Consider the following 922,746-nt stretch of genomic DNA (forward strand, 5'->3'; position numbering starts at 1 on the left):
CGCCTCATCGGCGGAATCGACGGCGCTGACCGCCACCACGGGGCCGAATATCTCGTTGCGCATCACCGTCATCTCGCCGGTCGCTCCGGTGATCACGGTCGGCTCCATGTATGCGCCTTGCCGGTTGCCGCCGCAGGCAAGCGTCGCGCCGCGCGACACGGCGTCGATAATCACGGCCTCGACCCGTTTTGCGGCCGCGTCATCGACCATTGGGCCGATGGCAGCCGGGCTGTCGGGCCGCATTTCCGTGACGCGCGCGATGAAGGCGTCGACGAACTCCTGGTAACGCGGCCGCTCGACATAGATGCGCTGCACCGAAATGCAGGACTGTCCCGAACGGACGAAGCCGCCCGCGGCGCATTCCTGCGCGGCAAGCGCGACGTTCCCGTCGGAAGCGACGAACACCGCGCCGACGCCGCCAAGTTCGAGATGCACCCGCTTCAGCGGCACGGCCTCCTTGATCTTCCAGCCCACCATGCCGCCCGTGAAGCTGACGACCGGCAGGCGGGGATCGCGCACCAGCGCCATGGTCGCATCATTGTCCACGTCGAGGACCGCGACAGCCTCGCGCGGCCAGCCCGCCTCGACCACGGTGCGGGCCAGCCTGATCGTGGCCAGCGGCACACGCGGCGACGGCTTGAGCACGATGGGTGCTCCAGCCGCGATCGCCGGCGCGATCTTGTGCGCCGCGATCAGCAGCGGACCATTGTAAGCCGTGATGCCCAGAACCGGACCGATCGGCTCCCGCCTGATATAGGCGACTGCGCCGCGCGCCCGCTCGACCGCATCGACATTGAGCGTCTCGGACATTCCCGCGCGGGCATGGGCGGCCGTCAGCGTGAACACTTCGATCGCGCGCTGCACCTCGAGCGTCATATCCTTGACGGTGAGATAGCCGCTTTCATCGGCGAGCGCCTGGGCGATCTCGGCGGCCTTCGCGGCCAGCGCAACGGCCACCTTGTCGAGCACGACGGCGCGATCGAAGCTGCTGGTACGCCTGACCTTGTCAAGCGCTTCCGCCGCGAGCGCCACGGCCCTCTCGACCGCCGCGGCATCGACCGCGCATTCCTCGCCTTCGATGAAGCCGCGCCTGACCTGCCCTGTCATCGTTTCTCTCCCGGGAATCGGCGCGCACGTTGGTGGCCGTGGCCGATCTCTGCAATTCGAATTTCGGAAGGTCCCACCTGCCCGATGTCGTCGGGTCCCGCAAATCAATAGGAGCGTGGCATACCCCAGAATATGCTGGGCCACCTGCGCCAGCACGAGGCCGTTCGATATGGGCGCGGTGCGAAAAAGGCCGCGCCTCGCGCCATTTGCGGGGAGTTTGGGAGGGTCCTGACGGATCGGTTCCGTCAACTTGCATATCGGGTGAAACCTGCTAATACTCACCAGTAGATATTTACACTTACAGGTTTTCGGTGGGGGAATTCGCGTTGGTGGGAAAGGACATCACGGCTACGGAAACAGCGCCGCCAGCCTCGCGAAGCCTGCCCGATCTGCTGCGCGAGCAGGCCACCTTGCATCCCAACGCGATCGCCGTGATCGGCGAGCATGCACAGGCAAGCTTCGCCCGGCTGCACGAGCGCGCCACCAGGATTGCCGCTGCTTTGCGGCGCGACGGGACCGGCCGGACCAGCAGGGTCGGCATGCTTCTTGGCAACGGGCCGGAGTGGCTGGAGATATTCTTCGGCGCCTCGATGGCCGGCGCGGTCGTCGTGCCCTTCAGCACCTGGTCGACCAGGGCTGAACTCGAATTCCTTATTGGCGACTCGGCCATTACCGCACTTTTTGTCAGGCCGAGATTTCTCGACAGGGACTTCGAGGCCGATCTGGACGAGCTTTCCCGCGCCGGCCGGCTTGGCGCCTTGAAGACGATCGTCGTTCTCGCGCCCGACACGACCATCGGCCTCACCATGGACAGCTATCTGGATGGCATCGGCGATCCGGGAGCGTGGCCGGAGGAGGAAGGACCGGCGCCCTCCGACGACGCGGTCGTGCTCTACACATCCGGCTCTACAAGCCGGCCGAAAGGCGTTCGCCTGAAGCACTTCGGCATAATCGAGAACGGCTTCAACATCGGTGAACGGCAGGGGCTGCGGCCAGGCGACCGGGTGTTCCTGCCGACCCCTCTCTTCTGGTCCTACGGCGCCGCCAACGCGCTTCCCGCCACGTTCAGCCATGGGGCCTGCCTCGTGCTGCCGGATAGGTTCGAGCCCGGCGCGGCCTTGTCCATGATCGAACGCGCGGGCTGCACAGCGATATACACGCTGCCGGCAATCACCAACGCGATGCTGAGGCACCCCGACTTCGATCGTTCGAGGGCCAGAACGCTGCGCACCGGCCTCACCATCGGCAGTCCCCGGGATTTCCTCGCGGCCGTCGAGGATCTCGGCGTCAGCCGGCTGTGCAATGTCTACGGCGCGACCGAGACATACGGCAACTGTGCCGTGACCAGTCACGACTGGCCTTTGCAGCGACGCGCGAATTGCCAGGGCGAGCCGCTGCCTGGACAGAAATTCCGCTTCAGGGACGCAGAGACCGGGGCTCTTCTTGCATCCGGCCAGCCCGGCCTCGTCGAGGTCTCCGGCTATGTTTCGCCGGGATACTCGGGTGCCAGCGCTGCCCTCAATGCCGAGATTTTCACCGAGGACGGATATTACCGGACCGGCGATGTGGGCTTCCTCGATGCCGATGGTTCCTTCGTTTTCGTCGGCCGCGATTCCGACATGATCAAGCGCGCCGGCATCAACATATCGCCGGCCGAGATCGAAGACGTGATGAAGACGTCCGAGGGTGTGTCGCAGGCTGCCGTTGTCGGCGTGCCGGACGCGGAGCGGGGCGAACTGGTTGTCGCCTATGTCGTCGCGAAGGAAGGCGCTGCCGTAAGCCCGGCGCGACTTCTCGATCACTGCCGCGTGCAACTCTCCAAATACAAGCTTCCGGACCGGATCGAGGTCGTTGAAGCGTTGCCGCTCACCGCCACGGGCAAGCTTCAGCGCAAGGAGCTCAAGAAGGCCGCCACGACGTTGCTGGCGCAGGAACTCCAGGCAGCCTCGACATGAAGAACGCATGGGGCAAATGGGGCGGCGCCGACGAACGCGGCGCGCTCAACCTGATCGGCGCGGCGGATGTGCGCGGCGCGGCGCAGTTGGTCCGGCAAGGCAAGCCATTGAGCCTGGCGCAGCAGATTTCGCCGACGATGGCCGTGCCGAAAAGCAGGCCCGGCATGATGCACTTCATGAATCGCGACGGCGGCGACTATGCCGCCGGCCGGCGCCGCCCGGGTGGCTTCCAGGTCGCCGACGACACCGTGGTCATGCCTCTCCACGCAGGGACGCATATCGATGCGCTTTGCCACTGCTGGTACGACGACACGCTCTACAACGGCTTTGCGGCGACCGAGGTCAAAAGCAACGGCGCGGCGAAGCTCGGTGTCGACAAGCTCGGACCGATTGCCGCAAGAGGCGTGCTTCTGGATTTCGTTGGGTTGAACGGCGCCCCGCTGCATGACGGGTTCGCGATCGGGCCGCAGATGCTGGCCGCGGCAATCGAACGCGCCGGGCTGGTCCTGCGCCAGGGCGACGCCGTGCTTCTGCGGACGGGCTGGCAGGAGCGGTCACAGGCCGGCGAGGCGGTCAATTTCGACAACGAGCCCGGCCTTGACCTGGACGCGGCCCTGGTGCTCGCCGAAGGCGGCGTGGCGCTTGTCGGCGCTGACAACTTCGCGGTGGAAGTACTCCCCTTCAGCGAGGGCACGGTATTTCCGGTGCATCAGCGGCTGATCCGTGACTATGGCATACCCCTGCTCGAGGGGCTGGTGCTCGCGCCGCTCGCCGAGGAAGGGCTCTCGGAATTTCTCTTCGTCGCCGCCGCGCTGCCGATCCGCGGCGCGACAGGGAGCCCTCTCAACCCGGTGGCAATCCTGTGAGCTGGAACCCTTCGCCAACCGTGCCGGCGGGGTCGGCCCTCGCGACCTTTCTTGCCGGCGTCCGGGTCCTCGATCTTTCGCAATACATTCCAGGCCCTCTGGCTACGCTGCTTCTCGCCGACATGGGGGCCGAGGTGTTGAAGGTCGAGCCCCCGAGGGGAGATGAAATGCGCACGCTCGGCCCGCGCGACGCGCTCGGCCGACCGATCTTCTACAACAGCCTGAACGCCGGAAAGACCGTAAAGCGGCTCGACCTCAAGGACGACGCCGACCGCTCCGTGTTCCTCGATCTGGCGCGCTCCGCGGATGTCGTCGTCGAGGGGTTTCGCCCCGGTGTCCTCGAGCGTCTCGGCGTCGGCTACGAAGTCCTGAAGAGCGTCAATCCCAGGATCGTGCTGTGCTCGATCAACGGCTACGGAGCGCGTTCCGCCTATGCCGCCAAGGCTGGCCACGACGCCAACTACCTGGCGCTGAAGGGCATGCTCGACCGTAACGGCACGGACAAGCCGATATTCTTCGATCCACCTGTTTCCGATGTCGCCGGATCGTTGTTTGCCGCAATCGCGATCCTCGGCGCTTTGCATGGCCGCGTCAGAACCGGCAAGGGATGCGCGATAGACCTGGCGCTGGCGGACACGGCCATGCCTCTCCAGCTGATTCAGATTGCCGCCTACGGCGCCAACGGCACGATCCCTGCCCGGGGTGAAACCTATCTCAACGGAGGCGCCGCCTACTATCAGGTCTATGCGACCCGTGACGGGCGATACGTCGTCCTTGGAGCGATCGAGCCGAAGTTCTGGGAGGCTTTCTGCAACACCGCGGAACGCCCCGATTGGATCGCGAGACAGGTCGAGGCCCTGCCGCAGCATACGCTCCGCGACGCGGTCGCTTCGTTCTTCTCGTCGTTGTCGAAGGACGAGATCGAGGCGCGGTTTCAAGATGTCGATTGCTGCCTGTCGATCGTCAACGACCTTGGCGAGGCCCTGGCCGACGTCCACACCGCGGAGCGCGGTCTTGTGCGCCGAAACGCCGAAGGCGATCTGCAGGCGCTGTTTCCCGCCCTGATCGACGGAATTCCCCCTTCGCCGCGCAGCCCTCTCTCGCAGACCGATCACCCGCGACCGGCAGCCGCCGGCGCTTCAACCGCCCATGACCGGACATGATCAAAAAGGTGCCTAACCCATGGCCTTGAACAGACGAACCGCAGTGATCGGCAGTGCGATCAAAGCGCCAGTGGCAGACGAAGGGAAATCGCTCGAAGAGCTTCTCTTCGACATCTCCCAGGAGGCCATGCGGGATGCCGGCCTGACCGCCGACGAGATCGACGGCATCGTCGTTGCCTCCAACGACCAGTTCGACGGTCGCGCGATTTCCGTGATGGCCGCTTCCGGATCTGTAGGCGGCGTCGATCGCGATATCCTGTCGACGCCCTCCGCCAGCGAGCACGCTTTCGTGATGAGCGTGCTTCGCGTCGCCTCCGGCCAGTACGAGACGCATCTTGTCGTCTCCTGGAGCCCCGTCGAGGCATCCTCCCTCTCGGAGGCGCAGCGTCTGGGAGCCGACCCCTACTTCCATCGGGCGCTCCCCCTGGACGAGTTGTCCGGCGCCGCGCTTCAGGCTTCAGCGATTCTGGCATCGCGTCCCGAAGCCGCCGAACTCGCCAAACGGCTCTCCGCGCGCAATCGCGCCAATGGAAAGCACGCCTACCCCGAGGCTGCCGCGGTCGGCTCCGACGCTGCCTCGACGCAGGCCGGGCGCTGGCCGATCGAAAAGGACATGGTCTCGCGCCCGGTCCTCGGCGCCGTGGCCATGGTGATCGCCTCGGAAGACTACGTTGCGCGACACAAGCTCGATAACGTCGCCTGGGTGCGCGGCATGGGTTGGGCGACGGAACCTGGCTTCCTTGGCGATCGTGACCTCTCCACGGCGCCCGCGCTCGAGGAAGCGGCCCGCCGCGCCTATGCGGAGGCCGGGCTTTCCGATCCGCGCAAGGCCCTGGATGTCGTGGAACTGACCGACATCAGCCCATATCAGGAGTTGCTCGCCTACGACGCGCTCGGCCTTTCCGAGAAATCGAAGTGGCAGGACGATGTGGCATCAGGCGTCTTCGATCGCGGCGGCGACCTCCCCGTCAATCCCTCGGGTGGCGTCGCAACCATCAACCCGGTCTTCTGCACCGGCCTCATCCGCATCGCCGAAGCGGCCCGGCAGATACAGGGCAAGGCCGGACGCCACCAGATCAACAACGCCCGGACGGCACTCGGACATGCGGCAAGCGGCTTCGCCATGATGTACCAGACCGTGCTTGTGCTCGGGCAGAACAAGGACGGAGCACTGGCATGAGCGCGCCAAGAGTTGGAATCATCGGCATCGGTCAATCCGCCTTCAAGGCGCGCCGTGACGATGCAAGCTACCCGGACCTCGTGCGCGAGGCGGTGAACCAGGCCTTGACCGGCGCCGCGCTCGAACTCGATGACATCGACGCGATCGTCTATTCCCTGTCGCCCGACGCGATGGTCGGCATCGGCAACGCCGAGCGCCTGGGGGTGGACGCCGTCGGCGGCAGGAACAAGCGCTTCCTGCGCATCAACACGGGCGGGGCGACCGGGATTTCGAGCGTTGCGGCAGCCTATTATCATATCGCGGCCGGAGCGTGCGACGTGGTCATGACGGCCGGGGCCGACAAGGTCGGCGAGTGCGGGGATTCGCAAACCGTCCTGAACAAGATCTGGGATCCGATCTACGAGCGGCCGTTGCCTCTCGGCACCATCACCATGCTTGCGATGTCGGGGATCCGCTACGCCGACAAATACAGCATGACCCAAGAGGACATGGCGCGGGTCGTGGTCAAGAACCGGAAGCATGCTTCGCTCAATCCGAACGCCCACCTCCGCAAGGAGGTGACGGTCGACGAGGTGATGGCGTCGCGCTGCATATCGTGGCCGATCAAGCTGATGGATTGCTGCCCGCAGTCCAGCGGCGGCGGCGCGATGGTGCTGGCCTCGGAGAAGTACATCAAGGAGAACCGCCTGGACGCCGTGTGGATCACCGGTGTCGGACATTGCTCCGAGACATACTATCTCGGCGATCGCATGGGCCGCGGCTTTACCGCCGACCATGCCGACGCCTATGCGCTGCGAAATTCCTTCCAGCGTGCCTACAAGATGGCCGGCATCACCAACGCGCGAAAGCAGGTCGATGTCGCGGAGCTCTACGCGCCTTTCAGCAACACCGAATACCATTCGATCGAAGCGGCTGATCTCGCCGACCTCGGTGGAGCCGTGGCCGGCGTGAACGAAGGACGCTTCTCGATCGGCGGCGACATACCGGTCAACCCGTCGGGAGGCACGCTCTGCACCAACGCGATCGCGGTAACCGCCATGATCCGGGTGGCGGAGATAGCGCTCCAGGTTTCCGGCCGGGCCGGCGGGCACCAGGTCAAGGGAGCAAAGGTCGGCATCGCGAGCGGCAATGGCGGCGACCACCAGTTCTTTGGAACGATGGTTGTGGAAGCCTGATCTCGCCGGACACCTCAAATTTCCTCGATACAAGGACGAAAGAAATGGAACTTCTGAAGCGCCGCGAGGCCTGGAACATCACCTACACCCACGCACTCGGCGAAACGGCGAGCTGGTTTTACGTTCAGGTCCGCGACAACGCCAAGATCTACGGCAAGCGTTGCGGCAAGACGGGCCGTGTCCTGGTGCCGCCGCGCGCCTTCTCCGACCAGACGCTCGAACCGACGACCGACTGGGTCGAAGTAGGCCCCGGCGGCCGCATCGAGACGTTCACGATTGTCTACGAGGAATTCCAGAACCTGCCGCCGCCGCCTTACGCCTTCGGCTATGTGATGCTGGACGGCGCGGACACCGCGATAGGCGGCTTCTTCAAGGGCGTGAATCTGTCCGACGCGGCAAAGGCGGCCGAACTGCTCAAGGTCGGCACGCGTGTCACGACGAAATTCGCCGAGCAGCGCAAGGGCGACATGCTGGACTTCTGGTTCGAGCGCGCCTGACGCAGGGCTGACAACCGGCGGCATATGTGACCAGACAGGTGTATGACGTTCAGCAGGAATCGAATAAGGAAAAATCTGCTTCCGCCGTCGGGAAAGTTTAAGTCCTATGCCACAGACAAACATGGGAATACGCGACGAGATCGCCGCGTTGAAAAGGACCCGAATACTCGCGGCGGCGGCCGATCTTTTTTATGAAAACGGCTACGAGAACACGACGCTGGACGCCGTTGCGGAACGTTTGGGTGTCTCAAAGCCGTTCATATATGCCCATTTCAATTCCAAGGCCGACCTTCTCGCGGATATCTGTTCGCGCGGTATCGCCTCATCCCTGGAGGCGCTGGATCAGGCATTGTCGACCGATGCCTCGCCGGGACAGAAGCTGGAGATGCTGAGCAAAGGCTTCGTCACCGCTGTGCTCAAGGCCCAGACCTATATCGCGATATTCTCCCGCGAGGAAAAGAACCTGCTTCCGGAGGATTTCGACCGCATCAACGACATGCGTCGCGAATTCGATCGCAAGCTGACCAACTTGCTGCGCCAAGGCGTCGATATCGGAGAATTCACCATGTCGGACCCGCATATAGCCGCGCTGGGCATCGGCGGCATGGTGAGTTGGGCTTACGTCTGGTACCGCAAGGAAGGGCGCCTTTCGATCGCGGAAGTCGCGGACGAGCTCACCAAGGTCATCCTTGCCATCGTCCAGTACCGTCCCCGGACAGGCAAGCGGTCGCGCTGACCACAACGTCGGTCGCATAAACGCGGCGAGGAGCCCGCCCATAAGGAAGTCCTCGGATGTCAGGCGACCTCGCGGCCTGGCTGGTGAGCGAAATCCCCCGGACCTTGGCAATCGCCGCGACGAAGTAGAGGCTGTTCTGGCCGGCCGAATGGATGCTTGTCAGGGATTCTTCGAGTTCGATCCCACAAGATGCCCGGTCGTGCACCGGGCATCTTTGAAAATGAAAATGGATCTTCAGTCCTTATTTTTCGAAATAGGTGGGTTTTCCGTCCGCACCTTTCTTCCATTCGTAAACGACGTAGTCCGGGCGCGTCGGGTCGCCCTTCGCGTCGTAACCAAAGTCGCCGATGGCGGTGCTGAACGGACCGTTCGCCTTGAGGGCGTCGGCCACCTTGTGCGCGTCGTCGGCAGAGCCGGTTTTTGCGATTGCGGCGGCGATGACCTGGACGGCGGCGTAGGAGTACAGTGTATAGGCCTCCGGCTCGAAGCCGGCAGCGCGGAATTTCTCGACAATACCCTTGGCGGCCGGATTCTTGCGCGGGTCCGGGCCGAAAGTGTTGAGTGTGCCGATTACGGCGTCACCGGCGATCGCGGCGAGTTCGTTCGATACCATGCCATCGCCCGAGAAAAGCGTTGCCTTCAGACCCTGATCGGCTGATTGGCGCATGATCAGGCCGGCCTCGGTGTGCAGACCGCCGAAGTAGATCAATGTAACTCCGGCCTCCTTCATCTTTGCGATCAGCGCCGAGAAGTCCTTGTCGCCGATATTGATACCTTCATACAGCACTTCCTTGATACCGTCGGCGTTCAACACGCCTTTCGTTACGTCGACAAGTCCTTGCCCGTATGGGGTCTTGTCGTGGACGATGGCAATTTTGGCATCTTTGAAGTTTGCAGCAATGTAGCCGCCGGCCACCTTTCCCTGCTGGTCGTCGCGTCCGCAGGTGCGGAACGTATTCCACAGGCCGCGCTCGGTGAACTGCGGGTTGGTTGACGCTGGACTGATCTCGAGGACACCGTTTTCGGCATAGACTTCCGATGCCGGGATCGAGACGCCCGAGTTGAAGTGGCCGACCACGAACTTGACCCCGTCGCCGACGAACTTGTTGGCCACCGAGATACCCTGTTTCGGATCGGAGACATCGTCCCCGACCTCGATCCTGATCTGCTGGCCGAGGAGACCGCCGGCTGCGTTGATGTCCGCGGCCGCCTGTTCGGCGCCCTTCTGGAACTGTGCGCCAAAGGCGGCATTCGGGCCAGTTATCGGGCCGGCAACGCCGATCACAATGTCGGCCCAGGCGGCACCACTGAACACGCTCAGCGCGATCAGGGCGATCGAATGCAAAAGTAGTCTCTTCATGGATTAACGCTCCCATTAGCATTGTGGACGCTGGTTGGTACTTTCATGCGATGCCCACGTTTGACGCAGAAAGCTGACGGAGATCCGTGCCACCGCCGTTCCCTCTTCGGGCGGCGCCAATGGGTCTCCGGATCGTTCAGGACATGAGTTCCACCGCCAGGGCAGTGGCCTCGCCACCACCGATACAGACAGAGGCAATTCCGCGTTTCAGGCGATGTTTTCGAAGTGCGTAAATGAGCGTGACAATCACACGTGCGCCCGACGCGCCGATGGGATGGCCGAGCGCACACGCGCCGCCGTGAACGTTCACTTTGTCCGGTGGCAGGTTGAGGTCGCGCGCAGCCGCCATCGGCACCACCGCGAATGCCTCATTGATCTCGAAGAGATCCACGCCCTCGAGATCCCAATTTATGTGTTGGCAAAGCTTTCGGATGGCTCCAACAGGCGCGGTCGCGAAAAGATTGGGCGATTGCGCGTATGTGGCATGCCCCCGGATTGCCGCAAGCGGGGTAACGCCGCTTTCATCCGCCTGCGAACGGCGCATGAGCACGAGTGCCGCGGCACCATCCGAAATCGACGAGGAATTCGCTGCCGTCACCGTACCGCCCTCCCGGAAGGCAGGTTTCAGCATTGGAATCTTTTCGATCTTGGCCTTTGCGGGCTGTTCGTCCTCGCTGATGTCGGCGTTGCCTGCCATCAGCGCGACGGGGGCGATCTCCTCCATAAAGCTGCCGTCAACAATGGCCTTTCGCGCCTTCTCAAGGGAGGCAACGGCAAATGCATCCTGGGCGCCGCGGGTAAATTGGTAGGCCTCGGCACAGTCCTCGGCAAAGGTCCCCATGAGCCGCCCTTTGTCATAGGCATCCTCCAGGCCATCAAGGAACATATGATCGACAATCCTGTCGTGCCCCATGCGATAGCCGGAGCGCGCGCGCTCGAGCAGGTAAGGCGCGTTGCTCATGCTCTCCATGCCGCCCGCTACGATGGCGGCCGCGGACCCGCTGACGATAAGGTCGTGCGCAAGCATGGCCGACTTCATGCCGGAACCACACATCTTGTTTACCGTTGTGGCACCGACGCCCAATGGGAGGCCTGCTCCGAGGGCTGCCTGACGCGCGGGGGCCTGGCCCTGACCGGCAGTCAGAACGCAGCCAAGCAGCACCTCATCAACCAGTCCGATGTCGATCCCGGACCGCCCGAGGGCGGCACGGATGGCGGTCGCACCAAGCTCCACGGCGGTGACGTTCTTTAAGTTCCCTTGAAACCCGCCAAGTGGCGTCCTGGCTGCCCCGACGATAACGACCGGATCACGCGTGTTCACCTTCTCCTCCCCTCGCCTATGGTTGGATCGCCAGGATGGCCTGGTCGACAACCGCATGGAGGCCACTGGCATGGAAGGACATGCGATTGCCCGATCCGACATTGCTGGTCATGGCAATGGTCAGCCCGCTTTCGGGATCATGCTGCATGACACAGACATAGCCCGGGACGCTGCCCTGGTGGCCGTAGAACGCTCGGCCGCCATAAGCACTCTGGAACATACCGGCGCCGGTTTCGCGCATGCGGGTACCGGGGAAGGAGGCCGGCACCCGCGAGCCGAACATCTCCTCGAACCATGGGGACGACATCACCTCGCCGGCAAACAAGCCGCGCAGGAAGGCGACGAGATCGCTGGGCGTGGAGACCATGTCGCCCAGGCCATATGCGGCTGAATAGGGAAATGTATCGGACGAATCCTGCAACGCATCCGAATAGGCCAGCACCCCATCCATGCGCCACATCTCGCCTCCCAAGGCGATGTCTCTGGTTGCATCCGCGGGCTGTGGAGGACGATGGTAGTAGCCCCGCACCAGCCGCTCGGCTGGATAGGCTTCGGTGGCTGGCGACCAGGTATCGTGCAATCCAAGAGGCCCGAGCACTAGCTGGCGAACGCAGGCACCGAGAGACTGGCCGGTGACCTCTTCGATCAGCAGGCCCGCCAAGACGTAGCCGGTGTTGTTGTAGACGGCTGGGCCGCCGGGCGCCTTCTGACCGCCCACCTCGAAGGCGATGCCGATGAGTTCGTGCGGTTTCCAGACCCGGCCTGGGTCCATCGGTATCTCATACTCGAATTCCGGCAGGCCGCTGCGATGATTGACCAGTTGCCGCACCGAAATCCGTTCCGCACCAGGGAGGTCGGGGAACCAGTGCGAGATCGGTGCTCCGAGGTTGATCTTGCCGTCCTCGGCCAACCGGACGAGCGCGGCGACGACGAACGTCTTGGTGCAGCTCCCGATCTTGAAGAGCCTATCGGGCGTAACGGCCGTGCCATCGCACCGGTCCGCCACGCCCGCAGTGACGACTTCCGTAGGTCCGCCTGCCACGGCGAAAGCAAGCGAGGCCCCTACCGCACCCTGGTCGATATAGTCGGCGAGCAAACGGCCGAGCTCATCCACTGTTCTGGTCATCCGCGCGTCCTACTCAGCGATGTCGACGCGAGCGAAATTCTGGCGGCCGAACGGATCCATCACATAGTTCAGCACGCTCTTGCGCACCGGGATCGACACGACGGAATGCGCGATCGGCACCCCGGGAACCTCGGTCTTCACGATCTCCTGCGCCTGGCGATATATCTCGGCGCGCTTGGCGGGATCGGACTCGGCGCGGCCCTGCTGCAACAGCCTGTCGAAATCCTTGTCGCACCAGCGCGAGCGGTTGGAGCCGCCGGCGACGCCATCGCAGCTCAGCATGTAACTGAGCAAATTGTCGGGATCGCCATTGTCGCTGCTGCCCCCGAGCAGGAAACTGTCGTGCTCGCCGGCCGAGGTGCGCTTGAGATACTCGCCCCACTCATACGAAACGATGGCGGACGTCACGCCCACCGCGGCCCAATCGGCCTGGATCATCTCGGCCATGCGCCGGGCATTGGGATTGTAAGGCCGCGAGACGGGCATCGCCCACAGGCTGATCGACAGGCCGCTTTCATAGCCGGCTTCCTTCAGCAGTTTCCTCGCGCCTTCGGGATCATAGTCGATGGCGGCGTCCTTGATGGCGCCGAGCTGCGCCGGCGGCACCATGCTGCCGGCCAACCTGCCGGTACCCTGGTAGACCGCCTCGACGATTGCCTTGCGGTCTATCGCCTTGGCAAGCGCGGTGCGCACCCTCACATCGCCGAATGGCTTGTGCTCGACGTTGAAGCCGAGGACGCCGACGTTCTGTCCCTCGATCTGGTGGACGTCGATGTCGGGATCGCTCTTCAGGTCAGCGACGGAGGATGGGGGCGGCAACGCGGCGACCTGGCATTCATTGGCCTTCAGCCGCTCGACCCGCGTCGTCGGCTCCGGCGTGATGGCAAAGACCAGCGTGTCGATCTTGGGTGCACCGCCCCAGTAATCCTGGTTGGCGGCGTAGCGGATCTGATTGTCGGCGACATAGGCCTGAAGTACGAACGGTCCGGTGCCGACCGGCTCCCTGTCGATCAGCTCAGGGGTGCCGGCGGCGACCATCTTCTGCGTCTGCTCCAGCGACAGGATCGACATGGCGTCGAGCGCGATGCCGGACAGGAAGGTCACGTTGGGAGCGTTCAAGGTGAAGCGTACCGTGCTGTCGTCGTCCTTCTCGATCCTGTCGATCATCGAGCCGAGACCGGCGGCGGCGAACATCTCATAAGAGCCGTTGCCGAGCTTGTGGTAGGGATTGTTCGGGTCCCGCTGGCGGTTGAATGTGTAAAGCACGTCGTCGGCGCCGAAGTTGCGCGTTGGGGTGAAATGCGCACTCGATTGAAATTTGACGCCGTGGCGCAGGTGAAACGTGTAGGTCTTGCCGTCCGGCGAAACATCCCAGCTTTCGGCCAGCGCGGGCCCGATCTCGGTGGAGCCCGGCTTGAACTCGACCAGCCGGTTGAAGATGGTCTTGGCGGCCGCGTCCATGGTGGAGTCGGCGGTGCTGGTCATCGGGGTGAAGGTTTCGGGGCTGGCCTCCGAGCAGTAGACAAGCGTCTTTGCGGACACCTGTCCCGCAACGAGGATCCACGACGCAAGGATGGCGACACGCAGGAGGGACAAAGGCTTCATGTCAGGAACTCTCCCATTCTGGTTTCGGGTCATCGGCTGCGAAACGCAGGGCCATTGACCCGCATCGAAATTTCGGCTGCCAACCGCCAGGACACGAGGCCATCGCGGGATCAGCGCGGCGCCATGCGCAGCGCGCCGTCGAGGCGGATGACCTCGCCATTCAGCATCGTGTTCTCGCAGATGTGCTTCACCAGCCCGGCGTACTCATCCGGACGGCCAAGGCGCGGCGGAAACGGTACACTCGCGCCTAGAGCATCCCGGACCTCCTGCGACATGGCGGCCATCATCGGTGTTTCAAAGATGCCCGGGGCTATGGTGGCGACGCGCACGCCATAGCGCGCCAGTTCCCGCGCGACCGGAAGCGTAAGTGCCGCGACGCCGCCCTTCGACGCCGCATAGGCCGCCTGGCCGATCTGCCCGTCGAATGCGGCGATCGAAGCCGTATTTATGATCACCCCGCGCTCGCCCTCGGCGTCCGGTTCCCCCTTCACCATCAGATCGGCGACAAGCCGCACCATGTTGAAGGTTCCGACGAGGTTGATGGCAATCGTGCGTGCAAATCTTTCCAGACTGTGGGGCTCGCCGCGGCCGATCACCTTTTCGCCTGGCGCCACACCGGCGCAATTCACCAGGCCATGGACGTGGCCAAAGGCATTCCTCGCGAGCTCGATGGCGGCGGCCCCGTCAGCCTCACTGGTGACGTCGGCCCGTTGAAAGCGCACCGCGCCGCCAATCTCCGAGGCCAGTCTTTCACCAGCCGCGGCATTCACGTCTATCGCCAGGACGCTTGCGCCCTCCTGCGCGAACATGCGTGTGACCGCCGCTCCCAATCCGGAACCTGCGCCGGTGACCAGAAAGACTTTATCCTTGATCCGCATTGCAACATGTCCGGGCGAGAGTTTCTCGCCCGGACATGTTGCAATGAAGCAAAGTGGCATACGATGACCGAAGCGTTTAGATTTGATGATCGGTTTTGCAATGTTTGCTGCCCCGTGCGGTCTGCGCGCGTCACGTCACCGAAGTCGGCGACGAATTGTCTGTCGCATTGAGCCCGGAGGCGGCCTCCCGGCGAAACGAAGCGGGGCTTTTGCCAGTCCATTTGTGAAATGCCCGATGGAAGGCACTCGGTTCGGAAAAGCCGATATCGGCTGCCAGATCGGCCACCGTTCGATTTCCGCCAAGCAGGGCTTCCATCGCCAAGGCCCTGCGCATTTCGTCCTTGATGGAACGATAGCTCTGCCCCTCCGACTGCAATCGGCGGCGCAAGGTCGGCGCCTGCATGCGCATGCCCGCGGCGAGGCTCTCGAAACTCGGCCAAGCGGATGGAACCGTCATGTGAAGGCGGCCGCGGATGGCGGTCGAGAGTCCCGCATCATGGCGGTAGCGCACCAGAATATTGGCAGGCGCCTGGCGCAGGAATTCCCGCAATGCGCATGCGTCCCGGATAGTCGGCAGATTCAGGAAGTCGGCGTCGAAGACAAGACGGCTCTCCGGCTGATCGAACCGCACAGGTGCGCCGAAAAACAGACGGTAATCGGTTCCGGTGGGCGGTGCGCTGCACTTGAAATCGACCCACCGGATCGGCAGGCGGCGGCCCACCAGCCAGCAATTCACGCCATGGACGATGATCCAGAAGGTGCGATAGGCGAAGGCCGATCTTAGCGGACCGGCATCCTTCAACGTCACCTCGGCAAGGCCGTCCTTGATGATCAGTTCGCCGTGGGGATCATCAAGGACCGCGCGCAGGAATCGCAGGCCTCGCCGCAACGCATGTTCCAGGTTCTCGGTTGACAGGACTGCCTGACATAGCAACGCAAAACTGCCCGCCCGCATCGGACGGGCACCTTCGCCGAAAAACTCGTCGTCCATGGTCTCGGCGACGGCGTGCCAGAGGGCGCCGTATTGCTGCGCTGAAATCGGTTCGGTAATGACCGGCGGCAGCCCCACTTTGGCTAGCAGGGGCTCGATCTGCACATCGTGGCGGCGAAGGCATTCGAGCGTATCGTCCATGAAACAGGGAGCGATCATCCGGCGTTCCATCGCTTGAACCTCCGCCGCGCTAGCGCTGTCCTCGATCAAAGGTGGCCGCGCTCACACCGCGCTGCCGCAAGGTGTTCCTGGCGACCTTTTCGGTTGGCGTTTTCGGCAGCGGGATGTCGGTGATCTCGATGTAGCGGGGGATCATATGGCGGGGTGCGAGCTCCCTGAAGTGATCGAGCAGAGCGGCTGGTTCCAGCGTTGAACCCGCTCTCCGCAGGGCTACAACCATGATGTCCTCTTCCGTGAATTCCGACGGAACCCCGAACGCAGCGCTTTCAATGATGTCCGGGTGTTTCTCGGCAACGGTCTCCACCTCGTAGGCGGAGATATTCTCGCCCCGGCGCCGGATTGCCTCGTTCAGGCGATGCTTGAAATAGAGCCAGCCGTCTTCGTCCATGACGCCGGCGTCGCCGGAATGGTACCAGAGATTCCTGAGCGTCTGCACTGTCTTTGCGTCGGCGCGATAGTAGCCGGAGAACATGCTCCAGCTCTTGTTCGGACGCGACACTATCTCGCCCACCGTTCCGGGCGGAAGGGGTTTGTCGGCCTCATCGACGATCGCCACGTCCCAGTCCGGGTGGGGCCGGCCGCAGGAACCCGGCTTCGTTTCGTCCACCGTGTCCAAGGTCACGAAACTGGTTTCCGTCTGTCCATAGCCCGTGACCAGTTTCATGTCGAAACGGCGCTCGAAGGCCTGCCTGTCAGGAACCATGGGAATGCACTGGCACACCCTGACGGGGTTATTGCCATCGTTCCCGGACTGCGGCGCGCGAGAGAGGATGACGGCCATGGCGCCCAGCAGGTTTGTCGCGGTCGCGCCGCTGGCGCGGACCTGATCCCAGAATCTTGACGCGCTGAAGCCATCGACCAGCGTTGTCGGCGTGCCGTAGATCAGGGGGAGGAACACGCCGAACATCTGGGCGTCGGTATGAAACAGCGGCAAGGCCGAGAAATAGCTGTCGGCGGTCGTGTAACCGAGATTGGATGCCATGGCCGCTGCCCAGGAATAGCAATGATGGTGGGACATCAACGCACCCTTGGCGGGTCCGGTCGTGCCGGACGTGTACAGGATCGCCATCGGGTCGGAGTAGTGGATGTCAGCCAGATCAAACTCCGGCTTTGGCGCCAGACATTCCTCGAAGCTGACAATACGGCCGATCTTGATGCCCGCCGCCCTCGCCTCGCCCGGATCGGCTCCAACGAGGATGAGTGTGCGCAGACCGGGCAGCTTGTCCTGGACCCTTGCGAGCTCCGCAAGCGCGTTGGCGTCCGTAACAAGCACCTCCGCGCCGCAGTTGTTCAGGTTATGGCAGAGCAGGTCTCCCTTCAGGCCAGGATTGGTCGGCACCTCGATCGCGGCCAGGCATGATGATGCAAACCACATCGCAATGAGTTCAAAGCAATTGGGCAGCAGCATCGCCACGCGGTCCGACCGGCCAACGCCCAGCTTGCGCAGGCCGAGCGCCAGCCGGCTGGATACGTCCAGCATGTCCTCGAAGCTTGCCGTACGCCCGCAGACTTCGATGAATTTCTTGCCGCCGAGCCTTTCCGCCTGCTCCAGCAGGATCCTGGACAGCACCCGGCCGGCTATGTCGTCTTCGTGCTTGCCGGGAATGTAGATGGAAGGCTGGATTTCGAGCATCGTCATGGGCGCGGTCAAAACTCTTTTGCCCGGGCCTGCGCCTCGGGAGACAAAAAGCCGCTGACCGTGGCTCTGGTCTCGAGGGTCATTGCGTCCGCGAGGGATGAATGAAAGCCTTCATTGATTGCGTGCTTGACGTCGGACACGGCACCGGCTGGCCGCTCCGCGATCGTCAGCGCCAGTTTTCTGGCTTCATCGAGCAGTTCGGCCTCCGCAAACAGCTTCCAAGCGATGCCCACTTCGACGGCCTTCCTGGCATCGTGACGTTCGCCAAGGATCATCAGTTCCTTGGCGACCTGCGGCCCGACCTGTTTCGTCAGGAGCGCCGTCACGCCGCCGGTGACGAACAGCCCATAGCTGACCTCCGGGAAGAACCAGCGCGTGTTATCGGCAAACAGCCGGAAATCGCAGTTGATGGCCCATTCGAGCGCCCCTCCAACGCACCAGCCATGCACCGCCGCTATGACGATCTTCCTGGACTGCATGATCTGCAGGGTAATGTTCTGAATGGCCTCGACCCAGGCTTGCGTCGCGGCTTCGGACGATGTCTGCGCATCAAGGTCCTTGAGGTCATCCCCGGAACAGAAAGCCCGTCCTTCGCCGTGGAGAATGATCACTCGGGTGGTTTCATCGGCCTCGGCTCTCGCAAGCGCCTGGGCGAGTTCATCGACAAGCTGCCTGTTCATGGCATTGAGCCGTTCGGGCCGGTTCAGCTTGATCCAGGCGACGGGCCCGTCGTTTCTTGAAATGACTGCTTTGGTCATGGCGTCCTCCTCAGACGATCATCGGTTCGGCGTAAGAGCCCCAGACATCGCGCAGCGCGGCGCAGATCTCGCCCAGCGTCGCCCTGGCTTTCACCAGTTCGATCGTCTTCGGGAGCAGGTTGATGTCGTCGGACCCGGCCTGCTGGGCGAGTTCCTGCAAAAGTTGCCGGACGCGAGCGCTGTCGCGATTTGTCCGCACCGCATTCAGCCGATCGATCTGCAGCTGGGTGCAATGATCGTCATAGGGATGGATGTGAACCTCCGCCGACCCGCTGGTCTCGTCGACATAGCGGTTGACCCCGACCGAGACCTTCTCGCCGCTGTCGATCTTCTTGAAGGTCGCATAGGCCGAGTCCGCCAGCTTCTGCTGGAACCAGCCCTCCTCGACCAGCTTGATCGCACCGCCGCGCTGGTCCACTTCTTCCAGCACCTTCCAGATTTCGGTTTCCATGTCGCGCGTCAGGCTTTCGACGAAGTACGAGCCGCCGAGCGGATCAATCACCGATGTCACGTTGATTTCTTCGCGGATGATCTGCTGGGTGCGGATCGCCAGTTTCATCGCCTCTTCGGTCGGGATGGCAAAGGCCTCGTCGAGACCGTTCGTATGCATGCTCTGGCAGCCGCCCAGCACCGCGCCGAGTGCCTGGATGGCCGTTCGCATGAGGTTGTTGTGGTGCTCGACCTTGGTCAGGCTCATCGCCGCGGTCTGCACATGCACCCGCAGCCGCATGGATTCCGGCTTCCTGGCCTTGAACCGCTCGGACATGATCCTGGCGTAGACGCGTCGCGCCGCCCTGAACTTGCAGATCTGCTCGAAGAAATCCTGGTGGCTGATGAAGAAGAACGACAGCCGGGGCGCGAAGTCATCGATGTCCATGCCGGCGGCAATGACCTCCTCGCAATAGGCGATGGTGAAGGCCATGATGAAGGCGATTTCCTGCAGCGCGTTCCCGCCGACATCGGACAGATGATACCCGCTGAGGCTGATCGGATTGATCTTCGGCGTCGTCCTGGCCGAGTGCATGATCAGGTCGCGCAGGAGCCTGACCGCGGGCCGCACCGGATAGATCCATTCCTTCTGGGCGACATATTCCTTCAGCGGGTCCGCCTGCAGCGTCCCCGTCAGCTTGTGCAGGTCATAGCCGCGCTGTTCGGCGACAGTGACGAACATGGCGTAGATGACCCAGGCCGACGGATTGATGGTCAGGGAGACCGAGATCGTCTCGAGGTCGATGCCATCGAAGAGGCGGTCGACATCATCGACCGTATCGATCGCGACGCCAACGCGCCCCACTTCGCCGAATGCCATCGGGTTGTCTGAATCCAGCCCCAGCAGCGTCGGGAGATCGAAATCGGTCGAGAGCCCGGTCTGGCCTGTCTGGATCATGTATTTGTAGCGCTGGTTGGTGGCTTCCGGATTGCCGAAGCCGGCGACCTGCCGGATGGTCCACGGCCGCCCGCGATACATCGTCGGATAGACACCGCGCGTGAAGGGATAGGCGCCTGGAAAGCCGAGGTCGGCCGCGGGGATATCCGCGATATCGGCCGCGGTATAAATCCGCTTCAGCGGAATCCCGGATTCCGTTTCGTATGCGGGCCTCTCCTCGGGCCTGCTCTTCAGCGCAGCCGCGAGCTCATTGTCTTCCCACTCGGTTTGCTTTTCCCGAATGTCTTCGATCGCTTGCTTCGAGAACAGATTCATTCCACCCGTGCCTCCTTGTCCCAACCCAGCAACCGGCAGGCGGCGACGGACGGATCCATGTCCCTGTTCACCACCGCCTGGATGTGGTTCTCGAGGTCGTCGGTTTGCTCGTTGAACTTGAGCTGGAACAGATGCCTGGCGGTACCGAGTATCCGCGTCCTGGACATGCCGCGCTGGCGCTGCGCCAATTCGCCGCTCTCGCGCAGATGCGCCCAGTGCCGGCCGATCGCGTCTTTCAGCTCGCCGATGCGCTCGCCCGAGACCGAACTGACCGGAAGAACGGGCGGATTCCAGCCCGTGCCTGTCTTGGCCGTTCCCAGCGCCATCATGCCTTTCAGGGCCGAAACCGTGGCCGGCGCCTCTGGCTTGTCGCATTTGCTGACCGCGTGTATGTCGGCGATTTCCAGGATGCCTGCCTTGATCGCCTGGATGTCGTCGCCAAGCCCGGGAGCGGACAGGACCACGATCGTGTGTGCCGCCGTCACCACCTCCACCTCGTCCTGGCCGACGCCGACGGTTTCGATGATGATCGGCGAGTATCCTGCTGCATCCAGAATATCGACCGCCTGGAGGGTCGAACGAGCGAGGCCGCCAAGATGGCCGCGCGTCGCCATGCTGCGGACAAAAGCCTGGCAGGACTGCGCCGCATCGCTCATCCGCACCCGGTCGCCCAGAATGGCACCCCCGGAGAACGGACTGCTCGGATCGACCGCGATGACCCCGACCTTGTATCCGTCCGAAGCGAAAGCCTTGATGAGAGCGGAGACAAGGGTGGACTTGCCCGCGCCCGGCACGCCGGTGATGCCGACGATATGCGCCTTGCCCGAGTGCTTGTAGATTTCCGCCAGAGCTTCCGAGGCCTCGGCATATCCGGCCTCGGCACGTGAAATCATGCGGGCAATGGCCAGAATACCGCCTGCAAGAACATCGGGCAAAAGCTCAATCGAAGGTATGTAGGCGGCGCGCTTCGCCTGTCTCGAGGATGCGCTCATATGCGACCACGGGCCTCGATCAGATTCCTGATTGTCGTGACAATCAGATCGGCCCGTGCCTCCTGTGGAACGATGGCGTCGACGCCGCTTTCCGACAAGGCGGCGTAGTCTTGCTCTGGGATCACGCCGCCCGCGACAACGAAAATGTGTTCGGCTTTCTGCTCCCGCAGGCAGCGTCCCAGTTCCCGAAACAGCGGCACGTGGGAGCCCGACAGAAGGCTGACGCCGATAACGTCGACGTCTTCCTGTATCGCGGCGTTGACGACCTCATTGGGCGATTTGTAGAGGCCGGTGTAGACGACTTCCATTCCGGCATCCCTGAGGATGCGGGCCACGATCTTGGCGCCCCGGTCATGACCATCCAGGCCGAGCTTGGCGACAAGCACTCGAATGGTGCCGGGCGAATGCACGTCGGCATCCACCCCGGCGCTGGTGGCCGGGCCAGTCATGTTCGTGTCAGTCATTGTTGCGCCTTCACTCCGCCGCGATGCCGGAAAGGCCCGCGGTCTCGGCAAGCCCGGATTCGATCGAGTCGGAAATGATCCCCAGGCCGAGGTCCAGTTCCTCCTCGGAGATCGTCAGCGGCGGGGCTATGCGAAACACGCCGCCCATCCCTGGAAGCTTGACGATGTTCATGCTCAGGCCGCGCCGGAATGCTTCCGCCGCGATCCTCGCGCCAAGCTCGTGGTCCGGATCCCTGCGCTCGCCGTTCTTGACGATCTCGACGCCAAGCATAAGGCCACGGCCACGCACGTCGCCGACGCATTCGTATCGCTGCTTCAGTCCTGACAGTCCGTCGAACAATCTCGCGCCCAGATGCCGCGCCCGCTCGACCAGCTTTTCTTCCTCGACCACGTCGAGCACGGCGAGGCCCACGGCTGCCGGCAGGGGGTCGGAAACATGCGTCGTGTAGAACAAGAAACCCTTCTCGTGCGCCGCCTCTTCAATCTCGGCTGTTGTCATCACCGCGGCCAGGGGAAGGCCCGCGCCGAGGGTCTTGGACAGGGTCAGTATGTCCGGCGTGACGCCGTCCCTTTGAAAGGCGAACATATCGCCGGTGCGGCCAATGCCGGTCTGCGCCTCATCCAGGATAAGCAGCATTCCGCGTTCGCGGCATTTCTGCTTGAGCGCCGCCAGATAGCCGATCGGCAGCTCCAGCATACCGCCGCTTGAGAGGATCGGTTCGGCGATAAAGGCCGCGAGGTTGCCTGTCGACTGGCTGTCGACCAGATTGAACGCGTCGTCCAGTTCCGTGCGCCAGTCGAGCGACCCGTCGGCATGCTTGAAGCGCGGGCGGAAACTGTTGGGCGCCGGGATGGCCAGCGACCCGACAGCGGCAGGCCCATAGCCTTTGCGACCGGCGCTGTACGTCGCCGATGCCGCCGCTCCCGTCATGCCGTGCCAGCTTTTCGAGAAGGCAACGATCTCGTGCTTGCCGGTCACCAGCTTCGCCATCCGGATGGCTGCTTCATTCGACTCCGCGCCCGTCGAAAGCAGCAAGGTCCTGTCGAGGCCGGGCGCGAGCGCCGCAAGACGCTCGGCAAGCTCGACCACGGGACGGGACAGCATGCCGCTGAACAGGTGCGCAACCTTCTCGACCTGCCGGCTGACCGTCGAAACAATCCTGGGGTGGGCATGTCCGAGCAGCGCGCTCATCTGCCCGGACGTGAAGTCGAGGATGGGCCTGTCGTCCGCATCATAGACGAATGAGCCCGCGGCGCGCTCGATGATGGCGGGTTCGAACGTGCCCCCATAGCGTATGAGGTGCTTCTGCGCCGAAGCCCAAAACCCGCGATCCAAGTTCTTTGACATCTCACAGCCCCGCTGAAGCGTTCAACAGGACAATTAGCGGTTGGCGCGGATGCAGTAAAATTGATAGTAATCGGATTCAGATATCAACGGAATTGATATGCACGCTCCACTTGATCTCCGGCTGCTGGCAACGTTCGTCCGTGCCGCCCATTCGGGCACGCTCAGCGCGACGGCCGTGCAGGTCGGGCGCACGCAATCCGCCGTGACCATGCAGATCCAGCGGCTGGAAGACGCTCTTGGCCGGAGTTTGTTTCATCGAAGTGGCAGCGGGGTCCGGCTGAACGGCAATGGAGAACGCTTCCTGGTCTATGCCGAACGCATCCTCAAGATTCATGACGAAGCGATTTCGGCGTTCTCGGACAAGGGTCTGCACGGTTCGATGACGTTCGGCAGCCCCGAGGATTACCTGAGCGCGTTCTTTCCCACGCTCCTGAAAAGTTTCGGAAGCCTCTACCCCGATATCGAGATCAAGGTCGTTTCCGCGCCCACCGTTGAACTGCGCACGCTCCTGCACTCGCGCCAGATCGACCTGGCGCTTGTCTCGACCCCGAATGCAAACAGTTCTGAGGATATCGTCCGCACGGAAGGGCTGGTGTGGGTGGGCAGCAAACCGACCCTGGCGCTTCACGAGTTCGGCGACGTCGTGCCTCTGGCTCTGCCGGCATCGAACGCCATGGACCACAGAGCCGCATGCGACGCCATGGCCACCGCCAGGCTGCAATACAAAATATCATATGCAAGCAACAGTCTTGCCGGATTGATTGCCGTCGCACGGTCTGGTCTTGCCATAAGCGTGATGACCGAGGAGGCGGTCCCATCCGACCTCCATGTTCTGAACGCCCCCCTTCCCCAATTGCCCCGCCTTGGCGTTTTGATCGCCTTTGCCGACACTGAACGGTCGCCTGCGGTCGACGCATTTGCCAATCACATCCGAAGCGTTCTTCCGTCGCTCTGAGACCGTCGATATCCGCACCTGTCGTCCGCACGCAATCCACTATGCTTGATGAGGCCCTATCCGGCGGGCAAGCCCTCGAAAGATTTCGACCGAACGACTTTGGTCAGATTGTAAGCCGCCTTCAAGAAATCGTATACGGCAACGTTGCGCGTCGGTTGTGGTCCACCATTAGCCGGCTCTTGAGCGGTGGGACGGCGCGCTGGAAGCAATTTACGCGTTCGCAAATCCGGCATGATATGCCGATCGGATCGAAAGCTGTGCGGCTGGTAAGGTCAAGACCGTCGGCATAGACGAAGTCGGCCGCATAAGTGACCTCACAGCCCAAAGCGATGGCATAGCGCCGGTGCGGCGCATTGAAACCGCCGCCGCCCTTTGCGATTTCCGTGGCGACGCTCAGATAGCGCACGCCATCGGGCGTCTCGGCAAGTTGGCGGATGACGCGGCCCGGCGTTTCGAAGGCCTGATGTGCATTCCAGAGCGGACATGCTGCCCCAAAGCGAGCGAACTGAAGTTTTGCCGCGCTGTGACGCTTGGTGATGTTGCCGGCCCGGTCAATGCGGGCGAAGAATACGGGTACCCCCTTTAGCCCCGGCCGCTGCAAGGTCGAAAGACGATGGGCGATCTGTTCAAGGCTCGCACCGAAACGCGCCGCCATCAATTCGAGGTCGTGGCGGAGTTCTTTCGCTCCCGCCAGAAAATGCTGATAGGGCAGCATCAGTGCTCCGGCAAAATAATTGCGCAGACCTATCTTGCAGATCTCCGCGGATTCCTGTGTGCGGAAGTTCGCCCGCTGGATAATGGCTTCGATCTCTGCGTCCAATTCCAAGACGGCTATCTGGAACGCCATCTGGAACGTTCGTGTCGACGCCGGCGAATAGGGATTGAGGAAGAGGGCGCGGGAGGCGCCATGATATCGGCGCAGGATATCCTCGCCGGGTTCCGCGCGCAGTATGCGCACACCGTGCCGGCTCTCCAGGTGGTTGGACAGGACAAGTCCGGTATCGCGATCCGGGATCCCAAGGCTCGTCGCCAGCCGTTCGGCTGCCAGATCGAGGTCAGAAATGTAGTTGTCGACGAAGTGGAAGAAGTCGCGGACTTCTTCGTATGGTGTTGGATCGCTCAAGGTATTGGTCCGAACCATCTGATCGTCGAAGCTTGCAAGCTGCTCGCTGTTGCGGCGATAGGCTTGGTGGCTGGCTATCAGCGCGTGGGCAAATCCTGGCGCATTTTGTGTGACGAGTTTCAGTTCCTGCAGGCTTGGCGAATAAGCATCGAAAACCGGATCGGCAAGCGCCTCGCTGAGCGCGGAGAGCAGGCGATCGCTGTCGCTTCCAGACATCGATCCGATATCGATCTTGAAGTGCTCGGCAAGCGACAGGAGCACCGAGGCCGAAACCGGGCGCTGATTGTTTTCTATCTGATTGAGGTAGCTGGTCGAGATGCCGATGCGCTCGGCGAAGGCCGCCTGGGTCGCTTTGCTGCTTTCACGCAGCTCGCGGACTTTTCTGCCGATGAAGAGCTTGCCTGTGGCCATGTTCGCAACTTTGCAAAATGCATTTTGCAATTTTCTATATTATGCCTGCCTACCTGTTCAAACGTTTTCTCATTCGGGCCCGTCACCTAAGACCCAGGCAGCAGGGTTCTGTGCACGGACAGGAGAAACGAATGACAATCTACAACGCCATTGCCGGGCGGTTGGGCACAACAAACCACTGGGTCGATGTCGCCACAGTGGTGGCAGCCTCGCTGCTGGTGGCGATCTCGGCCAAGATCGCGGTGCCTTTCTACCCAGTACCGATCACCATGCAGACCTTCGTCGTCATTGGCCTGGGATTGGCTCTTGGACCGGTACGCGGCCTCGCTACCATTGCGCTTTATCTGGCAGAAGGTGCCGCGGGGTTTCCTGTCTTCGCCGGCACGCCAGAAAAGGGTATCGGCCTTGCCTACATGATGGGGCCGACGGGAGGCTACCTCCTGGGCTATTTGCCATCGGTTCTTGTTGCCGGTTGGCTTGCTGTGCGCGGCTGGGATCGCAATCCACTTTACGCCACGGCCGCGGCCCTGCTGGCCGCCGCTGTCATCTACGCGCCGGGGCTGCTCTGGCTCGGCAGCGTCATCGGCTTCGACAAGCCAGTTCTGCAGTATGGCCTCATCCCGTTCATCCCCGGCGATATCGTCAAGGCACTGCTGGCGGCGCTGGTCTTTCCCGCCGCCTGGAAATGGCTCGACGCGCGGGACTGCCGTTGATGCGCGCCGTTCTCGAACAGCTTGAAGCGCGCCGCGGCGAGGCCCGTCTCGGCGGTGGGCAGAAGCGCATCGATGCGCAGCATGCCAAGGGCAAGCTGACGGCGCGCGAACGCCTCGACGTTCTCCTCGATGAGGGGTCGTTCGAAGAATACGACATGTATGTCACCCATCGTGCGGTCGATTTCGGCATGGCCGGCCAGAAGGTGGCGGGCGACGGCGTCGTCACCGGTTGGGGCACCATCAACGGCCGGCTGGTCTATGTCTTCTCCCAGGATTTTACAGTCCTTGGCGGCTCGCTGTCGGAGACCCACGCGCAGAAGATCTGCAAGATCATGGACATGGCGGTGCGCAACGGCGCGCCGGTGATCGGGCTCAACGACAGCGGCGGCGCGCGCATCCAGGAGGGTGTCGCTTCGCTCGCCGGTTATGCCGACGTGTTCAAGCGCAATGTCGATGCCTCCGGCGTCGTGCCGCAGATCTCGGTGATCATGGGCCCTTGCGCGGGCGGCGCGGTCTATTCGCCGGCCATGACCGATTTCATCTTCATGGTCCGCGACTCCTCGTACATGTTCGTCACCGGCCCTGACGTGGTGAAGACTGTCACCAACGAGGTTGTCACCGCCGAAGAGCTGGGCGGCGCGCGCACGCACACAACCAGATCGTCGGTTGCCGACGGCGCCTATGACAACGACATCGAGACGCTGGAGCGGGTTCGCGCCCTGTTCGACTTCCTGCCGCTCAACAATCGCGAAAGGCCTCCGGTCCGCCCCTTCCACGACGATCCGTCACGGCTCGAAATGCGGCTCGACACGCTGGTGCCGGACAGCGCCGCCAAGCCCTACGACATGCGCGAGCTGATCCTGGCCATCGCCGACGAGGGCGATTTCTTCGAGATCCAGGAAGCCTTCGCCAGGAACATCCTCACCGGCTTCCTGCGCATCGAGGGCCAGACGGTCGGTGTTGTCGCCAACCAGCCGATGGTGCTGGCGGGCTGCCTGGACATAGACTCCTCACGCAAGGCGGCGCGGTTCGTCCGCTTCTGCGATGCTTTCTCGATTCCGATCCTGACTCTGGTCGACGTCCCCGGTTTCCTGCCCGGCACGGCGCAGGAATATGGCGGCGTCATCAAGCATGGCGCGAAGCTGTTATTCGCCTACAGCCAGGCGACGGTGCCGATGGTGACGTTGATCACGCGCAAAGCCTATGGCGGAGCCTATGACGTCATGGCTTCGAAGCACATCGGCGCGGACGTCAACTATGCCTGGCCGACGGCCGAGATCGCGGTGATGGGCGCCAAGGGCGCGACCGAAATCCTCTACCGTTCCGAACTCGGCGACAAGGACAAGATTGCCGCGCGCACCAAGGACTACGAAGCTCGCTTCGCCAATCCCTTCGTCGCCGCCGAGCGCGGCTTCATCGACGAGGTGATCATGCCGCATTCATCGCGCAAGCGGATCGCGCGCGCCTTCGCGGCACTGCGCGGCAAGAACCTCGAGCCGCGCTGGAAGAAGCACGACACCATGCCGCTGTGAGGGCCCATGTGCACGCAGGTCCAAATTGACGGAATTCTCTGTTCGACCCCGCGGCAGCTGGCCGCCCGGCTTGGCGCCGAAGGACTGCTCGAATGGGTGGATCACCAAGGCGAGATGGACTGGTGCCTGTGCGTGATCGACGTGCCCAGGACATTGGAGCGTTCGGCGCTGAAATGGATACGCGAAGGGGAGTCGGAAATGTTTGTGGTCAAGCGATAATGTTCAGGAAAATCCTCATTGCCAATCGGGGCGAGATCGCCTGCCGTGTCATCCACACGGCCCGCAAGCTCGGCATAGCGACAGTGGCGGTCTATTCGGATGCCGATCGCGACGCGCTGCATGTGAAGATGGCCGATGAGGCGGTCCACATCGGGCCATCGCCGTCGAGCCAATCCTACATCGCTATCGCCAAGGTCGTGGACGCGGCGAAGGCCGTGGGTGCCGATGCGGTGCATCCAGGCTATGGCTTCCTGTCGGAAAACGCCAATTTCGCCGGAGCCCTCAATGACGCCGGCATAACCTTCATCGGCCCGCCGGTGGTGGCGATCGAGGCGATGGGTGACAAGATCACCTCCAAGCGCATCGCCGCCGCGGCCGGCGTTTCCACCGTGCCCGGTCATATGGACCTGATCGAGGATGCGGACGAAGCCGTGCGCATCGCAGCATTGATCGGCTATCCGGTGATGATCAAGGCGTCCGCCGGCGGCGGCGGCAAGGGCATGCGCATTGCCTGGAATGACCGCGAGGCGCGTGAGGGGTTCCAGTCATCAAGGAACGAGGCCAAGGCCTCCTTCGGCGACGACCGTATCTTTATCGAAAAGTTCGTCACCGAGCCGCGTCATATCGAGATCCAGGTGCTGGGCGACCAGCACCGCAACATCGTCTATCTGGGCGAGCGCGAATGCTCGATCCAGCGGCGCAACCAGAAGGTCATCGAGGAAGCACCGTCGCCGTTCCTCGACAAAGCCACCCGCAAGGCCATGGGCGAGCAGGCCGTCGCGCTGGCGCGCGAGGTCGGCTATTTCTCGGCCGGTACGGTCGAGTTCATCGTCGACGGCAAGAAGAACTTCTATTTCCTCGAGATGAACACCCGCCTTCAGGTCGAGCATCCCGTGACGGAGCTGGTGACCGGCCTCGATCTGGTGGAAGAGATGATACGCATCGCCGCCGGCGAAAGGCTGCGCTTTGGCCAGGACGACGTGAAGCTCGACGGCTGGGCGATCGAAAGCCGGCTCTATGCCGAGGATCCGTATCGTAATTTCCTGCCCTCCATCGGGCGCCTGACCCGCTACCGGCCGCCGGTCGAAGGGCGGCGCGAGGACGGCACGGTCGTGCGCAACGACACCGGCGTGTTCGAGGGCGGCGAGATCTCGATGTACTACGATCCGATGATCGCCAAGCTCTGCGCCTGGGCGCCGGAGCGTAGCGGGGCGATCGATGCAATGGCGCGCGCGCTCGACGACTTCGAAGTGGAAGGTATTGGTCACAACCTGCCGTTCCTGTCGGCGGTGATGGCGCAGCCGCGCTTCCGCGAGGGCCGGCTGACCACGGCCTACATCGCGGAAGAGTTCCCGGACGGTTTTCAAGGCGTCGAGCCGAACGATACCCAGGCGCGTCTGCTGGCGGCCGTTGCCGCCTTCATCAATGCGAGGATCGCTCGCCGGTCGGCGCAGATTTCGGGTGCGCTTGCCAACCATCCGCGCAGCATCGGCAAGGACTGGGTTGCGACGGTGGCCGATCGTGAATTCGCGCTCGTCATGGTTCAGGATGAAGCCAGCGACGTCATCGCCTTTGCCGATGGGCCGGGCCTCGCGGTGTCCAGCGACTGGCTGCCGGGCGACAGCCACGCAACCTTCGTCGTGGACGGCAAAGCGGCGGGCGTGAAGGTGTCGCTCAACGGCTCCGGCCTGCGCCTGCGCTGGCGGGGCATCGACGTCACCGCATTCGTGCGCTCGCCCCGCGTGGCCGAGCTTGCCCGGCTGATGCCGGTGAAAACGCCGCCCGACACGTCGAAGATGCTGCTGTGCCCCATGCCCGGCATCATCACCTCGCTCGCCGTGCAGGTGGGCGATACGGTCGAGGCCGGGCAGACGCTGGCGACTGTCGAGGCCATGAAGATGGAGAACGTGCTGCGTGCCGAGCGTCGGGCGGTGGTGAAGGCGCTCGCGACAAGAGCCGGCGCCAGCCTCGCCGTCGACGAACTCATCATGGAGTTCGAATGATGGCGGACGAGCTGGAACAGTGGCGCGCCCTCGCCGGGAGGGAAGTCAAGGCCGGCCCGGACACGCTTGTCTGGCGCACACCGGAAGGCATCGACGTCAAGCCTCTCTACACAGCACAGGATCTTGAGGGGAACGACTATCTCGGCGGCTTGCCGGGGCATAAACCGTTCCTGCGCGGGCCGCGCGCAACCATGTATGCCGGTCGTCCGTGGACCATCCGGCAATATGCGGGCTTCTCGACGGCGGAGGCCTCCAACGCCTTCTATCGCAAGGTGCTCGCCGCCGGCCAGCAAGGCGTGTCGGTGGCCTTCGACCTTGCCACCCACCGCGGCTATGACAGCGATCACCCGCGTGTCGAGGGCGATGTCGGCAAGGCGGGCGTTGCCATCGATTCCGTCGAAGACATGAAGATCCTGTTCGACGGAATCCCGCTCGACAAGGTGTCGGTGTCGATGACCATGAACGGCGCGGTGATCCCGATCCTGGCCAGCTTCATTGTCGCGGGCGAGGAACAGGGCGTGCCGCGAGGGCTGCTTTCGGGCACCATCCAGAACGACATCCTCAAGGAGTTCATGGTCCGCAACACCTACATCTATCCGCCGGAGCCCTCGATGCGGATCGTCGCCGACATCATCGAATACACGGCGAAGGAGATGCCTAAGTTCAACTCGATTTCGATCTCCGGCTATCACATGCAGGAGGCAGGAGCGACGCTGGTACAGGAGTTGGCCTTCACGCTCGCCGACGGGCGAGAATATGTCCGGGCGGCGCTGAAGAAGGGCCTCGACGTCGACGACTTCGCCGGCCGGCTGTCCTTCTTCTTCGCGATCGGCATGAACTTCTTCATGGAGGCGGCCAAGTTGCGGGCGGCCCGATTGTTGTGGACACGCATCATGGAGGAATTCCAGCCGAGGAAAGCCTCTTCGCTCATGCTGCGCACGCACTGTCAGACATCTGGCGTGTCGCTGCAGGAGCAAGATCCTTACAACAACATCGTACGCACCGCTTTCGAGGCGATGAGCGCAGTGCTTGGCGGCACGCAGAGCCTGCATACCAATTCCTTCGACGAGGCGATCGCCCTGCCGACCGAATTCTCGGCCCGCATCGCGCGCAACACGCAGCTGATCCTTCAGCACGAGACGGGCGTCACCAAGGTCGTCGATCCACTCGCCGGCTCCTACTATGTAGAGAACCTGACCAAAGAGCTCGCCGACGCGGCATGGAAGCTGATCGAGGAGATCGAAGCGAAGGGCGGTATGACTAATGCTGTCATCGAGGGATTGCCCAAGCGCTTGATCGAAGAAGCGGCGACACGCAGGCAGGCGGCGGTCGACCGCGGCGATGAGGTGATCGTTGGCGTCAATCGGTACCGGCTCGACAACGAGGACAAGATCGACGTCCTCGACATCGACAACAAGGCGGTGCGCGGGGCGCAGGTGAAGCGCCTGGACCGGGTTCGCCGGCAGCGAGATTCCATCCGGGTCGAAGCGGCGCTCGCCCAGCTGGAGGAGGTCGCCGTCACCGGCAAGGGCAACATGCTTGAAGCCGCGGTGGAAGCGGTGCGTGCTCGTGCAACGGTGGGCGAGATTTCCGATGTCTTGCGCGGGGCTTTTGGCGACCATGCGGCGACGCCCAAGGTCGTGCGCGGCGTCTACGGCCCGTCCTATGCCGGCGAACCGGAATTCACCACGCTGATTGCGCGCCTGCAGGAAGTCTCGGCCTCGCTCGGCTCAAGGCCGAGGATCATGGTCGCGAAGCTCGGCCAGGATGGCCATGATCGTGGCGCGAAAATCATCGCCTCGGCCTTCGGCGATATCGGCTTCGAGGTCGTCACCGGGCCCCTGTTCCAGACGCCGGGCGAGGCGGCCGACCTGGCCATGACCTCGAAGGTGCATGTCGTCGGCGTGTCTTCGCTGGCGGCCGGCCACAAGACGCTGCTGCCGCAGCTTGTCGAACTGCTGAAGCAAAAGGGCGCGCAGAACATCATCGTCGTCTGCGGCGGGGTCGTGCCGCGTCAGGATTATCAGTATTTGTTCGACCACGGGGTCGCGGCCGTGTTTGGTCCAGGCACCAATGTGCTGGATGCAGCGCGCGCCATCCTCGACCTGATGGAAGGAAAGCGCAGCAACATTTGATTTTGAATTTATCCGTGTTCGCTTATGGGAAGCGCCTGGGAGTGTTTCACCTGCCCTAGCGCAAAGCTCGACTCGATTGACGCAACTCCCTCCAAGCGTGTCAGCTTTTGCTTGAGAAAGCTCTCGTAGGCCTCGAGATCCTTCACAACGATCCGGAGCAGATAGTCTCGCTGCCCGGTCATGAGATAGCACTCGACAATCTCTGGCCAACGCATGACGGCCTTTGCGAACCGATCCAGTTCCTCTTCCCTTTGCCTTTCAAGTTTTATCGATGCGAACACGCTGATCGGCAGCCCAACTTTCACCTGATCGACAACCGCCACATAGCTCTTGATCACACCCGAGGCCTCGAGGTTACGAACCCGGCGCGCGCATGGTGACGGCGATAGTCCCACAATCTCGCTTAGCTTTTCGCTTGTCGCATGAGCATCGGATTGGAGAACTCCAAGGATTTTTCGGTCGATTTCGTCAATTTCTGCTTTTGACATATTCTGCCATTTTTCGAATGTAAATTCGCTCAACCAGCCAATTTTACCAAAGCGTCCGACCATATTTGGTCACACTCTGCTCATGTCGTCCAGTAGCTTATGTGCATTCGAAAGCGAGGGGCCATGGACAAACGGCGCTTGGAATTCCTGACGGAATTGGAGAAGAAGGTCCTGTGGCTGGCGACGTGGACGATCCATAACGCCAACCACCTTCGCTCGAGCGATGACGGGCTCAAGGTCGGTGGCCACCAGGCTTCGTCCGCGTCCTTGGCGACGATCATGACGGCGCTGTATTTCGCGATTTTGCGCCCCGAAGACAGGGTCGCCGTGAAGCCCCATGCAAGTCCCGTCTTCCACGCTATCCAATATCTGTTCGGCAACCAGACCCGCGAGAAACTCGAGGCCTTTCGCGCGTACAAGGGAGCACAGTCCTACCCATCCCGCACCAAAGACATTGATGACGTCGACTTCTCCACCGGCTCTGTCGGTTTGGGCGTCGCACAGACGCTGTTTTCATCGCTGGTACAGGACTATCTGCACGCGAAGGGCATGGCAGCGGATCTACCCGATGGAAAGATGGTGGCGCTTATCGGCGACGCCGAGATGGACGAAGGCAACATCTTCGAGGCGCTCCTTGAAGGATGGAAGCATGGGCTCCGCAACACGTGGTGGATCGTCGACTACAACCGCCAGAGTCTCGATGCCGTCGTCCGTGAAGGTCTGTGGGAACGATTCGAATCCCTTTTCGGGAATTTCGGGTGGGACGTCGTCATTCTCAAATACGGCAGGCTGCTCGATGCCGCGTTCGCCGAACCCGGCGGCGAGGCGCTCCGACACTGGGTCGATACATGCCCAAACCAGCTCTATTCCGCGCTGACATTCCAGGGTGGCGCATCCTGGAGGAAGCGGCTTCTGGATGATATCGGGGATCAAGGCCCGGTATCGAAACTGATCGAAAGCCGTTCGGACGAAGAACTGGCCCAGCTCATGGCCAATCTGGGCGGACATGATCTGCCGGCATTGCTCGACGCTTTCGAGGAAGCACGAACGCATGACCGGCCGGTGTGCTTCATCGCGTACACGATCAAGGGATTCGGGCTTCCGCTCGCCGGCCACAAGGACAACCACGCCGGCCTCATGACGGCGACGCAGGTCGAAGGATTGCGCGCCAGCCTCGGCGTGACACCTGGCCGTGAGTGGGAACCGTTCGAAGGCTTGTCATTGCCGAAAAGAGATCTGGTCGAATTCATAGAAACGGCGCCGTTCAACAGCCGCGGAACCCGTCGCTTTCAGGCGGCCAAGGTTGCCGTTCCGGAGAAGTTGCCAGCGCCGTCGCAGCCGTCCATGTCCACACAACAGGGCTTCGGACTGCTGATGCACGAGATTGCCAAGAGCGATACAGATCTTGCCAGCCGCATCGTCACCACGTCACCGGACGTCACCGTATCCACCAATCTCGGTGCATGGGTAAATCGCCGTGGGCTGTTTGCACGCGAGGAAATGGTCGATCTCTTCAGGAAGGAACGGATACCGTCCACCTTCAACTGGGAATTTTCGCCCAAGGGCCAACACATGGAACTTGGCATCGCCGAGATGAACCTGTTCATCATGCTGTCCGCCTTGGGACTGTCCCACTCTATTTTCGGCGAGCGGCTGCTGCCGGTAGGCACGCTCTATGATCCGTTTATCGAGCGCGGTCTCGACGCTCTCAACTATGCCTGTTACCAGGATGCCCGCTTCATCGTGGCGGCGACCCCTTCGGGCGTGACGCTTGCACCAGAGGGTGGCGCGCATCAATCCATCGCAACACCCCTGATCGGCATGGCGCAGGACGGCTTGGCCAGTTTCGAGCCAGCCTTTGTCGATGAACTCGCTACGATCCTGCGTTTCTCGTTCGATTACATGCAGCGATCCGGGGACAGCGAGCCAGACGCTGTGACATGGTTGCGGGATGCCGTTGGCGGGTCCGTCTACCTCAGGCTATCGACACGGTCGATCGAGCAACCCAAGCGCGAGATCGATGGTGAACTTGCCGAAGCCATCGTCAATGGCGGTTATTGGATGCGCAGGCCTGGGCCCAATGCGCAGGCGGTCATAATCTATTCCGGCGCCGTGGCGCCTGAAGCGATCGAAGCTGTCGGGTTGATCGCCGAGGACCGGCGGGACGTCGGCCTCCTCGCTGTCACCTCGGCCGATCGACTGAATGCGGGCTGGACAGCGGCTCAACGCGCCCGCGAGCGCGGATTGATCCACGCACAGAGTCACGTTGAACGTTTGCTGGCACCTGTGCCGGGACATTGCGGCCTTGTCACCGTGATTGACGGTCATCCGGCAACGCTGGCGTGGCTGGGCTCGGTTCATGGTCACCGAACCCGTTCGCTGGGCGTCGAGCATTTCGGGCAGACGGGCACGATCGCGGACCTCTATCGCCACTACGGCATCGATGCACAAGGTATAGCGACCGCGGCTCAAGCCATCGTACCAGGCAAGCCGATCAGACACATCCACGTGGTATAGCTGACCTGCCTGATCAGGGATCGGCTCTCGCTCGGCTCGCCGTTCGGGCCGGCATGGTGGCGGTCATCAGCAACAAGCGAGGAAAGCAAAGCCTCGAGGACTTCGCCCGGCAACTCGCCGACCTCGTCGTCGCGGCGAGCCTGTTCGAGGTGGCGCAAGAGGAGATCGTCGTGCTCGCCGTGCCATGGTCCGAGCTCGCCGTAGCGCTGGTGGAAGTCCCCGACTGGGACGGAAGGATCGTGATAGACGCGACGAACCCCGACGTGCCCGCGACGGCAATAATTTGAATGCGGCGTGCGAACTGAGACAGTTGGCGGGTTAAGGTTCAACTTCTTAGGAGTCCGCGACGTTACAGTACTTCGAAGAGCCCTGCCGCGCCCATGCCCCCGCCCACGCACATGGTGACAACGATATAACGCACGCCTCGTCGTTTGCCTTCCAGGAGGGCGTGGCCAACCATTCTTGCTCCCGACATGCCATAGGGATGGCCGATTGAAATCGCGCCGCCGTTGACGTTGAGCCGTTCAGCAGGGATGCCGAGCCGGTCGCGGCAATACAGAACCTGGACGGCGAAAGCCTCATTGATCTCCCAAAGACCAATGTCTTCCGGAGAGAGTTCGAAGCGCTCAAGCAGGCGCGGCACGGCGAAGACTGGACCAATGCCCATTTCATCCGGCTTCGTGCCGGCCACAGCCATACCGACATAGCGGCCGAGCGGGTTCAGACCGCGTCGCTCCGCGAGGCGCGCTTCCATCACAACGCAGGCCGAGGCGCCATCGGAAAGCTGACTGGCATTCCCGGCCGTGACCGTGCCGCCTGGAATCACTGTCGCCAGCGCGCTTAGTCCTTCGAGCGTGGTGTCGGGCCTTGCTCCCTCGTCGCGATCGAGGATGACTTCGTGAAAGGTGATGTCCTTGGTCGCTTTGTCGACGCGTTTCATCGTCGTCCTCATCGGCACGATCTCGGCATCGAAACGCCCGGCGCGCTGAGCTTCAGCGGTGCGTTGTTGCGAACTGAGTGCATAGGCGTCGCATGTCTCGCGTGCGATGCCGTAGCGCCGCGCGACTACCTCCGCGGTCTCGATCATCGGCATGTACGCGTCGGGATGCATGGCGGTGAGCATAGGGTCGGGCGTGATCCGCAATTCGGGCGTCTGGACCAGCGAAATCGACTCTACCCCGCCCGCAACGACGATATCCATCCGGTCGACGATGATCTGCTTTGCAGCGGTCGCTATGGTCATCAGTCCGGATGAACATTGCCGGTCGAGGGTCATGCCTGGCACCGTTACCGGGAAACCCGCGCGCAATGCCGCCATACGGCCGACCGACTGCTGCACCCCTTGCGGCAAGGAGGAGCCAAGCAGGCAGTCCTCGATCTCCGCAGGCGCAACGCCGGCGCGTTCGACGGCCGCGGTGAGGGCATGCGCCGCAAGCGTCGGCGATGGTGTGTGGTTCAACGCGCCGCGATAGGCGCGACCAATCGGCGTCCGCGCCGTCGATACGATCACCGCGTCGCGCATCAGCGATACATCCCCGCTGCCGTGGCGGCCGTCTCGGCGCTGGCAAGTTCGCGCTCGGCCTGGGTGAAGCCGTAGTCCGGTACGACCTCACGGTCGCGTTCTGATATCGCATCCCATTCCTGGACGACCCGTTCGCCCGCGTCTTCGCCCCCGCCGATATAGAGGCCTTGCGTAAGGACCACGCCTGCCCGGGCGAAATGACCCGCGCCGGCGCAAAGGATCGCGCGGGTGGGCGCGCCCTCGCCGACGAGCGCGAGCAGTCCCGGACTGACCAGCGCCGGATCGAGCAAGTTCAGGTGTCCTTCCGACAGCAGGCCATCGGTCATCTGCGTCGCGGCGGTTGGAGCCAGGCAGTTGACCCGGATGCCGTATTTGTCGCCCTCTATCGCCAGGGTCTGCATCAGCCCGACCAGCGCCATCTTGGCGGCGCCGTAGTTGGCCTGGCCGAAATTGCCGTAGAGCCCGGACGACGACGTGGTCATCACGACCCGGCCGTAGCGCTGTTCGCGCATGATGTCCCATACCGCCTTGGTGCAGATCACCGCACCCATCAGGTGAACGTCGACCACCAGGCGGAAATCGTCGAGGCTCATTTTCGCGAAGCTTTTGTCGCGCAAGATCCCGGCGTTGTTGACCAGAATGTCGACGCGACCCCAGCGCTGCATTGTCCGCGCGGTCAGTTCGGCAATGGCGGCCTCGTCGGTCACCGATGCGGCGATGGCAATGGCTTCGTAACCCGCCGCCACGATTTCCGCGGCGACGCGATCCGCTGCCTCATGCGACAGATCGTTGACCACCACCCTGGCGCCTTGCCGCGCCAGGAAAAAGGCGTGCGCACGGCCAAGCCCGCCGCCCGCGCCGGTTATGATCGCGATCTTTCCATTGACAGACATTCGGCTGCATCCTCTGATTTCGACCGGCCATGTTCGCCGGGTAACGGTTCATCGACATTTGTTGGTGACCGACATCAACCGCCGCCGTATTCGGCTCGCAGTCGCATCTTGTCTATCTTGCCGGTGGCCGCGAGCGGCATGCGCTCCAGTCGATAGACCGCATCGGGAATACACCATGACGCGACATGCCCTTGCAACGAAGCCAGAAGGTCTTCGTCGCTGATCACCTGCGCCTCGCGTATCTCGACCAGAAGGATCGGGCGCTCACCCCATTTCGGATCCGGTCGTCCAATCACTGCTGCGAGCCCGACCTCCGGGAGAGCGCCGATCACCGCCTCGATCTCGGCCGGGTTGATCCATTCGCCGCCGGATTTGATCAGGTCCTTGACCCGGCCCGTAATCGCGACATTGCCGCTTTCGTCGATGCGCGCGAGATCGCCTGTCGCAAACCAGCCATTCGCATCGCTCGCCTTGTCCTGCTCTCCGAAATAGCGTTCAACGACAGCGGCACCGCGCACGCGCAACTGGCCTTCAACACCGCGCTGCCGAGGCAGCGCCTGTCCGTCGACGTCGGTCAGCAACAGATCGACGCCTATAGCGGGGCGGCCCGAGAGCCCCGCTTGCGATCGCTCGTGAAGCGGCGCCACCGTGCCTGACGGCGAGAGCTCGGTCATTCCCCAACTCGTCTGCACTTTCACATCAAGGCGGCTTTCGATCCGCTCCATCAGCGCCGGTGCGATGGGGGCTCCTCCAACGGTGATGCGCTTGAGCGTCGGCATGGATATGCCGGTCGCTTCGACATGCTCGACAAGGCCCAGCCAGACGGTGGGGACGCCCACTGCCATCGTCACCTCTTCCTCCACAATCAGGCGCGCCAGGCTGGCGCCGTCCATGGCGCGTCCCGGCAGGACCAGCCTTGCGCCCACCGCCGGCACCGCGAATGGAAGGCCCCAGGCGTTGGCATGAAACATCGGCACGACGGCAAGAACGCTGTCGGCGCTTGAGATGGCCATCACATCGGCCTGCAACAGCCGCAGCGTGTGCAAGAAGCTCGAGCGATGGGTGTAGGTGACCCCCTTGGGGGCGCCCGTTGTGCCCGAAGTGAAGCAAAGTCCGCAAGGAGACGTCTCGTCGAAACCACCCCAGCCCGCCTCGCCCTGCGACCGCGCAATCAGCAGGTCGAGCGAGCAAAGCGGCGGTTCGGCGACGAAGTCTCTTGCCCCGTCGATCACCCAGATGCGCTCGATGTCCGTCGCGGCGGCGACCATCTCCGCGGCAAGCGGCAGGAGATCCGCACTGACGACGAGGATTCGCGCTTTGGACAAGCCCGCCATGGCAGCGAGTTGCGCGCCGGTCAGCCGCGGGTTGAGTGTATGGCAGACGGCGCCCATGCCCATGCAGGCGTACCAGACCTCGACATGAGCCTGGGTGTTCCAGGCGAGAGTGGCGATCCGGTCCCCAACACGTATGCCGAAGCTCCGCAGCACTGCCGAGATGCACATGCTGCGATCCCTCAAGGCGAGGTATCCAATTCGATCGGATTTGCCGCCCGCGCGTCCGGTTACCACCTCCGCTTGAGGATGCCATTTGGCGGCGTGCTCGAGAAACTTCTCGAGCGTCAACGAGAAGGGCTGGACGGTGCCGTCCATCATCGCGACCTCGCCGGGCAGCCGGCCACGATCATTCGTCTGCGATCGCCCTTTCCACCCGAGGCAATCGGTATGAAATTCACTATCGAGCCAGTTAATAACATGGATTGACCTGTCTAATTGATGTCCTGCTCCGCCTCCCGTCACCGGGGGGCGGCGCGCTCAGTGAATCGCGGCATTGAGAATACTGGCCGCGCTTGCCTCGGCCCGTGAAAACTCGGCGGCAATCGTGCCGCTTTTGGCGACCAGGATCCGGTCGCAGGTTTCCAGAATTTCCGGCAAATAGGACGATATCAGAATGACGCCGGCACCGCTGTCGGCAAAGCTGCGGATGATCTGGCGGATCTCGGCAATTGCCCCGACATCCACCCCGCGCGTCGGCTCGTCGAAGATAACCAGCTTCGGCTTCTGAATGAGTGATTTGGCGATGACCACCTTCTGTTGGTTGCCGCCGGAAAGATACAGGACCGGTCGTTCGACGCCGATGCTCCGGATTGAAAGCCTGTCCACCCACTCGCTTGCCAAGGCTCGCATCCTTGCCCGTGGAGCAAGGATGCGACGACCTCCGAACTTGGCCAGCCAACCCAAGCCGATGTTTTCCGCCACGCTCAGCGTGTCGAAGAAACCGTCGAGCTTGCGATCCTCGCTGATATAGGCGATCCCATCGGCCACTGCCTGAGCCGGGAGGCCGTAGCGCACTTCGCGGCCGTCGAGCCAGATACGGCCACCGCCGAAATTGCGCTTTGTGTGTCCCATGATGACCTTGGCGACTTCGCTCCTGCCCGAGCCGATCAAGCCTGCCAGGCCTGTGATCTCGCCGGGGAAGATCGAGAAGGACATGCTGTTGACCATGCTGCCCATGCGGATGTTTTCCACGCGCAGCACCGGCAAGGCGGACCGGGGCGGACGCCTTGCCGCCGGGGCCTTGTCCTGCTCTTTCAGTTCATCGCCGATCATGTGGTGGATGAGCATGCCGCGATTGAAATCGGCGGCCGGCCCGGTGGTCATCATGCGTCCGTTTCTCAGAACGGAGATTCTGTCCGCATAGGTCAGGGCCTCTTCCAGCGCATGCGATATGAAGACGATCGCCACACCGTCTCGCTGCAGCGACTTCATCAGGTCGAAGAGATGATCGGTTTCCTCCGGGGTCAGGGCCGCCGTGGGTTCGTCAAGGATGATGACCCTTGCCTTGTTCAGCACCGCGCGGGCGATCTCGACCATTTGCCGTTTGGCTGCGGAGAGCGTCCCTGCAAGCTGCGCGGGGTCGACCTTGAAATTCAGTCGCTGCAGAACTTGCCGGGCAGCACTGCGCACCCGCCGTACCGAGTTGAACATGTGCTCGCGGCCCAGGACCATGTTCTGGGCGACGGTGAGTTGCGGCACCAGGCTGGTCTCCTGGTAGACCATTGAAATCCCCTGCCCGCTCGCATCCCTGGGTGAAGAGAAAACCACCGGCTGGCCATCGATCCTGAGAATGCCCTCGGATGGCGAGATCACGCCGGCGATCAGCTTGCATAGCGTCGACTTTCCAGCGCCATTCTCTCCGACCAGGGCGTGAATCTCGCCAGCCATCAAATCAAAGCTCGCATCGGCAAGCGCCGCGGTGTTGCCATACGTCTTCGTGACATTCTCAAGGCTGACGATGGGCTGGGCTGTCATGGCACGCTCCCAGAACCGAGATTGAGGATTTCGCCGCTGGCCCGGCTGACGGCAATCAGGTTCTTGTTCCACGAACAGACATCGCAGATCGCATGCCGCCTTCCGTTGGCGCGCGAATGCGCGCAGGCGATCGGCATCAGGGCCTCGTCCAGTTCGATCACCAGCCCATATGAAAATGAAGGCGCCCAGGGTTTTACGTCACCGAAGAGCCGGGCCGCCCCCAGTTCGATTGGGAAGTCGTGGCTGATTTCCGGCGTGGCTCGCGGCGAGATCCAGTAGCGCGGATCGAGATTGGCCTTCATATCCGAAACGAACACCGGCTCCGTCTTCAGGAATTCGATCAAGGGATCACGCCTCGACAGGCAGGCCATCGCGTATCCGGTGTCGGTCTTGCGAATGCGGCCGAGATAGCCGGGATAGCCAGACTGGAGAGTGCGGCCTGAAAGATCGACGATGCTGGCCCGGTCGAGTTGGGAGACGATGAGGCCGCCGGCGAAGTCTGGGGTGATGCCCATCGGGCAGTGCAATGCTCGCGCAACGATGCGCGGCTCCTTGAAGCGGCCCACCACCACGACCTTCCCGCGAGGCACTTCATCCCATGGCGCGATGGACAACACGTTTTGATCGTCGCGGTAGCCATTGTCGACGACAGCGATCTCGTCGCTGGACAGGAAGGCGCAATCGCTCACAGAGACGAGATCCTGCGGCGCGGACCAGCCATCGACCGCCTGCCCGCTCTGGTCGACGACCGCGATGGAGCCACCTTGCAGACCGACCGCGACAAGGCCGTCGGCGCTGCACGACAGGGCGGACACGGGTTGGTCGAACCGCGTCCAGGCTTCCGGTGCGTCGCGCCATCGGTGCAGGCGAAATATCTGACTGCCGGAACTGAACAGCAGGTGGCCTTCGGCTGATACGGACAATGCTTCCGGCTTCTCCACAGGGATGGCATCCGCGTCGTCCAGCCGGTGGTTGGGGCCAAGAACCCCTTCCAGCGTCATTCCGGGAGTATCTTTGGCCTTGCGTGCGAAGAGCATCAACGGTCCCTCCCCCAATAGCTCGCAGGCCCGGTCCACCGTGCGTTGGCGCCTTCTAGGGCGAGCCGACCGATCTTGTCGTTGGTCACGCCGCCGAGGAACAGAGAGCCTTCGTGCTCGCGCATCGATGTGATCATGTAGAGAGGTCCATCGGGAGCATCCCAAAGTGCATCCACTATCTTGCCCAGCCCGTCTATCTTGAGCACGCCTCCGATGTTGAGGTTGCCGAAGAGCCAGTTTGTCGGAGGCACGCGCCTTGTCATGCGCCGTCGCAGGCCCGGGTGTTTCAGCACCCGGTCGAAGAGCGGATTGCGCATCCCGGCCAGCGCCACCCAGTAGCCGCCATCCGACGCCCGGTTGATGTTGTCGGGATAACCCGGCAGACCTTTGAGGAAGATGCGTGGCCCATCCGACAACTTGGCGAGATCGAAGATCAGGATCGAGCAGTTCCACGTACTGGCGACCAGCAGGTGCTTGCCGTCATGTGTCAGGCACACACCGTTTGGAAACACCAGATTGTCGCAGATGGTCCGGGTTTTCCCGGATTTCGGGTCATGGCTGAGGAGACGGCCGTTGGGCCGCCCTTCAAGAAGGTCCATTCCCCAGTTTTCAATGTCGTAGCGCTTCGTTGCGTCTGTGAAATAGATCGTGCCATCGGGTCCTATGTCCAGATCGTCGGCCATACGGATTGCGGTGTCGTCCTGGACACTGAAGAGGCTGCGTGACGTCTCGTCCGTCAACAGTTCGACGTCGCCTGCCATGGTGACGCGGATCAGTCCCATTCCGGCAACGCAGGTGACGATCCGCCCTTCCCGGTCGAAGGCCAGCCCAAGTGGGCGCCCGCCAATCTTGGCCAGCACGCTTACATCCGAATAGGTCGGTGCGGCGATTTTCAGGATGCAGCCATTGCGGTTACCGCAATAGAGGTTCCCTTCAGCGTCGAGAATAACATCCTCGGGTCCGTCAACGCGCCCGGAAGCCAGGATTTCCGCGCCCTTCAGCCGCGGGGCCATCTCATCCGGCATCAATCCGCGCATGCCCTCGACCGGCCCGGCATCGAGCACGATGGGATCGAGGTAGCTCGAGGCCAGCAAGCGGTGCCGGTTCTTGCGGAATCGGACGTCGATCGTCAGGATCACGATGATGATGGCGCCCATGCAGAACTGGACGAAATCGCCACGGAAGCCTGCATTGATCATCGCGTTGTTCAGGAGGTAGATCGTCGTGAAGCCGATGAGCACCGTCACGGGCGAACCCTTGCCGGGAACGAAGCCGCCAAGGCCGACCACGAGAGCCGTCAGCGCGAAAAACTCCATGCCGATGCCGGTGTCGGCGACGCTGATGCTGTTTTGACGTGCCGCAAACAGAAAGCCGGCCAGACCGACGATAAATCCCGCCAGGAGGTAGGCCAGGAAAATGGTCGTCCTGACAGGGATACCACCATGGCGCGCGGCCTTGCGGTTCCCACCGACCGCGAGGATATGCCAGCCGAAGCGAAGCTGGCGAAACATGACGAACACCAGCGCCGCCACGGCGATCAGGCACCAAGCTCCGATTGGGACGGCCAGGAACTTCTCGAAGCCAATCCAGTCCCAAAGGTCATCGGTGCGGCTGCTCGTCGATATTTCCACGAGTTCAGCCTGGGCGGCGAGCGCAAACAATGCCCTGACGGTGATCATTGTCCCGAGCGTCGTCAACAACGCGCCACAGCCGAGCAGGCCGGCGACGATGCCATTCGTCATGCCGACCGCGGCGCCGGCCGCAAGGGTAAGCACCAACACGGCAGGAACCGGCAGGTTGAGAATGTGGAAGCAGTAGAGCGCGACGAAGGCCGACATGGCGAAGTTCGAGCCGACCGAGAGATCGATGCCGCCAACCGCGACGACAATCAGAAGCGCCAGGACGACGAGCCCGCCATCGGCGGCATACTGCGCGAGATTCTGCAGGTTGGCCGGCGAGAAATAGCCGTCCGTCGTCAGTGCGATGCCGATCAACACGCACAGAAGGGCCAGGAACGGAATTGTACTCTCGATCCATCCCTTGGCGAGGATGTCCGCCAGAATGCGCCGCGGCGACACCACGAACAGGGGTACGTGTTGCCTTGGCAGGCTGGCGAAGTCGATTTCAGCGGGCATGGCGCGTTCCAGGCGATGGAAAAGGCGGGGCTGGAGAGCCCCGCGGAGTCCGTTATGTCAGCGACTGGCCGTCGCTCACATTTTCCAGCACAAGCTAGCATCGTATGTGGGGCCGCCCTTGATGATCTTGAGAGGTGAATCCACCGTCAGCATGGACCCGTCCGCGGCGGCGGCTCCCTGCAGCAGCAGGTCGATCACCGTGGCCGCATCGCGGCCCTGCCCGTCGGCGTCGTAGCTCCACACCCGGTCGAGAATCTTGTCCTCCACCGCCTTGCAGGTGACGTTGTCGCCACCGCCCGTTGCGTAGACCAGCACCTTGTCCTCAAGCCCAGCGTCCTTGACGGCATGGCCGGCGCCCATCGTATGAACATCCCAGTGGCCGAAGATGGCGCAGAGGTCTGGATGCTGTTGCAGCACGGTTGCCGTGATCTGGCGCGCCTTCTCTGGCTCCCAGTCGGACGCCTGGTTGGAGACAACCTGGATCTCGGGGTGATCCTTGAACACCTTGAAGGCCGCATCGTTCATCATGACGCTGTCGGCCGCGGTCAACTGACCGGGGATGATGGCCACCTTGCCCGACTTGCCGCTGCCTGCGCCGCACTCCTTGACGATGTCCTCCGCGACGTCGTGGCCAATGCGGGTCCAGTTGGCGCCGACGAATGCGGAAGATGGCTGGTTGGACTGCAGGTTGAGCTGCAGGACCTTGATGCCCGCGGCCTCGGCCTGCTTGATCTGGCGAGCCAGCAACTGAACCGTCGGATTGTGAACGACCAGAACATCAGGCTTTTCACTGATCGCCTTGGCCAGAAGTTCGGCCATTGCGCCGCTGTTGAAGGCGGGATCGCGGATCTCGAGGGTGTAGCCATGCAACGCCGCATCCTCCTTCATGCGGCGCGCCCACCCTTCGGTCAGCGAAATACCCATGGCGATCGGTATGAAGATCACCTTCTTGCCGGCGAGGTCGGTGCCCGCCGAGGTCGATCCGGTTGAACCCATCGCCGCGGTCGCCGCGATCAGAAAAGCCATAGCTGCGGTTCGGACGCGATTTCCAATTCTATAGACCATGTTCTCCTCCTTGGTTTGATTATCAGTCTTTAAAGATCGCCAACGGTGTCCGTTTCGGTGTCCCTGGGGTTCAGATAATTGTCGATGACGATTGCAAGGATGAGGACCAGCCCCCTCAGGGCGTCCTGCATCTGGGTGGTAAAGTTCATGAGCGTCATCCCATTGCGCAGTATGGCGATGAGTGCCGCCCCGACCAGGATGTTCCTGAGGCCGCCGCGGCCACCCCGAAGCGGTATGCCGCCGAGCACCACGACAAGGATTACATCAAATAGCAGGGTTCCGTTCGAGACGGTCCGGAAGTCAACCGCGCCGCTGGCCGCCGAGGTGACAAGGCCGGCCAGGAGCGCCGTGACGGCGGCAAAGACATACACCACCACGGTTGTCGTCCTTACCGGCAGGCCGGTCAGGCGGGCGGCCTGATAATTGTCGCCCATGGCGTATATAATGCGCCCGGCCGTCGAGTAGCTGAGCAGCACCCCGGTCGCCACAAGGGTGGCGAGCATCAGCGCGACCGGTACCGTCACGCCGGGCAGGATGTTTCCCGACAGGAAGAGCACCGCGGGGTTGGATTTCGGCAGCAGCAGGATGAATTCGCCACGCAGGATCGCGAACCGAAACAGGCCGGTGATGAACATGGCCGACGCCAATGTGGCCAGCATGGCTGGAATGCCTACATAGGCGATTAGAAAGGCGTTCACGATTCCGACCAGGACCATGGCGGCGACCGCCACCAGCAACGCCAGCGAGGCCGGGCTGCCGCCGGTAACCAGGATGCTGAAGATGGTTGCCCCTGCCACCATCTGGGCGATCAGGGACAGATCCAAGCCCCTCGATATGATCACGACGGCCATGCCGCAGCTCAGCATGACGAGCGAGGTGGAATTGGACAGGATGACCAGCAGGTTTCCAGAGGTCGCAAATCCATCGATGAAGAGAGCGAACAAGACCGCCAGGGCAAAGGTCACGACGAGCACGACGCGCTCGAGCATGCCGACCTCACGTCTGCCCGTCATTTTCCCCAGCACGGTCTCAGTCATGGCAGGCGCCGTCCGAGCCGATCGTATCAACGGCTCCGCACGCGCCGGCCGGCGACCGGAAGGCTCCTCGACGGCCTGACAAGCGAGACGCAACGGTTGCGTGGGGACGCATCGCGCAGCCCACACCGATCAAGCCCGCAATCCCTGCTTTGCGTTGCATGTCCTCTCCTCCCGGGCGAAGCTGTAGCAAGAATTACATTCACTAACAAGATAGCGAATGTTATTTGTCGCAAGGATGATCCGCCTGCCGGCAACGCTGGCGTCGGACGGCTTCGACCGGCCGCCCGCCCAGGCGGCGATGGCGATTTTCAGGATGATCTCAAGGTGAGAAGTCGGCCGCCGGGACCATATCGCTTGGGATCGGGTGCCCGACAGCAGCTTGACCGGAGATGGCGGTCACGCACACCGGTCTTGGTCCGGGATTGTGCCGAGACAGCGCCCGCCAGAGTGGCTTCGCACGAGGCGATAGCGGGTCAGGTCTTGCGCGTCGCCCCCAGCCTGTCGCCCGCAGCCTCCCGCTTCACGCAGATGGACCGGATGCCCGCCGCCATGAACGTTGCCATCCGTTCCTTGACTGCTACAAAGTCGTCCGACCGGCACAGTCCGCCGGACAGTTTGTCAATGCGGCCGGTTCGCGCGAGCGTCAGCATCAGCGCTCCGGTGACGAAATGATATCCCCAGAAAATGTCTTCTTCAGCGGATCCGGGAAGCGCTTTCTTGAGCAGGTCAATCAGTCGCAACACGACGGGATCGAAGTGCTTGTCCATCAGTTCGGCGCCCCATTGCGGTGTGTTCGCCACCTGGGCACCCAAGGCAGCGTAATTCTTCCAGCCCTCGTCGCCTTCGATGTAGAGGTCGAGATCGGTGTCGAGAAAGGCGTGCAACGCGCCCTCTACCGTAGGCTTGCCTTTCATTGCGCGGTCATAGTCGGCAAGCGCCTTCATCCGCCGATCGCTGGTGACCGCAGCCCTGCGCGCAAAGACAGCGTCAAAAAGCATCTTCTTGTCGGTGAAGTAGTAATTGATCAGCGTGTGGTGCACACCGACGGCTCGAGCGACGTCCTTCAGTGCGACTCCATGCAGTCCATGCTTTGAGAAGAGGAATTCGGCGGTGTCGAGAATCTGCTCGATCGTCTCGGCTCGTTGCTCTGCTTTCGTGGCACGCTTGCGCCTTACGCCGCTCTCCTGAGACAAGCTGATACCCTTTCCAATTCACCGGCGAACGGACCGCGCCAGTCCAGCAGCGGATACATTCGAAAGTCCAACCAAGGCAAGTGATCCTGCGAGGTAGGCTGGGCGCCACAATGCATCCGCTTAACAACCGACGCCAGCGCATCCATTTCGCGCGCTGTGAAGCGAGCCTTGGCAATTCGACGCATTCCAAGTCAATCCAAGAATCAATCAATGTGATACACGAGTCAATCCTCACTCGCTAGATAGTGAATTAAATCGCTTTTCGGTTGTGTTTCAGCCGTCTCCGATCACTGCTTGGATGGGTTGGACCAAAAATCATTGGCCTCAAGAAGGCGCTCGAACTCCTTCAGGAGGAAGGTCTCGAAAACGTCCTCATCCGCCATGACCGCGGGCTCTTGGCAGGATTTTCCTATTTTTTTCAATAAGTTAAAATGAAAAGTGCCGTCACGAGTCTCATTGGCCGTGACGGTACTTTGAAAAATTGGTCGGGGCAATATGGTCGAGGCCCGTCAGGCGGGCCGCCAACGGCAAACTCTAAGTGCCGATAGGCGCCGAATGTCCTGGAGAGGATTTATTCTTTATTTCAACGGCTTGCGTCGTATTTCGGCGCATCTCCGGTGGCGTTTGGATGGGCCTGAATCACTCCCACTCGATCGTACCCGGCGGCTTCGACGTCACGTCGTAGACGACACGGTTGATGCCGCGGACTTCGTTGATGATGCGCGTGGCGGCGGCGCCCAGGAAGGCCATGTCATAGTGATAGAAGTCCGCCGTCATACCGTCGACCGAGGTAACGGCGCGCAACGCGCAGACGAATTCGTAGGTGCGGCCGTCGCCCATCACGCCGACGGTCTGCACCGGCAAGAGCACGGCAAAGGCCTGCCAGATGGCATCGTAGAGGCCAGCCTTGCGGATCTCGTCGAGATAGATGGCGTCGGCTTCGCGCAGGATCTCCAGCTTTTCGCGCGTGATGCCGCCCGGGCAGCGGATGGCAAGGCCAGGACCCGGGAACGGATGGCGGCCGATGAAGCTCTCGGGCAGGCCGAGTTCCTTGCCGAGCGCCCTCACCTCATCCTTGAACAGTTCGCGCAGCGGCTCGACCAGCTTCATATTCATGCGCTCGGGCAGGCCGCCGACATTGTGGTGCGACTTGATGGTCACCGACGGACCGCCGGTGAAGGAGACGCTTTCGATGACGTCGGGATAGAGCGTGCCTTGCGCCAGGAAGTCGGCGCCGCCAAGTTTCTTTGCCTCTTCCTCGAACACTTCGATGAACAGCCGGCCGATGGTCTTGCGCTTCTTTTCGGGGTCGACCTCGCCTTCCAGCGCCGAGATGAATTTTTCCGAGGCATCGACCAGGATCAGCGGCAGATTGTAGTGCTGGCGGAACATCGCCACCACACCTGCCGCCTCGTCCTTGCGCATCAGGCCGTGGTCGACGAGAATGCAGGTGAGCTGGTCGCCGACCGCCTCGTGGATCAGCAGTGCCGCGACCGAGGAGTCCACGCCGCCCGACAGCGCGCAGATGACCTTGCCCTTGCCGACCTGCTTGCGGATCGCCTCGACCGCGTGCTCGCGGTAGGCGCGCATCGTCCAGTCGCCCTCGATGCCGGCGATGTTGTGGACGAAGTTCCTGAGCAGCCTCGCGCCATCGGGCGTATGCACAACCTCGGGATGGAACATGATGCCGTACATGCGGCGCTCGACGTTGCCGAAGATGGCGAAGGGCGAACTTTCCGACTTGCCGAAGACCTGAAAACCCGGCGGCAGGGCGATGACGCGGTCGCCATGGCTCATCCAGACCTGATGCCGCTGGCCCGTCGCCCACAGGCCCTCGAACAGCGGGCTGTCCTTCTCGATCTCGACGAAGGCTCGGCCGAATTCGCGATGGTTGGAACTTTCGGCGACACCGCCCATCTGCACGCACATGGCCATCTGGCCATAGCAGATGCCAAGCACCGGCACGCCGGCATCGAAGACGATCTGCGGCGCGCGCGGGCTGCCGATATCCGATGTCGAGGCCGGACCGCCGGACAGGATCACGGCTTTGGGATTGATGCGCTTGAACGCCGCTTCGGCCGACTGGAACGGCACGATCTCGGAAAACACGCCGGCCTCGCGGATGCGGCGGGCGATGAGCTGCGTAAACTGGCTGCCGAAATCGACAATCAGGACGGTATCGGGGTGATTGGCTGTTGTCATGGCGAGCGTTTAGAGAAAGAAATGAGTCTGCGCAATGGGTTGCGTAGCCTGACTTTCAGACGGGTCTGGCCTGGTCGTTGGATGGAGCAGTCCGCAACAAGCCCGACCCGATCGCCCGTTCGAGGTGCATGACGGCCTCGGCCAGCTTCTCGTCGATGACGTGCAGATATTCCGTCCAGTCGCCGACATGCCTGAGATCAGCCGCGCCGTCTGAAATGCCGCGCAGCCCGATCAGGGGCACATCGAACAGTTGGCAGGCGCGCAGGCAGGCGAAGGTTTCCATGTCGACCATTTCGGCCGCGATCGTGTCGTAGGCAGCACCGGTGATGATCGCGCCGCCGGTGGACAGCGTGGCTTGCCTGATTTCGGGTATCCGCAGCGGCAGCGGCACGATGACCGGCAGGTCGAGGAACGGGGTCGCGCCTTTCTCGAAACCCAAGGGCGAAGCATCGATGTCGCGATAACCGACCGAGACGGCCTGATAGATTTCCGTCTGTTCCAGGGTCCGGCTGCCGGCCGAGCCGAGCGACACGACGAGGTCCGGCAACGCCTTTTCCGACTTCAGCCAGGACAGCTCGGCGCCTAGCCGGACGGCGGCCTCGACCGGCCCGACACCCGTCATCAGCGGCGTGAACAGTTTTTGCAGATGCGGGCCATATTCGGCCTGCGCCGCCATGACGAAGAGGACATCCTTGCCGCCAATTCGCGTAACATTAGCCATCAGCCCGCAATCCCATCGCGGCCTACCACCGTCATCATCGTCCCCGTCATGGTCGCGATCAGCTTGGCTTCGCCGTCGGCGGCAAAGGCGTAGGCCTGGCCATCGGCGACGATGATGGTGCGGCCAGGCTTGGTCACCGAGCCGCGAAACAGGAAGCGCTCGCCCCTGCCCGGCGCCAAAAGGTTGACCTTGAATTCGATGGTGAGCACCCCGGAATTTTCCGGCATCAGGGAAAAGGCCGCATAGCCGCAAGCCGAATCCAGCGCCGTCGAGATGACGCCGGCATGCAGGAAGCCGTGCTGCTGGGTCAATGCCGCCGAATAGGGCATCTCGATTTCGATGATGCCGGGCGTCACCAGTGTCAGTTCGGCGCCGATCGTGGCCATCGCCTGCTGGCGCGCGAAAGACGCCCTGACGCGATCCTCATAGTCCGGAGCCGGTACGATCTTTGCTGCCATCGCAATTGCCTTCAGTTTTGCCGGAGAAGCTTATCGCAGAGGCACGGGCGGCAGGCAAATGCTTTTGCTGCACTGCAACAAAACGACATTGGAGGGGCCTAGTTCAACCAGACAAGCGAGGCGTTGAGCACGGTGGCGAAGGCCACCCATGCCGCATAAGGCACGAACAGCCAGCCCGAAAGCCGGTCGCGGTTCCAGGCTCTCACGATGAACAGCACGATGCTGGCGAGAAGAAGCATGATGACGACCAAGGCGGGTCCCATCATCCTTGCTCCGAAGAAGGTTGGCGACCACAGGAAATTCAGGGCGAGCTGGACGCCCCAGATCTTCATCGCCGCTCCCGCCGGTGCTCGCTCCCACGTTCGCCAGCCGGCCACCGCGATCAGCACGTAGAGCAGTGTCCAGACGGGCGCGAAAACCCAGTTGGGCGGATTGAAGGGCGGTTTGACCAGCGATGCATACCAGGCACCCGGCAACGTCGCATAGCCGATCAGCAAGCCTCCACCGATCACCAGGACAAGGAAAGGCAGCAGCGACAGATATTTTTTCAAGAATCCCACCCCAGAGCGACACGGCGCCGCGCATCTGCAACTGGGGCACTGGCGCTCCTTGTCAACGGCAGCGTTCAACTCGCCTTGCGCATGGCGCAGAAGTAAAACCCGTCAGTGCCGCTCAATGCCGGTGACAGCGAAATATCCTCGCCAGTGCCGACCCGCGCTGCAGCCTCGTGCCCCGGAAAATGGCCATCCCACAAAGCGCGGTGATCGAGCGGGGCAAAGCCGCTGTCGCGCTCGCGAAACGCGGCGACCTGTTCGCCGTTCTCCTCGTCGAACACCGAGCAGGTGATATAGATAAGCAGGCCGCCGGGCTTCACATACGCCTTGGCGGCATCGAGGATCGCCGACTGCTCACCCTTGCGGGCGTCGAGCTGCCTTTGCGTCAGCCGCCATTTCGCATCGGGACGGCGCCGCCAGGTGCCGCTGCCGGTGCAGGGCGCGTCGACCAGCACGACATCCATATGGCCAGAGAGCGGAGCGAGTTCGGCCGGCCTGGTCACGACCTGCACATTGCGGTTTTCCGAGCGGCGGATGCGGTCGAAGATCGGCGCCAGCCGCGCCTTTTCGGCATCGTGGGCAAAGATCTGGCCTGTATTGCCCATCGATGCCGACAGCGCCAGTGTCTTGCCGCCGGCGCCGGCGCAGAAGTCCAGCACCTGCATGCCAGCCTCGGCGCCGGCAAGCGCGGCCGCTATTTGCGAGCCCTCGTCCTGCACCTCGAACCAGCCTTTCTGGAAGGCCGGCTCGGACTGTACGTTCGGGTGCCTGCCGTCGCCATCGATCGGCGGAATGCGGATGCCGAGCGGCGCGATCCGCGCGGCCCGCGCCCCGGTATCGGCCAGCTCCTTGAGGACCTTGGCACGATCCGCCTGCAGCGTGTTGACCCTGATGTCGAGCGGCGGGCGGGTCGCCAGCGCCGCGCCCTCCCCGACCCATGCCTCGCCAAAGGCCCGTTCGAAAAGCGGTTCGCACCAATCGGGTATGTCGGCCCGCACCGCAGATGGGGCATCGGCAAGCCGGCGACCGGCGATCGTCTGCAGCTCGGTGGTGCTGAGCAGCGGCGGTGCGAACTTGTCACCGTCGAGCGCGTCGTTGAGCGACTGCGCCGTCTGGCTCCACTCGAGCAGCAACGCGCCAAAGCCGATGGCGCGCGGCGTATCTTCGCCGAGCAGCCAGCCGGCGGAGCGTTTGTGGCGCAGCGCGTCGTAGACGATGTTGCCGATGGCCGCGCGATCACCGCCGCCAGCGAAGCGATGTGACAGGCCCCAATCCTTCAGCGCATCGGCCACCGGCCGGTGACGCCGGCCAATGTCCTCCAGCACTTCGATGGCCGCAGCCAGCCGTCCGCCCAGTCGCATCGATCATTCCATCAAATCGTGATCTATCGCCTGCTCTTAGAGCCTTTCGCGTCCGGATTGAACCCCGCTCCGTCTCGCGACGAAGAGGCAGCCTGAAATCCGTCCGATCAATACATCTCGCGGACCGGCAACAGCAGATCGATCAATAAATGCAAGGTGTCTAATGTTCGTAACTGCCGACTGCAAGCACGACCTGTGGGGCAACCGCTCTGCTTTCCAAGTTTTTCGGTTGGTAATACTCTTCACACCATGATTCGCGGCGTGGAAAACGCGGACCGGCGGATCGCTACGAGGAGAGGGCAATGAAAACTTATTTGGCGGAAGTTCTAGGCACATTTCTGTTGGTGTTCATCGGTACGGCATCGGTGGTGACGGGCGGCTTCGGCGGCGCGCTGCCGCTCGGCCAGGAAGGCATCGGTCTGGCATTCGGCATCGGCCTCATCGCCGCTGCCTACGCGATCGGCCCGATTTCGGGCGCGCATCTCAATCCGGCGGTGACGCTCGGCGTCTTCCTCGCCGGCCGGCTGCCGGCCAAGGACGTCATCCCCTACTGGATCGCGCAGGTCATCGGCGCCATCCTGGCTTCGCTGGCACTGTGGATCATCGTTTCCGGCAAGACCAGCGAACCCATCACCAACTTTGGCGCCAATGGCTGGGACGTGGCGAAATGGGGCATGAGCTCGGCCTTCCTCTGGGAGCTGATCGGCACCTTCACCTTCGTCACGGTGATCCTGGGCGTTACGGCTGAAAAGCACTCGACGGCGTTTGCCGGCCTGGTCATCGGCCTGACGCTGGCCGGCATCCACTTCGCCATGATCCCGGTCACCGGCACCTCGGTCAATCCGGCCCGCTCCATCGGCCCGGCGCTGTTCACCGGCGGTGCCGCGCTCAGCCAGCTCTGGCTGTTCATCGTCGCCCCGCTGATCGGCGGCGCCATCGCCGGCGTCGTCGCCAAGGCGCGCGTCTTCGAGAAGGATTGATCTCAAGAGCCTGAATGCAAAAGGCGCGGGCCATGGCCCGCGCCTTTTTTGTTGGATAGAGCTCTTTCCGGATCAGCCGGCGATGTCGAAGCGGTCGGCGTTCATCACCTTGGTCCATGCCACGACGAAGTCTTTCGCGAACTTCGCCTTGGCGTCCGCGGTCGCATAGACTTCGGCAAGAGCGCGCAGCTGCGAGTGTGAGCCGAAGATGAGGTCGGCACGGGTGCCGGTCCACTTGACTTCACCGGTCTTGCGGTCGCGGCCTTCGAACACGTCCTTGGCATCGGACGTAGCCTTCCACTCCGTGCCCATGTCGAGCAGGTTGACGAAGAAGTCGTTGCTCAGCGTTTCCGGCTGTTTGGTGAAGACACCATGCTTGGACTGCCCGGCATTGGCGCCGAGAACGCGCAGTCCACCGACGAGGACGGTCAATTCCGGCGCCGTCAGCGTCAGCAACTGCGCACGGTCGACCAGCGCCTCCTCGACGGTCAGCCGCTGCTTGCCGCTGACATAATTGCGGAAACCGTCAACGGTCGGTTCCAGCGGCGCGAAGGAGTGGATGTCGGTCTGCTCCTGCGAGGCGTCCATGCGGCCCGGCCAGAAGGGAACGTCCACATTGTGGCCGGCGGCCTTCGCGGCTTTCTCGATTGCCGCGTTGCCGCCGAGAACGATCAGGTCGGCAAGCGAGACCTTCTTGCCGCCGGTCTGTGCGGCGTTGAAGTCCTTGGCGATCGCTCCGAGCTTGTCGAGCACCTTGGCGAGCTCGGCAGGCTGGTTGACGGCCCAGTCCTTCTGTGGGCTGAGGCGGATGCGCGCGCCATTGGCGCCGCCGCGCTTGTCGGAACCACGGAAGGTCGAGGCCGAAGCCCACGCCGTCGAGACCAGCTGCGACACCGACAGGCCGGAGGCCAGGATCCTGGCCTTGAGCGCTTCGGCATCCTGCTCGTCGATCAGCACATGGTCGACCGCCGGGATGATGTCCTGCCAGGGCAGCTCTTCCTTGGGGACGAGCGGGCCGAGATAGCGCGCGACCGGGCCCATGTCGCGGTGGGTCAGCTTGTACCAGGCGCGGGCGAATGCGTCGGCGAACTGATCCGGGTTCTCGTGGAAGCGCCGCGAGATCGTCTCGTAAGACGGATCGAAGCGCAAAGCGAGGTCGGTGGTCAGCATGGAGGGCGCGTGGCGCTTGGCCGAATTGTGCGCGTCCGGCACCGTGCCGGCGCCCGCGCCACCCTTCGGCGTCCACTGATGCGCGCCGGCCGGGCTCTTGGTCAGCTCCCATTCGAAGCCGAACAGATTGTCGAAGAAGTTGTTGCTCCATTTGGTCGGCGTCGTCGTCCAGATGACTTCCAGACCGCTGCCGATGGCGTCACCGCCCTTGCCGGTGCCGAATTTGCTCGCCCAGCCAAGACCCTGCTGCTCGATGTCGGCACCTTCCGGCTCGACGCCGACAAGTGCCGCATCGCCAGCGCCATGGGTCTTGCCGAATGTGTGGCCACCGGCGATGAGCGCGACGGTTTCCTCATCGTTCATCGCCATGCGGGCGAAGGTGTCCCTGATATCACGCGCCGAAGCCAGCGGATCGGGCTTGCCGTTCGGCCCTTCCGGGTTGACGTAGATCAGGCCCATCTGCACGGCACCGAGCGGGTTCTGCAGGTCACGGTCGCCGCTGTAGCGCTCGTCTGCCAGCCACTTGCCTTCGGGCCCCCAGTAGACGTCCTGCTCGGGCTCCCACACATCGGCGCGGCCGCCGGCAAAGCCAAAGGTCTTGAAGCCCATCGATTCCAGCGCGACGTTGCCGGTCAGGATCAGAAGGTCGGCCCAGGAGATCTTGCGGCCATATTTCTGCTTGATCGGCCACAGGAGCCGGCGGGCCTTGTCGAGGTTGACGTTATCCGGCCAGCTGTTCAGCGGCGCGAAACGCTGCTGGCCGGCTCCGGCGCCGCCGCGGCCGTCGGCGATGCGGTAGGTGCCGGCGCTGTGCCACGCCATGCGGATGAACAGCGGCCCGTAATGGCCGAAGTCGGCCGGCCACCATTCCTGCGAATCCGTCATCAACGCATGCAGATCCTTGATGACAGCGTCGAGGTCGAGGCTCTTGAATTCCTCGGCATAGTCGAACGCCTCGCCCATCGGGTCGGACAGAGACGATTGCTGATGCAGGATCTGAACATTCAGCTGGTTCGGCCACCAGTCACGGTTGGTCCGGCCGGCGGATCCATGCGCCACAGGGCATTTGCCCGCGCTGTTGTCGTCGGTTTTCGCGTCCATCTTACTGCTCCGATTTTGCCGAGGTTTGACTTTGCCGAGGTTGATTTTTGCCAAGATCTTGGGGCCGGCCAGCGACCGCACCAATCTGGAACGATTCCAGACTAGGCCGCATTGCTGATAAAAACAAATTGCCTTTCCTGTTCATTTCGATAGGCTTTTCTTATGATAGGCTTGACTGTCCGACAGATGCACTATTTCGACGCGCTGGCGCAGACGCTGCATTTCGGGCGCGCGGCAAAACTCGCCGGTGTCAGCCAACCGGCGCTGTCCTCTCAGATCGCGGAGATGGAGCAACGGCTGAACTGCCGGCTGTTCGAGCGCGGCGGCAAGTCGGTCCGAATGACCGACGAGGCGGTCGCCCTTTTGCCGCGTATCGAACGCATCCTGGCCGACATACGCGACGTCGAAACGACAGCCCGGCGCGGCCGCACGGCCATGGAGGGGCGCTTCCGGTTGGGCATCATCCCGACTGTCGCGCCCTATCTTCTGCCGCGCGCCCTGCCCGAACTGAAGAAGCATTTTCCGGCCTTGCTGCTCGAATTGCGCGAGGCCGTCACAACCTCCCTGGTCGAGGACACCGCATCGCGCAAGCTCGACGCTTTCATCGCGGCACTTCCGCTCGATCATCCTGGCCTGACCACCGAGGCACTGTTTCCCGACCGGTTTTTCCTCGCCGTGCCAGCTGGCGATCCGGCCTTCGCCTCGCCGCCGGTTCCGCCTGAAAGCCCGGCACTGGAGCGGCTGATGCTGCTGGAGGAAGGGCATTGCCTGCGCGAACAGGCGCTGGCGGTCTGCGGCAATGTGCGTCCGGTGGCGATGGCAAGCTACGGCGCCACCAGCCTGACCACGCTGTTGCAGATGGTGGCGCATGGCCTCGGCGTCACGCTCATCCCCGAAATGGCGGCCGGCCCCGCCGGCACCATCCCCGACCTCAAGATCGTGCCGTTCCAGGAGCCGATGCCGCAACGCATGATCTGCCTTGCCTGGCGACGCAACAATGCAAGGCATGGGGAGTGCGTCGAACTCGCCAAGATCATCCGCAGTCTCGGCACGGCGGTGTTGGCCGCGTGAAGCCAGGCGTCACAGAACCCGGGACAGGAACTCGCGGGTGCGCGGCGATTTCGGGCTGGCGATCATCTCGCGCGGCGCGCCGCGCTCGACGATCACGCCGCCGTCCATGAAGACGAGCTGATCGCCGATCTCGCGGGCAAAGCCGATCTCGTGGGTGACGACGACCATGGTCATGCCGCTCTCGGCCAGATCGCGCATCACCTGCAGCACCTCGCCGACAAGTTCGGGGTCGAGCGCCGATGTCGGCTCGTCGAACAAAAGCACCTTCGGCTTCATCGCCATGGCACGCGCGATCGCCACGCGCTGCTGCTGGCCGCCGGACAGTTCGCGCGGATAGCGGTCGACCTTGTCGGCAAGGCCGACGCGGCGCAGCAGCACTTCCGCCTCGGCCGTGGCCTGGTCGACGGGGATGCGCCGCACCTGTGTCGGCGCCTCGATCAGGTTCTCCATCACCGTCATGTGCGAGAACAGGTTGAACGACTGGAACAGCATGCCGATCTCGGCCCGGCGCTGACACAGGAGATCGTCCTTGACCTCGTAGAGCTTGTCGCCCTGGAGGTCGTAGCCGACGAACTGGCTGTCCACCAACAGGATGCCGCCGCTGAGTTTTTCCAGATGGTTGATGCAACGCAGGAACGTGCTCTTGCCGGATCCCGACGGACCGATGATGCAGGCCACCGTTCCCTCGGCGACGTCGAAGTCGACGCCCTTGAGCACTTCAAGCTGGCCATAGGTTTTGCGCACGCCGCGCGCGAACACCATGGAATCAGCCGGGACGCCGAAGCGGGCGCGATTTTCGGACTTCACGTCGCTCATCGGGCAACGCCGCGCAGGCTGATCAAGTTGCGCAAGGCGCGCATCGTCAGGGGATCCCGGCGCGTGTCGCTGCGGCCGAAATGGCGCTCCAGGAAATGCTGTCCGACCGACATGATGCTGACCACGGCGAGGTACCAGAAGGCGACCACGATCAGGAGCGGGATCGTCTCGAAGGTACGGGCATAGATGCTTTGTGCCGTATAGAACAGGTCATCAACGGCGATGAACGTCACCAGCGAGGTCATCTTCAGGAGGTTGATCGCCTCGTTGCCGGTCGGCGGCAGCACGAAGCGCATGGCTTGCGGCAGGGTGATGCGCTTCAGGATCATGCGGTAGGGCATGCCGAGCGCGCTCGCCGCTTCCGACTGGCCCGACGGCACGGACTTGATGCCGGCGCGGATGATCTCGGCCATGTAGCCGGCCTCGCACAGCGAAAGCGCAACGACAGCGGAGAAGAACGGGGTCATGAAATCATTGGTGCGTACGGAAAACAGCGTGCCCAGGAAAGGCAGAGTGAGCGAAATTTCGCGCACCAGCAGCGACAGGTTGAACCAGAAGATCAGCTGGATCAGGGCCGGGACACCCCGGAAGAACCAGACATAGACGCCCGCGAAGGCGCGCAGCACCTGACTTGGCGATACCCGCATGATGGCGATGACAGTGCCGACCACGATCGCCAACACCATGATGATGACGGTGAGCACCAGCGTGTTGCCAAGGCCACGCATGATCGAGGGGTGGAAGAGATAGCCGGCGGCCGTGCTCCAGGCGAAGGCCGGATTGCTGGCGAAGGCGCGAATGATGAGGAACGCCAGCAGCAAGGCGAACGCCGTGCCGATCCAGATGCCATAACGGCGCTGCGGCACGACGGTCAGTCGTGACACGGCAGCGGCAACGCCCGGCTCGACGCCGATCTCGGTCGGGTGGGCCACGCCCATCAATCGTCTCCTGATTGCTGGCCGGCGCCTGACCGACGGTCAGGCGCCGGGTCGTTTCTATTCGGCGCGCAGCGCGTCCATGGTCCCGACGAAGTAGGGTTCCTTGATGGCGTAAGCGCCCATGCCGTATTTGTCGAGGATAGCCTTGTAAGTGCCGTTCTTGAACAGCTCGGCGAGCGCGCCCACCATCATGTCGGCGGTTTCCTTGTCGTCCTTGGCGATCGCCATGCCGAGAGGCGCGACCTCGTAAAGCGTCGGCAACACCACCAGCTGGCCCTTGCTCGTCACCTCGAAATAGCTCGACGCGGTCGCATCGTCCATGCGGGCGTCGACACGGTCGGACAGCACGGCCTGGACGATATCGGTCGAGGAGTTGAAGACCGACTTCTCGATGGCCGCCTGGCCCTTGTCGGTGCACTCCTTGCCGAGCTTGTCGACCAGGAAGTCGGAGGCGCTGCCGGCCGAAACGCCGATGCGCTTGCCGCAGAGCGGCGTGTCGCCGCTGAAGCTCGCCTTCTTGTCGGGCGACGTCGAGACGGCGAGGCCGGCCTTCAGGAACATGACGAAATCGACCTGTTTCAGCCGTTCGGGCGTGGCCGAGAACGTCTCCCAGGCGATCTTGAAGCGACCTGCGGCCAGGCCGGGGATCATCGAGGGGAATGGCGTGCGCTGAACATCAAGCTTGGCGTCGACCAGCTTGGCCACCTCGCCCGCGAGTTCGATGATGATGCCGGTCTGCTTGCCGTCGGCATCGAGATATTCGAACGGCGCATAGTCCAGCGTGTTGGCGACAGCGAGCGTGCCGCTCTGCTTGACGTCGGTGGATTTCGCAACCTCGGCGGCCCGAGAAACCCCGCCCCAGGCCATGGTGGATATCGCCAGCGCAAGGCTGGCCGTTCGCAGATATGCATTCATTGCTGTTCCCCTTTCTTGCTTGTTTGCAGTCTTCACCAGGCAAAGCCCGAGCCGGCCTCCGTTCTGGGACCGGCTCGGGCTCGACATTCGCTTACACGCCTGCCGCTTCGGCCGCCTTCTTCTTGCGATAGTGGTAGTTCTTGTCGATGCGCTCCATCAGATAGTCGCCGTAGAGCACCGGCGCGTATTTCGGCTGCGTGCCGGCCGGCACGCAGACCGGCAGCGCCTCGATGGTTTCGTCCATGGAGGGATCGAAGAAGAAGGGTTGCGAATAGCGCTCGCGTCCCGACCGGTTGATGACGCGGTGCGGCGTCGAGACAAACTGGTCGTTGGACCAGCGTGCAAGGATGTCACCGACATTCATCACGAAGGAATCCGGGACCGGAGGCGCGGGAACCCAATCGCCCGCCTTGTTCTTGACCTCGAGGCCGCCGACATTGTCCTGAGCCAGCAAGGTGATGAAGCCATAGTCGGTATGCGGCGCCGAACCGAAGAGCCCTTCTTCCTGAGGCTGGGTCGGATAGTGCAGCAGCCGCAGGAAGGTCGTCGGCTGCTCGAAATAGCGGTCGAGGCTGTCGGAGGGCAGTCCGAGCGAGAGCGCGATGGCGCGGACCATCTTGCGGGCTAGCGTGCCCATCTCATCGACATAACGCTCGATCGTCTGCCTGAAGCCCGCCACGGTGGCCTCGTCCGGCCACTGGTTAGGGCCTTGCAGCGGCTTTTCGGCCAGGACCCTGGGATCGTCGGCGCCGACCTCGTGCATGAAGAAGATCGATTCGCTCTGGTTCGGCTTGCTGACGGTCGCCACCGACGAGGTCACGATGGTCGAGCCGGCAAAGGGCAGGAAGCCGCGGAAATTCTTGTCGATCTTGAGCTTCGCCTTTTGCTCCTCGGGCAAGGCAAAGAAGCGCTTGGAGGCTTCGCGGACGGCTTCGACGTCGGCGCGCGGAATGGGATGGCCGGTCACGTAGAGGAAGCCGATCGTCTCGAGATAGCGGCGCAGCGTCGCCGCCGTTGCCCGGATCGCGCCTTCGTCGTCGCCATAGAGCGCCGAAACGTCGAGGATCGGAATTTCGGAAAAATCACCGCGCTCTTGTGCATCCATTTTCGAACACCCTGTCTTGAACATAAGATACAGTACTGTATTTCTACACATCCGAACGGCCTCATCAATAGGCTTTCGATCGCAAAAGGAGAGTCGCGGCATCATGGCACCACGCAAGATCATCATCGACACCGATCCGGGCCAGGACGACGCGTTCGCCATCCTTTTCGCACTGGGCTCTCCGGCCGAGCTCGACGTGGTCGGCATCACCACGGTCGGTGGCAATGTGCCGCTGGCCCTGACGTCGAAGAATGCACTCAAGGTCGTCGAGCTTGCCGGGCGCGCGGACGTGCCGGTCCATGCCGGATGCCCGGCGCCGATGGTGCGCAAGCTGATCACGGCCGAGTATGTCCATGGCGAAACCGGTCTCGACGGCGCCGACCTTCCCGAACCGGTGACGCCGCTGCAGGGCGAACACGCCGTCAACTACATGGTGCGCACCATCATGGATGCGCCGGAGGGCGAGTTGACCGTCTGCACGCTCGGGCCGATGACCAATCTCGCCATGGCCATGACCATGGAGCCGAGAATTGTGCCCCGGCTGCGCGAAGTCGTGCTGATGGGCGGTGGCTTCTTCCAGGGCGGCAACGCCACACCCGCGGCCGAGTTCAACATCTTCGTCGACCCGCATGCGGCGCACAAGGTTTTCGACAGCGGCGTGCCGGTGACCATGGCGGGCATAGACTGCACCTACACCGCGCTGATGACGCCCGAGTGGCTCGATCGCCTGCGCGCCACCGGCAGCCGCGCCGCGATCGAGGCCGCCAACCTGGCCGACTTCTTCCGCCAGTACGGCACGCACAAATTCGAAACGCCGGCGCGCCCCATCCACGACGCCTGCGTCACCGGCTATCTGCTGGCGCCGCAGATCTATGAGCAGCGCCAGTGCGCGGTGACGGTCGACATCGTCTCGCCGGAGACGATCGGCATGACCGTCGTCGACTGGTGGCACGTGACCGGCCGGCGCAAGAACTGCAACGTGCTGCGGCGCATCGACCCGGCGCCGTTCTTCGAACTCATGCTGGAGCGGATCAGCGCATTGCCCTGAGCCCGGCGTTCCGCGATAGATGGACACTCGAAGAGTCGCGAAGCGCATCGGAGCCGGCAAACAGATTGCAGGCGTTGGGCATGGCGATGAAGGTCTTGATCAGATGAAAGCGGACAGCACCCCTGCCAGAGGCAAGAGACCGTCCAAAGCCGCCCCGCCTGCGAAGGCGGCGCGGCAGACGCTGAGCCGCGAGGCCTGGATCGCGGCGGCGCGCAAGGTGCTGGAAAAGCGCGGCATCGGCGAGGTCAAGATCGACCGCCTCGCCCAACAGTTCAAGGTGACGCGCGGCTCCTTCTACTTCCACTTCGCCAGCCTGGCCGACCTTCGCGACAGCCTGCTGCAGGAATGGCGCAACACCAATTGCGCGCCGTTCTGGGCGATGCGCGACATGCACGACATAGACGGCCTGCAGTTCTTCACCGACATCGTGCATGTCTGGGTGGACGAAGCGCCGTTCAGCCCTCTGCTTGATCTGGCCGTACGCGACTGGTCGCGCACGTCGAAGAAACTGACGCAGGAGGTCAAGGACATGGACGACCTGCGCATCGCGCTCTTGATCCGCTCCTTCCGCGCCATGGGCTATCCCGAGGATGAAAGCCTTGTCAGGGCGCGCATCACCTATTTCCACCAGATCGGCCAGTACGCGCTGTCCTTCAAGGAGGATCCGACGGTGCGCAGAAGCTACCAGCCGCTGTTCGGAGAGGTGCTGCTTGGACCGCTCGTGCAGGAGCCGGGTTCGGCGCCGCGACCGAGCGAAATGCGGACCGGCCGTCGCCAGCAAGGGGCGTAGCGGCGGCGGGTTGCGGGACGCCCGGGCCGATCTCCAAACAATCTACGAAGCAGTCGCCTCGTTGGCGATGGCGCGTGTCGCGTTCTGGTCCGGGCGCAGCAGAAAATAGAATGCGGTGACGTGCGTGATCATCAGCAGCGGCACGTAGATGACCGGGATGGCGTAGGTGGCGCCAAACAATCCCGCATGGGCCGGGAGGTCGGCCTGGATGGCTTGGTAATAATCGACGATGAGGTCGACTATCCCGATAATATTGAAGGCGACGACGAACGGCCAGAAGAGCTGGCGTATCCGCACCGTCAGCAGTGCCAGCATGGCCAGCACACCCGTTGCGAAGTCGCCATAAGCGGCGAAGGTGGCAAAGCTGGCGGGCATATCTGGGCTGACGACGCCCGGAAGGATGAAGACGAGCCCGAAGAAGCGGAAACTGTGCAGTGTGGCGATCGCGCGTTGCGCCGCGACGCGGTCCATCGAGCTCAGCCAGGGCCAGATATACGCAACGAAGCAAAGCAGCCATGCGACATAGCCCAGGACGAGATGGGTCTGGAAAAGGATTTCCGTCGACATTGCGGTCTCCTGTCAGCTGTTGGTGGGTGCGGCCTCGAACACCGCGGTCAGGATGCCGAGCCGGCCTTCCATGAGATTTCGCCCCAGATTGGCTGCAAGCTCGGCAAAGTCCGGTCCCATCACCACGCCGAGATTTGGCGACGGCAGCGGACCAGACGCACGCAACTGCCCGAACCAGGTCTTGGCGGCCTCCGTGTCGTCTTGCCATGCCAGCATATGGAAGCCGGCCGGTTCGATCGCCTCGCGCGTCGCGTCGCTTGTCAGGAGGAAGCTCGTCGCCGGCGTTCGCGCCCAGGGAAGCGGATAGTGCGGCTGGCCGCTGCCCAACACGACATCGAAAGTTGCAAACCTGCCGCCTGACTTCAGCACGCGCCGAATCTCGCGGTAGAGCCGCGCCCGGTCGGAGATGTTCATCGCCACATGCTGCAGCAGCACGATGTCGAAGCGGCCGTCATCGAACGGAAGCTCCAGCGCACTGGCGGTCAGGAACGACAACTGCCCGCCCTGCCCCGTGCGCCCGGTCAGATAGCGCGCGGCATCCACGAAAGGCTCGCTGAGATCCACGCCGATAACCCGGCAGCCATAGGTCGCAGCCAGGAAGCGCGCCGGCCCGCCGACGCCCGAGCCGACGTCCAGAACCGACATGCCGGCGGTGATGTCAGCCAATTGGGCAAGCTCGGCCGTCGCGGCAAGCCCACGGGTGTGAAACTGGTCGAGGGCGCCGAGCTGCTGCGGAGTGAGAAGCTGATCCTCCGGGCCGAGGTCGGCCAGCACCGCCTTCAGCCGCTCGGTCAGGCCAGTCGCGCGATAGTGGTCGCGCACTCCATCAAGTTCATCGGTCATGGCAAGATGCTCCTGTCTCGGGCCTCTTACCTAAACCTGCTTCCATCGTTCGACTATCCGCTATAATCATAACAACCCATGAAGCAGAACTACACAATCCGCCACGGAGCGCTGGAGGGCGTCGAGGTGTTCCTGGCTGTCGCAAGGCGCCGCAACTTCCGCCGCGCCGCCGCCGATCTCGGCGTGACGCCGTCGGCCGTGAGCCAGGCGGTACGCGTGCTGGAAGCGCGGCTCGGTGCGGCGCTGTTTGTCCGCACGACACGAAGCGTCGGCCTGACCGAGGCCGGCCAGCGGTTCCTCGACCGTGCCGGCCCTGCCTTCGAGGAGATCGTCGCGGCCGGCGAGGCCGCGCGTGATGTCGGCCAGCGGCCGACCGGCCTGCTGCGCCTGTCCGTGCCGCGCGCCGTCGTGCCGTTGATCCTGGAGCCGGTGATCGCGTCGTTCTGCCAGGCCTATCCCGAAGTCGAACTGGAGATCGCCGCGAGCGACGAGATGGTCGATCTGGCGACCGGCGGGTTCGATGCCGGTATCCGCCTCGGGCAGTTCATTGCCACCGACATGGTCGCGGTGCGGCTGACCCCGTCCTTCTCGTTCGTTGTCGTCGGCAGTCCCGACTATTTCGCGCGCCATGGCCGCCCCGAACGTGTCGACGATTTGCGCCACCATGCCTGCCTGCGCCTGCGCCGCTCGAACGGCGCCATCGCGCCCTGGTCCTTCGTCGACGGCAATGAAGCGATCGAGGCCATGGTCTCAGGTCCGCTGATCGCGCATGACTACCCTACCCTGGTCGGGGCAGCGATGCGTGGGATCGGGCTGGCGCAGATCCCGCGACCCGTCGCCGAGGGACCGATTGCCCAGGGAAAACTCGAGCCCGTGCTGGACACCATCGCGGCGACGACGCCGGGCGTCTTCCTCTATCATCCCGGCAAGCGCCAGATCCTGCCGAAACTGCGCGCCTTCATCGACCACTTGAAATCCGGGATCTGAGATAGCGAAGGATCTCGGAGCCTTGGCGCTTCGCTTGCACCAAAGCGCTCACGGTATAAATATCAGAAATACATAAGTAAAAAATACCACGAGATGGACCATTCCGGTCAGGAACGTCGTTCTTTCGGTGCTGAAGCTTACATTGCATATGAAAAGCGCCAGGACCAAAAGGACCGCATCGGCGGCCGGCAGCCCCAGGGTCAGTCCTCTCCCCGTCAGCAGGCTGGCGGCTGCGACTCCCGGTATGGTCAGGCCGATCGTGGCGCAAGCCGACCCCATCGCCACATTCAAGCCGCGCTGCAACTCGTTGTTGAGTGAAGCACGCACCGCCGAAATGGCCTCTGGCATCAACACCAGCGCCGCGATCATCGCCCCCACAATGCTGTCGGCCTGGGTCACCTGATAGGCAACGAGCGTATCTTCGACGCTGGCCGCGACCTGCTCGGCGAGCATGACAATTCCGATCAGCCCGGCCATCAGCAGCAGAGCGCTGGCAGAGATGTTCTCTTGAGGGGCAGCGCGCACCGAAACGTCGTGTGGTTGTCCCTGGGTAAAGTCTTCCCGGTGCCGGACGGTCTGCGCGAACACGAAGCTTGCATAGAGCAGCACTGAAAGGACGCTGACGAAACCAAGTTGGGCTGCCGAAAACGTGCCGGGGTCCGTGGTCTGGGTGTAGGTCGGCAGAATAAGTGTCATGACGGTCAGCGCGATCAGAACCGCCAGATAGGCACTGGTCCCTTGCCGCACGATGGCCTGCTTGCGATGACGCCAGCCGCCAAGCGCGAGACACATGCCGACAACGCCGGTGGATGTGATCATCACGGTGGAGAAGACGGACTCCCGTGCCAGCGTCGGGTTGTTCTCTCCATGCAGCATCATGGAAACAATGATCGACACTTCGATTGCCGTGACGGCGAACGTTAGCACCAGCGTGCCGTACGGCTCTCCTACCCGCCGAGCCACCGCCTCGGCGTGGTCGAGCACCACGAAAATGGTGACGAACATGATCGCACACGACAGCGCACCGACAAGGATCCTGGCGTCCAGCGAACCCTGGTCCACCGACAGTCCGCTGGCTCTGACCGCGACAGCCATCGCCAGCGCAGCCAGCGGCATCGCGTAGGAAATCGCCGATCGCCCGACGCCAGTCATTCAAGCCCCTGTGCGCTTCTGCAAACCTTGGCTGCATTCACGCGCCGACAGATCGAAGCGTTCACCCCTTTTACGCGGTCTTCTGCGTCACCAGCCCCAATTCCTCGACCATCGCCTGGCGCATCAAAAACTTCTGCGGCTTGCCGGTCACCGTCATCGGCAATTCGGTGCGGAAGCGGATGTGGCGGGGGATCTTGTAGTGGGCGATCTGGCCGGCGCAGAAGTTCCTGATCTCCTGTTCGGTGGCGATCTGGCCGGGCTTGAGCACGATCCAGGCGCATAGCTCCTCGCCATATTTTTGGTCGGGAATGCCGAACACCTGCACTTCCCTGACCTTGGGATGGCGATAGAGGAATTCCTCGACCTCGCGCGGATAGACATTCTCGCCGCCGCGGATGACCATGTCCTTGACCCGGCCGACGATGTTGCAATAGCCCTCGGCATCGATGGTGGCGAGGTCGCCAGTGTGCATCCAGCCGTCGCCATCAATCGCCTCGCGGGTCTTTTCGTCGTCGTCCCAATAGCCCTTCATGACGGAATAGCCGCGGGTGCACAGTTCGCCCGGCGCGCCGGCGGCAACGGTGGCGCCGTCAGAATCGACGGCCTTGACCTCGACATGAGGGTGGATGCGCCCAACCGTCGAAACGCGCTTTTCCAGCGGATCGTCAACGCCGCTCTGGAAGGAGACCGGGCTGGTCTCGGTCATGCCGTAGGCGATGGTCACCTCGGACATATGCATCAGCGACACCACCTTCTTCATCACCTCGATCGGGCATGGCGAGCCGGCCATGATGCCGGTGCGCAGGCTGGAGAGATCGAAGGCGCTGAAATCGGCATGATCGAGCATGCCGACGAACATGGTCGGCACACCATAAAGGCCTGTGCAGCGCTCCTGCGCCACGGCCTTCAGCGTCGCGCCGGGATCGAAACCCTCGCCCGGGAAAACCATGGTGGCTCCCTTCGACACGCAGCCCATCGTGCCCATCGACATGCCGAAGCAGTGATAGAGCGGCACCGGGATGCAGAGCCGGTCGTCGACGGTGAGCTTGATCGCCGAGGTGACGAAATTGCCGTTGTTGACGATGTTCAAATGGGTCAGTGTCGCACCCTTGGGCGCCCCCGTCGTGCCCGAGGTGAACTGGATGTTGATCGCATCGTTCGGCTTCAGTCCCTCTGAAATGCGGTCGAGACTGTCATGCTCGTCGCGACCGGCCATGGCCAGCACGTCGGCGAAATTGAACATGCCTGGCGAATTGTCGTCGCCCATGCGGATGATGATCCTGAGCGACGGCAATTTCGTTGCCTTGAGCTTGCCCGGCGTGGCCTTGGCGATCTCCGGCGCCAGCGTCTCGATCATGCCGAGATAGTCCGAAGTCTTGAAACTGGCGGCCGTCACCAGCGCCTTGCAGCCGACCTTGTTCAGCGCGTATTCGAGTTCGGTCAGCCGGTAGGCCGGGTTGATGTTGACCAGGATCAGGCCGATGCGCGCGGTGGCGAACTGCGTCACCAGCCATTCCCATCTGTTGGGCGACCAGATGCCGACGCGGTCGCCCTTTTCGAGACCGAGCGCCAGGAAGCCCGCGGCCAGCGCATCCACCGTGTCCGACAGTTCGCTCCAGGTGAAGCGCTTGTCCTGGCCGACGAAAACGGCGGCATCCTGCGTGGCGTATTTGCTGGCAGTGTCGGTGAAAAGGGCCGGAATGGTCTTGTCGAGCAGCGGTACCTTGCGCTCGCCCGAGACATGCGCCCTGCCATCGACGGGTGCGATAAAGACGCTGCCGGCGCGCGCGCCGCGGCCACGCAGATTGGTGGCGTTCTTCAGCTCGTCGAGATTGACCGGCATCGCTGTCTCCTCCCAGGCCGCATCGAGCCTATCAGCCTGCCGGGACGGTGGAAATCCCGCCGATGGTACTGAAGTTCTGTTCCCATGGAGGGGGGAGTGATCGTTACCCGACCGCCGCCGCCATCTTCGTGACGATGTCGCGCAAGATGGCTTCATCGCCTGAGGCACGCGCCTTCTTCGATGCGACCAGACAGGCTTGCGACTTCAACACGACGCCGTCGCCCAGCACCTTGAGATGGTTGGCCCGCAGCGTCGAACCGGTCGTGGTGATGTCGACGATGACATCGGCAAGTCCCGCCGCCGGCGCACCTTCGGTGGCACCCAGGCTTTCGACGATGCGATAGACCTGGATACCATGCTTCTGCGAGAAGAATTGCTGCGTCAGCCGCCAGTATTTGGTGGCAATCCTCAGCCGCCTTCCATGGCGCTGGCGGAAATCGGCGGCAACGTCGTCGAGGTCGGCCATGGTGTCGACATCGAGCCAGATCTCGGGCACGGCCACCACGACGTCGGCATGGCCGAAGCCGAGACGGGCGACGATTTCCGCGCGCGCCTCCCAGTCGGCCAGGTTTTCCCGCACCAGATCCTCGCCGGTGATGCCGAGATCGACCGCGCCCTGGCCGATCTCGCCCGCTATTTCGGAAGCTGAGAGGAAAGCGACCTCGACATTGTCCAGGCCCTCGACGCGGGCATGATATTTGCGCTCGTCGCCGGGCATGCTGATGGCGAGGCCGGCCTTGGCCAGCACCTCCAGCGCCTGCTCTTTCAGCCGGCCCTTCGACGGGATCGCCAACGTGATCATGGTGCCGTCTCCCGCAACGCCTCGATACGGTCGAGCCAGACGGAAAAGCCGACGCCGGGGATCGCGGTCTTGGCGCCAAGCAATGTCAGCAGCCGGTCGTAACGGCCGCCGCCGGCCAGAGGCCGCTCGCCACCTTGCGCCGCGATTTCGAAGACCACACCGGTGTAATAATCGAGCGGACGGCCGAAGGCGGCGTCATACCGGATGTTTCCGGCCGGCAAGCCATGTGCCTCGATCGCCCTGGCACGGGCGGCGAATTTCTCCAGCGCGGCACCCAGTGAAAGCCCAGCACCGGCGGCGAAGGTCTCCAGCGCCTCGGCCGCGCCGTCGAGCGGGACGTCGATCGCCAGAAAGCTTTTCAATGCCGCGAAAGCCTCGTTCGACAGCCTTACGCTGCGCAATTCGGCCTTCTCGATCAATCGCCGCGCAATGTCGGAGGGCGAGCGCCCGGCCGTTGCCGAAAGCCCAGCCTCTTCCATGCCGCCGGCGATGTGGGTCGAGAGACCTTCGAGATCGCCATCGAGGACAAGGGCGGCGACATCGCCAGAGAGCTGGCCGTTGCGCGGCGGGTTGGCGAGGTCGGCAAGTGCCGCCTGCAACATCGGCGCCGAACCGAAGGCACGAGCCAGCCGCATGCGCCAGCCGCGCGGCAGGCCGAGTGCGGCCAGCACCGCTTCGAAGATGCCCTGGTCGCCAAGCGTGACCGTCAGCGGCTGGCCGGGCAGCACAAGCGACAGCAGCGCATGCGCATCGGCCACGGAGCGGGCATCGGCCTGCGCCGTGTCGCGGTCGCCAAGATCCTCGATGCCGGCCTGGAAGAATTCATTGCCGCCTTCGCGACGCTGGCGGAACACTTCACCCAGATAGGAATAGCGGCGCGGCGTGCCGGCCTGCGAGCTTATGTGGTCGAGGCAGACCGGAATGGTGAATTCCGGCCGCAGGCACAAGGTCTGCCCGGTCTCGCTTTCGGTGAGGAAAATGCGGCGGCGCAGATCCTCGCCGGCCATGTCGAGGAACGGGTCCGCCGGCTGCAGGACGGCGACCTCGACCGCGTGCGTGTCGCGCGCGGCGAAGAGGCTGGTGATGTCGGCTGCGATGGCGGGGTAGCGCGAAGTCACTGGCCGCGCTCTTATTTCGCGCGATCGGCAGCCTGCGCCGCCAGGATCTTCTTTACCTCGGCGACCAGTTCACTTTCCGCCACCGTGACCTGCGCCGGGCGGGCGGCGCGCCATTCGGCGTTGTCGGTGATTTCGGCGGACATGCGCGCGCCTTCGATCAGGTCCTTGATCTGCAGCTCGCCCTTGGCGCGCTCATCGCCGCCCTGGATGATTGCAACCGGGCAGCCGCGCCTGTCGGCATATTTGAGCTGCGCCTTCATGCCGGCGCCGCCGAGATACATTTCGGAGCGGATGCCGGCGGCGCGCAATTCGCTCACCATCTTCTGGTAACGGCCGAGGCTTTCGGTATCCTTGTCCATGACCAGCACGACGACGGGCGCGATCACATCGGCGCTGTCGAGCTTGCCGAGGTTCTTCAGCGCCGTCATCAACCTGGAAACGCCGATGGAGAAGCCCGTCGCCGGCACCGGTTCGCCACGGAAGCGCGAGACGAGACCGTCATAACGGCCGCCACCACCAACCGAGCCGAAGCGCACGATCTGGCCGTCCTCATTGGGGATTTCCGCCAGCAATTCCGCCTCGAAGACAGGGCCCGTGTAATATTCGAGGCCACGCACCACCGAACGATCCATGGCAATGCGATCCTCGGCATATCCCGCGGCCCGGACCAAGGCTTCGATCGTCGAGAGTTCGCCAACGCCTTCCTGGTAAGTCGCGTTTGAACTGACCATTGAGTCCTGGCCGACCTGTGCATTTCTAGCCGTCGCTTGAAGAACCGCTTCGGCTTGCCCATTGTTCAGCCCGGCACCCTTGGCGAAATCGCCCTCGCCTTCCTTGCCGCCATCCCAGCGGCCGGGCCCAAGCAGGAGCTTCACCCCTTCCGGCCCGAGCTTGTCCAGCTTGTCGATCGCGCGCAGCACCGTCAGCCGGCGGCCGGCATTCTCGTCGCCGCCAAGGCCGATCGCCTCCAGCACGCCATCCAGCACCTTGCGGTTGTTGACGCGGATGACATAGTCGCCGCGCTTGATGCCGAGCGCTTCCATCACGTCGGCCATCATCATCGCCATTTCGGCGTCGGCGGCGACGCCCGGCGTGCCGATCGTGTCGGCGTCGAACTGCATGAACTGGCGGAAGCGGCCGGGGCCGGGTTTCTCGTTGCGGAACACCCAGCCGGAGCGGTAGCTGCGATAGGGTTTTGGCAGGCGTTCGTAATTCTCGGCGACGAAACGCGCCGTCGGCGCGGTCAAATCGTAACGCAGCGACAACCACTGGTCGTCATCATCCTGGAAGGAGAACACGCCTTCATTCGGCCGGTCCTGGTCGGGCAGGAATTTTCCAAGCGCATCGGTGTATTCGATCAGCGGCTGGTCGGCAGGCTCGAAACCATAGAGCTCATAGACCGAGCGGATCGTCGCCATCATCTTCTCGACGGCGCGAATGTCCTCGGCGCTGCGGTCGGCAAAACCGCGCGGCAGCCGCGCTTTCGTCTTTTCCGATTTATCGGCCATGAGATGTTTGCCCGGAGTTTCGTGATGCTTGCAGGTCAACAATGTTGCGATCTTCGCAACGCGCGTGTCCTAACCGATGAAGCCCAGAGCGGCAAGGGTCGCCGCCTCGGACCCGCCCGGATCAAGAGAAGACAGAACCGAACTTGCGTGAAACAAAAACGCACTGAAAATGAAACAATCCCGCCATGAGCGCGGCATCGTACCGACACAATCGGAGCCGATATAGCGCATCGACATGAAGGGGTTCGGGAACATGACCAGCGCAGTGAAATTCCATGCCGATAGCGATGCTGGCGCGTTGCCGGCGCGACTGCGCCCGGCGGGCATCCACGCACCGAAAATGCTTGGCCAGGCTGCCGGCCCGTTTGATGTGCCGGCCGCCACCGACAACGGGACTTCCCTGCGCGACGCGTTGGTGACCGGCCTGCTAGTCATCTATCCGACGGTGGCCACGGTGGTGGCAATCGTTGCCGGACTTTTCCTGGCCAGCGCCAACGGCACCTGAACCTCCCGCTTCGTCGGGAGCGATATCCAAGAATTTTCTCGATCGGGGGATTGAGCATGCGACCGGGCTACGCATACGCGCTTGGCTGCGCACTTCTTATTGGAACGGCTAATCCGGCCAGCGCCGCAAGTTGCAAGCCCGGCGATGCCGGCCTTGCCGGCCACTACTACCTGCGCGGCGTCATGGAGGTTGGCTCCGAACTGCTGCTCAGGAAGGACGGCAGCTTCGAGTTCATGCTCGCCTACGGCGCCAACGACCAGTACGGCAAGGGCTGCTGGGTAAAGAAGGGATCAACCGTCGAGGTGATTCCGGCCGGACGCGGTTCGGCATCGACGCATCACACACCCGACGACAGCGGCTTCAGCGGTCTGGTGCTGACCATTTCCAACCGCGGCCTGGTGTGGGACATCAATGGCAGCGGACACAAGGGACGGTTTGAGAAGTAGTGGCTCCGCTCTTCCTTCTCCCCTTGTGGGAGAAGGTGGATCGGCGCGCAGCGCCGAGACGGTTGAGGGGTGGGTGACGGAGTGCTGTCGGCGCCAAGCTGGAGCACCCCTCATCCGACCTCGCTTCGCGAGGCCACCTTCTCCCACAAGGGGAGAAGGGAAAACTGAGCCCTACTCCGGCCGCTTGAACGCCTTGCGTTCCTTCTCGACCTGCTTGCGGCAGACGCAGCCTTCGAGATGGTCGTTGACCAGGCCCATGGCTTGCATGAAGGCATAGACGGTGGTCGGGCCGACAAAACTCCAGCCGCGCTTCTTCAAGTCCTTCGAAATCCGCACCGACACCGCCGTGGTCGGATTGGCGCGCAAATGGGCGAGATCGACAATTCTGGGCCGCTCCTCCTTGCCGGGTTCGAATTTCCAGAACCAGGCGGCGAGCGAGCCGAACTCGTCCACCATCTCGCGGGCGCGCTTGGCGTTGTTGATGGTCGAGACGATCTTGCCGCGATGGCGGATGATGCCGGCATTGCCGAGCAGACGCTCTACATCCTTGTCGGTGAAGGCGGCGACCTTGTCGAAGTCGAAGCCGGCGAAGGCCTCGCGAAAATTATCGCGCTTGCGCAATATGGTCAGCCACGAGAGGCCCGACTGGAAGCCTTCGAGGCAGATCTTTTCGAACAGCCTGCGGTCATCGGCCACCGGCCGGCCCCATTCATGGTCATGGTAGTGGAGATAGTCGGGCAGGTTGCCGTGCCAGAAGCAGCGCGTGACACCGTCGGGACCGGCGAGCAGGCCGGTGTTTTCATTGCTCATCGCGAAAAATCCATCCGTTAACGCGCTTCCGCGCCGCTTTTACCGTGGCTTTACCAGATTCCTGAACCGGGCGGTAACCACACCAAAAGGTTTACTGACAGAACCGCATTTTACGCATTCCGATTCATGTTTCGGTTGCTGCTTGCGCGCCAATGATCGCTGAACCGGGGAGCGTTTCCACCCGGTTGTATCAGACGATCAAGGTGCGTTCCCGATGAAGAGAGTCTTGTTTTCCGTGCTCGGCGCCGTGGCTGTGTTTGCCGGCGTCACCCCCTCGGCCGCTGGCGACCGCTATGCCGACAGGCCACCGGTGATGGTGAGCCCCGATCTTTCCGCCCCCTGGGTGCTGCAGCTTGGCCGCGCGCCCGGCATCGTGCGGCAGAACCGCCAAATCGTGCAGCAGCAGCCGCGCCTGCGCACAGCGCAACCGGCACAGCCCGACCGGGTGCAGACGGCCGCCGTGCAGGCGCCGGCCAAGCGCATGGTGATGCGCCCGCAGATCAACCCGGTCTACCTGCCGCAGGAAGTCGCCTACGACGGCCCGCAGAAGCCGGGCACGATTGTCATCGATACGACGCAGAATTTCCTCTTCCTGGTCGAGAAGAACGGCAAGGCGCGGCGCTATGGCGTCGGCACCGGCAAACCCGGCTTCGAATGGTCGGGCACGCACAAGATCACCAACAAGCGCGAGTGGCCGGACTGGCGTCCGCCGGCGGCAATGATCAAGCGCGAGGCCGCCAAGGGCCGTTATCTGCCGACCTACCTGGCCGGTGGCATCGAAAATCCGCTCGGCGCCCGTGCGCTCTATCTCGGCACGACCGAATACCGTATCCACGGCACCAACCAGCCGTGGACAATCGGCGGGGCGGTGTCGTCGGGCTGCATCCGCATGCGCAACGAGGACGTCGTCGATCTCTATGAACGGGTCAATGTCGGAACCACGGTTGAGGTGATATAATAGCTCAAGCGAATCACCTGACCCGGAAATACATCGTTTCCGGAAGTTGGAAGGAATAACGGGGGACGGGCCGTATGGGGATGCGGTCGGTCGAGAAGGGCAGTGCGGGAGACCGCGCTGCCCTTTCTTTTTGATCGGCGTCCGGGCCTGCGGCACGGCCCGCGTCGTTGCGTCGCGCAAAGGGCATGGCGGTTCGCTTTCGTGCTGCCATCTTCGATGTTCTTTTGCTATGTCGGCGCCAACGAAAGAAAGAGTTCACCCATGTCCCTGTCCGATGACAGCCGCTACCTCAAGGGCGGCCCGGTTGCCCAGCGCATCATCGCCGCCGTGCGCGAGGATGCGGCAATTGCCAAAGCCGAGGGTTTTCCGCCCAAGCTGATCTCGATCACCGTCGGCGATACCGATGCGGTTGACGTCTACGTGCGCAACCAGCGCGCCAAGGCTCAGCTCGCCGGCATCGATTTCGAGGAACGGCGCTTTCCCGCCACCATCACGTCAGGTGAGCTGGAGGCGGCAATCCACGGGCTGAACGCGGATCCACGCGTCACCGGTATCATCATCCAACGGCCGGTGCCCGCCCACATCCCGATCAAGACGCTGCAGGCGGCGGTGCATCCGCTGAAGGACGTCGAGGGCATGCATCCGGCCTCGATCGGCAATATCGTCTACAATCAGCTCGATCTGGCGCCCTGCACGGCGGCGGCCTCGGTCGAGCTGCTCAAGGAAACCGGCCTCGACCTCAAGGGGCTGGAAGTCGTCATCGTCGGCCATTCGGAAATCGTCGGCAAGCCGATCGCCTTCCTGCTGATGAGCGAAGGCGCGACGGTGACGGTCTGCCATCACATGACGCGGTCGGTCGCAGCACACGCGCGCCGCGCCGACGCGCTGTTCGTCGCGGTGGGCAAACCCCGGCTGATCAAGGCGGACATGGTGAAGCCGGGGGCGGCCGTTATCGATATCGGCATCAATTCCGAGATCGGACCGGATGGGACGAGCCGCATCGTCGGCGACGTCGACACCGAAAGCGTGCGTGAAGTCGCCTCCTGGATCACGCCGGTGCCCGGCGGCGTCGGTCCGATCACGGTGGCAATCCTGCTGCGCAACACGATGGTGGCGCTCAGCCGCCAGCGGGCGCTCTACGAGGCGACCTACGGCACGGCGGACAGGCTCGCGGCGGAATAAGCGCCGGCCCCTACTCGGCCGCGATCAGGCTCTCGTCCAGAACGCCGTCCGGCTTTGGCCCGCCATAGGCCCAATCGAGCAGTTTTACCGTGTGCACCACAGGTATGCTGGCGGCGGAGGCAATTTGCGTGATGCAGCCGATGTTGCCGGTGGCGACGATGGAAGCTCCCGTCGCCTCGATGTTTTTCACCTTGCGGTCGCGCAGCTTGGCCGAAATCTCGGATTGCAGGATGTTGTAGGTGCCGGCCGAGCCGCAGCACAGATGGCCCTCGCGCGGCTCGCGCACGATGAAGCCGGCCTTGGCCAACAGTTCCTTCGGCTGGCGGATGATCTTCTGGCCGTGCTGCATGGAGCAGGCCGAGTGATAGGCGACGACAGTGCCCGGCTTGCGCACCGGCTCGGGCAGGTCAAGACCGGCCAGATATTCGGTGATGTCCTTGGCCAGCGCCGACACACGCGCGGCCTTGTCGGCATAGGCCGGATCAAGGCGCAGCATGAAGCCGTAATCCTTGATCGTCGTGCCGCAGCCCGAGGCGGTGATGATGATGGCATCGAGCCCACCCTGGCCGATGGCGCGCGTCCAGGCGTCGACATTCCGCCTTGCCGAGGCAAGGGACGCCTCTTCGCGCCCCATATGGTGGACCAGCGCGCCGCAGCAGCCCTCGCCCGGCGGCACCACCACCTCGACGCCGAGGCGCGTAAGCAGCGAAATCGTCGTATCGTTGATGGCTGGATCGAGCACCGATTGCGCGCAACCGGTGAGGATGGCGACGCGGCCTTTTCTTGCCCCCTGTCCGGCATGGATGCCCGGCTTGGCCGTCGGCGAAGCCGCCGGGATCGATGCCGGCGCGAGCTTGAGCATCGCACCCATTGGCTTCAGCGCCGGGATTGTCTCCAACAGCCCGATGAAAGGCCTTCCCAGTTTCGCCAGTTTGAGCGCGGCGCGAAATCGCTTGGGATAGGGCAGCACAAAGGCCAGCATGGCGCGGGTCAGGCGGTCGGGCAGCGGCCGCTTGTAGGTCTCCTGGATGTGGGCGCGCGCATGGTCGACCAAATGCATGTAGTTGACGCCCGACGGACAGGTGGTCATGCAGGCCAGGCACGACAGGCAGCGGTCGATATGGGTGACGATCTCCTTGTCGGCGGGCCGGCCGTTCTCCAGCATGTCCTTGATCAGGTAGATGCGCCCGCGCGGTGAATCGAGCTCGTTGCCAAGCGTCACATAGGTCGGGCAAGTGGCGGTGCAGAAACCGCAATGCACGCATTTGCGCAGGATCTTTTCCGATTCCGCGACATGCGGATCGGCAAGCTGGGCAAGTGAAAAATTGGTCTGCATTGCTGACGCTCTGTTTTGACGCAATTCCGGACGGAAAACCGTTTCACACTTTTCCTGGAACTGCTCTAGGCCATACGGCCGGGATTGAGGAGGTTCCTCGGGTCGAACTCCTGCTTCAGCCGTTGGCTGAGCGCGGCCAGTGCCGGCGCCTGCGGCTCGAATACCGGCAGGGCGGCGCGATGAGCGGGGGCGGCGCGCACCAGCGTCGCATGGCCGCCGCCATGTTTGCGCAACAGTCCGCGCAGCAGAGCGGCTTCCGGGTCGCCCTCTTCCATGCGCAACCACACCAGTCCGCCCTGCCAGTCGTAGAAGGCGCTGACGGCGGCCTGCATGCGGAGCGTCAGGACCATCAGGTGACCCTGGGAAGGTGTCATCGAGACACGCCAGACCGGTTTCTCGCTGCCGTCGGCGAAGGGCCTGATATCGCGCACATCTTGCCAGATCAGCCGGGAAGCCTCGCCCGAAATCTCCTCCAGCGGCCCGGCCCTGCCGAGCAGCGCCTTGAGCGCGGCGATGCGATAGGCGACGGACGGGCCAAAACCTTCGACCCGAAGCAAGGTGGCGGCTTCACTGCCGAGCGCGCCTCCCGCGACTCGCGAGGCGATCCGCTCTGGCAGATGGGCGGCACTCGACACTTCCGCGCTGGAGCCGAGCGCCAAGGCCATGGCGCTTGACGCGGCATCGTCGAGCAGGCCACGCACGGCGAGCGTCACCTCGGTTTCGGCGGCCGGCAGCACCTTGAAGGTAACGTCGGTGAACACGGCCAACGTGCCCCAACTGTTGGCCATCAGCTTCGACATGTCATAGCCAGTGACATTCTTGACCACGCGCCCGCCGGACTTGAAGGCCTCGCCCCGGCCGGACACGACATTGATGCCGAGGATATGATCGCGCGCCGCCCCCGCCTTCAGCCGGCGCGGACCGGACAGGTTTGCGGCCAGCACGCCGCCGATCGTGCCTTTGCCCGGCTTGCCGCCGAGCAGCGGGCCGTAGTCCATCGGCTCGAAGGCCAGTTGCTGGCCGTTTTCCGCCAGCAGCTTCTCGATTTGGGCCAGCGGCGTGCCTGCCTTTGCCGACAGCACCAGGTCCGCGGGTTCGTAAAGCGTGACACCGGTGAGTTTCGACAGGTCAAGCGTGTGCTCCGTCTGCAGCGGACGGCCGATGCCGCGCTTGGAGCCGTGACCAAGGATCTCGATCGGCGACTCTTCCACCACCGCTGAGGTAACGGAGGACAGGACTTCGTCTGACGTGGTCGGGGTGAAGGTGGTCATGGCCGTCCCTGGTTCCTCGCCCCTGCTTTGCGGAGCGAGGAACCCCCGTTCTGACAGGCCATCCTCAAAACCTCGGAATATCCGGGAACGCCACCTGTCCCCGGTGCACATGCATGCGCCCCAGTTCCACGCAGCGGCGCAGTTGCGGGAACACTTTTCCCGGATTGAGCAGATGGTTGGGATCGAAGGCGCATTTGACGCGCATCTGCTGGTCGAGATCGGCCTGGTTGAACATTTCCGGCATCAGGTCGCGCTTCTCGACCCCCACCCCATGCTCGCCGGTGAGCACGCCGCCGACCTTGACACAGAGACGCAAGATATCGGCGCCAAAGCTTTCGGCCTTGTCGAGTTCACCGGGCACATTGGCATCGTAGAGGATCAGCGGATGCAGATTGCCGTCGCCGGCATGGAAGACGTTGGCGACGCCAAGCCCGTATTTTTCCGACAGCTCGCGCATGCCAGCCAGCACGCGCGGCAATTCCTTGCGCGGGATGGTGCCGTCCATGCAGTAGTAGTCGGGCGAAATGCGGCCAACGGCGGGGAAGGCCGCCTTGCGCCCAGCCCAGAAAGTCAGCCGCTCCTGCTCGGATTGCGAGATGCGACAGGTGGTCGAACCATTGCGGATGGCGATCGCCTCGACCTCGGTGATGAGATGATCGACCTCGACGCCCGGCCCATCGAGTTCGACGATCAGCAACGCCTCGACATCCAGGGGATAGCCGGCATGGACGAAATCCTCCGCCGCATGGATCGCCGGCCGGTCCATCATTTCCATGCCACCCGGAATGATACCGGCGCCGATGATGTCGGCAACGCACTGGCCGCCCTGCTCGCTGGTCGGGAAACCGATCAACAGCGCGCGCGCCGTCTCCGGCCGCTTGAGGATGCGGACCGTGACCTCGGTGACGACGCCGAGCAGGCCTTCCGAACCCGTCATGACGCCAAGCAGGTCGTAACCTTCGGCGTCGAGATGGCTGCCGCCCAGCCGCACCACCTCGCCATTCATCAGCACCATCTCGATGCCGAGCACATTGTTGGCGGTGAGGCCGTATTTCAGGCAATGCACGCCGCCGGAATTCTCCGCGACGTTGCCGCCGATCGAGCAGGCGATCTGGGAGGACGGATCGGGGGCGTAATAGAAGCCCTCCTGCTCGACGGCGATGGTGATGCCGAGATTGGTGACGCCCGGCTGGGCGACGACGGTGCGGTTGGGATAGTCAATCGCAAGGATGCGGTTGAAGCGGCTCATGACCAGCAGGACCGCGTCTTCGAGCGGCAGCGCGCCGCCGGACAGCGAGGTGCCGGAACCGCGCGGCACGACACGGATGTTGCGGTCGTTGCAGTATTTCAGCACGCGCGAGACCTGCGCCACCGTTTCGGGCAGCACGACGACCAGCGGCAATTGCCGATAGGCGGTCAGGCCATCGCTCTCGAAAGCGCGCATTTGATTGGTCGCGTCAACGACGCCCTCACCCGGCACGATGATGCGCATATCCGCGATAATCTCGTCGCGCCGGCGCATCGTGGCGTCGTCTGGTTTCGGCATGGCCAGGCCGGACATCAGCAGCCCCCATTCGCTTGACTGGTCAACATCTTTTACCAGTTAAGCGAGCCGGTTGCAAATGCCGCGGTGTGAAGACGCTCGTCCAAGGCCCGGGACGAGCTTCCGTAGCGGCAATCTGCCGCTATTCGCCTGGGTGCTTCGCCGGCTCGGAATGCAGCCGGCGCACGCGGCGCACGCCCCACCAGACCAACAGGATGGCCACCGGCACCGAAGCGGCGGTGACGACCTCCGGCGCGAAGGCGTGACCGAAGATCGAGGCGCCCTTGGCGACATAGCCGATGAGGCCGACGACATAATAGGAGACAGCGGCGACCGACAGGCCTTCGACGGTCTGTTGCAGGCGAAGTTGCAGGCGGGCGCGGTTGTTCATCGAGGCGAGCAGGTCGCGGTTCTGCTTCTCGACCTCGACATCGACCCAGGTGCGCAGCAGCGTCGTGGCGCGGGTCAGTTTGCGCGACAGATTGGCCTGGCGCTCCTCGACCGAGCGGCAGGTGCGCATGGCTGGCGCAACGCGGCGCTGCAGGAACCCGCCCCAGGTGTCATAGCCCGGTACGGCCTCTTCCTCGAGCGCTTCCAGCCTCTCGACGACGATGCCGTCATAGGCGCGGCTGGCGCCGAAACGGTAGAGGCTGGAGGCGGCGTCCGCCTCGAGTTCCGCGGCGAGTTCGGTCAGGTCCGCCAGCAACGTCTGGCTGTCGCGTGTCTCGGCGACCTTCATTTCCAGCGTGGTCTGAGCCAGCCTGTCCTCGATGCGGCGGGCGCGGCCCGACAGGGTCAGCGCCAGCGGCAGGCCGAGCATGGCCAGCGTGCGGTAGGTCTCGATGTCGATCAGCCGCTGCGACAGTGCCCCGGTACGGGCCGGCGTCAGCCCGCGATCAAGCACCAATATACGGGTCATGCCGTCGCCATCCTGGCGAAAATCGGTGACGATTGCCGCGTTGCCGCGCTCGACCAGCGAGTGGCACAGGCTGGTCGGGTCGAAAGCCGCGATCAGCCGCTCGCTGACTTGCGTCCATTTGCGGATTTCGAGCCGGATGCCCGAGATGACGGTTCCCGGCGGCGAAAAGCCGTTGCCGAAGGGCGAATCCTCCTGAGCCCTGCCATTTTCAGAAAGCGGCCCCTCCCACAGATAGGTCGAGAATTCGGTATGCCGCTCCCAACGCAGCGAGCCCTTGCCCCATTTCATCGCATGGTGGCGGGCCTGGCGATCGGGCGCGGCGATGCCAAGGCGCCGCGACAGTTCGGAAAGCACGGCGTGGTCGACGCCGGAGCCGCCCTCCGTCATGAAGGCGAGTTGCACGAGGACGCGCGGCTTTTCAATGAGCGGATGCGGCCGGGCGTGGACTTCGCCGAGCGCGCCGGGCCGGCCCTCATGCGCGGGAAAACCCATGACGCTGCCCTTGGCGCGCGGCTGGAACTCGAGATTGGACGGGTCGTCTGACACGGCTTGTCCCCCGGGTTTCTCTGAACCCTCTTTCTTTGACCCTTTTTGGCGTTCGCGTCCCTCTAGGGCCAATCGCCGGACGACGCAAACAGCAAAGTTTAGCCGAAGATCATAGAGCGGCGGGCGGCGAAACCGACGCGCTTCGACCAATTGGATAAATAATTTGACCAGTTGGCGACGCAGGCTTTATCCTGTGCGACACCGGTTCACCTTCCAGGCATTCTGTTGAGCGACATTTTTTCCAGGATCGAGCATTCGCGCACCGCCGATGAGGTGGTGCAGCAGATCGAGAGCCTCATCCTCGAAGGCGTACTGCGCACGGGCGATCGCTTGCCCGGCGAGCGCGAGCTGGCGCGCCAGTTCGACGTGTCGCGGCCAATCCTGCGCGATGCTCTGAAGGCCCTCGAAGGGCGCGGGCTGCTGACGACCAAGGCCGGCGGCGGCACGCATGTCGCCGACATTATCGGCCAGCTGTTCACCAAGCCGGTGGCCGACCTGATCTCGATGCATCGCAAGGCGGTGACCGATTATCTGGAATACCGCCGCGAGGTCGAAGGCATCGCCGCCGAATATGCGGCGCGGCGCGCCACCCCGGAGGACCTTGCGCTGCTCGACCGCATCATGGCGCGCATGGACGAGGCGCACCGCACCGGCGATTTCGACGACGAGGCTGAAATCGACGTCGAGTTTCATCACGCGATCTGCGAATGCGCGCACAACATCCTGCTCCTGCACACGCTGCGCTCCTGCTATCGGCTGCTGTCGGAAGGCGTATTCCAGAACCGGCTGCTGGTATTCACCGTGCCCGGCGCGCGCGAGGCGCTGCTTGCGCAGCACAAGGCAATCCATGGCGCGGTGAAGGCCGGCGATCCCACAGCTGCCCGGCAGGCGGCGATGGACCACATGATTTATGTTGAGCGATCCATGGCCGAAGCCGAGCGCAGCGGCGACTGGCAACGGGTGTCGCGGCTGAGGCTGCGGCAGCGTTCGGAAGCCGGCGATAGCGAACCAGCACGCAGACGCTCCTAGTCATTTCGATTAAGCGGGGACCATCATGAGCGACATTCTCACCATCGCAGACCTCAAGGATCTCGCCCGCCGGCGCGTGCCCAAGATGTTCTTCGACTATGCCGATTCCGGTGCCTGGACCGAGAGCACCTATCGAGCCAACGAAGAAGACTTCCAGAAGATCAAGTTCCGCCAGCGCGTTCTGGTCGACATGAGCAACCGCTCACTGGAATCGACCATGATCGGCGAGAAAGTGTCGATGCCCGTGGCGCTGGCGCCGACTGGCATGACCGGCATGCAGCACGCCGACGGCGAGATGCTGGCCGCGCGAGCGGCCGAGGAATTCGGCGTGCCCTTCACCCTGTCGACGATGAGCATCTGCTCGATCGAGGATGTCGCCTCGGTGACGAAGAAACCGTTCTGGTTCCAGCTCTATGTGCTGCGCGACAAGGATTTCGTGCTCGACCTGATCGACCGGGCGAAGGCGGCAAAGTGCTCGGCCCTGGTGCTGACGCTCGACCTGCAGATCCTCGGCCAGCGCCACAAGGATGTCCGCAACGGGCTTTCGGCGCCGCCCAAGATGACGCTGGCTAACATCATCGACCTGGCCAGCAAGCCGCGCTGGTGCCTGGGCATAGCCGGCACCAAGCGCCGCACCTTCCGCAACATCGTCGGCCACGCCAAAGGTGTCGGTGACGTCTCTTCGCTGTCATCCTGGACGACGGAGCAGTTCGATCCGCAACTGTCGTGGAAGGATGTCGCCTGGATCAAGGAACGCTGGGGTGGCAAGCTGATCCTAAAGGGTATCCTCGACAAGGAAGATGCACTGATGGCGGCCAAGACCGGCGCCGACGCGATCGTGGTTTCCAACCATGGCGGGCGCCAGCTCGACGGCGCGTCGTCGTCGATCATGGCGCTGGAAGAGATCGCGGACGCGGTTGGCGACAAAATAGAAGTGCACATGGACGGCGGCATCCGCTCCGGCCAGGACGTGTTGAAGGCGCTCTGCCTCGGCGCCAAGGGCACCTATATCGGCCGGCCATTCCTCTACGGCCTGGGCGCGCTCGGCAAGGAAGGGGTTACCAAAGCGTTGGAAATCATCCGCAAGGAGATGGACATCACGCTGGCGCTGTGCGGAAAGCGTCTGGTCACGGACATGGGCAAGGACCAGCTCCGGCGCTAGGGTCCGATGACAGCCTGACCACGGAGACCACGAGGCCTTGGCGGAACCCGGCATCCATTTTCTCAACGCGCATGGGCCGGACGATGTGCGCCTTTACGCAATCGGCGACGTGCATGGCAGGCTTGACCTGCTGGCCGCCATGCACCGGCGGATCGAGAGCGAGCTGGAGTGGAAACCGGTTCGCGACTGGCGGGTGATCCATCTCGGCGACTATGTCGACCGCGGGCCGGAGTCCAAGGGCGTCATCGATTTTCTGATCGAAGCCCGAAAACGCGATCCGCGCAACCTGATGCTGGCCGGCAACCACGACATCGGCTTTCTCGATTTTCTGGGAAACCCTGAACCGGAAGGGCTTTTCATGCGCTATGGCGGCGTCCAGACGGCGCTGTCCTACGGGGTCTCCCTCACCGCGGACGCCAGTTGGTTCGGCAAGACGGAGACGATGAGACGCGGACATCAGGCCTTGCTCGAAGCCGTGCCGCAAAGCCATGTCGATTTCCTGCGGTCGCTGCCGTTCTCGGTGACATCAGGCGACTTCTTCTTCTGCCACGCCGGCATCAGGCCGGGCATTGCGCTGGACAAGCAGAGCCCGCAGGACCTGATCTGGATCCGCGACATTTTCCACGATTACACCGGCCTGTTCCCGAAGATCGTGGTGCATGGCCACACACCCGTCCCCGAGGCCGAAGTGATGGCCAACCGCGTCAACGTCGACACGCTTGCCTGGCAATCAGGCATGCTTACCGCGCTCGTCGTGGACGGAGCGGACAAACGCATCCTGGAAATGACAATAAAAGAAGCTTGAGCCGCGCCGCAGGAAGCGTCGCCAGCGAGCCGGCTTTAGCGAAGCGAGGCGGTAACGCCGTAGCCGTCTACGGCGTTGTGGTTGTTGGCGGCATCGGCGGCATAGATGCCGAGACCGCAAAGCACGATGGCGGACAACATGGCAAAGGACAGAAGCGCTGCTTTCACGGAGGTCATCTCTTGTTGAGCTTTCTGCATCTGTGCACCAGGCGGTTACCAATGCGTTGAAACGGAGAATTCGCTTCAAAGTTTCGACGATTTCGCGCTTCTAGGCGCGTTCTGTATCGACGGTGTGTCGCACGGGTCACACAAAAGGTCCATCGCGGTTGCACTTCAGATGCAGAGCGCGCGCCTTCTAGAATGGCGGGCGGACACAAGCCAAGAATGAAAGAGGTTTTCCCCAGCCGGTTTCACGGCCGCGTGCCAATTATGTCACGCGCAGGAATGGACGCTCAGAGACTGTTTCGAAATTCGCCCTGGCGAGCGGGCGTCTCAGATGGTCGCCACCCAGGCGCGGGCGATGGCCAGCCCGGCGGCATCGGCGTCGGGTCCATTGCGGGCCATTTCGCCATCGAGCTTGCCGGCCCAGTCGGGATGGCGCGCGGCAATGGTGGGGGCGAAGGAGGTGCACCAGTCCTTCACCATCGGCCGATCGGCTTCGAAATGGAACTGGAAGCCATAGACGGCGCGGCCGACACGGAACGCCTGGTTTTCGGCGACATCATTGCCGGCGAGACGTACGGCGTTTTGCGGCAGTTCGAATGTGTCGTCGTGCCACTGGAAGATCGGGAATTTTTCCGGCAATTCAGCCAGCACCGGATCGGCCTTGGCATCCCGCGTCAGCGACACGCCGCGCCAGCCGAATTCGTTGGCGGCGCCGATGCGGTTCTCGCCACCGAAGGCGCGGGCGACGAGCTGGCTGCCAAGGCAGATGCCGAGCACGGCGCGGTCCTTGCCGGCAAAATCGCGGGTCAGTTCAAGCAACGCCGGGAAATAGGGATATTCATCGTCGGCCAGCGCATTCTGGCCGCCGCCGAGCACCACCATGGCATCGTGCCCGGCCGCATCCTGCGGCAGCGGGTCGCCCTTGTAGGGGAGGCGCACATCGAGATCGGCACCCGCTTCCGCGAGTGCGGCACCAACCTGGCCGAGGCCGGTATTGTCGTAGTTCTGGACCACCAGCACCCGCATCGCAAAATCCTGCTGACATGAAAATGATGCGACGAGCGATATCATGCCGCCCGCACAGCAGCCAAGATGCGTATCCCAGGAGAGAACTATGCCACTGCAGAACAGGGTCGATCCGTTCGGCGCCATCCACGCCGTGCCCGAGCGCGGCCTGTTCACCGGCAATCGCGGCATCATCCATGATCCCGAAACCAAGATTCTGCTCAGGAAACGCTGGGCGCTTCAGGCCTGGATCATCTGCGTGTGCCAATTCCGCAATGTGCGGCGCGAGCCGATGGGCCGCAACAGACCCGGCGGCAAGGCCGGCTGGACCGAGCTTTTCTTCCTCGACGAGGTTACGGCCCTGGCGGCGGGACACCGCCCCTGCTTCTTCTGCCAGCGCGAACGGGCCAAGGAATTTGTCCAGCGCTTCGGTGAAGCCTTCGGCATTGCCGAACCGCGCGCCCCGCAGGTCGACAAACGTCTGCACAAGGAGCGGCTGGCTTCGGGGGGCAAGCCGCCTGTGGCTGTCGTTGAAGACCTTGGCGGCCTGCCGGACGGCGCCATGGTTGCGGACGGCGGTTCAGCCTATGCCCTGCGCGGCGGCCAAGCACTGCGCTGGTCGTTCGCCGGTTATGACCCACCCGCCGATTTCGGCTCACTCGGCGAAAAGATGCTTTTGCTGCTCACGCCAGCGACAACGCTCAATGTCCTGCGACATGGCTTTCGACCTGTTTGGCATGCATCGGCCGAGACTTGACGCAGGCGGCCGGCTCGCTCATTCCTCGGCGATGCGCGCCAATTACAAGATGCAACGCCTGTTCGTGCCCGACGACCTCGGGGCGGATGCCGAATTCGACGCCGGTCAGCAGCAAAGCCATTATCTGATGCATGTGCTCCGGCTTGGCGAAGGCGCCGAGATCCTGGTCTTCAATGGCCGCGATGGCGAGTGGTCGGCGGCCATCGCGGCGAAGTCGAAGAAAGCGGTCAAGCTCAGGGTGCTGGCATTGCAGCGGCCGCAGCCGCCACTGCCCGACCTCATCTACTGTTTCGCACCGCTGAAGCAGGGGCGGCTTGACTATCTCGTGCAGAAGGCGGTCGAGATGGGCGCGGGCATCCTGCAGCCGGTCATCACCCAGCACACGCAAGTGGCCAAGCCGTCCATCGACCGGCTGCGCGCCAATGTCGTCGAGGCCGCCGAACAATGCGGCGTCCTGGCGTTGCCGGAGGTTCGCGAGGCGGAAAAGTTCGAGCGCATGCTGACCGGCTGGGACAGAGAGCGGCGGCTGGTCTTCTGCGACGAGGACGCCTCGACCAACAATCCGCTGCCTGCCTTGCAGGCGGTAAAGGAGAGGAAGCTCGCGCTGCTGGTCGGGCCGGAAGGCGGCTTTTCCGACGAGGAGCGCAAGATGCTGCGCGCCCTGCCCTTCGTGACCGCCATTCCGCTCGGCCCGCGCATCCTGCGCGCCGACACGGCGGCTGTAGCGGCACTTGCGGTGATGCAGGCAACTGTCGGAGACTGGTAGGACGTCACTTCCTGCAAGGGGATGGCCCGGATCGTGGCCTTCAATTCCTCTTGACCTGTGGCTCAGGATTTTTCGCTTGATCGGCTACTGACATTTCGTCCATTTACCGCCGGCGGTCGCTCGACCGCCTCTGAGGGCTGAACCATGGCGCGCGACACAACCGATTTCCGGCCGATCGAAGACATCGACGAACTCGTCGAGCACCTGGCCGAAGGCAACAAACCGCGCGACAAGTGGCGCATCGGCACCGAGCACGAGAAATTCCCCTTCTATGTCGATGGCAACGCGCCAGTGCCCTATGGCGGCGAGCGCGGCATCCGCGCCATCCTGGAAGGCATGCAGGAAAAGCTGGGCTGGGACCCGATCATCGATGACGGCCGCATCATCGGCCTGGTCGAGCCGACGGGCCAGGGCGCGATCTCGCTCGAGCCCGGCGGCCAGTTCGAGCTTTCCGGCGCGCCGCTGGAGACCATCCATCAGACCTGCCGCGAAGGCAATGCGCATCTGGCGCAGGTGCGCGAGATCGCCGAACCGATGGGCATCCGCTTCCTCGGCCTCGGCGGCAGCCCGAAATGGTCGCTGGCCGAGACGCCGAAAATGCCGAAGTCGCGCTATGAGATCATGACGCGCTACATGCCCAAGGTCGGCACCAAGGGCCTCGACATGATGTACCGCACCTGTACGATCCAGGTTAACCTCGACTTCGAGAGCGAAGCCGACATGCGCCGCAAGATGCAGGTCTCGCTGAAGCTGCAGCCGCTGTCGACGGCGCTGTTCGCCAACTCGCCCTTCACCGAGAGCCGGCCGAACGGACTGCAGAGTTGGCGCGGCGACATCTGGCGCGACACCGACAACCAGCGCTCCGGCCTGCTCGAATTCTGCTTCTCGCCCGATTTCGGTTTCGCCGACTATGTCGAATGGGCGCTCGACGTGCCGATGTATTTCGTCATCCGCGACGGCCACTATCACGACATGACGCACATCACCTTCCGCCAGTTCATGGCCGGCGCCGCGCGCAACGAAGTGCCGGACGGGCTGCCGACGATGGGCGACTGGGCGAACCACCTGTCGACGCTGTTCCCTGACGTCAGGCTGAAGCGTTTCCTCGAGATGCGCGGCGCCGATGGCGGCCCGTGGCGGCGCATCTGCGCGCTGCCGGCATTCTGGGTCGGCCTGCTCTATGACGAGGCGGCGCTCGGCGCGGCCGAGGCATTGACCTCGAGCTGGACCTACAAGGAAGTGCTGGCCATGCGCAACGCGGTGCCGGAGCTGGGCATTTCCGCGCCCTTCCGCAACGCCACGCTGCGCGAAATGGCGCGCGATGTGCTGGCAATCTCGCGCACAGGGCTGAAGAACCGCGGCAAGAAGAACCGTGACGGCTACGACGAAACCTCGTTCCTCAACACTTTGGACGAAGTGGTTGCGCGCGGCACGACCAGCGCCGAGGAGATGCTTTCGGCCTACCACACGCGCTGGGGCGGCTCGATCGAGCCGGTGTTCATGGAATACGCCTATTAACCGCGCGCGTTAAGGAACGGCAAAAGCCGCTTCAATCGAGTGTTGAAACGAATTAGGCTCTCTTCCAAGGAATTCAGGAGGAGAAGCCGATGCCTACCTTGTTCGACATGCTGACCCAGGCCCAGAACGGCAACGGCATGCAGGCGCTTGCCCAACAATATGGGCTTTCGATGCAGCAGACACAGGCGGCGGTCGCAGCACTGCTGCCGGCCTTTTCGCAGGGGTTGCAACGCAACACCGCCGATCCCTACGGTCTCGGCGCCTTCATGACGGCCATGGCAAGCGGCCAGCACGCCAAATATTTCGAAGACGCGACCCGGGCGTTCTCGCCGCAAGGCGTCGATGAAGGCAACGGCATTCTCGGACATCTGTTCGGGTCCAAGGACCTGTCACGCGCCGTGGCCAGCCAGGCTGCGCAAGCGAGCGGCGTCAGCCAGCAGGTCCTGCAGCAGATGCTGCCCGCGATCGCCTCGATGGTGATGGGCGGCCTGTTCAAGCAGACGACAAATCAGATGCAGTCCGCGGGAGGCTTCGGCGGTGGTGGGAACAATCCGCTCGGCGAGATCATCGAGCAGATGATGCGGCAAGGCGGCATGCAGGCCCCGGCACCACCACAGCGTCAGGCTCCGCCGCCCCAGAACCCGATGGACAACCCGCTCGGCAAGGTCTTGCAGGACATGTTCGGCGGGCAAAGCCAGCCGCAGCAAGCGCCCAACCCTTATGGTGAAAATCCGCTCGGCAAGGTGCTGCAGGACATGTTTGGTGGCGGCGCGCCGCAGCCGCAAGCCCGACCGCAGCCACAGCAGACGCAGAGCCCCTATGGTGACAATCCGCTGGGAAAGATCTTCGAGGAAATGCTGCGGCAGGGCGGCGGCGGATTGGGCGGCGGGCAGCCGGCGCCTCAACCTCAGGCACCGCAGCAGCGCCAGGCGCCGCAACCACAGACCAACCCGAGCGGCAGGCCGAGGAACCCGTTCGACGATTTGTTCGGCAAGATGTTCGAGACCGGCGCCCAGCAGCGCGATGACTATCAGAAGGGCGTGGAAACGATCTTCGATCAGTTCAAGCGCGATATGGATCGCAGGTAGGATTTCTCGATCGTCATCCTGGGGCGAAGCAAGGAGCAAAGCGACGCGGCGCTACGCGCAAGGATGACGAAGCAGAGGCAAAGAAAAGCCCGGTCCTTGGGAGGACCGGGCAACGTGCAGGCAGGCCGGCGGGGAACCGGCAGGGAGTGGGAAGCCTGCAGAACCTTTGGTCGCGCTGAGCCCTGAAAAGGTTCAACGCGACCGAAACTCAACCGATCAGGCCACCTTGCGGGCAAGATCCTCGATCGTCTCCACGCGATCGCTGGCGATTTCACGCAGCATCGCCGTCGGGTCGCGGCCAAACGGCACGTCGATGGCGACATGCAGGTCGGCGCGCGTCAGGCCGATATCGGCGAGCTCGGCGTCCGACATCTCGCCAAGACGGTAGAAGGCGCGGCGGTTTTTCCAGGCGCGGTAGAAGTTGAAGACGGTATTGGCCACGCGCATCGCAACGGCCGGACGCGAGGTGATGCGCGAGGTCTCGGTAGCGAAATCGATCGTGGTCATGTCGGCCTCCTTCAAGCTTCGAACGGACAAAGCCAAGCAGTCGGCGCTGGCGACAGCGGCCGTTCCGGCTTCGATTCACTTTCAAAGATGCATGTCGCTGCCCCAAAACCGGTGTCCACTTTTGGGTGACATGCATTGGGTTGATGTGGACGATACCAATTTGCCATCGGCCGATTGATTAATCCAACGAATGTTTCTAATCTTTAGCATCAACATCAATGATGGATTGGACCGATGAAAGCGCCGCTCGATCTCGATCAGTTGCAAACCTTCATCTCGATCGCCGATACCGGCAGCTTCACGCGGGCAGCCGAAGAGGTGCACCGTACCCAGTCGGCGGTGTCGATGCAGATGCGCCGGCTGGAAGAGCGGATCGGCAAGCCGCTGTTCGAGAAGGAGGGGCGCAGCAACAGGCTGACGGAGGAAGGCGACAAGCTGCTCTCCTATGCAAGACGGCTGCTCTACCTCAACCGCGAAACGCTGGCCGCCTTCGATGACCAGCGGCTCGAAGGCACGATCCGCATCGGCACGCCGGACGATTACGCCGACCGTTTCCTGCCGGAGATCATGGCGCGCTTCACGCGCTCCAATCCGCGCGTCGAACTGACTGTCATCTGCGAGCCGACGCCGGGACTGGTCGAACATATCAAGCGCGGCAATCTCGACCTGGCACTGGTGACGCACAACGATGTGCGCGGCCAGTCGGAAGTGGTGCGGCGCGAACCGCTGCTTTGGGTCACCTCGGCCAACCATGCGACACATGAACAGATAACGCTGCCGATGGCCTTTGGCCGGCCGAACTGCATCTGGCGGCGCGCCGCCGTCGATGTGCTGGACCAGCAGAACCGCGACTATCGCATCCTGTTCACCAGTTTCTCGGCGACCGTCATCACCGCAGCCGTGCTTTCGGGCTTGGCGATCTCGGTGCTGCCGGAATGCGCGCTCAGGCCCGGCATGCGGGTGCTGGGTGAGGCCGACGGTTTCGGCGCCCTGCCCGACTGCCGCATCGGCATCATGCGCGGCCAGACCTCGCGGCCCGAGATCGTCGATGCGCTTGCCCGCCACATCTCGGAGAGCCTGGACAACATCTCGGTGCCGCTTGGCGAGGAGACGGGAACATTCGACTTCGCCGCACTCGCCTTTGCCAAGATGAAGCGAACGAGACCGAACCAGATCCTGCCCGGCTGGTAGGGAAAAATCGGGCGCCTTGAGCGCGCGAACGGATACGGGCGCCTTGACGTGGGGCGCCAACCAACCCCCAATCGGCCGATGAGCGAAGCAGCATCCGAATCACGCACCAACGCCACCGAATACACGGTGAGCGAGATCTCCGGCGCGCTGAAGCGTACGGTGGAGGACGTCTTCGGCAATGTGCGGGTGCGCGGCGAAATCTCCGGCTATCGCGGCCCGCACTCCTCCGGCCATGCCTATTTCGCGCTGAAGGACGACCGCGCCCGGCTCGACGCCGTGGTGTGGAAAGGCACGATGAGCCGGCTGAAATTCCGTCCCGAGGAAGGGATGGAGGTGATCGCCACCGGCAAGCTCACCACCTATCCCGGCAAGTCCAACTACCAGATCGTCATCGACAATCTGGAGCCGGCCGGCGCCGGGGCGCTGATGGCGCTGCTGGAGGAACGCAAGCGCCGGCTGCAGGCCGAGGGGCTTTTCGACGCCGGCCGCAAGCGCCGGCTGCCCTTCATGCCGCGCGTCATCGGCGTCGTCACCTCGCCGACCGGGTCCGTCATCCGCGACATCATCCACCGCATCAAGGACCGCTTTCCGCTGCATGTGCTGGTCTGGCCGGTGCGCGTGCAGGGCGAGACATCAGGCGTGGAAGTGACCAATGCCGTCGCCGGCTTCAATGCACTGGCCTGGGATGGCCCAATCCAACGTCCCGATCTCTTGATCGTCGCGCGCGGAGGCGGCAGCCTGGAGGATCTGTGGGGGTTCAACGACGAAGCGCTCGCCCGCGCCGTTGCCGCCTCCGGAATTCCGGTGGTCTCGGCGGTCGGCCATGAAACCGACTGGACACTGATCGACCTCGTCGCGGATGTGCGGGCGCCGACACCAACGGGCGCGGCCGAAATCGCCGTGCCGGTGAAGGCCGACCTCGAAGCGACGCTTGCCAGCCTTGGCGCGCGGCTCAAGGCGGCCATCTCACGCAATTTCGAACGCAAGCGGCAGGCCGCGCGCGCGGCGGCGCGTGCGCTGCCCTCGCCTGATCAATTGCTGGCGCTGCCGCGCCGGCGCCTCGATGAGGCGACGAGCCGGCTCGGCCGCGGCCTGTCCGTCAGCGTCGATCGCAAGCGGGCGCGTCTCCAGGGCCAAAGGCTGACGCCGGCCACACTGTCGCGGCGCATCAACGAGGCGCGCACGCTGACCGGCCGTGACCTCGCCCGCGCGCAGGCGGCGTTCTTTGCCATCGTGCGCGAACGGCGCGCGCGCTTTGCGCGCACCGCGACGCGGCTGTCGCCGGCACCGATCGCACGAAGGCAGAAGCAGCAGGCCGATGCACTGGCAGCGCTCGCAAGGAGGCAGGATCGTGTCATCTCGCTGCGGCTCGAGCGGCTGCGCGGCCAGTTGAGCCAGGCAGAGCGCCTGCTGACCACGCTGTCGCACAAGGCCGTGCTGGCGCGCGGCTTCGCGCTGGTGAAGGATGCCGACGGCGCGGTCATCAAGCAGGCCGCCGACGTGACATCGGGGATGGCGCTTTCGCTGGAGTTCGCCGACGGCACGGCGGATGCGGTGGCAACCAGCGGTGCGGCGCGGCCGAAGCCGGCTGCCAAGCCAGCGGCCAAGGCGAAAGAACCCGGCAATCAGGGATCGCTGTTCTGACCATGACCGGAAATCCGCACCTTCTGGCCACACCCAGCGGCAAGCCGCGCGCGCGGAGCTTCGGCATAGGCTTCGACGGAACGCCCGGGCCGTTCAACACAATCACCGATGTGTCCGGCGTCGCTGTCGGCTATGCGACGTTGATTTCCGGGGACGGTGCGCTCGTCGTCGGCAAGGGGCCAGTGCGCACCGGTGTCACCGCGATCCTGCCCAGGCCGCGCACCGATCTGGCCACGCCGGTCTTCGCCGGTATCTTCAGCCAGAACGGCAATGGCGAACTGACCGGCTCGTACATCGTCGAGGAAACCGGTGCCTTCAATTTCCCGATCACCATCACCAACACGCATTCCTGCGGTGTCTCGCGCGACGGCACGCTGCGCTGGATGCATCAAGTGCTGCCGGCCGCGCTCGACAGCGGCTGGGGCCTGCCGGTGGCGGCGGAAACCTATGACGGGTTTCTCAACGACATAAACGGCCACCATCTGACCTTTGAGCACGTGACCGAAGCCCTTGACGGCGCAACCGGCGGGCCGGTCGAGGAAGGCAGCGTCGGCGGCGGCACAGGCATGATCACCTTCGGCTTCAAGGCCGGGTCGGGCACGGCGTCGCGCATAGTTGAATGGCAGGGGCATTCCTACACGGTCGGTGCCTTCGTGCAGTCGAATTTCGGCCAGCGCCACAATTTTACCCTTCGTGGCCTGCGTGCCGGGCCGGAACTCACGGAACCGGCTATCCGCGAAGGCACGCCCCGCGCCGAAAAGGGTTCGATCATCGCCGTTGTCGCCACCGATGCGCCATTCCTGCCGCACCAGATGAAGCGGCTGGCTCGCCGTGTGCCGCTCGGCGTCGCCATGACCGGCGGCTTCGGCTATCACAGCTCGGGCGATATCTTTCTCGCCTTCTCGACAGCCAACCCTGCCGCCGCATTGGCCCCGTCGGGCCGAATCGCCAGCGCCGATTTCATTCCCGATACGGACATCGATCCGTTCTTCGATGCGGTGATCCAGACCGTCGAGGAATCGATCCTCAACGCCCTGGTCGCCAATGACGATATGACCGGGCGCGACGGCAATTTCGTGCCGGCACTGCCGAAGACCTGGTTGAAAGAAAAATTCGGGCTGAAAGAAAAGTTCGGCTGAGACGAAAACGCGGGCCGGCGGGCCCGCGCATTCAGACAGAATGGCCGTTAAAATCTATTCCGCGGCCTTGCTGGAGGCCTGCTGGTGCTCGTCGGCCTCGGCCGCTTCCTCGAGCCGGGAAGCAATGAGTTCCTGGATATCGCCGACTTCTTCCTGGATGTCCTCCAGCGGGATGCCGACCTCGGCCGCCTTGGCGGCGCATTCCCTGGCCAATGTCTCGGCCTGCTTGTCGATCCTGGCCTGGGACTGGCAATGGACCTTTTCGCCGATCCATCCCCGCAAGAACTCGATGGCGTGTTCACTCATACTGCTGTTCCCTGGCGGCAAAGCCGGTTGGTAATCATAAACGTCGGCATCCCGCAAAGGATGCATGCTCCCATTCCAGCCGAGTCGCGGCCAGCCGGCAAGTCAATGCCGTGCAGGGTCCACAGAGCCGAAGGAAATCGAGGGGTGAAGAACATTTTCTGATTCTGAAGGACTGTACCGTTGGCGGGATCTGGCCCGCTCCGAGCAATTGCTTCTACCTTTTACGGCTTTCAGTCCGTTTCTTAATCTCAATGGCTGTCGCTACAGCCGCCTTTTACGTTGCGCCTCAAGGCACCAGCCAACGAGGCCGCCGCTATATAGTGATATCCTCATCCAATGTCGACTCCTCCCAACCGTGCCCACAGGTTGCACCAAAGTCGCACCCCCGCGCAGCCATCAGAAGGTTTCGACCCAGGGCCTCAGCTCCATTTCCCAGGTCCAGGCGCTGCGGTGCTGTCGATGGATGGAGAGATAGGCCTCGGCGATGGCGTCCGGAGACAGCCGGCGATCCGGTGGCCCGGACTCCTGCCCGGACGCGGCCGAGGCGATGGCGCCATCGATGATGAAATGCGCGACGTGGATGTTCTTCGGCGCCAGTTCACGGGCCATGGACTGGGCCAGTCCGCGCAAGCCGAATTTGGGCATCGCAAAGCCGGCGGAGCCGGCGAAGCCCTTCACGCTTGCTGTCGCGCCGGTGAAGAGGATCGAGCCCGAACCTAGAGCCACCAGCCGGCGGGCCGCCTGCTGGCCGACCAGGAACCCGCCATAGGCCCCAACCAGCAAAGCCTGCCGGACCGCCTCGGGATCGAGCTCGGCTATCGGCCCGCGAGCGCGTCCGCTGGCGTTGAAAACCACCAGCGAGAGCGGACCGGCGTTGTCGGCGACATCGAACAGACGCTCCACCGACGCGGGATCGGAGACATCCGTTGCCACGGCCTGCGCGCCTGTCTCAGCCTGCAATGCACCGAGTTTCTCAATGTTTCGGGCGGCCAGAACGACGCTGAACCCTTCCTTGGCAAGGAGGCGCGCCAGCGAGGCGCTCAAGCCGGAGCCCGCACCGGCAATGACGGCGACATTGGATGTCATGGGACCTTTCCTTCCTTGCGCGGATTGCGGTCGATGGCTTGCGAATGAACGGTTTTGAAGCTTGCCGGATCAGCGCGGCGGCGGCAACGCCGAGGCACGTGGAATTGCTCCAGAAAAATGGCCGGGCGCGAAAGCGGCCCGGCCAAAAAGAAGGTCATAACCTTCAGAGGGGAACACCGCTCAGTGAAATGGGAGGAAAACACCGAACGGATTTTTCTCTTTTGAACCGATTCTCGGACAGATACGACGGATGATTTTCTAAAGATTGGTCAGAATAGCGAAAATTCCGTCCCTTCTTCGCCAGGAAGCTCAACCAACCCGGCTTTCCCCTTCAAGCAGATCCGCGTAGTGGCGCCTCGCGACGTCGGGATGCGAGCGCAGCCGGCTTTTCAGCACATTGGTCCCGACATCGCGAAACAGCGGATTGTCCGGATCGCTGGCCGGTCCACGCGCCTGCGCCGCCAATTCCTCGGAAAGGCCAAGCAACGGTATCGTCGCATCGAGCCTTGCGCTGAAGAAGAACGGCACCGAAATGCGTTCAACGCCGGCGGGTGGCGTCACGACCCGATGCACTGTCGCGCGCAAATAGCCGTTGGAGGCCAGTTCGAGCAATTCGCCGATATTGACGACGAGCGTACCGGGAATGGGATCGACATCGACCCAGGCGCCGTCATAGTCGACTTGCAGCCCCTTGTTGTCATCCTGGAGCAGCAGCGTCAGGAAACCGCCATCCTTGTGCGCGCCCACGCCCTGGTCGCCGCCGGTTGCATCGCGGCCGGGGTAGCGCACGATCTTCATGCGATGGTTGGGCTCCCCGCGATAGATCGGGTCGAAGGCATCCTCGGGCTGATCGAGCGACAGCGCGAAGGCTTTGAGCAACCGGATCGCCACGGCCGTCACCTTGCTCTGCCAGGCAAGCAGCGCCGGCTTGAGGTCCGGCAGCGCCGCGGGCCACTGGTTCGGTCCCTGCAGCCGCGTCCAGGCGGGAACCCCCGGCCCTTGCGCGATTGCCGGGCGTTCGACGCCGATGTCGAGCTGCTCGCGCCAGTCCTCCTTGCCCTTGGTCAGTTCGCCGCCCGCGCGCGTATAGCCGCGAAACTGCGAGGACTTGACCATCTCGATTGCAAGCTTGTCGGCTTCCGGCAAGGCAAAGAAGTGACGCGATGCGGTGAGTACCTCGCTGATCTCCGCCCAGGAGATGCCATGTCCGGCCAGGTAGAAAAAGCCGATGTCGCGCGAAGCGGAGCGCAAGTCCGCCAGAAATGTCCGGCGTTCCGACGCGCCTTGCTCAAGACGGCTCAAATCGAGCACAGGCACTATTCTAGGCATATCAGGCTCCTTTCCCAGTGCTTTCCGGGTGTTGTTTGAAATCACCACTCGGAAAACCCAGCCGATTGAACATGCAGGCACTTTTGCGCGACCATAGCCGCCATCAACGCGCGCAAGTCTCATCGACTTCGAATTGCCGGGAAAGAAACGATCGGCCCTTCGTCGCGGCCGCGACGAACAATTTTTCCATTCGGACGGGCGAGCTGATGAAGATCGCGGTCGTGCCGGGACAAACAGGCGCTGGGCGCGCCCAATCGTCCTCAATCCTGCCGGGTCGCCCTCAACAGCATGCCGAACAGGTCGCGCGGCTCATCGGGGTCGGCCAGCATGTCGAGTTCCTGGTAGAGGCCGGTCGACTTCAGCTGATCCCTGACATAGCGTAGCGCCGAAAAATCCTCGATGGCGAAGCCGACGGAATCGAACAGCGTGATCTGGCCGGCATCGCGCCTTCCTTGCACGGCGCCTGATATGACCTGCCACAGTTCAGTGACCTCATGATCCGGTGCGAGTTGCTGGATCTCGCCTTCGATACGGGTCTGCGGGGGATATTCGACGAAGATGTCAGAGCGCAACAGGATGTCGCGGTGCAGTTCTGTCTTGCCCGGGCAGTCGCCGCCGACCGCGTTGATGTGGACGCCGGAGCCGACCATGTTGTCGGTGAGAATGGTGGCATACTGCTTGTCGGCGGTGACGGTGGTGATGATGTCGGCGCCCTCGACCGCCTCCTGCGCGGTCGTGCAGGCGGTCATGTCGAAGCCGAGACCGGCCAGATTGCGGATGCATTTCTCGGTCGCCGAACGGTCGATATCGTAGAGGCGCAATGTGTCGATGCCGAGCAGTGCCTTGAAGGCCAGCGCCTGGAATTCGGCCTGGGCGCCGTTGCCGATCAGCGCCATGCTGCGGGAGCCGACTGGCGCCAGATGCTTTGCCGCAAGCGCCGACATCGCCGCCGTGCGCAGCGCGGTCAGGATGGTCATTTCCGACAAGAGCACCGGATAGCCGTTGTGGACATCGGCCAGCATGCCGAAGGCGGTGACCGTCTGGCGGCCCTCGCGCATGTTCTTGGGGTGGCCATTGACGTATTTGAAGCCATAGACCTCGCCGTCACTGGTCGGCATCAGTTCGATGACGCCCTCGGCGCTGTGCGAGGCGACACGCGGCGTCTTGTCGAACAGGTCCCAGCGGCGGAAATCATCCTCGATATAGCCGGCAAGTTCGACGAGGAAGCGTTCGACGCCGATCTTCAGCACCAGCTTCATCATGTGGTCGACGCTGACGAACGGCACGATGTTGAGATTGGGGATCATTTTGTTTTCCTTGCCGGCGTTCCGGTCAGTCCTTGCGATGCGCGTTGTGCGCCTTCATCATCGCGGCAAGCGCCGGGTCTTTCTCCTCCAGCGCGCTGATGGCGCCACCCGTATCGTAAAGGCGCTCATCCTGCCCCATCTTGAACTTGGCTTCGAGCCGCTCGATCGGCAGGTCGAAGCCGATGATGTGAGGTATGCGCCGTTCCATGCCGCCGGGACCGAGTTCGCGCATGCGCCAGCGGTCGTCGCGACCCTTTTCCAGCACGTCGACCAGTTGCAGCAGATGCCGGGCAGTGGCGTGCTCGTCGAGCGGCACCGGATGGCCGTGGCAATGAACCACCGCAAAGTTCCAGGTCGGCGCGCTGTCGCGCACCGGGTTGCGCGGATACCAGGAGGACGAGATGTAGCCATGCGGCCCGTGGAAAACGCCAACCGTCTCCCTGCCCTGCGCAATCAGCTCGCTGTGCGGATTGGCCCTGGCGAGATGCGAGACCAGCGTTCCGTTTGCGCCCCGCGTACGGTCGAGCACGAACGGCAGATGCGAGACGACGAGCCCTTGCGGCCCTGCTGTCACCACCGTGGCGAAGGCGGCCGCCTCGATCAGGCCGAACACGGCGTCGCGCGACAGCGGCGCGAATTCCGGCTTGCTGTACATCAGATCAGCTACGCTGGACCCGGACCGCCGGGATCAGGCCTTGCGGCCGCAACAGCAGCACGGCGATGACACCCGACAGCACGATGGCGTCGCGATAGGGCGCGATCGCCGCCGGCAGCGTCGCCTGCAGCAGCACCTCGATGATGCCGAGCAGGAAACCGCCCGCGACAGCACCCGGCAGGCTGCCCAGCCCACCGACGACGGCGGCGATGAAGGCTTTCAGCACCGGCGTGAAGCCCATCAGCGGATCGACCGAGGCGCGCTGCGCCACCCACAGCATGGCCGCCAACCCCGCCAGCAAGCCGGAGAGCAGGAAAGCGGTGGCGATGATGCGGCTGGCCGGAATGCCCATCAGGCGCACGACGTCGAAATCCTCCGCCGCCGCGCGCATCGCCGTGCCGGTCACCGAGCGGCGCAGGAAGACCTCCAGCGCAATCAGCGCCAGCGCCGAGACGACGATCGAGATGCTGGGACCGACGCCGATGGTGAAATCACCGAAGGAGAAGGCGCCGGTCATCCAGCCGGGCATGGCGACAGCCTGCGGCCGGGCCGAAATGCCGTTCTGAAAAACAACTTTCAAAAGGCTGGACACGGCGAAACTGGTCAGCAGAAGACTGGTGACGCTGGCGCCACGCATCGGCCTGAAGGCGATACGCTCCATGGCGACAGCGGCGAGCGCGCCGCAGGACACGGCGACAAGCACGGCCACCGGGAAGGGAAAGCCGAGCACCAGCGAAGCCAGGAGCGCATAGCCCGACAGCGTCATCAGCTCGCCATGGGCGAAATTGATGAGGCCGACGATGGAGAAGACGATCGCCAGGCCGAGTGCCAGCAGCGCATAGACGCCGCCGAGGCTGACCGCATTGATGATCTGCTGCGCGACCATGCTTCTCAAGCTCCCAGATAGGCCTGGCGGACGAGGTCCGAAGAGGCGAGTTCTTTTGCCGTGCCCGACAACACCACCTCGCCATTGGCGAGCACGACGGCACGGTCGGCGATTTCCAACGCCAGTGCCACATTCTGCTCGACCAGAAGGATGGTCAGGCCCTTGCGGCGCAGTTCGGCAATCAGGTCGAAAACGGTGTCGATCAGTTGCGGGGCAAGGCCGAGCGATGGCTCGTCGAGCAGGATCATGCGCGGTTTGCCCATCAGGGCGCGGGCGATGGCCAGCATCTGCTGCTCGCCGCCGGACAGATTGCCGCCCTTGACGCGATGATAGCGACGCAGGATCGGAAACAGCTCCAGCATCTCCTCCTCGCGCACCCTCGCCTCGGCGGCGGGCTGATGCACCGCGCCGCCGAGACGCAGATTGTCGGCGACCGTCAGGCTGGCGAAGATGCGGCGGCCTTCGGGAACCAGCGCCACGCCCTTGCGGGCGATGGCCTCCGGAGCCAGGCCGGTAATGTCGGCCCCGTCGAACACCACCTTGCCGGACGCAGCCGGCACCAACCCGGCGACGGCGCCAAGCGTCGAGCTCTTGCCGGCGCCATTGGCGCCGACCAGCGCGATGATCTCGCCGCTGTCGACGGTGAGGTCGACACGGCGCACCGCCTCGACTTCGCCGTACCGGATTTTCAGGGCTTCGACGCTCAGCATGGCATCACGGCGCGGGAACGTCGGCGGCGGCGGGGATCAGGGTTTCGACATGCTTGCCCTCGCCGCCGTCGTAGCGCATCAGCGCCACGGGCCTGAGCGGCATGCGGTCGGTGCCGGCATAGGTGATCTTGCCGGTGATGCCCTCGAAATCCTTGAGGTTGGCTATGGCGTCGCGGATGGCCTTGGGATCGTCGGAGCCGGCGGTCTTGACCGCCTGGTCGAGGATCAGCCCGATCTCGTAGCCATTGACCTCATAGGTCGATTCCGGCGCGTGGCCGGCATATTTGGTGAAGGCGGCGTTGAAGGCTTCGAGCTTGCTGCCCGGCTCGGCATAGCCGGCCGCGGTATAGACGACGCCATCGACCAGCTTGCCAAGGGCCTTGATGGTCGGCGTGCCGATGGCATCGGCGCCATAGACCGGGATGGTGACGCCGGCGCCGCGCAATTGCTGGATGAAGGCCGGGAAATCCGGCTCATAGGCCGCCGTCATGATCAGGTCCGGCTTGTCGGCCAAGCCTTTGATATTGGTGATCTCGGCGGAAAAGTCCGGCTGGCCCATTGTGAAGGTGCCGCGGCCGACGACGGCGCCGCCCTTCTTCTCGAACACCTTGCCGAAATATTCCGGCAGGTTGGCGGTGTAGGTGGAGTCCGGCGAGGTCAGCAGGAACACCTTCTTCTTGCCTTCGGAGACGGCGAAATCGGCCACTGCCGTCGCCTGCACATTGTCGGCCGGATAGGTGCCGAACATCACGTCGCCGACCGCACCTGTGAGCACGGGGGCGGAGCCGCACAAGGTCAGGGTCGGAATGCCGAGCGGCTGGGTGAGCTGGCCGGCGGAAATCGAGGGATCGGCGTCGCAGGGCGTGATCATGATCTTGGCGCCGGCGTCGATCAGTTCCTGGGCGACGGTGGCGGTCTGCGCGGTGTCGGAGCGCGTGTCCTTGATCAGCAGCTTGACGGTGTATTTGCCACCGAGCCCGCCCTTGGCGTTGAGCTCGTCAAGCGACATGCGCAAGCCGGCAAGGGCCGGCTGGTCGTAGGGGGCAAGGCCGCCGGTCTGCGCGGTCGCCGCACCGATGATGATCTCCTCGGCACTCGCCGTCGAAATGGCGGCGATGCCGGACACCGCCGCGCACAGGGCAGCGCGGTGGAGGCGATAGAGGCTTGGCATGTCGGTTCTCCTTCTGGATTTGTTATCGTTGGCTGTCGTCGTTGCGGTCTATGCGGGCTGGTTTTCAGGTGTCGCGGTCTTGGCGCGCGCCGTGCGGCTGCCGAGATAGGCGGCGATGACGGCGGGGTTGTTCTGGACATCGGCCGGCGTGCCGTCGGCGATGACGCGGCCGTGATCGATGACGACGATGCGCTCGCAAAGGTTCATCACCAGCCGCATGTCATGCTCGATCAGCACGACGCCGATGCGGCGCTCGGCGCGCACCGCCGACAGGATGGAGACGAGTTCGGCGGTCTCGACGGCGTTCATGCCGGCGGCCGGTTCGTCGAGCAGCAGGAAGCGCGGCTTCAGCGCCAGGGCGCGCGCCACTTCCAGCCGACGGCGCTGGCCATAGGCAAGCCGGGCCGCCGGCTGGTCGGCTGACTTCTCCAGACCCATGCGGGACAGTTCGCGCATGGCGGCCGCCTCGGCGCGGCCGAGATCAGGTTCGACCTGGCGGGCGGCGACGACGACGTTTTCCAGCACGGTCATGTGCGGAAAGACGCGGATGTTCTGGAAGGTGCGGGCAATGCCTGACCGCGCAAAGCGAAAGGCCGAGGCCTGCCGCACCACGCCGCCGACGGACACGGTTCCCGCACTGGGTTGCACATCGCCGGCCAGCATGTTGAGCAGCGTCGTCTTGCCGGCGCCGTTGGGTCCGATGATGCCGGTGATGCTGTCGGTCTCGAAGCTCAAGCTGACGTCATCGACGGCGACGACGCCGGCATAACGGCGCGACAGATGGTCGGCCATCAGCCGGTCGGCACCAACCTGTTGCGGCACCGCGGCCGAAGCCATGTCCGCCCGGCGCCCTGACCGGCGCAAAAGGTTGAGCTCACGCTCGCCGAAAAGGCCGGTAGGCCGGCGCCAGATGACCAGGATCATGGCGATGGCCAGCACGCCCTGGGTCAGGCCGAAGAGGACAGGCAAATGCAGGCCGAGCACTTCGCCGCCACCCTCGAAGCGGCGCACCACCTCGATCACCACGATGGTGACGATGACGCCGGCGAAGGCGCCGAGCGAGGACGTCATGCCGCCGACGATGAGCATGGCAAGCATGGTGAAGCCGAGGTCGAAATAGAAGTCGCGCGGCGAAAACGCGCCCAGGAACTGCGCCATCATGGCGCCGGCGGCCATGGCGGCGACAACGCCCGCCACCCAGGCAGCGAGCCGCGCCGTGCGCTGGTCAACGCCGACGGCGGCGGCGCCGCGCTCGTCATTGGCGGCGGCGCGGGTGGCAAGACCGAAGGAGGTCTCGCGAAACAGCCTCGCCGCGATCAGCGTCACAGAGGCGATCGCCGCGGCGGTCCACAGCCCGACCTCTCGCGGCACGCCGTAGAAGGGCTGGCTGCCCCGGGTGATCTCGCGCCCGGCGACCAGCAGCGTGTAGACGATGATCAGCATGGCGAGCGTGGCGATCGAGGCACTCGATCCGGTCAGTCGAAGCAAGGGCGTGCCGGTCAGCAGACCGATGACGACAGCCAGAACCAGGACGACGGCCAGCGCCGCGAAGAAGGAGAGCTGGTACCCGGCAAGGAATTCCGGCAGATCGCGCAGCGCCGTGCGCTGCAGCGAGGTCGGCATGGTGAGAATGCCGGTGGCGTAAGCGCCAAGGCCGACAAAGGCGGCCTGACCGAAAGAGACGATGCCGCTATTGCCGGAGAAAATCTGCAGCCCAAGCACGGCCGTCAGCATGATCGCGGCATAGGTGACGACGCGCTGCATGGCGGCGCCGCCGAAGATGAAGGCGGCAAGCGCCACCAAGAGCAGCACCGCCACCATGCACAAGGCATCGGCCGTGGCGTTGCGAAACGCGGCCGGCATGAAGCCGCGGGGCTTGCTCTCGCTCATCATCACCGCCGCCATCACGCGGCCTTGAAACGGCTGGGCGAAAACGGCGCCAGGATCGGCTGGGCGCCTTCGGTGACCAGTTTGGCGATTGCCTCGCCGACGGCCGGCCCGGTCTTGAAACCGTGGCCGGAGGACCCTGCCGAAACGACCAGACCTTCGACACCGGGCATGGCGCCGATGACCGGCAGATCGTCGGGGCTCATATCGTAGAGTCCGGCGTAGCCGGGGCGGATGCCAAGCTCGGCCATGGCGGGCACACGGGTAGCAAAGGTCTCCAGGATCTCGACCGATTCGGACTCTTCGACGCCTTCCATGTAGGTGTCGGGGTTCTCGACGAAACGCGGACGGCCGGCATGCTCGTGACGCAGGCCGGTGCCGCCGCCCGCCCAGGTGCCGGCCAGGATGACGCCGTCATTGTCGGGCCGCGCGTAGTTGCAGGAAATGTCATCGCACCAGGCGAACGGCATCACATGCCTAGCCTTGCCGGCGGCGTCGAGCACGGCCATCGGATGGCGCTCGACATGCAGCGGCAGATCGAGGCCGGCCGTCGCCAGCAGGCGGCGCGTCCATGGACCGGCGGCCAGCACGACCGTATCGGCCTCCAGCACCGTGCCATCGGTCAAGGTGACGCCGGTGATGCGGTCTCCCTGCCGCCGGAGATTTTCGACAAGCGTGTTCTGCAGGATCTTAGCGCCACTGGCACGGGCGGCGCGGGCGATGGCGTTGGTGGCGCCAAAGGCATCGGCATAGCCATATTCGGGTTCCCACAGCGCCAGCGCGACATTGTCCAAGGCAAAGCCGGGCGCTGCATCCGCAAAGGCCTGCGGCGACAAGGTCTCGATCCGCGCGCCCTCGCCGCGAATGCGTTCGGCCGCCGCCTTCCAGCCCGCCACATTGTCGTTGCCGCAGACCCACATCATGCCGATCTCGGTGACGAAGGACCCCTCGCCCGCGATCTCGGGCAGCGACACCAAGATCTCGCGGCCACGGATGGAAAGCTGCGACAATTCCGGCATCAGGTAGAAGGCATGCAGCAGCGCCGAAGACTTGCCTGACGGACCGCCGGCGGGATGCGTCTGCTCGACCAGCACGACATTCGCACCGGCCTTGGCCAGATGATAGGCGGTGCTCGATCCAACAATTCCAGCACCAACGACGATGACGTCGCTTCCGTTTCGCATGGCTGTTCCCCACAGTCTCTTGGCTGCTTTCCGACAAGGTAAGGCTACTCTTCCGGCTATGTCAACATCTCTTCATTGTTGACCTGAATTAAAATCCCTGTAATAAACTCGACATAACGAGGCTAAGAGCCCAACACCTATTTCGGGGAGGCCAATGGCGATACGCGATGTTCTGATGCGCGGGGATCTGGCGCTGACGCCATCGGAGGAGAAGATCGTCCGGCTGCTGTTGACGGACTATCCGACCTCCGGCCTCGGCACCGCCTCGTCGCTTGCCCGTCGTGCCGGCGTCAGCGACCCGACCGTGGTCAGGCTGGTGGTCAAGCTCGGCTATGAAGGCTTTCCGGACTTCCAGGCAAAGCTTCTGGCCGAAGTCGAGGCCAGGCTGCATTCACCGCTGTTGATGATGGAGGCGAAGCGGCAGAGCGGCTCAAGCGACAGCGCCGTGCTCGCCTATCTCGATTCCGTCACCGCGGCCCTGCAGAAAGCCACCGCCGCGACGCCGGTGCAGACCTATGAGCGGGCCGCCCGCCTTTTGATGGAGGCCAAGGGTGAGATCGTGCTGGTCGGCGGTCGGTTCAGCCGCCATATCGCCGGCATGCTGGCCGGATATCTCGTGCAGTTCCGCACCGGTGTCCGCGATCTCGGCGTGCTCTCCCCCCAGGCATTCGACACGCTGGCCGATCTCGGCCGCCGTGACGTGCTCGTCGTCTTCGACTATCGCCGCTACCAGCTCGACGTGATGGCCTATGCAAGCCAGGCAGCGGCGCATGATGTACGCATCCTGCTTTTCACCGACCAATGGCTGTCGCCGATATCGGATCTCGCCGAAGTCACGATCGTCAGCCCGCTCGAAGTCGCCTCGCCCTACGATACGCTGGCGCCGGCAATCGCACAGATGGAAGCGCTCACAGCCCACATCGTTTCGACGCTGGGCGACGACGCCCGGGCTCGCATCGAGAGGATCGAGAAAGTGCGGCACGCCAATGCGGTGACGCTCGACAGCGACCCGCAAGAGAACGGCGCACGCCAGGCAGCCGGACCACGCAAGACACCCGGACCCAAATCACCAAAGCAGGACGACAAAGCATGACCCAAGCCTTATCCAAGCAGGCCTTACCCAAGCGAGACGAAGCCTTCCGTGCCGGCGAGACGGCACTGCTGCTCGTCGACATGCAGCGCATCTGGCTGGAACCGGGCGCCGATCCCTCGCATCCGGAGCGCGGCCCCGACCATTATTTCTACCGCAAGACATCCTCGCAGACGATCCCCAACCAGGAGCGGCTGCTGGCGGCGGCGCGCGCCAATGGCGTCGAGGTGCTGCACACCATCATCCAGAGCCTGACCGAAGACGGCCGCGATCGCTCGCTCGACCACAAGCTGACGCCGATCCATGTCGCGCCGAGCCTCCCCGAGGGCCTGCCGGTTGCATCGCTGGCGCCGGTCGGCGACGAGATCATGCTGCCGAAGACCTCGTCCGGCATCTTCAACTCGACCAATGTCGACTATCTCCTGAAGAATCTCGGCATCCGCTACCTCGTCGTGGTCGGCGTGCTCACCGACCAATGCGTCGACATGACCGTGCGCGATGGCGCCGACCGAGGCTATCTCGTCACCTGCGTGTCGGACGCCTGCGCCACGATCACCCAGGAGCGCCACGATATCGCGCTGAAGGCTTTCGGCGGCTATTGCTGGGTCACCGACACCGACACCGTCGTCGATCGTTTCAACGCCCTGGGAAAAAAGGCATGACATCGACCGTCGAGCCCCTCGTTGCCGTAGTCACCACGGATCTCTGCGCCGTCACGCGGGGCCGCTTCGTTGTCGAAAGCAGGCTGCAGAAGACCGCCGCGACCGGTGTCGGCTGGCTGCAGGCCAATCTGTCGATGACGCCTTTCAATTCCATCGTCGATCCCAATCCCTGGGGGTCTTCCGGCGATCTGCGGCTGATCCCCGATCTCAAGGCGCGCTTCCGCACCGAACGGACCGGAGCGGCGACGCCCTTCGACATGGTGGCCGGCGACATCGTCGAGCTCGACGGCAGCCCATGGCTCGGCTGCACGCGAACCATGCTCAGGGATGCGCTGGCGGAGCTGAAGGCAGCGACCGGCCTTTCCGTCATCGCCGCCTTCGAGCATGAGTTCCACATTGCCGGCGGCAGCTTCGCACCGGCGCATTCGATGTCCTTCGCCGCGCTGCGCCGCACCGATCCGTTCGCCCCCAATCTGATGGCGGCACTGGAGGAGGCAGGCGTCGGACCCGAGGTGGTCATCGCCGAATTCGGCGACGAGCAGTTCGAAGTGACGCACGAGCCCGCCGATGCGCTGACGGCTGCCGACCGCGCCGTCGCCATTCGTGAGGTCACGCGCGAAGTGGCGCGCAATGCCGGCTGGCGCGCGAGCTTCGCGCCCAAGACAGCGCCAAATGCCGTCGGCAACGGTGTGCACATCCACTTCAGCTTCGTCGACGAGGCCGGCAAGCCGGTGACCTACGACGCGGCGCAACCTGGCGGCCTGTCCGCCAAGGCTGGCGCCTTCTGTGCCGGCGTACTGCGTCACCTCCCGGCGATCACCGCCATGACGGCGTCGAGCGTGTCGTCCTTCTACCGGCTGAAGCCGCATAGCTGGAGTTCGTCCTACACCTGGCTCGCCGACCGCGACCGCGAGGCGTCGCTGCGCATCTGTCCGACGGTGACGATCGGCGGACGTGATCCCGCGCGGCAATACAATGTCGAATACCGGGCGGCCGACGCCACCGGCAACCCCTATTTGTCGCTGGCAGCGATCATCCGCGCCGGGCTGGAAGGGCTGAAGGCGGACCTGCCATCGCCGCCGCTGGTCACCGGAGACCCGACGCTGATGAGCGAGGCGGAACGGGCAAAGCTCGGCCTGGTGCGGCTGCCGGAGACCTTGCCGGCGGCGCTGGACGCGCTTCTCGCCGACAAGACCGTCACGGGATGGTTCGCGCCGGTCTTCATAGAGACCTTTGTGGGACTGAAGCGCCATGAGGCCGAGCGTCTGGCCGGCCTCGACCCGGCCGCCATCTGCGATCTCTACCGGACGCTTTATTGATGACTGCGCAGACTGAAAAAGATTGGCCCGTCGCCGTCGAGGCTCTCAACGAGCACGGCCACTCGGATATTGTCCTGCTGTGCGAGCATGCCTCCAACCACATGCCGGCCGAGTATCGGCAGCTCGGCCTCGATGCCAGCCATCTGCAACGCCACATCGCCTGGGATATCGGCGCCGCGGAGGTGACGCGCCTCTTGTCTAGACGGCTCGATGCGCCCGCCTTCCTCAGCGGCTATTCGCGGCTGCTGATCGACCTCAACCGGCCATTGGGCACCCCGGGCAGCATTCCGGTGCTGTCGGAAGATACCGGCATTCCCGGCAATGTCGGCATCGATGCGGCGGAACGGGACCGACGCGCCAAAGTCATGTTTTCGCCTTTCCATGACCGGGTGGCCGCACATCTCGATCGACGGGTGGCCGAAGGGCGGCCAACGCGGATCGTGACGATCCACTCCTTCACGCCGGTCTTCCTGGGGGTCGCCAGGCCATGGCATGCGGGTGTGCTGCATGAGCATGCCGCCGGGCTCGCCGAAGCGATCCTTTCGGGCCTGCGCGCCGACGCGGCACTCAATGTCGCGGCCAATGTGCCCTATGTGATCAGCCGTGACGCCGATTACGCAGTGCCCATTCACGGCGACGATCGCGGCATCCCCGCCGTCCTTATCGAAATCCGGCAGGATCTGCTGGCAAACAGGGCCGGCATCGAGGAGTGGGCGGACCGCCTTGCGGCGGCACTGCCGGCACACGAGACGGAGACGGTTTCGTGAGCAATCCGAGCCTGCGCGAACGCGACGCCGCGACCATCGCGCAGATCGGCAAGCTGCGCTTCTCGCCGCTCAGCGTCGTCGGAGGTCAGGGTAACAGGCTGATCGAGGAAGGCGGCCGCTCGCTGCTCGACCTGTCGGGATCGGCCGGCCCGGCGGTGCTCGGCTATGGCCATCCGGCTGTCGCCGAAGCGGTCGAGACCTCGGTCCGGAACATGGCGGGCGCCAGCCTGCTGCTCTATCCGAACGAGCCCGCCGTTTCTCTGGCTGAGCGGTTGCTCGCGATCACACCGGGAGAAGGAGAGCGGCGCGTCTGGTTCGGCCATTCCGGGTCGGACGCCAATGACTGCGCGGTGCGCGTGCTGCAGGCGGCCACCGGCCGTTCGCGCTTCATCTCCTTCATCGGCTCCTATCACGGCAACCTCTCCGGCTCGATGGGCATCAGCGGCCACACCGCCATGACGCATACGCTGCCGCGACCGGGCGTGGTGCTGCTGCCCTACCCCGATCCGTTCCGGCCGAACTTCAGCGGCGAGGAGGTGCTTGCCCTGCTCGATTACCAGTTCGAGACCACCTGCCCACCGCATCAGGTCGCGGCCATGTTCATCGAACCGCTGATGTCGGATGGCGGGCTGATCGTGCCGCCACCGGGGTTCCTGAAAGCACTGCAGGAACGCTGCCGCAAACACGGCATCAGGATCGTTGTCGACGAGGTCAAGGTCGGGCTCGCCCGCAGCGGCATGATGCACTGCTTCCAGCACGAGGGACTGACGCCGGACCTCGTCGTGTTCGGCAAGGGCATCGGCGGCGGGCTGCCGCTGTCGGCCGTGGTCGGGCCCAAGGAGATCATGGACCATGCGCCGGCCTTCGCCTTGCAGACCACCGCCGGCAATCCGGTGGCGACATCGGCAGGCAATGCGGTGCTGAAGACGATCGAGCGCGAAGGCCTGGTCGAACGCTCGGCGCGGATCGGCATGCTGTTCTCCGACGCGCTGCGGGCGCTCGCCGCGAAGCACGAAATCATCGGTGATGTGCGCGGCCGCGGCCTCGCCATCGGCGTCGACCTGGTCAAGGACCGCGCGACCCGCGAGCCGGTGCCTGCCACGACCACGGCCAAGATCATTTATCGCGGCTATGAGCTGGGCGCGGCCTTCACCTATGTCGGGCTGAAGGCCAATGTGCTCGAGTTCATGCCGCCGCTGACATTGACCGAGGACGAAGTGGCCGAGGGCGTGGCGATCGTCGACCAGGCGATCGCCGACGTGAACGCCGGCAAGGTCTCGGATGCGGATGTCGCGTCCTTCATGATGTGGTGAAGAAGAAACGCGCGCTCCATCAATTTGCGCCAGCGGATCGGTCCTGTCTCCTGAAACATGAACGGAAGAGCCGTGACCTATGGCTCTGCGAAAGCCCGCGCCACTGGCGGAGGCGCGGGCTTTCGTCACTGCAACGCGGCCGGCTCAGGCAGCGCGCTGGCTTTGCTTCGGCCGCAAGTTCTGGTTCATGCGGAACATGTTCAGCGGGTCATAACGCTGCTTGATCTCAAGGAGCCGCTGGTAATTGCCGCCATAGGCCGCTTCGACCCGGTCGACCTCGTCCTCCGGCATGAAGTTCACATAGGCCGTGCCGGCGGCATAGGGTTTGGCCGCCTCATAGAGGCCGCGCGCCCAACCGATGCAGGCCCTGTCCATCGCCGGTTCGCGCCAGCGGGCATGGACATTCATGACGAAGTGCGAGCTGCGTTGCGGAAACGCGGTTGCGTTCTGCGCCACACAGCCCGCCGCACCGCCGACATGGCCGATGAATATCTCGCATTCCGGGCCGGGAAGCTCACGTATCGCTTCAGTGACGATCTCGGCTGCCCTGTCGGAAAGCTCGGTGAAGTCATGGCTTTTCCAGTAGTTGCGGGCGCCCGGGGTGAGCAATGGGTCGAATGCCTGCTGCCAGCCGGTGAACGGGTTGGGGCCGACGACATCGGCAATCGGCGAGCCGATGGCGCGAAGCTTCTTCGTCGCCTTTTCACCTGCCTGGAGATCACCGCAATAGCACATGGCCAGCACCAGAACATCTTTGCCATGCCACTCGGCCGGCAGGAAGGGCAGCGGCGGCGCTTGCCGCATGACCACCCAGCAGGTCAGTTCGTCGGGCGCCGTTTCGAGCGCCTTGCGATACTCCTCCAGCACCTTCTCGGCATCGGCAAAAGGATGGACGACAAGCCCCGACAGGACCTGCGGACCCATCTGGTGAAGCTGAAACTCGAATGCCGTGACAATGCCGAAATTGCCGCCGCCGCCACGCAGCGCCCAGAACAGGTCCGGATTTTCCGTCTCGCAGGCGCGCAGCAACTTGCCGTCGGCGGTGACCACATCGGCGGAGACAAGATTGTCGATGGTCAGGCCGAATTTGCGGGTGATCCAGCCAAAGCCACCGCCCAGCGTCAGGCCTGATATGCCGGTTGTCGAATTGATGCCTGTCGGCACCGCCAGCCCAAAGGCCTGCGTTTCGCGGTCGACGTCGGCAAGCGTAGCGCCAGGTCCGACCCATGCCCGCCGTGCGGCGGGATCGACCCGCACCGACTTCATCGGCGACAGATCGATCATCAGACCGCCGTCGCAGACGGCGCTGCCGGCAATGTTATGGCCGCCGCCGCGCACGGAGACAAGAAGCCTGTTTTCCCTGGCGAAATTCACGGCACGGATAACATCGGAGGCGCCGACGCAACACACAATCAGCCCGGGCCGTCGGTCGACCGTGGCATTCCAGATGGTGCGGGCTTCGTTGTAGGCGGGGTCTCCCTGCTGGAGCAGCGTGCCGCGTAATTGTGCGGAAAGCACTTCGATGGCTGCGGCGTCGACTGTCGTCTTGCCGCGATCAAGCGTGGTGAGGCTCATGCTGTTCATGGTTTCCTCCCGATTTGCTTATGAGCCGTTCTCCTTCAAACGCCTTCAATTCTGCTCCCATATTAGACGTCGCGCAAGTTTATGCGGGCTTTGAGCCAGATGGTGGGCCGCCGCTTGGTGCGCATCCAGTTGCCAGTGGTCGAAGGTGACTTGGCCGACGCCGCTAAGCATGCTGGAGCGGCTGACGGGAACAGCGCATGGCCGAAAAAATCCTGGCCTTCATGTCACACTGGCGGACACTGCCTCGTCATGTGGACGGCACCAACAGAAGGAAGCCTACCATGACCGCAAAAATCGATCTCTTCGCCGTCGCCCCTTCGCTGATGAAGAACTGGCAGCGCTCCTCGATCGAACTCTCCGCAGCCGCCAGCCTCGAGCACAGCCTCACCGAACTGGTGAAACTGCGCGCCTCGCAGATCAATGGCTGTGCCAACTGCATCAATCTCCACGCGACGGAGGCGCGCGAGAACGGTGAAACCGAGCAGCGCATCTATCTTTTGCCAGCCTGGCGCGAGGCACCCTGCTACAGCGACCGCGAACGCGCGGCCCTTGCCTGGACCGAGGCCTTGACCCGGCTCTCGGAAGGTACCAGCCATGCTAGTGTCTATGAAGAGCTGAAGGCGCATTTCACGGAGGAGGAGCAGATCAAGCTCACCTTGACGATCAACATCATCAACGCCTGGAACCGTATCGCCGTCGGCTTCGGCCTGTATGCCGACCCGGCAGCCGTGAAGGCTGCCCGGGCGGCCGCGGCCTGATGACGAGCGCAGCACCCGACGATGCCGCGGCGGACTTCGGTCCGCTGCGTCCAAAGCTCATGCGCGTCGCCTACCGCATGCTGGGCTCGGTGTCGGACGCCGAGGATGCCGTGCAGGAGGCCTTCATCCGCTGGATGAAGGCCGACCGCGACACGGTGCGCGAGCCCGAGGCATTCCTGCGCCGCACGGTGACACGCCTGTGCCTCGACCAGCTCAAATCCGCGCGGCGCAAGCGCGAGACCTATGTCGGCCCCTGGCTTCCCGATCCCGTGGTGGAAGACGACGAGGTGGAAGACGTCACCTTGCCGCTGATGCTGGTGCTGGAGCGGCTGTCTCCGCTCGAGCGAGCGGCCTTTCTTCTGCACGATGTGTTCGGGCTCGGGTTTGACGAGGTCGCGGCCGCCATTGAGCGCGACCCGGCGGCGTGCCGCCAGCTCGCCGCCCGGGCGCGCGGCCATGTCCGCGAGGCGCGGCCCCGCTTCACGGTGGAAAGGCAACGCGGCCTGGCGCTTGCCGAGGCCTTCTTCACGGCTTCGCGCAGCGGTGACATGAAGGCGCTTGGCGCGATGCTGACGGCAGACGTCAGCGCCCATGCGGATGGCGGCGGCAAGCGTCCCGCAGCCACCGAGCCGGCCCTGGGTTTCGACGCCGTCATGAAGCAATATGAACAGGTGGCGGCCTGGTTGCGCACGCATGGCTCAAAACTTGTCCGCGTCGGTTTCATCAACGGCTTGCCGGGGTTCGTCACCCTGGAAGCCGATGGCGAACTCCAGACCACCGCACTCGACATCGAGGACGGCAGGATCGCGGCCATCTATGTCGTGCGCAATCCTGACAAGCTCAGGCACCTACACTAAGGTATGTTGATATTCAGGTGATGCCGGCCTGCAAATGGCGCACTTACGGTGCTCACGGACCCCAATGTCCGCTCCGCTCCGGTTCTCGAAAGTCACCATTCTCGGCTCGGCCTGACCTGAATCTCAACACACCTTAGGCAAGAGATTTAATCAGGCCAGCCCGAACTTCTCCACGGCGCGCATGATGCCGCGCAGTTCGGCGAGGCCTTTCAGCCGGCCGATCAGCGAGTAGCCGGGATTGATCTTCTTCTTGCCGATATCGTCGGCGAGCAGGTGGCCATGGTCCGGCCGCATCGGAATGCGCCAGTCGGTGCGACCCCCCTTGCGGCGGCGCGCCTCCTCCTGCATCAGAGCGAGGACGACATGCGCCATGTCGGTGCCGCCCTCGAGATGCTCGGCTTCGTAGAACGAGCCATCTTCCTCGATGGTGATGTTGCGCAGATGGACGAAATGGATGCGGTCGGCGAATTCCTTGATCATGGCGACGATGTCGTTGTCGGCGCGCGTGCCATAGGAGCCGGTGCAGAAGGTCAGCCCATTGGCCGGGCTGTCGACGGCGTCGAGGATGAAGCGCGCATCCTGCGCGGTCGAAACGACGCGCGGCAGGCCGTAGAGCGAGAAGGGCGGATCGTCGGGGTGGATGCACATGCGCACCCCCTCCTCTTGCGCCGCCGGAATGATCTCGCGCAAGAACCAGGCGAGGTTGTCGCGCAATTCCTTCGGCCCGATCCCGTCATACTCCGCCAAAGCCTCGCGGAAACTGTCGCGGTCATACTTGCGCTCGGTCGCCGGCAGGCCGGCGATGAGGTTGCGCTCGATCTGGTCGACCTGCTCCGATGTCAGCGCCTTCAGGCGCTTCTCGGCCTCGGCGATACGCGCCGGCGTATAGCTGGCCGCGCCGTTCTTGCGCCGCAGCACGAAAAGGTCATAGGCGGCAAAATCGATGGCATCGAAACGCAAGGCGTAGCCGGTCGTCGGCAGGCGATACATGAGGTCGGTGCGCGTCCAGTCCACCACCGGCATGAAATTGTAGCAGATCGTCTTGATGCCGGCCCTGGCAAGCGTGCGGATGCTGTCGCGATAGTAGCCGGCGTAGCGCTCGCGTTCGGGCGCGCCGATCTTGAATGAATTGTGGACCGGGATGCTCTCGACGACAGACCATGTCAGGCCGGCGGCCTCGATGATGCGCTTGCGCTCGAGCACATCGGCTTCAGGCCAGGCCCTGCCATCATAGATGTGGTGAAGCGCCGAAACCACGCCGGTAGCGCCAGCCTGCCTGACATGCTCAAGCGTCACCGGATCATCCGGACCATACCAGCGCCAACACTGTTCCATTGCAACTTTCCTTTTTGCGAGAGACCGGCAACCTATTGTTTGACTCCGATGAGTGTCAAACTCAGAACCGGGTTTTGACAGCGCATGAAGGAGCTCCCGCGATGAAGGATTTCGACGGCAAGGTGGCATTGGTGACAGGGACGACCGGCATCGCGCTCGCCACCGCAAAACGGCTGGCGCAGGGGGGTGCGGCGATCATCGCCTGCGGCATCGACCGGGCCGCCAATGCCGCCATGCAGGAAAGCCTTGCCAAGGCCGGAGCGGATGCGCTGGTGCAAACGGTCGACGTCTCCGTTTCCGATCAGGTCCGCGACGCGGTCGCGGCCGGCGTCGCGAAATTCGGCGGCATCGACGTCATCGTCAATTCCGCCGCGGTGCATCCTTACGGAACCGCGACGACGACCGACTGGGAAACCTGGAACCGGGCGATGACGGTCAATGTCGGCTCGATCTACCTGACCGCGCATTTCGGCATTCCGGAAATGATCAAGCGCGGCGGCGGCGCCATCGTCAACGTCGCTTCGGTGCAAGGCTTCGCCTGCCAGCAGAACGTCGCCGCCTATGCCACGACCAAGGGGGCGATCCACACGCTGACCCGCTCGCTGGCGCTCGACTACGCGGCATCAGGTATAAGGGTGAATTCAGTCAGCCCGGGCTCGATCCGCACGCCGATCCTCGAAAAGGCCGCGCGTGGCGACCATGGCAGCGATGCCGATGTCGAAGAGGCCTACAGGCGCTTCGGCGCGGCCCATCCGCTTGGCCGCATCGGCGAGCCGGAGGAGGTGGCGGAGCTGATCGCCTTCCTGTGCTCGTCCAAGGCCGGCTTCTGCACCGGTGCGGACTACAGAATAGATGGCGGCCTGACCGCCGGCATTGGTGTGAAGTAGAACGAGGACGATCGGCCTTGCCTCACCGCCGACGCGATGCTCAGGGGTTTTGAGAGCGCAGCGTCCGCAAGGTGATCGAGTAGCGATGCTCGGCGAGCGGCGGGATGCTGTGCTCCCACTCCGTGCGTGAAGGGCCGGCCATGAGATAGGCCGACCGTGGCTCGACGACGATGGTCGGGCGCTCCCATTTGTCACCATGCTTTCGCCGCAGCCGAAAGCTGCAGGGCGCCAGCAGGGAAACCCCGGCGACATCTTCGAAATGCGGCTTGTCGCGATGCCAGCCTATACCGGCGCCAGGCCGGTATTCATTGATCAGCACCTGCGCGAAGGCCTCGGCAGGCCGGTGCGCAAAGGCCGCGACCTGCTCTCGCAAAGGCAGCAGGAAGTCGGGGATCGGCAGCGCCTCGACGACTTCCCGACGGTCATAATCATAGCGCAGACCGAAACCGACGACGCGACGGTTTGCCAGATGACCATGGAAATCGAACGCCTGGAACGGCAGTCCTTCAAGATGCCGGGCAAGCTCCGTCTCTTCCCGCGGCGTGATCAATCCGGGCTGGTAGGCAAAACCTTCGGGCAGATCCTCGGCGGCACCAAAGAGATCATGCTGGAGTACCGGAGCGCGGCCGGTGGCTTTCGATTTGAGCGACGACATCCCGCCTAGATGGTGAATGCTGTGTAGCAAGGCAATACGGAGCCCTTGCTCGCGTGCGGACAGGTGATGCCATGGGCAAAGGCAGGGAACTCGATCCGTGGCTGGCGGGTTATCTGGCTGAGCAGTCAGGTGCCAAGATGCCATCGACCGCGATCCGAAACACACAATACGATCCCGCGACCAGAACCCTCTCCGTCTGGTTCGTGCCGAGCGGCGATCGCTACGATTACGCGGACGTTGCCCCGGCAACCTATGCCGCTTTCAGGAAAGCCACCTCGAAAGGCCGCTTCTTCAATGAATTCATTCGCGATCACTACAGCTACCGCCGTGTGGCATGACGCGAGCGCTGGCGACCTGTCATGCCTTCTTGTTCAACTCCGCTGGCGCCTTGTCCGGCGCCGGTTCCCAACCAAAGACACTGCGGCCGCCAAGCAGATGCGACTGGTCGAATTCGCCGGCGATGATTTCCTTCAGGCTGGGGCCGGTGACGTATCGCTCGACCTGCCGCGACTGATCGTCGAGCCGCCTCAGCGCGCCGACTTCTTCTTCACGACCAAGCCTAGCCTTTTGCACGGCCGACTTCAGCACGCCGATTGTTTCATCATAGACCTTGAGCGGAACAGGGAACGGGTGCCTGTCCTTGCCGCCATGCGCCAGCGAGAACCGGCCGGGATCGGAAAAACGGCACGGCGCGCCATGCACCACTTCGGCGACGAGGGCCAGCGCGCGCACCGTGCGCGCGCCCACGCCAGGAACCAGGAGAAGCTCGGAAAAATCCTCCGGGCCGCGTTCGGCGGCGGCCGCCATGTTCCCGTGAAGACGACGCATCACGACATCGCTTTCGCGAACATCATGGTGGGCCGGCATGACCAGATGCGGCAGCAGCGGCTGCTCGGGAGCAGATGCGGTGCCGGGGTGCAAGGCAGCGAACTCGCGCAGAATGCGGTCCGGCCCAAGGTCGTGGAGCAGATCCAGCTGTCCCTGACGAGAGGCCTCGGCGCGATGGTCGGTCAGGTTGACGATCTCGCCCTGGTTGGCGCCCTCGATCGCGGCGTGCGGCTGATCGACAAAACTCTTCAGCCCCTCGGACAGCCAATGGTAGCGGCGCGCCACCTTGCTGTCGCCGTTCATGCCTTGCTGCACCACCACCCAGTCGCCGTCATCGGTGACGATGAAACCGTGCAGATAGAGGTCGAAGCCATCCTGAACGGCGGCGCTGTCGACCTTGGCGACCAGCCGGCTGACGGTCGCCAGGCGCGTGCCGTCGAAGCCGATGCGCTCGCCGATGGCGGCAAGTTCATGCGGGGTCTTGCGCGAATGCGCGCCACGGCCGCCGCAGACATGAATGCCGAGTTCGCCCGACAGCGGCGTCAGACCACGTTTCAAGGCACCGACGACGCTGGTCGTGATGCCGGAGGAATGCCAGTCCATGCCCATCACGGCGCCGAAGGACTGGAACCAGAACGGATGCGCCAGACGCCTTAGCAACTCGTTGCGGCCGTAGTGATGAATGATCGCCTCGCACATGACGGCGCCAAGGCGCGTCATGCGGTCGCCCAGCCATTTCGGCACGCGTCCGCCATGAAGTGGAAGATCAGCACTCCCCGATCGTTGCGCCAAGTCCGTTGCCTGTTCCGGTTGCTATCCGGACAGATATGTATCCGAGATCGCATAAGGAAGCATCGAATGAGAGCGCCCGACGTGGTTCGATGGGCCACACCGGGTTCGACCCGATCACGGGCACGGCAACTTCCTGCTATCTCACCACGCGTTTTTCGAGCTTGCGGGCCAGGGTGCGCCGGTGCAGGCCGAGCCGGCGCGCGGTTTCGGAGATGTTGAAGCCGGTCTCGACCAGCGTTTCATGGATGCGTTCCCATTCGAGGTTCTTGATCGAGGTGGGACGGCTGCTCAGCGAAACCGAAACATCGCCCTCGGCGCGGCCGAAGGCGGCTTCGATATCGTCGGTGTTGGCGGGCTTGGCCAGGTAATGACATGCGCCGAGCTTGATCGCCTCGACCGCCGTGGCGATGCTGGCAAAGCCGGTGAGCACGACAATCCTCATCGAAGCATCGCGGGCGCTGAGCAGCTTGACGCATTCCAGCCCGGAGCCGCCGGCGCCAAGCTTGAGATCAACGACGGCATAAGCCGGAACCGCTGTCTCGAGGGCGCGAGCCAAGTCTTCCCTGCCGTGGCAGACCATGACGTCGTAGTCGCGCTTTTCGAAGGAGCGCTTCAGCGTTTTCGCGAAGGTGGCGTCGTCCTCGACGATAAACAGGGATCGATCAGGCCGCATGATCATCTCCATCGGTCAGCGCCGCGAGCGGCAGCGACAGCGTAACACAGGCGCCCTGCTCCATATTGCGCGCCGAAAAGTCGCCGCCGAGCTTTCGAACCACGTTGACGACCAGGAAAAGACCAAGGCCACCGCCCGGCCGTCCCTTGCTCGACATATAGGGCTGGCCGAGCGCGGCCAGTATACCCTTGTCAAAGCCCGGCCCACGGTCGCGCACGGAAATCACCAGTTTCTCGCCTTGCCGGTCGGCGGTGACGTCGACCCAATCCTGCGATGCTTCCTGGGCGTTGTCGAAGACGTTGAAGATGACCTGCTTCAGCGCCGTGTCGGAAACGATCTGCTCGTCGGGTTCGAAATCATTGCTGTAGCGCAGATTGAGCGGCTGGCGGCTGACACGCCATTCCTCGACAAGATCGTCGAGGAAATGGCGGATGCTGGTGCGGATCGTGCCTTCGCCCCGCGCCTGTCCCGACGACATCAGGATGCCAGAGACGATGCTTTTGCAGCGCTCGATCTGCGCCTGCATTTCGGCCATGTCCGCCGCCAGTTCGCGGTTGCGCGTGACGCTGCGCATCTGGCGCCAGTCGGAGAGGATGACGGAGATGGTCGACAGCGGCGTGCCCAGCTCATGCGCGGCGCCCGACGCCAGCAGGCCCATGCGCACAATATGGTCCTCCTCGGCCGATCGCTGGCGCAGATCGGCGAGATAGGCATCACGTTCGCGCAGATTGCGATTGATGCGCGTCATGAAGATCACGATCAGGCCGGCAGCCAGCACGAAGCAGATGAACATACCCCTGATATGCAGGACCAGCAGGTCGCTGCCGCCGTGATGCGGGATCGCGATCGGCTGGAACTGGAAGGTGAGGAAGACGAAGCAGGCGGAAGCGGCGGCCACCAGGCTCCAGGTGGACCAGGGTGTCAGCAGCGCGGCGCCAAGCGTAATCTGCAGCAGATAGAGCGACACGAACGGGTTCGAGGCGCCGCCGCTGAGGTAGAGCTGGGTCGTCAGCGCCGCCATATCGAAAATGAGCGCGACGAACAGTTGCGCGTTGCTGATCGGGCGCTGACCGCGCAAGGCGAGCAGGCTGAAGATGTTCAGCCCGACGAGGAAAAGCACCACGCCCGCCATCTCCGGCAACGGAAGCGGGATATCGAACCAGTATTCCGTCACCAGGATGGTGAGGACCTGACCCGCCACCGCCAGCCAGCGCAGCTGGATGAGCAGGAGCAGGTTCTTCCTGTTCGCCGCGTCGGGATCGGCGACCGCGCCGCCCTTGCCAGCAAGGGATGCCGCCGCGAAGGATTTGTCGTTGCGAAGCATTTGGGTCGGGACGCTCATCTTGCAGGTCCTTGCCGCCGGCGGCGACCGATCATCGGCGCGGCCAGGGCCGCGGCAAGCATCGCAGCGAGCGTGAACCAGGTCAAAGCATAGACCAGATGGCTGTTGCGGAAAGTCACGACGGTCAGGCCGCCGCGCGGCCAGTCACCGGATGCCCCCGCATCGACGAAATAAGGCGCGACATCTGTCAGGCCGCGCGCGGTTGCGATGGCGGCGACGTCGCGCGAATACCAGCGATTGGCCACGGCATCGTTGCTGCGCAGGAAGCCGCCGCCGGGCTCGCTCATGCGCAACAACCCGTCAATGACGGCCGGCGACGGAAAACCGCCGCTCTCCCGTTCGAATTCGGCCTTGCGCTCCTGGGGAATAAAGCCGCGATTGACCAGCACGACAAAGCCGCTGTCGGTTCGCATCGGCGTCAGGACCCAATAGCCGCCGCCAAGCTCCGTCACCGCCTGCACCAGCGTGTTGGCGCCGCCCAGAAAGCGCCCGGCCAATCGCACATGGCTGTATTCGCTGCTGGCTGCGGTCATTCCGTCCCAGTTGCCCGGGCCAGGCGCATCGACAAGCGGTGCATGGATACGTTGGTCGACACGGGCGATCAGGTCGAGCTTCCAGACCCGCCTTTCCAGTTGCCATATGCCGAGCCCAACAAACACCAGCACGCCGAGGAGGCCGAGCAGCACAAGGAAAAATCGCGACGCGGGCGACCTGCCGGCGTCCCTGCGCGGCGCGGCGGACAAGCCGATGCCAGCCTGCTCGATCCCTATCTCGCCAGTGGTCCTCCCCGCGCCCGGCGACAGGCTCATGGCATCTCGCGCATGTCGTGAAGCCCGGGCATCATGTTGGCGTTGAGATGGTACATCACCCAAAGCGAGCCGGTCAGCACGATGACCACCAGGATCAGCGTGAAGATCAAGGCCAGCATCGACCATCCGCCCTCCGAGGCGGTGTTCATATGCAGGAAGAAGACCATGTGGACCACGATCTGCACCGCGGCGAAGACCATGATGACGATCGCCGTGGCCTGCTTGTTGTCGAGGGCGCCGGTCATGACCAGCCAGAACGGGATAGCGGTGAGGATCACCGACAGGACGAAGCCGGTCAGATAGCTTTTGAGCGATCCATGCGCGGCCCCGCCATGGGCGTGGCCGTGATCGGCGGCATGATCATGAGCGCTCATCGCAACATCCCCATCAGATAGACAAAGGTGAAGACGCCGATCCAGACGACGTCGAGGAAGTGCCAGAACATCGAGAGGCACATCAGCCGGCGGCGGTTGGCTTCGATGAGGCCGAACCGGGCGACTTGCGTCATCAGCGTCACCAGCCAGACAATGCCGAAGGTGACATGCAGCCCGTGCGTGCCGACCAGGGTGAAGAAGGACGACAGGAAGGCACTGCGCTGCGGTGTGGCGCCTTCATGGATCATGTGGGCGAATTCGTAGAGCTCGATGGACAGGAAGGCCAGGCCGAACAGGCCGGTCACCGCCAGCCAGGCCAGGGTCGCCGCGATCCGGCCCTTGTCCATGGTCAGCATGGCAAAGCCATAGGTGATCGAGGAGAAGAGCAGCATGGCGGTGTTGACCGCCACCAGATTGAGGTCGAACAGGTCCCTGGGCGCCGGACCCGCGGCGTAGTTGGCGCCGAGCACGCCATAGGCCGCGAACAGCATCGCGAAGATCAGGCAGTCGCTCATCAGATAGAGCCAGAAGCCGAGCATGGTGCTGCCGCCTTCGGCGTGCGCATGCTCTTCTTCCAGGTGAAAGACCGGTTCGGTTCCGGTCGTGGTTGCCATCGAAGCCATGCTCGAACCCTAGCCCTGAGCGGCGAGGAGCGTCGTCCTCGCCTCCTCCGTCTGCGTGACCTCGGCAGCCGGAATGTGGAAGTCGCGGTGATAGTTGAAGGTGTGACCGATCGCGGTGGCTATGAGGCAGACGAAGCTCAGCGCCGCCAGCCACCAGATGTACCAGATCATGCCGAAACCGAGCGCGACGCTAAAGGCTGCCAGGATGATGCCGGTGCCGGTATTGCTGGGCATGTGGATCGGCTTGAAGCCCGAGAGCGGCCTGATATAGCCGGCCTTCTTCATGTCCCACCAGGCGTCGTTGTCGCGCACGACAGGCGTGAAGGCGAAATTGTAGGCGGGAGGCGGCGAGGACGTCGACCATTCGAGCGTGCGGCCATCCCAGGGATCGCCGGTCGGATCGGCGAGCGCCTCGCGCCTGCGGATGGAGACGAAGATCTGGATCAGGAAGGCGGCAATGCCGATGGCGATCAGCACCGCGCCGAAGGCGGCGATGACGAACCAGATCTGCAGCGAAGGGTCGTCGAAGACGCGCATACGGCGCGTCACGCCCATCAGGCCGAGTATGTAGAGCGGCATGAAGGCGAACCAGAAGCCGACCACCCAGCACCAGAACGACACCTTGCCCCAGAACGGATCGAGCTTGAATCCGAAGGCCTTGGGCCACCAGTAGGCAATGCCGGCGAACAGGCCGAACAGCACGCCGCCGATGATGACGTTGTGGAAATGCGCGATCAGGAACAGGCTGTTGTGCAGCACGAAGTCCGCCGGCGGGACGGCAAGCAGCACGCCGGTCATGCCGCCGACGGTGAAGGTGAGCATGAAGGCCACCGTCCACATCATCGGTAGTTCGAAGCGGATGCGGCCGCGATACATGGTGAACAGCCAGTTGAAGATCTTCGCTCCGGTCGGGATCGAGATGATCATCGTGGTGATGCCGAAGAAGGAATTGACGCTGGCGCCGGAGCCCATGGTGAAGAAGTGGTGCAGCCAGACAAGGTACGACAGGATGGTGATGACCACCGTCGCGTAGACCATCGAGGTGTAGCCGAACAGGCGCTTGCCGGAGAAGGTCGAGGTGACCTCGGAAAAGACGCCGAACAGCGGCAGGATGAGGATGTAGACTTCCGGGTGACCCCATATCCAGATGAGGTTCACATACATCATCGGGTTGCCGCCGAAGTCGTTGGTGAAGAAGTTGGTGCCGACATAGCGGTCGAGCGACAGCAGCGCGAGCACCGCCGTCAACACCGGAAAGGACGCCACGATCAACACGTTGGTGCACAGCGACGTCCAGGTGAAGACAGGCATGCGCATCATCGCCATGCCGGGCGCGCGCATCTTGATAATCGTGCAGATGAGATTGATGCCCGACAGCGTCGTGCCGACGCCCGCCACCTGCAGCGCCCAGATGTAATAGTCGACACCGACGTCGGGACTGTAGCCGATGCCGGAGAGCGGCGGATAGGCGAGCCAGCCGGTGCGGGCGAATTCGCCGACAAACAGCGACGCCATGACCAGGATCGCGCCGCCGACCGTCATCCAGAAACTGAAATTGTTGAGGAAGGGGAAGGACACGTCACGCGCGCCGATCTGCAGCGGCACGACGAAGTTCATCAGCCCGGTGACGAAGGGCATCGCCACGAAGAAGATCATGATCACGCCGTGCGCCGTGAAGATCTGGTCATAGTGATGCGAGTTGAGATAGCCCTCGGAGCCGTTGAAGGCGATGGCCTGCTGCAGGCGCATCATGATGGCGTCGGAGAAGCCGCGCAGCAGCATGACGAGGCCGAGCACCATGTACATGATGCCGATCTTCTTGTGGTCGACGCTGGTGAACCACTCGCGCCACAGATAGGTCCACAGCTTGAAATAGGTGATCGCGCCGAAAAGGGCGATGCCGCCAAGCGCCACCGCGACGAAAGTGGCGACGACGATCGGCTCGTGCAGCGGCAGCGAGTCCCAGGTGAGACGGCCGAAGATGAACTTGGTCAGCGTATCGGGCATCGGTTGTCTCTCACAGTTCGCGCCGCAGCAGGCCAAGCGTCGGCGTATCCGCCTCGGCGCGACGGCTCTCGGTCCCGGGCCTGAGCAGCCCCGCCCCGCGCAGCGGGGAAAGATCCTTCGACGGCCAATCCGTCGGCGTGGCATTGCTGGCGGCGCGCGCCGCGGCAGCAGCCTCCTCCGCCGTGCAGATGCTGGCGACATAGGACGGATCGTTCCCGAACACCGCGCCGCGCCGGGCGAGCTTGTCGTATTGCAGCGGCAAGGTGTTGCGGACGCCGGCAAGACCGAGGCCACCCTTGGCATCGATCGACATCATCTCGTTCATGCACATCTTGCCGCGCTCGACGCACAGGTTGAGGATAGCGCCGTAAAGGTCGGGATCGACGGAGGCATAGTGGCGGACCGGTTCGTTCTCGCTCGGCTTTTCGAGTTCGAGATAATTCTCGCGGTTGAGAGCCGCCGAGGCAGCCTTGCTCTGCGCCACCCACTGGTCGAAAGCCTGGTCGGACAGACCGTGGAAGGCAAAGCGCATTCCCGAGAAGCCGGCGCCGCTGTAATTGGCCGAGAAGCCGCTATAGGTGCCCGGCTGGTTGATGACGGCGTGCAGCTTCGTTTCCATGCCGGGCATGGCATAGATCTGCCCGGCCAACGCCGGAATGTAGAAGGAGTTCATTACCGCCGACGAGGTGATGCGGAAGTCGATCGGCTGGTTGACCGGCGCCGCAAATTCGTTGACCGAGGCGATGCCGTAGTCCGGATAGATGAACAGCCATTTCCAGTCGAGCGCCACGACCTCGACCTTGAGCGGCTTGTGGTTCTGCGTGACCGGCTGGCCGGGCTCGATCCGGTCGATCCGGCGGTATGGGTCGAGCAAATGCGTGCCGAGCCAGGTCAGCGCCCCGAGACATATGATGATGAGCAGGGGCGCGGCCCAGATCACCAATTCCAGTTTCGTCGAATGGTCCCAGTCCGGCGCGTAGGTCGCCGAGGCGTTGGATTGCCGATAGCGCCAGGCAAAAAAGACGGTCAGCGCCATGACCGGCACGATGATGACCAGCATCAGCAAGGTCGAGACCACGAGCAGGTCGCGCTGCTGGACCGCGACATCGCCGGCGGGCGCGAGCACGACCAGATCACAGCCGCTCAACAACCCGGCCAGGGGGAACAGAAGCAAGGCTCCAAATCGTCTCATCAAACGCTGCCCTCGATGGACCGCGGCAACGGTTCATGCTGCAGTGCGGTATCAACCAAGGGCTACTGCTCGCGGCGACGCGGTGACATTGGACAATTTGTCCAATGCCCAGAAGGCATGGCTTTGGCCCAGTGTGCAGCGCACAATGAAACCTTTGGGGAATCCCCCGAATTGGGTTCCGGACACTTCATTCCACGCGGTGGCGACGGATAAGATGGCTCAGACTTCGACTGCCGAAACGAACAGCGAGCTGATCGGCTCGCATCATGGCCAGGTCAGCGCGGGCGATATCGCGGTTGGCGTGATTGTCGGCAGGACGTCGGAATTCTTCGACTTCTTCGTCTATGCGATCGCCTCCGTCATCGTGTTTCCCAGGCTGGTGTTTCCGACGCACGATCCGCTCGTCGGGACGCTGTATTCCTTCTCCATCTTCGCGCTCGCCTTCGTCGCGCGCCCGTTCGGCTCCGTGCTGTTCATGGCCATCGATCGCGCCTATGGCCGTGGCGCGAAACTGACGATCTCGCTGTTCCTGCTCGGCACGTCGACCGTCGCCATCGCGTTTCTGCCTGCCTATGGCGATATCGGCGTGGTCGCGATCTGGCTGCTGGCGCTTGCCCGCATCGGACAGGGACTGGCGCTCGGCGGAACATGGGACGGACTGCCCTCGCTGCTGGCGCTGAACGCGCCGAAGAACCGGCGCGGCTTCTATGCCATGATCCCGCAACTGGGCGCCCCGATCGGCCTCATCGTGGCAAGCTCCCTCTTCGCCTTCTTCGTCGCCAACCTGTCGGCCGACGACTTCTTCACCTGGGGCTGGCGCTATCCCTTCTTCGTCGCCTTCGCCATCAATGTGGTCGCCTTGTTCGCCCGGCTGCGCATTGTCGTCACACCTGAATTCTCGAAACTGTACGAGAGCGGCGACCTGCAGCCGACACGCATCAGGGACACGATCCGGGCCGAAGGCCGCAACGTCGTCGTCGGCGCCTTCGCGCCACTGGCGAGTTTCGCGCTGTTCCACATGGTGACGGTGTTTCCACTCTCCTGGGTGTTCCTGTTCACCAATGAGGGACCGGCGCGGTTCCTGGTGATCGAGGCGGTGAGTGCGCTGTTCGGCATTGCGGCCATCGTCGCGTCAGGGCCACTGGCCGACCGCGTTGGACGCCGTGCGCTGCTTGGCGGTTCGGCGATCGCCATCGCGACGTTCAGCGGCTTTGCCCCGCAGCTTCTGGATGGCGGTGCAGTCGGCGAAGCCCTGTTCATGGTGCTGGGCTTCATCCTCCTGGGGCTGAGTTTCGGCCAATCGTCCGGCGTCGTCGCCTCGAGTTTTTCCCGCCAGCATCGCTATACCGGCTCGGCAATAACCTCGGATCTGGCATGGATGTTCGGCGCCGGCTTCGCGCCGCTCGCGGCCCTGCTGCTCGCCGGCAATTTCGGCCTCATCGCCGCCGGCGCCTATCTGCTGTCGGGCGCGGCTTGCACATTGCTCGCCTTGTGGATCGACGGACGTCGTCCGGCCGCGGATCGTCAAGCCGATTAATCCGGGGCCTTCGATTGCGGATATGAGGCCGATCGCATTGGTAACCCAGCCCATTACCGCATTGCCATGCTCGCCTGCCCGCCCAATGCGGCGCATTCTCCAGGCGGAGGCGATCCACCGGGTCATGTCGCGATAGAAGGCTGGGCGCCGGCCGACAAATTCGCGCAGGATGAAGCCCATCCGCGGCGCGAGATCCTCCTGCTATACACGCAAACCCGACTAAGCCACCGAAGCAGCCGGCTTGGCTTGCCGCATGGCGGACCGGTGCGCCGCACTGGCATATTTCTGGGCGATCATGGCGCAGACCATGAGCTGTATCTGGTGGAAGAGCATCAGCGGCAGAACGATCGCGCCGACGCCCTGGCCGGCAAAGATGACGTTGGCCATCGGGACGCCGCTCGCCAGGCTCTTCTTCGAGCCGCAGAAGATGATCGTGATCTGGTCGGCCTTGTCGAAGCCGAGAAGCCGGCTGCCATAGGCCGTGCACAGAAGCACGAGGCCGAGCAGCACCATGTCGGCGACAACGACCACGGCGATATCGCGCAGCGAGAACATATGCCATAGCCCCTCGGCGACGGCCGTGCTGAAGGCCAGGTAGACGACCATCAGGATCGAGCCGCGATCGACAGGCATCAGCAGCGTCTTGCGAGAGCGTATCCAGTTGCCGATCCGCGGTTCCAGCAGCTGTCCGAGTGCAAAGGGCAAGAGCAGTTGCACCAGGATCTGGCTCACCGCATTCCATGAAAATCCGCCGTGACCGCCGATGGAGAAGAGCAATCCGACGAGCAGGGGCGTGAGGAACATGCCGAAGATGTTGGAGGCGGAAGCCGAGCAGATGGCCGCTGGGACATTTCCACCAGCCATCGAGGTGAACGCGATCGAGGACTGGACCGTCGAGGGCAGGACACACAGAAACAGAATGCCGAGGTAGAGCGGCTTGGGCAAGATCGAGGCAGGCAGATAGCCGAGCGCCAGACCCAGCAGCGGGAACAGGCCAAAGGTCGTCAGAAGGATCACCAGATGCAGGCGCCAATGCATCAGGCCGGCGACAACGACATCGCGCGAGAGCCGCGCGCCATGCAGGAAGAACAGAAGCGCCACGGCAAGATTGGTCGCAACCGCGAACCATCCCGCGAACGTCCCGGTTGCTGGCGCGACAGACGCAAGCGCGACGGTGCACAACAGCAGGATCAGAAAGGAGTCCGGCAGAAAGCGGCGCATGACATGTTCGCTCCAGAATGGGTCCAGCGCCGTCTTTTCGTGCATTGTGAAATAGGATACAAGGAATAACAGTTATCGTGATTTGAGATATCAGTGCTCGATCTGGTCCAACTTCGCAGTTTCGTCACCGTCCAGCAGATGGGAAGCTTCACCTTCGCGGCCGAGAGGCTGGGGCTTGGGCAATCCACCGTCAGCCAGCACATCGGCAAGCTGGAGGCCGCGATTGGCAGGCGGTTGCTGGCCCGGGATACGCACAAGGTGGTGCTGACGCCTGACGGCGAAGCCCTGCTCGGCCATGCCCGGACCCTGTTGTCCATAGAGGGGCAGGTGCAGGCGCTGTTCACCGCGCAGAGGCTGCGCGGCACATTGAGGCTCGGCGTATCCGAGGACCTGGTTGCCAGCCGTCTGCCACTGGTGCTGGAGGATTTTGTCCGGTCTCACCCATCCGTCGATCTCGAACTGACCGTTGCTCTCAGCGGCGTGCTCTACGAGATGCAGGACAATGGCGAACTCGATCTCGTCCTGGCGAAGCGCCGGCTGGGCGACAGCCGTGGCCGGCTCGTCTATCGTGAGCCGCTTGTCTGGCTCGCCCGTGATCCGGAACACGTCCTGTCACTCGCGGCCTTGCCGTTGATCTCCTTCCCCCCGCCGAGCGTCACGCGCAGCATCGCGCTGGAAGCGCTCGAGCGGCATCGCATGCCGTGGCGCATTGTCTGCACATGCGGAAGCCTGAGCGGGCTGACGGCCGCCGCACGCGCCGGGATGGGGGTTCTGGTGCAACCGCAAAGCATGTCGCCTTCAGGTCTCAAGGAGATCGGCCACCTGCCACAGTTGGAGGACGTGGAATTCGTCCTCATCCCGAGCAAGGGCGCCGACAGGGCGCTCGTCTCAGCGCTTTCGGATGATATTCTGAACAAGGTGAGAGGCCTGCGCTGACCGGCAGCGTAGGTGGCGGTCAGGGCCGAAGCCCGGCCGAGCGCGCCCGTCCCGCTCATCGACGCCGCTCCTCGATGGCTTTCGGCTTTTCTAAAATCAGGCCGGCTGAACTGAAGCCACCTTGCCATCGCTATCGACAATGCAGCTGGTTGGCTTTCCCGCGACGTTCAGTTCGACCTGGAAGCTCTTGGAATCGAGCCTGCGCGAGCTGGTCGGCAACGCCTTGCCGCTATCGACCCCGCCCGCTTTCGCCGCCGCGCCGGCACAAAGAAGCTGGAGATCGGCCGGTGCTGTTTCGACCGTCGTCCTCGACATCTGGTCGGGCGTCGGCGCGCTCTGGCATGCCGCCAGAACCGTTGTGATGACGATTGAGGCCGATCCGCAAACGGCCCAGTGCCTCATCCTGATCTGCCTGCCGGTCTCCATGGTGTTGTCCCCTGTGTTTATCGAACTATACGTCTGTCCTTGATCACACACCCTTGTAGAGCGCCGCGCCCTGCATCAGCACGATGACCTTCGCCCCGACCTTGATGCGGGAATGAAGATCGATGATGTCGCCATTGTTCATGCGGATGCATCCGGAAGACACGTCCAGACCAATGGTCCACGGTTCGGGCGTGCCATGGATCCGGTAGATGGTGTCATGGCCGTCTTCGTAGAGGTAGAGCGCCCGCGCGCCGAGCGGATTGTCGGGCCCACCGGGCATGCCATTGGCCCACGGCCGGGCTTTTGGATCCCGGGCAACCATTTCGGCCGGCGGTGTCCAGGTCGGCCATTCCGCCATGCGCCCGACCTTGACGATGCCGGCCCATCCGAAGCCCTCCCGGCCCACACCGATGCCGTAGCGGATCGCCTGCTGGCCGGGCTGGACGAGATAGAGGAAGTGCTGGTTGCCGTCGATGATGATGGTGCCGGGCTGCTCGGCGGTGCGGAACTTGACCACCTGCGGGCGGAAGGATTCCGGCACCTGCTTGTGAAGCTTGTAGTACTGGTAGGCCTTGGTGCGATTGTAATCCGTCCACTGCCGCGTCTTGGGATCGTAGACCTGCGTTCCCGCGGCAAGGGACGCGGTGGTGGAAAAAACCAATCCCAGCGCCAGCACGACCGCGAGGCCTGCCGCATGCCTGCCGCCGGTTCCCGCCGCTCGTTCGTCGGTGCCGAACCTCATCATCCTGCGTCTGGTCATTGCTTGGCCCATCCTTCGACGCGCGCCTCGTTCTTGGCCACCCATTGCTCGGCGTAAGCAGAGGGCGCCTGCCGCTCGACCTGGAGCGCGTAGCTCATATCGATCGCCTCCTCCGGCTTGAAGTCGACGTGCTCCAGGAAGCGAACCACCTCCGGATGTTTCTTGCTCAACGAGGTCGCGTAGGCGATGTGGTAGTGGGCCGTGTCCCAGCCAACCGCGGCATTCGATTTCGAAAGCCATTGCGGGTCTTCCGTCGGCAGGACGATCTTCCATTTGGCGGCATCGTATGGTGGCTCCGTCAGGCGCACGATGTCATGCAATTTGAAGACCACATGCGGCGCATAGCAAGCGAAGACCATCGGCCGATCCGAGGCCTCCGCCGCATCTACAGCCGCCATGCCCACATCTTCCGGCATTTCGAGCAGCGTCAGGTTCTTGGCATAGCCGTAGCTGTTGGCGCGGATGCGCTCGATGGTGGTCGACGACCACGTTTGGGCGCCAATCCACATCTCGCCCTTGCCGTCTCCGTCCGTGTCGAGCGCCTCGGTCTTCTTCGGATCACTGAGGTCGGAAATGTCCTTGAAGCCGTATTTGTCGGCCGCTGTCCGGTTGGCGCAGATACCCTGCCAGGCCGGAACTCCGATCGGGCTGATCGCGACCGTACCGGCCTGGGTGACATACTTCTTGACCAAGGTGTCGAGGTTCGGCAGCCACACTTCCGGATGGATGTCGACCTGGCCGGAGTCAAGACCGGCGAATGCAATCATGGTGCCCATCTCCACCACATCCGCATCGAGCCCGAACTCCTTCTTGAGACTCACTTTCAGGATGTTGGCCGTCGCCTGGCCCGACGACCAGTTCGGCATTGCAATAACCAGATCAGCAGCGTGGGTGCGAATATCGCCGAACACAATCGCCGAGGCAACCACCGCCACTTTCAATGCCAGTTTCACCAGGTCGGCCATCAAGTGATCCTCTTTACGTGCTCATTTTGGAATCCTGTCGAAGACACCCAATCGCTAAAGCAGTTCATCGACAGCTGGTTTCGTTCGTCGATTGCCACCGGAGGTGCCTCCAACCTTTCGGCCAGATTGTTGGTCTGACCCGGAAGGTTGCGTCGCCTGTTCGGATCCACAACGGACAGAGTAGCGCTTACCGCCAAGCGGCGCCAGCGCTCCTCCCGCGCGGTGGCGCGGGCTGTCGAAATCGTCGAAGGAGCCAAGATGAGCAGGGACTGCTTCGCGACGGTCATTGGAGCCCCGGATCTGATTGGCGTTGCTGCCAAGCTTGCATCTGAGGCCGCATCGAAGGAGTACGTAACAGTAACAACCGTCAGCCCAGGCAGGAAGCAACGGGATTTGCAACCGCCACCACGACGCACGTCGTCGATCGGAAGCAACCCCATTATTGCCGCCACCGCCGAAGCAGCTTCCCGCCGCCGTGGAAACCTCCGCGGAATCCGCCTCCGCCACCAGGATGGGAAATCAGGGCGTTGTGCTGGATCCGGTCAGCAGCTGCCGCATGGTGCGGCCTGCCTTGGAAAGCGCGACATCGCCGTCACTCCACCGTGACGGATTTCGCCAGGTTGCGGGGCTGGTCGACGTCGGTGCCCATGAAGACGGCGGTGAAATAGGCCAGCATCTGGATCGGCAGCGCATAGATGATCGGCGAGATGATTTCGGGCACGTCCGGCAGGATGATCGTCTCCATCGTCTTCACGCTCGCCTGTGCCGCCCCCTTGCTGTCGGTGATCAGGATGATCTTGCCGCCGCGCGCCGCCACTTCCTGCATGTTGGACACGGTCTTCTCGAAGATCCGGTCATGCGGCGCGATCACGATGACCGGCATGTTCTCGTCGATCAGCGCGATCGGTCCATGCTTCAATTCACCGGCCGCATAGCCTTCGGCGTGGATGTAGGAGATTTCCTTGAGCTTTAGCGCGCCTTCCATGGCCAGCGGGAAATTGGTGTCGCGGCCGAGATAGAGCACATCGGAATAGCGTGACAATTCCCGCGCGATGCGCTCGATCTGCTCTTCGAGCTTGAGCACCTGGTTGGCATAGCGCGGCGCCTCCGAGAGCGCCCGCACCAAGGCTTTCTCCTCATCCTTCGAGATCGCCCCGCGCGCCACGCCGGCGCGCACCGCAAGCGATGCCAGCACCGAGAGCTGGCAAGTAAAAGCCTTGGTCGAGGCGACGCCGATCTCCGGTCCGGCCAGCGTCGGCAGCACGACATCGGATTCGCGCGCCATGGTCGATTCCCGCACATTGACGACGGCGCCGATCTTCATGCCGGCCTTGCGGCAGTAGCGCAGCGAGGCCAGCGTGTCGGCGGTCTCGCCCGACTGCGAGATGAAGAAGGCGGCATCGTTGGCCGACAGCGGCATCTCGCGATAGCGGAACTCCGAGGCGACATCGATGTCGACCGGCAGCCGCGCATAGCGCTCGAACCAGTATTTGCCGATCAGGCCGGCGAGATAGGCGGTGCCGCAGGCCGAGATCGCCAGCCGGTTGATCCCTGCGAAGTCGAACGGCAGGTCGAGCGGCTTGGAGACACCGGAGACGAAGTCGACATAATGGGCCAGCGTGTGCGAGATCACCTCGGGCTGCTCATGGATTTCCTTCTCCATGAAATGACGGCGGTTGCCCTTGTCGACCATGAAGGAGGTCGACAGCGACTGCTGGCGCTTGCGCTCGACTTGTCTGCCGTCGATGTCGAAGATGGCGACGCTGTCGCGGCGCACCACCGCCCAGTCGCCGTCCTCGAGATAGGTGATCGAATTGGTGAAGGGCGCCAGCGCGATGGCGTCGGAGCCCAAAAACATCTCGCCGTCGCCATGGCCGACGGCCAATGGCGGGCCGTTGCGGGCGCCGACGATCAGGTCTTCGTCGCCCTTGAACATGATGGCCAGCGCAAAGGCGCCTTCGAGCCGCTTCAGCGCCTGGTGCGCGGCCTCGACCGGCTTGCGCCCCCTGGCCAGTTCGCGCGCCACCAGATGGGCGACGACCTCGGTGTCGGTCTGCGAGGAGAAGGAATAGCCGTCGCGCGTCAGTTCATCGCGCAGTTCGGCGAAATTCTCGATGATGCCGTTGTGGACGATGGCGACACCGTCGGAAAAATGCGGATGCGCATTGGTTTCGTTGGGCACGCCATGGGTCGCCCAGCGCGTGTGGCCGATGCCGATCGTGCCCTCGAGCGGCTCGTCCTTGAGCCGGCGTTCGAGGTTGATCAGCTTGCCCTCGGCACGCCGGCGGCCAAGCTGCCCCTTCTCGATGGTGGCCACGCCGGCCGAGTCATAGCCGCGATATTCCAACCGCTTCAGCGTAGCCAGGATGAGCGGAGTAACCTGCGAGTGGCCGACGATTCCAACGATGCCGCACATGGCTTTGCCCCCATAGCCTGCAGAATTCCAGCCCCATTGCACACAAGAGCCATGTTATCCCTCCCCGACCACGGGCTGATCGTTCATTTGAAGGAGCCCATGGACTTAATCGAAAGCTGACCTGTCGCGCTTGACGTCCGGAGTCGCCCAAGAAGGCGCAGGCTCCGTGGCGGAGCCTGCGTGGTCGGCCGCGAGACACCTGAAGACGGGCAGTTCGTTCGAATGATGCGCTTCGGTCAGCCGAGGCGCATGTTGAGTCAGCCGGCAAACCAAAACACACCCAACAGCCGGTTAGGCCCGGCCGCCTGATGCCCCCCTCCAAGAGGCTGTCGGGCCGCTTGATCTACATGGGGCTCGGACTGCCCCGGATGCCGGCAAGCGAGCGGTACTGAGTCCACGCAGGAGATCAACAAACCTTGGCCTGTCGCTCACAATTTTCGACCACTCCTTGCTGTTAAGGCGCTGAAATCGCTGGCGCTCGGTATCGTTTGATTGCACGAAGACGCCGAACTGACCTCTCGATACAAAGGGGAAGCTTAATCCTCGCCTTGCTCGATCCAGGCATGCTGAAGGGGGATGTAGGGCATGAAGTTCAGAGACCTGATCAGGCGTGCTGACAACGCCGAGAAGTCCTTCGAGGACCTTGAGGCCGACTTGGCGAACGCCGTCGACGAGTGCCTTGGTTTGTCCGATCTGTCAGAGCAGGCAAGAGATGCCGTCGCTGGCGAGACGCCCATGCAAGAGGACAACAGCGAACAGGACAACAGCACCCAAACCGGAGACGGCGCCGTCACTGCGGAACCCGCGCGACGACTGACCTCCCATACGCAGAGCCGTATGGCCGCCTTGACTTCGTTTGATGGGCTGTTTCGCGATGCGAAGCTCCACTTCGAGGAGATCAACTCGAAACTGTCGGAGATCGCAAGCACGCATCACCTGACCCGCGAACTGTTCCACATTCTTCACGCCGACATTCTGCGAGCCAACGAACTGGAGCTGGCGAATCTGAACCTGACCTCGGAGCAAAGGAGCCTGTCGGACAGGCTCAATGATCTGAACCGAAGGCAGCATGAGCGGGAAGGCATTGTGGAGGCCTTGCAGCAGCGCGAAGCAAGCCTGGTTCAAGACTGTGAGGCGCTTCGCGGCGCACTGGCCGGGGCAAGGCTGGAACTCGTGGAGGCCGCGAACACGAACGCGAAAAACGAAGCGGAATTCGGGGACATCACGAACGCACTTGCAGCTGCTACCGTCGAGGCCGACAGACGCGCGCGCGAAAACAAACAGCTGCGGGAGAAGAATGTCAGCCTGTCGATCGACCTCGAAAAAGCGCTGAAGCGGGAAGACGAGGCGCGGCACAGGCTCGACGGGTTTTCCACGATCCATGCCAACGAAGCGGCACGAAATTCCGAATTGCTGGCTGCACTCGGCAAGAGCGAAAAGGAAGCGACACGACTCCATACGTCGCTCGAGGTCGCCCAGGCGAAACTGTCCGAGATGACGGAAGCCGCCCGTATCATGGAGGCGGAGAAGAACGCCGAGATCGAACGCTGCCGTGCCGAAATTCGAGGATCGCGTTCCGAGATTCAGAACCTCCATTCGCGACTGGAACTCGCATCAAACGCAAACAGCGAAGCCTCGAACGAACTCGCCAAGCTCAGGCTTCAATGGAGCGAGGCCGTGGCGGAAAAGCAGGTCGCGGATGAACGGTTGGCTGCTCTCACCAAGGAGGCTGAAACCGACAAGCTGAACCTTTCGAAGATAACCGCCAATTTTTCACAGCTTTCCCTGCAGCAGGCGTCCGATCAGATACAACTCGATGTCCGCCGGCAGGAATGCGAAGACCTGCGGACCGAAATTGCGTCGGTCAACGCCCGGATCAGGGACCTCCTGCCTCTTGAGAGGCTCCATGCGACGACGAAGGCCAACGCCTTGACGCACAAGAGCGATGCAGCCAAGGTTCCCGTGACGGTGGAGCGAACAGCGCGCTCCATGCGCCGCGTTCGCCGGAGGGCGCTCACCGCATCATAGAAGGAGGCTGCCCATATTCGCCGCCTGCTTCCAACGATCCCTCACATCATTGGCGGAAAGCCCTCGACATCTGATCGGTGAGAGGCTTCAGCAGATAAGACCAGACGCTGCGTTCGTCCGTGCTTATATGGACCTCTGCCGGCATGCCTGGCTTTAGCACCTTGGCATCGGTCAGGCAGGCTGCCTTGTTCTCGACATTGATACGCGCCGAGAAATACGAAAGCTGCTTTTGTTGATCCTTGATCAGGTCCGCCGAGATGCGCTTGACCGACCCCTGGCAAGCAGGCGTGGTGCCGGAGTCGAAAGCAGGAAACCGGATCGAGACCCGCTGGCCGGGACGAATATCATCTATGCGCGACGGCGGAATCAGCGCGTCGACGACGAGGTTGTCGGTGTCGGGGACAATCATCATGAGCACTTCCCCCGGGGCGATGACGCCGCCGATCGTGTGGATGGAGGATTCCTGCACCGTTCCCGATTGCGAAGCGCGGATGGTGGTTTTGGTCAATTCGTCCTGCGCCACAACCTTGCGCTCTTCGAGTTCGGTCTGCTTGGCCTCGGTTTCGCGAAGTTCGCTGGTCACCTCACTGCGCCTCTGTTCATCGAGCTGAAGAATTTGCAGTTCGGTCTCGCTGATCCGGGCCTGCGCCTCGGCAACCGCCGCCGCGAGGCGCCCTGACTCTCCGTGCGCCCGGGTTGCATCCAATCTGATGTTGCTCAGCCGCTCCTTGGACACCAGTTTTTTTGTGAAAAGCGCCTGGACGTCGGCAAGATCCCCATCCAGCAAGACCACGGATTGGTCTTCCGCAGCCTGCTGTGCCTTGAGGCCATCGATCTGACGCTCGAGTTGCTTTGAGCGACTTTGCAACTGTGCCTTCTGCCCCGTCAACGCCGCGGCGCGGCTTTCAAACAGGGCGCGCTCGCCATTGACGAGTGCGGCCAGTTCCGGGTCGCCCATCCGTGTCTGAAGGCCGGAAGGAAGCTGCATCTCCGACAGGCCTTGTCGCTCGGCTTCCAACCGCGCCAGTCGAACGGTGGCGCGATCGAGATCCTCACTGATTATTTGCAGGTTGGCCCGCGTCAGCGTGTCGTCCAGCCTGGCCACCACATCGCCGGCCCGGACATGATCGCCATCTTGCGCGAAGATGCCCCCGATCGTGCCGCCTGTCAGATGCTGGACTTTCTTTATGTTGCTCTCGACCACCACGGTGGCAGGCGCAATCACCGCGCCGGCGATCTTCGTCAAACCGAGCCAAAGCCCGCCGCCGACAATCAGCAGAGCCGTGATCGCCGCGCCCAGGATCAGGTTGGCCCGGATATCATCCCGCACCTCGGCCGAGTTCGCCTCGGTCCTTCGGCTCGCATCGGCGAGCGGCACGTATGAAAACATCGTCGCGTCAGACATGGAGCAGCACCTCACGCATGACCGCTTACTCCCTTCTGTATCGGGACAACCGACGCCGGCCGTTCAGCTGGCGAGGGGAAGGGCCGGATAACGTTGGCCAGCACCTCCTCGCGCGAGCCAAAGGAGTGAAGCGTCCCATTCGACATTACCAGTACCTTGTCGATATTGGTGAGGGCGGAAGGACGGTGCGCAACGACGATGACTATGCCTCCACGCTGGCGCACCGCCAGGATCGCGCCGGCCAGGGCGGCATCGCCATCGACGTCCAGGTTTGAATTCGGCTCGTCGAGGACGACAAGAAACGGCTCGCCATAAAGTGCCCTGGCAAGCCCAACGAGTTGCCTCTGTCCGGCCGAAAGGGCTGCCCCTCCCTCGCCTACGCGTGTTTGAAAACCATTCGGCAATCGCATGATCATCTTGTCGACGCCCGCCGCCCTGGCGGCTGCCAGCACGCCCTTGGCGTCGCCCTTGCCGCCAAATCTCGAAATATTGTCGGCAACCGTTCCATCAAACAGTTCAACATCTTGCGGCAGATAGCCGATATGGGTGCCAAGCTGTTCGTGACCCCATTGGTCGAGCGAGGCTTCGTCCAGCCTTACCGTTCCGCGAAGCGGCTGCCACACGCCCACCAGCGCGCGCACAAGTGTCGTTTTCCCGGAACCGCTTGGGCCGACAATCGCCATTCCCGCGCCCCCCTGCAGGCGGAAACTGACATTGGCCACGGTCGGTTTTTGCTGGCCTGGCGGGGCTATTGTCAGTTCCTCGACCGCAAGCATCGCCTGCGGCGCTGGCAGTTCCATGAGCTCGTCATGGCTGCCGAAGGCGGTCAGCGCCCTCGCCAGTTGGGAATAGCTCTGACGAAATGCCACAAACCCTCTCCAGTTTGCCATCGCCGCGTCAACCGGGGCCAACGAGCGGCCCAGCAATATGGATGATGCTATGATCACGCCAGGCGACGCTTCACCTCCAATCACGAGATAGGCACCAAGCCCCAGGACGCAGGACTGCAAGGCCATCCGCAGCGCCCTCGACGTTGAACCGGTGGCGCCGACGATGTCGGAAAGGCGCTCCTGGTGCGTGAGATATGCGTGATTGACCTCACCCCAACGGCGGGCAAGCCGCCCGGAAAGGCCCATCGCGCGGACAACTTCCGCATTGCGACGGCCAGAGTCGGCAAGGTTGCGTTGCGACACAAGCGTCTCGGACGCGCGCGCGGCCGGGCCGCGACCAAGGATTTCCGCGACAACCGTGAGCAGCACGACAACAATCGCGCCGCCCGTCGCCAGCAGACCGAGCGAAGGATGCAGAAGAAAGATGACCAGTAGATAAAACGGTATCCACGGTGCGTCGAAGACGACAGTCGGCCCCAATCCGGAAAGGAAGCCGCGCAACTGATCCAGGTCACGAAGCGGCTGTACCCGGCTCGCGTCCTGCCCGCCGATGAGCGGCAAGGACAAAGAGAGGCCGAAGACCCTTTGCTGCAGAGTCTTATGGAGGCGATTGCCGATTCGAACCAGGAGGCGAAGCCGCACAAAATCCAGCAGGCCGTAAACCGCGTAAAGGCCCAGCATCCCGATCGTAAATCCGACCAGCGTCGGAACGCTCTGCGAAGGCAGAACGCGGTCGTAGACTTGCAGCATGTAGACGGAGCCGGTCAGGGCAAGAATGTTTATGACCGCCGAGAACACGCCAACGCCTACCAGTGCGGGCGCGGCGCCAAGCATAGCGCCACGCAGATCGGGCGAGTTTCCACCAAGGCTCATGGCTTGCGACCTCCGGTAAGAAGTCGTCGGGCAGGTTCACTGGCTCCGCCGGCCGTCAACAATTTTTTGGTTTTCAGGAGCGTTTTCCCTTTTTGCCTTATAATATTACGCCCCACTAACGTACGTGGCCTTCGGTCAAAATGTAGCAAAATCGTGACGCTGGCCCGAAAAACCGGGAATCGACGCATTAAACCAGGGGAAAACTGCCGTTTTAAGGTGCGAGGAGGGCTGTACAGATCGCGTTTCAGGCAAACGAAACTGAGCCCGCATCATTTTTTTCGGGGGGTGAGTCGCCGCAGAGGCAAAGCCACGGCGCCCGGCTCACGGCCGTTTCATCGAGCCATTTTGGTGAGCGATCTCGTCTTCTAATGCTTCCTCGCGATCTAATGCTTCCTCGCGATAACCAGGAAATGCTGCGCCAGTTGTCCGGGAACGCGCAGGGTTCTGGATAGCTTCTCGAAGGGCTCGATCAATGCTTCGCAGAGCCGCGGCAAGAGGCGTCCAGGCCGAGGCAGATAGCCGTAAGGTATCACTTCCTCCACGACGAAGCCGGAAGCGGTCAGGAGTTTCTTGAATCTCGTCTCGCTTAGCGTGTTGCGAACCGTGCGTCCAAGCGACCAATTGAGCAGCCGGCAAACCAGGCCGATGGGCGAAGTCGCATTCATATGAACGTTGCACACGAGCCTTCCGTCATCCTTCAACTGCTGGTTTATCGCTTTCAGCGCTTCCCGTTTCAGCTGATCCTCGGCATTCAGAAAAAAGCGAAACGCGGTTACGACATCGAAGGTCTCTTCGAGGGATTCCATCGTCATATCGATGTTGCGCAGTTTCACATTGTTCGGAACTTGCGCGCAGGCAAGCATGGATTTGGAAACGTCGACGCCGACCACCTCGCCGAAAACCTCAGCCGCGACGTTGGTGATGCGACCTGTTCCGCATGCAAAATCGAGGCAGTTTCGACCGGCTCCGCCCATTGGGCGAAGAACGTCCAGGATCATGGGCCTTTCGATTTTGTCCCACAGCGCACCGTAATAGCCGAACTCGTGCGTCATGTTGTAGTGCGCGCCGTAGCCCGGCGCGCAATGACTGGCCCTGTAGTCGTCCGACACCCGGTCGCCCTGCGTGTGGATCTGTTGGCTGGACGCCAGGTCCTGCCAAATCGCGGACTTGCCGGGTTGAGCCTCGGCCATGAGAATTCGGACCGCCGAAGGCGCACCGACAGCATAAGCCGCCGGCTGAGCCATCCGAGCCGTGTTCATCAACCATTTCCGCTTCGCATCTCGCCTGGAATTGAGCCTCACCAGGATCTCCTGTTCGGTTTGTTCGACCCTCCAATCGAACAGTTTCCCAAGCCCCCCTTTTATCGGCCGGCGATTGAAGCCGCCCTATTGGATTGCAGCACTTTGCAGATCACTGCTGAATTTGGCTTCGACCGTATCCCCCGGCATCACAATCGTATCTTCGTCCGCCGAGATTTTGCGCCACTCGTCGCCTATCTTGCGCACGATCGTAACTTGAGCCTGGATCGTTTCGCCGGCAATCGGCAATGGCTGGGCGGATGCTCCGGTCGGTTGCAACTTCTCGCTGGCGGCGCGGAGTCTGGCGGTGACATCCCCCAGCCGCGCGTTGGTGTCCTTCAGATCCGTCAGCAAGCCAACCTTCCTCTGATTGTCATTGCGTTCGCGCTGCCTGACATAGTCCTCCTGCTGGCGCCGCGCTCTCATGAGCTCGACGGAGGTTTGCAGCGCACCGCTTGAAGACAGAAGCAAGGCGCGCCTGACATCGGCGAGCCGGGTGTTGGTCAGATTGCCTGCGTCGAACGCCTTGGTCACTTTCGCCAGGTCGTCCTGATCCGCCTTCACGCTCTCGGACTCGACCTGTTCGCGCTTCTGCAAAAGCTCGATTTGATCGGCCGCGTCCTTCTGGCCCTTCTCAAGGAAAGCCTGTTCCTGCTGGAAGTCGCTTAGCGCGATCTTCAGCGCGTCCGCCTCGGCCTGGGCGACCGCTGACCCGACGCTGGGCGACAGAGGCGACCCCTGTGGCGTCTGCTTGTCGAAATCCGCCTGGTCCTGAAGTTCGGCGCGGAGACGGGCGGCGTGAAAATACTCTTTGGTGTAGTCGCCCCAGAGTGTCTCGTAATCGCGCCTGAGATCAACCGGGTCGGGTCCTGTCTGGCCCGCGCGCGACCGCAAGAGGCTGAAGCCGCCGGAGACGGCGAGCGCCTGCCGCACGGTCATGAGCGGACGGTAGACCTGCTGTCCCGGCGTAAGCACGTCGCCCGTCACGTAGATCGGACGATAGTCGGCGATGATGGCCGTTATATCGCCTGGTTTGACGACAACCATCTGCTCTCGTCCATCGGGCAAACGCACGTGAAAGATCGTGGCCGGCAGAAGCGTCTGCATGCGGTTCTGCAACTCGGACGCGGTCAACCCTCCGACCATAACCATCCCGACTTCGGGAAGGGCGATATTGCCGTCCATCTGGACCACCGCTCGCTGCGTTCGATCCGGAATTGGCGCTATCCCTATCTCGACCGTATCGCCAGGTGACAGGCGATAGGGCTCGACGTCGCCGGCGGCAGCCATCGATGTCAGGAACATCCCGGCAACCGAGGCAAGAACGGTTCTTTTAGCGAAGGCCATTTGCGACAATCTCCTTCTGGTTCGGCACCGGCTCCGAAGGCCATTCAAGACGGGAAACGAAATCGTATACCGGGCCACCGGGCACGCCCCAATTGCTCGACCAGATCACCTGCGAGCCATCCGGAGACGGCGAGGCATGTGTTTCGCTCCAGTAATCGAAGTGCGCGTTTTGCGTGTCGACGACACGGCGGACCTCTCCGCTGCCGTCCAAGCGCAGTGCAATGACCTGCTGCGCGTAAGGCGCCCAATCAGGGTGCTGCGCTATTTCGGCTGGTGTACCGCCATAGCTTAGAAATACCCAGCCCGGCCTGTCCAGCGACCTGAGCGACGCATGCATGGCCTCGCCATATCTCATCAGCGAGGTGACCTTGCCGTCAGTCAATCGGCGCTTGATCACCTGATATTTGTCGGGATCCGATTTGCTGATCCCGACATAAATTTCGCTGCCGTCGGCATCGATCGTCATGTCGCCATGACCGGGCCGGTGGTGCTCCATCCACTTCTGGCGCAGGACGCCGTCGATGGAAAAGATGAAGTTCGGTTCATTGCCGTCCGGCAATACCTGTGAGCACACAATGTTGATTCCGAGCGGGGAGATCGAACAGGAGCCGGTGGTTCCTGGAAGCTGGGCAAGATCGATATCCGGGAACTTCTTCCGCTCCTTGAGGTCGTAGCCAAAGACCACCGCCTTGCCGTCATTGCGCGTCGCACGCACAGCAATGCGGTTGCCATCGCGGCTGGGATTGCCCTTGTTAGGCCCGAACTGAAGTTTGGTGTAGGCCGACGAGGTGAACACGACGTCCTCATGGTTGGTGCGTGGCGCCCAGGTTGAAATCTGCCGGCCGGCAACGCAGATCATCAGCTGGGGATCCCTGGGATGCCATTCGCATTCAATCGAGCGGTCGCGGTGGAATAATGGGACGTAGCTGTGGCCGTCGAGAAAGCACATGCCACCGCAACCATTGACGATCAAAAGAAGGCTCTGGTCGGCATTCCAGGCCTGTGCGCTTGAATAGCGGTGGGTGCAGTATTTCGTCCCGCATACACCGGCCAGGCCGAGAATTCCGGGTTCTGTGATGCGCAAGAAGACCGTGCCGGACGCCGGATCCCTTGTTTCACCCAGATAGTCCGGAAGGTTGGCCGCCACCAGCGGCCCCGACGCGTTGCTTGCCCGACCGCCGGCCATGTAGAAATTCAGGAATACGGCACCGGCAATCAGCAACAGTGCCACCACATGCCGGCGCAGCAGGGTCATGTCATATAGCCCTTTTCGCGCCGTACCCGGCCTTCGCCAAGGCGCGCGCGCCACCATGCGATCGTCCGCTCGAGCCCATCGCGCAGACTGGTCTGCGCCCGCCATCCCGTCTCGCTTTCAAAGCGCGAGGAATCGGCGAGCAAGGCGCGAACCTCCGAATTTTGCGGCCGCAAGCGGCTTTCGTCGCGATGGACCGGTTTTTTGGAACCGCTCAATTCGAGGACGAGGTCCAATACGTCGGAGATGGTCACGGCGCGTTGGCTGCCGGCATTGTAGGCGTGGCCGAATTCGAGCCCCGCCAAACCGGCCGTCAGGAACGCCGCGGCGGTGTCTTCGACAAAGGTCAGGTCACGGATCGGGCTCGTATCACCGACCATGATCGCCGGGCAGTTCGGGTCGAGGGCCTGCCGGATGATGGTCGGCACGATGGCGCGCTCACTCTGGCGAGGACCATATGTGTTGAAGGGCCGCATAATGACGACCGGAACATCAAACGACCTGGCGTAGGACTCCGCCATCATGTCGGCGCCGATCTTGGATGCCGAATAGGGTGACTGTCCCTGCAGCGGATGCGTTTCGCGAATGGGCATGGTCTGGGCGGTTCCGTAGACCTCGCTCGTGGAGGTATGAACCACCCGCTCCGTCTCCCATTGACGCGCCGCTTCGAGCACGTTCACCGTGCCCAGGATGTTGGTTTCCACATAAGACTGGGCGGCCGCATAGGAATATGGAATCGCAATCAGGGCAGCCAGATGAAACACGACGGCCTGGCCCCGCATGATCCGGTTCAGGAACGCGCTGTCGCGGACGTCGCCGCGGACGAGCTTCAGCCGGCTGCGGATGTTGTCCGGCAAATCGTCCAGCCATCCATGGCTGTCGAAGGAATTGTAGAGCGCCAGGGCCGTGACATCGGCCCCGTTGCGAACAAGCGCTTCGGTGAGATGCGAACCGATAAATCCATCCGCGCCTGTCACCAGAACTTTCTTGCCATTGTAACTCATGACTGCGCATTCCCTTGGCTTGATGGAGCGCTTTCCATTTTGGGGTTCATACGTCGATCGGCGGTGATGGAACCCAGCCGACAACCGCCAGGAAGCCGCGTGCCATCCACATGATGTCGGAGCCGATGGTGCGCTGCGGATAGTAGGACAGGTCGAGCCTTGCCTTGGCCGGGAACATGACCTCCCGGTAGAACAGGATCGGATCCACGGATTGGGGAAATAAACGCGCCTCGTGCCTGAAAAGAACCTGCGTTGGGCCCAGCAGGCCAGGTTTGTAGCGCAGGACGGCCTCCAGGCCACCGTGAAAGCAATCGGCGAAAGCCAGGCTCTCGGGTCGTGGCCCAACGATCGCCATCTCGCCTTTGAGGACATTCCACAGCTGCGGCAATTCGTCGAGTTTGGTCGCGGCGAGGAACCGGCCTATCGTCGTCATGCGGCTGTCGCCAACCATGGTCAGGGCGAGTCCTTGGGAGCTGCAGTCCACCCTGAACTTGCGGAATTTGTACATGCGGAAGGGTTGGCCACCGGCGCCCATGCGGGTTTGCACGAACAAGACGGAGCGGCCACCTTCGACCAGAAGCGCCACGGCAATCAGCAGCATCAGCGGCGCCAAAATAACGGACGCGGCGCCGGCGACCGCGAGATCGATCGAACGTCTCACGAAGCCATGCGTGGGGCTTGCCACGAGACGCCGGTGAAGTGAGAGATCTGATGCATTCATGCCGCGGTTCCTGTCTGAGCGCCGCTGCTAAGCGCGGCTGCCAGCGCAGCCACAACTGCCTCCGCGACAGGCGACGTGATCTGGGGGTGCAGTGGAATTGTCAGCTCTCGCTGGGCAAAATCCTCTGTACGCGGCAAATGGGTGTCGGGATAACGCTCACGATAGAGTGTCATCTGGTGCACCGGCGGATAATGGATCGTGGTCTGGATCCCCAGCGCCCGCAATTCGTCGATAACATCCTGCCGCCTCGCATAGCGCGGCAGGAGGATCGGCATGATGTGGTAAGCCGACGTCCGGGGTTCGCTGAAGGGAACCGTCACGGCAGGGCAGCGTTCCGCGATGAGGCGCCGGTACAGCACGGCCAGGATGCGCCTGATTTCGTTCCACTCCTGCAGGTTCTGCAGCTGAACCAGTCCGATCGCCGCCCGCAACTCATCCATGCGGTAGTTGAACCCGAGCATGGTGACATCATATTGCGGCGTACGGCTGTTCAGCCGCTGATGTGTCCCGGTGGTCATGCCATGCCCGCGGGCCTGGCGAATCCTGTCGAGCAGATCGGGGTCGCGCGCAATCACAGCGCCCCCTTCCGCCGTTGTCATGTTCTTGTTGCCGTAGAAGCTGAAGGCAGCCGCTGCGCCGAATGTCCCCACTTCCCTCAGGCCGGGAGCATGCGCGGCATCTTCGATGATATGCAGCCCTCTAGCCCGGGCGAAACGCTGCCACTGTTCCCGATTGGGGAGGTAGCCCGCGAAATGCACGAGAATGACCGCCTTTGTGCGTGGCGTGCACCGCGCTTCGGCCTCCGCGAGCGACATCAGCGGCACGTCGGCCGACTCGATATCGACAAAGACCGGCGTGGCCCCGACATACAGCACGGCATTCGCGGTCGCCACGAAGGTCAGTGACGGAACCAGCACCTCGTCGCCCGGCCCGATTCCCAGCGCGTGCAGGATGAGATGAAGCGCCGCGGTACAAGAACCGACCGCAACGCAATCCTGTGCGCCATGGATGTCGGCAAAGGCCTGCTCGAAAGCTTGTACCCGCTCTCCCATGGTAAGCCAGCCGCTATCAATCACCTTCGATAGGGCTACCTTCTCCGGTACACCTAGAATTGGTGCGCTCACCAAGAGCATCTTGACCTCCTGAACTGTTATTTGCTGGTTCGGCCTCTGATTTCTGAACTCTTCACGCGGCCGCGGCGGCGACCTCGATCGAGGTCGACTGCTCTTCCCAGGCAATCGCCTGTGCGTTCTGGAAGTCGTCAACGCGACCGATGTCGAGCCAGAGACCGTCGTGCTTGTACACATGCACGGCCGTGCCGCCCTGCATCATCTGGAGCATCAGATCGTCGAACCCGAAAGGGATGCCGGAAGGAATGAACCGCAGGACATCCGGGTTCATGCAGTAAATGCCCATGCTGACGAGATGGGAAAGTGTCGGTTTTTCCCTGAAGAGCTGAACGGCATTGTCGACCTCGTCGATCACGCCGAAGTCCATCTTGATCAGCCGGCAGGCAGTGGCGATCGTGACCGGATCCTTGTGCATCCGATGCGCGGCTACGAACCGGCTGAGGCTTAGATCGGTAAGAACATCGCCGTTGAGCACGACAAATGTATCGTTCAGTTCTTCCCTGATCAGAGACAGAGGCCCGATGGTGCCGAGCGGCTCCATTTCCTGGGTGTATCTGATCTTCAGATTCCATTGAGATCCATCTCCACAGACGCTGCGGATCAGGTGTCCGAGATAGCCGGTCGTGATGTAGACCTCTTCTATGCCGTTGCGCCGCAGCCACTTGAGAAGCAACTCAAGAACGGGCCGGGCTCCGATCGGCATCAAGGGCTTCGGCAAGACCGACGTGAAGGGCCGAAGGCGCGTGCCCATTCCACCACATTGAATCACCGCTTTCATCCGATCCTCCCTGATTTACAATTTGGTTCTGTCCGGGCATCTCGTGTTCGAGTTCATTCGGACTTGGCATCCGGCCCGACCCTCGGCGGCACTCCGAACATCATACGAGAAGGGTATGTGACAGCTGGGGTGGCTGTCGTCGTGCATTCGAATGGCAACGCGCCAACGCTCTTCCGGTATTGAATTTTCCGCGAAATCGAGGCCGGCCTGAGCGGTCAGGACCTGGCCGCGAGCAGCGTCCGCCAAGTGCCGGGATTGGCCTGTGAGCCCCCGGTGAAGGCAGGTGCTGGCATCAAAAAGCCGTGAGGCAACGCGGCCTCTTGTGCTCGATATCGCTCAGCAGGCCGGGCAGCTCGCGCAGGGTTAAAAAAAATAACAGAAGCTTTTTCGCAATTTAGGATTATATTATGCATGCGTGATGTTCGCGGGTGGGGACGCCGTGGATATCACTGTGATGTGACGACTGGTGGTTGATCACGACTTTCAGGATCGCCGCAGTTGTGTCCATCATGGAGGAATGGGAGGTTTCAGCGGGTTTTCTCGTCGGGAACCGAGTGAGCGTTGGGGTAGTTCAATGTATCGGATCGTCATCGCTGACGATCACGGCTTGTATCGGCGCGGCTTGCGGCTAGCACTTACGGCTGGGATTCCGAATGCCGAAATATTCGAGGCTGCGTGCTTCGATGCCGTGGTCAATCTTCTCGAGGAGCAGGCATCCATCGATCTTGCGATCCTCGACCTTAACATGCCCGGACTGTTTAACCAGGAGGTTCTCGGGGATGTTCTGTCGGCCTATCCCGGCACGCGCTTTGCGATCGTTTCGGGGGACGATTCGCGCTCTGAGATACTGACCGCTCTTTCGATCGGACTGCACGGTTACATCGTCAAGTCGCAGAAAGACGAGGAAGTCGTGCTGGCCGTAAACGAGATCCTCTCCGGCCGGATCTATGTGCCGGCGCTATTGTCTCGAGCGTCGGCCGAGAAGCCATATCCGACATTGCCCCCGGCGAAAAATCAAACTCGTCGGAGCGTGAACGGCGCCAATCTCGACAGGCTCACACCGAGACAGCAGGACGTCCTCAAACTGATGGCGGAGGGGTATTCGAACAAGGAGATCGCCCGCAACCTGGATATTGCGGAGGCGACAACGAAAATCCATGCTGCTGCCGTTCTGCGCGAGCTCGGCGTCCGAAACCGGACCGAAGCAGCCGTTTTGCTGCAAAGCTGGCTGTCGAGGAATGTCAACTGACGGCCATCGCTCAAGGCGAGCGGTTTGGGTGACATGCACGGGACAAGAGCTTAAAGCGTGTCACCAGATCGTCTCACAGATGACGCGCTTCAGAGTTCGATTTCCTTCCGCGACAGCCGCAATGAATACCGCAGTCCGTGCTCCGATATTTCCAGTTTCGGGGAATGACCGACAAGCGGCGTGCCGTCGACGCCGATTATCATGGAACCGAAACCGTGGCGCACGACCTTTGCGTTCTTCCGCCGCCCCGATTCCACCCAGTCGAACACGAGATCGTCGCCCGCGCCGTCGGATGCGAATTGCCACTTAACCTCGACCTTGCCTTGTGAGTCACCCAGCGCACCGTGTTTCACGGAGTTTGTCGTCAGCTCGTGAAGTATCATCGCAAGGCTCTCGGCGGCGCCACCTGGTACTAAAACGGAGGGGCCGCTGATCGTTATATCCCGTGTTTCCTTGAAGGGCTGCAGTTCCTGGGCCACGAGCTCGTGGAGCAACCCTGAAATATTGCTATGACCTGAAAGGAGCATGTGCGTCGCTTCCAGCGTTCTGATCCGATCGATCAGCATTTCCTTGTATTTGGCAACGTCGTTCTCGGGAACATTGATCATCTTCACCAGGGCCGTGATGACCGGGAACAGGTTGCTGAACCGATGGCGTTCTTCGCGCATGATGCGCTCGCGCTTCTTCACGGCAGCGCGAAGAAGCGTGGTTTGTCGACGCTCGGTGAGATCGGCAGCCACCCCGATGCGCAACGGTCGATCGCCGTGTTTTTCCTGCCGACCGCGCATGGCAATCCAGCGCACATGGCCGTCCGTCCGCCGGACACGGATCTCGATGTCGTAATTCACACCCGACGATGGTTTTGCCGAGGCCGCCAGCTTCAGCCAATCGGCCGGATGAATCACGGTCGAAAGTTCTTCCAAGGGGCGGACGCGCGTTGGCGGCAGGCCAAGGATGTCCCAGAACTTGTCGGAGCCTGTGACTGTCCCCTCCTTGAGATCGATACGCCACGTACCCAGGCGTCCGGCAGACAGAGCGAGATCAAGCCATTCCTTCTGAGCCCGGAGAGCCTCGCGGGCGGCTCGGCGTTCGGAAATATCGTCGATCACCACGAACACGCTCTCGGTGGACACCTCGTCAGGCCGCGACGAAGACAAGGCCAGGCGAGCCCAGAACGCCTTGCCGTCCTTCCTCAACAGGCGAACATCCGCAGCGGATGACGCGGCGCCATTGCTCAGATCTTTCAACAAATCCCGCACGGCATCTCGATCGTCAGGAAGAACGAGCGCCTCCAGCTCCAGCTGCGCAAGTTCCTCTTCTCCGTAGCCGGTCATCTCAAACAGACGTCTGTTCGATTGCAGCAGTTCGCCACGTCGATTGGCATTCGCAAAACCCAAGGCGGCGCGCTCGAAGGCCCACCGATAGCGGCCCTCGGCAGCATCGATGGCAGCAAGCCTTGCCTCGGCGACCTCGAGCGCCTCGCGCAAATCCTGTCGCAGGCGGTGGAACACAAACGCGATCAGGCCACCCGAAACCAGGAGGAAGATGGCGCGCGTCCAATCCTCCGCAGAGATTTGAGAATTCAGGACGCGCTGTTCCCACAAGCCGGCGGCTGCCATGAGAAGCGTCGCGGCGATGGCGAGCAATCGCCCTTCGAGATATGCAATGATAATAATCGCGGGGATAAACGCAATAAAGGCCGCGTCCTGCCCAACATGTATTGTATTTGTTATCACGAATATTAAAGAGACTGCCAGCACCAACAGCGAAGCTACATGAGCTAACGGGGTGCCTGGCACATTCAATTTCAGTCGACGCAGAACCAAACCCATGCGTCAGCCTACAACCTTCCGTCTAGTCCGTCGAGACTAGGCCGTGAAGGGGCAACCTAGTACCACTGCCGGATTGCCACGCCTTTCCCGGCGAATAAAATCGAGGGTTGGAAGGGCTCATCAGAACGCACATTTCAACGAACGCTGCGGAATCGTTCTGCCGCAGACTTCTTCAACTATGTCAAAACCCAAGACAGAGGAGCGCGCTCTGGGTGATATGTGAAACTCATAGCAAGTAAATGATGCGTAATTTACTTGCGTCAGAAGCAACTAGGGTTGGGGTAGAAGCTATGACACTGATTGACAGGCACAACGACGTGGCTGCGGGCAGCCAATACATCGTACTGAGGAATACTCGCAATGCACGCTCGACACACCTCTCGGATCGATCGGACGCCAGAATTGGCGGGGCACAGCGACGCAGTTTGGAATCCATAACCGGCATGCTCGACCGCATAGGCTGCGGTTATCTGGTGCTGGATCGCGACAGAAAAGTAATCGAATGGAATGGGGCCGCTCAAGACACACTGGAGCGGCAGGGCGAAGCGGCCGAAACGGCCAGCGAGCTTTCCGCGGGGCTAAGGCGGCTGGTCGCGAATGTTCCGGTCCATTTCCAGCCAGGCTCACTCTCATGGGTGGTGATCCGCAGCAGAGGCGACAGGCCGGTGATCCTGAATGAAACGGGCGTCATCGCGCCCGACGGGACGAGCATCGTCGCCTTGCTGGATCGGGAGAACACGTCAGCGGCCAATCCTCAGACATTGCAAAGGATGTTTGGCCTGACCAGCGCGGAAACGCAGTTGGCATTGCGTCTGGCTCAAGGCGACGCGCCGCTGGAGATCGCTCGCAGTTGGCGCCTCAGCCGCACGACGATCCGCTCCCAGCTTGCCTCGCTGTTCGCCAAGACCGAGACAAAGCGCCAGGCAGAGCTGGTGGCTCTTCTGGGGCGCATTTCGGTCCTGCCGTGAGATAGGCAACTTCGCCAGGTGTCGGCATCCGTCCGGATCCACTCGATCGGGAATCGAGCATAGCAACGCAGCCGTGCGGCTGCGTTGCTACGGTCATGGAACTGACGGCACCCTCCATGCCCATTTCGACGCGCGGTCGGACACAGGCAGCGCCTGGAATCTCGAAACAGGAGTGACTTGCTATGGTCGAACTGAATTCGACAGGGCGGAAGCTGGCGGATGCCGCTCGCGTGCAGTCTGACGGCACTGTCTCGGAACTTGCGCGCGCTGGGCCGGTCGTCGTCACAGGTGCCGCTGGGTTCATCGGGTTTCATGTCGCGTCGCGGCTTTTGCGGCACGGCGTCGAGGTTGTCGGCGTCGACAATTTCACGCCCTACTACGATCCAAGGCTAAAGGAAGAGCGATTTGCACGCCTCTGTGCCGAGCCGAGGTTCACTCCCATGCGGATGGACCTCGCGGACCAGGCGCTCGTGAAAGCGCTGTTTTCCGACTTCCGGCCATCGCATTTTGTGCACCTCGCCGCTCAAGCCGGGGTGCGCTATTCGCTCGTCGACCCGCATGCCTATGTGCAGTCGAACATCGTCGCGTTTCTCAATGTCCTGGAGGGTTGCCGGCACACCGGCGTCGGCCATCTCGTTTATGCCTCGTCGAGCTCCGTTTATGGCGCCAATCGAAGCATACCGTTTTCCGAGCACCATGGCGCCAATCATCCGGTCAGCTTCTACGCCGCGACCAAAAGCGCCAACGAATGCATGGCGCATTCCTACAGCCACCTGTTCGGCCTGCCCGTGACCGGATTGCGCTTCTTCACCGTCTATGGTCCCTGGGGCAGGCCGGATATGGCGGTCTATACGTTCACCCATGCCATAGCCGAGGGACGAACGATCGAAATCGCCAATGCCGGCCACGTGTGGCGAGATTTCACCTATATCGACGACATCGTCGAAGGGGTGGTTCGAGTGCTCGCCGCGCCGCCGCGCGCGGATCCCGATTGGGACAGTCAGGCGGCCGATCCCGCCACCAGTTCGGCGCCCTATCGGGTCTACAATATCGGCAATGACCGGCCCGAAGAGATCAACCGCCTGATCGCGATCATCGAGAAGGCGCTCGGCCGCCGCGCGCTTCGCGTCAATGTGCCTTTGCCTCCGGGCGACGTCCTGGAAACCCGCGCCGACGTCAGCGATCTTCGCCGCGCTGTCGGCTTTGCGCCGGCAACCGCACTCGAGGACGGCGTGCAACGGTTCGTGGAATGGTACCGGGATTTTCACGGAAAACCCGCCAGCCGGGAACGACAAGCGTTCATTCCGGCATAGGCGAGAAACGGGTGCCGGCGCGGCAACCGGAAAGAGGGCAACGCCGGTTCATCCACCCAAGCCCATGGGGTTCCACATGCGAACGGATGGCGTTCGCCCTGGAGCAGTTCACCATTCACGGAGATGGCGAACTGCTCTAACTATTTGTTTTGACGGGATTCTTGCGGGAGAACGTTTCACACTTTTCCCGGAATTGCCCTGGCCGGCAGCGTTGTGGTGCTCGATCAGTCTGCCTTGGGATACGCCGGCACCGGAAATGGGCGCAGCTGCGGTCGGGCGCTGGACCCGACTCCCAAGAGACGGCGGGCACGGCCAGTCAGCGGCTTCTCGAACAGGCGGTAGGTGATGAGTGCCACGCCGAAAGTGGTCGCCAGCGCCAACGCGATAAAGGTCCAGGGGCCAAGCACCAAAATCAGGCCGGTTCGCCAGAAGAAGATGCGCATGGCGCGGATCACGAAAGGATGCAGCAGGTAGAGAGCGTAGGACGCATCGCCAACGCCAGCGCCCCATCGCGCGGCCAGGCTTTCCTGCCGCAGCTCGCCAGGTGCCAAGGCAGCACTCCAGACGATGAGAGATGCCGGGATGCCATAAACAACGGGGCGAGCAAGGCCGATCGAGATATCGGGAAATGCCGCCGCGAGCATCAGGGCGGCCAGTCCTGTCGCAGCGACGCAGGCCCTGATGAAGCCGGATGGCCGCAGGGTCGAGGTGCACATGATGCCGATTACCACGCCGAAGGCGAACTCGAGGATGATCGGATCGGTCCAGAACGCGAATGGCTCTCGCAAAGGCGCCGCGAGACGGCCTGCGAGCACCATCCCCACCAGGGTCGTGAGCAGGACCGTGACGGCCCAACGCATGGGGAGCACGATCGCCGCCGCAAACAACACGTAGAAAAGCATTTCATAGTTGAGCGTCCAACCTAGCTCGTAGAGGGGCTGAACGACGCCGTCAGGGCGAGTGGCGGGGATGAAGAAGTAGGATTCAATTACAAACCTGAAATTGATGTAGGTCTGGTTGAGGAAGGTGGGAGCGAGCAAAGCCACGGCAAGATAGAGCGTGGTGACCGACCAATAAAGCGGGACAATCCGGGCTATCCGGCGAGAAAGAAAGAGACGCGCGCCACCCGTCTTTGCGAATAGCTGTCGCGACGTGTGCACCATGATCAGGCCGGAGATCACGAAGAAGATATCGACTCCGGCGCTCCATGGTATCGGATCCCAGGCTTGAAAGGTGCGGCCGGCCTCCGATTCCAGGGTCGCCGCATCATGCTGGGCGTGGCGCAGCGCAACCGAAGTTGCCGCGAGGGCGCGCAGAACTTGGACCTGTGTGAGGGTTTGACGTTGACCGGGCTCGACAGGCGTCGATCTTTCGGACCGATGGCGCATCGAAGACGTCGAGGCCGCCGCCATTGGTTCTTGTCCCATGGATGCTCCGCAGCTTGCCACAACACGGTGACGCGCGTCCGGAACTCACGCATCCTTCATATGACGGACACAGCCGGTAAAATATGATGGCAGCAGGTCTTCAGCCATCTCGGATGTTGCCAAGCCCACGCGCCGCGATGCCGATGAACATGCATCGGGCCTTCGTTCACTGACTGGTCGACGACGGGGACCGGCACCGATGGATGAAGTGCCCTTATTTGCCCGCCCTCAAGAACCAATTCCCTTGCTGGGCGTCAATCGCGTTCGGCCTGATCGAGAGCAGGGCAAAAACCAAGCCCGGCAAGATTTTCAGTCGCTTGCCGATATAGATGGCCATGGCAACGCTCCAGATACTTAGGGCAAGCGCGACACCCACGGCAGCGCCGATCGGGCCGTAGATCGCGACGCCGACGGCACAGGCTATGATGTTGGCCGCGGCGCCGGCGATCATCGTCGTTGCGGCGGCCCATTCGTTTCCAGTCATGGTCAGGAGATTCTGCTGAGGCCCGCACAGCGCGACAAAGACATATCCCAAAATGAGAACACGCGCGATTGGCGCTCCCGCGATGTAGCCCTCACCGAAATAGCTCAAGAACGGTTCGACGATCAGCATCATGGGGATGGCCACCGCTATGGCGCCACCGGCGGAAAGCAACGTAGCCCGTGCGAACAGCTGCTGCAGGGCCTGACGATCTCCCCTGGCATGCAGATCGGCCGCGGTTGGCGAAAACATGGTGGCGACGGCGATGCGAGAGAGTCCCACAAGCATCGCGACATTCAACGCCAAGGCGAAAATACCGGCTTCACGAATATGGTCTGTCCAGCCCAAAACCAGCACCCCTGCCCGGCTGACGAAAACATCGAGCCCGGTGATGAGCATGAGCGGGGGGGCAGCAAACCACCATTCCCTTGATGCATAACTGGGCTGAGTCTGCCGCAAGCCAGATGGTTCGAACCTCCTCGCGGTGATGAAGACCAGCCCAACCGTGAAGGCGGAACTTATCAGCACCGCCACCATCACCGCCGGCGCGTCCACGACCCATAGAGCGGACTTGGCCATGATCGCCACCAATATCAGCAGGAGCCCATCTCGCACGATGCGCTCCGGCAACAGCGCCGAGACGACGCCCCCAAAGGCACGTATGACCGTAGCGCCAATGGCATAGGCGGTAATCAAGGGTACGGCCGCCATGCCAAGCACGATACTGATCTCAAGTCCGCTTCGCATATGATCCGATCGCGCATGATCCGAAAAGAAGAGGACCAAGGCAGCGCCTGTCATTCCGAACAGCGCCGCCGCAAGAAGCGATTTCTGCAGGGCGAATTTTATCACCCCCCGCGCCAGATCAAGCCTGCCGTTGGCTCTGTAGGCGGGCACAAAACGCAACAAGGATACATTGAAACCAAGCGTTGCCAGATAGGCGAGCACTGAAGTCCAAGCCAGAACATAGGAATAGATGCCGTAATTGCCGGGCCCGATGAGACGTGCAATGGCCAGTTGTGCAAGGCTCGTCAGCCCGGCACCTCCGATATATATCATAAGGGCGAAGACGCTTGCCCGAGCGAGCCGCGAGCCGACGTCCTTGTTCCGTCGAGGTGTGGCTATCGAGGGAGGGGCAGCGGGATAAACTGAAGCCTTTCGAGACACGCGACTGTCGAGACCCATGACATGGGTTTCGGGGACGCCTTCTCTTCGGTCTTGACCTGCCAACCCCCTATCCATCCGCGAAAGCGCGGAAATGACTTGCTTCTCGACTGTACAAATACCCTTGAACTTCGATTGACTGTCGACATTGTCGACGGGAATAATTTTTTGGCCGGAAGTCGCGAGAAGACCATTTATGGATTCGAACACATCAACGGAGAGCATATTCACGTTCAAGTCGGCCTCAAAGACCCGCTCCGCCGGCGGTTGATGCTTGATCCGCTGCCGTAAACGGTTCTCCACGACATCCGACGGCACCACCAGCCTGATGGTGAGATCGGCCCGCGGCGCGAGGCTGAGCGCCGTTGCGAGCACATCGTTGTCTGTGTTCCCATTGAAAATCGCCAGCGATCCAATCGCTTGAACGTATCCCTGGTCGAAAATTATAATATCAGGCGATTGCCTGGCCCGGCCCCAGCAATGCGAAAGATGCAAAATATATCGCCAGATTCGAGCACGCCAGATTCGCTTCTTTGGTGTTATCAATCTTACCATCGACAGCGAAATCGACAGATCGTTCGCTATCCCGCCCGAGGAAAGCAATATTCTTAGAGTGGAGAATATTGCCGACGCGATTCTCGTGATGAACAGAACGATTCCAAGATCAAGGCTTCCCGCCCTCGTGCTGGGCTTATAGCTGAGGGCGACCTTGGCGTTATAGCCTTTCCCACGCAATTGCTCTGCCAGCGCGTGTGCAAAGGTTGTTTTGCCGGATCCTGGCGGTCCAAAAAATTCAATGATCATTCCGGGTCAGGTCCGATTGCGGGAACGCACCTGGTTCCCTGTGGTATTTGGCGGAAAGCGGAGGCACGGCCCATCAAACCTTCGCCAACAGGAGGTCGGCGTTATCCCCGAGCCGGTAGCCGCCGTGCCTCTTTAGATTCACCTGGGTGAGCACGCTCCCTACTGGAACGGCAACGGATCCACCGCCCCGGAGCGACTCCAGAACACCACGGGCAATGCTGCGCCTCGTCCTGTCCCAGCGAACGGCGAAAAGCACCGCGTCAGCCCAGCGCTTCAGAAGTCTGGTTTCGGGGCCGCCGAGTCCCAGGGGCCCGTTCATGATGACGACGTCGTAGACCGAGAGCAGTTCATCGGTGAACTGGGATTTGTCGACCGTCGACAGAAGTGTCAGCAGATCATCCGAAGGGGCTGGGGCGGCCATGAGGTCGATGCCGACTTCTGGCATTCTCGTGATTGCATCCTGCAGCGCGCAGCGTTCACTCACATAGTCTCCGAAGGAGTTGTGAGCCTTGATGGTGCTGAATTCACCACGAAACTCGTTCGTGAGCCGCACGTCCTTGCGATCGAGGTCGAGGAAAAGCACCCTTCCGCCCAGTCTCGTTGCCGCCAGCGCCAGGCTCCATGCCAGCTCTGTCTTGCCCTCGTCCTGGATGCTGGACGTCACGAGGATGATATGCGGCGGCTGACCCCTGCCCTGAGTGGGCGCCGCGGTGACGAGAAGGGACGTCGCGGCTCGACTGAACGGTGAGTTCTGCTGACCCAGTACCAGATGCCGCAGCTGTCTCGCATGAAGTCCCGAAACCTTGGGAAGCAGCCCTATGCACGGAATCCCAAGCTCGGCTTCGGCTTCAGCTTCGCTGCGCAAGGTCTGATTGAAGTTGTTGCGGATCAGAACGAACACCGCCCCCATCAGGCCAAACACGATCATGCCGGGTGGAATCAGGAAAATTGGCGACAGGGTCTTGGGATTTGACGGCGCCCATGCCGTCGAAAGGACAGCCACGCCTGGCGAAGGAGCGGCGATGCGCCGTATCAGATCCTGCTGGCGGCCAAGCAGCTCGTTGTAGTGCTGTGTCACGATGGCCACCTGCGGCTCAAGGGCACGCAATCCGGAAAGCTGGCTCGCGGTGTCGGCCACGGCCGCGTCGAGCACTCTCTTGCGGTCCTCGAGAGCCGCGACCTGCGCGCGGTAGACATTTGCCTCCGCGGCGATGTGTGCGATGGCCTGTTCCATCTCGAGGGTGATCGCGCTGCCCGGATCGCCGTCCGCAGCAACCGGCTGGCGTGCCATCAGGTCCGTCAACACAGGCGATCCGATCTCTTCAGCTATGGCCGAGACAGAGGCGCCCGCCTTTCGCAGGTCCTCGATATGGCTAAGGCGCGATTCCGAGGCGGAAAGATTGGCCTTCGACAAGAAAATCTGCCGGCCGAGCTCCGCTGTTTCATTGGCTGCGTTGTTGGCCGCACTTTGATCGACGGCGCCGTGTGTCAGCCGGTAGGTCTCCAGCCGATCGGTCGCGGCGACCAGATCCTTTTGTACTTGCGGCAGACCGGCGACCAGCGACTCAAGCTCGAGCTGATCCGATGCACGACGTTTCTGCACGAGGTCTTCGATATAGACCTGAGCGAATGTGTTGGCGATGAGCGCCGCACGCGCCGGACTGGCATCGGTGAAGCCGATGGTGATGACGCGCGAGCGCAGCTCTTGTCCAACCCTCATCCCGTTCCGCAGCGTCTTCAGCTCGGCGGCATCGGCGGCATCAGCTGCTTCCGGACTTCCCGCCGCCGGCTTGCCCTGCGACCAGATCCGGTTCAGGAGATTGCTCACGAATGAGCCAGTGGCGGGCGGGACGGCACTGATGCCGCTCTTTCCGGCAGCGTCGGCATCCTGAGCCTTGCGTAGTGCCACCAGAACTCGACGCAGGTGGGCTTGCGACGAGAGCATCGTCAGATGGTCATCTATACTTGAATCCAGCGAGTCTTGAACGAGCGCCGCGCCACCCGGATTGCCGGTGCTTGGGGCGTCGATGATGACCTGCGTCGTCGCCTCGAACAGCACCGGACGGGTAAGGCCCGCCAGGCCGGCCAGGATCCCACCCAGAAGGGCGATGGCAAGCAACAACCATTTTCTCGTCGCCAGGGTGGTGACGAGCTGATGGAAGGGAGACGATGGTTGCATATGCTCGCGCGGCGGTCGCCTCATCCGCGAATTGGTGTCAAGCGTAGCGACGGCCATTTGCGTAGCGCGCGGAAGTCTGGCGCGGCTGGCTATGGAACCTTCCATCTCAATCCCCTGTCAGTTCGATATCGTAAGAAAGATGCGTTGCCGGCGCCGATGGCCGCATGGCTTCGTTGCGCCACGCCTGGAACATCAGCAGCGGCCACAAGTCGCGGAAATGATCCTGGTTTCCACGCAGGTGATCGCGCCAACATGCGTCGACCTTCGCACAGTCGATGACCCCGTCTGCGGACAGGCGTATCGTGGCGATGATGTCGGTTGCCCAGTCGCGCAGGGGTCCTTTCAGCCAGGCCCCGACCGGAACGTCGAAACCTTGCTTCGGCCGATCGACCAGTGAGCGCGGGACATAACGATCGAGGAGCTGGCGAAGGATCCATTTGCCCTTGCCATTACGGACCTTGGCACTGGTCGGAAGGCGCCAGGCGAATTCCACGACGCGATGGTCCAGGATCGGGCACCGCCCCTCGAGGCTGTTGGCCATGGTGGCGCGGTCGAGCTTCACCAATATGTCGCCCGGCAGATAGCCTGTCATGTCGTCGAACAGGAGACGCGAAAGCAGGTCGTCGAGCTTTGCCGCGACGGCAAGCGATGCCGGCGGCTTGTGATGAAGGAGGCTGTTGGTAGAAGACCCCGTCAGTTGCCGAAGCAGTTCGTCTTCATCTCGCGCCGCGAGCAGGGCGGCGAGGCGGTTCAACCTGTCACCGCGCAATCCGTGCCGCATACTCGCCGAAAGCGGCAGGCTGCCGAAGATGTCTCGGTGGGAGGCCTGAGCCAGCAATCCAGCCCCCGCCGCCAACATTCGACGAAACGATGATGGCAGCTCATGCTGCCTTCTGAGGCGGGTTGCCAGGAAGTGCCGGGAATAGCCCGCGAAACACTCGTCGCCACCATCGCCCGATAGCGCCACCGTTACGTGCTGCCTGGCGAGGCGCGAGACCAGCAGCGTCGGTATCTGCGACTCATCGGCGAACGGCTCGTCCCAGATCCGCGGCAGTTCCGGAATGACGTCAAGCGCCGCGGCCGGTGAAAGGTGAAGCTCGGTATGATCGGTGCCCAGATGCCGAGCAACCGCGGCCGCATGGGGAGCCTCGTCGAACCCGCTCTCGCCGAACGCTATTGTGAACGTGCGAACGGGCTTCCGGGACTGTGCCTGCATCAGGGCGACGACCGCCGAGCTGTCAATTCCGCCCGACAGGAAGGCGCCAAGCGGGACATCTGCAATCATGCGTTCCTTGACGGCAAGGCTAAGCAGCCTGTCGAGCTCCGTCGTAAGCTCCTCGTCACTGCCGGCGATCGGGTTCCGCTGCGCCTTGCTGGCGACATCGGCCAGCGACCACCAGCGGCGAACACGATGCGCAAGCGACCCGGCGCCGCGGGCATTGGCGAAATCCGCCGCCGTCACCGACAGGACTGAACCAGGCGGCAGCTTGAACACGCCCTGCCAGATGCAAAGGTCATCCGGCACCCACCCTTTCGAAAGCATCGTCGCCGCCGCATCGACGTCGAGTTCAGGGTTGAAGCCCGGGAAGCTCGTGATCGCCTTCAGCTCCGAGGCGAAGACGAGCGCTTCACGTGTCGAGGCGACATAGAGCGGCTTTTTGCCCATTCGGTCGCGGGCGAGGTGGAGAATCCGTTTCTTCAGGTCCCACAGCCCGAAAGCGAACATGCCGGCGAACCGCTGGAGTGCCGTATCGAGGCCCCAGCTCTCGATCGCGCACAGCATGACTTCCGTGTCGCTGGTGCCGCGGAAATGGTGGCCCTCCCCCTCCAGTTCGCGACGCAGATCGCGGAAATTGTATATTTCGCCATTGAAGGTGATGACATACCGGCCGCTTGCGGAGTGCATCGGCTGGCGACCCGCCTCCGAGAGGTCGACGATGGCCAGGCGCCGGTGGCCGAAGGCGATCCCGGCCTCACGGCTCATCCAGAATGCCTCGCCATCAGGCCCGCGATGACGAAGGGCCATCGCCATCGGCCCGATCGCCCTGAGGGCATTGGTATCGGCTGCATCTGGCGCCAAGAGAATTCCGGCGATCCCGCACATTCTAATATCTCCTCTGACGAATGATCGTGGGAACCGACTGAGGTGTTCCAGCGACAAGGCAGAGGGTCAAAGAAAACCACACGATCGGATGGCGGATGATCAGGTGCGGAGCACTGAAGACAGCGATCGATGCCGTAAGCGCCACGAGAGCGTCCAGCCTCGCACGCCAAGCGGACCAGGCGGCCGAGCCGAGGATCCACACCAGGGCCAGGACTGAAATCAGGCCGCCCTGAGTGTAGAGATCGAGGATCGTGCTATGGGCCTCGAAAGGCCGCGGCAGAAACTGCTGATTGACCACGGGCGGAGTATCAAGGTGTGGGCCTGGGCCGAGACCCAGAGAGCCGGATCTTGCCCCCTTGTCCAATGCCGCGTCCCAAAGATAGAGGCGAAGTGCCGCGGTTTCCGCGGTCGCTTCCCCGCCCTTGTCCTTGGTGAGGCTCTTGGCGAAATCTTCGGCGCTGGCGGCCTCGCTGAGGGCGTAAGGCGCCATCGACACCGCCAATGGAAGGAACGCAACCGCGAGCAGGAGGGCAAGTTGGCGCGAAAGGCTGGCCTTGCCGCCGTCGCCTGCCAGCAAGGCCCGAAGCCGCAATCCCAGAAGGATCAGGCAGGCCAGGACTGTCGTATAGAGATAGGTATCGCTCTTTGTCAGCCTTCCGACATAGAAGGTGATGATCAGGCTGAATAGCCCAAGGCATCTTCCCCACGGATTGCTGGTGGTTATGGCAAGATGCAGGGCCAGGGGACCAAGCAGAGCGCAGTAGAGAGCAAGCTGGTTCGGATTCTCGGACCAACCGGAAAAGCGGTCCCAGTACCAGGGACGGACGCCAGACTGATGGATCCAGCCGAAACCAACCCCTAGCTGAACGACAAAGCAAGCACTCGCAATAGCGACCATCCACCAGGCGATACGACGTAAACGGACAGCCGCGTTCGGCTCCGCGGCGGCCAAGCAGGTGACACAGGCCAACAACACGTACGCCATCGTGTCATGCAACAACGGATCGAGAAACAATGTGGTCGTCATAAAGCCGATGATGGAACCGACGCCCAGGGCAAGCGTCAGGATCAGCCAGAAACGTGCAAGTTTGGCCAGGGCCGGCGTTACCTCCAGCCGGCCACCAGCAAGAACCCGCGTGATCGACATCAATATCCAGAGCGTGAGGAAGAGTTCGCTGTAGCCGAACGGCAGCCCCGGAATGCTGAGCTGCACCGCGTAGGACATTGCTATGCCGATGGCCAGGAACGCATCACGGATCATTGCTGCGCCTCACCCAATCGGGGGTTTCGCGCACGCTCTTCCATCATGGTCGCGGGGGCCGATCGAGCAAGACTGCCGCTGCCACCGAGTACGGTCTTGTATAGCTCGCAATACTGATCGACGACCCACGACAGCGAAAAGCGCTCCCGCACGAGTCCGACGGAACGGCCGCCCATGATTTTTCCGCGGGCGCGGTCGGACAGGATCTCGATTATTCTGGATGCGAAGCCTTCCGCATCGCGCGGCGCGACGAGATAACCGTTCCAGCCATCCTCGACCACGTCATTGCAGCCCGGCATTCTCGAAGCCACGATTGGCAATCCGGACAATCCCGCTTCCAGCAGCACGCGCGGAATGCCCTCGCGATATTGCGTCGGAAACGCGAACAGATCGGCCATGCCAAGGAGGGCCGGAACATCCCGCCTTGACCCCAAGGCGATCACGTGAGGAGCATATCGCTCGATATCGGACTTGTTGACCGCAAATGGACCTTCCGAATCCTGCGGGCCGACGAGCACGAAACGTGCATTGGGCCTCTCGGAGAGGATGCGGGGAACCGCCTTGAGCAGGGTCGGGATCCCTTTCTGACGGGTCAGCCGACCGACAAAGATCACGACTTCGGCCGACTGAAGCCCCAGTTCCTCGCGCATCATGGCGGTCGACGGACCACGATACTTTGCTGTCGAGAATGCATTCAGGTCGATGCCAGAGCTGCGGATCAGCCGCGCTTTGCCGTTGCCCACCAGCCGGTAGCGCTCGAAGAAGGCTTGATCGTCGCGATTCTGGAAGACGGTCATCGCTGTCCACAAGGACGCGAGGCCCTGAAGAGCGCAGAAGACCGGACGCAGCGCCAGAGCGCGCGGCTCCAGCGACGAGAATGTCCACCCAAGGCCATTGATGGTGCGGATGACCGGAACCTGCCCGCGCACGGCCAAGGGGGTCAGGAGGTTGGGCTTGGTGTCGAAACTTTGAACGATGTCCGGACGCAGTTCGGACATCAATTTGCGGACCGTGCCGAGAGCGCCCCATTCCCCGCCGCCGCTGCTAAAGCGGTCGAACCCAAATCGGCGATGGGGAATGCCATGGAGGGAGAAGGCGGCCCCCGCATCGCTCGACACGGCAGTGACTCGAAAACCCTTCTCGCGCATCGCCAGCAGGAATGGGATTCTGAGGCGGTGATCCTCGCCTCCGATGCAGACAAGGTGCGGGCTCATCCCATGCCCCCAGGATGCCGGCAGTATCCCGACCGCATCAAATGGCTGGCTCTTGGATCTGCTCTCATGGCCGTTCATCGCCCCTACGCACACAACGCCAAATCCACGCTAGGAGCAGGCCTTCCCGCTGTCCTCGTCTGTTTGAATGAAGCAGGGCGTTGGACGATGCGGCGATGATCGGTCGGCGCATATCGGATCGCCGAGTCCGGTCCGGAATCATTCGTTCTAACGATGCCACGACCGGCATGGTCGCGTAGGACACTGCAAAGCCAGTCAGCAAAAGGGGGACTGTGTTGGAAGCGTTCGAGCGCCTGCGTTCAGAAAGCTCGTTCCCACGCCCCTTGGCGTCCGTTAGCGGGCTGGCAACGCGGCAGGACGTTACGATAGATCGCAATATCGGACCTCCAGACGATTTCACATGGAAACGGGCATCGACCCGCCCTCTGGACGTGGACGGACCAACCAGCCATCCATTCCAATGGATGGGCGACGATTTCTCTGAAAAACCGGCGTTCTGGCATCTGGAGCGAGTTGTCGAAAGATACCCGGACAAAACCGCGATCAGTGACGGCTCTACATCGCTCAGCTTTGCGGAATTGTTGAACGCAGTCCGAAACCTGGCGGGTGCGATCGCTGGTTCTGTCCCACCGGGCAAGGCGGTCGGGCTCCTTATCGGAAATACGTTGTGGTATCCGGTGGCCATGCTCGCCGCCATGCGCGCTGGCAGGCCCGCCGTTCCGTTAAATCCCCGGGATCCGTTTCAGCGCCTCGCTGCAATTGCCACCAGCGCGCGGCTGGCCGCGATCGTCAAGCCAGGACCAGGCAAGCCGGCAGGCTGGCCGGATGCCTCGCCCCTGGAATGGATCGATGCGGCAAGCTGCATGGCCGCAACGGAGGGCAACTTGCCGGCGCTGCCGTCCGATCCGTCGGTCGATGCCCCGGCAATCGTTCTGTATACGTCAGGCAGCACCGGGGCTCCGAAGGGCGTCGTGAACAGCCAACGGGCGATCCTTCACCGCGTTCAGCAATACGTAGATGCCTGCCACATCGGTCCTGACGATGTGTTCATGCCGCTGACAGGGCCGGCGACGATCGCGGGATGCCGCGAGATGATGACCCCCATGCTGTGTGGGGGCACATTGTATCTCCTGGACATCGAGAGCGCCGGCATTCGCGCCGCCCGCGACAATTTCCAGAAATGGCGGGTGACGGTCGCCTATCTCGTGCCCGCGCTGCTGCGTGTGCTGATGAATGGTTCCGCGTCCGACACATTCTCTTCACTGCGGATCGTGCGCGTTGGTGGAGAAAAGATCTTGTGGTCGGACATCGACCGGCTCCGCGCCAGCGTTCCCGAGTCCTGCTTTGTGCAGATCAGCTATTCGTCCACGGAAACAACAGGCACGCAGTGGTTCCTGCCGAGGGACTACCCGGAACAGGGCGCAACGGTCCCGGTTGGCTTCGTCCTCCCCGGCATCGAATACACGGTCGTGGGGGAAAACGCATGCGAGGTCGCTCCGGGGGACGAGGGCGAGTTGTTGATCAAAAGCAACTACACCACGCTGGGCTATTGGGTGGATGGGGAAAACGTCCCTCTTCAGGCAAGCTCCGCCGATCCCCAGCTTCGGATCTTCGCAACGGGCGATCTGGTCAAGGTCGACGACACTGGACGGATGTGGATCGTCGGGCGAAAGGGACGCCAGATAAAGATTAACGGAAGACGCGTCGAACCCGCCGAACTGGAACTCGTCCTGCGCCGCGCGCCTCAAGTGAATGATGCCGTTGCGGTGGTGACGGACGCGAACGAACTGGTGGCCTTCGTCGTCCCCGCGAGACCGGGCGGAAGCGAGCTCATTGCTGATTTGCGCGACTTGATCAGGACAGCCCTGCCGCCTGCGGTTCATCCAACACGGCTGCACAGTGTTGAGGAGATACCGCAGCTCAAGGGCGGCAAGGTCGACGGCGTCAAGTTGCGGGATCTGGATCGCGCGCTGAATGCGCAAGACGCCCAAAACGCGCAAGATGTCCGGCAGGCGACCGACCCGCTCGATATCGAAGGTGCCGCGGCCGCCGTATGGGAGAGGATACTCCCGGGTAAGAAAGCGGCTGGCAGCCACTGGGACGATGCCGGTGGCGATTCACTGAAGCTGCTGCAATTCGTCATGGAACTTGAGACAGCTTTGGGGCGTGAGCTCAACCTGGACGCGTTCACTGTCGGGATGAGCTTCGCAGATGTCGTCAGGGCAGCGTCTCCAGGGCAAGATGGAGGCAGCTCGCGTGTCGATGCCTCCGGCCCAAAGCCCATCCTGTTCATTGTGCCGGGATCGATCGGCTACGGTCCAAGTCTGGCGGCCTTCGGCGCCGAAATGGGCACTGTCGCCAAGGTTGTCGCGGTGCGTTACGGGGATCTCAACGATCTGCTCAAGGGCCATGACACAATACCGCGAATGGTGGATGCGGTCGTCGAGCAGATCAGCCAGGCCCAGCCAGAAGGCAATGTCAATCTGATCGGCTATTCGCTTGGCGGCGGTGTCGCGTTCGAGGCCGCCGCCAAACTTGTTGCCGCAGGTCGATCGGTCACGTTCCTGGGAATCCTCGACACCAACATCGGGCCAGGACGGCACAACTACCGCGAAACCCTTGCACGCACCGCCCAGCGCATCCGCACGCATAGGGTGACGGTGGATCGCATGACCTTGCGGGCGCTCGCAAAATTGTTTGCCCAATTTGGTGCCGAGGCTGTGCTGGCAAGGGGCATCGACTGGCTGAAGTGGAGAGCTTTCGCCAGGACGCGATTCATTCTGCGCCTCGAGCTCGAGGAAATCCTGCGCATGCGTGCATTTGGCCGGTGGCTCGCGCGACCGAAGCCCGCATTGCCGATTACCGCCACCCTGTTCCGGTGCAGGCGCACAGGCGTTCCGGCAGACCTTGGCTGGAGTGCCTTCGTTGCCGATCTGAGCATAGTCCCGATCGTGGGCGGACACCTCGACATGCTCATTGAACCCCATCTCAGCCATAACCGTCCATTGATAGAAAGGGCATTTCTGGTGCGCGGCGCATAGCAAATAGATGGCCGCGATGTGCGCTCCACTGTTCTGCGTGGAGCGCTAAATATCTTTGGTAATCAAATGCCTCGGAGCCAAGACAGCTGTCCGACTTCGTAATGTTTTGTTTGCGATGATCAACGATTCTATCAAGGGGCGCCGGTATTTGATTTGTCTCTAAAGTATCCTTTCCACTAGGCAGGCGTGGGGCACCTACCGAATCGGACGAAGGATATTTGCATGACAACCCTCCACTATGCCTCGGGTGGGTCGGCCTCCCAGGTCGCAACCGCCGGATTCAACCTTGTCGACGTTTCATCCGTGGACGAACTCAACGCCCTGCCGGCTGGCACGAAAGGCCTGGTCTGGCTCGATGAAGCCAATGGGGCGACCTCGTCCTTTATCCAGAAAGTCACGCCCTTCATCGGCAATCCGAAGGTGTTTGGCTTCTTCCTCGTCGATGAGCCGGACCCGACCGGCAAATGGGGAACCTACGCCACCGCCGCGAATTTGAAGGCGGAATCCGACTGGATCCACTCGCATGTGCCGGGCGCCAAGACCTTCATCACCATGATGAACATGGGGTCTTCCGCAAACCCTGATTTTTCGAACACCTATAATCCCGCCAACACGCATATCGACTATTATGGTTTGGATCCGTACCCGGTGCGCACCGGAACAAGCACGGTCGACTACAACATGATCGACAGGACCGTGGCCGCGGCTGTCGCCTCGGGCATCCCGGTCAGCCAGATCGTTCCGGTCTACCAGACATTCGGGGGCGGCAGCTTCACGACCGACACCGGCGGCCAATATGTCCTTCCCTCCGTCGCCCAAGAGCAGACCATGCTGGACCACTGGTCCAAGCTGGTTCCGACCCCCGCCTTCGATTATGCCTATGCGTGGGGTTCCCAGCAGGGTGACACGGCGCTTGGAAACTCGCCGGCGCTGCAGGCCCTTTTCCTCCAGCACAACCAGAGCGATACCGGCACATCTTCTAGCGGCGGCACCGGTTCATCCGGCGGCGGCACCACCGTGACGCCACCGCCCACCACCACCACGCCGGTGCCCCCGACGACCAGTACGCCTTCGAGCAGCGATCACGTTTTCTACGGCACTGGTGGGGCGGACGTAATGCACGGCACCACCGGCGCCGACACGATGGCCGGTCGCGGCTACAACGACACCTATTATGTCAACAACGTCGGTGACAAGGTGGTGGAACTGAAGGGCGGCGGCAACGACACCGTGCTGGCATCGGTGAGTTATGCGTTGTCGGCCGGGTCGGAGATCGAACATCTCGCCACCACGAGCCGATCCGGCACAACCGCCATCAACCTCACCGGAAACGAGTTTTCCCAAACCATAGACGGCAATGCCGGCAACAACGTCATCAATGGCGGTGGCGGGCAAGACGTCCTGACCGGAAATGGGGGCAAGGACGTCTTCGTCTTCAATTCCGCCCTCAAGGCCAGCAATGTCGACAAGATCACAGACTTTAATGTGTACCAGGACAAGATCCAGCTCGACCACACCATATTTGCCGGCCTTCAAAAGGGCGCCCTTCCCACCGCGGCCTTCTTCGCCGGCGCGGGTGCCCACGACAGCAATGACCACATCATTTACAACAGCTCGACCGGCGCGCTCTCTTTCGACAGCGATGGTACAGGCAGAGCACATCAGATCCAGTTCGCTACCCTTTCTCCGCACCTATCGTTGACGGCATCCTCGTTCATCGTAACGTGAGCCTTGGAGACGTCAGACCCTGATCAAAAGGGTCTGACGTTTTCTTGAATGTACCTCGGCGGAACGAAATCGCTCCAATGAGCTTTTGTTCGTCATGAGCGCTCGCGGCATCGAATTCCTGCAGAAATGGGTGGAGGAAAATGTTCCACCTTATTCGACGGCCGATCCGGCCCTTGCGGCGAAGCTCGCCGAACAGGCGACCGCGGACGCCATCAAGGCGGGGATTCGGCCTGAGGAAATCTCGGAAGAAGTCGGAAGCATGCTGACCACCATGCTTGAAGTCCTCGATCACCGTGACACCGAGTGATTGCGCATCCGGCTGCATCGGCAGCCGGCATCGGTGTGTGGGAGCTGTATAAGGGGTTATCCTCGATCCCTTTGGACCAGGACACGCGCCTTTTCTGCGGCAGACCGCCTGATGGCATCGAGTACATGCATTCCCGCGACCGCGTCGCTGATTGGCCAGGACTGCTCGATCTCACCCCTTATGGCGCGCGCAAACTCGCGGACTTCTTCTTCATATTGGTTTGCCGGCGCAAAGCCGATGACTTCGACATCCCGGTCATAAATATCGTCACGCTTGCGCAGCTTGATGATCGTCTCTTGCTTTGCCGAGGGCCAGACGGCGACCGGGATTTCCATCCAGCCGTCCGTACCTATAACCATGATCCAGTGTGCCCATGCCTGCAGCAGGGCGCCGCTGAACAGAAGATTGCGGTTGTCGGGAAATTCGAGCAGTCCGGCGACAGCAATATCGACACCATCGGGCGCGAGCTTTTCGAATGTCGCGGTCGCGGCGAGCGGCTCAGCCTCGAAGAGGAAGCGGGCTGCCGTTATCGGATAGACGCCAACGTCTCCCAAGGCACCTCCGCCGAGTTCCGGCTGAAACCTGATGTCCTGCGGATTGTCGTTGATCACACTGTAGGTAGCGTGGATCTGGGTGACGCGTCCGAGCCTGCCACTGCGGATGATTTCACGCGCGGCGAGCCATCGTGGATGATATCGGACCATGAAGGCCTCCGATATCTGCACACCCGTCTGCAGTTGAACCTCGGCCAGGCGCAGGGCGTCCGCAGCATCCAAGGCAAGTGGTTTCTCGCACAGGACGTGCTTGCCGGCCCTCGCCGCGGCAATTGCATCCTCGACGTGCCGATTGTTCGGCGTCGGGATATAGATTGCCTCGACCTCATCGTCGTTCAGCAAGTCGGTAAAAGACGTATAGTGCTTCGAAATACCGAATTCCGAGGCGACGCGGGCCGCACGAGATCCGTCGCGTGAGGAGATGGCTACCACTTCACACTCCGGTACGGCTTTCATCGCCGGTATCACCCAGTCGCGGGCGATCTTCGCTGTCGACACAATCCCGAAACGGACCGGCTTCATCGCCTTGCTCTCTCTTGCATCTGATGGATCACACGCTCGGGCGCAGGCGAACGAATGTGGACTTCGCCTGCATGAATTCCAGTAACCCGTCAGGACCGTTTTCCCTGCCGAGCCCGCTGGACTTGCTGCCGCCGAATGGCAGCTGGGGAACCGTCTCAAGATAGGTGTTGACGTAGACAAACCCGCTTTCAAGGGCACTGGAGACAGCCATTGCGGTGTCGAGGTTAGAGGTCCAGATGCCATTGGCCAGGCCGTAATGTGTCAGGTTGGCCAGCGCGACTGCTTCGGAAACATCCTTGAAAGTGGTGACCCCAAGCACCGGTCCGAATATCTCCTCGCTGAAGATCGTCATGTGCGGCTGGACGCCGGTGAATATGGTCGGTTCGACGAAATAGCCGTCGCGAAGTCCCGGGCTTGTCGGCGCTCCTCCGCCTGTCACGAGCGTTGCACCTTCCTCCCCGGCCTTTTCGATGTAATCGAGAACCTTCCGCTGATGCTGCGCATGAATCATCGGGCCGAGATCGGCATCGACGTCGTCAGGCGTACCAAGCTTCAGCGCCCTGGCCTTTTCGGCCAGCTTCGAGACAAACTCCGATGCGATAGTTTCCTGGACCAACAGCCTCCCGCCGGCGCAACACTCCTCACCCTGATTGATCGTGAAGGCAGCGAGCGCACCGGCGACCGCCGCGTCGAGATGCGCGTCGGCGAACACGATGTTGGCGCCCTTGCCGCCGAGTTCAAGCGCCACTTTCTTCAGCGACTGGCCGGCAAGGCTGGCGATCTTGCGCCCAACGGCGGTGGACCCCGTGAAGGAGATCATGTCGATGTCCGGATGCAGGCACATGCCCTGGCCGACCACCTCGCCCGTGCCAGGCAGGACCGCAAGAACTCCGTCGGGGATTCCAGCCTGCTTGGCCAGTCGCGCATATTCGATCGCCGTGCCCGCTGTGAGCTCCGACGGCTTGATTACGACGCAACATCCCGCAACGAGGGCGTAGGGCAACTTCTGAAACAGGGTCACCGTCGGAAAATTCCAGGGAAGAATCATGCCGATGACGGGAAGTGGCTCGTAAGTCACAAGGCCCAGTTTCTCGGCACCCTCGTGATTGACGATACGGCCGGGAATGCTCCAGGCGAGCGATGCGGCATAGCGCAGCAACTCCAGCGACCACTCGATCTCGCCCTTGGCGGCAGCGATTGTTTTCCCTGCTTCATCTGCCTCGATGCGGCTGAGCGTTGCGAGATTCTCCAGGATGAGATCGGCCCAACGCAGCAGGATCTTCCCACGCTCGCTTGCCGCAAGTCCCTTCCATCCGCCTTTCCTGAACGTCTCCTTCGCGAGAACGACGGCACGGTCGAGTTCTGTAGTCCCGGCGAGATGAACTCTGGCGACGCTTTCGCCTGTGGAAGGCGAATTTCTCTCGAAGAGAGTGCCTCCCGCCGGCAACTCGGCAGCCCCATTGATCCAGATGCCGTATTCACGCTTGGTCATTTCAGAATCCCGACGAAGATCGGCAAGGCAGGAGACGCTTCGCATCCTGCGGCTTCAGGTCAGTCATGCAGCTCTTTGGAGATCGGTGGCCCGACCACGAAGTCTGCGAAAGCCACCTCGAACCCCGCACGTTGAGGAGAGCAGCACATCATGCCGACATCCACCCGGTCGGATGGCGGAAAATAGCCGAGCCTTACCGGCTTCCAGCTGTTGTCGCCGGAATCCAGATACTGAACGCGAACCGCTTCGCGATGCCGGGTGAGGCGGATTCTCACGCTCGCCGGATCCGTCGGAATGGCAACCAGGGACCAGTCCGAGACATCGTTTGTGATAACGACGGAAAAGTACATCCGCCCGTCGGTAAACTCGATTCCGGCTTTCACCCAATGTGTTTCGCCGAGCCGCATCATCAGGCCGGCCTGATCGTAAAGGGCTTCATATTCACCCTTGATCGTCACCTCGGCGGTGAAATCCCCGGTGACGCTGCGATACAGAAAATGGCCGTTGTCGCGCCAGAAACCGTAAAAGGTTTCCCTCCAGAAGTCGGTTTCGTGGCCTGTGGTGACACGAAGGAGACCGCCGTCGTTTGTGTATCGCGGTGGCTCGTTGAGCCATTTCAACTGTTCTTCCGCCATCTTCCCACCTTCCCATTCGTTTGTGCCTGTGGCGCCGAGACACTCAGCCAGCGCCTGGGCCACAAGGGTGGCTGTCGATCAATTGAACCAGGTGTCGGATAGGCGGTAGCCTTCCGGGAACGGATCCTCTGGATCCACGCCGTAATGGCTCACACCCGTCAACCAAGCGCGACCAGAGACCTGCGGAATGACCGCCGGCACATCACCTGCCCTGGTTTCTGCGATGATCTCGCAGTCGAAAACCGTGTCGAGAATGGACAGGTGCCTGAATTTCTCACCGACAGCGAGATCGCCACGGGCATGAAGAAGCGCCATGCGCGCCGAGGTGCCTGTCCCGCATGGGCAGCGATCGAGCCGCCCGGGCGACACGACGACCGCGTTCTTGGATGTCTTGACGCCGTTGATGACCTCCACCGGGCCAGCAAACTCGGTCTGATTGATCGTATGGATGAGCGGATTTTCGGGATGAATCGACGGCAGCTGGACGGCCGCCGCCGCCTTGATCCGTTCGCCGATCTCGACAAGCTGCCTGGCCTCGCCGCGCGCGAGCGTCAGGTCCAGATCCGCCGAATTCACGATGCAGTAGATCATGCCGCCATACGCGACATCGACCCGCAGCGAACCAAGTCCCGGAACGTCGATCATGCTGTCGCGATGCATGACGAAGGAGGGGATATTGCGAAAGGTAATGCTCCGGCACTTGCCTGCCCGGCATTCGGCGATCACGTCCACCAATCCCGCAGGCGTGTCGACCCGCACGATCGTCTGAGGTTCCTTCATGGGAATCATTCCGGCCTCGAGCGCGACGGTCACCGTGCAGATCAGATTCGAGCCCGACATCGGCACGAAGTAATCGGACTCCATGACGATCATGCCGATGTCGGCATCAGGATGGATTGGCGGCGTGATGAGGTTGACGGCGGCATTCACGCTGCCCCTCGGATCGAACAGCAGCATGTTCCTGAGCCATGAGCTGTCGCGCTCCAGGTTCTCCATCCTTTCGAACATCGTCGCCCCGCGCGGGGGGAGAATGCCACCCGTGATGACCCGGCCGACCTCACCTTCGGCGTGTGCGCCAACGACAGTTATAACGCGATCCAACTGCATGCTCGACTCCGGTGGCTTCTATATCCAATATCCAATATTTATTGAAAGCAAGCAATAGCTAATGGCGGCTTCGCGCAAAAATTACAAACCAACGATCAGGAGTTTTCGAAATCCGGCAGCGCCTGCAGGCCAGCCATCACGTCGTCGCGAGCGTCCTCGATGTGCTTCCTGAGAAGCTTCTGCGCCAGGGTCTGATTGCCCTCGGCGAATGCAACCGCCAGCGCCTTGTGGTCTTCCAGTGCTTTGGTCTGCGCCGATCGGGCATCGATCTGAAGACGGAGATATCTGTCGGCGGAATTGTAAAGTGATGACAAAAGAGCGAGAGACCGCGGCCGCCTTGCGGAACGGGACATCGCCTTGTGAAACGACCAGTTGAGTTCACTGAGCTTCGCCGGCGATTCCTTTGCCTCCACCCCCCTGGTATAGTCATCCAGGGCGCGTCGCACATGCTCGACATCAACCTCAGTTGCCCGTTCGATCGCCTTCTTCAGGATGAACGGCTCAAGCGCGAGGCGTGCTTCGAAGATATCGATCGCATCATCCACGGTCAGCGACGCGACAACCGCGCCCTTATGGGTGTGAATGACGACAAGTCCCTCCGCTTCGAGTTGAAGAAGAGCTTCGCGGATCGGGATGCGGCTGACCCCGGCTTCTTCGGCGATCGCTTCCTGCCTGATTTGCTGACCGCCTTTGTAGAACCCGGATATGATCCTGTCGCGGATCAGGTCAACGACCGAAGACGTGACGGTTCGGCGCTTGATGGCGACAGACGGATCCATTTATGACCTATCAGGAAAATTCCAAGCATATTGAATATAGGATATAGAATTGTAACGCTAGTGCGGCGCTCCGTACTGCACGTCCAAATGGATGTCAGGATGACGTCCGGGCAAGCGGCAGAACGGTCGCGCTGTCCTTACGCCACGAGACATGGACCTTGTCACCCGCCGTCGGAAGGGCCGCACCAGGCATGTTTTGAACCTGGACCCGGAATTTCTGGCCGCCCGGGCTGACCAGATGGAAGAAAGAGCGACTGCCTGAAAAAATCACGTCGGCAACTTCGGCGTCCATCGCATAGTCAAGCTGCGCATCGGATTGCCGGAAGGACATCGCTTCCGGCCGGACGGACATTACGGCGGCGTCATTCTCAGACACCGGGACATCGTTCGAAACCACATCAAACGGTCCGTCCCTGGTTTCCAGCGAAAGCCGCCCGATGCCAGACCCAGTCAGTTTTCCCTCGAACAGATTTGTTTCGCCAAGAAATTTTGCCGCAAACAGGGATCTTGGGCGAAAGTACATGTCCTGAGGTCTGTCGACCTGAACGATCCGGCCGTGATCGATCAGCACAACCCGGTCCGAAAGGATCATCGCTTCATCCTGATCGTGCGTGACATAAACGAACGTTGCGCCGGTCTCCAATTGGATTCGTTTCATTTCTCCGAGCATATGTTGGCGAATCTTGAGGTCGAGCGCAGCCAAAGGCTCGTCGAGCAGCAGAACCCGGGGGCCATTCACCAGGGCCCGGGCCAGCGCCACCCGCTGGCATTGGCCACCGCTGAGCTCGCCGATGAAACGATGCGAAAGGCTTTCCATCTGCACGGTCCTGAGCATCGCCTGGACTCTTTTGCGGCGCTCTTCCTTCTCGACACCTTTGACCTTGAGGCCGTATGCGACATTGTCGAAGACGTCCAGATGAGGGAACAGCGCGTAGCGCTGGAAGACCATGTTCACCGGCCGCTTTTCCGGGGGCAACGCAGCGACGTCCTTGCCGTCGATCTTCAGAGTGCCGGATGTGAGTGCCTCGAAGCCGGCGATGATGCGCATCAAGGTGGTTTTGCCGCAGCCGCTCGGGCCGAGCAAGGTCACGATCTCCCCCTCGTTGATCGTGAGATTGATGTCGGTCAGGGCCTGAAAGAGGCCGAACTGTTTTTGACCGTTCGACAGTTCAATCAACGGTGCTTCTGTTGAAATTCCAGTGTTCATTTGTAGCCTCAAGAGGACGCGCGTTCTGACAGGGCCGATGCTCGCCTGAACCGCCCGACGAGGAAGCCGATCGCCATGACGGCGATCGAGAACAAAAGGGCGAGCGTCGAGACCGAGTTGATCAGTGGCGTGACCGTGCGGCGCATCATCGACCAGATGTACATGGGCAAGGTGGTTTCGGTGCCGGCAACAAATGACGTGACGACGAACTCGTCAAACGACAGGGCAAAGCTCAGGATCGCACAGGAGATCAAGGTCGGCGCGATCAGCGGAAGCGTTACCCTCCTGAATGTCCCGATCTGCGAGGCGCCAAGGTCACGGGAGGCCTCTTCGAGTGTTCGATCGAACAGCGCAAGCCGGGCCCGCATGGCGATCATGAGCGTCGGCACGGATAGAACGACGTGGGAAACGACGATCGTGACCGTCGAAAGACGGACGCCCAGTTGCGCGGCCAAGACGAGCAAAGAGACACCCAGGAAGAGACCAGGCAGGGCGATCGGGGTGATGCACAGGATTTCGAGAACGCTTCGGCCAATCCTGCCTAGCCGCAGCCAGGCAAGGGACGCGGCCGTGCCAAGGACAAGGGTGACGATGGCTGTTGCCGTGGCGATCATCAGGCTTTTGACAAGAGCCTGGCCAAGCTGCGGATCCTCGAAGATCAGCGCGTACCATCTCAGACTGTAACCGTTGATAGGAAAGGAAAACGATTGCTCCGCATTGAAGCTGAACAAGACGATTACGACGAGCGGAATCAGGAGATATGCCAAGGTCGCGTAGACGACCGCCTTCAGCAACATCACGCAACCTCATTGGCAGGTTTGGTCTTACGCTTGGCCGGAATGAGTCCCGTGAGGCGGCCCAGGGCAAGCACGAGTGCATAGATGACCAGCGATACAAGGAACATGAGAAAGGCCTGGGCGGCCCCGAGCGGCCAATTGCCGGTCTTTCGGAATTGATCCGCGATAAGAAGGCCGGTCGTTTGGCCCGAGGATCCGCCCACCATCTGCGGCGTGACGTAATCACCTGCCACAAGGATGAATGTCAGCATGAAGGCGCCGATAAGGCCTTGCGCGGCGTTGGGAGCGACAACCCGGAAGAAGGCCCCCAAAGCCGATGTGCCGAGATCCCGCGATGCCTCGATAAGTTCCGCCTTGATCTCGCTCATCGCCGAAACGACCATCAGAATCGCGAATGGCAGATAGATGTGGGTCAGCGTTATCGCGACCGCAAATGGGCTGAACAGGAACGCTTGGACCGGTGTGTCGACGATTCCGAGTTGAAGCAACACCGCGTTGAGCAGGCCATTGGTGCCAAGCAATGTGCGCCAGGCGTAGATTCTGACGAGGTAGCTGGAGAACCACGTGACGAGAACGAGATAGAAGATGATCTTCGATCTGGCGACGTAGGTCAGGTAATATCCAACAGGGATCGATAGACAGAGCGTTACGGACGCGGTGACCAGACCGATTACGATTGCGTTGTAGGTCACTCGCAGGAAGAGCGGCGATCGTAGCGCCGATATGTAATTGGTCAGCACAAAGTCTGGAACGATGCGGAAGCCGGATGACATCCAGAAACTATAGGAGAACAGCAATATAGCGGGCACCACGAAGAACAACAGCATGTAGATTGCCGCCGGCGCGGCCAGAACGCCTCCGGTTCTTTGTGATGGAGTCATCGCAATTCCTTTGACAAGAAAGCGCAAGAGCCGGTCTCGCCGACCGGCCCCGACGACTGGTTACGGTGGATTACAAGCCTGCCTTGAATTCCTGCCAGGCCTGGACCCAGTCCGCATAGGTCGCGTGCTCGCCATCATCGTCGACGGGGGGAATACCCGGCAAGCCAGACGCGAATATTTCGTTGATCTTCGAATAGTCGATCCGCTTGCGGGCGTCGGCATCCAGAAGCTCGACGGCCTTCTTCGAGACCGGCGCCTGTACGACCGCCGTCGCGACCTTGGCCTGGATCTGAGGATCGAGAGACTGGTTGATGAACGCGTGCGCGGTATCGATGTTGTCGGCCGATATGGGAATGAACCAAGCGTCGACCCATAGCACCGGGCCTTCCTCGGGGATCGCCATTTCGAGCGGCACGCCTTGCGCGCGCACCTGCGTGATGATTGACGGATCCGCCACAAGAACCGCCGCGACTTCCTTCGACGCCACGAAATTCGCAACATCGCCCTGATTGATCGAGATCAGGCGTGCCTGGTTTCGATACAGGACGTAGTTCTCGAACGCCTTGGCTAACTCCTCGCGGGTCAGCAGAGGATACTTGTCTCCCAGGCCGACCAGGCGGGCGATCAACGGCCAGTTGCCCGTCGCATCGTCCATTATCGCGATCTTCCCTTTCAGGCTCGGGTCCAGCAGATCCTTGTAGGACGCGGGTTTTTTGATCATGTCGGAGTTATAGAGGAGGGTGTTGAAGCCCCATATGTAGGGCGACCCCCAATGCTTGCCGTCCGAGAACCATGTCGGCTTGTCAAAGAATACGTCAAAGAGATTGTCCGCGTTGTAGTTCGGTATCTTGGACATATCGATTGGCGAAACGATCTTCATGTCCTTGATATAAAGCTTGCTGTAGGCCTGATTATATTCGGCAAGATCGATGGGAGGAGGATTGCCGGCAATGAATTTGGCCTGGACATCGTCCTGAGACGCTATCGAGGAGGTTTCCGCGGTGACACCATTGGTCGACCGCCACTCCCGCAGCTCATTCGTCATGTCGTAGCCTTCCCACGCCATGATCTGCAATGAGCCGCCAACCGCCGCACGGGCTGGCGTTACGAACAGTCGCCCGGTCGACACTCCAAGGCCGGCCCCTGCCAGGCCGAGCAGCGCGGTACGTCGGGTGAGCTGGATTGTTTCAAGCATAGACGTCTTCGGTTCTTTCGCCATGTCATTCCCCTTTCGTGTTGGTTCACTCACTCTTTTATAATGGATATTGGATATAATAAATTCGCAGTCAAATCATTTGTGAAGCATGGCGTGGGCCAGGCAGTCCGGCTCCGCGGGCGATCGCCCTCCTGTGGATTTCAGCCCAAGCGCTTCTCGTCGGCGTAGTGCGCCACTTGCGGTGGCAGCGCCTGGCGACCTCGCACGCGATCGACCATCTTCTCGGCGATCATCATTGTCGGGCAGTGGAGGTTGCCGTTGGGAATGCGCGGCATGACCGAAGCGTCGATCACCCGGAGGCGTTCGACACCATGGACCCGACCTTCGTCATCAACGACAGCCATGTCGTCATTGCCCATCCGGCAACTCGAGCACGGATGGTATTGCGTCCCCATATTCTCCTTGAGCCAAGAGAAGACCTCTTCGTCGGATTTCTTGCGCAGGCCGGGGACGATGGCTTCGCCGCGGATGCTATCCCAACCCCTTTGTTGGATGATCTCGTCGGTATGACGAACCCCGTCGATCAGATTCCGCCTGTCCTGCTGCTGCTGGAGATAATTCAACACGATTGACGGGTGCAGCCTCGGGTCAGCCGATTTGAGCGTCACCGCTCCTCGGCTTTCCGGCCGGCCAAGGCACACCTGATATTGGAATCCTTCCTCGATGTTGACCTTTCCATGCATCAGCTCGCCGAGCATCGGCAGGAACTCGTGCTGAATGTTGGCATACTCGACGGAATCGCTGCTTTTGAAGAAGGAGCCGACTTCCCACAGATTGGTAATGCCCAAGCCCTTTCTGAAGAACAGCCATTGTGCGCCGATGAACGCCATCTTGATGAGGTTCATGTCGACCGCCGGAGACACGCCTCGATGCGAGGCACGATACTTGACGGATACGGCGACATGATCCTGCAAGCCTTTTCCCACACCGGGAACGTCAGCCACGCCCTTGATGCCGTACGCGGCAAGTTCCGCGGCGGGACCAACACCGGAAAGGAGAAGCACATGCGGCGAGTTGAAGGCACCACCGCACAGGATAACCTCGCGCTCGGCTTCAACTGACTGAACCACGCCATCCTTCTCGAAGGTGACACCGACAGCTTTCCGCCCACTGAAATCGACCTTGTGAACCAGGGCGTTCAAAAGCAGCTCGACATTGCCGCGCTTGATGGCCGGGCGAAGATAGGCTCTGCCCCCACTCGCGCGGATGCCATTGTCGATGTTGGCCTGATAGGCGTGGACGCCTTCCTGGCGATAGGCGTTGTAGTCTTCGCTCAACGGGTGCCCGGCCTGTTGCCCGGCTTCCAGGAACGCACGGAAGGGCTCGAGCTCGGCCTTCAGCGTCGTGATCCGTATTGGCCCCTGCCCGCCCCTGTATTCATTGCCTCCCTTGTCATACGATTCCAGTTTCTTGAAATAGGGAAGGCAGTGGGCATAGGACCAGTTGGGCAGACCATTTTCCGCCCAGCGGTCGAAGTCGCGTGGATTTCCCCGCACATAGACCATGCCATTCAGGGATCCCGAGCCGCCAAGCATCTTGCCGCGAAGATGGGTGACCATGCGGCCATCGAGAGCCGCCTCGGGCCCCGTTTCGAATTCCCACGTCCGCTTTTTGTCAGTCAGCGGATAGGACATTGCGGCGGGCATGCGAACATAGATCGAATTGTCGTGCGGCCCTGCCTCGAGGACGAGAACATTGACATTACGGTCCTCGCCGAGCCGGGCGGCGACAATGGAACCGGCCGCTCCAGATCCCACGACAATATAATCGTATTTCTTTGAACGCACCTGGCTCACTCCGGCTTCAGAATTCGGCGATAAACCGGCGGACAAGCTAGTGCCACTGTCCGCCGGTTCTTCTCAATATGACGATCCGAAGATCATGATGATGATCCAGAGATCATGCGGCCTGCGGCAGCGAGTAGTTTTCGAGCCGCTTGATCGCGTCCTTGATGGTACGCGTCACGAATTCCCGCTCGTCGCCAACGAGCGGCAGGCGCGGTCCACGCACCCACTCGGGCGCGCCATAGACCAGGCTCTCGGAGAGCTTGATGTACTGGACGAGCTTCACGTGAGTATCGAGATGGAAAGCCGGCGTCAGCAACCTGTAAAGCTGCAGCGCCTCATCCTTGCGCCCCTGGTTGCAAAGGTTGAACAGCGTGACGCATTCCTTGGGCCATACATTTGTCATGCCCGACACCCAGCCGACCGCACCGAGCGCGACGCTCTCGACGACCTGATCGTCGACGCCACAGAAAATCTGATACCGATTGCCGAGCGCGACATACATGTCGGTCACGCGGCGGACATCGCCGGTCTCTTCCTTGACGGCTACGATGGTCGGCGAGTCGGCCAGTTCCTGCAAAACCCGAGGGGTAACGTCGACACCGTAGGCGATCGGATTGTTGTATATCATGATCGGCAGCCCACTGGCCCTGGCAAGACTCTTGTACCATTCGGCTGTCTCTCGAGCATCGGACTTGTACCCAAGGGTGGGGAACGCCATCAGGCCCTCCACACCAAGTTTCTCGAATTCGCGGGCACGAGAATTGGCGTCGGCCTGGGTGATCTCGGCAAGTCCGGACAGAACTGGAACCCGCCCGCCAGCCGCTTCCTGCGCGCTGCGGATGACGAGTTCCTTCTCGGAAGGAGTGAGGCAGGCATTTTCGCCGAGCATCGGCAAAACGATCACGCCTGAAACCCCGTTGGCGATCAGCCTGTCAATGGCAGACTGATTAGCCTGTACATTGATCGAGCCGTCCTGATTCAGCTTGGTGGTTACGGCGGGAAACACCCCAGTCCAGTTGTTCATTTTTTCCTCTTGCGTTCGATGGCATACCTTACGCCATCACTATATCCAATCTACAATATCCAATATTTCGAGTCTAGCCCTGACCTTCCCGGCAATTCGAAAACTCTGGACGAAAAGCTCAACTCCGTTTCGGAACGGAGTGGCCTACGCCTCCCGCAGAAAGTGACGGAGCACGTTGCCCGTGAGCGTCGCGACGTTGTTGTCGTAGTTGTCGTAGGCAAGCGATCCGGCCCAACAGATCGACCCGACGGAGAATATCCCGCCACCAGCACCGGTTTCGATGAAGACGACATCGGACCTGACATTCGGGTTGTTCGGTCCGCTGACATTTGGCTCGACCTGCGTGACGGACTCGAGGAACGGATAGTAGGTATCGTTGTGCCGCGAGCTCAGGATCACGCGGGCATTGCCCGGCGTCCCGGCGGCGAAGTCAGCGCTGTCCAACTCGTCGCCCGCGGCGCCCCCGAGGACATAGCCAAAGTCACCGATCATCTCATCGCCGATGCCCTCGAACATGAAGGCGAGGTCGGGACTATACGAGTCCTGCGTGCGAGAATAGCCCGAAGCCGTGCCCCAGCCGACGCCGGCCGATGCGACGCCGAAAAACAGGCGGCTGCTTTGACCTCGGTGCGAATAGAGGCCTCCGATCTCTCCGGTCGTGGCATGCATCAACTCAGCCGGATGAGACGTCCAGTTGCGCTCACCCGAATAGCCGCGCCGGCACTCCAGCGTCATGGTGTCGTCGCCGTCATAGCTCGTCACCCAATACCAGCCATTGCCGCCGAGATACATGAGGCTCCCGCCCTGTCCGGCATAGGCCTTCAGCGCATCCATCTCCAGCGATGTCGGATATTCCGGGTGAGATCCCGAGACAACGACATCATAGCGGGCCAGCAGTTCCAGGCCCATGCGATGCAGGTCCTCGTCCGTCGCCACGTCGAAACCGACGCCGGATCTCTCCAGCCAGCCGGTGATGTAAAAGTCCGCCGCGAAATGCCGGCGCGCGGCGTTGAGCCAGGTGATGTAGTTGGGCGAAAAATTGACGACAGGCCGCTTCCACGAGGAATGCATGACCCCGCTGCCATCCTCATGCCGATCGTAAATCGAAAGCCCCAGTTCGGGGTGCGTATGAACGAAAACATCCGTCTCATTGAGCTGGATCTTGTCACGCATGCGCTTTTGGTGAGCCTCGCCACGTTCACCGTATCCCAGGTGCTCGTTGGCATAGGCGAGATAAGTGTTCGTGGGCGCCAGAAACAGGACCTTGTTTTTGGATCGCTCGGTCGGCTGGATGTAGAAGGGCAGATGCTCGACCTGGTCGCCCTGTGTGAGCTTGGCGGCATAAATGCCGCTCGGCGTCGCCTCGGGAAACGTAGCACTGAAGTCAGTTTCCCATCGTGCATCGTTCAGATCATCCTCATGGAAATGGATAGCGGACCACTCGGATGGATTTTCCTGATAGCGGACCTTCGTTCCTTTCCACAGATGACCCCGAACCCCGCGAGCCGGCCGATTGACAAGCGTTCCATGCAGGTCGTTGCCTGAAACATCGGTGACGATCAGTGTGTCGATCCCCAACGCAAAGTCCCATGACGCGATCGGCCTTGCCCCCTCTCCGGGTGCGGACCACACCGAGGGATTGTCGATCCGGCCGTTGAACCGGTCCACAGGGCGGTCGCGCTCATCCAGGTTTGAACCGATGAGAATGCGATCGACTCGGGCGGGCTCCGGCGTATCCGGCAGTGCGAGAAATCGCGTTTGCCCAAAACGTTGCGATGGCCATAGTCCATCGACGGCAAACTCAAGGGCAATGCCGCGATCGCTGCGCCCGCCCTTGATATGGATCCACTTCCCCACGTGGTCATCGAGGTTCATGGAAAGAACCTTGGCGTCTTCTCCCCAGCCGACGCGCAGTTCAAGCTGGTCTCTCGCGATGACGAGAGACCAGGAAGCCGTGGTCCGGTCGGTGGCGACAGCCAGGATTGTCTGGCACTCGCGATCCTTGAGAGTTGGCTGGACCCAGACCTCGAAACCAAAAGTCGAGATCACCGGGGAAAACGTTGGCACCACGATCGCGTACGAACCCGGATCAAGGTCCTGAAGCCGCCCCTCGTAGAAACCGGCCGCCGCGTTGCCAATGCTTTCTTCTCTCACTGATTGGTCATCGCCATTGATGGCGACGCCATGCAGCCGAACAAACTCGACTGAATATGGCGCCTGGGCCGCACTGACCTGGAAATCGATCGTACCGCCCGGCTGGATGCTCACATGACTTGCATACCCTAGAATTTTCACCGTGTTTCCTCGAAATACACTGCTGCACACCCGGCTAACGCCGCGGCCGAACCGAGTTGCGTCGGCAAGTTCATGTTTTTGCATCCCGCGACAGGAGCCCATCGGCGGTGACGGCAAGCACCAGTATCAACCCCTGAACCAGGTACTTGATCTCGGTGGGCGCACTGAGCAGCGAAAGCCCATTGGTGATGCTGCCGATAAGCAAGGCCCCAAGGAGGGCTGCCCATACGGACCCACGGCCGCCAAAAAGGCTGGCCCCGCCGATGACTGCCGCGGCCACCGCCTCGAGCAAGAGCGTTCCGCTGCCGGATTGAGCGGAAACCCCCAATGTGCGTGACGCGGAGATGATGCCGGCAATGCCGGCCAGCGCGCCAGCGATGATGAACGTGTAAATGCGGATCCGGCCAACATTGATGGCGGCGCGCCGGCTGGCCTCCACGTTTCCGCCAATGGCGTAGAGATAGGTGCCGAACTTCGTCTGGGTCGTGACATAGGCCATGATCGAGAGGAGAACGATCAATATCGCCACCGGCGTTGGAACGCCGCGATCGAGATTGAGAATGGCGACGACGAGACCGCCGGCGAGGCTCAGAGCCGCGATTGGCAGCAAAACATTGCTCGGGATTGATTGATGGATGCCGAGACGCCTCTTGTGGTTTGACGACTGGACAAGGAGCGCGGCAACCACGCCGATACCGATGGCCAGAAGCAGGTAGCCGGCCATCGGCGGCAAGAAGCTGTTGGCGATCCACTGGATATCGGTCCCCGATAGCGGGATCGACCCGCTCCTCGGCAAGAGCATCAGCAGCACGCCCTGCATGGCAAGCGAGGTGCCTAGGGTAACGATGAAAGCGGGCGCCCGGAATCTCGAGATGATCAGACCCTGGACCAAGCCGACCGCCGATCCCGTGACAATTGCCGCCAACAGGCACAGCCACGACGGAAGGCCGACCGTGACCAACAGATAACCCATGACACCGGATGCCACCGCACTAAGTGCGGCCACCGAAAGATCGATCTCCTTCACGATGAGAACGAGCACGAGACCCAGCGCCAGCATGGCCGTCACAACGATCTGAACGGCGAGGTTCGTCAGGTTTCGCGGTGAGAGGAAGCGGTCGTTCATCGCATAGAAGAAAGCCCAGACGAGCGCGATCGCGATAAGGACGGGGATAAACCGATACTTGCCGCTGATCCCACTCAGTATCCGTCTCTGCAGATCCCGGGAGCGTGTACGATCATTTTGCAAATTGGCCCCCTTGCTTATCCGCAGGCCTTTTGAATTGTTCATGGGCTTTCCTAGGCGGCTGATGCGGACAGACCGGTGATTGCCGAGACCAGATCGTCGCGCGAGAACGTTCCACGGCTGAATTCAGCCACTTTGCGACCAAGCCGCAGGACGACAACCGTATCAGCCATCTCCTGTACATCGGCCAGGTCGTGCGAAATGACGATGACGCCATGATTGGTCTGGCGAAGTCGCATGATCAACGCCATGACCTCCTTGCGCTGGGCGACCCCCAGCGCCGCCGTCGGCTCGTCGAGCAATACAACTTTCGGTTCCCAGAGCACCGAGCGGCAGATGGCGACCGACTGGCGTTGGCCCCCCGAGAGGCTGCCCACCGGCACCGTGAGGTCGCGCAATGCACTGACCCCCAGTTCGCGCAACACCTTCCGCGCCCGGCTCTCCATGTCGGCACGACGCAAACGGCCAGCGGTCAGTATCCCGCCCTGCAGTTCACGCCCCAGAAACAGGTTCTGGACCGTATCGAGATTGTCGCACAAGGCGAGATCCTGATAGACGGTCTGGATACCCAGCCGCATTGCATCATGTGGCGCGGTGATCCTGACTTTTGCGCCATTGACCCGCATTTCCCCGGCATCGGGCATGTTGATGCCGGCGATGGTTTTGACCAAGGTCGACTTTCCGGCGCCGTTGTCGCCAACCAGTGCGACAACCTCTCCAGGACGAACCGCCAGGGATACGCTTTCGAGAGCGTGGACGCCGCCGAAGTGCTTGCTGATATTTATGAGTTCGAGAACGGGCTGGCTGTTCGTGTTTGTGGAACCCATCGCGCTCACCGTCACTTGGTGCACAAGGCGCTCTTGACGGCGGGACCCGCGCAGACTTCCTCGCGTGTCAGAATTCCCTTGTCGATCAGTTCCGCCTGCACGTTGTCGCGGGTGATGAAGACGTTCTCGTTGAAGATCGCCGGAACCGCCTTCATGCCGTTATCGTAGGTCCCGTTCACCATCTTCTTTTCTTCGCCATTCTTTTCGAGAAGGGCGACGACCAGCCGGACGGCGCTGTCGGCCATCGCACGATATGGCGGCACCATATCGTTCTCGATGTTGCCGGCGAGAAGATGCTGGATCGTCCCGGCCTGACTGTCATAGCCGCCGAAAACCTTGACCTTTCGAAGCAGATCCTGTGCCGCCAGCGCGGCTATGGTGCCGTTCGCGGAACTGTCATTATGGACAAGGAACGCGTCGATATCGCCACCCGCCTGCTGCAGGCAACCGTCCGTCGCGACGCGGGCATTTTCCTCCGAAAGTTGCAGGTTGTCGCTCTTGCAGACGATCTCGACCTCGCCTTTTTGAACCAGGGGGGCGAGGACCTTCTCCGTGCCGCTGACGATCTCGCGGTCAAAGAAGAAGGATGGATCGCCCGTAATCAGGCCAATTCGGATCGGCTTCTTGGCATCGGCCAGCGTCTTGACCGCGAAATTGGCAGCCGCCTCGCCGATCGGCTCAAACGGCACGGTGACATAGTAGTCGATGTCGCTGTTGTCGGAATTGTAGGCATACCCGACGATCGGAATGCCGGCGTCGTGCGCCACCTGCACAATGCCCTGGCTTTGATTGGGCACAGCCGGCGCCAGAATGATTGCCTTGGCGCCTTGGGTCACCGCTGCCTGGGCCTGCTCGAGTTGCCTCGACGGATCGTTGTCGGCGCTCAGAACGACAAGCTTCAGATCGGGAGCGTATTTCTTCAGTGCCTCATCCATCCCCGGTTTGTCATAGGCTTCAAACCGCGTGATTTGGGAATTGGGCGTAAGGAAATATACCGTTCCCTCGATCTTCGAGGCGACTTCCTCGGCTTGGGCCGTGAGAGCCCCCATCGCGCCCAATCCCGAAAAGGCAACCGTCAATGCGAACAGGCCGCGCGCAACATTCCTGGTGAGTTTCATACCATTCCCCTTGGTTCTCATTTTTATAAAGGATATTGGATACAAAAAAGAAAGCTGTCAAGCCGCATGGTGACGGGTATGAGGGCCTGAGCCTCAAAAAAAGCTGTTCGCCCTTGAGCAGGCGCAACATGACGCAGATAGCTGAGATGCTTCGCAAGCGGAGTGGCCGCCGCGGAATAACGGACGACGCGCCTTGACGACGGCGCCGCGCGATCGCGAGGCGATCGGGCGATTGGCCTGAATGCTGGCGCGCTGACCGTAACCAAACCGGGAGCGGTTGCCCGATACGATCCGTCCTGAACGCGATACCCACCGCCGGCTTTCTTCGCGGCGGCGCGATGAAGGGCCGCTTGTCCAATTATCCCCGGCCTTTTCCGCTTCGAGCGCCACATCAGGGCGCCTGTCGTCGCGGACCAACTTGACGATCGGCTGGCTATGAGCAATTGTCGACTAGTATACCAGTTGGAGTGACCATGCTTGAGATCCTTGTCCGGACCCCGCAGTTGCTGGAAGTTCGGCAGGGCGCGATGCCCGCGCCCGATCCTGGCGAGGTCGTCGTGCATGTCAGCCGGGCTGGCATCTGCGGCTCCGACATTCACATCTTGCACGGCTCCAATCCGTTCGCCGTCTATCCGCGCATCATCGGCCATGAATTCGCGGGCACCGTAACCGCGCTCGGCCGCGATGTGACCGGCATCGCGGCCGGAGACCGCGTGGTGGTCGATCCCGTGGTGTCGTGCGGCCACTGCTATCCCTGCCGGGTCGGCCGCTCCAATGTCTGTGCCAATCTCGAAGTGATGGGCGTTCACCGCGATGGCGGTTTTCGCGGCTTCGTGGCAGTGCCGGCTGCCAATGCCATACCGATTCCGGCGAACATGCCGTTTGGGCTGGCGGCACTGGCCGAGCCGTTTTCCATCGCCGCCAATGTGCTTGATCGCACCGGCTGTGGACCCGAGGACACGGTGCTGATCTATGGCGCCGGCACGGTCGGCGTCACCGTGCTGCAGGTCGCCAAGCTCAAGGGTGCCCGTTGCATCGTGGCCGATATCGATGAAGCGCGCCTAGAGCGAGCGCTTCGCTTCGGGGCCGACAGGGTAATCCACTCCGTACGCGATCCGGTGCCGGCCGCGGTGCGCACTGAAAATGATGGCCTTGGCCCGACGCTGGTCATCGACGGCGCCGGCATTCCCGCCCTTCTGGACGAGGCTTGCCGCCTGGCCAGTCCGGCAGGCCGCATCGGCCTGCTCGGCTTTTCGGATGCCCCGTCCAACCTCAGCCAGCAGGAAGTGGTGCGCAAGGAACTGGCCATCGTCGGTTCCCGCCTGAACCGCCGGCTGTTGCCGCGCGTCGTCGAATGGCTAGCCGACAAGCGGCTCGATCCGCAAGACATGATCACGCAGGTTTTCGCCGCGTCGGAAGCGCGCGCTGCCTTCGATCTGATCGAGCGGGAACCGCAGCGAACGCTCAAGGTTCAGCTGGATTTTTCTTAGACTAGACCAGCGCCACGGCGCGCAGCGGCGATCCGGTGCCGCCCTCGATCGGAAGCGGCAGCGTGATCAGGAAACACAGCGGCGGCATTTCGCCTAGCCGGGCGAAATTCTCGCCGATCAGGACGCCAGCCGAAAGCAGCGTATTGTGCGCCGGGAAATCCTCGCTGCCGAAACAATCGACCGACAGGCAATCCGAACCGACAATGCGCACGCCACGCTCGACCAGCAATTCGCAGGTCCGCCGCGACAGGCCGGGCCAGTCGGCGAGAAACGCGGCGTGCTGCGCCGGATCGTCCCAGAATTGGTCCCAGCCGAAATGGAAGAACACGGCGTCGCCTTGCTGTATGCGGCCATGCTCGGCCTCGAAAGCGAACACATGCCCCGGCTCGACCGCTTGCCGGGGCTGGCAGCCACGAGCATCGATTGTCACCATGCGGCCGAAGAACCGTTCGACCGGAATGTCCGAGATGGCGGCGCCGCCGCGGATGAAATGGACCGGCGCGTCGAAATGCGTGCCGGTGTGCTCGCTCATGGCCAGTGCGTGATTGCAGGCGACGTCGCCACGGTCGTAGGATTCCACCATCTTCTGGCAGTAGTGCGGGTGCGTCGGCCACACCGGCATGCCAGGCTTCATCGGATGTGTCAGGTCGACTAAGGAGACCGCCTTTGTTTCGAACAGGTCAGCGAGGGTGTCGGTGGCGGATGTCATCTGACGCGCGGCCTCGGCACCAGAGCGACGATCAGGATGATCAGCACGCCGGTCAGAAGGAAGCGCACGCCTGCCTGGATGCCGAAGGTGTTGAGCATGGTGGACATCAGGTTGAAGAACAATGCGGCCCCCCATATGCCGATGGCGTTGGCCTGTCCACCGGCGACGCTGGTGCCGCCAAGCACCACCACGGCGATCGATTCCATCAGATAGGCATCGCCCATGTTGAGGGCTGCCCCGCCGCTGAAGCCGGCAAGCAGGAAGCCGGCTAGCGCGGCGGCCGTGCCGCACAGCATATAGGCCATCAGCCGCACCCGGGCGACGTTGATGCCGGCAAGCCGCGCCGCCGGTTCGCTCTGGCCGGTGGCCAGCAATTGCCGGCCCCAGACCGTGCGTTTGAGGGCAAACATCGCAACGAGGGTTAGCGCCATCACGACTATAGGCATGACCTGCACACCCCCCAGGCTCAACGAGGTGAAGCGGGAAAGGCCTGCCGGCGGCTTCAGCGTCGCCTGGCCGCCGAGATTGAAGGCAAGCGACTGGAAGACGAAGCTCCAGGCAAGCGTGGCGATGATCGGCGGCAGCCTGAGCGCGACGATGGCAAGGAAGTTCGCGGCCCCTGCGAAGGCGCCGACGGCAAGTGCTGCAAGCAGGCCGGGCAACAGCATGCCATCGGCCCCTTGCATGACCGTCATCGACACATAGGCGGCGAGCGTCAGCACGGATGGCACGGACAGGTCGATATTGCCCGGTCCGGAGGCGACCACGAACATCTGCCCGGTTCCCACCACGACGCTGAAAGCCCCGAAGGCCAGCGCGCCCGAAAGCGTGGCGCCGGCGCTGCCGATACCCGAATAGGCCGATGTTGCCACCCACATGGCGAGCGCCACGACGAAGCCGTACGTCCACGGCGCGAGGCTCAACCTTCGGGTCATCGCGCCCGCTCCGACAACAGCACCCGCCCGGCCAGGACGAGAAACAGGATAATGCCCTGGGCACCGATCTGCCATGTCGGCGGCACCTGCAGGAAGGACAAAAGCGAGCCCGCGAGCGACAGTGTCAGCGCACCGATCACCGTGCCGACCGGCGAGACGACACCACCGGTGAAAGCGCCGCCACCAAGGATCACCGCGCCGACGCCGAGCAGCGTATAGGCCGGCGCGACATTGGCGTCGCCCGATGTGGTGAGGCCGGTCAGCGTCAGCCCGGCCAGACAGGCGAGCAGGCCGGCTGAGGCATAGACCGCGACGCGGATGCCGATAACGGACCAGCCGGCGCGCTCAACGGCGCGCGGATTGCCGCCGGCGCCGCGCAGCACCGCGCCATAGGAGGAGCGCGAGATGACGAGATGGCCGGCGAGCGCGGCCAGCGCCGCCAGCCAGATCGACAGCGGCATCAAAGGCGGCTGCCAGCTCATGAACGAAGCCAGCCATGCCGGTGCCGAGCCACCCGGCGCCGGCAGCAGGATGACGGCGATGCCAAGCCAGATGAAGGACATGCCCAGCGTCACGATGATCGACGGCAATTGCCGTGAGTGGATGAGCAGGCCGAAGCCGGCATAGGCGGCGACGAGGATTAGATAGCACAGCAGCGCGAGCGCAGGCGCGTCCTGCAGATAGAGCGCGGTGACGCAGGTGACCAGCCCGACAAAGGCGCCATTCGAAAGATCGATGTCGCCCAGCACGATCACCATCATCTGCGCCAGAGCGGCGAACACCAGCGGCACCGAGAGCTTGAACAACAGGTGGAAGCCGAAATAGCTCATCGCCGCCGGGCGAATGCTGAAGATGATGGCAAGCATGACCAGCAGCGCGATCGCCGGCAGGCCGACCTGCAGGGCATTGAGCAAGGCCGGGCGCGCCTGGGAAGACGAACGGGCAGCAACACGGGCAGCCGCGTCAGACATGCTCGCCTCCGAATGACGCCTGCAGGATACGGCCGGTCTCAATGGCGTCGCCTTCCAGCCTGGTCACGGCGCGGCCTTCGCGGAAGACATAGATACGCTCGCAATTGGTGAGTTCTTCGAGCTCGGTGGTGTACCAGACGAAGGAACGTCCGCTCTCGGCCTCTGCACGGATCAGCCGGTAGACTTCCTGCTTGGTGCCGACATCGACGCCGCGCATCGGATCGTCGAGAAAGATCACTTGCGCGTCGGAGGCCAGCGCTCGGGCGAACAGCACCTTCTGCTGGTTGCCGCCGGACAGCGACAGGATCGGCGTGTCGATCGAAGGCGCCTTGACCCTGAGTCGGTCCGACCAGTTGCCGGCCAGCTTGCGGGCGGCGGCGCTCGAGATCATGCCGCCGCGGGTCAGCGCATTGAGGCTGCGGATGGTCAGGTTGTCGGCGATCGACCACAGCGCGAAGACGCCCTCCGAGCCGCGATCGCCGGCGACATAGGCACCAGGTAAGGCTTCCCGTTGGCCGCGCGCGGCATAGAACATGGCGCGCAGCCGGTCGCGCTGGCCGTGACCGTCAAGCCCGGCGAAGCCGATGATCTCGCCCTTGCCAACTTCGATGGTCAGATCGGCGGTGTCTCGGCCGGCATGCCGGATCACCGGGGCTTGCGTCGGGGCCGCCTTGCCGACGGAACGGTCGTGCGGCCGTTCGATGCTGCCCATCAGCTCGACCAATGCGGCGCGCGACAGGCCGGCTGTCGGCCGCTCGGCAACCACCTTGCCGTCGACCATGACCACGGTGCGGTCGCAGACGGCGAGGATCTCGTTCAGGCGATGGGTGATCAGGATGCAGGCGATACCGCGTCCTGCGGCGCGACAGATATGGGCGAGCAATTGTTCCGTCGCCTCATGGCCAAGCGCCGACGTCGGCTCGTCGAGAATGACGCAGCGCAGCCCGATGTCGGTTTGCGTGAAGGCGCGGGCGATCTCGACCATCTGTCGCTCGCCGATCGGCAGGTCGGCGACCTTCCTGTCGAGGTCGATGCCATGGCCGGGGAATATCTCGTCCAGCGCCGGGCCGATCACCTGGCGCGCGCGCCGGCGCCAGCCCAGACCACGCAAGGGCCTGTGCACGATGCGGGTGTTTTCCGCCGACGTCAGGTTGGCGCACAGCGACAGTTCCTGGAAGATGCAGCGCAATCCGGCTTGCTGGGCTCTGGCCGGGCTCCAGGCGCCAATCTCGCTCCCGCCAAGGCGAAAGCTGCCGCTGCTGCGCTCGACCGTGCCGGCCAGCACGTTCATCAGCGTCGACTTGCCGGCGCCGTTGTGGCCGACGATGCCGACGACCTCGCCGGGTTTCAGATGAAAATCCACGCCGCCCAGGGCATGCACGGCATCATAGTGCTTGCGGACATCGCGCACCTCGATAAAGGGGCTGTCCGCATCACTTGCAGTGGCTGTGTCCGTCCTGGGCGGCGTGGGATCGTTCATCATTCAGCCATGCTGCTCATTTCGGCGCGGGAACGCCCGGCAGGGGCTCCTTCTTTACGTTGGCGTCGATGATCTTGGCCACCAGTTCCTGTGGGTACTCGGCATTGACCACGCCGCCCTCGGGAACTGTCTTCAGCCACGCGTCGAGATCCGGCTGATTGATCTGGAGCAGCGGCACTTCGACGAATTTCGGCACCTGCTTGCCGGCCAGGATCTGCTGCGCAACCCAGAACGCGACCTGGGAGACGCTGGGCGTCGCACCCAGCGAGAAGGTTTCGTAGCCGCCGGCGTCGTGCTCCTGCTTCCACAGCGCCAGTTCGTCCTGGCGGTTGCCCATGATGATGATCGGCAGCGGCCGGTTGGCGGCCTTGAATGCCTGCGCGGCGCCATAACCGTCGCCGCCCTGCGTCAGCACCGCATCGACCTGCGGCAGCGATGGCAGGATGCCCGACACTTCCTTCTGCGCCACCGTCGCCGTCCACTGGCCATAGACCTCGCCGACAGCCTTGTAGCTGGCGTGAGCCTTCATCGCCTTCTCGACGCCTTCATGCAGGCGCTTGTCGAAACCGTCGCCGGCCATGCCGCGGATTTCGAGGATGTTGGCCGGCTTGTCGCCGAGCTTGCTTGAGATGAAATCGAGTTCGGCCTTGGCGTAGGAATCGAGATTGTAGTCGACGACGTAGGCGCAAGGCTCGGTAACGCCGCTGGCGAAAGCGACGACGGTGATGCCGGCGTTGCAGGCATCCTTGATAGCGCCGTTGAGCGCGGTGTCGGAGCCGGCAAGCACGATGATGGCGTCATAGCCCTGCAGGATCAGGTTCTCGATCTGCGAGGCCTGCTCGGTCACTGAATTGTTCGAGCTGACGACGGTGGTCGACGCGATAAGCTTGTCGGCCACGGCCTTGGCGCCCATCTCCTCAAAACTCTTGATCATCACTTGGCGGAAGGAATTGCCGGCATAGGAATTGCTGAAGGCGATCTTCTTGCCCGAAGTGTCGCCCTTGGCGACGCCGTCCTCGGCCTGGGCGCCTGTCGTGGCAAGGGCTGTGCAAGAAAGCAGCGCCGCGATAAGCAAGGTTCTTCCAGTTGTTCTGGTTCTGCTCATTTTCGTTCTCCTCCTGTTGAAAGTCATAGCGTCCTCCCACCGACCATTTCGAACGAAAAAATCACCCCAGCCCGAGATCGGGCACGGCGGCGTCTCGATGGTCGGCGAAATTCGTGTTGGGTAAGAGCGGATACCAGCCTGGGCGGCCGGGATCGCGGTCATAGGCATAGCCGCCCAGCGAGCGGTAGAGCTCGGCATATGTCTGCAGCTTGTCGCGATCGAGTTCGACGCCGAGGCCCGGTGCCTCTGGCACGGCGATAGCACCGTTCTCGTAGCGCATCTTGCCGCCGACGATGATGTCGTCGGCGAGATGGTGGTAGTGCGCGTCGGCCGTGAAGACGAGATTGGGCAGCACGGCGCCAAGATGCAGCATTGTGGCTAGCTGGATGCCGAGTTCGCCCGAGGAATGCACCGCGATGCCGAGGCCGAACGTGTCGCAGATCTGGGCGGCGCGCACGCAGGCGCGAATGCCACCCCAGAAGGTGGTATCGAGCAGGATCACATCGACAGCGGGATCCCGCACATTGGTGGCGAGCTGTTCGAAATCGATGACGATGGTGTTGGTCGCGAGCGGAATGGAGAGCTTTTCACGCAAGCGGCGCATGCCGGCCAGCCCCCAGGTCGGGTCCTCGAAATAGTCGTTCCTGAGGCCCGAGATAGCCTGGCCGAAACGCAGCGCCTCTTCGACCGACAGGGCTGCGTTGGGATCGTAGCGCAGCGTGTCGCCAGGGAATTCCGCGGCGAGCGCCCTGTAGCACTCCAGCTCGTAGTCGGGATGAAACACGCCCGCCTTGAGCTTGTGGGCGGAAAACCCATGCTCGGCCTTCAGGGCACGGGCGTGGTCGAGCAATTGCTCGATTGTACGCACCTCGCCCTTGCCGTTGCGGCGGTCGGCATAACGGAAGAACAGATAAGAGGCGAAGCCGATCGAGTCACGCACGCGTCCGCCAAGCAACTGGTAGACCGGCACGCCGAGCTTCTTGCCGATGATGTCGAGGCAAGCGAATTCGAGCGCTGCGTGCAACTGCGTGCGGTTGTTGTAGAGCGATGCCGTCGGATTGCAGATGGCGTAGCGCATGCGGTTGAGATCGAACGGATCGTGACCGACGAGGTAGGGCTTCAAGCCGGCGAAGGCCAGCTCGGCGCCAGCGCCGCCGCCACCCATCTCACCGAGGCCGACAATGCCTTCGTCGGTCTCGACCTCGACCACGGTGCGGACAAAGCGCCCCCAATGCGTGCCGTTGCTGTGCCGCAGTGCTGCTTCCAGCGGGACGGTGACGGTGGTGGCCTTGATGTCCGTGATCTTCATGCCGGCTCCTCTCCCTAGCCGAGTGGCGTTCTACACACTACCATGGTAGTATGTCAACAACGGTCCCGATTGTTGCTTGGCGCTTGAGTTGCGGCGTGCGCAGTGTCATGACCGGAGCCGCACTGGCAGCCGCAGAACGGATTCGTCATGGGGAAGATTTCGGGGGAGACTAGGTCCCCAAGGAACAAAGGCGCCGCGCCACGCGAGCCGTCGCGCCTGCTGGAGCCGGTCAACAACCGCATGCCGATCTCGCCGCAGATCTACGAGCGCCTGCGCCGTGCCATTACGACGCTCGTGATGCTGCCGTCCGAAGCCTTGAGCGAACAGGATTTGGCCCAGCAACTCGGCGTCAGCCGCACGCCGGTGCGCGAAGCGCTGATCCGGCTTGCCGATGAGGGCTTGATCGACATCCTGCCGCAGCGCGGCAGCTTCGTCGCTCCGATCCGGCTAAGCGACGTCGAGGAAGCGCAGTTCATTCGCGAGGCGCTCGAAGTTTCGGTTGTGCAAAAACTCGCCGGGCATGGTTCTGAGGGGTTCGTTGCTACAGTCAGAGCCAACCTCGCCATGCAGGCGAAAGCTGTGGCGGAAGGCGACCGCGAGCTGTTCCTCGAGCTCGACGAGGCGTTCCACCGAAGCCTGTGCGAGGAGGCCGGCCTGCCGAAGAGCTGGCGGGTCATCCAGGTGGTCAAGTTGCAGATGGACCGCGTGCGCTACCTCAGCCTGCCCGAGCCCGGCCATCTCGAGACGCTGCTGGCCCAGCATGCGGCGATCTTCGAGGCCGTGGAGACCGGCGAGGTCAAGCAGGCCGGCGCCCGCATGACTGCGCATCTGCGCGAAGTGTTGCGCACCGTGCAACGGCTCAGCCTGGCGCGGCCTGATCTTTTTGGGCGGTGATTTGGGGAGATCGGTGACTTTGAGTCCTAGGTCCTCCCACTGACGAATACATCCCGCGATCGATACGCGACATTGAAGAGGCAGATGCTCGACGGGCACGGCCACTTCGCTGAATCGGGCAGCCAAGCGCCGCGTACTGAATTGGCAGGCCGCGTCGCTTCGATTCGATGCATAGTTCCCGCGCGCCACTGCCCGTCGGCAGCGGCTCGCGGAATCTGTTCGCCCTGCGGGATGCTTCCAGTTGCCCGGGCAGCCTCGGCATAAGCCGAAATAGGCAACCACCCACGAACAGGAGATCGCGTTCGATCGCCATGCCGAATGGCAGGCTAACCGACTGCAATTCCGAGAGGCTGAAGCTGCCGAGGTCAGGATAGCCGAAACCGAGATCGGCCAAACCGAATAGGGTATCGCCGTCCTCGTCGAGTTCGGCCGCAAGTCATGTACCCGCATCGACCGGACTGAAGAATTGGCCGCGATCACCAAGAGCCCTGACCTCTGCAGGGCCCCTTCGTCGGCAATGGAAATAGCCGCCCCTCAAGTGGAGGTAGCGAGCACGATCTTCCTCTTCGCGCCTTCGTCCTATGGCCTCGCAGAGGCCATTTGTATCACAATAGGTAGCACGATTTGTGACACAAAATCGCCTTCAGGGCAGGCATGGAAGCCGGCAGTCAGAATTTTGCAAAGCAAAAACAGCCACTTAGGGAATAAGCCGATGGTACCGTTGGCTGGGATCGAACCAGCGACCTCCGGATCCACAATCCGGCGCTCTAACCAGCTGAGCTACAACGGCACATTTGCCTGGGCGTGATCTCGTCGGAAACGCGTTCCACTTGACCCACTCTGTCGTTCGGCGATGCGTCCTTACGGGCTTATGGATTTTAATTCAAGGCTTTTGCGAAGCAAAGACCACTTCCCCACATGTGCGGTCGGTATCCACCGGGCAAAGAAAAAGGCCGGCGGGAGGAGGTGCCGGCCTTTTCCTGTTACGAGCCAGCGGGAGGAGGTGCTGGCTGGTCACCCCGGGGAGCAGAGGGAGGAGGTTCCACTCGCCGGGTATTCCTTGATGGCTGGCATCATACGCTTGATCAGTTTGAAGAAAATGCGACCTTTTGTTGCATCTCCTGATCCTGCGTAAATATTAGGCAGCCTTAATGTCCTTGATCGCCTTCTCGAAGGCGGTCTTGATCGGCTTGGAGACGTCTTCGGCCGCCTTGGAAGCGACAGCCTGCAACTCCTTGGCCTGCTCGACGGACAACTCGACGCGCTTGCGCAGGAAGGCGGTCTGCAGTTCGATGACTTCCGACAGCGACTTGGCGCCGATAAGGGCTTCGAGATGCGAGAAACCGGCTTCGGCATTGGCGCGCAGTGCCGCGATGGTCTTGAGCGACAGGTCGCTAGAAACAGTCTTGGCGGTCTCGTAGGTCGACTCCAGAGCCTTCTGGGTCTCCTCGGCGCCGGTCTTGAGCTTGGCATAGGCCTCTTTCGACTGCTCAACGCCCTTTTCGGCGAAAGCGCGGATCTGGTCGGTGGCCTTGGAAGCGTCGAAGCTCGGGAATTCAACGTTTTCGATGGTCTCGGCAGTCTTGGTCCTGGACATTTTCCATCCTTTCAGCGGCAGCGGCTTTGACAGAAAGCCGTCTCGTTCATGTATGATGTCAATATAAAGGCAAATTTTGTGCATTGCAATATCTTTGTTGCAGTGCACAAAAAAATCTTTCGGGCCGTTAACCAAGAGCCCAAATTCCAGCCTTTGCACGTTCTGGCTTGTGGACCTTCGTGGCTGCGGCTTTTATTAACAAAGCGTTAACTGCAATTTTCGCCGCTCCGTGAGGGTTCGCCAAGCGCATGCCGTCCGAATATTCCTTCCTCGACGTCGCCGTGCTCGATGCGGTCCGCCAGCGCTTTGCCGCCGGCGACGCGATCGCGATCCTGTCGGGGGACCTGGAGCATGTAATCTGGGCCAACGGGCCGGGCGCAGCCGTGTTCGGCTATCCCGACATTGAAGCGATCATCGGCGCCTCGGCCCGGCTGCCGCTGATCGCCCGCCGCCAGATCATGGCGACCAGCGGCTTTCCCGAGATCGGCAGCGATCGCGCCATCATGGTGCGGCTGGCAACGGGAATGACCAGCCGCGCTGTCAGCTTCCTTGCCAGTGCAGTGGCGCTGCCCGATGGCGAGAAAGCGATCATGCTGGCGGTGCCGGCGGCGCAGACAGGCTCACGCGGTGCCGCCGAGATCGCCAGCCGGGCGATCGGCGGCTTCACCGAAGACGGCCATTTCATCGCCTTCATCGACGCGGGGGGCAATGTCGAGGCGGCATCGGACGGGTTTTCGAGGCTCGGCATCCAGCCCGCGACGCTGGCCGCCCTGGTGGCGGATGTGACCGCCGAAGGCGAGCGTATCGTCAAGCGCCTCGTTCCAGGCGGCAGCACCTCCTACCCGGCCGGCCTGGCGCGGCTGACGCCGGAGCGGCATCTCCTGGTGGTGATCGACGAGGATCAGCTCGAGGACAGCGTGCCTGCCGCAGAAGCTTCGGCGGACGGAGTGCCCGAGGCGACGGAAAGCCCCGCCAACCAGACTGGCGGCGCGACGACAGCGGCCAAGAGCGTTTCCGCAGAATCCGAGTCTCACCAGGACAATCAGCCGCTGGCGGATGTTTCACAGACAGAAGCGATCGAGGGACCGACGGGCACCGCCGCGCCTGAGCAGCAGCCAGCCCTCTCTCCTGCCGGGCCAACACCAGCTGCCGCCGACAATGATCGGCCGGTGGCGGGCGGCACGACTGCACAGCATGATCATTGGTACTTCAATGCGGGTGAGGAGGACGCGCCAGCCGGGCCGGAGCCAGAAGCCGTGGCCGAAGCAATCGGCACCGAGGCTTCGGTGGACAGCGCGAAAAAAGACGAGGCCGCCTCCCCGGCTGTCCCGGCCACAAGCTCGGCCGCCCGGACGATAGACCGCTCGGCGGCGCCGATGCGCTTTGTCTGGCGCACCGACGCCGAGGGCAGGTTCAGCGCGCTGTCGCCGGAATTCGCCGATATCGTCGGCAAGCCGGCCGCCGACGTGATCGGCCGGCGTTTCAGGGATGTCGCGGCGACCTTCGGCCTTGACGCGTCCGGCGAGATAGCCGGCCTGCTGGAGCGACGCGACACCTGGTCCGGCCGCTCCGTGCTGTGGCCCGTGGTCGGCACCGACCTCAAGATTCCCGTCGACCTCGCGGCTTTGCCTGTCTATGGCCGCAGCCGTGCCTTCGAGGGTTTTCGCGGCTTCGGCGTTGCCCGCGCCAGCGACGCGGTCGTCGATCCGGAAGCGATCGGCATGGCCCTCGTACCCAATGGCCAGGCTCCAGCGTCGTCCGTGCCGGAAACCGTCGAAGCTCCCGCCGAAGAGCCGAAGGCCGAGGAGCCGAACGCGGACCCGTTCAAGGGCGAGGTGCCGGCGCTGACCATCGTGCCAAAACAGGAGCGGCGCTTTGCCGACAAGGTCATCCGGCTGGCCGAACACCGGCAACCGGCCAATGACAAGGGACTGTCGACACTGGAGCGCAGCGCCTTCCGTGAGATCGGCGAGCGGCTGAAGAAGGAGAGTGCGCCGGCCGAGCCGCCGGAAACCGACAAGCCCGGCATCGAAAGCCCGACGGAACCGGCGATCAACACGCCGGCTGAGCCCACGGCGGAGGCCCCGGCCGCGAAGACGGAGACTGCGATCGAACCCGCCGGCGAGGTCGCGGCGACGCCTGATGCCGTGCCGGATCAGGAGGATGCGGCGCTGGCCGAGCCAGCCGAGACCGATGCCGAGGACGAGGCGGATCTCGCACGGCTTGATGGCGGTCACCCGGATGAAGTGGATGATGTGGAACCCGTCGGCACCTTGCCTGGTGTGAGCGGTTCGTTGCTTGACTACGCCGACCGGAATGATGAACCCGGTCCTGTCGCGAACAATGACGAGCCCCCGGTTTCAGAACCCGCTGTGGCGGAACCGCAGGGGACCGAGCCGGTCGCGGCCGAAGGACCTGGTACCAAAGACGCCACGCATGATGCCGTCGAGGACGACGACAGCATGACATCGGCCGATTTTCGCGATGCCGAGGACAATGAGGACTGGGCCGACGGCGAGGAAGCCGCGGCCGCAGATGAGCAGGCCGCCGCACTCACCGGTGAAGCCGCCAGTGCAGCCGACACCGTCGATAGCCTGGCTGAACGTCCTCGCCTGCGGGTGCCGCCGCTCAAGACCGAAGGGTTCGTGCCGTCGGCCTTTTCCGTCGGCGACGAAAGCAAGGCTCCGGACACCTTGCTGCTCGGCAAGCTGCCGGTGCCGCTGCTCATCCATTCGGGCGACCAGTTGCACTATGCGAACGATGAGTTCCTGAACCTGACCGGTTACCCAGCACTCGAGGACCTCGCTGATGCGGGCGGCCTGGGCGCGCTGTTTGCCGATCCCTATGGGGATGACGGCGCCTCCGACGGGAGCGACCGGTCGCTGCGGCTGAAGACGCGCGATGGCCAGGAATTCCCGATCGACGCCATCCTGCGCTCCGTGCCCTGGCGCGACGGCAAGGCCCTGATGCTGGTCGTGCGCCGTTCCGGCGAGGATGACGCGCCGGCGGCCCTTCACGTGGTCGGCGAGGAGCCGACGCAGCCCGACATTTCCGAACTCAAGGCACGCATCGCCGAGATGCGCACCATCATCGATACCGCCACCGACGGCGTCGTGCTGATCGGCAGCGACGGCACCATCCGCTCGATCAGCCGCCCGGCCGAAGCGTTGTTCGGCTTCGACAGCGACGAGGTGACCGGCAAGCCATTCGCCTCGCTGTTTGCCATCGAAAGCCAGCGCGCGGCACGTGACTATCTCACCGGCCTGTCCGAGCCCGGCGTGGCAAGCGTCCTGAATGACGGCCGCGAGGTGATCGGGCGCGAAGCGCAGGGGCGCTTCATCCCGCTGTTCATGACCATCGGCCGGCTGCCCAACGACAGCGGCTTCTGTGCCGTGGTGCGCGATATCACCCAGTGGAAGCGAGCCGAGGAGGATTTGACGCAAGCACGCGCAGTGGCCGAACGGGCGTCCTCGCAGAAGACCGATTTCCTGGCTCGCATCAGCCACGAGATCCGCACGCCGCTCAATGCCATTATCGGCTTTTCCGAATTGATGGTCGACGAGAAGTTCGGGCCGGTCGCCAATGACCGCTACCGCGACTATCTGCGTGACATCAACCGCTCGGGCAACCATGTGCTCGACCTCGTCAACGATCTGCTGGACATCTCGAAGATCGAAGCCGGCCAGCAGGAAATGGCCTATGAGGCGGTGTCGCTCAACGACACGCTGGCCGAGACGGTGGCGATGATGCAGCCGCAGGCCAACCGCGAACGTGTCATCATCCGCTCCAGCTTTGCCTCGCGGCTGCCGGAAGTGGTGGCGGATCTGCGCTCCGTGCGCCAGATCGCACTCAACATCCTGTCGAACGCCATCCGCTACACCCAGGCCGGCGGCCAGGTGATCGTCTCGACCGCCTACGAGACCTCGGGGGATGTCGTCATGCGGGTGCGCGACACCGGCATCGGCATGAGCCAGGCCGAGATCGAACAGGCGCTGAAGCCGTTCAAGCAGATCAATGCGCTGAAGCGCGGGCGCGGCGACGGCACCGGCCTTGGCCTGCCGCTGACCAAGGCGATGGTGGAAGCGAACCGCGCTCGCTTCACCATCAATTCGACACCGGGCGAAGGCACGCTCGTCGAGGTCGCTTTTCCCTCGACCCGGGTGCTCGCGGAATAGCGCTCCAAAAGAAAAGGCGCCCAAAGGACGCCTTAAGAGATGGGATTGCTGTCACAACGGGGGCTTGAGCGAATTCAGATCCTCCGGGGGCTGAGGAACGGGATTTCTCCCTCAAGTTACATGCGACTATCGGGGTCGGGCCTTAACAAGTCCTTACCGGGCCGCCAAAAAATTTACGAATGTGTACCACTCGTGAAATCTAGGTAAATTCTCGAGACATAATCCGTTAACCATGACGGACCGGTCATTCGGCAAGCTGCGGCAGGTTGCGGAACAGCTCCAGCGCCTCCGGATTGGCAAGCGCTTCCTTGTTCTTGATGGCGCGCCCATGCACCACGTCGCGTACGGCGAGTTCGGTGATCTTGCCCGATTTGGTGCGGGGAATGTCAGACACGGCGACGATCCTGGCCGGGACATGGCGGGGGCTGGCGCCGCCGCGGATCTTGGCACGAATGCGTTTTTCCAGATCCTCGTCCAACTGGACGCCCGCGGCCAGCCGCACGAACAGCACGACGCGCACATCATTGTCGAAATCCTGTCCTATGCACAGCGCTTCCAGGATTTCCGGCATTTGTTCGACCTGGTTGTAGATCTCCGCCGTGCCGATGCGCACGCCACCCGGGTTGAGCGTGGCGTCGGAGCGGCCGTGGATGATCATGCCGCCGTGCTCGGTCCATTCGGCGAAATCGCCATGGCACCACACATTATCGAAACGCTCGAAATAGGCCGCCTGGTATTTCTTGCCGTCGGGGTCGTTCCAGAAACCGATCGGCATGGACGGAAAGGCCTTGGTGCAGACCAGCTCACCCTTTTCCTGCCGGATCGGCTTGCCGTCGTCATCCCAGACATCGACAGCAAGGCCAAGGCCAGGGCCCTGGATCTCGCCGGTCCAGACCGGTTCGGTCGGCACGCCGAGCACGAAACACGAGACGATGTCGGTGCCGCCGGAAACCGAGGCCAGATGCACGTCCTTCTTGATGCCCTCGTAGACGAAGCGGAAATCCTCGGGCGACAGCGGCGAACCGGTGGAGGATATCGCCCGCACGGTCGACAGATCGTGGCTGCCGATCGGCTTGAGACCGGCCTTGCGCACGGAATCGATAAACTTCGCGGAAGTGCCGAAGAAGGTCATCTTCTCGACGTCGGCGAAGTCGAACAGGACATTGCCGTTAGGGTAGAAGGGCGAGCCGTCATAGAGCAGCAGCGTCGCACCGGACGCCAGGCCCGACACCAGCCAGTTCCACATCATCCAACCGCAGGTGGTGAAATAGAAGAAGCGATCGCCGTCGACGAGCCCGGCATGCAGCCGGTGCTCCTTGACATGCTGGATCAACGTCCCGCCGGCCGAATGGACGATGCATTTGGGAATGCCCGTGGTTCCGGATGAAAACAGGATGTAGAGCGGATGCGAAAACGCCAGCCGCTCGAAAGTGACGGGCTTGACGGCGAAGGGCGCCAGCGCCTCCTCCATCGCCACGGCCTTGTCGATGATCGCGGCCACGTCGGTCGAGGTCCCGAGATAATCGACGAGCAGAACCTTGCGGACACTGCCGAGCTTGGCCGCGATCGCCGCGACCTTGTCGGCGACCTCGATCGCCTTGCCATTGTACCAATAGCCGTCGGGCGCGATGAAGATGACAGGCTCGATCTGGCCGAAGCGGTCGAGCACGCCCTGCTCGCCGAAATCGGGGGAGCAGGATGACCACACCGCGCCGATCGAGGCCGCCGCCAGCATGGCCGCGACGGTTTCCGGCATGTTGGGCATCATCGCGGCAATGCGGTCGCCCTTCTTCACCTTGAGCGACAGGAAGAGCTGCTGCAGACGCGAGACCAGGCCATGCAGCTCATTCCAGGACAACCGCCGCTCGACCTTGTCCTCGCCGCGAAAGACAATCGCCTCGCTGGCGCCGGTCTTCTTCAGCAGGTTCTCGGCGAAATTCAGCGTCGCGTCGGGGAAGAACGAGGCACCCGGCATTTTGTCGCCATCGGCCAGCACACGCTCGCCGCCATTGGTCCATTTGTCGCCGACGATGCCGGAAAAGTCCCACATCAGGCTCCAGAACGCCTCGCGATCCTCGATAGACCAGCGGTGAAGGTCGGTATAGGAGGAGAATGTGGCGCCGGCTTTCGCCTCCGCGGCCTTCAGGAAAGCCGTCAATGGCGAAGCGTCGATCCGGTCTTGCGTCGGGGTCCAGAGCGGTACTTCGGCAGCCATCATCGATCCTCCCACGGTCGTCATCGCTTATGCATATCGCAGCGCAGCAGAGCAAGATTTTGTTGGGCCGAAGCGACCAGGTGTGCGCAAATGCCATCGCCGGGCCATAAAGACTTGAAATGCCTCAGTCCTAAGTCGTAGTGACGACTGGGGTTACACACGTCGGGCAATTGATCGGAACGGAAGCATATAGGGCGAGATGCCATCATCCTTGATCCGCCGCGGAGTATGGGCGATCGGCGCTGCCGTGATCGTCATTGCTCTGGTGGTCGCCGCGCTGCCGCTGATCGCCTCGACGCGCATCGTGCGCGACCGCATCGCCTGGGAGATGAGCGCGTGGAGCGGCTTCCGGGTCGCCATCGAAGGCTCGCCGCGCATCGAGGTCTGGCCGAAATTCCGGGCAATCCTGACCGATGTGACGCTGTCCAGGTGGACGGACACCGACGCACCGCCGGTCGTCGAAGCCGAACGGGTGGAAATCGACCTCTCGGCCATGGCGGCATTGCAGGGCGACGTGGCGTTTTCCACGGCGCGGCTGGTGCGTCCGACGATCCGGGTCCAGCGCACGGCCGATGGCCTGTTCCTGCCCACCGCGCCGACGGGCGGGCGCATCGCGCGCTCCATCGACACGGCGCGCGGCGTGGTCAATGCCGATCCCGCCAAGCCCGACCTCGACAAGCTGCCAACCGACGCCTTCGGCACGGTCGAATTCAGGGACGGCCGCATGGTGGCGTCCGTGAACGGCAAGGACGTGGAGATCCTCAGCAGCCTTAGCGGCCAAGCGACCTGGGCGGCGATGAACAGCAATGCGACATTGTCGGCAACCGGTATCTGGCGTGGCGAAAGCGTGGCCCTGGACGCTGCCTCGCCGAAGCCGCTGGTGCTGTTTGCCGGCGGCATGGCGCCGCTCACCCTGACCTTCAAGGCTGCGCCCGCCACCTTCTCCTTCGACGGCACCGCCAACATGTCCCAGAACGCCTATTTCGACGGCCAGGTGAAGTTCGCGGCACCTTCGCTGCGCCGCGTGCTGGAATGGTCACAGGCCGGCATCGCGCCGAGCGCAGCGATCGGTTCCGTCAGCATTTCCAGCAAGGTCACGGCGTCGGCCGGACGCGTCAAATTCGAGAACACCGCGCTGGCGCTGGACAACAATCCGGGTATGGGCGCACTGGACCTGTCGCTTGGCGACGCCCAGCCGGTGATATCGGGCACGCTAGCCTTCGATACGCTCGACCTCAGATCGTTCCTGTCCGCCTTCACGCCGCTGGGGCCGGCGAGCGGCACTGGACCGGGTGACGTCGACACAAGCTTCGCCGATCGGGTCAATCTCGACCTCAGACTGTCGGCGGCGCATGCCACGGCCGGTTCCATCCAGCTTGCCGACGTCGCCGCCACCGCCCAGGTCAAGGACGGTCTTTCAGTCTTCGATATCTCCGACGCGTCGGCCTTTGGCGGCAACATCCAGACCAGCCTTCGTTTCGACCGCAAGCCCGAGGGCACCCAGGTCGAGATCCGGCTGCTTGCTTCCGATGTCGATGGCGGCGCGTTCGGTACGGCGGCCGGGATGACCCGGCTGGTGCCGGTCGGCACGGGCACCGTTTCGGTCATCCTCAAGGGACCCGGCAGGACCTGGGATTCGATCTTTGAAAACGCCGACGGCTCGGTCACGGCGACCTTCGGGCCCGGCGCGCTCAGCAAGTTCAACCTGCCTGCCTTTCTCAAGCATACAGAACAGGGCGGCTTCTTCGCGCTCGACGATGTCTCGGACGGGACACTGCCGATCGACGGCGCTGAAGTGAAGGCGACCATTTCACGCGGCGTGGCGAGGCTGGACAAGGCCGAAGCCAATTCGGCGAAATACAAGATCTGGCTTTCCGGCATCGCCTCCTATGCGGGGCGTGGGCTGGCACTGTCGGGCGGGGTCATCCAGCCTGACCAGGCGGCGCAGAAGAACGGCCAGCAGGGGCCCAACCAGTCGTCCTTCTTCGTCGGCGGAACCTGGAGCACACCGTTCATTTCCCCGATAAGCCGCGGTGTTTCGGGCGAATAGAAACGCGCTTTCCTTCAGTTGAACATCGTATCGTCCGAAAACCGGTGTCACCCTCGGGGCCAAGCCCGAGGGCACGCTGTCGAGATGCTCACCCGCGCTGCGCAGCCTGTTCGTCGAGCTGACGCTGCACCTCACGCCGCTTATTGGCGATCGAGGCGACGATGACACCGACCGCGACGACGGCGATCAGGATGGTGCAGGCGGCATTGATCTCCGGTGTCACACCGAGGCGGACCTGGCTGTAGATCTTCATCGGCAGCGTCGTGGCGCCCGGGCCAGAGGTGAAGCTGGCGATCACAAGATCGTCGAGCGACAGCGTGAAGGCCAGCATCCAGCCTGACACGATCGCCGGCAGGATGACCGGCAGCGTGATCTGGAAGAAGGTCTTCGCCGGCGTTGCGCCGAGATCCATTGCCGCCTCCTCCAGCGAACGATCGAAGGAGACCAGGCGCGATTGCACCACGACGGCCACGAAGCACATTGTGAGCGTGATGTGGGCGAGCGTTACAGTGAAGAAGCCGCGGTCGAGGCCGACGGCAACGAAGAGCAGCAGCAGCGACAGGCCGGTAATGACTTCCGGCATGACCAGTGGCGCGAAGACCATGCCGGAAAACAGCACCCTGCCCCGGAAGCGGGTGTAGCGCGTCAGGGTGAGCGCCGCCAGCGTGCCGAGCACGGTCGCCACCGTCGCCGAAATGACGCCGACACGCGCCGTGACCCAGGTGGCGTCCATCAGGCCCTGATTGTGGAACAGCGACACGTACCATTTGGTCGAGAAGCCACCCCAGACGGTGACGAGCTTGGATTCGTTGAAGGAGAAGACGATGAGCAGCACGATCGGCAGGTAGAGGAAGGCAAAGCCAAGCACGATCGAGGTGACGTTGAAGCGGCTCCAGGTGGCGTTCATTTGCCCTGCTCCTGGGCACGCGCCTGTGCTTGTTGGAAAAGCATGATCGGCACGGTCAGCAACAACAGCAGGATGACGGCCACGGCAGACGACACCGGCCAGTCACGATTGGCGAAGAACTCGTTCCAGAGCGTCTTGCCGATCATCAGCGTCTGCGATCCGCCGAGCAGATCGGGGATGACGAACTCGCCGACAGCCGGGATGAACACCAGCAGGCAGCCGGCGATGACACCGGGCAGCGACAGCGGGAAGGTGATCTTCCAGAAAGCCGATGTCGGCGGGCAGCCGAGATCCTTGGCCGCCTCGATCAGCGAATAGTCCATCTTCTCCAGCGACGAATAGAGCGGCAGCACCATGAACGGCAGATAGGAATAGACGATGCCGATGAAGATCGCCGTGTAGGTGTTGAGGATGACCAGCGGCTGGTTGATGACGTGCAGCGACAAGAGCAGCTGGTTGAGCAGGCCCTCGGGCTTGAGAATGCCGATCCAGGCATAGACGCGGATCAGGAACGAGGTCCAGAACGGCAGGATGACCAGCATCAGCAAGGTCGGGCGGATGGTGGCCGGCGCACGTGACATGCCATAGGCGATCGGGTAGCCGACGATCAGTGTCAGCACGGTCGAGATGGCGGCAATGATGACGCTCGTCACATAGGCCTTGAAATAGAGCGCGTCCTGCGTCAGCCAGACATAGTTGTCGAAATTGAGGTCGCGGAACCCGGCAAAGAAGCCGGAGACGCCATCGCTGAAATCGAGCACCGGCGTGTAGGGCGGCATGGCGATCGCCGTCTGCGACAGGGAGATCTTGAAGACGATGATGAAGGGGATGAGGAAGAAGAACAGCAGCCAGAGGTAAGGAACGATGATGACGAGCCGGTTGACGAAGCCGCCACCCAGCCGCGTCAGGAACGGCTTGGCGACGGTCGATGGTCGGGCGGCATCGGTGACAGCGATGTTGGACATATCAACCCCCTACCGCGCCAGCACGACGCCGGCGTCGGGCCGGAAGGACACCCAGGCGCGGTCGTTCCAGGTCAGCGGATCGTCGGTCACCCGCGCCGCATTGAGCGCGCTTGCCCTGATGATCTGCCCGTCATCCAGCCTGATGTGGTAGACGGTCATGTCGCCGAGATAGGCGACGTCGTAGACCTCGCCTTCCAACGCATTGACAGCGTCCACCGGCTTCTTCGACGACACCTTGATCTTCTCCGGCCTGATGGCGAAAACGATGTCGGAACCGGCTGCGGTATCGGCGCTGTTTTCAACGACGATCTGGGCACCTGTGGCGCCAGTGATGCGGGTGGTGTTGGCCGACCGCTCGCCGACCTTGCCCTCGAACATGTTCACGTTGCCGACGAAATGCGCGACGAAGCGCGAGGCCGGGGCTTCATAGACTTCCGCCGGCGTCGCCACCTGCATGACCTCGCCCTTGTCCATGATGGCGATGCGATCGGCCATGGTCATCGCTTCTTCCTGGTCGTGGGTGACGACGACGAAGGTCAGCCCAAGTTCCTGCTGCAAATCCATCAGTTCGAACTGGGTCTCCTCGCGCAGCTTCTTGTCGAGAGCCCCCAGCGGCTCGTCGAGCAGCAGCACCTTCGGCCGCTTGGCGACCGAGCGGGCGAGCGCGACGCGCTGGCGCTGGCCGCCGGAAAGCTGGTGCGGCTTGCGCTTGGCGAACTGCTCGAGCTTGACCAGCTTCAGCATCTCGGCGACGCGCTTTTCGATATCGGACTTGGGCATGCCTTCCTGCTTGAGGCCGAAGGCGATGTTGCTCTCCACCGTCATATGCGGGAACAGGGCATAGGACTGGAACATCATGTTGACCGGCCGGCGATAGGGCGGAATGCCGCGCAGGTCCTGGCCGTCGAGCAGAATGCGGCCGGCCGTCGGTTCCTCGAAGCCGGCAAGCATCCTGAGCAGCGTCGACTTTCCGCAACCGGAGGCGCCGAGCAGGGCGAAGAATTCGCGCTCGAAGATCGTCAGCGACAGATTGTTGACGGCGGTGAAGTCACCGAACTTCTTGGTGACGTTGTCAAACTGGATGTATGGCTTGGCGTTCGGATCGTTCCATGGCGCGAAATCCCTGCGGATGCTGCCAAGCGATTTCATATCCCCACTCCGTGCTGTTTCTTGCTTCGTGCCCCAAAATGAGCGACCCCGGCAGTTGTCTGTCGGGGTCGCTTCAGATGCTTATTGGCCGGTGACGATCTTGGTCCAGCTGCGCGTGATGATACGCTGTGTCTTGGGATCGTAAGGGGAGACCGTGTAGAGCTTCTGCAAGGTCGCGTCGTCCGGATAGACAGCCGGATCCCCCAGCAGCGCCTTGTCGACAAATTGCTGCGATGCCTTGTTGCCGTTGGCATAGAGCACGTAGTTCGACGATTTGGCGATCACTTCGGGCGTCATCATGTAGTTGATGAATTCAAGTGCCTCGGCGACATGCGGCGCATCGGCGGGGATCGCCATCTGGTCGAACCACATCTGTGCGCCTTCCTTCGGCACGGAATAGCCGATTTCAACGCCTTGCTTGGCCTCGACCGCGCGGTTGCGGGCCTGGAACACGTCACCAGACCAGCCGACCGCGAGGCAGATGTCGCCGTTGGCGAGCGCGTTGATGTACTCGGACGAATGGAACTTCCTGATGTAGGGACGGACCTTGAGCAAAGCTTCCTCGGCCTTGGCGATATCGTCCGGCGAGGTGCTGTTCGGGTCGAGACCCAGATACTTCAACGCCGCCGGTATGATGTCGGCCGGCGAGTCCAGCACGTAGACGCCGCAGTCCTTCAACTTGGCAAGACTATCCGGATTGAAGAACACGTCCCAGCTGTCGATCTTGTCCGTGCCCAGTGCAGCCTGCACTTTCTTCGTGTTGTAGCCGATGCCCACCGTGCCCCACATGTAGTTGACCGAGTATTCGTTGCCGGGGTCATATTTGGCGGTTCGCTCGGAAACCGTGTCCCACATGTTGGAGAGGTTCGGCAGTTTCGACTTGTCGAGCTTCTGGAACACACCGGCCTGAATCTGGCGGGCGAGGAAGTTGCCGCTCGGCACGACGACGTCATAGCCGCTGCCGCCGGCGAGCAGTTTGGTTTCCAGGATCTCGTTGGAATCGAACGTGTCGTAGACGACCTTGATGCCGGTCTTCTTGGTGAAATCGTCGATGATCGAGCTGTCGATATAATCCGACCAGTTGAAGACATTGACGACGCGATCCTCGGCATGCCCGGCGGGCGTGAACAATGTCAGAAATACCGAGGTCGCCGAAAGCCAGAGCGCTTTGCGGATCATGCTATTCTCCTTTGGTGAGTGTTCCATCGCCGGCTCGTCGCGACGCGCGACCGGGCATTTGTTTCAGACTATTGAGCTTTCCAGGGGACAACAAGCGGCGATTGGCGCGCCGGTCGCGGCCACGCAATTGACCCGGACTGGAAGGAATCGCGATGCCGTCAGAAGCTTTCGCCGCCGCGCGGACAGAAATACAGAAATATGGTCCGGTCTCGATCGGGCCGCCGGGGAGACTTGGCAAGATACGCCTGTCTTGTTGTTGCCGTGTTCCCAGCCTGCCCGGGCGGCAGCGAGGTTGTCAATGGCAAAGCATCGGCGCCCGCATCAATTCGGCGACGGCACCCCGGTGACGCCTGCTCGCCGCGGCCGTGCCTGGCGTTTGAACTCGAGACCGATATGGACGAGCAGCGCCGTGACCACCACCGCGCCGCCGATGATGGTGCGTCCGGACGGCACTTCGGAATGGATGAGCCAGACCCATATCGGCCCAAGGATCGGCTCGAAAGTGCCAAGCAGTGCCGCGATGGCAGCCGGGATCAGCCTCGCGCCGGTGGCGAAGAAGGCAAGACCGATGCCGAGATTGACCACGCCGAACGCGAAGAGAAAGCCCATGTCGCCGGCTGAGACCGTGAATGTCGACGCCTGCGAGGCGGCAAGGCCCGCGGCCAGGATCGTGCCAAGACAGGTCGCCGGAGTCATCCTGACGCTGGCGAACCGCCGTGTGATGACGGTGGCGATCGAGAACATGAACGCGATCAGCAGCGCCAGCCCGTCGCCCATGGGCGAGACGGCGCCATTGAGCGATTCCGACACCATGATGGCGACGCCGGCGATGACGGCGGCAATCGCCACCCAGGTCACGACACCAACCCGTTCGCGAAACAGCGCCCAGGCAAACAGCGCCGCCAGAAGCGGTACGCCGGCCTGCATCAAAAGGATGTTGGCGACAGTGGTGTAGGCGAGCGCCACGACGAAGGAGGTCGATGCGATGGCGAAGCAGAAGCCGACGGCAAGGCCGGGCAGGCCCATGTCGCGAAACGATCTCAGCATGCCGCGCCAGCCATCACGCCAGGCCATGAAGGAGAGCAGGAAGGCGGCAGCCCAAACCGAGCGCCAGAAGATAACCGTCCAGCTGTCGCCGACGGTGATGAAGCGGGCGATGGTACCGCCGAAACTCCACATCAGCGCCGAGAGGAAGACCAGAAGCATCCCGACGCGCTCCTCGCGCGGCGAGGCGGTCGAAGCGACAAGGGCCGGTGATGATGCTGCGTCTGTCATGGGCGCGACTGTCGAGCTTTTGTGGACGGGACGATGCGCAAGGGACGACAAAGAACTGCCCTGTTCGCGTAACGCAAGGACTTGAGCCGCGGGTGATCCAGACACAGGCGACGATTATGGCACCTTTGCTGCCGCGTTACTGGAAGTCGAAGGCGCTCAGGCCCGTCACCATCTCGTCGAGGCCGAGCGGGCGTGTCACCGGCGGTTCGGCACGCGCCAGGCAGCCGACGCGCTCGCAAAGCCGGCAGGCGGGTCCGACCGGCGTCGCCACGACGGCGCCTGCTCCCGACTTTCCGGCGGCGGCGCCGGGCAGCGCCGCGCCATAGACGATGTCGTCGCGAAAGCCGATGTCGCAACCGAGCAGCAGCGCAGTGCGGCGCGGACGCTCCGAGAATGCGCCCTGCGGCCCCTCCAGCGTGCGGGCGAGGCACAGGAACTCGGCGCCATCGGGCATTTCCACCGCTTCGACGAAGACCTGCCCGGGCTGGGTGAAGGCAACGTGCACGGGCAGCTTCGGACAGCCGCCGCCAAAGCGGCTGTGCGGAAAGCCCTGGCTGCCGGCCCTGCGAAAGCGGTTGCCCGCATTGTCGACCTCCAGCATGAAGAACGGCACGCCAAGTGCGCCCTGCCGCTGCAGCATCGTCAGCCGGTTCGCCGCCTGCTCGAACGAGACGCCGAAGCGCGAGCGAAGGACGTCGATGTCGTAGCGCGCGCGGACGGCGGCAGCATAAAAGGCCTGATAGGGCATCATCAGCGCATGCGCGGCATAGCGGCCGAGTTCGAAGCGGGCAAGGCGACGGGCTTCGTCCGTACTCAGCTTGAGCGCCTGGATTTGACCGGCGACCGCGACCGTCATGCGGATCAGGCAGGCTTCCATCGCCACTTCGCGCAACTGGTCGAACGGCGACAGCCGCTCCGACAGGAACAGGCGCTGCGAATGGCGATCGTAGCGGCGGCGCCAGTTCGGCATGGTGGCGACCGGCAGCACCTTGACGACGATGCCGTATTCGCGCTTCAGCCAGGCCTTCAAGGCTCCGAACAGGTCATCGCCGGGATCGAGCACCGCGGTGAACGCCTCCGCCTCCTCCTCGAGTGCAGTGAAATGGTTCGGCCGCCGCTCGAAGGTCTCGTGCACTTCGTCGATCGGCAAGCGGGCGCCCGAAAGCGCTGTCGCCCGCCCCTCGCGCGCCAGAAGCTCGTTGAGGTCGGACAGCCGCTCGGCCTGCTCGCGATAGGCGCGGAACAGTTTTATCACCGCGGCCGACGCGTTGGGCGCCGCCTCGGCAAGTTCGATCAGCTCTTGATCTCCCGGCAATTCGCCGACCAGCAGCGGATCGGTGAACACCTCCTTCAAGGCCGCGACCGACCCTCTCGCCTCGCCCTGCAGCTCATGCGGGTCGACCTTGTAGACGGAGGCCAGCTTCAGGATCAGCTGCACCGTCAGCGGCCGCTGGTTGCGCTCGATAAGGTTGAGATAGGACGGCGAGATGCCGAGCCCCTCGGCCATAGCCGTCTGGGTGAGGCCCTTGGCGTTGCGGATGCGGCGAATGCGCGGCCCCGCGAAAATCTTCTGGTCAGCCATCGACTGTCCTTGACAGGAATTTACACGGCATTCGCGATAATTCATCGCTCACAGGTTTTACAAGTATGACAAATTTACAGCGGCTATCTGTCAAACACAACACAGATTTTCCCTTATCTCCGGCTGTAATTGCTGATTTTTCTAGCTGATTTTGCGCCGCAATGTAAATTCAGTCATATCGCAGCTCGCCAAAAGATTGGTGCGCGGACAAAGTACAGCAATCCTTCGGAGTGACCCATGACTGATTTTTACAACCTCGTTCCCTCGGCGCCTGAAGGTCGCTTCGACGGCATTGAACGCCCCTATTCGCCGGAGGATGTGAAGCGGCTGCGCGGTTCGGTGCAGATCCGCCAGAGCCTGGCCGAAATGGGTGCCAACCGGCTGTGGAAGCTGATCCACGAGGAGGATTTCGTCAACGCGCTCGGCGCCATGTCCGGCAACCAGGCGATGCAGCAGGTGCGCGCCGGGCTGAAGGCGATCTACTTGTCGGGCTGGCAGGTCGCGGCAGACGCCAACACCGCCTCGGCGATGTATCCCGACCAGTCGCTTTATCCGGCCAATGCCGCGCCGGAGCTGGTCAAGCGCATCAACCGGACGCTGCAGCGCGCCGACCAGATCGAGACCTCCGAGGGCAACGGGCTTTCGGTCGATACCTGGTTCGCGCCCATCGTCGCCGACGCGGAAGCCGGCTTCGGCGGGCCGCTCAACGCCTTCGAGATCATGAAGGCGTTCATCGAGGCGGGTGCCGCCGGCGTCCATTACGAGGACCAGCTGGCGTCGGAAAAGAAATGCGGCCATCTCGGTGGGAAGGTGCTGATCCCGACCGCCGCGCATATCCGCAACCTCAACGCCGCGCGGCTCGCGGCCGACATGATGGGCACGCCGACGCTCGTCGTGGCGCGTACCGACGCGGAAGCCGCCAAGCTTCTGACATCCGACATCGACGAGCGCGACCAGCCCTTCGTCGACTACGATGCCGGGCGCACGGTGGAAGGCTTCTACCAGGTCAGGAACGGTATCGAGCCCTGCATCGCGCGGGCCGTCGCCTATGCACCGTACGCGGACCTGATCTGGTGCGAAACCTCCAAGCCGGACCTGGCGCAGGCCAAGAAGTTCGCCGAGGGCGTGCGCAAGCACCATCCGGGCAAGCTGCTCGCCTATAATTGCTCGCCCTCGTTCAACTGGAAGAAGAATCTCGACGACGCGACGATCGCGAAGTTCCAGAAGGAACTCGGCGCCATGGGCTACAAGTTCCAGTTCATCACGCTGGCCGGCTTCCACCAGCTCAACTACGGCATGTTCGAGCTGGCGCGTGGCTACAAGGCGCGGCAGATGGCGGCCTATTCCGAGTTGCAGGAAGCCGAGTTCGCCGCGGAGGCCAATGGCTACACCGCCACGAAGCACCAGCGTGAGGTCGGCACCGGCTATTTCGACGCCGTGTCGATGGCGATCACCGGCGGCAAGTCATCGACCACCGCCATGCATGAATCGACCGAGCACGCACAATTCAAGCCGGCCGCCGAATAGCGGGTCGGAAATACAGAGGAAACGCCCAGCAGGGCTCAGAAACGGGAGAAGACCAATGGCATCGATAAGCCGCGTCAAGGAACGGGCGGAAGAGCAATCGACCACGATGAGCGTCGATCAGCAGGCGACGATCCGCATGCTCGCCAACGATCTGCACAGGCTCAACCAGTCGGTGATGAAGGCGGTCGAGGCGGGCGTCTCGGTGGAGCTGGTGCGCTCGGCCAGGCACCATGGCGGCGACGGCAATTGGGGCGATCTGCTGATCCCGGTGATCGTCACACAACAGAGCCATGGCTGACCGGCAATCGTTGCAACCGACCTCTCACCTGCGCAGCGTATGCGCAGGTGAATTCTATTTTTATGCAACCAATGCGTGGACAGGACAGTACAGTACTATTGCTTAACTCCACTGTTGGAAGAGGCGTCTCCAAGGTCTTTTATTTCAACTTGACATGGGGTGCGATCTCACGCCAATTGTCACCCAGATTTCAACTCTGCATTGAAATAGGGGCGAGCTTCTTGGCCGACTTGGGTGCCCAGTGAGTAGCAAGGACGAGACCGCAAAACGTCCGAATCTGGTGACCCAGGGTTCAAGCGCCGAAACGATCCGCAGTCCCCCGCAAGCGCTTGTTGTCGGGAAATCGCCGATCAATCGTGTGGTGGTGTCGAAGATCGTCGAGCGATCCGGGCTCAGGCCAATCTCGGAATCGCCTGACATGGCGGCCAAGACCTTGCGAACACTTGTGCCGAGCGTGATTGTCCTGGACGGCGGCGCGGACAACAAGGACTGCGACAATCTGATGTCCGGCATCGAAACGTTGCGGCGGGCCTCGGGCAAATCGCTGCCTCCCGTCATCCTGCTTTCAACCAAGAATGGCACGCCGGAAAGCCTGGGCCTGCCGAGCGTGATCGACGTCGTGGTCGCGAAGCCGATCACGCCAGAACGGCTGCAACCCGTGATCGATCGCCTGATCAGGCGCTAGCCAAAGCGCGATCAATCTCGCTTCGTGATGTTTTGTATCAGTTCGGGCAATTGCCCAAGGTCGGATATCTGGCGGAATCGCGGGTCGGCGACCGGCGCCTCGACATGTTCGAGCACCCAGGTCAGCTCGTGTGGCACATGGACACCCCAGCCGCCGGCCTCGATGGCCGGCACCACGTCCGACTTCAGCGAATTGCCAACCATCATGCTCTTTGCCGGACCGTCGCCGTGGCGGCTGAAGAGGCGGGCATAGGTGGCGGCGTTCTTGTCGCTGACGATCTCGACCGCATCGAACAGGTCGCCGAGGCCGGAGCCAGCCAGCTTGCGCTCCTGGTCGAAGAGATCGCCCTTGGTGATCATCACGAGGCGGTATGCGCCGGCGAGCTTCTCCACCGTCTCACGCACATGCGGCAAGACCTCGATCGGGTGGCTCAGCATCTCGCGGCCGGCATCGAGGATCTGCGCTATGACCGAAGCCGGGACCCGTCCGTCGGTGACCTCGATCGCCGTCTCGACCATCGACAGCGTAAATCCCTTGATGCCGAAGCCATAAACGGCAAGGTTGCGCCGTTCGGCTTCGAGCAATCGAGCCGAGATCTGCTTCTCCTCGCCATGGTCGGCAAGCATGGCGGCGAAGCGCTTCTCCGTCATGCGGAAGAACTGTTCGTTCTGCCAAAGCGTGTCGTCGGCGTCGAATCCTATCGTGGTCACTTCGCTACTGGTTCGCATCGTCGAGTTCTTGAGTTCAGGGACAGGCTGAGCCTAAGCCGAGCCGGGCACGATTTTCAACCGCGGCGGCAAATGCCGGCAGCGGCTCCCCTTCCCTTCCACAGTGGGGCACGGCTATACTCCGAAATCCGCAACCCAATCTGGTGAATGATGCCGCCTGCAAAAAAGGAAGTCCGTCCGTCGAGCCGCGGAGGACGGGCTCGCACGCCTGCCTTCGTGAAAAACCTGCGTGGTGTGAAGAACTGGAAGGAAGTCAGCGAATGGCTGGAATGGCGCGGCATCGAGGATATCGAATGCATCACGCCTGATCAGGCAGGCGTGGCACGCGGCAAGATGATGCCGTCGAAGAAATTCACCTCCAACACCTCTCTGGCGCTGCCTTCGGCCGTCTTCATGACGACGATTTCCGGCGGCTATCCCGAAGATGGCAACGGCTTCCACTATCCCGAGGATGACGGCGACCTCAAATTGATGCCGGATCTTTCGACACTGACGGTGGTGCCGTGGGAAGAAGACCCGACGGCGGCCGTCATCTGCGACCTCGTCCACCAGGATGGCCGCTCGGTCGAATTCACGCCGCGCAATGTGTTGAAGCGCGTGCTTGCAGCCTACGACAAGCTTGGGCTGAGGCCGGTGGTGGCGCCCGAGATCGAATTCTACCTGGTGCGCAAGAATCCGGACCCGGACTATCCGCTGACCCCGCCCGTCGGCCGCTCTGGGCGCGCAATCGGCGGCGGCGCCGGCTATTCGATCGCCGGCGTCAACGAGTTCGACGAACTGATCGACGACATCTATCATTTCTCCGAAAGCCAGGGGCTGGAGATCGACACGCTCATTCATGAAGAGGGCGCTGGCCAGCTCGAGATCAATCTGCGCCATGGCGACCCGATCGAGCTCGCCGACCAGGTGTTCATGTTCAAGCGCACCATTCGCGAAGCCGCGCTCAAGCATGAAATCTACGCGACCTTCATGGCCAAGCCGATCCAGGGCCAGCCGGGTTCGGCCATGCACATCCATCAGTCGATCGTCGACAAGAAGACAGGCAGGAACATCTTTTCGGCCGAGGACGGCTCGGAAACCGAGGAGTTCTTCCATTTCATCGGCGGCATGCAAAAGCACGTGCCGAACGCGCTGGTGATGTTCGCGCCCTATGTCAATTCCTACCGTCGGCTGACGCAGGCGGCTTCGGCTCCGGTCAACAACAAATGGGGCTATGACAACCGCACCACCGCGTTCCGCGTGCCGCGCTCCGACCCGGCGGCGCGACGCGTCGAAAACCGCATCCCGTCCTCCGACGCCAATCCCTATCTGGCGCTGGCGGCATCGCTTGCCTGCGGGCTGATCGGCATCACCAGGAAGATCAAGGCCGAGCCTCCGGTGCTGACGACCGCCAATGCGGACGAGATCGACCTGCCACGCAGCCTGCTCGAAGCAGTCGACCTGTTCGAGGGCGATGAGGAGCTTTGCGCATTGCTGGGCAAGTCCTTCGCCGCCACCTATGCAGCGATCAAGCGGGCGGAATTCGAGACCTTCATGGAAGTGATCAGCCCGTGGGAGCGGGAGTATTTGTTGCTGAATGTGTGATGATTGAGTGAATAGTGAGTAGTGAGTAGTGAGTAGAATCATCACTAGCCTATTCACTACTGGCTACTCACTACTCACCATCGGCTGCACCGTCCTCCGAACACCCGAGTCTTCACAATACCATGCCTTACCAATCCCCCATTTCTCCCGGCCGCTCGTGGTATGAAGACACGGCGGGACCTAGACCCGAATACCCGGCGCTCGACGGCGACCGGGCCTGCGATGTCATCATTATCGGCGGCGGCTTTACCGGGCTGTCGGCGGCGACACATCTGGCCAAGGCTGGAACCAATGTCGTTCTGATCGAGGCGTATCGCTTCGGCGACGGCGCTTCCGGGCGCAATGGCGGGCAGCTCGGCACCGGCCAGCGCGCCTGGGCCGAAGAGCTGGAAGCGGAGTACGGCTTGTCCCGTGCCAAAGCTTTGTTCGATCTTGCCGAGGAGGCGAAGGCGCATCTCATCGAATTCGCCGCCGCCAACCAGATCGATATCGATTATATGCCGGGCCAGCTCTCCGTGGCGCACAAGCCTCGCTATGTCGACGATTACAAGGCGCATGCGGAGATCATGGCCAGCCGTTTCTCCTATCCGCACATCTCGTTCATGGATGCCAAGGAGACGGCGGAGCGGCTTGGCTCGACCGCCTATTTCGGCGGCACGCGCGACACCGGCACCGGCCATATCCATCCCATGAAGCTGGTGATCGGCACGGCGCGGGTGGCGGCGCATGCCGGCGCGCAGCTGTTCGAAGGGACACCATCGACCGGCATCGTTTCGACCGGCGGCAAGGTCAGGGTTTCGACGCCAAGAGGCACCGTGACGGCGCAGAAATGCCTGATCGCGGTCAACGCCTATGGCGGCACGCTCGAACCGGTGAGTGCGGCGCACATCATGCCGATCGGTTCCTTCATCGGTGCGACCGTGCCTTTGGGGGCGGACTTGAAAGTGCTGCCCGGCGGCGAAGCGGTCGACGATTCCCGCTTCGTCGTGCGCTATTTCCGCAAGTCGAGGGATGGACGGCTGCTGTTCGGGGGACGTGAAGTCTATGGCGTCAACGACCCCAAGGACATCCACATCCATATCCGCCGCCAGATCGTGGAGCTCTATCCGGCATTGAAGGATATCGAGATCACGCATGGCTGGGGCGGCTATGTCGGCATCACGGTGCCGAGGAAACCGTTCGTGCGCGAAGTGATGCCCAATGTGATCTCGGCCGGCGGCTATTCAGGCCACGGCGTCATGCTGTCGAACTTCTTCGGCAAACTCTATGCCGAGACAGTTGCCGGCAACCGCAACCGGCTGAAGCTGATCGAGGACCTGAAAATTCCACCATTTCCGGGCGGCCGCCGTTTCCGTACGCCCCTGCTTTTCCTGGCGCTCAACTGGTTCGCGCTTCGCGACAGGATCTAGTTGCCCCCCAAAACTGACTCCAGGTTTGGGAGAACAACATCCACAAAGTAAGGGTTGAAGCGCGTCGCCTGAAATCCGTTTCGGCGCGACGCGCCTCATGCGGGATCGGATCGCCATCACGACCCCATGTAATATTGTAATATTCATTGTAACATTTGTTGCCCTAGCGGCACATTGCGGAAATGCCGGCAATGGCGCAGAATCCCTTATAATGGCGTACTGATGCCACAATCGCGGGTGAAAGGTTCCGCTTCTGGGCGATTATTCGGGGATTGCTGCGGGCTTGCCCGCGTTGATTTAGGGACCGATGCCGATCAGACGCCGGACTTCCGGTACCGATCGAAAGAACATTGGCCCGCTTATGGAGGTGGCGAGAGTGAGAGAGCCCTTCAGTTTCGGTGCGCCGGAACGTCGGCGCTTTGCCATGCAGTTTGGATACGACATGCGGCCGTCCTTCTGGCAGGAAGTCCGTTCGAACTCGCATCTGGTGATTGCCGCGGTCGGCACCGCCGCGCTGCTTGGCGTCGCCGCGGTGGCGCTCTGGCTGGCATTGCCGACGAGCGAGCGGCAGGCAGCCGCCAGCCAGGAACAGAGCATTCCGGCCATTCCGGTGAAGACGACGAAGATCGTCCCCGCCGGAACCACGGTGGCCGCGGCGGTCGTGCCGGCTCGCAAGTCCGACCAGGTTTCATCGACCGCAGCGCCGGCGAAAGCAAGCATACAGGCGCTTGCGGCCAACGATCCCCGCTGGACCGAGGCACAGCCGAAGCCCGCTTCCGCCTCCACCGCCCCCAATCAAACGGCCAACCAGGCCGAGCCGGCGGCGGGCAAGGCAGTGGCGTTCGCGCAGCCGTCAACCAGTACCGATGCCGTTAACGAGCTTGCCAAGGTTGCCGCGCCGGCGCCGTCTGCGAATGGCGGCAAACCCGATGGCGCGCGGACCGCTGCCATCCCCGAGACGCAGCCGCAAGTGCCGGAACAAAAACCCGCGAATGCACAAGGCGACGATGGCGCGGCCAAAGCGAAGCCGCGAAAGGTGGCGGCGGCAGGCACCGGCCGCGTGCTGCGGGCTGTGACCATGCGCAATGCCCCGAAGAAGGGGGCTACCCCCATCGGCACCGTGCCCGCCCGGACTTCAGTGCAATTGATGGGCTGCAAGCAGTGGTGCGAGATCGTCTACAACGGCAAGCACGGCTGGGTCTACAAGAGCTACATCAAGCCCGGCGCGTGAGGCTTAAACCGCCAGGCAACCGCCCAAAGCGACGCCTGCTGCCTTGCTACTTGTGAGCCTGCAGGGTTCGATGGCGCCGCTCGACGTCTCAAGTCGTTACGGATTTCTCCGGAGCCTGATCGATACAAGCTCATCGGCTGAAGAGCCGCCGGAAACGCTGCAGGCGACGCGCCGATTTGCGTTGCCTTACAAACTCCCGATGTTGTTCGAAGGGCACTCCATAGAGGCCGCACTGCTGGCATCCCTCGGTTTTGCCACATACCGGTACCCAGCACCGGACATCGCGTGTCCAGGCGAGCGGGACGCGTTCCAGATGAAGATTGGAAGAACTCTTCAGCAGGATCAACTCGCCAGGCACTGCCGCCCGCCTGATGTAATCCGAGACCTCTTTCGGCGTGCGCAATTCGACGAAGCGGCCGGTGTCGCGATCGTCCTGGCTGGCCTTCGAGCGATGCGCATGCTCGCCAACATAGATCACCTGGTTCGCGATCTCACGCGCGCTTTTGTAGGCGCGGGCATACTTTGCGTTCGAATCGGTAAAGTCCGACAGTTGGCCAAGCACGATCCGCTTTTGGCCAAGGGTAGATCTTGCCATCATATCCAAAGCAAGGGGTAGCGAATGCCAAGGCGCTTTGACAGAGTCCACGATGAAGTGCGGCCCGCCCTCGGGGGTGATCACTTGGCACCGGTTTTCCACGGGCTGGAACGTTTCGATCCTGTCCCTCACTGTTTGCGGAGGCACTCCAAGTTCGAGGGCTGCAGTCGCGGCTGCGGCCGTCGGCAGCCAGAAATGCTCACCTGGGAATGGGGTTTTGAGGTCGAGCGTGCCGCCGCGCCAGTGTAACTTGAAGCTGAGCATGCGGGGATAGCCGGCACTGACCTCGGTGACACGGTAGTCGGCCGATTCGGATTCGCCGAATGTGACGAAGCGTTGTGCTCTTCCCGATGCCATGGCCAGCACATTGGGATCATCGGCATTGAGCACGGCGAGGCCGCCCGGTTCCAGCGCCTCGACGAGTGCGCCTTTTTCGTGAGCGACATTCTCCAAGGTTCTGAAACTGGATACATGCTCAAGCCGGACCATGGTGACGATAGCGACATGCGGCCGCAACATTTCTGCCATCGGCTTGATGGAATTGATCGCCGACGCTGACACCTCAACGACGACGTAGTTCACGCCGCCGATCCGGCGCGAAAGCATCCTCGACAGCATCTTCAGCGAATGGAAAAGAGGTTGAACATGGACCGAACCATGGCCGGCCAATATGTGACCAAGCAGCGCCGTCGCGGTCGATTTGCCGGAGCTACCGGTTATGCCGATGAAGGTCGCGTTGCTTTTAGAGCGGGCGCGCCCTGCCCTGTAAGCCATCAGGCGCTGCCTCAGGCTTTCGCGAATTTTCCGCAGTTTCGCATTCATCGCGCCGCCAGATTTCCCAAGCCCTTCAGCTTATGCCTTCTCGCGGATGATCAAGTCAAACCACAGCTATGCGTAGCGCGGATCAGGTCAGATACAGCGGCCGCCATCGACCTCCAGCGCCACGCCGGTGATGAAGGCGGCTTCATCCGATGCCAGCCAGAGCGCGGCATTGGCGATATCGAGCGGGGTCGAAAGCCGGCCGAGCGGGATCGAGGCACGGAATTTCTCGCGGATCTCGGGGGTGTCGGCGCCCATGAATTTCTCCAGCATACCGGTCTCGCCGGCGACCGGGCAGAGGCAGTTGACGCGGATGTTTTTGGGCGCCAGCTCCACCGCCATCGATTTGGTGGCGGTGATCGCCCAGCCTTTCGAAGCATTGTACCAGGTGAGGCCGGGCCGCGGCCGCAGGCCCGCGGTGGAGGCCGTGGTCAAGATGACGCCGCCGCCTTGCCGGTCCATGATCGGCACCACGGCAAGGGCCGCGTGATAGATCGCCTTCATATTGACAGCGGTAATCAGGTCGAAAGTGTCCTCGTCTACTTTGAGCATGTCGCCGTTGCGATGGGTGTAACCGGCATTGTTGACCATGATGTCGATGCGGCCGAAGGCGCTCTTTGCGGCATAGACCATCTCGTCGAACTCGGAGCGCAGCGAAACGTCGGTCTGCGTCCAGATCGCCGCCTCGCCGATTTCATTGGCGACGCGCTCGGCGCCCTTGGCATTGAGATCGGCGACAACCACCCTGGCACCCTCTTGCGCGAAGCGCTTGGCCATGCCTTCGCCAAATCCCGATGCCGCGCCGGTGATGACGGCAACCTTGTTTTCCAGACGCATGCTTTTCCCGCTCATTGATGTCTTCCCGGAATTAATAAGACGGCCGACCGCCATGGCCCATGCGGCAACAGACAGCGCGCCATTTCTCCCTTAGCTTTCGTCACATTCACGTTCTATGCTGCAACTGCGAAAGCTTCCGGAGTCTCCGTCCACCGACAAGCCTCCGGCAATCGCCAGTGTCAAGCGCACATATGGAGCCAATCAATATCGTGCGATTGGTCCCTGATGTGACACCATGGCACTGGAAAATTTAAATCGATTAGAATATATCAGCCGCGTACTCGCGACCGGCGTCAAAGCGGACAGACCATGACCAGCCAGATCATTCCCGTCGACCCTTTCGACTTCATCATTTTCGGCGGCACCGGCGACCTGTCGGAACGCAAGCTGCTGCCGTCGCTCTACTACCGCCAGCGTGACCATCAATTCTCCGAGCCGACGCGCATCATCGGCACCTCGCGCTCGAAGATGAGCGACGAGGAATTCCGGGCTTTCGCCAGCCAGGCGATCTCCGATCACGTCAAGCCGGCCGATATCGACGCCAAGGAGTTGAAGACCTTCCTGGCGCGGCTTTCCTACGTCTCGGCCGATGCGACGAGCGGTGCGGGCTTCGACAAGCTTAAGAAGGCGATCGGCGAGAGCGACAGCATCCGCGCCTTTTATCTCGCCGTTGCGCCGGCGCTGTTCGGCGATATCTCGCACAAGCTCAAAGAGCACAAGCTGATCACGCCGAACTCGCGCATCGTGCTGGAGAAGCCGATCGGCCGCGACCTTGCCTCGGCGCAGGCGCTCAACGATCTGGTCGGCGACGACTTCCACGAAAGCCAGATCTTCCGCATCGACCACTATCTCGGCAAGGAGACGGTGCAGAACCTGATGGCGCTGCGCTTCGCCAACGCGCTCTACGAGCCGCTGTGGAACTCCGCCCATATCGACCATGTGCAGATCACCGTCGCCGAGACGGTCGGCCTGGAAGACCGCGTCACCTATTACGACAAGGCCGGCGCGCTGCGTGACATGGTGCAGAACCACATGCTGCAGCTGCTCTGCCTCGTCGCCATGGAGGCGCCGTCGTCGATGGACGCGGACGCCGTGCGCGACGAGAAGCTGAAGGTGCTGCGGGCGCTGAAGCGCATCAACGGCAACGAGGCGCCGAAGCACACGGTGCGCGGCCAATATCGCGCCGGTGCGTCCGCCGGCGGACCGGTGAAGGGCTATGTCGAGGAGCTCGGCAAGGACAGCAACACCGAGACCTTCGTCGCCATCAAGGCCGAGATCGGCACCTGGCGCTGGGCGGGCGTTCCGTTCTACCTCAGGACCGGCAAGCGGCTTGCGACCCGGGTTTCGGAGATCGTCATCGAGTTCAAGCCGATCCCGCATTCGATCTTCGGCGACAGCGCCGGGCCGATCTTCGCCAACCAGCTGGTCATCCGGCTGCAGCCCGATGAAGGCGTCAAGCAGTTCATCATGATCAAGGATCCAGGCCCGGGCGGCATGCGGCTGCGCCAGATCTCGCTCGACATGAGCTTCGCGCAATCCTTCGATGGCCGTGCGCCCGATGCCTATGAACGGCTGATCATGGATGTCATCCGCGGCAACCAGACGCTGTTCATGCGCCGTGACGAAGTCGAGGCGGCATGGAAGTGGATCGACCCGATCCAGAATGCCTGGGAAGGCGCCAAGCAGGAAGCACAGGGCTATACGGCAGGCACCTGGGGGCCGTCGGCCTCGATAGCGCTGATCGAACGTGACGGGCGGACATGGCACGAGAGCAATTGAACAGCGCCAGCTACAACTGGAACGCTTTCCCGGACCGTCCGCATCTGGCGGCGGCACTGGCCGGCCGTGTGGCCGATCGCCTGGCCGGGGCGATAGCCGAACGCGGCACGGCAGTGCTGGCGGTCTCCGGCGGTACAACGCCGGCGAAGTTCTTTGCCGCGCTTTCGGTGGCGCCGATCGCCTGGGACAGAGTGATCGTGACGCTGGTCGACGAGCGTTTCGTGCCGGCCTCCTCGCCGCGTTCCAATGCCGGGCTGGTGGCCGCCAATCTGTTGCAGAACGCGGCCAAGGCGGCACGCTTCGTGCCGCTCTACCATGAGGCATCAGGCATCGAGGATGCCGCCGCATCCGACGATGCGGCACTGCGATCCCTGCCTTGGCCGCTCGATGTCGTGGTGCTCGGCATGGGGCCGGACGGCCACACCGCCTCGTTCTTTCCCGATGCCGACGATCTGGCAAGGCTGCTCGACCCGGCCTCCGACAGGATCATCCTGCCGGTTCATGCGGCCAGTGCGGGCGAACCGCGGCTGACGCTGACGCTCGCGCGCATCATCGATGCCGGCTTCATCGCGCTGCACATCGAGGGCGAGGACAAGCGCACTGCCTTCGACGGCGCGGTCGCGCCCGGACCGCGAAAGCCAATCCGCGCCGTGCTCGATGCCGCCCCCATGCCCGTAGAGGTTTTCTGGGCGCCCTGATTTTACGTTTAGTGGTCCCGGCAACGGCGGGAGGATGTTTCCGGGACCTCGCCTGAAAGGACCTGATGCCATGACCGCAAGACGCGACATCGAAGCCATCACCGAGCGGATCCGCCAGCGCTCCAGACCGGGCCGCGAGCGCTATCTCGGCCGTATAGCCGAAGCGTCGAACCAGACCGCCAACCGCTCGGTGCTGTCCTGCGGCAACCTCGCCCACGGCTTCGCGGTCTGCAGTCCTTCGGAAAAGCTGGCGCTCGGTGCCGACAAGGTGCCCAATCTCGGCATCATCACCTCCTATAATGACATGCTGTCGGCGCATCAGCCCTTTGAGACCTACCCCGCCCTGATCAAGGAGGCAGCGCGCGAGGCCGGCGGCATCGCCCAGGTGGCCGGTGGCGTGCCGGCGATGTGCGATGGTGTGACACAAGGCCAGCCCGGCATGGAGCTGTCGCTATTTTCACGCGACGTGATCGCCATGGCCGCAGCGGTCGGCCTGTCGCACAACATGTTCGACGCCGCCGTCTTTCTCGGCGTCTGCGACAAGATCGTACCGGGCCTGGTGATCGCGGCGCTGACCTTCGGCCATCTGCCGGCTGTGTTCATCCCGGCCGGGCCGATGACGACAGGCCTGCCCAACGATGAAAAGGCCAAGGTCCGCCAGCTCTATGCCGAGGGCAAGGCGGGACGCGCCGAACTCCTGGAAGCCGAGTCCAAATCCTACCATGGGCCGGGCACCTGCACCTTCTACGGCACGGCCAACTCCAATCAGATGCTGATGGAGATCATGGGCCTGCACACGCCGGGCGCCTCCTTCGTCAATCCCGGCACGCCGTTGCGCGAGGCCCTGACCCGCGAGGCTACGAAGCGGGCATTGGCGATCACCGCGCTCGGCAATGCCTATACGCCGGTCGGGCGGATGATCGACGAGCGCTCGATCGTCAATGGTGTCGTCGGCCTGCACGCAACCGGTGGCTCGACCAACCACACGATCCACCTGATCGCGATGGCGGCGGCGGCCGGCATCGCACTGACCTGGCAGGACATTTCCGACCTCTCGGAAGCGGTGCCGCTCTTGGCGCGCGTCTATCCGAACGGGCTTGCCGACGTGAACCATTTCCATGCCGCCGGCGGGCTCGGCTTCCTGATCCGCGAGCTGCTTGACGAAGGCGTCCTGCACGAGGACGTGCAGACGGTGTGGGGCGAAGGCCTGCGGCCCTACGCCGTCGAAGCAAAGCTCGGCGCCGATGGCTCCGTGGTGCGCGAGGCTTCGCCGCGCGCCAGCGGTGACGAAAAGGTGCTGGCGCCATTCAGCAAGGCCTTCCAGCCGACCGGCGGCCTGAAGGTGCTGGCTGGCAATCTCGGCCACGCTGTCATCAAGACTTCCGCCGTCAAGCCGGAACGACGTATCATCGAGGCGCCGGCCAAGGTGTTCGACAGCCAGCAGGGCCTGAACGATGCGTTCAAGGCCGGCACGCTCACCGGCGATTTCATCGCCGTCATCCGCTTCCAGGGGCCGAAGGCCAATGGCATGCCGGAACTGCACAAATTGACCACCGTGCTCGGCATCCTGCAGGATCGCGGCCAGCGCGTCGCACTGGTCACCGACGGGCGCATGTCGGGCGCCTCCGGCAAGGTGCCGGCGGCGATCCATGTGACACCGGAAGCGGTCGAGGATGGGCCGATCGCCAGGCTCCATGACGGCGACATCATCCGCCTCGACGCCGACGCCGGCACGCTCGAAGTGCTGGTGCCAGGGACCGAGTTCGCGCTGCGCCGCACCGCCGAAGTCGATCTCATCGGCAACGAGTTCGGTTTCGGCCGCGAGCTTTTCGCCGGCTTCCGCCAGATGGTGGGCCGTGCCGACCACGGCGCCAGCGCCTTCGGAACGGCTTGAGCTTTCTCATGCCCAAATGAAAAGGGCGGCCTTGAGCCGCCCTTTTTTTGCTTATCCTGCCGGAGCTATTCGACCTTGAGTTCACTGCGCTCGCCGGCCTTGACCGTAAAGGGGGTCTCCTTGTCGGCCTTGTCGGTGGTGAAATTGGTTACGAGCACGTAGTCGCCCGCCGCCAGCGTGGTCTGCATCTTCTCTCCATAGGCGTAGGTCACCTGCTTGCGCTCGCCCTGGATGTTCTTCTTGGCCTCAAAGATCTTGAACCCATCCGCGCCGGGCGCGTCGACGGCCAGGACGCCTGCGTTCAGCGTCACGTTGACATCGGTCATCTGCCCGACCGTGACGCTGAAGGGCTGCTCCGTGGACACGGCCTGCACATCGACGCCCATCACATAGTCGCCAGGAGGCAGGTCGAACTGGCTGTCGGGGCCGTAGGCGTAGGTCACCTGATCGCGGGTGCCGTCGAGTTTCTTGGCCGCCTTGTAAACCTTCCAACCCACATCGGTTTCGGCCTTTTCGCCGCCCTGCGTGTAGAAGGCGTTGGCCTTGGCCTTGCCGACACCGACGATGATATCCTTATCGACGACCTGGCCGGCGACGAGTTGCATGGTCTCGCTCGCCTCGCCGGCTCCCAGCTTCACCGTGACCTTGGTCTCGCCGGCCGGAACGACGTACTTGACCTCGCCGTAGTTGGCGTCCGACGTGCCGCCGGGATAGGCGATACTGATCTGCGCATTGCGGTCGACATCGGCCCCAGGGGCAGGCCGGGCGTGGATGGAGATCTGCGCGGCGTTCAGATTGAGCGCCAGCTCCGTCGCCTTGTCGGCCGTCAGCGAAACCTTCTGCTCCGCCTTGGCGGCGCCACTCGAGGCGACGACGATGTAGTTGCCGGCAGCAAGATGGAACTTGACGACGTTGTAGCCGGAGTCGACATGGTCGCCGCCGCTTCCCTTGGCGTCATCCTTGAAGATTTCATAGTAGACATCAATCTTCGGCACCTCGCCGCCCTCTTTCAAGAACGCTTGCGGGATGAGGTTGTAATCGACCTCGGCTGCCTTCGGTTCCGGCGCGGGAGCCGGTGCTGGTTCGGGGGCCGGCGCAGGAGCCGGTGCAGCGACGGTTTCGACCAACGCTTCCTGCAGCGCCTTCTCGTCGGAGGCCTGGATGTACTTGCCGCCCGTGTTGTCGGCGAGGCAGGCGATCTGCTTGCCTTCATCGGCGGTCAGGCCGAAGCCGACGACGTCGGCTGTGAAGTCGATGCCGGACGCCTCGAGTTCCTTGCCAAGCGCACACGGGTCGCCGCCGCAGGTTTCGAGCCCATCGGTGATGAGGACGACGGTCGCCTTGTCCTCGGTGTATTTCAGCGCTTCGGCTGCCTGCTTGACGGCCGCCGTCAGCGGCGTCTTGCCGAGGAATTTCAGACTGTCGGCGGCGTCCGTGATGGCGCTTGCCGAGCCCGCCTGGGGCGGCACGATCAGCTGGATATCATCGCAGCTGCCTTTTTCGCGATGGCCATAGGCCATGAAGCCGATTTCGTCGTCGGCGGGAACCGATTTGAGCACGGTTCTCAGCGATTCCCTGGCGATTTCGAGCTTGGGCTTGCCGTCGATCTGCGCCCACATCGACCCGGAAGCATCGAGAATGATGATGACCTTGTTGGCGGCGAAGCCAAACGTCGTCATCGACAAAAGGAGGATCGCCGCAGCGATGCTCCGTGCAAGTCCCACCATCAAAATCTCCTGAGTAGCCGCCCCGCCCGAGGCCCAAAACTATTTGAGCGCGCGTCGCGACACAAGCCCGGACGCGGCCATGTTGCTCAGGCGCCAACTGGCGGAGCCGGCCTGAAGCCTTCGTGCTCGACGATGGCGCGGTATCGGGCATCGGACCGCAATCCCTTGAAGGAAGGCTCTATGCGGATGCCCAGCATGTCGTCCTCCTTGCGCCGCATCGCCTCTTCGAGGTAGCGGATCGCGTCGTCATAACGCCCGAGCATCGCCGCCGTGCCCGCCACCTTGTAGGCGGGCTCCAGGTTTCTTTCATACTGGCGTATTTGCTCGGCATACATGGCCGACAACAGGCCCTGGCCGCCGGCTTCGCGCAAACCTTTCTCGGCGGCGTCGGCTATGGCCAGTCGGGCACTGTTGTTGGCGATCTCGGCGGCGCGCCGGTATTCGCGCAGGAAATCGGTGAAGCGGCCCTGATCGAGATAGATGGTAGCCAGATATTCGGGCGCGGAGCGCAGATTCGGCTCGGCCTTGGCCAGTTGCTGCAGGATCATCACGGCGTCGTCGGCGCGCCCGGTATAAAACAGGATGAGCGCCTTGTTGGCGATGATGGCGCGGGATTCCGGATTCAACTGCTGCGCCTTGCCTATCTCGGCCAAGGGCGCGGCGGTCTCGCCTGTCACCATCAGGGTCAAGGCGTACCAGTGATGGGTCTGGGCCGCGTTCGGATCGAGCCGGATCGCGCGCTCGAACAATTCCCTCGATCTCGGAAAATCCTTCGCCCAGTAGAAGGTGGTGAAGGCAAGGGCGGCATAGGCACCGGCATTGTCGGGATCGAGCGCGATCGCCCGCTCGGCGGCGGCGACGGCGCGTGGATAGGCCTCGTTCGGCGGCATCAGCGTGAACTGGCTGACCGTGTTGTAGGCCTCGGCAAGCTTGACATAGGCATCGGCATAGTTCGGGTCGAGCGTCGTCGCCTCGGTCAGCAGCTGGATCGCATGGGTGAAGCCGTCCGCCTGGCGGGTACCGAGATGATAGACGGCATCGAGGTAGAGATCCTGGACCCGGGAATCGGGCCGGTAGATAGTCCGTGCCGGAGGCGCATCCGCACGTTGCATGGCGAGGGTGCCGGCAACCGCGAGCAACACCAATCCGACCGCGCCGAGCGCCAGCAGCGAGGTTTGAGTCCATCTCGAAAACCGGGCCGAAACGCCTGGGGCAGTCGTAGCCGAGGGCGGCAAGACCGGTTCCTCGCCCGGAGGCTCGACGTTGTCGGATACGACCGGCTCACCGCCACGCAGCCACGCCTCGAGCTCGTCCGTATAGGCAAACACCAGGCTCCTGGCGCCGCCGGAAATGCGGTGCACGGGCAGCCCGCGCTGTCGCTCCCAACGCCGCACCGTGCGTTCGTCGCGTCCGAAGAACGCGGCGATTTCCTTCCAATCGCGAAGGCGACGATCGCGCTTGTTTGCCAAGACCAGCCCCATTGTCCCCTAACGCCCGTATCTGCCCGCTTTCGCCTGATGCCCTCCAACATCAGGACGAGCTATCATCGCCATCGACATCAGCGCTTCGATGCCGACCGACGGTTCCCGCCGGCGGGCAGCATTGCTTGGCCTATCGCGGTTTTCAACCCGGCGAAAAAGTGGGGGAAGTCGGAGCTGCCTTCCAGGCTGCTCAGTAGGTGGTGCGGCGCTCCTCGGAAGGCGGACGGCCAAATTGCAGCCGGTAGCTCTGGGCAAAATAGGAATGCGAGGTGAAGCCGGTGGCGATCGCCACGTCGAGGATCGGCATATTGGTCTGGCGCAGCAATTCGCGCGCCCGCTCCAGCCGCAATCGCATATAGTAGCGGCCAGGCGTGACATTGAGGTGGCGCAGGAAAAGGCGCTCCACCTGGCGCACCGATAGACCCGCCGACTTGGCGAGTTGCACCGCTGACAAGGGTTCGTCGAGATGGTCGGCCATCAGTTCGACGATGCGCCTCAACTTCTCCGACTTGCCGGTCAGGTCGCGCTCCGGACCGACGCGCTGGCGGTCCCCGGCCGAGCGGATGCGCTCGTGCTGGAACTGGTTGGCGACGCCATTGGCGAGGTTCGAACCGAAATCGCCACGCACGATCTCCAGCATCAGGTCGATCGAGGTGGTGCCGCCGGCGCAGGTGTAGCGCTTGCGGTCGATCTCGAAGACATTGCCGGTGCAGTTGATGTCGGGGAAGCGCTCCATGAAGCCGGCGCGGTTTTCCCAATGGATGGTGCAGCGGTAGCCGTCGAGCTGTCCGGCCTCGGCGAGCAGGTAGGAACCAACCGACAGCGCGCCGAGCGCGTTGCCGCGCCGGCCCCAGCTGCGCAGGGCCGCCAGCACCTTGCTCTTGCCTGGAAATTCCGTCGTCAGGCCAACCGAGACGAAGAGGATGTCGACCGGCGGCAGGTCGGCGACGCTGTAGTCGATCTTGAGCGGCAGGCCGTTGGAGGCCATCACCGGATCGCCGTCGGCCGATACCGTGGTCCAGCCATAGAAATCGCGGCCAAGCAGACGGTTCGCCGAACGGAACGTGTCGATCGCCGCGGCCAGCGAGAACATGGAGAACTTGTCGACCAGCAGAAAGGCGAACTGCCGGCCACCTTGAACGGGATCACTCGTGACCGGCCGTTCCTGGGAAACAGAGGGGTTCGGCAAAGCTGCGGCTTTCAGGGTCAACCCGGGCTCAGAAAGAGGGCCGTTTCAATCCGGCCGCAAGGTATGCGGAAGCTAACGTATTGGCCATCAGCATGGCAATGGTCATCGGCCCGACACCGCCGGGCACCGGGGTGATGGCGCCGGCTTCCCTGGCCGCCTCAGCATAAGCGACGTCGCCGACCAGGCGCGACTTGCCCTCGCCTTTCTCGGGCGCGGGAATGCGGTTGATGCCGACATCGATGACGGTGGCGCCGGGCTTCACCCAATCCCCCTTGATCATTTCCGGCCTGCCGACGGCGGCGACAAGAATGTCGGCCGTGCGGGCCAGCGCCGGCAGATCCTTCGTGCGGCTGTGAGCGATGGTGACGGTGCAGTTGGCGGCAAGCAGCAGATTGGCCATCGGCTTGCCGACGATGTTGGAACGGCCGACGACGACGGCGTTGAGGCCGGACAGATCCTTGCCGCGCACGCGCTCGATCAGAAGCATCGAGCCGGCGGGCGTGCAGGGAACAAAGGCCGTGTCGAGTTCGCCGGTGCCGAGCTTGCCGACATTGATGAAATGGAACCCGTCGACGTCCTTCTGAGGCGCGATAGCCTGGATGATCTTGCCTGCGTCGATATGGGCAGGCAGCGGCAGCTGAACCAGGATGCCGTTGATAGCCGGATCGGCGTTGAGTTCGGCGATGATCTTGAGCAGCGCCTGCTCAGAGGTCTCGGCCGGCAGCGTGTGCTGCAGCGAATGAAAGCCGCATTCCTTGGCGGTGCGGGATTTGGAGGCGACATAGACCTGGCTCGCCGGATCCTCGCCGACGATGACCACGGCCAGACCGGGCTTGGCCTTACCCTTGGCGACCAGTTCGGCAGTCAGGGTCTTGACCGTCCGCACCACATCCTCGGCGACGCTTTTTCCGTCAATCACTTCGGCCATGAACCATCCTCAACACTGTTTCGTCCAACGCCGCTTTCGGGAACACAACGCAGCGGCGCCGGCAACATGCAGCGCGGCATTGTCACGAAAATCCCACCACGCAATCCCGCCAAAACGCCGTCCGATGCCGTTTACGCGAAACCGGGTTGCTTTTGTTCGGCCTCGAGCACGTATCTTTGTGGCTCAGAAGTAGCGGCGGCGGGCGCGGCTCTCGGTGAGTTCGCGGACCGCCTCGCGAAATTCGCGCAGGCTGGCGCGGATTTCCTCGATCGGCGCCTGCTCGGCGCTTTCCTCGACCTGTGAAGGCTCCACCGGCGTCTGGGCCGGATAGGCCGGTTGCTGCGGCGGAACGGGCTGCGATGGATGCGGCATTTGCCCGGCATAGGGCGCCATGGCCTGGGCGTAGGGATTGCTAGCCGGCGACTGCGCCTGCCACGGCTGCATTTGCGGATAGCCGGCCTGCTGTGCGGGGGGATAGGGCGGCGGCGGATAGAGCGGCTGCAGCGGCATTATCGGCGACCGCGACGGCGGCCCCATCGGCTGGGAATAGGCGGCATCGAAGCCTGGCGGGAAAGGCGGCCGCGCATAGTCCGACGACCGAGGCATGAAGGCGGAATCCGGATTCGGAAAGCCGGAAGGCATGGCAGCATCCGCCGGCCCCGCGTTTTCACCAAAGGCGGCGAATTCGCTGGCATCATCCGCCTCTGCGGAGGGCTTGCGGGACACGGCATCGCGCAGCTTCGCCATCAGTGCGCCGATCCGCCCGGGCCGTTCCGCGGGAGCGGTTTCGGTCTGCACGACGGGCGGCGGTGCAGGCGGTGGGGGTGGCGGTGCTGGAGGTATCGGCGCCGCCGGCATTGGCGGCGCGGGCGGTGGTGCTGTCCGCAATGCCTGATCTTCGAGAGGCGGCTTGCGGTCGCGGCGCGACCGCGATGTCGCGGTCTCGCGCAGGCTTTCATAGGCGCCGCGCATGGCGCCGAGGCCGACACCGGAGGCAAAGCCCAGGAGCAGGCCGGCAAGCGCCATCACGACCCGCGACGGACCGTTCGGCTCGAGCGGAACGGAGGGCGGCGAGATGACGGTCATATTGGCGGTGTTGATACCCTTCTGCTCGCCAATCTCCTTGGCGCGCAGCAGATATTGTTCATAGACGGAACGCTTGGCCGCGGCGTCGCGCTCCAGTTCGCGCATCGAGACGAGGTCGCTGTTGACGTCACCGCTACGGACCTTCATCTGCGCCAGTTGGGACGCAAGGTCCTGCTGGACCTGGATCGAGCGCTTCAGGTCAACCTGCAGCGACGAGGCAATGCGGCTGAGTTCGGTGGCGATGCGATCTCGCGCCCCGGCAATTTGCGCGTTGAGCGCCTGGAGTTCGGGATGACGCGGCCCCAGCCGAACCGCCGCGCGATCAGCCTCCTGCTTGAGCGTGGCATACTGCGCGCGCAGATCACTCATCGTGTTGGAATTGATTTCTTCCGGCAAAGTACCGCCGAGCACCGAATTGACATTGATCGAGCGGGCGGAGGCGGCGCGGGCGTTCAGTTCCGCCGTACGGGCACGAGCAACGGACAGTTGCTCGTTGACCTTGAGCATCTGATCATCGCTGATCAGGTGGCCCTGCGCATCGACTAGGTCGTGCGTGGCCCTGAAATCCTCGACCTTGCGCTCGGCCGTCTCGACGCTTTTGCGCATCTCCTCGAGTTTCGCCGTCAATTCGTTGTTGGCCCGGCCGGCGGTGAGGGATTGAAATTCACCCGAGGTCTGCAGAAAGACATCCGTCATCGTTTCTGCGATGAGCGCCGATTTCTGTGCGTTCTGCGTGGTGACGCCGATCACGATCGTGGAGGTCTTGCCCGCACGCTCGACCGAAAGCCTTTCGGCCAGATTGCCGACGGCAAGCGACAGGCGACGCGGTTCATCGCCACCGCCCGGTCCGTCGTGGCGCAACAGGATCGAGCGAATCAGTGACATGACGCCCAGGCCGCCCGTGCCTTGGCCATTGAACTCCGGGTCGTCGGCAAGATTGAGCTTGTTGACGACCTTGCCCAGCACCGTGCCCGAGGTCAGCAATCTGATCTGGTTCTCAACGTTGACAAGTGTCGCGTCAGGAACAACCGCCATCTGGGTGAGATCGCGGTCCGAAAGTTTCAGGTCGCGCGGATCGACGACCAATTCGGTCATTGATTCGTATTTCTTCGGCGTCGACAGCGCGATCGCTATGCCGAGGCCGGCACCGATCAGAGTGGTGGTGATGATCAGCAGCTTCGACCTGGCAATGCCGCGCACCACGTGCATCGGATCGATCAGCGGCTTCCATTGCTGGTCGTCCCCACGATCGCCAAAGGAGGCATCCGCTTCACCCGCCCGGCGGGATCCGGATGTTTCGTCGGAACGAACGCTGCCGGGAGGTTCTCCCGCGGCCGGCCGTGCGCGCGGCATGGCCGGCGGCAGATCGCCGCTGCCGGCGTCCTCCCGCGAGCGCCAGGCGTCATCCTGTGCGGCCGCTTCCGGCTGCTCGTCCGGCTGGAACGGCTCAGCTTCGACGGCGGCCGCCGATGGCGTTGAGTTCGCCCGCGCCTCACGCTGCGAACGGGCAAGGCGGTGGCGCGTGGCGGCATCCTCGCGCCATGCCGAATCCGCCCGATCCCCTATCGAGACCAGGGACGCGTCGTCCTCACCGCGCATGGCCTGGCCGAGCGCCAGCAATGAACGCTCGCGCCTCCAGTCTTCACGGTTTTCCCTGTCGACCATGTCTTGGAGCTTCACTCTTTAGCCACTTGGCAGCGGCGGTCGGCTATTCGTTAAGTCACGCTAAACAAGCATAGGAAACAAAAGGTTAATTTTGGCCGGCCGGCGGGTAAGCTTTTCATAACCTCAAGGGCTGGAATCTCAACGCATCCGAGCCTCAGAACGGCACGTTAAGCTTTCCAGCCTATGGCTTCCCGGCACATGACCGAGGCTCGCGGCATACCGCAAAGGCGTACTTTCGCCCGGATCGGCACTTTCGTGGCCGAGCGACGGGGGCTGGTCCGCGACTATTTCTCGGCGATCAGCGGCGCCGGCGGGCGGCTGGTTTTTTCGCTGGCCTATTTCATCGCCCTCGCCAACACCTTGTCCATCTCCGAATTCGGCATGTTCGCCACCGCTTCGGCGGCCGGGGTGATGCTGTCGCGGATCCTGGCCTTCGGCTTCATCTCCGCGCTCTACCGCACCGCCACCATCCGCCCCAATCTGATCGGCACTTTCACCGCCGGCTTCCTGCTGCTCGCCATCATCTCGCTGCCGCTGCTGGCCGCGGCCTCGTTCGGCGTCTATCTGGTCTTCTTCGCCGGTACCGTGCCGCTGTCGGTGTTCTCGGCGATCGTATTCGCCGAAGCGCTGTTGTGGCGGCCGGTGGAGGTGGCCCTGATCGTCAACAACGGGCTGGGCAAGTTCGGCCGTGCCGCCGTGCTGGCGATCGTGGCAACGGCGCTGCGGGCGCTTGGCGCGGTGCTGTTCATGGTCTCGGCGCAACACAGCATCTGGGCGTGGTCGTGGTTCTATATCGGCGCCAACGCCGCCTCGCTGCTTCTGGCTTTCGGCTGGTTCTATCCGCGCCAGCGGCTGCGGCTGCGCATAGAGCTCTATCTGCGGCGGCTTCTCGATTCGGTCTATGTCGCCGGCGCCGAAGTGCTGTTCTATCTGCAATCGGAATTCGACAAGCTGCTGGTGCTGGCGATCGGTGGTCCGCATCTGGCCGGCATCTACGCCATCATCATGCGGCTGGTCGACCTGACCGCGATCCCGATCCGCACCTTCTCCATGATGCTGGTGCAGCGCATGATGCGCGCGCCGGACCTGTTGTCGCGGCTGACGGTCAAGAGCGGCATCGAGGGCGGCGTCTTCGTCGTTTCGACGCTGGCGCTGCTGGCGCTTGGCATCGTGCTGCACTTCTTCCCCAATGCGCTTGGCAGGAATGTCTCCGAGGCAGCACCCTTGGTGGCGCTGGCGATCTGCGTTCCGGGGCTGCGCAATCTGGTCGAATACCAGGCCGAGCTCCTCTTCGCGCGCGGCCAGACGGCGGTGCGGGCGCTCAATCTCGGCCTGCTCGCCGCGCTGAAGGCGCTGCTTTTGACCTATGTGCTGACCACCATCACCGACACCTCGACGCTGGTGCTGTCGCTCAACATCGTCTTCCTGCTGCTCTATCTCGCCTCGATGCTGCTGACCTATTCGGCGCTGCGCAGGCCGGCGAAGGCAATCTGAATTCAGGTGAGGCCGGCCTGCAAACAGCGGCTCCCTGCGCTTCCGGTGCTCACGTACGAAAAGTACGCTCCGCTCCGGTTCTCGGAAGCCACTGTTTTCGGCTCGCCCTGACCTGAATTCTTGCGCTGGCTAAGCCAGCCCGATCAAACGCCGGATGCGGCCGATATCGGTGCCGATGAAGGATTGCATGCCGATCGCCACCTGATCCGGCGCCATGCCGGCAACGAAGCGGCGGAACTCGTCGTCCGACAACGCTTCGCCCGTCCAGTGAACGCGGCAGAATTCTTCCGAACCGTGGAAGTGGCCGGCTCCATCCAGCAGATCGTCGACATAGCGGCCATAGATCATGCATTCGGAGAATCTGCGCGCCGAGCCGACGACCTGGACCCAGTCGCGGCCATGGACCTTCTCGATCTGACCGCACATGGCAAGCACGGTGTCGCGGCGCCAGGCAATCAGGGTCGAGATGTAATCGTGGGTCGATACGCGGGACGGGTCGATGCCAAGTGCCGAACCCGCGTTGCGCGACCAGATGCGATGCTCGTCATGACCTTCGTCCGCCAGAACGGCGTCGCGGCGAAACAGGCGCGCCTTGCCGTCGCGCCAGAAGGCGGCACAGTCAAAGGGCTTGAGGAAAGCGACGTCGGAATCGCAGAACACCAATATGTCTTCGCTGGCATGGGCCGATATGGCTATCCGGCGCAGTTGCTGCACGTGCCAGCCGCGCAGCGGTTGCGTCTTCAGGCTGAGCCAGACACGCCGGCGAAACAGGCTGAGCGGGTCGTCGAAAGCGCGCAGCCAGCGCGGCAGCAGGTCGCGCTCATCGACGACAGTGCGCCGGCTTGTTTCCAACTGGCGGAAAAGCGCAACGTCTCGATGCTCGACCAGGATATAATGGTGCGCGGCCCCCGAAACATGCCGGTCGAGGGTCTCGCACAACAGGCGGCAGCGCTCGAAATCCGGCGCGTAGCTTGCCGTCACCACCGCCGCCGCCGGCGTCCTCGGCAGCAGGCCCGGGCCGGCAAGCACGTCTGGAACGAACCGTTTGTTCAACGGAGTTCTCCCGCCGTCTCGGTTCCGCGCGACCATCTCTGCCTGACGACCCGCCACAGGAACACCGGATTGCCGACCACATAGCGGCGCCAGAGCCGGCCCGGCTCGACCGCCAGCCGGAACAGCCACTCCAGGCGCAGGCGGCGCATCCACAGCGGCGCGCGCGGCACCGAGCCGCTGAGGAAATCGAGCAGCGCACCGACAGCGACCGGCATGGTGCAATGGCGTTCGTCGATATGGCGCGCTATCCACAGTTCCTGTCTTGGCACGCCCATGGCGACAAGCAGCATGTCGGGCCGCAGCGCCGCGATCCGGCCGATGATCTCGGGTTCCTGCGCGGCGGAGAAATAGCCGTCATGAACGACCACGAAATTGTGCTGCACGGCAAGGGCGGCCAGCTTGACCGACGCCGCTTCGGCATTGACACGCGTCGCGCCGAGCAGCCCGACGGTCAGCGGCCGTGTCGAGGCCTGCAGGAAGGCCGGCACGAAATCTGTGCCGTTGAGATTGTCCGGAAACGGCGAGCCATAGAGAAGCTTGGCTGCGAGATCGACGCCGATGCCGTCCGGCAGGATGAGGAAATCGTCGAGCGCCTCGGCGAAGACGGGGTCGGTATAGGCGATGTTGGCATTGTGGGCGTTGAGGAAACTGACCTTGGTGAAGCGCCGCTCGGCTATCAGCCGGTTCAGCAGGGCGATCGCATCGTCCCAGCGGATGGCAAGCACCGAAATGCCTAGGACCGTCTTCAGGCTGTCGAGGCCGAATGCGGCGCGGGCGGTGTGCATGTTCATGCAAACACCTCCCGCCTGACCGCCCCCAGCTTTTCCAGGCCGAGTTGGATGGCGGCATCGAGCGCCTTGACCTGCCGGCGATGGAACGCGCTGCCGTCGACGTCCCGGATGTCGGCCGCGGCGGCCTCCAGCGCCCTGGCGAAAGCAGCCGGATCGTCGGTGACGACGCAATTGTCGGGGCGATGGTCGATGCCGCGCAGCGAGCGGCCGGTGGCGACCGACGGCAGGCCAAGTTCGAAGGTTTCGATGGTCTTCAGTTGCACGCCGCTGCCGGCGGTGCTGATCAGCGGGATGACGGCCGCGCCGCTTACGAACGCCCTTGCATCCGGCACACGGCCGACAAACTCGACACCCGGATGCGCCGAGGTCACACCGGAAGGCATGTGGCCGGCGATGCGGATGCGGAAATCCGGCCGCAGATGCGGCACCACCTTGCCCAGGAACCAGTCGAGGCCGATGCGGTTCGGCTGCCAGGTCCAGGTGCCGATCAAGGCGGCGTCGCAGTCGATCCGGCGCGGACCTTTGCGGGCGGGCGCGCTGGTCACCAGCGGCAGCACCGCCGAGCGGTTGTCGGTGGCGACGCCGAGTGCCGCGCGGTCTTCCTCGGCCAGCGTGAAGACGAAGCGCGCGCGGCGGCAGAGACGCTCTTCGACGATCTTGAGCAGCCTTGCCTCGCGGCGGAACAGCAGGCGCTGGAAGAGGCCGCCGGCGGCGGCCGCGTTCTCCCGCGCCGAGAGATGCTCGACATTGTGGGCGACGAAGAGCGAAGGCCGGTCCTCCAAGAGCTTTTCGAAGGCACCGGCGAACTGCACGGAATTCAGCACATAGCCATCGAACGGACCGGCCCGATCGAGAGCGGCCTGAACATCGCGGTCGGACACCGCGCGCAACTTGACCGATGCGAAGGTCAGGCCCGACAGCATCGCCTTGCCGACCCAGGTGAGCTTTTTCAGTGCCGAGGCACTTTCCGTGCGAACGTCGATCCCACCCAGCACCACGGTGTTTTCGGGATCGGAAGCGGCTTTCCCGGGCCAGATGAAGCCGATGACCGTGACGCGCGCGCCAGCCCGCCGCAAGGCGGCGATGATCGCAGCATTGGCGATCTCGTAGCCCGAGGCGAGAGCACCGTCGGGCACGATCGATGTGGCGAACAGCAGATGCATCTCACCTATCCTGTGGTGTAGCCGGTAGCAAAACGCGGTGAACCCTTGATTAAGCGAGCACAATCAACGCCCGAAAGCCCCTGCCCGACGGGCTTCTCCGTGCAAGGTGATTAACGAAACCTTATCACCGTGCTGCTACCAGAACCCCAACTCACCATGTGGCTGGACACGGATGATCCCTTTGCCATCGGATGGTTCGGTATCGATCGCTGGACGGTCTCCCCGGCTTGACGTGGAGGCTGTCGAAGCGGTGGTCACCTTGCCGACCTTCAAGCGGCCCGAACAGGTGCTGGAGACGCTGGCTTCGCTCCGCGCACAGCGGACCGGCAGGTGCTTTGCCGTCATCGTCATGGAGAACGAAGCCGAGGCGCGTGACGGCGCCAAGGCGGTGCTGCCGCTGTTCGAGAGCGGCGAGATACCGGGCATGGTCATCATCGCGCATGAGCGCGGCAATTGCAGTGCCTACAATGCCGGCTGGCAGACGGCGATCCTGCACTTCCCGAACTTCAGGCATCTGCTGGTCATCGACGATGACGAGATCGCCGATCCGCATTGGCTGGAGCGCATGTGCCTGGCCGCCGAGACGCTCGGCGCCGATATTGTCGGCGGCCCGCAAGTGCCTGTCTTCGCCGACCCCGCCCATGCGAAATGGGCCGAACATCCTGTCTTCGCGCCACCCTACCGGGAGACCGGACGCGTGCCGGCGCTCTATTCGTCGGGCAATCTCCTGGTCGGTCGCAACGTGCTGATCGCCATGGGGCCGCCCTTCCTCGATCTCAGATTCAACTTCATGGGCGGTGGCGATTCCGACTTCCTCAGCCGATCGGCGCAAAGGAGCTTCGTGCTCGGCTGGTGCTCCGAGGCCAAAGTGCACGAAACCGTTCCGGCGCGGCGTATCGAAGCCGACTGGATCCGGGCTCGCAGCCTGCGCAACGGCGTGATCTCGACATTGGTCGAGAAGAAGAAGCGCGCCGGCACGCCGCTGGCCGGCGCCAAGGTATTCGCGAGGAGCCTGGCGCTGCTTGCCGCTTCGCCGTTTCGCGGCCTGATCCGACTGGTGCGGACCGGATCGCCGGCGATCGCCATCTACCCCATCCATGTGGCGCTCGGCCGCGTGCTGGCCGAATTTGGATATGCCAATGAGCAGTATCGCCAGCCCGAGAAAAACTGAGCGCGCCCCGCTCAGCGCCGCGTTCACGCGCGCCGGCGTGGCGACCGCGATCGCCGCACTCCTGTTCACCGTCATCATGGTGTCCTTCCGCCCGTTCCAGCCGGCCGGCGCCGAACTCACCGGCGAGGGCGGCGACATCGTCAACCAGCTCGGCTTTGGTTCGCTCGGCGCCATTTCGATCTTCTCATTGATGGCCTTCGCCGATCCCCGCATCGTGCGCTCGCTGCTCAGCCCGTCCTGGATACTGATGCTGGGTTTCTTCTTCCTGTCGGTGGTGCTGGCGACCGACCCGCCCTCGGCCATGCGCGCGGCTTCCTTCACCATGATCGGCATCCTGACCATGGCAACGATCCTGGCGCTGCCGCGTGATGCCGAGTCCTTCTCGAAAGTCATCATCTTCACCGCCGTCGTGGTCATCGGCCTTTCCTATCTCGGCCTGATCGTCTTTCCGCACGAAGCGCTGCACACGGCCGACTCCCAGGAACCGGAACATGCCGGCCTGTGGCGCGGCGTTTTCACCCACAAGAACATCGCCGGCCCGATCATGGCCTGCTTCAGTTTCGCCGGCCTTTACCTCTACCGGCGCGGGCAGCGCTGGTGGGGCGCGGGCATCTTCTGCGCGGCGATGATCTTCATGCTGCACACCGGCTCCAAGACCACCGCCGGCCTGGTGCCGTTCTCGATCCTGATCGTGGTGCTGCCGAGCCTGATGGGCATGCGGCTCGGTACCCCGATCCTGTTTGCGCTGGCGATCATCGCGACGGCGGTCGGCACGCTGGGCATTGTCTTCCTGCCGCCGGTGAAACATCTGGCGGCGATCTATTTCCCCGACATGACCTATACGGGCCGCACAACCCTGTGGGAGTTCGCCGGCTCGATGCTGGCGAAGAAGCCCTGGACCGGTTACGGCTATGAGAGCTTCTGGGGCACGCCGCTGCTGCTCAACCAGGATCAGCCCTTCGATCGTCCCTGGGACATCAGAACCATCGTGCACGGCCATGACGGCTATCTCGACATCGCCGTGCTGATGGGCGTTCCGGCGCTTTGCGTGGCGGTCTACACTTTTCTCATCGCGCCGCTGCGCGACTACATGCGCATTCCGCTGCGCAAGGAAAACATCTATCTCGGCGACTTCTTCATGATGGTGGTGCTGTTCACCGCGCTGAACGCCTTCCTCGAAAGCTTCTTTTTCCATCGCGGCGATCCGGTCTGGCTGTTCTTCGTGCTTGGCGTGCTTGGCCTGAGACAAGTGTCGCTGCGTCCGATCGCGGTGCGCAACCCTTCCCACCCGGCCTGACAGGGCTTTCCGGACGCGGCGCGAACGTTTATGTGAGGCCTTTCCTCGGAGGGCTTTCAGATGACGATCAGGCTTGTTCTCGCCGGCTGCGGCAATATGGGTTACGCCATGCTCGCGGGCTGGCTGAAATCCGGCAAGCTTGCGCCGTCAGCGGTTTTCGTCGTCGAGCCCAACGCCGATCTTCGCCAGCGCGCCGCCGCACTCGGTTGCGGCACGGCTGGAGATGCCGGCGCTCTTCCAGCCGACGCAGTGCCTGATCTGGTCGTCATCGCGGTGAAGCCGCAAGTGATCCGCGACGTCACCGCCGACTACAAGCGCCTTGGCGACGGGCGCACCACGTTCGTCAGCATCGCCGCCGGCACACCAGTGGCGACCTTCGAAGAAATCCTGGGAAACCGCGCGCCGATCGTGCGCTGCATGCCCAACACGCCTGCTTCGATCGGCAAGGGCATGATGGTGGTGTTCTCCAATCAACTGGTTTCCGACGACACCAAGCGTTTCGTCGCCGACCTGCTGTCGGCCAGCGGCGAAGTGGCTGATATCGACGACGAGGGCCTGATGGATGCCGTGACCGCCGTGTCGGGATCGGGGCCGGCCTATATCTTCCACTTCATCGAAGCGCTGACCGTGGCCGCGGAGAAGGCGGGCCTGCCGCCGGCAACCGCCAAGCTGCTCGCGATGCAGACGGTCTATGGCGCCGCCTCACTCGCCGCCGAAAGCCAGGAGGAACCGGGCGTGCTGCGCCAGCAGGTGACCAGCCCGAACGGCACGACAGCAGCCGCCCTTGGCGTGCTGATGGGCGAGGACCGGCTGACCAATCTGCTCACCGAAGCGGTTGAGGCGGCGCGGCTGCGGTCGATCGAACTGGGGAAATAAGCTCAGGTCGCCCCGTACAGCATCTCGTCCTGCAGCCGGCGCAAGGCGAACAGCCTCGTCGTGAGGTCTGGCGCGGCGTTGTCGGCGGTCAGCAGTTCGCCTTTCCTGACCGGCTTCAGCACCTTGCCACCCTCGAGCAGGCCGACCGGCAGGGCGCGCTGCGCGCGAGCATCCTCGACCGTCATCGTCCAGGAGCGATAGCAGGTCTCGCCGATCGCATCGAAAATCTCGCCGGCGGCCAAGTCCCGCTTGGCGACGGCGCAGACTTCGGCGACGGGCCTTGGCAACGGCACCATGTCGGGCTTGCCGAAAAGCATGATGCGGGCGGCGGTCAGCGGCACTTCCAGCGATGTCAAATGATAGGGCCGGAACAGGCTGTAATAGGGACCGTGGCCGATATGCAAATCGTCCATGCGCTCGATGATGCGCGGATGCGTCGCCTCGACGATGACGAAGACGCCGGGCGCGACGCCCTTGCCGATGGTGTAGTCGACGACGCCCTTTTTCGTGAGCAGCCCGCCATCCTCGCGCGGGATAAGCACCCTGACGAGGTCGTCACGGTCGGCCTTCGGGCCATGCATGCCGGGCACGTCGGGCACCAGGCCGGTGGCGTTGGCGATGGCGCACATCTCGACCATGGTCTTGGAACCGTCGACGAACTCGACCAGCATGCGCGGGTTCATGTTGCGGCGGATCGCTTCCTCGCGATAATCGTCGGGCACGGCGTCACGATTGAGCGGGTTGTTCTTGCCCTTGCCGGCCGAGACGATGGTCAGGCCGAGCGCGGAAGCAAACTCGATCAGCTCCATGCAACTCGACGGCTCGTCGCCGGCGCCGACCGAATAGACCACGCCAAGCCGGTCGGCCTGCTGCTTCAGATAACAGCCGATGGTGACGTCGGCCTCGACATTCATCATCACCAGATGCTTGCCATGCTCCATCGCCATCAGGTCGAAATCGGCGGCGACGCCCGGCTTGCCGGTGGCATCGATGACGACGTCGATAAGCGGATTGGTGACCAGCATCTCGTTGGAGGTGATGGCGATCCTGCCGCTCTCGATGGCACCGGTGACTTTCGACGCGGTGTCGGCTTCGACCGCCATCGCTTCATCGCCATAGGCGATGCGAATGGCTTCGCGCGCGGTGTGGGGCCGCCGCGTGGAGACGGCGCAGACCGAAATGCCCGGCATCAGCATGGCTTGCGTGACCAGATCTGTGCCCATTTCGCCCGAACCGATGACGCCGATGCGCACCGGGCGGCCCTCATCGGCACGATGGGCGAGATCGCGGGCAAGGCCGGTCAAGGCGACATTGGTCATGCAGGATGTCCACAGCTTCTTGATTTGCGGCCGGATTAGCAGGGACCGGTCGCGTGTGCCAATGAAACCGCTCGCAAGCCGCGATTCCGAGCCCAAAATGCCCGAAAAAGGCACCTTCCCCGGACCGATTGGCCCAAAGGGTTGCCAATTGACATTGTTGTGAACAGTCTAAATAAAACATTCGTTTGCTGACAAAGGCAAATGTTCATCGAGCCGATAGGTCGACGGGCATTCGCCGCGGGCAATCTGGGGAGTGCCTTTGCGCCAGACTGGCGGCAAAGGCGTGGATGAGATCAAGGAGCATTGCGAGGCGTAGGCTCGCGCTCCAGGGGAGGAAGAATGGATACAGTTCTCGCTGGCCTGAAGGGGGCCATCGACACGCTCGGTGCGACAATCCTGCTGCCGATCGTCATTTTCATCATAGCCGTGGTCTTGGGTGCCAAGGTCAGCAAGGCCTTCCGTGCCGCCGTCACCATCGGCGTCGCCTTCATCGGTATCAACCTTGTGCTTGGGCTGATGTTCACGTCGATCGGCGACGTCGCCAAGGCCATCGTCACCAACACCGGCATCCATCGCGACATCATCGATGTCGGCTGGCCCTCGGCGGCGGCGATCGCCTTCGGCTCATCGGTCGGCCTGTGGGTCATTCCGGTCGGCATCCTGGTCAATATCGTGCTGTTGCTGACGCGCATGACGCGCACGCTCAATGTCGACGTCTGGAATTTCTGGCACTTCGCCTTTGTCGGCTCGCTCGTCGTCGCCGCCACCAACAATCTGGCCTACGGCATTGCGATCGCAGCCCTGGTCGCGGCCCTGTCGCTGCTGTTCGCCGACTGGTCGGCGCGCGCGGTGCAGCAATTCTACGGCGTGCCCGGCATTTCGGTGCCGCATCTCGCCTCGGCGCAGATCCTGCCGATCGCCATCATCCTGAACTGGATCATGGACCGCATTCCCGGCATCAACCGCATCAACATCAACACCGAGACCATCGAGCGCCGCTTCGGCGTGTTCGGCGAACCGGTTGTGCTCGGCCTGATCATCGGCCTCGTGCTCGGCGCCATCGCCTTCTATAACGCGGGCGATCTCGGCACGGTGCTGGCCAAAGTGCTGGGCACCGGCATGACACTGGCGGCCGTAATGCTGCTCCTGCCGCGCATGGTGAAGATCCTGATGGAAGGCCTGCTTCCGGTGTCCGACGCGGCGCAGGAGTTCGTGCGCAAGCGCACTGGCGACCGCGAGCTGCTCGTCGGCCTCGACTCGGCCATCCTGATCGGACATCCGGCCGCGATCTCGTCGTCGCTGATCCTGGTGCCGATCGCGATCATCCTGTCGGTGATCCTGCCGGGCAACCGCGTCATCCTGTTCGCCGACCTCGCGGTCATCCCGTTCATCGTCGCCATGACCGCGCCTCTGGTCAAAGGCAATGTGTTCCGCATGGTGGTGATCGGCACGGTGACGCTGGCCATCGGCTTCTACGTCGCCAACGCGCTGGCGCCGCTGTTCACCAGCGCGGCCGTCGCATCGGGCTTCAAACTGCCGGCGGATGCGCTGCAGATCACCTCGGTGGTCGACGGCTTCCTCTGGGTTCCCTATGTGATCATCGAAGCGATCCAGGGACTTGGGCTGCTCGGCATCATCCTGATCGCAGTCGTCATCGCCGCGCTGTTCATCCTCTACCGCCGCAACCCGCTCGGCTGGGAACGAGCAGCGGGCGCCGAGGACGAGCGGGCCGAAGGCACCGCCTAAGCGCCATCGCGCCTTGAATTTGAAACGGTCGTGCGCCCTCCTCGGGCGCACGACTTTTATAGACGGAGCAGAACATGTCCGACAGCCTCATGCAGCTTCTGGATCCCGAAGCGGTCGTGCTCGGATCGGATGCCTCGACCAACGAGGAGATCATCCGCGTCCTGGCCGGCCGGCTCGAGAGCCTTGGCTATGTCAAAAGCTCCTATGCCGACGCGGTCGTGCGCCGCGAAATGACCATCCCGACGGGACTGCCGCTGGAACGCGCCGACAATGTCGCGGTGCCGCATACCGATCCCGAGCATGTGCTGAAGCCCGGCATCGCGATGGGCACGCTGAGAAAGCCGGTGATGTTCGCCAACATGGAAGATCCCGACGAGAAGCTGCCGGTCGGCTTCGTCTTCCTGCTTGCCATCAATGACAAGGACAAGCAGATTGAAGCGCTGCAGTCCGTCATGGCCACCATCCAGAATCCAGAGGCATTGGACGGCTTGAGGTCCGCCAGGACGCTTGACGACGTACGTGCCGTGCTCGGCTGATAACCCAAGGAGAAGCAAGAGATGTCCAGACAGAAAACTATTCTCTTTGCCTGCGGCACGGGCATCGCGACATCGACGGCGGTCAATGTCGCCGTCACCGAGGCCATGAAGCAGCGCGGCCTGACCTTCAACGCGCAACAGGCAAAAGCCACCGAAGTGCCGGGGCTGGCCGACAGCGTCGACTTCATTGTCGCCACCACCCCGATCTCGGCTTCGGTGACCAAGCCGGTTATCAAGGGCCTCGCCTTCCTCACCGGCATCGGCAAGGACAAGGTGCTCGACGAGATCGAGGCGCAGCTGCGCAAGTAGATCACCGACGACGCGGCTCCGGCGACGGTGCTCGGCTTCAGGCCACCCTGACGTAGCTCGTCATGCCCGATTTCTGGTGCTCGATGATGTGGCAGTGCAGCAGCCAGTCGCCCGGATTGTCGGCGACAAAGCCGAGTTGAACCTTCTCGTTGGGCTGGATGAGATAGGTGTCGGAAATCAGCGGCTGCACTTGGCGTGTCGAGGACGACAGCACCTTGAAGCTCATGCCATGCAGGTGCATCGGATGCGACTGCGGCGTCAGGTTCTCCATGTCGATGACATAGCTCTTGCCGAGCTTCAGCTCGGCCAGCGGCGCGGTCGGATCGGATGTATCGCCTGGCCACGGCACCTTGTTGATGGCCCAGAAGGAGTAGCCGAGCGAACCGCAGATGCCGTCGCTCGGGACGTTTTCCGCCGTGGCGCTGAGTGCCAACGAAATATGCTGGGCGGCGGTGAGATCGACTTCCGCCACCGGATTTGCTTCCAGCGGTGGAAGATCGCGAACATCCCGCTTGAGCGAACTACCCGTCGCGTGCAGGCTAGCCAGGATTTTTGGCTTGGTGCCCCTGACGTCTCGCAGGCTGACGACCGCGCCCTCCTCGTCCGGCATGCGGATGGCGAGTTCCATGCGCTGGCCCGGCCCCAGCAGCAAGGCATCGGGCGAAAAACGCTGCGGCACCGGATTGCCGTCCAGCGCCATCACGATCGCCTCGGCGCCGTCGACCCGAAAGGCGTAGATGCGGGTAACGTCTGATATCGCAACCCGCAGGCGCACCAGCCCGCCGGCCGGCGCGTCATATTGCGGCTGGTCGAGCCAGTTGGCGGTGCGCACCGTGCCGTAGGTGCCGGTCCTGGCGGCATCGCGCGGCCGGAACTGATCGATGAACTGGCCGTCGTCGCCAAGACGCCAGTCGCGCAGATTGAGGACGAACTCGGCGTCGAATTTCGGATCATTCGGATTCTCGACCACGATCACGCCGGTCAGGCCGTGGCCCATCTGCTCCAGCGTGTTGCAATGCGGGTGATACCAGAATGTGCCGGCGTCGGGCGGGGCGAAGGCGTAGTCGAAATGATCGCCGGTGTAGACATAGGGCTGCACCAGGAAAGGCACGCCATCCATCTTGTTGGGCAGACGAATGCCATGCCAATGGATGGTCGTCGGATCGTCGATGGCGTTGACCAGGCGCGCGGCGAACGGTTCGCCTTTCTTCATCCTCAGCACCGGCGGCATTCCGGCGCTGCCATAGGTCAGCACATTGTTGGTCGGGCCGACGTCCATCAGGCTGGCCTGGATTTTCGCCGTCTGCAGCACCACCGGTTCAGGACTGGCGGCGGCCCAGCTGCCGAGCCTGCCAATGGCCGAGAGCCCGACCCCGCCGGCGCCAGCAACGGCTGCCATTTTCAAGAGCCCGCGGCGTGTCAATCCGGTCATTCAGCGCTCCAACTGCAAAGCGTGGGATTTATCGTCGCCTTGGATCACAGGCCAGCCACCAGTGCAAATGCCGATATTGGCACACCGCATCTCGCCATTACCATGGCGATGTTGGTGGCATTCGCCAGCGATCATAGCGTCACAAACACGTAAAGATATAAACATCTCTTTATATCTTTCTTGACATGAAGCCTGTGTTGGTGGAACATGGTGGCGTCGTGGTTCTCCGGTCCTGATCGAGGTCGGAGCTAAGAGGGAATCCGGTGAGCATGGCCCGTGCCATGGCGATGCCGGAGCTGCCCCCGCAACTGTGAGCGGCGAGCCGCTGTCCAGGATGTCACTAGGCAAATGCCTGGGAAGACGGACAGAAGCGACGACCCGTGAGCCAGGAGACCTGCCCCGACGAACTGAAACGTCCACGGGCGGGGTGTCCCGGTGGTAGCCTGCAGGCCGCGGCCTTCGCTGCTGGTTCTGCATGCATCCGCTTGACCCATGCCCCCAACCTTATGGGGTATGCAATGTCTACTTTCTCAGTCCCGACCGCCACGCTCGGTGTTCCACGCATCGGCCGGCATCGCGAGCTCAAGGCCGCGTTGGAAAGCTACTGGTCGGGCAAGAGCTCGGCCGAAGACCTGCTCCAAACCGCCAAGCGCTTGCGCGAGGCCAACTGGATCGAACAGCGCGATCGTGGCATCACGAAAATCCCCTCGAACGATTTCTCGCTCTACGATCATGTGCTCGACACGGCCATCATGGTCGGCGCGATTCCGAAAGCCTATGGCTGGAACGGAGGCGAGGTTCCGCTCGACGTCTATTTCGCAATGGCGCGCGGCGATCAGGGCAACGACCATGAAGCTTGCGCCCATGGCGGTCACGCCCACGGCGTTGCCGCGCTTGAGATGACGAAGTGGTTCGACACGAACTACCACTACATGGTTCCCGAACTATCCGCCGACCAGACGTTCGAACTCCGTTCGACCAAGCCGCTCAGCGAGTTTCGCGAGGCCGCAGCCCTCGGCATCCGTACGCGCCCGGTGATCCTCGGCCCGGTCACCTTTCTCAAGCTGGCCAAAGCGCGCGGCAGCACTTTCGACCCGATAGCGTTGCTGCCAAGGCTGCTCCCGGTTTACGCCGAGCTTCTCAAGCAATTGTCGCAGGCCGGTGCCCGCTGGGTGCAGATCGACGAGCCCTGCCTCGTGCTCGACCTCGATGCTGCCGAACGCATCGGTCTCGAACTGGCATATCAGACGTTCGCGGCGGCGGCTCCCGATCTCGACATCATGCTGGCAACCTATTTCGGCGCGTTGGGCGACAATCAGGAAACGGCGCTGGCCTTGCCTGTCGCCGGCCTGCACATCGACCTTGTGCGGGCGCCGGAGCAGTTGGAACCCGTTGCCCGCCTGTCGCGAAAGGACCAGGTCCTTTCGCTCGGATTGATCGACGGCCGCAACGTCTGGCGGGCCGACCTGCCCGCCATTCTCGACCGCATCCGCCCGGTCGTTGCCGGCTGGCCGCTCGACCGCATCGAGATCGCGCCCTCCTGTTCGCTTCTGCATGTCCCGATCGATCTGGAGCTGGAGACCACGCTCGATGCGGACCTCAAATCCTGGCTGTCTTTCTCGGTCCAGAAGATGGACGAGCTGACGCTGCTCGCGGAGGCGCTTGTCGAAGGCAAGAGCGCGGTTGCGAAGGAGTTGCAGGCATCGGCCGAGGCCGTCCAGTCCCGCGCCACATCGCTCAAGGTGCATGATCCGCTGGTGGAAGGCCGGCTGCTGGCTGTCACGGAGCCGATGCGGCGCCGGCAGGGCGCGTTCGCCGAGCGGCGCGAGTTGCAGGCACGAAAACTTGGCCTGCCGAACTTTCCGACGACCACGATCGGCTCGTTTCCGCAGACCCCGCAAGTGCGCAAGGCGCGCTCCGCTCATGCCAAGGGCGAGTTGAGCTATATCGATTACGAGGCCTTCCTGAAGAAGGAAACCGAGACGGCGATCCGCTGGCAGGAAGAGATCGGCCTCGACGTGCTGGTTCACGGCGAGTTCGAGCGCAACGACATGGTGCAGTATTTCGGCGAACAACTCGCCGGCTTTGCCTTCACCAAACATGCCTGGGTGCAGAGCTATGGCTCGCGCTATGTCCGGCCGCCGATCATCTTCGGCGACGTGTCGCGGCCACGTCCGATGACGGTCTCGTGGTGGCACTATGCGCAGTCACTTACGGACAGGCCGGTCAAGGGCATGCTCACCGGGCCGGTGACGATCCTCAACTGGTCCTTCGTGCGCGACGACATCCCACGCAGCGTGGCCTGCCGCCAGATCGCGCTCGCCATCCGCGACGAAGTGGTGGACCTGGAGGCGGCGGGCGCGGCAATGATCCAGATCGACGAAGCCGCCCTGCGCGAAGGGCTGCCGCTGCGCAAGTCCGACTGGCAGACCTATCTCGACTGGGCGGTCGAGTGCTTCCTCCTGGCATCGTCAGGCGTTGGAGACGGCACGCAGATCCACACTCATATGTGCTATTCCGAGTTCAACGACATCCTCGATGCGATCAGCGCGATGGACGCCGACGTCATCTCGATCGAGACGTCGCGGTCGAAGATGGAGCTTCTCGACGCTTTCCGGACCCACAAATATCCAAATGAGATCGGCCCGGGCGTCTACGACATCCACTCGCCGCGCGTTCCGGCGGTCGGCGAAATGATCGATCTGATGACGCTGGCCCGGCAACGCCTTGCCGACGGGCAACTCTGGATCAATCCGGATTGCGGCCTGAAGACCCGCGGATGGGACGAGGTCCGTCCGGCACTGGTCAACATGGTGGAGGCGGCAAGACAGCTCAGAGCCGCGGCCTGATCGGGGTGGAGCCGCCAGCGCATCCGATGGCGGCTCCGCTATCTCATTGTCTTGACGCAATTCCCAAGGGAAAGCCCTCACACTTTTCCTGGAAATTGCCCTGGCTCAGGGTCGGCTGATCTCCTCGAGATACCAGCCGATATAGCGCAGCTCATTGTACTCCATCGGCGCGATCGGTCCGGGTACGAAATAGTGCGATCGCACGCCGCGCGCGGTGTGTTCGATGATTTTCTTGTCCTCGTCGGTGGTGACCTTCCACAGCCAGGTCAGCTTCTCCAGATCGTAATCCTGGCCCTCGACCGCGTCACCGCGCACCAGCCAGATGAGTTCCATCTCGCAGGTATCAGCCGTCTTCGGAATGAAGCGGTAGATCATGCCGTGGTCGGGGTAGCAGACGAGGAAGCTCGTGCCGCCGAGATGGATGGAGGTGACGCCACCATCGTAATCGGTGAAGCGGCCCATCAGCGGTGCCACCGGCGAGCCGTCCTGGCTGCCGCTCGAAACACCATCGTAGAGCGCGTAGCGGAAAGTGTGGATGGCTTCCTGTCCGGCGGCCGAATTCCGCCAGCGGTCGCCGCTGCCGATCTCGATACCGAGCGCGCGGGTTCGTTGCTCCATCGCGGCGTTGAGCTGTTCGATCATCTCCGCCGGTTTTTCCAGAGTATGCGTCTGCGAATATTCCGGATGCGCCGGACCGCAATGATAGCACTCGACATAGTTCTCGACGGCGAGCTTCCAGTTGGCGTCAACCTGATAGGTCTCGCGATGCGCCACCCTGGCATCGGCCCAGCCATACTGGCCGCAGCTGGTGCGCAGCGACTGTTCGACCGGATCGAAGTCGAGCGGCGTCTCGGCGAAGGAAATGAACACCAGACCTTCGGCGAGGCGGACATGCAGCCTCTTCAATCCATGCGCGGCGCGGTCGAAATCCTTCGGCATCAGGCGGGCGACGCGCAGCGAACCGTCACTGGAATAGGTCCAGGCGTGATAGGGGCAGACGAAGGCTTTCGCATTGCCCTTCTGCCTGGTGCAGACCTCGGCGCCGCGATGACGGCAGACGTTGAGCATGGCATGGATGGCGCCATCCATGCCACGGGTCAGGATGATTGCTTCATCGCCGAGTTTGAACAGCTCGAAATCGCCGGGGTTTGGAATGACGCTGGAATGCGCGAGGCAATGCCAGTGGCGGCGAAAGACGCGTTCCATGTCGCGCTCGAAGATCGCCCGATCATGGTAGAACGCACGCATCAGGCCGTGGCCCGGCCGGTGCGCGGCCACCAGCCGATCGATCGTATCGCCGTCGGCATGGGTTTGCTGGAGAGGATGCACGTTCATAACCCAATCCTGTCTGGCGATTTGGATGTCTGTGGTGGCCTGGTGCGTGTCAGATCTCGAGGCGCCGGCCCTTGTAGGCGTCTGGGATCGCCGCATCGCTGCCGAAGAAGGCGTGCCTGGACATGTCGGGCGAATAGCGACTGCCGGGTACGCTGCGGCCAAGCGCTTCGGCCACGGCACGGATGTGATGCGGGGCCGCGCCGCAGCAAAGCCCGATATAACGGACCCCGAGATCAAAGGCTTCCCGTGCGAATTCGGCGCATTCGTAGCGATTGCAGGTGAACGGGTCGAGCGCGGTCGGGAACGGCCGGTTGCCGGGAATGCAGGAACAGGCGCGGTCGGTCAGCGACTGGAAGGTCGGTTCCGCGTCAGTCGTGCGGTAGGGCACCGGCAGTGCGGCGACATGGCATGAGATGGCGTCGCGCACTTTGCGCACCACCGGCATCAGCGTCTTCGGCCCGCGCTGGCAGTTCAGTCCAACGACGTCGGCGCCCGCCGCCTCCAGCCGCTTGCAGGCATCGACGACCGAGACGCCGTCGAACATCTTTTCCTCACGGTGGACGGAGAGCGTGACCACGGTCGGCAGGCCGGTTTTCTTCATCACGTCGAGCGCGATCTCGGCCTCGCCGCACCAGTCGATGGTCTCGGCGATGAGGAAGTCGGCCCCCTCCTCCACCGCCCAGCCGATCTGCTCCTCGAACATGGCGCGCACGGCATCGTGGGTCTTCCTGTCGTCAGCCTCATAGGCATTGGTGTTGCAGATGTTGCCAGCCATCAGGCAATCATTGCGGTCGGCGACATCCTTGGCTATGCGCAACGCCTGACGGTTGATCTTTTCCAGAATATCCTCACGGCCGATCACCCTCAGCTTCTGGCGGTGGGCGTAATAGGTGAAGGCTTCGACAACCTCCGAGCCGGCATGGACGAAATCCTCATGCAGACGTGTCACCGCGTCCGGATGTTCGAGAACCACTTCCGGTACGAACGGGCCGGCCTGCAGATAGCCGCGACGTTCGAGTTCGAACAGATAGCCTTCGGCACAGATGACGGCGCCGGCGTCGAGACGTTCGAGCAGGCCGCGCTTGGCCGTGAGAGTAGATTTTGCAGACATGATTTCTTTCCTCGGCACTTAGAGATTGCGGACGCGCGACGGCCACGCGCTGGTTCCGGCGACGACGGCAAGCAAGGTGCGCAGCCGCAAGACGTCCGGATGCAGATGGCCGCAGCGGTCGATCAGCGCGATCTTTTTCAAGGCCGCGGCCTCCAGATCGGCGTCATGCGGCACCGACAGCAGCCAGTCGGAGAACACTTCTTCCGGTGGCGGCAGCGGCGAGACGGCGCGCATCGTCGCCGCATTGACGCGACGCACCGTGCGAGGGCGTTGCGGTCTGCCGGGCGCGAGCCCGGGTATTTCATTGTGCGAATCCATGTTCGTCCTTCTTTGCAAGGACTGAACCTGGTGGTGATGGAGGAAAGCCACGGTCGGCGCTGAGGCCGGTCCGCATCTACCTCTTGACCGCCCACCGCGATCAGTCGAGTTCAAATCTGTTCGAGGCTGGTTTCCGGGCTCCGAAGGGGTCTTTTTGGACCGGTTCCGACACCTTCCCAGGCATTTGCCCAGTGGTCTGTTGTCGGAACGCACGCTTCGCTACCGTTGCGGGGGCAGCGCCGGAATCTCACCGGCTTCCCAATTATCCCTCCGGCCGAATCGACTGAAGGGCACCTTGAACCCCACGATATAAGCACCTGCTCGCCAAGGCCGTCCACACGGAAACGACACGGTCGGGGCGGAAAGCCGATAGAACACCGACACGAGGGCCTCGTTCCGGCAGGTCGAACACATTCCCGTGTGATCGATCACATCTCGTTGACAGTAACAGCGCCGGCTGAATAGGCTGGCGTCAGAGTTACGGGTTTGGAAGCCGGTGAAATTCCGGCACGGTCGCGCCACTGTGATCAGCAATTGTTCTTGCTGAAAGTCAGGCCTTCTCCCGTGAAAATGGTTTCGATCAACGGGACGCTGAATCCCAGGAGAGCCTTAATGTCCAATACCACCTTTGCACCAACCTACGGTCCGGTTCCGATCCCGGCGAAAGAGCTTCTTCCGTGGGCGATCTTCGGCGGTCTCTTGTGCCTGCTTGCGATCTATTTCGTCGGCGCGGAAGAAGGTGCCACCTCGATGATTTCGGGCATGTATGTCCATGAATGGGTACATGACGGTCGCCACCTGCTCGGCTTCCCTTGCCACTAAGAGTTGGCCATTGAGAGCTGGCCATCCCGAAGGGATGCCGTCCTGATCATTTGTTTTAGCGCGTGACAGCAACCGAAAGGCCGGGGGCTTTTCGAGGTCATGCTTCGGGGATCATGAACATGGTTGGTAGTCTTCTGCTGCGCGGCATGCTGGTCGGCATCGTCGCAGGGCTTCTCGCATTTGGTTTTGCCAAGATCTACGGCGAACCGCAGGTCGACCGGGCCATTGCCTTCGAGGAACAAACCGCCCAGGCCGCCGGCGAAGCGCCCGAGCCTGAACTCGTCAGCCGTCCTACACAGGCCGGGTTCGGCCTCCTGACCGGCGTGCTGGTCTATGCCGCGTCGATCGGCGGGCTGTTCTCGCTGGTCTTCGCCTACACCTATGGCCGCATCAGCAGCCTGGGACCGCGCGCCACCTCCGCAGTACTGGCCCTGGCAGCCTTCGTTTCAATCGTTCTGGTTCCGGACCTGAAATATCCCGCCAATCCACCTTCGGTCGGCAATCCCGACACGATAGGGTCGCGGACAGTGCTGTTCTTCATCATGCTGGTGATCTCCATTGCCGCATTGACGGCGGCGGTCGGGCTGTCACGAAGGCTTTGGGCACAGTATGGCCCTTGGAACGCAACGATCATTGCGGGCGCGGCATTCATCGCGGTCATAACGGTCGCCATGTACGTGCTGCCAACCATCAACGAAGTGCCGGAGAAATTCTCGGCCGATCTCTTGTGGCGCTTCCGTGTTGCCTCGCTTGGCATCCATATGGTGCTGTGGACCACCATCGGTCTTGTCTTCGGCGCCATCGCCGAGCGCAGCTTCGCTGATCAGGGCTCGCGTTCGGCGTCCTCTCGTCCTGCCTTGCGTTAAATACGTTCCGAAGGTTGAGGAGGCTGTATAGTGCGGCGCCCTTCATGGCCGCCGTTCTATCGTTCGCGAATAGCTGCGTGCTGTTAGTCCCAGACCAGCGCACCGCCATTCTGGTATTCGATGACGCGGGTCTCGAAGAAGTTCTTTTCCTTCTTCAAGTCCATGGCCTCGGACATCCACGGGAACGGATTCTCGACCTCGGCGAAGACCAGTTGCAGGCCAAGCTGGGCGCAGCGGCGGTTGGCGATAAAGTGCATGTAGGTTTCGCAGAGGGGCGCATTGAGGCCAAGGAAACCGCGCGGCATCGTGTCCCGTCCGTAGGCGGCCTCGAGTTCGGCCGCCGTGCGGATCATGCCGCGCACCTCCTCCTGGAACGCCTTCGTCCACAGATGCGGATTCTCGATCTTGATCTGGTTGATGACGTCGATGCCGAAATTCAGATGGATGGATTCGTCGCGCAATATGTACTGGTACTGCTCGGCGATACCCACCATCTTGTTGCGGCGGCCAAGCGACAGGATCTGGGCGAAGCCGGTGTAAAACCACATGCCCTCGAAGATGACGTAGAAGGCGACGAGGTCGCGCAGGAACGCCTGGTCGGCCTGCGGCGTGCCGGTGCGAAAATCCGGATCGTCGAGATGCTGCGTGTGCTTGAGCGCCCAGGCCGCCTTGTCGGTGATCGACGGCACCTCACGGTACATGTTGAACAGCTCGCCTTCGTCCAGGCCGAGGCTTTCGACTATGTACTGGAAGGTGTGCGTGTGCACCGCCTCCTCGAAGGCTTGCCGCAGCAGATACTGCCGGCATTCCGGGTTGGTCAGATGCCGGTAGATCGCCAGCACGATGTTGTTGGCGACCAGCGATTCCGATGCCGCGAAGAAGCCGAGATTGCGCTTCAGCATGCGCCGCTCATCCTCCGTCAATCCGTCCTTCGACTTCCACAGCGCGATGTCGGCCTGCATCGACACTTCGGTCGGCATCCAGTGATTGTTGCAGCCATTGAGGTATTTTTCCCAGGCCCAGCGATACTTCAGGGGCAGCAGCTGGTTGACGTCGGCACGCGCGTTGATCATGCGCTTGTCGTCGACACGAACGCGGCCGCCGCCGCGTTCGATGAGACCGAGGCCGGTGGCATCGGCGAGCGGAGGCTCCGTCGGCGCGGGATGGCGGGCGGCGGCGGTTGGTTCTGACCAATCGAGCATTTTTTCTTCCTGTTCTCTTGCTGCTTACTGGCAGGCTTCGCATTCGGGATCGTCGACGGCGCAGGCCTTGCCCCAGGCGGCATCCTCACTGATGACGATTGGAGCGGCGGCAACGGCGGCAACCGACGACACCGCATTGAGCTTTCCATCGGTGCCCTTGAGCGTCGATTTCTCGACATGCGAGGCCGAACGCGAGCGCAGATAGTAGGTGGTCTTCAGGCCCATGCGCCACGCCAGCCGGTAGAGTTCATCGAGCTTCCTGCCGGAGGGATTGGCGATGTAGAGGTTGAGCGACTGCGACTGGTCGATCCATTTCTGGCGCCGCGACGCCGCCTCGATCAGCCAGGCGGAGTCGATCTCGAAGGCGGTGGCATAGAGCGCCTTGAGGTCGTCGGGCACGCGGTCGATCTGGCCGACCGAGCCATCGAAATATTTGAGGTCGGAGACCATCACCTCGTCCCACAGGCCGCGGGCCTTGAGGTCATGCACCAGCGCGGCATTCACCACGGTGAAGTCGCCAGACATGTTCGATTTGACGAACAGGTTCTGGTAGGCGGGCTCGATCGACTGCGCGACGCCGCAGATGTTGGAAATCGTCGCCGTCGGTGCGATCGCCATGGTGTTGGAGTTGCGCATGCCGGTCTTCCTTACCCGCTTGCGCAAGCTCTCCCAGTCGAGCGTCGATGAGCAATCCATGTCGACCTTCGCGCCGCGCGCGTCCGACACCAGCCCGATCGAGTCGATCGGCAGCACGCCTTTCGACCAGAGCGAACCTTCGAAGCTGGGATAGCGGCCGCGCTCGGCGGCGAGATCGCAGGAAGCGGAAATCGCGTTGTAGGCGATCGCCTCCATGCTGGTGTCGGCGAAGGCGATCGCCTCGGGCGATGCATAGGCAATGCGCAGCGCCTGCAGCGCATCCTGGAAACCCATCAGGCCGAGACCGACCGGACGGTGGCGCAGATTGGACTGCCGTGCCTCCGGGATGGTGTAGAAATTGATGTCGATGACATTGTCGAGCATACGCATCGCCGTACCGGTCGTCCGCGCCAGGTGATCGAGGTCGAGGCCTTTCAGGGTGACGTGGTTGGCGAGATTGACGGAACCCAGATTGCAGACGGCGACCTCGTCCTTCGAGGTGTTGAGCGTGATCTCGGTGCACAGGTTCGAGGAATGCACGACGCCGACATGGCCTTGCGGCGAGCGGATGTTGCAGGGGTCCTTGAAGGTGATCCAGGGGTGCCCGGTCTCGAACAGCATGGTCAGCATCTTGCGCCACAGGTCGAGCGCGCGAACCTTCTTGAACACCTTGACACCGCCGGCGGCGGCCTTCGCCTCAAAGGCTTCGTAGGCCGCCTTGAAGGCCGTGCCGTAGAGGTCGTGCAGGTCGGGCGTTTCATCAGGCGAGAACAGCGTCCACTCGGCATCGGCTTCGACGCGGCTCATGAACAGGTCCGGCACCCAGTTGGCGGTGTTCATGTCATGCGTGCGGCGGCGGTCGTCGCCGGTATTTTTCCTCAGGTCGAGGAACTCCTCGATGTCGACATGCCAGGTCTCGAGATAGGCGCAGACCGCGCCCTTGCGTTTTCCGCCCTGGTTGACGGCGATCGCCGTGTCGTTGGCGACCTTCAGGAACGGCACGATGCCCTGGCTCTCGCCATTGGTGCCCTTGATGTGGGCGCCGAGGCCACGCACCGGCGTCCAGTCATTGCCGAGACCGCCCGAATATTTGGCGAGCAGCGCATTGTCCTTCACGGCCTTGAAGATGCCGTCGAGATCGTCGGCGACCGTGGTCAGAAAGCATGAGGACAGCTGCGGCCTGAGCGTACCGGAATTGAACAGCGTCGGGGTCGAGGCCATGAAGTCGAAAGACGACAGCAGGTCATAGAATTCGATGGCGCGCGCCTCGCGGTCGATCTCTCTGATGGCAAGCCCCATGGCGACGCGCATGAAGAAGGCCTGCGGCAGTTCGAAGCGCTTGCCGCTGGCGTGCAGGAAATAGCGGTCGTAGAGCGTCTGCAGGCCGAGGAACTGGAACTGCAGGTCGCGCTCCGGCTTCAGCGCGGCGCCGAGGCGGGCGAGATCATAGCGGCCAAGTTCGGGATCGATCAGTTCGGCCTTGATGCCGGTGGACATACATTGCGGGAAATAGGAGGCGTAGCGGCTCGCCATCTCGGCATGCGTCGCCTGTTCCGCCCTGCCGGCGACAAAACTCAGCGCCTCGCGCCGCAGCCGGTCGAGCAGCAGGCGGGCGCTGACGAAGGCATAGTTCGGTTCGGTCTCGACCAGCGTGCGCGCCGCCAGGATCGGCGCCAGCGACAATTCATCCAGCGTGATGCCGTCATAGAGGTTGCGCCTGGTCTCGGTGAGGATGGTTTCAGCTGAAACCGCTTCCAGGCCGGCGCAGGCCTCGTCGATGACCCGACGCAGCCGCGCCTCGTCGAGCGGCGCCAGGCTGCCGTCGTCCGCCTTGACCTTGAGCACCGACGACGACGCGTCCGCCACGCTCGCGCTGTGGGCCTGGCGGTCGCGACTGCGCTCCTCGCGGTAGAGCACGTAGGCGCGTGCCACCTTGTGGTGTTCGCTGCGCATCAGCGCCAGTTCGACCTGGTCCTGGATCTCCTCGATGTGGAAGGTGCGGCCAGCGTCCGCACGGCGGGTGAGCGCTGCCATAACCTGCGCGGTCAGTTCCTCCACGACGTCATGGACACGCCGCGAACCGGCGGCCACCGAACCCTCGACCGCCAGAAAAGCCTTGGTCAGCGCAACCGCGATCTTGGTGGCGTCGAACGGCGTCACCGAGCCGTTGCGGCGGATGACCTGATAGGCCGGCCGCGCAGGCTGGGCCGATGTATCGATGCGAGAGAAAGGAACCCGATCGGTCCCGTTGGTGTGGATGGTGGAAGTCGCCGGCATCATGATCCCCGATTGGTTGGAGACGGAGGCCTTGGCGCACGCATGCCTGAGTGACGGCCGGAGATTCGGCCGCAGCAAGCGCACCACCGGGACACCCCGCCCGTGGACGTTCAAATTCATCGCGGCAGGTCTCCTGGCTCGCAGGTCGTCGCTTCCGTCGGCCTTCCCAGCGCGTCCACGCCAGTGGCATTACTCGACTTAAGCTCGCTGCTTACAGTTGCGGGGGCAGCGCCGGCATTGCGAAGAATCGCTCACCGGCTTCCCTCTTAGCTCCCGAATCCAAACAGATTCGAAAGAACCACGATGGCTATATGTAGCGTCTCCGGACCCCAACCTGTCAATGGCTTGACGATTCGAATTTTGGATCGTCAACAGGGCGTCGACCCTAAGCCTTGTCGACGCTCGCCAGGAAGCGGGCGAAGATTGGATCGAAGCGGCCGGGCGAATCCCAGAACGGCGCATGGCCTGAATCGTCGAGCAGATGCGCCTTGCCTTCCCACAGGTTGGAAATTTTCACGGCCGCGACGAAATCGGTGTTGACGAACGGTTCGTCGATGCCGTTCAGAACGGCGATGGGCGGCGTCTTGCCGGCGACGATCTCGCGCTGGTTGCGGCCGGTGCCGGCCGCGAATTTCTCGAACATCAGGCGCCGTGCGCGACCGTCAGTGCGTGCGACAGTGTCGAGGAGAAACGGCTCGAACGGCTCACCGCAGGTGCTGCGCGCATAGGCCTCGACATCGGCGGCAGTGAAACTTTCCTGTCCGGCAAGGTGCATGTGCGGGCTCGGTTTGAAGCCGTTGCCGACCTCCGAGGGCGCCACTGGCGGGGTGCCTGTGATCATCAGGCCGAGCAGGCCGGGAAAGCGGTCGATCATCTCCAATCCGATATGGCCGCCAAGCGACCAGCCGAAGACGATGGCCTTGTCGATGCCGAGCAGCCCGAGCACTTCGGTCATCGCATCGGCATAGCCCTCCATGCTGTAGGAGCGGTCCGGATCGATCGCATCACCTGATGCCCCGTGGCCCGGCAGATCGGGAGCGATGATACGGTAGCGCTCGCCCAGCTGGCTCTCGAGCTGGTTGCGGAAAACAGCTCCGGAAGAGGAATTGCCGTGGATCAGCAACACGGCGGTGCCTTTGCCACCGGTCTCGCGAACGGCGATCTTGCCGTGGCTGGTTTCAAGGGTCTTCTGCGAGATCGTCATGGTCCGCTCCGTCTGGAATTGCCTTGTTTTAGTGCAGATGCGCAGCAAAGCGCCACGGCTTCCATACCTTTTGCGGGAACCGTCTTCCCGGTCAGGCTGCGTTGAAAAATCCTTTTCAAATAAGAACAATTATGCGTAGATTGTCAATTATCCAACTCCCGATGAACGGGAGGAAAACAGGGAACCGCACGATGAAATTCAAATCCGCAGGCAACAGAATCCGCCATATGCTGATGAGCAGCGCGCTGATCGGCGTGTTTGCCACGGCGAGCGCGCCCGCTTTCGCCGACGTCGTCAAGATCGGCCTGCTCGCGCCTATCACCGGGCCCGCCGCGGCGGACGGGCAGGAATTCCAGCGCGGCGTACAGATGGCGATCGACGAGGCAAACGCGGCCGGCGGCGTTGCCGGCAACACGTTCGAACTGGTGGTCGGCGACGTCAAGGATCAGTCCGCTGGCAATGTCACCAGCGCGGTCGAGCGCCTGCTTGGCGATCCCGGCGTGCAGTTCATGCTCACCGGTTACGCCAGCTTGACGAATTTCGAGATCGACAACATGGCCGAGGCCGAGATGCCCTACATGCTCGCGGCCACCTCGCAGCAGACCAAGGATATCATCGCGCCGAACCCTGACAAATACATGTGCTGCTGGTCGCTGACGCCGTCCTTCGACGCCTATAACACCGACGTCACCCTGTTCGTAGAGAAGCTCGCGGCCGACGGCAAGATCACCTTGCCGACCAAGAAGGTCGCCATCATCTCCTCGGACAACGCCTATTCCAAGACCATCTCCGAAGGCATGAAGAAGACCTTCAAGGAAAAGGGCTGGACCATCACGGTCGACGAGATCGTTCCGTTCGGCGAAGTGACCGACTGGCGCTCGATCCTCGCCAAGGTGCGCGAGAATGTCCCGGACGTCGTCATCAATACCGACTATCTGCCGGGCAATTCGGCATCCTTCCTGAACCAGTTCCTCGAGCAGCCGACCAAGAGCCTGGTCTTCCTGCAATATGCGCCGAGCGTTCCGGAATTCGTCGAACTGACCGGCAAGAAGTCGAACGGTGTGATCTACAATCTCCTGGGCGGGGCGCTGACGACGCCGAAGAACCCGCGCGCCGACGAGGTGGCGGCCAAGTTCAAGGCGAAATACGGTGTCGAGAGCGGGACCTATGGCGTTGGCCTCTACGAAATGACCAATGTCTATTTCGACGCGGTCAAGAAGGTCGGCGGCGCATCGGACCATGCCGCGATCATGAAAGCGCTGTCGGAGACCGACAAGCAGGTCGCCGAGGGCCGGTTGAAGTTCGATCCCGCAACCCACCTTGCCACGCAGGGCGACGACTATATCCCGATCACCTTCTTCCAGATCTGGGACGGCCAGCGCACGCTGATCTCGCCGGAGAAATACGCAACAGGCGCCTTCAAGCCGCAGCCCTGGATGCAGTGAGGGATGGCCCTGCTTGAACTGGACGACGTGTCGAAGGCCTTCGGTTCGCTGAAGGCCGTCGATGGCGTGTCGTTCAAGGTCGAGGCCGGCGAGATTTTCGGCATCGCCGGCCCGAACGGCAGCGGCAAGAGCACGCTGTTCAACATCATCACCGGCATCCCGTTCGGACCCGACCGGGGCCGCATCCGCTTCGACGGGACCGCCATCAACGGCAGACCAGGGCACGCCATCGCGCGCCTCGGCCTTGCCCGCACCTTTCAGCGCGAGACCTCCTTCGACGGGCTGACCGTTTTCGAGAACGCCTTGATCGGCGCAAGCTACGGCAAGCAGGAAAAGGCGGCCGCTGCCGCCCGCGAAGCCGCCGCCGAAGCGCTGGAGTTCGTTGGACTGGGCTCCGCGTCGTTCGGGAGGCTCGCCGGCGAACTGTCCGTCTTCGAGCGCAAATGCCTGATGCTTGCGACCGCGATCGCCATGCAGCCGCGCATGCTGTTGCTCGACGAGCCGGCGTCGAGCCTGACCAAACCCGAGATCGAGACATCGATCGGCCTGATCCGCCGCACCGCCGAACGCGGCATCACCATCCTCCTGATCGAGCATGTGCTGACCTTCCTGATGAGCCTGTCGCAGCACCTGCTGGTGCTCAACAATGGCCGAGTACTCGCCGCCGGCGAACCGGGGAGCGTGATCGCCGACCAGCGCGTCATCGAAGCCTATCTCGGAACCAGGAGGGCGGTGGCGTGAATCCCATTCTCACCGTCGAGGGCGTGACCGCAGGCTATGGCCGCGTCACCGTGCTGCACGACATTTCGCTGGAGGCAGGCCGTTTCGGCAATGTCGGCCTGTTCGGGCCCAACGGCCATGGCAAGACGACGCTGCTGCGCGCCATCTCCGGGCTGCTGCAGCCGAAAAGCGGCCGCATCCTGTTCGACGGGCAGGACATCGCCGGCCGTAGCGCTCGCGCCATCGTCGGCACCGGGCTGATCCATGTGCCGCAAGGCAACCGGCTGTTTCCCGACCTCTCCATCGCCGACTGCATGGCGCTGGGCGCCTATTCGTCGCGCGCCCGCCCGCATGAGGCCGAAAACCGCGAGAAGGTGGTCAAGCTGTTCCCCAAACTGGCCGAACGTTGGCGCCAGCGCGTGCGCACGCTGTCGGGCGGCGAGCGCCAGATGGTGTCGATCGGCACGGCGCTGATGAGCCATCCGCGGCTATTGATCCTCGACGAGCCGACGCTGGGGCTGGCGCCCAAGATCAAGGACGAGCTCTGTGCGTCCGTCATGGACATTTCGCGCGGCGGCGTGCCGCTGATCGTCGTCGAGCAGGACATCGAATTCCTGCTCGAACTGACGCAGCAACTCTACCTCGTCAATCATGGCGCGGTGGCGACCGAGATCAAGCCGGGCGAAAGCCTCGACCACGGCGAGATCATGTCGATGTACTTTGGCCATTAGGATTTCGAACATGAGCGCATTGGCGGAAATCCTGTTCGGCGGCCTGTTCCAGGGCTCGCTCTACGCCATGATGGCGGTTGGGCTCGCCCTGGTCTGGACGACGATCGGCGTGTTCAATTTCAGCCATGGCGTGTTCATGATGCTGGGCGCCTACATCGCGTGGCAACTGGTCGAACTCGGCCTGCCGGCAGCGGTGGCCTTTCCGGTCGCCGTCGTCGTCATGGCCGGCGTCGGCTGGATACTGCAGGCGAGCGTCGTGCGGCCGCTGATCGGCCGGCCCAACATCGTGCTGGTCGTCGTCATCACCACGCTTGCCGCCGGCTCGCTGATCGAGAACGGCGCCCTGACCATCTGGGGGCCGCGTTCGAAGCAGATCCCGGCGCTGATCGACGGCAACGCCACCATCGGCGGCGTCGGCGTTTCGCTGCACCAGATCGCCATCATCGTCATCACGCCGCTGATCCTGGCGGCCCTGTGGATGTTCCTCAACCGCACACGGCTTGGGCTGGCGCTGCGAGCAGTGGCGCAGAACGAGGATGCCAGCCATCTGGTCGGACTGAACGTGACCGCGCTCTATGGGCTGGCCTTCGCCATCGCCGCTTCGCTGGCGGGGCTGGCCGGCATCTTCATGGGCGGCTATCGTTTCATGTCGCCTGTCATGGGCAGCGACCCGCTGCTCAAGGCGCTGATCGTCGTCGTCTTCGGCGGCATATCGAGCATATCGGGACCAATCTTCGCCGCTTACCTGATCGGCTTCTTCGAGGCCGCCTGCAGCTACTATTTCGGCCTCTACTGGACGCCGGCATTGCTGTTCGGCGTGCTTATCCTGACCCTGATGGTGCGCCCCGAGGGCATCTTCGCCAGCCGCTCGCGAGGCCTCGCATGACCGACACGACCTCGACGATGGCACCAGTCCGCACAGCAGCGGCAACCCCGATCGCGCCGGGCCGCACGCCGTGGAAGCATGAGGCCGTCGGCTTCGTGCTCGGCTTCGCGCTGCTGGCACTGCTGCCGCTGGTCTTCGGCGACACCTATGCCCGCCACATCCTGATCATGGCCTTCATCTATGCCATCGTCGCCTCGAACTGGGACCTCAGCCTCGGCTATGGCGGCGTCTTCAATTTCGGCCATCTGGCGCTGTTCGGCATCGGCGTCTATGCCTACAGCCTGCTGACCAAGCTGGCAGGCCTCGACCCCTGGATCGCGCTGTTTGCCAGCGGCATCATCGCCACGCTGGCGGCGATCCTGGTGACCATCCCGATTCTGCGGCTGAAAGGCATCTACATCATCCTGGTGACGTTCGGCTTCGCGCAGCTGGTGATGCAGGTGATCCTCAGCCAGTCCGACATCACCGGCGGCACGCAAGGCATCGTGCGCATTCCAGGCCTCTACTGGTTCGACCACAACATGGTCCGCGACGGCAAGTTCGCCTATTTCTACATCGCCCTGGCGCTGCTCGTGGCAAGCACCTTGTTCCTGCGCGTGTTCGTGCGCTCGCGTGCCGGCGCCAGCATCGTGGCGTTGCGCGACAATGAGGAATACGCCATCAGCCGCGGCATCTCGATCGTGCGCCAGCGCATGCTGACCCTTGCGGCCAGCGCCTTCTTCACCGGTGTTGCAGGCGCCTTCTATGCCGCTTACCAGCGCAATGCCTCGATCGACGTCTTCGGCATGAGCCTGGCGACCATCATCCTTTCGATGGTGCTGCTCGGCGGCACCAGCACCATCTATGGCGCCATCATCGCCTCCTTCGTGCTGACCGTCTTTGCCGAGTGGATGGCCGATTTCGGGGCATGGCGGCCGATGATCACTGCGGTGCTGATCATCGGCGTGATGCTGGCCTATCCGAGCGGGCTGGCCGGCATGATCAAGGCCGCATGGGGTGCCGTCGCCGGGCGGATCAAACGCCCGGCCTGAGTGCCCGAAACAGCAGCGCTGCTCAGCGGACGCCGCACCAGTCGATCACCGAAGCGGCAATCACCTTGGCGGTCTCGACCACCGATTCCACCTCGACATATTCGTTGGCGCCATGGAAACCATCGCCCGATGGACCGAAGATGACGCCGTCGACACCGGCGCCGGCATAGTGCGCGGCATCGCACACGGCGACGAAGCCGCGTGCCTCGAGCGCCTTGCCGACCGCGGCCTTGCGCTTCATCAGCGACGTCACCAGCGGATGGTCGACCGGCGTGTTCATCGGCGGGAAATGCAGACCGCCGAGCTCCCACTGGATGGTCGGCGGATTGTCGCGCAGCCAGGCGTCGGTCTGCGCGAAATGATGGACGAACGCCTCGAAGTCGCGGCGATAGTCGGCCGAATTCTCATCCGGCATGAACTTCATGTCGAGATCGAGCACGGCGACATCGGGGATGATGGCCGGGTTGGTCATCACCGTCGGCAGGCCATGCTCGCCAAGACCTGTGCCGCCATGCACGACGCCGATATTGATGGTGTTCATGCCGAGCGGCAGCAGCGGGTGCGACTTTGCCCGCGTCCGGTCCAACTCATACTGGCGGACGGCTGCAATGAAGCGCGCCGCGATCTCGATCGCGTTGACGCCCGGCTTCAGCCGGTCCTTGTCGTGGCGCTGCGGATAGATTTCGTTGTAGCGCAGCGCCGAATGCGCGTTGCGGCCACGGATCGTCACCCGCGCCCATTCAAGACCGCCCTCGACCGGCAGCACGTCGCCCCAGGTCGGCTCCGCGACAAGCACCGCCTTGGCGAGCTTGCCCTTCTTCACCGCGTCTATCGCGCCGAAGCCGCCGGCCTCCTCGTCGACGACGGAATGGATGGCCAATCGGCCTTGCAACGTGATGCCGGCCTTTTTGATCGCATGAGCGGCGGCGACGCAGGCCGCGACGCCGCCCTTCATGTCGACAGCACCCCGGCCATAGAGCCGGCCATTGGTGATCTCGCCGCCGAACGGATCGACGGACCAGTCCTTCATCTCGCCGACCGGCACGACATCGATATGCCCGCACAGGATCAGGCTGCGGTCCTCGTTTCCAGCCCATTCGCCGACCAGATTGGGCCGACCGGGCAAGGCATCCCATTGTTCGGTGCGGAAGCCGTCCCGCATGAGGATCGGTTCGAGCAGCGCCTGGACATCCGCCTCGCGGTTGATCGCCGGGTTGGCTTCGAATTTGGGATTGACCGAGGGGATGCGGACCATGTCGCGGGTCAGCCCGATCAACCAGTCGCGGTCGGCCTCGATCTCGGCCTGCACGGCATCGATGATGGTCTGGGTGTCGGGCATCGTCGTTTCCTTCCTCGCATCGCCGCGCCAGCGCTTCGACGCTATTTCCTGGGGGGTCTGGGTTTGGCGGTTTCGTTGTCCGGTGCCGAGAGGGCGGCATCGAGGGTGACGGCATTGGCGCTGCGGATCTTCTCGATGTCCTCGATGCGCTTGCGCACCCCGGCGCCATGGCCTTCCAGCGCATGGGCGAAGACGGTCTCCATCTGCGCCACGGCGGTGGCCAGCGTGTCGAAGGGTGAATTGGCGTCGATCGCCGCGACCATGGTCAGGTCGGCGATCTCGGCGATCGGCGACAGCCAGACGTCGGTGAACAGCAGCACGGAGACGCCGCGTTCATGCGCCTGTTGCGCGAAGCTCACCACGTCCGACTGGTAGCGCCGATAGTCGAACACGACGAGAAGGTCGCGCCTGCCAAGGTCGATCAGGAGATCGAAATCGGCAGGGCTGAGCGAACCGATGTCGCGTACGCCGGAGCGGAATTGCAGGAGGTAACCGGCAAGCATGGAGGCGATATGCCGGCTGAAGCGGCCGCCCAGCAGCACGACCTGGCCCTTGGTCTCGAGCAGCAAATTGACCGCGCGCGTGTAAGCCTGCAGCGGCACCGCCGTGCGCGTGCGCTCCAGGCTGTCGGAGACCGAGTGGAAATAGGCCAGTGCGGTGCCTTCGCTGGAGCCGCCCGGGCGCTTGGCCTCCATCATCAGCAGCGGCGAGTGCAGCCTGGATTCGACCTCGGTGAGCAGACGCGCCTGGAAATCGGCAAAGCCGACATAGCCGAGCTTGGTCATCAGCCGTGTCACGCTCGGGTCGCTGACCCCGGCGCGCCGTGCCAGACGGGTCGCTGTTCCAAGTCCCGACATCGGATAATCGGCAAGCAGGACCTGGACGATCTTTTCTTCCGCCGACGTGAACGCCAAGGTCGTGTTGGCCAGTTCTTCGCGGATCGACATGGTCATCGCCTCTCGCTGACGGGAAGACGATTACCTTACAATTTCATGCATGATTGTCAAATTTGGAAAATATCTTACAGAGCCGTCAGCGCGGCTTCGGCAGGGGAGACAGCCCGAGCATCCGTATTGCACCACACCTGTCCACGCCGGGTCGAACGGCTGCGTCGGCCCTATTTGAAGCTGGCGATGGGCAGGAACTTGACCGCCGAGCCGGTGAAGCGGCGATGATCGGACGTCTGTCCACGCGGCTGGAATCCGTCGAGATAGACCTGCTCCGGCGCCGTGCGGATGAAATTGGCGGCGATGACAGGTGCCGCCGTCGGCCCGGCGGCTATGCCAAGGCGTGCCGCAAGCGGCCGACCGGTCGACGCGGCCGGCACGATCATGGCGGTGGCTTCGGGATCGAGACGTGGCTGGACACGGTCGGCCTTCGGGCTCGTCCTGACGCGATCTTCGGGTTTCGACGCAGGGACGGCAACCTGCCGAGCGGCCAGTCCATGCCCATCGTCAGGATGATGCATGGCCAGCAAGGCAGCGACGGCATCAGCGGATTTGGCTGCTTCCGGCTGGGGCGCCGGGCTTGTCTGGCTTTGCGGCCGCCATGTCGGCAAGGGGATGTTGAGCGCCACCATGTCCGGCGCGACGGCCGCTGGAGCGGCATCCGTCTTGCCCAAGGGCATTTCGGCATTGGCTGCCGCCGGCTTGGCGCCCGGCAATTCGGCACGTGCCGCGGACGCGCTGGCTATCGCGAACGGTGCGGTTTGCGGCGTCGGTATGCTGGTGGTCGGCTCGGCGCGCGGGGCGAAGGCGGGCAACGGCACCGCACTGGGCGCCATCGCCATGACGATCGCTTCCGGTGTCTTGCTGTTTTGGTCGGCGAGCGGTTCTTCATCGGCACCGGCGGAAACCATCTGGATGTCCGCCCGCTGGGCTGCCTCCGGCGGCACGATGGCGATGCCCTGTCCGGCGGTCTTGGGTTCGACGGACCTCGCCGGTTTGCGTGGCGCCGGCACGGCCTCCGCCACATCCTCCGCGTCGTCCGCGCCGCGTCCGCCCAGAAGCGTCGCCAGCAGGCCACGCGCCGGCCTGCGTTGACCGCCGTCGGCGCTTGCCAGCTCGATATTGGGCGTGCCGGCGGACTTGCGCGACTTGTAGGCGGCAAGCGCCTGGTCATAGCCGGGCAGCGGTCTGCCGTCGCTCGGCACATGCAGCGTGTTGCCGTTCGGGAAGACCCTGGCGAGTTCCTGCCGGCTGATGCCCGGCCAATGCCGCACATTGCCGACATCCATGTGAATGAAAGGCGAACCGGAGGTCGGGTAGTAGCCCACGCCGCCGCCCTGCATCTTGAGGCCGATGTCGCGCAGCTTCTTCAGCGGCACGTCCGGAAGGAAGAAATCCATCGCGCGGCCAACCATGTGCTGGCTTTCCCGGGCCACGCCCTTCGAGCGGCTGCGCAGCATGGCGTTCGTCGCGGGCGAGCGATAGGCACTGACGACATGGATGTAGGATGTCGAGCCGCTGGCGCGATAGGCCTGCCAGACAAGATCGAGCAGGCGCGGATCCATCCTGGTCGGCTCGTTGCGGCGCCAGTCGCGCAGCATGAAATTGATCTTCTTCAATCCCGCCTGATCGTAGCGCCCGTTGCGCTTGAAGACGATCTCGGCCTTCTCGCCGGTATGAAGATGTTGAATCCTCAAGGCGCGCGTCTCGGCGGACGCGCTGGTGACGCACAGGCAAAGGAACGCGACCACGATGGCCGGCAGCCATGTCCAACGATGGGAGGCGCCGGGCGCGTTCTGTTCGCTTTCAATCACGTTCATGCCTTGCACATTGTTTCTGTTTCGGGCGATTTGACGTCTTTCGCCAGCTGCTGAGCCTTCTTTTCGAAAACCTCGACCTGACAAGCAGGTTTGAACAGGCAGACGGGCGTCCGTCTCACAACTCGTCCTGTCGATGAACAGCATCTTGGTTAACGAATCGTGTCCGTACCGGGAATGGGCCTTTCCGCACTGGCCGCTGCCCGGACTGAATTCAATCGACGGCTTCAGCGGAACAGATATTTCGAGACTTCCGGATTGCCGCGCCGCCACATCACATTGTCCAGGAAGTAATGGTGCACGTTGATGAATATCCAGGCGATGAACAGGAAGAGCGACGAGCCGAGCACCGCCTTGTTATAGGGAACGACGGCAGTCAACGCCATCGGCACCAGCCAGAACCCGAGCGCGCCTAGAATTGCGCCAAAGACGATGAACGCCAGGACGCGCAGCCTGTAGAGCGGCCCAAGAATGGACAGCGCCTTCAATCCCGGCTTCGCGACGGCATCCGCGCGGTCACGCTCGACATTGGTCTGGTAGCGCCAGACCACCGCCAGGTATTGCAAGGAATGGAGCGCCGGCACGACGAGCAGCCAGAGCGGGTTCAGCGTCACGAACAGGATCCAGGCATAGAGGGACACGACGTATGCGACGACGCCGTTGTAAGGCAGCGCTCCACCATGCCTGCGCCAACGGTTGATGAACATCACGGCGGTGGCGGCCGATGAGGCAGCGGCAATCGACATGGCGATGGTGATAAGCCATGGCGGGACCGCGAAGGTGTAGTACTCCAAACCCCAGAACTGTCTTTCGCTGATTACCACGTTCGTCTGAAGCCAGGCGAACAGCCACACGGCGTAGCCGTTGAACAGCAACACCTTCTTGTCCTGATCGCTGAAGAATTTGCGCTTCAGCACGGCATCCACCATCAGCATGCCGTAGCCTTGCTTGACATAGTGCCAGCCGACGAAAAAGCCCATCGCGTTGGTCGCATAGCCCAGAAGACGGACGTTGCCCGTCAGCGAGCCATAGGCAAAGAAGGCAATCATGGCGAGCGGGACGACAATGCCCGCGATGACATAGCGGATCTGGAGATTGCGGCCGTATCCCTCACCGCGCACCTTGCGGGCGAAATTGCGATAGAAGATCTGGTACGAATGACCGAAATGCGGCTGGTTTATGAGGTGCGAGAGCAAGAACATCGTCAGCGTAACGGCGGCTTCGTAGCGCAGAGGCAGAAAATACAGGACCGGCAGGATCAGAAGCGCGCTTCCGCCAAGCATGAAGAAGTCGATGAACGGGCCAAAGAGATATTTTTGTGGCGTGGCCGCGACCGAAGCCGGGGCATCCGCCGAAAGGTGAAGTGCCATAATACCTTCCCCTGTGTGATCGTTTATCTAGCCATGACGCTCTGCTTGAATGAGGTCTCACGCAACTCCTGGTGACCGAATGGATTCTCGGTTGGCATCGGCTTCGGCGAGGGTTTCTCCATGCGTCCGGCAACGACCCATTATGGATCGGGGTCGCCAGCATCGAAGCATATCCGTCAATCCCGTAATGCCAAGCCAGATGAAGCGCAGCCAACTGAATTATGTCCAGGACGGCGGCTAGGCGCGTATGTTGTCAAGATAGGCATGCCGCATCATCTACGGCACTGCAACGAGGACTGGGCACTTTTGTTTTGTAGCGCCTTCCTTGCCGTATGCCACCTCCAGCGTGGCGAACAGTTCCCGCACCGCACTTGATTTGCAGGAATAATAAATCCGCTGGCTGTCCCGGCGGGTTTCGACCAAGCCAGACGCACGCAGCTTGGCAAGATGCTGCGAGAGCGCCGACTGGCTGATCTCCAACTTCTTGACGAGGACATTCACAGAGGTATCCCCCTCTAGCAAATAGGCAAGGATCGCCAATCGTTTTTCATTGCCCACCGCCGCAAGGAAATCGGCCGCTTTCTTGGCATTGAGCAATAAATTATCTGAGATCATCGATTTCCCCCCGCTAGCTGCAATGGAACCTCTCCGTTAGCATAAAAGATTATATTATATAATTCTTAATTAGCTTTGCTCACTTTTGGGCCAGGAGTTGCCACCAAGCGCGGCCGGGTTTGAACTGACGCATCTGCACAGCTGACAACAGCCGGGGCGCCAAAGCAGGCCAATTCAAGAAACCAGGAAACCTGGTGCTGCGGGAATAGAGGAAGCGGCCTTTCTGCTCATTGGCGCGCCGGGGGTGATCCTGTCAGGCGAGCCCATGCTCCTACCTCGTAGCGGCCGACGACGACGCTTCCGTTGGTGGTGGCCTCCTCGCGTATCCGCTCCTGCAGGCTTTCGGGTTGAAGGTCCAAGGCATTGATAACGCCGGTCTGTTCCATAACCGGTGCCATGGTGACGGCGAGATCGGAAATGAGGTCGATGCCGCTTAGTCCATCGGAGCCGCCACCAGCCAAGGCGCTGACCGCCATCGTCGGCGCAGGCAGACCGGCCTCGATGAAGGCCGCATGAAGTCTCAGGCCCATGTAGGGATTGGTGCCCACCTTGTGGAAAGTCTCCACGATGTATCGGAAACAACGGTCGTAAGTCGGCGCCGGCGGAAAAGAACCCGCCCCTGTCCATCAAGAACTCGGAAGGCCAGCCCTCGACAGCATTTCAAGGAATCTCGAGTGATGATGATCCTTCACGTAGCGTGGCACAAAGCCGGGACAGACATTGCCCAGGTTGAGATGAGGAAGCTGTGACAGGCAGTGATGGATGGCCCGCGATGCTTCTTCGTTGTTTCCGGTGGCCGAAGCGCTCGCGGCCCAATAAAGGGCACCGCGAACGAAGCCCGGCTTTGTCCTGACCACCTTGCGTGCGACCTCAAGCGCCCGCCGGTCATCTCCCCCGGCAAACAGCGCCACAACCAGGCCGTGGTGACGCCAGAAATCGATGACGTCATGCGTTCCGAGCCGGATTGCCTCATTGGCCTCACGCACTGCTTCACTGACCTGTCCGCGCAACGCAAAGAGCATCGAAATGTCGCCGTGGCCAGACGGGTAGCTTGGGTTGAGACTGATCGCGTGTTGGCATTCGGCGATCGCCTCGTCGATACGGCCGGAACTTTCAAGAGCGAATGACAGGATGCAGCGGGCAATTTCGTCGTCAGGCACTGCCAGTACCGATGCTTTCGCAAGCTCAATCGCACGCTCGATCTGCGCCTGCTCCCGAGGCATCGCGCCGAACGCCACGCTCATGGAGATTGCGATCGAAAGCGTTCGCTGTGCACGGGCATTGTCGGGGCCTACCGAAAGGGCCTTCTCGGCGAGCTCTACCCCGACCAACAACGAGTCCCGGGTCATCTCAAAATACTTCATGAGAGCTTCGTTCACCAACCTGCGCACTTCGGGGGGACCCGGCGGGCTTTTGTCGCGAACCTTCCAGTTCGTCAGTTGCAGTTCGAGGATCACGGCCAGCACAACCGACTGTGCGATCCTGTCCTGGAATTCGAGCGCGTTCTCGGAGTGGCCGTCGAATTTCTGAGCCCAGACATTCTGGCCGCTGCCGGCGTCGGCAAGCTGGACGTTCACCCTCAATTCGTCGCCGGATCGCTGAATGCTGCCATTGAGCATGTAACGCGCTCGAAACAAGGCCGGCGTTTTGAGTTCGTCGCCGTTCTTTTCCAAAGACGGGAGCCCGGAGAGCACGACATAGTCGGCAACCTCGGAGAGGGCCGTGGTAATGTCCTGGACGAGCCCCTTGGCGAAAAAGTCATCGCCTCGCTTTCCCGTCAGATTGACGAAGTCGGCAACGCTGATGGATGGGCGCCCGGGGCGCTGGCTGGCTGGAGCAGCGTTGGCCGACTGCGGATTTGTCGTGTCGGCAGCAGACAGCAGGGATTGCCATAGCGCCCGCGTCTCCGGGCTCGCTTCGACGCCGAACTCCTTCTTCAGCATGCTCCTGCAAGCCTCGTATGTCCTTATCGCCCTGTCGCGCTGGCCGCATGCGGCAAGCAATTCCATCTTGAGCCGATAGGACTCCTCCCGCGTCGGTTCCATGCCCAGAATTCGATCGGCCAGGGCCAACCCGGCCTCTGTGTCCACGAGGCGGGCAAGTTTTTCAAAGGACTCAAGCGCACGGCCCAGCAGCCTGTCGCGTTCCGACGCCGCCCAGTCATCGAAAGCGTTGCTCCCCAGATAGACGCCATCGAGAAACGGTCCGGTATAGTGCGCCAGAGCTGTCTCGAGGTCCGGCGCGGAGCGGGCGGAGAGCCCGGATTCAAATTCCTCGACATCAACTCGGACCGCGTCCGGCCTGAGGCCTATCAACTCCCTCCGGGAATGGATGATATCCACGCCCGCCCGCGACAGATCCCGGCGTAGAACGCTGAGGGTCTGCCGCAAGCTGTTGCGCGAGTGTTCGCTATCGCTATCGCTCCATAGCAGATCAGCCAGCTTCTCCCTTGTCGCCGTCATGCCTGGACACCGGGCCAGATAGGCAATGATCGCGGGGCCCCGCTTCCCGGTCAGCCAGAGCGGACCGACAGTTTCCTTCTCAATTCGAAAGCCGCCGAAGAGTGAGATTTTACTTGCGGCGACGCTGTCCCCACTTTGCATGTTCTTAACAGCTTCCCAGCCTAACGAAATTCTAACTCAAAACTAACGCTTCGCAACCGGTGGAACCACGCGCTCAAGCGCTACCGTGACGGCAGATCAATTAAGACATCGCTCAAGTAGGGGCAACTGAACGAAACGCCGGTTGTGGGGGACGGAAACCGGCCGCCCTGAAATGGTTGGAGCCATCGCAAGCCCGCGACAGGCTACTCCAAGGGGTGCGGTGGATGTCCGAGCTTAAGGCCAATTTGCTGCTGCTGTTTGCCGCTGCCCTGTGGGGCTTTGGCAACGTCGCACAAAAGACGGTGCTTGTTCATCTTGACGCACTGAGTGCAGTCGGCTTGCGCTGCCTGATCGGGGGGTTGCTTGTGCTGCCCTTTGTCTTGACCGAAAGGCGACTGCCCGCAGGGCCGGGCCATTTTTCCAGTCTGGTCAGGGTGGGCGCGTTGTTTGCCGTCTCCATCACGCTTCAGCAGCTTTGCTATCTCGGCGCCACGGTCACAAATGCAAGCTTCCTGGTGAGCACGGCAACCGTGATGACGCCACTTGCCGCCTGGCTGCTCATCGGTGAACGTCCGACCGCGAGCCTCGCGGTCGCCGCCGGGCTGACCGTGGTCGGCGCCCTGCTTTTGTCCGGCGGGATCGGCAGTCTCGGCGGCGGCGATCTCACCGCCATCCTGTCGGCCGCCTGCTATGCGCTGTGGATGGTCGAGCTCGGCCGGTACATGCAAGCCCATGCGCGGCCGTTCACCAGCGCGGCGACACAGTTCCTGGGCGCCGCCGCCTTCGCCCTGCCGCTCGGGGCAATGCAAGGCAACTTGTCGCTGGCCGCGGCATTTGCAGCCGGACCGGAACTGGCGGTCCTCGGCGTGTTCTCCACCGCGATCGCTTTCGGCATACAGATTGCCGCCCAGCGCTTCACCCCCGCCAGTCATGCCGCCGTGATCGTCAGTGCCGAAAGCGTCTTCGGGGCTTTAGGCGCGGCGATCTTCCTCGGCGAACGGAACTCTCCCGCTGGCGCACTGGGTGCCGCGATCATTCTCGGTGCGATCCTGTCCGTCGCAATGTCGAACCGAGCGCCGCGTGCACGCGCGGCCTTGCTGGCCGGTCCAATTCAGAGCTTCGACGCGGCCATCGCCGGCGCGCCCGCAGCCTGGGCGAGCGATCGTCCCGCCGCCACTTCAGATCCCATGGAGGAATGTGATGAATCTTGCCGGTGATGCGAACGCATTCCCGACCCGACCGCTCCTCGGCACGGGGCCGATCGCCCTATCGACGGCGATTGGACTTGTCGCGAGGTCGCGGTGGTGAGCGCGCGGGCAATGCTTCTTCCGCTCGCCCATCTGGTATCGGCGCTTCGTGCCCGCCTGAAGGGACCCGGCGGCTACTACAACAGCGGCAACGCACTCGGCCTCATCGTCGGTTTTGCGATCCAGATTGCCGCCGCGCCGGTCGGCTTCTACGAGGGAAGCGCTGTCACCGCGGCGGTGATGGACTATTTCGCCGGCAGCCATGGCACTGTTGCGCTGACCTTGGCGACCCTGGTCTTCTTCTGCGGCGGCGAGGCCTATCACCGAGCCTGGGCAAGGCCGGATGCTCCCGATCCCGCCCTCAACCGTCTGGGCGACTTCCTGTCGGGCATAGGCGCCATCGGGCTTGGCGTTGCCCTGCTGCTGCTCGGCGAGCCGCTACTCGCGGCGACCTCCGGCCTGCTGCATGCGCTGGGCAAATTCGGCAGCACCTTCCACAGGCCGGGCACGCCGGTTCCCATGTGGCCGGCCGGCTGGCCAGATCCGTTCCGCAGTGCGGTGCTCGCCAGCCGGTTGCCGGCGATGCTGGCGACAACCGTCGCCCTTGGCTGGGCGCTGCTGGAGGTCTGGTCGGGCGGGCCCTTCACGGCGCTCGCCATGCCACTGACTTTGCTCGGCTGTTACCTTTTGTGGACCAAAGCCGACCTGCTGCTGTTCGGCGTGGGGACCAAGGCCCCACGCCAAATTTCCACATGTTGAAAATGACCGCCTTGAAAGCAAGCGGTTGTCGGGATGGAGAATAACATGGTCGAAAGCATGCATCAGGACGCAGGCGCCTTGTCCGCGGCGGCCTCCTTTCGCGAGCAGGCGGGACGACCGGCCAATGGGCCGGCAAAACGGGCCAGCTCATATTTGAGACTGGCGGGAATCCTTGCCGCTTCGGTGTTTTGGGCGCCACAAGCCCGTGCCGCCAATGTTGATGTTGCTGTCGTGTTCGCGGTCGATTTCTCGTCCTCGATTGATCCGGAGATTGCCGACATGCAGCGCGAGGGGCATGCCGCGGCGCTCACCTCGCCCGAGATTATCGCTGCCATCACCCGAAATTATGTTGGCTGCATCAGCGTGGCCTACTTTGAATGGTCAAGCCCCGGGCACACACGCATCGTGCTGCCGTGGACAAGCATCTGCGGGCTGGAAGATGCCAAGGCGGCGGCTTCGGTAATCAGCAAGAGAGGCGATACCGGCCATATTCGCAGGGGGCGAAGCGGCACATCCGTTTCCTCGGCCATCGACGTCGGGACGCTTCTGCTCGATCAGTTTCCTGGAAAGGCGGCCAAGAAAGTGATCGACATCTCTTCCAATGGTGAGAACAACGATGGACTTCCGGTCCAGCCCAGCAGGCTCAACGCCATCGCCAAGGGATACACGATCAATGCGATCGCCATCCCAGCAGAAGATGAGAATCCCGACCAACCATTGGCATCCTATTTCGCCCAATCGGTGATTGGCGGCTCGCAAGCCTTCGTCATGACACCGAAGGGCCCAAACGACTATGCCACGGCCCTGCGCCGGAAGCTGGTGACGGAAGTAAGCATGGACGTCGACCCACGAATTCCCGGCATCAGGTAGCAAACGCCACTATGGCGCGCTGATCGAAAAGGACGAGGCCGGGCAGGCTGTTCGGATTTTTGCCCGAAATGGGCGCAGGAAGCGGGGCCTCCCAAGGACACCATGCCTTGACAGAAAGACAAAATGTCAGTCGACTAAGGTTGGGGGCGGGCTTGATGCCGGCTTGAAAACGAGTCTTCGTCATGAAGCTGGTCTTTGTCGAAGCTATCGGCAGCAAGGTATCAAGTGTCGGTTTTGGCTGCGCTTCGCTTGGTTCTCGCATCGGAGTTCGCAAGGGGCTCGAGACGCTCGAGCGCGCGTACGAGGCGGGGATAACGTGGTACGACGTAGCGCCCTCCTATGGCGACGGGATGGCGGAATCGATCTGGGGCGAATTTGCATCCAGGAAGCGCGATAGCGTCTGCGTCTGCACCAAGGTTGGCATGCGTCCGCCCAAGACCTCCGCCACCATGCGCGTGCTGAAGCCGTTGTCACGGATTGCCATTGCGACGGTTCCGGCGCTCAAGCGCTATGCATCAAGAGTGCGCCCCACGCCATTCAAAGTGCCGCTGTCCGCGGAGTTGATAAGATCAAGCGTCGAGGAGAGCCTGCGGCGTCTTCGCACGGATTACGTCGATGTCCTTGCGCTACACCGTCCGACCGCCGAGGAACTTGTTCGCGAGGATATCATCCGGACCGTGGAGCGCGTGGTTCAGGACGGGAAGGCCCGGGCCATTTCGGTCGCAGGAGACCTCGAGGCTGGAATGACGGCTCTCGATGAAGCGCTGCCCTATCGATTCGTTCAGATTGCCAATACCCCGCTGGAGCCCAACCTCGGGAAGTTGAAGGAGCGCGCTCGCGGGCACAAAACGTTTGTGACGCATGGGTCCTTCTCAGGCCTCGATCGCATCGTCGAGACCTTAAATGCGCAAAAGGAGATACTGGCCGCTCTTGGCGACCTCGGATACCGCGGCAGTCCGACTGACGTTGCTGTCGCATTTCTCGCCGATTACGCATTCGCAACCAATTCAGCAGGCGTCACCCTGGTCTCCATGTTCAAGAAGGAGCACCTCGATTTCAATCTGCTGCGGTTGAAGAACCATCCGACACCCGAGCGGCTAGATGCCATCGCCGCCGCGCTCGCCATGGGCGTGAAAGACTGATCAACTTCCAGCCTGCCGGGGTCTCCAATGAGGCGCAAAGCGGCCATTGATTGCGAATCGCGGCTGCGCGTCGAGCACAAGCACATCTTCGGCGTTTGAACCCGCGCCATCCTGACAGGCTCACCGATCGATTCCTTACAAATTCGTAAGGAACAGTTCATGCAAACGGAGGAAGTCGGCTAACAAAAAATGGTGCGAGTTCACGTATGTAGCAGCTTGCTGGTTGCTTCGAGAACGTGTTCGAGTTTCGCCCCTAGGTCGTTGTTCCCGTGGCCGGTCGAGGGTGACTTGGCTTGGAACATATCACCGGAGCCGGATCGCGTGATTGTCGAGTTATTTGGCCCTGCCGGGTCGGGCAAAACAACATTTGCACATGCACTTCAGCGCCGTCTGCAAGCTCAGGGCTACGTTGCCAAAGTCGTGCTTTCCTATCAACCCGGTGTCCATTCCACACCACTTGACCCTGGCGGACTTTGGTACGCCTTCCAGCGTGTTGTCAGGGCGATACTGCGAACGGCCGCCTTTGCGTTCCGTCCCTTGAACAACGCGGATGAACTCAGGCTGACAGTCAAGCTGGTCCGAATTTTAACGCCGAGAAATCCGATTTGGTTGATAAGGTTCAGCCGCTATATCCTTGCCCTATCAGTGGCTTGGCAGTATTCGGTCGGCGATCGGGAAATTGTGATTTTCGATCAGGGTTTCATTCAGGCTGTCTGCTCTCTTAGCCTGTTTAGCGGAGTTGCGGACACGGCGTCACTGGCGACGGTCCTGGACCTGATACCCACTTCGGATCTTGCGATAAGTGTGGACGCCGCCGAACCCTTGTTGTCGAAACGGCTGAAGGACCGGCTCTTTCATCAGAGCTATATGGAGCGGCTGTTCGAGGCAGATTCCAAAACCAACTTGCAATCGATACCGATCATCCGCCGGGTAAAAAGCCTCCTTCTCGGCAAAGAGAGATCAACATTGAGCATCGACATGTCGGACGAACGCAGCCTCCAGGAGGCTATATTTCGCGTCGAAAGAGAAATTGCCGAAATGCGTAGCTAGGATCGTTTTCGGGTCAACCGAGCGGCCACCACCTCAAGGCAGGTAAGGGTAACCACGCCGCGGGTTGCGGGAACACAAGGGAACAAAGTCCACGGAAATTCCACCGGCAAAGTGCCGTGCTGCGTCCTTCGTTCGCCTGCCAGTGCCGGGAAAAAGTGACCGCAACGACATCGCATTGAAACTGTTCGGAAGAACTGGTGCTGCGAGAGAGGATTGAACTCTCGACCTCTCCCTTACCAAGGGAGTGCTCTACCACTGAGCTACCGCAGCCGCCGATGGCGGGGCTTCTGCCATATCGAACCGGTAAGCGCAAGGCCAAGAACAACGCTTCTGTGAAAGCCTTTGCCGGATAGCTTTTAATGACATGGCGGCGCCACAATGTTGGCTATCCCTGAACAACAGGGTTGGCCGGTCGCCGGCCGGGACGGGACGATGAGCGACAAGACGATATCACCGAAAAAGGGCGGCACGGACCGCAAGGATCGGCTCGCCGAGCAGTTGCGCGCCAATCTGCAGAAACGCAAGGCGCAATCGCGCTCGCGCCGAACAGGTGAAGCCGACCAGAGGCCGGAAGGGCTCGGCTCGGCCCGGGAAATACAAAAAGATTAACTCAAATCGGCCACTCTTGGACCGGAGCGGGCGAAATCCTATTTCTTGAACCAGATTGGCCAATGGTCTAGACGGGCCGATACTCAAACGATTGAACCGGCTTTTTTGAGCCGAGAGGGACGTTCTTCCATGGATCGCATCAGAATTGTCGGCGGCAACAAGCTCGCCGGAAGCATTCCGATCTCGGGCGCGAAAAATGCCGCTTTGCCGCTGATGATCGCCTCGCTTTTGACCGACGACACGCTGACGTTGGAAAACGTGCCGCATCTGGCCGATGTCGAGCAGCTGATCCGCATCCTGGGCAATCACGGCGTCGACTATTCGGTCAATGGCCGCCGCGAGAAGCAGAATGAAGGCTATTCGCGCACCATCAATTTCTCCGCCCGCAACATCGTCGACACGACGGCACCTTACGAGCTGGTGTCGAAGATGCGTGCGTCTTTCTGGGTGATCGGCCCGCTGCTGGCCCGCATGGGCGAAGCCAAGGTGTCGCTGCCTGGCGGCTGCGCCATCGGCACGCGCCCGGTCGACCTGTTCCTCGAAGGCCTGCAGGCGCTCGGTGCCGATCTCGACGTCGACACCGGCTATGTCATCGCCAAGACCAAGAATGGCCGCCTGGTCGGCAACCGCTATGTCTTCCCGAAAGTCTCGGTCGGCGCCACCCATGTGCTGATGATGGCGGCATCGCTGGCCAAGGGCGAAACCGTGCTGGAAAACGCCGCCTGCGAGCCCGAAATCGTCAACCTCGCCGAATGCCTCAACGCCATGGGCGCCAAAATTTCCGGCGCCGGCACGCCGACCATCACCATCGATGGCGTCGAAGCGCTGTCGGGCGCGCGCGTGCGCGTCATTCCGGACCGCATCGAGACCGGCACCTATGCCATGGCCGTCGCCATGACGGGGGGCGATGTCGTGCTCGAAGGCGCGCGGCCAGAGCTGCTGCAGACCGCGCTGGACGTGATTTCGCAGACGGGAGCCGAGATCACACAGACCAATTCCGGCATCCGCGTGAAGCGCAACGGCGCCGGCATTTCGCCGGTCGACGTGACGACCGCGCCCTTCCCGGCCTTCCCGACCGATCTGCAGGCGCAGTTCATGGGCCTGATGACCATGGCCAAGGGCAAGTCGCGCATCACCGAGACGATCTTCGAAAACCGCTTCATGCATGTGCAGGAACTGGCCCGGCTCGGCGCCCACATCACGCTTTCGGGCCAGACGGCGATCGTCGACGGCGTGGCGAAGCTGAAAGGTGCGCCGGTCATGGCCACCGATCTTCGCGCTTCCGTCTCGCTGGTCATCGCCGGCCTTGCCGCTGAAGGCGAGACCACCGTCAACCGCGTCTACCATCTCGACCGCGGCTTCGAACGGCTGGAGGAGAAGCTCTCCAATTGCGGCGCGGTGATCGAGCGGATTTCAGCGTAGCAAGGGCGACCCTGCCTTCGGCGCTGGCGATTTGCGAAAGCAGATGTTGCATCCAATCTCCCTCCTTGCGGGGGAGATCAGCAGCTTGACCGGTCGCAGCTCCCCTTGGCGCGGTTGCACGGATCGCCAAGACCGCCTAACAGAAGGCTGAAACCAACCTTCAGGTGCAATTCCGCATGGCCCTCAAGCTTATCGCGCTCGACGACCAGGACCTGGGCATCGTTTCGGCCCATGTTCAGGACGCCGTCCTGAAAGTCAGTGATCTCGAATACCTGCCCTCGGCCAAGCGCTTCGTGCTGACCATGAACCGTTTCGTCTGGGAGGCGAAGTCGGGCCTGTTTCGCCAGCACAATGAGCGGCGGCAGGCCGTTCTGCATTTCGATCGGGTGCTGGGCGCCAAGACCAATGGCATTGCCCGCGACAAGCCCGCCGAGGTGCTGTCCCTGCTGGCGATCAGCTTCATCGAGATCAGCAAGCCGGCAGGCATCGTCGAGCTGATCTTTTCGGGCGGCGGCACCATCATGCTCGATGTCGAATGCATCGAGGCCCGCCTTGCCGATATCGGCGGCGCGTGGGAAGCCACGTCGCGTCCCGTCCACAAGGCTTGAGCGCCCCATGGCCATCACGCTTGCCCAGTCCGATGCCGATTTCGAGCAGCGTTTCGCCGCCTTCCTGACGACCAAGCGGGAAGTATCCGCCGATGTCGAGGCCGCGGTGCGCGCGATCATCGCTCGGGTTCGCGCCGAGGGCGATGCGGCGCTGATCGACTATTCCAGTCGGTTCGACCGCGCCGACCTGAAAAGCGTCGGCATTGCCGTATCGAAAGACGAAATCGCCAGCGCCTATGATGGCGCCGATGAACAGACGATCAAGGCGCTCGAATTCGCGCGCGACCGCATCAGCGCCTATCATGAACAGCAGCTTCCCAAGGACAATCGCTATACGGATGCCGCCGGGGTCGAACTCGGCTGGCGCTGGACGGCGATCGAAGCCGTCGGGCTCTACGTGCCGGGCGGCACCGCAAGCTATCCAAGCTCGGTGCTGATGAATGCCATACCAGCCAGGGTTGCCGGCGTCGAACGCGTCGCGATCTGCGTGCCCGCCTCCGGCGGCGCCATACCGCCGCTGGTGCTGGTGGCGGCCGACATCGCTGGCGTTTCCGAAATCTATCGCGTCGGCGGCGCCCAGGCGATCGCCGCCCTTGCCTATGGCACCGAAACGATAAAGCCGGTGGCCAAGGTCGTCGGCCCCGGCAATGCCTATGTCGCGGCGGCCAAGCGCCAGGTGTTCGGCACGGTCGGCATCGACATGATCGCCGGCCCCTCGGAAGTGCTCGTGGTGGCCGACGGCAACAACAATCCTGACTGGATCGCCGCCGACCTTCTCGCCCAGGCCGAACACGATGTATCGGCGCAATCGATCCTGATCACCGACGATCCGGCCTTCGGCAAGGCAGTCGAACAAGCGGTCCAGCGCCAGTTGCAGGGCTTGCCGCGCGGCGAGACCGCCGCGGCGAGCTGGCGCGATTTCGGCGCGGTGATCGAGGTCGCGACCATCGAGGCCGCGCTGCCGCTGGTCGACCGCATCGCGGCCGAGCATGTCGAACTGGCCATCGACGATGCCGAAGGTTTTCTGTCGCGGATGCGCAATGCCGGTGCCGTCTTTCTCGGCCGCCACACGCCGGAAGCCATCGGCGACTATGTCGGCGGTTCCAACCACGTGCTGCCGACGGCCCGCTCGGCGCGCTTCTCGTCGGGCCTGTCGGTGCTCGACTTCGTCAAGCGCACCTCGGTCCTGAAACTCGGGCCGGAGCAGTTGCGTGTGCTGGCGCCGGCGGCGATCGCGCTCGCCAAGGCGGAAGGGCTCGACGCGCATGGCCGCTCCGTCGCCATACGGCTGAACATGTAGGCTGAGATGACGGGCCCCGATCAAACCCGCGCAAAGCTGATCGATGTCGAACTCGATGAATCGATCGGCCGTTCGACGCCCGATGTCGAGCACGAGCGGGCGGTGGCGATCTTCGACCTCATCGAGGAGAACAGTTTTCAGCCCGTCAACGACAGCGGCGCCGGTCCCTACCGGCTGAAACTGTCGCTGGCCGAGCAGCGTCTGGTCTTCGCCGTGGCGCGCGAGGACGGCACCGCGGTGGTCACCCACATCCTGTCGCTGACGCCGCTGCGGCGCATCGTCAAGGACTACTACATGATCTGCGAAAGCTATTACGACGCCATCCGCTCCTCGACGCCGAGCCATATCGAGGCGATCGACATGGGCCGGCGCGGTTTGCACAATGAAGGCTCGCAGACGCTGATGGACCGGCTCTCCGGCAAGATCGACATCGACTTCGACACGGCGCGACGGCTGTTCACGCTGGTCTGCGTGCTGCACTGGCGGGGCTAGCCCTGGTACCCGGCGCCCTGCCCCGCTCGATCCTGTTCCTGTGCGGCATGAACGCCGTGCGTTCGCCGATGGCCGAGCAACTGGCGCGCCGGATGCTGCCCGCCACCATTTTCGTCGCCTCGGCCGGCGTGCGCGCCGGCGAGCGCGACCCGTTCGTCGACGCCGTGCTTGCCGAGGAGGGTCTCACGCTGGGCGAGCGTCATCCAAGGACGCTGGACGATCTCGAGGACGACTATTTCGACCTGATCGTCACGCTGGCGCCGGAGGCGCACCACGCCGCGCTGGAGCTCACCCGCTCGCTCGCCGTCGAGGTCGAATACTGGCCGACGCAGGACCCGACCGGTGCCGGCGGCACGCGCGAGCAGATCATGGCGGCCTACCGCGACGTGCGCGAGCGGCTGAAGTTGCGCATAAGCCGACGTTTTTTGCCTCCAGAAGCAAAAAACGCGACGGATTAAGCGTGTTCACAAGCGCACGATTATCATATAGGTTCCGCCGAAATTCCGGCCTGGGCGCGCCTGGGCGCCGGAACTGCCATCCAAGCAAAGGTATCGAATGCCGAAGGAAGAAGTCCTCGAGTTTCCGGGTGTCGTGACGGAATTGTTGCCCAACGCGATGTTCCGGGTGAAGCTCGAAAACGAACACGAGATTATCGCCCATACGGCCGGCCGCATGCGCAAGAACCGCATCCGCGTGCTGACCGGCGACAAGGTTCTGGTCGAGATGACGCCATACGACCTGACCAAGGGCCGCATCACCTACCGCTTCAAGTAAGATCAAGGCCGATTGGTCCGCGATGAGCATTTTGCAGAAGCTGGTGCTTGCCTCGGGGTCGCCGCGCCGCATCGAACTCTTGCAGCAGGCCGGCATCGAGCCGGACCGGATCCTGCCAGCCGATATCGACGAAACGCCGCTGCGTGCCGAGCATCCGCGTTCGCTCGCCAAGCGGCTGTCGAAGGAAAAGGCAGAGAAGGCGTTCGCGTCGCTGAAGACCGAGACGGACTATGCGCCAGGCTTCGTGCTGGCCGCCGACACTGTGGTCGCGGTTGGGCGGCGCATCCTGCCCAAGGCAGAAACACTCGATGATGCCGCCAACTGCCTAGGGTTGTTGTCCGGCCGTTCGCACCGTGTCTATTCCGGCATCTGCCTGATCACGCCAGGCGGCAAGCTGCGCCAGCGGCTGGTCGAGACGCGGGTGCGTTTCAAGCGACTGCCGCGCGAGGAGATCGACGCCTATGTCGCCTCGGGCGAATGGCGAGGCAAGGCCGGCGGCTATGCCGTCCAGGGCCTCGCCGGGGCCTTCGTCGTCAAGTTGGTCGGCTCCTACACCAACATCGTTGGGCTGCCGCTCTATGAAACGGTGGCGCTGTTGTCGGGCGAAGGCTTCAAGATCCATCAGAGCTGGCTCACCGCACGGCCATGAACTCCGACTCCAAGGTCACGCCGCTGCGCCCAAAGCGCCCCTGTCCCGAATGCGGCAAGCCATCGGCGCGCGACACCTTTCCGTTCTGCTCGACGCGCTGCAAGGACATCGACCTCAACCGCTGGCTGAAGGGGGCCTATGTCATCAAGGCCCGCGACGACGACGAGGAAGAGCCGGACGCCGACGAGCCGAAATAAGGCCAGCCCATCAGCGCGGAGCCAGACTTCGATCAGGCCTCCGCCGAGCCCGCGGGGCCATTGGCGTCCGATTGCAAAAAGAATCTGTCGAGGAGGGGAATGCAGGCCGCCCCAAGGCCGGCTGCCTGCCGGTCCGACGTGCCCTCCCTGACGAAGAGAGCCGCGAGATCACTGGCGCCGATGGCCGTGAGCTTTTCCCTGATCTCGCGCACCAGCTCGGCTCTCACCCATTGCGGCATGAGGCCGTCCAGCACGATGCCCCTGAATGTGGCAAGCGCCGATGCCGAATGGATCGCCAGCGATATGCTGGACGCGGTTGCCTCGATCCATTTCCTGAGTTCCGGGTCCGGGGCGCGAGACCCTGGCGCCAGGCCGACATCGTCAACCGAAACCGACGTGCCGAGCGGTGCCACGCCGCCGGTCGCAGATGGCACCAGGATGCGTCCGATCCCAGGCCTTGCATCGCGCCGCGAGAAGCCGAGGCGACCATGTTGGACAATGCCTCCGTCAAGCAAATGCCCGATGAAGATATAGAGGAAGTCGGGCGCGCCTCCGGCCAGCCCATAGGCCAATTCCGCGCTGCATGCCGCCACCGCGTCCCGGTCGAGATAGATCGATAGACGTGTTTCCTTGCCCATTTGCAGGGCCAGGTCCTCAAACTCGGCCCACGCGCTCTCCGGACCGTCCGTGCCCTTGCCGTTGGCGACCGCCGCAAGAATATCCGAAGCAACCGCTATGCCGATGTCCTCCAGCCTCGCATGCTGGGCCGGGGTCAGGCGCGAGCGCATCTCGGCGATCGCCGTATATGCGATGCGTGCTATTTCACCCATTTCGCCCGCGCCGTAGGACAGCCTTCGCTGCTCCAGGACCCCGCCGACAAAATCGACCAGTGCGATGTCCGCATGGCGCAGCCCCAGCCGCAGGCCAAGAAACAGCGCTCCCTCGGGATTGATCGACATCGGCACCGACGGCTGTCCGACCTTGCCCTTGACAGGTCTTCCCGCCACCAGCAGTCCTTCCGCCTCTAGGGAGCGGACGATGACGGACGCGGTCTGCTTGGTGAGCCCGGTGATCTCGGCGATCTGGGCTTTGGACAGCTGACCGTGAATCCTGATCAGCGACAGGGCAAGACGTTCATTCGACGCGCGGAGGCCGACCTGGTTCGCGCCCCTGTAACCTGGATAGATGCCGTTCGGGCTCGTTCGGGCAGAGCTTCCGCCCCCTATACGTCCGGTCACCGTGAATACCCCAATAAGGACGAGCCCGCCGACCTGGATGTTGGCAGACGCAGATACGAACCCTTGGCAAGGATTTGCAGGAGCGAGGCAAATAAGTCAATCAAAATTACCTATTGACTTGATCCCCGACCTGAAAGTAGCTGGCATGGACCAAAGACGAGGAAAGCGAAGATGGTACGCGGCGACTGGATCGCAACATGGACTGCCAGCCCAATGAATGTCTGGGCCGCCGACATGGTGATCCCGGGGTTCTACAACCAGACGGTTCGCGAGATTGCCCGCATCAGCGTCGGCGGCCAGCGACTAAGGATACGTTTGTCGAACGAGTTCGGCAGCGCACCGGTCGTCATCAACGCGGCCCATGTCGCACTGGCGGGCGAGGACGGAGCCATCCAGCCCCTGACGAGCCGCCCCCTCACCTTTGGCGGCGACGCGACCGCCTCAATCGCGCCGGGTGCTCCGCTGTTGAGCGATCCCGTGGAATTGGCAACGCCCGCGCTGTCCCGGCTTGCCGTGAGTTTCTACGTCAGCGGCCACCTTCCGGTGGAAACTCATCATTACGAAGCGCAGCAGACGGCATTCATATCCATTCCGGGGAATTTCGCCGCCTCCGAACTCCTGCCGCTCCAGCAAACCACCACCAGCCGCTACTTCGCTTCAGCCATCTACGTCGACGCAAAGGAAGGATCGCGCGCGATTGCCTGCTTCGGCGACTCCATCACCGACGGCTACGGCTCGCAGATAGATGGCGACAGGCGGTGGCCGGACATTCTGAGCGAGCGGCTCAGCGCCGGCACCGCGACGCGGGACCTGGCCGTGCTCAATCTTGGCATCGGCGGCAACCGGCTTCTGAGCAATCGCCGCGGCACGAAGGCTTTGGAGCGGTTCGACCGCGATGTGCTCAGCCTGTCCAGGGTATCGCATCTCGTCATTCTGGAGGGCGTCAACGACATAGGCTGGCCCAACACCGCGCTTGCGGGCGCCGACGAGGCCGTAACGGCAAAACAAATCATATCGGCGATCAGGCAGCTTGCCGTGCGCGCCGAGACCGCCGGCATTCGCGTCATACTGGGGACCCTGACCCCATTCGAAGGAACAACATCGGAATCGCCGGTCGGCGATTTTCACACGCCCGAGAAAGAGAAGGTTCGCGCCGCAGTCAATGAATGGATCCGAAAGGCCGAGGGCGTTCACGGCTTTGTCGACTTCGATGCCGCAGTCCGCGATCCCGGCCGGCCAACCAGGCTCCTCCCAGCCTATGATTGCGGCGATCACATCCATCCGAGCGACGCAGGCTACAGGGCCATGGCGCAAGCCATCGACATGGCCCTGTTCGAGTAATGGCGTATTTAGTAAGTCATTCTGACTTATTATTGACACGTGCCAATGTTTGTTGCATAACGTCCTCGAACGCTGGCGAGCCGTGGCTGCAAGCGTCAATGGGAGGATTTCATGCGAACCAATAGCCTGCGGTTGCCGCGCATAGCGCTGGCATGCACGTTGAGTGCCTTCACCGTCTTCGGACCAGCGGCTGCTGGAGCGGCGGACCTTTCCTCGATCCTTTTCGTCAATCCGCTGCCCAAATATCCGGCGTGGCGATTGATCGGCGATTGCGTCGCCAATCGGGCGAAGGAGCTGAACATTCCCACGACCGAATCCGGCCCGACCACAGGCAATCTCGATGCCACCGTCATGATTCAGCAGATTCAGCAAGGCATCGCCAACAAGGCGGGAGCGATACTGACCTTTCCGGCGACGGCTGGATTTGTTCCCTTGCTCCAGCAGGCGGGGAAGGCCGGTATCACGGTCGGCACGTTCTATGGCGCTTCCGGAACGGAATCCGGTTCGAACGTGAACATCGGGGCAAACTTCACCCGGGTCGGCGAAATCTTTGTCGAAGCGATAGCAAAGCGCGAAGGCCCGCAGCATGTCGGGCTGATGGCGCAGGGACCAAGCGGCGCGGCCAAAGCCTTCGTCGACGGGTTCACCGCGGCGGCCGCGAAGACCCAGAACGTCACCATATCCGCTGTGGTCTACACCAATGACGATGCCAGCAAGGCGCTTGACCAGGCCAATGCCCTTTTGACGGCGCATCCCGAGGTCAACGTCATCGCCTCGCATATGGGAACCGCCACGCAGGGCGGGACCGCCGCCATCAAGTCCAAGGGCCTGACCGGCAAGGTCGTATTCGTCGCCAATGGGACGGCAGGTGGCGGCGAGCAAGGACTTGCCGACGGCACCGTCTACAAGCTGATGCTGCAGGATCTTTGTACGGCGGGTACCAAAATGGTCGATTCAGTGGCGGCCATCGCTCGCGGCGAGACGGTTCAGCCGCAGATCGATGTTGGCGTGCGCATGTTCGACGCGAGCGATTACAAGGAGTTTCTCGCCAAGGGATGGCAATGATGGCGATCGCCCAGCCGGACATTCCGGCCCCCGCGCTGGAGATGCGCGGGGTGGGCAAGTCGTTCGGCAACGTCAAGGCGTTGTCGAATGTCGATATCACCGCCGGGGCTGCCGAAATCCATGCCATTGTCGGCGACAATGGCGCGGGCAAGTCGACCACGCTCAAGATCATGTGCGGGATTTTCCGTCCGGACCAGGGGCAATTGCGGCTGGGCGGAAAGTCGGTCGAGATGCGCGACGCGTCGGAGGCCCATCATCTGGGTATCTCGGTTGTCCATCAGGACCTCGCGCTTGTCGAATGCCTGGACATCGCCACGAACATGGCTTTGGGAGCCATTCCGCGCAGAGGACGATTCCGGCTGGACCGTCGCCGCATGGAGACGGAAGCCGCCAAGGTGCTGGACGATCTGAAGATAAGGGTCGGTTCGGTCCGCACGCAGATCGGGCTCCTTTCTGGTGGCGAACGTCAAATCGTCGCCATCGCCCGCGCGGTCCGGATGGACCTGCCGATCATGCTTCTCGACGAGCCTACCGCGGCACTGGGTGTCCGGGAGACGGCCCATGTGGGAGAAATCCTCGGCGAACTCCGGCAGCAGGGGAAGGCCGTCATCTGTATCAGCCACGACATGGATTTCGTGTTCCGCAACAGCGACAGCATCACTGTCATGCGGCTGGGGCGCTCGGTTGCGACGCGACGCACCAGGGATACCAGCCGTGATGAAATCATCGGACTGATCACAGGTGCGATCCAGGGCGACACTGCCAGTTCCGATCCAACCTTTGCCTGAACGAGGGAACCAGACCGTGGCCAGCGAACAGGCAGAACACCAATCTTCGACAGCCTCGCAAGGTGTCCTTTCAACACTGATGTTGCGCCAGGAAACGACATTGCTGGCGGTTATCGTGGCGATTGGGATCGTTGCCACGCTTCGCAACCCCGCATTCCTCAACCCGGCAAATCTCACCGACATCGCCCGCGCGGCGGTGATCTATTTCGTCATGGGCTGCGGCGCTTCACTGCTCATGATAGGAGGCGGGCTCGATTTCTCCGTGGGCGCAGTATTTACGCTTGGCGGCATCATCTGCGCGTGGTTGCTGGTGTGGGGAGCGCCCTGGCCGCTCGCCGTGCTGGCGGGCGTGGCGGCCGGTGCCGCCGTCGGATACGTCAACAGCATGATCATCGAGCGGCTGCACGTGCCTCCGATCATAGCGACCTTGGGCACCTTCTTCATCGTCGGCGGGCTGTGTGTCCAATTCACTGGCGGAGAAGACATTGTCCCGCTGCCCGAAACGTTTCAGGCCCTGGGTCAGGGAGCCGTGCTCGGCATCCCCTACATCGTTCTCTATGCCGTCGCGCTGGGGCTGCTCTTCTGGTTCCTGCTCGAGCAAACGCCGTTCGGTGTCGAGACACGCGCGCTGGGTGGCAATCGCAAAGCCGCGATCGCCAACGGCCTCAAGGTCAACAGGCTCGATACGATCCTCTACGTCACCGCCGGCGCCACCGCCGGCCTTGCCGGTGTCATCTACGCGGCGCGCGTTGGAAGTGGCCAGGTTGCCGCCGGTGGACCCTCGGTCACACTCTCGGTCGTCACGGCCGTGCTCATAGGCGGTATAAGCTTGCTCGGAGGCCTGGGGACAATCACCGGCGTTGCGGTTGGGGCCCTCCTGCTGTCGGCGATCGATAACGCCCTCATCGTTGCCAGCGTGCCGCCGCAGTACAACAGCATCATCATCGGCGCGATCCTTATCTGCGCAGTGGCGGTTGATCACATGCGCAGGGAACGTCTGTACAAGCGCCGTCGGTGAGGTCTTTCCCGGGGCTCGTCCGATCAGCCGCGTGGGTCTTGCGGCTTGTCCGCGCCCAGGCCGGCAGCCAGTCGCCATGGGCAGCCAGGAGGTCATCGACCAGTGACCAGATCTGGTCGAGATCGAGCTCCGCCGCCGTGTGGGGATCCATCATCGCCGCGTGGTTGATGTGCTCGCGGTTTTCGCTCACCAGCGCCCGCACCGTCAGTTCCTGGACATTGATGTTGGTGCGGATCAGCGCCGTCAGTTGCGGCGGCAGGTCGCCTATATAGGTCGGCTGGATGCCCGAGGCATCGACGAGGCAAGGCACCTCGACGGCACAATCGCGGGGCAGCGAAGTGATGCAGCCATTGTTGCGGACATTGCCATAGATCACCGACGGTTCGCCGACCCAGACCGAATTCATGATCGAGGAGGCATATTCCGAGGACTGCTCGACCTCAATGCGGTCGGCCGAACGATAGGCTTGCGCCTGGCCCTTCCAGCGCTCGATCTGTTCGATGCAGCGCTTGGGATATTCGTCGAGCGGGATGCCGTATTTCTCGATCAGGTCGGGGCGGCTTTCCTTGATGAAATAGGGCGTGTATTCGGCGAAATGCTCCGAGCTTTCGGTGACGAAATAGCCGAGCCTGGTCAGCATGTCGTAGCGCACCTTGTTGGGGCAGCGCGGGTTCCAGCCGGTTTTTGGCGCGCGGCCTTCGCGATAGGCGCGAACGAGATCCGGATAGAGATCGCGATAGGAACCGTCCGGCTGGCGATGCTCGAACTTCAGATAGAACGACATGTGGTTGATGCCGGCCGAGCGATAGCGGATCTCCTCGTAGGGAAGATCGAGATCGTGCGCCAGTTCCATCGCCGTGCCCTGCACCGAATGGCAGAGGCCGACCTGCCGGATGTCAGGGTATTTCTCCGATATCGCCCAGGTGTTGATCGCCATCGGGTTGACATATTGCAGCATGATCGCCTGCGGGCACACAGTGAGCATGTCCTCGCAGATCGCCCACAGATGCGGCACGGTTCTCAAGCCGCGCATGATGCCGCCGACGCCGAGCGTGTCGGCGATGGTCTGGCGCAGGCCGTATTTCTTCGGCACTTCGAAGTCGGTCACCGTGCAGGGCTCGTAACCGCCGATCTGAAAGGCGACGACGACGAAGTCAGCACCGACCAGCGCCGTGCGCTGGTCGCAATAGGTCTCGGCCTTTGCTTTCACGCCGAGCGTCGCGATCAGCTTGTTGACGACGACAGCGCTTTCTTCCAGCCGCTGCGGATTGATGTCCATCAGCGCGATTGTTGCTCCCGACAAGGCCGGCCGCTGCAGCACGTCGCCGACAATGTTCTTCATGAACACCGTCGAGCCGGCGCCTATGAATGTGATCCTGGGATTTCTTGCCACGCCAATCTCCGGCATAGGTTCAGGCTTGATGCGGCTTCGACTATGCCGCGTGCAAGCCGCCGCCGTCCAGCCTGGGCGAACTGGACGACAACTTGCGGGCGCTGGACATCGCGCTCTCGCCTGCTGAACTCGAGTGCGAGCTCGATCGCATGGTCGCGCCCGGCGCTGTCGGTGAAGAACGGCGGCGCCGGGACGGAGGCTGACTGGCCACAAGGGGCCGACCTCAGGCCATTCCAGCGATGAAAGCACCCGAGGAAGCCGCCTTTCCATGCCATCTCTTTTCCTGCCAGAAATCGACAGCTGGGCGCTGGACAGGCCGAATTCCCGTGCTATAACCCACGCGCTTTCAAGGGGCGCCCCTGGCGCCCTCATGAAATCCGGTTCACGGGAATTCGTTTGCCGGAACAGGCCCAGATAGCTCAGTTGGTAGAGCAGCGGACTGAAAATCCGCGTGTCGGTGGTTCGAATCCGCCTCTGGGCACCATCCCCTCTTCTCCCGACAGTCCCTTTCGCCGAAGCTTCTACTCTCCTGTCTCGGCAACTAGCTGAAATACTTACTGATTTCGCTGCCCAAAGCGCGGATGGTCGGGTTTCGTGGAATTTCGGCGCAGTTGGTCCAACGAGGCGGGGGGCTGGTATTTTCGCTGGTATTGGAGATCCTGATGGTATCGATGCAGCCAAATGGAGGTCCCGAAAATGGCTCTTTCCGACGTAAAATGCCGTAATGCCCGACCCGCTTCCAAGCTCGTGAAATTGTCTGACGGTGGCGGGCTCCAGCTTTGGGTGCAGCCTACCGGATCTCGCCTATGGCGCCTCGCCTATCGTTTTGGCGGCAAGCAGAAGCTTCTGGCGTTGGGCAGCTATCCCCTCATCTCCCTCGCTGAGGCACGCGAGGCGCGCGATACCGCCAAACGTCTCCTCCTACGTGGCATCGACCCCGCACAGGAGCGTAAGTCGCAAAAGGCTTCGGCGGAGGACACCTTTCGCTCAATCGCGGAGGACTATGTCGACAAGCTGAAGAAGGAGGGACGTGCCGACCGGACCATCACCAAGGTCAAATGGCTGCTCGACTTTGCCTATCCAACGTTTGGGGACAAAAGCGTTCGGGAGATCGATCCGGCCACAATTCTTGCCGCTCTCCGCAGCGTGGAGGTTCGTGGTCGATACGAGTCGGCCAGGCGAATGCGCTCCACCATCGGCAGCGTGTTTCGATATGCAATCGCAACCGCACGCGCCGATGTAGATCCGACGATCGCCCTGAGGGGCGCACTCGTCGGTCCGACGGTCACGCCCCGTGCCGCGGTTACCGATCCTAAGGCCTTGGGAGGCTTGCTGAGGGCGATTAATGCATTTGACGGACAGCCTACAACCCGAGCCGCTCTGAAGCTGATGGCCCTGCTATTTCCCCGCCCCGGCGAGCTGCGCGCGGCCGGATGGGACGAGTTCGATTTCGAAAGCTCGGTGTGGAGCATCCCTGAAGGACGCATGAAGATGCGACGGCCGCACCGCGTACCTCTTTCCACGCAGGCCGTCAGCGTCCTGACCTCACTTAGAGAAATCTCTGGTGGTGGATCGCTGTTGTTTCCTAGTGTTCGATCGGGTTCGCGTCCGATTTCCGACAACACGCTTAACGCCGCCCTTCGCCGTATGGGCTATGGCAAAGAAGAAGCTACCGCGCACGGCTTTCGAGCAACGGCATCAACTCTGCTAAACGAATGCGGCAAGTGGCACCCGGACGCCGTAGAGCGGCAGCTGGCCCACATTGAGAACAACGACGTTCGGCGCGCCTATGCCCGGGCAGAGCACTGGGAAGAGCGCGTCAGGATGATGCAATGGTGGGCCGATTATCTGGATGAACTCGAGAGCAAAAACTCGCGGGTGGTCTCAATCGGGGGACGCGAGGCAAGCCTGCTGTCCATACATCCTCGCGAGGGTCTAGTTTGGAAGCCAACAGCGACGGTTCGCCAAACGACGAGACGAACCTCCAATCTCCGAAAATCACACTGAACCCCGTCGAAAACACCGAAACTGGGCGACCAATGTTGCAGGCCCGGAGGGTCATCGTTTTCCACAGGAAATCAATTGGCCACACATTTCCTTCGTATTCTCTCGTATGGTCTGGCGAACCTAAGGACCAGGAGGAGGACTAGTATTCCCTCCGCGGTGTCTCGTCGTCCACAAGAAGGGTCGATTAACCCGTGACGAACGTGGCTGGTTTGGGGCCGTGTCCAGACGGTCCGGTTGCGGCAAACTCGCGGCAGTAAGCTGCCATTCCGCAGCCGACGCCATTGCGGTCATTTGCTCTTCTTCGGAACAACGACCGGGCCTAAAGTTGCCCCTTACATTGGGATTTGAGAAGTCGAAGGGTGTGAGAGCTGATGTGCCTACCTTGGCGCTGATCCTCGTGACCCGTCCTGACAATGGACAAGATTGCAGTCTTACAAATTTTTCTACAATCAGTCGTACCGAAAAACTATTGGATGCACTATTGGGAGATGCACTGCTAATGAGGATCATTTTTGCCTGCGACGAGTCAGGTGCGAAGGGGTACGCGGATCGCGACGAGGCATTCGACGGTGAAGTTGGCCTCTTCGCAGGTGTCATGGTGCCCGAAAGCCATCTTGCAGCGGTAGAGGCCGACCTGCAAATCGTCGTGCAGAGGTATCAGACTGACGCTCAGAAGCTGCATATCGCCGACTTACCGCCTGACCGACAGGGAGCTCTGCGCGATGACATCTATGCGGTCATTCGCAAACATCAACTTCCTTGCTTTTGGTACGCCATCCACGTCGCCGGCTTTCATGCCTGGCACCTCAGCCAGATCGAGGCACGCAAGCAGGCGAAGGCCCTGCCCGCCGCCGCTTCAAGCCAACCTCCGCGCTATAAGGGAGGCAGTCCAAGAGAAACCCCGGATTCGTTGCACGTCGCGATTTTTGACGGTCTCTACGCCCATCTTGTTGCCTTCCTCGAGGAGCGCGGCTGCAAGGATGTCGAGATCGAGGTGCGGACCGACCGTGTGGACAATCCTATTGTTAAGGATTTCATCGCGGTCGCCGAAAGACTATTGGGCGACATGACTTTCACTAGGACGTCCCGCCGCTTCGATACGGTTACCAAGACGTTGGTCGATAGGCAAATCCGCATCTGTACAGTTCTCCCTCCCGAGTTGCAGATTGAGCTGCAGGTGAGGAGCCTCGAGATCAACGCTGTCGATCACGACAGTGACGGTCTGGTGCTGGCTGCAGACGTGCTGGCAAACAGTCTCGCCTACCTTTTCAAACAGCGCATCGGCACCGAGAAGTACACTAGGCTGAACTGGCCCGATGCCGTGACCGGCCACCCCTTGGAGGAAAATCTACTGACCTTCAACAACTGGGGCGACGGCGACCTCGTCGGGGACGTTCTCTACCGGCATCCTAAGGCGGTTGCTGGCTAGACCTGCCACGGCGCGGGGGACCGCTACTGGCGCGCAGCAGTCGCTAATGCCTCTACATAGGACTCACCCCAGTCCGGCCGTAGGCGTCCGGCCGCCTTGCTGCACATTGGGAAATGGACGCTTCGAGCTTCCCGAGCGCTCCGATCGAAACTGAAGGATCTCAAACTGTATCAGCCGGCAGCGCCGTGAGGCTCGCGAACTTGCATCTCCACTTGCAAGCCGGCGGCAGCAGCCATGTTGACCAGTGCGTCGAGGCCGAACAGGTCGACTTTGCCGCGGGTAAGGTCTGAGATCCGCGGCTGGGTCACCCCAAAGACTTTGGCCGCTTGAGACTGACTTAAATGCGTGCGGGAAATATGCTCTTTGAGCGCCGTCATGAGCACCGCGCGTAACTTTGCGCTCTCGCTCTGTTGCGGGCTCGGCTCGGCAGGTGCCGCCGGCTCCAGATCCTTCACCGGGCCTGCAGACGATTCGCTATTCGCACCGATGTCCAGCAAGAATTGCTCGTTGGCGATACTGGCGATTTTCGCGGTGAGGCCGATCTTCTCTTCCGCCTTTGCGCGAGCATGATCCGACATGAAGGCGAGAAGGCGCTCCAAGCCACCCTTGTCCGATACGGTTACAAAATCCTTGTTCTTGTTCACGAAGACCACGGACTTCTTCTTTTCTCGAAGAAGCTCGATGACATTGCTTAGTGTGCCGGTGCTTTTGCAATCCCAGACCATGAGGCCATAGTCGCTGTTGCGCGCCATCTCCAGGTCTTTGGCGGTAAAATAGGCGCGCGTGCCAGCCTTCGCCTTCGAGACGACCCTGTGGACCGGCCATTCTGCGACATTGTTCCGGGGCGAATCGCCGGTGCAATACACAGTCACCTTTCTGGCTTGGTACTGCTGGAGGCATTCTTGAATTGAGGTATCGGCACCATCGGCATCTCCGACCACGACGTCGAAGTCTGAAGATACGATCTTGTTGATCCTATCCGCCACCTTCTCATGCAGGCGACTGATGGAGATTGATCCGGCGATGAAGACAGTGGTCATGGCATTACTTCCATGTGATCGAAGCGGCGTAGATATGGTTGATTTTCTTGTACGTGCGCAGCGTTTTGCAGACGGCGTCCATCGTGGCGCCCGTGTCGAAAAGGTCATCAAGGACAAGCGCGTTCCAACACCCTTCGTTGGTGATGGACGGGTTGATGCTGAACCGTCCCTCCAATGCGGCGTCCTTAGCCTCGCGGCCATGCAGATTCTTGAGCTGCGGGCTACCTTCCGGCGCTGGCGCCTTGACGATGATATCATCGAACACCGGCGTTTTCGTCAGTTTGCCGAGTTCGTTGGCGATCTCATTGACCGGCTGGCGCGCGCGCACCGTGGAGGCCGGCATCGGGATAATAAGGCCAATCTTGCCGAACAAAGGCAGCAAGGATTGCTGCACTTGCGCTGCGAGCGCTTGCACCTGATTCCAATCGGCTCGATATTTAAGCTGGTATAACGCCTCGCCGGGCTCTGAGCGCGTCGTGTCAAATCGAGGGTGGCCGTATTCGTCGTCGCCCAGGTAGACGCTCGACAGCGTATGCTTGTGCAGCGCGTAACCGAGATCCCAACTGCCTTCGAGCTTTCGAACCTGAACCTTCATGATGATGAGTATTCCTTGCAGGCCCTGGGAACGCCAACTGCGCGCCCACCTTATATATACAAAATATTGTATGAGACGCAATGGCCCCGGGGCGGCTCGTCAATGGCATCCGGAGCTCACGGCGCCAGCGTAGTCACGTCGGGGATTGACCAATTGCGTAAGGTTGCATAATGTTGCCGTATGTCACAGAATGATGCCCCCGATTTCCTGACCCTTGCCGAGGCCGCAGAGTATGTTGGCGTCTCGAAGGACACGCTTCGACGGTGGGATGCCTCGGGCAAGCTCAAGCCCGTGCGCCGTCCAGGGAGCGGCTATCGCTTCTATCGCCGGCCTGACCTTGAGCCCTTCCGCCTCGAGTACCGGCGCGCCGAACAGGCCGCCAACGAGCCGGACCATATGTTTCAGACCCTGACCGCAGATATTGAAGCGAACCCCAAGATACGCGAGCCGCAACAGGGCGCGCACCGGGCAGTGCGGACCCACTTCGAAGCCTCGAACGAGCCGGTGATCCTGCAGATACCCGTCGGATGCGGAAAGACTGGCGTCATCGCGACATTGCCCTTCGGCGTCGCCAAAGGGCGCGCGCTCGTCATCACACCGAACCTGACGATACGGTCGGGTGTCGCGGAGTCGCTCGACATCAGCAACCCGAAGAATTTCTGGCGGCGGACAGGGGCGCTCCACGATTTTTCCGCGGGGCCATTCCGCGCTGTTTTGGATGGCGTTGATGCCAATCTCCACGACTGCAACGCAAGCCAGTTCGTCGTGACCAACATCCACCAGTTGGCCAGCTCGGCCGATCGTTGGCTCCCGCAGTTTCCGCCGAACTATTTCGACATGATTATGATCGACGAGGGCCACCACAACGTGGCGCCGAGTTGGGCGAAGGTCTTCGACCGCTTTCCGAACGCCAAGGTCGTCAGCCTGACGGCGACGCCGTTCAGGGGTGACGGAACGCGGCCGGTCGGCAAGGTGATCTATCGCTACCCGTTCACTCGGGCGATGGTGAAGGGGTACATCAAGCAGATTCACTCTCGGAACGTCGCGCCGTCAGAGCTGTCCTTCACCTACCGTGACGACATGAAGCGGCACACACTGGAAGAGGTGTTGGCCTTGCGAGAACATGCCTGGTTCCGGCGAGGTGTCGCGTTGGCGCCCGAGTGCAATCGTCACATCGTTGATGCCAGCATCAAATATCTCCAGGAGCTGCGAGAGCGCAGCGGTGTCCGTCACCAGATCATCGCCGTTGCCTGTTCCGTCGACCATGCCCGCCAAGTGCGAGGGCTGTACGAAGAGCGGGGCCTGAAGGCGGCCGAAATCTATGGTGAGATGGATCGTGAAAAGCAGGACGTCGTTCTTGCCGATCTGCGCAGCGGCAAGCTCGATTGTATCGTGCAGGTGCAGATGCTCGGGGAGGGCTTCGATCATCCGCCTCTGAGTGTCGCGGCCATCTTCCGGCCGTACGCGAGCTTGTCGCCTTACATCCAATTCGTCGGGCGCGTGATGCGCGTCGTCCACGAGGCGAAGCCGGACCACCCGGACAACCACGCATTCGTGGTCTCCCATGTGGGCTTGAACACCGACGCCCATTGGGACGATTTCCGGGAGCTCGACTTCGACGATCAGGCGATGGTCAAAAAGTGGCTGGAGGCCGGTGACGAGAATGGCGATGGCGACGGCTCAGGAGAGCCCCGTCGCTTCGATATCGGTATGCTGGTCGATAACGAGATCGTCGGCTCATTCATCAATCGGTCGTTCCTTGATCCCGAAGACGATCGCGTCCTCGAAGAAATGCTGGATCATGAGATCGGCGCAGGCCTCCGCCTGCGCGACGTCATCGCGAAGGACAAGCTCCGGGAGACGCTGCGCCGAAAGCAAGCGGAGCTGTCCCAGGTCAGCAGTTCCGGTGACCTTCCGGTGCAGCCGCAGGCGCGGCGGGTCGGCGCGCGCAAGCGGCTTTCCGAACGCACAGGCTCCGTGGTCGCCCGCATTCTCAAGGACCTGAAGCTCTCGCCCGCCGGGCGCGAGGTCGGCCAGCGAGACAAGACCGTCGCGGGGCGTGACAACCGGGCCGCCGTTACATCGCTGCTGAACAAGGCGATCAACGAACATCTCGGGATCAAGTCCGGGAGCCGCAAGGCACCCGACGCGGGCGACAATGAGGACGCTTTGGCTGCGCTCGATATGCTGGGAGACAACGTGCGCGACGCCCTGAAAGGGAAGAACGATGGCTAAAGTCAGGGACATTCTAATCGACGTGAGGATCGAGCAGGCGCAGCGCCAGCGCAAATGTCGAAGGAACAGCTCCCACGTCATCCCGAAGGGCGAGTGGTGTCTCGTTGTTCGAACCAACGCGACCAACGATGACTACAGCTACAGCCGAGACGCTGCGAAACCCATGCTCGATGCGGCTTGGGCGAAGCTCAGGACCATCTACGAAGGACTCGGAATGTCACCGCCTGATGGCTAAAGGACGGGGGAATGAGCGACGGATACAACTTTCAGCAACTCAAGGCCGCGATTTTAGCGCTGAGCCGGGCCACTGATTGGGAAGTGGCCAAAAAGGAGTGGCGCCTCGTCGAGATTTCCGAAGCCGACGAGCCCGAGACCTGTCTGTGCGGCCATTTCCCAATCATCGAGTTGTGCACCATCTCCAATGCTACGACCCGAAAATCGGTGGACGTAGGCAACGTCTGCGTGAAGCGGTTCTTGGGTTTCCGCTCCGATTTGATTTTCCAGTCTCTGAAGCGTGTCCGAGCCGACCCAGATAAGCCGATCGGCCCGGATGCCACCGCGTTCTTTCACGAACGCGGGGTCATCAACGATTGGGAGTATCAGTTCCAGCAGAGCACCATGCGGAAGCGCAACCTGTCTCAACGGCAGTTGGCGACCAGGCGTTCGATAAATCAGAAAGTGATTGCGGCCGTGCGGCGTCGTGGTCTTTCATAATCCCGGGGCGACGCCGGCTCCCGGCCTCTCTCCTACGAGCCATAAGAGTGCGGCTGCAGGAACTCCGTCTCCTGCTTGGTCAGCACCCTCCAGAGGCCCGGCCGCGGTCACACCTTAGCAATAAGGTACAGCTCGACGTTGAATCCCAAAAATTGAAAGCCCTCCGCAACCGCGATTGGCGCACCACTCTCAAGCTGGCCGTGAGGTCTGGGCACAAGGGCGACTTCGGTCGTCGAGATGGCGTCGTACACCAAGCTGCTCGGACGGCGGCTTTCAGGATCGCTGGCTGGGGTTGGGAACGAGGGAAATCGAGGCGCTAAGCGGACGCTCCAGATAGGCTGCGCCGCCGTGCTGCAGGCCTGCAATTTGCTCGATACTTCAGTCAGATATGAGCAATGCCAAGAAGATTCTGTGGTCGCGTTCATAAGAATCAGATCAGATATTGTCTGGTGCGTAAGAATTAAGGACAAAAGGAGCACGCAAGCGCAAATGGCGAGGGCTCCCAGATACTTCGGCGCATGGGGCAACGTGCCCGTAGATGATGATGTGCGGCCGTTCAGCATGATCAATCCCGTGGGGAGCAATGCCAACCGGACCAACCGCCGACATCACTTTATCTCGGCCGTCTATATGAACGGCTTCGCGGATGACCGGGGCCGAGTGCTGGCCTATCTTTGCGAGGCGCCCGAAGACCCGCTGCCGCCAATGAATCCACGGGCCATTGGTTTCGAGCGAGACTACTATTCCCAGAAGCTGCCCGGGGGTGGTCAGGAAAACCATTGTTTCGAGGATCTGTGGAACACCATCGAGACCGGATGGCCGGAAACGGTGCGGGCGCTCGCGGCACGCCGCCTGTCGGCCGCCATCTCCTTCAACGTGCTCGGCATGCAAACGATCTTGCGCGCGCGTGTTCCGGCGACGCGCGATCGGCACGCGCTGATGATCGAGGCCAAAATTCGCTGCGAGCACAAGATCGGCGAAGAACTCGGCGTCCTTCCTCCGCCGCTCGAGCGCTATGCGGGCCAGTTCGACACCGTGCCGATAGGCGTCAACCCACATGAAACGCTGCTGGCAATGAAAGGTGAGTTCAAGGATTTCGGCGACCTCTGTTTCCGCCTCGGCTTCGAGGTGCTCCACAACAGGACAAGCACGCCTTTCCTCACATCGGACAATCCGGTCTGCAGCTACGATCCGCGTCAGGCGTTCCATGCGCGTACGCCTTACGAGCATTCCGGCGAGGTCGAGCTGATCTTCCCGGTTTCGGCGCACATGCTTGTGCGCGGTTCCAGCAAGCGCGGGCCGGTGAACATGATCTCGCGCCATCGCGATATCTCCGACAGCCACAAGGTGCGGCAACTCAATCGCACGATCGCGCAGTTTTCCTATCGCATGACCATCGGCCAGGATCGCTCTAGCGACGACCTGATCCGCGCCCATGGCGCGATCGTGCCGACCATCACCACTAGAGTGCGGCGACTTGGGAAAGAGGTGCATATCATCTGCCGGAATGTTTTCGGTCCCCGGCCGAGGTTATCTCAATACATCGACACGCCTGAAAAGGCCGCGCGCCTTGAGGCCAGGATGGCTGCTACATCGAGCCACGCGGACCCGATCCTCGAATGACCGGATTGATGGAAGAGCCTTCCGTTTGCGCGGTGTTTTGGACTGCCGGGGTCAAATGCGACCATTCGCGGCATCACCGGAAGGCGACAGATGGTATTTCCCACCCAACCATGCCCGTAACAATCACGCGGTTTTGTCTCTCACGCGAGAACACCCCTGATGGAGAAAGCGAAGCTCTCCGAGTTGAAAAAGCTGCGACATCTCAACATCGAAACCTTGAATGGTCGGGTCATCAACATGATGCCGCTCTTGGGAGGACCGATCCTGGCACCTCTGGATTCCGAACCTCGATGGCACGCTGATGGAGATGTGTCCGGTTGACGCCGCCCATTCGCCTATTGGGGAAAGAGTGCCGCCCGCGACGAAGACGTGTGCTTCGGCCTGCTCGAGATATTGTGGCAACGCGCGAGCTTTCCAGACGTTGTGCAGGCGTATTTGCTCTTGTCGGCGCGTACCTATTGTGGGTTCAAATCCAGCGTCAAAGACGCCAGTTGCGATTTGAGAGCGAATGGATCGCGCTCAAACGCAAACGTGAGAACCTGGCGGCCCGCATCGGGCTTCCACACGCGCTCGCAGAGCTCAGCAGATATTGGGCTGCCTCGTTCGAGTCCTCGCGCAGCCTGGTCGCAGCGTCGCGTGCTTCCGCAATCTCTGGAGAATCATTTGGAGTCGCCTGTATTTTCCTGGTCGTATATCCTAGCCGGCGCGACCGGCGAAGTTCGGCCAAGCGATCGGCCAAATCGACCTACCGATCGCAAATTCGTATATGCTATCAATGCGCTAAGCATAGCGAATATCGGCCATCATCGGCATCGGCATTGGCGTCGTCGATCAACCGTCTCGGTGAAGCTGAGGTAGCGCCTAACATCGGCCAAATGATCGGCCAGTTATGGGCGCTCAGCTAAAATTTCTGTTGACATATACGTACTTAGCGCGATCTAACATCGGCCAATCATGGAAGAGACCGTACAGCGCATCGAGCCGGCGCGCCTGGAAGACGTTGCGGAGCCTATCTCCGACGCGCTGGCTGAGCTGTCAGCAAGCTCGGCGGTTCTCGGCGCCAAGCTGCATCCGCGCACGGCCGCGAACCTGGCGGATCTCGTGCGCATCATGAACACCTATTACAGCAACCTGATCGAGGGCCACAACACGCGCCCCCGCGACATCGAACGCGCCCTCGCCGGCGAATTCGACAAAGACCAGGAACGACGCAACCTGCAGGTGGAAGCCGCGGCCCATGTTCGACTGCAGGGGGAAATCGATCGCCTGGCCGCAGAGGGTCAGCTCCCAGAACCGGCTTCGCTTGATTTTTTGCGCTGGCTGCATGCGGAATTCTACCGTGACGCCGATGAGGCGATGTTGCGCATTCGCGGCGCAGACAGAGAATTCTTGATGGTTCCGGGTCGGTGGCGATCACAGCCCGAACATGATGTCACTGTCGGCCGCCACCAGCCGCCGTCAAGCGATCGCGTCGAAGCGTTCATGGAGCATTTCGCTAGCCGGTACCGCTTCCAACGTACGGGCAAAGCGGCTAGGATATTGGCGATTCCGGCCGCGCATCATCGGTTCAATTACATTCATCCCTTCCCAGACGGCAATGGACGCGTCAGCCGCTTGATGAGTCACGCCATGGCCCATGAGGCAGGAATAGCCGCGCATGGGCTGTGGTCGATTTCCCGAGGCCTGGCGCGGGGTCTGGAAAGCCGCGGCGACTATAAACGCATGATGGATCACGCCGACATGCCACGCCAAGGCGATCGCGACGGCCGCGGTAATCTTTCTATGCGGGCGCTGGCGGATTTTACCTTATGGTTTCTACGCGTATGTATCGACCAGGTCAGTTTCATGTCGAGCCTGTTCGATTTGAACCAACTAGCCCGGCGCCTGCAGCGGTTCGTTCAACGCTACGACCTGAAGCCCGAAGCTTTCCGGCTGCTCGAGGAGGCGCTTCTGCGCGGCGAGTTCGATCGCGGTGAGGCCTCACGTATCGCTGGCTTGCCGGAACGTACGGCCCGCCGCGTGTTTACCGAGGTGCTCGAGCTTGGCCTGCTTGCGTCCGATACCCCGAAAGGACCGGTATCGCTACGCTTCCCGGTCGACACGTTGGACGAACTGTTTCCTAAGCTATTTCCGGAAACTTAGCGTCGCATAACTGCGCCTACTGTTTCCCCGCCCCGGCGAGTTGCGAGCCGCCGGATAAGAAGAGTTCGACTTCAAAGGTTCGGTGTGGACCATCCCGGAAGCACGCATGAAAATGCGGCGGCCGCACCGCGTTGCACTTTCGAGGCAGGTCATCAAAATCCTGACCGATCTCAGAGACATTTCCGGCGGCGAGGCGCTGCTGTTTCCAAGTGTGCGATCGGGTTCTCGTCCGATTTCCGACAATACACTTAACGCCGCCCTGCGTCGCATGGGTTACAGCAAGAAAAAGCAGCGGCTCACGGTTTCCGAGCAACGGCATCAACTCTGTTGAATGAATGCGGCAAGTGGCATCCAGACGCAAGAGAGACAGCTGACCCATATTGAAAAGAACGACGTTCGGCGCACTTACGCCAGGGCAGAGCACTGGGAAAAGCGCGTCAGTATGATGCAGTGGTGGGCCGATTATCTGGACGAAATTGGGTGCACGAAACCTGCAGTTGAACCCAAACAAGTGTAACTGCAACCCCGTGTCCGCACCTATCGTGAACATGAACATCAGCTTTGCGTACGTTATGACAATGGCCGCGTCTATGTTGGGGCGGAACCGGCGACGCAGTCCTTCGAGGGACAGGGGCTTTTCACAAATCTACGTCAAGCGGCTTAACTGGTTGTGGAGCTTCAATCGTTATTCCGAGTCGGCTGACGGGAGGCGTCAGCACAGCGTCAGGAACAGCGGTCTGGCTCAGCGTTCCGGCTTGTCGTCCCGGAGGATGCGCTCAGCGGCTCCGTCAAGATCCTCATATTGGCCACTCTTCAACGCCCACAGAAAGCCAGTCAGCCCCAGTGCGCCAAGAAATAGGGCGACTGGCATGAGGTAGACGAGTATCGTCATGATGACCGCGCTGATGGGTGAATGCCGGAATGCGTTGCCGAAGAAGCCCTCGTCAGCTCGGCGAGCCTAAAGCCCTGCAGGCGCAGCGCGTTTCCGATGACCAGCAGCGATGAGGCCGACATCGCGATCGCCGCGATCAACGGCGTGACGTGCCCGAGAATGGCAATCGGCACGGCGACAGCGTTGTAGACGATCGCAATGGCGATATTCTGCCGGATCAGCCTTCCCGCTTGCCGCGAGACATCCAGCGCCAGGGGCACCGCCAGCAGGCTTTCGCGCAGGAACACGAAATCGGCGGCGTTGCGGCCAATATCGGCGGCGGTTGCCGGCGCGATCGAGACATGCGCGGCAGCGAGGGCCGGCGTGTCGTTGAGCCCGTCGCCCACCATCAGAACCTTGTGGCCCGCCCTGGCCAGCACCTCGATCCGCTCAACCTTGCCGGAGGGAAGCAGCGCCGGAACGAAACTCTCGATATCCAACGTCCCGGCAACCTCGCCGCAGGCATGGGCTATATCCCCGGACAGCATTTCGACCGACACGCCGGCATCCTTCAATTGCCCGACCGCCGCCTTGGCGTCGGCGCGCGTAGCGTCCTCGAACGTGAAGGAGGCGACGATCCTCCCATTCTTCGAGAGCACCGTCCCGCCATAGCCGCCATACTTGCCTTCGCCACCGGTCCGGGCTTTCCATCCGGCCCAGCCGCGCCGGCCAAGACGCCAGGTGCTGTCCGCGGTCGTCGCTTCGATGCCGAGACCCGGGTGCTCGCTGACGGCTTCCAGCTTCGGCTGGCCGGCAAAACCCGCGAATGCGGCGATCGCCTTCGAGAACGGGTGACGGGAGTGCGCCGCCATGTCGGCTGCGATCGCCAGCATCGCCGGATCGATGGTCGACGCGTTGACCAGCCTGGGCTGACCGAGCGTTAGCGTGCCCGTCTTGTCGAATACCGCCACGTCTATCGCGGCCAGGCGCTCCATGGCCGATCCGTCCTTGACCATCATGCCGGCTTCGAACAAGCGGCGCGCCGCGACCACTTGCACGATCGGCACGGCCAGACCGAGCGCGCACGGGCATGTGATGATGAGAACGGCGATCGCGATCGTCACTGCCCGGTGCCAGTCGCCGGTTACCGCCATCCAGCCAAGGAACGTCACGAAGGCGGTGAGATGGACCACCGGCGCGTAGAGCGCCGAGACACGGTCGGCGATCCGCCGATAGTGCGCACGACCACCTTCGGCGGCTTCCATCAGCCGAACCATTTCCGCCAGGAAGGAGTCCTTTGCGGCAGCGGTCGCTTCGATGGTCAGCGGGCCGGTAAGATTGAGCGTGCCGGCCTGAACCTGTTCCCCGGACGCCACGGTTTTCGGTGTGCTCTCGCCGGAAACCAGCGAGCAGTCGAGATCCGACGCGCCGCGAATGACCCTGCTGTCGACAGGCACCCTTTCGCCGGCGGCGACCAGCAGTTGCATGCCCGGTTCGATCTCGCCAACCGGCAGGTAGTCGCGCGCGCCATCGCCGCGCAGCACCATGGCGCCACGTGCGGCCAACTGGGACAGGCCTTTCACGGCGGTCCGTGCCCGTTCGCGCATGACGTGATCCAGGGTGCGGCCGATCAACAGGAAAAACAGCAGGGATACGGACGCGTCGAAATAGGCGTGATCGCCATGATTGATCGTCTCGTAGAGGCTCATGGCATAAGCGAGCGACACCCCAACCGCGATCGGCACGTCCATGTTCATGCGGCCGTGGCGCAGTGCATTCCAGGCCGAGCGGAAGAAGATGCCGCCGGCAAAGGTGAGCGCCGGGATGGCGATCAATGCAGAGACCCAGTGAAACAGGTCGCGGGTAGCACCTTCGGCGCCGGACCAGACCGAGACCGAAAGAAGCATGATGTTGCCGGCGGCGAACCCGGCGACCGCGACCGCGCGGATCAGCTCGGCAAGCGTCTTGTCCTTCTTATCAGCGTCGGCTTCGAACAGGTGCGCCTGAAAGCCCAGCCGTCCCAGCGCGGCGACAAACGGAGGCACAGAGTCCCCACGCCACCGGATCGCGACCCGTTTCGTCGACAGGTTGACACGAGCGCCTTCGACGCGATCGAGCCTTCCGAGAGCCGTCTCGATGGCCTGGATGCACGCCGCGCAGTGAACCGTCGGCACTGAAAGGTCGGTCTGCCAAAGATTGTCGCCAAGCGATCGGCTCGCCAACCTGATCTCCTGGCTAGACGGCAGGACCGATGTGGTACTGGTCAGATCCAGCGCCAGTTCCGCGCTGGGTGCACAACAGCTCATTGCAGCGCTCCTTGCGAAATCATGATCCGGCGAACGTCGCGATAGGGCTCTGTCAGACCGGCATCGGCGTCGACTTCGACGATCCAGACGCCATCCCTTGGCAAGTGCTGCGCGGCAAATTCCTGGTCCGAGACGAGGGCGAGAGTGACGGCCTTGTCCCCAGCCTCGTAGGCGGAATGACGAAACAGTATCTTGACGCCATGCAACGGGACCGGCTTGCCGGTGGCATCGCTCAAGCTGTAGCGGACCTCACCCCGAGCGATCGTCAGTTTGCCGGTCCAGCCGAGTGCCGCCTGCGCGCGCCCTTCCTCGGCCTTTCGGTTGAATTGCTGGCTGGCCACATAGGTGTTCTCGACGACAAGGCCGGTCCAGCTCGTACTGGCGAGTGTCGCCATCGTGAGATTGACCGCGATGATCACGCCGAAAAAGCCGAGAATGGTGAGCAGCATGTGCCTGCCGGTGAACTCACGCGTCTTTTGCGTATTGGTGCTCATCTGGCGATCTCCGGTGCGTTGAAGGTGGCGGTGTATTCGTCCGATTCGAAGCTCGCTCTGTCCTCGACGCGGAACTTGAAGGTTTGTGCAGCGTGCCGAACCTCACCCGCTGGCTGGCGCACGAAGACCTTCAGCATGTTCAGCCGGTCGGGTTCGACCGCGATGGCGAACAAGCGAGCTGCCGGCAGATCACTGCCGACGACGCTCATTTCGGCTCCCTGCAAGCCCTGCATCGTGACGACGATCGTCCTTGGCTCGGGGATCATGTTAAGCAGCTTGACGGTGTAACCGTTGCGGATCGAGCCGTCGGACAGGGTCACGAATTGCGGATTGCGGTCGTGCAGGACGTTGATCTCGAGTCGGTCGCGCGTCAGCAGCGAATAGATCAAGGCAAGCCCGACCGCCGTCCACGCGCCCATGTAGAAGAAGGTCCTCGGCCGGAAGATCTTGCTAATATGGAAATGCGCCAACCTGGCGGAAAATGTGCTGTCGGCCGTTCTGACGAGTGAAGGGTTCACCCGACCGGAGCCGCCTGCGGTCGCCACCGCCATGTTGGCGTTGTAGTCGGACAGCGTCGCATAGGAGATCAGCCCGCGCTCCTTGCCGAGCTTGTTCATGACGCCGTCGCAGGCATCAAGGCACAGCGCGCAAGTGATGCATTCGAGTTGCTGGCCGTCGCGAATGTCGATCCCCATCGGGCAGACTGCGACACAGGCATTGCAGTCGACGCAGTCACCGACCGGCTGCCCCGCAGCCTGGACCTTCTTGGCGTGCCGCGAACGAGGTTCGCCACGCCAGTCATTGTAGGTCACGGTGAGCGAATTCTCGTCGAGCATGGCAGCCTGGATGCGCGGCCACGGGCACATGTAGGTGCAGACCTGTTCCCGCATCAGCCCGCCGAACGTGTAGGTGGTCGCTGTCAGCACGGCGATGGTGACGTAGGCGACCGAAGCGGCGGTGCGGTTGAATACGTCGCCGATCAGCGTCGGCGCATCGGCGAAATAGAGGATCCAGGCGCCGCCGGTAGCTGCCGCTATGACCAGCCAGATGGCGTGTTTCGACACACGCAGCACCAGTTTGCGCGCGGTCCAGCGGCCGGCGTCGAGCTTCATGCGAGCGTTGCGATCGCCTTCGATCGCCCGCTCGACAACTAGGAAAAGATCGACCCATACCGTCTGCGGGCAGGTATAGCCGCACCAGGCGCGGCCGACGGTGGACGTGATCAGGAAGAGGCCGATGCCGGCCATCATCAGAAGGCCGGCGACATAGTAGAATTCCTGCGGCCATATCTCGATGAAGAAGACGTAGAAACGGCGGTTGGCAAGATCGATCAGCACGGCCTGATCAGGAGCAAACGGACCTCGATCCCAGCGCAACCAGGGCATCAGATAATAGATGCCCAGCGTGATCGCCATCACCAGCCATTTGAAGCGGCGAAAGCTGCCCGAGGCGCGTTTAGGGAAGATTTTCTTGCGCGGAGCATAGAGCGGCTGTCGTGTCTTGGCGGAGTTGACCGCTTTTGCCTCGAGCCGCTCCATCTGCGTTTCATCCAGCACGTGCATCTCCACTCGCGCGCGGCCTATGACATCGTTGTGCGACGGACTTGTCAGCTTCGACAGACGTCCGGTCTGCAGTGAGCCCGCTTCGCCGTGTGGGCCGCGCCGCCTTGCTGCAGGTCAATCGCCGCATGCCGGAATGGTGTCGGGGCCCGACTCGTGCCGGGCCCCGTCGCTTGGCGGGGAGGGCCGAGAATAGGCTTCCGTTCCTATTCTCCGCCGCCAAGCGAATGGACATAAACCGCAAGTTCCTTAACCTTGGTCTCGCCGAGACGCCCGATCCAGGCCGGCATGACACCGTGCTTCGGCGCGCGGACTTGGACGGCGATGGCTGTCTCGCCGGGTGCGTAGAGCCAGATCGCATCGGTCAGATTGGGCGCGCCGAGCTCTTTGTTGCCTTTCGCATTATCGCCATGACAGGCGACGCAGTTTTCCGCGAATACCTTGGCGCCGGGCTCGATAAGACTTGCATCCTGGACCTTGCCCGAGAGGCTGGCGACATAGGCGCCGACCTGTGCGATCTGTTCGGGCGTGATGATGTCACCGAAGGGGGGCATTTCCGACTGCCGAGTATCTGGGTCGGATGCGAAACGGATGCCGTGCGCGATCGTTTGCTGGATCTGCTCGGTCGTGCCGCCCCACAGCCAGTCATCGTCGTTCAGGTTTGGAAAGCCCTTCGACCCTTGGGCGCCCGAGCCGTGGCATTGCACGCAATTGACCTTGAAGGTAGCTCCGCCGGCCGCTACCGCGAATTCACGCAGCGCGTCGTCGGCTGCGATCTCGGATACGGTCTTCTGCTGGATGGCCGCGACATATTTGCCCTTGGCGGCTTCGGCAGCCGCCAGCTCAATCTTGACAGCGTTGCGGCTAGAATAGCCAAGCACACCCTTGGTCGCGGAAGACAGCATCGGCCAAGCCGGATACGCAATTGTATAAGCCACCGCCCAAGCGACGGTGATGTAGAAGGTTATCACCCACCATCGGGGCAATGGGTTGTTGAGTTCCCTTATCCCGTCCCATTCATGACCGGTCGTTGAGATGCCCGAGACTTCATCGATATGCTCGCTGCTCATGATCAGTCGTCCTTGAGTGGAATCTGGGCGGCTTGATCGGCCTGTGTTTTGCCGCCGGGACGCAAGGCAAAGGCAATGCAGCCGACGTAGAAGAGCGCCATGGCAAGCAGACCCCAGCTGTCCGCGAATTCCCGCATCAAATTATAGCTCATTGCGTCCCCCTCAGCGGTAGCCGGCTGCATCGTCATAGGTCTTGAAATCGACCAGTGTTCCCAGCATTTGCAGATAGGCGACGAGGGCATCCATCTCGGTCACCTGCTGCGGATTGCCGTCCAGATCACCGAGTTTGGCTTTCGGATAGCGTTTCTCGACGCCGGAGGCATCGGCATTCGGGTCGGCCTGGGCCATCAGATCGGCATTGGCGTGCGCGATCATGTCATCGGAGTACGGGACGCCAACACGCGCGTTCGCAACCAGATGCGTCGAGAAGTCCTTCACCTCGATCGGAGCGTCCTTCAGGAACGCATAGCTCGGCATGATCGATTCCGGCACCACGGAACGTGGATCGGAAAGATGTGCGACGTGCCATGCGTTCGAATAGCGGTCACCGACCCGGGCGAGATCGGGCCCGGTGCGCTTCGATCCCCATTGGAAGGGATGATCGTACATCGACTCGGCGGCCAGGCTGTAGTGGCCGTAGCGCTCGACCTCGTCCCGGAAAGGCCTGATCATCTGGCTGTGGCAGAGGTAGCAGCCCTCGCGCACATAGATGTTGCGTCCGGCGAGTTCCAGTGGCGAGTAGGGCCGCATGCCTTCGACTTTCTCGATCGTGTTGTCGAGATAGAAGAGCGGCGCAATCTCGACGATGCCGCCGACGGTCACCACAAGAAGAGAGCCAACGAGAAGAAGCGTGGCGTTCTTCTCGATGATCGCGTGTTTGTCCATCAAGCCCATTGTCTGGCTCCCTATTCGGCAGGCCGGAGGGCGGGCTCGGAACCTGGCATTGGTTGCTCTTCGCGCTCGTGGCCAAGAATGGTCATGGTCACGTTCCAGGCCATGAGCAGGGCGCCGGTGAGGTACATCGCACCGCCGATGGCGCGCATGACGTAGAAGGGATGCATGGCGGCGACGGTTTCGGCGAAGGAGTAGACGAGGAAACCCTGCTCGTTGTATTCGCGCCACATCAGGCCCTGCATGACGCCGGACACCCACATCACCGCGGCGTAGACGACGATTCCGAGCGTCGCCAGCCAGAAGTGCCAGGTGACGAGCCGCAGCGAATAGAGACGTTCACGATTCCACAGTTTCGGCACCATGTAGTAGATTGCGCCGAACGAGATCATGCCAACCCAGCCGAGCGCGCCGGAATGGACATGGCCGATGGTCCAGTCCGTGTAGTGCGACAGCGAATTGACCGTCTTGATCGACATAATCGGACCTTCGAAGGTCGACATGCCGTAGAAGGCGACTGCCATCACCATCATGCGGATGATCGGATCGGTGCGCAGCTTGTCCCAGGCGCCAGACAGCGTCATCAGGCCATTGATCATACCGCCCCATGACGGCATCCACAGCATGATCGAGAACGCCATGCCGAGCGTCTGCGCCCAGTCGGGTAAGGCGGTGTAATGCAGGTGGTGCGGGCCGGCCCAGATGTAGAGAAAGATGATCGCCCAGAAGTGGACGATCGACAGCCGGTAGGAATAGACCGGCCGGTTCGCCTGCTTGGGCACGAAATAATACATCATGCCGAGGAACCCGGCGGTGAGGAAGAAACCGACGGCGTTGTGGCCATACCACCATTGCGTCAAGGCGTCCTGGACGCCGGAGAAGGCGGAGTAGCTCTTCGAGCCGAGGAAGGAGGCCGGCATCGACAGGTTGTTGATCACATGCAGCATCGCGATGGTCACGATGAAGGACAGGTAGAACCAGTTGGCGACGTAGATATGCGGCTCCTTGCGCTTCAGGATCGTGCCGAGGAACAGGATGAGATAGGCGACCCAGACGATGGTAAGCCAGATGTCCACATACCATTCGGGTTCGGCGTATTCGCGGGCTTCGGTGATGCCGAGCAGGTAGCCGGTCGCGGCCATGACGATGAACAGCTGGTAACCCCAGAACACAAACCAGGCCAGTTTGCCGCCAAACAGCCGGGCGCGGCACGTGCGCTGCACGACATAGAGAGACGTGCAAAGCAAAGCGTTGCCGCCGAAAGCAAAGACGACGCCGGATGTGTGCAGCGGCCGCAGCCGGCCGAAATTGAACCAGGGTTGGATGTTGAGGTGAGGGTATGCCAGCTGCAGGGCAATGATCACACCGACGAGCATGCCGACGACGCCCCAGAATACCGTTGCAATGGCTCCGTAGCGGATTGGGCCATCCATGTAGGCGGAGGTGTCGACCGGAGCCGCCGGCTTGAAATCTGTGTTGCGCAGCAGGATCGCGGTAAAGCCAGCCACGGCGACGAACAAAACCCCCATATGCTGGCGAAAAGGTCCTTCTACGCCGAAGCCGGCAGCCACCAGGGCCGCAAAAGCAAACAGGCTTAGGACGACGATCTCCGTGCCGAATTTCATGACATGTCCCCGACCAGGATTCCAATGCGCGGACGCCAAATCCGCGGTGCATTAATTCCGTAGTTGCCGCCTGCTCGCCCTGATCCATGTCAGAGCCGCACGATTTTGCTTCGGGCAGCATCGAGTTCGGTGCAATCAGAAGGTGGCGATTTGAACAAGGAAACGCAGCACGGGCCAACCCGCTCATGGACAAGTGCGGCTTTCTCGCGCCAGGCCGGCACAGAGGCGATTCCGGGCGAGGTCATGAAGCTTGCCCATCGGGAAAAGCTGGAGCTCTGCTTCTCGCTGGAAAGCATTGCCGATGCACTGCCGAACGTCGACCGCCTCAAATGTCTTGGAACGGCCAAGAAGATCGTTCCGCTGCTCCGTGACATTCATGGGTTTGAGGAGAGGGTGATTTTCCCTGCGTATGAGGCGCACTTGACCCCGGCCGAGACCAAACTTGCCTCTACCAGCCGGTTGCGCATCGAGCACCTTGAGGATCAATGCTTCGCTGGCGAGGTGGCCGAAACGCTCCTAGCGATCGGTCATGGTGATCCGATAGAGAGCGCGGAAGCTGTCGGATTCATGCTACGCGGCTTCTTCGAAGGCTTGCGGCGACACATCGCTTTCGAACGCGAGCATGTCCTGCCGCGGATCGTAATAAGCGACGAAGGCCCCGACGCTTAGGTCTCATTCAAAGGCCGGTTGCCGCGCGCCTCGGCCGCCGCAGCGCTGCTCCAGCCGGCTCATGCTGTCGACCGTTACATGGCGTTTGCTCTCGATCCGGATCACGCCGTCAGCCCGCAATCGCGTAAGCTGGCGGCTCACGGTCTCGTTCGTCAGTCCAAGGAAATCAGAGATGTCGGCACGTGTCAGCGGCAGATCGAAGCATGCCGACCCAGCCGCCGGGTCGATACTGGAATCCATATTCCGGGCGATCATGAGGAGAAAGCTCGCCACCTTCTCCGGTGCGGTCTTGCGCCCGAGAGTCACCATCCATTCAAGTGCCTCGTCGAGTTCGTCCAGCGTCTGCTTGAGCAGGCGATGCTCGAGTCCCGGTGATTCCTTCATTATCCGTTCAACGGCCGCCTTCGGAAACGAGCACAGCGAGACGGAGGTTGCCGCTTCCACATTGATCGTGCTTTTCACCTTGAAGGGCCGTCCCAGAAAATCCGGTGCGAACCGAAGACCGACAATCTGCTGGCGGCCGTCCGAAAGGCACTTCGTCAGCTTCACAACGCCTGAAAGCAAGTTTGAATAGCTGTCGACGGCCTCGGCGTCGGCGATCAGTTCGACCCCCGGCTCGAGCTTGTGCCGCGACGAAGTTTTGGCGAGCCCAACCAAATGGTTTGGATCGAGCGCAGCGCAGACGCCGCGAAGTCGTGCTGCGCAAGACAGGCAAAGAACGGGAATGCCGGAACTGTGAATGTCTTGCCGTACTGTCATTACGCTCGCGCTACCGATCCCAAGTTTCGACAGGATAGCAAGCGATGGCAGAGAAATCCTTGCGGCAGTTTGTCCGTGCTGGAGGCTGACCGAAATCAGGGCATTGGCTCTTCGACGCGTCCAGACTTCCGGCGAGGCAAAAACGGCGGACCACCAAATGAGACCGGAATTAGCTGCCAGGCTTGGCGAGAACGTCCCGCGTTATACCAGTTACCCGACCGCGCCGCATTTCCATCCTGGCGTCGACGCTGATGTCTATCGAAGCTGGTTGAAGGCGCTCGAAAGCGGTGACGAGGTCTCGCTCTACCTGCACATCCCTTATTGCGACCGGCTGTGCTGGTTCTGTGCGTGCCATACAAAGCAGACCCGCCGCTACGAGCCGGTGGCTTCGTATCTCCGCTCGCTTCACGCGGAGATCGCGACTGTCGCCGGTCTTGTCGGCGGCAAGGCCCATGTCCGCGCCGTGCATTTCGGCGGCGGCTCGCCGACCATGCTGAAGCCCGAGGATATGATAGCCTTGGGAACTGTCCTGCGGGATAGCTTCGATTTTCTTGCCGATGCGAAGATCAGCGTCGAAATCGAACCCAACGACATGGACGAAGCCCGCCTTGATACACTTGCCGAGATCGGCATGGCGCGGGCGAGCCTCGGCGTTCAGGATTTCGATCCGAAGGTGCAGAAGGCGATCAATCGCGAGCAGAGCTTTTTGCAGACCAAGGCGGTTGTAGACGGCATTCGCTCTCGCGGCGTAGGGTCCGTGAACCTCGATTTGCTTTACGGCCTGCCGCATCAGACCAGGGAGAGCGTCTGTTCCACCGTGGCGCAGGCGCTGACTCTGGAGCCGGACCGGATGGCGCTGTTCGGCTACGCGCATGTGCCCTGGTTCAAGAAGCATCAGACTATGATCGACGAGGCATGGTTGCCGGGTCCGGCCGAACGGTTCGCTCAGTGGCAAATTGCCGCCCGTCTGATCATGGGCGCCGGATACGAGGCGATTGGAATAGACCATTTCGCCAGGCCGGATGATGCGCTTGCAGTCTCGGCTCGCGCGGGAACAATCCGCCGCAATTTCCAGGGCTACACCGAGGATCGCTGCGAAACACTGATCGGGCTCGGGCCGTCATCGATCAGCCGGTTTCGACAGGGCTATTCGCAGAACATGCCGTCGACAGCCGAATATGGACGCATGGTCGAGGGGGGACATCTGGCCACGGTCCGCGGCATCGCGTTTTCCGAAGATGACCGTGTTCGCGGCTGGATCATCGAGCGCTTGATGTGCGATTTCGGCTTTTCAGCAGCCGATCTGGTGGAACGCTTCGGGGAAGCCGGACAAAAGCTTCTTTTCCAAGCAAGCTCCATCGCCATTGGCGACCCTGCTCGACCGCTTGAACTCCAAGGTGACAGTTACGTCGTATCGGCGGAAAGTCGTCCCTTTGTAAGGAGCATTGCAGCGAAGTTCGACAAATATTTCGAAAGTGGAACGGCCAGGCACTCAGTGGCAGTCTGAGTGCCACAGACGAACGTCACCGTCTTCAGTCGATCGCGAACCTCCTCAAAATCGCCGAAACCAGCAGCTAACAATTCGATAGTGCATATGACGCCACTTTACGATGCTGTGACGACGCGGGTATTTCCCAAAGGGGGTCGCATGGCAGAGGGCTGGGACCCGCCGGAACCCTGCAAGCAGGGCTCCACTTCGTATCCGCCCAAGCAGGTTGGATTGTTCGGCCCAGTCTTTCACTGAATGTCAGCGACGCACCCCATTGCGGCTTCCGCTACTCAGCGCTGCGGCTCTTGAATGCCCCTTTGAGATGAGCTCATTCTGAGTAACAACCGCACGGCGTTCCCACGGGTCTGAAACCATGCATCAGTGCGGCTAGCACGCCCTGCGCCTGTTCGCGGTTTCCGGGCCGCCCAGGCACTTACTTGACCTCCAGCTGCTCGAAGTTCGCGCATAGGCCTTACATGACGGATCGGTAGGCCGCGACCGCCGGGAAATTAGGCACCCGGGCGGCTGCGCCAATTGACCAACTTTATGCTTCGATTACTCGGAATCTGAACCTGACACGCGTCGCGATTTCTCTGACATGCCGGCGGGCAAGCTTTCCTTTCTGGCCTTGGCAAACGCTCTGTCACCTTCCAGAAACCCTGCCAGCATGAAAGGTATGAGTTCCGCTACCGTTTCAGACTCGCCATAGGTCTGGCGGTAAAGCGCCGCATAGTCCTTGAGTGCTTGGTTCAGGTCCGCGCTAACGGTGATGGTCATCTTCGAAGGTGTCCGGTCCGGAAGCTTTCCAAGTTTCAGATCTGCCATGATTACTCCTGTTCAAGTCGGGTATGGGCGCAGCACAAGATCCTTGTGTACAATCACGCGTAGGGGCCAACCGGGGCGGACGATAATGGTGGGTTGAATATTCAGGTTCTTTTCGGTGATGCGCTGGCCGGCTTGACTGATGTTTTGCTGAGTGGATTCCCGGATCGCCTTAACTAGGTCGCTTTCGTTTTCCCCAAAGCTCAACTCGGTACCAACGCCCAGTAGCGTCGCTAGAGCAACTCCCTTGATCAGCTGCCAGGTGTGAAAATCGACCTTGTCTTCAAGCCCAGCATAGCCGGCAGTATCCGTCGCTGGCAGATTGTCGATTTCGATCGAGGAACCGTCGGGCAGGATTATTCGCTGCCAGACCAGCAATGCGCGCCTCTGCCCAAAAGCCACGACGCTGTCATAAGTGCCGATGAGGCGTGAGCCTTGCGGAATGAGCACAATGCTGCCGGTGACTGTGTCGTGCACATTCTCGGTGACCTGCGCGACGACAAGGCCAGGCAAGTCGGAATTTATGCCGGTGACGAGACTGGCCGCGATCACGCTGCCGGCCATCAGTTGGTAGGGCGAGGCCGGCGTCTGCAGCGCATGCGGATTGTAGATCCCGCTTGTGTTTCGCTGACTGACCAAATCGAGCTTGCGCTGTTGGTTGTTCTGGTCACCCTCGGCTGGGGCAACGGAAGCTGACGTGCGCCTCGCTCCGGATTGCGGAAGCGCCTCAGACGGCTGCTGCGCACTCGGCCCGCCGCCGGCGACATCTGTCTGTCTGGGTCGATTGTCGATCCGGAACAAGACTTGCGACTCGCGCGCCTCAATTGCTTGCTGGGCAAGGCGCTGCTCCTCGGCGGAGATATCCTGCCCTGGCGCGATGCCGAGCTGACGTTGGCGTTCAAGGATGGGGCGACCGAGGTCGCCGGGCAGTGGCGGTCCGAGCACAGGGGCCTTCGGCATGATCCCGGAATAGTCCTTGGGAAGCGCTTCTAGTCCCTCGGCGGGTGGCTTGCGCTCGGTGTTATAGCGGTCCTCTGCCTGGTGCTTGATACGCCATGCCGGTCCTTGAAGCGCCATCATCGTGACGCCCAGAATGGCACCGGATCCGACTGCAGCGATGGCGATGATCACACCGCGCCTGAATCGGACAGCGCGGCGGGGCGAGGCTCGCAATTGCAGCTGCTCGGGATCGAGTTTCGGCGGCGCATCGGATCGGGAAGTATCGGTCATGAGCGCTCCCCTCACCTGCTGGGCCGCGCAAAGAGCGGAATCCGCCGCGGCGGTTGCCGGCCGTCAGTCCTGGTGATGCGCACCACCTGCTGCTGCTTGCTGCCTAGACGCAGTTCTGCAGCGCCAAAGAGGCGATCGACGATGTAGTAGTTGCCGCGCATGCGATAATTGACGAGCTGGCTGTCCCCATCGGCACCGACGATGAAGAGAGGAGGCGCTTCACCCTGATCAATGCGACGGGGGAATTCGATATAGACCTTGCTGCCATCGTCGAAAGCGCGCGTCGGCCTCCAGGGTGGTGTGTCGCCGGTGATTGAATACCGAAAGCGGATATTCTCGAGCGCCACATTCGACGCCACCGGCGTGGCAGCCTCGGCTTGGGCGTTGCGCTGGCGTAGCGCGATGATCTGGTCCTCGCTATAGGTCCAGGAGATCGCCGCCATTGAGGTCTTCTCGGTGCTTTGAAGCTGCAAATGGTAGGTGCGTCGTTCCGTGGTGATCACCAGATTTGTGTTAAGTCCCGGCGCGAAGGGTTTTACCAGCACATGGGTGCGCTGATTGTCACCGGTGCCGCTGACGGTATCGCCGATCACCCAACGCACCGTGTCGCCGGCCGACACGGCTGTTAGCTTCTCGCCCGGCTGGAGTGCGATATCGGTAACGCGCTCCGGCGCGGCATAGAGCTGATAGAGTGCGCCATCGGCGAATGGATAGACCTGAACCGCATTCACGTACCCATACCTGGTGGGTTGCTGCGTCGCTGCTTTATTGGCATCGGAGACCCGTTCTTCAGGAGAGCGCTTGTCATCGGCCACCCTGCCCGGATCGGGCTGTAGCTGACCTGGCAACGGCAGCGGCTTTGGCACTTCGACTATCTTGACCGGCTTCTCCGGCGGCTTCTCGATTGCGGCTGGTTTGAAATCGGCAGCATCATAGGAAATCTCAGGCGGCGGTACCGGCTTCGACGCGCAGGCGGAGAGGACTGCTGTAGAGGCCGACAGGATCAGCACGGCACGGACCGACGACATTCTATTCTTCATTGGTGGACTCCTTTTGGGGAAACGGACGTCGGCGCAGCACTGTCGAGCTCGCGCGACCAGTCGATCGCATTGATGAAGACGCCGAGCGGGTTGTTGCGCAGTTGGTCAGTATTACTTGGCGGGCGGATCACGATGGTGAGGATCGCGGTCCAGCGCGTCGTGCTGGCAAGGCTGCCGCGCTCAAAAACCTGCTCGGCCCATTTGACCTGGAACGAGCTGTCGGAAGCCCTGACCACGCTGGTCACTTGCACCGACACGCTGCGTGTGCCGATCTGGCCGAAAGGATCGTTCGCCTTGGCGTACTCGTTGAGAAAGAGCGCCGCGCGGTCGGTGGCGAAGTCATAGGCCGAAAGCCAGTTCTGCCGCACCAGCACCGGATCGGTGGAAACGGAACGGACATTCTGAATGAAGCGGCCGAGATGCCACGCGATCTGGGCATCGGAGGGCTCGTAGCCCCGGATTGCCGGCGCAACGGCGCGTGCCTCGCCGAAGCCGTCGACCTCGACGACGTAAGGCACGACGCGGCTCTGCATCGACTGCCACACGAGTCCGCCGGAAAGTCCGGCCGCCAAGGTCAGACAGCCAAGAGCCATGAACCGCCAGTTGCGGGCCTGCACTCGAGATGAGCCTATGCGCTCGTCCCAGAGCTGCGCGGCCTTCTGATACGGCGTGACCGGCTCGGGCGTCTTGCCGTAACGTTGAATGGGTCGCTTGAATAGCATTTAGTCGTCCTTGTCGTTGAGAGAGGGATTGGCGCTGCCTCCCGGCCTGTCGCCTTCACGGACGGCCTGCATGGCGGTGTGACGGTGGGCACGGGCTGTCTGTTCGGAACGCAGGCGCCTGGCCCAGCCGGGCGCGGCATCAGCGACCGGACCAGTAGGGCTTCCGGTCATGGATGCGGTCGGCGCACCACCGGTCGCGGTCCAGGCAGCTTCGCGCCCGGCATCAACGCTGCGCCCGAAGCCTCCTGCGGCAGATCGTGCCGCCCGCATTGCGGCGCCGCCGGCGGCGCTGGTCACACCATGCATTCCAGCAGCTACACCGGACAGGCCGGACTCGGGCGATGTTGCGCGCCCGATCTGCCAGGCCGTAGAAGCCGCTGACCCCATGGTCGTGCCGGCACGGAGTGCGGTGAGACCGCTGCCGGTTGCCGTGCGCGCGCCGGCAAATGCTGCGCCTGCGGCAACGAGCGATGCACCGGCTGCGGCTGCCGTGGTTCCAAGTGCGGCGCCCGCGCCAAGCTGCGGCGCGCCCGAGACAAGACCGGAGGCTATCCCAGGTCCGAAAATGCCGAGACCAAGGAGCGCCAAGGCGCCCAGGACCTGTGACATGGCGGCGGCCAGATCCGGCTCCTTGCCTTGCAGCGCGGAAGCGAACTCGCCAAAGAGCGTGGAGCCGATGCCGATGATGACGGCCAACACCATTACCTTGATGCCCGACGAGATGACATTGCCGAGCACGCGCTCGGCGAGAAACGCTGACCGGTTCCAAAGCGCGAAGGGCACAAGAATGAATCCGGCCAGAGTGGTGAGTTTGAATTCGAGGATGGTGATGAAGAGTTGGATGGAGAGGATGAAGAAGGCGATGATGACCAGGAACCAGGCCACGAGCAGCACGAAGATGGTGAGCGCGTTGCCGAAGATTTCTGGGAAGCCGAGAAGCTGGCTTGCCTGATCGAGAAGCGGCCAGGCGCCCTCGAAACCGGTTGCGGCAATGCGGCCCGGATGCAGGAGATTGTCGGCGGAGAGATTGCCTGAGGACGCATTGATGCCGAGGCCAGCGAAGGACCGATAGATGATGTCGGCGAGGTTCTTGAAGTTATTCAAGATGAAGGCAAAGACGCCGACATAGAGCACTTTGCGGATGAGCCGGCCGAATATGTTGGGTTCGCCGCCGAATGCCCAGGCGAGGCCGGCAAGTGTGACGTCGATGCCGATCAGGGTCGTGGTAAGGAAGGCGACATCGCCCGAGAGCAGACCGAACCCGCTATCGATGTAGCGGATGAAGGTCTCCATGAAGCGATCAATGACCCCAAGGTCGTTCATGCCGCCTTCCTCGTCGTCAAGAGATTGGTGATCAGTTGCCGGGATAGGCCGTGCCTGTGCCGAGGAAGCGCTTTGTCGTCTCGCGCGCGGCCTCCTCGGACTGCGCCTTGCGCGCCGCATCCTCGGCCTCAGCGCGGAACTGCGTTGCGAGCAGCGTCTGGATCTGCATCTGCTGCTTGGTCGAAAGCGCAAGGAGCTGGTTAGTGGCCTGACTTGCCTGAAGCGCACCGGCCGCGCCTTGGCTGCGGTTGACGAGATCGGCAAGCAGGTCGCCATCACCGCGAACATTCTCGACGATCTGCGACTGAACACCCATGGTCTGACGGAATGCCTGCATTGCGCTTTGCCAGCGGTCACGTGCGGCGCTCGCTACATCGCTGACCTTGATCGTGGCGTCGTAGCTTTCCGGATATTGATTACGCCACTGGTCCTGAAGCTTGTTGAGATCAAAGCTCAGGCCACTTGCCTGGTCCATCAGACCGTCGATCCGTTGGAGCGAGCCGGTAAGCTGACCCACGGAAGAAAAATCCAGACTCTGAAGATTGCGTGCCATGTTCTGCAGCACGGTCGCCTGGTTCTGGAGCGACTGGATCTGGTTGTTGATCTGCTCCAGCGAGCGCGCCGCCGTGAGCACGTTCTGAGCGTAGTTCGACGGATCGAACACGATGAGCGCGTAGGCCGGCTGCACGTAGTCGGCCATCGGCTTGGCGATCAACGAAAGGGTGATCAGGCCCGAGAGAAAGCGGCGCCGCATCATGACGATTGCTCCTTGGTTGGTTGAGGGAATTGCTGGAGAAGCTCGGCCGCCCAATCGAGGCCGCGGGCGCCGAGGAAGCGAAAGACAAAGCTGTCCTGCCCGTGCTCGGACAGGACCCTGTCGATCAGGCTTTGCGCGGCTGGACCCGAGGCGCCGCAAAGTGCAAGCGCGATGGGGCCGAGCCCGAGCTCGAAGAGACGGTTGCCGCAGCGCGACTGCAAATAGTAGTGCCGCTTCGGCGTGGCCCGGGCGATCAGTTCGATCTGCCGGTTGTTGAGACCGAAGCGCTCATAGGCAGTCCGTGCCTGCGGTTCCACGGCACGATCATTGGGGAGAAAAATGCGCTGTGGGCAGCTCTCGATGATCGCCGGCGCTATTGCAGAGCCGGCGATGTCGGCAAGCGACTGCGTGGCGAAGATCACCGATACGTTCTTCTTTCGCAGCACCTTCAGCCATTGGCGGATGCGGGCAGCAAAAAGCGGATTGTCGAGATAGACCCAGGCCTCATCGAGCATGAGCAGCGTCGGTCGCCCGTCGAACCGCTCCTCAAGGCGATGGAAGAGATAGGTGAGCACAGGCAGCACAGCGCTTTGGCTATGCATCAGCTCCTCGGTCTCGAAGCACTGCACATCCGACAAGGCCAGCCGATCGTCATCGGCATCGAGCAATTGGCCGAAGGGACCGTCGAGCGTGTAGGGCATTAAGGCGGACTTCAGTGCATTGGACTGAAGCAGGACCGACAGACCGGTCAGCGTGCGCTCCTGCGCCGGCGCGGTGGCGAGGCTGTTGAGCGCCGACCAGATCGCCTCCTTCACCTCCGGCGTGAGGGTGACGTTCTCATGGGCAATCAGGCCGGCGATCCATTCAGCTGCCCAGCTGCGCCTACCCTGATCACCGATATTGCGCAGTGGCTGGAAGGCAAGCGCACCGTCCGAACCCAAGACATGATGCTCTCCACCCATGGCGAGCGTTGCCGCGCGCGCCGAATTGCCTTTGTCGAAGACATAGACCTGCGCGCCGGCATAGCGACGAAACTGCAGGGCGATCAGGGCAAGCAGCACCGATTTTCCGGCGCCGGTCGGTCCAACGATCAGCATGTGGCCGACATCTTCGACATGGGAAGAAAGCCGGAACGGAGTCGACCCGCTGGTTTCGGCGATGAGGAGCGGCGGGGCCTCTCGTCCAGTGACTTCAGCCAGATGCTCGTTCGCCGCAGGACCGGCCCACACCGAGGAAAGCGGCATGAGATGGGCAAGGTTCAGCGTGTGAACGAGCGGCTGACGAACGTTGGCATAGACATGACCCGGCAGCGAGCCGAGCCAGGCTTCGACCGCATTGACGCTTTCGCGGATGGTGGTGAACCCGAGCCCATTGATGATGCGCTCGACCGCGCGAAGTTTCTCAGCGGCGGCTTGGCGATCCTCGTCCCATACCGTCACCGTTGCAGTGAGATACCCGAAGCCGACATGATCGCCGCCCAACGCCTGAAGTGCTTCATCGGCGTCGAGCGCCTTATTGTCGGCGTCGCTGTCGACGAGCGGAACGGGTTCGTTGCTTACAACCTCGCGCAGGATTGCGACGATCGATTTGCGCTTGGCAAACCACTGCCGGCGCAAGCGGGTCAGCGTCTTGGTGGCCTCGGTCTTGTCGAGCGGAATGAAGCGCGTCATCCAGCGATAGGCGAAATCCTGATGATTGAGGGCATCGAGGATTCCGGGCCGGGTGAGGTTCGGAAAGCCGAGGATGGTAAGTGTGCGAAGATGTTGCACACCCAGCATCGGCTCCAAGCCGCCGGTAAGCGGCACATCGACCAGGATGCCGTCCAGATACATTGGCATTTCCGGCACGGCGACCGGATGGCGGCGGGTCGAGATCGTGTCGTGCAGGTATGTCAGCGTCTCGGCGTCATCGAGCGGACGCACTTCGGGCATGAAGCCCGACAGAAGATCCAGCACACGGTCGGTCTCGTCACGGAACCGCGCCATCTCCTGGCGCCAGTCTCTTTCGCCTTCTGAATGATGCGAGTCGACGAGCGCGCTTTCCGCCCGCGCCTGGGCGTCCGGTGGCGGCATGGACAACAAGGTCAGGTGATAGCGGCTCTCGAAATGCGCGACCTTGCCTTCGAAGGCAGCACGCCGTTCTTCATCAACCAGCCATGACGCCGCGTCCGGGAAACGCGAGGACGGATAGCCCAGCGCTTCGATGCGCTCGGCCTCGAAAAACAATGTCCAGCCGGAGCCAAAGCGTCTAAGCGCATTGTTGGCCCGGGCGCAGATGCCGATGAGTTCGGCTTCGGTCGAGCTTTCCAGATCGGGCCCGCGAAACCGAAGAGTCCGCTGAACGCTGCCGTCCTTGTTGAGCACGATGCCGGGCGCCACCAGTGCTGCCCAGGGCAGATGGTCGGCAAGCCGGTCGGCCTTGCCGCGATATTCCGAAAGGTTCAGCATGCGAGCCATCCCCTCAGGCGAAGGTGACGGACAAGCACGCTGGCAAAGTCGGGATCGCGCCTTGCGGCAAAGACCGCGAGCGTGTGGCCGCCAAGCCAGAGCACTAGCCCGGCAATCCATTGCTGCAAGCCTAGTCCGATGGCCGCAGCCACCGTGCCGTTGAGGATCGCCACCGCCCGCGGCGCGCCGCCCAGCAGGATCGGTTCAGTCAAGGCCCGGTGAACGGGAACCTCGAAGCCCTCGATATGTTGCACTCCGGCGGCCATCAGACGAGCGCCCCGCCGCCGAAGGAGAAGAACGAGAGGAAGAAGCTCGATGCGGCGAAGGCGATCGACAGGCCGAAGACGATCTGAATCAGCCGGCGGAAACCGCCTGCAGTATCGCCGAAGGCAAGGGTCAAGCCGGTGGTGATGATGATGATCACCGCGACGATTTTGGCGACCGGTCCCTGCACCGATTCCAGGATCTGCTGCAGCGGCTGTTCCCAAGGCATGCCGGAGCCGGCAGCGTGCGCCGGAACTGTGAGAAGAAACGCGAGCGCGGCAAACGAAAGAAAGCGGAGCTTCTTGCGCATAAGGGGGCCTTTCAGAGTTGCTGGAGTTGCGGAGGCGTGAGTGGGGTGAGGGCGTAGTCGCCGCTGCCGTCGAGACCTGTGACCTCAGCGATTGCATCGATGCGGCGCGACGAGCCGCGCCCCGCGATGAAGACGATGAGATCGATGGCATTGGCGATGAGGCGGCGCGGCACGGTGACGACAGCTTCCTGTGCAAGCTGCTCGATGCGATAGAGGGCAGAGCGCGCCGAATTGGCATGAACCGTGGCGATGCCGCCGGGGTGCCCGGTGTTCCATGCCTTGAGCATGTCCAGCGCTTCCGCGCCCCTGACTTCACCGACGATGATGCGGTCGGGGCGGAGCCGGAGCGTCGAGCGCACGAGATCGGCGAGTGTGACCGAGCCCCGCCTGGTTCTCAGGGCAACGCAGTCCTTTGCTGCGCATTGCAGTTCGCGGGTGTCCTCGATGAGGATCACTCGCTCGTCGCATTCGGCGACTTCGGCCAGCAGCGCATTGGCAAGCGTCGTCTTACCCGACGACGTGCCTCCGGCGACAAGGATGTTGCGCCGTTCTCGGACTGCCTTTATCAACGCATCGGCCTGCAGCGGCAACATGATGCGATCCGCAACATAGTTGGCCAGCGTGTAGAGCTTTGCGGCTGGTTTGCGGATGGCAAAGCAAGGCGCCAGCACGACAGGCGGCAGCAGTCCCTCGAAGCGTTCGCCCGATGGCAATTCGGCGCTGACAATCGGATTGTCCGCATGCGCCTCGGCACGCACGTGGGAAGCGACCAGGCGGATGATGCGTTCCGCCTCGGAAGGATGCATATGCACGGCCGTATCGATTCGGCCTTCTCCCAGCCGGTCGAGCCGCAGCGCACCATCGGGATTGACCATCACCTCGATGACCAATGGATCGGCCAGCGCCTCAGTGATCGTCGGACCCATGGCGGTGCGCAGCATGGCGCGGCGTCGGTGGTCGGCCTCTGGATGAGCGCTCATCCTTCCCCTCCTCCGCCATTGTCTTTGCCAAACGAGCGTTTCCCCGATGCGATCTGGCGACCGACCTGCTCGACGAATTTGTCGAAACGCTCCTGAGCAATCGCCTGCGTCGCCTTGTCCGGAACAGGCGTGTGGGCATGAAGCGTGATCGAAAAGCGGATGAAGAGCGCCAAGCTTTCCAATGTCATGTCGACATCGCGCCTGACGTGACTGAGGTCGCGGGAAAGACGGTCCAGCCTCATGCCATAGCGCCGATCGAGTTCATTCTCGCCACGCCGCTCGATGAAAGCTTCTACGGCCTTCGCGACGACCGCGGATTTTGTGGTCGAGGGATCGCGGCTGAGGTTGTCCAGCTTCTCGCTCAATTCCGGTTCGAGCAGAAACTGGTGACGAATGCGGTGGGGCTTCATGCGCTTGTTCCAACTGGCCGGCGCTGGCGGGCCGGCGGCGGAACAAGCATTATCGAGATGCCCAAAATTGCTTACGGCCGTTATCTACGCTGAGATACGCCCGAGCTGCGGAAAGCGTTCAGAAGCCGGGGACGATATCCTTATCATCGTCCCTTCCCTCGTTGATGCCATAGGCACCTGCGACGGTGGAGATCCGGTCCATGACGCGCTTGTCCGCCATCGCCTCGCTATCATCGTCTGCGGGTCTGGACAGATCGTCCTGGTCCGGTTCCTGGGTGACGGCGGTATGTTCTTCGGGTAGGCCAGGATGGCGCTGCTGCTGAACACCTCCCTCGTCCGCAAGCGCGGCGCCAGCGCTTTCATCGTCGGACGCAAGACGACGGTCGACGCCGCGTACTTGCCCAGTCCAATCGTCCGGCCGCGACATCGGGCAGTCCGCGTAGGGTCCGTCGCGCAACACCGGCGAAGGCAGCACCCGCTCGGTGAAATTGTGATCCTCATAGTATCGCAGCTTTTTGGCCCGGATGGGGGGCAGTCCCGAAACCAGCACCAGTTCGTCCGCGGGCGGCAATTGCATCACCTCGCCCGGTGTCAGCAGCGGGCGGGCGGTTTCCTGGCGGCTCACCATGACATGCGAGAGCCAAGGTGCCAGCCGGTGGCCCGCATAGTTGCGCATGGATCTGAGTTCCGTGGCCGTGCCAAGCGCGTCCGAGATTCGCTTGGCCGTGCGCTCATCATTGGAGGAAAAGGCAATTCGCAAATGGCAGTTGTCCAGAATGGCGTTGTTGTCGCCATACGCTTTGGAGATCTGGTTCAACGATTGCGCGATCAAGTAGGCACGAATTCCGTAACCGGCCATAAACGCGAGCGCGGTCTCAAAGAAGTCGAGGCGACCGAGCGCCGGAAACTCATCCAGCATCATGAGCAGTTGATGCTTGCGGCTCTTCTTTGGGTCACCCTCGAGGCGCTCCGTCAGCCGCCTGCCGATTTGGTTCAGGATCAGTCGCACCAAGGGCTTGGTGCGCGAGATGTCCGATGGCGGCACGACCAGATAGAGCGACATCGGCCACTCCGCATCCATCAGATCGGCAATGCGCCAGTCGCAGTCCGATGTTACCGCCGCCACGGTCGGATCACGGTAGAGGCCGAGAAAAGACATGGCGGTCGAGAGGACGCCTGAACGTTCGTTCTCCGATTTGTTCAACACCTCTCGTGCCGCCGAGGCCACGACGGGATGGACCTCAGGCTTATTGGCCGAGCCGAGATGGTTGGTCGTCATCATTCGCCGCAAAGTCGCGGCAAACGAGCGTTGCGGGTCCGACAGAAAGGTGGCGACGCGGGCAAGAGTCTTTTCCTCTTCGGCGTAGAGCACGTGCAAGATAGCGCCGACGAGGAGTGAATGACTGGTCTTCTCCCAATGATTCCGCCGCTCCAGCGCGCCTTCCGGATCGACTAGAATGTCGGCGATGTTTTGGACATCGCGAATCTCGTCCGAACCTTTGCGTACCTCCAGCAGCGGGTTGTAGCGGGCCGATCGCGGATCAGTCGGATTGAACAAAAGGCAATGCGAGAACCTCGACCGCCAGCCGGAGCTCAGCTGCCAGTTCTCGCCTTTGATGTCGTGAATGACGGCCGAGCCGGACCAGGAGAGAAGGGTTGGGACAACCAGTCCGACGCCCTTGCCGGAACGTGTCGGCGCAAAGGCCATGACGTGCTCAGGCCCGTCATGACGCAGATACCGGTCCTTCAGTTTGCCGAGGAAGACGCCTGCCGGCTGAAACAGCCCTGCTTTCTCGATCTCCCGCGTCGCCGCCCATCGAGAGGAGCCATAGGTGGTGACCAAGCCGCGCTGGCGCGCGCGCCAGAGGGAACCAGCGATCGCAGCGGCACAGCCCATGAATCCACTGGTGCCCGCAAGCATGCCCGCCTTGTCGAATACCTCGGGCGCATAGGCATCGAATTGGAACCACCATTCCAACAGTTTCCACGGCTCGTAGATCGGCCAGCCAGCCGCGACAAACCATGGCGCGCCGAGTTGTTCCTGAAAGGCTAGCATATGAGCGCACCATTGCGTGGCAGCCCACACGCTGAGGAGAACGATGGCGAACACAATGGCGATCTGCCCAATCAGAAGCTTCGTGGGCGTCACTGGCTTGCTCCGCTGTTCTGGAGAGATGGATCGAGCATCGCCCGGGACGGCCGGAACAGGAATGCGCCCTATGTACGACTTGGTGCGATGAGAGGCTGTTTGGCGCGCCGTTTGCTCTCCTTCGAGGTGTATCAATATTCGCGCATTCCCGAGGACTGCTACGTCGGAGGGGACTCATATCGGTCGTGCCTATCGTGAGCACGTGGTCGGCGAGCTGGCGGTGGCGTGCGGGCAAGCCGCTGAGGAAATTCTGAACATCGAGTCCGGTCTGAGGTACAACAAGCCTATCGAGATCGGATCGCGAGGTAGCCCTGCCCGCCATGGGAATTCCTCAGGCGAGTACCGACTTATTGGGCGCTGCCTTATAAGTGGAAGGCGCCTTCCCGTTGCCTCTATCCCAGATAAGTTACCTTCCGGCCTTCAGTTGCCAAGCATATGACCGGCATTTCGCAACGCGTCTAGGAAGAGGCCGGCATGGTGAGTGACATCGAATTTGGCCTGCATTGACACCGGCATGCTGGTCCAATTCTCCAACGGTGCAATGAAGCGGGAGAAGGTATCGTCGATGACGCAGTAGCGGCTAATAAGGCCTTGTCTGTCCAACGCCAGCACACCAATCTGCCCGCCTCGATATCGGATGGCTGCGAGCCGTTGGACCTCGGCGTCATCATCGATCCGCACATCGAAAAGCAGGTTTCCGCGGCTCCTCGCGGCTATCTCCGCCGCTTTGTCATTGAAGCTCAAGCAGAGTGAGCGGACGCTTTCCACTGCCATCTGGAAAACCAACAAATCCAGTTCATTCACGGCCATGTGGGCAGTTGAGCCAATAAATGGATGATTGCAATGTCGCACACGGCTTGTTCACAGGTGTCGGCGACTGATTGTTCGTGGCTTTCTGTCCGCTGCCGGCGATGGAATATTTGAAGGACGGCGGGTCCCGTATTTCCTGTCGCGTTGGCAACCGCGGCGGCCACCTGCCGGGCGGCAGCGGCAGAGACAATGTCATAGACAGGTGGAAGCGTGGGCTTTCTGCCCTTCAATAGTTCCCTGACCATACAGATTTGCACGCGCGGCCGCAGCTTGCCGCCCGCCTCAACGGATTCGGCTTCTCTGGCAGCACGTTCCATTGCTGCGGTCGCCTTGTTGAGCGTCACCAGAACGCCAAGCTTCGTGGCTGGCAAGATCGCCAACTCGCTCAAGCTCACGACCTCTATTCGATGGACGGGCACGGCCGTGCATCGCCGCGGCAGGGGACAACATCGTCGTGACCGACCCTCAAGCCCTATATCGTGTCGGCGGGATCGTTCAGCAGGAACGGCGAGATCGCCGTGGAGGGCAAGCCCTTCTACATCGTGGCCGGCGGCGGGAGCGGCAAGATCCACGATCAAGCAGCTGAGAAAGATCACGCATATAGCCACGATCCCGCGGTCCAGCCGATCTACATTTGAGGACGACCAGATCAAGCAGCGCGCCCTGTCGAATTTGGGTCCGGGATTGGCAGTTGGTCTATCCCTTCCTGACGATGGAACGCTCGATCCAGTCATGGCTTATAAGGCGGAGACCAGAGCGCAGATGAGTACGCGCCTACTACGAGATCGGCTATCGCACCAATTCGAGCGGATCACGATCGATGCGACACCGTGGCTTTCTTCGAGGGCGGGAAGCCGCTTGAGGCCTGCTACGCCGGCGAAGGCTGTGAAATCCTGACCTCGAAGAAAGGAAACCGCATGGGCGTCAAATTTCGCTTCGGCGTCGCCTTGGCCTCCTCACACTTGGTTGGCTGACTCAGCGGGCAACCCGGTCGAGAAAAGCGTCGAATGCGGCAGCGACAACGCGCATCGCAAAGCGATGCTGCCGCCTTACGCGGACAAAACCCTTTTCGATGTCCACAATCCCGTCCTTGGCAAGCATCGCCAAGCGTTCAGCTGAATCGAGAAAATGGATCGGATCAGATCCGTGGGCGGCACAGATTGCCGGCACATCGGCCTCGAGATCGCACATTAGTCGCTCGATGATTGCGGCTCGCGCGCGGTCTTCGTCGGTGAGACGGTAGCCCTTTGACGTCGCCAGACGGCCAGCCGCGATGTGCCGGCAGTAGGAATCCCGTGTAACCTCGTTCTGAACGTAGCCCTCGCCGACACGCCCGATAGCCGACGCGCCGAAACCGATCAGGGTTTTGCAGGTGTCGGCCGAGTAGCCCAGCGAGTTGCGCCGCAGGCGACCGGTTTTCTGTGCCAGCGCGAGATCGTCGTCCGGCAAGGCGAAATGGTCGAGCCCGATCTCTCGGTAGCCGGCGGCAATCAGCGTCACGGCAATGGCCGCATCCTGTTCGGCGCGGGCAGCGCTGCCCGGAAGCGATGCCTCCTCGATGAGGCGCTGATTCTTAATAAAGGACGGAATGTGCGAGTAGCCGAACACCGCAAGCCGGTTGGGGCGCATGGCGACCGCCGCCCTCGTGGTCTCGACGCAAGACTGCACCGTTTGATGCGGGAGACCAAAGATGAGGTCGAAGTTGATGCTTGTCACTCCATGCCGACGCAGCATTTCGACGGCAGCCGCCGTCTGCGCCTCACTCTGGACCCGGTTGATCGCTCTTTGAACAATGGGATCGAAGCTCTGCACGCCGAGGCTCGCGCGGTTCACGCCGGCTGCTTGCAAGGCTTCGGCCATATCGGCCGTGAACGTGCGTGGATCGATCTCGACGGCGATCGTAGCTGTTTCCGCAAGCGCAAAGTGGCGGCGCAGGAATTCCGTCAGGGCGAGGAACTCAACTGGCCCCATGAGAGTTGGCGTTCCGCCGCCGAAATGCACATCGCTCACGGGCAGCGCCTGCGGCGCGTGCTCCGAGACCAAACGTATCTCGTCACGCAGCGCCGCCAGATAATTAACGATCGGCGCATCATGGCGGGTGATGGTGGTGGGGAAGCCGCAATACCAGCACTTTGATCGGCAGAACGGAACGTGCAAGTAGAGTGACGCCGGATCGTTAGCCGGTAGGTTCCTGAGCCATTCCTCATAAGCGTCGGCGCCGACCGCCCCAGAGAACTCCGCGACAGTCGGATAGATGGTGTACCAAGGCAGGTGGGCTTCGCGATGTTTTGTGGTCTGCAACAGTTACCGTCCCATGTTGTTGCCTTCCATCCTTACCACTGCGCTCTCCTGTGTCTTTGCGCTATATCAGTCCGGTCCGCTTTGGGCCCGATTATTTCGCAGCGATAGCCCCATTCAGCCTTGGCTGGACAGCGATGGTATGAGCACGCGCTGGTCAGCGACAAGCGCCGTGGGTTTCCCGTCGAGACTTTCCCGCACACCGTTTGGTGCTACTATCCTATCCTATCCCCTCCCTTCAGCGTCCGATGGAACGCAGCATGCCCCGTCCGACCAGTCGATTCGGCGTTGGGACCAGACTTTTGCTCGCCGGCTGGTGCGTAAGACGGCGTCACGTAGCGATACCTGGCATCTCGATGAGTTCGTCGTATTAATTGCCGGCACGAGGCTTTGGCTGTGGCGCACCGTCTGTCAGAGCGGGAATTGTGCTCGAGGAGACCGTCCAGGTCCGCCCCTGCCAAGGCTGCAAGCCTGATGAACCAATTTAGAAAGTAGCGCTACGCCAGGCGCATGATCACCGACAAATCGCGCTCCTGTGGCCCGGCAAAGCGCCGGAGTGAAGCGCAACTCAAGCATCGCTCGCAGCTGACAATCGAGCGAATTCGCATGTGCTTCCGTAAAAACAAAAATGGCCCATGCACGGCTTCCGATTCAGAGAGGGGCTTACAACGGCTCGTCTCGACCTTCCCGCCTTTCGGAACCACTTTGTCCGGACTAGCTGGACAGCTGGTGCACCTCGCCACCGCCGAGGTGTGGCCCTTCGCCCTAACGAGGACGCTTACGCCTAGGCATGTCGGCATCAGTGGGGCATCTCGGCTGACGTACCGAGCGGTGCACTCGCATGATGTCAACAATGTCGAGGCTCAAAACAAACAAAAGCTATCGCCATTGAACGATACTGTCGCGAAGCGAACAGACGAACCATGTCCGAAACATTTGCTTTTCGTGCTCAGCTTGACCCTCAGAGCAGAAAAGGAAACGCAAGCCAAGGTCCGACGGCAAACTTGAGTGTCAATCGTAGCTTGGTCGTGAGGTTGGCACGTCGCTTGCGGGGTGATTTTCTGAAGCCGGTACGCCCGCAGCTATCGGAGATAATCATGGCGATCGACCCAGAAGTGTTTGATTCCTCCCCCGGGCATTTCAAGCAGGTGATATGAGAACAACATCTTATCGCGTGGAAGTATGATTCAGATTCATCGCCTCTGTTGTTGAATCATTATTATGACCCGTGCGTCATACTGCGATGGGCGCAGCGCGATGTGCATCGTTTTCGATTGTGGGACAGGAAGGGCTGGCTCGTTCGTTGACGTCCCCTTCTTTAATATTTGAACGGAGATCAAGAATGAACATCAGGAGCCTCCTGCTCGGCTCAGCTGCGGCCCTGATCGCCGTTTCCTGTGCCCGAGCCGCCGACGCCATCGTCCTGGCCGAGCCTGAGCCCGTTGAATACGTCAAGATCTGCGACGTTTACGGCGCTGGTTACTACTACATCCCCGGCACCGAGACCTGCCTGCGCATCGGCGGCTATATCCGTTACGACATCGGCCTCGGCGATGTCGTGTCGCATGACAAAGCTAGAGCCACGGATGTGAAGACTGGCGAGGCCCAGGGCATATGGCAAAACCACACGCGTTTCACATTCAAAACTTGGACCGGGCAAGAGACCGAACTCGGTACATTGCAGACCTACATCGAGACCCGCATGAACTACGGCAAGCACACGGCCTATTCCGGTTCGGACAGTCCTCGATACTATGCCTTCAGCCAAGGCATCACGTTGACTTTCGCCTGGGTTCAGCTTGGTGGCCTCCGAGTTGGCAAGGACTGGTCCGCCTTCGACATGTTTAATGGCTACGCGGGCGACGTGCTCAATCAGATGCTTATCCCGTACGGCGCCTTCGATACTAATGTGGTTCAGTACTACTTTGACGCCGGTAACGGCTTTTCGGCTGTGGTTTCACTCGAAGAAGGCTCGGGCCTGGTCGGCACCATCGACAGCTACGTTCCGCACCTAGTCGGCGGAGTGAAATACACACAACACTGGGGCGCGATCACCGGCGTTGTCGCTTATGATAGCAACTACGAATCGGTCGCGGGCAAGGTCCGCATCGACGTCGATGTTACCGACCAACTCTCGCTATTCGGAATGTTCGGCTACGGCTCCAGCGGCAAGCTCAACGATGACGTCACTAACGCAATCGACGCTCATGGTCGCGGGTTCTACAAAAGTTGGGGCGGTAACTGGGCTTTCTGGGCCGGCGCCACTTACAAGCTCAATGAGACAACTTCGTTGAATCTTCAGCTCTCGGGTGATCAGCTCAGGAACTATGGTGTCGCTGCAAACGTCGCCTATACGTTTCTTGCAGATTTCACAATTACAGCCGAACTCGACTATGACCGCTACGGCGACTTCGCCGTCGGCAAGGTCGACCCTTCCATTAGCTGGGCGAATGCCAACAAAAAGAGCAGTGTCGGCGGCATCCTCCGTTTCGAACGTTCATTCTAACGGGAGGAAGAGCTTCATCTCGGTGCCTCAGGCGGCGAATGACGATTATGCGGGGGACCTGCCACGCCTGCGGCAGATAAGCGCTGGCACGTTTGCAATCGGATACAGCTGCGATTAGGGCGCGGCCGATGCCCCGCCTGCCGGGATGTGACAGCTGGCAAAGCGTTGCGGCAGGTTTGCTGGCGGTCCCGGCACTTGCGCTGACGCGTGCGGCGCAGTCCGGCGACACGGTGGAGGCCGCCGGCAGATGGGTGGGCGCGTGATCGCCGAAGCAATCGCCGAACTCGCCTAGTATCCCAGCTTCGATAACGACTGAATCGGCGGCGACTCAATGCAACCTTGGCTTCCGGAGACCGCGCTGACCGCCGCCGGCCTGACCGCGCTCGCCGCGCAGGATGCTTCGGACAAGCAAATCACCTGCGTCAAGGCGCCCTTCAAGTCGCTGATCGACCATGTCTTTATCTCGCCCAATCTCCTGCCGTGCGGCCACGATTTCATGATCCTCGCGCTCGACCGAACCATCGAGCGGTTCCTGGAAGTGTCCGATCATCGCCCGGTCCTCTTGCGACTGGCCGGGCCTATCGGTGAGCGTTAGATCCAGAACGAGGTTACACGGGATTCCTACAGCCCGCACATCGCAGCTGGCCGCCTGGCAAAGTCAAAGGGCAACCGTCTCACCGACGAAGACCGCGGCGAGCCGCAATCATCGAGCGAGGACGAAATAGGGACAGCGAAGGGTTTTATCCGCATGCGGCAGGAGGATCGCTTTGTGGTTAGCGCTATTGCTGCGTATTCGATGCTTTTCTCGACCGGGTTTGCCAGTAGGCACAGCCAAGCAGCGTGAGGGGAGGCCAAAGGGATAACCAATCGTCGCTAAACGGCATGCTCCAGCAAATAACGGCAAGGCGGTAGCGGCGCGCTTGAGCCCCGGTTGAAGTGCTTGGAGTTTTTTCCGAATGGGCGAGCGTTGCGACTAATGAAGGCGTCACATCATTCGACGGTGACTGATTTTGCCAGGTTGCGTGGCTGGTCGAGATCTGTGCCCATGAAGAGCGCCGTGTGGTACGCAAGAAGCTGTATCGGCAGCGAGAAGATCATCGGCGCGATAATCTCGTCGGTGGCCGGCAGCACGATCGTGTGCATCGTATCGAGTTTCGATGCGGCTGCCCCTTTTCCATCGGTGATGAGGATAATGCGCCCTCCGCGGGCGGCCACTTCCTGCATGTTGGAGAGGGTCTTGTCGAAAAAGCGATCATGTGGCGCGATGACGATCACTGGCATGTTCTCGTCTATCAATGCGATAGGACCGTGCTTCAATTCACCCGCCGCATAGCCTTCGGCGTGGATGTAGGAAATCTCCTTGAGCTTCAGCGCCCCCTCCATCGCCAGCGGGAAATTTGTGCCACGGCCGAGATAAAGGACATGATGACACTTTGACAGTTCGCGCGACAGAAGCTCAATCTCCGGCTGGATGCTGTCCAGTACCTGCCTCATGAGGCGCGGCATTTCGGCGAGGCTCTCGACGAGCGCCTGCACCTCATCTTCGGTCACGGTTCCGCGGGCCTTGGCTGCGTGGATGGCGAGTGCGGCAAGAGCGGCTAGCTGGCAGGTGAAGGCCTTGGTGGAGGCGACGCCGATCTCTGGGCCGGCAAGGATCGGGAAGACCACATCGGCCTCCCGAGCGATGGTCGATTCGCGCGCATTGACGACAGCGCCAATTTTCAGCCCAAGCTGCTTGCAGTACCTCAGCGATGCCAGCGTATCGGCGGTTTCGCCCGACTGTGAAATGAACAGAGCCGCAGACTGCGGCGACAATGGAATCTCGCGATAGCGGAATTCGGATGCAACATCTATTTCGACCGGCAGGCGCGCATAGCGCTCGAACCAGTATTTTCCGATCAGCCCGGCGAGATATGCGGTGCCGCAGGCAGAGATCGCCAAGCTCGGGATCTTGGCGAAGTCGATGCCAGAAACCGCATCGGCACCATTTTCGATGAAATTGATATAATGACCGAGCGCATCGGCGATGACCTCGGGCTGCTCGAGGATTTCCTTCTCCATGAAGTGGCGATGGCTGCCCTTGTTGGCCAGAGTGGCCACGGCCACGGAGGTCTGGCGCGGACGCGCGACGGGGTGGCCGTCGTAATCAAATATATCAGCGCCCGTCCTGCCGACAACGGCCCAGTCACCGTCGATGAGATAGGTGATTTCATTCGTGAATGGAGCAAGCGCGATCGCGTCGGAGCCCAGGAACATCTCGCCGTCGCCGTGACCGATCGCCAGCGGTGGTCCATTGCGCGCCGCGATGATGGTCGACGGATCATCCTCAAAGAGGATGGCAAGCGCGTAGGCACCCCTGACGCTTTTCAGCATGGCATGCACCGCCTCACCACGCCTCATGCCCTCCCGGCGGTGCCTTGCCAAGAGATGCGCAAGGACCTCAGTGTCGGTGTCGGTCTGGAACTCGGCTCCCGTCGCCGCCAATTCGTCCTTCAGTTCGGCGAAATTCTCGATGATGCCGTTATGGACGACGGCCACACCATCCGTGAAGTGCGGGTGTGCATTGCGTTCCGTCGGTGGCCCATGGGTTGCCCAGCGGGTGTGGGCGATGCCGATGGTACCACCCAGCGGCTCTTCCTTGAGTCTCCTCTCGAGATTGACGAGCTTGCCCTCCGCGCGCCGGCGGTGCAAGGTGCCATCGGTGATCGTCGCAATGCCGGCCGAATCATAGCCGCGGTATTCCAGACGCTTCAATGCGTCGACCAGGCGTTCCGACACCGGCTGTTGCCCAACGATGCCAACAATTCCGCACATGTTCTTCTCCGAAGTCTTCCCGGCAGCCTTAGCCGACGCAGACGAGGGACGCCGCCCGGCATGCGCTCAGTTAGAGTCTTCTAATGGAATCCAGTCAGTTCGGTAAAATTGATTGTTGGGATAGCCATCATCCACGCCATGGATGAACTAAATCTCAGTCCAATGCGGGTGATGTGAACCGGGGCGTACGCTTCCGCCTTCAACGGGCTGCGCATATCATGGCCGGCGCCCTCACCTGCGTTAATAGCATGCAAGCCGGCCGGAGGAGACGGGGAATACTTGGGCCGAGTGCGAATGGGTAGCCCCAGCGCACTCTTTGATCTCGCCGTTCAATTGTGCGGACGCTGCTTCATGCATCATTCCTCGGTTTGCTTCTCCAGGCCGGACGCAATGACTCCTTTCGGCGACGAGAAGCAAACCCTCTCTTCCGATCCCTGGGGCCACGCACCACGTCTTAGCTACCGCATGGGCCGTGCGGCAGGCCGAGAATCGGTCGCCACAGTACCGGCCCATTCAGACGTCCCCTCCAGCGGATGCGCAACAGGCTGGCGTGAGAGATCTCGAGAAACCCGGCCACCGCCTCCGTTTTGCCGACGGGCTGCGGCTTTCCGATGCGCGACAATGGCCACGTTGCGAGGCGAAGGATCCGTTCCATACGCGTATCGGTCACCGTCACGATCCGGGTGAGATTGTTGGCCAAGCCGAATTCGATCATGCCGGCGAAGAGCTCGTAGGTTGCTTGGGCAAGGCCGCCTGCCGCCTTGGGCGTTGATGGGGGCAAATCGAGCGCGAAACGGCTGCTTTCCCATATGTCGGGACTCGCGGGCGCCACAGCTTCACCCAGCAGCGCCGGGAATGTGTCGCGCAACATGGTCGGCCCAGTGGTTGGCAAGAGGCGCACGCAGCCACGAATTCGCCAATCGGATCCCTTGAGCAGCAGATAGACAGGCTTCAAGTCGTCAAAGGTGTCTGTTTCCATTTCGCCTCCGGTCTGAACTTCCCAATCGAGCCTCTCCTTGAAAACCCGATATCTGAGCCCGTGCATCTCTTTGAGCTCGCCTGCGAATTCGCTGTAGAGGCCAGGTGTGATCAGCTGAATCATTCGTCGCCTCCGTGCGGGTTGTGTTCCCGCCATCGAAGGGCAAAGCGCACAGCGATGCAGCCTGTGGACGTTTACAGCTATCCTCGCGGAAGGATCCGGATCTCGCCTGACCGGAGGCAGCCAGCCTGGCAACCGCATGGATCGTCCGAACGCGAGCTTTGCTTGGCATTTTCCAGATGGAAGGTCCCCTTGCCCTTTGAGACCTGCTTTCCAAGGCGTATTCGCGAGTTTTATCCATGCCTTTATGGTCTTGGGAGCGTGGCGGGCAGGCTACACAGTGGGTGGCGGAGAGGTCGGGAATCAGTTGGAATGGAGGAATTCGTCTCGCCAAAGAGGGGATCCTTTGCAATGCACTGCCTGCCCGACACTCCCGCTTCAACGTTACGCGCCACATACCGCCGAGTAACAGCCGGACCGGCGACGCCGGCTGTGCTGGTTGTTGGCCTGATCAGCGGCGGCACGGTGAATCTGAGCCACGTCGCCAGCCATTTCCACGGACCGGCGAGCGTAGCCTCCAACGATCGCCGGCGGCGACGTTTCTTCCAGTTTACCAGTTCGACGAGGACTGGCTGGCGTGTACGCTGGTGGCGCGGCTCAACCTACGCCCGCCCTTGCGGCTGTGCCTTGACTGCACCAATTGGAAGCAAGGACATAAGGTTCGCATCAAGGAGCGAGGCAATATGCATCGTCGTAACCTGATTAGAGCATTCATCGCGCTGGGCGTGTGCCCGATCTGCGCCCAGACCGCGCGTGCGGCCAGCGCCCATTGGGGATATGGCGGCTCGGTCGGGCCGGAGCATTGGGCCGATCTGGACACGAGAAATTTCGCCTGTTCGGCGGGCAGGCAGCAGTCACCCATCGACATCGCCGGCACGGTAAAGGCGGATATACCGCGCATCGACATCAGTTGGCTCAAGGGCGGCGGCAGGATGGTGAACAACGGCCACACCATTCAAATCAACATGCCGGAAGGCAGCACCTTGACCCGCGGGGATCGCGTCTACCAACTGGCACAGTTGCATTTCCACGCGCCGAGCGAGCATCACGTGGCGGGCATGAGCTTCCCGATGGAAGCGCATTTTGTCCATAAAGACACAAAGAGCGATACTCTGGGTGTGCTGAGCGCCCTTCTTATGCCTGGCGCGACAAATAACAGCTTTGCCGGTCTCGCCAAGGTCTTTCCGGCCCGGCCCGGCGAGGAGATGGCAGTTGACGAGTTCGATCCCAACGGGCTTTTGCCGGCCTCGCTCGGCTATTGGACCTATGAGGGATCATTAACGACTCCGCCCTGCACCGAAAACGTGGAGTGGATGGTTGCAATGGAACCGGTCGAGGTCGACACCGCAGACATCAAGCGGTTTACGACGCTTTACGCATCTAACGCGCGGTCGATCCGTCCCTCCAATCGGCGCTTCATCCTAGGCCTCAGCTAAGGTCATCGCGCGCGTCAAGCAAAACCGCGGTAACAATCGGGGGGTTTCGAACAGTACGACGGCACCCTGGTGGCGCTGGCATCGACCATAATGCCCTAGTACTACTGTGTCATAAACTTCGTTAACGATTGATTGCGAGAATGGCGATTCAAGCTTCAAATGGAGGGAGCGATGAATCTCCGAGACGGAATCGAAACGAGTGAATCGCGTTTTGCGGCCTATGTCGAGACGCTCGCCTCGGCATTGGGTCATGCTGACCGGGTGGCGCCGCTGAAGGCCTATTGCACCGGGCTGCTTTTGCCAGGCGAGCGCAAGAGCGTCGAGCCGATGGCGGCACGGGTGGAGCCTGGGCGTGTTCAGGCGGCGCACCAGTCTCTGCATCACTTCGTGGCGAAAGCGGACTGGTCGGATGATGCCGTGCTTGGCGTCGTGCGGGCGCAGGTTCTGCCGGCACTTGAGGGTCAGGGGCCGATCCGCGCCTGGATCGTCGACGACACCGGCTTTCCCAAGAAAGGCAAGCATTCGGTGGGTGTGGCGCGGCAGTACTGCGGCCAGATCGGCAAGCAGGACAACTGCCAGGTCGCGGTCAGTCTGTCGGTTGCCACCGAACAGGCGAGCCTGCCGGTCGCCTATCAGCTCTATCTGCCGGAAGGCTGGGCCAACGACCCTGACCGGCGCGCCAAGGCAGGTGTGCCGGAGGATGTCATCTTCCGCACCAAGCCCGAAATCGCACTCGCGCAGATCCGGGCGGCGCTGGCGGCCGGCGTCTCGCCGGGCGTGGTGCTGGCCGATGCCGGTTATGGCAACGACAGCTCCTTGCGCACCGGGCTGACGGAGATGGGCTTGACCTATGTCGTCGGTGTCCAGTCCTCGATCCGTCTGTGGCCGCCGGACACGCAACCGCTGCCGCCCAAGCCATGGAGCGGCCGCGGCCGCCCACCTTCGCTCGTCCGACGCCAGGCCGACCACGCGCCCGTTTCGGCCAAGGACCTGGCGCAAGCGCTGCCCGAGGGCGCCTGGTGCCGCGTCACCTGGCGCGAGGGCTCCAAGGCGCCGCTCGCCTCGCGCTTTGCCGCCGTCCGCGTCCGCCCAGCCCATCGCGACTACTGGCGCTCCGCGCCACGAGCTGAGGAATGGTTCCTGATCGAGTGGCCGCAGGGCGAGGTCGAGCCGACCAAGTATTGGCTCTCGACCTTGCCGGAAGATACCGAACTCGCCGGCCTCGTCGACCAGGCCAAGCTGAGATGGCGGATCGAACGGGATTATCAGGAACTCAAGCAGGAGATCGGCCTTGGCCATTATGAGGGCCGAGGTTGGCGCGGCTTCCATCACCACGCCACGCTCGCGATCGCCGCTTACGGATTCCTAGTCTCCGAACGGAGTCTGATTCCCCCCTCAGCCCCACGCTCAGCGCCGCTCCTCAAGGCACCTGCGCTACCCGAAGATTATCGACCCCGCGGCGCCGCCGCTCCGTCCCGAACGCCACGTCAGCAATTCAATCGCCACCGTCAGGGTTAGACTCGCCCACGCCTTGGCGCGGCGTCTGCCACGATGTCCATGCTGCCAACATAGTTTTATGACACAGTAGTACTAGAGCGGGATGAATTTGGATTGAATCGAAGGGGATTCCCAAGGGTCTGCAAATCAGATTCAAGATGCTGGCTGGGAGAAGGAGGCCGGCATGGATGGGCAAGCCATATTCAAACGATCTTCGGGACCGGGTTGTCGCTTCGGTTGAGCAGGAGGGGCTTTCGCGCCGGCAAGCAGCGGCGCGTTATGATGTCGGCATCAGCTCGGTAATCAGATGGGTGGGGCGCTTTCGAGAAACAGGCAGCGTCAGCCCCGGCCAGATCGGTGGACACAAGCCCAAGAAGATCCGCGGCGCCCACCGCGACTGGTTGGTTGAGCGCTGCCGCAATGAGGCCTTCACCTTGCGTGGGCTGGTCGCGGAACTGGCCGAACGCGGCCTGAAGGTGGACTATCGCTCGGTCTGGGCCTTCGTTCGCGAGGAGAAGCTTAGTTATAAAAAAAGACGCTGGTCGCGGCCGAACAGAGGCGTCCCGACATCGCGCGCCGGCGTCAGCAATGGTTGAAGTATCGCGCAGCGATCGATCCTTCACGCTTGGTGTTCATCGGCGCCGTTGCGCGGCTGGGCGCCGGTCGGGGAGCGGCTCTATGCCGAGGTCCCGCACGGCCACTGGCAGACCATGACTCCTGGCGGCACTGCGCCATGATCGCCTGGACGCGCCATGGCTGATCGACGGACCGATCAACGGCGAGCGGTTCCGGCTCTATGTCGAGCAGGTTCTGGTTCCGACCCTTAAACCCGGTGACATCGTGATCATGGACAATCTCGGCTCGCACAAGGGCAAGGCAATGCGCCGCGCCATTCGCGGCGTCGGTGCCAGACTCCTGCTCCTGCCGAAATATTCGCCCGATCTGAACCCGATCGAGCAAGCTTTGCCAAGCTCAAGCACTGGCTCAGAAAGGCGGCGCGCCGAACCGTCGATACTGTCTGCAGCGCGATCGGCGAAATCCTCGATGGCCTCACCGCAACCGAATGCAACAACTACTTCGAAAACGCCGGATTTGTTCAACCTAAAATCATCCCGCTCTAGGGTTCACAACAGCATGACCGGATCATGGGGAACTTGTGGGCCGCTTGCTTGCGGAGAACTGGGTGGCGTCACCGACACCCGTACGCTCCGGCCTGGATCTGCTTGATCAGGGATTGATAAATCCGACGCGTCGCTCCCGTGCTGCGAGAACCCTCCTCATACTGGACCAATTAAAATCTCCAAAAGTGGCAGTTTAGTTTGGACCAGTGAACTGCAATATTGGCTTGCAGTCAGGGAAGCGATCGTGACTGGTCGCGCCGGTCATGGATTGCTTGCGCTCGAACTGATGGAGTTGCCTGGATGTTTGAGGGTCCCATCATCGACGCTCGAATTAAGAGTATTGCATCGGGATTTAGAGCCGTGAGCGTCTACGTCGATGCCACTTCAGCTGAAGAAGGACGTTTCGATCCCCGATTGCTTGGTGAAGCCTGCGATTGCGCGTTGGCGGATGGCCCGGCTTGGGCAGAAGCTCATCTGGCGAGTTGGTCCGACGCCTACGCCGTCTTTGGCGCGAAGCCTAACCGTACGCCGTGCTCAGCCCAGGCCCTCAGAAAGCGGGTTCTGAAAGACGGCACTCTTTCGACGATCAACCCGATCGTCGATCTCTACAACGCCATCAGCCTGAAATACGCAGTCCCGGTGGGTGGAGAGAATTTTGACGCCTATGTCGGAAGACCCCACCTGACGATCGCTGACGGGAGTGAGACGTTCGACACCATGGTGAATGGAGAGGCGGTCAACGATCCTCCCTTGCCCGGTGAGGTCATCTGGCGCGACGACATTGGCGTCACCTGCCGACGCTGGAACTGGCGACAGGGCACTCGAACCCGCCTGAAGACCCTAACAGGCCGGATGTGGTTCGTACTGGAGGCGTTGGAGACCATGCCGGACGATGCATTGGCAGAGGCGACGGATGCCATGGTCGGAGGGCTGAATGCCTTGATGCCTGGCTGCAAAATCGCGAGCCAAGAAATTGCCATCGCCGGATGAGGTTTCCGGTCGAGCGAGTGGATCCATGGCCGCCCGGGGCATCCGGCGCGATCGATCCGATCGAGATTATCAAGGGCTGAGAGAATGAATGTCGATCTCCATCAGTTGCTCATCGTCTTTGCTGCATATGTCATTGCCGCGGGGAGCCCCGGCCCGAGCAACATGCGCATTATGGGGGTTGCGATGGCGCGCGGCAGAGGTGCTGCGCTCATGCTCGCCTCCGGCGTCGTCAGCGGCTCGATCTTTTGGGGTTTTATGGCCTCCACCGGCATCTCCGCCCTGTTGGCCAGGTACGCCCAGGCACTGCTCGTTCTGCAGGTTTTCGGGGGGCTTTACCTGCTATTCCTCGCCTTCAGGGCGGGACGGTCGGCGCTTACGTCGAACGAGAAGCTGGCGGTGCGCGCATCGACCGACCAAGTCGCTCTTTCGCGGGGTGAGCTCTATAGGAAGGGCCTCTTGATGCATTTGGCGAACCCAAAATCCGTGCTGGCATGGATCGCGCTCGTCACGCTGGGGATCGGTCCGAATTCATCGTGGCAAAGCATCGCAGCGATATTGGGTGGCTGCGCCATCCTAAGTGTCACGATATTCTGCGGCTACGCCATTGTCTTCTCCACACCGCCTATGGTGGCTCTATATCGCCGCTGCCGCCGCTGGATCGAAAGTCTGTTGGCGATGTTCTTCGCGTTCGCCGGGCTGCGTATGCTGCTTTCCCGTATGTAGTTTCGAAAGGAATGGATGATGACTTTGTTTCGCGGCCTGTCGGCGTTCCCCCTTACGCCAACCGATGCGGAAGGGCATGTCGACACCGAGGGTCTGGCTCGTTTTCTCGAGCGTATTCAACGCGCCGGAGCGGACTCCATCGGCCTTCTGGGGAGCACGGGCGGTTATGCTTACCTCACCAGGGAAGAACGCAAGCGTGCCGTTCAGGCTGCCGTGGAATGCATCGGCGGCAAAACGCCTCTTGTCGTGGGTGTGGGTGCATTGCGTACCGATGAAGCTCAGGCTCTGGCGCGCGATGCCAAATCCGCTGGAGCTGACGGCCTGCTCCTGGCACCGATGTCCTACGTTCCCCTGAACGAGGACGAAGTCTTCCAGCACTTCGTCGCGGTGGCCGAGGCGGGGGAATTGCCTTTGTGCATATATAACAATCCAAGCACCACGCGCTTCACATTCAGCGACGCATTGATCGCCCGGCTGTCAGAGGTGTCCAACATCGTCGCGGTGAAAATGCCTCTGGCGGCGAATGACGATTATGCGGGGGAACTGGCACGTTTGCGGTCGATGACGCCTGACACGTTCACAATCGGATACAGCGGCGATTGGGGCGCGGCGGATGCCCTGCTTGCCGGATGTGACACCTGGTACAGCGTTGCGGCAGGTCTGCTGCCGGTCCCGGCGCTTGCGCTGACGCGTGCAGCGCAGTCCGGCGACGCGGTGGAGTCCACTCGGTTGAACCGCGCTTTCGGGCCGCTCTGGACCTTGTTCAAACACTACGGCAGCTTCCGCGTTATGTTCGTCATCGCCGACTACCTCGGTCTGGCGCACGTCCAGCCACCGCGCCCTATTTTGCCGTTGCCGGAGGACGCCGGAGATGACATTAGGCAGGCATTGGAGAAGCTCGAATAGCCGAGCACAGGGCATGCCCAGTGCAACTGCGTGCGGGCGAAGATGTCGAGCGGGAACTGCCGGTCCTCTCGACCTTTCTCGGCCACGCCAATGTTCGCGACACCTACTGGTATCTATCCGCCGCGCCGGAGCTAATGACCCATGCCGCGCGACTGCTGGATGAGCGGTGGGAGGTTCGCTCATGAGTGCCTCGAACGATCTGGCCGTGCTGATCGAGCGGTGGTTCACCGATCGGCTCATGCGACATCGAGGCGTAAGCTCCAACACCATCGCCTCCTATCGCGACACCTTCCGGCTCCTGTTTGCATTCGCGCAGACACGCCTTGGCAGGTCTCCGTCGCAGTTGACACTGCGGGATTTGGACGCGCCTTTCATCGGTGCATTCCTGGAGGACCTTGAGACACTGCGATCCGCCTCAGTGAGGACCCGGAACCTCCGCCTCACGGCCATTCGGTCTTTCTTCAGATATGCGTCGTTCGAGGAGCCGGCCCATAGCGCCCAGATTCAACGCGTGCTCGCGATCCCGAGCAAGCGATGCGACAAGCGACAGCTTCAGTTTCTCACCAGGCCCGAGATTGAAGCGATCCTGGCCTGTCCGGATCGCAGCACATGGCTGGGACGGCGTGATCACACTCTGCTGTTGCTGGCCGCGCAAACGGGGTTGCGGGTCTCGGAGATCATCGATCTCGACCGGGACTCGGTGATGCTGGGGCACGGTGCCCACGTGCGATGCGTTGGCAAGGGCCGCAAGGAGCGAAGTACGCCGCTCACCAAGGTTGCACAGCAAGCCCTTCGGGGCTGGCTCAACGAGCCCAGGAAGCGGGGCGCAACGGCTCTCTTTCCGAACACGCACGGCGGCAAGCTGAGCGCCGACGGCGTGCAGGCGCTGCTGAACAAATACCCAAATAGAAGGGCGTCTCAAACCAAAAGGCACGGACATCAAACGCCATCAGAGCCTCGCCGCTACCCCCGTGGCGGAAGGTTGCGTACAGACTTGCCGCACAGAACCCCAAGGCGAGTGAGCACGCGATGCTAATGGCTATGTTGGGGGACGTCGTTTTTGTAGAAGACATTGTTCCATGGCCGAATTAGCCGTGCTGATGCTGCGCTTGCTTCAGACACCGAACCGAGGTCGCGATGCCGACGCTCGACAGATCGATGCCGCAGCGGGTGGTGCGATGCTTGCATCGCGCCACCCGGCAGACGTGGATTTTGAAAGTTTCACTAAGCAGCTACGTCGACGGCCAGGGAATTGGAAACAGCAAGGCCGTGAACGGAATTCGGGAGAGGAAGCGTTACTGCCATGGCCGAGACCTCAACGGCCGGTGCGATCTCTGCTTCTCCTAGCCTCCATTAGATCCTCTCGGGCGTGATTGTAGGAGTGGCTTGTGTCCCGGCCGACTTGACCACCCCGCTGCAGCTGTTCGTGGGAGGTTTGCGGGCCAACTGTATCACGGACTGCAGCCCCAATACCTGCTATGTGGGCGTCCAGATCCGCACTGCGTTCCTCTGCTGCATGCCGCGGAGGAGGCATCTGCGGCAAGATGTCTTGCATGCCGGGAATTGAGTGAGCTTGGCCCTGTTGATTTGGATCTAACTGGTGATACATCGCGTACATAGCATTGGATGCTGTCGACCTGACGTGGCCATCCGGATCGGTAGCCAATTCAGCGGCCTGATCAAAAATGCGAGCTTTATTTTCAGCGTTAAACTTGCTGAAGTTTTGCGCAGCGTAAAGCGCTCCGATAGCTTGCGAAGGTGGATCCATGTTGCCAATGCGATTAACAATACTATCTTGTGTCTCTGGCCGAAGGTAATGAGACACATTACTGACTGCTCTGAATTGCTCCAATGCTACTTCATCCGAGGTGTGTCCCAACCCGGCAGTCAATTTATCTCCCAGATCGACGGCTGATCGTCCAAGCTGATTGGTCCGCGTTTCAAACTTCGCGAGGTCAGTTTCTGGCTCGGTTCGAGTGCCCCGAACGGCTATGCGCTCTCGCCTCCCGAGTTCTTTGAAGGTCCCAAGATTTCGCGCTGTATCGCGCGGGTTTAGCGCTTACCAGCCGTTCTGCAACATCGGTCAATGGTCCGTATGGAAGGTCACGGAGGGTACTGCGATTCCCCACGTCTTGGGATGAACTTGCAGCTGCGCGTGCCCGTTTGTTATCGCGATCCATTGCTCGGCCTCCAAAGTCGTTAAGTTACCCAATCAGGGTACCACCGACGCTTGACCTGCTAAACCGATATGAGGTTACAGTTGTAGTCTGGCAGAAGCTTCTCCCAACTCTGGGATACGCCGAGAGCCGTAACCGGGGCAGATTTCCGGGCGGAAGGGGTTTGCGGCGAGAGCGTTCGTGATTCACCGTTTGCGTGACGCATCAGGATCGTCTCGTAAAAGAGAGTCCGTCGCGATACGCCCCGCGAATGACGATGGTACCTTCGGCTTGACTTATCCTTCGCGCTCTGCGGGTCCGACGAGAAAATCAGCCTACCCTTGCTGAGACTACCTGCGGAGGACTTGCCGCTACGGCGGTCCTGCTCGATCTCGTACTTGATCTTCTGCCCATCAACGAGGTTTGAAAGTCCAGCCCGTTCTACAGCTGGAGTATGGGCGAAAACGTCCTGACCGCCGTCATCGGGCTGGATTAAGCCAAAACCTTTGGTGCTGTTGAACCACTTCACTGTTCCGGTCGCCATATCTGTGTATTCCTCTGTGGCCAGTGCGAACCAGACGGGCCGTGAAGCCGATCCTGTTCATATTTCGTAGAGTTAAACCCAGCAAAAACCAGAATTACCCACCTCGGGGTTGCGGCGCGAAAAGCCATTGCTCTGTTTGGGAACGCACCGAACAGGTGCCGGTGAGCTTGAGCGCAACGCGCTGCAAGACGCTCGAGTGCCGAGGAATCTCTCCGACAAGGATACGTCTGAGCCGCCCAGTATGCCGGCTCGGCAACCACTCGAATGGATCGAAGCCGATCTGCAAAACGGATGGTGAGAGCGGTGGCTCGTTTCCAACCCATCCTGTCTCACCAGCGCGGACGCCTGGACGGATGTCAACGCCGGAAAAAGAACCGCATCGATTGGTCCCGCTTGCGGCCAGCTCCAGTCGGCCGCTCGATCGCAAGCGTGGTTCGAGGAGGAAGCTCTCCCAGGTGCAATGCGAGGAGACGCTGGTCCAACTCCTTGTCGGCTGCCGTAAGGCGGTGGTTCAGGCGAAGGTAGTCCATCCAGGTCGGGGTGCGGAAGGTTTCTGTCCAACGCGAAGGCTGCTGGAGGTCGCGCTGGAGATTCCAGTGTCGCGCACCAACGCCGCTTTGTACTCGCCGCCGTTCCCGCATCTGCTCCAGGAACGCTTCGACATTTGCTTCGGGTATTGAATATTCGATCTTGGCGACGATCGGCCCGCTTCGGGGCTTCAAATCCAGGGCAACCTGAGGCGTTTCGAAGCCAAGAGGAGCCTGATCGGAATCTTTCCATTGACGGATGGGCAGCAGGAAGCCGGTGCCAGCGACCAGCAGCAGCGCGCCACCTGAAAGCTCCAGAGCCGAGCTCAGCGAATAGCTCTCGGCCACCGTACCCCACAGCCAGCTGCCAGCCGCGATGCCGCCGGATGAAAGGGCGTAATAGATCGAGAGCGTGCGACCAACGACCCACCTTGGACTCGCCAACTGGACGCTTACGTCCAGCCCGGTCCAGGTCACGACCCAGCCCGCGCCGCCGAGCGCCAGCGCGATAGCCGCCACCGCCACCGAGGGGGTGAAAGCAAGCGATAGACAACAAGCCGCACAGGCGATGCACGACAGTGTCGTCAAACGTTCCTGGGACAGCCTCCGTCTCAGAATGTTGTTGCAGATGCCGGCGAACAAGGCGCCGGTCCCGAAGCCGGCCATCAGGATGCCGTAAACGACTGGCCCTCCCCCCAGCTGATCGCGGGCGACGAGAGGCAAGAGCGCTAGTATAGAGATGCTCGTCAGCCCAAAGAGGGCACCGCGGGCAATTGCTGCCTTGATTTCGGATGACAGGGCAGTGAAGCGCGCTCCGTCATGGATCGCCGTGGTCAATGGTTCACTCGGCAGCGGTGACGGGCGAACTTGCCATTTGCAGCGCCCTATGGTCCACAGCAGCATCAGATATGTAAGCGTCGCCACTGCGAAAGCCGTCAAAGGGCCAAAGGAAGCAACGACGACTCCACCGAGAGCGGGACCGATGCTTCGGACGGCGTTATATCCGACCGAAATAAGCGTGACGGCGGCCGGAACATCGCGCTTTCGCAGGATATCGCCAACCGACGCGTGCCAGGCGGGGTCGGTGAAAGCGGCGCCTACTCCGGCCAAACAGCTGAATGCAAGAACCATCCATGGATTGAAAATTCCGAGACCTGCAAGAACAGTCAGCATCGTCGAGGACGATGCTATCACGCACCAGCCAGCGAACATGAGATTGCGGCGGCTGTAATTGTCCGCTAGGGCGCCGGCGATAATTGACAGGAGGAATGTGGGCAAGGTTGTCGAAGCCTGCACCAAGGCGACCATCACATCCGATGTCGAAATGGTCGCCATCAGCCAACTGATGGCAACCATTTGAATCAGCCACCCTAGACTGGATACCTGTGTGGCAATCCAGATCGGACGGAAAGTTGAATTCTCGAGCGGCGCGAACGTTGCCGATGACACCGGATTAACTTCTTCACGCGCCACCCCGCTCATTGGGCCGAGCCTCCCTTCGCTGCCAGTTGTATGAGATTTCTCCCCGCCCACGTGCCCATGGAGGAATGGCAGGATCAGGGCATTTTATCTGCGCAACGCAAGTTATTTTTGCCTGGCCGATGCTGTGGCAGAACCGAATGCTTCCGGTGGAGCTATCGTTCCGCTATGCGGGACGAGACCGGTTCGATCCTGTCGCTCTCGATCCCCGACCACGTTACAAGAATCGTCAGTTTGACGTTCCTTAGCGTCTCCAACCAAGCCACGTCCTGGGCATCGACTTCCCTTCTGGTGATCACGAGCTCCCGCGCATTGAACCGCCTCGCCAAGGTGGATCAGTAGTCATCTTTGGCGTAGGTATTCAGCAGCCTGCTAGGCGCCCGCCGCCACGTGCGGGCGACGCCGGCATCAACCGGCGGGCAGATGCGCCGAGGGCAACAACCGCGCCTGACGCAACGCCGCCAGATCAGCCGAGCCGGTGCAGAAGCAGGCAACGGCCAACTGGCGGATGACGATCTCGAAATGCGCGACAACCGCCTCGGTGGACACCGTCGCCGCGCGCAGCACGCCGGCCGCCTGCCCGGCGATGTCCGCGCCCAGGCGGATGGCCTTGGCCACGTCGACGCCGTCGCGGATCCCGCCCGACGCGATCAGCTTCACAGTTGGCAGCGCCCGACGTACCGCCTGCACGCTGGCCGGGGTCGGAATCCCCCAGTCGGCGAACGCCATCGCCACTGCACGGTCGGCGGCATCGCGGGCGCGCTCGCCCTCCACCGCGGCCCAACTGGTGCCGCCGGCGCCGGCGACATCGATGACCGCCACGCCCGCCTTGACGAGCGCGCAGGCCACCGAGGCGGACAGGCCCGACCCCACTTCCTTGGCCACAATCGGCACGTCCACGCTGCGCGCGGCGCGAGCGATCTGCGCCAGGACGCCGCGCCAGTCGCGGTCGCCCTCCGGCTGTACCGCTTCCTGCAGCGCATTGAGATGGACGATGAGTCCATCGGCCTCCAGCGCATCCACCGCCCGGCACGCCAGGTCCAGGCCGTCGGCCTCGCGCAGTTGCGCGGCGCCGATATTAGCCAGCAAGGGAATGTCTGGGGCCATGCGGCGCAGCGCGCGCGTCAGCCCCTGGGAGTTGCGGGATTGCAGGCTCACGCGCTGCGAACCGACGCACATGGCGATCCCCAAGGCTTGTGCTGCCTCGCTCAGATGCCGGTTGATGGCCTCGGCGCGTAGCACGCCGCCGGTCATGGAGCTGATCAGCAGCGGCGCGCGCATGGTCTTGCCCAGCAGCGAGGCGCGCAGGTCGATCTGCGTCAGGTCCAACTCGGGCAATGCGCAGTGTTCGAAACGGATGTACTCCCAGCCGGCGGCGACCGTGGCCGGCGCCGTTCGCCGATCCAGCACGATGTCCAGATGGTCGTCCTTGCGCCGGCTCGGGATGTTGTCGCTATCGCTCATGCTCGCTCCATCCGTCGCATCGGGGGACGGCGTTGCATCGGATCGGACCGACGGCAGCGCGCGCACGCAGCCGCATCCCGCCGTTCAGGCGGGCGCACGCTGGCCTCCCCCCGCAGCGTCGCTGGGGTAGCGGCTGGTCGAGGTCTGGTAGTACTGCGCGCGGATGGCCGCCATGGCCTCGATCAACGCTCCCCACGGCGCGGGAAAGCGTTCTTCCGCCATCACCCGGTGTAGCATGCGCGTATGGCCGGCCAACTCGTCGTTGAGGAACTCCACCACAGGCATAGCCGGATAGCGCTGCCGCAGCAGGATCGCCGCGTTGTCGGCCTCGCCCGCCGACCTGTCCTTGTCGCGTCCATGCAGATCGTTCTGCAGGCGCCCTATCGCGGAGATGAGCCGCAGGACCTGGCGAAACGCCGGACGCGCGCGCAAGGTCGCCATGTCCAGCCCCCACAGCAACGACAGGCAACAGAACACGTTCGTGTAGGCGATCGAATCGATGCCGTTGTGCAGGTACTCGGCGTAGGACCAGCGTTCCGCCCCTACCGCCTGCGCGTGTCCGGCGCGCAGCGCCGCGCAGTAGCACCGAGTGTCGTCGAGCAGCCGAGCATAGTCGCGACGATCGTAGGCGAGCGCGGCCAGCGAAGCGCGCAGAGCAGCGCAGCCCTCGAATCCGGGGAGCGCGCACGGCACGCCCTGCCCCAGCGCCTGCTCCACCGCGGCGAGCTCCTCCGGCGCGATCAGGCCAAGGTCGTTGCAATCGTCGAGCCAGAACAGCAGCGCCAGTTCGCGATAGAACGCCACGATCAGCGTTTCGGCCTGCGGATCGCGGCCAGTGCGGGCGCAGGTGTCGCGCAGGCTCGGGTGGATGCGCTGCAGGATGTACTGGCCGCCCCTGACCGCTTCCACGGCATGCTCGTCGGCGAACCCTGTCAGGGAACGCCCCCACTCCAGCACCTGCTGCAGCGCGCGTTCGGTCTGGATCATGGCGCCGCTCCTGCTCCCTCGGCCAGGACGCGCCGCCCCCAACGAAGCGCCAGCCACAACCCGGCGAGTTCGGCCACCCGCACGACCCGGGTGGGGCAATACAGTTCCTTGCCGATCCACAGCGCCGTCTGCGGCAATGCATGCGCCACATGGCGAGCGAGCATCCACTCCAGCGCACGCGCCACCGCCTGCGCGATGCGCCGGCGCCCTGTCGGCTCTTCGCTCCCGTCCATGACGTGCAACGCGAACAGCGCATAGGCGGTTTCCTCAAATGAGGACGCGCGACCGGCGCCCCAGCCGCCGTCATCGCGCTGCGCCTGCAGCAGCGCCGCCAGCGCGCGCTCGTCGCGCCACTGGGGCTTGCCTTGCGCCAGCGCAGCGACCGCATGCGCGGTGGGATACAGCCACGAAACGTGCCATTTTTCGTTGTCCCATAGACCGTGCGGGTTGCGATTGGCCTCGACGTAGTGGCTGGTGCCGGCGGCGGGCTTTCCCAACAGTCGCAACGCATGCAGGGCATGGATGTTGGTCGACACCGAGGCATTGCGCTCGCCGGGGAAGGTGACGAATAGCTCGCCGATTTCGAAATCGCGCAGCGCATCGACCGGCGGGTCGCGACCTGCAAGGCGCAGGACGCACAACGCAACGGAGGTGTCGTCGGCATCGGCTGCGAAGTGCAAGGCCGGGCCCAGACCGCGCACGCCCATGCGGGCGTCGAGCTGCGCGACGATCACGCGCACGGCATCGGCGAACGCGGGATGCGCGAACAGCCCGGCCAGATGCAGGGTGTACAGCGACCAGCATGGCTCGAACACATTGATCGGCCAGACGTTGGGAACGACACCTTCGATGCCGCTGCGCGTCGCCCGCGATGCCGCCTGCAGATACGCGTCGGTGCGCCCGACCTGCGGCGTGCTCCCATGTGTTACGGCGTGCGCACGCCACGCGGCGGTGGCCGCCGGACTGATGCCAATGCTGCCGTCGTCGTCGGGGCATGCGGTGGTCGGCGACGTTCCCCAGGCTTCCCAGGAGTGCAGCAACGGATGGCCGCTCGGCAACGTCGCCACCGCCCCCAACTTGACAAGGCACGCCTGCCGCAACGGCAACAGCGCCGGGTGGCGCGGAAACCCCACGCCGCCCAGCAAGGATGCGGCCTCGCCGCACAACTGCGGCAGGATCAGCTCCGCGCCGATCGGCGCGTCCTCCGGCACCGAATGCGCGTAGGGATCGGGCTGGCGCTCGAGGAACCGGGTTGCAGCCTGGACTGCGTCGGCCGCGCCGGGAAGAGGATCGGCACGCTGCAATGTCAGCAACGTCGCCCAGGTGGGCGCATGGCGGAACAGCGGGAAGTCCGCGCTTCCCCATCCGCCATCGGCCTGTTGTTGCGCGATGAGCCACGCGTATGCGTCCTGCCGATCGGTGACGTTGCCGTGGAACTGCAGAGCTCGCGCCGTGTCGTAGACGGACGGACCGACGCTGCCGCCGTCGCTCATCTCGATCAGCAGGTGGCGCAATTCGGAAAGGATCTGTTCGGACAGCGCGTTCACGCGGTATGTTCCTTCTGCAGACAGTTGACGGGAACCTGGATCGGGCAGACGCCGCGCACGTCGCCGCAGGCCCGTCGCGGCCCGGCGCACGGGCAGCGCCGGACGGCCGCCCTGCTCCGGCGCGGCGACGCGCCCCATGCTGGGGCCGGTCCGCCGCATAGGCTTGCGCGCAGCGCGCCGCGTGAGCCGCGGCTGTGCTGGGCAACCGCTGCGATCGCCGCCGCCGACTTGGACACAGTGCAGCATGCACCGCTCACGCCGGCCGATCGATCGCAGCGGCACAGGGGCGACTCCATGCGGACGGGCGCGCTCATGCGCATGGCGCGTGCTTGAACAGATACGCGTTGGCCCGTTGCAGCATCTGCGCCAACCGTTCCGCACGCGTTCCCAGCGGGGGGATGGCCTCCCCGGCGTCGCGCAACAGATCCAGCGCCAACTGGCGCGCTGCCTGCAGCCCCATGATCGACGCACAGGTCGGCTTCTGCGCCGCCGCGTCCTTGCCGGGGGTCTTGCCCAACGTCGCGGTATCCGCTGTCGCGTCGAGAATGTCGTCGACCACCTGCAACGCCAGGCCGAAACAGGCGGAGTAGCGATCGAGCGCACAGTACAGCGCAGCGTGGGCGGCATCCTCCGCGATGGCGCATAGCGCGCCCATGCGAACGGACGCGCGCACTAGTGCTCCGCTCTTCATCCGGTGCATCGCCACGATCCTGTCCAGCTCGACGTGCTTTCCTACCAGCGACAGATCCATGGCCTGCCCGCCTGCGGCACCCTCGGCGGACACCGCCTGCGCCAGTTCGCGCACGAGCGCGATACGGTTGTCGCTCGGCGCATCCAGGCTCGCCAGGGTCAGGAAGGCGTGCGCCTGCAGCGCATCGCCGACCAGGATCGCAGTGGCTTCGCCGAACTTGACGTGCACGGTCGGAAGGCCGCGGCGAAGCACGTCATCGTCCATTGCGGGCAGGTCGTCGTGGACCAGGGTACAGGCGTGCATCATCTCGATGGCGGCGCCGACATCGTCGAGCATGGGCGCCGGCGTGTCGGCCAGTGCGCCGGTAGCCAGACAGAGCAAGGCGCGGGTGCGCTTTCCGCCATGCAAGGTGGCGTAGCGCATCGCCGCCATCAGCTCGGTCTCACCGTCGTCTTCGGCGCAGAGAAGACGCGCCAGCGCCTGTTCGACCCGCCTTGCGCCGTCCTGCATCCAGATCTCCGACGGCAGCCTGCCGGATGCGCCGCGCGCCTGCGCGTCGTCGTGTAGCGTGGAATCGGTCTGCATGTCGTTCATGTCCTTGTATCTGGCACGGCCACGGCGAGCGTCCGAGCCGCCGCGGTGTTGGCGGGGTCGCACCGAGCGCGCGCGCCGAGTAGCTGCCTCGCCACACGGGGCATGCGATGCCAGCTCATGAGAATCCGATGCGGATTTTCATGGACGGATGTGCGGTCGGGAAATAGCGCCGACCTTTTTCGACGGCGCTCAGCAACCGCGGCCGCACCCCGGCCTTGTGCATGGTCAGTGCCAAGGCGATGCAGAACTGCACCATTTCCAGCCATACCAGGTGGTAACCGATGCAGACGTGTGGGCCGGTACCGAACTGCAGCATGTCCACCGGCCGGATCGGCTCCGTGCGTTGCAGCCACCGTGCCAGGCGGAACTGATCAGGCGCCTCGTGCAGCAGCGCAGAGGTCGAGAAATGCAGCAGCGGGATGCACAGAGGGGTGCCCGCAGGAATGCGCCGTTGGCCGAGTTGCAATTCCTGCAGCGCGCGACGCGGCAGGAGCGTGGTCGCCGGATGCACGCGCAGCGTCTCGCGGAACAGCGCCTCGGCGACCGGACACTGCGCCAGGTCCGCGTGCCGGGTCGGCACCGCGCCCACGCGTTGCGCCTCCTCGACCAGGGCGTCCCATAGCCCAGGCTGCCGCGCCAGCTCGATCACCATCCAGGCCATCGTCGAGGCGGTGGTGTCGTGACCGGCAAGCAGCAGCAGGCGGATATTGGCGACCAGGACGTCGTCGGAGAGCGCATCGTCGCCGCGATCGAAGGAGCTCACCATGTCATTGATCAACCCAGTGCGCGCGGCATGTGCGCGCGCGTCGCGGACGAACTGGCGCAACTGCGCGTCGATCCAGTCGCGGGCGGCGCGGCCGCGCCGCAAGGGCAGTCCAGGCAGGTCGACCGGGGGCGCGACGATCAACTGCAGCAGTTGCCGGTATTTGCGATGCCATCCCGGCAGGTCCTGCGCTGGGATTCCCATGAGGCTGAAGATGAGCTTGAGCATCAGGTCGCCGGTTTCGCGCAGGATGGTTACGTCGCCGCGGTCGCGCCACGCCTGCACCCGCGCCTGGATGACGGGCGCGAACAGGTTGCCGATGCCGGCTTGGGTCAGCCCCTTGGGCAGGAACGCCGCCTTGATCGCGTCGCGCGCCTGCCGGTGCGCGCCGCCGTCCTGGGCGACCAACGTTCCGCCAAGCAATTCGGGCGCGATCTCTTCGATCAGCGCCGAGGACACGTCCTTGTGCCGGAGCAGTGCAAACGCATCCGGATCCACGCAGGTCATCAGGTGTCCGGCAGGGCCGAAATCCAGCCAGAAGTGGCTGCCCAACGTCCGTTCCGCGCGCCGCAGCAGGCGCGGCAGGTCGCATACGATGGCGGGAAGATGTCCGACCAGGGGGAAAGCGCCGGGCACGACCGGGATGTCGTCCCGCAGCCGGTGCCGACGGTCCAGCGGGTTGAGCAGCATGTCCATCAGCAGCGCGGCCCCGCGGCCGCTTTGGCGGTGTCGCCGGCAGGCCGCGCGGCGCGGCTGTTGCCACCGTCGGCGTACGTCGGCACATGCGCCAGCATGCCGCCGTCGATGCACAGGACCTGGCCGGTGATGAACGCAGCATCGTCGGAGAGCAGGAACGCCACCAGCGCGGCCACGTCCTCGGGGCGGCCGACGCGCTGCAGGAGTTGGTGCCGGCTCAGATGCCGTTGCATGCACTCGTCCAGCTTGGCGAGGAGACGCTCGGTCATGATGAGACCCGGCGCAACCGCGTTGCAGCGGATCTGCGCATGACCGTACTGGGTGGCGAGCGAGGCCGACAGCATGTTCATCGCCGCCTTCGACGCGGCGTAGGACGTCTGCGCGGTGTCACCGCTGAGCCCCTGGCACGACGACATGTTGACGATCGCGCCACCGCCGCGGGCGATCATTCGTGGGATGGCCTGCCGGCAGCAGAGCAGCGTGCCGCGCAGATTGGTCGCCATGGTCTGATCCCAGACCGCCAGGTCCAGGTCGAGGATCGTGCGGTCGCGCGGTGTCAGATGCATGGCGCTCGCGTTGTTCACCAGCAGGTCGACCCCACCGAAGTGCCGCTCCGCCGTCTCGAACAGCGCTGCCACCGCCTGCGCATCGGCGATGTCCATGGCCAGGGCCAGCGCGTGGCCCGCTTCGGCCGCGATCTGCGCGGTGCAGGCGACGGCCGCCGAGCCATCAATGTCGGCCACCACCACTCTGCCGCCCTCGCGCGCGATGGCGAGGGCGCATGCCTTGCCGATGCCGGCGCCGGCGCCGGTCACCACGGCCACCTTGCCTTCAAACCGTCCTCCTGGGTTGCGTTGGTCTTTCGCGGCATGCCGCTCAGCCTGCGCCGGAGAAGGCGCAGGGTCGGCGCTGGCGCGCTCGCCAGCGTCGCTTTCGATGACCCGAATGGCGGCGACCGGACACTGGCTGGCCGCGAGCCGCGCGGCGGCGTGCAGCGCCTGCGGGACCGTCGCCACGCACACTTCCGCCACGCCGTCCGGTTCGCGCTGGCGAAAGGTGCCCGGCAGCGTCAGCACACACTGCCCGGTGGTTCCGCATAGATCCTGATCGATCACGACGCGCATCTCAGCCCCCCTGAGCATGCAGTCGCACCGGCAGCGCGCGGAACGTCCTGAGGAACGCGGATGGCTCCCGGGTCGGCTGCTCGGCCAATGCCAGCGTGGGGAAGCGCGCCTCGATCCGCGGCAGGCTCTCGGCCAACTGCACCCGGGCCAGTTGCGCACCGAGGCAGAAGTGGATGCCGTGGCCAAAGCTCAGCATGATCTTCCCGTCGGTCGACATGCCAGGAGTGGTGCCGTAGAACCGCGCGGGATCGAAGCGGTCGGGATCGGAGAAGGCGTCCGGGTCGCGATTGCCGGCCGCGATCAGCACGCGCACGTCCGCGTTCTTCGGGATCACCACGCCGCCCAGTTCGATGTCGCGCTGGGCGATACGCGGGATGGAGCTGAACATGGCAGGCGCGTCGCAGCGCAGGACTTCTTCGACGAATGCCTTCACCCCCACGGCGTCTCCCTGCAGCCAGTGCCGCTGTTCGGGATACGCCAGCATCGCTAGGACCGCATGGTCGATGGTCGCAGCAGTGGTGGCGAAGCCGCCCAGCAGCATGCCCCACAGCATGCTGATCAACTCCGCATCCGACAGCGTGTCGGCATCGTCGTCGTGTGCGCCGACCACCATCGACACGATGTCGTTGCGGGGATCGGTGCGCTTGCGCTGTATGAGGTCGCCGAAGTAGGCCTGCACCCTCGCGCTGGCCGCGTCCGCCTCGGCGAGCTGGGGATCGCTGGCGTGTGGGCTCAGGCCTTCCAGAATGGCGCCGATGCCGGCGGCGAGCCCGAACATGTCATCCTGGGGCATGCCGAACAGTTCGGCGAAGACCAGAATGGGCACAGCCAGCGCGAATTCCCAATGCAGGTCCACCGCCTCCCCGCGCTCCAGCGCGGGCGCCATGCCGTCCAGGCGCGCTGCGACGATGCGTGCGATGCTCGGCCGCAGGTTGTCGATCTGGCGTATGGTGAAATCGCGCGAGATCAGCCGGCGCAGACGCGTATGCGTCGGTGGTTCCTTCATCGCTAGCGTGGACGCGAGGAGATTGAGTGACAGGCTGGTCTCCGCACGCGGGAAATAGCGCGCCAGTTCGCCCGGCGCCGGTCCCCGAAACACATCGCCCGTGGCCTTGAGCGCCCAGTAGATGTCGGCGTGGCGGCTCAACAGAAAGAGGCCCGACGCCGCACGATGCACCGGATCGTGCTCGCGCAACCACCGCATGAACGTATACGGGTCTTGGATACACGCTGGCGACGCAAGTTCGGCGAAGGCGTCCCGGCATGCTGCCGTGGTTTCTTGCACGTCCATCTTGGTTACCTGTTGGCTGGCTGATCTGACCGGCGCGCGCTGGGCGCGCCGGCAAATTGCGGAGTAGATCGCGATTCCGGGCGGCGTCCGCGCGTCACCAGAGCACCGGGAACTCCTCGAACCCGCCAGTGATGATCTCCTTGCGCAACTTCAGTTCTTCGGGCGCCACGGCCAGGCGCAGCGCGGGAAAGCGCTGGAAGATCGAGCCGACCACCACCTTGAGTTCCAGCCTGGCCAGCGCCATGCCGATGCAGTAGTGCGGCCCGTGCGAAAACGTCAGGTGCGGATTTTCGTCGCGTCCGATGTCGAAGATTTCCGGGTCGTCGAAATGGCGCGGATCGAACGACGTCGCCGGCAGGCCGACCAGCACCTTGCTCTCCGCGGGAATATGCACGCCCGCGATAGTCACGTCGGTCCTCGGATAGCGCATGATGCCGTCCCAGCCCGCGCCCGGCGGGTACATGCGCAGGATTTCCTCCACCGCCTTGTCCACCAGGGATGGATCGCCGACTAGGCGTTCGCGCTGTTGCGGATGGCGGAACATGGCCAGCAGGCCGAATTCGATCTGCGCGACGGTGCTCTCGTGCCCCGCCACCAGCATGCCCGCCGCCAGGCCGATCGCCTCTTCCTCGGTCGCATTGCCCTGCTCGACCGCCGCGAGCAGATCCGTCAGCAGGTTGTCGCCCGGATCCTGGCGCTTGTCCCACATCTTGCCGCGAATGTAGGCGCGCAGTTCTTCCCAGGCCAGGCGCGACGCGCTGCGCGGGCCGCTTTCATGCTGGTGCGTCATCACTTCGTCGGACAGCCCGGCGAAAAAGGCGTGATCCTCGTAGAGCACGCCCATCAGCGCGCTGATGACCATGGCCGGCAGCGGAAAGGAGAGGTGGCGCCTCAGGTCGGCGGGCTGGGGCTGGGCCGCCAGCGTCTCGAACAACTGCGCGGCGATCGCCTCGACCTGCTGCGCGAGCACCTTCACCCTGCGGTTGCTGAAGGCCGGCGCCACGATCGTGCGTAACCGGGCATGCTCGCCCCCCTCGTGCGAGACAAGCCACCCCGGCGAACCGAGAATCACCGAATCCGGGGTGAATGCCGCCGGCGGCATTCCCGCGGGCCGGAACGCCGCGTCGGACAGCGCCGCCTTGGCCTCGTCGTAGCCTGTCACCCACCAGCCTTCGTGCCCGGACGGGAAGCGTACGTGGTGGATCGGACCGTTGGCGCGTAGCGCCAACATCTCAGGCGAGGGCTCGATGTGATCGACGCGCCACATCGGCAGCGTCGGCAAGGGTTGTTCGGACATGGTGGCACTTCACTCTCTAAGCGATGGAAGGGCGGAAGGCGCTGCGGGCAGCGAATGATTACGACGGCACGTAGACGTCGTCCGGGGAGTAGCCCGACTCGATGTCAAGATCGGCCAACGTGTAACTGTCTAGGCATACCGCGCGGCGAGATGCAGAACTTTATCCTGCGCCTTCGAGTTCAGGATTAAGGCGAGTGTGGTGGTCCCTTGAGTCGCAGCCGGCCATCAAGATTTCCTGCGCAAGCGTCGACAAGGTTGGCAGCCTGTTTGGGTACGGGCGGTTTCGCCAAGGCCCCCTTGCCATAGGATGCTATCTGATGCGGATTTGACATTATGCTTTTCTTTCTTCGTTCCATCGATCGCGGTGTCATCCACGAAATGAAGATCGGTCGTCGGCTCCCGGCTCCCAACGAAGGAGTCTCAAAACTCGTGCCAATTTGGCCGACCCAGCAGAAGAAAAACATTGTGATTGCTTTTCAGGGGATTAGCCTGAGGCAGACAAGAGCTCGATGAAATAGCCCGGTGTCGCGGACCCAACAAAGGCGACAAAACAGTGTCGGATAGTATACGGTGGTCAGACGCCAGACCGGCGACACCTTCTTTATTAGTTGTCCTGTCGTGGAATGATGGCAGGCGACCTGACCGTATTGAGCCATAGGAGGGCTCCTGGTTGGCTCAGGGGTCACGTGCTTGCTCCGGGCGCGCTCGAGGCGGCTTGCGGGCTCGTTGCCAATGCAACACAGGCGATCCGCAACACCGCCATCTGGGGCGAAGCCGGCACGGCCCAAGAAGTTCGGCGCTTGGGACGGCAACCTGATGACGGAATGGCATGTCCGCTATGGCGGTCGCGCGTGATGATCTACTGGCATGTCGAAAAGGGCTCGACCTGCATTTTCTCGCAGCTCAAGCGCTGTTCGTCTTCGGAGGTCGCGGCGATGACCAAGGTCTTGCTGCGACATTACACCAACGTGGAGATCCAGCGCTTATATGTCGGCAGCCATGGCCAGAGCGCCCTCGGCGTCCCTTTTGCCGCCTGCTCGGGTTCAACCTGCCGCCACGCCTGAGGGCGATCGCCTGGCAGAAGCTGGCGCTGCCAGGCCTGCGCGCTGAATTGCCAAATGCTTCCCATTCTTTCCAAGGTCCTCACTTGGGAGGAGGTCGAGCAGCAGTATGGCCACAGTCAATCTGGGCCGGCCAGAACGACATCGGAATAGTCCGGCCGGCACCGTAAAGTTAACCGACGGCTGATGAAGATGTGCGAACATGGGCCATGTCAGAAGTTGCTCGTGATCCGCTTTATCGTCGCCACCGCTTTCCCGCCGAGATCATTGCGCACGCGGTATGGCTCTACTTTCGCTTTCCGCTCAGCCTGCGCATGGACATGTTGGCGGCCCGCGGCATCATCGTCACGCATCAGACCATTCGAAGCTGGGCGGAGAAATTCGGGCGGCATTTCGCCCGGGAGATCAAGCGACGGTCAGCCGGCTGCCTGGGCGACAAATGGCATCTCGACGAATGTGTGGTGGCCATCAATGGCAAGAAGCAGTGGCTCTGGCGTGCCGTCGATCAGGACGGCTTGGTCCTCGAAGTGCTGGTGCAAAGCCGCCGAAATGCCAAGGCGGCAAAGCGTCTGATGCGCAAGTTGCTGAAGGCTCAAGGGCGGACACCACGAGTCATGATCACCGACAAGCTCCGGTCCTATGATGCCGCCAGGCGCGACCTCATGCCCGGTGTCGAACACCGGTCGCACAAAGGCCTCAATAATCGAGCGGAAAATTCGCACCAGCCGACCCGACGACGCGAAAGGACCATGAAACGCTTCAAGTCGGCACGCCAGCTTCAGCGGTTCGTTTCCATCCATGATCCGATTGCCAACCTGTTCCACTTTCCCCGCAATACGCTGTCATCGGCTCAACATCGAGACCTGCGTAACGCCGCCATGCAAATCTGGAACAAAATCGCGTGTCTCGCCGCAGCGTGACAGCCGTCCCGGCCAGCTATCGCTGCATCAATCCGCTGATAACTTTACAGTGCCGTGGGATATATTAGAAAGCGACTGAGCGTCGGCCCCCGTGGGGCACAGGTATGCGTGCAGGGCCTTCAGACATGGGCCCGCGTTCTGTTTATCGTTTTTGCGGGGTGGGACAAACCTGACGTTAGCTTGTTCATAGAACGGCTTGCGCTCGTCCATGAGTTGGGGAACCGTCTGATCCCGGTCGGAGCCCCGCAGCAGCGGGCGGGTGGTATCGTTCCTGAGGCGGCGTCGTAGCACCCGCGGGTCGGTATTTATCCAGATCGAGACCGCTTTGTCGGCGATGAGTCGCCGGGTCTGCTCATCGTTCAACGAGCCGCCACCGGTCGCGATGACCGCGGGCCCTTGCTCGAGCACACGCGCGATTGCCTCCGCCTCAAGCTTCCTAAAATAGCCCTCGCCATTTGTATTGGATATCTGCGTTATCGATTTCCCGGTCTGCTTCTGAATTTCTTGGTCGGTATCGATGAAGCGCAGCCCCAGTCGCTTGGCGAGTGGCGCGCCAATCGTGGTTTTCCCGGCGCTCGGCATACCGACAAGCACGACCGGCCGATGGCCGAGGGCAGCGACAGTCTCCTTTGCCTCCGGTGACTTGGCGATCTCCGACTCTGTTGATCGTCCGACAGCTCGCAATCCAGGTGCTGCAGCAGCACTATCCTTACCATCCCTCCAGTGTGCTATGCTGAGCACGTTATCGGGTCTGTCAACTGCCTTATTGCCTTCTCTTACCTTCTGCTCGAGTTTCTCTGCCTTCTGCAAAGCATCACGGCGCTTCAGCTCCTGCATCTCTTTATAGGCGTCGTGATTGTCAACTTTGGCGCTGTAGCTGGCTGGCGTATGGAATTCCACCTGGAAACGGTAGCCTTCTGTGGTGGCGAGCACAGTGTGTATGCCGAGATAACTCGGACGCTCGAATTTGAACCAGTTGGTCACCTCGATTTCGGTGTAGTGCTGCTCCTCGAAGGCCAGAATGGCTGCCTTGAAGGCACGTGTAAAATCGTTGTCAGGAATTTCGAAGACGTGGCGTACGGCGCTGCTGATCAGCTGTGGAGTGCTGCCGGACGAGATGCTCGTGCCGGTGAGCTGCTCTCTTATGGAGCGTTCCGATCTCAACCGGCGCTCCAGATGAGGCATTTTCACCTGGATCTCCATTTTCCTGAGGCTTGCGGCGACGCTGAGTGCCGCTGCGGTGATTTTCCCCTCCTCTTTTGTAGCGCGCGCAACCTCAATTCGGGCGCGCTCTGAGGCCTCCTCGGGGGTCAGCGGGATCATCTCGGCAGCTTCGGCGGTGGGCCGAAGGCCGGAGGGTCTGCGCAAAATGCCGTGCTCCGCAGCGAGATTGATCGATGTTTCCATGACTGAAGCCGTCAGCGTGGGGTTGTCCTCCAGGTCCTTCAAGGCTGCATCGACATCAAACCTTCCATGGTTGAGAGACGCTGCCAGGCCCTTGACGTAGGGCACGGACCTCAAGCCAGGCGTCGTATGCAGCAGCCGCTGAAGATCTTGGCTTTTCCTGGAAAAAAGCCGAGCGCCAGTGTTGGATTTGTAGGCATCGGTGCCGACCTTGATGCCGAGGCTCAGGAGATTGTTTGCGCTTTGCACGAGGTCATCCGGGTTGTAACCGTCCGGGCGAGGATCGATCCGCGCAGGATAGTTGTCGATCAAAGCCCGGATGCGGTCTCGTGGCTGATTTGTTACCGGATAGGCATCCGCCAGATCCGGCAACAACTCTGAGACTGCTGCGCTCAGCGTCGTGCTTTTTGCATCGTTCACGGGCCCGACTGTTTCGGGCAGGCGTTCCGGCTTCTGTGCCCACGCCTCAAGGTCGGCGACCAGCAGCGCGGCCATTTCGCGAGCAACCGGATGCCGGGCGACCTCGATCTCGCGCCGCGCTCTCGCAAACACGGTCTCGATATCCTGGCCACTCACCTCCTCTTCGCGGCCCAACAACTGACCGATGTCTCGCCGAAGCTCGTGGTGAACGCCTTCGTAGGTGCCAAAGATGGCACGCTCGGCAAACCAGCCTCGCGCTTCATGGGATTGAGCCAGGAAGTTTCGCTGCAGACCGCTATAGGTTTCCAGGACATCCTGGGTGGCGGCGAGAATCTGGCTGGCGCGACCAAACTGGTACTTGTCGCCGTCAAGCGCCGGAGTATGCGACTTTGGCGGCTTCAGCGATGGAAGTCCGAGAGCTTGCTCCTTTTCATCGAACTCGCGCACATGCTCATAAAGCTGCGGCCGGTCGCCGATGATGATGACGGTGTCGCCATCGAAGTCGCCGTCAAGCTTTTTCTGTTCACCGGTCGGGACGGCAACCAAGGAGCCCGGAGCGAACACCTCGGTGGCCTGCAGGATGCCGAGGCAGTCGAGCGGCGTGTCCTCCTTGACGCGGTCCTTGCCTGTCGTCCAGTGCGAATGGGACTTGACGTCCTCGGCAGACAAAACCAGCCCTCGGTCGGCGTGGGCGGCCGGCCACATCTCGTCCGGCACGACGATCAGGATGCCTTTGGCAAAGAAAGTCGGATCGTCGGCCGCGAGTTCCTCCCCCGACTTCTGGGCGACATTAAAGCTGTATTGGATAGCAACGCAGGTGTCGAGGAACGCTGCCGTCGGGTCCCCATCAACTGCTGACTTGACCAGGTCGGCGGAAAATGGGCGCAGGTTGGGCTTGTCGTAAGGCGACCGCCCGATCAGCACACCGCTTTTGCCCGTCAACGTCTCGCTCTTGAGCGTCGGCACATGGAGACACTTATCAGCGGACGGTACCGCGACTGCGCCAGGACCGTCGATATGTCCGACAGTCACCGTTCGAAACAGCTCCTCGGCCGTCAGCTCTTTCCCCTCTCTGCTCTCGAGCCAGGTCTTGGCCTTCTCGTGCGCCTCATCGGCCACTTGCTCGCTGCGCGGATAATGTTGCAGCGCCGAGGCAGGCAAGGACGATCTCCTTCCCTCACCAAAAGCAGGAACCCGATCAGGTCCTTCCTGCCGACCGGTCCGGCGAACAGCTGGCATACGCGTGGCCAGCGAGGCCTTGATGAAACCGCAGCCGTCATACGGTCGCAAGGCGATCGGGCCTTCCGGCCCAATCAGCTTGAAGGGACGTTCCTGGTTGGCAGGGCGGTCCGGCAGCAGCGACAATTTGAAGGCGCCTTCCAACGCGTAGTCGCGAGGCCCCAGACCTTGTAAATTCGGTGGCGCTGCAAACCCCCTGCGCTGAGTGTAGTAATATGCCTCTTTGAAAGGCGCCCAAGAGCGCGATAGCTGCTCGAACGCAGTGCCCGGTGCGGTTTCGGCATAGGGAATGGCCAGCAGCTTTCCGCCGGAAGATGCTGCCTCCACCCGACCTGGAATGCGGGCGGCGACCTGCGAAAGCGTCTTCGGCGGCGGCTTTAACTTGCTGCCGCCGAACAGGTCCATGCGGTATGGCACGCCCTCGACGGTCAACGTGCGCGCCAGCATGAACGGGCTCGGCTTTCCGGGCAGTTGCACCGCGACCATCTTCACCGCCCCCGAGGTCAGGCGATGAAAGATCGAATAGCGTGTCTCGGCCTCCGTGGCCAGTTGCCGGCCCTGCATGTCGACCACCGGCAATCGCATCAGCCCCGCCTCGCCCTGGGGCGGTCTGGGCTCGTGGTCCATGGCTCGCAAAGTCTGATGGACGTCGAAGACGGACGCTCGATTTTGGGCCTGCACCGTCGCGGCGTTCTGCGCCATGAACGTGTCCAGCGCATCGGTCGGACCCTCCGCTTCGATCTGCGCGATCAGGTTCCAGCTCATGTTGGAAAGGTCGCGTTCGACGAGCTCGCGCGTGCTGTCCAGGATTTCCTTGGTCTTGGACTGCAGCTCGTCGCGCCTCGCACGCAAATCGGGCTTGTTGCCCTCGACATAGGGCCGCCGCAGCAACCCTGCCAGGCTCGCACGGGCCTTGAGCACTTGATAAATCGACAGGGCCAGACAACGGGTCGAGTACGGCCCGCGGGCCCGCTCGGCATCGCTTGCCCTGAGATGGGCTTCGATCTTGTGCTCCACGATCGGTTGAATATCGTTCAGCAAGTTCAGAGCCGGCCGCCGGTGCCAAAGCAGCTGCTTGCGCGGACTGCGAGCCAGCGGCAGCAGAGCGGCGCACAGATTGCCCATGGTTTCGAGGTTATTCTCATGGGCAAAGCCAGGGGCACGATGCAATTCCGCGAGCCGATTTAAACCTGCTCCTGCGAGCGAACCGAGATCATCATACAATTGAGCCTTGGCCAACGCCTTCAAGATGCTCGTGACGCCCACCGCGTCGGCCTCCTCCAGACGATCACTGGCATAATGAAGATAATGAGCCAGTTTGTGCAGCCGATCTTTCAGCAGAGCGGCCTCTGCAATCTCTCCGGCGTCCTCGCTCCTGAGGATCCCCCGCGCCAAACTGTTGGCGATACTGGAGAGCCCGGGCGCGGCAAAATGACGGAATGGTTGACCCGCCTGGCCGAGTCTGCGCGCGATCTCCAAAATCGCCTGGCTGCACGCCTCTTCTTCCGCAAACCTGTCGAAGCCGTTGAGCAGATTTGCCAGTTGCTGCGGATTAACCCCGGAGAGTCGCTCGGCACCGCGAAGCACCTCACCGGCGATCGCCGCGGTGGCCTGACGTGATTTCTCCTCCTGCGGCCACTTGCTAAAGCCGTTCACCAGGTTCGCCAGGTGCTGCGAGGTAAAATCAGGGAGCCGGTTAGCGCTGCGAATCACCTCACCAGCAATCGCCGCGGCGGCTTGACGTAAGGCCTCCTCTTCCGGCCATTTGCTGAAGCCGTTCACCAGGTTCGCGAGGTACTGCGAGCTAAAGTCAGGGGGCGGGTTTGTGCTGCGAAGCACCTCACCAGCGATCGCAACGGTGGCCTGACGTGAGTTCTCCTCTTGCGGCCATTTACTGAAGCCGTTTACCAGGTTCGCCAGATCCTGCCCATTGAATCCCGACAGCCGGCCGGCGCGGCGAGGCACCGCCCGGGCGATCGCAACCATGGCCTCGCGGCAGTCCAAAGGCCACTTGCTGAAACCGTTCACCAGGTTCGCCAGATCCTGCCCATTAAATCCCGACAGCCGGCCGGCGCGGCGAGGCACCGCCCGGGCGATCGCAACGATGGCGCCACGGCAGTCCTCGGGCCATTTGCTGAAACCGTTCACCAGGTTTGCCAGCTCCTGCGGTTCGAACCCAGACAGCTGGTCGGCGCGGTGACGGACCTCACCGGCGATCGCAACTGTGGCTTGATGTGAGTTTTCCCATCGCGGCCACTTGCTGAAGCCGTTCACTAGGCTCGCCAGGTGCAGCGGAAGAAATTCAGAGAGTGGCTCGGCGCAGCGAAGCACCTCGCCGGCGACCACATTGGTGGCGTAACCCAAATTCACCTCTTGCGGCCACTTGCTGAAGCCCTTCACCAGGTTCGCCAGGTGCTGCACATCAAAATCAGAAAGCCCCTTGCGGCGGCCGGCGCGGTGACAGACTTCACCGGCGATTGCAACGGTGGCGCGTGAGCACTCCGCCGCTTGCAATTTGCTGAAGCCGTTCACCAGGTTCGCCAGGTGCTGCGGATCGAAACCAGAAAGCCCGGCCTTTGGGAGGTCCGCGAGGCGACAGACTTCAGCGGCGATTGCAATTGTAGCGCCGCGGCAGTCCTCTGGCCACTTGCTGAACCCGTTCACCAGGTTCGCCAATGCCTGCGCATCAAACACAGGCAGCTTGCCGGCCCCGCCAGCGACCTGACGCGCGATCGCAACTATAGCGCCGCGGCAGTCCAAAGGCCACTTGCTGAAGCCGTTCACCAAATTCGCCAACGCCTGCGGATACCACCCAGTCCGGCCGGCTTTTTCATCGGCGAGGCGACCGATCGAATCGGCTATGACAATTTCATCGGCGAGGCGACAGACCGCATCGGCTATGACAATGGTCGCCTGATGTGAGTTCCCCGGTTCCCGCGCCTTGCTGAACCCGTTCACCAGGTTTGCGAATGCCTGCGAATTAAACCCAGACAGGCCGGCTTTTTCACCGGCGCGGCCACAGACCTTCCCGGCGATTGCATCGATAACGCCGCAACACTCCTCCTCTAGCGGCCACTTGCTCAACCCGTTCACAACGTTACCCAGGTTCTGCGGATCAAAATCAGAGAGCCCGGCAGGGCGGCGGCGAATCTCGGCGGCAACTGCTACCGTGGCCTTACGAGCGTTCTCCTGTTCCGGCCACTTGCTGAATCCGTTGACCAGCAGAGCGAGACTTTGACCGTTGAGCTCCGACAGCGCTCCGGGTTGCTCATGAAACAGCTTGGCGATTGTGATCATTCCATTGCGACATTCCGCCAATCGGGGATGTCGACTGAACGACAATACGAACAGCGAAAGCGTTTTGCTTTCGACATCGTTCAGCGCCCTGCCGAGCCTCGACACCTGAGCTGCCATGGCCCTGCAAGCTTCCATGCCTGCCTGACCTCCAGGCTCCCGGCTCGTCGCGTTGCATGAGGTGGCGAACCCCCAGGTATTGCCGGCGCGGACATCGTCCTCCCATCTTGGAACAAAGTGACGGGTGAACTCGGAAGCGGCCTTTCGTAGGAATGTTGCCCGATGCGCCTGACTCTGCAGCCTCTTGTCGTTCTCCACCACAGCGTATGAGAATTCATTGATGTCGTGTGCGAAGAAAATTTTGTGCAAAGCGTCATTAAGTAGTGCATCGTCGAAGCTCTGTGCAGCTACATGGTCGAAACGCCGCCGTTCCGGTCCTGCAACCGGCCTGGACTGGCTTTGGTCATGGCGTGCGAGCGTGTCCGGTTGCGACCTACTCGGTTCTTGATCGCCGAGCCAGGACCTCTCTAAACGCAAAGAGCTTTCTTGCCTACCCATCGCTTCGCCGTGCCGACCTTGGGGAGAACCATGCCGCGGCCCACTGGTTGCGCCTCGCGAACCTGCAAGGGCTCCGCGGGGAGCTATGGAGTAATCGGCAGATTTGTCGCCAAGGGCTTCGTCGGCCCCTCGCACGACGCGAGCATAGGACATTCTATCTTGGGGCCCAGAGTGCGTCCGCTCCACGCCGGCATCGGACGATTGGCTGGATTGCCCAGGGGCATGACTTGATTGCGAGTTCAGAGCTTTGGCCAGTTCCTGCGCCTGGTTCAACATTCCTTTGAGCCGGACTGTTTTGTCTTGCACTTCGGGCACCTGTGCAGGCGCAAGCAGGCCTGGTCGACGAGGCTCATCCAACGCGGCCGGACAGGCCCGCATCTCGGCGGGCTGCGTCTGCAGGCGCTCGACCACGGTTTCCGCGACGTAGCGGGCGTCCTCGGGTTTCACCTGGCGCTCTTGCGTCAGTGCTTCCATGGACGGCGGCGCCTGCTTTGCCGACTGTGCGCCCGCCGACGCACTCGCACGCGCCTCCTCCGCGCTCACAAGCTTCGTACCCATATCCGAGAGCACTAGAACCTTGTCTGCTGGCGCCGTGTCGCTGTCGACGGCAGCGACTTGCGACGCCCGCCCGGGGGCTGAACTCCCGGCGCCAACGGCCGGCTTGCCCTTGCCTTTCCGCTTCCTACGCGCTGCGGCGCCTGCCACCGCAGCCTTGCCGGCAGTGTCGGCCGGTATTCCAGCGCCCATATCGGCTGGTGGTGCTATGTTCGCTGGCCAGTTCGGCTGCAGTGCCAGAGTGCCTTTGGCCACTGGAGACTTGCCGACAGTGTCGATCTGTATCGTAGCGCCAGCGTCGGCCGGCGAGGCAATGAGCGCTGGCGCCTTCGGCTGCAGTGCCAGAGTGCCTTTGGCCACTCGAGACTTGCCGGCAGTTTCGGCTGGTATCGCAGCGCCAGCGTCGGGCGGCAGTGCAACGGCTGGCGGCTTCGGCTGCAGTTCCAGCAAGTGCATGACCTCGTGCCCGACGATCCACGCGCCTTCCACGATCTGGCTCAACAGTTCCAATGGGAGGTCGGCACTTGTTTGGTGATCGTTTAGGTTGGTCCGGATGACTTGCAACTCGGACGCAAACTCCGAAAGCCGCTCGATGACTCCTTCCAAAACGGCGCAGTGATCTGCGTCGAGTGGGTGCCCACCGCTGCTCAGAACAGCGTTCTGTGTCGAAAGGAATGCCGGTAAAACGTCCCCGCTGAAGGCTTCCAGCAGACGCACTCGCCCATTCTCAACCATGAGGATTTCCCTGACGGGTGCGTCGAACGTGCTCGCCTGCGGCTCAATCTTCGCCCGCGCGAGATCGATCCGAGATTGCAGATACACGAGCTTGCTATGCATTACCGAGCCGGTTGCCAGCCGCAGCGTGGCCTCTTCTTCCTGCCGCATCTTGGCTGTTGCACTTGGCAAGCTGGCAGTGGCGCGCCAGGCGGCTCGCCCCCGTTCGCAGTGCCCTACCTTCTTTTCCCACCATTTCACGCAGGCCGCATGCGCCTCCACCACACTCTCCGGGGTAGCCGTGGATTGAGTCAGCCCGATCGCTTCTTCCTCAGCTTTTTTTTTTTGCAATTTGTGGATAGTCGGTTCGGCAAGGCGGCTATATTCTTGCACCGCATCCCACACGAGGTAGCGGCAGGTAATCAACTGGTTGTCGTCCACAATGGTCCGCGCCAAAGCCAGGGATAGGCTCTTGTAGTGGTGCAGAGCTGCTGAGCCTGCATTGATGACCTGATCGAGCAGCTTTTCATCGCCCGGGTCTTGCCTGGCCGCGTTAAAGCGCATGCCCACTAGCGTAAGCAGACTGTCCATTCGTCGCTTTTCCTTGATTTCGTCGCCTGACAAGCAAATGGGCGCTGCCACACCCGAAGTTGGCGGCTGGCTGGCGACCGGGGCCAGGGTTTCACCCTCCAACATTGACGGAACACTGCGCCGCCGCGGACCGGCTGCACGTGGCGCGGCGGCGGCATGCCGCGCAGCGTCCAGGGTTCCGTGTATACCAACGGAGGGGCCGGACGGCCTGTCGTGCAGGGCGTCATCGGCACCGCGCTCCATTGGCACGGCGGGCGTCCTTCTATTTATCTCCACAGAGCGCATCTGCTCCACGACGGTATCGAACGACTGGCTGCCTGCCCCAGGCGCAAGACTTGATTGCGAGCGCGAACTGCTCGCCTCCCCCGTCCTGCCGACTCTCTTTTCAGTCCGCGATCTCCCAGATCGGTTCACGCCCGTCATATTCCGTCTCCGATATAGGCGAGGATGTGTTGCCTATGCTGTTGGGGCTGATGTCGCTGAGCCCTAGCGTATGAAGGCTTTGATGAGTGAAATCACGCCTCGTCAGCTTCGCCAATGCGCGTGTAGTGTGCATCGGACGGGCCACCAATTCGCTATACTAGGATTTGCACTACTATCTTTCCGTTAGCGTCGGGCCGGTTAGGCACGGCAGGTCTAGATAGATCGCTTGGCTGACGATTAGCTGACGGAGAGTTTCAGAACCGTCCCGGGTTTGGCGAAGGCCATTTGGTTTGAGTCACGCGGCTATGGCTGGCTCTTGCAGCATGGCGTAGTATGGCACCGTAAAGTTAACCACGGCTGATGAAGATGTGCGAACATGGGCCATGTCAGAAGTTGCTCGTGATCCGCTTTATCGTCGCCACCGCTTTCCCGCCGAGATCATTGCGCACGCGGTATGGCTCTACTTTCGCTTTCCGCTCAGCCTGCGCATGGACATGTTGGCGGCCCGCGGCATCATCGTCACGCATCAGACCATTCGAAGCTGGGCGGAGAAATTCGGGCGGCATTTCGCCCGGGAGATCAAGCGACGGTCAGCCGGCTGCCTGGGCGACAAATGGCATCTCGACGAATGTGTGGTGGCCATCAATGGCAAGAAGCAGTGGCTCTGGCGTGCCGTCGATCAGGACGGCTTGGTCCTCGAAGTGCTGGTGCAAAGCCGCCGAAATGCCAAGGCGGCAAAGCGTCTGATGCGCAAGTTGCTGAAGGCTCAAGGGCGGACACCACGAGTCATGATCACCGACAAGCTCCGGTCCTATGATGCCGCCAGGCGCGACCTCATGCCCGGTGTCGAACACCGGTCGCACAAAGGCCTCAATAATCGAGCGGAAAATTCGCACCAGCCGACCCGACGACGCGAAAGGACCATGAAACGCTTCAAGTCGGCACGCCAGCTTCAGCGGTTCGTTTCCATCCATGATCCGATTGCCAACCTGTTCCACTTTCCCCGCAATACGCTGTCATCGGCTCAACATCGAGACCTGCGTAACGCCGCCATGCAAATCTGGAACAAAATCGCGTGTCTCGCCGCAGCGTGACAGCCGTCCCGGCCAGCTATCGCTGCATCAATCCGCTGATAACTTTACAGTGCCGAAGCAACCCCCGTTTGCTTAACAGCTGCAAAGTCTAAGGGCGGGCCGCTCCTCAGACCACGGTCATAACGTCTAGTGCACCACATCGCGGATTTGGAAAAACTTTCGGGTGATGCAGGCGTGCTGTCGGGTCGTCAGGTTGTCGGGCAGTACCCAAAACCCTAGAGCAGCATGCTCGATGCCGGCCATCGCGAGAAATCAGCCACACCTGCGATCCAGGCCACTGCCGCTCTGCCAGGGGTTTCCCAGATTGCGCCTCTGTCTACTAAGCTGGTTGGAATCCACAAAATGCCGATGTTACGCCGGCCCATTTCGCATATCGGCCCGGTCGCTCAACAAGGACTTACAGAACGCCGGGGTGAGCTTGCCGCGGTGGATTGCGTTGTCGTAACCCTTCTTAGCCCGGGAGGTCTGCCACTGCCGATTATGGCCGCGCTGTTCATTGGACTTGACGTGGCAAGCGGCGAACTCGGCGCTGTCCAGCGTTGCCAACTGCTGCGCATATATCTTTCGTGTCGTGTGGATGTGCACCCACATTGGACTCGGTAGTGTACGGTTGCTCAGCGCCTTGGGCTGCAGCCTAATCTCGAACAGATTGCTCGGCTCTGGGTTCAACGCGCACGGGGGATCTGCAGGCGTCAACTCCCGGGCCGACCGCAACTGCTCAAGGTGGTTTTGCGAGGGAAATGGGTACCTCTTCATGCAATCCATGATCATATCAGGCTTTTGTTCGTCCCAAGCTTTAGCCAATCCCCGCACATTGGCCAACATGTCCCTGAACTGAACCGTTAGTCGGTGCACGTCGTCCATCTTTCCCTCCTTGGAGAGACGAGACGCCTCCAACGCTGGGAGGCAGGGCTCCATCTCGACAGCCTGCGTTTGCAGGCGCTGGACCACGAGGCCGACGGCGTGTTCGACGTCCTCGGGCTTCCCGGAGCGCGCTCGGGAGATCAAACTTTGCTGAGCAGGCAAATCGAACTTCAAAAGTTCGGTCGACCGTGCGACTAGTGACTTCGTGTTTTCCCCCGTCGTTGGATTTTGCAAGATCGCCAAGCGTGCTGCCGCGGACGACGCACTGTTCTGCGCCTCCTCTGCACTCACGAGCTTCTTCGTACCTAAATCCGTGCGTACGAGCACCTTGGCTGCTGGCGCAGGGTCGCTGACGGCCGCAGCGACTTGCGGCTCCGGCCGCCCGGCCGCCGAACTCCCGGCGCCAGCGGCCTGCTTGCTCTTGTCTTTTCCTTTTTTTCTGGGCGCTGTAGTGCTTTCGGCCACCATAGTCTTGCCGGCAGTTCCAGTCGGCATCGCAGCGGCAGCGTCGGCCGTCAGGTCAGGGGCTGGCGGCTTCGGCTGCAGTGCGAGGAGGTCCGTAACCTCGTCCGAAGCGATCCAGGCGTCGTCCACGATCCGGGTCAACAGTTCCAATGGGAGGCCAGCACCTGCTTGGTGATCCCTTAGCCTGTCAACCACGGAGTGCGAGGCCGACGCAAAATCCGCAAGCCGCTCCACAACTCCTTCCAGAACGGCGCAGTGTTCCGCGTCGAGCGGGCGCCCTTCCTTCCTCAGTACAGCTTCGGCCGTCGAGACGAATGCCGGAAAAACCTCGCCGATGAAGTTACCCAGCAGACGCGTTTGCCCGTTGTCACCGATGAGGAGTTCCCTGATGGGTGCTTCGAGCATGATCGCCTGCGGGGCCATGTTGACCTGCGCGAGATTGATCCGCGATTGCAGCTGCATTATCTTTGAATTGACAACCCAGCCCGAGTGCAGCCGCAGCGCGGCCTCTTCTTCCCGCCGCATCTCGGCTGTTGAGCTTGGTAAGTCGGCTGTCGCGACGCAGACGGCCCGCATCAATTCGTGGCGCTGTACTTTCTTGTCCCAACGCTCCACGCAGGCCACGGGATACTTCGCCATACTGGGAGCCGATCGGCTCAGCTGGTCGAGGGTGGCATTGGATTTGACCAAGTTGTGGAGAATGTCCTCCATCCGCTTCCGGTTCTGTTCCTCCTTCTTGAAGATCGTATGGGCCAGCTCGTTGGCACTGTCCGCCCGATGAATCACGTCGGCGCGGTAGTGACGCACATCATCGTCGGACAGAGTGCTGCGCGCCTCATCCTTGGGCAGGCTCGCGTAGCATTCCAGAAGTTCTGCGCCCGCATTAGCGAGCTGATCAAGCTCGTCTCGGAAGCCCTCCATCGGTTTTCCGCTATGCAGGCTCTTCTCTTCGAGAACTTGGATTTCGTCAATCAGCGAGCACATTCGTCGCTTTGTCTCGTTGATGACTTCGCCTGACGAGGAACTGGGGACTGTCACACCCGAAGTTGACGGCTGGCTGGCGACCGGCGCCAGGGCTTCACCATCCGACGTTGAGGAAACACTGCGCCTCCGCGAACCGGCCGCACGTGGCCCGGCGGCTGCACGTGGCGCAGCCGCCGGGATTCGATGTGGGGGAACGGAAGGGCCTGAAGATTTGCCGCCAAGGTCATCATGGGCACCTCGCGCAGCGCCAGCCGAGGGTGAACCTTTACCTCCCTCAGAGCGCATCCGCTCCAGGACGGAACCGAACCCTTGGCTGCCTTCCCCGGAGGCAAGACCTGATTGCGAGCGCGAACTGCTCGATCCGGCTCCAGCATCTCCAATGCGCGATTTTCCAGATCGGCCAATGCCCGTCATTTTTTCATCTCCGATATAGACGAGAACGCGCTGTCTGTGGATTGGGGCTGATGTGTCAGCCGTAGTGCATCAGGGCTCTGGCGGGTAAGTGCAATCGCCCAGATGACAGGTGGCATGACGTCTGAGAACCAGCGGCATGTTTTCGTCAGTCGTCATGGCCAGCCCGGATCGACCCTGCCGCGCCGGTCCAGCCTGAACCCAATGCAAAACACACGAAGACCTGTCGATCTCCACGATAGGAGGCCGCGAAACTAGCGAGTACGGGCGTGCCGGCGCTGGAGACGAACTCGCATTGAGACCAGGCGGCGCCATGTGCGCAAGTGCTTGCCAAAGCCGTCGCTGCCCTTTGACCGTACCGGGTCGTTAGCTTGGTTGGAGCTTTCGGATGAGCCACTTTTCCGACCGTACATGGCATTCGTTCCCTTTTTGGCGGAAGTCTTTAATATGATTTTGAGTTGTTAGGTCTCTCTCGAAGAGAGCTACTCGAACGAGCTGACGGTGAGCTGACGCGCTGTAAGCTAGTTCCGGCGGGGCGATGCACATACTGCGTTCGCTTTTTCTCTCGGGGGCCGTCGAATTCCCTCGCCTTCGGCACTCGCGCAGCGCATCACGGATCGGAATTAACTTTCGGATGATGCGGGCGTGCTGTCGGGAATGCCGCCCTGTCGACTGTTGCGCACGATGATGATGGCGGGCGCAACCATCGACCTACTGGCCGGCCAAGCGTTTCTCGTGGCGGGTTTCCAAATCGAGACAAGAACCGCGCGTCATCACCGATCAGCGGCCAAGCGCGATCCGCGCTCGCCCGGGCTGCGTAACCTGACCAACTCCGCCCGGCCGAACGCTGATCGCTCCTTGTAGTCTCGGACGGTGAAGGCCGGCGAGGCCCCGGCGCTGATCCATGCCTGGTCGGCCCCACGCGGAAGGGGCACCTGTAGAGGCCAGAGCAGCACTGCGCCGCATAGGGTCCAATGCCCTCTGGCAGGTCGGGCACCGCTTCGCCATTGAGATGGAAGTCGGAGGCGCCCGCAGAGAAGCTCAAGACCTGGCGCGAAGTTGTTGGGCCGGTGTTTCGCGGCACCTGGCCACTTGACGCCGAACTCCAAACGCCGAGGGCCAACTTCAAGTTGGTTCAGATGCTACGGGCCACGGGAGACGCGTTTCCAGAGGCGGTCGACGATGTGATTCCCCTAATCACGCAAGAGCCTGCGGTCAGGGGCACAACCGTGTTCTCTTTAAGAGACGCCGATCCGGCACTCTACAAACTGGCCCCTAGTCTTACTGTGTCGTAAGTTTCGTTAACGACTGATTGCGAGAATGGCGATTCGTGCTTCATATGGAGGGAGCGATGGATCTCCAGGACGGAATCGAAACGAGTGAATCGCGTTTTGCGGCCTATGTCGAGACGCTGGCCTCGGTATTGGGTCATGCTGACCGGGTGGCGCCGCTGAAGGCCTATTGCACCGGGCTGCTTTTGCCGCGCGAGCGCAAAAGCGTCGAGCCGATGGCGGCACGGGTGGAGCCTGGGCGTGTCCAGGCGGCGCACAGTCGCTGCATCATTTCGTAGCGAAGGCGGATTGGTCGGATGATGCCGTGCTGAGCCGCGTGCGGGAACAGGTGCTGCCAGCGCTTGAGCGTCAGGGGCAGATCCGTGCTTGGATCGTCGACGACACCGGCTTTCCCAAGAAAGGCAAGCATTCGGTTGGGGTTGCACGGCAGTATTGCGGGCAGCTCGGCAAGCAGGACAACTGCCAGGTCGCGGTCTCTCTGTCGGTTGCCACCGAGCAGGCGAGCCTGCCGGTCGCCTATCAGCTCTATCTGCCGGAAGGCTGGGCCAACGACCCTGACCGGCGCGCCAAGGCAGGTGTGCCGGAGGATGTCATCTTCCGCACCAAGCCCGAAATCGCCCTCGCGCAGATTCGGGCGGCGCTGGAGGCCGGCGTCTCACGGGGCGTGGTGCTGGCCGATGCCGGTTACGGCAACGACACCGCCTTCCGCACCGGGCTGACAAAGGTGGGCTTGACCTATGTCGTCGGGGTCCAGTCCTCGATCCGCCTGTGGTCGCCCGGCACGCAACCATTGCCGCCGAAGCCGTGGAGCGGACGCGGACCCCGCCCTCGCGCGTTCGGCGGCAGGCTGAACATGCGCCGGTCTCAGCCAAGGAACTGGCGCAAGCGCTGCCCGAGGACGCCTGGCACATGGTTACTTGGCGCGAGGGCTCCAAGGCGTCGCTTGCCTCACGCTTTGCCGCCGTGCGGGTTCGGCCGGCCCATCGCGACTACTGGCGCTCCGTCCCCCACGCTGAGGAATGGTTCCTGATCGAATGGCCGGACGGTGAAGTCGAGCCAACTAAGTACTGGCTCTCGACCTTGCCTGGAAAGACCAGGCTTGCCGACCTCGTCGATCAGGCCAAGATGCGATGGCGGATCGAGCGGGACTATCAGGAACTCAAGCAGGGGTGCTGTCACATTGATTTTGGCTTAACGGTTTGACGATAAGTCAGGTTGGCATGGTCGAAGCATGCGCCACCTACAAGAACCATCGCTTCCCGATCGAAATCGTTGCTCATGCCGTCTGGCTTTATTACCGGTTCGGGCTGAGCCTGCGCGATGTTGAAGAAATGCTGCTGGAGCGGGGGATCGTCGTCTCCTACGAGACCATCCGCCGCTGGGGAAAGAAGCACAGTCCCGATTATGCACGTCGCCTGCGCCGCAAGGCGCCATCGAAAGACGATGTCTGGCATCTTGATGAGGTAGCCGGGCACCGTAAAGTTAACCGACGGCTGATGAAGATGTGCGAACATGGGCCATATCAGAAGTTGCTCGTGATCCGCTTTATCGTTGCCACCGCTTTCCCGCCGAGATCATTGCGCACGCGGTATGGCTCTACTTTCGCTTTCCGCTCAGCCTGCGCATGGACATGTTGGCGGCCCGCGGCATCATCGTCACGCATCAGACCATTCGAAGCTGGGCGGAGAAATTCGGGCGGCATTTCGCCCGGGAGATCAAGCGACGGTCAGCCGGCTGCCTGGGCGACAAATGGCATCTCGACGAATGTGTGGTGGCCATCAATGGCAAGAAGCAGTGGCTCTGGCGTGCCGTCGATCAGGACGGCTTGGTCCTCGAAGTGCTGGTGCAAAGCCGCCGAAATGCCAAGGCGGCAAAGCGTCTGATGCGCAAGTTGCTGAAGGCTCAAGGGCGGACACCACGAGTCATGATCACCGACAAGCTCCGGTCCTATGATGCCGCCAGGCGCGACCTCATGCCCGGTGTCGAACACCGGTCGCACAAAGGCCTCAATAATCGAGCGGAAAATTCGCACCAGCCGACCCGACGACGCGAAAGGACCATGAAACGCTTCAAGTCGGCACGCCAGCTTCAGCGGTTCGTTTCCATCCATGATCCGATTGCCAACCTGTTCCACTTTCCCCGCAATACGCTGTCATCGGCTCAACATCGAGACCTGCGTAACGCCGCCATGCAAATCTGGAACAAAATCGCGTGTCTCGCCGCAGCGTGACAGCCGTCCCGGCCAGCTATCGCTGCATCAATCCGCTGATAACTTTACAGTGCCCGAAGCCTTCCGACCATGAGGCGAATGGAGGCCAGCTTGAGGAAGGCGAGCGCCCTGGTGCGATTCGAAATTGAATTTGTCTTCCTCAGCCCCTTTTGGAACTCCGGCCCCTGGAATGGCCGCCACCGGCGTAGAGCTTGAACAGGAAGGGATCGAGTCCGAACAGCTTCGCCATCACCATCACGCCGCCATCGCAGTCCTGGATGTCGGCGGCATGAACGAGGGCGTGCATCAGGAGACCTTGGTATTGACGAGAATATGCCGCTTCTTGCCTTTGATCTTCTTGCCCGCATCGCGCTGCCCAAAGTCGGGCTCCCGCTGGAGCGCGTCAACCTGGAAGCGTGCTCGCTGACGGCCTGGCCTCACGACGGATTGCGCGCCGAAGGCCAGCCGGTGCATGTCAAGAGCTGGCAATGCCGGCTCTGGCGTTCTCTCCTCGTTCACCGCCACCCGGTGCTGAACGAAATGCGCAGCATCGAGAATATGGTCCGGACGATCCTGCGGGAGGCCTGTATCAACTGGGCACGCGGTCGCGAACCACCATCGCCGGTCGTGTGCAGGAGCTGGCCGGCGCTGACGCCGAGGTGCTGGAAATAACCGGTCGCTGACCAAGGTGTGTCGGGCGGTGCATGTGCACAGCTAGCGCGACCGCGCCAACGCACTCAGGTCCGGACTTCCTTTAAAACGCAAGCGACAGGTCGAGATTGTGCTGCACCATCTGATTCCCAGGCTCTGTCTCGAGAGCTTGCCGATACAGCACCTGTGCCGCGTCATGCCGCCCCTCAAGGTCCAAGATCACTCCCTTCGCGTTCAATGCGCGCAAATTTCCTGGGGCTGCAACCAAGAGCCTGTCCAGTACCTGAAGCGCCTCATGCGGACGCTTCTGCGCGACCAAAGCATTCGTAAGACGGATCGCCGCATCGACATTGTCTGGGTGCTGCGTCAACTCATCCCGCAGAGCCCGCTCTTGTGCATCCTGGCCGACCGCGCTCAAAATGCGTTCTCGCATAGCCGGGTCGATTTGGTTGGCGTTGAGCAGCTCTGGGGATGACGTCTCCCTCACTGAAAGAGCAGGCTTGTCCAAGCTGGCGCAACCGCCGAGAGGCAGCATGGCGAGTACAGAGAAGAAAAGTGAGTTCCTAAATGCTCGGCCGTCTGTATTCTGGTGTGAATTCATGCTTGGTTTCCAATTATCATAGAGTGCTATCACGTTCATTCGATGGCAAACGGATTGGGTTTACTCTGACAGCCCACTGATCAATCCATGCGGGAATTTGACGGACCCGGCGGGTTTAACTGTAAAGTCGGAGGCGATATCTTGATAAGACAGCACGGCAACATCGATCCCGTTTCTGGTGAAAAAGCCGCGGACGAAGCGTCGGATGTCCGTTGAGGTTAAAACGACAGGGCGGGTCTGACCCGGTGCTGTGTTCGAAAGGATCTGACGTACCTGTGACAGCAGCGCTTCGCTTTGCCGGTCCTCTAGTACGAGGTGGGGTCCTGCAGCCGAATCTCGAACTGCATTGCGCATCACATCCTCACTCTGGCGTTCGACGACCAAGGCGGGCACGATGCCCTCTGTGTTGGCATAGCGGTGACAGATCTGACGCTTCAAACCAGAACGAATATATTCCGTGAGCAGGGCAACGTTTGGCTCACGTTCGCTCCATTCCGCCAATCCTTCTAAGAGAAGGCGGGTGTGGCGGATCGGGATTCCTTCATCCAGGAGCCGGCGCAGCACATCCGCAATCCGAGGTATTGGCGTCGTGCGCAGCACCTCCTTGACCAGATCAGAATAGTCCTTCTCCATTCGGCCTATCAATTGTCGGGTCTCTTGAATACCGATCAATCGGGGTGCGAAACGGGTCAACGCTGTATGGAGGCGCAAGGCGAGGAATTCGCCAGGACCGTAATGTGTGATGCCGGCACTCTTGAGAGCCGGTGCATGGCTTTGGTCGGCCACGAGTCTGTCCGTTTTTGGATCACGCCGATACGGGATACCGCTCGATTCGATGTTCGCCACATCGTCTTTGAGCATCAGCTGGCTCGGATCAAACACACCCTGTTCAACTGGCACCCCCTCGATATCTATTCGAAACTGAGACTCCAGCAACTGCTGGTCGACAGTGACAGGGATGGGGGGAACGACAATGCCAAGATCGGCTGAAAGTAGTTGCGAAACGCGTGCAATCTCCTGCTGCAATTCGACTTGTTCAATCGCATGCATCAGGTCTGGCGCAAGGAAGAAAGCGATCGGACATTCCTGCGCGGGCGCGGTTTGTTTTTGAGTGTCCCCTGCACTTGTGGTATCGACAACATCGCCCTTCACAAAGCTTATCGCGGCGAAGATTGCGGCCAACACCAAAAAGACGGGCAGGGGGAAGCCAGGAACGAACCCCATCAAAACCAGGACGCAAGCTGCGACCCGCACTGGTCGCTTGCTGGCAGTGATCTGATTCACTATTTCGGTACCAAGGTTGACCCTCGCCGCCCCCGTGACACGAGTGACGACGGTCGCCGCTGTAATTGATAGCAGCAGGGCCGGAATCTGCGATATCAATGCATCGCCTATCGTTAGCAGAGTATAGTGATGCAGCACATCGCCGAAGGACATGCCCTTCGAGAGCAGGCCGATCGATATCCCACCCAGCATGTTGATGAAGATAACCACCAGTCCGGCGATGGAATCGCCCTTCACAAACTTCATCGCGCCATCCATCGCGCCGTAAAGTTGGCTTTCCTTCTCCAATGCGGCGCGTCGCCTGCGGGATTCGTTGGCATCGATGTGGCCGTTGCGTAGCTCTGCGTCGACCGCCATTTGCTTACCCGGCAGAGCGTCGAGCGTGAAGCGCGCCGCCACTTCGGCCACGCGTTCGGCGCCCTTCGCGAGGACCATGAATTGTACCATGGTGACGACCAGAAATATGACGAAACCGACCACGATATTGCCCGAGATCACGAAATCGCCGAACGTATGGATGATGGCGCCTGCCTCCCCCTCGGCCAGGATCAGGCGCGTCGTTGCGACGGTGAGCGCCAGGCGGAACACCGTGGAAAGCAAAATGATGCCGGGCAAAGAGGAAAGATCAAGTGGAGTACTGACATACAGGGCAACCATCATCAGCAGGATGGCCAGTCCCATATTGAATCCTATCAGCGCGTCGACCACCACGATCGGGATAGGCATGACCATCATAGCGATAGCCAGAAGCAGCATCAACGCGACCATCAGGTCCGGGTTGGCCGGCGAACGGTTGATGAACTTACGCAGGACGTTGGCCATCTAGGCCCCTTTACGATCGCTTGAGAATTATTCTGCTGCTACGCAGTGAAGCGTAGCATTCGAAGTCCGAGGGCCAAGTCCCTCATTGGGCAGCCCGCGAGCAGCAGGCTGTGGCATGAGAGCCCGAATGCGCGAAGCTGGGTGGTCAGCAAGTTTTCACTCTGTCCAGGTTTGTTGTGGTAGTGGGCGCGGCAGAATGGTAGCTGACCACGCAATTCTGCTTGATAGGGCCTGCGGACTAATACGGGAGAGCAGCAAGGCGGCCATTACGGCTCAGCAGCACACGACCGTCCTCGATCCTGTCGACCGTCCATCCATCATCCAGAACGGCGCCAACAAAATACTTCTCACCACCTATGACAAGATACGGTTGCGGGCCACGCCAAACGGCTTCAACTGCGATTGCGGATGGCGCCTTTTCGTCTTTTATGAGCACTCCATTGACCAGTGTCAGGGCGCCCTTGGTGCGATGATCGAACCACTGCTGGAGCTTCCGCCAACTGATGACCGATTCAGACGTGACGGTACCCTCCGCCGTCACAGTGTCCTTTGCCGAGCCGACCTTAACATTGAGTAGGCCCGCTCTATCGACTTCCTCCTGCAGCTCTTTAGCCGCTGCCTCCGCAATCTGGTCGTCGGCGCGGTGGTTGGTCCGCTTCGACTCATGATCGGCACTGGGTGAATTGGGTCTCGATGCACCACCGTCCCCATTATAGGAAAAAAAGGCTGAGAGCATACCGACCGCTAGAGAGCTGACTATCACCGTGGCCAGAACACGCATCGAGAGGCGTGGTATGCCTATCGGACCACTTGTCACTTCATCCTGCACGGACCAGAGAATGGACATCTCGCCTGCGAGAACGACGACAGGAAGTGGCACCACAACGCACTCGCCCGCGGCGATATTCCGCTTACCCTTGATGCTGAGTCCGGCCGCAAGCGCCTCGACCTCGATCGAGTTGCCAAGGAGCGTTATACGAAAATGATGCGGTGCCAATCCTTGCTCGACGAAGATCATATCGGCGTCTAAGCCGCAGCCGATTAAGCTCGTTTCGAGAGCAGTCTTACCCGTCAGCCCGCAATAGAGCCCCGACAGAACTTCGAAATCAAGAGAAACGGCGTCATTCAAGGATGTTCTCCCGAACAAGAGAGAAGCCGCACGGCAATTGCCGTGCGGCTCATTTCGGTTCCACATCGCGCCACCTGGCGACGCGATCGGGAACCCCTGCTTCCGAACCTACTGAACGCGCTCGTCGGCCGCTTTCTTGATTGTGTTGAGGTTGGTCGTAACGGTGCGCAGCTGTATACTCCTAGCCGTAGCCTCCAAGCTAGCCGCCGTTAGATCCGCGATTTGCGCCTCGAAAGCGGCTTTCCCCGCGACTCTGGTACCTACGTCTGTAGCCACCGAAGTCCCAGTGCCAGCCGCACTGGTGCCAGTACCTGCTTTACTCATAACGTTTTCCTTCTGTTCAAACCGCGCCCGTCAGCACGGCACACACATCCTGACGCAGACCATCCACGTCAGGCATCCTCTTCAGTTTCTGCAATAGCCTCGTCGGCATCAGCCATGGCATCGTTCAAAATAGTTAGCGCAACGGAGTGGAGAACCGTGTCGAACGCTTCGGCTAGAGCTTGCTGATCATCCCCAGAGATAGTCTGACCGTCCACAGGATCTTTCCCGCCAACCGGCTTGTTTGGGTCATTGTTCCCGCTACCCGGTTTGTTAGGGTCATCATTCCCGCTACCCGGCTTGTCAGGTTGCTCTGGTTGGCTTTTCGGATCTCCATGCCCCCTGCGAGCTAAGGAAATGTTGCCAAATCCACTCCCAATTGCTGCGGCCATCAAGTACTCCTGCATGCGTTCCATTGGCGCCGACGCCTAAAGATAATCTCATCAGGCTACGAGCAGGAGCTTTCGAGAACCTGACGAGTCTGGACAAAAAGCGGGCTACCGGAAAATAATGATCGAGCAGGGTTCGGCCTCCTGCAAAGTGGTGAAAAGTGGGTACTGCGCTTCTGCCAAAGGAATAGCGCCTGACAGGAGGCCTGACATTCTTCGAACGTAGCGGTAAATTCCGAGGCTTCGTTGCTGCGACATCATCATTTCCCAACTTTCCCACGGTGGCGGGCTGAGGGCGCGGGAGGCGAACTCCCGAGCCCCGCCTTGCCCGGACCGTCTTCTGCTACCGACCTGCGCCAAAGCGAGCGGCAGCCTCGACGGCGCAATTGCACTTCCCGGCGATCTCACTAACATCCGGCAAACGCTGCTGATGACGCCCGCCGTGCTGTCAAATTGAGGAGAAAGGTCGTTCCCATTCATCGCGGGCCGGAAAAGTGCGAACTTGGTCGTGTGACCTGGGTGCGGTGATGCGCTCCCGCGTTCAGCTGCTGCTCCTCCTTTTTGCACCGAGGGAGCTCAGGCTCGCCGCCGAATCCAGCGAGATCCAAGGGCGTGGCTCCCCGGCGGATTGTGCGTTAATTCAGCCGATCAGAGCTCGGAAAACCGCAGAGGCAGCTCGGGTCAGCACGGCCGGCGTCTGTCCGCTCCAAAGCTCTGCATGCCACATGCGCCGCCGCGCTTGCCGACCACAAATGACAAACCGCTCAGCGGCAGCTTAAGTGGTCTCCGTGAAATGGCGCGGATCGGCGTGAGCAACCAAATCATGCGTTCAACGTCTTGCATGAAACCCGCCGACTCCCACGAATTTTTCAGGCTAGGAATGTTACACATAAAGGCCTCACGGAAGACCGCACTCCGATCACGTCCAAAATGGCACTAGCCCTCTTGTGTTACGGGGCGGCCACAGAGGCCCCAGGGCTAGGCCAATCCTGCGGCGAAGAGTGCTCTCGCCACGGGCTCGAAATATTGCATGGGAATGGGTCTGCCCAGTTGCGTTTTGCCGATGAGCTGATGCGCTAGGACATCGTTGTCGACAATTTCAAGACGTAGCGCTCGCGCCTCGCTAAGCAGGTGTGAAGCCCGCTCGCCATCGGCGCGGCAAACCAGGACGGGCACCCCGGTTTCACCGCGGACGTAACGCAGACCGATCAGTATCGCCGTTCCTTTGAAGATCAGCGTGGCGTGATGCACACCGAGGGGAGGTTCGTCAGCTGACTCGTCACGAATGCGACGTCGTTCACTCTTCAACTCTGGCGCCCCTTGCTGATCCTTCAGCTCGCGCGTGACTTCAGTCTTGGTCATCCTCATTTCGCGCAGAAACAACGCACGCTGCACCAGGAGATCGATCAGGCCAGCGGCCAGAAGTGCGCCGGCGCCAATTCCGATCAGCAGTTTTGCCCCCGTAACGACAAGGCCCAAACAGCCCATGCCGCAGAACGGCAGATAGACCATCGTCTTCCACATGCCGAGAAGGCAAAAGGAAAAGGTTGCGCCGAGAACGAATACTTTAAACAGCGTCTTCCCGAGTTCGACCATCGAACGCGCAGACGCCAAGCGCTTCAGCCCTTGAAAAGGATTAATTTTATCGAAGTTGGGCGTCATTGGCTCGAGAGAGAAAACAAATCCACCATTGGCTAATATGCTTGCCAAAAGCACCGCCGCGACAAGCGTTCCAAGCAGCGGGCCAACAGTTGCCAAGGTGAGTTCGGCAAGCACAACCAGCGCCTGCCGGACCGCGAAGTCAAATGGCAGGTTCTGCAGCTTGTCGACAAATAGTAGCGCTTCGCGGCATTTGTCTTCGATCGCGCTGCCTCTTAGCCAAAGGTATCCGAGACCAGCGCAAGTGCCGACCGCGCGAACGAAATCGGAGCTATGTGGCAGCTGCCCTTTTTTGCGTGCATCGTTTAGCTTTTTGGGGGTGGCGGCGTGTGTCTTCTCTTCGCTCGAGTCGCTCATTTCAGCAATCTATCGAACCACTCGAGCGCGCCATTCGCTTGTGTGATCTCCAGTTTCATACCCTCTACGAGATAGCCAGCGTATGTAACCATGAGAATCGGAAAGACAAGATTCTTGATCGCCGGGGACAGTTGGGTCAATTTGAATTGCGGCGCAAAGCGACGCAGTAGCATAAAGGATACATCAATCAGCGTCATAAAGAACACGACGGGCCCTGACACCAATAACGCCGTGCGCATAATCTGGTCGAGGAGCCCTAACACCTCCATTGCTCCTTGCGTGCTCAATGTAGGATAAAACTTATACACGGGCCAGATCAAATAGCTGCCATAAAGGGCGCCGATCAACGTTTCCAGCCCCCCTGATGCGACGAAGATGGCAATCGCAGTGATCCCGAGAAAGACTCCCATGGCGGAAGCCTGACTATTCGTCGCGGGGTCGGTCGGGGCGGACGGGTTGGTGACGCCGCGTTGGTTGTCGATAAACTCACCGGCCGCCTGAAGTCCCCATAAGGGAATGCCAAGGAAGGTGCCAAGTAGTGCGCCGACAAGAACTTCCTTCAATCCGAGCAGAGCTACCTCAATCAGACGTGTTTCAGGATCCAGCGCCTGCAACGCGTCGCTGACATGTGCCAGACATGGTAATCCGAAGCCGACAGCCAGGCAGCCGCGGATCAGGCCATCGGTCTGAGAACGTGTAAATACCGGTAGGATCATCATAATGCCTATCGCGCGCGCTGCGCCAAGACCGGCTGCTACGACGAGTTCGATAGCCGTATGCATGAGGATCTGAATCTCGGCCGGTGACGCATACATGGCGGAGACTAGTAGCTAAGTGTCATGGCGGGAAACTCGGTAAAGATCTGGTCGGTTAGCTCTATCAGCGGGGCGCTCAGCACAGGAGCAAACAAACCAATAACCGCGACAACAACCAGAAGCTTGACGGTTAGTGGCAAACTTTCATCCTGGATCTGTGTTGCCGCCTGGATGATGCCAATGACCAAGCCAACGACCACCGATGCAATGAGCGGCGGCAGAATCCAGATCATGAATACCACCAACGATTGGCTCATAAGAGTGACAATACTGGATTCAGCTATAATCAACCTCCCGGTATCGTGTAACTCAACACAAGCCCGTGCATCAATTTCGACCAGCCATCAATAGCGACGAACACGAAGAGTTTGAAAGGGACAGATATAAGCGTCGGGGATACCATAGACATGCCCATCGCCATCAAAATTGTCGTCACAATAAGATCAATAACGATGAAAGGAAGATAAAGAAGAAATCCGATCTCAAACGCGCGCTTTAGCTCTGAAATTAGAAAAGATGGAACCAGAATGGACAAATCATCAACTGTGGCTTTGGCACGCATTTCCGCTGGCCAGACTTTTTCGGTAGACGAGAGGAAAAACTGTCGCTGCTCCTCATTTGTGAACTTCTTAAGATGATCACGCAGGGGCTCGCTCCCGGATTTGGCGGCGCTTACCCAGTCGTCGAACGTCTGATAATGTAGCTTCGGATCGGTCATCCGATCATAGGTCTGTTCAACAACGGGCGCGCTAAGAAACATGGTGAGGATCAATGCGACAGCGTACAGCGCTATGTTAGGTGGTATCGTCTGAGTCCCGAGCGCATTGCGCACGAGGAAAAGAACAACCGATACCTTTACAAAGGCCGTGGTCGTGACGACCACTAAAACCAGCAGACCCAGTCCGGCGGTAACTGCGAGAAGCGCCAGGATTGGCGGCTGGAGCTCAGTCATTGCATCCCAACCGGCCACGGAGCCTGATGCCCAGCGTATCTCCAATGCGCACGATGTCGCCACGCCCGATACACTGACCGTTGGCAAGTATATCGACCGGATCCTGAATCGGCCGTCCAAGTTCGAAAATATGCCCTTCGCCGGCACTTCTTAATTCCCCTAGAGGAATAGGCCAGCGACCGCATTCAAAGACAAGCATGATCTCGACATCGTCGAGATCCTCCGTCGGCCCTAGTTGCGATCCAAGTTGTGTCATATGCGCATTCTCCAAAGAATAGGAACGCGGGCGGAAAGGCCCGTGCAGGACTAGCTGGTCGCCCTCAAGATCGGCGCTGGCCCACAACTGGCCCAAAGATAGGGCGATCTCGCCCCGGCCGAACGGCGCCAGGTCCGGCAACAGAGCATCACCGGCACATGCTTTTCGAAGAATCGCCGCAGGAACGTGCAGCGTGCCGATCTCTCCTGCAACCACGATCGGGAGGTCTGAAAGTAATCCGCGCGGCTGTCGCGGTAACTGGCCAAACAGTTCGCCCAGAGCACGAAACGCAGACGGCACCAAGCCATCGAGAGGCGAGAACAGGAACAGACGACCCTTGCCACTGACCGGGCCGAAGTCGATATCCAGTTCGAGATAAGGAGCCAGTGTCGCGGCTTCAAACACGCGCACGAGCTGCACGTTCAGCTGAGTCCTATACTCCAGTCGAGCAATAAGTGGCTCAAGTGCAAGTTCAACAATGAGTGAAGCCGTTGGCTCGGAAGGGAAAGTCAGCCCATTCTGCACTGTTGCGATGAGCCCCTCTACGAGCGACCGCGATATCGACAGCACGACCGTCTCAGCTCCGACCCTACAAATGCAGTCGAGCATTGGAATGGCGGCAAAATTCTCCTGCCAGACAAGCCCTGCCACACGCACCGACAGTGGCACGTCGTTGATCCGGGTCTGAAACGGTCCGCGCGAAGCCGCAGTGTCATTGAGCCACGAGGCGACCTCGTGGGACAGTGTCAGCGCTGGTTCCAATAGAGGGGGGCTCACCAAAGCGGCTGCCAAAAAGCTGCACCGTTCTGTCATTCGGAGGACCTGCAGGTTATCGAATCCGTTTCGCGACCTGGGAAAGCGGTCCCCTGCCAAATCGAAGCAGTATCTCATCGTCGGCCTCGATCTCGCCTGCGGCCTCCGAACGGATCTCGACGGCGCGCCCGACGTCGTCCTCGATCTGGCGCCATTTGTGCGTAGCCGCCGAACATGCGACCCATAGGTCCCTCGTCTCGGACGCCGCTGTCTCCGCCTTTTCTTGGGCGATTCGCGCATTACCAAGCATCTGCCGTCGGCGTGTGATTTCAGTTGCAAGCCGCTCAACATGCAGGTGGTGCCGGTCAAGCGCGGCGTTAGACAAGTTTTCGAGAGTCATCAGCTCCTGGTAGAGCGCTGCTTCCGCCGTTGCGCAATGTTGTTGTGCCATGGCAAGCTCTCGGGAGGCATTCTGTGCGGCTAAGGTGGCCATACGGCGCTCGGCTTCCTTCTTGGACAGCTCACTAAGGGCACGACGCTCTTGCATTTCCTTCAAGACCCGTAACCTGGAAGCCTGAACATGATTTACGCGGTCAGACGCGACATCCATGCGACCGTTTCCTCAAACCCTGAGATCTCGTCTTCGCTCTGGCGCAAAAACTCCCTCAGTTCGTCTATTGACTCGACAGCCCGGTCCGTCAGGGGATCGCCGCCTTGCTTGTATTCTCCGACGTTGATCAAGAACTCGGTCTCGGCATGCCGGGAAAGGAGTTCACGAAAGAAGGATGCCGCCTTGCGATGTGTCCGCGAAACGACCGCATCCATCACGCGGCTGCGACTCTGTAGTACATCGATAGCGGGGAAATGCGATCGCGCCGCAATAGCGCGCGAGAGCACGACATGGCCATCGAGAATGCCGCGCGACTCTTCAGCGATTGGATCCCCTGTGCCATCGCCTTCTACAAGCACGGTATAGAACGCCGTGATTGAGCCACGCTCACTCATGCCGGCGCGCTCAAGCAGGCCTGGCAGCATGCTGAAAACGGAAGGAGGGAAGCCCCGTCGCGTCGGCGGCTCGCCCGCAGCAAGGCCTATTTCACGCATGGCGCGGCAGAAGCGTGTCAGCGAGTCCAGCATGAGAGCAACGCGTAGCCCTTGTTCGCGAAAATATTCCGCGAGCGCTGTCGCCATCGGAGCACATTGCGCCCGCTCAACAGCCGAGCGGTCGGACGTTTCAACAACAACGACGGCACGGCGAAGGCCCTCTTCCCCGAGATGCCTCTCGATGAATTCACGAACTTCACGTCCTCGTTCGCCTATCAATGCGACTATGACAACGTCAGCGGCGGCACCTTTTACGATCTGTGACAATAAGGTCGACTTGCCACCACCTGGCTCGCCGTAAATCCCGATCCGCTGGCCCTCGCCGCACGTCAGGAGACCATCCAGAACACGCACCCCAAGGGGCAAGGGCCGTTCAATCATGCGCCTTGTCATTGGATTTGGAGCTCTGCCGTGCAGCGGCCGAGTTTCTGTGGTCTCGATTTGGCCTTTGCCGTCCAATGGACGGCAGCGACTGTCAATCACCCGGCCAAGTAAATCGTTGCCGACGGGTACTTCACGCATTCGTCCAGTGGCCACGACTTCCGCGCGGCTGGAGAGGCCGACCAGGTCGCCGATCGGCGTCAGCAATACGCCATCATCCAACAGGCCGATCACCTCAGCTTCCAGCGACAGTCCGGTTCGTGGGTCCTGTAGGAGGCAAAGTTCTCCAATACGAGTGTCTGGCAGGACGGCATGGACCAGTGTGCCGACAGCCCGCGTGATCCTGCCGCGCACGACGCGCGTGTCGATCCCCTTTGCCGTAGCTCTCAAAGACGAGATCGCCGGATCGACAGGGCAGATCGCATCGTCGTGATTATGTTCTGATACCTGCGTTGTCACAGTTCGCCTTTTTCAGAAAGCGACCCGAAGCCGAGACGCAACGCGCGCATCTGCGCATCAAGCCCCAGATCGACATTGCCGTACTCGCTCCACAGCACGCAGCGTCGCGGCGATAACGTCGGATCCGGTTTGATCCGAACCCTTGGCCGACCATCCTGGCCGTCCCATCCCGCAAACTCTCGCGCAAGCATGTCCACTTGCGTCGGATACACATGGAGGCAGACTTCCGCGCCGCTGTATTGGCGCTCAATGGCGTGGCGAACAGCCATGACCAACAGTTCGCCCGGATCGAACGCTCCTAGAAGCTCGCTTAGTATCTCAAGCACGAGCTGCGGCAATTGCTGCTCCAGAACCGCCTTTCGTCGTGCGACTTCGGCAACCGCCTGCGAAATCAGCGCCGCCATTTCCTCCGCGCCTGCATTCAGGCCCTCGGTATGGCCGCGCGCCAACTCACGCTGATACGCCGCGCGTGCCCAACTGCGTACGTGCTGCTGATGCCGTTCTGCGGCGGCACACGCTTTTGCGGCATTATCCCAGATTTCGAGCTCGCTCGCCGGTATCAGTGGCCCCAATGGGCGCATCTGCGGCGCTGCCGGCGCCACGGAAATATCGGCTGTCATATCGGCGGGTTCTCCGCCTCAAAATGGCGTACCACAAGCGACAACAACTGGCCTGCGGCGTTCCCGTGCTTAGGCTCTGGATTGTCGGCGGCGGTTCCTACAGGCAAGCGTAGGAGCACGCGGTTGCGCTCCATCACTGGACTGTGATGGAGCCAGGCACCAAGACAGGCGTGTCCATCGTGTTCAATTTGGTGCGCGAGTTTTCCCGGATCCGCGATCAATCTGTCCGCAATGGAATGCGCCAGATGTCGGATTCCAAACGCATGGGCATCAGCGCCGATACGTTGAATGAGCACTGTGAGGTCAGGCTGAGAGACAAGCTTAAGCAGCGATCGGGCATGCCATGCACTACCTGCAAGGAGGGCAGCCCGAAGCGGATCATTACCGCGCAGAAGGTCCAGCCCCCGCTCAACATCATTCGACTTCGAATCATTGTCGAGTAACAATTCTGTTAGTCTTCGCTGCAGTCTGGGACACTTCTGCAACTGAGCCAACGTAGCAGCCGATAACGCCGGATCAAGACGCGCGCCAAGACGGGTAGGATGGGCCGAAGCAGCAAGCTCGCTCCGACCCAAGGAAGGCAATTGGAACGAACCATCAGGTTGGGCGGTCAGTATCGGCATTGGCATTGACATGTCACTGAGGCGCTATCGCCGGTGTCTTTTTGCGAATGGCATCGAGTGCGGAAACACCCGACCGCCGCTCGAGCTTGGGAACTTCGCCCGCTGACTGCTTGCGCCGGCGGCTAAGACCGGTGACTAAGAGATAGCACGCCACTGCGAACACAGCTGCGGCAATACCGGTTAAGCTGGCCAAAAGTGGCGCTGGAACGGGCCTGGACGCTTGGGCCAAAACAGTCGCCGGCACGGACCGTTGCTCAGGCGCGGAACGCTCCACCGACACCAAAACCACTTCGACCTTGTCGTAGGACAACCCTTCGATGCTGTCGGCCACGAGCATCTTTATCTTCGGCAGCAGAACCGAGAGATCTGCTTTGGCGTCGTGCCTGATAAAGACCGAAGCCGAGGATGGCGTGGCGCCTGCTCGCAAAAGGTCGTTATGCGGCAGAACTACGTGGACACGTACAGAGAATACGCCATCGATATCGCTGATCGTGCGGGACAACTCTTCGCTGAGCGCATAAACATAACGGGCACGTTCCTCGGTCGGCGAGGCAATGAGGCCTGATCCTTGGAAAATCTCTCCGAGGTTCTTGAATGACTGGCGCGGCAATCCCTTGCCATTCAGGAGGTCGATTGAGTAAGCGAGCAGCTTTTCGTCAACCTGGACCGTGCTAGTCCCATCCTTGGCAGCGACCCGAACCGCATCAACTCCGTTGTCCATCAGAAGGGCGAGCATTTCATTCGCCTCGCGCTCCTGCAGTTGCGTGTAGAGATCCACCTTGCAACCGCCGAGGGCCACGAGGAGTGGCAGCACGATAAGGCGAAGTGACCTCCGACCGCACGTGCCAGGCATGATTTCCTGGGCTAAGCCAATCATGTGCGCGGTTCAGCCTTCCTTTAGAAGTTTATTTACAGATGAGGTGATGCCGCTGACACCTTTGGAAACAAGCGCAACCTGAGTGACGCCATTGTACATATCCCGCAGACCAGCAATCATTGTTTCGAAATCATGCCGTCCTTGCGGAACGCCTGACGTTCCGGTTCCCGCATCACCTTCGGCAGGAAGCTTCTGCGGCCTAGGTAGAGCGCCCTTGAAAAGGCCTACCTGCTGGTCGAGCGCAGCCGAATTAACAGCACGGTCTGGGTACATCGCAGAAATCGTCTGCAACACGCGGTCCCCCAAGGGACTCATCTGCGTAGCCGCGCGTTGAAGAGCCATCGCCGGAGGAACTGGCACCCTCGATGGCGCCGATGCGGCATCGTTTTTCAGCGAGTCGGCCGCGTGCGCCAAAGCGCGCTCAAACTGGGCTTGCTCGCTGAACGACGGTGACCCGGCCCTGGCCAGACAGTCCGTTAAAGTGGCAGTGATCGACGTGATAGGGATCATCATGAAAGACCCGATAGCTTCCTCTTTGACCGGAGCGAACTCGGCCCTTCGTCATTCGTTATCAGGTCAACGTCTAGGTGGCCGAGCTGACGACAAGCTGACTGACGGAGCCTGGTTAGTATCTAGAGGATATGCTGGCGCCTAAGTCACTTGTGCAAATTTCAGACTCTAGTGTATCAGTGCGCAATGTTGAGAGCGCTCATCCGATCCGTCCGCCCACACGTTTTGAGACTTCTGTGTGCCGGTTTTTTTCTCTCCGCCGGAACCAACGGAACTCTCGGCGTCCCCTTATCCCTCTCCAAGACGCCGTACAGATATACGGTTCTCGATCAGGATATTTCTGAGGCGCTGCAGCAATTCGGCAACAACCTTAATATCCGAGTCAACATTAGCGCCGAGGTGAAGGGGCGGATCCGCGGGAGTATGCCGGATTTGCCACCGCGCGAGTTCCTCGACCGTTTGGCCAATATGTACGGTCTCCAATGGTATTATGATGGGCTTGTCCTCTACGTGTCAGCCGCAAAAGAATCACAAACCCGCATGCTTGTGCTGACTTCGATCCGCTTCGATACGTTTAAGGGTGCCCTAGACAAGCTTGAGATCTCCGATGACCGCTACGTCGTGAGACCCGCGCCGGGAGATGGCCTCGTTTTGGTTTCCGGTCCGCCGCGCTTCACCGCGCTCGTGGAGCAGACTTTCAATGGTCTTGTCGCAGAGGCACAGGGGCAGCCGCGCGTCCATGAAACGCCGACAAGCGAATCGGTCCTGACATTGTTTCGGGGTTCCTCCACCATGGTCGTCCGCAACGGATTGCCTGAAGCCGCTTATTCGTCCGACGTGCCGCAGCAGGATGGCGTTGGCGGGAAGCCAGAGCCACGCCAAAAATGATATCTGCGGTCGCAGCTTCGGGACAAAACAACACCGCGGCCACCCCAAATTGTGAATTCCTCTGAACTCGTCAGTTTACCGAAAGCTAAACCGCTCATGGTGGCAACCGCCAGCTTCAGCGATATCTTCGGTCATTGTGCTGGTATTGCACATGGATCTGGCGTGGGGGATTGCAATTTCATTTTTGAGGAGACACAATGTCCGTCAATAATAATACAAGCAACGTTTTCAGTAGCCAGGATATTCTCCAGTACAGCAGCCTGAATCTGACATCTTCGTTGGAAAAGGCGCAGCAAAACGCATCGTCATTCGAGGCGATGCTCTCCCTTCACCTGCACGAAGACGACGCCAGCCCCTTCCCGTCGATGAAGGAATTGTGCCGGAACACATCGGAGTCGCTGTTGCCCGATGTCGCATCCTCGTTGGAAGAATTGCGCAAGAACCCATTGGATCTGCTGCCGCCAAGCATGAGGGCAGCCATCGAAGCAACGGATCAAGGCCCGCAGCCTGCGGTCGCCCTCCCTCCCATTGCGCAAGCGCCTATAAAAAGCGAGAGAATTACGTGGAACGGCGGCTCACTGTCCCAAGCCGAGTTGCAGATTGTCGCAGTGCTGAACCGTCACAAGGACCTATGCCCGCTTAGTTGGCAATCGCTGACGGATAAAGCCAATGATCCCTCTACGCCACCGGATCTGAAAGCGGCGATTGAGGGATTGCAGCAGGATCCAGAGCTTTTTTATGCGATCGGCTCGCAGGGCGATGGCCGCTGTGGCGGTAAGATCACGGCCAAGGATTTGTCCGAGTTCTCTCGCCATCACTCACAAGTTGCCGCATTTCAGGGCCAGCAGGCGCAAAGCTACGCGCAGAACTACATCCCATCCGATAGTACTGGAAGTGCGCAGCCGTCGGTTATGACCTTGAACGATGCGATGCGCGAGCTTTACCGGTACTCCGAAAACCTGCCCAAGAACCTGAGTCTGACTTATTTCAAGCAGATCGTCGACGGCGACGCGAAAACTGGCAAATGTCCGCCACAGGTCATTGCGGCGGCTCAGTACTTTGTCAGTCACCCGAATGAATGGAAGCGGTTGTACGGTGGCTCGATAGACAAAGTCCATAAAGAGGATTTTCTCCAAGTCGCTTCATCTTCGATGAGCCTCACGCAAACCGAGCTGAATACCCTTAAGACGATCAACAGCAACCAGCAAAAATTCTTTGGGAGCGGTGTCCTGACTCGTGACAAGCTCGCAAGCATGGCGCAAGACAAGAGCCTAGATCCGAGAGTAAAGCAGGCGGCATCGCAGCTGTTATCGGATCATCTGCTCTTCGGTCTTCTAAACAATTCGATTACGGGCTACAAGACCCACAATTCGTTCTTCGATTTCGGCGGCGGACACACGGTTGATTCCGGCAATATCAGCAACAAAGATTTTGGCCACTTCTACAACGGCATGTCGTCTGCAAACCGAGCCGTTCAGCAGCCAAAGACCCATGCGCCCGAAACTGCTGCGGAACAGGACGCCGTCTCGGACATGATGACGGGCCGGGCGGACCAGCCTGATACCAAGTCGGCCAAAAAGAACGGCGGGGCCTTCATCCACACAGTCGACGACGTGCTCAAGGTGTACTCGACAGTGGCTGATTGGGCTGCGACGGCGGTGGGTCTGTTGAGCTTCATTCCGGTCGTGGGCCAAGTGGCCGATGCCGTGTCGATGACGCTCGCGTTCGAGGCGCAAGCGGCAAATCTTGTCCGCACAGCCATTACCGGAGGCAATATGAAGCAGGCGCTGCTAGACGCTGGCATCAATATCGGAGCGCAGGCGCTCAGCCTTGTCGCGGGTCCCGAGGTCAAGCTTGCGATTCGCAACGGGCTGGTGAAGACGGCGTTGGAAGAGGCCGCCGCGGCCGGGATCGATCTGCCGATTTCCATGGCGAAAAGCTATGCAGAAGACTATTTGTCCAACCTGCAAGCATGCCTTCCGGCCGACACTATGCAAGCGGCCGGCCTCCTCAGCCCGATGGTGCCAATACTCCAGAAAGTGGCCTGACAACAAATGTGCGACTTCCTTCGCACGCTTCACTAGCCTATCAATCACCTTGTGGGGAACCTTTGCCTTTCCGCAAGGCGATTTGGCAGGCGTGCCTTGAGGATCGTGGTTAGGTCGCAGCAGGCCCGGGCTTAATCCGCTCATCCTTCGGCCTTGAGGTCGTTTTCACACTTAGCCTGAGAGGAGAAGGTGAAAACTGAGAACGGCTAGAAAAAACCGATATTGTTGAAAAAGTCCGCGTCGCGGTCGCCCGTGGCGCTTTCGTAGGATGGCGTTCCGCGGAGACCCCAAAATTGAATCCTGATTCCATGCAATGCGCCGGGTTGGAACTGGATTCTAATATCGGTGGGGACTTTGCGGTGCGCCGGACTTTTTCAACAGTATCAACCCAGAGCGGTCGTGCTGGCCAGTTGGCGCAGCGCCCGTCCCCCACTGCTTCTCCGGTGGTCATAGGGACCACCGGGCCGCAACATGGGCCGGTGGAGCGCAGCGACACAGCCGCCAGCTTTGTCGACACGACCGCCAAGATCAAGCTCGCTTGGCCACTTGAGCCACGCCGCCGTCGCGTGACGTGCGCCTTTAACCTCGCAAATGAAGAACGCCGCTCAGCGAGGCAACGTCATGAGCGCAGCGCCACCGGGCACCCCGGAGAGGTGAGGGACACCCCTATCTTGTTCAGGTCACGGTCGTGTATTGTGACGGCCGCGCTCACCACCAGATCCGAAGCAACGGCAATGTTACAGACTGGAGGCGGCGCCGTGCTCTACCAAGCTAAAACATACGACCCATGTCATTGACCTTTGCCCGCCCCGAACGTCCTGTATGTGGCAACTGGTATGGCCGCACGCTCGCCATCGCTCGGCTCGACAGCCTGGTTGTCGAGCAAATCGCGCGGATCGTTGACCATTGCAGCTAGGTTACGTCGTGTCGAACAGCCAAGGGGCTTTTCGAAGGATTTGTCACTGAGTAAAGAATACGACGGACAGGCAGGTGGGCGGGCATGATACACAATTGCTTCTACTTGGACTGCGCCGCCATCGTGTTGGTCGAGCAAATGGATGTTGTAAGTGTCTATACCCATCTGCCTGGCCTGATGCACCACCTCTGCGCTGAGCCGGGACGAGCCCCAGATAAGGAGGTGAAGGGCATCGCGGCGGCCGCTACTGGTCCTGTCAAGGAAAACACGCAAACGCTGCCGTTCGGAAGCGCGGAGGCTCTTTAATATCAGCACGGTGGTCTCCGGCCGGATAAGGATTGGCGCAGGGGGCTCGACATAGATCGGCACAGTGCTTGTGCAGCCACTTGCGCTGGCTGTCAGGGCGACCAGGAGAACTTTGATCCGCAAAGTCATTCGATCACCTATTGAATTATGAAGCCGCGACCGCGCTTGGCCCCGGGCGCGCCGGTGCGGGCAGCAGCGCGGCCTCGCGGCGGATCTGCCGGCGGATCGTCCAAAGCCGGCGCCATCCGGTCCGTGGGTGCGCTCATCTGGTTGGGGCTGGAGCCTGGTTTTACGATGTAAGGCGTAACCAGAATTATAAGTTCTGATTCTTCTTTTTGAAACGAGGAGGAACGAAACAGAGCGCCAAGAATCGGCATTTCGCCGAGCCAGGGAAACGCACTGACATTATTGTTCACGTTGCGCCTGATCAGACCGCCAATTGCAAAGCTCTGCCCACTGGCGAGTTCGACGACTGTGTCGGCTCGGCGCGTGGAAACTGCCGGCACGGAAATACCATTGATTTGAACGGCACCTTGGGACGATAGTTCACTGACCTCCGGCTTTACGTGAATGTTGATCCGGTTGTTGTTGAGAACGGTCGGCACGAATTCCAGGCTGACGCCGAAGTGACGGAATTCAACCGACACTTGCTTGTTTTCCTGCAGGACAGGAATGGGAAATTCGCCACCTGCGAGAAAGCTGGCAGTTTCACCGGACATCGCGGTGAGATTCGGCTCAGCCAACACGGAAGCTATGTGCTCCTTGGCGAGCGCGTCTAGAACCGCGCCGATGTTGACGGCACCGTTGTTGAATCCGATTCCTGCTGTGCCACCACCCTGCGCTGCACCAGAGCCAGTGCCTCCGCCGCTTAACAAGCCCACTCTGAAATTGTCGATTTGACCAAAGGCGGACAGGTTAACGCCGAGTGCCTTCATGGCGCTACGGGAGACCTCCGCTACGCGCACACTGAGATTAACTTGTAAGGACCCAGCGACCTTAATGTTGTTGACGACTTGCGCACCGTCCCCGAGATACTGCTCAGTGACCCTTTTTGCGGTGTCGGCGACCTCCGCATTGGGCGCTGTACCGCTAAGGATTGCGCCGCGCGGCGTATAGCTCACCTGGATTGAAGAGTCGCCAACCTGATCCATCAACATGGCGCGCAATTCCTCGATCGGTTGCGTAACGACAATTCGCAGCGCGGCGAGAGCCTCGCCCTTATCGTCCAAGGCGAACAGGCTGGTCCGCCCGGATTTCTTCCCGAAGACGAAGATCGTTGTATTTGAGGCTGCCTGATAATCAGCGATCGTCGGGTCAGCAACAAAGATGGTCGTGGCAGGCGCGGGCAAATGAACCGTCTTGCCGAGCGAAGAGGAAAGGTTCAGCGTGCCGTCGATGCTATTGGAAGCGGCACGCGGCGCCCCTTGATCCTGCATGTTTTCGGCCGGGGCAGAAACTGGATATGCCAGAATGAGCGCACAGAGAAGGCGGCCCAAGTAAGGAGAAACAGTAGCAGGTCTCGGGCAAACGATGTGCGGGGGCCGCCGATCGGTGTCAGAATGAGTTGTAATGATTTTCAAGGCGGTCTTTTCTTTCAAATTCGGCCAACTATACGAATGTCGCGCTAGTCACATTCAAGAATGTAACCAATGCCACGCACCGTTTTTATCCGCGGCGTTGCGTTTGAACTGCTCAGATATCGACGTAAGCGATAGATTCCGACTTCAAGCGCGTTGGCCGATACTTCATCGTTGAACGAATAGAGGTGATCTTCCAACTGCGAACGCGGCACAATTCGGCCTGCACGGTTGAGCAGATGCTCTAAAATACATAATTCACGGCGTGCGACCGTCAGTGGATAACCAGCAACGGAAACCTGTCGGCCGATCGGATCGAAGTGGAGATTGCCAAATACAATGATCGGGGCAGTCATCTGAGTCGACCGCCGCAGAACGGCTCTCATTCTGGCAATGAGCTCATTAGTATACACTGGCTTGAGCAGAAAATCGTCCGCACCACCGTTGAAAATCGCAATTCGCTTCTCAAGATCGTCGACGTCACTCAAAATGAGAGCAGGAACTGAATGTCCCTCACCCCTTAGCTGCTTCAGCCAATCCAAGCCATCGCCATCCGGCAGAACCAGCTCCAGCAGGAGAATTTCGTAGCTGGCGCAAGAAAATGCACTCGATGCTTGTTCCAGTGTGGGAACAACATCAACGGCGAAACCGCTGTCGCCGAGTGCAACTCCCACCGCTCGCGTAAGATCCGCATGGTGGTCAACGAATAGCGTTCGCATTTCATCTCCTATTAATGGTAGGACAGGTCACCGAGACTGTTGAGACGGCGAAAGCAGAAGTCGCGCAACGCGTCGCAGTGTTCGTAATCCTCTTTGGGACGGCTAGTCGCAGGATCATGCGAGCCGTACGCCTGTAGTAGGCGAGGTAGAACCTGTGATGGGCTGAAGCGTCGTTTGGGCAGGCCAAGATGCCACTCCGCCTTCAATTCGTCTGCGCATCCTGCCGATGTGGCGGCCCCTGCATTCGCCAAGCGACATTGCCCTCCAGAGCCCATAATTCCATGACCCGTAGGGGTTAGCTTTCGACAAGCGACTTGAGCAAATCGATTGTTCGGATGTAAGCAATCCACATCCTGGATTGTCCGCATATTCACCCCCCAGATCGCACTGTGAGGCTGATGCTTGGTACCGACGCCTCCCTGGTTTCAGCCTCAAATCAGGTCCGCCTGACCATGAAGTGCAATCGTTGACCGCTTCTGCGACACCTGGGGCGATTGGCAACGCCGCCACGTGCCCCAATGTGCCACGAGATAACCGTCGTCCTCGGAGACGGTTCAGTCCGGCACCGGCTCGTAACCCAAGCCCCCAATCACACAGGTCAGTGTCGGATCGAACCAACCGTCGGTTTTCCCTGGCAATCAGGTGCAACGGCCTCAAGAGCAAGCTGACACGGTTTTTGGTCAGGTTCTCGACTCGGCCTGTTGTAAAGCTGCACGATACCGAGTAGGCACCGGCGTATTGCACGCCCATCCAGAACGTTGTGGATATTGCGGCGGTCGACAGGGCCAAGCCTATAGCGGCGGTTGGGTGGGCGGCCGAGAGCATCTCCCTTCTTGGCCATTAGGAGGTGACGGCCGAGTTGCTGTCACTGGCCTCGATTCTTGACCACGAAATTGCAGCCGATTATCACCGCTCGGGATGATAGATGCTGGGGAATGATGCCGTCCGCGCACCGCCTCGTCGCGCACCAACTCGGGTGCGGCAAATAAGGGAGCGTCGCGCCGGCATTTCGGATTGGTGCAGACTCGTTGCCAAAAGTTTCCGATCAGTATCGGTTCCATTCTCCTCTCCGCAGAACACCTCGCGCTCCAGGGCGGCTCCGCCACATAATCTCGCTGAGAGACGCTCGCCTACTGGATGGCCGCAAGATGCGCTGGAAACCAAACGGCTCCCGTCCGACATTATCTCGCCGCACCTAAACGTTGCCCAGGCTTGCCCGGCTGAATTGCGGCACTGATCGGCGCCCGTCTAGCATCAACCCTGTGGCGCGGCTTCATCTCGGCCGTGGTCGGGCTTGGGACAAATGCGATAGCGGTCATTCGCGCAGGTCGATGACGCCGAGTTCGTGCCACATCCACTCGGCGACCTTCTGACGGCCGCCGTTGATTTTGCGGCCGGACGTGGCGTTTGCTGCTCATGCCGACCAGTCAGCTGGTCAAGACTTTCGCGATGTCCATGGGTTGACAGACAATCTGCTCGCCGATTTCGGGCGGGTGTCTGAGGTAGGTTCCTCTGATCTTTGCCGGGACGTTCAGCTATCATATGCTCCACGGTGCCGATTTCAGTGAGCGGAGGCGCTGGAGATCACCAAGGGGTCTGCTGGATCAGCGTCTTTCCCGTTTCCGCACGCGGCCGAGTTGAACGGGGCCGTCATGGTACGACCCCGGATGAGGTCACGAGCTTGGGTACCGCCCTGCCCCCACCGCAAACATAGGCGTGCAGCGCGGTCAGGCAAGCATTCGCGTTCTTGAGATCCCGCTCATGCTGCGGGGCAATCGTGAGATCGGCAAGTGTATAGATTGGATTCCGCACATGCATCAGGTCTGTGATGGTCTGGGCTTGGTCGGCGGTCTGCACCTTTGGGCCTCTGATGTTATCTCTCAGGTTCCGCCTGATCACGTCCTCGCTGGTATTGAGCCAGATCGAGACGGCTTTCTCCCCGACATAATGCCGGATCTCCTCGATCATGAACGCTTCACCGCCGGTTGCGAGCACCGCCGACCCCAGTTCGAGTGACTGCCTGATCTCATTCACCTCAAGATCTCTGAAATAGGCCTCCCCATCCTCAGCGACGATCTTAGCTACGGACTTGCCGGTCTTCGCCTCGATTTTTCTATCGGAATCGACGAACCTCATTCCTAGTCGTTTGGCGAGTGCACGGCCCAAACTGGATTTCCCTGCGCCTTTCACGCCGACGAGCACGATCGACCGCGCGCCCAACGCGCCAAGAATCTCTGTTGCGATCGGGGAGCGCTCCGTTCGTCTCGGCGGGGCGACTTGCAACCGACGACGTAGGCTGGCACCAACTGTGCTATCGGCGTGGGCTTCCCAGTGGGGGATCTCTATGGCCTCGTGAGGGATGATGACCTTGTTGCAGGCCTGTCGCACGCGCTCCAAGAGTTGCTCGGCTATAGACTGATCCAGTGGATCTTGGCTCTCTCGCTGCAGCTCCTGCAGCTTCTGCAGCTCCTTGTAGGTGTCGTGATTGTAAATCTTGGTCTTGTAGCTGTCTGCAGTGTGGAACTCCACCTCGAAGCGGTAGCCCCCCGGCGTGGCGAGCACGGTCTTGATGCCGACGAAGGTCGGCGATCGCGTCCTGAACCAGTTGGTCGTGCTGACCTCAGAATACCCGCTCTCGTCGAAGGCTATAATGGCTTTCTTGAAGGCACGGGTAAAATCTCTATCAGGGAGTTGGAAGCAGTGGCGTACAGCGTTGTTGATCAGCTGGGCGCCGGCTTCAAACGGGGCCTGTATCCCGGTGAGCTGGCCTGTCATCGAGCTTTCCGATCTCAAACGCTCAGCGAGATGGGGCATCTTCACGTTGATATCGGCTCTCCTGAGGGCTTCGGCAACCGAGATTACCATCGGGGTGATGTCCTTCTCTTCGGCTCGGGCGCGGCAAGCCTCCATTTGAGCTCGCTGTACGGCCAGCTCGGGAGTCAAGGTCATCGTCGTGGCTGAATCATCGGCAGAAGCCCCTCGAGCCGAGGGTTGAGGCAGAAAGCCTCGCTCGGCAGCAAGTTTGATCGAAGCTTGCATAACTGAAGCCGCCAGCGTCGGATTGTCCTGAAGATCCTGCAATGTGGCATCGACATCAAACCGACCCTGGTTGAGGGTAGCCGCAATGCTCTTGGTGTAGGGCACCGATTTCGAGCCTGGTGTTTGTTGCAGCAGGCGCCGAAGTTGCCTGCTCTTGAACATAAAGATGTGGGCCCCAGTGTCCGATTTATATGCGTCAGTTCCGACTTTGATACCGAGGCTCAGGAGATTCTTTGCACTCCGCACGAGGTCGTGTGGATTGTATCCATCCGGTCGCGGGGCAATGCGCGTAGGGTAACGGTCGACAAGAAGCTGGACGCGGTCGCGTGGCTGAGCCGTTGCCGAATAGATCTCCGCCAGCTCCGGGAACAGCTCGCAAAGCGGTTGGCTCATCGCGAGTGGTGCCTCGCTCAGGCTGACGACTGTTTCGGGCAGGAGTTGTTCGGGCAGAGCTTGCTCATCCAGCCTCGCGGCCCACGTCTCGAGCTCAGCGTGGAGCAACTCAGCAATCTCGCGCGCGACCGGATGGTCTGCCAGTTGGATGTCGTGCCGCGCCTTTTCAAGCGTCTCCTGGACGTTCTGAGCACTGACCTGTTCCTGCTCCAACACGCCTCGGATGTCTCGCTTGAGCTCTTGGTGAATGCCTTCGTACGTGCCGAAGATGGCACGCTCGGCAAACCACTGTCGGGCTTCATGGGATTGAGCGAGAAAGTCTCGCTGCAGACAAGTATAGATTTCCAGAACATTGCGCGTGGCGGCGAGGATCTGGCTGGCGCGCCCGAACTTGTAGCGACCATCCTCAATCGCCGGCGTGTGCGACTTTGGCGGCTTGAGCGAGCGCAATCCGCGAGCTTGCTCCTCTTGATCGAATTGCCTGACATGCTCGTAAAGCTGTGGCCGGTCGCCGACGATGACGAGGCTGTCTCCGTCGAAGTCGCCGTCAAGTTTCTTCTGTTCACCAGTTGGGACGGCAACCAACGAGCCCGGGGCAAACACCTCGGTCGCCTGCAGGATGCCGAGGCAGTCGACCGTCGTGTCCACCTTGACGCGGTCCTTGCTCGTGGTCCAGCTCGCATGGCATTTGACGTCCTCGGCAGACATGATTAGCGCACGGTCGGCGTAGGCGGCCGGCCACATCTTATCCGGTACAACGATCAGGATGCCTTTGGCAAAGAAAGTCGGATCGTCGGCGGCCAGTTCCCTCCCCGACTTCTGGGCGACATTGAAGCTGTATTGAATGGCCGTGCAGTTATCGAGAAATACAGCGGTCGGATCGCCGTCGACGGCCAACTTGACCCGCTCGGCGGCAAACGGGCGCAGGTTCGGCTTATCGTAGGGCGAGCGCCCGACCAGCACGCCGCTCGTCCCCGTCAATGTTTCGCTCTTCAGCGTCGGCACATGGAGACACTCATCGTTGGAGGGTACGGCAACCGCGCCGGGACCATCGATGTGTCCGGCCGTCACCGTTCTAAACAGCTCTTCGGTGGTCAACGTTGGCTCTTGTTGGCTCTCGAGCCAGGCCGTGGCCTTTTCACGGACCTCATCCGCCACTTGGTCGCAGCGCGGATAGTGTTGCAGCGCCGAGACTGGCAGGGATGATTTCCTTCCCTCACCAAAGGCAGACATCTGATCAGGACCCTGCTCGCCGGCGCGACATACAGCTGGCATAAGGTTGGCTAGCGAGGCCCTGATGAAACCGCAGCCGTCATGCGGTCGCAATGCAATGGGACCGTCCGGCCCCCTCAGCTTGAAGGGATGCTCCTGGTTGGCGGGACGGTCCGGCAGCAGCGACAGTTTGAAGGCGCCTTCCAGCGCGTAGTCGTGAACTCCCAGGCCCTTGATCGCCGGTGGCGCCGCAAAACCCCTGCGCTGGGTATAATAATAGGCCTCCTTGAAAGGGGCCCAAGTCCGAGACAGCTGCTCGAAGGCGGTGCCCGGTGCGGTATCGACATACGGAATCGCCAGCAGCTTTCCCCCGGAAAGCTTAGCTAGCTCGCCTGGAGCACGGGCCGCAATCTGAGACACGGTCAATCGCGGCGGCTTTAACTTGCTGCCTCCGAACAGGTCCATGCGGTATGGCACACCGTTGACGTTCACCGTACGCGCCAGCATGAAGGCGCTCGGCGTTCCTGGCATCTGGACCGCAACGACTGGCAAAGCCCCGGCAGTCAGGCGCTGAAATATCGAATACCGTCTCTCCGGCTCGGTGGCCACCGGCCGTCCCTGCATGTCAACTACCGGCAACTGCATCAGTCCTGCGTCACCCTGCGGCGGTCTTGGCTCGTGATCCATGGTTCGCAGGACCTGATACACGTCGAAGACCGATGCTGGATGTTGCCCCTGGATCGTCGCCGCATCCTGCTCTATGAAAAAGTCCAGCGCATCCACTGGATTCTCCGCCTCGATCTGCGCGATCAGGTTCCAGCTCATGCTGGAAAGGTCGCTTTCAATGAGGCCGCGCGTGCTGTCCAGGATCTCCTTCGTCTTGCGCTCCAGCGCTTGCTGCCTCACCCGCAAGTCGGACCTCTTGCCCTCGACATACGGTGACCTGAATAGTCTCTCCAGGACCGCACGGGCCTTAAGCGTCTGATAGATCGATAAAGCGGGGCGGCGGCTGGCAAGCGGTCCACGGGTCCGCTCGGCATCGCTTGCGTTCAGATGCGCCTCGATCTTCTGCTCGAGCACGGATTGGAGGTCGTTGAGCAGATTGAGGGCCTGCGTGCGGTGCGAGCGCAGCGGCCTCTGTGGGCTGCGAGCCAGCGGCAGCAGAGATGCACACAGATTAGCCATGGTTTCCAGATCGTTGTGGGTCGTAAAATCAGGGGCTTGACGCAATTCCGAGAGGCGGTTCAAGCCTGTCGGTGCGAGCAAACCGAGATCATCAGACAGCCGAGCCTTACCAAGTGCCTTGAAAACGGTTGTGATGTCTAGAACGTCAGCCTGCGCCAGGCGATCATCATCATAGTGCAGGTAATGAGCGAGCTTGTGCAAGCGATCCTTCGGCAGAGCCGCGTCCGTAATATCCCCAGTGTCTTCTGCCTTCATGATCATTCGCGACAAAGCATTGGCGAGAATACTTAGCTGAGCTGTCGTGAACACACCGAATCGTAGCTCTCGAGCACCCAATCTGCGCGCGATGTCCATCGTGGACTGCTGGCACGCCGACTCTTCCGGCCACTTGGTGAAGCCGTTCATCAAGGTCGCCACTCCCTGCGGAGCGAAATCGGAGAGCTGGCGCTGACGGGCTTCCCCGGCGATTGCGATCGCGGCTCTGCGACAGTCCTCCCCGACCGGCCACTTGCTGAAACCGTTCACCAGATTAGATAGGTGCTGGTGACTAAACTCACAGAGTCGGGCGCCGCGGCGAATGACCTCACCGGCGATGGCGATCGCGGCGTCGCGACAGTCCGCCCCGTCCGGCCACTTGCTGAAACCGTTCACCAGATTAGCTAGGTGCTGGTGAGTAAAGTCACGGAGTCGGGTGCCTCGGCGAAGGACCTCGCTGGCTATAGCGATTGTGGCTTGCTGAGTCGACGCCGCTTCCGGCCACTTGCCGAATCCGTTCACCAGGTTCGCCAGGTCCTGGTCATTGAAATCAGAGAGCCCGAACTCGCCGCGCCCGGCGCGGCGGGTGACCTCCCCGGCGATGGCGACTGTTGCCTGGCGAGACGCCGCCTCTTCCGGCCACTTGCTAAAACCGTTCACCAATGTCGCAAGTGCCTGCTGAGTAAGATGAGAGAACTGGTCATCGCGTTGAAAGACCTCGCTGGCGATCGCCAGTGTTGCATCGCGACAGTCCGCCTGTTGTGGCCACTTACTGAAACCGTTCACCAAGTTTGCCAAGTGCTGATGACTGAAAGCAGAGAGTTGGGCGCGGCGGCGGATGACCTCACTGGCGATCGCGACTGTGGCGTGATGATAGTCGGCATCGTCCGGGCATTTGCCGAACCCGTTCACTAGGTTAGCCAGCTCCTGCGGAGTAAAATGAGACAGCCCTTGCTCGCCGGCGCGGCGAGAGACTTCTGTGGCGATATTGGCTGTGGCTTGGCGGTAGACCGCCCCTTCCGGCCATTTGCTGAAACCTTGCACCAGGTTCGCTAAGTCCTGATGATTAAAATCAGAGAGCCCGAACCTGCCTCGGGCGGCGCGGCGACCTACCTCATCGGCAATCGCTCCGGTGACTTGGCGACACCGCTCCTCTATCGGCCACTTACTGAAACCGTTCACAAGGGTCGCCATGTGCTGGGGATTAAGATCAGCGACGCCGGCACGCCGGTCACGACCAAGGACCTCACCGGCCATCGCACTGGCGGCTTCGCGGGACGCCTGCTCTTCCGGCCATTTGCTGAAACCTTGCACCAGGTTCGCCAGTTCCTGGTGGGTGAATTCGGAGAGCCGGGCACGGCGGTCGCGGCGCAGGACCTCGCCCGCGATCGCAACTGTGGCTTGGCAACAGACCTCCTCTTGGGCACACTTTCCGAAACCGTTCACTAGGTTGGCCAAGTCCTGGTGATTAAAAGTTGAGAGCCCGAGGTTACGGCGGCGAAGGACTTCACCGGCAATCGTTCCGGTGGCTTGGCGGGACCACTCCTTTTCCGGCCACTTGCTGAAACCGTTCACCAGATTAGCCAGGTGCTGCTCCCTAAAATCAGAGAGCCCGAAACGGCGGTCCTCGCGACGACGGACCTCACTGGCGACGGCTTCCGTACCGTCACGAGTTTCCGACCGCTGCGGCCACTTGCTGAAACCGTTCACCAGCAACGACAGACTTTGACTTTGCAGTACGCCAAGTGTCCTGCCCTCATCGCGGCAAAATTCGGCGATTCTGATCGTTCCATTTCGGCATGTTCTCGACTGCGGATGCCGACCAAACGATGCCGAAAAGAGCGAAAAGGCTTTGGGGTCTACTTCGCACATTAACGCACTAGGAAGCTGCGACACCCGAGCTGCCATCGCCTTGCAAGCTTCCACACCTTCCTGACCTCCAGCCTCACGACTCACCGTATTGCATGCGGTGGCGTAGCCCCATGATTGCCCGCGGCGGATATTGTCCTCGAAGCATGTGACAAATTGAGCTTTGAACTGGGCGGCGGCCTTTTGCAGGAAGGCTGCATGGACCTCGTCGCCCGCCCCTTGCAGCCGTCTGTCATGCTCCACCACTGCACGCGAGAACCCCTCAATGTCACGGGCAAAACAAATGGCGTGTAGTGCGTTGTTAGATTGTTCTTCTGAGATTGCACTTTGCACGCTCTGCGCGGCGACATCGTCCAGGCGCCGCCTTTTTGGTCTGCGATCCAGGCCCGACACGGGCTGCCTGCGCGAGGAAGGACCACTTTGTTGTGAACTCCTGGACTGATCGGCATTGCGGACTTCTGCACCGGAACGCGACGAACTTTCTTGCCGATTTGTCGCTCCCAGATGCGGCAAGTCGCGAAAAACGGGCTGGCCGTCACACCTATTGACGGAGGGATCGCCGGACGTGCGGCGCCGGACATCGCTGGCCGAAGGTGGCCTTTCAGCTGAGGATGCCCCTAACTCTCGATCTTCAGAGCGCAAGCCCTGAACGACAGAACTGAAGGTCGAGCCTTTTTGACCACCGCCATGATCCGATTCAGCCCGGTGCGTGCCTGATCCGCTAGGCGCATTCAAACGCCGGTCAACTCCCGTCATAATCCGTCTCCAGGCGAGAAATGCGCGCCGATTACAATGCGTGGCGCACACGGCGCCCTCCACAACCCGCAAAGCGCGGATCTGCCCAACCTGCGCGCTCTGGGATCGAACATATCCCCTTCACCTGACGTGACTCTGACCTGGGTCTATCTGGAGTCGCATTGCGTTCACCTATTCCGCCAGACGTCCGGGAGCTGCCCCTATCTCGGGCCAGCTGCGGCGGTGAGCGAGATCGCTGTGGACAAGCCTCGGCGAAGCCACGCTGATGATGCGTGACGATGAATATGCTCTGACGAGGCAAAGACGAAGGTTGGCAGAGCCGTGCCGCTTGGCTTTGAAGAGTGAGGCGACAGATGCTAAGGCTTTTGCTGCGATTGCCCGCCAGTGGCGCGTGAACTTGCCGCTGGCGGTACCGCCGGGACTTCTCGTGATGGCGAAGCTATTCTCGCTCGGAAGGGCGCCGGTGTAGAATATTCTTCCGCAGCAACGGCGTCGCGCTACCGGCCCAGGCCCTCAGCCGACACGCCGTATACGTTGATGCAGACCAGCCGCCATCAGAAATAAACCTCTTGCCGACGGGCGGGCATACGTCTTGAACGTGACGCCGCGCTTGTCGAGGAACATCCACACCGTTGAAGGAACAACCAGCACGCCGTGCCCGGACGCCAGTCTCTCGGCGATCTCGGCAAGCGTGATGTCCGGCGTCTCCTCAATCAGGCCAAGAATGAAGCGTTCGTGCGGGTCGAGCTTCGAGCCAGATGGCTGGCCCTGCTTGCGTGCGACCGCCTCGCCGCGACAAGCGCTGATCGCGAGAGCTGCTCTGGTCGCCGTCAACCGCGGCCAGGAAAATTTCTGAGTCGGCCTTGCAAATCCCGGCGATCGGGGACGAGGTCGTTGAGATCTGCTATGTGTTGCCCGTCCGTCTTCACCAATCGTTCAATAAGGGCCCGGGTGCCGTCCACGACGAAAACGCCACAATCAAATTTGTTCTCCTGCTGACGTATGCTCGCTTGTTGCAGGTTGGCGCCCAACCGCGTTGCGAGCATCGCAGCTTGGCGGTCGTTGCCTCCCTCGTAGGAGTCGTAGTGATAGGCAACCGGGCTTTGCCGGTTGCGGCGATCAACGAGCAGCAGCGACCAATGGGTGCCGCGGGCCATACGATCGGCACGGCTAGCATCACTCACTGGCAGAAACAGGAAGTGGCGGTGTCATTACGATTGGGATCTTGGACGATGCGCCGAAATGCGCGCTGCGCCTCGCTCACTTCGCCCAGGCGCAGATGATAATGGGCTATAAGGGGATCGACAAGCCGCGTCCGAGCAGCGAGATTTGGATCGCGCGCCTGCAACTGCTCTCCCAGGAGCTCGTAATCCCTTTGGATGTGCTGATCGCCCAGGAATTCCCTGGCGCCGAGCGTCCGCCCGCTCGGGTCGGAGGACGAGACTTTCAACGCCCCGATCTGATCAGCGGAGAATGTGCTCGGAAGCGCGGGCGCATAATGAGCATGCAGCTTCGGGGTGGATGGCACCGGATAGCCAACACTCGCGGTGCTCCAGCCGGCAGGTACCTGTGCTCCGGCCTCCAGACGCGGCGGCTGACGTGACGGACCAGCTTCATTTATCTGCCCGGAGCGAGCATGATGGATGAGGCGAACGTCCCTGCGCCCTCCCGACCCAACGTGGCGGAGTAGTGCTCTCTGTTGATCGCGAACTGGGCTGGGCCGAACTGGTTCGGCAGCAGATTGATCTTACCCAGTTCCTCGATCAGGATCTTCGAGGCCGGTTGGGAGCCGTGGCGCCAGCCCTTGCCGACGATAGGTCCGATGTCCTGTAGGTCGGGGGGGCCTGCTGGCCCAACGAACGAAGGCGGTCTAGCAACGCCAGGCGCCAGCACAGATTGCGCATCGCTGCTCAACTTAGCCACTGTGAGCGCATTCGGATCAAGCACTGGGTCAAGGCGGTCGTACATGTTTGACGCCGCAGCGTCGGCTGACGATGATGACTCGGGTTGTTGTGTCTGCTCCCTAAGCCTGTCCCCATCCCAAGCTCCCGAGCTCGGCGTAGCTGGGGTTGCGGGAAGCTCCTGCGACGAGCTGGGCTGTGCGCCGCGCTGCGGCGCGGACAACGACGGGGTGGGAGCTTGCATCTGCTCGACGTTTTCGGCGGCAAATTTGAACCCTCTGCGGTCGGGAATTCGCTCAGCGGAGATCGGGTAGCGTGGCCGCTTTGGATCGATGCCGGTGATCCGGAATCGCTCGCTTCCGGTGCGGAACTCGCGTCCGAAGTCCGAAGGGGCCAATCCGAAGTGCTCTGCCAAGAACTCGAACCTGTCTTTTTCGAGATTGAATGCGGTGCCGTCGGAAGCGGGAATGCTGACGCGGAACACGGGCTCGAAGAAGAAGCCGGTATCCGTGCCGCGCCATCCGGCGCCCTCGATGACCAGGCCGTGGTCCTCAGCGATCTTCTGGCAGACTTCGAGCATGCGGGTCTGGATCTCTTCGCATGTCGCTGGCGTCAGACGGGTTATGAGCCTGCCCTTCGTCATTTGCCCTTCCTCACCTGATAGACAGTACCGCGTGAGACGCCGAGATCGCGGGCGATTTGTGTTGGGCCCTGACCCTGTTTAAGCCTTTGCTGGATCGTGTCGCGGTCGATTTTCGGCGGCCGGCCCTTGTATGTGCCGCGCTTCTTGGCGGCAGCGATTCCCTCCGCCTGGCGCTCGCGCCGCAGATTGGTCTCGAACTCGGCAAAGACACCAAGCATGTCAAAGAAGGCCTTACCGGCGGCGGTCGACGTATCGACAGGTTGTTCTGTCGCGGAGAGATGCGCGCCCTTCGTCTTGAGCTTGTCCACGATCATCTGCAGGTCGCGCAGCGATCTGGCCAGGCGGTCAATCCGGGTGACGACAAGCGTCTCGCCAGCATGAATGAAGTCGAGAATGGTGTTGAGTTGCGGACGGCCTTCCAGGGTAGAGCCGCTCTTCTGCTCCTCGCGAATGACCTCGCAGCCGGCGGCCTTGAGCGCGACGATCTGCGCGGCGAGGTTCTGGTCAGTGGTGGAGGTGCGGGCGTATCCGATGCGGGTCATGCAACTGTTCATTTTGGGTGTGCCGGCGCGATGCTCTGTTCATTAACGAAGATTGAGCCCAAAATATACAGGCTTTCCGGTTGCGACGTGTTCATGGGGGGTGTTCAGGCCGGGTATACCCAAATTAGAACACGCCCATCGGTTCCGGTGGTCAGTTACGCCGTCGTCGTGGTTTCAGCTTTCTGGTAACCTCCGCCAGCCACGCGACTGCACCGGGCGTGGCCTGCCAGGCCTGGCCGTTTTCGTCGACGTAGTCAGCTGCCTCATCCTCCCCCCCCAAAGTGATATAGCCGTCGATGGAAGCAACCAAAGGCTGCTTGCCGGAAAGGACGCCAGGCACATGGCTGTGCGCGAGCCAGGCCTCCTCGGCAAGCTTGCCGGCGCCCGGATCGTTTTCACGAAAGGCAAGAAGTGCCCGCGTGTAGAGCCATGCAGCAGCGCCATCGTCTTCGTGCTGTTTGAGAAGCTTCCTCAGGGCCTTGATATCGTCGCGCGCCAGCAAATGCCCGGCCAGCACGTAGCGGATGCCCTGATTGTCATTCGGATTGAGCTTGAGCATTGACTGATAATGGTCGATGGCCTCCTGGTGCTGACCAAGCCGCCAGAGTACCGCGGCAAGACCTGCCCGCGCCCGCATGTAGGGGCGCGTCTCGAGAAAACCCCAGAAGCGACCGGCATATTCCTCAAACCCGTCAGGGCCCAGCGCCTCTTCACCCGCCGCGACGCCCTTCTGGTAATAGTCCAGCACTTCCTCGACAGACCCCGCCTCTTCTTCGGCCAACAGCACATAGGCGTCGGCGCACAACGGCGAGACTTTAAGCGCTTTCCGGGCCAGCGTAATACGCTTGCTGCGACTGGTTGCTTCCCAAGCCTCATACATGATGTCTTGCGCAGCGTCCGTCGGGTCGCTCCCACGCCCTCCGCCGAAAAGACCTGCCATGAACCCCTCCATGCCGCGCCGGTCCGGCATCGGAGGCAGAGCATTGTCATTTTCCGGCTTCTTGGATTTCGCCACTGCCTTCTTTCGGGGCTTCTTCGATACAGGCATTTCTACCATTCCCTTCGATGCTTCACGCCGCTTGTTTCTGCTCAAAATCGATCCTGCTGTTCAGGTCGAGGTTGAAGCGGCCATAAGGATTGACGTGCCCGTATCAGCGGCGTCAGGCCGCGATAATCCTCCGGCGTTAGCCGCGCCGACCATTTCGGCTCGCTCAACACCGACTGCATCATGCGCGTGTTCACATAGACAAGCGACGCCTGCAGCAGATGCAGGGCCAGCACCGATATCTCCTGCTCATCGAGCCGGTTCGAGGCGATCTCGCCACCCTTGCCGAAGAAGACGAAGCTGTTGGCGCTGTTCCAGTTCTCGATCACATTCAAGCCTTCGTGGATTTCGCGGCGGAATTTCTCGTGGCGCAAATACCGGCAAAGGAAGATCGTCTTGATCGCCCGGCCGAGTTCGGCGAGTGCCTTATAGGTCGGGTGCATCACCTCGGCGCGGGCGAAGCGGCGCAGGATCGCTTCGGGATCGGCTAACCCGCTGTGCATTCTGCTCGATCTCCTCCCAGTTGATGACGCTGGAAAGAATGGGAAGCAGATTGGGCAAGCGCGCAGGCCTGGATGCGGCAGCGCCAGCGTCTGCCGGGCGATCGCCTTAAGGCGTGGCGCCAGTTCAAACCCGAGCAGATGGCAGAAGGCAAAGCCGATCGAGCTCTGGCCGTGGCTGTCGACATACTGCCGCTGGATCTCCATGTCGGTGCAATGCCGAAGCACGCCCTTGATCATCGAAGCAACTTCCGAGGACGAGCACCGCTTGAGTTGCGAGAAGACGCAGGTTGAACCCTTTTCGACGTGCCAGTAGATCATCACGCCGCGACCGCCATAGCGGACATGCCATTCGGTCATAAGGTTGCCGTCCCAGGCGCCGAATTTCTTGGAATCCGAGGCACAAGCCGTGCCGGCTTCGCCCCAGATGGCGGTGTTGCGGATTGCCAGCGTCGCATTGGCAACACGTCCGCAGGCCGCCTCCAGCGCATCCCGATGGATGAAGCGCCGGCCAACATGAAGCAGTTCCTCGTAGCTGACATCCGGGCATCCGGCCGCCACGCGCTTCAGGCCGGCATTCGTGCCCAGCCCGTAAAGACACAGGATCAGACGCCGGTCGAGCGCACCGCGCGAAAGCGCCACACGGGAAGCCGACGTTTCAAAGGCGTCCAGAAAGCCGGTGTCGAGCGCCGTCTCCTTCAACACATCCAGCAGTTCCGTCATCGGCCAACGCCGGCCGATCTCGGCCTTGACCGATCGTAGGCCTTGCGGTTCCGGCAGCGGCTGGAACGGCGTGATCGAGATGCGGTTCTCGCCGCGCCAGAGAATGCGTGCCTTGTCGTTGCGGGGGAGTTCGGCATTCAGCAGCCGCAATTCCCGCTCAAGCTCGGCCTGGATTTTGCGCGTGAAAGCTCGCGCATCCGACGTCAGGTTGAGCGCGTTGTAGTAGGCCGCCCGTCGGCTCTCGAAATCCTTGGGCAGATCGTCGTCCGGATTGCGATAGTGGTCCGCCCCGACCACCCAGATTTCCTTGGCCCGGATGCGGTCGCGCAACTGACTGAGCACGCACAGTTCATAGCTGATCCGGTTGATGCGTCCGTCCTTGCCGATGATCGCGCCGCGGCATTTCGGCGGAATGACGCCTTCGATCGGCACCCCGTTCCGCGGCACCACGCGGCAACCGGTTTCGAAGGCCCGCCTGATCCAGTCCAACGCCCCAAGCACGGGCCGATGCACGGCATTGTTCGAACGAAACTCCAGAACCGAAAGAAGCTTCGGCAGGATTCTTCGATAGTGACCGGCATAGGATCCACGCATAACCTGGTAGATGCGCCGTTCGAGCGTGCCCTTCGCCCGATGCTCCTTGACGATCGCCGCAAGCTTCTCCTTGCCCGCTACCGGAAAGATCACATCGCAGACCCGGCCACCCGGCGCCTCGATCGCGGCACCCACGATATCGACCAGCAGCCGCTCCTTGCCGTAAACCTTCTCGATGTCACGCGCGATGCCGCCCACCACCTTGCGCTTCGAACGCACCCCGATCTTGTGGATGGTCTCCACCAGCAGGTCGATCATGCCGTCGCTGATCTGTGTTTCCCGCATCGTCAGGAAAACGGTATGGAGGCCCCAGTTGCCGCCTCGGGGCGTGGCGGCGCATCTCCGACGCTTTTTCGGCGCCGACCCGCCGAACGATCTGATCGATCCAGGTCTTGCCGGCAGCGGATAGAAGATCCCGCGGTAAATCCAGCTTCTTGATGAAGGCAAGCCGATCAGCCAGGGCAAGCATGTTGTCCAGCGTGGCTGCACCCGCATCTCCTTTGATCGTATGGAACCCGGTCGGGCTATCTGGATCGGCCAGCGATGTTTGCATCAGCGCGACCGTTTCCGGGCGAAGCCGATCCGCAACACCGCCAAGAAAGGATTCCAGAAAGCGTTGCCGCTCGGAGCGCACTATCCGCTCCATCTCCTTGCGCGACGGACCGAAAATCTTGCGATCCCGGCACAACAGAAAAACAGCCTCCATCATCGCTGCGACCGATGCTCCCCCAGGGCAAAGCTCCGTCGCTATCCGGCTCGCAAGTGCGGCTCGATCCGCCCGCTTCATCCGGCGGAAACCAAGATGGCGCTAAATCTCGGCGCAATGGCGCCGCCCTGAACGCCCCGAAAAATCATACCGGCAGAGATCTGCCTTGCTGACGCCAAGCTGCTCGGCCAGATACGAAACCGCGTCATCGGGGGCCTCAGCCGCCGCGGTGGTGAAATATCCGTTCGCGGCGAAGAACTTCAGTTGAACCGCCAGTCCAAGCCTCGACCCGGCCGCCTTGACCTTCAAAAAGTCGATGTCGGCAAAAGAGAGGCTCCACGCCCCGGTCAACACCTCGAGCGAAACGCGCAAACCCATACATCCACTCCCTCTTCCAAGAGTGAATTCTCAAGCGCCGACGCCATACCGGTCAATCCGTTCCGGCAACGTTCCACAACTTGGCCAAAATCGCAGGGCCGATTAGGCCATGATCGGAGTGTCGATAGCGCAGCCAGGTGGCTGCGGAATCATCCCTCCGTCGAGGTCGTCAGCCGAGACCGCTGCCGCCTGTATGCGCAGGCCGTCCGTGAAGGCGCACCGCAGGCTCACCAGGTGGCCGACCGGTTTCATCTGGTCCAGAATCTTCGTACGGCAATCGAGGAACAGATGAGCCTTAGTGGACGTGCTTCAGGAAGACCCATCCTGTCCGAGGACGCTATTGTCGACGCTGCGACACATCGCCGGCGTGCCCGTCTCGCGCATAGTCCTTACGCCAGGAGGGTCTATCCTACCAGATAGGCGGCGAGCAGCATTGAACCCCACATCACCATGGTGCTTTGAAACGTTCCTTGCCCAATGCTGGAAGTAAGGGAACCGCTGCGGACGGCATCTTTTTCATGATGTCAAGCAGCGCGGCTACACCGGCAGCTTCTCCAATCTGGAGCGACTGCTGGGAGCTTGGCGGCGGGCCGAAAGAGTGCGCGCCGATGATGTTCCTTCGATGGCGATCAGCTCGGGACCCGTTCGAGATCCGGATACCGGCCACGCGATTTCGCCAGTTGTTGCCGCGGCGCTGTACATAAAGCCAAGAGGCCTGCTGACGCCTCGACAAGCAAGGAAAGTCGATGCCCTGAAGCAGGGATCTGACGCATTCGCCGAGATGCGACGCCTTGGCAATGCGCTTCAACGGTATCCTTCGGAGCAGGAGGTCGGAAACACTGGCCCCCTAGATCGACGATGCAATCGACTCCGACATCATTCCGACAACAACGCCATCGAGCTGCCCTGGAGCAACGGACAGGCCGAAGGTCAGATCAACCGCCTCAAGACCCTCAAGCGCGCAATGTACGGCAGCCCGCGCGACTGGATGAACCTGCCCGGTTCCCGAGTACATCCGCCACCGTGACGACCGGAAGAAAATTCGAGCTGATCGTAGGCCGCTCGCTGCCTGAAGACGGCGCTCCGCGCTACATCGGTTTCGTCCACGGCTATGATCGCGAGCTGCAACGGCGCATTCTCGACCATCTCAAGAAGCAGGGCGTCCGGGCCAATCAGGATATTACCTTAATCACCGACGGGGGGAAGAAGTCCGCTCGCTCGCGGAAATGATCGCACCGGCGCGAGCATGTCCTCGACTGGTTCCATATCACCATGCGCATCACGGTTTTTCGCCAGTTCGTGCAAGGGCTCGACAACCACGACGAGCAGACCGGACAGGACCTGCTTGCAACCTTGCGCAGGATCAAATGGCATCTGTGACGAAATCGCCGAGCTGCAGCTCGACGCGGAAAGTCTCGACACAGGCTAGCCGAACATGCGCAAGTTCCTGACCCCCAATCGGCGAGTTCCAGGCCTACATCGCCTTCCAACAGTGCCAGCCTGATCAATTACGGCGAGAGCTACCGGGCCGGAGATCGCATCAGCCTCTCCGTCGGCAAAGAGCTGTTCTGGTTCATCCCAGCCATCGAGCTCAACGTCCCGCGTCGGAGCGCTCTCTGCTTCTGGAGGAAGCCATTAGGTCCGCTCGGGCTTGATCGGAGGCTTGGCCGATGGACGTTGTGTTTGCTTCGCTCGGCTGCCGCCCGATGGCGAGGCTTTGCGAATTGTCAGTCCTCTGCCTTTTCGCCGGTCTCAACGGCGCTGTGTAACGTTCAGTGTTGATGACGACGCCCCCGCTGTTCACGCGGTTGCTCCTGTCCAGTGTACTCGTCAGCTTGTCCTCGGCCTCGCGCGTCTTGCCCAAGTGCCGTTCCAACGGCGCTGGCGCGACCTGTCTGGCTTGCTGCTCTTGCAAGGCGGCGTGTTGCACCTGCGACCCGGGTGCTGCCAAAGCTTCGGCAGGGCTTGCGGCAAGCTCGTGCGGCAAGCGCCCCTCTCTCAGTCGGTTTTGCAGCGCCTGCCGATCGGCGACGAGGTAGTTGAGGTGCAGCGGCAGCTGCTGGTCTGGCCGCTCTTCGTTCGCCAATCGACGAACCAGCTCGCGCGTGCCGTCCACCACGAAGACGCCGCAGTCAACAGCGTTTTTCTGCTGCGCCATGTCGGGTGTTACCAGGGTCGCGTCCAGTCTTGTAGCGAGCTTTCGTGCAGGCGCGTCGTTGTATCGCTGTTCATTTTGCTGGATGGAGTCGTAGTGATAGGCGACCGCTCTTTCCGGATCGCGGCGATCTACGAGGAGCAGCGACCAATGGGTGCCGCGGTCAATACCCACCCCATCGTTCACTGGCACGAACAGGAAGTCGGATGGGCCGGCGTTTCGATTATAAATCGACTGCAATGTGCCTCGCGCGTCTTGCTGCTCCATGTGGCGCAGCAGATGGGAGACCGACGGATCGACCAGCCGCGTCCGGGCGGCGAGCGCTGGATCGGCCTGCTGCAGCTGCTGCTCGAGGAATTCGTAATCCCTCTGGATATGTTCGTCGCCCAGCAGTTGGGTGGCCCCGAGCACCGCCCCCCGGGGGAGATTGGACGAGCCTGACGGAAGGGCTTCGATGTGTGCATCGGAGGAGGTGGTCAGATCGACCAACGGAACCCCGAGATGGGTGTCTGAGAGCCTGGCGGTCGCTGGCAAGGCGGGTCCCGGAGCCCTTGCCGGTACTGCTGCCGCTCCAGCTTCCCTTATCGCTCCGCGATGGAGGAGCCAAACGTCGTTGCCCTCCTCTGGCCTCCGGGCGGTGTAGCCGTGGCCTTTAATCTCGTAGTTCCATTCCGGCTTGTCCGCGTCCGGCAAGAGGCCATAATGGTACAAGGAAGAGAGCATCGCCTCTGGGACGCGTTGAGTCCCATGGGAGAAGCCTTTGGGCACGGCGAACGAAACATTTATGGAGTCCTCGATCGCAGCCGGGGGCGCCTCGGACCTTGCTGAGGGCGCGGCCCCCGCATGCAGCCTTCCGATGTGTTCGGACCCTGTCCCTTGAACCGGTACCCCTTGCAATGGCAATTCACCCAATTGCCGCATGGGGGGCTGCATCGGCATGCGGCCGCCTGAATTGCCGATTTCGCTCGGCTGCTGCTGAATGGCGGCGGCTTGCGGCGTATTCAGGGCCCTCTGCCTCTCCGCCGGCCGCAACGGCGCCGTCGAATGTTCATTGTTGATGATGAACCGCTCGGGTGGCAGGAGGTTGCCCTGGTCAAGCGCATCCGGCCAGGGCCGGATCTGCTGTTGGCTGGCAGCCAAGACTGGCGGGGCGGCGGCCTCAACTCCGGCGTGCCCAGAGCCGGCCGCTGCCAAAGCGTCCGCCACGATCCTGTCTGACGCAGGCTTCGCATCGCGAACCCGTTCAAGCGCCCAGCGGAGATAATGGTTGCCTGGAAACAACACCTCGGCGAATTCGATCCGCGAATCATGATCCAGCCCAGAGATCGTCCGGCCCCGCCTGTCAAGCGCCTCAGAAAATCTGCGAAGACTATGACCATAGACAACACGGGTGCTTGGGGCCAAGCTGCTGTCACTGGTCACTTGTTCCAAGACATGCGCATCTGCCTTTGAAGGCACCGTCACTGGCCACCGGCCAGTCGCTGAATAGCCCGGCTCATGATACGCACGCAGGACGTTCAACGCCGGCCTTATATCCCTTATGTCAGTGTCTTTCGGAAAGAAGGTATTGAGGTGATCGACCAGGGATTGGTGATTTTTTAGATCAGTCGCTTGGCCACGAGCACCGAGATCATTCGCCAATCGGCGAAGCGCATTCGAGTATATTCGGAGCGTCGGCGCCCTATGGTGTTGCTGAGCCTCAGCATGGGCGATCGCCTTATCAATCACGTCCCGGTGTTCGTCGGACAAGTGGGGATAGCGGTTAGCCGGGGCACCAACAGTCGCTGAATAGCCCGGCTCATGATAGGCACGCAGGACGTTCAACGCCCTCTTCATATCATCGTTTTTCGGAAAGAAAGCATCGAGGTGATCGACCAGGGATTGGTGATTTTTTAGATCAGTCGCTTGGCCACGAGCGCCGAGATCATTTGCCAATCGGCGAAGTGCATACCTGTATTTTAGGACCGTGCTCTCGCTATATTTTTGCTGAGCCGCGGCGTGGGCGATCGCCTTATCGATAAGGTCGCGGTGTTCGTCGGACAAATGGCGATAGCCGGTGGCACGGGCGCCACTCGCGACAGGTTCGGCTCGGCGCGGCTCGGCCACGTGCTGCTCAAAGCCCGCTTGCCGCGCTTGGCCAGCATCCGGCAAGGGGCCAGGGCGGTCCAAGAAAGGGAGCATCGCGTCTGGGACGCGTTGAGTCCCATGGGAGAAGCCTTTGGGGACGGCGAATGAGACGTTTATGGAGTTCTCGATGGCAGCGGGGGGTGCCTCAGCCCTTGCGGAGGGCGCGGCCTCCGCATGCAGCCTTCCGATGTGTTCGGACCCTGTCCGTTGAACCGGTACCCCTTCCAATGGCAATTCACCCAACTGCTGCGTGGGGGGCTGCATCGGCACGCGGCCGCCTGAATTGCCGATTTCGCTCAGCGGCTGCTGAATGGCGGCGGCTTGCGGCGTATTCAGGGCCCTCTGCCTCTCCGCTGGCCGCAACAGCGCTGTGTCATGTTCATTGTTGATGATCACCCGCTCGGGTGGCAGGTGGTTGCCTTGGTCAAACGCATCCGGCCAGGGCCGGATCTGCTGTTGGCTGGCAGCCAAGACTGGCGGGGCGGCGGCCTCAACTCCGGCGTGCCCAGAGCTTGCGAAAGCGTCCGACACGCTTCTGTTAGGATCCTCCGGTCCAGCGGGCATCCCTGGGTTGCCGAACAAAGACGAGGCGGCTTGATCACCCTGCCGCTGCTGAAGCACTTCGCGGAACCCCTGTTCCAGTCGCAGAAGCTCCTCTGGATTGGTTGGCGGCTTGTCAGCTCGATTATCGAACAGCGGCCGCAAGGCCTCGGGAACCTCCGCATTGTGAACCCGCTGCAGCGCCAAGCGGAGTTTCTTGTTGCCTGGAAACAACGCCTCGGCGAGTTCGGTCCGCGAATTGTGATCCAGCCCAGAGATCGTCTGGCCCCGACTCTCGAGCTCCTCAGAAAATCTGCGAAGAAGACGACCATAGACGACACGGGTGCTTAAGGCCAACCCGCTGTCACTGCTTAATTTTTCCAGGATACGCGCATCTGCCTTTGACGGCACCGCCGCTGGCCACCAGCCAGTCGCTGCATTGCCCGGATCATGATACGCACGTAGGACGTTCAACGCCGTTTTAATGTTCTGGTCATTCGGAAAGAAAGTATCGAGGTGATCGACCAGGGATTGGTGATTTTTTAGATCAGTCGCTTGGCCACGAGCGCCGAGATCATTCGCCAATCGGCGAAGCGCATTCGAGTATATTCGCAGCGTGTCCGCGCTCTGGTTTTGCTGAGCCGCAGCGCGGTCGATCGCCTTGTCAATAACGTCCCGGTGTTCGGCGGACAGATGGGGATAGCTGGCAGCAGGGCCGCCAGCAGTCGCTGAATAGCCCGGCTCATGATACGCACGCAGGGCCTTCAAAGCGCTCTTCATATCAACGTCTTTCGGAAAGAAAGCACCGACGTGATCGACCAGGGATTTGTGATTTCTTAGATCGATTGCTTGGCCACGAGCGCTGAGATCATTCGCCAACCGGCTAAGTGCAAACGTGTATTTTCGGGCCGTGGTCTCGCTATATTTTTCCTGGGAGTGGGCGATCGCTCTATCAATAAGGTCCCGGTGTTCGTCGGACAGATGGTGATAGCGGGAAGCACGGGCGCCACTCGCAACCGGGTCGGCTCGGCGCGGCTCGGCCACGTGCTGCTCAAAGCCCGCTTGCCGCGCTTGGCCAGCATCCGGCAAGGGGCCAGGGCGGTCCAAGAAAGGGAGCATCGCGTCTGGGACGCGTTGAGTCCCATGGGAAAAGTCTTTGGGGACGGCGAACGAAACGTTTATGGAGTCCTCGATCGCAGCCGGGGGCGCCTCGGACCTTGCTGAGGGCGCGGCCACCGCATGCAGCCTTCCGATGTGTTCGGACCCTGTCCCTTGAACCGGTACCCCTTGCAATGGCAATTCACCCAACTGCTGCGTGGGGGGCTGTATCGGCACGCGGCCGCCTGAATTGCCGATTTCGCTCAGCTGCTGCTGAATGGCGACGGCTTGCGGCCTATCCACGGCCCTCTGCCTCTTCGCTGGCCGCAACGGCGCCGTCGAATGTTCATTGTTGATGATGCCCCCCTGGGGTGGCAGGTGGTTGCCCTGGTCAAGCGCATCCGGCGAGGGCCGGATCTGCTGTTGGCTGGCAGCCAAGACTGGCGGGGCGGCGGCCTCAACTCCGGCGTGCCCAGAGCCGGCCGCTGCGAAAGCGTCCGTCACGATGCTGTTGTGGTCACCCGGTCCAGCGGGCATCCCTGGGTCGCTGAAAAAAGACGAGACGGCTTGATCATCCTGCCGTCGCTGAAGCACTTCGCGGAACCCCTGTTCCAGTCGCAGAAGCTCCTCTGGATTGGCTGGCGGCTCGTCAACTCGATCATCGAACAGCGGCCGGAGCGCCTCGGCCACTTGATCATCCTGCCGTCGCTGAAGCACTTCGCGGAACCCCTGTTCCAGTCGCAGAAGCTCCTCTGGATTGGTTGGCGACTCGTCAGCTTGATCGAACAGCCTCCGGGCCTCGGCAAGGTGCTGCTCAAAGCCCACCTGCCGGGCCTGGACCGCTTGCCCCTCTTCCAAGCCGGCGTCCTGCACCTGCGGCAAAGCTGTTACACGGGATGTAATTTTTCGCTGGTCCACACTAGCCTCGCATCAAACTGTATCGTCAAAGTCCTGCGCCAATCCGCGCAGCGGCTCATCGAGTCGAGATTCTGCGGAGAATCCCTCCTCTGCTTCCGTCAAGGGTGCCGGCTCCGGGAGGGCGCCTGTCTGCCTTGCGACTCTTCCGTGTCATATGTGGCATGTCGAGTCGATCCGGAGGATTTGGAGATGCAAATTCCCATAGCCGTTCACCTGTAGTGGAGTTTCTGATCGCCAAGGGACGGGATACGCGAGACGGGCGCTTAACCTTCAGTGTCATCTGGATGACCCATGCTAGGCGGGTTGGCTTACGACAAGCTGACGGGCACCGTAACGTTAACCGGGCATCGATCAAAATGTGGGATCTGGCGGCATGACCAGATTTTCCCGTGATTATCGTCGCCACCGATTTCCGGCGCAGGTGATTGCCCGTGCCGTTTGGCTCTATTTCCGGTTTCCGCTCAGCCTGCGGATGGTCGAGGATATGCCGGCAGCTCGTGGCGTCATCGTCTCTCGCCAGAGACCGTGCGACTTTGGGCTGAAAAATTTGGCAGACACTTTGCCAAATGATATCCGGAAGTGATCGGCCGGCAAGCTCGGCGACACATGGCATCTCGATGAAGTTGCCATCACCATCGGTGGAAAGAAACACTGGCTTTGGCGCGCCGTTGATCAGGACGGGTTTGTTCTCGACGTGTCGGTGCAAAGCCGTCGCAATGTCAAGGCGGCAAAGCGCTTGATGCGAAAGCTTCTGAAGGCCAAGGCCGTTCGCCGCGTGTGATGATCACCGACAAGCTTCGATCCTACGGTGCGGCGAAGCGGGAGATCATGCCAAGCGTCGAGCATCGCTCGCACAGGGCCCGAACAATCGGGCGGAGAACTCTCATCAACCCGGCCCGCGGCGGGAGAGGATCATGAAGCGCTTCAAGTCAGCGCGACATCTTCAGCCTTTCGTTTCCGTACACGACCCGATCGCCAACCTGTTTAACGTTCCCCGCCACGATTGTCGCTTTTACTTCCCGATTTCAAACGTCGAAATGTCATGTGTTGTTTAGGTTTAGACGCTACGAAGGGCACGATTCTTCGCTAACGATTTCACTGCTGCTCAATTTTGCCAAACCTATTGCACAACCGAAAACCGGCTACCGCCGCGTCATACTCCGATGAAGCATGGTTGGCCGCACGCAACTGCGTAACGGCAGCCGGTTCCTGTACGAGTACGACCTCAACTTCCCTTGGGAGCACGAGGTCCGGCTAGAGCAGCGCCGGCCTGTCAAACCCGGAGCTCACTATCCGGCGTGTACGGGCGGCGACGGCAACTGTCCGCCTGAGGATTGTGGTGGACCGGAAGCCTGGATGTGGCAGAGGGACGAGGCGCTCGGGCCTGACCTCCATGAGGATCTCGCCACAGCATTGCAATTCATCACGGAAATCGGCGACACCCGGTCCCTTGCGGTCCTCGATGATCCGGACCGCGCTTGGGAATTACAGGAATTGCTGTTTCGGATCAAAGGCCGAGCTACACTTGTATGGGGCGATGATTGTCAAGCCAGCTCCTACTTCATTTCGACCATCTCCTAGTTCGGCCGATTGGCGACCATCTCCTCGTCCCGACCTATTTCGCTCTGGCTGCCGCGCGCAGTGACGGTCAAGGCTGGGGCCGCAGGCCCGATCGCGCAGCTACCGGGATTGACCACCGGCTACGGCCCCAGCCACCAGGCGACGGAAGACATCGCGATTTTCCGCGGCATGCCGAACCTGACGATCATCGATCCATGCGACGCGCTCGACATCGAACAGGCCACGGAGGCGATCGCGGACTACAAGGGGCCGGTCTACATGCGGCTGTTGCGGGGCAAGGTCCCCGTCGTGCTCGACGAATATGATTACACATTCCAGATCGGCAAGGCGCGGCTGCTGCGCGACGGTGCGGATGTGCTGTTCATTTCCAGCGGGCTGATGACCATGCGCGTGCTGGAGGCCGCGAAGGCGCTTGAAGCGAACCGCATCGACTGCGCGGTGCTGCACGTGCCGACCATCAAGCCGCTCGATACGGACGCAATCCTTGCCGCCGCGCGCCGGGCTGGACGGATGGTGGTCGTTGCGGAGAACCACACGATGATCGGCGGGTTGGGCGAAGGTGTCGCTGGCCTGCTGATGCGCGAGGGCGTGACCCCTGTCTTCCGCCAGATCGCACTGCCCGACGAATTTCTCGACGCCGGCGCGCTACCGACACTTCACGACCGCTACGGGATCTCAACATCAGAGATCGTGCACCGCGTACGCAAGTGGGTGAAATAGATACGAGGTCCTGACGCGTAACCAGGCTTGGGGTCTGACCCTATGGTGCCAATGTGCCCCTGAAACGCGGTTTCTAGCGTGAAGGCGATCCGCGGCATGGTCAGCGCCGGGAATGCTCCCTGACGCGTCGCTCCTGCGACGCTTTCTCCGGCAAGCGATCGCGCGTCAGCCAGGCGAGCATGGCTCGTGAAGCAACGCTCCCCTCGCGCATCCCGGTCTTGTACTCCCTTCGCATGTTCTTGGCGAGCTCGACCAATCGCAAGACAGCACGCTATGGACGGGGCCGCCCCCGCTGTAGTTCGGCGATGACAGATCGACCAAAACGTCGAGCGCGCAGGGCAGCCGAGGCAGCACTGAAGTTCCACACTGCCCTTTATGCGACTTTCTAAGCACATAACGCGAACATCGAGCCCGAAAGCACCGTCTTTGCTCTCTGCCCCAGAAGTCATTCGCGTATCGAAGGATCAGTATTGCGGCACTGTCGGGCCATGTGGAAGTCGGCTTTCGGCTCAGCAGCAAGAAGCCGCCATTCGTCTGACGACCCTATCGGAGTCATCACCCATTTGCGATTCCCCACCAGACTTTCGATGCCAGAACATGACAGGCCACATCGCGGAAGAAGTCGACTAATGGGCTAAGCGCGGCGGGTACCGTTGACCCTACGATTATTCTGATTTAGAACAAATAAAGAACATCACTGATAGGACTTGACGCGCCAATTGGCTGGAGAGCCAATGATGGTTTGTGCTTGATCATTGTTAGCGTGGTTTTTCCAGCAACAAGGTTCTGCCAATTGACGAATCGTAGCACCGAGCCGATACCGGAGCGAAGACGGGGGGCGACGGACATTGGCTGACCTAAATTGGGAAAAGTTGCTCAATGCGCAACGGCGCAAGGATAAGGCCAAGGGCAAGGCCGCCGAGCGCTCCGCCAAAACCGCCGAACACCGGACCGAGCTGGAGCGCGATCATGACCGCATTCTGTTCTCGACACCTGTTCGACGCATGCAGGACAAAACGCAGGTTTTTCCACTGGACCCCCATGACAGCGTGCGGACGCGCCTGACCCATAGCCATGAAGTAGCTAACATGGCACGCAGCTTCGGTACCGCGCTGGTCCACGTCTATCCCGACAAGTTGAATTTGCCCGAAGCCGTAAATGCCGGGCGTAATGTCCCTGCCCTGCTAGAAGCGATCGGGCTGGCCCACGACCTGGGCAATCCGCCCTTTGGTCACCAAGGTGAGGATGCGATCCAATCTTGGGTGAAGTCCAAGGGACCAGAGATCTTTGAAGGGCTGGATGGTGCCGCATTGCGCGAAGATTTCCTTCGGTTCGAAGGAAACGCTCAAGCATTCAGGCTGCTAACCCGGCTGCAGATCGTCAACGATGACTTCGGACTCAACATGAGCTACGCGTTCCTCGCGGCTCTAATGAAATACCCCAGTCCTTCAGATAAGGTGAACAAGTCGGTGCTGGCTCGCAAGAAGTTCAACTTCTTCCAGTCAGAAGCCAACATCGCCAGGGAAGTCTGGGCTGAAACCGGGCTTGCTGAAGGTATTCGGCACCCGCTTACCTTCGTCATGGAAGCCTGTGACGACATCGCCTACTCCGTCGTCGATGTTGAAGATGCCGCGAAGAAGGGGCTCATCAATTTCGACCGTCTCGTCGGCTACCTGACGCACAAGGCAGAGGAGGACGAGGCCGTTCTCAAGGTAGTCGAGAAGGCCAAGGAGCAGCACCAAGAATTCCGTGAGAAATCCCTGTCGGCGGCAGAGCTTGACGACATCACAATGCAGATGTTTCGGGTCAACGCGATTGGTGTGATGATCGTCGCAGCGACAGATGCGTTCGTGACAAACCTGGACGCAATTATGGCCGGCACGTTCGACAAGGAACTGATGGCAGTGTCCAAAGCGGCACGCCTATGGCGTTTGCTCAAGGAATTCGCCGGCAAGCACATCTACCCGCACCGCCAGGTGCTTGAGGTTGAACTGACGGGCCATCAGACGATTCACGGACTCATGGACATCTTCTGGGCAGCCATCACCAACCGGAAAGATCCGCTGGATATCGCCTCGAAGCGAACATCGCCCCTTCACAGCTATGTCTATTCCCGAATTTCGGAGAATTACCGCCGCGTCGCTGAGGCTTCGGACAACCGCATGCCTATCCGCTATCGTGAACTGCAGCTGATGACGGACATGGTGTCGGGCATGACGGACGGCTTCGCGATCTCGCTGCTGAAAGATCTGCGGGCACGGGGCGCGGCATGACCACATCGCAGCATATGCTGGACCACGGTCTCAGCTCGGACATTGCCGACTTCATCCGAGGGCCGCAAGGGCACGATATCGGCGATCTTATCGACCGTCTGAGTCCGGTCGGGGATTGTGCGATCTTCGGCGGCCTGCCACGCGATTTCGCCCGCGACGGCCGCAATTCCTTCAGGTCGGATGTCGATGTCGTGGTTGACGCCGTCCCTGGAGCATTGGCGGCGCTGCTCGGGCAATTGGGCGGTGAGCGTAATCGGTTCGGCGGGTATCGCTTGAAGTATGGCCGCTTCGACTTTGACGTCTGGGCCTTGCAGACGACATGGGCGGCCAGCAATGACTACGTCGCGGTCCACTCGCTGACTGACCTAGTCAAAACCACGTTCTTCGATTGTGATGCAGTCCTGTTCCACTGCCGCACGCTGGAGATCACCCGGTCCGAGCGATTCTGGGCGAGCATCGAGCATGGCATCGTCGATATCAATCTCGAGGCCAACCCCCACTACATCGGCACGCTTGCGCGCACCTTGCGCATCCTGTTCGATTGGCGGCAGCAGCTCACGCCTCGGCTTGCCAACTACCTGGCAGAGGGTATTGCGCGTAGCCGCAACGAGATCCTGGACTATGCCACGCATAACGGTCTTGGCCTAGCGTCTGGAGCGGACCTCGATGCCGCGATTTCGGCGCTCTACGAGCACGGTGTCGGAAAGACCCTCCTCGAGTGCAAGTCGGTATCGACCGCGCGTCTACCGACCCGGGCGTTGGCGAGCCACCCCGAGGGTCCGGTACGCAGGCGAGGACGGCCGGCTTTCGTGATTCCAGATACTAACCCTTGAAGTTGGTCTTGAAAGAAGTCGAACCACAACCCTGCAGTCACAGCCTCGGCTCCGGGCCGAAGAGCTTGAAGATTCGGCGTTTTCTCCGCGATGGTCGAAGACGATCTCTTGCTTCGCGATGCCCAACTGTCTGTCTGAGACCGCAAAGAGAGCAAACGGAAGCTGGGAAGCGATCAGGCCGGTGCTCGGCGCAGTGCCGCTGGCAAGCTCCGGCACTCGACAATCTGGTCACCAAGAAGGTCTGCAATCCAACCATGGTGTCGCTCCGGGATTGCCATCCGTGCATCCTTCAGGCCGCTTATCACGGCCTTTGCGAGACGTTCGTTTCCGAGCGCTAAAAGGACGCGATCAAGTCGCAAAAGGTCCACCGTGGCGAGCAGCTGGAGAGTTGGAAAGCGATGAGTGGCGATGCGAATTGCTTTGCGTTCATCAATGATTGCCAATCCCTGAGACGATACGGCGAGGGCCAATGTCGCCGCCTCACCGTCATCCAGAGTCGTCTCCGCGGTGCCACTGACCAGGCTTTCAAATATCGCCCCGCTCTTTTCGTCAAACTCAGCAAACTGCAGCAATTCATCCTGTACCAGCCGTTGAGCGAGGTCGGCGTCATTGCGCCCGCTAATCCGATCATGGATGAGCTCATCTCTCACGACCGTACTTGCACTCAGCTTGACATTCAGTGACCGAATGATCTCATGCGCAGCGCCAGTGGCATTGAGATTAATAATGACGCTGGTGTCAGCAACTAGGTTCGGTGGAAGATCACCGGAGAATTGAGGTCGCCGCATTGGCCCCACTTTCCTCGGCATCAATATCACTTAGCAAAACGCGCACCTGGATCCGGTCGATATGAAGGAGCCGTGCAATTTGCCCCTCACTAAGGAGCCCCCGCTTTGCCGCCTCATATGCCATCAGGCCTGTCTTCAGCGACACTGGTCTGGCCGCGTCGTCTTTCAGGCTATCACTCCTCGAAACGTCACCTAACACTTGCTGTGCTTGCTCATCCGTAATGTTTCCGTTCTGAACGAACCAATCCCAAGTTCCTCTTTTCGTAAGTTGGAGCTCTTCAAGGCGCCGGACAAGCGCTTCGCGCGAAACATGGAAATAGTGGGCAAGAACGATCACGTGCCGGCGAGTGAGGCTCGTAGCACCCGCCGTAACTTCAGCAAATTTCTGCCGAACAGCCTGCGCCGGCGTCAAGAAGCTCCTTGCGAAGGCATTGGCATATTTTTCCTCGCGCGAACTCTCCAGTTCGTCGATCTCATAGACCTCTGCGTCTCCGCGCGTAGCTACTAAATGACCAAGCTCATGTGCGGCCGTCTGAGTGCGCCGATCGATTGGATGGTTCGCATTTAAAAGTATGCAGGCACCCACCTTTTCATCATAGGCGAACAAGCCGGAGATTTTCGCCGCTAGGCGTCGAGCGTAAACACGGACACCCATCTGCAGCTCGAGCAGAGTGACTATATCTGCGATCGGCGCAAGCCCAAGACCGAGCCAATGGCGAAGTTCCAAAGCGTGTTGTTCTGCCTGTTGGCGAACGTCGCCAACAAGGATGCGTCTTTCAGGCGGCAGGTTGCGCGCATATTCGACACCGAGCAGAGCCTCAAGCTCAACCTCAGCCCTTACGAGTTGCGCCAAAAGGTCGGCGGCTTTCGCAACCGATGGCTCTTCGTTTTCGGTCAGCTTCCTAAATCTTGGCGTTAGCTCGACGTGGACCGCTTCCTTGCGGAGCAACGCGTTGGTGTTCGTGTCTAGGAACCCTGCCAGCCTCTGCAGCTCCCCGATCTTTGCGCGCCGCGTACCCTTTTCCATCGCAACTAGGGTAGTGCGTGCCACACCGATTGCCTCTGCAGCCTCTGCCTGGGTTTTGCCCGCACTTTCACGCGCGATCCGAATTCTCTCACCTACTTCCACTAGTGAGAGCTGATTATTGGCCTCACTCATCGCTGTCAGGCCAACCACCGAGCGACGAACGATTTGGGTCCGAGATCTTTCATGAATGCCTTCCATTCAAGTTCATGCCGTTCAAGCAGGCCCAAGAGCTGGCCTTCCGCATCCGCATGCGACATGTCCAGTACTTCGGACAATTGCCACGCGTGACGGCTCATGCGTTTCCGATAGGCGGGTGAAGAGCCCAAATCAGCCAAATGATCAAGGTGCAGTGCGCCGGCGATGGCATACTGCTCCATTGCCCCCGTTATTTTGTTAAAATCCTTGGCAGCTCCCCGAGCAAACTTGGGGACTGACAAGTCCTCCCAGATGTAATTCTCTTTTGGCTCGTCAACACCGGCCGCATGAAAGCTGAGCCTGCGAAGCATACAGGCAGCGCAGATGCCGCAGTGGCGCCACTTGTGATCTACGGAGGAATTACGGTTTTGCTGCCAGCACGATCGCGTCTCGATCCACTCCTTCGGCTCGATGGGAAGAGCCGCGAACTCGCGAAGCGTCTCGCCCTTCGTTTTCCACAAGTGCGGAAGCCGATAGGCGACACTGTAGTCAAAAAGCGCAGCGAACAAACGCTCCATCTTAGTGAGAAAGCGTGGGTGGTTTCTGTAGTCCTCGTAGCCATGACTGGTTTGTACCAGCGAAGGCCCGAGCGCGCCCTGACCGCTTTCCGGCATGACGATGTCATGAGTTCCGAGCAGATAGGCTGCGATCGCGCTCAAAAGAGTAAATTTGAAGCCGCGGCTCCGAGCGGAGGACTCGTTGAAGCCGTCTGGTCCAGGTTTGACCCTGAAGGGAATGTTCAGGAATGGAAGCTTTCGAGCGTCGCGACAGGGGCGATCATCTTTTTTCGAGCCCACCCTGATACGGATCAACCGATCCGGGCGCCCTCCTGCCGAAAGCAAAGCGCTCACCGCCCGCGAATCCAAACCATCGCTGAACGGCGTCACTATGCGCGTGGCATCACCAAATTCCAGACGACTCTGCTGACCGACGTCTTCCTCGGGCGCCCGCTGGCGCTGGTAGAAAGAGAGGCTCCACTCATCGCCAGTTAGAAATTTCAAAACGGAAACGAGCGCCGCGATGACCTCGGGTTCTTGCCAGCGAGCCAAATCATGGACAGGGACAGCTAAATCGAACTTCCGCATCCAGCCCCATGCCGAGCGCTTGCACGTCTTGTCGCAATATTCAACTGCAGCGCTCAGGACCAAAGTGTCGAAGATACGAGTGTCCCAATTCTTCGTACGGTAGTCGTCCAAATCCTTCATGTTGAAAATGATGAATTTGCCAATCTCGACCGGTTGCCAACTTTCCTTGGCTTTCCCGCCGGCCTCAATAACGGCAACCTTGAGTGCGGGGCATTCCCCTTGAAGAACCTTCATAGGGAAACCCCATCGTCAAGACCGTTGCGCGCGGCGGGAGTTCTCGTGATGGCGACCGTGCTGTCACCGAAAAGCGAACGAGCGATACGGGCGAACGAGCCGTTCTCGTTCATTCTAGCGCTGACTTCGCCCATGCGATTGCGGATAGTGCGGCTTGCGCCTGGCCCGCGCTCGACGAGGTAGTGCTCCTCAGTAGTTCGCGCGTTCGCATGCAGACGCTCGCTCAAGGCCGTGACAATCCCGTCCTGGACCGCATCACGTCCTTGCAAGCCTTGCTGGACGGCCATTTGGGTGCACTCGATCGCGTTTGCGGCCAGTGGATGCACCGTCGGATCATCGCGCAGCTCCTGCAGCTGACGCTGCAATTCATCCGGCTGCCTGCTGAAAAGATCGCCACCGTCAACAATGTCAATCAGCTGCCTGATCACACCGCGCACTTCCATATTGGCGTCCTGAACTAGCGCGGATTCGGTCGCTTCGCAGACCTCGGAGATAGAAAATGCCGGCTTGTACGCCCATTCAGCGACACGCCGATATTTAGGACGCAGTGGCAGGCTTTTATGCGGACCGTCACTCACTAGAATCTCCCCAATGTCAGTGATGTTGATATTTTTTTCTGACATTGTCAATGTGCGGCGATGTGTATTAATCAGCGATGACCGCTAGAGGTGGATTTGTCACGATACCCGCGCCACACATCACGCGGGTAAGCCGGCAGTCTCTCTGGAAGCTCGCCATGACCGACCAGACGCCCGCAACGAAAAGCTTTCGGCGCCCTATACTGTGCCGCGGACGCAAGCAGACCGGCCTCACGCAGGGCGCGCTGGGCAGCAAAATCGATCTGCGCCTGCCGCGCCGCAAGGGCAGTGAAAGGACATCGAGGACCTTTCTGATGTCTCGGAGTGCGCACCTAAACAACATAGCGCTCCTCCCATCCTTTCGCGAATGCAGAGCGGCTCTTGCGACAGCCAGAAGACAAGCCGCCTCCATACGATCTGGACAATTCGGACGATCCGGACTATGTCTATGTCATTTAGAAATGGAGGCCGCCATGGTCGCAACAGTTCGAAAATCTGGAACAGGCGTGCACGTTAATGTGAGTAGCGCGGCCGTCGCCGACATTCTTGACGTGTTAGCACGGCACAATCCAGGAATCTCCCGATCGGCGCTAAAGGGCAAGAGCAAAATGGTAGCTGCGGTCACTGCGGCAGCCGTCCGGCTTTCGGAGGAGAACCAGCGTCAGATTCTGGTCCATGAAAAGGATCTTGCCCAGGCAATGGAAACAGTGGTCGCGGATCTCGCTGGTCGAGGCGACAGCAGACTGATTAAGCTCGACATTGAAAGGCCTGTTGAGGTCAGCCACGGCGCGGGACTCGGCAACGTAGTAGATCTTGAGGAAGGTCGGCGAAGGGTCGCGGAATATGTAACAGCGGTTCGCCTTGAAGACTGGGCCGGGCCGGTTGCAGGGCCGAGCGATATTGAGAAGGCCTTTGGAACAAGAAGATCCACACTCCATGATTGGCAGAAACGGGGAGCCGTCATCGGCTTGCTGAAAGGTGAACGAAAGCATGTCTTTCCCTTGGCACAGTTTGTGGACGGCCGGCCGGTCAAGGGGATGTCTGAAGTCACCAGCATCATCCGTAATTCTCGCGCGGCCTGGCAATGGCTTATTCAGCCGAAGCCCAGCATCGGGGGCGCTCCCCTCGACCTTCTCAAGGCTGGACGGGTGAACGAGGTTGTTGCGGCCGCCGAACGTGACTTCAGCTGATCGTGAAGCTTGATCCCAAGACAGTCGCGGACCTCGCTCTCGAATTTCAGCCGCGTTCATACCTACGCGTGATGCGCGCCGCGCATATGGCGACGCCGCTGGGGATGGGTTTTGGACACACACGCTTCTCAAGTCCGGATTGGACGTTTCAACTCGTCTACATCGCCCGCGACCTTGCAACGGCAATTGCCGAGACCATCGTCCGGGACAGGTTCGAGGGCAGGACGAAGCGTGTCCTTGATCAAAGCGAGATCGAAGAGTGGGCCGTAGCGGAGATTACGGCGACTTCTCCGCTTACGGTACTCGATCTGCGGACCACGGGCCTCCTCAGGTTGGGAGTCAGCACTGACGCCGCTCGAGCCAAGAAGCACCGGCAGGGGCGACAACTCAGCGCGGCGATTCATGGCGCCTTCGCGATTGACGGCCTGCTCTATGCATCCCGTCTCACGTCCGCCGAGTGTGTGGCCGTTTACGATAGAGCCATTGAGGGAAAGCTGGACGCGTCGCCAGCAATAAATCTCGTGCGGCACCCAGACCTGATAGCAGCTCTGCAGTCTATTGGCCTCTCCCTTCGGGGAGGTGCCTGACGATGGCCGGGAACGTTACGTCGGTGAATTTCTCGGGACGTTTCAAGAAGCTGAACGGAACCGTCGCACTGACCGCAACGCATGCGGACATTATCCGGTCACTGCTGACGGTGGGGTATCCGAGCCGAAGGGCGGCCGTGCGCGTCGTGGGTAGGTGGAGGGAACGAATGCTGGTCGCGATGGCGACTGGCTATCTCGACAATGCGCTAAACACGACGCTTTACTTCCGCAATCTCGAGCAGTCGGAGAAGGTCGGTGTTTCCTTCCTGCTCGGCGAGGCATTCACCCACTGGTACGCGCAGGACAGGATGAAGATTGAATATCTCGTCCATGTGGGTGGGCTGTCGAGTTGCTCGTGGACTTCACCGGCTACTCCGCTTGCCCCGAAGACGGGCGCGTCCCCGCCAGCCGCAAAGAGCCGTCCCGATTTCATCGGCATACGCCGCACCGAGAGTCATGTCTTCGAAAGCAAGGGCCGGATTCGGCGGCCGACGGCAAGTGCTGTGAGCAAGGCGCTCGTGCAAGTGTCCGCCCTTCATTCGGTCAATGGCAAGGCGCCAAAGACCCGGTGTGCAAGTTTCTTCATGCTCAGGAGCGCTGGTACCGAGGGGTTCGTGTCCGACCCTCCCGGTAATGGAGAAGGCAGCGCTGTCAACTTCGATGTGCTAGATGCGCTTGCCAAGGCATACTCCTTCTTCCTGGACGAACCTACGACGGATCTGCAGGCAGAAGTTGTTGACGGATATGTTGGTCGCGAAATTGAAGACGGTGTTTACTTCGGCCTTGACCAGAAAGTCTTTGCTGCCATCCTAGAACGCCCCGACAGTGAGCAAGAACGCAGCCGTCGGACAGCTGAGATCTTCGAAATTATAGCCGGCAGGTTGCAATCGTACGAGGGTCGGAAAGAGCGGAACGTTTCGCCTGGTCCGGACGGAACCATACTCATCGACCGTCGATCGCGCCCCCGCAGCAGACAGCGGATAAATGCAAAATAGCAATTGCAAGGCTGGGCCCGAGTCGCCCTAACTGCATGGAGAACGGTCGATGATGCCATCTTACCCTGTCGGAATTGGTTGTTACTCTCCTTGCCTTACAATTTGATAAACACGCTTTCTGGACAGTTCGATCTGTTCGACCTTGATTCCGGCTATAGGAAAACACCGCGACGCGTTGCTCCGGCTCGGCCTGCGCGGAAACAGCCTAATGTTGCACCGGAGGCTGAGGATGGTCTGATGTGACGAACTTCGGTTTCTGCGCGGGGACATCTATCGTTGGCCCGAAGCGGAGCCGCTCACGCGAGGGCTTTCAGCAGCTGATCGCTTCAAAGCAGCGTAGTTTGCAGGTGCTGACCTGCCAGTCGTTACAAATCATCTTTGCTTTAATTTGAACGGTGGGCCACTACTGCGGCATATTCTTGGTGCTCGCATATATGGGGGAAGAAGAGGGATGGCTGACGAGGATGTGGCGCCGCGGCGCCAATTCCAGATTGTCCGCAACGGCGATTCGACACCTGCCAACATAGATTGGTCCCAAGGAGTCGAGACAGTTCAAAAGGGCATCGCCGATGCCCTGAACGCGCGCAACGTTGCGTTCCTGTTGGGCGCTGGCTGCTCCTCGTTGCGTGTCGACGGAGAGGAGCGAGGCATCTCAACCATGCAGCCCCTCGCTGAGATATTTTGCAACACTACCACCCAAGCGTTGGCAGCCGCACAGCAGGCTGCGGAAGACGAGGATCTGTTGGGCGAAGGCAGCGCCGACGTGCCCCCTGTAGAGCCGCCTGACTGGCTTCTAACCAAAGAAGAAGTAGCCATTCTCCAAGAGGCGGGCGTCGAACTGGAAGATGAGTACGCTCGCAACCTTGAGCGCTTGATGGAGGTATTGCACAGTCTTCGTTTCGTCTCCCAACGCAGCGCGAAATCATCCCATTGGGCGCGAGCCAAGGAGCTGACGGAGGTAATCAACAAGGTCCAGGCATTCCTCTGGGAACGGTGCACTGACGGTGCTTTCGCGAAGGGAGATACAGCTGTCCGCGACCTCTATGAGAAGTTCTACCGAAAATTAGTGTTGCGCGACCGAAGCCTACCCCGGCCATGGGTGTTCACTACGAATTATGATCTGTTCAATGAAACGGCGATGGACCGCCTCGGCATTCCCTATGCCAACGGTTTCTCCGGCATCATAGAGCGCCGTTTCAATCCCTCCACATTTCGCTACGCCTTGGCTGAGCAGCTCGATCTTTCAAACCGCAAATGGTCGGCGGTCGATGCGTTTGTCTACCTGTGCAAGTTACACGGATCGATCAGCTGGACAGAAGACGATCACGGCCTGTTCCCAATCCGTGAGAAGTGGCCGGCCGACGGCAGCGCCAAGATGATGATCTTTCCCACGCCCGCAAAGCAGAACTCGAGTCTAGGGTCACCATATGCCGACCTTTTTCGCGAATTCCAGTCGCGCATCGTCCGCGAGCAAAGCGTGCTTGTGACTTCGGGCTACGGGTTCGGCGATGAGCACCTGAACAACATCATTTACCAGGCGCTGACAATACCGACCTTTCGGTTGATTATCTTTGCATCACCGGACGCACCCGGAGAGATTGCCAAACTGCGCGCCCTTGGTGATCCGCGGATCTGGATAATCGGTGGCGACGGTCCGGAGCCGGGTACAAGGGCACATTATTTCGACACGATGGTCGATCGGTTCATGCCTCAGCGGCCAAGCGAGCGTATCGACGACGCCGTTCGCAAGGTGATGAAGGAATTGGCTCCGGACAAGGGCGATACCGAATGAGTCACGACGATCGCAAACGGGCGGTAGGCAAGGTCACGTCAGTGGCAGCAGACAGGTTCGTGGTCGAGATGCACGCGGGAACCGACAACTTCACGGTCGTGGGCTTTGACGACGTGCACTACGTCGCACGTTTGGGCTCGTTCCTGATGATACCGACTCACGCCGAATATGTTGTCGCTGAGGTTGTGGGGCTGCGCGAACGTGATGTTGCTGCATCCTCGAGAGGCGACCTCGACAAAGCAGGATCGGCGAAATTCCTCGATGTCGTGCCCGTCGGCATGTTGCCTGCTTCGGGCGATGGAAAATTCCGGTTCGGTGTCTCGGTCTTCCCTTCGCTCTACGCGGACGCATTGTATGCCCTCGACAGCGAACTCGACCGGATATTTGAGACGAAAACCGAGGTTGAGGCCGGCATCGGACCTGACGGGCAAATCTGTGTGCCGGCGAAAGCCACCCGCTTTCGTGTTTTAAGCATCGGTCAGTCCGTGGTGTTCGAGGACTATGCGGTGAAGGTCCGCCTCGACGATTTCTTCGGTGGTCACGTCGCAGTGCTTGGCAACACGGGAAGCGGAAAGTCGTGCACAGTCGCTTCGATTCTTCAGGCGCTTTTTGAAAAACCGGACGAACATCATGCCCGGGGCGCCACGTTCGTGGTGTTCGACGTCAACGGCGAGTATCGGCAGGCGCTAGAACCACTGGCAAAGCCAGGCGGTATTGGGATCGACCGGGTCGTACTCGATGGCACAGCCACTGGCTTCCGCTTGCCCCATTGGTTCTTGGATCTTTCAGAGTGGGAACTGCTGCTCCAGGCCAGCGAACGCACGCAGGTACCCATACTGCGCATGGCGCTTGGCCTTTCAACGATGTTCTCAGAAGCTGGTGCCAACGATCTCGGCGGCGTGAAGAACCACATCCTTGCCAAATGTATCACGCAGATCGTGCGCGACGATTCCAGTAGTCCGTCCAAGCATGACCGGATAGTTGGCATCCTCCAGCGATTCAACACTGGTGAAATCAATCTGCAATCCATCCAACCTTTCATTGCAATTAGCTACGGTCAGCTGGCTGATGCCCAAGGTTTAGACGACTTTCTCGTCGGCGAGAATGCCTTTGTTATCGACGAGTTGAAGCTGCCGGATTACGAAAACATCCCTTTCGATTTCCGCTCACTAGGAGAGGCAATGGATCTCGCCATCCTTTACGAGGAGGCACACGGCAACCGCCAGATACGTGACTACTGCTCGCAGATGGTCACCCGCCTGAAATCGCTTGAGGAGCGTCGGGAGTATGAATTTCTGCGCCACTCACTGCCAGTCGGGGGGCAAGCCGGTGAAGGTCAGAGCGAATTCCTAGCCCGAATCCTCGGGCTGACCGCGAAGGGCAGTGGCCTGACTAAGACCAGTCAGGTCGTGATCGTCGATATGAACGCCGTATCGGATGACGTCGTCGAGCTTTTCTGCTCGGTTCTCGCACGCATGACGTTTAGGCTGCTGCGGCAAGCCGATCCGCGTAACCGTTTCCCAGTTCACTTGCTGCTTGAAGAGGCTCATCGCTATATTGCCTCCACACCCTCCCGTTATGCGTTGGACGCAGCGAAGGTTTTTGAGCGGATAGCCAAGGAGGGTCGCAAGTACGGTATGTTCCTCATGGTAGCATCACAGAGGCCAAGTGAGCTTTCAAAAACCGTGTTGTCTCAGTGCTCCAACTTTGTCGTTCACCGCATTCAGAACCCAGACGACCTGTCGCAAATCCGTCAGATGACTCCATTTATTTCCGACGCGGTTCTCAAACGGTTGCCATCCCTCCCCAAGCAGCACGCGTTGGTGTTCGGAACATCCGTGAATTTGCCGACGACGTTCCGCGTCAGGGACGCGTCTCCCCGGCCATCCAGCGACGACACCAAAATAGTTGATCTCTGGTTCCACGAGGAAGGTCGCCGAGCGAACATCCGACTCGCCCCGCTCGTACCCGATCCGGATGACGTATTCTCAGATCTAGTGTGACACTAGCCGAATACTGAGGAGCTCTATGTCTTTGGCCAGCCTTTCGTTTTCAAGAAGATCATTCCATCGAATGCGCCGAGTTTTGCCGCGGCTTCGGTAGCATAGCGCCTTCGAGACTCCACGGATCGGCCGGATGAGCGCTCCAGGATCCGGCCGCCCCAACTGTCCGATCCTTTTCGGTATATGGAAATGTTCAGCCCGTCGGTATTCAAATAGCTGTTGCCAGCGTGCGAGACGCGCCACTTGCGCAGGAGCCAATTGCGTCGGCGGTGAGCAGCACTGCGGAGCGCACGTTCGCGCATTCGCGGTGCCTCGTAGTCCTGCTCCATCTTCTCCGCACAGACACATCCCACGCCGAGCATTTCGGCATGGTCAGGATGAGTCATATAATGGACGTATCTGATCTCTTGGGTTTCGCACATTTCGCAGATCTCAGACGGTTCATCGAGATCCTCGACATTGACGCAGGTCCAGCCCTTATGCGGAATTCCCGATCGCGACCACTTCCCAGTCATCGATCCCCTCCCCCTCCGACAAACCTATTCCTCTATCTCGACGCCGACGTCCTGCTGGCTGCCGGAAAAGTCTGGCATGATGTCACCAGCCAGCAGCTTCTCCTTCGACAGCAGTCCGGCATCCTCGAGCGCCTCGAAATCCGGCAGGTCGCGCAGCGTGTCGAGCCCGAACTCCAGCAGGAATTCTTTTGTCGTCACATAGGTGTAGGGCGCGCCCGGCGTTGGGCTGCGCGGACCGGAAGCGATCAGGCCGGCACCGCGCAGATGACCAATAAAATCGCGACTGATCTCCTTGCCGAAGAAAGACGACAGTTCGGCGCGGGTGATCGGCTGGAAGTAGCCGATGCACATCAGACCAAAACCTCCGACTGCGTAAGGTCGGCCGTCTTTCCACTTCCACCTACAGCAGCGCGGATGGCGTCTGCATAGGCAGGCCGGGTCAAATGTTTCCAGCCGCCGGCGACCGAAACCAGATCATAGGGTCGACCGCGCAGCTCCTCGCGGATGTCGTCGATGAGGAGATCAATGCTGCAGCTTTTTCCGACGATCCGGGCGAGCATTTCGCGGTTGACTGGCTCGCTGGCCGCAAAAATCGCTGCCTCGACGCGATGCATCCATTCGCGCCAGCGGGCCTCCGGCGGCAGGTGATCCAGTTCCCGGTCAAACAGCTGATCAGCTGATCGACGGTCATCTGACCGGCTCCCCCCTCGCCTGCGCGCTGCCTCCGCCATGATCGTCACAGCCCGTAGATGCGGAACGTGGGACGACCGGACAGCTCGCGCACGGCACCGAGCTCGACCAGCCGGTCGAACAGGCGGCGCAATCCGCGGTCGCTCATTCCAGCGATGTTTTCTGAGGCAATGATCGCGTCGTCGGACAAGAGCTTTTCGACGACAGCACCCGCCGCCTTGGCTCTGAGTTTCGGGGCAACGGCAAGCAGCCGGTCCGCACGGCGCTCGAGTTCGGCGAAAAGATCAATGGCGCGCAGCGCAGCGCGCGCTTGCGCGGCCTGCAGACTTTTGGTCCCGCCCTCCGTTTCGGCACCCGCTGCTAGAACGGCAGTCACTGGTCGACGCGGCCGGCTCGTACCCACAACTAAGGTAGCCTCGCCGCCCAACAAAGGGACTGCATGTGTCCAACCTAGCCGCTGCGCGAGCAAGACATCGGCAAGCCAAGCTCCGAGAACGCGCCCGAAGCCGTAACGCTCCGCAGCCGCGAATGCTCCGACCAGCGTTTCGACCGTCCCAGCGTTGGCGGCAAGCTGTCGGAGATCGTCCGTCAGATCGCTGACCACCTCGTCACCGCGCGTGAGACCGAGATCTTCCAGCACCGCGGCGAGGTTTTTCTCCGTCAGCAGATCGTCCGCTGGGCGAGATGCCAGCCGCCGCCAAGCAAGAAGGAAAAGGCCGGCGGGACCGACATTGTCGCCCGGTCGTGTGAGCAACACGGCGTCGCGCACCGCGCTTTCATCCTCGACGCGGCCGGCCTGCTTTGCAGTTGCCGCGGCCGCCGAAATTGCCAGCCGCTGCCGCCAGGCGCCGGCCCACCGCTCCTGCCGGCGGACCACAGCATCGAGCGCGCCGATGGCGGCGCCGGCGGCGAACGCGACGTCGTCAACATCTTTTCCCGCAAGGCCTTGCGCATCCGGGACGGACCGGCGCAGCCAGGTCGGGACGGGGACCGGTGGAGTAACGGCTGCCGCGCCAAGAAGCGTGCCGGGGTGGCGCGAGAGAGATTTGGGGCGCAGAATCATTGCAAGCAGGATGAATCATGACGGCGCTTTTAGCAACGAAAATAGGCAAAAAGCGCTGCACCTGTCGGAAGCGCAAAACGAATGATAATGTTGCATTATCAGTTGCTTAACTCTACTCTTCCACTCGCAACAAGTTAGCTGGATAACATCACTCTTCGGGCACACCCGGACCACGGTTCGGTGCAGCCACTCACGTCAATCCGGACAGTCCCGTCTTCTCGTCGCGACTATCCCGGTACCCGGAGTTGGTCACGGCGACCTGCTTCCGAGCCACCTTTCGAATAGGCCGAGCTCGGATCACCAGCTCTAAAGCTCCACGTGATTGCCTATTCGATAAACCCTCCGTCAAGATTGCAGCGGCTAGAAGCCGCCGCAGCCAAACGGTCACAGCGCCCGCCCAATCGAACCTGAAATCATACCGGCAGGCGGACTTGCACGGGGGCTGTCAGTGGAGCAGGCGCGTGAAAGAGCACATGAAATAGGTGTATCGCCAATATTTTCGTATTGCTCTAATCGATTATAGTTGTGAAGCGCAATTTCAGCCCGTTTACTTGCCGCTCAAGTCACGCATAAAAGAAGGTAGCACCGATTCGGTAGCTTATCCCCTGTCTTTTGCGTACTCGCGGCCCGTGGCGCCGAGTGGACGATTGAAGATCGCCGGTCTCACTAGCAGGTGGGCACAAGCGCCTGGGGCCGGTTGGCAAGCCACAGGAGTAGGACAAATGTCGAAGGATTCGGGTAAGGGCGATCACGGCGGCAAGATCGAGATCACGGTGGTGGTGAACGGCCAGCCCACGCAGGTCGAAGCCAATCCCAACCAGCCGCTTCACGTCGTTCGTGCCAAAGCCCTTGAGAACACGCAGAACGTCGCCCAGCCGGCCGAGAATTGGGAATTCAAGGATGAGGCCGGCAACCTGCTCGACGTTGACAAAAAAGTTGGCGATTTCGGTTTCGCGAACATTGTGACCCTGTTCCTCAGCCTGAAGGCGGGTGTAGCAGGTGCCTGAAATCCAGACTGTGGACCCTGCGGTCTCGCGAGCGAAATTCGATCGGCAGATCGGCTGGTTCCAAACACAAGCGGGCGCTTACCGGGCTCAGGGTTGTTTCCTGATCGAGGCGAGATTCCCTACTGCCTTCTTCATCTTCGCACCGCCCAAGATAAGGCCACAGATAATCGGTGCAGCTGTCGAGATCGACTTCTCCAATTACGACCTCCGACCTCCGTCGGTAGTCTTCGTCGACCCCTTTACCCGCCGGCCGGTTGCCCGCAAGGATTTACTGCTAAGTATGCTCAGACGACCGCATCTACCCGGAACCCCACCGGATATGATTTCGGTCCTCATGCAGCAGAAAGCTCTGTCGCTAGCGGACTTCCTCCAGGCCAACAGTGCGGAACATACGCCATTCCTGTGCATGGCAGGCGTCCGGGAATACCACGACAATCCAGCCCATTCAGGTGACTCATGGCTTCTCCACCGGGGTTCTGGCGAAGGCTGTTTGGCCTTTATCCTGGACAAGATCATCAAGTACGGGACCGGCCCCGTGGAGCAGATACAGTATCAGTTCCAAATCTCAGTGGGAGCGATGGTAGTACCCCCATCCGCCATCCCGGAATGAGCGTTTTGATGGATGTAACGACCGTGACGCTCCCGCGCCACTGCATCTCGACTGTGCATGCGCATCTGCGCTCGGTTGGTCGCGAAGGCAATGAGGGGATGGCGCTCTGGGTCGGCGTTCAGCAAGACCAGCATTTTGCCGTAACAGAGACCGTGCTCCCGGCGCAGCGTCACATTCGGACGGGCGATGGTGTTTGCGTGATGGTTCCGGCCGAGGAACTGCACCGGCTTAATGTCTGGCTCTACAATAGCGGCCTGAAACTCTTGGCCCAGATCCATAGCCATCCGGGCCGAGCCTACCATTCGACGACCGACGATGCTTATGCGGTTGCTACCACGGTTGGGTGTCTGTCGCTGGTAGTGCCGAATTTCGCCCGCGAGCCTTTCGATTTTGCTCGAGTCGCCGCCTATCGGCTCGACGGAAAAGCCAACTGGAATGCGCTCCCTTCCGCGGCACTGTCGCGAATGATCACAATAACGAGTTGAACAATGGCACTCGCTAACTTCATCGACCGCGCCGCCACGGCGGCATCTCAGGTCCTAGCCGATTTTCATCTGGAGGACTTTAAAGCAGCTCTTGAAAAGCAGGTCGTGGCCGTCGCCTTTGACGATCAAGCCGCTTCCTGCGCCGAAGGCCAGGCGACACTAGATCTTGCGGTGAGGTTGCTCGCCAGGCTCTATCCAGTTCTGGCGATACTCCCGCTGGGCAGCGCGGCAAGCTTTCAAGCCCAAGCGCTGGAGCGCTTGGCAAAGTCGATAAATCCAAAAGTTGGCATCCGGCGTTCCGGCAAGTCTGCCACCATCTGCGTAGTTGCAGGGGTGACGCGCCCACCACTCCGGTGCCCGACCTTTTTCATGGGATCGGACGGTTGGGCGGCAAAGCTGTCGCGTACGGACCCGGTGGGCTCCGGCTCGAGTTTGCTGCCCTATGGAGCTGGCGCCGCCAGTTGCTTCGGCGCCGCCAACGTCTTTCGAACCATCTTCGCCGCCCAGCTGACCCGCGCCGAGTTAGACGAAACCATCGACCTCTCGTTATACAGCTACGACAAGACCAAAGCCGGCGAGGCAGGCCCGATCGACATACCTGTCGACCTTGGCGAAACGCACCTCGTTGGGCTCGGTGCGATAGGCCATGGCTCGCTTTGGGCGCTAGCGAGACAACCCGGTCTCACGGGTCGTCTGCATGTAATCGATCACGAAGCAATCGAACTCTCAAACCTGCAGCGCTACGTATTGGCCGGCCAGGCGGAGATTGGCATGTCCAAGGCGGTTCTTGCAGCCACCGCCCTTAGATCGACGGCCATTGGGGTCGAGGCGCACCCGCTGACGTGGGCAGAATATGTTGCGCGCCACGGCGACTGGGTCTTCGACCGAGTGGGTGTGGCGCTTGACACCGCCGCCGACCGTCTGGCGGTCCAAGGTGCTCTGCCCCGATGGATCGCGAATGCCTGGACGCAGGAGCACGACCTCGGCATCTCGCGGCACGGGTTCGATGACGGCCAAGCTTGCCTTTGTTGCATGTACCTGCCGTCCGGGAAATCCAAGGACGAGCACCAGCTGATTGCCGAGGAACTCGGAATACCGGAAGCACACGAGCAGGTGAAAACGCTCCTGCAGACCAATGCCGGAGTTCCCAACGACTTTGTAGTTCGGGTGGCTACAGCGATGGCTGTGCCGTTTGAACCGCTAGCCCCGTTTGTTGGCCAGCCCCTGCGTTCCTTTTATCAGCAGGCTATCTGCGGCGGTCTGGTGTTCCAGCTCAGTGATGGAAGTCGCCGCGTTCGAACCGTGGTTCCGATGGCCTTCCAGTCAGCGCTTGCCGGGATTATGCTTGCCGCCGAGCTCGTCAAACACAGCGCGGGTTTTCCCGTGGGCCCGACGACGAGCACTCGGGTGAATCTTCTGCGCCCACTTAGCTCCCGCTTGCACGATCCGAAGGCCAAGGATTCCAGCGGCCGCTGCATCTGTAGCGATGACGATTTCATTGCCGCTTACAGGCGCAAATACGCAAATACGGCAAGCGCGTTGAACAGCTAGGCGATGTCTCCGCCCCCTAAGCAGACGCGGATATCTAGATCCCAGGGCCGGCGGCTTGTGCTCGTGACGAGGGCGAACTACACGCTGGGCCCGCTCCTCTGCCGACCTATCGTCCATGATATCCCCTCCCCGCTCACGATCCCGGACACCTTCTTGCCGATGTGCCGCTCGAGCACCGGCCGCCATGGTACCAGCGTGAATTCGCGACTTTTCAACGACGGCATATTTTCCGCTGGCGAGCTCGACGGACCGGCGTAGCGTACCCTCTACTCGTTCTCCAGACCGGGCTTCGACACAAGGCAGTCCAAGTTCCTCCGACAGCTGCCCGGCAACACGGTTCAGCTCGCGCTGGCAACATCGCAAGCATGTTGGCGCGGTAGACGGACCGATTCTGCTCTTCATGCGCGAGGCCTTGCGCGATCAGCCACTGCCGCCGGCGGACTTGCGCTTCCCGTACCTCACCGCCAAAGCCGGAGTTGCGCAAGGCCTCCGGTCGGTCGGCAACGAGCGGCTGGTCAATCCAGGTGGCGCCGTCAAAGCTGACCTGTCGCTCCAGCGAATCCGCAGCGTGATGCGCCTCTTTGCGGATCGACGAACACCCCGCCATCATGACTCGGGTAGCGTGCCGCCCCTTCAACCTGCGTCGCGTGCCGAGAGAAATCCCCCGCGTAACCAAGCAACGAGTTCGATGGTGTTAGCAAAAATCTTCTTGCATCCTGCAATAATCATGGGATTGTCGCCGGAGGGTAGCAATGTGCGATCATCGGTCTTGAGACCAAGGCACACCTTGTTGAGCGCCCGACCGTAGCCAATTTCAAATGCCACGCCTTCATCAATCGTGCGACCGTCCAGTACAGCAACGATATAATTGCACCTCCTAATCGCATTGATGTCCGCCTCAAACACCAATTGCCTCGCAGCCTCCAATGGCATCCCTCCATCGACTAGATCGCGCATGAGCTTTCCGTCGCGTTGAGGAAGAAAAACGTGCGCCATAGGCTCAAGAAGGCTTGTCAGCCGCTCATTGAAGCTGCGCTCAATGTCATTGAACAGTGGCGCTGCCAGATAGATACGCATGGACGTTCGAGCATCATTCATAGCGGGCGATAATCGTGTTGAGCTCGGTCGGTTCATATTCCTCGAATAGAACGTGCCGAGCCACCTTGCGAGCAACGTCACCTGGACTGTTCTCATCGGTTGAGAGGACAAACGACGGATTGTAGATCATTTTGAGGGTCATAGTCTGTGCATCAAAATAGGGTTGCTTGCCCGCCTCCTCCGGAGGGCGACCTCGCGCCATATTTCGCTTCACTAGCGTCTTGGAGTCCGCCTCGATAAAAATGATCTCTCCTTTCTGAAGAGGCTGATCGCGAGTTACTAGATCGCGCAATGCATGAGACTTTACCTTGTTCTCGTCATCGCCTTTAGAGAAGGCATAAAGATCCAAAGGGGCACGATCCATAAAATGAAGCCCCGCCGTCGCCGCATGCATACGGCGATTCTTCTCCTTCAGTTCCGAATATATGAATTGATCTACGATTTTCTGCTGATCTTCAGTGATCTTACTTGACGCCATATACATTTCACGAGGAGGTGGCCGTGTCCATTCTTCGTGTGTTTGAAAGCATCGCAAGTGCTCGAGCAATGTCGATTTCCCGGAGGCGACAGGCCCCACTATATAATAGTGATACCGAGAGCGCCGATCCTTTCCAAGCGTTTCCACGGTTTCGCTGAACCCTCTTTCATCAAGATTAAGAATATCGAGAAAATCTCTGATCTCAGCAGACGTGAGAAATATCGTTACCAAGTTATAGAGCTCGAGATTGGCCTCGAATATGTCCTGTCTTCGCGCCTCTGATAGGACCCCTTCTTCCTTAATCCAGTATATCATATAGTGATGGTTAGCTGGGCTCTTATCCCGGTTGAGGCGTAGGTAATTTTTGAGTGAGCTATCGGCAAGCGAATGACCAATCAACAGCATTGTGTTTTGAACAAAGCGAAGGAACAGATACTCGGAACTGACACCGGGGGAACGTGCACGAGCATCCGCGAAAGAATCTTCCGTGAATATCAGTTGGGGGCTGCGCTTCTTAAGGCTGACACGGGGCAATATTCCATTGACGTGATAAACTGTCGTCAGATTCCCTCGATCGGTAAGAGGCGGTTGCCAAGTGACGCTTAGGGCGTTACCGGACTCGCTGCCAAAAGCGCTTTGCTTTACCTGCTCCCCTATCGCATCAGCCAGAAGATCGTCGAAGTTGAAATTTATTACCAGTGATACTTTGCGAGACAGATCACGCAGCTGTGCGAGATAGGGATGCGTTTGTATGACCTCGGCGATTGTTTGCGGGACCTTCTCATAGATCGCCTTGTGAATAGCGTCGCCCCATTCATATTCGACCGTTGCGGACCTAAGCTCTGCCGGATCCGTGACAGGACATGCCCCCCTGAAGCGATGATAGATGATCTGTCCGAGATATTCAGGTTGGAGTCCCGCCGCAACGTGTGCTGCTAAATCATCAGGGAGGCCGCCCTGAATCTCCGCAAGCCTTTTCAATAGATCCTGCCACCCGGGCACCTTGGCGTCGATTGAAATTCCGGCTCCCGTCACCAGGTTCAGCCGTTGCAGTCTCAGCCTTTGGTAGAGGTGGCACAAAAATCGCGGGAGACGCGGCTGTCGCGCGATGGCGGCATGAAGGTCACTAACCATTATTCAGACCTCGAAATATCGAGGCGACTGAGCCCGCTGCTGCTGGATCATATTTTCCCCCGACCCCACGGATGTTCCATAATCCAGATTGGCGGATATGTGCTACAGGAGATTTGAGGCCAAGCCAGTCAGGACCGGGATAATCAATTATCCGCATCGATTCGCTAAAAAGCGCAATCAACTGCATCTCAACCTTAGCGCGCAAGCTTTCCTTGCTAGGTTTGTCATCAACTTCAAGCAGAACCACCTCTAAATCCTGAAGATATCGTGAGACCGCAAGCTCATGCGCAATCTCCAAACTCTTCACCTCGGGGCGAGCGTCCTGACCCTCACCCCAAGTCGCAAGGCTGCCATGGCCGGGGCCGGCCTCCAGCATCGCTCTACCAATGTGCAGACGGAAGATGGAGCCACGATGGTTGCCGATCTGACTGGAAGGTCCCAGGTGATTGCGCAATCGACCCCGCAGGGAAGCCTGCGAGCCAGCGCTAACTGCGTGGGTACCGATCCGCACCACTCGGAAACCAGCGCCTCGGAAGTTCCGTTCGGCGCCGTCCAGGAATATGTAGACCCCGCGTTTTGGCACGGATCTCGACGAAAGTTCCCTGAACGAGAACACACGGTCCGCTATGCGCTCTTCACCAATCCAATTATAGAGCCGATCCAGGTCCTGTATCCTTGCCGCCATTCGTTTTGCTTCCGCTAGCCAAATGGCGTGGTCAGAGTATTCAAGGCCCAACCAGGGCGCGACGATATCCAACGGAGAGACCCTGGCCCTGTTCAGCTCCAGCAACGGCATACTGTATTCGTTAGCAGCAAGCAGCGTCACCTGCCTGCTTTCGGCACGAGCAGCAAGCGCATCAAGCACCTGCTCAGCCCAATCGCGTTGATTGGCTTCAGGCAGATCGGGGAGATTGAGATCATACGGAGCGATAACCATCTCGCCCGCGACGATCCCGTGTTTGCCCGACAAAATTGCGTACGGCGCGCCGAGCGATCGAACAAGATTGATGCAACTTTTGAATCGGTCCGAAGTATAGAGCTGATCTGCGGGGGCGGCTTCTTGGCGCTTCTTTCGGCCGCAGCCAATGACAATGAGTGGAACGACGCCGTTGCGACCGAGCACAGCTTCTCGGAGAAGCATTGTCGGAGGCTCGAACAGTTCGCCCTGCATCACGCCAATCCTCTGGCTGCAGGATCATCCGCGGCTTTCATGCTGTGGAATGGCTTGGCAAGAGCGAGTCGACAAAGGACCAGACCAGCCGTTAACGCCACCGGGGTCCGATCGACAATGATTCGACGAATCCTTGCGGCGTCTACATCATGGCTATCACGCAGTGATCGACCGACCTTAAGCTGAACAAGCCTGTGATAAACAGCAGTGCCAGCGCCATATGGCTTTTTGGTAAGGCTCGCGTACTGCCAAGGAGCACTGGGCTGCGTCCGTGTGCGTGTAAGATCGGGGGCAATTCCCATGCACCTAACTACAGCCGATCTGTTTGTCGCCACCGAACTTGCCGAGGCTGCCGCGCCGCGTGGCTTCTTAGCCGATAGGCCTACTCGTGCGAAAACCGGGCTGACGTGAACATCGAGGATAGGCAGCTCAGCCGGCAACGTGGCGATGCCCCCCAGACAGTCCAGCACCTCGTCAAGCTTACGACTCTTGGAGATGGAATTGGGTTTCCTGCCGAGGAGAGATGCGGATTCTCGGACGCTCAAACCCGTCTTGCCAAATCCGTCAATAGAGTCATCATAGGACATGATCGAGCACAGCTTCTCACACGACTCGGTGATTTTGCTGCATTGAATCATGTTCCCCCCTGGACGCTCAAGGCGCTGCTTGACCGGCTCGTGTGACCCCAAAGATCATGTAATTGAGAGCGATGGGGGAAGCGCCGCTGAGCTTGGGAGCGACAGTTCCGCTCTGCCTGCTAAAGACGAAATCGCTCCAATTCCAGCCGACCTCATTTGTCTGCACAACGACATATGAGCCTAACCGCAATTTGGCGGAAGTGGCCGTTTTTGAGAAATCCAAGCCCAGACCGAATGAAAAGACAGGCCGGTTGTTGCCTTGCTTCTCGATCGCACGAACAACGCCCTTGGCGAGCTGAACGAAGGGCACGAGCACGGGCTGCGCGGTGGTCAGAAGCGATAGCCCTTCCTTGAAAGCAGAGTTATCCAGCGCTTCCACCAGCATGTCGGTTCCGCCGCTGCGAACGTTGATGGTGCGCCCTTCGAAGCTCAGGCCGTCGTTGCCAACGTTCACTCCGACGAAGATGGGCAAGCTTAGCAACGGGGCTGCGCTGCCGTCAGTGGCGATGGTCTTCAAGGCAAAGCGCATCTCCTCCGACTTGCTCCCAGCTTGGTTCTTCCCCGTAAATTCGCACAGTATCTCGTGGCGGCCGGACCCCGGATAGTTGTGAACGTAGAACCGATCGAGGGTGATTTTCAAACTCGCGCCTTGGAGCCTTTCATCGGGCGCCATCGACGTTGCGTGAACGATGTCCAGTCTATCTCCCGCCGAAGATCCATTCTCGGGAATGAACCCGATCGCCGCGCCAGTGTTAGCCCATTGGTCGTTGGTGAAGAAGGGAACGCTGATCGCCTGACTTCGAGCCCCCAGCTGATGGAAACGGGAAGCCGCTTCGTGATCGCCGATTTCCTCCAGATAGGCGGCGATCTCCAAAGGATGCTTGGCTCCGATGCAATCTGATTTGTCGAATTCCATTCGGTCCCCTTTCAAGCACGTACGCGCGGCCTTGGCCGGATGGCCTCGCGAACGGAGGCGTAAATATCCTCCCGCACGGTGGCGCCGACTTCCAACGTCACCGCGAGTGCATAGGGAACCGCAGCCTGCTGGAAATTCCGGTGGTTGGCGCGCGCCTGGACTCCTATGAACAGCCCGCTGGAGTCCATGAAGGCAGTGCTGTTGCTCCCCTCAAGGATGAAGTGCGCCACGGTTCCGCGCCTTATATCATCCGGATGGGGCTGCATGATCGTCTTCACACCTCGCCAGAACTTACGCTTTCCGTCCTGATCGACGACGTCCAGCATCACACCCCGATAGGCGATGGAGGTTGGATGGATCGGGGGTAGCCATGCGAGCGTCATAGTGATCCTACGGATCTCCCTTGAGCGGATCATGCCGGTTGGGATTGGAATGCGATACTCGTGAAGCTGCTCGTGGCTGATCTCATCATCGGCAAGCAGGGTGACACGGTTGACCGCACCTGATATCACCCGCTCGACCGTCGGCTTGCCGTATCCTAGGAATTTCGTGACCGTTGCCCTGCGCCGCCGCCATTGTTTCGTGCCCGGCGGTGGATAAGAGGCGTCCAGCAAGGTACCGGCATCGCCCCACTGGGAGCCGTGCACCAGCAATGCTTTCGTGGCGAGAGCCGCCCGTTTGAAATCCCGCAGGCTGACCCCGTCTTCGGCCAGCACCTCCTCAAGAGCGTCGACAATCTGGATACCCGAACGCGTTACGAGAGCTGCTGCGTTGCTCGTACCGGTCGAGCGACGGGTACGCGTAACAGATCCTGCCGAAGGGTCGGGTGCTGCCGTCTCCAGGCCAATGTGTCCGATCTCGTCCGGCCAGACGAGGTGCCCATCGGCGTGATCGGCCGCCCTTGCGACCTGCCGACCTCCAATGTCCACAATATCCGGCTTGAGTGAACGGTTGATCCCGGGGCCGATCGCCGATCCGAGATTTGGAACGCCAATCGGCGCGAACGGGTCGATAGTGTCCGAAGGGCAGGCGCCCGCCCCGTCCGCATGCACGGCACCCACGCTTAGGACATTCATGGCCTCGGCAGGGCTGAGCAGACCGCGAATGCCCTTGCTTGCCTCGACCGCACGAATGAGCGCGATCTGTCGTTCCAGGGGCGAAGCTGCGTTGAACGATGCCTGATCCGGATATCCGGAGGGAAACCGTGCTGTTATATTTCCGGCGCTGACGACGAACAGGATGCCGTATTTGTGCGATAGCCAGTCAAGCAGTCGCGCCCAGGGAGTTGGCCGACGCACGAAAGGCCCTTCTGCGTCACAGATCGAGTGATTGATGATCAGGACATCGGGCCCCGCCGGCCCAGCCTGCTGGTGCTCGTCCTTCAGGGCAAAGACCGCCCGATAGATGATGCCGATAGGAAGAAGGTCCTGGTGCGTACGCTCGTCATTGAGATGCTGGGGTGCGGCCAGGACGGGAACCGCCTTGAGGCTTCTCGTCAGTGGCGCCTCTCCATTTGCTAGATCGCCGTGGATGATCAGGGAAGCAATCGCAGTACCATGATATCGCCGAGCGACGGGAACCCAGGCGCTCGACACGTCAACCTCGATGACATCCACCCGCCCATCCAGAAGGCGGTGGTTCTGCATTGGGTATCCATCCAGGATCGCGGCCACCGCGGGACGCAGTCCGTCATTTGTGCCCTCACGCAGGCTAGTCACCGCAGAATCCGGCTCGGAGAGGGGCCTGGTGGCGTATAGCGACTGGGGACGGATCGACATGATCGGGTCGGCATTGGCCAAGCGCCCGGTGCGGGAACTAATCGCGCTAGCCTGTTGGGCCGGGACCTCAATCAGTGCCACTTGGTACCGGATGGGCTCGATCGTCACGAAATCGACAATCCGGCCACCCACCGCTGAAAGAATGCCCTCGAGCGCCTGCTTCGCATTCTTGCGGAGTTCCTCGTTCTCGTGGAACCACAGATCGAGTTCAAGCCGCACCGGCGCCTGCGGATCCTTCGCGAGACGGCGGTGGATGAAGAACTGGGTGGCCGGTTCAACCCTGTCAGAAGCATTCCACACCCGGATTTTGGAAAGGTAGCCGAATATTTTCCACCAATCCTTTTCGTCTTCGCGAGGCGATAGCTTCGACTCGAACCGCCGCCACATGGCAAGCAGCTGGCGCATGCCGTTTTCGGTCGGCATGGTGAGGTAGAGGCGAGACATAGCGGAGTCGGCATCTCCCGCGTCGTCCTGGTCCGCATCGTCATCGGTGACAGGGTCGGGGTCTGAGCCGACATAGTCCTCGGTCAGCCACTCGAATCCAAGCTGCTCGGCGGCCGCAACGAACCGCTCGACCGGACCGATGGTTTCGAACACCAAGGCACGTTCGGGAGAAGCGAACGCTGCATTCGTGGTTGCCCCAGCTTCTAGTGATTCCTTTAGGAGGGCGATGCCCGGAGCCAGCCTCCTGGATTGTTCCTCAGAGGAGCGAGCCCTCGGGAAGCGAGCCTTTCGGCTCCCCTTTAAGCGCTTGAGCACGTTTTCGCTTCGGCGAATGCGTATGATCGGCCGGTCTACTATCTTCAGCCCCCCCCCGAATTGACCGTTTCCGCCGGAGCTTGGCCAGACCTTCAAGCAGCGCTTGGTCGGCGGCAAGTTTTCCGCGAGACAAAACGACCTTCCTTCTCACGTCTAAAGTGAAGGCTTCGATATCCGAGAAATTCAGACCGTTCAATGTGCGTACGAATTTTTCCTCAATAAAGGCAATAGAGTCACCGTAGTCTTTCCGGAGCCGATGAAACCACTGGGATATTTCCTGCGGACGTGGAAGTGGCACGTCCACTCGAAGCTCGAAGCGCCTCCACACGGCACGGTCCAAGAGCTCGGGGTGATTGGTGGCGCACACAATCACGCAGTTCGTGGGTATCGCATCCATTTGCAACAGAAGCGAACTCACGACGCGCTTGATTTCTCCGGTCTCCTGGGTATCGCCCCGTTCCTTGCCAACCGTGTCGAATTCGTCGAAAAACACCACGCAGGACTGCCCGGCGACAAAATCAGTGAGCCGGCGAAGGCGGGATGCGGTCTCGCCGAGATAGCTGGCGATAAGTCCGTCATACCGGACGACATAAAATGGCAGCCGCAGCTCGTGCGAGAGTATTTCAGCGAGACTTGTCTTGCCCGTCCCGGGCGGCCCGACCAACAGCACCTTATGCCGCGGCTCGAGACCGTGGGACCGCAACAATCCGATTTCCGAATACTCGTCAATGAATTCCTGGATTTCCCCCGACGTCTCCGGTGCCAGGACGAGATCCTTGAGCCTACGGCTCGGCTTGAGCTCGACCAGTGCGTCACTCAATTCTGGCGGGATGGCGTATTCACGCATTCTCGGCGCACTGGACCTCTTCCTACGATCTGCGTCGATCGCGTCGACTAGTCGCTCAGCGATTCCGTTCTGTTGTTGGGCCCGCGCCTCGGCGACAAGCGCCTGAAGCGGCAGCGAGGCACGGTCGCTGGAAAAGCCAAGATCGTCATCCTTCCGTGCGATGCCGGTTCGCGCCATTGTTCCGTTACCTTCCGCGCTCGACTCGTCCCCAATGCGGCGCTGTTTCCCATTAATGATAAGCCAATTGGCAACCAGCGCCAGAGGCAGGGTGCAAAAAGCTGCCCCTCTCCTGACGATCCTATTGTCATTCGAAGCCCGTTAACGTTCGGTTTTGAGGCTGCCACGACGGTTCAAAGGTGACACGGTTTCGATGAGACGTGCAGTACCTCCTTTCACGCCGCGCCGCCACTACGAAACGCTCTGTCCGCTCCTCTGCCGTCCGAGGGTCCATGAGATGGCCTCCCCGCGCACCACACCGGAAACCTCCTTGCCGAGATGTCGGTCAAGCACTGGTCGCCATGGCACCAGCGTGAATTCTCGCGACTTCTCGATGACAGCGTACTTGCCGCTAGCAAGGTCGACGGATCGGCGCAGCGTGCCTTCTATTCGATCTCCAGGCTGCGCTTCGGCATACGCGAGACCGAGCTGATCCGACAGCTGGCCGGCGACACGGTTCAGCTCGCGCTGGCGCAGGATCGAAATCATGTTGGCGCGGTAGACGGTCCGGTTCTGCTCTTCATGCGCGAGGCCTTGCGCGATCAGCCACTGCCGCCGGCGGACTTGCGCTTCCCGTACCTCACCGCCAAAGCCGGAGGTGCGCAAGGCCTCCGGTCGGTCGGCAACCAGCTGCTGGTCAATCCAGGTGGCGCCGTCAGAACGGACCTGTCGCTCCAGCGGCATTGACGAGAGCTCGTCGACAACAACAGGCTCGGCCCTGGCCCGCTGGCGCTCATAGTCAGCGACACGGTTGAGGTGATCTGGCGCGATGATCCAGGCTCCGTCCGGCTCGCGCTCCACGCCGGCGGTCGCGCGGCGGATCGCCTCCAGCCGCCGCACATGGGTTTCGGCAAAGCGTTCGGTGGCGGACGGATCATGCTTGAGGTGAATGTCGATGGAATAGCGGCCCTCATGAGTAGCGGCGATCTCGGCGATCGCCCGGTCAACCGGCGTGGGCTCGATGTTCCTCGGCGTGACACGCACGATGCAGCCGTCGGGCGTCGGCCCAGCGGCCTCGCCCTTGCCGATATCGACATAATGGCTTTTCCCGTCCACACCGTCGACGACGAGGTAATGCCGGTCGCTGATCTCGTCGGCCAGCCCACGCACGACGACGCGACCGACAATAGGTGCGGCCAGCGGTTCCGGTCGATCATGCACAATGTAATCGGCAGCACTGCGGGCGAGCCCCTTGCCGGTCAGCTCGCGGTGCATGGTCTTGATGATGTCGCCGCGCTCGCCAACGCGGCGCAGCGTCGCCTCAAGCTCGTCGTCCAGACGCCACCTGCCAGAGCCGATCTCATCGGCTAACCCCATCCGATCGAGCTTGCGCAGGCGTCCCTGATGCAGCGTCTGGCGAAAGGCGTCCCGGCCGTCCGGCGTGACATGTCCGTCGTCGTCGCGCATGCGTAGCAGCTGCCGGTCTATGCTGGTGAAGCGCTCCTGTTCCATTTCCTGGCGCAGGCGCTGCTCGATCTCGCGGTCGGTGCGAGGACCGAGATCGAGGCTGACCAGTTCGGCCCCGCGCTCGCGCAAACCGGACGAGATGTAGTCGCGGGCGATGACGAGATTCTCGCCGCGATCGTCCTTGCCGCGAACGATGACATGGGTGTGGGGATGGCCAGTGTTGAAATGGTCGACGCCAACCCAATCGAGCTTGGTGCCGAGATCCTCTTCCATCTGCGCCATCAAGCGTCGGGTCAGTGGCTTGAGGTCGTCATACTCAATGCCGTCTTCGGCGGCGACGATGAAACGGAACTGATGCCGGTCGCCATCGGCACGATCGAGGAAGGCCTTGCCATCGACCCGATCTTTGTCGGCACCATAGAGTTGGCCAGGCTCGCCTTCGCGGGTGACGCCGTCGCGCTGGAGGTAGCGCAGGTGCGCGTGCGCTCCGTCGGAACCCTTGCCGGCCAGTTTGACGACCCGTGCCTTGACGACGACACGTCGCAGCCGAAAGGCGGCGTAGCGGTCGCGTGACTTGAGCAGCGCGGCTGCGGCCCCACCCCGCCCAGCCCGGCTTCCCGTGAAGCGGCCACCGCGCGGGGACCTGCCGCCGGCTCGGTTGATTGCAGCTCGGACCTGGCCGGCGAAGCGTTTTTCTGCCTTCGAGCCGCGCGACCCGATCTTGCCAAGCTTTGGCCTGAACTCGTCGTCTGTCATGCAAGCCTCCCGAAATACTGCAACAAAATCAGCGGCTTGCGCGCCCCAGCCTCTTGGTGCCGCTGGCAGCCTCCTGGGAAAGCGATGTGCAGACAAAGACTTAACCGCCTATCGGAGGCGGTGCCTTTATCTTGCCTTACGCGCCCCTCGCCCCTCGCCTTAAGCGTCCCTGGCCCCTCCCGGATGCCCTCAACAGCGCTAGCCATTGTGCTTCTTTGGCCGCGCGAGATCCCTGCCGAGCGGCACGAAAAGGCCGCCATTCGTTTCACCGGCGCGAACACCGTCGCGAAGGAAGAACAAAGAGCGTCCGGAGGGAGCGTTCCGCCCCTTTGAAGTTGTGGATTGGCCTTTGAATTCGTTCATGTCGGCCGCCGAAATCCCCGTCGCCTCAAGCTGTTTCAGATAGGCAACGGTCTCTTTCGGCAGCGGCCTTCGAAGCTTCAAATGGCCTTCATAGCGCTCGGGTCCAGCGTTGTAGGCGGCAAACAGGCCGGGGAATCCGAAACGCTTATACATGGCGCTGAGATAGGCGGTTCCGGCCAAGATGTTGTCGCGCGGATCGTGCGGGTCGGCTCCCAGACCGTGCTCGACGCGCATCTCCTGATAGGTGCCGGGCATCACCTGCATAAGACCCATGGCGCCGGCGCGGGAGGTGATGGGACGGCCATCGAGGACGGTCTTGCCGCGGCTTTCGGCATCGATGACGGCGCAAATCCAGGCCTGGGGAATGTGGAAGCGTGCGCTTGCTTCCGATACGAAGTGCTGCCATCGTTGCAGCTGCGGACTTTGGGAGATGACGGCTGGCTCAGCGCCGGTCGAGGCGGAACAGGCGCATGGCGCGACGGCGATCATGCCGAGCATCAGGAGGGTCACTCGGTCCATAGCGGCACCAGCCTCCCGATGATGTTTTCGGCCGGCACCGGCCCGAAATAGCGACTGTCGAAGGAGTGATTTTTTTCGTTGCCGAGCAGGAAAACCTCGTCATGGGCGAGCGCTCGGCAGCCGTTCCACCAGGGCAGCGGACGGCCTTGCGTGTCGATTTTGAGCCGACGGGCGACGATCTCGCCGCCTATGATGATGGCATTACTAAAGGCGCAGACATGCTCGTCCGGCAGCGCGGCGAGACGCTTCACCAGCGGTATATTGCGAGGCAGATAGCCGCGTTGGTCGGCGAGATAGGCAACGAAGCCAGGCGGGCGGGCGAGCACAAGATCGCCGCGCGCAGGCGTGCCAGACCCAACGCGATAGAGACCGACCGGCGCGCTAGCCGAGGCGTTCCAGACCAGCAAGGGAGACGGCTTTGGGAGCGCCGTGAAGCCTGTCAGGCTCAGGCCAATCGCGGCGATGGCGATTGCGTTGCGCGCCCGAACGCGCCGCAAACGGCTGCCGATCAGATGGATGGAAGGCCGCTGGCTCATGAGCGGGCTCCCTCGTCGGCTGAGCCGGACCCGCCCTTGTCATCGTCGGAGCCGGGTTCTGGCGGGCGGCCTTTCGACCAGTCGTCGAGTTCGTCGATGTGGTAGCGGACATAGCGGCCGTGCTTGCGGTATTTCGGGCCGCCGCCGGTCAGCCGCATCTTTTCCAGGGTGCGCTGGGACAGGCCGATATAGAAGGCAGCCTGCGCGGTGTTCAGAAACGGACTGCCCTTCTTGGCGCGGGCCGCGCGGTCGTTTTCGTCGTCCATGATGGTCCTCGTTTCGCTTCGGACAAGCGACCGCGAGGATCGGCGAGCGAGGTCGTCCTGGGGACGGGCGAAGAGTCGGGTGGGAGTTTTCGCCGCCCCTTCGGGCGAGCGTCGGCGGGAACCCCCGCGCCGAGTTGCGGCGCGAGGGCTTGAGCCGGCCGGTCAGTCGGCCGGGTTCCAGATGACGGCGTAGGTGTCTTGATCGTCTTGGCCGGCGGCGCGGCCGAGATTGGCGTAGAGCTTGCGGGGACCGAACTCCGGTGCGGCGATGGACAAGCTCACATAGTCGTTGCCGGAAGTCTCCCCGGTTCGGATCCAGCCGGCGCCGACCTCCACGCCCTGCGTCAGCACCCGGAAGTCGGGATGGTTGTCGGCGGACTTGCTCCGATTGGGCACGATGTCGATGTCGGCGCGGACGCTGAGCGTCCTGAGCTGGCCTTTGTAGCTGCCGTTTTCCTGCTTGTTGACGTAGCCGATCGCGGTCATTTTCCTGTCTCCTTCTGCTGTCGCCGGGGACCATTCCCCTGCGATGGCGGACCGTGATGGGCGCGTCCGGACCGCCCGAACCCGGCAGGGCCGCAGCGGCAGCGAAGGACCCGAGCGGGCAGCTTTTTTGAAGCGAAGCGGCGCGAGGAAGCCGCGTCATGCGGCGGGGAAAAAAGCTGGTGGCGAGGGTTTCGGGCGGGCTGGAACCGCCCATAGGTCAATGAGCCAGCCGCAGGGGAATGTCCTCAAGACGTGTGGGGACAGGTCGCGTGATCGGGTGAGCACAACAAGCGATCGGAACGCGTGCGGCGGGTTCCGCACGCTCAACACCGTGCCGGATCGATAAATGTGCCCGTGCACCGGGAGCCCCAGCAGGCATCTCGGCGTGGTAATCGAGCACTGACAAGGGCGAGCTTTGGCGGCCGGATGTTGTTGCCGGAAGCGGGGTCCAAGGGGCGGAACGTGCAGCCAACGCGCCCCGGAGAGGCGCCAACCCGCGGCTATCGACGAGCCGCCTCGGCATGGCGGACTCATTCGAGGGTAACAGCGACCGGGCCTCGGCCCATTGATCGGCGGTCGGAAGCCGCCGCGTTTCGTGTGTTTTCGGTTGGGAACTTGGTCGAATCCGCGCCAGCTGGTTCCATTGGAGCGAAACCGATCGTCTCGGCGTGATCGAGGAATTCGACCAAATTGATACCGATGGCCTTCGCGAGGTCCGCCTGGCTGAGACCAGACGCTTTTCTTTTATCGACGCGGACATACCCGGGTGATCGGCCAGCCGCCATCCGCCAAGGTTAGGTCGTTCCTAGCGGCGCGGCGGGCACGGCTGAGCCCGCGTCCGAAGTCGACGAGGAAAGGGTATTGCTCCCCCGATTTCCGAAGAAGGCCACTGGTCGCAATTGCCCCTGTGGGCCGTGGCGATCTTTTGGTCGCGCTTGCGACATTCTTGTCAGCCTTCGGGACACAACAATGTTTTCGGATAGGCGCGCACGAGGGAGCAAATCAAGGAATCTCAATCTCGCAAACGCCGTGACGCCCAGCCGGACTCGATCCTCAGGGCGTGGAGACCGGCGCGCCGTGCTGAAGAGCTCGGAGGTGTCAAAGGCCTTCCTCGACAGGGGGAGCAGCAACAGCGCGATCGTAGGCGCGACGGCCGCATCTTCGCAGATCGCAGCCTGCGCACGCAATTACACGCCAGAGACAAAGCCTTACGCGGTCGATGCCGGCGTGCGGCAATGCATCGGCTCGGCCCGTCCGGAACGGCTTTCGCCTTCCCTTGCCGGCGCGGAAGTTCTGACTACTCCGACAGTACAGCACCTTTGCTCGGTCCGGGTGACCAAGCGATTGTGCGGCGCGCTCGGTCTCGGTCAATGCACGGCGCCCCTGCTCAAGCCGACAGGGCTTCGGCAAAAGATAGTCCGATTCGGTGCCCCCAAGTGAAATGGCATAGCGCTTGCTGTTATCCGTTAGAGCCCACCAAAGCACGTAGAAAGCTATGAACAGAACCATGGCAAAAACGCGAAGTTCCATACAAGCGCCCAAGGAGACCGTGCACGTTTGCGCCGAACGTCCCCTCCAGACGTCCCTCCTCCGGTATCTGATTTGCTATGGCTGGTTCGAGACTGACGGAGCCGTGGCGCTCGCCCAATTGTCGCTTACCCGCCTCCGCCAGGAGGGTCGCCGACGCGATCAAAGTGCATCAGGCGACGGTAAGCCGGGTGACGTCGAACACATACATGCAGACCCCGCGCGAAGTGTTCGAACTGAAGTATTTTTTCACCGTCGCGAGCGCGTCCTCCCAAGGTGGCGACGCGCGGTCCCCCCCGAAGCTGTCCGCCATCGGATCAAGGCGACAATCGCCGACGAATCGCAAGATGACGCGCTTTCCGACGACGACATCGTCGTCCGGCCCAAGGAAAGGGCCATCGATTTGCGCGCCGCACCGTCACAAAATATCGCGAAGCGATGAACATCCCCTCGTCCGTGCAATGCCGCAGGCAATGGCGCTTCTGGCGTTAATGCGGGTCAACGCAGCAACCCGAGTTTGCAGCACATCCAAACTGGAGACCCTGTTGATGACCGAATCCGCTACGGGCTTCATGGACGGAGTTCTGCATGACCCAAAACAGCCAGATCAACGGTCTGGTCCCGCATGGGGTGCAGTCATTTCGCTTGCCTTAGGCACCTTTGGGCTTGTGACGGCAGAGTTTCTGCCTGCCAGCGTGCTGACGCCGCTCGCGCATGATCTCTCTATCACCGAGGGTGCAGTCGGACAGGCGCTGACAACGACCGCCATCGTGGGGGCGATCTCGGCGCCGACGATGGCCGTCATCACAAGGCCCCTGGACCGCAGGATCGTCATATGGGCGATGACGCTGCTGCTGATCCTGTCGAACGTTCTATCGGCCGTCGCGGGGTCGCTGCCGGTTCTCCTGGCCGCCCGCGTCGTGCTCGGCATAGCACTCGGAGGGTTCTGGTCGATTTCGGCAGCGCTGGCGATGCGGCTCGTTCCAAGTCACCTCCTGCGGCGCGCCATGTCGATCATCCTCACCGGCGTTACCTGCGCTACCGTTTGCGCGGCTCCAATCGGCGCCTATGTCGGCGATATCTGGGGATGGCGAACCGCCTTCATGATCGCTGCGGTCGTCGGCGCCGTTACGCTGGTAGTGCAACTCATAACCATTCCGAGGCTGCCTCCGATTGGAGTGGCCAGCTTCCGCAGTCTGCTGGATGTGGCCAAGAATCCGATGATCAAAGTCGCGATGTTGGTCGTCCTGCTGGTCGCTTCCGGGCACTTCGCCGGCTTCACCTATATCCGCGCCTTCCTTGAGAAGTTTCCCGCGCTTGATATCGAGACGATCTCGCTGGTGTTGCTCGTCTTTGGCATCGGCGGCTTCTTCGGCAATTTGGCCGGCGGATTCCTGGCCGAGCACAGCCTCAAGGCAGCCGCGGCCCTGCCTCCCCTGTTCATAGCGATGGCCACTGTCTCGCTGCTGACGCTGGGAGCATCGGCTTGGGCCACGGCGATTGCGGTTACAGTATGGGGCTTTGCCTTCGGCGCGGTGCCGGTGGGACTGCAGACATGGATGGTGCTGCACGCCGCTCCCGAGCAGGCCGAAAGCGCCGGTGGGCTGATGGCCGCAACGTTCCAGGTAGCCATCGCAGCGGGCGCGATTTTCGGCGGACTACTGATGGACAATGCCGGCGTCGCCAGTTCCCTTGCCTACAGCGCCGTTGCCTCGTTCCTCGGCGCCCTGACAGTGTTCTTGCTCGGCCCGAAGCGCGAACCTCAGACCACCTGACAGAGAGGCCATCAGTGCAGCGCGGGAAAGATGCAATCATCAGCCGCGCGGTGCGATCCTACGCACGATTTTTGGCGGTTGCAGGCCTCGTCTCCGGGTGATCGGACGCTGTTGTCCGGTCGATTTCGACCGGCGGGGGCGTTTCGAATGATGGTGCCGACGAGAGAACCTAAGAGTGCGGGACCGAACCGGACCGCCTCGTCCGTCGACCGCTCTGGCATGGCGACGCGGTCTATGCGGCTCTGTCTTGCGGCGAGCATCGGGCGGATCGCGCGCCTGATCTCTTACATGAAGCTCGGGGCCGAACATGCCCCGCAGCTTCTGATTCGGCCCGAAATAGAGGATCGTTCGGCGATATCGTAGTTGTATTCACCAACTGTGATCCAGCCGCGATTGAACGTCGACAGCCCCGCGCGACGGATTTCCAGCGGCGGAATCTCAAGCGCCGCCTGCCCTTGGTAAGGCGGCTTACCGGAATTCGGAAGGAGGACGAGACGAGTTATCTCACGCTCAGTATCCCCGCAATTCGGTGCGGCGCATGGCGAAAACCTTCAGCCTCGCATAGCTTGCGGTAAAAGTACTTCTTCCACTTCATGTTTTTGGTGATGCCGGCTGCCAGCATGGGGAAACACGTGGCACGCCGTCATGCAAAATCATCGAATGTGCGTCAGACCCAATTTTGCACGCCGGTTCGCACCCGTATGAGGCGCTGAGTAAATCTAGACTGAGACCAGGAGTGCCCGCGACTTCACATGCGGGATGCCTCCTGCAACATTATCTGCCGCATCCAGATGCTTGCCGGATCACTGTTGTGGAGGGTGGGCCATTGGACGGCCTCGGTGAACGTGGGTAGTGGCCGCGGAAGTTCGATGATCCGCAAGGGGAAGGTTTTTTTGAAATGCTGAACCAGCCGGAAGGGCATGGTCGCTATCCGAGCTGTGCCTGAGACCATCGGCGGGATCATGCTAAAGGCCTGTACGACGATCTCAACACGTCTCTTGAGACCATGCTCAAGCAAAAACTGTTCCTCGATGGATGGCATCTGGGCACCGCCGACCCTGAACGCAATGTGTTTCATCGACACGTATCTCTCGAATGTAAGCTGACGTGGCAACTGCTTGTTCGTGGGGCAGCCCACGCACACGAATGTCTCGTCGAACAGCGCCGCTCTTGGATGGGCGCTCGACATGAAAAATTCCGGAAGAATCACAAAATCGACGTCACCGCGCCGGAGAAGCTCATCGGGGTCGTTGTCGAGCGGCCGCAATTCGAAGCTGACGGCGGGTGCTTCGCGTGCAACCCGCTCCACGACCTTTTCAAAAAACACGAGTGTGGCGAAATCGGAAAGAATGATCCTGAAGCGGCGATCGGATTGAGCCGGATTAAACGGATCCCAAGAAATAATCGAGCATTGGATGTGCAAGAGTGCGCCACGAACAGCGGGGGCGAGTGTTTCCGCACGCGGGGTTAGAACGCGTTCGCGGCCGCTCATCGTAAACAGTTCATCGTTGAAATAGTTGCGCAGCCGGGCGACGGCCGCGCTCATGGCCGGCTGACTAAGGTTGATGCTGCTTGCCGCGGCCGTGAGGTTGCGCGCGGTCAGCAGTGCGTCGAGCACGACGAGAAGGTTCAGATCAAGGCCTTTGAAACGCATGCCTCATCTGTCCGTAACGTGGTTGTTTGTCATCGTGACCATTATGGGCGCTCGTTTACGGTCCCACTCAGAGGTGTTGTGTCCCGACCTGCCGCCCGCGCGCGTGGAGGACGTGCTCGTCGTAGTTATGGGGATAGCGCGGCCGACGAGCGAATGGCCGACCGGTACAACAGTCGATCGGATAGGTCCGGAGCTATGAAACATGTCGATTACAGATGCGAATTTTTCACGTGGCTAATTGATTACAGATTGAGATTTGAGCAGACTTGGGCGTGGCGGCGCTCCGACAACGATCCGCGACACATATCCGAGGTTGCGCGCAATACTGCGAATTGCCATCGCTATGACGACAATCGCCACTCCAAGCACAGTTGCGAAGGTGATTCTGGTCGTGAGATTCCAGACTTCTCCAAACTGTATCAAATCCATGAGGCGAAACACGGCACCCTGGACCAGGTAAAGCAGCAGCGTGCTCTGACCAAGCTGCACCGCGACAAAGCGAGCTACTCTAGTCGAATAGACAAGTCTCCAGCATTGGAACATAGACTGCATTGCTACCGCAGAAGCCGCCAAAGAGCCAGAGAACATCAGAAAAACTTGTTTAGCTGACTGTTCATCATGAATTAAAACGAGATTGTTGTAGGCATAAGTCTCCTTGCCCCACCCGAGGAAGCATATGAAAGCCGCTATCGAAAATAAGACAACAAAAATGGATTTGTGACGCCAGATGACGCCATTCTGCCATCCGATCGGCTGGGCAAACAGGAACCCTAAACAATAAAATGGGTAAGTGTACTTTAACAACGGGGTTATTGATAACGTGATGGGTGCGAATGCGACCGCAATTGCAGATGCGCTTATGATCCATATCGATAGACGGTTGAAAGTTGTAAGAACTCTAATCAGAATGAACGAAATAAATGCCGCCCATATGAACCAATAGGTTCCAATAACTTCCGTCGACAAATCCAACAATGTATCAGTTAAACTCTTCATGGGAAAAATAACTGCGGACTTTAACGTCCAAATCAACGTACACCAAAAAAGCATTGGCAGTAGTAGCTGCATTGCCCGCTCACCGACACCTTGGGTGAACGATTTTCGCAAAATTGCCCCAGAAGAAAGATATCCGCTTAGCGCCATAAAGAGAGGCATATGAAACATGTAGATCGACTTGAAATACGGCGACAGCCAGAAAGCGTCGGTGCCCTGGTAGATTAAATATTGTAACAAGTGCCCAATTATCACCAAAGTAATGAGTATGCCTTTGGCGAAATCGAAGCTTAGGTCTCGGTTGTTTGTCCCTGCTGGGCACGAGCCGCGTCCCTTCGCTCCGGCTCTTATGTTATCAAGCATCAGACTCCAGCCTATCTGTTGCAGTTGCTACTTGCCGTTTCTGGGCACGGCGAGCGCGGTGCAAAGGATCGAAAATCACGCCGATCGCGGCGTGGTATGGAGGGCCGATTGGCTGCAACCGAGCGGACAACATCCCAGTGCCTGATCGCAAACCTCGAGCGCATTGGCGGTCGCGATCATGTGTGGCGATGCGAACGCCCGGCACTATGGTCGTCTGGCCGTCTCTGCAAAACCTCTCAAGATGGTTTCGCAGCGGGTGCCGAACCATGCCAAAAGCGAATGGAATGCCACGCTGCTGCAGCACCGGACGCATGACGCGGATAGAACGACTCATTCCGAGTCTCTCAAGATCCGGATGCATCCTGTACGATCCGAGTTCGCCTACCAAGCAATCAACCTCGCCAACCGTGAAGAAATGGCGCAGCAGGTCCTAGTGAGCTGCTACGCCGTGCACATCAGAGCCGATTGCGCGAACCTTCGGCCCTGCACCGGCCCAGCTACAACCGCCTGAAAGCCCCTGTCGCCCATAGGCCTTTTGGAAGAAGGCGGAGAGTTCGACATGATCGGCTACTTACAAGTCATTTCCCAGCACACGCTGCAGAAGCAGTGGCGTGATCGGGCGCATGTCAAGTGCGGTCATCTATGCAGCGCCCTGGAAGTTTGGTAAAATCGATTGTTTAGATCGCGAGCATCCACGCTATGGATAAGTGAAAGCCATGCGCTTCAAGGGCCTTGATCTGAACCTTCTCGTCGTGCTCGACGCACTGCTGACCGAGCGGACCCTCACGGCGGCGGCAAGCAGCATCAACCTTAGTCAGCCGGCCATGAGCGCGGCCGTCGCCCGGCTGCGCGACTATTTCAACGATGAACTGTTTACGACGAGCGGCCGCGAACGTGTTCTAACCCCGCGTGCGGAAACACTCGCCCCCGCAGTTCGCAGCGCACTCTTGCAAATCCAGTGCTCGATTATCTCTTGGGATCCGTTTAATCCGGCTCAATCCGATCGCCGTTTCAGGATCATTCTTTCCGATTTCGCCACACTCGTGTTTTTTGAAAAGGTCGTGGAGCGGGTTGCACGCGAAGCACCCGCCGTCAGCTTCGAATTGTTGCCTATCGACGACGACCCCGATGAGCTTCTCCGGCGCGGTGACGTCGATTTTCTGATTTTTCCAGAATTGTTCATGTCAAGTGCCCATCCAAGAGCGGCGCTGTTCGACGAGACGCTCGTGTGCGTGGGCTGCTCCACGAACAAGCAGCTGCCACGGCAGCTTACATTCGAGAGATACATGTCGATGAGGCACGTTGCGGTCAAGTTCGGGCGGACGCTGAAGCCCTCCATCGAGGAACAGTTTTTTCTTGAGCATGGTCTCAAGAGACGTGTCGAGATCGTTGTGCAGGCCTTTAGCATGATCCCGCCGATGGTCTCAGGCACAGCTCGTATAGCGACCATGCCCTTCCGGCTGGTTCAGCATTTCAAAAAAACCTTCCCCCTGCGGATCATCGAACTTCCGCTGCCACTACCCACGTTCACCGAGGCCGTTCAATGGCCCGCCCTTCACAACAGTGATCCGGCAAGCATCTGGCTGCGAGAGATATTGCTACAGGAGGCGTCTCGAATGACTTCTCCGGGGGACGCCAAAAGGCGCCCCAGGCAGCCCTAATTTACTCCCGCGTCTCACGCCGGCACTCGCGTCAATAGCCCGTGTCGGAAGAGAGCGACGCTCGCGGCAAGTGCGCCTGCGAGGTCGTCCAGCGGGTGGGCTGCGTCGACAAACGGTGCGAATGAGAAGGGCCCCCCATAGCCGCCATCAAGCAGCGCCCGGATCTGGCTGCCATTGTCGGAACCGACCAGGACGCGATCCGGGTAAATCCAGTGGATCGGATCGTTCACGCTTGAAATGTGGACGAGACCGGTCAGCTCGGAGGAGAAGAACGTCTCCCCGGCAAGCGTGTGGTGGAACGTGTCGTGCACGAGGCGGAAGACGGATTGGCCATCAATGGCGGCAATGGCCTTAGCCGCTTCGTTCTTCGATCGAAGCGAGCAGGTCCGGAAGCCCAGCGGCTCGATGAGACCGATCAGACCGCGCGACTGGAGGATCGGCTTGAGCGCCTTCAAGGCGACGCGGAGATCGCCCCGGCGCTCGACATTGGCGGGCCAGGAGCCATCGTTGACCGGCACCAGCATGAGCGTCTTGGCTCCGCAGGCCGCTGCATAATCGGCGAGCTTGCTCGCCTCGGCCCTGCGGGCGGGGGTCCACTCATTGAAGCGCTGGAGGGCATTGACGGAAATAATCCCAACGCCTGTGTCGGCGGCCGCAGACCGGACGTCCGCCGCCGGCATGCCGCGTGCAATAGCATTGCTGCCCGGTTGGCTGCGGATCTGGACATCGGTTAGGCCCTGGTCGCGGGCAAAAGCGAAAAGTGCCCTGACGTCAAGTCCGGGCGTCGCCAAATAATCGAGTGCAAAGCGGGGCGATGCTTCGCGCATGGCTTGGCTTTCCTTCCATGAAACGGGCGTCATTCTCGGCTGACTGGCTTCTACCGTGCGTTGATTCGCGAGGTCCGAAATGATGGGCATGAGCGAGGCGAGGCAGTCGTACTCACGTTTCTCTCACGCTATGTTTTTCTCTCATTTATGAGCCGACGTTCACCCAAACGGCGGTGCCGCGCCTCCTGAGACATGGTTAAATAGGTGCAATGACCGAACTCGCTCGCAGCCATCCAACTGCTTCCGCAAGGTACCCGCCAAAGTCAGGCAGCAGGGTGTTTCGCCAGAGCGAGGCCGACGCCCAGCGCGATCATCGCGCCACCTGACGCCTCCCTCAGGCGGCGGATCAACCCGGGACGCGCTGCCGCGCCGTCTTGAATGCCGCTGGCCACGACGGCAACCACGATGTCGGCGAGCGTGTTGAGCGCAATGGACACGGAGCCAAGCACCACGAATTGCAGAGCTACGAGCCCTGCGCTCGGATTCACGAACTGCGGAATGAAGGCGAGGAAAAAGACTGCCGTCTTCGGGTTGAGCGCCTCGACCAGTACCCCTTCACGAAACGCCCGCCGGGGTCCGACTGGACCCACTGCGGCGCCGTCATCGCCGCCAGTCGCTCCCTTGAGGCGGGCGGCTTGAAAGGTGCGAAAGCCGAGCCAGACGAGGTAGACCGCGCCGAACAGCTTTAATGCGGAGAACAGTTCCGAGCTCTCGAGCACGATCGCGGAAACACCTAAGCTTGCGGCGAGGACGTGGATCATGCCCCCCAACCCCGTGCCGAAGCTGGAAGCGATACCTTCCCGACGACCACCGGCGAGCGTGCGCGCGGCAACGTAGAAGATGCCCGGACCGGGGGTGATGGCGAGCACGGAGGCCGCGGCGAGGTACAGGGCGAGTGGGGTCAGTTCTGGCATGATGGTCGATTCCGACGAAGTTCATGATTATTTTGGGATGAGAGCGGCGACGTCGCGGTCAGATGCCCGCTCGCTCACCGCAAGGCCCGCCGCCACGCCAGCGCGGTCGGCCGCGTTCCGGTTCTGGCTCATTTTGCGCTTGCCCTCCAGCCTCGTGATTGGCATGCGCAGGCCGACGATTCCGCGGAGTTGCGCCTGTATAAAATCCGGCGGCGCGTCCGACACCGCCCAAGGCGAGGCGCGCTCGCCCTCGTGGTGGTCGGTCAGCCGATTCACGACGTCCAGCAATCTTCCCGCATCCTCGAAGAACTCGACCGGGCCATAGGCGTGGACGGCGACGTAATTCCAGGTCGGGACGACCTTCCCGGTTTCCCGCTTGGTCGCATACCATGCCGGCGTCACGTAAGCGTCCGGCCCCATGAAGATGGCTAAGCCGTCGCCCAGCGGCGGAACACGGCACTGGGGATTGGCCTTCGCCAGGTGCCCGTAGATCACGCCGTGCTCGCCCTCGCTCTCGTCAAGGAAGAGGGGCAGTGGCGTTGCGAGCGGCCCTTCCGCCGTGACGGTAACGAAGTTCGCCAGCAGCGCCGCGCGAATGGTCGCGCGCAGGCATTCCTTGTCGTCGTCGCGGAAAGCGGGAGGGATGTACATCGCGAAACTCCTTGCGTTACCAAGTCAGGTATCGGCAAGCTGGCCTATTGGAAACAGCCAGTCAGAAGCTATTGAGGTAGTCCAGTTGGTGAAAGATGGCATCGCGCACCGGATCAGGGCACCGGAATCCCCGGTGCCGGTCACGGTATGCGAATTGCTTGCCAAACCTTTTGGACGCAGCCAGCGATCCCGCTTGGTCGCTATGTGAGCCTGCGGCAAGCCCAATGAAATTGATCCAACGCAAAGTGAACCATACATGCAAACAATCGTCGAAAAGTGAACCTACCGGCGATGCTAGGCATGCCGAGAGCCTGCGCGGGTTTTCACTGTAGCAGGTGACAACACTACCCTTAGCCAACCGGTCGGAGCCGACCAGTTTGTCCGATGTCGACGAAGTGCTTGTTCGCAGGGCGCAAACGGCCTGTAAGCCTTCATAAGCGAGACCACACAGGTACTGGCTGGGAAAGCAGGTCCGTGGGATCTCGCATTTCAGTGATGTTCTGGAAGCGAGCGAATTTCATATCCGCAGGCATCTAATGCAGGAATCAGATTGGACAGCGCCATAACGGTCTGGTTGCGCAGACTGGCTTGAGTGCTCCGTGTCGACTCGTCGGGAGGGCATCCGTCGTGCAAGAGCACGATTGCGCCGGGGCGTACCGAGGCGAGCACTGCATCGACGATCGCGTCGGTGCCGGGGCGCGACCAGTCTCTTGGGTCGATCGACCAATGAAGGGCCGCCAGCCCCGCGATCTCTGAGGCAGTGAACACTTCTTCGCTCCAGGCGCCGTATGGCGCGCGAATGTAGCGGATCGAGGCCTGCGGGCATGCCAGCATGATGGCCTGGTTCGCCTCAAATACTTCACGTTGCACTTCGCCCAAACCGCATTTGGACAGGTCCGGATGAGACATCGTGTGGTTGCCTACCTCATGCCCTTCTGCGATCATTCGCTGGATGAGTTCCGGATGCTCTGCGGCGTAAGCACCAATGACGAAGAATGTCGCTGGCACCCGATTTTGCGCCAGCACATCGAGTATCTGTGGTGTGAAACATGGATTGGGACCGTCGTCAAACGTCAGATAAACGCTTCGACGCCCGGTGCCGTCAGCGCATTCACTCTGCACCTTCCATCTGTCATCGAGACGTCTCATAGCTGCGAACCCTTGCGGTCAATTGTTGTACCGGTCGGCCATTCGCAATCGGCATAACCCCGATCCTTGAGGTAGGGGCCTACGCTATCGGGGGGAGCTTGTCGCGAAGAGCCGACGCGATGCAGCTTGCGCCGATCACCGATGTACCTGGTCGAAAAGGGGATCGGCTCGCTTGATGTTCGGCGCAGACCAGGAGGGACACACCAGAAAATGCTCCTCGGAGCCAACGCACGCATCGACAATCTCCTTAGGGCTGCATCCTTGAATTCTTCCTATGGGACGTTCTGTACAATCGGCAAAATCGATTGTTTCGATGACAAGCATCCACGTTGCGGATAGATGAGACAAAGGCTTGGATCGCGTGCAACCTCACGGCGGCGGCAGCAGCATCAACCTTAGTCAGCCGGCCATGAGCGCGGCCGTCGCCCGGCCGCGCGACTATTTCAACGATGAACTGTTTACGATGAGCGGCCGCGAATGCGTTCTAACCCGCGTGCGGAACCGTCAGCGTCTCAGAGTCGAGCGACGACGTCGCGCAGCATCTCGACGCCTTTTTCGATCTGCCGGATGCTCAGGGCGGAATAGCCCATGACAAGCCCGACGCGGTCGGCTTCGCCTGCTCCCGACTGCCGATGATAAAGCGGCGAAATCGGGTGCAGACCCAGACCCGCGTATTGGGCAGCTTCGACCAACGCCGTTTCACGCGATCGCGGCAGGTCGTTGAACCATATGACGACGTGCAGTCCAGCCTCTGCCCCCTGGACGGCGATCCGACCTTGAAAACTCCGCTTCAGGGCGGTCAGCAATGCCTCCCGGCGCTCGCCGTTGATGCGGCGCACGCGGCGCACATGGCTTTCATAGCCACCGCTCTCGATCAGAGAGGCCAATGACTCCTGCCCCGCCATCGGAGAATGCCGGTCGGCAAGCTGCTTGGCGGTTTCGAAAACCTGCAGGAATTCCGCCGGGACGACGAGATAACCGATCCGCAGCATCGGCGAGAGCGTCTTGGAGATGGTGCCGAGGTAGATGACGGCCCCATGATCCTCGAGGCTATGCAGCGGGGGAACGGGGCTGATATCGTAGCGATATTCGCTGTCGTAGTCGTCCTCGATGACATAGGCGCCCTGCTCCCGCGCCCATTCCAGAAGCTGATGCCGCCGCGGGATCGGCATGACGCCGCCGAGCGGAAACTGATGCGAGGGCGTCACATAGGCCAGCCGGGCCGCGACCCCCGCCAGTTGCTCCGTTTGCATGCCGTGATCGTCAACCTCGACAGGAACGGGCGTGGCACCTGTACTGGCAAAGACCTGGCGCGCCATCCTGTAGCAGGGGTCCTCGATGACGAAGCTGTCCCCGGGGTCGAGCAGCAGGCGCGCGCAGAGATCGAGGCCCTGCTGCGAACCATTGACGATGACGATCTGCTCGGGGTCGCAGCGCACAGTACGGGCGCGCCAGAGATAGCCCTGAAGCGCTTGGCGGAGCCGGCTCGAACCGCACGGATCGTCATAGGCGAGCCGTGCCGGCCGCTGCGCCATCGCCGCGTTCATCGCGCGCTTCCAAACCGATGCGGGGAAATCTGAGGGCGCCAGGACGCCATATCGGAAATCAACCTTCAGCGTGTTCGGCAGGTAATCCGGCCAGCGCGGAGTACCACGCAGCCGTTCGCCATAGCTTGACAAGTGAACCGGGCCGAACCGTTTTGGGGGATTGGCGGTCAGCTCATGTCCCAGCAGTGAGGATGCGACACGAGGGCGCGCGCCTTGACGGATGTCGATGAAACCTTCCGCGGCCAGCTGCTCGTAGGCGACGGTGACGGTCGTTCGCGAGACGCCAAGTTCCTCGGCGAGACCACGGGAGGACGGCAGCTGGCTTCCGGTGCCGTAAACGCCTCTGAGGATCTGCTCGCGAAGCGCTTCGTAGATCTGGCGCGCGCCCATGCCATGCGAGCGGGTTGAAGCACCGGGACCTGGAGACTGGACCATTTCTTTTCCTGCCAACTGGACATTCCATATCAACCAGTTTGCAGCCACTCCTTCCGAAAGCCAAGGCACGTCTGAAGCCGATGCCCGAGACCGCAATCCAAGACCGGAAAGTGGCACATCTGCGAACGATGCCAAATTCGGCTTCGCTACCCTCGCGATCCATCACGGCTACGATCCGGCTGGTTTTCCCAATGCCGGTCAACCACGCGTCTTCCTGAGCTCGACCTACGATCGAAAGTGTTGCGGCGAATGAGGCCGCCGCCTTGGCGGCGCAATCCTCGGCGCCGCGGAAGCCTCCACACGCTGTACGAAACGGGCTTGCGCTACATCACCGGCGCGGCGCTCTCGACCATGTCCTCCCTCCTGGTTCTGCGCGGGCTGAAAAGGACTCTCGCGCTTCGCATGGAATGGCACAGCACCACGGCGCTTGCGATCGCGCAGGTGCGCGACGGGCATTCGGCCGTGGGTTAGGTGAGCTCCCCTTCTTCGACTCGCATCCCGATCAGGCGATTGCCCGAAAGGAGATGTCGGGCATCGCCAACGAGGGGGCCGAAGGGTCAAGGCGCGCTAAGACATGATCGTCGCCTCACCAATGCATTTTGCCAAAAGCATCTCAACGACGAATATGCCGGCTTGGCGCGCCGTAGGGCCGCCGCCTTATCCCGCGAGCGGCGCAGCCCGCTCGCACGTCCCGTCCGCTATGCGTAACACCAGGCTGATGCCGGAGACATAGGCAGTCACCGAACCGGGTCCGCCGTCGAGAAACGACGAATTGGTGCTGTCTTGAGCCACCGGCAAGCAAATCCATTACTGATCCTCGACTGCCATAGGCGTTATGCATGCTCGCAGCCTGGGCACAGTCATATGAAGATGCTTGGACAGAACGGTGTTTCGGCAACTGTTATCTGTCGTCCAGCTTTTGGCATCAGTTTTGATGGACGCGAGCAGCTTGCGAGGGACGCATCCGAACGCGGCGCTGCTCCCACAACCGTCGCAGTTCTCCTGTGAGAGCCTCGCGCTGGGCCTGATCCAGCGTAATTGTATCGAGGAGATCCGCGAGCACGGCTTCGCCCTCGATTCGCGTCAGCAGATCGAACAATTCAGGTGAAATACGCACACCGTCACGGCTGGAGTGATCCGTTCGGATTTCGCAGATGGTCTCCTGGCGATCCAGCGCCGTGTGAGCGCGGACCTTATACAGGGATACATAAGGCGGCAATGAAACCGCTAGCGCAGTCCAATCCTCCAGCGTTGCGGCCCGTTTTTTGACGAGGAACGGCCCGACCACAAGTCCATCCAACCCTGTCGTCAGGAACGTGGCAATCGAGTCTGCAACTGAATCCACGATCGGCTCGGCATTGTTGTTAAAGGACGTGTTGAGCAGAATTGGGATGCCAGTGCGCTGCTTGAAGGCATTGATGACGTCCCAGTAGGCCGGACTGGCCTTGCGCGATACTGTTTGCAGCCGAGCCGTACCGTCGACGTGCGTGATGGCGCCGAGCAAACCACGCTTGGAGTCGCGCACACGAACCACGAAATTCATGAAGGGAAATTCGCACGCACTGCCTGGGAGGTCGAAAAATTCGCGCGCATCCTCCTCCAGCACTGATGGGGCGAACGGGCGATACCCTTCCCGCTTCTTGACCATGGCGTTGATCCGGTCCTTGTTTGTGGCGGGCCTGGGGTCGGCAAGAATGCTGCGATTTCCGAGCGCGCGCGGCCCGAACTCCGAACGACCTTGCACCCAGCCGATCACGGCGCCACCGGCCATCCACTCGGCTGCCCTATCCGCCACCTCCTCAGTGCGTTCAAACTCCAGGTGCCCCGCCCATGCCTTTAGTTCCTCTTCCACAGCATGATCGCTCGCGAGATCCGGCCCCCAATAAACCTCCTGCAATCGCGCACGCGGCGCGGGGCGGCCCAACTCACCAGACACGATTAATGCAGCGCCCAATGCGCAGCCAGCGTCATGCGACGCGGGCTGCACGAAGATGTCTTCGAAAAGGCCTGAATAGAGCAGCTTGCCGTTCATGGAGCAATTGTGCGCAACGCCACCGGCCAGGCACAGCCGCGTCATCCCCGTGGCCTCACGATGATGCCGAAGAATGTGAAACACGATGCGTTCGAGTGCTTCCTGTAGCGACGCACTCACATCTTTGTGCTGCTGAGTGAATGGCATTCCCTTTTGCCGGACCTGAATGGTGCGAAGCAAAGTCGGACCGATGCGGTCCAGGTGGACGCGATACTCGCCGTTTGCAGACAGTTCATAGAACTGCTCGAAAAGCTCGCGATAGGGAACGGGATCGCCGTAGGGGGCAAGCCCCATTACCTTATATTCATCGAACAAGCCGTAGCCGAGATACCGGATCACCTCGAGATAAAATAGCCCAAGGGAATTGTTCTCTGGGAAAGTCGCGAGTTGCGAAATTTCAGCACCAGATCCTACCGCCACAAGACCCGACTGGAAATCACCAGAGCCATCAATCGCGAAAATCAGACTTTGCTCGAAGCCCGACATTGCAAAAGCACTCACGGCGTGCGCCTGATGATGACTTACGAATGAGATACGCGAAGGGTCGAGCTCGCTACCGAACTCCTGCGCCAACAGCTGCTGCACCAAAAATTTGGCATCCAACGGAATGGAGGCGTCGGGCTCGGAAGCAAGCATGTTTTCGAGCATGGCGTTGCAATAGGCTTCGGTAGCGTAGTACGCCACATGATCGATTTCGCTGAGCTGAACCCCAGCGGCTGAAAGGCAGTATTGAACCGAACTGATTGGGAGCTTGTTGGAGTGTTTGATCCGATTGAGGCGCTCCTCTTCTACGGCCGCGATGACCTGTCCGTCTCGGACGAGCACCGCAGCGCCATCGTGCATGAATGTATTCGCAATCTGGAATCGGTTTTCATAGACTTTGTCTAATCCGCCGCTCAATCCTAGACACAGCATCTCGCTCTCCGTTTATCGTACAGGAAGACTGAATTGGCCTGTCTCAAGGCCGTTTGATCAAAAACACAGGCTGCGTTGTCGTTCGCCGCCGCGAACGCCAGTCAGACATCACCAACCTCAAAGAAATTCTCTTACGCCTGGATCAACATGAGATCCTGTGATCGAGGTCCCGGGCGTTCCATAACGTTGAGAGATTGAGTGGATGCCACGAAGACCCTGGGTTGGATGCCGATTTGCATTGGCGATGTCGTTTTTATTTGCAGCACGAAGTCCGTAGCGCATTGTTTATCTCACTCTCTTTCGTCAGCGCATTAGTCGGCGGCGCAACAGCGCCATCGAGAGGAAGAATGGCAACAGCGCGTACAGGCCGAGCACACCGACGTGCAGGGCGATGCCGCTGATCGGGCGATCAAGCATAACCGGACGAATGAGGTCGATCGCATGTGACAGCGGCATGCATCGCGCTATCTGCTGAAAGGCGCCAGGCAGCTGGTTCAATGGGAAAACGGCGCCCGACAGGAACAGCATAGGTGTGAGGACAAGCGTCTGGTAAAACACGAAGTAATCGTAGCTGGGCGAAAGTGCGGTGACGATCATCGCGAGGCTCGCAAATACGCACCCTGTCAGAGCAATGATTGGCAGCGCATAGAGGACGGACGGCCAGGCGGCATAGCCCAAGGTTGCGGTGACGATGGTAATAGCCGTACCGGCCATGAAGGCCTTGGTGGCTGCCCACGCCAGTTCACCCAGAACGATGTCGCCGAGGGTAACGTGCGTATACAGCATGGCTTCCCATGTGCGTTGAGAATGCATGCGAGCGAAAGCCGCGTACAATGTTTCCAGGGTAGAGGCGGTCATCGCACTTACCGCGACCATGCCGGCCGCCAAAAAGGCGATATACGACGCACCGTCGACGCGGCCGACCATTATGCCGAGGCCGGTGCCTAGGCCGAAAAGGTAGATCATAGGATCGGCGAGGTTACCGAGAAGCGACACGAGTGCGACTTTCTTCCATGCCAGATAGTTGCGTCGCCATACCGCAACCCAGTTCCACGCATTGGCCGGCAGCGCCGCCGCAAAACCTTCAATCATCGCTCACTCCTCCATCTCGCGCCCGGTCAGCCGCAAGAAAACATCCTCGAGATTGGCTGGACGCAGAAGAAGACGCAGACCTGCTCGCCCCTGCAGTTGCGTGCGCACCTGGTCAGGGTCTGGCGCATAGCAATAAAGGGTTTCGCCGCTGACCTCGATGCGCTGGGAATGTGGCTTGACCAGCGAAAGCAACTCGTGCGGATCGCCGCCATAAATCTCCATGACCTGGCATCCGATATGCTCGTCGATCAGCGCCTGCGGGCCGCCTTCGGCGATGTTGCGGCCCTTTTCGAGCACGCACAGCCGATCGCATAATCGCTCAGCCTCTTCCATGAAATGCGTCGTCAGGATAATCGTCTTGCCGCGTGCCAACAGGGCGCGCAGCCGCTCCCAGATCAGGTGGCGCGCGTGCGGATCGAGGCCGGTGGTCGGCTCGTCCATCACAATGAGCTGGGGGTCGTTGATCAACGCCCGCGCCATTGTCAGGCATCGCTTCATGCCGCCGGACAGTTCCGAGACGCGCGCATCCGCCTTGCGCTCGAGGCGAGCGAACTCGAGAAGCGACGGGATGACCGCTTCGCTCTGACGTGTGCTCATGCCGAAGTAGCGTCCGAACACCAGCAGGTTCTCGCGTACGGTGAATTCCTGGTCAAGATTGTCGAATTGCGGGACCACGCCAATGCCCCTGCGTGCCAGCCGAGCGCGCGCCGGCACCGGGACGCCAAGCACCGTGATCGTGCCCGCGTCAGGGCATGTCATGCCGAGGAGCATACGCGCAATCGTGCTTTTGCCCGCCCCGTTTGGTCCGAGGAGGCCGAAACACTCTCCCGACGCAACGGAGAACGACAGTTCGTCGACAACGATCTTGTTCCCATACGACTTGGTTACGCCGGCAAAATCGACTGCCACGGTTGACGCAGAGTCAGGCACGGAGCTTTTCGCGCTTGTTTGCCCGTGAGACTCCCGTTCGATCGCAGGAGTCTCGAGCCGCCGCAAATCCTCTGGGCCCAACTTACGCTTCAACACTTGATGTTTCTGGTCCTGGCTCAAAACTCTTCTACCTGCGATCAAGTAACTATTGCTGTTCGCTGTAAGCGGCGTCAGATCCCACCAGGTTTGGCTTTGGAAGGGCGTCGCCGGTGTCTTGCACATTGGCCGCAGAGCTTCGCGACAACCAATCGCTGTTGCTTAATGTACACAGCGCGTATGCTTTCAAGGGGAGCAAGAGAAAGATGTTGATGAGTGTGTGGAGCGAGAACCCGAGAAATCGAAGTTGGCGCGCACGAAACGCTGCCACGCTGCAGCGAACTATAGTCATGGCTGCAATCATCAGGCATGCCGTCCAAGGCACAGTACCTGTCGTTACGAATTGCGCGAGCCCCGCCAGAATCGACAAAGAGAGCAATAATGGGCCAATATTCTGGCCAATCACGTCCAATGTGAGATAAATATTAAGGCCGCGCAGCAGTTGGAACGCCAGCAACGTGTCACGGAAAGTGCTCCGGGCCCAGCGAAGCTGTTGGCGCAGATAGGGACCCATGCTGTTGGGAACGACTGTTGCCGCGACGGCCTCCGGGACATACTCTGTTCGAAAGCCTGCTTTCAGCATCAGGATCGTAAGGTGGCGGTCCTCGCCGAAGTCGCTCGGCTTCCCTCGAAAGCGCTGCGTCTCGTACTGATCCAGCAGCGAAACAAGCGCGGATCGCCGGTACATGGCACACGGACCGCAGCAACACATGACGGCACCGAACCGAGCCTGCGCTGCCCGCTCTTCGTTGCAGGCGAGCCAGTATTCCATGTCGATCAACCGCGTCAGCCAAGTTTCACTGCGATTGCTAGCCGCCAACTGGCCCATGGCGGCGCCGACCGCTTGATCTTGCATCTTTAGCGCAAGCCTGGTGATGACGTCCGGGGCGAGTATCGTGTCCGAATCTACATTCAGCACCAAATCTCCGCACGAGCGGCGAATGGCGGCAATCTGCGCCTTGCGCTTTCCGACATTCTTTGGGAGCGCAACGAAGTTGAACCTCGGGTCGCCCGCGTATTCCTCGTGTACACCCACGAGGGCATCGCGGTTTGCAGAACCGTCATCAACAACATAGACCTGCAGTTTGCCGGCGTAGTCCTGACTTGCAATGGAAGCCAGGCAGTCCGAGAGGGTGCGAGGCGCCTCGTTGTAGCACGGGATAATGACATCGACGCTCGGCCAAGGCTCACCGCTGGGCGGGTCGCCCGAGGTCGGCGGTACGTTTGTAGGCAGGGTATAAAAGACCTGCGCGGTTTTATAGACGGTCGACAGCAGCGCGTAAGAGCAGATGGCAACAGTACTGGCTGAGGCAAATAGGTTCATGAGATGTCAGATTTTTCAGTGAATTTGAGGGAAGCGGGCGGATAGTAAAACCGCGGCCAATGCTGGAATCAGCTCGATCAACGCCATGGGGGCGGGTCGCGCTGACTGACGTCGTAGCGGGTGTCCTTCATAGCTCTGGACCGTTCCGATCGATCAAAGTGCCGGCCGGCCACTCGCTCATTGAGCGTCCAATTGGGAGCACCAGGACGAGTACGTTGTCGTCGACTCGCGTGGGAGGCAGATCGAGGTACACGTCCGGGTGGGTTGAACGCACGCGAACGCCCGACAAAATGTTCGCCAAGCCTTTGCGGCAGAACCTCGAAACATGGTTCCGGAGCGCGGGCCGCACCGAGCCGAACGCGAATGGAACGCCAAGCTGCTGCAGCACCGGATACATCACGCTGATCGAATGGGCGATTCCTAGCCCCTCAAGATCCGGACGCACCCCGTATAGACCGAGTTCAGCGACAAGCAGATCATCGTCGCCAACTTTGATGTATCGGCGCAGCAGGCCCAAGTGAGCCGCTACCCCGTGCACATCACGGCCGATTACGCGGAGCTCCGGCCTTGCACCGGCCCAACTTCGACCGCCTGCGAATTGCTTCCCATTAAAGGCTCCGGTCGGCTCATAGGTCTTCCGGAAGAACTCAGAGAGTTCGAGGTGATCGGGAAGCTGCAACTCATTTTCCCAGCATAACCTCCACTGCACGTCAGGGCGCATGCGAAGACTTCCTCTTTTTCGGGTTCTTTTGTGCACCTCACGCGGTAGAGCAATGGCGGTGCATGTCATGGGTCTATGAACGGCCCTCCCGGATTGGTAAAATTGATTGTTTAGATCGCGAGCATCCACGCTATGGATGTTAAAACCATGCCTTTCAAAGCCTGATCTGAACCTTCTGGTCGTGCTCGATTGGCCCGATAAGCGGCGGCACCGATGGCAGCTGTCGGTGACACAACCTGATTCAAGAGCGGCCGCCAGCGCGTGGCTGCGCCCGTGCCGAAGCAGCGATCAAGTGGAGGACGGCCCGACTGTTAGGCGTCAGCAAACGCGGCGACCGTTGGCGCACGCGATGATGCATGGCGATCGCGCAGCTCTGGATCGCCGGCGGCAAACAGGTTCCGCGAAGCTCTATCGCGCTCGCCAACAGGAATCGTCTGGTCAATGCTTTCGAGTGTTGCCAGTCAACCGGACTGTCGGTGAAAGCACCTGGAGAGCGGGAAGGAGGGCGCGCCCGGATGGCGCTACTTCGAACGAATTGTTTGAGGTTTTGGCCGACTGGAACACACAGCTTGAGCAGCTGAAGCCTGAAGTGCGCGAAGGAGCTGGCCCCTAAGTCTTCATTCCGTGCGAGGGATCAAAAATCGCCGCACACAGAAAGGCAGCCTAAGGAGCGTCAGCACTTGCGCCGGCCGAAGGGCCGGGACGCGGGACTGACTGCAACGACGAGATCGGTTAAAAGGGCAGCCGTAGGAGTGTCAGCATAGCGCCGGCCGCAGGACGATCGCGGTAGGGACGCTCATTGCTGAGCGCCCCCCGCACAGATCCGTACGTGCAGAATTCCCGCATACGGCTCCTACCTTGGGTATTTGACGGCGAAGCGGATTGCCGGCCAGGGATGCAGGATTCTTGGTTTCGGAAGCCATTTCGCTGCGAGCTTTTCCACTCGGGACGTCGACGTCGTGTCCATCTGGCCACGGTGTCTCAGAGCCAACTTCCAGAGGAAGATGACATGCTCCCGAAATGCCTGAAGTGATCGCAGGTTGGCGGGCACCGCGTGATACTCATAGTATCCACGGACGACCTGCCTGAGCCATTTCGCTTGTTCGCGAATTGGCTGGTTTCTCAACCATCGCAGCCGGTCCTTGATCTCCCGGAGCTTCGCCCTCATACGGTCGCGGCGGGACTTCCGCAGAAGCATGAAGTCTCCCCGCAGTGATTTGCCGCAGATATGGGTAAAGCCGAGAAAGTCGAAGGTTTCCGGTTTTCCAAGACCACGTTCCCGTCGGCGACTGGCCGCGTAGCGGCCAAACATTAACAGGCGCGTTTTCTCAGGGTGCAATGACAGAGAGAACTTCTCCAACCGTTCTCGCATCTCGATCTGGAACCGGTGTGCGTCAGCTTCTCGTTCGAAGCCCACCACGATATCGTCCGCGTAGCGCACGATGATCATGTTGCCCGTGGCTGACCGCTGTCGCCAGCGGTTAGCCCAAAGGTCGAAGACGTAATGCAGGTAGAGGTTCGCGAGCAGTGGCGAAGCCACCGATCCCTGACCCGTTCCCTGTTCAGACGTCGTGACGATCCCTTCTTCCAGAACGCCCGCCTTCAGCCACTTCTGGATGAGACGGATGATACGCTGGTCGCCGATCCGATGGCTCAGGAACCTGACCAGCCATTCCTGACTGACCCGGTCGAAGAACTGCTGGATATCGGCGTCCAGTATGAAGTTCACCTTTCGCTTTTCGATCCCGACCGCGAGCGCGTCCAGCGCATCGTGCTGGCCGCGTCCGGGCCGGAACCCATACGAGAACCCGAGGAAGTCTTCCTCGTAGATCGCGTTGAGCACCGTGACCGTCGCTCTTTGGACAATTTTATCCTCAAGGGCGGCGATTGCGAGCGGGCGTTGGCGTCCGTCCGGCTTTGGTATGTATTGCCGCCGTGCGGGGCTTGCCCGGTATGCACCTCTTTGGAGCCTATCGCGCAGATTCTCGATCAGGTGATCAAGGTCCGCTTCGTAGGCTCGCCATGTCAGCCCGTCGACGCCGGGGGCTGCATCACGCCGTAAAGCGTAGAATGCCGTCCTCAACGTTTCGAGATTGAGATGGTGAAAGAGGCTGGTGAACCTCTCCTGCTTCCTAAGTCTTGCGACTTGCCGTATGCGTTCCAGCGCATGTGACACGCTTTCCCGGTCCTGTGCCCGGCGCGTGGTTTGCTGATCCGCATTTCCCTTGGTCGTTGCCCTTGGCTCCACTGACTCCGCAGCCGGTTCCCCGGCCTTGTTCGTCAGCTTCATAGCTACTACGGCAACGTCTGACTTCTCACGATCGTTCATCATCGGCTCATGCTTTCGCTTTCCCGATACGGACCAAGGAAGGTGATACCGCCTTGGTCAATCGTGAGATCTCCCGGTTCCCGAACAAGGAATTTCCGCACATGCCAGGTTCTACGACCACGCCGAGTTGGTCGGGCACTCGCAATAACGCGCCCTACCATGTTGCCTTCCGGAGCATCCACGCCGTCGGCACTCGAGATTAGGTCCCTTACGCGGCTCAATGGCTGGCCTATGCTTTCTCCTACCGACGCTTCACCGACGACCTCGCGGGCGTCGGCGCACGGCTCGGAGCCAATGTGGATTGCTACTCCTTCACTGAAATGGACTTTCACCATTCTATTCCTTGCCGGTTTCTCCGGCGCTCGGACACGGGACCGACGGCCCCCGACGAGGAGTGCCGCTTTCCCGGCTAGGGATCGTCACCTACCTGGGCCGAAACACCTTTGAGGTTCGGTGGCGGCAGCCGTAGAGCCCGTCCCGCATAGGGAGCCATGCAAAATAAGGACTTCGCTTCATGTGGGCATCTATGGGTCATTTATTGGGTAAAGCCGTTACGCAAAATGGCAGAGGTGGGGAACGGTCACCCCGCCGCTTCCGAACCTGATGTCTGGACCGGAAAGGCTTCGGCCGACGTCTGGGGCCGTTGAGGTGGAAGCGGGCGAAAACCCCTCGAGGCTCGCGGCGCTGAACATCGAGCCGCATGAAGAAGCCGGATGTAGTCAGCGGTTGTTACCATCAACCGGATCCAGCTACTTGTTGCATCGGGCGCTCTTATACGTCCGCATATTGGGTCAGCTTGACACCGCAGAAGCGCACAGTGTCTCCCAGTGTTTTATCAGGCAGCGGAAATCGGCTTTCGGAAGAGAGCCAGCAGGCAGTCTTCATTGATCGACGCGCCCCGGCACTCGATGCACTCGATCTCGGTCAACGATTCGTTCAGCATGGCGATGGTGGTCTCTGCACCAGCAGCGTGCCCCCAGCGTTGGCAATTGGCGTCACGTGCCGACCCGAAAACCAGCTGCCCGCCTGGCGCAAGCAGACCTACCAGGTTGCGGACTGCCGCGCGGATCTGAACGAGGTCTCCGACGTAGTAAAGAACCTCCGCAACGACGATCAGGTCGAACAGCTCATCACTCGAAAACTGTTGAACATCGGAAATTATCCAGCTGATGTGCGGCGTCTCCTTCATGCGTAAACGTGCTCGGGTAATCGCTGGCTCCACGACATCGATCACAGTGAGCCGCTGGCAAATGGGGGCTAGCCGCTCCGTAAAAGCGCCGGCAGCGCACCCGACTTCGAGCGCATTCGCGACTCGACCTTGCGCAAGTGACAACCGGAGAATTTGGGTGTGGCGCTCCCGCTCGAACGGGTTGCCATCGAGCCGCCATGGATCGTCTGCGGCCATTTCTCGATTCAGCAGTTCATGATCGATTTGGGTCAAATTCGCACCTAGCTAAGGCAGCAATCACCGGCGCTGCAAATGCCGTCAGATGTCGGTAGGGTCGGGACCGTACTGCGGGCCGAGGCAGTTGATTTCGGTCACGCTCCTAATTGGGTCCGCAGGATTGGCAAAATTGATTGTTTGGATGACAACCATCCACGCAGTGAACACATCGAAGGCGGAATTGGGCGTGGATTCGCACACACACGGCGATTGACACGTTGACGATCCGCGATGGAAGAGGCTCGCGGCATTCAGCAGCCCCGTCTTCATCAAGCTGATCCCGCGCAGCCGCGACCGCTCCCATCGAACCACACGCGCCCGCCTGCTACGACGCCGCACGCTGATGCTGAGACTATGGTGACTGGGGTTTACCGCCTCAGCATGGCCGCAATGCCATGACGGACAAAGGGAAGATGTTGGCCGAGGCGCAGCCCCACATGCCTTGCAAGCCGTGCCGCCGGATGCTCGCTTGAGTAGAGTCCGACGAGGATATTCGTAGCATGGTAGAGCGGCGCCGCCGACAGGCGCAGTCGGCTTTCATATCTGTGGAGCATGTCGGGGTCGGCAATGTCGCGACGGTCGCGCCATGCGGTCTCTATACCCCGGGCGAGCTGCTTCTGGCCGCCAAGGCCGATGTTGAAGCCATGCGCGGTCACCGGGTGCATGCCGATGGCAGCGTCGCCGATCAATGCGAAGCTCGGCGCCCGGAACCTGTGCGCCCAGGTCGTGGCCAACGGATAGATATAGCGTTGGCTTGCCAGGCTCATGTTGCCGAGGCGCCCTCGACAGCGCTTTGTCAACTCCCTCAGGAACAACTCGTCGTCGAGGGCAAGCAGTCCGTCGGCCTCGTTTGAGGGCAAAGTCAAAAGCAGCGACGACACGCCTGGCGCGAGGGGCAACATCGCCACCGTCTGATGGTGATCGAACCATTCGATCGCGATCTGGTGGTGGGGGCGCTCGTGCCTCACCCGGCAAATCAGCATCGAGTTGCCAAGCCGATTGATATCGGCGCCAATGCCGAGCAGATTGCGGGTGGCGGAAAAACGCGAATCGGCTGCAACGAGAAGGCGAGCGCTCAGCTGCCTGCCATTGGAGAGCGTTATCACTGCTCCTTGACGGCTGTTTGTTGCACGCACGACCGAGTGGCCGCACAGCAGCCGGGCATGGCCCCGCAAGCGGATGATCTTGAACAGGGCATCGCGGATCTGGCAATTCGGGACCAGAACGCCCAGTGGTTCCGCGGATCCGGCGGGGGAATCGAAACACAACGCAAACGGGCTCGATCCGTTGAGGACGCGTGCGCCTTGAAGCGGTGACTTGTCCGAAGCGGAGATAACATCCCAAGCGCCGAGCTCGCGAAGGATTCCAATCGAGGCGTGGGTGAGCGCGATCTCGCGGCCGTCGAAAGCCGGACTTGCCAGTCTTTCCAGGGCCTGCCCTTCCACAACCGCCAGTTTGAGCTGGCTATAGGCAAGCGATGCGGCGAAGGAAAGTCCGACCGGCCCGGCGCCCACGACAATAATGTCGAAGCTGTCGTCACAGCCGGCCATCAGCGTGGCGCCAGCGCGTCGGTTCTCTTCGTGAGATGTTGGGGGAGTCGAGCCGCAGGTCGTGCATCGATTGCGCTGTGATCTATTGCCCGCATCGCCTCAAGCGCGGTTCTCACGTCGGTTCCTGGCTGGTGAAGCGTCATTTGCCTGCCGTATGATCTGGATTGTCAAGATGATGGGAGCGACGACCAGGCTGTCGGTCAGCCCATGCGTTTTCCCGTGAAGGACTGGGCGATCAAACCACGCCGACAAGGGCGTGGCCTTGATCTGGGTCAGTCGAGGCCCAGCCGGCGTCAGATGACATCGATCCAATCCAGTCATGCGCCAGCTGATCCCATGACGACGCCATGGCACCAGCCAGCCCAAGGAAGAACCAGGCGTCTGATCTGGGGAAGGCTGTTTTAAGGACTTTTGCGAGATCAGCGAATAACCGGCTCGCCATGAAAGCGCCGGCGCGAGGGCGGCGAGACGCCGAAGCCGACTTCCATCATCAGTCGTGGCGTGCGCGAAGGCACGGTGCCCATATGGAAGCCGAACGGATCCTCGACGAAGCCGAGGCCGGCTTCGCCGGTCAGCGTGACCGGACTGTCGTCGCCATAGACCTTGAGAACCTCCTGCGCCGGATGGCCGACAAGCAGCGTCAGCTGATGCTTGATGGCGCGGCGGTTATGACTGCCACGGACATAGACATGCGGGCCGGTGCCTTCGTCGACCGGCGTCAGATAGAAGAAGAATTTCAGCATCCGCCAGTCATCGAGGTCGAAATGATACTTGCCGAGCGAGGCACGGTTCTTGTCGGCGTCGGAAGCCTCGCTGGTCGGGAAGCTCCACCACACGCGTGTGGTGATCAATTTCGCCTGAGCGCCCAGATAATGCGCGGCGATGTCGAGCAGCAGCGGATCGTTCTGGATGGCGACCGCTGCCTTGCAGCCGAGGATGTGTTCGAAAAAGTGGCCGCTGAGCAGCGAGCGGCCGAAACGCTTCTCGGCCTCGGCATGGTCCTCAGCCATGAATTCGAGACGGCGATCGAAATTGCCGAAACAAGGCGTGTACCGGGCGAAGGCGGCGATCTCCTTATGGATGGAAGTCGGCAGGACGAGCCCGCAAAACAGCCCGTCCGACCGCAGCGCCTCGACAATTTCCTGGCGATCGACGCCGGCAAACATGGTGTCGTGGGCTTTTTGCGACACGCGAACCGGCTTAGCCCCACGCCAGTGCATCCGGCGGGCCGGCATGGTGCGGGCGAGCACGAACATCGGCAGCCATGCCGGGTTCTCGCGAATGTCCGACAGATAGGTCGGAATGCGCACGGCGATGCGGCGCAGCACGCCGCCGTTTCGCGCGATGGCCTCGAGACTGGTGGCGCCGGATTTGTCAGGGCTCGAAAGGGTCATGAAGGTCCTCAGCTATGAATGCAATATGATATTGACGAAGCATCTCTTTTCACTGCCTCGCCGCTGGTCCAAGCCCGATTCCCGCAACGGAAGGAGGTGTAGGCGCGCGTCGGTTTTTGTGCAATGCACAATAGCCTTGCGCGTGGCAAATCTGTTCGGATTGCCGTGCGCATCAGCCAATATTCCAGCGGCAGGCAAACGGGGCGGCGGCACTTAAAAAGAGCCGCCGCCCGGCTTGGCAGCTATTGGCGGACGAACAGCGGCTGGACGCTCGCCCATTGATCGGCGGTGCGGAAGCCGCCGCGTTTCGTGTAGCTTTCGACCGGGAATTTCATCCAGTTGGGCATCCAGTTGTCGGTTTTCTCGCGGCCGTTCTCGCCCGACAGGCAATCGCGGATGATCTTCTTTTGCGTCTTGACCTTCTCGGCGACATTGCCGTCGGCGACAGGCTTGCCGGCGAGGTCGGCCAGCATCGCATTGGCGATCTCCCTGTCGCGCAGCAGGTCGAAGAAGGCGTCGTCCGCTTGCCACCACGCGCCCATGTCGATGCCCAGATGGTTGCCGAGGGCCTCGACGACGGCGCTGCCGGCTTCGAGCGTCTCGGCCATGACAAGGCTGAGAACGCGCATGACGTCGTCGTCGCAAAGTGCCAGCAAACGGGCAAAGACTGCGGCAAGCGCAAAGGCGTCGCCATTGCCGCCGGCTATCGCGCCCTCCTCGTCGGCCTGCCCAAGCAGCGCCAGCACCGCGCGCCGTTTTTCGGCGAATGCGGCTTCGGCCCTGGACGCAGCAATGCTTGCCGCCACCGCTTCATTGGCGGTGCGCTGCGGCTCGCGGCGAACCTGCCACAGGCCCGAGCCTGCGATGGCATGCGCCACCATCAGGCGCAGCGCGACACAAGGATGGTCGAGCATGGCGGTACGCACGGCACCGTGGCGGTGCAGATCGAGATAGTTCTGCATCGGCCCGGTGAGTTCCGGTCGCGACGGCTTGGCGGGCGTTTCGTCGTGTGCGCCGCCCTCGCCTTGCGCGCGGGCGCGGCGGGCTTCCTTGCGCGACAGCCAGCCCTCGTGGCATTCGACCGCGCCGCGATGCGAGACCGATATGAAGACCTTGCCGCCCTTCTTCCTCGGCGTCTTTTCATGGTCCCATGACTGGAAATGCTGCCCCGGTTCCAGCACGGCGACCTCGGGCCAGCCGGCTTCCAGATAGGCGTCGCGTTTGGCGGCGATCGCCTCGTTCTGCTTTTGCCAGAACAGGTCGGCATCGGCGAAATAGCTGTCCTCACCGAACAGGTCGCAGACGATCAGGCCCGGATAATCCTCGATGGCAAACAGCGCCACCTTGGTGGAAATCGACTGGCCGCCGAACAGCCATTGCTTCAATTGGTGGCCGCGCGGCGCGTATTGCTCGGGATCGGCATAAAGCGCCAGCCAATCCTTCTGCTGCGCCTTGGAGGCCATGGTCAGATGGCGCGCCGTCTCGGCGTCGATGTCCTCGCGCCGATAGGCCTCGCGGATCTTGGGCAGAAGATCGCCGAGCGCCAGAATGCGTTTGACCAGAAGCTCGGTGATGCCGAAAGTGGCGGCGATGTCACCAACGCCGCGGCCCTCCTTGATCAGCCGCGAAAACGTCTCCCACTGCGACACCTCGTCGGGATCGAGCCGGGCGAAGTTTTCGATCAGCGAGGCCTCGAGCGCGTCGGCGTCGTCGCCGTCTTCCATGATGGCGCAGGGCAAGGCATTGCCCTGGCCGCGCTCGTCGGCGAGCGATTTGGCGGCGAAATAGCGGCGCCGGCCGGCGACGATCTCGAAGCTTTCCGGCGTGCCGTTGGGCCGCACCAAAAGCGGCACCAGGACGCCGCGCGCGCGAACCGACGGCAGGATGTCCGACACGTCGGGCGCGCGTTTGGAATGGCGCATGTTGAGCGCGGAAATGTTGAGCTTATCAAGCGGAATGTGGGCAAGTTGCATGGTTTGTCTCCTTCGTTGCGGGGTGGGATTGCCCCGCCGCAGAGGCTGCAAGCCGGCGCGGCGGGACGGTTTTCGCGCCCTAGCGGCGCGTCTGTTCCGCCGTGTCGGGCGGAAGCTTGGAATCGGCGTTGCCAAGGGCTTCTGCCGCCTGTCGCAGCAGCCGGTCGGCTTCGGTGATGTGGCCGGCGCTGTACGCTGCCTGGGCGTAGACGGAGAGCGGAAAGCGCGCCTTGAATCCAAGGTCGCGCTCGATGCCGAGGCCAAGCCGCCCCTTGACGCTTGCAAGCTCGGCAAGACTGACGCTGCCGAGTTCGGGGAAGCCGAAGCCGAGGTCGCAAAGGCCGAAAAGGGTGTCGCCGTCGGTGTCGAGTTCGGTGAGAAGCCAGGTCGCTAGGCCGGTAGGATCGAACAGTTTGACCACCGGGACATGGTCGGTTTCGGTGTCGGTTGCGCCATTGGCGAGCAGCAGGGCGCAAAGCTCGTCGGTGATCAGGATCATGGGAAAACTCCTCTCAAAACAGGTCGCGTTGATTTCTGGCGTCATCGAACAGCCCGATATCGAGCGGCTTTTGCGCCGCGCGCGGGCGCGTCGGCCAAACGGGCAGGCGGTCGCGCGTGGTGAGCGGCCGGACACCGGGAATGAGCGTCTGCTCGCGGTTTCGGTTCGGTCTGCAGGGTGTCGGGATCGCGCGCGCTCATGCCGCGATCTCGTCTTGTTGCGCGCCTTGGGCCTCGGCGTTGAAGCCCAGAAGAAAATCGGCGGCCTTGGAGGCAAGGCTGGCGGCGCGGAAGATGGCGCGATTGTCCTCGCGCAGCACCTTCAGCCATGTGCCGATATAGTCGGCATGGCGCACGGTCGGCTCGATGCCGAGGGTCGAGCAGACAAAGGCTGCGGTGATTTCGGCAACCAGTTCCTCGCGCGCATAGGTCTTGGAACCGAAGGCGCCGGAGAGGTCGCGCGCCAGCCGCGCCGGGTGGCCGGTCCAGTGGCCAAGCTCGTGGAAGCAGGTGCGGTAATAGTCGATCTGCTGAAAGAATGCCGGCTGCGGCGGCACCTGAATGGAGTCACTGCCCGGCATGTAGAAAGCGCGATCGCCGCCGATGCGGAAATCCGCGCCGCTTGCTCGAATAAGCGCCTCGGCCTGCGGGACGATCTCGCGTTCGGGCAGCGGTTCTGCGTTGCGGTAAAGGTGCGCGGGCAGGCCGTCGCATTGCGCGACGTTGAAGACGGTGAAGCGCTTCAGGAAAGGGACCGCCTGCGGTTCGTCGCCATCGGCCTTGGCGCGCTCCTGCTCGCCCTTTGGGACAAAGCGGTCGGCATGAACGATTGTGGTGCCGCGCTCGCCCTTCCTGACATTGCCGCCAAGGGCAAGCGCCTGCCGGAAGGTCAGCCAGTTCTGGCCGGGATAGCTGCGCTCGACGACGGCGCCCCACAGGATGAGGATGTTGATACCGGAATAGCGGCGCCCGGTGGCCGCGTTGCTGGGCAGGCCGAGGTCGGCCTTTGCGCTGCCCCATGGCTTGACCCATGGCACGGTGCCGCGCTCCAGTTCGGCAATGATGCGGTCCGTGATCTCCTGATAAAGGCTGGCGCCCGGGCGCCCGCCCCTGCCCGCGCCAGCCTCTCGGCTGCCGGAACGCTGGTGTTTTGCACGCATCGTCTGGTCCTCCGCTCTTCAATCCCGCGCCTTTCCCCGCAAGTGGGGTGGGCGGCGAGACGCGACCGGAAAGGCCCGCCGTCGGAGGCGGACCGCATCCGAAGGACCGGAACGAAGAGGAGGACCCGAAGCGCAAGCGAAGGGTTGCGGGACGCCGCGGCGGGCCTAGAAGGGAGTGCCGCCCACCCCGCGCCGCCGGGAAAGGCCAACAGACAAACCGCGCCGGCCGGCAGGGCGGCGACCATCAGGAGCCGACAGGCTGCCCGCGCCAGGGGGCGAAGCCGGATGGCCGAGACCGCCTGAGCCTGGCGAAGAAAAAGCGGGCTCGGTTCACGAGCACCCGGCACGCGCCGTCAGGCGCGCGGGCGCGTCAGATTTCTGCGCCGTGCGGACATCGGTTTGGTGTTCCGGTCGCACTCGTTCAATCAGAACGAGGTCTTGATGCCGACCATCACCGTCGCCGCGGCAAAATCGCCGCCGATCCAGTCGTCTTCGCCGCCAGTCTCTGCGCCGGTCGCAATGTCATAGGTGTTGTAGTCGCCGCGAGCGGTGAACACCTTTACGTAGGAACCGGAGACGAAGAAGCTGGTCCGCTCGTTGTACTGGTAGCCGACGCTGCCGCCGACCATCAGAACCGGCGCCAATTCGAAATCATCCTCGAAGCGCAGGTCACGCATCCAGTGATGATCGGTAGCGCCGGCCGAGAAGGTCGTGCCGCCCTTCAGCGCAAAGCCGAAGTTCCAGCGATCCTGGACATAGGTCGCATCGATGCCGGCGAAGGCGACCGGCAATTTCTGCTGGTAGCTGATGGCCTTTGCGTCTCCTGGGAAGTCGCCAACCGAATCCCGGAAGCCGGCAACGCTGTAGACATAGGAGCCGCCATAGGCAGTCCACTTGACCGAGGTGTACTTGAAACCACCGTTGAAGTTGATCAGCAGCTGGTCGCTGAACTGGAAATCGTGGCCGAGCGCGACGGTTGCCGAATAGAAGTAATCAAGATCGGTGTCGCAATGGCGCGAACGGTTGCTCCAGTCGTTCCAGCCATCATTGGTCGAGAATGACGGGTTCCAGTCATAGTCTTCCATGTAGCTGTTGCCGCTGAAGGCGATCTGGCTGGAAAGCTTGGCGGTCCAGCCGGTCTCGCTGCGCGCCGTCATCTCGGCTGAAATGACCGCAGAGGTGCCTTCCCAGATAAGGTGGCTCAGCTTCGAGCCGCTGCCGGGAGCCTGATAGACCAGCTCGTTGGCCTCGATGTCGATGACGCCGACGCCGCCAACGAAAGAGAAATTGGGATTGTAGGGCGCCGGTTCGCTCGCCACCGCGTCGCTGGCCATCGCCGGCCAGGCAGCGAGCAACGCTGCCGCTCCACCAAAGACTTTCGCGTACAATTTCATAGGACTACCCTCATGGGAATCATCCGCCATTGGCTATAGGCAGCGTAACCGGGTGCACGTCACGTGCGGTCGTCTATGCAGCGCCCCTGTAGGTGGCAAAATCGCCGCCCTCGGCTCTGTTCCTCAACACTCAAGGAAACGTCGTTAGCGTGACCCGATTGACGGCGGTTTTTGCCGATGCGTTTCGGGCAGCCGGCGTGACGGGAACCCCTGCATTATCCGAGGCACACATTTGCGATGACGATGCTGGTACGATTGCAGCGTCAGGCAGCGACCACGCCGGACCTCAATCCGCTGAGATCGTGCAGGTTGCTTTGAGCAGCCCATAGCAAACTCTATAGTCTAGATAATCCGAAAGAGCCGAGGGCCGAGTTCCTCGAACCCGTTGCGCAGGTAGAAATCGAGCGTGCGCTTCCATTTTGGTTGCCTGGGCGCTGCAAGCTCAAGTCGCTTCCAACCACGCGCATGGCCTTCCCGCGAGGCGACCTCAAGCAGTTGAGGGGCAATCCCTTTGGAGCGCTTTTCGGGTCGAACATACAGCTCCGAAATATAGCCGAACTTACCTCCTGCATAAATCGCCGTGCATTCATTCAGCACCATGATGCCGACCGGCTCGTCATCTGCACTTGCGATCACTGCGACCACGCCAGCGTCGGCAAGCATTATCTGCGCGCTTTGTCTCACGTCGTCGGGCGCGGGCGCTTTCCCGCCAGTGAGTTCATCGAGTAGCGCGTGAATAAAACGGACGACCGTCCCTGCGTCCGTTGCGTTGGCGCGGCGAGTAGATATGAAAGGCATATTTTCTCCTGCTAGTGGTCAAAATCCCGATTCATGCTGCCATCCGCGCAGATCCGACTCACTCTTTTAAGTAACTCGGACGAGTGAACAGCATTTTTCATCAAAAATATGATAAAAAAATGCAAAATAAATATTACAGGCATGCCGGATTACGGATGACTTGAAGTGAATTGCGCAGATAGGGGACCTTCTTACAGAAAATCAACCCGGTTACTTCGTAACCGTACGGCATGCCGCCTTGCCGAGGTAGGATGAAGCTGCAAGTCTAAAAGGCCTGAGACAAAAGATACAGCCTGAGATGCCCGTGCGGCCAGAACGCTCGGATCATCAATGCAGTCGAGCAAAGAGGACATCCGTGACGGGCGGCGAGAGCGCTCGACTGTCGCCACACTCATTCGGCGCCAGCCGGAACACGAGCCGAGCCGACCGGTGCGCAGAGGCTGGTTGCCGCGCCGATCAAGTCGGACACGTCAGCCTCGGTCGTCGCGAAAGAGGTGACGAACCTCACGATCCCGGTCTGCCAGCGATCATGGTAGAAGCGGAATCCCATGTCGAGCAGCCCCCGGATCAGGGACATGGGAAGTCTGCAGAACAGGATGTTGGCCTCGGGACGCTGCTGGATTTTCACGCCTGGCACCAGGGCCAACCCCTGCGCGAGCGCCGATGCCATCGAATTGGCATGGGTCGCGTTGCGAAGCCAGACACCGTCCCTCAGATAGCCGTCCATTTGCGCCGCCATGAAGCGCATCTTGGAACTCAACTGGCCGGCACGCTTGCGGCGAAAGGCTATCGTGCTCGCGAGATCTCCGCGGAACGAGACGACTGCATCGACCCCAAACGTTCCATTCTTGGTGGCGCCAAATGACACAAGGTCGACGCCGGCCTTCCACGTCATCTCGGCTGGCGAGCAGCGCAGAGTGACGAGGGCGTTGGCGAAGCGAGCACCGTCCATGTGGAACGCCAGGTTCGCTGACCGGCAAATATGTCCGATCGCCTTGATCTCGTCGAGCGCGTAGACCGATCCCATCTCGGTCGCCTGCGTGATGCTGACGCTGGAGGGCTGGACCGAGTGGATATCGCCCACCATGCGCGTTGCATTGGCCGCCAAGGCGTCGATGTCGATTTTGCCAGCCTCGCCTGGAAGCTGCACCAACTTCGCACCGGCGGTGTAGAACTCCGGCGCGCCGCACTCGTCGCGGTTGATGTGTGCGTCGGCGTGCGAGAGAATGCTGCCCCATGGCGGCGTAATCGCCGCGAGCGCCAGCGCGTTCGCCGCCGACCCCGTCGAAACGTGGAACACGTCGACCGCATGCTCGAACACCTCGGCGAGCTGGCGCTCGACGGTATGCGTCAGCTCATCGTTGCCGTAGGGAAGCGCCTGACCCGACGCGCACGCGGTGATGGCTGCGATCACCTCGGGGGAGACGCCGGCGATATTGTCGCTGGTGAAGTCGCGGGGGCGGGTCTGCTTGCTTTCGTTCATGGTCTGACGCTCGTTTCATCCATTGAGCGTCCAAGCTAGACGGTTCGCCGCGCGCTTTATTGAACGATATTCAAACCGAGAGGTAACGCGCCGGCGTCACCCCCAGCACCGCCTTGAAGTGCCGGGTCAGGTGGCTCTGGTCCGCGAACCCTACCGCGACGGCGACCTCGGCGACCTGCTGACCTCGCCTCAGCAGCCGTCGCGCCTCGTCGATGCGGACCTGGATCAGGTAGCGGGTGGGGGGCAACCCGAAATGCGCCTTGAAGCCATCGATCAGCGTCGCCTTGGAGCATCCGGCCAGGGCGGCCAGGGCGGCGAGCTGCAGAACTTCGTCAAAGTGGGCATGGATGAAGTCACATACGTCGCGGAACCTCGATGGCACGAATTTTGGCCCTGCAACGCGCGACCCGCCTGCCTCTGCGAAGACGTGGGGCAGGAAACGGATCAGATACTCCTCGATCTCCAGTGCCGAGCTACGCCCATGTTCAAGCAGGCGCCAAAACGCGCTGAGGCCGTGTGCAACTGGGGCATTCTCCTGGAACGGGCTTTTGAAGTCGATCGTTCCGGGTTCGTTTTGGCCGCTGTCCTCAAGGACTTGCCGGATAAGGACTTCGGGCATGTAAAAGATCTTCTGGCTCCAGCCAAGATCGTCACCAGCACCCCCGAAATGCGGTTCCCCGGGCGCGAAGGTCGCGACGGTGCCGCTACCGGCGTGCCAAACCTCACCTCGGCACCAAACATCATGGACGCCTCGCTCGATCAGCCCGATCAGATACTCGTTGTGGACATGCTTGGAGAAATCCTGCCGGTGATAGTCCGCCGCCAGGTAATCGAGCCCGCCAAGGACATCGGAGTGCTTCATCACCGCACGATTGCGCGGCGGCCGGCCCGGAGGTTCAGAACGGCCACGCGCCTTTTCGCCGCATTCTATGGCGGTATCGGCCACTTGATGATCAATCCAGGTTGGTCATCACAACGATATCGTGCTCTCGTAGCGAATTTCAAACCGAAGCAGGATTAATTGAAGACCAGGCGCTATCCCCTCCGATCTGACGGATGAGGAATGGTCGCGGATACAACCGCTCCTGCCGGGCGCGGCCAAGACCGGGCGGCGCGTGGTGACGGACCTGCGCGAGGGTTGAACGCGATCCGCTACATGGCCCGATCAGATGGCGGCTGGCGCATGCTGCCAAAGGATTTCCCGCCCATATCGGTCGCGGTCGAGACGCCTTACGGACATGCCCACGGACTGCGCCAACTGGCTGGAACGTTCCCCGGCCTGACGGCGAAGCAGCAGGCGCCGATCAAGGCGCTGAACGCAGAATACGCCAAAACTCGAAGCCGAGTACGAGCATGCCAACGAACTGCCGGCCGATGTTGACGAACGGCTCCCAGGGGCGGCTACGGCTGCACTCATTGTCGGATCTTCGACGAAGTCGGACATCAGACACAGCGCTATCGGAGTGACCGCATTGTTCTGCAACGATTTTCTCATTTGGCACGACACATGCGGGGGCTATCCCGCATGAGCGCTCCGTCAATCTCGATTGATGCGAGCAGGATTCAATCAAGGCGCAGTGCGTCGCTTCTGAAGATCAAGGAGAGAAAAGTATGGCGAGAGCGCGAATTGGCGTGGCGCGGGCAATGACAGCGGCTGTCGTCCTCATCGTTGCGGGACAGGCCGGCGCGGCAGATGTTGGGCAAGCCGCGAGCGTCCCGCAGGCAGAAGCCTGCGTCGCGGAAGCGCCAAGCCCCTGGCAGATCCGCCTGCGTGCGTTGGGGGTGATCACCGAGGATTCGGGCTATGTCAATGCGGTGCCCGGCTCCGGTCTTTCCTATTCGAACACCGTGACGCCGGAACTCGATATCTCCTATTTCTTCACGGACAACATCGCCGCCGAACTCATACTCGGCACCACCTATGCCAACATCGATGGCCAGGGTGCGATCGGCGGGCTGGGCGAGGTCGGCAAGGTTTGGCTGCTGCCGCCCACGCTCACATTGCAGTATCATTTTACCGATTTCGACGCCTTCGAGCCCTACGTCGGCGCCGGCGTGAACTATACGATCTTCTATCATCAGCAAGTCGGCAGCGCCGATGATCTCAAGGTCAAGAACACATTCGGCGCCGCGCTGCAGGTCGGATTCGACTACATGGTGGACGAGCACTGGGGCGTCAACTTCGACGTGAAGAAGCTTTTCCTCAGGCCCGACTTCGACGTCACTGTCGCCGGCACCAAGCTCACAGGCAAGGCCAGGCTCGATCCCTGGTTGATAGGCGCAGGTCTGACCTACCGCTTCTGAGGACGAAGCACACTGAGGGGCACTTTTCGAAGTCCGCGCGCGGATCATCCGTGCCGAGAAGTGGACCCGCGATGGTTCTTAAAGGAGCTGTTGGCATGCGCGTAGAAAACGATCATTGCGACGTGATCGGTGTGCCGGCCGCTCCCACGCAACTTGATCGTCTTTCTTCTGCGATTCTGCGGCAGGGGGGGATGGCGCGAGTGTCGCTTCCAGGCGATCTGGTGACCTGGGCGGCAGCCCGTCACCAGACGCTCAGGCAGATGCTTTCCGACCAGCGTTTCAACAAGGACTGGCGACAGTGGCGGGCGCTGCAGGACGGCGAGATTCCCGAGGATCATCCGCTGATCGGGATATGCAAAGTGGACAACATGACCACGGCGCACGGCGCCGATCACCGGCGCTTGCGCGGCCTGCTGTCCAGCAGCTTCGCGCCCAGTCGGATCGCCTTGCTGGCGCCACGGGTCGAACAAAGCGTCGATCGACTCCTGGCCGACATGGCGCAGCGCGGCGGCAGTGCCGATCTGATGAGCGAGTTCGCCGCTCCGCTGCCCACCAACGTGATCGCCGAACTGTTCGGTTTGCCGGACGAACAGCGCGAAGAGATCGTCGCGCTCACCTACAGCATGGCCAACACCTCCGCCACAGCCGAAGAGGTGCGACAGACGCGGCAGCGCATCCCGGAGTTCTTCCGTCGCCTGATCGCGCTCAAGCGGGGCCAGCTCGGAGATGATCTGGCTTCGGCCCTGATCGTCGCCCGTGACAAAGGCGAGCTCGTTTCCGACACCGAGCTCATCGACATGCTGTTCATGGTGCTCTCTGCGGGCTTCGTGACCACCGCCGGCGTCATCGGCAATGGCGTGCTGGCATTGCTGACGCATCCGCAGCAACTGCACTTGGTGCGCAGCGGCCAAGTTCCGTGGTCACAGGCGATCGAGGAGATCCTGCGCTGGGGCAGCTCAGCGGCCAATCTGCCGTTCCGCTATGCCACCCAGGACGTGGAGATCGACGGATGCATGGTCCGCCGCGGCGATGCCGTCCTGATGGCGTTCCATGCGGCGAACCGGGACGAACAGGCCTTCGGCCCCGGCGCCGACAGGTTCGATGTCACCCGGCGGCACAACCCGCATTTGTCGTTCGGTGAGGGGCCGCATGCCTGCCTGGGCGCTGCGCTGGCGCGCCTGGAATTGCGCTGCGCCTTCCCCGCGCTGTTCGGGCGGCTGGAGGATCTGGCGCTGACCATCGCCGCGGAGGACGTCGTCTACATTCCGTCTTACGTCATTCGCTGCCCGCAGCGCCTGCCGGTCACCTTCCGCCCTTCCATCGCTTAGAGAGTGCGGCATTCACCCCGGATTCGGTGATTCTTGGTTTGCCGGAGTGGCTGGTCTCGCGCGAGGGGGGGCGAGCATGCCCGGTTACGCACGATCGTGGCGCCGGCGTTCAGCAACCGAGGGTGAAGCTGCTCGCGGAGCAGGTCGAGGCGAGCGCCGCGCAGTTTGTCGAGACGCTGGCGGCCCGGCCCCAGTCCGCCCACCTGCGGCGCCACCTCTTCTTTCCGCTTGCGGCCATGGTCATCAGCGCGCTGGAATGCGCAAGCACGCTGAGCGAAGCCGAGCGGGAACAAATACCGGGATTCCCGGCTGACCGTGACGACCTGGCCCGACTTTACGCCCTTTGAGCCCGGCGACCTCGATCTGATCCGGCGTCGCCGATGGGGACAAGGATCTCTCCGAGCCTGCACTGATAAGAGGCGGCATCGTAAGCGGCTTTGGGCGAAAGAGACCGATCAGCGCAAGGGCATTATTCGCATCATCACATAAACATCTCGTTATATGCATTGACAAGGAGCGAAGCTGCTGTGATTGTGCGCATGTCGTGGTTCTCCGCGCGGCACTGCTGTAGCGGAGCTAAGAGGGAAGCCGGTGCGATGCCGGCGCTGCCCCCGCAACTGTTAGCGGCGAGCCAAGCCCATTGGTGTCACTGAGGCGAACGGCCTCGGGAAGACGGGCAGAGGCTTTGACCCGCGAGCCAGGAGACCTGCCACGACGAACAACGTCCACGGGCGGGGTGTCTCGGTGGCCGCGGTAGCTTGGCTTCGTGCCGCCTGCTTGCGCGTTCCTTGTCCCCACGCCCCAACCATCGGGGTATGGCATGACTGTCTCTCAACAAATTCCAGTGGCAACGCTCGGCGTGCCGCGTATCGGTCGACGGCGGGAACTCAAATTCGCGCTTGAAAGCTACTGGTCCGGAAAATCTCCCGCTGCCGACCTGCTCGCGACGGCGAAGGCGCTACGCGCCGCCAGCTGGAGGGAGCAGCACGATCACGGCGTGTCGAAAATCCCGTCCAACGATTTCTCGCTTTATGACCATGTGCTCGACACCGTCATCATGGTCGGCGCCGTGCCGGCACGATACGTCTGGACTGACGGCGAGGTCCCACTCGATACCTATTTCGCCATGGCGCGCGGCGACCAAGGTCAGGCCGCTGATTGTGGACATGCCGGTGACGAGCATGCGGCCAACGGGCATGGCCTTGCCGCGATGGAAATGACCAAATGGTTCGACACCAACTATCACTACATTGTGCCGGAACTTACCGACGATCAGAGCTTTGCCCTCTCGTCGGCGAAACCGGTCGATCATTTCCTCGAGGCCAAGGCGCTCGGCATCCACACGCGCCCGGTCCTGCTTGGACCGGTTAGCTTTCTCAAGTTGGCGAAGTCACCTGAGGAAGGTTTCAACCCTATCGCGCTCCTGCCACGGCTGCTGCCCGTCTACGAGGAGCTCCTGCGGAGGCTGAAGCTCGCGGGAGCCGATTGGGTGCAGATCGATGAGCCGGCGCTCGTGGTCGATCTGGTTCCCAACGAACGGGATGCCCTCCAATTCGCCTACTGCCGGCTGTCAAAAGCAGCACCGGAGTTGAAGATCATGGTCGCTACCTATTTCGGATCGCTGGGAGACAATCTCGAGACCGCAATTTCTCTGCCCGTGGCGGGACTGCACGTCGATCTCGTGCGCGCTCCAGAGCAGTTGGAGACCGTCGGCCGGCTCGCGCAGAAGGAACTTGTGCTCTCGCTCGGGCTGATCGACGGCCGCAACGTCTGGCGCGCGAACCTGCCTGCCATACTTGACCGCATCAAGCCGATCGTCGCCGGCTGGCCGTTGGACCGCGTGGAGATCGCCCCGTCCTGCTCGATGCTGCATGTGCCGATCGACCTGGACATGGAGACGGCACTCGATGCGGACGTGAAATCGTGGCTCGCCTTCGCGGCGCAAAAAACCGACGAGCTGGTCGTGCTCGCCCGTGCCCTGGCTGAAGGCCGGGACGCGGTCGCCGCCGAACTAGAGGCGTCGGCTGAGGCTGCCGCCGCTCGCGCGACATCCGCTAAGGTGCATGATCCGCTCGTCGAAGGTCGGGTCGCCAGCATCAAGGTCGCCATGACGCGCCGGAAGAGCGCATTCGCCGTGCGCTCCAAGCTTCAGGCCGACACGTTTGGCTTGCCATCCTTCCCCACCACGACGATCGGCTCCTTCCCGCAAACAGCCGAGGTTCGCAAGGCGCGGGCAGCCCATGCCAAAGGCGAGCTGAGTTACGTCGACTATGAGGCGTTCCTGAAGAAAGAGATAGAAGCCGCCGTTCGCTGGCAAGAAGAGATCGGACTCGACGTGCTGGTCCACGGCGAATTCGAGCGCAACGATATGGTGCAGTATTTCGCCGAGCAGCTCCGCGGCTTCGCCTTCACGCAACACGGGTGGGTGCAAAGCTACGGCTCGCGCTTTGTGCGACCCCCGATCATCATTGGAGATGTGTCGCGACAACAGCCGATGACACTACACTGGTGGCGATACGCCCAGTCGCTGACGCTAAAGCCGGTGAAGGGCATGCTTACCGGCCCGGTGACGATCCTCAACTGGTCCTTCGTCCGGGACGACCTTGCCCGCCCAGCCGTCTGCCGCCAGGTCGCGCTCGCCATTCGCGATGAAGTGAGCGACCTCGAAAAGGCCGGCGCCAGGATGATCCAGATCGACGAAGCCGCACTGCGCGAGGGCTTGCCGCTGCACGAGGCCGACTGGCAGGCCTATCTCGACTGGGCCGTCGAATGCTTCCGGCTGGCTTCAACAGCGGTCGGCGATGCGACCCAGATCCACACCCATATGTGCTACTCCGAGTTCGGCGATATCGTGGACGCGATTGCCGCAATGGATGCCGATGTGATCTCGATTGAAACTTCGCGCTCGCAGATGGAACTGCTCGATACGCTGCGAACCTTCAAGTATCCGAACGAGATCGGTCCTGGCGTCTATGACATTCACTCGCCGCGGGTCCCGGAAGTGGGGGAGATTTCCAACCTTATCATGCTTGCGCGCGAGCGATTGTCGGATGGCCAACTGTGGGTGAATCCCGACTGCGGTCTCAAAACGCGCAGATGGGAGGAGGTCCGCCCTGCGCTGGTGAACATGGTGGCTGCGGCACGCGCAATTCGGCAAAAAGCGCAGACGGCGTAGGGCTCGGTGCCACTCGCCGGCGGTGAGCGGCAACGCCACACACCGGGCATCCTTGGGGGAGTCTATCCGGCGCGCCCAAGGCAATCGCGCTGCCGGTGACGAAGCGCCTCGGCAAGCTTGGCCTGGCCGCGGCCCTTGTCATGGCGCGTCGAAGTCAGCTGTTCCAGAGGCGGCCGTTGGCGGGCGATTGAAGGAGGCTTGGGCCTCAAATGAGCCGGCCAGAAACGAGAAGGCTCTCCGCCAGCCCGTTTCGGATTATTCCGTATTGGGATAATCGAAATCACTATCGTCTCCCAACCTTGATCGCCGAAACCCCGGTCCCGACCATGGGGAGAAACATCGGCGATCACGCACCCCGGTCCCGGAGCGTGTTCCGAGAAACCGGATGCAGGGCCAAGCTGGGGGAAGGTTCAAACAGCGCTTCTGGAGACTTTTGAGGCGGCATCGACGCTCCACCATCTGCAGCGGGCCAATTCCCGCTCGATGGCGTCTGCCTCTGGCTGCAATCACCATCACCGCGACGGCGAAGCCGAGCGGCCGCAGCTGGCTGGCGGACCCTTGTGTTTTGATGGTGGAAGATCAGGCGCCGGACCAGGAAAGCCGCCGCGGAAAGAGCGGGGTTGGCTTGCTCCTGGCGGAGCCGGCAGGGGTATTTGGACCGCGCTCAATACCGATGCGCAGATGGCCGAAATTCATCCGCGGCATCCTGAATATCAATCGCTGCGCAGAACGCGTGCTTCGAGCGCGGCTGCGACAAAAGCCCGTCGAGCGGTTGGTGGATGGGTCTTACCGCGTAAAACCTGCAGACAGGCGTCCATCGCTATCCTGCGTTTATCGGTCTCATGATGCAGATCCCGCAGCAAGATAGCGGCCGCGTCGTTGACGTCGAACACGATACGCTCCGAGCCGCGGCGGCTAAGCTGAACAACGACTGGTCTCTCAAATCTGGTCAACCCGGTCATCCCCCCTCCCCACAGCCACTATACGGCAAACAGCCGGATCACATTTTTTTATTCAGCCGAACGCGACCGCTGCATCTGCGCCACTGAGCCTGGCCATTGGCTAGCAAGCGATCGCCATGAGCTGCGTCTGGCCATGGTCAGCTTGCTTGCGATCTGCGGTTTTGCAGTCGGTGGTGAGGAACTGCTTCTCATTCGCGTGGTCTAGCTGTGAAACCTGGACATAGTGCACTGTTTGACGCGCCTCGCCAGTCTCAAACTCGTCGTCGAAGTCTACACCTGCACTTTTCCACTGCCCGATCTGCAGGCGGCGATCCACTGCATGGCGGAGGTTGGATCTTCCAATATGGCGACCCGCTTCGCAAAGCCGAAAAAGGCATTGCGCGCCGTGCTTACCGGCTTGCGCCCATCGTACGCATCGTAGCATGCCCTCAGGGCGGCTTCGTGGATCATGTCTCTGCGATCTTCCGGCCATTCGTTGAGAAAATCGATTGCATCCGCAAGGCCGGCAATCTCTTGGATGATGTGCGTTGCGCGCCTCACGAAAAGCGGGCTGCTGAAAGCCTCAGCGTTCATTCGTTCCTCCAACCTTCCAAATAGCCAATTTGTGTGAAGAGGCGCCGCATCGACGCGAGGCGACCCTGACACAATGTGTTGTCAGGGCGATGACGGTTCAAGAGGAAGATCCGCGACGGCGACCGGGCGTGCAGCGATCCGCCAACACATCATGCAATGGCTTTGGTTGCCATCAAACGCGGTCGTCACTATTAAGCTACGAGATGATTCTTACCCGGCTACTCTAATTCCGCAGGAGCGTTTTCATGACCGAAGAAACCGAGAGCAAAGCCGACAACCTCATCGAACTCACCGCCCATGTCGTCTCAGCCTATGTTTCGAACAATCCGGTTCCCGTCGGTGAACTGCCTGGGCTTATCGGCCAGATCCACATCGCATTGAAAGGCACTGCTGGTGGTGCCGCACCAGAAAAATCGGAAGCTCTCAAGCCTGCCGTACCGATCAGAAAATCGGTTACACCCGATTATATTGTCAGCCTTGAGGACGGTAAGAAGTTCAAGTCGCTCAAGCGTCACCTGGCTACCCACTATGGCCTTACGCCCGACGAATATCGCGCAAAATGGGAGCTGCCGGCGGACTATCCCATGGTGGCGCCGAACTACGCTGCGGCGCGCTCGGCATTGGCCAAGACCATGGGTCTGGGCCGCAAGCCGAAGGAACCGGGAGCGCCGGCACCTGCCAAGCGTGCCCGCAAGAAAGCCGCAGCCTGACCGCAATTTTTCAGGATCGACGAAGCAGGCCCGGCATGATTTCGCACTCGCGAGATAAAATTTGTGCGTTGCAATATCCGGGGCGATCGGTATGATCATGGTGTCGGCCATCTACTCCTCCCAGATGTGGTGCCGACGCTGAATGGGGCGCACCTCCTCCCGCGTCTCATTCTAAATCGAGCCCGCTGCCACCTCCTCCCGGTAGCGGGCTTTTTCTTTGTCTGAGGCGCGATTTCGGTAGGGCCGACGCATTGGCTCTAAGGGAGGCGAATGCTCCGAACTTCCAGGCCTTTCTTGCCCTGTCCGCATTGGACAAACACCTTCTGACCCTCCATCAGCATGCTCAGTCCTGAGCGGGTCAGCGCGGTGGCATGAACGAAGATGTCCTTCTCACCGTTTTCAGGAGCAATGAAGCCGAAGCCCTTTTGGGGATTGTACCACTTGACCGTGCCCTCGCTCTCCAGCTGGGCACTCGTCCCGGCGGTGGACTCTCCAGTGCGACGCGTATGTAGCTGAGTTCTCGCGGTCTGATCGCTGACCTCCAGCACTTGCGCGACCTGATGACCTCTTGGACTTTCTTCCGTTGTGACCTTCAGACGCGTTCCCTCGGAAACACCGCGGCTCCCGGCCGCCTCCAGCACCCGGATGTGCAGATAGGCCTCGATGCCCTCCGGCAATTTGACAAAGCCAAAACCCTTGCTGGTGTTGAACCACACCACTTCGGCGTCGACAGGATCCGCGGTTACAGTGGACGAACGCTGAAAGTAGCTTAGCTCGGAAGGCCGTTCCGCAAAAGAAACCGGGTCATCGTCATGACGATGCCGGCGTGGCTCACGATGGTCTTTATATTTTCCCATGATCGTCTCGACTCGGCTGAACACCTCATTGCGCCTCCCGGCAGGATAATCTCAATCGGGCGATGCATTGATGTCAATTCACCAGTTGGCCGCTTCACCCGCTCTATCGCATCACGATCCCGGCCGACCTGTTGCCACACAAGGTCGATGTCCGGTGAGCAATATATGCCACAGGTCGACCTGCTGATCCGAACGCGTTCCCCATATCGCACGGCAAAAGGGTCGCGCTGAAGGGCGGCACCGCGATCAACCGTTTCGATCGTGACACGCCCCGGGCTGCCGCCTCACGCGGATGCGCATCCGACATTTCGATTTACGCGCAATTTACCCGCACAGCCTGCAGGAGGGAGACGAGCAGCTTGTCGTTGAGTCGTCCCGCTAGATCAACCCCGCCTGCTCGGCTTCGCGGCGTAAATTCTGCCTCGGCCTTGGGCCGATCTGCTGGATCACCAAGCCGGCCGCCAGCGAGCCAAGATCGCCGCAGGCCTTGAGGTCGCGGCCTTGCGTGTAGCCATGCAGGAAACCGGCGGCATAGAGGTCGCCGGCGCCTGTCGTGTCGACCAGTTCCTTGATCGCGGTTGCCTGGACGACCACGGTCTCGTCGCCGCGCACGATGACCGAGCCTTTTTCCGAGCGGGTCACGGCGGCGATCCGGCAATCCCTGCGGATCTGCGCCAGCGCTTCGTCGAAGGACTTGGTCTGGTAGAGCGACTTGATCTCGTGGCTGTTGGCAAAGACGATATCGACGGTGCCCGAGCGCATCAGCTCGAGGAACTCCTCCCGGTAGCGGTCGACGCAGAACGAGTCCGACAGCGTCATCGACACTTCGCGTCCGGCGGCGTGCGCCAGCTTCGCCGTCTGCCGGATCGCTTCCTTGGCGCGCGGCGGGTCCCACAGATAACCCTCGAAATAGGTGACCGCCGCACCCGACGCCTTGTCGGGCTCGACGTCCTCCGGCCCGAGTTCGATGCAGGCGCCGAGATAGGTGTTCATCGAGCGCTCGCCGTCGGGCGTGACGAAGATCATCGAGCGCGCCGTCGGCGGTTCGCCCTGAAGCGGCCTGGTGTCGAAGGCGACGCCCTGCGCGTGGATGTCGTGGGCGTAGATCTCGCCGAGCGGGTCGTTCGAGACCTTGCCGAAGAAGGCGGCGCGACCGCCGAAGCTGGCAACGCCCGCCGCCGTGTTGCCGGCGCTGCCGCCGGAGGCTTCGATGGCCGGGCCCATGCGGCTGTAGAGCACTTCGGCGCGCCTTGTGTCGATCAGGTTCATCGCGCCCTTGATGATGCCGTTCGTCTCCAGGAACGCCTCGTCGCACTGGGCGATGATGTCGACGATGGCATTGCCGATACAAAGCACGTCATAATCCGGCATCAATGTCTCCGCCTACTACCCAGCGGCTTTCTGGTATGCCGGCCGGGCGGGGGTCTAGCGAGGAAAAGGGTTGCCGTATGCGCTTGATCCAGCGGCGCTCACGCAGCTGCCGGTCCTGCTTCATGCAGCAAGTCGTCGGCTTTGTCCGTCTTCTCCCAGGTGAACTCAGGCTCTTCACGGCCGAAGTGTCCGTATGTCGCCGTCTTGCGGTATATCGGGCGTAAGAGATCAAGCATCTTGATGATGCCTTTCGGTCGGAGATCGAAAAGCTCAAGAATAAGGCGCTCGATCCTTTTTTCCTCGATCCTTGCGGTTCCGAAGGTGTTAACCATGACAGAAACCGGACTGGCCACGCCGATCGCGTAGGCAAGTTGAACCTCGCAGACCTCGGCAAGGCCGCTGGCAACGATATTCTTTGCGACATACCGCGCCGCATAGGCGGCCGAGCGGTCAACCTTAGATGGGTCCTTGCCCGAAAAGGCGCCGCCGCCGTGACGCCCCGTTCCACCGTAAGAATCGACGATGATCTTGCGTCCAGTGAGGCCGCAGTCGCCGGCGGGCCCACCGACCACGAACCGCCCTGTTGGGTTGACCAGAAATCTGATCTCCGAAGTATCCAGATGGGTTGGCAGGACCGGTTTTATGATCTCCTCAATGACGCCTTCGCGGACTGTATCTTGGGAGACCGCCTCGTCATGCTGCGTTGACAGGACTATGGTGTCCAGCGCCACCGGGCGGAGACCCTCGTAGCGTACGGACACTTGAGATTTCACGTCCGGACGCAACCAGCCAAGCTGTCCCGTTTTCCGGACCTCTGCCTGTCTTTTCGTCAAATGATGTGCGAGTTGGATCGGCAAGGGCATCAATGTATCCGTCTCGTTGCATGCGAATCCAAACATGAGGCCCTGATCCCCCGCCCCCTGCTCGAGATCCTGCCCTCGTCCTTCATCAACGCCCTGGCTTATGTCGGGCGACTGCTCGGTGAGAGCCAGAATGACGGCGCAACGTCGACCATCAAAGCCGATGGCATCGTCGTCATAGCCAATGTCGAGGATCGTATCGCGGGCAACTTGAGTGTAATCGATCTCCGCGTGGCTGGTGATCTCTCCAGCTAGAACGACCATCCCTGACTTCACCAACGTTTCACAGGCGACGCGCGCCTTCGGGTCGGTGCGGAGGATGGCATCGAGGATGGCATCCGAGATGTTGTCTGCCATCTTGTCGGGGTGTCCCGCGCCGACGGATTCGGAAGAGAACACGAACTGCCTGGCCATGGAATGTCCTCGCTTCAAGTGTTGGAGTCAGGTGGGGAGTTTCTGGATTAGGGTGGCTTACCGGTCGGGGATGCCGGGGACGTCGAACGCAGTGCAGAAGTTGGCAACGTCTCTTCGTACGCTCGCATGAACTTCCTCGTCGTCGGGCTGGCGGCAGACCGAGTCGATGAAAGCGGCGATCTGCACCATTTCCCCTTCACGCATGCCCATGGACGTTACTGCCGGCGACCCCAAGCGGATCCCGCTTGTGACTGTCGGGTCGCGTGGGTCGCCCGGCACCATATTAAAGTTCGTAATGATGCCTGCCCTTGCCAGGCGCTCGGCATAGGCTTTGCCTGACAGCGGCCGGTCCCGAAGATCAAGGATCAGCATGTGATTGTCCGTCCCGCCGGTGACCAGATCGTAACCACGATCCACAAGCGCCTCGGCCAGTGCCTTGGCATTCTTGACGATCTGGTGACCGTAGGTGCGGAAAGAGGGGGTCGCGGCTTCCTGCAAAGCAACAGCGAGCGCGGCGATGATATTCATGTGCGGCCCACCTTGCAGTTGAGGAAACACCGCGCGATCAATCCGTTTGGCGAGATTGTGTTTGCTCGTGGGATGATAGAGCGCCTGATAACGATCTTCATTCTTCGACAAAATAAAGCCTCCACGGGGGCCGCGGATCGACTTGTGAGATGTGCTGGTGACGACGTCGCAATGAACCACGGGATTCGGATGCGCTCCAGCGACAACCAGGCCGCTGATGTGGGCGATGTCGGCCACGAGATAAGAGTTCGCCTCCAGAGCGATTTCTGCCATTGCCGCGTAGTCAAAAGCGCGCGGATAGGCAGTTCCGCCGACCCAAATCAGTTTCGGCCGTTCCCGCCTGGCGGTCTCGCGCAAGCGGTCATAGTCAATTTGCTGCGTCTTTTCGTGCAGCCCATAGGGGACGCGTTGATAGTCAGTGCCGGAAAAGTTGACGGACCAACCATGAGTCAGATGGCCGCCTTCGGGTAAAGGCAAGCCCATGACTTTGTCACGGGGGCTCAAAAGCGCACGATAGACAGCCTGGTTGGCTGGTGAGCCGGAATAAGGTTGGACGTTGGCGTGCTCACTGCCAAAGAGCGCTTTTAGGCGCTCGATCGCGAGGGTCTCAAGCTCATCGACGATCTCGTTTCCCGCGTAGTAGCGCGCACCCGGGTACCCTTCGGCATACTTGTTCGTGAATATAGAGCCGGTCGCTTCCAGTACGGCCGAAGAGGCAAAGTTCTCGGATGCGATGAGTTTGAGCGTTGTCCGCTCCTGCCGCTCCTGTCTTAGAAGCAGTTCGTGAACGCGGCAATCGACGTGGACCAAGGAAGACCGTCCGTATGTGCCGGGCTCTGCCATGGCTACGTCAGCGGAGTTGTTCATGGTAGTTTCGCACTCCCACGTAGGCAGATCTTTTCACGACAAGCAGCAGTCCCCTTCGACCACGCGTCTTGTACCGCCTCGAGCCGCTCCAGGTCCCGCTTATGACACCCATCGTCGTGGGGCAGGAGATCGACCAAGAATTGAACCAACCCTCCGTCCTTGCCCCCTGCATTGAGATGATATGAGGACCAAGGACGTTGTCCGTTGCCGCAAAGAAAGTCGGCTCTGGCGAGCATCCGGACGTGTCGCGCAACGCGCTCCCGACGAAGATCGAGAATCTCCGCCAGTTCGCGGACAGTCAGGTCGGCATGCGCGCAAAGGCCCAGGATCCGTAGGCGATCAAGATGTGCTGCTGTCATTAGGCGATCGACAAGTATCATCATTGGTCAGAACGACGCCAAATAGAAGAACCGAACCCCTCGTCCTGCTCGCTTTGTCATGTCGGGCTCTTTGCAAATGCTGTTCGGCAGCGAACATAAACACACCAGATTTCTGCCGCCACTGAACTTGACAGTTGTGGTGAGCGTACCATTGACAGCGATTTGTGGTCGCAAAGATTCGATGAATTTCCTTGAAGGATCTGTTGCAAGGCCTAAACAAGAACGCAACGAGATTGGCGAGGTGCTGGTAAGACGGCAAGCTGGCGAACTGCTTGGCCAAGAGAGAGGCGACCGGCGCCACTTTATCCCAGGCGACAGTGCTAACCTGCTGGCGCACCTGATCCGCCATTTACTTGATTTCGTGTCACGGAAAGATCGCAAAGCCGTCGTGCCGATGCTCAGCGCCATCTGCCGGGCGCGGACGCCAAGCCGGCATGAAGGCTCTGGAGGACTTCGAGGCCGGCGACTGGGCCGGCGATACCCGGCGATTACTCAAAGCTGGCGGCGCGACTGGCAGCACGTCGTGCCGTTCTTCGCCTATCCGAGTGTGCGCAGCATCATCTACGACGGATGCGGTCGAAATGTCCGCGGCGCGTCGGTCATTTCCAAATTGCGCTTAATCCTGGTCAGTCAGGTCGCACCAGATCGATGTGGCTGACACGGAGGGCTTGTGCCAGTTCATAAAGCGTGACGATGGTGGGGTTCCTTTTGCCCTTCTCCAGCCCGCTGATGTACTGCTGGCTGAAGCCGGAGATCTCGGCAAGCTGCTCCTGCGTCAAGCCGGCCTTCTCCCTGATCCTGCGTGCATTTCGTCCGACCAGCTTGCGCATATCCATGCGCGGAGGTCAGCCACATTGTCATCGATTTGCCCGAACCATCTGCCGCGGGGCAGCAAAATCCAGGGATGCGATGTTGATGACGTTGGTCGCTCAAGCCAAGCACAGCACGAGCTATCGGTCACGCAAGCGACGCACATGTGCGAGAACCTCGCAAGGGTCGAATTCGAGCGCTTCCGCTACGTCGAGGAACTCAATGACGTCCATGCGACGTTCGCCGCCCTCATACTTGGCCACGAAAGACTGCGGGCGGCGAAGCGCTTCGGCAACCTTGGCCTGGGTTAAGCCCTTGTTCTTGCGCGCCGCTATCAGCTGTTCCAGCAGCCGACCTTGGCGGGGCGATCGAAGGGATTTCGGCATCAGACGGTGCTTAAGCCTATTCAGATCGCGGATCGAGCAGCGTTGCCGGCTCAACCTCCAGCACCGTAGCGAGCTTCTCGACCATGTCGATGGTAGCAGCATATACACTGCGCTCAAGAGCGCTGATATAGGTTCGATCAACACCAGCTTCATGTGCCAGCGCCTCCTGCGACAGCTTCTTTTTCTCGCGAAGCCTACGCAGATTGCGGGCAAAGACCTCTCGGATTCCCATAGGCGAGAGGCCACCCTCTTGTTGAGGATTTCACCACGGAGTATACTCTACAAACTTAAGGAGCAACTCGCACGAGCATCGACTTTGCCCGAACTCCCTGCTGTTAGGGATCGCGACTTCCCGGATGCGATCTGACGATGGTTATCGCTCAAGGTCAGCGCTGTAGGCCACGCAAGCTGCGCCAGGGAGCGAAGCCGACTGGTCTAGTACTACTGTGTCATAAAACTATGTTGGCAGCATGGACATCGTGGCAGACGCCGCGCCAAGGCGTGGGCGAGTCTAACCCTGACGGTGGCGATTGAATTGCTGACGTGGCGTTCGGGACGGAGCGGCGGCGCCGCGGGGTCGATAATCTTCGGGTAGCGCAGGTGCCTTGAGGAGCGGCGCTGAGCGTGGGGCTGAGGGGGGAATCAGACTCCGTTCGGAGACTAGGAATCCGTAAGCGGCGATCGCGAGCGTGGCGTGGTGATGGAAGCCGCGCCAACCTCGGCCCTCATAATGGCCAAGGCCGATCTCCTGCTTGAGTTCCTGATAATCCCGTTCGATCCGCCATCTCAGCTTGGCCTGGTCGACGAGGCCGGCGAGTTCGGTATCTTCCGGCAAGGTCGAGAGCCAATACTTGGTCGGCTCGACCTCGCCCTGCGGCCACTCGATCAGGAACCATTCCTCAGCTCGTGGCGCGGAGCGCCAGTAGTCGCGATGGGCTGGGCGGACGCGGACGGCGGCAAAGCGCGAGGCGAGCGGCGCCTTGGAGCCCTCGCGCCAGGTGACGCGGCACCAGGCGCCCTCGGGCAGCGCTTGCGCCAGGTCCTTGGCCGAAACGGGCGCGTGGTCGGCCTGGCGTCGGACGAGCGAAGGTGGGCGGCCGCGGCCGCTCCATGGCTTGGGCGGCAGCGGTTGCGTGTCCGGCGGCCACAGACGGATCGAGGACTGGACACCGACGACATAGGTCAAGCCCATCTCCGTCAGCCCGGTGCGCAAGGAGCTGTCGTTGCCATAACCGGCATCGGCCAGCACCACGCCCGGCGAGACGCCGGCCGCCAGCGCCGCCCGGATCTGCGCGAGTGCGATTTCGGGCTTGGTGCGGAAGATGACATCCTCCGGCACACCTGCCTTGGCGCGCCGGTCAGGGTCGTTGGCCCAGCCTTCCGGCAGATAGAGCTGATAGGCGACCGGCAGGCTCGCCTGTTCGGTGGCAACCGACAGACTGACCGCGACCTGGCAGTTGTCCTGCTTGCCGATCTGGCCGCAGTACTGCCGCGCCACACCCACCGAATGCTTGCCTTTCTTGGGAAAGCCGGTGTCGTCGACGATCCAGGCGCGGATCGGCCCCTGACCCTCAAGTGCCGGCAGAACCTGCGCCCGCACGACGCCAAGCACGGCATCATCCGACCAGTCCGCTTTCGCCACGAAGTGATGCAGAGACTGGTGCGCCGCCTGAACACGCCCAGGCTCCACCCGTGCCGCCATCGGCTCGACGCTCTTGCGCTCGCCTGGCAAAAGCAGCCCGGTGCAATAGGCCTTCAGCGGCGCCACCCGGTCAGCATGACCCAATGCCGAGGCGAGCGTCTCGACATAGGCCGCAAAACGCGATTCACTCGTTTCGATTCCGTCTCGGAGATTCATCGCTCCCTCCATTTGAAGCTTGAATCGCCATTCTCGCAATCAATCGTTAACGAAGTTTATGACACAGTAGTACTAGACCCATGTCGAAGAAAGCGGGCTCAGTTCACTGGCGGCCGGTTGCGCGCCATCAAAATCGATTTCGGCAATCCGGGATGGGCCAGATCGCCTTTGTTACTGCGGCCTAATCAACTCACAAGGATCAACGTCAAGTGCTTTTGCGAGCCGGCCAAGCACACTGACGCTGGCGGAAACCCGAGCACGCTCGATCGAACCCACATAGCGCATGCTCAGCTCTGCGCGGGCAGCCAATTCTTCCTGCGTCAGGTCCTGATCATGGCGCAAACGACGCATGTTGATCGCCATGACCTCCTTGAGGTCCATGGCGAGATAGGGACCAGAACCGGAACTATGGTTCTAGGAACGATCGTTCCTATTCGCTATGGTGAGCCAACCGAGGAGCAGCCGTGCCCGATCACAACAAACCCCAAACCGGCAAGAGGGTCGCGATGAAACGCAAAGTCCAAGACGAAGTCCCGTGGTCGGACAGCCTGACCGCTTACGACAATGAGCACTTCACGATCTATATGAGGCTCCTGGACGCGTCCGCCGACGATGCCAGCGAAGACGAGATGGCGCAGCTCGTCCTCGGCATCGATCCGATGCGAGAACCTGAGCGCGCCCGAATGGCGGTTCGCAGCCATCTCGATCGGGCCAACTGGATGGTTACGACTGGATACAAAGAACTGTTCGCGCGCTGACCGGCTCCAGATGAGCTATTGCAATCACCTTAGACGAGGAAATCCTGATAGCCACGATCCATGAGCATGTGACCGCGCCGGACAGCACGGCGAATGCGATCGCGAAGGTGATTGCGCGGATCCGTCCAGTCGGCCTGGACGCGTTGCCGGCCCAACAGGGCCCTTGCGATTTGACGGTGCGATGCACCGCCTAGCGAGCCGTCAAGCGCCTGGAGGACAAAGCGCAGACGACTGGCGCGCGCTTCGGGGGGAAACAGCCTGTCGGGAAGTTGTCCGGTCGCGTGAAGAGCATTGAGGCATTCGAGCGCATTCAACTGCTGCCTCATCCGATCGGCGGGCCAGATCGCGTCGACGCAAAGCCGAACGGGGCACAAAACGTCCGCGCCCTCCACAACCAGTTGTAAATCCCGGTGAGCATTTCGCAGCATGACATGCTGGCGACCGTCCGCCGTGATCACGAGTGCCGCCCGACATGGCAATGCAGCGAGATCAAACGAAAGCGTTTCGGGCGACAATGTTTTTTCCGCAATGACCGGCAGGACGTGCGGGCATTGGCGGGAGCACCAGAACACATTCGCATCAGGCCTCAACGAGCTTGCGAAACAGGAGCCCCCACCGCGTCAGATCGAGCGACGATCTCACCACTTCTATGTCGAAGCACCTTTCTGCAATTTCTGCCTGCTCAAGCGCGTGCCTCAAGTCACGCTGGAAGGCCGGATTGCGCCGCAGGAATTCCCAGGCCCAGCCGCGTCGGGTCAGGTAGCGCGTGTAGCGATAGGACTTCTCATCCTGCCAGTCAGGCCAGTCGGCGCCGTTACCTATCATAACCATGTCAGGCGGCCGTGCAGAGCACCGGCGCCCACAGCACGGGACCGCCAAGACCGCCATTGTGGCGGACCGTAGCAAGGCTCTCCTCTGAGACATCCAAAAAGCCGGCAACGGCGCGCGTGGTGCCGATTGTCTGGGGCGGCCCGATGCGGGCCAGCGGCCATCCGGCGCGACGCAGGATTCGCTCCATGCGCAAATCCGTAACCGTAACGATATGCGTGAGCCGCCGCGACAAACCGAACTCGATCATGCCGGCGAAGAGTTCATAGGTGGCAACAGCAATGCTCCCACTGCCCTTCGGTGCAGACGGTGGGAGATCAAGGGCGAAACGGCTGCTTTCCCAGACACTCGGTCCCTCGGGTGCCGTTCCCCCTTCCAACAGCCTCGAAAAGACATCTCGCAACATCGTCGGCCCCGTTGAGGGCAGAAGGCGTACGCCGCCCCCGACACGACCGCCGGCATCGCGCAACACAAGATAGTGCGGTTTCAGGGAATCGAATGAGTCGATCTCGAAGCCGCCGGTCGTGCGCACGTTCCAGTCGAGCCGCTCCTTGAAGACGCGGTAGCGCAGGCGGTGCATTTCGTGAAGTTCGTCGGCAAAGGCGCCGTACCAGCCGGGCGCAATAAGCTCAATCATGATGGTCTCCTCGCAGGTATGACCCTGCCATTGGAGGCGAACCTTCATGCCGCGACTGCCTGTGCATTTGCACAGGTAGATTAAAGAGGGATTCTGTTCCTCAGAGAATTGATGATCGTGAGGAGGCCAGCAGCGTCACCGCCTGATTTTTGGTGCGCACGCCGAGCTTCTTCTTGGCATTGTCCAGATGGAAAGCGGCCGTGCGCTCCTTGATCCCCAAGATACAGCCGATCTCCCAGGCGGATTTGCCCTTCGCCGTCCATTCCAGGCATTCGTACTCACGGGGCGTCAGCGAAACACCATCCACGGCCAGACCACCCGAAAGCTTGCGGCGAACGCCAATGTGAAAGCACATCGCCATAATCTCGAGCGCCTGCTCATATTGCTCGGCGATGCGCAGGAAGGTCGGATCGAGCCTGTCTGCCGCGAAGGTCATCGCAGCGACACCGCCGCGGCGATCGACAAGTGGTATCGTCAGTCCGCAGCAGATGCCGAATTCGGCAGCCTCATCGAAAAGTTGTTGCTGTCGCGTTGAAATGCCGGCATGGCCGAAACCCGGCCCCCACTGAAAGGGACATTCGCTGCATCTTGCCCATTCTATGACCGGGTCGATCCTTTCATATTGGTGGCGCAAGTAGTGCGACGTCCAGCCGGAATGATAGTTCGATATCAGCCTGGGTTTTGTGACGCGATCAGACACCAGAGACAGATAGGCGAATGCGGGAATGTCGAAGGCGCCGGCGGCGCTGGCCAGTGCGTTATGGAAGTCGACTTCATCAACGCTCAAAGACAACTGTTCCAGCAAAGTTTCGAAGACGAGCTGCATTTTCTCCTGCGGCTGTTTTCAATTAGACATGGGACTTTCTGGCTTCTTGGCAGCTACGGCGAGAAGACTCGCCCCCAAGATATTCGACGCTGGAGAAAATTCACCGCGGTGACTACTCCCCGGACCTTTGATCATATGAAAGCAGGTGGATGCGACCTCGACGCCGGCTGCCGCAAGCCGCGGGTCCGAAGCTGCGATTGTGGGTGGTTTCCCTGGTGTCGTAGAAATATCGAAGCTCGATGTGCCATCCGGATATGCAGATGACCTCCTTCTCGAACTATCGATTGCGGACGCGCTACAATCACCCAGATCCAATGAGGCACCGAGATCCAGCGGGTCAAAAAAGGCGCCCTGCCGGCGGGGAGGGACACCGGCAGGGCGCGCCGCACAAACACCCTGATCGTTGGGCAACAGGACAGCGGCGGCAGAACTGATTTGGTTATCGCTTGAGATCGAAGTTGTCCGAAGCATGCTTAGAATCTGACGGCTTCAAGTTTAGCGGTTTAGGTCGGCTCGGCGCGAAATGCGCCGTCAACCCCTCGTCACCAAAGGGCGACCAGTCCTAACGCCAGCCTGACGTCAAAGCGTTTGGTCCGTGGGAAGTTCCTACCAGGGACCACTTTACCCGGGACGGCGTCGAACCCGGGGCTCGCTTCCGTCGGCACTCGCATGTTCATATCGCACCCTCGGCCTTCAGCGCGCGATAGGTCGTCTCGACTGATTTCGCGGTTGCGTCGACGATTATGTCGATCTCCTTACGGGTGATGATCAAAGGCGGGGCAAAGCCGAGGATATCGCCGTGTGGCATGGCACGGCCGATGACACCATTCTCGAACAGAGCAGCGGCGGCGCGAACGCCGACCTGAAGATCGGATTCAAACGGTATTCTCTGCTTTGGATCTCGCATCAGCTCTACGGCGGCGAGGATTCCGACACCACGAACCTCTCCGACGATGGGGTGTCCCGCCAGTTCGGCATTCATGCGGGCATGCCAATACGGTCCGACATCGCGGACATGCTCCAGGATATTTCTTTCCTTTAGGAGTCGAATATTGGCGAGCGCGGCCGCAGCGCAAAGCGTGTGACCTGAATATGTCCAGCCGTGGCCGAGAGCGCCGTGCTTCTCTGTTCCTTGTTCCAAGACCGACCAGACGCGGTCGCCAATGATTGACCCGGAGATGGGCAGGTAGGCGGAACTCAAGCCCTTGGCGATGGTCACGAAGTCCGGCCGCATGCCATAGAGGTGGGAACCGAATTGCTCACCGGTTCGTCCAAACCCGCAGACCACCTCGTCGGCGATCAGCAGGATGTCGTACTTGTCGAGCACGCCTTGGATCGCGGTCCAATATCCTTTTGGGGGTGGAACGATACCGCCTGTCCCAAGCACCGGCTCGCCAATAAAAGCTGCGACGGTCTCCGGGCCTTCAGTGAGGATAAGGGCTTCAAGTTCATCCGCGCAGCGTGTCGAGAACGCTTGCTCACTTTCGCCGTCATGCGCCTGGCGATAGTGGTGCGGCGTCGTGGTATGGCGCACCAAATCGAGCGGCAGGTCGAAGAAATTATGGAAGAAGGCAAGGCCTGTCAGGCTGCCGGTGACCAGCCCAGACCCGTGATAACCGCGATGTCGCGAGATGATCTTCTTCTTTTCGGGGCGGCCCAGAATGTTGTTGTAGTACCAGACCAGCTTGATGTTGGTTTCGTTGGCGTCGGAGCCGGAAAGGCCGAAAAAGACCCTTCGCATGTTCTGACCAAAATATTCGACGACAGCCTCTGCCAAGAGGGCGACTGGCTCTGTTCCTTGACTTGCATAGACATGGGCGAACGGCAATTCGTGTGCTTGCCTGGCAATGGCCTCGGCAATTTCCGTGCAGCCATATCCCATATTGACGCAGTAGAGCCCACCGAAACCGTCAAGGCTCTTGCGGCCTTCGGTATCCCAGATGTACACGCCTTCCGCACCGGCCATGATCCGATTTGGGGTCTCGCCTCGGCTGTGCTTGGCCAGATGCGTGGACGGATGAAAGACGAAGCTTCGATCCTTCTCTCTGAGTTGCTCGGTTCCCAGATTACTCAACCGCATAGTCCCTCTCCTCGCGATGGATTGGCGGAGGGCACTCGGCCGGCCGCCTCCTTAGCAATTAGCATACCGCAAACGCCTCTCCAGTTTCGCGGGAATGCACGTCCTTCGCCGACGAATTCGCGGAATCGGGATCAAAAGCCGTGGAAACCAAGGCCTCGCCGTTTACCGCCGCCTTAGTGCGGACAAGGGGATTGGTGAATTGGACTTGATTGGTTTGGTCACGACAAGACTGTAATATTGATCGATCCCCAAGCCTGCCTGCAGCATTCCCTCCATGAAATCCTGATACGCAGCCATGGAAGGAGATGCGACGCGCATCAGATAATCGATCCGCCCGCCGATAGCCCAGCAATCCAGGATTTCCGGAAATTCTCCGATCGCAGTCTCGAAGTGTTTTTGGTCCTCGAGGCGATGACGTTCCAGCACGACCTCCACCATGACAAAGACCATGCCGCCGATGAGGGCCGGACTCAGCCGCGCGTAGAACCCCTCAATAATCCCTGCGACCTCGAGTGCACGGAGCCGCTCCGAGCAGGCCGACGCCGAAAGATGAACGCGTTTTGCAAGCTCGCTTTTTGAAATCCGGCCGTCTGCCTGAATCTCTGAGAGAATCCGGAAGTCCCAAGCGTCCAGACGCGCAGGATTGGGTTTCGACTTCATGACCTTGTGCTCTTAAGCCGTTGTCGACAATGGAATTGACGCCGACCAACCGAGATTGGTCGGAAGGCTCAAACGCCGATGTTGCGTGCGATGCTGTCCGCAGCCATGCGCTTGCGCCATTCAAGAGGCCCGGAATTGTGAATGGAGTTTCCCTCAACATCGACAGCCATGATGACAGGCATATCCTGCACTTCGAATTCATAGACTGCTTCCATGCCCAGGTCTTCGAAGGCAATGAGCCGTGCTGACTTGATTGATTTTGATATCAGGTAGGCAGCCCCACCCACTGCGATGAGGTACGGCGTTTTGTGTCTTACAATCGACTCGATGGCAGCCCGTCCTCTCTCCGCTTTGCCTACCATCGCGAAAAGCCCGGTTTCGGCGAGCACCTTGTCCGTAAAATCGTCCAAGCGGCTGGAGGTTGTTGGGCCAGCCGGTCCGACGACCTCCTCTCTCACGGCGCGGACGGGTCCAACGTAATAAATCACGCGTCCTTGCAGATCGAACGGAAGCGGCTTGCCGGCGTCGATCAACTCGACCATTCGCTTGTGGGCGGCGTCACGGCCCGTCAGCATCTTTCCGGACAAAAGGAGCGTTTCTCCGCAGCGCCATGATGCCGTCTCTTCCTTGGTCAACGCATCGAGGTTGACTCTTCGTACGCCGGCTGGACTCAATTCGTCGGTTCCGATATTGGGCCATTCGCGCAAGTCGGGCGGCTGAAGCCTGATAGGTCCAGAGCCGTCCAAGGTGAACTTCAGGTGCCGGTTGGCGGCGCATTGCGGAATGAGCGCCACGGGCTTGGACGCCGCATGGGTAGGATAAGTCGCAACCTTGACGTCAACGACTGTCGTCAGGCCGCCTAGGCCCTGAGCGCCTATGCCGAGGGCATTAATTCGTTCATAAAGCTCGACCCGGAGTGCTTCCTCCGCACTTGATGGCCCCCTGGCGATCAATTCCGCCATATCGATGGGCTGGTTCATGGCCTCCTTGGCCAGCAGCATCGCCTTTTCAGCGCTACCACCGATGCCAACGGAGATCAGTCCGGGCGGACACCACCCACTGCCAAGCGTCGAGACAGTGTCAATCACCCAGTCGGAAACGGAGGCGCTGGGGTTCAAGGTGGTAAAACGTGCTTTGTTCTCTGAGCCGCCGCCTTTTGCGGCAATGGTGATCTCAATCTGGTTACCTTGCACAAGGTCAACGTGGACGACCGCCGGCGTGTTATCACGGGTGTTGACCCGTCCGGCGAGCGGATCGGCAACGATCGATGCCCGAAGGGGATTGTCAGGGTCGAGATATGCCTGACGGACGCCCTCATTCACGAGGTCTGCGAAACTGACCGTTGATCTGATGCGGGCGTCCATTCCAACCTTCGCGAAGACCACCACAAGGCCGGTGTCTTGGCAGATCGGCCGCCGCCCAAATGCCGCCATGCGGGAGTTCAGCAGAATCTGCCCGATGGCATTCTTCGCCGCTGGACTCTGTTCGCGCGTGTATGCGTGAGAAAGAGACCGGATATAATCTGGAGGGTGATAGTATGAGATATACTGAAGAGCGTCGGCGACGCTCCTTGTGATGTCCTTGCCAGCGATGGTCCGTGTGCTATTTCCCACCGGATTTTATCCAAATGAACCGAGGCCATTCACCATTTTCAGGATCTGGAAGCTCCGCACCCCCTGCTCGCCTCCTTCATATCCATAGCCGCTCTGTTTGATGCCGCCATAAGGCGCATCTGCGGAAACCCCTTTCAGGTAGTTCACACTGACAGCGCCCGCCGAAAGACCTTTGATAAGCTTCTGTTGCGCTTCGGCAGCGCCGGCGAAGAAGTAGGCGGCCAGGCCGTACTCGGTGGCGTTGGCTTCCTCGATTGCCTCTTCGATCGTATCGAACGGCGCCACCGTGAGGATCGGTCCGAACGGCTCTTCATGAAGCGCTCTGGCATCCTTTGGCACGCCCGTCAGGATGGTTGGCGGCCAGTAAAAGCCCGGTCGGTCGAGGCGGGTTCCACCTGTCACGATGCGGGCGCCACGATCGACCGCATCCTTGGTCAGGCGCTGCATGGCCTCGATTCGCCGCGCGTTTGCCATCGGTCCCATCTCCGTTGCAGGATCGTCCGGTAGCCCGATCTTGATCTTGCGAGCCGCATCCGTCATCCGGGACAAAAATTCCTCATAGCGGGTCCGCGCGACGAGGATCCTGCTGGGTGCGTTGCAGCTCTGGCCTGCGCACTCGAACTTGTATTCCGAAATTGCCGATATCGCCTTTGCCAGGTCAGCATCCTCACACACAATGACCGGGGAGTGCCCACCGAGTTCAAGGATGCAACGCTGCAAATTATTTGCGGCGAGCGTGGCCAGCTGCTTTCCAACCGCGGTTGAGCCCGTGAAAGTCAAGACCTTCACGATCGGCGAACTGAGCAGATGCCGCGATATATGCACCGGCACGCCGAAGACCAGATTGACCACGCCCTCCGGGATGCCTGCTTGGTGCAGCGATTCAACGATATGGACAGCCACGCTCGGTGTCTCTTCGGCCCCTTTGAGGATCACCGGGCAGCCTGCCGCCAGCGCGGGGGCGAGCTTGCGGGCGATGAGAACGGCCGGATAGTTCCATGGCGTAAAGGCAGCAACGACACCGAGCGGCTCCGGGACGATCATCCGGTTCGGACGCATCGGAATCGGGGCCGACAGCTCTTCGGCATGCCTGCCGTTCCATTCCAGCGTTTCGACGGCACGTGCGTACTCACCTGTCGCTTCGGCAATCGTTTTTCCCTGTTCGGCCGACAGCTCCCTGGCTGCTGCTTCAATCTTCGTTGCCAAGATTCTTGCGGCTCCTACCAGGATCTCGCCACGTTCTTTCGCAGGCCGTGCAGACCAAGCCGTGCGGCTGCGTTCTGCCGAAGCGAGGGCCTCATCCAGATCTGACACCGTCGCCGAGGCCACCGAGGCAAATACCTTCTCCGTTGCCGGATTAATCACCGGCAATGTGGCTCTGCTACCACCGGCCCGCCATTTGCCGTTGATGAAGAGCTCGTGGCTCCTAGCGTCTGACATCGCTTGCTCCACTTATGTGAATTTTTGCCATACGAGCGCCATTCGACACCGAACCGCTGAACTCGCTTGAGCCAATTTCATCGCGAGTGTCGCGGCAGGTCAAATATCGAATATTGCCGAAATCCATCTGGAATCCAGATCGTTCTGATCCTGATGGCCGCAAGAATACATAGCCTTGCCAAATAGGGTGAAGAGTTCAGGCCGCGTCAGGTGCCGCGGCTGCCCAGGCCCGACTCTCAATTAATTCTCTGGCGACCTTGGGGATGAGCTTGCGGACCGCGGAGACGGCCGCAGAACGCTCATCTTTCGGATTTACGGCAAGCACAACGGAACGGGTGATCACCGGATCGACGATTTTGACCGTCCTAACCAGCCCTTGAGAGGCTTCTTTTTGAACGGCCGAGGGGGCGAGAATAGAATGGGCTTTTCCTTCTATAACCATGTTGATGATCGTTGAGAGCGAGTCCACTTCAAACTTGACGTCCAGCGCGCAACCGTGTTGTGCGACGACGTCAGCCACCGAACGTCTGACATTGTTATTGCGCATGGGAACCGCCAGCGGGAACGCGTGTAGATCCGCCAAAGATATCGAATCTTCGAAAGGCGGTTCACCTGACGGCACCACGAGACAGAGCTCTTCGCGCGCCAAGATTGTCATTCGTGCCACACTATCCGCGGTGCGGTAGAGAACTGCCAGATTGAAGCGGCCAGCAGCCATCCACTCCTCCAGCGGTCCCGTCATGCCCTCGATCATCTTTAGTGAGACCCTCGGCAGTTCGGCTCTCACTGATTCAAGCAGGGGGCCGCTCAGCACGCGAGCGGCTCCGGACGGAATGCCAATGGTCACCTCCCCAGCAGGGGAAGCGGCTGTGTTGGTCAATTCCGCCTCGGTGAGTCGAATTTCCCTGAGAATTGCCCGCGCTCGTTCGAGCAGTTTGGCTCCTGACGCCGTCACGCTCACGCCGGTCCTGTCGCGTATCAGCAGCTGAGTGCCGAAGCCTTCCTCCAACTGACGCACATGCAGGCTCAGAGCGCTCTGAGCAATATTGAGGAACGCAGCGGCCTTCGTGAAGCTGCCTGCTTCGACTACGCCGACGAAGTATTTTAACTGCCTAATTTCCATAACTTGAAGAGCCCAACTGAGGCACTTTCCCCAACTTCCCCCTATCTATCTCGAAAAGCGATGGCGCGAAAGCAATAATTGTGCCGCGCTGCAGCAATCACCGCGCCAATCCACGGCCGAGGCAAGTGGAGTACCTTGGTGTCGAGTCGTCCTAGTCTGCTCTAAATCAACCGTTCAAACACCCAACTCGGCTTTCGGACCCATGGCGATTATTTCACGGGCCCTCCTGACAACCGGGGCATCGACCATCTTTCCTTCCAAGGCGAAAGCACCTCTGCCCTCTGCCGCAGCATCCCTTTCGGCCGCGAGCACGCGCCGGGCCCACTCGAACTCCTCTGCGCTAGGCGAGAAGGCTTCATTCAGGATGGCAACTTGTGTCGGATGAATCGCCAACGCTCCGACGAAGCCGAGCCGCCTTGCCTGTATGACGACATCGCGGAACTTCTGCGTGTCAGAGAACTCCCCGATACTTCCAACGAATCCCAGAGGCAGCAGACCGCTCGCGCGGGCGGCGAACAAGACCGAAAGGTTCGGTCCTAGAAGTAGCTCCGGATCTGGTGTCCCGCCAACGGCCGCGCTGAAATCTTCCGGGCCAAGCGCCATCGCGGCCATCCGGGGATGGGCCGAAGCTATTGCCGCGAGTCTCGCCAATGCCCCCGGAGTTTCGATCTGGGCAACGAACCGAACGCTTCTCGCGTCAAGTTTCCTTTCGTGCTCAAGTTCCGTCACGGCATCAGCGACTTCCATCACCCACTCGGCCGACTCCACCTTGGGAAGGACAAGCGCGTTGACGCCTGCGACAACCGCTGCTTCAAGGTCGACAGCCAGCGCGCGCAGGCCACGGTTCACGCGGACCAAAACCGACGCACCGTTGCGACCCACTTTTGTCACGGATTCTGGGAGCTGCCGCCTTGCCTGGCCCTTCTGATCCTGGGGAACAGAGTCCTCCAAGTCGAGAATGACGCCATCTGCACCCCGCTCATGAGCCGTCTCCACAAAGCGCGGAACGTGAGCGGGAACGAAGAGCAGGGATCTCCAGCGGGGTACAGACATCGTGTTTTCAACGGCCGGAAAGGTGTCCTTGATCATGGAGTCGCCTCTGCGATCAATCTTAGCGAGCGTGACGGCAGTACGCTTGCTGGATAGCCGATGCGCTGGGATGATCCGAGGTACACAGACTCTTCGTAACTCGCGAGCCCACTCACCCTCAAACGCGCACTCACGCTGACGCGGCTTTTGTGCGCAAGCCTGCTCCAACCTCTTCGCGGACAGCCTCGGTATGGGCGCCGAGAGCCGGAACTGGCCGCAGCGAGGGGCGCTCAGAGTTGAAGATCGCGGCTGGGGCTATCGTCTCGACGGTTCCTTCGGGTGTGCCAACCTGCACCCTGCGAATGTGTGGATGCTTTGAAACTTGCGCCACTTCGTTCAAACGGCCATACGCCAAACCGGCTGCCTCAAGCTCCTGCATTGCTTCGTGGCAGGATAATTCGGAAAAACGCAATTCAATGATCTCATCAAGTTGCGCCCGGTGACCGAGACGCTCCATATTATCGGCAAAACCAGGTGCGCGTGTGAGCGCCGCCTGCTTTAGGAATTTCTCGCAGAAATTCACCCATTCGCGGTCATTCTGAACCGAAAAGATAACCTCTTTGCCATCGGCACAACGATAGGCGCCATACGGCGCAAGCGACGGGTGTTTCACGCCGGCGCGTACCGTGTGATACCCGCTGTAGTCGTTTTGCAGAACTGGCACGTTCATCCAGTCGGCGACGGCATCGAACAACGAGACATGTATGCCTGCGCCTTCACCTGTTCGTTCGCGGTGGAACAGTGCCTGGAGGATGGCGCTATGCGCCGTCATGCCTGCCGAGATGTCGCAAACCGACACCCCTACCCGCGCCGGACCCTGTTGTGTCCCGGTGATCGCGCATAGACCTGTTTCGGCCTGGACGATCAGATCATAAGCCTTCAGGTGGGAAAACGGCCCCCCCTCCCCGAACCCGGAGATGTCGCAGGTGATGAGGCGCGGAAAGCGTCGGCGAATATCCGCAGACCCGAAACCCAGTTTTTTGATGCTGCCCGGCTTCAGATTCTGGATGAACACGTCAGCACTAGCAATAAGCGTGTCTAGGACGGCGCGATCCGCCTCCGATCTCAGGTCCAGACAAACCGACTCCTTACCCCGGTTAAGCCAAATGAAATAGGCACTTTGCTCCCTCACCAATTTGTCGTAATTCCGCGCAAAGTCCCCTTCGGGCCTCTCGATCTTGATGACTCTGGCGCCAGCGTCCGCAAGGCGAGACGATGCGTAAGGCGCAGCTACAGCCTGCTCCACGGCAACGACGGTGATCCCCTCAAGGCCGTTCAGCATGGCGACACACGGCTCTTCATCCAACTTGTTCGACATACGCCCGACGACGGTTCAGCATCGCGAATAACCGGCTCTGTTCGTTCCCAACGATGGAAAAACCCTCGTCGACACCCATTCCGGGCTTTGCGAGCATCATGTCGGCCTGGGTCGCTACCGAAACGTGGACTGAAACCTGGGCGGAGAGATCCGTCTCGGTACAGCTTCCCCCTACATATGCCCCTACCTTGTTCGCCTTGCAGATGAGAACTGCGCGCGCCGTATCGGCGATTGAGCCGACGTCTGGCGTCTTGATTTGGACCAGATGCGTGGCCTTCGCTTCGGCAAAGAGCCGAATATCCTCAAGCGTATTGCATCTCTCATCCACGACAATGCGGGCGCTGGAACTCCGGTCATCCAGGATCGATACAATTCGAGCGTAGTTATCAATTTGGGCCTGTGTGGAACCAAAATCGGCCGGGCACTCGATATTGAGCGTAAAACCCGGAACGGTATCGGCAACCCTGCAGATAAAATCGGCGATCCGTTGCGGCTCCAGGCCGATTTCCTGCCCTATCCAACCATACACATCGAAATGCAGCACCGGATGATACTCTGGGCGGCCGATTTGGCGCGTACGCGTTGCAACCCACTTCACGAAGTCCATGAAGGTCTGGCCGTCGACGCCGAATTTCTGCCGCGAGTTGATCAGGCCGTGGGGAAGAACATCGACGGACCTCAGAATCATCTTGTCGACATTGATTTCCCGCGCATCGCCACTCTGACAGTAAATCGGGACACTGCGCGTTGGCAGCGGTTGGTCAAATTCAGTGCAGATGACCTCCGCCATCGTGCTGCGGTGAAGGTGGGCCGCAGTTCGAAGCAATGCCTGGCTGACGCCATACTCAATCGCGAGAGGTAGCCGCTTGTGTTCGAAGGGCTCGAAAACCTTCGCGCAGGCTTCTAGGTAGCGGGATGCATCAACATCGAGAAGCCGCGGCGCGACAACGCGCGACGTAAAATCCGAGGTTTGACTGGCGTCGAACACAGGATCGCGTCCGGCGGCACCAGAGTACTGGACGTTCATCATGTCGCCCCAAACAACAGTGTCGTCGGTAAGGACAAGCCCGAGGCTGAGCGAGGATGCTGGAATGCGGATCGAATTGAACCCATGCGTTGTCGGTGCGCCGAGATAGATAAAGCCGTCCTGCGTCGCGCCCGACCTAATGGCTTCCTGATCGTCATAGAAAAAGGCCCCATTGCCCGGCGCGAGAAGGATGTCTTTAATCTGCATTTGGTGGAACTCGGTTTTTTCGGTGGATATTGATTGGCATGGAGTTCGGACCGCTCCCCACTAAATGCGCCACTTGGCCTTGAGTTCGCCAATATAATGTCCGGATTGGTGCTATCGCGTTTTCAGATGGCTGGCGCCTGCGAGGAGGAGACCACCGCCGCCACCGAGACTTAGCTATTGCCCCCTATATCCGCTTACAACTGCAAAGTCTAAGGGCCGCCGATCGTGATGCTCGTCGCGCTCGACCATGATCTCTCAGAGCCTGACCCGAAACTCGGGATTGGGCGTGGAAGCGGTTGAGTGGCCCCGTCCGTTGTGATTCGCTTGAGTTGTCTAGACTTGAGCAGGATCACGACATGGGTTGGACGGAGGCCACCCGCCGGCAATATTGCCGCGCGGGGCAGCGGGATGCAAACGCGTTGACGGACAGGGAATGGGCGTTGATCGAGCCGTTCATGCCTGGAGCGAAGGCGACAGGACGACCGCGGACGACCGAGCTGCGGGGCAGTCGTGGACGCGCTCCTCTATATCGCCTGGACGGGCTGCCAGTGGCGGGCATTGCCGGACCGCTTCCCGCCGGTTTCGACGGTTCAACGCTATTTCTATGCCTGGCGAGACAATGGGCTGTGGAGGACCATCAACTTCCACCTGGTGGCCGCGGCACGCCTCGCCCTCGGTCGCGAGGCGAGCCCGAGCGCCGGCGTCATCGACAGCCAATCGGCAAAGGCCACGGACGTTGCCGGTCTGCGTGGCTACGACGCCGGCAAGAAGATCAAAGGCCGCAAGCGCCATATCATCACCGACACCGAGGGGCACCTGGTCGGGCTGACGGTGCATACGGCCGATATCCAGGACAGGGATGGGGCAGTCTGCGTCATCGCCTCCATTCGACAGCTTTACCCGTGGTTGCGCCATCTATTCGCCGACGGCGGTTATGCCGGAGAAAAACTGACGCAGGCTCTGGCCGATCTGGGCACGTGGACCATCGAAATCATCAAGCGCTCCGACACGGCCAAAGGCTTTGAGGTGCTGCCGCGACGATGGGTCGTCGAGCGAACTTTCGCCTGGCTGGGACGTTGTCGCCGGCTCGCCAAGGACTTCGAGGCGACCATCGCCAGCGCCGAGGCGTGGATCTTCATCGCGTCGATCCGCCTCATGCTTCGCCGCAGGGCAGCTCCGCGTCGTGCCTAACCGAGTTTCGAGTCAGATGGGGTGATTGGGGTCTCGACCGAGCCAGATGATGGGTATGCGCCGCCCACACCCCATTGATTTCGCTTGTTTCTGAACATTGAGGTTTCTGCCAGAAGGTTTTCGGCAGGAGCTGGAGATTTGGCATGGCGGATGGCGAGGGATTTGTTGGGCGATGCGAAGTTGTCGAGCCTCGTCGTGGAAACCGACGATGGCCTAATGATCTGAAGGCGCGGATTGTCGCGGAGAGCCTTCAACGCGGTGCGCGGGTTGTTGATGTTGCGCGTCGTCATGATCTCATTGCGCATCAGCTTTCGGACTGGCGACGGCAGGCGCGTCAGGGTCTTTTGGCGCTGCCTGCGGAACTGATGCCGGTGCCTTGCGAGAATAGCGGCCCATTCGAGCCTGCCTTCGTGCCCCTGGCGATTACGACGGAGCCGAAGGAGGCTGCCGATGCTTTGCCGGTTCCGGAGCCGGTCGAGATCACTTTGGGGATCATGACCGTGGAAATAGGCGCAGACCTCGTGGTGAGGGTTCCCGGCGATGTGCCGGTTGACCGGGTTGCGGCCTTGGTGCGTGCGATGCGCGGGACGGCATGATCGTCGCGGGCCAACGATTGCCGATCCTGATCGCGACGCGGCCGGTGGACTTCCGCTGTGGCCATCAGGCGCTGGCATTGATGGTGCAGACCGAGTTGAAGCTTGATCCGCATTCCGGGGTCACCGTGATCTTCCGGTCGAAGCGCGGGAATCGTGTAAAAATCCTGGTGTGGGATGGCACCGGAATGGTGCTGACCTACAAAATCCTGGAACAGGGCAGCTTTGCCTGGCCCAAAGTGCAGGATGGGACGATGCGGCTGTCGCGGGGGCAGTATGAAGCTTTGTTCGAAGGTCTCGACTGGCGACGCGTGGTAGCGCAGCGGGTAGCGCCGCCCGCTGCGGCAGGGTGACTCACCCGTTCGGTTTTGGCGTTGTTTTATTGGGCTTTTTTGCTTCGATTTGCTACGAAGGCGCATGTCTGCGCCCATTGATCTCAGCCAGTTCCCGGACCTGCCTGCAGAGGTGGTGAACGCCTTTGCGGCCGTACAGTTCGAGCTGTCGGTCGAGCGTGCGGCCCGTCAGCATGAGCAGGCGGTGGTGGCTGAAAAGGACGCCTTCATCACCGAGTTGAAGGAACTGATCGAGAAGCTGGAGAGCCAGGTTCAGGACTACCGCCGCACGAAGTTCGGGCCGAAATCGGAAAAGCTCGATCCGACGCAGATGGAACTGGCGCTGGAGGACCTGGAGACGGCAATTGCCGAAACACAGGCCCAGATCGCCTTCGTCGAGGAAAAGATCGCGGCCAGCACAGCCAATTGCGAAAAGACTGCTTCACGCAGGCAACGCAAGGCGCGTGCTCTGCCCCAGAGCCTGCCGCGCGTCGAACAGGTGATCGAGCCTGATAGCATTGCCTGCCCCTGTGGTTGCGGCAACATGGTCCGGATTGGCGAAGACCGGACGGAGCGGCTCGATCATATCCCGGCGCGCTATCAGGTGATCGTCGCGATCCGCCCGAAATATGCTTGCCCCAAGGGGCGCACGGGAGTGGTTCAGGCCAGGGCGCCGGCGCATTTGCTGGAAGGTAGCTGGCCGACCGAAGCCCTCTTGGCGCAGATCGCCGTGTCCAAGCATTCCGAACACATGCCGCTGAACCGGCAGGCCGCGGTCATGGCCCGACACGGAGTGCCGATCGACCGCACGGTCCTGGCCGACTGGCTGGGTCGGACGGGCGCCGTGATCGCGCCGGTGGTAGACCACATGGCCATGATCCTGAAACAGGGTAGCTCACGACTATATGTCGACGAGACCACGGCTCCGGTGTTGGATCCCGGGCGCGGCAAGACGAAAACTGGCTATCTCTGGGCTATTCTGCGCGACGACCGCGGCTGGAACGGATCTGCGCCGCCGGGCGTGGTGTTCCATTATCGGCCTGGGCGTAAAGGTGAATATGCCGCAGGTATCCTCGACGGCTTCAACGGCACGATCCAGGTCGATGCCTATGGCGGCTACTCCCACCTCGCAACGCCAAAACGCACGGGCGGCGATCCGTTGAGGCTGGCCTTCTGCTGGGCGCATGGCCGCAGAAAACTGATCAAGTCCCAGCCGAAGAAGGGTTTGCCCATCGTCGACGAGGCGTTGTTGCGCATCGCCGCCCTCTACAAGATCGAGGACAGCATCCGAGGTTGTGACCCCGATCATCGCCGGGCTGTCCGCCAGCACCTGTCCCGCCCCCTGGTGGACGAGTTCTTCACCTGGCTGACAGTTCAGGCCGCGCGCGTATCGCGCAAGTCCGACCTCGGCGAGGCCATGGCCTATATGCTGAAACGCCAGGTCGGCTTCCGGCTGTTCCTGAACGACGGCCGCGTCGACATCGACTCCAATCTCGTCGAAAACGCGATCAGAAGTCCGGCCATGAACCGCCGCAACGCTCTCTTTGCCGGCCATGATGAAGGCGGCCGTAATTGGGCCCGTTTCGCCAGCCTGATCGGCACATGCAAGATGAACCGCGTTGAACCATACGCCTACCTGCGCGATCTCTTCATCAGCCTCGCAAATGGCCACCTCGCCAAAGACATCGACGCCCTCATGCCCTGGGCCTATGCGCAACGGATCAGCGCATCACAATGAGCACGTCCGGGATTCCCCAACGTGCTCATAGGACCAGCTGCAAGCGCTCCACCTGACCGTTGCAACAAGAAAATCAATGGGGCGGAGACGTCGCATACGATGATGGCGGCTGCTCCTGTCGAAATGTGAAAACGTGGTCGATATGAGTCGCCACAAACATTTGGAAGGAGCAGCCATGAAGTACTTTGCCGGACTGGACGTGTCTTTGGAAGAGACCTCTATTTGCATTGTCGACGAGACTGGCCGGATCGTGAAGGAGGCGAGAGCGTTGAGCGATCCGCAGGCATTGTGTGACGCGCTGAAGGGGACCGGCTTGCCGCTTGAGCGGATCGGCCTGGAAGCGTGCTCGCTGACGGCCTGGCTTCACGATGGACTGCACGCCGAAGGCTTGCCGGCGACCTGCATCGAGACGCGGCAGGCCAACGCGGCGATGAAGACGATGCCCAACAAGACCGACCGCAATGACGCCCGCGCGCTGGCGCAGATCATGCGCACTGGCTGGTATCGGCAGGTGCATGTCAAGAGCAGGCAGTGCCGGCTGTGGCGTTCGCTGCTGGTTGCCCGCCGCACGGTGCTGAACGAGATGCGTTCGATCGAGAACGTAGTGCGGGCGATCCTGCGCGAGGCCGGCGTCAAGCTGGGCCTGCCGTCGCGCAGCGCGTTTGCCGGCCGCGTGCGTGAATTGACGGGCGCTGACGCCGAGGTGATGGCGATGGTCGAGCCGCTGCTAGCAATCCTCGGTGTCATGTTGAGAGAGTTCGCCCGCCTGACGAAGCAGGTTCTCGACATCGTCCGCAATGAAGAAGTCTGCCGGCGGCTGAAGAGCGCGCCGGGCGTCGGGCCGATCACCGCGCTCGCCTTCCGCGCCACGATCGACCGGCCTGAGCGGTTCGGCTCGTCGCAGGCGGTGGGGGCGCATCTGGGACTGACGCCGGCACGCTACCAGTCCGGCGAAACCGACATCCAGGGAAAGGTCAGCCGATGCGGCGACGAACTTGCACGCACCGCGCTTTATGAGGCGGCCCACACACTGCTGGTGCGATCGAAGAAGTGGTCGAGCCTCAGAGCATGGGGCATGAACATCGCCAGGCGGCGCGGCATGGCACGAGCCCGGGTCGCGGTCGCCCGCAAACTGGCCGTCATTCTGCATCGCATGTGGGCCGACGCGACCGAGTTCCGCTTTGGAAAGGAGCCTGTTCACCTGGCCGCGTGAACTGAGACAGATCGAGGAGCAAGCAACACGAACAAAGCCTTCGCCCGAAAGGGCGATGCCCGGATCGTTCCCTGGGGACGATGGGCGAGGCGATCTCGTTGAGAGTCCCGAACCTGCCGGCCCAAGCGCGGCAAGGTCGTGAAACGGATTGAGACGCCTTCGCTCTCCTGACCCCATCATGCGGCGGCCCAAGCGCTGACCGCGAAGAGAAGCGAGTGACCCACGGAACGGTCCAGAAAAAAGTGCAGGAGCATCTTGACCAAAACGACCCCAATCAGAGAAGGCTCTCAGATCGCTCAGGCTGAGATTGCAGGCTCGGGGTAGTTCCTGCCCGCCTATGCATCCAACCTTAGCGCTAATAGAGCGATTATGGAAAAGTGACGTCCGAGTCCGAGCATGTCACCCCAGAATCACTATGATAGGAACTTCCGCGTCTACGCCGTAGCCTCATGCGTTTCTTCAAATCGACCATGCCACACACCGGAAGACCATCCGCTACGTCGTCGACGACAACCTCGTTATCGTTCGGTCCGGCAAATTTCGGTTTATTGGGCAGACGGGTAAAATGAAATTTGAAACAGACGCTTCAAATAACTTCACAGAATCTTTGCAACCGAAGATCACAGACGATGGTAAGTTCCCCGCGAGATATGAAAGTGACGTGCAAAATAAACTGACCCCGTTTGCTTACAGCCACACACACCAATAACCTTCTGGAGTCCAAGTAAAATGGAACGAAGAACTCTTATCCTTATTGAAGGCGGAGCAGGGCGTTGTTGTCTACTATACGTCGAAGCGGCCAAGAGGCTTGGTCTTTATCCAATTAACCTGTCGTCATACCCGGATAAGCAGGACTTTCTTGTTGCGGGATGTGAGACAATCCGAGTCGATACAAGCGATCTCGATGCACTGGTCCACGAATGCACCCGGTTGCAGGACACCAATGAAATTGCTGGCATTATATGCGCCGAGGAAGAGGTCTATGCGACGGTTGGAAAGCTCTGCCAGTATTTCGATCTACCGGGGCCGAATCCGGGATCGATCGAACGATGCTGCGACAAATTTGCTCAGCGCCAGCTCCTCGCGGACGCCAACATTCCGATACCTGCTTATCGCTTGGCAGCAAATGCGAGGGACGTGAAAAGCTCTGCTGCGGAGATCGGCCTGCCGGTGGTGCTTAAGCCAGCCGTCGGTAGCGGCAGCATTGGTGTCCGACTGTGCCGCACCGTCGACGAGCTAGATGAACATTCGACCTATCTATTGGGCGGGAAGCACGTATGGCAATCTTCGCCAAAGATACTGGTCGAAGAGTTCGCGCAAGGTCCCCTTTATCTCGCTTATACAATGGGAGACGAGGTCGTTGGGATTGGCAGCGGTGACTTCAGCCCCCCACCGTATTTCGTCTGTCGTGAGACTATCTTTCCGGCCGTGCTGACTGATGATGAGCATAAGCGTATCGCCGATGTCTCTCTGAGCTGTTTGCGAGCTCTCGATCTTGGCTGGGGGCCAACGAACATTGAACTCCGGCGAACGAAGCTTGGCCCAGTCGTCATTGAAGTCAATCCGCGTCTTGCCAACGCGCCCCATTCCCAACTCATTCAACTGGCTTACGGTATCGATCTAATCACCGAGCACATCAAGCTTGTCATCGGCGGCAAATGGAATTTGCGCAAACGGCGTTCGCACTCCGCAGCGGTGCGGAGCCTACTTCCTGATCGCGATGGCATCCTCGATTGGATCCGTGGCGACAGGCGGGCGGCTGCTGTATCAGGTGTGGCCGAGGTGAAACTCTTTGTTGAACCAAAGACGCCGATCGTCAGGAAAGGCGATTACCGTGACAAGATCGCATATATCGTGGCCGCTTCACCCAGCCATGCTCGGACGGGGGCGATACTTCAGCGTGCCGTCGACTCAATAGATTGGTCGATCACACCATTTCCGGCTCAACCCTCGGATAATAGCATCTGATCTGCATTCTACCTTTGGGGCGCCGCCAGACTGAGGATGGTCCATAGCCGAACGAGATCCTCCATGACGATCAATGTGGGATAAGTCCACAAACAACAGGAAGCGGAATTCACTTGTCGTTCAGCCGCGTTCCGCGTCGTCGATTTGCCGCCATTTCGGAATAACTTTCCGGTTGGCACGGCACTTGATCATGTATCCGCAGAATGTCATCGACCCAGGAGAAAGCGACTTCTCGGCTCACCTCGGCAATGTATATTCGTCACGATTTTGTCTTAATTTTATAACCCGTTGACTTTGATCGAGTAATTGTGTAGTTATTGAGTATCGACACAGGATTCTGCACATATTATAACAGGTACTCGGATTTTATCTTGGTTAATTCTTTACAACAGCGCGAGTTCTACTTCAACTGTAAACCACCTTATTCCAAGTCACGCATCCCTATCACTTTTGCCAGTTGCTTTTGGTGTATATCTCTCCAATTTGAAAGGAGCCTTACATGAATATAGAAACGGAACGCTTATTCATGCGCCCAATACGTCCTTGGGACGCCGATGCACTGCATCGCCTGAGCTGTGATCCGTTAGTGTTCGAATCGTCTGTCGAAGGAATTTCGCCAACGCGGGAAATGTCTGATGCGCGGCTGTCCCTTTATCTTCATGAGTGGGATACCTACGGGTACGGATTCTGGATGGTCTATGAACGAGAGGACAATGGCGATTTGCGCTTCGTGGGGCAGTCCGGGCTGCGCCGCTTCGATGAAAATGACATTCAAACCGGATGTTTCTTGTTCGGAGCCCGGTGCGGTCGAGGGATTGGGCCGGAAAGCATTAAGCCAGTGATTGAATTCGCTTTCGCAACCCAATCTATCGATCGGTTGGTCTCTCTCGTACGCCCGACGAATATTCGATCTCTCAGAACGAAAACCGCGCTGGGCTATTCCTTTCTTGGGCCGGTTGTCGTTGATGGAACGGATTATATGTTCTTTGAATTGCGCCGTCCGCCTGTGTGATGCTCAGAGGTGGCTCGGCAAAAATGGACAGGGTGATACGTGGAATTTCTGCCTGAGATCGGCATGAGTGCCGGAACAGGAGAATCACGAATGAGCAGACGCCCACGCCGGAACCACAGCCCGGCTTTCAAGGCGAAAGTTGCGCTTGCGGCGATCAAGGGAGAAAAGACGCTGGCCGAGCTGGCGCAGCAATATGATGTGCATGCGAACCAGATCACGGATTGGAGAAAGCAGCTTCTGGAAGGGGCCTCGAACGTGTTTGGCGCGGCGGAGAAATCGGAGCCGACGGTGGACATAAAGGCCCTCCATGCCAAGATCGGAGAGCTGACGCTGGCCAATGATTTTTTAGGCTCGGCGCTCGGCAAGGCCGGCTGGTCGGGGAGCGCAAGACGATGATCGACCGGGAACATGAACTGCCGATTGCCAAGCAGGCGGCCGAACTGGGGATCAGCCGCGGCAGCGTCTACTCCCTACCCAAGCCGACATCGGCGGCAGACCTGAAGCTGATGCGGCGCATCGACGAATTGCATCTGGATTACCCGTTCGCGGGCAGCCGCATGTTGCAGAAGCTTTTGAAGCGCGAAGGCTATGAGACGGGTCGCCTGCATGTGCGCACCTTGATGAAGCGCATGGATATCGAGGCGCTCTACCGCAAGCCGCGCACTTCGAAGCCGGGGGACGGGCACAAGATCTATCCGTATTTGCTGGGCAAGCTGGCGGTGACGCGGCCCAACCAGGTCTGGGCGACGGACCTGACCTATATCCCGATGGCCCGCGGCTTCTGCTACCTGGTTGCTGTCGTCGACTGGTTCACGCGCAAGGTACTGAGCTGGCGGCTGTCGATCACCATGGATGCGGCGTTTTGCATTGAAGCCCTCGAGGAGGCGCTGGCGACATACGGCAAGCCCGAGATCTTCAACTCCGATCAGGGCAGCCAGTTCACCAGCCATGACTTCACCAAGGTCCTGCTCGACCGGGAGATCAGGATCAGCATGGATGGCAAGGGCGCCTGGCGCGACAACGTCTTCGTCGAGCGTCTCTGGCGGTCGGTGAAATATGAGGAGGTCTATCTCAAGGCCTATGACAGCGTTCGCGAAGGGCGAGCGTCGATCGGAAAATATCTCGATTTCTACAATCGGGGACGCCCGCATTCCAGCCTTGACGGCAGAGCGCCAGATGAGGCCTACTTCACCCCGCTACCGCTTCCCGAGGCGGCCTAACCATAGGCAGTGTTCCACTTATAAATCGGGAATTCCTGTCCAAACAAACCGAGCCACCTCTCTCAGCAAACTGCCCTTCGGGCTCAGAGTTGTCGGGTCAGGCCACGAATTGAATCCTACCATGGCTGTTTGCGGGCTTCGGCCAGGCGAAGACCTGCGAAGCGTGATGACGGTCGAGCGCTGGCTGGCCGCCGGCGGCGAGCCCGAGCACCGGCGGCCGCCCGCACGTCACACCTGTATCGATCCCTCGCGACTATCTTGAACGGCGCTGGCGGGATGGGCGGCAGAACGGTGCTCTCCTATGGACCGAAGTCAAATAGCGCGGCTTTGACGGCGGCAAGGCAACCCTTTATCCATGGGTGGCCGCGCGTCGGGAGAAGGCTGCGCGTGAAACGGCGGCGGCGCTAGCGCGGCCGCCGCAAGATCTACAGCCTGCACGCTCACGAGGTCGAGAGCATCGGCATGGCAAGGGGCATGCCGCTTACAGTCTCGCTGGCTACGACGCTGCAGCGCTCAAAGGGCGGCCAGTTAGCCCTGCACGCGAAAGCGCTGCCGGGCAATCCTTTTGACGGCCACGCCTCGCAAGCGTCATCCCCGACATGGAGAAGACCATCGGCAACGAGATGGGCCGCATCCACGTCGATGCAGGCTATCGTGGCCACAAGAGAGGTGGCTCGGTTTGTTTGGACAGGAATTCCCGATTTATAAGTGGAACACTGCCTATGGTTAGGCCGCCTCGGGAAGCGGTAGCGGGGTGAAGTAGGCCTCATCTGGCGCTCTGCCGTCAAGGCTGGAATGCGGGCGTCCCCGATTGTAGAAATCGAGATATTTTCCGATCGACGCTCGCCCTTCGCGAACGCTGTCATAGGCCTTGAGATAGACCTCCTCATATTTCACCGACCGCCAGAGACGCTCGACGAAGACGTTGTCGCGCCAGGCGCCCTTGCCATCCATGCTGATCCTGATCTCCCGGTCGAGCAGGACCTTGGTGAAGTCATGGCTGGTGAACTGGCTGCCCTGATCGGAGTTGAAGATCTCGGGCTTGCCGTATGTCGCCAGCGCCTCCTCGAGGGCTTCAATGCAAAACGCCGCATCCATGGTGATCGACAGCCGCCAGCTCAGTACCTTGCGCGTGAACCAGTCGACGACAGCAACCAGGTAGCAGAAGCCGCGGGCCATCGGGATATAGGTCAGGTCCGTCGCCCAGACCTGGTTGGGCCGCGTCACCGCCAGCTTGCCCAGCAAATACGGATAGATCTTGTGCCCGTCCCCCGGCTTCGAAGTGCGCGGCTTGCGGTAGAGCGCCTCGATATCCATGCGCTTCATCAAGGTGCGCACATGCAGGCGACCCGTCTCATAGCCTTCGCGCTTCAAAAGCTTCTGCAACATGCGGCTGCCCGCGAACGGGTAATCCAGATGCAATTCGTCGATGCGCCGCATCAGCTTCAGGTCTGCCGCCGATGTCGGCTTGGGTAGGGAGTAGACGCTGCCGCGGCTGATCCCCAGTTCGGCCGCCTGCTTGGCAATCGGCAGTTCATGTTCCCGGTCGATCATCGTCTTGCGCTCCCCGACCAGCCGGCCTTGCCGAGCGCCGAGCCTAAAAAATCATTGGCCAGCGTCAGCTCTCCGATCTTGGCATGGAGGGCCTTTATGTCCACCGTCGGCTCCGATTTCTCCGCCGCGCCAAACACGTTCGAGGCCCCTTCCAGAAGCTGCTTTCTCCAATCCGTGATCTGGTTCGCATGCACATCATATTGCTGCGCCAGCTCGGCCAGCGTCTTTTCTCCCTTGATCGCCGCAAGCGCAACTTTCGCCTTGAAAGCCGGGCTGTGGTTCCGGCGTGGTCGTCTGCTCATTCGTGATTCTCCTGTTCCGGCACTCATGCCGATCTCAGGCAGAAATTCCACGTATCACCCTGTCCATTTTTGCCGAGCCACCTCTCAAGCGCCGCGTCACACCGGCCATCAAGCGCCAGATGCGCCGCCGCTCGGCGATCGAGCCTGTCATCGGCCGCATCAAGGCCGAGCACTTGGGATGCAACTACCTCGCTGGCGAGCAGGATGACGCCGTCAACGCCATCCTAACCTCCGCAGGCTACAACTTCTCGCTGCTGCTAAACTAGTTCAGGCAGCTTTTTGGCTGCTCATCGCGGCGCTCAATTGCCTGACAAAACCTCTCGCAGCCTATCCGCCTTGACTCCCGAGGGAGCGGGCACAGCCGAAACGAGCGCTAAAGGGTTGCGGCATTGCAGAAAAGGCTTTCGATAATAACCTCTCTGCTGTCACCAATGTCGTCTCCATTGAAGTATACGATCGCGCCAGTCCCGTCTTTTTCACGGAAGCCCATATGGGTCCTAATACCGGGATCGCTGCCAGCGTGTCCCCAAATGACATCACCATTTGCAAGGATGAGTTTGTGCCAGCAGAGAGGGCGACCATCGTGGACTTCAGAGATCATCAGGTTGATGGTTGACTCTTTCAACAACTGAATTCCGCCTCGGTTTCTATAAGTGGCGAGGAAGAGCGACAGTTCCTCGACGCTTGTGCGCGCTAGCCCCTCCGGATAGGTGGGGTAACCGTAGAGGCAATGCGGCATGCGGCCTCCCGGCGTAAGCTCATCAATTGTCAAACCGGGAGCTGGTAATAGGGAGGAAAATGATTGCCTGCCCTTATCCAACTTTTCTTTGGTGACCCTGCCATAGAGAACCGCATGCCGGTCAACATTGATATCACGCACATACCAGCCAGTGCTGTTCATGCCCAAGGGGGTGAAGATGTGGTCGGCGCAATAATCGGTGAAGCGCGTGCCAGTCACGCACTCAACAAGATGGCCGAGCAGGCCATATGCAACATTGCAATACCCGCCGGTCTGATCCGGTTCGAGTATGCCGGGCACCCACCCATGGAAATTGTCGTCGGCGTCATAATACGCCCCTCCTGGCTTTAGGTATGCCTCGAGCCAGTCGCCAAGCGCAGTCGTCGGATCGCCGCAGGCGTAGGTACCCCAGTAAGACTTCCCATCCCGGATTGACGAACGATGATTCAAAAGCCGCCGTGCTGTGATGGCCATCGACGGGTGTTTCGGATTGACGACCTGATAGGGAAAATACCTACTGATATCTGTATCAAGGTCAATTAACCCCCGCTCCCAAAGCTGCATCACGGCTGTTGCCGTAATGGTCTTGGACACGGAACCGATATTCATGATGGTTTTGGGCGTCATCGGAACTTTGCGTTTCACATCTGCCCATCCATAACCGTTTGCCCAAACGAGCTTGCCATCTTGCACGATCCCAACTGCTGAGCCTGGAATCGAAAACTCCTTGAGCTTTCCCTCGATGACCGCATCAATCGATGATCGCATAGATGTTTACTCCTTCACGAGAACCGCCAAATCCTAAAAGAATGTCTGGGAAATCGAGGTGCCGAAATCGCCGCCGAGGATGCGACAGCCCAATGCAGGACCTCGTCCGAGGACGGCGATTGTTCCGTTGGTTTTCAATTGCCGCGGAGTTTACGTCAAATTCAGTCTGTGTATCGAGGTCATCTGGTTTTCAGATGGAACTCAGATTATTCTGTAGTATTGCCGGGCGGAATCCCGATTGCGAAATTCAGCCAGGTGTCAAGGCGTTGTACAGGACCCGCTTAGCTGCGGAGTCCAGATTTTCCGTCGCCACGCAGGATCATCTCGGCGGCATCAGCCAGCACCTGGCAGCCGAGCACAAGGTCGGCATCCTCGGTATTTTCGGTCCAATGATGGCTGATACCGCCAATGCTTGGGATGAAAAGCATAGCGGACCTCAGTTTGCGCGCCACGACCTGTGCGTCGTGACCAGCCCCACTTGGCATCCTCACATAGGCGTTGGGAGCATGGCGCGCGGCTGCGTTCTCTATTGCGTCCTGAAGGGCCGGATCCATATGGCATGGTTTGGAGGCCTCGGTCTGCTCGATCTCAGCATGGCAACCGGTTTTAATCGCGGTCTCCTCAACCGATTCCTTTATCACCGCATCGAGGCGCTGTAGCACCGGCATCTCAGAATCCCGGAACTGGAACAACATTTCTGCCTTCCCCGGAATTATGTTGGGAGCGCCCGGGTCAAGGCTAATGCGGCCTGTGGTCCACACGGAATGCGGGCCGGCCACTTTAGGAAAGCGATCGGCAATAGTCGTCGCCAGCATCGCTGCTGCGAGTCCGGCATCCTTCCGGATAGCCATGCGCGTCGTGCCAGCGTGATTCTGAATGCCGCGAAAGACGATTGAATACTGCCAGATCCCGACGATGCTCGTAACCACACCGATCTGGTTGCCCGAGGCTTCCAGCGCGTCGCCCTGTTCTATGTGTGCTTCCAGATATCCGACGTAGCGGTCCGGCTCCACCGTAGATCGGGGAACACCTGCTAGGCCGGCTGCACGGAGCGCGTCCCTGAGCGGCAGCCGGTCATCGACATTCGCCGCGCGATCGATCTCTGCCTCGTCGATATCACCGACGAATGAACGACTACCGAGCATTGAGACGTAGTGACCTTCTTCATCCGCCCACGCCACCGGGGCGATGGGGAGGTCTGCGCAGTCTGGGGTTTCCGCAAAGGTCCGGGCGATCTCGAGCCCGTAGATCACACCGAGCGCCCCGTCGAGCCATCCGGCATTATTCTGGGACTCTGCGTGCGACCCGATCAACAGCGATCGCCGGTCCGACCGAGGCATTCCGAACACGTTCCCGACTCCGTCGATATGCGCCTGAAGCCCTATGGCTTCGTATTGCTGCGCAAGCCAGCGGCGGCTGTCGATGTCCTCCTTCGAATAGGTTGGACGATGGACACCCGTCTTGTACGCGCCGAACTGCGCGAAACGACTGAGCTCCGAGAGCAACCGTCCGGCGTTGATGTTTGGCATCTTCTGTACGGTCCTTTTAGTTGGCGCGGAACGCAGCGGAGTGCAGCCGTCCGTTCCGACGGGTGTGTCGACCTTGCTCTGGCTGGATGACCGTGAAATGCATGCCCGAGAGGCGGGCAAGTTCATGTCGGCGCAGTAACCGAAAGGCGCACGATTATCCAATCTAGTTACTCATCTCTTACGAGTTAGACTAGAGGCGGATTGCACCCCACCGACCCCGCGCTCTGGAAATGGCAACGAACCAAGCTCATGCAGTAATGCAGCGCCTGTGCGAATCCCGCTATAGAAGCAGCTGAGCGTTAGGTTCTCGTTCGGCGCGTGGTTGGCTTCGTCGTAGTTTGCGTAAGGCGTGTCGAAAGCAGGAATGCCAAGGATCTTGGTGAATACATAATTAGGGAGAGTGCCGAACCCTGCGGGGACCAGCAAAGGCTCCTCCCCTTGCGCAGCGACAAAAGCACGAAAAAGCGGCGCGGTGAAGGGGGAGGCAATGGGCGTTTTGGAGGGAAGCATGCTCCCATGCGCTATGAACTCCACTTCGGGCGCGTGTTTTTCCACATGGGCAGCCACCTTGCGCAGGATGTCCGCGGGGTCCTGTGCTTCCACGAGCCGTATGTCGCATTTCACGAAGGCTTCGTTGGGCAGAACGCTCTTGCTACCAGGCCCGCCATAGCCGCCATGGAAGCCATTGATCGTCAGCGTCGGGCGGAAGCACAGGCGCTCGTAGAAAGCCCGTTCCGCCGGCGCGTCAAGTCGCGCAAGGTCGAGATCACGCTTCACAGCCTCGACATCAAGAGGTAATCGCTCGACCGCGACCAATTCCTCCTCTGACGGTGGTTCGATTTCATCGGCGAAACCGGCAATGGTGATTTCACCGTCGGGATTCTTCATGGTGCCTAGCAGGTGCACCAATGTCCAGATTGGATTGGGCACGACGCCGCCGAAGTTACCAGAATGCAAGTCACTGTTAGCATGGCGGCAACGCAATTCAAAGGATACCTCGCCACGCGAACCGAACTTGATCACGGGCGCACCGCTTGCATGACGCGGGCCATCGGCGGTGACGGCAAGATCAGCTTTTAGCGTTTCCTTGTTGGCACGCACGAAATCGGCAATGTGCGGGCTGCCGATCTCCTCTTCGCCTTCAAGCAGCAGGATGACATTGCAGGGCAACGCACCATGCACCTTGAGGTGGGACTCGATTGCCAGGATCTGCGCGAAATGTTGTCCCTTGTTGTCGCCCACCCCGCGTGCGTAAAGGCGCCCGTCACGGATGGTCGGCTCGAAGGGCGGCGAGAGCCATTTGTCGATCGGGTCAGCCGGCTGCACGTCGTAGTGGCCGTAGAGCAGAATGGTCGCCCTGCCCGGCGCCTTCTCCCAGCGCGCTATCACCATCGGGTGCCCGTCGGTCGGCACCAGGCTGGTCTCGAGCCCGATCCCGGTGAGCATCTCGACCAGCAGCGCGCCGACTTCGGCGATGCCGATATTCTCGGCGCTTATGCTCGGGTGCCGAACGTAATCGATCAGGCGATCAAGGAAAGGGGTGCGGTTCGCTTCGATATGCTCGAAAACGGCGTTCAACAGATCAGAAGAGGTCAAATCCTTGCCTGTAAGAAAGAGGGAAGACAGATGTACGGGGTGTTCTCAGCTGGCAGGTCGCTGCTGCAAGCATGCTAACGATCATTTAGATGACACGCGCTCATTCGCCCAGGTCCAACTTCCTTCAGTGCTGGGCGCTCGGTCTTGCAATGAGCAAAAGGCGCCCGGGGCGCGACCCCTCGCCGTGGCCCGAAGCCATGGTCGATAGGCTGGCCGTCATCGAAACGATCATCGTCAAGATCGACAGGGAAATGGTTGGCTCAAGCCGCTGAGAGATGAGCTCAAGAACGGGTCGTCCCGCAGAGATAGAGGTCCCGACGTCGCCGCTGAGGATGCTGACAGCCCAATTTACGAACTGAACCGGTCGCGGCTCGTTGAGTCTCAGCTGTTCGTGGATGTCGGCGATTATCTGTGGCGTGCCCTTGTTGCCGGTGATGATGGTTGCCGGGTCACCAGGCGCCTGCCTGAGAAGCAGAAAGACGAAAATCCCGACCATCGCCATGATGGCGATGGCCGATACCATCCTACGAAGGATGTAAGTGGCCACTGCGCTCAGGCCTTCCGCATGTTCCACATCGGAGTTTCCTCCGGCATGCCGATCAGGCCGGTGAGCGTCTTGCGGCGTGCGATTGGCGAGACAACTGCACCCAGCAGAACGAGGCCCACGAAATTCCAGTATTCGTGTTGCATCTTGCGGGCCAGCGCTTTGCGCTCTTCGGGCGTTTCGACATCCGCCCACTTGGCGCGAAGAGCCTCATATTCATCGCTCTTCGGCCAGCCCATCCAACCCTCTTCGCCATTCGCGCTTAGTACGGGGTTGCCGGCCGGATTGCTGAAATAAAAGTCGGAAGCGTTCGTCATGAATATGCTCCAGCCGCCGCTCTCAACCGGGCCCTTGTTCCTTATGCGGGCAGACTGTCCGGCCCAGTCGCCCGGCGCAAGTTCGGCATTGACCCCAATCTTGCGCAACGTCGCCGCCAGCAACTGCGCGGCGTTGCTGTTCCAAGCTTCGTCCGTCGGTTGGATAATAATGACCTTTTCACCCGCGTATCCCGCCTCCTGGAAAAGCTGCTTAGCCCTTTCAGGGTCCCCACCCTTCTTATACCACCCTGTATTTTCGTCGTTGGAATAGGGCGTATGGTTTCCGAATATCGAAGTGACACTGCTTAGGTATTCTGGGGGGAACGTGGTGCGCATCATTGCCTCCTGATCGATCAGGTGAAGCATCGCTTGGCGCGCTTTGACGTTGTCGAACGGCTTCTGCAGACAGTTCATACGCATGAACTGTACATTGCCCGCCTTGTACAGAACCTCGAGTTCAAGGTTGGGATCGCTCTTGATCGCTGGATAAAGATCGGCGGGCGGGCTTGAGAGGAAATCGACCTCGCCCGACTGTAAGGCCGCGAAAGCAGTCTGCTGATCGGCAATATTATCCCAGATGACGCGATCGACGTTCACGACCTTCCCGCCGGAGAATCCGTCTGACGCTTCGCTGCGTGGTACGTATTGTTCATTGCGATCGTAGGTGAAGCTCGCGCCCGGCTTGGCAAGAGGATCGTTGAACTTGAACGGCCCAGATCCGATATTTGCGTTAACCTGTTCGGTGGCGGGGCGATTCGCGTCCTTCTCACGCATGATGAACGGCACCGGTCCGGCCGTTTTTGCCAGCAGATCGATTACGAGCCCCAGCGGCTCCTTGAGTGCGATCGTGAAGGTTTTGTCGTCGATTTTCGAGATGTCGCTCGCCCGCGCCATGATCAATTGTCCGCCGGGATCCACCTGGCCCCAGCGACGGATCGATGCGACACAGTCCGCCGCAGTGACGGGAGTGCCGTCGTGCCAGCCCAAGCCATCCCGGAGCTCAAACGTATATTTCTTCTTGTCATCGGAAACGCCCCATTTCCCTACCATTTGCGGCTGAGGCATCAACTTGGTATCAAGCGCAAACAGCGTGTCGTAAATCGCCATGCCATGGTTGGCGGTCGTGGTAGCCGTCGAAACGATCGGATCGAAGACGCTGGGCAGATCCATAACCATCCGGACCGTTCGCGCAGCGGTTGGCCCTGTTTGTGCTCGCAGGACTGATGGGATTGATAGAGCCGTTCCGGCAGCCAAGCCTACCTTAATGAGGTCGCGTCGAGAGATTGTCATGTTCCATTTCCCCTTTGCTGGTTAGTGGCGCGGTTGTTCCGCCCTTTCGATATTTCCTAAAAGTAACTAGTTAGAGCCGCGGGCGCTTATCCGCCCAGGGCTGGAGCTGTTCGAACGCTGCCGAGGCCTGCAGCACACCCAGATCGTCGAAGCGTTTGCCGACTATCTGCAGACCGGCCGGCAGCCCGGCCGGGGTAAAGCCGCATGGCACGCTTGCCGCGGGGTTCCCAGAGAAGTTGAACGGGTAAGAGAACTCCGCCCACCTTATCCAATCCCAAGGATGCGTCTCCCAATGGTCGGGCATCAGCTTTTCCGCCGGGAAAGCCGCGACCGAGACGGATGGTGTCAACAAGAAGTCCCAATTCTGGAACCAGCGATGCATGCTCGCGACGTAGACCATCTTCCGCCGTCGCATCTCCTGGTAGCGAGCGATGGAGACGTTCTCCGAATGCCTGATGCAGGCGACAAACCCAGGGTCCATCTCCGCCTCCCAGTCCGGAAGGTACTGTGCGTTGGCTGCGTAGTGCGCGGACCAGAAAAAGCGAATCAGCTCTGGCCCTTCCTTTGCCCAAGGGGTCGGCACCTCCTCGACGATTGCCCCAAGTTCCGAAAAGCGTGCCGCCGCCGCCTTCACTAGCTCCGCGATTTCCGGATCGACGCGGGCGAAACCCAGATCGGAGCTGTAGGCAACGCGCCTGCCCTTAACGCCATCTCTCAGCCGGGCAAGATAGTTGGCAGGCCCCGCCTCGAGCGACGTATAATCGAGGAAGTGCGGTCCGGCCATCACCTCGAGCATCAGCGCGGCGTCCGCGACCGTCCGTGTCAAAGGCCCGATATGGGAGGCAAGGTCAGTTGCGGGAATCGGATATAGCGGCACACGCCCGAAGGTGGGCTTCAGTCCGAACACACCGCAGAAATGCGCGGGCATGCGGACGGACCCCGCTCCATCACTGCCTTGGTGCAGTGGCCCAAAACCTGCCGCCGCCGCAGCGCCCGCGCCAGCCGAGGATGCACCGGCATTGTAGCCGAGCTCCCACGGATTGCTTGTGATGCCCGTTAATGGACTGCGCGACACGCCGGTCCAGCCAATCTCAGACACTGTGGTCTTGCCGAGGAGGATCGCGCCCTCGTCCCGAAGGCGCGGCACGATCGGCGTATCCTCGGTCGGCTGATTGCCAGCGAAAATCTTACTGCCGTATTGGGTCGGCATGTCTTTAGTGATTTGCACGTCCTTGATCGTGGCGGGCACGCCATGCAACCGGCCGATTCGCGTACCGCTCATCAGAGCGGCTTCCGCCTTCTTCGCATCATCCATCGCGCGATCTTCGGCTAAGTAAGCGAAGGCGTTTAACTTGGGCTCGACTGCGGCAATGCGGGCCAGCAGCGCGCGCATGTACTCAACCGGCGAAATCTGTTTGGTGCGAATAAGCTCGGCCAGCTCGACGGCTGGCATGAAGCCGATGGTATCAGAGTCCATGCGATCAGCTCTTTCTAATTTGATCGGTAGAACACAACCAACCGAAGAAGGCGTGCCGTTGGTGTTGCTCAGGCGTGCGTGAAGCGCAGTTTCTTGATACGGCCCGAGTTTATCTCGAAACCGTCTGCTGTGACGCTCAACGTCGCATTCCAAGTCAGGCCGGGGCTCATGTCGGTGTCGGGCTGGAGCAGGAACCAGAGATCGCTGTCAGCGGCGACGATGGGCGCATTCATGGCGCCGAGATCGGAGCGCAGGCGGAACATGCCACGCTGCGCATCGCCATCGATCTCGACCTCGATGCCCTGCGCCGTGTTGGCGTAGCGTCCAGCGAGAGGGGTGGCGGCCGTCGCGTCCGGGTCCAAGGGTGCGTAGACCCTCGGCGTGCCGCAGAACGTGCCGTCGATCTTGCCGTCCGGCCGTGGACTGAGAACCAGGTCAGTGATCGAGCTTTCGGGCTTGGCGCCGCCTGGATGGCCGAAATCGAAACTGGTCCCACCACCGGAACTGAGGAAGGTGGGCACGCCGTTCTTGGCGATGATCTCGAACACGTCCTGGCCGCCTTCCTGCCGGTAGCGGCCGGGAGCAAGCCCGATCGGCGCCGGGGCTGCGTTGCCGAAATAGATGTCGGCGATGCGGCGGGTGGCTTCGAAGGCGGCGACCTGGTCGTTGTTGGCGACAATGACGATGCCGAGGCCATCGTCGATGAAGCGCATCGATTCCGATTCGCCGCCGGCAACTGAGCCACCGTGGCCGACCGCGCGGCGGCCGCGATAAACGTCCGTCACCAGCCCGAGTCCATAGAAGCCTGTCGCGCCATTATCGAAGACGCAAGGCGTTGCCATGCGTTGATACATTTCCGGCGTGCCGACTTTGGGGTCGATCAGGTTCTGCTGCCAGAGCACCATGTCGTCGAGTGTCGAAACTATGCCGCCCCCGCCGCCATATTCCATCCCCCAGCCCAGATGGAACCAGGCGTCAGCCTGCTTGGTATAGTGCGCGGCCAGCCGTTTCATCACTGAGCCGTCGCGCAACATGAGCGAGGTGTCGTACATGCCGAGCGGGCCAGTGATGCGTTCGCGCAGTACCTCGTTGAAGGTCGCGCCTTCGATCTGCTCGATGATGTCGAACAACATGAAGAACCCGGAATTCGAATACATCATGGCACTGCCGGGCTTGAAGTTGAGCGCGTCCTGCCTGGCGACAACATCACGGGCGGTCTGGCGACCTGACGGAGCGAAGAGCGACAGGCCGCCAAAGATCATCCCCTGTAGATAGTCTCGGTAGCCGCTGGTGTTGGAGGCGAGTTGCCTGAGGGTGACCGGGTATTCGAGCCGGGGCACATAGGGCAGGTGCTTCTGCACCTCGTCCTCCATGCTCAGCTTGCCTTCTGCCTCCAGCATCAGGATCAGCAACACCGTGAACTGCTTGCTCTGCGAACCGATGCGGATGATGGTCTTTCGCCCCATCGTGATGTCGTCGTTGATGTTCGCCAGACCATACGCATTGGCGAAAATCTCGCGTCCATTCTCGGTCACCGCCACGACAGCGCCAGGCATTTCCGGCCCGCTGAACTCGCTGAACAATGCGTCGACGCGCTTGGCAAAATCGGCGCGGAACCTAGTCATGATTGTCATTCCTCGGTGGTGATGCCGGTATATGTCCTTCAGGGAGACAGTACGAATGGCAGTTAGTTTTGCACCAAAACGCAACGGCTTTTGGATACCGGGTTTCAATGTTCCCGTTCGACATGATTGATGCCGCACGAAGCTAGTTTCTCGGTTACGAACCGCGCCGTGTAGAGTTTCGAATGAAATAAACGATCACCCGGCGGCTTCTGTCCAACAGAGTTACTGTATGGTCCTCATCTGGAAACGAGATGGGGGCTAAAGCCACGTACGACCTAGTGTGGTGGAAGGGACCTCTCCGGGCATCGCATTGCGCCAAAACATGGCTGTCGAAAGTCACATCAGGGAGAGCCGATATCGCCTCGCACGTCCTTCAGGTGCGGTCGTGGTCCACGATACTGCCGCGCGACGATGTCGCCATTACGGTGCTCTACCGCAGTACCTGAGATCGCCATTGGCCGTGCGTGACCGGCTATCATTGGGGCCGGCATTGGCTGGATTTGGATGAGCTTCGTCTGATGCCGCGGGCTTGCACAAAGCCCATGTGAACCAGCTGAGAAATGATCTGGGCTTCTTCGCCCCGATCAAGGGTGACGAGCAGCTTCTGGTGTTGCACCGAGTTGCGAAGCTGCTGATCCACCAATGGACGATACTTATCAACGCCTGGCGGGCACACCTGTGGGCCCGTAGTAGGGGCAGATCGCGGGAGATGAACTCGGCCCGCCATAGCCGCCCATTGAAGCCATTGATGGTCAGCGTCGGGCGGAAGCAGAAGCGCTCGTAGAAGGGCCGTTCCGCCGGTGCGTAAGGCGCCCGTCACAGATAGTCGGCTCAAAGGGGCGGCGAGAGCCATTTGTCGATCGGGTCAGCCGGCTGCACGTCGTAATGGCCGTAGGCTATAGCGCGACAATCTGGGAGAGAAGCGCGCGACAATCTGGATGAGAATCTGGTGTCGCGGCGATGGTGATAATCTCGGCATTGATTGTCGCGCGCAAGAGGTTTTATCGGTTTGATTGTCGCGGCGCGTCAATCAGGAGCGACGTTTGCGGGCGTCGCATATGACGCCGGCCTGCCTGGCCCCCGCTTTCGCTCGATGGCCTCGCGCCGCCGATAGCTCTCGACATTCAGCTCGAAGATTGTGGCGTGATGGACGAGGCGATCCACCGCGGCGAGCGTCATGGCTGGATCGGGGAAGACCTTTCCCCATTCGCCGAAGGGCTGATTGGCGGTGATCAGCAGGGAACGCCGCTCGTAGCGGGCGCTGATGAGCTCGAACAGCACGCTCGTTTCGGCCTGGTCCTTGGTGACATAGGCGAGGTCGTCGAGGATCAGCAGGTGGAAGCGATCGAGCCGGTTGATCGCGGCCTCGAGGCCGAGTTCGCGGCGCGCGACCTGAAGCTTCTGGACGAGATCAGTGGTGCGGGTGAACATGACCCGCCATCCGGTCTCGATAAGGGCAAGTCCGATGGCCGAGGCGAGATGGCTCTTTCCGCCGCCGGGCGGGCCAAACAGAAGCAGGTTCGCTCCCTTCTCGAGCCAGCTGTCGCCGGCGGTGATGGCCATCACCTGGGCCTTGGAGATCATCGGAACGGCTTCGAACTCGAATGTGTCGAGGGTCTTGCCCGGCAGGAGGCGCGCCTCGGCGAGATGGCGTTCGATACGTCGCCGGTCGCGCTCAGCCAGTTCATGTTCAATGATCGCAGCCAGGAAGCGAGCGGCCGGCCAGCCTTCCTTGTCGGCCCGTTCGGCAAACTGCGGCCACATAACCTTGATGGCCGGCAGGCGCAGTTCGTTGAGGAGCAAGCCCAGCCTGGCGGAATCGACAGCGGGGTTCGTCTTCATGCCGCATCTCCTGTCAGGTTGGCGCCAAGCAGGGCTTCATAGGCGTTGAGCGGAGCAAGACGCACGACGACACTCGGCAGCCGGGCGGGATCCGGCGCGAACCGTTCCCGCAAAGCAGCCATATTGGGCAATCGCCGTGCCTGTAGCGAGGCGGTCAGTTGATCAGCCAGTTCGCTCTCGCAGCCGCGCTCGTGCGCCATGGCGAGAAGCTCGACCATGGTGCGGCAGGCCTGCCGCTCAGGCAGTCGCTCTATGAGCACGTCGAAGGTTCGCCGGTAGGCCTCGCGGGGGAAGAGCTGGTCACGATAGACGAGGTTGAGCAGCGCCATCGGCTTGCGGCGCAGCGAATGGATGACATGCCGATAATTGACGACCTGGTCGTGCTTGCCGTTTGAAGAGGCGCGCCCGCGCGGCAGCGTCATGAGCTGCGTGCCGCCGATGAAGATATCCAGCCGATCATCGAAGAGCCGCACTCTGAGGCGGTGGCCGATCAGGCGTGAGGGCACGGTGTAGAACACCTTGCGCAGCGTGAACCCGCCCGATGACGTTATGCGCACGGTGACCTCCTCGTAGTCGGAAGTGCGCCGGACGGGCAGTTCCTGGAGTTCGGCCCGCTCGATGTCGATGCGCTTGGAGTTGCGAGCATTCACGCGGCTGACGATCTCGTCGACAAAGCGACGGTAGGCTGCCAGGTCGTCGAAATCGCTCGATCCCCGCATCAGCAGCGCGTCATTGATCGCCCGCTTGAGATGGCCGTGCGGGCCTTCGACGGAGCCGTTCTCATGCGCGATGCCGCGATTGTTGCGGGAAGGGGTCATGCCGTAGTGGCCGCACAGTTCGTCGTAGCGGCGCGTCAGGTCCTCCCGGGCGTCCTTGTCCAGGTTGCGGAACGCCGCCGACAGGCTGTCGCTGCGATGCTCGCGGGGAGCCCCGCCGAGCGACCACAGCGCGTTCTGCAGGCCTTCCGCCAGAGCGACGAAACTCTCGCCACCGAGCACGACATGCGCATGCTCGAAGCCGGAATAGGCGAGCCGGAAATGGTAGAGCCGGTGATCGAGTGGCTGGCCCGCGATCGTGACGCCGGCGGCTGCCATGTCGGTGAAATCCGACAATCCCATGCGCCCGGGTACGTGAACCTGCCGGAAGATGACCTCCTGTTCCTCGCCATGGACGGCGCGCCAGGCTCGGACGCGACGCTCGATCGTGCGGCGAATGCCGGCTCCAAGCTCGGGATGACGCCGGATCATCTCGTCGAAGATGGCGATCGCCCGAATGCCCGGAGCTGCCCTCAGCATGGGCGCGACCTCGGCTTCGAAAATATCGGCGAGAGGGTCGGCACGGCGCCGTTGCCGCGGCGCCTTCTTTTGTGACGGCAGTCTCGAATCCTTCTCGATGCGATAGGCCGTGGCGATACTGATCGACGCCTTCGCCGCCGCGACGGCCGTCGTATTGGTCTGCCGGAACTTCATGAAAAGCCTCATATGGTGATCGGTTACGTGGCGGCCGGGCACAAAGCGATTCCTCCCCAACAGGAAAAACCACCGGCATACCCGGTCGACCGTGATCACCAGACGAACGCTCCCGAAAAGGAACGCGCCGCCGGCGGATTGAAACTCCGGTCGGGCTACGCCCTCCCTGCGTTCCAATCCGCCGGCATTCTCATCCTGATTGACGCTGCGCTCTCACGTTGATTGCCGCGCCGCACGTAGGCAGAACGGTCGCTTTCCCGGCGGCTTCTCCCAACGTGCGACCGCGATCGGGTGCCCGTCGGTCAGCACCAAGTGGTCGCGAGCCAATACCGGAGAGCATCGCGACGAGCAGTGCGCTGACTTCGGCGCTTATGCTCGGGTGCCGAAGGTAACCTAAAGAAGGTGGAGAAGTCAGAAGCAGAGGGTGTTCGCAGCTGGCAGGCCGCTGCCGCAAGCATGCTAACGACATGCAGTTGACACTCATTCGCCCAGTTGCAACGAGCAGCGCGCGAGCGCCATGAATCGACGGGCCGGCCGGCGCGCCGCATCTTGAAAGCCGATCCTCGCAGGAGCGCGTGACGAGCGACCTGGGCACCAGTCGGGCACCCATACCTATCCTTATGCCTGCTGGTATCGCCAACCGACAGCTCCGGAGCTGCTTCCGCCAGTCGGTCGTCGCGTTCCCTCGGCGCGCAACCGAGCCTTCTTCAAGCCGCTAATCACGCATCTGAGCTCGTCATTGCGGGGAGCTAGGCCGTAGTCTGATGATTCCAACGTCGTTCTCGATGGCGATCTCGGTCCCAAATGGCTTCGACAGCTTCTGCAGGCGTTCCAGAATGGATTTCGCTTGCGGTGGAGGGGCGAGCCGCGGGACACCACGGTTGGCAAACCTCTTCAAGTATCCGAGCTCAATGGGATAGAGCCGCAATTCAGCAAGCTGGTTTTTTTCAAAGCGGCTGACGGTGACAATGCTTTCATAGAAGACCGGATCGTCAAATCCCTTTGCCTCCTCCGCGACGGTCACCTCGGCATCCGTGTCAACCCGTGGGTCCTTCCCGTAGGCGGCGAACATGTCAGCCCCTACAGGCGTCCGGTGGTCGTCATAAAAGAAATTGGCCAGGCTATAAAAAATGGGCCGGCCCCTATAGATCTCGATGCCGCGCAACTTGTGGGGTCCGTGTCCGACATAAGCGTCCGCTCCCGCATCAATCAGTCGATGCGCAAACGATTGTTCGTAATCAGGCGTCTCCTCGCTCCAATTCCCGGGCTGGTGACAGTGATTCGTGACGATGCAGAAGTCGGAGAACTGCTTGCCCCGACGAACGTTCCGAACAATGTCGGCGACGTCGCGCGGGTCGGCCTCGTAGCTGTAACCAGCCTTGTCGCCTGCTGTGAACGTCATTCCAGCGACCACGACCCGGTTTGGATTGTTAGGGTCCTCGGGCCTCTCGGCCGTGGCCCCAGAGACTGCAGGCGGCGCCGATCGACCACCAGGGCGGGAGTCGGGCAGCGTATCGCGTATCTGCCTCAAGCTATCGAGCTTCTCGGGCGGGACCACGATGCTTTGCGCCAAACGAAGGGCGTTGAGTCCGGGTCTGCCTGGCGCCTCGCCGGCCGGATCGCCAGCCCGAGACATAGGCGTGAAGGATGTAGCAAACGACACCAACGCCACGCGACCGCGTGCGGTTTCCAAAAAGCGACCGGCGCCGGCTTGTGCGAGATTTTCACCCGCCCCTGCATGGATGATCCCGCTCTGATCAAGCACTTGGCTCGTCTCGCGCATGCCTTCAAGCCCCCAGTCAAGCGTATGGTTGTTTGCGCGACTCATCAGATTGAACCCCATCGCCTTCAGATCAGGTCCGACCTCAGGAAGGCTGACGTGAAACGCACCGCCATACTCAGCCTGCGGACTTCCTTTGAAGGATCGGATATCGAAGATGTTCATTTCCATGTTGCCAAACGTGACATCGGCCTCATGGAGGACCTTGACGATGTCTCCGAAGCCGGGATGGTGACCTTTGGCAAGCGGCCGCGACAGGATGAGGTCGCCAACTGCTACCATCGTGAAGCCGTCCGCAACGTTTGTTGCAATCGAACCGACGGTATCATAGCTCGCCGGTTCGTCCGAATGACAGCTGTTGTCGGGTGAATGCTTTTCCATACGGTTCTCCATAGGCTGAATTTGCTTTCAAATCTGTTCGTTTCATCTCATCTTCTTGCCGTGCTCAACGCGATGTTCGGCGCTCGTGTCAGCTGTACGAATGAGATGTTCGATTGGGTGAAGGGTGTGAGGCTATACCGCACGACTGAGCGACGAATTGGCCACAGCAGCAGGCTGATCCCGGAATTCTGCGGCCGGAGCGCGTACATGACAGGCCACGACGCGCCCGTCTGGGATCGGCACTAGGGGCGGCACTTCGATGCGGCAACGCTCGATCGCAAGCGGGCAGCGAGGGTGGAATGCGCATCCTTTTGGCGGATTGATGGGGCTCGGCACCTCGCCCTCCACGGGCGCCTCCAGCCGAACGCGCGTCGGATCCGGCACCGGAGCGGCCGCGATCAGCGCCTCGGTGTAGGGATGGACTGGCTTGGCGAAGAGCGCCTCGCATGGGGCGAGTTCTACGATGCGGCCCAAATACATAACCGCGATCCGATGGGCGATGTGCTCCACGACGCCAAGGTCATGTGAGATGAAGACGAAGGCGATGCCCATCTGCTGCTGGAGATCCAGAAGCAGATTTAAGATCTGCGCCTGCACGGAGACATCGAGGGCTGACACCGCCTCGTCGGCGATGATGAGCGAGGGGTTGAGCGACAGGGCGCGTGCAATGCCCAGCCGCTGGCGCTGACCGCCCGACAATTCGGACGGCAGCCTATGCATCATCTCGGGCGACATGCCGACTTTTCGGAGAAGGTCAGCGGCAAGCGCGTTGCGCTGCTTCCGGCCGAGACGTTCAAAGTTCTCCACAGGCTCCGTAATAATTTGCCCGGCCTTGAGGCGCGGATTTAGCGACGAGTAAGGGTCCTGAAAGACCATCTGCATCCGACGGCGCCACGCGTGGAGGGCGTCCTTCTTGAGGCCCGCAATGTCGGTCCCGTCGATCATCACGCGCCCGCTCGTTGGCTGCACGAGCCGCATCAAGAGCCGCGCCACGGTGGACTTGCCGCAACCGGATTCACCGACGATGCAAAGCGTCTCGCCCGCCTCGACGGAAAAGGATACATCTTCCACCGCCCGGATCACCGGAACGCTTTTCTTGAAGATCCCCGAGCCAAGCGGGTAGTGCTTGGTCAGATTCTCGACTTTCAGCAAAGGACCGTTCATGTGCCCATGACCTCTTCGGCGCGCCAGCACGCCGCGGCGTGGCTCGAGCCGACATCACGCAGGGCGGGCGTCTTCTCGCGGCAAATATCGATCGCGAACGGGCAGCGAGGCGCGAAGCTGCAGCCCATAATGGGCTCGCGCAGACTTGGCACGATGCCGGGGATTTCCGGAAGGCGGTGCTGACGGCCGCGCCGCGGATCAGGCACCGATCGCATCAGGCCCTGAGTGTAGGGATGCGCCGGACGCGCAAACAGATCTATCACGTTCGCCTGCTCAACGATCCGGCCAGCGTACATCACGATCACGCCTTGGCATGTCTCGGCCACAACGCCAAGATCATGCGTGATGAACATCACGGCCGTTCCCGTGCGCTCTTTCAGATCGATGATGAGCCGCAGGATCTGCGCCTGGATAGTAACGTCAAGCGCAGTCGTTGGCTCGTCGGCGATCAACAGTTCCGGCGAGCAGGCCAGCGCCATGGCGATCATGGCGCGCTGGCGCATGCCACCCGACATTTCGTGGGGATAATTATTGACGCGACGCTCGGGATCCGCGATGCGCACGACCCGGAGCATCTCTTCGGCCTTTGCCATGGCCACCGAGCGGGACGCTTTTGTATGGATCTGCACCGCCTCGGCGATCTGGTGGCCGACCGTATAGACCGGGTTCAGGCTCGTCATCGGCTCCTGGAAGATCATGGCGATCTGGTCGCCGCGAATCTTTCGCATCTCGGGATCAGACAGTTCTAGGAGGTCGCGTCCGCGAAAACGGATCTCGCCGCCGACGGTCTTGGCGCTCAGCTTCGGCAGCAGGCGAAGGATGGAGAGAGCGGTAACGCTCTTTCCGCATCCGGATTCGCCGACGACGCCGAGGGTCTCGCCTTTTTTCACCTGGAAGCTGATGCCGCCCAGGGCACGGGTGACGCTTTCTTCGCCGTAAAAGTGTGTCTCAAGGTCTCGAACGTCGAGAAGCACGTCGTTTCCCGCGGCTTGGTGCATCTGCATGTCAGCGCCTCCGGTTGGCGCGGGGATCGAATAGGTCGCGCAGGCCGTCCCCGAGTAGGTTGACGGCAAGGACCATGACGGCAAGGCAGATCCCGGGCGCGAAGATCGTCAATGGCGCGATGGCGAGATATAGGCGCGAACTGGCGATCATGTTGCCCCAGCTGGGGATCTCGGGTGGCACGCCCACGCCGAGGAAGCTCAGCCCCGCCTCCGTCAGGATCGCGCTGGCGCAGACAGTAGCGCCCTGGACCATCAGCGCAGGAATGGTACTCGGCAGGATATGCCGCCACAGCACCTTGGGCAGTCGCGCACCGCCGCAAAGCGCGGCCTCCACATAGGGACGCTCGCGAACCCCCAGAACCACCGAACGAACAAGCCGCGCGACGGCTGGCGTCTCGGGGATCGCGATGGCGACGATGAGGATGCCGATTCCCGGTCCTGTTAGAGAGATGAGCGCAATAGCCAGCAAGATCGTCGGGATCGACATCAGGCCGTCCATAACCCGCATGACGACGTTGTCGAAGCTGCGGCTGTAACCTGCGATGACACCAATCAGGAGCCCGACAACGGCGGCGCTCGCTGCCGACAGCAGCCCGACCACGAGGGAGATGCGGGCGCCGAAGATCGTTCGCGCAAACACATCCCGGCCTAGATTGTCGCTTCCGAACCACATCTCAGCTGACGGCCGCTGGAGGCGCTTGAACGGATCCATGTTCACCGGATCGCCGGCGTAAAGTGGGGCAGCGAGCGACAGAATGATCAGGAGCGCCAACAGGCCGCCGCCGATCATGACCAGCGGATGACGCCTTGCCAGACGGGGAAGGTCAGATATTCGCAGGCGGCCTGTAGGGACGTATTCAACTGGTGCGGACAAAATCGTCATATCAATACCGTATACGGGGATCGATCAAGGTGTACGCCAGATCGACCGTGAGATTGATAAGGACGTACAGACCCGAAGTCAGGATGAGCACACCTTGAATGATCGGATAGTCGCGGTTGTTGACCGCATCGACGACCAGGCGACCGATACCGGGGATGTTGAATACCGTTTCCGTGAGGACGACCCCGCCGATCAGATAGGCGAAGCTTATGCCGATCACGGTCAGGATCGGGACGCCGGCATTCTTTAAGGCATGATGAAAAAGCATGGCATAGGACGACGCGCCCTTGGCGGCGGCCGTTCGCATATAGTCTTCCGACAAGACCTCGAGCATGCTCGCCCGCGTAACCCGGGCGATGAAGGCGATGTAGCCAAGACCTAAAGTCACGGTGGGAAGGATGAGATGCACAAACCAAGGCCCGAGGCCGCCATCGATCGACACATATCCCTGGACCGGCAGCCAGCGTGCACTGATGGCGAGCACGTATATGAGAAAGAAGCCGACGACAAATACCGGGACAGAAAAACCAAGCGTAGCGAATGCCGTCAGGATGCGATCAACAAGACCGCCAGTTCGCCACGCGGCAAGGATGCCGAAAGAGACCCCGACCGTGACCGAAAGGATCATCGTCAAGATCGAAATGGAAAGTGTCGGTTCCAGCCGCTGCGAGATCAGTTCGGAAACGGGTCGACCCGTCAAAATTGAAGTCCCGAGATCGCCGCCGAGGACGCTGAGCGCCCAATGTACGAACTGAACGGGCAGCGGTTGGTCTAGTCCCAGTTGTTCGCGAATAGCGGCGATCATCTCTGGCGTGCCCTTATTGCCGGCGATGATGGTTGCCGGGTCACCAGGCGCCAGCCTGAGAAGCAGAAAGACGAAAATCCCGACGATCGCCATGACCGCGATGGTCGATACCATCCTGCGCAGGATGTAAGTGGCCATTGTGCTCAGGCCTTCTGCATGTTCCACATCGGGGTGAGCCCCGGCATGCCAATGAGGCCGGTCAGCGCTTTGCGACGCGCGATTGGCGAGACAACTGAACCCAGAAGAACGGTGCCAACGAAATTCCAATATTCCTGTTGCATCTTGCGGGCCAGTGCCTTGCGTTCTTCGAGCGTTTCGACAACCGCCCATTTGGCGCGAAGAGCCTCATATTCATCGCTCTTCGGCCAGCCCAACCAACCCTCTTCGCCATTCGCGCTTAGAGTGGGGTTGCCGCCTGCATCGCTGCGCTCGTAATCGGACTCGTACGTCTCGAATATGCTCCAGCCGCCGTTCTCAACGGGGCCCTTGTTCCTTAAGCGGGCGGAAAATCCGGCGCTGTCGCTCGGCGCAAGCTCGGCATTGACCCCAATCTTGCGCAGCGTGGCCGCCAGTAACTGCATGGCATTGTTGTCAAACGGATCGCTCGTCGCTTGGAGAAGGATGACCTTCTCGCCGGCGTATCCCGCCTCCTTGAAGAGCTGCTTGGCCTTTTCCGGGTCGCCACCTTTCTTGTACCACCCCGTGTTTTCGTCGTTGGAATAGGGCGTATGGTTGCCGAATACCGAAGTAACAGTGCTGATGTATTCTGGGGGAAAGGTGGTACGCATGAATGCCTCCTGATCGATCAGGTAAAGCATCGCCTGGCGCGCCTTTACGTTGTCGAACGGCTTCTGCAGACAGTTCATGCGCATGAAATATACATTGCCCGCCTTGTTCAGGACCTGGAGTTCAAGGTTGGAATCGCTCTCGATCGCTGGGTAAAGATCGGCAGGTGGGCTTGAGAGGAAATCGACCTCGCCCGACTGCAAGGCAGAAAAGGCAGTCTGCTGATCGGCAATATTATCCCAGATGACGCGATCGACGTTCACGACCTTCCCGCCGGAGAATCCGTCTGACGCTTCGCTGCGTGGTACGTATTGTTCGTTGCGATCGTAGGTGAAGCTCGCGCCCGGCTTGGCAAGAGCATCGTTGAACTTGAACGGCCCAGATCCAATGTTCGCGTTTACTTCCTCGGTGGCTGGGTGATCTGCATCCTTCTCGCGCATGATGAACAGGCACGGGGTAGACGCTTTGCCCAGGATGTCGAGCAGAGTCCCCAGGGGCTCCTTGAGTGCGATCGTGAAGGTTTTGTCGTCGATTTTCGAGATGTCGCTCGCCCGCGCCATGATTAATTGTCCGCCGGGATCCACCTGGCCCCAGCGACGGATCGATGCGACACAGTCCGCTGCAGTGACGGGAGTGCCGTCGTGCCAGCCCAAGCCATCCCGGAGCTCAAGCGTATATTTCTTCTTGTCATCGGAAACGCCCCATTTCCCTACCATTTGCGGCTGAGGCATCAACTTGGAATCAAGCGCAAACAGCGTGTCGTAAATCGCCAAGCCATGATTGCCGCTTGAGTAAGCGGTAGAAACGATCGGATCGAAGACGCTGGGCATACCCATAACCATCCGCACCGTCCGCGCAGCGGTTGGCTCTGTTCCTGCCCGCAGGACTGAAGGAATCGACAAAGCCGCTCCAGCGGCCAAGCCTACCTTAATGAGGTCGCGTCGAGAGATTGTCATCTTCCATTTCCCCCTTTTTTGGCTGTCTCATCGTCCAATCGATGTTCAAGTGCAGCCGAGCGTACGTCAAATTCAGTCTGTGTATCGCGGTCATCTGGTTTTGAGATGGCGAAGCTGTACATGCGCACCCAAATGCCGCAACGGGCAGCGTAGGTCCAATTGTAGGCACCAACGGGTCCGGCAAGGCCGTCGGGAAGAATGAGGTGTTCGAAGGCTCTTTTGTATAGCCTCGACAGCATTAGAGAAATGGGGACAGATGGGGTGGACGCCCCTTCCCGGCACGATCGTGCCAAAGTGGCGGCGTTGCATACCATCAGTCCTGCAAATTAGCTTCTGGGGCGGCCCATCGATGACTTTCATGTTGAGGAGCAGGCCTCCCTCTCCTTCGAAAGCATTCTGAAAAAAACTCGACGTGGTACACATGGCCAGCTACATCCCGGAGATTATAGATCAGCCGCAGATCCTTGGCACCGATCTGGTCGCCGCTTTGACCAGCACTTCGGCAATTGTCCCGTCGCGCTCCGCATGCAGCGTCGTCTCATCTTCATCATCTTCATCGCCCTTTTTGCAGCGCTGTCGGGCAACCGCCGGGCGACTGGCCGAGATCGCCGCGCAGCATCGAGACGATCGAATCCGGAAAGGCGGCATCCCTGGCCGGATTTTCGACATCGGCAACCGTCAGATCCTGGCTGACCATCATCAATGCCCATGTCGCCGACGACCTTGGACGACGGCGTCACCTTGACGATGTTGCCGAATATCAGGTTGACGTCGTGATGGCGCCACCTTGTGCCAGCGTGTCTCAAGCCCGACCGAGCGGGCCTGTCCCTTGAATTTGGTGAATTCGTGCAGGTAGACTTCTGGAGCCGGTCCCTTGAGGTCGCTTTCGAAGGCAGCATACTGGTTGCGCACCGCCTCTCAGTAGAAGGGGACTTTGCGGATCCATTGCGGGTCGAGACCCAGGTTGCGTTCGGTGGCTTTCAATGCCTCGACGATCGAAACCAAGCAAGGCTGCGATGACGACCGATGCGAATCCGGCTTTCGCACGGGTCGACAAGCGTTCGGCGTGCGTGCTCGATCGCCGTTCGTGCGGCGATCGAGGTGAAAGTGGCCAGAAATTATGTGGCAGCCAAGCTCACCAGCACAATCGAATGGCAGGCTTCTGGCGCACGCCGCCACATATCCAGGTCCGGCTAACAAAAACGGATCGGCACCATCTGTTCATGCACCAGCGATAGCGACGGGCATTAAAATCCCGCTCCGCCCAACGTTCATCACCGCATCGAAACTTGCGCGCGACTGAAAGCCTGCTAGGCGGCCACCGAACACATAACAATCAATTCCATACGCCATTTTCTTGATCAAGCGGGTTGGTGGGTGCAGAGCCATCACCTCTCCGGGCCTGACGTACTCTTGAACGACGTATGGGTTGCGGGCGGCCCGTTCAATGTGATCCTCCCACACCTCTGAGGGTGTGAGGCACCCAACCAAGACATGCTCGCCACGCGTCGCATTAGAGGGCTTCAGAACAAGATTCGCCTTATTCTCCCGGATGTAACCGATAAGCTCGATCCGGCGCCGTTCGGGGTTGGTTGTTACTCCCGCTCTAACAAGACGGGTCCAAGGAATGTGGCGTGCAATAAGCTCCACCTGCTCGGCGTTGAAGCTCGAACTGAAACGATCATCGCTGAGTACAGCAAGGATCGCCTTATCAGATAATATCCACTGGGAGATCCAAGAGTTTATTGAGACAACTTCTTGAGCTGCACACGCGTCTAAGTAATCTTTGCATTCACTATATTTGTATATTTCTCTGACATCGAGTTTATTATAAATAAGCTCAATGCGCTCACCGTCCGGACCGAATAACCCATGAGGTGTTCTCTTCATCGCAGTTATGTCCAGCAATGCTGCTTTGACGCCGGCGTCTCTTAGACCGCCCACAATCCAATCTACTTCGTTGGTATAACGGCCGCGAAAATTGACTACGGCGGCGGTTGCGAGCTCGCAACCAGTTGCAGCGCGATAGGCAGACACCAGTTCCCGAACAAAGCAGTTCGGATCTTTCGCGAAAGGCTGCTTACTCACGTCAAGTGCCAAGCCCTGTGCCAATGGATTAGGTATACGGCTCCAGACATTTGCGGCGAGGCCGTTCTGAATAACGCCGCCCGGCCCTTCAGCATTCGTTTCAATTATCTTATAGTATCCATCGCTGCCGAACAGGCCGTCCAGTCGGCATATCCTAACAATCGGCCGATTTTTTGGCAGAGGAGTAATCCAATGCCACAAATGTTTGTAGGCTGGGAACAGATCCTGTACCTCTTCATTGCAACAATACAGCTCAGCGGCGACATCAAGGATCTTGACCACACCCTCAACGATAGCGCCGAGGCGGTTTTCCAGATCGCAATCTATTGCAAGGGGCCGGAGACATACGGGATACGCCCGCCCCTCAAAGTGCATGCCCGCCTCTGCAATGGCGCTGGAAAGTTCGTCTTGAGCACCCCAGATAGCGGCCGAATCGCAAGTTGCGAGCTCGCAGAGCCGGCGCTCAATTCGTGCATCAGTCTCGCTGATTGCAGGCACTATTGCAATTTCCGCGGGGACCGACCCTACCTGAGTTGTCATGAGCAGCTCCTATCCAGTTGCCTTATTGCCATTGCGCTTGCGAGACCCACACATCTTGAGGCAGCGCGCGAGCTAGGGACCGACCCGCTCTGGCAGTCAGAAGGCCGCCAGAGCGTACGAATCTCAGCTTGGTAGCCGTTCCGTGGCGGGTGATTTGTATCCGTTGGTCGCTGACAGGACTTTGAAAATAGTGCGTTGACGCTTTTTAGAAACTGCCAAATCTGGTGGCTTTGCGGTAGGCGCTCATTTCCCCCACGTTGACGGCCGCTGCAACAACTGATCGTCGCTTTCAGACGACGCGTCGGGTCGGGCTGCGGCGGCTTTGAGGAAGTTGAAGGGCAGGAGATCGTCGATAGCTACGTTCTCGGGGCGCTGAGGCAGTTCAGTGAGGACGTGGCGCTAACGGCTCGACGCCACAGGCGCGGCAGGTCAGCACGAGCTGTAGACGATGGCGCTGGCCGCCTTGGCTCCGTCGACGGTATCGCTGAACAACCAACTCTTCCTGCCAGTTGCAAAAATCCTGATGTCGCGCTCCAGAAGATTGTTGTCGATCGGCATGCTGCCGTCCCCGGTGTAACGCGTCAGATGGTCCCACTGGGTTCAGTGTGTAGGACACGGCGTCGCCGAGCTTGCTGTCAGGCAAGACCTTTGGGCGATTTCATCGAGCCATACCTTGAGAGCATGGAGGATGGGGACACTATGTTGCTGGCGGAAGCGGCGAATGCATTCGGCCTGTGTTTCACCCTTCTCCGGTATCCGTCCCGCGCCTGCCTTTCAACCCGGTAGAGCTGTTCGAAGAACCGGAGCGCCTGTTCCGGCGGCCCGTTCTCGCTTTGAGGGCATCGACGAAGCGCCGCCTCGAATGGGCCATGCATCCAAGATGCGTTGCCCCTTCCAGCGTGCGCCAGGCGGAATAGCCGTCGCTCATTACTATGCCGCGGTAATCGCCGAGGAAGGCCTGCGGGTGTATCTGGCCGCGGCCCGGCTGATAAGCGAGCAGCACGATCGGCTCGTCACTGTTCTCGCTGCTCCGGTAAGCCCACATATATGACGTGCTGGCGGCCTCTCTGTCCATTTCCTTCAGCACCTCTGGACCGTGGTCTCGTCACCATGGATGAGGGGCTGCGATCTGAGCCGCAGCTTCAGCGCGTCATAGATGCTGGAGAGATTTTTTTTCGCTCGAGCCGATCACCCAATGGCCCAGAGCGCCTCGGCTGACAGGGAACGCCGGCGCGCTCGAATGCCTGCGCCAGGCGGTAGAGCGGTGTGCCGTCGACATACTTATGAACGAGCGCGAATGCCCGAGTCGAGGCCGTAGCGATGCTGCCCGGCAAAGGTTGCGTGGGCATCGGCACGATCACGACCGGCGTGTTGATCCCGGTGCGGTCGCAATGACGGCAAGCATATTTGAACCGCACATTCTGCAGGACCTTCGCCTTCACCTCGATATGAAGTTGCTCGGTAACGGTCTCGACCATGCGATGCATCTGGTGACGGCAGCAACGACAAGCCTTCTGGGCGTCGGGAAGGTCATACTCGACACGCTCGCGCGGCAGGTTTTCCGGCAAGGCCTTGCGGCCGAATGGGACATGGCCGTTCCTCTCAGCGAATTTGAAGTACCTTTAGCTCGCGAGAAATATGACTGTTGCAGAAAATTCTAAATCTTTAACTCAACGAAGGCGCATCCTGAGTATTATGGCCCGCGCTTAGATTTCGACCGTGCCGGTTCCGCCAGCGCTCACAAACACGATCTCGGCTGCGGGCTTGCGGAGCGCGACGGAGGCCCGCCAGATTCGCCGAGCGGGCACCATGCAACGCCGCCCCCGCCGGAGGCTGCAAATTCGAGAGAGTTCGTCTCCATGAACGAAGAGATTTCAACCATGAACAAGAACTTTTCGCCTTCGAGCGACGGAAGCCTCGCAATTTTCGAGCGCCTTGAATCCGAGGTGCGTGGCTACATCCGCTCGTTTCCGATCCTATTCGATCGCGCGGTTGGCACTACCCTCATAGATGCAGACGGTCGAGAATATCTTGACTTCTTCGCAGGGTCAGGGGCCCTCAATTACGGTCACAACAACCCGTCCTTTAGGCAACCGTTGCTGGATTACATCGAGCGTGACGGAATCGTGCACGGGCTCGACCTTGCCACCACCGCCAAGAAGGCTTTTATCGAGGCGTTTGAGCGGTATATTCTGAGGCCGCGTGGTCTAACTTACAAATTGCAGTTCACGGGTCCCACTGGTACGAACGCGGTCGAGGCGGCGCTAAAGCTGGCGCGCCTAGTGACCGGTAGGGCGAATATCGTCGCATTTACCAATGCGTTCCATGGCGTTAGCGCTGGATCGTTGGCTGCGACTGGAAACAAGAAGTACCGGACTGCCGCAGGCTCTCCCCTCGCGCACGTGACGTCATTGCCATACGATGGTTATCTCGGCCCTACGGTGGACACGATTGACTACTTTGAGAAGCTGCTCAACGATCCTAGTAGTGGACTCGATAAACCTTCCGCAGTGATTCTGGAGGCAGTCCAAGGCGAAGGAGGCATCAATCCTGCCAGTTTCCAATGGCTGCAACGGCTGCGTGAGCTGACCGCAAGACACGAGATCTTGATGATCGTCGATGACATTAAGGCGGGTGTGGGCCGCACGGGAAAGTTTTTCAGTTTTGAAGAGGCTAAGATCGTACCTGACATCGTCACTCTGTCGAAGTCCTTGTCGGCGGTTGGAACGCCGATGTCCCTCGTTCTTCTGAAGCCTGAACTGGATGTTTGGTCCCCTGGCGCGCATAGTGGTACGTTCAGGGGCAACAACCTTGCTTTCGTTACTGCTCGAGCCGCTCTGGAGACCTACTGGGCAGATACCAAGTTTGAGGACGAAATCGCTAGCAAGTCCACGATGTTGGCTGAAGAACTCAAATCAATCGCGAACGATTTCCCCAACCTTGGCTTGAGTGTACGGGGCCGCGGATTGATGTACGGGCTTGTATCACAAAAGCACCCTTCATTGGCGGTCCAAGTCTCTCGGGAGGCCCTGCGTCGCGGCTTGGTGATCGAGACCTGCGGCGGGCGGGCTGAAGTGCTCAGTTTCTTAACTGCCCTCACCATTGCTGAGGCTGACCTGCGCCGTGGTCTGTCAATCGTTCGCGACAGCATTAGCGTGGTGTAGGAAGCATAGTGAAACGTTCGCCGTGAGGATCATGAAAAGTGCAAGACATCGTCGCCGGAAGCGCCAGCAAGCGAGCGGAGACGCTACTGGCAACGGCGTCGCGATTGCCACCAGCCGCCGTGCGAACCTCGTCCGGTGATAGTATGTCGCTGTTGAGGTCGGTGAGAATTCGCGGACCCGGGCGGATCGAACAGTTTGACGACCGGGACGTGGTCGATTTCGGTGCTCGGTAACGCCATTGGCGAGTAGCAGGGAGCGCAGTTCATCGGTGATCAGGATGATGGAGTAGCTCCTTGTCAAATCGCGCGCGAGCCTGGCAGGGTGACCAGTCCAGTGACCGAGTTAGGTGTGTAGTCCCGGAATGTGATGGTGTACCATTGATCGTGAGTCGGCAGGAGGAGGATGCGCTATGGCAAGTGTTCTTCACGGCAGCGCCCGCACACGGAATTCCTGACAGTCCCACGACGCCGTGTCTTCGAGCCGAGTTCCAAGCGTCGCAAGAGAGCACCCGGTCCCTTGCCGCCCGCTACGGCCTGAACCCGAAGACGTGATCAGGTCATAGCAGCGATTGATCACTCCTGACGAACTGGTCTGGTCTCCGTGGCCACATCGATTCGGGCACCCGCGCGGGCGACGCTCACCTTCTGCTACGTTTCCTTGGTGCGACCCTCCTGCTGGCATTCGAGGGAACCGCCTGGTTAGCATAACCCTACTCGCCAACTGGCACAGCAAAGGGTACCTTAGTGCGATCCATGACGACCATTGTGCTAAATTCTTTGATGTCGGCATTCTCGTAAAAAAAGCGACGAGCGAATGCCTCGTACTCCTCCATCCCGCGTACGGAGATCATAAGAACGAAATCTGCTATACCTGTCACATAATATGCGTTCATAATCTCGGGCGTCCGTCGAATGGCTCGCTTGAAACGATCAATGATATCTGAGCGATCACGCTGGACACTGATATACACCAGCATGAGCATTGGCCGGCCGACGGCTTCCGGCGAAATTATGGCTACGTCAGCCTCAATGACACCGGCATCACGAAGTCGTTTTAAGCGCCGCTGACAAGCGTGGGCTGACTGGCCAGCAATTCGGGCAAGTTCTTTTGTAGTAAGACGGTTGTTTCTCTGCACGGCGTTGAGTATCTTCCGGTCAATTCGATCCAATGCATTGGCCATTTCTGCAATATCTCTCTCATTCTCTTATTGAATGGATCTTTGGCAACGATCATCTCGTACCTGGCTCAGCAGCACCGACACCGACAGGTACATTGTTCTTATTCTCCATATGTCGGAAATGGTGTAATGGACCAATCAATCAAGTCGATGGCACGTTGAAGTATTGCGTCGGTCTGAGTACGGGTGGCTGAAGCAGCGATGATATATCCCATGCAGTCTCGACAATCGCCTTTCCTGGTGATCAGCGTCTTTGGCTTAACAAAGAATTTGACTTCGGTTACACCCGGTATATTAGCAGCTTGGTCACCATCGATCCAATCGAGGATGCCATCGCGATCTGCAACTAGGAACCGCGCGGCCGCAGAGTGGGAATGCCTTTTGCGTAAATTGCATTCATCGCCGATAACAAGCTTAATGTGCTCGGTGATCAGATCGATACCGTAAGCCAGTTCGACCAGTTGTGGAGTAGGCGATCCCGCAAGTCGCGGATTTACTTCGATAACGACCGGGCCACTCTTCGTCCAACGGAGTTCAATGTTTGTGGGACCCCAGCCAAGTCCAAGAGCTGCCAAACAGCTCAGCGAAGCATCGGCGATACGTTTTTGCTCGTCATCGGTCAGCAGCGCCGGATAGCTCCACTCATGGTAGACGAAGTGCGGTGGTGGGCCGTAATCACCGGAGCCGATCCAAACGAGATCATTGCCCATCATCTCAGCGCAATACTGCGGGCCCTGTGCGAATTCTTCGACCAATATCCTTGGCGAGGACCGCCAAATGTGGCTCTCGCCCAATAGATAAGCCATATGTTCGGACAACTCATTGCGGCTGCGGCACAATCGGACACCGACGCTGCCAGTACCTACCGCTGGCTTGACGACCACCGGCAGGCCGATTTCTGCGGCAGCGCTTTCTATATCCATCGCGGTCGCTGCCAGGCGATAAGCAGGCACCGGAACGCCGGCTTCTGTGAGGAGCTGGCGTTGAGTGAATTTGTCGCAACACTGCTCAATCGATGAGGGATTTGGTCCCGGTAGATCGAAATGCCGGCATAGCGTGCCAACTGTCGCATAAGCCGACTCATTGGCAGACGTAATGCCAGCAATATCATAGGTCTCACGTAACCGGGAACATTCGCGGATCAGCGCATCAAGATCGTCTGTATCTACCCGAATGGCTGCACCCTCTTCCGCTGCAAGATCCTCGTACCTGGAAGGATCAGCCGATAGGACAATTGAGTGAAGAGCAAGACGCCGGGCCGCTTGAGCGTATCGCAGGGTATTACTTGCACTTTCAATCATTATGATAGTTCTTATTGCCATGGATCTTGCCTCAAACGTTGATTGCTGAATAATTGTACCGATTTCAGAGCGGAATCGGCCGTCACTAAAGTCCGTCTGCATTTAACTTAACAGTCTCAGTGATTTGCGTTCGTGAATGTATCGTAAATTTATGTTAATAAAATGTTGCAACCACTGGATTGACCGTAAGGATTATTGGCGAGTTGCTGGCCACGCGATGAGAATGCCAATTGCCAAATAGAACGCCTGAGATTAGAGCAATGGCGAATTGGAGGCACAACGAGTGAGGGAACGACGCCGGCAACTGAGGTTAGCAATGTCTGCCCATGACCCAGGGCTGGGGGGAGCCACCTGCAATGCGTCGTAGCATTCGCCTATCCCGAGAGGGTGCGCCGGATCATCTTACAACCGATGACATCAACAAACGCGCTCATGTGCTAAATCGCGTTCCTCGGCTTCGGCCGGCGGGACGTTGCCGATGGGCTCCAGCAGCCGGCGATCGGTGAACCAGTCGACCCATTCCAGCGTCGCGAACTCGGGGCCTCGAACGAGCGCCATGGTCCGCGTCGATGGATCACCTCAGGCTTGTAGACACCGTTGATCGTCTCGGCGAGGCCCTTGTCGCAGGTTTCGCCGGCGCTTCCCACCGAGGGCTCGACGCCGGCCTCCGCCACGGGCTCGCGATGAGCATTGGAAAGCGGCGATCGGCGCGGTCTGGACGAGCGCCACGGCCGCCGGTGGCGGGAGCGATGGACAGAATAGATTCTGGCCGGCAATTGCGACGGGGCTGGAAGATGCTGCGCTCGAAGCCGGCGTGAGCAGGCTGTAGGAACCAGATGGTTCCGAAGGGCGGGCGGTATGCCACCAGCGAAGTTCAGGTCGCAATAGCCCAGACGAAGCCGGCCAGTTCGCGAGCGATCGCCGTAGCCACGATGTGGCCGGCTGCCGGCTCTGATCGGCCGCACGTGCGGATCAGCTTGGGCAACCCCTCTTGTCGGAGCAACTGTTCACGGCTGATCCTTGCAGGGAACCGATAGCTCCAGGCGCCACGACCAGCGTTCGCCGGGCGTTGCCTGCTTTCGTTACGCCGCCCTGACGCCTAGTTCCACCGCTGGAATGTTCCAAGGGGACCAGACCGAGATAGGCCAAGAGCTGCCGGCGGTTCTCAAAGCGCGTGACGTCGCCGAGTTCCGCGATCACGGTCGGGGCCGTCACAAGGGCCATTCCTCGAAGCGCGTGCAGAGCGTGGACCATCGGCGCCAACACCCACTCCTCGAGCATGGTCTCGATCTGTGCCGTCAGCCGATCACGACGGGCCGCCGCGGCTCTGATCGTTGACATACAGTCTTCCAGGACGATGTGGGGGCGGGCTGCTCGAAGCGTAGCCCAGCCAGCCAGCCGCGATGCATTTGCGTCCAGGCGGGACGATTGTGGAATGCAACAGAAATCCGGAGAGCTGCTGGCGGGATGCAGCTTCGCCGGATTGATGGCGTTCCGACGGTCCGTCTTGATCCGGTCTCCGGCTTGCGAGGGATCAGCGACGGCGCGACCACCAGACAGCCGTGCCCCGCCGCGGTCAGTTGCCGCTGAATGCCGTAGCACACGGTCGGGACTCATACCAGAACCGGAGCACGGCTCCCGGCAGAGAGAGCTTGCTCAAAGTCGCCTCAGGGCCGCAGGCGCATTCGATATCTGTCCGTGTTCGCGAACGTCTCCGCGCCTGCTTCCAACTGCCAGAGCGACCGAGATCGTCTCTTTGTGAACATCAAACCGACGTAGCTGTCATGCTCGTCCCTGGGTCCGTCTCCACCGCAAGGCTCGGCGCCGGGACATCCAGCGCGACCCTCGATAACCTGCATACTGTGAAACGGGTCGCCCTACCTCAGGCATGCGGTCTAGCCCGTCTTATTCGCGAGCGGCTTGGTTCCTTTGCCACGAAGCGCGCGGACGTGGAGGCGTGAGGCGTCCTTTTCACCGCGGCTGAGGCTGGACTTGTGGAACGCGCTGGAGGGTGGAAGGTGTTGGTTAAGCGGGGGGCTTTGATGCCCCGGCGCTCATGGTCCTCCTGGCTGCAGGTTGAGGGTCATCGCTCGGAACAGGCTGGCCTCGGGACAGGTGGCGGCGAAGGCCAGGCGGATGCGCGAGATGGTTTCGATGACGCGGGCGCCGAGCTTAAGGAGCCTGAGCCGCAGTGTGGCGAACTCGGCGTTGCTGAGATGATGGGCTCCGGACACCGCCTCGCGTAGGGCGAGCATCAGCGGCGGTGTGCAAGACGAGGCGCACTTGGTTGGCAATCGGTGAGCGGCAGCTGGTGCGCTGGGTCTTGTAGATCACGTCGTAGACATGCGCGGCGGAGCCTTTGTCGAGATTGGTGACGACGAAGCGGACGTCGAGGCCCATCGAGGTTGCCTTGAGCGGGCGCAGACGCGACGTTCCGTCTTCCGGGATTTCGGCTTGTATCGTTTCGGCGTAACCGCGCAGCACCGGCTTCTGCTCGAGCGCGCGGCGGGTGCGGATGTCGTCGGCGGCTTCATCAACGAGACGCTGGAGAACCGTGTTGCCGGGCAGGCCAAAGACGTAGTCGATCGCATTGTCCTCGCACCAGACCATGACTTCCGCCCGGCCATAGTGGCCATCGCCGCGGATCAGGACGCAGATGGCCGCGGATCTCCTTGCCCGTCGGGGTCTTGCCAGGACGCAGGATCATGGCGACCGGGCGTCCTGTCGCGGCGTCCTGGATGGGGATCGGCAGGAAGTAGCGCTCGTCGTAAATGGCATTGAAGAGCGAGAGCTGCTGATGGCCGTGAACGACATCAACCGTGTCGTCGATGTGAGAGTGATGCTTGCGGGTGGCGCGGCATAGCTCGACAGCCAGAGATCGACCAGCACCCAGCCGAGCCGGATGACGGTGCGCAGGTCCGGCAGGTTCTCCACCCGCGAGCATGTCGGCTGCGAGCACAGATCCAGCCCGCTGTCGGGCAGCCGCCCGCAGGCGAGCCCGAAAGCCGGATCACTGCGCAGCAGGTCGAGATCGTTGGCATCCTCGTAGCCGCAGGCGATCGCAAAGATGCGGGCGCGCAGAATGTCGGCCATGGCGTGCGTCACCCGCGCTGGATCGCGCAGATCGTGGATCGCGGCGGCGAAGAAGCGGGGCACGCAATCCCGCCGCAGCGTCTTCCGCAGACGACGACGTTGCCGCTCGCGTTGACCCATGAACTGGAAAGGGATATTTTTCGTCAGATCTCTAGACCTACCCGAACGACCTGCATGACCCTCCTCCTTCATCGCAGTTGAGACGTGCGAGATACCACCTTCTCCAGAGGGCAGGTCCATTTACTACAGGAGTTGAAGTTGATGTATTTCGCTTCGCCTGTGGTCATATGTCCGGCTTTCGACGCGATCTGGTGTCGCTGGCCAAGATGGTTCCGCGAGGCGCGTTCCAAACACGGCAACGGTGTTGCTCACACGTGCGGTTGATTCGCTGGTCAGAGTTCCGGGCGCTTGTTGGCCCATGGGTTCAGCCTTTCGAAGGCTGCAGAGGCCTGCAAGACACCAAGATCATCGAAGCGCTTGCCAACGATCTGGAGACCGACAGGAAGCTCACTCTGGGTAAATCCGCATGGCACGCTTGCGGCCGGGTTCCAGGACATGTTGAACGGATAGCTGAACTCCGCCCACATAATCCAGTCCCATGGATGCGTAGGCCAGTGATCTGGCATCGCGCGGCGGCGGCCTTCACGAGCGACGCGACTTCAGGATCGACGCGGGCGACGCCTAAATTCGGGCTGTAGGCAATCCGCTTGCTGCGGATTCCGACGTGAAGCCGGCCGCCATTCCGATCAAACACCGGCCACCATTCCGGTATGAAGCCGGCCACCATTCCAACCAAAGACCGGCCGGTTTTCGGCACTGAAGATTACCTCCTGGGTCAGCAACTTTGGCAGCAATTACCTCGCGATGAACGAGGACATTTTGATGCCGGCAAAGAGAAGGCTGACCATGAGACAGTTGAGACAAATGCTTCGGCTTGCCGGAAGCGGGACCAGCTCCCGCGAGATTGCGGTCGTGCTGGGAATAGCACGCAGTACGGTGCAGGATAATCTGCGGCGCGCAGCGGCAATCGGGTTGAGCTGGCCCCTGCCAGGCGAGCTGACCGATGACGCGCTTGAGAACAAACTCTTCGCTCGCAATGGCGTCAAACAGGGCACGCGGCGGCGCGCAGAGCCGAACTGGGCCGATCTTGCCGTCGAGCTCAAGAAGCCGGGCGTCACGCTCCTCATCTTGTGGGAAGAGTATCGAGGAAGTCATCCCGACGGATATGGCTACAGCCGGTTCTGCGAGCTCTTTCGCAGCTTCGAACAGCGGCTTTCGCCGACGATGCGCCAGGAACACGCCGCCGGCGACAAGGTCTTCGTCGACTATTCCGGCAAGAAGATCCCGATCGTTGATCGAGACACCGGCGAGCTCCGTGAGGCGGAGATCTTTGTGGCGGTCTTGGGAGCGTCCAGCTTCACCTATGCCGAAGCAACCTGGACCCAGACACTACCTGATTGGATTGGTTCGCACGTCAGGATGTTTCGTTTTTTTGATGGCGTTCCCCGACTGATCGTCCCCGACAATCTGAAGTCGGGTGTCAGCCGCGCCAGCTTCTACGATCCCGAGATCAATCGCAGCTACGGCATGATGGCATCCCATTATGGCGTCGGCGTTCTTCCGGCACGGCCGCGACGGCCGAAGGACAAATCGAAAGTCGAGAACGGCGTGCGTTTCGCCCAGTCATGCATTCTGGGGCGGCTGCGCAACCAGACCTTCTTCTCGCTGGCCGAGGCCAATGCCGCCATTCGCCAGGCACTCGATCGCATCAATGATCACGTCATGCGTCGGCTGGGCGTCAGTCGCCGGCAATTGTTTGAGAGCGTCGAGCGTGCTGCGCTCGCAAGCCTTCCGAGCAAAGACTACGAATTCGCCGAGTGGCGTTTGGCCCGCGTCTCGACGGATTACCACGTCGAGTTCAAGACCTTCTTTTATTCCGTGCCGCACAGCCTCATTCGCCAGCAAGTCGATCTGAGAGCAACGGCACGCACCATCGAGATCTTCCACCGCGGCAAGCGCATTGCCGTCCATCAGCGCCGCTATGGCGGCCCTCGTCATGGGACGGATCCGGATCATATGCCCAGCTCCCACCGGCGATATGCCGAGTGGACGCCGGATCGTTTCCGTCGCTGGGCCGCATCCGTCGGGCCCGAGACGGAAGGCTTGGTTGTCGCAATCCTCGCCAGCCGCCCACATCCTGAACAAGGCTTTCGGACATGCCTGGGTGTCCTTCGCCTGTTTCGCGATATCACACGCGACCGCGCCGAAGCCGTGTCAGCCCGCGCTGTCGAGATCGGTGGGCTGAACTGCAAGAGCATCGCCTCGCTTATCGCCAATCACAAGGCCGCAAGGCATTCCACCGAACCGACCGCCATCGTCGATCACGCCAATCTGCGTGGCCCCGATTACTTCCATTGAGGAGACATACCAATGCTCATCCATCCGACCATCGACATGCTGCGCGAACTCGGCCTTCATGGCATGGCCACCGCCTTCCAGGAGCTCGACGCACAATCCGAAGCACGCGGCCTCGAGCATGGCGAATGGCTTGCCATGCTGCTCGAGCGCGAGGCTACCATGCGCCGCCAGAAGCGTTTCGAAGCCCGCGCCAGGGCTGCAAAACTTCGCCATGACGCACAGATCGAGGATGCCGACTTTCGTGCCGCACGCGGTCTTGATCGCAATCTGTTCATGGCGCTCGCCGGCTGCGACTGGATCAGAAAGCATCACAGTCTTCTCATCACCGGGCCGGCGGGCGTCGGCAAGAGCTGGCTGGCCTGTGCGCTTGGCCACAAAGCTTGCCGAGAGGATTTCTCCGTCGCCTATCACCGCGTTCCCCGCCTGTTCGCCACGCTTGCCCTCGCGAGAGGCGACGGACGTTATGGCCGGATCCTCAAGCAACTCGCCAAAACCGACCTTCTCATTCTCGATGACTGGGGACCCGAAAAACTCAATGATGACCAGCGGCGTGATGTGCTTGAGATCATTGAAGACCGCTACGAACGCCGATCGACAATCGTCACCAGCCAGCTGCCCCTGGATCGCTGGTACGAGATCATTGCAAACCCAACTCTGGCCGATGCCATCCTGGACCGCCTCGTTCACAACGCCTATCGCATCGATCTCACCGGTGAAAGCATGCGAAAACAGCGCTCGCCAAGAGCCTCTGAAACAGCGCAAGCTTGACCTGAAACGAAACCCAATCCAAACATCAACGAGACCCAGGATCAGTCCGAAAAATGGCCGGCTTCAAATCGGAACACCGGCCGGAATGAAATCGGAATGACTGGCCGGCTTCAAATCGGAATCGATGGCCGGCTTCGTCGGAATACGCACGCTTGCCATTTACGCCGTCGTGCAGTCGCGCGAGATAGTTGGCAGGTCCCGCCTCAAGCGTCGTATGGTCCAGGAAGTGCGGACCGGCTATCACCTGAAGCATGAGAGCGCTGTCTGCAACGGTGCGCGTTATCGGTCCGACATGGGCACTGAAATCATCGACGCCGAGTGGAGAGTAGGGCACACGCCCGAAGCTGGGTTTTAGTCCAAACACCCCACAGAAGTGCGCAGGCATGCGGATTGAGCCCGCTCCGTCACCGCCTTGGTGCAACGGCCCGAAACCTGCCGCCGCCGCAGCGCCAGCGCCAGCCGAGGAGGTGCCGGCATTGTACCCGAGCTTCCAAGGGTTGCTCCATAAAGCCGATGCTCTTAGAGTCCGTGCATTCAGTCCTTTGCGGAGGGTTGCAGCAACGGGGCGCCCATCAAAAGTGCTCGATAGGTGGATCTCAAAAGCGGACTATCGCTTAATTCGGCGATAAACCGAGATATGACGTTTGGAGCCAGCGGTGAACACACCTTTCGTCCAATCTCCCCAACGCTCAGCTAGCTCCAGCCCCACGCATTCGGCCATTGTATCGAGCTCCTGGTGATAAACGTAACGAACGCGCTCGGGGAAGCGTCTGACCGATGTACCGGAAAACCAGAGAAAGCTTAAAATCAGGTTCTGGTTTAGTGGATCGTGGATTTCCGCATTGACGAATGTATTCTCGTGATCCACGAGCGCAGTAGTAATTTTCTGGCCGTTGACGAAACCATCTAAGGCTGGCACACGCACTTCTATCACCAAAACTCCCCCTTCATCTATCGCCTCAGCAGCAGATCGGAGGCAAGCTATTTGCTCTTCGCGTTTTAGGAGCAGCATGAACGTGTCGTAGATACAATAGACCAGATCGTAACGTTGCTCTAAGCTGAAATTGGCAATGTTCGCCTTCCAAGCCTTGATCAGATCCGTCCGCGTGGCGAGAAGTTTTAACATTCTGTCCGAGTTATCCATACCTTCGACCTTGACGCCGCGCTCACTCAACGGCACCGCCACGCGCCCGCTGCCAATACCAAGTTCAAGAGCGCTCCCTCCGTGAGAGAGTCGCTCAAGAAAGGTGGCTGTATCATCTGCCTCAGCGACTTTCCCTAACATGCCGGTATATTCTTCATAGATTGAAGAAAATTTATCGTAATATATATGCTTATCTTGCATATCACTTTTCCTTTTGGTGCGTTGTCTATTTTCATGTGCGTGAGATTGAGATATTCTTATTAGCCCAACTGAAACGCTCAGTCATGTATCTCACAGACAAGATCCTTTTGCAGTATCGAAATTTATTGACGGATTTTGCTCATAGATAATTAGGTAATACCAGTCAATGCTCACTGTTTTATAACTGCTTTTGCGTACAACTAAAGCTAACAAGCTGCTTGCCATCCACAGTCTAAGGTTTGCTATACCAACTTGATCAAGCACTCTGGGGAAGGTCGCAGGACGGCACGAGCCCTGAACCTGAGCGCAAAAATGCAGTGAACGCACTCACACCGCCAATACAGGAGACGCCCCCTCGCGGGCAACGTCTCCACAAATCGTTCCGTTGCCGGCAACTTTGATAGCAGGACGACGCAAGTGATCAGACCATCAAGCGAAATAACCATCACAGACAATTGAGCGAAGTTCAGAGCGCAAGCGTTATGCCAAATTGAAAAGCGCTTTTAGTTCAATAAATTGGATATTTGCGTCCGATTCCGTCTGTTTGTAATGGCACAATTTGTTTGCGGATTCCGACAATCTGCAAGGTCGTGGTCGACCAGCCTGAATATCTCACCAAAAGAAGTGCATCGACCCCGAGAATCTGAGAAACTGGTTTTGCAACAAAGAGTTACCAGATGATGTCCATGCGGACCGAACCCACGCCCACCGCCGAGTACAACTATCCGTCTCTGGCGCGCCGACCGCCGCCTGAGCCCTGGCGCGGCGCTTGTCTACATGAGCAGGATCAGCTGTTTCGTGCCTATTGCGCCGAACACGGCTGGTCGAGCGCGAAGAGCTCACCCCGCGAACGCGAAAATTGCTTCACAGGTCGGTATGCGCAGCGATGGAATCTCGAGCCGCAGTCGCTGGGGCTTTTCCGGAACGCTCTGCAGTCGCTCAACCGAATCTATCACCGCACGGAGTTGCCGGATTGGCGGTCGCCACGGCCGGCAAAGCGGCCAGCAACGCCTTAGGCCGAATACCTGCGCGGCATTGCGGCAATCCGCAGGTGACCGTATGAAGCGCATCGCCTGGGAGGATGTGCAGCGGCTGCTGAAGGCCGTGGATCGGTCGACACCAATGGGTCTGCGCGATTACGCGCTCCTGTTGATGATGAACACCTACGGCCTTGGAGCGAGACTATACGCTTGCGGTTCGACGACGTCGATTGGGAAGCCGACACATTGTCGGTCGTCCGTCCAAAGACAGGGATAGCCTTCACCCTGCCGCTCCTGCCGGCCGTCGCCAAGGCCGTGGCGTGCTATCAGCGCGGGACACCCCATGGAGACACCCACCCGGCCTTGTTCGTGCAGATGCATGTGCCGTTCGGCCCATGGCCGCTTCAAGCGCGTTACGCCATCATCAAGAGCTGGGGGGATTTCGGCACCGTCCCTCGGCAGCCACGTTCTGAGCCATTCCCACGCGGCACGCCAGATCGATCTCGGCACCCCGCCGCGTGTAGCGTCCGAGTTTCTCGGGCACCGCGATCCAGATCACTTTCTGCCCATGTGCGGATCGCAGCGGAGACGTTGCGTGATGTCGCATTGCCGATGCCGGCGTGATCACCATCGTCACCCTTTCCGAACTGGAGAGCGAGGCGGAGAGCTTTCGGCAGTTCAAACGCGACAAGGGGCATCCCTACAGCCGTGATGCGTTCGAGATCGACCGTTTCCTCTGCTTCCTCGTGTCATCATTGGGGCTAAGAAGGCTCGATCCCGCTGGGCCGAGGCCATTCAGCGCCCTTTGGGCGGCGCCCCCGCAAGCCGTCACGCTCGCCAACGAGTTCGGCGTCATTCGCCAGCTCTGTCTTCCCGCCGGCGACGCGATCCGATCAGCTATGTGCCCGAGCACAGCTGGCCGCCGGTAATTGAGTCGACCTTTTTTCCATATTTTCACCCAGGACGAGATCCGCCGAATCCTTGCTGTCGCCTCGGCGTATCAGGGGCACTTCATGTGGCCTCGATGCTGCGTAGGCTTGTTCTTGTGCTCCATTGCACCGGCCTGCGGCTTGAGGAAGCCGTGCGACCCAAGATGGCCGATGTCGATCTTGAACGCTGCATCTTGACGGTCCGCGCCAGCAAGCGGGCGCATACGGATCGTGCCCATGCGCGACGACCTTGTGAGAGAGTTGCGGAGCTACATTGACGATCGGCGCCAGCTCCTCATCGAGCAGCGCTGCGGAGGGGTAGGCGCCCGACCTACGAGTTCCGCTATGCCTTCGCGGTCCACCGTCTCACGATCCGGGCCGAGGAAGGGTGCTGGCGGTTGCACCATCTGAAGACCTTTGGCGGCATTCTGAAGGACCGATGCTCGTGGCCGGTACAATCCGCTGTTCAAGGTGGACCGCGATCCACACAGGGCGCCGCTCGATGATAGCCGCCGCAGCCTTGGGTGCGTGGACGGGACCGCTGTCGCGACGCAATTCGCTTGTCCACTGTCGGAATCCTGACCAAATGGTGTCGCTAGCGAACAGACTGAATCGGGCACAGAAAAGTCAAACCTCTGAATACAAACAACTATTAAAAGTCGGCATGGCTCTTGCTCTTTTGTGTTGAGAGTCGCCCAACACGGAGCCGTTATATGTATGCCAATGATTTCGCTGGAGAGCTTGACCAACTTCGGCCAGTTGACGCGAGGCGGAACGGCTCGATGCACAAGGCTGCGCATGGTTGCGGGGACGCGCTCTCTTACCTCGCTACGTCGAACGGCGCGTGGTGATTAATCCGGAATGACTTTCCACCCTTCAACTACGTAGAATGACTTTCTATTGCATGCTTAAGTATAAGCTGTAGCATACTGCCAGCAATATATTTGGCGCCAGGAAGTGGATCAAATAATTTACAAACTAGGAGAATACGATGTCTGACGACTTCGAATACGACGAGAATTGGGCACTAATCTATGAAAAGTTTACCAGAATCCGCGGAAAGGTCATCGAAGCAGCTCAGACTGCGGCCTTTCTTGAGAGATATTGTAGCGGAGGAAGTGCTCTAGAACTTGGTATCGGGGACGGTCGCGTGGCAGTGCCGCTAAGCGAGCGCGGCGTTAGAGTCGAAGGTATCGACGCTTCCAACAGTATGTTGAAACTTCTCGAGAAGCGTACCGATCTTGTCAACGCGTGGAAAGGAAACATTGCTGAGTTCAAATCGGAACGGCGCTATAATCTCGTGTATTGTGTTTACAACACGTTAACAGTACTCTTCACGCGCGAAGAGCAAATAAGTTGCCTCCGATCTGCCGTGGCGACGCTAGCTGACGACGGAATTTTAGTTATAGAGACGGAGGTGCCAGCATTGGATGGGTTCGTCAGCGGGCAAAAAACTACTACGCCGCTCGTAGACCATGAGAATACGATTCTCGATGCACAGGTACACGACCCACTGAACCAGAACTTGGTTTCAACCCTCCTGTGGTTTTCAGGTACATCGGTCAGACGTTTGCCCTATCGCGTTCGTTACATCTATCACCAGGAACTCGATACCATGGCTGAATGCGTAGGGCTGGCGCTAGTGGAGCGTTGGGGAGATTGGGCAAGATGTGCGTTCACCGAAGGGTCCAAACGCCATATCTCGGTTTACAGCCGAACCGTCCTGCAGTCCTCCGCGGCGACCGATCCATCTTGATGCGCCGTCGCCCCAGCGCGAAAGCGTCTAGGATCGCCTCTAATCTGACCGCCTTTCTCGACGGCTTCAAGGCGCCGTGCATAGCTCCCCCAAAAAGGGGATGAGCTGATCTCCGCCGATGTGGCCTGCCAGACACTGGCAGGCGCTAGCATCGGATCCGGTACCGGGCTTGGCTTCCACAGTTGCTGTGCGAGATCGGAAGCATTCGACCCGGAGGCTGAGCTCGTTGAGGGTTCGGGCAGTTGGACCGCAGAATGCAACCCCTCGCCCGTTAATCGTCGGTTTGATTCGAATGCAGCCAGAATACGCCGATTTCCTGCGTTCAGAGGTATTGGTTCGTGCAAAGCGGCCGATTTGGGCTGCTACCTTTATGAAGCGGCCACCTGAAAGGTCGGCATCAAAAATGAGCTGGCAGGCCCAAGGATAGAGGTGCCTTTGAACTCCGTATAACTGCTGGATCGTGTTTCATGTGAACGCATGGATAATGTGAACGTCGTCTCGCATATTTTTGGTGGACTAGTGAAACAAAAACGTGAGCCGGGAGGAACTTTAGATGGATAAGTGGAAACATCGGGCGCGGAGACGCGCAATCCTGAGAGGAATTGCCGCGCTCGGAGTAGCAGCGATGGCACTCGCCTCATTTGCCGGTTCGGCTTCGGCGCAGTCGCTGCTGGAGAAGATCAAGAACGGAGAGACGATCCGAGTCGGCTTCTCCAACGAGGTTCCCTGGGCCTATCCCGGCGAGAACAACGAGCCGCTCGGCTTCGTCAATGCGATGACGACCGACATGCTGAAGAAACTGGGCACGACTAAGGTCGAGCCGGTCGTGACCGAATGGGGCTCGCTCATTCCGGGCCTGCAGGCGGGTCGCTTCGACATCATCACGGGCGGCATGTACATCCTGCCGGAGCGCTGCCGGAACGTGCTGTTCACCGACCCGATTGTCAAGGCCACTGACGCGCTGATTGTTCCGGCTGGCAATCCGGAAAACCTTCACTCCTATCAGGATGTACACGACAAGAGCCTCACCTTCGTCACCGGCGCGGGTTACAGCGAAATCGCGCTCATGCGCAAACTCGGCGTCCCCGACGACAAGATCATGCAGGTCGCCGGCCCGGCGGAAATCCTGCAGGCGGTGAAGTCCGGCCGTGCCGCCGCGGGTTCGGGCGCCTACTTCACCATGAAGGAGTTCACTGACAAAGACGAAAGTGTCGCGCTGGTCCCGGCCGGTAACAACTATTATTCGGGCCTCGCGTTCCTGCCGAACCAGCAGGCGGAGGTAGATGCCTTCAACGCCGTACTGAAAGACTATATCGGTTCGGACGAGATGATGGGGTCAGTCGGCAAATACGGCTATACTAAAGCCAACCTGCCGGACGGCAAGACGACTGCCGAGCTGTGCGAGCATTGATGCCAGGCGGGGAACTGCTATTCATACGCCTCACCGCCTTCCCGGGCCTGGCCGGGGGCGCTCAGCGAGGGGGGGACATGATGAACGAGTTAGCGCTCGGCTTCAGCGTTGCAGCGCTCGCCAAGGGCGTCATAGTCACCCTCGTAGTGACCCTCGCGTCATCGCTGGTGGCGATCGCCCTAGGGCTGATCGTTGGCCTGATCCGGATCTCGCCCCTTTGGCCGCTGCGCTGGTTTGGCGTCGCCTATATCGAATTCTTCCGCGGGACATCGATGCTGGTGCAGGTCTACTGGTGGTTCTTTGTGTTGCCTATCTTCGGGGTCGCGTTATCACCCTGGACCGTCGCGATCTTCGGTATCGGCATGAACGTGTCCGGTTACGGTGCCGAGCTGGTCCGCGCTGCCATCCAGGGCGTCGACCGCGGCCAGTATGAAGCCAGCATCGCGCTCAACTTGCCGCGGCTGACCGCGATGCGGCGTATCTTCTTGCCCCAGGCGATCCGCGCCATGCTGCCTGCCTGGGGCAACCTGCTCATCGATCTGCTCAAGAGTACCTCGCTTATCTTCTTCATCACCATTACAGAACTCACCACCGCCTCCAAGCTTGCTGCCGACGCCACCGGTAACTATCTGCTATTCTTCGCGGTGGCGCTGTTCGGCTATTACGTCATCGCGCGCGCCCTCATCACGCCCTTGGTGCGTTGGCTGGAACGCCGCTTCTCGCGGGGCTTTGTGCGGGAGGCACAGGCGTGAGCCTTTGGGACTGGTCCTATGTCTGGCAGGCGTTCCCGTATCTCTATCGGGGCGCGATTGTCACAGTTGAGGCCACGCTGCTCGGCTTCGCGATCGCGCTGGTGCTGGGCCTAGTCTTCGCGCTGATCCGCCAGTCGCCGAACCGCTACATCTCCACAGCGATGGCGGAGATCGTGGAGTTCATCCGCTCCACGCCGCTGCTGTTGCAGGTGTTCTTCGTTTATTTCGTCGGACCTCAGTTCGGCATCGTCATCCCTGCCTGGACAGTTGGCATCGGCGTGCTGGGCATACATTATGCCGCCTATTGCTCGGAGTGCTACCGCGGCGGGATAGAGAATGTGGAAGGGGGCCAATGGGAGGCCTGCACAGCGCTCAACCTGTCGCCGGCGCGGAGCTGGCGCGCCATCATCCTTCCGCAGGCGATCCCGCCCATCGTGCCCGGCCTCGGCAACTACTTCATCGGCATGTTCAAGGACACACCGATCCTGGCCGCCATCGCAATCCTCGAGATGCTGCAACAGGCGAAGAATTTCGGAAGTGACAATTATCGCTACGTCGAGGCGATCACCATGGCCGGCCTGTTCTACCTCGTGTTCAGTTTGGCCGCTTCCGCAATCGTGCAGTCGGTGAGCTTCTGGCTCAACCGTCGCTACCATCTCCAGTAGGAGGTCCGCCATGAGCGAAGCCACAGTTGGCTTGGAGAACCTCACTAAGCGCTGTAGCGTGCTGGAGGAACTCAAATTAGGCATCGCGCGCACCGAGAAAGTCATGAGCGAACCTATGGTCCGTTTTGAGAACGTCGCAAAGCGCTACGGCACGCTTAGCGTGCTGGATGAACTCAATCTCGACATTGCCCGCAACGAGAAGGTGTGCATCATCGGTCCCTCCGGTTCGGGCAAAACCACCGTGCTGCGCATGCTGATGACGCTGGAGCGCATTAATGAGGGGGTGATTTGGGTAGACGGGGAGCCGCTCACGCACATGCGGAAGAACGGCCAGATGGTGCCGGCGAATGAGCGTCATTTGCGGCGTGTGCGCGGCAAAATTGGCATGGTGTTCCAGCACTTCAACCTGTTCCCGCACATGACCGCCCTGCAGAACTGCATGGAGGCGCCGATCTCGGTGCTCGGGCTGTCCAGACAGGAGGCTGAGACCCGAGCGGCAGAGCTGCTCGATATGGTCGGGCTCAGCGACAAGAAGAACCATTTCCCGATCCAGCTCTCCGGCGGCCAAAAGCAGCGCGTGGCGATCGCTCGGGCGCTGGCCATGCGACCCAAGGTGATGCTGTTCGACGAGGTTACATCGGCGCTTGATCCAGAGCTCGTCGGGGAGGTGCTCAACGTTATCCGTAAGCTCGGCACAGAGCATGACCTCACAATGCTGATGGTCACGCACCAGATGGCCTTTGCCAAGGAGTTCTCCGACCGCGTCTGCTTCTTTTACGGCGGCAAGATTGCCGAGCAAGGCCCGCCCGACCAGCTCTTCGGCGATCCGCAGCACGGGCGGACCCGACAATTTCTCAGCGCTGTGCTCGAGGCCAAGTAGGTAGACGGGGTGCATGTGGAATGGATGCGTGGCTGAAGGTAGCCGCGATCTGGCAGGACGGGCACATGTTCTCAATTGGCTCGCTCCGCGAGCCACCTACCAAAAGGATATGGGAACTACACCGGACCCTTGACCCTCGCCGATACTGGCGCGCCCGCCGGCGCAAGTCATCCACTCTCGAAGAGAAGCAGCGGCTGGTTGCCGAGAGCTGTGAGTCAGGGGCGTCGATGTCGCTCGTGCCGCAGCGGCATGATATCAATGCGAACCTGTTGTTCACGTGACGCCGGCACATGCGCACGCCGACGTCGGTGGCTTCGCCGGAATTGGTCCCGTCGACGTTGTCAGCATCGGGTCGGCTGCCTCCTTTCCGGAGCGACCGGGGGCGGAACAGCGTGGCATGATTGAGATCGGCCTGGCCGGCGGTTTGCACGTGCGCGTGGACGCCGCGGTCAGCGAGGCAGCGTTGCGGCGGTGACATGATCGGGCCCGGTCTGCACAGTACAGTTGCTATGCAGCGCCGAACACGCTGCTGCAATTCTTTGAAAAGAGGTGGCTCGGTTTGTTTGGACAGGAATTCCCGATTTATAAGTGGAACACTGCCTATGGTTAGGCCGCCTCGGGAAGCGGTAGCGGGGTGAAGTAGGCCTCATCTGGCGCTCTGCCGTCAAGGCTGGAATGCGGGCGTCCCCGATTGTAGAAATCGAGATATTTTCCGATCGACGCTCGCCCTTCGCGAACGCTGTCATAGGCCTTGAGATAGACCTCCTCATATTTCACCGACCGCCAGAGACGCTCGACGAAGACGTTGTCGCGCCAGGCGCCCTTGCCATCCATGCTGATCCTGATCTCCCGGTCGAGCAGGACCTTGGTGAAGTCATGGCTGGTGAACTGGCTGCCCTGATCGGAGTTGAAGATCTCGGGCTTGCCGTATGTCGCCAGCGCCTCCTCGAGGGCTTCAATGCAAAACGCCGCATCCATGGTGATCGACAGCCGCCAGCTCAGTACCTTGCGCGTGAACCAGTCGACGACAGCAACCAGGTAGCAGAAGCCGCGGGCCATCGGGATATAGGTCAGGTCCGTCGCCCAGACCTGGTTGGGCCGCGTCACCGCCAGCTTGCCCAGCAAATACGGATAGATCTTGTGCCCGTCCCCCGGCTTCGAAGTGCGCGGCTTGCTGCGGCGCGGCAATCAACGTGAGAGCGCAGCGTCAATCAGGATGAGAATGCCGGCGGATTGGAACGCAGGGAGGGCGTAGCCCGACCGGAGTTTCAATCCGCCGGCGGCGCGTTCCTTTTCGGGAGCGTTCGTCTGGTGATCACGGTCGACCGGGTATGCCGGTGGTTTTTCCTGTTGGGGAGGAATCGCTTTGTGCCCGGCCGCCACGTAACCGATCACCATATGAGGCTTTTCATGAAGTTCCGGCAGACCAATACGACGGCCGTCGCGGCGGCGAAGGCGTCGATCAGTATCGCCACGGCCTATCGCATCGAGAAGGATTCGAGACTGCCGTCACAAAAGAAGGCGCCGCGGCAACGGCGCCGTGCCGACCCTCTCGCCGATATTTTCGAAGCCGAGGTCGCGCCCATGCTGAGGGCAGCTCCGGGCATTCGGGCGATCGCCATCTTCGACGAGATGATCCGGCGTCATCCCGAGCTTGGAGCCGGCATTCGCCGCACGATCGAGCGTCGCGTCCGAGCCTGGCGCGCCGTCCATGGCGAGGAACAGGAGGTCATCTTCCGGCAGGTTCACGTACCCGGGCGCATGGGATTGTCGGATTTCACCGACATGGCAGCCGCCGGCGTCACGATCGCGGGCCAGCCACTCGATCACCGGCTCTACCATTTCCGGCTCGCCTATTCCGGCTTCGAGCATGCGCATGTCGTGCTCGGTGGCGAGAGTTTCGTCGCTCTGGCGGAAGGCCTGCAGAACGCGCTGTGGTCGCTCGGCGGGGCTCCCCGCGAGCATCGCAGCGACAGCCTGTCGGCGGCGTTCCGCAACCTGGACAAGGACGCCCGGGAGGACCTGACGCGCCGCTACGACGAACTGTGCGGCCACTACGGCATGACCCCTTCCCGCAACAATCGCGGCATCGCGCATGAGAACGGCTCCGTCGAAGGCCCGCACGGCCATCTCAAGCGGGCGATCAATGACGCGCTGCTGATGCGGGGATCGAGCGATTTCGACGACCTGGCAGCCTACCGTCGCTTTGTCGACGAGATCGTCAGCCGCGTGAATGCTCGCAACTCCAAGCGCATCGACATCGAGCGGGCCGAACTCCAGGAACTGCCCGTCCGGCGCACTTCCGACTACGAGGAGGTCACCGTGCGCATAACGTCATCGGGCGGGTTCACGCTGCGCAAGGTGTTCTACACCGTGCCCTCACGCCTGATCGGCCACCGCCTCAGAGTGCGGCTCTTCGATGATCGGCTGGATATCTTCATCGGCGGCACGCAGCTCATGACGCTGCCGCGCGGGCGCGCCTCTTCAAACGGCAAGCACGACCAGGTCGTCAATTATCGGCATGTCATCCATTCGCTGCGCCGCAAGCCGATGGCGCTGCTCAACCTCGTCTATCGTGACCAGCTCTTCCCCCGCGAGGCCTACCGGCGAACCTTCGACGTGCTCATAGAGCGACTGCCTGAGCGGCAGGCCTGCCGCACCATGGTCGAGCTTCTCGCCATGGCGCACGAGCGCGGCTGCGAGAGCGAACTGGCTGATCAACTGACCGCCTCGCTACAGGCACGGCGATTGCCCAATATGGCTGCTTTGCGGGAACGGTTCGCGCCGGATCCCGCCCGGCTGCCGAGTGTCGTCGTGCGTCTTGCTCCGCTCAACGCCTATGAAGCCCTGCTTGGCGCCAACCTGACAGGAGATGCGGCATGAAGACGAACCCCGCTGTCGATTCCGCCAGGCTGGGCTTGCTCCTCAACGAACTGCGCCTGCCGGCCATCAAGGTTATGTGGCCGCAGTTTGCCGAACGGGCCGACAAGGAAGGCTGGCCGGCCGCTCGCTTCCTGGCTGCGATCATTGAACATGAACTGGCTGAGCGCGACCGGCGACGTATCGAACGCCATCTCGCCGAGGCGCGCCTCCTGCCGGGCAAGACCCTCGACACATTCGAGTTCGAAGCCGTTCCGATGATCTCCAAGGCCCAGGTGATGGCCATCACCGCCGGCGACAGCTGGCTCGAGAAGGGAGCGAACCTGCTTCTGTTTGGCCCGCCCGGCGGCGGAAAGAGCCATCTCGCCTCGGCCATCGGACTTGCCCTTATCGAGACCGGATGGCGGGTCATGTTCACCCGCACCACTGATCTCGTCCAGAAGCTTCAGGTCGCGCGCCGCGAACTCGGCCTCGAGGCCGCGATCAACCGGCTCGATCGCTTCCACCTGCTGATCCTCGACGACCTCGCCTATGTCACCAAGGACCAGGCCGAAACGAGCGTGCTGTTCGAGCTCATCAGCGCCCGCTACGAGCGGCGTTCCCTGCTGATCACCGCCAATCAGCCCTTCGGCGAATGGGGAAAGGTCTTCCCCGATCCAGCCATGACGCTCGCCGCGGTGGATCGCCTCGTCCATCACGCCACAATCTTCGAGCTGAATGTCGAGAGCTATCGGCGGCGCGAGGCCATCGAGCGAAAGCGGGGGCCAGGCAGGCCGGCGTCATATGCGACGCCCGCAAACGTCGCTCCTGATTGACGCGCCGCGACAATCAAACCGATAAAACCTCTTGCGCGCGACAATCAATGCCGAGATTATCACCATCGCCGCGACACCAGATTCTCATCCAGATTGTCGCGCGCTTCTCTCCCAGATTGTCGCGCTATACGGCTTGCGGTAGAGCGCCTCGATATCCATGCGCTTCATCAAGGTGCGCACATGCAGGCGACCCGTCTCATAGCCTTCGCGCTTCAAAAGCTTCTGCAACATGCGGCTGCCCGCGAACGGGTAATCCAGATGCAATTCGTCGATGCGCCGCATCAGCTTCAGGTCTGCCGCCGATGTCGGCTTGGGTAGGGAGTAGACGCTGCCGCGGCTGATCCCCAGTTCGGCCGCCTGCTTGGCAATCGGCAGTTCATGTTCCCGGTCGATCATCGTCTTGCGCTCCCCGACCAGCCGGCCTTGCCGAGCGCCGAGCCTAAAAAATCATTGGCCAGCGTCAGCTCTCCGATCTTGGCATGGAGGGCCTTTATGTCCACCGTCGGCTCCGATTTCTCCGCCGCGCCAAACACGTTCGAGGCCCCTTCCAGAAGCTGCTTTCTCCAATCCGTGATCTGGTTCGCATGCACATCATATTGCTGCGCCAGCTCGGCCAGCGTCTTTTCTCCCTTGATCGCCGCAAGCGCAACTTTCGCCTTGAAAGCCGGGCTGTGGTTCCGGCGTGGTCGTCTGCTCATTCGTGATTCTCCTGTTCCGGCACTCATGCCGATCTCAGGCAGAAATTCCACGTATCACCCTGTCCATTTTTGCCGAGCCACCTCTCAATGAAGCGCAAAAAGCAGAGTGGCTTCTATCCGCGCCTGGAACTTCAAAGAGACCATAACTTGTCGTCGGCCTTAGCGAACAAGATGGCGACCTGCCGACGCTTTGCTCCCGGTATGCAAGATGGCGGTCGCGAAGGATCCAGTGATTGGTGAGGTGCTGATGGTGCGATGGCGAACGGTCAGCCGGGGTCGGACTGTCAATCTTCGGCTTGGTCTGAGGCTTTTGGAATGATCGTGTCTTTGCTGAGCGGCCCGAGCGACGGCCGGCCTTCGACATGTAAGAAATGGCCTACCCGGAAAAATGACTGCGTGAGGAGAGCCGGGATCGCTCGTCTGACGCGGGATTCAGGCCGTCAGTCATGGGGCTGATCACCTTCAAAGCGGCTACGGCCCAGACTCGCATTGGCAGCTTCCGGGGCATGGTGGCTGCCTGCCTCCGAATGATGCACCTAGCCTAACTGCCATTTCATCTCGCGACCTTGCGCATATCGCTTAGTCAGGTAGATCGGCGAATGGCGCATGGCGATCATTTGACACGATTCGTCGAACTGTCGCGAGGCAATTGAGGACTTGGCCGGATACCTTCTCGTGGTTTTGATGAGTGACCGGTCATGACGATTGCAACGCCACGGATTGATGCGCATGCGCACTTCTACACAGCCAAAGACTTGACGCGCGTTAAAGGTGGACTGCCTTACACGTTACCAACTCCGAACCCTCTAAGCACATATCTTGCTACTTTGATCGATGCCGGGCTGAACCCCACCCTCCTCAACAATGTTCACTTGAGCATCCTGCCGGACTCCGAGAATGTGTTCGCGTCCTTTAACGAGCTGGCAGGTTTACAGGAGCGCGATCCCGTGCGCTACGGGAGCATCAGGTTGGTCGGAACGATCCTGGCCGATCCTCTATATGCCACCGCTGATCGATTGGCGCATCCGCAGGTTCAGGGTGTGCGTATCGTACTTCATGACGCCATTCCCGAGGCGCTCAGCCATGATGCCTATGCTAGTGCGGAGTGGCAGCAGCTTTTCGCGGGGTTGCGCGCTGACCAGCACGTGCATGTGTACGCGCAGAAAGCCGCGGTCAACTTGAAGGTGCTGCGGCAGCTTCCCAAGCGGGTTTCCGTGCTGATCGACCACCTCGGCACGTGCCATCCCGAGCGTGGCGTTGACGATCCCGCATTCGACGCTCTGCTCCGCGAGGCCAGCGAGCGTGGCAACGTCTACTTCAAGGGTCCCGGCTACCGTACAGCGATCGATACGGCCGCCGCATTACCATTCGCCGTTCGGATTGTCGAAAGGGTGGGCGCTCACAGGCTCTTGCTGGAGGCCAGCGACGCCCCCCATGTCGGCGACCGCGAGGGCCGGGCCTATGCCGATCACTTCACGCCTTTGGCCGCGTTCGACTTCGTCGCGCGGCTTGCTCGCGCCACCGCCGCGCTCACAGGTACCACGGCGGATGTACTGCTTCGTGGTGCATCCGCCGAAGTCTTCCCAACCTCCCCTTGAAAGGAAAAACATGACCAACCTGATTGAAGAAGATATCTCCTTCCCTGTGGCCTACCACGACGGCACCCATCGCCTGCGTGGACGGGTCTTCCGCCCTGCCAATCGGAGCGACGAGCAGCAGAAGCTCCCTCCGGTCGTCTTCAACTCGGGCTTCACCGGCGGCACCAGCATGTACGGCCAGTTGGTGGGCAAGGCCCTGGTCGGGCGCGGCTATCGCGTGATGACCTATGACGTCGCCGGTTTCTTCAAGAATAAGGACGTGCGCAACACCGTCAAGCGCGGCGACCTCACAATGACGAACGTCAGCCTCGAGGACCAGAAGGCCGAGGTGCTCGCTGCGACCACCTGGAGCAAGGAGCACTTTGGCCGCATGCCGGTCGTTGCTTCATGGGCGATGGGTTCGGTCGCCAGCTTGGCCGCCATTGTAGAACTGGCCCGCGCGGGCGGCGACCAGGTTCCGTACTACGTGCCGATGAACTACACCCGCATGACTTCATTGCAAAACCTTCGCGCTGACAAGACGGCCGCACACGCGGCGCTGCTGGAGTTGCCAGATGACGAACCGGTACCGTCGTTCGACACGGGGACCGAAGAGACGAGGCTTGGTTACTATCCCCTCGACTCGGCGACGCAAGCCTACGTCGATGAGCAGCTCGGCAGCTATACGGATGTCGACGGGGTTGATCGCTGGCCAGGTTGCAGCACCGTGAGTGCGAGGTCGTATAAGGAGTCCCTAGCATTTGACTCGGAGGCTGAGCTCGTTAAGGATTCAGGTCGTTTCCCGCCGACACTGATCATCCATGGGGCGGAGAACACGCTCCACATGCCCGAGGAGTCGATCCGGCTGCACCAGGTCTATCCGGGGCAGAAAACCAAGGCTCCGTTACTAATTGCCGGCATGGAGCATGGCCAGCAGATGAGCGCCGAGAACATTGTCTTCCGCTACATGATCGAGAACATCGACCTCGGAATCCGCGCGCACACCATGTAACCCTTCCGCCTCTTGAACCCGCGCGGCCCTGGCTGGAACAGGCCGCGCCCGGCCTCCTTGAGCAACATGATCCCTAAACTCCCATCCGAATCCGTCACGCTTCCGCTCTACCAAGCCTTCTGTGCCGAACTTCGGGCGCGCGGCTTTGCGGGCGAACTGTCGGCGGAGGCCGGCGACAGGACGGTCATGGCGACGGACAACTCGATCTATCAATTGACGCCGCAGGCGATTGCCTTCCCGCGCAACCGAGACGACCTAGTCCGGATTGCGAAGCTGCTCGCGGAGAATCGGTTCTCGGGCATTCGGGTCGCGCCGCGCGGCGGCGGGACCGGTACCAACGGCCAATCGCTGACGGACGGGCTTGTCGTCGATATATCGCGCCACATGAACCGGATCCTCGCGATAGACCCGGTGCGCCGTACGGCTCGGATGGAGGCGGGCGTCGTGAAGGACCAGCTCAACGCGGCCTTGAAGCGTTACGGGCTGTTCTTCGCACCCGAGCTGTCGACATCGAACCGGGCCACCATAGGCGGCATGATCTCGACCGACGCCTGCGGGCAGGGATCCTGCCTCTATGGCAAGACCCGCGATCACGTCCTGGAACTGACGACCGTCCTGCCCGACGGGACGGTTTGGGACTCTGCGCCCTTGGACGAAGAGGCGCTCACGGCCGCTAAGAGCCGCCCCGACCAAGCAGGAGCCATTCATCGCGCCGTCGACCATCTTGAGCGCGTGAACGCGGCGCTCATCACCCAGCGCTTCCCCAAACTCAATCGCTGCCTCACAGGCTACGACCTCGCTCATATCCGGCGCCCAGACGGCCGCTTCGACCTCAATGCTATCCTGTGTGGATCGGAGGGGACGCTCGGATTTCTGGCGGAGGCGACACTCAACGTCCTGCCGCTGCCGAGCCGGAGCGCGCTGGTGATCCTGCGCTACGGCAGCTTCGATGCCGCGCTCCGGGACACGCAGGCCCTCATCGCCTTCGGGGCGGCCTCCATCGAAACCATTGATTCAAAAGTGTTATCGCTCGCCCAGAGTGACCTGATTTGGGCGGGCGTCTCTAGATTCTTTCCCGAGGACGCCGGGGAACCGGCGCGTGGCGTTAACCTCATTGAGTTCGTCGGGCAAAGCGACGCGCAGGTTGAGGAGGCGCTGGGCCGGCTGACGGATGCGCTTGACACGGACAGACCCGTTGCCGGACGGCGCGGCTTCACGATCGCACGGGGGATCATCGAGGTCTCTCGCATCTGGGAGATGCGGAAGAAGGCTGTCGGACTCCTCGGTAACATGAAGGGCGACAAGCGCCCGATCCCCTTTGTGGAGGACACGGCCGTGCCGCCGGAGAACCTGGCTGATTTCATTGCGGAGTTCCGGGGGGGTGCTTGACCGGCGCGGACTCGACTACGGGATGTTCGGGCACGTCGGCGCCGGAGTGCTCCATGTCCGTCCGGCCATCGACATGAAGGCGGCGGGCGCCGAGGCGCTGATCCGGGAAGTCACGGATGAGGTCGTGGCCCTGACGCAGCGATACGGAGGGCTCCTGTGGGGCGAGCACGGCAAGGGTATGCGCTCTGAGTTCTCGCCCCGCTTCTTCGGGCCGCTCTACCCGGTTCTTCAGGCCGTCAAGGCGGCCTTCGATCCGCGCAACCAATTCAATCCCGGCAAGATTGCCGTCCCGGACGGCGGCGTGCTTCTGAGGGTCGATGGCGTGCCGACCAAGGGCCAGCACGACCGAACCATTCCGTCCGGCGTGCGGGCCGGCTACGACGAGGCGTTGCACTGCAGCGGCAACGGCGCCTGCTTCAGCTGGAACCCGGACGACGCTATGTGCCCGTCCTGGAAAGGCACGCGCGAGCGCCGGCATTCCCCGAAGGGCCGCGCCCAGCTCATGCGCGAATGGCTGCGGCGGCTCGCCGCGAAGGACATTGACCCGCTGGCAGAAGCGCGACGGCTGCGGGCCCGGCCCGGCTGGCTGACTTTTCCATCCCGGCTTCTCGCAACGCTCCGTCGGGACGACGACTTCTCGCATGAGGTCCACGAGGCCATGGCAGGCTGCCTCGCTTGCAAATCCTGCACGGCCCAGTGCCCGATCAAGGTGGACGTGCCCACGTTCCGGGCGAAGTTCCTCGAACTCTACCATGGACGCTATCTGCGGCCTCTGCGCCACCACGTGATCGGGCGGCTGGAGGCGATGCTGCCGCTCCTCGCCAGGATGCCGTCGCTCGTCAACCTGGCGACGGCCCTCGGCCTGATGCGGCCCCTCGGCCTTGTCAACACGCCGAGGCTGTCCGGGGTCGATCTCGGGCGGGAGCTGAAGGCAAGGAGCGTCGCCATGGCAACGCCGGACGCGCTCGGGGCCCTGGCTCCGCACGAACGTAGGCAGAGCGTCGTAGTCGTTCCGGACGCATTCACGACCTACTACGATACGGGAGTGCTGCTCGACACGCTCGACCTCCTCCGCGCCATCGGGATGAGGCCGTGGCTCGCGCCCTATCGGCCGAACGGCAAGCCGCTCCACGTTCACGGCTTCCTCAGTTCGTTTGAGCGCTTGGCGGCCAAGAACGCGGGTGCGCTTGGGCAGCTCGCCGCTGCCGGCGTCGACCTCGTCGGGCTCGACCCCTCTATGACGCTGACCTACCGTTCCGAGTACCCCGCAGCACTCCCGGGGCGGAAGCTGCCTTCCGTGCAACTCATCCAGGAATGGCTGGCCGCCCGGCTAGATGGGCTCCCCCGCGTCGCGGGGGCGCCCAACTACTTCCTCTTGCCGCACTGCACGGAGCGGACGAACGCGCAGGCGGCAGTGGCAGGCTGGCGCCACGTCTTTGACGCTTGCGGGATCGCACTCACCGTTCTGCCGTCCGGCTGCTGCGGCATGGCGGGCACGTTCGGTCACGAGGTCGAGCATCGCGCCTTGTCCGAGCACATCTATGCACTGAGTTGGGCAAGTCATGTGAACGCCGCCGGATCCTCGGGTCGCCTCCTCGCGGACGGCTTCTCCTGCCGGTCCCAGGTTGAGATCATCGACGGGGTTCGCCTCGCCCATCCTGTGCAGGCGCTCCTTGCCGAGCTCTCGAAATCGGCCCAAGTAAGCCAATCGGAATGCTCGGACAACCACGCCGTCGCGCCGACCGACTGGGTGTAGTTGCCCGAAGCGCGTATCGTGCCGTTGCGCAAGTGAGCTTGGTCGACGGGCGACCCGAACACCCAGTATTCGCGAGTCGGCCTGCGATAGGATGTGAATGACCAAACTTTTGCTAAAAGAGGGCAGCACGGCGACCGGCATCCCCGGGAGTGGATCCGTACCCACACGTATTGGGCTATTGGTTTTTCCGGAGTTCTGTATGCGCCGCCCACACCCCATTGATTTCGCTTGTTTCTGAACATTGAGGTTTCTGCCAGAAGGTTTTCGGCAGGAGCTGGAGATTTGGCATGGCGGATGGCGAGGGATTTGTTGGGCGATGCGAAGTTGTCGAGCCTCGTCGTGGAAACCGACGATGGCCTAATGATCTGAAGGCGCGGATTGTCGCGGAGAGCCTTCAACGCGGTGCGCGGGTTGTTGATGTTGCGCGTCGTCATGATCTCATTGCGCATCAGCTTTCGGACTGGCGACGGCAGGCGCGTCAGGGTCTTTTGGCGCTGCCTGCGGAACTGATGCCGGTGCCTTGCGAGAATAGCGGCCCATTCGAGCCTGCCTTCGTGCCCCTGGCGATTACGACGGAGCCGAAGGAGGCTGCCGATGCTTTGCCGGTTCCGGAGCCGGTCGAGATCACTTTGGGGATCATGACCGTGGAAATAGGCGCAGACCTCGTGGTGAGGGTTCCCGGCGATGTGCCGGTTGACCGGGTTGCGGCCTTGGTGCGTGCGATGCGCGGGACGGCATGATCGTCGCGGGCCAACGATTGCCGATCCTGATCGCGACGCGGCCGGTGGACTTCCGCTGTGGCCATCAGGCGCTGGCATTGATGGTGCAGACCGAGTTGAAGCTTGATCCGCATTCCGGGGTCACCGTGATCTTCCGGTCGAAGCGCGGGAATCGTGTAAAAATCCTGGTGTGGGATGGCACCGGAATGGTGCTGACCTACAAAATCCTGGAACAGGGCAGCTTTGCCTGGCCCAAAGTGCAGGATGGGACGATGCGGCTGTCGCGGGGGCAGTATGAAGCTTTGTTCGAAGGTCTCGACTGGCGACGCGTGGTAGCGCAGCGGGTAGCGCCGCCCGCTGCGGCAGGGTGACTCACCCGTTCGGTTTTGGCGTTGTTTTATTGGGCTTTTTTGCTTCGATTTGCTACGAAGGCGCATGTCTGCGCCCATTGATCTCAGCCAGTTCCCGGACCTGCCTGCAGAGGTGGTGAACGCCTTTGCGGCCGTACAGTTCGAGCTGTCGGTCGAGCGTGCGGCCCGTCAGCATGAGCAGGCGGTGGTGGCTGAAAAGGACGCCTTCATCACCGAGTTGAAGGAACTGATCGAGAAGCTGGAGAGCCAGGTTCAGGACTACCGCCGCACGAAGTTCGGGCCGAAATCGGAAAAGCTCGATCCGACGCAGATGGAACTGGCGCTGGAGGACCTGGAGACGGCAATTGCCGAAACACAGGCCCAGATCGCCTTCGTCGAGGAAAAGATCGCGGCCAGCACAGCCAATTGCGAAAAGACTGCTTCACGCAGGCAACGCAAGGCGCGTGCTCTGCCCCAGAGCCTGCCGCGCGTCGAACAGGTGATCGAGCCTGATAGCATTGCCTGCCCCTGTGGTTGCGGCAACATGGTCCGGATTGGCGAAGACCGGACGGAGCGGCTCGATCATATCCCGGCGCGCTATCAGGTGATCGTCGCGATCCGCCCGAAATATGCTTGCCCCAAGGGGCGCACGGGAGTGGTTCAGGCCAGGGCGCCGGCGCATTTGCTGGAAGGTAGCTGGCCGACCGAAGCCCTCTTGGCGCAGATCGCCGTGTCCAAGCATTCCGAACACATGCCGCTGAACCGGCAGGCCGCGGTCATGGCCCGACACGGAGTGCCGATCGACCGCACGGTCCTGGCCGACTGGCTGGGTCGGACGGGCGCCGTGATCGCGCCGGTGGTAGACCACATGGCCATGATCCTGAAACAGGGTAGCTCACGACTATATGTCGACGAGACCACGGCTCCGGTGTTGGATCCCGGGCGCGGCAAGACGAAAACTGGCTATCTCTGGGCTATTCTGCGCGACGACCGCGGCTGGAACGGATCTGCGCCGCCGGGCGTGGTGTTCCATTATCGGCCTGGGCGTAAAGGTGAATATGCCGCAGGTATCCTCGACGGCTTCAACGGCACGATCCAGGTCGATGCCTATGGCGGCTACTCCCACCTCGCAACGCCAAAACGCACGGGCGGCGATCCGTTGAGGCTGGCCTTCTGCTGGGCGCATGGCCGCAGAAAACTGATCAAGTCCCAGCCGAAGAAGGGTTTGCCCATCGTCGACGAGGCGTTGTTGCGCATCGCCGCCCTCTACAAGATCGAGGACAGCATCCGAGGTTGTGACCCCGATCATCGCCGGGCTGTCCGCCAGCACCTGTCCCGCCCCCTGGTGGACGAGTTCTTCACCTGGCTGACAGTTCAGGCCGCGCGCGTATCGCGCAAGTCCGACCTCGGCGAGGCCATGGCCTATATGCTGAAACGCCAGGTCGGCTTCCGGCTGTTCCTGAACGACGGCCGCGTCGACATCGACTCCAATCTCGTCGAAAACGCGATCAGAAGTCCGGCCATGAACCGCCGCAACGCTCTCTTTGCCGGCCATGATGAAGGCGGCCGTAATTGGGCCCGTTTCGCCAGCCTGATCGGCACATGCAAGATGAACCGCGTTGAACCATACGCCTACCTGCGCGATCTCTTCATCAGCCTCGCAAATGGCCACCTCGCCAAAGACATCGACGCCCTCATGCCCTGGGCCTATGCGCAACGGATCAGCGCATCACAATGAGCACGTCCGGGATTCCCCAACGTGCTCATAGGACCAGCTGCAAGCGCTCCACCTGACCGTTGCAACAAGAAAATCAATGGGGCGGAGACGTCGCATACGGAGTTCTCGATGATGGCGCTGGCCTCGGCAAGCGAACCTCTTCGTGCAGCCAACAGACTTTCTGGTCAATCACTCTACGAGTGGTATGTCCTATCATCGGATGGGACTCCCATTAGCTCGAGCAGCGGGCTTGAGCTACAGACCGTTTCGATCGACGACGCACCCGCGATCGATCGGCTCTTCGTAATCGCAAGCATGCAAACCGAGAAGTTGCATGATGTCCGTGTGGATCGTTTCCTCCGAAGATTGGCCGTCGCAGGTAAGCCGCTCGGTGCGCTCAGCACGGGAACCTTTGTGCTCGCCCGCGCCGGGCTGCTGGCTGGCTATCGGTGCACATTGCATTGGGAGTTGCTGCGCCAATTCGCGGAGGAGTTTCCGCTAATCGACGCCTGCCGTGAGCTCTTCGTGCGTGATCGCAACCGTTGGACATGCGCTGGGGGCACCGCCGCGATCGACCTGATGCTTGACCAGATATCCAGTGATTGCAGTGGACAGCTCGCTGCGGACATTGCTGAGCAGTTCCTCCATAGCCGCATCCGTCGGCCTCAAGAGCATCAGCGTATTGCCATTCAATGGCGCTACGGCGTGAATGACCCCCGTCTCACGGCGGGATCGCTTGCATGGAGCAGAACCTCGAAGATCTGGTCCCCATACAAGACATCGCCCAGCGTTGCAACCTGTCGCAGCGACAGCTCGAGCGTTTGTGGCACCAGCACTTCAACACAACCCCGCAGCGCTTTTACCTCGCCGTGCGCCTGAACGAGGCCCATCGGCTGCTCAAGGAAAGCACCGAGTCCATTGCCTCGATCGCGCTGCGCTGTGGCTTCGTCTCGGGTTCGCATCTTGGTAGCGCCTACCGCCACGCCTACGGGGTTAGCCCTGGTGAAGAACGTCGAAAACCAGACATGCGGTAGCAAGATAGCGAGCATCCAGGAGTTTCCACCTCCGAGGATGATATTCCACCGCATTGCCTTTTGTGCAACAGGCTATAGCAAACTGCGTCCGCCGTCTCGAACGTCGATGTCAACCTAGGCGGGCCGACTAGGTCGGCGCGTGCTCGGCGGCAATGCACCCACTGCATGCCCTAATCGAGGCGCATCCCCTCCCACCTCGTTTAAAGTCGAAGTTCCTCACGAATCGTGAAACTTCCGGTCAGTGCATCCCGATCGCCATCGCTACGACAAGGTCGCCAGCAACTCCCTTGCCGGCGTTCTCCTCGCAGCCGCAATCATCGCAATTTAGTTGAGTCACGACCTTAGCTTAGTCGACAAAACTGCAAATGAAGCGAATCTATGCAGGAAAACTGCGGCATGAGATGGAAGAGTCCGACCTTGGCAGTCGACGATCGCATAATTTGAACCTGCTCTGACCAACCAGACCTTAAGGGAACAAGGTGTGGACGGACTTCGGCACGCAGTGGATTGGTCTAAACGCAAGTCACAAATGGGAGCATCACGTGAACAGATTTAGGACGATTTTCGCATCTCTCGCTTTACTCGGCGTTGCGTCGATAGCTTTGTCGACCGAGGCCAATGCCGGCGAGGTGCTTGACCGAGTGCTTGCCACAAAGACACTGACAGCGGCAGTGGGCACCGACTGGGGGAAGGAGTCGTTCTTGAACGACAAAAGCGAGATCGACGGGCTTGATCCCGACGTCATCAAAGGCATCGCGAAATACCTGGGCGTCGAACCGAAATTTGTAACGCCGAGCTGGGAGCTTATGGTTGCAGGCGATTGGCAGGGCCGCTGGGACGTTGCTATGGGAGCGATGGTCCCGACGAAGGCTCGTGCAGAAAAACTTAGCTTCCCAGGGATATATTTCTACGCACGCTCTGTCGCCGTCGTTCACAAGGATAGTAAAGCGCAGAAGCTTTCCGATCTCAACGGCAAGACCATCGGCGCTAACGTGAGTACTACGGACGAATTCTACGTCAGACACACTCTGACGCCGGATTGGCCTGACGCAAAGCGCGTGGAATATAAGTTAAATCCAGGAGAAGTGAAGACTTACGAAAGCTATGCGATTGGATTGGCTGATCTACGCCTCGGCGATGGAGTTCGTTTGGATGCGCTTGTCGTATCAGACATAGCAGCGCAGGATGCTATTAAAGCGGGTAGCCCGATTAGGCAACTCGGAGACACCCTTTACGCGGCCCCCGGTGCTATAGCAACTCTTCACGGAGATAAAGAATTTGACGAGAAGATTGCCGCCGCGATAAAAAGCATGAGGGATGATGGGACGCTCTCGAAGTTAGCTACTAAGTGGTACGGTGTAGACGTCTCGACCGATTACTAAGGTGTCAGATGGCCCAGCTAAAACTGGGCCATCTATACTAATGGATGTTATCAATGCTCTATAGGGATACTGTCGAGTCCGAGGCGCTCGTTCATAAGTGGTGGTTTATCACCGCAATTTTTGCGGCAGTGTTTTTGATTTCTCTAGCGATTGACCTCACAGGCACTCGGATGGGCGAACTCATGCGGCCCGTGATTGGCGATCCGATAAAGAGTGGTTTGTTTGGTTCCTTCGCGATTGCATTTGTAATTGCAATTGTTTTCTGTATCAACTTGGTGCTGATCGGTTTTTCAACATTGAAAGTCCAAGTAGGCATTGTGTGGTTTGAATTGCTCCTACTTTTTCTTGCGTTCTTCAATTTGTTCGATTTGAGCTTACCGTTCATTTGGAAGAATCTGCCACGTCTGATCACCCAAGGAGTGGTAACCACAATATACATTTCTGCGATTTCGCTTGTGTTTTCGTCGATTATAGGAATAATTGCTGCAATCGCGAAGCTTTCAACTAATGGCTTCGCGTATGGGATCGCAAGCTTTTATACTTCGTTTTTCCGCGGCCTGCCCCTATTGATGCAGGTCTATATGGTATATCTTGGGTTGCCGCAGGTGGGTCTCGTGCTCGACGCGGTCCCTTCTGGAGTGTTAGCACTTTCATTGTGTAATGGTGCATACATGGCAGAGATCTTCCGCTCTGGGATCCAGAGCATCGACCGAGGTCAATGGGAGGCCTCTCGTTCGTTGGGTTTCGGCTTCGGCCTCACGATGAGAAAGATCATACTGCCGCAAGCGCTTCCGGTAATCATTCCACCAATGGGAAATTCTTTCATCGGGATGCTAAAAGACAGTTCGCTTGTCTCGGTCCTGGGAGTATGGGAATTGACGTTCCTTGGTCGCACCATCGGGGTTCCGACCTTCCAAGTGATGGAGATGTTGATAGCCGCGGCAATTTTATATTGGATTCTTTCGGTCTGCCTCGAGCTAATGCAATCCAGGCTTGAACGTTATTTTGCCAGGAGCAAGGTGCGATGACCTTCGAACGCATTGGTCAAGTGAAGGAAGGTCCAAGCTGGTACTCCAAGGCTCCTGCCTCTGTACCGTATGCTGAACCAAGTTCGGTTCGGAATTCATCGGGCGGGAGGCAAGCGGTAGTGAGTGACACGGTCATCGAAGCTAGCAACGTCTCGAAATGGTACGGCGGATTCAGAGCGTTGACTGGCGTCAACCTCAGCGTCCGCAGGGGTGAACGAGTCGTTATCTGCGGCCCCTCTGGTTCGGGCAAGTCGACACTGATCCGCTGCTTCAACCGGCTCGAAGCACATCAGGAGGGCGAGATTACAGTTAACGGGATCAGGCTGCACGGCAAAATGCGCAATGTTTCTGAGGTTCGCAAGAACGTCGGCATGGTGTTCCAGCACTTCAATCTCTTCCCGCACATGACAGTGCTCATGAATTGCATGTGTGGCCCGATGTGGATTAAAGGCATGTCCGAGCTCGAGGCTAGGAAGCTGGCTCTCAAATTCCTCGAGCGCGTGCGAATACCCGAGCAGGCCCACAAATATGCAGGTCAACTCTCAGGAGGCCAGCAGCAGCGCGTCGCGATCGCTCGTTCCCTCTGTATGGAACCTGCCGTCATGCTCTTCGACGAGCCGACCTCATCGCTCGATCCGGAAATGGTCGCTGAAGTGCTGGAGACGATGACCAGTCTCGCGCGCGACGGCATGACCATGGTGTGCGTTACGCACGAAATGGGCTTCGCACGTTCGGTTGCCGACCGAGTTATCTTCATGGACGCGGGCCAGATCGTCGAAGAAGGCAAGCCACGCGACTTCTTCACGAATCCAAAGCATGACAGAACAAAGTTGTTCCTCAGTCAGATCTTGTCGCACTAACTGGTGCTTTCCTTCACGAGAGACGCCCAACCCTTGTTCGCCATAAACGCTCATCGAAGAGCTGCGTGATTGTTCTTCCGAATAGAATGAGATCATCAGATAAATTGGACAAGCGAGCCGCTTAGCCCACCGCCAATTGCAGAGCGGCGGTGTAGCCTCCAGCTATTGCCGGTACGCCCCGCGACCGGACGAGCGGTGCCGGCGTTTCCGATGGCTGAGCGTCAAAGTGTACCGGCTAGGGAGCTTCACAATTGGTGCATCTTGCAGGAGCTAGTATCCAATGAACCGTCCATCCGACCTTCAGCATTTCCTCGACACGGCTGAACTGGCGATGTGTTTCTCACAGCGTCCGGTGGAGGAGCGCTGCGTGGTTCAGAGGGTCATTGCAAAATGCAGGAATTGGACGGGCGAGATCCATTCGGCAGGCGACTTCAGGCTGCCGGTAATGACGCATTTCGACGAGACGATTGCCCGTCGCGCCGCTGTTCCGCCGACCTGGTTAATGTTGCTGACACGCTATGCCGGCTAAATCCGCATCTTAAGTGGCAGTCTCGGAACCGTGTAGGCCCCGGAGCGAGCGACAATTTCCTCGATGGCAATGCCTCCGCCATGATCGTCGGGCCAGGCGGGTATGAGGATCGCGACGACGTGTGGATTGGTGCCAGTTTGCTCGGCCCTACGGTCACATATCCTGATCATACTCATCCACCCGAGGAAGCGTATCTTGTGTTGTCGTCAGGCTCGTTCAGGCAGAGCGAGGGTGACTGGCAGCGTAAGCGGGCGGGGGAGACCTTCCACAATCGTCCAGGCATTCTACATGCGATGCGCGCCGAAGCAGCGCCGATGCTCGCTCTTTGGTTCCTTTCAATTTGAAAGGAAGTGACTTATCTGGCATCGAACGAGCAGGATCGCTGACCAATCTACACGCCTTGGTTTGTCCTCTTAACTCTCGCTTCTCCATTGCGCAGCCCGGCGGTCATCTGCTCATCGCGACCTAATCAAAGACGTGGACGACGGAGGTGAAAGTCATGCCACGTCAAGTTCTGCCGTACCCCTCCGATGACGCTTTCGATTACCCACGTAGTCGGCGTGCCTAGGGCGATGTCATTGAGGCGGGTCAGACCGAGCCAGACAGCCATTTCTCCGGTGCGGATCTTGGTTGATTAGGTGGGCACTGCTGTTCAATGTTCTGAACAATGCACCTGCGTCGTCATCAACGCAGACCTCAGCTTCAGCGACATGCATGAAAGTCGGTCGCCTATCGGTGAAAGTTCCCTGGCGGAAATTAACACAGGCGACGAGATGAATTAGTGCACCCGTCGGTCAAGCGGCGCTGATTAGCTAGGCATATCGGCTCACGCTCCAATGAAGACGCGCGCACATCTCCTGAAACGGCTACTCGTGCTGAACAGATGCTTAAAACAGTCGCCGAGGGTCAAGAAAACGCTGGTTTCCTGCGTTGAGGCCGATCTGATTCACGCAAAGCGGCCCGGGCAACCCTGCTACATTTGATAGAATGGGCGGTGCTGCTGCGCGGTTCAGTAAACGGGGGCTATGTAGTCGCGATTTGAACCCGGCAAAGCGAAGGAGCCAGATTAACGTGTATAAATGTCAGTAAAACACGCATATTTCTTCGCCAGAGGTAACCTTGTGAGGGTGGACTGTGCTCGCAAACGCGGCCGGATTCGCTAGCCGTATATTCAACCGCGGGCTGCCGCTGCCACCACTAGTATGACAACTCTTAGGATCCAAATGAAGATAGTGACTGACTTCCCACGGAAGGTCCGTGAAATTGAGAACGTATTCATTCCGCTCTCCGACGGCACGCAACTGTCCGCACGTATTTGGCTGCCGGAGGACGCCGAAACCGATCCTGTGCCAGCTATTCTCGAATATACCCCGTATCGCAAGCGCGATTGGATATCCGCACGAGATACGGCTACGTATCGATATTATGCAGGTCATGGCTATGCCGGCGTCCGAGTCGATCTGAGGGGCACTGGCGAGTCGGACGGTTTGCTTGTCGACGAGTATGCAAAGCAGGAGCAGGACGACTGTCTAGAGGTTTTGGCCTGGTTGGCAAAACAGCCTTGGTGCACCGGCGCATGTGGTATGATCGGTATCTCATGGGGCGGTTTTAACGGATTGCAGGTTGCTGCAAGGAACCCCCCGGAATTGAAGGCGGTGGTTTCGCTGTGCTCCACCGACGATCGATATCGGGACGACATTCATTATATCGGTGGATGCCTGCTGCTTCGAAAAATCACCTGGGCAGAAGAGATGACCTCAGAGTTGACCTACGCGCCGGATCCGGCGCTGTTGGGAGAGCGTTGGCGCGAGATGTGGCTAAGGCGATTGGAAAACCTACCGCTGCTTCTCGATAATTGGCTGGAGCATCAGCGTCGTGATGCATATTGGAAGCACGGCTCGGTTTGTGAGGACTACTCCAGTATATCGTGTCCGGTCTACGCTGTTAGCGGCTGGACAGATGGATACACCAACGCGGTGCCCCGTCTACTTTCGAAGTTGAGTGTGCCCCGTAAAGGGTTGGTAGGCCCCTGGGGGCATCACTACCCGCATGTGCCTGAAGCCTTCCCGGGGCCGCAAATAGGGTTTCTGCAGGAATGCCTTAGGTGGTGGGATCACTGGTTAAAGGGCAAGGATACAGGGGTGATGGACGAGCCGATGTATCGGGCGTGGTTGTGTGAACCTGTCCGACCAAAGACATTCTACAGCGAGCGTCCCGGTCGCTGGGTCGCCGAACCCTCTTGGCCGAGTCCTCATATCCAGCCGCAACATTTCACCCTGAATGTAGGTACACTTTCCTCAACGCAGGAGCCTGAAGCCGAACTGCAAATCCGCTCACCTCTTCATACGGGTGCAGCGGCCGGTCGCTTTAGCGCGTGGGCCTATCCCGGCGACATGCCGGCTGATCAGCGCGAAGAAGACGGCAAATCTTTGTGTTTCGACAGTGAGCCGCTGGAAACCAGGATCGAGATTCTGGGGGCACCCGTCGTTGAGCTTGACGTTTCGAGCAACAAACCTGTTGCGCAGATTTGTATTCGCCTAAATGACGTAGCGCCCGATGGTGCCTCGACGCGGGTGAGTTACGGCTTGCTCAATCTTACGCATCGCGACGGACATGAAATGCCAACTGAGCTTGAACCCGGAAGGCGCTACAAGATACGAGTGCAATTGAAGGAGTCAGCTTACGCCTTCCCGCCCGGTAACCGAATTCGTGTTGCTGTGAGTTCGGCTTATTGGCCATTCGTTTGGCCAACTCCGGAACCCGCAACGGTCAGTGTTTTCGCTGGCGCGAGCAAGTTGGAATTGCCGACACGCCACCCCCGTCTCGAAGACGAACATTTGAAACCTTTTTTGCCTCCCGAAGCCGGCCCTCTCGAGCAAAGCACAGTGCACCGGGAGGGGTCGACACGTGAAACAACCACCCGCGACCTAGTGACAGGCGAAACGACGTATGTTCTCGCAAGAGATAATGGCTCTAAGACCATCGATCATATTGGACTGGAGATAGAAAGCGGCAAGCTTGACACTTTCAAGATCGGAGAAGACGATCCCCTTACTGCAACGATCGATATTGAGAATTGGCACCGCCAGGCTCGGGATGAATGGGAAGTTCACACCAAGTCTCATACCTCCTTTCGTGCCACTGAAACCGAATTTATTATCGAAGCGCGGGTAGACGCGTTCGAAGGGGGCAACCTTTTAGTTTCTCGAAAATGGAACATTAAGAAAAACAGAGATCTAATTTAAATGATGATTCAGACTTAGTTCTCCATAATGTGGAGGCCGCGAAATCACGATGTGTCGAATGCGCTTGCGGGACGTCGTCAGCGTCATACGCCATTGCCTGCGGACATTCGCAGCGTAGGAAACGATTAGATGTTTCACATAACAGAATGGGGTTGAGAATCATCAGACAAGCTAGCGAACTCGACGTTCCTTTTGGCGCTACGCCCTTGCGTAACGAGATCGTCCCCTTCCAGAGTTATCAGGTAGATGCGAAGATGCCCTTCGAAGTGCGAGAAGCCACAGTACTCGATATGCAGGCCGCCATGGCGTCAGGACAAATATCGTCTGCCGAGCTAGTGACTGCGCATATGGCGCGGATCGAGGCGTTCGATCAAAAGGGGCCGTGCCTAAACGCCATGATTTGCTTAAACCCTAACGCCGGTGAAGATGCAGTGACACGCGACGCTGAGCGACAGCGGGGGCATGTTCGAGGTCCCCTTCATGGAATCCCGGTTATCCTCAAGGACAACTACACTACAAGAGAGATGCCGACTACGGCGGGGTCAGTTTCACTCGCAACTTTGCAGACTACCGATGATGCATTCCAGGTGAAGAAACTGCGAGACGCAGGAGCGATCATCCTTGGCAAGGCGAACATGGATGACCTGTCCAACGGTTCTGTATCCATGAGTTCGGTGCGGGGGCAGACCCTGAACCCCTACGATCTGCGGTTTGTTCCTGGCGGGTCGAGCGGCGGGAGCGCGGTCTCTGTAGCGGCCAGCTTTGCCCCAATCGCATTTGGGACCGATACAGGTATCTCAATTCGGCTCCCAGCCTCCGCCAATAACCTATTTGGGCTTCGTCCGACCAAGGGACTGTCGAGTATAACGGGAATTGTGCCAAGGTCTCGGACACACGATACTGCCGGACCGATGGCCCGCAATGTAGCAGACCTGGCCATCGCGCTCGATGCTACCGTTGGATACGATCCAAAAGACCCCGCGACTAGGGCGGCGCCGAAAGGGTTGACGCCCAGGTTTTTGGCATCACTTAATACAGAAAGCCTGCGCTGTGCGAAGTTCGGACTGGTCAAGAATCTGCACGGAGCCGTAGCCTCCGAAGTGAGTGTGATAATTGCCGCTGCAACCGAAACCTTGAGAAAAGCGGGTGCTTCGACGGTTGAATTAGAATTGCCGCTTGCGGACAGCCTGAATGAAGCTACTGTTTGGAACATGGAGTTCAAGTTTGACCTCGCTGAATTCCTCGCTGGCATTCCAAGCGCCCCTGTTCAATGTCTGGCAGACATACTGGAGGGTGGCGAATATTACCTTCCTTTTGAAGAGGAGTTTCGCCTTTGTGAGACGAGCCTCAGCCTCGATACTGACACTTACCGTACGGCTCTTGCGGAGCAGGTTCGCATTCGCGCCGCCGTGGTCTCGAAGATGGACGAACTCCAAGTCGATGCTCTTGTATATCCGATCACGAGAGTTGGGCCGGTTGAGATCGGTAAGATACAGCCGGGCGACTGCAATGGTAACCTAAGCGCCGTCACGGGCTTGCCGGCCTTGGCTGTTCCGGCCGGGTTCAGCGCGACAGGGCTTCCGGTCGGCATGGAATGGTTGGGTAGACCATTCGCAGATGAGCTACTTGTGCAACTGGCCTACGGCTACGAGGTTGTTGCTCGTCCACGTCGCGTACCCAGTACGACGCCTGCCCTCTCATAGACTATTCACTTCCCAACTGCGGTCTAATCCACAATACTGGGCAAAAGGCTCATATACTCGCGGCTTGATGCGAAGTGACCTGAGACCCTGAACTTCCTCCAGATTTGGGTAGAGTGCGTCGATCACGGAGACGGACGATGCGACCATCACGGTTTACGGAAGAGCAGATCATCGGGATGCTGAAGGAGCAGGAGGCCGGCGCGAAGACGGCTGATGTCTGCCGCAAGCATGGCATCTCGGCAGCGACCTTCTACAAGTTCAAGGCCAAGTTCGGCGGGATGGAGGTGTCCGACGCCCGTCGCCTGAAGGGTAAGCGGTGCACCAAGGCACCTTTCCCGAAGCCGCCTGATGCGTGTATGGCGGTCAGCCGTTAGTCGGGGCGGCGGGGCGATCACTGCGGGTTATCATAACGGGTAACATAGTGGAGTTCGCGAAGGGCGGGGACGACGAGGGCGATATCTTTGTATGCTTCGTGCTCGATGAAGTGCGCGGTCTCGGGCCCCTGCCTGGGTTTGCCGAGGACGGGCCGCCCCTTTTTGTCGACGCAATAGATCAGGATCGGCAGCAGCAGACCGTGGTTGGGGTTCTTGAGGTCGAGTAGCCGTTTCCAGCGTTTGATGTTGAGATTCATGGCCGCGTAGAACCCCTGGCACCACGGTCGGGGGTCGATGCCGCCGGGCTTGGTGGCGAATCGGGGCGCATAATCCTGGGGTCTGTCGAAGAGCGTCTCGTTGATCCGGTTGTGGATCCTGGCGAGGCTGGCAAACACTGCGTGATCGGTTGCAGAGCCTTTGGCCAGAACGTCGCGCGGCAACCCCATGAGCGGGCACATCCAGTCTTGCGGGTCCGGGTAGCGCGGCCCGGTGACCGCCGCCGTTACGAAGCCATCCAGCGCCGACATGGTCCGCACCAGCGGGCGGGGGGCGGGCTTGACGGCCATCCAGGCATCGAGCGCCTCGTCCGACAGCGCCCTGTCATCGAGCGCGCTCATGCCGCCAAGGGGAGCGGCATCTCTTGGCGGCGCGCCCAGTTCCATGGCATCAGCTCGTCCCAGCGCGAGGCTGGCCAATCGTTTTGGATGCGCTCGGTGACATCGGCCATGTAGGCTTCGGCATCGACGCCGCAGAGCTTGCAGGTCTCGATGATGCTGAGCACGACCGCTGACCGCTCGGCCGCGGCGAAGCTGCCCGAGAAAAGCCAGTTGCGCCTGCCGACCGTAAATCCACGAATCGCGCGCTCCGCGATCAGGTTGTCGGGCTCGAGTTGGCCATCGTAGAGGAAGCGGTTGAACGCGCGCCATCGCTTGGCGCCGTAGGCGAAGGCCTTGGCAATATCGGCATGGCGCGACAAACCGTTGCCCTGGCGCATGAGCTGTCGTCGCAACGCGCGGACCAGTGGTCGGGTCCGCCTTCGTCGTGCGGTCAATCGCTCGGCGGGCGGGAGCCCCCGTATCTCTTCCTCGATCCGGTAGATCGCCTGGATACCAGCCATGGCCGTCGTGCTGAGCTCGGTCGGCTGGCTGTCGTGAACGTCGAATATCTTGCGACGCAGATGGGCCAGGCAGGCAGCTTCTCGAATGGCGCCGCCCTTGTAGATCTGGTTATAGCCGCTGAAACCGTCGGCCTGCAGCGTGCCGGCAAATCCGGCGAGCTCAGTCATCACGCTCTCGCCAGCGCGGCCCATGGTGGCGCGATACCAGGCAATCGGCGGCTCCTGCGAACCCGAGTTGCGGTCGTCGGCGACGTAAACCCAGAGCGCGCCCTTGTGTGTCTTGCCGTTGCCGGGCGCCAGGATCGGAAGCCGCGTGTCGTCGGTGTGGATCTTGGTGCGGGTACGGCCGATCTCACGGATGCGGTTGTAGATCGGATCGAGCAAGGCGGCGGCGTAGCCGGCGCTGCGCGCAAGCGTCGATCGCTCGATATCGACGCCCTTGGCGGCCATCATCTGGGCCTGGCGGTAAGATGTTGCGCACGGAATTATGCTGCGGAGGCTCCAGTTCTCCCTAAGTTCCAGGCGATTCCAGGGAATCTCCGCAACATAATTTTCTGAAGCACATCCGATGTCATGATCCAGGCGCCAACAACAAGGAGACCTGGATTATGTTTGAGGTTCTTTTTAGCCGACCGCATGCGATCGCACGGTATCGTTCCGCTCCATTGCTCAGGGAGCGGCTCCTCTATCTTGCCCATTGCAAGCAAATCGGCATCAAGCTTGAGACGCTGTGCAAGATCGCCGCCTCCCAGCTGGACCTGGTGCGCATTCTCGATTTGCACGACAACGACAGCTCGATCTTGCTCAAGGTTGGGAAAGCTTTCCGGCTTTGGTCTCTACCCGTCGAATGCAAATCACGACCTCGCGCGCGTCGACGATTCTTCGGGTACGCTGAGCGATGGATGCGCTTTATGGGTTGGCTTGGGGAGCACGAGGCGACACGCCACTCCCATACGCGCGAGGTCACTATCTTCGCGGCGCGCATGTCTTCTGAACATGGATGGGCGGATACCACGGTCGAAGGATGTTGCCGGACGATCAATTGCTTTTTCGACTGGCTGGAAGGGAGAGGCGTCGATCTAGCGTCGGTCGGGATCGACATGATCGATCAGTTTGTCGCGCGCTATCACGCACGCGGCTGCAGTCGATCAACCATCCATCTCTATGCGCAACAACTGCGTGGATTCGTTCGGTTCGCCGGACAGCAGGGCTGGTGCAAGCCGGGCTTGGCCGATGGGATCATGCCGCCGCAACGCTATCCCGGCGAGACAATTCCGAAAGGGTTGAGCCGGGACGAGGTCATCCGCCTGCTCGCCACTACTGAGGGCGACCGCCCTCATGATATGCGCGCCCGTGCCATCCTGATGCTGCTGATCACCTACGGTCTGCGCGCCGGTGAGGTTAGCGGCCTTCAACTCGGCGATTTCGACTGGGAGCAGGAGATGTTACGGGTGCGCTGCCCCAAGCCTGGACGTACGCATCTCTATCCGCTTTCACCAGGCGTGGGGCAGACGATCCTGCGTTACCTGCGCGAGGTTCGCCCCGCGCACCCCGACCGGAGGCTGTTCCTGACGATGAAGGCCCCGATCAGGCCGCTTAGCCGCGGAGTAATAAAGGGAATCGTCTGTACCCGTCTCGATAGTCTTGGGGTCACCGGCAAACGCCGCGGTCCGCATGCGCTGCGCCATGCCGCCGCCCAACACCTCCTCGATCAAGGTTTGTCGATGAAAGCGGTCGGCGACTTTCTCGGCCATCGAAGCACCGCAGCTACCTCAATCTACGCAAAGGTGCAGCTCAATATTCTTCGCGAGGTTGCGAAGATTGATCTGGAGGGGCTGCTATGATCCTCCGTGACGCGATCGACCACTATGTAGCGTGGCGGCGAGCCCATGGCGCCCGATTTTTTACCAGCGCAAACACATTGTACCAATTTTGCAAGAGCGTTCCTGAGCACCGGCGCTGCGATGCTGTTACAGAAAGCGAGGTGCGACGGTTCCTCGCCGGAACTGGTCCGCTCACCCGTTGGCGTGCTAACAAGTACGCTGCTCTCGCCGGATTTTACCGGTATGCGATCAGCCGCGGTTATGCCGCCCTGTCGCCGCTGCCGTCGGCGGACGAAGAGCCGAGAGACCCGCAATCGGCGCCGTCTTACATTTACTCTCGCGAAGAACTGGAGCGCCTGTTCGGCGCCATCGATATCAGCCGCAAGCGCGCCATTCGGCTCGATGCCGACACCTTCCGCACACTGCTGTTGATCCTGTACGGAGCTGGTCTGCGAACCAGCGAGGCGCTCCACCTGTCCATGAGCGACGTCGACTTTGCAGATGCCGTACTGACCGTACGGGACACCAAATTCTACAAAAGTCGCCTCGTTCCCGTCGCTCCGCAACTCGCCGGCGCGCTTAGTGCTTATGCCGAACGACGTTCGGACCGTCCGCTGCCACAAGGGATGGCGTCCGCCTTCCTTGCAAACCGCGATGGAACACAGGTGAGGAAGCACAATGTCGATCATGCATTGAAACGGCTGCTCGAGACCACCGGAATCGATCGCAAGGATGACGGCCGGCGCGCCCCGTGTCTGCACGCCTTTCGACTGCGGCGCGGCAATCAACGTGAGAGCGCAGCGTCAATCAGGATGAGAATGCCGGCGGATTGGAACGCAGGGAGGGCGTAGCCCGACCGGAGTTTCAATCCGCCGGCGGCGCGTTCCTTTTCGGGAGCGTTCGTCTGGTGATCACGGTCGACCGGGTATGCCGGTGGTTTTTCCTGTTGGGGAGGAATCGCTTTGTGCCCGGCCGCCACGTAACCGATCACCATATGAGGCTTTTCATGAAGTTCCGGCAGACCAATACGACGGCCGTCGCGGCGGCGAAGGCGTCGATCAGTATCGCCACGGCCTATCGCATCGAGAAGGATTCGAGACTGCCGTCACAAAAGAAGGCGCCGCGGCAACGGCGCCGTGCCGACCCTCTCGCCGATATTTTCGAAGCCGAGGTCGCGCCCATGCTGAGGGCAGCTCCGGGCATTCGGGCGATCGCCATCTTCGACGAGATGATCCGGCGTCATCCCGAGCTTGGAGCCGGCATTCGCCGCACGATCGAGCGTCGCGTCCGAGCCTGGCGCGCCGTCCATGGCGAGGAACAGGAGGTCATCTTCCGGCAGGTTCACGTACCCGGGCGCATGGGATTGTCGGATTTCACCGACATGGCAGCCGCCGGCGTCACGATCGCGGGCCAGCCACTCGATCACCGGCTCTACCATTTCCGGCTCGCCTATTCCGGCTTCGAGCATGCGCATGTCGTGCTCGGTGGCGAGAGTTTCGTCGCTCTGGCGGAAGGCCTGCAGAACGCGCTGTGGTCGCTCGGCGGGGCTCCCCGCGAGCATCGCAGCGACAGCCTGTCGGCGGCGTTCCGCAACCTGGACAAGGACGCCCGGGAGGACCTGACGCGCCGCTACGACGAACTGTGCGGCCACTACGGCATGACCCCTTCCCGCAACAATCGCGGCATCGCGCATGAGAACGGCTCCGTCGAAGGCCCGCACGGCCATCTCAAGCGGGCGATCAATGACGCGCTGCTGATGCGGGGATCGAGCGATTTCGACGACCTGGCAGCCTACCGTCGCTTTGTCGACGAGATCGTCAGCCGCGTGAATGCTCGCAACTCCAAGCGCATCGACATCGAGCGGGCCGAACTCCAGGAACTGCCCGTCCGGCGCACTTCCGACTACGAGGAGGTCACCGTGCGCATAACGTCATCGGGCGGGTTCACGCTGCGCAAGGTGTTCTACACCGTGCCCTCACGCCTGATCGGCCACCGCCTCAGAGTGCGGCTCTTCGATGATCGGCTGGATATCTTCATCGGCGGCACGCAGCTCATGACGCTGCCGCGCGGGCGCGCCTCTTCAAACGGCAAGCACGACCAGGTCGTCAATTATCGGCATGTCATCCATTCGCTGCGCCGCAAGCCGATGGCGCTGCTCAACCTCGTCTATCGTGACCAGCTCTTCCCCCGCGAGGCCTACCGGCGAACCTTCGACGTGCTCATAGAGCGACTGCCTGAGCGGCAGGCCTGCCGCACCATGGTCGAGCTTCTCGCCATGGCGCACGAGCGCGGCTGCGAGAGCGAACTGGCTGATCAACTGACCGCCTCGCTACAGGCACGGCGATTGCCCAATATGGCTGCTTTGCGGGAACGGTTCGCGCCGGATCCCGCCCGGCTGCCGAGTGTCGTCGTGCGTCTTGCTCCGCTCAACGCCTATGAAGCCCTGCTTGGCGCCAACCTGACAGGAGATGCGGCATGAAGACGAACCCCGCTGTCGATTCCGCCAGGCTGGGCTTGCTCCTCAACGAACTGCGCCTGCCGGCCATCAAGGTTATGTGGCCGCAGTTTGCCGAACGGGCCGACAAGGAAGGCTGGCCGGCCGCTCGCTTCCTGGCTGCGATCATTGAACATGAACTGGCTGAGCGCGACCGGCGACGTATCGAACGCCATCTCGCCGAGGCGCGCCTCCTGCCGGGCAAGACCCTCGACACATTCGAGTTCGAAGCCGTTCCGATGATCTCCAAGGCCCAGGTGATGGCCATCACCGCCGGCGACAGCTGGCTCGAGAAGGGAGCGAACCTGCTTCTGTTTGGCCCGCCCGGCGGCGGAAAGAGCCATCTCGCCTCGGCCATCGGACTTGCCCTTATCGAGACCGGATGGCGGGTCATGTTCACCCGCACCACTGATCTCGTCCAGAAGCTTCAGGTCGCGCGCCGCGAACTCGGCCTCGAGGCCGCGATCAACCGGCTCGATCGCTTCCACCTGCTGATCCTCGACGACCTCGCCTATGTCACCAAGGACCAGGCCGAAACGAGCGTGCTGTTCGAGCTCATCAGCGCCCGCTACGAGCGGCGTTCCCTGCTGATCACCGCCAATCAGCCCTTCGGCGAATGGGGAAAGGTCTTCCCCGATCCAGCCATGACGCTCGCCGCGGTGGATCGCCTCGTCCATCACGCCACAATCTTCGAGCTGAATGTCGAGAGCTATCGGCGGCGCGAGGCCATCGAGCGAAAGCGGGGGCCAGGCAGGCCGGCGTCATATGCGACGCCCGCAAACGTCGCTCCTGATTGACGCGCCGCGACAATCAAACCGATAAAACCTCTTGCGCGCGACAATCAATGCCGAGATTATCACCATCGCCGCGACACCAGATTCTCATCCAGATTGTCGCGCGCTTCTCTCCCAGATTGTCGCGCTATATTCGACACACCGCGGCCGTGCATCGGCTGACGTCCTGGTATCGCCAGGGCGCAGATGTGCAACGGCTGCTGCCGGCGCTCTCGACATATCTCGGCCACGCCAACTTGGACGACACAAGTGTCTACCTGTCCATGACGCCGGAGCTCCTACACGAGGCGTCGGTCTGCTTCGACCGCTACGTCAATGGAGGAGACCATGGGTGATCCCCGCACGCTCGGCCCCTGGCTCCGGCGCTTCCTGGCTGATTACATCGTCACTGAGCGCTGTCTCGCCCGCAACACGCAAAAGAGCTATCGCGACACCTTCACGCTGCTGCTGCCATTTATCAGCGCCAAGGTCCGCAAACCAGCGGACCGCCTAGATGTCGAGGATATCCATCCATCACGCGTGCTGCACTTCCTTGCCCATCTTGAGGAGGACCGCGGCTGTTCGGTGCAGACCCGCAACCAACGCTTGACAGCGATCCGATCCTTCGCCCGCTTCGTCGCCAGCCGTGATCCCGCCCGTCTCGCCTGGTGTGCGCAGATCCGCTCCATTGCAACGAAGAAGGCTGCACCGCAGCCGATCTCGTGGATGACCAGGAAGGAGATGGAGGCCCTGCTCGCGGTTCCCGACCGCCAGACGCTGCGGGGGCGGGCCGAACACGCCTTGTTGCTATTCCTCTACAACACCGGGGCGCGGGTCTCGGAGGCGACAAGACTGCAGGTCGACAATCTCCAGATCGGCCGACACCGCGACAAACATGCACTCGTCACCCTTTGCGGCAAGGGCGACAAAATCCGGCAATGCCCACTGTGGCCACGCACGGAAGAGGCGCTTGGCGAGCTCGTTCGAGGACGCGCAAACGGTGACCCCGTCTTCATCAGCCGCCATCGCAAGCGCTATACGCGGTTCGGTGTCTATCGGCTCGTCGAGCGATGCGCGGCGCGCGTACCAACGCTTGCCGCAAGAGCAATCACGCCGCACGTGATCCGTCACACAAGCGCCTGTCATCTGCTGCAGGCAGGTGTCGACCTCAACACCATACGCGCATGGCTCGGACACGTCAGCCTTGAGACCACCAACATCTATGCCGAAATCGATCTCGAGATGAAGGCAAAAGCGATGGCGCTGTGCGATGCAGCGGCTTCGGGGCCAGACCGGCCTTGGAAGCAGGACAAGGGTGTAATGGCGTTCCTGAATGCAATTTGACTTCAGAAAGTTATGTTGCGGAGATTCCCTGGAATCGCCTGGAACTTAGGGAGAACTGGAGCCTCCGCAGCATAATTCCGTGCGCAACATCTTATCGGCAGGCTCAGATCATGAGCCGAAAGGGCATTGATCTCGACAGGTCCACGCTTGCCGATTGGGTCGGTCGGGCCGCCTTCGAATTGCGTCCTGTCTTTGATACGCTGATCTCCGACCTGAAGCGTTCGAGCAAGCTCTTCATGGACGAGACCCGTGCCCCCGTGCTTGATCCCGGCTCCCGTAAAACGAAGACCGGATACTTCTGGGCCTTGGCTCGTGATGATCGTCCATGGGGCGGTGGTGCGCCACCAGGCGTTGCCTTCACCTATGCGCCAGGTCGCGGGGGCATTAATGCCGAACGGATATTGCAGGGCTTCTCGGGCATTCTGCAGGTCGATGGCTATGCCGGATACAACCGGCTGATTGCACGAGACCGGATTGGCGCGGACATTCGGCTTGCCTATTGTTGAGCCCATGCACGCCGCAAGCTGGTGGAGATCACCCGCAACGGAGCAGCACCGATTGCCGAGGACGGCGTCAAACGGATCGGCGAACTCTACCGGATCGAAGCCGAATTGCGCGGCCTTCATCCGGAGGCTCGCCTCGCCGGGCGACAGGAACGATCAGCCTCGCTGGTAGCCGAATTGGAAACATGGCTCGTTCATCACCGTGCCCGCGTCGCTGACGGCCGCATCGAAATCGACAACAACAGCGTCGAGCGAACCATCCGGCCGATAGCCCTCAATCGGAAGAATGCACTCTTCGCCGGCCATGACGCCGGAGCCGAAAACTGGGCCACCATCGCCTCGCTCGTTGAGACCTGCAAGCTCAATGCCGTTGATCCGCAGACCTACCTGGCCGCCACGCTTACCGCCATCGTCCACGGCCACAAGCAGAGCCGGATTGATGAGCTGTTGCCTTGGAAATATCCCGCCTTACAAAGCAATCCCCATCCGTCACGGCAGCCAGCCTAATCGGACGCTACCGGATTGCAGTGATAGCTACCCACGAGGTTGCCCTGCTGTCGTAAGCTCCTCCCAACCAGGACTCCATCTCGACATTGCGCCATGGTGCGGCTTCGCGCCAGACTGCGATCAATTCGTCTGCGGAAAGATAGTTGTAGTAACGGCCGAGAGCATCTGTGCCTTCACGGACTCCGGTTTTGAAGCTGGCCCAAGCGGCTCCGCCATGTGTCAAAGCTCGGTAGACTTTCTCGATTATTCCCTGGAGATTGGGTCTAGGGACATGGGTCAGAGATGCGCAGGCGTAGATACCGTCATAAGCGTCAATGGCATCAAGCTCGTCAAAGAGCATCGTTCTGACTGGCCGACCTAGTCGGCGCGTGGCTATTGCCGCGAGTTCCGAAGAGCCATCGGTGGCATCCAAGTCGAAGCCGCCTTTGATAATCGCGGCGGCATCAACGCCTCCGCCAGCTCCTAATTCCAGTACTTTGCCCGCTGCCTTGCAGCGTTGCAGAAAGGGAAACAGTCTAGGATTCGGTCCACGCTCACGGGCAGCGTAATCATCTGCATTGTCGTTGTAAAAACTTACCGTTCCGTTGGTCATCGAATGCGGGCCTGTCCTAACTCGATCTCGCTCTCAATGACGGTAACCATGAAGGCGTGACGACCGCAATTGTGCACAACTGCAGTGTCCACCAAGGCTATTACTCATCGACAACAAATCCATAATTTTATCTCCAGGTGCCAGCGGAGTACCGCTTACTGCGGATTCCGACGTGAAGCCGGCCGCCATTCCGATCAAACACCGGCCACCATTCCGGTATGAAGCCGGCCACCATTCCAACCAAAGACCGGCCGGTTTTCGGCACTGAAGATTACCTCCTGGGTCAGCAACTTTGGCATCAATTACCTCGCGATGAACGAGGACATTTTGATGCCGGCAAAGAGAAGGCTGACCATGAGACAGTTGAGACAAATGCTTCGGCTTGCCGGAAGCGGGACCAGCTCCCGCGAGATTGCGGTCGTGCTGGGAATAGCACGCAGTACGGTGCAGGATAATCTGCGGCGCGCAGCGGCAATCGGGTTGAGCTGGCCCCTGCCAGGCGAGCTGACCGATGACGCGCTTGAGAACAAACTCTTCGCTCGCAATGGCGTCAAACAGGGCACGCGGCGGCGCGCAGAGCCGAACTGGGCCGATCTTGCCGTCGAGCTCAAGAAGCCGGGCGTCACGCTCCTCATCTTGTGGGAAGAGTATCGAGGAAGTCATCCCGACGGATATGGCTACAGCCGGTTCTGCGAGCTCTTTCGCAGCTTCGAACAGCGGCTTTCGCCGACGATGCGCCAGGAACACGCCGCCGGCGACAAGGTCTTCGTCGACTATTCCGGCAAGAAGATCCCGATCGTTGATCGAGACACCGGCGAGCTCCGTGAGGCGGAGATCTTTGTGGCGGTCTTGGGAGCGTCCAGCTTCACCTATGCCGAAGCAACCTGGACCCAGACACTACCTGATTGGATTGGTTCGCACGTCAGGATGTTTCGTTTTTTTGATGGCGTTCCCCGACTGATCGTCCCCGACAATCTGAAGTCGGGTGTCAGCCGCGCCAGCTTCTACGATCCCGAGATCAATCGCAGCTACGGCATGATGGCATCCCATTATGGCGTCGGCGTTCTTCCGGCACGGCCGCGACGGCCGAAGGACAAATCGAAAGTCGAGAACGGCGTGCGTTTCGCCCAGTCATGCATTCTGGGGCGGCTGCGCAACCAGACCTTCTTCTCGCTGGCCGAGGCCAATGCCGCCATTCGCCAGGCACTCGATCGCATCAATGATCACGTCATGCGTCGGCTGGGCGTCAGTCGCCGGCAATTGTTTGAGAGCGTCGAGCGTGCTGCGCTCGCAAGCCTTCCGAGCAAAGACTACGAATTCGCCGAGTGGCGTTTGGCCCGCGTCTCGACGGATTACCACGTCGAGTTCAAGACCTTCTTTTATTCCGTGCCGCACAGCCTCATTCGCCAGCAAGTCGATCTGAGAGCAACGGCACGCACCATCGAGATCTTCCACCGCGGCAAGCGCATTGCCGTCCATCAGCGCCGCTATGGCGGCCCTCGTCATGGGACGGATCCGGATCATATGCCCAGCTCCCACCGGCGATATGCCGAGTGGACGCCGGATCGTTTCCGTCGCTGGGCCGCATCCGTCGGGCCCGAGACGGAAGGCTTGGTTGTCGCAATCCTCGCCAGCCGCCCACATCCTGAACAAGGCTTTCGGACATGCCTGGGTGTCCTTCGCCTGTTTCGCGATATCACACGCGACCGCGCCGAAGCCGTGTCAGCCCGCGCTGTCGAGATCGGTGGGCTGAACTGCAAGAGCATCGCCTCGCTTATCGCCAATCACAAGGCCGCAAGGCATTCCACCGAACCGACCGCCATCGTCGATCACGCCAATCTGCGTGGCCCCGATTACTTCCATTGAGGAGACATACCAATGCTCATCCATCCGACCATCGACATGCTGCGCGAACTCGGCCTTCATGGCATGGCCACCGCCTTCCAGGAGCTCGACGCACAATCCGAAGCACGCGGCCTCGAGCATGGCGAATGGCTTGCCATGCTGCTCGAGCGCGAGGCTACCATGCGCCGCCAGAAGCGTTTCGAAGCCCGCGCCAGGGCTGCAAAACTTCGCCATGACGCACAGATCGAGGATGCCGACTTTCGTGCCGCACGCGGTCTTGATCGCAATCTGTTCATGGCGCTCGCCGGCTGCGACTGGATCAGAAAGCATCACAGTCTTCTCATCACCGGGCCGGCGGGCGTCGGCAAGAGCTGGCTGGCCTGTGCGCTTGGCCACAAAGCTTGCCGAGAGGATTTCTCCGTCGCCTATCACCGCGTTCCCCGCCTGTTCGCCACGCTTGCCCTCGCGAGAGGCGACGGACGTTATGGCCGGATCCTCAAGCAACTCGCCAAAACCGACCTTCTCATTCTCGATGACTGGGGACCCGAAAAACTCAATGATGACCAGCGGCGTGATGTGCTTGAGATCATTGAAGACCGCTACGAACGCCGATCGACAATCGTCACCAGCCAGCTGCCCCTGGATCGCTGGTACGAGATCATTGCAAACCCAACTCTGGCCGATGCCATCCTGGACCGCCTCGTTCACAACGCCTATCGCATCGATCTCACCGGTGAAAGCATGCGAAAACAGCGCTCGCCAAGAGCCTCTGAAACAGCGCAAGCTTGACCTGAAACGAAACCCAATCCAAACATCAACGAGACCCAGGATCAGTCCGAAAAATGGCCGGCTTCAAATCGGAACACCGGCCGGAATGAAATCGGAATGACTGGCCGGCTTCAAATCGGAATCGATGGCCGGCTTCGTCGGAATACGCATAAGAACGCCTACTCTGAACATTGCCGGTGCACTGGACGCCTGTACGCCTCCCACCCAAGCGCTCGAATTTCATTCAGCACTGCGTGAGTATGGGATAGATTCGGTGGTCGTCGTCTACCCCGAGGAGGGGCATGGCGTACAAAGCTTTCCGGCCATCTTAGATTATGCGGCGCGAGTTGTTGGTTGGTTCGAGGAGCATATGCCATCCTCATCCCCTGCCGCCAAAAGATAAATGCCCTTGAGGCAAGGCACGCACAGCGCCATTTGGACGCCGCTGTGCCCCGTTTATGTATGCTTTGGGCGGGTGAAGCGACGCGCCGGCGCGGAGCTTTTGGCATTAGCGCAGCGCGAGCGAATCATCGAAGCTGACGTAGCTATAGTTTCGCCCGAAGCCGTCGGCCGGCCAATGCTCATGCTGGTGTATATCAATCTCGAACGCGATCGCACAGATATCCTTGATCGTTTCAAGCAAGCCGTTCGACGAACACCCGAGATTACGTGCGCATATAATGTGACGGGTGAAACCGATTTCGTTCTTGTAATCTCCGTAAGCGGGTATGGTGGAGTACGAGGCGTTGACCCGCCGCTTTTTTTTCGAGAATGCCGATATAAAGAAATTTAGCACGATGGTCGCTATGGAACGCACCAAGGTGCTGTGCCAATTGGCGAATAGGAGTCATGCCAATCACGCAGTTGTCTCGGATGCCAGGAGATTGTCTTCCCATTAGGCGGCATCAAATCCGGTTTGCATATTGGTCCAGTAGTGGAAGACCCGAATCAGGCAGCATTGGCGGCTGCTCGTCAAGGGAGTAGCCATGGCGCTGCCGTTTGCCGACACCGCGGCCATGCAGCTTCACCTCCACGAGATCAGCCGCCATGTGGCGCGAGGCGCACGCCGTGCTGCAGCTTACAAAAGCCGAGAAGGCACGCGCGAAGTATGAGCGCCAAACCAAGCTCGTTTGAAGTCCTCAACCGATAACGCTGATCAGAAAAAATCGCCGCTGCCGCCCTAATGTTTTATACGATACGTGATGGTTGAGCCACCCTGAAAGTATCTTCGCCCAGTATTTTTTCGACAAGGCTTAACCAGTAGGATGTCCCGTAAGCAGCCGACTCGTCATTGAAGTCAAACGACGGATGATGAAGTGCAGCGCTGTCTCCGTTACCACAGAACACGAAAGTGCCGGGCCGTACCTGTGACATTGTCGCAAAGTCCTCACCCAGGAGGGTCGGAGGGGTCTCCTCGATATTGTTGCCGACGATTTCCTGGGCAGCTGTGAGTGCAACTGCCGTCTGAGCCGGGCTATTGTAGACACATCCGTGGTCTGGCTCGAATTTCACGTCAATCCTTGCTCCGCTAGCCAGGGCGACGCCGGATGCCACTTCCCGCACCCGATTCTTGATCAGTTGATGTACATCCGGGGATAAGGTGCGCAAGCTACCACGCAGCTCCACTTTTTCAGCAATGACCCTGTGGGTGCCGCCGCCGTGTATTTCCTGAAACGTCATATTGGCGGCTTCGAGAGCATTTACATTCTGTGAGGTGATCTGCTGTAGCGAATTGAGAAGCTGAGCCGTCACCATAATGGCATCAATAGCCAGATGTGCCCTGCCCGGATGACCGCTGCGGCCTTCAATCCGTATTTCGATGCTGTCCGTTGCGGCCATTACAGCACCGGCCCTAATGCCGATCGTGCCAATCGGCAGTCCGGGCAATGTATGCATGCCGTAAATCTGCTCGATCTCAAACCGATCCATCAGGCGATCCTCGAGCATCGCGATAGCCCCTGCCCCAATCTCCTCAGCCGGTTGGAAGATCAACACAACAGTGCCCGCGAAATCTCTGTCTTGCGAGAGGCACTTTGCGGCGCCAAGCAACATAGCAGTATGCCCGTCATGACCACAGGCGTGCATTACGCCTTCATGCTTCGACGCGTAGGGCAGGTTGGTCGTTTCGTGGATAGGTAATGCATCCATATCCGCACGCAGACCTATGACCTTGGTCCTACCGTCGGGTACCGCGTGGTTGCCTCTGATAACAGCCACAACGCCGGTCTTGCCAACTCCGGTTGTCACTTCGTCGCAACCGAACGCGCGTAGCTGCTCTGCCACGAAAGTCGCGGTGCGGTTCTCCTCAAAGCCGAGTTCCGGATGGGCATGGAGGTCTCGGCGCCACTCCACGATGTCTTTTTGTATGGCGGCAACTCGGTCGAGAACTGGCATATTGGTCTAACCTTCTAATAGCGATCAGCTCATGTTCCCTCGACCGGCTGGAGCGTGCCGACCAAGGGAGATGGCGGGACCTTACAAAGCTTCAAACCTTTCGCGCGCAAGCTCGTCCATGACAGAGCGGGCAGCCATTTCTGCGATCGCGACAATCTCTTCCACTTCGCCCTTCGTCGCGACCAACGGTGGTGCGAAGCCCAGAATGTCACCGTGAGGCATGGCACGCGCAATCAATCCCCTCTCCCGGGCGGCTTTCGAGATCCGCGCGCCAATTTTCAGTGATGGGTCAAACCGCTTGCGGTTGTCACGGTCAGCAACGAACTCGACTGCGCCCATAAGCCCGACGCCTCTAACTTCTCCCACAATCGGAAGCTGCGCGAACCTTTCCTGCAACTGAGCCTGGAAGAAAGCGCCGACATCGCGGGCGTTGCCGGGCAAGTCTTCCTGCTCGACGATGTCGAGGACTGCATTGGCCGCGGCCGCGCCGATCGGATGTCCAGAGTAGGTATAACCATGGGAGAATGCTCCGACGCGGTCGGCGCCCTCTTCGAGCACCTTATAGACCTTTTCGCTGATGATCGCCGCGGAGAGCGGGAAGTAAGCTGAGGTTAAGCCCTTCGCTACCGTGATGAGGTCCGGCTTGATCCCGTAGTGGAGGCACCCGAACATCGAGCCGGTACGGCCGAACCCGGTAATAACCTCATCGGCGATCAGCAACACATCATGCTTGCTGAGTACCGGCTGAATCGCCTGCCAGTAACCTTCTGGCGGCGGCGTAATGCCGCCGGTCCCAAGCACTGGCTCAGCAATAAAACCGCCGACGTTGTCGGGTCCGAGCCGTTCGATCAGCTGGTCAAGTTCCTCTGCACGCCGCGCAGAGAATTCAAGTTCGGTTTCGCCAGGCTGGCCGCCCCAATAGTGATGCGGTACACCCGTATGGACGATTTGAGGCAACGGAAGGTCCATGTGGTCGTGGTAGAAGCTCATGCCAGTCATCGAGCCGGAAACCACGCTGCAGCCATGGTATCCGCGCTCACGCGATATGATCTTCTTTTTGGTCGGCTTGCCTCGAAGATTGTTGTAGTACCAGACAAGCTTTGCCTGAGTTTCGTTCGCGTCCGAACCCGACATGCCATAGAAGACCTTGCTCATTTTGCCGGGCGCCATTTTAACGAGCCTGTCGGACAGGATCGCAAGCTCGTCAGTGGTATGGGCGGCGTAGGAGTGATAGTACGCGAGACGGTGAGCCTGGCGTGAAATTGCATCCGCCACTTCCGTTCGGCCATAGCCGACATTGACGCAATAGAGGCCGGCAAACCCGTCGATGAGCTCGTTTCCGTGGGCGTCTTGGATTCTGATCCCCTTGCCGGTCTCCACGATTGTGGGCTCGCCCAGCTTACCGCTCGCGAAATCCTTGAGCTGTGTAAAAGGATGCAGAACGGCGTTTCTGTCCTTGCGACCAATTTCGAGGATATCCATCTCAATTCCTTTAAATGCTACCGACGATAGACTCCCCGGATCAATTTCTCGGTAGCTATCAAGTTCTTAGAGGCTAAACTGCAGCGGCGAAGGGCGGTAGAGGTATTCTGTCGGCCTCAAGCATAATTCCTGCAATTTTCGGGGTGTTTACGCATACCAAAGGTCAAAATGTCCGAATTTAGTCTCATACGCGGCGTGGGGCGCAGCTGCTAGATCAGTGCGGAATTTGGTTTCCGTAGGGCCGAGGCAGCGCGCGACTTCCTGGGCTCTCCCTGATCCCTGACCTCTTGTGCCTTCAAGAGCTTGTGGTTGCCGCGGCACCGTTCGCATCGCAGCATGGAGGCGCTGACCAGGCTGCATGCGGTCCGGCACGGTCGCCGCTCACACCATAGAAGCGTTTCTGGGAGCGAGCGTGGGCTTCGCCACCACATGTTGTCGAGCCCGAAAGCTGCTCGGGCTAAGGCCCCTCCGATGGCGCTCCCTAGCTTCTCAATGGCCGGAACCGAGGGGCCAGTCCACTCCAACGTGCTCGCCTAGGGGAGCAGTGCCTGGTATCGACCGCGATGTTGTTGTGTTCGCTGAACCCGTTTCTTCGCGGACTGGCAGCTGATGATCCGGTGAGTTCAGTCGGACGGTGATACCTATCAGAACGTAGGCTAAAACGATGACTCCCATCGCGGTTAGTCCGCTGATGTATTGCTTTGCAGAAGGTTTGGCCATAATTGGCAGTCCTTTGCGAGTTCAGGAAAGCCCGCTGTCATACAACAAGTTAGCGCGCGCCGATTTTACCCGACTACGGCTGATGCACCGGACTCCCGGCCGGAATTGCAATCCTTTGGCACGGCGATAGTGTGGCCGCCTTCCTACTGCTTTGTGTTTCTGGCGGCATGGGCGTAAAGCATATAGGAGTTTTTTCTCTTCATCGAGCAATTGCAATTTGCTGCCGCGAGGTTGAAGCAGATTACCGCGTCTGTCGGCTGAGCACTGCTTCCAAGCTATCAGATCCCGCCTATGCGGAGGTATTGCATCTCGAGGTAGTCCTCTAGGCTTGGACCTCGCGAAGAGCATCCTGCCAGCGGAGAGGAACTCTCCGGTAGGCGCGCCGTCGCGGTTTCCTTTACCACGAGCACTTTACGCTGCAGCCGCCGGTGCGTTTGTGTCAGATTCCTAGACGCCGAACACAAGCTGTGCATGATCAGTGGCGTGGAAAATAAGGCGTCGATTGCTCGGGCTTGCGAGTCTGGCCTGTGGAACGCTCGATCAAAAGCGTCTTCTGAGGTGGAAATTCGCCAATGTGCAAGTCCAGAAAACGCTTGTCCAATTCCTGATCCGCTGTCGTGAGGCGATGGTTCAGACGAAGGTAGTCTGTCCAGGTCGGCGTGCTAAATGTTTCTGTCCATTGCACGGGTCTCTGGAGGTTGCGTTGCAGTGTCCAATGCCTTGCGCCGACGCGGGTCTGCACGTGCCGACGCTCGCGCATGAGCTCCAGGAAGGCCCCGACGTTCTCTTCAGGGATCAAGTATTCTACCTTGACGACGATGGGACCGCTTCTCGGCTTAAGATGATGCGAGATTGCCGGTGCGTCGAATTCATTCAATGGATCGGGCTCGGGCCGCCGCGTTCGCGTAAAGGAAACAGGACGCCCGATGCAGCGACGAGCAACAGAGCACCTGCGGAACCCTCCAGCCCCAAGGTGAGGGAATGGTTCTGCGCCACCATACCCCACACCCAGCTGCCGGCGGCCATGCCGCCATCTGCCAAGGCATAGTAGATCGAGATGGTGCGCCCCACGACCCAGCGCGGGCTCGCCAGTTGCACACTCACGTCAAGCCCGGACCAGGCAGTGACCCAACCCGCGCCGCCCAAGGCGAGCGCAATTCCGGCCACTGCACTCGAAGAGGTCAACGCAAGGGAAAGGGAGCACGCCGCGCAGGCGACGCACGACATTCAAGTTCCGTCTCAATAGGCTATTTGAGATGCCGGCTATGACGGCGCCCGTCCCGAAGCCGGCCATTAGAGTGCCATAGGCGGGCGGTCCGCCTCCAAGCTGATCGCGGACAACCAGGGGCAGCAGCGCGAGTATGGCGACGCTCGCCAGGCCAAAGAGGGTTCCGCGGGCGATCGCCGCCTTGATCTCCGATGACATGGCCGTGAAGCGGAGCCCGTCATAGATCGCCGTCCTCATCGACTCACGCGGTAGAGGCGAGGAGCGAACCTTCCACTTGCAGTGCCATACCGTGCCTAGAGGTACCAGGTAGCTAAGTGTGGTTACGGCGAAAGCTGTCAGGAGGCCAAAAGAGGCAACCACGATGCCGCCGAGTGCCGGGCCAACGGTCCGGACAGCGTTAAAACCTACGGAGAGGAGGGTAACGGCAGCGGGAACCTCGCGTCGGCTCACCATATCGCCAACCGAGGCTAGCCAGGCGGGATCATTGAGAGCACCGCCGCACGCGATCAAGAAGGTCAAGCCGAGGATCATCCACGGACTGACAAAGCCCAGCGCCACAGCAGCGGTCAGCATCGCAGAGGCTATTACCATCAGGCAGCGGCCAGCGAACATCACCCGGCGACGGCTGAAATTGTCGGCGATGGCCCCGGCGAATACGGACAGAACGAAGGCTGGCAACGTCGATGACGCCGTAACCAGCGCTACCATCAAATCGGAAGTCGAGACCGTTGCCATCAGCCAGCTGATGGCAACAATCTGCATCAACCAGCCGAGACTAGAAACCTGGGTGGCGAGCCAGATAGAACGAAAGGTTCGATTTTTGAGCGGCGCAAGGGTCGTTGGATCCGCGTCTCGGCCCGCGAAACTGCTCATTCAATCTGCCCTTTGCTCATGTTACATTTGTCACATCGCTCTACAGCGAGGAGTTGCCGCCACTGCATGAAACCAGCCCGACAGGAGACCAAGCTCGCTGCCGGGCTGGCACGCCTTGGGAGGTGGCGTAAGTCGGGTCCTTTGCACATAAAGTCCCGGTTGTACCCGGGCAGCTTCTTGATCCTTGTCCCCCGCAACTACTCGTGCGAAACATCATTTTCGCCCCAACCGAATTTCGGGCGTACCGTCGTGACGGTCCCATTATCAGACCTTGGATCGCAACCTGCCGCCATCTGCGACGCCTCAAATCCGCTTGCAATACTCAACACAGTGTGGGTTCGACCGCGCGTAGCCGCGCATGACTGTCCGTCCACCTGGCTGCGGGGAACGAACCACTCAGCGCCCGCTTGGCGAAGATAGCAGCGTCGAACGAGCAGTTCGCGCGAATCTTCCGGGATAGACGCGGATATTCGGCGTTCGGTAGCTGTCTACGCAGAAAATCGGCATCTTCTTCGCCAACCTTAAATTAGAGCAGGCGAACACGTTGGTTCAGCCCTCTACTGCGCGAACCTGACTAATGTTGTCCCGCTAGGGTGAGCCACGCAAACTCGTATAAGGCGGTGCGGGTCGTACTCGATCCTCAATTCTTCGACGGTACGGCGTGCGGTGGCCGCGGAACAGATATCGAGGCATCCCTCGCGAAGCGGCCGTCAGGTCTTCACAAGGTGTTCTGGGCGGATTGCCTCGCACGATGTACTCCCGGTTTTCGGCCGCGATAGCTACGTGTCCGCCATCAGCAGCTGGTCGTCCGGTCGGCGAGGCATGGGGCTCCCGCGCTACCCGCATGCTGATCGCGATGTGTCCACTCACAAGTGAAGTCAATCTACTGCTGCTAAAAAACGGAACCGGCGGCCAGCACTTCCGACACGAACTCCACCCAGCGCTGGTTCGTCGAGGTACACATTGCCACGGCTCCGATGAGAGACCTGCGCCAGTGGTATAAGCCCCATTTCCGGGCGACGCGATCGATCATAGATGGCACAAAAAGAGTGCCGATCAGCGCCATCACTGAAATCACTGCATATAGCAACGACACTTGTCGCTCGCTACCCAGCAAGTCGTAAGCCTGGATCGGCATTACTTAGCACCAGCGCGCGTGACATTAGGAAGAGGGTCGCGAATGTCCGCAGTCCCCCGGTTTGACCCGGTCGATCCAAATTGGCCGTTTCACGCTGCTGGTTGCTGAGCATAAAAGCTCTCCCGCAGATCGTGCTCAGACCAGCGAGAGGTATCCAATTGGATGACGAGATTGCCTCCGCCAAGTGCGGCGGTCGTCGTGATGCTATCGAACGTAGAGCTTCCGTTCGTAGTTGGTGATCATCTCGCAGCCTGTTTCGGTTACGCGCACCGTTTCGCTGGTGCCGACATCCGCGAAGCCGAACGCCTTGACCATCGACGGAATGTGGAAGGTCATATTGGCTTGCAACAGCCGGGTCTCTCCGCGCTTGAAGGACAAAATGTGTCCTTCGCCCCAATCCGGTGGATAGTTGATACCTATCGAATATCCGGTACGCTTGAAGCGACCTTCGTACCCCCCCGCGTTGACCGTGTCAGACCAAATGCTCCAGACCTCGCCGAGCGGACGATCCGGTCGGATGCCATCGATCATGTTTTCCAGCGCGCGGCGGGAAACATCTTCCATTTTTTCCAGTTCACGGTTTGACGGACTGACTACCGAGGCGCGCATGAGCGCCGCGCTGTAACGCCTCACGGTTCCGGACAGCTCGAGGAACACCGGATCGCCTTCTCGGAGAACGCGCCCCGACCAAGTGCCGTGCGCATAGCTGGTTCGAACACCCGAAGTCACGAACGGCGGATAGCCGGGGTATTCACTACCTTTCAGCGTGACTTCTCGCTGGATCTCAGCGGCGATATCATTTTCATTGGCTCCTGCACGGATCTGACCGATGCCAGCTTTCATGCCAGCCTCCGCGATCCTGGCAGCCTGGCGGATGTACTGCAGCTCGGCGTCTGATTTGACTACACGGATCGCTTCGACGATCATTGATCCGTCTTCGAACTGAGCGTCTGGAAGTAGCGACTTGAGATTTTCATAATCCGCGATAGTGAAGAACCACGACTTTTTTTCGAACCCGATCCGTGATTTCGCATAACCCAGGTCACGGAGCGTCTGTGCAAGTAGTTCGAGCGGGACTTCGTGGTCCATGTAGCTCGCGCTTCTGTCGATCCAGGAAAAGGCCCGGACGTTAACCTCTTCGATGCCTCGGGTCAGGTGAAGCGGCTCATCGTCAATCGGGATGAGCAGGTATTGCGCCGAAGCGTAGCCCAGCGTGGTGTATCCGCTCAAGTACAGCATATTTTCGGGGACCGTCACCACGAGCAGGTCAAGGTTTCGGCTCAAAATACCTTCACGAACTGCCTTCAGGCGAGTTTGGTACTCAGTTACCGCGAACGCGAGGTCCTTCTCGACCCTAACGCTGTCAATGCCGGAGACTTTCATGGGTGCCTTTGTGGATAAATTGTTGAATTCGTAGTCAGAACAGTACCATTGGCGCCGACGCCGTCTTCAGTAAGATTGCCATATTCTTGCAGAAAAGCTGCGTTTCAGGCTAATTTTACGCATCAATGCTTAAATCTTGCTCCGATATACCGGGAAAGCATGGGGCGGGTCGCGGGCGGCTGCCTGCTGCTTTCGGGCGGGAAAAGAAAAAAGCTTGCGCAAGGACACCACCATTCCGTGTCAAAAATCGCAGCTCGTCTCGTGGTGGCCGGTAGCTTTGTCCATTACTTCCCAAGCGCGATTCGCTGAGAAAAACGATGATCAATCTCGTATTCCGCTGGATTAATCCGGCTGACTGGCCCGAGTTGGCCAACGGGCTAAGTTCTGTAGAGTGGTCGGTGGCTACCAATGCTTCAGGGAGGGGCGAAGCCGCTGAGGTGCGAAATGGGCGCGGCCCTGCGCTTTTCAGGCTGCACCCTGCTCTCCTTGATAGCAAGAGATCACTGAAGACGGGCGACCTCCACGGCGTATATCGACTATGACCCAACGAACAACCACACATCCAATCGCAAGGCATATTCCAAAGAGGCCCGCGGTCGCGAGGAAGCACCGGCGTCACCTCGTTTCGCCGCAAGGCGTTAGGTAAGGGGACCTATTCTCGAGAAAAGGTCCCCTTTGATAGCTGCTACGGCAACTCTAGCCATCTATCGGGATGGCCAGAGAGGTCTTAGTTCGGTCCATGACCACCATCGTGCTGAAACCTTTCACATCGCTGTTCTCGTAGAAAAACCGACGCGAGAAGGACTCGTACTCTGCTAAGTCGCGGACGGAAACGAGCAACACAAAGTCCGCGTTTCCAGTGACGAAATAGGCACTGACAATCTCAGGTGTCCTTCGTATCGCCTGCTTGAACCGGTCGATAATATCGTAGCGGTCGCGCTCGAGGTCGATCGACACCAGCAACATTAGTGGCCGGCCTACAGCATCTGGAGATATCACTGAGACGTCCGCCTGGATCACTCCTTCGTCACGAAGGCGCTTCAAGCGCCTTTGGCAGGCGGTTGCCGACACCCCTGCAAGACTGCCTAACTCTTCTGTCGTGAGCCGATTATTTTGCTGAACAGCGACGAGGAGTTTACGATCAATCCGGTCCAGTTCCACCCCGAAACCTCACTTATCACGACTGACACGCAGGTTTACTGCATGAGGGGAATTCTTACCGCTCGCTGCCTATTGGCGAAAGCCCAATCTGGGATGCGCTGCGGATTTCTCCTGAAAAAAACAAAGGTGGCATTTTAGGCACCGTCAACCGGAAAGGCATGGCTCTAATTCTATTAGCCGGCGCTCCAACTCATCGTATCGAGCTAAGGACTCGCGAACCACGTTTTCCAAAAGCCTTGAGATGTCGTTATCGTACTCATTGAATGGGAGACTTCCGCAGAACAGGATCGAGCCCGTCGAAAAGACAAAATTCCCCAGCTGCTTGGGAACGATGCACAAATCTGCTCGTACTTGGGCCGACTGCCACTCCGCCGTGTGGATTTCCGGCCAGAACGCCTTCTCCGGTGCGCAGAAATATTCCCCAGGAATACCTTCAGTGGTAGCAAGCACTACCGTCTCGGGAGGCGTACCGAGGCTTGCGTCGACGACATCGACCTCAAAACCTGCGGCGCCACCTCCCGAGTACCCGAAGCCACCGAATTCTTTGCTTTGGATGCCTTCGAAAAACCTTGCGAACCGCTCATCGTACGATGCCGGGGTCCGGACGAAGTGCGTACCAAGGAAGTCGCCATGCGCCGACATTCCTATTCCGAATATTCTTTGCGGAGGTCTGTCGTTCTTCAACCACAGCCCACCATTCTGGCCGTCAAATGCGTGGAAATACTCGCCCGGCTCACACTCCCATCCTCTTGCTCCAGCCTCTGCCCGTCGGATTTCAATGGCACCAGGAAACAGCTCGTTGGTTGCGATGCGCCAGTAAAAGCCATTACCTCCCAAATATCCGAAGCCTCCACCGCTGGAGATATAACTTTCGATAGCGTCGAGAGTCCTCTTCGTGTGGTATTCCGGATGCGTAACCGTGAGTACCAGCGAGTAGCCCGCTAACGCGGCCGTCCCTTCATCCTGCAAATCATGGTCCGTGACAATATCAACAGAAATGCCCTTGGCGTCGCACCAAGAAATTAGGTGCATATCAGCCGGGAAATGCCGAAGACCAGAGCCATAATGGTCTACATAGGCGAAATATCCGGGACGCATGTTGAGTTGCGGTCGAAGTATGGAACTGAACATAATACCAGTGCCATCGGCATGCAGATCATAAAGGGACCGACCGTATTGAGGATATTCCGCTGGATGGTAGGGGTATGATTTCCATTCGTCTCGGCGTTTGACATATTCGGCGCCGAAATTTGAACGAGGGTGATTTGCATAGGCAACGTAGGTGAAAGTCGAAAAAAGTATGGCAATCCTTGCCCTACAAGACTGCTTGGACGGCCGCACAAAGAATGGAATGATATCCTCGGCACCGCCGCATCTCAGTCGGATGCCGTAAACACCGCTGGGCAGGTCTGGCGCTGTATCAAAGGTGAAATCTGTGTCCCACTTCGCATCATAGAGATCGGTTTCATGGAAATGGACCGCCGCATACTCGTCGGGCGCGTGGCGCCAGCACATCTCCGTGCCCGACCAGTGCGAGCCTCGTACGGCTCTAGTGGGCAAGTTGAAAAGTTGTCCATCCAGCCTCAACGGGCCAGTGTCACGGATTGTCGGCGTCGACATTTCCAGACCAAAGTTCCAACATGCGAGCATCGCATCAGGCATTGGCTGTGTCCCGTCAAGCCTTTGCGGCAATTGAGACCCACGAAGGAGAGTAGGTGCTTCAAGCCGACCGTTGAAAAAAAATTCGAACATCGAGCAGTCAGCATCGCGCGGCGTCGCAGCCAGGACCACCTTTTCATTTGCGCTTTTCTGATTGTATCCGAAGACTTGGTGTCCGACGATTTGTAATCCGTCAGCTACATTGTACCCGACGACATCCAACGCATGGCCATGCACTGCAATGCGCAGTTCGTACCACTGGCCAATTCTTAAGCTGAGTTCCTTGAAACTCACTTGGGCTGGCGTGCGACAGACGAGCTGGGTATCTGTGATGGCGATGGAAACAGATATGCCCTCCAAGTCGGCGAAGGAGAACAAGGTCTGCGGAGACGAACGTAGCAGCCGAGGCTGAAACCGGATGGAGAACGTATTTTCCCTCAGATCTGCGCCTTGCAGAGGGATGACTCCATAAGAACCCAGCTGTATTTGCTTGGAGACCGAAGGATATGCCCCCTCAAAAGGCGAGGCAACCGGCCTTAGGTCCAAACCGGGTCCCTTTGGGTTAGGGTCTGCTGAGAAAATCCTCACTAGGTCTGCAGCGTAGTCCTGCGTAAAGCTGCTGGAAACTTTGACCTCGATGCTTTCACCCGCACGGACCGAGAGGCGGTTGGTATATCCAATCAGACAAGCGGTTTGGATATCCCCCGCGCGAGGTGAAAGCGACGCATTCATCAAAGGGTACCTGAGCCTTGCTGTGTCAACCGTACGTGTATGACAAGCGTTCTGAGTACGGTGTCTCTTCGTTCTTCAGATGTCACATTACCCAGGAATGGGTAGAACTTCGTCGGCTCTCCCGCTTTTCCAATCGGACCGCTCAAAGGCCATGATCAGCTCGTCGCGAAGCTTTCCGCGAAAAATAGAGCACCCCCGCGCCACGCTTTCAAGCTTGAAACCGATCGCCTCGTAACTTCTCCTCGCGTTCAGATTTTCGGGAAAACAACCAAGCCGAAGGCGGTCCACCAAAGATTCGGCAAATACAGTTTCGATTAGCGCAGACATCATGGCGCGACCGTACCCACCCCCTTGTTTCGTCACGGCGAGCCGCTTAACGAAAATCGAAGTTTCCGCTGCTCGCCAACCATTCGAGATCGCGAAGCCCACAGGGATGCCGTCAGATTCCGCCAGAAAATATCGATAGTCCGGATCAGCGATGGCGGTCAGATGCTGAGACTCGTTCCATTGGTCGATAAAATCCCTATACGCTGGGATCTGCTCTGTTCGGATAATGAACGAAATGTCGGTGGGCAAAGCCCGCCTGAGAAAAACGCACGGTCGCCTGTCCGCCATAGTACCCAAAGTTCCTCACCAATAGGCATCTGCGGGGTACGCAGGCTGCACCAGACGCAAGTTAGCGCCCGGTGCAACCCGTCCCTATTGAGCTGTTACAACAATGGAGCGATTTCCTGTTCCCACCGCTTTTGCCAAACGGCTTCCTGTTCAGACAGGTAGGCCCAGTCAGGGATGTAAGCATGAAGATTCATTTCCTCGCTATTGAGCGAGAATGGTTTTAACTCTTCAGAGACCACCGATTTGACGTTGGCGGGCAACCCAGCTCCTGAGATCTGGTTGAAGGTGGCGTCATTCTCCGGACTGATCGCAAAGTTGGCGAAATCGAAAGCAGCCTTCGTGTTGCCACCCTTAAGCACCGTCCATCCTTCCTGGTAGATGAACGTTCGGAAACCTGACGCTGTGTCCATCTTGTTCAAATAGTGGAGTTGGAAGTTCCTGGCGAGATCCTTAATGACAAACGCGGCTGCGAAGGCCATACTTGTTTCGCCGGTGCTTATCGAACTTGTCATGTCCTGATCGGAATTGGCGACGCGGCCGATATTACCGCTACGGGCGAGCTCTTTCACGAAATCCCATGCGGGCTCCAAGTTTCGTTCGTCGCCGCCTTTGTGAAGGGCCAGCATGACCATCTGAAGGTTTGAGCCGAGCGAGGGCACATTCCAGCAGATTTTGCCCTTCAGCCGCGGGTCTAGAAGATCTTCGACCTTCGTAATCTCAAAAGGGATGGTGTCCTTGCGGTAAATCCAGAACGTGGACGCAACGGTTCGCGGGATGTTGACGATATTGCCACCCCCGTCCTTCACGAGCAACTTAGGCGGGATGTCGGCGAGGTTGGGAACTTGTTCCAGTGTAACTGGTTCAGCCCATCCTTCTTTCGCGACCATCTGCCAAGATGGGTCCCATCCTGAAAGCAGATCGATTCCTGGCTTTGGCCATGTGGATTTGATCTTTGACATAATGACCATGGCGCCGCCCGCGTGACGCTGCCAGTTAACGTCCACATGCGTCTGCTTAGCTGCTATCGCTTGGCTGGCATCAAGATAGGTTCCCCCCCACTCTACAGCAGTGATCTTTTCTGCAGCCAAGGCTCGGCCCAGAGACAGCGGTCCTGCTGTAGACAATACAGCCGCCGATGAAGCCAGTTTGGTGAATTGACGCCGTGTCATTCTATTCATTTCAGGTTCCCTTTTTTATAGTTGATACATATTCGTAAGCGTCGATATGCTCGTCGCTTCAATGTCTTTGGGCGTATTACTGCCTCTCCTCTGCAACGAAGCAAAGTTTACGCTATCGTGTTTTAGACACGCGATCTGTCCTCCCTGCATCAATTTACTTACCGATTGCCGCTAGCATCATTCTGCAGAGCAAAGTGAGGTCGTATACTGGGAGGTTTGTGAGGCGGCGAATAGCCGGAGAAACAGCGGGGAAAACCGCACATTCGAACAAAATAGCCGCAATTTCCGGGTGCTCTTCCCGCAACTTCATCACACGCTCAGAGACGACTTTCTCCAGACCCACGACGTCAAACGGAGGCGCCGGCATCTTCAGCTCGTCGTGCCAAAACTGGCTACCCTCAATACCGCCGACAACAACCCTCGCCCGGTCTTGCGGGTCGCTCAAGCCGATCATATCTTCGCTTACGTAGTTTGAGTCGTACGTGAGAACGGCAATCTTCGCCGGCGCCGGCAGCTGCTTCAATAGCATCGGCAGCAGAAGCATGCTGGACATCGCCACCGGAACTTGGACTGAAGAGGCCACCGCACCTTGCAATCGTATTGTGAAACCGCAATTTGAACTGATGGCCACAGCGCCTTGCTCCACCAAGCGTCGCGCCGCTGCGATGTAGGAGGGCTCCAAAGCTGGGTCACCGCGCAAAACGCGCTCTCCAAAAGAACCTTCAGGCACCTCGGTGATCGTGGGGAAATCGATCGAGGCCGGGTTTTGGATAGAGCCGACTTCGTTTTCCCTGGCGGGATCGCGCGGTCCCTGGTCAAGCGCCAATACGCCAAGCGAAGGTGTGAGCTTAGATTCCATTGGTGATTAGATCCTAATCGTCGCAGTCGCCTGCCGCGATGGAGCAGCGGGGTACTGAGTATTCACGTTGGAACGATAGCAGTGGCAGTTTACGGGCAATAGACAATTTTGACCGCTTTCTGCAGGAAACCTGCATTCTCAAGCCAGCCGTGAGCGTTTTCATGCATCGAAAAGCCTACACGCAGTTTCGGGCATTATGAGCCGGAGGGTCGTCCAGCCCCAGTTGCGATAAGTGCTGAGCAAGACAACCTTGCGCGATCCCGTCACAACGGCTTTTGGCTAGGAAGTCTCCTGCGGGTTTCGACCAGCGCGTGCCAGATTGATTGTGCAAAGCTGCGTGGTGTCAAAACACTGATTCCGCCTGGTCGGCACCATAAAACCACACCGATCCCATGCAGTGGCGTCAATGCGACGCTGTCGACCGGAAAATGCTGCGGCACGAGATTCACACTCACAAACTGGTTCAGCAGTTGGGAGGCTATAGAGCTGTCGACCTGTATCGTGTGCCAGGCATGGGATAAATCCTGGACGCAGCCAATATCAGGCGGAAGGTCGGGTTTGACGTCCGGTGCGAGATCTCCGCCAACCAACCAAAGGCGTTGTGGGTGGACGCGCAGCAGGGATGCGTAGGCACCGCATACGGCCTTTCCCGGTGTTGGCGAAGTGGAAAGCTTGTACTGGGCCGCCAAAGTCCCAGCCATCTCAACATAACGTTGCGGCCAAGCATGGTATTGGACCACAGTTTGTGAAGGCTGGTAGGTGACCTCGGAAACTGTCGCCAAGCCCTCTGTTGGGTAAATGCGCTTAGCCATGGAGCCGTTTTCCTTCAGGGTCTATGAAGTGAGGCGAAACGACCTTCACGAGATAACGGACGCCGCGGATCGGATTGTCAGCCAGGAGCGTTCTACCTTCCCATTTGGAGAGGCCGCCATTCAGCATACCAATCCCGATCCAATGACCGAGAGAGGGACTTTCGATTGCAGAAGTCACCCAACCCAATCCATGGCCGCTGAGGTCCTGCTGCTGGCAGAGGATGGAGCCCACTTCAAACGTTTCACCATCCGTCACAGGCACCAATCCCACCAATTGAGCCCGGTTATCGTTGCATAGTTCGGGTCTGCGGCGCATGACGGATCCGACAAAGGGCTTTTTGCCGGATGCCATGCGCCCCAAGCCCAAGTCGTCCAGTGTTGAACGACCGTCCAGTTCGCCACCTACTATATGACCTTTTTCAATTGCCAGTGCGTCCAGAGTCTCAGTTCCGTACGGGCCTCCACCAAGACCTTTCACGCCAGTAAGCAGCAGGTTCCAGGTATTTTCCCCAAAATCCGCTGGCACGTAGACCTCATACCCGAGCTCACCCGAAAAGCTTATCCGAGCAACACGGCAGTCGACACCGTCGATTTTTCCTTCGCGGACCCCCATGAAAGGAAAGGCGTCGTTATCCAATTTCATGCCGGTGATTATCGGTTCCAACAATTCGCGCGATCGTGGCCCGGCGATAGATATGGCCGCCCACTGCTCGGTGACCGAAGTTGCGGAGGCTCGCAGGTCCGGCCATCGCGTCTCCAACAATTCTTCTAACCAAGACAAGACCTTGCCCGCGCAGGCGGTTGTGGTTGTCACAAGGTAGTCGAACTCACCAACGCGCCAGCAGGTCCCGTCGTCCATTGCCAAGCCGTCGTCGCGCAGCATGACACCATAACGTGCCTTGCCCACCGGCAATGATTTGAAGGCGTTGACATACACCCGGTTCAGAAATTCTCCCGCATCCGGGCCTTGGACCGATATTTTGCCGAAAGATGACACGTCGCAGATGCCAACGGACCTTCGGACCATTCGCATCTCCCGCTGGTAACCCGCCTCAAGGCTTTCGGCGCCTTGTGGAAAGTATTGTGAGCGCAGCCAGAAACCTGACTCTATCATGTTCGCGCCCTGGCTTATCGACGCATTGTGCACAGGAGAACGACGCGTGGGATAAAGACGTTGACCTGGGTCAGAACCCGCTAATACACCGATTGAAACCGGCGCAAACGGCGGCCTGAATGTCGTCGTTCCCACTTCACTGATCTGCCGCCCCCGCATTTTTGCGATTAGGGCTAAGGCATTGACGGCAGACGTTCGTCCTTGGTCTGTTCCCATACCCAGTGTCGTATAGCGCTTCAGCAGCTCCGGAGCGTCGTAACCCTCCGATGTGCTTAGGATAATGTCGCCCAGCGTTACGTCATTTTGGACGTCGACAAATGCTTTCCCTTTAATCGAATTCAACACATGATGGCGAATGGGGTTATCCCATCCGCCTGCTGGCGGGAAACCTGGCTTTACGATCGTTTTGCCTAGCGCAATCGCCGCCTCCGCTCCGCCAGCGCACCCAGAATCGCGGCATTCGTCATTTCCCCATACACCAGAAGCCGCGCCGACGCACCGGATAGGCTCTCGGGTCTCGCCGGGCAGAAAAGCAGCAAGCTCATCGCTCCACACGGGCCGGACGCCTCGCTGGCTAAGCAGATGTTGGGTAGGCGACCATCCGCCGGACATCCCGATAGCATCACAGCGAATGATCTCTGCATGGCCTCCGTTGGGGTCACCTATCTGTAACCCTGTGACGCCATTACGGCCTTTAGCCCTCAGCGGTACACGTCCAAAACGGACCTCGACGTCCGCGGCCAAGGCCGCATCGACCATGGAGCCGGACGCTTTCTCGCGAGCATCAACGAGGATCGTGACAATGCCCGCCTTGGCCAGATCGCGCGCTGCAATGTATGCGCTGTCATTATTCGTGACGATGACGGCGCTTTTGCCCGCAGCCACTGCCCACCGATTTGCATAGCTTCGCATCGACGAGGCCAGCATGACGCCGGGCCGGTCGTTGTTGCCGAAGATGAGGGGACGCTCGATGGCACCGGCTGCCACGACGACTCGCTTGGCCCGAATGGTCCACAGCCGTTCCCTGGCGGTATTGTCCAATTCTCCGGGGGAACGCTGCAGACGTTCAACTAAGCCGACGACCCCATGGTCATAAATACCAAAAGCAGTCGTACGCGTGAGGATACGAATATTTGGGGACGCTCGCAGATATCGTTCTCTTGACGCCAGCCAAGCCGACGCAGTCACATCTTCAATCGGGACGGTCTCCTGCAAGAGGTTTCCGCCCAGTTGAAAGTCGCGCTCCACCAATATCACATTGAGTCCGGCCCCAGACGCGACGCGTGCCGCTTCAAGACCCGCAGGACCAGCTCCGACAACGAGAAGGTCGCAAAAGCCTTCAACATTTTCATATCTGTCCGGATCAGGTTCGCGAGAGGCGCGTCCCAACCCGGCGGCCCTGCGAATGAAACGCTCGTAAAACATCCAGCTTCGCGACGTTTTGCCGGGGCCCATAAAGGTCTTATAATAAAATCCCGCGCCGAGAAACCGCGTGAACAGCTGGTTGAGGACGCCGATGTCGAAGCGAAGCGAGGGCCAGCAATGCTGGCTGTAGGCTTCCAAGCCTTGGCAAAGCTCCTCCGTGGTCGCGAGAGTGTTCGGGGTAGCGCTTGCCCCCCTTCCTACAGTCAGCAGCGCAGACGTTTCCTCAAGGCCTGCACTCATGATTCCACGTGGCCGATGATACTTGAAGCTACGGCCTACCAAGCACTCACCGTTTGCCAACAGAGCCGACGCCAATGTGTCACCCGTATAACCCTGGAGGCGGCGCCCATTGAACGAGAATTCGACCGGGCGATCCCGATCCAGCGCACCCCCAACTTCAAAGCGGAAGGCGGTCATTTCACGAGCTCCGAAATGGTGAGGCGCGCCGGCTCGACCTGGGAAATGGAGTGGGTCAAGGTATCGCGTTCGAGGACCAGCCAAATCCGGCAGCCACCAGAGTGATGCCACTTTTCGCGAAGCACACCTTTGGGATTTGACCTTATATAGACCGCGTCATTCCACTCCTCGAGTGACGCATCAAGTTCGGGAAACGTCACGCTAGCGTCGCCACCATACGTGAATTCACTGTGGTCGCGTTCGCCACAGAAAGGACAGCTGATGCGCATTAGTGAAGCCTTGGAATGGGGCCGGTGCCGGCCTCGTCGATAGTTGCGCCTCGCGCGAATCTATCGAGTGAAAATGGTGCTGACAGGCGATCATTCTCACCTCGAGCAATTAGGTGAGAAAAACACCAGCCTGACGCCGGCGTTGCCTTGAATCCGCTATAACCCCATCCACCGCTAAGATAGAGACCTTCGAGCGGTGTCTTTGAAATGATGGGCGAGCCATCCATGGTCATATCATTGATGCCACCCCAGTGCCGCACCAGACGGACCCTGCCTAGGCACGGCATTAGTGAAACCGCTAGAGAAGCTACGTCACGAACAGCCGGCAAATTGCCCCGTTGAGCGTATGAGTTGTACATGTCGAGATCGCCGCCGAATACCATCCCACCCTTATCTGATTGGCTGATGTAGAATTGACCGTGTGACACGAAGTCGATCACGTGGTCGAGAAGTGGCTTCAATGGTTCAGACACAAAGGCTTGCAGGAGATGGCTCTCTATAGGAAGCCGCAGACCGGCCATTTCGCCAAGCTGCGAGGTATGACCCGCCACCGCCATTGCCGTTTTCTTGGACAGGACGCGACCCCTGGTTGTTTCCACACCGGTAATGCGGCCGCCATCTCGGAGGAAACCGGTAACCTCACAGTTCTGAATTATGTCGACTCCGAGCTGTGATGCAGCGCGGGCGTATCCCCAGACGACCGCATCATGGCGGGCAGTCCCCCCGCTCGGTTGAAGCAACCCTCCCCAGATCGGAAAGCGTGCTGTCGGCCGATAATCCAGGTGCGGTACTAATTTCTGCATTGCCGCGCGGTCTAGCAAACGCGCATCAATGCCGTGGCGAAGCATTATGTTGCTACGCCTCACTGCCCCATCCACGTCCTCTGATGAATTCAGCAGAAGGATCTGCCCGCGCGGACTAAACATGACGTTGAAGTTCAGTTCGCTCGAAAGCGTATCCCAGAGCTTTTGAGAATGCCCATAAAACTCGGTCGAACCCGCCAGCAGGTAATTTGCCAGAATGATAGTTGTGTTCCGACCGGCATTGCCGGACCCGATGTGAGATTTTTCGAGAACTGCAACGTTACGAATACCGAATTCCTTGGCCAGGTAGTAGGCGGTGGCAAGTCCATGTCCGCCGCCGCCCACTATCACCACGTCATATTGCGACTTTGGTTCAGGATTGCGCCAAGCGCGGGACCATGGCCGACCCGAGACAGCGTGCCTTAATGATTCAAACGCAGAATAGTTTGTCATACAGCCTCAACTTGCCGCGAGCCAGCAGGCCACATACCAGGCGCACAATTGCGATGTTGTTGTCCCTGCCATCCTAACAAGGCTCAGGACGTAAAACTCGGGATTTCACCGTCCATAATGTTGAAGTCCGGCATATTTCGAGCGCTCTGCGCATGAAAGCCGCGAAGCCAAAGATTTTTCGGGTTCTTTTGCACCGAAACGGTTATGTTGGGCGGGGGCGGAGAGGACGGCGAGCTTACAACACAACTTGGTGGCGCCTAGCTGCGTCTGTGAACACCGCCGGGCGATGATTACAAAAGATCAGCAGCGTCCCTTCGCTACATTGGCCTGCGGCGCAGAAATTATGCGGCTCGCCGGCTCTCAAAGCTGCAAGACGGACGGGTGGGACGTGTAACCTGCTGGGGCCGCCCACGATGGCGTCTGGTTTGCTCAACTTTGGATTACGATCTTGAATCAAACAGTTGCGACTGAAAGCCCCCCCCCGTTTCTTGACGCCATCCGCAAAGATTTCCCGGCGACCAGTGAGTTTATCTACATGGATGTTGCGAACCAGGGCCTCATATCGCTAGCAGTCCGTGATTCCATCAATGAGCACCTTAACAACAGGCTCGTCGGCATCAATGACGAACTGCACCAGTTGGCTAAGGTAGAGGAGACCCGCGAGCTTTTCGCCCGCTTTATCGGCGCTCAGACAAATGAGATCGCCCTGACGAAAAACGCTTCGGAGGGGATTAACATCATTGCCAATGCATTCGCTTGGAAAGAGGGCGACAACATAATTCTCTGCCCGAAACTCGAACACGCCAACAACATTCTCCCATGGCTGCAATTAAAGGCTCGTCAGGGGGTTGAAGTCCGGACGATCGAGCCACTCAACGGGCAGATTGACGTCGAAGCTTTGGGTAAAGCCATCGACAGCCGAACCCGCGTTGTTACGATCGCCACGGTGACGATGGTGCCCGGCTTCCGGACCGAGGTCTCGGCAATTGCCAGGCTTTGCAACCAAAAGGGGGTCTTCCTCCTAGCAGACGCCACGCAATCAGTAGGCATTCTTGCCACTGATGTGCGCGATCTGGGCATCGATGGGCTGGCTGTCTCGACAGTCAAGGGCCTTATGGGTCTTTACGGATCCGGCTTTTTGTATTGCCGGCGGCAATGGGCCGACCGGCTTCTGCCGGCCTATCTTGCGAGATTCAGCGTAGATCTCGGCGAGGCTTTGGAATCTGCTCCGGTATCCGACACGTTTACTCTCCGCCCTGGCGCAACCCGCTTTGACATCGGGCACTATAACTTCCCGGGTCTAATCGCGGTAACAGCATCCATCCGGCAGCTGAGTGCCGTCGGAATGGAAAGGATCGAGCGCCACGTAACCGGTCTGGCGGCCCGTCTCGCAACCGGTCTTCATGGTCTGGGCATGCCTGTATGCGGGGGACTGCTTCGACCAGGCTCCAGCAGTATTGTGGCGGTAGGCGACATGTCACTGCTCGGCGGTCAATCATCACACCAGTTAGATGTGGCATCGTTGCGGGATCATCTGGCGCAGCACAAGATCATCGCATCCGCCCGCCGTGGGATGCTGCGGTTTTCACTTCATCTCTACAATACGGCCGATGAGGTCGATCAAGTTATTGACATAGCTAAGGGCTGGTTGACCCGCCCCGCCTGATCGCATTCTACCCCAAAAGAGGTCCATCATGCCTTCGCCCGATCCACAGCTGGTATCGCTCCTACAGGACTTGACGCGCATTGAGAGCGTCAACCCCTCTCTGTCCAAGACCGGGAGCGGTGAACGGGCTATGGCTCTTTACCTGCAGAAATATTGCGAGGAACGCGGGTTAGCTTGTGAGCTTCAGGAAGTGAAGGACGGGCGCCCGAATTTGGTGGCTTGGGTGCCTGGAACGGATCCCGACCGGCGCATCCTGTTCATTGCCCACACGGATACCGTGCCGGTTGAGAAATGGGAGGATAATCCGTTTTCGGGAGATATCCGAGACGGGCTTCTCCACGGCCGGGGCAGCTGTGATACCAAAGGCTCCCTCGCAGCAATGCTAAGGGCACTGTGCACGCTTGGAGCACGAAAACCGAAAGCCACGGTAGTCCTGGTGGCCAGTATTGACGAGGAATACCGCAAAATCGGCGCTCGCGCCGTAGCAGATTCCGGTGTTGCCTACGAAGCCGCCGTCGTCGGCGAGCCAACAAGCTTGGAATTGGTAGTAGCCCACAAAGGGTCAGTCCGCTGGCAGGTCGAAGTCGAAGGTATACCGGTTCATTCTTCGAGACCGCACCTGGGCGTCAACGCGATCACCGGGATGGCTCGGATCATATTAGCGCTCGAAGAGCTGAACAGGAACCTAAGCTTACGCGAAAATGCGCTCGTCGGCCCCCCTGCCCTGACCGTAAGCCTGATTGAAGGTGGGATAGAACTGACAACCGTTCCCCCGGCCTGCCGGATCTGGATCGACCGTCGACTAACTCCTGGAGAGTCTCCACAGGGAGCCATTCAAGAGGTCGAGGATATTCTCAAACACTTCCGTGAAAGCGAATACAAGATTATCGCCCGCTCACTCCTTCCGGCGCTGGAAGACCCCGCTCCCTTAAGTGCCGAAGGTAGCCGAATTGCGGAGGTGGCCTCCCTAATCTGCAAAGATGTGGCAGGAACTGGCAGGTTTACGGGTGCGCCTTGGGGAACGGATGCTAGCCAACTCGCTGGGGTATCCTGTGTAGTGATTGGCCCCGGTAGCATGGCTCAAGCCCATACCAGCAACGAGTATATTACCTTGGATCAGCTGGATTATGCTGTCCAAATCTACCAACGCATAATGCTGGAATATTGAGCTTCTGCCGGCAAAGGCGACCCATCGGTGGTTTTTTTGCGCAAGATCCCAATTTTCGCACGATGCTAAATAGTACAAGCCGATTTTTGCAGAATTTCGGCGCAAAAGACCGCAATTCAGCGACGAACGGTGAGGCGGCCTTGTTACGTTCAGCCAAGGGCAGCGCCTGACGTTTAGCGCCAGCGCCCTGTGTTCCCGGCCTTCCTTGTCTTGGGCCGGCCGTCAAAACAAGGATTCGCTATGAACAAGCCACTCACTCCCATCAATGACACGAGCCTGGAGCTATTTGATCGGCTCGAATCTGAAGTCCGCAGCTATGTCCGCTCCTTTCCGGTTTTATTCGACCACGCGTCCAACACAAAGCTGGTGGGCGCAGACGGTCGTGAGTTCATCGATTTCTTCGGTGGGGCGGGCGCTCTCAATTATGGGCATAACAATCCCGCTTTCAAACAGGCTCTGCTGGACTACATCGAGCGCGACGGCATCGTCCACAGTCTGGATCTCGCCACGACGGCGAAAAGGGCTTTCATGGAGGCCTTTGAGAAGCATATTCTCCTGCCGCGTGGGCTTAACTACAAGCTGCAGTTCCCGGGACCCACCGGCACGAATGCCGTTGAAGCAGCCCTGAAGCTCGCTCGCCTCGCGACAGGTAGATCAAACGTTGTGGCTTTCACCAACGGGTTTCACGGCGTCAGTGTCGGCGCCCTTGCGGCGACCGGCTACAAGGAGTTCCGCACGGCGGCCGGTATCTCACTCGCGAACGTCACGATGCTGCCGTACGATGGGTACCTCGGCGAAGGAATCGACACCCTAGATTATTTCGAAAACCTTCTCCTTGATCCGAACAGCGGCTTAGACAAGCCCGCTGCTGTCATTCTGGAAGCAGTTCAGGGCGAAGGTGGCATTAACATCGCCAGCACGCCTTGGCTGAAGCGGCTGCGCGAACTGACAACCCAGCATGGCATCTTGCTCATCTGCGATGAAATTCAGGCCGGTATAGGCCGCACGGGCAAGTTCTTCGCCTTTGAGACCTCCGGGATCATCCCCGACATTGTAACTCTGTCAAAGTCGCTGTCGGCTTATGGCACACCAATGTCTCTTATCCTGATGAAGCCGGAGGTCGACGTGTGGGCCCCAGCGGCACACACCGGCACGTTCCGGGGCAACAATCTGGCCTTCATCACCGCGCGCAGGGCAATTGAAGTTTACTGGTCAGACAACAAGTTTGAAAAGCAAATTGCCGAGAAATCAGCCGTATTGGCTGAATCTCTCAAAGCGATCGCCGAAGAATTTTCGGCCCTCGGACTCACCGTCCGCGGTCGTGGACTGATGTTTGGTCTTGTTTGCCAAAAACATCGCCACTTCGCATCCGCAGTGTCGAAGGAAGCTCTAAGCCGTGGCTTGGTGATTGAAACGGCGGGATCGTACGGAGAAGTGGTAAAGTTCATGACAGCGCTCACGATCACTGAAGAAGATCTCCGCCGCGGCCTTTCGGTCATTCGCGATAGTGTCGAAACCGTGAGCAAAACCCTCAACTAGGTCTTGCGTGAGGAAAACCCGTCATTTGGGTGCAAAAACGCGTTGGGGGCACGGTATGGCGTGCTCCCAATCGCAATCCCGCCGGACCTGACGGCCAACCATTAATGCGCATCGGCGACTGCCGAGACAATCCAAACATACAACGAAGGGATCGGGATACATGGCCGGCAGCGAGGTTCTTAAGAACTACATCGATGGAGAATGGCGAGACTCCTCCACCGGAGGCCGCATCGAGGTCGACGACCCCTCCACTGGGGAAGTTTTTGCAGTCGTTGCCGATGCAGGCCGTGACGAGGTCGAACTCGCCGTGAAAGCGGCCCAGCGTGTGTTCCGCGAACGGATTCTGATCGATATGCACCCCTATGATCGGGGAAGGATGCTTTTCCGCATCGCTGAACAGATTGAAAGCCGAAGTGCACAACTGGCGGAAATGCTCTGCGACGATACGGGGAAGGCCCTGAACGTAGCCGTATCGGAAGTCCAGACCACTGTAAGATATCTTCGCTATTACGGCGGCCTGGCGGACAAGCATGAAGGCCGGTCGATCCCGCGTGGCGCTAATCTTGTCGATTACACAATTCCCAGCCCGTTTGGGGTTTCAGGCCATATTGTTCCGTGGAACTTTCCACTGGAACTGACCGCAAGGTCCCTTGCCTGCGCCTTGGCTACGGGCAACTCGGTGGTCGTGAAATCGCCGGAACTTGCCCCCCTCTCGGGTGTCGCCATGGCTGTGGCCTGTGAGGCTGCGGGTGTGCCGGCCGGGGCGGTAAATGTTCTGAGCGGCTATGGGCACACTGCGGGCCAGTCATTGATCGATCATCCAGAAGTTCGGCACCTGGTCTTTACAGGTTCGATGGCCACTGGACAGAGGGTCTTGCGCGCTGCAGCAGAGCGTATCGTACCATGCATCATGGAGCTGGGCGGCAAATCAGCGGCGATTGTCCACGCCGATGCTGACCTCAATGCAGTATTGGCATCCATCCGGATCGGCACCTTCATGAACGCTGGACAGAATTGCAACGGCCTTACCCGACTATTGGTTGATCGCTCCATTGCCCAGGAACTCATCGAAAGGCTCAAGGATCGCGTTGAATCCTTGTCGGTCGGCCGAGGCCGCGACGATTGCGACATCACACCGCTGATCTCACGGAAACAACAGACTAGTGTTGCGCGAGCCTGCCAGACTGCCCAGCAACAGGGTGCTCGCACGGTTACCGGCGGAGCTGCCCTGTCGGACCGCAGCGGGTATTACGTGGGAGCCACAGTGTTCGCCGACGTCCGACCTGAAAGCGACCTCTTCCAAAAGGAGACCTTCGGTCCTGTGCTGGCGATCACAACTTTCGACGGTGCCGAAGAGGCAGTTAATTTGTCCAACGGGACTGACCAGGGACTGGCAGCAGGCGTTTTCACCCGAGATTTAGACAAGGCTCTCTGGACTGCAGAGCGGCTGTGGGCAGGGCACGTCTACGTTAATGGCTGGTACGTAAGCGGTGTGGAAACGCCCTTTGGCGGGATCAACAAATCAGGCTACGGCCGGGAAAAGGGCGTGGAAGCACTCGACGGTTACGTGCAGACCCGGAATGTGGGGATACAGGTTTCGAACCCCAATATCGTCGCCTGAGTTATCACCGGTATGAGAGGGCAGCGATCCCAGGAGCCAAATCCTCGGTCCGCTGCCCCCAATTTAGCCGTCTTGAGCTCAACGTCCAACGGGTTATCGGGTGGTCAGAAGATCGCCGTCCAATGTTGACGCCCCTTATGTAATGCGCGGCGGTCAGCGTTCGCTCGGGTGGAGCTGAGGCTGAGCCGATCTGGACCGAGGACCCGTCGTTGCCTGCGCGGCGTCAAGCTCGTCGTCTCCGATGCGCACGAAAGCCTCAAGGCCGCCGCCACCAAGCTGCTGTCGGCGACATGGACTGCCAGCAAGAGCGGCCGCAGGGTCGTCTCAGCCTTCATCGCCACCGCTCCGCCCAGGAGACGCGCGAGGCCGCGTCCGTACAATGGCGCGCCGTCGCCGACCAGCTCCGGCCGAAGGTGCCGAAGCTGGCGACAATCGGACGACGCCATGCCCGACGTGCTGGCCTATATGACCTTCCCGAAGGAAGATTGCGCTAAGCTTCACTCGACGAATCCGAACCGACCACCGCGATGGGAACCTCCATGCAAATTTTGCAGGGCCGTTAGATGCGGAGAGTATATACCGTTCCTTTGCCGGCACCAGCTGGTCACGTTTTCGCATGTGTGTGAGAGGTTCGCCCTCGACCCAGATTCACACCGCCAGGGTTTCCAAAGTCATCAACGTGCGCAGGACGGTAGTCTTGTCTGAGCCGGAGGGACCGATAACCGAGACCTTCTCGCCGCGCACCATTTAGGCGTCCTGCTTGGAGATAACCCCGGCGAGGCCGACAATCAGACGCAGCAACCTGCCCGGGACAAACTGAACAGTCCCGCCTTTAGCGCCTTAGTCTACGATTTGCACAGATCCGCTGTTTTTGTGCCATCTGGCAGATTGATTTTGGTGTAGCCGTACTTGCTGACCGCGTTCATCATCTGTTCCGTGCCCATATAGGCTTTCAGCGCGGCATTGAAAGCGTCCACGTCAGCCTGCTGGCTGGGGAGCAACGCCAGACCCGGATAGGCCCGACCGCCCGGTGCTTCGAAAGGTTCGGCGAGCTCGAGTGCAGGATCCATGTCGACTGACTCCTTGAGCGTAAAGTAGGAGCCGCTACCGGCTGAAGCGCGGCCCGACTTGACGGCCTGGACGACCTCGGGATTGCCGGCTACCTGCATCGTCCTGTCATCGGGTATGCCAGCATCTATCGCCTGCTTAACGAAGACTGATCCCGTGGCTATGACCAAGGTCAGACCCTTGTCGAGAATGTCCTTATAGGAGTGCAAGCCCTCAGGATTGCCCTTTGGCACCACCAGTGCATCAGAGAAGGTCCCGAGTGGTTCGGTGAACAGAACGTTGCGGCATCGCTCCGGGGTGATGTACATGCCGCCCGTAATCACATCAAAACGTCCGGCTTGGAGACCAGGAACGAGGGAGCCCCACTCAGTGAGGATGGGCTCCACCTTGGCCGTACCGAGCTTTTTCAGAACATCGATCGTAATGGCGTTCATAAAGCCGAGCGGCTCACCATTCTTCCCCGGGTACGCCCAAGGCAACTCGTTGGAAAATCCTATCCTGACCGGCTCGCCTTTCTTGATCTTTTCCAAAAGCGACTGCGCAGACGCCGGAAAAGCGTTTGCGACGACAGCCGCAGCCGCAATACCGGCCGCGACAAGAGTTTTGAAAAAGATGCCAGCAGCCGAGCGGGGCGACGATGTTCGCGAGCATTTTGCAGATTCCATTAATACCTCCTATTGAGTGAGCCATGAACCAAAGCGGTTTAGCCTCAACACCGATGGTATGGGCCGTTCACCGTTCCCCTCATTGCGGCGCCTACACTGGGCAGGGACGAGCATCTGTGTGCCGGGGACCAGGATGCCACCCCTATCGGTCCTTTAGCAGCGAACCTCAACGTTCAAACGCATGTTTCCTGCGTACTTTCCGGCAAATGGCCGGAAATCCGATTTTGCGGAATTCCTCTCGTCTGGGTGAGGGAAATTAAGGTCATTGCATTTGACAGGCGAGATGTCAGGACCGGTCATCGTGTCCGAGGCCTGCCGTGTTGCTGCGGGGGAAATTTCATTAGAAGCTTGCCGATCGCCAGCTTTCGCAGGCATTTTTCCCGAAATTCGCCGCAAACCTGCATGGATGTGCAAATTACGAGCTTTTTCCTTAGTCGCTCCCTGTTACCATCTCTAGAATTAGCGAGCCATTCCGAAATGCGGGCCCAGGCTTCATCGGCCGGCACGTACCAACTTCAATCTGAAAGGTAGAAGGGCTAGGCTTACGTAAAAAAATACCGTCGTTTGCTGCGAATGGGGCAGCAAGCAACCTTACGTCATTGTCATAAAAACAAACGGGAACCAAAAATGATCAACGCCGCATTCTTTTTTTGGCGAAGGCCGCAGGCTACCTGCTTACTGGCCGCCGGTGACGGGACAGACACAGCCGCGATGCCGTAAGCAAGGTTGCCGTAAGCATAGCGTCTACGCGCAGTCTTTTTCACAAGCTGATTGAGTCCTATGAAAGCCGACAAAAACCAAGGTATATTGCTTCTGCCAGCAGGGGCCCTGTTCATCTTCCTACTCGCGCTGCCCCTGGTTCTGGCAGGTGTCGAAAGCTTTCGTGAATTTACGCCTGGCCGCATCGGTTCGGTGGGTGGTGCGCCGTTGACACTTGCGAGCTATGCCGAGCTTTTGCATCCGGTTTACATCCAATATTTTGCGTTGACGTATGCACTCTCCTTTATTTCCTCCATTGTCGCCATTCTCGTCGCGTTTCCCATTGCCTACTACATAAGCCGCCGCAGCACGCCGACAGTCAGAAAAGGCGTAATCTTCATCACTGTGGGCCTGCTGTTCCTCAGTCATCTCGTTCGAATCTATGCGATTGAGCTGACGTTCGGATCGACCGGAATGTTCGCGCCACTTCTCACCGCCTTGGGAATTAGCATGAATAGCCGCGAGTACATCTACTTTATGATTGTAGCCGGTCTGCTGCAGTACTCCATACCTATGTCAATGCTCATCCTGATCGGTACCATTCAGAATCTCAATCCGCGTCTACTGGAGGCATCTCAGTCCCTAGGCACTTCCGCCTTTCGATCCCATGTCAACATCACAATACCTTTATGCGTTCGAGGCATTGTGTCTGTATTTCTAGTGTCTATGACTATGGGTATAAGCGCGTTTGCAATACCCTGGATACTCGGTCGCGGTCGCGTCCTATTCGTTTCAAACCTTATATACAGCCGATTCAATGAGGTTGCGAATTTCCCGAGCGGCGCAGCAATCTCCGTGATTATGATTATACTTTGCGTGGTTATGATCTACATTGTCTCACGTGTCGCAACACTAGCAGATCGGTCGTAATCCCATGTCACGGAAACAACTGGCTGATCGTTTGATGACGCTGGTGGTTGGACTAATTTTCCTCCTCACCGCGGTTTTCCTGATACTTCCCGTAGTGACGACGGTTCTAATGGCCTTCGACTCTCGTGATTATCTGGGTCCGTTTCCTCCTCAAGGCCTCTCGCTCCAGTGGTTCGACAAGCTATGGGATGAACAATACCTCTGGGCCGGGTTCTACACCAGCTTGATCGTGGCCTCGGCTGCGACGCTGATTTCTGCAATCGTCGGGACTCTTGCCGCCGTCGCAATGAGTAGGATGACCGGTGCAGCCCGGGACGTCTTGTCGTCCCTGTTCCTGTCGCCGCTCATCGTTCCCGGCGTGATTATCGGTTTCGCATTGCTGATGCTGTTTTCAGCACTTGGTATCGGTTCCCCCCTCATCCGACTGATCGCAGGCCACCTTGTAATCACCATTCCCTACAGCATTCGGATGGCGTTAATAGGCCTCCTCGGTGTCAAGAGCTCGTTGCGCGAAGCCGCGTTGAGCTTGGGAGCCAATGAAATTCAGGCATTTCTTACGATTAACTTTCCATTGGCCAAAAGCAGCATTGCAGCCGGAGCGGTGTTTGCGTTCGCTTTCTCCTTGGATGATCTCGCGATCAGCTTGTTTCTCAGCGATTTCAATACCTTCACCCTACCCGTCGCACTCGTTGGGCTTTTGCGGTCGAGTTTTGATCTTACCATTGCTGCGGCTGCAGTGGGTTTGATGGGCGTAACTCTCATTTTGCTGCTGGTTCTCGACCGGACCGTCGGTCTCGACCGTGTTGTCGGCCTCAGCGTTGATAAGGCGTAAATTCATGAATGTTCTTGAGCTGAAGCGGGTATCCAAGTCATACGGGAGTTTTCTGGCGGTCGATGATGTATCCCTCACTATCGAAAAGGGGGCGATACTATCGCTTCTCGGCCCCAGTGGCTGTGGAAAAACCACGACCTTGCGCATGATTGCTGGCTTTACAGCCCCTAATTCAGGCTCAGTCATCATCAACGGGTCTGATGTCGGTCATCTGAAGCCTTACGATCGCAACGTGGGTCTGGTTTTCCAGGACTACGCACTTTTCCCTCATATGACCGTGTTCCAGAACGTTGCCTATGGGATGAAGTACAGGGGGATCGCTGCCTCCGAGATTCCTGCTCGTGTTGCCAGAATGCTCGGGCTCGTAAGGCTCGGGAGCATGGAAGGGCGATATCCTCGCGAGTTGAGTGGAGGTCAACAGCAACGCGTCGCGCTGGCACGTGCCTTAGCCACTGATCCCCAGGTCGTACTACTAGATGAGCCATTGTCCGCCCTGGATGCCAAGCTGCGTTTGGAACTTCGCCTCGAATTGAAGGAAATTCTGAGGTCGGTGGAGGCAACTACAATCGTGGTGACCCACGATCAGGAAGAAGCGCTCAGTCTGGGAGACGAGGTCGTTGTCATGCGGGATGGACGAATTGCACAACGCGGATCCCCCACGGCGATTTACAACGACCCTGCGGATCGATTTGTCGCTGAGTTCGTCGGCAGATCAAATTGGTTTAACGCAAGCAACTGGCGCGACGCAGCTAATGGCTTTGTTAATTACGAAAGCGTCGCGGGCATCTCGATATGCGGCCAAGCCAAGCCAAACACATCCGGCAAGGTTGACCTTTGCATCAGGCCTGAAAACATCGACGTACTGGCCGCCGGAGAGCCGGCGACTATGGACGAAAACACCATGCCCGGTACCGTGGTCGACGTCGCTCCGTTGGGCGCCGATGTCCATATCGTCATCGATATTGACCACGGCCCAAGAGTCCTCGCCATTCAAAAGAGCGGCAGCCAACGGACAAGTTTCGGAGTAGGCCAATCCGTTAGGATCGGTTTCTCACCAGCCGATGTGCTGGTTTTCTGAACAGAGGCTGGATCTTGCGCCGGGCGAACTCCAGCCTGCCAGAAAGACTAAAATGCGGTTTTCCTGCGCATTTGATTGAATCTGCGGGATTTTTGCCCGGAGTGCTTTGCTAAAATCAGCGAGGGATCCCGCATACGCGGGCTTCCGGCCGGAAGCACGGGAGCAATGTGAATGCCTGCACAACAACTGAGTTTTGAGCTAAGTGAGTACCAGAGCCGGTTAGCGAAGACCCGTTCTGCAATGCAGAAACGGGGAATTGATACACTTCTGGTCAGCGAGCCGGCAAATATGGCTTGGTTGACCGGTTATGATGCTTGGTCCTTCTACAACCACCAAATCGTCGTTGTCCCGTCCGAAGGTGACCCCATCTGGTGGGGCCGGTGTTCCGATGAGAATGGTGCTAACCGGACTGTGTTCTTTTCGGAACAGAATGTGGTCAGCTACGTGGACGAATTCAACCAGACCCCTGACAGGCATCCGATGGAAGATCTGTGCAGGGTTCTGGGTGAGCGAAAACTCGACCGCGGGGCGATCGGCGTCGAAAAAGACAACTATTATTTCTCGGCTCTTGCCTTCGAGGTACTCCAAGCTCGGCTGCCGAACGCGAAGTTCGTTGATGCGACGGTCTTGGTAAACTGGCAGAGGGCTGTGAAAAGCCCCAGGGAATTGGACTACATGCGCCACGCGGGACGGATCGTTACCCGCATGCACGAACGAATACTGGATAAAATGGAACCTGGCTTGCGAAAGTGTGACCTGGTTGCGGACATCTATGATGCCGCGATTCGGGGCACTCCGGAAGCGGGAGGCGACTACCCGTCCATCGTTCCGATAACTCCATCTGGCGCCGATCTCTCCTCGTGCCATTTTACGTGGGATGAAAGGCCGCTGCTCAACAACGAGGTCACCTATTTCGAGATTGCCGGCGTGCACAAGCGTTACCACGTCCCGACATGCCGGACGTATTGCCTTGGCGAAGTACCTCAACATTTCATCGAAGCGGAGAAGGCCACGCTAGAAGGAATGGAGGCCGGTCTGCAGGTTGCAAAGCCAGGGGCGACCTGTGAGGATTGGTCCGAGGCGTTCTTCAAGGTTCTTAATAAGCATGGCCTGCACAAAACCACCCGCGCAGGCTACCCGGTTGGTCTGTCATATCCGCCGGACTGGGGCGAGCACACCATGAGCCTGCGGCCAGGTGACAAGACTGTTCTTGAACCGGGCATGGCATTCCATTTCATGACCGGATTCTGGTATGGCGACTGGGGATTTGAGATCACGGAAACCGTTCTCATAACTCCCGAGGGCAACGAATGCCTAGCCTCGGTGCCGAGAAAGCTTTTCGTGAAGCCTTAAATCTGTTCACACGAAACAACAAAGCCTTCCGCTGCACGTGGGAGGCTTTGTGTTTTGAGCGGCGTTTTCGTCAACTCCGGGTGACTGTCAGAAATAAATTTCGGATGGGAAAGCCGAAGTGAGCGGCCTCGACCACGGCGAACGGCTTGCGCCGTGGGCACCCTCGCACTTCGCTGCGCCGGCCGAGGCTCTAATCGCCACTGAATCAAGGTTCAGTGGCAGGTCAACTGCTCGCAAAATGAGGCGGCAAATCTCGCCAGTGCATTGCCCTCCGGCAAGATGGGGTGCTCGTGACGCTCACGGTTGATTCGCCCCTGCAAACCTATTCAGAGTTGCGGGCGCTTGTTGGCCCATGGCCTTAGCGTTTCGAAGGCTGCAGAGGCCTGTAAGACACCAAGATCATCGAAGCGCTTGCCAACGATCTGGAGACCGACAGGAAGCTCACTCTGGGTAAATCCGCATGGCACGCTTGCGGCCGGGTTCCAGGACATGTTGAACGGATAGCTGAACTCCGCCCACATAATCCAGTCCCATGGATGCGTAGGCCAGTGATCTGGCATCAGCTTCTCGGCGGGAAAGGCGGCGACCGAAACCGATGGCGTCAGCAGGAAGTCCCAGTCCTGGAACCACCGATGTATCTTCTCAACGTAGCGCATCTTCCGCTCACGCATTTCTTGATATTGCGAGATGGAGACATCCTTGGACTGCTTGATACAGGCGACTAGTCCGGGGTCCATATCGGCCTCCCATTGCGGAAGGTACCGGGCGAGGCCAGTTTGATGAGCAGACCAGAAGAAACGGATCAGCTCCGGCCCATCCTTCGCCCAAGGAGTGGCTACTTCCTCGACGATTGCGCCAAGCTCTTCAAAACGCGCGGCGGCGGCCTTCACGAGCGACGCGACTTCAGGATCGACGCGGGCGACGCCTAAATTCGGGCTGTAGGCAATCCGCCTGCCATTTACGCCGTCGTGCAGTCGCGCGAGATAGTTGGCAGGTCCCGCCTCAAGCGTCGTATGGTCCAGGAAGTGCGGACCGGCTATCACCTGAAGCATGAGAGCGCTGTCTGCAACGGTGCGCGTTATCGGTCCGACATGGGCACTGAAATCATCGACGCCGAGTGGAGAGTAGGGCACACGCCCGAAGCTGGGTTTTAGTCCAAACACCCCACAGAAGTGTGCAGGCATGCGGATTGAGCCCGCTCCGTCACCGCCTTGGTGCAACGGCCCGAAACCTGCCGCCGCCGCAGCGCCAGCGCCAGCCGAGGAGGCGCCGGCATTGTACCCGAGCTTCCAAGGGTTGCTCGTAATCCCGGTGAGCGGACTACGCGAAACGCCCGTCCAGCCGAACTCTGGTACTGTGGTCTTGCCGAGAATGATCGCACCCTCGTCCCGCAGGCGCGACACCACCTGTGTATCCTCGGCCGGCTGATGGCCGGCGAAGATCTTGCTGCCGTGCTGTGTCGGCATGTCCTTGGTGATGGAGTGATCTTTGATCGTGGCAGGCACACCGTGTAGCAGGCCGATCCTCGCGCCACTCGTCAAGGCGGCTTCAGCCTTTTTCGCGTCGTCCATTGCGCGATCTGCATCAAGATAGGCGAAGGCGTTCACCTTAGGCTCCAGCTCAGCGATACGAGCTAGCAAGGCGCTCATGTACTCTACCGGAGAAATCTTCCTGGTACGGATCAACTGGGCCAATTCGGCCGCTGGCATAAAGCCGATGCTCTTAGAGTCCATGCATTCAGTCCTTTGCTTTGCTTGTTACTTAGAAGCGCGGTTCGCCGTGTCCGCCATGTTCACAAAGCACAAGCCTTCGCGCCTTTGGTATGGTCGCCTTCAAATGCGCCGTTGGCCTGCGATCACCCCATAGCTGCGCCCGCAATCTGGTTGGGTCCTCAAAGCGCCTCTTCACATCCCGAAACTTGCAAACGATACACATGCACCTCTTCCTCAGTTCTTCCCAAGCTTCCTCCACAATTGCGCAATAGGTCCTCATGCGTGAGGAAGTGCCGAGGCTCCGGGTGCACTATCATCAACTGTTCCAAGTATATGACGATTTGAGGCGGCAAAGTCTTCGTCTTCTGTGTCGAGCTTCCAAAGATAATCTCTTTGGATTGGGTCGCCGGTGCGTCTAATCGTGACCGCTCCGAATGACGGCTCGTAAAAACCAGAAGGGTGCGTTTGGAGACGCTATACCTTAACGAAGAGCTTCCGAGGTACTTTCGATAGGCACTCATTACCATTGGGGGTGATGAGAACGGTTTCAGTGATTTCGAAACCAAAGTTGTCGTGCCAGAAACCAGTCATGAAGTGAAAGATCATGCCTGGCTTGAGTACTGTCCGGTCCCCTCGCCGCAAACTCATCGTGTGTTCACCCCAATCTGGAGGGTAAGATAGACCGACTGGATAACCGGCTCGTGTAATTTTATCCACGCCATGCTTCTCAAGGACATTGAAGAATGCCACCGCCCAGTCCTCGCAAGTTGCACCTGGCTTGGCCGCCTCGAGACCTGCGTCCATTCCCTCTAGAGTGACCTTCTCTGCATCCAAGAAATGCTGTGGCACTTCGCCAAGGCAATACGTCCGACAGAGCGGAACATGATAGCGCTTGTAGACACCAGCCACTTCAAAATAGATTCCTTCGTTGTTGCGAAGAGGTTGATCGTCCCACGTGAAATGACACGCCGACAGATTGGTGCCCGATGGAAGCATCGGCACGATGGACGGGTAATCACCTCCAAAGTCGCGCGTCCCGCGAATCGCAGCATCGTAAATGTCGGCAACAAGGTCGCATTTGCGCATACCAGGTTCAATCTTCTCCAAGATGCGCTCATGCATCAGGGTCACGATCTGTCCCGCACTACGCACGTACTCTAGTTCGCGGGGGCTCTTGATTGCTCGCAGCCAATTAACAAGCACCGTTGCATCAGCGAATTTGGCGTTGGGCATACGCGAAACCAACGTCTCAAATGCCGTTGCAGATAAATAGTAGTTATCCTTCTCGACACCGATAACGCCCTTGTCCAGCTTGCGATCGGCAAGAACTTTGCAAAGATCTTCCATCGGATGACAAACGGGAGTTTGAACGTATTTATCGGCATAGCTGAGGACATTGTCATCCGAAAAATAGACCGTGCGCCTAGCGCCGAATTCATCCGAACAACGAACCCATACGATTGGATCGCCCTCCGGGGGAACGATGACCGCCTGGTGATTGTAAAAAGACCAGCCATCATACCCGGTCAGCCAAGCCATATTCGCAGGCTCGCTAAGGATAAGAATATCAATACCGCGCCTTTGCATTTCCGACCGAGTTTTACCAAGTCGCGTCCGATATTCTTCCAAACTGAAATTCAATATTTTGTCGGCCACTTTTTAACTCCCCTATGAGACGCCCAGGGATGTCGATGCGGATCTTATAGAGTAAGGTGAGTGTCAGTGATGCTGTCCATCATCAGATGAGTCAGCTGCGGCCAAGTGACCCTCGCCAAACCCGAAAGATCCCGAAGTACGAAGCGTCTTCAACAATTCGTCTCGCGTCAACCAAACGAGCCATTCATCATCGTTTATCCCCTGCGCCGGTAAGTGCAGAATAGATCCGTGCGGCTCTCGATGCACATAGCCATAGCGATCGACTATGCCTTTTTCGATGTTCCAGCCCGCAACCAGCGCGTAAATGAAGTCTGGCGACCATTTGGCCCATGCCAATCCGAATGCAATGCGACCTATAAAGGTAGCGAGCCCGCGGCCTCTAAAGTCCTCGCGCAACCAAATGTCCCCATGATAAGCAACCAGCCCAGTGATGCTGGGAGCGCTCGGCGCGTGGCAGCGAGACGAGGAACCGGGCACGGCTTTGAGCTTCGGATCCGCGAAACAGGCTCTGAGCGATCTAAGGTGCTCAGCAAGGTTTGTGTTGTATAGATGATCAAAACGCATTGCCTGGACATGCGCTACTCTTCCTTCCGGATCCCGTCCGATGATCCAAAACGCCTTTCCAGGTGGAAGAAAAGAACAGTCGGGGCGGAAGTTTGGATAGGTCGGCGCCTTCCCGGGGAGCCTGTCGGTAATCCCCACATACTGCTCAAAATCGTCGCCCATTGTAATATGAAGGCCGGACCTGCGCCCCAGCTCCTCTGCTGCACAGATATACTTCGAAATGTGTAGCGTCGTCACGTCGCCTTGCATGCCGAGGCACCTCTTAATACGCTGGACCCATCCAGCTTCTAGGGTGTTCGGGCAAGCATCGATACTGCGCCATCTGGTAGTTGACGACCTCCGCTCGTGACCATAAGTGGCGCCCTGGCAGCCAATCAGACGCGGCAGTTGATGTCGTCGAGGAGCGCATGTCCCGACCGTCACCGCACGTAGGTTGAGCGAGAGCAGCAGCAGGATCGCACGGTCGCGGACGCCCCGCGGCGTCGTGATATCGCACCATGCAATCACCTGTCGGGTGAGGAAGCCCGCCTGGTAGGCTAAAATACTGTAACAGGAGGAAGGAATCGCTCGAGCCGCTGCTCAGTATTATCCTGCGCTCCACATGATTTCGGTGGTACTAACCCGCTACGCGATCGCGCAGCGCAAGGAGGGTGTGTGTCGACAGCGTGGTCTTGATCGAGTCTTCTGTCGCGCTGGTCATGTGTCCAACCAAGCTCCGAGCGCGTCAGCATGGAGTGGCTACTTGCAGCCCATTCCATCCGACAAAGGAGCTTGTCGTGACCCAACTTCGCCAGCGCATTAGCGAGGACATGGAGGTGCGCAACTTCGCGCTCAACACCCAGCTGTTTTATCTGCAACAGGTGTCGCTATTCGCCCGCTGTTTAGCAAGTCGCCGGACTTGCTCGGGCGCGAGGACATTCGGACCTATACGGTCTATCGACCAACGAGAAGAAGCTGGCGCCCGACTCGATCCACAATAAGACCGTATGTCCGCCTCTGCCGGTGAGGTGGCTCGCCCTACACTGCGCGTCCGAGGGTTGCTCGGGCGGTCCGAGCCGATCCTCATCACAGGAGGACGAGCCGTGGCAGATTATAGGGAAGCATTTGTCGGAATTGATGTCGCGAAGCTGAGGAACGCCATCGCAATTGCGGATTCCGGCCGGGAGGGAGAAGTTCGCTTCTTTGGCGAGGTCGACGCCTCGGATGAGAGCATGCGCCGAGTTATCCAGCGGATCGCCACCAAGTTCAACCGGGTGTATTTCTGTTACGAGGCCGGCCCGACCGGCTATGGTCTCTATCGGCTGATCCGTTCGCTCGGCCATGAATGCATGGTGGTCGCCCCGTCGCTAATCCCGAGGAAGCCTGGCGATCGGGTGAAGACGAACCGCCGGGATGCTCTTGCGTTGGCTCGACTGCTGCGCGCCGGCGAACTGACGGCAGTGTGGGTCCCAGATGAAGGTCACGAAGCGATGCGGGATCTAGTCCGCGCCCGGGCGGCGGCGGTCGAGACGCTTCGCGTCCACCGGCAGCATGTGAGCGCCTTCATGCTCAAGCACGGACGGATTTATCCTCGCAGGAAAGGCTGGTCGATGCGCTATCTGCGCTGGCTGCAGGAACAACCGTTCGATCACCCGGCGCATCAGATCGCGCTTCAGGAAATGGTTGAAGCAGTCCGCGTCTCGAAAGAGCGGGTCGAGCGACTTGAGGATGTGATCGAGGAGTTCGTTCCAACCTGGTCACTGGCGCCGATCGTGCGGGCTCTGCAGACGCTGCGCGGCGTAGAGCTGATCGTCGCCGTAACGTTCGCCACCGAGGTTGGCGACGTGCAGCGGTTCGAGAGCCCGCGCCAGCTCATGGGTTATCTTGGCCTCGTTCCCGGCGAACGATCGACCGGCGAGACCGTCAGACGGGGCGGCATCACCAAGGCAGGGAACGGTCGCGTTCGCCATATGCTGGTCGAGAGCGCATGGACCTACAGGCATCCGCCGAGGGTCGGTGCGAAGAAGCTGTACCGTCTGGAGCAGGCACCACCGAAGGTGCGGGAGATCGCCTGGAAGGCGCAGACGCGGCTGACCGCCCGCTATCGAATGTTGAGTGGACGGGGCAAGAGGACAACGGTGGTCTGCACCGCGATCGCCCGCGAACTGGTCGGCTTCATGTGGGCCGTTGCCCGGGAGGCGCAAGCAATCTGATCTGGTCGCCGCAGCGACATACATCATTCGCGCATGGGCGGAGGCGGGACCACGGCAGGGGAATGCCCGTCAGACGCTTTGTGGCCGGCAATGGCCGACGCCCGCAGTAAGATAGGAACAGCCCCGGACGCACAATCGGGAATGCGGAAGCCAACCCGCGCATCAGAGCTTGATCACCGACGTCCTTCAGTTCCGCCTCCACCCATGCGCGATCAGCAGAATGAGCAACCGTTCCTCGGATCGGTCGACCTCCTGTGTTCCAAACCTTGACAGCGGACATCAGAGCGGTGTTTCGGGACCACCTTTCGGGAGTGGTCGCGATCAGTGAGGTTGCCGGTTCTGCATTGGGATCGGAGATCGGCTTGTGTCTGGACTTGACCTTACGTTTGACCCGGAGCGGCAGCTTCGGCGTTTCGAGGTGATCAACGGTGCTGGCGGTCGGCGGCAGTGGTCGATGGATGACAAAGCGCGGATCATCGCGGAGACTGGAGCCGAATGCGATCATTTCCGAGGTCGCCCGCCCGTTAGGTCTCAGGCCGCAGCAGGTCTTCGCCTGGCGCCGCGAAGCGCGCAAACAGGTTGCTTCGGTGCAGCAAGATTCTCCTGCCTTCGTGCCGGCGGTTGTGGCGGCGCCGGAACCTGTAGCCAGGCATCCATCGAAGCAGCGGAAACGGCAAGCCACCCGAGACAGAGCGTCTGGAGCGCGCCAGGAAGTGCCGGACGAACCGCGGCGCGTTGCCACCCCATCTGCCGCGGGTGGAAATGATCATCGACATTGAGGACCATGCCTGCCCATGCTGCCGCAATGGCCTGCATCGGATCGGCGAGGACGTGAGCGAGCGGCTCGACATCGTTCCGGCGCAGCTGCGTGGCCCAAGCAAGCGTCGAGAGGCTGAGCGGCACGCCTTCGGGGGCATGGCGTTCAGCCTGGCGGCTGAGCGGCTGATGCTGGCCGAACTTCTCGAACAAGATCATCGCCAGCAAGCCGGGACCGGCCCAGCCTCGCGGGGTGGCTTGGAACGGCGCCGGAGCCTGGCTGATCGCCTCGCAGGCGGCGGCAGGTGAGCTTCTCCCGCACGTGCTGGATCACCTTCCATTGCCGCGGCACCACCTCCAGCGTCTCGGTGATATCCTTACCCCAGCTTGCGCAGCCGATTGACCGCCGCCTCTGACCATGCAGCGCCCGCTGCAGCTTCCGGATCGTCAGATGCTGATATGCTATCGGTGGCAACCATGCTCTGGAGTGCATCATAAAACGCCTCCGCTGACTCGCCTGAAATGACGCAAACAAAGCGTCTGACGGGCATTCCTGCCGTGGTCCCGCCTCCGCCCATGCGCAGGGTATACATTGACGCGCCGCGCCGATCAGGTGAAGCGTGCCTTCCCTGGGGAGCGACGGCCCACACGAGGCCGACCAGTTCGCGGACGATCGCCGTGTAGACGACGGTTGTCCGTTGTGCCCCGGGCGCTCAGCATGCGGTAGCGGGCCGTGAGGTGGACCTGACCCTTCCATGCGATCTCACGGACGTTCGGTGGTGCCTGCGTGCCTGCTCCAACCGGTACAGCTTCGCCTTACCGATCCGAGGCTGATGTCAATAGGTCAATAGGTCCGGGCGCTCTCGACAAGTATGTGGCGAACGCGGCCATTGCCCGCCTTGGTAATGCCGCCACGCCTGATTATTGTCTCTCCAGTCGACCGCTCGCCGGAAACGAGGCCGAGGCAGCCATGAGCTGGCGAGGGCTTTCAAAACGGCTCACTTCGACGACCTCGGCAGCGCGGTCACGGCGACGATCAGATTGACCCCACGCAATGTCTGGAGCGCTCGCACGATCGGGCGCCAGCGACTGTTGGGGATCTTCATTGCGAACCCAGACCACCGTCAGTTCGCCGGTGCACCGCAGCCTTGCCAATGAAAGCATCCCGGCGGTTCGTCTTCACCCGATCCGTCAACAAGTCGGCTCTGACTGGATCGGCCCCCATCAAAAAGCTCGAAAGTTGGGGCAACAAAGGCGGACTACAGCGTCGTTCGGCTGTAAACTGAGATATGACGTTTCGACCCCGCAGTGAAAGCGCCTCTCATCCAATCCCCCCAACGCTCAGCCAGCACCAGCCCTACGCATTCCGCCATTGTATCGACCTCCTGATGATAGACGTAACGAACGCGTTCTGGAAAACGTCTGACCGACGTACCGGAGAACCAGAGGACGCTTAGAAACAAGTTCTGGTTTACTGCATCGTGGATTTCCGTATTGACGAAGGTATTTTCGTTATCGACAAGCGCAGTAGTAATTTTCTGGCCGTTGACGAATCCCTCCAGGTCTGGCACACGCACCTCTAGCACCAAAACTCCGCGCTCATTTAGCACCTCGGCCGCACATCGCAGCCAAGCTATTTGCTCATCGCGGCTTAAGAGCCACATGAACGTGTCATAGACACAATAGACAAGATCGTAGCGTCGCTCTGAACTAAATTCGGCAATGTTCCCCTTCGAGGCCTTGACCATATCCGTCCGCATGGCGAGCAGTTTTAACATTTTTTCCGAGTTATCTATACCTTGGACCTTGACGCCGCGTTCACTCAACGGAATCGCCACACGCCCGTTGCCGATGCCAAGTTCAAGAGCACTCCCGCCGCGGGAATAGCGCTCAAGAAAGGTGGCGGTGGCAGCAGCCTCAGATACTCTGCCTAACTTTTCCGTATATTCTTGATATATTTGAGCAAATTCATCGTAGTATGCAACGTCATTTGCCATTTTTAATGTTCCTTCCGGCGTCGAGGTACATACCCGTTGCCCGGTCGAAAGGCCCCCAGCTTTGGTTATGCATTCTCGCGGGGTAGGACCTCTTTCTTAGATTGGCCAAAGGTCACGCAGCATTGCTGGAGTGGCAGCCTTTGCATCGTCAATCTTTGCTGCAGTCATACGGTCCGCAAATTGGGCTAGTATCGAGCGGGCAACCTCTTCCGGATCTAGTGCAGGGTCACTGTGGTCGCCAACGTGGATCCGGTCTAGAAATGAGTTCCGGCTTCTAATTATAGTTCGTCGGGCGGGATGCCAGCCCTCGTAATAAAAGCCGCGGAGTAAGGCTGGCAGCTGCGCGCCCAGGGAAACGGCCTGGTCGCGATCCACGCAATCGCGCAAGGCGTGCAGGGTCGCAATCAGGACTTGGTACACCTGCTCGCGATCATGCCAGCGAAGTCTCCACGCTAGATCGCTGATCCAATTATGGGCTCCTTGCAATGCGTTGTTGAGATCACGGCTCACGCACATGAGCATTCTCCTGTTCTCAAAGGTCTGTAAGGACCAACCTGACGCATTGCCTCAAGGAAAATGTTACCGCGCGGGTTCGTTGCCTCACCTAAAATGTTACCCGTGAAGGCGCATGTCGCCATGGTGCCTTCACTACCAGGGAGGCAACATGAAGACGAAGATGACACATGCCATGCGTATGGAACTGGCCAATGCGGTCAGGGATCGCTATGCGGCCGCAACGACCAAGGACAAGCGCCGGATATTGGAGGAGTTCATTGCGGCGACGGGGTATCACGAAAAGTCCGCAATCCGTGTCCTGAACAGCCACCCGGAGGCGAAGCACCGTCAGACCCGCCAACGCCCGTCGCTCTATGATGAGGCCGCTCGGGGCACGTTGATTGTGCTGTGGGAAGCTTCCGATCGAGTCTGCGGCAAGCGCCTCAAGGCACTGCTGCCCATTCTATTGCCGGCGCTGGAACGCAATGGACATTTGAAGCTCGAGGAGGAGATACGCCACAAGATCCTGTCGATGAGCGCCGCCACGATCGACCGCTTGCTCCAGATGCCAAGGCGCACCATGCGTACGAAAAAACCGCCAAGGGTTATGCCAGAGCCCCGGCGGCGCATCAAAATGCGCACCTTTGCTGACTGGAACGAGCCGCTTCCCGGCAGCATGGAAATGGACCTGGTCGCTCATTGCGGAGAGGCCAACCGCGGTAGCTACGTTCACAGCCTGGTTCTGACCGACATCGCGAGCGGATGGACGGAGGCCGCGCCCATCGTGGTCCGAGAAGGTACCCTCGTGGTCGAGACACTCGACCGGATCCGCACGGGCTTGCCCTTTGCCCTGAGAGCGCTGGATGTGGATAATGGCAGCGAGTTCGTCAACAACAGGCTGATCGAATATTGCCTCGGTCACGGCATCGAACTCACTCGCTCGCGGCCTTACCGTAAGAATGACCAAGCGTGGATAGAGCAGAAAAATGGTGCCGTGGTACGGAAGCTCATGGGGTATCGGCGCTTCGAGGGCTTGGCGGCGGCCAGAGCGATCACGCGCCTCTACGCGGCATCCCGGCTGTTCGTGAACTTCTTCCAGCCCTCGTTCAAGCTGGCTGCCAAACAGCGTGACGGTGCGAAGGTGGCTAAGCGCTATCATCCACCGCAGTCTCCCTGCGAGCGTCTCCTGCAGGCGGAGGCTATCCCGATGGCCGCCAAGAACAAGCTGCGCGAGATCGCCGGCGACCTCGATCCGCTGAAGCTGCTGGAGGAGATGCGAGCTGTCCAGGCTTATTTGGCGGCGCTGGCTGACGGCGAAACACCGCCACCGGCGACATCGGAACCGCCCAACCTGGCCGCGTTCGTAGCCAGCCTATCGAGCGCCTGGCATGCGGGCGAAATCCGGCCGACCTTCTCCATCGAAGCCAAACCGCGTTACCTGCGAAGTCTACAAAAGCTCTCGACACAAACCCTTATTGCGAGTCCCTCGCCGACGCTCAAACCGGTGATCCCACCCACTCCTCCCGCGACGATGCAGGAGAAGCCGAAGCCGGTCTACGCCGAGCCTGGCCAAGCCCGCGTCCAGGCGCTCCGCATGGTGTGGCCGATCGTTTGTCGCCGATTGGAGGAATTCCCCAACATCAACGCCACGCAGCTCTTCGAGGAGCTGTGCGTCCAGTTTCCAGGTCGATTTACCCGCAAGCAGTACAAAACACTCGTTCGACGGGTCAATCTCTGGCGCCAAGCGGCTCGCGCCCGCGGTGTTGTCGTTGGGCCAAAGACTTATCGTCGGCTCAACGACAAACCGCGCGGCCGACGTCCCGACATCTTTAAGGACCATTGGGAAGAGATGGCACGATGCCTTGAAGAGCGTCCGGATCAGACCGCACTTGAACTTCTCGTCGAGTTCCAGGTCCGTTATCCCGGACGATACAGCTTGCACCAGCTTCACACGTTGCAGAAGCGAGTAAGGGCGTGGCGACAACAAGCCGTGCAGCGGCTCATCGGCGAGGTCAGCAGCCTAGCGCCGTATGTCGCTTCAGATTCCGCACGTCTGGCGAGCGGGTAACATTCTTGGTGAGGCAGCCGGTAACAAAATTAGATGAGGCAACACGACACCAACCTGCTCTCCCTTGAGTTAGAGCCTGACTCGAAACTCGGTTAGGCACGACGCGGAGCTGCCCTGCGGCGAAGCATGAGGCGGATCGACGCGATGAAGATCCACGCCTCGGCGCTGGCGATGGTCGCCTCGAAGTCCTTGGCGAGCCGGCGACAACGTCCCAGCCAGGCGAAAGTTCGCTCGACGACCCATCGTCGCGGCAGCACCTCAAAGCCTTTGGCCGTGTCGGAGCGCTTGATGATTTCGATGGTCCACGTGCCCAGATCGGCCAGAGCCTGCGTCAGTTTTTCTCCGGCATAACCGCCGTCGGCGAATAGATGGCGCAACCACGGGTAAAGCTGTCGAATGGAGGCGATGACGCAGACTGCCCCATCCCTGTCCTGGATATCGGCCGTATGCACCGTCAGCCCGACCAGGTGCCCCTCGGTGTCGGTGATGATATGGCGCTTGCGGCCTTTGATCTTCTTGCCGGCGTCGTAGCCACGCAGACCGGCAACGTCCGTGGCCTTTGCCGATTGGCTGTCGATGACGCCGGCGCTCGGGCTCGCCTCGCGACCGAGGGCGAGGCGTGCCGCGGCCACCAGGTGGAAGTTGATGGTCCTCCACAGCCCATTGTCTCGCCAGGCATAGAAATAGCGTTGAACCGTCGAAACCGGCGGGAAGCGGTCCGGCAATGCCCGCCACTGGCAGCCCGTCCAGGCGATATAGAGGAGCGCGTCCACGACTGCCCGCAGCTCGGTCGTCCGCGGTCGTCCTGTCGCCTTCGCTCCAGGCATGAACGGCTCGATCAACGCCCATTCCCTGTCCGTCAACGCGTTTGCATCCCGCTGCCCCGCGCGGCAATATTGCCGGCGGGTGGCCTCCGTCCAACCCATGTCGTGATCCTGCTGATGCGATCGAGTGCCTGGCGAATGGCGGCATTGGCCTCGGCCAGCGAGAAGAAGGTCTGGTTGCGCAGCCGCCCCAGAATGCATGACTGGGCGAAACGCACGCCGTTCTCGACTTTCGATTTGTCCTTCGGCCGTCGCGGCCGTGCCGGAAGAACGCCGACGCCATAATGGGATGCCATCATGCCGTAGCTGCGATTGATCTCGGGATCGTAGAAGCTGGCGCGGCTGACACCCGACTTCAGATTGTCGGGGACGATCAGTCGGGGAACGCCATCAAAAAAACGAAACATCCTGACGTGCGAACCAATCCAATCAGGTAGTGTCTGGGTCCAGGTTGCTTCGGCATAGGTGAAGCTGGACGCTCCCAAGACCGCCACAAAGATCTCCGCCTCACGGAGCTCGCCGGTGTCTCGATCAACGATCGGGATCTTCTTGCCGGAATAGTCGACGAAGACCTTGTCGCCGGCGGCGTGTTCCTGGCGCATCGTCGGCGAAAGCCGCTGTTCGAAGCTGCGAAAGAGCTCGCAGAACCGGCTGTAGCCATATCCGTCGGGATGACTTCCTCGATACTCTTCCCACAAGATGAGGAGCGTGACGCCCGGCTTCTTGAGCTCGACGGCAAGATCGGCCCAGTTCGGCTCTGCGCGCCGCCGCGTGCCCTGTTTGACGCCATTGCGAGCGAAGAGTTTGTTCTCAAGCGCGTCATCGGTCAGCTCGCCTGGCAGGGGCCAGCTCAACCCGATTGCCGCTGCGCGCCGCAGATTATCCTGCACCGTACTGCGTGCTATTCCCAGCACGACCGCAATCTCGCGGGAGCTGGTCCCGCTTCCGGCAAGCCGAAGCATTTGTCTCAACTGTCTCATGGTCAGCCTTCTCTTTGCCGGCATCAAAATGTCCTCGTTCATCGCGAGGTAATTGATGCCAAAGTTGCTGACCCAGGAGGTAATCTTCAGTGCCGAAAACCGGCCGGTCTTTGGTTGGAATGGTGGCCGGCTTCATACCGGAATGGTGGCCGGTGTTTGATCGGAATGGCGGCCGGCTTCACGTCGGAATCCGCACGCTGGCGCAGATCATGCGCACTGGCTGGTATCGGCAGGTGCATGTCAAGAGCAGGCAGTGCCGGCTGTGGCGTTCGCTGCTGGTTGCCCGCCGCACGGTGCTGAACGAGATGCGTTCGATCGAGAACGTAGTGCGGGCGATCCTGCGCGAGGCCGGCGTCAAGCTGGGCCTGCCGTCGCGCAGCGCGTTTGCCGGCCGCGTGCGTGAATTGACGGGCGCTGACGCCGAGGTGATGGCGATGGTCGAGCCGCTGCTAGCAATCCTCGGTGTCATGTTGAGAGAGTTCGCCCGCCTGACGAAGCAGGTTCTCGACATCGTCCGCAATGAAGAAGTCTGCCGGCGGCTGAAGAGCGCGCCGGGCGTCGGGCCGATCACCGCGCTCGCCTTCCGCGCCACGATCGACCGGCCTGAGCGGTTCGGCTCGTCGCAGGCGGTGGGGGGCGCATCTGGGACTGACGCCGGCACGCTACCAGTCCGGCGAAACCGACATCCAGGGAAAGGTCAGCCGATGCGGCGACGAACTTGCACGCACCGCGCTTTATGAGGCGGCCCACACACTGCTGGTGCGATCGAAGAAGTGGTCGAGCCTCAGAGCATGGGGCATGAACATCGCCAGGCGGCGCGGCATGGCACGAGCCCGGGTCGCGGTCGCCCGCAAACTGCCCGTCATTCTGCATCGCATGTGGGCCGACGCGACCGAGTTCCGCTTTGAAAGGAGCCTGTTCACCTGGCCGCGTGAACTGAGACAGATCGAGGAGCAAGCAACACGAACAAAGCCTTCGCCCGAAAGGGCGATGCCCGGATCGTTCCCTGGGGACGATGGGCGAGGCGATCTCGTTGAGAGTCCCGAACCTGCCGGCCCAAGCGCGGCAAGGTCGTGAAACGGATTGAGACGCCTTCGCTCTCCTGACCCCATCATGCGGCGGCCCAAGCGCTGACCGCGAAGAGAAGCGAGTGACCCACGGAACGGTCCAGAAAAAAGTGCAGGAGCATCTTGACCAAAACGACCCCAATCAGAGAGGCTCTTAGATGACTCATGGAACCAGCGCTGCAACCAATAACGAAAACGCTGCATTCGTCCTTTCCGGCTTAAAGGCGCTTTGAAGAAATGATCCCGCTGGTGTGCCGTCATTGCCTCGTACGGGAGTTTGCTGGCATAACGCCGAATACCTACTGCAACTCCCGCGCGCGTCCGGCACCATTGCCCTTTTCCCATATGGACTCGTAGTTGCGCAGCATCATTTCTGCGACACTGAACGTGTTCTTGCCTTGGTGCGAAGTCAGGCGAACGTCAGTATCGGGGTAGATAAAGAAGGGAAGAGAAATGCGTTCGGCCGGACCACGGTGTACGACCTGATGCGGCGTACTCTTGAACCGGTCATCGCTCAAAGCCTGAAGCATGTCGCCCAGATTGACCACAAGACTGTCAGGGAGGCTCGGCGCCGGTATCCAACGCCCGCCGAACCATACCTGCAAAGAGCGCGTTGGGAGTTCCTCCTGCAGCAGCAACGTGAAGAAGCCGTTGTCTGTATGCTTGGCGGCCGCGCCGCCAGTAGACGGATACCGGATCACGCGTTGCAGCACCGTCGGCGGGCTGAAATGGCGTCGAAACCAGTCCTTTTCCATACCGAGTAGGTCGGCCAGCGCCATCCCGAGCTGCGGCACAACCCCGTCGAGCACGGTAGCCTGCAAAGTAAGTAGGCTTCGAGCGAAACCAGGAGCCAACTCGTCATCCGGAAGGCGGGTGCGCCCGGCAAACGGACGCCGGTCGCCTTCACTGTCGATTCCGAGGTCGAACATTTCCTTTGGATCTGGGCCGAACTCAGGATGTAACATTTCGCCGTGTAACGGACTATACCCTCGGGCGGTAGCGGGGTACACATCTTGAAAGGCGTGACCGTAACGTTCCTTGGTAGCCTGTGGTAATGCGAAGAACCGGCGGGAGGCGTCGATGGCCTGCGCAATCTGTTCTTTCGGAATCCCGTGCTCGATAAGGTAGAAGAACCCGTACTCCTCGCAGGCCAAAAGTAACCGGCGTTGCTCCTCGTGTCGCGTTTCATCAGAGGCCAGCTTCGCCAGTGATATTTGCGGTAGCGTGGTCATAATCTCTTCTCCCGTTCTTGCTTTGCCTTGATAGGGCTGCTGGAAAATTTGGTAATGTGCATTGTCTTCCCGACCTATCTGTTGTGGTCTTGACCGCTTGCTGGCGAGGGCACCGCCTTGAGCATGACCGAACCAGCTCGAGCACCCAATCTGGCCGGGCATGCCTAGGCGTGACCGCGGCAGGCCGTGATGTAATAATTGTCCATGGATCCCGCAGCGGCGGCTTTCACCAGTTTGCAAACCTCACATTCGGACTTTTTCGCAACTGGCCCATTGGTGAGAATGCCTGAATCACTTTCAAATTCCTCACCAACACGTATAATATCCTCTAGCCCAGTGGACAATATATGATGTATTAATTATATGCGAACTATTGTTATGTAGCATACGACGCTGTTTAATGTTGTTCGCCGAAATCTTTTGACGCATCTGCCTTAAGGCGACCCGGAGCTCGGTCAAAATGTCACCTGAGAGTGCGACCTGAACGTCACAGCAGTATGGCTGCGATTTTTCCTTTTTTGGTTGGGCAGGGGAATTGACCTGAGACCCTGAACTTCCTCCAGATTTGGGTAGAGTGCGTCGATCACGGAGACGGACGATGCGACCATCACGGTTTACGGAAGAGCAGATCATCGGGATGCTGAAGGAGCAGGAGGCCGGCGCGAAGACGGCTGATGTCTGCCGCAAGCATGGCATCTCGGCAGCGACCTTCTACAAGTTCAAGGCCAAGTTCGGCGGGATGGAGGTGTCCGACGCCCGTCGCCTGAAGGCTCTGGAAGATGAGAACGCCCGGCTGAAGAAGCTCTTGGCCGAGCAGATGCTCGACAACGCGATCCTGAAGGATGTTGCCGCAAAAAAATGGTGACGCCCGATGCGAAGCGGAAGGCGGTGGCTCATGCCTGCGAGGCGTATGGGGTGAGCCAGCGTCGGGCGTGCCAAGCCCTGAGGATCGATCGTGCGACGGTGCGCTACACCAGCATCCGTCCGGACGACGCTCCGTTGCGCGAGGCGATGAAGGCCGTGGCGGCAGAGCGCCGGCGGTTCGGTTACCGCAGGATCCACGTCATGCTGGACCGGCAGGGGATCGTGATGAACCAGAAGAAGCTGCGGCGCCTCTACCGGGAGGAGAAACTGCAGGTGCGCCGGCGCGGCGGCCGCAAGCGAGCGCTGGGCACACGCAGACCGATGCTCGTTCCGGATCGCGCCAACGCCCGCTGGAGCCTGGACTTCGTCTCCGACACCTTCACCGACGGCCGTCGCTTCCGGGTGCTCGCTGTGGTCGACGACTATACGCGGGAGTGTCTGGCGCTGATCGCCGACACCTCGCTGTCGGGCCTGCGCGTCGTGCGCGAGCTCGACACCATCATCCACTGGCGCGGGCGGCCCGCCATGATCGTTTCGGACAACGGCACGGAGCTGACCTCCATGGCGGTCCTGCGCTGGTGCCAGCAGACCGGCGTCGAATGGCACTATATCGCGCCGGGCAAGCCCACGCAGAATGCCTTCGTCGAGAGCTTCAACGGGCGCCTCAGGGACGAGTGCCTCAACGACACGCTGTTCTCGACGCTGTCCAACGCCCGCAACGCCATGACCTCATGGAAGGAGGATTACAACCACCACAGACCACACTCGGCCCTCGGCAACATGCCGCCGGCTGAGTTCGCAATGAAATCCACGCTGGGAAAACAGGCCGCATGAGGCCTGAAACGAAACCAGGACTCTCCCTCAAGCCGGAGGAGATTAGGGTCTCAGGTCAGAATCGAGGCGCGGAAGCAATAGCGGCTCTCGGGCTAGGACAGTCGTGTAAGCTATCGATGTCCATCCGCCTGCCCGTGGAGTCCCCAGCGTGATAAGAAACTACGGTCATGCCCTTCAGCCGCAGCGCGTCAGTGAGGGTGGTGGCTTCCCGCGGATATACCCTCCTCCAATGCTTTCATACCCACAATCAAAGATCGTCGCTCAATGACCTTCAAATCTTCAGCTCATCAAAGTGGATGATGGACTACAGTCCCAAACCGTCGTCCCATCACAATGCATCCGTCGATCGCAAGCGGCTCTAACCTCTCCGGTTTTCTTCTAAAACCACATCAGCCATCTTTTCAGCCACCATGATCGTTGGAATATTTGTGTTGGCTCGGGGGCAGAATGGCATCACCGATGCGTCGGCAACCCTCAAACCGAAAACGCCACGAACGCGGCCGGACGGATCAGTCACGGCTGCCGGGTCAGAGGCCGCCCCCATCCTGCAGCTTGATGTCGGATGCCAATTGCCGGTCACGTTCTGACGGACAAACCGATCCAGTTGCCCCTCGTCATCAATCAGTTCTGAAATGGTATGTCCATCGGTTATCAAGTGTCTGATGAGGCCACGGCGCAGCCGTGGCGAGCAGTCCATGAGCAGCGCCAACACCGATGTAAGCGCGTAATTAATGCAATTGACCTTGCTAACCTGCTTGGCTCGTGCGTTCCAAGCTGATGGGAAGGGGTTGAGTGCCACGGCCGACAGTGAATCTTGCTTCAGCAGGCGGGCGATAAAACGGAATCCCTGCTTCAATCGCGCGGCGTCCCGTTCGTCGCTCAACCAGTTGAAATCGATGTCCGGTGCAACTGCGTGTGAGCGATCCTTCAGGACGATAGTTCCTGTCGAATAGGTGCGGTTGACCCAAAAATAGAGGGAGCCCAGGCGCTTGCCAAGCGGGTGCCAGGCCGACCTGGCAACCGCCGATATTGCCATATCTGTGGAAGGGCACCCGGTGTAGCCAGACGAGTAACGAGCATGCATCTGGATGTGGCCACTCACATTGGGTGCCATGCGATCGCTTAGTTTCAAGTACGACGAAACGGCGATCCCTGGGTGTTCCTGAAGGCTGCGGCCGACACCCTTCAACTCTGTAACCACTGGAATTCCGAGCTTTGCCAGTTGCTCGGCCGGGCCGATCCCGGAGCGCATTAATATAGCGGGAGAATGGATGGCTCCGGCGCAGAGGATCACAACCGAAGCGCTATATGACTGCCGACCGCAGCTGTTCTCCGTTTCGACGCCCTTTATGGCGCGTCCCGAAAAGATGAGCCGCACAACCGTCGTCTCCGACAAGATTGTCAAATTGGGCCGTGAGCGGACACTCTCGGACAAGTAGGCCATCGCAGCAGAAACCCGCTGACCGTTGCGGTTGGTCAAGGGAACAACCGAGTATCCGTCACCAAATTCACCATTGAAGTCTGGCCTGAAATGAATACCCTCATTCTCATACGCTTTGGATACCGCTCGGATAAAGCCGGACCAGTCTGATTGCCGCACACGTGTTATAGGTAGTGGGCCAGTCTTGCCGTGGAATTCGCCCTCGAAATCAAGATCGCATTCGAGGCGGCGAAAGTAGGGTAGAACCTCCTCCCAACTCCAGCCCGCTGCACCGCTCGAAGCCCAGTCGTTGTAGTCTTCGGGACCACCGCGGTTAGCCACCTGAGCATTGATGCTGGAGCCGCCGCCCATCACCCTCGCCTGCTCGTAATGAATTGTCTTGCGGCCATCCCGGACCGTGGTCGCGTCGAGTGAAGGCCATTGATAATCAGGATTGAAGTAAGCACGTGTTGGATTGCCTTCCAGGATGTCATCAGGGACGGCATTCGGGGGCGTATCAGGCCCCGCTTCGATGAGCAGTACGCGATCTCCATCGGCGGAGAGCCTGCTCGCCATGACGGATCCAGAGGAACCGCCACCGATCACGATATAATCGAAAACCAAACAAGCCTCCCAACATCCCCATGATGCTCAGACGAGGATAAACGGGCCCTATTAGGCACCCACAGCAGAGGATCACTCGTCAGGCAGAAAAATACCTGATGGTGCCGCGGGAAATCCATACTACACCCTAGTAGTTGGTGACAGACCGAGAATCAGCTAGGGTGGACAGCGGGATGAATGCCGAGATGGCCGTGTGATGGGCGAGTCACGTAGGGACTCCTTTCTGAGATGGTAATTTGCATTAAACTCCTCAGATAGGGAAATTGCCGAAGGGCTGAGGCGAGCCCTCAACGCCGACGCACATCAAGAACGCAGCGGTTTCGCAACTGTTGTCTACGAGGCAGCGATTTCGTCAAGTTTAGCCGCTACTTCCAGCTCGCGGCGACACGTTGCGCCACCCTTGGCGAGGCCGTGTGCGCCCCGCCTTCACGGCGTGACGCTCGGACAGGCGACGATCCCGGAGCGGATCTCCTATGTTCCGTGCGCGTGCTGTCCCTCATGCTAAAAGTCTCTCCCGCCTATAAGGTCGACCGTGAACTATCCGCAAGCCGTTGATGTGGCATGTTGATTGAGGCGGAGAGCGGCTTTGGAATTGCAAGATTAGCGGTTTATGGGCGCTGTTTTCCTGCAATTCGTTTTGCGATTCCCTTGTGCTGCGGAGCGTGATTCACTCGGTTCGGCGGCGGCGAATCGAGGGGACGGCGAATGTCCAGGCCACGCGAGAAGCGCGAGACGGGAAAGCAGGATCTGTTCCGCTCCAGGCTCGATCAGATCATCAACATGAAGCACGAGCTGGTGCGGCTGGCGCAGGCGATCGACTGGCCGGTGCTGGAGGAGCGTTTTGGCGCCGTCTATTCGGACGGACCGGGCATGCCGCCACTGCCGACCCGGCTGATGGCGGGGCTGGCCATCCTCAAGCACACTTTCAACCTGTCAGATGAGGTGCTGTGCGCCCGCTGGGTGGAGAACCCCTACTTCCAGTATCTGGTATGCGACGTCTCCGCCCCATTGATTTTCTTGTTGCAACGGTCAGGTGGAGCGCTTGCAGCTGGTCCTATGAGCACGTTGGGGAATCCCGGACGTGCTCATTGTGATGCGCTGATCCGTTGCGCATAGGCCCAGGGCATGAGGGCGTCGATGTCTTTGGCGAGGTGGCCATTTGCGAGGCTGATGAAGAGATCGCGCAGGTAGGCGTATGGTTCAACGCGGTTCATCTTGCATGTGCCGATCAGGCTGGCGAAACGGGCCCAATTACGGCCGCCTTCATCATGGCCGGCAAAGAGAGCGTTGCGGCGGTTCATGGCCGGACTTCTGATCGCGTTTTCGACGAGATTGGAGTCGATGTCGACGCGGCCGTCGTTCAGGAACAGCCGGAAGCCGACCTGGCGTTTCAGCATATAGGCCATGGCCTCGCCGAGGTCGGACTTGCGCGATACGCGCGCGGCCTGAACTGTCAGCCAGGTGAAGAACTCGTCCACCAGGGGGGGGCGGGACAGGTGCTGGCGGACAGCCCGGCGATGATCGGGGTCACAACCTCGGATGCTGTCCTCGATCTTGTAGAGGGCGGCGATGCGCAACAACGCCTCGTCGACGATGGGCAAACCCTTCTTCGGCTGGGACTTGATCAGTTTTCTGCGGCCATGCGCCCAGCAGAAGGCCAGCCTCAACGGATCGCCGCCCGTGCGTTTTGGCGTTGCGAGGTGGGAGTAGCCGCCATAGGCATCGACCTGGATCGTGCCGTTGAAGCCGTCGAGGATACCTGCGGCATATTCACCTTTACGCCCAGGCCGATAATGGAACACCACGCCCGGCGGCGCAGATCCGTTCCAGCCGCGGTCGTCGCGCAGAATAGCCCAGAGATAGCCAGTTTTCGTCTTGCCGCGCCCGGGATCCAACACCGGAGCCGTGGTCTCGTCGACATATAGTCGTGAGCTACCCTGTTTCAGGATCATGGCCATGTGGTCTACCACCGGCGCGATCACGGCGCCCGTCCGACCCAGCCAGTCGGCCAGGACCGTGCGGTCGATCGGCACTCCGTGTCGGGCCATGACCGCGGCCTGCCGGTTCAGCGGCATGTGTTCGGAATGCTTGGACACGGCGATCTGCGCCAAGAGGGCTTCGGTCGGCCAGCTACCTTCCAGCAAATGCGCCGGCGCCCTGGCCTGAACCACTCCCGTGCGCCCCTTGGGGCAAGCATATTTCGGGCGGATCGCGACGATCACCTGATAGCGCGCCGGGATATGATCGAGCCGCTCCGTCCGGTCTTCGCCAATCCGGACCATGTTGCCGCAACCACAGGGGCAGGCAATGCTATCAGGCTCGATCACCTGTTCGACGCGCGGCAGGCTCTGGGGCAGAGCACGCGCCTTGCGTTGCCTGCGTGAAGCAGTCTTTTCGCAATTGGCTGTGCTGGCCGCGATCTTTTCCTCGACGAAGGCGATCTGGGCCTGTGTTTCGGCAATTGCCGTCTCCAGGTCCTCCAGCGCCAGTTCCATCTGCGTCGGATCGAGCTTTTCCGATTTCGGCCCGAACTTCGTGCGGCGGTAGTCCTGAACCTGGCTCTCCAGCTTCTCGATCAGTTCCTTCAACTCGGTGATGAAGGCGTCCTTTTCAGCCACCACCGCCTGCTCATGCTGACGGGCCGCACGCTCGACCGACAGCTCGAACTGTACGGCCGCAAAGGCGTTCACCACCTCTGCAGGCAGGTCCGGGAACTGGCTGAGATCAATGGGCGCAGACATGCGCCTTCGTAGCAAATCGAAGCAAAAAAAGCCCAATAAAACAACGCCAAAACCGAACGGGTGAGTCACCCTGCCGCAGCGGGCGGCGCTACCCGCTGCGCTACCACGCGTCGCCAGTCGAGACCTTCGAACAAAGCTTCATACTGCCCCCCCGCGACAGCCGCATCGTCCCATCCTGCACTTTGGGCCAGGCAAAGCTGCCCTGTTCCAGGATTTTGTAGGTCAGCACCATTCCGGTGCCATCCCACACCAGGATTTTTACACGATTCCCGCGCTTCGACCGGAAGATCACGGTGACCCCGGAATGCGGATCAAGCTTCAACTCGGTCTGCACCATCAATGCCAGCGCCTGATGGCCACAGCGGAAGTCCACCGGCCGCGTCGCGATCAGGATCGGCAATCGTTGGCCCGCGACGATCATGCCGTCCCGCGCATCGCACGCACCAAGGCCGCAACCCGGTCAACCGGCACATCGCCGGGAACCCTCACCACGAGGTCTGCGCCTATTTCCACGGTCATGATCCCCAAAGTGATCTCGACCGGCTCCGGAACCGGCAAAGCATCGGCAGCCTCCTTCGGCTCCGTCGTAATCGCCAGGGGCACGAAGGCAGGCTCGAATGGGCCGCTATTCTCGCAAGGCACCGGCATCAGTTCCGCAGGCAGCGCCAAAGACCCTGACGCGCCTGCCGTCGCCAGTCCGAAAGCTGATGCGCAATGAGATCATGACGACGCGCAACATCAACAACCCGCGCACCGCGTTGAAGGCTCTCCGCGACAATCCGCGCCTTCAGATCATTAGGCCATCGTCGGTTTCCACGACGAGGCTCGACAACTTCGCATCGCCCAACAAATCCCTCGCCATCCGCCATGCCAAATCTCCAGCTCCTGCCGAAAACCTTCTGGCAGAAACCTCAATGTTCAGAAACAAGCGAAATCAATGGGGTGTGGGCGGCGCATACAGTATCTGTGCGGCGAGGAGTTCTTCTGCCACGCGCTGCCCTTCGACCGTTCGTCGATGACGCGCTGGCGGGACCGGATGGGCGAGGAGCGGATCGTGGCGCTCTTGCAGGAAAGCCTCAGCATCGCGGTCAAGGCCGGGGCGATGAAGCCGTCCGACACGCGCCAGGTGATCGTCGACACCACCGTGCAGCCGAAGAACGTGATGTTCCCGACCGACGCCAAGCTCATCCACCGGGCGCGTGAGCGGCTGGTGCGGCTGGCCAGGAAGACGGGGCTCAATTTGCGCCAGACCTATGTGCGGGTCGGCAAGCTGGCGCTGATCAAGCACCAGCGCTATGCCCACGCCAAGCAGTTCAAGCGGGCCAACAAGGCGCTGCGCAGGCTCAAGACCTATCTCGGCCGGACCATTCGCGACATCTCCCGCCAGGTCGCCGGCGATGCGGAACTGGACGCGCTTTTCAAATGGCCGCTCTATCAGGCCGCCACCGTTCTCGAACAGCGTCAGCGCCAGCGCGGTCGCAAAATCTACAGCCTGCACGCGCACGAGGTGGAATGCATCGGCAAGGGCAAGGCGCATATGCCCTACGAGTTCGGAGTGAAGGTGTCGGTGGCCACCACGCTGAAGCGCTCCGAGGGCGGCCAGTTCGCCCTGCATGCAAAAGCACTGCCCGGCAATCCCTATGACGGCCACACGCTTCAAAGCGTCATCCCCGACATGGAAAAGACCATCGGCAACGAGATCGGCCGCATCCTCGCCGACGCCGGCTATCGCGGCCACAACGCACCGCAGAGCCACAAGTTCAGGGTCTTCACCAGCGGTCAGAAACGCCGCGTCACCCCAGCCATCAAGCGCCAGATGCGCCGCCGCTCCGCGATCGAGCCCGTGATCGGCCACATCAAGGCCGAGCACCGTATGGGCCGCAACTACCTCGCCGGCCAGCAGGGCGACGCCGTCAACGCCATCCTGGCCGCCGCAGGCTACAACTTCTCCCTCCTGCTCAGGTGGCTGAAGGGTTTTTTGTCGCTCTTGATCGCTCTGCTTCAACTCCGGCCCAAGCCGGTCACCGCCTAGAACCCGGATTGTTCACGGGCGACTATAAGTGGACGCGTCCACTACCAGATGCCGTAGTATCGCTTTCCCGCAACCTCTAGAAGCCATGGTGTGTTCAGCGCACTGAAGGATGCATCGATATGCAAAGCAACGTTACAACCCTAGTACTACTGTGTCATAAAACTATGTTGGCAGCATGGACATCGTGGCAGACGCCGCGCCAAGGCGTGGGCGAGTCTAACCCTGACGGTGGCGATTGAATTGCTGACGTGGCGTTCGGGACGGAGCGGCGGCGCCGCGGGGTCGATAATCTTCGGGTAGCGCAGGTGCCTTGAGGAGCGGCGCTGAGCGTGGGGCTGAGGGGGGAATCAGACTCCGTTCGGAGACTAGGAATCCGTAAGCGGCGATCGCGAGCGTGGCGTGGTGATGGAAGCCGCGCCAACCTCGGCCCTCATAATGGCCAAGGCCGATCTCCTGCTTGAGTTCCTGATAATCCCGTTCGATCCGCCATCTCAGCTTGGCCTGGTCGACGAGGCCGGCGAGTTCGGTATCTTCCGGCAAGGTCGAGAGCCAATACTTGGTCGGCTCGACCTCGCCCTGCGGCCACTCGATCAGGAACCATTCCTCAGCTCGTGGCGCGGAGCGCCAGTAGTCGCGATGGGCTGGGCGGACGCGGACGGCGGCAAAGCGCGAGGCGAGCGGCGCCTTGGAGCCCTCGCGCCAGGTGACGCGGCACCAGGCGCCCTCGGGCAGCGCTTGCGCCAGGTCCTTGGCCGAAACGGGCGCGTGGTCGGCCTGGCGTCGGACGAGCGAAGGTGGGCGGCCGCGGCCGCTCCATGGCTTGGGCGGCAGCGGTTGCGTGTCCGGCGGCCACAGACGGATCGAGGACTGGACACCGACGACATAGGTCAAGCCCATCTCCGTCAGCCCGGTGCGCAAGGAGCTGTCGTTGCCATAACCGGCATCGGCCAGCACCACGCCCGGCGAGACGCCGGCCGCCAGCGCCGCCCGGATCTGCGCGAGTGCGATTTCGGGCTTGGTGCGGAAGATGACATCCTCCGGCACACCTGCCTTGGCGCGCCGGTCAGGGTCGTTGGCCCAGCCTTCCGGCAGATAGAGCTGATAGGCGACCGGCAGGCTCGCCTGTTCGGTGGCAACCGACAGACTGACCGCGACCTGGCAGTTGTCCTGCTTGCCGATCTGGCCGCAGTACTGCCGCGCCACACCCACCGAATGCTTGCCTTTCTTGGGAAAGCCGGTGTCGTCGACGATCCAGGCGCGGATCGGCCCCTGACCCTCAAGTGCCGGCAGAACCTGCGCCCGCACGACGCCAAGCACGGCATCATCCGACCAGTCCGCTTTCGCCACGAAGTGATGCAGAGACTGGTGCGCCGCCTGAACACGCCCAGGCTCCACCCGTGCCGCCATCGGCTCGACGCTCTTGCGCTCGCCTGGCAAAAGCAGCCCGGTGCAATAGGCCTTCAGCGGCGCCACCCGGTCAGCATGACCCAATGCCGAGGCGAGCGTCTCGACATAGGCCGCAAAACGCGATTCACTCGTTTCGATTCCGTCTCGGAGATTCATCGCTCCCTCCATTTGAAGCTTGAATCGCCATTCTCGCAATCAATCGTTAACGAAGTTTATGACACAGTAGTACTAGTACTACTGTGTCATAAAACTATGTTGGCAGCATGGACATCGTGGCAGACGCCGCGCCAAGGCGTGGGCGAGTCTAACCCTGACGGTGGCGATTGAATTGCTGACGTGGCGTTCGGGACGGAGCGGCGGCGCCGCGGGGTCGATAATCTTCGGGTAGCGCAGGTGCCTTGAGGAGCGGCGCTGAGCGTGGGGCTGAGGGGGGAATCAGACTCCGTTCGGAGACTAGGAATCCGTAAGCGGCGATCGCGAGCGTGGCGTGGTGATGGAAGCCGCGCCAACCTCGGCCCTCATAATGGCCAAGGCCGATCTCCTGCTTGAGTTCCTGATAATCCCGTTCGATCCGCCATCTCAGCTTGGCCTGGTCGACGAGGCCGGCGAGTTCGGTATCTTCCGGCAAGGTCGAGAGCCAATACTTGGTCGGCTCGACCTCGCCCTGCGGCCACTCGATCAGGAACCATTCCTCAGCTCGTGGCGCGGAGCGCCAGTAGTCGCGATGGGCTGGGCGGACGCGGACGGCGGCAAAGCGCGAGGCGAGCGGCGCCTTGGAGCCCTCGCGCCAGGTGACGCGGCACCAGGCGCCCTCGGGCAGCGCTTGCGCCAGGTCCTTGGCCGAAACGGGCGCGTGGTCGGCCTGGCGTCGGACGAGCGAAGGTGGGCGGCCGCGGCCGCTCCATGGCTTGGGCGGCAGCGGTTGCGTGTCCGGCGGCCACAGACGGATCGAGGACTGGACACCGACGACATAGGTCAAGCCCATCTCCGTCAGCCCGGTGCGCAAGGAGCTGTCGTTGCCATAACCGGCATCGGCCAGCACCACGCCCGGCGAGACGCCGGCCGCCAGCGCCGCCCGGATCTGCGCGAGTGCGATTTCGGGCTTGGTGCGGAAGATGACATCCTCCGGCACACCTGCCTTGGCGCGCCGGTCAGGGTCGTTGGCCCAGCCTTCCGGCAGATAGAGCTGATAGGCGACCGGCAGGCTCGCCTGTTCGGTGGCAACCGACAGACTGACCGCGACCTGGCAGTTGTCCTGCTTGCCGATCTGGCCGCAGTACTGCCGCGCCACACCCACCGAATGCTTGCCTTTCTTGGGAAAGCCGGTGTCGTCGACGATCCAGGCGCGGATCGGCCCCTGACCCTCAAGTGCCGGCAGAACCTGCGCCCGCACGACGCCAAGCACGGCATCATCCGACCAGTCCGCTTTCGCCACGAAGTGATGCAGAGACTGGTGCGCCGCCTGAACACGCCCAGGCTCCACCCGTGCCGCCATCGGCTCGACGCTCTTGCGCTCGCCTGGCAAAAGCAGCCCGGTGCAATAGGCCTTCAGCGGCGCCACCCGGTCAGCATGACCCAATGCCGAGGCGAGCGTCTCGACATAGGCCGCAAAACGCGATTCACTCGTTTCGATTCCGTCTCGGAGATTCATCGCTCCCTCCATTTGAAGCTTGAATCGCCATTCTCGCAATCAATCGTTAACGAAGTTTATGACACAGTAGTAGTTTTATGACACAGTAGTACTAGCAGGCTGTTGAAAAAGGCTCGCGACAGTCTCAGGTTCGTGATTCACTCTGACCGCGAAGATGTGGGAGTGAATCGTGGCAGTGACGGACGGACGGGCGAACTGTTCAGCTACGTGGACTTGAGGCTCGGGTTCGGCGCGATCATCTGTTGCGCCGTATTCGGGCAATTGTGAACGAGACGCTTTCGGCGCTGGAGCGGGAGTTTGCCGCGCTATCCTCGCCGATGGGCGGCCATCGTCCCGCCAGAGACGCTGCTATAGGCGTTCTATTCGATCCGCTCGGCGCGGCTGTTGATGGAGCGGCTGGAATACGACCTCTTGTTCCGCTAGTCTAGTTCGTCGGGATCGCCGTCGACGATGCGGCCTGGGATCATTGGATGTGCTCCAACAACCGCGACCGGCTGCTGGAGGGTGACATCGCTACAAAGTTCCTGAGCGCAGTGCTGGCGCAGCCCAAACCGGGAACTGAGGTTTGATTTTATAATGCAAGTGGAAAGGCCAAGAAGACCTCGGACGCGACATACTCGGACTGCGGGCCCGCCAGTTCGAGCGACGAGGAAAAAGTGGGAAGGATTGCCCGCGAGATGTTCGTCCTCCCGTCGGATTGGCGGGCGGACCAGGAGCCAAGCCCATCTTACAACTGGGTCGAACCGACTTTCGAGAAATCCTATTCACAATTATCAAGATCTAATATGTTTCACCATTTTTTGAAATTGTGTAATAAATGAATAGTAATTTCACGTTCAGATAACTCTCCTAAGGGCAACTCCGTGCTAAAGCTTTAACACCGACCTGCCAAGGACGCCGCGCCGAGCCTTAGCCGCAGCTTTGTGCGCCGTTCTGAATATTCGGTGCAAACGGTTGCGGAGAAGAAACTATGGATCACCCCCCGATCGAAGAAGTTCCCGTGCTTTCCGCAAGGGAGATAGAGTGCATACTTTGGTCAGCTAGAGGGAAATCGTCGTGGGAGATAGGACGAATACTTGGCAGGTCGGAAAACACCGTGAATTTTCATATAAAAAACGTAATGCGCAAGTTGGACACGGGCAGCAGAACGGTCGCTGTTATCAAGGCGGTAAGCCTCGGGATTATCGAACTGGAGGAAGCCCTCTGAACTGTCCTCCGGCGAGAACTTAACGAAGGCGCTTGCGCCATTAATTCCGTTGTGGTTGCCGGGGCCTCATAGTTGAGCCATGAATGCGGCCTCGCAGTGTTGAACAATACAACGAAACAACGCCGAGAGGACGTGGGGAACGCGAGTTTTTGGTCATGGCATCCTCGGGCTGGGTTTGTGTTCACATTCGCGAGGTGATCGAGACAGCCGCGGGAGGTTTTCCGCTGCAGGCGCGGTCTGAACGGCATGGCGCAACTGCCCTCAGTACGTTGGCGTCTTGGTGACGCTGCTACAGGACGCAACGGCCAAATACGATTCGGGCACAGCATCAGAGCTTACCACGCGTATCGGGGAGAGGTCTATGCCGCGCCAGCCCACGCCATATCAGTTCGATCTCAAACTGCACGATGCGAAGACCGCGCAGATGTCGCCATCGCAGGCGCTGCCCGAAGAGACGCGCCTGATGCGGACAAAGCTACCGGTGCGCCTGAACCTCGACCACGTTGGCGGAAGGCGATCCTTTATGCGCGCATCGGCGTCCGCAATCGTGAGCGGCCGCCCCCCCCCGTTCAACGGTGGGGGCGCGCCCTGATCGACGAGAAGATTCCGGCCCAACCAACTGGAGCGCCCTGCAGTATGCAATGCGCCGTCACCTAGTGGCGCTCGGCTGGTTTTGCATCGAGACGGTCTATGTCGATCTCGCCGCTCTGCTCCAGGCGGAATCGCGCGAGCGCTTTGCCCGCAACTGTCGCAGTTGGCAACAGCTCATCGAGATGTGCCGTCGATACCATGCTGATCGACGGGTCTACGCTGCGACATCCAACTTTAAGTCCACCAGAGAACAAGATCTGGTCGCGCAAATCCGAAAAAGCTGTTCAGCAGTACGCGACGCGTTCCGTTGCCTGATTGACCGGTAACCCCATGAACGAAACCGCCGTCAAGTAGCGCGATATCCCCGGCCTTGAGCTGGATTTCGCGACTAGGCACGGCCTCGAGATAAGCTGCGGAGTAGGGATATCCCGTGGTCTCCACACCCTGCGACTTTCGATCTGCGACTGTCGGCTTGTGACTCCATAGCCTCAAGTTTCCACCTTCCTCAGGCATGCTGGGATAAAAGTTGAGTGCTGCGACGGTGTTGTGCGCCACCGCAGAAAGCTCGTAATCGTTCCCAGCGCGTAAAACTTGAGCGACATCGTCGTGGGGATCCAAGGAAAATGTGCCGCTTCCGGTCCAACTGAGAGCCCGACAAACGTTAGCCCGACCGTGTTCTGAACGGGCCAGCCGCAATTCAATACCTTGTTTGTGAAGCTCGCGCTTCAATGCGTCGAATACGGCTCGGACCGGGTCAACTAAATTGCCAAAAAGGGCGTCAACGTGCGGCCGCGCATTTTCCGCCTCCTTGAAATAGGTGGCCGCATCCTTCCTGTAGTGGGATGCACCGACATATTGCCCCGGCACGCCATCTTTGCGCTCGTTGAGACCGGGACTGCCAAAAAACTTCGTAGTGATGTCCTCGGCTACTTCGGCGCTGAAAGCTTGCTTAATGTGCAGAGCCGTGATCTCACCTTTCAGAACTGAGATGATCTCCGCAGTGCTGATCGAGCCGGTTCGTTCTTTGATTATAAGAGGCGAGATGGCCGGCGTCTGAGCTACTTGGTTAGTCGCCATTTGTTTTCTCCTGTAGTGCCTGATCGAGGATGGCAATGCCGTGATCAAGTTCGTCATCTGAGATTGTTATCGGCGGAAGGACTTTGATGACGTCGCGATTTGGCCCGGAGGATTCGATCAGCAGGCCGTTTTCGAACGCGACATCGTGCACACGGCCAACAACGGCCTGTGACCGGCACTTAAGGCCGGCCATCAGACCACGGCCGCGCTTTTGTTCGATGCACTTGGGGAATTTCGCAACGAGGCGATCAAGGTGTTCTTGCAGTTTGATGGCCGTCCCCTCGACGGCCGTAGTGAACTGCCTATCGGACCACATTGTGCACATGGCCGCGGAAGTCACGAAGGCGAGATTATTGCCTCTAAAGGTCCCGCTATGTTCTCCCGGTTTCCATATGTCCATGTCGGGGCGAATCAGAACTATGGACAACGGATTGCCTGAACCGCTTAGCGATTTTGAAAGACACACGATGTCGGGCTCGATTTTCGCGAACTCGAACGAGAAGAAATCGCCCGTTCGTCCCGAACCTGCCTGAATGTCATCGACGATGAAAACAACGTCGTGCTTACGGCAAATGCGCTGAATTTCTGCGAGCCAAGGTGCGGATGCGGTGTTCATGCCGCCTTCTGCCTGGATGGGCTCCAGGATGATTGCGGCCGGCTTTTCTATCCCGCTGCCTGGGTCGCCCAACACGTGATCAATGTAACTCGCGGAATCGAAAGTTTGGTTCGGATAGTTCTCGTAAGGGACACGGATCACATCGTGGCGAGCAACGCCGCCAAGCTGTCTGGTTGACGCTGAACCCGACACCGCCAAGGAGCCGAGCGACATGCCATGGTACGAATTTGTGAAGGCCATGACACTCGAGCGGCCGGTATATTTTCGCGCCAGCGCCAACGCCGCTTCGTTAGCGTTTGTCCCGGTCGGCCCAGGAAACTGTATCTTGTAAGAAAGGCCTCGCGGCTTCAGGATCGACTCGACAAACACTTCGATGAAATCACGCTTTGCAGCTGTATACATATCAAGCGACAAGACGATATTTTGATCGGCGAGATATTGAATTGCCGGCGCAATGATATCCGGGTTGTTATGGCCGTAATTGAGCGCGCCGGACCCAACAAGGAAATCAATATAAGGTTTTCCGGACTCGTCCCAGATTGTCGCCCCAAGAGACTTTGTAAAGACTGTTGGAAAGGATCGCCCATAGCGACGAACGTTAGACTCGTAAGCTTCAAAAACGTCGATATCCATTAAGGGGCCTCTCTGTATGCTGCTTGCGATCAACGCTGCAGGTTCTATGTTCACGCAGTCCAAACCATTGATTTCGACGATTAGCTGCGGCCAATCTCTGCCTTAAAGCGAACGTATCATGGTCAGCGACTTGCATTCGCAAAGAGTCTGTAAACTTGTTTGACGAATCTGTTGCAACGCTTTGGATAGCGATAGCGTGACAGTCAATACCCGCCTTGCGGCAACGCTATCCGCGGCGTTGTTGGCGGGGGCGACTGACATAGCCGCACCGGTTTTTCCAAGCATGACTGCAACCACGATGCTTGGGTATTTCTCTATGTCGGCCGTGACGGGATTCTTGCCGACGAGTAGCTGTGACAGATAGCAATTTCTCTGCTTCGATGTGACGGCGAGACCGGTGCTCGCTCGAGTTTCGTTTTGGAACGCGGACGAGCCAGACCGCGAACTGGCGACAGAACTGGAGCTGACCGCGGCCTCTAATCGCGGCCGTGGCAGCTGGCGGTGATGGGGCCGTTCGCTGGGCGGCGCGTTGGCCAACCCCTAGCTTCGCGGCGTCTACAATGCCTCAGTCGGCCCTCGCGAGGTGACGGCCGCACTGCAGGCCACGGGCCGAGCACGCGAGTGGTGTTCGCGCCCCACGAGCTGACGCAGACGGCGCTGCTTCGAGAAGGCGCCATCGTAGCGGTATCGACAACCCCGGTGTTCGCCTCCGCACTCGTGGTGACGATGGCGCGGCTTTTGGAGCGCAGCACGACTAAGAGTTCCCACCCTTACACTGGTCAACATAAAAACGCTGGCTCTGGCGACGCCACTGGCGATGTGTCCGATGCCGCTTTTTCTACGCAAGGTTTCGCTCTGTCCGACATCCGACAATTGTTGGATGTGAGACAGGGCGTCAAATCCGCTAACCCGGTGTTTTAATCCAATCTTCCTCTCTGGCACGCTCTATGCAGCGCGACTTGCGAATGCATCAGCAAGAAAATAGTCCCATGATCACACTCACTGCAAACGCGCTCGCCGCTGTTAAGGCCGCGCTTTCCCGCGCCGACGAACCGGCGGAAGGCTTTCGCATAATGGTCGAGGCGGGCGGCTGCGCCGGCCTCAAATACCTGATGGGTCTGGAAAGCGTCTCGCGCGAGGGCGATGCCATCATGGAGACGGACGGGGTCAAGGTGTTCGTCGACGCAAACTCCCAGCTCCATCTCGCCGGCATGACCGTTGACTTTGTCACGGACCTGCAGACCTCGGGCTTTGTCTTCGACAATCCCAATGCGCGGGACAAATGCGCCTGCGGCAAGTCCTTTGGCTAGCCGCCATCACGACAAGGATCGGCGCCCATGCGGGACGACACCGACAACGTCTACCTCTTCAGCGACAAGCTCTATTTCATCAACCCGAAAAATGTCGGCGCTTTGGACACCCCCAATGCGGCCGGCGAGGTCGGCGCCGTCGCCTGCGGCGACGGGCTTAAATTAATAATGGGTTTCGACCCCAGGACCGAGACGATTACTGCCGCAACGTTCCAGACCTTCGGCCGCGGCTCGGCCATAACCGCTTGCTCGACATTTACCGAATTCATCGTCGGCAAGACCATCGATGAAGCCCTTCAGATCACCGATCGGGACATAGCGGATTTTCTCGGCGCCCTGCCGCCGCACACGATCTACTCATCGCTCGACCGCCTCATCCTGGAGCGCGGCTTGCGGCTGATGAGCGAGTTCTTCCGTGCTGTGAGACAGGCTTTCGAGGAGACGCCAGGATTCTCACGCCTCGTCCTCGTCAAGGCATCATCGCCATGAGCGACGTGATAGAGGCGTTTCTCGTGATGACAGGCTTCGAGGAGCTGGAGCACCTTCCCCGCAGCCTTCCCACGCTGAAACCTAATTCTGCGTGGGGTTCGGGCGAGTGGGTTTTCGGCAACGAGCCTCGATGGTGGAACGAGCTGCAAGACGTGCAGTGGGTAATTTCCCACCTTATGCCGTGTCTCCTAAGCCAGCAGAGATGCTCCCTTGCTCACTCGAAGGCCGCTTAAGCAATGTCATATGCGGTTAAGGAAATATTCTACACCCTTCAAGGTGAAGGACGAAATGCCGGGCGGGCCGCCGTATTTTGTCGTTTCGCCGGCTGTAACCTTTGGTCGGGACGTGAAGGCGACCGGGCAAAAGCATTCTGCGGATTTTGCGACACCGATTTCGTTGGGGTAGATGGCCCCCGTGGCGGACATTTTAACACCGCACGGGAGCTTGCGTCGGCGATCGAACAAGCCTGGCGCGGGTCGGGAGCTGGGCAGCGTTTTGTCGTGCTCACCGGAGGGGAACCCCTCCTCCAGATCGATGAAGAATTCCTGGAAGCGCTGCATTCCTTGGCGTTTGAAATTGCCGTGGAGACCAACGGGACCATTCCCACACCCGCCGGCATCGACTGGCTGTGCGTCAGTCCGAAATGCAATGCGCGCCTCGTGGTCATGGCAGGGGACGAGCTAAAGCTTGTATATCCTCAGATTGGCGCGGAGCCTGAACATTTCGAAGTTCTCGCGTTTGAGCACCTTTTGCTTCAGCCGATGGATGGGCCCGAGCGCGAGGCGAATACGGCCGCCGCAGTAGCCTATTGTCTTGCCAACCCACGTTGGCGCTTGAGCCTTCAAACCCACAAACTTCTCGGGATCCCATGAAAATTACGCAAGCTTTCACCTTCGAGGCAGCGCACTGTCTTCCGCGCGTGCCAAAGACACATCGCTGCCACCGCATGCATGGCCACTCATACCGTGTGGAACTGCGTCTGGAAGGGCCCGTCGATCCAGACACGGGCTTTGTCATCGATTTCTTCGATGTCGAGGCTGTCTTCGGACCGCTTCTGCAACGTCTCGACCATCAGCATCTGAATGAGGTTGAGGGTCTCGGCAATCCGACAGCGGAAAACATTGCGGTCTGGATCTGGAACCAAACCAAGCCGCTTCTTGGCCAAATGTGCTCGGTATCGGTCTATGAGACGCCGCTGTGCTGGGCTGAATACGAGGGTTGACCCGATGCAACGAGATCCGGGAACCGCACTCGTCCTTTTCTCCGGCGGCCAGGATTCGACAACCTGCCTGGCTTGGGCGCTGGAGAACTTCGAGCGCGTCGAGACAATCGGCTTCGACTATGGGCAGCGGCATCGGATCGAGCTCGATGTGCGGCCTTACCTGATCGAGCGCATTCGAACAGACTTTCCGGCCTGGCGTGGTCGACTGGGCGAGGACCACATGATTGACATGGCCGTACTCGGTCAAATCAGTGATACCGCGCTCACGCGCGACGTCGAGATCGCACTGAACGCGAACGGCATAACAAATACCTTCGTGCCTGGCCGCAACCTTCTGTTCCTCGGCTTTGCGGCCGCGATAGCTTACCGGATGGGCGCGAATCACCTCGTAATCGGCGTGTCCGAGACGGATCGTTTCAGCTACCCGGATTGTCGAGATGACGCAGTTAAGGCGATGCAACTTGCCCTGAACCTTGGAATGGAAACGCGTTTCGTCATTCACACACCCCTCACGCAGTGTGACAAGGCGCAGACCTGGGCGCTGGCGGATTGGCTGGGCGGCGAGGCGCTGGTGAAGCTCATCTGCGAAGGAAGCCACACCTGCTATAGCGGAGACCGCGAGCATAGACATAGCTGGGGTTTCGGTTGCGGTACTTGCGTCGAGTGTAATCTTCGCGCAGCAGGATGGGAGCAATTCCGATCCTGCAAAGAGGCACCCGTGACCGCCCATGAAATGACGTGAGCGCCAAGATCCAGGCTGACGGTGGCAATCTGTTCCATAGATCGTTTCCTTCTCTTTGTGATGTTCAGCACGACCAGGTACGCGCCTTCGATGCCGTTTCGAAGGGCTGTTCCATACCATCGACTTTGATGATCTTCGCCGTTCGCATGGTGCTGTTTCGTGGGGGAGTTCAGCACCACGGCGAGCAGGCTGCGGTTGTTATCCTTGATCCCGGTCGGATTTGATCGTGGAGCGTACTGCCAAGAAAAAAGGGGGAGGTTGTGGTTTCGACGAGAGGCAGTTGATGCCCGAGCCTGCCCTTATGTGGAGGATCGTCCATGCAGTCCATCACCAGCATGGCCGCACCACTGGCATCATTGAACGAAGAATGACGACCTCATCGGCAATCGATGCCAGCGCCTGCGTGAGCTGGCACGGGCGCAGACGCCTGCGGCGACGCGATGTTGCGGATATCCCTCCCCTGGCCCCGCCTCGGGCCAATCAAAGGATTCCTGATAGCGCCTTCGATCTGGCAATGCTCGTGCGTTCAGTGAATGCGCGCGCCGCCTTGATGGCGATCATCACAGCCTCAGTGTCGATTGACGAAATGGATCTGCTCGACCGCCGGAAGACAATCGAGCAGGTAGCCCAGCAAGGTCGACTCATGTGCCGTCGAATTGAAAGGCGGCTGCCGTCATGAAGGATACGCGCGACCGCATCAAGCGCCGGGGCAAAGCCCCCCAATGAATCAGAATGGCGAAAGTATTGATTGAGGTCCAGAAAGCAGCGCCCATTGATGTCACACAGATTGGCGCCTTCGCGTTGCAGCGCGCGACGCGGCTTCGGATCGCACAGCCGCGGCGCGGGTGGCGCCATCGGAAAAAACCGGGCTCCGATTGGGCGTCAGGCTGCGCGGAGATTCGTGCAATATGTCAGGCCTCCCTCGAAGAATCCGGAGACCTACGCCTCTTTCGCCGGTGACATGGCATTTGCACTTCGAAGGCGTCATTCACGAATCACATATGGAGGCGGCTGATGAACAGGCCAACGATCGCCGATCTGGCGAAAGCCGCGGGCGTAAGTGTTTCCACGGTCAATAGGCTCTTGCACGGAACTGGCACACTGCGACCGCAGACGGCCGACCTCGTCCTGAGCGCAGCGCAGCAGATCGGCTTCCGCAGTTCGGGGCCGCTGCACGAACGCAGGCGGGACAATCTCCCGCATCGGCGCTTGAGCTTTCTCATGCAGCAATCAAACCGGCCGCTCTGTCAGATCTGGGCCGAGGCGCTTCTCAGTGCCTGCGCGCGACGCACAGATGCGGTTATTGAGCCAGACGTTCTGTTCGAGGACGACCCTTCCCCCGAAGCGGTTGCTGCCAATCTGCTCAAGATAGGCGGAAGCGCCAATGCAATCGCGGTGATCTCGGCCGATCACCCGCTCGTCGGCCAGGCGATTGACGAGTTGCGCGTCAAGGGCGTTCCGGTGATCGCCTACGTCACCGACCTGTCCGCCGCCAGCCGGGCCGGCTTTGTGGGAACCGACAACTGGAAGGCCGGCCGCACCGCCGCATGGTTTATCAGCCAGACGTCCGGTCGGCCCGGCAAGGTCTTTCCTCTCATCGGCAGCAACCGTTATCAGTTCCAAGACATCTCGGATGCGAGCTTTCGCTCCTACATGCGCGAGCACGCGCCCGAGTTCCATGTCAGCGAAACCCTCCTGACCCATGAGACGCCGAGTAACGCCTATGCAGTCGTTCGCAGGCTGATAGCGGAGGAGCCGGAGCTCAGGGGCATCTTCGTCAATGGCGGCGGCATTTCCGGCGTTCTGCGTGCTATGCGCGAGCTCGCTGCGGAGCAGCAGTGCAAAATCCGGGTCGTCTGCCGCGACATCGGGCCCGAGACACGCAAGGAATTGAGGGAAGGCTTGATTACTGCTTCCTTGTGCCATCCCGTCGACAGGATGCCTGAAGAACTCATCGACGTAATGCTGCGAATGATCGAACGCACGGACACACGGCTAATCGAACAGCGGATTGTTCCGTTCGAGATTCTCACGCCAGAGAGCATTTGGACTTAAGAATCGGAAGAGCCATCGTCGTCCGGATAAGGTCATCCGTGCCGCTGCGAAGCGAACCGCTTCGTGGAGTAAAACTGGGGCGCAAAGGGCAGCTCGGCACTCATGATCCTCGTAGCAACCGAAATAGGCCAGGAGGACGAGGAGATAGAAATCCCCGAGGAAGACGATCTTGTCGAGAGCTGGACCCACGCTTGCGCCAATGACCAGGCTGCATCGGCCGTCGGCGCCGATTTGCGCTGCTTGTGGCGCACCACAACGTCCACCTTATAAGCGCGTCGACCGAGGCAGCGCACCGGGCGATCTATAGAGAACTTGTCTGTTCGCCCCGTGACTATCGCAGATATGTCGAGCTGTTTCATAACAAGCAATTGAGCCGATTTCGCCTGAGTGAGGCGCCGACGCACAATGATGGCGCGGATCTCACGGGCGAGCTTGGCTTTCGGGGCAATTCCTCTTCGGAATTATCAAAGCCCAAATCCGCAAACACGTTGCCGCTGGTCATTTCGCCGGTGATTCTTCAGTCATGACTGTGTTCCTTTGCCATAGTTTTCGCGATCGCGCGTCTCAGCCACCTTCAATCGCTGTAACGAGATCGACTTCGCACTTGGGCGTGTCCCTGCCCTTCTTCTGGAAGCAAAGATGCAGATCACACCAGCGAAGCGACGGCATGGACGGGCGATAAGTATCCCCGTCTAAGTCGTCGACCACCGCAAGGATTCGGCCGCCAAATCCCTTGAGGGCATTGACCGCCAGATGCTGCTCGCGATTTTGGGCGTCGTTGATTGCAACACCCATCACGATGCAGACATCGACCAATCTGACTCCGCTCAGCCACTGAAAAGAAAAGATTCGGGTCAAACAGCCGTTTTCGCCAAGTGATCCTGTTTTCCTATGAACGCATTTTGGACTGCACGGGCCGTTCCAGCTCGGCGCAAAACCCTCTCAGATACCCGTCAATCGCGCTCTGCAAATGCACCCAGTAGAGCACTTTGGCGGTGCTACATCGATAATGAGCCCAGTTTTGCTTTTTTTGAGAAGATGTCCCTCTTGCTTGGCCGCAGCGAATATCCCGCTAAAAAATTGGCGGCAGCGCATCGCGTTTAGCGCTCGCCGGGCGGAGCTGGTCCGGGTTGCGAAGCCCGGCGAGCGCGGATCGTCTTGGGCGATGTGTTGATCAGGCGCGGTTCTTGGAGCGCCAGGATTCATGTCCGATTTCGATGATCTCGCAATGATGCGTGAGAGGATCGAGCAGTGCGGTCGTTGTTCCGAAGTAGCCGCGCCCGCTGTCGCGGATGAGCGCCCGGGCGATGGCAAAGGCCAGATGCGACTTCCCGTTCCGGGGCCACCAATCAACACGCCATTGGACAAATGCCATCAAGGGCATCTCACCGCCGGGCGGCGGCGAACAAGAAGGAGAGGAAGTGATGGAACGCAGGCTTGATGACGTGATCGCAGCCCTCCCTGAGGAGCGTCGGGCGCGTGTCGATGCACGTTTCGAAGAGCTAAGGACGGAGGTCGAGAGCCTCGGCGATCTGCGCCGTGCGGCTGGCAAGGCCAGGCAGAGCTTGCCGCGACCCTCAAGATCAACCAGCCCTCTGTCTCGAAGATCGAGCAAGCAGGCCGATAATGCATCTGTCGACACTTAGAGCTACGTAGAGGCGATCGGGGGACAACTCGACCTCATCGTCGCCTCGCCTCGCGCGCGCCCCTCCGTATTGAGCGGCTCAGCGACGTCGTAGCCCCCAACCCCTCCGCACATAGTGCTAAAAGAGCGCCAAGTGGAGGAACCCGCCCGAAGGCAACGCGCCGGCTGAACGCGCCGTTTCGGTCAAATTGCCGAAGGGACGACAGTCTCGTCGACGCTCGCAATAGGTATGAGCAAGCCCTCGTTAAGCCGGATACCGACTGCCCGCTGTCACGTCGCGGGGGACGCCTCTCCCTCACCCATACTGGCCCAGTTCACCGCCGCGCTGGGGGTGTGCGGCGATGTGCTCGCCGACGACGACCCGCTCGGGCACGCTTGGTCACAGCTTCCAAACCTGCTCAAGTAGATACCTCTGCGCCTGCGCGACATCTTCGGTGGCTTACAATTTATCAAATTTAAGGCGATTATCGCCGCACCGCAAAATCACAAGAAAGTCAAACGGCCATGTCTTCTCCCTTCTTATGCGGCTCCAGGACACATTGAGCACAGGCAAATGCTGCCAAGCATGCCAGCACCACGACCCCACGTCGTGGCGGCAGTTAACAGCTGCCCGCTGAAGTTTGCCAACGGGCCTTCGGTCAAACTTGGCGCAGCACTGTTACGGCGGGCACAGCACGTGGAGGTCTGTCGAGCATCAGCCATTGCGAAAGGTGTAGCCATAACCGTTGATGGCCGGCGCGCCGCCGAGATGCGCGTAGAGTATCCTCGAGCCCTCTGGAAAAAAGCCTTTTTGGATGAGGTCAATCATCCCTTGCATCGATTTGCCCTCATAGACGGGATCGGTAATCATACCCTCGAGCCGCGCACACAGACGGATCGCCGCCTTGGTTTCCTCGGATGGAATGCCGTACCGCGGGTACGCGTAGTCTTCGAGCAGCACCACGTCATCCTCGACAGGTTCCGTTCCGAGCTCGACGAGGGTCGCTGTACGTCGGGCAATGCTTAGCACCTGCGCCTTGGTTTTTGCAGGCGTGGCAGAGGCATCGATACCGATCACCTTGCGCTGTCGACCGTCCTTGGCGAATCCGACGAGCATGCCGGCATGCGTTGAACCGGTGACCGTGCAAACGACCATGTAGTCGAAGCCAAACCCTAGCTGTTCCTCCTGGGCGCGCACTTCCTCCGCGAACCCCACATAGCCGAGGCCTCCATTCGGATGAACAGACGCCCCGGCCGGTATCGCATAAGGCCTGCCGCCCCTTGCCTTGACCTCATAGAGCGCTTTTTCCCAACTGTGCCGGATGCCGATGTCAAAGCCATCGTCGACCAGACGCACCTCTGCGCCCAAGATGCGGCTCAAGAGAATGTTGCCGACCCGGTCGTAGACGGCATCCTCATGGGGGACCCAGCTCTCGTGAACCAGGAGACATTTCATGCCGATCTTGGCGGCAACGGCTGCAACCATCCGCGTGTGGTTGGACTGCACGCCGCCGACGGTGACCAGGGTATCGGCATCCGACGCGATCGCGTCGGGGATGATGTATTCGAGCTTGCGGAGCTTGTTTCCGCCGAACGCGAGACCGGAGTTGCAGTCCTCGCGTTTGGCGTAGATCTCCACCTTGCCGCCCAGATGCTTGCCGAGCCGGTCGAGCTTCTCAATGGGTGTGGGTCCAAAGGTGAGCGGGTAACGTTCGAATTCTTCCAGCATATTCTCTCCGGCGATGATCATTCAGCTGAAATAGCCACGCAAAACTCGTTCCATAAGCGCTGCTTGGATTGGTCGGCCGCGCTCTTCGACCTGCCGTCAGAGCCTTGGCGATTTCCAGCGCTTTCCTTGCGACTGAACGAAGCGATCCACATGTCGGCATGCTGCGATGAGGCGACCATCGCCTAGGAAACCTACGACGACACGCGGTCGGCATCTGTGTTTTTGCCAGCTTTGCGAGCGCAGCTAGACCGCCAAACCAACATACTTCGATAAAAACGCAGTGGCTCTTGTTTGCGCTTGGATCGGCAGAACCGCACAGTTGCCGAGCCGAATTCTGCGAGGCGATTTTTGTGGCGCTCAACGCCTCACAGAAGTTTCAGCTGCTCGATCGAAGTACTCGTCTACCTGATCGAAACGGGTGCCAATGCCCTCGAAAGGCTGGCCTCGCCGCGGCCGTAAGTCGCCGCGTCATAGTTGACGAGCGTGTCGGTCCTGGCTGTATCCAGCAGCTGATTGGTGATTTGTGTCGGTGTTGCGGACGTGAACTTGCTGCCAAGGATGGCGGCATAGCCAGCCACTACAGGTGCCGCGAAAGACGTTCCGGATAGCCCAATCTTGTCGCTATCGACCCCCACCGTGAGGAAGTGGTTCTGCACCTCCGAATCTGAACCGGCGTAATTCGAATAGGAGGCGAGCTTCGCCTTGTTTTCGGGAGTGCCATTGCGCTCGAGCGCACCCACAAAGATTGTCGATTGCGTCCCAGTCAGCTCAAGAGCTAGGAAATCAATATCCCCTTCGGCCGGGGTACCTACCGCTACGGATTTGTTTCCGGCTGCCTTTGTGAAGACCGCGGCACCCGCCCGGGCCGCATCGACAATCGACTGCTCGAGCCGGTACCCGCTCACTGGGTTTTCAAGGGCATAGCTCAGATTAATGACATTGAGCCCCTCCTCCAGCGTCAGCGGAACTGCTTCCAAATAGTCGAGCTCGACTATCTTTGCGCCAGGCGCCACCATGCCGGCTGCTTGAGCGATCCACTGCCCATGTTGCCGCCATTGGGGGCCATAGCCGAGATCCCCAAACTCATCCATTTCACCTGTGAAGTCGTCTGCGACAGTCACCGATACGCCGGAACCGGTATAGCCCGATGCCCATGCTTCACCAATATCCAGGCTCATCCAGCAGAAGGTCCCGTCGGCATTTTGTGGGCAGCCCGAGCTACTGCTTTCCGTGGTTGGCGTTCCGGTCGTTCCTTTACCGCTGACCCGCGCATCGAGATCACCAGCAAAACCGGGTGCCGTCAGCAGGCACATGAAAAGACCGGCAACGAGTCCTACCGGGAACAATTGTGTTTTGTGCATAATAGACTTCCTGTCTGGATTGTTCTGCATCAACGAAATGTACCGCCTATGCCTTTCCCTATCTCTAGAATTCACCCCTGAACCGGAGATCGAGTTTCAATCGGCTTGGATTGATGTTTGCCATATATTTCAACGTGTCCGCAGGCCGGAGTTGCGACGCGGCCAGACGGCAATTCACTGTCTGGAAGCCGCCGACGGCGCCATAGTCAGCCGTGCAAGGTCGTTCCGTCAGGTTCCCGCCCAAAATCGAACTGACGGTGAGAGAAAGCGTCGTGGACGGTGTCGGTCGCTTTTGCAGAATAAGGCCGAGTTTCAAACCTGGCTCGATTCGGACCTTTTCGGCATGTTGGCCGGTGCTCGCGCCCCACAGGAGACCGAAATCATCCGACAGCTGCGTCAACATTTCGAATCGCATGTCGATCCATTTGCTATGGTACCACTTGTCGAAAGACACTTTGGTACCGCCCGACAGCTCGTATCCGCCTTGTTCCAGATGGTTGGCTGCCACGGTTAGCTCCGAACCCTGGTAAATGCCGACAAGGCTGGTCTCCTGTCCGTTCGCAGTTATCGGGCTGGCGAAGAATGCCATCACGAACAGGACGTAACTCGCCGACCGTATGCACATCTGCACCCCCCCTCGTTGGATCCGCCAGCAAATCATGTGATCGACACGCGTACTGCAGTCCCTTGCCGCATGTTCAACCACACGGAGGGTCCAGCCGCAGACGCATGGCCGCCAGCGGCCAACGTGTTCATTCGCAACAAATCTGTGATCTCCCGTCCTTCAATTTCGCCCGAGCCATCTCTTCGCTCTCCCTGGCAAGCAGCTCCCGCCCTCTCAACGGAAACGAGCAAAATTCATGCCGATCTAGATGACGGCGCCATAGAAGGAATAGTATGTTTGTTTTCAGCGGCTTAGACAAAACGTCCAAGACGCCGGCCAACCAAGGCCGTGTCGTCGAACCGACAAAGCCGACACAATTGCCGGATATTGACGAAAACGCTGAGCGTGACCCCTCCCGCATGGCAACACTCCCTTCTCGCTCCAGCCATGCGCCGGAGAGCCTCGAAACGGCTTTCATTTTCCATTCGACGCAATCCACTTCAGTCGGACATTGCGCCGCCCAATTTGAAGTTCTGTACGCGAATCGTCTGAAAAGGCATGCCCGGCAGAGACGGAGCTCCCTGCCGGGCCGGGTTCGCCTTGGGAGGCGGCGTAAGCTAGCGACTTTCGTGTCGGTGGGACCACTCAATCCGTGCGTTTTGCGCAATAACGAGCATCTGCCGTGCCAAGCCAAAAGCATTTAAAAACACCCGAGAGTCAGCTTCCTCTACGTTGCGTACCCGACATTGTCGGCTATCGGACAATGCCGAACGAGGCCTCTCGGCATCGACCTACACCTTAACCAGAGCGCACTCACCAGGCCGTTCGATGCCATTTCGACCTGGCGAACTGGTGGTGACCGGGTTTTAGCTCCGAACTGTTCGCAGGCTGACGGACAGGGCGTATGTTTACCTTCAATGCAGAGGGCGCGGCCACGAGAGACGGCGCGGCGAATGTGGCGGGCAGATGATCGCGAGGATCGCCACAATCGGCATGGCCGCGCCGTAGGCCAATCAGCCCCTCGGCGACCTCGCGTATGTGACGCCTCAGCAAGTGAGCCGTCGAGCCCACGAAGAACGAAGGTTAGACGCGTTTTTCCGGCTTTGGCCCAGACGTAGTTCATTGAGGCACTCGAGCGCCCTCAGGCGGTGCTTCGAAAACATCGCGGGCCAGGTCGCCTCGGCACGGAGGTAAATAGGGTGCGAGATATCCGCGCGGCAGCGGGCGACAGCAGGCCCGTCGCACGACATGGCAATGCCAAGAGCTCGAGCGGCGATACGGCGATGTCGCCGAGGATGCGGACAGCAGTTCGAGGATCAACACATCCGGCAGACTGGCAAATCAGCAGCCTGATATCTGTCCACAGGGCCGCACTCCAGATCGGCGTCCACTTATTGCCTCCGCTTGCATAGGCGCGACGAGGAGCGCTCGCCGGGCGGAGCTGGTCGGGTTGCGCAGCCCGGCGAGTGCGGATTGTTTGGGCGGTGGGCGCGTCAGGCGCGGTTCTTGAAGCTCATCATACGGCTGTGGCGAAGCCGGACATGTGCCGCCTTCACACATGTTAAGTTTTCCGGCGCTTCGTTCGCCTTCGAGATGAAGCAACCCGCGTGCCGCGCGCTGCGATCGACTACCATTGCCCGGAGAACCGAAACTGCATTCCCCTGGACGGTAGAACGATGAGAATGCCGTCGCCTTCGACCTTACCAGGGAACCTGGCCTGAATAATCAAACTTCAACAAAGGGATGAATCTGAGCTCTGATCTTGTGACGGCGCTCAAGGGAGGAGCAGCGATATGCCGAGCGTTTGATTGCGCCGTGGCACATCTTGAGTTTCATTCCAATGCTCATCGTCGCTCGACCGAACTTCCTGGGACCTATCGACAAGCTCAGCTTCTTGCCCGGCTTTGCCAGCGCAGCTGGATCGCCAAATCAGAAAGAGCACACTTGCGAAATAGCCCAGCTGAAGAAGTAGCGAACAGCCCAGCGTCGTGACGACTGCTAGACGGAACGAATGCGAGGCGAAGTAAACCGTCACAGCGTTGCCGCACAGGACCAGCCCGAGGAGCCGACAAAAGATGATGAAGCGCATGCCGTCCTCCTGATTTTGTCTCGTCAAATCATGCAGCTCATGCTGCGACCTGGTCGGCCGCAAGATGGGTCTGGCAGTTCTTTGGGCAGACGCGGCCGCAGGCTCCGCAGCCAATGCAGCGGCCGGCATGGTCGACAACCATGATCATGCGATTGAGCTCACCATCGAAATCGTCGTCATCGGCGTCGCAGGCGCCAAGGATCTCACCCGCGTCATCGACGCCGTAAAGATGCATGACCTCGCGCGAGCAGACTTTGAAGCAGCGGCCGCAGCCGATACAGATCTTGCCATCGATAGCGATCAGATATTCCGGCACCCATATGGAGCCGTCGCGGCTGATGAATGTGCTCCTCATCGCAAAGTCTTCATTTTGGCAAGCTCTCTCCTGGCACCATCCAACTCGGCATAAACGGCATGCGTTTTCTCGGCGACTTCCTCTATCTCAATCCATTTGACCGGGAGACCCTCGGCAAGGTCGCGCAAGTTCGTCTTGGCAATTGCCGCGCGCAGTTGAAGCTTTCGGACTTTCTTCGCCATCTCATCCAGGTTTGACATGATCCTTCCTCGAAAATGGGTTTCTTCACGCCCGCGCCACTTCGGGATAGGCAATAGCTGCAGTCACATCGCCGACCAGTTTCGCGGCCGGTCTCCGCGAGTTTCCGGAGAGTCTCGAAGCCGAACCGGTAGACGTCTCGACAGACGTTTGATTTCTGTTGTTGACAATGTCATCACGCCTTAGCGCTCCTCGATCGCCAGCTCCGCTACGGTCTAAAACGGATCCGGATTGGCATTGAGTGGATATTCCGGCGCAGTTCCTCGGGGACAATGAAATCGGCCAGCAGCCCGGTGTCCGATTTCCGTGGAAATCCTGAGCACGGATCAGCCGCAGGAGGCATTTGACGAACGGGCGGGCACGGGCCTCGCCATCCTTGTTGACGGCAGGGCCAAGCGCTGCGTGAGACATTTCGTTTCCTCAATTTCAGGTCTCGTCCTCAACGGAGGATTTCTGCTTTCGGTTACGCTGACTTCGTGCTCGCTTACGCAGCCGACGTCCGGCCTCGCCAGGCCGATTCCACGTAAATGCTGCCCCTGTGGCCGACCTTGAACAGGTCCTGGACTGTGACGTCTTCAACGACGGGCCAAATTCGCGTCGAATATCGCCGCCGCGGCTATTCGGTTGGAAGTCTAAGGTCCGAGCCCTGACCTGCAGCAAACGGTCCACGCTGTGCTCCATGGACATAGTTACTGCGGGCGCGCCGCAGAAAATGGGCGGATTGACCAGGGTTCCATTCCACTTGTCATCCCGACACCTTGCCGGGCTGAAAGTTCGTGAGAGGTTCGCCACGCAGCCAGTCGTCCACTTTGATCAGAGGAGCCGGGGACTCTCTACGCAACATGTTGTTCTCCATTCCCACACCTTTCCTGACGTTTATACGCGAGCTGGTTCTTCTCTCAGAACGGAACACACCGGTTAGGAGACCATCAAAGTCTTGCGTGTTCTCATGCGATCAGCCCTCATTCAGTATTGCCGATCTCAACCAGCAAACGTCATGCCAGCGCTTTGTCCGCAGTAAATGCATGATTCTCCCTCGAACCTCACAAGCCCAAGACGGCCGGTTGTTTTGAACCCGACATGTTTTCTGCCGCTGTCAGCTTTTGGACACGCATTATGCGTCAGACGCTTGAGGGCGAGAACCGCTCGTCGGCCATCGTTCGCCGCCGGCGATACGCGGGCGCGCTAGGCTGACCCAGCGCCCAAACCGCATGACCTTCTTGACCGGCTGGCAATAGGTCGGAAATTCCGCGATTCCGAAAAGTCAGCGCAGTGCAGCCCACTCGGCATTTGCCGCACGAATGGCAAGCGCCCGAAAGCTGTCAATCGAGCGATCCTCCAAGGCGAGGGCCTGCGTCTCGACGATATGATTGGTTACGGCCGGCCAGTGTTCGTGTCTATGGTCTGCGAGTGGCCTTCGGCAGCCAGTGGTAGCGAGTAAAGCTTCGGCATCATCGGCTTTGATTGCCGCCCAAAACTGGTCGAAATTCCGATAGGCTATTATGCCCCTTCCTCATCGAGAACAGGAATGTCTGCTCTGGCGTAGAAGCCTAGCACGGGTCCGAGCTCAAAGGTCGTTCCTGGCGCAAGGCGCCGGACGGACGTGGGCCATGTTTCGGTCGAGACGCCATCGATACCTCGCGCCAGCGTGCTGGCGAATCGGGGCATCAGCGGTGCGAGTGTCTGCGCCAGGATCGCAGCGGCCGTCGTCTGAAGGGCGAGCGAAGTGCGGGTGCGGGCGGGATAGAGACGTCGCGCCGCTTCATAGTTTTGCGCCTGTCGGTAGACCACACAATCGCTCACGAAACAGCAGGCTTGCGCGGCCGCGCGCCGGACCGAAAAGCCATCGTCCGAATAGGCGCGTTCCATCGCTGCGCGATGGATCTCTATCCGAGCAAAGAAAGCACGATCGGCGGGAGCCCAGTCGCCTGCGTCGGGCACACAGCCGCCAAAGTCCTGTTTGATTTCCCGGTGCAGCGCATCAAGCCAATTCAGCCAGATCCCTTGGAACACCTCGTTCTCGGTGCGGCGTAGCGCGTCCAGCGTGAAGTTCGTCCGCTCACCTTCCGGGCGTGTCAGGCCCAAATGAAGACGTACGACATCGACTGTCTTTTGGCCCAGAACCTCTTTGCCCCAGACCGCATGGCTGCGGCTTGTCGAGAACTTCTGACCGTCGAGCAGGTAGAACTCGTTCACATGATACCGGATGCGCGGCGTCCAGTGGGAGAAGACCTCAGCATAAAGCGCCGGATAAAGCAGGGCGTGGTAGAAGGAATTATCGAAGCCGAAGAAATGGACAATTTGCCAGTCCTTGCTGGGCAGGGCCGCATTCCAGTCACGACCGAGCGATGTAGCTAGCGTCTGGATGTTGTAAAGAAAGCCAAACGCCATCTCTGGCCAGACCCAGGTCACCTGCCCCGGGAATCCCTCGGCCGGTAGCCCCCAGTCCGACGGGTGGATGATGGGCACGGAAAAGTCGCCACGTTGGCGTAGACGCGCGAAGAGGTCCATGATCCGAACGGGGGCGCCCGACGCCCTTAAATGCCGGTCGATATTGTCGTAGCACCGTTCCAGCGCAAGTTCGGGACGGCGCACGGAGCCGACCACCGGCGCCTCGGCCGAGTGCCGCGACCGGACTGCATCTAGGTCGTGGCATAGGTTCGGTGCGCCGCATTCCTCGCAGATGTTGCCACCAGCGGAGCTGCCGCAATCGGGGCAGAGGCCGCTTACATCCGGCTCGTAAAGGTAGTCGCCTGTCACAGCATCGAAGAGCGCAGGGCTCTGGCGCAGATCTACCGCCGTGCTACTCAGAAGACTACGGAAACACGCGGCTTGAAACTCTGCATAAGCGCTATCGCCCAAGGTGGGGAGGAAGCTGTGGACCTCACAGTCGAGAAGCGCAAGCGTGGCTCGAATCTCGTCGGCGTAGTGGCGCGCCACCTTTCCGGGCGTCGATTGATCGGCATCGGCACGCGTGGCGACGTAGCTCTGGTAATCGTCGCTTCCAGTCAGGTGATAGGCTTCGACCCCTTTCATGCGCAGGAAACGCGTGTAGACATCGGCGCCAAGATAAGGGCCAGAAAGATGCCCCAGATGCAGATCGCCATTAGGCGTCGGCGGCGTGGAGAAGACGAAGATCGGCCCGCGGGGAATCGCGACCTGTGCAGCAGCTTCGAGGGCCGCCTTGCCGTCGCACCAGTAGACATCGACGAAGTTTAGGTTTTCGAGCCCATCGTTGTGCAGCACATGCGCTTCAAAAGGATGGAACAGAACGACATCGCCGGCTGCGACCGAGATTTCCCCAAGGTCGGTCCTGACCTTGCCCGCTCCAGACAGGACCACGAAGGCCTCGATTTCGTCGTGCCGATGGGGCTCGGATGTGACGCCTGGTGCCACCTTGCCAAATGAAAACCCGGTGCCCGCGCTTCCCGTCCCAAGCGCAGCCATGTCGATACCGAACACCCGCGACAGCTGCGTTCGAGAAAACGTGGATTTCCGCATGACGAATCTCAGCTTGTTGAAGCAGTGGTATCTTCGGCTGCCAACGCAACAGCCCCTGCTGCAAGTTGCGAAGAGAGCGGCAGCCCGACACGTTGGCCGCCTCCGTTAGAATGATCCGGCTCTGGGTGCCCAAGCGGGTGACGACGGGCGCCAGTGGGGCTTTAGACGTTACAGAAGACCCCCCGGCGACACCTGCACAATCGACATACCGAAGCGTTGTAACGGACTGCTGGCGATGCTCCAGTAGCCGGCAATCAAAACCATGCTCTCCGCGCATTTTTTGGCGGCCGATCAGTTTCGTGTGCATTCCCGCCTGGTTCCGTGAGCTCAATCGCGATAGAAAATGCCGTTTGGGGGTTTGAGGTTGTCGAGATCGGCCACTTTGCCCTCCGGCGGATTAAGGGCGCGCTTAAGCACGTTATATTCAGCGCGGGTCGGTCCACCGGTTGAAGCACGCTGGAACACCAAGTAGAGCGTCCGCCGCGAACGATTGCTTTTATTCGGCTTCGAGTAATGCGGTGCATAATCGTCGAAGATGAAGATGTCGCCAGCCTTCCATACTACGGGTTCCCAGGAGAATGTTTTGGCGACCTCAGGATCAATCACCCCGCCGGCATCCATGGGAAATACCCCCTTCTTGTGGTTGCCGGGGCTGAAGAAAAGGCCACCATTGTCCGGGTCGGAATCGTCAATGCCTATGGCAACGATCGCATGGACCATCCGGTCGGGCAGCCTGTGTGGAATGTGATAAATGTCCTGATGCGGGCGATAACCGCCGCTATCGGGATAGTGGAAGATCAGCAACTCCTTGAGTCTGCGCGAATCTTCGCCAAGCAAATCCTCGACCGCAGAGTTTATGCGCTGATCTTCTAGGAGGAGCAGACGCAATGGGTCATGGAAGTCCAGAAAATTCTCGACCTTGGAGATGATCTTCCGATTGTCCGTCGTTTTCTCGAACCACATGAGCCATTTATCGTCGCTGACATCCCAGCGTGATATGTCTTCAACAGATCTGGAAATACCTTCCAGAGTCGCGGGATCGAAGAACCTCTCGAGCCTGACGTATCCGTCTTTCTTCCACTTTTCTCTTTGTGCATCGGTCAACATGCGAAAAGCCTCCTGTTGGAAAGAGTGGTTGGTCAAACATTCCGGTTAGAGGCAGTCGGGCGCCGTCAGGGTGTGGGCCCACGGAGACGATACTCCACGGCATGCAGACGGCGACGCAAAGTGCCTTCCGCTCCGGGTGGATTGCAAGGCTTTGTTGTCCCTCCTCAATGGAGAGATCGCCCAGGCCCGTAAAGATCTATCGATCCGGTACGTCTGCATGGTAGTCACGGCCGAGCATGCTGTTGATGGTACGACTGCCCGATAAGACGACCTTTCGTGCAGCCTGACGCAACGCAAGTCGTGCGCCGCGAAAATTTTTGCGACAAGTTCCCGTTCCGGTCGGGCGATCAGGGAGGCACGTCGCTGGCATCGGGTCCATCGATGCTCCAAAAACGAGTATTGTCCGCACAAGTTCGGCGCTAGACTGACCCATCCGAGGCCAAGCCGGGTCCTCGGGTTCCCTAAGCTGGTCCCGATCACTTACCTCACCCGGTCCAGCCACCACACGCATCGCTACGGGCGGGAGGCCTCCGCTAACGGCCGACGCAGCCATGGCCGCTAGGGCCACTGGGCACTTTCGAGTGAGCGACCTTGTACGGTTTCGACGACCGTGGGGCAAATTCTCGCCCGCAGAATTAAGCGATGCGCCCATAGGTCCAAGGGCATGTTCAGTCACGATGAGTTCGGAGCGGGCTCCGGACTGCGCCGCAGCGGAGGCGGACATCATTCCTTGGATGCCACCGCCGATGATCAGTAGTCGCTGGGTCATATCCCGCTGCCCATTTCTTCGGCTACCGGGTCGGGCCAGCTCTCGACGGTGGTACGGCTGATAAAGCCAGGATGCTCAGGGTTCGCGCACGGCGCGCGCTGTAGAAGGCTGTCAAGAATGCGGCGAGCTCGCCAGGCCAGCAGGCTTAGGTTCGGATCGGCCAGCCCGCGCTGCCCGGGATTGGCGTTCTGTACGAAGATGCGTCTGTCACGCGGTCCGTCCCAGCACACCGAAAAATCCGCGTTGATGACCAACTCATTGTCGGTCTGTTGCAGCCGATCCGCCATCGGTTCCAAAAAGCTTGGCACGGCGTTCTCGTAACCGGTGGCCAGGATGACGATGTCGGCCGTGACTTCTTCGACGTCGCCCAAGCCGCGCTGCAGCGTCAAGTTGTGACCCGCGCCGGCGTTGATGCAGCGCGAAACGTTGCAACCCGGCCGCAGTGCGATGTCACATAGGTCTGGCTCAAGAAATTCGTGGCGATACAGCGCCTGGTAGACGGCGCGCAAAGTGCGATCCGAAATACCATCCGAGGCGAGCACGAAACGCCGCAGGAACAGCTTGCGCTGCGGCTCGCTCATTGCCGCGAAACGATCCGAAAAACAGGGCATGAACAACTCGTTTGTGAACGGGCTGTTGTCGAGGGGCAGGTAGTTTTCGCGCTGCGAGACCCAGGTGATCGAGGCAGGCCGCCGTTCTCTTGGCCCACCGACCAAATGCAACAGTACCTCGGCTCCCGACTGGCCTCCACCAACGACGCAAACATGTTTTTGCCGCACCTCAGGATGGATGTGCAGCAAATCGGATGAATGGAACAGGTTGCGTCCGATCCAGCCCTGAAATTGAGGTGGAATCCATGCTTGCTTGCCGATGCCGACCACCAGGTCTCTGGCACTAAGCACCGCGTCGTCCGTCCGCACCCGAAACTCGCCATCATAGCGTATTTCGCGGACGGTCTCGCCGCCGCGCACAAGTGGGTTCCTGCGGAACGCCCAGTTCAGGTATTGCTCGAACTCAGCCCTGAGCACAGCATCGAACTGTGCATTCAGGAAGTGGTACAGACGCCCGTTCTCGTGCAGGTAGTTTATGAAAGTGTAGGCGGATCGCGGATTCACCAGCGTTACCAGATCCTTGACGTGGCTGACCTGGAGTTCTGAAGAGTCGAATGCGCTGCCTGGATGCCAGCGGAAGTCAACTTGCCGATCCAAGAACAATGCCCCGTGCCCGATTTGCTCGTGTATCTGACACGCAAGGCTCAAATTGGACGGGCCAGCACCGATCCCAATGCAAGAGAGATCCAGTTGTCCTGCTCCTGCTGACGCCTCCCAATCAGGCGCTATATGCGGCGAATGTCGGCCATGGCCGCTGGGCTTGCCCTTCCCGCACGCATCGTCGACACCGCAGGACTTGCAACAGTTTGTCCGCGCGTTCGTAGTATCGGGTGTGACGCCCGCGGATGCCGGCTCCGTGATGAGATCGGCACTCATGCCGGCGATATGTTGCGCGTGGCTGGCATCGAGAATCCCGCCTCGATGACCCCCGCGTGGTCAGTGACATGCTTTCGCAGCCTATCCCTCATTGCAATTGGGCTCAGTTGCCCGCCTCGACCGTGATGAGCCGACCTTCGGCCTGCTTGGCGACCAGCGAGGGCGCGGTCATGAGTGCGGCGACAGCATTTTCCCGTGGGTTTGATCATAGAAGACATCCGCTGCTGCGTTCGGGAGGGTCTCCTGCATCGAACGTGCCAGAGCAAAACATGAGCAAAGCAACGGAAGCAGGTTTGCGATCCTGTCGAGTATCCGACATTGAGGCCGAAACCTTGCACCGGCTGCGCAAAGCCACGTGCAGTCTCCCTCGGGACCGGGAATACACCGCCAATGCCGATACGCTCGGCACGCTGCTGCTGCCGAGCGATCCGCATTCTTCGTCTCGAGAAAGAAACGCGGTTCTACCAGGCGTCAACTTCCGAACTCTTTGGTTCGGTCCAGGGCATCCCGCAGCAGGAGAGCACTCCGTTTTATCCACGCTCGATCTATGCGGTGGCGAAGGTCTACGCCTACTGGATCACCATGAACTACCGCGAGGTATACGGGCTCTATGGCATCCTGTTCAATCACGAAGGGCCGACGCGCAGCGAAACTTTCATCACGCGCAAGGTGACGCGTGCGGTGGCTCGATCATGGCCGGCAAACAGGACTGTCTCTATCTCGGAAACCTGGAAGCAAAGCGCGACTGGGGCTCGGCGCGCGCCTATGTCGAGGGCATGTGGCGCATCTCGCAGCATCAACCTGACGATTTCGTGCTTGCAACCGGCGAGACACACACGGTCCGCACCTTTGTCGGGGCTTGCCTTCAGGCGAGTCGAAAAGGAGATCGTCTGGGAGGGCGAAGGCGTTGACGAGGTGGGCCCTGAACGCATGAGTAATCAAGCGCTGATCCGGATCGACAAACGCTGTTTCGGGCCAATCGAGGTTGACCTGCTGATCGGCGATGCCTCCAAGGCAGCCGACAAAACTCGATTGGAAGCCGAAGACCACTTTCGATGAGTTCGTCTCGGAAATGGTCGAGGCTGACTGCCGCGCCTACGGGATCGTGTTAGCGTGACGTGAAAACACGATGACTTCGCGGGCATGTGCATCTTGCCGTTTCAGGGACGTCGGCATTTCAGGCCCGCCGCGGTCAGCCGGCGTCAGTCAGTTCCTATCGTTTGGATCGGCAAATTCACACATCCTGCAAAGCAGGAAACCAGCCGCTCCATTCATGCGATCGACGATTTCGCAAAAAACTGGGCTTTTAAAGAGATCGCCATATTCGTCGCATAGAAGGTTGCCCAATACGTGACGCCGCTCAAAATCCATGGAGCAGAGAGTAACCTCGCCGTTTGGAAGGAGTACATTCCGATACTGCCGTTCGTCCACGCATATCAGCGCTCCGACGACTGGCTGCCGTGGTTCTACAATCTTAGGGTCTACGCTTCCACCCCTGCTGCTCACCGGTCGCGCGCGAACTAGGGCTTGGGCAGGGATAATGTCGGCGATATCGGGATGGGGCTCACCCAAAACCACGAATCGGATCGAAGGGATGTCGGCGTCGACGAGTTGACCAACCAAATCGCGATACTTGGCTCCGACAAGGCGGCTATTCATGTGGGCGCCATCATCAAAAACATGAACCACGAATACCCCCAACCGCAGCGCCTGCAAGCGTTGTAGATCCTGCCCCTTCATTCCCACAAGCGTCGTGAAAATCCTGATGCCGTGGCCTTTGGCGGAAGCGTGCTCGACCATTTCGGTGCAATCCGGATTGAGCCATGGCTCAGAATACCCGGCAAAACTAATGTCGACGGAGGCTGGTACGCGCGCCAGACAGCGCTTGAAATCTCCAAGACTAAGATGCTTCGTATCAGATACCTTTCTTTGCCGGTCAGCGAACTTGTCCTGCGGACAATATGAACATCCCACGATGCATCCTGTGGTCGTCGTTATCTCCAAAACTCTGCCGGCTGGGATAGCAGAGCGCAGTTCCGGTAAAATCATTCGTTGTGACTCCCACTCGTCTTGGTCATGCATAACGTCCAGTATGGTGTCTTTGGCTTCATGACACCGACGGTCAAGACAGTCCGAATGAGCCCAGCCATCTCCGCCTTGGCAGCAGTCAACAGCCGGTTTCCTCAATCGGCCGAGCGGACTATCAACGAACTTTGGGCGCATCGGCGCGGCAGGGCGGCGCAACCGCAAAGTCGCGCGTCAGCCGTTGCCAAGGGTGTAGCCGTGACCGTTGAGCGAACGCGCCGCCGAGATGGCGCAGCAGACCATCAATCGTCTCGCGTTCTTATGCGGTCAGCCCCGACTCAATATTGCCGCATCTCTAGCAAAGGCCGTGCCAGCGCGCTTAGCCGCGCAACTGCACGAGTAGGCTTCGAGAAACCTCACGCCCAAGGCGGCCGGTTGTTTTGGACCAGACATGTTTTTTGTCGCTGTCAGCTTTTGGACATGCATTTCAGACGCTTGAGGACAGACTTGGCTGTCTCCCCTGCGGTAATGTTGGCGTCGGCTCATCATCTAGCATCATTCCGGCGCCAGCTGTGTGCGCGGAAGATCTACACGACCTGACCGCCGCGTGCAGCGATTGCCTGCCGGCTCATAGCTGATCTTTTCTCCTGAAGCCGGCGATGAGGCCGGGCCGTCGAGTGCGTGCTGCCGGATGCTGCGTAAGCTGTTTCGCTAGACGGCGGATACCGCGTCACCTCCATATTTTCGCGACAGAGGTTTGGTGGCGTCGCGGGCCTTGCTGCTACATCACCGCAGTGCTCGGGAATTCGTATCTGATCCGCGTGAGGCGAAGACCTTCTCTCTCGACTGGCTCGCCGAGGCCGTCTGTCCTGCTAGCCTCGAACGATTTCTCATTTGGCATGGCGCATGCGCGTCGATCCGCAAACCCCGTCGAGGAGAAATCGGACCTGGCCGCCACTCCACCTCCTCCTACCACGAGGGCAGACGGGAAGCAGCGCCTTCAAATGAGGAACAAAATCACCTTACCTCGAATCTTGCCTCCCTCGATCACAACCGGAGCCATGGAACCGTGTGCGCGACCATCGCCAATGATCGCGCCCCAAGGCAATTGCCCAGCGCAAAATGGCTACGCGCGATTACGCCATGCATCCCTTACGAGGCTGCGACAGCACCTCGGAGAGCCTCGCCGCCATCATGCAGACCGATCTAAGCCCACTTGATCCAGCACAAAGGAATTTCAAACATGCACCAAGATACCGTCCGGGCGAGCGCATTCGCCATGCCCCTGACCAGCCCGGCCTTCCCGGCCGGCCCATATCGCTTCGGCAACCGGGAGTATCTGATCATCACATATCGCACCGATCCGCAGAAACTGCGCGACCTTGTGCCGGAGCCGCTTCAGGTGTGCGAGCCTCTGGTCAAATTCGAGTTCATTCGCATGCCGGACTCGACCGGCTTTGGCGACTACACTGAAAGCGGGCAGGTCATCCCGGTCTCCTTCCGAGGCCGCAAGGGCAGCTACACCCACTGCATGTTTCTCGACGACCATCCGCCGATAGCGGGCGGACGCGAGTTGTGGGGCTTTCCAAAGAAGCTCGCTAGCCCAACGCTCCGAACCGAGACGGATACCCTTGTTGGCACGCTGGACTACGGGCCGGTCCGCGTCGCGACGAGTACCATGGGCTACAAGCACCGAGCCGCCGACCTCGCGAGCGTGAGGGCCTCGCTCGCTGAACCGAACTTCCTCCTCAAAATCATCCCGCATGTCGACGGCACGCCGCGCATCTGTGAGCTCGTGGAATATCATCTACAGGACGTCCATCTGAGGGGCGCCTGGACCGGGCCGGCAGCCCTGAACCTCTGGTCGCATGCGCTTGCCCCCGTCGCCGAACTGCCGGTGCTGGAAGTAGTCTCGGCCGTCCACTTCGTCGCAGATCTCACGCTCGCGCTCGGGAAGGTCGTCCACGACTATCTCGCGAAAGCCTAGCCTCGCCATCGGAAAGGAAGAAACCATGAACTTTTACAGTGATATCTCATTGAACCAACGCGATGGGGAGCCGGTGGCCGGCTTCTCGACAAGGTGGCGCTGATCACCGAAGCCGCGAGCGGGGTCGGCAAGGATAGCGCGGTTCGCCCGCGAGGGAGCAAGAGTGGTCCGCGGATCTTGATCACAGCGAAGTCCAACAACGGCGTCCGGGATCGATCGGTTGACAGAAAATGGTTGCCAGCGAGAGGGGCAGGTGGAAAGCAGCTGATGCAGGCGATCGAAACCTTCGGGCGCCTCGATGTCCTGGTCAGCAACGCCGGCGTCCAGAACGTAGCGCCGCTTGTCGAGTTCTGCTACCAGGCACTTCCCGCCCGTGATAGGCTCCATGTCACGGTGTCGGCGAACTCAATGCCACCAAAATCAGTGTAAGGCTCGGTCTGCTGTTCGGCGTCTGCCTCAGAGGCAGACGCTCGCCCTGTCGCCGATATCGCGTCGAGACTCGGCCTGCAGGGGAGGTGGACTACGGCCTACCTTGGACTTTGCTGCTGGCTTTTACCGTCGTCAGACGAAGCGAGCCGAATGTTGCGCCGCGGTGCTGATGAACGAAATTCTCGGCGACTCGACCTTTACCTCGCCTTTACGAGGAGGTTGCACGAAAAGCGCGGCCTTGCCCACTCGTACCACAAGAGTGACACGGGGCCGACATGGCGGCCGAAACGCTCACCTCATGCGCAACCTGGTTAAGAAGCTGGCGCAAACGGGGCCGAGCGTGGCGGAACTCGAGGGGACGAGGATGAAACGCCCAAATCCTCAAAGAGACGGCCCGCGTCGAAAAAACCCGTGCCTAGCCGAGATTGGGCAAGGGCCAGGAGCCAAGGCTACCCAGCCGTAGCGAAGCCCGTGATCACGCTTAGGCACCCAATAACGATAATGGAAAAATCTGCGCGAAACGGTCGCACCGGTATTGACATTAATTGACACACCCCGCGAACACTTGCATAAGCCACATAGCGGTAGTGACTAGGTGCATGCCGCAGCCAATTTTTTCCCTACGGGCGAGGTCTGATCTATGGCGGCACTGGCGAAATTCAGACCAGTTGATTCCGGCCAACACGACAAGGACGAACTCCGCGAGATTGTCCGTGAGCGCTCTTTTCGATTCGGACGCTACACGCTCTCGTCGGGCATAGAGAGCGACATCTATTTCAATATGAAGCCTACCATGATGGTGGCGCGAGGCGCGCAACTTGCCGCTCTTGAATTCCTAAAAATAGCTGAGCAAGTGAAAGCAGAGTACGTCGGCGGTCTTGAAATGGGAGCGGTCCCCGTAATCGGATCGATGGCGGCTGTCAGCTCGATGATGAACAAACCCATAAACACGATCTTCGTTCGCAAAGTTCCAAAGGCCCATGGCACAAGGGACGTGATTGAAGGACTTGGGCCTAAAGAAGATCTCGAGGGAAAAGTGGTCCTGATCGTTGACGACGTTGCCACAAGCGGCAAGTCGATATTGAAGGCGATTGAAGAGGTTCGCCGCGTCGGCGGCATTGTGGGTGACGCTGCTTGCCTCGTGGACCGTGACGAGGGAGCTACACCGCTGCTAGCCCAACATGGCGTCACGCTGCACTCCGTACTGCATGCGAGCGAATTTGTGGAACGCCACTGACAATCTCATACAACGTCTTTCCGGCGACCTAGCCTTAGAGGACATTCCGCCGCTTTGCAGTGAGTGCAGGCGCCTCGCGAGTAAGAGCGATTGCCCCTGCCCATCCTCCCTGCTTTTGGTGCAACATATGCTCGCTGCCGTTCACCAGCGGCTTGACGCCATTGACTACCTCTCAGAGCAAGGCGCCATAAGACTGAAGGCTTTTACCGATTATCTGGCGGCGGTCGTTCGAATAGCTTCAGAGAGCGGCGACGCGGTACCCTGGATTGATCTAGCAACCCGGTTTAGCGCTCTTTTCGGTCCCGACGAGGTTGCCCATTGATCTCGCGCTTATTGCTTTTTCGTGGAACGAGCAGCTCGTCGGCAAATGCGTCATCGATCGCCAGCGGCGTGCCGGCGCATATGCGAGCGAAAAGCGCCGAGCTGCCGGTGATGAATCTCGAACGTGACGACGCCGATTGGCGCGATGCGCGTTGGCTCGGGGCCCTCGTACCCAAGCATGGGTGCGTTCCCATTCCGCGGCATCATGCTCGCGATCCCGTCTGTGCCGTGCTCAAGCAAGCGAGCTCGAGCGAACCGCCCCGGGTTGCGGATTTCGACAATCGTTGGTGGAGTTGGCTGGCGAATTGGCGCGTTCGGCCTTCGGTTGGAAGACCGGCTTGAGGCGGGCCAACGAACGGAATTGGCGAAGCCACGCTGGAGTATGCCTTCACTGGGGTCGCGTCCCTGCACGTGCTGTAACGTAGCTTTAGCGAAGCCGCTCGCGAGCGCGCCCTCATAGCGCCGAGCGGGCGAGCGGCTTCGGGACAGGGCGCAGAGGCTGGGTAGACTTGGCCGGGCTCACCTCACCCGGTCCAGCCACGACATGCATCGCCAAAGGCAAGGAACCCGCTGACCGCGCCCGCAAGGGGGGAGATTGGCCGTCATCGCTGCTTTCGCCAATCTCCAAGGCCAGAATTATGGAGCCGCCAGGGAAGCTGCCGGTCTCCCCCCTTGCGGGGGAGATGGCCGGCAGGCCAGAGAGGGGGCTGTCCCGCCAGCGTTAGATCACATTCAATTCCCGTTAGATCACATTCAATTCCCTGAACGCCCGCCCTTCAGCGACACGGCTGTACCCAAACGCCGAGCATTCCACCGTGTCCGTAGCCGCCGTGCACGATCAGCTCGGCCAGCGCCTTGCCGACCGCCGGCGCCTGCTGCAGGCCGTGGCCGGAAAAACCATTGGCGAAGAGGAAATTCTTAACCTGCGGATGCGGGCCGATCACCGCGTTCTGGTCGAGCGTGTTGTAGTCGTAATGGCCGGCCTAGGCGCGCGTCGGCTTGATGGCTTCGAAGGCGGGAATGCGGGTCGCCAGTACCGGCCAGATCACCTCTTCGAACAACGGCCAGTCCGGCTCGAAATCGGTGGGGTCGGCCGGGCCGTCGCCTTCTTCCGGTTCGGCGCCGCCAGTGAGATAGACCGAGCCTTCCGGCCGGACATAGATGCCGGACGGATCGACCAGCAGCGGCATATCAGAATATTTGTCGCGCGCCTCGAAGACGAAGACGTTGCGCTTGCGCGGCTCGACCGGCAACACCAGCCCCGCCATGGCAGCCACCGTGCCGGCATTCGGCCCGGCTGAGTTGACGACGATGCCGACTTCCAGCCTGTCGCCATTGTCGAGGCTGACACTGGTCACGCTCTGGCCGTTCCACCTCCGCCTTGCGCATGACTGGAGAGATTTCCGGCGGGCGTCGCCTCCCGATCAATGCTTTTCATGTTCGTTACTCTTCGTAAAATCGATTATTTCGATGGAGCCCATCTACGAATGAATGCAGGCGTCACAGTAGAGCTTTGAACAGCATCGGTGCGGGTCCGGAACCGTCATCGAGCCAAAAACAGCGGCAATGGCGGCTTTTCGACTATCCATTTCGTCACGCCGCCGAAGAGCCGCTCACGCAGCCGACGGCTGCCATAGGCGCCCATGACTATCATGTCGGCAGACGTGTCGGTTGCGTGCTGCGCAAGCACCGTGGCCGCCGATTTGCCGGCACTTGGCAGGAGGTCAACCGACACCCGAGCACCGTGCCGAGTGAGATAGGCAGCGATGTCGGCTCCAGGCTCCGCCCCTTTCCCGTTGTAGTTGGCCTTCGGATCGACCAGGGCGACACGAACTTCCTCAGCAGCGCATAGGAGACCCAGCGCTTCGCGAACCGCACGGGACGCCTCTGCTCGCGAATCCCAACCGACCAGGACACGCCGTGGCCACAGCGTCGCCTCAGCACCGTTCGGCACAACAAGCACCGGTTTTCCCGTATCGAACAAGCAGCCGTTGACCACAGGAGGTCCGAGATTCTCGTCGTTGAGGAGCCCTGGTCCGATGATCGTGATGTCGGCGCAGAGCGCGCGCTGTCGTGCCACTTCACCGAGGCTGGCCGGATCGTAATAGTCGGTGTCAACGTCATAGGCGAGCGACATAGATTCCAGCAATTTCTGGATATCTCTGGAGCGTTTTCCCAGTCTGACCGCGTCCTGTGTAAATCGATCGATTTGCCGAAACCGATCGTTCAATCTGGCAATTGCCTGTCCACGTCCTACAGGCCACTCGGGGACACCATCTCCGATCCGCCGATGCGACATAAGGAGCATCGGAGCGGGTATAATCAGTACGGAAAGGTGCGCGCCGATTTCCGCACACAAGCCGGCAGCAGTTCTGACGTCCTGATCGGAATGGTCAGCGCCGGTCAAACAGAGTACCGTTTTAAAGCCCATTTTCCTGTTTCTTCCTGAGTGTTCGATGAGGGCGTTTCAGGCCGCAAGACCGACTCACAGCGCGAGGAAAAGGGAGTGGCACCAGACCCGGCACTCGATTCAGCCGTCCAGCTTCTCGAGCGAGTAGCCGGCCGACCTGACGGTACGGATGACGATACCGGTCGAGGCCGTCTCCAGTGCCTTTCTGAGCCGACTGATATGGACATCGACTGTGCGTAGACCGACATGGATATTGGCCGGCCAGGCCCCGCCGATCAGCTCGTCCCGGCTGAAGACCTTGCCGGGAGCCTCCAGCAAATGCCGCAGCACGTTGAACTCGATCGGTCCGAGATGGATGTCATGGCCATTGCCGCAAACCCGGTGGGCATCGAGCTTCATCGCAAGGCTGCCATAGGAAAGCCAGCTGTCGTTTTCGATCCCGTTTGAACCCGGCTTCGGCAGCGCCAGCCTCGTCCGCAGATAATCGAGCAGCTTGGCCGGTGCCATTGGCCGCACAAAGCTCTCGTCAATGCCGGCCTTCAACAGATCAAGGTGCTGGTTCTCGGCGCCGGGCGCGATCAGGGCAATGATGGGCAGGCCGCCGGTCCGGGGTTCCCGCTTGAGCCGGGCGCAGATTGCGGACCCGGTAAGGCTCGTTGGACCGCAGTCCAGCACCACGGCCTGGAATTCCCGTTCGTCGGCCTTTGCAAGTGCTTCCTTGGCGCCGCCTGCCGGCTCACTGACGAAGCCGTCCACCTCCAGTATGTGGCTGAGGAACAGATAGAACTCCGCATCTTGCGAACAGATCAGGACGAGTGGCTTCATCAGCGCTACCCCGAGAACCAAATTGGCCTCGACCGCGTCGGCCGCGTGGGCTGGCCATCGCGGCTCCTCAAGGCCTGACATGATCCTCTTGCTCGAAAATTGGTTTCATGCCCGTGCCACCTCGGGATAGGCGTCGATGGCTGCGATGGCATCGTCGACCAGTTTCGTACCGGCGGCGGCGAGTTTGCAGAACGTCTCGAAGCCGAACCGATGGACGTCGCGCACGGTCTTGGACAGAACGACCAGCCGCCCGGCGGTGAAAAGCACGCGCCCGAACCCCTCATGGCTCATTTCGATCATCGGCGATGCCATCAGGCCGGAGCGCTCCTCGATCGCAAGGGCGACGGCAGTGTAAAACTTGTCGAGCCTCCACAGCACGTCCGGATCGGGATCGCCGATGATTGGGATCGTACGACGCCGTTCCTTGCTGACGATGAAGTCGGCCAGCAACTCGGCATCCGCTGTGCCGTCCCATGACCCGTGGGTATCCTGAGCACGGATCAGCCGCACGAGGCATTTGACGAATGGGCTGGCAAGGGCGGCCTCGTCATCGTTGACAGCAGGGCTGATCGCGACTTCAAACATTTTGCACTTCCTCGTTTTAGTCCTCGTCCTCGAAGGAGGGTTTCTTTTCGGCGACACCAGCTTCGGCCAGCACCTTGCGCAGCCAGGGCGGAGGACACGTTCTCAGCATCATCTGCGTGCGCAACAGCACCTCTTGGATGGTTTGTGGCTGCGGCACCTTGATTGGATGGATTTTTGCCGAAATAACCTTGGCTGCCGAAGGCCCGCCGATGGCCAGACAAAACAGCAGATGGCAGCCCTTCAGCGCCTCCACCTTCGGCGTGACGCGGTCATCGCCCTCGGTCCGACGCTTCCCGCTCTCATCGGAAACGTCATCGAAGGCCACGGCTTCCACGAGATGCCACTCCTCGCGCGTCACGTCGTAGACAGCAAAGCGCTTGGCCGACCCGAAATGGGCATTGAGATTCGTCATGTCTTGCGTGGCGATGGCTACGCGCAATGCGCCTGCCCGTCGGTCCGTCATCGGTGCGTGAACCTCGTCAGTGACGAGTGAGAGGCGACGAACGGAGCTCATCTGGCATTTCTCGTTTCCGGAATGGATCAAGCGCCTCAGGCGTCGGCGCGTGCTGGTTGGCCTGAAAGATATTGGCAACATCGAAGATCAGGTCGCGGGTCCCCCGATAGAGGATTGTGAGCTTGTGCTGGCTGCCAAGCCGGTCGAAGATCGGGAAGCCGACGCGCATGAGCGGAATGCCAAGGCGTCGCGACGCCTGGCGACCGTGGGAATGTGTTACGAGAAGATCCGCGCCCGCTGCAAGAGCTTCCAAATCGCCGAGATCGCCGATCTGAACCCACTCCGCCGGTACTTTCTGCAGAATCTTCGACAGATCGGTCGTCGTGACCGCCGCCGCGATGTCACAGCCCATGCCGGTGAAGAAGGTTGCGAGTTGATAGAGTTGGTCTGGTTCAGCAGCGATCGCAATTTTCTTGCCTCCGAAATGGAAATGTCCGTCGAGCAATGCATCCTCCAATTGCGCCCGGTGACGGCGAACCCGGTCCGGCACCGCCGCGCCCGAAACCGCCGATAGCAGCGAGACGAACCGGTCGACGGCCATTAATCCGGTCAGCGACTGGAACACCGCGTAAGGCACGCCGGTCAACCCGTGCAGCGTTTTCGCCGGGTGGCGCATGTGCTCGCCGATGACGATGCATTGCACGGCCGTGCCAAGCTCGCGGATTTCCTCGACGCTGGTGCCGCCATAGGTAGTGGTTACCCAGCGGTCGGGAACCGTGCCGTCGAGTGAGCCGGAGACGTCCGGCAGGATAACCGGGTTGAGCCCAAAACTTTCAACCATGTCACGCAAATGCTCGACGTCAGCGACAGTGAGGTTGCATCCGGGCAGGATCGCGATCTTCTTCGGCTGCCGGGTCCGTGCGCCCGGCCGTGTAATCCCTTCGATCATCGCCGCGACAGCCTTGGCCCAGCCTTCTTCGATAGCGCCGCCGAAATCAGGCGTGTTGGCCAGCACAACCTCCGTACCCGTGAGCTCTTCCGCATGCTTCAGCTTGACGTTGGCGATATCACTCGCGCAGTCTTCGCCACGGGTCTCCACCAGCGCGGTCGTGCACACTCCTATCAGCTTTGGCTTCGTGCGGGTTTTGAGGTTGAGGATCGCCTCTTCCAGATGGTCCGCTCCGCCGAGTATGGTTGCCACCTCGTCCAGAGCCGTTGTCTGCAAGGGGATTGCTTCCTTGAAATGGCGCACGAAGAGCACCAGCGCGAAGCTGGTGCAGCCTTGGCTGCCGTGGAACAGGGGCATCGCGCCGTCGACTCCAAGAAAGGCGAAGGCGGCACCCAGCGGCTGTGACGACTTCAGGGGGTTGACCGCCGCTGATTTGGTATTGCGAAGGATGCGAACCATCGGATTTCCTCACCGGTCGCCGAAGCGGTGAGCCGTCGCGCCGGCGAATTCATTGAAAGCGTTCACAGTCGCTGTCCCGTTCTTCGTGCTCGCCAGATCGTCCTCCAAAGCAGGCTGGCAATCCCACGGCGCCGGCTCCCGCACCTGGCCCCAGATCGGGTTATGAATGGCGAGGTCGATCTGCCGGACAAGTTCCACCATGCCGTCATAGCCGGCATAAGGATGTTGGCGCTCCTGATTGATATCGAGCCACGGTGTCTTGGCCTTCAGAGCGATGAATTGCGTGCGCCCGCCCGACAGCATGATGTCGGCCTTCTGTTTTGAGAGCATGGCGTAAAGATCGCGCGCTGCCATCTGCTCGAACATGTGGTTTTCGTCCTTGAGGATCCGTTTGATCCGCTCCTTGTCTTCGACTGTGGATTTCTTGACCGAGGTGCCGACGATCTCCATGCCGATCTCCATCAGCGCGTGGACGACCGACCAGGACTTCACACCGCCCGTGTTGAGCAGCACGCGCTTGCCTTGAAGCCGCCGGCGGTAGGCCTCGAGGTTCTTCCACGCAATCGCCTCCTGCTCAGCAATCAGCGTCTCCGTGCGATCGAGGATCTCCGCATCGGCGCCCTTCCTCACCAGCAGCTCAGCAATGTTGCGAAGTGCTTCCGAGGTATCGGTTATGCCGTAGAAAGAGCCCTCGAAGTACGGGATGTCCCAGCGCTCCTCCATCTTGCGGGCCAGATTGATCAGTGCGCTCGAGCACACCATCATAGCCGCCCGGGCGCGGTGCGCGGATGCAACGTCGATGTAACGCGCATCGCCCGGTATGCAAGCGCGCACCCGGATGCCAAGCCGATCAAGCAGCGGCTTGACCAGCCAGAATTCGCCGGAGAGGTTGAATTCGCCAAGGATGTTGATGTCGTAGGGCCCGGCGTCGTCGGGTTCCACCGTGCCGATGACATGATCGAGCAACGCTTCGGCGGCGAGTTTGTTGCCGAGGTTCTTGGAGCCGGCCAGGCCCGGCGCATTGATCGGCACCACGGCCAGTCCGAATTTTTCGGCCGCGCGTTTGCACACGGCCTCGATGTCGTCGCCGATCAGCGCCGTCACGCAGGTCGAATAGACGAAGACTGCCGGCGGCGCATATGTTTCCTTGATCTCGCGGATCGCCTTGAATAGCTTCCGCTCGCCCTGCCCCATCACGATGTCGAGTTCGGTGAGGTCTGTTGTGAAGCTTGTCCGCCACAGGGTTGGCCCGGACGAAGCTGCGCCTCTGTTGTCCCAGGAATTGCCCTCGCAGGCGAGCGGCGCATGGACCAGGTGCGCAACGTCGGTGATCGGCTGCAGGACGATCTTGGCGCCGTCAAAGGCGCAGCCGCCGGCTGACGCCCCGGGGGTCAGCGGCTTCGAGCAGCCCTCCTTGCGCGCCTTGGCATCCTTGCCGCGGTTGGTATCGCAGGCGGGCTCGTCGAAAACGTCCTGGATCTTGGCACTGAGCGAGGTCATTGCGTCAGTCTCCGAAGTCCATCGGGCAATGGGCGGCCTCGGCGAAAGGCCGGCACGGGCTTAGCGGGTGAGGTCATAGGAATAGTCCGTCACGCCTGTTTCGCTCGTCTCGCGATCGAGCTTGTCGAATATCTTGTCGAGGATCGTCGTCAGCACGCGTAATCCACCCTGGTAGCCCATGAGGGGAAAGCGATGGTGATGGTGCCGGTCGAAGATTGGAAACATCAGCCGGATCAGCGGCGTGCCGGTGTCGCGCTCCAGATACTTGCCATAGGAATTGCCGATCAGCAGGTCCACCGGCTCTGTAAACAGCAGCGAACGCATCGCCCAGAGATCCTTGCCCGCCCAGATCTGGGCATCCTGGCCGAAGGACGAGGATGCAAGCAATTCCTTCATCTCGGCCTGCCAGGGCGATGTGCCGTTGGTCGCGAGGCAATGTGTCGGCTCGCCACCGGTCTCCATGACGAAGCGGGCCGTGGCGTAGACGAAGTCCGGATCCCCATAGATTGCGTACTTCTTGCCGTGCAGCCATGACTGGCTGTCCGCCATGGCGTCAACCAGTCGGCCGCGCTCCATCCGGATTGCCTCGGGGATCTCCTGGCCGGAAATCGCCGAGACCTTCATCAGGAATTCGTCGGTCGCCTGGACACCCAGTGGATAGTGGAAGGATGCCGTCGCTTGCCCGACCTCGTCGCAATATTCCAGCGTCTTGCGGGTGTTGTAATGCTGCAGCGACAGTGTCGCCTCCGCGTTGAGTGCGCCTTTCAAGTCTTCGATCTTCGTGCCACCGTCATACATGCGGTATTCGCCGTCAGACGGCGTGTCGAACTGGTCTGAGGCGTCTTGAATGACGGTATAAGTGACACCCATCAGGTCGAGGAGGCGCTTGAGTTCTCGGTTGTTTCCGACGCAGAATCCGTCGAAGCCTGGAATGATGTTGATGGTCCCAGCGGCTTGCGAGCGCTCGCTGCCCTTCCAGAAATGCTCCAGCACGCCCTTCACCATGCCGTCATAGCCATCGATATGGCTGCCGACGAAGGCAGGCGTATGCGCGAAAGGCACGTCGAAGTCGCTCGGGACCGAGCCTTCGTTCTTGGCGTTCTCGATGAAGCTCCGCAGGTCGTCGCCAATGACTTCAGCCATGCAGGTGGTCGAGACGGCGATCATCTTGGGGTCGTAGAGCTTGTAGGTATTGGCGAGTCCGTCGACCATGTTCTTCAGGCCGCCAAACACTGCCGCGTCCTCGGTCATCGAGGAGGAAACCGCTGACGAAGGCTCCTTGAAATGTCGCGACAGATGCGAGCGGTAGTAGGCAACGCAGCCCTGGCTACCGTGGACGAAAGACATGGTCCGCTCGAAGCCCGCGGCCGCGAACACCGCACCGAGCGGCTGGCAGGCCTTGGCGGGGTTTATGACAAGCGCCTCGCGAGCGAGGTTCTTTTCGCGGTATTCCCAAGTTTTGGTCAATTCGCCTTGATCGGTGACGATCTGATCAGGGTGAGGACATTCGAAATTCAGTTTCTTGTCGGCAAGCATTTGTCTGTATTCCGGCTCGCGGAACAGGGGAGCATGGTCGAGAACTTTTTCGGCCGATTGCGGCATGGTGGTCACCTTTTCCATCTGGCTGCGGCAAGCGGCAGCACAGAGACATCAAAGCGTTAAAGGGCATCCCGCGTGGATCGAGCGCGCCCCAAGCATTTATCGGCCTCCCTGCCAGGGAGGCAGCCAGTCCTCATTCGGCGGCGACCGCCGTCGGCGGCGCGTCCTTCATCTTTTTCCACGGCGCGCGGTAGAGATCCCAGACCGGGTTGTTGATGGCCAGATCCATGTCGCGGGCGAAAATGGCGAAGCCGTCATAGCCGTGATACGGGCCGGAATAGTCCCAGGAGTGCATCTGGCGGAACGGGATGCCCATCTTCTGTACCGGGTACTTCTCCTTGATACCGGAGCCAACGAGATCCGGGCGGATGCCTTCGATGAACTTCTCCAGCTCATAACCGGTGACGTCGTCATAGACGAGCGTGCCATTCTTCACGTAATGGCCGGTGCGCTGATAGTCGTCGTTGTGGGCGAATTCGTAGCCGGTGCCAACGATCACCATACCGAGGTCTTCGTAGGCAGTGATGACGTGACGGGGGCGCAGGCCGCCGACATAGAGCATCACCGTCCTGCCTTCGAGGCGCGGTTGGTACTTGGCGATGACGGCATCGACCAAGGGCCGGTACTTGGCGATGACCTTTTCGGTCTTCTCCTCGATTTCCGCGCCGAAGTGTTTGGCGATGTTGCGCAAGGAGGCCTCGATCTGGGAGGGGCCGAAGAAATTGTATTCCATCCAGGCGATGCCGTACTTTTCCTCCATGTGCCGGCAGATGTAGTTCATCGACCGGTAGCAGTGGATCAAATTGAGCTTGGCCTTGGGCGCGCGCTCTATCTCGGCGAGCGTGGCGTCGCCCGACCAGTTGCCGACCACCCGAAGTCCAATCTCCTCAAGCAGGATTCGCGAAGCCCAGGCATCGCCGCCAATGTTGTAGTCGCCAACGACGTTGACGTCGTAAGGGCCGGACTCGAACGCGACATCGTCCTTGTCGAAGACCCAATCGCGGATCGCATCATTGGCAATGTGGTGGCCGAGCGATTGTGAAACGCCGCGGAAACCTTCGCAGCGCACCGGTACAATCGTCTTTTCGTGCTCCTTGGCCTTCTTGCGCGACACTGCCTCGATATCGTCCCCGATCAGGCCGATCGGGCATTCGGACTGCACCGAGATGCCCCCACTGAGCGGAAACAAGTCCTCGACCTCGTCGATGATCTTTTCCAGCTTCTTGTCGCCGCCGAAAACGATGTCCTTCTCCTGGAAGTCGGAGGTGAACTGCATTGTCACGAATGTGTCGATGCCCGTCGTGCCGACGTAATAGTTGCGGCGTTGCGACCAGGAATATTGCCCACAGCCGACCGGCCCGTGCGAGATGTGGACCATATCCTTGACCGGACCCCACACCACGCCCTTGGAGCCGGCATAGGCGCAGCCGCGGATTGTCATCACGCCCGGAATGGATTTGATGTTCGATTTGACGTCGCATTCGGAAAGGCCCTTGTCCTCACCTCCGGCCTCGTCCTTGCTCGTTGCGACACTGAGGTGCTTCTTGCGACGCTTCGCCGCCTTGTCTGGATATTGGGACAGCACGTCTTCGATAAGCTTCGCATGCAAGGCGCCGTCATTCTCATAGTCGAGGCCCATGGGACCTGCCCCTTTCAAGGTTCGGGTAACGCCTCGCCGACGAGGCCTTGTTTCGTAGAAAGGGGCGTCAGGTCACGGTCTGCGCCCCCTGTCGGTAGCGGCGATTACTGAGCGACGGCCAATTTCGCTTCCTTGGCCTGAAGCTCGGCAAGCATCTGCTCGTCCGTCTTCATGATGCCGAAGTCGAGCAGCATGTCCTCGAGCTCCTCCATGGTGATTGGGGTCGGGATGGTGCCCTGGCCCGAATTGACATGGATCTTCTCGGCCAACGCGCGGTACTCCCCTGCCTGTTTGGAGTCCGGCGCATATTGGATTACCGTCATCTTCCTCAGTTCGGCGTGCTGGACGATGTTGTCGCGCGGCACGAAGTGGATGAGCTTGGAATTGAGCCTGGCGGCCAGCGCCTCGGAGAGGTCGAGCTCGCGGTCGGTCTGGCGCTCGTTGCAGATCAGCCCGCCGAGCCGCACGCCGCCCGAATGGGCGTATTTCAGGATACCCTTGGCGATGTTGTTGGCGGCATAGAGCGCCATCATCTCGCCGGACATGACGATGTAGATTTCCTGGGCCTTGTTTTCGCGGATCGGCATCGCAAAGCCGCCGCACACCACGTCGCCCAGCACGTCGTAGGAGACATAGTCGACATTGTCATAGGCGCCGTTTTCCTCGAGGAAGTTGATCGAGGTGATGACGCCACGGCCGGCGCAGCCGACACCCGGCTCGGGGCCGCCGGACTCCACGCACTTGATGTCTTTGTAGCCGATCTTGAGCACGTCCTGGAGTTCAAGGTCTTCCACAGAACCTTCTTGGGCGGCGAGATGCAGAACGGTATCCTGCGCCTTTGCGTTCAGGATCAGCCGGGTGGAGTCGGCTTTGGGGTCGCAGCCGACGATCAGGATTTTCTGTCCGAGGTCGACCAGGGCGGCTAGCGTATTTTGAGAGGTGGTGGACTTGCCGATGCCCCCCTTTCCGTAGAATGCGATCTGACGCAGACCTGACATGTTGCTTCCTTCCTTCTTTCCATCCATAGCGGTTACCGCGACTTCAATGCCGGTCGGCAGATCCCGCCGCCTCGCACCGATCGTTTCAAAACTCGTGCCAATTCGGCCGGTTGGATCGAAGAAGAAATTTTATGATTGCTTTTCAGCTGTTTAACATTTGGCAAAAATATTAAATTGGCTAAATAAACTTGTGTCGCGGCCCTGACAAAGGCGACAGGAAATGTCGGATGGCGTTGAGTGAGACGTCGGCCGCGGAGCCCGGAAAGAAGCTAGTTGTCAAAATCTGATGGAGTAGATGCCCCCTCCGACGCCATCGCAATGTGCCAGTTTGGTGATTGCCAGAATCGACCAAGACAGAGACGGCATCCATGGAAGTTACCATCATTGGAATCGATCTCGCAAAGCGGGTCTTCCAGGTTCACGGCGCGGCGAGTGACGGGAAGGTTGTCTTTCGCAAGAAGCTGTCGCGCGCAGTTGCTGCCGTTTCTCGCCGGACAGCCCCGGTGCACGGTGGCGATGGAAGCGCGACCGCCCACGACTGGGGGCGTACGATCGGCGGGCTCGGGCATGCCGTCCGGCTCCTGCCGCCGGTCTATGTGAAGTCCTTTGTAAAGCGGCACGCGGAAGCGGCCCTCAGGCCGACAATGCGCTTCGTGGCTGTCAAAACCGAGGAGCAAGAGGCGCGGTCGATGATCTTCCGCACGCGCGACCTCTTGGTGCGCCAGCGCACGCAGCTGATAAACGCCCTGCGCGGCCACCTCGCCGAAGCACGGGGTCGTCGCCCCACACGGCCCGGCCCACGTGAAGCGCCTTGCGGATGCAATCGAAGACGAGGAAGGCCTCATCCAGCCGATCGTCCGCGACGTTGGTCGTCTCTACCTCCAGCAGATCGCCATCTACAGCGAGACGATCGCCGAGCTCGAGAAGACCCTCCCTTGGCTGTAGATCATCTGGGAGCTCGTCCCGCTGGATTTGGCGCGCTGAAGGAGCGGGGATCAGCCAAATCCGCGAGCGTTCCAAGTGGATTCTGTCCACTCTATCTGAGTTTCAGCCATCTTGCCTTCGAGCCCGCTGCGCGGCTTGCCGGCCAGTTTTCCTCCTGCCATCAGCCGCGCCCAGATCAGCCCTGCCTTGTCGTCGAACGAGAGGATGCGGCCCGCAAACAGCGCCTGCGGCCCCTCAGGCCCAGAGAACCAGTTGTCGAGTGCGTCGCGTTTTTTCCCGCGCGGCTTCTCCAGAACCCTGCGAAGAATTTCCGCAACGGTCAGCGAAGCGATGAACAATCCTCGTCACGCTGTCTCGACATCCATGCCAGGAGCGATTCCGAAGGCTGCGATTTGACGACATCGCTGATGATGTTGGTATCGAGGAGGTAGCGTGTCACAGGTCGATCTTCCGCCCCTCTTCATGGGGGCGGGAAAGATCGAGGTCAGCTCCCACGAGCGGCGAACGACGCAATGCGGCGAGAATCCCGACAAGCTTGGGTGGCTCGCCGGCGATGGTCTGGCTGACAGCAGCGCGCAGGCTAGAGGCATCCGGTCCATCTTCGGCCAGGCGGCGAGCCAAAGATCGAATGAGGTCGCGATCGGCATCGCGGCCAAGCACCTCGAAGCGCGCCAAGCCGCGCTCGCTGAGGCGAGATCGATAGTTTTGAATGGCGCGTTTTTGCGAGCTGCTCATAGCTGCCTCCGACTACAACACACATACATAATACATTCGACATACATCATAACTACAACAAGAAGGAACATACAGATCTAAATAGAAAGACAGTCTTCATTTCTCATTTCCAGTAATATAACCAGAATACTTGGTTTGATCAAGGTGCAGGCAGTCCGGGCAGTGCTCTCTTTCGGTTGAATGGCATCGGTGGGGGACGCGCGATATATGTTACGCGACGGTACTTTTTGACCAGCGTCGAGTTCTTGCGCTGACAAGAGAAATATCTCGGCGCCGACCAGAGGGCGTCGGCCCCAGGACGGGCGAGGCTCGTTCGGAGAACGGCGCGAAACAGGGATTGGTCGATTCGCGCGGCGATGATTGACCACAACGCCTGCTGGACGGGTTCCGCGTGCAGCTGCCCGTCGCTGCCCGCCTTGAGAACTGTCAGAAAATCGCATACATTTCTGACAGGAGCATCCATGCAACGGTTGACCGAACAGATTCTTGCGCACGCGAAAGGGCTGCCAGAGGGCACGCCGGTCGCAGCTAAGAGCTTGCTTCACCTCGGGAATCGCGCCGCGGTGGATCAGGCATTGTCGCGTCTAGCCGAGCGGACGCAGTTGATCCGGGCGGGTCGCGGCGTCTATCTCCTTCCGGTCACGAGCAGGTTTGGCACCCGGGCTCCCTCCGTGGAGCAAGCGATCGACGCGCTTGCCAGCCAGCGCGGGGAGATCATCGTCCCGAGTGGGGCCGTTGCCGCCAACACCCTCGGTCTCACGACACAGGTGCCGGTCCGGTCGGTCTATCTGACTTCCGGCCGCACCCGGAAGATGAGCCTCGGCAAGCAGGTCGTCGAGCTTCGCCACGCGCCTCGTTGGCAGCTCGCCATGGCGCATCGGCCCGCTGGCGAGGCGGTGCGAGCGTTGGCTTGGCTTGGGCCGGAGAAGGCTGAGGCCGCCCTCCAGACACTGAAGCGGAAACTCCCGCCGGGCGCCTTCAGCGAGTTGGTCGCGGTAGCGCCGCAGCTTCCTACCTGGATGGCGCGCAGCGTGGGCAAGGCCGCACATGGCTGATCCCTTTCTCCACCTCCCGATCGAGGATCGGCGGGAGGCGCTCGGCGCGCGGCCGATCGGTCCGGCCGGCCGGCGCATCTCCTCGAGAAGGACGTGTGGGTGGTCTGGGCGCTCGCCACCTTTACGGCTCGGCGCTCGGCGAATCTGGTGTTCAAGGGCGGCACGTCGCTGTCCAAAGCCTATCAGGTTATCCAGCGGTTTTCCGAGGACGTCGACCTAACATACGACATCCGGGCGATTGCACCCGACTTGGTGGGCGACGACGGCGAAGCGTTGCCGGAGACCCGTAGCGAGGAAAAACGCTGGTCCAGCGAGGTGCGCAAGCGCCTGCCCAATTGGGTTGAAGGAAGCGTTCAGCCGATCATCGCAGATGCGCTCGCGGCTGAAGCTTTGGCGGCCGCCATCCGCGTCGAGGGCGAGAAGCTGTTCATCGATTACGAAGCCGCGACGGCTGGCTCCGGCTATGTGGCGCCGAGCGTGATCCTCGAATTCGGAGCACGATCGACGGGCGAGCCCGCGAGCTTGCGCGACATCGCCTGCGACGCGTCTGGCCTGATCGAGGGCGTGACCTTTCCCACGGCTCGTCCACGCGTGATGCATGCGGAGCGAACCTTCTGGGAGAAGGCGACGGCCATCCATGTCTTCTGCCTGCAGAAGCGCCTGCGCGGCGATCGCTTTGCTCGTCACTGGCACGATGTCGCGCGGTTGGACGAAACCGGTTTTGCCGCGTCCGCCTTTGCTGATCGCGATCTGGCGAACGCAGTGGCGCGCCACAAGACCATGTTCTTCGCCGAGAAAGCGCCCGATCGAACGCCCATCGATTACGCGGCGGCTGTCAACGGCGGTCTGCGGCTTGTGCCCGCAGGCGATGGTCTGAAGGCGCTTGAAGAGGACTACGCCCGCATGGTCGACGACGGGCTTCTTCTGGAAGACGCGGAGCCTTTCGAAGCGCTGATGGCGCGATGTGCCGATATCGCCGAGCGAGCCAATTACATCCGCGAATAGAAAAAACTGGGGGGACGGCGCCGTGCGAATTTCGCGGATCAAAATTACAAACTTCGCCAATCGGCGCGCTGCGGCCGGGAATGCTCGATGCGCTGATGGCGGCAGAGCCAAGCCTCGCCGATCAACGCGAACAGGTGGTGCGCATGTCGGCGGCGCTCGCTGTCGGCGGGCCGCTCGCCGACCTGGATCTGGCGAGCCTCGGTGGACGCGACGCGTCGCCTCTCCATCTTAATCTGTTGACGCCGCACTCGGCAAAGGGCTGCGAATATGATGTCGTGATCATGGCGGGACTCGATCTGGGCGGTTTGCCCTGGCGCAACGAGCAGCCGGCGGCGCGCCGCGAAAGCCAACGGCTGTTCTATGTTGGCCTGACGCGGGCCCGCGACGAGATCCATATGTTGTATTCCGGTTACGTCGATACCGGCCGCGGGCGAAGGTTCGGCACCCCGTCCCGTGCAAGAGCGTAGCCGTCGACAAGTGTGGAGATCAGCTCCTTTGCATTGGGAAACCGTTATTTGAGGGTCGGGTCGAGCTTATCGCGCAACCAGTCGCCGAGGACGCTAACGGCAACGGCCGTGATGACAATGACGAGGCTTGGAGCGAGCAGCATCCAGGAGGCGCGGGTGATATACTCGCGGCCGGCCGCGACCATGACACCCAGGCTGGTCATCGGCGGTTGAACGCCGAGGCCGAGGAAGGAGAGTCCGCTTTCCACCAGGACGATTTCCGGAAAGGTCACCGTCGCCGCCACGAGAAGCGTCGCCGCGCTGTTGGGCAGGATATGCCGCAGATAGACACGCAGCGGATGGGCGCCGAGTTGGCGCGTTGCGCTCGCATAGCCCTGCGCGCTGGCGGTGATTGCCAGTCCTCGTGCCAACCGCGCATTCCGCTCCCAGCCATAAAGTCCCATCAGGGCGACGAACAGCGTCAGCGAATTACCGAAACAGGCGAGCATTGCCAGCGCCACGATTAGAAATGGTAGCGAAGCCTGTACGTCGATCATTAGCAGCAGGGCATGCTCGACGAGCCCGCGGAAATACGCGGCGATGAAGCCAATCCCGGTACCGACCAACACGCTGATCGCAGTGGCGCCGAAGGCGACCAGCAAGCTGGTGCGGATCGAGTAGAAAAGACGCGAGGCCACGTCACGGCCCAGATCGTCGGTTCCCAGGACGTGTAGCATCGTTCCGCCAAAGCCGACGGGCGGCGCCAGGCGATGGCGCAGGTCGATGGAAGTGATCTCATGGGGAGCCATCAGCGGCGCGGCGAGCGCCGTGAGGAGCATGAGGAGAACCCAGCCCACAGCAAGGAGTGTCGGCAGGTCCACCGAGCGAGGCGGCGGACGGTTGGTTTTTACAGTTGCCGTTTTCATTGCGATCCTGAGTTTGTTCCACGCAAGCGCGGATCGAACACGCCATAAAGCAGGTCCATCAGTAGGTTGGCCGACGTCATGGTCAGCGCCACGAGAAGGAGGATGACCTGCACCACGGCGAGATCACGGTTCGCAACCGAAACCACCAGCAATTGGCCGATGCCGGGCCAGCCGAAGACGCTTTCCACCAGTACGGCGCCCGCGACCTGGCCGCCGAGCATCAGGCCGAACAGCGTCAGCACAGGAATGATCGCATTCGGAAAGGCATGGTGGCGAACCACCTGCCGCCACGTCACGCCCTTGGCGCTGGCCGCCACGATGTAGAGCTGCGACAGAACTTCGATCATGGCGCTACGCGTGAAGCGCGCGATAATGGCCGCCCCGCCCAGACCAAGCGTGAGCACCGGCAGCACGAAGCTTTCCGGCCGATCCGCGCCGCCGGATGGGAACAGGCCGAGCGTCACGGAAAAGATCAGGATCAGCAATAGCCCGAGCACGAAGCTTGGCACGGTGAAGCCGAACACGGTCAGCATCATCACCGATCGGTCGACCCAGGTGTCGCGATGCATGGCGGCGTAGGCGCCGACCGGAATGCCGATCAGCATCGTGAGCGCCAGTGCCGGCAGCATCAGCGCCAATGTCAGGGGCGCGCGCTCGAAGACAAGCTGCAGGGCCGGTTTTCCAGCCAGCATGGAATTCCCGAAATCGCAGTGAAGTGCCGCCAGGACATAGCGAACATATTGCACATACAGAGGCTGATCGAGTCCCCAATGCCGGCGAAACGCCTCAAGATCCGGGGCGCGGGCGCTGGGACCGAGTATCTGCAGCGCCGGGTCTCCAGAGGCCCGCAGCACCACGAATGTAAAGGTCACCACGATCAGGATCGACAGGCCGGCACGCAGGATCTTGGGGCCGGAGAAACGAAACACAGCACTCATCAATGCCTCACCAAATGGCAGGCGACCTGCCGTTCCGATCCTAGCGGCAGGAGTTCGGGCAGGCTCTGGCGGCAGACATCGCGCGCAAGTGGACAGCGTGGATGAAACGGGCATCCGCTCGGCCGATCGGTAGGGCTCGGCGGTTCGCCTGGCAACGCCACATAATGATCGAATCCGCCCGGAAGCCTCGGCATGGCCGAGACGAGCGCCTGCGTATAGGGATGGGCGGGTTGATCGATAATGGCGTCGGCGCGCCCCTGCTCGACGACGCGGCCAAGATACATGACGACGATCCGGTCGCTGACATGGCGAACGACTCGCAAGTCATGGCTGATGAACAAGAGGCCGAGCCCGAGCTCCTGCTGAACATCCATGAGCAGATTGACGATTTGCGCCTGGACTGACACGTCGAGCGCCGAGACCGGCTCATCGCAAACCAGAAGCGAGGGTTTTGGCGCGAGCGCCCGGGCAAGCACGACGCGTTGGCGCTGGCCGCCGGAAAGCTGATGCGGATAGAGCACGCCATGGTCTTCGCCGAGGCCGACGCTGTGGAGAAGCTCGGCCACACGTTGCTTGCGGCTTGCCGGATCGCCAATCCCGTGAATCGCCAGCGGCTCGGCGATGAGAGCGCTGACAGTCATTCGGCGGTCAAGCGCTGCCAAGGTGTCCTGAAAGACCAGCTGCATCTGGCGCCGCTGCGCGCGCCACTTTTTGCTGTCGATGCGCGGCAGCGGCAAACCCTGAAACAGCACACCTCCCCTGTCCGACGGCTCCAGACCGAGCGCAATACGGCCGGTGGTGGACTTGCCGCATCCGGATTCGCCGACAATGCCGGTCGTCCGGCCCATCTCGACATCCAGCGACACGCCATCGACTGCAACAAGATATTTCCGCGGTCCGTAGAATGGCGAGCCGAGGGGAAAGCGACGGGTGATGTTGTTGAGACGCAGCAGGGTCATTGATACGTGCCGGCGTCCAAACGAAGGCAACTCACCGAATGCCGCGCGGCGACCTGCCGCGGTTCCGGTCGGCTCGTGCCACATGCCGTGATCGCGTGCCGGCAGCGTGGCGCATAGGCGCATCCCGGCGGCAGATTGCGTTGTGGCGGCGCGCCGGCAATGGCGGTCAACCGCATGCGCGGACCGTGCGAGGGCGGAATGGCACCGATCAGGTCGCGTGTATAGGGGTGCTGCGGCGCGGTCAGAAGCGTGTGTTTCGGTGCCGTTTCGACGATCTGGCCCGCATACATGACGCATGCCCGGTCACAGACGGCCGCCACCGCGGCGAGATCATGGCTGATCATGACCAGCGCCATGCCTGTGTCGCGTTGAATATCTTTGAGCAGCAGCAGGATCTGCGCCTGCACGGTAGCGTCGAGCGCGGTCGTTGGCTCATCGGCGATCAGCAGTTCGGGCCGGCCGGCGAGCGCGATGGCAATCATCACCCGCTGGTTCTGGCCGCCCGACAGTTCGTGGGGGTACGCGTTGAGCCTGCTTGCCGCAGCGGCTATCCCGACCTGGTCGAGCAGGCGGCAGGCCTGGGCACGGGCGGCGGCACCGCTGAGGCCACGGTGCAGGCGAAGCGCTTCGGTGATCTGCGCGCCGATGCGATGCACCGGGTTCAGCGCGCTGGCCGGATCCTGGAAGATCATGGCGATGCGTCCGCCGCGCACCCGATCCAAAACGGATTGTCGTGCGCCCACAAGATCGAGATCACCAATCCTGGCCTCGCCCCCGATCTCGGCGGATTTCGGCAGCAGGCCAAGAACCGCCCGCCAGGTCACGGACTTGCCGCAGCCGGATTCGCCAACGATACCCAGGGTCTCGCCTTTGTTCACAGCGAGATCGACACCGTGCAGCACAGGCACATCGCCGAACGCCACCCTCAAGCCAGCAATGCTTATGGCAGGTTTGGTGGCGGAAGCCCCGATGTCATGGGCCGGCAACAGCGCGGCGCCCGCGCTGTTCTGGAAGGACTTGTGCAGCATGGAACTCAGGCCACCGGCTCAGGCGGCATCTTCGGGCCGAGATACATTTGCGGTAACGGGTTGGGCTGCCAGCTGACATCCGCCTTCTGCCCATAGATGAAGGGCATGGAATGCAGCGGCGTGATGCAAGGGTCCTCGATCTCGACAATGTCCTGCATCCGTTTGAAGGCCGCCTGGCGCTTGGCGAGATCGGTCGTCGTTTCAAGCTCGTGACCGAGCCGGTTGAACTCGGCATTGGTCCAGCCACCTGTCGACTGGAGGTCATTGGTCGGACCGATAATCTGCCACAGCATGGAAACGGGATCGGCGTAGAAGGCGCCGCCGGACGTGTCATTGATGCCGCCAATGTCGCCGACCTGCGTCCAGTTCTCACACATAATCAGCTTGACGTTGATCCCGGCAGCCTTCCACATCTCGACAAGCGCCTGGTTCTCGGCGAGCTGCATCGGATAATAGGTGCCGACGGAAGGGTAAGGGATTTCCTCGCCCCTGTAGGATGACTTGGCGAGCAGTTCCTTGACCTGCGCCGGATCATAGGACACCCCCTTGCGGTCGGGGTCGTTGATCTCGCTGAAGATCGGTAGCTGCCAGCTGGTCAGCGCTTTCGCCCGGCCGTCCCAGAGGCCGTCCGCCAGCGCACCGCGATCGATAGCGAGAGCGAGCGCGCGACGCAGATCGACATCTTTCAGGATGGGAGTCCTGAGCGGAGCAAATGTGAGAAAGCGGAACCACATGGCTTCGCCACCAACAATCGAGAGGCCGTTGACTCCCTCAATTTCGGCAATGTGGTCCGGAGTGATGTCTGTGACGATATCGTAATCGCCCGACTTCAGTCCGGCGATGCGCGCGGCGATTTCCGGCAGCCGCTTGAAGCGGATCGAGGCAAATGGCGGCTGACCTCCCCAATATTCGTCGTGCGCCACCAGCGTGATCTCGTCGCCATTGCGGACCTCGCCGATCTTGTAAGGGCCGGTGCCGATCGGCTTCGCCGCCCAGGCGTCATAGCTGCTGGCGCCAGCCCGTGCCCTGGCGCTGATGATCTGCGTGCCCCAGGCGCCGAGCCGCTGGGCGAAGACCGGATCCTCTGTCCTGGTGATCAAACGGACAGTGCGATCATTGATCTTCTGCACATCGGCAAGCGAGGAGAGGAAGTTGGCAAACACGGCCGCGCCCGGCGCTTTTTCGCCGCGCAGTCGATCCGGCCCGAGCGAGAAGACAACGTCATCCGCCGTCATTGTGGACCCGTCATGAAACTTCACATTGTCGCGCAACCTGATCTCATGGATCGTGGCGTCGATTTGCTTCAATGATGTCGCGAGCGCGAAATTCAGGCGAAAATTGTCGTTGTAGTCGGTCCGTAAAAGCTGATCGAAAATGCTGTATTGCACCCGCCAGGAAACGTTGGCGATGGAGGAGCCGTCCACCGGTTCCAGAATTGTGCGCAGGTCCTGAACGGCAATATTGAGGTTCGGCCGCCGGCCGGCTGCCGCCATGATCGTGTTCGGCAATGCTATTGCGCCAGCCGCCATGGCGCTCATGCCGAGAAATCTGCGACGTGTCGTTTGCATATCAAAATCCCCTCTCTTTCAGTCGGGATGACAATCGGAGCGAATGAAATCCGCTCCCGAGACGGGATGAGACATAGCGCGGTTATGTGACGGTTTTTTGCATGTTTGAGACGGATTGTGTTGGTTATTGAAATCAAATGGAAAAAATGTTTCACGATTGGGGCAGCCGTGCGGGCTGAAAGAAGAGGATCAAGTAGAGACCAGTGCGGGGTTGTGACGGTTTTGCGGATATAGAACTTCAACACCGGCGGCTTCGATCTTGTCCAGCATGTCCGATGCAGGCCTCCGGTCGGTGATGATCGCGGTAATCGCCGAATGGGGCAGGATGCGGTAGCGCGCCGACAAGCCGAATTTGCTGTGATCGGCGAGAATGACAATTTTCCGTGCTTGCTCGCAGAGCGTCGCAGCAAGCTCCTGTCCGACCTGTTCATGGTCGAAAACGCCATTCGGATGCACCGCATTGACGCCGATAAATGCGACGTCGATCTGCTGTTCGCGGAGTGTACGCAAGGCGGTGAATCCGCTTACGGTCCGGAAATCGACATTGAAATCGCCCCCCAGCATGACAACGCGATGCCGATGGCCTTCGGCCGCGGCGATGGCAGTATCGACCATGTTGGTGACGACGCGCATTTCCGGGAGGGCCGATATGCGGCTGGCCAACGACAGAATGGTGCTGCCGCCCCCGAAAAAGAGATTCTGACCGGACTTCAGAAGACCCAGGGCGATCTCAGCGATGGTGCTTTTTTCCGCGCGCTCGGAAACAGCTCGCGATGAGATGGCCAGCAGCTTTGGCTGTTGCGTTGCGACCGCGCCACCATGGACCCGTGCGACCAAGCCATCCTGCTCGAGCCGTTTGATATCCCGCCGCGCAGTCTCTTCTGAAATATTGAACCGCTGCATCAAATCTCGGATGCGCACTTCGCCATTCGCCTGGATGATTTCAACGAGCCTTTTATGACGATTGTAACTAAGCGACATGCTTCTCTCTCTCGCGGCATTCGAAAAAAGGCTATTCGGTTCACTGCGCAAATGTCACGTCAGGGCGTCGGTCTCAGAGGCCGTTGAGCGGCTTAAGGTGCGCCGCAGAGCTTTTGCCAGCCTTTCGTTTTCCGTCCGACTTCGAACCGTCAGGCGCAGATATCGATCTGCGTCGTTCATGGCTTGATAGCCGCATTCTCTTACGAGGACGGATTCGAACAGAACAAGGCGGCGCTTGAGCTCGGCAGCGGATAGCGAATTTTCAGGCAGCCGGCACAAGATGAAATTCGTTTGCGAAGGTACGACGTCGAGGCCCGGTACCGTCCGCAGCTCCTCGATGAACAGCTCTCTATCTTCTCGCAACATCTCTAGACTGTCTTCCAGTTCCTCTGCGAATTCGGGAAGCAGGAACAGTGTGTATTCCGCAATGCCGTTAATGTTCCACAGCGGCAGTTTCCGGCGCACGGCGGCAACGAGCGCGGGATCGCCAGCCATGAGGTAGGCGAGCCGGATTCCGCCAAGTCCGAAGACCTTTCCAAGGCTCTTCACCACGATCAAATTGTCACAGGACGGCACCAGATTCTCAACGCTGTTTGATCGGCCAGCAGCGGGGAAATCAATGAACGATTCATCCACGATCAGCCGCCGCCCTCGAGATCCTAGGGCCTCCGCCAGCCATGCCACGTCAGCATGATCAACAAGTCGACCGGTCGGATTGTTTGGATTTACAACGATTGCCGTATCCGCGCCTGTCGCCAGCACGAATTCCAGGAAAGCTCGAACGTCGAGATCGAAATAGGGCGGGGTGAGGACGAAGTTGTTCTTTTGTTCGTCATCGAGAGGTGTTTGAAAGCCGGCGAACGTCGGCACGGGAATCGCGATTGTTGGGTTCAGCGTTGAATAGAGCGCCTGGATGAGGTCGGTCACCCCGTTTCCGACTGCAATAAAGTCCGGCTGCTGCGAGGTCATCGTGCCAACAACTGAAGCGATATCGATCTGCTGAGAAGGATAGCATGTCAACACGCCTTCGAGCCTCGCCGCCAGCCGATCGTAAAAAGTCTTGGGAGGGAAGCGGGTATTGCAAAGAAGCATGTGCTCGGCGATTGGCTTGCGCCAATAACCTCCGACGCTGGTTTCCAGACGCCGCAGCACGTTCTCCTTGTCACACCGAAATTCCGCGATGGATGCGTCGACACCGTCGCAAATATCGAGCAGCTTCGAGCCAGCATTCAGCACATTGTCAGGCAACGCTACGTCCAGCTGGGACAGGCCCGCGACCAACGTGCTCAAGGCCTGATGCAGAGATACCGCGGCGCGGCTTTCGGCCAGAAGATTGCGTAGAACATCAGCACTCAATCGATAAATCCCGGTCGGCGCGTCGGGCCGCCAAGCGGAGCCGCGCAAACCTTTGTTGACATCGATACCGTCAAGAACCTCACTGTCGAAAAGCGGCGTTCCCCATATCAGAAGGGTATCGCCATTATGTTGGCAAAACTTCTCAATGAGATCGCCGTCATGCGCGTCGTGCCACGAAAGCGTATTTGTGCTGTCCTGCAGGCGGAACCCATCGAATGTGCCGCTGCTCAAGTTTTCAACGACGGTGACATCTTCAATGCCGTTTTCGACACAGGCATTGACGAGACGGTCCAAGAGCGGCTGACCGTTGATAGGAACCGACGGTGCATCGTAGCTGCCACTCCACAGATGTATTTTTGGCCCTGCGAAATCGAGGACAAAAATAGCTCGGGTCGTATCGGCCATCTCGGACTCCTTTCTTCTGAAGGAAACAAAAAGCGCGCGTAGAAGCGCCCATTCCCAAAATCAAAACGACCCACTGGCGCTCGAAGTATCCCGTGATGCGTTCATACCGGCGTCATCCGAAGCCTATAGGGGGCTTTGGTTTCGATCGGTCTCTTCCAGGTGCAACATGACCCACACCAATCCATCCAGGCCTACCGCTCGTTTTCAGACGCCTGCCTCGATAAAGCCGCGCGCTCCTACGAAAGCGATTCTGATCCTCATGGACGGCGTAAGCGCGGACTATTTCGAAAAGCACAAACATCGGTTGCCGACGCTTCTTCGTTTGGCAGGAGACGGTCTGTCCATCACTCGCCTGCGCTCAACGGTGCCGGGAACGTCGATGCCGGGGCGCGCAAGCATGCTAACCGGCGCGGCGCCTCAAGCGAACGGGATCTACGGAAACCACATTGTGCGAGATGGCTCGTTTGTCTGCGCCGACGCGTCTGATCTGCGGGTTCCGACCATTGCAAAGCTTGCCAAAAATAGCGGGCTTGATGTCGCGTCCATCGGCGCTGGGTTGATCGACCCAGCCGATTGCGATGTCTTCGTCCCGGCCTGGTGGGAACGAGGGTTTCTCCAGGGAAGCCGGTCATTTAAGAGCCTGCCCGAAAACCGCATCGCTCGCTCGCGCATGATCAAAGATCCAAACGGACGGTTGCGAGCCGCCGGCGTGCTCGATCTCTTCGGCTTCCCGTCCAGTCGTGACACCGTTGCGAGCACTCCTCTCGTTGCGGGCCTGGCCGCGGATCATCTCATGATCGGGGCTGCAGGAGCGCTGGCTTGCTCGGAGAACCCGCCTGATCTCATTTTGACCGAGATCGACATGACGGATTCGATTCAGCATCAGTTCGGATACGAAAGCGAGGCGGCACATTGGTCTATCGCCGCGGCCGACATGATGATTGGCGCTCTCATCGAAGGACTGAGGCGAGTCGGGCGGGAAGACGATTACGCGATCGTAGTCGCAAGTGACCATGGACATAGCGCCGTCCACACAACCATTTATCCGGATGCGATCATCCCTGACTTGCTTTGGGAAAGTGAAGGAGCGACGCTCCATGTCCTGGTTGACGGAGCTCATGACCGCAGAATCGCAGACGGACTGTTGGCGCGCTTCCAAGTGGAGCCGTGGTCGAGCGACCATGTTCCGGTAAATGAACGTGATTGCATAGCGACCTATGTCGCACCTCCTGGACACTCCTTCGAGGAGACCGTTGGAGCCACGCAAGAAGCTGGCCCGACGGGCAGACCTCGATACTTGTCCACCCACGGTTTTCGACCGGGCAGCGCGGAGGACGATCGGATATGCCTGTTGAGCATCCCTGGAATGCAACCTTGCAAAATTGCCTGGGGCTCCGCTGAAGAGTTCACGCCAACCATTGCTCAGATCTTGGGATTGTCCGACGCCCCGTTTTCGGCAAGGGGTCTTCTGTAAGATGCCCGCAAGCGACCGCCTGCGGTCTCGCATATTCGTCATGAGAATACCTCTTTGAAGAATATCCCAAGGTTGGCCAACAGCCAGAACTTCCGACCAAACGAGTCTGAAGGATTTCGTCGTCCGGCCTCGAACCAACGCCACAAAGCAGCAGGATCGAACAAATCTCCCAGTGGAGAGTCCTTATCAAACAGCAGCCTTCGATATTCCGTTGCTCCCTCGCCAACGGCCCACTGACCCAGTGGCAGCGGAAATCCCATCTTTTTGCGAGATAGAACAGATCTGGGCAAGACGCTCCGGTATTCCCTTCTTAAGGGGAATTTTGAGACATCGAGACGTTCGCTGAAGGAAGCAACCGGATGCCACAGTGCCTGGACCGAAGCGATTGGAGACCTCCACCTCAACCGCTGTGAGCCGGGCATCGCCATTGCGGCGGTAACGAGCTGGTGATCGGTATAAGGAACGCGAGCTTCAAGCCCAGCTGCCATTGTGGTGTTGTCAACCATTTCCAGCAATGCGGGCAAATGCGTAGAGACGAGAACATATGAGATCTTGCTAAAGAAATCTCCGCCGGCCTCTGCAAATTGAGTCGAGAAGTGATCGAACAGAGCCATCTCGTGCTCCCTTCGTATCCGCCCATCGATGGCAAGCGAGCGGATTTCATCGGTCGGGAAGTAGCTGTAACGCGCCAGGAAGAACTGCAATTGACTGCAATGGACGTCGAGTCCGAGGCGCCGGCGTGCGACCTGGGCAAGAGCACGTGGTAATGCGGCGATGATCTTGCTTCGATTGTAATCATACGGCGTACGGAACAATCGGCTGTAGCCAGCAAAAATCTCATCGGCACCCTCGCCGGTGAGGACGACCTTATGCTCCTTCGAAATCGCCTTTGCGAGCGTAAACATTGCGATTTCGTTATGCATCCCAAGCGGATGTCCGCGCAGGCGAACCAGCTCTGACACAGCGTAGATATCGGAAGGTTCTCCAATTGGGACGACCCGGTGAGTGAGCCCAAATTCTGCGGCGACCTCCATCGCATAAGCCGTCTCGTCATAATCGGCGGTCTCGACCTTGCCGGTATAGCAGATCGGACGGATTTGGGAGCGGGCGGACGCCTCATAGGCGAGGATGCTCGAGTCAAGTCCACCGGACAACAATGCGGCGACCGGTACGTCAGCCACCAGCTGACGTTCGACGGCGCTTCCGAGTAGTCTGCGTATGTCGGAGTAGTCGGGCTTACATCGCGAAATGCGCTCTGACAGATTCCACCAACGTTCGGACGTGTGTCGCCCATTTCTTATTTCGAGGAGATGGCCGGGCTCTAACTTGGAAATCCCGGCGAACAGCGTTCTGGCGCCGACAACCGCGCGATAGGAAAGAAAACTGAGCGCGCCGATCATGTCGGGTCCGCGCATGACGCCCGGCCAGCGAATGAGAGCGTTCGGCTGCGACGCAAACAGAAGCCCAACATCGCAAATCGAGTAGTAGAGGGGTTTTACCCCCAAACGATCTCGGGCGATGAGAACAAGCGATTTCCGTGGATCGAAAAGCGCGAAGGCAAACATCCCGTCAAGGCGGTTTAAGAATGACTTTCCCCAAGCAATATAGCTAAGAATTAGAACCTCGGTGTCGGACACCGTCGAAAAGGAAAAACCCATATCCCTCAATTCAGCTCTAATTTCCCGATAGTTGAATATCTCGCCGTTGTACGTCACCACCACTCCGGTATTGTCATCGCGATAGGGCTGATTGGCGCGAGAATGAGCGTCGACAATCGATAGCCGTCGATGCGCGAATGCGACCGATTGATCAATGTATAGGCCGCTGGCATCAGGCCCGCGATGAGCGAGAGCCTCAGCGCAACGCTCAACGGCCTCAGCACAAACGGGTGTTCCCTCGTTTTTGAGGACTATCCCAAAGATTCCGCACATTGGGGTCGCTCTCTTGGCACGAATAACGCCAACTACGTGCTCGGCTTTTCGCCGATCATCTGGATGCAGCCATCGCCGAACCAGAAGCGGGCCAGCGGGTGGTCATAATGACGGTACATCGGAGCGAGAAAGCGCCGAAGATTATGGAAATTTTTTGTATACCTTGAGATCCTGCGGATCTTCTCGAAGCCGCACTCGCCATACCAGCCTCGGATTTGTACCTCTGTGAAGGCGAACTCGTGATAGGTCGGCGCCTGGAAACGATCCCGGATCGTCACGAACAAATCATCGTCAAAAAGGCTCCGAAAGAATTCGTTTTCGCCGGGTATATATTCTTCCTCTTCGCCGTCCTTTATTCTCAACATCCAGTTGATGGCTTCGCGTGCGGTGGATGCGTCCAGATTGTCGATGGAACTGCGGAATTGACCGTCGCTTTGGTAGAGTTCTCGCAAGTGATTGATGCATCGGTAAATGACGCCGTTGGCGGTGCCCATAATCGTCAAAAAGAAGTTGCCGCCGGGGCGGGTTACACGGGCAAGCTCTTCAAAGCCTTTTTTCGGATTGCTGGTGTTCGGCAAAACCCCTGCGCAATGGACAAAATCGAAACTGAAGTCGTCAAACGGCAGATCGAGCACACTGCCCGCGACCAGTTCCGAGCGCGGCCCAAATCGGCTGAGGCGTTTGCGCGCGCAATCCATCCAATCATTGCTCAATTCAAGCGAAACAACGTTTCGTGCCCCCTTGTCGAGAAACGCATAGGACGCATTCGCGTTGGAGCCGCAGCCCGCGTCCAGGACATCAAGACCGCGGAAGCTACCGGTAGGCAAGCCGAAATATTCCTCCTCGATCAGAGAGACCAACCTGTCGAATATGTGGTCGTCATTCTCCTGCTGGCGCTGGTAGCGATCAAAGACGGTGCGAGTTTCGGCCTCGAAAGAGTTCTCCATGTATTCTCTTCCCTATAGCTGCAAACTGATTCACTTTGTGAGCAAGGCGACAGATCCGGCTGCGGCGAGTGTAAGGTTACCCAAGCGCAACGCACTGCCGGTACCTGGAAATTTGAAGTTTGAAAGATGCAGGACCGACAGCACAAACCCTGCACCGATCAATAGGTTGCCCAGGCCTTGCACCGGCAAGTGATGGTCGGCGACGAAGAGGAACGCCAACACGAAGAGATTATTGTTCAACGGCAATCCTCTGCCGAATCCGTCAGCGTCCAGTCCGAACGTCGAAAAATAGCTGAGGCGCAGAGCCCCTGACAGGATGAGGCAGTTGGCAGCCAACAATGCGAGAACGGAGAACGCGTTGAAGGACAAAATCAGAACCGCTGGAAAGACGGCTGCGTAGACCAAATCAAGCAGCCCGTCCAACGCGCCACCCAGCTGTGCCATCAAAGCGGACCGGTTCGGGGAACTCTTCGCGACCATGCCGTCGGCATCATCTGCCAAAAGAGCCCACAAGCCGAAACAGATGCCAATCTCGAAGCGCCCGATCAAAGCAAAGTAGATCGCCGTGGTGGCCAATATCAGCCCAAGGGCTGTAATGGCATTTGCAGCGTCGAACAGATAGCGGATCATCCTCCTACCCCCGCCACGGCGGCCGGCGCGTCGGCACTATGTCTGTGAGGTCGCTCGAAGGCGAAAATCCTTTCCGCTACCCGCAGGTCCTGTTCACTGTCGATCTCGTACCATCGCAAATCGTCACATCGCGCCGCGGCGAGTTGCAGTCCGCGCTGCTCGATGAGATGCGCGAGCAGCTCCTCGGTATAGGCTTTGATTGCGCCCGAGCCGATCAGGTCGTGGAGGACCGGGACGATCACCGTTTGGAGTTCGGCGCCAGAGAACCGGATGAGGTTCATCATCTTGAAGAGCACCGGGGTGCCTGATGCCAGATTTGCCGCCGTCTGCTTCAACCGGACTTCGGATATGAAGCCGTCGCTGGAAAGGACGGCCGCGGATCCTTCCATGGATGGATCGAAGGGCGCGACCGCAGCGGCATTGGGCGCCTCGACCCTGATCAGGTGGCGCAGTGCATCTTCTTCGAAGAAGACGTCACCTTCGAGGAGATAACAGTCGCCGGAAAGAAGCGTGTCGCGTGCCAGCCAGAGCGAGTACGCGCTCCCTGTCTTGTCGAAGACCGAGGACTCGACATAGTTGATTTCAAGTCTGCCGAAGCGTTCGCCACAGGCATGGCGAATGGCATCCTTGCGATAGCCGACAACAATCGTCACCTCTTCAACTCCCACCGTCTGAAGGTTCCACAGTGCATTGTAAAGTATCGGTGTGCCGTTGACTTCGACGAGGGGCTTGGGACACAGATCGGTCAGCGGACGCAGGCGGGAGCCGAAGCCGGCAGCGAGAATGACGGCTTTCCTGGGAGCAGCGGGAGGCATCTCATTCACCTCTTTCGTTGTGTTGCGGTGTCATTTCCAGGAGTTGAGGAATTCGACGAGCCGGGCCAGGCCGGTCGCGAGTTTTTCAGATGGAATTCCATAGGACAGGCGCAGGCCGGCGGGGTCACCGAACGCGGCGCCCGACACAGCTGCGACGCCAGTTTCGGCAAGCAGTGCCGTCACGATATCGTCGGCTGTCGTTGAGGCGCCGTCTTCCGATGCCGATCGCAGCAGATGGGAAAGGTCGAGATAGAAATAGAAGCCGCCTTGCGCCCTGGGGACCGGTACACGCGTCAACCAAGCAAGCACGTCAAGACCGATCCGTCTGGCGCTTGTGAGGCGTGAACGCAGCTTGCCTTCATAGTCCGAGCCACCCCTTTGCAAATGGGCGAGCACCGCGTGCTGGGCAATTACGTTTGGATTCGAAGTGGTGTGCGATTGCAGCGCGTTGACGGCATTGATCACCTCTTTTGGACCCGCCAGATAGCCGATGCGCCAGCCGGTCAATGCCAGCGATTTGCTGAAGGAGCTGACGATCAGCGCGCGTGCTCGAATTTCGGGGGCGACCGAGACGATCGGATGGTGGGTATGATCCTCATGCACGAAGTCGCCATAGCACTCGTCGAAAATGATCCACAGGTTGTGGCTGACCGCCAGTTGAGCGATGGCCATCAGGGTCTCAACATCGTAGACCGCACCGGCCGGATTGCTGGGCGTGTTGACGACGATCGCCCGCGTTCGTTCGGTGACCGCCTCCTTGATGTGCTCGGGGCGCGGGACGTAACCGTTGGATCTGGTGTCGACGAAGACCGGTGTGCCGCCGGCGATTAGCACCTGGGCCGGAAACGTTGTCCAGTAAGGCGCCGGGATGATGACCTCGTCGCCCGGGTTCAGCAGCACCATTGCGGCATTGAACAAGGCCTGCTTCGCTCCGGACGTCACGGCAACTTCCTCGGCCTTCCAGATCTGTCCGGTATCGAGGGAGATCTTCCGCGCCAGTGCCTCGCGCAGCTCCACCATGCCAACCGTATCGGTATAGCGATTGACGCCCTTATTGATGGCGTCGATCGCGCCGTCGCGAATCGTGGGAGCAAGCTCGCTCCAGATCTCGCCGGCGGTCAGATCGACGATCTCCTTGCCAGCATCGGCCGCCGCTTTTGCGGCAGCGCGCGCCGCGGCGGTACCCGATGTACCGAACAGGTTTGTCCGATGCGCAAGCATGTGCGCTCCCGTTTTCGTTTGCTTTCAAAGACGGGCTGGGCCTGCTACCGCACGCCGGTCGCCGTCTGCGGCAGATATTTCTCTTCCGCCGCTGAGAGTTCCTGGTAATTGAGCAGATCGAAGAGTTCGTCGAGCGTCGCCACCTCGTCCTCGATACCGGCGGTACTTTCTTCGCGGAGGATGCGGTCGCAGACCTGGCGCATGGCCGAGATCGCCGCGCGCATGTTGTGGTTCGCCCATATGACCGTGGAGATTCCGGCCGCCCGATACGCGGAGACCGGTGTGCGGTAATATTTCGTAGGCACGATCACGACCGGAAGGCGGTTCTGCCAGGCGCGCGTGAAGGCGAAAATCTGCTCAGCGTTGGACTTGCGGGAATGAATCAGAATAGCATCGGCGCCGGCCTCAGCGTAGGCTTGTGCTCGCGCCAGCGCCTCATCCTCTCCGCGGCCGGCGATGAGCGCCTCGATCCGGGCGACCAGAACGAACTCCGCATCCGGCACTTGGTCCTTCACCGCCTTAAGCCGGCCGCAGAACTCGGGAATATCGGCCAACGGGTGCCGATCACCGATGAACGAGTTCATTTTCGGGAACGCCGTGTCCTCGATACATATGCCGCTCGCGCCATGTTGGCGCAGCTTGCGGGCGACCAAACGGGCATTGTTGAAGTTCCCGAACCCGCTGTCCCCGTCGACGAGGACTGGAATGTCCACCGTGTCGGAAATTCGCTCAACGACATCGACGAGTTGGGACCAGGAAGCTTCGTTCGCATCTCGATATCCGAGACTGGATGAAATCGAGAGGCCGGACGCCCAGAGCGCCTTGAAGCCAGCGCGCTCGGCAATCGCCGCCGAAAGGCCGTCATGAGCCTCCATTGCGAAGGCGAGTTCACTGGACGCGATCATTCGGCGCAAGCTCTCTCGCGTCTGCGCACCAGACTGCCTCTCCACCATACGGTCTCACCTCCACCGACGCTGTCCAGCCGACAAGCCTGTCATCGCTGCCGACGAAGTACTTTCAGAGGCGAACCGCTCTGCCCACCGATCGGCGATCTGCCACTGTCGTGCACACATACAGAATCAATGAAGCAAGGCGCGTGCCGAATTGGCGAACCACCTGCGCCGCACCAGTTCTCCATACCGGCGGGCCAGGTCCCCTCTCGACATTTGTCGGGCTTCCGACATCCTCGTCCAACTTCGGACACAAGAGGGGTAGCGGGAGTGGCTATTCGTCTACGCCATGGCGGCCGTTCCGAGGCTGCCGATCAACGGTCTCAAGCGAGATGGACAGGGAGCGGAAGACCGGCGGTCCGTGCAGGCAAGGACGGACGACGTTGGTCTTCGATCCCGGTGATCGCCGGTCGGCTTGATTATTTATCCATGCCTCATGGACGAAGTGTCGAGCATCGGCATGCGAGATTTCAGCTCCCCCAGTGGCCGTTCCGAACTTCAAGCCTTGACCTAACCAAGCGACTTGTTGATCGATGGGATGATCTTGTCTCCCCAGAGCTCAATCTGGCGTAGCATCGTCTTTTGGTCGAAATCTCCCAATTGGGTCTGAATTGCGATCTGGTCCGGCTTCAGGATACTTATCTCTTCCAGCAGGCGATCGATGACGCGACTTACGCTGCCGATCGGCAGGTTCTGGCGCATGGTCTCGAACGACAGATCCTGCTGCGTCGGTGTTTCCTGCAGCAGATAGCCGTCCCGGCTCTGCTGGCGGCGCTGATGAAATGCTTCAGATAGCCGGCGCTGGAAGCGGGCGTTGTCGAGATAGCTGTCGATCTCCGCCTGATCGTCGCTGGCATAGCAGCAGCGCAGAAGCCCTATCTTGGCGGCGGTGACATCCTTACCCCGCGAGGCCGCTGCTGCCTCGATGGTCTCACGCAGCGTTCTTAAGTTTTCCAAGCCGTTGTGGAACGCCGTGACGAAAAGATTGTGGCCCTCACGATAGGCCCGGCACATGCTTCGCGCGGACCCGCAGGCGATCCAGATCGGTGGGGCTGGCCTTTGGATGGTGCGCAGCGAAATCGCCGTTAAAGGTATCTTCTCATACTGGCCATTGTGCTCGAAGACCTTCTGGTTAAGGCCCTTGAGAAGGATATCCAGGTATTCCGCAAACACGGCCGGCGCCTGATCGACATCGACGCCGAAGCGCTCGAACTCGAACTGCTGGTATCCCGAGCCGACGCCGAGTTCGAGGCGGCCGTTCGAAACGATCTCGGCAAAGCCGATCTCGGAGAGCAGGCGCTGCGGTTGATATAGCGGCAGCACACACACACCGGTGCCAAGGCGAATGGTGCTCGTAAGGCCAGCACAGTGCGCCACCATCATCAAGGGCGAGGGAACCAGGCTGTAATTGTTGAAGTGGTGCTCGGCGAACCAAGCGGTGTTGAAGCCAGCCTGCTCTGAAGCGATTGTCTGTTCAATGGAGTTACCGATGACGCTGTCGCACGATTGATGATAGCCTCGCTGGGCCGCCAAGATGAACGTCGCGAATTCCATGGCGTGTCCCTCGTTTACACAAAGTGGCCAATCAAGCCTTCGACTTGTGCCGATTGCGGGTGGGTCGCGGTATCGATGCGGCCTGGCGACGACGTAGTCGACGATCTTGCGCAAAGCCGCTTATCGTTCGGCGGCCGCAGGCAAGCGCCAAAACCTGGCTAGTCATTCGACCCTGATGACGAGTTTTCCGTCACCGATGAAGACGATCACTTGGCAAGCCGCGCTTGGCACGTTCCATGCAGCCGCAGTCTCAATCCTCGAACCTCGTCGGCTTCGACGAACCGCAACCCGTCGCCGGCGAACATTCCGTTGGATTTTCTTGATCGGTTGGCTGGGCGTTTCGCGCGTCAGCCAACGAGGTCAAGCCGCCGTCCACGTAGAGGGTCGAGCCGTTTACGTATGAGGCATCAGGCGAGGCCAGAAAGAACACTGCCTCGGCGACGTCTTCGGGCTCTCCCATCCGCCCCATCGGGATGCGCCGTTTGATCGCTACGGAATCGATGCAGCCGGACTCGACCAACTGAGCAATGTCAGGCGTACGGATATAGCCAAGAGCGACGGTGGCCGTTCGGATGCCGACCGACCCGAGTTCGGCCGCCATGCACCGGGTCAGAATGTTCATACCCGCCCTGGACGCCCCATAGGCATGGCGCGGCACGAAGGGCAGGAAACTATTGATCGATCCAAGATTGAGGATTACGCCGCCGGCGTCCATCGACTTGATCGCCTCGCGCGCGCAGGTGAAGGTGCCGGTGAGATTGACGTCCAGCACCCGCTCGATCTGTTGCGGGATTTCGATCCCTCGCACAAACGTATCGGCAATAGCAGCACAGTTGACGAGGACCTCGATGCGACCGAAGCGCCCCCGTATTTCCTCGAACAGCGCCACCACGTCGCTCTCGACCGCCAAGTCGACGGATTTCGCCACGTGCCTGCCGCCCAGCAAATCAGCGAGTTCTGCCGCCCCAGCACCATCTTTATCAGCAATCACGACTGTGTCGGAGTTCGCGGCAAAGCGGCGAACGACGGCGGCGCCTATACCGTTCGCGCCGCCCGTCACGACCACTGTGCGCGCGCCAGTTCGTTCGGCCGGCCGGAAGAGTTCGCCTCGAGGCGTCTCGTCGACCGGCGGGTGCGCGTCGCCCGGCTGGTTGAACGACATCCAACCGCCGTCGACCGTCAGCACCGATCCTGTGATGTAGCCCGTCTGTGCGCTGGCCAAAAAACGCACGGCCCGAGCGATCTCGTCGGGGCGCGCCATTCGCCCCATGGGCACGCGGCGGCGCACGGCCGCGAGGTCCATCTTGCCCGCACGTTCCAGTTCCGCCACCATCGGCGTGCGCACGTATCCTGGCGCTACCGCCGTTACGCGGATGCCGCGCGAGGCCCACTCGCATGCAAGCGATCTCGTGAGAGCGATCAAGCCTGCCTTCGAGCTGGCATAGGCGTTGCGCTTGGGATTGCCGAGCACGCCCGCCAGCGAAGCGACGTTGACAATGGCAGCGCCGGGCTGCATGCGCCTCGCCGCTTCGCCGGCCATGATGAAAGGCCCGATCAGATTTGTTGCCAGCACGCGTCGGAAGGCCTCGAAACCGGTGTCGATAGTCGCAGCCATGGCGGGTCCTATCGCCGCGTTGTTGACGAGAACATCGATTTTCGCGAACTGCGCTTCGATGCGGCCGTATAGGGCGACAATGTCCTCTTCTCGTGAGACATCGCATTCGAGGCCCAGATGCGGATGGCCGAGACCGCCGGCCAGTTCAAGAACGCCGCTGCCAGGAAGGTCCACCGCAACGACGATGTCTCCATCGGCGGCAACGATCTCGACCAGCGCACGGCCGATTCCGCCTGCCGCTCCCGTTATGATGACGACCCGTCCTGCCTGCTTCATATGAACCTCTCCGCAGCCAGCGTCAGAGATATCGACGCGAGTCAGCCGCAAGACCGGTCGCGGACGTCCTGGTGACGGCGAGTTTCCATACCGGGTAGACGTGTTGCGTTCCGCGACCGCTCCCGCGACGCGGCTCCGCAATTGGGAGCCTTGGAAAGCATTGTGGTGACATGCATGGCATTTTCATTTTGATGACGAGCTGCGGCGCTTCCTGAGCGCGTAAACCGGGTCATTGGGATGCGCTGCTCCGATCGGTTGCCGCAAGCCGAACCGTTCTGCCTCGGGGACCGCTGGTGGGGTCTGCTCTTCGAGCCAATCGTAAACGACGGTCCGTTCGGCAATGCGCCACGCCCCTTCCCTCTTCTGAAAAAGATCGCAGTAACGGCCGCAGAGAAGCACCTGGCGTGCTTCTCCGTCATTGTCTGGTCCGCGTTGCAGCGCGGTGAAATAGCTTTCGACCACGGCCTCCGACGGGTCGATGAATTCGATCAAGACGTTCGTGATCTGGTGGATTAAGCGCGGTCCGGTTTTGAAGAGACCAAGCGCAAACTCAAAGAAGCCCTCGGCTGAGCCGCGATAGGCACCGTGATTGTCATGCGCATCGGGCCAATATGCACTGCGCAGCGCAGCCTCATCCGCGCGGTCTATGCCGCGGCAGTACCGATAAAGGCAGTCGCGGATCGCCTCGCGGTCGCGCAGTTCGGTGATTTTTGCCTGGCCCATCGCTCTGTCGCAAATTTGAGATTGGAAGAGGCGTTTCGTGCCTCTAGGTGCGTGCAAGGTCGAACCGATCGGCAACTGAAGAAGCCAGAACGGAGACGAACTTCACGTGTCGCGTGCGTGTCATTGAGGTCTCGATGCCGGAGAGGAGGTTGGCAGGGAAGCGGCCGGACATCTTGCTTTGCGGTGTGGGGCCACGTCTCGTCGATTCCACCTAAGCTTCCCCAGTTCTTGGTTGCATGGCGGCTGGTTCGAACCGCGCTGCCGAGGTGCGATCGACTTCCAGCGCACGTTCGGGGCAGGATCGCGCGCCTTGTGACGCAAGCAGTTGCTCCCCCTCCGCAACCTGAATGTCACCGGGCAGGATGTAGCCATCGTCATCAAGCTTGAAGATGTCCGGCGCTTGCGCCCAGCATCGCGCGTGACCCTGGCATTTGGCATTGTGGACGATAATGCGCATAGCGCTGCCTCCATTGTCTTGGCATGGCTCGGCGATGGTCATGACCAGTCCAGGATCAGATTTTCGATCCCGAACACATGGCCGCCACAGGTGATGGGCGCTGTACCCTCCTTGATCCGGAAGGTCGGTATGCGCGCCAGCCATTCCTCCAGGCCAATGACAATCTCGCGCCGGGCAAGGTGTGAGCCAAGGCAACGGTGGGGACCATAGCCAAAGGCGGCGTGGCGGTTGTGATCTCGCGCCAGATCGACCGTGTTGGGGGATTCGAATTCCTCCGGGTCGCGATTTGCAATCATCGTGGCGCACGAAACATAGTCCCCCTTTCGGATCGGCGCGCCTTCGAAGTCGATATCTTTCGTAGCCACGCGGATCAACTGAATGGGCGGATAGGCCCGCAGCAACTCTTCGGTTGCGAGCAGGATGCGGGCCGGTTCGCTGCGCAGCAGTTCCTGATCCTTGAGGTTGCGCGCTAGATAAGCCAGGTCAAAGCCAATAGCTGCTGCGACAGTGTCAAGTCCCGCGACGAACACAAGCACGCCGATGCCACGGATCTCCCCGTCGGTTAGCCGGCGGCCCTCGATCTGTGCCTGCACGATGAAGGTCATGAGATCGTCGACCGGATCCTTGCGGCGATTGGTTGCAAGTTCATCGATGAAAGCCACAATCTTGCGGGCAGCCACAGGTCGTTCCACATCGTCGCCGTGGAGCAGATCTTTCGCCCAGCCGACAAATGTATCGAGTCCCTGATCCGGCAACCCCAGAAACCGAAGGAAGATGCTGACAGTGAACGGAAAGGCAAAATCCTTCATGACGTCGCAGCTCGTGGCCGATGCGGTGATCCGGTCGATCAGGGCTATCGCTCGCTCACGGACAGCCGGTTCCAGTGCCGTCACCCGCTTGGGCGAAAGCAGCGGACTGAGCAGTGAGCGAAATGCGCCATGGGCCGGTGGATCGAGCTCAAGCGGGATCGTCGGCCAGGTTTCGCCCAGTATGGAGGAGAAGATGCTGCGATGGCTGGAAAAAGTTTCAGTGTCCTGCAGCACCTTACGCTGATCTGCGGCGCGGGTGATGACCCAGGTGCCCCGGCCATCTTGCGTGTTGTAGGGGGAATAGAAGATCGGAGGCCCGTCATGGGCGCAAGCGACGGCTGCGTGTGGATCCCCGTTGGGCGTTGGTGGCATGCCTGGCGATGTGAACAGGCTGAAGTCTCTCACCATTTCGGGCGGGACATGATCTGGGACCGGGTTGATCGCCATTGCATTTCTCCTGCCGTCTAACCACTAACCAGGCCGCGCACCATGGCATCTTGGTCATCTAGAGAGCCGACGAGCGAAATCGTCGGAGACCCGGCGTTTTCCAGCTTCGAACGGCGAACCGGAATGAAGCTCTTGCTCCACAGCGGTTCGGGGTCGATCATCTCTGCGAGGATATCCGCAGCGCGGCACGCGAAAGACCGGTTGGCCGCCGAAGTGCTCGCCGGTCTCCTCAAGCGCCGGCGAGAGGGCAGGAGCAAGCACATTCTGGTCGAACCGTATCTGCAGATCGATCGGTGGCCATTGGCCGGTGCCGGGCGGTTGTGACGGTGACGCCAGTCACGCCGGTCGATATTGCATTCCGCGGGCAATGCCCGTTTCGGATAGAATCTGAACTGACGCTGACCTGACATGTCGTCTTCCTTCATTGCATTGAGCGCGATATCACTCACGAATGGACGCCAGTCGGTATCTCCTGCCGTCTCACATGAGAGCTTCAAAAGTCGTGCCAACGGCGCGGAAAGAGCCCTGCAGGAGATTTTCTACATATCATTCAACAGCTTGAACGAATGCGCAGCCGCAAGCCTGGCTGTCCCGGACATGACAAACCCGACAGCAAAGTCGCGGCAGCTTCAAAATGCTCCGAGAGCACAAGGCGGCTTTTTCCATCACCTTGGGACCGTGCCCGCCTCACGCAAGCGCGGTTCAGAAAGATCACATGGCCAGCTTGCTAATGGACGTGCTGGCTTTTTTGTACCCGTTGTCGATTTCGAAGCGGTCTCGCGAGCGTCGATAGGGCGAAGCGCGTGGGCCTGTCAGCCGTCTCAATCCTGAGAACGGAGGCCATAGGGACCCTCGTCAGGTTAACCCCGATCGACTCCTGTCCCTCGTTCCGAGTTTGAGCCCAGATTTTCGCTTCGAATACGAGCCACGTGTTCGCCGCGCCGGCGACCCGGCGACCCGGCGACCCTCCGGTCCGACTTCCGACATTTTTGTCCAGCTTCGGACAAAGAGGGTCGCGGCTTGATACCCATAAAGGGGATCCCCTCCGCCCAGAGCCCACGATCTGGTGATTATGGGCGCGCTCGGTCTCGGCGAAGGCATGGTTCTGGCCGCTCAAGGCAAAGAGGGTCGCTGCAAAAAACAGTGTGAACCCAAGCCTAAAATCAAATGGCATGGCGCTTGCGTCGTACTCGGCAGAACCCATCACAAGGTGGCCAGGAGTAAGACCATTGCTGACATCGCGACGCCCCGTACAAGCGCGTACCGTTCTCGTTGCCGCGGCAAATCGAGAGCTCGTTTCTTCAGACGCCCGTGCTTGCGAGCGGTTTTGCCATGGCTGATCCAAGGCCGACACAAAACGCGCGGCGCCCGGCCGAATTGCCGGCCGAGGTCGATGCCGTGTCAGTTTCAACCGAAAAAGCAGCGCACCAGTTTTCCTCCAGGAGCACATTGATGACCGTCAAAAAAAAGGTTCCTTTCGTCACCTTTCGCACGCGTGTTCGCGATGACTCCATCGAGGGGCCAAACCCGTACCGCTGGGAAGACAAGACATCCGACGACTATTTCCGCGGCAAGCGCATCATCCTGTTCTCGCTGCCCGGTGCCTTCACCCCGACCTGCTCGACCTTGCAGTTGCCCGATTTCGAAATGCTCTACGACGAGTTCGAGAAGGAGGGAATTGACGCGATCTACTGCGTTTCCGTCAACGATGCCTTCGTCATGAATGCCTGGGGCAAGGCCCTGGGGCTGCAGAAAGTCCAGCTCATCCCAGACGGCTCGGGCGAGTTCACCCGCAAGATGGGCATGCTGGTTGCCAAGGACAATCTCGGCTTCGGCATGCGCTCCTGGCGCTACGCTGCCGTGATCAACAATGGCGTAGTGGAGCAGTGCTTCGAGGAGGACGGTTTCTGCGACAACTGCGAGGCCGATCCCTATGGCGTATCGTCGCCGCAGAACGTCCTTGAAACGTTGAGAGCCGCCAAAGCCGTGACGGCTGCATGATCTAGACGAGTCAACGTCTCGAAAATCCCCTTGCACAAGGCGAAGGGTCGCTCGGTAGGAGTTTCACGCTAGCCATGGAGTCCTCAGCAAGCCTGCTTCAGCGTCAGAAGCAATCGTTGGTTTTGACGCCGCAAATGATGGAATCCATTCGCCTGTTGCAACTGGCGCATCCCGAACTGCATCAGTTCGTCGAGCAGGAAATCGAGAAGAACCCCTTTCTGGAACGGGCCTCAAACCGGGCGCCGAAGGACATTCCGTCGATTTCGGCCGGGAACCCGCGCATCGGGCCGACCACGGGCGGAATATCGGATCGGGCCTCGCAGTGGAAATCAATCCGCGGCAAAAACAATGTCCAACCGGGGGGAAACCATGCGTTCGAAGATTCCTGGACGTCCATCGAAACATTGCACGACCATGTCGCTCGTCAGATCGCTCTCAGCGCATTCGCGCCGCTGGAGCGGCGAATAGCTGGCGAGCTTGCCGGTCATCTGGAAGACACCGGATACCTTCCGGTGAACCTTTCGGAACTGGCCCGCAGCCTGAATGTCCGGGAGGCTGTTGTGGAACGGGTTCTCGGAACCTTGCAGCAGTTCGATCCACCGGGTATTTTTGCGCGAACTCTCAGCGAATGCCTTGAGATACAATTGCGGCAGCTAGACAGGTTCGACCCGGCAATGGCAGCGCTGGTCGCCAATCTTGAAGCGCTGGCGCGACGCGATTTTCAAACATTGAAGCGCCATTGCGGTGTCGATGAAGACGACCTTCTCGAAATGTTGCACGAAATCCGCGCGCTCGATCCCAAGCCCGGAAACCGATTCCAATCCGGAGGGCCTGAATCGATCATTCCCGACGTCTTGGTCCAGCCCTCTCCCGGAGGTGGGTGGCAAATCGAACTCAATCCAGACACGCTGCCTAGGCTGCTGATGAACCAAAACTATTTTGCCCAGGTCTCCCGCCTAAGCGCTCAAAATTCGAAAGATCAGTCATTTCTCAACGAATGCCTCCAAAACGCGAACTGGCTAATCCGCAGCCTTGATCAGCGCGCCAAGACGATCCTCAAGGTAGCGGCTGAAATCATCCGCCAGCAGGACGCCTTTTTTGAACATGGGGTCGCCCACCTGCGGCCTCTCAATCTCAGGACTGTCGCGGATGCGATCAACGTGCACCAGTCGACGGTAAGCCGGGTAACGTCGAACAAGTACATGCTGACCCCGCGCGGCGTGTTCGAACTGAAGTATTTTTTCACTGTCGCGATCGGCTCCTCCGAAGGCGGCGACGCGTACTCCGCCGAAGCTGTCCGCCATCAAATCAAGGCGATGGTTGCCGTGGAATCGCCCAACGAAGTGCTTTCAGACGACGACATTGCCACCCGGCTCAAGGAAACCGGGATCGACATTGCTCGCCGCACCGTTGCGAAATATCGTGAGGCGCTGAACATCCCGTCCTCCGCGCGACGTCGCCGGGAAAAGCGCGTGCGTCTTCGATGCCAATCAAGCCCGGTCGGCGGCGGCGACGAAAGCGGCTCTTAAGCGAGCCCGTTCTTGATCCGTGCCAAGTGGCTTTCGCCTTCCTCCGGGCCAAAACAGCTTTCGAAATCGCCGCATTCCTGACAACTGGGCGCGGTGCATAGCGAAAGGCCTTCAGCCTCGCAGAGCTTACGATAGAAATACTTCTTCCATTTCATGTTTTTGGTGTTGCCGGCCGCCAGCGCCGGGAAATGCCTGGCCATTAAGCGGCTGAGTTCGGCCCGATTGAAAAGGCCAAGGTCCTGCCACAGATGGTCATTGCGCAAACTGCGCCTGGCGATGATCTTGGCGAAGAGGGGGCTCGCCGGATCGCCTGGCCTGGCATGCCCAATAAGCAAGCCGCGCAGAAGCCCTTCCTCCATATCCGGCTCGGGATCGGTCAGCTTTTCCAGCGCGAAGGCGTTGACGGGAACAGCCGGGAAATAGCGTGTCATGACATCTCGCAGGTCGGCACGCGAAAGGCCGGTTGCTTCGGTCGCGGTCGCCTTGCCGGCCTCGACCTCCTCGAACGCGAGGTAGAAAACACAGGCAAGCACATGCCGGTCGAACGCCGCCGCCTGGTCTGTCGGCGGCCATTGGCTGGTGCTGAAACAGCCACGGTGATGGGCGAATGTGGCGCCGTTCTGCTGGTCTTGTTCCCAGCTCATGCAGCAAGCTGGTCGGCCGCAAGGTGGGTCTGGCAGTTCTTCGGGCAGACGCGGCCGCAGGCGCCGCAGCCGATGCAGCGGCCGGCATGGTCGACGATCATGACCATGCGGTTGAGCTCGCCGTCGAAGTCGTCGTCCTCGCCCGCGCAGATGCCGAGGATTTCGCCTGCGTCATCGACGCCATGAAGGTGCATGACCTCGCGCGAGCAGACCTTGAAGCAGCGGCCGCAGCCGATGCAGGTCGCGCCATCGATCGCCGTCAGATAGTGCGGCGTCCAGGGAGAGCCGTCGCGGGTGACGAAAGCGCCCGTCATTGTGAATTCTCCAACGCTGCGAGTTCTTCCTTTGCCGCATCCAACTCGGCAAAAACCTCGAAGGCTTTCCAGGCGACCGCCTCGATCTCGGTCCAGTTGACCGGAAGGTCCTCGGCAAGGTCGTGCAATTCCATCTTGGCGGCTCCCGCGCGCGACTGCAGCTTGCGGACCTTCTTCTGCAACAGCGCAAGGTCTGACATGATCCCCTTCCTCGCAAGCCGGTCGTTACGCCCGCGCCATGTCGGGACGCGCTTCGATGGCCACGAGCGCATCGCCGGCGCGCCGGCCTCGGCGGGTTTCCGGAACGTCTCGAAGCCGAACCGGTGATGCCGATGGACGCTGCAGCCAGCTTATGCAATCCCGCGCGGCGAGACGCAGGTCCGTATCCTTCGAGTTCGGCATAAGAGCGGTTGAGCGCAGACGACAATCAAGATCTTGTTCCCGACGTCGACGCGGGCGGTGAGCGCATATCGTGAGGGTGTCGATTTGGCGACGCCCCTATGCCAGAGAAGGCGGATCTCGCGTGGATCCGGCGCGTTGCTTTCCTTCGCTCCATTGATCGCATCAACCAGGATCTAAATAATCGCGAGGCGGCTGCCGCCTCAGGAGGAAGCCTCAAGCGCCGTGCCGGGAACGCAGGACGCAGCTCATAAAAAGTTGTCTTCATCCCATTCATGGGTTTGCTCAAGAGCGCGGCAGGAAGACAGGCCGGCACCAGGCGTGTCGTGGATTGGACAAGCCCGACGACAGGTTGCGGCCGCCTTTTCAGGACCGGCCCGACAGGATTGCTGGGGAGGCAAGCTGAATTCACGCCGCGTTCAACCGCGTTGCACATTGGTCTCATCCCACTCCCCCTTTGTCAGTTCCAAGGCCTGCCGCTCGAACAGGCGGCGGTAGATGCCGTCGCGACGGATCAGCGCGGCATGGTCGCCCTGCTCGGTGATGCAACCACGGTCGAAGACAAGCAGCCGGTCGAGTGCCCGCACCGTCGAAAGCCGGTGCGCAATGACGAGCGTGGTGCGCCCGACCATGAGCCGCTCCATCGCCTTCTGGATCAGCACCTCCGATTCCGAGTCGAGGCTTGATGTCGCCTCGTCCAGAATCAGGATCGGGGCATCGGCGAGGAAGGCGCGCGCTATCGCCACACGCTGGCGCTCGCCGCCTGAAAGCTTAACGCCGCGCTCGCCGACCAGCGTACCGTAGCCGTTCGGCAGGCGCGCAATAAAGTCATGCGCGCTGGCGAGCCGCGCCGCCTGCTCGACATCGGACCGAGAAGCACCCGGCCGCCCATAGGCTATGTTCTCGGCCAGCGAGCGGTGGAACAGGAGGGGCTCCTGCTGTACGATCGCGATCTGGGAGCGCAGCGAGCCCTGCGTCACCCGCGAGATGTCCTGCCCATCGATCAAGATTCGTCCAGCATCCAGGTCGTAAAGCCGCTGGATGAGCTTGACGAAGGTGGTCTTGCCGGAGCCAGAGGGGCCGACCAGACCGACCCGTGCGCCGGCCTCAATCGAAATCGACAAGTCGCTGTAGAAGGGCGACCAATGATTGCCGTAGTGGAAATGGACGCTCTCAAAATCGATGTGACCCTTCGTGATCCGGATCGGCTTGGCGCCCGGAACATCGGCCACGTCGGGCGGCTGGCTGTAGGTTTGGACCAGTTCCTCCATCTCATTTACAGAGCGCTGGATGTTGCGCACGTGTATGGAAACATCACGCAAGTACCCATACAGGACGGTGAAAGACCCGAGCACCAAGGCGATGTCACCTGGGGTAGCCTGGCCGCGCGACCACAAAAATAAGGCATAGCCGATCAAAGCCGCTCTCAGCGCAAGAAGCATGATCCCCTGGAATGCAGCACTGACCGTCCCGCGCACCCAGGTCCGGAGGGTGCGGTGCCGCCACTTGGAGATAACTTTCGCCAGGCGATGATCTTCCCGCCCCTCGGCGCCGAAGCCTTTGACCACAGCGTTACAGCTGATCGCGTCCGCAAGCGAGCCGCCAAGCCTCGTATCCCAGTTGTTGGCGAGGTTTGCGGCTGGCGCCACATAGCCGAGCGACAGGACAATGATCAGCGCCACATAGCCAACCGAGCCGCAAGCGATGATCAGCCCCATCATCGGCCAATACCAGCCGAGCAGAACGCTCGACCCCACGAGCATGATGAGCGACGGGAACAAGGCAAGAAGGATCGTGTCGTTAAGGAGGCAGAACGCCCACATGCCGCGCGTGATCTTGCGCACCGTAGAGCCGGCGAAGGTTTTCGCATGCCAATCGGTCGAAAAGCGCTGGACGCGATGGAACGCGTCGCTGGCGATGTCCGACATCATCTTCAGAATGAAGTCATTGACGGCAATGAAGGCGATGTTGCGCATGACGACGGCGCCGAGTGCGAGCGCAATCAACATTGAAAAGGCCGCAAGTGCCGCATCCCACACGACGGCGTCGGCTGCCGCTCCTTGGGCGACCGCGTTTACGAGCCGTCCGGAATAGAGCGGCGTCAGAACGTCAAGGAGCGTTGCCACCAGCACCGCGATCATAATGATCGGGAGCCGGACCGGTTGCCTGCTCCAGTGGCGCATGGTGAAGGCGAAAACGTCGCGAAAGGCGGCGCCGCGTAGATCGATGTGAAAACGCCGCGTGGCTTTGTAAGAGCGCAGCAGGCCGCTCGGTCTCAAGAAACCCGAAATGGAAGGTCTGCGTGAGGACGAAAACATCGCTCGGAATGCGGGTGGCTGATCTGGAGCTGACATGTTGGTTTCTTTCCTTCGTTCCATCGATCGCGATGTCACCCGCGAGATGAATATCGGCCGCGGGCACGCGCTGCCCTACGAGGAGAGAACCGCAAAAGCCGCGCCAAAGGCTCAGAAAGAAGCTCAGAAGAATTTTCTGCATATTCTACAATGACAAACGAGATCTCAGCAGGGCAACGGGGGCGTAACAGTGGCGTGTCGCGCACTCGACAAACCCGACAGGACGCCTCGGTCGCGCGGGCATCCTTGGCGAACGGCCCGACAGGATTACTCCTCACGCGAAGCGGAATCTACGCCCGATTCAACGGCGTTCCGCGTTGAACAATTCCCGCCGATGTCGGAAATGCGACATAGCAGTGTTAGAGCCATCATGTTGTTTTGAAATGATTCCCTTCTTTGGCACGGTCCATGCGTAGCTGTTCGCGAACGCGTCCGGCCTGAAGGAGAGACAGTCCATGATCAAGCGCACCGAGAACGCCGTGACCTAAAGACCGCGCTTGCCGGGGGCCGAGCCGGCGCAACGCTGGCGCACCAAGGTCGAGGCGGGTTGCCGCGCCGGCGCCAAGAAGCGCGCAGGCCGAATGTGGCGGCGGCAACTCCTTCGGCTGACCATCATCATCATCATGACAGACCGGGCGTGCGCCTTGTGTGATTGCGCTCAGGAGAAGGATCACATCCATGAGACCTGTTTATCTGGACAACAACGCAACGACACGGGTCGATCCGGAAGTCGTTCAAGCGATGCTGCCGTTTTTTACCGACCATTTCGGCAACCCTTCGTCGAGCCACGATTTTGGCGCTTCCGCCGGGGCGGCGGTGAGAAAGACGCGCCTGCAGGTGCAAACGCTCATCGGCGCGGAGTTCGACGACGAGATCACCTTCACCTCGGGCGGGACGGAAAGCGACAACGCGGCGATCCTTTCAGCGCTCGAGGTGATGCCTGAGCGCACAGAGATCGTGACTTCCGCAGTCGAGCATTCGGCCGTGCTGACGCTTTGCGCCCACCTGGAGAAGACGCGCGCCATCAAGGTGCATAGGATCCCGGTGGATCGCCACGGCCGGCTCGACCTCGACACTTATAAGGCCGCCCTCACCCCGCGCGTGGCGATCGTCTCGATCATGTCGGCGAACAACGAGACCGGAACGATCTTCCCGGTGGTCGAGCTTGCTGAGTTGGCCAAAGAAGTCGGCGCCCTTTTCCATACCGACGCGGTGCAAGCGGTCGGCAAGCTTGCGATCGACCTGAAATCGACGGCAATCGATATGCTGTCTCTCTCCGGTCACAAATTACACGGACCGAAAGGGATCGGCGCACTTTATATAAAGCGCGGCGTGCGCTTCTGTCCGCTGATCAAGGGGGGAGGCCAGGAGGGCAACCGCCGCGCCGGCACGGAGAATACGCCAGGCATCGTCGGCCTCGGCGTGGCAGCCGATCTTGCCTTGAACTTCATGGACGACGCGAACACACGGGTAAAGGCGTTGCGCGACCGCCTGGAGAAGGAACTTCTCCAAAGCATCCCAGACGCCTTCGTCGCCGGCGATCTGCTAAAGCGGTTGCCGAATACCGCAAACATCGCCTTTGGAGATATCGAAGGTGAGGGCATACTGCATTTCCTCAATCGCGAGGGCATTGCCTGCTCCTCCGGCTCTGCTTGCGCCTGCGGCTCGCTGGAGCCGAGCCACGTCTTGGTGGCGATGAATATCCCCAATAACGCGGCACACGGTGCAATCCGTTTCTCCTTTTCGCGCAACAACGGCGAGGAGGACGTCGACCGGGTGCTCGAGGTCATGCCCGGGATCGTGAAGAAGCTGCGTGAGCTTTCCCCATCTGCCAGCCAGGCGAGAGAACTTCAATCAACTCCAGGCCTGGGCGACAAGGCAAACCCGACAACCGTTTCCGGCCCAGGAGAATGCAATGCGCAGTTGTTTCGCTGAAAGCCGCGCCATCGATGTCACCGACATCCTCGCCCGGCTGAAGAGCCTGTCGGCTGCGGAGGAGTTCTTCGCAGTCCTTGGCATCTCTTATGATCCGAGGGTGCTCAATGTCTCACGGCTGCATATCCTGAAGCGCATGGGCCAATATCTCGCTGAAGAGGATTTCGCCGGTCTTCCCGACGGGGTGATCGCCGCGCGGGCGCGTGCGACGTTGGAACGCGCCTATGAGGATTTCGCGACATCCTCGCCACTCACCCACCGGGTCTTCAAGGTGCTCAAAGAGCACGATCCCGACAAACCGGCCACTCGGGACCACACCTTTGTCCCGTTCGAGTCGATCCTGAAGCGGTTCGGGACAGAATGAACGCGACACGAGTGCGACGCGACAATGTCGAAAAGCCGACAAACTCGGTCATCACGACGGTACCGTTCGGAAGAAAACAACCCCATGTCAAAAGGAAACAGAGCAACGCAAAGCGGTTGGCACGAATGATGCTGCGAAGGAGATGAACGCCAGGGCCGCTTGCGGATTGGAGCCGAGAAAGACGCAATGCACATTGTAATCTGTATCAAGCAGGTGCCGGACTCCGCGCAGATACGTGTCCACCCGGTGACGAACACGATCATGCGCCAGGGCGTGCCGACCATCATCAACCCTTACGACCTGTTCGCCCTCGAAGAGGCACTGAGATTGCGCGACGCCCATGGCGGCGAGGTCACCGTGCTTACGATGGGTCCGCCGATGGCAGAAGATGCGCTGCGCAAGGCGCTCACCTATGGCGCCGACCGCGCGGTACTCTTGACCGACCGCTGTTTTGCCGGCTCCGACACGCTGGCGACCTCCTTCGCGCTTTCTCGGGCAATCGTGAGAATTGGCGAGACCTTCGGCGCGCCGGACATCGTCTTCGCCGGCAAGCAGACGATTGACGGCGATACCGCCCAGGTCGGGCCCGGCATCGCCAAGCGCCTCGGCCTCCTGCAGTTCACCTATGTGGCGAAGATCGACTCTATCGATGTCGATGCTCGCGAGATCACCGTCAAGCGCCGTTCGGAAGGCGGTACGCAGATGCTGAAAAGCAGGCTGCCTTGCCTCATCACAATGCTGGAAGGCACCAACGAAATCCGCAGAGGCTCGCTCGAGGACGCCATGCGCGCCGCGCGCAGCCAGATCGTGAAATGGAGCGCGGCCGAAGCTGGCATTGAGGACCTCAACAAATGCGGCCTGCGCGGCTCGCCGACGGTCGTCAAGCGCGTTTTCGCCCCAACCACGAGGGCGGAAAAGGCGACGCAGATCGACATGACCGACAAGACGCAGCACGACCTCGCTGACGAACTGATCGCCGCAATCTTTACCCGCCAGCCAGCGCTGGAACACGAACTCGCCTTCGACGGCGGCCAGTGACGGAACGGCAAGGAGAGATGATGTCGAACGCGAACCGCGAAGCTCCTCCTTCCGCCGGCCGTGCCGGCATCAAGAGGGAATTGCCTGAGCACTTTAGGGACTATCGGCACGTCTGGGTTTTCATCGAACTGGAACGCGGCGAGGTCCATCCCGTGTCCTTCGAACTGCTTGGCGAAGGCCGCAAGCTCGCCGACAAGCTAGGCATCCAGCTTGCGGGGATCGTGCTCGGACCGCCGGGCGAGGCCACGCAGCATGCCGTTGCCGAGGCCTTCGCTTACGGCGCCGAGCTTGTCTACCTGGTCGAGGCACCGCTGCTTGCCGACTATCGCAACGAGCCTTTCACCAAGGCGATGACGGATCTGGTCAATACCCACAAACCGGAGATCCTGCTTCTCGGTGCGACCACGCTCGGCAGGGATCTCGCTGGCTCAGTAGCGACGACCTTGCTGACAGGGCTCACTGCCGACTGTACCGAACTCGATGTGGTCGACGGTTCGCTCGCCGCGACCCGTCCGACTTTCGGCGGTTCCTTGCTGTGCACGATCTATACGCTGAACTACCGGCCGCAGATGGCCACCGTACGACCGAGGGTTATGGCCATGCCACCGCGGACGGACAAGCCGGTCGGGCGTGTCATCCGGCACAAGCTGTCAATGACCGAGGAAGAGATCATCACCAAAGTCCTTGGCTTCAACCTCGATCGCCAGTCGGCAAAGGCAAATCTCGCCTACGCCGACATCGTGGTTGCCGGAGGCCTCGGTCTCGGCTCAGCGGAGAATTTGCAGCTTGTGAAGAATCTAGCGCGGGCAATCGGCGCCGAATATGGCTGTTCGCGCCCGTTGGTCCAGAAGGGCTGGATGCCTGCCGATCGGCAGGTTGGCCAAACGGGCAAGACCATCCGGCCAAAGCTTTACATAGCGGCCGGGATTTCCGGCGCCATTCAGCATCGGGTTGGCGTGGAGGGGGCTGATTTGATCGTAGCCATCAACACCGACCCGAACGCCCCGATCTTCGAATTTGCCCATCTCGGCATCGTCACCGACGCAATCCGTTTCCTGCCGGCATTGACGGAAGCTTTCACCCGGCGGCTGTCGCCGCACAGCCACGACAAGCTTGCGAGCTAAGGGAGAGGGCCATGATCGAGGAAGAATTCGACGCCATCGTCGTCGGGGCCGGTATGTCCGGAAACGCGGCCGCCTACACCATGGCAAGCCAGGGCCTGACGGTGCTGCAGTTGGAGCGCGGCGAGTATCCGGGCTCCAAGAATGTCCAGGGCGCCATCATGTACGCCGACATGTTGGAGCAAATCATTCCGGATTTCCGGGATGATGCGCCTCTCGAGCGGCATCTGGTCGAGCAGCGATTCTGGGTGATGGACGACACCTCCCACACCGGGATGCAGTATCGATCGGACGATTTCAACGAGGCGAAGCCCAATCGCTACACGATCATCCGCGCCCAATTCGACAAGTGGTTTTCGCGCAAGGTGCGCCAGGCCGGCGCGACGGTGCTGTGCGAGACGACGGTGACCGAACTTGTCCGCAATGCCAGCGGCAAGGTGATCGGCGTGCGCACCGACCGGGCTGGCGGGCCGATCTACGCGGACGTCGTCGTGCTCGCAGAAGGTGTCAACGGACTGCTCGGTACACGGGCCGGCCTGCGCAAGATGCCGAAGCCAGAAAGCGTGGCGCTCGCTGTCAAGGAAATGCATTTCCTACCCGATGAGGTCATTGAGCAGCGGTTCGGCCTCCAGGGCGACGAAGGCTGCGTGATCGAAGCGGCGGGCACGATTTCCCGCAGCATGGCCGGACTGGCCTTCCTCTACACCAACAAGGAGTCGATCTCTCTCGGCATTGGCTGCCTCGTCTCCGATTTCGCCCAGACAATGGAGAGCCCTTACGTCCTCCTCGACAACTTCAAAAACCATCCTTCGATCCGGCCGCTGATCGCGGGCTCGGAAGTCAAGGAGTATTCCGCGCATCTCATTCCCGAAGGTGGCTACAAGGCAATTCCGCAGCTCTTCGGCGACGGTTGGGTGGCGGTCGGTGATGCCGCCCAACTGAACAACGCTATTCACCGCGAGGGTTCGAACCTTGCCATGACTTCCGGTCGCATCGCGGGCGAGGCAATCATTGAGATCAAGGGCCGCAACCAGCCGATGATCAGGAGGAACCTCGCCCTCTACAAGACCATGCTGGACAAGTCCTTCGTAGTCAAAGACCTGATGAAATATAAGGACATGCCGGCCCTGATACACACCAATTCCCGCAATTTCTTCATGACTTACCCGCAGTTGATGTCGCAGGCCGCGCAGAACTTCATGCGGGTCGACGGAACCCCGAAAATCGAGAAGGAAAAGGCGACCACTGCTGCCTTCATCAAGGCGCGTTCGCGCTGGGGGCTGATCAGCGATGTGGTCCGCCTGGCACTCGCCTGGCGCTGAAGGAGAAACAGGATGACGATGGCCGTGACGAAGTTACGTGTCGAGGAGAAGCTTTATCAGAACCGCTATCTGGTCGATCCGGGCCGCCCGCATATCAAAGTGCGACCGCACGAGAGGCCGAGCGCGAACCTGCTCGCGCTGACACACATCTGCCCGGCCAAATGCTATGAGTTGAACGACAAGGGACAGGTGGAGACCACTTCCGACGGCTGCATGGAATGCGGCACCTGTCGCGTGCTGTGCGAGGCCAGCGGTGAGATCGTGTGGAATTACCCGCGCGGCGGCTTCGGCGTTCTCTTCAAGTTCGGATGACTGGCGCAAAGAGCGGGAAACGAGAGGCTCGGAATGCGGTCAAGACCGCCAATATTGTTCACAATTGCCGAAAGGCTGAAAATACTATGTTTCTGGAACTCAAAATACAAAAAAGGGCCTGGGAGGAGCACCTTGGACAACCCTTGAGGTGTTTGCATGGCTCACATGCTTCCAGATCAGGTCGGTGAAATTGTATCTCGGAACACCCCGCCTGAACCTGCGGTCGAAGCGGCGCGCAATGCGGACAGCTTGCTCGGGGGAATCTACGAGATATCGAAGATTCTGACTGCCCCGACCCGGCTGGAGATTACGCTTGCCAATGTCGCGAATATCCTCTCCTCGTTTGTGCAAATGCGTCATGGCGCAATTGTCGTCCTGGACGCTGAAGGAGAGCCGCAGATTAGCGCAACTACCGGCGGCGCTGTGCCTCAGTCAGCCATCGGCAGTGTCATACCCCAGGCCGTAATAGACAAAATCGTCGCTACTGGAGTGCCGATCGTCATACAAGACACAAGCACGTCGGAGCTGTTTCAGGCCGATCCTCAATCGACCAGCGGCACGATCGCAACTGCGTTTATCGGTGTCCCGCTAAAGGCTGAGGAAAAGATCTTCGGGACGCTGTCGATCGACCGGGTCAGGAACGGTACCACCAAGTTCCGTTACGAGGAGGACTTACGTTTCCTGGCCATGGTCGCCAATCTGGTCGGCCGGACCATCCGCCTGCATCGCACTTTGAGCACGGCTGGTCAGCGACTTATCGAGAAGCAACCGAGACCAGAGCAATCGCTCGACGAGGACAGGACCCATCCGGCCCGACATCCGCATGTCAAGATCGACGGAATCATCGGAGAAAGTCCCGCACTCAAGCAAGTGCTGGAGATCGTCTCGGTCGTGGCCAGGACCAATTCCACCGTGCTTCTGCGAGGCGAAAGCGGTACCGGCAAGGAGTTCTTTGCACAGGCCATCCATAAGCTTTCGCATCGGAGGGAGAAATCCTTCGTCAAATTGAACTGCGCCGCATTGCCCGAAAGCGTCTTGGAATCGGAGCTCTTTGGCCACGAGAAGGGCGCCTTCACCGGGGCTATCCTGCAGCGCGCCGGCCGGTTCGAATTGGCGAATGGCGGAACCCTGCTGCTTGATGAAATCGGCGAGATTTCGCCTGCCTTTCAAGCCAAGCTGTTGCGCGTCTTGCAGGAAGGAGAACTTGAGCGAGTGGGCGGCACCAGGACCCTAAAGGTTGACGTGCGGCTCATATGCGCCACCAACAAGGACCTCGAGATGGCTGTCCGGAATGGAGAGTTCAGGGCCGACCTTTATTACCGCATCAATGTGGTGCCAATAGTCTTGCCTCCCCTCAGAGAGCGGCCGGGCGATATTCCACGCCTTGCCAAAGCTCTCCTCGATAGATTCAACAAGGAGAACCATCGCGATCTTGCCTTCACGCCGTCGGCGCTTGACCTGATCTCGCAATGCTATTTCCCTGGCAACGTGCGTGAGTTGGAGAATTGTGTGCGACGGACGGCCACACTTGCGCGTTCAATGACAATCACTCCGTCGGATTTCGCCTGCCAGAACAGCCAGTGCCTTTCTTCGCTTCTGTGGAAAGGAGTCGGCCGTTCGCACGGCGCCTATGCCGTCGACGAGTTCGCACGTGGCAATATGATGCCGGTTGGATCGCCGCTGCCTGCCATGCGAGTCGGCCCCTCCCAGAATGAGGCATCGCCCGGCGAGACCTGCGACCCCAACCATCCAGCTTGCCCAGCAATCAACCAGCGTCTGACGGAACGCGACCGACTGATCGATGCGATGGAGAAAGCCGGCTGGGTTCAGGCCAAGGCGGCTCGTTTCCTCGGTCTCACGCCGCGGCAGGTCGGCTATGCTCTGCGCCGGCATCATATCGAAGTGAAGAAGTTCTAAACGTCCCTGATGACATCAAACGTGGGGGCGCGGTTGCTGCCCGCACCGGGCGTAACTGAGACAAGACGTCACTTTTCGCGTTGCTTTTGACCGTTGTCGGCGACCTGACAAAACCGTGTCGCAGGAAACGGACACAATTGGACACAAAAGGCCGACGTAAAAGCCAACATGACGGATAAGACCGCTTTTGGGGTTGGCATATCTCTTGCGCTCTGAAGTGCGATGTTCACACCACGCACGGAGCCGCTCCATGTCCGCACCGATGATTTCGCTACAGGGCCTTTCCGGCACGACAGTCTTCGATCAGTCGCCGGCGAGAGCGAAATCCGGTGGCTGCGCATCTTCATCCTGCGGCTCCTCCGCGAAGCCGCACGAGATGGACTCGGTCGTCTGGGAGAAGATCAAGGATCATCCCTGCTTTTCAGAGGAAGCGCACCACTATTTCGCGCGCATGCATGTGGCGGTCGCCCCAGCCTGCAATATTCAATGCAACTACTGCAATCGCAAATATGACTGCGCCAACGAAAGCCGGCCTGGGGTCGTTTCGGAAAGGCTGACGCCCGACCAGGCGCTGCGCAAGGTGATCGGGGTTGCCAACGAAGTGCCGCAGCTTTCCGTGCTTGGCATCGCCGGACCGGGCGATGCCTGTTACGACTGGAAGAACACAAAGGCGACATTCCAACGGGTCGCCAAGGAAATCGGCGACATCAAGCTGTGCATCTCAACCAACGGGCTCGCGCTGCCAGACCGCGTCGCCGAGCTTGCCGAAATGAATGTCGATCACGTGACGATCACCATCAACATGGTCGACCCGCGGATCGGTGCCAAGATCTATCCGTGGATCTTCTATGGCAACCGCCGTTATACCGGCGTTGAGGCCGCCACGATCCTGCACGAACGACAGATGTCGGGGCTGGAGATGCTGACGGCGCGCGGCATCCTCACCAAGATCAATTCGGTAATGATCCCCGGCGTAAACGATGAGCACCTGATCGAGGTGAATAAATGGGTCAAGGAGCGCGGCGCGTTCCTGCACAATGTCATGCCGCTGATTTCCGACCCGGCGCACGGTACGCATTACGGCCTGAGTGGGCAGCGCGGCCCCAAGGCAATGGAGCTGAAGGCCCTTCAGGATCGTCTCGAAGGCGGCGCCAAGTTGATGCGCCACTGCCGGCAGTGCCGGGCCGATGCTGTCGGCCTGCTCGGCGAGGATCGTGGCCAGGAATTCACGCTCGACCGGCTTCCCGACAAGGTCACGTACGACGCCAGCAAGCGCGAGACATATCGGGCAGTGGTCGCGCGCGAGCGGGGCGATCGCCTGGCGGCCAAGAGCGAGGCGCTCGGGATGGTCAAGACCGCAGGCTCCGGCAAATCGCTTCTGGTAGCGGTGGCGACCAAGGGTGGCGGCCGCATCAACGAGCATTTCGGCCATGCGAAGGAATTCCAGGTTTATGAGGCCTCTCCGAAAGGGATCAGTTTCGTCGGTCATCGCAAGGTCGAACAGTATTGCCTCGGCGGCCGGGCCGAGGACAAGAGCCTCGACGGCGTCATCTCTACGCTCGAAGGCGTAGACATCGTGCTGTGCGCGAGAATTGGAAATTGCCCCGAGGATCGTCTCAAGGAAGGTGGGATCCGAGCAACGGAGGCTTACGGGTATGACTACATCGAGACCGCGATCGGCGCGCTTTACGCCGCCGAGTTTGGGAGTGAGCCACTGGCTGCGACGGCCTGAGCCGCCTCATTCTAACCGAACCGGAGTTGAAAATGGCCTTTAAGATCATCGCTTCCCAATGCACCCAGTGCGGTGCCTGTGAGTTTGAATGCCCTTCGGGCGCGATTAAGTTCAAGGGCGAGACCTACGTGATCGATCCGAAAAAGTGCACCGAATGCGAGGGGACCTTCGAAACGCAGCAATGCGCCTCGGTATGTCCGGTGTCGAAGACTTGCGTCCCTGCCTGACCTCCATTTCGGCTACTGACACGGTCGAGGCGCCTCCGCAGGACCATCGACCTCCTGTTGGAAAGCTGCAGCCGAGAGAAAGGAACGGCCATGAGCCTCGGACGCGAACAGGACATCGAAATCCGTACACCCCCGCGATTCATGCCGGGTGAGCGGGTCCGCGCCACACGCCACATAAAAAATGACGGCACCTATCCGGGCAAGGAGATCGGTGAAAATCTGGTGCGCAAAGGCGACGAGGGCTATGTGCGCGACATCGGCACCTTTCTCCAGCAGTTCTACATCTATGCGGTCGAATGGGTCGATCGCGGCACCGTCGTCGGCATGCGTGCGCGTGAACTCATGAGCCTTGAGACGGCCCGGACTCCTTCCAGTGCCGAAATCGGTGCTGGGTTTGACGAAGGAACGGCCCGATGAGGGTAATGATCCGCAGGACCCGTGCTGGCTTGTCGGCATATATTCCCAAAAAGGATCTCGAAGAGCCGATCATCAAGGTCGACAACGAACACTTATGGGGTGGCGCCGTGACGCTGAAGAACGGCTGGCGGCTAGTCCTGCCCGACCTTCCGCGCGATACGCCTTTGCCGATTACCGTGGAAGCAAGGAAGATTTCCGACGAGGACTGACCTTCGGGTTGACACAAAGAGAGCGGCAAAGGGATACGAGCATGAACACAATGACCTCGGGCCATCTCGTCGTCATTCGGGACAGTTTTGCCGAAAGGCAGCTTGACCTTTTGAAGAAAGGGCTCGCGGCCGATCAGGTCATTCCCTATCTCGGCCCGGGTCTGCTTGAGATCCGCTCCGCGGGACCGCCCGTACCGCATACCCCCGAAGCCGTTGCCGCAGCGCTCAACAAGCGCGCGCCAGCCCCTTCGAAGATTCGCACCAACATGTGGTCGGTAGCGCAGTATATCGAACAGCGCCGGCACCGCCGGACGCTTCAAGTTTGGATGGCCGAAATATTCGCGGCCCCGGTGGTGCCGACCATCTTGCATGCCTGGCTTGCAACGCTGCCGCTCTCCGTGATCGTCGACAGCTGGTACGACGGTGCCATGCGCGCGGCTCTAATACAGACCCGCCGAACGGACGTCGTCGAAATACAGGGCGTAACACGGGCGCACGAGATCGGTGACATTTGGACGAAAGCCTACGATTTGTCCGGGATATTACTCGAATCCGCACCAGCGGCGAAGACGGTTCTCTACGCCCCTCACGGCGGTGCCAGGCCGGCCGCAAACTTCCTCGTCGCAGATTCCGACTACGTTGAAGTGCTGAGCGAAATCGACATCCAGACGCCGATCCCTGACCTGGTGAAGGAACGGCGAGCTAGTCGTGGTGTTTTCTTCATCGGCTGCCGCTTCAACGATCAGATGCTGCGCACCTATGCCCGGCAGATCATGAAGCGCTCCAATGGCCCACATTTTGCGGCAATCGATACAGCGACGCTGACCAAGAACGAGCGTCGTTTCCTTGCGGCAAGCGCAATCACGGTCATTGACATGCCGACGGGTCAGGCCGCAGCCCGTCTCGTCGGACTGGGCGAGACATTGCATGAAGCCAAACGGGGTATCGTTTGAGCCATTCTCAGACACCTCAACATTGCCGAAAAGGTAAAACGGGCAATTGACTTCCGGGTTTTTCAACAACTCCGAGAGGCACTCTGAAAAGCTACGACGGTTATTGCATTCGAGGCTGCAGCGGATATGGCATTCGATGCTGCGGATGAACACAGCGGCGACGGGCTCGAACCAGCCGAGCAGAGCATAGTCTGGCGCCAGGGTTGTCGCGGCGAGCGGTCGCAGCTGATCGGCTTCACTTGGCGGTAAAAGCTGTGGCACGGCGCGATGACCAGGGCCGGTTGGGGTCGATGCCAATCGAGCTAAGGCCAAGCGTGCTCACCGCATAGGCGGTCACCTGCCACTGCCATATAGGCGGTCACCTGCCACTGCCATCCCAGAGCGTCAGGATGATCGCGTTGCGCGACAGCTTGGCGCGCCGCAGACGCGAGCGATTGGTTCAGGGCAGCCCGCTTCGCCATCAACGAGACCCGCTGCTGCATGAGTTGTAACGCCCGCACCACGGCGCCGCGAATCCGCGCTTGTGGCGCCATGACCTTGAGGCGAGTGAGTTCGGCGCTAACAACGCAGACTGAACCAATCCGATCAGCCCGGCCCATGCCGGAGAGCACGGCGACCAATGCCGCCAGCTCCACCACGCAGGGGGACACGATCCCGCCTGCGGCTAAGCGCGAGTTGAAAAGCATACGTCGACGCCCGCCATTTCCGCATGCACCGCCTTGGATAAGGCCTGCCTCGAGGCATGATGCGGGCCTGGTTGGCTTTCCTGTCGATGCCAGCTTCGTAAGCAGCGGCTCCCGCGAGGTCGAGCAGTTCTAACTGGCGGCTTGAGTTGACGGCGCTCACGCACAGCCGTTCCAGGTGCGGCCAGTTATGCGGCCTTCCCCTTCCCATTTGGCTTGGGCAAGCTTCTGGGTGATCCTCTGCATCGCCGGTCGCAGAGAGGTCCGGTCTGCAAAGTCAGCACAGGCCACTATTGCGGCCGCCTCGAGATGTATGCGTCCCTCTCATCTGTTTGGCCGGACTGGGCGAGCTTGCACCCGGTCGGACATGCAGTCCAACCTGGATGCGCGCTTCCACATCAAGCCGCATGAAGGCGAAGAAAATCCTCATACGTCGCTTGCAACCCGGCACCAAGGGACGTTTTGGCTTTCCAGCCAAGGTTACGCAAGCGCGTTACGTCCAGTAGCTTGCGCGGAGTACCGTCTGGCTTCGTCGTGTCGAACACCAAATTGCCCTCCCAGCAGACCGCCGCCTTGACGAGTTCCGCCACCTCGCGAATTGTGACGTCCTCACCAACGCCAACATTAATCAGGGGCGCAGTGTCGGGGGCTGTCAAGGCGTCAAAATCCGAATCTGGCAGGCCAAGCAGGAACGCAATGGCATCGCCTACATCCGACGAATACATAAACTCTCGCCGAGGATTTCCGGATCCCCAGACCCCCACAGAGGAGTCGCCGTTCATTTTAGCTTGATGAAAGCGGCGTATCAGAGCAGGCAGAACGTGACAATTTTCGGGGTGATAATTATCGCCGGGACCATATAAATTGGTCGGCATCAACGCGAGATAGCGCGCCTTGTACTGCCGGTTGAAAGACCAGCACGATTCGACACCTGCGATTTTTGCCAAAGCGTAGGGACGATTCGTCGCTTCAAGCGGACCGGTGAGAAGGTATTCCTCCCGTATCGGCTGCGGACAGTCGCGTGGATAGATACACGAGGAGCCAAGAAAAATCATCCGTTCGACGCCGGAAGCGTAAGCGGCATCAAAAACACTGACTTGAATCGCGAGGTTGTTATGAAGGAAATCGACAGGGGAGCTGGCGTTCGCCAGTATACCACCAACCTTCGCGGCGCACATAACGACGTAATCTGGCCGCTGCGACATGAAGAACCTGCGCGTCTCGCTCCGGTCAAATAGATCCAGTTCGTCGTGAGTACGTGTTATTATCTCATAGGATCCTAACGCCTCGAGGGCTCTCATCGTGGCCGATCCAACAAGGCCGCGATGGCCTGCCACATAGACTTTCTTCATCTTTTTGTTTTCCATTGTTAACGCTCTGGGCGCTCCTTAAGAAGGCCACCATAGCACTGACAACAACCCCGCATGGCGCCGCCGTTGTCAGCATAACTCTCGTGGACTGTGTGAATAATAACCCTGATTCATCAGCACTGCTTCACGCTCCGCCATGCGCAAATCTTCCCGAACCATCTCCCTAACCAATTCGATGAAGGAGATTTTGGGCTCCCACCCAAGTTTTTCTTTCGCCTTGCGGGCATCGCCGAGAAGTGTCTCGACTTCTGCAGGACGAAAATAGCGGGGATCTACTTTTACGATCAGAGCTCCCGTCTTTGCATCGTACCCCTCTTCGTCGACCCCTTCCCCCACCCAACGAACATCGATGCCGAGTTCAGCGGCCGCGACGGTGACGAATTCGCGCACCGAATGTTGCTCACCGCTAGCGATCACAAAGTCTTCAGGTTGCTGCTGCTGCAGCATCAACCACTGCATCTGGACGTAGTCTCGAGCGTGCCCCCAATCGCGACGCGCATTAAGGTTGCCGAGGAATAGAGTGCGTTGCATTCCAAGCTTAATCCGAGTCAAGGCGCGCGTGATTTTGCGAGTTACAAATGTTTCTCCGCGCGTAGGTGACTCATGATTAAATAAAATGCCGTTACATGCATACAAATTGTAAGATTCTCGATAATTTACGGTGATCCAGTGAGCATACAATTTGGCAACAGCGTAGGGGGACCGGGGGTAGAACGGTGTCGTCTCGGTCTGTGGCGTTTCCCGCACCAGCCCGTAGAGCTCAGACGTCGAGGCTTGGTAGTAGCGCGTATGCTTGACGAGCCCCAGGATCCGAATTGCCTCGAGGATACGCAGCGCACCCAAGGCATCGGAGTTCGCGGTGTATTCTGGTTCTTCAAAGGAGACTGCAACGTGGCTCTGAGCTGCCAAATTGTAAATTTCGTCCGGCTGAACCAGTTGGATGACGCGCGTAAGGCTCGACGAGTCTGTCAAGTCCCCGTGGTGAAGTGTAAGATCAACGCCACTTTCATGAGGGTCATGATAGAGATGGTCTATACGGCCCGTATTAAAAAGAGACGATCGTCTCTTTATCCCATGCACAGAATAGCCCTTTTCTAAAAGCAATTCTGCGAGGTAGGAACCGTCTTGTCCCGTAACCCCGGTGATTAAAGCTACTTTTCTCTTTGACAAGCTTGAATCCTTTTGATTTTGACGCGCCCATGAAAACGCTCGCCTGCGGCGGGATTGCGTGGCGAGAAAGGGGCGTATTGGGCAGGCGAACGGGGGCCTCTGCGCGAAGGCAAGGGAGAGTTCGATCGGGATGCCAGCCTTTCATGGAGCCGGGGAACGTTCGAAAGTGTTGTCGATCAAGATCAAACGACGCGGGTCATTCAAATCGAATTCGACAATTCGTGGCACGAAGAGGCGGGCGTAGCGGGTGAAGGCGCTAGTCGGAGGAAAGCGAATAACAGTGTCGCATCGACCGAGGAGATACATCTCAACGAGCGCGGAAAACCCCCCGTCGGTGCCCAGTGCTGCACTGTGTAAGGGGCCGGCCTGATCCGCCTGGAAGCGTTTTGGGACGGTGAAAAGTTCGGGAAATACGCCCGACAGGTGATCAACAACCTTGGCGCTGTCTGTACACAAGAACACCCTTACAGGTCTTGAATGCGGTTGCGCCTTGGCCATACGAATGGCAGTGCATACCTGCTCTAAGGCAACCGTCGGATCAGCCCAGTAAGGTGCGTGATCCATAATATCTTCGCCGTTGCCGTGGCGGACATGGACTCCAATTATGCTGTGCCCGTCAAAATGTTCCTGGTAGAGCGCTTCAATGCGATCCTCAATTTCGACCCTCGGTGTGATGCTCCTAAATATGGTTCGCTCGGCCTTTTCATCGCAGCGCCACATCAAGCAAGCATCACACACTACCGTGTTGGCTTCACAATCATCTTGGGCCTGGAAAAGATCGTTAAGCTCGTCACGTTCTTGGAAAATCTGTTCATCCGGACGGTACACGCAGTCGATGGATGGCTTGTTCCACCACGACGGGAAGAAGGGACCAGGGAATGAGACGTGGTTGATCTGGTCATCGCAAATGACCCGTACACCACCGATATCCTCAATTGGCTTGAAGAAAGCTGGAAAGGCATTCGCAAACGGGTTGTCAAGGTAACAAGAGCCGCGCCAATCTATTGCTAAAGCTCGTCCCGTCCGATGTGCGTAGTCCCAAGCCGACGCGAGAGACCACAGGCAATCACCGAGACCCGTGCGCCGTCGAGAAACAACGAACCGATCGTTCCTTGAGCGATCAACAAGCATCTAAATTGCCTCTCTCCAGAACACCACAAGCCTCAGCTTTGCTGCTGCGTTTGAGGCAAGCGCCTGCGCAATTCGGGGAAGATTGTCGTGCTGTGCCAATGCGATGTAGCTTGCGTCTGTCGCGGAAGTGCCTGGCCGCGATGGACGCGCGCCTGGGCTGGTCTTCCGCGCAGACCAGAAAATGCTCTTCGGAGCCAACGCAAACATCAACCACTTTCCTTAAGGCTGCTACATTCTTGAATTCTTTCTATGCATCGTGCCGTAACATCGGTAAAATCGTCTGTTTCGATGAAACGCATCCACGCCATGGATGGCTAGTGACATGGGTTCCAGAGCGTTGGCTGTGAACCCTCTCGCTGTGCTCGACGCACCGCTAACCCCAGCGGAACCTCACGGTGACGGCACGCAGCATCGACCTAAGTAAGCCGGCCATGAGCGCGGGCCGCGGCCACGAAGCTTCGACTGGGCCAGGTTCTGCATGGGAGCGCCACAAAGAAAGAGGCGATGCGTCGAGCTGTAAGCGAGCCTGAGCTCGCTTTCGAAGCGCTATGCCATCAACCCCAAGACGGTCGCGAAGTGGAGGAGCGGAGTTCGACCGCCGATCTGCCCACCGGCCCCAGGGAGCCGAGATCGAAGGTTCTGTCTGCCGTAGAAGAGGACCGTTGTTGTGGCCTTCCGCCGCAACACACTGCTGCCGCTGGACGATTGCCTCTACGGCCTTGCAGCCGACGATCCCGCATCTGACGCGCTCTTCATTGCACCGATGTCTGCAGCGCAAGCATCGGCTTCTTCCACATTGATATTGCGGAGATCCCAACCGAACAGGGCAAGCTAAACATCAAGGCCTTTGTACCGCGGCACCGCCTGTCGCGAACCTTCGCGCCCCTCTGTCCCGCCGGCACCAAAGGAGACCGTCGCGGCGCCGTTGTTGCTAGATCACATTCAATTCCCTAAACGCCCGCCCTTCGGCGACACGGATGTACCCAAACGCGGAGCAATCGACCGTGCGGTAGCCGCCATGCACGAGAAGCTCGGCCAGCGCCTTGCCGACCGCCGGGGCCTGCTGCAGACCGTGGCCTGAAAAACCGTTGGCGAAGAGGAAATTCTTAACCTGCGGATGCGGGCCGATGACTGCGTTCTGGTCGAGCGTGTTGTAATCGTAGTGCCCGGCCCAGGCGCGGGTAGGCTTGATGGCCTCGAAGGCCGGAATGCGGGTCGCCAGCACCGGCCAAATCACCTCTTCGAACAGCGGCCAGTCGACCTCGAAATCCTGGGGGTCGGCCGGGCCGTCGCCTTCTTCCGGTTCGGCGCCGCCAGTGAGATAGACCGGGCCTTCCGGCCTGACATAGATGCCGGAGGGATCGACCAGCAGCGGCATGTCGGCATATTTTTCGCGCGCCTCGAAGACGAAGACATTGCGCTTGCGCGGCTCGACCGGCAGCGCCAGCCCGGCGAGAGCGGCGACCTTGCCGGCATTCGGCCCGGCGGCATTGAGGACGGTGCCTGCTTCGATCGTCTCGCCATTGTCGAGCCTGACGCTGGTGACACGGTGGCCCTGCCGCTCGATGCCGATGACCGAGGCGGTCATAAAGTCCACGTTCTTGCCGCGCAGCGCCTTGCGGAACAGCGTCAGCATCGCATGCGCGTCGAACCAGCCTTCGCCGCTGCGGCCATAGGCGCCGGCAGAAATGCCTTCGGTCGACAGCCAGGCGAAGCGCTGGGTCAACTGCTCGGCATCCTCGAGCACGATGTCGGCGCCCTCGGCGACCTGCGCTTCGTGGTTGGCATTCAGGATCGGCAGCCCGTTCTTGCCAGCGAGAATGAGAAAGCCGCCCTCGCGAAAACCGATGTCGGCGTCCGCGCCGAATTCTTCCTTCAGCCGCCGGAACAGTTTCATGGTGAACTGCGACAGGCGGATGTTCTGCGGGATCGAGAATTGCTGGCGAATGGAGGCGCAGGACAACGTCGTTGCCGCGTGCGCGAACTGCGGATCGCGCTCGATCAGCGCGATCGAGCCGGAAAACCCTTCCTCGCGCAGATAGTAGGCGATCGAAGAGCCGACGATGGCTCCTCCGATGATAACGATGTCGTAACGCACTTTTTTGTCGCCTTTCCGGTAACCGCCCGTGTCGATCACACAGCCGTCAGCATGATGTCGAAGCGCCTGCCGCGGCGGGCGCGGGCCTAGCGAGTTGAAAAGGGTTGCCGCATGCGCTTGATCCAGCGGCGCTCACGCAGCTGCCGGTCCTGCCCCACGCGGCAAGTCGTCGGCTCTGTCCGTCTTCTCCCAGGTGAACTCAGGCTCTTCACGGCCGAAGTGTCCGTATGTCGCCGTGTTGCGGTATATCGGGCGTACGAGATCAAGCATCTCGATGATGCCTTTCGGTCGGAGATCGAAAACATGCGAATCCAAACATGAGCCCTGATCCCGCCCTTGCTCGAGATCCTGCCATCGTCCTTCATCAACGCCCTGGCTGGTGTCGGGCGACTGCCCGGTGAGAGCCAGAACGACGGCGCAATTTCGACCATCAAAGCCGATGGCATCGCCAATATCGAGTATCGTATCGCGGGCGACTTGGGTGTAATCGATGTGCGCATGGCTGGTACCCTCGTCCTGCTGGCTTTGTCATTTCGCGCTCTTCGCAAATGCTGTTTGGCGGCGGAACATAAAACGACACCAGATTTCTGCCGCCACTGATCTCGAAAGTTGTGATGAGCGTACCATTGACAGCGATTTGCGCTCGCAACGATTCCATGAATTTCTTTGAAGGATCTGTTGCAACGCTAAACAACAACGCAACGAGATTGGCGGGGGCCTGGTAAGACGGCAAGCTGGAACTGGTTGGCCAAGAGGGAGGCGATCGGCGCACCTTTCCCCAGGCGACGTGCTAACTTGCATCGTGCACCTCATCCGCCATTTGCTAAATGTTTTGTCCCGGCATTTGCTGGAGCGGATTGAAAGTGAACGCTCGGGCTGGGAAGCCCATGCCTTCCAGATGAACTCGCAGGGCGTGAGGCCCTTGAGGGTCTTCAGCTTGCGGCCGGAAATTGTAGGCCGCGACGAAGTCGGCAAGATGCCGACGCAGTTGGTCGCGATCGTCGTAGTGGAAGCGCTTGACGGTTGCGTCTTGATGGTCCGGTTCATTCTCTTGACTCTTCTCGCCGGCCTGTCGCCGTCGACATCTGGCAATCGGCCGATGCTTGCCTGCAGGCAGCGGTGGGAGCGCGTCAGATGCGTGACGTCGGCTGCAACGCGTAGAGGCAATCGTCGAGCGGCAGCAGCCTTGTTGCGGCGGAAGGCCACAACAACGGTTTTCCTCGACAGACAGAACTGTCGACTCCCTGGAGCCGGTGGACAGATCGCGGTCGAATTCCGCTTCTCCACTTCGCGACCGTCTTGGGGTTGATGCCATAGCGCTCCGAAAGCGACCTCAGGCTCGCTTCACCTAGCCCATAGTGCATCCTTTGAGTCGGACGAGAATGGCGAAATTTCTTTTCCGCGACATGCAAGCAAGAAGGCTTCAGCCAATGGCGGTTTTTCGATAATCGGCCGTGTCTATCCCATGTCGTTTCAGCTTGTCGTAGAAGGTCTTGCGGGGAACTCCCAGGACTTCGATCGTGCGCCTCACGTCGCCGCCGCATTCCTGCAAGGCATCGCGGATGATAGTCGCCTCATAAAGGCTGACCTTCTCGGACAAGTGGAGGCTTGATACCGCTTGTTCCTTTCGACCTGATGCAATGGGCGTGCCCAGCCTTTCAAGTCCCAATGCAACGCGATCGGCGAAATGCACGAGTTCACGGACATTGCCGGGCCAATTGTGGCTCACGAGGCGATCGCGCACGCCAGCGCTGATGTCCGGAACTGGCCTGCTGAAGCGTTTGGAGGCGCGTTCCAGGAAATGCCCAAAGAGCATCGGGATGTCTTCGCGCCTTTCGCGAAGCGGCGGGATGCGGAGCGTCACCACATTCAGCCGGAAATAAAGGTCTTCCCGGAAATCTCCGCGGGCGGCCGGATCGCCGAGATCGGCCTTGGTAGCCGACACGACACGAAGGTCGATGCTGCGGGTTTCGTTCGTGCCAAGCGGCGTGATCTGCCGGGTCTCAAGCACCCTCAGAAGCTTCACCTGGAGTGCTGGCGGCATCGACTCGATTTCGTCGAGGAAGAGCGTCCCTCCGTTCGAATGCTCGATGCGACCGGTCCTGCGCCTCTGCGCGCCAGTAAAGGCGCCTGCCTCGTGCCCGAAAAGTTCGCTATCGATGACGCTTTCGGGCAGCGCTCCACAATTCAGGGCAACGAAGGGCTTCGTGCGTCGTCTGCTCCAGCGGTGAAGCAGATCCGCGACCACCTCCTTGCCCGTGCCCGTCTCGCCTTCCACAAGGACATCCACATCGGTATCGGCGATCTGGCGGAGAGTTTCGCGCAATCGAATCATGGTCGGTGCCTCCCCGATCAGCGGGATATCGCCCGCAGATCGGACAACCGCATCCCTAAGACGTCTGTTTTCCAGGACCAGGCGCCGTTTTTCCGAAGCGCGATGCAGCGTCACGAGAAGCCGGTCGTTCGCATATGGCTTCGAGATGAAATCGTAGGCGCCATCCTTGATGGCGGCAACGGCCAGCTCGACGTCGGCATGCCCGGTGATCAGGACAACCGGAATTTCCGGGTCGATCGCCTTCACTCGCTCGAAGAGCTGAAGTCCGTTCAGCCCGGGCATACGGATGTCACTCACGACAGGGCCATCGAAGTTCCCGTCGATTCTGGCGAGTGCGGCCTCGGCCGAACCGAACACGCTCGGTGAGAACGAGGCAAGCTTCAGCATCTGCGTGGCTGCGCGAAGCACATCCTCGTCATCGTCGATAAAAATGACCGGTCCTGATTCAGCACTCATGCCGCTCGCCTCAGCTCGACCGTGAAGGAAGTCCCTCTCCCGTGGCCGGCATCATCATGCCGCAACGAGCCGCCGAGCTCACGTGCGATCTCTTGCGAAATGACCAGGCCAAGACCGAGACCCTTTTCCTTGTTGGTAACGAACGGCATGAAGAGGCTCCTGCGAATGTCGGGGGCAAGGCCGGGGCCGTTGTCCCGAAGGGAAATAGCGACCATTTCCCCGTTTTCGGCGAGCGCTATCTCGACGCGGGGCTCCGGTTGATCCTTCAGAGCGTCAAGCGCGTTCTGGAGAAGGTTGACGAGTATCTGCTCCAGTCGCATGCGGCTTGCCATGACAATTGGAGACGGATCGATCCGCTTCCGTTCAATCGTCACCCCGGAATCGCGAATTCGGCCTGAAAGAAGCGACAGAGCGCCGTCGATCGCGTCGTCCGCCAGTATCGGTCCCATCGATCCGCTGGCGCGGCGGGAAAAGGACCTTAGCGTTTCAGTGATCGTGCCGATCCTGCCGGTCATGGCGACGATCGAGGTCAGATTCTCGGCGGTTTCTTGCGACCGGCCGATCCCTAGAAGACGCGCGGCATTTTCAGCATAGGTGCGGATTGCGGCGACCGGCTGGTTGATCTCGTGGGCGACCCCGGCCGTTATCTGTCCCAGGATTGACAAGCGGTTCGCCTGGGCGAGTTCGTCGCGCAGGCGACGCACTCTTGCTTCAGCGTTCTCTCGCTCGGCGATCTCACCGGCGAGCGCTGCGTTCGAGCTCTGGAGCTCCGCCGTGCGCAGTTCGACGCGATGCTCCAGTTCCGCATTCAGCAACACAAGCACTTCTTGCCGCTGCCGGGCCGCCCGCCGCCGTCGAACAATGATGAAAATGACGAATCCAACGAGAACGAGGGCAAGCAGCGTTGTCACGCGGGCTGTCATGACCGCCGAGGAGATCTCGGTGTCGGCGGGGATGAGCAACGACATGCGCCAGCCCGGAACTGCTTTGCCGAGATCCTGCGAAACCGCAACGAAACCGGCTGATCGACTCTCAGGAGTTGCGGTGACCAGGTTGTCGCCGCGGCGGGAAAGCGGCACCGGCTCGAAAGTCACGCCCGGTAGCTGCAGACGATCGCGAGCGGTTTGCTTCTCCTTTGCGGAAAGCGGTGAGAGAGCGCCAAAACGCCATTGGGGCACGCTCGTGGCAAGAACCACGCCTCGCTCATCGGTCGTGAAGACCACGAAGCCGCTCTCCAGCCAACGCGACTCGACGCGGTCGAGCTCCACCTTCACCACAACCACACCGAGCGGCCCCTCCGGCCCATCGACCCGGCTCGACAGATAGAGACCAGGGCGCGCGCTAACCGTGCCGAGCGCATATTGCATAGCCGCCCCATCCGCCATCGCCTCGGTGAAGTAGTGGCGAAAGCGGTAATCGCTGCCGACGAAACTGGTCGGCTCGCCGGCGTTGCTCGCAGCAACCGCTACGCCCTCAGGATTAATGATGTAGAGTATAGAAGAGCCGGCGTCGCGCGCGATGGCGCGAAGCTTCTCATCAAGCGCGGCTTCGTTGGCAGTGCTCGGACTGCGAAGCATCTCCTGAACGGCACCGTCGCGTGCCAGAACCAGCGGAATCATTCGCTGCTTCTCGATCTCTCCTTTCAAACTGTCGGCTGCAAGTGGGAACGCGGCAAGAGCACGGTCGCGTAGGGCATACTCTGCTCTGGTGCCGGCGATGCGTCCCGTTGCAAAGACGACGAAACAGAGCGCCGCACCAAGAATTGCAAGCAAAATCACAAGCCAGAGAGATCGACCGCCGGATCTACCAGGGAAGACCAATGGGGCGCGCTGGAAGGCGCCATTACCCATGTCTTCTTCTTCTGCCATCGTATTCTTAAAACCGATCATTGACGAACCATAGTGCGGGGTTCCGCCAGAAGGGAAGGCGATCCGTGCGGAAAACCGCACAATCTTGCTGCGCGATTTGTTGAAGATACCTGAGGCTCCGGCGATTTCCGCGCTCTCTTGGCTTGGCACGGCTATTGCGGTCAACAACGCAGCAGCGTTCGACCGGGGCGCCGCGATGGGAGAAGCCGCGGGGAGGAACAGCCCGCCCCAAACCGGTCAGGGAGAGAAAACTTACATGTTGACCCCACTGGCTCCAAGCGTAAAGCGCGCACCCCGCAAGACCCTTTTTGCCAAGCCTTACGTGCAGGTGCTTGTCGCAATCCTCCTCGGCGTTGCGGTTGGCCATTTTTATCCGCAAATCGGAGAAAACCTGAAGCCGCTCGGCGATGCCTTCATCAAGCTCGTCAAGATGATCATCGCGCCCGTTATCTTTCTGACCGTGTCGACTGGAATTGCCGGCATGAGCGATCTTCAGAAGGTCGGCCGTGTTGCCGGCAAGGCGATGGTCTATTTCTTCACCTTCTCGACGCTCGCGCTTATCGTCGGCCTCATCGTCGGCAATGTCATTCAGCCTGGCGCCGGCCTCAACATCGATCTGACCTCGCTCGACGTCCAAGCCGTCAATGGCTATGCCTCAAAGGCCCATGAGCAGTCCGTGACCGGCTTCCTCATGAACATGATCCCGACCACGATTGTCGGCGCCTTTGTGGAAGGCGACATTCTACAGGTGTTGTTCTTCTCCGTCCTCTTCGGCATCGCGCTGGCGATGGTCGGAGAATCGGGCAAATCGGTTCTTTCCTTCCTTCAGGACCTCACTGCACCCGTTTTCAAATTGGTCGGCATCCTGATGAAAGCCGCGCCGATCGGTGCTTTCGGAGCAATGGCCTTCACGATTGGCAAATATGGCATCGGTTCGGTAGCCAACCTTGCGATGCTGGTCGGGACCTTCTATCTCACGGCCTTCCTCTTCGTATTCGGGGTTCTCGGTGCAGTCTGTCGCTACAATGGCTTCTCGATCTTTTCTCTTATCCGCTACATAAAGGAAGAGCTGCTGCTGGTCCTCGGAACGTCCTCCTCCGAGGCTGCGCTGCCCTCTCTCATGGAGAAAATGGAAAAGGCCGGCGCCAAGCGCTCGGTCGTGGGCCTGGTTATCCCGACCGGATATTCCTTCAATCTGGATGGCACCAATATCTACATGACCCTCGCGGCCCTTTTCATCGCGCAGGCGACGAATACGGATTTGTCAGTTGGCGATCAGGTCCTGCTGCTGCTCGTCGCGATGCTTTCCTCCAAGGGTGCAGCAGGTGTCACAGGTGCCGGCTTCGTCACGTTGGCCGCTACGCTCTCCGTAGTGCCGGCAGTTCCCGTTGCTGGAATGGCGCTGATCCTTGGCGTCGATCGCTTCATGTCGGAATGCAGGGCACTGACGAATTTGGTCGGTAACGCGGTGGCATCGCTCGTCGTCGCCCGCTGGGAAGGCGAACTGGATCAGGCGCAATTGAAAGCTGCATTCTGCGGCCACCAGCCTGCCGAGACATCAACCGGCCAGCCACTGATAACGCCCGCGCCGAGCAACTCGGCAGCATCGCTGCCGGTTGAATCGCCTGGCTGGTCCCAAACGCCGGACGATCGGGCCGCGGGTTCCAAACAAACTCTCGCGGGCCGATGAAATCAACAATCCCGAAATGCAGTGGGTGCAAAATCATCTGCGCCTTGCGAAGGTCTTGCACCGGTCACGACACACAAGCCCTCGATGATGCGCTTAATGCCTCCGAAGTTTGCGACGGTTCGTCGAACCGGGCGCGGAGCTGGGTCGGAGCCGTCGGCACGGCTGAACAATTCGCCCAGGCTCTACATTTCGGCTTCTACCTCGCACCATGCCACGACCAGAATTCGGTAGCGAACAGGATCAATGCAGGAATGACAGATTTTACTGAATCGACCTTTGCCGGATTTCTTCTTGATGTCGTTTAATCAGACTCGAACAATGGCGAAGCGACCCATAATTGCTGATATCGCCCGGGAAGCCGGGGTTAGTGTTGCCACCGTTGACCGAGTTCTGAATGCCCGTCATCCGGTGCGGAAGGAGACTGCGCAGCGGGTCTTAGCGGCGGCACAGGCCATCGGATATCACGCCGCAGGTCTTATCAAGCAGCGCCTGCAGCCGGACCTGCCGCAATATCGGCTTGGCTTCATCTTGAGAAAACCGACTCACCACTTCTACCAGGGCTTCGCGCGTGAGGTCGAAGCGGCGGTCAACGCGGCGAAGTGCTTCCATGGCACTTCGCTCATCGAATTCGCGCCGTCGCACATGCCATGCGACCTTATTCCATTGCTCAAGGAATTCGGAGCGCGCTGCCACGCGATCGCCATGGTGGCGCCGGACCATCCGGCGATCACGGCAGCCGTCCAAGAACTCAAGGCAAAAGGCATCCCCGTTTTCTCGCTGCTTTCCGATTTCGCCGAAGGTGTTCGTGAGGGTTATATCGGCCTCGACAACCGCAAGGTCGGGCGGACGACAGCGTGGATGCTTTCAAAGGTCGCAAGACGGCCGGGCAAGGTGGCGGTTTTTGTCGGCAGCCACCGTTTTCAGGGGCAGGAGCTGCGGGAGGTCGGCTTTCGCTCCTATTTCCGTGAGAATGCACCGGCATTCGAGCTGCTCGATCCGCTCGTGAACCTTGAGGCACGGCAGATCACCTACGAGGCCACGCTGGATCTCATGCAACGGGAACCCGAACTCACCGGCTTCTATGTGGCCGGCGGAGGTATGGAGGGAGCGATCTCCGCGCTCCGTGAAGAAGGCGAAAGCCGGGGTCTCGTCGCGATCGTTAACGAGATCACGCCGGAGTCACGGGCTGCACTCGCAGATGGCATGATCACGATGTCGGTCGCCACGCCCCAGCGCCTGCTTTGCCAGGAACTGATGACGCTGATGGCCCAGGCCATCAAGGTCGGCACTTCGGAGACGCTCGGGCAGACTTTTCTGCCGTTTGAGATCTATCTGCCGGAAAACATCTGAAAAACTGATAAAATACTATCATGAGAGCCTAATTTCCTTTCATTCATGAAAGAAAAGCAGCGGGAGTTTGATTGACTCACCTGCCTCATTCCGGTCTCGTTTAACAACGAATGATTGCTGCGCGGCGGAAGCCAGTCAGCCGAGAACGACGACCCGCACTTCATGAAGAGAGAGGAAAGCCATGCGTCAAGCATCGCTCCGCTTTGCGATCGACCGCATGACGCCGCCCCATCTTGCCAGGGCCGCACTTGCTCGCGGCCCGGGCCTGACTGGCATCGACATTAGCTATCATCTCGATGGCAATTTCATTGCGCGCGAAAAGCCGGCTGCAGACGTCCGTCTTGCCGACGGATCAATCGTCACGACTATCTTCATCAACGCCTTTACGTGCTTCAATGAATCGCCGCGTGCAAGGGCGAGGCGAGCAAACTCGTCGATTGTGCAGCGGCCTGCGGAGCGAAGACGCCGACGAATGCGATTCGCCAAGGACATCCACGCGCTGGACAATAGGCGCACTTGCCTCGGGCATCGATTTCATGGCGCGAGATGATGATCACATGCAACACGATACTCGCAACTGCGAGCAAAGTGCCAGGCAGATCTCGTCACGCTGCATATCGCTTCCAAAAATGAAAAAGTCCAATTCGAAGTCCGAGACGAATCATGTGGTCCCTATTGTGCCGTTGCACGAGAGGGCGCCGGACATCTTTGAAACGTCGACAGCGCTCACCGCTCCCTCTGGGCTGGAAGCCACGTTGGCCAACGTCGTCGACCTCCTGCCATCGTTGGTGCAGGTGCGGCACGGCATCATCTCGCTCTGCGACGGTGCCGGCATACCGGACATGACCGTCGGCGCCGGCTGGAGCGAAGGCAGCGATGAGCGCTACCGCAAGCATCTGCCACGGGCGGCGATCGACCAGATCATAACGACGGGCATGGCGCTCGTCGCCGAGAACATAGCGTTGGATCCGGCTTTCAACGCCGCCGACAAGGACGTGCTCGGGGCGTCCGACAACATGAAAGTGTCGTTCATCGGCGTACCCATTCGCGTCGATGCGAACGTCGTGGGCACGCTGACCATCGACCGCATCCTGGACAACAAATCAGGCTCCCTCCTCGATTACGACCTGCGCCTCCTTACCACAATCGCTAATCTGGTTGGACAGACAGTGAAGCTGCATCGCCTGTTCGCGTCCGACCGCGAGCGACTGATGGCCGAGAAAATCCGGATGCAAAAGCGATTCGGCGAACTCAAGCAGCCTGGGCATCAGGGCAAACGGGCTCATGTCAAGGGGATCATTGGCGACAGCCCGGCGCTGCGCGGGCTGCTTGAGAAGGTCGCGTTAGTAGCCAGGTCCAACAGCACCGTTTTGCTGCGCGGGGAATCGGGGACCGGCAAGGAGCTGGTCGCCAAGGCCGTTCACGAGATGTCGGGACGCGCCAAGCGGCCGTTCATCAAGCTCAATTGCGCAGCGCTCCCTGAGACAGTCCTGGAATCCGAACTGTTCGGTCACGAAAAGGGGGCCTTTACCAGTGCATTCAACTCGCGCAAGGGGCGCTTTGAGCTCGCCGACAAGGGAACGTTGTTTCTGGACGAGATCGGTGAGATTTCGGCCTCGTTCCAGGCAAAGCTGCTGCGCGTGCTGCAGGAGCAGGAGTTCGAGCGCGTCGGCAGCAACCAGACGATTAAGGTCGACGTTCGCGTGATTGCCGCCACGAACAGGAACCTGGAAGACGCGGTTGCAAGGAACGAGTTTCGCGCCGACCTTTATTATCGCATCAGCGTTGTTCCCCTGCTGGTGCCGCCATTGCGCGAAAGGCGCGGTGATATTCCGCTCCTTGCCGCTGAGTTTCTCAAGAATTTCAACAACGAGAACGGCCGTATGATGGTCTTCGATGCGAGTGCGACTGAAGTGCTGATGAACTGTGCTTTTCCCGGAAATGTCCGCGAGCTTGAAAATTGCGTGCAGCGGACAGCGACCCTCGCAGCGGGAACGTCAATCGTCAGAAGCGACTTTGACTGCTCACACGGCCGATGCCTTTCCGCGATGTTATGGAAGCACGCGTCTAAGGAGACTTCGCCGAAATCGGAGCCGATCGCACCATCGCCACTGAACCCGGCTATGCAATCGTCTGGTGCTTTTGCTTCGGCCGCAATTGGGGTCCCGCATGACGACAGCGAGCAGGCACTGCCAGCGCCTGTTCGGCTAGGCCTCGTAAGCGACGCGAAGATGACCGATCGCGAGCGTCTCATCGCGGCCATGGAAAGATCCGGCTGGGTACAGGCAAAGGCAGCGCGCCTGCTTGGACTGACGCCGCGCCAGATTGGTTACGCGCTGAGGAAATACGGTATCGAGATCAAGAATCTCTGAACCTGCTGTCGGACTTCAAGCGGGGCCGCGAGATAGCGCGCGAGGCGAATAGCTGGGACAAATTAGCGTTGATTGGTACGGCTCGGACCTCCGTCGGTGAGGCGTTGCAGCCCTCCTGTTGGCGCCGGCCGCAATCCACGGCCCGCTCGACCGCACGGCGCTTGGTATCCCAGTCAAGTTGGCGCAAACGCAGCGCCGTCATGGTCGGTCCGATGGCCATGTCGCTCCGCTGGCCCCGTGCCGGATGTCTCGCCATTGAAACGGAGAACAGTACGCCGTCAACCAACCTTACCGGAGTGGTGTAGGTCGTCAGGCAGATAAGCGCCGTGCTGCCTTTCGCGCACGCATATCCGGCGGCGTGATCGCCTTTTACGATACCTCCGACGCTCAATCGACGTCTCTCCTCACCCAGCGTCACCCACGGCGAGTGTCGCGTTTGGCATATTTTTGTGCAGGTTCGAAGAGGTAAAGTCGCCACAGCGCGTGGTGTTGACGCGACGATTGGTATGATAAAGAACAGAACTAAATCGGTTTAGACAGTTCGCGCGGAGGTCTAACCCAAGTGGCTCAGGAACCATGGATCAGGCCAAAGGACCAAGGAAAGGCAGAACCATAGGCAAGACCAACAATGTCAACGCCGACCTGATCGCAGTCGTGGTCGCCGTGAACGACGCTGGACCATGTGTTCTGACCATCGAACAGGGGGCCGCTCTTCCCTCGGGCCCGTTTGAGCTCGCTCATCGTTCGCTCCAGTCGGGGCTTAGGGCATGGGTGGAACTGCAGACCGGTCAGCCTCTCGGTTATATCGAGCAGCTCTACACCTTTGCCGATCGCGATCGGGTCGGCGCCAACCAGCGCGTGATCTCGATCAGCTATCTCGCACTCACCCGCGAAGAAGATGCGGGCGCCTCGGGCAGGCGCAGTTGGGCCAGCTGGTACGACTATTTCCCGTGGGAGGATCATCGGTCCGGCAGGCCCCCGATAGTGCTGGAAGAATTGCGGCCGCGCCTTATCGAATGGGCGGACGGCGCGGACGACGGCGCGACGCGCTTCGATCGCCGACGGCGAGCGGCGGTTGCCTTTGCCTTGGACGGCCGGGCATGGAACGAAGAACTCGCGCTGCAGCGCTACGAGCTGCTCTACGAAGCCGCCCTGGTGGAGGAAGCAAAGCGCGGCGGAGTTTCGGCCATCCTCCCTTCCGTGCCGGGCAGATCGATGATCGCCGATCACCGCCGCATTCTGGCAACGGCTATTGCACGACTGCGCTCCAAAATTAAATACCGGCCTGTTGTGTTCGAACTGATGCCGCCGCTCTTCACGCTTTTGCAGCTACAGCGAACTGTGGAGGCGCTCTCCGGCAGGCTCATCAACAAGCCGAACTTTCGCCGGCTCATAGAGCAGCAGGAACTGGTTGAGAAGACCGGGGCGACGACCGCCGAGACCGGCGGCCGGCCTGCGCAGCTCTACCGCTTCCACCATACTATTCTCGACGAGAGGCCTGTGGCCGGCACAAAATTACCGCTCGCACGGGCTTGACACCCCTTATAGTCACAACGATTATATATATCTTATAATCAGATGGACTATAACTGGAGGCTCGATGAGTGCCGTCCTGCCTTCGAGCGCCTCACTGTACGACCGCGTTCGGCGCGTTATCCCACCGATCGAGTGGTCGGTCTTCGTCGAGGATATCGACGCAATCCTGAATCTGAAGCGACAGCGCAATGCGGTCATCCTGGCGCATAACTACCAGACGCCGGAGATTTTTCACTGCGTGGCTGACATCGTCGGCGACAGCCTGGCGCTGGCCCGCAAGGCGATGACAGTCGATGCCGAAATCATCGTGCTCGCGGGCGTGCATTTTATGGCCGAGACCGCCAAGCTCCTCAATCCGGACAAGACCGTGCTCATCCCGGATCTCGGCGCCGGCTGTTCGCTGGCCGAGTCGATCACCGCCGAAGACGTGCGCCTGATGCGGCAGCGTTATCCGAGCGTTCCAGTGGTGACCTACGTCAACACCTCCGCCGCGGTGAAGGCTGAATCCGACATCTGCTGCACCTCGGGCAATGCGCTCGCGGTGGTGAAATCGCTCGGCGCGCCGCGTGTGATCATGCTGCCCGATGAATATCTGGCGAAGAACATCGCGGCGCAGACCAAGGTCGAGATCATTGCCTGGAAGGGGCGCTGCGAGGTGCACGAACGCTTCACCGCGGCCGACATCCGCGAGCTGCGTGAGGCCCATCCCGGCATCAGTGTACTTGCCCATCCCGAATGTCCGCCTGAAGTGGTCGCGGAAGCCGACTTCGCCGGCTCGACGGCGGCGATGTCCGACTATGTCGCGCGGCATAGGCCGGCGCGTGTGGTGCTGATGACGGAATGTTCCATGAGCGACAACGTCGCGGTCGAGCATCCGGAAGTAGATTTCGTGCGCCCATGCAATCTGTGCCCGCATATGAAGCGCATCACGCTCGCCAACATCCGGACCGCGCTCGAGGAGAACCGCCACGTCGTCACGATCGATCCTCATGTCGCTGAACGGGCCCGCTGGGCTGTGGAACGCATGCTCTTTGTATGACGGCGGACATCCATCACATTGGCGGAGCGCCGGTCATCATCGGCGCTGGTATCGCCGGGCTCATGACGGCGCTACACTTGGCGCCGCAACCAGTCGTCCTTCTGTCAAGGACCTCGCTCGGAACCGAAGGCTCGAGCATTCTAGCCCAGGGCGGGCTCGCAGCGAGTCTGGGGGAGGACGACAGCCCCGACCTGCACCTCGCCGATACGCTTGCTGCCGGCGATGGGCTTTGCGACGAACAAATGGCCAGGCGGGTGGTAGAGGCCGCACCTCAAGCCGTCGAGAATCTCATTCGTCTTGGTACTCCTTTCGACCGCTCGCTAGACGGGAGGCTGCAGCTGGGCCTGGAAGCGGCGCATTCGCGTCGCCGCATCGTGCACGCCGCCGGCGACGCAACTGGCCGCGAGTTGTTTCGGGCGCTACTCGGCGTGGCGCGGCGAACCCGTTCGATCACGATCATGGAAGGCATGACAGCGCTTGGCTTGGTTGTCGCGGAGGGCAGCATTGTTGGCTTGCTGACTGTCCTGCATGGCGCCGTGTTCGCATTGCCCACACGCCGCGTGGTGCTGGCGACCGGTGGGATAGGCGGCCTGTTTTGCGATACAACCAATCCGCTCTCCTCATTCGGGCACGGCCTGGCGCTGGCAGCCTGTGCTGGAGCGGAACTAGCCGATCTCGAATTCGTGCAATTCCACCCGACGGCCCTCGACATTGCGCGCCGGCCAATGCCGCTTGTCAGCGAAGCAGTGCGTGGCGAAGGCGCGGTGCTGATCGATGAGCACGGCCATCGCTTCCTGGCAGACACGCCCGGGGCAGAACTCGCATCGCGCGATGTGGTCGCGCGGGCGATCTCCGATCAGCTCGCAGCCGGGCATGGCGTCTATCTCGATGCCCGACATTGTCTCGGGCAGAAATTCGCAAGACGCTTTCCGGCAATCGACGCTATTTGCAAGCATGCCGGCATCGATCCGGCGGTGGAACCCATTCCCGTGCGGCCCGCTGCTCACTATCACATGGGCGGCGTGGCCGTTGACGCCGAGGGGCGAACTTCCGTTAGCGGCCTGTGGGCCTGTGGCGAAGTCGCATGCACAGGACTGCATGGCGCCAACCGGCTTGCCAGCAACTCGCTGACCGAAGCGGTTGCAACCGCCGCCTGGGTGGCTGAAAGCGTCGCAGCTACCTCTGCGGGTGGGCAGTGGCCTAGGCTTCCGGCAACTGTTCCCATCCGGCCCGACCCTTCACCTATTCGCCCGATTGTGTCCAATGCGCTTGGCATTGTTCGGAATGGGAAATCATTATGCGACACGGTCGCGACACTGTTGCCGATCTCTGTTTGCGAGACGGCCGCGGCCGATCCGGCCCTGGTGGCATTGTTGATGGCGATCGCCGCCCTTCGGCGCGAGGAGAGCCGCGGCTCCCACTTTCGATCCGATTTCCCCGGGCGCGATGCCGCCGCCCTCCCCTCACGATTGACGCTCTGCACAGCTTTTGAGAATGCCGTCACGCTCAGATGGCAAGCATCCGAACGGAGCCGTTGACATGACTTCACTTGCACCACTTCCCCAGATCATCATGGAGCCCATCGTGCGTTCTGCCCTGCTTGAAGACCTGGGCAGAGCCGGCGACATCACGAGCGATGCGATCATCCCCGCCGATTGCAAAGCGACGCTGGCGTTGAATGCCCGGCAGGCAGGCGTTGTTGCCGGGCTCGACTTGGTCATGTTTGCCTTCCTGCTGGTCGATCCCGGGATCAGCATCCAGCTGCGGTGTCCTGAGGGCGGCAAGGTTTCGGCCGGCCAGACCATCGCGATCGTAAACGGGCCGGCGCGCAGCCTGCTGACGGCGGAGCGGACGGCGCTCAATTTCTTATGCAAACTCAGCGGCATCGCGACGGCAACGGCTACGCTCGTAAACGCGGTGAGGGGCCATAACGCAAAAATCGTGTGCACACGCAAAACGACGCCCGGCCTGCGTGTCCTGGAAAAGTATGCGGTACGAGCGGGCGGCGGTGCCAATCACCGCTTCGCGCTCGACGACGCCGTGCTGATCAAGGACAACCACATCGCCATTGCCGGCGATATCCGCACCGCAATCGAGCGGGCGCGCAGCGCCATCGGTCACATGGTCAAGATCGAGGTCGAGGTCGACAGGCTGGACCAGTTGGAGATGGCGCTGGCAGCGGGTGTCGACGCCGTGCTCCTCGACAACATGTCGGTCGAGGACCTTACGCAGGCTGTGGCTATGGTCGGTGGCCGCGCGATCACCGAGGCTTCGGGCCGGGTGACGCGGGCGAGCGCCGGGGCAATTGCGGCGACAGGCGTCGACCTCATATCGGTCGGCTGGCTTACCCACAGCGCGCCCATCCTCGACATTGGTCTCGACATGCCGGCCGACCGAAATTGCAACAGGCATCTGAACTGATGGAGAGGACATGAACCGGGATCGCAGGAACTCCTTTGGTCGCAGGCTAACCTGCGTCAGCACGTCCCAGGTTCCACCAACAGCCGACGCAAGCCTTCTCGGCGCCAGGCGACACGCTTCAACAACGGAGGCGGGAGGGACGGACCAGCAAGGCACAGAAAGCCGCGTCGCAGCCCTTGGCGTCATCATCTGCCGACTCGACGAGATGCGCCAGTTGGCGGCCTCTCACGGGCTGGAACTTCTGGGTTATCTGCTGGACGTCGCCTTCACCGAATCCTGCGACGCGATCAGAAAGGAGCATTCCTGTGCTCAGAGTAATATAACGGAAACCGTAATCCCCACGGATGACGTGAGTTGAGCCTGCGGGCAGCAGTTGGAGAGTCCGCTCAAGAGCGCCACCAGTCGCGTTTCGATAGAAGACTTCCCGCTGGCATGCGCCTGGTCTTCAGCATCCACTGCAACGCTCCAGGTCAAGGACGGAAGATTATGGAGAACAAGATTTTATGAACGAACTCAGCCCAGACCTGACCTCGGATCCAATCGGTTGGGCGCTTCCCCCTTGGACGCGAGCGGAAGCCCAAGCGCTCCACGACGCGCCATTCAACGACCTTTTGTTTCAGGCGCAGACCGTTCACCGGCAGAACTTCGATCCCAACAAGGTCCAGCTGAGCCGGCTTCTCAGCATCAAGACCGGCGGATGCCCGGAGGATTGCGGCTATTGCAGCCAATCGGCACATCACGAAAGCGGGTTGAAGGCGTCAAAGCTGATGGAGGTCCGGCGCGTCATCGCCGAGGCGACCAAGGCACGCGATGCCGGCGCCACCCGCTATTGCATGGGCGCGGCCTGGCGAAACCCGAAGGCGCGCGACATGGACGCGGTGGTGGCGATGGTCGAGGGTGTCAAGGCACTCGGCATGGAGACCTGCATGACGCTCGGCATGCTCGATCTTGAGCAGGCCGCTCGTCTGAAACAGGCCGGTCTCGACTACTACAACCACAACATCGACACCTCCGAGCGCTATTACTCAGAGATCATCTCGACCCGCACGTTTGCCGACCGGCTGGATACGCTCGCCAATGTCCGCGACAGCGGCATTAAGGTCTGTTGCGGCGGCATTGTCGGCATGGGCGAAGAGCCGGTGGACCGGATCGACATGCTGGTGACGCTGGCCAACCTGCCGGAACATCCGCAAAGCGTTCCGATCAACATGCTGATCCCGATCGAGGGCACCCCGCTGGCCGAGGCCAAACCCATCGAGCCGATCGAATTCGTGCGCGTGATCGCACTGGCGCGCATCATGATGCCGAAATCGCATGTCCGGCTTTCGGCCGGCCGCACCGCCATGACCGATGAAATGCAGGCGCTGTGCTTTTTTGCCGGCGCCAACTCGATCTTCGTCGGCGACACACTGCTGACGGCGGACAATCCCGGCGAAGACAAGGATACTCTGCTGTTCCAGCGTCTCGGCATCGAGCCGATGGAAATCGGCACGCAATGAACGAGGCACTTCTTGCCCGGTATGACGCGTCCTTGCGCGGACTGGCGCGCAAGGACCGGCTGCGCACACTTGCACCGCGCGCCGGGCTCGACTTCTCGTCGAACGACTATCTCGGGCTTGCCGCCTCCAAAAGACTTGGCGAAGCGGTCGCGGCGGCGATTGCGCGGGGGACGCCGGTCGGCGCGACCGGATCGCGGTTGTTAAGGGGCAACTCACCGGAGCACGAGGCCCTGGAGGCAGACGCCGCGGCGTTCTTCGGCGCCGAACGCGCGCTGTTCTTCGGCAGCGGCTATATCGCCAACTTCGCTCTGCTGACGACGCTGCCGCAAAAGGGCGACTTTTTGGTCCTCGACGAGCTCGCCCATGCCAGCATGCATGAGGGGGCCCGCGCTGGCCGTGCCGAGTTCAAGCTCGCCGCGCACAACGACGTCGATGCCTTCGAGGATGCGATCACGCGCTGGCGCGCCGAGGGTGGCACCGGACGCGTCTGGATCGCGGTCGAAAGCCTTTACAGCATGGATGGCGACCGCGCGCCGATGGAAAGCCTGGTCGCGCTTGCCGATCGGCACGAGGCATTCCTCGTCGTCGACGAGGCGCATGCCACCGGCATCTGGGGACCGAACGGCCGCGGGCTGGCCGCCGCTTTCGAGGGCCGCGACAACACTGTCGCACTTCACACATGCGGCAAGGCGCTCGGCGCGTCCGGCGCACTCGTCACCGGGCCGGGAACGCTATGCGACTATCTCGTCAACCGCTGCCGGCCATTCATCTACGCCACCGCGCCGTCGCCTCTGATGGCGGTGGCAGTGCGCGAAGCGCTGGCCATGCTGTCCGACGAGCCCCAACGCCGTGTCCAGCTGCAGGAGCGCGTAGCCTTCGCGGGCCGCCAATTGGCCGAGCGCTGCGGCGTGAAGCCCAGCGGCTCGCAGATCCAGTCCTTTGTCATCGGCGACAACAGGCGCACCATGGCGGTGGCGGCGGCGCTGCAGACGCGCGGCTTCGACATACGCGGCATTCGTCCGCCGACCGTACCCGAGGGCACATCGCGACTGCGCATTTCGCTGACGCTCAACGTCGACGAAGCCGACATTTCGGCCATGGTCGGGGCACTCGTCGAGGTGCTGGCCTCGGCATGACCAAGCGCATCGTCATCACCGGAACGGATACCGGCATCGGCAAGACGGTGTTTTCGGCCGGGCTCACCGGCCTGCTCGACGGCTTCTACTGGAAGCCGGTGCAATCGGGGCTCGACGAGGAGACTGACAGCCAGGTCGTGGAACGGCTCGCCGGCCTGCCGACGGGGCGGGTGCTGCCCGAAGTGTATCGCCTGAAGGAGCCGCTGTCGCCGCATCGTTCAGCCGAACTCGACGGCGTCGCGATAGACGTGGCAAAGCTCTCGCTTCCGGACTTGCCGGGCCCGATCGTCATCGAAGGTGCTGGGGGACTGATGGTGCCGCTCAACCGGCGCACCAAGTTCATCGACATATTCGCTCAGTGGCGGGTGCCGGTCATCCTATGCGCCCGTACCAGGCTCGGCACGATCAACCACACGCTGCTGTCGATCGAGGCGCTCAGAGCCCGTTCCATCCCGCTCATCGGCATTGCCTTCATCGGCGATGAGGTGGCCGATACGCAGAGAACAATCGTGGAATTCAGCGGCGTGCGCCAGCTTGGCAGGCTGCCACACATCGATCCGCTGACGAGTGAGACGCTGCGGGATGCGATGGTTGCCGGCTTCGACCTCACAGCGATCGCAGGAGGCGAATGATGCCGCAGTCCCGTGTGTGGCATCCCTTCACCCAGCACGCGCTCGAGCCCGCCATCCCTGAAATCGTCCGGACGGACGGCGCCTACCTCCACAAGGCCGACGGCACGCGCATCCTGGATGCCATTTCCTCCTGGTGGGTCGTCACCCACGGCCACCGCCATCCCCACATCATGAAGGCCATCGAAACGACCGCGGCGAGCCTCGACCAGATCATGTTCGCCGGCTTCACCCACGAGCCGGCCGAACGCCTGGCCAGGGCGCTTGTCGGCCTCGCTCCGGCCGGCCTTGACTGGGTGTTCTACTCCGACAGCGGCTCGACCTGCGTCGAGGTCGCGCTGAAGATGGCGCTCGGCTATTTCCGCAACATCGGCGCACCGCGCACGCGCATCGTCGTCATGGAGCACAGCTATCATGGCGACACCATCGGCACGATGAGCGTCGGCGCCCGCGGTGTGTTCAACGCTGCCTACGAGCCGTTGCTGTTCGAGGTCGATACCATCCCCTTCCCGGCCGCCGGGCGAGAGCAGGAGACGCTTGATCGGTTCGAGGCCGTCAGCCGCGACCGGCACGCCGCCGCGCTGATCGTCGAGCCGCTGGTGCTTGGCGCCGGCGGTATGCTGATGTATCCGGCCTCGGTTCTGACCGAACTGAAGAAGATCGCCGAAGCTTCGGGCACGCTGCTGATCGCCGACGAGGTGATGACCGGCTGGGGCCGCACCGGAACCATGTTCGCCTGCGAGCAGGGATCCATCTCTCCGGACATCCTGTGCACCTCGAAGGGGCTGACGGGCGGCGTGATCCCGTTGGCCGCCACGCTTGCGACCGATGCCATCTTCCAGGCCCACTATTCGACGGACCGGAAGAAGACGTTTTTCCACTCGAGCTCCTACACCGCAAATCCGATTGCCTGCGCGGCAGCACTCGCCAATGTCGAGATCTGGCATGACGAACCGGTGGCCGAGCGTATCGCGGCCTTGAGCGCTATGCAGTCCGCCGGGCTGCAACGGTTTCGGGACAATCCATATTTTACCGACTGTCGCGCGACGGGAACGATCGCAGCGATTGACCTCCGAACCGATTCCTCAGGTTATCTCGCCGAGATTGGTCCGAAGCTGCGCGCGTTCTTTCTCGAGCGCGGGCTGCTTGTGCGCCCGCTCGGCAATGTCCTCTATCTTCTGCCGCCTTATTGCATCACCGGCGACGAGCTGGTCGGGCTCTATGATGCCATCGAGGAGGCCGGTGAACGCTTCGGTTCGAAGCCATGAGCGCATCGTCGCGAATTCTCGGGTTTGGTCATCATGCGCCGTCGCGCAAGGTTGAGAACCCGGAAATCGAAAACTGGCTCGGGCTCGAACCCGGCTGGATCGAGCGGCGTACTGGAATCCGTTCGCGCTTCTGGGCGACCGACGAAGACACGCTGTCTGGTCTTGCCACGCAGGCTGGCGACATGGCGCTGGCGGAGGCCGGCATTGACCGCGGCGACATCGGGCTCTTGTTGCTTGCCACCTCGACGCCGGACCACCTTCTGCCGCCCAGCGCACCCTTGGTCGCGCACAAGCTCGGCCTTGGCCGCGCGGGCGCGGTCGACCTGACGGGTGCTTGCGCGGGCTTCATCTATGCGCTGATGTTCGCGGATGGATTCACCCGCCTGCATGGCAAACCGGCGCTGGTCATCGCCGCCAACATCCTCAGCCGCCGCATCAATCCGGCCGAGCGGGCCAGCGCCGTGCTGTTTGCCGATGCCGCCGGCGCCGTGGTGATTGCTCCGTGCGATAACCCGGATCGAGGCATTCTCGGTGCCTCGGTGGATTCCGACGGCTCACGCTACGGGCTGATCCAGATTCCGGCCGGCGGAAGCAACACCCCGTTCCGTTGTGGCCTCGATCTCGGGCAAACCCGCATGACCATTACAGACGGCCGCGAAGTGTTCGCCAAGGCCGTGGACATGATGACTGCATGTTCAAAGGACGCGCTCGCCGCAGCCCGAACGCAGCCGCAGGACATCGATCGGTTCGTGCCGCACCAGGCCAATGCCCGCATTTTCGATGCGGTCGGGAGGAGCCTCGGCATTGCAGATGAAGCAATCGTCAAGACGATCGCCGACTACGGCAACTCTTCGGCCGCGACGATCCCGCTCTCACTGTCGCTCGCCCATCGCACGGAACCGTTCCGGCCGGGGGAGAAGGTTCTTCTGGCGGCCGCGGGTGCGGGTCTTAGCGGCGGTGCGCTCGTCGTTGGAATTTAGCCGCGCGAACCGAACTGCCAAGACTGACCTTGAACGATGAATACAGGGACAACGACCAATGCGAAAACTAGTCGCCGGCAAGCTGCACGGCATCCACGTCACAGAAGCGAACCTCAACTACCATGGTTCGATAACGCTCGACCCCGACCACTGCGAGGCAGCCGGGATCCTGCCGATGGAATTCGTGGAGATATGGAACAAGAATTCCGGTGCGCGGATTTCGACCTATGTCATCCTCGGCGAGCGCGGCTCACGGTGCTGCATCCTCAACGGAGCGGCGGCTCGCACCTGTCAGCCCGACGACCCGATTATCGTCTGCAACTCCATCTACCTGGACGAAGCGCATATCACTTCGCTGAAGCCGCGCATCGTCACGTTCGACCAGGATAACCACATACTCGACCGCCTGAGCTACTCCGTCGATATTGACACAGACGGCCGTTACAGTTTCGCCATTCTTGACGAGGCGGATGAGCCTTTGGTCATTCCTGCCCTGGTCTCCGGGGCGTGAGCCGCGCTCCACAGATGTGCGAGCCTCGGCACTGAAGAGCGTCTGGTCCAAGACTCGACGAAGTTGCTGATGCTCAGCTTCGAAAGGCTGATGCCCACCACGCCTTGGGCACCGTGGGCCTTCGTGGGATGGCGCAATGTCTCGCAGCTGCTGATCCGCGAACAGCGGTTTGCATGTCTGACCCTTGTCTCAGGTTACTTGCGGTGGCGGCTTGCAAATTCTTGCTGCTTTCTCAAGCGCCGCGGCCGGGTCCTTGACGACCTGGCTTTTCATGATCTTTGCCGCCGTGTCGATCAAGCAGGCTACCGTCTTCCGCATCGGCAGCGGTGCCAACCATCATCGCGAATATGGCTAGCCGAACGGCCGCAAGCAGCATTGAGGTGGGCCTTCGGCAAGTGTTTCCCGCCGGCGCCAAGGCTCACCAGCCATCCGACGCCTGATCCGGTTACATATCAGGTTCGTCGATCGGTGGCTTGGCAGCAAGACCGAGCCTGGCTCGTTGGCCATCGGCGTAATTTTCGGCGGGAAACTGTGTCTTGAACCGAAGAACTGTCAGTTTGCCGTCCTCGACAATATGAACAACCCATCCCCCACCACAACGCTTGACGCGCACGTCATTAGGTTCGCCAGCCACCATTGCTGCCCCTCATTTTCGTCGCCCTTGGGCTGAGACTGGAAGTCGTTCCCGCACATCGGAAAACATAGGACCTTACGTAACGTCAAGCCCCGATTTTGGGATAGCCGATGCCTTGTCGATTTCAGGGTGACGGCGATTCTGGTCCGCAACGTCCGTGAGTGCTCAAATCGATTTAGATGCGCAGATTTGCATGTTAATTCAGCCTTGTTATCCACAGCTAATGTGAATGGGAACGCGTATTCAGTCCGAGATTACCTCTGCAAAAAATCTGCCGCTCTGGTGCCTCAGCGCGATCACCCGGCAATCGCCGGAAACAGTCTTGTCCGCCCGCCAAGCTCGGCAGCCAACATCTCGAGCTTTTCGACACGCGTGCCGTGCAGGCCGACGGTTGCGCCCTGCGCGTGCAGCGTCCGCGCCACGGCCTCGCCGATTCCACCACTTGCTCCGGTGACGAGCGCGTTGCGGCCGGTCTTCCACGGAAGCGGTCACTGGCGGCCATGCGCCTTTCAGATATTATCGGATACAGCTTTGGACAGGCCATCGAGCCGAACTCGAAGGGCTCGCTTAACCTTCCGGGTAGCGGTACGTCGACGTCGCTTCAACAGTTGAGAATTTTGCAAAGGATGGGGCCCCGGCTTGTCCAGCTTCCGCTGCCACTTGGCGCATTCACCGAGGCGGTCCAAGGGCACGTCCTTCACAATCGTGATCCGGCAAGCATTTGGAAACGAGAGATAGAGTTACTGGAGGCATCTCGCATGCCTTCTACACTTGCTTGAACGCCAGAACTGCGTTCATGCCGCCCATGGCGAAAGCGTTGCTCAGTGCCACGCGCACCTTGCGCTCGCGCGCCACATTGGGCGTGACGTCGAGATCGCAATCGGGGTCTGGCTCGCGATAGTTCGCGGTCGGCGGCACAATGCCCTCCTGGATCGCCATCACGGAGGCGATCATTTCAAGTGCGCTCGCTGCGCCCAGGCAATGCGCGTACATGGACTTGGTGGACGAGACAGACATCGAATAGGCATAGTCTCCGAAGACGCGCTTGATCGCCGCCGTCTCAGTCTGATCGTTGGCCTTGGTGCCGGTGCCGTGGGCGTTTAGGTAGTCCACGTCCTCCGCATTCAGCCCGGCGTCGGCAAGGCAAGCGCGGATCGCGGCCTCCGGCCCCTCGACAGACGGCGCGACGATGTGGAAGGCGTCGCCGGAAAGGCCGATGCCTGCGATCTCGGCAAGGATTGTGGCACCGCGCACGGCGGCATGCTCATAGCTTTCCAGCACGGCCATGCCCGCACCCTCGCCTATCACCACTCCCTTCCTGTCGGCGGAGAAGGGCCGGCACGTATCTGGAGCGAGCGCGCGCATTGCTTCCCATGCCTTCATCTGAAGGCATACGAGCGGCGCTTCGGCGCCTCCGGCAAGCATCACGTCGGCCCGGCCGAGCTTGATCTGATCCGCGGCCGAAGCGATCGCATGGTTGGCTGATGCGCATGCGGAGGCGATGGCAAAGACCGGGCCGCGCAGGCCGAGACTCATGCTGACCTGGCTGGCAGCGGCGCTCGGCAACCCCCTTGGTGCAGTGTAAATGCCAGCACGCTTCGCGCCGCCCAAAAGGAGGTCACGGTAGGTTTCTTCGACCGTTCCCCAGCCCCAGCCGCAGACGCCCACTGTCGCGCCGAAGCGATACGGATTTCCCTTATCGCAGGAAAGTCCGGCGTGCTGCATGGCTTCACGCGCTGCAAGCACAGCGAGCAAGCTGTGGCGGTCCATGGAGACGAGCTGGTTGCGGCCGATGTCGTGCTGGGGCAGCTCCTTGATCTCGGTACCGACAGTCCCCTTCATCTCATGAAGCGCGGAAGTGACCATCGGGCGGATGGCGGAGCGACCTTCGCGCATCTCTTTCCAGATAGAGGCGGCGTTGTTGCCTAGCCGCAAAGCCCCCCTATCCCAGTAATGACGACTCGCCTGTCCAATCAGACCTCCTTCGCGAGCAAACCGCGGACGGCTTCCACCATGTCGCCGACATTCTTGAGATTCGACCAGGCGTCAGCCGCGTCATGTCGATCTTGATGTCGTAGGCCTGCTCCACATCCCAGAGGAGATCCGCCAGACCCAGCGAATCGACTCCGAGCGAGGTCAGTTCCGTGGCAGTCGTTATTTCGCCGATGGTGGACACACTCTCGCCGCTTTCCGATTCGACGCGGTTCCCTGTTGCGCCGCTTTCGGTCGCGTGGCTCAGGGGCTTCGCAGCCCCGCCGGGAATGGTCATCAGCCGCTTCACGCCTTCATCCGCGAGAGCCGAGCGGGCAACATCGCGTTCCATGACCTGGAGGTGGGACCAGATGATCCGTGAGGGGAACGCCACGCCGGCCTGGCTCGCCAATGACTTCAATGCCAACCGTCGGCATAGAGCGGTCCGGTAAGCTTGGCGCCATTGTCATTGGCGAAGCCTTCGGCGAGCACCTCGATTTCGTCGAGGCCGGCCGCGATAGCCCGCTTCACCCGAGCGGGACGCAGGGCAGTGGCGTTGCGGACAAAAAAGCCCGCGGCCCGCGCCCGTCATCCCGTTTTGCCAAGCGAAATGTCGTCGAGGTCCTCTTCGATCACCCCAGCCGCGTATAGCTGATCGAGCAAGTCGGGCGACTGCAAGGACGCTCGCTCCGTCCGTGGCCCGCATAATCAGCTCCGAGGCTGTACAGTTCCCGCTCGCGATTAGATGGCCAATGGGAATCGGAACCACCCCGTCGAGCACTCGATGCTCACTGTTGCGTGAGCGGAGATGGAAGCAGTGGTCCCCTGCCTCGTATTGCAGGTCTCCGCGGAAGCGAATTGGCCGGTTGGGAGGGGGGCTTTCGAGCATATTCTCGTCGATGATGCTATCGAGACCTTCCAGGAACTCGTCGGGCGTGCTGAAGAAACGTTGAGCCACGATTCGGTACCCAAGAGGCCAGCGTTCGCTACCCGGTACCGGCGTCACCAGTTGTAAACGTCCCTGCCGCATGTTCACGAGAAAGCCAGAAACACAGGCGATTGTCGTGGGACAGCCCTCCGGCACGGCGATTGCGGCGTCTTTGCCGGCTGCCCTGAGTTTCTCCTTCCGCGCTCGTGCGCGCCCGGTGAAAGCCTTTGCGGTCGGCCCGTCCTTGCCCTGCAAGATGAGTTCGACCCCCATCAGGTCCTCGGGCGAAAACGCCGCGTGTATCTGATTAAGATGGTCCGTGCTTAGCACTGAGAAACGATTGGTCACGCGACCGTAGCGTTCGAACAGTTCGAGCACGCGGTTGGTGAGTGCCTGATCCTTGAGCGGGGCCGCCGTCGTCGTTTGTGGCAATTCGCCCGTGATCTGATGGTAGTCGAACAGAAAACGGTCGTACTCCGGGTTGTCGATCGGGTCTGTGGCCCAGTAACAGAAGCCAGTGCGGACTGCCGAACCAAACATTTCGCTCACCGCACGGAGCACGCCGCGCCAAACCTCTGCATGCTCCTCAGTGTATTCATAGTAACCTTTGAAGGTACCCGCCGAGAGGCCACAGAACCAGCAACCGACGGTGCAGCCTTCGCTCAGCTCGAAAGCGATGACAGAGTGCGCGATTGACGGCGCCAATTCGCCCATTTCGTCGTTACAGCGCCGGATTTGGCGCTCGCGCCAGGCATGAAAGCGAGGATTGATAGTCGACATTTCGCCTTGGCCGCGCAGGAGGTCGCGATGGCGCAACATCTCCCGCGTATACTCATCCCACATCATAGCCAGCGGCCACGGGGCAGACTCCGGCTTGAAGCGATACTTCAGGTAGTCACCGCACCAGAGCGGCAGCATCTCCATTGGGTCAACTTCGATGCCGTATCGCGCGGTCACTATCCGAGGGTTGTCGAGGTTCTCGGAAAGCGCCGTACGGAATTTCCCATCACCGGCCAGCCGCTCCATGAAGCGCTTGATATGTGACAAACTGCGCCGTTCCTTAGGCGTGCGCCGATCAAAAATCTGCCGCCAGCGTTCGCTCCGAGGGTAGAGATGAGCCCTTGCAGCGGTCCCTTGTCCGCCTGATGGCATTATCTCGTTGACAAGCTTTGCGATCATGTTCTCTTCAGACCGGCTCCTTCGAGCCAATGCGATCAGAGCTAGCTCGCGACAGCTACAACTATCACAACAACGACAACGACCGCGACCGCTGCAGTTTTTCCATCGACTTTAACAGGGCTCATGGACGTACACGGAGCGCAATTAGCCAACGCATTGGTGTGTACAAGGCTGGTCAAGGTCGAAACACTCGAACCACCCTTGCGGCCCGCAGTCGCGCGAAGCTTCTTGCTATTTGGTTTTTCTCGGCTGTTCGATCGGATAAAACCTTTAACCTCGTCGAGTGTGATGTTGTAGTCGAGGTCCTTTGCAAATTCTACAATCGATGCAAGCCCTCCAGCACGCCGTTTGAGGTTTTCAAGCGGACTGCCTTTTTTTCCCAACTCGTTGATGAATCGCTCTACGTCAGCTCGCGCCATAGCTAATTCCCGCCTCTGCTCAGTGTCCGAGCTATCCAGCCATCTCGCTCTCACAAGCGATCGGCTGATGTACCAGCAAGCTCCGTACCAACCTCACATCTCTGATTTTCGGCTTGGCCAGCATTTCCATACTGGCGCTGCTCCCTCTCGTCGTCCGGAATCAATTGAAGAGCGGACGGATCGTCTACGGCATTTTATTGGCGGCTTCGGCACCGGTGCTTTCATCGCGGGCATGAGCAACGGCTACCTGAGGCGAATCACGTCTCAAAACAAGCTGGTGGCGTTCGCCTCTGTCGCTTGGGCAGCATGCTCCCAAGCGACAAGCGTGTCGCGCTTGCGACAATTACGGTGCGACTTATCCTAGACGGCCGCCCACCGCCCCAGAATAATCCATTGAATTCAAGCGTGTCTTACTGGCACAGCTCTTGCCTAGAAGAGGCGAAGCGGTTCATTTCCATCGCTTCGGCTACGTTTTTCGAGGCTTTCGAAAGAGCTAACCATCAGCAGTACATCTATGAACAGCTTAATGACGGCGACGGCCTTAGCTACGGCGACCGCCATGACGGCTTCCGCCCAGCCCCAGATGACCACCATCGCCAAGGCGATCCGTTCCAACCCCAACGAGGCTCCTAACGATGCCACCGACCCCCGCGCCTATCTGAACGAGGTCGACGACGACGAGGCGATGACCTGGGTCAGGGCGCATAACCTATCGACCGTCAATAAGCTGTCGAAAGATCCGCGCTACAGAGAATACCAAGCCGACATTCTGAAGATCCTACAGGCCACCGATCGTATTGCTTCGCCCGGCCTTGCGCAAGGCGACATGATCGACAACTCTGGCAGGACGGGACGCACGTGCAAGCCTTGTGGCGGCGTGCGAACTGGGAATCCTACAGGTCAGGCAAGCCGCAATGGCGCACCATCCTCGATGTCGATGCACTGTCCAAGGCCGAGGGCAACCTGCAGGGATACGCCCGCCGTTACGCCCTCGAATACACCCACATGTCTCAAAAACTCATGGACAATAGTGCGCAAGCCTTAGGACCGTGTGGATTGAAGCGAGATGAAGCCGGCGGCGAGGGCGGAGACGTGGCGCGCACTACGGGTGGAATCGAACACCTGCACCAGATGCGCCGACCAAATCCGCCCTTCGCCAACAGCGCCCCAATAAAGCGCACCCGTGCGCGCTTCCATGGAGACTATTGTACACAGGCTAATTGGCACGACGGAAATACAAGTTGCGCCGCGACAGTTGAAGATCAGAGACATAGGAGAGCGCGGCAGGTATGGAGCTAACATCAAGATGAGAAACGGCTATGCTACAGACAAAACATAGCGAGGCGTGCCTGCCTTGGTATTTCAATTATCCAACTGCACCGCAGTTCTCCGCAGCGATCGGCGCGGAGGCCTATGGGGAATGGCTCGGCGGCCTATCGGCTAACGATCCCGTATCGCTCTATATCCATATTCCGTTCTGCCGGTCGATGTGCTGGTATTGCGGCTGCCCTACTACCATCACCCAGCGGGACCCGCCGAACCAAAATTACGTGGCGGCGCTGCGCGGCGAGATCCATTTGGTCTCAGAGCTAACGCCGCAGGCGCTGCCCGTGAGCGACGTGCACTTTGGCGGCGGAACGCCCACGCTCCTTGAGCCAACGGAATTCCTCGCCTTGACGAAGCTTCTACGCCGCCGCTTCGCGTTCAGGCAAAAGACCGCCATCGCCGTCGAGATCGATCCGCGCACGTTCACCGCGGAGATGGCCGAAGCCTTAAGTGCAGCCGGGGTGAACCGCGCGAGCCTCGGCGTGCAAAGTTTCGACCCCAGTGTTCAAAAAGCGATCAATCGTATCCAGAGTGTAGAGCAGACGGCGACTGCCGTCGAAAACCTGCGCCAGCAGGGAATAAACCGCATTAACATCGATCTCATCTACGGTCTTCCCAATCAGACGATGCAGTCCTGCGTCCAGACCGCCACGGTGGCGGTGGCGATGCGCCCGCAGCGGATTGCCGTGTTCGGATACGCTCACACGCCGTCTTCTAATAAACATCAGCGCCTCATCGAAAAGGCAGGACTACCGGACAGCGCTGCCCGCGCCGAACAAGCTGCGGCCGTCGCCGAGACGCTGGTTGCTGCCGGCTACCGAGAGATTGGGGTCGACCACTTCGCCTTGCCGGACGACGAGCTCGCATTGGCTCAGAAAACCGGTCGCCTGCGGCGCAACTCCCAAGGTTACTCTGCCGACACCTGCAAAACCCTGATCGCCTTTGGTGCGTCGGCTATCGGGCGTGTTGGAGAGGGTTACGTCGAGAACGCAGGCGCGCTGGAGGCCTATAGTCAGCATATCGCAGCTGGTCGCTTGGCAACGTCGAAGGGCTACCGTCTCATCGGCGAAGACCGCGTCCGAGGCGCAATCATCGAGCGACTGATGTGTGATCTCGAGGCCGACGTACCGGCAATCTGTGCCGCCCACGGATTTGATTGGACCCATTTTCTCGATTCAGCTGAGCGCTTGGCGATGCTGGCCGACGACGGGATAGTGGACGTCGAGAATGGCTTCATCCGCGTGCGGCATGGCCATCGCATTTTGCTTCGCTCTGTTGCTGCCGCGTTCGACGCTTATCTCGACCAATCGTAGTGAGCCACAGCGAGTCACCATGAGCGGAGGCCTGAGAAGGTCGACTGTTGCAATCCGCTGTGGATCGGAAGTCCTTTGTGTACCCGTTTTTGCAGCACCGTGATGTTCAGTGCCCTGTACGAGCAATGCCCGCGTTTCCGGATCACGAGGGGTATTTGCAGCGCTCGAACCGCCGCTTTGGTTCAGTGCGAACACGAGGAATGGTCGGCATGTTCACTTGTATAGGGGGAGATGGCCACCTTACTCTGCTCCGTGAACCCTGGGACGTCATCGCGCTTTCGGCAGGCGTTCAACGAATACGAATCCTAGGTGTTAAGGACATCCCATGGCATTCAATATTGCGATCTATCTGAATCGTATCGGCCTTGCTCGAGTGCCGACAACGGTCGACGGTCTTGTTGCCCTTCAGCAGGCTCAAATGCGCGCGATTCCCTTTGAAAACATCGATGTGCTGTTGGGTGATATACCCAATCTGACTGAGAATTCGATCTGGGCCAAACTGATCAATGCCCGGCGAGGGGGGTATTGCTTCGAATTGAACAAGTTGTTTGGCTTGGCGCTCGAAGCACTCGGTTTCACGATCCAGCCCATCCTTTGCAGAGTGCGTATGGGTGCTGCGGAGGGTGGGCCACGCACACACCAGGCATTCATCTTAACCATCGAGGGCGTCGACTGGCTCGCCGACGCTGGCTTCGGTGGTCCAGCACCGATTGCACCGCTACGGATCGATACAGAGGAACTGCAAACAGCTGGCCGTGACGTGTTTCGCCTGCGAGCTGACTCCGCCAGCGGAGAACTCGTCGTTGAACGCAAGAACGGGAATGAATGGTTCCCTCTTTATGGTTTCGATCGAGCCACCGCCTTGCCCTCAGATTTTGAGGGCGCCAACTTCATCTGCGCTCGCTGGGACCGTTCGCCGTTTCCATCCAGCCTCATGATGAGCGTGCTGACAGCCGAAGGGCCTGCGAACTTGTTCAACAAGGATTTCAGCTTGATTCGGAACCAAATTGAGGAAACAGAAACCCTCAAAACGAAGAGCGAACTGCAGCGAGTCTTGTCCGATGTTTTTCGGCTGCACCTTCCTCGGTCCACGATTGATTCGTTGTGGGAAAAGCTTGGGTCGCGTGGACGGGTATAGGAAAGAAGGCCGTCAAGCTTGCACTGCGGCGGTTTTCAGCAGTCGGATTTGCCCTTTTTGCAGGCACCGTGTGTGGCATCACTCGAAGCCCCATACGTAAATGACCCTGCTCGCTTAAGACCGCTCACCAGCCGTCAGCGGTGGCAGCCAATCGGCAGCTCTAACCATGATCTCCGAATTGGAAAGGTGAGCGTCGGTTACGGTGTCGCCACAAGCGATCAAGCATACCAGTCGACCCAGCATCAGGCTGCGCTGCCGTGTCCACCGCGCGCTACTAGCGCTCACCAGATCGGCTGGATGAGAACCTTCCATGCCCGGTCGGAGACCTATCGCGCGGCGCAAGCATGCATCACCGATGCGCACACCCGGCATCCACATTCTCGATTTTGGGGCAATGGAACGACCGCGTCATCCGATGGGCAGTTCTTTCGCGCGAGCGACCGAGCGGCGAAGCGCGGCGACGTCAATCTGCACTATGGCAGCGAGCCGGGCTCGAAGTTCTATAGCCATCTGTCAGATCAGTACGGCTACTTCAGCATCCTGCCGATCAGCCCGACCGAAAGCGAGGCAGCCTATGTGCTCGATGGGCTGTTCGACCAGGACACGATCCTCGACATCCAGGAACACTTCACCGATACGGGCGGCGCGAGCGATCACGTCTTCGGGCTGTTTGCCCTGATCGGCAAACGCTTCGCGCCGCGACTACGCAACCTCAAGGACCGGAAGTTCCGCACGTTCTCCGAAGCGATGAGCGCTCCTTTTGGCGATGCAACCCGAGGTTAGGGATGAATTGCAAAAGGCTCAAGACTGTTCGGCTGGCCGTCGATTCCGGCCGACTGCTCGGCCGTTAATTTCACATAATTTCACATTCCAAATAAGACACAAAAGTCGGCCCAAAGCTTACGGCCGAAACGCGCGTAGGCAGTGGGATTGCGCCGTAAATGGGGGTCCGGCTTCCGCGCCGATTCCACATCTTTTGCCCTCCGGTCCGTCCCCCCGCCCGTCTTGACTAAGTACGAACCTACAGCCTATCTCACGATCATCTTAGCACTCCCCAATAGCGAGTGCTAACCACCCTCCGGCAACGGAGAACCTTTCAACCTGCGCACCAGGGATAGTAAAAATGGCACAGTCGAATTTGCGGCCGCTTCATGACCGCGTGGTCGTTCGCCGAGTCGAATCCGAATCCAAGACCGCCGGCGGGATCATCATACCCGACACGGCAAAGGAAAAGCCGCAGGAAGGCGAGATCATCGCCGTCGGTTCCGGCGCCCGCGACGAAGCCGGCAAGCTCGTTCCGCTGGACGTCAAGGCCGGCGACCGCATCCTGTTCGGCAAGTGGTCGGGCACCGAAGTCAAGCTCAATGGCGAAGACCTTCTGATCATGAAGGAAGCCGACATCATGGGCATCATCGGCTAACACGCCGCTGCCTTTCATCCGTACCATCCAATCTGAATTTCGGGCGAAATGCCCAGGAGTACAAAATGGCTGCCAAAGACGTAAAATTCTCCCGTGACGCCCGCGAGCGCATGCTGCGCGGTGTCAACATCCTCGCCGACGCGGTGAAGGTGACGCTCGGCCCCAAGGGCCGCAACGTCGTTATCGACAAGTCGTTCGGCGCCCCGCGCATCACCAAGGACGGCGTCACCGTCGCCAAGGAAATCGAGCTTGAAGACAAGTTCGAAAACATGGGCGCACAGATGGTCCGCGAAGTTGCTTCGAAGACCAACGACATCGCCGGTGACGGCACCACGACCGCAACCGTTCTGGCGCAGTCGATCGTCCAGGAAGGCCACAAGGCTGTTGCCGCCGGCATGAACCCGATGGACCTGAAGCGCGGCATCGACCTCGCGGTTAGCGACGTCGTCTCGACGCTGATCAAGAACGCCACGAAGATCAAGACCTCGGAAGAGGTTGCCCAGGTCGGCACAATCGCCGGCAATGGCGACGAGTCGGTCGGCAAGATGATCGCGGAAGCGATGCAGAAGGTCGGCAACGAAGGCGTCATCACGGTTGAGGAAGCCAAGACCGCCGAGACGGAACTCGAAGTCGTCGAAGGCATGCAGTTCGACCGCGGCTATCTCTCGCCCTACTTCGTCACCAACGCCGACAAGATGGTTGCCGATCTCGAGGACGCCTACATCCTGCTGCACGAGAAGAAGCTCTCCAACCTGCAGGCGATGCTGCCGGTTCTCGAAGCCGTCGTGCAGACCTCGAAGCCGCTGCTCATCATCTCGGAAGACGTCGAAGGCGAGGCCCTGGCCACGCTGGTCGTCAACAAGCTGCGTGGCGGTCTGAAGATCGCCGCCGTCAAGGCGCCGGGCTTCGGTGATCGCCGCAAGGCCATGCTGGAAGACATCGCCATCCTCACCGGTGGCCAGGTCATCTCGGAAGACCTCGGCATCAAGCTCGAGAACGTCGGCCTTGACATGCTCGGCCGCGCCAAGAAGGTGTCGATCTCCAAGGAGAACACCACCATCGTAGACGGTGCCGGCAAGAAGGAAGAGATCCAGGGCCGCGTCGCCCAGATCAAGCAGCAGATCGAGGAGACCACCTCGGACTACGACAAGGAGAAGCTGCAGGAGCGTCTCGCCAAGCTCGCGGGCGGCGTTGCGGTGATCCGCGTCGGCGGCGCGACGGAAGTCGAAGTCAAGGAAAAGAAGGACCGCGTTGACGATGCGCTGAACGCGACACGCGCAGCCGTCGAAGAAGGCATCGTTCCCGGCGGCGGCGTTGCCCTGCTGCGCGCTTCGCTGAGCATCAACGCTGTCGGCGCAAACTCCGACCAGACCGCTGGCATCAGCATCGTGCGTCGTGCGCTGCAGGCTCCGGCCCGCCAGATCGCGGCCAACGCCGGCGCGGAAGCCTCGATCGTTGCCGGCAAGATCCTTGAGAACAAGGGCGCGACCTTCGGTTTCAACGCCCAGACCGGCGAATATGGCGACATGATCGCCATGGGTATCGTCGACCCGGTCAAGGTCGTGCGCACGGCTCTCCAGGACGCGGCCTCGGTCGCAGGCCTGCTCGTCACCACCGAAGCCATGATCGCGGAGGCTCCGAAGAAGGAGTCGGCTGGCGGCGGCGGCATGCCTGGCGGCATGGGCGGCGGCGGCATGGGCGGCATGGGCGGCATGGATTTCTAATCTAGCCTCTATCAGCTTTCGGATACCGAGAGGGCGGCACCGACGCCGCCCCCTTTCTTTGGGACGGAGCCGGTCGGAAAAGGTTTGGGCTCGCGTGATATTATCGTGCGCGCGCCTACACGGCCACACTACATCGTCGCAGTGGAGCTTTCGGGTGGCGTACTGAACAAACATGGCTTTGTGCGCGACTATCAAGACTTAGCAGCGCTTAAGCCACTACATCGATGGCACGTTCGACCATGGCGGTAGGTTTTCGATATGCCTGGTATGAGCGGCCGTGGAAGCCGCTCAAAGAATGATACCGCAGTGCTGTTGCCAACGTCGGCGATTTCGATGATCGACTCCGCCTATGCCAGCTCTTCACGAGCTCTATCCGCGCTTGCCTGTTATGGAGCGAAAGCCTTAGCGCGACTCGTGATTGAGGCTGTCATTGCTATGGGCTAATCAGTCGGGAAGCTGCGCTTGCAATGACCGAGGGCCGGAACGATCTCGTCCGATCATCTGGCACAAGTTGTGCTTATTAGTACGTTGCGAAGCTAGTAACTTAACCATGAAGGGGGACGACGGTTTGACCGTGACACAGTCGCTGACGAGACGTCTCAAAAATCCCGAGCTATTTGACGATCTGGCCGGTGTGCCTGGTCGGAAGGCGGAGCAATCCACGAGGCGTTTTTCGGTGTTCAATCCCTCAACGGGCGAGCTGTTGGCTGAGCTTCCAGATATGGATGTCCGGGACGTTTCCAAGGCAATCGATAAGGCTGAAGCTGCGCAGGAACATTGGGCGGCGCTCACCGCGCGCGAGCGCTCCGACATCTTATGGGAATGGCACCAACTGATCCTCGACCACAGCGAGGATCTTGCAGCCATTTTGACGGCTGAAATGGGTAAGCCGCTTGCAGAGGCGAAGTCTGAAATCGCCCATGCCGCAGCCTACCTCCAATGGTATGCCGAGGAGGCCAATCGCATCTATGGCGAGACGATTTCGCCGCCTTCTAACGACAGGCGTATGCTGGTAATCAAACAGCCGATCGGTGTTGTCGGCGCCATTACTCCTTGGAATTTTCCCGCCTCGATGGTGGCTCGCAAGATTTCGCCTGCGCTTGCTGCCGGCTGCGCGATTGTTCTGAAACCCGCAGAGCAAACACCGCTTGTCGCGGGTGCTATGTTCACGCTTGCCCGGATGGCAGGTTTTCCCGATGGCGTTCTAAACTTGATCTACGCATCGGAAGGCGATGCGGTTGGGCGTGAACTTTGCTCGAACCCGAAGGTCCGCAAGATCAGCTTCACTGGGTCGACCGAGGTCGGGCGGCTGCTCATGAGGGAGTGTTCGGATCAGATCAAAAGAACCAGCTTCGAACTTGGTGGTAACGCTCCTTTCATTGTTTTTGATGATGCAGACGTCGACGCTGCCGTCGATGGTGCGCTACAGGCAAAGTTTCGGAATGCAGGCCAGACCTGCGTTTCAGCCAATCGGCTTTACGTACAGTCCAGCGTGTATAATGAATTCTGCGACAAATTCACCAAGCGCGTCAGTGCATTGCGCGTCGGTGACGGTTTCGAGCCAGAAGTTGCGATCGGTCCCCTGATCGATAAGTGCGCGCTTGCAAAGATTGAAGATCATATTCGCGATGCTGTGCGGCAGGGTGGGAAGATCCGTTGCGGTGGCAACCGTATCGGCGAATCGGGAACCTTCTTCGAGCCCACGGTGATCACCGACGTCGAAAGGACAATGCGGGTCGCTCAGGAAGAAACCTTCGGACCGCTGGCTCCCATAATCCGCTTCAACGATCCCGACCAGGTGGTGCGCGAGGCGAATGACACGATTTACGGTCTTGCAGCCTACTTCTACGCTTCCAATCTAAAGCGCGTGTGGCGCGTGGCTGAAGCCCTCGAATACGGAATGGTCGGCATCAATACGGGACGCATGTCATCCGAGGCCGCACCCTTTGGCGGAATGAAGCAATCAGGGATCGGTCGTGAGGGGTCGCGCCACGGCCTCGAGGATTATCTCGAAATGAAGTACCTGTGCATGGGTGGGCTATAATCCCACAGCATCCGCGTCCCATTGACTTCGCCCTGATAATCCGCCGCGGCCATCGATGGAATGGTGGCCTTCGATCAAGGCCCAGCGTAAAACCTTGATGCTGTCATCCTTGCCTTCGGCCGCGTTCACCGATCCCTGATTGACACGTGCTTGCCATGTGCCGCTTCAATCCGCCGGGAGTGGTTTGTCCTGTCTCGGCCGCGACAGATCAGGGTGCTGGTGCGCAAAATCTCCGTCCATCCGACAGCCGGCGAGCCTTCGATCACAGTTCTACCGTCTGGTCGAATGGCGGCATCTTAAGCCTTATTGCAGTCCTAGCTTCCTCTTCAGTTCCGCGTTCTCTGTGCGTAGGCGTTCCGCGAGCAGGCTCTTCAATCGCTTGTTTTCTTTCTCGAGGGCGACCAGGTCCTTCAGATCGTCGCCATCGGATCTAGGCGCCGCGGCCTTCTTCCAGTGATAATAGGTCTGTTCCGATATACCCGCCTGCTTTACGGCGCTCTTGAGAGTGGTGCCGCCGCTGATCGACGTCTCGACCTGAGCGAGCATTTGGGCGCGCTCTTTTCCGGAGTAGACCTTCCGGGCGCTCCGCACGGCCGCTGCTGTTGCTGTTGCTTCCGCCGGGGACGCCGCATTGGCGCCATTCTTGCGACCAGGATCAGTCTTGGCCTTCCGCGAAGGTTGGGTTTTCTTCTTCGTTTCCGGCGTCCTTCCTTTGGGAGCGTGTTCGGTTGCAGCTTCTACTGATTCAGCTTCTAGGGGATTTGCCATGAGATACTCCGCTCGCGGTTTGTGGGCGTGTTCAGCATCAAGGGCTATGACATTAGAGTCAATCAGCCGACGATTTGGCAGATCCATATCTTTGAGCTCCCTTGTTGTGTCGGCTATAGCCGCGGAGAGATCGACATCGCTCCAGATGGAATGGCCCCGTTTTTGATAATTGCGCTTTTGTTTGACCTCCACAGTGAACGGTCGGGTCTGCCGCCTCATAGTTTCTTCCTTGTTAGAACGAATTGCACAGGAGGTCGCGGCTGACGATGACTGAACAACTGGCGCTTCCTCTGTTGCGCCGAGCTATATGGATGAGATAGCCCGAGAGCAAGCGGCACTTGCGGTGTGCATTGACAAATGCTCGGGCCACGTCGCTGGCTGGCCGCAGCTTTGTTTTCATATCGATGCGTTTGCAGAGCTGGAACAGCGGCTCGCGCGTCGCAACGCCATCGAGCACGTTTTGAAGGGGTGGATCTGAAGGCATCCGGTTTCTGCTGGGCGCACGCCAGCGGCTCGCGGAATATTGTCCGCGATGGCTCGATCAGGTGGTTGCGAGCTTGTCAGCGGATCTAAAGCGGGGGTAGGGGGTACATGTAACGACACATCACGACACAGTCGGCTAGTCGGAGCGTCTGATCGACGTGGCCGGCAAGGCGGGTCATGCTGTCGTGACGCAAGTGGGCGTCGACGGGTCAGGTTTTCATTTAGCGTTTCAATTGAATTCGGAAATGAAAGTCCCCCTAGCTTTCCAGTTGGATAGGCCTCGCCGGAAGTCATGATCGTCTCGTCCCAGTGAAGGTCGCAATCATTCGTGATTGCGACCTTCGCTAGCCAGCTCCGGCCAATCATTGCGGGAGGATATGCAATACAGGTCGAGGCGTTGTCGGCGTTTCGGCGGGTAAGACGGGATAGGCGACCTCCGGTACTTTTCCGGTCAGCGAATTAAGGAAGGCAACGAGCAGGTCGACTTCTTTTTCCGTCAATTCTTGGCCGAGCTGGGTGGTCCCCATAATGGCGACGGCCTGTTTCAGATCCCAAACCTTGCCCGAATGAAAGTATGGCGCGGTGAGTGCTACGTTGCGCAACGGCGCCACGCGGAAAACATAGGAATCGTCGGCTTCATGGGTCACGGCAAATCGGCCTTTGTCGTTTTCCGGCAGGACATCGGTGTTGGGCTTTTCAACGAGGCCGAATGGGGAATAGCCCTCCCCACCCACGTTGATACCGCCGTGGCAGGACGAGCAGCCTTTGTCCATGAAAAGCGTCAGGCCCTGTTTCTGTTCGGAAGTCATAGCGGCGTCATCGCCGTTGAGGAAGGCATCGAAGGGCGCCGGTGTGACCAGTGTCGCCTCAAAGGCTTCGATTGCCTTGGCGACGTTTTCGAAGGTGACGCGATCGGCTTCGCCCGGGAAAGCTGAATTGAACCACTCGACATATTGCGGCATCGACTTGAGCGTGGCGATGAGTTGACCTGGTGTGTTGGCCATTTCGACAACGGCTTGGATCGGTGCCTTGGCCTGAACCTTCAGGTCTTCAGCACGACCATCCCAGAACTGCGCTATGTTGAAGACAGCGTTCAGTACCGTCGGCGCGTTGCGCGGTCCCTTCTGCCAACCATGGCCGATCGAGCTTTCTTGATTGTCGTCGCCCCCGGTGGCCAAGTTGTGGCACGAATTGCACGACAAGACGCCTGACGCCGAGACGCGTGGATCGAAGAACATTGCCTTGCCTAGGGCTATCTTCTCCGGTGTGATCGGGTTGTTGGCGACTGTCGGCGTGATGGATGGTAGAGGCTTGAAGGTGGCCCGTGCTGTTTCTCTGAGGTATACGGGGATCGTTTGCGCAGCAAAAGCGATGGCCGGCAACGCGACAGCCACCGTAGTGAATAGGATTTTCACAAGTGATCTCCCTGCGTTTTGCACGGAAGCCATTGTTGATATGCGGTTCGTGAACGCCTTGCGCTAAAGGCGGCAATCCTCTTTGAATAAAATCGATTCTGACGCGGACCTGACATATTGTCTTCCTTCGTTGCATTGCGCGATATCACCCACGATGAACGCCAGTCGGTATCTCCTGTCGCCTCTCGAGAAGCATCAAAAGTCGTGCCAACTGAGCAGAAGGAACCTCCGGGGATTTTCTGGTCATCATTCAATAGGTTGAAGGAATTCGCAGCAAAGCGCAGCCCTACTCCGGTGTCGCGGATCTGACAGCCAACAGTCGGGCTGAAACAGAGAGATGTTGGTCCCTCAGCGTCTTGTCCGATGGGCACCCGGCCTCCTGCATGGGCGGGAGGGGACCACACGGTATTAAAGCTCAAGATGAACGCCGCCGGCAAGCATCGCTAGACAGTCCCCGCAGATACTTTGACGCTGGTCCGCGAGCTGGTGCGCCTAGTGCCCGACCGCCAGATCGCGGCTCCTCAATCGCGCCGCAAGCCGACGGCGCGTTAAAGCGGCCGCGCAATCATCGATGTGAGCGTGATGACGGCGCTGCGCACTGTGTCGTCGAATTGTGGCCACTGGAGCAATCCTCGTAAAGCGAGCCAAGGTTCTTGATCTAAACGGCGGCGGCCGCCATATTAACGTAGCGCCTCTCACACGTTCGAGAGTGATCGCATTTTTGGATGCCGCCGGCTCGGGCCGTTTCGGCATCCTATTTCAACATCGGCCGCCGCTTGTTTCGAGTCATCGAATGGCCGTTCTCTGCATTTGGAGGCAAAATGACCGCAACGCCTTTCGCGCTGCCCGAGGCAGTGCTTACCGCAATCTCAAACGGAAAACCCGTAATTCAGGCATATCGGGAACATCTTGGCTATTCGACCGAGGACATTGCCGTGACCAGCGGTCTGACAGTCGAGGAGGTCGGGCTGATCGAATCTGGCCATTGTTTCGACAAGGGCTATCGCGATCGGATCGCTCGGGCGCTTGGCTTGGCTGAGAGTATCTTCGATGAAATCTCGGGTATCCCGAACGCTGCCTGACGTCGGCCTCTGAAGATTTCCCGCCGCCTGCCAGGTCGGATCAAAATCCCAAGGGTATATCAATACCCTTACGGCGGCGGGGCGGTGGCAGAATTCTTATTTCTACGGAATCGATTCGCTCTGCGGGAGATCGGCCTCATGCTGGGCGACACGGATGTAACCTTGGCCCGCACGAGAGGCCAGATCTGTGGATAGAGAGAACCGGCTAGCCGCGTTGATGGTACGAGGGCATGTGGACAAAATATCCCTACCCGATGGTGGCGCCGAACTACGGCACAACGATCAGCGCTTGCGAAGTCGAGCGCTTAGGCGAAAGATTTCGGCGGAACCACCCGAGGCCATCAGGAAGATTCGTCACGATGAAAGCGATCCCTTGCCCGTTCTGCACAAGCTGCGAGGTTAGGCCATATGAAACGGACGAGGCGCGCGTTGTGATGAAATGCGAGGACTGCGGTGCATCGGGGCCGGTCTGCATCGACGAAGTCAACGCCGTCGAAAGCTGGAATTACCGTCCATCTGCCCAGCCCGAATAGGATTGTCCACGTGGCATGGCGATAGCGATGCGCCTACGCCTAATGGCCCCGGTCCGTCACCGGCGCGCAGGAGCGTATTATCTTCGTCAGCCGGTGCCGCGTTTCTCTTGCGAGCCCCCGCCAGTCAGGCCCGGCGCATGCTGGCCTACCCCCGTCAGAGTGCCAGGCCGCTCATGTCGCGCCTGCCGTACATGGCAACGAACCTTATCGCGCATCTGATCGACTGATATTGCCGATCACCTTCCGCAACTCGAGCGGCTGTAGCAGCGCATGCCGTTACATCGGATGCGCAAGTGTCGTCTGACAATCTCGCCGGAAAACTGCCGTCTCAACAATTCGGCCAGCCTGTCGTTTCGACATCGCTCACTAGCCATACTCATAAAACCTGTTCTGGTTTGCCTCGCCTTGCCTAGCCGCCGGTCGCCTGACAGCCCACATGCCGACGCAGGTTCGGTCTGCCAGCCACCGTAGGGCATGTGACGTTGGACTGTCACGTTCGACCGTATACGTCCTCAAGCCGCACGATGTCATCTTCGCCGAGATACTCGCCGCTTTGTACCTCGATCATCACCAGTCCGATATTGCCGGGGTTTTCGAGCCGGTGTTTGTGGCCGCAAGGGATATAGGTGGATTGATTAGTGGTCAGGAGTAGCTCCTGGTCGCCGTTGACTATTTTCGCAGTGCCGCTGACCACGACCCAGTGCTCGGAGCGGTGATGGTGCATCTGCAGGCTCAAGCGTCCGCCCGGCTTCACCTCGATGCGCTTGATCTTGAAGCGCTCGCTTTCCTCCAGAACCGTGTAGGTGCCCCAGGGCCGGTGCACGGTACTGTGAAGCAAGTGCGCTTCATGTCCCGCAGCCTTGAGTCCCTCGAAGAGTTTCTTGACGTCCTGGACGCGATCGCGGGATGCAACCAGCAATGCATCGGGGGAATCCACGATCACCAGGTCGCTGATGCCGACGGTGCCGATGACGCGTTTGTCCGAGCTTATGTAACTGCCCACGGTGTCGACCACATGGACATCGCCGCGAATCCTGTTGCCGCTCCCGTCAGCGGCGACCAGTTCGGCCATTGCGTTCCAAGATCCAATGTCGTTCCACCCCATTTCGCAGGGAACGACAGCGAGATTGTGGGTTTTTTCCATCACCGCATGGTCGAGTGAAATACGCGGCGCCATGGCGAAGTGCTCAGATGAGAGTTCGACGCTGGCAACATGTTCGCCGTGGCTGACGCGAGCATTATCATAGCTATCGAGAACGGCATCGATCACCTGCGGGCAATGCGCAGCCATTTCGTCGAGCATGACCTGCGCCTTGAAGCAGAAGATGCCGGCGTTCCAGAAGAAACGTTTGGACGCGACATAAGATTTGGCAGTCTCGGCGTTCGGTTTCTCGACGAACCGGACAACTTTCTCACCGTCGGCCTCGATGTAGCCGAATGCGGTGTCTGGCCTATCCGGGGTTATCCCCAAGGTTGCGATACGCCCCTGCAGCGCCTGTTCGATTGCCCGGTTCATGGCGGTTTGAAATGCGGGCAGATCACCAATCATATGGTCGGCGGGAAAAACACACAGAACAGCATCGGGACCCTGTGTTGCCTTGGCATGGACGGTTGCCGCAGCGACGGCGGCGGCGGTATCCCGACCCTCAGGCTCAAGCAGAAAGGTGCGTGGCAAAACAACGGAATCCAGCTCGTCGAAAACGTCTTTCGTAAGGAAGAGGTGCCCCGTGGACGTCACGGTAACAAGCTCCACGACATGCTGCATCGAAGCGGCGCGCAACACGGTGTGCTGGATGAGCGAAAGTCCATCCGCCACCTTGAGAAAAGGTTTGGGGTGCGATTGCCTTGAGGCGGGCCAGAGCCGCGAACCAGCTCCACCGCTGATGATGACCGGAACCACTTTCATCAAAGGTCCTCTATCTCGTCTGTAAGCGCGAACGCATGTGCCCCTTGCAGCGTCGAGGCGACGATCGCCATGGCCCTGCTCTCGGTCGAAGCTTCCGAGTAGCAGCGCAGTTCCGGGGCATTGCCGGAAGGCCGCAGATGTATGATCTCACCTGAAAGCATCCGCGCCCTGAGGCCATCGGTTTCGTCAATTTCGGCGACGGTCCCGAACGAGGCAAGAAAGTGCTGCAGTGCGTTCCGGCTTGCGAGATGATCCATCAATCTGCGCGAACTTTCCGCGGGGAAGTTCTGAAGCCGGTCACTGGCGCACACAGGAAGATTCCAAAGCCCGCGCAGTCGCGACAGCTTCTTTTTTGTCGACGCCATGGTACTGAGCACGGCCAAAATCGGGAGGAATGAGTCCCGCGTCGGCAGTGCAGTCAATGTCTTCCCATTCACGACACAATCCGAGCCCAGCAGAACACCACCATTGGCCTCAAAGCCGACGATGACGCCGCCGGCGCCGTGTAATGCTTCCATTGCTTCAATGACAAATGGAGACCCGACTTTCGTCCTCTGGACCGCGAAACCCAAGGCCTTCGAAATTCCCGAATTGGAGGTCACTGGCGTCACGATCGTGTCTGCCTTCAGGAAAAGAGCCGTTGCAAGCCCAACCAGGTCGCCGCGAAGAAGATCGCCATTTTCATCAGCGATGAGTGGCCGATCAGCGTCCGCATCGGTCGACACGATGGCATCGAGACCGAATTCGCGGACCCACTTCTTCAATTTTGCGATTGTTGCTGCGTCCACGGCTTCGGTATCGACAGGTACGAAGGTCCCGGTTTTCCCGACGGCGACCACGCTGGCACCGAGCGATCGAAGAACCTGTACCAACAGTTCCGCCGCGACCGAACTGTGCTGATAGACACCAAGTCTCATGCCGGAAAGTGAGCCCGGCTCCAGCATGTCATGGGCGCGCTCTCGATAAGAGGCGATCGCTTCTTCACGGTGCATAGGCCACGTCGTTCCCAGACAAGCCGTTGGTAAGCAATACGCAATTGATCTTTCGGCTACAAAGCGCGTAATCGCGGCCTCATCCGCCTTGCTGATTTCACCATTCGGGCCATAGAATTTGATGCCATTGCGATCGGCTGGAATGTGCGACCCGGTGACCATAAGAGCCGCCGCGCCGTGTTTGCATGCATATAGTGCCAGGGCAGGCGTGGGTATGGTGCCGCAATCGATCGGCTGGAAACCATTTGCGGCCAACGCCGCCATGCAATTGTTGGCTATCGCCTGACTGCTGTCACGTAGGTCGCGGCCTATGAAGACTGAACTATTCGGCTGAACCCGGCTGGAAATCAAACGCCAAGCGAAAGCTTCGGTATAAAGTCCGCTGGCCTTGCCGACCAATTCCGAAGCCAAACCTCGAACGCCGCTTGACCCGAATTTCATGATTTCGCTTTGCTAGTGGACAGGCAGGGTGGGGTAATGTTGCAATGGGCTAGTACTTTCTACTGCAAGCGCCATCGTTCTCAGGCACCTGCTGTTCAGGTATGCGGTCTCTACAACACGGTGTGGCGTAAGGACCCCTCAGAGTTCCGCCGAACAGCAGGGCATCCACTGGCACAGGGGCATCCACAGTTCTCCTTCTAATGGAATCTTTTGGCGGGCTCATCTAATGATCAAGGAAGTGGAGTGATCGATCGGTGCCTGCCGGTATTTCGCTATGCAGCATCATGACAGGTCCGTAAACTTGGTTGTTTGGATGGAACGCATCCATGGCATGGATAGGGCTAGAAAGCCGTCTCGATCAGCGCAATGGAACCCTGTGATTCTTGGGTAATGGATTAAGGTCAGCCAGAGCGCTCGCCGACCATGGCGTCGCCTAGGGCGCTGGACCCAAGCAGGAACCGATGCTTGGATCAGTTGGGGCGACGATCAGCGCCGACAATGTCTTGCCTTGCGACGCCCTTCAGAAAGTTGTTTCTGGAATTGCGTTCGATCAAGGCCCAGCGCAAAACCTTGATGCAGTCGTCGCCGCCGCAATCTTCGCCTTCGGCTTTGTCTACATCCATCCGTTCGAGGACGGAAACGGCCGCATTCACCGCTACCTGATCCACCACGTCCTTGCCATGCACAGCTTCAATCGCCGGGAGTGGTGTTTCCCGTCTCGGCCGCGATCCTGGACCAGATCGACGAGTACAGGCGCGTGCTGGAGAGCAATTCGAAGCGCCTTCTGCCATTGGTCGAATGGGAACCGACGCCGCAATTCAACGTCCGGGTGCTGAATGACACCGGGGATTTCTACCGATACTTCGATGCAACCCCGCACGCCGAATTTCTTTATGCCTGCCTTCGGCGGACGATCGAACGGTACCTTCCTTACGAAACAGCTTTTCTGCAGCGCTACGATCAATTCCGGCAACAGGTGAATGCCTTTATCGACACGCCCAAGCGGCTGATCGATCTGCTCTTCCGTTTCCTTAACCAGAATGGTGGCCCCTATCGAGCCGCGCCCTCGGAAAGGAATTCCCGGCTCTGACCAATGACGAAGCGCGGGCGGCTCGAGGCGATCTATGCGCAGACCAGAAAACGGCAAAGCACGCGGCAGAAGCCTTTCCCTGGGACTGCCGGTCGACCCTTGCGTTAGCGCCGAAACTCGGGACGTCAAGTTCTGGGGCAAACCGGACAAGCCGAAGGTGTGTCGGGAATGCTGCTGCGCCACGGCAGTGATTTCTGCATCATCTATACGCCTATATACGCAGTGCCGGCGTCAGCACCCCAGCGGTCGAAGATACGCGACAAGTCGCGTGCAAGTCATCTTGGGGACGCTGACAACAAGGTACGTGCGCTCAATCGCGTCCACCCCATTCACAAAACCGGCTCCGTGGAGTAGTGGGAACGCAGAGAAATCTCCGGTCGCAGCCTTACCCGGTCAAAACAAGGATTCAAACCATGAAAGCCCTCGTCATCTGCTCCGGCGGATTGGACTCTGTTTCGCTCGCTCACAAGGTGGCGACCGAGCAGAAACTCATTGGCCTGCTTTCGTTCGATTACGGCCAGAGGCACAAAAAGGAACTCGGCTTTGCCGCTATCTGCGCCAAGCGGCTGGCTGTTCCGCACCAGATCGTCGATATCCGCGATGTTGGCCGGAACCTGAGCGGCTCGGCGCTGACTGATAATGTGGACGTGCCCGACGGGCACTATGCCGAAGACTCCATGAGGATCACGGTGGTGCCGAATAGGAACGCCATCATGCTGGCCATCGCCTTCGGGGTTGCCGCCGCGAAGAAGGCCGATGCGGTGGCCACTGCCGTCCACGGCGGAGATCATTTCATCTATCCCGATTGCCGGCCCGCTTTTATCGACGCCTTTCAGACGATGCAGAACCATGCCCTCGCAGGCTACGCCGATATCCGCCTGTACGCTCCGTATGTGAATATGTCGAAGGCCGACATCGTCAGCGAGGGGGCAAAGTACGCCACACCGTTCGAGGCGACGTGGTCCTGCTACAAGGGCGGTGCACGTCATTGCGGTCGCTGCGGGACATGCGTCGAACGGCGCGAAGCATTCGATCTGGCCGGCATCACCGACCCGACAGATTATGAGGACGCAGACTTCTGGCTCCACGCTATCCAGACAAGGAGCGCGTGATGTTCCGCATTACCAAAGAGTTCCACTTCTCGGCCTCGCATCAGCTCACCTCCTTGCCACCAGATCATCAGTGCGCACGTCTGCACGGCCACAACTACATCGTCGTAGTGGAGCTTTCAGGTGGCGAACTGGACGAACACGGCTTTGTGCGCGACTACCAAGATCTGGCGGCGTTCAAGCACTACATCGATGGGACGTTCGACCATCGGCATCTTAACGACGTGCTGGGGCATGACCATGCCACAGCGGAATGTCTGGCCAGGCACTTCTACGACTGGTGCAAGGTGCGGCTACCCGAAACCTCCGCCGTGCGGGTGAGCGAGACGCCGAAAACCTGGGCGGAATACCGACCATGACTTGCGCGTTGCATCCCGGAATCCGGGTGAGCGAGATTTTTGGGCCGACCATTCAGGGCGAAGGCGTGCTGATCGGCTTGCCGACGGTGTTCGTAAGAACCGGCGGGTGCGATTATCGCTGTTCCTGGTGCGACAGCCTGCATGCGGTGGACCGTCGCTTCCGCCATGATTGGGAGATGATGTCTTCCGACGCGGTTTGGCAAAAGGTCATTGCACTTTCCGGCGGTCAGCCCGTGATGGTATCGCTGTCGGGCGGCAATCCGGCCATCCAGCCGCTTGGCCAGTTGATCGACCGCGGGCATGGTGAGGGCTACCGTTTTGCATTGGAAACCCAAGGTTCGGTGTCTAAGCAATGGTTCGCGGATCTCGACGTGCTGGTACTCAGCCCCAAGCCGCCCTCAAGTGAAATGACGACAGATTGGGCCGCGTTCGACGCCTGCTTAGAGGCGGCGCAGGATAAGCCGCAGACGGCGCTCAAGCTCGTCGTCTTCGACGAAGATGACTATGCCTATGCCAAAGACGCCGCGGCGCGCTACCCGCAATTACCCGTCTATCTGCAGCCCGGCAATCACACGCCGCCGCGTCCCGGCAACGAAGACGGGTTCATCGACATGGCCGGTGTGATGAGGCGCATGGAATGGCTGGTTGAAAAAGTGACCCGTGACAGGTGGTTCGAGGCGCGTGTACTGCCGCAGCTTCATGTTCTGCTCTGGGGAAACAAACGGGGCGTCTAGCCGAAGGGGAAGGATTGCCGACGACGAGCAAGACAGACCTCTATAGCAATCTCACCCAACTGGGCGGCAGCAGCGTCGTTCCGGAAAGCCCCGAAAACACCGTGCTGGAAAAGGCACCGAAATCCGCATGAGGGCTCGCCTTATTGGGGGCGCTTCACCGCTCCTCTGGAGCGTGACTTGCTCTCGATACTACCATGCTTTTCCGCTGGGTTTGTTTGGTTGCCGATCACCGCTGCGGGACGAATGCGCTTGACAAAATAGCGACGGGCCGTTCAATTCGATGCATTCACCAGGGGAGTCCCGGCAAGGGGCTGAGATACTGCTGGCTTTCGCGGCGCAGTGACCCGTTGAACCTGATCCAGTTCATACTGGCGTAGGGACGGTGCAAGCGCTTTGCGGGAGTTTACGCCCGAGGTCCTGTTTCGGCAGGCCGACCAAAGCGTCTTTTCATCCTTCCGGCACAGAACTGGGTCTCCAATGCATGAGCAAAGGAGCCTCACGATGAATGCCCTCACCCCCGCCGTGTCGACGGGACCACTGCCCGCCTCGCGGAAAATCCACAAATCCGGCGTCCTCCACCCGCAGATCAGGGTGCCGATGCGCGAAATCTCCGTTCATCCAACGGCCGGCGAGCCGCCCGTCATCGTCTACGATCCATCAGGCCCCTATACCGACCCGACAGTCGAAACCAGCATTGAAAAGGGCCTCGCCCGGCTTCGCCATGAATGGATTACCGCGCGCGGCGATGTCGAAGCCTATGACGGCCGCCATGTCCGGCCGGAAGACAATGGATTCGCGGTGGGTGAGCGCCTGACGCCGGAATTTCCCATTCGCAATCGGCCGCTCAGGGCCAGGTCAGGTAAGGCGGTGACGCAGCTTGCCTATGCCCGCGCCGGCATCATCACGCCTGAAATGGAGTTCGTCGCCATCCGCGAGAACCTCGGCCGCGAGATGCTGCGCGGCACGCTGCAACGCGACGGCGAAGCCTTCGGCGCATCGATCCCCGACCTCGTCACGCCGGAATTCGTGCGTGACGAGGTGGCTCGCGGGCGCGCAATCATTCCCGCCAACATCAATCATCCCGAGAGCGAGCCGATGATCATCGGCCGCAATTTCCTGGTCAAGATCAACGCCAATATCGGCAACTCGGCGGTCACCTCCTCGATGGCCGAGGAGGTCGAAAAGATGGTCTGGGCGATCCGCTGGGGCGCCGATACGGTGATGGACCTCTCGACCGGCCGCAACATCCACAACATCCGCGAATGGATCGTGCGCAATGCGCCGGTGCCGATCGGCACGGTGCCTCTCTATCAGGCGCTCGAAAAGGTCAACGGCATCGCCGAGGATCTGAGCTGGGAGGTCTACCGCGACACGCTGATCGAACAGGCCGAACAGGGCGTCGACTATTTCACCATCCACGCAGGCGTGCGGCTGCACTACATCCCGCTGACGGTCGACCGGGTCACGGGTATCGTGTCGCGCGGCGGGTCGATCATGGCCAAATGGTGCCTGCACCATCACCGGGAGAGCTTCCTTTACGAGCATTTCGCCGAAATCTGCGACATCTGCCGCGCCTATGACGTGTCCTTTTCGCTCGGCGACGGCCTTCGTCCCGGCTCGATCGCCGACGCCAACGACGCGGCGCAATTCGCCGAGCTGGAAACGCTCGGCGAGCTGACGAAGATCGCCTGGGCCAAGGATTGCCAGGTGATGATCGAGGGGCCCGGCCACGTGCCGATGCACAAGATCAAGGAGAACATGGACAAGCAACTCGCCGTCTGCGGCGAGGCGCCTTTCTATACGCTTGGACCGCTGACGACCGACATCGCGCCGGGTTACGACCACATCACCTCAGGTATCGGCGCCGCCATGATCGGCTGGTTCGGCACCGCCATGCTCTGCTACGTCACACCGAAGGAACATCTCGGCCTTCCCGATCGCAACGACGTCAAGATTGGCGTGATCACCTACAAGATCGCAGCACACGCCGCCGACCTAGGGAAGGGGCATCCGGCGGCGAAAGTCAGGGATGACGCCCTTTCCCGCGCGCGCTTCGAGTTCCGCTGGGAGGACCAGTTCAACCTGTCGCTCGATCCCGAAACAGCGCGGTCCTTCCACGACCAGACCTTGCCCAAGGAAGCGCACAAGCTGGCGCATTTCTGCTCGATGTGCGGGCCGAAATTCTGCTCGATGCGGATTTCCCACGACATTCGTGCCGAAGCGCAGAAGGAGGGCATGGCGGCGATGGCGGCGAAATACCGCGAGGGCGGCGATCTCTACGTGCCGGCGGACGAGACCGGCACACCGCTGGTGCCGGAGGCGCATGAGCGGTCATGAGGGTGCTGGTCAAAGGGGCCGGCGTCGCCGGTCTCACCGCAGCCTTCGAACTCGCCACGCGCGGCGCGGCGGTGACAGTTGCTGAGACAAGACATGGCCTCGGCGGCAATGCGTCGTGGTTCGCCGGCGGCATGCTGGCGCCATGGTGCGAGCGCGAAAGCGCCGAGCAACCGGTGCTGGATCTCGGACGCGATGCCGCCGACTGGTGGGAGGCGGCAACGCCCGGGCAGGTGACGCGGGCCGGAACACTGGTCGTGGCCGCGCCGCGCGATGCGGGCGAACTCGACCGGTTCGCCAGCCGCACGTCGGGTCATCGGCGCGTCGATGAGGATGAAATCGCGTTGCTGGAGCCCGACCTCGCCGGCCGCTTCCGCCGCGGACTGCTCTTCTCCGACGAAGCCCATCTCGACCCGCGCCAGGCGATGGCGGCACTTCATGACAGGCTGGCGGCGATGGGAGTCGAATTCCACTTCTGCGCCGATGCCCCGGCTGTTTCCGGGTTCGGTCGTCAAATCGACTGCACGGGAATGTCCGCCGTCGATGGAAGGCTGCGTGGCGTTCGTGGCGAGATGCTGATCCTGCGTACGCCTGATGTCTCGCTGTCGCGCCCGGTCCGGCTGCTTCATCCGCGCTTTCCGCTCTATATGGTGCCACGCACCGACCACCGTTTCATGATCGGCGCGACGATGATCGAGAGCCAGTCCACTGGACCTGTCACGGCTCGTTCAATGATGGAGCTTTTGGGCGCGGCCTATGCCCTCCATCCGGCCTTTGGCGAGGCCGAGATCGTTGAAACCGGTGTCGGCGTTCGTCCGGCCTTTCCCGACAACCTGCCCCGCGTCGAAGCGAGCGGAGACACCGTCGCGATCAATGGGCTCTATCGTCACGGTTTTCTCCTCGCCCCCGCCATGGCGCGCCAAGCTGCCGACCTGGTTTTCAATCAAGACGGAACCAAGGAACCTACTCATGAAACTGATGGTCAACGGCGAAGCGCGTGAGGTTGCCGCCACCACGCTGGCGGCGCTGCTTGCGGCGCTCGACTATGAGGGCGATTGGCTGGCGACGGCCGTCAACAGCGACGTCGTGCACAAAGCCCGGCGGGCAGAATTCCAGTTGAGCGACGGCGACCGGATCGAAATCCTCTCGCCCATGCAGGGAGGCTAGCATGCTGGAGCTTTTCGGGACGCCACTTCCCTCCCGCCTGCTTCTCGGCACGGCTCAGTATCCGTCGCCGGCCATCCTCGCCGACGCGGTGAAGGCGTCGGGGACGTCGGTGGTGACCGTCTCCTTGCGGCGGGAGATGGCAGGCGGCAGGGCCGGCGAAAGATTCTGGTCGCTGATCCGCTCACTCGGCACGAAAATCCTGCCCAATACTGCCGGCTGCCATTCGGTCAAGGAAGCGGTCACGACCGCGAGGATGGCGCGCGACGTCTTCGGTACGAGCTGGATCAAGCTCGAAGTGATCGGCAGCCACGACACGCTGCAGCCAGACGTGTTCGGCCTGGTCGAAGGCGCCCGCATCCTGTGCGAAGATGGCTTTTCGGTATTCCCCTATACCACCGACGACCTTGTCGTGGCCGAACGGCTGCTGGAGGCGGGCTGCAGGGTCTTGATGCCGTGGTGCGCGCCGATCGGTTCCGCCCTCGGACCGGTCAACATGACGGCACTGCGCTCGATGCGCGGACATTTCCCTGACGTCCCGCTGATCGTGGATGCAGGCCTCGGGCGACCGTCACACGCCGCAACGGTCATGGAGCTCGGTTTCGACGCCGTGCTCCTGAACACGGCGGTCGCCAGGGCGGCCGATCCGGTCGGCATGGCGCGTGCGTTCGGCAAGGCGGTCGATGCCGGTCGCGAAGCCTTCAGTTCAGGATTGCTCGAGCCACGCGAGGTCGCCGTGCCGTCGACGCCGATATTCGGCAGGGCGGTTTTCTCATGAAGCTCGATCCGTTCTACCTAATCGTCGACAGCGCAGCCTGGATCGAACGGCTGCTGCCGCTCGGCGTCAAGCTGGTGCAGCTGCGTATCAAGACCAAGGATGAGGCCGGGTTGCGCGCGGAAATCCGGAAGGCAACGGCCTTGTGCGCCGAGCACCAAAGCCAGCTCATCGTCAATGACCATTGGCGCCTGGCAATCGAGGAAGGCTGCAACTTCGTCCATCTCGGCCAGGAGGATTTGCAGACCGCCGACCGCGCGCGGATACGGGCAGCCGGCGTCAGGCTCGGGCTGAGCACGCATGATCATGTCGAACTGGAGACGGCCTTGTTTGCCGAGCCCGACTACATCGCGCTCGGTCCCATCTACCCAACCATCCTGAAGAAGATGAAATGGGCGCCGCAAGGGCTCGAACGAATCCGCGAGTGGAAGCGCCGGGTCGCACCTGTCCCATTGGTCGCCATTGGAGGCCTCAATCCTGACCGGCTCGACGGTGTCTTTGCGGCTGGCGTGGACAGCGCGGCCGTCGTGACCGACATCACGCTGAATGCCGATCCCGAAGCGCGCACACGAGAATGGATCGAAAAGACGGAGCGATGGCGCTGAGGCGAGAACCGCATGTGCTTGTCGTTGGCGGGTCGGACTCCAGCGGTGGAGCTGGAATTGCCCGCGATATAGAAACGGTTTCCGCCTTCGGGGTGCGAAGTTGTCTTGCCATCACCGCCGTGACAGTCCAGACGCATTCGGCTGTCGAGCACGTCAAGCTTGTGCCGTCGGAGCTTGTCGCCGCTCAGATGCGCGCCGCGTTCGCTGCCAACGCTGTCGCGGCCGTCAAGATAGGCATGATTGGGACATCGGCGGCTGTTGAGGCAGTCGGCGCTGTTTTGGTCAACCGCCAAGTGCCTGTGGTACTCGACCCGGTCTTGGCCTCTACCTCGGGACGCAATCTGCTGGCGGACGATGCCATTAATATGCTGCGCCACGATCTGATGCCGATCTGCCGGCTTGTAACGCCTAACCTGGTCGAGCTGGCTGCGTTTACCGGCTCGTCACCGGCCGCGGACGAAGAAGGGGCTTGTCGTCAGGCTGAAGAGCTATCGAGGACGGTGAGGACCGCCGTACTCGTCAAGGGCGGCCATGCACAAGGAACCCGTTGCGTCGACGTGCTTTTGCAGCCGAACCAACCTGCAGTTCGGTTCGAGGCGCCCCGCTTGCCGCGAGGGATGCGCGGAACGGGTTGCATGATGGCCAGCGCAGTCGCCGCCTCGCTTGCTCTTGGAGCGTCGCTGGAAGCGAGCGTGCGCCAAGGCAAGCAATATGTTTTCGATGCGCTTGCCGGATCGAAGGACCTCGGGCCGAAAAGCTGATCGGGCCGAACGTATCCAACGCTCCGATCAAGTCTGGCAGGCGATCGTGGGTCTACTCCTAGGACATGAAGGCCCTATCCGAGGGGTGAGAATGCGGCATACACGGTCGCTTTCGCCTATCAACAACACGCCGCTTTGAGGAGGAAGCCGCATGTCTCTGTGCCAACCGGTTGATGGGTCATCCGAAACCCGCATCTAGTCGTCGCTAGCGACCGCATGCCGCTTGGCACGTTGTTGGGTGAGCGAACGTTCGAACCGGGGTTAGCCAACTCGAGCCATAATTGCGGATTGAATCGCCGTTGCGGTATATAGGGAAGCATCTAACGACAGATTCCCAAACGCCGGTTGACAAAGGAGGTAGTTTGCACCTGCCGCTTCCAGCTGTTCAAGAAGAGCTTGTCCCGCAGAAGCTGCCGTTCCTACTACGCACAATTCCTTCTCGATTGCTGCATCGAAGGTCAGCGGCAGGTTTGGTGGAGTCGGCATGCCATTAAGATCATAAAGGAATTTAAAGCTCTTGAGCCACCGTTCGTAAGCAGGTGCGGCGAGTGAACGTGCATCTGTTTCAGAACGCCCAATCACGACCATTCGGAGCAATCCAAGAAATGGCGTTTGGTCGTCCGCCTCACTGGTGTGCTCTCGACGGAAGGCATCAGTGATTCTTCGAACGGAAGAGGAAGGTCCCACGCACGCGATGTTCACGCCATTCGCAGCGGCCCAGACTGCCGATTCCGGTCGATTGGTGGCGATCCAAGTCGGCGGATGTGGACGCTGATGAGTTCTTAGCGTCAGCGGAACGCTGTTCAACTCAAAATGGCGACCTTGATAGGATAGCGTGCCGCCCTTCAGCGCATTGATAAGAATTTCGCTGGCTTCCGCATAGTGGTTTGGCGCCGCGTCCGAGCCAATCCCGAAGTAACCCAATTCGATCGGGAGCGAGCCGCGCCCTATCCCAAGTTCGAGCCTGCCACCGCTCAATTGGTCCAGCATACAGATCTCTTCGAACGCACGTAGCGGATGATAGAGGGCAAGCAGCATTACCAACGGGCCGACACGAAGGCGCCGGGTTCGCTGGGCTACGCTCGACAAGAACAGATTCGGTGAGGGACCTCTCCCATGTGGGGTACAATGGTGCTCTGCGAGATGATATGCATAGAACCCAAGGTGATCGCACGCCTCCGCTAACATCAGGCGATCTTCGTACTGTCGGGCGATATCGGGGCCGTCCTCGTCCAGATGATCGAAGATGCCGACAGCTAGGCCTGAAGGAAAGGCCTTATCCATGATATTGTCTCCATTTTTGACGCAGAAAGTCCGGTTGCTTGCGTATTCCAAGCAATTTAAAGATTTCTCGCTCGTGTAATCGCTCGGATTATTGGCTGCGAAATGCTAAGAGCCTTAGCAACCTAATGCGGGGGTGTTGACATATTCAATATTCTGCTAATACGACTAGTGGCACGAAGAAACGCATCCATTTGCTCTTTTGTACCGATGCTGACGCGGATGTAATTTTCCAAACCTTTATCTGGAAAGACGGCAACAAGTATTTTTTGCCTTGCGAAGGCTGATTGCCACCATGAGCCGTCCTGTGCCGTTGGCACGCGGGCAAGCAAGAAGTTTGCGTGGGAAGGGATTACGGAAAATCCAAGTTGCGACAGCGCGAGCGTCACTCGCCGTCGTTCATGCCTGATGTGTCTGTGGTTGTCTGCATAGGCGGCGCGGTGCGCAAGGACGCTGATACCAACCGCCTGCCCGATCACATTCATGTTGAAGACGTTCTGGATGTTGCGTAGCCTGCCGATAATTTCAGGATGACCGAAACCGAAACCGACGCGAACGCCGGCGGCAGCATAGCTTTTCGAAAATGTCCTTAAGACCAGAAGGTTCGAATAGCGATTGATGAGGCGTAGACCATTCTCGGGTGCAAAGTCGACGTAGGCCTCATCCAGCACGATCAAGCGGTCCGATTTCGCTACCAGGCGTTCGATATCGGCCACCGGAACGAACGTTCCAGTCGGATTGTTCGGATTGGCTAGCAGAATGAACTTGGCGTCCTTTGCAGGACCGAAGAGCAATTGCTCCATCGGCAAGGAATGATCTTTGCTAAATTCGATTTCGACAAATTGAGCACCCTGCAACGTTGCAAGTTTGCGGTTGAACGAAAAGCCTGGCGACATCATCGCCACGCTATCCCCCGGGGTAAGGAATGCTCTGTAGACAAGTCCAAGCAGTTCAGACGATCCGTTGCCGGCGATCACCTGATCCATGGAGACGCTGTAGGCATTCGCGGCTGCTTCTCTCAAGCTGATGTTATCGTCTTCTGGATATAGATACTGCCGTTCGAGAGCTGCAATCGCACTTTGCATTATGATTTCCGGAAGCGGGAAGGGGTTCTCATTCGTGTTTAGTTTTACCCAACTTGAATCCGGCGCTGGTGTATCGGATGGCAGAGCATCTAACTGTCTCGCCACTTGCGAAAGAGACGACAGCACACTCTGAAGTTTTGCATCGGACATGTTTTTCTCCGTTTCAGTCGCAGAGGGAATCCGGGATGAACTGATGGTCTGAGCACATGGCCGACCAACAGTGCATTCACACCGCCGTTGTCAGCACATTGACCCCGCGAGGTCGGGCGGGCTGTCCTCCCGGGTCGGATTGGCCCGACGCTCAGTCCGCATCCACTCGTCATCGGGCCAAGGCTCCGCCAACCACCAACGCTTGATTTGTCCCTGATATTTGCCTCGGTCAGCCTTTCAAGGACGCTTGATCTGATGCCGTATTTCCTCAGCGTGTATCCAATCTGGCGCGGCGTCGGTCCAAGCAGGCGCCGCCTTTGCCTGCACCGAGCCATCTCTCCACGGCCGCGATGACACGCTCGCGATTTGACATACTCGTACCTTTAAAGAGGCTGCGCTGGCAGGCGCCAGCAGTGCCTGGTCCCTGACGACGGACGGGACCGTAGCGGCGGCCCAAGGAGCAGCCTCAGTCGGCCGCGTGGCCGGCCTTGTCTGGCATCATCGGCCCCAGTTGCAGCACCTTGGTGCCCGGTCCGCTCTTCCACGGCGTTGCGGAAAACACTGTCCGTGGCAGCAGTCAAAGTCGTTTCAGCCGATTGACGCTCCCGCTGCCAGGAACATGCGATGCAGCTTCACTGTCTGCCCAACCAGATTGGCGATTGTGGTGAGGAGGCGGAGGTCGTAATCGAGGAGGGAACCTGATTTGTTGTCCAGAATGCGGTCGATGGTCGGGGTGCCCACGACGTTCGCATCGACGCGAACGGGTACGCCGATGAACGACACTTTCATGTTGTCGGACGCCCCGAGCACGTCCTTGTCGGCGGCGTTGAAAGCCGGATCCACCGCTTGGTTGCGGATTTTGACTGGTCACGGGCAAGCGCGAAAAACGCCCTGGCCGTAAGTCGGGGCGCCGCAACGTGGTCGAGTGCACAGCGGAGCGATGCCTTGCCATGGGTTTCCTTTCATGAATCGCGACCGTCGACTGACTTCTGCACGCCGCAACCGCACGTTGATTCACGAGACCGGAATGGGGCGGGAGAGTCAATCGAGCTTTCTTTCATTCGCGAAAGGAAACTCTGCGCTCATGATAGAATTCCATCAGTTTCATATAGCTCCGGTAGATGATATCGAACGGCAGAATGTCTGCCCCGGCGTCCCCGCGGTGCCGGTGCTGATGGCCCGGGCCATCAGCCTAATCAGCTCCTGGCAAAGCTGGCACAGTGGCGTGGCGACCGCCATCGCGACGATGTCATCTACGTGGGCCGACCGCGACTCCGGCGTGATTTCATTCACAATCGCGACAAGGTCTTGACCGCGGAGCGGCTGATGGCCCCCTGCCCCGCCGACCAGCTGCGCTGCGCCGTTTCCCAAACGTCTAGGTCACATTTTCGAAGTGCGTGTTGGAATCGGTGATTCCGTATCACATTATCGCCACGTTTTAGCCGCGACGTGGTCGCAATGCCCCACCAGAAAGCCGGCGTTGCCCTGACAGTTCGGTCCGGCATCGGCTCAAACCAGCCCCCCGCTTAAGGGTCAGTGCCGGATCGAACGCTTCTTGCATCTCTTTTTGAAGGAAATCAGGTGCGACGCCCGAAAAGCATACGGCGGCCATTAGAAGCAAGCTGATCCGCTCCATTGATCGATACATGGTCCGCCAAATTGCACAGCGCGCCAAGGATCTGCAAATCAACGATGGTTTGAGGCGGCGGCTGCCAGGCGAGACACATCTCGGGCCGACAGGGCCATTCCGAGCGCCAGCGCGCGAGATGCTTCGGATCGGAAGTGTTGCGCAGCTCACTTCTCGAGGATCGATCCCGGTCGCAAAGACGCATCAGCCTCGCCGGCAACTACGCCGGGCAGCTAGAGAATGTGCAACGGGCATACCCCGGCGCAACACTCCTCCCCGATGACCATGGAGTATGGCTTCTCGCTCGCAGCCAAGTGATAGATGGCTTATCGCGAGAAGCCATATTCCTTATTGCCCTACCAGAAACGCCACCGGTCGAGCCGCGTGGATGGGCGTTCTGGCAGCAAGATGGGCAGGTCGAATGGATCGGCCCGCGACATACCAATTTCCCTGACGGCTCGGTGTGCGCTTATCACCCCATGCTCGATAAAGCTTGGTCGCCAGGCAGTGATTTGTGCACGTTGCTGGACCTTTATAGCGTATGGGCGCTTCGCCAGCTTCATTTGGTGGTGTTTGATCGGTGGCCGGGACGCCAGTATGCGATGCTGGATGAACTGGGCCAAGCTGATCCCTATTATCGGCTAACCCAGTTTAAGGAGGCCGAGCTTTGCAACTGCGGATCAAATCGGCGCTATGGCGAATGCTGCCGGCCGCATGATCTGAAGCTACCCTTCCCGTCGATTCTGCACGCCTTCAAAAGCCGTAATCTCGGTCTCGGCATCTTTGATCGAGCCCCTCCCGCCGAAATTGCAGTGTTGATCGCCGAAGGAGGACAAAATCCCCCACCCCCCATGCTAGGGGTTCACTCTACTCTGCGGGCTCATGTCGCGGACGTAAGGGGAATCCTTAGCTCTACATCCCGTAAGAGATGCTCGATCGGGTCAGAGGGAAAAGCATTCCGCTTCTGACGAAATCCCCAATGCCAGGTGCCGACGACTTCCGAGCCGTCGAACTATGTCGAGAAGTTCAGCTTCGGAAAATGCAGCAACACGCGGGCCGCCCACCATATTTTCTCAATATCGTGGTCGCCTGGACCCTTGGCCCATGGGGTCCAGCCCTTGCATAGCCGTTGCGCCAATTCGCTGTTTCGCATCTTCAATCCCACGGAATGATGGATAAAATAACGGGGTATATCCGTCGTAAGAGGGAAGTCTACGAACTGCCAGCAGGTGGAATTTACCAGATTTGTTCATCACTCTTGCACCAAATTCAACTTTAGGAGATGCTAACTCGGCCTTGGGAGGGCTGGGGGATGAGAATAAAAGCATTTGTGGCACTTGGTGCCACGGCAGCGCTGGGCGGCTGTCAAACAAGCAATCAAGCCGACTACATGCAAATAGGCTACGGGCCTAGTTTCGACGTCGCCCACGCTCAATGCGAAATGCATAAGGGGTCGGTTGACCAAGGCTATATTGCTATCGGGTCCCCGGGCTTTGTTGCGGGGGCCGGAATCGGCAATGCCCTCGGCAACTTGGCTGCCGAAGACCAGTATATGAAGAACTGCCTCATCCTAAGCGGGTGGAAGCGTGCCCCGCATGGCCAGGGTGCCACGGCAGCTCCAGCCGTTGCTGGTGGCGCGCCACCGACACCCTATGGGATCCAGCGCGCACCTGGCAGCTGGATCAATACGGCGCTGCTGGACTGGTCAGACGCGAATAACAAGTGCGTCGCCGGCGACAAGGCCGCGTGTGGGACTCGAGCGAAGCTTGGTGCGCAACTGAGAGCCGCCGGCATAAACCCGGCGCCGGTCTAGGGGCCATGCAGTGGAACCTGGCGATCTGCCTTGGCATCGTTCTGGCATTGAGCGGCTGCGCAGCGGATTATCTCAATCACTATGACAGCGTGACGCTCTCTGCCGGCGACGCCAATCGCGCCAATAGTCTCGCCCAGACAGTCGACCCGTTCAACCCGAACAATCAGAACACGCATATCGAGGGCGACGGCCAGCGAACAGCTGGAGTCATCCAGGCCTTTCGCGGAATCCCGCTGACATCGCCAGGCCAAGGTGCGCGCCAAGGTGGCGGCGGGGACTCTGGCAATCATCCATGCGATCTGCGCAATGGGGTTGACAGCCTAGGCCGGGCTTGTGGTGAACGTGCCGCCGAAGCGAAACCGGGCGGCCGCACCGGACATGAGGCGAACTAGTACTACTGTGTCATAAAACTATGTTGGCAGCATGGACATCGTGGCAGACGCCGCGCCAAGGCGTGGGCGAGTCTAACCCTGACGGTGGCGATTGAATTGCTGACGTGGCGTTCGGGACGGAGCGGCGGCGCCGCGGGGTCGATAATCTTCGGGTAGCGCAGGTGCCTTGAGGAGCGGCGCTGAGCGTGGGGCTGAGGGGGGAATCAGACTCCGTTCGGAGACTAGGAATCCGTAAGCGGCGATCGCGAGCGTGGCGTGGTGATGGAAGCCGCGCCAACCTCGGCCCTCATAATGGCCAAGGCCGATCTCCTGCTTGAGTTCCTGATAATCCCGTTCGATCCGCCATCTCAGCTTGGCCTGGTCGACGAGGCCGGCGAGTTCGGTATCTTCCGGCAAGGTCGAGAGCCAATACTTGGTCGGCTCGACCTCGCCCTGCGGCCACTCGATCAGGAACCATTCCTCAGCTCGTGGCGCGGAGCGCCAGTAGTCGCGATGGGCTGGGCGGACGCGGACGGCGGCAAAGCGCGAGGCGAGCGGCGCCTTGGAGCCCTCGCGCCAGGTGACGCGGCACCAGGCGCCCTCGGGCAGCGCTTGCGCCAGGTCCTTGGCCGAAACGGGCGCGTGGTCGGCCTGGCGTCGGACGAGCGAAGGTGGGCGGCCGCGGCCGCTCCATGGCTTGGGCGGCAGCGGTTGCGTGTCCGGCGGCCACAGACGGATCGAGGACTGGACACCGACGACATAGGTCAAGCCCATCTCCGTCAGCCCGGTGCGCAAGGAGCTGTCGTTGCCATAACCGGCATCGGCCAGCACCACGCCCGGCGAGACGCCGGCCGCCAGCGCCGCCCGGATCTGCGCGAGTGCGATTTCGGGCTTGGTGCGGAAGATGACATCCTCCGGCACACCTGCCTTGGCGCGCCGGTCAGGGTCGTTGGCCCAGCCTTCCGGCAGATAGAGCTGATAGGCGACCGGCAGGCTCGCCTGTTCGGTGGCAACCGACAGACTGACCGCGACCTGGCAGTTGTCCTGCTTGCCGATCTGGCCGCAGTACTGCCGCGCCACACCCACCGAATGCTTGCCTTTCTTGGGAAAGCCGGTGTCGTCGACGATCCAGGCGCGGATCGGCCCCTGACCCTCAAGTGCCGGCAGAACCTGCGCCCGCACGACGCCAAGCACGGCATCATCCGACCAGTCCGCTTTCGCCACGAAGTGATGCAGAGACTGGTGCGCCGCCTGAACACGCCCAGGCTCCACCCGTGCCGCCATCGGCTCGACGCTCTTGCGCTCGCCTGGCAAAAGCAGCCCGGTGCAATAGGCCTTCAGCGGCGCCACCCGGTCAGCATGACCCAATGCCGAGGCGAGCGTCTCGACATAGGCCGCAAAACGCGATTCACTCGTTTCGATTCCGTCTCGGAGATTCATCGCTCCCTCCATTTGAAGCTTGAATCGCCATTCTCGCAATCAATCGTTAACGAAGTTTATGACACAGTAGTACTAGCATGCTGCGTAGAATGCGATCGCCTCGCCGGAGGCCACTTGGCGTGGTGCAAAGGCGCCTGATCTTGGTGACAGTGGCCGCGGCTGGCGCTCTGGCTGCGCAAACGGCCATGCAACACAGCGACCACATGCCCGAGCTCCATCTGCCGAATTGGACCAGCGCGGGCCTGGCGACGATTGCCGGCGTGGCATCCGTCATCGACGGCGACACGATCGAAATCCACGGCCAGCGCATCCGCTTCAACGGCATCGACGCGCCGGAGAGCCAGCAGCTTTGTAAAAATGCGAGCGGGGCCGACTATCCTTGCGGGCGGCGATCGGCCGCCGCGCTGGACGGCTTCCTGGCAGCCTCGAAGCCGGTGCAATGCACCTTCGTGACCTGGGACCGCTATCATCGCTATATCGGCGACTGCCGGCGCGCCGATGGCGCCAGCGTTGCCGCCTGGATGGTCGAGCACGGCCAGGCGCTGGATTGGCCCCGCTACAGCCACGGCACCTACGCAGAGAAGCAGGCGACGGCCGAGGCGTCGAAAGTCGGCATTTGGGTCGGCAAGTTTCAGTCGCCGTGGGATTGGCGCACGGAGCATGCAGACGGCGCGGCTCCGTCGAGCCAGCCGCTCGGCATCAGCCGCCAACAGGTCGCGCAGAGCTATTCGTGCCAGCCACGGCGGACCTGTTCGCAGATCGGCTCCTGTGAGGAAGCCCAATGGTATCTCAGCAACTGCCCTTGGGGCCGGAAGCTGGATCGGGACGGCGACGGCGTGGCGTGCGAGACGTTGTGCTAACGCGGCGCCCTGAGTTGCGCTTCAAAGGCCCCAGCCCCATCGACATGGTCGAGACCCACATCGAGACCAGCGCCGAGGTCAGGGTCGAGCGGCGATGCTACATCTCCTCTCGCATCCTCACCGCAAAAACTTTCGCCGAGGCCGCCCCATTGGGGATCGAGAACGGGCTACGCTGGGTTCTCGATGTCCAATTCAAGGATGATCAGTCCCGCCTGCGCCGCAGCCACGGCGCCACAAACATGGCCATGGTCCGCCACCTCGCCCTCAACCTCATCCGAGCCATGTCCGGAAAACAATCCATCAAGGGAAAGCGAAAACTCGCGACCTGGGATACCGACTACCTGATTGCAGTTCTCCAATTCCGGGTGGTCGACCCATGCCAGCATAATAGGAGGATATTTGCTGCTCTTTCCTCGTCCCGCTATTGGAGGAAACGGCACCGCGACCTTGATGCAGTGTCATGGATGGATAGGGCATTATTCGGGAACCGAACCAATCCACAGAAATATTTTGTTGGTATTTTTGTTGGTCCGCGCTGCTATTGCTCCATGCCGAGGCGATTGAAAACGAATTCAAATTTCCTCTACTTGGATTCCGCCTCTGGGCACCATCAGCTTCAAGCTGTAGTTTCCATATCGTAAGTACTTGGCTTTTCGTCATAAATTTTTGACGCAACCCTTGCGTCAGTCACAACGCGCTCTCTCGGTGTTGGTATTTTTGATGACATCCAGCCACCTGTTGCATTTTGGCAATTGGTAGGGTGAACACCCAAATTCCTGGCTTGGTGCCGTTTTTCAATCACTTGGTGCACTCAGTTCGAATCCGGGAATCGGAAGCGAACCGCCGCCACACACAATACCAGCGCAAGGCAGAGGCCGACAGTTATGCCGGCCGCCTCGCACGACATCCGCTTTGTCGGCGATGATGTCCGCCTCGAAAAACTGGCAGCCGAGTTCCAGGACGGGATGAGCGCGGCTTGACCACGCGACTTCGACCCAGCCTTCAACGAGCCATGATGATCGGCAGTCCGGGATCCTCGATCATGGACCTTGTCACGCCGCCGAAAATCCGTTCCCGCAGCCGCGAATGACCATAGGCCCCCATGACCATGAGTTCGGCGCCAGTGTCGACCGCGTGCTGGCGGAGAACGTCGGCTATCGAGTGGTTTGAGCTCGGCAAACGGTCTACCGTTACCTTTACGCCATGGCGGGAGAGATAGGTCGCCACGTCTGCCCCGGGCTCCGCGCCGTGATGCCGTTCGTCCTCGATCGGGTCTACCATGACGATCCGCACCTCATCGGCACCTGAGAGGATGTCCAGCGACTCTCGCAAGGCGCGTGACGCTTCCAGGCTGGCGTCCCATGCGACGAGGACGCGTTTCGGTTTCAACGTCGCGGACGCCCCTTTGGGGACAAACAGGATTGGCTTTCCAGACGAAAACAGCGTGCCTTCGATGACTTTCTCCTTGAGCGTTTGGCTCGCAAGCAGGTCTGGCCCAAGGACGGTTATATCGGCGTAACGCGCGCGCCGGCCGATGACCTCGTCTGCCCAGGCATAGTCCGGGTAGTCATCACTCAGGTCCGTCGATACCGGGCTCGCCGACAGCATTTTGGAAACGGCCGAATTCCGCTTCTGCAGCATTTCCGTTTCGGCTTCTCGCTCCGCGAGCCAAACCGGAGAGACCACCTCGGCATATGCCCCGCCGGAGGGAGGCGCCGCGATGACCAGAACAAGCACCGAGAGATGGGCATTGATTTCTTCACACAGGCCGGCGGCAAGCTTCAGATCAGCGTCTCCCTGATTGGGTCCTGTAACCGTGAGCAACGTCTTGAATGGCATAGCGGCGTCTCCTTGTTCGGGAAAGGTTCACAGTGGTCATAGCCGTAGCCAGCCGGTCGGATACCTGCCTTGCGCTGGATCAAACCGATCGCGTCGCAGGATTGATCCCGATCAACGTACGCGCGCCTCGCGAGCCTTAGCCTGACATCGACGGCTGGAGGCGGATCAAATGAGATTCGGAACGACGATGGGTTTCCTGGCGCTGACGTTGAGCACCGCGGCGGCACAACAGATGAGCAATGGACAGCAGGAATATCTGAATTCCTGCGCTGTGTGCCACGGCGTGGACGGCAGCGGCGACGGACCCATGGCCGACGTATTGCGGAAGCGCCCCGCGAATTTGACGACGCTCACAAGCCGCAATGGCGGCGAATTTCCCTACTGGCGGGTCTATGCCACGATCGACGGCCGCGGCCTCGTGCCAGAGCACGGCGAGCACGACATGCCAGTCTGGGGCAATCAGTTCCTGCCCGACGATGTGAAGCGCTACGGCCCCTACGGTGGCGAGGCTATCACCACGGAACGCATTCAAAACCTCGCCGGTTATGTCCAGACGCTTCAACGCTAGCAGGACTGGTGCACGCAATGATCGCTCAAAATCAGGACGCCGTGGTCGAGATGCTGAAGGACCCTGCCACCTATGGCGAGGCCGGTCCCGTCGAGACGATCGAAACCCACATTTCCCGGATATTCCTTATCGGGCAACGCGCATTCAAAATGAAGCGCGCGGTCAAGCTGCCTTATGTCGATTTTTCGACGCCGGAGTTGCGGGTCGCCGCGTGCGAAAAGGAAGTGGAATTGAACTCCAGGACGGCGCCCGGTCTCTATCTCAATGTCCGCCGCATCACGCGTGCGGGAAATCGGCTTGCGATGGATGGATCGGGGGAACTGGTCGACGCTGTTATCGAGATGGTTCGCTTCGATCAGTCGAACCTCCTCGATCGCATGGCCGTCGCGGCGAAGTTGACCCCCTCGCTGATGACCGCCGTGGCGCGCATGATTGCGCGATATCACAGCAATGCCGAGGTGATCCACGCCGGCAGCGGGTCAGGGAACATTGGCGGTGTGCTTGAAATCAATTCGGCCGGATTTGGGACGAGCCACGTGTTCGATGGAAAGGAGATCGAAACGCTCAACGCGGCGTTTCACGCCACCCTCGCTCGCCATACCTGCCTGCTTGACCGGCGCGAGGCGGCAGGCCGGGTCCGACGCTGCCATGGCGACCTGCATCTGCGCAACATCTGTGCCTTCGATGGCGAGCCTCGCCTGTTCGACTGCATCGAGTTCAATGATCAGATCGCCACCGTCGATGTCCTCTACGACCTCGCATTCCTGCTCATGGACCTGTGGCATCGCGGTTTTGCGCAACTCGCCAATCTGGTGATGAACCGCTATCTCGACGACGCCGATGACGAAGACGGCTTCATGCTCCTGCCTTTTTTCATGGCGGTGCGGGCGGCGGTGCGCGCCCACGTGACCGCGACGCAGGTCGAGGAGGGCAGCCAGGACTCCACAAAGCTGATTGCCGAAGCGCGATCCTATTTCAAACTCGCGCAAACCCTGCTTGCCGAAACGCCACCTCGGCTCGTCGCAATCGGCGGTTTGAGCGGCTCGGGCAAGACGACGGTCGCCGAAGCGCTCGCACCGCGGATCGGCGCGCCACCTGGAGCCAGGATCGTCGAGAGCGACCGCATCCGCAAGGCCATGCATGGCGTGGCCGCCGAAACGAAGCTGCCGGACAAGGCCTACCGGCCCGACGTGTCGGAACGCGTCTATCGCCAGATCGCCCGGCGTTCGGAGTTGATCCTTGCCGCAGGCGGCTCCGTCGTCGCCGACGCCGTATTCGACAAGCTGGAGGATCGCGACAGGATCGAGCGTGCCGCGAGCGAGGCGGATGTTCCGTTTGCGGGATTTTGGCTGGCGGCCGATCCGCCGGTACTTTGGCGCCGGGTCAGCGAGCGCAAGGGGGGCCCTTCCGATGCCACGGTCGACATCCTGTCGCGGCAGTTGCAGCGCGATGCCGGTCCGTTGACCTGGCGCAAAATCGAGGCGGACCGCAAGGTGGCCGAAATCACAACCGAGATGGTGGCCGTGGTCGAGGGCAACGCTTCAGCCAGTTTCAGGAAGACCGGATCATAGAGCTGACCACCGCCTGGCGGATCTCCATTGTCGCTATGGTCGAGGAAGACCAGGCAAGGGAAGTCGATGATCAAGTGTTTGACTCTAATCAAGGTCACGCCCGGTCGCCGCGGTAGGAATGGCGTCAAAGGAGTTTGCCATGACCAGCTTGCACGACCTTACCCCCAAATTCAGGAGCATCCGCCTGCTTCTGGCGCGCGAGAAGGGCCATCCGGAGGGTGACCGCGAAGAAGGCTATGATGTGCTGGCTCCACTCACCGGCGAGGGACGGCTGGATGCCGAGGAATGGAAATCGCATAAGGCCTTCTGCCGTGTCCGCCGTTTTGGCACCGGCGGACAGGATCTTGTCGGCCGCTTGCGCCGCAAGCCAGGCGGACAATGGTATTTCGACTATGCCGAGGGTGATCGTGACGACGAGGTTGGCTTTCATCTCGGCGAGGAGCGTTTCGTCACCGGCGAATATGTCTCCATAAGGCGCAACGGCGCCATGCACACCTATCAGGTGGCCCGGGTCGAGCAGCCATAGCAACGTCTCTCGCATCTGACCGGAGGGAGCCATGTCGCGCCGTACACTTGTCCTCGTCGGTCACCCCGACCCTTCCCCTGACCGGCTGTGCCGTGCCTTGGCTTCGGCCTATGCCGAAGCGGCAGAGAGGGCGGGCCACACCGTGCGCAAGATCGACCTGGCCTTGCTCGACTTTCCGATGCTCCGGACGATGCAGGAGTTCGAGCATGGCGAGATTCCCGACAGCCTGAGAGAGGCGACAGAGGCAGTCGTCTGGGCGGAGCATTTCGTCTTTGTCTTTCCGCTGTGGCTGGGCACCATGCCGGCCATGCTGAAGGCTTTCCTGGAGCAGGTGATGCGACCAGGCACGGCTTTCACCTACCCGGCCAAAGGCGAAAATTTCACCAAATCCTTGCTGCGCGGCCGCTCCGCCCGCCTGGTGGTGACGATGGGAATGCCGGCGGCCGTTTACCGGATATGGTTCTTCAGCCACGGGATTGCCGGCATGCGGCGTGGTATCCTCAACTTTGTCGGCATCCGGCCGGTGCGCGAGACCTTGTTCGGCATGGTCGCGAACGCCGGCGACGCGAAGCGGGCGAACTGGCTAAAGCAGATGCAACGGCTGGGCGAACGCGCGGGCTAGGGCCGCCACGGCTTGAGGACGGCAGCGCCACTCAGCCTGCCCATGCGTAAGTCATCCAGCGCCTGGTTTGCCTGTTCCAGCGGATAGACCTTTGTGTGTGTACGCACCCGAGCGTGCTTCGCTGTCGGAAAGAACTCCTCCGCGTCACGACGGGTCAGGTTCGCGACCGACACCAATTCTCTTTCTTCCCAGAGAAGCTTGTAGGGCATCGACGGAATGTCGCTCATGTGGATACCGCCGCAGACTACCCGGCCGCCTTTGCGAACAGCCCGCAACGCCGCCGGCACCAGTTCGCCGACCGGCGCGAAAATGATCGCAGCGTCAAGGTCGACAGCGGGCAATTCATCGGACGCCCCTGCCCAGACAACGCCCAATGAGCGCGCAAATTCCTGTGCCTGAATGTCGCCAGGCCGCGTGAAGGCAAAGATCTCACGTCCCTGCCAGATCGCAACCTGTGCGATGATATGCGCGGCGGCGCCAAAGCCATAAATGCCCAGGCGCCGCCCGTCGCCTGCCTTCTTGAGGCAACGCCAGCCGATCAGCCCCGCGCACAGGAGCGGCGCCAGCGACACCGGGTCGGCGGCAGCGTCGAGCTCGAAAGCGAAATCCTCATCGGCAACGACATGGCTGGCGAAGCCGCCATCGCGCGTATAGCCGGTGAAGAGCGGCTGGTCACACAGGTTTTCGGCGCCGGCGCTGCAATAGGGACAATGTCCGCAAGTGTGCCCCAGCCATGGAACGCCTACTCTCTGCCCGAGCCGGGATCGCGACACGCCCTCACCGACAAGATCGACGATGCCGACGATTTCGTGACCCGGCACGAGCGGCAGCTTCGGCCACGGCAACTCACCGTCCACGACATGCAGATCGGTGCGGCAGACCGCGCATGCCTCAACCTTGAGCCTGATCTCGCCCGCTCCCGGCAAGGGATCCGGGCGGTCGACGAGCGTCAAACGCGTGCCTGGCTTTTCCAGCACCATTGCCTTCATCACGCTTCCCCGGTTTCTCAGAAGTAGATGAGAACGGCCCCGCGTCCACTCGGCATGGAAACGCGCGGGTTTGGCACCTCGTTCCTATCGCGGGTTCCTGATCTTGACCGGGCACGGCCGGATGTGACGACCGAAACCGTACCTCGCCGGACCATGGCCATGCTTTCCGGCAGAAAGAATTTCGAAATAAAGGCCCGCGGCGGCGAGATAGGCAAGGCCCAGTATCCCAGCCCAGATTTCAATCATATCGGAGGTCATGGTCAGATTCTCCTGGTTGGTCCTGACCAGATAATTGCCGAGCCAAGTCATGCCGGCCTTGATCGTGGTCAATCGCACCGACCATCTTGCGCGCACGCCTTATCTGGCTCCATCGGATGATTTCGGGCTTGCTCTAAGTAGTTTCCCTTAGGGAGATAACCGAATTTCGGCGTGGCCGGATTTGCGCGATTGCTGTTGTCACGAATTCACCGGGACCCCAGCCATGTACGCTCAAGCCTCCGCCAAGATCGAACTGCCGTCCTATCTCCCCCAGCAGAACCCAGCCGCCATCTTTGACGGCGCGACCGTGCAGCCAGTGAGCTTCTTCCAGGCAGGCACCGAGATTTACGCTCAAGGCGAAAAGGCCGGAGCTCTTTACTACGTCGAGTTCGGCGCGGTCCGCATCTACCGGCTGCTGGCCGATGGCCGCAGGCAGATCAGCGCGTTCCATCTGGCGGGAGAAACCTTCGGATTCGAGGCCGACGCCACTCACCACTTCTTCGCCGAAGCGATCAGCGCAACCGGCGTCCGGGTCTTGCGCGCTCCATCAGGCACGGACATGTCCCGCCAGCTCCTGCCTCTCGCGCTCAAGGGCCTGACCCGGGCACAGGAACATCTCCTCGTGCTTGGCCGCCAGAACGCCATCGAGCGCGTCGCGGCATTCCTCGTCGAAATGTCGGAGCGTCAGGGCGGGTTGCGGCAGGTGGAATTGCCAATGTCGCGGAACGACATCGGCGACTATCTCGGCCTTACCATCGAAACCGTGTCGCGGGTCTTCACCCGGCTGAAGGAGAAAGGCGTAATCCGCCTGCTCACCTTGCGCAGCATCGAAATTCTCAAGCGCGATACGCTGCTGGCAATGGGGGAATGAAGCCGTTTGAGCCAATCCCGCGCATCAATCCTGAAAGGGGCGCAAAATGAAAACCACACTTGCAACTCACACCGGATTTCGCTTCGAAGTGCGTCATGCATGTCCCGATGATGAGCCGATCGTTGCCGAGTTCTTCACCCATGTGACGCCGGAGGACCTGCGCTTCCGCTTTCTCGGAGCCGTGAAGGAAGTTTCGCACGAGCGGCTGGTGGCGATGACCCGCTCCGACGATCCGCACGTCCATAATTTTCTCGCCTTCTCGACCGACGGAATGATGATCGCGGTGGCAACGCTTGCCAGCGATCCGGCCGACCGGCGTGGCGAAGTCGCCATCTGCATTCGCGAGGATCGCAAGCATCTCGGCGTCGGCTGGGAGTTTCTCGGCTATGTCGCGCGTTATGCCGACGACCACGGCATCGAGACGATCGAGTCGATCGAGAGCCGCGAAAACCGCGCGGCGATCGAACTCGAGCGTGAGATGGGTTTCACCGTCACAACGGACTCCGACGACCCGACACTCGTCCTTGTTCAGCGGAAGCTCGGTGCCAAGTTGCCAGGCTAGAACGGTCCCCCGCCCACGGAGGTGCCGAAGCGCTCTATCTCTTCGGCCACCGCACGTTCCTCGTCGGCTGGAATGACAAGCACGTCGACGAGCGAATCCGTGGTGCTGACCAATTCTTCGCCGTTCGCATTCAGCTCCTTGTCGAGCGCGACGCCCAGCCATCCGGCCGTTTCGCAGATTCTCTGTCGGATCACGGGCGCATGCTCGCCGATGCCAGCGGTGAACACGAGGGTGTCGAGCCCGCCTATAGCCGCGGCAAGTGATCCGATCTCACGCCCGATACGGTAGACGAAAAGATCGACGGCGCGCACCGCCGCCGGGTCTTTCGACGCAAGCAGAGTCTGCATGCTCCCGGAGATGCCGGATACCCCCAGCAGGCCGGATCGCTCGTAGAGCAGGTCGGTCAGCTCGTCAGGCGACAGCTTCCGATCCTGCAGAAGATGCAGGAGGACGCCGGGATCGATCGCGCCGCAGCGCGTGCTCATGACAAGGCCGTCAAGCGTCGAGAAACCCATGGTGGTGGCGTGGCTTACGCCTGCCTTCATCGCGCACAGGCTCGCTCCGCTGCCGAGATGGGCAACGATCGTTCGGCCACCGGCGGCGGCGCCGTAGCGATTGTGGAGTTCGCTGGCGATATGGCTGTAAGAGAGCCCGTGGAAACCGTAGGACACGATGCCTTGCTCCGACATCTCATGCGGCAGGCCATAAAGTCTTGCGATCCCAGGCTGGGCGGCGTGAAAGGCGGTATCGAAGCAGCCGACCTGCATGGCGCCGGGCAGAAGGCGGTTGGCCAGGTCGACGAGCTCCAGGTTGATCGCCTGGTGAATCGGAGCGAGCGGCTCGAGCTTGCGCAAGGCGTCGAGCGTGCGCGCGTCGAGTAACGTTGCGCGGGCAAACTCCCGGCCGCCATGTACGATACGATGCCCGACCGTGCGCACCTGGCGCAACAGGCCGCGGTCCGCCAGGTAGGACGCAACGGCCTCGAAGGCCTTGCCGATGGAGATCGGCTGTTCGCCAAGGCTCCTGTCGAACGGCGGCGTTGTCGCCATGGGCGACACATGGAGTCGGGGCCGCTCGCCGATTGACGAAACGCTGCCGCGCACCAGCAGATGCAGTTCGTCGCCCCCTTGAAAGGCGGCGAACTTCAGGCTCGACGAGCCGCCATTGAGGACGAGAATCGCATCGGTCATGGCCGACCGGTCCCGGCCGCTTTTGCAGGCCTGGTCCTCTCTGCCTGGCGCTTCGTCATCGACTACCGCTCCCACTTCCAACCGAGGATCTCGGGCATGTCCTGCCCGTGCTTGCGTATATAGGCTGCGTGCTCGATCAGCTTGCCTTCCATGGCCTGTTTCAGCTGGATGTGCGCGCCGGCCGGCCCGGGAATGCGGTCGAGCACGCCGAGCACGAGATGATAGCGGTCAAGTCCATTCAGCACGGTCATGTCGAACGGCGTCGTCGTCGTCCCTTCCTCATTGTAGCCGCGCACGTGGATGTTGTCGTGATTGGTCCGCCGGTAGGTCAAGCGGTGGATAGTCCATGGATAGCCGTGATAGGCAAAGATGACAGGCTTGTCCCTGGTGAACAACGCATCGAACTCGCGATCCGACAGCCCGTGCGGATGATGTTCCTTCGGCTGCAGCGTCATCAGGTCGACAATGTTCACCACGCGGACCTTGAGGTCGGGAATGTGGCGCCTGAGGATTTGAACGGCGGCCAGTGTCTCGAGCGTCGGCACGTCGCCGGCGCAGGCCATCACCACGTCAGGCTCGGCCCCACCGTCGGTCGATGCCCACTCCCATATGCCGATGCCGGCGCGGCAGTGGACTTTCGCGTCTTCGATGGACAGCCACTGCCAGGAATTGGCTTTGCCGGCGACGATGACGTTGATGCGGTTCCATGTCTGCAGCACATGGTCGGTCACGCAAAGCAGGCTGTTGGCATCCGCCGGCAGGTAGACGCGCACCACATCCGCCTTCTTGTTCAGCGCCACGTCGATGAAGCCTGGATCCTGATGGCTGAACCCATTGTGCTCCTGCTGCCAGACATGGCTGGACAAAAGATAGTTCAGCGAAGCGATGGGTCGCCGCCAGGCGAGCTTGCGGCAGGCATCCAGCCATTTCGCATGCTGGTTGAACATGGAATCGACAATGTGCGTGAAGGCTTCGTAGCAGGAGAAGAAGCCGTGGCGCCCGGTAAGCAGGTAACCTTCCAGCCAACCCTGACAGGTATGCTCGGATAGAATTTCCAGAACCCTGCCTTCCCGCGCCAGGTGGACATCCTCGGGAAGTATCTCTTCCATCCAGGCGCGCTCCGTCACCTCGAAGACGTCCTGCAACCGGTTCGAAGCCGTCTCGTCTGGCCCGACGATGCGGAAATTCCTGGCGCTTTGGTTCAACGTCATGACGTCGCGCAGGAAACTGCCCATCACGCGGGTCGACTCCGCCTTGACGCTCCCGGGCCGCTCTACCGGGACGGCGTGCTCATTGAGGCCGGGCAGTTCCAGGGACCGGCGCAGCAGGCCGCCATTGGCATGCGGGTTGGCGCTCATGCGCCTGTCGCCTTCCGGCGCGGCGGCGCGGATCGCGGCCACGGGCGCGCCGGCGGCATCGAAAAGCTCTTCGGGCCGGTAGCTTCTCATCCATTCCTCGAGCATCTTCAGATGCTGGGGGTTTTCGGCGAGGCCCGACAGCGGGACCTGGTGGGCGCGCCAGAATCCCTCGGTCTTCAGGCCATCCACTTCCTTGGGGCCGGTCCAGCCCTTCGGGCTCCGCAGCACGATCATCGGCCATTTCGGCCGCGACTGCGCCGTCTTTGCGCCGCTGCGAGCCGTGTCTTGAATCGCCTTGATGCGGTCGAGCGCATCGTCGAGCACGACCGCCATCCGCTCATGCATCAGGGCTGGATCATCGCCCTCGACAAACAGCGGCTCGTAGCCGTAGCCGATGAACAGCGCACGCAGCTCGTCCTCGGGGATGCGAGCCAGAATTGTGGGATTGGCGATCTTGTAGCCGTTGAGATGGAGGATCGGCAGCACCGCGCCATCAAGCGCAGGATTGAGGAACTTGTTGGAGTGCCAGGACGTCGCGAGCGGACCGGTCTCCGCCTCGCCGTCGCCGACGACGCAGGCGACGATCAGATCCGGGTTGTCGAAGGCCGCGCCATAGGCATGCGACAGCGCGTAGCCGAGCTCGCCGCCTTCATGGATCGAGCCGGGCACATCGGGCGCGGCATGGCTGGGAATACCGCCTGGAAAGGAGAATTGCCGGAAGAGTTTCTTCATCCCGGCCTCGCCCGATGCGACATCCGGATTGATCTCGCTGTAGGTGCCTTCGAGGTAGGTGTTGGCAACCATCGCAGGTCCGCCATGGCCGGGACCGCAGACATAGATGACATTGGCATCGCGCTGTCTGATAGCGCGGTTGAGATGCGCATAGATGAAGCTGAGACCCGGCGAGGTTCCCCAATGGCCGAGCAGCCTTGGCTTGACATGCTCCAGCCGAAGGGGCTCGCGAAGCAACGGATTGTCGAGCAGGTAAATCTGCCCGATGGTCAGGTAGTTGGCGGCACGCCAATAGGCATCGATGTCGTGCAGTTCCTGTGCGGACAAGCGATTGGTGCTGGGATGCACGGTCATTTCCGACTCCTTCGCTGGGTTAAACCGAACCGGCTGAAGCACAACGCTTCGACGCTGCCACCGGTTCATGACCGGCCGGTGTCAAGACCGGGCGCCATCGATCTATCCGGCCAAGAAACTTCGAGCTTTGATCCATCGCAAATGCCGGGCAGGCCGACCGCGGCTCCAAACCCATCTCGAAGCCGCGACCCGCAGGACAAGACAGCGCCGTCTTTGCTTCAGAGCAACGAACGCCCTGAAAAGGCCAGGCAGGATAGTTGTTTGCAAGATGCGGACAAGCAACATGAAACGCAGATTGAACGCCGATGCGACCATGGACGGGATCATGCGCGAGACGCCGGCGACAATTCGTGTCGTTCTCCAGCACGGAATGCTGTGCGTCGGCTGCCCGATCGCGTCCTTTCACACCGTTTTCGACGCGGCGCGCGAGCATGACCAGGATGAGGATCAGCTTCGCCACGATCTGGAGGCGGCCATCGAAAGTGACGTGGGTTAACTCTTTGCCGCGCGACCTTCAGCAATGACAAGGAGACGATGCGGCTCGATCACGACTATCCTCTGCCGTCCGCTCTTGACGAGCCCCTGGTCCTCCCATGCGGAAAGCAGCCGGCTGACCGTATGAAGCGTGGTGCCCGTCATTTCCGCGACGTCCTGGCGTGAAATTGGGAAGTCGATCAGAATTCCCTCCTCGGTCTTTTTCCCCGACTGCTTGATCAGCTTCAGCAAGGCATGCGCAACGCGCTGCTCGACCTGCTCGGTGGACATCTCGATGACGCGGGCATGGGCATCCTGCAGCCTCACTCCCACTGCCTTATAGGTATTGGCACTGAAGCTCGGAAAGCTCGCGGCGAATGTGGACCAGAGCTGGCTCGGCCAGGCAAGCACCACGCAATCGACAGCCGCGACGGCATTTGCCGGATAGGTCGTCCGGCCCAGCGCGCTGGCGATCCCCATCAATTCGCCCGGGCTTATGTAGCGCACGGTCACCTCATGCCCATCCGGAGTCGATTTCACCACGCGCACATGGCCGTCGAGCAGCAGGAAGAACGAATGGGCCTCCTGCTCCTGCTCGAACACCGGCTGATCCTTTGCGACCCGAATAGACCTTGCCTGTCCGACAATGCGATCGAGGTCCGCTGAAGCGATCCCCTCGAATACGGACAGCCCGGCAACCAGTGATCGATCAAGGCTTGCCAAAGGCCATCCTCCCCAACTTCAACAATGCAACGCGCTCAGGCCCCTGCCCGACTGTGTCACGGACCACTGCCCCTCGACAAGTGAAGCCTCCCCTGGCTGCCGCCTGCCAATCACCCGCTTGTTTGCGCTGGGGCAAGCTCCATCCTTCGCAACCGGGATAGAAGAACCCAAACAGGCGCCCTGCCTGGTTTTGATGAGGCATGTCATGGCAATTCCACGGACGCGACCAAGCGCCTATCCTGCAATTCTCTCTTACGGGTTCCGGCCCTTCTTTCTGCTCGGCTCCCTGCAAGCCGCCGCCGCGATCCTTTTGTGGCTGCCCCTCTACTACGGCAAGCTCGAAACCTTCAGCACCTTCCTGCCCGTGGACTGGCATATTCATGAATTGCTTTTCGGCTACCTGCCGGCAGTCGTGACCGGCTTCCTGCTGACTGCAATTCCGAATTGGACCGGACGGCTTCCCGTTCAGGATCTTCGCCTGCTGATGCTGGTGCTGCTCTGGGTCGCTGGTCGGGCGGCCGTGTTCCTTTCGGCGGAAACGGGATGGCTCCTGAGCGCGGTCATGGACTGCTCCTTTCTTCTCGCTGTGGTGGCGGCCGCCGCAACGGAAATCATTGCCGGGCGAAACTGGCGAAACCTCAAGGTGCTGCTGCCCGTCACAATCCTCTTTGCGGCAAACGTCATGTTTCATCTGGAAGCGCATTATCAAGGAGCCTCCGACATGAGCCGGCGTCTCGGCCTTGGAGCGGTTGTCGTCCTCATCATGATTGTCGGCGGGCGGATAATTCCGAGCTTCACCCGTAACTGGCTGGTTCGCGAGAACCCCGGCCGGCTCCCGGTATCATTTGGCAAGTTCGATATCGCAACGATCGCGCTGTCCGCCGTCGGCCTCGCCGCGTGGACCTTTTTTCCCGAGAATGTTGCAACCGGCGCATTGCTGATCGCCGCAGCGGTCTTCAACGCAGTTCGGCTTGCCCGCTGGGCGGGCGACCGGACGCCGGCCGACCCTTTGGTTCTGATCCTGCACATTGCGTTCGCCTTTGTGCCTCTGGGCTTGGCGCTTGCCGGACTGGCCGTGTTCGCGCCGGGAGCAGTTCCTGCGGTGGCCGGCATTCATGCATTGGCCGTGGGAGCGGTGGCATGCATGACGCTTGCCGTCATGACCCGTGCCTCCCTCGGCCATACCGGCCGCGAACTGACGGCAAGCGCCGGAACACGTGCGATCTTCGCTGCGATCGTCATTGCCGCCATCCTGCGTGTAGCGGCCGCCATGGCTCCCGCCGCAGCAATTCTCCTGCCTATCTCGGCGGCGTTCTGGGTTGCCGCCTTCGTTAGCTACGCCGTTCTCTTTGGCGGAATGCTCGTGCGACCGCGCCGGCAAGCGCGCGGCAAGAGCGGCGCATGAAAGGTTGGCAGGCGACGTTCCGCCAGTTCTTGCCAGCCCCGCGCCAATCATTTTCGTCGAAACAATTTGCGCCAGCACAAATTGCCAAGCCGTCCGACGGCCTACAAGGGCGCAACGGTTGATGCCGTGGTGAACCAAAGAAAGGACTATTCCAATGAATCTGCCCCTCATCGCCGCGGCGATCGCGTTGCTCTCAATCACCGGCGCGGCAAATGCCGAAGAACATGTCGTCCAGATGCTGAACAAGGGTGACAAGGGTTCGATGGTCTTCCAGCCCGACTTCGTCCGGGCGGCGCCCGGCGACACCATCAAGTTCGTGCCGACCGACAAGACCCACAATGCCGAGATCATCAAGGGAATGATTCCGGACGGCGCCGAGCCCTTCAAGGGCAAGGCGAGCGAGGAGATCGCGGTCACCCTCACCAAGGAAGGTGTCTATGGCGTGAAGTGCGCCCCCCACTATGGCATGGGCATGGTGGCGCTGATCGTCGTCGGCAAGCCGGTCAACCTGGACGCGGCGGAAGCCGTCAAGCAGATCGGCAAGGCAAAGCCGGTCTTTGCCGAGCTGTTCGCCGAGGCGACCAAAGCTGCTTCGAACTGACCCGACATCATTTGAGCCTGCCTCCGGTGATGACGAGCCGGAAGCACTGGCCGGGCGGACCTGGGGAGAGGTCCGACCCGGCCATTTTCATTTTTGCCGTTTGGCACGCCGCTGTGGCCAGGGTCATCGAAAAGACATGCTTCGGCAACTGCCTCCAAGTCAAAATTCATCTGGCTCAGATTTGCGCAAACGCAAAGACGCGCCGCGTCAAGACACTATCCTGGCTTCATCGAAACCGTTGAAGTCGAGGAGATGAAAATGCTTACGAGACGCGAAGCTTTGCTGGGTTCTGTTCTTACCGCCGCTGCCGTTGCCGCCATCGGCCCGGTGCCGGCAATGGCTGCCGTGAAGGATGTGGCCTCACTGCCGCGCGAAAAAGTGACCCTTGTCGCGCCGCCTTTCGTGCACCCTCACGACCAGGTGGCCAAGGGTGGCCCCAAGGTTGTCGAATTCACCATGAAGATCGAGGAGAAGCCGACGGTGATCGACGCCGACGGCACGCAGCTCAATGCCATGACCTATGACGGCTCCATTCCGGGCCCGCTCATGGTCGTGCATGAAGGCGACTATCTCGAGCTCACGCTGATCAATCCCGACACCAATACGCTCGCCCACAATATCGACTTCCATGCGGCGACTGGCGGGCTCGGCGGCGGTGCACTGACACTGATCAACCCGGGAGAGCAAGTGACGTTGCGCTTCAAGGCGACCCGGTCCGGAACATTCGTCTACCATTGCGCACCGGGCGGAGCGATGATCCCCTGGCATGTCGTGTCGGGAATGAGCGGAGCGGTGATGGTCCTGCCGCGCGACGGCCTGAAGGACGAAAAAGGCAAGCCCGTCCGCTACGACCGCATCTACTATATCGGTGAGAACGACTTCTACATCCCGCGCGACGAGCAGGGAAAATTCAAGAAGTACGACTCGGTCGGCGACAATTACGACGATACCGTGAAGGTGATGCGCGGCCTGATCCCGACGCATGTCGTCTTCAACGGCAAGGCTGGATCGCTGACCGGCGAGAACGCCATGAAGGCCAAGGTCGGGGAAACGGTGCTGATCGTCCATTCCCAGGCCAATCGCGACACTCGCCCGCACCTGATCGGCGGCCACGGCGACTTCGTCTGGGAACAGGGCAAGTTCGGCAATGCCCCGGCCAAGGATCTCGAGACCTGGTTCATTCGGGGTGGATCGGCGGGCGCCGCTCTCTACACGTTCCGGCAGCCGGGGGTCTACGCCTACGTGAACCACAATCTGATCGAGGCCGTCGAACTCGGCGCAACCGCGCACTTCACGGTCGATGGAACCTGGGACGACGATCTGATGATGCAGGTCGAAGCTCCCAAGGCGATTGCCTCGTAGGAAGAAAAGCCGATCGCCCTGCTATTCTCCGCACCGCCGGCGAATTGCAGGGCAGGCGGAGTTTGGACATGTCCTTCGACCCTGTCTTCACATTCGGAACCATCGCGGCTGCCGCCCTCATCGGACTGGGTGTCAGCCACGCGGTCGACGGCATGTCCGAGCAACCTCGGAGGCCAGTTGTCTTGACTGACATGGTCACCCTGGCGCCTGGTTCCTTCAACCACCCGCAGCCAGGTGAATTCCTCAAGGACGACCATTCCGCGCCTGCGCCCGTCTTGGAGGAGACTATCGACGCGCCGCTGGAGATCATGACGTTTCAGGTGACCGCGTCGGACTATGACCGTTGCGTCCTGGACGGTGCCTGCCAGCCGGCTGATTCGCGCCTCGCCGGTAACGTTCCGGCGACCGGCGTCAGCTTCACTGATGCACAGGCCTATGCGAACTGGCTGTCCGAGAAGACAGGTGAAGCGTGGCGGCTACCGACCGACGCGGAATGGGCCTATGCCGCGGGTGAGCGATTTCGAGCCGACATAGAAGGTGGTGATGGCGATCCGGCCGATCCGGCGAGGCGATGGCTCACGCAATATCGCAATGAGGCGGCGCTCGGCCGCAAACCGGATCCTGAACCTCGGCCTCTTGGAGCATTTGGAGCCAATTCAAAAGGTGTTGCGGACATTGCCGGCAATGTCTGGGAGTGGACGGCGACCTGCTATGCCCATGCGACGATGTCCAGCGACGGCGCGCGTATCGCCAGTTCGATCACCAATTGCGGTGTGCATGTCGTGGAGGGTTTCCACCGCACTTACATGTCGAACTTCATCCGCGACGGCAAAAGCGGCGGTTGCGCGGTCGGCACGCCGCCCGACAATCTCGGTTTCCGCCTTGTCCATGATCCCGGTGGCTTCCTGCAAGCCGCCCGTCGCCGACTGGGCCTCACCTGATTGCTCGACAAGAAAGGAACGTAGATGACTCCGAAGCCGGCCTCGCTTGACAGGGCTCGCCCTGCCGCCGAACAGCCCCTGGCGCGCCCCGGCGTCGACCGGACCTCGATAGGAGTGCTGGTCCGCAAATTCTATTCCAGGGTGAGAAAGGATGAGCGGCTCGGTCCCGTCTTCGCCCGAGAAATCGTTGGCGATTGGGAGCCCCATCTGGAGAAGATGACGGACTTCTGGTGCTCCGTCATCTTGAAAAGCGGCGACTATCATGGCCGGCCGGTGCCTGCTCATCTGAAGCTCAAGAATGTCACCGAAGCCGACTTCGAGATTTGGCTGGCTCTTTTCGGCGAGACGACGTCCGAGCTCTTCGCCCCCGAGATCGCGGCGGTGTTCGTGGAACGGGCGGAAAGGATAGCAACGAGCCTGAAGCTCGCCATGTTCTTCCACCTCAGCCCCGCCACCAAGGTGCCTGGCTAGCAGATCCCGTCGGCGCGGTGGAGCTTACCGAGCCGACATCCGGTTTGATCATGCGCAAGGACTGTGGCCGTCGGGGCCCGTAATTTCCGCCGATGATCCTTAATCTCTTCGTCGGCACCATCGTCATCAGCCTGACGGTACTGATCCATACTTTCGGCCTCATCGCCATCACTCACGCAATGGCACGGATTGTTGCGCTCTTTCGCATGCACGGACGGCGCAGCCGGGTCCTGGCCATGATCAGCGTGGTCATGGGGCTTTTCGCTGTCATGACGGCGGAGGTCTGGCTATGGGCCGGGCTCTATCGGCTGCTCGGAATCCTGAGCGACTTCGAGACCGCGCTTTACTTCTCGACCATCACCTTTTCGACGGTCGGCTATGGAGATGTGGTGCCCGCTCATGGCTGGCGGGTGCTGGCGGCCCTGGAGGGCATCAATGGCTTTCTGCTGATTGGCTGGTCGACCGCCTATCTGATCGCCGCCGGCATCCGTGTCGGTCCCTTCCGGGTCGGCGAGCATTTTTGACCCGGTACCCGAGCCATCGGTCAGACCGCTGCCGAGTGCCTGCCGGTTCCACTGCTGAGATACTTGTCGAATCTCGCCGCCACCGTCCTGACCAAGGGACGGCTTTCCCGCGGCACGACGAAGTTTTCACCGTCGAGCCGAAGAAGCTGGCCGGCACCGCTGATGGCCAGCCGGCTCGCCTCGCAGAGCAGCGTCTGGCCGACCGCTCCAAAGCGCTCGACAAGGTCCACCGCCGAGAACGTGAAGTTGCACATCAGACGTTCGATGATCCAGCCCCGCGCCAGATCATCGAGACTGAACTCAATGCCGCGCGCTATCGCCAGCTGTCCGGAATCCACGGCCTTTTCGTACTCGCCGGTGGCAACGATGTTTTGTGCGTGGCCCTGGCGATACCGGCTGATCGACGAGGGACCGAGACCGATGAGGGTTTCGCACTGGTCCTCGGTGTAGCCCTGGAAATTGCGGCGGATCTTGCCGGCACGGGCGGCAACCGCCAGCGTGTCCTCCGGCTTTGCGAAATGGTCCAACCCCAATGCCTCGTAGCCGGCGTCGACAATCAGTTGCGCCGCAAGCTGAGACTGCGCCAGACGTGCGGCGGAATCGGGCAGCCAGGCTTCATCGATCATTGTCTGGTGCTTCTTGAACCAAGGCACATGCGCGTAGCCGAACAAGGCAAGCCTGTCTGGCGCCAGCGTCAGCGCCTGGGCGACGGTCGCCGCGACACTCTCGCGGGTCTGGTGCGGCAGACCGTAGAGCAGATCCAGGTTGACGGAAGTGACGCCCCGTGCGCGCACCGCATCGACAATGCTTTTGGTCAGCGCGAAACCCTGCTCGCGATTGATCGCCTTCTGCACCTTGGGATCGAAATCCTGCACGCCGAGGCTCGCTCTTGTCATGCCGATCGCGGCGAATGCATCAAGCCGACCCTCATCCATGTCGTTCGGGTCGATCTCGACGCTGAGGCTGGCATCGTCGAGGAAGTCGAATTGATCCCGCAACGCTCTTCCGAGCGCCAGGATGTCGTCGGGCTTGAGCATTGTCGGGGAACCGCCGCCGAAATGGACGGCGCGAACCCTGCCCCGGCCACTCACAAGGCCGCCGACCGTTTCGATCTCCTTGTGGAGTGAGCGCAGGAAGGTGGCCACGGGCGCATAGTGACGCGTCTGCTTGGTATGGCAGGCGCAGAACCAGCACAGCCGGTCGCAATAGGGGATATGCAGATACAGCGATATCTCGTCATCGCCCTCGAGCGCGTCCATCCACCCGCGAACCGTGGCCGCGTCGACGCCCGGATGAAAGTGCGGCGCGGTCGGATAGCTCGTGTAACGCGGCACGTTGTCGACAAGGCTGACGGCCGGTGTTGGACTCAGGGCCGGGGTTGGGCGCGGGGAATGGACGGTGGCGGCGGGAGGGGTCATGACGGTCAGACTGCCTGAACTACCGCGGCAAAACCTTGATCTCGATCAAGGCGACTCAGGTCACAACGGGCGCAAATTGCCGTCCCTATTGATCACGGGCGTTGCAATGGCCGCCAGACAGGATGCTCAACAAGCTGACGTTCCCGCAATTTGCAAATCCTGCGAAGCGCGGCGGGGCGGATTGTGCGGCGCGCTCAACGCCCGCCAACTTGCCGAGCTGGCCAAAGCCTCGTCCAGGCATGAGGTTTCGGCAGGGACGAAACTGCACGACGACGGAACCTATTCCAACCTGTTGTCCGGCGTGGTCAAGCTCACGAGGGATCTTTCGGATGGTCGTCAGCAGATTGTCGGGTTCCATTTCGCGCCCGATTTTCTGGGCAGGCCGTTCGAGGCGAAACGGCCGATCAAGGCCGAAGCCTTGACGAATGTGGCGCTATGTTCGTTTCCAAGAACGATCATCGATCGAATGACAGACGAGGTGCCGGAGCTTGGACGCCTGTTGCTGAACCGCGCGCTGAACGAACTGGACGAAGCGCGCGACTGGATGGCGGCGCTGGGGCGCAAGACCGCCTCCGAAAAGGTCGCAAGCTTCCTTCTTATGTTCGCCAGAAACATCGACCCATCCAAACATCCAGCAGACCCTATCAGCTTCGATCTGCCGCTGACACGCGGGGAGATCGCCGATTTTCTCGGCCTGACGATCGAGACGGTAAGTCGAGAATTCTCCAGGTTGCGAGTGGACGGCGCGATCCGGATCACAAACAAGCGACACATAAGCCTCGCAAGCATGGCTCAGTTCGAGGAACGCTGCGGCGACTAACCCGCTGTCGAACCGTCGTCCGGCTTTGACCTTCCGGAATCACCGACTTCAGCCCTGCAGGTCGTTTCTTCGACGCTTCCTTCCTGGTCACGTCACTGCCAGAGCCACGCTCCAGCGGTCGCTGCGACCCTCCCCAACAAAAGCTCTCCGCGTTTGACCTGGATCAAGGCCCGGGAACGGAAAATCCCGAAATGGTGCCGCGAGCGGGCATTTCCGCCGGAACTTTCGAGACGCGATCGGGGACTTGCGATGAAATTTGGCACGGAGATCGTCCTTTTAAGCCTGTTTGCTTTTGGTGCCCTCGTGGCCGCCGGTTTCGGCGTGGATGAACCTTTTCGCCAGCACATGTGGGTCTTGCTCTTCGCTGTGGCTGGCTTCACTGCGATCCTGCTGCGCAATACGGATTTCAAGCCCTCGGCGCCGATCGACCCCTCCGCCTACATGGATGGTCCGATCCGCTATGGGGCCATCGCGACGGTGTTCTGGGGTGTCGTCGGCATGCTGGTCGGCGTGATCATCGCGCTGCAGCTTGCATACCCTCACCTCAACATCGAGCCGTGGTTCAATTTCGGTCGGTTGCGGCCGGTCCATACCTCCGGCGTCGTCTTTGCCTTTGGCGGCAACGCGCTGATCTGCACCTCGCTTTACGTCGTCCAACGCACCTGCCGGGCACGCCTTTTCGGCGGCAATCTCGCCTGGTTCGTCTTCTGGGGATATCAGCTTTTCATCGTCATGGCCGCGACCGGCTATCTGCTCGGCATCACCGAAAGCCGCGAATATGCCGAGCCGGAATGGTATGTCGACATCTGGCTGACGATCGTGTGGGTCGCATATCTGATCCTGTTCCTTGGCACCATCCTGAAGCGCAAGGAACCGCACATCTACGTCGCCAACTGGTTCTATCTCTCCTTTATCGTCACCATCGCAATGCTCCACGTCGTCAACAATCTGTCGATGCCGGCATCATTCCTGGGATCGAAGAGCTACTCGGCCTTCTCCGGCGTTCAGGACGCACTTACCCAGTGGTGGTATGGCCACAACGCGGTCGGCTTCTTCCTCACCGCCGGTTTCCTGGGCATGATGTATTATTTCGTGCCCAAGCAGGCGAACCGGCCGGTCTATTCCTACCGCCTGTCGATCATCCACTTCTGGGCACTGATCTTCCTGTACATCTGGGCGGGCCCGCACCATCTCCACTACACCGCCCTGCCCGACTGGGCGCAGACACTGGGCATGGTGTTCTCGATCATGCTGTGGATGCCTTCCTGGGGCGGCATGATCAACGGCCTCATGACCCTCTCCGGGGCCTGGGACAAGATCCGCACTGATCCGATCATCCGCATGATGGTCGCGGCCATCGCCTTCTACGGCATGTCGACCTTCGAAGGCCCGATGATGTCGATCAAGACGGTCAACTCGCTTTCGCACTACACCGACTGGACGATCGGCCATGTCCACTCGGGAGCGCTCGGCTGGGTCGGCATGATCACCTTCGGCGCGATCTACTACATGGTGCCCAAGCTCTGGAACCGCGAGCGGCTCTATTCGATGCGGCTTGTTACCTGGCACTTCTGGCTGGCGACGCTCGGCATCGTTGTCTACGCGGCAGTGATGTGGGTCTCGGGTATCATGCAGGGGCTCATGTGGCGCGAATACGACGAGCAGGGATTCCTCGTCTACTCCTTCGCCGAGACCGTCGCTGCGATGCATCCCTACTACGTCATGCGCGCCGCGGGCGGCGCCATGTACCTCGCCGGCATGCTGGTCATGGCCTGGAATGTCACCATGACCATTCGTGGCTACCAGCGCGAAGAGCAGCCTTTGCCCGGTTCCGCCCCCGCCCTCCAGCCTGCCGAATAAGGAGCCAGATATGGGCTTGATGGATAAACACGCGCTGATCGAGAAGAACGCCACGCTGCTTCTTGTCGGATCCCTGCTGGTTGTGACCGTCGGCGGCATCGTCGAGATCGCGCCTCTGTTCTATCTCGACAATACGATCGAGAAGGTCGATGGCATGCGGCCCTACTCGCCGCTCGAACTCGCCGGCCGCAACATCTATGTGCGCGAGGGATGCTACCTCTGCCACAGCCAGATGATCAGGCCGTTCCGGGACGAGGTGGAACGCTACGGCCACTACAGCCTGGCGGCAGAGTCGATGTACGACCATCCGTTTCAATGGGGGTCCAAGCGGACCGGCCCCGATCTCGCTCGCGTCGGCGACCGCTACTCCAACAGCTGGCACGTCCAGCACCTTACGGACCCGCGTTCCGTCGTGCCCGAGTCGATCATGCCCAGCTATGCGTTCCTGAAGGACACGCCGATCGCGGTGAAGGATTTCTCGACGCATCTGGTGGCGAACAGGCGCGTCGGAGTGCCCTACTCCGACGACATGATCTCCCACGCGAACGCTGACCTGATGGCGCAGGCCGATCCCAACGCCGACACATCCGGACTGGAGAGCCGCTATCCGAAAGCCAAGGTCGGCGACTTCGACGGCAACCCCCAGCAGGTCACCGAGATGGATGCTCTGGTGGCCTATCTGCAGATGCTCGGCACCTTGGTCGATTTCAAGAATTACGACGAAGCAGCTGGCTACCGCTGAGGAGAGCAACCGATGGAATACAATTTGATGCGGGAGTTCGCCGACAGTTGGGGTCTGCTTGCCATGGCCCTGTTCTTTGTAGGCTGCATTGCTTTCGCGCTTCGTCCGGGTGGCAAGGCGCATGCCGACCGCGCCGCACAGATTCCTCTTAAGGACGATTGATCATGAGCAGCGAGCATGTCGACGAAATCTCGGGCGTGACGACGACCGGCCACGAATGGGACGGGATCAGGGAGCTCAACAATCCCCTGCCGCGCTGGTGGGTGATCACCTTCTACGTCACCATCGCCTGGGCGCTGGCCTACACGATCGCCTATCCCGCCTGGCCGATGCTGAGTTCCGCCACCAAGGGTGTCCTGGGCTTTTCCAGCCGCAATGACGTCAAGAACGAAATGGCCGCGGCTGAAGCCGGCAAGGCCAAATACGTCGCGGCGATACAGTCTAAAACTGCTTCGGAAATCGCCGCGGACGACACGTTGCGCGAGTTCGCCGTCGCGGCCGGCGGCGCGGCATTCAAGGTCAACTGCGTGCAGTGCCACGGCTCCGGCGCGCAAGGGTCGACAGGGTTTCCGAACCTCAACGATGACGATTGGCTTTGGGGCGGCAAGACGGAGCAGATCCAGCAGACGATCACGCACGGCATCCGTTTCGCCTCGGATGCCGATACCCGCCAGTCGGAGATGCCCGCCTTCCTCGACGTGCTCAAGCCCGAGCAGATCGCGCAGGTCAGCGCTTTCGTGGCCAGCCTTTCCGGGCCGGTACGGGACAAAACCCTGATCGAGCCCGGCGCCAAGGTTTTCGCGGACAATTGTGCCGCCTGCCATGGCGAGAACGCAAAGGGCAACCGGGAACTCGGGGCACCCGATCTGACCGATGCGATCTGGCTACACGGTTCCGGCGAAGCCGCGATTGCTTCTCAGGTGCGAGCCCCGAAGAACGGGGTGATGCCTGCCTGGGTCGGCCGCCTTGGCGAGACGACGGTCAAGGAACTGGCCGTCTATGTCCATTCGCTTGGCGGCGGAGAATAGGAGCGGGGCCTGTTCTCAGCCCTTGGCCGTTCAAGCAACGAGGCCCGGCCATGCCGGGCCTCGACTTGCTTTTTGATGTCTCAATTTGACCTGCATCAACGCGACGCGCCCAGGCGACTGCAAGACTGCTGCAGGAAGGCGGCGTCATTTTCGCCGTGATTGGAGATCGTCGTGCTGGATCAGTCGCAGGTAGAACGGCTCGAAGCCGAAGCGGTCAATTCCGCAAAGACGCGACAGCCACTTTATGCCGCGCGCAAGAAAATCTTTCCGAAGCGGGCCTCCGGCCATTTCCGCCAGTTCAAATGGCTGGTGATGGCGATCACGCTCGGTATCTATTACCTGACGCCGTGGCTGCGCTGGGACCGCGGCCCCTTCGCTCCCGACCAGGCCGTTCTCATCGACCTGGCGAACCGCCGTTTCTACTTCTTTTTCATCGAGATCTGGCCGCAGGAATTCTACTACGTCGCCGGCCTCCTCATGATGGCGGGCGTAGGTCTTTTCCTGATCACATCGACGGTCGGGCGGGCCTGGTGCGGCTATGCCTGCCCGCAGACCGTCTGGGTGGACCTGTTCCTTGTCGTGGAACGGGCGATCGAAGGCGATCGCAACGCCCGCATCAAGCTCGATGCTGCCCCGTGGACCGTTCGCAAGCTCCTCCTGCGCGTTTCCAAGCACGCCGTCTGGCTCGTCATCGCAGCGGCCACGGGCGGCGCCTGGATCTTCTACTTCGCCGACGCGCCGAAGCTGCTTGGCGAAGTCGTCACCGGCACGGCGGCGCCCGTGGCCTATGTCACGATCGCCGTGCTCACCGGCACCACCTATGTGTTCGGCGGGCTGATGCGGGAGCAGGTCTGCACCTACATGTGCCCCTGGCCGCGCATTCAGGCGGCCATGCTCGACGAAAATTCGCTGACGGTGACGTATAACGACTGGCGCGGCGAACCGCGCTCAAGGCACGCCAAAAAGGTCTCGGCCGCCGGGCAATCGGTCGGCGACTGCGTCGATTGCAATGCCTGTGTCGCCGTCTGCCCCATGGGCATCGACATCCGTGACGGTCAGCAGCTGGAATGCATCACCTGCGCGCTGTGCATCGACGCCTGTGACAGCGTCATGGACAAGCTCGGCCGAGAACGCGGGCTGATTTCCTATGCAACGCTGGCCGACTACAACGCCAACATGGCAGTGGCCACTTCCGGCGGCACTGGCCCGGTCAATCCGGCGCTCGTAAGAACGGCGAACGGCAGCTTCGCCGACGGCCTGGCACACTTCCATCTCGGCAAGATCTTCCAGTTGCGCACCTACATTTATCTCGGCGCATGGTCGGCGATCGGCCTGGTGCTCGTCTATTCGCTGCTGACGCGCGAGCGGCTTGAGCTGAATGTCCTGCACGATCGCAATCCGCAGTTCGTGACGCTCTCGGACGGCTCGATCCGGAACGGCTACACGGTCAAGCTGCTCAACATGATACCCCAACCGAGGACGATCGAGGTCACGCTGCAGGGTCTCGACGGCGGTGAGATGAGCATCGTCGGCATCGACCAGGCCGCAAGCCGCTCTTTCTCCATTCCGGTGGAACCCGACCGGCTGAAGACGCTCAAAATCTTCGTCAGGCAACCGGCAGACCGCATCCAGAAGCCGGCGCAGAATTTCGAATTTCGCATCGACGACAAGGCGAGTTCCGAATCCGCCGAATACACCGCCACTTTCAACGCGCCGGAGAACAGCAGATGAGCGTCGAAACGCGGAAGCCACGCGAGTTCACCGGCAGGCACATGTTGATCGTCATCCTGAGCTTCTTCGCTGTGGTGATCGGGGTCAACGTCACCATGGCGACGCTCGCCGAGAAGAGCTGGACGGGCCTCGTTGTCGAGAACACCTATGTCGCAAGCCAGCAGTTCAACGAGGAAGCGCGGAAAGGAAGGGCACAGGCGGCGCTAGGCTGGACGGGCAGGCTGACCGTCGCCTCAGGCGAGGTCCGCTACAGCCTTGCCGACAGCAAGGGCAAGCCGGTGCCTTTGCACGGCGTCAAGATGCTGTTCCGCCACCCGGCCTACGAGGCCGCGGATGAAGCCCTGACACTTGCCGCGATGCCCGGAGGCACTCCGGGCGACGTGCAGGAGTTTGCCGTCCGGCACACGCCGAGGGATGGCGTCTGGATCGTGGAGATCGATGCGGACGCCGGACTGACGTCACCGTTTCGTGACGTTCGCCGCGTCATGATCTCGAATGGAGCCCTGCAATGAGCTGCTGCGCGCCAGGAGCGGAAATGGCATTGGAGGTCCCCGCCGCTGCGTCCGCGCCGCCGTCGAGCGAGGAGATCAAGCTGGCGAGCCGCTTTCTGGGCAGCGACATTCACCAGACCGACCTGTCGGTGCCGACGGTTCACTGCGGGGCTTGCATCCAAGCGATCGAGGCTGCGCTCGGCTCGGTCGAGAACGTCGAGTCCGCTCGCGTCAACCTCTCGACGAAGCGTGTGTCGGTGCGCTGGCACGGAGACAGCGTCCCGCCATTCTTTGCCGTGCTCGGCCGTCTCGGCTATCAGGCGCACCTGTTCGACCCTGAAATTCACGAGAAGGACAGGACGCTCTCGGAGCTGATCCGCGCTGTCGCCGTGGCGGGCTTCGCCGCCGGCAACATCATGCTGCTCTCGGTATCGGTCTGGTCGGGAGCGGAAGGTCCGACACGCGATCTGTTTCATTGGCTGTCCGCGCTGATCGCCATTCCAGCCCTCGCCTTTGCCGGCGGTATCTACTTCCGCTCTGCGGCGAACGCGCTTCGCCATGGCCGGATGAACATGGATGTGCCGATCGCGGTGGGGGTTTCGCTCGCCTACGCGATGAGCCTCTATGAGACCATCAACCACGGCGAGCACGCCTATTTCGACGCTTCGGTATCGCTGCTTTTCTTCCTGTTGATCGGCCGCACGCTGGACCACGTCATGCGTGAGCGAGCGCGAACCGCGGTCAATGGCCTGTCGCGCCTTGCCGCGCGGGGTTCCATTGTCCTGCGCGACGACGGAACACGCGAATACGTGCCCGTCGCCGAGCTCTCGGCAGGAATGCGCCTTCTCATCGCGGCCGGAGAGCGGATACCGGTCGACGGCGATATCATCAGCGGGAATTCCGACCTGGATTGCTCGATCGTCTCCGGCGAGAGCGCGCCCAAAACCGTGAGTGCCGGCACACATGTCCAGGCTGGCACGTTGAACCTGACAGGTCCGCTGACGATCCAGGCAACCGCCGCCGCGAAGAATTCCTTCCTTGCGGAAATGGTTCGGCTGATGGAGGCCGCCGAGGGCGGCCGCTCTCGCTACAGGCGAATTGCGGACCGGGTATCGGCCCTCTACGCGCCGGTTGTCCATCTGGCGGCCTTTGTCACATTCCTCGGCTGGATGGTTGCGTCCGGCGATTGGCACCGGGCCATGACCATCGCCATCGCCGTGCTTATCATCACCTGCCCCTGCGCGCTCGGCCTGGCCGTGCCGATTGTCCAGGTCGTGGCAGCCCGGCGCCTGTTCGAGGCCGGCGTCATGGTCAAGGACGGTTCGGCCATGGAGCGTCTCGCGGCGATCGACGCGGCTGTCTTCGACAAGACCGGGACGTTGACCCTGGGGCTGCCCAGACTGGTCAATGCCGCATCAATCGATCCGGCCATGCTGGCGATCGCGGCCGACATGGCAGCTCATTCCCGGCACCCGTTTTCAAAGGCTCTGGCGACATACGGAAACAATCGTAGCCGAACCAAATTCGACCACGTGCAGGAAGAGCCCGGCTTCGGCATCGAAGCGTTCGCCGGCGGCGATACCTGGCGCCTTGGCCGGCGCGGCTGGGCAGGGTGGAAGGCCCGTACGGGCGGTGAAGGAAAATATGGCGGCCTTGGCGGCACGGTTCTCGCCCAGAATGGCAGGATCGTCGCTTGCTTCGCCTTCGAGGATGCCACGCGACCCGATGCGAAGGCCGCGGTGCGGAGATTGAAGGACGACGGCATCCCGGTCGAGATGCTCTCCGGCGACACTGCGCGGGCCTGCGCCGAGGCGGCGGAGATCCTCGGCATCGATCGCTTCGTGCCGGCCTTGCTGCCGTCGGGAAAGGTCGAAAGGATAGAGACGTTGGCCCGCGCCGGTCACAAGGTGCTGATGGTGGGCGATGGCCTCAACGACACGCCGGCGCTTGGCGCCGCTCATGTTTCGATGGCTCCGGCGACCGCGGCCGACATTGGTCGCAAAGCCGCGGATTTCGTCTTCCTGCGCGAGAGCCTTTTGGCCGTACCGCTCGCCCTGGATGTCTCGCGCAAGGCCGGCCGGCTCATCCGCCAGAACATCGCGATCGCGATCATCTACAACGCCTTCGCCGTGCCGATCGCCATCCTCGGACATGTGACGCCGCTCATCGCGGCGATCGCGATGAGTGCTTCATCGCTGATCGTGATCGCAAATGCGATGCGGCTTCAGGCGACGGCAAAAACGGCACCTGACGCGGCTCCGGCCAGGCACCGCACCGAAATCATCGAAGCGGCCCATCCATGACCACGCTCGTATACCTCATTCCGGTAGCCCTCTTCCTGGGGGCGCTCGGTTTGTCCGGCTTCCTGTGGGCCTTACGCAGCGGCCAGTACGAGGATCTCGACGGAGCCGCCGAGCGGATACTGATCGAGCCCGAGGTGCAAGACAATGAAGGCCTGCGGTCAAACTGACGCGGATCAAAGCGCCGACGCTCCCGGCGTTCCAGAAAATGCCTGACGAAGAGCAGGAGGCACCGATGCAGGCCCAGGACATCATGACGACGCCGGTGATCTCAATCGATGCTTCGGCCTCGATCACCGACGCCGCCGACCTGATGTTGACCAGGAAGATCAGCTGCCTGCCGGTCACACGCGACGGTGTGGCGATTGGCATCATCAGCGAAGGTGACTTCCTCCGGCGCAAGGAACTTGGCACCCAGCGTGTTCGTCCTCGCTGGCTCGAATTTCTGGCCGGCCCCGGCAAGATCGCCGATGAGTATGTGCACACAACCGGCCGTCGGGTTGGCGACATCATGACGACGGACGTCGTCTCGGCGTCGCCTGGGGCGTCGCTGGCCGAGATCGTCGAATTGATGGCTGACCACGACATCAAGAATGTGCCGATCCTCGATCAGGGCAGAATGGCCGGGATCATAACCCGCTCCGATTTGCTGCGTGCCCTGCTGCGGATCCTGCCCAAATCAGGCGCCGCGACTGCCGATGACGAGGTCATACGCAGGAAGATCATTGCCGAGCTGCAGGGGCAATCCTGGAGCGGCGGCGATCTTATCGGCGTTACCGTCGATAGCGGCGATGTTGAACTGAGTGGCGCCATTTTCGACGAGCGTCAGCGAAAGGCCGCTGTCGTTGCGGCCGAGAACGTCGACGGGGTCAAGAAGGTCACGGACAAACTCTTCTGCGCCGGGACGTTCTCGGTCCTGCTTCTCTCCTAGAGGACGTCACAGAGGCGGAACGGCTCCCGAACAGCGCATCGCCAAAGGGAGATTTTTCGGGCTGCATATCCGCCCCGTCCAATCCAGCATTCCGGCCCCTCCCTTAAATCGCCAACAAGGGTATCAAGGGCCGAACCAACAGCAGCGCGAAGGCAATGAGCGCCGCGCCGGCGATTGTATTTGCTATTCTCTTGCCGCCGCTCAGCCGCCTGCCCAGCAACAGCCATATCGATCCGGTAATTGCCGTGATTACAAGCAATACGATCCAAGCCATGCCCCGCGCGCCTGCCTCGATGTCCATCGGCACTATGGCCACGCAATAGATGAACGCCTTCGGATTGAGGACGGTGGTTGCCAGGATGGAAATTCCACCGCCGTTCCCGGTTGCGTCGGCGCGTTTGACGGCGATCAGGCGAAAGCCAAGTATTACCAGCCATGCAGCGGCAACCAGGTGAACCATCTGGATGGTGCCAGGCGGCACCAGGGAACGCAAAGAAAGCCAGAAGGCTGCCGCGATCCCGTATCCGCATGCCTGCGCGGCAAGGAGCGTAGCGGCATTCCCACGCTTGACCGCGCCTGCCGCCAGAAGAGCGTTGGTCGGCCCCGGCGCGGCAAAAAGCAGGAATGCTTCCAGAAAATGCAGATTGTCCAAACTGCCTGCCTCGTATGCGAACCTGCCAAATGCAGCAGTCCCACTTGTGCCGACTGTCGTCAAAAGCCTCCTGGACCGTCAACTCGTCGCAAGGGCGAAATCGTCCTTCGCCGGCTGGAATAAGGGCGCACCGCGGCAGCCGATCCGGCTAGGGCGTTGGTGTTCAATCAACGGACAGATTGCAACCGGGCGATCAAGTCGCCATTGCGGCAATAGGCCGGCGGGTGATCCGCATGCGCCGTCTCATCGAGCCAGGTCGCGCATTCCTCCTGGTGACGGCAGGACCGGCACCGGTCCACCGCACGATTGGTGACGGCGACGTGATCCGCCACGACTTTCAGCGGCCTGTCGACGCCCAGTTTCTGCATCATGCGCCCCATCAAGGCCGTCCGAGCATCAAGTCCAGTCAGGTATTCGAGAAAGTTCATGTCGTTACACTCCTCAGACGGCAATCATTGCCATGCCAAGCGACGTGCGACGTTGATCTCGGTCAACGAGGGCCATCCATTCCCCGAACTGCTTCCGCTGGACAAGGCCACCCTTCCCGCCCAGCCCACACCAGCGCAGTCAGCTCTGGATACTGCATGGCTCGCCTGGATATGATGAGCTCGGTAAGGCCGCGGTCCTAGCCTACGGTCCCAAACATAGCGCCAATGCCCGCGGTCAGCGCCATCGCCAGCGCTCCCCAAAAGGTGACCCGGGCGGTGGCCTTCAATACATTGGCGCCGCCGGCCCGCGCGCCGATCGCGCCCAGCACCGCCAGGAACAGGAGCGATGCAATCGCGACTACCGCAACCAGCCTCGCGGGTGGCGAAAGCAGCACCATTGCCAATGGCATGATCGCACCGATTGAAAACGCAGCCGCCGAAGCCAGCGCCGCCATGATCGGTCGTGCGGCGGTAACCTCGGAAATACCAAGTTCGTCGCGGGCGTGTGCGCTAAGCGCGTCCTTGGCCATCAACTGGTCAGCCACCTGCAACGCCAATTGAGGCTCCACGCCGCGATCGATGTAGATCTGGGCAAGCTCCTGCCTCTCGAACTCGGGTTGGCTCGCCAGCTCTTTTCGCTCTCGCTCGAGATCCGCATGCTCGGTATCAGCCTGGGAACTGACGGATACATATTCGCCGGCGGCCATCGACATGGCGCCGGCCACAAGGCCAGCGACGCCCGCTACCAGCACGTTGGCGGTGGCGGCGTTTGCGGTTGCAACTCCGATGATCAAGCTGGCGGTCGAGACGATGCCGTCGTTTGCGCCCAGCACCGCGGCCCGTAACCAGCCGACACGCGACACCAGATGATTTTCGGAATGAAGACGAGTCATTTGAATGAAGGAAAAGTTGTCTGTTTCGCCACGGTTTCGCGTCCATATCGGCAAGCGTCAGAAGACAGCTCGACTGCTTGATGCCCCTCGATCCGAACAAATGCCTTGATCAAAGTCAATCGGCAGCCTCAGGCCGCCGAGCCGGCGCTTTCGCGAGTGCTCCTAACATGCATACAAGGGCTCAGCCGGAGCGCCCGAACCTGGGAACAATAGCTATGGAACAGACCGCCTTGGCTCCTCACCCAGAGGGCCAGGCCGATTTGCTCGCGGTTCATGCGTGCCCGTGGTTTTTCGCCTGCGGCGACCATGATCGAAAAGCCAGGTTTTGGTAACCTCCGACACAACGATATAGAGCGCCGTGATCGCGAGCAGCCCCGCCAGCACCGGTGCTGGCAGGGGAACGAAACCGAACCACTTGGCGAAGGGAGCGAACGGGATGGCGACGGCGATACCGCCAACGCCAAAGGCGAGACCCGCAAGCAAGCGACTGGGACGGCTGTTCCACGGCCTCACATGGGTACGCACGATGAACAGGATGGCAAGCTGGGTCAGCACAGATTCGACAAACCACGCGGTCTGAAACGTGGCTGCCGCAGCATGCGCTACGAACAGAAGGAACGCGAAGGTCGCGAAGTCGAACACAGAGCTCACGAGCCCGAAACTCACCATGAAACGTCTTATGAAATGGATGTCCCAGTGCCGCGGTCTCCGTAACTGGTCGGCGTCGACGTTGTCACCCGCGATCGCAAGCGACGGAATGTCCGACAGGAAATTGTTCAGCAGGATCTGCTTGGCCAGCAGCGGCAAGAACGGCAGGTAGAGCGAGGCTGCGGCCATGCTGATCATGTTGCCGAAATTGGCGCTGGTCGTGATAGAGATGTATTTCATCGTGTTGGCGAACGTCTTTCGGCCATCATCGACGCCCCTCACCAATACGCCGAGGTCGCGTTTGAGCAGGATGATATCCGCGGCCTCGCGGGCGACATCGACAGCGGTATCGACCGAAATGCCGATGTCGGCTTCATGAAGCGCCGGCGCGTCGTTGATGCCGTCGCCAAGGTAGCCGACGACATGGCCGCTGCGGCGCAGCGCCTCGACAATGCGCTCTTTCTGGTTTGGATCGATCTCGACAAAGAGATCGATATTGCGGGCACTTGCCAGAAGACCGTTTTTCGTCATTTTCGCCAGATCTTCGCCCGTCATGATCCGGTCGGACCGGAGGCCTATAGCCTCGGCCACATGCGCGGCGACGTAGCGGTTGTCGCCGGAAACCACCTTCACGCCGATGCCGCGATCGGCAAGTGCCGACAGGGTTTCCCTTACCCCCTCCTTTGGCGGATCGAGAAACAGCAGGAACCCCGCGAATGCCATTTCGGTTTCGTCGTCGCGGCTGAAGCTCGCCTTGTCCTGAAATCTGCGGATCGCCAGGCCGAGAACACGATACCCTAGCGCGCTCCAGCGCCTGAATTTCTCGTCGATCGCCTGGCGTTCCGTCGCGCCGAGGGGGGTCAAGCCGTCCCGATCCTGCACAAAGCCACACGCCTCGATGACGTTCTGGACGGCTCCCTTGGTGATGAGGACCTGTTCAAGCGCGTTGTCATGCACGGCAACGGACAACCGCTTGCGAACAAAGTCGTAGGGGCTCTCGTCGATCTTGGTGAAACCGGACAAATCGTCTTGGTCATGCGGAGCGCTTGCAATTGCCTCGTCCAAAGGATTCTTCAAGCCCGTTTGCAAAATCGCGTTCAGCCGCGCCCAAAGCAGAACCTTCCTCGAAGCAATGCCCTCGACATCGAACGCCCCATCGAGGTGAATGACGCCCTCCGTCAGCGTTCCTGTCTTGTCAGTGCAAAGCAGATCCATGCTCCCGAGGTTCTCGATCGCGTCGAGACGGCGCACGATGACGCCGCTGGCGGCCATCATCCGCGCACCCTTGGCCAGGGTGACGCTGATGATCGCGGGAAGCAATTCGGGCGTCAGCCCAACCGCCAGGGCAAGCGAAAACAGGAGCGACTCTATCAACGGCCGCTCAAGCATGACGTTGGCGAAAAACACCAGGATGACGATCACAAGCATGATCTCGGTCATCAGATATCCGAACATCCTGATGCCGCGAGCAAATCCGGTCTCGGGTATCCGGCGCTCCAATGCTTCGGCGATCGATGCGAATTCGGTTTGCGCTCCCGTGGCGACGGCAAGCACCTTTGCTGTTCCGCTGCGGACCGAGGTGCCGGTGAAGACCGCATTGGTTCGCTGCGCGATGCCGGCTTCGGGCGCGGAGCGGCCGGCGGACTTGACGACGGGAAAGGTTTCGCCGGTCAGAACAGATTCACTGACGTTGAAATCCCGCGACTCGAGAATGACGCCGTCGACCGGAATGAGATTGCCGGCCGACAGGCAGACGACGTCGCCGGGAACGATCTCCTCGACATCGATAGTCCGTTCGATGCTATCCCTGAGCACGGTGGCCTTGCGGGAGATCCGCTGCCGCAGGACCTCCATCGCGCGAGAGGCGCCATATTCCTGAGTGAAGCTTAAGACACAGCTGGCGAGCACGATCGCGCCGATGATCGCCGCTTCATGCCCCTCCCCGACGAACACTGAAACGGCGGCGGCAAAGACCAGGATCAGGACGAGTGGGCTGCGAAACTGGCGCGCGAATACAGTCAATGCCGATCCGCCGGACCGGGACGCCAGTGCGTTGCGGCCGAATTTGGCAAGTCGGATTGCCGCATCGACGCTCGGCAGACCCGAAGAAGAGGTCTCCAATTGCCCTGCCAGGTCACCCGTTTCGATCGACCAGTAGGCATGCGCGACATGACCGGAAAGGCGGCTGATCGGTTGCCCCTCGCCCGCCATGGCCGCCGGCTGGTCCCTCGCATCTGCCGTTCCGGTCGCCATGGCCGGACGGTCAGTTGGAAAGAAGGCGGCTGATGCCACTCTCGTGGGTCAGCGAGCGCGTAATACCACCAAAGACCCATTCCCTGAGCCGGCTGTGACCGTAGGCTCCGGAAACGATCAGATCGGCGTGGATCGAGCGGGCAAACGCCAACAGCGTCTCACCATCCGCGGCACCGGCGATCACTTCGGTTTGCGGCATGATGCCATGCTGCTCCAGAAACACCGCGGCGTCGGCGAGGCTGTTTCGAACATCCTCTCCCGAATCGCCTTCCATCGTGGCAACGACCACCTCCTTGGCCCTGGCGAGGAACGGCAAGGAATCGGACAAGGCCCTTCGTGCTTCGCGGCTGTCCTTCCAGGCGACCAGGACGGTTTTCCCGACGAGATGTTCGGCATTGGCCGCTGCAACCAGCACCGGGCGACCGGCCCCGAGCACCAGGCTTCCGATATCGACGGCGCGGAAGACATCCTCGCCGCCGTCGTCGGTCACAACAAGATCGGCCGAACGGGCGGCCAGGCCGAGAGCGCGGGTTGGCGCGCAAACGTACTGGGTCCATTCGCTGCTGACCTCGCCCGGGACAAGCTTCTCGAAGATGTCGCGCAATTCGGCAAGCCGCTTCTCGATCTCGGTGCGCTGGATCTGCATGACCTCGCCTTCGTAGACCAGGCCCTCTCCCGTGGTCACCAAAGGCGGAACGTCCGCGGCAGCAAGGCCTACGAGGTGAGCGTCGAACCGCTGCGCCAGCTCCGTCGCCAGTTTTAAGATCGGAGCGGGATTTGCATCAACGGTCAGGTTGACGAGTATCGTTTTGTAGGACATGCGGGCACCTCGCTCGGAACGTGGAATGCTTTGTCATTTGCATTGTGCGGTCCGCGGCACCTTGATACCGATCAAATAACCGCTGTTTGGTGCGCGGAACGATGAATGCTACATCAGCGGCCGCTGCTGCCTCTCAATCCGGAGACTGCTCGTGAGCACCAAGGAGCAAGACTGGTCGGAAGCCGTCGCCAAGGCATCACCGCTGGCCGGCGGCCCACCGGAACAAGGCACCAACTTGCCGGAGCACGAGCTGCTCGCGCTGATGTTCGAGCAGGCTCCGGGTTTCATGACCCTGCTCAGCGAGCCTGGTCACATCTTTCAACTGACCAATGCGGCTTACCAGCGCCTGATCGGTCAGCGGCAGGTTATCGGCAAATCGGTTCGCGAGGCCCTGCCCGAGCTCGAGGGCCAGGAATTCTTCGAATTGCTCGATCGCGTCAGCGAAACCGGAGATCCCTATGTCGGGCGCGGCATCAAGGTCGTCCTGCGCAATGCCGAGACCGGGCTTGCGGAGGAGCGTATCCTGGACTTCGTCTACCAGCCCATCAGGGCCAGGGATGGCCGGATCACCGCAATCTTTGTTCAAGGCACCGATGTCAGCGATCTGTCGTTCGCGAACGCCGCGCTTCAGCTGCGAGAGGATCACCTGCGTTCGATCCTGGCTACCGTGCCGGATGCGATGGTTGTCATCGACGAAAGCGCCAACATCCAATCCTTCAGCACGGCGGCCGAAACATTGTTTGGCTACAAGGCCGGCGAGGTCATCGGTCAAAATGTCAAGTTGCTGATGCCCTCGCCATACCGGGATGAGCATGATGCATACCTGCAGCGTTACCTGACGACGGGAGAGCGCCGCATCATCGGACTCGGGCGTACGGTAACCGGGATGCGCAAGGACGGATCGACCTTTCCGATGGAGCTCGCGGTTGGCGAAATGCATCCCGGAACGGGCCGCTTCTTCACCGGTTTTTGCCGCGACCTGACGGAGCGTCATAGAACGGAAGCCAGGATGCAGGAGCAGCAGCAGGAGCTGCTTCACATGGCACGCTTCACCGCGCTCGGTGAAATGGCCTCGACATTGGCGCATGAGATAAACCAGCCGCTGACGGCCATCACGAACTACCTCAAAGGCAGCCGCCGTCTCCTCGAGAAAAGCAAGGACGAGAACGCCGCCATGCTGCGGGATGCCGTCGAGAAGGCTGCCGAGCAGGCCCTTCGCGCTGGCGACGTGATCCGTCGCCTCAGGGATTTTGTCGCCAGGGGCGAAAGCGAGCGTCAGGTCGAACGTCTGCCAACGCTCATCGAGGACGCCTCATCGCTCGCTTTGGTCGGCGCCAGGGAAGCGGACGTGCGCGTCAGCTATGATCTCGACCCGGCGGCCGAGCTTGTTTTGACCGATCGAATCCAGATCGAGCAGGTGTTGCTGAATCTGATGAGAAACGCCGTGGAGGCCATGCAGGGCGCGCCCAGGCGGGAATTGCATGTCGTTACCGTGTCACGGCGGGATGGCATGGCTGAAGTTGGTGTGATTGATACGGGCCCGGGGCTGGCGCCGGAGGTTTCAGCCCAACTCTTTCAGCCTTTCGTCACCACCAAGAAACACGGAATGGGTGTCGGCCTGTCCATTTGTCGCACTATCGTCGAGTCGCACGGCGGTCATATTTGGGCGGAAGCAATGCCCGGCGGCGGGACAGCGTTCCGATTCACTTTGCGCGCCGTGGAGAAGGAAGAGGTCGCTGGTGGCCAATGATATCGTTCATGTGGTCGACGACGATGTCGACGTTCGCAAGTCGCTGGGTTTCCTTCTGGCGACAGCCGACTTTGCCGTGCGCCTCTATGAATCGGCAACGGCATTCCTGGCGACGGAACCGAAGGAGATCCAAGGCTGCATCGTCAGCGATGTACGCATGCCCGGCATCGACGGCATCGAGTTCCTGCGGCAACTGAAAGCCCGTGGCCTCGGCGTGCCGGTGATCGTGATGACGGGGCACGCCGACGTCGCCCTGGCCGTCCAGGCGATGAAGGAGGGCGCTGCCGATTTCATCGAGAAGCCGTTCGACGATCAGGTGCTTATCGACGCAATTCGCTCGGCGCTGGATCACCGCAGCCAGCCCGCCGCGGCGCATCCGCAATCGACGGAGATCAGGAAGAATCTCGCCATGCTGTCGGAGCGAGAGCACCAGGTGCTGGAAGGGCTTGTTTCCGGGTTACCGAACAAGACGATCGCCTACGATCTGGGGATCAGCCCGCGCACGGTCGAGATCCATCGCGCCAATGTCATGAGCAAGATGGGCGCCGGCAGCCTCTCGCATCTGGTGCGCATGGCCCTGATCGCCGGCCCCCAACATTAGGGCATTCGGGGAAAGACGAGCAGAGGTTCTCCACCCGGAACCGCCGCTCTAAGGCGCGTTTCGGAGTGAAGCCACCCTGTCTTCTCGGAGATGCCAGTCGCGCCAGTGGGTCGGCCGAATATGGACGCGGATACCGGTAACGGCATGCCGCCATCCCTCACGGCCTTTTTCGCAGGGAAATACAAGCGGATGTAAGCCTTCTTCATCCAGAACGGCTAGTTCGAGGCTGCGGCCAAACGGAGCGCTTGCTATTGGATTCCACATCCGGCCAGCGTGGGCAAAATTGCAGTTCCGCGCTTTGATTTGAATCAGTTTTTGGGCGGTTTTGCGTTGAGGAGACCTGCCTATAATGAGGCATCTGGGTGTCCCGTGATTTGACATAGCTCAAAGCGCAGACCGCTCCCAGCCCCTAGGTTGAGGCCGAACCGTCGCAGATGGCGGCCGGCTTCTTGCACAGGACATTCCGACATGAACTACCAGCGGTTCTTCGAAGAAGCGATCGACCAGCTCCACGCCGAGCGGCGCTATCGTGTCTTCGCCGATCTCGAGCGTATCGCGGGCAAGTTTCCGCGCGCCATCTGGCGCTCCAATGGCCGCGCCGAGGAAATCACCGTCTGGTGCTCCAACGACTATCTCGGCATGGGGCAGCACGCGGATGTCATCGCAGCGTTCCAGAATGCGGCCGGCAAGATGGGCTCGGGCGCCGGCGGCACCCGCAACATCTCCGGCACGTCCAACCCGCTGGTCGAGCTCGAGCAGGAACTCGCCGACCTGCACGGCAAGGACGCGGCCCTGGTCTTCACCTCCGGCTTCGTCTCCAACGAAGCCTCGATCTCGACCATTGCCCGGCTTTTGCCCAACTGCCTGATCATCTCGGACGAGTTGAACCACGCCTCGATGATCGAGGGCGTGCGGCGCTCGGGCGCCGAAAAGAAGATCTTCCGCCACAATGACGTCGCGCATCTGGAAAGCCTCTTGCAGGCGGCGGGGCGCGAGCGCGCCAAGCTGATTGTCTTCGAAAGCGTCTATTCGATGGACGGCGACATCGCGCCGATCAGAGAGATCGTCGAGCTCGCCGAGCGCTACAACGCCATGACCTATATCGACGAGGTGCATGCCGTGGGCATGTACGGACCGCGCGGCGGCGGCATCACCGAGCGCGAAGGCCTCGCCGATCGCATCGACATCATCCAGGGCACGCTGGCCAAGGCGTTCGGCACGCTGGGCGGCTACATCACCGGCACCAGCGCGGTGATCGACGCGGTTCGCTCCTATGCGCCGGGTTTCATCTTCACCACGGCGCTGCCGCCGGCGATCGCCGCCGCCACCACCGCCTCCATCCGCCATCTCAAGCAATCGCAGGCCGAGCGCGACGCGCAGCAGCAGCAGGCGAGCCGAACCAAACAGATCCTGGCGGCCGCCGGCCTGCCGGTGATGGACTCCGCGACCCACATCGTGCCGGTGCTGGTTGGCGATCCGGAGCTTTGCAAGATGGCGAGCGACCGGCTGCTTGGCGTTCACGGCATCTACATCCAGCCGATCAACTACCCGACCGTGCCGCGCGGCACCGAGCGGCTGCGCATCACGCCGACGCCGTTCCATTCGGATGCGCTGATCGCCGAACTGCAGGATGCGCTGGTCGAGACCTGGGATGCGCTCGGCATTCCCTACGGCTCCGCCGGCCGGCCCTCGGTCGCCAAGACCGACCGCATCATTCCGCTGCTGACGGCAAAGGCGGGCGGCTGACACCAAGGACAACACTCTTGATCCCGCGCAATGCGTGCATTTCTCGTTGAGGGAAAAGAAGCGGGGTGGAAGGCTCCGTTCATGACACACTCTCTCTCCCAAACCTCCCTCGTCCATGCTGCCGAGCAAGCTCAGCAATGGGTGAACGAGCTGGCTCGCGGCCGCCCAACGCTTGCAGATTCGTATGCCTCTCAACCCAACCTTCGATGCAAGACAATCGGGAATTGACCAGCATCAAGGCCGGCAGGCTTTGTTTCCTGTTGAATCCTCCCACTGTTCCAAATCCGGGAGGGCATCATGTCCAGTACAGCAGAAGTCAACATTCCAGCCAAGGAAGCCGCGACATCGACCAAACTGCGACTGGGATCGCTGACAGCGCTGGTGATCGGGTCGATGGTGGGCTCGGGCGTCTTCAGCCTGCCCCAGAACATGGCGGCCGGCGCCGGTCCGCTCGCCGTCCTGATCGGTTGGGCGATCACGGCCGTCGGCATGCTCGCACTGGTGTTTGTCTATCAGTCCCTGGCGGTACGCCGGCCTGATCTCGATGCGGGTCCCTATGCCTACGCCAAGGCAGGGTTCGGAGCCTTTATCGGGTTCAACAGCGCCTGGGGCTATTGGATCAGCGCATGGGTCGGCAACGTTTCCTACGCCGTGATCGTTTTCAGCGCGTTGTCCTATTTTTTCCCCGCCTTCGGTGACGGAAATACGTGGCAGGCGGTGCTCGGCGCCTCGATTCTGTTGTGGCTCATCCACTTTCTGATCCTCGCAGGCATTCGCCAGGCAGCGATCGTCAACACAATCGTGACCGTGGCAAAGATCGCGCCTGTCGTACTGTTTGTCGGCGTCGTCGCCGTGGCCTTCAAGCTCAATGTCTGGACGCTCGACTTCACCGGGCTCGGCAATGCCTCGCTCGGCACCATCGCGGCTCAGGTCAAGAGCACCATGCTGGTGACGCTGTGGGTCTTCATCGGCATCGAAGGCGCCAGCGTTTTCTCCGCCCGTGCCGAGAGGCGCAAGGACATCGCGACGGCGACAGTCATCGGCTTCTTCACATGCCTCGCGCTCTACGCGCTGGTCTCTCTGCTTTCGCTCGGCATTCTGAGCCAACCGGAACTCGCGGCATTGAAGAACCCGTCGATGGCAGGCGTACTGGAAGCGGTTGTCGGGCCTTGGGGTGCCGTACTCATCAATCTTGCGCTCGTCGTCTCTGTGCTCGGCGCCTTCTTGAGCTGGACGTTGCTTGCAGCGGAGGTTCCGCATGTCGCCGGAAAGGACGGAACCATGCCGAAGTTCTTCGGCCGGGAAAGCGAACGCGGCGTTCCCTCGACCTCACTGCTGGTCACCAACGTCCTCGTCCAGGCCTTCCTGGTGATCACGCTCTTCGCCCAGAGTACCTATCAGGCGCTCTTCTACATCGCCTCGGCCGCCATCCTCGTGCCCTATATTTTCTCCGGAGCCTTCGCCGCCAAACTGGCATTGACCGGAGAAAGCTATCGGGTTGGCGAACGGCGCGCCGGGCCGCTCTTCGCCGGTGTGTTGGCAACGGCCTACGGGCTGTGGCTCGTCTATGCGGCGGGGCCTGCGTACCTGTTCATGTGCGCGATCCTCTATGCTCCGGGCATCATCTTCTACGTCTGGGCCCGTCGCGAGGCTAATCAGCGCGTCTTCCACCCGGTGGAAGCCGTCATCGCAGTCGCGCTCGTCGCAGTCGCAATCCTTGCCGTCTACGAGATGTGGACCGGCGCCGTCAGCGCGCTTTGAGAGGCTATCCTATGACAAATCTGGGGGTTCATTCAGAAGTCGGCCGCCTGCGCGAGGTGATGGTCCACAGGCCGGATCTCAGCCTGCGCAGGCTCACACCAGACAACTGCAGGTCGCTGTTGTTCGACGATGTGCTTTGGGTGAAGCGCGCTCGCCAGGAGCACGACATCTTCGTCGACGCCCTGCGCGAGCGCGGCGTGATCGTTCATTCGTTCGGCGAACTGCTCACGGAAACCATGGGCATCGGCAAGGCCCGCGACTGGCTTCTCGATCGCCGGGTGCATGCCGGCGTCGTCGGCCTCGACATGGTCGACGAGATGCGGGGCTGGCTTAACGAGATGTCGGCCGGCCTGCTGGCAACCTGCCTCGTCGGCGGCATCGCCCGCGCCGAACTGCCATTCGAGCCCAAGGGGCTGACCGGACGGACATTCGCGCCGCAGGACTTCGTGCTGCCGCCGTTGCCGAACCAGCTGTTCACTCGCGACAGCTCCTGCTGGATTTACCGCTCGGTTTCCGTGAATGCCATGTATTGGCCGGCCAGACGGCCGGAAGCAGCCAATGTCGAGGCGGTGTACCGTTTCCATCCGAGGTTTCGCAACAGCGGCATCCCATTCGTTTCACCCCAGGCCGGAACGGGCATCAGCCTGGAAGGCGGCGACGTCATGCCCGTCGGCGGAGGCGTCGTTCTCGTCGGCATGGGCGAACGCACCACGCCGCAGGCGGTCGGTGATGTTGCCCGAAGCCTGTTCGCTGCCGGCGAAGCCACGCACGTGATCGCGGCACTGATGCCGCGCGACCGTTCCTTCATGCATCTCGACACCGTCTTCACCTTCTGCGACCGGGACCTTGCCACCATGTATCCGCCCGTGGTCGAAAGGCTGCGCACCTTCTCGATCCGGCCCGGAGACGGCGATGCGGCAGTCGAGGTCAGGGAGGAAAAAGCGCCCTTCACAACAGTCGTGGCAGAAGCTCTCGGGTTGAAATCGCTTCGGATCATCGCCACCGGCGGCGACCGCTACGAGGCCGAGCGCGAGCAGTGGGATGACGGCAACAACGTGGTCGCGGTCGAGCCGGGCGTCGTCATCGGCTACGATCGCAACGTCTATACCAACACACTTCTGCGCCGCGCCGGAATCGAGGTGATCACCATCGAGGGGGCTGAGCTCAGCCGCGGCCGCGGCGGCGGCCATTGCATGACCTGCCCCATCGCTCGCGACCCACTCTGAAAGGACATCCAATGTCGATCAACCTGCATGGCCGTTCGGTGCTCTCACTGGACGACCTCTCAGCCGAAGAGATCCGCTTCCTCCTGAAGCTGGCAGCCGAGTTGAAGGCAGCCAAGCAAGCCGGGCACGAGATACCGCGCCTCATTCGCAAGAACATCGCCCTCATCTTCGAAAAGGACTCCACGCGCACGCGGACAGGGTTCGAAGTGGCCGCCTATGATCAGGGCGCCCACGTCACTTATTTCGGTCCCTCCGGCAGCCATATCGGGCACAAGGAATCCATGAAGGACACGGCCCGCGTCCTCGGCCGGATGTATGACGCCATCGAATATCGCGGATTTGCGCAGCACCAGGCCGAAATGCTGGCAGCGCATGCCGGGGTGCCCGTCTACAACGGCTTGACCGACGAAGCCCATCCGACGCAGATCCTCGCCGATTTCATGACGATGCGCGAATTCACGCACAAGCATTTGTCAGACATGACCGTCGCATTCGTCGGCGAGGGTCGGGACAATGTCGCCCAGTCGCTGGCATTGGGGGCAGCCAAGGTCGGCATCGACATGCGCATCGCCTCGCCGAAGGAACTGTGGCCCGACCAAGAATTCTGCGATCATGTCAGGGGGCTCGCCGAACGCAGCGGGGGCCGCTTCCGACTCGATGAGGACATGATCGGCTGCGTCCAGGATACCGACTTCATCTACACCGATGTCTGGATGTCGATGGGCGAGGACAAGTCCGGCTGGGCGGAGCGCATCCGTCTTCTGACGCCCTATCGGGTGACGAAAGATTTGATGGCGGCGAGCGGCAATCCGCATGTCAAGTTCATGCATTGCCTGCCGGCGTTCCACGACACCGAGACCGAAGTCGGCGCCTATATCGCGCGCGAATTCGGCATCGATTGCATGGAGGTCACCGATGAGGTGTTCGAGTCCGGTGCCTCGGTCGTCTTCGATCAGGCGGAGAACCGCATGCATACGATAAAAGCGCTGCTCGTCGCCACGATCGGCAACTGACATGCTGATCGTCGTTGCGCTCGGTGGGAACGCGCTGTTGCGGCGCGGCGAACCGATGACTGCCGAAAACCAGCGTGCGAACGTCATCCGCGCCGCGTCAGCCTTGGCGACGCTGATTGGCGAAGGCCATTCGCTCGTCATCACGCATGGCAACGGCCCGCAGGTCGGCCTGCTTGCGCTCCAGGCGGCTGCCTCACCGGACGGCGCTTTTCCGCTCGACGTTCTCGGCGCGGAGAGCGCCGGGATGATCGGCTACATGATCGAGCAGGAGCTCGCCAATCTCGCCTCCCAGAAACTATACGCCACACTGCTGACGCAGGTGAAAGTCGACCCGCGCGATCCTGCATTTTCCAGTCCCACAAAGCCGATCGGCCCGGTCTATGACGAAGCGACAGCGCGACGGCTCGCAGCGGAGCACGGCTGGTCCGTAGCGCCCGATGGCGATAAATGGCGCCGGGTCGTGCCCTCGCCCCGCCCGATCGAGATTTTAGAGGCATCCGTCATCTCCTTCCTCGTCGACCACGGAGTCATCGTCATCTGCACCGGCGGCGGCGGCGTGCCCGTTGTCGCGCGCGAAGATGGCGCCATGGTCGGCGTCGAAGCCGTCATCGACAAGGACCTGGCCAGCTCGCTGCTGGCGCGCCAGTTGAAGGCTGACATGCTGCTGATGCTCACGGATGTCGATGCGGTCTATCTGGGCTACGGCACGGCGGATGCCCGCGCACTGCGCAATGTCGGAGCAACTGAACTTTCGGGAAAGGATTTCCCAGCCGGCTCGATGGGACCCAAGATCAGTGCGGCGATCGAGTTCGTCCAGGCGACGGGCAATCCCGCAGCGATCGGCCGGCTCGAGGACGCGGCGGAGATCGTCAAGCGGCGTCAGGGCACTTGGTTCGAACCCTAGCCCTTGCCAGGCTCAGGAAATCCTGGCTACCCCTATAACGTAGTTCTTGCCATACACTGCGGCGCATTTTGGGCAGGTCGTATAAAAGAAATACACGTCGCTGGCTTTGGGATTGTGCTGGCGCGCGAGTTCAAGCATTTCCTCGTGCCAACCCCTTACCTGCTCGAACGCTCCCTCGAACACTTTGGTGACGAAGTCGCCTGTCAGCGTAGCCATTTCCTCCTCGGGCACGGCCTTTGAAACCGAAAAAAGGTGCTCGCTCGTCCAAGGCGAGAGATCGCGGCTTAGGACGATGGACTGGCTTTCGGCAGAAGCGCCCGCGTCGTCGATGTGCTCGTTGACACGGGCAAAGACGCTGCCCATGTTCACCGGAACATGCATGATGCTGTGGGTCGTCGCCTTCACGAACGGCTTGTCGGTGAAGTGCAATTCCTGATCGTCCCAGCCACCCGGGTTGAATTTTGGGCAGCAACCCGTCGTGTTCACGCTCGCATCATAGCGCGGTGTTTCGTTCGTCTGCATGACTACCTCCTGATACGGGCACATCAGACCAGCTGACGACCCCGCCATCATTGATTCCGGTCAACGCCGCCAAGAGCCACGATTGACGCACGTCGAAGCCGGTCCGTGGCCAAGCGGCTACGCAGATCGGTCTGATGATCTCGCAGACCCATGTCGGCTCGCAATGAACCGCAGGCGCGTCGATGAGATTGCTGTCGACCGACATCATCGGCCCAGGCTTTGGATATAACTGATAATCGCGGAGATCTGGTCGGGAGAAGCTACGAACTCGGGCATGTCCGGATGTCCGGTGGATATCCCCTCGGCCAGAGCTTCCTGAAGATCTTCGATTGGGTACCGCTGGTGCAACAACCGGAAAGGCGGCGCGCCCGGATGGGCGCTCTCGCCGCCCGGACCGACCGCGTGACAGCGGGCACAGTTTTTCTCGACCAGTCTTTTCCCATAAGCGACCTGCGGGTCTTCGACAGCATAGGCTGACGATGCAAAGCCGAGTGCGAACACAAGTAGTGGGATCGAGAGCGCCGGGTGGGATCGCATTGTCGTCAGGCCTTGCTTGATCATGTCAGTTTAAGGAGCGAGAGTGGCTACGCGCATGTCGTCCCTTCCAGGTCATTGTAAAATTCCTTGGCCTCCGCCTTCCACATCAAGGCCTGGTCTTAGGGTGGCGCGGCCTTGAACGGCGGCCGAAGCCATAGCTCACCGCAGAGGGCTTGCGTCTCCTGGAGGACGTCATTTCGAAGTAGATGCCGATCCCGACGATCCAAGCGAGGCAAAGCAGGACGCCCCAAAAGAGAATGCCTCCAGTGGACATGAACTGATCCTTGTGTGGCTCTGATCGAACATCGCAAAGTCAATTCCGGCATGCATTGATCAAGATCAATCGGCCTCCGGCGGCACAGACTTGCATCGACCTCTTGGCTACCCCTTCCTCGTTCCGCCGCTTCCCGACTTTGACATTGATCAAGGCGAGGAAGGGCATTGCCTGGCACGACATCGCCGGAGCAATTGTCTTGCAGACAGTGGAAATGAGGACGCGATGAAGGAACTGCCGCTTGCCGAAGTCTATCGGCTGATCGAGCCTGGTCCCGTTGTCCTTCTGACAACCAGGTCAAAGCAGGGCCGCGCGAACGTCATGACCATGTCCTGGCACATGATGGCGGGAATCGCGCCGCCGACCATGGCCTGCGTCGTGTCGAGCGACGACTTCTCCTTCTTCGCTTTGCGTCAAACGAAGGAATGCGTGGTCGCGATCCCTGCCATTGGCCTCGCGGAGAAAGTCGTCAAGGTCGGAAACTGCTCCGGACGCGACACTGACAAGTTCGCGACAGCCTGGCTGACGCCCCTTCCCGCCGAGCGCGTTTCGGCTCCCCTGATCGCCGAGTGCTTTGCCAACCTCGAATGCCGGGTCATCGATATACGCCTGGTGGGCAAATATAACCTGTTCGTCCTCGAGGTCCTGAAAGCATGGATCGACCCGGCTCAACCGAACCCGAAGACGATCCACCACGTCGGAAATGGCGCCTTTGTCGTGGACGGCGAAATGGTTCATTTCCAATCCCGTATCCCCTGAGCGGCTGCAACCGTTTTGATCGACATCAAGGTGAGAACGTTCCTGCAAGGCTAGCTTCGGTGCACCGAACCTCTGAAACGGAAGCGCCCCGATGAGCTACAAATCCATTCTGTTGAACCTGGGCATCGATGGTCCGATCGAACCGCTCGCGCAGGTCGGCATCGATCTTGCCAAACGTTTCGATGCAAAGCTGATCGGTTTCTGCGCCGCGGACGCTCCGCTGCCGGTTACGATGGCGCCCGAGGGCGCGGCGATCGCTGCTGAACTTTGGGAGCAATCGAGGACCGAGATCCGGCAACGGCTTGATGACAGGCACTCCAAGTTCGACAGGCTCGTCGCCGGAGCGGTCAGTGCGGAATGGCGTGACACGGTCGAGAATCCAGATCATGCCCTCGCCAGAGCTTCCCTTCTCGCCGACCTCGTCGTCACGGGCGCTTCGCTCGGCGCATCCACGGGCGACGCTTACCGTATGGCTGATCCGGGCAGTTTGGTGCTGCGCGCCGGCAGGCCTGTCCTGGTTGCTGCCCTTGGCGCGACGAGTTTGCCGCTCGGCCGGATCGTCGTAGCCTGGAAGGACACGCGGGAAGCGAGGCGCGCCGTGGCAGACGCCGTGCCATTGATGGCCATGGCCAATGAAGTCATCATCGTGGCGATTGATCGCAATCCGAGCGATTGGATCAGGGACGGCGTCAAGGACGTCGCCAGTTTCCTCGCCGGGCACGGCATCAAGGCGCGAACCGAAATCCTGAAGTCAGACGAGGAAGGAAATCGACTGGTGGACTTCCTGGCCTCAGTCAAGGCAGACCTAATCGTGTCGGGCGCCTACGGACATAGCCGACTGAGGGAATGGGCGTTTGGCGGAGTTACCCGTTCGCTGCTGGATGAAGTCTGGCTTCATCGGCTGATGTCGAACTGATGGCGGGTTCGGCCCGCCGACCAATCCCTGTCGCCGAAGCCTCTACCCTTCGGGCGTAGCAAAGACTTGAAATCTTTTGCTTTTTAACTCTCACAGCTCGCCAAAGAACATGGCTTCGGCAAGCATGTTTTCCACGTTGGCCAGCAGCTCGCCGTTTATTCCGGTAGCGATCCCCTTCGACGAGAAATGCTCCACCAGCGCACCACTGCGAAGATTGCCGGCCGCACCGGGGGCGTAGGGGCAGCCGCCGAGCCCGCCCGCCGCGGAATCGAAGACGCTGAGCCCGAGGCTCCATGCCGCATCGACATTGGCCAGCGCCATGCCGCCGGTATCGTGGAAATGGCCGGCGAGCTGCGTCGCCTCCGCCTCCGCGAGGCATGCCAGCACCATGGCGTGCACGCGTTCGGGGGTTGCCTTGCCGATCGTATCGGCGACGGCGATTTCCGCACAGCCGAGATCACGCAGCCGCGCGACGACTTTCGCGGCCGCGCCGGGCTCGATCGGGCCTTCATAGGGACAGTCGACGGCACAGGAAACATAGCCCCGCACCGGCAAGGCGTGTTCGGCCGCCAATGCGATCACGGGCGCGAAACGGACCAGTCCCTCCTCGATCGTGCAATTGGTGTTTCGCTTCGAAAACGTCTCGGAGGCGCTGGTGAAAACCGCAAGCTCCTGCGCGCCCGCCGCGATCGCCGCCCGGGCGCCTTGCTCATTGGGCACCAGGGCGGAAAGCACGAGGCCCGCATGACGCACCGCGCCCCGCATGACGGCCTCATGGTCGGCCATCTGCGGGACCCATTTCGGCGAGACGAAGGCTGTCGCCTCGATGCGGGCGAAACCGCAATCGGCCAGCATGCGGATCAGGCGCAGCTTCTGCCCGGTCGAGACCAACCTCTTTTCGTTCTGCAACCCATCGCGCGGACCGACTTCGACGATCGTAACCTGGCGTTCCACGCGCAACGGTTCAGTGGACGGCGGCATACATGATCTTTTCTTCCGATGCTTCGTCGATGGTCATCTCCTCGACGATGCGCCCCTGGCGCGCCACCAGGATGCGGTCCGACAGGTTGAGGATTTCGGGCAGGTAGGAGGAGATGACCACGACGGCCGCGCCGGCATCGGCGAGTTTCTCGATCATCCGATGAATCTCGGCGATCGCTCCGACATCGACGCCGCGGGTCGGCTCATCGAAAATGATCAGTGACGGTCCCTGGATCAGCGATTTGGCTATCACGACCTTCTGCTGATTGCCGCCCGACAGCTCCACAACCTTGGCGTTGCCACCTATCGAACGGACCTTCATGGCCTCGATCCATTCGGCCGATTGCCGCCTGGCCTCACCCATGCCGACCATGGTGACCGGATTGGACGCCTTCGCCAGCTTGCCAAGGAACACGTTCTGGACGACGCCCATCGTGTCGAACAAACCGTCGAGCTTGCGGTCCTCGGTGATGTAGGCGACGCCGCGCCGCACGGCCTGCCGCGGGACGCGAAAGCGCACTGTCTCGCCGCGCAGCTGGATACGCCCGCCATGGAAAAAGTCCCGCTTCAGCACGCCGGCGGCGATCTTCATCATTTCGGTACGACCGGCGCCCACCAGCCCGAACAGGCCGGTGACCTGGCCCGCGAACACCGACAATGTCGCGCTGCGCACCGCCTTGCCCATCGAGACATTTTCCAGGGCCAGGACCTTGTCGCCGGGAGGGCGGGCGACGCGCCTCGCGGCGGCATCGCCATAGAGTGCATCGGTCAATTGCCGGCCAACCATGGCCTGGACGATCTTTTCACGGGTGAGATTGCGGGCATCGTCGGTAACGATCAACGCACCGTCGCGCAACACGCTGATGCGGTCGGCGATCGACAGCGCCTCCTCCAGCGCATGCGAAATGAAGATGACGGAGGCGCCCTCGCCCTTCAGCCGTTCGACCAGCGCGAAGAAGTGCTGCTTTTCCTCCGGGGTGAGCGTTGCCGTCGGCTCGTCGAAGATGAAGATGCGGGCCTTGTGATGGACGGCGCGGGCAATCTCGACCATCTGTTTCTTGGCCGCGCCGAGCGTCGACACCAGCGCTGTCGGCTCGACATGGAAGTTCAGCCGCTGCAAATGTTGCTGCGCCCGGATGTTGACGCCGCGCAGCCGGTTGAAAAAACGTTCCTCGCCGAGAAAGATGTTCTGGGCGACGTTCATGGACTGGACGAGGTTGGTTTCCTGGAACACCATGGCGATGCCATGTTTCATGGCCTCGCCGGGAGACGAGAAGCTCACCGGCTTGCCGTCGAGCAGCATTTCGCCAGAGGTCAAGGGATAGAGGCCGGCGAGCACTTTGGTCAGCGTCGATTTGCCGGCGCCATTCTCACCGAGCAGTGCATGGACTTCGCCGCGCCGGAGTGTGAAATCGACGGCGCGTACCGCCGCGTTGCCGCGGAACTCCTTGGTCGCCTTGCGAAATTCGACGATGTCAGCCATGCACGGATCCACCGTCATTTGCCGGCACTGCCAAGCGCAGCAACGTGCCCGATCCGCGCGACGTGGCATAGACGCGGTCGCCATATTCGCAAATGGAAGTAATGCCGTGCATGGAGCCATCGGCGCGGCTGTGCCAGCTTTCGTGAAGCAGGCCCTTGTCGTCGCAGCGGGCGACCAGGCCATAGGACCGCGACGGCGCCCAGGGCTTGAGCACGCCCATCTGCCGGATGGAGCCCTGGCTCAGTGGCTGGTCGGGTTTCGCCGACCCGGCAAGTTCCGGCCCGATCCATTCGTCGGGATCGATCGTCGCCATCATTTCGCGGCGGTAGTCGTCCTCGCGCAGCACCAGTTCGAACAATTGCCGGCGCGGCGCGAACAGCGCGATCCACAGGCCACCGCCGGCGGCGGATGACAGCCGACAGGGGTAAGCGGGCAGATCCTCCAGCATCGCCATGGGACGCACCGCCGATTTCGGGTCGATGGCGACAACACGATGGCGCCAGCTTTCGCTGATCGCCAGGCGGCCATCGCCGAGGAATGCAGCGCCGTTGGGGAAAGCCAGGTCCTGGGCGAGCGCGCGGCCTGAGCCGCCGATGGGGTCGATTGCGAACACGCCGCCGCTTGCGCCGCGTTCCATCAGATCGCGCTTCCAATGGTGCGCCGAATGCTTGCGCGAGCCGACGCAGACCAACAGCGCCCCGTCAAACGCAAAGACGCCGGCGGTGAGGCATGACGTCATGTCGGGCGCGAGCTCGATCCGCTTCCAGGTGCCTGCCTGGCCGACATGCAGGCCATCGCCTTCGATGCCGACGGCCAGCCGGCCATCGGGCGCCGATGCGACAAAGGTGACCGGTGCGGGAAACTCCGCCACGGTGACCGGCGAAATGTGCGTGCCGTCGAGGTCAATCCTGAGAAGCGTCTTGTCGCTGCTGCAAAGCAGCCCTGTCGGCGACGCGACGAGATTGTCGATCCCGGGAAGGGCCAGCAGCCGCTCCGCCTCCTCCAGCCGGTTGTCCGGCTTGAAGACGCCGTCCATCGCCGGCACGCTGATGCCGGCATCATCGGCTGAAAACAGCCGGCGCACCAATGTGCCCAGGCCCACCATTAGCGCTTCCCCCAATAATCGTCATGCGCCGTCCATTGCGGGTCGGCGCCCTCGACGCGGACACGGCCGATGCGGTTGTTGGACACTCCGCCCAGATAGAGCCAGCCCTTGTGCTCGCACGTCGAGGTGATCGAGGGATGGTTCTCGCCAGCCTTGTCCCAGAGTGCATCGATGATCTCGCCGGTCGCCGACACGCGTAACACGCAGCCGCGATTGATATTGGGAAACATCCATTCATCGGCGGCGATACGCCTGGCCATACGGCGGCGGAAGGCAGGCTTGCGCATGGCCAAGTCGAAGGTCTTGGTGCGCATGCCGAGGAGCGCGATCCAGTAGGTGCCGTCGGAGCCACGGTTGAGGTTGTCGGGATAGCCGGGAAGATTGTCGATGAATATCTCGCGTCTGCCCTTGTTCGGCCCGTCGAACCAGTAGCGGTTGATGCGGCAGGCCCAGGTCTCGGCGAAAAGCAGCGACTGGCCGTCGCGGCAGATGGTGACCCCGTTGGGAAAAATCAGGCCGCGCAGGATGGTGCGCGTGGAGCCTGTCTTCGGATCATGGCATATCAGGCGCCCATTGCCTCTGCCCTCGAGAGCATCGACCGCCCATTCCGACATCTCGTAGCGGATCGTCGCCTCGCTGAAGAAGATGCGTCCGTCCGGCGCGATGTCGAGATCGTCAGGAAGCCGCAGCCGCGAATCGTCGATCACCGACAGCAAGCTGCGGTTGGTTTCGTCGGTGACTTTCGAGACCTTTCCGTCTGGCGCAACGCGATAGAGCCCCATGCCGCCGACACAGGTCAAAAGATCGCCATTGGGCGCGAAAGCGAGCCCCAAAGGATGCCCGCCAATGCGGGCGAAAACCTCGCAGCGCCTATAATCCGGCGCCAGGAACCGCATGATCGTGCCGTGCCGCGTTCCCGTGTAGAGATTGTCGTCACGGTCGAGCACAACATCTTCAGGCCCTTCGACGTCGCCAAGCCCGATCAGTTGCGTGGCGCCGAGCTTGTCGTTGACGGCCAGCACGCTGCTTCCCACCGTGGCCGCTTGCTCGGGAAGGCGCAGATAGGTCGGCGAAACATAGACCTTGTTCAGGAGCTTGCCGCGGTTCTTCACCCATTTGGCGTCGAACAGCACGGCGGCGATCAGAACCAGGCCGAGGATCAGCTGGTTGACCGAGCCCGGCATCGACAGCCGGATGAGCCCGTTCGTCAGGATCAGCACCAGAATGGAGCCGATCACCGCATTGCCGACCGAACCACGGCCACCGCCCAGCGAAACGCCGCCAAGCACGACGGCGGTCAGCACCGAAATCTCCAATCCTATTCCGGTGTCGGCGCCGGTGCTGCCAAGCCGGGCCGAAAAGAGGAAGGCGGCAATGGCGGTCAGCACGCCCGAGGCGACATAGGCCAGGCAGACCGTCAGCTTGACGTTGACGCCGGCATTGTATGCCGATCGGCGCGCGCCGCCGACCGCGCGCAGGCGCCAGCCCGGCCTGAGCCGTGAGAGGACGACATGCGCGCCGATGGCAATGATGGCGAAGATGATGAACGAGACCGGCACGCCGTGGAACGAACCGAAGCCGATCAGATCCCATGTCGGGGACACCGGCATCGAGCCGACGATGGCGCTGGCAAGGCGCGGAAAGATGATGTCATAGAGCGCCCGGTAGATGACCAGCGTCACCAGCGTGGTGATGAAGGCGCGCAACCTGAGGTAGCCGATAAGAACGCCGTTCAGCAATCCACAGGCAATTCCTGTCGCCAGCGTGGCAATGAGCGCCACGCCGATCGGCAGGCCGAGCACATTCATCGACACCAGCGCGGCCAGCACGCAAAGGGCGAACACGGAGCCGACCGAGAGGTCGATGCCGCCCGAAAGGATGACGATCGTCAGGGCCAGCGCGACGAGGCCGAACTCCGACACCTGGCGGGCAAGATCCGAGAACGTCCCGGCCGACACGAAGCCGGGAATGGTCCAGATCATGGCCAGAACCGTAATCACCAACGCAAGGGCCGGAATGACGTTGTCAATCCAGCTCTTGGTCAGAAGTTCGCCGAACAGGCGGTCCGGCACGAACCGGTAGCGCAGTCGCAGCAGCACGTCACTGGCGGCCATCGGTCCTGTTATCCGTTACTTCAGGTCGTCCAGGGTCCAGCAATTGCGCTGGTTGACGTTTGCCTTGGTGATCTGAGTAAGCGGATTGAAGTAGAGCGTCTTGGTCTCGCCCGCGGCACCGTCGGAAAGCAGCAAGCGCGCGATCTCCGCATTCAGGATTTCGCCTTGCAGCGGCACGTTGTAGCTGATGTAGAGATTGAACAGACCCTTCTCCACATTCTCGCAGCCGACCTTGTTGCCGCCGCCGCTGGTGACGAGGAAGACCTGGGCGCTCTTGCCGGCCTGCTGGATGGCGGACGCCGTGCCGGTATCCTGGTTATCCCAGATGCCGATGGCGCCGCAGAGGTCCGGATGCTGCTGTAGCACGGTGTCCATGATCGAACGCGCCTTTTCCGGATTGTATTCGGTGGCCTGCTGCGAGACGACCTGAATATCGGGATGCTGGTTCAGCACGCGATAGATGCCGTCGAGCTGAAAGACGTCAGACGCCGCCGTCGGCACCCCGGTGTCGATTGCCACCTTGGTCGAGGCGCCCTTGCCGGCGCTGCACTTGTCGACCACGGCCTGCGCCGCCTGCTCGCCGATCTCGGTCCAGTCGGCGCCGACATAGGAGTCGGTCTGGGTGTTCGATTCGAGGTTGATCTGCACCACCTTGATACCGGCGGCCTGCGCCTGCGCCAGCAGGCGGGCGTAGGACTGGATGTCAGGATTGTGCGCGACGATCAGATCGGGCTTCTCGCTGATCAGCGACTGCAGCGCCTTGGTGCCGGCATCAGTGCTCCAGGCGGGATCTCGGATCTCGAAGCTGTAGTTGAGCCGCTTGGCCTGCTGGCGCATAACGGCTGCCCAGCCTTCGGTCAGGTCGAAGCCCATCGACAGCGGCAGGAAGACGACCTTCTTGCCTTCAAGCGTCTTGTGGAACGTCGTCGAGCGTGGATTTTCCAGGCCCTTGTCCTGCGCGCTGGCCGTGACCACTCCCGCCAGGGCGATACAGACCGCGGCAAGCCATCTTGTCGTTTTCAGAAGTCGCATTGGTTTCCTCCCATTGCATTTGGCATTTTGGTTGGTTCTCAGAGATCCCCTTGCTGGGATGTCTGCTCGTCACGTGGATTGACGAGTGAATCGATGACGATCGCCAGAAGCAGCACGACGCCCTTGACCAGGTTCTGGATCGTGTAGTCGATGTTCATGATGGTCATGCCGTTGAGCAGGATGCCCACGAAGATGGTGCCCAGAATGACGTTGCGGACCTTGCCGTGGCCACCATTCAGGCCAATGCCGCCGAGCACCACGACCAGCAGGATGTCGTAGATCATCGTCGAGTTGAAAAGCCGGGCATTGATCGCCGAAGCAGACGAGGCAAGGATCAGTCCGGCGCCGTAGGCGATCAGTCCGCTGATCGCATATTGCGCAACGACCATCGGCCGATAGGGAATGCCGATGATCTTGGCCGCCGCCGGATTGTTGCCCATGGCATAGATCTGCCAGCCGAACCGCGTGCGGCTGAGTACCAGGTGCAGAACCAGGCAAAGCAGGGCAAACGCCACCACGGTCACCGGAATGCCGAGAATGCGGCCTTGGCCGATCAGCGAAAACCATTCGGCTCCCGGCGGCACGTTCTGCATTTCCAGCGTGAAGAAGAAGGTCCTGCCGAGGCCATAGATCACCGAGCCGGCGGCAAGTGTTGCGAAGATGGGCGCAACGTCGCCGAACGCGATCAATGTCCCAATCATCAGCCCGGCGCCGACCGCGAACAGGGCTCCGATCAGCAATGCGAACTCCAACGAATAGCCCGAGCGCGCGATCACGAATGCCCATGAAACGGAAACCACCATCGTCGCGATCATCGAGACGTCGATGCCCCTGGCGATGACCACCAGCGCCATGCCCAGCGCCAGGATGCCGAGGATCGACACGCTTCGGACCAGGGCGAGGATGTTGCCGGCGCTGAAGAAGGACGGCAGCAGCAAGGAAAACAGCGCAAAGGCCAGCACCGCCAGCACCAACACGATGCCTTCCTGGGTTTTCAGCAGGGTTTGAGCCCTTGCCGGATAGCCGTTTGCGGTTGTGTCGCTCACGCTCAGCCCTTCTCCTTGCTGAGTCTCAATAGGATTTCCCTGGCGCGATCGACACGGACGTCGTGATTGGCGGCAAGTTCCTTGGCCACTGTCTCGATGTCATCGCCAACCGCTCCCGCCACGATCGCGATGTTGCGGGCGTGCAGGGCCATATGCCCCCGCTGGATGCCTTCGGTGGCCAGGGCCCGCAACGCCGCCATGTTCTGCGCCAGGCCGACAGCCACCGTGACCTCGGCAAGCTCTTGTGCGGTTTTCACGCCAAGCAGGTTCAGCGCGGCGCGCGCGGCCGGATGCGTCTTGGTGGCGCCGCCGACAAGGCCGAGCGCCATCGGCATTTCCAGTGTGCCGACAAGGGCGCCGGCCGCATCGGCTTCCCAACGGCTGAGCGACGTGTAGCGCCCGGTGCGCGCCGCCCAGGCATGCGCGCCGGCCTCTATCGCGCGCCAGTCGTTCCCGGTCGCGACAACGACCGGATCAATACCGTTCATGATGCCCTTGTTGTGCGTTGCGGCGCGATACGGATCGACGACCGCCAGCGAGCAGGCCTCGACAATGCCGGCGACCATGCGCTCGCCGGTGAATTCCTGCGTTGCCAGTGCCTCCGGCGTCAGGCGCACCCGCGCCCGTGCCAGCCGCAGGTCGGCAAGGTTGGAAAGAATGCGCAGCCGAACGACACCGCCGGACAGCCGCTCGATCATCGGCGCGACCGCTTCGGCCATGGTGTTGACGGTGTTGGCGCCCATCGCGTCACGCACGTCGACGAGAAGATGCAGCACCACCATCGGCCCGACGGCGGTATCCTCGAATACCTGCACCTCGATGTCGCGGCATCCGCCGCCGAGCCGGTTCAAGACCCGGTCCTTTTCGTTGGCCGCGGCCACGATCTCGTCGCGGCTCGACAGAAGTCGGGCCCGCGCCCCATGAGGATCGGATATGTCGAGTATCTGAACCTGCGCCCGCATGATCGGCGCCGTGCTCGACGTCTCGAACCCGCCACAGCCGCGGGCGATGCGCGCCATATAGGATGCGGCGGCGACGACGGAAGGCTCCTCCACCGCCATCGGGATGAGATAATCGCGTCCGTTGATGGTGAAGTTGGTGGCGACGCCGAGCGGGATCTCGAATGTGCCGATCACATTCTCGATCATGCCGTCGGCAATGTTGAGCGGAAGCGCGCCTAGCCCGCGCAAGGCGTCACGGTCCGTCTGCGAAAGGCCCGCGACCTCGCCGGCCTTCGCCAGGCGATCCGCCGGCGACAGATCGCGAAACTTCTCGATGCGGGAATTCAGCCGCGGCTCGACGCCGTCCAAGACTGCTCCCATCACCATCGCCTCCCTGCGAATGCTGTTTTCTTGTTGAGCCAGCTATCGTCCAACTGATACCATCAGGCAAGGTACAGTTTTAAGAAACAGCGGCCTACTGTACCAGTCCGTTTCCGGGCACGCCGCCGCAAGGAACAGAAGATGACGCGCGCCGAGGCCGTGGCCAACGAAATCAGAAGGCGCATCGAGACGGGCTCGCTCATCGCCGGCGCCAAGCTTCCGTCGATACGCAAGGCCGCCGAGCAGTTCGACGTCTCCAAGAACACGATTGTCGATGCTTACGACCGCCTGGTTTCAGCCGGAATTGCACTGTCACGACCGGGCGCGGGCTTCACCGTCGCCGAACGACGCCGGCAAAAGCCGAGCGAACGCCCGCTTCATGTGGCCGAGGCAGTGGACATCGCCTCCCTGCTCAACGCACAGCTGGAGGAAAGCTTTTCGATCCGCGTTGGCGACGGCCGCCCCCCCGCCTCATGGATGGAGGAGTCGGAGGTGCGGCGTCACCTCGGGCTGCTAGGGAGGAACCACCGATCCAGCAGTGACGGCTACGGTTCGGCGATGGGGCTGCCGGCGCTGCGCGAGCGGCTGGCCTTCGATCTGATGGAACGCGAGGTGCAGGCCGCGCCGGATCAGATCCTGCTGACGTTCGGCGCCAACCATGCCCTCGACCTCATCATACGCCGCTTCCTGGTGTCCGGCGACACGGTGCTGGTCGACGACCCCGGCTACTACCCGCTTTTCGCCAAGCTGAAGCTGGCGCAGGTGCGCATGGTCGGCGTCAGGCGAACCGCGAACGGGCCGGATATCGAGGATCTCTCCGGCAAGGCAGAGCGCGAGCGCCCGAAGCTGTTTTTCACCCAATCGCTCGCCCACAATCCAACCGGCAGTTCGACCAACCTCCCGACGGCCCATTCGATCCTGACGATCGCCGCGCGATACGACATGCTGGTGGTCGAGGACGACCCGTTCATCGATCTGCCAACCGTGCGCGGCGTGGGCCTGGCACCGCTCGACCAATTGCAGAACGTCATCTGCGTGCGCACCTTCGCCAAGACGCTGTCGGCCAGCCTGCGCTGCGGCTATATCGCGGCACGCCCCGACCTCATCGCCTCGCTGGCCGAGCTGAAAATGCTGACGACCGTCAACAGCTCTGGCCATATCGAGCGGCTGATCCATGGGCTGATCAACGAGGGCCACTACCGGCGCCATCTGAAGCGCCTCGGGCAACGTGTGCGCCAGGCGACCGAAGCGGTCGTCCCCCGCCTCCAGAAGATGGGCCTGCGGCTCTTTGCCGAGCCCACCGGCGGATATTACGTCTATTTGGAGCTGCCGGACCACGTCGACGACATCGCTCTTGCCCGGGAAGGGGCTCGCGAAGGGATTTTCATCGCGCCAGGCACCGTGTTTTCGCCGGAACGCCGGCCAGGCAAGGCCGGCATTCGCGTGAACATTGCGTGGGCTTCGGACCCGCGTTTCTTTGAATTCATGCAGCGAGCAAGAACCTCCTGACGCAGCGTCACTCACTGCTTTCTGATCGAATAGGCAAAGCAGTAGAGGAAACTTGAACCCTCTGCCCACTCGGGCGCCGTCGCCATTGATCGCGTGGCCTCCCCAGCGCCGCGACCGTCGTGTCGTTCTGGGTAGGCAGCGTGTTGTCCCTGCTTGCCTCCGCCATTTTCCGCGGATTGTTGGCGAAGAGCCCACCAAGCGCCGGAATGCGTTCGGCAGCTCCGATCGTGCCGGCCTGAAATGACTTTGCTCTACTCGGCCCGTCAGTGGAATTGATTTGCTTGGTGATCCCTCATCCTTAGGGCAAACTTCCCGGAGGGGCTGCAGGAGGTGAAATGAGAGCACGTGCAGCGACGCTCGGGGATCTCGAGGATGTCTTCCATGGCTTGTCCAAGCGGATGTCGGACGAGTACGCGGCGGCCGGCAAGGACAGCAAGATCGCCTACGACAATCTGATGATGAATTTGAAGGAAGGCCGCGCACACGCGCTTGTCGAGGGCGACAAGGCCGTGGCGATCATCGCCTGGCATGAGAACAGCGACGCCGCCGATACGCTGTTTGCCGCGCAGGAGGATTTCTTCCGCGCCTCAACCGTGCGTTTCTGCAAGCGGCACATCCGCCACATCCAGGCGCTCGCCGGCAATCTCCCCATCCACTCGCGCAGTTGGTTGCAGGGGCCTGACGTCGCCAGATGGTTCAGCGTCATCGGCTATGTCGAGCGCGGCCAGGAGAACGGCGCTAATCTGTTCGAACTGCCGGCGGCGCGCGCCAGCTGAGGAATCCTGGCTGGTGGCAGGTCTCCTCCTTGCCGCAACGCCGGCTGTACCCGCCATCGGTGGCCTTGCGAGTTGCACACTCGGCCGCCTTATGGACCGCGTGGGCAAGCGGCTTGCGCAGGGCAACGATTGGCGGGATGTTTACGCGGGGGCAACCGGGACCAAACCGGCAGGCCGAGATCGATATGGCTGCTGAAAATGTCGCGAACTTTCTTCGCCATTCTTACTCTTGTTGCCTTGCTGACGCCGGTAGAGGCGAGCAAGCGTGTGTCTCATCTGCTCGACCGCTCCAACCTGCCGATCTCCTATCTTAGCGAATCGGATCTCGTGACCGCATACACGACCGCAATGGCGCGCTTCCGTCTGCAGTTCGCGGGACGTGCGGGCGAAACCAATCTTGCGGTCTCTCTCGAGCCATTGCTTTTGCGGGCGGAATTTCGTGCGCGGACATGGCGCTCGGCGGACGGCAGCCTCTTGCAAGGCTTCGCCGGCAAGGGCGGCTTCCGGTTGACCATTGGCAACTGCCTGGCGCGTATCTGCGCTGCCAGCGAATGCAGCGATGCCGGTTGGCCGGTTTATGCCTGCAGCGACGGACGCAAGCGCAAGATGTCCGTCGCCGATTTTGTGACGGCAAGCTTCGATGGCGTCCCCTATCGTCGATTGAGCGCCTCCCCTTCACGGGAATGATGGCGCGTGGCGGGCACTGCGACTCGCCGCCGCAGCCGTGCAGAAGCCTCAGCATGCTGAATTGATCGGCGGCATCATCTTTTCTCCGCGAACACGGTCCATATGGAATGGGAGGGCGGCGTGCCCCGAGGCGCGGACCCGTGTTGCATTCGAGCCAGATGGCCGAAAAATCGATGACAAGTGCCGCCGGAACGTGTTGAAGACGGCGGTCAACATGGAGAGGGACGTGCGATCGGGTTGCACTCGGCAAGTGTTGATGGTTTGTTGCCGGTCAGCGGAGAACGAGTGATGCGAGAATCCATCGGTCAAGACGAATACGGGTCTTTCGATCCGGACGACCTGCCGAATCTGAATGCAATCGGCCCGGCCATGGGCGGCGGCAACGACTTCGAAAAATACGCGGTCGCCGTGATCATCGTATTCGGCGCCCTGATCATTGGCGGGCTGATGGCCGCGTCGATGACCTTCGGCCATCGCAACGGGTTCCTCTTCGCGCTTGGCGGCGCGACCTCGGCCTGGATATCGGGAAATGCGCTTCTGCTCGACCGGCCGCGTATCTACGCGCTGTTCGTCGGCATCGCCGCGCTGATGCTGATTGCATCGACCATCACGCTGGTTACCTGACTGCCCGGCCGGCCATGAGCTGGCGCCTGTTCAAGGGTTTACCCGGATATCAATATCCGAGAGCCTCCCCCGATGCCGCGCGGCTGTCGATGGCGCCATTGTAGCGCGCGCCGCCGCCCTTCTCGATTTCCGCCAGGCTCTTGCCTCCCACGAGAATGCCAGCCGCCTGACCCCAGGTCTGGTCACCGAGATCAAGGTGATAGCCCATGCCGGCGAGCAGCTTTTCTGTATCGGGCGAGAGTCCGAACGGCTCGACATAGACGGTGTCGGGCAGCCATTGATGGTGGATGCGCGGCGCGTCGATGGCCTCCTGGATGTTCATGCCATGGTCGATGACGTTGACGATCGCTTCCAGCGTGATGGTGATGATGCGCGAGCCGCCGGGGCTGCCGATGACCATGAACGGCTTGCCGTCCCTGGCCACGATGGTCGGGCTCATCGATGAGAGCGGCGTCTTCTTCGGCTGGATGGCGTTGGCCTCGCCCTGGACCAGGCCATAGAGGTTCGGCACGCCGGGCTTCTGGGTGAAATCATCCATCTCGTTGTTGAGCAGGATGCCGGTGCCGTCGGCGACGACGCCTGCGCCGAAGGACCCATTCAGCGTATAGGTCACTGCAACCGCATTGCCGTCCTTGTCGATGATCGAATAATGCGTGGTCTCCTTCGACTCGCCAAACCCCTTTGGCATCAGGTCCTGCGACACGCCGGCCCGGAACGGGTCGATCTTGTCGCGGATGTCCTTGGCGTAGGCTTTATCAAGCAATTTCGAGATCGGATTGTCGACGAAATCGGGATCGCCGAGTGCCGAGTTGCGGTCGACATAGGCATGGCGCATCGCCTCGACCATGACATGCACCGTCTCGGCCGAGCCGGCGCCGAGATAGGACAGCGGATAGCTCTCGAGCACGTTGAGGATTTCGCAGATGATGACACCGCCTGAACTCGGCGGCGGCGAGGACGTGATCTCGTAACCGCGATAGGAACAGGTCACCGGCTTGAGTTCGCGCACCGTATATTGCTCGAAGTCGGCCTTGGCCAGAATGCCGCCCTTGGCGCTGCTTGCCTTGACGATGGCGGCGGCGATGGCGCCTTTGTAGAAGGCATCGGAGCCTTTGTCGGAAATCGCCGAGAGCGACGCGGCAAGGTCAGGTTGAACCAGCTTCTCGCCGATGCCGTAGGGCTTGCCGTCGGGCTTCAGGAAGGCGGCGGCCGCCGCCGGGTCCTTCGCCAGCCGGTCCGCATTGCCGGCAAAAGAGGCGGCATCGCCCTGATCGAGGATGAAGCCATCCTTGGCATAGGCGATCGCTGGCGCCATCAGGTCCTGCCTGGACAAGGTGCCATATTTCTCGCGCGCCATTTCGAAACCGGCCACCGAGCCCGGCACGCCGACCGCGAGATAGCCGTCCAGGCTGGCGCCCTTCTTCGGGTTGCCATCCTTGTCGAGATACATGGTCTTGGTGGCCGCCAGCGGCGCGCGCTCGCGAAAATCGAGGAAGGTCGATTTGCCGTCGGCGAAGCGGATGGTCATGAAACCGCCACCGCCGATATTGCCGGCATTGGGGTAGACGACGGCCAGCGCATAGCCGACCGCGACCGCCGCATCGACCGCGTTGCCGCCCTTCCTCAACACCTCGACGCCGACTTCCGACGCCAGATGCTGGGCCGTCACCACCATGCCGTGTTCGCCTTTGGCCGGCGCTGGCGACGCCGCAAACGTCACCTGAAGTGGTGCTATCGCAAAGGCAAAAGAGAGGCTGACGGCGATCAGGGTTTGGCTGATATGGCGCATGGCGGTGCTCCTGGGCGGGGTGCCCAGAAGACCCTGTCGCTGCCGCCAAGTCCACCATCAATGGTGGGCCAGGCGGATCAATTCAGATGTCAGGCGTGTCAGACAATCCCGCCCGAGCCGCCGGCGACGGCAGGGCGCTCGGCCGCTACCTTGGCGCGGTAGCCAGCCGCCCGGTAAGCGGCGACCGGGTTGATGGCGCCGCCGGTTTTCAGCCGCGCCATGGCCAGGATCGGCTCGACATCGGTGCGGTAGGCCGCCTTCAGCGTCTGCGTCGCCATCAGCGCGTCATTGCCGTCCTGGAAACCTTCGAGTGCCTTGCGATCGACCAGCAGCGCCTGCGCATAGGCGCGCTGCACCTCGACCGCCGACAGCATCAGGCTTTCGATCGGATCGGTGACGTTGTGGCTCTGATCGAGCATATGGGCAGGGTCAAAGCCGTCGGCGCCGGACAGTTCGGCATCGACCAGTTCGTTGAAGACGAGGAACAGTCGGTAGGGATCGATCGAACCGGCGTCGAGATCGTCGTCTCCATATTTCGAATCGTTGAAGTGGAAGCCGCCGAGTTTCTTGAACTGGATCAGCCGCGACACGATCATCTCGATGTTGACGTTGGGCGCATGGTGACCGAGGTCGACGAGGCAGAACGCCTTGTCGCCGAGTTCTTTCGCTATGATGTAGTTGGTGCCCCAGTCCTGCACGACGGTGGAATAGAAGGCCGGCTCGTACATCTTGTGCTCGGTGAACAGCTTCCAGTCGGCGGGTAGGCCGGCATAGACCTCTTTCATCGCATCGAGATAGCGCTCGAATGCCTTGGCGAAATTGACCTGGCCCGGAAAGTTCGAGCCGTCGCCGATCCACACCGTCAGCGCCCTGGAGCCGAGCGTCTTGCCGATCTCGATGCATTCGAGATTGTGCTCGACCGCCTGGCGGCGCGTACCGGCATCGGCATGCGAGAGCGAGCCGAATTTGTAGGAAAGCGCCTGATCCTTTGCGTCGGAGAAGGTGTTGGAATTCATGACATCGAAGCCGAGACCGAAACGCGAGGCCGCCTGCTTCAGCCGGTTCGGGTCGGCCTTGTCCCAAGGAATGTGCAAGGAAACGGTCGGGGTCGCCTGCGTCAACTGGCTGATGACGGCGCAGTCCTCGATCTTGTCGAAGATGTCGCGCGGCTCACCGGCTCCAGGAAAGCGGGCAAAGCGGGTGCCGCCGGTGCCGACGCCCCAGGAGGGGATGGCGACGGCGAACTTTTCCACCTTGTCGCGAATGGCGTCGATGGCGATGCCGCGACGGTCGAGGCGCTCGCCGAGCGAGGCGTAGTCGCGCTCGAGGTCGGCCTTGCGGGCGATGTTATTTCTTTCGACGACGTCGGCGGAAATGATCGTTTCGGACAAGTGCTGGTTCCTCCCAAGAATGCGTTCAGCTGGCGCTGCCCCTCACCCGCCCTTCGGGCACCTTCTCCCTGTAGAACGGGGAGAAGGAAGATGGCCTAGCGCGTAAAGCTCTGCGCGTTGCCGGCGTCGACGTTGATTATGTTGCCGGTCGATTTGGCTGACATGTCGGAGGCGAGGAAATAGATCGCCTCGGCGATGTCTTCGGGGAAGACCGAGCGCTTGAGCATCGAGCGCGAGCGGTAGTGCTCCTCCAGATCGTCGGTCGACATCTTGTAGGCGGCGGCGCGCTGCTCTTTCCACTCGCCGGTCCAGATCTTGGAGCCACGCAGCACGGCATCCGGGTTGACGACATTGACCCTGATCTGCGCTTCCGCGCCCTCCAGCGCGAGACACCTGGCGAGATGGATCTCGGCGGCCTTGGCGGTGCAATAGGCGGCGGCGTTGGGCGAGGCGGCAAGGCCGTTCTTGGAGGCGACGAAGACGACATTGCCGCCGATCTTCTGCACCCTGAACAGCCGGAACGCTTCCCGCGAAACCAGGAAATAGCCGGTCGACAATATGTCCATGTTCTTGGTCCACAGCGCCAACGTCGTCTCCTCGATCGGCGCCGAGGAGGCGAGACCCGCATTGGACACCAGGATGTCGATGCCGCCGAACTCGACCGCCGTTTCGGCAAAGCCGGCCACGACCTGATCCTCCGAGGTGACGTTGATCACCACCGGCCGGACGAAATCCTTGCCGTAGGCTTTCGCCAGTTCCTCATTGGCGCTGGCGAGTGCTGTTTCATCGATGTCGGCCAGCACCACGCAGGCGCCTTCGCGCAACAGGCGGTTGGCCGTCGCGCGGCCGATGCCGCCGGCGCCGCCGGTGACCAGCGCGATCTGGCCGGCCAGCGACTTCGGTTTCGGCATGCGCTGCAGCTTCAGATCCTCGAGCAGCCAGTATTCGATGTCGAAGGCTTCCTGGGCGGGCAGGCCGACATAGGACGAGACGGTCGAGGCGCCGCGCATGACATTGATGGCGTTGACGTAGAATTCGCCGGAGATACGTGCCGTCGCCTTGTCACCGGCGAAGGTGAACATGCCGACGCCCGGCATCAGATAGACCACGGCGTTTGGATCGCGGATGGCGGGCGAGCCCGGATGCTTGCAGCTGTCGTAATAGGACTGGTAGCCGACGCGGTATTCAGCGATGTCGTCGGCGAGGCGCGCAATGACCGCATCGACATCGGGCCTGGCCGGATCGAACTCGATGACCAGCGGACGGATCTTGGTGCGCAGGAAATGGTCGGGGCATGAGGTGCCCAGTGCCGCCAGCGGGCGCAGATCCCTGGAATTGACGAATTCGAGCACGGCGGCGGAATCGTCGAAATGGCCAAGCTTGTGGCTCTTTTCGGAGATCAGGCCGCGAATCCTGGGCATCAGTTTCGCGGCGATGGCGCGGCGCTCCGTGGCGTCGAGCGACTTGACCACTTCGCCGCCGAAAATGGCGAGGCCCTCGGAGCGGCGCTCGAACCACTCGATCGCCTGGTTGATCACCGAGATCGTCGTCTCGTAGCATTCCTTGGGCGTGTCGCCCCAGGTGAACAGGCCGTGGCTTTCGAGGATGACACCCTTGGCGGCGGGGTGTTCAACACAGAACTTCTCCAGCCACAGGCCAAGTTCGAAGCCGGGCCGCTTCCACCGCAGCCAGCCGATGGCATCGCCGAAGATCTCTGTCGTCAGCACCTTGGAATCCTTGGCCGCGGCGATCGCGATGATGGCGTCGGGATGCATGTGGTCGACGAAAGGCTTCGGCACATAGGCATGCAGCGGCGTGTCGATCGAGGCCGCGCGCGGATTGAGATTGAAGGTGCAGTGAGGCAGATATCCCACCATCTCGTCCTCGTGCTCGACGCCGCGATAGAGGCTTTTGAGCGCTCGCAATTTGTCCATGTAGAGCGTGGCGAAACCGTCCAGCTTGATCGAGGCGCTGTCGCCGCCGGAGCCTTTGACCCAGAGCACTTCGACATCAGCGCCGCTGAGCGGATCCTTCTGCCAGATCTTGGACGATGTGTTGCCGCCGCCATAGTTGGTGACGCGCTTGTCGGAGCCGAGCGTGTTCGAGCGATAGACCAGGAGCTCAGGCTCACTCATCCCCTGGGCCTTCGCATCGTCCCACAGATTGGCAAGGCGCGAGCCGGAGCGCTTGTCGAGCATAGGTATCCTCCCTGGGACGCAAAAAGCCGCGGTCCATTTTGCCGGGAATGTCTACGCAAGAGGCTCGCTTGTCAATCACAAACGATCAAGATCGATCATATTGCGCTGCACAATGAAATTATGTGATCGGAAATGATTGACAGTGCTTGTTTTGAGTGCCTAGATGGCCAGGCAGGGAGGAACCATGCACGAAAAAGAGCGCCACAGGATCATTCTGTCCGCAGTCCAGGAAAAGCCTGTGGTGACGGTGCAGGAGATGGTCGACCTGACGGAGTCCTCCGAGGCGACGATCCGGCGCGACATAGCGGCTCTTCACGTGCAAAAGCGCCTGCGCCGGGTGCGCGGCGGCGCCGAGGCGATCTCGCCGCCGCAATTCATCGGCCTGGCCGGCCGGCCCTTTTCCGTCAATGAAACGATCAACGCCGCGCAGAAGCGGGCCATCGCCCGAGAAGCCGTGGAATTGTGCGGCGACGGCGAGCCGATCATCATCAATGGCGGCACCACCACCTTCCAGATGGTGCATTTCCTGACCGGCCGCCGCATGCCGATCTTCACCAATTCGTTTCCGATCGCCGAGCATCTGCTCAAGCACTCCAAGAACACGGTGATGCTGTCGGGCGGCACCATCTACCGCGAGCAGAACATCATCCTGTCGCCCTTCGACAATGACGTGACGCGCAATTTCTACGCGCGCCGCATGTTCATGGGAGCGCAAGGCTTGGGACCGCTCGGCCTGATGGAAGGCGATCCGCTGCTGATCCAGGCCGAGCAGAAGCTTATCGACCAGGCCGACGAATTGGTGGTGCTGGTCGATTCCTCGAAATTCCGCAAACGCTCCAGCCTGATCCTGTGCGGGTTGTCGCGCATCGCCACGGTCATCACCGATGACGGCATCGAGGATCGCGAAGCCAAGATGTTGGAGACCGCCGGCGTGACGCTGATCGTCGCCCGCAAATCGGCAAAGGAAGAATCTTCACTGCAGGCCTGAGACGCCCGCAGCGGCGATGGAAATGCAACGCTCAAGGGAGGATATACGATGAGCTTCTTGAAGAAATTGATGGTTACGGCGGCCTTTTCCGCCGCCATGTTCGTGAATGCGGCCTATGCCGAGAATGTCAAGATCGCGCTGGTGGTGAAGTCGCTCGGCAACGGCTTCTTCGACGCAGCCAACAAGGGCGCCGAAGAGGCGGCCAAGGAACTCGGCGACGTCGACATCATCTACACCGGCCCGACCAAGGCGACCGCCGAAGCGCAGATCGAAGTGGTCAATTCGCTGATCGCCCAGAAGGTCAACGCCATCGCCATTTCCGCCAATGACGCCGACGCGCTGGTGCCGGTGCTGAAGAAGGCCATGGAGCGGGGCATCACCGTCATCTCCTGGGATTCCGGTGTCGCCAAGGAAGGCCGCCAACTGCATCTCAACCCGTCCGACACCGGCTTGATCGGCGAGACCATCATCAAGCTTGCCGCCGACCACCTGCCGGAAGGCGGCGATGTCGCTATCCTGTCGGCGTCCTCGACCGCGACCAACCAGAACGCCTGGATCGACGCGGCCAAGAAAATCCTGCCGGAGAAGTTCCCCAAGATCAAACTCGTCGCCACCGTCTATGGCGATGACGATTCGGCCAAGAGCACCGACGAAGCCAAGGGCCTGCTGAAGTCCTATCCGAACCTCAAGGCGATCATCGCGCCGACCACCGTCGGCGTCGTTGCCGCCGCGCAGGTCGTCACCGACGAGAACCTGATCGGCAAGGTCAATGTCACCGGCCTCGCGCTGCCGTCCGAGTTCAAGAAGTTCATCGACAACGGCGCCAGCCAGGCGGTCGCGCTGTGGAACCCGATCGACCTCGGCTACTCCGCCGTCTACCTCGCCCATGACCTGGCGGTGAAGAAGGAAGAGGCAAAGCCCGGCGCCACGCTGTCGATCGGCCGCGTCGGCAAGGTGACGCTCGACGACACCAACTCGGCTGCGATGGCTCCGCCCTTCCAGTTCGACAAGACCAACATCGAGAAGTTCTCCAAGATCTATTGATCTCGGACCCTCTCAAGCTGTCGCGGCGGGGCTCACGTCCCGCCGCGACTTTAAACGGACCTGCTTCAGGGCTTGATACAACCATGGACACGACAGCCCAACACGGCGCGGCGATGGAGAGGCCCCTGGCCTCCACCCCACGCCTGATGCTGTCCGGAATCTCGAAGAGTTTCCCAGGTGCGCGCGCGCTGCACAATGTCAGCCTCTCGCTCTATCCCGGCCAGGTGACCGCACTGATCGGCGAGAACGGCGCCGGCAAGTCGACGCTGGTCAAGATCATGACCGGCATCTACCAGCCGGATGCCGGCACGATCAGCATCGACGGCCAGGCCGTCACCCTGCCCAGCGCGCATGCCGCCTTCGGCCATGGCGTCACCGCCATCCACCAGGAAACCGTGCTGTTCGACGATTTGACGGTCGCCGAAAACATCTTTCTCGGCCATGCGCCACGTTCGCGCTTCGGCACCATCGACTGGCGCACGATGCGCAAAGATGCCCGCGAAGTGCTCGACACCATGCATGCCGGCCATATCGATGCCGATGCACGGCTGAAGGATCTCGGCATCGCCAACAAGCACCTCGTCGCGGTGGCACGCGCCATGTCGATCGACGCGCGGATCGTCATCATGGACGAGCCGACCGCAGCCCTTTCGATGAAGGAGATCGAGGAGCTTTTCTTGCTGATCGAATTCCTCAAGAGCGAAGGCAAGGCGATCCTGTTCATCAGCCACAAGTTCGACGAGATCTACCGTATCGCCGACCGCTACACGGTGTTCCGCGACGGCGAAATGGTCGGCGAAGGCCTGATCAAGGATGCCGGCCAGAGCCAGATCGTGCGCATGATGGTGGGCCGCTCGGTCGATCATATCTTTCCGCAGCGCAAGGCCGAGATCGGCGCGCCGGTGCTCACCGTCTCCGGGCTTTCGCATCCGACCGAATTCAACGACATCGGCTTCGAACTGCACAAGGGCGAAATCCTGGGCTTCTACGGCCTTGTCGGCGCCGGGCGCAGCGAGGTGATGCAGGCGATATCGGGCATCACCCGCACGTCAGGCGGCACGATCACGTTGGACGGCAAGACGATCGCGCCGAAATCAGCGGCGGATTCGATCGAGGCCGGCATCGTCTATGTGCCAGAGGAACGCGGCAAGCAAGGCGTGGTGATCGGCCTGCCGATCTTCCAGAATGTCTCGCTGCCCTCACTCAAGCGCACCTCCAAGTCAGGCTTGCTGCGGCTGGCGGAAGAGTTCTCGCTCGCCCGCTCCTACACCGAGCGGCTTGACCTCAGGGCCTCCTCGCTCAGCCAGGATGTCGGCACATTGTCGGGCGGCAACCAGCAGAAGATCGTCATCGCCAAATGGCTGGCGACGTCGCCCAAGGTGATCATCCTGGACGAGCCGACCAAGGGCATCGACATCGGTTCCAAGGCCGCCGTGCACGGCTTCATGGCCGAGCTCGTCTCGCAGGGCCTGTCGGTGATCATGGTGTCGTCGGAACTGCCGGAGATCCTCGGCATGTCCGACCGCGTCGTAGTGATGCGTGAGGGGCTTGTCGCGGCGGTCTACGACAATAAGGGGCTGGACGCCGAGACGCTGGTCCGGACGGCAGCGGGGATCGCGGCATGAAGGCTCTCCTGAAATACCGCGAGATCTGGCTGGCCGCCGCCATCGTCGTGCTGATCGGGCTGATCTCGACCCGCTTCCCCGCCTTTGCCGATCCAGGCAATCTGCGCCAGGTGTTCAACGACACCTCGATCCTGATGATCCTGGCGCTCGGGCAGATGGTCGTCATCCTGACGCGATCGATCGACCTGTCGATGGCCTCCAACCTTTGCTTCACCGGCATGGTGGTGGCTATGCTGAACGCCGCGCATCCGACGATCCCGATCCCGGTGCTGATCGTCATCGCGCTCGCCGTCGGGCTGGTGCTCGGGGCCATCAACGGCCTTCTGGTGTGGCGGCTGAACATCCCTTCGATCGTGGTGACATTGGGCACACTAACCATCTATCGCGGCGCCACCTTCGTGCTGTCCGGCGGAGCATGGGTCAATGCCGACAAGATGAGCCCTGAGTTCATCGGCTTCCAGCGCGCCGCCTTCCTCGGCATTCCGGTGCTGTCATGGATCGCCATACTGGTCATCGCGCTGTTCTTCATCCTGATGACACGCACCGCGCTCGGCCGCTCGATCTACGCCATCGGCGTCAACCCGACGGCATCGGTCTATACCGGCATCGATGTCGGCCGGACCAAATTCATCGTCTTCTGCATCTCCGGCATGATCGGCGGCCTTGCCGGCTACCTCTGGATCTCGCGCTATGTGATCGCCTCGGTCGAAGTCGCCAACGGCTATGAGCTCAACATCATCGCCGCCTGCGTCATCGGCGGCATCTCGATCGCCGGCGGCATCGGCTCAGTCGGCGGCGCGGTGCTGGGGGCGCTGTTCCTCGGCATCATTTCCAACGCGCTGCCGGTCATCAACATTTCGCCCTTCTGGCAGATGGCGATTTCGGGCAGCGCCATCATCCTGGCCGTCGTGCTCAACGCGCGCGGCGAACGCCAGCAGGGCCGCATCATCCTGCGAAAAATGGAGGCGGTGACATGACCGACATCCCTGCCCCGCGCCATATTCCCGACCGGCTCGACAAGCCGCTTTCGTCAGCGATCTTTTCCTGGGAGGCGCTGCTGGTCGTGGTGGCCGTCGCCATCTTCGCCATCAACAGCTTCGCCTCGCCCTATTTCCTCGACCCCTATTCGCTGTCGGACCTGACCTTCAACTTCACGGAGAAGGGCCTGATCGCCTTCGCCATGGCGCTGCTGATCATTTCCGGCGAGATCGACCTTTCGGTGGCCGCTATCATCGCGCTCGCCTCGACCATGATGGGCATGGCGGTGCAGGCAGGTGCCGGAACACCGGCGTTGGTGGCGATCGGCATCGTCGTCGGCCTCGGTTGCGGCGCCTTCAACGGACTGCTTGTCACAAGGTTGGGATTGCCGTCCATCGTCGTCACCATCGGCACGATGAGCCTGTTCCGTGGCATCGCCTTCATCATCCTCGGCGACCAGGCCTACAAGGGCTATCCCGAAAGCTTTGCCTTCTTCGGCCAGGGTTACGTCTGGTGGGTGGTGTCGTTCGAACTGATGCTCTTCCTGATCGCGGCCATCGTCTACTGGTTCCTGCTGCATCGCACGAGTTTCGGCCGCCGCGTCTTCGCCATCGGCAACAATCCGGTCGCGGCGCAGTTTTCCGGCGTGCGCGTCGGCCGCATCAAATTCATCCTGTTCTGCCTGACCGGGCTGATGTCTGGCATCGCCTCGGTGCTGATCACCTCGCGGCTTGGTTCGACAAGACCTTCGATCGCGCAAGGCTATGAGCTGGAAGTCATCACCATGGTGGTGCTCGGCGGCGTCAGCATTCTGGGCGGCGCCGGCAGTATTATGGGCGTCGTGCTCGCAGCCTTCATCATGGGGCTGGTGACCTTCGGCCTCGGCCTGCTCAACGTTCCCGGTATCGTCATGTCGATCTTCATCGGCCTGCTGCTGATCATCGTCATCGCGCTGCCGATCGTCTGGCGGCGGCTGCGCGGGGGACGCTGATGCCGCAGAAATACGCGTTCAAGATGAAGCTCAAGCCTGGCATGAAGGCCGAGTACAGGAAGCGTCACGACGAGATCTGGCCGTCGCTAGTCGCGCTCTTGAAACAGGCAGGCGTCCGCGACTACTCGATCCATCTCGATGAAGAGACCAACACCCTGTTTGGCGTGCTGTGGCGGCGGGACGACCACGACATGGACGAATTGCCGAAGCATCCGGTGATGCAGCGCTGGTGGGCCCACATGGCCGACATCATGGAAACCAGGCCTGACAACGAACCGGTGGTGGTGCCGCTGGAAACCGTGTTCCATATGGAATGAGTGCGATGCGCCACATCGCCGTCATCGACATCGGCAAGACCAACGCCAAGGTGGCGCTGGTGGACCTCACAACGTTGAGCGAAGTCGCGCTGCGCCGGATGGCCAATGCGCCGCTGCGGCAGGCGCCCTACCCGCACCATGATGTCGAAGCGCTGTGGACATTCATCCTCAACAGCCTGGCCAGCCTCAACCGCGAACAGCGCATCGACGCCATTTCGATCACCACCCATGGCGCGACGGGCGCGCTGGTCGATGCCGCTGGTGAACTGGTGCTGCCGGTACTCGACTATGAATTCGATGGTCCCGACACGCTGGCGGCGGACTATGACGCGATCCGCCCGCCCTTTGCCGAGACAGGCACGCCGCGCCTGCCGCTCGGCCTCAATCTCGGAGCGCAATTCTTCTGGCAGCAGAAACGCTTTCCGGCCGAGTTCGCGCGGGCGGTGGCGATGCTGATGTACCCGCAATACTGGGCCTTGCGCCTCACCGGCGTCGCCGCCAACGAGGTCACCTCGCTGGGCTGCCACACCGACCTCTGGGACCCGTGGAAGGCGGATTTCTCGTCATTGGTCGACCGCCTGGATTGGCGCGGCCTGATGGCGCCGGTGCGGCCGGCAAGAGACCGTCTCGGCCCGATCCTGCCCGCGATTGCGGTGCGAACCGGGCTTCATCCGCAAACACCGGTATTCTGCGGCCTGCACGATTCCAACGCCTCCCTGCTGCCGCATCTCTTGTCGGATGCGCCGCCCTTCTCGGTCGTCTCGACCGGGACCTGGGTGGTATCGATGGCGGTCGGCGGCAAGCAGGTTACGCTGGATGCGGCGCGCGATACGCTGGTCAATGTCAATGCACTCGGCAATCCCGTGCCGTCGGCTCGCTTCATGGGCGGACGCGAATTCTCGCTGCTGACCGACGGCAAGCCGCTGGATTGCAGTGGAAGCGATATGCTTGCGGTTCTGGCAAGGAAGATCCTGCTGCTGCCGTCGACGCAGCAGGGGTCGGGACCGTTCCCGCGCCAGGCCGCGACATGGCTTGATGCCGACGGCATGAATGATGGCCAGCGCTTCGCCACCATCTCGTTCTACCTGGCGCTGATGACGGCGACCTGTCTCGAGCTGATCGGCGCCTTCGGTCCGACCACCGTGGAAGGACCCTTCGCCCGCAACAGGCTCTTTGTCGGCATGCTGGCGGCGGCCACCGCCCGCAGCGTCGTCGCCTCGGAAGCCGCAACCGGCACCAGCATTGGCGCGGCATTGCTGGCATCGGATCAGGCCGCGACGCATGGCAAAGGCGAAAGGCTGGAACCGCCGGCCGACCCGGCCTGGGCGAACTATGTCAGCGCATGGCGGGCGGCGGTCGAAGCACAGGGCTGATTACAGGATCCGCTTGCCGAAGGCCGACATGATGAAATTGACGGTATCGGTGCCGATCCTGGGCTCCAGACCCTTGGTCAGGCCCGAAACATCCATCGACAGCAGGCCGCCGGAGAGCGCGATCGCCTCCATCGCCTGATGCGTCTCGCGCACGGTCAGCCCGCCGGAGCCGGCCGCCCAGCCGGCGAATTCGGTCGCTGTCGGCGAATAGCTGACATGAAAGCCTTGCGTGCCCGATGTGGCGATACGGATCGCTTCATGCATCAGGTCGCGCATGCCCATGGCGTCGATGTCGGTCATGGTGAAGGCCGAAACGCGCGAATCCTTCAGCACCCGCGCCTCGGCCGGATCTGCATGGCGCAAGCCGACGATGACGACATTCTCCGGCGACAGCTGAGGCTGCAGCGCGCCGGCCTTGTGATCGAGACCGAGCGTTCGCGCCAGCACCGAGGCCTCCGGCAGGTCGATGCCCTCTTCATCCTCCGGCATCAGGGCGGCGATGGAATCGATCCAGATCAGGCCGAAGGAGTGCGTTGCGCGCGCCGTCACGGTCAGCGCCTTGTGGACGACGCGGCGATCGGCGCCGGCGGTGAGACGGATCAGCCCCGAGGGAGGCCGCTCGACATCGGCCAGTTCGACGACGTCGAAATTCATCGCCTCCAGCCGCCCGCCCGTCCCCTCGCGGGCGAGAATGCCGGCGGCTTCCGGTTCAGCCGAGATCGACACCATCTTGCGGCCGGAAAAGTCCGCGACGTCGTGCATCGGCGCCTTCTCGACATATTCCGAAGTCATCGCGAGCAGCATGGCGCCATAACTCATACGGAAGGCGACGCGGTCGCCGACGGCCGGCGGCGGATCGGCGTCCTGCACATCGAGCAGCAGATGGTCGCTGGAGGCGCCGAGCACCCTTATCCCCTTGGCGATCGGCGTCAGCCCTTCCACCAGCACGTCCTCGCGGCCGATATTGGCGATGGCGCGCAGCCTGTCGCCTTCGTCGGGAAAGACCGGCTGGTTGCCGAAGGCGTCGTAGCCGGACTCGCCGATCGGCCGTGACGGCTTGAGCTTGACCTCGATGATGTCGCTGGTCAGGCGGCAGGCATCGGGTTCGAGTTCGGCCCATTGCATCTCGCGAAAGGTCTCGACGCCGCCTTGCAGGATCGCCTCGCCGACCCTGAGATTGTTGATGCCGGGGGGCAGCCTGCCTTCGAGCAGCAGCGTCAGCGACGACGAGGCGCCGCCTGAAATCCAGTCGAGGCTTTTGCCCGACAGGCGCTCGGTCTTGTAGGCGTGAGCGACGAGCTGGCCGAGGTTCTCCGGCGTCGGCATGATGGCGCCGAAGCAGCCGAGATTGGTGCCGATGCCGGCGATGCGCACCCCTTTGAATTCCAGGATCTTCTCGACGGTGGGGATCAGGTCGCTCGGCCAGATACCTTCGCGGAGATCGCCGAGATCGATCATGAGCATGATGTCGTGGACGCGGCCCATGCGCTCGGCGATGCGCGAAATCTCGCGAATGGTGGCGAGTTCCGATTGCAGGCTGATGTCGACGGTGCGCACCACCTCCTCGACGCGTGCCATGGGCGGGCTGCGCAGCAGCATGATCGGCGCGTTGATGCCGCTGTCGCGCAGCCGGCGGATGTTCTCGAAACGCGATTCGGCAATGCCGGCAACGCCGCCGCGCAGCATGGCGCGCGCCACTTGCGGCATGCCGCAAGTGCCCTTGGTGACGCCGAACACCTTGATGCCAGACAGTGCACAGCGGTCGACGATGGTGCGGGCGTTGCGCTCGATACGGCCAAGGTCGATGGCGACTTGCGGTCCCGACATGCCTAGCCTCCGTAGACCAGCCCCTGCGGGTCGATCTCCGGCTTGCGGCCTGCGACAAGGTCGGCCAGGAATTTCCCGGAGCCGCAGGCCATGGTCCAGCCGACATGGCCATGGCCGGTGTCGAGATAGAGATTTTCATAGCGCGCCTGGCCAATGACCGGCACGGAGTTCGGCATCATTGGCCGCAGGCCAGCCCACAGCTCCGCTTTCTTCTCGTCGAAGGCGCCAGGAAAGAGATCCCTGGCAGTCCTGAACATGGTGGCAAAGTCGCTTGGCTTGTGGGTGCGGTCGAAGCCTGTGAATTCTGCCGTCGAGGCCAGCCGCAAGCGATTGCCAAGGCGCGAATAGGCCATCAGTTGGTCCTCGTCGGCGCCGCCCATGGTCGGGCCCTTGCTCTCGTCTTCCAACGGAATGGTCGCGGTGTAGCCCTTCACCGGATAGACCGGCAGGTCGATGCCGTAGCGGCGGCCGAGCAGGCCGCTTTCCGGGCCCATCGAGATCACCACGGCATCACCAGCGACCGGTCCGGCGGAGGTCATCACCGCGCGCACCCGGCCGCCCTCGATGTCGAGGCCTTCGACCGTCGTGCCGTAGAGAAATCTCACGCCGAGCTTTTCGGCGGCGTGGGCAGCGAGCTTCTCCACGAACTGCCGGGAATCGCCGGTCTGGTCGATCGGCGAGTAGACGCCGCCGGCGATCTTTTCCTTCACGCCGGCAAGGCCCGGTTCAAGCTCGACCAGCCGGTCGCGGCCGACGATCTCGATCGGCAGGCCATGCTCGGCCAGATAGCGGTAATTGTCGGTGCCCGTGTCGAGGCTGTGCTGTGAGCGGAAGAAGTAGAGGATGCCTTTCTTGCGCTCGTCATAGTGGATGCCAGTGCCCGCCGAGATGGCGTTGATGCACTCACGTGAATAGAGCGCCAGGCGCAGCTTGACCTGGCTGTTGGCGCGCAGGCGGGCCACGGTACACTGGCGCAGGAAGCGCAGGCTCCAGGCAAGGAAATAAGGATCGAAGCGCAGCCGCACCTTGATGCCGAGATCATGGTTGTAGAGCCCGCGCAGGAAGGTCTTCAGCGCCGCCGGCGAGGCCCAGGCGGTGGCGTCGCCCGGCGAAACCAGCCCGGCATTCGACTGGCTGGTGCCACGCGCCGGCGCCGGATGGCGCTCTATCACCGTGACTTCGTGACCGTCGGCGGCCAGATAATAGGCCGCCGCCGTGCCGACGACGCCAGCTCCAAGCACCGTTATCTTCATGCCATCCCCCAAAAGCTCTTCGCGGCACAGCGCCTCCACGCCGTGTCGCTAATGCTTCCATAGCGTGTCACCGCGCGCGTTGCGAGCCCTTGGGGAGCCTGGCTCAGCCGCGTGCGGAGTTCTTGCTGGTCAGGATGCGTTCCCAGGCGAGCGCGTCGGCGACGATCTGGTCGAGGTCGTCGCGTTGCGGGGTCCAACCGAGTTCCGCTCGCGCGAGGTCCGAATTGGCGACCACGGCCGCCGCATCGCCGGGACGCCGATCGCCCATCCTCACCTCGAAATCATGGCCGAAGGCGCGCCGCACGCTGTCGATCACCTCGAGCACGGAATAGCCATGGCTGTAGCCGCAATTGGCGACGAGGCTCGGGCCCCCCGCGCGCAACCGCTGCAAGGCGAGGCGATGCGCGGCGGCGAGGTCGCTGACATGGATGTAATCGCGCATGCAGGTGCCATCCGGCGTCGGGTAGTCGGTGCCGAACACCTGCATGAAGGGACGCTTGCCGAGCGCGGTCTCGCAGGCAACCTTGATAAGATGCGTGGCGCCCGGCGTCGACTGGCCGGTGCGGCCCTTCGGGTCGGCGCCGGCGACGTTGAAGTAGCGCAGCGCCGTGTAGCGGATGTCGTGCGCAAGGCCCGCGTCGCGCAGCATCCATTCGCTCATCAATTTGGAGAGGCCGTAGGGCGATTCGGGCGCCAGGCGGGCGTCCTCGCGCACCGGCTCAAGCCCGGCGCCACCATAGACGGCGGCGGTCGAGGAAAAGATGAAATTGGGCACGCCTTCGCGCACCGCGGTTTCGATCAGCGTGCGCGTCTTCGAGGTGTTGTTCTCATAATAGGCAAGCGGGTCGGCGACCGATTCCGGAACCACGATGGAGCCGGCGAAATGGATGATGGCGTCGACATGATTGTCCCGGATGATCGATCCGACCAATTCCTTGTCGGCGACGTCGCCGACGACGAGCTTTGCCTCCGGCGCCACCGCCCATTCGAAGCCGGTCGAAAGCCGGTCGAGAACGACCACGCTGTCGCCGGCATCCAGCAATTCCCAGACCATGTGGCTGCCTATATAGCCGGCGCCACCTGTCACCAAAACCGTCATCCGCATCCTCGCATCTCAAGATTTATCGGAAACTGTCTCAAACACCGCCTTACTGGAAAGCCATCCGCATGGCCATTAGAACCCTTGGTAACCGGCGTTCACTTGATGTGGCATCGTGTGGAAACAAAAGTGATCCACAGAGCGTGTCTTGGAACGGGAATAGGCCATGATCCGCCAGCGTTAGGAACAGGTGCGGGGCGTGGCATTTTGACCAAAACGGCCCGGTGGACGACCAATAGGGCAATGATTATGATCCCGCGCAAAATTGGGAAGCCGACATGAACTACCAGCGGTTCTTCGAAGAAGCGATCGACCAGCTCCACGCCGAGCGGCGCTATCGCGTCTTCGCCGATCTCGAGCGTATCGCGGGCAAGTTTCCGCGCGCCATCTGGCGCTCCAATGGCCGCGCCGAGGAAATCACCGTCTGGTGCTCCAACGACTATCTCGGCATGGGCCAGCACGCCGATGTCATCGCCGCATTCCAGAATGCGGCCGGCAAGATGGGCTCGGGCGCCGGCGGCACCCGCAACATCTCCGGCACGTCCAACCCGCTGGTCGAACTCGAGCAGGAGCTTGCCGACCTGCACGGCAAGGACGCGGCCCTGGTCTTCACCTCCGGCTTCGTCTCCAACGAAGCCTCGATCTCGACCATTGCCCGGCTTTTGCCCAACTGCCTGATCATCTCGGACGAGTTGAACCACGCCTCGATGATCGAGGGCGTGCGGCGCTCGGGTGCCGAAAAGAAGATCTTCCGCCACAATGACGTCGCGCATCTGGAAAGCCTCTTGCAGGCGGCGGGCCGCGAGCGCGCCAAGCTGATCGTCTTCGAAAGCGTCTATTCGATGGACGGCGACATCGCGCCGATCAGAGAGATCGTCGAGCTCGCCGAGCGCTACAACGCCATGACCTATATCGACGAGGTCCATGCCGTGGGCATGTACGGACCGCGCGGCGGCGGCATCACCGAGCGCGAAGGCCTTGCCGACCGCATCGACATCATCCAGGGCACGCTGGCCAAGGCGTTCGGCACGCTGGGCGGCTACATCACCGGCACCAGCGCGGTGATCGACGCGGTTCGCTCCTATGCGCCGGGTTTCATCTTCACCACGGCGCTGCCGCCGGCGATCGCCGCCGCCACCACCGCCTCCATCCGCCATCTCAAGCAATCGCAGGCCGAGCGCGACGCGCAGCAGCAGCAGGCGAGCCGAACCAAACAGATCCTGGCGGCCGCCGGCCTGCCGGTGATGGACTCCGCGACCCACATCGTGCCGGTGCTGGTTGGCGATCCGGAGCTTTGCAAGATGGCGAGCGACCGGCTGCTTGGCGTTCACGGCATCTACATCCAGCCGATCAACTACCCGACCGTGCCGCGCGGCACCGAGCGGCTGCGCATCACGCCGACGCCGTTCCATTCGGACGCGCTGATCGCCGAACTGCAGGATGCGCTGGTCGAGACCTGGGATGCGCTCGGCATCCCCTACGGCTCCGCCGGCCGGCCTTCGGTCGCCAAGACCGACCGCATCATTCCCCTGCTGGTCCCCAAGTCGGGCGGCTGATCTCGGGCGGCTAAAACCACCACCCGCTCAAACGGTCTTCATCCACTTCGCCAGCCGGTGCGCAGCTTCCTCGATCTGATCGAGGCGGCGGTGGAAGCACAGCCTGAGGAAGGCTTCGCCGCCAGGACCAAAGGCCGTGCCAGGCGCCAGGCCGACATTGGCCTTGTCGACGATCTCGAAAGCGGCCGCGCGCGAATCGGTGATGCCGTCGACGGCGAAGAACAGATAGAAGGCGCCCTGCGGCACGGTGAATCGGGCCCGGCCGGTGGCTCCGAGAATGCCGCAGACCAGGTCGCGTGCCTTCCTCGCCCGCTCCACCTGCTCGGCGACGAAGCCATCGCCCTCGTCAAGCGCGGCGATCGCACCGCGCTGCATGAATTGGGCAACACCCGAGTTCGAATACTGGATCAGGTTCTCGAACACCTGCTGCAGGCTCGGATGCGTCTTGATCCAACCGATGCGCCAGCCGGTCATCGCCCAGTTCTTGGAGAAGGAGTTGACGTACAGGATGCGGTCCTCCGCCGTCGCGATGTCGAGGAAGGACGGCGCGCGGCCATGGCCATAGTGGAACAGCGAATAGATCTCGTCGGCGATGATCCAGAGGTTCTTCGCCCGCGCAAGATCCAGGATCGCCTGCAAGGTCTCGTGATCGGCGGTCCAGCCGGTCGGGTTCGAGGGCGTGTTGATGAACAGCGCCTTGGTGCGCGGCGTGATCGCCGCCGCTATCTTCTCGACGTCGCAGGACCAGCCATTGCCCGAGTTGTCGAGCGTGACCGGCACCGGAACGGCTCCCGATATCGCCGCCGCGGCATCGAAATTCGGCCAGGCCGGCGACAGATAGATAACCTCGTCGCCGGCCCCGGCGAGGGCATCGAGCGCCAGTTGGATGGCATGCATGCCGGAGCCGGTGACGATGAACTGCTCCTCGGGAAACGTCCTGGCGAAATGCCTTGCATAGTAGCGGGCAAGCGCCTGCCTGAGATCAGGAATGCCCTTCTGCCAGGTGTAGAAGGTCTCGCCATTGGACAATCCCCGAGCAGCGGCGTCGGAAATGAAGGCCGGCGTCGGCAGGTCGCCCTCACCCGCCCAAAGCGGGATCAAGCCCTCGCGCAGGCGGCCGTAATTGACGACGGCGACAATGCCGCTTTCAGGTGCCGCGCGGGCTTCGGCGCGCAAGCTGTCGATCAAGGTCATGGCGGGTCGGTTCCGGTCTCAAGCGTTGGTCAGCGCTCCTTACCAGATGCGAAAACAGAAAACCCCGGCCGCGAGCGACCGGGGTTTTGGTCCAGCGATGGCAGGCCGAGTTATTTCCTGGCGAGCAGATCGCGGATTTCGGTCAGCAGCGCGACATCGGCGGGGGGCGGCGCTGCGGCGGGCGCGGGCTTTTCGGCCTCAAGCCGCCGGCGCATATTGTTCACCACCTTGACCATCAGGAAGATGATGAAGGCGAGGATGAGGAAGTTGAGCACCACGGTGATGAAGCTGCCATACGCGAAAACGGCGCCTTGCTTTTTGGCGTCCGCCAGCGAGGTTGCGTTGACGGCCGAGGAAAGGCCGAAGAAATAATTGTTGAAATCCAGACCACCGAAAATCGCGCCGACGATCGGCATGATGATATCATTGACCAGCGAGGTAACGATCGTGCTGAAGGCGCCGCCGATGATGACGCCGACGGCCAAGTCCATCACATTACCCTTGGAAATGAATTCCTGGAATTCTTTCAGCATTCCGACCCTCCTTGTCATGACCCGGCCGCGCTGCCGTTCCGTCCTTGCGGCATCGACCATGGGCACAATAACAAAAACCTGAAGTTGCAACATGGGTAAAAGAGAGAAAACAACCGCTTTCTCCTTGCCCACCTCAACCTCCAGAAATCATGCCCTTCATGCGCCCAAAGCCGCGATGGACTTAGGGCTCAAGCTGTGATTGCGTTCGAGCAAGCCGGATAAAAAACGGCAAAGGAGGAAATTCCAGGCGTGCAGGGTCTGTTCATCGTCATCATCGCGATCGCCTATGTGACGCTGCTGTTCGCCATCGCCAGCCTGGGCGATCGCCGCTCGGCCATTTCAGGGCCGGGCCGGGCAAGGCCATTCATCTACGCGCTCAGCCTGGCGATCTACTGCACCTCGTGGACCTTTTTCGGCTCCGTCGGCCTCTCGTCCGAACGCGGCCTCGAATTCCTCGGCATCTACACCGGCCCGGTGCTGGTGTTCGTGTTCGGCTTTCCGCTGCTCAACCGCATCGTACGGCTGGCCAAGACCGAGAAGATCACCTCGATCGCGGACTTCCTCGGCGCGCGCTACGGCAAGAGCTTCACCGTCGCGGCGATCGCCACGCTGATCGCCACGATCGGGGCGGTGCCCTACATCGCGCTGCAATTGAAGGCGATTTCCGGCTCGGTCAGCCTGATGGTCGAGCACTATACGGGATCGCCGCCCTCCTTCGATCCGTTCGTCAGCGACATCTCGCTGGTCGTGGCGATGCTTCTGGCGTTGTTTGCCGTGCTGTTCGGCACCCGCCACGCCGACGCCACCGAACATCAGGACGGGCTGGTGCTGGCGGTGGCGGTCGAAACCGTGGTCAAGCTCGCCGCCTTCCTGGCGATCGGCCTGATGGTCACCTTCCTGATCTTCGGCGGCCCGGGCGACATGTTCGCCAAGCTGGCGCAAAATGGGCAGGTGCGGCAGGCGATGGGCTACAACACCTCGCTTGCCACCTGGCTGGTGCTGACGGGCCTCAGCGGCTGTGCCATCATCATGCTGCCGCGGCAGTTCTACGTCACCATCGTCGAGAATCGCGGCGAGGCCGAGCTGCGCACCGCGACCTGGGTGTTTCCGCTCTACCTCGTGGCGATCAACCTGTTCGTGCTGCCGATCGCGTTTGCCGGCCTGTCGCTGGTCGGCACCGGCACCAGCAGCGATCTCTACGTGCTGTCGCTGCCGCTCTTCAGCGGCCATGACCTGCTGGCCATGGCGGCGTTCATCGGTGGGTTGTCCGCGGCAACAGCCATGGTGATCGTCGAAAGCGTGGCGCTGTCGATCATGATCTCCAACGACCTCGTCATTCCGCTGTTCGTGCGCCGCCTGCTCAAGACCTCGACCTTGGAGACCGAGGACTGGTCGACGCTTATCCTCAACGTGCGGCGCGGAGCGATCTTCATCCTCCTGTTCATCGCCTTCCTCTACTATCGCGAGAGCACCAACAGCGCGCGGCTGTCATCGATCGGCCTGATGTCGTTCGCGGCCATCGCGCAATTCGCGCCGGCGCTGATCGGCGGGCTGATCTGGCGCGGCGCCAACGGCAGGGGTGCCGCGCTCGGCATGGTCGCCGGCATCCTTGTCTGGAGCTACACGCTGCTCCTGCCTTCGCTTGTCGCGCCCGACACCGACATCGTTGTGCATGGGCTGTTCGGCTTCGAGGCACTGCGCCCGCAAGCCCTGTTCGGCACGGTTGCCGAACCCCTGAACCACGGCGTGCTGTGGAGCCTGTCGATCAACGCGGTGTTCTTCGTGCTCGGCTCGCTGTCGCGCGCGTCGGTGCCGCTGGAGCGCATCCAGGCATCGATCTTCGTGCCGCGCGACGCCGGCCCGATGCCGAGTCTACGCCGCTTCCGCACCGCCATCACCGTCAACGACCTCAAGGACACGATCGGCCGCTATCTCGGCGTCGAGCGCACCGAGCGCTCTTTCCAGTCGTTCGAGAGGACCAACGGCACCTCGCTGCACGGCAAGGAGCAGGCGAGCATGGACGTCATCCGCTTCTCCGAGCAGCTTTTGGCCAGCGCCGTCGGTTCCTCCTCGGCGCGGCTGATCCTGTCGCTGCTGTTCAGGCGCCATGACCGCGAATCCCGGGATGCCTTCCGCCTGCTCGACGACGCCACCGAGGCACTGCAGCACAACCGCGACCTGCTGCAGATCGCGCTCGACCAGATGGAGCAAGGCATTACCGTCTTCGACAAGGACTTTCGGCTGATCTGCTGGAACCGCCAGTACCGGGCGCTGTTCGACCTGCCCGACGAGATGGGCCAGGTCGGCGTCTCGCTCGACCAGATCTTGCGCCATCTCGCCGAGCGCGGTGACATCCCCGCCGACCAGCGCGTGACAATGCTCAACCGTCTGACCAGTTTCGTCAGCCCCTGGCAGATGGAGCTGAAGACCAGCGGCCGCATTCTCGAACTGCGCTCCAACCCGATGCCGGACGGCGGCATCGTCGCCACCTATGCCGACATTTCCGGCCGCGTCGAGCAGGATCTGGCGCTGAAGCGCGCCAATGAATCGCTGGAACAACGCGTCAAGACCCGAACCATCGAACTCACCCGGGTCAACGAGGAACTGGCGCAGGCGCAGATGCTGGCCGAAGAGGCCAATCTGGGCAAGACGCGCTTCCTCGCCGCCGCCGGCCATGACATCCTGCAGCCGTTGAACGCTGCCCGGCTCTATTGCTCCTCGCTGATCGAGAAAGCCGGCAAGGGTCCGGCCGGCAAGGCCGCGGTCAACATCGAATCCTCGCTGGAATCGGTTGAGACGATCCTCGGCGCCGTGCTCGACATCTCCCGCCTCGATGCCGGCGCGATGAAGCCGGACGATACCGCCTTCAATCTCGACGGATTGCTGCGCCAGATCGGCAATGATTTCCGACCGATGGCCGCGGAGAAAAAGCTCGGCCTGACGATCATGCCGTCTTCGCTGACGGTGGTGACCGACCGCAATCTGTTGCGCCGCCTGATCCAGAACCTTGTCTCCAATGCCATCAAATATACGCGCCAGGGCCGCATCCTGGTCGGCGTGCGGCGACGCGGCGAACTGGCGGAGATCCAGGTGATCGACACCGGCATCGGCATCGCTGGCGACAGGCTGAACACCGTCTTCCATGAGTTCACCCGGCTGGACGAAGGTGCGCGGGAGGCCGAGGGCCTCGGTCTCGGTCTCTCCATCGTCGACCGCATTGCCAGGGTACTCAGGCTCGAAATCCGCCTCTTCTCCAATCCGGGCAAGGGCACGCGCTTCTCAGTCATACTGCCGGTGGCGACTGTGGCGGCGCCGCGACGCGAGATCGAGAAAGCACCGGCACGCGCCGCTTCCTCGCTTGCCGGACTGACAGTGCTTTGCATCGACAATGACGCGCGCATCCTCGACGGCATGCGTCTTCTGCTCGAAGGCTGGGGCTGCACCGTCGACACCGCCTCCGGATCGGGAGAGCTCCTGCGGCCTGGCGCGCGCAGGCCCGACATCGTGCTTGCCGACTATCATCTCGACGGCGTCACCGGGCTCGACGCGATCAGGACCTTGCGCGCGACGTGTGGCCAGGATCTTGCGTGTGTGCTGGTCACCGCCGACCGTTCCAACGAGGTGCGCGCAGCGGCTGGCGAACTCGACGTTCCGATGATCAACAAGCCGCTGAAACCGGCGGTGCTGCGCTCGATGATGGCCAGGGTCAGGCCGATGGCGTCGGCCGAGTAAGATCAGGTCCTATCACTCGTACGCATCGCCTCGTAAGCTCTATGCCAGGGCCTTCGAGATATCGTTCGCGGTCTGGATTACCAGCGGAGCAAGACCCTCGAGCCGGATGTCGGGCATCCGCTCGGCGGGCCCCGATACGCTGACCGAGGCAAAAACCCTGCCAGCAGCGTCCCTGATCGGCGCCCCAATGCAACGAAGACCGACCTGGTTCTCCTCATCGTCGATCGCGAACCCGCGGGAACGAATGAGCGCCAACTCTTCGAGGAGCTTGCCGAGATCGGTGATCGTCCTGGGTGTGTATCGCCTGAGGCCTTCCTCGTGCGCGATCCGGCGCACCAGCGCCTCATCCTGAAATGCCAGGAATGCCTTGCCGACGCTCGTGCAATAGGTCGGAGCGCCCTCGATGGTGGTCAATGTGGTGAGCCGCGAACTGCCCATCTCCTCGCGCTCGACGCAGACCATCTGGCTGCCGTCGAACATGTGGAAATGAATGATCTCGCCGGTGAAGAGCTGCAGCTTGGCGATGTGAGGATGCGCCCGCCGGGGGGTATCGAGGCTCGCCAGCACGCTGCTTCCATAGTGAAACATCTTCAAACCAAGCCGGTAGCTCTGGCGGCGCCCATCCTGGTCGAGCATCCCGACTTCCCTCAGCGAAGCGACGATGCGGTGGACGGTCGTGCGGGGCAAGCCCGTGGCCTCCGATATCTCGCCCACGGTCAATGTGGGATGCAGCCGCGTGAAGCAGTCCAGCACGACGGACATCTTGCGCAGTGACTTTGCCCCGGAGTCGCGGCTCTCCCGCGCCGCTTCGTCGACCCCGTCGGCGGACGCGGCGCGAGGCGGCGTGACGGTTCCGGCCTGACTCATGGTCTTCCCTTCCATATCGCTCATTGCCTCGAGGTTATCTTGCGCACACGGGCTTCGAGACGCCCCGCCACCATTTCCAGACCGAAACATAGGACAAAATAGGCAGCCGCGACGATCGTGAAAACAACGAAGGGCTCATTGGTCCTGATGACGACTTCCCGCCCGAGGCGGGTGAGCTCGCTGATTCCCACCACCGAGACCAGCGAGGTATCCTTCACCATCAGGATCGATTGACCAAGAAGCGATGGAATGATCGCCATCAGCGTCTGCGGCAGCACGATGTCCCTGAGCCGTTGCGTCAGGGTAAAGCCAAGCGCGATCGCGGCCTCGTTCTGCCCTTTGTCAAAGCCAAGCAGACCGCCCCGGATGATCTCGGTCATATAGGCGCCGTGGCTCAAGGCGAGCGCTATGATGGCGGTCGTGACCGGACCGATGTCGATGTCGTAGTAGGGCAGGCCGTAATAGATCAGGAAGATGAACATCAGGAAGGGAACGCTGCGGAAAATGTAGACATACAATCCTGCGATGATGCGCAGCAGCCTGGATTTCGAACTGCTCATCAGGCCGCCAAGTATGCCAAGGGCGAGCGCGGGAAAGAAGGCCGAGACCATCAGCAAGATGACGATCGGCATCCCTGAAAGAATGAGCGTGGCGGCGTCGTAGACCAGCGAGAAGAGCGTCATGCTCAGACCCTCCGGTGCCTGGAGAAGCCGGCACGGCGCTCGTATTGGTCGACAAGCAGGTTGAGTATGGCGCAGACCACGACGTAGATCACGCAGCTCACCAGATAGGCCTCCAGGAACTGGTAGGTCTCGTTGCCGACGTCGTCGGCAGCCTTGGTGATCTCCAGGACCGCGATGGTGTAGAGCAGCGAGGTGTCCTTGATCAGTTGCACGAACTGGCCGGTGATTGCCGGCAGCACAGTCGGCGCCGCCTGCGGAACCAGGACGCGCGCCAAAAGGATGCGGCGATTGAGGCCAAGCGCCATCGCCGCCTCGGTCTGTCCTTGCGGGATGGCGGCAAGGCCGCCACGCGTGATCTCGGCGATGTAGGCGCCCGAGTTGAAGGTGAGTGCGACAACACCCGTCGCAAAGGCCGAGAGCGTGACGCCGAGCGCCGGCAAGCCGAAATAGATGAAATAGACCTGCACCAGCATCGGCGTGTTGCGCACGACGGAAACATAGATGGCCACGATGCGCCCCGCGACACCCGTGGAGGAGAAGCGGACGACGCCGGCGACGACGCCGACAATGAGGGACAGCACCAGGCCGCAAGCCGCCGCCATCAGGGCATTGCCCAGACCCCGCAGATAAACGTCGCGATATTGCCAGAACAGGTCATAGGCTGTGGCGAACATCGCTGGCCTCAATGATGGAGTATCTGGTCGAGGAAGGCGCGCGTGCGCGCCTCCCGCGGACAGGCAAAGAAATCGGCGGGCGGCGCGCGCTCGACCACCTGGCCTGCCTCCATGAAGAGGATCTCGGTGCCAAGCTCGCGTGCGAAACCCATCTCATGGGTCACCACGATCATGGTCATGCCGCCGGCGGCCAGGTTGCGCATGACCTGCAGCACCTCTCCCACCATTTCGGGATCGAGAGCGGACGTCGGCTCGTCGAACAACAGTAGTTCGGGGTCCATCGCCAGCGCCCGGCAGATGGCGACACGCTGCTGCTGGCCGCCCGACAGCCTGACTGGATAGGTGCCGGCCTTGTCGGCCAGGCCGACGCGATCGAGCAGTGCCCTGGCGCGGTCCGCGGCCTCGCGCCGGCCTTTGCCGAGCACCCGCCTCTGCGGCAGCGCGATATTCTCGAGCACGGTGAGGTGCTGGAAAAGGTTGAAGCGCTGGAAGACCATTCCAATGCGCCGATAGAGTTCCCTGCCGGGCAGGTCCGCCAGATCGCGCCCCTCGATCGACATCGAACCGCTGGTGAGCGGGCCGGCAAGACGGTTGATGGCACGGATCAAGGTGCTCTTTCCCGAACCGGAAGGGCCGCAAACGACCAGCACGTCGCCCTTGCCGAACTCGAACGAAACGTCGCGCAGCGCGTGAAAACCGCCGAAGTGGAAATTGACGTCTCTGGCCTCGAAGAATGTCATTCAGTCACCGGAAGTGGAGGAGATGCCTGACGCTGGCATGCGTACCGCATTGCTGGTGCATGGGCCGGAAAGGACGGCTCGGAGAGGCTCATGCGCCAGGTCAGAGAAGTGCCGCTGCCGCATCCCTTCGATGTCCCGAGGGATGCGGCACCGCAATGCTATTCCAGGGTCATTCGCGTGCCCTTGCCGCTTTCCGGTACATAGGCCGAAATGCCGAGCTGCTCGACCAGCTTCTTGCGTTCCTCGGACACGCCGCCGTTCTTCTCCAGGAAGTCCTTCTTCCAGGCCTCGCCGTCTACCCAATAGGCGCGTAAAGCCTCGAGCTTGCCGTTTGCCTTGATCTCGGCAAGCAACGTATCGAGATAGGCCTGGGCGCCCACATCATCCTTGCGCACGGCGAAGGCCCAGTCGTCCGAACTGATCAGTTCACGAGGCTTCTTCAGCGACACGAAACCATATTCGCGCTGCACGACGCCGAGCACCGCCAGGTCGTTCAGCGCGGCATCGACGCGACTGGTTTTCAGGGCCTGATAGGTGTCGGTATCGTTCGGATAGCTCTGAACCTCGGCATTAGCGAAAAACTGCTTGGCGATGTCGACAGCGCTGGTGCCAGCCTTGACGGCGATCGTCTTGCCCGGCTGGTTCAGATCCTCCCAGGAGAGAGCCGCGTCGTCCGGCCGCACGATCGTTACCACGCCGGTGGAGTACCAGTTTTCCTTCGTGAACAGGATCTGCTCCGCGCGTTTTGGAGTAACGGTCATGCTGGTGGCCAGAATATCGGACTTGCGTGTCAGCAGCCCGGGTATCAGGCCCGCCCATTCGACGTTCCTCAGCTCCAGGTCGACATCGAGCTTGGCCGCGATCATGCGATCGAGGTCGATCGAGAACCCGGCGGCGTTGCCGTTGGCATCGCGGAACTGCCATGGCGCGGCCGACAGGTCGTTCATGATGACGATCTTCTTGTCGCCTTGGATCTTGGCGAGCGTCGGACTCTCGTCCGCAGCCCACGCCGTCACGCCCGCGCCCATCAGCAGTCCGAGCGTCAACGGAACCAGTTTGTTGAAATTCATCAATCACTCCCATTGATTCAGCTATTAATCCCGCATACCGGAACATATGCAAGGGTTGCAACGCGATGCATCCACATTTTTTTGAAATACACAAGCCCAGCCCTTGACCAAAACATAAAATATGGGTTTTAAATGACTTGTAACACAATGTATTCCGCATTCCGGAATACAAAATCAAGCAGCCCAGCTCCTGGAGAATGACATGCCCACACAATCCGCTTCCGGCCAAAAGCTCACGGGCATCATCCCGCCCATCACGATGCCTTTCGACGCCAACGGCAATCTCGTTCCGGGAGCGATCGGCGAGCAGGTCGAGTTCATGATCGAGCAGGGCGTCGACGGCATGGTCGCGGGTGGCAGCACAGGCGAAGGCCATACGCTGAACGACGCCGACTTCACGGCCTCGATGAAGGCCGTGCATGACGCAATCGGCGGCCGTGTCCCCTTCCTTGCCGGACTGATCATCAACAGCACACGCAGCGCCATCGAACGCGCCCGCATGCTCAAGGGGCTGAATATCGCCGCGATGCAGGTCACCCCCGTGCACTATCTCTTCAAGCCGAACGAGGATGCCACCGTCCAGCATTTCCGCACGATCTGGGAAGAGACCGGCATCCCGATCATCATCTACAATGTTGTCCCCTGGAACTATCTCAGCTCGGACCTGATGCTGCGGATCATGGACGAGGTTCCCGGCGTCATCGGCATGAAGCAGAGTGCCGGCGACCTGAAGCTCGTCTCGGACCTGCTCCATCGCCTCAAGCCGGGAAACGTCGTGCTCACCGGCACCGATGCGCTGCTCTATCCGGCATTCTCGCTTGGCGTGCACGGCGCGATCAGTGCCCTGACGTCCGCGGTTCCGGCCGTCACGGTGAAGCTCTGGAACCATGTCCAGTCCGGAGACCACAAGGCCGCCCTCGCCCTGCACTACCGCCTGGCCGATCTGTGGGACGCACTGCCTCACGACAATCTTCCGGCCTGTGTGAAGTACTGCCAGCATCGGCAGGGCCTGGCGCTTCATCTGCCGCGCGCGCCGATGCCGCCCGTCAGCGACAGCCAGAAGGGCCGTATCGACGAAGCCCTGCAAGCGCTTCTCGCATAGAATGCCAGCCGATGGCGGGGCGCGCGACGCGTCCCGCCATATCCACACACGTGCATTGAAGCGGACGAACCCGTCCGGAGGAGAAAGTATGGATTGGCATACGTCACAGTGGCCCATGGCGGGCAGTCCCGAGCGGATCAGCGGAATCGAACTCAATCAGATCTGTGACATCGCCGATCTCGCCCGGGAGGACCCGGACGTCATCAAGCTCTGGATCGGCGAAGGCGACCTTCCCACGCCGGACTTCATTCGCGAGGCGGCCGTGGCTTCCCTGGCCGCGGGCCAGACGCGATACACCTATTCCCATGGCGTGCCGGCCCTTCGCGAGGCGCTCGACCGCTATCACAAGCGCCATTGGAAGGTGGAGATCGGTGCGGACCGCTTCAGCGTCACCGCGGGCGGGGTGCAGGCGATCATGCAGGCCTTCCAGGCCGTTCTCAGCCCCGGCGACGAGGTAATCGTTCCGGTTCCGGCGTGGCCCAACCTCGTCGAGATCGTAGGCATCCTGGGCGGCAAGGTGGTGCCGGTGAACTATCGCGTCGCCGAGGGAGAAGGCTTTCGTCTCGACCTCGACGACCTTTTTGCCGCCGTCACCCCACGCACCCGCGTCATCGCCATCAACTCACCGTCCAACCCGACGGGCTGGATCATGCCGCTCGAGCAGATGAAGGCAGTGCTCGACTTCGCCCGCGCGCGCGGGATCTGGATCGTCTCCGACGAAGTCTACGCCCATTTCACCTATGACGGCACGATCGCGCCTTCCTTCCTGGAACTCGCCGCGCCCACCGACCGGCTGATCATCACCAACACCTTCTCCAAGAACTGGTGCATGACCGGCTGGCGGATTGGCTGGCTGATCTATCCGCGCGGCATGGGCACGGTCTTCGACAATCTCAGCCAGTACAATACGACCAGCGTCGCGACATTCATCCAGCACGCCGCGATCACCGCGCTCGACCAGGGCGACCACTTCATCAAGGAGCTGGTGGCGCGGTCGGCCAAGGGCAGGGAGATCATCTGCTCCGCGCTCGACAGCCTGCCGAATGTGCGCGTGTTCTGGCCGGATGGAACCTTCTATTTCTTCTTCTCCGTCCACGGCATGAACAGCGGCTACGACATGGCCCGGCGCATCCTGCGCGAGGCGGGTGTCGGCGTGGCGCCGGGCTCGGCCTTCGGCCGGGGCGGCGAGGCTTATCTGCGCGTCTGCTTCGCGGTCGATCCAAAGCTCATCCAGGAAGGGGCTAACCGCCTCGTTGATTTCCTTCGCAAGGTCGACTGAACGCCATGAAGAAACTGATCAACGATCCTCGAAACGTCGTTCGCGAAATGCTCGAGGGGCTCGCCGACCTCACACAGCATCTGGCGCTGCTGGACACCGAGAATGTCGCCTTGCGCATCGGCCTGCCGACGGCGGCGGAACGGCCCGTGGCCGTGATCTCGGGCGGCGGCGCCGGGCATGAGCCAGCCCATGCCGGCTATGTCGGGTCGGGCATGCTGAGCGCAGCGGTGACAGGAGACGTTTTCACCTCGCCCAGTTCCGATGCCGTCCTTGCGGCGATCCGCGCGACGGCGGGGCCGGCAGGCGCGCTGCTGATCATCAAGAACTATACCGGCGACCGGCTGAATTTCGGCATCGCGGCCGAGCTCGCCCGCGCCGAAGGCATCCCTGTCGAGATCGCGGTGGTAGCCGACGACGTCGCCCTGGCGGGCGTCGTCGCGCCGGAGAGGCGGCGCGGCATTGCCGGTACGGTGCTTGTGCACAAGATCGCCGGCGCCGCCGCGCAAGCAGGACTTCCGCTGGCCGAGGTGGCGGAAAAAGCGCGATCCGCGGCCGCCCGGGTCGGCACGATGGGCGTCGCCCTCGGCGCCTGCACCGTTCCCACGGCCGGCAGGCCAGGCTTCACGCTGGGCGAGCGCGAGATCGAACTGGGTCTCGGCATCCATGGCGAGAAAGGCGTCGAGCGCGGAGAAATCAAGCCCGCTGACGAACTGGTCGAACGGATGATCGCCAGGATCGTCAAGGAATGCGGCCTCAAGGCGGGAGATCGTGTCGCACTGCTCGTCAACGGGCTCGGCGCGACGCCGCCGCTGGAACTCGCCATCGTGGCGCGTCACGCTTTGGCGGACCTGCGCGGGCGCGGCATCACGGTCGAGCGCGCCTGGAGCGGCAACTTGCTCACCGCGCTTGAAATGCCGGGCTGCTCGCTCTCCGTGCTGAAGCTCGATGCCGATGATCTCCGCTTCCTGGATGCCTCCGTTGAAGCAAGCGCGTGGCCCGGTTGCGGGCATGTTCCAGCCAACCGGTCCATCGTCGCGGCCACGATCGCACCGTTCGCCGATCCGGCCGAGGCGCATCTGAACGCCGCGGATTCCAATCTGCGCGGAATTGTCATGGCGGTGGCGGACGCGCTCGAGTCGGCGGAGGACCAGCTGACTGATCTCGACAGCAGGGCCGGCGACGGCGATCTGGGCGCGAGCATGGTGCGCGGTGCCCAGGCCGTTCGCGCCCTTCCGGAATCGGCCTGGTCGAGCCCATCCGGGGCGATCATCGAAATCTCGACCGCCTTGCGTCGGGCGATCGCCGGCAGTTCGGGGCCGTTCTATGCCATTGCCCTGGCACGCGCGGGACGTCACCTGGCACAGCAGCCAAACCTGACGGCGCAGCACTGGGTGGACGCATTCGAACTTGCCATTGCCGCCGTCGCCGAGGCCGGCGGCGCCAAGCCTGGAGACCGCACCATGCTGGACGCCCTGGAACCCGCGGTCCGTTCACTGAAATCAACGGTTGGCCTTCCGGCCAGCGAGCGCTGCACGCGCGCGGCGGACGCCGCGGCAGACGGGGCCGACGCCACCGCCTCGATGTCGCCGCGCCTTGGCAGGGCAAGCTATCTCGGTGAGCGGGCAGTCGGCGCGCCGGACGGAGGCGCTGCGGCCGTTGCGATCTGGATGGGCGCGATCGCACAGGCGATAGCCAAGCAAGGGTGACAGACAAGGCTGAACAATGACCTGAAGCGCGTCGCCTGAATCCGTTGCGACGCCGGCACTCAGTGCGCCGGCTGCAACGGGTCGCTGCCTATCTTGGACAGCAGGATAACCGCCTGGGTGCGGCTGTCGACGCCGAGCTTCTGCAGGATGGCCGAGACATGCGCCTTGATCGTCGCCTCGGAGACGCCGAGTTCGTAGGCGATCTGCTTGTTGAGCAGGCCCTCGGCGAGCATGCCCAGCACGCGGGTCTGCTGCGGGGTCAGCGCTTGCAACCTCTTGATCAGGTCCGATATTTCGGGATCGCGCTCGACGCCGAGATCGACGCCAACCGGAGCGGCTATGTCGCCGGCCAGCACCGACTGCACGGCGTTGCGGATCTCTTCCATGCTCGCCGATTTGGAGATGAAGCCGGAGGCGCCAAGATCGAGCGCACGCCTGATGGTCGCAGGATCGTCATGCGCCGAGACAACGATCAGCGGCACCGCCGGATGGATGCCGCGCAGCGAGATCAGGCCGGAAAGGCCGCTGGCGCCCGGCATCGACAGGTCGAGCAGCACAAGATCGACATCCTCATTGGCCACGACCAGCGCCTTGGCGCTTTCGAAATCACCGGCCTCGTGGATGGCGGCGACATTGCCGATGCCGGCAAGTGCCTCACGCAGCGCGCCGCGAAACAGCGGGTGATCGTCGGCGATGACGAAAGAATAGCCTGACGGCAAATGTTCCTCCCCGAATCCCGTCGATGATTTTTAGCTTTTCGGGACCAGTCGGACGATTATGAGGGGCCGCGCGCTGTTTTCAAGCGGCAAAGCCGGCACGCCCCATTTTCACTGGTTTGGATGATCAGGTTTTCTGCGAGTTGAGCTGGGCGCCGTCGCCGTTATCCTTGTCCATATCCTTGACGATGCCCATGAAGCCCTTCAGGAAGCGCTCCATGTAGCTCATCGTCTTGTTGAAATCCTCCTCGCTCGGCAATTTCGATTCGAGACGGGCGGAGAGCGAATTCTCCAGCTTGGTGACGCGCTCATCCATTGCCTTCATCGAGGTCTGCAGGCGGTCGACCTCGTCCTGGAAGGCGGCGCGTTCATCGGCCGCCATCTTGCAGACGAGCTGGCCCGAACGCTCCTCGCAGAGCGACATGGCGCCGGTCTGCGTGTCCATGCGGACATAGCCGTTGGCGGACTTTTCCAGCCGGTAGCGATCGGTTTCTTCCGAATAGGCTGATACCGCGACCAGTGAAACGAGCGCGGCGGGGATCAAAATGTGGTGCAGACGCATGTTGTCCTCCATGGCCAAGGCCTGAAATATCGCATGTTTGCGCCGGAAATGGGGAAGACCCTTGGCGTGGCCTTCCCCGCTCGACTGGTTCGGACTATAGCGCAACCATGTCTCAGTTTATCTACAAGATAACCCCGCAAGCGCCTTGGCGCGAGGCCGAAGCCAATGGCCGCTTTACCGGGGCGCCGATCGATGTCGCCGACGGCTTCATCCATTTCTCGACGGCGGCGCAGGTCCGGGAAACGGCGGCAAAGCATTTTTCCGGCCAGACAGACCTTCTGCTCGTCGCCGTTGACGGCGCCAGCCTGGGACCCGCCCTGAAATATGAGGTCTCGCGCGGCGGCGCGCTGTTTCCGCATCTTTACGGCGTGCTGGAGCTCAAAGCCGTCAAGTGGGTGCGACCGCTGCCGCTTGGTGCCGACGGTACCCACCTCTTCCCGGCGCTGGAGGCCGAATGAGCGTGCTCGACCGGCTCGGCCAGAAGCTGCTGTTCACCTTCGATCCGGAAACCGCGCACGGCCTGTCCATCGCGGCGCTGCGCTGCGGACTGCCGGTCGGCGCGCGGACGGTGCACGATACCAGGCTGAAGGTCAGCCTTTGCGGCCTCGATTTCCCCAACCCGCTCGGCATGGCGGCCGGCTATGACAAGAACGCCGAGGTGCCGGACGCGCTGCTTGGCCTCGGCTTCGGCTTTGCCGAGGTCGGCACGGTCACGCCGCTGCCGCAGGCCGGCAACCCGAAGCCGCGCATCTTCCGGTTGACGGCGGATGAAGCGGTGATCAACCGGCTGGGCTTCAACAATGAGGGCCATGCGGCAGCCGAAAGACGCCTTGCCGCCCGCAAGGGGCATTCCGGCATTGTCGGCGTCAACATCGGTGCCAACAAGGACAGCACCGACCGCATCGGCGACTATGAGCGCGGCGTCGTCCGCTTCGCACCCTATGCCGGCTATCTGACGGTCAACATCTCCTCGCCCAACACGCCGGGCCTGCGCAACATGCAGGCGCGCGAGCAGCTCGGCGAGCTTTTGTCGCGGGTCATGGCCGCACGCGCCACGGCGTCCGCGCAGCCGCCGGTCTTCCTGAAGATCGCGCCGGATCTGGTCGAGGCCGAGTTGGAAGACATCGCCGCCGAGGTCACCGAGAAAAAAATCGACGGCGTCATCGTCTCCAACACCACGATTTCGCGGCCGCCGCTGCGCAACACCGACGCCGCCGGCGAGACCGGCGGACTTTCGGGAAAACCGTTGTTCGAACGCTCGACCATCGTACTGGCCAGGATGCGCAAACTGCTGGGGTCGGATATCGCCATTATCGGCGTCGGCGGCGTCGATACCACGGATGCGGCGCTGGAAAAGATCCGCGCGGGCGCCGATCTCGTCCAGCTCTACACCAGCATGATCTATGCAGGGCCGGCACTGCCGGGCCGTATCGTCGCCGGCATGGCGCGCTTTTGCGAGACGGAGCGCCTGAAGTCCATCCGCGCGTTGCGCGACAGCCATCTCGATCAGTGGGCGTCAAAGCCGCTCAGCTGAACGCCGTCCGCAGCCGCAGCCGCAGAATCGCCAGCAGGCTGAAGCCCCGCGTCAGCAGGAAGACGTGAAGTGCCGCCCACAGGCCATGATTGCCGAAGGCAGGCGCGAGGGTCAGCAGCGCGACGGTAAAGACGAGAAATGACAGCAACATCATGTTGCGCATGTCGCGCGACCATGTCGCGCCAATGAAGACACCATCCATCTGGAACGCCAGCACGCCGCTCAGCGCGGTGAATGCCGCCCAGGGCAAATAGATGTCGGCCACCGAGCGAACCTCCTGCGATGTCGTGACGACGGCGACCAGATCGGCACCAGCCGAGAGCAGCACCAGCGTCGCGGCGCCAGCCAGCCCGAAACCCCAGAACAAGGTCAGCCGCACCGCCCGCCGGAAGGGCTGCTCCGCACGTGCGCCGACGGCACGGCCCGCGAGCTGTTCGGCGGCGGTGGCAAAACCGTCGAGGAAATAACCGGCGACGAGGAAGAAGTTCATCAAGACCGCGTTGGCGGCCAGCGTCACCGTGCCGAACTGCGCACCTTGACGCGTGAACAGCGCGAAGGCGGCGAGCAGCGAGAACGAGCGGATCATGATGTCGCGGTTGAGCGACAGCATGCGCAGGAAGGCGCTCATGTCGAGCAGACGATGGCGCGGCAGGGACGGGGTCGAGCGGAAGCGGAGCACCACGATGGCGAGACCCAGCAGCATGGCCAGGAATTCGCCGGTGACGGTCGCCCAGGCGACGCCGGCAACGCCCCAGCCGAGCTTCAGGCCAAGCAGGAAGCAGAGCGCGATGTTGATGCCGTTGAGCACCAGCTGCAGCACAAGGCCGAGCCCACCCTCGCCACGCCCCAGCACATAACCGAGGATGGCATAGTTGATCAGCGAGAAGGGTGCGGCAAGCAGCCTGATCCTGATGTAGACGCCCATCGCCTCGCTGACGCGCGGTTCGGCGCCCATGAACCACTGGCCACCGACGGCGATAAGCGGTGAAAGCGCTGCCAGCACGATGCCGGCGACGACCGCGATCAGCACGGCGCGCCAGAACACCGCCTGTTCCTCCAGCGCGTCGCCGCGCCCGAAAGCCTGGGCGACGAGACCGGTGGTGCCGGAGCGCAGGAAATTGAAGGTGGTGAAGACGACACTGAACACCAGCGATCCCGCGGCCAGGCCACCGAGAAGGGCCGCGTCGCCGAACTGCCCGACAACCGCCGTGTCGACAAGGCCGAGCATTGGCGTGGTCAGATAGGCGAGCGTCATCGGTACCGCTATGGCGAGCACGGAACGGTTGGTGACGACAAAAGATCTGGCGTCGGCTGGGATTGCACCCTTGTCCAAGGGATTGCTGCCTTGCTGATTGATGCTTGATCGAGGAGCCGATGTGCCCCATTTTCCGGCCACAGCGCAATCATTCTTCCCGCGATGGCCAACCGAAATCCCGGTCTGGCGTGAGCCCGCCGGATTCCGTTCATGCCCCTGCAGATCGTCCACCATCCTGACTACGACGCCGGCTTCGCTGCCAACCATCGCTTCCCGATGAGCAAGTATCCGCTTCTGATGGAGGCCTTGCGCGCCCGCGGCCTGGCCGGGCCTGACGCGCTCAATACAGCGGCCCCGGCACCGGCATCATGGCTGAAGCTTGCCCATGCGGCCGACTATGTCGACCAGGTCATCGGCTGTTCGGTGCCGGAAAAAATCGAGCGTGAGATCGGTTTTCCGGTCGGCCCGCGCGTTTCGCTCCGCGCGCAGCTTGCCGCCGGCGGCACGGTGTTGGCTGCACGACTTGCCTTGCGCCACGGCATTGCCTGCAACACCGCCGGCGGCAGCCATCATGCGCGGCGCGCGCAAGGTGCCGGCTTCTGCACCTTCAACGACGTCGCCGTCGCTTCGCTGGTGTTGCTCACACAGGGTGCGGCACAAAACATCCTAGTCGTCGATCTCGATGTGCATCAGGGCGACGGCACCGCGAATATTCTGGGCAACGAGCCACGCGTGTTCACCTTTTCCATGCATGGCGAGCGCAACTACCCCGTGCGCAAGATCGCTTCCGATCTCGACATTGCACTGCCCGACGGCACGGGTGATGCCGCCTATCTCGAAAGGCTGGCCACGATCCTGCCGGAGCTCTCGGCCCAGCTGCGCTGGGACATCGTTTTCTACAATGCCGGTGTCGATGTCCATGCCGAGGACCGGCTCGGCAGGCTGGCGCTTTCCAATGACGGCCTGCGCGCCCGCGACAAGATGGTCATCGGCCACTTTCTCGCGCAAGGCATTCCGGTCTGCGGCGTCATCGGCGGCGGCTATTCCACGGACGTGCCGGCGCTTGCCGCACGGCATGCCCTGCTGTTCGAGGTCGCCTCGGCTTACGCCTAGCCCTCTGTTTTAATGCAATTCCGAACGGAAAACCGTTTCACACTTTTCCTGGAATTGCTCCAAGTCACTTCCGGTAGTTGGCGATCCTGAGCAGGATGAAGGCCGGCACGACGATCGCGGCACCGAGCAAGATGTAGCCAAGGAAGCGGTCGATGGCGTGGAAGCCCAGGTTCCAGAGGTCGATGAAGAATTTCTGGATGCCGTAGAACACATCCATCGGCGACCAGCCGAAGGCATTCATGACAAGGCCAACGAGGAACGACACCACCAGCAGCTTCAGGATCACCCTGAGCGGCGAGTCGCCGAGAAAGCGCGTCAGTGCGGACAAGGCCGTCTCCCGATTGAGATGCCCGGACTCATGGGCACGGCCCAGAGATACGTGCTTGGCGGCCATCCATCAAGCCAGCGCGGTCTGTGCGCCGAACCGGGTGCGTCAAGCCGGCATCCGTTGCTAGCTTCCGACGGCCGCGGAAAATCCGCACCGCTGCAGCATCTAGCCGAGCGGTGAACCAGGCCGTGGGGCTTGCGAAAGTCCGCAGTTCTTAAATATCGGTAAACAAGATCGTTTTAATTTGTTGAAAATAAAGCACAAAATGGTCATTTTCGAATTTTGCGCAATGTGCGTGCAATTTTCACCTGCGAGACATCAGGCCTCTTTCAGGTGACTGGTTGCGCTGCGCTCTGACCCCCTACCACAGCTGGCGAACGCCAGTTTCAGGACCGTGCAACAGTCCCTGGAAGACACCAAATCGGAGCCCGACCGCCCCAGAGGTCACGCTCCCCGGGGAGTTAACCTGCGTACCGATTTGCCGGATGCGCGTTTGTGTTGGAGTAATGCTCGTGTCCTCTCAAGCAAAGATCGTCCTGACGGCCGGTGTCCTTGGCATCTGCCTTCTCGGGCCGGCGATGGCCACCGACCTTTCACCCACCTACAATGATCCCCCCGCCTTCCAGTGGAGCGGCGCCTATGTCGGCGTCCATGGCGGCACGGCATTCACGAGGATGCCCAATCCGTTCGCCGACCGAAATGGCTTCAGCGGCGGCGTTCAGGCCGGCTACAACCAGCAGATGGGTCCCGCGGTTCTCGGCGCCGAGATCGAAGGCTCGTATCTCGGCGGCGCCGAACACGACGTCCAGGGCGGCAAGATCAAGGAGAAATGGCGCGGCGCCGCCAAGGCCAAGGCAGGCGTGAGCTTCGACCAGACGCTGCTGTTTGGCACCGGCGGCGTTGCCCTGACCAAATTCGACAAGGGCGACAACGTCAGCAGCGCCGACGGATGGAAGGTCGGTTATCTCCTCGGCGCCGGCATCGAGCAGGGCTTTGCCGGCGGACTGTCCGCCAAGGTCGAGTACGACTATGTCCGCACCCCGGGCGTCGAGACGACATCGGCTCTCGGCACGTCCAAGACGACGATCGGCAGCCATAAACTGAAGGCCGGCATCAACTACCGGTTCTAGAGCGGGCGAATTGGATTGCGCGGTGGCCGCAGGGGCATCGCGCAATCCCTGTGTTTCGATGCGCGCCGGTACCCCGGATGGCCCGGCCTTTTTCGACAATGGATCCATTTCCGCGCTTCGTTGCAATGTCGATGCAATCTTCGCGATCTAGGTCCCGCGCGTAACTTTCATGATGGGAATCTGTTCCGATATGTCCACGCGTGGCGCCGGCCTCCCGATACGGGCTCCGAAGATAGTCTTCATCGCAATCGCGCTAGCGCTGGCGGGCTGCGCCTCCGACATCATGAAGAATTATGTCGGGCAGCCCATCGAATCGGTCATCCTGGATTACGGCCCGCCAACCGCTGTCGTCGATCTTGGCCAGGGCGAGCGAGCCTATCAGTGGCGCAATGTGTCGACGTCGGCGGTTTCCGGGACATCGAGCGGCGAGGTTCGCCACACAAAACACGGAACCGTCTATGAAGAGACCGAGACGCCCGGCTATATCGAGCGTCAGGAATGCTTCTACACATTCTACGCCCGCGCTTCCGGCGGCCGCTGGTTCATCACCAATTTCCGCCAGCCCAAGCTGGAATGCGAATGAATTG

761 protein-coding genes, 3 tRNA genes, 64 pseudogenes and 6 riboswitches (1 of these 834 cut by a window edge) are annotated in these 922,746 nt (G+C 60.9%); of the genes and pseudogenes, 359 read left to right on the plus strand and 469 right to left on the minus strand.

Annotation, left to right across the window (positions count from 1 at the left end):
- On the minus strand, window positions 1–1,107 hold the 5' portion of the coding sequence (locus MesoLj_RS31730; RefSeq protein WP_202323791.1) for an aldehyde dehydrogenase family protein. The gene continues 261 nt to the left of window position 1, outside the view; 1,107 of the gene's 1,368 nt are visible here — the first part of the coding sequence; the start codon lies at window positions 1,105–1,107; its stop codon lies beyond the left edge, outside the window.
- A gap of 329 nt (window positions 1,108–1,436) precedes the next feature.
- On the opposite strand from MesoLj_RS31730, the gene MesoLj_RS31735 reads away from it, so the two are divergent.
- From MesoLj_RS31735 to MesoLj_RS31765, 7 genes are all read left to right on the plus strand, one after another.
- Window positions 1,437–3,062 carry a class I adenylate-forming enzyme family protein gene (locus MesoLj_RS31735; RefSeq protein ID WP_202323792.1) on the plus strand — a complete coding sequence of 542 codons (1,626 nt, stop codon included), beginning with the start codon at window positions 1,437–1,439 and terminating at the stop codon, window positions 3,060–3,062.
- Window positions 3,059–3,928 (plus strand): cyclase family protein, encoded by an 870-nt coding sequence (locus tag MesoLj_RS31740; RefSeq protein ID WP_202323793.1) that lies wholly within the window; start codon window positions 3,059–3,061, stop codon window positions 3,926–3,928. Before MesoLj_RS31735 ends, MesoLj_RS31740 begins: the two co-directional genes overlap by 4 nt.
- A complete protein-coding gene (locus MesoLj_RS31745; protein ID WP_202323794.1) occupies window positions 3,925–5,091 on the plus strand; it encodes a CaiB/BaiF CoA transferase family protein in 1,167 nt (388 codons plus the stop codon). The genes MesoLj_RS31740 and MesoLj_RS31745 overlap by 4 nt, the downstream gene beginning before the upstream one ends.
- 70 nt (window positions 5,092–5,161) lie before the next feature.
- The gene (locus MesoLj_RS31750) at window positions 5,162–6,271 is read left to right on the plus strand and encodes a thiolase C-terminal domain-containing protein (protein ID WP_202323795.1); all 1,110 of its coding nucleotides are present in this window, start codon (window positions 5,162–5,164) and stop codon (window positions 6,269–6,271) included.
- Window positions 6,268–7,446 carry a thiolase family protein gene (locus MesoLj_RS31755; protein WP_202323796.1) on the plus strand — a complete coding sequence of 393 codons (1,179 nt, stop codon included), beginning with the start codon at window positions 6,268–6,270 and terminating at the stop codon, window positions 7,444–7,446. The genes MesoLj_RS31750 and MesoLj_RS31755 overlap by 4 nt, the downstream gene beginning before the upstream one ends.
- Before the next feature lie 44 nt (window positions 7,447–7,490).
- On the plus strand, window positions 7,491–7,943 hold the full coding sequence (locus tag MesoLj_RS31760) for a Zn-ribbon domain-containing OB-fold protein (RefSeq protein WP_140774982.1): 453 nt from the start codon (window positions 7,491–7,493) through the stop codon (window positions 7,941–7,943).
- A gap of 106 nt (window positions 7,944–8,049) precedes the next feature.
- Window positions 8,050–8,679 (plus strand): TetR/AcrR family transcriptional regulator, encoded by a 630-nt coding sequence (locus MesoLj_RS31765; protein WP_140774981.1) that lies wholly within the window; start codon window positions 8,050–8,052, stop codon window positions 8,677–8,679.
- Window positions 8,680–8,920: 241 nt separating this feature from the next.
- Here the strand turns inward: MesoLj_RS31765 and MesoLj_RS31770 are convergent, their stop codons facing one another.
- The 12 genes from MesoLj_RS31770 to MesoLj_RS31825 form a co-directional block, all read right to left on the minus strand.
- The gene (locus tag MesoLj_RS31770; protein ID WP_202323797.1) at window positions 8,921–10,039 is read right to left on the minus strand and encodes a branched-chain amino acid ABC transporter substrate-binding protein; all 1,119 of its coding nucleotides are present in this window, start codon (window positions 10,037–10,039) and stop codon (window positions 8,921–8,923) included.
- Between the two features lie 136 nt (window positions 10,040–10,175).
- A complete protein-coding gene (locus tag MesoLj_RS31775; RefSeq protein ID WP_202323798.1) occupies window positions 10,176–11,360 on the minus strand; it encodes an acetyl-CoA C-acyltransferase in 1,185 nt (394 codons plus the stop codon).
- 16 nt (window positions 11,361–11,376) lie between these two features.
- Entirely contained in the window at window positions 11,377–12,486 is a 1,110-nt protein-coding gene (locus MesoLj_RS31780) for a serine hydrolase domain-containing protein (RefSeq protein WP_202323799.1), read from the minus strand.
- Between the two features lie 9 nt (window positions 12,487–12,495).
- Complete coding sequence (locus tag MesoLj_RS31785) at window positions 12,496–14,091, minus strand: ABC transporter substrate-binding protein (RefSeq protein ID WP_202323800.1); 1,596 nt, start codon at window positions 14,089–14,091, stop codon at window positions 12,496–12,498.
- 110 nt (window positions 14,092–14,201) lie between these two features.
- Window positions 14,202–14,969 (minus strand): 3-hydroxyacyl-CoA dehydrogenase, encoded by a 768-nt coding sequence (locus MesoLj_RS31790; RefSeq protein ID WP_202323801.1) that lies wholly within the window; start codon window positions 14,967–14,969, stop codon window positions 14,202–14,204.
- 130 nt (window positions 14,970–15,099) lie between these two features.
- The gene (locus MesoLj_RS31795; protein WP_202323802.1) at window positions 15,100–16,131 is read right to left on the minus strand and encodes an AraC family transcriptional regulator; all 1,032 of its coding nucleotides are present in this window, start codon (window positions 16,129–16,131) and stop codon (window positions 15,100–15,102) included.
- A gap of 19 nt (window positions 16,132–16,150) precedes the next feature.
- Window positions 16,151–17,779, minus strand: a complete 1,629-nt coding sequence (locus tag MesoLj_RS31800) for an AMP-binding protein (RefSeq protein ID WP_202323803.1) — start codon at window positions 17,777–17,779, stop codon at window positions 16,151–16,153.
- An 8-nt stretch (window positions 17,780–17,787) separates the two neighbouring features.
- Window positions 17,788–18,537 (minus strand): enoyl-CoA hydratase/isomerase family protein, encoded by a 750-nt coding sequence (locus MesoLj_RS31805; protein WP_202323804.1) that lies wholly within the window; start codon window positions 18,535–18,537, stop codon window positions 17,788–17,790.
- A gap of 10 nt (window positions 18,538–18,547) precedes the next feature.
- On the minus strand, window positions 18,548–20,239 hold the full coding sequence (locus MesoLj_RS31810; protein ID WP_202323805.1) for a methylmalonyl-CoA mutase family protein: 1,692 nt from the start codon (window positions 20,237–20,239) through the stop codon (window positions 18,548–18,550).
- The gene (meaB, locus tag MesoLj_RS31815; protein WP_202323806.1) at window positions 20,236–21,231 is read right to left on the minus strand and encodes a methylmalonyl Co-A mutase-associated GTPase MeaB; all 996 of its coding nucleotides are present in this window, start codon (window positions 21,229–21,231) and stop codon (window positions 20,236–20,238) included. The genes MesoLj_RS31810 and meaB overlap by 4 nt, the downstream gene beginning before the upstream one ends.
- The gene (locus tag MesoLj_RS31820) at window positions 21,228–21,695 is read right to left on the minus strand and encodes a cobalamin B12-binding domain-containing protein (protein ID WP_244735231.1); all 468 of its coding nucleotides are present in this window, start codon (window positions 21,693–21,695) and stop codon (window positions 21,228–21,230) included. The genes meaB and MesoLj_RS31820 overlap by 4 nt, the downstream gene beginning before the upstream one ends.
- A 10-nt stretch (window positions 21,696–21,705) precedes the next feature.
- Window positions 21,706–23,043 carry an aspartate aminotransferase family protein gene (locus MesoLj_RS31825; RefSeq protein WP_202323807.1) on the minus strand — a complete coding sequence of 446 codons (1,338 nt, stop codon included), beginning with the start codon at window positions 23,041–23,043 and terminating at the stop codon, window positions 21,706–21,708.
- Window positions 23,044–23,140: 97 nt separating this feature from the next.
- Between MesoLj_RS31825 and MesoLj_RS31830 the strand changes: the two genes are divergently transcribed.
- Window positions 23,141–23,998 carry a LysR family transcriptional regulator gene (locus MesoLj_RS31830; RefSeq protein WP_202323808.1) on the plus strand — a complete coding sequence of 286 codons (858 nt, stop codon included), beginning with the start codon at window positions 23,141–23,143 and terminating at the stop codon, window positions 23,996–23,998.
- Between the two features lie 121 nt (window positions 23,999–24,119).
- Here the strand turns inward: MesoLj_RS31830 and MesoLj_RS31835 are convergent, their stop codons facing one another.
- Window positions 24,120–25,532, minus strand: a complete 1,413-nt coding sequence (locus tag MesoLj_RS31835; RefSeq protein WP_202323809.1) for a helix-turn-helix domain-containing protein — start codon at window positions 25,530–25,532, stop codon at window positions 24,120–24,122.
- Between the two features lie 131 nt (window positions 25,533–25,663).
- On the opposite strand from MesoLj_RS31835, the gene MesoLj_RS31840 reads away from it, so the two are divergent.
- From MesoLj_RS31840 to scpA, 5 genes are read left to right on the plus strand one after another with little or no spacing between them, the layout of a single operon-like run.
- Window positions 25,664–26,245, plus strand: coding sequence for a biotin transporter BioY (locus MesoLj_RS31840; protein ID WP_202323810.1), 582 nt, complete (start codon window positions 25,664–25,666; stop codon window positions 26,243–26,245).
- Window positions 26,245–27,777, plus strand: a complete 1,533-nt coding sequence (locus tag MesoLj_RS31845; protein ID WP_140774967.1) for an acyl-CoA carboxylase subunit beta — start codon at window positions 26,245–26,247, stop codon at window positions 27,775–27,777. The genes MesoLj_RS31840 and MesoLj_RS31845 overlap by 1 nt, the downstream gene beginning before the upstream one ends.
- A 6-nt stretch (window positions 27,778–27,783) precedes the next feature.
- The gene (locus MesoLj_RS31850) at window positions 27,784–27,996 is read left to right on the plus strand and encodes a hypothetical protein (protein WP_202323811.1); all 213 of its coding nucleotides are present in this window, start codon (window positions 27,784–27,786) and stop codon (window positions 27,994–27,996) included.
- Window positions 27,996–29,999, plus strand: coding sequence for an acetyl-CoA carboxylase biotin carboxylase subunit (locus MesoLj_RS31855; protein WP_202323812.1), 2,004 nt, complete (start codon window positions 27,996–27,998; stop codon window positions 29,997–29,999). The genes MesoLj_RS31850 and MesoLj_RS31855 overlap by 1 nt, the downstream gene beginning before the upstream one ends.
- On the plus strand, window positions 29,999–32,134 hold the full coding sequence (gene scpA, locus MesoLj_RS31860; RefSeq protein ID WP_202323813.1) for a methylmalonyl-CoA mutase: 2,136 nt from the start codon (window positions 29,999–30,001) through the stop codon (window positions 32,132–32,134). The genes MesoLj_RS31855 and scpA overlap by 1 nt, the downstream gene beginning before the upstream one ends.
- 8 nt (window positions 32,135–32,142) lie before the next feature.
- Here scpA and MesoLj_RS31865 read toward each other — a convergent pair whose 3' ends face one another.
- A complete protein-coding gene (locus tag MesoLj_RS31865) occupies window positions 32,143–32,622 on the minus strand; it encodes an Lrp/AsnC family transcriptional regulator (protein ID WP_140775224.1) in 480 nt (159 codons plus the stop codon).
- 123 nt (window positions 32,623–32,745) lie between these two features.
- Here MesoLj_RS31865 and MesoLj_RS31870 point away from each other — a divergent pair, with 123 nt between their 5' ends.
- Together MesoLj_RS31870 and MesoLj_RS31875 are read left to right on the plus strand one after the other, a co-directional pair.
- Complete coding sequence (locus tag MesoLj_RS31870; protein ID WP_202323814.1) at window positions 32,746–35,139, plus strand: transketolase; 2,394 nt, start codon at window positions 32,746–32,748, stop codon at window positions 35,137–35,139.
- A 53-nt stretch (window positions 35,140–35,192) separates the two neighbouring features.
- Window positions 35,193–35,426 carry an NAD(P)-binding domain-containing protein gene (locus MesoLj_RS31875; RefSeq protein ID WP_202327624.1) on the plus strand — a complete coding sequence of 78 codons (234 nt, stop codon included), beginning with the start codon at window positions 35,193–35,195 and terminating at the stop codon, window positions 35,424–35,426.
- A gap of 62 nt (window positions 35,427–35,488) precedes the next feature.
- Here the strand turns inward: MesoLj_RS31875 and MesoLj_RS31880 are convergent, their stop codons facing one another.
- From MesoLj_RS31880 to MesoLj_RS31945, 14 genes are all read right to left on the minus strand, one after another.
- On the minus strand, window positions 35,489–36,661 hold the full coding sequence (locus tag MesoLj_RS31880) for an acetyl-CoA C-acyltransferase (protein ID WP_202323815.1): 1,173 nt from the start codon (window positions 36,659–36,661) through the stop codon (window positions 35,489–35,491).
- A complete protein-coding gene (locus tag MesoLj_RS31885; protein ID WP_202323816.1) occupies window positions 36,661–37,554 on the minus strand; it encodes an SDR family NAD(P)-dependent oxidoreductase in 894 nt (297 codons plus the stop codon). Before MesoLj_RS31885 ends, MesoLj_RS31880 begins: the two co-directional genes overlap by 1 nt.
- A gap of 74 nt (window positions 37,555–37,628) precedes the next feature.
- On the minus strand, window positions 37,629–39,350 hold the full coding sequence (locus MesoLj_RS31890) for an AMP-binding protein (protein WP_202323817.1): 1,722 nt from the start codon (window positions 39,348–39,350) through the stop codon (window positions 37,629–37,631).
- Between the two features lie 15 nt (window positions 39,351–39,365).
- Window positions 39,366–40,862, minus strand: a complete 1,497-nt coding sequence (locus tag MesoLj_RS31895; protein ID WP_202323818.1) for a sugar ABC transporter ATP-binding protein — start codon at window positions 40,860–40,862, stop codon at window positions 39,366–39,368.
- Window positions 40,859–41,899 carry a hypothetical protein gene (locus tag MesoLj_RS31900; protein WP_202323819.1) on the minus strand — a complete coding sequence of 347 codons (1,041 nt, stop codon included), beginning with the start codon at window positions 41,897–41,899 and terminating at the stop codon, window positions 40,859–40,861. Before MesoLj_RS31900 ends, MesoLj_RS31895 begins: the two co-directional genes overlap by 4 nt.
- The gene (locus tag MesoLj_RS31905) at window positions 41,899–44,034 is read right to left on the minus strand and encodes an ABC transporter permease (RefSeq protein ID WP_202323820.1); all 2,136 of its coding nucleotides are present in this window, start codon (window positions 44,032–44,034) and stop codon (window positions 41,899–41,901) included. The genes MesoLj_RS31900 and MesoLj_RS31905 overlap by 1 nt, the downstream gene beginning before the upstream one ends.
- A gap of 75 nt (window positions 44,035–44,109) precedes the next feature.
- Window positions 44,110–45,060, minus strand: a complete 951-nt coding sequence (locus MesoLj_RS31910; RefSeq protein ID WP_181180059.1) for a sugar ABC transporter substrate-binding protein — start codon at window positions 45,058–45,060, stop codon at window positions 44,110–44,112.
- 68 nt (window positions 45,061–45,128) lie between these two features.
- Complete coding sequence (locus MesoLj_RS31915) at window positions 45,129–46,136, minus strand: ABC transporter permease (RefSeq protein WP_202323821.1); 1,008 nt, start codon at window positions 46,134–46,136, stop codon at window positions 45,129–45,131.
- A gap of 473 nt (window positions 46,137–46,609) precedes the next feature.
- Complete coding sequence (locus MesoLj_RS31920; RefSeq protein ID WP_202323822.1) at window positions 46,610–47,329, minus strand: TetR/AcrR family transcriptional regulator; 720 nt, start codon at window positions 47,327–47,329, stop codon at window positions 46,610–46,612.
- A gap of 639 nt (window positions 47,330–47,968) precedes the next feature.
- Complete coding sequence (guaA, locus tag MesoLj_RS31925) at window positions 47,969–49,531, minus strand: glutamine-hydrolyzing GMP synthase (RefSeq protein WP_056565210.1); 1,563 nt, start codon at window positions 49,529–49,531, stop codon at window positions 47,969–47,971.
- Between the two features lie 55 nt (window positions 49,532–49,586).
- Window positions 49,587–50,252, minus strand: coding sequence for a 5'-methylthioadenosine/S-adenosylhomocysteine nucleosidase (locus tag MesoLj_RS31930; RefSeq protein WP_202323823.1), 666 nt, complete (start codon window positions 50,250–50,252; stop codon window positions 49,587–49,589).
- Entirely contained in the window at window positions 50,252–50,710 is a 459-nt protein-coding gene (locus tag MesoLj_RS31935) for a PaaI family thioesterase (RefSeq protein WP_023686843.1), read from the minus strand. Before MesoLj_RS31935 ends, MesoLj_RS31930 begins: the two co-directional genes overlap by 1 nt.
- A gap of 98 nt (window positions 50,711–50,808) precedes the next feature.
- Complete coding sequence (locus MesoLj_RS31940; RefSeq protein WP_202323824.1) at window positions 50,809–51,261, minus strand: TspO/MBR family protein; 453 nt, start codon at window positions 51,259–51,261, stop codon at window positions 50,809–50,811.
- Between the two features lie 74 nt (window positions 51,262–51,335).
- Window positions 51,336–52,625 carry an RsmB/NOP family class I SAM-dependent RNA methyltransferase gene (locus MesoLj_RS31945; RefSeq protein ID WP_202323825.1) on the minus strand — a complete coding sequence of 430 codons (1,290 nt, stop codon included), beginning with the start codon at window positions 52,623–52,625 and terminating at the stop codon, window positions 51,336–51,338.
- Between the two features lie 302 nt (window positions 52,626–52,927).
- On the opposite strand from MesoLj_RS31945, the gene MesoLj_RS31950 reads away from it, so the two are divergent.
- Entirely contained in the window at window positions 52,928–53,605 is a 678-nt protein-coding gene (locus tag MesoLj_RS31950) for an MIP family channel protein (RefSeq protein ID WP_140774951.1), read from the plus strand.
- Window positions 53,606–53,677: 72 nt separating this feature from the next.
- On the opposite strand, the gene katG is transcribed toward MesoLj_RS31950, so the two are convergent.
- On the minus strand, window positions 53,678–55,876 hold the full coding sequence (gene katG, locus MesoLj_RS31955; protein ID WP_202323826.1) for a catalase/peroxidase HPI: 2,199 nt from the start codon (window positions 55,874–55,876) through the stop codon (window positions 53,678–53,680).
- A 162-nt stretch (window positions 55,877–56,038) separates the two neighbouring features.
- Between katG and MesoLj_RS31960 the strand changes: the two genes are divergently transcribed.
- On the plus strand, window positions 56,039–56,947 hold the full coding sequence (locus tag MesoLj_RS31960) for a hydrogen peroxide-inducible genes activator (protein ID WP_202323827.1): 909 nt from the start codon (window positions 56,039–56,041) through the stop codon (window positions 56,945–56,947).
- A 9-nt stretch (window positions 56,948–56,956) separates the two neighbouring features.
- On the opposite strand, the gene MesoLj_RS31965 is transcribed toward MesoLj_RS31960, so the two are convergent.
- The 4 genes from MesoLj_RS31965 to MesoLj_RS31980 all read right to left on the minus strand — a co-directional run bounded on the left by MesoLj_RS31965 (window position 56,957) and on the right by MesoLj_RS31980 (window position 60,721).
- Window positions 56,957–57,709 carry an amino acid ABC transporter ATP-binding protein gene (locus MesoLj_RS31965; protein ID WP_202327565.1) on the minus strand — a complete coding sequence of 251 codons (753 nt, stop codon included), beginning with the start codon at window positions 57,707–57,709 and terminating at the stop codon, window positions 56,957–56,959.
- A gap of 50 nt (window positions 57,710–57,759) precedes the next feature.
- A complete protein-coding gene (locus MesoLj_RS31970; protein ID WP_202323828.1) occupies window positions 57,760–58,701 on the minus strand; it encodes an amino acid ABC transporter permease in 942 nt (313 codons plus the stop codon).
- Window positions 58,702–58,758: 57 nt separating this feature from the next.
- Complete coding sequence (locus tag MesoLj_RS31975; protein WP_202323829.1) at window positions 58,759–59,616, minus strand: ABC transporter substrate-binding protein; 858 nt, start codon at window positions 59,614–59,616, stop codon at window positions 58,759–58,761.
- 91 nt (window positions 59,617–59,707) lie between these two features.
- The gene (locus MesoLj_RS31980) at window positions 59,708–60,721 is read right to left on the minus strand and encodes an isopenicillin N synthase family dioxygenase (protein ID WP_202323830.1); all 1,014 of its coding nucleotides are present in this window, start codon (window positions 60,719–60,721) and stop codon (window positions 59,708–59,710) included.
- Between the two features lie 103 nt (window positions 60,722–60,824).
- Between MesoLj_RS31980 and MesoLj_RS31985 the strand changes: the two genes are divergently transcribed.
- Together MesoLj_RS31985 and MesoLj_RS31990 are read left to right on the plus strand one after the other, a co-directional pair.
- Window positions 60,825–61,769 (plus strand): nucleoside hydrolase, encoded by a 945-nt coding sequence (locus MesoLj_RS31985; protein ID WP_202323831.1) that lies wholly within the window; start codon window positions 60,825–60,827, stop codon window positions 61,767–61,769.
- Between the two features lie 103 nt (window positions 61,770–61,872).
- Window positions 61,873–62,559: a TetR/AcrR family transcriptional regulator gene (locus MesoLj_RS31990; protein WP_202323832.1), complete on the plus strand. Its 687-nt coding sequence runs from the start codon at window positions 61,873–61,875 to the stop codon at window positions 62,557–62,559.
- A gap of 42 nt (window positions 62,560–62,601) precedes the next feature.
- On the opposite strand, the gene MesoLj_RS31995 is transcribed toward MesoLj_RS31990, so the two are convergent.
- Entirely contained in the window at window positions 62,602–63,126 is a 525-nt protein-coding gene (locus MesoLj_RS31995; protein ID WP_202323833.1) for a hypothetical protein, read from the minus strand.
- A gap of 12 nt (window positions 63,127–63,138) precedes the next feature.
- Window positions 63,139–63,969 carry a class I SAM-dependent methyltransferase gene (locus tag MesoLj_RS32000; protein ID WP_202323834.1) on the minus strand — a complete coding sequence of 277 codons (831 nt, stop codon included), beginning with the start codon at window positions 63,967–63,969 and terminating at the stop codon, window positions 63,139–63,141.
- A 78-nt stretch (window positions 63,970–64,047) separates the two neighbouring features.
- On the opposite strand from MesoLj_RS32000, the gene MesoLj_RS32005 reads away from it, so the two are divergent.
- Window positions 64,048–64,956 (plus strand): LysR family transcriptional regulator, encoded by a 909-nt coding sequence (locus MesoLj_RS32005; protein WP_202323835.1) that lies wholly within the window; start codon window positions 64,048–64,050, stop codon window positions 64,954–64,956.
- A 48-nt stretch (window positions 64,957–65,004) separates the two neighbouring features.
- Here MesoLj_RS32005 and MesoLj_RS32010 read toward each other — a convergent pair whose 3' ends face one another.
- From MesoLj_RS32010 to hisS, 5 genes are all read right to left on the minus strand, one after another.
- Window positions 65,005–66,108, minus strand: coding sequence for a calcium:proton antiporter (locus tag MesoLj_RS32010; protein ID WP_202323836.1), 1,104 nt, complete (start codon window positions 66,106–66,108; stop codon window positions 65,005–65,007).
- Window positions 66,109–66,178: 70 nt separating this feature from the next.
- Window positions 66,179–67,951, minus strand: coding sequence for an AMP-binding protein (locus MesoLj_RS32015; protein WP_202323837.1), 1,773 nt, complete (start codon window positions 67,949–67,951; stop codon window positions 66,179–66,181).
- 103 nt (window positions 67,952–68,054) lie between these two features.
- Window positions 68,055–68,753, minus strand: a complete 699-nt coding sequence (hisG, locus tag MesoLj_RS32020; protein WP_202323838.1) for an ATP phosphoribosyltransferase — start codon at window positions 68,751–68,753, stop codon at window positions 68,055–68,057.
- Entirely contained in the window at window positions 68,750–69,871 is a 1,122-nt protein-coding gene (locus MesoLj_RS32025; RefSeq protein WP_140774936.1) for an ATP phosphoribosyltransferase regulatory subunit, read from the minus strand. Before MesoLj_RS32025 ends, hisG begins: the two co-directional genes overlap by 4 nt.
- Before the next feature lie 11 nt (window positions 69,872–69,882).
- Window positions 69,883–71,379 (minus strand): histidine--tRNA ligase, encoded by a 1,497-nt coding sequence (gene hisS / locus MesoLj_RS32030; protein WP_140774935.1) that lies wholly within the window; start codon window positions 71,377–71,379, stop codon window positions 69,883–69,885.
- Between the two features lie 253 nt (window positions 71,380–71,632).
- On the opposite strand from hisS, the gene MesoLj_RS32035 reads away from it, so the two are divergent.
- Both MesoLj_RS32035 and MesoLj_RS32040 read left to right on the plus strand, forming a co-directional pair.
- On the plus strand, window positions 71,633–71,884 hold the full coding sequence (locus tag MesoLj_RS32035) for a hypothetical protein (protein ID WP_140774934.1): 252 nt from the start codon (window positions 71,633–71,635) through the stop codon (window positions 71,882–71,884).
- Between the two features lie 56 nt (window positions 71,885–71,940).
- Entirely contained in the window at window positions 71,941–72,330 is a 390-nt protein-coding gene (locus tag MesoLj_RS32040; RefSeq protein ID WP_202323839.1) for a hypothetical protein, read from the plus strand.
- A gap of 171 nt (window positions 72,331–72,501) precedes the next feature.
- On the opposite strand, the gene MesoLj_RS32045 is transcribed toward MesoLj_RS32040, so the two are convergent.
- Window positions 72,502–73,140 (minus strand): DNA-3-methyladenine glycosylase I, encoded by a 639-nt coding sequence (locus MesoLj_RS32045; RefSeq protein ID WP_140774932.1) that lies wholly within the window; start codon window positions 73,138–73,140, stop codon window positions 72,502–72,504.
- A gap of 214 nt (window positions 73,141–73,354) precedes the next feature.
- Between MesoLj_RS32045 and MesoLj_RS32050 the strand changes: the two genes are divergently transcribed.
- Window positions 73,355–74,098: a L,D-transpeptidase gene (locus tag MesoLj_RS32050; RefSeq protein ID WP_140774931.1), complete on the plus strand. Its 744-nt coding sequence runs from the start codon at window positions 73,355–73,357 to the stop codon at window positions 74,096–74,098.
- A gap of 261 nt (window positions 74,099–74,359) precedes the next feature.
- Window positions 74,360–75,280, plus strand: a complete 921-nt coding sequence (locus MesoLj_RS32055; RefSeq protein ID WP_140774930.1) for a bifunctional 5,10-methylenetetrahydrofolate dehydrogenase/5,10-methenyltetrahydrofolate cyclohydrolase — start codon at window positions 74,360–74,362, stop codon at window positions 75,278–75,280.
- A 10-nt stretch (window positions 75,281–75,290) separates the two neighbouring features.
- Here MesoLj_RS32055 and glcF read toward each other — a convergent pair whose 3' ends face one another.
- The 4 genes from glcF to MesoLj_RS32075 form a co-directional block, all read right to left on the minus strand.
- Entirely contained in the window at window positions 75,291–76,616 is a 1,326-nt protein-coding gene (gene glcF / locus MesoLj_RS32060) for a glycolate oxidase subunit GlcF (RefSeq protein ID WP_202323840.1), read from the minus strand.
- Between the two features lie 65 nt (window positions 76,617–76,681).
- A complete protein-coding gene (locus MesoLj_RS32065; protein WP_202323841.1) occupies window positions 76,682–77,887 on the minus strand; it encodes an FAD-binding protein in 1,206 nt (401 codons plus the stop codon).
- 64 nt (window positions 77,888–77,951) lie between these two features.
- A complete protein-coding gene (locus tag MesoLj_RS32070) occupies window positions 77,952–79,448 on the minus strand; it encodes an FAD-linked oxidase C-terminal domain-containing protein (protein ID WP_202323842.1) in 1,497 nt (498 codons plus the stop codon).
- Window positions 79,449–79,572: 124 nt separating this feature from the next.
- Window positions 79,573–80,895: a DUF3422 family protein gene (locus MesoLj_RS32075; RefSeq protein WP_202323843.1), complete on the minus strand. Its 1,323-nt coding sequence runs from the start codon at window positions 80,893–80,895 to the stop codon at window positions 79,573–79,575.
- Window positions 80,896–81,120: 225 nt separating this feature from the next.
- Between MesoLj_RS32075 and MesoLj_RS32080 the strand changes: the two genes are divergently transcribed.
- The 3 genes from MesoLj_RS32080 to MesoLj_RS32090 are packed head-to-tail and all read left to right on the plus strand — an operon-like array spanning window position 81,121 to window position 83,891.
- On the plus strand, window positions 81,121–81,924 hold the full coding sequence (locus MesoLj_RS32080; RefSeq protein ID WP_202323844.1) for an FCD domain-containing protein: 804 nt from the start codon (window positions 81,121–81,123) through the stop codon (window positions 81,922–81,924).
- 25 nt (window positions 81,925–81,949) lie between these two features.
- Window positions 81,950–83,086, plus strand: a complete 1,137-nt coding sequence (locus MesoLj_RS32085; protein ID WP_140774924.1) for an alpha-hydroxy acid oxidase — start codon at window positions 81,950–81,952, stop codon at window positions 83,084–83,086.
- A 37-nt stretch (window positions 83,087–83,123) separates the two neighbouring features.
- Window positions 83,124–83,891 carry a metallophosphoesterase family protein gene (locus MesoLj_RS32090; protein WP_202323845.1) on the plus strand — a complete coding sequence of 256 codons (768 nt, stop codon included), beginning with the start codon at window positions 83,124–83,126 and terminating at the stop codon, window positions 83,889–83,891.
- A gap of 35 nt (window positions 83,892–83,926) precedes the next feature.
- Here MesoLj_RS32090 and MesoLj_RS36685 read toward each other — a convergent pair whose 3' ends face one another.
- The gene (locus tag MesoLj_RS36685; RefSeq protein ID WP_013893872.1) at window positions 83,927–84,058 is read right to left on the minus strand and encodes a hypothetical protein; all 132 of its coding nucleotides are present in this window, start codon (window positions 84,056–84,058) and stop codon (window positions 83,927–83,929) included.
- A gap of 324 nt (window positions 84,059–84,382) precedes the next feature.
- Entirely contained in the window at window positions 84,383–85,081 is a 699-nt protein-coding gene (locus tag MesoLj_RS32095) for a type 1 glutamine amidotransferase (protein WP_202323846.1), read from the minus strand.
- Window positions 85,082–85,169: 88 nt separating this feature from the next.
- On the opposite strand from MesoLj_RS32095, the gene MesoLj_RS32100 reads away from it, so the two are divergent.
- From MesoLj_RS32100 to MesoLj_RS32115, 4 genes are all read left to right on the plus strand, one after another.
- A complete protein-coding gene (locus MesoLj_RS32100) occupies window positions 85,170–85,817 on the plus strand; it encodes a hypothetical protein (protein WP_202323847.1) in 648 nt (215 codons plus the stop codon).
- Between the two features lie 31 nt (window positions 85,818–85,848).
- On the plus strand, window positions 85,849–86,583 hold the full coding sequence (locus tag MesoLj_RS32105; RefSeq protein WP_202327566.1) for a 16S rRNA (uracil(1498)-N(3))-methyltransferase: 735 nt from the start codon (window positions 85,849–85,851) through the stop codon (window positions 86,581–86,583).
- Window positions 86,584–86,727: 144 nt separating this feature from the next.
- Window positions 86,728–88,101, plus strand: coding sequence for a glutamate--cysteine ligase (locus MesoLj_RS32110; RefSeq protein ID WP_202323848.1), 1,374 nt, complete (start codon window positions 86,728–86,730; stop codon window positions 88,099–88,101).
- Window positions 88,102–88,190: 89 nt separating this feature from the next.
- Entirely contained in the window at window positions 88,191–89,189 is a 999-nt protein-coding gene (locus MesoLj_RS32115) for a DUF937 domain-containing protein (RefSeq protein WP_202323849.1), read from the plus strand.
- 216 nt (window positions 89,190–89,405) lie between these two features.
- On the opposite strand, the gene MesoLj_RS32120 is transcribed toward MesoLj_RS32115, so the two are convergent.
- Window positions 89,406–89,696: a DUF1127 domain-containing protein gene (locus MesoLj_RS32120; protein ID WP_056565295.1), complete on the minus strand. Its 291-nt coding sequence runs from the start codon at window positions 89,694–89,696 to the stop codon at window positions 89,406–89,408.
- Window positions 89,697–89,930: 234 nt separating this feature from the next.
- On the opposite strand from MesoLj_RS32120, the gene MesoLj_RS32125 reads away from it, so the two are divergent.
- The 3 genes from MesoLj_RS32125 (at window position 89,931) to MesoLj_RS32135 (ending at window position 93,670) form a co-directional block, all read left to right on the plus strand.
- Window positions 89,931–90,887 (plus strand): LysR substrate-binding domain-containing protein, encoded by a 957-nt coding sequence (locus tag MesoLj_RS32125; RefSeq protein ID WP_202323850.1) that lies wholly within the window; start codon window positions 89,931–89,933, stop codon window positions 90,885–90,887.
- Window positions 90,888–90,965: 78 nt separating this feature from the next.
- Window positions 90,966–92,531: an exodeoxyribonuclease VII large subunit gene (xseA, locus tag MesoLj_RS32130; RefSeq protein ID WP_202323851.1), complete on the plus strand. Its 1,566-nt coding sequence runs from the start codon at window positions 90,966–90,968 to the stop codon at window positions 92,529–92,531.
- A 2-nt stretch (window positions 92,532–92,533) separates the two neighbouring features.
- A complete protein-coding gene (locus MesoLj_RS32135) occupies window positions 92,534–93,670 on the plus strand; it encodes a DmpA family aminopeptidase (RefSeq protein WP_202323852.1) in 1,137 nt (378 codons plus the stop codon).
- Between the two features lie 54 nt (window positions 93,671–93,724).
- Here MesoLj_RS32135 and MesoLj_RS32140 read toward each other — a convergent pair whose 3' ends face one another.
- Window positions 93,725–93,976 carry a DUF768 domain-containing protein gene (locus tag MesoLj_RS32140; RefSeq protein WP_056565310.1) on the minus strand — a complete coding sequence of 84 codons (252 nt, stop codon included), beginning with the start codon at window positions 93,974–93,976 and terminating at the stop codon, window positions 93,725–93,727.
- A gap of 396 nt (window positions 93,977–94,372) precedes the next feature.
- Window positions 94,373–95,062: an SDR family NAD(P)-dependent oxidoreductase gene (locus MesoLj_RS32145; protein WP_202323853.1), complete on the minus strand. Its 690-nt coding sequence runs from the start codon at window positions 95,060–95,062 to the stop codon at window positions 94,373–94,375.
- Here MesoLj_RS32145 and MesoLj_RS32150 point away from each other — a divergent pair.
- On the plus strand, window positions 95,056–95,316 hold the full coding sequence (locus MesoLj_RS32150) for a hypothetical protein (protein WP_202323854.1): 261 nt from the start codon (window positions 95,056–95,058) through the stop codon (window positions 95,314–95,316). The two genes, MesoLj_RS32145 and MesoLj_RS32150, sit on opposite strands and share 7 nt — an antisense overlap.
- Window positions 95,317–95,371: 55 nt before the next feature.
- Here MesoLj_RS32150 and MesoLj_RS32155 read toward each other — a convergent pair whose 3' ends face one another.
- From MesoLj_RS32155 to MesoLj_RS32190, 8 genes are all read right to left on the minus strand, one after another.
- The gene (locus MesoLj_RS32155) at window positions 95,372–96,391 is read right to left on the minus strand and encodes an isopenicillin N synthase family dioxygenase (RefSeq protein WP_202323855.1); all 1,020 of its coding nucleotides are present in this window, start codon (window positions 96,389–96,391) and stop codon (window positions 95,372–95,374) included.
- Window positions 96,392–96,651: 260 nt separating this feature from the next.
- Complete coding sequence (locus tag MesoLj_RS32160; protein WP_202323856.1) at window positions 96,652–97,698, minus strand: ornithine cyclodeaminase; 1,047 nt, start codon at window positions 97,696–97,698, stop codon at window positions 96,652–96,654.
- Window positions 97,699–97,723: 25 nt separating this feature from the next.
- Window positions 97,724–98,353 (minus strand): FMN-binding negative transcriptional regulator, encoded by a 630-nt coding sequence (locus tag MesoLj_RS32165; protein WP_140774913.1) that lies wholly within the window; start codon window positions 98,351–98,353, stop codon window positions 97,724–97,726.
- A gap of 4 nt (window positions 98,354–98,357) precedes the next feature.
- Window positions 98,358–99,239, minus strand: coding sequence for a branched-chain amino acid ABC transporter permease (locus MesoLj_RS32170; RefSeq protein WP_140774912.1), 882 nt, complete (start codon window positions 99,237–99,239; stop codon window positions 98,358–98,360).
- Between the two features lie 5 nt (window positions 99,240–99,244).
- A complete protein-coding gene (locus MesoLj_RS32175) occupies window positions 99,245–99,949 on the minus strand; it encodes an ABC transporter ATP-binding protein (RefSeq protein ID WP_056565325.1) in 705 nt (234 codons plus the stop codon).
- A gap of 4 nt (window positions 99,950–99,953) precedes the next feature.
- Window positions 99,954–101,120 (minus strand): ABC transporter substrate-binding protein, encoded by a 1,167-nt coding sequence (locus MesoLj_RS32180; RefSeq protein WP_140774911.1) that lies wholly within the window; start codon window positions 101,118–101,120, stop codon window positions 99,954–99,956.
- 48 nt (window positions 101,121–101,168) lie between these two features.
- Window positions 101,169–103,010, minus strand: coding sequence for a branched-chain amino acid ABC transporter ATP-binding protein/permease (locus MesoLj_RS32185; protein ID WP_244735232.1), 1,842 nt, complete (start codon window positions 103,008–103,010; stop codon window positions 101,169–101,171).
- Window positions 103,011–103,024: 14 nt separating this feature from the next.
- Entirely contained in the window at window positions 103,025–104,191 is a 1,167-nt protein-coding gene (locus MesoLj_RS32190) for an NAD(P)/FAD-dependent oxidoreductase (RefSeq protein WP_202323858.1), read from the minus strand.
- 154 nt (window positions 104,192–104,345) lie between these two features.
- On the opposite strand from MesoLj_RS32190, the gene MesoLj_RS32195 reads away from it, so the two are divergent.
- From MesoLj_RS32195 to MesoLj_RS32215, 5 genes are read left to right on the plus strand one after another with little or no spacing between them, the layout of a single operon-like run.
- Window positions 104,346–105,284, plus strand: a complete 939-nt coding sequence (locus MesoLj_RS32195; protein WP_140774908.1) for a MurR/RpiR family transcriptional regulator — start codon at window positions 104,346–104,348, stop codon at window positions 105,282–105,284.
- Window positions 105,281–105,943 (plus strand): cysteine hydrolase family protein, encoded by a 663-nt coding sequence (locus MesoLj_RS32200; protein WP_202323859.1) that lies wholly within the window; start codon window positions 105,281–105,283, stop codon window positions 105,941–105,943. The genes MesoLj_RS32195 and MesoLj_RS32200 overlap by 4 nt, the downstream gene beginning before the upstream one ends.
- Window positions 105,940–107,262 (plus strand): glutamine synthetase, encoded by a 1,323-nt coding sequence (locus MesoLj_RS32205; protein WP_202323860.1) that lies wholly within the window; start codon window positions 105,940–105,942, stop codon window positions 107,260–107,262. Before MesoLj_RS32200 ends, MesoLj_RS32205 begins: the two co-directional genes overlap by 4 nt.
- A complete protein-coding gene (locus tag MesoLj_RS32210) occupies window positions 107,262–108,029 on the plus strand; it encodes an N-formylglutamate amidohydrolase (protein WP_202323861.1) in 768 nt (255 codons plus the stop codon). The genes MesoLj_RS32205 and MesoLj_RS32210 overlap by 1 nt, the downstream gene beginning before the upstream one ends.
- Window positions 108,026–109,342, plus strand: coding sequence for an aspartate aminotransferase family protein (locus MesoLj_RS32215; protein ID WP_202323862.1), 1,317 nt, complete (start codon window positions 108,026–108,028; stop codon window positions 109,340–109,342). Before MesoLj_RS32210 ends, MesoLj_RS32215 begins: the two co-directional genes overlap by 4 nt.
- 144 nt (window positions 109,343–109,486) lie before the next feature.
- On the opposite strand, the gene MesoLj_RS32220 is transcribed toward MesoLj_RS32215, so the two are convergent.
- A complete protein-coding gene (locus MesoLj_RS32220) occupies window positions 109,487–110,926 on the minus strand; it encodes an FAD-binding oxidoreductase (protein ID WP_202323863.1) in 1,440 nt (479 codons plus the stop codon).
- Window positions 110,927–111,207: 281 nt separating this feature from the next.
- Here MesoLj_RS32220 and MesoLj_RS32225 point away from each other — a divergent pair, with 281 nt between their 5' ends.
- Together MesoLj_RS32225 and MesoLj_RS32230 are read left to right on the plus strand one after the other, a co-directional pair.
- Window positions 111,208–111,684 carry a carboxymuconolactone decarboxylase family protein gene (locus MesoLj_RS32225; RefSeq protein WP_202323864.1) on the plus strand — a complete coding sequence of 159 codons (477 nt, stop codon included), beginning with the start codon at window positions 111,208–111,210 and terminating at the stop codon, window positions 111,682–111,684.
- Window positions 111,684–112,541 carry a sigma-70 family RNA polymerase sigma factor gene (locus MesoLj_RS32230; RefSeq protein ID WP_202323865.1) on the plus strand — a complete coding sequence of 286 codons (858 nt, stop codon included), beginning with the start codon at window positions 111,684–111,686 and terminating at the stop codon, window positions 112,539–112,541. The genes MesoLj_RS32225 and MesoLj_RS32230 overlap by 1 nt, the downstream gene beginning before the upstream one ends.
- Window positions 112,542–112,691: 150 nt before the next feature.
- On the opposite strand, the gene uxuA is transcribed toward MesoLj_RS32230, so the two are convergent.
- Entirely contained in the window at window positions 112,692–113,876 is a 1,185-nt protein-coding gene (gene uxuA / locus MesoLj_RS32235; RefSeq protein ID WP_202323866.1) for a mannonate dehydratase, read from the minus strand.
- A gap of 101 nt (window positions 113,877–113,977) precedes the next feature.
- Between uxuA and MesoLj_RS32240 the strand changes: the two genes are divergently transcribed.
- Window positions 113,978–114,763 (plus strand): SDR family NAD(P)-dependent oxidoreductase, encoded by a 786-nt coding sequence (locus MesoLj_RS32240; RefSeq protein ID WP_202323867.1) that lies wholly within the window; start codon window positions 113,978–113,980, stop codon window positions 114,761–114,763.
- Window positions 114,764–114,803: 40 nt separating this feature from the next.
- Here the strand turns inward: MesoLj_RS32240 and MesoLj_RS32245 are convergent, their stop codons facing one another.
- Window positions 114,804–115,418, minus strand: a complete 615-nt coding sequence (locus MesoLj_RS32245) for an alpha-ketoglutarate-dependent dioxygenase AlkB (protein ID WP_202323868.1) — start codon at window positions 115,416–115,418, stop codon at window positions 114,804–114,806.
- A 71-nt stretch (window positions 115,419–115,489) separates the two neighbouring features.
- Between MesoLj_RS32245 and MesoLj_RS32250 the strand changes: the two genes are divergently transcribed.
- Window positions 115,490–115,756, plus strand: a complete 267-nt coding sequence (locus tag MesoLj_RS32250; protein WP_244735233.1) for a KTSC domain-containing protein — start codon at window positions 115,490–115,492, stop codon at window positions 115,754–115,756.
- Window positions 115,757–115,775: 19 nt separating this feature from the next.
- Here the strand turns inward: MesoLj_RS32250 and MesoLj_RS32255 are convergent, their stop codons facing one another.
- The 8 genes from MesoLj_RS32255 to cyoA all read right to left on the minus strand — a co-directional run bounded on the left by MesoLj_RS32255 (window position 115,776) and on the right by cyoA (window position 124,058).
- A complete protein-coding gene (locus MesoLj_RS32255) occupies window positions 115,776–117,038 on the minus strand; it encodes a DUF763 domain-containing protein (protein WP_202323869.1) in 1,263 nt (420 codons plus the stop codon).
- 136 nt (window positions 117,039–117,174) lie between these two features.
- The gene (locus MesoLj_RS32260) at window positions 117,175–117,711 is read right to left on the minus strand and encodes a response regulator transcription factor (RefSeq protein WP_056570570.1); all 537 of its coding nucleotides are present in this window, start codon (window positions 117,709–117,711) and stop codon (window positions 117,175–117,177) included.
- On the minus strand, window positions 117,701–119,053 hold the full coding sequence (locus MesoLj_RS32265; RefSeq protein ID WP_202323870.1) for an ATP-binding protein: 1,353 nt from the start codon (window positions 119,051–119,053) through the stop codon (window positions 117,701–117,703). The genes MesoLj_RS32260 and MesoLj_RS32265 overlap by 11 nt, the downstream gene beginning before the upstream one ends.
- Window positions 119,050–119,862, minus strand: a complete 813-nt coding sequence (locus MesoLj_RS32270; RefSeq protein WP_202323871.1) for an SURF1 family protein — start codon at window positions 119,860–119,862, stop codon at window positions 119,050–119,052. Before MesoLj_RS32270 ends, MesoLj_RS32265 begins: the two co-directional genes overlap by 4 nt.
- Window positions 119,859–120,236: a cytochrome o ubiquinol oxidase subunit IV gene (gene cyoD, locus MesoLj_RS32275; protein WP_140774894.1), complete on the minus strand. Its 378-nt coding sequence runs from the start codon at window positions 120,234–120,236 to the stop codon at window positions 119,859–119,861. Before cyoD ends, MesoLj_RS32270 begins: the two co-directional genes overlap by 4 nt.
- Window positions 120,233–120,859: a cytochrome o ubiquinol oxidase subunit III gene (gene cyoC / locus MesoLj_RS32280; protein ID WP_202323872.1), complete on the minus strand. Its 627-nt coding sequence runs from the start codon at window positions 120,857–120,859 to the stop codon at window positions 120,233–120,235. The genes cyoD and cyoC overlap by 4 nt, the downstream gene beginning before the upstream one ends.
- A gap of 9 nt (window positions 120,860–120,868) precedes the next feature.
- Window positions 120,869–122,866, minus strand: coding sequence for a cytochrome o ubiquinol oxidase subunit I (gene cyoB / locus MesoLj_RS32285; protein ID WP_202323873.1), 1,998 nt, complete (start codon window positions 122,864–122,866; stop codon window positions 120,869–120,871).
- A 10-nt stretch (window positions 122,867–122,876) separates the two neighbouring features.
- On the minus strand, window positions 122,877–124,058 hold the full coding sequence (gene cyoA / locus MesoLj_RS32290) for a ubiquinol oxidase subunit II (RefSeq protein ID WP_202323874.1): 1,182 nt from the start codon (window positions 124,056–124,058) through the stop codon (window positions 122,877–122,879).
- Window positions 124,059–124,272: 214 nt separating this feature from the next.
- On the opposite strand from cyoA, the gene MesoLj_RS32295 reads away from it, so the two are divergent.
- A complete protein-coding gene (locus tag MesoLj_RS32295; protein ID WP_202323875.1) occupies window positions 124,273–125,595 on the plus strand; it encodes an MFS transporter in 1,323 nt (440 codons plus the stop codon).
- Between the two features lie 219 nt (window positions 125,596–125,814).
- Here MesoLj_RS32295 and MesoLj_RS32300 read toward each other — a convergent pair whose 3' ends face one another.
- Window positions 125,815–126,816, minus strand: a complete 1,002-nt coding sequence (locus tag MesoLj_RS32300) for a bile acid:sodium symporter family protein (RefSeq protein ID WP_202323876.1) — start codon at window positions 126,814–126,816, stop codon at window positions 125,815–125,817.
- 93 nt (window positions 126,817–126,909) lie between these two features.
- Between MesoLj_RS32300 and MesoLj_RS32305 the strand changes: the two genes are divergently transcribed.
- The gene (locus MesoLj_RS32305) at window positions 126,910–127,752 is read left to right on the plus strand and encodes a LysR substrate-binding domain-containing protein (protein ID WP_140774888.1); all 843 of its coding nucleotides are present in this window, start codon (window positions 126,910–126,912) and stop codon (window positions 127,750–127,752) included.
- 139 nt (window positions 127,753–127,891) lie between these two features.
- The gene (locus MesoLj_RS36765; RefSeq protein ID WP_202323877.1) at window positions 127,892–128,221 is read left to right on the plus strand and encodes a hypothetical protein; all 330 of its coding nucleotides are present in this window, start codon (window positions 127,892–127,894) and stop codon (window positions 128,219–128,221) included.
- On the opposite strand, the gene MesoLj_RS32315 is transcribed toward MesoLj_RS36765, so the two are convergent.
- From MesoLj_RS32315 to glmS (MesoLj_RS32325), 3 genes are all read right to left on the minus strand, one after another.
- Window positions 128,222–128,920 carry a L,D-transpeptidase gene (locus MesoLj_RS32315; RefSeq protein ID WP_140775218.1) on the minus strand — a complete coding sequence of 233 codons (699 nt, stop codon included), beginning with the start codon at window positions 128,918–128,920 and terminating at the stop codon, window positions 128,222–128,224.
- A 14-nt stretch (window positions 128,921–128,934) separates the two neighbouring features.
- Window positions 128,935–129,903 (minus strand): ABC transporter substrate-binding protein, encoded by a 969-nt coding sequence (locus MesoLj_RS32320; protein WP_202323878.1) that lies wholly within the window; start codon window positions 129,901–129,903, stop codon window positions 128,935–128,937.
- Between the two features lie 592 nt (window positions 129,904–130,495).
- A complete protein-coding gene (gene glmS / locus MesoLj_RS32325) occupies window positions 130,496–132,319 on the minus strand; it encodes a glutamine--fructose-6-phosphate transaminase (isomerizing) (protein ID WP_202323879.1) in 1,824 nt (607 codons plus the stop codon).
- Window positions 132,320–132,904: 585 nt separating this feature from the next.
- Between glmS (MesoLj_RS32325) and MesoLj_RS32330 the strand changes: the two genes are divergently transcribed.
- Window positions 132,905–134,347: a hypothetical protein gene (locus MesoLj_RS32330; RefSeq protein WP_202323880.1), complete on the plus strand. Its 1,443-nt coding sequence runs from the start codon at window positions 132,905–132,907 to the stop codon at window positions 134,345–134,347.
- A 46-nt stretch (window positions 134,348–134,393) separates the two neighbouring features.
- Here the strand turns inward: MesoLj_RS32330 and MesoLj_RS32335 are convergent, their stop codons facing one another.
- The 9 genes from MesoLj_RS32335 to MesoLj_RS32375 form a co-directional block, all read right to left on the minus strand.
- On the minus strand, window positions 134,394–135,752 hold the full coding sequence (locus tag MesoLj_RS32335; RefSeq protein WP_244735234.1) for an HlyD family type I secretion periplasmic adaptor subunit: 1,359 nt from the start codon (window positions 135,750–135,752) through the stop codon (window positions 134,394–134,396).
- Window positions 135,753–135,763: 11 nt separating this feature from the next.
- Complete coding sequence (locus MesoLj_RS32340; protein ID WP_140774883.1) at window positions 135,764–137,515, minus strand: type I secretion system permease/ATPase; 1,752 nt, start codon at window positions 137,513–137,515, stop codon at window positions 135,764–135,766.
- Window positions 137,516–137,898: 383 nt separating this feature from the next.
- The gene (locus MesoLj_RS32345; RefSeq protein ID WP_244735235.1) at window positions 137,899–138,816 is read right to left on the minus strand and encodes a class I SAM-dependent methyltransferase; all 918 of its coding nucleotides are present in this window, start codon (window positions 138,814–138,816) and stop codon (window positions 137,899–137,901) included.
- An 84-nt stretch (window positions 138,817–138,900) separates the two neighbouring features.
- Window positions 138,901–140,160: a polysaccharide biosynthesis/export family protein gene (locus MesoLj_RS32350; protein ID WP_140774882.1), complete on the minus strand. Its 1,260-nt coding sequence runs from the start codon at window positions 140,158–140,160 to the stop codon at window positions 138,901–138,903.
- A complete protein-coding gene (locus MesoLj_RS32355) occupies window positions 140,147–141,415 on the minus strand; it encodes a hypothetical protein (RefSeq protein WP_202323881.1) in 1,269 nt (422 codons plus the stop codon). The genes MesoLj_RS32350 and MesoLj_RS32355 overlap by 14 nt, the downstream gene beginning before the upstream one ends.
- Window positions 141,412–142,416, minus strand: a complete 1,005-nt coding sequence (locus MesoLj_RS32360; protein ID WP_140774881.1) for an NAD-dependent epimerase/dehydratase family protein — start codon at window positions 142,414–142,416, stop codon at window positions 141,412–141,414. Before MesoLj_RS32360 ends, MesoLj_RS32355 begins: the two co-directional genes overlap by 4 nt.
- Window positions 142,417–142,462: 46 nt before the next feature.
- Window positions 142,463–143,077 carry a sugar transferase gene (locus tag MesoLj_RS32365; protein ID WP_244735236.1) on the minus strand — a complete coding sequence of 205 codons (615 nt, stop codon included), beginning with the start codon at window positions 143,075–143,077 and terminating at the stop codon, window positions 142,463–142,465.
- A gap of 56 nt (window positions 143,078–143,133) precedes the next feature.
- Entirely contained in the window at window positions 143,134–144,270 is a 1,137-nt protein-coding gene (locus MesoLj_RS32370) for a DegT/DnrJ/EryC1/StrS family aminotransferase (RefSeq protein WP_140774879.1), read from the minus strand.
- 52 nt (window positions 144,271–144,322) lie between these two features.
- Window positions 144,323–145,045, minus strand: coding sequence for a nucleotidyltransferase family protein (locus MesoLj_RS32375; protein WP_140774878.1), 723 nt, complete (start codon window positions 145,043–145,045; stop codon window positions 144,323–144,325).
- 574 nt (window positions 145,046–145,619) lie between these two features.
- Between MesoLj_RS32375 and MesoLj_RS32380 the strand changes: the two genes are divergently transcribed.
- Complete coding sequence (locus tag MesoLj_RS32380) at window positions 145,620–146,294, plus strand: LuxR C-terminal-related transcriptional regulator (protein ID WP_140774877.1); 675 nt, start codon at window positions 145,620–145,622, stop codon at window positions 146,292–146,294.
- 89 nt (window positions 146,295–146,383) lie between these two features.
- Here MesoLj_RS32380 and MesoLj_RS32385 read toward each other — a convergent pair whose 3' ends face one another.
- Window positions 146,384–148,126, minus strand: coding sequence for a sensor histidine kinase (locus tag MesoLj_RS32385; protein WP_140774876.1), 1,743 nt, complete (start codon window positions 148,124–148,126; stop codon window positions 146,384–146,386).
- 290 nt (window positions 148,127–148,416) lie between these two features.
- Between MesoLj_RS32385 and MesoLj_RS32390 the strand changes: the two genes are divergently transcribed.
- Together MesoLj_RS32390 and MesoLj_RS32395 are read left to right on the plus strand one after the other, a co-directional pair.
- Entirely contained in the window at window positions 148,417–149,094 is a 678-nt protein-coding gene (locus tag MesoLj_RS32390; RefSeq protein WP_140774875.1) for a helix-turn-helix transcriptional regulator, read from the plus strand.
- A 182-nt stretch (window positions 149,095–149,276) separates the two neighbouring features.
- Window positions 149,277–150,407 (plus strand): NAD-dependent epimerase, encoded by a 1,131-nt coding sequence (locus MesoLj_RS32395; protein WP_244735237.1) that lies wholly within the window; start codon window positions 149,277–149,279, stop codon window positions 150,405–150,407.
- 224 nt (window positions 150,408–150,631) lie between these two features.
- Here the strand turns inward: MesoLj_RS32395 and MesoLj_RS32400 are convergent, their stop codons facing one another.
- The 6 genes from MesoLj_RS32400 to MesoLj_RS32425 all read right to left on the minus strand — a co-directional run bounded on the left by MesoLj_RS32400 (window position 150,632) and on the right by MesoLj_RS32425 (window position 161,041).
- Window positions 150,632–151,834: an acyltransferase family protein gene (locus tag MesoLj_RS32400; protein ID WP_210346663.1), complete on the minus strand. Its 1,203-nt coding sequence runs from the start codon at window positions 151,832–151,834 to the stop codon at window positions 150,632–150,634.
- Window positions 151,835–152,048: 214 nt separating this feature from the next.
- Entirely contained in the window at window positions 152,049–154,283 is a 2,235-nt protein-coding gene (locus tag MesoLj_RS32405; protein ID WP_202323883.1) for an oligosaccharide flippase family protein, read from the minus strand.
- Between the two features lie 73 nt (window positions 154,284–154,356).
- Window positions 154,357–156,567: a GumC family protein gene (locus MesoLj_RS32410; RefSeq protein ID WP_202323884.1), complete on the minus strand. Its 2,211-nt coding sequence runs from the start codon at window positions 156,565–156,567 to the stop codon at window positions 154,357–154,359.
- 1 nt (window position 156,568) lies between these two features.
- A complete protein-coding gene (gene asnB, locus MesoLj_RS32415) occupies window positions 156,569–158,566 on the minus strand; it encodes an asparagine synthase (glutamine-hydrolyzing) (RefSeq protein WP_202323885.1) in 1,998 nt (665 codons plus the stop codon).
- A gap of 1 nt (window position 158,567) precedes the next feature.
- On the minus strand, window positions 158,568–159,827 hold the full coding sequence (locus tag MesoLj_RS32420; protein WP_140774871.1) for a polymerase: 1,260 nt from the start codon (window positions 159,825–159,827) through the stop codon (window positions 158,568–158,570).
- A complete protein-coding gene (locus tag MesoLj_RS32425) occupies window positions 159,824–161,041 on the minus strand; it encodes a glycosyltransferase family 4 protein (protein ID WP_202323886.1) in 1,218 nt (405 codons plus the stop codon). The genes MesoLj_RS32420 and MesoLj_RS32425 overlap by 4 nt, the downstream gene beginning before the upstream one ends.
- 482 nt (window positions 161,042–161,523) lie before the next feature.
- On the opposite strand from MesoLj_RS32425, the gene MesoLj_RS32430 reads away from it, so the two are divergent.
- The 3 genes from MesoLj_RS32430 (at window position 161,524) to MesoLj_RS32440 (ending at window position 166,135) form a co-directional block, all read left to right on the plus strand.
- On the plus strand, window positions 161,524–164,100 hold the full coding sequence (locus MesoLj_RS32430; RefSeq protein WP_244735238.1) for an AMP-binding protein: 2,577 nt from the start codon (window positions 161,524–161,526) through the stop codon (window positions 164,098–164,100).
- Between the two features lie 222 nt (window positions 164,101–164,322).
- Window positions 164,323–165,828, plus strand: coding sequence for a calcium-binding protein (locus MesoLj_RS32435; RefSeq protein WP_202323888.1), 1,506 nt, complete (start codon window positions 164,323–164,325; stop codon window positions 165,826–165,828).
- A gap of 94 nt (window positions 165,829–165,922) precedes the next feature.
- The gene (locus MesoLj_RS32440) at window positions 165,923–166,135 is read left to right on the plus strand and encodes a DUF768 domain-containing protein (RefSeq protein ID WP_202323889.1); all 213 of its coding nucleotides are present in this window, start codon (window positions 165,923–165,925) and stop codon (window positions 166,133–166,135) included.
- Window positions 166,136–166,191: 56 nt separating this feature from the next.
- Here MesoLj_RS32440 and MesoLj_RS32445 read toward each other — a convergent pair whose 3' ends face one another.
- From MesoLj_RS32445 to MesoLj_RS36900, 16 genes and pseudogenes are all read right to left on the minus strand, one after another.
- Complete coding sequence (locus tag MesoLj_RS32445; protein ID WP_202323890.1) at window positions 166,192–167,211, minus strand: Gfo/Idh/MocA family protein; 1,020 nt, start codon at window positions 167,209–167,211, stop codon at window positions 166,192–166,194.
- A gap of 28 nt (window positions 167,212–167,239) precedes the next feature.
- A complete protein-coding gene (locus tag MesoLj_RS32450; RefSeq protein WP_202323891.1) occupies window positions 167,240–168,703 on the minus strand; it encodes an aldehyde dehydrogenase family protein in 1,464 nt (487 codons plus the stop codon).
- A gap of 59 nt (window positions 168,704–168,762) precedes the next feature.
- Entirely contained in the window at window positions 168,763–169,338 is a 576-nt protein-coding gene (locus MesoLj_RS32455) for a DUF1349 domain-containing protein (RefSeq protein WP_202323892.1), read from the minus strand.
- Between the two features lie 78 nt (window positions 169,339–169,416).
- On the minus strand, window positions 169,417–170,445 hold the full coding sequence (locus MesoLj_RS32460) for a proline racemase family protein (protein ID WP_202323893.1): 1,029 nt from the start codon (window positions 170,443–170,445) through the stop codon (window positions 169,417–169,419).
- Between the two features lie 95 nt (window positions 170,446–170,540).
- Window positions 170,541–171,224 (minus strand): GntR family transcriptional regulator, encoded by a 684-nt coding sequence (locus tag MesoLj_RS32465; RefSeq protein WP_202323894.1) that lies wholly within the window; start codon window positions 171,222–171,224, stop codon window positions 170,541–170,543.
- 94 nt (window positions 171,225–171,318) lie between these two features.
- Window positions 171,319–172,431 carry an ABC transporter ATP-binding protein gene (locus MesoLj_RS32470; RefSeq protein WP_244735239.1) on the minus strand — a complete coding sequence of 371 codons (1,113 nt, stop codon included), beginning with the start codon at window positions 172,429–172,431 and terminating at the stop codon, window positions 171,319–171,321.
- Window positions 172,432–172,439: 8 nt separating this feature from the next.
- Window positions 172,440–173,228, minus strand: coding sequence for an ABC transporter permease (locus MesoLj_RS32475; protein ID WP_202323895.1), 789 nt, complete (start codon window positions 173,226–173,228; stop codon window positions 172,440–172,442).
- Window positions 173,228–174,136: an ABC transporter permease gene (locus MesoLj_RS32480; RefSeq protein WP_244735240.1), complete on the minus strand. Its 909-nt coding sequence runs from the start codon at window positions 174,134–174,136 to the stop codon at window positions 173,228–173,230. Before MesoLj_RS32480 ends, MesoLj_RS32475 begins: the two co-directional genes overlap by 1 nt.
- 43 nt (window positions 174,137–174,179) lie before the next feature.
- Window positions 174,180–175,328, minus strand: coding sequence for an ABC transporter substrate-binding protein (locus MesoLj_RS32485; protein WP_140774860.1), 1,149 nt, complete (start codon window positions 175,326–175,328; stop codon window positions 174,180–174,182).
- 137 nt (window positions 175,329–175,465) lie between these two features.
- On the minus strand, window positions 175,466–177,112 hold the full coding sequence (locus MesoLj_RS32490) for a choline dehydrogenase (RefSeq protein ID WP_140774859.1): 1,647 nt from the start codon (window positions 177,110–177,112) through the stop codon (window positions 175,466–175,468).
- A gap of 112 nt (window positions 177,113–177,224) precedes the next feature.
- On the minus strand, window positions 177,225–178,136 hold the full coding sequence (locus MesoLj_RS32495) for a dihydrodipicolinate synthase family protein (protein ID WP_202323896.1): 912 nt from the start codon (window positions 178,134–178,136) through the stop codon (window positions 177,225–177,227).
- A gap of 144 nt (window positions 178,137–178,280) precedes the next feature.
- Entirely contained in the window at window positions 178,281–180,404 is a 2,124-nt protein-coding gene (locus MesoLj_RS32500) for a N,N-dimethylformamidase beta subunit family domain-containing protein (protein ID WP_202323897.1), read from the minus strand.
- Window positions 180,405–180,501: 97 nt separating this feature from the next.
- Window positions 180,502–181,722 carry a sugar ABC transporter permease gene (locus MesoLj_RS32505; protein ID WP_202323898.1) on the minus strand — a complete coding sequence of 407 codons (1,221 nt, stop codon included), beginning with the start codon at window positions 181,720–181,722 and terminating at the stop codon, window positions 180,502–180,504.
- Window positions 181,723–181,730: 8 nt separating this feature from the next.
- On the minus strand, window positions 181,731–182,504 hold the full coding sequence (locus tag MesoLj_RS32510) for an ATP-binding cassette domain-containing protein (RefSeq protein WP_202323899.1): 774 nt from the start codon (window positions 182,502–182,504) through the stop codon (window positions 181,731–181,733).
- Window positions 182,505–182,515: 11 nt separating this feature from the next.
- Window positions 182,516–183,622, minus strand: coding sequence for an ABC transporter substrate-binding protein (locus MesoLj_RS32515; protein ID WP_202323900.1), 1,107 nt, complete (start codon window positions 183,620–183,622; stop codon window positions 182,516–182,518).
- 131 nt (window positions 183,623–183,753) lie between these two features.
- A pseudogene (locus tag MesoLj_RS36900) lies at window positions 183,754–184,014 on the minus strand (type VI secretion protein); the annotation flags it as partial.
- Window positions 184,015–184,095: 81 nt separating this feature from the next.
- On the opposite strand from MesoLj_RS36900, the gene MesoLj_RS32520 reads away from it, so the two are divergent.
- A complete protein-coding gene (locus tag MesoLj_RS32520) occupies window positions 184,096–185,112 on the plus strand; it encodes a Zn-dependent oxidoreductase (RefSeq protein ID WP_202323901.1) in 1,017 nt (338 codons plus the stop codon).
- Window position 185,113: 1 nt separating this feature from the next.
- On the opposite strand, the gene MesoLj_RS32525 is transcribed toward MesoLj_RS32520, so the two are convergent.
- The 6 genes from MesoLj_RS32525 to MesoLj_RS32550 form a co-directional block, all read right to left on the minus strand.
- Entirely contained in the window at window positions 185,114–185,821 is a 708-nt protein-coding gene (locus tag MesoLj_RS32525; RefSeq protein ID WP_140774853.1) for a cyclase family protein, read from the minus strand.
- Entirely contained in the window at window positions 185,818–186,756 is a 939-nt protein-coding gene (locus MesoLj_RS32530; RefSeq protein ID WP_202323902.1) for an ABC transporter permease, read from the minus strand. The genes MesoLj_RS32525 and MesoLj_RS32530 overlap by 4 nt, the downstream gene beginning before the upstream one ends.
- Window positions 186,753–187,622 (minus strand): ABC transporter permease, encoded by an 870-nt coding sequence (locus MesoLj_RS32535; RefSeq protein ID WP_446720341.1) that lies wholly within the window; start codon window positions 187,620–187,622, stop codon window positions 186,753–186,755. Before MesoLj_RS32535 ends, MesoLj_RS32530 begins: the two co-directional genes overlap by 4 nt.
- Before the next feature lie 97 nt (window positions 187,623–187,719).
- Window positions 187,720–189,210 (minus strand): sugar ABC transporter ATP-binding protein, encoded by a 1,491-nt coding sequence (locus tag MesoLj_RS32540; RefSeq protein ID WP_244735241.1) that lies wholly within the window; start codon window positions 189,208–189,210, stop codon window positions 187,720–187,722.
- A gap of 13 nt (window positions 189,211–189,223) precedes the next feature.
- The gene (locus MesoLj_RS32545; RefSeq protein WP_140774850.1) at window positions 189,224–190,312 is read right to left on the minus strand and encodes an ABC transporter substrate-binding protein; all 1,089 of its coding nucleotides are present in this window, start codon (window positions 190,310–190,312) and stop codon (window positions 189,224–189,226) included.
- 61 nt (window positions 190,313–190,373) lie between these two features.
- Window positions 190,374–191,621 carry an enolase C-terminal domain-like protein gene (locus MesoLj_RS32550; RefSeq protein ID WP_202323904.1) on the minus strand — a complete coding sequence of 416 codons (1,248 nt, stop codon included), beginning with the start codon at window positions 191,619–191,621 and terminating at the stop codon, window positions 190,374–190,376.
- A 240-nt stretch (window positions 191,622–191,861) separates the two neighbouring features.
- Here MesoLj_RS32550 and MesoLj_RS32555 point away from each other — a divergent pair, with 240 nt between their 5' ends.
- Window positions 191,862–192,515, plus strand: a complete 654-nt coding sequence (locus MesoLj_RS32555) for a GntR family transcriptional regulator (protein WP_244735242.1) — start codon at window positions 191,862–191,864, stop codon at window positions 192,513–192,515.
- Between the two features lie 212 nt (window positions 192,516–192,727).
- Here MesoLj_RS32555 and MesoLj_RS36465 read toward each other — a convergent pair.
- From MesoLj_RS36465 to MesoLj_RS32570, 3 genes and pseudogenes are all read right to left on the minus strand, one after another.
- Window positions 192,728–193,053 (minus strand): annotated as a pseudogene (locus tag MesoLj_RS36465) (DUF2958 domain-containing protein); the annotation flags it as partial.
- Between the two features lie 175 nt (window positions 193,054–193,228).
- Window positions 193,229–193,305, minus strand: a tRNA-His gene (locus MesoLj_RS32565).
- A 348-nt stretch (window positions 193,306–193,653) separates the two neighbouring features.
- Window positions 193,654–194,112, minus strand: coding sequence for a phasin (locus tag MesoLj_RS32570; RefSeq protein WP_056566362.1), 459 nt, complete (start codon window positions 194,110–194,112; stop codon window positions 193,654–193,656).
- Window positions 194,113–194,360: 248 nt separating this feature from the next.
- Between MesoLj_RS32570 and MesoLj_RS32575 the strand changes: the two genes are divergently transcribed.
- On the plus strand, window positions 194,361–198,287 hold the full coding sequence (locus tag MesoLj_RS32575; RefSeq protein ID WP_202323906.1) for a PAS domain S-box protein: 3,927 nt from the start codon (window positions 194,361–194,363) through the stop codon (window positions 198,285–198,287).
- 244 nt (window positions 198,288–198,531) lie between these two features.
- Here MesoLj_RS32575 and MesoLj_RS32580 read toward each other — a convergent pair whose 3' ends face one another.
- Complete coding sequence (locus MesoLj_RS32580; RefSeq protein ID WP_202323907.1) at window positions 198,532–200,502, minus strand: acetoacetate--CoA ligase; 1,971 nt, start codon at window positions 200,500–200,502, stop codon at window positions 198,532–198,534.
- 199 nt (window positions 200,503–200,701) lie between these two features.
- Between MesoLj_RS32580 and MesoLj_RS32585 the strand changes: the two genes are divergently transcribed.
- Window positions 200,702–202,552, plus strand: coding sequence for an AsmA family protein (locus MesoLj_RS32585; protein WP_202323908.1), 1,851 nt, complete (start codon window positions 200,702–200,704; stop codon window positions 202,550–202,552).
- 88 nt (window positions 202,553–202,640) lie between these two features.
- On the opposite strand, the gene MesoLj_RS32590 is transcribed toward MesoLj_RS32585, so the two are convergent.
- The 6 genes from MesoLj_RS32590 to MesoLj_RS32615 form a co-directional block, all read right to left on the minus strand.
- Complete coding sequence (locus MesoLj_RS32590) at window positions 202,641–203,459, minus strand: ABC transporter permease (RefSeq protein WP_140774844.1); 819 nt, start codon at window positions 203,457–203,459, stop codon at window positions 202,641–202,643.
- A complete protein-coding gene (locus tag MesoLj_RS32595) occupies window positions 203,456–204,424 on the minus strand; it encodes an ABC transporter permease subunit (protein ID WP_202323909.1) in 969 nt (322 codons plus the stop codon). Before MesoLj_RS32595 ends, MesoLj_RS32590 begins: the two co-directional genes overlap by 4 nt.
- 9 nt (window positions 204,425–204,433) lie before the next feature.
- On the minus strand, window positions 204,434–205,573 hold the full coding sequence (locus MesoLj_RS32600; RefSeq protein ID WP_202323910.1) for an ABC transporter ATP-binding protein: 1,140 nt from the start codon (window positions 205,571–205,573) through the stop codon (window positions 204,434–204,436).
- A gap of 81 nt (window positions 205,574–205,654) precedes the next feature.
- Window positions 205,655–206,752, minus strand: a complete 1,098-nt coding sequence (locus MesoLj_RS32605; protein ID WP_140774841.1) for a polyamine ABC transporter substrate-binding protein — start codon at window positions 206,750–206,752, stop codon at window positions 205,655–205,657.
- Window positions 206,753–207,073: 321 nt separating this feature from the next.
- Window positions 207,074–208,027 carry a DMT family transporter gene (locus MesoLj_RS32610; RefSeq protein WP_202323911.1) on the minus strand — a complete coding sequence of 318 codons (954 nt, stop codon included), beginning with the start codon at window positions 208,025–208,027 and terminating at the stop codon, window positions 207,074–207,076.
- 136 nt (window positions 208,028–208,163) lie between these two features.
- Window positions 208,164–209,609, minus strand: a complete 1,446-nt coding sequence (locus MesoLj_RS32615) for a helix-turn-helix domain-containing protein (protein WP_202323912.1) — start codon at window positions 209,607–209,609, stop codon at window positions 208,164–208,166.
- Between the two features lie 237 nt (window positions 209,610–209,846).
- On the opposite strand from MesoLj_RS32615, the gene aceA reads away from it, so the two are divergent.
- The 3 genes from aceA to MesoLj_RS32630 all read left to right on the plus strand — a co-directional run bounded on the left by aceA (window position 209,847) and on the right by MesoLj_RS32630 (window position 212,119).
- Window positions 209,847–211,136 carry an isocitrate lyase gene (gene aceA, locus MesoLj_RS32620; protein WP_202323913.1) on the plus strand — a complete coding sequence of 430 codons (1,290 nt, stop codon included), beginning with the start codon at window positions 209,847–209,849 and terminating at the stop codon, window positions 211,134–211,136.
- Between the two features lie 55 nt (window positions 211,137–211,191).
- Complete coding sequence (locus MesoLj_RS32625) at window positions 211,192–211,434, plus strand: SMc00767 family acetate metabolism repressor (RefSeq protein ID WP_006202762.1); 243 nt, start codon at window positions 211,192–211,194, stop codon at window positions 211,432–211,434.
- Window positions 211,435–211,741: 307 nt separating this feature from the next.
- Window positions 211,742–212,119: a response regulator gene (locus MesoLj_RS32630; protein WP_446720342.1), complete on the plus strand. Its 378-nt coding sequence runs from the start codon at window positions 211,742–211,744 to the stop codon at window positions 212,117–212,119.
- Window positions 212,120–212,130: 11 nt separating this feature from the next.
- On the opposite strand, the gene MesoLj_RS32635 is transcribed toward MesoLj_RS32630, so the two are convergent.
- Window positions 212,131–212,847 carry an HAD family hydrolase gene (locus MesoLj_RS32635; RefSeq protein WP_202323915.1) on the minus strand — a complete coding sequence of 239 codons (717 nt, stop codon included), beginning with the start codon at window positions 212,845–212,847 and terminating at the stop codon, window positions 212,131–212,133.
- Window positions 212,848–212,994: 147 nt separating this feature from the next.
- On the opposite strand from MesoLj_RS32635, the gene MesoLj_RS32640 reads away from it, so the two are divergent.
- The 3 genes from MesoLj_RS32640 (at window position 212,995) to MesoLj_RS32650 (ending at window position 217,071) form a co-directional block, all read left to right on the plus strand.
- Window positions 212,995–214,431, plus strand: coding sequence for a glutamine synthetase family protein (locus tag MesoLj_RS32640; RefSeq protein ID WP_181180057.1), 1,437 nt, complete (start codon window positions 212,995–212,997; stop codon window positions 214,429–214,431).
- 122 nt (window positions 214,432–214,553) lie between these two features.
- Complete coding sequence (locus MesoLj_RS32645; protein ID WP_202323916.1) at window positions 214,554–215,840, plus strand: NAD(P)/FAD-dependent oxidoreductase; 1,287 nt, start codon at window positions 214,554–214,556, stop codon at window positions 215,838–215,840.
- Window positions 215,841–216,216: 376 nt separating this feature from the next.
- On the plus strand, window positions 216,217–217,071 hold the full coding sequence (locus MesoLj_RS32650; RefSeq protein ID WP_244735243.1) for an SH3 domain-containing protein: 855 nt from the start codon (window positions 216,217–216,219) through the stop codon (window positions 217,069–217,071).
- Between the two features lie 130 nt (window positions 217,072–217,201).
- Here the strand turns inward: MesoLj_RS32650 and MesoLj_RS32655 are convergent, their stop codons facing one another.
- The gene (locus MesoLj_RS32655) at window positions 217,202–218,488 is read right to left on the minus strand and encodes a Mur ligase family protein (RefSeq protein ID WP_202323917.1); all 1,287 of its coding nucleotides are present in this window, start codon (window positions 218,486–218,488) and stop codon (window positions 217,202–217,204) included.
- Window positions 218,489–218,575: 87 nt separating this feature from the next.
- Entirely contained in the window at window positions 218,576–219,322 is a 747-nt protein-coding gene (locus MesoLj_RS32660; protein WP_140775209.1) for an SDR family oxidoreductase, read from the minus strand.
- Window positions 219,323–219,631: 309 nt separating this feature from the next.
- On the opposite strand from MesoLj_RS32660, the gene zwf reads away from it, so the two are divergent.
- The 3 genes from zwf to edd all read left to right on the plus strand — a co-directional run bounded on the left by zwf (window position 219,632) and on the right by edd (window position 223,693).
- Window positions 219,632–221,101: a glucose-6-phosphate dehydrogenase gene (gene zwf / locus MesoLj_RS32665; protein ID WP_140774831.1), complete on the plus strand. Its 1,470-nt coding sequence runs from the start codon at window positions 219,632–219,634 to the stop codon at window positions 221,099–221,101.
- Complete coding sequence (gene pgl, locus MesoLj_RS32670) at window positions 221,083–221,799, plus strand: 6-phosphogluconolactonase (protein WP_202323918.1); 717 nt, start codon at window positions 221,083–221,085, stop codon at window positions 221,797–221,799. Before zwf ends, pgl begins: the two co-directional genes overlap by 19 nt.
- Window positions 221,800–221,869: 70 nt before the next feature.
- Window positions 221,870–223,693: a phosphogluconate dehydratase gene (gene edd, locus MesoLj_RS32675; protein WP_140774829.1), complete on the plus strand. Its 1,824-nt coding sequence runs from the start codon at window positions 221,870–221,872 to the stop codon at window positions 223,691–223,693.
- Window positions 223,694–223,758: 65 nt separating this feature from the next.
- Here edd and MesoLj_RS32680 read toward each other — a convergent pair whose 3' ends face one another.
- The 5 genes from MesoLj_RS32680 to MesoLj_RS32700 all read right to left on the minus strand — a co-directional run bounded on the left by MesoLj_RS32680 (window position 223,759) and on the right by MesoLj_RS32700 (window position 231,769).
- On the minus strand, window positions 223,759–225,420 hold the full coding sequence (locus tag MesoLj_RS32680) for a vWA domain-containing protein (RefSeq protein ID WP_140774828.1): 1,662 nt from the start codon (window positions 225,418–225,420) through the stop codon (window positions 223,759–223,761).
- An 86-nt stretch (window positions 225,421–225,506) separates the two neighbouring features.
- A complete protein-coding gene (locus MesoLj_RS32685) occupies window positions 225,507–226,889 on the minus strand; it encodes a TPR end-of-group domain-containing protein (protein ID WP_202323919.1) in 1,383 nt (460 codons plus the stop codon).
- A gap of 202 nt (window positions 226,890–227,091) precedes the next feature.
- A complete protein-coding gene (locus MesoLj_RS32690) occupies window positions 227,092–228,111 on the minus strand; it encodes a GlxA family transcriptional regulator (RefSeq protein WP_181180055.1) in 1,020 nt (339 codons plus the stop codon).
- A 7-nt stretch (window positions 228,112–228,118) separates the two neighbouring features.
- Window positions 228,119–229,018, minus strand: coding sequence for a bifunctional methylenetetrahydrofolate dehydrogenase/methenyltetrahydrofolate cyclohydrolase FolD (gene folD, locus MesoLj_RS32695; RefSeq protein WP_140774826.1), 900 nt, complete (start codon window positions 229,016–229,018; stop codon window positions 228,119–228,121).
- 183 nt (window positions 229,019–229,201) lie between these two features.
- A complete protein-coding gene (locus tag MesoLj_RS32700) occupies window positions 229,202–231,769 on the minus strand; it encodes a GumC family protein (RefSeq protein ID WP_202323920.1) in 2,568 nt (855 codons plus the stop codon).
- Between the two features lie 198 nt (window positions 231,770–231,967).
- Between MesoLj_RS32700 and MesoLj_RS32705 the strand changes: the two genes are divergently transcribed.
- On the plus strand, window positions 231,968–233,263 hold the full coding sequence (locus MesoLj_RS32705; protein ID WP_202323921.1) for a lipopolysaccharide biosynthesis protein: 1,296 nt from the start codon (window positions 231,968–231,970) through the stop codon (window positions 233,261–233,263).
- Window positions 233,264–233,392: 129 nt separating this feature from the next.
- Here the strand turns inward: MesoLj_RS32705 and MesoLj_RS32710 are convergent, their stop codons facing one another.
- The 3 genes from MesoLj_RS32710 to MesoLj_RS32720 are packed head-to-tail and all read right to left on the minus strand — an operon-like array spanning window position 233,393 to window position 236,270.
- Window positions 233,393–234,316 (minus strand): DUF6492 family protein, encoded by a 924-nt coding sequence (locus MesoLj_RS32710; RefSeq protein WP_202323922.1) that lies wholly within the window; start codon window positions 234,314–234,316, stop codon window positions 233,393–233,395.
- The gene (locus MesoLj_RS32715; protein ID WP_202323923.1) at window positions 234,313–235,107 is read right to left on the minus strand and encodes a WecB/TagA/CpsF family glycosyltransferase; all 795 of its coding nucleotides are present in this window, start codon (window positions 235,105–235,107) and stop codon (window positions 234,313–234,315) included. Before MesoLj_RS32715 ends, MesoLj_RS32710 begins: the two co-directional genes overlap by 4 nt.
- Window positions 235,104–236,270 carry a glycosyltransferase gene (locus MesoLj_RS32720; protein ID WP_202323924.1) on the minus strand — a complete coding sequence of 389 codons (1,167 nt, stop codon included), beginning with the start codon at window positions 236,268–236,270 and terminating at the stop codon, window positions 235,104–235,106. The genes MesoLj_RS32715 and MesoLj_RS32720 overlap by 4 nt, the downstream gene beginning before the upstream one ends.
- Before the next feature lie 172 nt (window positions 236,271–236,442).
- On the opposite strand from MesoLj_RS32720, the gene MesoLj_RS32725 reads away from it, so the two are divergent.
- From MesoLj_RS32725 to proC, 3 genes are read left to right on the plus strand one after another with little or no spacing between them, the layout of a single operon-like run.
- The gene (locus tag MesoLj_RS32725; RefSeq protein WP_202323925.1) at window positions 236,443–237,441 is read left to right on the plus strand and encodes a glycosyltransferase family 2 protein; all 999 of its coding nucleotides are present in this window, start codon (window positions 236,443–236,445) and stop codon (window positions 237,439–237,441) included.
- On the plus strand, window positions 237,410–238,738 hold the full coding sequence (locus tag MesoLj_RS32730) for an O-antigen ligase family protein (protein WP_202323926.1): 1,329 nt from the start codon (window positions 237,410–237,412) through the stop codon (window positions 238,736–238,738). Before MesoLj_RS32725 ends, MesoLj_RS32730 begins: the two co-directional genes overlap by 32 nt.
- Window positions 238,739–238,798: 60 nt before the next feature.
- The gene (proC, locus tag MesoLj_RS32735; RefSeq protein ID WP_202323927.1) at window positions 238,799–239,614 is read left to right on the plus strand and encodes a pyrroline-5-carboxylate reductase; all 816 of its coding nucleotides are present in this window, start codon (window positions 238,799–238,801) and stop codon (window positions 239,612–239,614) included.
- A gap of 2 nt (window positions 239,615–239,616) precedes the next feature.
- Here proC and MesoLj_RS32740 read toward each other — a convergent pair whose 3' ends face one another.
- Window positions 239,617–240,933, minus strand: coding sequence for an NAD(P)H-dependent oxidoreductase (locus MesoLj_RS32740; protein ID WP_202323928.1), 1,317 nt, complete (start codon window positions 240,931–240,933; stop codon window positions 239,617–239,619).
- Between the two features lie 339 nt (window positions 240,934–241,272).
- Here MesoLj_RS32740 and MesoLj_RS32745 point away from each other — a divergent pair, with 339 nt between their 5' ends.
- The 3 genes from MesoLj_RS32745 (at window position 241,273) to MesoLj_RS32755 (ending at window position 243,524) form a co-directional block, all read left to right on the plus strand.
- Entirely contained in the window at window positions 241,273–242,679 is a 1,407-nt protein-coding gene (locus tag MesoLj_RS32745) for a PTS galactitol transporter subunit IIC (RefSeq protein WP_202323929.1), read from the plus strand.
- 74 nt (window positions 242,680–242,753) lie between these two features.
- Entirely contained in the window at window positions 242,754–243,215 is a 462-nt protein-coding gene (locus MesoLj_RS32750) for a PTS sugar transporter subunit IIA (RefSeq protein ID WP_202323930.1), read from the plus strand.
- Between the two features lie 21 nt (window positions 243,216–243,236).
- A complete protein-coding gene (locus MesoLj_RS32755; protein ID WP_140513359.1) occupies window positions 243,237–243,524 on the plus strand; it encodes a PTS sugar transporter subunit IIB in 288 nt (95 codons plus the stop codon).
- 37 nt (window positions 243,525–243,561) lie between these two features.
- Here MesoLj_RS32755 and MesoLj_RS32760 read toward each other — a convergent pair whose 3' ends face one another.
- On the minus strand, window positions 243,562–244,956 hold the full coding sequence (locus tag MesoLj_RS32760) for a multicopper oxidase family protein (RefSeq protein ID WP_202323931.1): 1,395 nt from the start codon (window positions 244,954–244,956) through the stop codon (window positions 243,562–243,564).
- 202 nt (window positions 244,957–245,158) lie between these two features.
- A riboswitch (cobalamin riboswitch) is annotated at window positions 245,159–245,372 on the plus strand.
- A gap of 102 nt (window positions 245,373–245,474) precedes the next feature.
- Between MesoLj_RS32760 and metE (MesoLj_RS32765) the strand changes: the two genes are divergently transcribed.
- On the plus strand, window positions 245,475–247,805 hold the full coding sequence (metE, locus tag MesoLj_RS32765; protein WP_202323932.1) for a 5-methyltetrahydropteroyltriglutamate--homocysteine S-methyltransferase: 2,331 nt from the start codon (window positions 245,475–245,477) through the stop codon (window positions 247,803–247,805).
- Between the two features lie 105 nt (window positions 247,806–247,910).
- Here the strand turns inward: metE (MesoLj_RS32765) and MesoLj_RS32770 are convergent, their stop codons facing one another.
- Genes MesoLj_RS32770 through MesoLj_RS32780 form a run of 3 tightly spaced genes read right to left on the minus strand, consistent with a single transcriptional unit; the run spans window position 247,911 to window position 250,569 of the window.
- Window positions 247,911–249,140 carry an aromatic ring-hydroxylating oxygenase subunit alpha gene (locus tag MesoLj_RS32770; protein ID WP_202323933.1) on the minus strand — a complete coding sequence of 410 codons (1,230 nt, stop codon included), beginning with the start codon at window positions 249,138–249,140 and terminating at the stop codon, window positions 247,911–247,913.
- Window positions 249,141–249,189: 49 nt separating this feature from the next.
- Complete coding sequence (locus MesoLj_RS32775) at window positions 249,190–250,251, minus strand: homocysteine S-methyltransferase family protein (RefSeq protein ID WP_202323934.1); 1,062 nt, start codon at window positions 250,249–250,251, stop codon at window positions 249,190–249,192.
- Between the two features lie 18 nt (window positions 250,252–250,269).
- The gene (locus MesoLj_RS32780; RefSeq protein WP_140774810.1) at window positions 250,270–250,569 is read right to left on the minus strand and encodes a hypothetical protein; all 300 of its coding nucleotides are present in this window, start codon (window positions 250,567–250,569) and stop codon (window positions 250,270–250,272) included.
- Between the two features lie 107 nt (window positions 250,570–250,676).
- Window positions 250,677–250,882, minus strand: a riboswitch (cobalamin riboswitch).
- 165 nt (window positions 250,883–251,047) lie between these two features.
- A riboswitch (adenosylcobalamin (AdoCbl) riboswitch) is annotated at window positions 251,048–251,137 on the plus strand.
- Window positions 251,138–251,181: 44 nt separating this feature from the next.
- Here MesoLj_RS32780 and MesoLj_RS32785 point away from each other — a divergent pair.
- Together MesoLj_RS32785 and MesoLj_RS32790 are read left to right on the plus strand one after the other, a co-directional pair.
- Entirely contained in the window at window positions 251,182–251,391 is a 210-nt protein-coding gene (locus MesoLj_RS32785) for a CbtB domain-containing protein (protein ID WP_140774809.1), read from the plus strand.
- 119 nt (window positions 251,392–251,510) lie between these two features.
- Window positions 251,511–252,257 (plus strand): CbtA family protein, encoded by a 747-nt coding sequence (locus tag MesoLj_RS32790; protein WP_202323935.1) that lies wholly within the window; start codon window positions 251,511–251,513, stop codon window positions 252,255–252,257.
- An 83-nt stretch (window positions 252,258–252,340) separates the two neighbouring features.
- On the opposite strand, the gene MesoLj_RS32795 is transcribed toward MesoLj_RS32790, so the two are convergent.
- From MesoLj_RS32795 to MesoLj_RS32805, 3 genes are all read right to left on the minus strand, one after another.
- Window positions 252,341–253,459 carry a ribonucleotide-diphosphate reductase subunit beta gene (locus tag MesoLj_RS32795; protein WP_202323936.1) on the minus strand — a complete coding sequence of 373 codons (1,119 nt, stop codon included), beginning with the start codon at window positions 253,457–253,459 and terminating at the stop codon, window positions 252,341–252,343.
- Between the two features lie 24 nt (window positions 253,460–253,483).
- Window positions 253,484–256,372, minus strand: coding sequence for a ribonucleoside-diphosphate reductase subunit alpha (locus tag MesoLj_RS32800; protein WP_202323937.1), 2,889 nt, complete (start codon window positions 256,370–256,372; stop codon window positions 253,484–253,486).
- A 106-nt stretch (window positions 256,373–256,478) separates the two neighbouring features.
- Window positions 256,479–256,690: riboswitch (cobalamin riboswitch) on the minus strand.
- A gap of 67 nt (window positions 256,691–256,757) precedes the next feature.
- Window positions 256,758–257,576 (minus strand): alpha/beta fold hydrolase, encoded by an 819-nt coding sequence (locus MesoLj_RS32805; RefSeq protein ID WP_202323938.1) that lies wholly within the window; start codon window positions 257,574–257,576, stop codon window positions 256,758–256,760.
- A gap of 191 nt (window positions 257,577–257,767) precedes the next feature.
- Between MesoLj_RS32805 and MesoLj_RS32810 the strand changes: the two genes are divergently transcribed.
- From MesoLj_RS32810 to MesoLj_RS32830, 5 genes are read left to right on the plus strand one after another with little or no spacing between them, the layout of a single operon-like run.
- The gene (locus MesoLj_RS32810) at window positions 257,768–259,021 is read left to right on the plus strand and encodes an ABC transporter substrate-binding protein (protein WP_202323939.1); all 1,254 of its coding nucleotides are present in this window, start codon (window positions 257,768–257,770) and stop codon (window positions 259,019–259,021) included.
- A 3-nt stretch (window positions 259,022–259,024) separates the two neighbouring features.
- Window positions 259,025–259,762 (plus strand): ABC transporter ATP-binding protein, encoded by a 738-nt coding sequence (locus MesoLj_RS32815; protein WP_140774804.1) that lies wholly within the window; start codon window positions 259,025–259,027, stop codon window positions 259,760–259,762.
- The gene (locus tag MesoLj_RS32820; protein ID WP_056566014.1) at window positions 259,759–260,472 is read left to right on the plus strand and encodes an ABC transporter ATP-binding protein; all 714 of its coding nucleotides are present in this window, start codon (window positions 259,759–259,761) and stop codon (window positions 260,470–260,472) included. Before MesoLj_RS32815 ends, MesoLj_RS32820 begins: the two co-directional genes overlap by 4 nt.
- Before the next feature lie 10 nt (window positions 260,473–260,482).
- Window positions 260,483–261,358 (plus strand): branched-chain amino acid ABC transporter permease, encoded by an 876-nt coding sequence (locus MesoLj_RS32825; protein WP_115144875.1) that lies wholly within the window; start codon window positions 260,483–260,485, stop codon window positions 261,356–261,358.
- Window positions 261,355–262,389, plus strand: coding sequence for a branched-chain amino acid ABC transporter permease (locus tag MesoLj_RS32830; protein WP_202323940.1), 1,035 nt, complete (start codon window positions 261,355–261,357; stop codon window positions 262,387–262,389). The genes MesoLj_RS32825 and MesoLj_RS32830 overlap by 4 nt, the downstream gene beginning before the upstream one ends.
- Before the next feature lie 22 nt (window positions 262,390–262,411).
- Here MesoLj_RS32830 and MesoLj_RS32835 read toward each other — a convergent pair whose 3' ends face one another.
- From MesoLj_RS32835 to MesoLj_RS32865, 7 genes are all read right to left on the minus strand, one after another.
- Window positions 262,412–263,728 carry a M20 family metallopeptidase gene (locus MesoLj_RS32835; RefSeq protein WP_202323941.1) on the minus strand — a complete coding sequence of 439 codons (1,317 nt, stop codon included), beginning with the start codon at window positions 263,726–263,728 and terminating at the stop codon, window positions 262,412–262,414.
- A 41-nt stretch (window positions 263,729–263,769) separates the two neighbouring features.
- A complete protein-coding gene (locus tag MesoLj_RS32840; RefSeq protein WP_140774800.1) occupies window positions 263,770–264,675 on the minus strand; it encodes a MurR/RpiR family transcriptional regulator in 906 nt (301 codons plus the stop codon).
- A gap of 170 nt (window positions 264,676–264,845) precedes the next feature.
- A complete protein-coding gene (locus tag MesoLj_RS32845) occupies window positions 264,846–266,495 on the minus strand; it encodes a DUF882 domain-containing protein (protein WP_202323942.1) in 1,650 nt (549 codons plus the stop codon).
- A gap of 224 nt (window positions 266,496–266,719) precedes the next feature.
- On the minus strand, window positions 266,720–267,862 hold the full coding sequence (locus MesoLj_RS32850) for a hypothetical protein (protein ID WP_202323943.1): 1,143 nt from the start codon (window positions 267,860–267,862) through the stop codon (window positions 266,720–266,722).
- Between the two features lie 276 nt (window positions 267,863–268,138).
- Window positions 268,139–268,477, minus strand: a complete 339-nt coding sequence (locus MesoLj_RS32855) for an ArsR/SmtB family transcription factor (RefSeq protein ID WP_202323944.1) — start codon at window positions 268,475–268,477, stop codon at window positions 268,139–268,141.
- 227 nt (window positions 268,478–268,704) lie between these two features.
- Window positions 268,705–269,043 (minus strand): hypothetical protein, encoded by a 339-nt coding sequence (locus MesoLj_RS32860; protein WP_202323945.1) that lies wholly within the window; start codon window positions 269,041–269,043, stop codon window positions 268,705–268,707.
- A gap of 60 nt (window positions 269,044–269,103) precedes the next feature.
- Entirely contained in the window at window positions 269,104–271,080 is a 1,977-nt protein-coding gene (locus MesoLj_RS32865) for a BTAD domain-containing putative transcriptional regulator (RefSeq protein ID WP_202323946.1), read from the minus strand.
- A gap of 245 nt (window positions 271,081–271,325) precedes the next feature.
- Here MesoLj_RS32865 and MesoLj_RS32870 point away from each other — a divergent pair, with 245 nt between their 5' ends.
- From MesoLj_RS32870 to MesoLj_RS32890, 5 genes are all read left to right on the plus strand, one after another.
- A complete protein-coding gene (locus MesoLj_RS32870) occupies window positions 271,326–272,297 on the plus strand; it encodes a DMT family transporter (RefSeq protein WP_446720272.1) in 972 nt (323 codons plus the stop codon).
- Between the two features lie 87 nt (window positions 272,298–272,384).
- Complete coding sequence (locus MesoLj_RS32875; protein ID WP_244735244.1) at window positions 272,385–273,086, plus strand: hypothetical protein; 702 nt, start codon at window positions 272,385–272,387, stop codon at window positions 273,084–273,086.
- Between the two features lie 45 nt (window positions 273,087–273,131).
- Window positions 273,132–273,956 carry a DUF1194 domain-containing protein gene (locus tag MesoLj_RS32880; protein ID WP_202323948.1) on the plus strand — a complete coding sequence of 275 codons (825 nt, stop codon included), beginning with the start codon at window positions 273,132–273,134 and terminating at the stop codon, window positions 273,954–273,956.
- Between the two features lie 182 nt (window positions 273,957–274,138).
- Window positions 274,139–275,098, plus strand: a complete 960-nt coding sequence (locus MesoLj_RS32885) for an aldo/keto reductase (protein WP_202323949.1) — start codon at window positions 274,139–274,141, stop codon at window positions 275,096–275,098.
- Between the two features lie 321 nt (window positions 275,099–275,419).
- The gene (locus MesoLj_RS32890) at window positions 275,420–276,148 is read left to right on the plus strand and encodes a hypothetical protein (RefSeq protein ID WP_202323950.1); all 729 of its coding nucleotides are present in this window, start codon (window positions 275,420–275,422) and stop codon (window positions 276,146–276,148) included.
- Between the two features lie 195 nt (window positions 276,149–276,343).
- On the opposite strand, the gene MesoLj_RS32895 is transcribed toward MesoLj_RS32890, so the two are convergent.
- Window positions 276,344–276,418 (minus strand) — tRNA-Thr (locus MesoLj_RS32895).
- Between the two features lie 162 nt (window positions 276,419–276,580).
- Here MesoLj_RS32895 and MesoLj_RS32900 point away from each other — a divergent pair.
- From MesoLj_RS32900 to yacG, 9 genes are all read left to right on the plus strand, one after another.
- Window positions 276,581–276,757: a hypothetical protein gene (locus MesoLj_RS32900; RefSeq protein WP_140775262.1), complete on the plus strand. Its 177-nt coding sequence runs from the start codon at window positions 276,581–276,583 to the stop codon at window positions 276,755–276,757.
- 129 nt (window positions 276,758–276,886) lie between these two features.
- Window positions 276,887–278,179 carry a UDP-N-acetylglucosamine 1-carboxyvinyltransferase gene (murA, locus tag MesoLj_RS32905; protein ID WP_140775263.1) on the plus strand — a complete coding sequence of 431 codons (1,293 nt, stop codon included), beginning with the start codon at window positions 276,887–276,889 and terminating at the stop codon, window positions 278,177–278,179.
- A 176-nt stretch (window positions 278,180–278,355) separates the two neighbouring features.
- A complete protein-coding gene (locus MesoLj_RS32910; protein ID WP_140775264.1) occupies window positions 278,356–278,787 on the plus strand; it encodes a DUF2948 family protein in 432 nt (143 codons plus the stop codon).
- Between the two features lie 7 nt (window positions 278,788–278,794).
- Window positions 278,795–280,087, plus strand: a complete 1,293-nt coding sequence (gene hisD, locus MesoLj_RS32915; protein WP_202323951.1) for a histidinol dehydrogenase — start codon at window positions 278,795–278,797, stop codon at window positions 280,085–280,087.
- A 6-nt stretch (window positions 280,088–280,093) separates the two neighbouring features.
- A complete protein-coding gene (locus MesoLj_RS32920) occupies window positions 280,094–280,579 on the plus strand; it encodes a UPF0262 family protein (RefSeq protein ID WP_056565905.1) in 486 nt (161 codons plus the stop codon).
- Window positions 280,580–280,626: 47 nt separating this feature from the next.
- Window positions 280,627–281,037, plus strand: a complete 411-nt coding sequence (locus MesoLj_RS32925; RefSeq protein WP_244735245.1) for an arsenate-mycothiol transferase ArsC — start codon at window positions 280,627–280,629, stop codon at window positions 281,035–281,037.
- 97 nt (window positions 281,038–281,134) lie between these two features.
- On the plus strand, window positions 281,135–281,353 hold the full coding sequence (gene infA / locus MesoLj_RS32930; RefSeq protein ID WP_006200926.1) for a translation initiation factor IF-1: 219 nt from the start codon (window positions 281,135–281,137) through the stop codon (window positions 281,351–281,353).
- Window positions 281,354–281,375: 22 nt separating this feature from the next.
- Window positions 281,376–282,002: a Maf-like protein gene (locus MesoLj_RS32935; protein WP_140775267.1), complete on the plus strand. Its 627-nt coding sequence runs from the start codon at window positions 281,376–281,378 to the stop codon at window positions 282,000–282,002.
- The gene (gene yacG, locus MesoLj_RS32940) at window positions 281,999–282,199 is read left to right on the plus strand and encodes a DNA gyrase inhibitor YacG (RefSeq protein WP_202323952.1); all 201 of its coding nucleotides are present in this window, start codon (window positions 281,999–282,001) and stop codon (window positions 282,197–282,199) included. Before MesoLj_RS32935 ends, yacG begins: the two co-directional genes overlap by 4 nt.
- 32 nt (window positions 282,200–282,231) lie before the next feature.
- On the opposite strand, the gene MesoLj_RS32945 is transcribed toward yacG, so the two are convergent.
- On the minus strand, window positions 282,232–283,437 hold the full coding sequence (locus MesoLj_RS32945; RefSeq protein WP_202323953.1) for an ROK family transcriptional regulator: 1,206 nt from the start codon (window positions 283,435–283,437) through the stop codon (window positions 282,232–282,234).
- Window positions 283,438–283,650: 213 nt separating this feature from the next.
- On the opposite strand from MesoLj_RS32945, the gene MesoLj_RS32950 reads away from it, so the two are divergent.
- From MesoLj_RS32950 to MesoLj_RS32965, 4 genes are all read left to right on the plus strand, one after another.
- Window positions 283,651–284,778, plus strand: coding sequence for an SGNH/GDSL hydrolase family protein (locus MesoLj_RS32950; RefSeq protein ID WP_202323954.1), 1,128 nt, complete (start codon window positions 283,651–283,653; stop codon window positions 284,776–284,778).
- A gap of 111 nt (window positions 284,779–284,889) precedes the next feature.
- Window positions 284,890–285,843: a sugar ABC transporter substrate-binding protein gene (locus MesoLj_RS32955; protein WP_202323955.1), complete on the plus strand. Its 954-nt coding sequence runs from the start codon at window positions 284,890–284,892 to the stop codon at window positions 285,841–285,843.
- On the plus strand, window positions 285,843–286,631 hold the full coding sequence (locus tag MesoLj_RS32960) for an ATP-binding cassette domain-containing protein (protein ID WP_202323956.1): 789 nt from the start codon (window positions 285,843–285,845) through the stop codon (window positions 286,629–286,631). The genes MesoLj_RS32955 and MesoLj_RS32960 overlap by 1 nt, the downstream gene beginning before the upstream one ends.
- Before the next feature lie 16 nt (window positions 286,632–286,647).
- Window positions 286,648–287,649 (plus strand): ABC transporter permease, encoded by a 1,002-nt coding sequence (locus MesoLj_RS32965; RefSeq protein ID WP_202323957.1) that lies wholly within the window; start codon window positions 286,648–286,650, stop codon window positions 287,647–287,649.
- On the opposite strand, the gene melA is transcribed toward MesoLj_RS32965, so the two are convergent.
- Complete coding sequence (gene melA / locus MesoLj_RS32970; protein ID WP_202323958.1) at window positions 287,588–289,042, minus strand: alpha-glucosidase/alpha-galactosidase; 1,455 nt, start codon at window positions 289,040–289,042, stop codon at window positions 287,588–287,590. The two genes, MesoLj_RS32965 and melA, sit on opposite strands and share 62 nt — an antisense overlap.
- A gap of 408 nt (window positions 289,043–289,450) precedes the next feature.
- On the opposite strand from melA, the gene MesoLj_RS32975 reads away from it, so the two are divergent.
- The 3 genes from MesoLj_RS32975 to MesoLj_RS32985 all read left to right on the plus strand — a co-directional run bounded on the left by MesoLj_RS32975 (window position 289,451) and on the right by MesoLj_RS32985 (window position 292,478).
- Window positions 289,451–289,526: transfer RNA gene (locus MesoLj_RS32975), tRNA-Phe, on the plus strand.
- A 212-nt stretch (window positions 289,527–289,738) separates the two neighbouring features.
- Window positions 289,739–291,049, plus strand: coding sequence for a tyrosine-type recombinase/integrase (locus tag MesoLj_RS32980; protein ID WP_006329277.1), 1,311 nt, complete (start codon window positions 289,739–289,741; stop codon window positions 291,047–291,049).
- 382 nt (window positions 291,050–291,431) lie between these two features.
- A complete protein-coding gene (locus MesoLj_RS32985) occupies window positions 291,432–292,478 on the plus strand; it encodes a hypothetical protein (protein ID WP_202295815.1) in 1,047 nt (348 codons plus the stop codon).
- A 170-nt stretch (window positions 292,479–292,648) separates the two neighbouring features.
- On the opposite strand, the gene MesoLj_RS32990 is transcribed toward MesoLj_RS32985, so the two are convergent.
- The gene (locus MesoLj_RS32990; protein ID WP_202295819.1) at window positions 292,649–293,518 is read right to left on the minus strand and encodes a helix-turn-helix domain-containing protein; all 870 of its coding nucleotides are present in this window, start codon (window positions 293,516–293,518) and stop codon (window positions 292,649–292,651) included.
- A gap of 4 nt (window positions 293,519–293,522) precedes the next feature.
- Window positions 293,523–294,113, minus strand: coding sequence for a ComF family protein (locus MesoLj_RS32995; RefSeq protein WP_202295822.1), 591 nt, complete (start codon window positions 294,111–294,113; stop codon window positions 293,523–293,525).
- Window positions 294,114–294,293: 180 nt separating this feature from the next.
- Here MesoLj_RS32995 and MesoLj_RS33000 point away from each other — a divergent pair, with 180 nt between their 5' ends.
- From MesoLj_RS33000 to MesoLj_RS36905, 6 genes and pseudogenes are all read left to right on the plus strand, one after another.
- Window positions 294,294–296,348 (plus strand): DEAD/DEAH box helicase, encoded by a 2,055-nt coding sequence (locus tag MesoLj_RS33000; protein ID WP_202295825.1) that lies wholly within the window; start codon window positions 294,294–294,296, stop codon window positions 296,346–296,348.
- 246 nt (window positions 296,349–296,594) lie between these two features.
- Window positions 296,595–297,062 carry a hypothetical protein gene (locus tag MesoLj_RS33005; RefSeq protein WP_202295828.1) on the plus strand — a complete coding sequence of 156 codons (468 nt, stop codon included), beginning with the start codon at window positions 296,595–296,597 and terminating at the stop codon, window positions 297,060–297,062.
- Window positions 297,063–297,299: 237 nt separating this feature from the next.
- A complete protein-coding gene (locus MesoLj_RS33010; RefSeq protein ID WP_244730566.1) occupies window positions 297,300–298,685 on the plus strand; it encodes a DUF4238 domain-containing protein in 1,386 nt (461 codons plus the stop codon).
- 159 nt (window positions 298,686–298,844) lie between these two features.
- Window positions 298,845–299,006: a hypothetical protein gene (locus tag MesoLj_RS33015; RefSeq protein ID WP_202295834.1), complete on the plus strand. Its 162-nt coding sequence runs from the start codon at window positions 298,845–298,847 to the stop codon at window positions 299,004–299,006.
- A gap of 633 nt (window positions 299,007–299,639) precedes the next feature.
- The gene (locus tag MesoLj_RS33020; protein WP_006329252.1) at window positions 299,640–300,827 is read left to right on the plus strand and encodes a Fic family protein; all 1,188 of its coding nucleotides are present in this window, start codon (window positions 299,640–299,642) and stop codon (window positions 300,825–300,827) included.
- Window positions 300,828–300,837: 10 nt separating this feature from the next.
- A pseudogene (locus MesoLj_RS36905) lies at window positions 300,838–301,344 on the plus strand (tyrosine-type recombinase/integrase); the annotation flags it as partial.
- A gap of 225 nt (window positions 301,345–301,569) precedes the next feature.
- On the opposite strand, the gene ccoS (MesoLj_RS33030) reads toward MesoLj_RS36905, so the two are convergent.
- From ccoS (MesoLj_RS33030) to ccoN (MesoLj_RS33065), 8 genes are all read right to left on the minus strand, one after another.
- Window positions 301,570–301,719, minus strand: a complete 150-nt coding sequence (gene ccoS, locus MesoLj_RS33030; RefSeq protein WP_006329249.1) for a cbb3-type cytochrome oxidase assembly protein CcoS — start codon at window positions 301,717–301,719, stop codon at window positions 301,570–301,572.
- Window positions 301,716–304,004 (minus strand): heavy metal translocating P-type ATPase, encoded by a 2,289-nt coding sequence (locus tag MesoLj_RS33035; protein WP_202323959.1) that lies wholly within the window; start codon window positions 304,002–304,004, stop codon window positions 301,716–301,718. Before MesoLj_RS33035 ends, ccoS (MesoLj_RS33030) begins: the two co-directional genes overlap by 4 nt.
- Window positions 304,001–304,498 carry a FixH family protein gene (locus MesoLj_RS33040; protein ID WP_202295843.1) on the minus strand — a complete coding sequence of 166 codons (498 nt, stop codon included), beginning with the start codon at window positions 304,496–304,498 and terminating at the stop codon, window positions 304,001–304,003. The genes MesoLj_RS33035 and MesoLj_RS33040 overlap by 4 nt, the downstream gene beginning before the upstream one ends.
- Window positions 304,495–306,060 (minus strand): cytochrome c oxidase accessory protein CcoG, encoded by a 1,566-nt coding sequence (ccoG, locus tag MesoLj_RS33045; protein ID WP_446720273.1) that lies wholly within the window; start codon window positions 306,058–306,060, stop codon window positions 304,495–304,497. The genes MesoLj_RS33040 and ccoG (MesoLj_RS33045) overlap by 4 nt, the downstream gene beginning before the upstream one ends.
- 203 nt (window positions 306,061–306,263) lie before the next feature.
- Window positions 306,264–307,127: a cytochrome-c oxidase, cbb3-type subunit III gene (gene ccoP, locus MesoLj_RS33050; RefSeq protein WP_019856557.1), complete on the minus strand. Its 864-nt coding sequence runs from the start codon at window positions 307,125–307,127 to the stop codon at window positions 306,264–306,266.
- 2 nt (window positions 307,128–307,129) lie between these two features.
- Complete coding sequence (locus tag MesoLj_RS33055; RefSeq protein ID WP_202295854.1) at window positions 307,130–307,279, minus strand: cbb3-type cytochrome c oxidase subunit 3; 150 nt, start codon at window positions 307,277–307,279, stop codon at window positions 307,130–307,132.
- Between the two features lie 10 nt (window positions 307,280–307,289).
- On the minus strand, window positions 307,290–308,021 hold the full coding sequence (ccoO, locus tag MesoLj_RS33060) for a cytochrome-c oxidase, cbb3-type subunit II (protein WP_010914031.1): 732 nt from the start codon (window positions 308,019–308,021) through the stop codon (window positions 307,290–307,292).
- An 11-nt stretch (window positions 308,022–308,032) separates the two neighbouring features.
- Complete coding sequence (gene ccoN / locus MesoLj_RS33065) at window positions 308,033–309,643, minus strand: cytochrome-c oxidase, cbb3-type subunit I (protein ID WP_202323961.1); 1,611 nt, start codon at window positions 309,641–309,643, stop codon at window positions 308,033–308,035.
- Window positions 309,644–309,772: 129 nt separating this feature from the next.
- Here ccoN (MesoLj_RS33065) and MesoLj_RS33070 point away from each other — a divergent pair, with 129 nt between their 5' ends.
- Complete coding sequence (locus MesoLj_RS33070) at window positions 309,773–310,312, plus strand: hemerythrin domain-containing protein (RefSeq protein ID WP_202323962.1); 540 nt, start codon at window positions 309,773–309,775, stop codon at window positions 310,310–310,312.
- Between the two features lie 3 nt (window positions 310,313–310,315).
- On the opposite strand, the gene MesoLj_RS33075 is transcribed toward MesoLj_RS33070, so the two are convergent.
- Complete coding sequence (locus tag MesoLj_RS33075; RefSeq protein ID WP_202295860.1) at window positions 310,316–311,071, minus strand: Crp/Fnr family transcriptional regulator; 756 nt, start codon at window positions 311,069–311,071, stop codon at window positions 310,316–310,318.
- A 157-nt stretch (window positions 311,072–311,228) separates the two neighbouring features.
- Between MesoLj_RS33075 and hemN (MesoLj_RS33080) the strand changes: the two genes are divergently transcribed.
- Complete coding sequence (gene hemN, locus MesoLj_RS33080; RefSeq protein WP_096453978.1) at window positions 311,229–312,578, plus strand: oxygen-independent coproporphyrinogen III oxidase; 1,350 nt, start codon at window positions 311,229–311,231, stop codon at window positions 312,576–312,578.
- Window positions 312,579–313,115: 537 nt separating this feature from the next.
- On the opposite strand, the gene MesoLj_RS33085 is transcribed toward hemN (MesoLj_RS33080), so the two are convergent.
- The 15 genes from MesoLj_RS33085 to hemN (MesoLj_RS33160) form a co-directional block, all read right to left on the minus strand.
- On the minus strand, window positions 313,116–313,385 hold the full coding sequence (locus MesoLj_RS33085) for a DUF2274 domain-containing protein (protein ID WP_010914026.1): 270 nt from the start codon (window positions 313,383–313,385) through the stop codon (window positions 313,116–313,118).
- A gap of 12 nt (window positions 313,386–313,397) precedes the next feature.
- Window positions 313,398–314,612: a TrbI/VirB10 family protein gene (locus MesoLj_RS33090; protein ID WP_202323963.1), complete on the minus strand. Its 1,215-nt coding sequence runs from the start codon at window positions 314,610–314,612 to the stop codon at window positions 313,398–313,400.
- Window positions 314,613–314,623: 11 nt separating this feature from the next.
- Complete coding sequence (trbG, locus tag MesoLj_RS33095; RefSeq protein ID WP_064987383.1) at window positions 314,624–315,652, minus strand: P-type conjugative transfer protein TrbG; 1,029 nt, start codon at window positions 315,650–315,652, stop codon at window positions 314,624–314,626.
- Complete coding sequence (gene trbF / locus MesoLj_RS33100) at window positions 315,649–316,374, minus strand: conjugal transfer protein TrbF (RefSeq protein WP_202295869.1); 726 nt, start codon at window positions 316,372–316,374, stop codon at window positions 315,649–315,651. The genes trbG and trbF overlap by 4 nt, the downstream gene beginning before the upstream one ends.
- On the minus strand, window positions 316,375–317,697 hold the full coding sequence (gene trbL / locus MesoLj_RS33105; RefSeq protein WP_027033454.1) for a P-type conjugative transfer protein TrbL: 1,323 nt from the start codon (window positions 317,695–317,697) through the stop codon (window positions 316,375–316,377). It lies immediately after the preceding gene.
- Window positions 317,698–317,728: 31 nt separating this feature from the next.
- Window positions 317,729–318,454 (minus strand): P-type conjugative transfer protein TrbJ, encoded by a 726-nt coding sequence (gene trbJ / locus MesoLj_RS33110; protein ID WP_065004902.1) that lies wholly within the window; start codon window positions 318,452–318,454, stop codon window positions 317,729–317,731.
- The gene (trbE, locus tag MesoLj_RS33115) at window positions 318,451–320,901 is read right to left on the minus strand and encodes a conjugal transfer protein TrbE (RefSeq protein WP_202323964.1); all 2,451 of its coding nucleotides are present in this window, start codon (window positions 320,899–320,901) and stop codon (window positions 318,451–318,453) included. Before trbE ends, trbJ begins: the two co-directional genes overlap by 4 nt.
- Window positions 320,895–321,167, minus strand: coding sequence for a VirB3 family type IV secretion system protein (locus MesoLj_RS33120; RefSeq protein WP_006329217.1), 273 nt, complete (start codon window positions 321,165–321,167; stop codon window positions 320,895–320,897). The genes trbE and MesoLj_RS33120 overlap by 7 nt, the downstream gene beginning before the upstream one ends.
- On the minus strand, window positions 321,167–321,475 hold the full coding sequence (locus MesoLj_RS33125) for a TrbC/VirB2 family protein (RefSeq protein WP_010914020.1): 309 nt from the start codon (window positions 321,473–321,475) through the stop codon (window positions 321,167–321,169). The genes MesoLj_RS33120 and MesoLj_RS33125 overlap by 1 nt, the downstream gene beginning before the upstream one ends.
- A gap of 11 nt (window positions 321,476–321,486) precedes the next feature.
- Complete coding sequence (trbB, locus tag MesoLj_RS33130) at window positions 321,487–322,455, minus strand: P-type conjugative transfer ATPase TrbB (protein ID WP_202295876.1); 969 nt, start codon at window positions 322,453–322,455, stop codon at window positions 321,487–321,489.
- Window positions 322,452–322,865 carry a hypothetical protein gene (locus MesoLj_RS33135; protein WP_006329210.1) on the minus strand — a complete coding sequence of 138 codons (414 nt, stop codon included), beginning with the start codon at window positions 322,863–322,865 and terminating at the stop codon, window positions 322,452–322,454. The genes trbB and MesoLj_RS33135 overlap by 4 nt, the downstream gene beginning before the upstream one ends.
- Before the next feature lie 118 nt (window positions 322,866–322,983).
- Complete coding sequence (locus MesoLj_RS33140) at window positions 322,984–325,014, minus strand: conjugal transfer protein TraG (RefSeq protein WP_202323965.1); 2,031 nt, start codon at window positions 325,012–325,014, stop codon at window positions 322,984–322,986.
- A gap of 420 nt (window positions 325,015–325,434) precedes the next feature.
- Window positions 325,435–325,824: a hypothetical protein gene (locus tag MesoLj_RS33145; RefSeq protein ID WP_172352291.1), complete on the minus strand. Its 390-nt coding sequence runs from the start codon at window positions 325,822–325,824 to the stop codon at window positions 325,435–325,437.
- Window positions 325,815–326,213 (minus strand): hypothetical protein, encoded by a 399-nt coding sequence (locus MesoLj_RS33150; protein WP_172347046.1) that lies wholly within the window; start codon window positions 326,211–326,213, stop codon window positions 325,815–325,817. Before MesoLj_RS33150 ends, MesoLj_RS33145 begins: the two co-directional genes overlap by 10 nt.
- Window positions 326,214–326,799: 586 nt before the next feature.
- Window positions 326,800–328,125 carry an oxygen-independent coproporphyrinogen III oxidase gene (gene hemN, locus MesoLj_RS33160; RefSeq protein ID WP_202323967.1) on the minus strand — a complete coding sequence of 442 codons (1,326 nt, stop codon included), beginning with the start codon at window positions 328,123–328,125 and terminating at the stop codon, window positions 326,800–326,802.
- A gap of 1,339 nt (window positions 328,126–329,464) precedes the next feature.
- Here hemN (MesoLj_RS33160) and MesoLj_RS33165 point away from each other — a divergent pair.
- Together MesoLj_RS33165 and MesoLj_RS33170 are read left to right on the plus strand one after the other, a co-directional pair.
- A complete protein-coding gene (locus tag MesoLj_RS33165; RefSeq protein WP_202323968.1) occupies window positions 329,465–330,628 on the plus strand; it encodes a porin in 1,164 nt (387 codons plus the stop codon).
- Between the two features lie 331 nt (window positions 330,629–330,959).
- Window positions 330,960–331,223 carry a hypothetical protein gene (locus MesoLj_RS33170; RefSeq protein ID WP_044549227.1) on the plus strand — a complete coding sequence of 88 codons (264 nt, stop codon included), beginning with the start codon at window positions 330,960–330,962 and terminating at the stop codon, window positions 331,221–331,223.
- 395 nt (window positions 331,224–331,618) lie between these two features.
- On the opposite strand, the gene glmS (MesoLj_RS33175) is transcribed toward MesoLj_RS33170, so the two are convergent.
- Window positions 331,619–333,442, minus strand: a complete 1,824-nt coding sequence (gene glmS, locus MesoLj_RS33175) for a glutamine--fructose-6-phosphate transaminase (isomerizing) (RefSeq protein WP_010914009.1) — start codon at window positions 333,440–333,442, stop codon at window positions 331,619–331,621.
- Between the two features lie 454 nt (window positions 333,443–333,896).
- A complete protein-coding gene (locus tag MesoLj_RS33180; RefSeq protein ID WP_044549225.1) occupies window positions 333,897–334,544 on the minus strand; it encodes an acyl-homoserine-lactone synthase in 648 nt (215 codons plus the stop codon).
- Window positions 334,545–335,224: 680 nt separating this feature from the next.
- Between MesoLj_RS33180 and MesoLj_RS33185 the strand changes: the two genes are divergently transcribed.
- The 8 genes and pseudogenes from MesoLj_RS33185 (at window position 335,225) to MesoLj_RS33220 (ending at window position 342,250) form a co-directional block, all read left to right on the plus strand.
- A complete protein-coding gene (locus MesoLj_RS33185) occupies window positions 335,225–335,977 on the plus strand; it encodes a carbonic anhydrase (RefSeq protein ID WP_010914007.1) in 753 nt (250 codons plus the stop codon).
- 171 nt (window positions 335,978–336,148) lie between these two features.
- Window positions 336,149–337,495, plus strand: a complete 1,347-nt coding sequence (locus tag MesoLj_RS33190; RefSeq protein ID WP_202323969.1) for an IS701 family transposase — start codon at window positions 336,149–336,151, stop codon at window positions 337,493–337,495.
- A gap of 167 nt (window positions 337,496–337,662) precedes the next feature.
- Window positions 337,663–338,595 (plus strand): annotated as a pseudogene (locus tag MesoLj_RS33195) (IS630 family transposase).
- Between the two features lie 300 nt (window positions 338,596–338,895).
- Window positions 338,896–339,585 (plus strand): B3/B4 domain-containing protein, encoded by a 690-nt coding sequence (locus MesoLj_RS33200; protein WP_096453950.1) that lies wholly within the window; start codon window positions 338,896–338,898, stop codon window positions 339,583–339,585.
- 84 nt (window positions 339,586–339,669) lie between these two features.
- Window positions 339,670–340,308 (plus strand): LysE family translocator, encoded by a 639-nt coding sequence (locus MesoLj_RS33205; protein ID WP_010914002.1) that lies wholly within the window; start codon window positions 339,670–339,672, stop codon window positions 340,306–340,308.
- Window positions 340,309–340,326: 18 nt separating this feature from the next.
- Entirely contained in the window at window positions 340,327–341,214 is an 888-nt protein-coding gene (locus MesoLj_RS33210) for a dihydrodipicolinate synthase family protein (RefSeq protein ID WP_069093303.1), read from the plus strand.
- Window positions 341,215–341,243: 29 nt separating this feature from the next.
- A pseudogene (locus MesoLj_RS33215) lies at window positions 341,244–341,399 on the plus strand (tyrosine-type recombinase/integrase); the annotation flags it as partial.
- Window positions 341,396–342,250 carry a tyrosine-type recombinase/integrase gene (locus MesoLj_RS33220; RefSeq protein WP_244672974.1) on the plus strand — a complete coding sequence of 285 codons (855 nt, stop codon included), beginning with the start codon at window positions 341,396–341,398 and terminating at the stop codon, window positions 342,248–342,250. The pseudogene MesoLj_RS33215 and the gene MesoLj_RS33220, both read left to right, overlap by 4 nt.
- Window positions 342,251–343,710: 1,460 nt before the next feature.
- On the opposite strand, the pseudogene MesoLj_RS33225 reads toward MesoLj_RS33220, so the two are convergent.
- The 11 genes and pseudogenes from MesoLj_RS33225 to MesoLj_RS33270 form a co-directional block, all read right to left on the minus strand.
- Window positions 343,711–343,914: pseudogene (locus tag MesoLj_RS33225) on the minus strand (cold-shock protein); the annotation flags it as partial.
- Between the two features lie 356 nt (window positions 343,915–344,270).
- Complete coding sequence (locus MesoLj_RS33230) at window positions 344,271–345,923, minus strand: MFS transporter (protein WP_096453949.1); 1,653 nt, start codon at window positions 345,921–345,923, stop codon at window positions 344,271–344,273.
- 405 nt (window positions 345,924–346,328) lie between these two features.
- Window positions 346,329–347,384, minus strand: a complete 1,056-nt coding sequence (fni, locus tag MesoLj_RS33235; protein WP_010913998.1) for a type 2 isopentenyl-diphosphate Delta-isomerase — start codon at window positions 347,382–347,384, stop codon at window positions 346,329–346,331.
- 84 nt (window positions 347,385–347,468) lie between these two features.
- The gene (locus MesoLj_RS33240) at window positions 347,469–348,371 is read right to left on the minus strand and encodes a terpene synthase family protein (protein WP_010913997.1); all 903 of its coding nucleotides are present in this window, start codon (window positions 348,369–348,371) and stop codon (window positions 347,469–347,471) included.
- Window positions 348,368–349,918, minus strand: a complete 1,551-nt coding sequence (locus tag MesoLj_RS33245) for a hypothetical protein (protein ID WP_202323970.1) — start codon at window positions 349,916–349,918, stop codon at window positions 348,368–348,370. The genes MesoLj_RS33240 and MesoLj_RS33245 overlap by 4 nt, the downstream gene beginning before the upstream one ends.
- A 310-nt stretch (window positions 349,919–350,228) precedes the next feature.
- Complete coding sequence (locus MesoLj_RS33250; protein WP_202327574.1) at window positions 350,229–351,194, minus strand: polyprenyl synthetase family protein; 966 nt, start codon at window positions 351,192–351,194, stop codon at window positions 350,229–350,231.
- Between the two features lie 124 nt (window positions 351,195–351,318).
- A complete protein-coding gene (locus tag MesoLj_RS33255) occupies window positions 351,319–352,662 on the minus strand; it encodes a cytochrome P450 (protein ID WP_006329090.1) in 1,344 nt (447 codons plus the stop codon).
- Window positions 352,662–353,486 (minus strand): SDR family oxidoreductase, encoded by an 825-nt coding sequence (locus MesoLj_RS33260; protein ID WP_027033417.1) that lies wholly within the window; start codon window positions 353,484–353,486, stop codon window positions 352,662–352,664. Before MesoLj_RS33260 ends, MesoLj_RS33255 begins: the two co-directional genes overlap by 1 nt.
- Before the next feature lie 18 nt (window positions 353,487–353,504).
- A pseudogene (locus tag MesoLj_RS36770) lies at window positions 353,505–353,786 on the minus strand (ferredoxin); the annotation flags it as partial.
- 1 nt (window position 353,787) lies between these two features.
- Entirely contained in the window at window positions 353,788–355,077 is a 1,290-nt protein-coding gene (locus MesoLj_RS33265; RefSeq protein WP_010913993.1) for a cytochrome P450, read from the minus strand.
- Between the two features lie 94 nt (window positions 355,078–355,171).
- The gene (locus MesoLj_RS33270; protein WP_010913992.1) at window positions 355,172–356,374 is read right to left on the minus strand and encodes a cytochrome P450; all 1,203 of its coding nucleotides are present in this window, start codon (window positions 356,372–356,374) and stop codon (window positions 355,172–355,174) included.
- Between the two features lie 686 nt (window positions 356,375–357,060).
- Between MesoLj_RS33270 and MesoLj_RS33275 the strand changes: the two genes are divergently transcribed.
- Both MesoLj_RS33275 and MesoLj_RS33280 read left to right on the plus strand, forming a co-directional pair.
- Window positions 357,061–357,438 (plus strand): Tn3 family transposase, encoded by a 378-nt coding sequence (locus tag MesoLj_RS33275; protein ID WP_157866084.1) that lies wholly within the window; start codon window positions 357,061–357,063, stop codon window positions 357,436–357,438.
- A gap of 206 nt (window positions 357,439–357,644) precedes the next feature.
- Window positions 357,645–358,355 carry an IS6 family transposase gene (locus MesoLj_RS33280; protein ID WP_202323971.1) on the plus strand — a complete coding sequence of 237 codons (711 nt, stop codon included), beginning with the start codon at window positions 357,645–357,647 and terminating at the stop codon, window positions 358,353–358,355.
- Between the two features lie 27 nt (window positions 358,356–358,382).
- On the opposite strand, the gene xopAD (MesoLj_RS33285) is transcribed toward MesoLj_RS33280, so the two are convergent.
- Window positions 358,383–367,553 carry a XopAD/skwp family type III secretion system effector gene (xopAD, locus tag MesoLj_RS33285; RefSeq protein WP_202323972.1) on the minus strand — a complete coding sequence of 3,057 codons (9,171 nt, stop codon included), beginning with the start codon at window positions 367,551–367,553 and terminating at the stop codon, window positions 358,383–358,385.
- A 383-nt stretch (window positions 367,554–367,936) separates the two neighbouring features.
- Here xopAD (MesoLj_RS33285) and MesoLj_RS33290 point away from each other — a divergent pair, with 383 nt between their 5' ends.
- Window positions 367,937–368,647, plus strand: coding sequence for an IS6 family transposase (locus tag MesoLj_RS33290; RefSeq protein ID WP_202323971.1), 711 nt, complete (start codon window positions 367,937–367,939; stop codon window positions 368,645–368,647).
- A gap of 351 nt (window positions 368,648–368,998) precedes the next feature.
- Here the strand turns inward: MesoLj_RS33290 and MesoLj_RS33295 are convergent, their stop codons facing one another.
- Complete coding sequence (locus tag MesoLj_RS33295; RefSeq protein ID WP_446720274.1) at window positions 368,999–371,374, minus strand: hypothetical protein; 2,376 nt, start codon at window positions 371,372–371,374, stop codon at window positions 368,999–369,001.
- A gap of 1,348 nt (window positions 371,375–372,722) precedes the next feature.
- On the opposite strand from MesoLj_RS33295, the gene MesoLj_RS36910 reads away from it, so the two are divergent.
- The 4 genes and pseudogenes from MesoLj_RS36910 (at window position 372,723) to MesoLj_RS33310 (ending at window position 374,893) form a co-directional block, all read left to right on the plus strand.
- Window positions 372,723–372,941, plus strand: coding sequence for a transposase (locus tag MesoLj_RS36910; protein WP_446720275.1), 219 nt, complete (start codon window positions 372,723–372,725; stop codon window positions 372,939–372,941).
- Complete coding sequence (locus tag MesoLj_RS33300) at window positions 372,926–373,693, plus strand: IS701 family transposase (RefSeq protein ID WP_446720343.1); 768 nt, start codon at window positions 372,926–372,928, stop codon at window positions 373,691–373,693. The genes MesoLj_RS36910 and MesoLj_RS33300 overlap by 16 nt, the downstream gene beginning before the upstream one ends.
- A 190-nt stretch (window positions 373,694–373,883) precedes the next feature.
- Window positions 373,884–374,034: pseudogene (locus MesoLj_RS36915) on the plus strand (IS6 family transposase); the annotation flags it as partial.
- A gap of 148 nt (window positions 374,035–374,182) precedes the next feature.
- The gene (locus MesoLj_RS33310; protein ID WP_202327575.1) at window positions 374,183–374,893 is read left to right on the plus strand and encodes an IS6 family transposase; all 711 of its coding nucleotides are present in this window, start codon (window positions 374,183–374,185) and stop codon (window positions 374,891–374,893) included.
- A 44-nt stretch (window positions 374,894–374,937) separates the two neighbouring features.
- Here the strand turns inward: MesoLj_RS33310 and MesoLj_RS36920 are convergent.
- Window positions 374,938–375,241 (minus strand): annotated as a pseudogene (locus MesoLj_RS36920) (transposase); the annotation flags it as partial.
- Here MesoLj_RS36920 and MesoLj_RS33320 point away from each other — a divergent pair.
- Window positions 375,242–375,516: pseudogene (locus tag MesoLj_RS33320) on the plus strand (IS110 family transposase); the annotation flags it as partial.
- A gap of 110 nt (window positions 375,517–375,626) precedes the next feature.
- Here MesoLj_RS33320 and MesoLj_RS33325 read toward each other — a convergent pair.
- From MesoLj_RS33325 to sctL, 12 genes are all read right to left on the minus strand, one after another.
- A complete protein-coding gene (locus MesoLj_RS33325) occupies window positions 375,627–376,124 on the minus strand; it encodes a tetratricopeptide repeat protein (RefSeq protein ID WP_010913980.1) in 498 nt (165 codons plus the stop codon).
- Between the two features lie 60 nt (window positions 376,125–376,184).
- Window positions 376,185–378,230 (minus strand): type III secretion system export apparatus subunit SctV, encoded by a 2,046-nt coding sequence (gene sctV, locus MesoLj_RS33330; protein WP_010913979.1) that lies wholly within the window; start codon window positions 378,228–378,230, stop codon window positions 376,185–376,187.
- 238 nt (window positions 378,231–378,468) lie between these two features.
- Window positions 378,469–379,359: a SctD/MshK family protein gene (locus MesoLj_RS33335; protein ID WP_010913978.1), complete on the minus strand. Its 891-nt coding sequence runs from the start codon at window positions 379,357–379,359 to the stop codon at window positions 378,469–378,471.
- A 392-nt stretch (window positions 379,360–379,751) separates the two neighbouring features.
- Complete coding sequence (locus MesoLj_RS33340; RefSeq protein WP_044551341.1) at window positions 379,752–380,072, minus strand: hypothetical protein; 321 nt, start codon at window positions 380,070–380,072, stop codon at window positions 379,752–379,754.
- A gap of 975 nt (window positions 380,073–381,047) precedes the next feature.
- Entirely contained in the window at window positions 381,048–382,085 is a 1,038-nt protein-coding gene (locus tag MesoLj_RS33345) for an EscU/YscU/HrcU family type III secretion system export apparatus switch protein (protein ID WP_010913977.1), read from the minus strand.
- On the minus strand, window positions 382,082–382,900 hold the full coding sequence (gene sctT, locus MesoLj_RS33350; RefSeq protein WP_010913976.1) for a type III secretion system export apparatus subunit SctT: 819 nt from the start codon (window positions 382,898–382,900) through the stop codon (window positions 382,082–382,084). Before sctT ends, MesoLj_RS33345 begins: the two co-directional genes overlap by 4 nt.
- 8 nt (window positions 382,901–382,908) lie before the next feature.
- On the minus strand, window positions 382,909–383,157 hold the full coding sequence (locus MesoLj_RS33355) for an EscS/YscS/HrcS family type III secretion system export apparatus protein (protein WP_010913975.1): 249 nt from the start codon (window positions 383,155–383,157) through the stop codon (window positions 382,909–382,911).
- Window positions 383,158–383,186: 29 nt separating this feature from the next.
- The gene (gene sctR, locus MesoLj_RS33360; protein ID WP_010913974.1) at window positions 383,187–383,852 is read right to left on the minus strand and encodes a type III secretion system export apparatus subunit SctR; all 666 of its coding nucleotides are present in this window, start codon (window positions 383,850–383,852) and stop codon (window positions 383,187–383,189) included.
- Window positions 383,845–384,921: a type III secretion system cytoplasmic ring protein SctQ gene (gene sctQ / locus MesoLj_RS33365; RefSeq protein WP_096453933.1), complete on the minus strand. Its 1,077-nt coding sequence runs from the start codon at window positions 384,919–384,921 to the stop codon at window positions 383,845–383,847. The genes sctR and sctQ overlap by 8 nt, the downstream gene beginning before the upstream one ends.
- A 16-nt stretch (window positions 384,922–384,937) precedes the next feature.
- The gene (locus MesoLj_RS33370; protein ID WP_202323973.1) at window positions 384,938–385,471 is read right to left on the minus strand and encodes a hypothetical protein; all 534 of its coding nucleotides are present in this window, start codon (window positions 385,469–385,471) and stop codon (window positions 384,938–384,940) included.
- Window positions 385,447–386,805, minus strand: coding sequence for a type III secretion system ATPase SctN (gene sctN, locus MesoLj_RS33375; protein WP_096453929.1), 1,359 nt, complete (start codon window positions 386,803–386,805; stop codon window positions 385,447–385,449). Before sctN ends, MesoLj_RS33370 begins: the two co-directional genes overlap by 25 nt.
- Window positions 386,802–387,425, minus strand: coding sequence for a type III secretion system stator protein SctL (gene sctL / locus MesoLj_RS33380; RefSeq protein ID WP_010913970.1), 624 nt, complete (start codon window positions 387,423–387,425; stop codon window positions 386,802–386,804). Before sctL ends, sctN begins: the two co-directional genes overlap by 4 nt.
- Before the next feature lie 170 nt (window positions 387,426–387,595).
- Between sctL and MesoLj_RS36695 the strand changes: the two genes are divergently transcribed.
- Window positions 387,596–387,868, plus strand: coding sequence for a hypothetical protein (locus MesoLj_RS36695; RefSeq protein ID WP_157866081.1), 273 nt, complete (start codon window positions 387,596–387,598; stop codon window positions 387,866–387,868).
- A gap of 193 nt (window positions 387,869–388,061) precedes the next feature.
- Here the strand turns inward: MesoLj_RS36695 and sctJ are convergent, their stop codons facing one another.
- Window positions 388,062–388,925 carry a type III secretion system inner membrane ring lipoprotein SctJ gene (gene sctJ, locus MesoLj_RS33390; protein WP_202323975.1) on the minus strand — a complete coding sequence of 288 codons (864 nt, stop codon included), beginning with the start codon at window positions 388,923–388,925 and terminating at the stop codon, window positions 388,062–388,064.
- A 9-nt stretch (window positions 388,926–388,934) separates the two neighbouring features.
- Entirely contained in the window at window positions 388,935–389,438 is a 504-nt protein-coding gene (locus tag MesoLj_RS33395) for a nodulation protein NolB (RefSeq protein ID WP_010913967.1), read from the minus strand.
- Between the two features lie 183 nt (window positions 389,439–389,621).
- On the opposite strand from MesoLj_RS33395, the gene MesoLj_RS33400 reads away from it, so the two are divergent.
- Together MesoLj_RS33400 and MesoLj_RS33405 are read left to right on the plus strand one after the other, a co-directional pair.
- Window positions 389,622–390,323 carry a hypothetical protein gene (locus tag MesoLj_RS33400; RefSeq protein WP_063825847.1) on the plus strand — a complete coding sequence of 234 codons (702 nt, stop codon included), beginning with the start codon at window positions 389,622–389,624 and terminating at the stop codon, window positions 390,321–390,323.
- 197 nt (window positions 390,324–390,520) lie between these two features.
- The gene (locus MesoLj_RS33405; RefSeq protein ID WP_202323976.1) at window positions 390,521–392,371 is read left to right on the plus strand and encodes an HrpF/NolX family T3SS translocon protein; all 1,851 of its coding nucleotides are present in this window, start codon (window positions 390,521–390,523) and stop codon (window positions 392,369–392,371) included.
- Between the two features lie 790 nt (window positions 392,372–393,161).
- Here the strand turns inward: MesoLj_RS33405 and MesoLj_RS33410 are convergent.
- The 13 genes from MesoLj_RS33410 to MesoLj_RS33465 all read right to left on the minus strand — a co-directional run bounded on the left by MesoLj_RS33410 (window position 393,162) and on the right by MesoLj_RS33465 (window position 411,630).
- On the minus strand, window positions 393,162–393,722 hold the full coding sequence (locus MesoLj_RS33410) for a CpaD family pilus assembly lipoprotein (protein WP_010913964.1): 561 nt from the start codon (window positions 393,720–393,722) through the stop codon (window positions 393,162–393,164).
- An 8-nt stretch (window positions 393,723–393,730) separates the two neighbouring features.
- The gene (locus MesoLj_RS33415; protein ID WP_044551336.1) at window positions 393,731–395,173 is read right to left on the minus strand and encodes a type II and III secretion system protein family protein; all 1,443 of its coding nucleotides are present in this window, start codon (window positions 395,171–395,173) and stop codon (window positions 393,731–393,733) included.
- A gap of 44 nt (window positions 395,174–395,217) precedes the next feature.
- Window positions 395,218–395,889: a winged helix-turn-helix domain-containing protein gene (locus tag MesoLj_RS33420; RefSeq protein ID WP_010913962.1), complete on the minus strand. Its 672-nt coding sequence runs from the start codon at window positions 395,887–395,889 to the stop codon at window positions 395,218–395,220.
- A 1,650-nt stretch (window positions 395,890–397,539) separates the two neighbouring features.
- Complete coding sequence (gene xopAD / locus MesoLj_RS33425; protein WP_244730568.1) at window positions 397,540–404,598, minus strand: XopAD/skwp family type III secretion system effector; 7,059 nt, start codon at window positions 404,596–404,598, stop codon at window positions 397,540–397,542.
- Window positions 404,599–405,111: 513 nt separating this feature from the next.
- Window positions 405,112–405,432: a helix-turn-helix domain-containing protein gene (locus tag MesoLj_RS33430; protein WP_202323977.1), complete on the minus strand. Its 321-nt coding sequence runs from the start codon at window positions 405,430–405,432 to the stop codon at window positions 405,112–405,114.
- Window positions 405,429–405,755 (minus strand): Ulp1 family isopeptidase, encoded by a 327-nt coding sequence (locus MesoLj_RS36470; protein WP_052292101.1) that lies wholly within the window; start codon window positions 405,753–405,755, stop codon window positions 405,429–405,431. Before MesoLj_RS36470 ends, MesoLj_RS33430 begins: the two co-directional genes overlap by 4 nt.
- Before the next feature lie 23 nt (window positions 405,756–405,778).
- The gene (locus MesoLj_RS36475) at window positions 405,779–406,126 is read right to left on the minus strand and encodes a hypothetical protein (RefSeq protein WP_010913959.1); all 348 of its coding nucleotides are present in this window, start codon (window positions 406,124–406,126) and stop codon (window positions 405,779–405,781) included.
- Window positions 406,127–406,215: 89 nt separating this feature from the next.
- On the minus strand, window positions 406,216–407,142 hold the full coding sequence (locus MesoLj_RS36480; RefSeq protein ID WP_010913958.1) for a hypothetical protein: 927 nt from the start codon (window positions 407,140–407,142) through the stop codon (window positions 406,216–406,218).
- Window positions 407,139–407,684 carry a recombinase family protein gene (locus tag MesoLj_RS33445; protein ID WP_202323978.1) on the minus strand — a complete coding sequence of 182 codons (546 nt, stop codon included), beginning with the start codon at window positions 407,682–407,684 and terminating at the stop codon, window positions 407,139–407,141. The genes MesoLj_RS36480 and MesoLj_RS33445 overlap by 4 nt, the downstream gene beginning before the upstream one ends.
- A 151-nt stretch (window positions 407,685–407,835) precedes the next feature.
- Window positions 407,836–408,732 carry a tetratricopeptide repeat protein gene (locus tag MesoLj_RS33450; RefSeq protein ID WP_202323979.1) on the minus strand — a complete coding sequence of 299 codons (897 nt, stop codon included), beginning with the start codon at window positions 408,730–408,732 and terminating at the stop codon, window positions 407,836–407,838.
- Window positions 408,733–408,773: 41 nt separating this feature from the next.
- Window positions 408,774–410,804: a Tn3 family transposase gene (locus tag MesoLj_RS33455; RefSeq protein ID WP_202323980.1), complete on the minus strand. Its 2,031-nt coding sequence runs from the start codon at window positions 410,802–410,804 to the stop codon at window positions 408,774–408,776.
- Window positions 410,725–411,255: a hypothetical protein gene (locus tag MesoLj_RS33460; RefSeq protein ID WP_202323981.1), complete on the minus strand. Its 531-nt coding sequence runs from the start codon at window positions 411,253–411,255 to the stop codon at window positions 410,725–410,727. Before MesoLj_RS33460 ends, MesoLj_RS33455 begins: the two co-directional genes overlap by 80 nt.
- Before the next feature lie 99 nt (window positions 411,256–411,354).
- The gene (locus tag MesoLj_RS33465; RefSeq protein WP_010913953.1) at window positions 411,355–411,630 is read right to left on the minus strand and encodes a DUF4158 domain-containing protein; all 276 of its coding nucleotides are present in this window, start codon (window positions 411,628–411,630) and stop codon (window positions 411,355–411,357) included.
- A gap of 111 nt (window positions 411,631–411,741) precedes the next feature.
- On the opposite strand from MesoLj_RS33465, the pseudogene MesoLj_RS33470 reads away from it, so the two are divergent.
- Window positions 411,742–412,603: pseudogene (locus tag MesoLj_RS33470) on the plus strand (transposase); the annotation flags it as partial.
- A gap of 6 nt (window positions 412,604–412,609) precedes the next feature.
- Window positions 412,610–413,175: pseudogene (locus MesoLj_RS33475) on the plus strand (ISKra4 family transposase); the annotation flags it as partial.
- A 46-nt stretch (window positions 413,176–413,221) separates the two neighbouring features.
- Here MesoLj_RS33475 and MesoLj_RS33480 read toward each other — a convergent pair.
- On the minus strand, window positions 413,222–418,432 hold the full coding sequence (locus tag MesoLj_RS33480; RefSeq protein WP_446720344.1) for a Ulp1 family isopeptidase: 5,211 nt from the start codon (window positions 418,430–418,432) through the stop codon (window positions 413,222–413,224).
- Window positions 418,433–418,841: 409 nt separating this feature from the next.
- Here MesoLj_RS33480 and MesoLj_RS33485 point away from each other — a divergent pair.
- The 5 genes and pseudogenes from MesoLj_RS33485 to MesoLj_RS33505 all read left to right on the plus strand — a co-directional run.
- A pseudogene (locus MesoLj_RS33485) lies at window positions 418,842–419,466 on the plus strand (IS6 family transposase); the annotation flags it as partial.
- Window positions 419,467–419,638: 172 nt separating this feature from the next.
- Window positions 419,639–420,049 carry an IS1096 element passenger TnpR family protein gene (locus MesoLj_RS33490; RefSeq protein WP_202323984.1) on the plus strand — a complete coding sequence of 137 codons (411 nt, stop codon included), beginning with the start codon at window positions 419,639–419,641 and terminating at the stop codon, window positions 420,047–420,049.
- A gap of 90 nt (window positions 420,050–420,139) precedes the next feature.
- Window positions 420,140–420,769 (plus strand): annotated as a pseudogene (locus tag MesoLj_RS33495) (transketolase family protein); the annotation flags it as partial.
- Window positions 420,770–421,617: 848 nt separating this feature from the next.
- Window positions 421,618–423,042: a dGTP triphosphohydrolase gene (dgt, locus tag MesoLj_RS33500; protein ID WP_202323985.1), complete on the plus strand. Its 1,425-nt coding sequence runs from the start codon at window positions 421,618–421,620 to the stop codon at window positions 423,040–423,042.
- Window positions 423,039–423,875 (plus strand): hypothetical protein, encoded by an 837-nt coding sequence (locus MesoLj_RS33505; RefSeq protein WP_202323986.1) that lies wholly within the window; start codon window positions 423,039–423,041, stop codon window positions 423,873–423,875. Before dgt ends, MesoLj_RS33505 begins: the two co-directional genes overlap by 4 nt.
- Before the next feature lie 173 nt (window positions 423,876–424,048).
- Here the strand turns inward: MesoLj_RS33505 and MesoLj_RS33510 are convergent, their stop codons facing one another.
- From MesoLj_RS33510 to MesoLj_RS33525, 4 genes are read right to left on the minus strand one after another with little or no spacing between them, the layout of a single operon-like run.
- The gene (locus MesoLj_RS33510) at window positions 424,049–424,663 is read right to left on the minus strand and encodes a hypothetical protein (RefSeq protein ID WP_202323987.1); all 615 of its coding nucleotides are present in this window, start codon (window positions 424,661–424,663) and stop codon (window positions 424,049–424,051) included.
- Entirely contained in the window at window positions 424,638–425,888 is a 1,251-nt protein-coding gene (locus tag MesoLj_RS33515; RefSeq protein ID WP_342215816.1) for a helix-turn-helix domain-containing protein, read from the minus strand. Before MesoLj_RS33515 ends, MesoLj_RS33510 begins: the two co-directional genes overlap by 26 nt.
- Complete coding sequence (locus MesoLj_RS33520) at window positions 425,828–427,204, minus strand: 7-cyano-7-deazaguanine synthase (RefSeq protein ID WP_202323989.1); 1,377 nt, start codon at window positions 427,202–427,204, stop codon at window positions 425,828–425,830. Before MesoLj_RS33520 ends, MesoLj_RS33515 begins: the two co-directional genes overlap by 61 nt.
- Entirely contained in the window at window positions 427,201–427,827 is a 627-nt protein-coding gene (locus MesoLj_RS33525; protein ID WP_244730572.1) for a hypothetical protein, read from the minus strand. The genes MesoLj_RS33520 and MesoLj_RS33525 overlap by 4 nt, the downstream gene beginning before the upstream one ends.
- Window positions 427,828–428,255: 428 nt before the next feature.
- Between MesoLj_RS33525 and MesoLj_RS33530 the strand changes: the two genes are divergently transcribed.
- The 5 genes from MesoLj_RS33530 to MesoLj_RS33550 all read left to right on the plus strand — a co-directional run bounded on the left by MesoLj_RS33530 (window position 428,256) and on the right by MesoLj_RS33550 (window position 434,349).
- Window positions 428,256–428,972 carry an antitoxin Xre/MbcA/ParS-like domain-containing protein gene (locus tag MesoLj_RS33530; RefSeq protein WP_202323990.1) on the plus strand — a complete coding sequence of 239 codons (717 nt, stop codon included), beginning with the start codon at window positions 428,256–428,258 and terminating at the stop codon, window positions 428,970–428,972.
- A gap of 2 nt (window positions 428,973–428,974) precedes the next feature.
- The gene (locus MesoLj_RS33535) at window positions 428,975–429,559 is read left to right on the plus strand and encodes an RES family NAD+ phosphorylase (RefSeq protein WP_202323991.1); all 585 of its coding nucleotides are present in this window, start codon (window positions 428,975–428,977) and stop codon (window positions 429,557–429,559) included.
- A gap of 2 nt (window positions 429,560–429,561) precedes the next feature.
- On the plus strand, window positions 429,562–430,554 hold the full coding sequence (locus MesoLj_RS33540) for a hypothetical protein (protein ID WP_202323992.1): 993 nt from the start codon (window positions 429,562–429,564) through the stop codon (window positions 430,552–430,554).
- Between the two features lie 451 nt (window positions 430,555–431,005).
- Complete coding sequence (locus MesoLj_RS33545; protein ID WP_202323993.1) at window positions 431,006–432,346, plus strand: SIR2 family protein; 1,341 nt, start codon at window positions 431,006–431,008, stop codon at window positions 432,344–432,346.
- Complete coding sequence (locus tag MesoLj_RS33550; RefSeq protein ID WP_202323994.1) at window positions 432,343–434,349, plus strand: ATP-binding protein; 2,007 nt, start codon at window positions 432,343–432,345, stop codon at window positions 434,347–434,349. The genes MesoLj_RS33545 and MesoLj_RS33550 overlap by 4 nt, the downstream gene beginning before the upstream one ends.
- 23 nt (window positions 434,350–434,372) lie before the next feature.
- Here the strand turns inward: MesoLj_RS33550 and MesoLj_RS33555 are convergent, their stop codons facing one another.
- The 3 genes and pseudogenes from MesoLj_RS33555 to MesoLj_RS33565 form a co-directional block, all read right to left on the minus strand.
- On the minus strand, window positions 434,373–434,864 hold the full coding sequence (locus MesoLj_RS33555; RefSeq protein ID WP_202323995.1) for a hypothetical protein: 492 nt from the start codon (window positions 434,862–434,864) through the stop codon (window positions 434,373–434,375).
- Window positions 434,865–434,888: 24 nt separating this feature from the next.
- Window positions 434,889–435,595: pseudogene (gene scpB, locus MesoLj_RS33560) on the minus strand (SMC-Scp complex subunit ScpB).
- A gap of 5 nt (window positions 435,596–435,600) precedes the next feature.
- Entirely contained in the window at window positions 435,601–436,617 is a 1,017-nt protein-coding gene (locus tag MesoLj_RS33565) for a DUF1403 family protein (RefSeq protein ID WP_202323996.1), read from the minus strand.
- A gap of 722 nt (window positions 436,618–437,339) precedes the next feature.
- Between MesoLj_RS33565 and MesoLj_RS33570 the strand changes: the two genes are divergently transcribed.
- The 4 genes from MesoLj_RS33570 to MesoLj_RS33585 are packed head-to-tail and all read left to right on the plus strand — an operon-like array spanning window position 437,340 to window position 440,270.
- Window positions 437,340–437,624, plus strand: coding sequence for a DUF2604 domain-containing protein (locus MesoLj_RS33570; RefSeq protein ID WP_044549170.1), 285 nt, complete (start codon window positions 437,340–437,342; stop codon window positions 437,622–437,624).
- The gene (locus tag MesoLj_RS33575; RefSeq protein WP_010913845.1) at window positions 437,617–438,234 is read left to right on the plus strand and encodes a putative metal-binding protein; all 618 of its coding nucleotides are present in this window, start codon (window positions 437,617–437,619) and stop codon (window positions 438,232–438,234) included. The genes MesoLj_RS33570 and MesoLj_RS33575 overlap by 8 nt, the downstream gene beginning before the upstream one ends.
- 8 nt (window positions 438,235–438,242) lie before the next feature.
- Window positions 438,243–438,719 carry a Mov34/MPN/PAD-1 family protein gene (locus MesoLj_RS33580; protein ID WP_244420607.1) on the plus strand — a complete coding sequence of 159 codons (477 nt, stop codon included), beginning with the start codon at window positions 438,243–438,245 and terminating at the stop codon, window positions 438,717–438,719.
- A 3-nt stretch (window positions 438,720–438,722) separates the two neighbouring features.
- Window positions 438,723–440,270 carry an E2 ligase fold family C protein gene (locus MesoLj_RS33585; RefSeq protein ID WP_202324007.1) on the plus strand — a complete coding sequence of 516 codons (1,548 nt, stop codon included), beginning with the start codon at window positions 438,723–438,725 and terminating at the stop codon, window positions 440,268–440,270.
- Between the two features lie 77 nt (window positions 440,271–440,347).
- On the opposite strand, the pseudogene MesoLj_RS36925 reads toward MesoLj_RS33585, so the two are convergent.
- The 12 genes and pseudogenes from MesoLj_RS36925 to MesoLj_RS33645 form a co-directional block, all read right to left on the minus strand.
- Window positions 440,348–440,880, minus strand: a pseudogene (locus tag MesoLj_RS36925) (DUF3363 domain-containing protein).
- A 23-nt stretch (window positions 440,881–440,903) separates the two neighbouring features.
- Window positions 440,904–441,347, minus strand: a complete 444-nt coding sequence (locus MesoLj_RS33595) for a nucleoside 2-deoxyribosyltransferase (protein WP_202324009.1) — start codon at window positions 441,345–441,347, stop codon at window positions 440,904–440,906.
- 13 nt (window positions 441,348–441,360) lie between these two features.
- The gene (locus MesoLj_RS33600) at window positions 441,361–442,980 is read right to left on the minus strand and encodes an SIR2 family protein (protein ID WP_202324012.1); all 1,620 of its coding nucleotides are present in this window, start codon (window positions 442,978–442,980) and stop codon (window positions 441,361–441,363) included.
- Window positions 442,973–444,151, minus strand: a complete 1,179-nt coding sequence (locus MesoLj_RS33605) for a DUF6884 domain-containing protein (protein ID WP_202324014.1) — start codon at window positions 444,149–444,151, stop codon at window positions 442,973–442,975. The genes MesoLj_RS33600 and MesoLj_RS33605 overlap by 8 nt, the downstream gene beginning before the upstream one ends.
- A gap of 654 nt (window positions 444,152–444,805) precedes the next feature.
- Window positions 444,806–445,705 (minus strand): hypothetical protein, encoded by a 900-nt coding sequence (locus tag MesoLj_RS33610; protein WP_202324016.1) that lies wholly within the window; start codon window positions 445,703–445,705, stop codon window positions 444,806–444,808.
- 11 nt (window positions 445,706–445,716) lie between these two features.
- Window positions 445,717–448,080 carry a S8 family peptidase gene (locus MesoLj_RS33615; RefSeq protein ID WP_244730944.1) on the minus strand — a complete coding sequence of 788 codons (2,364 nt, stop codon included), beginning with the start codon at window positions 448,078–448,080 and terminating at the stop codon, window positions 445,717–445,719.
- Window positions 448,081–448,183: 103 nt separating this feature from the next.
- Complete coding sequence (locus MesoLj_RS33620; protein WP_069091179.1) at window positions 448,184–449,266, minus strand: AAA family ATPase; 1,083 nt, start codon at window positions 449,264–449,266, stop codon at window positions 448,184–448,186.
- Between the two features lie 231 nt (window positions 449,267–449,497).
- Entirely contained in the window at window positions 449,498–451,468 is a 1,971-nt protein-coding gene (rlxS, locus tag MesoLj_RS33625) for a relaxase/mobilization nuclease RlxS (protein WP_202324022.1), read from the minus strand.
- Window positions 451,469–451,666: 198 nt separating this feature from the next.
- The gene (locus tag MesoLj_RS33630) at window positions 451,667–452,350 is read right to left on the minus strand and encodes a lytic transglycosylase domain-containing protein (RefSeq protein ID WP_027033383.1); all 684 of its coding nucleotides are present in this window, start codon (window positions 452,348–452,350) and stop codon (window positions 451,667–451,669) included.
- Window positions 452,338–452,886 carry a S26 family signal peptidase gene (locus MesoLj_RS33635; protein ID WP_010913839.1) on the minus strand — a complete coding sequence of 183 codons (549 nt, stop codon included), beginning with the start codon at window positions 452,884–452,886 and terminating at the stop codon, window positions 452,338–452,340. Before MesoLj_RS33635 ends, MesoLj_RS33630 begins: the two co-directional genes overlap by 13 nt.
- Window positions 452,883–453,152, minus strand: a complete 270-nt coding sequence (locus tag MesoLj_RS33640; protein WP_006328932.1) for a helix-turn-helix transcriptional regulator — start codon at window positions 453,150–453,152, stop codon at window positions 452,883–452,885. Before MesoLj_RS33640 ends, MesoLj_RS33635 begins: the two co-directional genes overlap by 4 nt.
- Window positions 453,153–453,314: 162 nt before the next feature.
- Window positions 453,315–453,638, minus strand: a complete 324-nt coding sequence (locus MesoLj_RS33645; protein ID WP_006328923.1) for a DUF736 domain-containing protein — start codon at window positions 453,636–453,638, stop codon at window positions 453,315–453,317.
- Window positions 453,639–455,296: 1,658 nt separating this feature from the next.
- Between MesoLj_RS33645 and MesoLj_RS33650 the strand changes: the two are divergent.
- Together MesoLj_RS33650 and MesoLj_RS33655 are read left to right on the plus strand one after the other, a co-directional pair.
- Window positions 455,297–455,657, plus strand: a pseudogene (locus MesoLj_RS33650) (RNA polymerase factor sigma-54); the annotation flags it as partial.
- 56 nt (window positions 455,658–455,713) lie between these two features.
- Window positions 455,714–456,940 carry an MFS transporter gene (locus MesoLj_RS33655; protein WP_044549158.1) on the plus strand — a complete coding sequence of 409 codons (1,227 nt, stop codon included), beginning with the start codon at window positions 455,714–455,716 and terminating at the stop codon, window positions 456,938–456,940.
- 521 nt (window positions 456,941–457,461) lie between these two features.
- On the opposite strand, the pseudogene MesoLj_RS33660 reads toward MesoLj_RS33655, so the two are convergent.
- Window positions 457,462–457,568, minus strand: a pseudogene (locus tag MesoLj_RS33660) (nitrogen fixation protein NifQ); the annotation flags it as partial.
- A 120-nt stretch (window positions 457,569–457,688) separates the two neighbouring features.
- Window positions 457,689–458,594, minus strand: coding sequence for a LysR family transcriptional regulator (locus tag MesoLj_RS33665; RefSeq protein WP_010913836.1), 906 nt, complete (start codon window positions 458,592–458,594; stop codon window positions 457,689–457,691).
- A 43-nt stretch (window positions 458,595–458,637) separates the two neighbouring features.
- Between MesoLj_RS33665 and MesoLj_RS36500 the strand changes: the two genes are divergently transcribed.
- Complete coding sequence (locus tag MesoLj_RS36500) at window positions 458,638–458,793, plus strand: hypothetical protein (RefSeq protein WP_274609110.1); 156 nt, start codon at window positions 458,638–458,640, stop codon at window positions 458,791–458,793.
- A gap of 35 nt (window positions 458,794–458,828) precedes the next feature.
- On the opposite strand, the gene nolL is transcribed toward MesoLj_RS36500, so the two are convergent.
- A complete protein-coding gene (nolL, locus tag MesoLj_RS33675) occupies window positions 458,829–459,950 on the minus strand; it encodes a nodulation factor fucose acetyltransferase NolL (protein WP_202324025.1) in 1,122 nt (373 codons plus the stop codon).
- Window positions 459,943–460,458 (minus strand): annotated as a pseudogene (locus MesoLj_RS33680) (hypothetical protein); the annotation flags it as partial. The gene nolL and the pseudogene MesoLj_RS33680, both read right to left, overlap by 8 nt.
- Before the next feature lie 208 nt (window positions 460,459–460,666).
- On the opposite strand from MesoLj_RS33680, the gene MesoLj_RS33685 reads away from it, so the two are divergent.
- Entirely contained in the window at window positions 460,667–461,611 is a 945-nt protein-coding gene (locus MesoLj_RS33685; RefSeq protein WP_010913834.1) for a LysR family transcriptional regulator, read from the plus strand.
- A 14-nt stretch (window positions 461,612–461,625) separates the two neighbouring features.
- Here the strand turns inward: MesoLj_RS33685 and MesoLj_RS33690 are convergent, their stop codons facing one another.
- The 4 genes from MesoLj_RS33690 to nodB form a co-directional block, all read right to left on the minus strand.
- Window positions 461,626–462,438, minus strand: a complete 813-nt coding sequence (locus MesoLj_RS33690; RefSeq protein ID WP_162034361.1) for a TIM barrel protein — start codon at window positions 462,436–462,438, stop codon at window positions 461,626–461,628.
- Between the two features lie 263 nt (window positions 462,439–462,701).
- Window positions 462,702–463,352, minus strand: a complete 651-nt coding sequence (locus tag MesoLj_RS33695; protein WP_010913832.1) for a LysE family translocator — start codon at window positions 463,350–463,352, stop codon at window positions 462,702–462,704.
- Between the two features lie 27 nt (window positions 463,353–463,379).
- On the minus strand, window positions 463,380–464,003 hold the full coding sequence (locus MesoLj_RS33700; protein ID WP_202296081.1) for an FMN-binding negative transcriptional regulator: 624 nt from the start codon (window positions 464,001–464,003) through the stop codon (window positions 463,380–463,382).
- Between the two features lie 489 nt (window positions 464,004–464,492).
- The gene (nodB, locus tag MesoLj_RS33705; protein WP_010913829.1) at window positions 464,493–465,152 is read right to left on the minus strand and encodes a chitooligosaccharide deacetylase NodB; all 660 of its coding nucleotides are present in this window, start codon (window positions 465,150–465,152) and stop codon (window positions 464,493–464,495) included.
- Between the two features lie 329 nt (window positions 465,153–465,481).
- On the opposite strand from nodB, the pseudogene MesoLj_RS33710 reads away from it, so the two are divergent.
- Window positions 465,482–465,642, plus strand: a pseudogene (locus MesoLj_RS33710) (LysR family transcriptional regulator); the annotation flags it as partial.
- Between the two features lie 22 nt (window positions 465,643–465,664).
- On the opposite strand, the gene pdxR reads toward MesoLj_RS33710, so the two are convergent.
- A complete protein-coding gene (gene pdxR, locus MesoLj_RS33715; RefSeq protein ID WP_010913827.1) occupies window positions 465,665–467,134 on the minus strand; it encodes a MocR-like pyridoxine biosynthesis transcription factor PdxR in 1,470 nt (489 codons plus the stop codon).
- 318 nt (window positions 467,135–467,452) lie between these two features.
- Here pdxR and MesoLj_RS33720 point away from each other — a divergent pair, with 318 nt between their 5' ends.
- Window positions 467,453–467,605, plus strand: coding sequence for a PLP-dependent transferase (locus tag MesoLj_RS33720; protein WP_244730574.1), 153 nt, complete (start codon window positions 467,453–467,455; stop codon window positions 467,603–467,605).
- Window positions 467,606–467,842, plus strand: a complete 237-nt coding sequence (locus MesoLj_RS36930; protein ID WP_244748460.1) for a DUF6398 domain-containing protein — start codon at window positions 467,606–467,608, stop codon at window positions 467,840–467,842.
- Window positions 467,843–468,059: 217 nt separating this feature from the next.
- On the opposite strand, the gene MesoLj_RS33725 is transcribed toward MesoLj_RS36930, so the two are convergent.
- The 16 genes from MesoLj_RS33725 to MesoLj_RS33800 all read right to left on the minus strand — a co-directional run bounded on the left by MesoLj_RS33725 (window position 468,060) and on the right by MesoLj_RS33800 (window position 489,213).
- Window positions 468,060–470,081, minus strand: a complete 2,022-nt coding sequence (locus MesoLj_RS33725) for a carbamoyltransferase family protein (protein WP_199201271.1) — start codon at window positions 470,079–470,081, stop codon at window positions 468,060–468,062.
- Window positions 470,082–470,384: 303 nt separating this feature from the next.
- Complete coding sequence (locus MesoLj_RS33730) at window positions 470,385–471,173, minus strand: ABC transporter permease (protein ID WP_010913823.1); 789 nt, start codon at window positions 471,171–471,173, stop codon at window positions 470,385–470,387.
- 3 nt (window positions 471,174–471,176) lie between these two features.
- Entirely contained in the window at window positions 471,177–472,145 is a 969-nt protein-coding gene (gene nodI / locus MesoLj_RS33735; protein ID WP_244420834.1) for a nodulation factor ABC transporter ATP-binding protein NodI, read from the minus strand.
- Between the two features lie 103 nt (window positions 472,146–472,248).
- Entirely contained in the window at window positions 472,249–473,523 is a 1,275-nt protein-coding gene (gene nodC / locus MesoLj_RS33740) for a chitooligosaccharide synthase NodC (RefSeq protein ID WP_010913821.1), read from the minus strand.
- Window positions 473,524–473,650: 127 nt separating this feature from the next.
- A complete protein-coding gene (locus MesoLj_RS33745; RefSeq protein ID WP_044549143.1) occupies window positions 473,651–474,244 on the minus strand; it encodes a NodA family N-acyltransferase in 594 nt (197 codons plus the stop codon).
- A gap of 853 nt (window positions 474,245–475,097) precedes the next feature.
- Window positions 475,098–476,576, minus strand: a complete 1,479-nt coding sequence (gene ltrA, locus MesoLj_RS33750) for a group II intron reverse transcriptase/maturase (protein ID WP_202324029.1) — start codon at window positions 476,574–476,576, stop codon at window positions 475,098–475,100.
- 832 nt (window positions 476,577–477,408) lie between these two features.
- The gene (gene nodS / locus MesoLj_RS33755; protein WP_044549141.1) at window positions 477,409–477,978 is read right to left on the minus strand and encodes a nodulation methyltransferase NodS; all 570 of its coding nucleotides are present in this window, start codon (window positions 477,976–477,978) and stop codon (window positions 477,409–477,411) included.
- Between the two features lie 407 nt (window positions 477,979–478,385).
- A complete protein-coding gene (gene ubiM / locus MesoLj_RS33760) occupies window positions 478,386–479,567 on the minus strand; it encodes a 5-demethoxyubiquinol-8 5-hydroxylase UbiM (protein ID WP_202324040.1) in 1,182 nt (393 codons plus the stop codon).
- A 419-nt stretch (window positions 479,568–479,986) separates the two neighbouring features.
- The gene (locus tag MesoLj_RS33765; RefSeq protein ID WP_202324042.1) at window positions 479,987–480,961 is read right to left on the minus strand and encodes a hypothetical protein; all 975 of its coding nucleotides are present in this window, start codon (window positions 480,959–480,961) and stop codon (window positions 479,987–479,989) included.
- Between the two features lie 242 nt (window positions 480,962–481,203).
- The gene (locus MesoLj_RS33770) at window positions 481,204–482,934 is read right to left on the minus strand and encodes a ParB/RepB/Spo0J family partition protein (protein WP_202324052.1); all 1,731 of its coding nucleotides are present in this window, start codon (window positions 482,932–482,934) and stop codon (window positions 481,204–481,206) included.
- 79 nt (window positions 482,935–483,013) lie between these two features.
- Window positions 483,014–483,433, minus strand: a complete 420-nt coding sequence (locus MesoLj_RS33775) for a DUF2958 domain-containing protein (protein ID WP_202324054.1) — start codon at window positions 483,431–483,433, stop codon at window positions 483,014–483,016.
- A 196-nt stretch (window positions 483,434–483,629) separates the two neighbouring features.
- Window positions 483,630–484,592 carry an ArdC family protein gene (locus MesoLj_RS33780; RefSeq protein WP_202324056.1) on the minus strand — a complete coding sequence of 321 codons (963 nt, stop codon included), beginning with the start codon at window positions 484,590–484,592 and terminating at the stop codon, window positions 483,630–483,632.
- A 425-nt stretch (window positions 484,593–485,017) separates the two neighbouring features.
- Window positions 485,018–485,986 carry an omptin family outer membrane protease gene (locus MesoLj_RS33785; RefSeq protein ID WP_202324068.1) on the minus strand — a complete coding sequence of 323 codons (969 nt, stop codon included), beginning with the start codon at window positions 485,984–485,986 and terminating at the stop codon, window positions 485,018–485,020.
- A 342-nt stretch (window positions 485,987–486,328) separates the two neighbouring features.
- On the minus strand, window positions 486,329–486,784 hold the full coding sequence (locus MesoLj_RS33790; RefSeq protein ID WP_202296099.1) for a GNAT family N-acetyltransferase: 456 nt from the start codon (window positions 486,782–486,784) through the stop codon (window positions 486,329–486,331).
- Window positions 486,785–487,175: 391 nt separating this feature from the next.
- The gene (locus MesoLj_RS33795; RefSeq protein WP_202324072.1) at window positions 487,176–488,267 is read right to left on the minus strand and encodes a threonine aldolase family protein; all 1,092 of its coding nucleotides are present in this window, start codon (window positions 488,265–488,267) and stop codon (window positions 487,176–487,178) included.
- Between the two features lie 70 nt (window positions 488,268–488,337).
- Window positions 488,338–489,213 carry an AraC family transcriptional regulator gene (locus MesoLj_RS33800; protein WP_202324074.1) on the minus strand — a complete coding sequence of 292 codons (876 nt, stop codon included), beginning with the start codon at window positions 489,211–489,213 and terminating at the stop codon, window positions 488,338–488,340.
- A 75-nt stretch (window positions 489,214–489,288) separates the two neighbouring features.
- Here MesoLj_RS33800 and MesoLj_RS36505 point away from each other — a divergent pair.
- The 5 genes and pseudogenes from MesoLj_RS36505 to metE (MesoLj_RS33820) form a co-directional block, all read left to right on the plus strand.
- Window positions 489,289–489,474: pseudogene (locus MesoLj_RS36505) on the plus strand (transposase); the annotation flags it as partial.
- A gap of 404 nt (window positions 489,475–489,878) precedes the next feature.
- A complete protein-coding gene (locus MesoLj_RS33805; RefSeq protein ID WP_202324077.1) occupies window positions 489,879–490,571 on the plus strand; it encodes an OmpW/AlkL family protein in 693 nt (230 codons plus the stop codon).
- A 95-nt stretch (window positions 490,572–490,666) separates the two neighbouring features.
- On the plus strand, window positions 490,667–491,899 hold the full coding sequence (locus MesoLj_RS33810; protein ID WP_202324079.1) for a cytochrome P450 family protein: 1,233 nt from the start codon (window positions 490,667–490,669) through the stop codon (window positions 491,897–491,899).
- Window positions 491,866–492,153 (plus strand): annotated as a pseudogene (locus tag MesoLj_RS33815) (cytochrome P450); the annotation flags it as partial. The gene MesoLj_RS33810 and the pseudogene MesoLj_RS33815, both read left to right, overlap by 34 nt.
- 274 nt (window positions 492,154–492,427) lie before the next feature.
- Window positions 492,428–492,627, plus strand: a riboswitch (cobalamin riboswitch).
- A 116-nt stretch (window positions 492,628–492,743) separates the two neighbouring features.
- Complete coding sequence (gene metE / locus MesoLj_RS33820) at window positions 492,744–495,074, plus strand: 5-methyltetrahydropteroyltriglutamate--homocysteine S-methyltransferase (RefSeq protein ID WP_202324082.1); 2,331 nt, start codon at window positions 492,744–492,746, stop codon at window positions 495,072–495,074.
- Window positions 495,075–495,787: 713 nt separating this feature from the next.
- Here the strand turns inward: metE (MesoLj_RS33820) and MesoLj_RS33825 are convergent.
- Window positions 495,788–495,967, minus strand: a complete 180-nt coding sequence (locus MesoLj_RS33825; protein WP_244730576.1) for a DUF982 domain-containing protein — start codon at window positions 495,965–495,967, stop codon at window positions 495,788–495,790.
- Between the two features lie 339 nt (window positions 495,968–496,306).
- Complete coding sequence (locus MesoLj_RS33830) at window positions 496,307–496,609, minus strand: DUF982 domain-containing protein (protein WP_202324084.1); 303 nt, start codon at window positions 496,607–496,609, stop codon at window positions 496,307–496,309.
- Between the two features lie 245 nt (window positions 496,610–496,854).
- On the opposite strand from MesoLj_RS33830, the gene MesoLj_RS33835 reads away from it, so the two are divergent.
- A complete protein-coding gene (locus MesoLj_RS33835; protein ID WP_202324086.1) occupies window positions 496,855–497,319 on the plus strand; it encodes a MucR family transcriptional regulator in 465 nt (154 codons plus the stop codon).
- Between the two features lie 257 nt (window positions 497,320–497,576).
- Here MesoLj_RS33835 and MesoLj_RS36710 read toward each other — a convergent pair whose 3' ends face one another.
- The 4 genes from MesoLj_RS36710 to MesoLj_RS33855 form a co-directional block, all read right to left on the minus strand.
- Window positions 497,577–498,176, minus strand: a complete 600-nt coding sequence (locus MesoLj_RS36710) for a cold-shock protein (protein ID WP_202324089.1) — start codon at window positions 498,174–498,176, stop codon at window positions 497,577–497,579.
- Between the two features lie 378 nt (window positions 498,177–498,554).
- Window positions 498,555–499,547, minus strand: a complete 993-nt coding sequence (locus MesoLj_RS33845) for an adenosine kinase (RefSeq protein ID WP_202324091.1) — start codon at window positions 499,545–499,547, stop codon at window positions 498,555–498,557.
- A 98-nt stretch (window positions 499,548–499,645) separates the two neighbouring features.
- On the minus strand, window positions 499,646–500,821 hold the full coding sequence (gene metK, locus MesoLj_RS33850; RefSeq protein ID WP_202324094.1) for a methionine adenosyltransferase: 1,176 nt from the start codon (window positions 500,819–500,821) through the stop codon (window positions 499,646–499,648).
- A 57-nt stretch (window positions 500,822–500,878) separates the two neighbouring features.
- Entirely contained in the window at window positions 500,879–502,216 is a 1,338-nt protein-coding gene (locus MesoLj_RS33855) for a serine hydroxymethyltransferase (protein WP_202324096.1), read from the minus strand.
- A gap of 456 nt (window positions 502,217–502,672) precedes the next feature.
- On the opposite strand from MesoLj_RS33855, the gene MesoLj_RS33860 reads away from it, so the two are divergent.
- On the plus strand, window positions 502,673–503,254 hold the full coding sequence (locus MesoLj_RS33860) for a transposase (RefSeq protein ID WP_202324098.1): 582 nt from the start codon (window positions 502,673–502,675) through the stop codon (window positions 503,252–503,254).
- Here the strand turns inward: MesoLj_RS33860 and MesoLj_RS33865 are convergent.
- The 5 genes from MesoLj_RS33865 to MesoLj_RS33885 form a co-directional block, all read right to left on the minus strand.
- The gene (locus tag MesoLj_RS33865; protein ID WP_019863475.1) at window positions 503,223–503,432 is read right to left on the minus strand and encodes a helix-turn-helix transcriptional regulator; all 210 of its coding nucleotides are present in this window, start codon (window positions 503,430–503,432) and stop codon (window positions 503,223–503,225) included. The two genes, MesoLj_RS33860 and MesoLj_RS33865, sit on opposite strands and share 32 nt — an antisense overlap.
- Window positions 503,433–503,546: 114 nt before the next feature.
- On the minus strand, window positions 503,547–503,894 hold the full coding sequence (locus MesoLj_RS33870) for a helix-turn-helix domain-containing protein (protein WP_342215817.1): 348 nt from the start codon (window positions 503,892–503,894) through the stop codon (window positions 503,547–503,549).
- Complete coding sequence (locus MesoLj_RS33875) at window positions 503,809–504,024, minus strand: helix-turn-helix domain-containing protein (RefSeq protein ID WP_006328748.1); 216 nt, start codon at window positions 504,022–504,024, stop codon at window positions 503,809–503,811. Before MesoLj_RS33875 ends, MesoLj_RS33870 begins: the two co-directional genes overlap by 86 nt.
- Before the next feature lie 279 nt (window positions 504,025–504,303).
- Window positions 504,304–505,650 carry an IS701 family transposase gene (locus MesoLj_RS33880; RefSeq protein WP_202323969.1) on the minus strand — a complete coding sequence of 449 codons (1,347 nt, stop codon included), beginning with the start codon at window positions 505,648–505,650 and terminating at the stop codon, window positions 504,304–504,306.
- 171 nt (window positions 505,651–505,821) lie between these two features.
- A complete protein-coding gene (locus MesoLj_RS33885; RefSeq protein WP_096453812.1) occupies window positions 505,822–506,031 on the minus strand; it encodes a helix-turn-helix domain-containing protein in 210 nt (69 codons plus the stop codon).
- A 125-nt stretch (window positions 506,032–506,156) separates the two neighbouring features.
- Between MesoLj_RS33885 and MesoLj_RS33890 the strand changes: the two genes are divergently transcribed.
- On the plus strand, window positions 506,157–506,408 hold the full coding sequence (locus tag MesoLj_RS33890) for a DNA -binding domain-containing protein (protein ID WP_027033327.1): 252 nt from the start codon (window positions 506,157–506,159) through the stop codon (window positions 506,406–506,408).
- A 29-nt stretch (window positions 506,409–506,437) separates the two neighbouring features.
- Here MesoLj_RS33890 and MesoLj_RS33895 read toward each other — a convergent pair whose 3' ends face one another.
- From MesoLj_RS33895 to MesoLj_RS33950, 12 genes are all read right to left on the minus strand, one after another.
- Entirely contained in the window at window positions 506,438–506,923 is a 486-nt protein-coding gene (locus MesoLj_RS33895; protein ID WP_244730578.1) for a DUF2285 domain-containing protein, read from the minus strand.
- A 64-nt stretch (window positions 506,924–506,987) separates the two neighbouring features.
- The gene (locus tag MesoLj_RS33900; protein ID WP_202324106.1) at window positions 506,988–507,239 is read right to left on the minus strand and encodes a transcriptional regulator domain-containing protein; all 252 of its coding nucleotides are present in this window, start codon (window positions 507,237–507,239) and stop codon (window positions 506,988–506,990) included.
- Between the two features lies 1 nt (window position 507,240).
- Window positions 507,241–507,873, minus strand: coding sequence for an acyl-homoserine-lactone synthase (locus tag MesoLj_RS33905; protein ID WP_202327578.1), 633 nt, complete (start codon window positions 507,871–507,873; stop codon window positions 507,241–507,243).
- Between the two features lie 100 nt (window positions 507,874–507,973).
- On the minus strand, window positions 507,974–508,699 hold the full coding sequence (locus MesoLj_RS33910) for a LuxR family transcriptional regulator (RefSeq protein WP_202324108.1): 726 nt from the start codon (window positions 508,697–508,699) through the stop codon (window positions 507,974–507,976).
- Window positions 508,700–509,372: 673 nt separating this feature from the next.
- Window positions 509,373–510,779, minus strand: coding sequence for an aminotransferase (locus tag MesoLj_RS33915; RefSeq protein WP_202324110.1), 1,407 nt, complete (start codon window positions 510,777–510,779; stop codon window positions 509,373–509,375).
- Between the two features lie 162 nt (window positions 510,780–510,941).
- The gene (locus MesoLj_RS33920) at window positions 510,942–511,439 is read right to left on the minus strand and encodes an Lrp/AsnC family transcriptional regulator (RefSeq protein ID WP_202324113.1); all 498 of its coding nucleotides are present in this window, start codon (window positions 511,437–511,439) and stop codon (window positions 510,942–510,944) included.
- Window positions 511,440–511,507: 68 nt separating this feature from the next.
- Window positions 511,508–513,052: a fumarate hydratase gene (locus tag MesoLj_RS33925; RefSeq protein WP_202324116.1), complete on the minus strand. Its 1,545-nt coding sequence runs from the start codon at window positions 513,050–513,052 to the stop codon at window positions 511,508–511,510.
- A gap of 6 nt (window positions 513,053–513,058) precedes the next feature.
- Entirely contained in the window at window positions 513,059–514,492 is a 1,434-nt protein-coding gene (locus tag MesoLj_RS33930; RefSeq protein ID WP_202324118.1) for an NAD-dependent succinate-semialdehyde dehydrogenase, read from the minus strand.
- Between the two features lie 196 nt (window positions 514,493–514,688).
- Complete coding sequence (locus MesoLj_RS33935; RefSeq protein WP_202324120.1) at window positions 514,689–515,615, minus strand: LysR family transcriptional regulator; 927 nt, start codon at window positions 515,613–515,615, stop codon at window positions 514,689–514,691.
- A 174-nt stretch (window positions 515,616–515,789) separates the two neighbouring features.
- Complete coding sequence (locus MesoLj_RS33940) at window positions 515,790–516,704, minus strand: HpcH/HpaI aldolase/citrate lyase family protein (protein WP_244730580.1); 915 nt, start codon at window positions 516,702–516,704, stop codon at window positions 515,790–515,792.
- A gap of 130 nt (window positions 516,705–516,834) precedes the next feature.
- A complete protein-coding gene (locus MesoLj_RS33945; RefSeq protein ID WP_202324122.1) occupies window positions 516,835–517,986 on the minus strand; it encodes a CaiB/BaiF CoA transferase family protein in 1,152 nt (383 codons plus the stop codon).
- A 16-nt stretch (window positions 517,987–518,002) separates the two neighbouring features.
- The gene (locus MesoLj_RS33950) at window positions 518,003–519,256 is read right to left on the minus strand and encodes a methylaspartate ammonia-lyase (protein ID WP_202324124.1); all 1,254 of its coding nucleotides are present in this window, start codon (window positions 519,254–519,256) and stop codon (window positions 518,003–518,005) included.
- Window positions 519,257–519,612: 356 nt separating this feature from the next.
- Here MesoLj_RS33950 and MesoLj_RS33955 point away from each other — a divergent pair.
- From MesoLj_RS33955 to MesoLj_RS36520, 9 genes and pseudogenes are all read left to right on the plus strand, one after another.
- Window positions 519,613–520,447 (plus strand): IS5 family transposase gene (locus MesoLj_RS33955; RefSeq protein ID WP_202324277.1). Its coding sequence is split into 2 segments (ribosomal slippage): window positions 519,613–519,759 and window positions 519,761–520,447, totalling 834 coding nucleotides; the frame shifts between segments, so codons are not numbered across the junction.
- A 143-nt stretch (window positions 520,448–520,590) separates the two neighbouring features.
- Entirely contained in the window at window positions 520,591–521,043 is a 453-nt protein-coding gene (tnpA, locus tag MesoLj_RS33960) for an IS66-like element accessory protein TnpA (protein ID WP_202324126.1), read from the plus strand.
- Complete coding sequence (gene tnpB / locus MesoLj_RS33965; RefSeq protein ID WP_127420643.1) at window positions 521,040–521,393, plus strand: IS66 family insertion sequence element accessory protein TnpB; 354 nt, start codon at window positions 521,040–521,042, stop codon at window positions 521,391–521,393. Before tnpA (MesoLj_RS33960) ends, tnpB (MesoLj_RS33965) begins: the two co-directional genes overlap by 4 nt.
- Before the next feature lie 64 nt (window positions 521,394–521,457).
- Window positions 521,458–523,110 (plus strand): IS66 family transposase, encoded by a 1,653-nt coding sequence (gene tnpC / locus MesoLj_RS33970; RefSeq protein ID WP_202324128.1) that lies wholly within the window; start codon window positions 521,458–521,460, stop codon window positions 523,108–523,110.
- A gap of 175 nt (window positions 523,111–523,285) precedes the next feature.
- Window positions 523,286–524,323: an IS110 family transposase gene (locus tag MesoLj_RS33975; protein ID WP_120019414.1), complete on the plus strand. Its 1,038-nt coding sequence runs from the start codon at window positions 523,286–523,288 to the stop codon at window positions 524,321–524,323.
- Window positions 524,324–525,052: 729 nt separating this feature from the next.
- Window positions 525,053–526,291: an ATP-grasp domain-containing protein gene (locus MesoLj_RS33980; RefSeq protein ID WP_202324131.1), complete on the plus strand. Its 1,239-nt coding sequence runs from the start codon at window positions 525,053–525,055 to the stop codon at window positions 526,289–526,291.
- Window positions 526,292–526,790: 499 nt separating this feature from the next.
- Window positions 526,791–527,303 carry a GNAT family N-acetyltransferase gene (locus tag MesoLj_RS33985; protein ID WP_202324133.1) on the plus strand — a complete coding sequence of 171 codons (513 nt, stop codon included), beginning with the start codon at window positions 526,791–526,793 and terminating at the stop codon, window positions 527,301–527,303.
- Window positions 527,304–527,393: 90 nt separating this feature from the next.
- Window positions 527,394–528,523 (plus strand): IS3 family transposase gene (locus MesoLj_RS33990; RefSeq protein ID WP_202324135.1). Its coding sequence is split into 2 segments (ribosomal slippage): window positions 527,394–527,652 and window positions 527,652–528,523, totalling 1,131 coding nucleotides; the frame shifts between segments, so codons are not numbered across the junction.
- Window positions 528,524–528,940: 417 nt separating this feature from the next.
- Window positions 528,941–529,185, plus strand: a pseudogene (locus MesoLj_RS36520) (IS5/IS1182 family transposase); the annotation flags it as partial.
- A 64-nt stretch (window positions 529,186–529,249) separates the two neighbouring features.
- Here MesoLj_RS36520 and MesoLj_RS33995 read toward each other — a convergent pair.
- Window positions 529,250–530,379, minus strand: a protein-coding gene (locus MesoLj_RS33995; RefSeq protein WP_202324135.1) for an IS3 family transposase whose coding sequence is annotated in 2 segments (ribosomal slippage) — window positions 529,250–530,121 and window positions 530,121–530,379 — 1,131 coding nt in all. Because the reading frame shifts where the segments join, the coding sequence is not laid out codon by codon here.
- Between the two features lie 86 nt (window positions 530,380–530,465).
- Between MesoLj_RS33995 and MesoLj_RS34000 the strand changes: the two are divergent.
- Window positions 530,466–530,719: pseudogene (locus MesoLj_RS34000) on the plus strand (IS5/IS1182 family transposase); the annotation flags it as partial.
- A 33-nt stretch (window positions 530,720–530,752) separates the two neighbouring features.
- Here the strand turns inward: MesoLj_RS34000 and MesoLj_RS34005 are convergent.
- The 9 genes and pseudogenes from MesoLj_RS34005 to istA (MesoLj_RS34045) form a co-directional block, all read right to left on the minus strand.
- Window positions 530,753–531,886: a serine hydrolase domain-containing protein gene (locus tag MesoLj_RS34005; protein ID WP_202324138.1), complete on the minus strand. Its 1,134-nt coding sequence runs from the start codon at window positions 531,884–531,886 to the stop codon at window positions 530,753–530,755.
- A gap of 281 nt (window positions 531,887–532,167) precedes the next feature.
- Entirely contained in the window at window positions 532,168–533,415 is a 1,248-nt protein-coding gene (locus MesoLj_RS34010; protein WP_202324140.1) for a Zn-dependent hydrolase, read from the minus strand.
- 171 nt (window positions 533,416–533,586) lie between these two features.
- A complete protein-coding gene (locus MesoLj_RS34015) occupies window positions 533,587–535,011 on the minus strand; it encodes a M20/M25/M40 family metallo-hydrolase (protein WP_202324142.1) in 1,425 nt (474 codons plus the stop codon).
- Window positions 535,012–535,213: 202 nt separating this feature from the next.
- Window positions 535,214–535,558, minus strand: a pseudogene (locus MesoLj_RS34020) (ABC transporter permease); the annotation flags it as partial.
- Between the two features lie 5 nt (window positions 535,559–535,563).
- Entirely contained in the window at window positions 535,564–537,162 is a 1,599-nt protein-coding gene (locus tag MesoLj_RS34025) for an ABC transporter substrate-binding protein (protein WP_202324147.1), read from the minus strand.
- A 70-nt stretch (window positions 537,163–537,232) separates the two neighbouring features.
- Window positions 537,233–538,639 carry an amidase family protein gene (locus tag MesoLj_RS34030; protein WP_202324150.1) on the minus strand — a complete coding sequence of 469 codons (1,407 nt, stop codon included), beginning with the start codon at window positions 538,637–538,639 and terminating at the stop codon, window positions 537,233–537,235.
- 68 nt (window positions 538,640–538,707) lie between these two features.
- Complete coding sequence (locus tag MesoLj_RS34035; protein WP_202324151.1) at window positions 538,708–540,264, minus strand: serine hydrolase domain-containing protein; 1,557 nt, start codon at window positions 540,262–540,264, stop codon at window positions 538,708–538,710.
- 1,026 nt (window positions 540,265–541,290) lie between these two features.
- The gene (gene istB, locus MesoLj_RS34040; RefSeq protein WP_202324153.1) at window positions 541,291–542,106 is read right to left on the minus strand and encodes an IS21-like element helper ATPase IstB; all 816 of its coding nucleotides are present in this window, start codon (window positions 542,104–542,106) and stop codon (window positions 541,291–541,293) included.
- Window positions 542,103–543,617, minus strand: coding sequence for an IS21 family transposase (istA, locus tag MesoLj_RS34045; RefSeq protein ID WP_010913869.1), 1,515 nt, complete (start codon window positions 543,615–543,617; stop codon window positions 542,103–542,105). Before istA (MesoLj_RS34045) ends, istB (MesoLj_RS34040) begins: the two co-directional genes overlap by 4 nt.
- Here istA (MesoLj_RS34045) and MesoLj_RS34050 point away from each other — a divergent pair.
- Window positions 543,588–543,797 (plus strand): hypothetical protein, encoded by a 210-nt coding sequence (locus MesoLj_RS34050; RefSeq protein WP_202296250.1) that lies wholly within the window; start codon window positions 543,588–543,590, stop codon window positions 543,795–543,797. The genes istA (MesoLj_RS34045) and MesoLj_RS34050 overlap by 30 nt on opposite strands.
- Window positions 543,798–544,311: 514 nt before the next feature.
- Here the strand turns inward: MesoLj_RS34050 and MesoLj_RS34055 are convergent.
- The 9 genes and pseudogenes from MesoLj_RS34055 to tnpC (MesoLj_RS34095) form a co-directional block, all read right to left on the minus strand.
- The gene (locus MesoLj_RS34055; RefSeq protein WP_202324156.1) at window positions 544,312–545,736 is read right to left on the minus strand and encodes a CapA family protein; all 1,425 of its coding nucleotides are present in this window, start codon (window positions 545,734–545,736) and stop codon (window positions 544,312–544,314) included.
- A gap of 132 nt (window positions 545,737–545,868) precedes the next feature.
- Window positions 545,869–546,900, minus strand: coding sequence for an ABC transporter ATP-binding protein (locus MesoLj_RS34060; protein WP_202324158.1), 1,032 nt, complete (start codon window positions 546,898–546,900; stop codon window positions 545,869–545,871).
- On the minus strand, window positions 546,897–547,904 hold the full coding sequence (locus MesoLj_RS34065) for an ABC transporter ATP-binding protein (RefSeq protein WP_202324160.1): 1,008 nt from the start codon (window positions 547,902–547,904) through the stop codon (window positions 546,897–546,899). Before MesoLj_RS34065 ends, MesoLj_RS34060 begins: the two co-directional genes overlap by 4 nt.
- Before the next feature lies 1 nt (window position 547,905).
- A complete protein-coding gene (locus MesoLj_RS34070) occupies window positions 547,906–548,787 on the minus strand; it encodes an ABC transporter permease (protein WP_202324164.1) in 882 nt (293 codons plus the stop codon).
- 1 nt (window position 548,788) lies between these two features.
- A complete protein-coding gene (locus MesoLj_RS34075; protein ID WP_202324167.1) occupies window positions 548,789–549,730 on the minus strand; it encodes an ABC transporter permease in 942 nt (313 codons plus the stop codon).
- Window positions 549,731–549,735: 5 nt separating this feature from the next.
- Window positions 549,736–551,334 (minus strand): ABC transporter substrate-binding protein, encoded by a 1,599-nt coding sequence (locus tag MesoLj_RS34080; RefSeq protein ID WP_202324170.1) that lies wholly within the window; start codon window positions 551,332–551,334, stop codon window positions 549,736–549,738.
- A gap of 562 nt (window positions 551,335–551,896) precedes the next feature.
- Window positions 551,897–552,357, minus strand: a pseudogene (locus MesoLj_RS34085) (pyruvate carboxylase); the annotation flags it as partial.
- Window positions 552,358–552,555: 198 nt separating this feature from the next.
- Complete coding sequence (locus tag MesoLj_RS34090) at window positions 552,556–553,962, minus strand: hypothetical protein (RefSeq protein ID WP_202324172.1); 1,407 nt, start codon at window positions 553,960–553,962, stop codon at window positions 552,556–552,558.
- A gap of 243 nt (window positions 553,963–554,205) precedes the next feature.
- A pseudogene (gene tnpC, locus MesoLj_RS34095) lies at window positions 554,206–555,542 on the minus strand (IS66 family transposase); the annotation flags it as partial.
- Between the two features lie 300 nt (window positions 555,543–555,842).
- Between tnpC (MesoLj_RS34095) and ectB (MesoLj_RS34100) the strand changes: the two are divergent.
- Window positions 555,843–557,126 carry a diaminobutyrate--2-oxoglutarate transaminase gene (gene ectB / locus MesoLj_RS34100; protein ID WP_202327580.1) on the plus strand — a complete coding sequence of 428 codons (1,284 nt, stop codon included), beginning with the start codon at window positions 555,843–555,845 and terminating at the stop codon, window positions 557,124–557,126.
- Between the two features lie 709 nt (window positions 557,127–557,835).
- Here the strand turns inward: ectB (MesoLj_RS34100) and MesoLj_RS34105 are convergent.
- The 3 genes and pseudogenes from MesoLj_RS34105 to MesoLj_RS34115 form a co-directional block, all read right to left on the minus strand.
- Window positions 557,836–558,306 (minus strand): Lrp/AsnC family transcriptional regulator, encoded by a 471-nt coding sequence (locus MesoLj_RS34105; protein ID WP_202324175.1) that lies wholly within the window; start codon window positions 558,304–558,306, stop codon window positions 557,836–557,838.
- Between the two features lie 98 nt (window positions 558,307–558,404).
- Window positions 558,405–559,625: an ATP-grasp domain-containing protein gene (locus MesoLj_RS34110; RefSeq protein WP_202324177.1), complete on the minus strand. Its 1,221-nt coding sequence runs from the start codon at window positions 559,623–559,625 to the stop codon at window positions 558,405–558,407.
- A gap of 396 nt (window positions 559,626–560,021) precedes the next feature.
- Window positions 560,022–560,284 (minus strand): annotated as a pseudogene (locus MesoLj_RS34115) (IS3 family transposase); the annotation flags it as partial.
- Window positions 560,285–560,287: 3 nt separating this feature from the next.
- Here MesoLj_RS34115 and MesoLj_RS36935 point away from each other — a divergent pair.
- Window positions 560,288–560,486: pseudogene (locus tag MesoLj_RS36935) on the plus strand (IS30 family transposase); the annotation flags it as partial.
- On the opposite strand, the pseudogene MesoLj_RS34120 reads toward MesoLj_RS36935, so the two are convergent.
- The 4 genes and pseudogenes from MesoLj_RS34120 to MesoLj_RS36530 form a co-directional block, all read right to left on the minus strand.
- Window positions 560,479–561,454, minus strand: a pseudogene (locus MesoLj_RS34120) (IS110 family transposase). The pseudogenes MesoLj_RS36935 and MesoLj_RS34120 sit on opposite strands and share 8 nt — an antisense overlap.
- A 204-nt stretch (window positions 561,455–561,658) precedes the next feature.
- Window positions 561,659–562,377 (minus strand): annotated as a pseudogene (locus tag MesoLj_RS34125) (transposase).
- Window positions 562,308–562,760 (minus strand): transposase, encoded by a 453-nt coding sequence (locus tag MesoLj_RS36940; protein WP_446720345.1) that lies wholly within the window; start codon window positions 562,758–562,760, stop codon window positions 562,308–562,310. Before MesoLj_RS36940 ends, MesoLj_RS34125 begins: the two are co-directional and overlap by 70 nt.
- A gap of 329 nt (window positions 562,761–563,089) precedes the next feature.
- Window positions 563,090–563,323: an amidase family protein gene (locus tag MesoLj_RS36530; protein ID WP_342215818.1), complete on the minus strand. Its 234-nt coding sequence runs from the start codon at window positions 563,321–563,323 to the stop codon at window positions 563,090–563,092.
- 280 nt (window positions 563,324–563,603) lie between these two features.
- Here MesoLj_RS36530 and istA (MesoLj_RS34135) point away from each other — a divergent pair, with 280 nt between their 5' ends.
- Window positions 563,604–565,115, plus strand: a complete 1,512-nt coding sequence (gene istA, locus MesoLj_RS34135; RefSeq protein WP_446720276.1) for an IS21 family transposase — start codon at window positions 563,604–563,606, stop codon at window positions 565,113–565,115.
- Between the two features lie 12 nt (window positions 565,116–565,127).
- Window positions 565,128–565,883 (plus strand): IS21-like element helper ATPase IstB, encoded by a 756-nt coding sequence (gene istB / locus MesoLj_RS34140; protein ID WP_202324181.1) that lies wholly within the window; start codon window positions 565,128–565,130, stop codon window positions 565,881–565,883.
- Window positions 565,884–565,908: 25 nt separating this feature from the next.
- Here istB (MesoLj_RS34140) and MesoLj_RS36945 read toward each other — a convergent pair whose 3' ends face one another.
- Both MesoLj_RS36945 and MesoLj_RS34150 read right to left on the minus strand, forming a co-directional pair.
- Window positions 565,909–566,478 carry an amidase family protein gene (locus MesoLj_RS36945; RefSeq protein WP_446720346.1) on the minus strand — a complete coding sequence of 190 codons (570 nt, stop codon included), beginning with the start codon at window positions 566,476–566,478 and terminating at the stop codon, window positions 565,909–565,911.
- Window positions 566,479–566,490: 12 nt separating this feature from the next.
- The gene (locus tag MesoLj_RS34150) at window positions 566,491–567,228 is read right to left on the minus strand and encodes a class I SAM-dependent DNA methyltransferase (protein WP_202324184.1); all 738 of its coding nucleotides are present in this window, start codon (window positions 567,226–567,228) and stop codon (window positions 566,491–566,493) included.
- 1,600 nt (window positions 567,229–568,828) lie between these two features.
- Between MesoLj_RS34150 and MesoLj_RS34155 the strand changes: the two genes are divergently transcribed.
- Window positions 568,829–569,137: a hypothetical protein gene (locus MesoLj_RS34155; protein ID WP_202324187.1), complete on the plus strand. Its 309-nt coding sequence runs from the start codon at window positions 568,829–568,831 to the stop codon at window positions 569,135–569,137.
- 71 nt (window positions 569,138–569,208) lie between these two features.
- On the opposite strand, the gene MesoLj_RS34160 is transcribed toward MesoLj_RS34155, so the two are convergent.
- Window positions 569,209–569,376 carry a hypothetical protein gene (locus MesoLj_RS34160; protein WP_202324190.1) on the minus strand — a complete coding sequence of 56 codons (168 nt, stop codon included), beginning with the start codon at window positions 569,374–569,376 and terminating at the stop codon, window positions 569,209–569,211.
- A gap of 752 nt (window positions 569,377–570,128) precedes the next feature.
- Between MesoLj_RS34160 and MesoLj_RS34165 the strand changes: the two genes are divergently transcribed.
- The 5 genes from MesoLj_RS34165 (at window position 570,129) to ehuA (ending at window position 574,601) form a co-directional block, all read left to right on the plus strand.
- Complete coding sequence (locus MesoLj_RS34165; protein ID WP_202324192.1) at window positions 570,129–570,893, plus strand: class I SAM-dependent methyltransferase; 765 nt, start codon at window positions 570,129–570,131, stop codon at window positions 570,891–570,893.
- Window positions 570,894–571,518: 625 nt separating this feature from the next.
- A complete protein-coding gene (ehuB, locus tag MesoLj_RS34170) occupies window positions 571,519–572,304 on the plus strand; it encodes an ectoine/hydroxyectoine ABC transporter substrate-binding protein EhuB (RefSeq protein ID WP_244730584.1) in 786 nt (261 codons plus the stop codon).
- Window positions 572,305–572,381: 77 nt separating this feature from the next.
- Window positions 572,382–573,056 (plus strand): ectoine/hydroxyectoine ABC transporter permease subunit EhuC, encoded by a 675-nt coding sequence (ehuC, locus tag MesoLj_RS34175; protein WP_244735246.1) that lies wholly within the window; start codon window positions 572,382–572,384, stop codon window positions 573,054–573,056.
- Window positions 573,053–573,721 carry an ectoine/hydroxyectoine ABC transporter permease subunit EhuD gene (ehuD, locus tag MesoLj_RS34180; protein WP_202324197.1) on the plus strand — a complete coding sequence of 223 codons (669 nt, stop codon included), beginning with the start codon at window positions 573,053–573,055 and terminating at the stop codon, window positions 573,719–573,721. Before ehuC ends, ehuD begins: the two co-directional genes overlap by 4 nt.
- A gap of 103 nt (window positions 573,722–573,824) precedes the next feature.
- Window positions 573,825–574,601: an ectoine/hydroxyectoine ABC transporter ATP-binding protein EhuA gene (gene ehuA / locus MesoLj_RS34185; protein ID WP_244730948.1), complete on the plus strand. Its 777-nt coding sequence runs from the start codon at window positions 573,825–573,827 to the stop codon at window positions 574,599–574,601.
- A 606-nt stretch (window positions 574,602–575,207) separates the two neighbouring features.
- On the opposite strand, the pseudogene MesoLj_RS34195 reads toward ehuA, so the two are convergent.
- Both MesoLj_RS34195 and MesoLj_RS34200 read right to left on the minus strand, forming a co-directional pair.
- A pseudogene (locus tag MesoLj_RS34195) lies at window positions 575,208–575,774 on the minus strand (IS3 family transposase); the annotation flags it as partial.
- A 15-nt stretch (window positions 575,775–575,789) separates the two neighbouring features.
- Window positions 575,790–575,999 (minus strand): hypothetical protein, encoded by a 210-nt coding sequence (locus MesoLj_RS34200; RefSeq protein WP_202296250.1) that lies wholly within the window; start codon window positions 575,997–575,999, stop codon window positions 575,790–575,792.
- On the opposite strand from MesoLj_RS34200, the gene istA (MesoLj_RS34205) reads away from it, so the two are divergent.
- Together istA (MesoLj_RS34205) and istB (MesoLj_RS34210) are read left to right on the plus strand one after the other, a co-directional pair.
- Window positions 575,970–577,484 carry an IS21 family transposase gene (istA, locus tag MesoLj_RS34205; RefSeq protein ID WP_010913869.1) on the plus strand — a complete coding sequence of 505 codons (1,515 nt, stop codon included), beginning with the start codon at window positions 575,970–575,972 and terminating at the stop codon, window positions 577,482–577,484. The genes MesoLj_RS34200 and istA (MesoLj_RS34205) overlap by 30 nt on opposite strands.
- Window positions 577,481–578,296 carry an IS21-like element helper ATPase IstB gene (gene istB / locus MesoLj_RS34210; protein WP_202324153.1) on the plus strand — a complete coding sequence of 272 codons (816 nt, stop codon included), beginning with the start codon at window positions 577,481–577,483 and terminating at the stop codon, window positions 578,294–578,296. The genes istA (MesoLj_RS34205) and istB (MesoLj_RS34210) overlap by 4 nt, the downstream gene beginning before the upstream one ends.
- Window positions 578,297–578,425: 129 nt before the next feature.
- On the opposite strand, the pseudogene MesoLj_RS34215 reads toward istB (MesoLj_RS34210), so the two are convergent.
- Window positions 578,426–578,994, minus strand: a pseudogene (locus tag MesoLj_RS34215) (IS3 family transposase); the annotation flags it as partial.
- A 698-nt stretch (window positions 578,995–579,692) separates the two neighbouring features.
- On the opposite strand from MesoLj_RS34215, the gene MesoLj_RS34220 reads away from it, so the two are divergent.
- From MesoLj_RS34220 to MesoLj_RS36950, 7 genes and pseudogenes are all read left to right on the plus strand, one after another.
- Window positions 579,693–580,592 carry an amidohydrolase family protein gene (locus MesoLj_RS34220; protein ID WP_202324203.1) on the plus strand — a complete coding sequence of 300 codons (900 nt, stop codon included), beginning with the start codon at window positions 579,693–579,695 and terminating at the stop codon, window positions 580,590–580,592.
- 10 nt (window positions 580,593–580,602) lie between these two features.
- Complete coding sequence (locus MesoLj_RS34225) at window positions 580,603–581,583, plus strand: alpha/beta hydrolase (protein ID WP_202324205.1); 981 nt, start codon at window positions 580,603–580,605, stop codon at window positions 581,581–581,583.
- A gap of 66 nt (window positions 581,584–581,649) precedes the next feature.
- A pseudogene (gene ydiJ / locus MesoLj_RS34230) lies at window positions 581,650–584,728 on the plus strand (D-2-hydroxyglutarate dehydrogenase YdiJ).
- Window positions 584,729–585,015: 287 nt separating this feature from the next.
- Complete coding sequence (gene tnpA / locus MesoLj_RS34235; protein WP_202324126.1) at window positions 585,016–585,468, plus strand: IS66-like element accessory protein TnpA; 453 nt, start codon at window positions 585,016–585,018, stop codon at window positions 585,466–585,468.
- The gene (gene tnpB / locus MesoLj_RS34240; RefSeq protein WP_127420643.1) at window positions 585,465–585,818 is read left to right on the plus strand and encodes an IS66 family insertion sequence element accessory protein TnpB; all 354 of its coding nucleotides are present in this window, start codon (window positions 585,465–585,467) and stop codon (window positions 585,816–585,818) included. The genes tnpA (MesoLj_RS34235) and tnpB (MesoLj_RS34240) overlap by 4 nt, the downstream gene beginning before the upstream one ends.
- A 64-nt stretch (window positions 585,819–585,882) precedes the next feature.
- Window positions 585,883–587,535: an IS66 family transposase gene (gene tnpC, locus MesoLj_RS34245; protein WP_202324128.1), complete on the plus strand. Its 1,653-nt coding sequence runs from the start codon at window positions 585,883–585,885 to the stop codon at window positions 587,533–587,535.
- Between the two features lie 111 nt (window positions 587,536–587,646).
- Window positions 587,647–588,045: pseudogene (locus MesoLj_RS36950) on the plus strand (AraC family transcriptional regulator); the annotation flags it as partial.
- On the opposite strand, the gene MesoLj_RS34250 reads toward MesoLj_RS36950, so the two are convergent.
- Window positions 588,013–588,162: a hypothetical protein gene (locus MesoLj_RS34250; RefSeq protein WP_202327625.1), complete on the minus strand. Its 150-nt coding sequence runs from the start codon at window positions 588,160–588,162 to the stop codon at window positions 588,013–588,015. The pseudogene MesoLj_RS36950 and the gene MesoLj_RS34250 overlap by 33 nt on opposite strands.
- Window positions 588,163–588,254: 92 nt before the next feature.
- Between MesoLj_RS34250 and MesoLj_RS34255 the strand changes: the two genes are divergently transcribed.
- The 9 genes and pseudogenes from MesoLj_RS34255 to MesoLj_RS34290 form a co-directional block, all read left to right on the plus strand.
- A complete protein-coding gene (locus MesoLj_RS34255; protein ID WP_202324208.1) occupies window positions 588,255–588,548 on the plus strand; it encodes a helix-turn-helix domain-containing protein in 294 nt (97 codons plus the stop codon).
- A 542-nt stretch (window positions 588,549–589,090) separates the two neighbouring features.
- Window positions 589,091–589,930 carry a transporter substrate-binding domain-containing protein gene (locus MesoLj_RS34260; RefSeq protein ID WP_202324210.1) on the plus strand — a complete coding sequence of 280 codons (840 nt, stop codon included), beginning with the start codon at window positions 589,091–589,093 and terminating at the stop codon, window positions 589,928–589,930.
- A 53-nt stretch (window positions 589,931–589,983) separates the two neighbouring features.
- On the plus strand, window positions 589,984–590,958 hold the full coding sequence (locus tag MesoLj_RS34265) for an amino acid ABC transporter permease (protein ID WP_202324213.1): 975 nt from the start codon (window positions 589,984–589,986) through the stop codon (window positions 590,956–590,958).
- On the plus strand, window positions 590,955–591,818 hold the full coding sequence (locus tag MesoLj_RS34270) for an amino acid ABC transporter ATP-binding protein (RefSeq protein ID WP_202324215.1): 864 nt from the start codon (window positions 590,955–590,957) through the stop codon (window positions 591,816–591,818). Before MesoLj_RS34265 ends, MesoLj_RS34270 begins: the two co-directional genes overlap by 4 nt.
- A 280-nt stretch (window positions 591,819–592,098) precedes the next feature.
- Window positions 592,099–592,347, plus strand: coding sequence for a hypothetical protein (locus tag MesoLj_RS36535; protein WP_244730965.1), 249 nt, complete (start codon window positions 592,099–592,101; stop codon window positions 592,345–592,347).
- Complete coding sequence (locus MesoLj_RS34275; protein ID WP_244730952.1) at window positions 592,314–592,691, plus strand: dimethylsulfonioproprionate lyase family protein; 378 nt, start codon at window positions 592,314–592,316, stop codon at window positions 592,689–592,691. The genes MesoLj_RS36535 and MesoLj_RS34275 overlap by 34 nt, the downstream gene beginning before the upstream one ends.
- A gap of 879 nt (window positions 592,692–593,570) precedes the next feature.
- Window positions 593,571–595,592: a CocE/NonD family hydrolase gene (locus MesoLj_RS34280; protein WP_202324219.1), complete on the plus strand. Its 2,022-nt coding sequence runs from the start codon at window positions 593,571–593,573 to the stop codon at window positions 595,590–595,592.
- 206 nt (window positions 595,593–595,798) lie between these two features.
- Complete coding sequence (locus MesoLj_RS34285; RefSeq protein WP_202324221.1) at window positions 595,799–597,295, plus strand: amidase family protein; 1,497 nt, start codon at window positions 595,799–595,801, stop codon at window positions 597,293–597,295.
- Between the two features lie 137 nt (window positions 597,296–597,432).
- Window positions 597,433–597,603: pseudogene (locus tag MesoLj_RS34290) on the plus strand (transposase); the annotation flags it as partial.
- Window positions 597,604–597,686: 83 nt separating this feature from the next.
- Here MesoLj_RS34290 and MesoLj_RS34295 read toward each other — a convergent pair.
- Together MesoLj_RS34295 and tnpC (MesoLj_RS34300) are read right to left on the minus strand one after the other, a co-directional pair.
- Entirely contained in the window at window positions 597,687–598,331 is a 645-nt protein-coding gene (locus tag MesoLj_RS34295; RefSeq protein WP_244730585.1) for a UPF0149 family protein, read from the minus strand.
- On the minus strand, window positions 598,283–599,236 hold the full coding sequence (tnpC, locus tag MesoLj_RS34300) for an IS66 family transposase (protein ID WP_244730586.1): 954 nt from the start codon (window positions 599,234–599,236) through the stop codon (window positions 598,283–598,285). The genes MesoLj_RS34295 and tnpC (MesoLj_RS34300) overlap by 49 nt, the downstream gene beginning before the upstream one ends.
- Window positions 599,237–599,394: 158 nt before the next feature.
- On the opposite strand from tnpC (MesoLj_RS34300), the gene MesoLj_RS34305 reads away from it, so the two are divergent.
- The 6 genes and pseudogenes from MesoLj_RS34305 to tnpC (MesoLj_RS34330) form a co-directional block, all read left to right on the plus strand.
- Window positions 599,395–600,630, plus strand: coding sequence for a tyrosine-type recombinase/integrase (locus tag MesoLj_RS34305; RefSeq protein WP_202324224.1), 1,236 nt, complete (start codon window positions 599,395–599,397; stop codon window positions 600,628–600,630).
- Window positions 600,627–601,460, plus strand: a complete 834-nt coding sequence (locus MesoLj_RS34310; RefSeq protein WP_202324226.1) for a tyrosine-type recombinase/integrase — start codon at window positions 600,627–600,629, stop codon at window positions 601,458–601,460. The genes MesoLj_RS34305 and MesoLj_RS34310 overlap by 4 nt, the downstream gene beginning before the upstream one ends.
- Window positions 601,461–601,573: 113 nt before the next feature.
- Window positions 601,574–603,088 (plus strand): IS21 family transposase, encoded by a 1,515-nt coding sequence (gene istA / locus MesoLj_RS34315; RefSeq protein ID WP_010913869.1) that lies wholly within the window; start codon window positions 601,574–601,576, stop codon window positions 603,086–603,088.
- The gene (gene istB, locus MesoLj_RS34320) at window positions 603,085–603,900 is read left to right on the plus strand and encodes an IS21-like element helper ATPase IstB (protein ID WP_202324153.1); all 816 of its coding nucleotides are present in this window, start codon (window positions 603,085–603,087) and stop codon (window positions 603,898–603,900) included. The genes istA (MesoLj_RS34315) and istB (MesoLj_RS34320) overlap by 4 nt, the downstream gene beginning before the upstream one ends.
- Window positions 603,901–604,212: 312 nt before the next feature.
- Window positions 604,213–605,220, plus strand: a complete 1,008-nt coding sequence (locus MesoLj_RS34325; RefSeq protein WP_244735247.1) for a tyrosine-type recombinase/integrase — start codon at window positions 604,213–604,215, stop codon at window positions 605,218–605,220.
- Window positions 605,221–605,312: 92 nt separating this feature from the next.
- Window positions 605,313–606,230, plus strand: a pseudogene (gene tnpC, locus MesoLj_RS34330) (IS66 family transposase); the annotation flags it as partial.
- 7 nt (window positions 606,231–606,237) lie between these two features.
- On the opposite strand, the gene MesoLj_RS34335 reads toward tnpC (MesoLj_RS34330), so the two are convergent.
- Complete coding sequence (locus MesoLj_RS34335) at window positions 606,238–606,822, minus strand: class I SAM-dependent methyltransferase (RefSeq protein WP_202324228.1); 585 nt, start codon at window positions 606,820–606,822, stop codon at window positions 606,238–606,240.
- Window positions 606,823–607,176: 354 nt separating this feature from the next.
- Between MesoLj_RS34335 and istA (MesoLj_RS34340) the strand changes: the two genes are divergently transcribed.
- The 4 genes from istA (MesoLj_RS34340) (at window position 607,177) to MesoLj_RS36775 (ending at window position 610,228) form a co-directional block, all read left to right on the plus strand.
- Entirely contained in the window at window positions 607,177–608,688 is a 1,512-nt protein-coding gene (gene istA / locus MesoLj_RS34340; protein WP_446720276.1) for an IS21 family transposase, read from the plus strand.
- A gap of 12 nt (window positions 608,689–608,700) precedes the next feature.
- Window positions 608,701–609,456: an IS21-like element helper ATPase IstB gene (gene istB, locus MesoLj_RS34345; RefSeq protein ID WP_202324181.1), complete on the plus strand. Its 756-nt coding sequence runs from the start codon at window positions 608,701–608,703 to the stop codon at window positions 609,454–609,456.
- A 124-nt stretch (window positions 609,457–609,580) separates the two neighbouring features.
- On the plus strand, window positions 609,581–609,838 hold the full coding sequence (locus tag MesoLj_RS36955; protein ID WP_202324231.1) for an alpha/beta hydrolase family protein: 258 nt from the start codon (window positions 609,581–609,583) through the stop codon (window positions 609,836–609,838).
- 180 nt (window positions 609,839–610,018) lie between these two features.
- Window positions 610,019–610,228, plus strand: coding sequence for an Lrp/AsnC ligand binding domain-containing protein (locus MesoLj_RS36775; RefSeq protein ID WP_342215835.1), 210 nt, complete (start codon window positions 610,019–610,021; stop codon window positions 610,226–610,228).
- A gap of 395 nt (window positions 610,229–610,623) precedes the next feature.
- Here the strand turns inward: MesoLj_RS36775 and MesoLj_RS34360 are convergent, their stop codons facing one another.
- From MesoLj_RS34360 to MesoLj_RS34425, 14 genes and pseudogenes are all read right to left on the minus strand, one after another.
- Window positions 610,624–611,829, minus strand: coding sequence for an amidohydrolase (locus tag MesoLj_RS34360; RefSeq protein WP_051355523.1), 1,206 nt, complete (start codon window positions 611,827–611,829; stop codon window positions 610,624–610,626).
- Window positions 611,830–611,910: 81 nt separating this feature from the next.
- Entirely contained in the window at window positions 611,911–613,311 is a 1,401-nt protein-coding gene (locus tag MesoLj_RS34365; protein WP_446720277.1) for an aminotransferase, read from the minus strand.
- A gap of 1,195 nt (window positions 613,312–614,506) precedes the next feature.
- Window positions 614,507–616,132: pseudogene (locus MesoLj_RS34370) on the minus strand (MFS transporter).
- Between the two features lie 892 nt (window positions 616,133–617,024).
- Entirely contained in the window at window positions 617,025–617,270 is a 246-nt protein-coding gene (locus MesoLj_RS34375; RefSeq protein ID WP_202324233.1) for a hypothetical protein, read from the minus strand.
- A 204-nt stretch (window positions 617,271–617,474) separates the two neighbouring features.
- Window positions 617,475–618,653, minus strand: a complete 1,179-nt coding sequence (locus MesoLj_RS34380) for a M24 family metallopeptidase (protein ID WP_027056470.1) — start codon at window positions 618,651–618,653, stop codon at window positions 617,475–617,477.
- 696 nt (window positions 618,654–619,349) lie between these two features.
- On the minus strand, window positions 619,350–619,814 hold the full coding sequence (locus tag MesoLj_RS34385) for an Lrp/AsnC family transcriptional regulator (protein ID WP_027056471.1): 465 nt from the start codon (window positions 619,812–619,814) through the stop codon (window positions 619,350–619,352).
- A gap of 144 nt (window positions 619,815–619,958) precedes the next feature.
- Window positions 619,959–622,205 carry a N,N-dimethylformamidase beta subunit family domain-containing protein gene (locus tag MesoLj_RS34390; protein WP_202324236.1) on the minus strand — a complete coding sequence of 749 codons (2,247 nt, stop codon included), beginning with the start codon at window positions 622,203–622,205 and terminating at the stop codon, window positions 619,959–619,961.
- Window positions 622,206–622,292: 87 nt separating this feature from the next.
- Window positions 622,293–622,820 (minus strand): GNAT family N-acetyltransferase, encoded by a 528-nt coding sequence (locus tag MesoLj_RS34395; RefSeq protein ID WP_202324238.1) that lies wholly within the window; start codon window positions 622,818–622,820, stop codon window positions 622,293–622,295.
- 95 nt (window positions 622,821–622,915) lie between these two features.
- Window positions 622,916–623,998, minus strand: coding sequence for an ABC transporter substrate-binding protein (locus MesoLj_RS34400; protein WP_202324240.1), 1,083 nt, complete (start codon window positions 623,996–623,998; stop codon window positions 622,916–622,918).
- A 154-nt stretch (window positions 623,999–624,152) separates the two neighbouring features.
- On the minus strand, window positions 624,153–624,857 hold the full coding sequence (locus MesoLj_RS36540; RefSeq protein WP_027056473.1) for a hypothetical protein: 705 nt from the start codon (window positions 624,855–624,857) through the stop codon (window positions 624,153–624,155).
- Between the two features lie 263 nt (window positions 624,858–625,120).
- Window positions 625,121–625,669 carry a hypothetical protein gene (locus tag MesoLj_RS34410; protein ID WP_202324243.1) on the minus strand — a complete coding sequence of 183 codons (549 nt, stop codon included), beginning with the start codon at window positions 625,667–625,669 and terminating at the stop codon, window positions 625,121–625,123.
- Window positions 625,662–628,625 carry a sarcosine oxidase subunit alpha family protein gene (locus MesoLj_RS34415; RefSeq protein WP_202324245.1) on the minus strand — a complete coding sequence of 988 codons (2,964 nt, stop codon included), beginning with the start codon at window positions 628,623–628,625 and terminating at the stop codon, window positions 625,662–625,664. Before MesoLj_RS34415 ends, MesoLj_RS34410 begins: the two co-directional genes overlap by 8 nt.
- On the minus strand, window positions 628,622–628,894 hold the full coding sequence (locus tag MesoLj_RS34420; RefSeq protein ID WP_202324247.1) for a sarcosine oxidase subunit delta: 273 nt from the start codon (window positions 628,892–628,894) through the stop codon (window positions 628,622–628,624). Before MesoLj_RS34420 ends, MesoLj_RS34415 begins: the two co-directional genes overlap by 4 nt.
- Window positions 628,894–630,150, minus strand: coding sequence for a sarcosine oxidase subunit beta family protein (locus MesoLj_RS34425; RefSeq protein ID WP_202324250.1), 1,257 nt, complete (start codon window positions 630,148–630,150; stop codon window positions 628,894–628,896). Before MesoLj_RS34425 ends, MesoLj_RS34420 begins: the two co-directional genes overlap by 1 nt.
- 448 nt (window positions 630,151–630,598) lie before the next feature.
- Here MesoLj_RS34425 and MesoLj_RS34430 point away from each other — a divergent pair, with 448 nt between their 5' ends.
- The 5 genes and pseudogenes from MesoLj_RS34430 to MesoLj_RS34450 form a co-directional block, all read left to right on the plus strand.
- Window positions 630,599–631,816: an aminotransferase class V-fold PLP-dependent enzyme gene (locus MesoLj_RS34430; protein ID WP_244730587.1), complete on the plus strand. Its 1,218-nt coding sequence runs from the start codon at window positions 630,599–630,601 to the stop codon at window positions 631,814–631,816.
- A gap of 28 nt (window positions 631,817–631,844) precedes the next feature.
- A complete protein-coding gene (locus MesoLj_RS34435) occupies window positions 631,845–632,984 on the plus strand; it encodes a M20 family metallopeptidase (RefSeq protein ID WP_202324252.1) in 1,140 nt (379 codons plus the stop codon).
- A 240-nt stretch (window positions 632,985–633,224) separates the two neighbouring features.
- Window positions 633,225–634,523 carry a diaminobutyrate--2-oxoglutarate transaminase gene (gene ectB / locus MesoLj_RS34440; protein WP_202324256.1) on the plus strand — a complete coding sequence of 433 codons (1,299 nt, stop codon included), beginning with the start codon at window positions 633,225–633,227 and terminating at the stop codon, window positions 634,521–634,523.
- 160 nt (window positions 634,524–634,683) lie between these two features.
- Window positions 634,684–636,144 carry an aldehyde dehydrogenase family protein gene (locus MesoLj_RS34445; protein ID WP_027056479.1) on the plus strand — a complete coding sequence of 487 codons (1,461 nt, stop codon included), beginning with the start codon at window positions 634,684–634,686 and terminating at the stop codon, window positions 636,142–636,144.
- Between the two features lie 167 nt (window positions 636,145–636,311).
- Window positions 636,312–636,657, plus strand: a pseudogene (locus MesoLj_RS34450) (transposase); the annotation flags it as partial.
- Between the two features lie 332 nt (window positions 636,658–636,989).
- Here MesoLj_RS34450 and ehuB (MesoLj_RS34455) read toward each other — a convergent pair.
- Entirely contained in the window at window positions 636,990–637,877 is an 888-nt protein-coding gene (gene ehuB, locus MesoLj_RS34455) for an ectoine/hydroxyectoine ABC transporter substrate-binding protein EhuB (RefSeq protein WP_202324258.1), read from the minus strand.
- A 780-nt stretch (window positions 637,878–638,657) separates the two neighbouring features.
- Between ehuB (MesoLj_RS34455) and MesoLj_RS34460 the strand changes: the two genes are divergently transcribed.
- From MesoLj_RS34460 to doeA (MesoLj_RS34475), 4 genes are all read left to right on the plus strand, one after another.
- Window positions 638,658–639,506, plus strand: a complete 849-nt coding sequence (locus tag MesoLj_RS34460; RefSeq protein WP_027056482.1) for an ABC transporter permease — start codon at window positions 638,658–638,660, stop codon at window positions 639,504–639,506.
- Window positions 639,507–639,540: 34 nt separating this feature from the next.
- The gene (locus MesoLj_RS34465) at window positions 639,541–640,338 is read left to right on the plus strand and encodes an ABC transporter permease (RefSeq protein WP_244730588.1); all 798 of its coding nucleotides are present in this window, start codon (window positions 639,541–639,543) and stop codon (window positions 640,336–640,338) included.
- Between the two features lie 4 nt (window positions 640,339–640,342).
- Window positions 640,343–641,416, plus strand: a complete 1,074-nt coding sequence (locus MesoLj_RS34470) for an ABC transporter ATP-binding protein (protein ID WP_202324264.1) — start codon at window positions 640,343–640,345, stop codon at window positions 641,414–641,416.
- 171 nt (window positions 641,417–641,587) lie between these two features.
- Window positions 641,588–642,769 carry an ectoine hydrolase DoeA gene (gene doeA / locus MesoLj_RS34475; protein WP_202324265.1) on the plus strand — a complete coding sequence of 394 codons (1,182 nt, stop codon included), beginning with the start codon at window positions 641,588–641,590 and terminating at the stop codon, window positions 642,767–642,769.
- Window positions 642,770–643,095: 326 nt separating this feature from the next.
- Here the strand turns inward: doeA (MesoLj_RS34475) and MesoLj_RS34480 are convergent, their stop codons facing one another.
- The 3 genes from MesoLj_RS34480 to MesoLj_RS34490 form a co-directional block, all read right to left on the minus strand.
- Window positions 643,096–644,502: an amidase family protein gene (locus tag MesoLj_RS34480; RefSeq protein ID WP_027056486.1), complete on the minus strand. Its 1,407-nt coding sequence runs from the start codon at window positions 644,500–644,502 to the stop codon at window positions 643,096–643,098.
- Window positions 644,503–644,955: 453 nt separating this feature from the next.
- A complete protein-coding gene (gene doeA / locus MesoLj_RS34485; RefSeq protein ID WP_202324266.1) occupies window positions 644,956–646,137 on the minus strand; it encodes an ectoine hydrolase DoeA in 1,182 nt (393 codons plus the stop codon).
- A 63-nt stretch (window positions 646,138–646,200) separates the two neighbouring features.
- Window positions 646,201–646,950, minus strand: coding sequence for a hypothetical protein (locus MesoLj_RS34490; protein ID WP_202324268.1), 750 nt, complete (start codon window positions 646,948–646,950; stop codon window positions 646,201–646,203).
- Window positions 646,951–647,477: 527 nt separating this feature from the next.
- On the opposite strand from MesoLj_RS34490, the pseudogene MesoLj_RS36545 reads away from it, so the two are divergent.
- From MesoLj_RS36545 to MesoLj_RS34505, 4 genes and pseudogenes are all read left to right on the plus strand, one after another.
- Window positions 647,478–647,676, plus strand: a pseudogene (locus MesoLj_RS36545) (phage integrase N-terminal SAM-like domain-containing protein); the annotation flags it as partial.
- 107 nt (window positions 647,677–647,783) lie between these two features.
- A complete protein-coding gene (locus MesoLj_RS34495; protein ID WP_202327589.1) occupies window positions 647,784–648,893 on the plus strand; it encodes an IS110 family transposase in 1,110 nt (369 codons plus the stop codon).
- Between the two features lie 458 nt (window positions 648,894–649,351).
- Entirely contained in the window at window positions 649,352–649,672 is a 321-nt protein-coding gene (locus MesoLj_RS36960) for a transposase (protein ID WP_202327592.1), read from the plus strand.
- Window positions 649,608–649,763: pseudogene (locus MesoLj_RS34505) on the plus strand (IS66 family transposase zinc-finger binding domain-containing protein); the annotation flags it as partial. The gene MesoLj_RS36960 and the pseudogene MesoLj_RS34505, both read left to right, overlap by 65 nt.
- Here the strand turns inward: MesoLj_RS34505 and MesoLj_RS34510 are convergent.
- The 4 genes and pseudogenes from MesoLj_RS34510 to MesoLj_RS34525 form a co-directional block, all read right to left on the minus strand.
- Window positions 649,716–650,031: pseudogene (locus MesoLj_RS34510) on the minus strand (IS66 family transposase zinc-finger binding domain-containing protein); the annotation flags it as partial. The pseudogenes MesoLj_RS34505 and MesoLj_RS34510 overlap by 48 nt on opposite strands.
- Window positions 650,032–650,266: 235 nt before the next feature.
- Window positions 650,267–650,728, minus strand: a pseudogene (locus MesoLj_RS34515) (transposase); the annotation flags it as partial.
- 180 nt (window positions 650,729–650,908) lie between these two features.
- On the minus strand, window positions 650,909–651,646 hold the full coding sequence (locus MesoLj_RS34520) for a class I SAM-dependent DNA methyltransferase (protein ID WP_202324270.1): 738 nt from the start codon (window positions 651,644–651,646) through the stop codon (window positions 650,909–650,911).
- 96 nt (window positions 651,647–651,742) lie between these two features.
- Window positions 651,743–652,168 carry a DUF2267 domain-containing protein gene (locus MesoLj_RS34525; RefSeq protein ID WP_342215819.1) on the minus strand — a complete coding sequence of 142 codons (426 nt, stop codon included), beginning with the start codon at window positions 652,166–652,168 and terminating at the stop codon, window positions 651,743–651,745.
- A gap of 142 nt (window positions 652,169–652,310) precedes the next feature.
- Here MesoLj_RS34525 and MesoLj_RS34530 point away from each other — a divergent pair, with 142 nt between their 5' ends.
- The gene (locus MesoLj_RS34530) at window positions 652,311–654,209 is read left to right on the plus strand and encodes an integrase catalytic domain-containing protein (RefSeq protein ID WP_202324275.1); all 1,899 of its coding nucleotides are present in this window, start codon (window positions 652,311–652,313) and stop codon (window positions 654,207–654,209) included.
- 92 nt (window positions 654,210–654,301) lie between these two features.
- Here the strand turns inward: MesoLj_RS34530 and MesoLj_RS34535 are convergent, their stop codons facing one another.
- Together MesoLj_RS34535 and istA (MesoLj_RS34540) are read right to left on the minus strand one after the other, a co-directional pair.
- Window positions 654,302–655,135 carry an IS5 family transposase gene (locus MesoLj_RS34535; RefSeq protein ID WP_202324277.1) on the minus strand — a complete coding sequence of 278 codons (834 nt, stop codon included), beginning with the start codon at window positions 655,133–655,135 and terminating at the stop codon, window positions 654,302–654,304.
- On the minus strand, window positions 655,069–656,055 hold the full coding sequence (gene istA / locus MesoLj_RS34540; RefSeq protein WP_244730590.1) for an IS21 family transposase: 987 nt from the start codon (window positions 656,053–656,055) through the stop codon (window positions 655,069–655,071). Before istA (MesoLj_RS34540) ends, MesoLj_RS34535 begins: the two co-directional genes overlap by 67 nt.
- A 149-nt stretch (window positions 656,056–656,204) precedes the next feature.
- On the opposite strand from istA (MesoLj_RS34540), the pseudogene MesoLj_RS34545 reads away from it, so the two are divergent.
- Window positions 656,205–656,919 (plus strand): annotated as a pseudogene (locus MesoLj_RS34545) (IS110 family transposase); the annotation flags it as partial.
- Between the two features lie 460 nt (window positions 656,920–657,379).
- Here the strand turns inward: MesoLj_RS34545 and MesoLj_RS34550 are convergent.
- Window positions 657,380–658,312 carry an isopenicillin N synthase family dioxygenase gene (locus MesoLj_RS34550; protein ID WP_027056493.1) on the minus strand — a complete coding sequence of 311 codons (933 nt, stop codon included), beginning with the start codon at window positions 658,310–658,312 and terminating at the stop codon, window positions 657,380–657,382.
- A gap of 598 nt (window positions 658,313–658,910) precedes the next feature.
- Between MesoLj_RS34550 and MesoLj_RS34555 the strand changes: the two genes are divergently transcribed.
- A protein-coding gene (locus MesoLj_RS34555; protein WP_446720347.1) for an IS3 family transposase occupies window positions 658,911–660,010 on the plus strand; the annotation gives its coding sequence in 2 pieces (ribosomal slippage) (window positions 658,911–659,160 and window positions 659,160–660,010; 1,101 coding nt in all).
- Between the two features lie 358 nt (window positions 660,011–660,368).
- On the opposite strand, the gene MesoLj_RS34560 is transcribed toward MesoLj_RS34555, so the two are convergent.
- The gene (locus tag MesoLj_RS34560; protein ID WP_202324283.1) at window positions 660,369–662,054 is read right to left on the minus strand and encodes a GMC family oxidoreductase; all 1,686 of its coding nucleotides are present in this window, start codon (window positions 662,052–662,054) and stop codon (window positions 660,369–660,371) included.
- Between the two features lie 705 nt (window positions 662,055–662,759).
- Between MesoLj_RS34560 and MesoLj_RS34565 the strand changes: the two are divergent.
- Window positions 662,760–663,041: pseudogene (locus tag MesoLj_RS34565) on the plus strand (transposase); the annotation flags it as partial.
- 98 nt (window positions 663,042–663,139) lie between these two features.
- Here MesoLj_RS34565 and tnpC (MesoLj_RS34570) read toward each other — a convergent pair.
- The 3 genes and pseudogenes from tnpC (MesoLj_RS34570) to tnpA (MesoLj_RS34580) all read right to left on the minus strand — a co-directional run bounded on the left by tnpC (MesoLj_RS34570) (window position 663,140) and on the right by tnpA (MesoLj_RS34580) (window position 665,664).
- On the minus strand, window positions 663,140–664,795 hold the full coding sequence (tnpC, locus tag MesoLj_RS34570) for an IS66 family transposase (RefSeq protein WP_202327594.1): 1,656 nt from the start codon (window positions 664,793–664,795) through the stop codon (window positions 663,140–663,142).
- 100 nt (window positions 664,796–664,895) lie between these two features.
- Window positions 664,896–665,216: an IS66 family insertion sequence element accessory protein TnpB gene (tnpB, locus tag MesoLj_RS34575; protein WP_202324285.1), complete on the minus strand. Its 321-nt coding sequence runs from the start codon at window positions 665,214–665,216 to the stop codon at window positions 664,896–664,898.
- Window positions 665,213–665,664, minus strand: a pseudogene (tnpA, locus tag MesoLj_RS34580) (IS66-like element accessory protein TnpA). The gene tnpB (MesoLj_RS34575) and the pseudogene tnpA (MesoLj_RS34580) overlap by 4 nt, the downstream one beginning before the upstream one ends.
- Before the next feature lie 89 nt (window positions 665,665–665,753).
- Here tnpA (MesoLj_RS34580) and MesoLj_RS34585 point away from each other — a divergent pair.
- Window positions 665,754–666,827: pseudogene (locus tag MesoLj_RS34585) on the plus strand (IS5 family transposase); the annotation flags it as partial.
- Window positions 666,828–667,043: 216 nt separating this feature from the next.
- Here MesoLj_RS34585 and MesoLj_RS34590 read toward each other — a convergent pair.
- The gene (locus tag MesoLj_RS34590) at window positions 667,044–668,390 is read right to left on the minus strand and encodes an IS701 family transposase (protein ID WP_202323969.1); all 1,347 of its coding nucleotides are present in this window, start codon (window positions 668,388–668,390) and stop codon (window positions 667,044–667,046) included.
- A 148-nt stretch (window positions 668,391–668,538) separates the two neighbouring features.
- Window positions 668,539–669,885 (minus strand): IS701 family transposase, encoded by a 1,347-nt coding sequence (locus MesoLj_RS34595; RefSeq protein ID WP_202323969.1) that lies wholly within the window; start codon window positions 669,883–669,885, stop codon window positions 668,539–668,541.
- Window positions 669,886–670,047: 162 nt separating this feature from the next.
- Here MesoLj_RS34595 and MesoLj_RS34600 point away from each other — a divergent pair.
- The 3 genes and pseudogenes from MesoLj_RS34600 to MesoLj_RS34610 all read left to right on the plus strand — a co-directional run.
- Window positions 670,048–670,436 (plus strand): annotated as a pseudogene (locus MesoLj_RS34600) (transposase); the annotation flags it as partial.
- 443 nt (window positions 670,437–670,879) lie between these two features.
- Window positions 670,880–671,092, plus strand: a pseudogene (locus tag MesoLj_RS34605) (helix-turn-helix domain-containing protein); the annotation flags it as partial.
- Window positions 671,093–671,453: 361 nt separating this feature from the next.
- Entirely contained in the window at window positions 671,454–671,684 is a 231-nt protein-coding gene (locus MesoLj_RS34610; protein WP_202324290.1) for a hypothetical protein, read from the plus strand.
- Between the two features lie 233 nt (window positions 671,685–671,917).
- Here MesoLj_RS34610 and MesoLj_RS34615 read toward each other — a convergent pair whose 3' ends face one another.
- The gene (locus MesoLj_RS34615; protein WP_202324292.1) at window positions 671,918–672,760 is read right to left on the minus strand and encodes a 2OG-Fe(II)-dependent halogenase WelO5 family protein; all 843 of its coding nucleotides are present in this window, start codon (window positions 672,758–672,760) and stop codon (window positions 671,918–671,920) included.
- The gene (ectB, locus tag MesoLj_RS34620) at window positions 672,750–674,009 is read right to left on the minus strand and encodes a diaminobutyrate--2-oxoglutarate transaminase (RefSeq protein ID WP_202324294.1); all 1,260 of its coding nucleotides are present in this window, start codon (window positions 674,007–674,009) and stop codon (window positions 672,750–672,752) included. Before ectB (MesoLj_RS34620) ends, MesoLj_RS34615 begins: the two co-directional genes overlap by 11 nt.
- 621 nt (window positions 674,010–674,630) lie before the next feature.
- Between ectB (MesoLj_RS34620) and MesoLj_RS34625 the strand changes: the two genes are divergently transcribed.
- The 9 genes from MesoLj_RS34625 (at window position 674,631) to MesoLj_RS34665 (ending at window position 679,827) form a co-directional block, all read left to right on the plus strand.
- The gene (locus tag MesoLj_RS34625) at window positions 674,631–674,930 is read left to right on the plus strand and encodes a hypothetical protein (RefSeq protein ID WP_202324296.1); all 300 of its coding nucleotides are present in this window, start codon (window positions 674,631–674,633) and stop codon (window positions 674,928–674,930) included.
- Between the two features lie 68 nt (window positions 674,931–674,998).
- Window positions 674,999–675,319, plus strand: a complete 321-nt coding sequence (locus MesoLj_RS34630) for a HesB/IscA family protein (protein WP_202324299.1) — start codon at window positions 674,999–675,001, stop codon at window positions 675,317–675,319.
- A 27-nt stretch (window positions 675,320–675,346) separates the two neighbouring features.
- Window positions 675,347–675,808 carry an iron-sulfur cluster assembly scaffold protein gene (locus tag MesoLj_RS34635; protein WP_202324301.1) on the plus strand — a complete coding sequence of 154 codons (462 nt, stop codon included), beginning with the start codon at window positions 675,347–675,349 and terminating at the stop codon, window positions 675,806–675,808.
- Window positions 675,809–676,044: 236 nt separating this feature from the next.
- Window positions 676,045–676,680, plus strand: coding sequence for a 7-carboxy-7-deazaguanine synthase (queE, locus tag MesoLj_RS34640; protein ID WP_202324303.1), 636 nt, complete (start codon window positions 676,045–676,047; stop codon window positions 676,678–676,680).
- Window positions 676,677–677,030: a 6-carboxytetrahydropterin synthase QueD gene (gene queD, locus MesoLj_RS34645; RefSeq protein WP_202324305.1), complete on the plus strand. Its 354-nt coding sequence runs from the start codon at window positions 676,677–676,679 to the stop codon at window positions 677,028–677,030. Before queE (MesoLj_RS34640) ends, queD (MesoLj_RS34645) begins: the two co-directional genes overlap by 4 nt.
- A gap of 4 nt (window positions 677,031–677,034) precedes the next feature.
- The gene (gene queC, locus MesoLj_RS34650) at window positions 677,035–677,772 is read left to right on the plus strand and encodes a 7-cyano-7-deazaguanine synthase QueC (RefSeq protein WP_202296260.1); all 738 of its coding nucleotides are present in this window, start codon (window positions 677,035–677,037) and stop codon (window positions 677,770–677,772) included.
- Window positions 677,769–677,996, plus strand: coding sequence for a hypothetical protein (locus tag MesoLj_RS34655; protein WP_202324307.1), 228 nt, complete (start codon window positions 677,769–677,771; stop codon window positions 677,994–677,996). Before queC (MesoLj_RS34650) ends, MesoLj_RS34655 begins: the two co-directional genes overlap by 4 nt.
- 2 nt (window positions 677,997–677,998) lie before the next feature.
- Window positions 677,999–678,451: a hypothetical protein gene (locus MesoLj_RS34660; protein WP_202324309.1), complete on the plus strand. Its 453-nt coding sequence runs from the start codon at window positions 677,999–678,001 to the stop codon at window positions 678,449–678,451.
- Between the two features lie 335 nt (window positions 678,452–678,786).
- Window positions 678,787–679,827, plus strand: a complete 1,041-nt coding sequence (locus MesoLj_RS34665; RefSeq protein ID WP_202324311.1) for a LacI family DNA-binding transcriptional regulator — start codon at window positions 678,787–678,789, stop codon at window positions 679,825–679,827.
- A 32-nt stretch (window positions 679,828–679,859) separates the two neighbouring features.
- Here the strand turns inward: MesoLj_RS34665 and MesoLj_RS34670 are convergent, their stop codons facing one another.
- From MesoLj_RS34670 to MesoLj_RS34725, 12 genes and pseudogenes are all read right to left on the minus strand, one after another.
- On the minus strand, window positions 679,860–680,231 hold the full coding sequence (locus MesoLj_RS34670) for a helix-turn-helix domain-containing protein (protein ID WP_244730591.1): 372 nt from the start codon (window positions 680,229–680,231) through the stop codon (window positions 679,860–679,862).
- 160 nt (window positions 680,232–680,391) lie between these two features.
- Window positions 680,392–680,643 carry a type II toxin-antitoxin system RelE/ParE family toxin gene (locus MesoLj_RS34675; protein ID WP_244730592.1) on the minus strand — a complete coding sequence of 84 codons (252 nt, stop codon included), beginning with the start codon at window positions 680,641–680,643 and terminating at the stop codon, window positions 680,392–680,394.
- A 358-nt stretch (window positions 680,644–681,001) separates the two neighbouring features.
- Window positions 681,002–681,088: pseudogene (locus MesoLj_RS34680) on the minus strand (ATP-binding protein); the annotation flags it as partial.
- Window positions 681,089–682,166: 1,078 nt separating this feature from the next.
- Window positions 682,167–683,180 carry a 1-aminocyclopropane-1-carboxylate deaminase gene (locus MesoLj_RS34685; RefSeq protein ID WP_202324314.1) on the minus strand — a complete coding sequence of 338 codons (1,014 nt, stop codon included), beginning with the start codon at window positions 683,178–683,180 and terminating at the stop codon, window positions 682,167–682,169.
- 401 nt (window positions 683,181–683,581) lie between these two features.
- Entirely contained in the window at window positions 683,582–684,541 is a 960-nt protein-coding gene (locus MesoLj_RS34690; RefSeq protein ID WP_202324317.1) for a S8/S53 family peptidase, read from the minus strand.
- A 64-nt stretch (window positions 684,542–684,605) separates the two neighbouring features.
- Window positions 684,606–685,202 (minus strand): hypothetical protein, encoded by a 597-nt coding sequence (locus MesoLj_RS34695; RefSeq protein WP_202327595.1) that lies wholly within the window; start codon window positions 685,200–685,202, stop codon window positions 684,606–684,608.
- A gap of 1,717 nt (window positions 685,203–686,919) precedes the next feature.
- Window positions 686,920–687,234, minus strand: coding sequence for an exopolysaccharide production repressor protein (locus MesoLj_RS34700; RefSeq protein ID WP_096453668.1), 315 nt, complete (start codon window positions 687,232–687,234; stop codon window positions 686,920–686,922).
- Between the two features lie 37 nt (window positions 687,235–687,271).
- Entirely contained in the window at window positions 687,272–687,589 is a 318-nt protein-coding gene (gene fdxB / locus MesoLj_RS34705; protein WP_096453666.1) for a ferredoxin III, nif-specific, read from the minus strand.
- Window positions 687,586–687,789: a CCE_0567 family metalloprotein gene (locus MesoLj_RS34710; RefSeq protein WP_027033222.1), complete on the minus strand. Its 204-nt coding sequence runs from the start codon at window positions 687,787–687,789 to the stop codon at window positions 687,586–687,588. The genes fdxB (MesoLj_RS34705) and MesoLj_RS34710 overlap by 4 nt, the downstream gene beginning before the upstream one ends.
- A 1,498-nt stretch (window positions 687,790–689,287) precedes the next feature.
- Entirely contained in the window at window positions 689,288–691,288 is a 2,001-nt protein-coding gene (locus MesoLj_RS34715; RefSeq protein WP_202324320.1) for a class I tRNA ligase family protein, read from the minus strand.
- A gap of 327 nt (window positions 691,289–691,615) precedes the next feature.
- Window positions 691,616–692,395 (minus strand): phytanoyl-CoA dioxygenase family protein, encoded by a 780-nt coding sequence (locus MesoLj_RS34720; RefSeq protein WP_202324322.1) that lies wholly within the window; start codon window positions 692,393–692,395, stop codon window positions 691,616–691,618.
- A 765-nt stretch (window positions 692,396–693,160) separates the two neighbouring features.
- A complete protein-coding gene (locus MesoLj_RS34725) occupies window positions 693,161–694,465 on the minus strand; it encodes a SidA/IucD/PvdA family monooxygenase (protein WP_202327596.1) in 1,305 nt (434 codons plus the stop codon).
- Window positions 694,466–694,994: 529 nt separating this feature from the next.
- Here MesoLj_RS34725 and MesoLj_RS34730 point away from each other — a divergent pair.
- Window positions 694,995–695,768, plus strand: a pseudogene (locus MesoLj_RS34730) (GDP-mannose 4,6-dehydratase); the annotation flags it as partial.
- 89 nt (window positions 695,769–695,857) lie between these two features.
- On the opposite strand, the gene MesoLj_RS34735 reads toward MesoLj_RS34730, so the two are convergent.
- Window positions 695,858–696,700, minus strand: a complete 843-nt coding sequence (locus MesoLj_RS34735; RefSeq protein ID WP_244420599.1) for a radical SAM/SPASM domain-containing protein — start codon at window positions 696,698–696,700, stop codon at window positions 695,858–695,860.
- Between the two features lie 1,219 nt (window positions 696,701–697,919).
- On the opposite strand from MesoLj_RS34735, the gene MesoLj_RS34740 reads away from it, so the two are divergent.
- The 3 genes from MesoLj_RS34740 to pyrE all read left to right on the plus strand — a co-directional run bounded on the left by MesoLj_RS34740 (window position 697,920) and on the right by pyrE (window position 700,329).
- Window positions 697,920–698,663, plus strand: a complete 744-nt coding sequence (locus MesoLj_RS34740; protein ID WP_202324328.1) for an acetoacetate decarboxylase — start codon at window positions 697,920–697,922, stop codon at window positions 698,661–698,663.
- A 267-nt stretch (window positions 698,664–698,930) separates the two neighbouring features.
- The gene (locus MesoLj_RS34745) at window positions 698,931–699,092 is read left to right on the plus strand and encodes a hypothetical protein (RefSeq protein WP_202324330.1); all 162 of its coding nucleotides are present in this window, start codon (window positions 698,931–698,933) and stop codon (window positions 699,090–699,092) included.
- A gap of 640 nt (window positions 699,093–699,732) precedes the next feature.
- Entirely contained in the window at window positions 699,733–700,329 is a 597-nt protein-coding gene (pyrE, locus tag MesoLj_RS34750; protein WP_202324333.1) for an orotate phosphoribosyltransferase, read from the plus strand.
- 1,063 nt (window positions 700,330–701,392) lie between these two features.
- Here pyrE and MesoLj_RS34755 read toward each other — a convergent pair.
- From MesoLj_RS34755 to nifH, 10 genes and pseudogenes are all read right to left on the minus strand, one after another.
- Window positions 701,393–702,017, minus strand: a pseudogene (locus MesoLj_RS34755) (NAD(P)/FAD-dependent oxidoreductase); the annotation flags it as partial.
- 176 nt (window positions 702,018–702,193) lie between these two features.
- Window positions 702,194–703,081, minus strand: coding sequence for a universal stress protein (locus tag MesoLj_RS34760; RefSeq protein WP_202324335.1), 888 nt, complete (start codon window positions 703,079–703,081; stop codon window positions 702,194–702,196).
- 99 nt (window positions 703,082–703,180) lie between these two features.
- Entirely contained in the window at window positions 703,181–703,966 is a 786-nt protein-coding gene (locus MesoLj_RS34765) for a response regulator transcription factor (protein WP_202324337.1), read from the minus strand.
- A gap of 24 nt (window positions 703,967–703,990) precedes the next feature.
- Window positions 703,991–704,470: a NifX-associated nitrogen fixation protein gene (locus MesoLj_RS34770; protein WP_010913614.1), complete on the minus strand. Its 480-nt coding sequence runs from the start codon at window positions 704,468–704,470 to the stop codon at window positions 703,991–703,993.
- Between the two features lie 16 nt (window positions 704,471–704,486).
- Window positions 704,487–704,984 (minus strand): nitrogen fixation protein NifX, encoded by a 498-nt coding sequence (gene nifX, locus MesoLj_RS34775; protein WP_010913613.1) that lies wholly within the window; start codon window positions 704,982–704,984, stop codon window positions 704,487–704,489.
- Window positions 704,950–706,332, minus strand: coding sequence for a nitrogenase iron-molybdenum cofactor biosynthesis protein NifN (gene nifN / locus MesoLj_RS34780; RefSeq protein ID WP_202324342.1), 1,383 nt, complete (start codon window positions 706,330–706,332; stop codon window positions 704,950–704,952). Before nifN ends, nifX begins: the two co-directional genes overlap by 35 nt.
- A gap of 9 nt (window positions 706,333–706,341) precedes the next feature.
- Window positions 706,342–707,832 carry a nitrogenase iron-molybdenum cofactor biosynthesis protein NifE gene (nifE, locus tag MesoLj_RS34785; protein WP_202324346.1) on the minus strand — a complete coding sequence of 497 codons (1,491 nt, stop codon included), beginning with the start codon at window positions 707,830–707,832 and terminating at the stop codon, window positions 706,342–706,344.
- A gap of 60 nt (window positions 707,833–707,892) precedes the next feature.
- Window positions 707,893–709,434, minus strand: coding sequence for a nitrogenase molybdenum-iron protein subunit beta (gene nifK, locus MesoLj_RS34790; protein WP_202324350.1), 1,542 nt, complete (start codon window positions 709,432–709,434; stop codon window positions 707,893–707,895).
- A gap of 130 nt (window positions 709,435–709,564) precedes the next feature.
- On the minus strand, window positions 709,565–711,070 hold the full coding sequence (nifD, locus tag MesoLj_RS34795) for a nitrogenase molybdenum-iron protein alpha chain (RefSeq protein ID WP_202324352.1): 1,506 nt from the start codon (window positions 711,068–711,070) through the stop codon (window positions 709,565–709,567).
- A 104-nt stretch (window positions 711,071–711,174) separates the two neighbouring features.
- A complete protein-coding gene (nifH, locus tag MesoLj_RS34800; protein ID WP_006331760.1) occupies window positions 711,175–712,068 on the minus strand; it encodes a nitrogenase iron protein in 894 nt (297 codons plus the stop codon).
- 368 nt (window positions 712,069–712,436) lie between these two features.
- Between nifH and MesoLj_RS36550 the strand changes: the two are divergent.
- A pseudogene (locus tag MesoLj_RS36550) lies at window positions 712,437–712,995 on the plus strand (IS110 family transposase); the annotation flags it as partial.
- Between the two features lie 134 nt (window positions 712,996–713,129).
- Here the strand turns inward: MesoLj_RS36550 and MesoLj_RS34810 are convergent.
- Window positions 713,130–713,452, minus strand: a pseudogene (locus tag MesoLj_RS34810) (PIN domain-containing protein); the annotation flags it as partial.
- Window positions 713,449–713,748 carry a hypothetical protein gene (locus MesoLj_RS34815; protein WP_202324357.1) on the minus strand — a complete coding sequence of 100 codons (300 nt, stop codon included), beginning with the start codon at window positions 713,746–713,748 and terminating at the stop codon, window positions 713,449–713,451. The pseudogene MesoLj_RS34810 and the gene MesoLj_RS34815, both read right to left, overlap by 4 nt.
- A 461-nt stretch (window positions 713,749–714,209) precedes the next feature.
- Here MesoLj_RS34815 and MesoLj_RS34820 point away from each other — a divergent pair, with 461 nt between their 5' ends.
- The 3 genes and pseudogenes from MesoLj_RS34820 to MesoLj_RS34830 all read left to right on the plus strand — a co-directional run bounded on the left by MesoLj_RS34820 (window position 714,210) and on the right by MesoLj_RS34830 (window position 716,275).
- A complete protein-coding gene (locus MesoLj_RS34820; RefSeq protein ID WP_096453638.1) occupies window positions 714,210–714,803 on the plus strand; it encodes a DUF6088 family protein in 594 nt (197 codons plus the stop codon).
- Window positions 714,796–715,808, plus strand: a pseudogene (locus tag MesoLj_RS34825) (nucleotidyl transferase AbiEii/AbiGii toxin family protein). The gene MesoLj_RS34820 and the pseudogene MesoLj_RS34825 overlap by 8 nt, the downstream one beginning before the upstream one ends.
- Window positions 715,809–715,888: 80 nt before the next feature.
- The gene (locus tag MesoLj_RS34830; protein WP_244730598.1) at window positions 715,889–716,275 is read left to right on the plus strand and encodes a 3'-5' exonuclease; all 387 of its coding nucleotides are present in this window, start codon (window positions 715,889–715,891) and stop codon (window positions 716,273–716,275) included.
- Window positions 716,276–716,319: 44 nt separating this feature from the next.
- On the opposite strand, the gene MesoLj_RS34835 is transcribed toward MesoLj_RS34830, so the two are convergent.
- The 7 genes from MesoLj_RS34835 to MesoLj_RS34865 all read right to left on the minus strand — a co-directional run bounded on the left by MesoLj_RS34835 (window position 716,320) and on the right by MesoLj_RS34865 (window position 724,415).
- Complete coding sequence (locus tag MesoLj_RS34835) at window positions 716,320–717,180, minus strand: ABC transporter permease (RefSeq protein WP_010913601.1); 861 nt, start codon at window positions 717,178–717,180, stop codon at window positions 716,320–716,322.
- On the minus strand, window positions 717,177–718,118 hold the full coding sequence (locus tag MesoLj_RS34840) for an ABC transporter permease (protein WP_096453632.1): 942 nt from the start codon (window positions 718,116–718,118) through the stop codon (window positions 717,177–717,179). Before MesoLj_RS34840 ends, MesoLj_RS34835 begins: the two co-directional genes overlap by 4 nt.
- On the minus strand, window positions 718,118–719,077 hold the full coding sequence (locus MesoLj_RS34845; protein ID WP_096453630.1) for an ABC transporter ATP-binding protein: 960 nt from the start codon (window positions 719,075–719,077) through the stop codon (window positions 718,118–718,120). The genes MesoLj_RS34840 and MesoLj_RS34845 overlap by 1 nt, the downstream gene beginning before the upstream one ends.
- Complete coding sequence (locus tag MesoLj_RS34850) at window positions 719,074–720,105, minus strand: ABC transporter ATP-binding protein (protein WP_202324365.1); 1,032 nt, start codon at window positions 720,103–720,105, stop codon at window positions 719,074–719,076. The genes MesoLj_RS34845 and MesoLj_RS34850 overlap by 4 nt, the downstream gene beginning before the upstream one ends.
- 5 nt (window positions 720,106–720,110) lie before the next feature.
- Complete coding sequence (locus MesoLj_RS34855) at window positions 720,111–721,673, minus strand: ABC transporter substrate-binding protein (protein WP_202324368.1); 1,563 nt, start codon at window positions 721,671–721,673, stop codon at window positions 720,111–720,113.
- 189 nt (window positions 721,674–721,862) lie between these two features.
- The gene (locus MesoLj_RS34860) at window positions 721,863–722,654 is read right to left on the minus strand and encodes a DeoR/GlpR family DNA-binding transcription regulator (RefSeq protein WP_202324370.1); all 792 of its coding nucleotides are present in this window, start codon (window positions 722,652–722,654) and stop codon (window positions 721,863–721,865) included.
- Window positions 722,655–722,708: 54 nt separating this feature from the next.
- Window positions 722,709–724,415 (minus strand): pyridoxal phosphate-dependent aminotransferase, encoded by a 1,707-nt coding sequence (locus MesoLj_RS34865; protein ID WP_202324374.1) that lies wholly within the window; start codon window positions 724,413–724,415, stop codon window positions 722,709–722,711.
- Between the two features lie 166 nt (window positions 724,416–724,581).
- Between MesoLj_RS34865 and MesoLj_RS34870 the strand changes: the two genes are divergently transcribed.
- Window positions 724,582–725,889, plus strand: a complete 1,308-nt coding sequence (locus MesoLj_RS34870; protein WP_202324376.1) for an alkaline phosphatase family protein — start codon at window positions 724,582–724,584, stop codon at window positions 725,887–725,889.
- 38 nt (window positions 725,890–725,927) lie between these two features.
- Here MesoLj_RS34870 and asnB (MesoLj_RS34875) read toward each other — a convergent pair whose 3' ends face one another.
- From asnB (MesoLj_RS34875) to MesoLj_RS34935, 13 genes are all read right to left on the minus strand, one after another.
- On the minus strand, window positions 725,928–727,820 hold the full coding sequence (gene asnB / locus MesoLj_RS34875; RefSeq protein ID WP_202324380.1) for an asparagine synthase (glutamine-hydrolyzing): 1,893 nt from the start codon (window positions 727,818–727,820) through the stop codon (window positions 725,928–725,930).
- 32 nt (window positions 727,821–727,852) lie between these two features.
- The gene (locus tag MesoLj_RS34880; RefSeq protein WP_202324382.1) at window positions 727,853–728,767 is read right to left on the minus strand and encodes a class I SAM-dependent methyltransferase; all 915 of its coding nucleotides are present in this window, start codon (window positions 728,765–728,767) and stop codon (window positions 727,853–727,855) included.
- A 30-nt stretch (window positions 728,768–728,797) separates the two neighbouring features.
- Entirely contained in the window at window positions 728,798–729,397 is a 600-nt protein-coding gene (locus MesoLj_RS34885; protein ID WP_199201497.1) for a phosphatidylcholine/phosphatidylserine synthase, read from the minus strand.
- A complete protein-coding gene (locus MesoLj_RS34890) occupies window positions 729,394–730,212 on the minus strand; it encodes a phosphocholine cytidylyltransferase family protein (protein WP_202324385.1) in 819 nt (272 codons plus the stop codon). Before MesoLj_RS34890 ends, MesoLj_RS34885 begins: the two co-directional genes overlap by 4 nt.
- Window positions 730,213–730,242: 30 nt before the next feature.
- A complete protein-coding gene (locus MesoLj_RS34895; RefSeq protein WP_202324388.1) occupies window positions 730,243–731,433 on the minus strand; it encodes an aminotransferase class I/II-fold pyridoxal phosphate-dependent enzyme in 1,191 nt (396 codons plus the stop codon).
- A gap of 44 nt (window positions 731,434–731,477) precedes the next feature.
- Window positions 731,478–732,386 carry a phosphoenolpyruvate mutase gene (gene aepX, locus MesoLj_RS34900; protein ID WP_010913588.1) on the minus strand — a complete coding sequence of 303 codons (909 nt, stop codon included), beginning with the start codon at window positions 732,384–732,386 and terminating at the stop codon, window positions 731,478–731,480.
- 507 nt (window positions 732,387–732,893) lie between these two features.
- Complete coding sequence (locus MesoLj_RS34905; RefSeq protein ID WP_202324391.1) at window positions 732,894–733,937, minus strand: LLM class flavin-dependent oxidoreductase; 1,044 nt, start codon at window positions 733,935–733,937, stop codon at window positions 732,894–732,896.
- A gap of 250 nt (window positions 733,938–734,187) precedes the next feature.
- A complete protein-coding gene (locus tag MesoLj_RS34910; RefSeq protein ID WP_202324393.1) occupies window positions 734,188–735,828 on the minus strand; it encodes an SDR family oxidoreductase in 1,641 nt (546 codons plus the stop codon).
- Window positions 735,829–736,011: 183 nt separating this feature from the next.
- Window positions 736,012–736,551 carry a nuclear transport factor 2 family protein gene (locus MesoLj_RS34915; RefSeq protein ID WP_010913584.1) on the minus strand — a complete coding sequence of 180 codons (540 nt, stop codon included), beginning with the start codon at window positions 736,549–736,551 and terminating at the stop codon, window positions 736,012–736,014.
- Between the two features lie 211 nt (window positions 736,552–736,762).
- Window positions 736,763–737,008 carry a ferredoxin gene (locus MesoLj_RS34920; protein ID WP_027056547.1) on the minus strand — a complete coding sequence of 82 codons (246 nt, stop codon included), beginning with the start codon at window positions 737,006–737,008 and terminating at the stop codon, window positions 736,763–736,765.
- A 38-nt stretch (window positions 737,009–737,046) separates the two neighbouring features.
- Window positions 737,047–738,264, minus strand: a complete 1,218-nt coding sequence (locus MesoLj_RS34925) for a cytochrome P450 (RefSeq protein ID WP_010913582.1) — start codon at window positions 738,262–738,264, stop codon at window positions 737,047–737,049.
- Window positions 738,265–738,281: 17 nt separating this feature from the next.
- Window positions 738,282–738,713 (minus strand): hypothetical protein, encoded by a 432-nt coding sequence (locus tag MesoLj_RS34930; RefSeq protein WP_010913581.1) that lies wholly within the window; start codon window positions 738,711–738,713, stop codon window positions 738,282–738,284.
- Between the two features lie 852 nt (window positions 738,714–739,565).
- Entirely contained in the window at window positions 739,566–739,727 is a 162-nt protein-coding gene (locus tag MesoLj_RS34935; RefSeq protein WP_202296339.1) for a hypothetical protein, read from the minus strand.
- Between MesoLj_RS34935 and MesoLj_RS34940 the strand changes: the two genes are divergently transcribed.
- Window positions 739,717–740,265, plus strand: a complete 549-nt coding sequence (locus MesoLj_RS34940) for a peroxiredoxin (RefSeq protein WP_096458527.1) — start codon at window positions 739,717–739,719, stop codon at window positions 740,263–740,265. The two genes, MesoLj_RS34935 and MesoLj_RS34940, sit on opposite strands and share 11 nt — an antisense overlap.
- 74 nt (window positions 740,266–740,339) lie before the next feature.
- Window positions 740,340–741,794, plus strand: coding sequence for an RNA polymerase factor sigma-54 (gene rpoN / locus MesoLj_RS34945; RefSeq protein ID WP_096453603.1), 1,455 nt, complete (start codon window positions 740,340–740,342; stop codon window positions 741,792–741,794).
- Here the strand turns inward: rpoN and MesoLj_RS34950 are convergent.
- The 4 genes from MesoLj_RS34950 to MesoLj_RS34965 all read right to left on the minus strand — a co-directional run bounded on the left by MesoLj_RS34950 (window position 741,791) and on the right by MesoLj_RS34965 (window position 745,469).
- A complete protein-coding gene (locus MesoLj_RS34950; RefSeq protein ID WP_202324397.1) occupies window positions 741,791–742,438 on the minus strand; it encodes a nitrogen fixation protein NifQ in 648 nt (215 codons plus the stop codon). The two genes, rpoN and MesoLj_RS34950, sit on opposite strands and share 4 nt — an antisense overlap.
- Window positions 742,435–742,752, minus strand: a complete 318-nt coding sequence (gene fdxB, locus MesoLj_RS34955) for a ferredoxin III, nif-specific (RefSeq protein ID WP_096453599.1) — start codon at window positions 742,750–742,752, stop codon at window positions 742,435–742,437. Before fdxB (MesoLj_RS34955) ends, MesoLj_RS34950 begins: the two co-directional genes overlap by 4 nt.
- Window positions 742,749–742,952, minus strand: a complete 204-nt coding sequence (locus MesoLj_RS34960; RefSeq protein WP_027033180.1) for a CCE_0567 family metalloprotein — start codon at window positions 742,950–742,952, stop codon at window positions 742,749–742,751. The genes fdxB (MesoLj_RS34955) and MesoLj_RS34960 overlap by 4 nt, the downstream gene beginning before the upstream one ends.
- A gap of 618 nt (window positions 742,953–743,570) precedes the next feature.
- Window positions 743,571–745,469, minus strand: coding sequence for an ABC transporter ATP-binding protein (locus tag MesoLj_RS34965; protein ID WP_244730954.1), 1,899 nt, complete (start codon window positions 745,467–745,469; stop codon window positions 743,571–743,573).
- Between the two features lie 34 nt (window positions 745,470–745,503).
- Here MesoLj_RS34965 and MesoLj_RS34970 point away from each other — a divergent pair, with 34 nt between their 5' ends.
- From MesoLj_RS34970 to MesoLj_RS35030, 13 genes are all read left to right on the plus strand, one after another.
- On the plus strand, window positions 745,504–745,659 hold the full coding sequence (locus MesoLj_RS34970) for a hypothetical protein (RefSeq protein WP_171903241.1): 156 nt from the start codon (window positions 745,504–745,506) through the stop codon (window positions 745,657–745,659).
- Between the two features lie 524 nt (window positions 745,660–746,183).
- On the plus strand, window positions 746,184–747,440 hold the full coding sequence (gene nifS / locus MesoLj_RS34975; protein ID WP_199201488.1) for a cysteine desulfurase NifS: 1,257 nt from the start codon (window positions 746,184–746,186) through the stop codon (window positions 747,438–747,440).
- Complete coding sequence (gene nifW, locus MesoLj_RS34980) at window positions 747,421–747,804, plus strand: nitrogenase stabilizing/protective protein NifW (RefSeq protein WP_199201487.1); 384 nt, start codon at window positions 747,421–747,423, stop codon at window positions 747,802–747,804. Before nifS ends, nifW begins: the two co-directional genes overlap by 20 nt.
- Before the next feature lie 186 nt (window positions 747,805–747,990).
- Window positions 747,991–748,842 carry an electron transfer flavoprotein subunit beta/FixA family protein gene (locus MesoLj_RS34985; protein WP_202324399.1) on the plus strand — a complete coding sequence of 284 codons (852 nt, stop codon included), beginning with the start codon at window positions 747,991–747,993 and terminating at the stop codon, window positions 748,840–748,842.
- A gap of 20 nt (window positions 748,843–748,862) precedes the next feature.
- A complete protein-coding gene (locus MesoLj_RS34990; RefSeq protein WP_202324402.1) occupies window positions 748,863–749,966 on the plus strand; it encodes an electron transfer flavoprotein subunit alpha/FixB family protein in 1,104 nt (367 codons plus the stop codon).
- Window positions 749,967–749,977: 11 nt separating this feature from the next.
- Window positions 749,978–751,285, plus strand: coding sequence for an FAD-dependent oxidoreductase (locus MesoLj_RS34995; RefSeq protein ID WP_027056558.1), 1,308 nt, complete (start codon window positions 749,978–749,980; stop codon window positions 751,283–751,285).
- Window positions 751,286–751,297: 12 nt separating this feature from the next.
- Window positions 751,298–751,597: a ferredoxin family protein gene (locus MesoLj_RS35000; RefSeq protein WP_006333856.1), complete on the plus strand. Its 300-nt coding sequence runs from the start codon at window positions 751,298–751,300 to the stop codon at window positions 751,595–751,597.
- A gap of 156 nt (window positions 751,598–751,753) precedes the next feature.
- Window positions 751,754–753,514, plus strand: coding sequence for a nif-specific transcriptional activator NifA (gene nifA / locus MesoLj_RS35005; protein ID WP_044548983.1), 1,761 nt, complete (start codon window positions 751,754–751,756; stop codon window positions 753,512–753,514).
- A 250-nt stretch (window positions 753,515–753,764) separates the two neighbouring features.
- The gene (gene nifB, locus MesoLj_RS35010; protein ID WP_202324405.1) at window positions 753,765–755,246 is read left to right on the plus strand and encodes a nitrogenase cofactor biosynthesis protein NifB; all 1,482 of its coding nucleotides are present in this window, start codon (window positions 753,765–753,767) and stop codon (window positions 755,244–755,246) included.
- Between the two features lie 32 nt (window positions 755,247–755,278).
- A complete protein-coding gene (locus tag MesoLj_RS35015; RefSeq protein WP_010913566.1) occupies window positions 755,279–755,473 on the plus strand; it encodes a 4Fe-4S binding protein in 195 nt (64 codons plus the stop codon).
- Between the two features lie 90 nt (window positions 755,474–755,563).
- On the plus strand, window positions 755,564–755,890 hold the full coding sequence (locus MesoLj_RS35020; protein WP_096453587.1) for a nitrogen fixation protein NifZ: 327 nt from the start codon (window positions 755,564–755,566) through the stop codon (window positions 755,888–755,890).
- The gene (gene nifT / locus MesoLj_RS35025) at window positions 755,887–756,099 is read left to right on the plus strand and encodes a putative nitrogen fixation protein NifT (protein WP_010913564.1); all 213 of its coding nucleotides are present in this window, start codon (window positions 755,887–755,889) and stop codon (window positions 756,097–756,099) included. The genes MesoLj_RS35020 and nifT overlap by 4 nt, the downstream gene beginning before the upstream one ends.
- A gap of 41 nt (window positions 756,100–756,140) precedes the next feature.
- Window positions 756,141–757,052 carry an SIR2 family NAD-dependent protein deacylase gene (locus MesoLj_RS35030; protein ID WP_202324408.1) on the plus strand — a complete coding sequence of 304 codons (912 nt, stop codon included), beginning with the start codon at window positions 756,141–756,143 and terminating at the stop codon, window positions 757,050–757,052.
- Window positions 757,053–757,354: 302 nt separating this feature from the next.
- Here MesoLj_RS35030 and MesoLj_RS35035 read toward each other — a convergent pair whose 3' ends face one another.
- The 4 genes from MesoLj_RS35035 to MesoLj_RS35050 all read right to left on the minus strand — a co-directional run bounded on the left by MesoLj_RS35035 (window position 757,355) and on the right by MesoLj_RS35050 (window position 761,406).
- Window positions 757,355–757,738 (minus strand): hypothetical protein, encoded by a 384-nt coding sequence (locus MesoLj_RS35035; protein WP_069091040.1) that lies wholly within the window; start codon window positions 757,736–757,738, stop codon window positions 757,355–757,357.
- A gap of 395 nt (window positions 757,739–758,133) precedes the next feature.
- On the minus strand, window positions 758,134–759,102 hold the full coding sequence (locus tag MesoLj_RS35040) for a GDP-L-fucose synthase family protein (RefSeq protein WP_027033168.1): 969 nt from the start codon (window positions 759,100–759,102) through the stop codon (window positions 758,134–758,136).
- Between the two features lie 72 nt (window positions 759,103–759,174).
- Window positions 759,175–760,275: a GDP-mannose 4,6-dehydratase gene (gene gmd / locus MesoLj_RS35045; protein ID WP_202324410.1), complete on the minus strand. Its 1,101-nt coding sequence runs from the start codon at window positions 760,273–760,275 to the stop codon at window positions 759,175–759,177.
- 141 nt (window positions 760,276–760,416) lie between these two features.
- A complete protein-coding gene (locus MesoLj_RS35050) occupies window positions 760,417–761,406 on the minus strand; it encodes a nodulation protein NodZ (protein ID WP_202308797.1) in 990 nt (329 codons plus the stop codon).
- Between the two features lie 462 nt (window positions 761,407–761,868).
- Between MesoLj_RS35050 and MesoLj_RS35055 the strand changes: the two are divergent.
- Window positions 761,869–762,264 (plus strand): annotated as a pseudogene (locus MesoLj_RS35055) (IS481 family transposase); the annotation flags it as partial.
- A gap of 73 nt (window positions 762,265–762,337) precedes the next feature.
- Here the strand turns inward: MesoLj_RS35055 and MesoLj_RS35060 are convergent.
- Entirely contained in the window at window positions 762,338–763,504 is a 1,167-nt protein-coding gene (locus tag MesoLj_RS35060; protein ID WP_202324412.1) for an NAD(P)/FAD-dependent oxidoreductase, read from the minus strand.
- Between the two features lie 132 nt (window positions 763,505–763,636).
- The gene (locus tag MesoLj_RS36555) at window positions 763,637–763,774 is read right to left on the minus strand and encodes a methionine adenosyltransferase domain-containing protein (RefSeq protein WP_446720348.1); all 138 of its coding nucleotides are present in this window, start codon (window positions 763,772–763,774) and stop codon (window positions 763,637–763,639) included.
- A 66-nt stretch (window positions 763,775–763,840) separates the two neighbouring features.
- Here MesoLj_RS36555 and MesoLj_RS36560 point away from each other — a divergent pair, with 66 nt between their 5' ends.
- A complete protein-coding gene (locus MesoLj_RS36560; protein WP_244730967.1) occupies window positions 763,841–764,104 on the plus strand; it encodes a hypothetical protein in 264 nt (87 codons plus the stop codon).
- A gap of 223 nt (window positions 764,105–764,327) precedes the next feature.
- On the opposite strand, the pseudogene MesoLj_RS35070 reads toward MesoLj_RS36560, so the two are convergent.
- The 3 genes and pseudogenes from MesoLj_RS35070 to MesoLj_RS35080 form a co-directional block, all read right to left on the minus strand.
- Window positions 764,328–764,850: pseudogene (locus MesoLj_RS35070) on the minus strand (IS3 family transposase); the annotation flags it as partial.
- 77 nt (window positions 764,851–764,927) lie between these two features.
- Window positions 764,928–766,295: a sigma-54-dependent transcriptional regulator gene (locus tag MesoLj_RS35075; protein WP_096453581.1), complete on the minus strand. Its 1,368-nt coding sequence runs from the start codon at window positions 766,293–766,295 to the stop codon at window positions 764,928–764,930.
- A complete protein-coding gene (locus MesoLj_RS35080) occupies window positions 766,292–768,145 on the minus strand; it encodes a sensor histidine kinase (protein ID WP_202327598.1) in 1,854 nt (617 codons plus the stop codon). Before MesoLj_RS35080 ends, MesoLj_RS35075 begins: the two co-directional genes overlap by 4 nt.
- Window positions 768,146–768,419: 274 nt before the next feature.
- Between MesoLj_RS35080 and MesoLj_RS35085 the strand changes: the two genes are divergently transcribed.
- The 13 genes from MesoLj_RS35085 (at window position 768,420) to panD (ending at window position 784,594) form a co-directional block, all read left to right on the plus strand.
- The gene (locus MesoLj_RS35085; RefSeq protein WP_096453579.1) at window positions 768,420–769,853 is read left to right on the plus strand and encodes a dicarboxylate/amino acid:cation symporter; all 1,434 of its coding nucleotides are present in this window, start codon (window positions 768,420–768,422) and stop codon (window positions 769,851–769,853) included.
- A gap of 318 nt (window positions 769,854–770,171) precedes the next feature.
- Window positions 770,172–771,203, plus strand: a complete 1,032-nt coding sequence (locus MesoLj_RS35090; RefSeq protein WP_010913552.1) for a LacI family DNA-binding transcriptional regulator — start codon at window positions 770,172–770,174, stop codon at window positions 771,201–771,203.
- A 557-nt stretch (window positions 771,204–771,760) separates the two neighbouring features.
- Complete coding sequence (nifA, locus tag MesoLj_RS35095; RefSeq protein ID WP_202327599.1) at window positions 771,761–773,575, plus strand: nif-specific transcriptional activator NifA; 1,815 nt, start codon at window positions 771,761–771,763, stop codon at window positions 773,573–773,575.
- Window positions 773,576–774,151: 576 nt separating this feature from the next.
- Window positions 774,152–775,111 (plus strand): NUDIX hydrolase, encoded by a 960-nt coding sequence (locus MesoLj_RS35100; protein ID WP_010913550.1) that lies wholly within the window; start codon window positions 774,152–774,154, stop codon window positions 775,109–775,111.
- Window positions 775,112–775,175: 64 nt separating this feature from the next.
- On the plus strand, window positions 775,176–776,150 hold the full coding sequence (gene nadA / locus MesoLj_RS35105; protein ID WP_006333927.1) for a quinolinate synthase NadA: 975 nt from the start codon (window positions 775,176–775,178) through the stop codon (window positions 776,148–776,150).
- Complete coding sequence (locus tag MesoLj_RS35110) at window positions 776,147–777,688, plus strand: L-aspartate oxidase (RefSeq protein WP_202324415.1); 1,542 nt, start codon at window positions 776,147–776,149, stop codon at window positions 777,686–777,688. Before nadA ends, MesoLj_RS35110 begins: the two co-directional genes overlap by 4 nt.
- 1 nt (window position 777,689) lies before the next feature.
- The gene (gene nadC, locus MesoLj_RS35115) at window positions 777,690–778,571 is read left to right on the plus strand and encodes a carboxylating nicotinate-nucleotide diphosphorylase (RefSeq protein ID WP_202324417.1); all 882 of its coding nucleotides are present in this window, start codon (window positions 777,690–777,692) and stop codon (window positions 778,569–778,571) included.
- 503 nt (window positions 778,572–779,074) lie between these two features.
- A complete protein-coding gene (gene bioB / locus MesoLj_RS35120) occupies window positions 779,075–780,070 on the plus strand; it encodes a biotin synthase BioB (RefSeq protein WP_202324419.1) in 996 nt (331 codons plus the stop codon).
- Complete coding sequence (locus MesoLj_RS35125) at window positions 780,067–781,206, plus strand: 8-amino-7-oxononanoate synthase (RefSeq protein WP_202324421.1); 1,140 nt, start codon at window positions 780,067–780,069, stop codon at window positions 781,204–781,206. The genes bioB and MesoLj_RS35125 overlap by 4 nt, the downstream gene beginning before the upstream one ends.
- The gene (gene bioD / locus MesoLj_RS35130) at window positions 781,203–781,838 is read left to right on the plus strand and encodes a dethiobiotin synthase (protein ID WP_010913545.1); all 636 of its coding nucleotides are present in this window, start codon (window positions 781,203–781,205) and stop codon (window positions 781,836–781,838) included. The genes MesoLj_RS35125 and bioD overlap by 4 nt, the downstream gene beginning before the upstream one ends.
- Complete coding sequence (locus tag MesoLj_RS35135) at window positions 781,838–783,103, plus strand: adenosylmethionine--8-amino-7-oxononanoate transaminase (RefSeq protein ID WP_202324424.1); 1,266 nt, start codon at window positions 781,838–781,840, stop codon at window positions 783,101–783,103. Before bioD ends, MesoLj_RS35135 begins: the two co-directional genes overlap by 1 nt.
- On the plus strand, window positions 783,100–784,083 hold the full coding sequence (locus tag MesoLj_RS35140) for a beta-ketoacyl-ACP synthase III (protein ID WP_202324427.1): 984 nt from the start codon (window positions 783,100–783,102) through the stop codon (window positions 784,081–784,083). The genes MesoLj_RS35135 and MesoLj_RS35140 overlap by 4 nt, the downstream gene beginning before the upstream one ends.
- 58 nt (window positions 784,084–784,141) lie before the next feature.
- The gene (gene panD, locus MesoLj_RS35145; RefSeq protein ID WP_010913542.1) at window positions 784,142–784,594 is read left to right on the plus strand and encodes an aspartate 1-decarboxylase; all 453 of its coding nucleotides are present in this window, start codon (window positions 784,142–784,144) and stop codon (window positions 784,592–784,594) included.
- 445 nt (window positions 784,595–785,039) lie between these two features.
- Here the strand turns inward: panD and MesoLj_RS35150 are convergent, their stop codons facing one another.
- Window positions 785,040–785,231 carry a hypothetical protein gene (locus MesoLj_RS35150; RefSeq protein ID WP_010913541.1) on the minus strand — a complete coding sequence of 64 codons (192 nt, stop codon included), beginning with the start codon at window positions 785,229–785,231 and terminating at the stop codon, window positions 785,040–785,042.
- 305 nt (window positions 785,232–785,536) lie between these two features.
- A pseudogene (locus MesoLj_RS35155) lies at window positions 785,537–785,662 on the minus strand (beta-ketoacyl-ACP reductase); the annotation flags it as partial.
- A gap of 201 nt (window positions 785,663–785,863) precedes the next feature.
- Between MesoLj_RS35155 and MesoLj_RS36965 the strand changes: the two are divergent.
- Window positions 785,864–786,007, plus strand: a pseudogene (locus MesoLj_RS36965) (LysR family transcriptional regulator); the annotation flags it as partial.
- Here the strand turns inward: MesoLj_RS36965 and MesoLj_RS35160 are convergent.
- From MesoLj_RS35160 to MesoLj_RS35175, 4 genes and pseudogenes are all read right to left on the minus strand, one after another.
- Window positions 785,994–787,201: pseudogene (locus MesoLj_RS35160) on the minus strand (beta-ketoacyl-[acyl-carrier-protein] synthase family protein). The pseudogenes MesoLj_RS36965 and MesoLj_RS35160 sit on opposite strands and share 14 nt — an antisense overlap.
- Window positions 787,202–787,497 (minus strand): annotated as a pseudogene (locus MesoLj_RS35165) (acyl carrier protein).
- A 168-nt stretch (window positions 787,498–787,665) separates the two neighbouring features.
- Complete coding sequence (locus MesoLj_RS35170) at window positions 787,666–789,306, minus strand: radical SAM family RiPP maturation amino acid epimerase (RefSeq protein WP_244730602.1); 1,641 nt, start codon at window positions 789,304–789,306, stop codon at window positions 787,666–787,668.
- Between the two features lie 41 nt (window positions 789,307–789,347).
- Window positions 789,348–789,725, minus strand: coding sequence for a hypothetical protein (locus tag MesoLj_RS35175; RefSeq protein WP_199201475.1), 378 nt, complete (start codon window positions 789,723–789,725; stop codon window positions 789,348–789,350).
- A gap of 104 nt (window positions 789,726–789,829) precedes the next feature.
- On the opposite strand from MesoLj_RS35175, the pseudogene MesoLj_RS35180 reads away from it, so the two are divergent.
- A pseudogene (locus MesoLj_RS35180) lies at window positions 789,830–790,035 on the plus strand (MFS transporter); the annotation flags it as partial.
- A gap of 119 nt (window positions 790,036–790,154) precedes the next feature.
- Here MesoLj_RS35180 and MesoLj_RS36570 read toward each other — a convergent pair.
- Complete coding sequence (locus tag MesoLj_RS36570; RefSeq protein ID WP_193364021.1) at window positions 790,155–790,340, minus strand: hypothetical protein; 186 nt, start codon at window positions 790,338–790,340, stop codon at window positions 790,155–790,157.
- On the opposite strand from MesoLj_RS36570, the gene MesoLj_RS36575 reads away from it, so the two are divergent.
- The 7 genes and pseudogenes from MesoLj_RS36575 (at window position 790,309) to MesoLj_RS35220 (ending at window position 798,690) form a co-directional block, all read left to right on the plus strand.
- On the plus strand, window positions 790,309–790,770 hold the full coding sequence (locus tag MesoLj_RS36575; protein ID WP_244730956.1) for a hypothetical protein: 462 nt from the start codon (window positions 790,309–790,311) through the stop codon (window positions 790,768–790,770). The two genes, MesoLj_RS36570 and MesoLj_RS36575, sit on opposite strands and share 32 nt — an antisense overlap.
- Before the next feature lie 274 nt (window positions 790,771–791,044).
- Window positions 791,045–792,364 (plus strand): oxygen-independent coproporphyrinogen III oxidase, encoded by a 1,320-nt coding sequence (gene hemN, locus MesoLj_RS35190; RefSeq protein WP_202324430.1) that lies wholly within the window; start codon window positions 791,045–791,047, stop codon window positions 792,362–792,364.
- A gap of 325 nt (window positions 792,365–792,689) precedes the next feature.
- Window positions 792,690–793,502, plus strand: coding sequence for an arylamine N-acetyltransferase family protein (locus tag MesoLj_RS35195; RefSeq protein WP_010913531.1), 813 nt, complete (start codon window positions 792,690–792,692; stop codon window positions 793,500–793,502).
- A gap of 267 nt (window positions 793,503–793,769) precedes the next feature.
- Window positions 793,770–794,261: pseudogene (locus MesoLj_RS35200) on the plus strand (Tn3 family transposase); the annotation flags it as partial.
- A gap of 364 nt (window positions 794,262–794,625) precedes the next feature.
- Window positions 794,626–794,922, plus strand: coding sequence for a co-chaperone GroES (gene groES, locus MesoLj_RS35205; protein ID WP_010913529.1), 297 nt, complete (start codon window positions 794,626–794,628; stop codon window positions 794,920–794,922).
- 65 nt (window positions 794,923–794,987) lie between these two features.
- Window positions 794,988–796,646, plus strand: coding sequence for a chaperonin GroEL (gene groL, locus MesoLj_RS35210; RefSeq protein WP_096453558.1), 1,659 nt, complete (start codon window positions 794,988–794,990; stop codon window positions 796,644–796,646).
- 550 nt (window positions 796,647–797,196) lie between these two features.
- Entirely contained in the window at window positions 797,197–798,690 is a 1,494-nt protein-coding gene (locus MesoLj_RS35220; protein WP_010913527.1) for an NAD-dependent succinate-semialdehyde dehydrogenase, read from the plus strand.
- 303 nt (window positions 798,691–798,993) lie between these two features.
- Here the strand turns inward: MesoLj_RS35220 and MesoLj_RS35225 are convergent, their stop codons facing one another.
- Together MesoLj_RS35225 and MesoLj_RS35230 are read right to left on the minus strand one after the other, a co-directional pair.
- Window positions 798,994–799,677 carry a transposase gene (locus tag MesoLj_RS35225; RefSeq protein ID WP_080511922.1) on the minus strand — a complete coding sequence of 228 codons (684 nt, stop codon included), beginning with the start codon at window positions 799,675–799,677 and terminating at the stop codon, window positions 798,994–798,996.
- 626 nt (window positions 799,678–800,303) lie between these two features.
- Window positions 800,304–801,389, minus strand: a complete 1,086-nt coding sequence (locus MesoLj_RS35230; RefSeq protein WP_010913525.1) for a cytochrome-c peroxidase — start codon at window positions 801,387–801,389, stop codon at window positions 800,304–800,306.
- Between the two features lie 788 nt (window positions 801,390–802,177).
- On the opposite strand from MesoLj_RS35230, the gene MesoLj_RS35235 reads away from it, so the two are divergent.
- A complete protein-coding gene (locus MesoLj_RS35235; RefSeq protein ID WP_006333988.1) occupies window positions 802,178–802,438 on the plus strand; it encodes a transcriptional regulator in 261 nt (86 codons plus the stop codon).
- 1,023 nt (window positions 802,439–803,461) lie between these two features.
- Here MesoLj_RS35235 and MesoLj_RS35245 read toward each other — a convergent pair.
- The 3 genes from MesoLj_RS35245 to MesoLj_RS36780 form a co-directional block, all read right to left on the minus strand.
- Entirely contained in the window at window positions 803,462–804,877 is a 1,416-nt protein-coding gene (locus MesoLj_RS35245; protein WP_010913522.1) for a mannose-1-phosphate guanylyltransferase/mannose-6-phosphate isomerase, read from the minus strand.
- A complete protein-coding gene (locus MesoLj_RS35250; RefSeq protein ID WP_202296399.1) occupies window positions 804,877–806,310 on the minus strand; it encodes a phosphomannomutase in 1,434 nt (477 codons plus the stop codon). Before MesoLj_RS35250 ends, MesoLj_RS35245 begins: the two co-directional genes overlap by 1 nt.
- A 470-nt stretch (window positions 806,311–806,780) precedes the next feature.
- Window positions 806,781–806,996 (minus strand): hypothetical protein, encoded by a 216-nt coding sequence (locus MesoLj_RS36780; RefSeq protein WP_244673249.1) that lies wholly within the window; start codon window positions 806,994–806,996, stop codon window positions 806,781–806,783.
- On the opposite strand from MesoLj_RS36780, the gene MesoLj_RS36785 reads away from it, so the two are divergent.
- From MesoLj_RS36785 to MesoLj_RS35300, 11 genes are all read left to right on the plus strand, one after another.
- Window positions 806,904–807,146 (plus strand): Fic family protein, encoded by a 243-nt coding sequence (locus tag MesoLj_RS36785; RefSeq protein ID WP_244673241.1) that lies wholly within the window; start codon window positions 806,904–806,906, stop codon window positions 807,144–807,146. The two genes, MesoLj_RS36780 and MesoLj_RS36785, sit on opposite strands and share 93 nt — an antisense overlap.
- A complete protein-coding gene (locus MesoLj_RS36790; RefSeq protein ID WP_342215820.1) occupies window positions 807,140–807,400 on the plus strand; it encodes a hypothetical protein in 261 nt (86 codons plus the stop codon). Before MesoLj_RS36785 ends, MesoLj_RS36790 begins: the two co-directional genes overlap by 7 nt.
- 413 nt (window positions 807,401–807,813) lie before the next feature.
- On the plus strand, window positions 807,814–808,512 hold the full coding sequence (gene queC, locus MesoLj_RS35260) for a 7-cyano-7-deazaguanine synthase QueC (protein WP_202324436.1): 699 nt from the start codon (window positions 807,814–807,816) through the stop codon (window positions 808,510–808,512).
- Complete coding sequence (gene queD, locus MesoLj_RS35265; RefSeq protein ID WP_044548957.1) at window positions 808,512–808,868, plus strand: 6-carboxytetrahydropterin synthase QueD; 357 nt, start codon at window positions 808,512–808,514, stop codon at window positions 808,866–808,868. Before queC (MesoLj_RS35260) ends, queD (MesoLj_RS35265) begins: the two co-directional genes overlap by 1 nt.
- On the plus strand, window positions 808,865–809,602 hold the full coding sequence (gene queE / locus MesoLj_RS35270; protein WP_202324439.1) for a 7-carboxy-7-deazaguanine synthase QueE: 738 nt from the start codon (window positions 808,865–808,867) through the stop codon (window positions 809,600–809,602). The genes queD (MesoLj_RS35265) and queE (MesoLj_RS35270) overlap by 4 nt, the downstream gene beginning before the upstream one ends.
- Before the next feature lie 281 nt (window positions 809,603–809,883).
- A riboswitch (TPP riboswitch) is annotated at window positions 809,884–810,000 on the plus strand.
- Between the two features lie 103 nt (window positions 810,001–810,103).
- Window positions 810,104–811,939 (plus strand): phosphomethylpyrimidine synthase ThiC, encoded by a 1,836-nt coding sequence (thiC, locus tag MesoLj_RS35275; protein ID WP_202324441.1) that lies wholly within the window; start codon window positions 810,104–810,106, stop codon window positions 811,937–811,939.
- The gene (gene thiO / locus MesoLj_RS35280; RefSeq protein ID WP_202324443.1) at window positions 811,936–812,937 is read left to right on the plus strand and encodes a glycine oxidase ThiO; all 1,002 of its coding nucleotides are present in this window, start codon (window positions 811,936–811,938) and stop codon (window positions 812,935–812,937) included. The genes thiC and thiO overlap by 4 nt, the downstream gene beginning before the upstream one ends.
- The gene (thiS, locus tag MesoLj_RS35285) at window positions 812,906–813,103 is read left to right on the plus strand and encodes a sulfur carrier protein ThiS (RefSeq protein ID WP_202324446.1); all 198 of its coding nucleotides are present in this window, start codon (window positions 812,906–812,908) and stop codon (window positions 813,101–813,103) included. Before thiO ends, thiS begins: the two co-directional genes overlap by 32 nt.
- A gap of 1 nt (window position 813,104) precedes the next feature.
- Window positions 813,105–813,878 (plus strand): thiazole synthase, encoded by a 774-nt coding sequence (locus tag MesoLj_RS35290; RefSeq protein WP_202324448.1) that lies wholly within the window; start codon window positions 813,105–813,107, stop codon window positions 813,876–813,878.
- Complete coding sequence (locus MesoLj_RS35295; RefSeq protein WP_096453536.1) at window positions 813,875–814,480, plus strand: thiamine phosphate synthase; 606 nt, start codon at window positions 813,875–813,877, stop codon at window positions 814,478–814,480. Before MesoLj_RS35290 ends, MesoLj_RS35295 begins: the two co-directional genes overlap by 4 nt.
- Window positions 814,471–815,241: a hydroxymethylpyrimidine/phosphomethylpyrimidine kinase gene (locus MesoLj_RS35300; RefSeq protein ID WP_010913510.1), complete on the plus strand. Its 771-nt coding sequence runs from the start codon at window positions 814,471–814,473 to the stop codon at window positions 815,239–815,241. Before MesoLj_RS35295 ends, MesoLj_RS35300 begins: the two co-directional genes overlap by 10 nt.
- Window positions 815,242–815,502: 261 nt before the next feature.
- Here MesoLj_RS35300 and MesoLj_RS35305 read toward each other — a convergent pair whose 3' ends face one another.
- The 3 genes and pseudogenes from MesoLj_RS35305 to MesoLj_RS35315 form a co-directional block, all read right to left on the minus strand.
- A complete protein-coding gene (locus tag MesoLj_RS35305; RefSeq protein WP_096453534.1) occupies window positions 815,503–816,525 on the minus strand; it encodes an LLM class flavin-dependent oxidoreductase in 1,023 nt (340 codons plus the stop codon).
- A 122-nt stretch (window positions 816,526–816,647) separates the two neighbouring features.
- The gene (gene hisC, locus MesoLj_RS35310) at window positions 816,648–817,757 is read right to left on the minus strand and encodes a histidinol-phosphate transaminase (RefSeq protein ID WP_202324451.1); all 1,110 of its coding nucleotides are present in this window, start codon (window positions 817,755–817,757) and stop codon (window positions 816,648–816,650) included.
- 615 nt (window positions 817,758–818,372) lie between these two features.
- Window positions 818,373–818,609 (minus strand): annotated as a pseudogene (locus tag MesoLj_RS35315) (GAF domain-containing protein); the annotation flags it as partial.
- Between the two features lie 112 nt (window positions 818,610–818,721).
- Here MesoLj_RS35315 and MesoLj_RS35320 point away from each other — a divergent pair.
- Together MesoLj_RS35320 and MesoLj_RS35325 are read left to right on the plus strand one after the other, a co-directional pair.
- A complete protein-coding gene (locus MesoLj_RS35320; RefSeq protein ID WP_167434505.1) occupies window positions 818,722–819,069 on the plus strand; it encodes a hypothetical protein in 348 nt (115 codons plus the stop codon).
- A gap of 2,133 nt (window positions 819,070–821,202) precedes the next feature.
- Window positions 821,203–821,589 (plus strand): hypothetical protein, encoded by a 387-nt coding sequence (locus MesoLj_RS35325; RefSeq protein WP_096453526.1) that lies wholly within the window; start codon window positions 821,203–821,205, stop codon window positions 821,587–821,589.
- 72 nt (window positions 821,590–821,661) lie between these two features.
- Here the strand turns inward: MesoLj_RS35325 and MesoLj_RS35330 are convergent, their stop codons facing one another.
- A complete protein-coding gene (locus tag MesoLj_RS35330) occupies window positions 821,662–823,008 on the minus strand; it encodes an IS701 family transposase (RefSeq protein ID WP_202323969.1) in 1,347 nt (448 codons plus the stop codon).
- 185 nt (window positions 823,009–823,193) lie between these two features.
- Between MesoLj_RS35330 and MesoLj_RS35335 the strand changes: the two genes are divergently transcribed.
- Both MesoLj_RS35335 and MesoLj_RS35340 read left to right on the plus strand, forming a co-directional pair.
- On the plus strand, window positions 823,194–823,868 hold the full coding sequence (locus tag MesoLj_RS35335) for an excalibur calcium-binding domain-containing protein (RefSeq protein WP_244735248.1): 675 nt from the start codon (window positions 823,194–823,196) through the stop codon (window positions 823,866–823,868).
- Window positions 823,869–823,882: 14 nt separating this feature from the next.
- Window positions 823,883–824,509: a transposase gene (locus MesoLj_RS35340; RefSeq protein WP_202324454.1), complete on the plus strand. Its 627-nt coding sequence runs from the start codon at window positions 823,883–823,885 to the stop codon at window positions 824,507–824,509.
- Window positions 824,510–824,870: 361 nt separating this feature from the next.
- Here MesoLj_RS35340 and MesoLj_RS35345 read toward each other — a convergent pair whose 3' ends face one another.
- The gene (locus MesoLj_RS35345; protein ID WP_202324457.1) at window positions 824,871–825,707 is read right to left on the minus strand and encodes a universal stress protein; all 837 of its coding nucleotides are present in this window, start codon (window positions 825,705–825,707) and stop codon (window positions 824,871–824,873) included.
- 169 nt (window positions 825,708–825,876) lie between these two features.
- Between MesoLj_RS35345 and MesoLj_RS35350 the strand changes: the two genes are divergently transcribed.
- The 4 genes from MesoLj_RS35350 (at window position 825,877) to MesoLj_RS35365 (ending at window position 828,994) form a co-directional block, all read left to right on the plus strand.
- Window positions 825,877–826,275: a c-type cytochrome gene (locus MesoLj_RS35350; protein ID WP_244735249.1), complete on the plus strand. Its 399-nt coding sequence runs from the start codon at window positions 825,877–825,879 to the stop codon at window positions 826,273–826,275.
- 17 nt (window positions 826,276–826,292) lie between these two features.
- Window positions 826,293–827,846, plus strand: a complete 1,554-nt coding sequence (locus MesoLj_RS35355; protein WP_202324459.1) for a bifunctional aminoglycoside phosphotransferase/ATP-binding protein — start codon at window positions 826,293–826,295, stop codon at window positions 827,844–827,846.
- 139 nt (window positions 827,847–827,985) lie between these two features.
- A complete protein-coding gene (locus MesoLj_RS35360) occupies window positions 827,986–828,372 on the plus strand; it encodes a hypothetical protein (protein ID WP_202324462.1) in 387 nt (128 codons plus the stop codon).
- Between the two features lie 31 nt (window positions 828,373–828,403).
- Entirely contained in the window at window positions 828,404–828,994 is a 591-nt protein-coding gene (locus MesoLj_RS35365; RefSeq protein ID WP_202324464.1) for an NAD(P)H-dependent oxidoreductase, read from the plus strand.
- Here MesoLj_RS35365 and MesoLj_RS35370 read toward each other — a convergent pair.
- Window positions 828,991–829,983 carry a zinc-dependent alcohol dehydrogenase family protein gene (locus MesoLj_RS35370; protein ID WP_202324466.1) on the minus strand — a complete coding sequence of 331 codons (993 nt, stop codon included), beginning with the start codon at window positions 829,981–829,983 and terminating at the stop codon, window positions 828,991–828,993. The two genes, MesoLj_RS35365 and MesoLj_RS35370, sit on opposite strands and share 4 nt — an antisense overlap.
- 84 nt (window positions 829,984–830,067) lie before the next feature.
- On the minus strand, window positions 830,068–830,337 hold the full coding sequence (locus MesoLj_RS35375; protein WP_140775288.1) for a hypothetical protein: 270 nt from the start codon (window positions 830,335–830,337) through the stop codon (window positions 830,068–830,070).
- Window positions 830,338–830,464: 127 nt separating this feature from the next.
- Here MesoLj_RS35375 and MesoLj_RS35380 point away from each other — a divergent pair, with 127 nt between their 5' ends.
- Both MesoLj_RS35380 and MesoLj_RS35385 read left to right on the plus strand, forming a co-directional pair.
- Complete coding sequence (locus MesoLj_RS35380; RefSeq protein ID WP_140775289.1) at window positions 830,465–831,112, plus strand: helix-turn-helix domain-containing protein; 648 nt, start codon at window positions 830,465–830,467, stop codon at window positions 831,110–831,112.
- A 46-nt stretch (window positions 831,113–831,158) separates the two neighbouring features.
- Complete coding sequence (locus MesoLj_RS35385; RefSeq protein ID WP_202324473.1) at window positions 831,159–831,674, plus strand: GNAT family N-acetyltransferase; 516 nt, start codon at window positions 831,159–831,161, stop codon at window positions 831,672–831,674.
- On the opposite strand, the gene MesoLj_RS35390 is transcribed toward MesoLj_RS35385, so the two are convergent.
- The gene (locus MesoLj_RS35390) at window positions 831,671–832,864 is read right to left on the minus strand and encodes an acetate/propionate family kinase (protein ID WP_202324475.1); all 1,194 of its coding nucleotides are present in this window, start codon (window positions 832,862–832,864) and stop codon (window positions 831,671–831,673) included. The genes MesoLj_RS35385 and MesoLj_RS35390 overlap by 4 nt on opposite strands.
- Window positions 832,865–832,926: 62 nt before the next feature.
- Window positions 832,927–835,308: a phosphoketolase family protein gene (locus MesoLj_RS35395; RefSeq protein WP_202324477.1), complete on the minus strand. Its 2,382-nt coding sequence runs from the start codon at window positions 835,306–835,308 to the stop codon at window positions 832,927–832,929.
- Between the two features lie 283 nt (window positions 835,309–835,591).
- Between MesoLj_RS35395 and MesoLj_RS35400 the strand changes: the two genes are divergently transcribed.
- Entirely contained in the window at window positions 835,592–835,804 is a 213-nt protein-coding gene (locus MesoLj_RS35400; RefSeq protein ID WP_202324480.1) for a DUF1858 domain-containing protein, read from the plus strand.
- Here MesoLj_RS35400 and MesoLj_RS35405 read toward each other — a convergent pair.
- A complete protein-coding gene (locus MesoLj_RS35405) occupies window positions 835,801–836,505 on the minus strand; it encodes a Crp/Fnr family transcriptional regulator (protein WP_202324487.1) in 705 nt (234 codons plus the stop codon). The genes MesoLj_RS35400 and MesoLj_RS35405 overlap by 4 nt on opposite strands.
- A gap of 205 nt (window positions 836,506–836,710) precedes the next feature.
- Here MesoLj_RS35405 and MesoLj_RS35410 point away from each other — a divergent pair, with 205 nt between their 5' ends.
- From MesoLj_RS35410 to MesoLj_RS35435, 6 genes are all read left to right on the plus strand, one after another.
- A complete protein-coding gene (locus MesoLj_RS35410; RefSeq protein WP_202324489.1) occupies window positions 836,711–837,910 on the plus strand; it encodes an NnrS family protein in 1,200 nt (399 codons plus the stop codon).
- 154 nt (window positions 837,911–838,064) lie between these two features.
- On the plus strand, window positions 838,065–838,511 hold the full coding sequence (locus tag MesoLj_RS35415) for a pseudoazurin (RefSeq protein WP_202324491.1): 447 nt from the start codon (window positions 838,065–838,067) through the stop codon (window positions 838,509–838,511).
- Window positions 838,512–838,769: 258 nt separating this feature from the next.
- Window positions 838,770–839,873, plus strand: a complete 1,104-nt coding sequence (nirK, locus tag MesoLj_RS35420; protein WP_202324494.1) for a copper-containing nitrite reductase — start codon at window positions 838,770–838,772, stop codon at window positions 839,871–839,873.
- Window positions 839,874–839,941: 68 nt separating this feature from the next.
- Window positions 839,942–840,814: a formylglycine-generating enzyme family protein gene (locus MesoLj_RS35425; protein WP_202324504.1), complete on the plus strand. Its 873-nt coding sequence runs from the start codon at window positions 839,942–839,944 to the stop codon at window positions 840,812–840,814.
- A 24-nt stretch (window positions 840,815–840,838) separates the two neighbouring features.
- Window positions 840,839–841,285 carry a group III truncated hemoglobin gene (locus MesoLj_RS35430; protein ID WP_244735250.1) on the plus strand — a complete coding sequence of 149 codons (447 nt, stop codon included), beginning with the start codon at window positions 840,839–840,841 and terminating at the stop codon, window positions 841,283–841,285.
- 92 nt (window positions 841,286–841,377) lie between these two features.
- Window positions 841,378–841,809 (plus strand): potassium channel family protein, encoded by a 432-nt coding sequence (locus MesoLj_RS35435; RefSeq protein ID WP_140775299.1) that lies wholly within the window; start codon window positions 841,378–841,380, stop codon window positions 841,807–841,809.
- A gap of 20 nt (window positions 841,810–841,829) precedes the next feature.
- Here MesoLj_RS35435 and hemN (MesoLj_RS35440) read toward each other — a convergent pair whose 3' ends face one another.
- Complete coding sequence (gene hemN, locus MesoLj_RS35440; RefSeq protein ID WP_202324508.1) at window positions 841,830–843,227, minus strand: oxygen-independent coproporphyrinogen III oxidase; 1,398 nt, start codon at window positions 843,225–843,227, stop codon at window positions 841,830–841,832.
- 106 nt (window positions 843,228–843,333) lie between these two features.
- Here hemN (MesoLj_RS35440) and MesoLj_RS35445 point away from each other — a divergent pair, with 106 nt between their 5' ends.
- The 10 genes from MesoLj_RS35445 to MesoLj_RS35490 all read left to right on the plus strand — a co-directional run bounded on the left by MesoLj_RS35445 (window position 843,334) and on the right by MesoLj_RS35490 (window position 853,130).
- Window positions 843,334–844,047, plus strand: coding sequence for a Crp/Fnr family transcriptional regulator (locus tag MesoLj_RS35445; protein WP_202327605.1), 714 nt, complete (start codon window positions 843,334–843,336; stop codon window positions 844,045–844,047).
- Between the two features lie 249 nt (window positions 844,048–844,296).
- The gene (gene ccoN / locus MesoLj_RS35450; protein WP_202324510.1) at window positions 844,297–845,907 is read left to right on the plus strand and encodes a cytochrome-c oxidase, cbb3-type subunit I; all 1,611 of its coding nucleotides are present in this window, start codon (window positions 844,297–844,299) and stop codon (window positions 845,905–845,907) included.
- Window positions 845,908–845,917: 10 nt separating this feature from the next.
- Window positions 845,918–846,649, plus strand: coding sequence for a cytochrome-c oxidase, cbb3-type subunit II (ccoO, locus tag MesoLj_RS35455; RefSeq protein ID WP_140775302.1), 732 nt, complete (start codon window positions 845,918–845,920; stop codon window positions 846,647–846,649).
- Between the two features lie 12 nt (window positions 846,650–846,661).
- The gene (locus tag MesoLj_RS35460; protein WP_095769664.1) at window positions 846,662–846,811 is read left to right on the plus strand and encodes a cbb3-type cytochrome oxidase subunit 3; all 150 of its coding nucleotides are present in this window, start codon (window positions 846,662–846,664) and stop codon (window positions 846,809–846,811) included.
- A 2-nt stretch (window positions 846,812–846,813) separates the two neighbouring features.
- Window positions 846,814–847,677, plus strand: a complete 864-nt coding sequence (gene ccoP, locus MesoLj_RS35465; RefSeq protein ID WP_140775303.1) for a cytochrome-c oxidase, cbb3-type subunit III — start codon at window positions 846,814–846,816, stop codon at window positions 847,675–847,677.
- Window positions 847,678–847,848: 171 nt separating this feature from the next.
- On the plus strand, window positions 847,849–849,408 hold the full coding sequence (ccoG, locus tag MesoLj_RS35470) for a cytochrome c oxidase accessory protein CcoG (protein ID WP_140775304.1): 1,560 nt from the start codon (window positions 847,849–847,851) through the stop codon (window positions 849,406–849,408).
- Window positions 849,405–849,920, plus strand: a complete 516-nt coding sequence (locus MesoLj_RS35475; protein ID WP_202324513.1) for a FixH family protein — start codon at window positions 849,405–849,407, stop codon at window positions 849,918–849,920. Before ccoG (MesoLj_RS35470) ends, MesoLj_RS35475 begins: the two co-directional genes overlap by 4 nt.
- Complete coding sequence (locus MesoLj_RS35480; RefSeq protein WP_202324515.1) at window positions 849,917–852,202, plus strand: cation-translocating P-type ATPase; 2,286 nt, start codon at window positions 849,917–849,919, stop codon at window positions 852,200–852,202. The genes MesoLj_RS35475 and MesoLj_RS35480 overlap by 4 nt, the downstream gene beginning before the upstream one ends.
- Window positions 852,199–852,369, plus strand: coding sequence for a cbb3-type cytochrome oxidase assembly protein CcoS (gene ccoS / locus MesoLj_RS35485; protein WP_202324517.1), 171 nt, complete (start codon window positions 852,199–852,201; stop codon window positions 852,367–852,369). Before MesoLj_RS35480 ends, ccoS (MesoLj_RS35485) begins: the two co-directional genes overlap by 4 nt.
- Window positions 852,370–852,407: 38 nt before the next feature.
- Window positions 852,408–853,130, plus strand: a complete 723-nt coding sequence (locus MesoLj_RS35490; protein ID WP_342215821.1) for a CBS domain-containing protein — start codon at window positions 852,408–852,410, stop codon at window positions 853,128–853,130.
- 103 nt (window positions 853,131–853,233) lie between these two features.
- Here the strand turns inward: MesoLj_RS35490 and MesoLj_RS35495 are convergent, their stop codons facing one another.
- The 5 genes from MesoLj_RS35495 to MesoLj_RS35515 form a co-directional block, all read right to left on the minus strand.
- Window positions 853,234–853,782 carry a hypothetical protein gene (locus tag MesoLj_RS35495; RefSeq protein WP_202324519.1) on the minus strand — a complete coding sequence of 183 codons (549 nt, stop codon included), beginning with the start codon at window positions 853,780–853,782 and terminating at the stop codon, window positions 853,234–853,236.
- A gap of 167 nt (window positions 853,783–853,949) precedes the next feature.
- A complete protein-coding gene (locus MesoLj_RS35500) occupies window positions 853,950–854,210 on the minus strand; it encodes a DUF6455 family protein (RefSeq protein ID WP_202324521.1) in 261 nt (86 codons plus the stop codon).
- A 197-nt stretch (window positions 854,211–854,407) separates the two neighbouring features.
- Window positions 854,408–855,103 carry a VIT1/CCC1 transporter family protein gene (locus tag MesoLj_RS35505; RefSeq protein WP_140775631.1) on the minus strand — a complete coding sequence of 232 codons (696 nt, stop codon included), beginning with the start codon at window positions 855,101–855,103 and terminating at the stop codon, window positions 854,408–854,410.
- Window positions 855,104–855,316: 213 nt separating this feature from the next.
- Window positions 855,317–858,004, minus strand: coding sequence for a magnesium-translocating P-type ATPase (mgtA, locus tag MesoLj_RS35510; protein ID WP_202324524.1), 2,688 nt, complete (start codon window positions 858,002–858,004; stop codon window positions 855,317–855,319).
- Between the two features lie 10 nt (window positions 858,005–858,014).
- On the minus strand, window positions 858,015–858,824 hold the full coding sequence (locus MesoLj_RS35515; RefSeq protein WP_202324526.1) for a universal stress protein: 810 nt from the start codon (window positions 858,822–858,824) through the stop codon (window positions 858,015–858,017).
- A gap of 262 nt (window positions 858,825–859,086) precedes the next feature.
- On the opposite strand from MesoLj_RS35515, the gene MesoLj_RS35520 reads away from it, so the two are divergent.
- The 7 genes from MesoLj_RS35520 to arcC all read left to right on the plus strand — a co-directional run bounded on the left by MesoLj_RS35520 (window position 859,087) and on the right by arcC (window position 867,825).
- Window positions 859,087–860,574 (plus strand): PAS domain-containing sensor histidine kinase, encoded by a 1,488-nt coding sequence (locus tag MesoLj_RS35520; RefSeq protein ID WP_202327609.1) that lies wholly within the window; start codon window positions 859,087–859,089, stop codon window positions 860,572–860,574.
- Window positions 860,561–861,175: a response regulator FixJ gene (fixJ, locus tag MesoLj_RS35525; protein WP_140775633.1), complete on the plus strand. Its 615-nt coding sequence runs from the start codon at window positions 860,561–860,563 to the stop codon at window positions 861,173–861,175. The genes MesoLj_RS35520 and fixJ overlap by 14 nt, the downstream gene beginning before the upstream one ends.
- A 468-nt stretch (window positions 861,176–861,643) precedes the next feature.
- Window positions 861,644–862,921 carry a 5-aminolevulinate synthase gene (hemA, locus tag MesoLj_RS35530; RefSeq protein WP_140775314.1) on the plus strand — a complete coding sequence of 426 codons (1,278 nt, stop codon included), beginning with the start codon at window positions 861,644–861,646 and terminating at the stop codon, window positions 862,919–862,921.
- 297 nt (window positions 862,922–863,218) lie between these two features.
- Window positions 863,219–864,682, plus strand: coding sequence for an arginine-ornithine antiporter (arcD, locus tag MesoLj_RS35535; RefSeq protein ID WP_202324529.1), 1,464 nt, complete (start codon window positions 863,219–863,221; stop codon window positions 864,680–864,682).
- Between the two features lie 11 nt (window positions 864,683–864,693).
- On the plus strand, window positions 864,694–865,908 hold the full coding sequence (locus MesoLj_RS35540; protein WP_202324532.1) for an arginine deiminase: 1,215 nt from the start codon (window positions 864,694–864,696) through the stop codon (window positions 865,906–865,908).
- 11 nt (window positions 865,909–865,919) lie between these two features.
- Window positions 865,920–866,921 (plus strand): ornithine carbamoyltransferase, encoded by a 1,002-nt coding sequence (argF, locus tag MesoLj_RS35545; protein WP_202324535.1) that lies wholly within the window; start codon window positions 865,920–865,922, stop codon window positions 866,919–866,921.
- Window position 866,922: 1 nt separating this feature from the next.
- A complete protein-coding gene (gene arcC / locus MesoLj_RS35550) occupies window positions 866,923–867,825 on the plus strand; it encodes a carbamate kinase (protein ID WP_202324537.1) in 903 nt (300 codons plus the stop codon).
- Between the two features lie 12 nt (window positions 867,826–867,837).
- Here arcC and MesoLj_RS35555 read toward each other — a convergent pair whose 3' ends face one another.
- Both MesoLj_RS35555 and MesoLj_RS35560 read right to left on the minus strand, forming a co-directional pair.
- A complete protein-coding gene (locus tag MesoLj_RS35555; protein WP_202324539.1) occupies window positions 867,838–868,347 on the minus strand; it encodes a hydrolase in 510 nt (169 codons plus the stop codon).
- A 204-nt stretch (window positions 868,348–868,551) separates the two neighbouring features.
- On the minus strand, window positions 868,552–868,908 hold the full coding sequence (locus MesoLj_RS35560; RefSeq protein WP_446720280.1) for a c-type cytochrome: 357 nt from the start codon (window positions 868,906–868,908) through the stop codon (window positions 868,552–868,554).
- Window positions 868,909–869,383: 475 nt separating this feature from the next.
- Between MesoLj_RS35560 and MesoLj_RS35565 the strand changes: the two genes are divergently transcribed.
- Window positions 869,384–869,917 carry a flavin reductase family protein gene (locus tag MesoLj_RS35565; protein ID WP_202324542.1) on the plus strand — a complete coding sequence of 178 codons (534 nt, stop codon included), beginning with the start codon at window positions 869,384–869,386 and terminating at the stop codon, window positions 869,915–869,917.
- A 91-nt stretch (window positions 869,918–870,008) separates the two neighbouring features.
- Window positions 870,009–870,833 carry a universal stress protein gene (locus MesoLj_RS35570; RefSeq protein ID WP_202324544.1) on the plus strand — a complete coding sequence of 275 codons (825 nt, stop codon included), beginning with the start codon at window positions 870,009–870,011 and terminating at the stop codon, window positions 870,831–870,833.
- Window positions 870,834–870,923: 90 nt separating this feature from the next.
- Here MesoLj_RS35570 and MesoLj_RS35575 read toward each other — a convergent pair whose 3' ends face one another.
- Genes MesoLj_RS35575 through MesoLj_RS35605 form a run of 7 tightly spaced genes read right to left on the minus strand, consistent with a single transcriptional unit; the run spans window position 870,924 to window position 879,916 of the window.
- The gene (locus tag MesoLj_RS35575; RefSeq protein ID WP_202324546.1) at window positions 870,924–871,814 is read right to left on the minus strand and encodes a hydroxymethylglutaryl-CoA lyase; all 891 of its coding nucleotides are present in this window, start codon (window positions 871,812–871,814) and stop codon (window positions 870,924–870,926) included.
- Window positions 871,798–873,297 (minus strand): sugar ABC transporter ATP-binding protein, encoded by a 1,500-nt coding sequence (locus tag MesoLj_RS35580; RefSeq protein WP_202324549.1) that lies wholly within the window; start codon window positions 873,295–873,297, stop codon window positions 871,798–871,800. Before MesoLj_RS35580 ends, MesoLj_RS35575 begins: the two co-directional genes overlap by 17 nt.
- Complete coding sequence (locus MesoLj_RS35585) at window positions 873,290–874,402, minus strand: SMP-30/gluconolactonase/LRE family protein (protein WP_202324551.1); 1,113 nt, start codon at window positions 874,400–874,402, stop codon at window positions 873,290–873,292. Before MesoLj_RS35585 ends, MesoLj_RS35580 begins: the two co-directional genes overlap by 8 nt.
- Complete coding sequence (locus MesoLj_RS35590) at window positions 874,402–876,516, minus strand: ABC transporter permease (RefSeq protein ID WP_202324554.1); 2,115 nt, start codon at window positions 876,514–876,516, stop codon at window positions 874,402–874,404. The genes MesoLj_RS35585 and MesoLj_RS35590 overlap by 1 nt, the downstream gene beginning before the upstream one ends.
- A 15-nt stretch (window positions 876,517–876,531) precedes the next feature.
- On the minus strand, window positions 876,532–877,548 hold the full coding sequence (locus MesoLj_RS35595; RefSeq protein WP_202324556.1) for a sugar ABC transporter substrate-binding protein: 1,017 nt from the start codon (window positions 877,546–877,548) through the stop codon (window positions 876,532–876,534).
- A 38-nt stretch (window positions 877,549–877,586) separates the two neighbouring features.
- The gene (locus tag MesoLj_RS35600; protein ID WP_202324559.1) at window positions 877,587–878,594 is read right to left on the minus strand and encodes an ABC transporter permease; all 1,008 of its coding nucleotides are present in this window, start codon (window positions 878,592–878,594) and stop codon (window positions 877,587–877,589) included.
- Between the two features lie 2 nt (window positions 878,595–878,596).
- Window positions 878,597–879,916 (minus strand): hydroxymethylglutaryl-CoA reductase, degradative, encoded by a 1,320-nt coding sequence (locus MesoLj_RS35605; protein WP_202324562.1) that lies wholly within the window; start codon window positions 879,914–879,916, stop codon window positions 878,597–878,599.
- A 141-nt stretch (window positions 879,917–880,057) separates the two neighbouring features.
- On the opposite strand from MesoLj_RS35605, the gene MesoLj_RS35610 reads away from it, so the two are divergent.
- The 4 genes from MesoLj_RS35610 (at window position 880,058) to MesoLj_RS36795 (ending at window position 883,512) form a co-directional block, all read left to right on the plus strand.
- On the plus strand, window positions 880,058–881,425 hold the full coding sequence (locus MesoLj_RS35610; protein WP_202324564.1) for an aminotransferase-like domain-containing protein: 1,368 nt from the start codon (window positions 880,058–880,060) through the stop codon (window positions 881,423–881,425).
- A gap of 335 nt (window positions 881,426–881,760) precedes the next feature.
- Window positions 881,761–882,201, plus strand: coding sequence for a hypothetical protein (locus MesoLj_RS35615; RefSeq protein ID WP_202324566.1), 441 nt, complete (start codon window positions 881,761–881,763; stop codon window positions 882,199–882,201).
- A gap of 198 nt (window positions 882,202–882,399) precedes the next feature.
- Complete coding sequence (locus tag MesoLj_RS35620) at window positions 882,400–882,888, plus strand: hypothetical protein (RefSeq protein WP_181180101.1); 489 nt, start codon at window positions 882,400–882,402, stop codon at window positions 882,886–882,888.
- 288 nt (window positions 882,889–883,176) lie between these two features.
- On the plus strand, window positions 883,177–883,512 hold the full coding sequence (locus MesoLj_RS36795; RefSeq protein ID WP_081295188.1) for a hypothetical protein: 336 nt from the start codon (window positions 883,177–883,179) through the stop codon (window positions 883,510–883,512).
- A 49-nt stretch (window positions 883,513–883,561) separates the two neighbouring features.
- On the opposite strand, the gene ggt is transcribed toward MesoLj_RS36795, so the two are convergent.
- From ggt to MesoLj_RS35640, 3 genes are all read right to left on the minus strand, one after another.
- On the minus strand, window positions 883,562–885,301 hold the full coding sequence (gene ggt / locus MesoLj_RS35630) for a gamma-glutamyltransferase (RefSeq protein ID WP_202324569.1): 1,740 nt from the start codon (window positions 885,299–885,301) through the stop codon (window positions 883,562–883,564).
- Window positions 885,302–885,399: 98 nt separating this feature from the next.
- Complete coding sequence (gene rhaI, locus MesoLj_RS35635; protein WP_202324573.1) at window positions 885,400–886,692, minus strand: L-rhamnose catabolism isomerase; 1,293 nt, start codon at window positions 886,690–886,692, stop codon at window positions 885,400–885,402.
- A gap of 95 nt (window positions 886,693–886,787) precedes the next feature.
- Window positions 886,788–888,890 (minus strand): bifunctional rhamnulose-1-phosphate aldolase/short-chain dehydrogenase, encoded by a 2,103-nt coding sequence (locus MesoLj_RS35640; RefSeq protein WP_202324576.1) that lies wholly within the window; start codon window positions 888,888–888,890, stop codon window positions 886,788–886,790.
- A 184-nt stretch (window positions 888,891–889,074) separates the two neighbouring features.
- Between MesoLj_RS35640 and MesoLj_RS35645 the strand changes: the two genes are divergently transcribed.
- The 7 genes from MesoLj_RS35645 to MesoLj_RS35675 all read left to right on the plus strand — a co-directional run bounded on the left by MesoLj_RS35645 (window position 889,075) and on the right by MesoLj_RS35675 (window position 896,206).
- The gene (locus MesoLj_RS35645) at window positions 889,075–889,878 is read left to right on the plus strand and encodes a DeoR/GlpR family DNA-binding transcription regulator (protein WP_056565871.1); all 804 of its coding nucleotides are present in this window, start codon (window positions 889,075–889,077) and stop codon (window positions 889,876–889,878) included.
- A gap of 48 nt (window positions 889,879–889,926) precedes the next feature.
- Window positions 889,927–890,922, plus strand: coding sequence for a rhamnose ABC transporter substrate-binding protein (gene rhaS, locus MesoLj_RS35650; RefSeq protein ID WP_202324579.1), 996 nt, complete (start codon window positions 889,927–889,929; stop codon window positions 890,920–890,922).
- Window positions 890,923–891,005: 83 nt separating this feature from the next.
- Window positions 891,006–892,547 (plus strand): sugar ABC transporter ATP-binding protein, encoded by a 1,542-nt coding sequence (locus MesoLj_RS35655; protein WP_202324581.1) that lies wholly within the window; start codon window positions 891,006–891,008, stop codon window positions 892,545–892,547.
- Window positions 892,544–893,524 carry an ABC transporter permease gene (locus MesoLj_RS35660; RefSeq protein ID WP_202324582.1) on the plus strand — a complete coding sequence of 327 codons (981 nt, stop codon included), beginning with the start codon at window positions 892,544–892,546 and terminating at the stop codon, window positions 893,522–893,524. The genes MesoLj_RS35655 and MesoLj_RS35660 overlap by 4 nt, the downstream gene beginning before the upstream one ends.
- Entirely contained in the window at window positions 893,521–894,516 is a 996-nt protein-coding gene (locus tag MesoLj_RS35665; RefSeq protein WP_202324583.1) for an ABC transporter permease, read from the plus strand. The genes MesoLj_RS35660 and MesoLj_RS35665 overlap by 4 nt, the downstream gene beginning before the upstream one ends.
- The gene (gene rhaM / locus MesoLj_RS35670; RefSeq protein ID WP_202324584.1) at window positions 894,516–894,833 is read left to right on the plus strand and encodes an L-rhamnose mutarotase; all 318 of its coding nucleotides are present in this window, start codon (window positions 894,516–894,518) and stop codon (window positions 894,831–894,833) included. The genes MesoLj_RS35665 and rhaM overlap by 1 nt, the downstream gene beginning before the upstream one ends.
- On the plus strand, window positions 894,830–896,206 hold the full coding sequence (locus MesoLj_RS35675) for an FGGY-family carbohydrate kinase (protein ID WP_202324585.1): 1,377 nt from the start codon (window positions 894,830–894,832) through the stop codon (window positions 896,204–896,206). Before rhaM ends, MesoLj_RS35675 begins: the two co-directional genes overlap by 4 nt.
- Here the strand turns inward: MesoLj_RS35675 and MesoLj_RS35680 are convergent, their stop codons facing one another.
- The 3 genes from MesoLj_RS35680 to galE form a co-directional block, all read right to left on the minus strand.
- Window positions 896,207–898,033 carry an alanine racemase gene (locus tag MesoLj_RS35680; RefSeq protein WP_202324586.1) on the minus strand — a complete coding sequence of 609 codons (1,827 nt, stop codon included), beginning with the start codon at window positions 898,031–898,033 and terminating at the stop codon, window positions 896,207–896,209.
- A gap of 2 nt (window positions 898,034–898,035) precedes the next feature.
- Window positions 898,036–899,286 carry a D-amino acid dehydrogenase gene (locus tag MesoLj_RS35685; protein ID WP_202324587.1) on the minus strand — a complete coding sequence of 417 codons (1,251 nt, stop codon included), beginning with the start codon at window positions 899,284–899,286 and terminating at the stop codon, window positions 898,036–898,038.
- A 103-nt stretch (window positions 899,287–899,389) separates the two neighbouring features.
- Entirely contained in the window at window positions 899,390–900,385 is a 996-nt protein-coding gene (gene galE, locus MesoLj_RS35690; RefSeq protein WP_202324588.1) for a UDP-glucose 4-epimerase GalE, read from the minus strand.
- Between the two features lie 278 nt (window positions 900,386–900,663).
- On the opposite strand from galE, the gene hemA (MesoLj_RS35695) reads away from it, so the two are divergent.
- The gene (hemA, locus tag MesoLj_RS35695) at window positions 900,664–901,941 is read left to right on the plus strand and encodes a 5-aminolevulinate synthase (RefSeq protein ID WP_140775341.1); all 1,278 of its coding nucleotides are present in this window, start codon (window positions 900,664–900,666) and stop codon (window positions 901,939–901,941) included.
- 27 nt (window positions 901,942–901,968) lie between these two features.
- On the opposite strand, the gene MesoLj_RS35700 is transcribed toward hemA (MesoLj_RS35695), so the two are convergent.
- Window positions 901,969–903,135 (minus strand): pyridoxal phosphate-dependent aminotransferase, encoded by a 1,167-nt coding sequence (locus MesoLj_RS35700; protein WP_202324589.1) that lies wholly within the window; start codon window positions 903,133–903,135, stop codon window positions 901,969–901,971.
- Window positions 903,136–903,245: 110 nt separating this feature from the next.
- Complete coding sequence (gene mscL / locus MesoLj_RS35705; RefSeq protein WP_140775636.1) at window positions 903,246–903,668, minus strand: large conductance mechanosensitive channel protein MscL; 423 nt, start codon at window positions 903,666–903,668, stop codon at window positions 903,246–903,248.
- A 249-nt stretch (window positions 903,669–903,917) separates the two neighbouring features.
- On the opposite strand from mscL, the gene MesoLj_RS35710 reads away from it, so the two are divergent.
- A complete protein-coding gene (locus MesoLj_RS35710; protein ID WP_202324590.1) occupies window positions 903,918–907,400 on the plus strand; it encodes a PAS domain-containing hybrid sensor histidine kinase/response regulator in 3,483 nt (1,160 codons plus the stop codon).
- Window positions 907,401–907,439: 39 nt separating this feature from the next.
- Here MesoLj_RS35710 and MesoLj_RS35715 read toward each other — a convergent pair whose 3' ends face one another.
- The 5 genes from MesoLj_RS35715 to MesoLj_RS35735 all read right to left on the minus strand — a co-directional run bounded on the left by MesoLj_RS35715 (window position 907,440) and on the right by MesoLj_RS35735 (window position 911,434).
- On the minus strand, window positions 907,440–908,291 hold the full coding sequence (locus MesoLj_RS35715; RefSeq protein ID WP_244735252.1) for an IclR family transcriptional regulator: 852 nt from the start codon (window positions 908,289–908,291) through the stop codon (window positions 907,440–907,442).
- Complete coding sequence (locus MesoLj_RS35720) at window positions 908,288–908,950, minus strand: amino acid ABC transporter permease (RefSeq protein WP_202324591.1); 663 nt, start codon at window positions 908,948–908,950, stop codon at window positions 908,288–908,290. Before MesoLj_RS35720 ends, MesoLj_RS35715 begins: the two co-directional genes overlap by 4 nt.
- Window positions 908,951–908,952: 2 nt before the next feature.
- The gene (locus MesoLj_RS35725) at window positions 908,953–909,624 is read right to left on the minus strand and encodes an amino acid ABC transporter permease (RefSeq protein ID WP_140775345.1); all 672 of its coding nucleotides are present in this window, start codon (window positions 909,622–909,624) and stop codon (window positions 908,953–908,955) included.
- A gap of 8 nt (window positions 909,625–909,632) precedes the next feature.
- The gene (locus tag MesoLj_RS35730; RefSeq protein WP_202324593.1) at window positions 909,633–910,364 is read right to left on the minus strand and encodes an amino acid ABC transporter ATP-binding protein; all 732 of its coding nucleotides are present in this window, start codon (window positions 910,362–910,364) and stop codon (window positions 909,633–909,635) included.
- A 158-nt stretch (window positions 910,365–910,522) separates the two neighbouring features.
- Window positions 910,523–911,434, minus strand: a complete 912-nt coding sequence (locus MesoLj_RS35735) for a substrate-binding periplasmic protein (protein ID WP_202324595.1) — start codon at window positions 911,432–911,434, stop codon at window positions 910,523–910,525.
- A gap of 202 nt (window positions 911,435–911,636) precedes the next feature.
- Here MesoLj_RS35735 and MesoLj_RS35740 point away from each other — a divergent pair, with 202 nt between their 5' ends.
- The 3 genes from MesoLj_RS35740 to MesoLj_RS35750 all read left to right on the plus strand — a co-directional run bounded on the left by MesoLj_RS35740 (window position 911,637) and on the right by MesoLj_RS35750 (window position 915,521).
- The gene (locus MesoLj_RS35740) at window positions 911,637–912,536 is read left to right on the plus strand and encodes a dihydrodipicolinate synthase family protein (protein WP_140775348.1); all 900 of its coding nucleotides are present in this window, start codon (window positions 911,637–911,639) and stop codon (window positions 912,534–912,536) included.
- Window positions 912,537–912,624: 88 nt separating this feature from the next.
- Window positions 912,625–913,815, plus strand: a complete 1,191-nt coding sequence (locus tag MesoLj_RS35745; RefSeq protein WP_202324597.1) for a pyridoxal phosphate-dependent aminotransferase — start codon at window positions 912,625–912,627, stop codon at window positions 913,813–913,815.
- A 5-nt stretch (window positions 913,816–913,820) separates the two neighbouring features.
- Entirely contained in the window at window positions 913,821–915,521 is a 1,701-nt protein-coding gene (locus tag MesoLj_RS35750) for a dihydroxyacetone kinase family protein (protein WP_202324599.1), read from the plus strand.
- Window positions 915,522–915,580: 59 nt separating this feature from the next.
- Here the strand turns inward: MesoLj_RS35750 and MesoLj_RS35755 are convergent, their stop codons facing one another.
- Together MesoLj_RS35755 and MesoLj_RS35760 are read right to left on the minus strand one after the other, a co-directional pair.
- Entirely contained in the window at window positions 915,581–916,240 is a 660-nt protein-coding gene (locus tag MesoLj_RS35755; protein WP_140775350.1) for a response regulator transcription factor, read from the minus strand.
- A gap of 124 nt (window positions 916,241–916,364) precedes the next feature.
- A complete protein-coding gene (locus MesoLj_RS35760) occupies window positions 916,365–916,799 on the minus strand; it encodes a hypothetical protein (protein WP_140775351.1) in 435 nt (144 codons plus the stop codon).
- Between the two features lie 107 nt (window positions 916,800–916,906).
- On the opposite strand from MesoLj_RS35760, the gene MesoLj_RS35765 reads away from it, so the two are divergent.
- On the plus strand, window positions 916,907–917,257 hold the full coding sequence (locus MesoLj_RS35765; RefSeq protein ID WP_202324602.1) for a DUF952 domain-containing protein: 351 nt from the start codon (window positions 916,907–916,909) through the stop codon (window positions 917,255–917,257).
- Window positions 917,254–918,333: a quinone-dependent dihydroorotate dehydrogenase gene (locus MesoLj_RS35770; protein WP_202324604.1), complete on the plus strand. Its 1,080-nt coding sequence runs from the start codon at window positions 917,254–917,256 to the stop codon at window positions 918,331–918,333. Before MesoLj_RS35765 ends, MesoLj_RS35770 begins: the two co-directional genes overlap by 4 nt.
- Here MesoLj_RS35770 and MesoLj_RS35775 read toward each other — a convergent pair.
- Complete coding sequence (locus MesoLj_RS35775; RefSeq protein ID WP_202324607.1) at window positions 918,326–919,666, minus strand: MATE family efflux transporter; 1,341 nt, start codon at window positions 919,664–919,666, stop codon at window positions 918,326–918,328. The two genes, MesoLj_RS35770 and MesoLj_RS35775, sit on opposite strands and share 8 nt — an antisense overlap.
- A gap of 132 nt (window positions 919,667–919,798) precedes the next feature.
- Between MesoLj_RS35775 and MesoLj_RS35780 the strand changes: the two genes are divergently transcribed.
- Window positions 919,799–920,701 carry a histone deacetylase family protein gene (locus tag MesoLj_RS35780; RefSeq protein WP_202324609.1) on the plus strand — a complete coding sequence of 301 codons (903 nt, stop codon included), beginning with the start codon at window positions 919,799–919,801 and terminating at the stop codon, window positions 920,699–920,701.
- A 64-nt stretch (window positions 920,702–920,765) separates the two neighbouring features.
- Here the strand turns inward: MesoLj_RS35780 and MesoLj_RS35785 are convergent, their stop codons facing one another.
- Window positions 920,766–921,029: a DUF6460 domain-containing protein gene (locus MesoLj_RS35785; RefSeq protein WP_027047739.1), complete on the minus strand. Its 264-nt coding sequence runs from the start codon at window positions 921,027–921,029 to the stop codon at window positions 920,766–920,768.
- 512 nt (window positions 921,030–921,541) lie between these two features.
- Between MesoLj_RS35785 and MesoLj_RS35790 the strand changes: the two genes are divergently transcribed.
- Window positions 921,542–922,159 carry an outer membrane protein gene (locus tag MesoLj_RS35790; protein ID WP_202324611.1) on the plus strand — a complete coding sequence of 206 codons (618 nt, stop codon included), beginning with the start codon at window positions 921,542–921,544 and terminating at the stop codon, window positions 922,157–922,159.
- A gap of 190 nt (window positions 922,160–922,349) precedes the next feature.
- On the plus strand, window positions 922,350–922,742 hold the full coding sequence (locus MesoLj_RS35795; RefSeq protein WP_202324613.1) for a hypothetical protein: 393 nt from the start codon (window positions 922,350–922,352) through the stop codon (window positions 922,740–922,742).
- Window positions 922,743–922,746: the final 4 nt, after the last annotated feature.

The sequence above is a fragment of the Mesorhizobium sp. 113-3-9 genome (genome assembly GCF_016756515.1).
GTDB lineage: Bacteria > Pseudomonadota > Alphaproteobacteria > Rhizobiales > Rhizobiaceae > Mesorhizobium.

Excerpts from the sequence above, each read along its gene's own strand:
- MesoLj_RS32815 (WP_140774804.1), top strand. The coding sequence starts at position 259,025 with ATGGCCCTGCTTGAACTGGACGACGTGTCGAAGGCCTTCGGTTCGCTG.
- MesoLj_RS33185 (WP_010914007.1), top strand. The coding sequence starts at position 335,225 with ATGCATCGTCGTAACCTGATTAGAGCATTCATCGCGCTGGGCGTGTGC.
- MesoLj_RS31915 (WP_202323821.1), bottom strand. The coding sequence starts at position 46,136 with ATGACTGAGACCGTGCTGGGGAAAATGACGGGCAGACGTGAGGTCGGC.
- zwf (WP_140774831.1), top strand. The coding sequence starts at position 219,632 with ATGACCAGCCAGATCATTCCCGTCGACCCTTTCGACTTCATCATTTTC.
- MesoLj_RS32220 (WP_202323863.1), bottom strand. The coding sequence starts at position 110,926 with ATGAACAGCATGAGCCTCACCACGCTTGATCGCGGCAAGACGACAGTC.
- cyoA (WP_202323874.1), bottom strand. The coding sequence starts at position 124,058 with ATGAGACGATTTGGAGCCTTGCTTCTGTTCCCCCTGGCCGGGTTGTTG.
- ccoP (WP_140775303.1), top strand. The coding sequence starts at position 846,814 with ATGAGCAGCGAGCATGTCGACGAAATCTCGGGCGTGACGACGACCGGC.
- MesoLj_RS31740 (WP_202323793.1), top strand. The coding sequence starts at position 3,059 with ATGAAGAACGCATGGGGCAAATGGGGCGGCGCCGACGAACGCGGCGCG.
- MesoLj_RS32570 (WP_056566362.1), bottom strand. The coding sequence starts at position 194,112 with ATGTCCAGGACCAAGACTGCCGAGACCATCGAAAACGTTGAATTCCCG.
- MesoLj_RS31855 (WP_202323812.1), top strand. The coding sequence starts at position 27,996 with ATGTTCAGGAAAATCCTCATTGCCAATCGGGGCGAGATCGCCTGCCGT.
- MesoLj_RS31820 (WP_244735231.1), bottom strand. The coding sequence starts at position 21,695 with ATGACTGACACGAACATGACTGGCCCGGCCACCAGCGCCGGGGTGGAT.
- asnB (WP_202323885.1), bottom strand. The coding sequence starts at position 158,566 with ATGTGCGGGATCGCCGGAATTCTCTTGGCGCCAGATGCAGCCGATACC.
- MesoLj_RS35330 (WP_202323969.1), bottom strand. The coding sequence starts at position 823,008 with ATGAATCTCCGAGACGGAATCGAAACGAGTGAATCGCGTTTTGCGGCC.
- MesoLj_RS34400 (WP_202324240.1), bottom strand. The coding sequence starts at position 623,998 with ATGAATAGAATGACACGGCGTCAATTCACCAAACTGGCTTCATCGGCG.
- MesoLj_RS34890 (WP_202324385.1), bottom strand. The coding sequence starts at position 730,212 with ATGCCTCCCGCTGCTCCCAGGAAAGCCGTCATTCTCGCTGCCGGCTTC.
- MesoLj_RS33595 (WP_202324009.1), bottom strand. The coding sequence starts at position 441,347 with ATGCGTATCTATCTGGCAGCGCCACTGTTCAATGACATTGAGCGCAGC.
- nodB (WP_010913829.1), bottom strand. The coding sequence starts at position 465,152 with ATGAGACGTCTCGATGACAGATGGAAGGTGCAGAGTGAATGCGCTGAC.
- MesoLj_RS35305 (WP_096453534.1), bottom strand. The coding sequence starts at position 816,525 with ATGGATAAGGCCTTTCCTTCAGGCCTAGCTGTCGGCATCTTCGATCAT.
- MesoLj_RS31905 (WP_202323820.1), bottom strand. The coding sequence starts at position 44,034 with ATGCCCGCTGAAATCGACTTCGCCAGCCTGCCAAGGCAACACGTACCC.
- MesoLj_RS34090 (WP_202324172.1), bottom strand. The coding sequence starts at position 553,962 with ATGACAACTCAGGTAGGGTCGGTCCCCGCGGAAATTGCAATAGTGCCT.
- MesoLj_RS34005 (WP_202324138.1), bottom strand. The coding sequence starts at position 531,886 with ATGCGATCATCGATTGATGCGGTCATCGAGGGAAAGCTCAAGGAGTTT.
- pdxR (WP_010913827.1), bottom strand. The coding sequence starts at position 467,134 with ATGGTCCAGTCTCCAGGTCCCGGTGCTTCAACCCGCTCGCATGGCATG.
- MesoLj_RS35345 (WP_202324457.1), bottom strand. The coding sequence starts at position 825,707 with ATGCCATTCAAGACGTTGCTCACGGTTACAGGACCCAATCAGGGAGAC.
- MesoLj_RS32775 (WP_202323934.1), bottom strand. The coding sequence starts at position 250,251 with ATGTCTGCAAAATCTACTCTCACGGCCAAGCGCGGCCTGCTCGAACGT.
- MesoLj_RS35520 (WP_202327609.1), top strand. The coding sequence starts at position 859,087 with ATGTTCGAGCAGGCTCCGGGTTTCATGACCCTGCTCAGCGAGCCTGGT.
- MesoLj_RS33165 (WP_202323968.1), top strand. The coding sequence starts at position 329,465 with ATGAACATCAGGAGCCTCCTGCTCGGCTCAGCTGCGGCCCTGATCGCC.
- MesoLj_RS34905 (WP_202324391.1), bottom strand. The coding sequence starts at position 733,937 with ATGGAATTCGCGACGTTCATCTTGGCGGCCCAGCGAGGCTATCATCAA.
- MesoLj_RS32400 (WP_210346663.1), bottom strand. The coding sequence starts at position 151,834 with ATGGGACAAGAACCAATGGCGGCGGCCTCGACGTCTTCGATGCGCCAT.
- MesoLj_RS34915 (WP_010913584.1), bottom strand. The coding sequence starts at position 736,551 with ATGGGCCAGGCAAAAATCACCGAACTGCGCGACCGCGAGGCGATCCGC.
- MesoLj_RS33600 (WP_202324012.1), bottom strand. The coding sequence starts at position 442,980 with ATGGTTAGTGACCTTCATGCCGCCATCGCGCGACAGCCGCGTCTCCCG.
- MesoLj_RS35580 (WP_202324549.1), bottom strand. The coding sequence starts at position 873,297 with ATGGCTGACATCGTCGAATTTCGCAAGGCGACCAAGGAGTTCCGCGGC.
- tnpA (WP_202324126.1), top strand. The coding sequence starts at position 585,016 with ATGGCGGATGGCGAGGGATTTGTTGGGCGATGCGAAGTTGTCGAGCCT.
- MesoLj_RS32295 (WP_202323875.1), top strand. The coding sequence starts at position 124,273 with ATGGCTCAGACTTCGACTGCCGAAACGAACAGCGAGCTGATCGGCTCG.
- MesoLj_RS35290 (WP_202324448.1), top strand. The coding sequence starts at position 813,105 with ATGCTGGAGCTTTTCGGGACGCCACTTCCCTCCCGCCTGCTTCTCGGC.
- MesoLj_RS32250 (WP_244735233.1), top strand. The coding sequence starts at position 115,490 with ATGGGCAAAGGCAGGGAACTCGATCCGTGGCTGGCGGGTTATCTGGCT.
- MesoLj_RS35620 (WP_181180101.1), top strand. The coding sequence starts at position 882,400 with ATGTCGCGAACTTTCTTCGCCATTCTTACTCTTGTTGCCTTGCTGACG.
- sctT (WP_010913976.1), bottom strand. The coding sequence starts at position 382,900 with ATGTATGCGTCACCGGCCGAGATTCAGATCCTCATGCATACGGCTATC.
- MesoLj_RS34025 (WP_202324147.1), bottom strand. The coding sequence starts at position 537,162 with ATGACAATCTCTCGACGCGACCTCATTAAGGTAGGCTTGGCTGCCGGA.
- MesoLj_RS33015 (WP_202295834.1), top strand. The coding sequence starts at position 298,845 with ATGGAGAAAGCGAAGCTCTCCGAGTTGAAAAAGCTGCGACATCTCAAC.
- queC (WP_202324436.1), top strand. The coding sequence starts at position 807,814 with ATGAAAGCCCTCGTCATCTGCTCCGGCGGATTGGACTCTGTTTCGCTC.
- MesoLj_RS35125 (WP_202324421.1), top strand. The coding sequence starts at position 780,067 with ATGAACGAGGCACTTCTTGCCCGGTATGACGCGTCCTTGCGCGGACTG.
- MesoLj_RS34840 (WP_096453632.1), bottom strand. The coding sequence starts at position 718,118 with ATGAGTGCTGTGTTTCGTTTCTCCGGCCCCAAGATCCTGCGTGCCGGC.
- hemA (WP_140775341.1), top strand. The coding sequence starts at position 900,664 with ATGAACTACCAGCGGTTCTTCGAAGAAGCGATCGACCAGCTCCACGCC.
- MesoLj_RS36535 (WP_244730965.1), top strand. The coding sequence starts at position 592,099 with ATGAACCGTCCATCCGACCTTCAGCATTTCCTCGACACGGCTGAACTG.
- MesoLj_RS34390 (WP_202324236.1), bottom strand. The coding sequence starts at position 622,205 with ATGAATGCGTCGCTTTCACCTCGCGCGGGGGATATCCAAACCGCTTGT.
- MesoLj_RS32830 (WP_202323940.1), top strand. The coding sequence starts at position 261,355 with ATGACCGACACGACCTCGACGATGGCACCAGTCCGCACAGCAGCGGCA.
- nifT (WP_010913564.1), top strand. The coding sequence starts at position 755,887 with ATGAGGGTAATGATCCGCAGGACCCGTGCTGGCTTGTCGGCATATATT.
- MesoLj_RS34690 (WP_202324317.1), bottom strand. The coding sequence starts at position 684,541 with ATGCACAAAACACAATTGTTCCCGGTAGGACTCGTTGCCGGTCTTTTC.
- MesoLj_RS32195 (WP_140774908.1), top strand. The coding sequence starts at position 104,346 with ATGGCGATACGCGATGTTCTGATGCGCGGGGATCTGGCGCTGACGCCA.
- MesoLj_RS32440 (WP_202323889.1), top strand. The coding sequence starts at position 165,923 with ATGAGCGCTCGCGGCATCGAATTCCTGCAGAAATGGGTGGAGGAAAAT.
- groL (WP_096453558.1), top strand. The coding sequence starts at position 794,988 with ATGGCTGCCAAAGACGTAAAATTCTCCCGTGACGCCCGCGAGCGCATG.
- MesoLj_RS32260 (WP_056570570.1), bottom strand. The coding sequence starts at position 117,711 with ATGCGGCCTGATCGATCCCTGTTTATCGTCGAGGACGACGCCACCTTC.
- MesoLj_RS31785 (WP_202323800.1), bottom strand. The coding sequence starts at position 14,091 with ATGAAGCCTTTGTCCCTCCTGCGTGTCGCCATCCTTGCGTCGTGGATC.
- MesoLj_RS33010 (WP_244730566.1), top strand. The coding sequence starts at position 297,300 with ATGGCGTCGTACACCAAGCTGCTCGGACGGCGGCTTTCAGGATCGCTG.
- MesoLj_RS34735 (WP_244420599.1), bottom strand. The coding sequence starts at position 696,700 with ATGATTTTACCGGAACTGCGCTCTGCTATCCCAGCCGGCAGAGTTTTG.
- MesoLj_RS35610 (WP_202324564.1), top strand. The coding sequence starts at position 880,058 with ATGACGCGCGCCGAGGCCGTGGCCAACGAAATCAGAAGGCGCATCGAG.
- MesoLj_RS32200 (WP_202323859.1), top strand. The coding sequence starts at position 105,281 with ATGACCCAAGCCTTATCCAAGCAGGCCTTACCCAAGCGAGACGAAGCC.
- MesoLj_RS31965 (WP_202327565.1), bottom strand. The coding sequence starts at position 57,709 with ATGGTGTTCGCGCGCGGCGTGCGCAAAACCTATGGCCAGCTTGAAGTG.
- trbL (WP_027033454.1), bottom strand. The coding sequence starts at position 317,697 with ATGAACGACCTTGGGGTCATTGATCGCTTCATGGAGACCTTCATCCGC.
- MesoLj_RS32585 (WP_202323908.1), top strand. The coding sequence starts at position 200,702 with ATGCCATCATCCTTGATCCGCCGCGGAGTATGGGCGATCGGCGCTGCC.
- tnpC (WP_202324128.1), top strand. The coding sequence starts at position 521,458 with ATGTCTGCGCCCATTGATCTCAGCCAGTTCCCGGACCTGCCTGCAGAG.
- MesoLj_RS36540 (WP_027056473.1), bottom strand. The coding sequence starts at position 624,857 with ATGGAATCTAAGCTCACACCTTCGCTTGGCGTATTGGCGCTTGACCAG.
- MesoLj_RS35385 (WP_202324473.1), top strand. The coding sequence starts at position 831,159 with ATGAAAACCACACTTGCAACTCACACCGGATTTCGCTTCGAAGTGCGT.
- hemN (WP_202324508.1), bottom strand. The coding sequence starts at position 843,227 with ATGACCCCTCCCGCCGCCACCGTCCATTCCCCGCGCCCAACCCCGGCC.
- mscL (WP_140775636.1), bottom strand. The coding sequence starts at position 903,668 with ATGCTGAAAGAATTCCAGGAATTCATTTCCAAGGGTAATGTGATGGAC.
- MesoLj_RS34715 (WP_202324320.1), bottom strand. The coding sequence starts at position 691,288 with ATGCGGAAATCCACGTTTTCTCGAACGCAGCTGTCGCGGGTGTTCGGT.
- MesoLj_RS31795 (WP_202323802.1), bottom strand. The coding sequence starts at position 16,131 with ATGGAACGCCGGATGATCGCTCCCTGTTTCATGGACGATACGCTCGAA.
- MesoLj_RS33870 (WP_342215817.1), bottom strand. The coding sequence starts at position 503,894 with ATGCTGCTACCATCGACATGGTCGAGAAGCTCGCTACGGTGCTGGAGG.
- MesoLj_RS32810 (WP_202323939.1), top strand. The coding sequence starts at position 257,768 with ATGAAATTCAAATCCGCAGGCAACAGAATCCGCCATATGCTGATGAGC.
- MesoLj_RS34295 (WP_244730585.1), bottom strand. The coding sequence starts at position 598,331 with ATGGAACTGGGCGCGCCGCCAAGAGATGCCGCTCCCCTTGGCGGCATG.
- MesoLj_RS32320 (WP_202323878.1), bottom strand. The coding sequence starts at position 129,903 with ATGGCCGACCTGGTGAAACTGGCATTGAAAGTGGCGGTGGTTGCCTCG.
- MesoLj_RS35570 (WP_202324544.1), top strand. The coding sequence starts at position 870,009 with ATGAGCTACAAATCCATTCTGTTGAACCTGGGCATCGATGGTCCGATC.
- ectB (WP_202324294.1), bottom strand. The coding sequence starts at position 674,009 with ATGGATATCGACGTTTTTGAAGCTTACGAGTCTAACGTTCGTCGCTAT.
- thiC (WP_202324441.1), top strand. The coding sequence starts at position 810,104 with ATGAATGCCCTCACCCCCGCCGTGTCGACGGGACCACTGCCCGCCTCG.
- MesoLj_RS32720 (WP_202323924.1), bottom strand. The coding sequence starts at position 236,270 with ATGCATCTGCTGTTCGCCACATCGATCGTGCCCGACGGTGCTCTCGCC.
- MesoLj_RS32525 (WP_140774853.1), bottom strand. The coding sequence starts at position 185,821 with ATGACATCCGCCACCGACACCCTCGCTGACCTGTTCGAAACAAAGGCG.
- MesoLj_RS31930 (WP_202323823.1), bottom strand. The coding sequence starts at position 50,252 with ATGGCTAATGTTACGCGAATTGGCGGCAAGGATGTCCTCTTCGTCATG.
- MesoLj_RS31800 (WP_202323803.1), bottom strand. The coding sequence starts at position 17,779 with ATGACGATGCTCGAAATCCAGCCTTCCATCTACATTCCCGGCAAGCAC.
- MesoLj_RS34990 (WP_202324402.1), top strand. The coding sequence starts at position 748,863 with ATGTCGAACGCGAACCGCGAAGCTCCTCCTTCCGCCGGCCGTGCCGGC.
- MesoLj_RS34860 (WP_202324370.1), bottom strand. The coding sequence starts at position 722,654 with ATGTCGCTTAGTTACAATCGTCATAAAAGGCTCGTTGAAATCATCCAG.
- MesoLj_RS33580 (WP_244420607.1), top strand. The coding sequence starts at position 438,243 with ATGGATGTAACGACCGTGACGCTCCCGCGCCACTGCATCTCGACTGTG.
- MesoLj_RS33915 (WP_202324110.1), bottom strand. The coding sequence starts at position 510,779 with ATGCGGTTGAGTAATCTGGGAACCGAGCAACTCAGAGAGAAGGATCGA.
- ectB (WP_202327580.1), top strand. The coding sequence starts at position 555,843 with ATGAACAAGAACTTTTCGCCTTCGAGCGACGGAAGCCTCGCAATTTTC.
- MesoLj_RS31980 (WP_202323830.1), bottom strand. The coding sequence starts at position 60,721 with ATGGATGCACAAGAGCGCGGTGATTTTTCCGAAATTCCGATCCTCGAC.
- MesoLj_RS34460 (WP_027056482.1), top strand. The coding sequence starts at position 638,658 with ATGAAAGCCGACAAAAACCAAGGTATATTGCTTCTGCCAGCAGGGGCC.
- asnB (WP_202324380.1), bottom strand. The coding sequence starts at position 727,820 with ATGTGCGGAATCTTTGGGATAGTCCTCAAAAACGAGGGAACACCCGTT.
- MesoLj_RS35445 (WP_202327605.1), top strand. The coding sequence starts at position 843,334 with ATGGCCGCCAGACAGGATGCTCAACAAGCTGACGTTCCCGCAATTTGC.
- MesoLj_RS35605 (WP_202324562.1), bottom strand. The coding sequence starts at position 879,916 with ATGGGAGCAGTCTTGGACGGCGTCGAGCCGCGGCTGAATTCCCGCATC.
- MesoLj_RS32270 (WP_202323871.1), bottom strand. The coding sequence starts at position 119,862 with ATGAGCCTGTCGCCGGGCGCGGGGAGGACCACTGGCGAGATAGGGATC.
- tnpB (WP_127420643.1), top strand. The coding sequence starts at position 521,040 with ATGATCGTCGCGGGCCAACGATTGCCGATCCTGATCGCGACGCGGCCG.
- MesoLj_RS33085 (WP_010914026.1), bottom strand. The coding sequence starts at position 313,385 with ATGGCAGATCTGAAACTTGGAAAGCTTCCGGACCGGACACCTTCGAAG.
- MesoLj_RS33620 (WP_069091179.1), bottom strand. The coding sequence starts at position 449,266 with ATGGCGCGAACCGGCATCGCACGGAAGGATGACGATCTTGGCTTTTCC.
- tnpB (WP_127420643.1), top strand. The coding sequence starts at position 585,465 with ATGATCGTCGCGGGCCAACGATTGCCGATCCTGATCGCGACGCGGCCG.
- MesoLj_RS31790 (WP_202323801.1), bottom strand. The coding sequence starts at position 14,969 with ATGCGGATCAAGGATAAAGTCTTTCTGGTCACCGGCGCAGGTTCCGGA.
- ccoO (WP_010914031.1), bottom strand. The coding sequence starts at position 308,021 with ATGGGCTTGATGGACAAACACGCGATCATCGAGAAGAACGCCACGCTT.
- MesoLj_RS35135 (WP_202324424.1), top strand. The coding sequence starts at position 781,838 with ATGCCGCAGTCCCGTGTGTGGCATCCCTTCACCCAGCACGCGCTCGAG.
- MesoLj_RS32150 (WP_202323854.1), top strand. The coding sequence starts at position 95,056 with ATGTCATGGGACCTTTCCTTCCTTGCGCGGATTGCGGTCGATGGCTTG.
- MesoLj_RS33795 (WP_202324072.1), bottom strand. The coding sequence starts at position 488,267 with ATGAACGAAAGCAAGCAGACCCGCCCCCGCGACTTCACCAGCGACAAT.
- MesoLj_RS33940 (WP_244730580.1), bottom strand. The coding sequence starts at position 516,704 with ATGATCAAGGACACCTTTCCGGCCGTTGAAAACACGATGTCTGTACCC.
- MesoLj_RS33325 (WP_010913980.1), bottom strand. The coding sequence starts at position 376,124 with ATGAATTCACACCAGAATACAGACGGCCGAGCATTTAGGAACTCACTT.
- trbE (WP_202323964.1), bottom strand. The coding sequence starts at position 320,901 with ATGCTGAACCTTTCGGAATATCGCGGCAAGGCCGACCGGCTTGCCGAC.
- MesoLj_RS32115 (WP_202323849.1), top strand. The coding sequence starts at position 88,191 with ATGCCTACCTTGTTCGACATGCTGACCCAGGCCCAGAACGGCAACGGC.
- istA (WP_446720276.1), top strand. The coding sequence starts at position 607,177 with ATGAGACAGTTGAGACAAATGCTTCGGCTTGCCGGAAGCGGGACCAGC.
- mgtA (WP_202324524.1), bottom strand. The coding sequence starts at position 858,004 with ATGGCGACCGGAACGGCAGATGCGAGGGACCAGCCGGCGGCCATGGCG.
- MesoLj_RS34535 (WP_202324277.1), bottom strand. The coding sequence starts at position 655,135 with ATGGGTTGGACGGAGGCCACCCGCCGGCAATATTGCCGCGCGGGGCAG.
- MesoLj_RS32375 (WP_140774878.1), bottom strand. The coding sequence starts at position 145,045 with ATGAAAGCGGTGATTCAATGTGGTGGAATGGGCACGCGCCTTCGGCCC.
- MesoLj_RS33490 (WP_202323984.1), top strand. The coding sequence starts at position 419,639 with ATGGTTGGCCGCACGCAACTGCGTAACGGCAGCCGGTTCCTGTACGAG.
- MesoLj_RS34665 (WP_202324311.1), top strand. The coding sequence starts at position 678,787 with ATGAACAGGCCAACGATCGCCGATCTGGCGAAAGCCGCGGGCGTAAGT.
- MesoLj_RS32005 (WP_202323835.1), top strand. The coding sequence starts at position 64,048 with ATGAAGCAGAACTACACAATCCGCCACGGAGCGCTGGAGGGCGTCGAG.
- metE (WP_202323932.1), top strand. The coding sequence starts at position 245,475 with ATGTCTACTTTCTCAGTCCCGACCGCCACGCTCGGTGTTCCACGCATC.
- MesoLj_RS35355 (WP_202324459.1), top strand. The coding sequence starts at position 826,293 with ATGATCGCTCAAAATCAGGACGCCGTGGTCGAGATGCTGAAGGACCCT.
- pgl (WP_202323918.1), top strand. The coding sequence starts at position 221,083 with ATGGCACGAGAGCAATTGAACAGCGCCAGCTACAACTGGAACGCTTTC.
- MesoLj_RS32730 (WP_202323926.1), top strand. The coding sequence starts at position 237,410 with ATGAGCAGTATCGCCAGCCCGAGAAAAACTGAGCGCGCCCCGCTCAGC.
- MesoLj_RS32515 (WP_202323900.1), bottom strand. The coding sequence starts at position 183,622 with ATGAAACTCACCAGGAATGTTGCGCGCGGCCTGTTCGCATTGACGGTT.
- MesoLj_RS34360 (WP_051355523.1), bottom strand. The coding sequence starts at position 611,829 with ATGCCAGTTCTCGACCGAGTTGCCGCCATACAAAAAGACATCGTGGAG.
- MesoLj_RS35685 (WP_202324587.1), bottom strand. The coding sequence starts at position 899,286 with ATGAAGATAACGGTGCTTGGAGCTGGCGTCGTCGGCACGGCGGCGGCC.
- MesoLj_RS32645 (WP_202323916.1), top strand. The coding sequence starts at position 214,554 with ATGCCTTACCAATCCCCCATTTCTCCCGGCCGCTCGTGGTATGAAGAC.
- MesoLj_RS33510 (WP_202323987.1), bottom strand. The coding sequence starts at position 424,663 with ATGCGGCGACCTCAATTCTCCGGTGATCTTCCACCGAACCTAGTTGCT.
- MesoLj_RS34920 (WP_027056547.1), bottom strand. The coding sequence starts at position 737,008 with ATGCGCATTATCGTCCACAATGCCAAATGCCAGGGTCACGCGCGATGC.
- MesoLj_RS34995 (WP_027056558.1), top strand. The coding sequence starts at position 749,978 with ATGATCGAGGAAGAATTCGACGCCATCGTCGTCGGGGCCGGTATGTCC.
- MesoLj_RS33950 (WP_202324124.1), bottom strand. The coding sequence starts at position 519,256 with ATGCAGATTAAAGACATCCTTCTCGCGCCGGGCAATGGGGCCTTTTTC.
- MesoLj_RS33885 (WP_096453812.1), bottom strand. The coding sequence starts at position 506,031 with ATGGACCTCAAGGAGGTCATGGCGATCAACATGCGTCGTTTGCGCCAT.
- MesoLj_RS32035 (WP_140774934.1), top strand. The coding sequence starts at position 71,633 with ATGACCAGCGCAGTGAAATTCCATGCCGATAGCGATGCTGGCGCGTTG.
- MesoLj_RS36500 (WP_274609110.1), top strand. The coding sequence starts at position 458,638 with ATGGGCGCTCGTTTACGGTCCCACTCAGAGGTGTTGTGTCCCGACCTG.
- MesoLj_RS35325 (WP_096453526.1), top strand. The coding sequence starts at position 821,203 with ATGCAGTGGAACCTGGCGATCTGCCTTGGCATCGTTCTGGCATTGAGC.
- istA (WP_244730590.1), bottom strand. The coding sequence starts at position 656,055 with ATGAACGAGGACATTTTGATGCCGGCAAAGAGAAGGCTGACCATGAGA.
- MesoLj_RS32535 (WP_446720341.1), bottom strand. The coding sequence starts at position 187,622 with ATGCTTGCCATCATCTTCAGCATTCGCCCGGCGGCGATGAGCTATTTC.
- MesoLj_RS35680 (WP_202324586.1), bottom strand. The coding sequence starts at position 898,033 with ATGTCGGGACCGCAAGTCGCCATCGACCTTGGCCGTATCGAGCGCAAC.
- hisC (WP_202324451.1), bottom strand. The coding sequence starts at position 817,757 with ATGTCCGATGCAAAACTTCAGAGTGTGCTGTCGTCTCTTTCGCAAGTG.
- ehuB (WP_202324258.1), bottom strand. The coding sequence starts at position 637,877 with ATGGAATCTGCAAAATGCTCGCGAACATCGTCGCCCCGCTCGGCTGCT.
- MesoLj_RS32545 (WP_140774850.1), bottom strand. The coding sequence starts at position 190,312 with ATGAGCAGAACCAGAACAACTGGAAGAACCTTGCTTATCGCGGCGCTG.
- MesoLj_RS32805 (WP_202323938.1), bottom strand. The coding sequence starts at position 257,576 with ATGACGATCTCGCAGAAGACCCTTGAAACCAGCCACGGCAAGATCGCC.
- hisS (WP_140774935.1), bottom strand. The coding sequence starts at position 71,379 with ATGGCCGATAAATCGGAAAAGACGAAAGCGCGGCTGCCGCGCGGTTTT.
- MesoLj_RS33340 (WP_044551341.1), bottom strand. The coding sequence starts at position 380,072 with ATGGCCGCAGCAATTGGGAGTGGATTTGGCAACATTTCCTTAGCTCGC.
- MesoLj_RS34835 (WP_010913601.1), bottom strand. The coding sequence starts at position 717,180 with ATGAAAACGGCAACTGTAAAAACCAACCGTCCGCCGCCTCGCTCGGTG.
- MesoLj_RS34880 (WP_202324382.1), bottom strand. The coding sequence starts at position 728,767 with ATGGAGAACTCTTTCGAGGCCGAAACTCGCACCGTCTTTGATCGCTAC.
- MesoLj_RS31755 (WP_202323796.1), top strand. The coding sequence starts at position 6,268 with ATGAGCGCGCCAAGAGTTGGAATCATCGGCATCGGTCAATCCGCCTTC.
- MesoLj_RS33420 (WP_010913962.1), bottom strand. The coding sequence starts at position 395,889 with ATGCGAACGCTATTCGTTGACCACCATGCGGATCTTACGCGAGCGGTG.
- MesoLj_RS34970 (WP_171903241.1), top strand. The coding sequence starts at position 745,504 with ATGTTGGTTTCTTTCCTTCGTTCCATCGATCGCGATGTCACCCGCGAG.
- MesoLj_RS33745 (WP_044549143.1), bottom strand. The coding sequence starts at position 474,244 with ATGCGCCCTGACGTGCAGTGGAGGTTATGCTGGGAAAATGAGTTGCAG.
- MesoLj_RS35400 (WP_202324480.1), top strand. The coding sequence starts at position 835,592 with ATGAAACGCAGATTGAACGCCGATGCGACCATGGACGGGATCATGCGC.
- MesoLj_RS33450 (WP_202323979.1), bottom strand. The coding sequence starts at position 408,732 with ATGCCTGTATCGAAGAAGCCCCGAAAGAAGGCAGTGGCGAAATCCAAG.
- cyoC (WP_202323872.1), bottom strand. The coding sequence starts at position 120,859 with ATGGCTTCGATGGCAACCACGACCGGAACCGAACCGGTCTTTCACCTG.
- MesoLj_RS33455 (WP_202323980.1), bottom strand. The coding sequence starts at position 410,804 with ATGATCGACCTGCTGGTGGAGACCATCCACAAGATCGGGGTGCGTTCG.
- MesoLj_RS34150 (WP_202324184.1), bottom strand. The coding sequence starts at position 567,228 with ATGCAAGATAAGCATATATATTACGATAAATTTTCTTCAATCTATGAA.
- MesoLj_RS33345 (WP_010913977.1), bottom strand. The coding sequence starts at position 382,085 with ATGAGCGACTCGAGCGAAGAGAAGACACACGCCGCCACCCCCAAAAAG.
- MesoLj_RS36765 (WP_202323877.1), top strand. The coding sequence starts at position 127,892 with ATGCAGCTGGTTGGCTTTCCCGCGACGTTCAGTTCGACCTGGAAGCTC.
- tnpB (WP_202324285.1), bottom strand. The coding sequence starts at position 665,216 with ATGATCGTCGCGGGCCAACGATTGCCGATCCTGATCGCGACGCGGCCG.
- istB (WP_202324153.1), bottom strand. The coding sequence starts at position 542,106 with ATGAAGACGAACCCCGCTGTCGATTCCGCCAGGCTGGGCTTGCTCCTC.
- MesoLj_RS32180 (WP_140774911.1), bottom strand. The coding sequence starts at position 101,120 with ATGCCAAGCCTCTATCGCCTCCACCGCGCTGCCCTGTGCGCGGCGGTG.
- MesoLj_RS34270 (WP_202324215.1), top strand. The coding sequence starts at position 590,955 with ATGACCTTCGAACGCATTGGTCAAGTGAAGGAAGGTCCAAGCTGGTAC.
- MesoLj_RS31835 (WP_202323809.1), bottom strand. The coding sequence starts at position 25,532 with ATGGCCACAGGCAAGCTCTTCATCGGCAGAAAAGTCCGCGAGCTGCGT.
- MesoLj_RS32980 (WP_006329277.1), top strand. The coding sequence starts at position 289,739 with ATGGCTCTTTCCGACGTAAAATGCCGTAATGCCCGACCCGCTTCCAAG.
- MesoLj_RS36555 (WP_446720348.1), bottom strand. The coding sequence starts at position 763,774 with ATGCTTGATCTCGTACGCCCGATATACCGCAACACGGCGACATACGGA.
- MesoLj_RS33630 (WP_027033383.1), bottom strand. The coding sequence starts at position 452,350 with ATGGACCGAGTGACCCTCCTGATGCTCGGCATGATCGCCGTCGCGCCA.
- MesoLj_RS32800 (WP_202323937.1), bottom strand. The coding sequence starts at position 256,372 with ATGCCGGCGACTTCCACCATCCACACCAACGGGACCGATCGGGTTCCT.
- nolL (WP_202324025.1), bottom strand. The coding sequence starts at position 459,950 with ATGCTTGATAACATAAGAGCCGGAGCGAAGGGACGCGGCTCGTGCCCA.
- MesoLj_RS32335 (WP_244735234.1), bottom strand. The coding sequence starts at position 135,752 with ATGTCTGACGCGACGATGTTTTCATACGTGCCGCTCGCCGATGCGAGC.
- MesoLj_RS32485 (WP_140774860.1), bottom strand. The coding sequence starts at position 175,328 with ATGGCGAAAGAACCGAAGACGTCTATGCTTGAAACAATCCAGCTCACC.
- MesoLj_RS32455 (WP_202323892.1), bottom strand. The coding sequence starts at position 169,338 with ATGGCGGAAGAACAGTTGAAATGGCTCAACGAGCCACCGCGATACACA.
- ltrA (WP_202324029.1), bottom strand. The coding sequence starts at position 476,576 with ATGATGAACGATCGTGAGAAGTCAGACGTTGCCGTAGTAGCTATGAAG.
- tnpC (WP_244730586.1), bottom strand. The coding sequence starts at position 599,236 with ATGGCCGCCAAGGGCGTCGATATCGAGCGATCGACGCTTGCGCGCAGC.
- MesoLj_RS32050 (WP_140774931.1), top strand. The coding sequence starts at position 73,355 with ATGAAGAGAGTCTTGTTTTCCGTGCTCGGCGCCGTGGCTGTGTTTGCC.
- MesoLj_RS33880 (WP_202323969.1), bottom strand. The coding sequence starts at position 505,650 with ATGAATCTCCGAGACGGAATCGAAACGAGTGAATCGCGTTTTGCGGCC.
- fdxB (WP_096453666.1), bottom strand. The coding sequence starts at position 687,589 with ATGAGGAGCACATTCATCAGCCGCGACGGCTCCATATGGGTGCCGGAA.
- MesoLj_RS32615 (WP_202323912.1), bottom strand. The coding sequence starts at position 209,609 with ATGGCTGACCAGAAGATTTTCGCGGGGCCGCGCATTCGCCGCATCCGC.
- MesoLj_RS32010 (WP_202323836.1), bottom strand. The coding sequence starts at position 66,108 with ATGACTGGCGTCGGGCGATCGGCGATTTCCTACGCGATGCCGCTGGCT.
- MesoLj_RS32145 (WP_202323853.1), bottom strand. The coding sequence starts at position 95,062 with ATGACATCCAATGTCGCCGTCATTGCCGGTGCGGGCTCCGGCTTGAGC.
- MesoLj_RS35150 (WP_010913541.1), bottom strand. The coding sequence starts at position 785,231 with ATGGTGGCTGGCGAACCTAATGACGTGCGCGTCAAGCGTTGTGGTGGG.
- xseA (WP_202323851.1), top strand. The coding sequence starts at position 90,966 with ATGAGCGAAGCAGCATCCGAATCACGCACCAACGCCACCGAATACACG.
- MesoLj_RS31990 (WP_202323832.1), top strand. The coding sequence starts at position 61,873 with ATGAAAGCGGACAGCACCCCTGCCAGAGGCAAGAGACCGTCCAAAGCC.
- MesoLj_RS34630 (WP_202324299.1), top strand. The coding sequence starts at position 674,999 with ATGATCACACTCACTGCAAACGCGCTCGCCGCTGTTAAGGCCGCGCTT.
- MesoLj_RS33515 (WP_342215816.1), bottom strand. The coding sequence starts at position 425,888 with ATGGAAGGCATTCATGAAAGATCTCGGACCCAAATCGTTCGTCGCTCG.
- MesoLj_RS35390 (WP_202324475.1), bottom strand. The coding sequence starts at position 832,864 with ATGACCGATGCGATTCTCGTCCTCAATGGCGGCTCGTCGAGCCTGAAG.
- trbJ (WP_065004902.1), bottom strand. The coding sequence starts at position 318,454 with ATGATGCGGCGCCGCTTTCTCTCGGGCCTGATCACCCTTTCGTTGATC.
- sctQ (WP_096453933.1), bottom strand. The coding sequence starts at position 384,921 with ATGACAGAACGGTGCAGCTTTTTGGCAGCCGCTTTGGTGAGCCCCCCT.
- MesoLj_RS32885 (WP_202323949.1), top strand. The coding sequence starts at position 274,139 with ATGAAGCTGGTCTTTGTCGAAGCTATCGGCAGCAAGGTATCAAGTGTC.
- MesoLj_RS32610 (WP_202323911.1), bottom strand. The coding sequence starts at position 208,027 with ATGACAGACGCAGCATCATCACCGGCCCTTGTCGCTTCGACCGCCTCG.
- MesoLj_RS35235 (WP_006333988.1), top strand. The coding sequence starts at position 802,178 with ATGACCGCAACGCCTTTCGCGCTGCCCGAGGCAGTGCTTACCGCAATC.
- MesoLj_RS33610 (WP_202324016.1), bottom strand. The coding sequence starts at position 445,705 with ATGGAATTCGACAAATCAGATTGCATCGGAGCCAAGCATCCTTTGGAG.
- MesoLj_RS32785 (WP_140774809.1), top strand. The coding sequence starts at position 251,182 with ATGTCCAATACCACCTTTGCACCAACCTACGGTCCGGTTCCGATCCCG.
- nifK (WP_202324350.1), bottom strand. The coding sequence starts at position 709,434 with ATGCCGCAATCGGCCGAAAAAGTTCTCGACCATGCTCCCCTGTTCCGC.
- MesoLj_RS31770 (WP_202323797.1), bottom strand. The coding sequence starts at position 10,039 with ATGAAGAGACTACTTTTGCATTCGATCGCCCTGATCGCGCTGAGCGTG.
- MesoLj_RS33200 (WP_096453950.1), top strand. The coding sequence starts at position 338,896 with ATGTTTGAGGGTCCCATCATCGACGCTCGAATTAAGAGTATTGCATCG.
- MesoLj_RS34105 (WP_202324175.1), bottom strand. The coding sequence starts at position 558,306 with ATGGCCAATGCATTGGATCGAATTGACCGGAAGATACTCAACGCCGTG.
- MesoLj_RS34870 (WP_202324376.1), top strand. The coding sequence starts at position 724,582 with ATGACCCACACCAATCCATCCAGGCCTACCGCTCGTTTTCAGACGCCT.
- MesoLj_RS35730 (WP_202324593.1), bottom strand. The coding sequence starts at position 910,364 with ATGACATTCTTCGAGGCCAGAGACGTCAATTTCCACTTCGGCGGTTTT.
- MesoLj_RS32385 (WP_140774876.1), bottom strand. The coding sequence starts at position 148,126 with ATGGGTTTGGTTCTGCGTCGACTGAAATTGAATGTGCCAGGCACCCCG.
- queE (WP_202324439.1), top strand. The coding sequence starts at position 808,865 with ATGACTTGCGCGTTGCATCCCGGAATCCGGGTGAGCGAGATTTTTGGG.
- fni (WP_010913998.1), bottom strand. The coding sequence starts at position 347,384 with ATGAGCGATAGCGACAACATCCCGAGCCGGCGCAAGGACGACCATCTG.
- MesoLj_RS34110 (WP_202324177.1), bottom strand. The coding sequence starts at position 559,625 with ATGGCAATAAGAACTATCATAATGATTGAAAGTGCAAGTAATACCCTG.
- MesoLj_RS35595 (WP_202324556.1), bottom strand. The coding sequence starts at position 877,548 with ATGCGACTTCTGAAAACGACAAGATGGCTTGCCGCGGTCTGTATCGCC.
- MesoLj_RS35020 (WP_096453587.1), top strand. The coding sequence starts at position 755,564 with ATGAGCCTCGGACGCGAACAGGACATCGAAATCCGTACACCCCCGCGA.
- MesoLj_RS33125 (WP_010914020.1), bottom strand. The coding sequence starts at position 321,475 with ATGCGCAAGAAGCTCCGCTTTCTTTCGTTTGCCGCGCTCGCGTTTCTT.
- MesoLj_RS34740 (WP_202324328.1), top strand. The coding sequence starts at position 697,920 with ATGCACCAAGATACCGTCCGGGCGAGCGCATTCGCCATGCCCCTGACC.
- murA (WP_140775263.1), top strand. The coding sequence starts at position 276,887 with ATGGATCGCATCAGAATTGTCGGCGGCAACAAGCTCGCCGGAAGCATT.
- MesoLj_RS32540 (WP_244735241.1), bottom strand. The coding sequence starts at position 189,210 with ATGATGAACGATCCCACGCCGCCCAGGACGGACACAGCCACTGCAAGT.
- MesoLj_RS31850 (WP_202323811.1), top strand. The coding sequence starts at position 27,784 with ATGTGCACGCAGGTCCAAATTGACGGAATTCTCTGTTCGACCCCGCGG.
- MesoLj_RS34765 (WP_202324337.1), bottom strand. The coding sequence starts at position 703,966 with ATGTCAGGCCTTGAGGAGCCGCGATGGCCAGCCCACGCGGCCGACGCG.
- MesoLj_RS31840 (WP_202323810.1), top strand. The coding sequence starts at position 25,664 with ATGACAATCTACAACGCCATTGCCGGGCGGTTGGGCACAACAAACCAC.
- katG (WP_202323826.1), bottom strand. The coding sequence starts at position 55,876 with ATGGACGCGAAAACCGACGACAACAGCGCGGGCAAATGCCCTGTGGCG.
- MesoLj_RS34520 (WP_202324270.1), bottom strand. The coding sequence starts at position 651,646 with ATGGCAAATGACGTTGCATACTACGATGAATTTGCTCAAATATATCAA.
- MesoLj_RS34365 (WP_446720277.1), bottom strand. The coding sequence starts at position 613,311 with ATGGATATCCTCGAAATTGGTCGCAAGGACAGAAACGCCGTTCTGCAT.
- thiS (WP_202324446.1), top strand. The coding sequence starts at position 812,906 with ATGAAACTGATGGTCAACGGCGAAGCGCGTGAGGTTGCCGCCACCACG.
- MesoLj_RS32450 (WP_202323891.1), bottom strand. The coding sequence starts at position 168,703 with ATGACCAAGCGTGAATACGGCATCTGGATCAATGGGGCTGCCGAGTTG.
- MesoLj_RS34865 (WP_202324374.1), bottom strand. The coding sequence starts at position 724,415 with ATGGCCGATACGACCCGAGCTATTTTTGTCCTCGATTTCGCAGGGCCA.
- MesoLj_RS32850 (WP_202323943.1), bottom strand. The coding sequence starts at position 267,862 with ATGGCACTTCACCTTTCGGCGGATGCCCCGGCTTCGGTCGCGGCCACG.
- MesoLj_RS32155 (WP_202323855.1), bottom strand. The coding sequence starts at position 96,391 with ATGCCTAGAATAGTGCCTGTGCTCGATTTGAGCCGTCTTGAGCAAGGC.
- rhaS (WP_202324579.1), top strand. The coding sequence starts at position 889,927 with ATGAGCTTCTTGAAGAAATTGATGGTTACGGCGGCCTTTTCCGCCGCC.
- nifA (WP_202327599.1), top strand. The coding sequence starts at position 771,761 with ATGCAACACGATACTCGCAACTGCGAGCAAAGTGCCAGGCAGATCTCG.
- MesoLj_RS35380 (WP_140775289.1), top strand. The coding sequence starts at position 830,465 with ATGTACGCTCAAGCCTCCGCCAAGATCGAACTGCCGTCCTATCTCCCC.
- ehuA (WP_244730948.1), top strand. The coding sequence starts at position 573,825 with ATGAGCGAACCTATGGTCCGTTTTGAGAACGTCGCAAAGCGCTACGGC.
- MesoLj_RS35665 (WP_202324583.1), top strand. The coding sequence starts at position 893,521 with ATGACCGACATCCCTGCCCCGCGCCATATTCCCGACCGGCTCGACAAG.
- ccoN (WP_202323961.1), bottom strand. The coding sequence starts at position 309,643 with ATGAAATTCGGCACGGAGATCGTCGTCCTAAGCCTGTTTGCTTTTGCG.
- MesoLj_RS32575 (WP_202323906.1), top strand. The coding sequence starts at position 194,361 with ATGCCGTCCGAATATTCCTTCCTCGACGTCGCCGTGCTCGATGCGGTC.
- MesoLj_RS32475 (WP_202323895.1), bottom strand. The coding sequence starts at position 173,228 with ATGTTGCTGAAGGCGGTCGTCTACGCGACCTTGGCATATCTCCTGATT.
- MesoLj_RS33240 (WP_010913997.1), bottom strand. The coding sequence starts at position 348,371 with ATGATCCAGACCGAACGCGCGCTGCAGCAGGTGCTGGAGTGGGGGCGT.
- MesoLj_RS33255 (WP_006329090.1), bottom strand. The coding sequence starts at position 352,662 with ATGGACATGCTGCTCAACCCGCTGGACCGTCGGCACCGGCTGCGGGAC.
- MesoLj_RS34160 (WP_202324190.1), bottom strand. The coding sequence starts at position 569,376 with ATGGGCACGATCCGTATGCGCCCGCTTGCTGGCGCGGACCGTCAAGAT.
- MesoLj_RS31810 (WP_202323805.1), bottom strand. The coding sequence starts at position 20,239 with ATGAATCTGTTCTCGAAGCAAGCGATCGAAGACATTCGGGAAAAGCAA.
- MesoLj_RS32845 (WP_202323942.1), bottom strand. The coding sequence starts at position 266,495 with ATGAACGTGATTGAAAGCGAACAGAACGCGCCCGGCGCCTCCCATCGT.
- MesoLj_RS35750 (WP_202324599.1), top strand. The coding sequence starts at position 913,821 with ATGAAGAAACTGATCAACGATCCTCGAAACGTCGTTCGCGAAATGCTC.
- MesoLj_RS36710 (WP_202324089.1), bottom strand. The coding sequence starts at position 498,176 with ATGGGAAAATATAAAGACCATCGTGAGCCACGCCGGCATCGTCATGAC.
- MesoLj_RS31985 (WP_202323831.1), top strand. The coding sequence starts at position 60,825 with ATGGCACCACGCAAGATCATCATCGACACCGATCCGGGCCAGGACGAC.
- MesoLj_RS35645 (WP_056565871.1), top strand. The coding sequence starts at position 889,075 with ATGCACGAAAAAGAGCGCCACAGGATCATTCTGTCCGCAGTCCAGGAA.
- MesoLj_RS31880 (WP_202323815.1), bottom strand. The coding sequence starts at position 36,661 with ATGCGCGACGCGGTGATCGTATCGACGGCGCGGACGCCGATTGGTCGC.
- nadA (WP_006333927.1), top strand. The coding sequence starts at position 775,176 with ATGAGTGCCGTCCTGCCTTCGAGCGCCTCACTGTACGACCGCGTTCGG.
- MesoLj_RS36955 (WP_202324231.1), top strand. The coding sequence starts at position 609,581 with ATGGCCGGCTTCGTCGGAATACGCATAAGAACGCCTACTCTGAACATT.
- MesoLj_RS33265 (WP_010913993.1), bottom strand. The coding sequence starts at position 355,077 with ATGGACGTGCAAGAAACCACGGCAGCATGCCGGGACGCCTTCGCCGAA.
- MesoLj_RS33690 (WP_162034361.1), bottom strand. The coding sequence starts at position 462,438 with ATGCGCGAAGCATCGCCCCGCTTTGCACTCGATTATTTGGCGACGCCC.
- MesoLj_RS33180 (WP_044549225.1), bottom strand. The coding sequence starts at position 334,544 with ATGATTCAGCTGATCACACCTGGCCTCTACAGCGAATTCGCAGGCGAG.
- MesoLj_RS34255 (WP_202324208.1), top strand. The coding sequence starts at position 588,255 with ATGGAGCAGAACCTCGAAGATCTGGTCCCCATACAAGACATCGCCCAG.
- arcD (WP_202324529.1), top strand. The coding sequence starts at position 863,219 with ATGTCCAGTACAGCAGAAGTCAACATTCCAGCCAAGGAAGCCGCGACA.
- MesoLj_RS32790 (WP_202323935.1), top strand. The coding sequence starts at position 251,511 with ATGGTTGGTAGTCTTCTGCTGCGCGGCATGCTGGTCGGCATCGTCGCA.
- MesoLj_RS35030 (WP_202324408.1), top strand. The coding sequence starts at position 756,141 with ATGAACACAATGACCTCGGGCCATCTCGTCGTCATTCGGGACAGTTTT.
- MesoLj_RS33920 (WP_202324113.1), bottom strand. The coding sequence starts at position 511,439 with ATGAAGTCGAAACCCAATCCTGCGCGTCTGGACGCTTGGGACTTCCGG.
- aceA (WP_202323913.1), top strand. The coding sequence starts at position 209,847 with ATGACTGATTTTTACAACCTCGTTCCCTCGGCGCCTGAAGGTCGCTTC.
- MesoLj_RS33170 (WP_044549227.1), top strand. The coding sequence starts at position 330,960 with ATGCAACCTTGGCTTCCGGAGACCGCGCTGACCGCCGCCGGCCTGACC.
- MesoLj_RS33565 (WP_202323996.1), bottom strand. The coding sequence starts at position 436,617 with ATGATTCTGCGCCCCAAATCTCTCTCGCGCCACCCCGGCACGCTTCTT.
- MesoLj_RS34050 (WP_202296250.1), top strand. The coding sequence starts at position 543,588 with ATGGTGATCGGTTACGTGGCGGCCGGGCACAAAGCGATTCCTCCCCAA.
- MesoLj_RS36575 (WP_244730956.1), top strand. The coding sequence starts at position 790,309 with ATGACCACCATCGCCAAGGCGATCCGTTCCAACCCCAACGAGGCTCCT.
- MesoLj_RS33445 (WP_202323978.1), bottom strand. The coding sequence starts at position 407,684 with ATGACCCGCATCGGATACGCCCGCACCTCCACCACTGACCAGAACCTC.
- MesoLj_RS35415 (WP_202324491.1), top strand. The coding sequence starts at position 838,065 with ATGAATCTGCCCCTCATCGCCGCGGCGATCGCGTTGCTCTCAATCACC.
- MesoLj_RS35795 (WP_202324613.1), top strand. The coding sequence starts at position 922,350 with ATGTCCACGCGTGGCGCCGGCCTCCCGATACGGGCTCCGAAGATAGTC.
- MesoLj_RS33205 (WP_010914002.1), top strand. The coding sequence starts at position 339,670 with ATGAATGTCGATCTCCATCAGTTGCTCATCGTCTTTGCTGCATATGTC.
- MesoLj_RS35715 (WP_244735252.1), bottom strand. The coding sequence starts at position 908,291 with ATGAGCGATATGGAAGGGAAGACCATGAGTCAGGCCGGAACCGTCACG.
- MesoLj_RS33405 (WP_202323976.1), top strand. The coding sequence starts at position 390,521 with ATGTCCGTCAATAATAATACAAGCAACGTTTTCAGTAGCCAGGATATT.
- MesoLj_RS33270 (WP_010913992.1), bottom strand. The coding sequence starts at position 356,374 with ATGTCCGAACAACCCTTGCCGACGCTGCCGATGTGGCGCGTCGATCAC.
- MesoLj_RS33410 (WP_010913964.1), bottom strand. The coding sequence starts at position 393,722 with ATGACTTTGCGGATCAAAGTTCTCCTGGTCGCCCTGACAGCCAGCGCA.
- MesoLj_RS34910 (WP_202324393.1), bottom strand. The coding sequence starts at position 735,828 with ATGAAGCAGGCAGGACGGGTCGTCATCATAACGGGAGCGGCAGGCGGA.
- MesoLj_RS35250 (WP_202296399.1), bottom strand. The coding sequence starts at position 806,310 with ATGAAATTCGGGTCAAGCGGCGTTCGAGGTTTGGCTTCGGAATTGGTC.
- istB (WP_202324153.1), top strand. The coding sequence starts at position 603,085 with ATGAAGACGAACCCCGCTGTCGATTCCGCCAGGCTGGGCTTGCTCCTC.
- MesoLj_RS33355 (WP_010913975.1), bottom strand. The coding sequence starts at position 383,157 with ATGAGCCAATCGTTGGTGGTATTCATGATCTGGATTCTGCCGCCGCTC.
- MesoLj_RS34940 (WP_096458527.1), top strand. The coding sequence starts at position 739,717 with ATGACCGTCAAAAAAAAGGTTCCTTTCGTCACCTTTCGCACGCGTGTT.
- MesoLj_RS35675 (WP_202324585.1), top strand. The coding sequence starts at position 894,830 with ATGAGTGCGATGCGCCACATCGCCGTCATCGACATCGGCAAGACCAAC.
- MesoLj_RS33855 (WP_202324096.1), bottom strand. The coding sequence starts at position 502,216 with ATGAACAACTCCGCTGACGTAGCCATGGCAGAGCCCGGCACATACGGA.
- MesoLj_RS33230 (WP_096453949.1), bottom strand. The coding sequence starts at position 345,923 with ATGAGCGGGGTGGCGCGTGAAGAAGTTAATCCGGTGTCATCGGCAACG.
- MesoLj_RS34720 (WP_202324322.1), bottom strand. The coding sequence starts at position 692,395 with ATGTTGACCGATGCACAAAGAGAAAAGTGGAAGAAAGACGGATACGTC.
- MesoLj_RS31945 (WP_202323825.1), bottom strand. The coding sequence starts at position 52,625 with ATGCGACTGGGCGGACGGCTGGCTGCGGCCATCGAAGTGCTGGAGGAC.
- nifW (WP_199201487.1), top strand. The coding sequence starts at position 747,421 with ATGCGCAGTTGTTTCGCTGAAAGCCGCGCCATCGATGTCACCGACATC.
- glmS (WP_202323879.1), bottom strand. The coding sequence starts at position 132,319 with ATGTGCGGCATCGTTGGAATCGTCGGCCACTCGCAGGTTACTCCGCTC.
- MesoLj_RS35085 (WP_096453579.1), top strand. The coding sequence starts at position 768,420 with ATGTTGACCCCACTGGCTCCAAGCGTAAAGCGCGCACCCCGCAAGACC.
- MesoLj_RS36960 (WP_202327592.1), top strand. The coding sequence starts at position 649,352 with ATGACAAAGCGCGGATCATCGCGGAGACTGGAGCCGAATGCGATCATT.
- istB (WP_202324181.1), top strand. The coding sequence starts at position 608,701 with ATGCTCATCCATCCGACCATCGACATGCTGCGCGAACTCGGCCTTCAT.
- MesoLj_RS34335 (WP_202324228.1), bottom strand. The coding sequence starts at position 606,822 with ATGACCAACGGAACGGTAAGTTTTTACAACGACAATGCAGATGATTAC.
- MesoLj_RS32935 (WP_140775267.1), top strand. The coding sequence starts at position 281,376 with ATGAGCATTTTGCAGAAGCTGGTGCTTGCCTCGGGGTCGCCGCGCCGC.
- MesoLj_RS32395 (WP_244735237.1), top strand. The coding sequence starts at position 149,277 with ATGGTCGAACTGAATTCGACAGGGCGGAAGCTGGCGGATGCCGCTCGC.
- MesoLj_RS32370 (WP_140774879.1), bottom strand. The coding sequence starts at position 144,270 with ATGCTCTTGGTGAGCGCACCAATTCTAGGTGTACCGGAGAAGGTAGCC.
- MesoLj_RS33570 (WP_044549170.1), top strand. The coding sequence starts at position 437,340 with ATGTCGAAGGATTCGGGTAAGGGCGATCACGGCGGCAAGATCGAGATC.
- MesoLj_RS32705 (WP_202323921.1), top strand. The coding sequence starts at position 231,968 with ATGACCGAGGCTCGCGGCATACCGCAAAGGCGTACTTTCGCCCGGATC.
- MesoLj_RS34700 (WP_096453668.1), bottom strand. The coding sequence starts at position 687,234 with ATGCGCTTCATCATCTTTTGTCGGCTCCTCGGGCTGGTCCTGTGCGGC.
- MesoLj_RS33805 (WP_202324077.1), top strand. The coding sequence starts at position 489,879 with ATGGCGAGAGCGCGAATTGGCGTGGCGCGGGCAATGACAGCGGCTGTC.
- nifH (WP_006331760.1), bottom strand. The coding sequence starts at position 712,068 with ATGTCAGGTCTGCGTCAGATCGCATTCTACGGAAAGGGGGGCATCGGC.
- MesoLj_RS34925 (WP_010913582.1), bottom strand. The coding sequence starts at position 738,264 with ATGGCGATCAACCCGGTCCCAGATCATGTCCCGCCCGAAATGGTGAGA.
- queE (WP_202324303.1), top strand. The coding sequence starts at position 676,045 with ATGTCATATGCGGTTAAGGAAATATTCTACACCCTTCAAGGTGAAGGA.
- ehuC (WP_244735246.1), top strand. The coding sequence starts at position 572,382 with ATGATGAACGAGTTAGCGCTCGGCTTCAGCGTTGCAGCGCTCGCCAAG.
- MesoLj_RS35565 (WP_202324542.1), top strand. The coding sequence starts at position 869,384 with ATGAAGGAACTGCCGCTTGCCGAAGTCTATCGGCTGATCGAGCCTGGT.
- MesoLj_RS32605 (WP_140774841.1), bottom strand. The coding sequence starts at position 206,752 with ATGATCCGCAAAGCGCTCTGGCTTTCGGCGACCTCGGTATTTCTGACA.
- MesoLj_RS32755 (WP_140513359.1), top strand. The coding sequence starts at position 243,237 with ATGTCCAGACAGAAAACTATTCTCTTTGCCTGCGGCACGGGCATCGCG.
- MesoLj_RS32465 (WP_202323894.1), bottom strand. The coding sequence starts at position 171,224 with ATGGATCCGTCTGTCGCCATCAAGCGCCGAACCGTCACGTCTTCGGTC.
- MesoLj_RS34070 (WP_202324164.1), bottom strand. The coding sequence starts at position 548,787 with ATGACGATTTTGTCCGCACCAGTTGAATACGTCCCTACAGGCCGCCTG.
- istB (WP_202324153.1), top strand. The coding sequence starts at position 577,481 with ATGAAGACGAACCCCGCTGTCGATTCCGCCAGGCTGGGCTTGCTCCTC.
- MesoLj_RS33400 (WP_063825847.1), top strand. The coding sequence starts at position 389,622 with ATGTTGAGAGCGCTCATCCGATCCGTCCGCCCACACGTTTTGAGACTT.
- MesoLj_RS34445 (WP_027056479.1), top strand. The coding sequence starts at position 634,684 with ATGGCCGGCAGCGAGGTTCTTAAGAACTACATCGATGGAGAATGGCGA.
- MesoLj_RS33835 (WP_202324086.1), top strand. The coding sequence starts at position 496,855 with ATGACCGAAGAAACCGAGAGCAAAGCCGACAACCTCATCGAACTCACC.
- MesoLj_RS32120 (WP_056565295.1), bottom strand. The coding sequence starts at position 89,696 with ATGACCACGATCGATTTCGCTACCGAGACCTCGCGCATCACCTCGCGT.
- argF (WP_202324535.1), top strand. The coding sequence starts at position 865,920 with ATGTCGATCAACCTGCATGGCCGTTCGGTGCTCTCACTGGACGACCTC.
- MesoLj_RS34855 (WP_202324368.1), bottom strand. The coding sequence starts at position 721,673 with ATGCAAACGACACGTCGCAGATTTCTCGGCATGAGCGCCATGGCGGCT.
- MesoLj_RS32110 (WP_202323848.1), top strand. The coding sequence starts at position 86,728 with ATGGCGCGCGACACAACCGATTTCCGGCCGATCGAAGACATCGACGAA.
- MesoLj_RS32995 (WP_202295822.1), bottom strand. The coding sequence starts at position 294,113 with ATGAAGGTTCAGGTTCGAAAGCTCGAAGGCAGTTGGGATCTCGGTTAC.
- MesoLj_RS32055 (WP_140774930.1), top strand. The coding sequence starts at position 74,360 with ATGTCCCTGTCCGATGACAGCCGCTACCTCAAGGGCGGCCCGGTTGCC.
- MesoLj_RS35370 (WP_202324466.1), bottom strand. The coding sequence starts at position 829,983 with ATGAAGGCAATGGTGCTGGAAAAGCCAGGCACGCGTTTGACGCTCGTC.
- MesoLj_RS31900 (WP_202323819.1), bottom strand. The coding sequence starts at position 41,899 with ATGCTCTTCGCACGCAAGGCCAAAGATACTCCCGGAATGACGCTGGAA.
- thiO (WP_202324443.1), top strand. The coding sequence starts at position 811,936 with ATGAGGGTGCTGGTCAAAGGGGCCGGCGTCGCCGGTCTCACCGCAGCC.
- MesoLj_RS32240 (WP_202323867.1), top strand. The coding sequence starts at position 113,978 with ATGAAGGATTTCGACGGCAAGGTGGCATTGGTGACAGGGACGACCGGC.
- MesoLj_RS34895 (WP_202324388.1), bottom strand. The coding sequence starts at position 731,433 with ATGCTTGCGCATCGGACAAACCTGTTCGGTACATCGGGTACCGCCGCG.
- MesoLj_RS32040 (WP_202323839.1), top strand. The coding sequence starts at position 71,941 with ATGCGACCGGGCTACGCATACGCGCTTGGCTGCGCACTTCTTATTGGA.
- MesoLj_RS34550 (WP_027056493.1), bottom strand. The coding sequence starts at position 658,312 with ATGACCACGCTACCGCAAATATCACTGGCGAAGCTGGCCTCTGATGAA.
- MesoLj_RS33395 (WP_010913967.1), bottom strand. The coding sequence starts at position 389,438 with ATGATGATCCCTATCACGTCGATCACTGCCACTTTAACGGACTGTCTG.
- MesoLj_RS35660 (WP_202324582.1), top strand. The coding sequence starts at position 892,544 with ATGAAGGCTCTCCTGAAATACCGCGAGATCTGGCTGGCCGCCGCCATC.
- MesoLj_RS34200 (WP_202296250.1), bottom strand. The coding sequence starts at position 575,999 with ATGGTGATCGGTTACGTGGCGGCCGGGCACAAAGCGATTCCTCCCCAA.
- tnpC (WP_202324128.1), top strand. The coding sequence starts at position 585,883 with ATGTCTGCGCCCATTGATCTCAGCCAGTTCCCGGACCTGCCTGCAGAG.
- MesoLj_RS32165 (WP_140774913.1), bottom strand. The coding sequence starts at position 98,353 with ATGTACAGCAAGCCGGAATTCGCGCCGCTGTCGCGCGACGCCGTGTTC.
- MesoLj_RS33290 (WP_202323971.1), top strand. The coding sequence starts at position 367,937 with ATGTCAGAAGTTGCTCGTGATCCGCTTTATCGTCGCCACCGCTTTCCC.
- nifD (WP_202324352.1), bottom strand. The coding sequence starts at position 711,070 with ATGGGCCTCGACTATGAGAATGACGGCGCCTTGCATGCGAAGCTTATC.
- MesoLj_RS35395 (WP_202324477.1), bottom strand. The coding sequence starts at position 835,308 with ATGACCGTGCATCCCAGCACCAATCGCTTGTCCGCACAGGAACTGCAC.
- MesoLj_RS33000 (WP_202295825.1), top strand. The coding sequence starts at position 294,294 with ATGTCACAGAATGATGCCCCCGATTTCCTGACCCTTGCCGAGGCCGCA.
- MesoLj_RS33860 (WP_202324098.1), top strand. The coding sequence starts at position 502,673 with ATGCTGTTCGGCAGCGAACATAAACACACCAGATTTCTGCCGCCACTG.
- MesoLj_RS32505 (WP_202323898.1), bottom strand. The coding sequence starts at position 181,722 with ATGAACAATTCAAAAGGCCTGCGGATAAGCAAGGGGGCCAATTTGCAA.
- MesoLj_RS33930 (WP_202324118.1), bottom strand. The coding sequence starts at position 514,492 with ATGTCAGACGCTAGGAGCCACGAGCTCTTCATCAACGGCAAATGGCGG.
- MesoLj_RS35575 (WP_202324546.1), bottom strand. The coding sequence starts at position 871,814 with ATGCCGCCGTCCACTGAACCGTTGCGCGTGGAACGCCAGGTTACGATC.
- MesoLj_RS33530 (WP_202323990.1), top strand. The coding sequence starts at position 428,256 with ATGGTCGCAACAGTTCGAAAATCTGGAACAGGCGTGCACGTTAATGTG.
- MesoLj_RS32700 (WP_202323920.1), bottom strand. The coding sequence starts at position 231,769 with ATGGTCGACAGGGAAAACCGTGAAGACTGGAGGCGCGAGCGTTCATTG.
- MesoLj_RS32015 (WP_202323837.1), bottom strand. The coding sequence starts at position 67,951 with ATGCCGGTCAATCTCGACGAGCTGAAGAACGCCACCAATCTGCGTGGC.
- ubiM (WP_202324040.1), bottom strand. The coding sequence starts at position 479,567 with ATGGCCGGCTGTGACGACAGCTTCGACATTATTGTCGTGGGCGCCGGG.
- MesoLj_RS33665 (WP_010913836.1), bottom strand. The coding sequence starts at position 458,594 with ATGCGTTTCAAAGGCCTTGATCTGAACCTTCTCGTCGTGCTCGACGCA.
- MesoLj_RS33550 (WP_202323994.1), top strand. The coding sequence starts at position 432,343 with ATGAGTCACGACGATCGCAAACGGGCGGTAGGCAAGGTCACGTCAGTG.
- MesoLj_RS34615 (WP_202324292.1), bottom strand. The coding sequence starts at position 672,760 with ATGGCGACTAACCAAGTAGCTCAGACGCCGGCCATCTCGCCTCTTATA.
- MesoLj_RS32105 (WP_202327566.1), top strand. The coding sequence starts at position 85,849 with ATGCGCGCCAATTACAAGATGCAACGCCTGTTCGTGCCCGACGACCTC.
- MesoLj_RS31960 (WP_202323827.1), top strand. The coding sequence starts at position 56,039 with ATGATAGGCTTGACTGTCCGACAGATGCACTATTTCGACGCGCTGGCG.
- rhaM (WP_202324584.1), top strand. The coding sequence starts at position 894,516 with ATGCCGCAGAAATACGCGTTCAAGATGAAGCTCAAGCCTGGCATGAAG.
- MesoLj_RS35430 (WP_244735250.1), top strand. The coding sequence starts at position 840,839 with ATGACTCCGAAGCCGGCCTCGCTTGACAGGGCTCGCCCTGCCGCCGAA.
- MesoLj_RS34760 (WP_202324335.1), bottom strand. The coding sequence starts at position 703,081 with ATGGGCTTTAAAACGGTACTCTGTTTGACCGGCGCTGACCATTCCGAT.
- hisD (WP_202323951.1), top strand. The coding sequence starts at position 278,795 with ATGGCCATCACGCTTGCCCAGTCCGATGCCGATTTCGAGCAGCGTTTC.
- sctV (WP_010913979.1), bottom strand. The coding sequence starts at position 378,230 with ATGGCCAACGTCCTGCGTAAGTTCATCAACCGTTCGCCGGCCAACCCG.
- MesoLj_RS35760 (WP_140775351.1), bottom strand. The coding sequence starts at position 916,799 with ATGCGTCTGCACCACATTTTGATCCCCGCCGCGCTCGTTTCACTGGTC.
- infA (WP_006200926.1), top strand. The coding sequence starts at position 281,135 with ATGCCGAAGGAAGAAGTCCTCGAGTTTCCGGGTGTCGTGACGGAATTG.
- MesoLj_RS35515 (WP_202324526.1), bottom strand. The coding sequence starts at position 858,824 with ATGTCCTACAAAACGATACTCGTCAACCTGACCGTTGATGCAAATCCC.
- MesoLj_RS33645 (WP_006328923.1), bottom strand. The coding sequence starts at position 453,638 with ATGACCGCGATCGGCTACGTCAACAAGCAGGAAAACGGCAGCTACAAA.
- MesoLj_RS34985 (WP_202324399.1), top strand. The coding sequence starts at position 747,991 with ATGCACATTGTAATCTGTATCAAGCAGGTGCCGGACTCCGCGCAGATA.
- MesoLj_RS31825 (WP_202323807.1), bottom strand. The coding sequence starts at position 23,043 with ATGTCAAAGAACTTGGATCGCGGGTTTTGGGCTTCGGCGCAGAAGCAC.
- MesoLj_RS32350 (WP_140774882.1), bottom strand. The coding sequence starts at position 140,160 with ATGGCCTTCGCTAAAAGAACCGTTCTTGCCTCGGTTGCCGGGATGTTC.
- MesoLj_RS36775 (WP_342215835.1), top strand. The coding sequence starts at position 610,019 with ATGCTGGTGTATATCAATCTCGAACGCGATCGCACAGATATCCTTGAT.
- MesoLj_RS32825 (WP_115144875.1), top strand. The coding sequence starts at position 260,483 with ATGAGCGCATTGGCGGAAATCCTGTTCGGCGGCCTGTTCCAGGGCTCG.
- nifS (WP_199201488.1), top strand. The coding sequence starts at position 746,184 with ATGAGACCTGTTTATCTGGACAACAACGCAACGACACGGGTCGATCCG.
- groES (WP_010913529.1), top strand. The coding sequence starts at position 794,626 with ATGGCACAGTCGAATTTGCGGCCGCTTCATGACCGCGTGGTCGTTCGC.
- MesoLj_RS34375 (WP_202324233.1), bottom strand. The coding sequence starts at position 617,270 with ATGCCGATCCAGGCTTACGACTTGCTGGGTAGCGAGCGACAAGTGTCG.
- MesoLj_RS35350 (WP_244735249.1), top strand. The coding sequence starts at position 825,877 with ATGAGATTCGGAACGACGATGGGTTTCCTGGCGCTGACGTTGAGCACC.
- MesoLj_RS35770 (WP_202324604.1), top strand. The coding sequence starts at position 917,254 with ATGAGCGTGCTCGACCGGCTCGGCCAGAAGCTGCTGTTCACCTTCGAT.
- MesoLj_RS33900 (WP_202324106.1), bottom strand. The coding sequence starts at position 507,239 with ATGGTTATGATAGGTAACGGCGCCGACTGGCCTGACTGGCAGGATGAG.
- edd (WP_140774829.1), top strand. The coding sequence starts at position 221,870 with ATGACCGCAAGACGCGACATCGAAGCCATCACCGAGCGGATCCGCCAG.
- MesoLj_RS32595 (WP_202323909.1), bottom strand. The coding sequence starts at position 204,424 with ATGTCCAACATCGCTGTCACCGATGCCGCCCGACCATCGACCGTCGCC.
- istB (WP_202324181.1), top strand. The coding sequence starts at position 565,128 with ATGCTCATCCATCCGACCATCGACATGCTGCGCGAACTCGGCCTTCAT.
- sctR (WP_010913974.1), bottom strand. The coding sequence starts at position 383,852 with ATGACTGAGCTCCAGCCGCCAATCCTGGCGCTTCTCGCAGTTACCGCC.
- nifN (WP_202324342.1), bottom strand. The coding sequence starts at position 706,332 with ATGGTTCGCATCCTTCGCAATACCAAATCAGCGGCGGTCAACCCCCTG.
- ehuB (WP_244730584.1), top strand. The coding sequence starts at position 571,519 with ATGGCACTCGCCTCATTTGCCGGTTCGGCTTCGGCGCAGTCGCTGCTG.
- MesoLj_RS32460 (WP_202323893.1), bottom strand. The coding sequence starts at position 170,445 with ATGCAGTTGGATCGCGTTATAACTGTCGTTGGCGCACACGCCGAAGGT.
- nodS (WP_044549141.1), bottom strand. The coding sequence starts at position 477,978 with ATGGCCGCAGACGATCCATGGCGGCTCGATGGCAACCCGTTCGAGCGG.
- MesoLj_RS35435 (WP_140775299.1), top strand. The coding sequence starts at position 841,378 with ATGATCCTTAATCTCTTCGTCGGCACCATCGTCATCAGCCTGACGGTA.
- MesoLj_RS33250 (WP_202327574.1), bottom strand. The coding sequence starts at position 351,194 with ATGCAGACCGATTCCACGCTACACGACGACGCGCAGGCGCGCGGCGCA.
- MesoLj_RS35245 (WP_010913522.1), bottom strand. The coding sequence starts at position 804,877 with ATGAAAGTGGTTCCGGTCATCATCAGCGGTGGAGCTGGTTCGCGGCTC.
- uxuA (WP_202323866.1), bottom strand. The coding sequence starts at position 113,876 with ATGGAACAGTGTTGGCGCTGGTATGGTCCGGATGATCCGGTGACGCTT.
- sctJ (WP_202323975.1), bottom strand. The coding sequence starts at position 388,925 with ATGATTGGCTTAGCCCAGGAAATCATGCCTGGCACGTGCGGTCGGAGG.
- MesoLj_RS32435 (WP_202323888.1), top strand. The coding sequence starts at position 164,323 with ATGACAACCCTCCACTATGCCTCGGGTGGGTCGGCCTCCCAGGTCGCA.
- MesoLj_RS32725 (WP_202323925.1), top strand. The coding sequence starts at position 236,443 with ATGATCCCTTTGCCATCGGATGGTTCGGTATCGATCGCTGGACGGTCT.
- arcC (WP_202324537.1), top strand. The coding sequence starts at position 866,923 with ATGCTGATCGTCGTTGCGCTCGGTGGGAACGCGCTGTTGCGGCGCGGC.
- MesoLj_RS33980 (WP_202324131.1), top strand. The coding sequence starts at position 525,053 with ATGGAACGAAGAACTCTTATCCTTATTGAAGGCGGAGCAGGGCGTTGT.
- MesoLj_RS33890 (WP_027033327.1), top strand. The coding sequence starts at position 506,157 with ATGAAACGCAAAGTCCAAGACGAAGTCCCGTGGTCGGACAGCCTGACC.
- MesoLj_RS32855 (WP_202323944.1), bottom strand. The coding sequence starts at position 268,477 with ATGATCTCAGATAATTTATTGCTCAATGCCAAGAAAGCGGCCGATTTC.
- MesoLj_RS33220 (WP_244672974.1), top strand. The coding sequence starts at position 341,396 with ATGAGTGCCTCGAACGATCTGGCCGTGCTGATCGAGCGGTGGTTCACC.
- MesoLj_RS32580 (WP_202323907.1), bottom strand. The coding sequence starts at position 200,502 with ATGGCTGCCGAAGTACCGCTCTGGACCCCGACGCAAGACCGGATCGAC.
- proC (WP_202323927.1), top strand. The coding sequence starts at position 238,799 with ATGACGATCAGGCTTGTTCTCGCCGGCTGCGGCAATATGGGTTACGCC.
- MesoLj_RS33020 (WP_006329252.1), top strand. The coding sequence starts at position 299,640 with ATGGAAGAGACCGTACAGCGCATCGAGCCGGCGCGCCTGGAAGACGTT.
- nodC (WP_010913821.1), bottom strand. The coding sequence starts at position 473,523 with ATGAACCTATTTGCCTCAGCCAGTACTGTTGCCATCTGCTCTTACGCG.
- MesoLj_RS35015 (WP_010913566.1), top strand. The coding sequence starts at position 755,279 with ATGGCCTTTAAGATCATCGCTTCCCAATGCACCCAGTGCGGTGCCTGT.
- MesoLj_RS32920 (WP_056565905.1), top strand. The coding sequence starts at position 280,094 with ATGACGGGCCCCGATCAAACCCGCGCAAAGCTGATCGATGTCGAACTC.
- MesoLj_RS34685 (WP_202324314.1), bottom strand. The coding sequence starts at position 683,180 with ATGCTGGAAGAATTCGAACGTTACCCGCTCACCTTTGGACCCACACCC.
- queD (WP_202324305.1), top strand. The coding sequence starts at position 676,677 with ATGAAAATTACGCAAGCTTTCACCTTCGAGGCAGCGCACTGTCTTCCG.
- MesoLj_RS36910 (WP_446720275.1), top strand. The coding sequence starts at position 372,723 with ATGGATCTCCAGGACGGAATCGAAACGAGTGAATCGCGTTTTGCGGCC.
- MesoLj_RS31895 (WP_202323818.1), bottom strand. The coding sequence starts at position 40,862 with ATGACAGCCCAGCCCATCGTCAGCCTTGAGAATGTCACGAAGACGTAT.
- MesoLj_RS33780 (WP_202324056.1), bottom strand. The coding sequence starts at position 484,592 with ATGCGTGCAAAACACCAGCGTTCCGGCAGCCGAGAGGCTGGCGCGGGC.
- MesoLj_RS35725 (WP_140775345.1), bottom strand. The coding sequence starts at position 909,624 with ATGTTCGCCACAGCCTATGACCTGTTCTGGCAATATCGCGACGTTTAT.
- MesoLj_RS32950 (WP_202323954.1), top strand. The coding sequence starts at position 283,651 with ATGAATGTCTGGGCCGCCGACATGGTGATCCCGGGGTTCTACAACCAG.
- scpA (WP_202323813.1), top strand. The coding sequence starts at position 29,999 with ATGGCGGACGAGCTGGAACAGTGGCGCGCCCTCGCCGGGAGGGAAGTC.
- MesoLj_RS34820 (WP_096453638.1), top strand. The coding sequence starts at position 714,210 with ATGCAACGGTTGACCGAACAGATTCTTGCGCACGCGAAAGGGCTGCCA.
- MesoLj_RS31765 (WP_140774981.1), top strand. The coding sequence starts at position 8,050 with ATGCCACAGACAAACATGGGAATACGCGACGAGATCGCCGCGTTGAAA.
- MesoLj_RS32910 (WP_140775264.1), top strand. The coding sequence starts at position 278,356 with ATGGCCCTCAAGCTTATCGCGCTCGACGACCAGGACCTGGGCATCGTT.
- MesoLj_RS33830 (WP_202324084.1), bottom strand. The coding sequence starts at position 496,609 with ATGAACGCTGAGGCTTTCAGCAGCCCGCTTTTCGTGAGGCGCGCAACG.
- MesoLj_RS32445 (WP_202323890.1), bottom strand. The coding sequence starts at position 167,211 with ATGAAGCCGGTCCGTTTCGGGATTGTGTCGACAGCGAAGATCGCCCGC.
- folD (WP_140774826.1), bottom strand. The coding sequence starts at position 229,018 with ATGGCCGAAGTGATTGACGGAAAAAGCGTCGCCGAGGATGTGGTGCGG.
- yacG (WP_202323952.1), top strand. The coding sequence starts at position 281,999 with ATGAACTCCGACTCCAAGGTCACGCCGCTGCGCCCAAAGCGCCCCTGT.
- MesoLj_RS32780 (WP_140774810.1), bottom strand. The coding sequence starts at position 250,569 with ATGGATTCGCACAATGAAATACCCGGGCTCGCGCCCGGCAGACCGCAA.
- MesoLj_RS32925 (WP_244735245.1), top strand. The coding sequence starts at position 280,627 with ATGAACGCCGTGCGTTCGCCGATGGCCGAGCAACTGGCGCGCCGGATG.
- MesoLj_RS32740 (WP_202323928.1), bottom strand. The coding sequence starts at position 240,933 with ATGACCAATGTCGCCTTGACCGGCCTTGCCCGCGATCTCGCCCATCGT.
- MesoLj_RS33985 (WP_202324133.1), top strand. The coding sequence starts at position 526,791 with ATGAATATAGAAACGGAACGCTTATTCATGCGCCCAATACGTCCTTGG.
- queC (WP_202296260.1), top strand. The coding sequence starts at position 677,035 with ATGCAACGAGATCCGGGAACCGCACTCGTCCTTTTCTCCGGCGGCCAG.
- MesoLj_RS34010 (WP_202324140.1), bottom strand. The coding sequence starts at position 533,415 with ATGCCAAACATCAACGCCGGACGGTTGCTCTCGGAGCTCAGTCGTTTC.
- xopAD (WP_244730568.1), bottom strand. The coding sequence starts at position 404,598 with ATGACGGGAGTTGACCGGCGTTTGAATGCGCCTAGCGGATCAGGCACG.
- MesoLj_RS35735 (WP_202324595.1), bottom strand. The coding sequence starts at position 911,434 with ATGAATTTCAACAAACTGGTTCCGTTGACGCTCGGACTGCTGATGGGC.
- tnpA (WP_202324126.1), top strand. The coding sequence starts at position 520,591 with ATGGCGGATGGCGAGGGATTTGTTGGGCGATGCGAAGTTGTCGAGCCT.
- ccoN (WP_202324510.1), top strand. The coding sequence starts at position 844,297 with ATGAAATTTGGCACGGAGATCGTCCTTTTAAGCCTGTTTGCTTTTGGT.
- MesoLj_RS34845 (WP_096453630.1), bottom strand. The coding sequence starts at position 719,077 with ATGACCCTGCTGCGTCTCAACAACATCACCCGTCGCTTTCCCCTCGGC.
- MesoLj_RS35780 (WP_202324609.1), top strand. The coding sequence starts at position 919,799 with ATGCCCCTGCAGATCGTCCACCATCCTGACTACGACGCCGGCTTCGCT.
- MesoLj_RS36795 (WP_081295188.1), top strand. The coding sequence starts at position 883,177 with ATGCGAGAATCCATCGGTCAAGACGAATACGGGTCTTTCGATCCGGAC.
- MesoLj_RS32230 (WP_202323865.1), top strand. The coding sequence starts at position 111,684 with ATGACGAGCGCAGCACCCGACGATGCCGCGGCGGACTTCGGTCCGCTG.
- MesoLj_RS32900 (WP_140775262.1), top strand. The coding sequence starts at position 276,581 with ATGAGCGACAAGACGATATCACCGAAAAAGGGCGGCACGGACCGCAAG.
- MesoLj_RS32750 (WP_202323930.1), top strand. The coding sequence starts at position 242,754 with ATGTCCGACAGCCTCATGCAGCTTCTGGATCCCGAAGCGGTCGTGCTC.
- cyoB (WP_202323873.1), bottom strand. The coding sequence starts at position 122,866 with ATGCCCGATACGCTGACCAAGTTCATCTTCGGCCGTCTCACCTGGGAC.
- MesoLj_RS32635 (WP_202323915.1), bottom strand. The coding sequence starts at position 212,847 with ATGCGAACCAGTAGCGAAGTGACCACGATAGGATTCGACGCCGACGAC.
- MesoLj_RS35540 (WP_202324532.1), top strand. The coding sequence starts at position 864,694 with ATGACAAATCTGGGGGTTCATTCAGAAGTCGGCCGCCTGCGCGAGGTG.
- MesoLj_RS34075 (WP_202324167.1), bottom strand. The coding sequence starts at position 549,730 with ATGGCCACTTACATCCTGCGCAGGATGGTATCGACCATCGCGGTCATG.
- ectB (WP_202324256.1), top strand. The coding sequence starts at position 633,225 with ATGAACAAGCCACTCACTCCCATCAATGACACGAGCCTGGAGCTATTT.
- MesoLj_RS32045 (WP_140774932.1), bottom strand. The coding sequence starts at position 73,140 with ATGAGCAATGAAAACACCGGCCTGCTCGCCGGTCCCGACGGTGTCACG.
- MesoLj_RS34165 (WP_202324192.1), top strand. The coding sequence starts at position 570,129 with ATGTCTGACGACTTCGAATACGACGAGAATTGGGCACTAATCTATGAA.
- MesoLj_RS32070 (WP_202323842.1), bottom strand. The coding sequence starts at position 79,448 with ATGTCCGGCCTGGCCATGCCGAAACCAGACGACGCCACGATGCGCCGG.
- MesoLj_RS32185 (WP_244735232.1), bottom strand. The coding sequence starts at position 103,010 with ATGAGCGAGAGCAAGCCCCGCGGCTTCATGCCGGCCGCGTTTCGCAAC.
- MesoLj_RS33370 (WP_202323973.1), bottom strand. The coding sequence starts at position 385,471 with ATGGATGTCGCGTCTGACCGCGTAAATCATGTTCAGGCTTCCAGGTTA.
- MesoLj_RS32330 (WP_202323880.1), top strand. The coding sequence starts at position 132,905 with ATGAAGTTCAGAGACCTGATCAGGCGTGCTGACAACGCCGAGAAGTCC.
- MesoLj_RS34745 (WP_202324330.1), top strand. The coding sequence starts at position 698,931 with ATGCAGGCGATCGAAACCTTCGGGCGCCTCGATGTCCTGGTCAGCAAC.
- ccoS (WP_202324517.1), top strand. The coding sequence starts at position 852,199 with ATGACCACGCTCGTATACCTCATTCCGGTAGCCCTCTTCCTGGGGGCG.
- MesoLj_RS33035 (WP_202323959.1), bottom strand. The coding sequence starts at position 304,004 with ATGAGCTGTTGTGCACCCAGCGCGGAACTGGCGCTGGATCTGACCAGT.
- queD (WP_044548957.1), top strand. The coding sequence starts at position 808,512 with ATGTTCCGCATTACCAAAGAGTTCCACTTCTCGGCCTCGCATCAGCTC.
- MesoLj_RS33040 (WP_202295843.1), bottom strand. The coding sequence starts at position 304,498 with ATGAGCACCAATACGCAAAAGACGCGTGAGTTCACCGGCAGGCACATG.
- MesoLj_RS32430 (WP_244735238.1), top strand. The coding sequence starts at position 161,524 with ATGGGCGACGATTTCTCTGAAAAACCGGCGTTCTGGCATCTGGAGCGA.
- MesoLj_RS33520 (WP_202323989.1), bottom strand. The coding sequence starts at position 427,204 with ATGAAGGTTCTTCAAGGGGAATGCCCCGCACTCAAGGTTGCCGTTATT.
- MesoLj_RS33635 (WP_010913839.1), bottom strand. The coding sequence starts at position 452,886 with ATGAGCCAGCGGCCTTCCATCCATCTGATCGGCAGCCGTTTGCGGCGC.
- MesoLj_RS32555 (WP_244735242.1), top strand. The coding sequence starts at position 191,862 with ATGCCGATCTCGCCGCAGATCTACGAGCGCCTGCGCCGTGCCATTACG.
- MesoLj_RS33075 (WP_202295860.1), bottom strand. The coding sequence starts at position 311,071 with ATGACAGTACGGCAAGACATTCACAGTTCCGGCATTCCCGTTCTTTGC.
- MesoLj_RS32340 (WP_140774883.1), bottom strand. The coding sequence starts at position 137,515 with ATGAGCCTTGGTGGAAACTCGCCCGATCTGCGTGGCGCTATGCTTGGC.
- MesoLj_RS35225 (WP_080511922.1), bottom strand. The coding sequence starts at position 799,677 with ATGAGGCGGCAGACCCGACCGTTCACTGTGGAGGTCAAACAAAAGCGC.
- MesoLj_RS33905 (WP_202327578.1), bottom strand. The coding sequence starts at position 507,873 with ATGATTGAGCTTATTGCGCCCGGCTGGTACGGCGCCTTTGCCGACGAA.
- MesoLj_RS32835 (WP_202323941.1), bottom strand. The coding sequence starts at position 263,728 with ATGCCCGACACCCAGACCATCATCGATGCCGTGCAGGCCGAGATCGAG.
- hemA (WP_140775314.1), top strand. The coding sequence starts at position 861,644 with ATGAACTACCAGCGGTTCTTCGAAGAAGCGATCGACCAGCTCCACGCC.
- MesoLj_RS34425 (WP_202324250.1), bottom strand. The coding sequence starts at position 630,150 with ATGACAAACTATTCTGCGTTTGAATCATTAAGGCACGCTGTCTCGGGT.
- MesoLj_RS33730 (WP_010913823.1), bottom strand. The coding sequence starts at position 471,173 with ATGATTGAAGGTTTTGCGGCGGCGCTGCCGGCCAATGCGTGGAACTGG.
- rlxS (WP_202324022.1), bottom strand. The coding sequence starts at position 451,468 with ATGACAGACGACGAGTTCAGGCCAAAGCTTGGCAAGATCGGGTCGCGC.
- MesoLj_RS31845 (WP_140774967.1), top strand. The coding sequence starts at position 26,245 with ATGCGCGCCGTTCTCGAACAGCTTGAAGCGCGCCGCGGCGAGGCCCGT.
- MesoLj_RS34480 (WP_027056486.1), bottom strand. The coding sequence starts at position 644,502 with ATGGACTCTAAGAGCATCGGCTTTATGCCAGCGGCCGAATTGGCCCAG.
- MesoLj_RS32135 (WP_202323852.1), top strand. The coding sequence starts at position 92,534 with ATGACCGGAAATCCGCACCTTCTGGCCACACCCAGCGGCAAGCCGCGC.
- MesoLj_RS32955 (WP_202323955.1), top strand. The coding sequence starts at position 284,890 with ATGCGAACCAATAGCCTGCGGTTGCCGCGCATAGCGCTGGCATGCACG.
- MesoLj_RS35555 (WP_202324539.1), bottom strand. The coding sequence starts at position 868,347 with ATGCAGACGAACGAAACACCGCGCTATGATGCGAGCGTGAACACGACG.
- MesoLj_RS35615 (WP_202324566.1), top strand. The coding sequence starts at position 881,761 with ATGAGAGCACGTGCAGCGACGCTCGGGGATCTCGAGGATGTCTTCCAT.
- MesoLj_RS32625 (WP_006202762.1), top strand. The coding sequence starts at position 211,192 with ATGGCATCGATAAGCCGCGTCAAGGAACGGGCGGAAGAGCAATCGACC.
- MesoLj_RS35090 (WP_010913552.1), top strand. The coding sequence starts at position 770,172 with ATGGCGAAGCGACCCATAATTGCTGATATCGCCCGGGAAGCCGGGGTT.
- MesoLj_RS34415 (WP_202324245.1), bottom strand. The coding sequence starts at position 628,625 with ATGACCGCCTTCCGCTTTGAAGTTGGGGGTGCGCTGGATCGGGATCGC.
- MesoLj_RS34420 (WP_202324247.1), bottom strand. The coding sequence starts at position 628,894 with ATGCGCATCAGCTGTCCTTTCTGTGGCGAACGCGACCACAGTGAATTC.
- MesoLj_RS32065 (WP_202323841.1), bottom strand. The coding sequence starts at position 77,887 with ATGACCACCTTCACCCCGACCACGTCAGACGAAGTCCTGTCCTCCGTT.
- MesoLj_RS31760 (WP_140774982.1), top strand. The coding sequence starts at position 7,491 with ATGGAACTTCTGAAGCGCCGCGAGGCCTGGAACATCACCTACACCCAC.
- MesoLj_RS35230 (WP_010913525.1), bottom strand. The coding sequence starts at position 801,389 with ATGGCTTCCGTGCAAAACGCAGGGAGATCACTTGTGAAAATCCTATTC.
- MesoLj_RS34280 (WP_202324219.1), top strand. The coding sequence starts at position 593,571 with ATGAAGATAGTGACTGACTTCCCACGGAAGGTCCGTGAAATTGAGAAC.
- MesoLj_RS32300 (WP_202323876.1), bottom strand. The coding sequence starts at position 126,816 with ATGCGCCGCTTTCTGCCGGACTCCTTTCTGATCCTGCTGTTGTGCACC.
- hemN (WP_202324430.1), top strand. The coding sequence starts at position 791,045 with ATGCTACAGACAAAACATAGCGAGGCGTGCCTGCCTTGGTATTTCAAT.
- hisG (WP_202323838.1), bottom strand. The coding sequence starts at position 68,753 with ATGATCACGTTGGCGATCCCGTCGAAGGGCCGGCTGAAAGAGCAGGCG.
- MesoLj_RS32425 (WP_202323886.1), bottom strand. The coding sequence starts at position 161,041 with ATGAGCCCGCACCTTGTCTGCATCGGAGGCGAGGATCACCGCCTCAGA.
- MesoLj_RS35655 (WP_202324581.1), top strand. The coding sequence starts at position 891,006 with ATGGACACGACAGCCCAACACGGCGCGGCGATGGAGAGGCCCCTGGCC.
- MesoLj_RS34830 (WP_244730598.1), top strand. The coding sequence starts at position 715,889 with ATGCTCGATGCGCTGATGGCGGCAGAGCCAAGCCTCGCCGATCAACGC.
- ccoO (WP_140775302.1), top strand. The coding sequence starts at position 845,918 with ATGGGCTTGATGGATAAACACGCGCTGATCGAGAAGAACGCCACGCTG.
- ccoG (WP_446720273.1), bottom strand. The coding sequence starts at position 306,060 with ATGCACGTGCTGGATGAAACGCAGATGGAGCGGCTCGAGGCAAAAGCG.
- MesoLj_RS35740 (WP_140775348.1), top strand. The coding sequence starts at position 911,637 with ATGCCCACACAATCCGCTTCCGGCCAAAAGCTCACGGGCATCATCCCG.
- MesoLj_RS31885 (WP_202323816.1), bottom strand. The coding sequence starts at position 37,554 with ATGTCTGTCAATGGAAAGATCGCGATCATAACCGGCGCGGGCGGCGGG.
- MesoLj_RS32190 (WP_202323858.1), bottom strand. The coding sequence starts at position 104,191 with ATGCGAAACGGAAGCGACGTCATCGTCGTTGGTGCTGGAATTGTTGGA.
- MesoLj_RS34325 (WP_244735247.1), top strand. The coding sequence starts at position 604,213 with ATGGAGGAGACCATGGGTGATCCCCGCACGCTCGGCCCCTGGCTCCGG.
- MesoLj_RS32125 (WP_202323850.1), top strand. The coding sequence starts at position 89,931 with ATGAAAGCGCCGCTCGATCTCGATCAGTTGCAAACCTTCATCTCGATC.
- ggt (WP_202324569.1), bottom strand. The coding sequence starts at position 885,301 with ATGCGCCATATCAGCCAAACCCTGATCGCCGTCAGCCTCTCTTTTGCC.
- MesoLj_RS32000 (WP_202323834.1), bottom strand. The coding sequence starts at position 63,969 with ATGACCGATGAACTTGATGGAGTGCGCGACCACTATCGCGCGACTGGC.
- nifA (WP_044548983.1), top strand. The coding sequence starts at position 751,754 with ATGGCTCACATGCTTCCAGATCAGGTCGGTGAAATTGTATCTCGGAAC.
- MesoLj_RS35100 (WP_010913550.1), top strand. The coding sequence starts at position 774,152 with ATGGATCAGGCCAAAGGACCAAGGAAAGGCAGAACCATAGGCAAGACC.
- MesoLj_RS35745 (WP_202324597.1), top strand. The coding sequence starts at position 912,625 with ATGGATTGGCATACGTCACAGTGGCCCATGGCGGGCAGTCCCGAGCGG.
- MesoLj_RS34610 (WP_202324290.1), top strand. The coding sequence starts at position 671,454 with ATGCCGCGCCAGCCCACGCCATATCAGTTCGATCTCAAACTGCACGAT.
- MesoLj_RS32470 (WP_244735239.1), bottom strand. The coding sequence starts at position 172,431 with ATGAACACTGGAATTTCAACAGAAGCACCGTTGATTGAACTGTCGAAC.
- MesoLj_RS34590 (WP_202323969.1), bottom strand. The coding sequence starts at position 668,390 with ATGAATCTCCGAGACGGAATCGAAACGAGTGAATCGCGTTTTGCGGCC.
- MesoLj_RS32520 (WP_202323901.1), top strand. The coding sequence starts at position 184,096 with ATGCTTGAGATCCTTGTCCGGACCCCGCAGTTGCTGGAAGTTCGGCAG.
- MesoLj_RS33120 (WP_006329217.1), bottom strand. The coding sequence starts at position 321,167 with ATGGCCGCCGGAGTGCAACATATCGAGGGCTTCGAGGTTCCCGTTCAC.
- MesoLj_RS31995 (WP_202323833.1), bottom strand. The coding sequence starts at position 63,126 with ATGTCGACGGAAATCCTTTTCCAGACCCATCTCGTCCTGGGCTATGTC.
- tnpC (WP_202327594.1), bottom strand. The coding sequence starts at position 664,795 with ATGTCTGCGCCCATTGATCTCAGCCAGTTCCCGGACCTGCCTGCAGAG.
- MesoLj_RS32530 (WP_202323902.1), bottom strand. The coding sequence starts at position 186,756 with ATGACCCGAAGGTTGAGCCTCGCGCCGTGGACGTACGGCTTCGTCGTG.
- MesoLj_RS32990 (WP_202295819.1), bottom strand. The coding sequence starts at position 293,518 with ATGACCACTGTCTTCATCGCCGGATCAATCTCCATCAGTCGCCTGCAT.
- MesoLj_RS32880 (WP_202323948.1), top strand. The coding sequence starts at position 273,132 with ATGGTCGAAAGCATGCATCAGGACGCAGGCGCCTTGTCCGCGGCGGCC.
- MesoLj_RS33935 (WP_202324120.1), bottom strand. The coding sequence starts at position 515,615 with ATGGAAATTAGGCAGTTAAAATACTTCGTCGGCGTAGTCGAAGCAGGC.
- MesoLj_RS32210 (WP_202323861.1), top strand. The coding sequence starts at position 107,262 with ATGACTGCGCAGACTGAAAAAGATTGGCCCGTCGCCGTCGAGGCTCTC.
- MesoLj_RS34395 (WP_202324238.1), bottom strand. The coding sequence starts at position 622,820 with ATGGCGGACAGGCGACCGTGCGTTTTTCTCAGGCGGGCTTTGCCCACC.
- ccoS (WP_006329249.1), bottom strand. The coding sequence starts at position 301,719 with ATGACGATACTCGTCTACCTCATGCCAGTCGCCCTATTTCTTGGCGCA.
- MesoLj_RS32550 (WP_202323904.1), bottom strand. The coding sequence starts at position 191,621 with ATGAAGATCACGGACATCAAGGCCACCACCGTCACCGTCCCGCTGGAA.
- MesoLj_RS35320 (WP_167434505.1), top strand. The coding sequence starts at position 818,722 with ATGAATCGCGACCGTCGACTGACTTCTGCACGCCGCAACCGCACGTTG.
- MesoLj_RS32760 (WP_202323931.1), bottom strand. The coding sequence starts at position 244,956 with ATGACCGGATTGACACGCCGCGGGCTCTTGAAAATGGCAGCCGTTGCT.
- MesoLj_RS34410 (WP_202324243.1), bottom strand. The coding sequence starts at position 625,669 with ATGGCTAAGCGCATTTACCCAACAGAGGGCTTGGCGACAGTTTCCGAG.
- MesoLj_RS31910 (WP_181180059.1), bottom strand. The coding sequence starts at position 45,060 with ATGGCTTTTCTGATCGCGGCGACCGCGGCGATGGGTTCAACCGGATCG.
- MesoLj_RS33005 (WP_202295828.1), top strand. The coding sequence starts at position 296,595 with ATGAGCGACGGATACAACTTTCAGCAACTCAAGGCCGCGATTTTAGCG.
- MesoLj_RS33685 (WP_010913834.1), top strand. The coding sequence starts at position 460,667 with ATGCGCTTCAAGGGCCTTGATCTGAACCTTCTCGTCGTGCTCGACGCA.
- MesoLj_RS33525 (WP_244730572.1), bottom strand. The coding sequence starts at position 427,827 with ATGTCAGAAAAAAATATCAACATCACTGACATTGGGGAGATTCTAGTG.
- MesoLj_RS32360 (WP_140774881.1), bottom strand. The coding sequence starts at position 142,416 with ATGAGTTACAATGGCAAGAAAGTTCTGGTGACAGGCGCGGATGGATTT.
- MesoLj_RS32420 (WP_140774871.1), bottom strand. The coding sequence starts at position 159,827 with ATGATCCGTGATGCGTTCCTGGCCATCGGCATAGCAATGTCCTACGCG.
- MesoLj_RS32795 (WP_202323936.1), bottom strand. The coding sequence starts at position 253,459 with ATGCTCGATTGGTCAGAACCAACCGCCGCCGCCCGCCATCCCGCGCCG.
- nirK (WP_202324494.1), top strand. The coding sequence starts at position 838,770 with ATGCTTACGAGACGCGAAGCTTTGCTGGGTTCTGTTCTTACCGCCGCT.
- MesoLj_RS32380 (WP_140774877.1), top strand. The coding sequence starts at position 145,620 with ATGTATCGGATCGTCATCGCTGACGATCACGGCTTGTATCGGCGCGGC.
- MesoLj_RS32140 (WP_056565310.1), bottom strand. The coding sequence starts at position 93,976 with ATGAGTGAACACGCCATCGAGTTCTTGCGGGGATGGATCGGCGAAAAG.
- MesoLj_RS32590 (WP_140774844.1), bottom strand. The coding sequence starts at position 203,459 with ATGAACGCCACCTGGAGCCGCTTCAACGTCACCTCGATCGTGCTTGGC.
- MesoLj_RS35765 (WP_202324602.1), top strand. The coding sequence starts at position 916,907 with ATGTCTCAGTTTATCTACAAGATAACCCCGCAAGCGCCTTGGCGCGAG.
- MesoLj_RS34265 (WP_202324213.1), top strand. The coding sequence starts at position 589,984 with ATGCTCTATAGGGATACTGTCGAGTCCGAGGCGCTCGTTCATAAGTGG.
- MesoLj_RS34250 (WP_202327625.1), bottom strand. The coding sequence starts at position 588,162 with ATGGAGGAACTGCTCAGCAATGTCCGCAGCGAGCTGTCCACTGCAATC.
- MesoLj_RS33845 (WP_202324091.1), bottom strand. The coding sequence starts at position 499,547 with ATGCCGGATTATGACGTGCTTTGTATCGGCAATGCCATCGTCGACATC.
- MesoLj_RS31805 (WP_202323804.1), bottom strand. The coding sequence starts at position 18,537 with ATGACCAAAGCAGTCATTTCAAGAAACGACGGGCCCGTCGCCTGGATC.
- MesoLj_RS35700 (WP_202324589.1), bottom strand. The coding sequence starts at position 903,135 with ATGACCTTGATCGACAGCTTGCGCGCCGAAGCCCGCGCGGCACCTGAA.
- galE (WP_202324588.1), bottom strand. The coding sequence starts at position 900,385 with ATGACGGTTTTGGTGACAGGTGGCGCCGGCTATATAGGCAGCCACATG.
- MesoLj_RS34380 (WP_027056470.1), bottom strand. The coding sequence starts at position 618,653 with ATGAAAGTCTCCGGCATTGACAGCGTTAGGGTCGAGAAGGACCTCGCG.
- istA (WP_446720276.1), top strand. The coding sequence starts at position 563,604 with ATGAGACAGTTGAGACAAATGCTTCGGCTTGCCGGAAGCGGGACCAGC.
- sctL (WP_010913970.1), bottom strand. The coding sequence starts at position 387,425 with ATGACAGCCGATATTTCCGTGGCGCCGGCAGCGCCGCAGATGCGCCCA.
- MesoLj_RS33725 (WP_199201271.1), bottom strand. The coding sequence starts at position 470,081 with ATGCTGTGTCTAGGATTGAGCGGCGGATTAGACAAAGTCTATGAAAAC.
- MesoLj_RS33135 (WP_006329210.1), bottom strand. The coding sequence starts at position 322,865 with ATGAAGCCCCACCGCATTCGTCACCAGTTTCTGCTCGAACCGGAATTG.
- nifB (WP_202324405.1), top strand. The coding sequence starts at position 753,765 with ATGTCCGCACCGATGATTTCGCTACAGGGCCTTTCCGGCACGACAGTC.
- MesoLj_RS34220 (WP_202324203.1), top strand. The coding sequence starts at position 579,693 with ATGACGATTGCAACGCCACGGATTGATGCGCATGCGCACTTCTACACA.
- MesoLj_RS33700 (WP_202296081.1), bottom strand. The coding sequence starts at position 464,003 with ATGTACATCCCTCCCGCTTTCCGCGACGACGACAAGGAATGCCTGCGC.
- MesoLj_RS35365 (WP_202324464.1), top strand. The coding sequence starts at position 828,404 with ATGTCGCGCCGTACACTTGTCCTCGTCGGTCACCCCGACCCTTCCCCT.
- MesoLj_RS31875 (WP_202327624.1), top strand. The coding sequence starts at position 35,193 with ATGGTGGCGGTCATCAGCAACAAGCGAGGAAAGCAAAGCCTCGAGGAC.
- fdxB (WP_096453599.1), bottom strand. The coding sequence starts at position 742,752 with ATGACGGGCGCTTTCGTCACCCGCGACGGCTCTCCCTGGACGCCGCAC.
- MesoLj_RS35720 (WP_202324591.1), bottom strand. The coding sequence starts at position 908,950 with ATGACGCTCTTCTCGCTGGTCTACGACGCCGCCACGCTCATTCTTTCA.
- MesoLj_RS35490 (WP_342215821.1), top strand. The coding sequence starts at position 852,408 with ATGCCTGACGAAGAGCAGGAGGCACCGATGCAGGCCCAGGACATCATG.
- MesoLj_RS34030 (WP_202324150.1), bottom strand. The coding sequence starts at position 538,639 with ATGGACTCTGATACCATCGGCTTCATGCCAGCCGTCGAGCTGGCCGAG.
- MesoLj_RS31970 (WP_202323828.1), bottom strand. The coding sequence starts at position 58,701 with ATGGGCGTGGCCCACCCGACCGAGATCGGCGTCGAGCCGGGCGTTGCC.
- MesoLj_RS33540 (WP_202323992.1), top strand. The coding sequence starts at position 429,562 with ATGGCCGGGAACGTTACGTCGGTGAATTTCTCGGGACGTTTCAAGAAG.
- MesoLj_RS35080 (WP_202327598.1), bottom strand. The coding sequence starts at position 768,145 with ATGGGTAATGGCGCCTTCCAGCGCGCCCCATTGGTCTTCCCTGGTAGA.
- MesoLj_RS33210 (WP_069093303.1), top strand. The coding sequence starts at position 340,327 with ATGACTTTGTTTCGCGGCCTGTCGGCGTTCCCCCTTACGCCAACCGAT.
- MesoLj_RS32225 (WP_202323864.1), top strand. The coding sequence starts at position 111,208 with ATGACCGCAAAAATCGATCTCTTCGCCGTCGCCCCTTCGCTGATGAAG.
- MesoLj_RS35050 (WP_202308797.1), bottom strand. The coding sequence starts at position 761,406 with ATGCTTGTTGATCGCTCAAGGAACGATCGGTTCGTTGTTTCTCGACGG.
- MesoLj_RS32510 (WP_202323899.1), bottom strand. The coding sequence starts at position 182,504 with ATGGGTTCCACAAACACGAACAGCCAGCCCGTTCTCGAACTCATAAAT.
- MesoLj_RS32095 (WP_202323846.1), bottom strand. The coding sequence starts at position 85,081 with ATGCGGGTGCTGGTGGTCCAGAACTACGACAATACCGGCCTCGGCCAG.
- MesoLj_RS35035 (WP_069091040.1), bottom strand. The coding sequence starts at position 757,738 with ATGCTTTTCAACTCGCGCTTAGCCGCAGGCGGGATCGTGTCCCCCTGC.
- MesoLj_RS32355 (WP_202323881.1), bottom strand. The coding sequence starts at position 141,415 with ATGACCCTGCTGCGCCGGCATGTGGTGGCACTGTTGCTGATTGCCGGT.
- MesoLj_RS33280 (WP_202323971.1), top strand. The coding sequence starts at position 357,645 with ATGTCAGAAGTTGCTCGTGATCCGCTTTATCGTCGCCACCGCTTTCCC.
- MesoLj_RS31870 (WP_202323814.1), top strand. The coding sequence starts at position 32,746 with ATGGACAAACGGCGCTTGGAATTCCTGACGGAATTGGAGAAGAAGGTC.
- trbG (WP_064987383.1), bottom strand. The coding sequence starts at position 315,652 with ATGAAGAATAGAATGTCGTCGGTCCGTGCCGTGCTGATCCTGTCGGCC.
- MesoLj_RS33545 (WP_202323993.1), top strand. The coding sequence starts at position 431,006 with ATGGCTGACGAGGATGTGGCGCCGCGGCGCCAATTCCAGATTGTCCGC.
- MesoLj_RS33190 (WP_202323969.1), top strand. The coding sequence starts at position 336,149 with ATGAATCTCCGAGACGGAATCGAAACGAGTGAATCGCGTTTTGCGGCC.
- ccoP (WP_019856557.1), bottom strand. The coding sequence starts at position 307,127 with ATGAGCAGCGAGCATATCGATGAAGTCTCGGGCATCTCAACGACCGGT.
- MesoLj_RS33790 (WP_202296099.1), bottom strand. The coding sequence starts at position 486,784 with ATGCCTTTCATATCTACTCGCCGCGCCAACGCAACGGACGCAGGGACG.
- MesoLj_RS32100 (WP_202323847.1), top strand. The coding sequence starts at position 85,170 with ATGCCACTGCAGAACAGGGTCGATCCGTTCGGCGCCATCCACGCCGTG.
- MesoLj_RS32245 (WP_202323868.1), bottom strand. The coding sequence starts at position 115,418 with ATGTCGTCGCTCAAATCGAAAGCCACCGGCCGCGCTCCGGTACTCCAG.
- meaB (WP_202323806.1), bottom strand. The coding sequence starts at position 21,231 with ATGAGCGCATCCTCGAGACAGGCGAAGCGCGCCGCCTACATACCTTCG.
- MesoLj_RS35425 (WP_202324504.1), top strand. The coding sequence starts at position 839,942 with ATGTCCTTCGACCCTGTCTTCACATTCGGAACCATCGCGGCTGCCGCC.
- MesoLj_RS32715 (WP_202323923.1), bottom strand. The coding sequence starts at position 235,107 with ATGAACATGCACACCGCCCGCGCCGCATTCGGCCTCGACAGCCTGAAG.
- panD (WP_010913542.1), top strand. The coding sequence starts at position 784,142 with ATGCGAAAACTAGTCGCCGGCAAGCTGCACGGCATCCACGTCACAGAA.
- MesoLj_RS32655 (WP_202323917.1), bottom strand. The coding sequence starts at position 218,488 with ATGAATGCGAAACTGCGGAAAATTCGCGAAAGCCTGAGGCAGCGCCTG.
- MesoLj_RS32085 (WP_140774924.1), top strand. The coding sequence starts at position 81,950 with ATGAGCGACATTCTCACCATCGCAGACCTCAAGGATCTCGCCCGCCGG.
- bioB (WP_202324419.1), top strand. The coding sequence starts at position 779,075 with ATGAACGAACTCAGCCCAGACCTGACCTCGGATCCAATCGGTTGGGCG.
- MesoLj_RS33505 (WP_202323986.1), top strand. The coding sequence starts at position 423,039 with ATGACCACATCGCAGCATATGCTGGACCACGGTCTCAGCTCGGACATT.
- MesoLj_RS34710 (WP_027033222.1), bottom strand. The coding sequence starts at position 687,789 with ATGTCAAACCTGGATGAGATGGCGAAGAAAGTCCGAAAGCTTCAACTG.
- MesoLj_RS35640 (WP_202324576.1), bottom strand. The coding sequence starts at position 888,890 with ATGCTCGACAAGCGCTCCGGCTCGCGCCTTGCCAATCTGTGGGACGAT.
- MesoLj_RS35335 (WP_244735248.1), top strand. The coding sequence starts at position 823,194 with ATGCAACACAGCGACCACATGCCCGAGCTCCATCTGCCGAATTGGACC.
- MesoLj_RS34305 (WP_202324224.1), top strand. The coding sequence starts at position 599,395 with ATGTTTGAGGTTCTTTTTAGCCGACCGCATGCGATCGCACGGTATCGT.
- MesoLj_RS33770 (WP_202324052.1), bottom strand. The coding sequence starts at position 482,934 with ATGCAACTTGCCCACATTCCGCTTGATAAGCTCAACATTTCCGCGCTC.
- MesoLj_RS33655 (WP_044549158.1), top strand. The coding sequence starts at position 455,714 with ATGACCGAATCCGCTACGGGCTTCATGGACGGAGTTCTGCATGACCCA.
- MesoLj_RS35500 (WP_202324521.1), bottom strand. The coding sequence starts at position 854,210 with ATGAACTTTCTCGAATACCTGACTGGACTTGATGCTCGGACGGCCTTG.
- doeA (WP_202324265.1), top strand. The coding sequence starts at position 641,588 with ATGCCTGCACAACAACTGAGTTTTGAGCTAAGTGAGTACCAGAGCCGG.
- MesoLj_RS34060 (WP_202324158.1), bottom strand. The coding sequence starts at position 546,900 with ATGAACGGTCCTTTGCTGAAAGTCGAGAATCTGACCAAGCACTACCCG.
- MesoLj_RS32315 (WP_140775218.1), bottom strand. The coding sequence starts at position 128,920 with ATGAGGTTCGGCACCGACGAACGAGCGGCGGGAACCGGCGGCAGGCAT.
- MesoLj_RS33090 (WP_202323963.1), bottom strand. The coding sequence starts at position 314,612 with ATGACCGATACTTCCCGATCCGATGCGCCGCCGAAACTCGATCCCGAG.
- MesoLj_RS31950 (WP_140774951.1), top strand. The coding sequence starts at position 52,928 with ATGAAAACTTATTTGGCGGAAGTTCTAGGCACATTTCTGTTGGTGTTC.
- MesoLj_RS33775 (WP_202324054.1), bottom strand. The coding sequence starts at position 483,433 with ATGATCCTGATCACCGACGAGCTTTGCGCCCTGCTGCTCGCCAATGGC.
- MesoLj_RS32770 (WP_202323933.1), bottom strand. The coding sequence starts at position 249,140 with ATGAACGTGCATCCTCTCCAGCAAACCCATGCCGACGGCGATACGATC.
- MesoLj_RS35590 (WP_202324554.1), bottom strand. The coding sequence starts at position 876,516 with ATGGCCGCCAGTGACGTGCTGCTGCGACTGCGCTACCGGTTCGTGCCG.
- MesoLj_RS33585 (WP_202324007.1), top strand. The coding sequence starts at position 438,723 with ATGGCACTCGCTAACTTCATCGACCGCGCCGCCACGGCGGCATCTCAG.
- MesoLj_RS33145 (WP_172352291.1), bottom strand. The coding sequence starts at position 325,824 with ATGGCCGTGAATGAACTGGATTTGTTGGTTTTCCAGATGGCAGTGGAA.
- MesoLj_RS34530 (WP_202324275.1), top strand. The coding sequence starts at position 652,311 with ATGAAGACGAAGATGACACATGCCATGCGTATGGAACTGGCCAATGCG.
- MesoLj_RS32960 (WP_202323956.1), top strand. The coding sequence starts at position 285,843 with ATGGCGATCGCCCAGCCGGACATTCCGGCCCCCGCGCTGGAGATGCGC.
- metK (WP_202324094.1), bottom strand. The coding sequence starts at position 500,821 with ATGGCCAGGCAGTTCGTGTTCTCTTCCGAATCCGTCGGCGCGGGACAC.
- MesoLj_RS35040 (WP_027033168.1), bottom strand. The coding sequence starts at position 759,102 with ATGGAAAACAAAAAGATGAAGAAAGTCTATGTGGCAGGCCATCGCGGC.
- MesoLj_RS32175 (WP_056565325.1), bottom strand. The coding sequence starts at position 99,949 with ATGCTGAGCGTCGAAGCCCTGAAAATCCGGTACGGCGAAGTCGAGGCG.
- MesoLj_RS31935 (WP_023686843.1), bottom strand. The coding sequence starts at position 50,710 with ATGGCAGCAAAGATCGTACCGGCTCCGGACTATGAGGATCGCGTCAGG.
- MesoLj_RS32600 (WP_202323910.1), bottom strand. The coding sequence starts at position 205,573 with ATGAAATCGCTTGGCAGCATCCGCAGGGATTTCGCGCCATGGAACGAT.
- glcF (WP_202323840.1), bottom strand. The coding sequence starts at position 76,616 with ATGCAGACCAATTTTTCACTTGCCCAGCTTGCCGATCCGCATGTCGCG.
- MesoLj_RS35175 (WP_199201475.1), bottom strand. The coding sequence starts at position 789,725 with ATGGCGCGAGCTGACGTAGAGCGATTCATCAACGAGTTGGGAAAAAAA.
- MesoLj_RS34490 (WP_202324268.1), bottom strand. The coding sequence starts at position 646,950 with ATGCAAGGCGACGTGACGACGCTACACATTTCGAAGTATATCTGTGCA.
- aepX (WP_010913588.1), bottom strand. The coding sequence starts at position 732,386 with ATGGTGGAGAGGCAGTCTGGTGCGCAGACGCGAGAGAGCTTGCGCCGA.
- MesoLj_RS33875 (WP_006328748.1), bottom strand. The coding sequence starts at position 504,024 with ATGGGAATCCGAGAGGTCTTTGCCCGCAATCTGCGTAGGCTTCGCGAG.
- MesoLj_RS36530 (WP_342215818.1), bottom strand. The coding sequence starts at position 563,323 with ATGCCAGATCACTGGCCTACGCATCCATGGGACTGGATTATGTGGGCG.
- MesoLj_RS35560 (WP_446720280.1), bottom strand. The coding sequence starts at position 868,908 with ATGATCAAGCAAGGCCTGACGACAATGCGATCCCACCCGGCGCTCTCG.
- MesoLj_RS33460 (WP_202323981.1), bottom strand. The coding sequence starts at position 411,255 with ATGATGGAGGCTGTTTTTCTGTTGTGCCGGGATCGCAAGATTTTCGGT.
- MesoLj_RS35295 (WP_096453536.1), top strand. The coding sequence starts at position 813,875 with ATGAAGCTCGATCCGTTCTACCTAATCGTCGACAGCGCAGCCTGGATC.
- MesoLj_RS32405 (WP_202323883.1), bottom strand. The coding sequence starts at position 154,283 with ATGATCATTGAATTTTTTGGACCGCCAGGATCCGGCAAAACAACCTTT.
- glmS (WP_010914009.1), bottom strand. The coding sequence starts at position 333,442 with ATGTGCGGAATTGTTGGCATCGTTGGGCAACAGCCGGTGTCGGAACGC.
- MesoLj_RS32745 (WP_202323929.1), top strand. The coding sequence starts at position 241,273 with ATGGATACAGTTCTCGCTGGCCTGAAGGGGGCCATCGACACGCTCGGT.
- MesoLj_RS32865 (WP_202323946.1), bottom strand. The coding sequence starts at position 271,080 with ATGCAAAGTGGGGACAGCGTCGCCGCAAGTAAAATCTCACTCTTCGGC.
- MesoLj_RS34525 (WP_342215819.1), bottom strand. The coding sequence starts at position 652,168 with ATGCTCATGTGCGTGAGCCGTGATCTCAACAACGCATTGCAAGGAGCC.
- MesoLj_RS35220 (WP_010913527.1), top strand. The coding sequence starts at position 797,197 with ATGAAGGGGGACGACGGTTTGACCGTGACACAGTCGCTGACGAGACGT.
- MesoLj_RS34310 (WP_202324226.1), top strand. The coding sequence starts at position 600,627 with ATGATCCTCCGTGACGCGATCGACCACTATGTAGCGTGGCGGCGAGCC.
- bioD (WP_010913545.1), top strand. The coding sequence starts at position 781,203 with ATGACCAAGCGCATCGTCATCACCGGAACGGATACCGGCATCGGCAAG.
- nadC (WP_202324417.1), top strand. The coding sequence starts at position 777,690 with ATGACTTCACTTGCACCACTTCCCCAGATCATCATGGAGCCCATCGTG.
- xopAD (WP_202323972.1), bottom strand. The coding sequence starts at position 367,553 with ATGACGGGCGTGAACCGATCTGGGAGATCGCGGACTGAAAAGAGAGTC.
- MesoLj_RS35585 (WP_202324551.1), bottom strand. The coding sequence starts at position 874,402 with ATGGTGGGCCTGGGCACATTGGTGCGCCGGCTGTTTTCAGCCGATGAT.
- MesoLj_RS33465 (WP_010913953.1), bottom strand. The coding sequence starts at position 411,630 with ATGGGTTTGCGCGTTTCGCTCGAGGTGTTGACCGGGGCGTGGAGCCTC.
- MesoLj_RS32265 (WP_202323870.1), bottom strand. The coding sequence starts at position 119,053 with ATGAGCGTCCCGACCCAAATGCTTCGCAACGACAAATCCTTCGCGGCG.
- pyrE (WP_202324333.1), top strand. The coding sequence starts at position 699,733 with ATGGCGGCACTGGCGAAATTCAGACCAGTTGATTCCGGCCAACACGAC.
- MesoLj_RS34470 (WP_202324264.1), top strand. The coding sequence starts at position 640,343 with ATGAATGTTCTTGAGCTGAAGCGGGTATCCAAGTCATACGGGAGTTTT.
- MesoLj_RS32840 (WP_140774800.1), bottom strand. The coding sequence starts at position 264,675 with ATGTCGATCCGCGAAGAACTGGCCAACACGACCTTGGCGTTCACGTCG.
- MesoLj_RS33975 (WP_120019414.1), top strand. The coding sequence starts at position 523,286 with ATGAAGTACTTTGCCGGACTGGACGTGTCTTTGGAAGAGACCTCTATT.
- MesoLj_RS34695 (WP_202327595.1), bottom strand. The coding sequence starts at position 685,202 with ATGATTTGCTGGCGGATCCAACGAGGGGGGGTGCAGATGTGCATACGG.
- MesoLj_RS34595 (WP_202323969.1), bottom strand. The coding sequence starts at position 669,885 with ATGAATCTCCGAGACGGAATCGAAACGAGTGAATCGCGTTTTGCGGCC.
- MesoLj_RS33295 (WP_446720274.1), bottom strand. The coding sequence starts at position 371,374 with ATGACGGGCATTGGCCGATCTGGAAAATCGCGCATTGGAGATGCTGGA.
- MesoLj_RS35480 (WP_202324515.1), top strand. The coding sequence starts at position 849,917 with ATGAGCTGCTGCGCGCCAGGAGCGGAAATGGCATTGGAGGTCCCCGCC.
- MesoLj_RS33765 (WP_202324042.1), bottom strand. The coding sequence starts at position 480,961 with ATGACCCTTTCGAGCCCTGACAAATCCGGCGCCACCAGTCTCGAGGCC.
- MesoLj_RS35300 (WP_010913510.1), top strand. The coding sequence starts at position 814,471 with ATGGCGCTGAGGCGAGAACCGCATGTGCTTGTCGTTGGCGGGTCGGAC.
- MesoLj_RS34635 (WP_202324301.1), top strand. The coding sequence starts at position 675,347 with ATGCGGGACGACACCGACAACGTCTACCTCTTCAGCGACAAGCTCTAT.
- MesoLj_RS34885 (WP_199201497.1), bottom strand. The coding sequence starts at position 729,397 with ATGATCCGCTATCTGTTCGACGCTGCAAATGCCATTACAGCCCTTGGG.
- MesoLj_RS33785 (WP_202324068.1), bottom strand. The coding sequence starts at position 485,986 with ATGAAATTGTACGCGAAAGTCTTTGGTGGAGCGGCAGCGTTGCTCGCT.
- MesoLj_RS34950 (WP_202324397.1), bottom strand. The coding sequence starts at position 742,438 with ATGAGCTGGGAACAAGACCAGCAGAACGGCGCCACATTCGCCCATCAC.
- MesoLj_RS34770 (WP_010913614.1), bottom strand. The coding sequence starts at position 704,470 with ATGTTTGAAGTCGCGATCAGCCCTGCTGTCAACGATGACGAGGCCGCC.
- MesoLj_RS34065 (WP_202324160.1), bottom strand. The coding sequence starts at position 547,904 with ATGCAGATGCACCAAGCCGCGGGAAACGACGTGCTTCTCGACGTTCGA.
- MesoLj_RS35475 (WP_202324513.1), top strand. The coding sequence starts at position 849,405 with ATGAGCGTCGAAACGCGGAAGCCACGCGAGTTCACCGGCAGGCACATG.
- MesoLj_RS35140 (WP_202324427.1), top strand. The coding sequence starts at position 783,100 with ATGAGCGCATCGTCGCGAATTCTCGGGTTTGGTCATCATGCGCCGTCG.
- MesoLj_RS32660 (WP_140775209.1), bottom strand. The coding sequence starts at position 219,322 with ATGCGTCTGGAAAACAAGGTTGCCGTCATCACCGGCGCGGCATCGGGA.
- MesoLj_RS36480 (WP_010913958.1), bottom strand. The coding sequence starts at position 407,142 with ATGACGAAGGGCAGGCTCATAACCCGTCTGACGCCAGCGACATGCGAA.
- nifX (WP_010913613.1), bottom strand. The coding sequence starts at position 704,984 with ATGAGCTCCGTTCGTCGCCTCTCACTCGTCACTGACGAGGTTCACGCA.
- MesoLj_RS31830 (WP_202323808.1), top strand. The coding sequence starts at position 23,141 with ATGCACGCTCCACTTGATCTCCGGCTGCTGGCAACGTTCGTCCGTGCC.
- guaA (WP_056565210.1), bottom strand. The coding sequence starts at position 49,531 with ATGACAACAGCCAATCACCCCGATACCGTCCTGATTGTCGATTTCGGC.
- MesoLj_RS35360 (WP_202324462.1), top strand. The coding sequence starts at position 827,986 with ATGACCAGCTTGCACGACCTTACCCCCAAATTCAGGAGCATCCGCCTG.
- rpoN (WP_096453603.1), top strand. The coding sequence starts at position 740,340 with ATGGAGTCCTCAGCAAGCCTGCTTCAGCGTCAGAAGCAATCGTTGGTT.
- MesoLj_RS33555 (WP_202323995.1), bottom strand. The coding sequence starts at position 434,864 with ATGACTGGGAAGTGGTCGCGATCGGGAATTCCGCATAAGGGCTGGACC.
- hemN (WP_096453978.1), top strand. The coding sequence starts at position 311,229 with ATGAGACCGGAATTAGCTGCCAGGCTTGGCGAGAACGTCCCGCGTTAT.
- MesoLj_RS35170 (WP_244730602.1), bottom strand. The coding sequence starts at position 789,306 with ATGATCGCAAAGCTTGTCAACGAGATAATGCCATCAGGCGGACAAGGG.
- MesoLj_RS35075 (WP_096453581.1), bottom strand. The coding sequence starts at position 766,295 with ATGAGTGCTGAATCAGGACCGGTCATTTTTATCGACGATGACGAGGAT.
- MesoLj_RS35505 (WP_140775631.1), bottom strand. The coding sequence starts at position 855,103 with ATGACTCGTCTTCATTCCGAAAATCATCTGGTGTCGCGTGTCGGCTGG.
- MesoLj_RS35000 (WP_006333856.1), top strand. The coding sequence starts at position 751,298 with ATGACGATGGCCGTGACGAAGTTACGTGTCGAGGAGAAGCTTTATCAG.
- MesoLj_RS34225 (WP_202324205.1), top strand. The coding sequence starts at position 580,603 with ATGACCAACCTGATTGAAGAAGATATCTCCTTCCCTGTGGCCTACCAC.
- MesoLj_RS34465 (WP_244730588.1), top strand. The coding sequence starts at position 639,541 with ATGACGCTGGTGGTTGGACTAATTTTCCTCCTCACCGCGGTTTTCCTG.
- MesoLj_RS31865 (WP_140775224.1), bottom strand. The coding sequence starts at position 32,622 with ATGTCAAAAGCAGAAATTGACGAAATCGACCGAAAAATCCTTGGAGTT.
- MesoLj_RS32680 (WP_140774828.1), bottom strand. The coding sequence starts at position 225,420 with ATGGTGGGACTTGCACGGAGCATCGCTGCGGCGATCCTCCTTTTGTCG.
- MesoLj_RS32495 (WP_202323896.1), bottom strand. The coding sequence starts at position 178,136 with ATGAACAACTGGACTGGGGTGTTTCCCGCCGTAACCACCAAGCTGAAT.
- MesoLj_RS32205 (WP_202323860.1), top strand. The coding sequence starts at position 105,940 with ATGACATCGACCGTCGAGCCCCTCGTTGCCGTAGTCACCACGGATCTC.
- MesoLj_RS32170 (WP_140774912.1), bottom strand. The coding sequence starts at position 99,239 with ATGGTCGCGCAGCAGATCATCAATGCGGTCAGCCTCGGCGGCGTCTAT.
- MesoLj_RS32640 (WP_181180057.1), top strand. The coding sequence starts at position 212,995 with ATGATGCCGCCTGCAAAAAAGGAAGTCCGTCCGTCGAGCCGCGGAGGA.
- MesoLj_RS34850 (WP_202324365.1), bottom strand. The coding sequence starts at position 720,105 with ATGCTGCACAAGTCCTTCCAGAACAGCGCGGGCGCCGCGCTGTTGCCG.
- nifE (WP_202324346.1), bottom strand. The coding sequence starts at position 707,832 with ATGACCTCGCTCAGTGCCAAGATCCAGGACGTTTTCGACGAGCCCGCC.
- MesoLj_RS33605 (WP_202324014.1), bottom strand. The coding sequence starts at position 444,151 with ATGCAGGGCGAACTGTTCGAGCCTCCGACAATGCTTCTCCGAGAAGCT.
- MesoLj_RS34815 (WP_202324357.1), bottom strand. The coding sequence starts at position 713,748 with ATGAGCAGCTCGCAAAAACGCGCCATTCAAAACTATCGATCTCGCCTC.
- MesoLj_RS35110 (WP_202324415.1), top strand. The coding sequence starts at position 776,147 with ATGACGGCGGACATCCATCACATTGGCGGAGCGCCGGTCATCATCGGC.
- MesoLj_RS33810 (WP_202324079.1), top strand. The coding sequence starts at position 490,667 with ATGCGCGTAGAAAACGATCATTGCGACGTGATCGGTGTGCCGGCCGCT.
- MesoLj_RS34080 (WP_202324170.1), bottom strand. The coding sequence starts at position 551,334 with ATGACAATCTCTCGACGCGACCTCATTAAGGTAGGCTTGGCCGCTGGA.
- MesoLj_RS34965 (WP_244730954.1), bottom strand. The coding sequence starts at position 745,469 with ATGTTTTCGTCCTCACGCAGACCTTCCATTTCGGGTTTCTTGAGACCG.
- MesoLj_RS35410 (WP_202324489.1), top strand. The coding sequence starts at position 836,711 with ATGGCAATTCCACGGACGCGACCAAGCGCCTATCCTGCAATTCTCTCT.
- cyoD (WP_140774894.1), bottom strand. The coding sequence starts at position 120,236 with ATGAGCGCTCATGATCATGCCGCCGATCACGGCCACGCCCATGGCGGG.
- trbF (WP_202295869.1), bottom strand. The coding sequence starts at position 316,374 with ATGCTATTCAAGCGACCCATTCAACGTTACGGCAAGACGCCCGAGCCG.
- MesoLj_RS34435 (WP_202324252.1), top strand. The coding sequence starts at position 631,845 with ATGCCTTCGCCCGATCCACAGCTGGTATCGCTCCTACAGGACTTGACG.
- MesoLj_RS32160 (WP_202323856.1), bottom strand. The coding sequence starts at position 97,698 with ATGATCCCCAATCTCAACATCGTGCCGTTCGTCAGCGTCGACCACATG.
- MesoLj_RS34035 (WP_202324151.1), bottom strand. The coding sequence starts at position 540,264 with ATGACTAGGTTCCGCGCCGATTTTGCCAAGCGCGTCGACGCATTGTTC.
- MesoLj_RS33695 (WP_010913832.1), bottom strand. The coding sequence starts at position 463,352 with ATGCCAGAACTGACCCCACTCGCCCTGTACCTCGCCGCGGCCTCCGTG.
- MesoLj_RS32390 (WP_140774875.1), top strand. The coding sequence starts at position 148,417 with ATGACACTGATTGACAGGCACAACGACGTGGCTGCGGGCAGCCAATAC.
- MesoLj_RS33910 (WP_202324108.1), bottom strand. The coding sequence starts at position 508,699 with ATGCAGCTCGTCTTCGAAACTTTGCTGGAACAGTTGTCTTTGAGCGTT.
- trbB (WP_202295876.1), bottom strand. The coding sequence starts at position 322,455 with ATGAGCGCTCATCCAGAGGCCGACCACCGACGCCGCGCCATGCTGCGC.
- MesoLj_RS33055 (WP_202295854.1), bottom strand. The coding sequence starts at position 307,279 with ATGAGCTATAATTTGATGCGGGAATTCGCGGACAGCTGGGGTCTGCTT.
- MesoLj_RS33945 (WP_202324122.1), bottom strand. The coding sequence starts at position 517,986 with ATGCTGAACGGCCTTGAGGGGATCACCGTCGTTGCCGTGGAGCAGGCT.
- MesoLj_RS36470 (WP_052292101.1), bottom strand. The coding sequence starts at position 405,755 with ATGGCCCGCGGCACCCATTGGTCGCTGCTGCTCGTTGATCGCCGCAAC.
- MesoLj_RS34960 (WP_027033180.1), bottom strand. The coding sequence starts at position 742,952 with ATGTCAGACCTTGCGCTGTTGCAGAAGAAGGTCCGCAAGCTGCAGTCG.
- MesoLj_RS33640 (WP_006328932.1), bottom strand. The coding sequence starts at position 453,152 with ATGGACGACGAAAACGACCGCGCGGCCCGCGCCAAGAAGGGCAGTCCG.
- MesoLj_RS35460 (WP_095769664.1), top strand. The coding sequence starts at position 846,662 with ATGGAATACAATTTGATGCGGGAGTTCGCCGACAGTTGGGGTCTGCTT.
- MesoLj_RS33865 (WP_019863475.1), bottom strand. The coding sequence starts at position 503,432 with ATGGATATGCGCAAGCTGGTCGGACGAAATGCACGCAGGATCAGGGAG.
- MesoLj_RS32410 (WP_202323884.1), bottom strand. The coding sequence starts at position 156,567 with ATGGAAGGTTCCATAGCCAGCCGCGCCAGACTTCCGCGCGCTACGCAA.
- MesoLj_RS35195 (WP_010913531.1), top strand. The coding sequence starts at position 792,690 with ATGGCATTCAATATTGCGATCTATCTGAATCGTATCGGCCTTGCTCGA.
- MesoLj_RS31975 (WP_202323829.1), bottom strand. The coding sequence starts at position 59,616 with ATGAATGCATATCTGCGAACGGCCAGCCTTGCGCTGGCGATATCCACC.
- MesoLj_RS34055 (WP_202324156.1), bottom strand. The coding sequence starts at position 545,736 with ATGGAAAAGCATTCACCCGACAACAGCTGTCATTCGGACGAACCGGCG.
- MesoLj_RS31780 (WP_202323799.1), bottom strand. The coding sequence starts at position 12,486 with ATGACCAGAACAGTGGATGAGCTCGGCCGTTTGCTCGCCGACTATATC.